The organism is Paenibacillus xylanilyticus, assembly GCF_009664365.1.
GTDB classification, from domain to species: Bacteria; Bacillota; Bacilli; order Paenibacillales; family Paenibacillaceae; genus Paenibacillus; species Paenibacillus xylanilyticus_A.
This window is the reverse complement of sequence record NZ_CP044310.1, coordinates 3,177,201-4,092,500: the sequence shown is the minus strand read 5'-3', so window position 1 is coordinate 4,092,500 and position 915,300 is coordinate 3,177,201. Positions and strand designations below refer to the sequence as shown.

Here is a 915,300-nt window from a genome sequence, read left to right as displayed (position 1 = left end):
CGCTCCTAGTACGTGGACGTAGACCCGAAACCGGGTGATCTACCCCTGTCCAGGGTGAAGGTGCGGTAACACGCACTGGAGGCCCGAACCCACGCACGTTGAAAAGTGCGGGGATGAGGTGGGGGTAGCGGAGAAATTCCAATCGAACTCGGAGATAGCTGGTTCTCCCCGAAATAGCTTTAGGGCTAGCCTCGGAAAACAGAGTCGTGGAGGTAGAGCACTGATTGGGTGCGGGGCCCGCAAGGGTTACCAAGCTCAGTCAAACTCCGAATGCCATAGACTTACTTCCGGGAGTCAGACAGTGAGTGCTAAGATCCATTGTCAAAAGGGAAACAGCCCAGACCATCAGCTAAGGTCCCCAAGTGTGTGTTAAGTGGGAAAGGATGTGGAGTTGCACAGACAACCAGGATGTTGGCTTAGAAGCAGCCACCATTGAAAGAGTGCGTAATAGCTCACTGGTCGAGTGACTCTGCGCCGAAAATGTAACGGGGCTAAACACACCACCGAAGCTATGGCTTGATGCTTGCATCAGGGGTAGGGGAGCGTTGTATAAGGGTTGAAGGTGTACCGTAAGGAGCGCTGGACATTATACAAGTGAGAATGCCGGTATGAGTAACGAAAAGATCAGTGAGAATCTGATCCGCCGAAAGCCTAAGGGTTCCTGAGGAAGGCTCGTCCGCTCAGGGTAAGTCGGGACCTAAGGCGAGGCCGAAAGGCGTAGTCGAAGGACAACAGGTCGAAATTCCTGTACCACCGTAAATCGTTACGAGCGATGGGGGGACGCAGTAGGGTAGTGACGCAGACTGATGGATGTCTGTCCAAGCAGTAAGGCTGATGTGTAGGCAAATCCGTACATCGTAAGGCTGAGCTGTGATGGGGAGTGAAAATTACAGTAGCGAAGGTCATGATCTCACACTGCCAAGAAAAGCCTCTAGCCAGATGAAGGTGCCCGTACCGCAAACCGACACAGGTAGGCGAGAAGAGAATTCTAAGGCGCGCGGAAGAACTCTCGTTAAGGAACTCGGCAAAATGACCCCGTAACTTCGGGAGAAGGGGTGCCCCGGTAGTGTGAATAGCACGAGGGGGCCGCAGTGAAAAGGCCCAAGCGACTGTTTAGCAAAAACACAGGTCTGTGCGAAGCCGTAAGGCGAAGTATACGGGCTGACGCCTGCCCGGTGCTGGAAGGTTAAGGGGAGCGGTTAGGAGTAATCCGAAGCTGTGAACCGAAGCCCCAGTAAACGGCGGCCGTAACTATAACGGTCCTAAGGTAGCGAAATTCCTTGTCAGGTAAATTCTGACCCGCACGAATGGCGTAACGACTTGGGCGCTGTCTCAACGAGAGATCCGGTGAAATTTTAATACCTGTGAAGATGCAGGTTACCCGCGACAAGACGGAAAGACCCCATGGAGCTTTACTGCAGCTTGATATTGAATTTGGGTACGATCTGTACAGGATAGGTGGGAGCCTTTGAAGCATGAGCGCCAGCTTGTGTGGAGGCACCGTTGGGATACCACCCTGATCGTATCTAGGTTCTAACCTGGTGCCCTTAGCGGGTACGGGGACAGTGTCAGGTGGGCAGTTTGACTGGGGCGGTCGCCTCCTAAAGAGTAACGGAGGCGCCCAAAGGTTCCCTCAGAATGGTTGGAAATCATTCGAAGAGTGCAAAGGCATAAGGGAGCTTGACTGCGAGACCTACAAGTCGAGCAGGGACGAAAGTCGGGCTTAGTGATCCGGTGGTACCGCATGGAAGGGCCATCGCTCAACGGATAAAAGCTACCCTGGGGATAACAGGCTTATCTCCCCCAAGAGTCCACATCGACGGGGAGGTTTGGCACCTCGATGTCGGCTCATCGCATCCTGGGGCTGAAGTAGGTCCCAAGGGTTGGGCTGTTCGCCCATTAAAGCGGTACGCGAGCTGGGTTCAGAACGTCGTGAGACAGTTCGGTCCCTATCTGTCGTGGGCGTAGGAAATTTGAGAGGAGCTGTCCTTAGTACGAGAGGACCGGGATGGACGTACCGCTGGTGTACCAGTTGTTCCGCCAGGAGCACCGCTGGGTAGCTATGTACGGACGGGATAAGCGCTGAAAGCATCTAAGCGTGAAGCCCCCCTCAAGATGAGATTTCCCAGTATGTAAGACCCCTTGAAGACGACGAGGTAGATAGGCTGGGGGTGGAAGTGCAGTAATGCATGGAGCTGACCAGTACTAATCGGTCGAGGGCTTATCCAAATTGCAGGTTTTAGTCGCAAGTTTTCGTTTCGGATCTAGTTTTCAGGGAGCAAATCCTTGTAAGATTTAAGCTGCATGTCCTTTCTGAGGATTGATATTTTGCTGGTGATGATTCACCGAAGATATCACAGCGCAAAAATCATGTTTGGTGGCGATAGCGGAGGGGTTCCACACGTACCCATCCCGAACACGACCGTTAAGCCCTCTAGCGCCGATGGTACTTGGACCGAAGGGTCCTGGGAGAGTAGGACGCTGCCAAGCGAAACCCTTTTGGGTGTTTTTTAAACTACATAATGTGGCGGCGTAGCTCAGCTGGCTAGAGCGTACGGTTCATACCCGTGAGGTCGGGGGTTCGATCCCCTCTGCCGCTACCATAAAACGCCGGTGTAGCTCAACTGGTAGAGCAACTGACTTGTAATCAGTAGGTTGGGGGTTCAAGTCCTCTCGCCGGCACCATAGTACGACATGCGCGTGTGGCGGAATTGGCAGACGCACTAGACTTAGGATCTAGCGTCTTTGACGTGGGGGTTCAAGTCCCTCCACGCGCATCTCAGTATGGACAGAAAGGATCTAGAGTATAAGGTTAATTACCTTCACTCTCGGTCCTTTCTGTGTATAATCAGAACCCTTGAAATGGCTCAAGGGTTTTTTCATGTTTTTATTTGCCCCGGAATCGGCTTCTGCAAAATTGGGCTCACGCATAAATGCCCAGGGCATAAGCTGGCGTATAGGTTTTTACCTAAACCATGAGCGAAGGGCAGGCGTTAAATTTTGGCGACTTCTTATATGGATTATACGTTACCAACCACACAGTTCACGTATGATGTGAACCAGAATCAATTGTTCAAAAAGGATGAAAATAACTACATCAATTCCCTATCGATCAAACAGCTAAATACATTGGGAAATGCATCCCTGCTGGATATTTATTTGAGTACTGGCAATGTCGTTGAACCTCACATACATCAAAATGCAACAGAACTGGTCTATTGTATTAGTGGTTCCGCTGTCGTATCCCTCATTAACCCTTTTACCAACGAGTTATTAAACTTCCCAATTAGTCCTGGCCAAGTAGCGAATGTTCCCCAAGGCTGGTGGCATTATGAAGTTGCGACGGTTGATCAGACTCACCTGCTGGCTATTTTCGATGCTCCGGTCCCAGAAGCGATATTTGGTTCAGACATTCTGCGTCTGACGCCTGCAAGTGTGCTGGCCCATACGTATTGTCTGGATGAGAACAAGGTTAAAGAGACGTTAGCTCCTATTCAAAAGACAGTATTCATTGGACCGCCTGCTGATTGTGCAACTCAAGTATCACCAGCTGCCGATAACATGTCTAAACCGAACAGCCAGCCGAACATCCAACCAAACATCCAACCAAACGTTCAACCAAACGTTCAACCAAACGTTCAGCCTTATGTACAGATGCAATACGCGCCAAGTCCGGAATATATTTACCCCGATCCAATGAATCCAACGTATGGGCATAATCCAAATGCTGCTTATGTACCAGCAGAGTCCGAATATATGCCGTACACTGTACAGCGTCCTATTATTGGTAATGGTTGGAGATACTAATTATCTTTCTTAATTTTTTTGAAATGAATGTCACAGATTCATCTGTTCATTTGTCTTCAGTATGTACACTACAATACGGAGGCGAATGAGATGAGTTTGAGAATGAATTACAGAGCAGCGAATACAGGGGCTTTCAAGGCATTAATGGCAATGGAGCAGTTTATATCGGGTCAATTTGAGGATAAAGTATTATATGAATTGTTAAAAATCAGAGTTTCACAAATCAATGGCTGTGCCTTCTGTCTTGATATGCATGCCAAAGATCTGATGAAGCTTGGTGATTACTCAGATCATATCCTGCTGCTTAGCGTTTGGCGCGAAGCTCCTTTATTTACGGAAAAAGAACGTGTTATGCTTGAACTGTCTGAAGCTGTGACCCGAATTTCTGAACAAGGGGTTCCACTGGAATTATACAATAAGGTCCGGGAACACTTTAGTGAAGAAGAACTGGTAGATCTGGTTATGGCGATTAATACCATTAACAACTGGAACCGAATTGCAATCACGACAGGCATGTATCCAGGCTGCTTTAATTAAACATTTCAAATACCGCTGCCAGAGGAGGCCTTCATATGAATCCTGATAAACTCACCACTGAACCGGAAGAGTCTTCTCTGGAAGTTGGTGAACTGTATATCCGTTATAAAGCATATGCGTTCTCCATTGCTTATCGAATGCTTGGGAGTGTTGTGGAGGCTGAGGATGTCGTACAGGACTGCTTTGCAGGGCTGCAAAGTAGATCTGACGAGGTGATCCGTCATCCCAAATCCTACATTGCCAAACTTGTAGTAAATCGGAGCCTGAATCTGCTGAATTCTGCTCGCAATCAAAGAGAACACTATGTTGGTGAGTGGCTTCCGGAGCCAATAGGCGAGGCAGTGGATCTGCCTGAGCAAACCTATGAGCAGAAAGAAATGATCTCTTATGCTTATATGGTACTGCTGGAACGTTTGACGCCCGTGGAGCGGGCTGTATTTGTACTTCGTGAAGCCTTTCAGTATGAGTACCGTGAGATTGCCGATTGGCTTGGCAAAACGGAGAGCAATTGCCGTCAAATTTTCAGTCGGGCCAGACGTAACCTGCCCAATCAACTTCCGGATAAGGTTCAAACCACCACAGATGATGCTAACAGAGAAAAATTGCTTGCACGTTTCACCACTGCCTTCCTTGCTTATGATGTAACAGCCATGCTTGATCTGCTCTCTGAACAACCTGTATTCACTGCTGATGGTGGTGGGCGTGTACATACGGTGATGAGAACGATGAAGGTTCACAAGGGGGTCCTAGCTCTTCTGACTTCACGGCGTGTGCTGACCCGATTAAGGGAGCGGGAGTGGGTGCCAACCATCATTAATGGAGAAGTGCAGGTTGCACTCATGAACAATGGTGAGATAAGCGAAGTCATATGCCTTCAGTCCGACCTGTCCGGTCAACGAATTGAGGCCGTTTATCTGGTTGTGAACCCAGATAAATTGAAGACCATTGCAGCAGGAGGTCATTGAACGGCAACGGAGAAGAAGAAGTGAACAAATAAAAGCGGCTTGCTGCTATTAACGGAACAGCCGCTTTTTTGCTATGCAAGTATGGATTCCACTATTGGCATAATATTTTTCAACGGACCTCAAGCAGTACCGAACACTCGGTTAAATTTGTTTCTCACGGATTACGTGGTATGATCCTAATGTGGTGATTAATCCAATTTTTAGGATGAGGATGGAAGTGATCATTCGCAATTTCCGAAAATAAGTGAGGTAGGCACTATTGAGACAGCTGAATTATTTTAAAGTTTTTATTTTCCTAAGCTTAGTTACTGTGGTGACAGTAGGACTGTACTTTGCAGCTGCTGATTGGCTGGACCAACGTTATTACCGATTTCTCATCTGGAATCTCTTCTTGGCTTGGATTCCTTTTGTTTTCTCTTACATATCATATGGCTTCAGTGTATCGAAGTGGAGAGCTGCTCCATGGCTTGCGGTGGCAAGTGGGCTCTTATGGTTGTTGTTTTTCCCGAATGCGTCTTATATCGTAACGGATCTTGTTCATTTGACGGCGCGAAGCTCCCGTTATTATGTTGGCAATGGTCTGGATTACAAGTACTGGTACGATCTGATTGTCTTGTTGATGTTTGTCTGGACAGGTCTGCTGCTCGGTTTTTTGTCCATGTATCAGCTTCAGGAGGTCATACATCGAAAATTGGGAAATGTGGCATCATGGGTCTTTGTATTGGCGGGTTGTGCGTTGGGAAGTTACGGTGTCTTGCTCGGCAGGGTCTACCGACTCAACAGCTGGGATGCACTAACTAACCGTGATACACTGTTTAACTTAATGATAGAAAGTATCAGTCGTCCATCACTTGCATTTTGCCTGTTTTTTGGCGTATTTATTCTTACCATCTACGTGACGCTGTATTATCTCGTTAATGCAAAGTCTACATATAAAAAGTGATGATTAACTATCTTGGCTTTCTTCAGATGTCGAGAGATAAAAACATATTCCGATTAATGTCGCTTATAGAGCGGCTTTTTTATTTTATCGGGAACATTCAACCAGAGAGCTGGATATTTTAGTGTTAATAACAAACCAAACCATAAGAAGAAGCGTTTAATAAATGATGTTGTTTCTAAATAAAGCTATACGATCTGGAATGTCAGCACCACGTATGGGGAATTAGTGCTTTAGTAGGTAAGCATTCATTAAAGTTACAGACAGGGGAGCATAGCTATACTAAAATTCAAGAATTTTGCTAGTAGGAATATACCCTTACTAAGAACCCATAAAAAGTACTATGCAATTAAGCAACATTAGGTTGACTATAGTCTTTGATAAAAGAGGAGAGCATGAAAAAATCAGACTGGTTTAAAGTAATTTTAATATTCTCACTGCTCGGGAATTTAGCGTTTTTTCAAAATCATGAACGTGCAGGCAGGAAGCAAGAAATTAAAAATGAATTATTGAATTCTTCCATTTACAGAGATCTAGCTCAACTTGAAGAGGCGATTCAGTACCAAATCGATCATAATTGGCAGAATGAAACCCTTGTTACAGAGAAACTTGATGATGCCCTTGATTCAATTCTCTTAAATCATGGAATGGAGGAAGACAATAAGAAAGATGATACGTTCTGGGAATTGCTCGAGTACTTGGATAAGTTCAAGTATAGTGAAGAACTTTTTGATGTGAGCTTAAACGAGGAGCAGCGTGCTAGTTTCATTGATTTAGGCGAGAAACTCCGTTCAAACGGGTGGAGCTTTGAAAAGGGGTTTGATCTAAAGTGGGATGTATTTGAATCAAAAGTAAAGGGGCTTATAGAGGAATCTTAAAGGATAGAGAATAGCTACATTTAGGGGTGATAGAGCTGCAGGAGGAACTCTTAAGTTCAGATGTACCAACACATGATGTAATGGACAACCGTTACAATGAATTGTTATTGAAGGTTACAGAAGGCAGTTTCTACGGAATTCCTAAAGAATATTTATCTAAACTCGTCTCAAAGATCGTAGGAAGCCATATTGAGGTTGAAGGCTACGTAGAGAAATTATTACTTTATTACCCTGTCCCTGTTGTCATTACGAAACCTTGGAACAACGAGGAGAATATGATATTTGCCCAGTTTGCTTCTGGGAGGACGATGGTAACAATGAGCCAAGCCGTTATAGTGGACCCAACCATATGACTTTGTCAGAAGGCAGGAGTAATTACGAAAAGTATGGAGCTTGCTCTGAAAAGGGAGCTGAATTTGTAACTGCTAACCGATATGAGATTTATAACAAGGCTGATTAAGAAAGATATGTTTCTTGAAAAAATCAATACAGTAGGTGAATTATAAATGGCGAGTATGACGGATGCAGCACATAAAGTGGAAGAAGTAATGAATTCTAATGATTTTTCAGGTGTAGTTCTGTTAAAACAAAACGGACAGACACTTTTAAATCTGAGCCGTGGATACGCGAATCGCAGCGATGAGCTTCTCAACCAGATCGATACCCGATTCGGAATTGCTTCAGGGTGCAAAATATTTACGGCAGTGAGCATATGTCAACTGATTGAACAGGGCAGGCTGTCATATGACACAAAGCTAGTGGATGCATTAACTACTATTGATTTTCCTCAGTGGAACAAGGAGATTACCATTCATCATTTGCTAACGCACACCTCAGGCATACCGGATTACTTTGATGAAGAGGTCATGGAGAATTTCGCTGAATTGTGGAAAGAACGGCCTGTCTATTCCATGCGGAATGGGAGCGACTTTTTGCCAATGTTCCAGCATCTGCCTATGAAGTCAGCTCCGGGTGAACGTTTTCACTATAATAATGCGGGATTTGTCGTGTTAGGCTTAATTGTGGAAGAACAATCGGGACAACCCTTCACGGAATATGTAGAGGAACACATTTTTAAACGGTGCGGAATGACGAATTCCGGTTACTTTTTGACCGATCAGCTTCCTCGAAACACAGCAATCGGATATATCGACCATGAGGATGGAACCTGGAACACCAACATATTCTCGATCCCTATCAAGGGTGGAGCCGATGGTGGGGCATATACAACAGCACCTGATATGATTCATTTCTGGGATGGACTGTTAACTTATCAATTACTGAATGAATCGACAACACAACAACTGATCACACCTCATGTTCATGAAGAAGAAGAGACTTACTATGGACGTGGTGTCTGGGTTGATCTGAAAAATGAAGGGATATTCAAAATACATGTCATGGGATTTGATCCTGGCGTGTCGTTTATGTCTTCGGTATATCCTGAACATGCGGCGCAACTGGTCGTTCTCTCCAATAGGGAGTCAGGTCCGTATCCGATAACGCGTGCGATTGAAGAGACACTTTTTGAGGTGTAACGAGGTAAAAATGTACGCGAGCAACCCCAACCATCAGAAAATATCTGGTCATGGTTGGGGTTATAAAGGATTTATATAAACTGATAGATGCGGCCTACAATTGGCCAATTAACTGTGGAGCGATCAATCTAGGGAAAACATCCAAAGGAGGCTTTTCCTTTTTTCGCTTGTCGTTCGTCAGGACCGTAACTAGCTCCAGCTGAGGAACAATGTATACAAACTGACCGCCAAATCCGCGGGCGTAATAATAGTCGAGTACAGTTTTGTTTCGGTCAGCGCTGTTAATGGATGTGGACTCTGACGAAGGCGTTGGCGTACGTTCTTCACTAAATTCAGATGATTCATCACTCTTGCAAGTATCGACCCACCAGTGCCAGCCGTAGCTCCCACGGTTCGGTGGTGTCACGGTAATGAATGCTTCTGTAGAACGGTTAACCAGTTCACTTGAAATCAAACGCTCACCATGCCACATGCCTTCCTGCAAGAAGAGCTGACCGAATTTCAGCAAATCATCGGGCATCATTTTTAACCCGAAGCCTCCTGTATGCACACCCTGAGGATCACACTCCCAATGGTACTCGGTAATCCCTAAAGGACCAAATAAATAACGTTCTGCGAATCCAGCTACACTCATTCCAGTATGTTGCATAAGGATGGCCGCAAGAATTTGGGAGACCCCCGAATTGTATTCCATATGGGTTCCGGGTGTATGACTGAGACGTTGTTCCAATGCAAAGTTCACCCAATGCTCGGTGCGTGTCATACGTGGAAACGAATTCTGTCCGCCAAACTCATCCCAGTTGAAACCTGCTGTCATGGTTAGCAGCTGTTCCAGGGTAATTTGCGATTTACGGGGGTCAGGATCTGAAACCAGCGCCGGAAAAAAGGTGGACAATGGCGTAGAAGCATCTGGCAGCCAACCGTGATCCATAGCGATACAGATAAGTGCAGACAGCACGCTTTTGGTGCAAGAATTGACTTTGGCGATCTGACTTGCTGCCTCTTGATTGCGATAATGCTTGTATATGTTCTCCCCTTGCATGCTGACGAGACAGCTTCGCAGATCCAATGACGGAATCTGTTGTTGAAAAATAGATTGTACGGATGAAGGATTCATAATGTTCCTTTCTGAGGTTGTTTATAAAATAGGTGTTCATAATATTAGCATAGGAAAGTGCAGAGCTCAAATGGGGTAAAGGAGATGAGATCCGTTTAGGCAAAAAATATAGATCGAAGGTATAATAGAGTAGATGATTAAAAGTAGTTTTCATATTCAATTTAAACTAACTGGGAGGGTACACCTTTGTTCAAAATTGGAAGTCAAGGAACGTTTAAAACGCTGCCTGATTTCGCCATGGCGATCTATAAGGGAGACACTGCTGCCGTAGAAGAAAGGATTAGAGGGGGTGTGGACTTGGAAGAACCTATTGCCCTCAGCAAATACATAGCTTTGACACCGCTCGAGCTTGCTCTGATCACCAATCAAAAGAAGATCGTAGAGCTATTCGTAGAGAACGGCGTCAATCTCAATATGAAAGGTAAGCCATCTATTCTTACTGCAGCCAGATATGGCGGGGAAGAGGTTATCCGGTACCTGCATCAGAAGGGTGCGAAGTTGACTGGTTTAAGCAAGGTGAAATCGAGTGCGTACGATGAAGCCTATTACGGCAACAAAAAAAATATAGCTGTGCTGAACGAGCTTGGACTGGATATTCGAAAATATGCTGGGAAAACATTGCGCACAGCAGTGTCTGACCATGATATGAGAACAATACAGTACTTGCTGGATGAAGGGGTAGACATTAACTATAACGAACCGGATATGGTGTACCCTTATAGAGCAACCCCGCTTACTGTCGCTGCTCGTAACAACAATATGAAGATGGTTCAATTTCTCGTGGAACAGGGGGCAGATGTGACCATTCAGGAAAAGGATGGAGAACGGGCATACACGATTGCGGTTAGTCAAAAAAATGACGAGATGGCCGATTACTTAAAGGCTCGCGAACCGAAGGAATTCCATGACCTAAGTAACAAGTTGCATGCGTTGAAGCCTTACAAGCTGCCGAAGGAACTCGTTCATTTTCTTAACGAAGGATCGTGGAGATTGGAATTGCCTGATAACGAATCAGGGATTAAATATATAGAGTTCTTTAGTCTGTTAGACACTGTGGAGATGAAGATGGGCAGACAGAAATTGCTTCGTTTATCCGCGGATGTAGATCAATACTCCCATATTCATCTGGTCTGGAATCCCAGTAAAAAGAATATTGGTTTCGTTGATATAGAACATCAGGAATATGGGAACCTCGGAACGTTTGATGCATTTTTGAAGGAACCTCTACCATTTATCGAAGCGATTTTAAACTAGAAGACATGAGTATACTTTTCATAAAGTTAATACGAAATCACTTTTAAGCGTCTTTTGCATTCTAAATGCCAAAAGGCGTTTTTTTGCCTGGAGCAAAAATCATTTTTTAGGAAAAATAACACAGGAAAAATGAACTATTTTGATGCGGAAGGAGGTTAGAAATGGTAAAATAGCAATGCTTAAACAAGAATTCCGTAGAATAATATATAGTCGTTTAACTAGTTTGTTTAATAAGTGAGATTTTAGAAGTATAGCTGATTGAGCTTTTGTAGTAATCATATACTGAAGTGAGGAATTGAACATGGCAATTATTGATGTAATTAAGTATGATGGCTCACCCGATGTGTTTGCCTGGAAGCATCCAGAGAATGAACTGGGAACGTGGACTCAACTGATTGTGAATCAATCACAACAAGCCATACTTTTTAAGGATGGAAGGGCTTTAGATTTATTCGGTCCGGGACGCCATACGTTGAGTACCGCGAATATTCCGATTTTGAACCGGATTGTTAACCTACCGTTCGGTGGGAAGTCACCTTTTGCAGCAGAAGTATGGTATGTAAACCAAGTAAGCGCTCTGGATGTCAAATGGGGAACAGCGAATCCGATTCAGATTCAAGACCCCAAATATAACATTATCGTTCCTGTAAGGACTTTTGGACAGATGGGGATCAAAATTGCTGATTCACGCAAGTTTCTGGTCAAATTGGTAGGAACATTGCCTGAATTTAACCAAATCAATCTGGTCAATTATTTCCGCGGGTTGATCATTATGAATATTAACTCCATGTTGTCTTCCTATTTAGTACATAGAAAAGTTAGTGTATTGGAAATCAACGCCTATATCGCAGAAATATCCCGGCATTTTGCAGATACAATAGCTTCCACATTTGATGAGTTCGGCATCGAATTAATTAATCTGTATATACACAATATCAATCTGCCTGAAGAGGACCCTTCGGTCATCCGGTTGAGGGAAGCACTGGCACGTAAAGCCGAGATGGATATTATCGGATACACCTATCAGCAGGAACGCTCTTTCGATACGCTTGAAGGGGCAGCCAAAAATGAAGGAAGCATGCAGTCCGACATTATGGGTGCAGGGCTTGGTATGGGGATGGGTGTAGGTCTCGGAGGTTCCTTCAGTAATGAAATGTCCCAAATGTCACGGGTTATGTCCACTACTGAAACGCCAACCATGCATATGTGCGAGCACTGCCACCATCCGAATCAGGAACAAGCCTCTTTTTGCAGTAAATGCGGTAAGTCTTTAAAAAAGGAAGCAGCATCAACGGATTGCAATAATTGTGGACATTCATTACAAAAGGGGACCAAATTCTGTCCTAATTGCGGTGACAAATATCATGCATGCCCTTCGTGCGGAGCAGATAATTCGGAGAACGCTGTAGAATGTATTCAGTGTCATCAGCCCATGCCAAGTCCTTGTCCCAAATGTAGCCACATGAATTCTGGAAACACCAAATTTTGCGGCAACTGTGGCACCAATCTGGCATTAAAATGCAGTCAATGTCAGCATGAAGTGAAACCGGGTCAGAAGTTCTGTCTGGATTGCGGACACAATCTGCAAGAGGGGGGACAGGTCTAGTGACTACGAAACAAAGTAATTTCCTGATTTTAAATGCGATCTATCTGATCTGTATCGTGGTAACCTCTGTCGTTTCATTTACGATATTTAATGATGCAGTTGGGTCTGTTGCATTTTGGATCAATCTGGTCGCTTCCTACGTCGCGATTACCGCTATCTGGATTTATGTACGTTATATCTTGAGGAATTTGGAGCAGGTTAAACGGTTTGTGCCTGGTTATACAGCATTGGGTGTAGTTGCAGTCCTTTACCTCCTTTGTGTAGTCTTTTACTCTCTATTCACAAGCATAGCTCATCTTTCACTTCGCTTATTCACGTTAGTACATATCGTAACATTGGGACTGGCATTGGTTCTGTGCGGTATTATTATGATTTATATTCGAAATACGCAACGTCTCGAAGCAGGTGTGCAAACGAATATGGTAACCCTGCAGCTAATCGAAAAAGCTCTTCAACAATTACATCATACGCTGGGAAATTCTCTATCATCATCCGAGGATGTGCATAGGAGAGATGTCAAATCTCTCATTGAGCTAGTAAGATACAGTGATCCCATTACCCCAGATTCACTTACATATAACGATCACCAAATTTTGCTGGATATTGAATTAATGAATAGTGAGCTTGCCAATCAATATGCTTCCGGTGAAGGGATTAATAGCGAGCGGCTTGCTGGGCAATTATCACTATTAAAACACCGGTTAACTGAGCGGAATCGACAATTAATCGCTAGCAAATCATGAGTTTTTAGGAGGAAAAGCTGTGAAAAAATTTTTCGGGATCATCTTAATATTGATCTCATCGCTAACTATTCTTTTCTCGCTGTTTTTAGTATCAGAAGGCACGGATGTTGCAATCATTAGTACCATTATATTCTTTGTACCTGGTGTTATCGTGCTTGTAACGGGGATTAGAATGTGTAGTAAACCGAAATTTCACCCTCATGCTTATGGGGCTGATCCTTACCATCACCATTCCAATCATGAAGAGTATTACGAGGAAGAATATGATGAAGAGTATGAAGAGTATGAACAACATGATGATGAGTTTGAGAAACCCCAAGAGGCTGTTTCAGTTAATTGCCCCGGATGTGGAGCCAAAGCAAAAGTATATCCGAATATGTCGACAGAATGTGAATATTGTGGAACGACAGTTCGAATATCCTGAACCTGAAATTCGATAACGGTATGATTTAGTTCAAGTCACGATAATAGCTGGGATTATGACTTAATCGTCCTGGCTGTGTAGGAGGATTTCCTTTTGAGAAAATTTTTTGGCGTGTGCTTTATCCTGTTTGCCATAATGATGCCTTTCATTACATCTTCAGCGAATGTCCCTACAGAAATGATTTTTGGTCCAATAATCTTCACATTCATCATACTGTTTGTAGGTATTAAACTGGTTAGAAAGAAAAAGTCAAAGCCTCAGCGTAAATTTTACGGTGGTGACTATCGAAGTAATCTAGACAGTGAAGATGTCCAAAGGAACGTTTATTCAAGTTACAGCAGTAGCACGGTTAGCTACACGAGTAACAACAGCTACACAAGCCACAACACCTATAATTTCAGCAATATGGATTTGTCTGATATAGGAATTGCTGGAGAAGCAGATAATAGAGAAAAAGATGAAGAACCTCAACGGCCAGTATCGGTGAATTGTCCTGGATGCGGGGCGAAAGCGAAAGTCTATCCTAAACAATCAACAGATTGTGAGTATTGTGGAACAACGCTGCGGGCATCTTGATCTGGTTTGACTGAAGTGTAATTCAATTCTCTAGGATAATGTTTGTGTGCGAAAACCTAAAATAGAATATTAAAGGCATTCAAAAACGCCTCAGACCTCATTTTCATTCAGGTCGGGGGCGTTATTTATATTGCAGTCTGGTTTACAAGTGTGCAAGAAAAGCAGAGTCTTATCAGGGTATCCCTTGATCATGGACCATTCCGACGAGGATATGGTCCTGCCCGATCTTTTCAAATACCAGACGAAGTGTATGCCAATCTCTTCCCTCGGCGTCTGTGCCTTTAACATGGAATTCAACGAAATCATGATTGGCCTCAGGATATATCTCGTGTAAATTGCCAGGATGAGCATCTTGGCCAAGAAGAACATTCACGGCGTTTTCGCCATCATGAATAAAGTCCTTATTATACACATATTTAAGATGATAATCGGCATAGGTCATTTTGATTTTGTCATCATCATGATCAGGTACGGTTCGCCATACATATCTGGTCGGATCTCTCAGTAGGTTGCTAATCTCATCTGGTGAGAACACCAGATCATTGACTGGGTCAATGTTGGTGGCAAAAGGGGAGAAGCGGACTCCATCCTCTGAAGCCCATGATGCTACAGTCACCATGTCTTTTTCTTGAAGAGCTTTAATAATGCTTGTGGATGCTTCGGTAACGGACAGTGACTGACCCTCCTGTGGTTCACTGGACTTCTTGTTAGTTCGGGCTCCTTGTGATAATGCTTCCATTTCCGTCACTGGATTGCTGTCCATCTGGATTTCCTGTTGCTTCTGCATGTTATCTGGGGTTTGAAACTCCGAACGCTCATCAGGAGCTGAACTATAGGCTGCCAGAGCTAAAGTGACGATAATCCCGAGTGCGAGATATGTGATTGTATTCCACTTCAAATGATAATCCCACCTTTCCGTCCTTATATGTTCTTACCCGCATATACGCCATGACTCACAAGAAAATACAGACAGACCAAGGAGTGAAGATATACACAGCCCCCTTTTAACAGCATGATCTCAGTGCTCCGGGCATACATTACAACAATGAGATGTTCGCCCATAAGGAGGAAAAATTAGCATGATCAATCCGATTTTGCAAATCCCGAATATTCAGCTCGCGGGTGATTCCACTGCTGTACTGAACTATCAGCGAGATCCGCGAAATTATGTTACGCAGTTATTCGGGGAACAACTGCCCGCCATTCAGAATGGCTTTTTCAACGTACACATGAGCAAGGGAATTATTGTTCAGCCTCACTGGCATACCAATACGACGGAAATGATTGTTCTGATTAGTGGAGAGATTACTACTTCCGTGTTTGATCCCTTTGCCCGCAGGCGAATTAATTATCATTTGAAACCCGGTCAGGTCTCCATCTTCCCCAAAGGATGGTTTCACTGGTTTGTGGCAGATACAGACGATGTTCACTTGCTCACCATCTTTGATCAGCCGACGCCTGATATTGTGCTGGGAGCAGACTTTCTGGCTGCAACACCTCCCGAAGTGGCGCAAAGAGCCTACTGCATTGACGAAGAAGCCTATGCCCAAGCGGTTGCGTCCATACAAAGTGATGCGATCCTGGGACCGCCAATTGGTTGTGTGGAGTCCATTTCGGACCAAGTGAGCCCAGCATCCAAAACCAAAGGATGACTTTAGTTTCATTGCAGATTATGGCAAAGCCTGTGGCCAGTATACGTGTCTGGTTGCGGGCTTTTGTTTTGCACAAATATACACATGCAGAATTCTTGGTTAATATAGATTTAGCATGTAATCATACATAGGGTTAACGGAGGGGAACATGGATGACGACAATGGATACAGTATTGCTGGAAAAAGCGATGAGTTATGCGCCTATTTTGATGTTTGATCAGAACGAACCGTTTTATCCGGACCTGGTTGGTATTTCACTGCTCGAGAAACCGGGCCCTTCACCTTCGTTTAGGCGGGAGATCCTTTTCCCGGTTGAGGCGGTGCAATTTGTGATTGAGTATGCGATATGGTGGGATTATGAGATAGGGCACCTGTATGAAATGGAACATGTATGGGTCTATGTGGGGCATGATGGAGAAGTAGTGGATTGTGAAGCCAGTTTTCATGGTAAAGTGCTGCGCGGAATGCTGAAGGGTCGGGTGAATATGATTGATCGTCACGTCTGCCTCTATTCACAGCCAGGTAAGCACGCGTTCTCCCCGCTTCCTGTCGTGTTTGAGCTGCTTCCCGATTTGTATTCCGCCGCAGGTATTCAAGCCGGATGTGACGGCCTATTGGTTAACGACTTGTTCCAAAATGATTATGAGACCAATGAAGTCATTGATGCACGAGTAAGGAAATATCTCCAGACGAAAGCTTTTGTGCCGACAATGCAGTTTGAGGAGTATATACTTGTACCGGAGAAGTTCATCCTATGGGACGAGTTATTTGAGATAATTCCACAGCGAATTAGGAGCTGTCTGCAGGAGCTGGAGCAAATGTACGGAACATAATGTGTTTTCTGGAGCGTAAAGTTTCACAAGAGTACTACAATAAAAAACTAAAGTAATAATTGCTATCTAGAACAAAACAAGTGCTTCTTTTCCTAATCAGGGGTAGAAGCACTTGTTTGTGTTAAGGAGTTATTTAACTTTTAAAAATGAGATCCATAAATCGGTTGGCAGCCAGAGAAATAGGCATGTTCCGTTTGGTCATAATCCCGACATGTGAAGGGGGAAGAGGGACATCGAGTTGAATTTCAAACAGTGAACCTTCTTCCAGCTCCTTGGAAATAAATTCACGGGTTACATAGGAAATACCCAATCCCCGCCGTGCAAATTCAATGAGCAGATCCACGCTTCCGACCTCAATTTCAGGCTTCAGTGTGTAACCGTAGCTATTAAACAATTCCGTAATGGCCATCCGAACCCGGCTGTTCCGCGAGAAGAGAATAAGCTGGTGCTCAAGCAGCATATCCAGTGTCATCACTTTGTCCTTCAACTGGGCATAACGTTCGCCAGCGACGAAGCAATCCTTGAGCTGTATGCTTTCGCGGACCTCCAGCTGTGGATCAACAATCGGCATCCGTACAACACCGAGATCAATTTTGCCCTCTTTCAGAAACGTAATGACTTCAGGCGTTGTCCCATGACTTAGATGCAGCTTAATGTTGGGATAGAGGGTATGGAATTCTTCCAGGTAGGCGAGCATGTAATGTTTGAACAAGGAGTCACTGCCGCCGATTCGGAGCTCTCCACTGTCCAGACTTTTCAATGCAGCCATTTTCTCTTCTGCTAGAGAAATCAATATCTGGGATTGTTCAATATAGGAATATAGGCTAACGCCTTCCTGAGTCAATGCCACCCCTTTGGAATTTCGATAAAACAACGTAAGGCCGAAACTCTCCTCGAGCTGCTTGATGGCATGGCTGACACTGGGTTGAGTGATATAGAGTGCCTTGGCGGCTTGAGTCAAACTTCCGGTTTTGGCAGCCCAGTAAAAGACTTTATATAACTCATAATTTGTTGTCATAGATATTGTCTATAGCTCCTGTGAAATATATTAATTACTTGTATGGCTATAAAACGTATTATAGTGTAACTACAGAAAAGAAACCAGAGTTACTTGGAAGGAGAACGGTGAAATGGAACCAACGAGCATTATTTTATTTGGTGCTACTGGCGATTTAGCCAAAAGAAAAATATATCCTGCCTTATACAATTTATATATAGAGCAGAAACTTCCTGAAACCTTCTCACTGATTGGCCTGGGCCGCAGAGAATGGTCTGATGAATTTTTTCAGGCACAAGTTGAAAAGTCACTGAATGAATTCTCTAGACGCGAGCCGGATCCAGAACGTGTGAAGTCATTCGTGCAGGCTTTTCGATACAATGTATTGAATATTAGCCATAAGGAAGATTATATACAGCTGTTAAAATTGGTTGAACAGAGAGAAGAAGAGCTGGACATTCCGTCCAATCGCCTGTTCTATCTGTCTGTCGGCCCAGAATTCTTCGAACCGATCGCCGAAAATATCCAAAGCAGCGGACTTGGATCCACTGCAGGCTGGAAGAGACTCGTAATTGAGAAACCGTTCGGTCATGATCTGCAATCGGCCCGTGATCTTAATCGCAAACTGAGTGAGGCGTTCACGGAAGAAGAGATCTATCGGATTGACCATTATCTAGGCAAACCGATGGTACAGCGTTTGGAAACCTTGCATCAGAGCAATCCGATCATGAAAGCATTGTGGAACAACCGTTACATCTCCAACGTGCAAATCACGGCCAACGAGACTGTTGGCGTGGAGGAACGTGCTTCTTACTATGATCATGTAGGAGCCGTGCGGGATATGTTCCAGAATCACATGCTGCAATTGCTCATGATGATGGCCATCCAGCTTCCATACAACAGCACGACCGAAAAGGTTGGGCAGAAGAAAAAGCATATTATGGAATCGATCGAGCCGCTTCAGAAACAAAATGTGGGTGCAAGCGTGATTCGTGGACAATATGCTGAAGGATTCATCCAAGGCAAAGCGGTAAGTGCGTATGCTGCCGAGCCGGGCGTTGCCGAAAATACAATGAACGATACCTTTATTGCTGCGAAATTGCAGATTGATGATTTCTTCTGGCGTGGAGTTCCGTTCTACATCCGCACAGGTAAACGAATGAAAGAGAAATCAACACGTATCGTCATCGAATTCAAGGAACCGTCTGGTCAATCACATGCAGCGAAGAGCAATGGCTCCAAGCCGAACCTGCTTGTTATTGAAATGAGTCCTGACCAAAGCATGACACTTCAGCTCAATGCGAGCGACCCTCAGAACAAAGGGGAATTCAAGCCGGTTCATATTGATTTGGCACCTGATCGGGAAGATCTGGCCGAAGCATATGAGAACCTGATCCGTGACGCCCTTCAAGGGGATCCAACGTTCTTCGCTCATTGGGATGAAGTTGAATTGTCCTGGGCTTGGGTTCAACCAATCTTGGAGGCATTTGAGGAAAATCTGCTGCCGCTTCATCTCTATCCTGCAGGCAGCTATGGTCCTGTGGAATCAGACGAGATGCTTGCTGCCGAAGGTCATCACTGGTGGTTCGATGAGCCGTCGGAACAATTCGAGGAAGATGCACTAGCTGCACCACTCGCTGTAAATTCAAACTTGTAATTCAAAAAACAAATTAACTGGAGGGTTTTAACATGAAATTTTTCATCGATACAGCAAACTTGGAAGACATCAAAAAAGCATACAAAATCGGCGTCCTGTCCGGTGTAACAACGAACCCATCATTGGTAGCCAAAGAAGGCATTAAATTCGAAGATCGCATTGAGGAAATCTTGCGTGAAGTACCTGAAGTTGAATCCGTATCTGCAGAAGTAACACCAGATGCCCTTACAGCTGAAGAAATGATCGCTCAAGCCAATGAACTGATCAAAATCAACAATAACGACAAAAACATTACCATCAAGCTGCCAATGACCCTTGCAGGACTGGAAGCTTGCCGTTACCTGACCAAAAAAGGTGTTAAAACGAACGTAACGTTGATCTTCACTGTCAATCAGGCACTCCTTGCAGCACGTGCAGGTGCAACTTATGTATCTCCATTCCTCGGACGTCTGGATGATATTTCGGAAGATGGTGTTCAATTGGTTTCCAAAGTAGCTGAATTGTTCCGTACACATAACCTGGATGCTCAAATTATCGCAGCTTCTGTAAGACACCCAGACCACGTTACACGTGTAGCGATGGCTGGAGCACATATTGCTACGGTTCCATTCTCTGTAATTGAACAAATTTCCAAACACCCACTGACGGATCAAGGCATGGATAAATTCGCAGCGGACTGGAAAAAAACAGTTCAATAAGCGAAACTTCTGATTAGCGAATTTAATCAGACTTACGTTTCCTATAAAACAAAGAGCATGGGGAGGACATAATGAGTAAACAACAGATTGGTGTTATTGGACTTGCAGTAATGGGCAAAAACTTGGCCCTGAATATTGAAAGTAAGGGATTTTCCGTATCGGTGTTCAACCGTTCCCCGGAGAAAACGAATGATCTTCTGAAAGAAGCTGAGGGAAAAAACCTGACTGGCGCGTTCTCCATTGAAGAGTTCGTGGCATCCCTGGAATCCCCGCGCAAAATTCTGATCATGGTTCAAGCCGGTAAAGCGACTGACGCGACGATTGAACAATTGCTGCCTCATCTGGATGAGGGCGATATCATTATTGATGGAGGTAACGCCTACTTCCCTGACACGCAGCGTCGCAGCAAAGAGCTGGAAGAGAAAGGATTCCGTTTCATTGGCGCTGGTGTATCCGGCGGCGAAGAAGGCGCACTGAAAGGCCCAGCAATCATGCCAGGTGGTCAAGAAAGTGCATACGAACTGGTTGAACCGATTCTGACAGCGATCTCTGCCAAAGTTGGCGATGATGCCTGCAGCACGTACATCGGACCAGACGGTGCCGGACACTACGTGAAAATGGTGCACAACGGTATTGAATACGGAGATATGCAGCTGATTGGTGAAGCCTACCACTTGCTCAAATCCGTTCTGAATGTTTCCGTTGAGGAGCTGCACGAAATCTTCACAGAGTGGAACCAAGGCGAACTGGACAGCTATCTGATTGAGATTACGGCGGATATCTTCTCCAAATACGATCCGGAAACCGGCAAACCAATGGTTGACGTTATTCTGGATGCGGCCGGACAAAAAGGAACAGGTAAGTGGACAAGCCAAAGCGCGCTGGATCTGGGTGTACCGTTGTCCATGATTACGGAATCCGTATTCTCCCGTTTCCTGTCCGCAATGAAGGATGAGCGTGTAGCTGCGAGCAAAATCCTGAACGGACCGAAAGCCGAAGCGTTCTCCGGCGATAAAAAAGCGTTCATCGAGAGTGTACGCAAAGCATTGTTCGCAAGTAAAATCGTATCCTATGCACAAGGTTTTGCCCAAATGCGTGCGGCTTCCGACGAGTATGGCTGGGATCTGAAATACGGTAACATCGCCATGATCTTCCGCGGCGGCTGCATTATCCGTTCACAGTTCCTGCAAAACATCAAAGAAGCATATGACAAGGATGCAGAACTCAAAAACCTGCTTCTGGACCCATATTTCCAAAACATCGTTGAATCCTATCAGGATGCGTGGCGTGAAGTGGTAGCAGCTGCTGTAAAACAAGGTATTCCGGTACCTGGTTTCTCCAGCGCACTGTCCTACTACGACAGCTACCGTACAGAACGTTTGCCTGCAAACCTGCTGCAAGCGCAGCGTGATTACTTCGGTGCTCACACCTTCAAACGTGTGGACAAAGAAGGTTCATTCCACTTCCAATGGATGGATACAAACGAGTAAGATCTGCTGATTCAATGTACTGAATAGAACAAGCAAGCATGCTTGCATCGCTTAGAAGTGTTATATTCTAGGCGAATGCAGGCATGTTTTTTTATTTTAACTAAGTACCATACTACTCCATATTATTGAGTGCAAGTGGTTGGAATTTAAGTATCCCCAAATTGTAATAAAATGTACGTATCTATGCTGGTGAAGGTGATGCCTCGACCCTGCATACTGCGTTATACTGGTTCAGACAGACTACTAGCTATCGTTTGTTAGCTGTAAATTCAGCAATCAACTTACTGACGTGGAGGTTAACCGGAGCATGTTTGTATTGGCAGGCATTTTGTTTTTGGTGGTATACGGTTTATTGGTGTTCTACATAGGCTGGAGCGGCTGGAGCTGGATGAAGCCCGTCGTGTCAGCCAGATTTCGATGGTTCTATATTGTGGCCCTTGTATTTCTTGCAGTTTCATTCATTCTGGCCCGGCTGTTTGGAAGTATATCCTTCTTAAGTGTGATTGGTTCTTACTGGCTTGCGATTTTTTCGCTGCTGCTGCTGATCTTGCCAGTGATTCATTTAACATTGTGGTTGCTCCGATTAACGCGGATTCCCAGACATCACACGCAGAAGTGGGCGGGTGTAGTTACTTTGGTGTTACTTCTCTCTACGATGGCATACGGGATCTACAATGCGTACAGTCCGGTCGTGAGAGAGTACAGCATTCAGATTGATAAAAAGGTGGAAGGGATCGACAGTCTCAACATTGTTATGGCTGCAGACATGCATTTTGGTCTTCTATCAGGCCCGGCACATGCCAAGCGCATGGTGGAGGAAATTAACGCTTTGAAGCCTGATCTGGTTCTCTATCCTGGTGATATTATCGATGACAATCTGGACATGTACCTGAGCAGTGGCATCGCAGATATTATCAGTGGTATTCAGGCTCATTACGGAGTCTACGCTTCATTAGGTAATCATGACAAGTTCGACGGCCCGATTGAAGATCTGATTGCTGCGCTGGAGAAGAGCAAAATGCAGGTTCTTTATGATGATAAGATCATATTGGACGACAAAATCACCTTGATTGGACGGAAAGACGGAACGGAAGATGATCGTGCCGAAGTAGCAACGTTCATGCAGGATACCGACCTCAGCAAGCCTGTGCTGATGATGGATCATCAGCCATATGATCTGGATATTGCGGAGCAGAATCAGGTGGATCTGGTAGTGTCCGGTCACACCCACCGTGGTCAGATTGCACCAGCTCAATTTATCACACAGGCGATCTACGAGAACGATTGGGGGTACTTGCAAAAAGGTTCAATGCATTCCATTGTGACCTCAGGTTATGGCTTCTGGGGACCGCCAATTCGCACGAGCAGTCGCTCTGAAATTGTTCAGATTCATGTGACCTTCCAACAATAATAGTAAAAGGCCCTTCAAATGAAGGGTCTTTTTATATGGAAGTGTTTTTGCTTTAAGCCAACCAAAACCATTTAACCCGAATGAATTAGAATAACCAGTATACATTAATATGGTTTCACACCACTGTTCGATGGCAATACTCTATAGGGGTAAACATGTGAAATACCTGTTAGAAAGTACATTGCTAAGATTAAAGCCCTAATAAAAAGGATTTTTCTATGTAATAAACCGATGTAAATAAGACAGTGGTAGCATTTTTGGTTGACACCGTTTTCAGGTTGTGATAAATTATACCCGAGGCTTGTTACCGGTAATGCGGGCAAAACCACTATGGAAATGATTTTATTATTTCTATTTTGGTTTTGCCCTTTTTTTAATCCTCAAAAAAAACGGGTGGTCCAAAATGATTATTAAACAGATATTTAATAACAATATTGTCAGTACCGTGGATGACAAAAATCAGGAACTGCTGATCCTCGGCCGGGGTATCGGGTTTAAGTTCAAAGTCGGTGATGAGATTGATGAGGAACGGATAGAGAAAGTGTTCCGTCTTCAGGATGCATCGATCTATGAGAAATTCAAGTCCATCGTCACTGAAGTGCCGATTGAAATTCTGCAGGCAACGGATGATATCGTAACGCTGGCTCGTACGCAACTGAATAAAACGATCAGTGACGGGATCTATGTCTCGTTGTCGGATCACATTCATTTTGCCGTTCAGCGTATGGAAAAGGGCATGATTACAAGGAATCCGCTTTCCTGGGAAGTGCAGCACTTTTATAAGGCGGAGTACGATGTTGCCCGAGAAGCGCTCACGCTATTAAAGGAAAGACTGGATATTGATTTTCCCAAGGATGAGGTTTGCAATATTGCACTGCATTTCATTAATGCGGAAGTCAATGATTCCATGAACGATGTGACTCATCTCATGCAGCTGCTTCAGGAAATCATGAACATTATCAAATATCACTTCAATGTCGAACTGGATGAAGATAGCGTTAACTATTTCCGTTTCATCACACATTTGAAGTACTTCTGCCAGAGAGTCATCACCCATTCAACGCATGATGATGCAGAGGAATATTTATACGAGGTGGTTCGGAAAAACTATCCGGAAACCTTCAAGTGTATCGGCAAGATCGAAACGTTTATCCATAAGAATTATCAATACGACATGACACACTCGGAACAGTTATATCTCACGCTCCATCTGGAGCGGTTAATGAAAACCAAGCGAGAGAATTAGATTTTAACTGAATATCCCATGGGCTTGTTACTGTTCAATCAGGCAATACCCGAATGAAATGACGCGCACATGACGTGTCGTATTCGTTCGGGTATTTTTTATTGGAAAATAGGAGGAGGAAAACATCATGAACCATCAGGAAACGGCACAGGAAATTATCAAAGCCGTTGGGGGCACAAATAATATCAACTCGGTGTACCACTGTATTACCCGTCTTCGCTTTGAGTTGAAAGACAATGACAAAGTGGATAACGGTACACTCAAGAAGCTGGACAAGGTCATGGGGACCAACATCTCCGGTGACCAGTTCCAGGTCATTATTGGTAATGATGTACCTAAAGTGTTTGATGCGATGGTCAAAGAACATCCGGCACTGCAGCAGAGCTCGGAAAAGAAAGAGACCAAATCGGACAACAAGAAAAATGTAATTCTTAAAATATTTGAAACGATTGCAGGTGTATTTGCACCCATGCTGCCAGCAATCACCGCTGCAGGTATGCTCAAAGGTTTGCTTGCCCTGTTTGTATCTCTCGGCTGGATGTCGGCGGGTACGGACACCTATCGCATTCTCTCAGCCATCGGGGATGGCGTCTTCCATTACCTGCCACTGCTGATTGCAGTCAGTGCGGCCCGCAAGTTCGGCAGTAATCCGTTTGTTGCGATTGCATTAGGTACGGCGTTAATGTATCCGGATATGAGCACACTGCTCTCCAGCGGTGAATCCGTTGCTTTTATCGGCATTCCGGTAACGGCAGTAAGCTATGCATCATCGGTTATACCAATCTTGCTGGCTGTATGGCTCATGTCCTATGTGGAGAAATGGGTTGATCGCGTAATTCCCGCCGCTTTGAAGCTGCTGCTTGTTCCGTTGATTACTTTGCTTGTTATGGTTCCGGTTACGCTGATCGCGATCGGTCCATTGGGTACATTTGTAGGTAATGGATTGTCTGGCGGGATTAACTGGCTGCTGAATGAAGGCGGATTGATTGCAGGTATCGTGCTTGGCGGTGCAATGGCGCTGATAATTATGACAGGTATGCACTATGCACTTGTTCCGATTATCCTGAGCAACATTGCTACACTTGGCTTTGATAAATTCTTGCCTCTGACGTATATCTCGAATATGGGTCAAGCCGGAGCAACGCTCGGTGTATTTTTCCGGGCAAAAGACAATAAGCTCAAAACCGTTGCATTATCGACCAGCTTTACAGCCCTCATGGGTGTAACTGAACCGGCAATGTACGGGGTAAACATGAAATACAAAAAGCCATTTGCTGCCGCCATGATCGGTAGTGCTGTAGGTGGCGGATTCGCACTGGCCTTCGGAGCCAAGGCTTATGTACTTGCGGGTAATGGCGGACTTCCTGGACTGCCTTCCCTGATTGGACAAACGTTCTGGTATTCCCTGATTGGTATGATTCTTGCTTTCGTGGTAGGTGCGATTATGTCTACGGTATTCGGAATCAAGGAAGAAGAAGGAGACGCAGAAGCGCTCGCTCAATTCTCCCCTGGTGCTTCTTCTGCTCCAGCAGCAGCGCCTTCAAATGAGGCAGCAGCGGTGAACGTGGATGATATGGGTGCACCAACACCAACAAGTGATGCGACAGCTGTAGCTCCGATGACAGGAAAAGCAATTCCGCTGAAAGAAGTCAATGATCCAACGTTTGGCGATGAATTAATGGGTAAAGGTGTTGCGTTTGTTCCAAGCGTGGGCGAGCTCGTATCTCCAGTAACAGGAACGGTTATGAATGTGTTCAAAACAAAACATGCGATCGTTGTGCGCAGTGATAACGGCATGGAACTCCTGATCCACGTGGGAATCAATACAGTCAAATTGCGCGGACAATATTTTGAATCCCATGTTGAAGCCGGAACTCGCGTACAGGCCGGAGACAAGCTGCTTTCCTTCGAACTCGATCAAATTGCGAAAGAATATGACATTACAACAGCCATGGTGGTTACTAACACGGCGGATTATAAAGACATTCAGCCAGTGAACTTGGGTGAAATCACGATTGGGCAAGAGGTATTGAAAGCCCAAATTTAATCTTAATCAACGAGAAGAGGAGAGAGACGCATGATTAATCGACAAGGATTTCCGGAAGGTTTTCTGTGGGGCGGCGCCATTGCCGCCAATCAGGCTGAAGGTGGATTCGATGCAGGTGGCAAAGGCTGGTCCACAGCGGACATGGTTCCTTATTTTGAGAAAAAAGACTACACCAATCTAAGAGAGCTCATGCATGTGACGACTGCAACCGTTGAGAAAGCAATGTCCCACCTTAGTGCGGAGGGTTATCCGAAACGCTATGGGATTGATTTTTATCATCGCTTCAAAGAGGATATCGCGCTATTCGCGGAGCTTGGTTTCAAGACTTTTCGTCTATCGATCAACTGGCCGCGTATTTTCCCAAACGGTTATGATGCAGAACCTAATGAAGAAGGACTGCGCTTCTATGACGAAGTATTCGATGAACTGCGCAAGCACAACATTGAACCACTCGTAACACTTTCTCATTATGAAATGCCAATGGCACTGGTACTGAAGTATAACGGCTGGGCTGGCCGGGAGGTCATTGGTCATTTTCTGAGATATGCTGAAACGGTAATGACCCGTTACAAAGACAAGGTTAAATATTGGCTGACGTTTAATGAAATCAACACCACCATCATTGAGCCGTTCACAGGTGGAGGCATTATCGAAGACCGCGTGGACAATGTGATGCAGGCTTCGTATCAGGCGCTTCATCACCAATTCGTGGCCAGCAGTCTGGTTACGGAAAAAGCTCGTCAGATTAATCCGGAGTTCCAGATTGGCTGTATGCTTGCTCGCATGATTCACTATCCGGCCACTTCGAAACCGGAGGATGTGCTGCAGGCACAGATTGATAACCAACTGAATCTGCTGCATACCGATGTGCAGGTTCGCGGAAGTTATCCAACCTTCATGGCACGTTACTGGGCTGAGCATGGAATCTCCATTGTTATGGAACCAGGCGATGAAGAACTGTTGAAAAAGCACACGGTCGATTTCATCTCGTTCAGCTACTACACGTCCTTGGTGTCTGCTGTAAATCCGGAGGAATATGGAGTAACCGGAGGCAACCTGTACAGCACCATTAAAAACCCGAATCTGGAACGTACAGAATGGGGCTGGCAGCTTGACCCCATCGGTCTTCGCGTAGCGCTCAAAGAGCTGTATGATCGTTATCAATTACCATTATTCGTCGTGGAGAACGGACTAGGTGCCAAGGATACAGTTGAGGCTGACGGTTCCATTAGCGATTATTACCGGATTGATTACCTGAGAAAACATATTACGCAAATGAAGGAAGCCGTTATGGATGGTGTGGACCTCATGGGTTACACCAACTGGGGAGCGATTGACATCATCAGTGCCTCCACCTCCGAGATGTCCAAGCGTTATGGCGTAATCTACGTCGATCAGGACGATAACGGACAAGGTACATTGAACCGTTATAAGAAAAAAAGCTTTGGCTGGTATCAAAAAGTTATTGCTTCCAACGGTGAAGATTTGGCTTAATTCAAAATGGCAGCCCCAGGCGCGGCAGGTGAGCGGCGCAGGGGGCGCCTTTTTTTATCCATAGATGAGCTGGTAAAAAGAATAGCTTCATGACACCCGGGGTGATATACTGTGTTCGTACTGGGGAGGGATAACATGAAAAAACCAATCATTGCGGTAGACATGGATGATACAATCTGTCATCTGGTCCGGCGAGCCATTTATCACAACAACATCAATTTCCCGACCCATCCGCTGCGTTATGAGGATATGACTCATTGGGATACGTCTCACTTGCGTCATCCGGAGAGCACTCATGAAGTTTTTTATGGTCGGCCGGGACTATTTGAGGAATTGGAGCTGTACGACGAGTACGTTGTAGATGAAATGAAGAAGCTAAATGAAGCTTATGACGTTATTATTGTGACGGCAGCAGATCCGAAGACCGTGGTGGAAAAGTGGAACTGGCTTCAGCGCCATATGCCCTTTATCACGGCGGAGCAGTTTATCACATGCAAACGAAAAAATTTGATTAACTTTGACTTGTTAATTGATGACGGAGCACATAATTTGATTCCGGCTTGGAAAGCGGGAAAGAAAGTCATTTGTATCCCTCATCCGTGGAATGGGAGTGAGCGGGCACAGTATCCGTTTCCCTTGATGTCCAGTTGGAAAGGGGCCAAGGCGTACATAGATGACTTGTTTGAGACTGCAAGTGGCTAGTCAAAGTAGCAAAAGGAAGGTCCAGGACATCAGGTTCTGGATTTTTTGCGATATGTCAGCGGCGTTTCCCCGGTAATTCGTTTGAAAACGTTGTAGAATGTGTCTACATCCCGGTAGCCGACAAGCTCGGCGATGAGGCTAACTTTATGCTGTGAGCTCTTCAGGAGTTCACGGCTTTTTTGTATGCGCAGGTGCTGGAGGTAAGAGCTGAACGTCTGTCCTGTATAGCTTAGGAACATGCGGCCAATTTGCTTTTCGCTCCAACCTGATCGGTGAGATAGATCACTCATGCGAATGCGCATGCCGAGATGCTGATCCAGATATTGAAGGATGTATTCAAAATCGGAAGAGGGCCCTTGTTCACCGTGCTTTTTCTGATACAGCTGTCTGTAGGTCGTTACGATAAGCTGGCAAACGAGTGTGAATAACATACTGGACGAACCGATTCCCGCAACGGAGGTTTCATGGTAGAGCTTCACCATCAATTCTTCAATCTGACGATTCGGATCACCAATGGATATATAAGAGACCTCATTGTTGGCCAAATCGATCAGGTGGCTTCGAATGTCCTCTTCCTGAATGGTGAGGGACAGTTTATGTATCAGCTCTATATGGAACAGACAGTTATATATGATAAGCGGATGCTCTGAGACATTGGAGGATGATGGACGAAATACATGGGGAACGCCCACCGGGATGACAAACAGCATGCCTTTTTGAACCGGGACAATGTCCTGATCAATGTGATGGAAACCCGCGCCTTCCGCAACATAACCGTATTCCAAGAAATCATGGGCATGGAAAGGCAGGTTGAAGTCTTCGGTACATCTATTCACAAATAGCTGCAGTTCGGAGTTGAAGAAGAGTTCACTTTTTAACAGGTGCACAGATGAGTTCATGTCTTCACCTCCTTAAGGTTATGGCCGAATTACCGGGTTAAACAGTCCTCATTACCGGGTATTTCCTTGATTGGGATTAGTATAATTATAGCGTAAGCCTGTGTTGGAAACCACGATGGAAAGGAATGTTTATCCTATGTTGACCATCAATCATCTTCGTTGCGAGTATAAAGTAAATCCGATTGGTCTGGATGTCGAATCACCCAGATTAAGCTGGCAATTGCAGTCGGACCAGCGAAACTGCGTTCAATCTGCCTATCAAATTCAATTATCTCTAACGGATGGCCATGAACAGACCGTGTGGGATTCCGGAAAAGTCATCTCCGATCAGTCCATCCATGTGGAACTGGCTGGTTGGGAGCCTCAGGCACGAACCCGGTATTATTATCGTATACGTGTCTGGGACGCTGATGAAGAGCAATCTGCCTGGTCAGCAGCAGCATTCTTCGAAATGGGACTGATGGACAGCAAGAATTCGTGGCAGGCTGATTGGATTACGTCCAGACCCAAAGATGAGCATGATACGGCATGTCCTCGCCTACGTACGACGTTTGAACTGAAACAAGAGGTAACACGTGCAAGAATTTATGTAACAGCTCTTGGACTCTATGAGTTGCACCTGAATAATAAGAGAGTGGGTCAGGATTATTTCACGCCTGGATGGACCAGTTATGGTAAGCGGTTGCAATACCAGGTGTATGATGTCACTGATCTTCTGCAAGCAGGTGGGAATGTTTTGGGTGCATACCTTGGTGACGGTTGGTATAAAGGTCATTTGGGATGGAATAAAGAAAAGAGGATATTCGGAGATCAAGCAGCTTTACTGCTGGAACTCCATATTGACTACGCGGATGGAACGGTAGAAAGCATTCTGTCTAATGGAGACTGGAAGACGGCGAGCAGTGCCATCCGTATGTCTGATATTTACATGGGGGAGACCTACGATGCACGCTTGGAGACGGATTGGACAGATAACACTTCAACCCGCTGGTCACCTGTGGATGTATTGGAATATACCAAGGATATTATCGTTGCTCAGGAGAACGTACCTGTTACCAGGGTGCAGGAGCTCGAGCCTATCGCCTTGATCACAACTCCACAGGGAGACCTTGTGCTCGACATGGGGCAAAATATGGTGGGATGGGTGAAATTCAACATCGAGGGTAAACAAGGGCATACCGTTGAATTAAGACACGCTGAGATTTTGGATCATGAGGGTAACTTTTATACCGAGAATCTGCGCGGAGCAGCGCAGTCTATTCAATATACGTTAAAAGGTGAGGGGGTTGAGTCATATGAACCCCATTTCACATTTCAGGGATTCCGTTATGTGAAGCTCATCGGCTTCGCGGAATCCATAAATCTAGATGACTTTAGGGGAGTGGTGCTGCACTCCGATATGGAGCGAACAAGTGATTTCCAATGCTCCAGCCCGCTTGTAAACCAGCTTCATCACAACATACTCTGGGGACAAAAGGGGAATTTTCTTGACGTACCGACAGATTGTCCACAGCGGGATGAACGTCTTGGTTGGACCGGCGACGCCCAGATGTTTATTCGGACAGCTTCATATCTAATGAACACGGGCCCCTTCTTCACAAAATGGCTGCGGGATCTACAGGCAGATCAGGGCGAGGACGGCGGTATTCCCTTTTTCGTTCCGGATCTAAGAGGTTCAACTTCAGAGGGCTGGGGAGATACCAGTCATTCCTCGGCTGCTTGGGGCGATGCAGCGGTTATCTGTCCCTGGACCATTTACGAGATGTATGGGGACATCAGACTGCTTGCCGAGCAATATGACAGCATGAAACGTTGGGTTCATTATATTTATCAGCAAGGTAACAATCCATACTTATGGAACACGGGATTTCACTTTGGGGATTGGCTCGGACTTGATTCCAAGCCGGACAGCTACATTGGTGCGACGGACAAGGATTTTGTGGCAACGGCGTTCTATGCCTATTCGGTCTCACTCGTGAGAAAGACGGCCGCAGTTCTTGGGCAGGGCGAGGATGAAGCATACTATGCAAAATTGCATGAACATATTGTAACGGCATTCCGTGAGGAATTTGTTACGCCAGCGGGGAAATTGGCGGTTCCTACACAAACAGCCCATGTTCTTGCCCTGCATTTTGAATTACTGGATGCTAAGGCAAGACAGCGGGCTATAGACCAACTGGGGAAACTGATTGTAGATGCAGGGAATCATCTGACAACCGGTTTTGTGGGTACCCCATACCTGAATCCGGTACTTAGCGAAACGGGTCATCATGATCTGGCTTACACGCTGCTCTTTCAGGAAGACTACCCGTCCTGGCTGTATCAGGTGACGAAAGGGGCGACGACTGTCTGGGAACATTGGGACGGGATAAAAGAAGATGGAAGCCTATGGAGTGCAGATATGAATTCATTCAACCATTATGCGTACGGTGCGATTGGAGAGTGGCTATACCGTTATGTTGCTGGCATCCGTTCCGATGAGAAATCTCCGGGCTTCCGTGTTGTGCATTTTGAGCCGCAGCCTGGTCCGGGTTTGGATTGGGTGGAAGCAAGTCTTGATACGATGTATGGACGTGTGGGTTCCCGCTGGTATCGCGGGGAACACAATGAGATGGAAGTGCATGTAACCATTCCCGCAAATGTAACGGGTATCGTTGTTTTGCCGGGTGCAAGCCTGCAGACAGTTATGGAGGATGGTCTTCCTTTGCACAAGGTGCCGCATCTTCAGGGTGTTCAAACGAAAGAATCTCACGTGAAGATTGATTTGGGATCGGGAAGTTACCATTTCACATACAAGTGTGTGTAGGAATCGGTGCCCGTAATCATAAAGTAATATAGATAGAGGAATATAAGCACATTGAAAAAAGGATCTGCATTAACGCAGGTCCTTCTTCATTTTTATATAATGTAGTTGTAGTATTAGGGAAAGGAGAGTGTACTTCGTATGACAAAAGAACAAGTCAGACTCGTTAAACCATCAATTGTTTATCAAGAAGCATACATGGCATTTTATCAGGATTGGCTCCAAAGTGGAGAATTGATGGTACCTTGGGTTATTGCAAAAGATCCAAGTGATTTTGAAGGAATGGTAGCCTCTCTTCATCGGAATGAACAAGGAATCGACATTCCGGAAGGGTGGGTCAAGGATAGTACATACTGGCTTGTGACAGAGACAGGCAAGATGGTTGGAGCCGTTAATATCAGGCATGAGCTTACGGACAAACTGTTCAACAGTGGTGGACATATCGGCTATGGAATTCGTCCAGATGAGCGTCGGAACCATTATGGGTCACAGATCCTTGAACTGAGCCTGGTTAAGGCTAGGGAGCTTGGAATTACCAAAGTGCTGGTTGTGTGCGACGCCCACAATATCGCTTCCAAAAAAGTCATTCTTCGTAATGGAGGAGTGCAGGATCAACATTATGTTGAGCCAGATGGTAACGTAGTGGAGCGATTCTGGATTGATAATGTCGAATAATGTTGAATATGTGTGTGGATTGACGAAAATAATATAGATATCGATTGTATAACCCTCTCAGGCTGATTACAATGAAGTGTAGAATCTGGATTGCGGCCGGAAACTATCATCCCATATCAGTCATAAGTGAGGTTTTATCATGAATCAACCGGTTAATCGGCCCCGGCGAATTGAATATCTGGATCTGTTTCGGGCTATTGCCATCATGGCGGTGGTTGCCATCCATGCAACATCCACAGCAGTTACCCATTATCCCACTCATTCACAGGGCCATGATTTTTATTTTTTCTGGAACAGTATACTGCAATTTGCGGTGCCTGCGTTTCTGTTTTTGTCCTCGCTTGTTTTGTTCTACAATTATAGTGCCAGGGTGAAGGAACCGGGGTGGATGTTCGGATTTTATAAAAAACGTCTGCTCTATGTGTTTGTGCCTTATGTGATGTGGTCATTCATTTATTTTGGGGTCAAACAGCTGCTGGCACGTCATGATCCAATGTCTCATTTTACGTTTTTTCTTAAACAATTGCTCACAGGAACGGCCCATACGCACTTATACTTTTTTCTTATTATTCTTCAGTTTTATGTAGTATTTCCGTTACTATTATCACTAACCCGGTTTCGTTTATTTAAGCGTTATCTGCCTTTATTCTTCATTGCAGCTCAGGCTGTCTTTTATGTGCTGCATCTTCAGTTTCACTTCGAACGAATGGGAAGTCTACTGCCGAGTTATCTGATCGTTATTGGGTTTGGCGCGTGGATTGGCCTGAACTTTAACGTTTCTCTGGAGAAACTGCGTTCATACCGCTATCTTTTAATTTTGGCCTTTTTAAGCGGAGCTTTTATATTTATATATGGCAGTGTCTACATAAAAACATCCTTAACTGCAATACCAATCGTGCAGTATACCTTGCTGTTTTTGTTCCGGAATTTGTTTACACTTTCTGCATGTTTGTTATTGCTGATGGGATGTGAACGAATAGCGGCAAAAAAGCGGGATCGAGCACATCGGATTCATCGTCTCTTCGACTCACTGGGTACAGTGGCCTTCGGCGTATTCTTGATGCACCCATTAGTATTGTTATTCTGGAGACGGGAGTTCTCGGTGGAACTGGCCCGGCATTTTAGTCTTGGCATACTACTGTCATACGTCGTTGCCCTGCTGCTCTCTTGGGTAGTAGCGATTGGATTACGGCGAATGAAATGGGGCTGGGCGTTGATTGGGCGCTAAATTTGAATATTATATTTAAGAATATGAATTAAGAGATTCTAAAGCTCCTGATGAAAAAAAGGGGAACTCGAATCTCTTCTTTATTTGCTTTTAAAGAGGTATTATGGATGAATGTCCAGAAAATTCAAGTAATTTATATCCAAAGGAGGAGTGATGGGATGAAGTTTGTCATCATTTTTGGTCCACAAGCGGTCGGGAAGATGACCGTCGGCCAGGAACTGGAGAAGATCACGGATCTGAAGTTGTTTCATAATCACATGACCATCGAACTGGTATCTCCCTATTTCAGTTATGGTACACCTCAAGGTAAACGACTGGTGAGTCTGTTTCGTCAGGAAATTTTTGAAGAAGTGGCGAAGAGCAATCTTCCAGGCTTGATCTTTACATACGTGTGGGCGTTTGATTCCATAGAGGATGCAGAATATATCCGTAAAATCAGTGAGCTGTTCACTGCTCAGGGCGGACAGGTGTGTTATGTCGAATTGGAGGCAGATATGCCGGAGCGATTGAAACGTAACCGGAGTCCTCACCGGCTGCTGCACAAGGCAACGAAGCGAAACGTGGAATGGTCTGAACAGGATTTGCTAGAAAGCATGAACAAGCACCAACTGAATTCAGTCCCGGGAGAATTTACACATGAGCACTATATTCGAATCAATAACACACATAAAAGTCCTGAAGAGGTGGCAGAAGCCATCAAGAAAAGATTTAATCTATAATCAGCGATCCGCAAGCCTTTAAACGTTCGCACACATGGGAACCTGAGAACTGGCTCGCCAAGGAGAAATCACCCTAACCAGCACGTATTATCGCTGCGCATGCTAGCAAATTAGGTGTTACGGAGGACGATGTCGTCCGTTTTTTGCAAGAATTGTATGAGAAGCGATTGTACTAATATTTGCAAAGTCTAAGGAGTTGAATCATATTGTTTGTACTCATCTTGATGATTGCAGGAGCCATTGTAAGTCTTTTGGTTCCGTACGGCACTGTCATCGTCATTGGTGTTATTCTCGGACTTGTGGTGGATAATTATCGAAATACGTTATATATTCGTGAAGATATCCGTACGATCAAGAAGCATCTGGGGCTCATGAACAACAAGGAAGCAGAAGAATACGAATTCGAGAAAGAGTTGAGTCAACAGGATCAACTTACTTCTGATGAGATTCGTGTGATCAACAAGAGGATTGTAGCTGAGCTGGAGAAGGAAAATAGAAATAAGAAAAACTAGGATTGCAAGTTTGCTTCGTCCTGCAATTTAATGCAAAAAAGTGATCGTTTCTCCTCGGGTCGGTAATTCATTCAACTTTCTCTCATTAACCATGAATGGTATGGAATACTGGCGATCTAAGAGCGGAAAATGGATGAGTATTGCTCTTCATATGTTGGGCGTATATTATTCATTCGAGAGGAATTAATGCAAATGCTTCAAGAACATAAGGGAGAGACTGAATAAAATAAAACAGATGGAACCAGATTAAATTTATTGTTGCACATTGTAGAAAATTGTAATACCATGAACGCACATATCGTAGATATTGAAGTTGAAAAGGGCAGGACCTATGACCTCGTTGAAGGTATGGCTTGTCTTTTTCTGTATATTGGGGTGGATAAAGTGAAAATCGAGAAGGTGCTGAACAATAATGCTGTAGTTGCCATTCAGGATGGGCGCGAAGTCATCGTCATTGGCCGAGGTATAGCTTTTCAGAAGCGGGCAGGTGATCAGGTCTCCGAGGAGCAAATTGACAAGATCTTTACTTTGCAGAACGAAGATATCCAGGAAAACTTCAAAACATTAATCGCCAGCATACCGCTGGAATACATGAAAGTTTCCGAAGAGATCATCGCGTATGCCAAACTGAAATTGGGCAAAAAATTGAATGACAGCATCTATCTCCATCTTACAGATCATATCCATTTCGCCATTGAGCGATATCGCAAGAACCTGCCTATACGAAATGGACTACTGTGGGAAACGAAACAGTTGTACAAGGATGAGTACGAAGTGGGACTTGAGGCACTCAACATGATTTGTGATCAATTTGGTGTCCTGTTACCGGAAGATGAAGCCGGATTTATGGCATTACATTTTGTAAATGCAGCACTTAACGAAGAAATGCCAAATATTCGAAGCATGACACAGGTGATGCAAGAGGTGCTGACGATCATCAAGTACCATTTCAAAATGGATTTTGACGAGAACTCGCTGAACTATTACCAATTTGTGACACATCTGAAATTTTTCGCCCAACGTCTGGTCAAAGGGAAGCACTATAAAAATAACAATGATGATGAATTGTTTGAATTGATCCAGAAGAAGTACCCTGAAGCGCACAAGTGCTCGGAAAAAATCAAAAAATTTATTGAAAATAACTACACGTATCAACTTACTAACGAGGAAATGATGTACCTGTCAATTCATATTGAACGCGTGGTGCACGCCACTTCAGAGTAGTTTGATTATCCAAAATATTCCACTAAAAAAGCGCTTGCAAAAGTCCAGAAGTTATATTATTATGAATCCATAAAGTAAGCGCATACAAAATCGGATTGTAACTGTTCAATCAGGCAATGCCGATCACTCCAGGTCAGTAGACTGGTTGCAACTTACTTTAAGATGAAGTTGTTGAAGTAACAACTGAATATCGCTGTGTACAGCCTTACAGGGTTGCAACCAATTAAGGGCAAAACCTGAATTGCTGAATAACACGACTTGTTTCCGGATCATCCGGCACGTTGTGTATGTTCAGTAGTTCAGGTTTTCTTTGTTTCACAAGCATGGGGAGTCTACTTAGAGAGGGAGAATAACTATGAATTACGATCAACTGGCCAAAGACATCCTATCCCGTGTAGGTGGTTCTGGTAACGTGAACAGCGTTTTCCACTGTGTAACCAGATTACGTTTTAAACTGAAAAATGAAAGCGTCACTAAAACAGAAGAGATTAAAAATCTGCCCGGCGTTATTACGGTTATGCAGAGTGGTGGACAATATCAGGTAGTCATCGGCAATGAAGTGCCGGATGTATATAAAGCGATTGTGAAGGTGGGCAACTTGCCGACAGAAGGTCAGGTTGAAGAGACGAAGGAAGAATCGGGGAAAAAAGTAGGATTGTTCAGCCGATTTATCGATATGATCTCGGGAGTTTTCACTCCACTTCTCGGCTTGCTTGCTGCAACAGGGATGATCAAAGGGTTTACAGCCATGTTTCTATCCTTCGGCTGGTTGACGGACACATCCGGAACGTACCATTTGCTGAATGCAACGGGTGACTGTCTGTTCTACTTCTTCCCGGTATTCCTTGGTTATACAGCTATCAAGAAATTTGGCGGCTCACCGTTTCTGGGTATGGCCATCGGTGCTACACTGGTTTATCCTACGCTGTCCGGTTTGACTGCAGGAGATCCATTGTACACATTGTTCGCAGGTACGTTGTTTGAATCACCGATCCATATTACATTTCTAGGTATTCCTGTGATCCTGATGAACTATTCATCTTCGGTTATTCCAATTATTATTGCTACATTCTTTGCCGTGAAAATCGAAAGATTCTTCAAAAATGTTATTCCTAAAGTGGTTAGCACATTCCTTGTTCCATTCTTCACGCTGCTTGTTATCGTTCCGGCAACGTTCCTTGTGATTGGTCCAGTATCCACTTGGGCTGGACAGTTGATCGGTGCAGGAGCAACCGGGATATATGATCTGAGCCCACTTCTTACAGGACTTATCATTGGCGGTCTGTGGCAGGTGTTTGTACTGTTCGGTCTTCACTGGGGTCTGGTTCCAGTCATGCTTCTGAACCTCAGTACGTCCGGAGCGGATCCGGTGGTTGCCATGTCGTTCGCTGCATCCTTTGCTCAGATTGGTGCGGTACTTGCCGTAATGTTGAGAACTAAAAATGCCAAACTGAAATCTTTGAGTATTCCGGCCTTCATCTCTGGCATCTTCGGTGTTACCGAGCCGGCAATCTATGGTGTGACCCTTCCACTGAAAAAACCGTTTATCATGAGCTGTATTGCAGGTGGTATTGGCGGCGCCATACTGGGATTCTTCGGCTCGAAAATGTACATGTTTGGCGGACTTGGCGTATTCGGTTATCCGACCTTCATTAACCCGGCCACAGGTGTTGATTCAACATTCTACATGGCACTTGTTGCAACAGCCGTTGCGTTCATACTTGGTTTTGTTCTTACGTATGTAGTTGGTTTCAAGGAAGCTGCTGCACCTGTACCAGCTCCGGCAGCTGCACCAGCACCTGCACTCGATCCCAATCCGAACAGCAAATACGAAATCTTCAGCCCAATGGCTGGCGAAGTTATTCAATTGAAGGAAATTAACGACATTACGTTTGCTGGTGAGCATATGGGTAAAGGTATTGCGATTCGACCAACAAGTGGCCGAGTGGTATCTCCAATCACAGGTGTTGTACAGACAGTTTACCGCACAAAGCATGCGATTGGACTTGTGACGGATGATGGTGTAGAGATGTTGATCCACATTGGACAAGATACGGTACAACTGAAAGGTCAACATTTCAACGCTCATGTAAAAGATGGTGACCGGGTCAACGTTGGAGATTTGATTATGGAGTTTGATCTGCAGGCCATCAAGGATGCCGGTTATGAGACGGTTACTCCCATTATTATTACGAATACTTCAAATTACCTGGATGTTGTGAGCACAGAGAATGCATCGGTGAACGAAAAAGACAAATTGCTGACGGTGCTTGGTTAAATCAAGTTACGATGAAGAGGAGGAGTGCTTGATGTTTGAAAAGCCAACTTCCTTTCCGGAGAGTTTTCTCTGGGGAGGAGCTACAGCAGCGAATCAGCTGGAAGGTGCCTATCTGGAAGGAGGGAAAGGATTGACTACGGTCGATCTAATCCCTACCGGGTCTAGGCGTTTCCCCATTGCGATGGGGAACCTGGACTCGTTCGAACCCAAGGAAGGCGAGTTCTACCCTTCTCATGAAGCCATTGATTTCTATCATCGGTACAAGGAAGACATTGCTTTATTTGCCGAAATGGGGTTCAAATGTTTAAGACTTTCGATCGCCTGGTCTCGCATCTTCCCGAACGGGGATGACGCCGAGCCCAATGAGGCAGGCCTGCAATTCTATGATGATGTCTTCGATGAATTGTTGAAATATAACATCGAACCGGTCGTTACCATTTGTCATTTTGATGTACCTGTACATCTCGTGCAAACATATGGCGGCTGGAAGAACCGCAAGATGATTGGATTTTTTGAGACCTATGCGAAGACGTTATTCCATCGATATCAGGACAAAGTGAAATACTGGATGACGTTTAACGAAATTAATATGCTTCTGCATCTACCTTATATTGGTGCAGGTATCGTCCTGCAAGAGGGAGAGGACAAGCAGCAGATCTTGTATCAGGCGGCCCATCATGAACTGGTAGCCAGTGCACTTGCCGTCAAGGCGTGTCACGAGATGATTCCCGGTGCACAGATCGGATGTATGCTGGCGGCAGGTATGGTTTATCCCTACACATCCAATCCGGAGGACGTATGGAAGGCGATGGAGCAGGATCGCGAGTCATTTTTCTTCATTGATGTTCAGTCCAAGGGGGCATACCCGGGCTACACAAAGCGTTTCTTCAGAGAAAACGGGATTCATATTGAGATACAGCCAGAAGATGCCGAGCTTCTTAAGCAAAATACGGTGGACTATATTGGCTTCAGCTATTATGCCAGCCGCTGCACAAGCACCGATCCGGAGATTTTGAAAGATTCAACCGAGGGCAATGTATTTGGTTCCGTGAAAAATCCTTATCTTGATGCATCGGAATGGGGATGGACCATTGATCCGAAAGGTCTGCGAATTACCTGCAATCAGCTGCACGATCGCTACGGCAAGCCATTATTCATTGTGGAAAATGGTCTTGGTGCTACAGATGTATTGCTGGATAATGATACGGTGGAGGATGATTATCGCATTGACTATCTGGACCGTCATTTTGCCGAGATGGCAGAGGCCATTCAGGACGGAGTCGAGATCATTGGATATACGAGCTGGGGCCCGATTGATTTGGTCAGTGCAGGTACAGGAGAAATGAAGAAACGTTATGGTTACATCTATGTAGACCGAAACAACGACGGAACGGGTTCGCTGAGAAGGGTGAAAAAGAAAAGCTTCCACTGGTACAAAGACGTCATTGCTACTCGAGGTGCACAATACTTCTAAGTGCTGTCCAGTAAGTGAAATTCAGAAAAAGGGAGGAGCAGTCCTGTGTTATACACGGTTCTGCTCCTGTTTTGTTCAATTGAACAGAACTTAGGGAAATTCACTTTTATAGGTTCATCGAGGAGAAAAACCAATTATGGGACTTGCAGACTCCGTTGTGCATTTAGCCTGCCATACTGCCAATAGACACCGGACCCGGATACAGGATCGGAGGCAAAGCACAACGCATCACGGATCTGGGCATTGGTTTTGCCTTGGGCAGCAAGCAAGGCAGCTACACCTGCTACTTGTGGTGCAGCCATTGATGTTCCGCTCATATATGCGTACGAGCTGCCGAGATAAGTCGACAGTATGCTGTCACCCGGAGCAGCCATATCAACCCATGCACCATAGTTGGAAAAATTGGATTTCAGATCGGAAGGATTGGTGGAAGCGACAGCAATCACATTGGGGTAGGAAGCGGGCACGATTGGATACGAAGTATTGTCATTGCCGGCAGCAGCAATAATGACTGCCCCGCGGTCCCAAGCATACTGTACCGCAGCCTGCAAGAAGGCATCGCCGACAGGTCCGCCCAGACTCAAATTCACCACTTGTATACCGTTATTGGCAGCATAGACCAGCCCGTTGCCGACATTGCCCATGGTTCCCATTCCGCTATCATCCAGCACACGAATAGGTACGATGGATGCAAGCGGAGCAACGCCAGCGATGCCAGCTCCATTATTCGTGACCGAAGCCGCAATACCGGCCACATGTGTTCCATGTCCGTTTCCGTCCTCAGGGATGGTGTCATAGCTAACATAGTCATAACCAGGAAGGAGCTTGCTTGCAAGCTCGGGGTGGTTTAGCTGCACTCCGGTATCAATAATGGCTATTTTGATGGAGCTGTTGCTTTGGCTAATATCCCAAGCCGCAGGCGCGTTAATTTTTTGCAGGTTATTCTGATAAGGGAAGTAGGGGTCATTCGGGGTATAGGATGCCTGAGCGAGGTAATTGGGTTCTACATGTTCAATGAGTTCATGATCCTTATAATACTTTAGCATGCGATGCATGATTCTGTTTGATTCGACCCGATACCAGCCGAGATCCTCATAAGTTTCGGCAACTTTGCATCTTCCTTTTTTATGCAGAGTGTGCATTTGATCTGCTGTGGTGCCGTCTTTAAACTTGACCATAAGCTGCTTGGGAGCATGGGGATGAAATTTTCGCGTTTCTAGGATGTCTTCTACGTAACGATATACAAGTCCCAGCATGAGCAGAAATGCAGCAGAGATACCCAGCCATAGCCACATCGCTTTTTCCCCCTTGTGAGTTTGATTTGGTAACACGTCTTATCGTATGCAGAGTCTCTCAAATCGCGCGGGCTTTCTATCATTTTGGATAGGAGTACAGCTAGATTGATAGAAGAAAATTAATTAGGTAAGATGATGGGAGAGAGCGAACTCACTAAGAAAGCGGGTTCGGGGTAACTGCAATAAGCAGGCTCTAATTTACAGGATAGGAATGAAAATATGGTAAAACAGCTCCAAACAGTGCCCAAGGTAATGAAGGTTCAGCTCCATCAGATTGAGCAAGCTGTTGATTTTGCCATGCGTGTCCGCAGAGAAGTATTTCCAATGATGAATCATGAACAGATACCTGCGGATCTGATGCAATTTAGAGAACATTATATGGAGACAGCAGGTGCGGTCTTTCTGGTAGCCGTAACGGAGGAAGCGGACATTGTAGGCTCCATCGGCATTGTGCCATATGATGGCCGGATTCAGGTGATCGAAGGCCGGTACACGGAACAATCCGCAGCTGAAATTGTAAAATGTTATGTCGATCCTGCCTATCGCAGATACGGTATTGGTTCACTTTTGGTGAAAGAGCTGGAGCGTGTGGTAAGAGAAATGCCGTACACCACGCTATACCTACACACCCACCGTTTTTTGCCTGGGGCTGTGGATTTCTGGAAGCGTCAAGGATTTACAATCGTGACCGAAGAGCATAATGAGTGGCAAATCGTGCATATGGATAAGCCTGCGGAGAAGTGACTCGTAATGTATACGTGTTTTGCATGAATGGATGGTTACAACATGGCATGAGACATAAAGGGGGCAGATGCAGATGAACACACGGACACACGGACACAGAAAATAGTCTTTATCGATATTGACGGAACACTGGTGGATGATGATGGGAACATACCTGTTTCAGCTCAGCGAGCTTGCAGACAGGCTCGTGCGAATGGACATCTGCTTTATTTGTGCACAGGGCGTTCGAAGGCGGAAATTTATGATTCCATCTGGGACGTCGGATTCGACGGTCTGATTGGTGCAGGTGGCGGATACGTGGAGTTTGGAGAGGAAGTCCTTTATCATAAAAAGGTAACGGCTGAAGACGTTCGGCATATGGTCGATTTTTTCAATGAACATCAGATTGATTTCTATCTGGAATCCAATTCGGCCCTCTATGCAAGCAGCAATCTTCAACCCCATCTCGAACGTCGCATATACGGTGATGTGGAGAATGATCCGGCAGCCAGAGCGAAAAAGGAACAGAAGCCACATCCCTTTATCACCGGTCTGACCTACGGTGAAGCCGACTTATATAAGGATGATGTCAATAAGGTTTGTTTTCTGGAAAGTGCTGTGGTTCCGTTCGAACGGATCAAGCAGGAATTTCAGGGCAAATTCGAGGTAATCCAATGTACCGTACCTATCTTTGGAGAGGGAAGCGGGGAGCTCATGATTCCGGGCATTCACAAGGCAATTGCGATTGCGGATCTGCTGGAACACCTGGGCATGTCTCGGGAAGACACACTGGCCATCGGAGACGGCATGAATGATGCGGAGATGCTGGAATTTTGCAATATAGGTATTGCCATGGGCAACGCGAAGCCCGGTCTGAAAGCCATCGCCGATGACATTACCGAAACCATTGACGAAGATGGGTTGTATCACAGTTTTGTGAAGTATGGCTTGATTTAGTCCTATGTTCTTGAGATTTCTCCCTCCTGAATAGAATCATAGCGTGCGTTAGATTACACAATTCCTGTGCACTGTCCGATATATATTAAGTACCCTCATTTACTAGATACATAAAGGAGTGCAGAACATGGATATTGCAGCATTATCAATGGCCATGAGTCAAACGTCGCTGGCGCAGTCGGCGAGTTTGCAGGTGATGTCATTGTCGAAAAACATGGCAGAACAACAAGGTCAACAGCTTACGGAAATGTTAAAATCTGTTCCAGCCCCACATCCGAATCTCGGAAGTAGTCTGGATATTTCAGTGTAGACGTTTTCGAAGAAATGCATGTTCAAAAACAATTGCAGCAAGCGAACCCAAACGGTTTCAATTCATGGAATTGAAGCAGTTTGGGTTGTTTTTTTACGACTAGGAATGATGGAGGATCATACTTCCAAAAAGCTGACGAGCCTTGTCCCAATCCACGCCGAGTTTACCTTGCCATCCAGCCCACGGCATCTCCATGTCGGAGCGGCCTTTCGTATTGCTGAGCAGTAATTCGGCATTCAGCAGCTCTTCGATATTGGTCCAATGATCAGGATGAAGGGGGAGAATCTGGTTCGGCAGAACACCCACGCGGGATAAAGATTTCAATATGCCTCGGCGGATGCCAGCCTGTCCTTTGATCAATTTCTCGGCTGTGAGCCGTTTCTCATATTTTCCCGGAGATTCATCGCTCTCTGCCTGATCCAAACTATGAAGCAGTTGATTGAAGGCGTATATGTCCTTTTCACTCGGTGTAATGGATTGATGTTCAAGCAGGGAAACTAGCTCTGTCAAATCAGCATATGCCCCTAAACTAGTTGAACTGTAATCGTGTCCCAAATGAACGGCATAGCGAATATAGGACAAATTATCCCATGCGTCATTCCTGTTACGGCTTAAACCGCAGTATTTACAACAATGGAATTGTTTCGCTTCTTCATAAGCATGGTGCTGCATGTGAACCATCATATAGTAGCTTCCAAGTGTAGTTATGCCTCGGGGATAACTTCCGCCAACACCCGCCACAAATGCATTGGTGATCGTGGTCCAGGATAGATGTTCATTTTGCTGCAAATCAATTAATTGTTGAATAATTTCGTCATGCGAAATTAGCTCCAGATTATTAGGAACCCAGCCGTGCGTATGTAATATGTCTTGTTCGTCAGCAGTTAGTGTATCCGTTTGATACACCATCACTTGGCGCTCCCTGTCATACTTGCCGTTGGTATGCAGGTACAGCTTTTTAAGCACTCTCATGCATTGTTTGTTCATGAGCATCTCCTCAAAAGTTAGTTGCTTACCCTAAGACTTCGTATAGGCTTCATTGCTTCCTTTCATTATAAATGAGATGATGGCTATATTACAGATATGAGAAGCGGTGAAGCATGCGAATTAATAAATACATAAGTGAAACGGGTTTCTGCTCACGGAGAGAGACAGACCGCTTAATTGCAGCCGGACGCATTACGATCAATGGTGAGGTATGTGTAAAAGGGGCAGAGGTTGAAGCAGAAGATATCGTCCTGATCGACGGCAAGGAAATCCCTCAGGTTGATCGTGAGCCTGTATATCTGGCTCTGAACAAACCAATAGGTATTGTCTGTACGGCGGCACAGCAAGTCGAGGGCAATATTATACAATATGTGAATTATCCATCACGCATCTTTGCCGTAGGCAGGCTGGATAAAGCCTCCGAAGGTTTGATTTTGCTTACGAACGATGGAGAGATTGTTAACAAAATGATGCGCTCAGAGCACAATCATGAGAAAGAGTACGTGGTGACCGTGGATAAACCGATTACAGATGAATTCCTAAGAATGATGTCCCAAGGAGTCGAGATTCTGGACGTAATAACCAAGCCATGCGAAGTATATCGCCACCGTGAGAATGTTTTTCGGATTATTCTGACACAGGGGCTTAACCTGCAAATTCGCAGAATGTGCAAAGCCTTGGGGTACAAAGTGCTGAAACTGGAGCGCATCCGTATTATGAATATCACACTGGATCAGCTGGAACGAGGACAATGGAGGCATCTGGAGAAGCATGAGCTGAGTACGCTGCTTGCCAGACTGAATTAGCTGACTACTCCTAGCTTGGATAATGACATTTGTGCAAAAGGTAAGTCATCGCACGCAAACATTAAGAGGGCACTAATCCTGAAAGGATGTATAGTGCCTTCTTTTGCGTTCCAAACGACCAGAGCCTAATGGATCTCGGACAACTTCGATCCGGGGGCATGCTTCCGAACTTTTCGTTCTGAGATGATGGAACCTAGGAGTGTTAACACCGCACCAAGCATGGTAACCCAAGTAATGGGTTCATGCAGCAGCAGTGTAGAGGCTAACAATGTAATTACAGGCACCAAATAAATGTAAACACTGGTTTTCACTGCTCCCAGAAGGCTTACCGCCCTATTCCAGGTTACAAAGCACAACGCAGAAGCGCCTACCCCGAGAAAAAGAAGATTGGAAAGGTTGGACAGATCGGCTAACCGCTTCATGTCAAAATGGAATTCGAACAGGAATAAGGCAGGGAGCATGAACAAAAGCCCGTAAAAGAACACTTTGCGTGTTGCGCCAATGGTGTGATAGTGAAGATCGCCTATTTTACGCATAAGGACGGAATAGATTGCCCAGACCGCAGGAGCCACAAAAGCAAGCAGATCGCCCAGCGGATTCAGCTGCAGGCTGTAACTCCCATGGAACGCAATGATCACAATGCCTGTCAAAGCAATAGCAAAACCGACGACAAAATGCCGTGATAACGGCTCATCCTTCAGGAAGAAATGCGCAAGCACAGCGGTGAAGAAGGGTGCGATGGACACAATGACACCTGCGTTGGAAGCCAGTGTGAAAACAAGCGCGATATTTTCGATCAAAAAATACAATGTGACTCCGCACAGTCCGGCCGCCATAAAAAGCATCTCATCCCGAAACGTTGATATCCGCATCACGCGTGGGTAGATCAGGAACAACACCACATATCCAATCAGAAAACGAAACAACAGGATTTCCACAGGTGTAAAGTCTATGAGCAGAATTTTTGTGGAGATAAAAGTGGTCCCCCAGATCAAAATCGTTAGCAAGGCGAGCAGGTGACCAGCCGTATGTTTATTTTCACTCATCGTGAAACACGGTCCTGCAGCCGTTGGGACTCGTATTCATGGTTAAAGATTCGGTAATATTGTTTGGGCGTTAAACCGATTAGTTTTTTGAAAAAGTTCGTAAAATGGCTCTGATCGCTGAATCCCGTCTGGGCGGATACCTCAAGCGGCAGCGTTCCTTGTTCCAATAAGCGTTTGGCCTGATTAATACGAATCGTTTCCAGATACCGATATGGTGAGATGCCTTTTTGGCGAGTAAATAGACGTACCAGATGATACTTGCTCATTCCACTTCGCTCAGCTAACTCACCCAGCGATATACTTTCCATGTAATGAGACTCTATGTATTCGCAGATACACTTGACTTCGATCGTGACATCTTGAGTAGAGACGGAGGATTCAGCATCTGCATAATCCCGAAGCAGCTGTTCCAGCAGCAGAAGCAGCAGCTCTTCTTTGCTAAAATCGGATTGCTCCTCCAAAATCATCAAATGCAGATCATGCAAAGAGCCGACCAATTCGTGTTGATAGAGTACGGGTGCTGTGAAGTGCGGCAGATAATCTTGTCCGGTAATTTCGCGGGTGTATTCTCTCATGACCTCTGGCTGGATATTAATACAGCGATAATCGAGTGTTCTTCCGTCAATCCCTTCACAGGCGTGGGGGTCATGAGGGTTAAATATAATCATGTCGCCCGTATTTAGCACATACTCCTGATTATTGCAGACCAGATGTCGCTTGCCCTGCTCAATAAAACCAATGACATAATAGTCATGAAAGTGATTGGGGAATTTCTGCATGATGCCCTGGAATTGATAAGCTTCAAGCTGCAGATCGGTGTCAAATACAACGGTTCGTACTTCGCGATTCATGCTGCACCTTCTTTCTCGTAAGTTCTTGTCAGTATAAACTGAAAAGAAGGCAATTTCTTGGACGATATTGCGCTCGCGCATGTATAAATAGCAGGGAAGCAGCAGAAAAAGAGCAGATTTCCTGCTCTTTTTCTTTTTTTCATCTATATCGTACTACTTATATAACCTCATGGGAAGGCTTGTCAGAGATTGTCCTGCTGCAGACGGAGTCAGGTGGTCTTCCAGAATGAACCCGCTGACGGGTTCAATATTTGAAAAGGTTCTCAAAAATGTCGTCAGAACAATTTTGGCTTCCAGCCTAGCGAGAGGTGCACCCAGGCAGAAGTGTGTGCCGAAGCCAAAAGCGAGCTGTTTGTTATTGTTCGGACGGTGAATATTCAATGTGAAAGGATCCTCGAACATGTCCTCATCCATGTTGGCTGCACTCATCCAGGCTACTATGGCATCTCCTTTTTTGAGCTCCACCCCAAGCAGGTTATTATCCGCCTTGACCATGCGGTCCATTTTACTGATATGGAAACGGTACCGCAGCATTTCTTCCACTGCATTTCCGACAAGCTCTGGATTATCTCTCAGCTCCGTGTACAGTCCAGGCTTATCATAGAGCAGCGCGTAGAAGGAATTGGCCAACAGATTGCTTGTCGTTTCTATTCCTGCACCCAGAATGAACATGGTGGTGCGTACAATTTCCTCATCCGTAAAATGTTCACCATCCACTTCGACGTGGATCAGGTCTGAGATGATGTCCTCGGCAAGATTTGTTCGTTTGGATACGACAAAAGGATAAAGGTATTCGAAATATTGCTGACCCGCAATTTTCTTCATTTCATTGATACGGCTAAAGGTTGCATCTGTTGTTGGCATGAAGAGAATATCTACCCATTCCTTAAATAGGAGCCTGTCTTTGGAAGGAATGCCAAGCAGATCAGACATGATGATTACTGGAAACATACTTGTGTAGGCTTGTACAATATCCACCTCGGGAAGCTGAGAAAATTCCGCGACTAAATCGTCTGCTGCGGCCTGAATGCGCGGTTCCCACAGTTTGAGACTTCTTGGGGTAAATGCACTTGCTAATAATGATCTTCGCTTGCGGTGTTCCGGAGGATCGACGTTGTGAATATCCAGCTTGTCCGGAATGTGGTGCTCGCTGTCCGCACCTTCTCCCTCATTTGAATACCCCACGTTCACAATCGATCTTTCTCTTACACTGGAGAAATGTTCATGATCATTCAATACGGTTTTGACCAAGTCATACTTGAACACATGCCAGGAATCCGTTTCTTCATTGTAAACGACAGGTTCCTGTTTGAGCATGTGGCGATACCAACGATAAGGACTGAACTCTTCTTCTTTCGATTGGAATTTCGTGATTTCAGACAGAGAAATAATCGTGCTCTTCTTCATTCATCTTACCTCCTTAGTTGGGGTCATTGACAAACATAACAAACAAGAGTACTTTAATTAAAGTAGTTTAAATTATAATAATAAGGTGGAGTAGAGAGTGAAGAGCATGCTGAAGCATAAAGGAGTCAAAGCGGGTATATTCATGATTGTGTTCTATCAGATTGTGATGCTGACCGTTTTCATGTCCGGATATAGCGCGATCCCCAAAAATGTAACGAATCTTACCGTGGCCATTGTTAATGAGGACCAACAATCCGGTACTGAATTTGTTCAGAAGCTGCAAGAGCAGCTCCCGTTCAATATCGTAACCGATGAATCGCTGGAACAGGCGAAGACGGGTCTGGAGGACCGCGATATTCATATGGTGATACGTATACCTGGTGACTTTACGGAGAAACTGTCTGAACAGAGCGGCAAAGCGCAGCTGGAATATTTGATTAATGAATCTAACCCAACGACCATTACCAGTTCGATGAAAAGTGTAGCAGCAGAAATTACCGCTCAGATCAGCGCACAGGTTCAGGCTCAAAGCTTCGAAGCGGTATTGAACGGAATGCAGATTCCTGCGGATCAATCCAAACAGATTGTGGAATCAACTACGGGCAAGGTCTCATCCAATATCGTCATGAGCAACCCGCAGCCTGCTGGTATGCAAAATCAGATGGCACCGATGTTCATCACGATGGCGCTCTACGTTGGAGCCATGATCTATGCCATGCAGAGCGTGGGCGGAATGCAGCAGCTGCGTGCACAAATGGGAAAATGGAAAGCCTTTTTTGCCCTGCGTGGGGCGAACTTGCTCATATCCTTGATTGCTCCTCTGGTTGGAGTAGGCATCTACTTCATGGTTCAAGGATATGGGGTGGAAGTCTTTCTGAAAATGTGGCTGGTGCACAGTCTGCAATTATTCGTGTCGATCGAGTTTACAAGTATCTTCATCATGCTTCTCGGGCAAGGAGGTATGCTGATCAACATGATATTCGTGCTTAGTCAATCCATTGCCAACGGCACGTCCATGTCACCCGAAATGATGCCTGGATATTTCAAATTCGTCAGTCAGATCACGCCGATGTTCTATTCGACACATCTGGATTACAATATTCTCTTCGGTGGTGGCAGAACGGCCCATTATGCCATTGGATTAGCGCTGGTTGGGATGGTGGCTTTCGTTCTCAATACAGCGATTCACCATTTCAAACAGGCCAAGCAAACCAATCCGCTGCAAGAGTCTTCACAACAGCCCGCTATAGTATAAAATAAGAAATAAAAGGGCTCAGGCGAATTTGTAAGAAGCTGTGCCCTTGGTAAGAGCAGAATGGGGGCAGTCACATGTCAATTCAAATATTTATTCTTGGTGCATTAAGTGAAGGGAATTGTTATCCCTATGATATTAAAAAGCGAATAGGCAAACATTTGGATCAGACCGAGGCCAAAATCACGGAAGGTACGATCTATTACAATTTCGAAGTGCTGCATAAGAAGGGGCTAATCGAGAAGATTGAAACGATCCAGAGTGAGAATAGACCAGATAAAACGATGTATGGGATCACCGATCAAGGGCGGATAGCACTGGAAGAGAGCATCTATAAAGTATTTCAAAAATTCACGACCATTCAGTCCCTTTATGCAGCGCTGGTTAATCTGGATAAGGTGGATAATCAGAAGATCGCATACCTTATTGAAGATATAATCGTGAAACAAAGAAAAAAACTCGATTATATTGACGAGCAGAAACCAGAGGAGATCGAGGTAAGTGAGGATTTGATGGATGCTCTGTGGCTGATGAGGGATCATGCTTATCACACGATTGAGAGCAACATTGCCTGGTTGGAGAAGCTCCTTCACCATGTTCAGAGCAGGGCGTTAAGGCATTAGGCGCGTTTAGCGTCACTGTGTCTGCGAAGAGGTGTGTCAGGTCAGAGACAGTCTGGCTTTGAACGCACCTTTTTTCGTCTAAAGGGCGAAGCAGAATCCGGAGCTCAGATTGAAACATATGGAAAAAACCTATAGAATCTGAACTATGTCGTAAATGAACATTGTATAACGAAGGAGAGGAAATTTCATGTTCGAACATCTGGTGGTATTCAAATTCAACGATAAAATTACGCCGGCAAAACAGCAGGAATTTGTCACACAATTGCTCGCCTTGCAGGACGAGATTCCTGGGATCATCGATCTGACTGCCGGAATCAATGTAACGGAAGAGACGGATCATATTCAGGGATTCACGCTTGGATTAAGAGTGACGTTTGAAGACCAAGAAGCCTTGCGTGCATATGGTCCACATCCTGCGCATCAGGCTTTTGTAGCTTCCCTTAACGGATGGGTAGAGAATGTTATTGTAACAGACTTTCCGATCCCTTCGAAATAAGACTGAACATGTAGGAGAACACTAAGTATGAGTTTAAATACCAGAACATATCGTTTGGAAGATTTAAGTGATCTGGAGTACGAAGTTCGTATCGGGAGTGTGTCAGAGAATTCATATAAGAAGATTATGATTTTAAAATTTAGTGGTGTCTACGGGTTTGGCAGTAGAGGCAACTCGGATGCCCGTTATATGAGTGCAATCGGCAAAGCTGTGCTGGAAGCATGGAGGCCGGACGGACTCGTTATTGATCTGTCGGACATGCAGTATGATTGGGGAGATGAGTTGGATCTTGTTTTTGACGTAGGTAGTGAGATCTCACGGTACCGTCCATTCCCGCTGGCGCTTACCGTTGGACCCAAATCAGAAGAAGCGGTCAGAACACTTCTGCTTGGGGTTGGCAGTGAAGATGGAATCGAATCTGCCGGATGGGTGTTCCGGAGTGTGGAGGAGGGATGGGCCTACATCGCTTCCCAATTTGCCACCTAGAAGCGCAGATACCTTCAATGAAAAATTCCGATCATGATTAAATCGATTGAACAGCAGGCTGGCACATGTGGTGCTGGCTTTTTTCTTTTCTCCTGATATTCCGTAAAAAATGTAGTGAGATGTTAAATTATATTACACCAAAAATCGGGTGTTTTGTTTCGTTTGCCCAAAAAGATACGATCTCTTTATCTCCTGTAACAATTCTCGTTCATGTATCATGGAAGTTTTCGAAATAGTTTATATAATGTGAATCAACATAACATGATTTTTCAGTGCGATGGGTTGATTCTAATTTCGGGGGCGAGCGCGGATGAACGAAACAAAAAAGATGAGAATTTTTTCACTGGGGATTCAACATGTATTGGCGATGTATGCCGGGGCAATTCTGGTACCTTTACTCGTGGGAAGAGCCTTGAATCTGACGGCAGAGCAGCTGGCATATCTGGTATCCATTGACCTGCTGACATGCGGTGTTGCAACGTGGCTGCAGGCTCGGAAGGGGAAGTATCTGGGTATTGGTTTGCCCGCAGTACTCGGTAGTTCTTTTGTAGCTGTAACGCCCATGATCGCCATTGGATCTCAGTATGGTATTCCAGCAATTTATGGGTCCATCATAGCAGCCGGTTTATTTATCGTCATCTGTGCCGTATTTTTCAGCAAAATCGTCAAGCTGTTTCCTCCCGTTGTCATTGGTACCGTGGTAACCATTATCGGTCTAGCACTTATTCCTACCGGTATTAAAAATATGGCTGGCGGGGCTAATAGTGAGAACTTCGGAAGTCTGGACAATCTGGCACTTTCTTTCGGAGTACTGCTCTTTATTTTGATCCTGAACCGGTATGCCCGGGGTTTCGTTAAATCTCTTGCCGTCCTGATTGGCATCATCGCAGGAACGCTCATTGCGGCTCTTATGGGAAAAGTGAATTTCTCTCCTGTACAGGAAGCGTCATGGTTCCACTTACCTCAACCCTTTTATTTCGGAATGCCAACCTTTGAGCTTGGCCCGATTATTACAATGATCATCGTAGGTACTGTCGTGATTATCGAGTCAACGGGTGTGTTCATGGCTTTGAGCAAAATTTGCGATCAGCCCATCAATGAGAAGGATCTGGCTCGCGGTTATCGTGCAGAGGGTTTGGCGTTTGTACTTGGCGGTATATTCAATGCCTTCCCATATAATACATTCGCTCAGAATGTCGGGCTCGTTCAATTGTCCAAGGTGAAAACGACAAATGTTGTGGTTGCAGCCGGAGGCATTCTCGTCTTCCTTGGACTCATTCCGAAGGTAGCAGCATTTGCAACCATTATCCCAAGTGCAGTATTAGGCGGTGCGACAGTGGTTCTGTTCGGTATGGTCGTATCCTCTGGAATCAAAATGCTGCAAACCGTCGATTTCGGCAAGCAGTCCAATCTGTTGATCGTTGCTTGTTCGGTATCGCTCGGGCTTGGTGTCACAGCCGTACCAGATCTGTTTGCCCAGCTTCCACAAAGCATTCGGATCATTGTGAGCGATGGTATTATTACAGGAAGTCTGTCAGCGATTCTGCTCAATATCTTTTTCAACCTTGGTTTCAAAAAGGAAAGTCTGCCTGTTCAGCCTGTTGCCGGAACACAGGAAGCACATACCTGATTCCATCTTAACTGAATAATAGCGAATTAACCGAGTAAGCTCACATCGAATTCATTGTTGGAAAGATTGAATAACATCATTCTTCCTAATGAATACCTTGTGGGCTTATTTGGCTGCCGGACACGATGAAACATGCAAACACCCTACAAATATGCTAAAGTTTCCTTATGAACATATGATATGTTCATCATTTCGAAATTCCATGCGACTACATAAATGAGCATTGGTTCACACAGGCTACATGAATACAAACAGAGGAGTTCCTTTGTTGAGGAGAAGGAGTGGAGTGCACATGGTAAAGGATAAGCTAGGCGCAGGCTGGAATTTGGACAATAGTTATGCCCGGCTGCCGCAGACCTTTTATACAAGTCAGGGTCCAGTACCGGTACAGTCACCTGAGCTTGTCATCTTAAATGAAACCCTTGCGGCCAGCCTCGGACTGAATGCTGAAACGCTGAACAGCAAGGAAGGGGCAGCAATTTTTGCAGGCAATGAACTTCCGCCTGGAGCCGAGCCTCTGGCTCAAGCTTACGCAGGGCATCAATTTGGCAATTTCAACATGCTTGGTGATGGACGGGCATTGCTGCTGGGTGAACAGATTACGCCACAGGGCGAGAGGGTGGATATTCAGCTCAAAGGTTCGGGCAGAACACCATACTCACGTGGAGGAGATGGTCGGGCGGCGATCGGACCGATGCTTCGTGAATATATTATTAGTGAAGCGATGGAAGCCCTGGGTATCCCTACAACGAGAAGTTTGGCAGTCGTGACGACTGGAGAAAGCATTTTTCGTGAAACGGAACGGCCGGGTGCTATATTAACCCGAGTGGCCTCCAGTCATATCCGCGTGGCCACCTTTCAGTATGCAGCTAGATGGGGAACTGTAGACGAACTGAGAGCACTGGCCGACTATACGCTGGAACGTCATTTCCCCGACATTCCTTTGGATCATAACCGATACTTGAACTTCCTCCGTGCAGTCATCAAACGACAGGCATCACTGATAGCCAAGTGGCAGAATGTTGGATTTATCCATGGTGTCATGAATACGGACAATATGGCCATCAGTGGAGAAACGATTGACTACGGGCCTTGTGCTTTTATGGATGCTTATAATCCGTCTACAGTCTTTAGTTCAATTGATACACAAGGCCGCTATGCCTACGGCAATCAACCCTATATTGCGGGCTGGAATCTGGCTCGTCTTGCGGAGACTTTACTGCCGCTGCTGCATGAAAATGAAGATGTGGCCATTCAGATTGCACAGGATGCCATCTCCCAATTCTCGGAGCAGTATCATCAAGAATGGGTATCCGGCATGCGTGCCAAGCTGGGATTATTGACAGAAGAGGACGAAGATGAAACGCTGATAAAAGACCTTCTGGAACTAATGGAAAAGCAATCGGCGGACTTCACGAATACGTTCTTAGCTTTAACCTTTGATAAGTGGGAGAACTCCAATCTGAACGATGCGGCGGAATTTGCGGAATGGAATGAACGCTGGACAGCCAGACTGGGCCGGCAGTCTGAATCCAAAGAGGCTGTAGAGCAATTGATGATGAGCAGCAATCCTGCAATCATCCCACGGAATCATAGAGTGGAAGAGGCGCTTGAACGGGCAGAAAACGATGGAGATTATCGCGTAATGAACCAGCTGCTAGCCGTTCTACGGAAACCTTATGCACACACACCGGAACAGGAAGAATACACCACATTGCCGACGACCTGTGATCCATCTTATCGGACATTTTGCGGAACCTGATGGGAAGTGCAGATTCAGCATTCAGATTGAAAATGTTCAGATTGAAAAGAAGACAATCATAAGTTGCAATAGGTACCTTGTGAGTACTTGTGAGTACTTGTGAGTACAAGCCACACGGTGATCACGAAGAAGCTGCCACCGGCAGCTTTTTCATGATCATGTCATGAGGAGTGCAATTTAAATGAATTACAGGTGGTGAGCTGCCATGTCGGTTTTAACCAAACAGGAATTAGCAGTCAAGCTGCTTGAACTGTTATCCCAAACAGACTTTGACCAAGAACAGAGCAATACATATGTTAACCGTCTATTCGAGCCTTTCAAATGGGAAGGTGCGCCTTATGTTGAAATGGAAAATGGAACCTATATCGTCACCATATATGAACGTGGAATGCCCATGTTGAAGAAAAAGTTGAAGCAGACCGAGATGGTGATCTACTGGCTGCTGGAGGATATTATTTTTACCACGGTGCATGTGGAGATGTTGAAAAAATACGATGTAGATAATATCAACACTCATCTAAAATACACGAGCGAAGTGATACAGGAAATGGACCGCAACGTAACGAACGCTTTTCAGCAGTTGGGAGAACCCTATTTACACTGGCATCAAACCGGTAAACGCCATGAATTGGAGAGCATGCAGCCTAGGGGAAAGGGATGAAGGGCGTGACTAATCAAGATATTCATGATGTATGGTATGATTATGCGTTGAAGTTTGTAGACAAAAAGAACAAACAGGAACAGGGATGGTCGGGATTAACATCCGAGGAGCAGGAAATTGCAGCCCTATGGCTGTTGGAAGTAGACGTATTTAACGGTGGGTTTATTCAATTTTTCTGCAACTGGGGAGAAGAAGCATATCTTCATGTTTTGCGGGCATTACATACGATTGGTGCGAACCAAGTGCTGGGTAATATTCAAGAGCAGTATCGCTTGATCGAGCATTTGGCGGATGATGAACGGCTGACAGCATTATGGGACATTCCCCATTTACTCACGACAGAAGAGGAACTAAGGTTAGATACTCTGGATCAGCAATTGTGGGATAACGAGGATCAGATTGCGGAGAAGGCGTACACGTATTATCATAGGAAGCTGAATATAGAGGTATAGTATAAAGGTCAGAGTCTCTTTTGAAGTAAGGTGAGCAGATTAAATACAGGCTCTTGCAATGGATTGAACGTTCGGCTATACTGGCTATAATCTAATACATGAATTACGTTGATGGAGCGCAGTAGCGGCTTTGTCCCTGTTACAGAAAGTCAGGGGTTGATGAAACCTGATACATACAAGGGCTGCGAATTACACTCTGGAGTACTTGGGTAATGCCAAGCGGAATGGGCAAACGATATATTGCCAAAAGCGGTATGGATGATGTGTAAGCATCTATTCATGCAAGTTGGGTGGTACCACGGTTATGATAATCGTCCCTATGTCTAATGAAGACAAGGAGGCGATTTTTTTGTGTCCAAAAAAGCTGCTCCCACCTGTATTTTTGACCATTAACGTAGTCCATGACTGAAAAACGATTAGAAGAGAAAGGGGTTGTTTGGGTTGAATATTATTGATGAACTTGAATGGCGTGACGCCATAAACCAACAGACGGATGCGGAGGGGCTGCGTGAGCTGACGGAAACCAAGTCGATCTCCTTGTACTGTGGAGTTGACCCTACTGGAGACAGTATGCACATCGGTCACCTGATTCCGTTCATGATGCTGAAACGTTTTCAACTTGCGGGACATCGTCCAGTGATCCTGATTGGGGGAGCAACGGGTACAATTGGTGACCCAAGTGGACGTCAATCTGAGCGTTCGCTGCAAACCCTGGAACAGGTCCAAGAGAACGTCAATAAGCTGACAGCACAGATGAAAAAATTGTTTGTAACCGAAGGCGACAACCAGGTTCGCATGGTGAACAACTACGACTGGACACATCAAATTAACGTCATTGAGTTTTTGCGTGATTACGGGAAAAACTTCAATCTTAACACGATGCTGGCAAAAGATGTGGTGGCGAGCAGACTGGAAGGCGGAATCTCGTTCACCGAGTTTTCCTACCAGATCCTGCAGTCTCTGGATTACCATCACCTGTTCCAAAACGAGGATGTACAGCTGCAGATCGGTGGCTCCGATCAATGGGGGAATATCACAAGTGGTCTGGACCTCATCCGCAAGAAAGAAGGGTCTGAAGCAAGAGCTTACGGGCTGACGATCCCTCTGATGCTCAAAGCCGATGGAACGAAATTCGGTAAAACCGCGGGCGGTGCGATCTGGTTGGATCCGGACAAAACGACACCATTTGAATTCTACCAGTTCTGGGCGAATACGGATGATCGTGATGTCATCAAATACCTGAAATACTTCACCTTCCTGAGCAAAGAGGAAATTGAAGCTTTGGCTGAAAAGGTTGAGACCGAGCCGCACAAACGTGAAGCACAGAAGGCACTCGCCGAAGAAATGACAAAATTCGTTCACGGCGATGAGATGCTGGAGCAAGCTAAACGGATTACCGCTGCGCTCTTCAGTGGAGATATTCGCTCCCTGACAGCAGATGAGATCGAGCAGGGCTTCAAGGAAATGCCTACGTTTGAAACAGACGGCGAAGCCAAAAACATCGTGGACTGGCTGGTTGATCTGGGCCTTGAGCCATCCAAACGCCAAGCGCGTGAGGATGTCACCAAAGGTGCGATCTCTATGAACGGAGAGAAGATTACAGAGCTGGAATTCACAGTGTCTGCAGAGCATGCGATTGGTGGCAAGTTCATCATTATTCGTAAAGGCAAGAAGAACTACAGCCTTGTGAAATTGAAGTAGGAACGTACCGTATCACGAATATCTTGGGAAGAACAACGTAAGTTTACATTCCCAGGATATTCATCATTCCCAAGGTAAACAAAAGGGCCGTCTCCACTAATGTCAATGACATTAGGGAGACGGCCCTTTAACAATTCATCCGCAACTAATTAATTGATTTGATTATTGATTCACAATGGCTGTAATTTCTTCGTCCAGATCAAGTCTGACGTTTTCACGGTAAGCCCGGATGTTGTATTCACTGTGCAGGTAGCGCAGGATCGCTTCTATCATGTTGGATTCAACCAAGTATTGACTACGGCCTTGAATCCAGACTTCCGCGGAGTATCCCGTATCTTCTTCCCAGCTCAGTTCAACATTGACATCGGTCGGGCGCACACCTTTGCGTTCAGCCATGTGAAGACAGATTGCATTAACAATCTCATCCATGCTTAGAACCATAATGATTAGTACCGTCCGTTTCTGTTGCGGTCATCATCATCACGATCGTTGCGACGGTCATAACGACCATCTGCAGCCGGTTTACGGCGATTCGCAATGGCTCTGAAGAGTGCCATTGCCAGCATAACGATCAGCATGATCGCAGCCACGTTTACAAGCAATCCAAGGATGTTACCAAGAGCTCCCATACCACCGAACAATCCGCCGAACATCATACCGGCCAGACCACCCAGCATCATGCCTTTCATGAATCCGCCGCCACCGCCGAAGAATCCGCCACGGTTAGTTGCAGCTGCACCTGTACCCGAGTTGTTGTTCGAGTTGGACTGACTCACATTGTTGTCGGATTTCTTAGGTGTATTGGTATAACTCTTTGTGCCTGATTTGAAACCGCCACCACGTCTTGCGTCAGCAGAATCCGGATTTGCTACGCCAACTGTTGCGAACAACAGAGTGAAAGCCATAAAAACCATCATCAGATGTTTAATTCCAAATTTTTTCTTCATTGTAAAGATCGTAACCCCCCGATTAAATTGTGTGATCAACCCTAAAAATGGGCCTTACTCATGTAATACGGTCTAAAAGCAGGAACGTTTCAAATTTTTATTAATTTTCCGAAATAATCGGACAAGGGTCCTGAATGGCTGCCTGACCATCCAGCAGCTGGGTCACCCAGTTGCACCATTCCAGGCCGGTCTGGGCATTCATTAATCCCTTTTGAACCAGAATGTAGCTCCCAAATTCCCGGCTGCCTACGCGGAGGTTATCCTGAGGGATGCGGGACTTCAGATCCTCGAAATATCGGATGCGCTCCATAAACCAGTTTTTGCGCTCATTCAGAATGCGTCTCATGCTTCCATCTTCGGCTATGCCGACACATAAAATACGCAAATTGAACTCGTCACGTGTTACCGGAGCAGTAACAGGAGTAATCATCCAGCCGAGCAATTTCTCGATACCTTTTTCCGTGACTGCATACATTTTTTTGTCCGGTTTGTCAGACTGTTGCACCCAGCGGGAAGATAGTAGTTCATCATTTTCCATCTTGGACAGGAGCGGATAGATCTGACTGTGTTTGGCTTGCCAATGAGGCTGAATCTTCAGCATCAGATCGTAACCAGACGACTCCTCGCGGGTAAGCAGCCCGAGCAATCCGTAGGAAAGTATGTTCATGCACATGTCTCCTTAATATTAGGGCTGGGCCAGTGAAAACAATGGATATTGCCATCAATGACCGCTTTCATAAAAAGTGTACACTGAAACTGTATGGTTTGACAACCTGACAGCATAACTGCCTCAATTTAGACAAAAAAAGAGTGCGGACCCTGAGGTCCGCACCCAAAACCATTTAGAGAGATGCCTGTTGCTCGTACCCTTCGACTACAAGCTCAAGCTGGCCTGTAGAGGAATCAATAATCATGCCGTGAACGGGTACTCCCTGTGGAAACAGGGGATGATTTTTGATGACTCCTACAGTGTGTTTTACCCCTTCATCAACACTGTTAAACCCTCGAAGCCAATTTTGCAAATTGATTCCGGAGTTGTCCAGAGCATTTATGACTTCTTTGGATACACCGCGGTCAACCATGTGGCCAATCATGGTGTCTGCTTGCAAGGATGCCATACCGCACTCGGTGTGACCGACAACAACAACTTCGTCTGCCCCGAGCTCATAAATAGCTACAAGCACGCTTCGCATAACAGAACCGAAAGGTTGAGAGATAATGGCACCCGCCGTTTTAAGGATTTTAACCTCACCGTTCTTCAGGTTCATCGCTTTAGGCAGCAGTTCCACCAGACGGGTGTCCATGCATGTGATAATTGCCATTTTTTTGGTTGGAAACTTTCCGGCCGTATACTTTTCGTATTCTTTTGTCTCGACAAATGATTTGTTGTACGCCAAAATCTCTTGAATGTTGTTCATGTCCATTGCCTCCTGTTATCCAATACGATGAGCACGACAGCTTGCATCGGTATGCAGCTTGTCCTACGCCCTGCTCTCAATTATACCACGCTCAGCAAAGGGCATGATATCTTATAAATAAGAATCATGCCATTTACCTCTGTTAAAAGTTGATTATACGCATTGCAAAAAGTATCATCAATAGGGAGTCTAAACTTTTTTTGGAGAGGTGAACGATAACAATGGAAGAACAAACCCTGAAACATCTAGAATCATTCCTTAATTTGGCCAGCAAAATCAAAAGTTATCACGAAGCCATTGGTTTGCTTCATTGGGATCTGCGCACGGGTGCGCCGAAGAAAGGCGTTCCGACTCGTTCGGAAACGATCGGCATGTTATCTACCGAAGCGTTCAAGCTTCAAACTTCGGATGAGATGAAAACCTATTTGGACACGTTGACCAAACCAGAGGTGTTGAATCAACTGGATGATATAAATCGCCGCCTGGTATTGGAATGCAAAAAGGAATACGATCGGAGCCAATCCGTCCCGCCTGAGAAGGTTCAAGCATATACGGTGCTTACGGCCAAATCGGAAACGGCATGGGAAGATGCCAAGCATAATAGCGATTTTGAAGGCTTTTCCCCGTATTTGACAGAGATCGTGAAACTCAAACAGGAGTTCATCGACTACTGGGGTGTGAAAGACACACGCTATGATACGCTGCTTGATATGTACGAGCCGGATCTGACCGTAGAGAAGGTAGATGCGGTATTTGCCCGGTTGAAAGCACGCTTGGTGCCGCTGCAGGAAAAGATCAATGCTTCCGAAAACAAGCCGAATACGGAGTTCTTAAACCAGCTGTTTAATACGGAGCAACAGGAAAAATTCAGTTTGTTCATTTTGGGACAGATGGGTTATGACTTTGATGCCGGAAGACTGGATGAGAGTGTTCATCCGTTCGCGACAGGACTTAATCCGGGAGATGTGCGAATCACGACGAATTACTTGCAGGATGATGTGACGAGCGCGGTATTCAGTTCTTTGCACGAAGGTGGACATGCTCTATATGAGCAAAATATTGACGAAAGTCTGGCAGGTACCCTGCTGGCAGAAGGAACATCGATGGGGATTCATGAATCCCAGTCCCGCCTCTGGGAAAATATGATTGGCCGCAGTCGTCCGTTCTGGACTCGCTATTATCAAGACTTGCAGCAGCATTTTCCGCAATTGAGCGAAGTAGCTCTGGAAGATTTCTACCGTGCGATCAACCGCGTCGAAAGTTCGCTGATCCGAATTGAAGCAGACGAGCTGACGTATAATCTGCACATTATCATTCGTTATGAGATTGAGAAAATGCTGTTCAATGAGGGACTGGAAGTCAAGGATTTGCCGGAAACCTGGAACGCCAAGTACAAAGAATATCTCGGGATTGTTCCTCCAAACGATGGCGTAGGCGTGCTTCAGGATGTTCACTGGTCCGGTGGCGATTTTGGTTATTTTGCATCGTATTCACTCGGCAATATGTATGCCGCTCAGATTCTACATACGCTGCGCCAGGAACTGCCGGAGTTTGACGCTTATATTGCAGAAGGCAATCTGATACCGATCAAGGAATGGTTAACGGACAAGATTTATCGTTACGGCAAGAGCCGTACACCTTCCGAATTGATTCTCGCTGTGACAGGTGAGGAGCTGAACCCGGATTATCTGGCTGATTATCTGGAAGCCAAATATACCGAGATTTATAAACTGTAGTTGTAAATCTTATAATACGAAGCAGGTACTAGAGAGAGCCGGGCATATGCCCGGCTCTTTTTTTGGTGTGCAAGTTCTTAACCTTTTGATGGGCAGCGGCATATTCATAGTAGAGAGAAACTGCTGAAACCAGCGAAGGAGGGAAACAGCATGAAATACACGCCCTGGTTTATTCGTGCCATCGTTATATTGCTGATTATCATTGTCGCGCTCACGAGCTGCAACCAAGAGAAAAACGAAGCGAAAATTACGATTGGCGAGGTGACGCGTTCGGTATTTTACGCACCGGAGTATGTGGCCGTAGCCCAAGGCTTTTTTGAAGAAGAGGGGCTGGAGGTCGAGATCCAGACAACGGCTGGTGGTGACAAAACGATGGCTGCCTTGCTCGCGGGCTCCGTGGATATCGCCCTGGTCGGAGCAGAGACATCCATCTACGTCTATCAGCAGGGAGCGGAAGATCCGGTCATTAACTTTGCCCAGCTAACCCAGACAGACGGTACATTTTTGTTTGCACGGAATGCCGAAAGCAGCTTTGATTGGGATCAGCTGAAGCAGAGTACATTTCTCGGACAACGCAAAGGCGGGATGCCGCAAATGGCTGGAGAATTCACGTTGAACAAACACGGCATTGATCCGCAGGAGGATCTGGAATTGATCCAAAATGTCGATTTTGCCAACATTGCTTCGGCATTTGCGTCGGGTACAGGAGATTATGTACAGCTGTTTGAACCACAGGCATCCATCTTTGAACAGGAAGGCCGCGGGAAGGTCGTTGCATCGTTTGGAACGGAGAGTGGACATTTGCCTTATACGGTGTTCATGACGAAACAAAGCTACATCAACGACAACAAGGAAATGGTCCAGAAATTTACGAACGGGCTGCACAAAGCGCAGGTCTGGGTAGATTCCCATTCGGCTGAAGAGATTGCCGAGGTCATCCTCCCTTACTTTAAAGACATCGATCAATCCATTCTCGTAAGTAGTATTCATCGTTATAAGGAACAGGGGACGTATGCAACCGATCCGATTATTGACGATGAAGAATGGAACAATCTGCTGGACGTCATGAGTGCGGCTGGAGAACTCGAACAACGGGTGGATTCCAAAGCGATTGTCGACAACACCTATGCGGAACAAGCATCATCTGTGAAGTAACAGGCTTTCAGGAAAGGAAGTGATCGCCATGCCTGAATCCGATACGGTGATTAAACTGGAAGGGATTTCGCAAGTGTATGTCAATGAGCGTGAAGCCTCATTGGTCATCGAAGACCTGAGCCTTCAGGTTAACCAAGGGGAATTTGTCAGTCTCGTTGGTCCGAGCGGGTGTGGCAAAACGACATTGTTGTCCATTATCGCCGGGCTGCTCACGCCGACCGCGGGAGAGGTGAAAGTAAAAGGGAAACTGGTTGAAGGTCCTTCTGCCCAGATTGGCTACATGCTGCAGCAGGACTATCTGTTTCCATGGCGTACCATTTTGGACAATGCACTGATCGGACTTGAATTGACGGGCAGGCTGGATGAACGGAGTCGTAAACGAACAAGCGAGCTGCTTGCAGAGATGGGCCTTGGTGGAACTGAGAATTTATATCCTTCCGAACTATCCGGGGGCATGAGGCAGCGTGTCGCGCTCGTGCGGACGCTAGCAACTGATCCATCCTTGCTGCTTCTGGATGAGCCATTCTCTGCGCTGGACTATCAGACCAAGCTGCAGCTGGAGGATCTGGTGTCAGATACGCTCAAGGAAACGGGAAAAACCTCGGTGCTGGTCACACATGACCTGTCTGAAGCGATTGCCGTGAGTGACCGCGTCATTGTGCTGGATCGCAATCCTGGACGAATTCGGAAAGAGTTTATCATTCCTGAAGCCATTCGGAAATCCCAGCCCTTCTACGCAAGGGAACAGGAAGGTTTTAATGAGCTTTTTCAGGCGTTATGGAGCGAACTGGAACAGTCCGGAGGAGGTGAGAAGAACGGGTGAATCAGACGAGAGAGAAGCAGGAAATGCGCCGTGATGAATGGATGCAGAAGCTGCACCAAGGCCACTTGAAGCAGGTTGCTGAGTGGCGTCGCAAGGTACTTGCGGTTCAGCTGTCCCTGCTGGTCTGCATGTTTTTGTTATGGGAGCTGGCGGGCAGACTGCGCTGGATTGATGTGCTGCTGTTCAGTTATCCGAGCAAAGTTTTTGCCCAGATCGGCAAGGACATCGCCAGTGGTGAACTTTGGATCCATGTCGCAGTCACCGTTGGGGAGACGGCAGTTGGCTTTTTGCTGGGGACGCTTGTCGGAACGCTGCTTGCGGTCCTGATCTGGTGGTCTCCTTTTTTGTCCAAAGTGCTTGATCCCTATATGGTCGTATTCAACAGCATGCCAAAGGTGGCACTCGGCCCCATCTTCATCGTCATGTTCGGTGCAGGCTTCACGGCTATTGTCATGACTACGTTGTCCATTACGGTGATTATTACGACCCTGGTGGTGTACAACAGTTTCAATGAAGTGGACAGCAATTATGTCAAGGTCATTCGTACGTTCGGTGGCGATCGGTCCGAGATTTTCACCAAAGTTGTCCTGCCGGCTTCGTTTCCCGCGATTGTTTCTACATTGAAAGTCAATGTGGGCATGGCCTGGGTCGGTGTAATTGTGGGTGAGTTTCTGGTTGCCAAACAGGGGCTTGGGTATTTGATTATCTACGGATTTCAGGTCTTCAATTTTACCCTGGTCTTATCGAGCCTGCTAATTATCGCGGCCGTAGCTACTGCGATGTATCAGCTTGTGGTGTATGTGGAGCGAAAACTGCTGGCAGGGCGCAGGTAGTGCCACGAAAAAGGTTAGTAGAGCTTGCTAGATCGTGTTATGTATACAATTTCACAAGGGGTGTCACGTTGCCCGCCAACCAAAAATCAAGTACCATACTAATACAAATATTCCGTGCAGTCCTTCATGTATGCGGAGATTGGAGAGTAGGGCCTTTTATGGCTTCCGCCTGCATGAAATCAAAATTGCCAGCGTCCCACATCCGGGACGCGATGTTGTGACCGGCATGCATGGGCATGTCGGTTGATGCCGTTTATTGATTCTGATGGAACTGCATATGTCTATGCATCCCTTCAATAGCTTCTTTTTTTGTAAAACGGGAAATGGTTTGCCTCAGGGTGTGTAATACTACGTATTGCAGAACCAGGCTAACGCAGATTTGTTAGAGGTATGAAGCAGGACATGCATTCATCCGGATGGGACGAAGAGCTGGCTTGGACATATAAGCAGCTTAGAGGAGAGGTAATGAGAAATGGGTTTTAGAGTAATTAAAACCGCAATTGCTGCACTGATGGCTGTGCTGATTGCGGACTGGTGCGGCTTGCCCGGGCCAACATCGGCAGGCTTGCTAGCCATTCTGGGTGTCGATGTTACGAGAAAAAGAAGCATTCGCACGATTTCGGCGCGATTCTTTGCTTCCGTGGTAGGTCTTTTGTTCGCAAGTGTACTTTTTCACTTTCTAGGCTTCCATTATTGGGTTCTAGCCGTGTACATACTGATTGCGTTTCCGGTAATTGTTCGGGCCGGATTCAAGGAAGGCATTGTGACGGGATCTGTCGTGGTCTTTCGTGTCTTCAGTGGCGGGGAGATGGACGTTCAAGTCATTTTGGTGCAAATCGGGTTGCTGCTGATTGGTCTGGGATCTGCGATGGTTGTTAATCTGGCATATATGCCAGCAGCCGACCCGCAAATGCTTCAGATCCGCAAAAGGATTGACGAACTATTCTCCGTGATCTTCAAGGAGTTTGCTGCGACTCTTCGTAATCCGAATGAGGTCTGGGCGGGGAAGGAACTGATCGAAGCGGACAAGGCTGTTCTTGGAGGCATTGAAGCAGCCAAGCGTTCACTGGAGAATCAGGTCATTCATCCGAACGAAGAATGGAGCGTATACTTTTACATGCGAAAAACGCAGCTGGACTCCATTCAGCATATGATGCATCTGGTCTCTCAAATTTATCAGAAGATGCCACATGCCGAAATGGTGTCGGAGCTGTTTGACCAGCTCAGTCAGGATGTGCTCACAGAGTCTTACACTGGACGAACTGAAAAACTTCTCGCAAATGTGCAGGAAGAATTCAGGCGAATGGAACTGCCAGATACAAGGGAAGAATTCGAGATTCGTTCTGCGATTCTCCAGCTGTGCCGGGAACTCGCGCTGTATCTGAAAATTGCGAAAAAGGACAAAGCGCCGTCCCCGATTACGGACCGGTCCCAATCTACAAACGAATAATAGAAAATAGTTGTCACCCTAGACGGATGCCCTGCATACACTTGTAGTGAATGATTGTATGGAGGAGGTTTAAAGATGTCATTGAGTCATAAACATCAATGTAGAGAGATCATCACGAAGGCGATCTGCGGCAAAGGTCGTAAGTTCTCTACCGTAACACATACCGTGACTCCGCCTAATGGTCCGACCAGTATTTTGGGGGCTTGGATTATCAACCACCAATATGAAGCCGTATCAGCGGGGGACGGAATTGAAGTTATTGGTACTTACGATATCAACATTTGGTATTCCTATGACAAAAATTCGCAGACAGATGTAGCCAAAGAAACGGTGTCGTATGTAGAACATGTGCCTTTGTCTTACCTGGATCCGAAACACCGGGCTTCCACAGTAGAGGTATCTGCGGATGCAACGCAGGAACCAAGCTGTGTGGAAGCCACTGTATCCGCAGGCGGAGGCAGCGTAATTATCCGGGTAGAACGGGAATTCGCTGTTGAACTGGTTGCCGAAACCAAAGTATGCGTGAAGGTATGCACAGATGGTTGCGGAGACTACGAAGACAAGGATTATGACTTTGGCGGCACGGATGAAGATTATGATGATCTTGATCCGGACCTGCTTGACGAGGAACTGTAATTTCTTCGTCTCTTGTATCCTTAGCTAAGGTATTATATGCGCCGCAAGCGGCAGTGAAGAGGGCGCAAGCCCTCTTTTTTCTTTTTGGGCAATGGAAAGGAGGGACCGAATGAATGTAATGGAAGAGGCAGAGCAAGCGGTTAAACGTTACGAACGCATGTCGGCAGGAGAACGGGCAGGACGATTAGAGCGAGCCGGCATTGAAGTGCTTGCCTCACGTGATAGGCAAAAAAGGGAGCCTGGCCTGAGAGTACGTTATGATGTACAGATATGCTGCCTGTACGCACTTCGGATTAAACGGCGGGATACAAGCGGCATGGGCGGTGCACAGGATAGCCTGCTAGATCGGGAAGCGGCTTCGACACTGTTCAAACGAATCGAGCGGCTTGCTGTTAAAACCTTATATACTCTTGGACTCGATCACGGCGCTGTAAGGCTGGAAGCTTCGGGAAAAAACGGGTGCACTGTTGTTTCGATTGACCCGCGTCCGTGGAAGGGCATGACAGATCTATCCGTCATGTACCGGGAAGGCTGGAAGACGCTGCAGTCTCAACTGGATGAGGAAAGTCAGAATAAAGTAACGCCCGTGCTTGGAATGGACCCGGAGTTTCTACTCGTGCAGATGCCGGAGTCCAAAATTATACCTGCCTCAAGGTTTCTCGGACGCACGGGAATGGTAGGCTGCGATTCCGTGACCATTGGGGGGAGGCGGATCTATCCGGTTGCTGAACTTCGTCCTGCCCCGAGTTCGGAACCGCGAGAGCTGCTAACTCATTTACTGAGAGCTTTTGACCTGGCATCCCGCAGCATAACCGACCATTCGCTCATTTGGCAGGCTGGGGGAATGCCGCAGCGTGGATTGCCGCTCGGGGGACATGTTCATTTCAGCGGAGTGACACTTAACGGGGACTTACTGCGTGTGCTTGACAATTATCTCGCCCTGCCACTTGCGTTTCTGCAGGACCCGCGTGGTTCGGGCAGGCGTCCAAGGTACGGTGCACTGGGGGATTTTCGACTGAAGCACTATGGTGGATTCGAATATCGAACACTGCCCAGCTTCCTGATCTCTCCACTCGTAGCCAAAGGAGTGGTCGCTCTTGCAGGTCTTATTGCCGCCTCCTACACCAGTCTTCCTCGTCGTCCTTTGATGAATACAACAGTGCATACTGCCTTTTATGAAGGAGACCGGGAACGAATGAAGGAGTACATTCCAGCGCTTCTGGACGATCTGGTTGGCTTGGAGGACTACGCAAGATATGAAAAGTATGCTGCTCCGCTCATACGTCACCTGAGAGAAGGGAAGACGTGGGATGAGAGCCGGGACATTCGTAAAGTCTGGAATATTCGTGCAGGTTCATGAAGAGTAGATGTTTTTTTGTTATAATAGAAAGCAAGTCAATTTTGGATCTGATTACAGCTATGGAAGACATGCAGACACTGGTCTGTGAAGGAAGCGGCAGATGGCCGAAACATGAGGCGGAGGCACGAAGATGTGCCTGACCGCCTTATTGTTCCTTCTAGGGCAGGGACTCTTCCTGACAACATAGGAACGGATGGAGGATATTCATGGCTCAGTATACGCCAATGATTCAACAATATTTGCAAGTGAAGGCCGAAGCGCAAGACGCTTTTCTTTTTTTTAGATTAGGTGATTTCTATGAGATGTTCTTCGATGATGCTGTCAATGCAGCACGTGAGCTCGAAATTACGCTGACTGCACGCGCAGGCGGTGGGGAAGAGAAAATTCCGATGTGCGGTGTGCCTTATCATTCGGCGGACAATTACATACAGCGTCTGATTGAAAAAGGATACAAGGTTGCCATCTGTGAGCAGATGGAAGATCCAACTGTAACAAAAGGCATGGTACGACGGGAGATTGTACGTGTTATCACGCCTGGAACGGTGATGGAAGGCAAGACTCTTGGCGACAAATCCAACAACTATATGGTCTGCCTGACAGGAAACCAAAATACACTGGCGCTGGCAGCGTGTGATCTGTCAACGGGTGAATTGTACGTGACGTCCGTGCCATATTCCAAGGAATGGCTGAAGGACGAGATCGGCATCTACGAACCCTCCGAAGTAGTCGGTGATGCGACTCTTCTTGATACCGTCGCTGCGCAATCTTCACCAATCGGGAGACCTGTTGTATACACGCCCTGGACCAAAAGCAAGGAGGATCTCGTTCGGCAACAATTTGGTGAAGCTGCATGGGCAAGACTGGAGCCGGAACGTCAGGTTTGTGTTGCGCGACTGTTCTCTTATCTGAGTGAAACGCAGAAACGTTCTCTGGGGCAATTGACACAAATCTCGACTTACGAGCCGGATCACTTCATGATTCTGGATCCATTCACCAGACGTAATCTGGAACTTGTGGAAACGGTTCGCGAGCGTTCCAAAAAAGGCTCGTTGCTCTGGCTGCTGGACAGAACGGAAACATCCATGGGTGCGCGGATGCTGCGGCGGTGGGTGGATAAACCCCTGCTGCAAAAAGGGAAAATTAATGAGCGACTTGAAGCAGTGGACACGCTATATAATCAGTTTATTTTGCGTGAGGATTTGCGTGCTGAACTGAAGGACATTTACGATCTGGAACGGCTGGTAGGGCGAATTGCCTTCGGGAATGCCAACGGGCGCGATTTGAACGCACTCAAGCTGTCGCTGGATAAAATACCGGGACTTCGCCAGTATTGTGCAGAGTCTTCTTCGACCACGCTGCAGAATATTGCGGAAATGATGGATGACTGTAGTGACTTGAGGGATGCCATCGGTCGTGCCATTGTGGACGAGCCTCCGGTATCCGTAAGAGATGGAGGATTAATCCGTGAGGGTTACCATGAACGACTGGACGAACTAAGGGAAGCATCGGTGAATGGCAAACAGTGGATCGCTGAATTGGAAGCAAAAGAACGTGAAGCTACAGGCATCCGCTCCCTGAAAATTGGCTACAACAAGGTGTTTGGCTATTATATCGAAATTACAAAGTCCAATCTGTCTTCCTTGCCGGAAGGCCGTTATGAGCGAAAACAGACGTTGGCCAATGCAGAACGTTACATTACGCCGGAGCTTAAGGAAAAGGAAACATTGATTCTCGAAGCACAGGACAAAATGGTCGATATTGAATACGGATTGTTTGCTGAGCTGAGGGATCGGTTGAATCAGGAAATTGCAAGACTGCAAAAACTGGCTGAACAGGTTGCAGAGATCGATGTGTATCAATCCTTCGCGGTAATTAGTGCTGAGCGGAATTTTGTTAGACCAACACTGACAGATGGTTATGACTTTGTGGTGGAACAAGGACGTCATCCTGTGGTGGAGGCTGTGATGCGTGATGGCGCCTTTATCGCCAACCACACGGCAATGAAAAAGGAAGAAGCACGGATTCTTCTGATTACTGGTCCGAATATGGCCGGGAAAAGTACGTATATGCGACAAGTTGCCCTGATCTCAATCATGGCGCAGATCGGTTGTTTTGTACCTGCAGGTCAGGCAGAGGTACCCATCATGGATCGCATCTTCACACGAATTGGGGCAGCAGACGATCTGATTGGCGGTCAAAGTACGTTTATGGTCGAGATGGCGGATATTCAGGTAATGACTGACAAAGCCACGCCGAGAAGCCTGATCATCATCGATGAATTGGGCCGGGGTACCTCAACAAGCGAGGGAATGGCCATTGCCCAATCCGTCATTGAGTATGTGCACGATATTATAGGCTGTAAAGCACTCGTATCGACGCATTTTCATGAACTGGCTCACTTGGAAGAAAGTCTGGATAAGCTGGCTAACTACTCCATGGCCGTACAAGAAAGTGGGGACAAAGTAAACTTCTTGCGCAAATTGATTCCGGGCGCTGCCAGCAGCAGTTACGGTATATACTGCGCACGACTTGCCGGTCTGCCGGATAGTATCATCGAACGAGCGAATGGGTTACTGCACGGCTTCGAACATGCGGCTGCACAGGTGGCGGTCGGCAGTGAGTTTGCTGGAAAAGGAAGCCGTATTCCGGGATCGGACTACAATATTACACCTGGATTGGAACATGCCGAAAGTGCCCCAGTGATACGAGAGGAAGCTGTGGTTTCAGTATCCGATACGGTGACATACGTGGAAAGTGAGTCGTCCAAGGAGCGAGGCAATAAGAACAGATCGGGTTCCAAACCACAGGACGTGGTCCAGCTGTCGATATTCGGTGACGATGAGCCGGGCGTGGGAAGCAAGCCCGATACTGTGGTCGCTGTGGACAAACCCGCGCGAGATTTTATACGCAACATGAAAGACATTGATGTTATGAATATGACGCCTCTGCAGGCGATGCAATTACTGAACGAGCTTAAGTTAAAGGCACAGCAATTATCCTGATATGATGGGAGGGGAAACCTGTGGCGAAAATACATGTCCTTGACGAACATATTGCCAACCAGATTGCAGCAGGTGAAGTGGTTGAACGGCCTGCTTCGGTTGTTAAGGAATTACTGGAGAACTCCGTGGATGCAGGGGCTACCAAAATTGAAGTTTCCGTTGAAGAGGGCGGATTGCTCAGCATTCGTGTGAAAGACAACGGTTCAGGCATTGAACCCGACGATCTGGAAACAGCATTCTATCGTCATGCAACGAGCAAAATTACGCACGGACGTGATCTCTTCCAGATCACAAGTCTTGGTTTTCGGGGAGAGGCGCTGCCGAGTATCGCGGCTGTCTCCAAGGTCGAAGTGCTAACGGCTAGCGGTGACGACGGCCGGGGGCGCCGGATTGTGATTGAGGGTGGCAAACTGTGTACACATGAGGATGCTGCTTCACCGCAAGGGACAGAGTTTGTCGTCAAAGAATTATTTTATAATACTCCTGCCCGCCTGAAATATATGAAAACGATCCAAACCGAGCTGGGACATATCTCTGATGTGCTGTACCGGATGGCCATGTCTCATCCGCATATTTCCTTTACGCTGCGGCATAATGCCAATGTGCTGCTGCAAACGCTCGGAAACGGTGATCTGCTTCAGGTGGTGGCAGCAATCTACGGTACAAGTGCAGCCAAAGCCATGCTGCCCATCCAGGGCGAGAATCTGGATTATCGGGTAAGTGGATTAATCAGTCTTCCGGAATGGACACGGGCCAATCGGGGCGGCATGTCAACGATTGTGAATGGTCGATTTATTCGCAATTATGGTCTTAATCAAGCCATTCTTAAAGCGTATCACACGTTACTGCCAATCAATCGATTCCCGCTTGTTGTGGTGCAGCTTGAGATGCATCCATCCCTGGTGGATGTAAACGTTCATCCGGCAAAACTGGAAGTGCGATTCAGCAAGGAAGCCGAGTTGTATGAATTTATTGAAACGACAGTGCGGGGAATTCTGCGGCAGGAAGTGCTTATACCTCAAGTGACCAAACAGCAGATCCGACGTGGAGACGATAGTTCATTTATACAGGAACAGTTTCTGTTTCCGAGAGGACCATACAAGGATGAGCCAGCGATAGAGGATGGGAGTGCACATTCCAAAAAGAATAACACCCATGTGCCAGGAAACACGGCCATGGAAGAGGACGATCTGGATGCTCCCGCTGATATTCAACCAGGACAGGCTGCGGAACTCTTCTCAGAGGTAGTTCCCTTGCCGGACGCTCCTCCGCCAGATCAGCTCAACCCGATAAATCCGTTTCAAGCTATTGTTGTTGATGAACGGGTTCAGACAGATGAACGCGCGGTGCCACCTCAGGACACAGCGCCGACATATCGACCAACCAACGTGAATGCTCCAGTTAGAGAAAACCGGCCGTCATATCAAGCTTCAAATCGTTCCAATATGGAGCGCAGCTGGAAGGGTTCAGGTTTACCTGATACTGCGAAGCTGGCAGCAGCAGTGAAGTCGGATGCGACGCTGCCAGCATTCCCTGAGCTCAGCTTGATCGGTCAGCATCATGGTACGTATCTAATTGCCCAGAATGAAGATGGCCTCTATTTGATTGATCAGCATGCCGCTCATGAACGGGTGAATTATGAGTATTATTATGAAAAGTTTGGCAATCCTGCTCAAGCTTCACAGGAGCTTTTGCTGCCGATCACACTGGAGTTTACACCGTCCGAAACGGAAAAACTCAAGTCCAGGCTGGCCTGGTTTGAACAGGCTGGGGTCTATCTGGAGCATTTCGGTGGACAGACATTTCGTGTGCGCTCCCATCCGTACTGGTTTCCCAAAGGGGACGAGAAGGATATTATTGAGGAAATGTCTGAATGGGTGCTCAGCGAGCGCAGCATTGATGTGGGTAAAATGCGGGAAGCTGCTTCCATCATGTGCTCCTGCAAAGCCTCGATTAAAGCCAATCAGAAGCTGACAGAACAGGAAGCGGAGACACTCATTCAGCGACTCGGTTCCTGCAGGCAGCCCTATACTTGCCCACACGGGCGACCAATAGTCGTTTCATTTTCAACCTATGATCTGGAGAAATTATTCAAACGGGTCATGTAGCTGTTTAGGAGGAAGTTATGTATATTACAACCGGTGATACAGAGGCGCCATCGCTTGTGGAACGCGCGCGTAAGCTCGCGGAAACGACGGGTGGCATCTATGTGCCGCGCAATAAAAAGTCTTTGCCCAAGCTGATTGAAAAATATGGAGTTAACGAAATTCTTGTCGTGCTTCAGGGCAAGGCGCGCTTGTATCGCAAGAATGCGCCTCAGCTTGAATTCCATCCAAGCATGGGATTCGTACGCGCGAAGCGTGTATTGCGGGGAGAGCCCGATCCTATGCTGGAAGCGGGAGCTGTACTTGAAGGAGATACCATCATTGATTGTACAGCCGGGTTAGGTACGGATGCACTGGTATTTTCCGTCGCAGCAGGTAAACAGGGTCGGGTTATTGCTTGTGAGAGCTCTCTGCAGCTCTATACACTGTTGGTTGAGGGAATGTCCTATTACGAGAGTAATCAGCCCGAAGTCGATGAAGCCTTTCGCAGAATTGAGTTAAGACACGCCAATCATCTGGATCTTCTTCGTTCTATGCCGGATCGAAGCTGCGACACAGTCTACTTCGACCCCATGTTCCGCGAGCCGATGATGGATTCAAGTGCGATTCAGCCCTTGCGGGATTATGCAAACTCCCATGCACTGGATATTCAAAGTATCTTGGAGGCCAAACGGGTAGCCCGCAAGCGGGTTGTGATGAAAGAAAAGCGCGGCAGCGCGGAGTTTACGAGGCTCGGATTCGAGGTGCTGGATCGCGCCAATGCAAAAACACTGTACGGAGTGATAAATGTTGAAAGCGGAAGCTAAACCTAAACTGCTTGTACTGGTTGGACCGACAGCAGTAGGCAAAACAAGGATGAGTATCGAGCTCGCACAAGCGTTTGATTGCGAAATTATTTCGGGAGATTCGATGCAGGTCTATCGTGAAATGGACATCGGGACGGCCAAGATTACCCGTGAAGAGATGAAGGGAGTGCCCCACCATCTTATTGATATCCATGAACCGGAATATCCATACTCGGTTGCAGAATTTCAGGAGAGCTGTACCCGGCTGATCAGTGAAATACAGGATCGTGGTAAACTTCCCTTTATTGTTGGCGGAACGGGTCTGTATGTAGAGTCGGTCTGTTACGGATTTCAATTCTCGGAAAGCGGGTCAGATGAGGCTTTTCGGGAGGAACAGTTCCGCTATGCCGAGTTACACGGTGCTCAGGCGCTGCATGACAAGCTGAGGGAAATAGATCCAATTAGTGCGGATCGGCTGCATGTGAACGACCAGCGGCGAATTGTTCGGGCTCTTGAGATTTACCACCTGACAGGGGAAAAGTTATCTGAACAACTGGCGTCGCAGAAGAAAGAATCCCCGTACGATCTGAGTATTATTGGTTTAACAATGGATCGTCAAAAGCTCTACGCAAGGGTTGAAGAACGTATTGACCTGATGATTGAGCAAGGTTTGGTAGAAGAAGTGAAGTCACTGCTGGAACGCGGTGTGGCCAGAGGACATATCTCCATGCAGGGACTGGGTTACAAGGAAATTGCGGCCTATCTTCAAGGCGAAGTCAGCTGGGATGCTGCGGTCGAATGGCTGAAGAGGGATACCCGCCGATTTGCCAAACGCCAGCTTTCCTGGTTCCGGCATATGAAGGACATTGAATGGGTGGATATGACAGATACCGAAGATTTCGCAGGGAACTATGAGCGGGTATGTGCATTAATTCATCAAAAGTTTAAATGATTGCGAAATGTGTGAAATACGTCCCTTATGGGACGTTTGAACCTCTATCTCTTGATTTTAAAAAAGAGTAGAGGTTTTTTGTTTTGAGTACAAAACATAGAAAATAAAGGGATCTAGTTCATAAAATGATTGTAAAAAAATAACAATATCATTAAGATGAAAACACATAACAACATGAGACATTGACAATGTGTTCAAATGAGAAAGGAGGAATCTGAATGGACTCAAGTGTGAGTGGAGGAACAAGCTTATATCTATTTTTTTCAGGATTATTTGGAGTTGCCGTTGCCATTCTGGGTCTTATTGCCCTAATTTGGGTGATTATCGTTCTGTCCAATACCAATACATACCTGAAAATGCTGATTCATGATCGAAAAGAACGGCAGAAAATTCCGTTAACAAAAGCATTGGCTAACCCGTTGGTTGACCAGGAGGGGCAGGAATAAAGCGCTCTAAAACGATGATTTTGTCCCTCTTTTGCATTTTAGACAAGCGGTGTATAATGGATAAGTCTTCTAACTGCACGTCAGGCTGATTCCGAGATGCAATTTAGTAGACAAGGGGTTTTTGTGGATTATATGAAACTGTTCATGATATAATAGCACGAAAGCTACTCAGCGATATTGAATACTATCTTAAACACGAATTCAAATGAACCAATGGGGGTACGGCTAATGAACAAGTCCATCAACATCCAAGATACGTTCTTGAACCAACTGCGGAAAGAAAACATTCCTGCTACGGTCTATCTGACCAACGGCTTTCAAATCCGTGGAACGATCAAGGCATTTGACAATTTTACGATCGTCATTGACAGCGACGGACGCCAGCAAATGGTCTATAAGCACGCCATCTCCACGTTCACGCCGCAACGCAGCGTATCGCTGATGCAGCAGGATAACAGCGGCGAAGCTTAAAAAATTACGAAACCTTTTCTACAACCATTTCGTCTACAAGTATAGGAATTGAAGCAGAGCAACCTTAACAAGGGTTGTTCTTTTCATTCCGGGCAAAAAAGGGTTATGATAAGCATTAGCCTTTACAGGCAAATAGAAATTGAGCAACCGAAAGGGAGTCAGGAGGTAACATGCCAAACGATCCGTTGTCGAGGTCTAACAATCGCAACAACAATAACAAGTCACCCAAGAAAGCGAAGCCTAAGACCTCTAAAAAGAAAAAAATTACGGGTAAACGCGTTGGGTGGACACTGTTTTTCACTATGGCAATCGCCATCTTTTGTGCACTTGGCGGGTATCTGTTCATCATGGTCAGTGGTGAGCGGCTGCTTACAGCCAATATGGACAAAACAACAATTAATGAGACATCGAAAGTATATGATCGCAATGGCCAATTAATGGGGGAGCTGTCGATTCAGAAGCTGGAACCAGTGGATGAAGATGAGATTCCTGAATTGGTAAAGGAAGCTTTTGTGGCAACAGAGGACAGACGATTCTATGAGCATCAGGGTGTGGATATCTGGTCCATCGGACGTGCAGCTGTAAAAGACATCATGGCCCGTTCCATGGTTGAGGGCGGCAGTACGCTAACCCAGCAGCTTGCGAAAAACATGTTCCTGTCCCGTGACAAAACATTCTTCCGGAAGGCGACGGAAGTATCCATTGCAATGGCTTTGGAGCGCAAGTACACAAAAGACGAGATTCTGACCATGTACCTGAACCGAATCTTCTTCGGTCATCAGCGTTATGGTATAAAGGCTGCATCGGAATTTTATTTTGGCAAGGATAAGCTTGAGGACCTTGATCTGTGGGAAATTGCCACGCTGGCAGCGATGCCTAAAGGGCCATCCGCTTACAACCCGCTGAGCAATCCGAACGATTCCAAAGCACGCCGCGGTGTGGTGCTGCAGCTGATGTACGAACAAGGCTACATTACGAAGGCAGAAATGGATGAAGCGAAAGCGGTGGATTACGATTATACACCACCGGAAAAAGAGCAAAAATATCAAGCCTTTATTGATTATGTTCTTCGTGAAGCAGAACGTGTAACAGGCAAAACAGAAGATGATCTGAACATCGGTGGATACAAGATCTATACAACCATGGATGCTCAGGCCCAGACGGCGATGGAAAGTGCCTTCTCGGATGACAGTTTATTTGAGGAAAGCAAAGACGACCAGAAGGTTCAAGGATCCATGGTTATCATGAACCATGAAAATGGTAGTCTGGTTGCTCTCTTGGGTGGACGTGACTATCAAACGAAAGGGTACAGCCGGGTAACACAGAGCCGCAGACAACCAGGATCGGCATTCAAGCCCATCGTATCGTATGCGCCTGCACTGGAGTCTGGCGACTATAACGCCAATTCGCCGCTGAGTAATCAGAAGCAGTGCTTTGGCAATTATTGCCCGGGAAACTTGCATGGATACTCTTCAACAATAAGTATGACCGAGGCTATCACGAAGTCGGAGAACATTCCTGCCGTGTGGCTGCTTGATAAAATAGGTGTTAATACAGGCGTACAGTTTGCCAAGAGTGTAGGCATTCAGCTTACCGATGAGGATAAAAACCTCGCGATCGCTCTGGGGGGTCTGAGCAAAGGCACAAATACCCTTGAAATGGCACAAGCTTATAGTGCATTTGCCAACCTCGGTGAATATCAAGAGGCCTACTCGATCAAGGAGATCAAGGACAGCTCTGATAAGTCCGTTTACAAGCATGACAAGTCAGACACGACACGTGTCATGAGTGAACAAAATGCTTACGCATTGACACAGATGCTCCAAAACGTAGTCAATGATGGTACAGGACGATCCGCAAGACTGGATCGCCCGGTAGCAGGTAAAACGGGTACGGTGCAGAGCGGCATCGCTGGCAACAGTGCAAACCGTGATGTATGGTTTGTCGGGTATACACCTGAATGGACTGCTGCAGTCTGGATGGGATATGATAATCCGGACGCAACGCATATGCTCAAAAACAGCAGTAAGCTGTCTGCTGCTTTCTTCGCCAAAGTCATGACTGATGCACTGAAGGGTGTACCTGTGAAGGACTTTGAAGCACCTAAAGGTCAACAGGCACCACCACCGGAAGAAACGCAGCCGGAGCAGCCGCAATTATCGGTTAGTGGATTAAGCGGAGCGTATGATCCGAATTCTCAGACGGTTTCGCTTAACTGGACAGGAACAGGAGATGCGAATACTCAATATCGTATCTATCGGAAAGAGACGTCCGAAGCACAATTCACCCATCTGATTGATTCAGTGGGATCGACGAGTGCACAGGATCTAAGTGCACTTCCAGGCTTGACATATGAGTATTATGTTACTGCCTTTGATCTGGCCTCTGGACTTGAAACGGATCCTTCCAATACAATCTCACTTATGATTGAGGCGCAGGAAATCGACCCAGTGGATCCAGAACCGGGTACAGACCCAGGAACGGATCCGGGAACGGAACAGCCTGGTACCGAGAATCCGGATAACGGTTCACCGGATAATGGGAATTCAGGTGAAAACAATGGGAATAACGGAAACAACGGAAATGGTAATGGAAATAATGGCAACAACGGAAATGGTAATGGAAACAACGGCAATAACGGTAACGGGAATGGCAACGGTAATGGTAATAATGGAGGGCCGGGGCAAGGAAACGGCCAGTCTGGTGATGGAAATACATCCCCTGGAACGGGAAATACCAACCCTGGTGGGAACAATGATGGATCAGGCGATGGTTCGGTTAACACTCCTGGTGAAGTTGTTCCGCCGGATGCCGGAACAGAAAGCAACACAGGTGAAAATGATGGCTCTGTTGAAACGCAGACCGGAAACGATGGTTAACTTCAACTGAATATCATTAACGCAGCTCTTAACCTGCTTCCCGAATGATCGGTGAAGCAGGTTTTTTGTTTTAGACAGCGATATTTTAACTCCATTCATAACGATTAATTGTTGAGGCAAAGCTTAATTTTGAGTGTATAACTTAAATATGGTAAGCTGTAGCTATCGTAATACGTTGTGCAAAACTGATTCGTAAGTCATGGAATCGGCTGTGCGGACGTTATTCAGTGTTCACCAATATGAGAACAGGTCAAGGACCTGTAGTCGGCAAAGAGGGGTTCGTATGAAACGGAAATTCGGGGACCGCGCGAACTGGCGCCGGATTACGAACCGACAATTTACATGCCGGTTCGTACAATCCAAAGTTTTTACAGGTTACATTACGTTGTATACCATACAGGATTTGAAAGAACCCTTGTGGAAAACCTATGGGGGGAGTACGTTTTGCATCGCAGATAAAGGGTACTCATGGCTGCAGTATTATCCGAAGGGAGAGCATTTCGTGGTGACGGCCATGTTTGACGATCAGCAACGAATCGTTGAATGGTACATTGATACCTGTCGAAGCCAGGGCATAACGGATCAGGGGGTTCCCTGGTTTGATGATCTCTATCTCGATGTAGTTGTCCTGAAAGATGGAGAGGTATTTTTGCTGGATGAAGATGAGCTTGAAGATGCTCTTTCGCGCAAGCATATTACCACCGGCGATTATGATCTGGCTAACCGAACGGCCAAGGAATTGCTGCATGCTATTGATGCTCATGTGTTTCCTTATTTTCAACTATCATTGAAGCATCGGCAGACCTTGTTTGAAAACGGGGAGTTTCGCAAAAACGTTCAAATCTGAGTTTTGACAAGCAGAGAATTACTTCGTCATCCTTCTAATATTGGAGCATCTGATAGAATACATTAATAATCAGGAGAGATCAGCCCGATAAAATAGAGGTGATGGCGAATGAACGGACGGGTCATGGCTGCAGGAGGGCAACCGGGAGGCAGACCATCCAGACAAATTAATGTTGTATTGCGTAACCAAGAGCCTCAGATGTTGGCAAAGGAAGAGGAGACACCACTTCAGGCAGTAAAGGGATTAGCCAAGCACAGCCATTTTCAGGAGATTCAAGGTGAGCTCGAGCAGTTGGTTGGGCTGGAAAATATCAAGGATCTTGTATTTGAAATCTATGCGTTTTTACAAATAGCCCAGATGCGTTCTGAGGCAGGCCTGATCAGTGGAGCACATGTGTATCATATGATTTTCAAAGGAAATCCAGGGACCGGGAAAACCACGGTTGCGCGGATTGTAGCAAAGCTGTTCCAAAAGATGGGCGTGCTCAGCAAAGGGCACCTTATTGAGGTGGAGCGGGCCGATCTGGTCGGAGAGTATATTGGACATACGGCCCAGAAAACGCGCGATCTGGTGAAGAAGGCACTTGGAGGCATCTTGTTTATCGACGAGGCATACAGCTTGGCTCGCGGTGGCGAGAAGGATTTTGGCAAGGAAGCTATTGATACACTTGTAAAATCCATGGAAGATCATAAAAATCAATTCATTTTGATTTTGGCAGGGTATTCTGAAGAAATTGATTTCTTTCTACAGACTAATCCGGGATTACCATCCCGTTTTCCTATTCAGGTTGAATTTCCGGATTACAGTATAGATCAGTTGATACAGATTTCAGAGATTATGGCAAAAGAGCGAGATTATATTTTAATGCCACAGACCATCCTGAAGCTGAAGCAGCATTTGCTGCAGGAGAAGAATGAATCTCTACATGCCTTCAGCAATGCTAGGTACGTTCGAAATGCAATTGAGCGGTCCATACGCCATCAGGCGGTTCGATTGCTGGAACAGTATACTCAAGGCAGTCCGGGAAAATTGGAACTGATGTCGATTCGAACAGAGGATTTGAAGTTTGAGCGAAAGTAAGCGATAATGGTTTTTTTGGAGCAGCCGGCCGGGTTAACCGGTTCGGCTTAAAGTACGCTATGAGGGAACAATAACCGTAATAGATGAAGCTGAGTTTGAGAAGGAGGACACATTGAATATGACAGTTACCCATGATACAGATCAAGTCAAGAAAGACCGCGCTGTTTTAGTGAGTTTGATTACAGATGAAGTAAAGCGTTCAGGCATTAATCCGGAGTACTCTTTGGAGGAATTGGTGAAGCTTGCAGAGACTGCAGGTGTTGAGGTGCTGAGTGTATTGTCTCAAAACCGTGAAACGCGAGATACGAAGTGGTTTATCGGAAAAGGTAAAGTCGAGGAGCTACGTGCGATCGCAGAGGAATTGGGCGCAACCACTGCGATATTTGATCAAGAGCTGTCTGGAGCTCAGGTTCGTAACCTGGAAGAGGCACTGGATCTCAAAATTATCGACCGTACCCAGTTGATTCTGGATATTTTCGCCCAACGTGCAAATACAAGAGAAGGTATCATTCAGGTTGAATTGGCCCAACTTAGCTATCTGCTTCCACGATTATCGGGTCATGGCAAAAACCTATCACGGCTTGGAGGGGGAATCGGGACACGTGGACCGGGGGAAAGCAAGCTGGAGACGGATCGCCGTCATATCCGGGGTCGCATTGATGATCTGAAACGGCACCTGGAAGAGGTTACACGCCACCGCAAACTTCATCGCGAGCGTCGTAAAAAGACAGGCATTGTACAGGTTGCACTTGTAGGGTATACGAATGCAGGTAAATCCACATTGCTTAAACAATTAACTGCTGCTGATGTATATATTCAGGATCAGCTGTTTGCTACGTTGGATCCAACTTCACGTACGATGGAGCTTCCAAGCGGTAAAGAAATTGTACTTACGGATACCGTAGGATTTATTCAAAACCTTCCACATGATCTGATTGCTGCTTTCCGTGCAACATTGGAGGAAGTGAATGAAGCCGATCTGATTTTGCATGTTGTAGATGCATCATCTGCAATGCGGGAAGATCAGATGAGAACTGTGCATGAAATTCTGCAGCAGCTTGGATCTGGCGATAAGCCTCAGTTGGTGCTCTATAACAAAAAAGATGCATGTACACCGGAGCAGCTGGAAATGCTTCCTTTGGATAAAGACCATATGAAGGTAAGTGCACTGGATGAAGCTGACCTGCTGAAGATTCGGGAGCGGATTCAGGAAGAACTGACGGGTGATACGAAGCGGTTCCGTATTCCTGCAGAGCGGGGAGATCTTACATCTGTTCTTTATAAGGTTGGAGATGTTGTTGAAACCACTTTTGAAGAAAATGATGTGATCTATCAAGTGGAGCTGCAAAAAGGGGAATATGAAAAATTCGGTTATTTACTTGAAGATTTCATTGAATTGTAATATACATGACATATTGGTATGGTAAGTTGACACGATAATCGATATTATGCGTTAGATTAGTGCAATGAAGGGGAATGAAGTAAGATGGCAAGTTTGGATACAAAGATTGTGGAGCTGCAACAACAAGTTGAGGCCCAGATTGAACAACAGATGAAAATGATTGACGGTATTACGGATTACAACCAGTGGAAGGTCATTGATGCGTTTCAACGAAAACAAGTCAGTGATTATCATTTCGCTGGTTCAACGGGATATGCATATAACGATCGTGGCCGGGAAGTGCTGGATGAAGTATATGCGGACGTATTTGGCGCAGAAGCCGCGTTGGTTCGTCCCCATTTTGCCTCAGGTACACATACGATAGCTACCGCGCTCTTTGGCGTTCTGCGCCCAGGTGACGAGTTGTTATACATCACAGGTAAACCCTATGATACATTGCACAAAGTCATTGGAAGTCCGGAGGATGGAACTGGATCTCTTCGGGACTTTGGCATAGGATACCGTGAAACCGCTTTGCTGGCAGATGGCAGTGTCGATTGGGACGCAGTTCAAGGAAATATTACTGCCACAACCAAAGTGATAGGGATCCAACGTTCACGCGGATATGACTGGCGTTCTTCCTTCTGTATTGATGAGATCGCAGATATGGTAAAACGGGTCAAGGCAATCAAAGAAGATGTGATCGTATTCGTGGATAACTGTTATGGCGAATTTACGGAGAAACGCGAACCGACAGAGGTCGGGGTAGATCTGATGGCAGGTTCACTAATCAAAAACCCTGGCGGAGGCCTTGCTGAAACCGGGGGTTACATATGCGGGAAGGAAAAATATGTACAATTGGCAGCGTATCGTTTGACTGCACCTGGCATAGGTAGTGAGGTTGGTGCCATGTTGGGAACGACCCGTGGGATCTACCAGGGACTTTACATGGCGCCGACAATTGTGGGACAAGCCATCAAGGGCAGTACCTTTGCCGCTGCAATGTTTGCTGCTTCGGGATTTGTAACCAAACCTGCTTGGAATGAGACACGCACGGATTTGATCCAAGCTGTGCAGTTCTCCTCCGCGGAGCATCTGATCGCTTTTGTACAGGGGATTCAGCGGGCTGCTGCAGTGGATAGTCATGTCGTTCCAGAGCCATGGGACATGCCTGGTTATGAACATCCTGTCATTATGGCGGCAGGTACGTTTATACAGGGCGGAAGCCTGGAGTTGTCAGCGGATGCGCCTATTCGAGAGCCATATATCGGCTACATGCAGGGGGGATTAACCTACTCTCATGTTAAATATGGCGTTTTGATGGCGCTCCAGACAATGAAAGATCGTAAATTATTGTGAGTTTATCTAACACGTCATTGACACTTAGTAATAACTAAATGTACAATAGGGTGAAGAATAGATGACTGGAAGGTTGATGAACATGGGTGACGAAATTCGCAGAAATATGGCCTTATTCCCGATAGGTATTGTTATGAAACTTACGGATCTGTCCGCTCGTCAGATTCGATATTATGAACAGCACAGCTTGATTGTACCGGCAAGAACGTCAGGTAACCAACGTTTGTTTTCCTTTAATGACGTAGAACGATTGCTGGAGATCAAGGCTTTGATCGAAAAAGGTGTTAATATTGCCGGCATCAAGCAGGTTATGAATCCGGTATCCAAGGAATCCGAAGAAGCGACAGTCATCACCGCAGATACAGAAGTGAAGCGCAGAGAACTGTCGGATACACAGCTGCACCGTTTATTGAAGCAACAGCTGGTTTCGGGTAAGAGACCTGGACAAGTATCTCTCATTCAGGGAGAGCTTTCCCGATTTTTTAATAAAAAGTAAGTTCGCATAACTTGGCGAGTGAGGGGAAATCATGCAGTTGTGATGGCAGACTCCTTGACCCGTGGAACTTTCTAATGTACAAATATAACATGCAAGCCAAATAAGCAGAAAAGAAAGGGAGAGGTATCGTGAGTTATACAAAAGAAGACATTCTCCGCATCTCTAAAGAAGAAAACGTACGGTTCGTTCGATTGCAATTTACCGACTTGCTTGGAGCTATCAAAAACGTTGAAATTCCTGTAAGCCAATTGAATAAGGCTTTGGATAACAAAATGATGTTTGATGGTTCTTCCATTGAAGGTTATGTGCGTATTGAAGAATCCGACATGTACCTCTATCCGGATCTCGATTCTTGGCTGATTTTCCCTTGGGTAGCTGAGAACCGTGTTGCTCGCCTAATCTGTGATGTTTATTTGCCGGATGGCAACCCATTCCCTGGAGATCCACGCGGCATCTTGAAACGTAACCTGAAGGAAGCCGAAGAAATGGGATTCACTTCTTTCAATGTCGGTCCTGAACCAGAGTTCTTCTTGTTCAAAACAGACGAAAAAGGAAACCCGACTAATGAACTGAATGACCAAGGTGGATATTTCGACCTGGCGCCTACAGATCTTGGTGAAAACTGTCGTCGTGACATCGTTATCACACTTGAAGAAATGGGCTTTGAGATCGAAGCTTCCCACCATGAGGTAGCTCCAGGTCAGCATGAGATCGACTTTAAATATGCTGATGCGCTTAAAGCTGCTGACCAGATCCAAACGTTCAAACTCGTTGTTAAAACGATTGCACGTCAGCATGGTCTACATGCGACCTTTATGCCAAAACCATTGTTTGGTATGAACGGTTCCGGTATGCACTGCAACCAATCGTTGTTCCAAGGCAGTGCAAACGCATTTGTTGACGAGTCGGACGAGCTGGGTCTCAGCAAAACTGCACGTCACTTCATGGCTGGAACGCTGAAGCATGCGCGTGCGTTTGCAGCAATTACTAACCCAACTGTGAACTCATACAAACGTCTTGTACCAGGTTATGAAGCCCCTTGTTATGTAGCATGGTCCGCCAGTAACCGTAGCCCAATGATCCGTATTCCAGCTTCCCGTGGTTTGAGTACACGTGTAGAGGTTCGTAACCCGGATCCGGCTGCTAACCCTTACTTGGCTTTGGCTGTTTTATTGAAAGCAGGTCTGGACGGAATCAAACGTGAGCTTTCCTTACCAGCTCCAATTGACCGTAACATCTACATTATGTCAGAAGAAGAGCGTGTGGAAGAAGGCATTCCAAGCTTGCCAGCTGACCTGAAAGAAGCTTTGAACGAATTGATCCGCAGCGAAGTCATCTGTGATGCACTTGGCGATCACGCCCTGGCTCACTTCTACGAGTTGAAAGAAATTGAGTGGGATATGTACCGTACACAAGTCCACCAATGGGAACGCGATCAATATATCACGCTGTACTAGTATGGAGAGCCCTTGGCGCAATAGTGCCAAGGGCTTTTTTTGATGGATAACATAATGGGACAGCGGTGTGTAATATTCTTAAAAAAATAGCAACGTTTAATAGTATACATATAATAGGAATAGAGAAGATACATATTTTCCAAAGAAAAGATATTTTGATATGTTGATAATTCCATATAAACAAGTTATAATTCAATTATATTTTTAGCAATTTAATTTTAAATCATTAATTGGAGATGTTTATATGGATCAAGTGAAACAACTCGTTGCAAATCAGCGGGCATTCTTTTATACAGGACAAACTAAAAATATCGAGTATCGGATTAATGCTCTTCAGCAACTAAGACAAGGGATAGAGAAATATCAGCAACGGATCTTGGACGCACTGCATGCAGATTTGAATAAATCGGAAACAGAGGCGTATAACTCTGAAATTCGCATCGTTTTGGGTGAACTGGATTTTGCACTAGAACATCTTAAGGAATGGGCGGCGCCTAGAGCAGTGCCTACAAGTGCTGTAATACCTGATGGTACAAGCACGATCTATCCAGAACCTTATGGAGTTGCTCTCATTATTGCACCATGGAACTATCCGTTCCAATTGGGCTTTGGTCCTTTGATTGGAGCAATTGCGGCGGGTAACTGTGCTGTTATTAAGCCTTCTGAATTAACGCCGGCAGTGTCACGTCTGACGTACGACCTGATTACGGATATTTTCCCTAAGGAATATGTAGCAGTCATGGAAGGTGAAGTCGAAACCAGCACAGCCTTGTTGAAAGAGAAGTTTGATTATATTTTCTTTACGGGTAGCACAGGTGTTGGCCGCATCGTCATGAAAGCAGCAGCTGAGCATCTAACCCCGGTGACGCTTGAATTGGGTGGTAAAAGCCCTGTAATTGTTCATAAAGACGCGGATTTGCAGTTGGCAGCCCAGCGGATCGTTCGTGGCAAGTTCTTGAATGCTGGTCAGACCTGCGTTGCTCCGGATTACTTGCTTGTACATCAAGACGTACACGATAAACTGCTTGAAGAGATTGGTGCAGAGATTCAAGATAAATTCGGTAGAGATGTAATGGGAAATCCTAATTTTCCGCATATCGTCAACACACGTAACTTTGATCGACTATCTGTTTTCTTAGAAGGTGGTCATGCTCTGATTGGTGGTCGCTCTGATCGGGATCAGCTGCTGATTGAACCTACCTTGGTAGGAAATGTGGACTGGGGTTCACCTGTGATGCAAGAGGAGATATTCGGTCCCATTTTGCCGGTAATGACTTACGAGGATCTTAATCCTCTGCTCGCTGAGATTGTGCACCGTCCCAAACCGCTGGCGCTATACCTGTTCACGGAGCAAGAGGAGCTGCAGAATCAGGTTTTGGATCAAGTGTCCTTCGGTGGAGGATGCATTAATGATACGTTGTCTCATATGACTTCACATTTTTTACCGTTTGGCGGTGTAGGAGAGAGTGGTATGGGGTCATATCATGGTAAGCAAAGCTTTGAAGTGTTCTCCCATCACAAAAGCATTCTCAAACGATAAGAAATGGAAGTTAGCAAAGCCGACTGAATAGCGAAAAAAGAGGTTGTCCTATTGAACAGGGCAACCTCTTTTAGTCGTTACGTTTCATCTGACTTGCTGTGGAAGAAAGACTAGTGAATATCACGGAAAAGGCCAATCACTTTACCCAAAATGCTAACATGTTTTAAACGAAGTGGTTCAAATGTTGCATTCTCAGGCTGTAGACGAATGTGGTCTTTCTCTTTGTAGAAAGTTTTAACTGTAGCTTCGTCATCTTCAGTCATCGCAACGACAATATCTCCGTTATCTGCTGTTTGCTGCTGGCGCACGATAACGTAGTCTCCATTGACGATCCCTGCTTCGATCATACTGTCACCAACAACAGAGAGCATAAATACTTTCTGTTCTCCAACATAATGTGTTGGTAGCGGGAAGTAATCCTCGATGTTCTCAGTTGCGGTAATCGGTACCCCTGCAGTGACTTTACCTACGACGGGAATGCGAGCAACACTGTGTGCAAACTGATGGGAGTGTTCTGATTCCTCCTGGCTTAACAACTCAATGGCTCTCGGTTTAGTAGGGTCACGTCTAATGAGACCTTTCTTCTCCAAGCGGTCCAGATGTCCATGAACCGTAGAACTGGAAGCCAGTCCAACCGCTTCTCCAATCTCACGTACGGAAGGAGGATATCCCTTCAACCGGACTTCATTGCGTATAAACTCCAGAATAGCTTGCTGCCTGCTGGATATCTTCGACATACCGTATCAACCCCATTTTAGTAACGTTTGGGAAAATTATAACATAGAACCTCCGTTCGTACAAACATAAGTTCTAAATAAAATCCCGAAAAACCAATGTTTTTGAGTGATTTCTTTGTCTAGTGCATCAAGTGAATAGAATAGTAGTATTTGATTTGGATTCACCTAGAAAATTTCGGGAAATAAGGGGTTTGAAATAAAGCGAACAATTGTTCTAAAAATCTGTTGTACAAAACAAGTGTTCGTGTTATATTGATTTTAACAGATAGGAACAAACGTTTGGAGGACGATAAATTATGAGATATTCCACTTATCAAAGTATTTACGAACCGGTGAACTCGGAAGCGGTCAAGTCTAACATAGGTAACTTTAAGAACTGGTTTGCAAAAGCTAAGATGCCAACATGGATGTTAAAGATGATTATGGCATCATTAATTATATTTATTGGCTGCAGCACTGTATTGACTGTGTTTGCAGGAGACGAGAATAATGTTCTTCCTGGCAGCAAAATAGCAGTGTCCCAGGGTGAAACGCTGTGGAGCGTGTCATTGGAGCATAAACCGGAAAATATGGATACGCGTATATATATAGAAGCAATTAAGAAAGTGAATCAGCTTCAAACCACTTCAATTCAAGCTGGACAAGTCCTGATTTTGCCTCAGTTTACACGTTAATACCATGATTCATTCGAGCGAGTAAGTAGCAGCCTTGACAAGCCGCCTCGATCATGTCAAAGTTAGTATGACTTTGTATTTTTGGAGGGGACAAGATTGGATATAGATAGCCTGGTAGCACGCATTAACGAATTGGCTCGTAAACAAAAGTCCACTGGACTTTCAGAGGAAGAACTTGCCGAACGTGCTAAACTTAGAGAAATTTACTTAAACAACATCCGCAGCAACTTCAGACAGCAACTGGATTCCATTGAAATTGTAGATGATGAGAAAGATCAAGGCCACCAAGGCAAACTCAAACACTAAGGAAACCTAAAGATATCATTATGATATTTAGGTTTCTTCCTTTTATTTTGAGAATGCAAATTTATAGGGGGAATGTCGGTTTACGATTTTTGTAAGCCGATACAAAGATGACATAAGGGGGATTCTCATGGCTCGTTCGTTCGAGAGAACGGTTCGGAAAAATTCAAAGCAGTTGAATCAGCAACGCAAAAAAAATGGTCAACCGATTTCGGGTACGCCCGGTGAGGACATTTTCAAAGGACGCAGTCTTCTGTTTCCTATTTTCCTCATTGGACTTGCGTTTTTGTATCTGTTTATGAGCACATTTCTTGTTAAAGCTCCGATGACAACATGGGACTGGGTAACGATGCTTTTGTATGTGTTTTTGGCTGTGATTTTTATGCTTCGTCGTCCTTACATTAAAATCGGGAGCAACCGGATTATAACAACCAAAGGGAATCGGGAACGCTCCATTGGAGTAGATGACATCGTTAAGTTTAGATTTGAGCAGGGAACGGTAGTTATCGAACATAACAGCCGTGGCAAAAGATGGGTGTTCACTAAACTGTTGAACCGCTATGACACAGATGCCATTACTGAACGACTTCTGAAATTTGCCAAAGCACATCAGATTACTGTAGAAACAGACGAGAAAAAGTAATTATTCACAAAGGGGAAGATGATCGGAATGGCATTAAAAGCGATTTTGTTCGACCTGGATGATACTTTATTGTGGGATGAACGCAGTGTGCGTGAAGCATTTCACGAAACTTGCCTGCTTGCTTCACAAGAAACCGGCGTTGATGCTGAGGCATTGGAAGAAGCTGTTCGTAATGAAGCTCGTAGTCTATATGAATCATATGAAACCTTTCCATTTACCAAAATGATTGGTATCAATCCGTTTGAAGGACTTTGGGCTAATTTTACTGGTGGTGACCAGCCGGAATTCCGTCAATTGGAGCAGCTTGCCCCTGTATATCGTAAGGAGTCCTGGCGTCGTGGCTTATTGAAGCTGGGAGTGGACCGTGAAGATTTGGCTGAACGTCTTGCCTCGCAATTTGGAGCAGAGCGAAGATCCAGACCTCATGTATATGAGGAAACAATGGACACTTTACGTCACTTACAGGGGAAATTCAAACTGCTGCTCTTGACGAATGGGTGTCCTGCTCTGCAGCAAGAGAAGTTGGATGGTGTGCCTGAACTGGCTCCTTTCTTCGATGAGATCATCATCTCGGGTACTTTTGGAAAAGGAAAACCGGATCCGTCTATCTTTGAACATGCACTCAGCAAACTTGGGGTAAAACCAGAAGAAGGTTTGATGGTTGGAGATAAACTCACGACGGATATCCGCGGAGCTTTGTCAGCAGGAATCCAGGCTGTCTGGATTAATCGGGAGAACAAAGTGAACTCGGAGTCGTATGTACCTGATCATGAGATTAAGCACTTATCAGAATTAGATCGTATTATTGCTAATTTCTGATTATTTCAGAATTGACAATGGTGCATTTTAAAACATTGATAGCCTGGGTGAATGATGCAAAATCATTCACGGGTATCAATGTTTTTTTGTTTGTTTGAAGCTTAATAACAGCAGTATAGTGAAGAAATATCAAAAATAAATAAAAAAAGTATTGAAATGTAGGAAGCACTGTTTTAGAATATAACTAACATACTAGTATGACTAGTATGGGAATCCTTAAAGCAGTTAACTTTTGACATATCCAGGTTATGGAGTCAGAAGCTATCGCTTTATTATTTTCATGTATATTGTAAGCGCTTTACATAGTTTTGGGAAATATTAATTTTTGGAATACAACAGGTACCCGTGAGATTGAGCAATAAGATAACAATCTGAACCTAAGTGTATCCATTAACATTAGTTTAAATTGATATCGCTTACATTACCGAGTGTCTATTATGCAGTGGGGGTGAAATTTTCTGCAAGGTCTTCGATAGAAAGAAGTGAAGATGGGAGTTGTCATGAAGTACTTTTGATTTTATAAAGTTTATTTGATCGGAGTGAATCAGATATGAAGTCAGAAACTGCTAAAACCACGCTTACGATGACCTCATTACGCAAAGAAAGCAGGTTAAGAACGGCTGGAGCCTTACTCCGCAAAGATTGGCAGCTGTATTCACTATTAATACTTCCAGTGATCTATCTGATTATTTTTAAATACGGACCGATGATTGGTAATGTGATAGCCTTTAGAAGGTTTGTACCGGGAGGCAGCATTTTTGGTGAGACTTGGGTTGGGTTAAGGTATTTTCAGATGTTCGTTCAAGACCCAACGTTCTGGAAGGTATTTGGAAACACACTCATACTGGGCGGGCTTGCATTACTCTTCACATTCCCGGTTCCCATTATCTTTGCGCTGCTTTTGAATGAAGTAAAAAGTAAACGCTTCAAAAAGTTCGTTCAGACTGCATCCTATCTGCCACATTTCTTATCGATCGTTATCGTAGCCGGTATGATTTTGCAACTAACGGCAGTGAATGGATCCATTAATGGCTTGGTTGCATTCTTTACTGGAGACAATATTCCCTTTATGCAGCGCGCCGAATGGTTCAGAACGATCTATATAAGCTCTGAAATTTGGCAAGGCATGGGCTGGGGAGCCATTTTGTATCTTGCCGCATTAACGACAATCGATGATTCTTTGTATGAAGCTGCACGGATTGACGGTGCGAATCGCTGGAAACAGACGATCCATGTAACCATACCAGGCATTTTGCCAACGATTGTTACTTTGTTAATTCTGAATATGGGTAATTTTCTTGCTGTTGGATTTGAGAAAATTCTCCTCCTTTACAATCCGCTTATCTATGATACATCGGACGTGATTTCCACTTATCTGTATCGTGTAGGTTTGCAATCCAGCAACTTCAGTTACGCGACTGCGATTGGATTATTCGAATCACTCATCGGACTGATCTTGGTATTCTCAGTAAATGCAATCTCACGCAGACTAACACAACGAAGCTTGTGGTAAAGGAGGGATAACATGCAGGAATCAAAATCATACAAAGTCTTCAAAGTATTTAACACCATCTTTTTGCTGCTTGTGGTGTTCATCACACTCTATCCATTCCTGAATGTTGTAGCACAGTCTTTCAGTAGCGAATCCTATATCAATTCAGGGAAAGTCAGCATCATCCCGCGCGGTTTTAATGTGGAAACCTACAAGACCATCTCGCGTGACAGCATGTTCTGGACCAATTATAAAAATACGGTTATCTACACTGTGGTAGGTACGTTGATCTCCATGTTTATGACAACCATATTCGCGTATGCGATTTCTAAAAGGAGATTAATGGGACGCAAGTTCTGGACAATGTTTGCCGTGTTCACCATGTTTTTCAGTGGCGGATTGATTCCAAACTATGTCCTGATTAATTCCCTTGGCATGAACAATACGATGTGGGCGTTAGTTGTACCTGGAGCCATCAGCATTTATAACATGTTAATTATGAAGTCATTTTTCGAAAACATGCCCGAGGAGCTGGAGGAAGCTGCAGCCATCGATGGTTTGAACACATATGGTATTTTACTTCGTATCATATTGCCGTTAAGTAAGGCTGTAATGGCTACAATGGTTCTGTTCTACGCAGTGGGACACTGGAACTCATGGTTCCCGGCATTCCTGTATCTCGACAAAAAGGAACTGTTCCCTGTGACCATTTATCTGCGGAACATGATTGCAGGTGCAACAGGAGGAGCTTCTGCTGGAGCGTCGGCTGATAATTTGACTCAAATCTCAGCCAATATCAAGTCGGTAACGATGGTACTTACGATTCTTCCAATCCTTACGATCTATCCGTTTGTGCAAAGATACTTTGTAACCGGTATCATGTTGGGATCTGTTAAGCAGTAATTCCAAGTGCATATAGTGAACATCTCTTAGACGCAAGGCCAATCTAAACCACATGCAGGGGGACAATGGAATGAAAAAGAGACCACGCAAGCTTGTAGGCAAGATGGTTTTGGCAACAATGATGAGTGTCGTTTTGGCAGCATGCAGCAGCGGAGCGGGAACCGAGAAGGCCGAACCTGAATCCAAAGGGGCTATGGAGTCCTACGGAGTGGGTGACACGTTTAAAGCCTCGGAGCCATTCAACTTATCCATACTTTATAGTGATCAGCCAGCTTATCCATACAAGAAAGATTGGTTGCTTTTCCAAAAAATCACCGAGCTGACGGGTGTGACCTTGGATCCTACCATTGTACCGATGTCTGACTATCCGCAAAAAAGATCTCTTTTGATTAGTTCGGGAGATGCACCTCTCGTAATCCCTAAAACCTATCCGGGTGAAGAATCTGCCTTCGTATCTTCTGGAGCCATATTACCCGTAAGTGACTATGTTGACTTGATGCCTAATTTCAAGGACAAGATAGAGAAATGGGGACTTGAGGATGAACTGGAGAGTCTCCGTCAGGAAGATGGGAAGTATTATGTTCTCCCTGGTTTGCATGAAGAAGTATGGCCAGACTATACACTGATTGTTAGAACGGATGTCTTCGAGGAAAACAACATTCCTATCCCAACGACATGGGATGAACTATATGATGCTGCCAAGAAGTTGAAAGAGATCTACCCAGATTCGATTCCGTTCTCGGACCGATTTGAATTTAACAGTACATTAAATATTGCGGCTGCTGGTTTTGGAACCAAGGGCGGTTGGGGTTTCGGCAATGGTCTTACGTATAAGGAAGACAAGGATGAATTCGTATATACATCCACTACTCCTGAGTACAAAGAAATGCTGACCTACTTCAACAAAATGGTGTCAGAAGGGTTGCTGGACAAGGAAAGTTTCACTCAAGATGATGATCAAGCGACACAAAAATTTGTCTCTGGCAAGTCGTTTATCATTAACGGTAACTCTCAAACGTTAGTGCTGCATCGCAATGATATGAATAAAACGTTGGGTGAAGGAAAATTCTCCATTGCTAAAATTACGGTTCCGGGTGGTCCGAAAGGACAATTAATGTCTGGATCGAGACTTGAAAACGGTGTCATGATTTCCGGTAAAATCAAAGATAGTGAAAATTTCAAAGCAACAATGCAATTTATTGACTGGTTATACTACAGTGATGAAGGACAGGAATTCGCCAAATGGGGATTTGAAGGAGAGACCTACACGAAACAGGATGGGGTTCGCAAGCTTGCGGATGATGTGAACTATAATGGATTGAATCCTAAAGGCACAAAAGATCTGCGTATTGATTACGGTTTCTCTGGTGGCGTGTTTGCTTACGGTGGAACAACAGATCTGCTGCACTCCATGTTTAGTGAAGAAGAATTGAAATTCCAGCAGGACATGAAGGATACCAAGGAAGTTATTCCTGCTGAACCTCCAATCCCGTACTCAGATCTTGACCGTGAACAGGTGACATTGCTTAGTACTCCACTTAAGGACTACTCGGACCAAAATACCCTTAAATTTATTCTGGGTGAACGCAGTCTTGACGAGTTCGATGCATTTGTACAGGAATTGGAAGGACAAGGGTTGTCTCAGTACTTGCAGATTTCCAACGATACGTACAAAAAGTATAAAGAGAACAAACAGCAGTAACATGATAGACAAAGTTTAAACGATTGCCGTTTCGCTGAGCTCATTTTAGTGAAACGGCAATTTATGCTAAGATGAATGAATACGGCTGAGAGGAAGAGGTTAAGGAATGTCACTTAATCAAAAGATTAGAGGTTCGACCCGGGCTTATTCATACGAGCTGATAAAGGAAAGAATTTTGCACCTTGAGCTTGAGCCTGGTACGAAGATTTCAGAGAAAGAAATAGCGGACGAACTTGAGGTCAGCAGAACTCCAGTTCGCGAAGCTTTCATGAAGCTTGCTGAAGAGGAACTTTTGGATATTATTCCGCAGAGTGGAACAATCGTCTCGCATATTAATCTGGAGCATGTGGAAGAAGGCAGATTTATGCGAGAAAAAATAGAAAAGGAAATTGTAGCGCTGGCATGTGCCTCATTTGCAGAAGAATTCAAATTCAGATTGGAAACCAATATCGCTATGCAGGAAGTGTGCATGGATAAGAATAACTTCTATCGACTGTTTGAGCTGGATGAGGAGTTTCATCAGATCCTGTTTCAGGGAACTGGAAAGATGAGAACGTGGAAAATGCTTCAGCAGCTTAACATTCCGTTTAATCGTCTGCGTATCCTTCGCTTGTCCGATGACATTAATTCCGAAATTATTATCTCCCAACACAAGGAAATCTACCAGCTCATCAAGGAGCGCCAAACAGAACAAGCGATGAAGGTGATGGAAGCTCACCTTAGACTTGTCGTCGTTGAACAGGAGACGGTCAAAGCAAAGTATCCTCATTATTTCATATAATTAATCTATTGTTGTATAATGATCCAAACCGCAACAAACCCCTGTTCAAATGGACAGGGGTTTGTTGAATGAATGATATTCGTAATATAACGATTAGGCCTGCTTAATAAAAGTAGGATCCGGGTACGGGTCAGCAACCCAGCCGTCTTTTTCGATAAAGAGACGGACAGCAATAATCTGTTTGTTCTCCATCAAAGTGAAGAAGTGCGGCGTGTTTTCGGGTACGGAAATGACGTCTCCAGGAGACAATTCTACATTAAAGTAACCGACATCATCTGTTCCTTTGATAACAAAGATCCCTTTACCGGCAACAATAGCACGGATTTCATCTTCGGCATGGGTGTGGATTTCCTCGAACTTGGCCAATTTTTCTTCGATATCTGGCGTTTGTTCGGAGAGGGTGATGACATCCCAGATTTGATATCCGCGACGTGCAGCAAGGTCTTTGATTTCATAATCAAAGGTTTCCAAAACCTGGTTTTTCTGATCATCAGTTAATCCAAAGTTATTTTGCAATTCAGCACTTAATTTGGATGCATCCCATTTTTCATAGAGTACTTCATATTTGTCCAAGAAATTTCGAACATTTTCGTCTCCAGTGATACGTTCGTTCGTATTTCTGATCACAATTTCAGCCATGTTCTTTCCCTCTTTTCCACTTGGTTTAATAGATATTATATCGGATGTCTACCCTTTTGTCGATTCGCAAATTCGACCTTAATCGTCTGAAACCCGCCATACAGCTGAATAAAACCGATCTTTCACAATAAGTAAGTTTCTGTTAAACTAAGATTTAACGTTTTGCGGGGGTGAAGTTATTGGATAAGCTTAGTCTACATGATGCATTAAAACAACGAATATTAATCCTCGACGGTGCGATGGGGACCATGATTCAACAAGTTGATCTCACTGGTGCAGATTTTGGCGGAGAGGATCTGGATGGCTGTAATGAAATGTTGGTACTTACACGTCCAGAACTCATCCAGCGCATTCATGAAGAATATCTGGAAGCTGGTGCAGATTTAATCGAAACCAATACATTTGGAGCTACTTCGGTTGTATTGGCCGAATATGATATCCAGGATCGTGCCCGCGAGATTAACCTCGAAGCTGCTCGCATTGCGAGAGCTGCGGCAGATCGGTTTTCGACTCCAGATTCCCCACGGTATGTGGTAGGTGCGATGGGACCAACAACGAAGACGCTCTCAGTTACGGGCGGCGTAACGTTTCAGGAGCTCATCGACAGTTATTCCGAGCAAGCGCTCGCTTTAATTGAGGGAGGCGTTGATGCGCTACTGCTTGAAACTTCGCAGGATACCCTTAATGTCAAAGCAGGCAGCATAGGTATCCAGCAAGCATTTGAGCAGAGCGGAATGAAGCTCCCTTTAATGATCTCAGGGACAATTGAACCGATGGGCACAACCCTTGCGGGTCAAAACATCGAATCCTTTTATATATCCCTAGAACACCTTAACCCAATTTCAGTGGGACTAAACTGTGCTACAGGCCCAGAATTTATGCGTGACCACATTCGTTCTCTTTCCGGAATGGCTTCAGTAGCAGTCAGCTGTTATCCGAATGCAGGTCTACCTGATGAAAATGGTAATTATCATGAATCACCTGATTCACTCGCTCAGAAAATTGGAGCGTTTGCCGAACAGGGATGGTTAAACATCGCCGGAGGCTGCTGCGGTACAACTCCAGCACATATTCGGGCGATGCGTGATACGCTTGCCAAGTACCCCCCAAGAGAAATGAACGGAGCACATCCGCCAGCATTATCCGGTATTGATCCCGTATATATAGAGCAGGATAATCGTCCATATATGGTTGGTGAACGGACCAACGTGCTTGGATCTCGGAAATTCAAGCGCCTGATCGTGGAAGGGAAATATGAGGAAGCTTCGGAAATTGCACGCGCTCAGGTGAAAAATGGTGCACATGTTGTCGACGTTTGTGTGCAGGACCCGGACCGCGAAGAAGCTGAGGATATGGAAAAATTCCTCGAACTGGTCGTCAAAAAAGTAAAAGTTCCGCTGATGATTGATACAACCGACGCAAAGGTTATTGATCTTGCTCTTCAGTACTCTCAAGGTAAAGCGATAATTAACTCCATTAACCTTGAGGATGGGGAAGAGAAATTCGAGCTTGTAACTCCTCTTATCCACAAATATGGCGGAGCCGTTGTAGTGGGTACCATCGATGAACGTGGACAAGCCATTAGTCGTGAAGATAAATTGGAGGTTGCCAAGCGTTCATATGATCTGCTGGTGAACAAGTATGGATTGAAGGCAGAGGACCTGATTTTTGATACGTTGGTATTCCCTGTTGGTACGGGAGATGAGCAATATATTGGTTCTGCCAAGGAAACCATTGAGGGGATTCGGGTTATTAAGGAAGCCATGCCTGAGTGCCATACGATTCTTGGTATCAGTAACATCTCATTTGGATTGCCTGAGGCCGGTCGGGAAGTCCTGAACTCTGTCTTTTTGTATGAATGTACGAAGGCAGGACTTGATTACGCGATTGTAAACACGGAGAAGCTGGAACGTTATGCTTCCATCCCCGAGGAAGAACGCAGATTGTCGGAAGAGCTGCTCTATAATACGAATGACGAAACACTCGCTGCATTCGTAGCGGCATTCCGGAACAAAAAGGTTGAGAAGAAAGAAAAGATTTCGAATCTTTCATTAGAAGAGCGTCTCGCTTCTTATGTTGTCGAAGGCAGCAAAGAGGGATTGTTGCCAGATTTGGAACAGGCACTTGCCAAATACTCAGCACTTGAAGTCATCAATGGGCCACTCATGCAGGGGATGGAAGAAGTAGGCCGACTGTTTAACAACAACGAGCTGATCGTTGCCGAGGTTCTGCAGAGTGCGGAAGTAATGAAGGCTTCAGTTGCTTATCTGGAGCAATTCATGGAGAAAAATGAAACATCTGTGAAGGGCAAAATCATTCTGGCAACGGTTAAGGGCGATGTGCACGACATTGGGAAGAACCTGGTGGAGATCATCCTGTCCAATAACGGTTACCGAATCATTAATTTGGGTATAAAAGTACCACCAGAACGAATCATAGAAGCATATAGAGAAGAAAAAGTGGATGCAATCGGCTTATCCGGTTTGCTTGTCAAATCGGCACAGCAGATGATTGTCACCGCGCAGGATTTGCGAACAGCGGGTATCGATGTTCCTATCATGGTGGGCGGAGCAGCACTTACGCGCAAATTCACCAAGAACCGGATTCGTCCTGAATATGACGGAATGGTTGTATATGCAAAAGACGCCATGGACGGTCTGGATTTGGCAAACAAACTGATGAACCCGGCTTCACGTGAAGTCATGCAGCTGGAGATGGAGGCTGAAAAAGAAGCTGATGCGTCGAGTGCAGAAACGGTTAAACCGCTGCCGGAGCTAACGCGAGTCGAACGGTCGGATATCGCAATAGATAATCCTGTTCTCGTTCCTCCGGATCTTGAGCGGCACACGCTGCGTAACTATCCATTGTCGCACATTTTGCCTTATGTAAACATGCAGATGCTGCTTGGTCATCATCTTGGCCTTCGCGGTTCTGTGGAGCAGCTTCTCGCTTCGGGTGATCCCAAAGCAACGGATCTCAAAGCGGTTGTCGACGGGATTATGCAAGAAGCAGTCCGGGATGGAATTATCCAGGCACACGCGATGTATCGCTTCTTTCCGGCACAATCCAGCGGCAATAGCATCATCATTTACGATCCGGAAGATACAAGCAATATTCTGCATACCTTCACATTCCCGCGGCAAAAGGTTGAACCGTTCCTGTGCCTGTCTGATTTCCTGAAGCCAGTGGAATCTGGAGAAATGGATTACGTTGGATTCATGGTTGTAACAGCCGGTCATGGTGTGCGTGAGCTATCGACGGCATGGAAGGAGCAAGGGGATTACCTTCGATCACATGCTCTGCAATCTGTTGCGCTTGAAGTGGCTGAGGGATTAGCTGAACGAGTGCATCATATGATGAGAGATATATGGGGCTTCCCGGATCCGGCAAACATGACCATGAAACAGCGTCATGGCGCACGTTACCAAGGGATACGGGTGTCATTTGGATATCCGGCTTGTCCGGATTTGGAAGATCAGGGGCCACTCTTCAAGCTGATGCAGCCTGAGGACATTGGGGTGGAACTGACGGAAGGCTTCATGATGGAGCCGGAAGCTTCCGTATCCGCGATGGTGTTCAGTCATCCGCAAGCCAAATATTTTAATGTCGAAAAAGCATAGTCAATAAGAGGTCAGGCAGAGCCCTCCGCATCGTCGGAGGCTTTTTGCTGGCAACAGAAAGAGGTGCAATCCGGATGGAACTATATTTCCTGGGAACTAACGCTGGTGTACCTACACTGCAGCGGAATGTAACTTCCATTGGGCTCCGCATGTTGGATGAGCGAAGAGCTTTGTGGTTGTTTGACTGTGGGGAAGGAACCCAGCACCAAATTTTGAGTTCACCGCTAAAACTGAGTAAATTGGAGAAAATCTTCATTACCCATCTTCATGGGGATCATGTATTCGGGCTTCCCGGCCTGCTTTCGAGCAGAGCATACCAGGGAGGGACAACGCCCCTAACGGTTTATGGACCGCCTGGGACGGAACGTATGATTACAACCGTAATGGAGTTAAGTCAGTCTCGGATTAACTATGAGTTGAAGATTGTTGAGCATACAGGTGGTTTGCTGTTTGAAGACGAGAGCTTCATTGTAGAGTCTGCATTGCTGGAACATCGAATCGACAGCTACGGCTACCGAATTACGGAGAAGGATCGTCCAGGCAGTCTCGATCAAGCCAAGCTGGCAGAGTATGGTTTGAAGCCGGGTCCTCTGTTTGGTCGCCTTAAACGTGGAGAGACGATTACCCTGGATGACGGCAAAGCTGTTCGTCCGGAGGATGTATTAGGAGCTCCCAAACGCGGCAAAGTGATAACCATTTTGGGAGATACACGACCGTGTGCAAATGTATTGCCTCTTGCTAAGCATGCAGATGTACTTGTACATGAAGCAACATTTATGGATGATTTGGCAGATACCGCTCATGAGTACTATCATAGCACTGCTAAGCAAGCAGCCGAGGCGGCCAGAGCGGCCGATGTTGGAGAATTGATTATGACTCATTTTAGCTCTCGTTATAAAGATGATGAACAGCTGCAGCCTCTTTTGGACGAGGCAAAGGCCGTTTTTCCTAACTCCAGATTGGCGAATGAGCATCAGTTAATTCCTGTCGTTCATCATCAGAATGGACCTCAGTTATAATTAAGGCAGTAGGGCTTCAAAAAAGTTTGTCTTAAAGACGGCAAATCAGGCGGGACTGAAGGGGAGAGACCCTGAGGTCCCTTTTGCAATCTGATCGGAAAGCGTGTAGGATGGGCAATATGAGCAGGGAAATGAATTAAATTATTTTCCGGGAAAGCGCAGGAAATGACAAGCTTGTACAGAAGGCGCGCGAGTAAAAACGTCTGCGTTCGATTTGGTTCGACGTGTTGCGTGCTCATACGAGCAAGCCCGTATTATTTTTTTTGAAATACATAGCTATGGATCAAAAAAACATCAAAATGTAATTAAGGACATGAATTGTTAATGGTCTAAAAGAAAGGAAGTGCTCTGTATGATTAAGGCCTATCTGATCGATCTGGATGGAACACTCTATCATGGCAGACATCGGATTGATGGGGCAGACAAGCTTATTCAGACGCTGAATGAACAGGCTGTACCTTATTTATTTGTTACAAATAATTCTTCACGTACTCCGCAAGGAGTAGCAGATCACTTGAACGAAATGGGAATTCCAGCGGAAGCATCTCAAGTTTGCACCTCTGCAGTTTCTGCTGCTGAATATGTAGCTGAGGAATCTCCTGGCGCAAAGGTTGCCTGCATTGGAGAAGCTGGTTTACTTCAGGCTATCGATGAAGCAGGATTGCAAAGGACGGAAGAAAAGCCGGAATACGTCATTCAAGGCATTGACCGAGAATTTTCCTACCAAAAACTAACCAAGGCACTGCGCTGGATTAATGATGGAGCCAAATCGATACTGACCAACCCGGATCTGCAGCTTCCCTCTGATGATGGCTTGACTCCAGGAGCAGGTACCATTGGTGCTGCGATCGAAGCGGCTACAGGTGTTTCACCAACTGTAATCGGCAAGCCTTCCAGCATTATTATGAAATCAGCGATTGATCGTTTAAATCTAAGGGCTGATGAAGTGGCTGTGATCGGGGACAATATGCGTACGGATATTGCAGCAGGAGCAGCAGCAGGATGCGAGACATTGCTCGTATTGACCGGAGTCACAACGAAAGAAAATATGGACACTCATATCAGCGCGACCAAGATACGTCCTGATCATGTGTTTGATGATTTGCATAAACTGATTGAGTGGCTGTCGCAACAAGCGAGCCAAGCATCCAAGAAGGGATAGATACAGATGCCGGAACTACCGGAAATGGAAAACTACCGGACATTATTGTCCGCAGAAATACTTGATTTACTTATTACTGGTGTTGTCGTTAACCGGGAAAAATCCATCAATAAGGAGCCTGAGGAGTTTACGCGCGAACTTACAGGCAATCGTATTATTTTTGTCGAGCGCCGGGCTAAGCATCTTATTTTTCATTTGGCAAACGGTAAACGGCTGGTACTCCATCTCATGCTGGGAGGCATGATTTATTGGGGGACTGAGGCAGATCGTCCCGATCGTTCGACACAAGTTGAGATTCAATTTGGTGATCGGATCTTGTTCTTTATTGGACTTCGATTGGGTTATTTGCACCTGCTAACATCCAAGGAAACGGAAGAAGCCATGTCGGATCTTGGACCTGAGCCACTGGATCGACGCATGAATCCTGAGCGTTTTGCTTCATTGCTGAAAGGACGCCGCGGAACGCTCAAAACGACCCTGGTTAATCAGCACATTATTGCGGGTATCGGCAATTGTTACTCGGATGAAATTGCTTTTGCTGCAGGTTTGAGACCTAGCTCCAAAACACAGAACATCGCTAGTTCTCCAGAACTCACAGAGCGTTTGTTCCGATCTATGCAATCGGTGCTCCGTGAAGCAGCATCCGAGGGTGGTTATATGGAAATGCCGCTGATGCAAGGGGACACGAAAACAGGAAGTTTTGATGAGCAATGCAGGGTATATGATCGCGAAGGGGAAAGCTGTCCACGTTGTGGAGGCACGATTGAACGAGTTGAAATTACGGGGAAGAAGGCTTTCTTCTGTCCGAATTGTCAGCATGAGGCCTAATTACGGAATCGGCGCACACGTCAGCACGAGAGGTGGATTTTTACAAGCAGCCAAGAGGGCATATGAGATGGGGGCTACAGCATTTCAATATTTTCCGAAGAACCCCCGAAGCCTTGGTTTGAAAGATCCTGACCTTAAAAATGCTGAATTGTGCCGGGCTTGGTGTGAGGAGAATGGCATTGCGTCCATTGCGCACTCACCCTATCCAACGAATCCGGCTTTGGGCATGACCCGTGGAGAGGCGGGCTTTCATGCTACCGTAGCTTCCATAAGGAATGATCTGCATATTGCAGACGCGTGCGGTTCAGTAGGAACGGTAGTTCATTTTGGTCATCTTAAGAGTGATCAGCCGCTTGAAGGGTATCAGAATCTCATCCATTGTCTGGATACGGTTTTGGAAGACTGGAATGGACAGGCAAAGATTTTGCTCGAAAATCAGGCAGGCGATCACGGTCCAATGGGCACGACCATGGAAGAAATGATTCAGATTCGCAAGCTGAGCCAATATCCGGAGCATATTGCTTTTTGTTTTGACACATGTCATGCTTTTGCTTCAGGGATGTGGCACAGCAATAGTGAACAGGATATGCTTCAAAAAGGCAGACAGCTTGGGTACTGGAATGCACTTGCTGCTGTGCATTTTAATGACTCCAAATATGCTTCCGGCTCGTGCAAGGATCGACATGCGCGAATCGGTCAGGGATGTATAGGAAGCAAAGCGATGCAAGAATTGTTGAGTTCGACCGAGTTCCAACAGGCTGTCGTTGTGTTGGAAACCGAGACAGGTGAGGATGGGACGCACAAAGATGATATTGAAGTCATGCGTTCCTGGTTGTAAACGGGGAGAGGAGTGGTTGTATGCATGTTTACTTGGATGATTACCGGTCATGTCCCAAGGGATTTGTCTTGGCTACCAACGCTGAAGAATGTCTGATGCTGCTCAGGGAAGGTGACGTGGATATTCTGTCCCTGGATTATGAATTGGGGCCGGATTCGCCAAATGGTGGAGAAGTTGCAGCTGCCATTGTACGGGAAGGGCTGTTTCCACGCGAAATTTATTTACACACCTCCAGCATGTACGGCAAACGTCAGATGTACGAATTGTTATATACCAATAAACCTGACACTGTAAAGGTACACAACGGTCCGATGACAGGTGAGGTTATGCTTCGGGTTGCTGCGGGAGAGCTCAGCTGATGAAGCCCATTCATTCGAAGCTTTTGATGCGCGGTGTGTGGGAAGGTATTCCTCAAGCTGTATTTATCTACACCCCTTTATGCGGAACTTGTGCTGCAGCGAGAAAAATGCTGGAAATCGCTGAGCATTTGCTGCCTGAGAACACCTTATTTGAAATGAACATTCATGATATTCCGGAACTTGTGCAGCAGTTTAAAATTTCAAGCGTACCTGCAGTGATGCTGTTTGATGGTGAGCAGGATGTACCTAAAATGATTTATCGAATGTCCTCGGTGGAGCACCTGCTAAATGAAATTCGAAAGGCGGTCCTAAAATGAGGATTATTTCGATGGAGCATGTTTCTCTTCGCCGGGAGGATAATCAAATCCTGGATGAAGTTCATCTGCATATTGAGCAGGGCGAGCATTGGGTCATTCTGGGACGTAACGGTTCAGGCAAAACAACGCTGCTGGAAATGATGAATGGATATATGTTCCCCAGTCAAGGGCGTATTGAGGTGCTGGGGAACTTATATGGGCAATGTGACGTTCGTGAAGTCAGAAAAGAGATTGGTTATATCAGTCAAACGCTAATTGAAAAACTGACATTGCGAGATCCGGTCTGGGAGGTCGTTGCGACAGGTGCATTTGCCTTTTTGCGTTTTTATCAGACCATTCCCGATGAAGTGAAGACCAGAGCCTTGAATCTCCTGGATGACATGGGCTTTGCTAAACTGGCTAACCACCCGCTGGGTACACTTTCCCAGGGCGAGCGAAAAAAAGTCATGCTGGCACGTTCATTGATGGCGAATCCTAAGTTATTAATTATGGACGAGCCGTGCGCTGGACTCGATCTATATGAACGGGAAAAAATGTTGGCTGAAATCGACCGACTTCGTCAGCGCAATATAACAGTAGTATATGTAACGCATCATGTAGAAGAGATCATGCCCTTATTTACACATGTAGCATTGATTCGCGAAGGACGTATTGCTGCAGCAGGAAACAAACATGATGTTTTGACACAGGATACAATTAAGCATACGTACGACATTCCGGTCGACATTCAGTGGGATCACGATCGACCATGGATTCGCGTACGTTCTGGAGGGTAACACAAGTTGAGTACACAGTCGTCTAGCGGAGAAGGGAATTTCTCCCGTTTTATCTGCACAGCCAATCATGGCTTTGCACCTTATGCTCAGGAAGAATTGCGCCGTACATTCGGTGCTGTGAAGAGTACGGTACTTGTACCGGGTGAAGTGCTTCTTGCCGGCTTACCGGTAACAGAAGAAGAGGTATCGATTAAACTCCTTGAGGAAAATCCAACATTTTTACGTCACATTCAGCCTGTTCAGTTTCAGGAGAATACGGAAGATTCTGATCAGGCGATGGAGAAACTGATTGCCTTTATTACAAACCATACGGAGTTGAACGGAACCAAAGTGGCACTACAGGTCCGTAAAACGGAAGGTTCATTTTGGCTGGAGAACGCCGCTTCATTGAAGCAATGGTTGACCGAAAAGCTCGATACACTAGGCTGTGAGTGGGTTGTTCGCGATGCGGACTCTGTTATTTCTGTGTTCGCAGCAGATCATGCCCTGTATGCTGGGATATCACGACCTGAACAGAACCTTTCCGACTGGAGCGGGGGAGCTGTACGCTTTCAAAAAGAGGAAGGCCAGATCTCGCGAGCCAAATTCAAGCTGCTTGAGGCAGAGCAGACGTTTGGCATTGATTTTGCATCGTTTCACAAGGCGCTTGATATTGGTGCTGCCCCTGGTGGTTGGACTTCCTTTTTGCTAGAACGAGGACTAGAAGTCACAGCAGTGGACCCGGCCAAAATGGATGCCACACTTCTGGAATCGCCCAAACTTACGTTTTTGAAAAAGAATGCAGGTGATGTACGGTTCCGTGAAGGTGAATTTGACCTGCTTGTCTGTGACATGAGCTGGAGTCCGAAATTGATGAGCCGTCTCGTTTCGGACTTGTTGTACAGTCTTCAATCTGGTGGAACAGCAGTTGTTACGGTAAAACTGCTGCATAAGAAACCACTCGCGCTGATCAAGGAAGTCATTGATACGTTTGAGCGTTCACGGATGCAGATTCAACGATCCAAACAATTGTTCCACAATCGCGAGGAAATAACACTTTATATGATTAAATATTAAGCACGTAAAGATTTTAAATTTACTACTTTACAATATCTTGTGGCGTATACTATAATGATACCAATATTAACCATAATGATTCCAAGGGAAAGCATCCCGAGGTGGACAAGTCCGGATAACCGGACTGTTGCACTTCGGTAAGCTTTCCCTTTTTTGTTATGCAGAAAGGAGGATTATACATGAGACATCCGGCGAGGCTGGAACACGGAAGCCTGCTGGGAGGACGGTATCGAATCGAGTCCGTGCTGGGTACAGGTGGGATGAGCCACGTATATAAGGCAGAAGATATGAAGTTGCCAGGGAAGACCTGGGCGATAAAAGAAAGTGTCGCTACGGTACCTTACGAATCCAGTATGGAGAAGGAAGCTGCTCTATTGACCTCACTCAGGCACCCCAGATTACCGTTGATTGTTGATTTTTTTGTGCCTGATGAAGAGGGCTATACTTACCTGGTAATGGAATACATTGAAGGTCAGACACTGAGTGATTATCACAAGCAATGTCGTGGAAAAGTCCCCCTCGAACATATGACAGATTTTGTGCTCCAATTACTTGACGTGCTCAGTTATTTGCATGGTCTGAATCCAGCAGTGATCTATCGAGATCTGAAGCCATCCAACATCATGATAACCCCGGATTATGAAGTCAGGTTGATTGATTTTGGCATTGCTCGCAGCTTCAAAGCTCAGCATACAGAAGATACGGTGAAACTGGGTACGGCAGGGTTTGCTGCTCCTGAACAATACGGTACCGGACAGACGGATGCAAGATCGGATTTGTATGGGCTCGGAGCACTGCTGCTCTATCTCATGACGGGTGGTACATATACAGAATGGATACAAGGTGTCGAAAGTTCCATACGCAGTGATGTACCTCGCACTTACATTCCGGTTGTACGAAGATTGTTGAGACAGAACCCCGAGGAACGTTTCCAATCTGCCGATGAAGTCCGCAAAGAACTGCTTCGAAGACCTGGAATAACGGAAAGTAATGAATCAACAACATGGACCATTAACGGTGGAACTAGAGTTATTGCTCTGACAGGTGCATCTTCCGGTGTTGGGGTTACGCATACCGCCATAGCCATTAGCCATTACCTGGAGAGACAACAGTTTAAGGTGGCAGTCATCGAGATGTCGCCGCGCTCCCAATCGTTTGCAAGGATTCAGCAAGTTGCCCAAGCCGGGAAGCCTTTATCTGCGGGCAGACAGTTTGCAGTCGACGGAGTGCACTATTGGAAACAGTCTGGACGAGCAGATATTTTGTCTCTGCTGGGTGGCAGCTACCAGTTTATCGTAATGGATCTGGGTAGTGGTCAGGATCAGAATCGACTGGAGGAGTTTCTGCGAGCAGACCTGCCTATTGTTGTAGGCTCAGGTGCTGAGTGGAAGCAGGCAGAGATTAATGCATTTGTTCGTTCGCATCATCGTTATCCGAGAGACAAATGGATTTATTGTCTGCCGCTTGCTGCCACAGATGCTGTTCAGCGTGTACGTAGAACTTTGAATACATCAAGTGTGTACGGACTTCCATTACACATTGATCCTTTTGACAGGGATCCTCAGACAGACAAGGTATTAGCCCATATTTTGAATCATTTGATCGGGCAGCAGCCCAAGAAGCGTTCGTTTTTTGCAAGAAGAATAAAATCATGATTAGAGGAGCTTGTGAAAGGAGAGCCTTTTTTGTCCAAATTAAGAAAACAAAGCCGACAAATGATCTATGCCGGACTAACGGGTGCGGGAGCAGTAGGATTGTTATTCGGGGGATATGTCATCTACAACGTAATTACAATGAATGACACCAAATCTGAACTGGAGTCCCAGTATGCTTCAGCTTACGAACAAAAAGAGGCGGAGCTGCTGCAGCAATGGAACACAGGAGCACAAGGCTGGGTAACGGTACGCGACGTTGAGGCAGGAGAACCGATCTTACCCGAGGATATTAAGCTTATCGCAGTGCCTGATGCTCAAGCGCCACGTAATTTATGGTCCAGCACCAAACAGATGGATGGGCAAGTAGCCAAAATAGAACTGAAAAAAGGAACAGCCATAACCACCGAAATGGTTTATGAAGACACGCCAGCACCGCCAGATCTAAGAAATCGTGAATTGCAGGTCGTTTTATTACCCACTTCACTTGCGCAAGGCGACAATATAGACATTCGTATCCAATTTCCAACAGGTCAGGACTATATCCTTCTGTCCAAGAAGAAAGTAGAGCGCCTGAATGAAGCGACGTTGTGGATTACCATGACCGAGGAAGAGATTCTGTCGCTGTCCAGCGCAATCGTAGATGCCTATTTACATAAAGCTTCAATTTATGCACTAACGTATGTTGAGCCTCAGTTCCAGACAGCTGCAATTCCAACGTACCCTGCCAATAGTGAAGTGCTGAAACTGCTTGAAAGTGACCCGAACATTGTTCGGAGGGCAGAACAGGAGTTGTCGAGACAGGTACGGAGTTCCCTTGAGAGCTCTCTGGCTGCTTCCATGACAGCGCCCTCCCAAAGTGTTGAGCAAGATGTTGCACAATCATCCGTTTCCCATAACAGCAGACCTCGCTCTAACAATACTTCGGACGAAGTCATATGGAATGACGGATCAGGAAGCAATCAGCTAACGACAAATGGAAACAATCAATCCACGGAGTCTTCCGCATATACGGATGAACAGAAAAGCCTGTTGACCGGAGGAGAGTAGCAGACATTCAAAATGTAAAAATTTAATGCTGATAACAACGGATTAATGCTTAAGAGGAAGGAGTTGAGTGTCACGTGCAAACTTGGATTTTCGCTGGATTATGTGAAAAAAATGATCTTATGTTATATCTGTGCAAAATTTTAGCCACTTCAGGCAAGCGGGTGTTGCTGGTTGATGGAACCTTACAACAAAAGTATGGGTATGGGGTTGGAGAAGGACACCATTCTCTGGGCATCACTGAATTTGAGGGTTTTGATATTGCCTGTCACTTTGTAACTTCGGCCGCGGTTGAGAGTCATCTGGAGGCTAGTGGAGAAGGTATGGACGCTTATGATTATGTCCTGTATGACATGGAAACCTCCCATTTTGCCTCTAGAGAATTATGGCTAACGGCTGATATTCGAGTCTGGGTGAGTGATTATGAACGTTATAATCTGGAACGAGGAAAAGGCTGGTTGAGGCGGCTTCTTGAAGAGCAATCATTACCAACAGAGCTTTCTTTTCAGCGTATTCTGATTAATGCAGTTGACTGCAAATTGGAAGAACGTTACCTATGGGCCTATCTTGAAGGAAGTCCTTTTGTTTGGACAGGCGAATCTTTGATACTTCCATGGGATGAACTGACTGCTGCGGTGAAATTGGAAAATGAGCATCACCGTAGGGTGCGGTTAGGGCCTTTGTCACGGAGCTACAAAAAATCACTATGTCGTTTATTCGAACAATTGACTGGTTGGGAAAGTGTTCGAAGTCGAAGAGCGATCAAGGAAGCGGAAAGGATGAGAGCATGAGCAACATTTTGTTTTGGAGTCCTTTTGCTGGCTCGGGTAGTACGTCCAGTGCAGTAATAAGCGCCTACGCCATGGCACTTCAATACAGGACCCGAGTTTTATTAGTGAACACAGGCCCAGTCGGCAGTGGTATTGAAGCACCTCTTCCATCTATGGAATTAGGGCAGGCTGACAGTCTGTTCAGATTTGAAGAGGGTGGTTGGGATGCAGTAGAACGATTACATATAAGCGGAAGCCTCAATAAGCATAATTTGAAGGATTATGCGAAGCCGCTATTACGGGATAGATTAGATTTATTGACCGGAAGAATTAACCAGATGGAACGTACGCCAACAGAACATATGGAAACGTTGAAATCACTGCTGGAAGTGGCGAATGAGTACTACGATATGGTTTTGCTGGATGTGGACCGTGATGGAATGGATGCGACCGATCTACTGGCTCAAGCTGATTATGTTGTGGTGAATTTGACACAAAATATGCGGGATCTGGAATTGTTTTTTGAACACATCAAACCTGTTCACTTAAGTAACCAAAACATGCATGTTGTCATCAGCAAGTATGATCCGCAAGCAAGGGCAACTCTTAACAACATCCGCCGACGTTTCCGTTACAAAGGCTCCATATCCATTGTGCCTTATACGACTGCATTTCTGGATGCTGTGAATCGGAGGGATACGGCTACGTATCTGCAGCTTGAAGGATTGTGTGACAGTAGAGATCTTCGAAAAGGGAGCATGGCCGCCAGTATGGCTGAACTTGCTCGCCTGATTATGGATGGTGCAGGTATGCGTACTGTTCTGAAAAGGCTGGAAAGGGGAGCCTGAACCTCCAATGCTCTGGAATACGATAGGGATCAGTTTTATAGTAATAGCTGTTTTGACATACATCTGGATCAAAACGAAATCATTCCATCGGCAAAAAAATGCAGGAACTCCTGAACGCGAGGCATTTACGATTGAAATGCTAACTGAACAGGTGAAGAACTCGCTGCATGAATTAAGTCATAGTCAGCTTGCGGATATCGGTCTTCATGAAGAAGAATATCGCAGGAGAATCAATCAGCGTGCCGAGATGAGAAAAGCGCTGAAAGGCTGCGTCTCTGGCAGCATAAGTGACAAAACCTATGTAAAGAACCTGATCGCTGACTTACTTACTCGAAACATAGGTCTAAATAAAACCAATGTGGATGAAGTCATCCTTTTTGCAGAACCTGAGCTGTTATCCGTTCAAGACCAGTTTGAAATTGTCTTTTACCTGTACCGACAGCAGTTCGGCGTCGATGCCTTGTCACGCTTGATTGACACTTACGATCTGGGCAGACTCCGATTGGAGGATGGTGCTGAGGATGGCGGTGGATATTATGTTTCCGAGGAAGATATCCGGTATGTATTTGAGTGCGAATACCGTGAACTCGGATTTAGAGAAAAAACGGATATTATCGTTCAGCGGATATACCAGCATTACAAAGGCTTCTCGGTTGTAGATGAAATCAGAGACCAGCGAATTGACGGGGTTAGTGGTGGGGTTAGCGGTATGCTGGATGCCATGCAGGATATCGGAATTAAGCACCCGGCTTCCTGGAATGATCTGTTGGAAGATGGCTTGGAGGATACGCCTGTTGAAGTTCCGTTAAGTGGTATGGAAAGTGTTTGGATTTTTTACAAAGGAAAGTCGATCCATCTTTCATTTCTATCGTTTGGCAGTACACGGGAGCTGAAGAGGGTTTGCCAGAATATTTATAAATTTAATTATCCTGGTCAGTTATCTGAAGCGAATGGATATAAGGTTAACGAAATGAAGGATGGCTCTCGTGTAGTTGTGGTACGGCCTCCTTTTGCAGAATCCTGGGCATTTTTTGTCCGGAAATTCGATATTCCCAATGCGTCGCTTGAGCAGTTAATAACCGGCAGCAATGCCGAACTGCCAATCACATTGCTGCAGTATCTCATGAAAGGAAGTCGTATTACAGCTGTGACTGGTGCTCAGGGCTCTGGTAAAACGACGCTGCTAATGGCGATGGTCAAGCATATCTATGCCTCATACACCCTGCGTGTACAAGAGATGGCATTTGAGCTGCAGCTGCGTCGAATATACAGTCGTCGTAATATTTTGAGCTTTCGGGAGACGGAACATATTTCAGGTCAACAAGGACTGGATCTGCAGAAAAAAACAGATGGAACAGTCAACATTCTGGGAGAGGTTGCGAGTGATGAGGTTGCTGCCTGGATGATTCAAATGTCGCAGGTGGCGAGTTTGTTCACTCTGTTTACCCACCATGCCAAGACGTTCCGGGATCTGGTATTCTCGCTCCGCAACTCTTTGCTCAAAACAGGCATGTTTCAACATGAGCACATTGCTGAGGAACAGGTCGTCAGTGTCATCAATTTTGATGTGCACATGAAAAAGGATCCTGAGGGACGCAGATACATAGAGCGAATTACAGAGTGCTTGCCTCGTGCTGATCAGGTGGACAGTGTGGAAGAACGGGCAGGGTTTGCTTTTCGGAATGTGATTGAATACAAAGACGGCGAATATGTGGTAACCGCTCCCCTGTCACCTAGCTGCATCATGGATATGCGGGACCAAATGACATTGCACGATGCTGCACAGTTTGAACAGTTTATTGAGCGGCATTGGGGTGATATGCATGACAACTAAATCGTGGCTTATCCTTTTGCTGGGCATATGTATCTCCGGGTTTGTGATTACACTCCTGACTCTCCAATTCTTTCAAAAGCGAGGGAAGGGCTTAAGCGGTAGAGTTTCTGGAACAACAACTCCTGCTGCCAATCGAACGGTCCGGTTAAGGTCATTTCTGCTTCAGTCCTATCGCTGGGGTACGAGGGTGCCGATTTTGGCATCTTACATCTATTTAATTCAGAAGCGGATCTCATTCAGACATGTTGGAGACGAAGCATCTTTACGACGTATGACCATGAGTGTTGTTCTGATTGTTGCGGGAGGATATGGAAGTATTAGTATTGTGCTGTTCTTCATGCAACCAGGGATTGCTTTCGTCATTTTGTCTGTACTTTGCGCTGTCGTAATCCATAGTCTTGTCGTGGACTTGTGGCTGAATCGCACAGAGAAACGGCTGCTGGTCCAAATGTTGGATCTGTTTGCGGACGTGCGACATCGATACCACCAGCACGGGATGATCGAAGAAGCACTCTATGAAGCTGGAGAAGCTGGTATGGGTGAAGCAGCCGATCAGGTACTGCTAATCTATGAGGCACTGACTTCACCAGATCCCAATGAAGCGTTGGAAAGGTATTACGAGATAGCCCCCAACCGATTTCTGAAGGCTTTTGCTGGTATATCCTATATGGTGATGGAGTTTGGGGACAAGGACAGGGCTCAAGGTTCAATATACCTGAAAGGTCTGGGAAACCTGACTCAGGAAATTCATTTGGAAATTTTACGGCGGGACAAGTTGGATTACCTTTTAAAAGGATTAAACATGATTGCGCTGGCTCCGGTATTATTTACGGCTCCCATTGAACGCTGGGCGAGAGGAAGTTTCCCGACCATGGATGAGTTTTACCGCAGCAAGCTTGGATTTATAACCAAAATATCAATCTATATCATCATTATTTTGGCCTACTTGCTGTTGCAGAGACTTCAGCATTACGATGAAACGCGATTCAGATCAGGGCACAAACCTTCCTTCATGGACCGTTTTTTGTACAACCAAAAATTCATTCGTAAACTGGCCATGTTGTTTGCTGCCAAACCAGGAAGTACAAATTATACCCAGACCGTAAGGTTGATGAGGGAGAGCAGCGCTGAAATAAAATACGAGTGGCTGGCGATCCGCAGATTGATGTTATTTGTGTGTTCCTTTGCACTGGCTATCAGTTGTATATTACTGCTTCATCATATCGAACGAAATCATGTTCTATACGATCCGGTAAGAGATGACCGCATGTTTGGAGCGATGGCCGAAGCGGAACTGAAGCAGGCTGCCGAAAAAACAGCTTTGGACCGAGAGGTAATGGAGCGGTTAGGCATGAAACGTGGAACTAGTTATGATGACGTGTTTAACATGTTACAACAGGTTTCCTCCATCCCATTAGACTCTGATAAACAAACTGAAACGAGTCTGCGCATCATTCAAAAGCTCGAAATATACAACAAGCAGTACTTGCACTGGTGGGAGCTGCTGATTGCCATCATTATCGGCGCAGCCGGATATTACATGCCCATATGGCTCATGATGTTCCAGCGTAAAATGCGAAGCATGGACATGAAGCATGAAATTTACCAATATCAGACGGTGATCTCCATTTTGCGTGAGATGGACCGGATGTCCGTTGAAGAGATTTTGGAATGGCTTAATCGCTTTGCCGTCATTTTCAAACGACCACTGCAAAAATGTCTGCTGCATTTTGAACATGGACCCGAAAATGCACTTGAGCAGCTGAAAGAGGATGCAGGATTGCCTGAGTTTCAGCGTTTGGTAGACAAACTGCAGCTTGCGCTGGGTAAAATTTCGATCCGGGAAGCGTTTGATGATCTGGACAGCATGATGGCTTTTTATTTTGATCAACGGAAGCAGGAGTATACCAGAATGATCGATGTAAAAGCCTCATGGGGCAGAATGATTGGCTTTGCACCTATGTATGCCCTTATTTTTCTCTATCTGGTGATCCCGCTTGTTGGTATGAGCTTCCTGCAAATGAACATTTATTATGAACAAATTCAGAAACTGTAGCGGTTCAGGTTGAACCCGTTCAGGCTGATATACATTTATTGATCAAAACATAGGAGGATTTAACATGAACAATGCTTCAAGTGCTTTAAAGGTAGCCGCAGGGATCTTTTTGACGATTGCCCTTATTACGATTGTGGTACTTCTGTTTATTTCTGCTCAGGAGGCGACCAAAACAGCGCAAAACAATTTTGCGGATATTCAGACAGAATTATCTCAGGCAGCATTTACGGTGTATGACGGGACAACGATCAGTGGCTCCCAGGTTACTAACGCACTGCGTAAGTATGCGGACAAGGATCAATTTGGTATCCAGGTCATTACAGGAAAAAACAAGGGTGGTCAGTGGTATGGCAATGAGTTGAACATTTCTCAGGATGTTAATAATGCTGATTACGGTTCAGTCATTGCTCCAGATAACAAAGTGGGCAGTATTAATCAGACGATGAGTGAAAAGGACAATCAATACGTTAACCCAAGTGGAAAGTTCAAGGCTGTAATCGTAAAAGACAAATCAAATGTGGTCAGAGGACTAATCTTCCAGCAATCCTGACAGGAGTTGGTTTCCATTGTCCCAGAATACACAGCAACTCATGTTGTTTTGTACCGCCATTGTCCTGTTTGTAACAGCCTGTCTGTATGGACAGCAAAGTGTTAGCGTATTGGCCAGTGCTTTGAGTTCCAGCGTACACACGAATGAAGACATGGAAGGAAGAATAAATACAACATTAAGAATAAGCAAACCAATTCGTTACAGTGGAGCTGAGGTGTTACATACGGTTAGACAAATGACGGGTACAGCGGTCGAAGTGCAGGTTGACGGGAAAACGTATACGATAGACCCGCTTATCAATCGAAGTGCGATTATACCTGTTTACCTGTCCGCTTCCTATAAACCGGAGTTTATGAGAGATGATAGCGGGGAATTGCTTCGAATTGCATTTTGGAGGGAGGCCAGTATCAATTGATAAATGCTGTATCCAAGCTGCTAGCAGTTATGCTGGCAGTACTTCTGCTATATGTATATCCGACTGCGGAAACAGCAGATCGACAAGACGATATAGCGCGAATGGTCACATATCAGACGGTTACCCGTTTTGTGGATTCGGTCAGAACGAAAGGTTATATCTCTCCTGGGATGTATGCCGAATTTGAAGAACAGTTGGCGCGAACAGGCAATGTTTACGAGATTACCATGGAGCATCTGCACAAAAAATATGTTCCTCACTACACGGATCCGATGGATCAAGATACATTTACAGGAACGTATGAGACGGTACAGGATGCATATTACTCAGCTCAAATCTTAGAAAAATTGTTCCCTGTCTCGGGCACGTATGCAGCCGATGATCCGCTTCGTAGATACACTCTGACCATGGGTGACTTCTTCACGGTTACACTCAAAAATACCAATCGGACATCAGCCATGCTGATTCGCGAGTGGCTGAATGGTACGGCTCCTGCGGCAGCAGTGTTTACCACTTATGGAGGCATGGTTCTCAATGAAGATTACTGATTTGTCCATTGTGTTTGTTCTAATATTTCTACCCTTTTTTTGGTTGGTTTCTCAGAATACTCATGATGCGGATGAAGCTCAGCTTCTTAATCAAAGATATAGATCGGCCCTCCAAACAGCTGTATTGGACGCGGGAAACGTAATGCACCAGAATGAGAAGCAAAACAGTGAGGCAGGTTATGATTCCACCAAATTCGTAAAGGCCGATAAGGAACTGGCACTTCAGACATTCAGTCAGACGATGGCCTTGAATATGGGCATACATGATGATCCAAAGGCGATTCAAGCACTGTTTGATTACATACCGGCCATAGTTGTACTGGATTACGATGGTTATTATATCTTAGCAAAGGAAGCGGAGTTGACTGGTGAGACTAATGATTCGTACCACCAGGTATGGAGTCCTAAAATGCCCTATACATATTCAGATTCAGACGGAAGCAGCATTAATTTTACACTTGACGGTTATGTATATGCCTATGATGCCGTTCAGGGTAAATGGATTGAAGGTTTTCAAAGAGAACTTGCTTCGACTAGTGGAATTCCATTGCTTAAAAATTCAGATTCGTTTGAGCAGGTCAGACAAACTCGCATCGTCATGAGCGTGCAGGAGAATCTCGCCGAAGTCATTAATCGGCATAATGAGTTTGCAAGAAGAAACGGGATATCCTATACGTTTACCCTGCCTCTTATTTCCCAGGAGGATTGGTACAATACGATTAATGATACGGGGATCATGGCCTTTATTCAGGGCTTGCCTGTAGGGAGCCAGAAGGTAAACACCTATGCCATCGGTGGTGGAAGGTTGGTTAAAAGAACTGCAGTCATTGGAGGGCTAGAACCTTCTACCGGCATAAAGTATTATTATCCAGCAACTTGTAAGAATAACTTCCGAGCTGAAGAAGTTTTTACCGATGCGAAGCAGGCCGCGGCGGCGGGGTATTTTGAGGGGAATTGCTACATTAACAAGGTTGTTCACTAAGTAAGGCTGCTGCGCCTACTACATTGCTTTCAGAAAAGGCAGGTCCTGTGCTAAAATAGGGTTTCAGTTCAGAACTTGACCGGTATCAACTATACCGAATAAAAAGTAATGTTAAATAGATAGGAGCAACCTCATCTCATGAGTTTATTGTCAGTGGAAAACGTCAGTCACAATTTTGGTGACCGCACGTTATTTAAAAATGTATCTTTTCGTTTACTTGCAGGAGAGCGTGTAGGCCTGGTTGGAGCTAATGGTGTAGGAAAGTCCACTTTAATGAACATTTTGACCGGAAAATTGCTGAAAGACAGCGGGAAAGTAGAGTGGACACCAAAGGTCCGGTACGGATATTTGGACCAGCATACCAAGCTGACTCCTGGCAAAACAATCCGTGACGTTTTAAAAGATGCCTTCCTTCCCCTGCTTGAGCTGGAAAAGGAAATGATGGCCATTACAGACCAGATGGCTGATGCAGATCCAGACCAGCTTGAAAAATTGCTGGAAGAAATGGGTGAAATCCAGGAGCAGCTTGAGCAGGGCGATTTTTATTTGATTGATGTAAAAGTGGAAGAAATGGCAAATGGCCTCGGATTATCCGCTATTGGGCTTGATCGTGACGTCGCTGCACTAAGCGGGGGACAACGGACGAAAGTATTGCTCGCCAAGTTGCTGCTCGAGAAACCGACGGCTCTTTTGCTGGACGAGCCAACCAACTACCTGGACGTAGAGCACATCGAATGGTTAACACGATATTTAAAAGATTATCCTTATGCATTCATCCTGATTTCGCATGATACGGAGTTCATGAATGAAGTCGTTAACGTCATTTACCATCTGGAATTTGCTAAATTGACGCGTTATGCTGCCAACTACAATAAGTTTCTCGAAATGGCCGATATGCAAAAAGCTCAACATATCGATGCTTATGAGAAACAGCAGGAATATATTAAGAAACAGGAAGATTTCATTCAGCGTAACAAGGCAAGAGCCTCCACATCCGGACGTGCCAAAAGCCGCGAGAAGCAGCTGGGCAAGATTGAACGAATCGATCGCCCGGATGAAGCGGCAAAACCGACATTTAAATTCAAAGATGCCCGTGCCAGCAGCAAAACAGTATTCGAGGGAATTGATTTTGAGATTGGTTATTCCTACCCTTTGCTGCCTAAAATGACAATGACAATCGAACGTGGTGAGAAGATAGCCATTGTTGGATGTAATGGTGTAGGTAAGTCGACGCTGCTTAAAACCATCTTGGGGAAAATACCTCCGATTAGCGGTAAAACGTTTCTGGGGGATTATCTGGAGACGGCTTATTTTGAACAGGAAGTCCGTGCTGGCAATATTACACCGATTGAAGATGTGTGGAACGAATTCTCCCATCTGACACAGAATGAAGTACGAGGACATTTGGCACGCTGCGGTTTGAAAAACGAGCACATCACTCGTCCGCTGAGTGCGCTTAGCGGGGGAGAACAAGCGAAAGTGCGCTTGTGCAAGCTTCTGATGCGTGAAAGCAATTGGATCCTGTTTGATGAACCAACAAACCACCTGGATGTAACAGCAAAAGCGGAACTAAAACGAGCTCTGCAAGAGTTTAAAGGTACAGTACTGCTCGTTTCGCATGAACCTGAATTTTATCAGGATTGGGTCACCAAAACATGGGACGTCGAAGCCTGGTCTGAGAAAAACTAATTGTTCCGCAGCAATGAAGTGCTCTAGAATCAAAATATTCATCGACAAGAGTTTGAAAAATCAACGGTGACAAAAAAAGGTGTCTATGGTAACATAGGCTACAACTTCATACGATCACTAGGGGGGCCGCTCGTTGCGGCTGAGATGGAATAATGCGATTCCGGACCCTTTGCACCTGATCTGGATTATACCAGCGTAGGGAAGTGGCGCGTTTTAGTTAATGATATGGGCAAATTAATATTCGATTTTGAAGCGAATGTGAATGCTCAGAAGTGGAACATGAAGGTGTCTCGTATATGGTTTAATAGCTTGTATACCTGACAACTGGCATGTAAAGCTCATTTAACTAACTTGACATGTTATCGCGGCCACTCCCTACGGGAGTGGCTTTTTTGTGCTTACATATTGTGACGGCAGGGAAGGTGAAACCAAACGGATATCTCTAGGAAACTTGTGAATTCATTATCGTTTGAGCTGCATGCTGTTTCGCCGGGCATAGGGGATGAAAAACGTTTTGTAAAGATTGCAACGAATTTATGGCCCTGGCTTGACTATATTCACATCCGGGAGAAACATTTAACCACTGAACAAAAAATCCAATGGGCGTACAGTTTGCTGTACGCAGGAATTCCAGCTGATAGGATCGTGATCAATGGTCTATGTGAGTTGAATGAGTTGGAGAAACATGTAGCATTTCAGAGGGTTCATTGGGGCCAGTCCAATTTGGCGACTATCCAAGGCAGCAGCCTGAACAAAAGCGATCGACTTCGTCTCGGCATTTCTGTTCACTCTCTTCACGAAGCTAGAGTAGCTGAAGAACGGGGAGCAGATTACCTCTTTTATGGTCATGTATTTTCCTCCAGCAGTAAACCTGGGAGCAAGCCGAGAGGGCTATCTGCACTGTCTGAAATATGCTCAGCTGTTTCCGTTCCCGTAATTGCCATTGGCGGTATTGGACCGGCAAACATAGCAGCTGTACGTGCAGCCGGAGCAAGTGGTGCGGCAGTAATATCATCTATCTGGACCAGTGATAATCCGCAACGCGCAGCAGCAGCCTTGAGGCAGGCTATTGAACGGTAGAAAATAAGACGGAACGCGGGGGTGAATGAATGAGCGGAGAAGCCAGAGGGCGAAGACGAAGTGGCAGACTTTACCGAAATGCAGCAGCTTTTACGGCCCAATTACGTGGAGAACTTCGTGGCAAGCTTCATGCCGAAACGATTGTTGTGGGAGGCGGCATTATAGGTTGTGCCATCGCGTATGAGCTAGCTTCACGAGGTAAAGAAGTGATTTTAATCGAGCGTGCACGTATTGCAGGTGAGACATCTTCTGCCGCAGCGGGCATGTTAGCTGCAGACAGCGAGACGTTTCATACTACTCTGATGTCAAAGCTAGCATATGAAAGTAGAAAACGACTGCATCAGCAAAGAGAACAGCTTCAACGACTAAGCGGCATTGAAATTGGCCTGCAGCAGAATGGATTCATTACACCATTTCGAAATGAAGACGAGATGAAAAAGTATTGCGATAACAGAAGAAGTACAGATTTGCTTACAGAGCAAATGTGGTGGGATCATTCCAATCTTCAACGTGAAGCCCCGTGGATAAGCAAGGAAACTTTCGGGGCTCTGTATAGAGCTTCAGAAAGTGAACTTCTTCCTGTCAATTTGGCACATGCCTATGCGGGCGCAGCTCAAACAATGGGCGCCAAAGTAATCGAAGGTGTACAGAATGTAAGTCTATCTGCCGATTCGAGCGGAATCCAGGCTGTGGAAACGTCGATTGGAAGATTAACGTGTAAGCAGGTTGTTGTCGCAGCTGGATTACAAGGTGGAGAGATATTGAAGCAGGTGGGTCTTCACCTGCCCACTCTTCCAGTGAAAGGTGAAATTGCAGCAATTCAATATGCGAAACATGATGCAGATTACAGACCTGACAAGACGGTTTATGCAGATAATGTATACATTGTCCCCAAAGCAAACGGAGAAGTTTGGATCGGAGCAACCAGTTTACCAGGACACTCGGATCGGGATGTAACTGTTGAAGGTATTCAAAAGCTGCTTACATCCGCAGCTGGCTGGGTCCCTGGAATTCAGCAAGCCCAGTTTATCCGTGCTTGGGCAGGGGTTCGACCAGCGACTCCTGACGGTTTGCCTTATCTGGGAGCTTATAAAAGCATACCTGGGCTATATGCCGCATTTGGACATTACAGAAATGGCATCTTACTGAGCGCAATAACCGGCAGTCTGATGGCTGATTTGATTGCTGGCCATTCTTCGGAGGAGCTTGGCATTGATGAATTGAGTCCGGAGCGTTTGAGCAGAAAGGAGATTATGCAGTGAACATCATCGTAAACGGGCAGAGCATGAACATTGATGAAGATTTGAATCATGTGGATCAGCTGCTGCAATCTTTTAATTTGCAGGTGAAAACTGTGGTGGTTGAGTTAAATCGCCAAATTCTGATGAGGGAGCACCATGCATCGACTGTTTTAAGAGACGGAGACCGAATTGAGATCGTACATTTTGTGGGAGGCGGTTAAAACATGCTGAAGATAGGACATCATTCATTTCTTTCCAGATTGTTGTTGGGTACGGGCAAATTTGAGGATTTGGATATACAGAGTCAAGCGGTAGAAGCGTCAGGAACCGAAGTGCTGACTTTTGCTGTTCGACGCCTGAACTTGGAAGATCGGGATAAACGCCACTTCCTTGATACACTCGATTTGAAGCGATTCACGTTACTTCCTAATACCGCAGGTGCTTCCACTGCAGAAGAGGCCGTCCGAATCGCTGAACTTGCCCGTGCCTCAGGACTTTGTGATATGATAAAAGTAGAAGTGATCGGAGATGGAGTCACGCTGCTGCCAGATCCGATCGAAACGTACAAGGCCTGCGAGATCTTGCTGGGAAAAGGCTTCATCGTACTGCCTTATATCTCGGATGATGTGATTTTAGCCAAACGGCTGCAGCAGCTTGGGGTTCATGCAGTCATGCCAGGTGCTTCACCGATCGGAGCTGGGAGAGGCATTATCAACCCGTACAACCTGGAAATCATAATCGAGCAAGCGGTAGTTCCTGTAATTGTGGATGCGGGATTGCGGTCCCCCAAAGATGCTGCTTATGCCATGGAGCTTGGGGCGGATGGTGTGCTGCTGAATACGGCGGTGTCCGGTTCGGGAAACCCGGTTAAAATGGCAAAAGCAATGCGAATGGGAGTTGAGGCGGGAAGACTTGCTTATGAAGCAGGTATGATACCCGTTAAGCGTTATGCAGCAGCCAGCAGTCCGGCGGAAGGAATGGTTCATACATGATAGAAGAAACAAATTCAACGGAGCAAAGTGATCGATATTCGAGACAGGAACGATACGCTCCGCTTGGCAAAGAAGGTCAGCGAAGACTAAACAACAGCAGGGTTGTTATCGTGGGGGCCGGTGCACTGGGAACCGGCATTGCAGAGACGCTCGCCAGATCAGGTATTGGACACATTACCATTGCGGACCGGGACTATGTGGAATGGAGCAACCTGCAGCGACAGCAGCTCTATGTTGAGCAGGATGCAGCTCAGCGAATGCCAAAAGCGATGGCAGCCCAAAAACGCCTGCGTGATATCAACTCCTCGGTTGTCATTGAAGGCAAGGTGATGGATGTCCGTGCAGACGAGCTGGAGGATCTCATTCAAAATGCAGATCTCATCATGGATGCCACGGATAATTTTGATACAAGGCTGCTGCTTAATGACATGTCCCAGAAATACCGCATTCCCTGGATTTATGGGGGGTGTGTGGGGAGTTATGGTATCACCTATACATTCCTGCCTGGGGATACCCCTTGTCTGAACTGTTTACTTGGCGAGGTACCGCTCGGTGGAGATACTTGCGATACATCGGGGATTATACCCCAGGCTGTGCAGATGGTAACGGCGAACCAGACAGCAGAAGCGATGAAGCTTCTTAGCGGTAATGAAGGTGCGCTGCGGCGTAAGCTGTTGTCGTTTGATGTATGGCGGAATGAGTACATATCCATAAATGTGGATGGGGCCAAAAAAGCAGATTGCCCTTCCTGCGGAAATACCGCTTCTTATCCTTACCTTTCCGCTGCCAATCTGGAGAAAACCGATGTGTTATGCGGTAGGGATACGGTACAGATTCGTCCTTCTCGCTCCATGAAGCTGAATCTTCAAGATACGGCTGAGCGTCTGAGAAGGCTTGATGAAGGACCAGTTGAAGTCAATCCGTTCCTGATCTCTTTTAAGACAGGGGTGCATCGATTGGTTATTTTTCAGGATGGACGTGTTTTGGTTCATGGTACAAAAGATACTGCAGAAGCTCGTACACTCGTACATCGATACTTTGGCTAAATGATTAATTTCTCGAGTCTGTTCCCTATAGGGGAATGGACTTTTTCGTTTTACGGCATGCTAAACAAACAAAGGTTGCTGTACTTCAGGTGAAAATGATTAGCAAATTGGTCATGTTACACCTTGTCAGCGGTATGAGACAGGCCGGGTGAAAACGAAATGAAAACGTCCATTTTACTTATTGGTGCCGAAGACCGAACGAACTCGATTAAGGAAGTGTTGTGTACCGAAAGTTACTCCGTTTTTGATATTAAGTGGGAAGAACTGTATCAGGAACAGGATGCTGGGCTGGAAACCTGCAGCATGATTATTGGCGTAGTGGATGAGGAGCATGACAATTCCATTGTGGAGGAACTGCAATGGCTAATGGAGTACAAGGAAGGCGTCGTACCAATTGTCGTGATTACACCACAGGCAACCCCGGAACAGATCGTCGCTTGGCTTGATCAAGGCGCGAATGATGTCATTGTTGAACCGTTTCAGTGGAAAATCGTGATGGCGAGAATTCGAAATTTACTCCGTGTCTTCTCGAATGCAGCCCGAACGGATGAAGAGGTCATCGTCGTGCATGATCTTAAAGTGAATCTGCGTTCACGCAGGGTAAGCCGTGCAGGGGAATATCTCATGTTGACACCTAAAGAATATGAACTGTTGGAATTTTTGGCCAGACACGTGAATGAGGCGTGTACGCGTAGTGCAATTCTTAGGGAAGTGTGGGGGTATGATTTTGCGATGGATACCAACGTAGTGGACGTATACATTAAACATCTGCGAGTTAAGGTGGATAAAGGGAGAGATACTAAATTGATCCATACCGTACGCGGCATTGGCTACATGCTTCATACAACTTAATGAATGACTCCAAGCATTCATATGACGTTAAGTTACCAAAATACACCTGTTTGTAATCCTCAGAAATCCGGGTAAATATAAAAGGACCGGATACAAGATCCGGTCCCAACTGCCTGTCTATAGTAGTATAACTACAGTACGCGGCGAGCTTTAATATATGTTCTTTTCCAAGTACCGGAATCCAGATCCGAAATGGTTACACCAGGAGCGCCGTAAGTGTGCAGAATTTTGCCGTTGCCTGCGTATACACCTACGTGAGTGATGTTTGAACCTGTGGAACGGCTACCGCTTGAGAAGAATACGAGGTCTCCTACACGCAGGTTAGCCTTCGATACAGCTTTACCCTCTTTGGATTGTTTTACAGATGTACGTGGCAAATCTACACCATACTTCTTAAAGATATATTTCATAAAAGAAGAGCAGTCAAAATATTTCGTAGTGGACGTTGACGCGCCAAATTTATATGGTGTTCCTGTAAATTTCTTGCCGTAGTTTACGATTTGTTGTCCAGTAGATACGGATGCAGTTGCTGCTTGTGCAACAGGTGCATTTGTCATTAATACAGCTCCAAAACCTAATGTAGCGCACAACCCGACGGTTACGGCCTTTTGGACTAAGATGTTTGTTTTCATGTTGTTTGTTACCTCCAAAATTCGTTTTCGTTAAGTTGCTAAAGCGAGTATAACAGGTTTGTAACAGCCTAGAAATTGGATACACTGCTATAACCCCTTGTACAGCCTAGGTTTGGGTTTCTTTATTAAAAAACAATTAAAAATGTCAAAAAATTAATCGTTGACTTGTTTGTTTGGACAGGAAATTAGAAAAGACCCTTGATTATCAAGGGTCTTTTCTAATTTTAATCTTAAATTTCGTACATTTTATAGGTTACAAAAACGTAATAACTATCGAGGATATAGGTTTAATCTTTGCTCTGTATGATAAGTAATAATCCACTGTCTATGGATACAGTTCCTGATGCTCCAATCAGTTTATTGCTTATTCCCAAAGATTGTCCCATCCGTATGGTAGCTTGATCAAGAGGATACAGGAAGCCATCTAATGTAATACCCGTAACTTCCGGCGTGAGGGGCAGTAAGGAAATGTATTCATATCCCCGGTCCTCAACCTCTAATTTTGATGTAGTCAGCATCATATAGTTGTGTTCGTCCTGGATGGTACAGAAGATATGATGCTGCATAGCACGGACCATAATATGTACATTGGCCAAGGTGTGGTCCAGTCTAGTCCCCGTAGCTCCAAACATCAGGATGTGGGTAGGTTCGTGGTCTAGGGCCGTCTCAAAGGCCATTTCAGTGTCTGTCCAATCTTTTGCGATAGGATCAACTGTAATCATGCGCTCGCTGTTTTCACGCACCATTTGCCATTGCTGCTCTGTAATGGAGTCGAAATCTCCAACTGCTATATGAGGCTTTACGCCATGTTCGATTAAATACAGTGCTCCGCGATCTGCTGCGATAACCATATCATCCTGTCTAATTTCTTTGAGAAATTGAGGAGAGAGAGCCCCGCCTGTAAAAATCACAATGCGTTTCGAAGTCATTCCATTCATCCTTTCTATTAATGTAGAACGTAAAACATCATTTCACAGTATTCACGAATGCTCTCAGTATAAAACACAAAATGTGGTTGCACAATTTCAGTCCTCGCGGATACAATGGGTAGAGCGACATGGAGATGACTTGAAAAGTGAGGTTTGAACAGGTTGGACTTGCACATTTTTGAAGTGTTCAGCATTATAGGCACCGTTGCTTTTGCAATGTCTGGTGCTTTCGTAGCAATGGAAGAGGAATATGACATCCTGGGCGTGCTCGTATTGGGGCTGGTAACCGCCTTCGGTGGCGGGGTTGTTCGTAATGTACTGATTGGAGTCCCTGTCACTACGCTCTGGAGTCAGGGTGGACTAATTATGTTAGCCCTAATATCAGTTGCTGTAGCGTTCTTGCTTCCTCTGAAGTGGATCGGTCACTGGAAGAGAACAGAAGCACTATTTGACGCAATCGGACTGGCGGCGTTTGCCATCCAGGGTGGATTGTATGCTGCTAATATGGGACATCCCATCAGCGCGGTAATCGTTGCTGCAGTATTGACGGGGATCGGCGGGGGAATTATTCGTGATTTGCTTGCAGGCCGCAAGCCGTTAGTCCTCCGCGACGAAATTTATGCGGTGTGGGCTATGACAGCCGGATTTGTTATAGGTATGGGATGGTTTACCTCAAATGCGGGACTGTTGATATGTTTTGCAGCAGTTGTATTTTTCCGCATGTGTTCTGTACATTATAAATGGAAGCTTCCTCGCCGTTCCTTGGTAAGCGCAGAAGCAGTTCCGTCACAGTCTTCACAGTCAGCGCTTAAGCATACGTTAAGCAAGGGGGAGTAATCATGGTTCGTGTTTTGTTTGTTTGTCTAGGTAACATTTGTCGATCACCTATGGCAGAGGCGGTATTGCGTCACAAGATAGAGGAAAGAGGACTTCAACAGCAGATTCAGGTGGATTCGGCTGGAACAGGAGATTGGCATATTGGTAAGCCTCCACATGAAGGAACACGCAAGCTGCTGGATTCGTACCAAATTTCCTATGCCAACATGGCTGCTAGACAATTCGGAAGTGCTGACTTTGACCAATTTGACTATATTGTCTGCATGGATGATTCCAATGTTGCCAATGTGCGTAAGATAACTGGCGGAGCGGAGGCCGATATTATGAAATTCATGGACCTTCTGCCGAATGAATCCCTTCGGGAAGTACCCGATCCATACTTTACAGGTAACTTTGAAGAAGTGTACAAGCTGGTTGAAGCGGGTTGCAATGTCCTTTTGGAGCAAATCCAAAAAGATCATTCTCTTGCCTAATCCTAAGAGGTACAGGACTGTTTCGAAATGAGGTTAAGAACAGCAGGAGATTCCTGCTTTTTTTAAGCAGATTTTTGTAAGCGTTATCAAATTAAATGAAAAAAGTAGCGGCCAATACAGCCGCTTGTAATATGAAGCACACTAGTTCTCTTGCAAGAAATATAACAAGGCTTCAGGCAGTTCCTTTTGCCAAAATCCCCATTGATGATGACCATCCTTTTCCCGATAAGAGACGTGAGCACCGCGCTTTTCCAGCAAATCACGTGTGTCTCTGTTTAGCTGAACAAAATCATAAGTGCCGGTATCCGCCTCAAAGGCAGTTTCCTGTAACCCAACGATCATCCAGATGGATAGCCAGGACAAGTCTTCTTCAGCAGCATAGATTTCCTGGGAGGCAGAATAGAAGGCTCCTGACATGCTGATTACCCGTGTGAACAGGTCCGGATAGAGCAGGGCCAGATGCAATGATACACTGCCTCCAAGGGAATCACCAGCGAGCACGCGTTCCTGTGGAGAGCGTCTTACCGGATATTTCTCTTCAATAAAGGGAATAATCTCTTCAGCAAAGCATGAGGTATATGCTTTGAATCGATTACCGAATGGAGCATATTCCTGGGTACGAACGGAAACATCAACCTGAACACCTACAATAATGAAAGGTTCAGCACCCTCATCCAGAATAATACGGTTGGCAGTCGTAGCGATACGACCAAAGTTGAAGAATTCTTCGCCGTCCTGACAATAAACGACAGGGTAGCTGAGTAATTCGTTATAGCCTGGTGGAAGATAAACTCGCAGTGTTCGCTTCTCTCCAAGATAGCGGCTATCGATTTCTTCCTTTACAATCGTACGTTTCAAATAGCGGGAATCCGTCATAAAACGTCACCTTTCTCGGTTTATTTTTGCATTCGTCCGCGCAATACGGTAAGATTAACCTGGTGCGGGGATAGGTCAAACACGCAATCATGTATTATGCTGTTATACCAATATTAAGCCCCTGTTATACATACAATCCGGAAGGAAACATAAAAAAATTACGGATATCTTTGACGTATGCAGTGAAACAGGTGTATAATAATATTATAACAGCGGAACTTGATATTCAAATTTTTTGTTGAGGTGAAGAAAAAAATGAGCAAGGTTCCTTATGAAGTTTATACGGAGGATGTAGAAGCTCTGTCCGTGCTGTCTCCTGACGGCGAAATTGTAAACAAAGACATGATGCCTAAACTTTCCGACGATCAATTAAAAGAAATTATGTACCGCATGGTATTTACCCGTACTTGGGATGACCGTGCAGTAAACCTGGGCCGTCAAGGTCGTCTTGGTTTCTATGCTCCAGTATCTGGACAAGAAGCAACAATGGTTGGTAGTGAGTTTGCACTTGAGAAAGAAGACTTTATTGCTCCAGGCTATCGCGATATTCCGCAACTCGTGTGGCACGGACTTCCTCTTTATCAAGCATTCTTGTACTCCCGTGGACACCAACATGGTGGACAAATTCCTGATGGCGTTAACGTATTGATGCCACAAATCATCATTGGTGCACAAATTCTGCACGCAATGGGTATTGCTATGGGTTATAAATTGAAGAAACAAAAGCAAGTTGTTATTACGTACACAGGTGATGGCGGTTCTTCTGAAGGTGACTTCTATGAAGGTCTGAACTACGCTGGTGTATACAAACTGCCAGTTATCTTCTTCGTACAAAACAATGGTTATGCCATCACAACTCCTTTTGCTAAACAAACAGCAGCTCTGTCCATCGCTCACAAAGCGGTAGCAGCAGGTATCAAAGGTGTTAAAGTTGACGGTATGGACATCTTCGCTGTTATCAAAGCGGTTCAGGAAGCTGCTGAACGTGGACGTAACGGAGAAGGCGCTACATTGATCGAAGCGGTAACTTACCGTTTCCGTCCTCACTCCCTTTCTGACGATGCTTCCAAATATCGTACAAAAGAAGAAGAGGCTGAGTGGAGCGAAAAAGATCCAATCGCACGTTTCGCTAAGTATCTGGAGAAAAAAGGTCTTTGGACTGAAGAAGATACAGCTCGTGTGAAAGAAGAAGCAAAAGCTAAAGTAAATGAAGAGATCAAAAAAGCGGAAAAAACCGAGAAAATGACGATTTCAGGCTTGATCGACAGCATGTTCGAACAAACGCCTAAGCACTTGGAAGAGCAAAAAGCTGATTTCCAATAAGTTTTTTCCGATAAAGCATAAACATCCGGCGCCGGCTCTGGTGTCTCGGTATACATGTATGAATTCAAATGTGAACTGTCAATGTTTAAGGAGGAAATGAAGCAAATGGCACAATTGAACATGAAAGAAGCAATCCGTGATGCGCTTCGCGTTGAGTTGAAACGTGATCCTAACGTTCTGCTTTTCGGTGAAGACGTAGGTAATGTAGGCGGCGTTTTCCGTGTAACGGAAGGTCTGCAAAAAGAGTTTGGCGAAGAGCGTGTATTTGATACTCCGCTGGCTGAGTCCGCTATTGGTGGTTTGGCTGTAGGTTTGGGTATTCAAGGCTTCCGTCCGGTAGCTGAAATCCAATTCGTAGGTTTCATCTTCGAAGCACTTGACCAAATGGTAGTGCAAGCTGCTCGTATGCGTTTCCGCTCCGGTGGAAAATACAATTCTCCAATCGTATTCCGTACACCATTCGGTGGCGGTGTTAAAGCGGCAGAATTGCATACAGATTCTCTGGAAGGTTTGCTCACGCAAACTCCGGGTATTAAAGTAGTAGTTCCTTCTAACCCTTACGATGCAAAAGGTCTGATGATCGCTTCCATCCGCGACAACGATCCTGTATTCTTCATGGAGCACTTGAACCTGTACCACGCTTTCCGTGCAGAAGTACCTGAAGAAGACTACGTGGTTGAACTGGGTAAAGCAAACGTTGTTCGTGAAGGTTCTGACGTTACGATTGTGACTTACGGAATGATGGTTCATACTTCCGTTAAAGCAGCGGAAGAGCTTGAAAAACAAGGAATCAAAGTTGAAGTTATCGACCTTCGTACGATCAGCCCAATCGACATCGATACCGTTGTTGCTTCCATTAAGAAAACAAATCGTGCAATTGTTGTACAAGAAGCTCAAAAGAGCGCAGGTGTTGCAGCTGAAGTCATTGCCCAAATCAATGAAAAAGCGATTCTTCACCTGGAAGCTCCGGTTCTGCGTGTAGCTGGTCCGGACACTGTATATCCATTCGCACAAATTGAAGATACATGGCTGCCTAACCCAGCACGTATTGTTGCTGCGGTTAACAAAGTCGTAAATTTCTAATTTGATCATCTGACATGCCGCAAGGCGCAGTATGGTGATTCACATCGCAGCACAGGCTGCACTGTAAACAGCCATTAGCCCCTTGATTGACAGTTATTTGCATTAGCAGTAACAGTTAGTTCTTGGAGCTAAGGGTTGTTTTCAGGATTGAGCACATAATCAAGGAGGTTTTTCAGTTGGCTAAATTTGAATACAAATTCCCTGAACTAGGCGAAGGCCTTCACGAAGGCGAAATCATCAAGATGCACATCAAAGTCGGGGACAAAGTAACTGACGACGATATCATCATGGAAGTACAAAACGACAAAGCGGTAGTAGAAGTACCTTGTCCGGTTAACGGAACAGTTACTGAAGTATTCGCTAAAGACGGTCAAATCTGTCACGTTGGTGAAGTAGTTGCTGTGATTGATGCAGAAGGCGAACTGCCTGAGCAAGACGACGCTCCTGCTGGCGACCAAGGTGCACAAGAGAAAGACGCAGCTCAAGGCGGAGCTGACACTAGCGGTTCTTCTGCGGCAGCTTCCAGCTCGGATGCAGCTCAAGAAGGCGGCAACAACAGCGTACCGGCAGTACCTGCCAAAGACGTTTTGGCAACTCCAAGCGTACGCAAATTTGCTCGTGAGCAAGGTGTAGACATCGCTCAGGTTAACGGCACTGGCAACAACGGTAAAGTAACCAAAGAAGATGTTGAATCCTTCAAAAATGGTGGAGGCCAATCCGCAGCATCTTCTGCAGCTCCTGCTCAAGAAGAGAAAAAATCCGCAGCACCAGCAGCGGCAGCAGCTGACCAACGCCTTGAAGAAGAGCGCGTACCATTCAAAGGTATCCGTAAAGCAATCTCCAATGCTATGGTTAAATCGGCTTACACTGCACCTCACGTTACAATCATGGACGAAGTGGACGTAACTGAGTTGGTTGCTTTCCGTACTCGTATGAAACCAATCGCAGAGAAAAAAGGAACGAAAGTTACTTATCTGCCGTTCATCGTTAAAGCATTGGTTGCAGCTTCCCGTCAATTCCCTGCTCTGAACGCAATGATTGATGAAGAAGCTAACGAAATTGTTTACAAAAAATACTACAACATCGGTATCGCAACAGATACAGACAACGGCTTGATCGTTCCTGTTATCAAAGATGCTGATCGCAAATCCATCTGGATGATCGCTGATTCCATTCGTGATCTGGCAGCTCGTGGCCGTGATGGCAAATTGAGCGCTAACGAAATGAAAGGAAGCACAATCTCCATCAGTAACATCGGTTCTGCTGGCGGTATGTTCTTCACTCCGATCATTAACTTCCCTGAAGTTGCAATCCTCGGAACTGGACGTATCAGCGAAAAAGCGGTTATCAAAGACGGCGAAGTTGTTGCAGCTCCTGTAATGGCTCTTTCCTTGAGCTTTGACCACCGTATCATCGATGGCGCAACAGCACAAAACTTTATGAACTACATTAAACAGCTGCTCGCTAACCCTGAGCTGCTCGTTATGGAGGTGTAAGATATGGTAGTAGGCGACGCTTCTCTCAATATCGACACATTAGTAATTGGTGCGGGTCCTGGCGGCTATGTAGCTGCCATCCGCGCTGCTCAACTGGGCCAAAGCGTATTGATTGTTGACAAATCCGAGCTTGGTGGCGTTTGTTTGAACCGTGGATGTATCCCATCCAAAGCCCTGATCTCTGCTGCACACCAATATGAAAATGCACTTCACGGTGAAGCATTCGGTATCTCTGCTGAAAACGTAAAAGTGGACTTCAGCAAAACTCAAGAGTTCAAAAACGGCGTTGTTAAGAAAATGACTGGCGGCGTAGCTGGTTTGCTCAAAGGCAACAAAGTTGAAGTTTTCAACGGTGAGTGCATGTTCATCAACGAAAACGAAGCGCGTGTATTCAACGATCACGAATCTCCGCGTTACAAATTCAAAAATGCAATCATTGCAACAGGTTCCCGTCCAATCGAACTGAAACCTTTCCCATTTGGCGGACGCATTCTGTCTTCGACAGAAGCATTGAACCTGCCTGAAGTACCGAAAAGCCTGATCGTTATCGGTGGCGGTTATATCGGTGCTGAGCTTGGTCAAATGTACTCCAAATTCGGTGCTAAAGTAACGATCATCGAAGGTTTGGATACTGTACTGCCAGGATTCGATAAAGACATGACTAGCCTTGTGGCTAAAAACATGAAGAAAACAGGCATCGAAATCGTAACGGGTGCAAAAGCTGAAAGTGCTGAGCAAACGGACAAAGATGTAACTGTTAAATATTCCGTAAATGGTGAATCCAAAGAAGTAACTGCAGACTACCTGCTCGTTACTGTTGGACGTCGTCCAAACACGGATGGTGAGCTTGGTTTGGACCTGATCGGTGTTGACGTTGACGAGCGTGGATTCGTTAAAGTTGACCACCAAGGCCGCACTAGCATTCCTCACATCTTCGCAATCGGTGATATCGTATCCGGTTTGGCACTTGCCCACAAAGCTTCTTATGAAGGTAAAGTGGCTGCTGAAGCAATCGCAGGACAACCATCTGTAGTTGACTACAAATGTATGCCAGCTGTTGTATTTACAGATCCAGAGTGCTCAAGCGTAGGTTACACTGAAAAAGAAGCCAAAGAAAAAGGCTACAAAGTTAAAGCAGGTAAATTCCCTTATGCGGGTAACGGCCGTGCAGTATCTTTGAACCATGCTGAAGGCTTCGTGAAAATCGTAGCGGACGAAGAAAGCGGCCTTGTACTGGGTTGCCAAATCGTTGGTCTGGAAGCTTCCAACCTGATTGCTGAGCTTGGTCTTGCAATCGAAATGGGTGCTACTCTGGAAGATCTGGCTCTGACTATTCACGCTCACCCAACGTTGGGCGAAATCGTGATGGAAGCTGCGGAACTGGTTATGGGTCACCCGATCCACATCATTTCCCGCTAATATCGTCTAAGCTTCGGACTCGTCCGGCATCATACGTAAATGAAGAGGTGAATAGCGCTAACGCGTTATTTGCCTCTTTTTTTGTGAGTGTAGAAGGCTTCCGTAGAGTTATATCATGTACATTGTGTTGTAAACAGGGGCAAAATTGAATGTGTTTTCAACTCTTTTTCCATCGTGCACAGTGTGATAAACTGTAAAGATGATCAGACATGATGTAACTCGGACCAATCTGGAACTGAGTGGGCAACATATATAGAGATGCGAGGGGAAATCAACTTGAAAAACTATCTCGATTTATTACAAGATATATTGGATAACGGTGTTCATAAAGGGGATCGTACCGGAACGGGTACACAATCCGTGTTTGGCAGACAGCTTCGTTATAATCTGTCCGAAGGATTCCCGCTTGTAACCACGAAGCGAATCCATCTTAAATCCGTCATTCATGAACTATTATGGTTCCTGAGTGGGGATACGAATATTGCCTATTTGAAAGAAAACGGAGTGAAGATCTGGGACGATTGGGCAGACGAGAATGGCGATCTAGGCCCGGTTTACGGTTCACAATGGAGAACATGGGAAGCGCCAAACGGGGAGAAAATTGACCAGATTTCAGCTGTTATCGATTCAATTAAAAATAACCCGGATTCACGCCGGCATCTGGTAAGTGCATGGAACGTGGCAGAGATTAACAACATGAAGCTACCGCCTTGTCATTTTGCGTTTCAATTTTATGTGGCGGAGGGTAAACTATCCTGTATGCTTACGATGCGCTCCGTGGATACGTTCCTGGGGTTGCCATTTAATATTGCCAGCTACGCGTTACTGACACATATGATTGCCCAGCAGTGTGATCTTGAAGTGGGAGATTTCATCTGGTCGGGTGGCGATGTGCACATCTATTCTAATCATGTGGAGCAAGTGAAAACACAGCTCGAGCGGGAGCCTTTCGCACTGCCTAAGTTAATCATTAAGCGCAAACCGGATTCGATTTTTGATTATAAGTTTGAGGATTTTGAGTTTGAAAACTATCAGCATCATCCGGGGATCAAAGCTCCAATTGCGGTATAAGCAGACTCTAAGAAGGAGTGTAGTATTTTGAGTATTGAACTTGTGTGGGCTATGGGTGAAAATGGCGTTATTGGCTTGAACAACACCATTCCATGGCGATTGCCCAAAGATATGGCTTTTTTTAAGTGTCGTACGTTAAACAAAACGATTATTATGGGTCGCAATACGTGGGAATCCTTCGGTGGTAAGCCCCTCCCGCAGCGCCGGAATATTGTGGTCACCAGAGATCTGAACTACAAGGTAGAGCAGGCAGAAGTGGTGCATTCCATTGAAGAAGGTTTGGAGGCTACCAAAGAAGAGGAGCTATGTGTAATCGGTGGCTCACAGGTATACCGTGAGTTCCTCCCGCTGGCGGACCGGTTGGTGGTTACCAGGATCCATGAGGAATTTGAGGGAGACACCTTTTTCCCGGATGTGGATTGGTCTGAATGGGAGCTGAAGGAGCAGATTGAGGGCGAGCAGGATGAGAAAAATGTGTACGCCTATACGTTTGAGTTTTACGAGCGCAAACGCTGAAGTTAACCTGTAAGATGATCATTCATTAGAAATTTGATTGTGTGAAATGAAAAATAGAAAAGGCGCTGATTGACGAAATATTCGTGAACAGCGTCTTTTTTTATTTATTTTTAAAAATGTAGGTTGCCCTCTGCAATGATTTGCGCTTAACACGAATATAACATTTGTAACCAAGAGAAATTGGGGCTCAAGAATAAGCTTTTCAACATAATTAGTAAAATAGTATAAAAGTTATGGGCATTTACCGTTGTAAAGCCCTAAATTCGAGTGAATATTCGGAATTAGGAGGTGTATAGGACTGACTTGCTTGATTTTAATGGCAAATTAGCTCACATTTACATGACGTTCATTTTGTTTTTCGACATATTAAACGTTAGTTCAGACCTTTGATCATCAATTTCTGCTCCAAAATAAGGGTATTGACCACAGCTAAAGCTGACGATATGATGTATAAAATACAAATAATTATGCGGATAATCCATTTAATATTCAGTTGTCGAAATGCTACTATAATTGAAATATCTTTGAGAAGTTTTTGTGATACAATAGACAAAAAACTCAGCATGAGTAATCCATTTCATATAGAACCATGCCAATGAAAGGATTAAGACGAGAACGGATGGGGGAAAACGTAAGATGTCTACACCTACTGGATTTATGGAATACAAACGGCAGCTGCCTGCGGACAGGGAGCCGGCTGAGCGGATTAAGGATTGGGAAGAGTTTCATAAACATATGGCTGAAGAAGAGCTCAGAACACAAGGTGCACGATGCATGGATTGTGGTACCCCGTATTGCCATACAGGTATAGATATGATTGGCGGAACGTCGGGCTGTCCTGTGCATAACCTGATTCCGGAATGGAATAATCTTGTATATCGTGGATTGTGGAGAGAAGCGCTTGATCGTCTGCACAAAACAAATAATTTTCCGGAGTTTACAGGTCGTGTCTGTCCAGCTCCATGTGAAGGATCTTGTACTGTTGGTCTGATCGGCCAGCCGGTTACCATCAAAACGATTGAAGAAGCCATTATCGAAAAAGGATTCGAAGAAGGCTGGGTGGTTCCCCAACCTCCGGAGAAACGTACAGGTAAACGCGTTGCGGTCGTTGGTTCTGGCCCTGCAGGTCTTGCGACAGCGGCTCAGTTGAACAAAGCAGGCCATGCGGTAACTGTATATGAGCGTTCGGACCGTGTCGGCGGTTTGCTGATGTATGGTATTCCAACAATGAAACTGGACAAAAAAGTGGTGCAGCGTCGTGTGGATCTGCTTGAAGCGGAAGGCGTTCAGTTCGTCACAAACACCGAGATTGGCAAGGATATTCCTGCTCAGCAATTGGTGGACGAGTATGATGCTGTCGTGCTGTGTGGTGGCGCTACGAAGCCGCGGGAGTTCAATATTGAAGGAAGCGACTTGAAAGGCGTACATTACGCGATGGACTTCCTGAATGGCAGTATCAAAAGTTACCTGGATTCCAACCTGGAAGACGGAAACTACATTTCTGCAAAAGATAAAGACGTTATCGTTATTGGTGGCGGAGATACCGGTTCGGACTGTGTGGCTACATCGCTCCGTCACGGTTGTCGTACCGTAACTCAATTTGGTACGCATACCCAAGCCCCAATGGAACGTGATCGCATTAACAACCCTTGGCCGCAATTCCCTAACGTTTACACCTTGGACTATGCACAAGAGGAAGCGAAAGCATTATTCGGGCAAGATCCGCGTGAATTCTCCATCATGACAACCAAATTTGTTGGAGATGAAGAGGGCAACCTCAAAGAGCTGCACACAATTCAAATCGAGCGTATTGTCGATGAAACAGGTCGTAAGATCTATCAGCCAATCCCTGGAACAGAGCGCGTTTTCCCTGCACAAATGGCAATGATCGCGATCGGGTTTGATGGTCCAGAGCAAACGCTGGTTGAACAGCTGGGACTTGCAACAGATCGTCGTACCAATGTTAAAGCTCGCTACGGCAAATACAATACCAATGTGGATAAAGTATTCGCTGCAGGTGACATGCGTCGCGGACAAAGTCTGGTTGTATGGGCAATCAATGAAGGACGCGAAGCTGCTCGTGAAGTAGACAAATACCTGATGGGTGCCACCGTTCTTGCTTAATTTGAACTAAGCAATAATTGCATAAATTATATCGAAACAAAAATAGTGAAATAAAAAAACAACTCTCGCTTTTATAAACTGTACCCTATAGAGTAGACACTTTAAAAAAGTCTATCTATGGGGTATTTTTGTTGTATGCTACGAACGAGATGAGGACGGAGATTACTAATGAGCAAAAAAAAATTTACATCCAATGAAGTGAGACATCTTTCTACTAACCCCTATGTGAAGTCTGTATCGACGAAGGGAATCACATATACTGAAGCGTTTAAACAACTCTTTATTATATCGAGTCAACAAGGAAAGCTACCTAGAGACATTTTTGAGGCATGTGGGTTCGACGTTCAAATCCTCGGTATGACCCGAATTAAGGCTGCTGCTGGTCGGTGGAGAGCAAGTTATAAAGAGCAAGGAGATTTAGGTTTACACGATGCACGAGGCAAACATTCAGGAAGACCTCTAAAGCGAGAACTCACCTTGGAAGAGAAGAATGCGAGGCTCGAAGCGCAAATTCATTTGCTCCAAGCTGAGAATGAACTCTTAAAAAAGATTCGTCTGGCCGAACGGGGGTGGAACCACGAGTAAAGCTAACACCTAGTCTTCGATACAGGTTGATCAAAGCCGTGATCGAGAAATACCATCTACAGCGAATGGTAAGTTATCTTTGTGAAAGTACAGGTGTTTCTACAAGCGGATACTACCGATATTGGAGCGCTTCAGGCATTCGCGTGCGTACGCAGAAGGAACGGGTGGATGAGGAAATAAGTGTTCACGTCCGCCGAGCCTTCCAATTTAAAAAACGTAACAAGGGGGCTCGCTCCATCAAAATGACGCTAGAAGGGCAATTTCAGATCGTTTGGAATCTCAAGCGAATTCGAAGGATCATGAAAAAATATAATATCGTATGTCCCCATCGAAAAGCCAATCCATACAAACGAATGATGAAGGCAACCCACGAACATCGGGCGGTACCTAATTTGTTACAACGCAACTTTAAACAGAGCGTGCCTGGAAAGGTGCTTTTAACCGATATTACCTACCTCAATTATGGCAAAAGTAAGAGAGCTTATTTGTCCACCATTAAAGATAGTTCGACCAATGAGATTTTGGCTTATCACGTATCAGAACGAATGACCATGGATCTGGCGACTAACACATTGCTCCACTTACAGAAAAATCGCAGATTCAAGCGGAGTCAAGATGCCTTCATTCATTCCGATCAAGGAACCCACTACACGCATCCGGATTTTCAGGAGAAAGTGAAACGTATGGGTTTGGGGCAATCCATGTCCAGACGAGGAAATTGCTGGGATAACGCACCGCAGGAGTCGTTCTTTGGTCATTTTAAGGATGAAGTTTCCTTGAAGAACTGCACCACACTGGACGAAGTCAAACGAGAAATTAAAGCATATATGACCTACTACAACCACTACAGATACCAGTGGAATCTAAAAAGGATGACCCCTGTACAATACAGAGATCATCTTCTTGAAGCAACATAGGTCTTTTTTAGAAATGTCCTTTACATAGGGTACAGTTTATTAGTGGAGTTGTTTTTTTACTTCACTATTCCACCTGCGTAACAAATAATTTGAGCTAGTGTGCGGTATAGCATTGCATTTTAAGTCATAAAGACTTATTATTAGATTATAATAATTATAAATAAGATGACAAATAACCTTGTTAAATAGAGAATTAAATCCGGAGGTGCGACCAGTTATGGCAAGAAACCGGGAGAAGTCCATTACAGAACAAATATTTGACATTAAAAAGCAATTGGTAGACAAAGGATATAAATTGACACAACAACGTGAAGTGACTGTACGTGTGCTGCTTGAACATGAAAAGGATCATTTCAGTGCGGAGGAAGTGTTTCTGCTGGTTAAGGAGCAGTTTCCTGAGATCGGCCTAGCAACCGTATATCGGACATTAGAGCTGCTAAGTGATCTTCAGGTTGTAGAGAAGATTAATTTTGGAGATGGTGCTGCACGCTTCGATCTGCGGAGTACAGATGGCTCCCATCATCACCATCATTTGATCTGTACAGAGTGCGGAAAAGTGGAAGAAATTATGGAAGATGGGTTGCTTCGTCTGGAGCAGCAGATTGAACGTCAATACGGATTTGCCGTGACGGATCATCGTCTTGACTTTCAGGGCGTATGCAGGGAATGCAGGGAAAAGCAGGCCGTAAATGAACAAGCAGCAGGTTAATTGTTCCACGGAGGATGCTCCCGGAATCAAAATCTGATATAATAGGATTCAGAAGCAAGGGGCTTCCGTGGGCGGAAGGCCCCTTTTTGCCGTCATGCGGACGGTGAAGGAGGAGAGATGGACGGATGAAGACATTGGTTATAGCGGAAAAGCCTGATATGGGTCGAACCATTGCCGCCGTCATAGAACCAAGAGCCAAGAACAATCGCAGTTATCTTGAAGGTGAGCATTACATTATCACTTGGGCGATTGGTCATCTGCTCGGGCTTGCTGAACCGGATGCATATGATACGAAATACAAACGATGGAATATTGCGGATCTGCCCATTATTCCGGATCAGTTCAAAATTGTGCCGAATCCCAGAACAAAAGATCAACTGAAGATCATTGGAGAGCTTGCCAAACGAGCATCATCGATCGTAAATGCATGTGATGCCGGGCGTGAAGGCCAGTATATTTTTGCATTGATTCAACAGCAGTTGAAGCTGCGTCAGCCAGTTAAACGACTATGGATTTCGGACCTGACTGCAGAGAGCATTAAGCGTGGCTTTGACGGGCTTAAGGATGCATCAGAGTTCGAAAATCTGACTCATGCTGCTCGCGCCCGAAGTGAGGCCGATTGGCTGATTGGCATGAACGCATCACGAGCCTTTACGACTCGGCATAACGCGCTGTTATCTGTGGGACGAGTACAGACACCGGTTCTTGCGTTGATCTATGATCGGGAAATGGAGATTGAGGCATTTCAATCACAGACATTTTATGAAGTCGCCGCCTGGTTCCGTCAGGAGGGTGTAGAGTACAGAGGCTTACGCCAAGGAGACAAGCTCACAGACGCGGAGGCTGCTGAAGCGATAGCGAGCAGTGTGAAGGGCAAGACCGGACATATTACCAAGTACGAGGCGAAGCAAACGAAGGAGTATCCGTACAGACTATATGATCTGACTCTGCTGCAGCGTGAAGCCAATGCCAAGTATGGGTATGGAGCGAAGAAGACACTGGACATTGCACAGGCCTTGTACGAGAAACACAAGGTTATTTCCTATCCGCGGACGAATTCCAACTATGTTACGGAACAGAATATTGAGGGTATGCACAAAACATTAAACCTGCTGAAGAACGGCCCCTATAGTGAACTGGCCATTGGTGCAAAGCCTGAATTGGTTCATAAAAATAACAAGGGAGTCTGCAATCCTTCCAAGGTTGAGGATCACCATGCCATTTTACCTACATTAAAAAGGCCAGGTACCTTATCGAAGGATGAGCAGAACATCTACGACCTGATCGTCAGACGATTCTTGTCTCATTTCTATCCGCCTGCAGAGTATAAACAGCATACCGTACTTACTGAAGTAGAGCAGCATCAGTTCAAAACTTCTGTGAAGGAACTGCTGTCACTCGGGTGGAAAGTCGTTCTGCCTTCTGCAGATCAAGAGCAGAATGGCTCGGGAAAGAAAAAAACGAAGAAGAACAATAATGAGGAAGAAGAATCCGAAGAATGGACGGATAAGTCGTTCTCTGTGCAGCCTGAACTTCCAGTGCAGTGCAGCAAGAGCGAGTTCAAGGAAAAAGCAACCCAACCTCCCAAAAGTTATACAGAGGGAACTTTGCTGAAAGCGATGGAAAGTGCGGGGAAGCAGATCGAAAACGAGGAACTTCGAGATGCCATGAAGGACAGCGGTCTGGGCACGCCAGCAACACGAGCTGCAACCATCGAGCGGCTCAAAAATGTTGGTTATATCACGATGCAGGGGAAAAAAATGCAGCTGACGTTAAAAGGCCGAACAGCGATCGAATTGATTCGGCGAGCTGGAGTTGATTTGTTAACCTCTCCGGAGATGACTGGACAATGGGAGAGAAGATTGTATCAGATCTCCAAAGGGGAAGCCGGTCAGGACAAGTTTATGGAGAACGTGAAGAAATTTACGATGTCCATCATTGATAAGGTGCGTGTACAAGCTCCTGCACCTGCAGACGCCTTCGGGGAAGATTCACGCGGGGGACGTGGCAAAGGCAGGGGAGCAAAATCCTTAAAATCAGGAACGAAAACAACAGCGAGAACAGCAGCATCAGCTGCCAAATCATCACGGCAGTCTTCAGGATCTGTCTCCAAATCGAGTAACACAGCAGTCTCAGTAGCAAAGACTGCATCTGCGAGCTCGGCAAATGCCGGTGTTCGTGAGCCCTTGGCATCTTGTCCCTCACCTGGATGCACCGGTCAGATTATTGAGGGAAAAAAAGGCTATGGGTGTACGCGATTTAAGGAAGGCTGCGGGTTTGTCATCTGGAAAGAGTACGTTGGCAAAAAAATAACCAGTACGATGTTAAAGTCCTTGATCGAGAAGGGAAGCACTCAGGTGCTGTCTTTCAAACGTAAGGACGGGAGTACGGTTAAGGCTAAAATCATCCTGCAGGATCTATCTTCGGGCAAGCTGTCAGCTGAAAGGCAGGAGTAGTAAGGTTGTTCAAAAAAATAAAGAAATCACAGATGTGATGTAAACAAAAAAAGGACCCTTAACCCAGGGTCCTTTTTTGCTGCTGTTGAATATTTTCATGAATGACCTGAGGCACCTCTTCGAGAGCGGTGATGGTGTACATCGAAGTCTCCGGATTGGGCTGAAGTTCAACAATGTTATACTGCCATTCATTGGGTTGTTTAATATATATGCTATGGATTCCAGCCGTGACTGCTGGCAAAATATCCGTGCGTAATGAGTTTCCGATCATCCATGTTGTTTTGCGGTCGAAGGGGCCGGAAGATATAATGCTTTCAAGTGCTTCGACGTTTTTATGCTGCCTTATATAGATACGGTCATCGAAATAAGCAGATAATTTCATCTGATCAATCTTCCGTTGTTGAATCACCGTTTCGCCTCCGGTATACAGATAGAGGGCATGTCCAGCTGATTGCAGGCTTTCCAGTGTCTCAACCATGTGAGGGTAAGGTTCAACCTCCCGATCATATACACTCATACCAAGCTTCGTGAGGAACGTTTCTTCTTCAGTGGAAGTGGCTCTTGCATATTTCTGAGAGAAATAGCGATACGTATCAATTAGAGACTGTGGAAAATGGTGACTGGCGAATCCGACCTGGTTCACACCGGTCACGTCAATCTCCAGTTGTTTGTCACGAATGTCCTGGACGGTTAATGCGTGATTGTCAAACCACTCCTGCATATTCTCGAAGAACTCACCGAGGACTAAGTTGAAATATTTGTTGCAATAGACGAGTGTATCGTCCAAATCGAAAATGATGTGCTGTTTAATCATGTTCATTTTAAAAAATCACTCCTTGCTGCCGGCAACTCCAGTTACATTCTCATTTATATGCGTATATAGGATTCTAGGAACATGTTCAATTCAGACACGCCATCCGGCCGGATACTGTATTTCTCTTTGCGGTTACTGCCGAGCAGATGGGTACGCAGCAAACCTGCGACACGCAGCGCCATAACCTGATCTTTCACCATGTCTTCGTCTTTGTTCAATTCTTCACACATCTCCGCAAGCGACTTCGGCTCATCGGATACATAACGAAGCAGGCGAAGCCGTTCGGGATCAGCCAAAGCATGAGTAAAACGAAGCAAACAGGTTGGCGGCTGATCTTCATTCTCTTCAGGAGTATCAACCGGGTATTGCATAATCATCATGCCTTCGTAGAAGCAGTAAATATTAATTGGACGGTTATGTACTGTGGGGAATAGAATCACTTCATCTAATCCGGGCATTGGTTCCACAATAACACCTGCTGTAGCATATTCGATAAGCAGTTCAGGTCCCATTTTCTCCAAAAGAATTCGCTTCTCCTGAGCGTCCTCTTCCAGCCAGGTACGGTAATCGTCACTTATATTTTGGCAGTAATGCTGGTCCCAGAGACGTAGAAGCGGCACGTAACTGTCCCGAATGCGACTTGTTTCTTCTATTGTAATACTCGGCAGAAGAGGAGATACTCGTGCAAACAATTCCTCTGCAGGCAGACTCGCAAGCATATTGAGAAAATCCTGATTCTCTGAAGAGCAGGTCCGGTAGGCGGCCCATGCGAACAAAACATCAAAATCATCAAAAGGCCAAGTCGACGCAGGTGCGAGAGCAGCACGTACGTTGGAACTTAGTTTGCCTTCCACTTCAAGAATCCATTCGGGTCCAACATCCAAATGTTGAATCCATTTTTTCGTGACATATACAAGAAAACTGTTCAGCATTTCATATATCGGTGAAACATCAATCTTGACATGATAAGTCATAACGATGCAGAATCCTCCCGTCACATCTAAATGTACGCAGCGACTTATGTACTATTATGGCTTGTTTTGCAGGGCGTTGTCCACTATAATGTTCAAGTCCGGGGCAAAAGCACCGGTGAAGCAGCGCTTTATCATATGAATATGAATAACATGCGAAAAGTCGTCAGCGATGGCGATTTTTCTTTTGGTTGTCCGCAGGAGGAATGAAATTCGTGTCATCCATTAATGTCGCAAAATCATCACATTCTACATCCAACTATCTCATCCTGATCATCGTTATAGTTGTAGCAGGGATTAGTCAGGGACTATTGCTTCCTGTACTATCCATTTTTCTCGAGCAAAAAGGGGTATCACCAGGGTTGAATGGCCTCAATGCAGCAGCGCTGTATGTAGGTTCCTTTGCAATGACTCTGGTCGCTGAACGGCTGCTCGGAGCGGTTGGTTTCAAAAAGCTGATTGTCGGCGGCCTGTTATTTGTTATGTTTCCCCTGATTCTTTTTCCGTATTTACCGGATATTAAAATATGGTTTATTCTTCGTCTCGTCGTTGGTATAGGCGATAGTGCATTACATTATGCTGCTCAGCTCTGGGTCCTTCTCGTGACAGCACCCGAAAAGAGAGGTCGTTACATATCCCTATATGGCATGTCCTACGGACTTGGCTTCAGTATCGGCCCATTGGGCATCAAGCTGCTCGGATTTGGCGAGGCAGTGCCGTTCTGGGTTCTTTTTGTTTGTATGGCGGCTGTGCTTCTGCTTGTATTAATGAAGCTTCCGGATACCAAACCGGAAAAAGCAGAGCATGGTCAGCTTCCGGAACGCCGCTTCCGACGCAGCTGGGCCTGGGCATGGTATGCGTTAATACCAGCTCTACTTTATGGCTATATGGAAGCCGGGATGAACAGCAACTTTCCGGTATATGGCTTGCGGATCGGTTTAGACGCCAATCAGATCTCATCTTTACTGCCGTTTGTGGGAATAGGAGGTTTGTTTCTGCAGTTACCTCTGGGCATCCTCAGTGACCGCTTTGGACGTAAAAAAGTGTTAATGTCTGCTGGTATTGCAGGCGGGGTGATGTTCATGCTGGTACCTGTGGCCGGAACTCACTTCTGGTGGACGCTGGTACTCCTGACCGTAGCTGGTGGGCTGGTAGGATCGTTTTTCTCGCTTGGACTTGCCTATGCAGCAGATATTTTACCAAAGGCACTTCTTCCTGCAGCAAACGTTGTGGCCTCATTCCATTTTACGATAGGCAGTATTCTGGGGCCGAATCTGGGTGGACAGATGATCAATTGGATCTCACCCGGAAGCATGTTTATCCTGCTTGGTTGTTTTTATCTGCTTTTTGGTGCCGCAGGTGTCCTGTTCCAACATAAACCAAGTTCTCATTCTGTGTTAAAATAGAAGCTGGTGTTCGCATGGAAATTGATGTCCATTTCCGAGTACACTATATAGTAGGGAAAAACATGGACAAGAGGAGACATCGCGATGATCAGAGTTGAGAATTTGATTAAATCCGTTGGAGCGGACCGTGTTCCGGTTCTGCGGGATATACGATTTGATATGCAGCAAGGTGAAATGATCGCAGTAGTCGGTTCAAGCGGCAGTGGAAAAAGCATGCTGCTCAAGTGCCTGGCCATGATGGAGAAATGGGATGGTGGCCGATTTACGGTTGACGGTGTCGAAATTTTGAAAGAAGGCTGGTCCGGCAAACGGAAAATTAAGCGTGAATGGGCATACTTGGAACAGAATCCTCAGCTCTATCCTAGAAAGTCAGCACTCAAAAACGTATTGATCGGCCGGTCTGGTCAGACGCCTTGGTGGAGAATGGTGACTGGAATGGTCCTTTCTGATGATTACATGGGTGCCATGGATTATCTTGAAGGCCTTGGACTTTTGGATAAAGCTCATCAAACTGCAGAAAAGCTAAGCGGTGGTGAGAAGCAGCGCGTAGCGATTGCCCGTGCACTCGCCCATGGGGCGAAAGTCATTCTCGCGGATGAACCAGTAATTGGGCTTGACCCACATACTGCCGACACAGTACTCGAGACGCTGCGGAAACTGTGCGAAGAAGAACGGGCAACGGTTATTGCCGTGTTACCCATTGAGATGGCGGAGAAACATGCAGCTCGCATCTGGGGTCTTGCAGAAGGCAAGATTGCCTTTGATATACGTGGACGTAGACTGACACAGAAGGAAAAAAACATGATTTAAACTATTGAAATGAGTGATGAAATTGCTTAACTCAAGATGGGGGCGCCTGTTAGCGTGTGGAGCAGTGACAGTGGTGCTCGGCTCCGTTCTTAGCGGATGTACGGTCATAAGCGACCCCAAGGGCTTGATGAAGAAACCCATGCTGTCCACGGACAAAGAAAAATTGTTTTACGTTGTTCAGAAAGAGCAGCCGCCAGAGAGCAATCTGATTCGTCCCAAAGACATGAACAATACCAGCATGATTCGTGTTGAAGATCTCGACGGGGACGGCACGCGCGAAGCTATCGTATTTTACGAAACACCCAATGAGAATGTGCGTATCCATGGCATGCTCCTGGAGGAACAGGGAGATACGTGGGTTAAGAAGCTGACGTTTGACGTTCCGGGAAGTGAATTGCAATCCTTTAAAGTGTTGGATATCACAAACGATGGAAACCCGGATATCATCCTCGGTGTGAGTCTGCAAGACCAAAAAGCACTGACGGCGTATTCATATAATGGCGGTGCACTTGAGCAGGTATTGGGTGGAGTCCCTTATAACCAGTATATTATTGATGATCTGCAAGGTAACACATTGGACATGAATGGGGATGGAAAAAGCGATTTTGCCATTGTAGCCCTAAATAACAGTGGGTTTGCAAGTGTAGCGTTGTATCAGTATGACGAAGGCAGCTTTAAGGAAGTTGATCGGCTGCAAACCGATTATACCGTTAAAGAGATCTACAATGCGCTTGGAGGAGAAATCGCCAAGGATAAGATGGGTATTGTGCTGGACACAGAGCTGGATGACCGCAGTTCATTCTCACAACTGATCTATGTGAAGGATAACAAACTGGTGAATGCCTTCAAATCCCCTGATCAAACCTATAGAGATGACAAAATTTTAAGCGGTGATTTCAACAATGATGGTATTATTGAATTTGGACTAAAGGAAACGCCAAAGGGCTGGGAACATTACGTGTTTGACTCCCGCATGTGGTTTTATACCTTTTATCAATGGGATGGCAAGGATGGAAAAGAATTTGTTTCGTTCCAGTATCGTGATGATGCCAATCTGTTTCATTTAAATCTAAAGCCGGAGTGGTACGGGAAGATTACCATTGATACCAAGTCGGAAAAAGAAAAATATATTCGATTTAAAATGATTGATACGGATGAAACCGTGGGTGAAATTAAATATTTCACGCTTTCTCAGTGGGAACAGGAAAAAGGAAAGAGATGGAAGGAAATTACCCGAACAAACGACCGGGTGATTGCTTCACGTAATGCGCAGGATAGTAATGATGGATTACTTGATAATATGTCTCAGCTGAACAGAAAGGGAGAACTAAATGAGTAAAGTACTTATACTTGAGGATGAAGAATCCATCCGCAGTTTTATCGTTATCAATTTGAAGAGAAACGGGTTCGAAGTGCTTGAAGCAGGAGATGGGCATGAAGCACTTCGCATATTGCAAACTGTACCCGATATTGACCTGGCTCTTCTTGATGTCATGGTACCTGGAATTGACGGTTTCGAAGTGTGTCGTCGCATCCGTGAAACCAATGAACGTTTGGGCATCATTTTCTTGACGGCCAAGGTTCAGGAACAGGACAAGGTATATGCTCTTTCTGTTGGAGCTGACGATCATGTAAGCAAACCATTCAGCCCGACCGAACTGATCGCACGAATCCAATCCTTGCTGCGCAGAGTAAATGTGCATCGGGAAACTGCAGCTAAGGTCACATTCCAATCGGGGCCGTTTTCTCTTGATTTAATCTCCAAACAATTTAAAAAACAAAATGAATTGATTGAATTGACTCCAACGGAATTTTCACTTATTCAATTCTTCCTGGAAAAAGAGAATACACCACTTAGCCGTGATCTGCTCCTGGATCATGTATGGGGCAAGGAATATATGGGAGATCCCAAAATTGTGGATGTGAACATTCGCCGCTTACGCCAGAAAATCGAGAATAATCCTTCCGAACCTGAATACCTGCAGACTGTATGGGGTCACGGTTATAAATGGAAGGGCCGGGAGCAATGATTAAAAAAGGCATCACCAGGCAGATCGTACTACATTATTTTTTCGTAGTTCTGCTTGCTCTGTTATTGGTGGAATTTATTTTTATGCTTGCGGTGCAGCGGTATTATTACGAGAGTATCTACAATACCATCAGCTCTCATATTTCCATGTCAAAAGACTTTTTGGAGCCCATTGCCCGTGAGGATAATGCGGATAATGGTAATCTGTCGAAGTTACTTTCGAACCTGGAACTATCCAGCACAGAGCTCGAAATTCTTGATCTCAACGGACGAGTTCTTGCCAGCTCTGCTGCCTTCGAGTCTGACCGGGCTGTGATGCAGACAAGTGATATTATGCAGGCCATAAATGGCAATACGGGACGGTGGGTAGGCAGACAACCGGGCACCGGTGAGCAAGTCATGGCCGTTTCGCACAAACTTGATCTGGGTGGCGAGAATACGTACATTGTAAGATATCTGACTTCACTCGAAAATGTAAACTCGAAGCTGCTTGTCATGGGATTGCTTGCCGTTGCCGTCGGGATTGCCGTTATGGCCATTGTTCTGATTATCAGTATTGGTATGGCGAACTCCATCGTGCGTCCCATTAACAATATTACCGCAGTATCTGCCCAGATGGCGAGAGGACGTCTGGATGTCAGAGTCAAAGGGAACTATAAGCACGAACTTGGTGAACTGGCATCTACACTGAATTTTATGGCTCATGAGATTGTTCGCAGTAACCAGATCAAGGATGATTTTATATCATCCATTTCCCATGAGCTCAGAACACCACTGACCAGTATCAAAGGCTGGAGTGAAACGTTGGACTCAGGCGGATATGATCCGGATGAGACACGTATCGGCATGAGCATTATCTCGAAAGAAACAGAACGCTTAATTGGGCTTGTCGAAGAGATGCTGGATTTCTCCAAACTGCAGCAAAATCAGATGAAGCTGGTCAAAGGTACGGTCAGCATTCGCGAGATTGTGCAGGAAACGATGTTAAACGTCTGGGCCAAAGCGGAACAAAAGCAAATACATTTGAAGCTGGAAACAGATGAGACCCGTGCTTTTAACGTGCATGGTGATGGAAATCGCCTAAAACAGGTATTCCTGAACATCGTGGATAATGCAATTAAATTCTCACACGAAAATTCGTGGATTTATCTGTCGGTAAAAGAAGAGGACGGGAAGATCATAGCTGCTGTGCAGGACACCGGGATCGGGATTAGCGAGGAGCATCTCATCAAGGTACGTGATCGATTCTTCCAGGTCAATCACCAGAATGGTGGAACAGGATTGGGGCTTGCCATTACGCAAGAACTCGTGGAACTGCATGAAGGAACAATTACGATACAAAGTGAACTAGGATCGGGTACAACCGTCACGATAGAACTGCCCGCTTTGCCGGAAGAAGAGATCATAACCGAGCATCCGGTTGATGAACTCCCTTCAGAAACGCATCAAGAGAGCGGGGAACAACACATCAAACCGGGTTCAGATACAGGCAAAAGCGAATAGACATCCGATTGACAATCGACACCTTCTGAAAGCACCAAAAAAGGCGAGCCATTAACGGCTTGCCTTTTTTGGTATATTATGAAGAGAGTTCGCCAGCGCGCAAGCGGCCGGTTTTCTCATATACTTCTTTCAGAATACGTGCAGGCTGAGTGCGGACTGCCGGTTTGGCAGATACAACCTCATTCGGGCCTACAACGACAATTTCATCAGCCGTGCCTTTGACAATGGCGCCGTCCTTGATCATGGCACCTTCACCAATAATGGCACGTTCGATGTGAACACCTCTACCGATACGGGCATTTGGCATAATTACACTGTCTTTGACTTCAGAACCTTTACCTACTTCAGTACCGCAGAAGATAACAGAGCGCTCTGCACGGCCTTCAATGGCGCATGACTCATGAACCATGGAGGACGCATGCTCAGCACGGGAATGACGAGCTTTGTGAGCACTTAATTTGGTTTTCCAGTCGCGAGTGAACATCGGCCAGTGTTCTTTGTGCAGGCTCCAGTTTTCTTCGTTATGCAGCAGATCCATGTGAGCATCCCACAAGCTTTTTACAGTACCAACATCTTTCCAGTACCCATCGAAGTTATACACGAAAAGAGAGTTGTTTTCATTAAGCATTTGAGGAATAACGTCTTTACCAAAGTCATGACTGGAATTCGGATTAGCCGCATCCAGCAGAAGATGGCGTTTCAGATACTCCCAATTAAACATGTAAATTCCCATGGAAGCCAGGTTGCTTTTTGGTTCAGCAGGCTTTTCTGCAAATTCGGTCACACGCATATTTTCATCCGCAGCCATAATTCCGAAGCGATGTGCTTCATCCCAAGGAACTTCCATGACTGAAATAGTCGCAACCGCTTTGTTGGCTTTGTGGGATTCCAGCATGTCGCGATAATTCATGTGGTAAATGTGGTCTCCCGACAAAATTAGAACATTTTCGGGGTTTTGCTGGTCAATATAGTCCATATTTTTATAAATGGCATCCGCCGTTCCCAAGTATTCGTCATTTCCTGTATGATAAGATGGAAGCAGGGAGATTCCTGCCTCTTCCGAATTCCCATGTCCCCATGGTTCTCCTCCACCAATGTGATCGTGTAAAGATTCAGCTTGGTACTGCGTCAATACGCCAACCGTATCGATTCCTGAGTTTACGCAGTTGCTGAGAGGAAAATCGATAATCCGGTAGTGCCCGCCAAACGGTACAGCGGGTTTAGCAATACTTGAGGTCAATGGGGCTAATCTTTTCCCCTCTCCTCCCGCCAGTAGCATAGCGATGCAATCTTTATTAAACATAATCGTTTCCCTCCCAAGATATTTGTCCAGTGTAGTACTTACATAAACGCAAAGTGGAGCTGTTGAAACGATGTATACTGTAAAATTCCTGTAAAATTACAACATTTTTTTAAACACGTCATTTTTCTTTTCAACTTGGCTAGAATGGGGTAATGGTTAACGTTATATCTATTTTCTAGGGGAAGAAGGTGATCTCTTGGCCATTCAACCATTGGCAGATCCGGCCATTTCGCCGGAGGATATCTATTTGTTTCATGAAGGAAACCTTCATCACAGTTATCGAATATTAGGCGCACAACCTGCGACTGAGGATCATCGTCAGGGGTATCGCTTCACTGTCTGGGCTCCAAATGCCAAAGAAGTAGGACTGGCTCTTGACCGCAATGATTGGAAAGGTGAACAGGCACCTTTATATAAGATACCCGATTCTGGATTTTGGACTCGTTTTTTTCCGGAAATCAGTGAAGGAACTTTATACAAATTCCGTATTTTAACGGAAAACGGAACAGAACTGCTAAAAGCAGACCCGTATGCATTCCACGCCGAAGTTCGGCCTCGGACTGCTTCCATTACAAGTTCCATCCAGGGATACAAATGGAACGATGGTGCATGGAGACGGAAACAGAGGGCTGTATATAACAAGCCTTTACATATTTATGAAATGCACATCGGAACATGGAAGCGCAAGGAAGACGGCTCTTTATACAGTTATAGAGAGATCGCGGATCTGCTCGTTCCTTACTTATTAGAAATGAAATACACACATGTGGAGATGATGCCGCTCAGTGAACACCCTTATGACCTTTCCTGGGGGTATCAGAGTACGGGATTCTTCGCCCCGACAAGCCGTTTTGGAGGTCCTCAGGATCTAATGTATTTAGTGGATACACTACATCAGGCTGGAATAGGAGTACTGCTTGATTGGGTGCCTGCTCACTTTGCCAAGGACGCCCATGGTCTGCGTTTGTTTGATGGCACACCGCTGTTCGAATATGCAGATCCATTGCTGGCTGAGAAACCAGGGTGGGGCACCCTAAGTTTTGATTATTCGAAACCGGAAGTTCGTTCATTCCTTATCTCCAATGCGCTGTATTGGATGGAAATGTATCACTTTGATGGACTGCGTGTAGACGCGGTTACCAGCATGTTAAGGCTTGACTTTGAAAAGCATTCTGGCCAATTTCGTCCCAATGCAGACGGGGGGTTGGAAAATAAAGAAGCTGTTGCCTTCTTGCAGCAACTCAATGAAACGATTTTCAAGTATTATCCCTATGCGCTGATGATGGCTGAAGAGTCCAGTGCATGGCCGATGGTCACGTCTCCTGTGGACGTAGGCGGACTGGGATTCAATTATAAATGGAACATGGGTTGGATGAACGATACGCTGGACTATATGAAAACCGATTTCCACAATCGTCCGTCGAAGCATCATTTGCTGACATTTCCTGTGGTGTACTCCTTCTCTGAGAATTATGTGCTGCCTCTGTCGCATGACGAAGTCGTACATGGCAAAAAGTCCTTGCTGGACAAGATGCCTGGATCGTACGAACAAAAATTTGATGGCATGCGAGCTTTCTTGGGTTACTTCATGACTTTCCCAGGCAAAAAGCTGCTCTTTATGGGCGGAGAATTTGGCCAGTTCATTGAATGGAAAGATGAGGATGAGCTGGATTGGTTTTTGCTGGATTATGACAGTCACCGCAAACTCCACAAGTTTGAACGTGATCTGTCTGAGCTGTACCTGAGCGAAAAAGCTTTGTGGGAGCTTGATCATTCCCTGGACGGATATGAATGGATCACTCCGGATGACCATGGCCAAAGTGTCATTTCATATGTACGCAAAGGAAAAAAACCTGCGGATACACTCCTTGTGCTTGTTAACTTCCAGCCGGTCAAGCGGGAGCGTTACCGGATTGGTGTCATGCGTCCCGGTATGTATGCCGAAGTTCTGAACAGTGATCATCCCGATTACGGGGGATCAGGTATATTGAATGATATGCAGATAGCTACCGAAAAGATTCCTTTTCATGGCCATCCCCACAGTCTGGAGATTGTTTTGCCTCCGCTAAGCGTGGTTATTCTAAAAAAGAATACACGTCGGAAAACGGGTGAGACAGCAAATGAAGTCGCATCGGTCAGACCAAAAGCACTCAAAAATACAAATAAGACCACTGCCAAAACAAAAAGGGGGAAGAAGGCGTGAAACTTTTATTCGCTGCTGCCGAGGGCCATCCATTTATCAAAACGGGTGGACTCGCTGACGTTATTGGAGCTTTGCCTCAAGCCTTGAAAAAGGCTGGGGCAGATGTTCGTGTCATTTTACCCAAATATAAAGGGATTCCTGACGAATATAAGGAGGCCATGAAGCCGGTTATCGTGACGGATGTTCCACTGGGCTGGCGCAGACAATACTGCGGCATTGAGATGCTCGTCCATGACGGTATCCCCATTTATTTTGTCGATAACGAATATTACTTTGGCCGTGATGGAGTCTACGGGTATATGGATGATGGGGAGAGATTTGCTTTCTTCAATCGCGCGGTACTCGAGGTATTGCCGCTGCTGGACTTCAAGCCGGATGTGCTTCATAGTCATGACTGGCATGCGGGAATGATTCCGCTGCTGCTGCAGGCACATTACGCACATGAGCCATTCTATAGTGAGATCCGTACCGTATTCACCATACATAATCTGTTGTATCAAGGTGTATTCCCGCATTCGTTATTCAGCGATTTGCTTGAACTGGACGACCGATATTTCACCATGGATGGCGCAGAATATTATGGTAATGTCAATTTTCTAAAATCAGGTATTGTCTATTCTGACCATGTAACAACAGTCAGCCCCACCTACGCACAGGAAGTGAAAACTTCCTATTACGGCTATGGTTTGGACGGTTTGCTTAGCTCGCTTGGAGAACGTTTTACCGGAATTGTGAATGGTATTGATACCAAGAGTTACAACCCGGCGACGGATAACAAAATCCCGGTGAAGTACAGAACAAGCCTTTCCAAGAAAACGGAGAATAAGATTGAGCTGCAGAAAGAGCTCGGGCTGCCTGTCCGTCCAGACGCACCATTGATGGTCATGGTTACCCGACTTGTTGACTCTAAAGGACTTGATCTCGTTTGTCGCATATTGGATGAGCTGTTGTATTATGATGACATCCAGTTCGCCGTATTGGGAACCGGGGATCCTGCCTACGAGCATTGGTTCCGGGAGGCGTCCTATCGTTATCCACTGAAAATGTCAGCCCAAATCAAGTTCAACGATGGATTATCCCGTCGTTTCTATGCAGGAAGTGATATATTTCTCATGCCTTCCAAGTTTGAACCGTGCGGTATAAGTCAGCTGTTAGCACTCCGGTATGGCAGTGTGCCGCTTGTCCGTGAAACGGGTGGTCTTAACGATACTGTGCAGGCATACAATGAGTTCAGCGGTGAAGGGAACGGCTTCTCGTTTACCAGCTTTAACGCACATGACATGATGAATACGATCCGTCGTGCAGAGAAGTTGTATCGCGAGCCCGACCACTGGAAGAAGATTGTGAAAAATGGCATGAACGGGGATTACAGCTGGGATGTTTCGGCTGATGAATACATGGACATTTATCGCAGCATTACTGTTGAAAATACAAAATAATGACCAAACCACGGAGCCGCAGTATATATCGTACTGTGGCTTTTTTTGCAGAATAAATCCGGAGCCATGTTGGAATGCCCTGTAGAGGTCGAATGAAGTGAATGAGGTTGAAAAATGGATGAAAGAGAGTTGGTAAAATGGCCAATCATATTAATTTCACCTCCACTTATAATCCGAATCTGGAGGCATGGGGTGGGAATGAAACATTTGATCCACTCAAGATGAACGCAATGTTTAGTCAGATCTTGGGGAATATTGCAGCGGTTGAATCTTCTATCCCTGGAAATATCATTGACGTTAGAAACTTCGCTCCGGGTGATGGAACTGACCAATCCGCACAGATCAAAGCTTTTTTTGACTCAGCGCAAGAAGGTGATATCTTACTATTCACGCCAGGACACTACAAAGTCATAAAATCGGGATGGTTTTATACGTTTTATGGAAAAGCGGTAACCATCAGAGCTCATCCGGGAGCCATATTGGAAGTTTCGGATCAGGGTTTACGCTTCGAAAACAGCAACCACATTGAAGTAAGTGGCCTAACGTTAAGGCGTACAACTCAGGCTGGATGGGCCAAAGGAAGAACAGGTATTTACGTAGAGAATTCCAACAATGTCATATTGCAGAATAATGATATTAGCAAATTTACGGACGGCATCGGTGTGAACGGTTCAACCAGTCAGGAGAATCCTTCAAGAAATGTTATCATTAGAAACAACAAGCTTCACCACTTGGGTGAAGAGCCCATTGCAGTGAGGACCAATCTGGCCTTTGTCATCATTAGCCAGAATGACTGCTACCGATACTTGGGGGACGGAATCCTCATTAAAGCAACCTGGAACGTATTTGTAACGACAAACTATCTTCATACACCCGTATTGTCAACCGATGCAGACTATACTACGTTTACAGCGGGCCAGCAAGGGTCCAATGTGCCTAAAGTAGGTGGAGGCATTACATGTAACAATGAAGGTGGCGAGACAGGGGCACGGAGCCTCCATATCCATGATAACAGTGTGATCGGAACAGCATTTGGCGTAGGGCTTATCGGTTTTAGAGGCGCATTTGTCACTTCAAACTTCTTCAGTAATATTCGAAATAGCTCTGTCGTTTCTGTCTCCTTTCTCCCTTCCCAATTCAACCCAAATGATGAGAGCAACCATATTTTTGTGATTCAGGGCAATTATATTGATAGCATTTTAAGGTCGAATCCTACAGCAGCCATTGAGGCCAGAACCAATAACGGGATTGAAGGCATGGATATTGGCGTTATCTCCGATAATATCGTGATTCCTAATGGCAATCATTGGGGAATTATTGCAGACGGAAACATCATCATCAAAGGCAATTATATTGCCAAAGCAGGCATTGCTATGGACTTGAGTAATGGGGTAGTCGCCACCGGCAATATCATTCAGCCTGGTTTTGTCACGACCAATCCTGACCGGATGGTCAGCATTAATGATCATGTGACATTCACAAGCAATTCCATTTCGGGTAAAGGCACATCACTAAAAATTCGTGGATCAAACAGCGTCATAACGGGCAATCGCATGAACTATGATGGGAATTGGTGGGCAGTCCATTTTGATAATGCCAATCGGGTTGTGGAAAATAACATTATCAAAGATAATGTGCTGCTGGTATCGTCTAGTGCTACTGGTCGATATTTATTCGGGTCCAGCGCTTTTTCGAATGGAAAAAACGTCGTGATCGATGTGGTTAAGGACAACAACGGTTCTGTCTATCAACTGGTGAACGACCTTGTACTGACAGGACCCAACTCCACCCGCTGGAGAGTCACTGTCGATGCCAATGGTAATATCAAGGGGACCAAGGTTTAGCAATTATCATAAAAAAACCTCCTAAACACCAGATCGAGGAAAAGGTGCATGGATCTGATGAATTAGGAGATTCCTTTATGAAGGATCTAACTGTCTGTATAGAATTCGATAACCGTAAGGATCGAGTTTAATGTTCATGATGCCCTCTGTGGGAATAACGAGGTCTTCGGTTAGCGCATCTCTCCAGTCCCTGGTCTCCATAGGGTGAGAGAGGGTGCGTACATCAGGCGTATTATTCATCCAGACGGTAAAGTGAAGCTGATCATCCATTCGCTCGTATACGATACAGGGGTCGTTGTGATCCGCTTTCAGGAAGCGGAAGCGCCCTTTGCGAAGAGCCTCATTGCTTTTGCGCAGATCAATCATCAGCCGGTAGAAGTCATAGAGCTCCCGATCTTGCTTGGCAGGGTCCCATTCCATACATTTGCGGCAATCGGGATCTCCTTCACCGCTGATGCCTACTTCATCTCCATAGAAGATACACGGCGTACCGATGTAGGTAAACAGGAATACAACGGACAGTTTTAATCGGCGTTTGTCTTCACCGCATCGAGAGAGCAGGCGAGGTGTATCATGACTGCATAACATATTGAAGATCACTTCATTGGTTTGCTGGGGATACCGCATTATAAGGGAGCCCATTTCATTCGCAAAGTTGTAGCCATCCATGGATCCGCAGAAAAATTCCAGGACTTTGTCGGCAAAAGGGTAGTTCATGACGGAATCAAACTGGTCACCCATCAGCCATGTCAGGGAATCACTCCAAACCTCGCCCACAATATAGGCTTCCGGGTTTGCCGTTTTAACAACCTTACGGAAATCCCGCCAGAAGTGGTTATCCACTTCGTTCGCTACATCCAATCTCCAGCCGTCGAGCTTGATCTCCTTAATCCAGTATTCCGCGACATCGAGCAGATACGCTTTCACTTCCGGATTGGCCGTGTTAAATTTCGGCATATTTCCATAAAAACCGAAGGTATCATAGGTAGGTATACCGTTCTTAATACCAACAGGAAATTCATTGATATGAAACCAGTCTGCATACTTTGATTGTTTTCCATTTTGCAGCACATCCTGAAAAGGCGGGAAATCTTCACTGCAATGATTAAAAACAGCGTCAAGCATGACGCGGATACCACGCCGGTGGCATTCCTCGGTGACTTTTTTGAGCAAATCATTATCTCCAAAATGCGGATCTACTTTTTTATAATCAATGGTGTCATATTTATGGTAGGAGTTGGCTTGAAAGAGGGGGGTGAAATATATAGCATTTACGCCAAGCTTGGTTAGATCATCCAGATGATCGAGGACGCCTTGCAGGTCTCCGCCAAAGTAGTTATCCAGCTCGGGTGTACCTCCCCAGGCATGAGTTCCTTCGGGATTAAGGTCTGGATTGCCATTGGCGAACCGTTCGGTCATGATCTGGTAAAAAACCGCTTCTTTGGCCCATTCGGGAACCTTAAATACATCAATCTCATGAATGTACGAGAATTCGTAATATCCTCCAGTAGGGTAAGGGGGATCTCGGTGAATTCCATTGTCAGCCAGAAATACATTTTCATGACCCGCTGTGACTCGAAAAATATAGGTGAGTCGTTTGAATTTGGGTTTAACCGCAGCCTCCCAGTAGTCGAACATGCTATCCGAAGCAGCCTTTTCCAGTTGGATTTCCCTGTAGGTTCCGTCCCAATCATATTTATCACCGGTCAGTGCAGTCACATAGTCTACATCATCTCTCTTCGTACGTACACGCAGATGAATCGTAGACGTGTTGTAGGCATAGGCCCACTTGTCACGGGGAACGTGATACATCGCTTCGAGCAGCATGACAGCACCTCCTGTATCAAGATGAGTATAGCATTACATAACCAAGCTAGACAGCAAATGAACCATAAAAGGTTTACATAATTAGTAAAATTTTCATTGTTTTCATCGTTTTCATTTCACAAGCATCTCCAGGTTAGGCTTGAATATACGTATGCAAAATAAAGAAAAGAGGTGTTTTCTGTAGACCGGGTGATATCCGTCCAATCTGTAGAGAACACCTCTTTGGTTGTGTCTGTAAACTTAAAACTTATATTATCGTAGAGCCTGTTCAAACTCTGTTCGAATCGTTTGCAGCAGCTCGGGCTTCGTTAGCACATCATAAGCTGTTGCGGCAATTGCCTTTGCACCCAAGATCATACCATCGAGTGCCCGCTCCTGTAATGCCAGATCACGGAATTCGATGGAGTGCAGGGTGTGAACCTCATCAACGACACGAATGTAAGGATGAATTGCAGGACAGCGTAAGGATACGTTACCGATATCCATGGAGCCATGATCATTTCCGCTAACGATCTCGTCTTGTGGAATACCGAGTTCCATGAGGTTTTCACTAAACGCTGCAGATAAAGATTCATTGGTTACCATCTCATCATACGACGTTTCGTAATTCGAAGTCACAAGACGACAGCCTGTTTGGAGTGCGGAACCTTCGGCAATCTGAATGACACGCTGCGTTAGCATGTTAAGCTCTTTTCTGGTTGCGGCACGTACGTAGAATTGGGCTGAAGCATAGTCGGGGATGATGTTGGCAGCCTGACCACCGCTATTAATAACACCATGGATCCGGACAGTGCTTCTCACTTGCTGGCGGAATGCATTAATGCCGTTAAAGGTTTGGATAACGGCATCGAGAGCATTGATCCCTTCATGCGGACTGGCCGCGGCGTGAGAGGATTTGCCGTAGAATTCGAATTGCACAGCATCAATGGCCAGAGAGCTGCCCGATTTCTCATAAGCATAGTAAGGATGGGCCATCAGTGCGACATCACAATCATCAAACAGACCTGCTTCAGCCATTGGAACTTTGGCGCCACGAGTTTCCTCGGCAGGTGTGCCGAATACTTTCAACGTTCCTCCAACTTCATCCAGAATGGACTTTAGACCGACTGCAGCGCCCAGGCTCATCATACAGATCAGATGATGGCCGCAAGCGTGACCAATCTCGGGAAGTGCATCGTATTCGCATAACAGCGCTATGGTTGGACCTTTTTTGGCAGCAGCGTAGGTGCCGATAAAAGCTGTATCCAGTCCAAGTACGGGAGCCTCTACTTCGAAACCGTGAAATAACAGTTCTTCCTTTAGGCGGGCAGAAGCAAGGTATTCCTCGTTCCCGAGTTCGGGATTAGCACCAATGTATGATGAAATCTCCTTAAAACGGGAAGCATATTGATCAATAACCGTCAAAATTTGTGATTTAGTATGTGTCATCGTGAACTCCTTCGTGCAAAATGAAAATAATTTAGTCATTATATCATGTTTGCTTGGTTTTTTCAGAAACAAGTCAGGATTTGTAAGTTGAAAACTCATTGCATAATCATGCATTGTACTTTATAATGACTCAGGCATCAACATGAGGAAGCACATAATGTATTATAAGGGGAGAACAGGGTTGAAATTGATTAGTCGTTACACCATGATGCTGTTGACCTTTGTCGTTTTATTGACGGCTGCCGTTCCTTCGGCGCTGGCAAGTGGAACTACGGGCACTTCAGACAGTAAAAAATTGGTTCTCGGCACGAGTGCCGACTTTGCACCATATGAATTCCATAAAGTGATTAATGGCAAGGATGAGATTGTCGGATTTGATATTGCCATTGCCAAAGAGATTGCTGCCGATCTGGGCGTAGAACTTGTCATAGAAGATATGGGTTTTGACGGCCTGCTGCCTGCCTTGCAGAGTGGACGCGTGGATATCGTTATTTCAGGCATGACACCGACAGAGGACCGCAAAAAAAGTATCGACTTCTCGGATACCTACTATAAATCGAAACAAGTCATCATGGTTCGCAATGAGGATAAAGACAAATACCCAACCATGGCTGCACTGGAAAATGAAAAAATCGGAGCACAGAAAGGTTCGATTCAGGAAACGATCGGACAGAAGATTCCTGGAGTCAAGCTGACGTCTCTTGATAAAATCTCGGACATTGTGCTTCAACTTCAGACGAAGCGGATCAACGCTGCAATCGTAGAAGATACGGTTGCCGCAGGCTACCTGGACGATATGATTGGACTTGCTCCTGCGGTTCCGGACGAAGAGCAAGTAGCAGCAGCGATCGGGATTCGCAAAGGCAATACGGAGTTGCTTAATGCCGTTAATGGTACGCTTGAACGATTGAAGAGTGAAAATAAAATTGATCAGATGGTAACGGAAGCCAGTCAATTGATGGCAGACCGTGAGGTCGCATCGCCAAATATTTTTGAAGTATTCTGGCAGTACAAAAGCTTCTATGCTACGGGCGTGGGTTATACCCTCTTATTGTCTGCACTTGGTGTAATCTTCGGGGTAATCATTGGTTTGATCATTTGCCTGTTCCGAATGCATGATACAGCAATTTTGCGGTGGATTGGTACGGCTTATGTAGAAGTCATTCGTGGTACGCCGATGCTGGTTCAATTGATGATTATTTATTATGGTCTTGCCTTGACATTTGGTATTACGTTCTCGCCTCTTCAGGCGGGTATCTTAACTCTTTCCATCAATAGTGGTGCTTACCTTGCAGAGATCTTCCGTGCAGGGATTCAAGGCGTTGACCGCGGTCAACTGGAAGCAGCCCGTTCGCTTGGGATGGGTAGAGCCGCGGCCATGAGATTTATTATTTTGCCACAGGCCTTCAAAGCTGTGCTGCCTGCTATCGGTAATGAATTCGTAACGATCATCAAGGAATCTTCCATTATCTCGGTCATTGGTATGGTTGATATCATGTATCAGGCAAGTGTAGTCAAAAACATTACGTACCAAGGAATGAATCCGTTCCTTATTGCAGCAGCCATATACTTTGTATTGACATTTATTTTGTCCAAGCTGCTGGGTCGACTGGAAAGGAAGTTGAGTGCAAGTGATAGACGTTAGACAATTACACAAATCCTACGACAAAAACGAAGTACTAAAAGGCATAGATGTCTCAATTGGCAAGGGCGAGGTCGTTGTTGTGATTGGTCCTTCAGGATCAGGCAAAAGTACCTTCCTGCGCTGTCTTAACCTGTTGGAGCAGCCTACTTCAGGTGAGATTAATTTCGAAGGCGTATCGATCACGGATCCCAAACACAACATTAATGCAACGCGGGAGAAAATGGGGATGGTGTTCCAGCACTTTAATCTGTTTCCGCATAAAACTGTGGAGCAAAACATTACCATTGCCCCGATTAAAGTCAAAAAACAGTCTGCACAGGAAGCCAAGCAGATTGCCGCAGACTTGCTTAAAACCGTGGGGCTGTTGGATAAAAAAGATGCTTATCCGAGTCAGCTGTCTGGTGGACAGAAGCAGCGGATTGCTATTGCCAGAGCGCTTGCGATGCAGCCGCATGTGATGCTGTTTGACGAGCCGACATCTGCACTTGACCCTGAAATGGTTGGTGAAGTGCTCGACGTTATGAAACGCCTGGCTGAAGGCGGCATGACTATGGTTATCGTTACCCACGAGATGGGCTTCGCCCGTGAAGTCGGTGATCGCATCATCTTTATGGATGGCGGTGTCATTGTGGAAGAGGGGACACCAGATGAAGTATTTGGTCAGCCTAAGCATCCACGTACGCGTGACTTCCTCGGTAAAGTCTTGTCATAGCCTTTGAGCATGATCCAGTCAGTAAACCGCATGAATAAGAACGAACAAAAAACGAAATCAAACAACCTTGCTCACGTCACGTTTGCAGGGTTGTTTTTTGTGCATGGATAAGTATCCATTGTTGTAAAAGTAACTTTTCTGTCATCGTTCCATAGCTGCTTGATCGCTCTTTAATAAGAAAAATCCTTATTTCTAAGCAGCATTATGTGTTGTTTAAAACAGTTGGTAACATTTACTACGGTCCCTGGTTACAAAATTGTGATATATTGTTCCTGCCGAAACTTCCTGAGGAGGAAGTGTGGAGGATGTAACGATGCAGACCGTGGAGGGGAAGATTGATAAGCACGCTGCTTGGGGTGAATTAGGGGTACATAACGCAAGACGAATGTAACAGAGACCTATAGGGTGGTTTCCTCCATCCGAATCCGACAACTAACTTCGCAGGCACAATGAGGGAGGAAGACCATGATTAAGAAGAGAACTATAGCCAAAACAGCAGCAGCCCTGCTGACAGCAGCAATGCTCATTCAGGCCGTTCCAGCTCACGCTGATTCTGTTCACGTGGCCAAAGAAGGGGATACCTTCTATACCTTATCGAAACAATATGGAGTTGGACTGAACACACTGGTTAAAGCAAACAGTGATATTTCGCCTTACAACATTTATGGTGGTTTAAAAATTACGATTCCTGGAAAAGCAAACACGGCCTCAGCTGCTCCAGCAGCGAAGAGCTCTACGGGTGCAAAAACGATTACGACCGCTAGCCTTGATGTGAATGCTGACGATAAAGTCGTTCAAGCTTGGGGCAAAACGTTTGATTACAGTAAGTCCATTGATGTGAAAGCAACAGCGTACTCTGCAGCCGCTTCCGAAAATGGTGGATGGGGTGCTGTTGATTACTTCGGCAATCCACTTGAACTCGGCACAATTGCCGTAGACCCTAGTGTGATTCCATTGGGTACGAAGGTTCTTGTTACAGGTCACTCCCATCCGGGGCTGCCTAAGCAGGCATTTGTGGCTACTGCCAGGGATATCGGCGGGGCGATCAAAGGAAAACGAATTGATATTTTCATTCCTGGGAGCCAGAAGTCAGTGAGCACATTCGGTTTTCAGGATGTTGAACTTTATATCTTGAAATAAGTATCAGTGCCAGCAAAAGGGTGCCTTTATTCACGATTAACGTGAAATAAGGGTACCCTTTGTCTTTATTAACACGCGCAAAATGGTTAATTCATAACTTGTGTTGTTTCGTCTAACCATTATTTGCTTTTTGGCAATTGCAGCATTTCGTCCAAAGTCACCAGATTGAAGCCCCTGCATCGCAGTTCATCTATAATCTCCGGAAGTGCTCCGATGGTACCGGACAGATTGGAGCCCACGCCTCCGCCCGCATGCTGAAGAATGATGGAGCCTGGCTTGACTGCAGATAAAACATTCTGCTTCACTTCCTCTTTGCTGAGGCCTTTCCAATCCAGCGAATCCACATTCCAGTTGACGATGCTGTATTGCTGTCTTGCGGCCCATTGCAGCTGTTTCTCATTAATGTCCCCGTATGGAGGACGAATCATTTTAGGTGTATACCCGGTCAGTTTACGAATAATGTCGCCGGTATGTAGAATTTGTTTGCGAAAAGCATTCAAAGACAGCTTGCTGAATTCAGGGTGGTTGTAACTGTGGTTCCCAACAATGTGACCTTCCCTAACGATTCGTCTGACGAGGTCGGGATGTTTCTCTGCCCGGTTGCCAACAATAAAAAAGGTTGCTTTTACATTATATTTCTTTAAAATATCCAATACCTGTGGAGTGAAGCGCGGATCAGGCACATCATCAAAAGTTAGTGCTACCTGTCTGGTTGAAGGCCCATTGGTTTTGAACGTATCGGCATATTTCTGCCTGAGCTGACCGAGTGTCAGCTGTTCATCCTCAGATAAATCCGGCTCTGCAGCAGGTATGCTCTCTGGATCGGTTTTTGCCAGCACTTGTCCAGGTAAATAGCTTCCACTCATAAATATAAGGATCAACATGGAGAATGCGATGAGGCGAATACGCATGATATAGCCTCCCTTGTCAAATTGCGTTCTCTTTGGTATGCCCGCGGTGATGGTTCATTATGCATAAATGTGAGAAGTTTCATTGTCCAATTCAGTCGATAAGCTCATAATTCCACCATTACATATACACACAAAGGATGGGTGGATTAGGATGAGTACGTATGATTTGAAATCAGTTCGTTTGCAGGTCTTTGAAGCTGGAGAAGATAAGATATTTTTGGTCACGGGTGGGAAAGCTCATATAGGGGCTGTGGCGACCTTTTATCCGGAAAGAGAACGCGTGGTGGGGACGGCAGTCCATATTCCAGGGCATAAGGAACAGGAATTGTGTGAGCGTCTTGCACGTAAGGCCGCAAATTCTCTTAAGGTGACCGTAACCGTCATTATGGGGATTCATTTTGACGCCATTACACGTGTACAGATCGATGAGATCGTACAGACGGCGGAGAAGCTGCTCGAAGACCATTTAACCCTGGCGAATGATATTAAATAGTAGATTTTGGGTAAGCCGGAATCGTGTTTTATGATTTTTTTTGGTAAAATTGAAACGGGATGAAGGTTACCACGTATGTATGATTATATACAAGGATGTAATATCGACTAGGAGGAATACCATAATGTCCATTTTCAAACGTTTGCGTGATTTAACGATGTCTAACATTAATGCCATTATTGACAAGGCAGAAGATCCAATCAAAATGACGGATCAATATATCCGTGATATGCAGGAAGATCTGGAAGATGCAGAAAAGGCTGTAGCACAACAAATCGCGATTGAGAAAAAATTCAAGCAGCTGTTCGAGGAACAGGAAGCATTGGTGAAGAAACGTGAGGAGCAAGCTCATACTGCAGCACGTGCACAGAACATGGATCTGGCTCGCCGGGCTCTGGAAGAGAAAAAAGCTGCCGAAGTAAAAATGGCAGAATATAAAACAAGCTATGATCAGAATAAGGCTGCTGCAGACAATCTGCGCGGCAAGCTGGATGAAATGCGCAAGCAATTGACACAAATGAAAAATAAGCGCGAAACGCTGGTAGCGCGTTATAATGCAGCAAAAGCACAAACCGAAATCAACAAAGCGCTGAACGGATTCAGTTCCGATACAGCTAGTGCTGGCATGAAACGTATGGAAGAGAAAATGATGCAAATGGAAGCACAGGCTGAAGCGAGCAACGAAATGTCTTCCAAAGGAAAATCACTGGATGAAGAGTTCGAGAAACTCGGCAAAGATCAGGCCGTTGAGGATGAACTGGCGGCACTCATGAAGCAGTACGAAAATAAGAACTAAACCTTGCATCTCAGGCAGGGTTCACTGGCGGAGGAGAGACAGCGTTTCTCCTTCGCTTTTAAATGCGGTTCATGTTGATAAGTGGGGGCTGTGTAAATGGATTTGAACATTTTGGCGATGCTGGTCTGGACGTTATCTGGCTCGGTTTTGCTTTTTGTTTTGATGTATGTGGATTCATTGTTTACGAAGTATAAGGATTTTGCGGAAGTTAAGGCAGGGAACATGGCGGTTACGACACGGATGGTCATGAAGCTGTTTGCTCAAGGCTATGTGCTTGCCACTTCGATTTCGACTGCGGGTCATCTGGGTGAAGCGCTGCTTGTGTCGGTTGTTTCATTTGTCATCCTGCTTATTCTGGAGAGCGTTGTACACTTTATGATTCGCACATGGGCCAATCTTGATCTGGACACAGGAATTCAGCAAGGGAAGACAGGATATGGCTTGTTCTCCGGTGCTTTGCACATTGTGGGCGCATTAATTATTGCAGCTTGTTTATAAGATAACGAACGGGAGTAATGGGTATGAGTGTATGGAAACGGATTAAAGGAATACTAGCCAAACCCGAACCACCACGAGCAGAGAAAACCATGCTGGACCTTGAGCCTGGAGATATCTGTGAGGTCTCGCTCGTTACGTATGAAGTTGTGGGGCGGGTGCAGCATCGTGCGAGAAAAGCGGTGGTACTCACACTGCAGGACGGTACAACGTTTAGACATTTGCATGTAGAAGAAAGAGAATTGACACGTTATTCCCTCTATACGCCAATTGATGGCCGTCTTGACGCACCAGACGAAGTCCCAACCTTACTCGATCTGGACGGACGCGCGTATCATCTGGAGGAAGAATATGGAGGAATGGTTACCACTGCCGGCAGGACACCTTATGGTCAGGCTGGAGAGCAATTGGTTTGGCAGTACCAGTCTGATGATAACATGCTTCTGCGTGTGGAATGGCAAGACAGAAGATTTACTCTGTATGAAGGTGAGTCCATTCTTCCTGCGGATATCAAAGTGATTCGTTCGAGCTAGGAGAGGTTCCAATGAAAAAGCGCATGGCACTTGGATTAAAATTAATGCTGGTCCTCAGCCTTGTCATGTCCCTGTTGTCCGCGTGCGGGATGCCTTCCGTTCAGGACACTTATCCGCTTGAGTCTGTAAGTGGCAGTGGCAATACGACATCCTATGTGTATCGGGCTGCCGACCGTTCGGTTCCGGAAGTGGCTCAGGAATTATCGGAACAGCGAAAACCTGATCAGATCTCGGCGGAAAATGAAGAGCGGATGTTCCTGGTGTATCAGGACCAGTATTATCATTTGCAGCAGGACCCGAACAAGAAGGAAGATACCTTAATTGAGGTGGATTCCAAGGAATACGTACGCCAGAATTATGATTCTTCCTTTTTACAGGGGTATTTGACCGCAACGCTCATTGGCAATTTGTTTGATTCCTTTGGCGGCAGCGGATACGGAAAGTACAGAGGGTACACCGATCGTGATACGTACAAACCGAATCAAGGTACTTATCGTGCACCAACAAGCAATGACAAAAAGGCGGCTCCGCCTATCACGGTTGATCGAAAAGGATCCATTACCCGGCGGGGAGGAGACACCGATACTAGTGTAGGTTCAGGCGGTGGATTGTTTAGCCGAAAAAAGGAACCGAGCACCGGTACCGTCGAACGTAACAAAAGCGGTGGATTGTTCAATTCACCAAAGAGCTCTTATAAGAAACCCAAAACAAGGGTAGGCGGCGGACGAATCATGAGGCGAAGATAAAGACGAGATCTGCCAGCCTGAAGAGTTTATAGAGAACAGCCACAAGGTAAGGCAGAATAAATGCTGCCATGCGCAAGCTCACCTTGTGGCTGTTCTTTTTGTTTTTATATGGGGAAGTATCGTTTGAATTAGGATCTGCGAACGTGATTGGATTTGCGTGTCCGGGGAATGGTGGAAGGTGGCTGTTTGCGAATCCAACGAACAAATGGGGCCATTCGTTCATTCTCTCGTAGTGCCTGAATGTCTGTTAAATGGAGACGGATAAGATCCTGGTTGGTAAACAGCGAATGAATTTGTTTATGACACGGAATACATAGATCAGCAGTAGGCATGAAAGTACCGCCCATTTCCTTGGGCGTGAGATGATGAACTGTTGTTTCCACAGGCTCTCTACCGCATAATTCGCATCGGTTGCTCATATCTGCTCCTCCGTTCTTACCCCTATTATGGGCATAAGCTCACAGTTTCATGTTACCCGCGAGGCGAGTACTTGTCACACCCCTGCTTTCACGCTACACTTTCTTAAACAAGTTCTGTCCCAAGGAGGTCCGTTTCATTTTGAGAATCAATACACATTCAGATGATATGACAAGTGGCAAATTCAACCGTACAGCCGTGCAGGTCGAGGCTGCTCAGGCCAGAATATCACCTCATGTTACTACAGCTTTAGTTGAAAAAGTAACCTTGGAATCTGCGCATGGACGAACGCTGGCAGAAACGATTCATGCTCCGCATCCATACCCTTTCTTCAGAAGGTCAGGTATGGATGGTTATGCCATTGTCAGCAGTGACACAACTCATGCGACCAGCGATGAACAGGTCTGGCTGCGAGTCGTTGATGAAATTCCATGTGGATATACATCGGATGTACCCATCACTCCAGGTACCACTGCGCGGATCATGACAGGTGCACAAGTGCCTGAAGGAGCAGATGCCGTTGTTATGCTGGAGATGACCGAAAGCAGGGAACAGGATGGAGAACAATGGATTGCATTGAAACGCCATATCCAGCCCAATGCCAATATAACGCCAATTGGACTGGAGGTTCAGGAAGGTCAACTGCTGCTTGAAGCCGGAACGATCATCCAGGCAGGAGAACAATCCGTATTGGCTACTTTTGGTGTGGCCGATGTACCGGTATTTAGACGTCCAAAAGTCGCCATTTTTGCAACGGGAACGGAATTGCTGGAGGTGCATGAGCCTTTGCAGCCTGGACGCATTCGTAACAGCAACAGTCATATGCTCCGTTCCTTGGTCGTGGAGGCAGGTGCTGAACCTGTGATGTATGGATCCATAGCCGATGATGTGGATACGGCTCGTGCTAAACTGGCAGAAGCAGTCGAGCATAACGATATTGTCGTCACCACAGGAGGCGTCTCGGTTGGGGATTATGACATTATGGGTGATCTGGTACGGGAAGGCAACATGGAGATGCTGTTTAATAAAGTGACGATGAGACCAGGAAGTGTTACGACAGCTGCGGTTGTTAGTGGGAAGTTGCTATTTGCCCTATCCGGTAACCCGGGAGCTTGTTTTGTAGGATTCGGACTGTTCGTACGGCCTACCATTCGTATGATGCAAAACGATTCCCGGCCTTATTTGGATGAGTGGACAGCGACCCTGGATCAAGAATATACAAAAGTGAACAATTTTACGCGATTCGTACGGGGGCGCACAGAGATTCGGGATGGCAGGGTATATGCGAAGCCTGCTGCGTCAAGAGTGGATGAGTCCAGCGTCATGATTACCATCAAGGACAGTGATTGTCTGATCATCATTCCGCCTGACAAGAAAGGGATTGCTGCAGGAGAACAAGTACACATACTCAAGCTGCCAAGTGGACAGGTGAGGTAGGGCTCATGGTCAACAAGAGGACACTTCCACACATTGTGCAGATCGTAGGATACAAAAATACGGGGAAAAGCACCTTAACTGCAGAACTCACGAGATATCTTTCTTCGGAGGGGTTACGGGTTGCCGTCATTAAGCATGATGGACACGATCATTTCCAGATGGATCATGAAGGAACCGATTCATATCGTTTCCATCAGGCGGGAGCCTCCGCCGTGGTAGTAATGTCGGAGAAGCGAACGGCTGTCATCGAGCAGCAGCCAACCAGTCTGGAGACGATGCTGAGTCGTCTATCGGATTATGACTGGATTCTGATCGAAGGATACAAAGCAGCACCTTACCCCAAACTGGTGATGATTCGTGAGGAACAGCATGTCGCTATACTTCAGAAGCTAAAGGGAGTGATGGCGGTTATTTCCTGGTTTCCGAGAGAAACCTTGCATGCTGCGGGGAGTGAACCTGATCTGATAAGCGAAGTGGTTTGGCACGCTGTGCAGGAACCGGAACTTATTGCCCGATGGTTGCTGGAACATGTGAATTTAGCGCAGTCATAAGCCGGAAAGTATTTGGTGTGATCGAAAGAATAATGCAGTTTCATATCAGCAAATTCTACCGTATTCGTTATCATTACTATATTGAATAAGCGAAAAACAGCGGATATTCTTACTGGTTATCAGTAAAAAGTATCCGCTGTTTAATTGGTATGGGTGTCTCCTATGACCCCGTACCTTCCGAACGACGCTCAATGGCTTCAGACATCGTTTTGTCCGTAAGATGTGCATAGATTTCGGTCGTTTCTGTCGAAGCATGCCCAAGCTGTTCCTTTGTTTTATAGATGTCGTTTTGCAGGTAATAGTCTGTCGCAAAGGAATGCCGCAGTTTATGCACCGTCAGATACGGTTTGCCAAAACATTTGGCATATTTCATAATCATGGCTTGAATCGCTCGTTTGGTCATTCGGCTGCCTTCGGATTCACCGTTACGAAGCGCAATGAATAATCCTTTTTCCCGTTTGGGTGTGCGATATCTTGATTGCCGGAGCTGCATGTAGTTGGCTAGTTCATCCTTGGCTTGCTCCCTGAAATATACGGGTGTTTTGAACGTTTCATCATTGTTACCTTTGCGGTAAACATATAACAATTTGTTGTTCAAATCCAGATCATCAACATTCAGGTTAACCACTTCGGATACACGTAGTCCGGAATTGAGAATAAGACTGGCGATGCAAGCATCCCGTTCTTTGTTGAGTTCATGGGAATAGAGGGCTTGTTTGTTTTTTTGCATATCGACTGCATATCCCTCGAGGATATATCCGATAAACTCAAGCAGCTCCTCATCCTCTAATAGTTTTCCTTTGAGCTTCGCCGCGGTGTCCTTTGGCTTATGTGTGCGTTTGATCTCAATCTTGGCCATAATATTGCGTTTCAGCAGCGGATAGAAATCTTCATCTTCGGCAATTTGGCTCAAATAATGAAAGAGGGAGCGCAGAGAGGACAGTTTGCGGGATACTGTAATTCTCGAATTGGCTCCTTCGCGTTTAGTTGCGAGGAACAATCGGAACGAGGTTACCGAATCCATTCGTAATACTTCGAGTTCAGTTAACGTCACTTCGCGGTTAGACTCAGCCTGGGACAAACCTTCAGCACGCAGCCAACTGAAAAAAGTATCATAATCCCTTAAGTACTCGAGCAGGGTAGAAGGTGATAAATCGGGAAGCTTATAGTCAATGAATTGCTGAACGAACCAAGGCATGGAAGGCAGTTTGTCATCCAGCTTGCGTCGATCAATCTCTTTTTGCACATTGGTCAAGTTCGGCACCTCCTGGTTAATTCTTCTTCGAATAGTCTATGTCCTAGTGTACCATAATTTGCTTGGTCACAGCCTGTTCACGGAATAGAGCAGAGGAGGGCGGTATTCTTGCCCTTCGCGGTACAAACCTTTAAAGTAACTAGTATAAGTTAAGCAGAGGAGGTGAACCGGATGAATATGCAAATCGAGCTGGTTCCCCGGGAACGGAGTCAGGTAATTCGGCATTTAATGCAGTTTTATCTATATGATTTTACAAAATACCTGAATATCGATGTGGACAGCAATGGCATTTTTCCGGAGTATCCCGGTTTGGAAGCATTTTGGGAGGAGGAAGGGCGTAAATTTGCTTTTCTCATCACGTGTGATGGAGCCCCGGCCGGTTTTGCACTGGTGGAACGCTTCGAGCCTGGGAGTAAGGATAACGATTATTATTTGACCGAGTTCTTTGTTATGCAAAAATATCGGCGGAGCGGAATAGGGACTCAAGCGGCACATGAGCTGTTTCATCGATTTCCGGGAAGATGGAAAGTAACGCAGGTGCGCAACAATGTGATCGCTCAGGCGTTCTGGAGGAAAGTGATTGGAGCCTACACAGGAGGAAGATTTCGTGAGAAATTTCATCCGGAACTCGGTAATCCGAGCCAGTTTTTTGTAACGTAAACGTGTGTGAGGACCTAATCGACTGTCACTATACATATTGGATTGAATTAGGAGCGTGTGACACGATTAGATCCGATATTTCATGGACAAGAACAGAGGGCACTTTTCTTATACGGATTTTAAATGTTTATTGGACAAATAGATCTAAAGTGGGTGCGATGTTCGTCTAACGGGTAATAACCCATAAAGTTGTCAATCTTTCATAAGTTGTACCTATATTAACGAAGCTCGGAGGAATCAATCATGGAACTGCGCGAATATGGAAACACAGGCATGAAAGTAAGCACGCTCGGATTTGGCGGATCCGAAATCGGAAGCAACGTATCCAAACAAGACGTGGAAACACTTCTGAATACCGCTTTGGATGCCGGATTGAATGTCATTGATACCGCCGAATGTTATGGGAACAGTGAGGAACTGATTGGAGATGTACTTTCGCATCGGCGTGATGATTATTATTTGTTTACCAAATGCGGACATGCTGCCGGGGTGGATGGACCTGATTGGGACGCCAAGGTGCTGGAGCAAACGATTGACCGCAGCCTGAGAAGACTCAAAACGGAGTATGTGGATGTCATTCATTTGCATAGCTGCTCTGAAGAAATTCTTCGGCAAGGGGCGGTAATTGAAGTGCTGCAGCGCGCCAAGGAAGCCGGAAAGACCAGGTTTATCGGGTACAGTGGGGACAAAACGGACGCGCTATACGCGATTGAAACCGGGGTGTTCGACAGTTTGGAAACTTCGCTAAATATTGCAGACCAGGAAGCGATTGATTTGACATTGCCGGAGGCGAGAAAAAGAAACATGGGCGTCATTGCCAAACGACCGATTGCCAATGCGGCATGGACGTTTGACACGCTCCCCGAAGATGCCTATCCATTCGTATATTGGAGACGGTTGCAGGAGCTGGGCTACGGTTTTCTTGCAGGTAATGATGTACAAGCGGCGGTTGAAACGGCCCTTCGTTTCACGTTAAGTACGGAGGGAGTCGATACGGCTATTGTTGGAACAACGAAGCCCAACCGGTGGCAGCAAAATGCTGATCTGGTCGCCAAAGGGGCTCTTCCGCAGGAACTGTACGATGAAATCAGAACAAGATGGAAGGAAGTTGCCGGAGCGGATTGGACCGGACGTACGTAATGAAAGAATGGAGCGAACGGTTCGACAGAGAACCGTCGACTTTTGAAAGCCGCCCTCGGGCGGTTTTTTTAATGAAATCCAAGCTTCCAAGCTCCAAAGTTAAAGGAGACATACCTGCCAAAACAATAGAAGAAAATTTTGAAAATATAATAATTATAATATTTCAACATATGAAAAATTCAGAATAATAAACATTATCTGTGTATCTGCACGAGATATAGATACCGTGTAAGCCTTTGACGAAAAAAAGAGTGAGGATTAAGCCTAAACGTAAAAAGTCAAGTCTGTTTACTAAATAAAATGTCCCTCTAATAAGTCCATGGGCCGTATAATAGAATTCATACATATGTTTATAAGAACATGTAAAATCAGGAGTGGTCAACAAGGGGGAACAGCATGGCTTCACAGTTAAAACAAATTCATCCATTGGCATGGACGATTATCGTCGGTACCATCTTTGGACGTATGGCAACTTCAATGAGCATTCCATTTCTGTCCATCTATTTGACACAGCAGATGGGGGCTTCGCCAACTCAGACAGGCATAATCGTGGCCGTGAGCGCGCTCGTCGGTGTTTTTGCCAGTTTCTATGGGGGGTACATCTCTGACCGGATTGGTCGTAAGAAAGTGTTGTTCATGTCAGTATTTGGCTGGGCGCTCGTATTTATAGGGTTTGCCCTATCGGACCAGATCTGGCTGTTCTTTATCATGAATGCACTTAACGGCATTTGCCGGGCGTTATTTGAACCGACATCCAGGGCGTTGTTATCGGATATCACACCACCGTCAAACAAGCTGCTTGTATTCAATCTGAGGTATGCAGCGATAAACCTGGGTGTTGTGTTCGGACCGCTGCTGGGACTGTATTTGGGATTATCGGATTCCAATTTGTCCTTTCTGGTGGCTGGAGGAGTATACATAGCTTACGGTATTCTATTAATAATTCAGTTTATTCTTCATCCTCTGAAGCAGGACGAGCAGAGCACGGGGACAGCGGAGCCGATCCGTTTGAAACAAGCATTCCGCATTACAAGTGGAGATCCTGTTTTTATGTTTGTTTTGATTGGGACTATTTTTTGTGTGCTCGGGTACGGACACTTTAGCTCGACGCTACCTCAGTTCATGGCGATTAACCCGAATATGACAGATGGTGCGAAATGGTTTGGATACATGCTTTCCTTAAACGCAGTGGTTGTTCTCGCCGTTCAATTTCCGGTGGTTCGTATCGCGAGTCGCTTTCCACCTGTAGTACCGCTCATTACAGGCAATATTATGGTAGCTGTCAGTCTGCTGCTGTTTGGATTGGCACAAAGTCCATGGATGCTGGTGGCGGCAGTTGTTATTTTTACGGTAGGCGAAGTACTCATGTTTACGCTGATGGATGTTCTGGTGGATCGGATTGCGAAGCCGGAACTGAAAGGCACATATTTCGGCATGATCGGATTCAACAATCTGGGCAATGTCAGTGCTCCAATCCTGGGCGGCTTTTTGCTGGACAGCTTCGGGGCTAACGAGCCAATGCTTGTCTTTGCACCAATTGCAATAAGTGCTGTATGCGGATTGCCTTTTTTGTGGATAGCACATCAACGATTACAGGCGAGAGAACAGCAACAAACGATGGAAAACGCACTGGGAAACTAGTCGGATGCGTATATGAAAAATTCAAGAACCTTCAAATCACTTTAATGTGATTCCGAAGGTTCTTTTTTAGCTCTATAATTACAATATTTCAACATATGAAAAATTCACAATAATAAAACCATTTTCCGTACCTTGTTTCGACCTGCAATCAAGCTGCACTTGCACTCCCCAAATGTTAAAACGAACTTCATTATCCATGAGTAAAAGTCAACAAAAAATATTCGAGAATCTAACGAAAGTAGAATCAGAGTAGATTGTATCCATATTTGGAAACTTCAATAACGACGTTGATGGGTGTCATGATAGTGCCGCATTCGCGGCTTTTTTTGTAGTTCATGTTCAGTTCATATGGATGACACGGGCAGTACATTTTCCTTAAGTACACTTATCTAGACGCCACCTGATGGTAGCCAACACAGAAAAAAACAGGAGATGATAATTTTGTCCATCAAGAAACGAACTTTAATTACAGCCGTAACGCTGGTGTTTACCACACTTGCTCCAATGTCTGCTATGGCTGAGCCGGTAAGTAACGTCAACGATGTTACGTACGAGATGACTAAAAAAGCAGTGATGGAGAAAGCCCAAATTCTTACCGATAACTATGGCACAACAAGCGTGCAATATGCACTCATACATGATGGTGAAATCGTAATTTCCGGGCAAGCCGGCAAGAATGACATGAATAACGCTGTACCTCTCACCGCAGATACGATCTATGGCATAGGTTCAACTAGCAAAATGGTAGTTACTACTGCTGTGATGAAGCTGGTCGATGAAGGGGAAATTGATCTGGATGTACCAGTCATACATTATGTCCCTGATTTCAAAATGGAGGATGAACGTTACAAAGAAATCACGGCGCGAATGCTGTTGAATCATTCCTCCGGACTTCCTGGAACTTCAAGCAGCAGTGCGATCCTGTTCGGGGATAACGATACTTACGCACATGATACATTGTTGGATCAACTCGCAACGCAAAAGCTGAAGGCAGACCCCGGAGCATATTCGGTTTACAGTAACGACGGCTTTTCGTTAGCCGAGATTCTGGTTGAGCGAATTAGTGGAATGAGTTTTACTGCATACATGCACCACTATATTACCGAGCCTTTGGGTATGAACAACACCAAAACGCCACAGGATCTGATTAGTGACAACAAAATGGCCGTGACGTATTCAGCCCTGCACAACGGACAACTTCCACAAGAAAACACAAATATGATTGCTTCGGGAGGCATTTATTCCACAGCCGAAGACTTGGTTCAATTTGCGCAAATTTTCACGGGAGAGGTCAAAGGTATTCTCTCGAGTGAATCGGCAGAAGCCATGGCAGCAGAAGAATACAAGAATGGCATGTGGCCGGAAGATGCAGATTCGTCCATTTCTTATGGCTTGGGCTGGGATAGTGTAAACCTTTTCCCTTTCAATGAATATGGCATCCAGGCCGTTGCCAAAGGCGGAAATACGATTTCGTATCATTCCTCTTTAATTGTGCTTCCGGAATACAACATGGCTGCAGCCGTCACCTCATCGGGAGGAACAAGCACAATGGATCAATTGATTGCAACGGAACTGCTGCTTGGTGCACTTGAGGAGAAGGATATCATTACGGAACGAAAGCCGGATAAGTCATTCGGGACGCCTGTAAGCGCAACGATGCCTAAGGGATTATCAGCGTATTCGGGCATCTATGGAGGTGGAGCCAGCTCGCTACTGAATATTGATGTGCAGGCTGATGGACAACTAAATTTGTCCGCGCCTTTAACACCGAATAGTGCTGAACAAAAGTACACATATACCACAGATGGAACTTTTACCAACGATGAAGGTACGGAAAAATTGATGTTCGTTGAAGAAGATAACGGGAATATCTATTTATGGTCACGCTCGTATCAGTCCATGCCTGGGCTTGGGCAGATCGCTTCTTCCGAATATAAGGCTGAGAAGCTGGAAACGAGTGAATTGTCCCCGGATGTAGCGGCAGCCTGGCAGAAACGTGAAGGTAAGAATTACTTTCTTGTGAACGAGAAATACACTTCAACGGTATATGACAGTGCTACACCGATCATCCCGATTCGTCTCTCTGACGAGATGCCAGGCTTGGTATACACCAATACAATCATAGATGCCAACCTCGCTGTGAACGAGCTGCAAATCCCCGGTTTGGCCGGTCGTGATACGATGGAATACGAATTCTTCAAGGAAAACGGAGTGGAATATGTCTCAGCAGGGGGCAAAGTTTATGCGAGCCAGGACGCAGTGAAGGCGCTCTATTCCGGAAATCAGTCGAAGACAACGATCCAGACGAATGGTTATGCCACTTGGTACTCGATCCCGGCGAAAGCCGCAGGTAAGATTATGACGGTCCAAATGCCTTCAAAAGGTGCTTTTACCGTGTATAATCAAGCGGGTATTTCCATTAATCACACCGTGGTCAGCGGTCAAAACGAGGTAGTTCTTCCTAAGAATGGCACCCTTGTTTTTGCTGGTGATATCGGTTCATCATTTGAAATTACACTCGCCAGCATCGAGAATTAAACAACGGAAATAATCATTGAAACGGACAGAAAGTCACGTAAACCGTGGCTTTTTGTCTACGGATAATCAAAAACATTAGGAAACACAAAACAACTTGGATAAATTCCCAGTAAAAAAATGATTGTCAAATAAAAAGAGATGTGATAATTTAATTTCTGTAACCGGTTACACATAAGGAGAACAAATTCATGACAACAATCAAAGACGTAGCGAATTTGGCTGGTGTATCAGTAGCCACCGTATCTAGGGTCATCAATGACAGGGGTTATGTACATGCGGATACTCGCAAGAAAGTAGAAGATGCCGTGAAGGCGCTTAACTTCTCCCCTAATGAAGTAGCTCGCTCATTATATAAACGTAAGTCCAAACTGATTGGTCTGCTGCTGCCGGATATTGCAAACCCTTACTTCCCACAGTTAGCTAGGGGTGTAGAGGATCGGATGCAGGAGCAGGATTTCAGGCTGATATTCGGAAATAGTGATGAGGATGAATCGAAGGAGCAGGATTACATCCAGACGTTTATCCAAAATAACGTAGTAGGTGTGATTTCATCCACGAACTACCCTCATTCTCCAATATATGAAAAATTAAAAATACCTGTGGTGTTTCTTGACAGGACTGCATTCGATAGTCCTTCGGTCTATGCGGACGGAAGAGAGGGCGGACGATTGGCCGCGAGAGAGATCATCAAGCGCGGTAGTCGTAGGATAACCGTTATGCAGGGTCCCTCACATATCAAACCAGCACAGGATCGGTTCGAGGGAGCCATTGAAATCATCCGGGATGCCGGATTGGATTACCATGTGATTCAGACGACCTCGTTCTCTTTTAACGAAGCGGGATTATGGGCAGAAGAGCTGTTCAGCAAATATGCTGACACGGATGGGATCATTGCCAGCAATGACATTGCAGCTATGGCAGTACTGCATGAGGCTTCGCGAATCGGGAGAAAGGTTCCTGACGATGTGCAAGTAATCGGATTCGACGACATTCCGATGAGCAGCCTGTTATCACCCGCATTGTCAACCATTCGCCAGCCTGCTTACGAGATGGGCAGGGAAGCGGCGGGATTACTTATCGGGCTTGTCGAACAAGCTCCAATCGAGAACAAAAACATACAGATGCCCGTAAGTTTTATCGAACGAGGCACAACGAGAAAGGTGAATTCAGATGGCTAAAATATGCGTAATCGGAAGCAGTTCCATGGATCTGGTCGTTACTTCTTCAAGACGTCCGGGGGCGGGTGAAACCGTCCTCGGGGAAAGTTTCAAAACGGTACCTGGCGGTAAGGGAGCCAATCAGGCGGTTGCTGCTGCAAGACTGGGTGGTGAGGTAATGATGATTGGCCGGGTAGGAGACGATGCTTTTGGTCAAGACATTTTGAATAATTTCAAAGCAAATGCTGTAAATACGCAAAATGTGAAACCGGTTACACATTCAGAAAGCGGAACGGCTCATATCATACTGGCGGAAGGCGATAATAGCATTGTATTTGTTGAAGCTGCCAATCGCGAAGTCACTCCCGAGTATGTTAACCAAGCGGCGGAAGCGATCCGCAATGCCGATATCGTACTGATCCAGCAGGAAATTCCGGAAGAAACCGTTGTCCGTGTGAGCAGCCTGTGTGCTGAATACGGAACGCCACTGCTGCTTAATCCGGCTCCAGCGAGAACAGTGCCGCAGGAAGTCATTGACAATGCCGCGTACATCACGCCGAACGAGCATGAAGCCGAAATCCTGTTTCAAGGCATGAGCCCGGCTGAGGCATTGCGCAAATACCCTAACAAGCTGTTCATAACGGAAGGCAGCAAGGGTGTTCGTTACTTTGACGGAGCAGAAGAAATCCTGGTGCCAACATATAAGGTGGAGGCCGTGGATACCACCGGTGCAGGGGATACATTTAATGCTGCACTTGCGGTCGCCTTAGCGGAAGGCAAGCCGCTGCAGGAGAGCATACGGTTCGCCAATCGTGCCGCATCGTTGTCCGTGACCAAATTTGGAGCACAGGGCGGCATGCCGACGAGAGACGAAGTGGAGGAGAGTTTATCATGAAAAGAAATGGCATACTAAATAGTCACATTTCTAAAATATTATCTGATTTGGGTCATACGGACATGATTGCCATTGCGGATGCGGGTCTCCCCGTTCCGGAAGGAGTGCTCAAGATTGATGTGGCTCTGAAACTCGGAACGCCAAGCTTTCAGGAAGTGGTTGAACTGATCGCAGACGACATGGTCATTGAGAGAGTAATCGTGGCAGAAGAGATCAAGGAAGGCAATCCGGGAGCTCTGAAGTTCGTTACAGATAAATTTGGCAACGATGCCATTGACGCTTCCATCAACCACGAACAATTCAAAGCACTAACCCGGCAGGTTAAAGCAGTCGTTCGTACAGGTGAAGCTACACCCTATGCCAATTGCATTTTACAAGCAGGAGTCCATTTTGGTTAAAAGGAGGTTGCATGATGCATATTCAGATGCACAACATTCATAAAGCATTTGGCACCAACCAGGTGTTAAGCGGAGTGGATTTCGAACTGAGGGAAGGTGAAGTTCATGCCCTGATGGGTGAGAATGGAGCCGGCAAATCCACGCTGATGAACATTTTGATCGGACTTCACCAGCGTGACCAGGGAACGATCTCCATTGATGATAAGGAAACCTACTTTGGCGGTCCGAAGGAAGCAGAGAAGTTAGGTATCGCATTTATTCATCAGGAGCTTCACGTTTGGCCCGAAATGACGGTGCTCGATAATCTTTTCATCGGTAAGGAGATGACTTCTTCCTTAGGGTTGCTCAATACAAAACAAATGAAAGCGCTCGCTTCAGAACAATTCGCCAAGCTGTCGGTACAAATTCCGCTCGAACGGCCCGCAGGAGAATGCTCTGTTGGACAGCAGCAAATGATAGAAATCGCCAAGGCGCTGATGACAGATGCGAAGGTCATTATTATGGATGAACCCACTGCAGCGTTAACGGAACGCGAAATTCAGAAGTTGTTTGATGTGATTACTGCACTGAAGAAAAACGGAGTATCCATTGTGTACATTTCTCACCGTATGGAGGAGATCTTCACCATCTGCGACCGAATCACGGTCATGCGGGATGGCAGGACGGTAGATACCCAGCCTATTCCTGAGACAAGCTTCGATGAAGTGGTGCGGAAAATGGTTGGACGGGAGCTGACCGAGCGATATCCGGCTCGTAATCCTTCTTATGGTGAAGTGGTTCTGGAAGTGCGGGACGCAAGCATTAAGGGACTGTTCCGACATGTCAGCTTCAATGTAAGAGCAGGTGAGATTGTTGGTTTCTCCGGACTCATGGGTTCGGGACGAACAGAGATCATGAGAGCGATCTTTGGTCTGGATACCCTGGACAGTGGAGAAGTCTTGGTCCGTGGCAAAAAAGCAAACATTCGTAAACCTTCGGATGCAGTGAAACACGGCATCGGTTTCATAACAGAAGACCGTAAGGATGAAGGGCTTGTACTGGACTTCTCGATTAGGGAAAACATGGCGCTGACCAATCTGTTCAGCTTCTCCAGTAAAGGGTTCATTTCAGCTCCAAAAGAGCAGGAATTCGTCGATACCCTGATCAAGCGTCTGCAGATCAAGACGCAATCTTCGGAGACAGCTGCGCGTAACCTATCTGGGGGCAACCAGCAGAAGGTTGTTATTGCCAAATGGGTGGGCATCGGACCAAGCGTGCTCATTCTGGATGAACCAACCAGAGGTGTGGATGTCGGAGCGAAACGTGAAATCTATCAGTTGATGAATGAGCTGACAGAACGCGGCGTCGCCATCATCATGGTATCTTCGGAGCTTCCTGAAGTGCTCGGTATGAGTGACCGAATTGTGGTTGTGCATGAAGGGCAGATCAGCGGAGAGCTGGCCAGGGAAGAAGCAACACAGGAAAACATTATGACATTGGCCACAGGGGGACAGTGAAATGACAACAATGCAGAACAACAAAACAACCGGAACGGGATTCCGCTTATCCAACGTAACACAGAAATTAGGACCGCTGCTTGGTTTAATCATTCTTATTATTATCGTATCCGTACTGAATCCAAGCTTCTTGGAACCGCTTAATATCTTGAACCTGCTGCGTCAGGTATCGATTAATGCACTGATTGCCTTCGGTATGACCTTTGTCATTCTGACCGGCGGGATCGACTTGTCCGTTGGCTCCATACTGGCTCTATCCAGCGCATTTGTCGCAAACATGATGTTGTCTGGCCTGGATCCGATTTTGTCCATCATCATTGGGGTAGCACTTGGTGGTGTGATGGGTATGGTGAATGGACTCATGATTACGAAGGGTAAAATGGCTCCATTTATCGCAACATTGGCGACAATGACCATATTCCGCGGTTTAACGCTGGTATATACGAATGGTAATCCGATCACAGGACTCGGGGACAGTCTGCTGTTCCAACTGTTTGGACGCGGCTATCTGCTAGGCATTCCGGTACCTGCCATAACGATGTTGATTACCTTCGTGATTCTATGGACGATTCTGCATAAAACGGCTTTTGGCCGCAAAACGTATGCTATCGGTGGTAATGAGAAAGCGTCCATCATCTCGGGTATCAAAGTCACACGTGTGAAGATCATGATCTATTCCCTTGCAGGAATGCTGGCAGCTCTAGCAGGTGCAATTCTGACATCTCGTTTGAATTCCGCACAGCCAACAGCAGGTACTTCTTATGAACTGGATGCGATCGCAGCCGTTGTTCTGGGCGGAACAAGCCTGACGGGTGGACGCGGACGGATCGTGGGCACATTAATTGGTGTTCTGATTATCGGCGTGCTGAACAATGGTTTGAACCTACTCGGCGTGAACTCCTTCTATCAAATGGTGGTCAAAGGTGTCGTCATTGCGATTGCTGTCCTGCTGGACCGCAAGAAAACGGCTTAAGGGGAGAAACAACTATGAAAAAATGGACATTAACACTTGTAAGCATGATTATGATCATTGTTCTGGCCGGGTGCTCTCTGGAGCCCCCTGAATGGGCGAAGCCGGACGGTGCCGGAAATAAAGGACAGAAGAAAATAGGTCTCTCGATTTCAACACTGAACAATCCGTTCTTCGTTTCATTGAAAGACGGAGTCGTCGCAGAAGCTCAAAAGCAAGGCATTGAGGTTATCGTTGTCGATGCACAAAATGATTCGGCCAAGCAAACCAACGATGTGGATGACCTTATTCAGCAGGGCGTTGATGCACTCCTGATTAACCCGGCGGACTCCGCGGCAATCTCTACGGCAGTTCAATCTGCCAACAGCGTAGGCATTCCCGTAATTACACTGGATCGTTCCGCAGACAAAGGTGAGGTAGCGGCTCTGGTAGCATCCGATAATGTCAAAGGCGGACAGATGGCAGCCGAATATTTCGTTGAACAGCTCGGTGAAGGTGCTAAAGTCATTGAACTTGAAGGTGTGCCAGGAGCTTCCGCTACACGTGAACGGGGTAAAGGGTTCCACGAGGTGGCTGACCAGAAGCTTGACGTGGTTGCCAAACAATCGGCGGATTTCGACCGCTCCAAAGGTTTGAATGTGATGGAAAACCTGCTGCAGGGAAATCCGGATGTACAGGCTGTATTTGCCCATAACGATGAGATGGCACTTGGTGCGATTGAAGCGATTCAAAGCTCGGGCAAAGACATTCCAGTGATCGGGTTTGACGGCAACGACGATGCAATCAAATCCATTCAGGATGGAAAGCTGACAGCGACCGTTGCTCAGCAGCCGGTACTGATTGGCCAGCTGGCCGTACAAGCTGCTCTCGATGTCCTGGAAGGCAAACAGGTGGAGAAGTCCATCCCGGCAGAATTGAAGCTGGTGACCAAGGAAAATGCAAACAACTAGTATCCATAACATCCCGTTTCGGCGAACCGCCGGGGCGGGTTTCTTTTTTTCTGAACAAGGATTGGATAAAAGAAAACGGCTCCTTCTTGACGAACTGCGCGGGAATTAACTGATTGGAAGCTTGATATCTATCAGAGTTCCACGGCCGGGTCTGCTCTTGATGCACAGCTCGCTTCGATGACCATAGGCAAGCTGTATTCTTCTCTGTGTATTAATCAAACCGATGTGGTTCGCATCCGCTGTGTCACTAAACAGCCTTGTACGCAGCTCGACCATCCGCTCCTCCGATATGCCATCGCCATTGTCGATGACGGCCAAACGCAGCAGGTTACCATGGCGCTGAATCTTGATCTTTACGGCCAGTTTCTGATCCGAACGACTTAAGCCATGCTGAAGGCTGTTTTCGATCAGCGGTTGAAAGATCAGTTTAAGCACCTGGTATTTCTCCAGCTCTTCTTCGTATTCCCACCAAATATCAAATCGCTCCCCGTATCTTGTTTTCTGAATCGCGATGTAGCTCTTCGTATTTGCAATCTCCACGTTAAGCGGCACAAGTCCATTTTGCCCATCCAGGGAATATCGCAAAATGTCGGACAAATGCTCTACAATGCTCGTTAGTTCGTTCGGCCCGTCCGTGTATCCAGCAGCCTTCCAGTGTATTGTCTCCAGCGTATTGTAGAGAAAATGAGGGTTGAGCTGTGATTGCAGGGCAGCGAACTGGGCAGCTTGCGTTTTGTACTGGCTTTCCGAAAGTTGAACGCGCATGTAATTGTGCTCAATAAAATTCTGTAACAGGCTGCGAATAATCTGACTGTAGACGTTATTCCCCTTTGAACGATGCAAGGGAAGCGGCTTGCCTTTCTCTGCCGCGTTTAGAATGGACATGATGATCTTGAGATCCGCATAATTCTTCTTGGTGAGCTGGAAGGCGAGCAAAAGGGCAGCAACCAGCGCCATGACCATCAGTACAGCTCCAATGCGAAGCAGACGAGTAAGCGCGGTGTAAAGTGATTGCTTCGGCGTGACGGAAATGAATGTCCAGTCGTACGTCTCAGAGTAGATCATGTGAATCAAGGCTTCCTCATTCGAAGTTTGCGTCGTAACAGAGCTGTTCTTACTCGAAATGACCTGCTGCATTTCCTCGGAACTTAGCTCGTACTTGGCGTTATTGTGAAAGATAACAGAGCCTTGCTGATCCACAACGGCAAGCAGCTGTCCTTTTGCGGTAGCGAGATCATTCAGCCTGCGTTCAATGTACTCACGTTTGATATTAAGGACGATAACACCGGTATTGTCATCCGACACCTTAAAATGGCGGTACATGGTAATGACGTCTGCATATTCGATCTCGTCGTTCAAATTATAGCGTGGAATCTTCCGGCTTTCCGTCCAGATCTCTTCGTGATGTGCATGCTTTTGATAGCTATCAAACCAGAGGTGATCCGGATCTTCTCCAAGCTCGATAAAACCTCCAGTAACGGACGAAATGTAGCGCTGGTTATCGTTATTTAGATAGATATAGATGGAATCAATATAGGAACTGGCGATGGAGGGTGAATCAATAAAGTTTTTCAGAACGGCCAGTTGTTGGTAATCCTCTGCCGATGGCAGGGGCTTGTTCAGCATATCCTTGAGGTTCATGAACTGGGTTGTGCTGGCGATGATATGCAGGTTCAGAGCGTTCTGTTCATTGAACAGGAGTTCAATGTTCTCTTTGGTTTGCTTCAGCATGTTCATGTTGTTACTTTTGATACCATGAACGACGTACTGCTGGGTTAGGAACGCGGACAGAGCACTGAGAACAACGAGCGGGATCAGCATGGGCAAAAGAAAGGTCAGCAGGTTCTTGATGAAAAAACGGACAGCTGTTGTGACCATAAATTAATCTTCGTTCCGGTATTCTCTGGGAGTCACCCCGAAGAAGCTCCGGAACATCCTGGTGAAATTTTTGGCGTTGCTATACCCGACAATTTCACTGATCTCGTACGTTTTGCAGTGGGTGGTCTTAAGTAGTTCCGCCGCACGATGCATACGAAGTTTCATGACATAATCGGAGAAGTTCTCACCGGTCTTGGTCTTGAAAAATTTGCTCAAGTAGAAGGGATTAAGATAAACATGCTTTGCAGCGTTCTCCAGGGTGGCAGCAGACAAATTATCCTGCAAGTATGCCTTAACCTTCTCGATGGTGTGATCCGCCAGGCCGCTCTCCGCAGACGATGCAGAAGGGGAAGGAGCAGGCATTCTCTCATGATCCATTTCACTTCGGAGATGTCCAAACACTTCAGCAATTTCCACGTATTTAGTAGGTTTTGTCAAATAGCGTTTGACTCCATACTGTACGGCCAATTGTGCATATTCAAATTCCTTGAAGCCGCTTAAAAGGATAACCTTGACCCCTGAGCCTTGTCGGTACAGCCGCTCTGCTACATCAATGCCTGATAGGGACGGCATCCGGATGTCACATAGAAGCACGTCCACAGGTTTCTCCTCGATAAAGGCGAGTGCTTCCTCCCCGTCGCAGGCTTGCCCGACAACTTGATATCCAAATTCATGCCAAGGGAAATAGTTACTCAGACCGTTGCGAATTTCGCTTTCATCATCCGTGATTAAGAGATTGTACACGGCCACACCCCGTTCTCTAGTATTCTTAAAATTTGATACCTTTCTGGTCTATCAAGGCAATGATGTCAAGAAATGATCCCTAAAGCTAATGAAAAGTGCCTTTAATTTATCGTCATATTGACGTTAAATAAGATTACAAGTTGAGATACATCACCGATATGTTAGGGGGATACCACTAGAAAGAAAATACGATAATTGAAATATATCATAAGTTTCCAGTGAAAAATATGTAGATTTCTCCAATGAAAAAGAGAAAAAAGTGTGGGTATCTACATCTTCTTCTTAAGAGGGCTGCACAAACCGTAATTTCAGGTTAGATTATATAACATTTGATTGCAATAGAGAGCAACGATATAGACGAAGGAGGGATACGCATGCTGCTAGAGCTGAAGGACGTAAAGACCGTGTTTAAAACGGACAAAGGGGAAGTTACTTCGGTGGATCGGGTCAGCCTTAAGCTGGAGAAGGGGGAAACGATCGCCATCGTTGGCGAATCGGGCTGTGGTAAAAGTGTTACTTCGCTCTCCATCATGAGACTGCTCGGCAAGAATGGCAGTATCAAGGAGGGTGAGATTCGGTTCATGGAGAAGGATCTCGCGACCTTGCCTGAGCCCGAACTGCGTCTAATTCGCGGCGGAGACATTGCGATGATCTTTCAGGAACCGATGACATCACTCAATCCCGTGTTCACTATTGGGAACCAATTGATGGAAGCCATCCGGCTGCATACCGATTTAAGAGGAAGGGCAGCTGAAGGTTATGCCGTCGAAATGCTGGAAAAGGTCGGTATCCCCCGTCCTGAGGCAATCATGAAGAGCTACCCCCACTCTCTATCTGGAGGGATGAGGCAGCGCGTGATGATCGCAATGGCCCTTTCCTGCAAGCCGAAATTACTCATTGCCGATGAGCCAACAACCGCACTGGATGTGACGATCCAGGCACAGATTCTGAATCTGATGAAGGAGCTTCGCGAAGAAATGGATACCTCGATCATGCTTATAACACATGATCTTGGTGTTGTTGCCGAGATGGCCGATAAGGTCGTGGTAATGTATGCCGGTCAATTCGTCGAGGAGACTGACGTGTATACCCTGTTTGAGCAGCCGCTTCATCCTTACACACAAGCGCTGATGAGATCCATTCCCCACATTGAATCCGATGCCGAGGAGGCACTGACCTCCATCCCTGGTGCGGTGCCTCCCCTTACGAACATGCCGAAGGGCTGCCGATTCCACACTCGCTGCGAGTTTGCCGAAGGAAAATGTCTGTCCGAAGCACCGATGCTGCTGTCGGTTGAGGAAGGCCACCATGTGCGCTGCTGGATGGCACAGGATTCAGGTGCCTGGAAGATGCGAGAGGAGAATGTCATATGACGCTTGTGGAACATAGGGTGGGCCTAGAACCGCTGCTTCGAATCGAAGGTTTGAAGACGTATTATCCAATTAAACGAGGACTGCTGTCCCGAACCGTTGGAAATGTAAAAGCAGTGGACGACATTTCGCTGGAGCTGTATCCAGGAGAAACACTGGGACTTGTTGGCGAGTCGGGCTGCGGCAAGTCGACCATCGGCCGCAGCATTATCCGACTTGAGAATCCAACGAGTGGAAGAATATGGTTTGAAGGACAGGATATTACGAAAAGCACAATATTAGACCTCCGCAGGGAACGGACCAAAATGCAAATGATTTTTCAGGACCCATACTCCTCCCTTAATCCCCGGATGCGGGTTCAGGAGCTGCTTGCCGAGCCGATGCGGGTGCATGGTCTGGCCACCGGAGCGGAGCTGGAGACAAGGATAGACCACCTGCTGGATACGGTCGGTATACCCCGAAGCTATAAGCAGAGATTTCCCCATGAATTTTCAGGGGGTCAGCGGCAGCGCATCGGGATCGCTCGTGCACTTTCCCTGAATCCGAAGCTCATCGTGTGTGACGAGCCGGTATCCGCGCTTGACGTTTCCATTCAGGCGCAGATCCTGAACTTGCTAAAGGAACTGCAGCGGGAGCTGGGACTCACATATTTGTTTATCGCTCATGGCCTCGGGGCCGTCAAGTACATCAGTACTCGTATTGCGGTGATGTATCTTGGCAAAGTGGTGGAGATCGGAACAAAGGAGCAGATCTTTGCGAACCCGCGACATCCGTACACGCAAGCTTTGCTCAATGCTTATCCGGTCCCGGATCCCCGCAAGCGCGGACAAGAGCGGATCGTTCTTCAGGGAGATGTCCCCAGTCCCGCTAGTCCCCCGTCAGGCTGCCGGTTTCATACCCGGTGTGTTTACGCCCAAGCATTGTGCAAGGAGCAGGAGCCCCTTCTGCAAGGAGAAGAACACGCGGTGGCTTGTCATTATCCACTGACTGTCGGTTAAATCGCAAGAGAGGAGAGAGAGCATGTTTACTTACGTCATTCGCCGCATTCTGATTGCAATTCCCGTTTTGTTCGGCATTACGATCATCAATTTTGTCATCATCAATCTTGCGCCTGGTAACCCCATTGACATGTACATGACACCGGATACACCTCCGGAATTGCTTGAGTTACGTAAGGAGCAGCTTGGATTAAACGATCCAATTGTCGTTCAATATTTCAAATGGCTCGGTCAACTGCTGGTCGGGAATTTGGGATATTCCTTCAGCACTAGTGAATCGGTTGTTTCACTCATCGGCGAGCGTCTGGGGCAGACTGTGCTGCTTGGCATCTGTGCTCTGATTATTGGCCTTTTGATCGCGCTGCCAATCGGAATCATGAGTGCAGTCCGGCAAAACTCGAAATTCGACTATCTGATGACTGGACTCTCCTTCGTTGGAACGTCCATTCCCCAGTTTTTCCTTGGTCTCTTGTGCATTTATATTTTCGCTGTTCAACTCGGCTGGCTTCCCGTCGGCGGAACAGAGGATCTTGGCGGCGGAGGAGGGTTAGCCGACCGAATCAGACATTTGGTGCTACCTTCCATAGCACTCGCAGTCGGTATTGCCGGACGCAAAGTGCGTTATATCCGGGCGAGTATGCTGGATGTATTGAAGCAGGATTACCTGCGCACCGCTCGAGCCAAGGGGCTCAAAGAGTTCTATGTCACCAACAAGCATGCCCTGCGCAATGCTCTGATTCCGATTATTACGGTCGTCGGAATGGAAATTCCGATGCTCTTTGGTGGAGCCGTCATTGTGGAACAATTGTTTCAGTGGCCTGGCATCGGACAGTTGACTATTCAATCAATCATGTCCAGAGACTATTCGACCATCATGGGTCTAAACCTGGTCGCTGCCATGATTGTACTGGCTGCCAATCTACTTACAGATATTTTTTATTCGGTAGCTGATCCTCGTATCCAATATCAGTAACTGAAGGCTTATATTCCACGAAACAAACCACGAATGAGAGGAGGCGGATTCGATGTCTGCTGTACAAACCCCAGTCGCCGGAGGCGTTATCCTTCCGATTCAACAGGCAGAACCCGAGAGCGTCTTCCGGCAAATGGCCCGACGTTTCCTGAAGCATCGGCTGGCCGTCGCCGGACTTGTTGTTACCTTGCTGCTTATCCTCATAGCTATCTTTGCTCCTTGGCTAGCCCCGCATAGCCCTTATGCTGTAACCGCCGAATTTTCTGCTGCACCTTCCTCTTCCCATTGGCTTGGAACCGACCAGGTGGGAAGGGATGTGCTGTCCCGTCTGCTGTACGCGACGAGAGTTGCGGTAACAGTAGGATTTGGAACAGTCGCCTTGTATGTCGCTTTTGGAACGATCATCGGTCTTTGGTCTGCTTATGTTGGCGGCTGGATTGATATGTTGGTCATGAGAATTACGGATATGTTCATGGCATTCCCCTATATGATGGTTATTCTTGTGGTTGTCAGTGTGCTTGGACCAACACTTTGGACGCTGGTCCTTGTTCTTGCTCTATTCTCCTGGCCTTCCATTGCCCGACTGGTTCGGGGGAGTGTACTGACGCTCAAGCAAATGGATTACATCAAAGCCGGAGTGGCTTTGGGGCTGAGCACACCGCGCATCGTCTTCCGTCACATCCTGCCGAATGCGCTGGCTCCCATTATCGTGAACGCGACATTCGGTGTTGCTGCGGCAATCATGGCAGAGTCCGGGCTAAGCTTTTTGGGCATGGGCGTACAGCCACCAACGGCCAGTTGGGGCAATATGCTGACAGATGCTCAATCTATTAGCGTGATGACGGACCAGCCCTGGCTTTGGCTGCCTCCCGGTATCATGATCCTGGTGACGGTGCTCGCTATCAACTTCGTCGGTGACGGCTTACGTGACGCACTTGACCCGAAACAATAAGCTACATTGCATCTCTCAATGATGACATACAAAACGAGATATTAAGTGGAGGAGATCCGATGAAAAGGGTGCGTAAAGCTTTGATTTGCGGAGTATTGACATTATTAATGGTACTGGTCACGGCCTGCGGTACGAATTCTGACAGCAATACATCATCGTCTCCGGGATCGGGTGGCGAAAGTGCTTCTGCTTCCGGGGGGGCCGGTCAGCCTCTGTATATCGGCCTTGTAAATCCCGTGACGACATTCGATATCTTTAATTTGGATAATGCAGGTGTCTTCGTTAACTCGTTGATGAGCGATACCCTTGTTGCCATGAACAGCGATTATGGATTCGATCCGAAGCTTGCCGAATCGATCGAAACGACGGACAATCTGAACTTCACCATCAAGCTAAACAAGAACGCGAAGTGGAGCGATGGGGAACCGTTTACGGCAGACGATATCGAGTTCACGTTCCGCATGTTCACGGATGTTAACGTGAAGACCCTTCTCAACATGACGTTCGTCGCTGGACTGAATGAAGCGGGTAAGAGAGGGGAGGGGCAAACGGAGCTGGGTTTCTTCAAAAAGGTGGATGATTATACGTTTGTCATTACGACGAAAAACCCGATGGAAACGAACCAATTCAAGAGTCAGTTCGGCACGTACTTCCGATATCTGCCAGAGCACATATTGAAGGATGTGGCCCCGGTGGATCTGAACAAAAACGAATTTATGATGAATCCTACGGTCACCAACGGAGCCTACAAATTTGTCAAATTCGCCAAGGACCAGTACGTGCAGCTCACCGCCAATGAGCAATATTACGAAGGTGCGCCGAATATTAAGGACATTTATATCAAAATGATGCCGGCGACGAATCTCGCAGCCCAGCTTCAGACGGGAGACATACAGTTGACTTCTCCTGGTGTAGGTCTCATTCCGGTACAGGATTTTGACAAGGTAGCGAATATGGCGAATGTGACCACAGGTTATGGAGATGCCAATAATCCAAACATCATGTTCATCAATACGAAGAAGTTCCCGGATCCAAAAGTGCGTCAAGCCATGGCTTATGCCATGAACCGCCAGCTCATTGTAGATCAATTGCTCAAAGGACAAGGTGAACTCGTGGATGGCATGCTCGGCCAAAATCACCCTTATTACAATAAAGATATCCCACTTTACAGCTACGATCCAGAGAAAGCAAAAGCACTGCTGAACGAAGCGGGCTGGGACTTCAACCAGTCGATTGAATTCGTCGTTCCGACAGGCAACAAAATCCGCGAGCAAGCATCTGACATCATCGCCGAGAATCTGAAAGCAGCCGGTTTGAAAGTGCAAGTGACAAAGCTTGATTTTCCGACAACCTATCAAAGAGCTCTCAAGCACGAATACGACTTGACGGTAATCAATCTTGGCTTCATTCTCGATCCGAACTCCGTGCTGGGTCTGTTCAAAACGGGGGTCAGTTTTAATCTTGCAGATTATTCGAACGCTGAAGTCGACGAGCTGTTGGCCCAAGGAGCAGAAGAGCTGGAGCCATCAAAGCGTTTCGAGATTTACCAGCAGGTTCAGCAAAAGCTGCACGACGATGTTCCGGCAATTGCCCTGTATGCGGATAAGCAAATGTATGCAGCGGCCAAAAACCTGGATATTGGCAAAAGTCTCGATACCAGCACGGTGGGCTTGACAAACAACGTTGCCAAGTGGAAATTTACCCCTTGATTGATTAACGACCAGCTTCGGTCCAGGGAGGGCTGCAGATGCGGGGTATGAGCAAAAGGCTACCGCTGCTGAGTGTAGAAGGTCTCAAGGTATATTATCCCATCCGGCAGGGCATTTTCTCGCAAGTCACAGACCATGTTAAGGCGGTCGATGGGATCAGCTTCTCCATTCCCGAAGGAGAAACACTTGGTCTTGTTGGAGAATCGGGGTGTGGGAAGTCGAGTGTCGGTCGCACCCTGCTTCAACTTGAAACTCCATATGACGGAAGGATCCTCTATGCGGGCCGGGAACTGGCAGAACTCGGCAAGAGGGAACTTCGCCGCACTCGGGCGAGCATGGGGATGATTTTTCAAGACCCTTATTCCTCTCTGAATCCCCGAATGAGAATCAGTGATATTCTGGCAGAGCCTCTGCTGGCGCATCGAATTGAAAGTCGTTCGTCTGTTGCGGAGCGAGTAGATCAATTAATGGAAACGGTCGGAATACCAAAAGAAGAAAAAGGCCGTTATCCTTATGAGTTTTCCGGAGGACAGCGACAACGTATTGGCATTGCGAGAGCATTATCTCTAAACCCAAAGCTAATCGTTTGCGACGAACCCGTTTCCGCTCTGGACGTCTCGATTCAGGCGCAGATTTTGAATCTCCTTAAGAAGCTTCAGAAGGAGAAAGGCCTCGCTTACCTGTTCATTGGACATGGCCTCGGCGCAGTTCGCTATATCAGTGATCGAATCGCTGTGATGTATCTAGGCAAAATTGTGGAGATCGCAAGCCGGGAGAAACTGTTCAGGGTGCCGAAGCATCCCTACACGAACGCTTTGTTGAGTGCTAATCCGGTAATCGATCCAAAGCTCCGTTCACGGAAACGGATCATAATTCAAGGGGATGTACCGAATCCGGTCCGCCCGCCAGGGGGATGTCGTTTCCACACACGCTGTCCAATCGCCAAAGCAATCTGTCGCGAATTCGAACCGGAGCTTAAAGGTCACGAGCATGCCGTTGCCTGCTTTGCATTTAATTGACGATTAGCCTGTATTTAGCTTACTAGCAGCATTCGCATCCCAATGATGAGTAGCCAAAACTATGGAGAGAGGTGTTTGGTATGAACAAAGACATTATTGAAGAGGTTACCGCCTATATCGAAGGTACGCGAGATTTATTTATTGATGTAAGTGATTCAATCTGGGACTTCGCTGAGACACGATTCGAAGAGGTCGAATCAGCAGATCTGCTCTGCAAGACCCTGGAACAGGAGGGATTTGCAGTAGAGAAGGGTGTTGCCGGACTTGCTACCGGATTTGTAGGCAGTTTCGGGAACGGTTCGCCAGTGATTGCTGTTCTTGGAGAGTTTGACGCTCTGGCCAGCCTTAGCCAGCAGGCGGGAACGGCAGCTTTTGATCCTGTAGTACCGGGTGCGAACGGACACGGCTGCGGGCATAATTTGCTCGGAGCAGGCTCTCTTGCGGCTGCTTTTGCAATAAAGAATTATCTGCAGCAGCATGGTCTCTCCGGCACGGTTCGTTACTATGGCTGTCCGGCTGAAGAGAGTGGTTCCGGCAAAGCCTACATGGCTAGAGCAGGATTATTCCAGGATGTCGACGTTGCATTCTGCTGGCATCCTGCAACGATGAACGTGGTTATGCACATGTCCTCGCTTGCCAATCTGCATGTGCACTTCAAATTCACGGGCCGAAGCGCCCACGCTGCGGCCGCTCCCCATCTGGGGCGAAGCGCGCTGGATGCGGTTGAGCTGATGAACGTGGGAGTAAACTACTTGCGTGAGCATATGATTTCCGATGCCCGAATTCATTATGCCGTGACGAATACAGGCGGCTTTGCCCCTAATGTTGTACAGGCGGAAGCAGAAGTGAACTATCTGGTTAGGGCGCCCAAGTCTGCCCAGGTTGCTGAACTGTTTGAAAGGGTTCTCGATGTTGCTCGCGGGGCGGCATTGATGACGGGGACAAAAATGTCATATCACTATGAGGGCGGGGCTTCCAATCTCATCCCGAATGCGGCTCTGGAAGGCAAAATGCATGAGTTCCTCAGTGAACTTGAGCTTCCTGTGTATACTGAGGATGAAATGGCCTTTGCCCAAGAGATCTTTGCGATGATCCCTGAAGAGGATAAGACAAGTGCATCGAGACAGAGTGGAAAGACGGTCCATGACATGCTCTCGGCCCGTCCTCTTGCGGGCTTCGTCGCTCCACTTATGGATACCATGCGCGTTATGCCAGCGTCAACGGACGTAGGGGATGTCAGCTGGAACGTGCCGACTGCACAATGCGGTACCGCGACCTGGGCTTATGCAACGCCGATCCATGCCTGGCAGACTGTTGCGCAAGGCAAGAGCAGCTATGCACACAAAGGCATGCTGCTCGCAGGCAAAGCGATGGCGTGTACGGCCATTGCAGCGCTGCTTGATCCCGCTCTCATTGAGCAGGCGAAGGCAGAGCTGGCTGAACGACTGGAAGGAGAATCGTACGTTTGCCCGTTCCCGGATGACGTGATGCCTCCGAAGCTTTCCTTCTCTTCAAAAGCGGCCGCAGCAGCATCTGAACAAACACCGGTAAAGGTGTAATTCCAATCAACTGGATGTAGTAAATGATAATGGCCAGAAGAGATCCTCAAACCGCAATGAAGCTTCGCTGCACTGAAGGAGAAGATCGGCGGCTAGCCAGCCGCTGATCCAACTTTCTTGTAGACGTATTCATCCGACTGAACTCTGTAGAGAGCAAACAAGCCACCATAGGGAACTACCCTGATGCTGAACTGGAATATTTCTTGTTATAGTCGCTGTTATTTGCGGCTTTTTTATTTTGAACATATTTGTTCAATCCGTTAAACCTGAAACTTTATGTAATTCATTAACCGGAGCTACAGTGGAAAATGTCTAGTTTAGTTGAGCGGCATAACAACGTATTTAATTCAGTTTATCCCCCACATAATAAAAAGATTGAATATGCGTTTTGGTGAGTTCAATTACGTTATGGATAAACGCGTCCCTTGACTCACGAAATCCGCTTAAAATCCAATTGTTCAATAGTCCAAAAAATCCGTATGCAGTATAGTACTTGAAATACTCCATGTTGACAGGGGAGTTATTGATCGTTTCGAATACAAATTGCTCTTCATAAATTTTGAGCATGGTTTGTGGAAAGCCTGTATGCAGACCGGGTAATGTATCATCGTATTGGATTAATTCGAAGAAGTCACGATGTTCATATATATAATCCACAATTTGAAAAGATTCCACGTTAAGCTTATTTGTAAAGACTTTATGACCGTGCCAGTAGGGTTTGCCTGTGGCTTCTTTTAAGCCTTCCAACTTCGTGATCAAAAGCTCTTCGGCAAGGACATATTTATCCTGATAATGCAAATAAAACGTGCTTCGGTTGTAACCCGCTTGGTCGACGATGTCTTTGACAGACACTGCATGGAAGCCTTTTTTCTTAATAAGCTGAATCAGAGCCGTTTTGAGATGCTCCTTGGTACGATTACGATGTTGAGAAGTCACAATAAGTTCATCATTCATTCAAAAAATCTCCTATAAATTTAGACATTGTATAGAGAAGTGTCTAGAAGGTAGACACTTGGCTGTATCTTAATGATTGGATTGTTACAATTTTAAGCATACAATTAGTTTTGTAAACATCATATAGCACTATTGATATAGGCGCTATTCAAAATAGTATACTGGAGGATATAGTCATGGGCAAACTACAAGACAAAGTGGCAGTGATCACAGGAGGAGCATCCGGAATTGGTGCAGCGACAGCTCGTCTATTCGTTTCCGAAGGAGCCAAAGTCGTCCTGGTGGACTTGAATGAAGAGAAAGGCACAGCGTTTGAGCAGGAGCTGAAAGCGCTTAACGCTGAAGCTCTATTTATCAAAGCCAACATCACAAGCGAACAAGAGGTTGCTGAGATTTTCAAACAAACCGTAGAAGCATTCGGCAAAGTGGACATCGTATTCAACAACGCAGGAATCGGACGTGTTCATCCGTCGCACGAGCTGGACTATGCCGAGTGGCGTAATACGGTTAATGTCGATCTGGACGGAGTATTCCTGGTTGCACGTGAATCCATTCGTGAAATGCTCAAAATCGGTGGAGGCACAATCGTTAACACGGCATCCATGTATGGATGGGTTGGTTCACCTGGTTCTGCAGCCTACAATGCAGCCAAAGGCGGCGTTGTGAATTTGACTCGTTCGCTGGCGCTGGAATATGCAGAGAAAAACATTCGCGTCAACGCACTATGCCCAGGTTTTATCGATACACCGATTATTCCTGAAGAGAGCAAACAGGCCCTCTCGGCAGCAACACCGATGAAACGTCTTGGTCAAGCGGAAGAAATGGCTAAAGCCGTTCTGTTCCTGGCCAGCGATGATTCGTCTTACATGACAGGAAACAGCCTGATCGTAGATGGCGGATACACTGCTCAATAAGAGCTGGTGACTTCTGATAGTGGATTATTGATGATGAAGCTAAGCTGTACGTGAATGAAAGTCAGTAATAATTCACATCATAGAAAAGTAGTATCACTCTAATTTCCTGAGGAGGAGATCTTTTATGGCTCGCCAGAAGAAAAGGCAGGAAGCTGCTTGGAAGTCACGAAAGCAAGAACAGCATCCTCATGGTAAAATCAGATCGCTTAAAGAATTATCAAGCGAATATGAAGAGAAGCATACTACGAGTTAAGCGAATGACTGCCGGACAACCTGTCCGGCAGTCATTTTTTAATATAACATCAAACTGTAGAAGACTGATTCATGGTTTACTATGTCGATCTAGAATGGGATATAGAAGTGCGTTTGAAGTTGAAGTCGCTACGTAGCGGCTTTTTGTTTTGAGGCGATAAGAAGGTGTCAAGGTCCGAGGAAAAAAACACGTACCTAACGGCGTAAGGATGCTATTAGTTTACGAACGAGCCATATGATTAATAAAATGACTAGGAAGAGAATGATTAAGCCTGGGATACTAATACTTTGCAACATTGGAACCTCCTAGAATTACCCAAAATAGGTTTATGTTTTATTATAACACAGGAAAAAGATAGAACAATTAGAGGAAGTTTCATTGAATCAAATGGGTACAAAAAAAGGTCGTGAAATCAAACCGATAGGGCTTGATTTCGACGACCTTAACTTGATTATGGATCCAGCTTGTTTCGAAAAAACTGACACTCATCAAGGGAACGAAAAACTGTCAGACCAACGAGGAATCCTGCGTTAGAGGTAGTCGTGGTTTCCAGGCCGTACAGAATAGAGACGTTGATGTGTTTCTGTGAACATCAAGCCTACAAGATGGCTATGCTATAATGAAAGGCAGAAAGGGGATGCGCGGTAATGTCACCAAGAAACATAGAAAAAGATCTCCAGCAACGGGAAAAAAGGATCAACCACATCCTTGATTCCGCATTGGAGATTATCGCACTTAAAGGAATCGGTTCAGTAAGCATCAACCATATCGCAACGGCTTCGGGAATGAGTATTGGCAATATGTATCATTACTTCAAATCCAAAGATGAGATTATCAGCGAACTTCTGAGAAGAGGCCAGACCCGTTACGGCGAACATGTCTCCCAACTTGCCGAGCAACCAGGCGATGCTTTGAGCAAGCTTTTACTTCTGTCTGAGTCATGGCTAGCATTAGAAAACAATTGGGCATATACGATCCTTATCCATACGGCACGTCTTTCGGAAAGCTCCTCCGAAGAAATTCGGCGAGAAGTTACAGAACGATTTACGAATAACCTTGGTCCTGTAGCCAGCATTATGGAGCAGGGGCAGCAGGAAGGATTGATTGTAGGTGGTGTTCCCGTGGAGCTTGCCTATTATTTTGTGAGTTTAATTCAAGGGCTGACGCTGCAGAAAATGCCAGGTGCTGAAGTACCGATCCGTGCGCAGGCAAAATCGATTGTCTCATTATTTGCTGCAAGACACATCGATTAATGGGGTTGCAATTGGTCAGGTACATCTATTAAGAAAAACAAGCAAGAAAGAAAGATTGAATTTTAAGCAACATTGAAAGAAATGATTGACAAGAGAGTTAGGCCACTGCTACAATTTCTCCAACAAACCGAGTGAACATTCGGTTTGTGAACGAGGATCAACTGGACAGCCAGAGATCGTTCAAAGGGTAGAGATTTAAATGCAGAAGGCCTTTTTTTATGACCATAAAACCAAGTAAGTTGATATGATAAATTATTTTAAATTGGAGGTAACATGCAATGTTGACTATCGAGCGGTTGAACAAAACGTTCTCTGCTCCTACAGGGCCCATTGTGGCACTAAGCAATATACGTTTGCAGGTTGAACGGGGACAATTTATCACTTTTATCGGACCAAGCGGCTGCGGCAAAAGTACATTGCTCAAGATCGTTGCCGGACTCGATACGACATATGAAGGCAAGGTGGAGCTGAGCGGGAAGGCAATTACGGGACCAAGTGTTGATAAAGGTTTTATATTCCAGGAGCCACGTTTGTTCCCGTGGATGACGGTTGAGAAGAATATCGCTGCTAACCTTTCGCTTAGTAATGCAGAGGTTCGCTATCAAGTCCAAGAGCTGATTGAATTGGTTCGTCTAAAAGGATTCGAGAAAGCGTACCCGAAGGAACTGTCTGGAGGAATGGCCCAGAGGGTTGCCATTGCTAGAGCTCTGCTGCGCAAACCAGAGATTCTGCTGCTCGATGAGCCCTTTGGAGCTCTGGATGCCTTCACACGCACACATATGCAAGAAGCCCTGCTGGACATCTGGCAGAGCATCCGGACGACCATGTTATTTGTTACGCATGACTTAGACGAGGCGGTATTTCTTGGAGAGAAAGTCGTTATCATGAACCCTCGTCCAGGTCATATTCGCAATGTGATGAACGTAGACCTTCCCTATCAACGTAAGCGAAGCGGAGGTTCATTTCAGGAGCTTCGTTCCCGGGTTCTACGTGAGTTTGAAAAAGTGGAGCATCCTCCCCTTATTGATGAGGGCGCCGGTATTTAATAGAACTGCATTATCAACAATTATGTGTTCATAAAGGGGATGCGAATAGATGAGTAATAGATATGGCTTGATTACAGTATTAATAGTCCTGATTCTGATTGTTGCGGGATGCAGCAATGCTAGCAACAATGCTGGCAATGGAGAGAAGGATGCGAGCCCTGGACAAACTGCAGGCACGTCAACGAAAGAAGGCAATTTGGATTCAAAGGCATCTTATGAGGATGTCAAGGTGAAAATTGGGGTGCAAGGCAAGGGCGGTTTGTTTGGCAAAGCACAAGAACAGAAGTGGTTCGAAGAAGCATTTGGAGAAGTGGGGGCAAAAGTGGAGTGGGTGGAGTTTCAGAGCGGTCCTCCGATGGTAGAAGCTATGGCATCCAATCACTTGGACTTTGCTGGCATGGGCAATATGCCGCCAATATCGGCACAGGCAGCCGGCATTGACTTCAAAATCATCTCACAGGTTCTTGATGGCAAGAACAATGTCGCAATCATTGTGCCGACCGATAGTCTCATCCAAACCATTGCCGATTTGAAGGGTAAGAAGGTCGCTGTTACCAAGGGCAGCAACGCCTACAACTTCCTGTATCAAGTACTCGTGAAGGCCGGCTTGGCAAAATCCGATATTCAAGAAATTCAATTACAACCTGATGAAACGCAGCCTTCATTCGAAAGCGGAAAAGTGGATGCCTGGGCCGTCTGGGATCCCTATATTACCCTGAATACACTTAGCGGCAAAGGGCGGGTACTTGCTGATGGGGAGACCGAGGGTGTACTGTCACCGTCGTTTCAATTGGTTCGCTCAGATTTTGCAAATGAGTATCCGGAACTTGTTACCCTATATTTAAAGATATTTGAGCAGGCGCGCCAGTGGGAAGCAACGAACCAGGAGGAAGCCTTCCAGCGCTATGCCGATGAACGGAACATTCCGATTGAATTGGTACAAGGTATGCAATCGCGTGCAGCAATGATTAACATTCCGGTCAGTGACGATATCATAGCGAGTCAGCAGAATACGGCGGATTTCCAATTCGAACTAGGTACTATCCGCAAGCGAATTAACGTCGCTGACGTGTTTGACAACCAGTACATTGAGGAAGCACTTAAATAAAGTAGAGGTGCGGTTATGCAGCATATATCGGAAAAGAGGTTTGTTCTTCGGACTATTCATTTCCTGATTGGGATGATGGTTCCGGCAGCAGTATTAATTATATGGCAGATGGCATCCTCCAATGGATGGGTAAATGCGGTGTTAGTCCCGCCTCCCAAAGACATTTTGACTGAATTTGGTAGGATGATCTCCTCAGGAGAACTGCTGTCAAATTTGCGCATCTCGACGGGTAGAGCAGCACTCGGATTTTTGATTGGTGGCGGGCTGGGATTGGCTGCTGGATTATGGGTCGGATTTTCTATAAAGGTTGAACGGTTGCTCGATCCATCGCTTCAATTACTTCGAACACTACCTCACTTGGCTGTTGCTCCATTGTTTATTCTGTGGTTTGGATTTGGCGAAACATCGAAGATTTTGCTTATCGCTAAGGGTGCTTTTTTTCCTTTATACGTTAATGCCTTTTTAGGTGTTCGTTCAGTAGATCGCCATTTGTTTGAAGTAGCACGCGTATTGGAATTCACTAGATTTCAGACCATTACTAAACTGATTATCCCTGCTTCTCTTCCTTCATTATTCCTCGGGGTTCGATTGTCCATTGCCGTAAGCTGGCTCGGCCTCGTTGTCGCGGAAATGATGGGTTCAAGTTCTGGAATCGGCTACATTATTAACGATGCACGATCCTTCTCACTAACGTCAGTCATTTTCGTTGGCATAATCGTCTTTGCGGTTGTTGGCAAGGTAACGGATTCACTGGTAAGGCTGGTGGAGAAGAAATTATTGCGTTGGCAGGATTCCTTGGAGGGAGGGGGATAATTGATCATGCGTACGAACGATGTGTCATTAAACGCTAAGACAAACGAGAAGCAACCAGCGTTTGGAAGAAGGTCCCCGTGGAGATTGCCGAGCTGGTTGCATGGGTGGATGCTGCCTGTCATTGTAATCGTGTTATGGGAATCAGCATCTGCTCTTGAGCTGTTATCCGACTCGGTATTGCCAGCTCCGTCTCGGATTGCTCTAACCTTCTGGCATCTGTGCACCAATGGAGATATGACGGAACATCTGGCTGCGAGCATTATTCGTGCGGGTGGAGGATTTCTACTTGGAGCGGCAACAGGATTGCTGCTAGGGGTATTCACCGGCTTGGGCAAGTGGGCTGAACAAACACTTGATCCAACAATCCAAATGCTGCGGACGGTTCCGTTGCTTGCGGTCATTCCGCTGTTCATTCTGTGGTTCGGAGTCGGAGAATTATCCAAAATACTGCTGATCGCACTCGGATCGTTTTTCCCGCTTTATTTCCATACGCATCTAGGTGTACGTAGTGCTGACCGTAACCTTTATGAGGTTACCCGTATTTTACAATACTCCAAGTTCATGCTGTTAACGAAACTGATTATCCCTTCGGCGTTGCCGAACATCCTGCTTGGCATCAGGTTATCCGTAGGGGCTTCCTGGCTGCTGCTTGCTGTCGCAGAAATGATGGGTGCAAACGCAGGAGTGGGTTATATGATTCAAGATGCACGCGTTTATGCACAGACGGATATCGTTTTTGTTGGAATTATTCTGTTTGCGTTGGTTGGTAAACTATCGGATTCAGTCGTTAGACTGGCCGAAAAAAGATTCTTGCGATGGAGTAACACCTACAAAGGTTGATTATAGAAAATCAGGTAAATGGTCAGATTTCAAAATAATTAGAGATCTTTGAAGTATGGAAGAGAGGGACGGTATGATGAATAAACGACAGGGTCAGCTTCATCTTGGTGCGTTCATATATTTTACCGGACATCATCACGCGGGATGGCGTCATCCGGAATCGGGTGTAGAGAAGATGTTTGATATCGAATGGTATAAACGAATTGCTCAGACCGCTGAGCGGGGAAAGTTCGATATGATTTTTTTTGCGGACTTATTGCATTTAATATACCCTAGCCGGGCTGCTGCAGGTATGTTGGACCCGATTTCGCTTCTCTCCGCTCTGTCCACGGTGACTGAGAAAATCGGGTTAACAGCAACGCTGTCAACAACGTATAACGAACCATTCAATGCGGCACGCCGTCTGGCTACGCTTGATCACATCAGCGGAGGACGGACAGGCTGGAATATAGTGACATCTCAAGTCGATACGGAAGCCCGGAACTTTGGTAGAGACAAGCATCCTGAGCATGCAACACGATATGAGATGGCGCAGGAATTCGTTGATGTTGTTACGGCATTATGGGATAGCTGGCCCCAAGATTCATTCGTTATGGATCGGGAATCGGGTACGTTCGTCGATGAATCCAAGCTGCGCATTGCTGAATATCAAGGCCAATGGTATTCCACGCATGGTCTTTTGAACGTGCCACGTCCACCACAAGGATATCCGGTCCTTATTCAGGCGGGTTCATCGGAGCCAGGCCAGGATTTCGCTGCAAAAGTCGGCGAGGTCATCTTCACGGCTCAGTCGTCACTCGAAGCTGCGCAGGATTTTTATCGGAAGGTGAACGAAAAACTTCTGGCCGTGGGCCGTGAGCGTGGCAGCTTGCTCATCATGCCAGGACTATCACCCATCCTCGGTTCAACTGTGGAGGAAGCCCGTCGTAAGGAACGACAGCTGCTTGACCTCATTGACCCGCAGGAGGCTGTGATGATGGTATCCGGCATGCTTCAGACAGACCTCAGCGGATATCCTGCCGATGGTCCGTTACCTGACATACCGGATCCGGTGGAAGCAAGTAATGGTATGAAAAGCCGTGTCCAGCTCATTATGGACCTGGCACGCAAAGAGCGGTTGTCCATTACCGAGCTAGGGCGAAGGCTTCTCGGTGCTCGTGGTCATATGCAATTTGTGGGAACCCCAGAGCAGCTTACCAACCTTATGGAAGAGTGGTTTCATGGATATGGGTGCGATGGTTTCAATATCATGCCACCCGTTCTGCCAGGGGATCTCGAAGAATTCGTCCAGCATGTCATTCCTGAGCTTCAGAAGCGCGGCCTATTCCGTGAAGAATACGAGGGTATGACGTTACGAGAGCATCTTGGACTTATAGAGCCATCCGTTATCGTTAACCATAAACAGCAAGATGCCGCTAACCCATCACGTTGATGCGCTCTTAATATGCTTGAAAACCAAAATAAATAGAAGAGCCAACTGATTATCTGACAAAAGCCTCAGAACCTCAGTTAGTGAGCTAATTTAAACAAAACTAAAGCCCAAGTGCTGCTTAATAAGCAAGCAGTATACTCGGGCCTTTTTGTTTTATTGCTGCACAATGCGTTAAATTAACCTCTCTTGCCGTTCATGAGACCAGGACGTCAGGAGAGGTTGGTTTTAGCATGTGGAGTTATATCACGATAAAAGGTATATCATTAAACAAAGAGTGTATTTATCCGCCTGGACTTAACGTCAGCAACCGTTTAAGATTGTCATCGATAAATTTGTTATCCGCAGGGTTAATCCCACGACCGGCCAAATGTCCCCAAATCGAAGGAATCGGTTGATAGACCGCATTAGGAATAAGGCCAGCCTCATACGCGTTGTCTTCCGCCATGCAGAAGAGATCCGTGCTACCTGGCATAATGCAGGCAAGCGCTTTAATGCTGCTTAACGCATGCTCGAAATTACCGTTATAGAAGGGATTATCACTAATATCGGCATGTTGGCCTGTCCATGACATGGCGAGGACATTGTGCGGATCCATAGTCATGAAGACCTCTTCCCAGAAGCCTGCCACAAAATCTGTCAAAGAATCGAAACCCAGCTCACGGTAAAGTTCCTTTCTATAGAAAGCCTGTGAAAATCCCCATCCCGCGTATACCCGGCCAGCCCCGCGCATGTCTGCAGTGGTCAAATGATTGAGTTGATTCGAATCAAATTGGGCGGCTGACTGGAGGGGGGCACATACTCCCTCCATCACCGTAAACGTATGAGGCCATGTTTTGGCAGCGCCTGCAAAAGGCGCGATGCGTTCCACCATATTGGGATAACTTGCCCCCCACTGGAATGCTTGAATACCACCCATGGACCACCCTACAACGAGTGCAATCTTTTGTATGCCGAATAGTTCGGTAACTAGCCGATGCTGCAGAACTACATTATCATAGATGGTTACTCTGGGGAAATTCGCCCGATCAAATGGAGGAGGTGTGTTACTGGGAGACGAGGACAATCCGTTACCTAACAGATTCGGGACGATGATAAAGTATTTTTCCGGATCCAGTGCCATGCCATTTCCAATCAACCATTCATTTTGTACATGCTGGTCGCCAAAAGCCGTAGGATAGACCACAACATTATCTTTCTTCTCATTCAATTTACCGTAAGTCTTGTAAGCAAGAAAAGCATTTGGTAACGTCACACCGGATTGCAAGGTAACATCACCCAATTTGAAGATGTCATACTCCATTATTTAATTTCTCCTTTCAAATATAATGAATCATAATGTGTGTTTCTTGTGCCAGTATAGGTCCTTGTTACTCTCATTAAAAGTGATTAGAATTTAATATAGTGTTCAATATTTTTGATAGTAATAGGGGGAGAAATACATGGAATTGCGCCAATTAAATATGTTCCGCACTGTCGCATCTACCCTTAATTTCAGCAGGGCAGCCGAATCTATGGGCTATGTACCTTCGAACGTGACGATGCAGATCAAGGCTTTGGAGGATGAGCTGGGTGTTCGGCTTTTTGACCGCTTGGGTAAGCAGCTTGTACTCACAGGAGCCGGGAAACGCTTCTTAATTCATATTGAGAGTGCTCTGGATAAATTGGATGAAGCCCGAAATGCTGTTCACGACGATGAACATTTAAGCGGAACTTTAACCATAAGTGCCAATGAGGTTCTATGTGCGTATCGGCTCCCGGTGGTCTTTCATCTGTTTCGTTCAAGGCATCCGGGAGTTCGCCTAATTTTTCGCTCCGTTCCCAACCAACAACTGAAGCACACGCTTTTTGAGGGGACCGCTGATGTGGTCTTTATGTTGGACGAACCCATTCGATCTACAGGTCTTGCAGTGGAACCGTTGGTGGAAGAGACATTCCGTTTTTACGCTGCGCCGGATCATCCACTTGCGCAGTATACAGTATTAAAGCTTGAAGATTTTCACGGCCAAGTGTTCCTGACCAATGAGAAGGGCTGTACATATCGAACCATGTTTGACCGGGCATTCGAGAAAAAGGGGATAGATACCATTACACATTTGGAATTTCAAAATGCTGAAGCGATTAAGCAATGTGCCATGGCCGGAATAGGTATTGCGTTCCTGCCGGAATTAACAACGGAAGCGGAAGTAGATCGGGGGGAACTGGTCGTTCTTCCATGGCAAATTGCTGACTTGCACGTGTATACACAAATGTTATGGCATAAGGACAAGTGGCTCTCACCCATGTTGTTATCTTTCCTCGAAGCAGCAAGGGAGGTCATTGCGAAAGAGGGAGGGACAGATCATTTTTAAATCTAAGGTGATTCGTAAGCACTAACCGAAGGATTAAAGAATGACGGACAGATGTTGAAAACTTCAGAGAATGAAGGTTCAACGTCTGTCCGATAAACATAGTGGAGATGTCACTTCAAAAAAGGTTGTGTTAATTATAATGGCACATCTACTGAATAACGATCGCGAAGAACGGACAGATGGTGCAGTTCATGTCCAACCAGAACGTAAGCAATGGATCGAGCAGAAGCAGGATTATCGCTAACAATTCCTCTACGCAGCCAGGCTTCCGGCGTGATGTGACGAAGCATGAGCAGAGTGGAGCGGCGTGCGGCCGCATATTCTTCGTTCAGATCGGCCACGGTGTACGCATCGAATGGATGACTTTGCATAAGGACATCCTGATCGTAACCGGGATGATTTGCTTGGTCGCCTCTGGCGATGCGAAGCAGCCGGCTGCTCATAATACGTTCATTATCCGTCAGGTGGCCGATGACCTCTTTTACACTCCATTTGCCATCTGCATAACGGTAATTTGCCTGCTCCTCAGTCAATGAGGACAGAACGGATTGTACGATATTGGATTGCTGCTCCAACCGTTCGATGATATTCCCTTCGGGAACCCGTTTTATGTACCCTTCATAAAAAGCTGCATACTCCTCTGTCGTTGGTCTTTCAAGCATGGTATTGCCTCCTTTGGATTTCTAGCTCTGGATTAATTGTAGTATATGCCTGGACATATTCTCAACCTTTCAATGGCAGGAAGCTGCTCCTTTATGTTGTTAATAATTAATAGGGTGAATTAATTCTAGAGTAGACTGATAGAGCGGCTTCGTGATCACTTCCTTTTCTCGTTATCGTCTTCCATTCAGGCATGGGATGGTATAATCGAAAGGTCGCTAAATACGTTGTTGTGTTGAGCACGGGGGTAGCGAGATCGCTAACAGAAAGTTTAATTCAATAAAGGAATGATTAGACATGACAGATTCGCTGAGACAAGATATCCGGGATCGATTAGCCCAAAAGGATTACCATTGCGAGAAAGAGTATACGCTATCGATCCTTAGCGGCAAATGGAAAGTGGTTATTTTATGGCATTTGGGAGTGGAAGGACCTCATCGGTTTAGCGATTTACAAAAGCTCTTTCCTAAAATTTCACATAAAATGTTGACAAGCCAGCTGCGTGAGCTAATGGAGGATGGCATCGTTCATCGAGAAGTCTATCCGGATGTCCCACCCAAGGTTGAATATTCGATGACAGAAGTAGGAATGAGCATACTGCCCATTGTGGAAATGATGTATACTTGGGGTCTGAATCGGCTAAGTCAGCTTAAGGAAGAAAGCAAGTAAATAGATGTGGCAGTTACCGTTTGGTAACCACCGCACCAAAAAGTGCATGCTTTTCATTTAAAGTAAGGGCAGTTAGAATGGAATAGAAGTTGAGAACGATTGTTTTTAACACTAGGTTTTTAATTCAATTTAACTTATCTAACATTCGAAGGAGCGAACAATAATATGCAGTCCATAGCAGGAAAAGTAGCATTAATTACAGGAGCAGGTCGCGGGATTGGCCGCGCGATTGCCATTGCATTTGCACAAGAGGGCATTCACGTAGGTCTTGTAGGCCGTACGCTTGAGAATTTGCAAAAGGTCAAGGAAGAACTTAAATCGTACAATGTGAACGTAGCGATAGCTGCAGCTGATGTGGCCGATCTGGATTCCATTACAGCAGCAGTAGAGTCTGTGCGGGGAGAGCTCGGAGCGATCGATATTCTGATCAACAATGCGGGTATTGGCAAATTCGGCGGATTCATGGAGTTAACACCGGAAGAATGGACCAATATCATTGATGTCAATGTGAAAGGTGTATACTACACGACGCGTGCGGTATTGCCAGAAATGATGGAGCGCAACACAGGTGATATCATTAACATTTCATCTACGGCTGGACAAAAAGGTGCGCCGCTTACGAGCGCGTATACTGCATCCAAGGCAGCTGTGAATGGACTCACCGAGTCCTTGATGCTCGAAGTACGTAAGAAAAACATTCGTGTTACGGCTCTGACTCCTAGCACCGTTGCGACGGATATGGCGGTCGAGCTCAAGTTGACGGACGGCAATCCGGACAAGGTGATGCAGCCTGAAGATCTGGCAGACCTGATCGTGGCACAACTGAAGCTGCACCCACGCGTATTGCTGAAGCATGCGGGTCTATGGTCAACGAATCCATAAATTGGATAGAAATAATAGTGAATCGTAAAAATTAAAAATGCACCTTAGAATACACAAAAATAAGTCGCTGCTTAAGCGGCTTATTTTTGTTTTGCAACGTTCTGTCCTAGTCACACAAATCCTCGATAATATTCTCTACTGCACAAGGTGTTCCAGTTCAGGCTGCAGTTTATTCCGCAGCATAAACATCATGCCCGCACCAACAAGGAAAGCAACAGCATCCGCAATAACAAGTGACCAGACCACACCATGGAAGCCGCTCATATGATTCGCGATGAAAAGCACAGGAATCAATGTAACTCCTTGAATAATGGACATGACAAATGCGGCGGTTCCTTGGGCAGTTGCCTGGAAAATGCCTGTGAACAGCGTCGTAATTCCTGAGATGAACAGGGACAGAAATGTTACATGCAGAATATAACTTCCCATTTCAATGAGCTGCGGATCATTCGTGAATAGTCCGATTAAATGATCCGAGATCAGATAAACGATGATGCCGAACCCGGCGGCTAGAACAAGAATGGTTTTAATCGTAAATCCAATGGTTTGTTTCATACGCAGCCTGTTCGCCGTAAACGTGAAAGCAATCAGTGGCACAACTCCTTCACATAACCCCATCAGAATGAATTCAGGAAACTGCAGCAAACGTGATGCTATCCCGTAACCCGCTACAGCCTGATCCCCATAGTCGGCAAGAAAATGGTTCAAAAAAAGTGACATGGCCCCCAGGAAGATACTCATGATAAAGACAGGAACACCAATTTTGAATACATTGCTCAGGATGTCTTTGCTTGCCTTAAACCATTTGGCAGATATGGTGAGTAAACGGCTTTTATTCCCCATATGAAAGGCGTAGAATGCACTCGCAACCAGGTTGGAGATCACGGTAGCAGAGGCTACACCAATAACGCCCCAGTGAAAGACGTAGATGACTACCGCATCAAGTATGATGTTTACGACCACACTGAGGATCATGCCGACCATTGACGTGATGGCCGCTCCTTCGGAACGTACGATATTTTCCAGTGTGAAAAACAGGATTACAAATGGCGAGCCAATCAGCATAACGGTGACATACTCTTTAGTGAATCCAAATGATTCTGTTGTGGCGCCCAAGCCATGAACGATGGGATCGATCAATGGAAGACCGACGGCCATTACGAGTATACCAAGAACTAAACTGCTGTAGAACGCAAAGGAAGACACATGTTTTACGTCATCATATTTCTGCTCGCCCAGCAAACGGGAAATAAAGGTACCACTGCCTATGCCAATCAAGTTACCTAACGCCATGATGGCGGCAAACAAAGGCAAGGTTAGCGCTAGGGCGGTTAACATCGCTGTGTTGCCCAGCGTACCGAGAAAATAGGCGTTCAGGATGGAATATACGACATTCATTGACGTGCCAAGCATCATAGGGATGGCAAAGTGAGCTACGGCTTTGGTGATTGGAGCCTTTTCAAAATAATGGAGGTTTTCTGCATCCATGTGGGTCACTACCTTCTTCATGTAATTTAGTATTGTTCACAATCTAACAGTGTTAGTTTGTGCCTTACAGTGTAAGATGATATCATGAGCGTATGAACCTGTAAAGTAAAACTTACACTGTTAGATAAAGGGCGGATATAAATGAAAAAGCAACAGCCACAAATCACGGAAGATAAAATATTGGAAGCATCGTGGGGACTTTTGGGAGAAGAGGGCATTGAGAAATTCAGCATGAGACGACTAGCCGATCGTCTGGGGATTCAAGCGCCTTCTATATACTGGTATTTCAAGAGCAAACAGAATCTCTATCAACGACTGGCTAACCAGATATCGAAAATCATTCTGGACGAGTTCAGTTCGGAGGGGAATTGGAAAGTGCAGATGGAGGAATTAGCCATAACCATGCGAAGAGTGTTGAGTCGTTATCCCTGCTCAACGCAGCTCATGATGATGACGCTGCCCCATGAACCTGACATGATTCAATTCACCAACCGTATGTTGCTTTGCGTGGAATCGACCCCACTTGAGCAAGAGCAGAAATTGCAAGCCGTTATAACGCTTACAAACTATGTGTTCTATTTCGTTCTGGATGATTATCAACATCAGCGCAATATTGCCGTGATGCAGGAGGACGAGGTAGAATTTCCAGGCGGGCAAATGAACGAACTTCTGGACTCTATGACAGAGGCACAAGCGGGACTTTTCCGAGGAATGTACAAAAGCGGACTTTTTGAGGTCATGTGGACCGATCAGGCTTTTGAATTTGGTTTGAAGCTGATTTTGATGGGGATTGAGCAGGTAATCAAGGAGCATGAGAAGTAAATCAATATTCACTGCTCATCTGGGGATGAAGTTGCACCGGCAGACCTTACGATGCGCTGGACATAACGTGCAACGAAATAGAGATAGTGTATATAGGGAAGTAATTGCCCAGGTGCATTCCCTTGTTGGATTGTAAACTGAAAAAGCTGATGCGGGTGACAAGACCGTATCAGCTTTTTTTATGTTGAACGCCCATAATGCGACTCTTTAATGAGTGTCCGCAACCAATCGTTAACAGTCGTATCCCATTTCAACTTACCGTTTAATGCCCTTTTCGTGTACAAAATTTTTCAGAACCGAAAAATCCTCTGTCACCTTTTTAAAAGGCAATGTTTCCAGCACCTGTCCCCGGTAATTCTTCCCTGCTGCTGCGCTAAGACGAGAATCAAGGATACTGAGCACGCCAAGGTCCGTTTCGCTGCGAATCAATCGTCCTGTTCCTTGCCGTAACCGAAGAAGCATGTCCGGTACAAACACGTCCATGAACGAATTATCCGATACAGATGCTTTATACTCATAGATGGGATCAGACGGAACAGGGAAGGGCAGACGGAAAACAATGACTTGCGACAGGTCAGGGCCCTCGATATTTACACCTTCCCAGAAAACGCCTGTACTAAGCAGCACACCTTTACTTCGTCGGAATTCAGCGATTACCCCATCTTGGGAGGATCCCTCCTTCTGAACATGTACCGCCCAAGGATATTGACTCTGATGTGAGATCAACTTCTGATGAATATACTTCATGTCTTCCTTGGCAGAAAATAGGACCAGTGTTCTACCTTGGGTTAGATTACAGAGCTGAATCATTTCGTGGTAGGCTGCTTCAAGATACAATTCGCGCTGATCGTAATGATAGGTTGGAACCTTGTTTGAGATGTACATCATGGCATGGTTGGTGTAATCAAATGGAGAGGGTTTGCGGTCCATATAATCGCCCCTGTAACCAAGCGATTGTGTTAAATAAGAATATTGTTCCTCCAGCGTTTCTCCGCCTTGACACATCGTGGCCGACGTGAGAATCACAGACGTCTTGCCGTTAAATAACGTATGTTTCAGAAACTGGCTTATATCTTTGGGACAGATGCTGATTGTGATTGCACGAAGTGTCCTGTTTGCCCAACTAAGATGATTATCATCTGTGTTAGCCAAAACATCCATGAGAGATATAAGCCCGTTCATAGCTTCGTAAACTTCGTCAATCTCGCGCTCGTTGCGTGAGGTCAGAACCGATAAGCGAAGACTAAGGTCCTTCAAATGTTGGGAGACTTGGCGAAATGGTATGCCTTGTATCTCAGAAATCTTGATACGGTCACTATCCTGTATGGCCTCTCGGAGCAGGTCAGCCTCGATTTGTTTGAAAATATGCTGAGCACATCTTTTGATGAATTTGGATTGGGAAAGGAGCGTCTTGTCCATAGACTGCTTCATGAGCAATTGCACCGTGTCATCCAGCGTACGGCAGATGCCTCTTAATGTGAACTCCAGCGTCCTTGCGTCTCTAACTTTGGCCTCCAGATTATGGGCTTCATCAATAATGATTAGAGCTGGTCTTTCGGTAATAATGCCCCGTGTTCCTTCTTTTTTCTTCATCAGATCCCGGATGAGCAGATCCTGATTCACAATAATAAAATCAATCTCGCTTGGCCTTGCATTAATTTTGGCTCGCATTTCGTAAAACATGCATCCATTTTTATGATGACAACGTTCGAATTGGCAATCATTTACGGACACATTAGACCATTCAGTATCACTAATTCCGCCTTGGATATCCGCTCTTTCATCAATTTCATAATTGATTACTCGCTGGGCAAGGGTGGATATTGGGGAATTTGGATCATCTGGCTTGAACAACTCTGCAGCCCTGTTTCGGCAAGCATACTGTCCCATGCCTTTCCCCACGACGGAACGAACTGTAGTGAAGCCGAGCCGGCTGCCGATGACGCGAAGATCCTTATGTATCTGTTCCGAAAGCTGAATGGAGGATGTGGCGATAATAATGGGCTCTTGTGACACCTGATTAATGAGCAGACTGGGGATGAGATATCCAAAGGACTTGCCGATACCCACGCCAGCTTCAATCATGGCATTACGCCCGTTAATATAGGCATCCGTTATATCGAGAGACATATCCTGCTGCCCAATCCGCTCGCGAAGACCCATTCGGGGAAAACGGTCATACACCCGAAAGATGCCTTCCACAAGTGAGCGTTCGAGCTCCTTTTTCGGTTGGCGTTTCTGTGATTTGAAGAGTTCATTTAGCCAATTCAAGACAATCACCTCACTTCCCAATGTAAAATCTTCCTCTTCGGCTATTTTTAGTGAAACCATAATTATCTTAGATGCGTCATTCACAGTCAAGTGGACAGCATGGATGATCACGTCCACGACTATTAAACGCAACAAAACGGATATCTAAGCGTCTATTTATCTTACATAGAACCGCAACAGGAGTGATACAAATGCAGCGAAAAATGCTAGGCATATTCGGCGCCGTTCTCGGCTCCATGCTCATATGGGCGGGAAATGCAGCAGCCGAAGAACGTTTTAATGATCTACAGTATTCCAAGTGGGCAGAAGACGGTATTGAGTACATGGCGAAGCGGGGAACTGTCGCAGGGTATGGAGATGGGAAATTTAAACCCGCAGGGCTTGTCACAAGAGCACAGGCGGTCACCTTTCTGGTGCGGGAGCTATATCCTGAACAGCTTGAGAAGCCTGCTGAAGGTACGACTTACTCGGATGTTCCCAAGACACACGCCTTTACTAAAGAAATTGCGATAGCTTCTAAAAATGGACTTGCCAGCGGATTCCCGGATGGTTCCTTTCGTCCGGATGCACCGCTAAGCCGCGCTGAAACTGCAGCTTTCTTAACGCGCGCATATTCTCTATCGGAAGGCAAGCAAACCGCCAATTGGTCCGATACGGAAAGCCATTGGGCAGCAGCGCCCATTCTCGTCATGAGCTCCAATAGTTTGGTCGGCGGATATTCAGATGGCACCTACCGTCCGAATCAAACGGTCACGCGAGCAGAATATGCCGTATTTATGTCACGATTGATTCAGTTCGAACGCCAAGCAGCCATTCAGGCACAGGATTGGGACAAGCTAATTTCTTATATGACCGTGAGTGAGCAGGTCGGTCAGATGCTTATGCCTGACATTCGGCAGTGGAATGGTAAAGTGACCACGACCGTTAATGAAGGGTTGAAAAGCAGCATCCATAATCAGGATCTGGGCGGCTTAATCCTGTTCGATAAAAATATTGTAGACACTCGGCAGGTCACAACGTTTACGCACAATCTGCAAATGGAAGCAGGGGACATTCCGATGTTTCTTGGCATTGACCAGGAGGGAGGCGTTATTAAGCGAATCCCTGGAGGCACCAATTTGCCGGGTCAAATGGCTCTAGGCGCAACCGGAGATTCAGGCCTGGCCGAAGCGGCTGGACAGCTGACGGGAGAAGAGCTGAAAGCACTGGGACTGAACATCAACTTTGCGCCAGTGCTGGATATTAACAGCAATCCGGACAACCCGATCATCGGTATGCGATCATTCAGTTCAGATGCAGATCTGGTCACCAGACTTGGTCTCGCAACGATAACAGGGCTGCGGCAATCGGGCGTTATTGCGGCAGTTAAGCATTTTCCAGGACACGGGGACACGATGGTTGACTCCCATCTCGGATTGCCGGTCCTGACGCATAATCGCGAGCGGCTCGATTCGGTGGAACTGAAACCTTTTCAGGCAGCAATCGAGAACGGGGTAGAGATGATCATGACTGCTCACATTGCTTTTCCTGCCATAGACAACGAACAGGTCACTTCGCTTAAAGACGGACAACGCGTGCCTGTTCCTGCTACGTTATCCAAAAAGGTATTGAATGGTCTGCTTCGGGAAGAGCTGGGATATGAGGGGATTATTATTTCAGATGCATTCACCATGGATGGAATAGCGGAGCATTTTGGTGAAGACCAAGCGGTAGAACGGGCAGTCAACGCCGGTGTGGATATCATCCTAATGCCGCAGAATTCTGCCGCTGCTCACCAAACACTCGTGAATGCGGTGAAGAACGGAACGATTCCGATCGATACCATTCATGCATCCGTTGAGCGCATTTTGGAGCTGAAAGCGAAGTATGGCTTGTTTGAACGTAGTGAGAGCCTTACGTCTAAGCTAGCCAAGCTTAACCAAGTTATCGGTTCACAGGCACATCGCGAGGTGGAGCGGGAAATTGCAGAGCGAGCAGTGACCCTGTTGGCCAGCCGTGACGGTAAACGCTCGGATTCATTGCAACAAGGAGATCGGGTCGTTATTGTTGCAGCGGAAGAAGAGCAAGCCAAGCAGCTTGAGAGACAGTTGAAGCAGGCATCCAATACCCTGTCGTTAAAGACGGACATTGCCCTAATTGGACAAGCACAAACGAAAGAGACGGTTGCCAAAGCCGATTATGTCATCCTGGCTTCCTACCAGTTCCGTAACGTAGCCAGCCAGTTTGGATGGAGCGCTTATCAAGCCTTAATCAATGAGATGAACACTCGAAATCAACGCTACACGCTGTTGTCACTCGGCAACCCTTATGAAACAATATATCTGAAGAACATTCGCTCAGGACTTGCTGTTTATGGCAAACAGGAGCCCAATACGGAAGCCGGAATCAACGTGCTGCTTGGTCATCAAGAAGCTACCGGCAAGTTGCCAGTGAAAACGAATTAAAACCTATTGATAATAATCAAAAAAATTAATCAAAAAGATAATCAAAAAATAGTTAAAAGACGGACTGCAGCTTACGGAGTCCGTCTTTTAATTTTGATCTTTTGGATTCACCAGTATAAAAAATAAATTAATTGATATTTTTGTAATAAACCAAATGGTCCGTCCATTCATCATATTCGCGTATGAAGCCTTTGCGTATACATTCAAATTCCATACCTACGTGTTCAGCAAGTTTTATTGAAGGGGTATTATCCAAATTAATATGGGCTTCTATACGGTGAAATTTCAAATGTTCAAATGCTATATTAAGAGCTTCTTTTACTGCTTCTTTGCCGTATCCTTGCCTCCAATATTGATTATGGATCGTATAGCCGAAGCTGGCCCATTGAAAATTAGCTCTGGCTAAGGTTGCAATATCAATGGTACCCAGATGGGTACCATCTTCCTTTCTAAATACCCCAAATACATAAACCGCATCTGTGCATGCTAGCTCTTGATGTCGATCTACCAAATGATGGAACCAATCTCGTGTGCATTCCGTCATGTCCACTTTCCCTTGATCATGACGATGTTGGGAGGGGAAGCGGTTTTCGAATGCATACAACCAATTGATATAATCGTCTTTTTGTAAAGGTCTGATGATTAATCGCTCTGTCTCTGACCTATAATCAAATTTCACCATAGTCAATTTTAACGTGACATCTCCTTTAGATTGGATTGCTGCTTCCATGAACGTACGTTTTTGTTTCGAGAATCAAGCTTATATGCCATGGTCATCACACCTTTCAGACTTAACCAGATCAAGCAAGGCCAGTTTATCACAGGATGGATCTGTTGAGAACAAGGATGCAAGGATAATCGTTAACGAAGATATGAAGGGCTATTCATACTTAAAACATAAAAAAGGTCTAAGAAGAAAAGCTTGATTCCATAACTGTTTTATCGTGTTTGGATAATAATGACATTGACATCTGTGGCGTTTTTCAAAATAATAGAACGTAATTGAATACTGGTACCTTTAATTCAGTCCAGAGAGGCTGGCAAGGGCAGCGGATTTTTATAATCACGCATGAAACAGGGCATATTCCGTTCAGGGATGCTCTGCGTCTTCGCGCGGATTATGATGCAAAAAAGAGGCTACTTGTCAGTTAAGACCTGACGAGTTGCCTCTTTTTTCTGCTTTTTGGTATCAGGACACTTTAAGTTGGGGGTATTCTGATGAGCAAACAAGATCAAGAATTTTCATGGCAGGCAGTGCCAAAAACGCAGAGAAACCATTTTTGGAAGACATTGTCCGTTATGCTGGGGTTCACGTTCTTCTCAGCAAGCATGCTGGCAGGAGGAACACTTGGTGTCAGCTTAACGTTTATGGAGTTCATTGGTATCGTGCTTGCGGGTAATTTGGTGCTCGGGATCTATACGGGAGCACTGGCACATATCGCGTCGAAGACAGGCTTGTCCACACATTTGCTGGCCAAATATGCATTCGGTGAGAAAGGGTCGTATCTGCCTTCGTTCCTGCTCGGATTTACGCAGGTTGGATGGTTCGGTGTCGGCGTAGCGATGTTCGCGATTCCTGTTGCCAAAGCGATGGATTGGAATGTGTACCTGTTAATCTTTGTGTTTGGTCTCGCCATGACGGCATCTGCAATCTTCGGGATGAAGTCACTTGTCATTTTGGGTTATATTGCAGTTCCGGCTATTGCCATTCTCGGGAGTTACTCCATGTTGCAAGGAACAGACACACTGGGCGGTCTGCAAGGATTATTTGATTACACGCCAGCACAGTCGCTCACTGCAGCAGCCGCACTAACCATTTGTATCGGATCATTTATCAGCGGGGGAACGTTAACGCCAGACTTTGCCCGTTTTGCCCGTACGTCACGCCAGGCAGTCATCGCAACTGTCATTGCATTCTTCTTGGGTAATTCACTCATGTTCCTGTTCGGTGCAGTCGGCGCCATGGCCTATAACCTGGCAGATATTTCGGAAGTCATGTTCCTGCAAGGTTTGATCATTCCGGCGATCATCGTTCTGGGATTGAATATCTGGACAACGAACGACAATGCTCTATATGCTTCGGGACTTGGTTTTGCCAACATCACTAAAATTTCGAAGAAATTCTTCGTTATCGTTAACGGCATCGTGGGTACCATCTTTGCGATGTGGATGTATAACAACTTCGTTGGCTTCCTGAATGTACTCGGCGCAGCCGTACCGTCCATCGGGGCCATCATCATTGCAGATTACTTCTTCGTGAAGCGCAGAAATTATAAACCGTTTGCCGAGATGACTTTCAAAACGGTAAACTGGATAGCGATGGCGGCTTGGGCGATCGGTGTGGCATTCGCTCAGCTTGCACCAGGAGTAACGCCGTTGAATGCACTTCTTGGTACAGCGGTAGCCTATATTGTACTTATGCTGATCGTTTCTGCGAAAGAATCCAAAGAAAAGGGGAAAATGAATGATTATACAGAACGCGAAATTGCGGGGTAAAGAAGGTCTATGGAATATCGTCGTAAAAGACGGGAAGTTCGAACAAATCACGCAGGAGCCAGCGGCTGCTGCGAATGAGGAAGTCGTCGACGTGGGCGGTTCGCTTGTACTGCCACCGTTCATTGAGCCTCATATTCATCTGGATACAACGTTAACGGCAGGTGAGCCGGAATGGAATTTGAGCGGTACGCTGTTCGAAGGCATTCAGCGGTGGTCCGAACGCAAAGCATTTTTGACACATGAAGACGTGAAGACACGTTCCAAAACGGCGCTGAAATGGCAAATGGCGCAGGGCATCCAGCATGTGCGGACACATGTGGACGTAACAGATCCAAGCTTGACGGCAGTTAAAGCGATGCTTGAAGTGAAAGAAGAGATGTCGCCTTACATTGACATCCAGCTGGTCGCTTTCCCGCAGGAAGGTATTCATTCCTATCCCAACGGTGCGGAGCTGCTTGAAGAATCGCTGAAAATGGGCGTTGACGTTGTGGGAGGCATTCCGCACTTCGAATTCACGCGAGAATACGGCGTCGATTCAATGAAGATTGCATTTGACCTGGCTGAGAAATATGACCGTCTAATCGACATTCACTGTGATGAAATCGATGATGAGCAATCCCGTTTTGTCGAAGTCGTGGCCAAGGAAGCCTATGAACGTGGACTGGGTTCCCGCACGACAGCGAGTCATACAACGGCCATGGGGTCATACAATGATGCATATACGTACAAGCTGTTCAGATTGCTGAAAATGGCTGACCTGAACTTCGTATCCAACCCACTGGTTAACATCCACCTGCAGGGTCGCTTCGATACGTATCCGAAAAGAAGAGGACTGACACGTGTCAAAGAGCTGCAGGAAGCAGGTCTGAACGTGTGCTTTGGTCACGATGACATCTTCGATCCATGGTATCCACTCGGAACAGGTAACATGCTTCAGGTGCTGCATATGGGGATCCATGCTTCGCAGCTGCTTGGTTACGATCAGATCGTCAATTCCATTGACCTGATTACCAAAAACAGCGCAAGAACGCTCCATATCGAGGATGTGTACGGCATTGAAGAAGGCAAGCCTGCCAACTTCATCGTTCTGGAAGCAGAGAATGAATATGAAGCCATCCGTAAACAAGCCGGTGTGCTCTACTCGTTCAGAGGCGGCCGCAAAATCGCGGAAACGAAACCACGGGATACATCGATCATTCTTGAAGGCGGTTTGGAGAAGGTAACATTTAATAAATAAGCAATGAGATTGAAATGAATTAGGCCCATTATACATGAAGCATTCTCCAGGCATTAATTATAAAAATCCCCTCGGGGTGGCAGGATCAATCAGAAATCACATCTAATCGTGAATTCTTCCTGCCACACATGAGGGGATTTTTTACTGTTATTAAAGAGATAAAGTATCTCATGATTAGACTAGACCAATACAGCTTTTTGTAATCTCGCTACGCCTTCCTGGATCTGTGCATCCGACAAATGGGCAAAGGATAAATAAATACCCACCTTTATGCCATCCGATGTTGAGCTGCTGACTTCTGAGTAGCGCACCCCTTCTGATCTTGCAGATGAACGAAAGGCTTCATAAGCTGAGGCTGTACCTCGCCACCAGCCGAATACGTGCAGACCCGCTTCATTTTCCACCCAATCAAACCATGTAGAGAGCTGCTGATTCAACAGTTTAAGTAACATATGGAACTTGCGGCTGTACAGACGATTCATTCTGCGCAGATGGCGCTCATACTGACCACTTGTCATAAATGCGGCGAGCGCCCGCTGTTCAATTAGATTGACAGGTCTTGGCTCATATAAAGCCTGGGCCTTTCTAAACGTGTCTGCCAGGGTGGGAGGAAGGACTACATAACCCAGACGGACTTCAAAAGGCAATGTTTTGGTGAAGCTTCCAAGGTAAATGACGCGTCCTTCTTTATCGAGTGTCTTCAGAGGTTCAACATGCATTCCGCGGTATCGGAACTCACTGTCGTAATCATCCTCGACAATCATGGCATCCCGGCGATGTGCCCAGTCCAGCAGGGTTTGTCTGCGTTCAAGACTAAGCATTTCGCCTGTTGGAAATTGCCTTGACGGCGTGACAAACAGCATACGTGCATCCCAGTTTTGAGGAACCAGTCCCTGACCATCGAGACTCGCTTCAATCAACTTGGCGCCTGAAGCCATAATGGCTTGAGAAATCCCGACATAACAAGGGCTTTCTGTCACAACATGGTCGCCCGGGTCTGCGAGCAATTGAGTGAGCAGCGCTATAGCCTGCATGGAACCTGCAGTAACGGCGATATGATCCGCATCAACATGAATCCCCCGCATTCTCCGCAGGTAGGCAGCAATGGCTTCTCTTAATTTCGGGTCTCCTGTTGAGCTAACAGAGGCAGAAGCATGGATAACGTTCTCCTCACGATGGCGTATCTCTGCATACAATCGATTATTCCATTCATCGTAAGGGAACTTGGAAAGATCGGGCTGATATTTGCTGAAGTCGATCACTTCGCTGTTCTCTTTGCTGTGATCACGAGCTTGTGCCGATTGTTGGACGGTCTGCTGCTCAAGCTGCTGGATACGATTTCCCCAAGCAGATAAATGATGAGTACAGGATTTTACCGGGTAATCCTCATTGCTAAAATCTGCTTGATAAGCAACAAAGGTACCTCTGCCGTGCTCTGACTGAAGGTAACCTTGGGCAGTTAACGTATCATAGACTTGGTTCACGGTTCCCCGGGATATGTGATATGACGCTGCTAACTCCCTTGTGGAAGGTAACTTTTCGCCGTATACGAGGTTACCATCATGAATAGCGTCACGAACCGCATGATAGAGAGCCTTCATTTTGGTATATTGTCGGTTCAAATATGAACTGTACGCTAGATGAAATTGCATAGATCCTCCAATGATTGTATAAAGTGGTTCAACACATTCAAAGTGGTACAATAAAATCCGGTGATATTGGATCTTTTTATGTATCCATTCTCATTTTATACTAATTCATAGTTTAAGGGGAAACAATAGTGGCATCGAAAAATAGATCATTTACTTTGTTGTAATAAGATGTCCTTTTTGAAATCAATCAAAAGTTAAACTGGGAGGATTACAATCATGCAAACAGGTACAGATCGTGTTAAAAGAGGAATGGCTGAAATGCAAAAAGGTGGCGTCATCATGGACGTCATGAATGCGGAACAGGCTAAAATTGCGGAAGCAGCTGGGGCAACAGCTGTTATGGCTCTTGAGCGGGTACCTTCTGATATTCGCGCAGCTGGCGGTGTAGCTCGCATGGCAGATCCAACGATCGTTGAAGAGGTTATGAAAGTGGTATCCATTCCGGTGATGGCCAAAGCGCGTATCGGTCATTACATTGAAGCCAAAGTGCTTGAGTCCCTGGGCGTGGACTATCTCGATGAGAGTGAAGTACTGACACCTGCAGACGAAGTATTCCATATTGATAAACATGAGTTCACTGTACCATTTGTATGTGGAGCCAAAGATCTCGGAGAGGCTCTTCGCCGCATTGGTGAAGGCGCATCGATGATTCGTACCAAAGGTGAGCCGGGAACAGGCAATATTGTTGAAGCGGTTCGTCATATGCGTCTGATTAACAGCCAAATCCGCAAAGCCCAAAGCATGTCCAAGGACGAGTTGTATGCTGAAGCGAAAAACCTGGGTGTGTCTTATGAGCTTCTGCTCGAAGTACATGAGAACGGCAAGCTTCCAGTTGTTAACTTTGCTGCAGGTGGGGTAGCCACTCCGGCAGATGCTGCACTTATGATGCATTTGGGCGCAGACGGCGTATTCGTTGGATCCGGCATTTTCAAATCGGACAGCCCTGAGAAGTTCGCTCGTGCCATTGTTGAAGCGACAACACATTACACGGATTACAAACTGATTGCCGAAGTGTCCAAAAACCTGGGTGCCCCGATGAAAGGGATCGAGATTTCCAAACTGTCTGCGGATGAGCGTATGTCCGATCGCGGTTGGTAAGAAATAAGGGATTTCGATATGAAGTAGGTAGTCTCAATAGATAGAAAAGAAAGCCGATCAGTTGAGTATAATTGATCGGCTTTTTTGTTATTCTTTTGGAACAATGTAGGGAGGTTCCAAAAGGAAGACAATGAAAGTAACGGATGTGAAATGGACTGCACATTGATATCTTCAAAACGCTGTGTCTATAATAAGCGGTATGAAGGAAGGTGCAGACCATTCGCTATCTATATGAGTTTATTCAACATCACGACGATCTGCCGATGAAACTCTTCGTGAACTCAGTGAAACATATCGATTTCCATTGGCATAAGGAAGTGGAGGTTGTCTATGTTCTCCATGGTTCAATCAACATGTATTTGGACCAGCAGCAGTATACATTGCATGCAGATGATTTGATTGTGGTAAACAGCATGTCCGTGCACAAGATGGAACGAACCAATCAGGATAACGTGTTATTAACATTGCAGTTTGGTCCGGAGTTGATGAACAATAATGCGTTTATCTCCTGTAACTCTGCCTTGAACGTGGAGCAGGACGTTCCCCGGCTGCTTAGCATCAAACAACATCTTGCGCAGATGGTGTGGGAGATCAACAAAAAAACGCCGGGATATCAAAATTTCACCATGGGCAGATTACAAATGTTATGCGGCTTCCTTCAGAGGCATTTTTCAAATGGAACGAATCCAACGTTGGAAGAAGGAAGTAAGGATTATGACTATAAAAGGCTGAACAGGGTCCTCACATATATTGATATTCACTATAATGAGAAGATTACGCTGCAGGATATGGCACATTCCGAGCATTTAAGCTTGCATTATTTTTCCCACTTCTTTACGGACAAGATCGGGATACCTTTCCAAAAGTATCTGACCCTTATTCGCCTGGAGAAAGCTCAGGCCCAGCTGGCAGCAAATGATAAAAAAATATCCGAAATCGCACTGGATTGCGGATTCGCCAACATCAAGCTGTTTAACAAATACTTCAAGGAAAAGTACGGCTGTACGCCAGGTTCCTACCGTGAAGCTTCGCGTACACCGGAGCCCCATGAGTTGAATGTGAACCGCAAGCCCAAAACGTATGAGGAATCTTCTAGCGGAGATTATTACGAGATGGAAACGATGAACGCAATTGCCTCGCTGTATCGATATCTGGATCCCAGGGGCGACGCGGAACACGAGATGCTCCCTGTATCGTCTGCACATCTGTCAGACCAAACCCGCATAGAGGTTCATACGGATCAGACGTCGTTCGTCTATGAAAAGCACTGGAATATTACCATGACGGCGGGGAGAGCCATCGAAGGTTTGCGTGAAGATTGGCGGAAGCAGCTGTCTGCTCTGAAAGGCAGAGTACCTTTTCAGTACATTCGATTTCACGGCATATTTAATGATGAGATGATGGTGTACAGCGAAACAGAGCAAGGTACTCCTGTCTATAACTGGTCTTATGTGGACAAGTTGTATGATTTCCTGCTGGATCAGGGAGTTCGGCCATTCGTGGAATTAAGCTTTATGCCGAGCCAGCTGGCGAGATCCAAGGAAACGTTGTTTTGGTGGAGGGGGAATATTAGTCCGCCATCCGACCCTGCCAAGTGGCAGGCCCTTGTTCGCGAATTCATCAGGCACTGTTTGAATCGTTATGGGGCGGATGAAGTGAAGAAGTGGTACTTCGAAGTATGGAACGAGCCTGACTTGGCTGGTGTTTGTTGGGCAGGAAGCAAGGAAGAATATTTCGCTTTTTACGAATTGACTGCCCATGCCATCAAAACTGTACTGCCCGATCTGAGAGTGGGAGGCCCTGCGATGGGGTATGGATCTCTTTGGAACGACACCTGGGCTGAGGAGTTTCTGTCATACTGCGGGAAGCATGAAGTTGCTCTCGACTTTTTCTCGTTCCATATCTATTCGGAGTATCCGAAGCTAAAAGTGGAAGAGGATCGTTTAACTCAAATCATGCCGCCATCCTTCTATAAGGAAAGTATTGATCTTCTTCGGCAGAAAATGAAGGTGTCTTCGTACGGCCATGTTGAACTCCATGTCACCGAGTGGAACTTTTCGCTGTATGACCGTAACTTGCTGCACGATACCATGTTCATGGCTCCGTTCGTCATTTATCACACTATGAATACACTCGGTGATGTGAAAGCCATGGCTTTTTGGTCTTTTACCGATGTATTCGAAGAAAGTATCGTTCCAACTTCTCCTTTCTATGGGGGCTTTGGTCTGATCAATCGCGATGGTCTGAAGAAACCTAGCTATTATGCATTTGAGCTTATGCAGAAGCTGGGTGATGAGCTGCTAATCAAGGGAGACGGTTATGTCGGAACCCGAAAAAGTGACGGAAGCATGCAATTTCTGTTCTATCATTATGTGCATGTAGATCAGCTGTTTGCGAGTGGAGATTGGTCTGAATTATCCTGTTCAACCCGTTATGACGTATTTGAGGAGAAGGGCAGCAAGGCTTTTGAACTCATGCTTAACAAGCTCCCAGGGCCATATAAATGCACCAGTTATCAACTCGATCGGGATCATGGCTCCGTATTTGATGAGTGGACACGCATGGGATCGCCATATTCGTTAACGGAAGAAGAAATCTCTTATCTAGATGGCAGGAGCGGACCCTTCATGAGGACAGAGATAATTAGGGATGAGTGTTGGCGCAAAGAGATTTTGCTCCCCCCACATGGCGTGATGCTCCTCATTTTAAATAGACAATATTAAAAAAAGTATCCTTAAGGCATCCTTTCGGTAATGGAGGGATGTTTTTTGTTGTTTATTTCTTGTACAGGCAGGCAAGCTAGAACGTAGGACTAGAAATGGGCAAAAAACGAACCATCAAGTGGCAAGTTCCAACAAGAAAGCGTTCACACGAATCGATATACTATGGTTGTGGCAGCTAAGAGGAAGACAGGGGGAGTTTGGATGAAGCGGTTCATGAAATGGATGACAGATTCGTTTGCGCCAAGGTTGGAGGCGTTTACGAATAATATTTGGGTTTCTTCGATTCAAGAAGCCATTATGGTCGCCATTCCGATGATTTTCATCGGTTCGATTATTACATTGATTTCAATTTTGCAGGACTTTATTCCGGGAATGCCGGACCTGACACCGATCACGACGTTCAGTTTCGGTTTGCTTGGGTTGTTTATTGCTTTCCTGACGCCTTATGTGGTGATGGAAAAAAAGGAGCGGCACAAAATCAAGCTGCTGGCGGGAATGACGGGGGTATCCCTGTTCGCTATGCTGCTTAACCCGACAATAAACGAAGATGGTACCATTCAGTTCATCCTTGAACGATTTGGACCTTCGGGAATGATCACAGCACTCTTGGTGGGAGTATTCGTTGCTCTTGTGATGATCATGTGCAACAAATTTTCGTTCTTCAAAAAGGGGTCTTCACTTCCCGAATTCATTATGGACTGGTTCGACTTTCTCGTACCGATCGCCCTGGTATTAACCACAGGATGGGTTCTCGTATATCAGCTTCATTTTGATATTTTTGGACTGATTGTAAACATATTTGAGCCAATCAATGCTGTAGGACAGAGTTTAACTGGATTTTTATTATTTAATTTTATCGGCGTAGTGCTCTATTCCTTCGGCGTAAGCCCATGGGTAATGACACCGATCTGGTACGCGATCTGGATACCTGCAATAGAGCAGAATGCTTCTCTCGTTGCAGCCGGACAAGATCCGGTCAATATCAACACATTTGAAACCTTCTTTTCCGGATGGCTTGGTATTGGTGGGATGGGAGCAACCTTGCCGTTAGTGGTCTGGTTCCTGATGGCACGATCCAAAAAGCTGAAATCGGTCGGCAAAGCGACCATCATTCCGTCCTTGTTCAACATCAATGAACCTGTCGTGTACGGAGCGCCAATTGCCTTTAATCCGCTGCTTATGGTGCCGATGTGGATCAACGCACTCATCACGCCGGTGATTGTATACCTCGCTCTAGACTGGGGTTGGGTGCGGATTCCAAGCCAGATCTTCCAGCTATGGTACACGCCGATTGGCCTGTCCACCTACATTATGTCCGGGTTTAACGGTCTTATTTTGCTGGCTGTGGTTCTGCTCATTGTATTTGCCGTATGGTTTCCGTTTTTCAAACTGTATGATGCACAAGAACTGAAGAAAGAACAGGAACAAAATTAAAAAAAAGGGTGAGAACCATGGATAAATCGATTAATGAATTGCTGCACGCAATGACACTTGCCGAGAAAGCTTCACTCTGCGCGGGATTAAATATGTGGATGACGAAGGGAATCGAGCGGTTGAACATTCCGCCAGTTCATATGTACGACGGAACCAATGGGATCCGTAAAACGAACAGCGATGAGGAAATGGGCATCACAACGGAAAATGTACCTGCAACCTGTTACCCTACGGGTTCGGCCATCGGTTCTTCGTGGAACACGGAATTGCTGCATGAGGTCGGAGTGGCTCTAGGACGGGAATCGAAAGCCATGGATGTAGAGCTGCTGCTTGGTCCGGGTGTCAATATGAAAAGAACACCGCTTGGCGGTAGAAATTTCGAATACTATTCGGAAGACCCGTGCTTGACGGGAGAACTTGGCGCAGCGTTCATTAATGGGATTCAAAGTGAAGGTGTAGGTGCTTCTGTCAAACACTTTGCGGGAAATAATCAGGAGTTTGAGAAAATGGTGACCAGTTCGGAAATCGATGAGCGGACACTGCGCGAAATTTACCTGAGCGCCTTTGAACGAATTATTAAGAAATCCGATCCTTGGACGGTCATGTGCTCTTATAACTTATTGAATGGAACGTACACGAGTGAGAACGAGCATTTGCTGCATGACATTTTGAGAGAAGAATGGAGTTATGAAGGCGTTGTGCTATCCGACTGGACAGCTGTCAATGATCGCATCCGCGGACTGAAGGCTGGACTTGATCTGGAGATGCCAGGTCCTGCTCATTACAATGCCAAAGCCATCATTGAGGCGATTCAGAACGGAAGCCTTTCCGAGGAACAATTGGATCGAAGCGTGGGTCGCATTTTGAAGCTGGTCGAACGGGTAACGGGCAACAAAGGCGAGGGGACTTCTGAAGATGCGGATTACCATGCACTTGCTCGTAAAGCGGCAGCCGAAAGTATTGTGCTTCTGAAAAATGAAAACGCGATTCTTCCGCTGCAGCCGGAATCATTGGGGTCCATTGCGGTAATTGGGCGCTTTGCCAAGAAGCCTCGAATTCAGGGGGCAGGCAGTGCGAAGGTAACGCCGACAAGAGTCGACATTCCGTGGGACGAGATAAAGAATCTGGCCGGCGAGAATATTACGATGGGATATTCAGAAGGATACCCGGAGGATGACTCCATTCACGATGAGTTAATTCAGGAGAGCGTCACATTAGCCAAGAATTCCGATGTTGCTGTACTGTTTGTTGGCCAGCCGGAATATGCCGAATCGGAGATGCGTGATCTGCAAGGCATTGACCTTCCCGAGCATCAAGTGAAATTGATTATGGCGGTAGCCGCGGTTCAGCCCAAGTGCATAGTCGTAACCAGCAGCGGCACCGCACTCGCCATGCGTCCATGGGTACAGCATGTGCCTGGTGTGATTCACTCGTGGTTGTCGGGTCAAGGCATGGGTAAAGTGGTTGCAGATGTATTATTCGGACAAACGAATCCATCGGGTAAGCTGTCGGAGACCTTCCCTGTGAAGCTATCGGACAACCCGTCCCATATGCGAATTCGCGGAGAGAATGGTAAGCTGTATTATCGTGAAGGTCTTTTTGTAGGATATCGATACTATGACCGGAAAGAACTGGCTCCTCAATTCCCGTTTGGGCATGGATTGTCCTATACATCGTTCTCATATTCGGATCTGGAAGTGGCTCAGACGAATACTGGCGTCACTGTTTCTTTCCAATTAAAAAACACAGGTAAGCGCAAAGGGAAAGAAGTTGTTCAATTGTACGTACACGATGAAAAGTGCACATGGACTCGTCCGGAGAAAGAGTTGAAAGCCTTTGTCAAAATCGAACTGGAGCCTGGTGAGAAACGCAAGATTACCTTTGATCTGGAAGAGAGAGATTTTTCGTACTATAACACCAAGTATAACCGCTGGGTAGCAGAGACCGGATACTTCCAAATTTCGCTGGGCAGCTCGTCCAAAGACATCCGAATCACGGAACGTCTCCATTGTGACTTCGGGAAAGAAGAGATTACGTTTCACAAATTCAGCCTTCTGAGCGAATGGATGAGTGATCCGGCAGCAAAAGGGGAATTGGAAAAATGTCTGAATGACATGAACGAGCATGTGACAGATAAGGTATATCTTAATGAGGAATTTGTGGGATTTTGGGAAGACTTCCCGATGATCAAAGTATTCCAAATGTTCGGTCAACAATGGATGAATGAGCGTTCACCTGATGAGGTTATTCATGAACTTATTGCCAGGGTTAACCAGGCACGAAAATAATAAATAAAGTTAAGAAAAACCAAGTTCGATCCCGTAAAAAGGAGATGAACTTGGTTTTTCTGTCGTTCCAGGACAGATTGTTTACAAACAGCTGCATGCTAGGCAGAGCTTGCTCGATTCACGATGTAAATGCCGATCGACACGAACAGGAGGGCAATCAGATTTTTCAGTTCCATAATGCTTTCGCCCAAAAATACAGCTGATAGCAATGCGCCAAACACGGGGATAAGGAAGTTGTAGACAGACACTTTGCCTACTTTGTTGTATTTAAGAAGCATATTCCATAAACAAAATGCCGTCGATGACAGTAGTACCAGATAAATTAAGTTACTGGTGGATTCCAGGGTGAAATGTGTAACCTGTCCGCCGAGCAGCAGACCGAGCAGAGCCAGCGTCAATCCGCCGACAAACAGGCTGAAACCCGTCACGACCAATACATCCATGGAAGAGGTTAAATGCTTCGCGTAGATGGCCGTAATGGAAAATATGAAAGCAGCTGCCATGACGAAGCCTTCACCTGTAAACGAAACGGAAAATGAGAGGAGATCGGTATTGAAATTCACAATGATGACACCGATAAAGCCCAGCACGCAGCCAATCACTTTTTTATTGCTTAGCTTGTCATTTTGATACAGGAAATGGGCCAGCACCACACTGAAAAAGGTAGCTGTTGCGTTCACAATGGAGCCTTTAACACCAGTCGTGTTGGATACACCTATGTAAAAAAACATATACTGAAGGCCTGTTTGCATGACTCCCAGCATAGAGAGACTGGTCCATTGCCGTCCAGATAGAGCGAACTTCCGTTTTCCAATCAGTCGGTATAGGATCAGAAGCAGCAAGCCTGCGAGTATAAATCGATACCCTGCAAATACAAACTTGGAACCCATATCTTCTGGCATGATGTTAAAAGCGATATACCCTAGTTTAATCGATGGGAAAGCACTTCCCCATAGCAAGCAGCACAGGCTTGCGATTAAGGTTACAACCCGTGGATCGGTTAATCTGTGCGGTTTCTCCATTCCTTGAATCTCATTCACTTGTAATCTTCTCCTCAGCAAGTAGTGCGTTTGTTATGCAACAAATACATTCTAGACCATATCACATTTCCCGCGGCTTGTATCCAAAAGTTGATTGGACTAAGCATTAAGGAAAAGGAATATGTGTTTTATGCAGGAAGCTGTATGAAGGATGTGGAATTTATATACAGATTTTCTGTAGAGGAGGTGGTTAGATGGTCTTTCCAACCCATATTGTATCGGCAGGTGGAATTGTAGAAGACGGACATGGAAATATCCTGTTAGTAAAAGCTCATGACGATGGCTGGGTGTACCCAGGCGGGATTACTGAGGTAGGAGAAAACCTGATTGATGGCGTGATCCGTGAGATCAAGGAAGAAAGCGGGATAGACGCCAGTGTGAGTCATTTGATTAGTGTTGTCTCGAATACAGCAGTACATAAGTGGTATGACGGTGTGACGGATGTTCCGACAAAGGTCATGTTTGATTTTGTGTGCAAATTAGAAGGTGGAGAATTAGCTGCATCTGAGGAAACGAGCGAGTGCAGGTGGGTTCCAAAGGAACAGGTGCTGGATTATATTACACTACCTGCAATTCGCATGCGTTATGAAGCGTATCTGAATTTTCAAGGTTCAGTGAATTACGTGGAGTATGTCACTGCGACAACATCGGAGTGTAACACCAAGCTCCATCGACATGTTTAGCTGCACGGGTGCTTGCCGCTTGAATAAAGTTATGTGCAGATGCTCAAGCGTCAATGGGTAGAACAGCTGTTGATTGAACATAGGAGAGCAGTCGATTCATTGGATCGACTGCTCTTATTCATACAGGCAGAAGATCGATGCGACAATATGACCTTAATGATAGATATGCCGTTTCATAAAATACAAAAAGTCGCTCTGCATCGAGCCCAGCGTAAGAATCTTTCTGGGAATCATGAATTTCCATCGCCGGCCTTGAACGTGGAATGACCATGTTGCAGACAATAAGGTGCCAGAATGATATTTTTGATCTTGTAATTCTGCTGTTTGGAATTCAATGGTACGTACAACTTTAGTCGAAAAAAAATTGAGGAAGAGGATGATTAATTTATCCTCATTGATGAGCAATATAGCCCGGCTTGTCTTCGCTGACCAGCTCTGTGGTGTGGAATAACATATGTACATGTCAGGTTCTCTATAAGATTGAGTTAGCCGATTCATCAATTTTTTGGTAATAAAAATCATGGCTCAATGCTCCTTCTGCTGTGATATCTCATTCTGTAACTCGTTCCTAGAAATTCCGATCCAACAAAACCCCTACTTGTTCTGCAATAACCTGAGTTGACTCCGTAATTCCATTGGTAAGCCACGCTTCGACGATCTCCACGATTGCCGCTCCAAAGAAATTAAGAAGGATCTCCTTGCTTAATCCCTGATTTATTCCTTCGGTTATATTCACTTCGCCCTCTAATTCTTCAATAACAAATGCAAGAAAATGATGACGAAATACAGAGGCACCCTTGCTTGATAACATGGCTGAAAAGAAGGGAAGATGGTGTTCAAAGTATTCAAACCAGAGGAGAATTCCCTCTGCAAAACTTAAGTCAGATGCGGCTTCGCATATTCTGCGTAGCTCGTTAATGTGTTCTTCAATAAGTTTGTCGAGCAAATCAAATTTATCCATGTAATGATCATAGATCGTTCTACGACCGACGTTTGCCCGGTGGGAAATGCCCTGAATCGTAATTTGATCCAGATTTTTCTCAGACATCAGTTGAGTGAATGCATTCTTGATCGCATCTTGAGATTTTTGTACTCTTCGATCCAATTTCAATTTGGACATGAGGGTTCACTCCTTTCCAGAGGGTAGTCGCACATTATTTCAAATTTGTGCAATAACGCACGAATGAAGAAGGTTTGTTTATTGAAGGGGTGCCACTTTCCATTTATATTATACACATGTGCGGTAACGCATCAATATGTATGATCTCAATCAATTATTTTTCCTTCACTGAATTAATAGAATAGAAACCTACGGGGGGGCGAAACACTTGGATCGAATTGAAAAGAGCAAGGAAAAATACCAACAACTATTTGGTGAGGGAGTACCTTCTTCCTATGAAACAGATCCTGAGTTTCAGGACATTCTAAGCCGTTTCATCTTTGGAGAAGTGTTCTATCAAGGTGCTCTGACGGACATTCAGCGGGAACTGCTAACCTTGGTAATCCTCACAGTCAACCAGACGTTACCTCAGCTCAGGGCCCATGTAAGTGCGGCATTGAATGTTGGAGTGAATCCGTTAGAAATTAAAGAGGCCGTTTACCAGTGTGCCCCATATATCGGTTTTCCGAAAACATTAAACGCCATTGATGAAGTGAATGAGGTGTTCAGATCCCGTAATATTGCACTGCCTATAGAAAGCCAAAGCCAGGTCTCAGAACATAGTCGTTTGGAAAAAGGGCTTGCTGTACAGATTGAGATTTTTGGTGATGTCATTGAAAAAATGAGAGCAAGCGCCCCTTCGAACCAGAAGCATATTCAGGAGTATCTTTCGGCTTTTTGCTTCGGTGATTTCTATACCCGTGACGGACTTGATTTGAGAATCCGGGAATTGTTAACACTGGCTATGGTCAGTGCATTGGGAGGAGCCGAAGGCCAAGTTAAGGCACATGTGCAGGGAAATATTAATGTGGGAAATGACAAGGAATCGCTGATTGCAGCGATCACACATTGTCTGCCTTATATAGGTTTTCCAAGGACACTCAATGCACTTGCTTGCATAAATGAAGTTATTCCGGAAAATGAAGAGCAATAATTTTTAATCAACAGATTGGAGGAATTAGCTATGGCAAAACATGAAGAGGTAAAGAACGGCGTTATATTTCCGGTAGGAGAGAAGAATGAAGCTTTTGCATCATATTTTGTGGGACAGAGCTATCTTCAAACCTTGGTTGCAGATCCGAAAGTGAATGTTGGTGTAGGGAACGTGACCTTTGAGCCAGGCTGCCGAAACAACTGGCATATTCACCGTGACGGATTTCAGATACTGTTAGTTACCGGTGGGGAAGGGTGGTATCAGGAGGAAGGCAAATCTGCTCAATTCCTGACAGCCGGCGATGTTATGGTTACGCATGATGGTGTAAAACACTGGCATGGTGCCGCAAAAGACAGCTGGTTTGAACATATAGCGATTACTGCAGGTACACCTGAATGGCTAGAACCTGTTACGGATGAAGTTTACGAGAGTGCGACGAACTGAACCACCAGATTCTCATATACTAATAGTTTAGAGTGAACGAATGAGACACCCGTAAGGGTGTTTCTTGTTGCTTTCTACATACTGGGATTAAGTGATTAAATTAATTCGTATAGAAGTTTATTGCGTTAATATAAAAGGGTTTTTGTGAACCAGTGTAGAAAGGCAATGGATAAAGGTTTAAATCATTACATTTGTTTAGGAGGAGTCATTTGAGAATAGATCAGGTATTTGAATTCGAAATTGGTGTGGAGCTTAGCGAGAAAATACAAGCGTTATTAATCAAAAGCTTTCCTGAAGTTTATCCTGTGGATCGAATTTACTTCAAGCAAGTACCGCAGTTTAGATTCTTGGCTTTTAACGATGAGAATGAACTCGTAGGGCAAGTGGGTCTGGATTACAGAGTGATGAATCTAAATGGTAAACGTATTAGAGTCCTTGGTGTGATTGATTTGTGCGTCTCACAAAACGAGCGTTCGCAAGGGCTGGGTTCCAAGCTGCTTAAGGAAATTGATGCATTCTCAATCGGTAGGAATATTGATTTTCATCTTCTGTTTGCAGATAACATGGCTTTGTATCTAAAGCATGGATATAAAAAAGTTGAAAATCGAGTAAAGTGGTTGAAGATTAATGATGAATTACAATTGACGAACGGAATAGGTCACGAGCCGATAAGCGAAATCATGATCAAGGAAGTAAGTGAGATGAGTTGGGATGAAGGGGAGCTGGACTTGCTAGGTTATCTTTATTAGGATTGCGCTCATGTTGGATATCGTACATAAGGAAAGTGTATGACCAAATCAGTAGCCCATTAAACCGTTAATTCGTAAACTAGAATAACGGTTTTTTGCAATTTTATAGAACGGAATATGATAACCAAATAAACACACCTCAACTGGGCTCAATTCTGAATCTGTATTTCCTGGGAGAAACACCAACAAATTTTTTGAACTGCCTCATAAAATGGGTGTCATTCTCATATCCACATGCATACGCAATCTGATTAACGGAGAGCTCACTGTGATCCAAAAGATATTTGGCATGGTCAAGCCGGGCATGAATCATATCCGTCATTACGGAACAACCAAATAGCTCTTTATAGATGTGTTGAAAGTAGGATTTGCTCATATTTAATCGTGAAGCTTGTTCTGTTACGGTTAGTTTTTGCTGAGGAGAGCGATAGATGTCGTTGCGCAGTTCTGTAAATTGAATGTAATAACGGCTAAGTTGGTGGAGAGCAGTTCTTGCTCGCAAGTCACTTAATTTCATGAAGAAAGACCGAAGGTCGCAATCGATAATACGCTCACGCAGCTTTCCATCCAATCTGAGGCACTTCTGAAGTTCCACAATGCTTCTGGAGATCAACAAGGGATCTGAAGCTTCAATAAGCGTGTCCACAGGAAATTGAATACTTAGGAGAAATTCGTGGAAATCGCTGCCGTTACAGTGGAACCAATCGTTAATAAATGGACTCTCCAGCTCACGGTAATAATGAGGCGTTTGAGGTTGAAACAAAATGAAGGTATTCTTCTCCACCGTGCTTGTGTTGTCATGCAATCTTACTTCTGCTCTGCTGTTAAAAAACACAAAGGTGTAATTTTCCGAACCATTTGGCCGGTTTCTCACAATCCCTTCATGGTGAATGGTACGATAACCGCAAGAAAGTAACGTAAGCATGCCTTATCCTCCTCAGCACAATAGGTCAGTTTTTGATGATTATAGTGTATTGTTCACGTCTAAACAACCTTCTATAATTTTCTGAAAATGATTATTCAGAGGAGGAAAAATAAGTGTCGGTTGACAGAAAGTATTGGGTCGATACGTTGGTTCGCATAGCTCATCCTGTGCTCGATGCCTTAGCAAAAAGCAGACTTGTTATCGATATGCCTGTCGAATCCAACGGGGGAGATCGTACCGACTACGCCTATTTGGAGGCTTTGGGACGGACTTTGGCAGGGATTGCACCATGGCTTGAACATGGCCCTCGTTCAGGTGAGGAGGGGGAGAGTCGAGCCAGGATGGCAGAACTGGCCAGACGTGCAATTGGAGTGGCGACAGATCCAGCTTCGCCCGATTATATGAATTTTACGCAAGGCGGCCAGCCTGTTGTTGATGCAGCTTTTCTTGCAAATGCGGTGCTTCGGGCTCCACATGAGCTGTATGAACTGCTGGACGAGAAAGCGAAAGATAATCTGAAATCAGCCCTTCTCGCCACACGGATTATACGCCCTGTATTCAGCAACTGGCTGTTGTTTAGTGCCATCATTGAAGCGGCCCTTGCCCGAATGGGCTTAGAAACTTGGGATCGCATGCGAGTGGATTATGCAGTAAGGCAGCATGACCAATGGTACATGGGTGATGGTGCATATGGTGACGGGCCTGACTTTCATTGGGATTACTATAACAGCTTTGTAATTCAACCCATGCTCGTGGATATATTGGATGCGTTAGGAGATCAATTCGACGATTGGAAGGCAATTGGGATCCGGGTGTTAGGCAGAGCTACTCGCTATGCAGCCGTCCTGGAACGAATGATTTCACCAGAAGGCACCTTTCCCCCTATTGGGCGATCACTTGCCTATCGTTTCGGAGCATTTCAGCATTTATCTCTCATGGCACTCAGAGAGGAACTCCCGGTAGAAGTGGAGCCAGCCCAAGTTCGCTGCGCCCTTACGGCTGTGATCCAGCGGCAGATTCAGATGCCAGGGACGTTTGACGATGCCGGATGGCTGCGAATTGGATTCGCCGGAAGTCAGCCGGAAATCGCTGAAGCTTACATATCAACGGGCAGTTTGTATCTGTGTACGACCGTATTCCTTGCGTTAGGACTTTCGCCTGAGGCTGATTTCTGGCAGGGAGAGGCCGAGTGGACTTCACGGAAGATATGGTCCGGAGGAGTGGTCAATTTGGATAAAGCCTACCATGATCGACATTTTACAGGGGGTTGAGGAACGTTTTTGATAATCATATTGTTCCATGGTTCGTGCAGGCTCTTGAACGGATGTCTTAGAGAGATAAGAATAGAAGTGCATGGAGAGTCGCTGTAAAGCGGCTTTTTTTCTCAACTGAATGAGAATGATATTGATTATTGTTCTCATTTACACACTCCGACATTTACTGTATACTGACAATAGTTATTTTACATAATGGTCAAAAAGACAGACAAGAATGGAAAAGGGAGAGGTTATTTACATGTTGGTGTCCGTAAAAAAAGGGATGTTTCTTTGTTTGATTACTGCAATGATTCTGGTGCTGGCTGCGTGTTCAAGTGGTGGAAGCGATAATGCCAAGGGCAGCTCACAGCAAACTGAGGAGAGCAGCACCACGAATGCAGCTGCAGATGGGGAGCAGACCGATGCTGATGCTGCAGCTGTATCTGAAACAACTTACCCGGTAACTGTGTCGAATTATACAACAGAGAACGGTACTTGGGTCGCTAAGGAACAAACATTTGACAAGGCACCTGAACGCGTTGTTGCCAATACTCAAGGTGCAGCCGAGCTGATGATTCGCCTTGGATTGACGGACAAGCTCGTGGGTGTAGCTGCATTGTTTGGCAGTGTGCCTGAAGATATTGCTGAGGAGTTTAAGAAAATCCCTGTTCTGGCTGAAGGATATGTTGGTAAGGAAGTGACCATTGGCGCTTCGCCTGACCTCATTATGGGACGTGGTGGATTGTTTGAGGATGCCGACTGGGGTGTGGGTACAGTCAACGGCTTGAATGATATGGGGATCAAAACGTTTGTGCAGAGCACGAGTGTTACTGATGCTTCATTGGATAGTCTGTATAAGGATATCACCGAGTTGGGCGAGATCTTCAACGTACAAGCTAACGCGGCAGCCTATATTGAGGAGCTTAAAGTACGCGAGGAAGCATTGAAGGCTCGTGCCAGCGCTGAAACAATCAACTATGCGTCCTTCTCTGATAATGGTGATGGAACCATTGCGGTTTACAACGGAAATGGAGATACGTTTATTGAAAGTGCAATGTCATTAATCAACGTACATAATATGTTGATCAATGAAACAGGCACACTCAGTCTGGAGAAGCTTATCGAGGTCAATCCGGATGTGATGATCATTTCCAAATACGCTGGCGGTATTGATCCACAAGAAACGATTGACAAGTTGCTTGCCAACAAGCAGGTACAAAGTATTAACGCAGTGAAAAACAAGAAGATCTATGTTATTGATTTCAACAATTTCTGGGGTTACGGAGATTCCATCTTCACAGGTGTTGAGAAGCTTGCTGATGATATGGGTTTGTAACATAACTTAATTTATATAATTCATGTGTTACGATATTATATCTTCACATTCAAGTAGGAGCCAACTCTAGGAGTGGGCTCCTTTTTCTTTTCTTGAATAAATTCAAATGTTGCCGGATCCAACCGATCTCCATGCAGTTTAGGGTTTGAAACATGCGTTTCATCCCATTTCCCCCTGAAATGTATGATAAAGTAGTATATTTGAGAGTGAAACTCAGAATTGTCGTCAAATGAAGGGCGGATGTTCAATCATGTTTAATGTTGCCATTTGTGATGATGAGGAGAAACAAAGAGAGCTCGTGAAAGCGATGCTAATCTCCTTATCTCTGAAAACGAATATTGATTTCCAAGTTACCTTATTTGCATCAGGTGAAGAGTTGATTTCTCATTACAAAACGGTCGGGGATACCTTCCATATTCTTATTTTGGATGTGGAGATGAACGGGATGAACGGCATACAGGCAGCCAAAGAAATCAGAACGATGAAATTTCTGGATGTGCAAATCATGTTTCTGACCAGCTATCCGGAGTATATGGTAGAGAGCTTCGATGTGGTTACTTTTCAATATCTGATCAAACCGATCCAGACACATATCTTCGAGGAGAAAATGATTAAACTATGCCAGTACTTGAGATCAATGGACAAAAAGTTTGTATTAATCAAATCAGCTTATGAAGAATTGCTGTTGAAATACGATGATATTCTCTGGATTGAAGTGATGAAAAGTCTAACAATCAAAAACAAACTGAATTTTGTGACCAACGAAAGCACGCATGAAAGTAAAGGCATTATTTCGAATTATGCGGATGCTCTGAAGGATCATGGCTTCTTGCAAATTCATCGCTCGATTGTCATTAACCTGATGCATGTCCAGAAGTTTAGCGGCTCCCAGGTCGTCATGCTAAATGGTGCAGAATTGCCCATCGGCCGTTCCAAAGTCAAGGAAGTCAAGGATGCCTACACCAAATATATGATTATGAGGATTCAATGATATGGAACCATTTACGATCTTGTCTATCATCATCGTTACGCTGCTTATGGCATTCCAGGTGAATTTTTATTTCAATTCGGTACTGGGTAAGTCCAGGCAAAAGCCGAACAGAGTGGTCTATTTTGTCCTGTTTATTGTCTTATGCTTTTTCTATCTGGCTTCTACATTGCCTTCGGTCATCTCGTCGTTGGTTGTGTTATTATTTATCTTCAGTCTGGCGCAATCCTATGACGTGGAGTTGAAGCTAAAACTGGTGTTCACGGTCCTATATGCCGTACTGGTCACCATGGTGAATTATATTGCTGTATATATTATGAGTGTCTGGGACGCTACGGATTACACAACATGGGATCACTTCAATGAGGGTTATCATGGGGTGTTCTACAAGGTGATGCTGCTTGGCTGCAGTCTCATGTTTATTGTCATTCAGGTTGTTCGTCTTATTGCCAAACGTAGAAGTTTCGCCCTGCACTATCGCTACTATCTTTTTTTTCTCATTGTACCGATTATTACGTTATATCAGATTAATGTGGCTTCGAACTACACTGAGAAAAACATCTTTTATATCATTTCCGTGATGGGCTCGCTATTTCTCAATGTGTTTATTGTCTATGTATTCGATAATATGGTGGAGAAGGTTCAGCTTGCGAATGAGAATGCCCAGCTGCAGCGTCAGATGGATTATCAGGATGCCAACTACGAGAAGACGGTGCACAGTTTCAAAAATGTGAAAGCCATCATCCACGATATTCATCAGCAGTTTCTGTACATTGAAGAATGTATCAAGCAAAACAAACATGAAGCGGCTTCTGATCATATAAAGCTTACCTTGAATAAGATTGAAGGCGTATACCAGCGGGTGAACTCCGGCAATCTCGTGATCGATGCGCTTGTCACGAATACCATTGCCGTAGGGCAGGCAAACGGAATCAAGATTGACGCCCGCATTCAGCTTCATTCTCAACAGGTTCATATCGATCGTTATGATCTCTGTGTTGTACTTGGCAATATGTTGGATAATGCAGTCGAGGCTTCCAAAAAAGTCAGACAGGCTGAAGACAGATATATTCTGATCGCCATTCATTCTACTGCTTCTGCAATGATCATCCAAGTGCTGAATCATGTAGAGCAATCACTAACCTATTTGAAGAGTGAGAAGCCTAATCCGGAGTTTCATGGAATCGGCCTTACGAATATATTAAGAATGTGCGAAAAGTACGGTGGGCACATGACGATTGAACATCATCATCGGACTTTCAATAACATGGTCGTGCTGCCCTTTGAAGTCAACAGTCTCTGAACATGCCGTTCAGGGATTGTTTTTTTCCATTCAGGGTTTGTTCACGTTCAAGGGGCCTCTTCCCAGATATGATGAATTCATCATATCGAAAGTACGAGGGAGGAAGCTGAGGATGAAGAAACTGTTTAGTGTGTTATTTACAGCGGTGCTGGTAATCACTCCGATGACAGACGTCAGGGCAGAGGCAAATAAGAGCATTTCAATTGAAAAGCAGGCAGAAGAAATGGCAGCAAAACTGGTGCAAAATTATGGAGTCACAAGTCTGCAATATGCCATTAGGGATCAAGGGGAAATCATACTGTCGGGCAGCACTGGCTTTCACGATAAAGCATCCCAGACACGAATCTCCAAGGAAAGCATGTACGGCATTGGCTCGGTGAGCAAAATGGTTGTCACCGCTGCCACCATGATGCTGGTGGATTCCGGGAAAGTAAATCTGGATGAGCCTCTTACTACCTATATTCAGGACTTTGAGATGGCAGATGCCCGGTACACGCAAATTACCCCGCGGATGCTGATGAATCATTCATCGGGTCTCTACGGTTCACATTACGGGAACAGTATGCTGTTTGACGATAATGACATGCGCAACCACGATGAACTATTGCTCAAACTCAAAACCGAAAAGTTAAAATCAAAACCTGGTTCATATTCCGTTTATTGTAACGACGGCTTTCAATTGCTTGAGATCCTGGTTGAACGCGTGAGTGGTTTAAGCTACAGCGATTATGTCGCCAAGTTTATCAGCAATCCGTTACAGCTGGAATCAACCAAAACACCGCAGGATTCATTCGATAGAGATCAATTATCTGAAGCGTACTGGCCCACGATTGAAACCAAAATGCCAGTTGAAAATGCGAACATTCTCGGTACAGGTGGAATATACTCCACATCCGAGGAATTGACCGAATTCGCTGAAGTATTGATGGGTAACAGACCAGACATATTGTCCGAATCCTCGGTCAAGTCCATGCAAAATCATGAATATCGACAAGGAATATGGGTCTCAGATGAGCGGAATACATTCAATTACGGCCTGGGATGGGATGCTGTGGATCTTGCCCCGTTTAGCGATTATGGCATTACTGCACTTTCCAAAGGCGGAGACACCATGATGTATCATGCATCACTAATTACCATACCTGAGCATGATATTTCAATGGCTGTTCTGTCATCAGGTGGGTCCTCCATCTACAATCAGATGTTTGCGAGCAACGTACTGCTGGAGGTATTGGAGGATCAGGGTGTCATTGATGAAATCAAGGAAGACCAGACCTTCTCCCCGCCCGTAAAAGTAAACATGCCTACGGAGCTCAATGCCTATTCGGGTCTATATGGTACAGTAGGTACAACCCTGGATATTCAGGTCAAAAACGACGAAATCACACTGCCAGCCTTGCAGGGCGGAATTATTCCAGAGCAGAAGTATGTCTACACTGGAGAGGGGCAATTCACAAGTACGGATGGAAGTGTGAAGGCCAGTTTCGTGAAGGAACAAAATGGGAAAGTGTATGTTAAGGTTCAGGCAGTGATTTCATTGCCGGGTCTAGGTCAAACGGTGATGAACACGTATGATTATCAAAAGTTGGATCCCAATCCTTTGAACACAGCCACAGGAAAGAAATGGGCAGATCGCAACGGCACCAAATATTATGCGTTAGATGAAAAAATCACATCGATTTTTTATCTGCTTCCTTCGATGCTAATCAAAAATCTGAGCGTGGATACGGAGATCGGTTATGCAAACGGCACTCAAATTGTAGATTCAGACCATGCAGTGAATGTCGCAGAGATTCCCGTGATGAACGGTAGAGACGCATTCGATCTGCAATTTTACACCAAGAATAATGCAGAGATTTTGATTCAGGACGGACAGGAATATATTGCAGAGGATGCGATTACACCGATCTTTGGCGGTAAGACAGGTAAGGCCACTATACCGGCAAGCGGTCAAGCCCGCTGGTATGCTATCGATTCCCGTTCTGCGAACAAATCATTGATGGTAGACTCGCCGGAAGGTGGCGGTTACGCTGTATATAATGAGAAGGGCGAAGTGGTTCACTTTTCGGTTGCTACCGATCAACAATCCATCGAGCTTCCCAAAGCCGGCTTTATCGTTTTTGGTGGTGAAGCTGGAGATGTTTTCAAGATCCATTTAAAGTAAACGCAGTCCACATCAAATGAGTTGAGTAGAGATAACAGATCACGAGCACAGGGTGCCAGGGGTCTGTTATTTTTTATGGGACAAATAATGGAATAAACAGGAAGGTTTTCTGAAATAAAGAGAGAAAGTAGTGAAATGGTGTTTTGTTTTGGATAGTCTAATTCAAAGGAGACCTGATGACAGATGAAAAATGAAGAACGGTTTTCAAACCGGGTTGATTCCTATACGAACTACCGCCCGAGTTATCCAAAAGAGGCCATTGATTATCTATACAACTCCGTTGGTTTGCATTCGAACAGTAAGATCGCAGATGTTGGTTCAGGTACAGGAATTTTCTCGAAATTGCTTCTGGAACGTGGAAGCTATGTTATAGCCGTCGAGCCGAATCAGGCCATGCGGGCAGCCGCCGAGCAGATGTTGGAGAATGAACCGAACTTTCAGACGATATCAGGCTCTGCAGAATCTACGGGGTTACCTGATCGTTCGGTGGAATTTATTGTGTGCGCACAGGCGTTTCACTGGTTTGACCGCTTGGCAGCACAGACCGAGTTTAGGCGGATTTTACAGCCCGGAGGTAAAGTGGTATTAATCTGGAATTCCCGTCTTACTAGCGGTAACTCCTTTCGTGTAGAATACGATCAGCTGCTGCATGCGTACGGGACCGACTATGAAAAAGTGAATCATAAAAACATTTCTGAGTCTGTGCTTCAATCCTTTTTCAAGGAAGGCACGATGCAGAAAGCGAACTTTCAAATGAGTCAACAGTTCGACTTTGAGGGCTTGAAAGGCAGATTGCAATCATCTTCCTATACTCCTGTGCCCGGGCATCCCAATTATACTCCGATGATGACTGAGCTTCAGAACATATTTGATCGAAATAAACGGGAGGGTACTGTTCTTTTTGATTATGAAACAGATATATTTTGGGGAGAAGTGTGATGGACCTCATTCTGGCCCTTCAAACGTATGGGAGCTTCTTCAAATGTTTACTTTTGACTCATGGGCATGGCTGTTAGCAATCTGTCTCCTTCTTACGGCAGCTTCTGTTTTTGGGCTTCGGAGATGAGTATATCGTTACATGTAGATGATAGCTTTCATAAAAAAATAATCTGCAGCCGATCACAGAAATCCTGAGAACGGCTGTTTTTTTATTGAGATACCGGTAGAACAGCCGGATCATCGCATAGGAAGTTTGACGAAACAAGAACCTTCATGAAGATGTGTCTCTTAAACTTTTTGCAGCAATAAAGGTTCGATCGCTAGCGCTATACGAATTCGTAGACTTTCAGCAGGATCTTTGAGTTTAACATCCAGGAGTCGTTCACACTTTTCCAATCTGTACACCACTGTATTCCGATGCACGAAGAGCTGTTTGGATGTTTCGACAAGCTGGCATTGTGTTTCGTAAAATGCGTTCAGGGTACGGAGCAGCTCTTTTCTTTCGGATTCATCGGCAATTTGCAGTAATCCATCTAGAGTCGATTCGTAAAATTGTTTTAGCTCGTCGTGGGGAAGCATATGGAATAAATATCCGATATCCTTGGCTTGGTAGGATTGGACAAATTGTTTGCGTTTAAATCGATAGCCGAATTGCAGCGCATTGACTGCTTCTGTGTAAGAATGGCGAACGCCGAGCACATTCATTGCAGGTTTGCCGATGCCAACCGACATGCACATTCCATTCTCCTGATGGAGGTGTTTAAGCATTCCCGTGAGATGCTCGGTGAGCTTCGCCTCGTCCCAGCCTGACTCCGGGATGGATAGCAGAATGCAGTAGGTGTCATGTTTGGTAAACATGGTGAACGAATGCTCCAACGCACCAAAATGACGTTTAATGTGCTCATATTGCTCCTCTTGTTCGGTCAAATTGTCACCCTTTAGGGCCGCCGCCTCATCATTTCGAATAGCCAGCACGACACAAGAATACCCCTTTCTAAGCCCGTATTTCTTGCCGCGGTTCAGCGCTTCCTGCTCGAAAGTAATATACCCCTCGATCAAATCGGAAAAAAACTCGTTTTTGTGCCTGCGGGAACGTTCCTTGACTGCTTGGGATTTGGTTAGCTCCATTCCAATGACGTTGGAGGCTTGTTCAAGCGTTAAACCGTACAGACCAGTCCATTGATCCGGCGTATGAAAAGATAACAAATAGCCTTCGTGACGATACGTTTTTACCGGATATACGAGCATGCAGCTGCGTTCCCGCAGGGATGAGTTGATTAAGCACAATGAAGTCGGGCTGGAGGTGTCGGACAATCCGTGAAGTGCACTAACTGCAGCTGAAGTAAGCTCAGTAATAATTGCATTTTGATTGGTGGCAGCAATGGTTTTCCATTTGTTGTTTAACAGGATGACTGGGGATGAGAGCAGTTTGGACAAGGACTGGACAATGCCGGAAATTCCTTTGCCTCGCATGATCATTTCGGAGAATTTTTTGTGAATGCTAAGTGCATATTGGAGTTCGTCGCTCTTATTGTTCAGAATAACACTGGTCGATCGTTGCAAAATCTCACCAAGGGATAGACATACATCGGAAATTTCAATGATAGGAAATTCGATACGGTCGGCTTCATGTAATATTTCATCAGGGATCGGAAGTTCAAAACGCTTGGTTTTGATGGCCAAACCGGAGCAGCGAAGCCGCTGCATGTCCCTGATCAGGTGAATGAACACTTCAGGTTGCTGTTTCATGAAATAACCGTTGGTCAGCAAGAGTTCGTTTGGCCTCAAAAACCGTATGATATCTGGACAGTCCATAATGTTAACGGTTTGAACCTCGCGCGTAAGACCCTTGTGCCCAGTAATCACTCTGGCATCATCGTAAATGCCGTTATTGAGCAAATCTATCAGCAGCACATCGACCCATCCCTTTCTGGAACAAGTTAAACTATTGTTAAGTAATATAACATTACGATCCTTCCGAGTAAATATCTTTGGCTTGTTCGTCCAATAATCCAAATTATTTTTATCTTTATCATCCAATGACTTCCCCCTGCAGCGTGGAATATGCTTGAATTGTTTTTAACGTGTAATAAAAGCGTACATGATTGGAGGGCTGTCATGGTTGATTTGCTTATTACTGATACCGTGTTATCCAAGGATGGAAGGCGAATGGATGTGGGGGTATCCTCAGGTAAAATTGCATTTATCTCACCATCCGGTGAAGGGATATCGGAAGCGATGAATGTCATTCAAGCCAAAGGAGGCTTACTGCTGCCCGGCTTGGTCGAGCCGCATATTCACCTGGAAAAAGCCTATTTACTGGATGTTATGGATCGGGATGCAGATTCTCTCCAAGACGCAATTCAGATAACGGCTAAACTGAAAAGTTCTTTTACAGACGAGGACATGAACGAGCGCTCGCTTGCTGTCATTCGTCAAGCTGTCCGCAACGGCGTTACCCATATGCGCTGCCATGCCGAGGTTGATCCGATTCTGGGTCTCAAGGCTATGGAGTCGGCTCTCCATCTGAAACAATCTCTAAGAGATCAACTGGATCTGCAGGTGGTTGCCTTTCCCCAAGAAGGCGTATTCAGAAGTCCTGGGACAGAAGAGTTAATGGAGGAAGCGCTGCGTATGGGGGCTGACGTCGTCGGAGGAATCACTTATCAGGATGAATGCCTGGAAGATCACTTGGATTTTGCATTTGGTCTGGCAGAAAAATACGGAAAACCGCTGGATTTTCATACGGATTTTTCGGACAATCCCAAGGACCGTGCCATTGCGGACATAGCCAGAAGGACACTTATCACAGGAATGCAGGGACAGGTATCTGCCGGACATGTAACCTCGCTCGGTTCTCTGCCTGAGCATGAAGCCATGGATATCGCGGAACTTCTGCATCGTGCAGGGATCACCGTTATTACGCTGCCGATGACCGACCTGTTTTTGAATGGCCGGGGAGATGCGGAAGGGCAGCGCAGAGGCTTGACGCCTGTGAAATTGCTGCAGGAATGCAGTGTGAATGTAGCAATTGGCGTCAACAATGTCCGCAACGCATTTACACCGTTTGGCAAAGCGGATCCGTTAGAGGTCGCCTGGCTTCTTGCAGTAACTTCGTATATGGGCGGGGAACGGGATGCCCTTGCGTTGATCAGGATGCTGACGTATAACGCAGCTCAGGCATTGGGTATTAAGAATTATGGAATGAAGGTAGGCGCTCCGGCAGATATGGTGTTATTCCAGGAACGATCCGAAAGGGATGTACTGCTGGATAAGCCGGAAAAGCGAATCGTTTGGAAATCGGGTGTGCAGGTGGGCGATAGGGTTCAAAAGCAATAGAATGGCTGCGGAATTCACAAGCTATGGATACATTGGGACATGAGTGAAGGGGATGAAGCTATGGAGAAACAGTTAACCATCGTTAAAAATGTCAAATGGGCAGATGATCTGTTCAATCTAACGATTAATCGAATGACAGGAACGATCATCAGCATTGAAACAGCCTCAACTGATGCAGAGGTTGCATCTGGAGGTACCAACCATCAAGAGGCAAATGTCTTCGAAGCGGAAGGTTTACATTACGTTCCGCCTATGGCAGATATGCATATCCACCTGGACAAACATTTTCTTGGCGAGCCGTGGAAGACACTGCAGCCCTTTGTCACCCTGCCTGGCCAATTGGAATTCGAGAAACGCATGCTGGGAGAACTTCCGACCGGAGCAGGAGAACGTGCTAAACGGTTACTCGATTTAATGCTGGCCCAAGGTACGGCCAAGATCCGAACGCACGTTGACGTTGATCCGCAAATCGGCCTCTCGCATCTTGAGGAGATATTGGAAGTTCGCGAATTATATAGCGGCCGCATGGATATGGAGATCGTTGCGTTTCCTCAACAAGGACTACTTCGATCCGAGTCTGTAGCTGTCATGCGGCAAGCACTCCGGGCTGGAGCCGACTATGTAGGTGGTGTCGATCCGGCCGGGCTGGACCGCCGAGTGGACGCCAGCCTGGAAGCGATGTTTGAGCTGGGGGCAGAATTTGCTGCGGGAATCGACTTACATCTGCACGACCCGGATCACCTCGGAACATACACGATCGATCGCTTCGCTGATTTAACGGAACAAGCAGGCATGTCCGGCCGCACTTCAGTGAGCCACGCCTATTGTTTGGGTCAGGTTAGTGAAGCAGAGGTTCGTTCATTGGCAGAAAAGCTGTGTGCGAATGGCGTATCCATTATGACAAGTGCACCTATCGATAGACCTATGCCGCCCATTAAACTATTGCTGGAAGCGGGAGTAGCTGTACATGTCGGTTCAGATAATATTCTGGATTCGTGGAGTCCATTCGGCAATGGCGATATGCTCTCACGTGGATCACGTCTCGCTGAAGCCTCCGGTTGGGTAGAAGACCACTGGCTGCTTGAGACATACAAGCTTATTTCCAATGCGCCGTTAACTCCAAAAGTGGGTGATCGTGGCGATTTCTCCCTAGTACATGCTTTGAATGCAATGCATGCCCTGGCAGCGGCACCTCCACGAGAAGCGGTATTCTCGGGTGGTGTGCTTGTTGGAGGCCGTGCGTTCCCGACCAGCAGGCAGATGGCAGAAATCCATTCATAACTATTTTTTGCTAGGAGTAAGAAGCAGCGCGTCCTTGATGCGCTGCTTTTTGGTTTGTGGAAGAGGATGTATGAAAAACTAGACATGTTGTGTTATTACGTAATAATTGTTGACACGGATGCCGGAATAGAGATTTCCTTTTGGTGTATCAGTCCAAGATGCGTTGAATTTTTTAGACGATTACACCAATGACTAGGGGGTGTTTACAGCGTATTATTCTTGTAAGAAGAAAATAACGTTAGATAAACTTACACTAAGAAGAAAAGGAGGGATATATTTGTTTTACGACACCAAGTATCGTTACGTGGAAAAGGGGGAGAAGGGCATGCGTCGTAGTACCTTTGCATACCGCATTCAAAACATAAAAAGGCATTGGTTGCTATTGGTCATGATCTTACCAGGCATCATCTATCTGTTCATCAACAACTACTTGCCGATGTTTGGCATTATCATTGCGTTTAAAAATGTTAATTTCGCAAAGGGGATATGGGGAAGTGACTGGGTAGGTTTTGATAACTTCGCCTACTTGTTCCAAACGCAGGATGCCTGGGTGATTACCCGAAACACGTTATTGTACAATGGCGCGTTTATCGTGCTTGGAACGATACTCTCAATCGCTGTAGCAGTGTTGCTAAACGAAGTAAGAAAAAGATTCGTCTCCCGCTTGTATCAGAGCATTATTTTACTCCCTTACCTCATCTCTATGGTTATAGTCGCTTATTTGGTACTAGCCTTGCTAAATGAGGAGAATGGGTTCGTCAACCATTACGTACTTCCTTGGCTGGGGATCGATTCGGTGTCGTGGTATGCAGACGCAGGGAAATGGCCCTACATATTAAGTGTCGTGTACCTGTGGAAAAATGTTGGTTATACCTGCATCGTCTATCTGGCCTCCATCGTAGGCATCAGCCAGGAGTATTACGAATCGGCTACGTTGGACGGAGCTTCCAAGTGGAGACAAGTTTGGAGCATCACCCTTCCTCTGATTAAACCCACAATGGTTATTCTGGTTCTCCTTTCGGTTGGACGCATCTTCAATTCCGATTTTGGACTGTTCTATCAGGTCCCGTTGAATTCAGGTGCACTGCAAACCACTACGGATGTCATTGACACTTATGTTTACCGCGGATTGATGACTTTCGGGGACTTCGGGATGTCATCTGCAGCTGGACTGTATCAGTCCATCGTCGGTTTTGTATTAGTCTTGACGACCAATGCGTTCGTTCGCCGAAAAGACAAGGATCTGGCGCTGTTTTAGTAAAAGGGGGTGGTCAACTTGTATTCAAATCGAGTTTATCAAATAACGGTTCACTTCGTGCTCATCACGATGGCAATTGCAGCAGCATTTCCGTTCCTGCTCCTTATATCCGCTTCACTTACCGAGGAACAAACCATCATTAGAAATGGATATAGCTTAATTCCAGATCAATTCAGTTTCGACGCTTATGTGTACTTGTTCAATCAGTATTCATTGATTCTGCGCTCGTACGGAATTACCACGTTCATCACGATGGTGGGAACCCTTCTTGGCCTTCTGATTACAACCCTCATCGCTTATCCATTATCGAGAAATGTGCTTCCGTTTCGTTCGTTCCTGTCCTTCTTTGTATTTTTCACCCTGCTTTTCAATGGCGGGCTCGTGCCCATGTACCTGGTGTATACGGACCTCTTCCATTTGAAAGACACCATCTGGTCCTTGATCATCCCGAATCTACTGACTAATGGCTTCTACATTTTATTGATGCGCAGCTTCTTCTCCACGTCAATTCCCGGTGAAATTGTGGAGTCGGCTTACGTGGATGGCGCGAGTGAATGGGTCATTTATTACAAAATTGTTCTCCCGCTTGCGCTTCCCAGTCTGGCTACGATTGGTCTGATGCTCATGATTTCGTACTGGAACGATTGGTTTAACGGTCTGATCTTCATCAATGACGGAAGCCTGTACAGTATTCAGAACCTGCTTAACCGCATGTTGTCCGATGTTCAGTATTTACAGCAGAACAGTTTGTCCGGCAAGACGGCTGTCGCTTCATCCGTACCTCTTGCAAGCGTGAGAATGGCTATTGCCGTCATCGGTGTACTGCCGCTTATTGCAGCCTATCCGTTTTTCCAGAAGTTCTTCGTTAAAGGGTTGACCATTGGTGCTGTAAAAGGCTAACAGAGCTCGGCATCCAATAGGTTTTTCCAATAGCAAACATGGGGGAGTGAAGAAAGATGTATAAACAAAGAAGGTTCGTAGGTTTCACGCTGGTGGTTTCCTTGTTTGGTGTTTTACTAACAGCATGCGGAAATTCGAGCAGCGAGGAGGAATCGGTACGCGGAAATGATGCAGAAACCGGCTTGTACGAAGTGGTCATGACGTATCCGGCTTTTGGTGACGTGACGGATGTCAAGGAGGTCCAGGATGCCATTAGTGAAATTACAGCTGAGAAAGTAGGTGCTACGGTTAAGCTCCTGCCTGTAAATGGCTCCAATTATGCGAATCAGATGAACTTGATGCTGGCTGGCAGCGACAAACTGGATCTGGTGTATACCAGTGTCTGGTTCGGTCTGGAATCTCAGATCAGCAGGGGGCAGCTGCTGCCTATGGACGAACATTTGAACGAATTCGGCCAAAAGATTCTGGAAGCCATTCCGGGAGAAGCGGTGGAAGCCGGAAGAATGAATGGTGAAACCTATGGCGTTCCAAGCATCAAAGCCTGGGCACTATCTCCAAGTTTTGTGATGAGCAAGGAGCTGGCTGATAAGCATGGTATCGACCTAGCGTCCATTAAGACATGGAGTGATATCTCGGGTGTGCTGCAGCGTATCAAGGATAAAGAGCCGGGAGTCACACCAATTGTTAGTTATACCTCTCAGGAAACTCCTGGACAGGCTATGCTGAATTTCGATCCTTTGGGAACAGCGCCTGGCGTACTGGATTTCAATGGAACGGATTACACCGTACAGAATCTCTTTGCTACCGAACGCTTCTCAACGATGGCCGATCTGATGCGTGAATGGTACGAGAAAGGTTATTTCAGCAAAGATGTTGCAACATCCCAGGAAACGGGATCCAACCTGATCAAGGCGGGCAAAGCCTTCTCCTATATCCGGAATATCAATGAGTGTTACTCGGAATCACTGGCGGCAGGGACAGAGCTTGCATGTGTTCCCCTGGAGGATTCGTATATGACGCGAAACAGCGTAGCTTCCAACATGATGTCTTTGGCGAGAAACAGTGAGAAGCCGGACAAGGCCATTCAGGTTTTGGAACTGTTCTACTCGGACGAAGCAGTCATTAATTTGTTCACGAATGGCATCGAGGGCAAGCATTATGTTAAACAGAGCGATGGCCTCATTGCCAAGCCGGACGGTGTGAGCTCAACAGGCTATGATTCCAATCAGTACGCAGTTGGCAACAATTTTCTATCCTATATCTGGGAAGGGAATGACCCGGATATGTGGGAGGTGTTAAAGAGTGAAAATGAAAGTGCCGTAAAATCAAGGGCGATGGGATTCAGCTTCGATATCAATCCGGTCAAAACGCAAATTACATCGGTAACCAATGTCCAGAATCAGTATGACGCTGGATTTCAGACAGGAACGTTTGACCCGGCAGAATTGCCAGCGTATATCGAAAAATTAAAGAGTGCAGGCGTTGACAAAATATTGGAAGAAAAGCAAAACCAGCTAAACCAATGGCTTGAAAACAAATAAAAGGAGCTGATCATCTATGTTTAATCCCGTTATTGATGTGCATCATCATATCATTTCTAGAGAAATGCAAAGAAAGCAGAAGGAGCTTGGCATGGAGATTCCAAGTTTTATGCCGAAGTGGACGCCTGAGATTGGACTTGAGAAAATGGGTGTAGCCGACATTTCGTTTTCGTTTCTTTCGGCCCCGTCAGATCTGACATTCATTGACCAGCCATCTGCCAATACGCTTGCGCGGAAGATGAATGAAGAACTTGCTTCGTATGCTCAGCAGTATCCAGAAAAGTATGGTGCATTCGCTACGCTGCCGCTCCCGGATGCTGAAGCTGCCCTGGAAGAAACTATATATGCGCTAGATATCCTTGGACTGGATGGAGTTGCAATGCTCTCTAGCTATCAAGGTAAATATTTAAGTCATCCAGATTACGCTGAACTGCTGAGCGAGTTGGATAGACGTAGTGCGGTTGTGTTTCTGCACCCGATTCTCATTCCCCAGAAAATTGCCGGACTGAGTCCTGCGCTGCTTGAAGGCACCTTTGATACGACGCGTGCTGTCACTACGATGGCGGTTCATCACATTTTCGACCAATACCCTTCAATTCGGTTTATTCTTCCTCATACAGGAGGCATGGTTCCATATATCAAATGGAGGATTGCCCTTGCTGCCATAGGGCAGGATTCCATCCAAGTGGAAGCAACGCCGGAACTATTCGAAGCCGAAATGGCCAAACTGGACCATCTCTACTATGATTCCACGCTGAACCTCGGCACAATCCAAAAGTTAATTGGGCCGGATCGGATTCTGTTCGGTGCGGATATTCCCTGGCCAACAGACAGCGTGCTTCGCATGCAGCGGGAGTCGGTACTTCATGAAGCTATGCAAATTAGCGAAGATAACATGAAGGCGATTGCTTACGGCAACGCATTTCGACTCTTTCCCCGCATAAGTAAGTTTTACGAAAGAGTGACACTGAACTAACTTCAGGACGGCTTTAGACTGTGCCAAATGAAGAGTAGAGGGATATATCTGTTGGGAATTAAAAGAGCAGCTTGCCAATGGGCAAACTGCTCTTTTTCAATAGTTATGAAGAGAGATCATTTCAGTCACAAGGATTCTCTCATCAGCGCCAACATACCGATCCATCTACCATTTTAATTATTACACCCGTAAGAACCTAATAAATGTATAATAATATATTATTAACTTAATCAAGGGAGATGCAGCTATGTCACAATCACTTATATTTGATATGGATGGAACGTTGTTTCAAACAGATAAAATTTTAGAATTATCACTTGAAGATACGTTTAATCATTTAAGAGCACGACATGAATGGTTTACTTCTACACCAATTGATCAATATCGAGAAATTATGGGGGTGCCGCTGCCCAAGGTATGGGAAACGCTATTACCCCAGCATTCTGCAGAGGTGAGAGAATTAACGGACGCGTATTTCCTGGAAAGATTAATACATAACATAAGAAATGGTAAGGGGGCTCTATACCCTAACGTAAAAGAAATATTCACCTACTTTAAAAATAGAGATTTCTCCATTTACATAGCAAGTAATGGTTTGACTGAATATCTCAGAGCCATTGTTGAGTATTATCGCTTGGATCATTGGGTTACGGAGACGTTTAGCATTCAGCAAATTCAATCGTTGAATAAATCTGATCTTGTACAGCAGATTATCGTCAAATATGGAATTTCGAATGGAGCCGTAATAGGGGACCGCCTATCGGATATTCATGCTGCCAAAGACAACGGTTTAGTAGCGGTCGGATGTAATTTTGATTTTGCCAAAAGTGATGAGCTTTCACAGGCTGATATCGTTATCGATGATCTAATCGAGTTAAAAGAGTATTTTTCTCACTGATGGTGTTGTAAACTCCCTATCGAAACGTATGCATTCTGCCGATAATGAAGGTGCATATATTTTTACTTCAGGAGGAATCATCGATGAAAAAAACGGTCATCTTGTTAACAAGTCTAGCGCTAATGTTAGGCACCACTGCAGGCACAGTCTTAGCCAAACCGGGAAACACTCCACCCGGAAAACCAAGTAAAGAAGTATCATCAAAAGCACCTAAGGACAAGGAGCGGCAAGTGGAGGAGAAACAGACCGAAGAAATGGATCCTTCTGAAACGGCCAAGCCGGAAGAAGATGAAGTGAAGGAGCCTTCAGTATCAGAGGCAGAGAATACAGAGAGCCCTGCAACCGATTCATCCGAACCTGGTAAAAAAGGACCCAAAGGATACAAAGGGTTGTTAAAAGCCATTCAAAATGTAAAAGACAAGCCGGCAGGTACTGTTTTGGCTGATATTTTGCTCACAAAATATGCAGCTGAATTGACAGACGAACAGAAAAAAGAACTGGAAGCCATCATCGAAGAGGATAAGGCATTGGAAACCGCTGCAGAGATGCTTGAGAATAATGGTAGTGTGACGGATGCTGTGTATTTGCAGGAAGAAGCGATAAAATCTAATTTCAAAAATCTCGATCTGTACAAAACACTGGGGAAACTGAATGAAAAGGCGGGTAAAAAGAATGGAGTGAAATTGTATGTGAATGGTGAAGGGACAGATGCCGAACCGTTCATTAAAAAAGGTAACACATTCGTTCCTTTTCGCGCCATTGCCGAGACTTTGAACGCCGAAGTCACCTGGAACCCTGAAGAACGCTCCATAACTGTCAGTAAGGATGGAGTAAGCATTAAACTTGTGGTTGACAGTAAGACCGCAACGGTTAATGGTCAAAACGTATCATTGGATGCACCAGCCACCATCACCAAAGGGAGTACTTATGTGCCTGTTCGTTTTGTAAGTGAGGCGTTGAGGGCAACGGTCCTATGGGAAGAGCAAAGCAGAACCGTTGTAGTCTATGAAGAATAAATAGGGTAGGGACAGAACGATTAGCAACCAATCTTCAGCAGAACTAGGATAAGAAGCCGCCATGAGGCGGCTTTTTTTGCGTTTTTCCCTCACACTACATCAATGGAACCCAATCACTCAAATTTGGATGGAGGCACGTTATAGTATTTTTTGAAAGCTTTCGAGAAGGTAAACGGATCCGGATAGCCCAGGAAGCCGGCGATTTGTTGGATTGTATACTTTTTCTCGTAGAGATAGTCCCTGGCGCGATTCATTTTGATCTGTGAAATGTACTGACCCGGGGTGATCCCGACGGTTTTCTTGAAATAGGAAATAAAATACTTCTCCGAGATTCCAGTCATTGCTGCGAGATCGTTCATTCGGATCGGACGGTGCAGGTTCGCATCGACATATTGAAATACGTCTTGTAATACTTCCAGGCTACCTTCAGATTTTCTCGGTTTCTTGCCGTTCAGGAATTGACCCACGTAGGCGCCCTGACCGTGAAGCTCGAGAATCTTTGCAATTACGGCGAGAAGAGAGGCCTTTAAGTAAAGCTGGTTCCCTGACGTGCCGTTCTCCTGTTTCAATCGACGAAACGCCCTGGTGAATAGCTTGGTTTCCTCCTGAATCAGCTTGCCCGGCACAATTCCCGGAAGTTGAAAACCGCCCAGAATTCGCTGCTGCTCCCCGATGCCAAAATCGAAATGGATGTATATGAATCGGCAAACGTTCTCGGACGACGAGGCGATATAAGGCATATCCGGATAAAAGAATATGACATCTCCCGGGACTGCCGTATATTCGAACCCATCGATCATCATCTTGACGGAGCCCTCCTGAATGAACCAAAGATCGTAATCAGGATGCGATTTGTGTTCTGTCCAGTCATGATCGTGAGTTTGTTCCAGGTAGGAGCTCAACCGGAGATGGATATATTCCGAAAGTTCATTAAGGATGCTCATATTCAATCTGTTTTCACTCATCCGATTTCCTCATCCACCTTTACCACCTGACATCTATAAAATTAATTCATTATATCAAAGGTTTTCCGCGTTGTTAAATATCGTACGATATGACATGTATTGAAAACTATTGCACATTCCGATTATCAGCCACTCTTCTATAATGAACTTATATCACATGAGGAGGGTTATTCATGAACGAGACAAATATGCCGCAGCCTAAGGTTGTCGTTATTGGAGCAGGGAGTCTATTCTTTGGTCGTCAGTCCATATGGCAGATGGTTCATTCCCCTTACTTGAACCAGGGCACGCTTGCTCTGGTCGATACGGACGAAGAGCGGCTGGCAAAAATGATGAAACTTGCGGAGATGGTTGCTCGGGAGAACCATGTATCCCTGAAGATTGAGGGCTCGACAGACCGCAGACAAGTGCTGCCGGGGGCCGACTTCGTTGTACTCAGCTTCGCAGAGCAATCGGTGAAATATCGGGGGATGGATTGCGAGGTATCGTTGAAATATGGCATTCGTATGTGCTCGGGGGATACAATCGGGCCAGGAGGGGTTTTTCGTGCGATGCGGGAATTGCCGATCATTATGGAATGCGCCAAAGACATAGAAGAGCTGTGTCCCGATGCTTGGGTGATTAACTATATCAATCCGTCTACCGTCCACGGTATAGCACTGCACCGTTATGCACCGAAGCTGAAATCGTTTGCGCTCTGTGACAGTCATCATATGCCTCACAAGAAGGCTTATTATGCTGTGCGAGCAGGCATCATCGGCGACAGAAAAGAGTTCACCGAGGAAATCGATCGGAAGTTTGATTTCCGCATTGCCGGGGTCAATCATTTTACGTGGCTTCTAAAAGCGGAGTACGAAGGCAAGGACGTCATGCCGATGATTGCGGAGGCTATGCGGAAATCGGCCGGTGAGGAGAACAACGGTGGTGACCAAGGTGCCAAAGCTCTCCATAACGACGCCATTACGTATGAGTTGTACGATATTTTTGGATATATTCCTACATGCACTGCACATACGAAGGAGTATGTCCGTTATTGGCAAGGCCATGGCAAATCTCCAGATCGTATCCCGCCATTATCGATCTGGGAGACAGAGGACCGTTATCAGCGTCACGACGAGATGTGGAACCAGGTGGATGGTTTCCTTACAGGAGACATTCCCATTGCCGATTATATGAGTACCTTCGGCCCGGATCATGCAACAGACATTATTGAAAATATGGTGGGCAATCTGGGGAAGCGCTTCTTCGTGAATACGCTCAACAATGGGGCAGTGACAAATATGAATGATGATTCGTTCCTGGAGCTGTTATGTGATGTAAGCATGGAGGGAGCGAAGCCGGTTCATGTCGGTGAGATGCCGAGAGGAATTCGAGGGATGCAGGAGCTTGTACTCGATACCCATGAACTTACGGCAGAAGCCGTTGTGGAGCAGAGCTACGAGAAGCTAAGAAGAGCGATGTTGACAGATCCGCTTGTCAGTTCCATCGGTGACGCGGACCAGATCACCAAAGATCTTCTGGAACTGGAGCGTGAGATGATCCCAAGTGCCTGGTATTCGGATGGACTGATCAAAATCTGAATTTCGGATAATTCACAGAAAAGGAACAGATTTTTAATCCTAAATTGTTTACGAACTACCAATGAAAGTCGCTCGTGTGGCGGCTTTTCTTGATTGAAGGAAACATGATCGGATTTTTATGAGTCATGGGCATGTATACACGAAGGCGGGTGGGAAATTGTAGGGGACAAACTGGATGATCTCTATAATCAGCTCTTCAGCCAGAGTTTGCTTCATATGAAGTGAGTATATCCGAGATTGGTATAGATTTTTTCGTCGAAGATTCCATAGTGAATATTGTTCTTTATTTTCCATTTTTGTGTTATTCTGTTGATGTTAGGCAACCATTTCATTTGTCTGATCGATATAGAAGGGAGGGACATCTTTCTCGATTCATTCAATTGGTATAAAGAGAGTAACGGCACTGCTTGTAAAAAATGAAAAATAAGCGGAGGTTTGGTTATGCTCAAAAAAATGAAGAAATATGGTGTTTGCAGTTTGGCACTTGTATTGTTTGCGGCTGCGGCATTGACCGGGTGGAGTACTAAAGCGTCGGCAGCGGATTTCAGATCATTGAACGCTTCACAGATTGTATCGGAGATGGGTGCAGGATGGAATCTGGGGAATCAGCTTGAAGCAACAGTGAATGGCGTCCCTAGTGAAACGGCCTGGGGCAATCCTGTTGTTACTCCAGAGTTGATTAAAAAGGTAAAGGCGGCAGGCTTCAAGACCATTCGCATTCCTGTATCCTATTTGAATCATATTGGAAGCGCTCCCAATTACAGCATTAACGCAGCGTGGTTGAATCGAGTCGAAACCGTCGTTGATTATGCGTATAATGAAGGTTTATATGTCGTCATTAACATCCATGGAGATGGCTATAATTCCATCCCTGGCGGATGGCTTCTTGTGAATGGCAGCAATCAGGCTGCAATTAAGGAGAAATACCAAAAGGTGTGGCAGCAGATTGCTACCAAGTTCAGCAATTATAATGAGCGTCTTATTTTTGAATCGATGAACGAAGTGTTCGACGGAAATTACGGCAATCCGAATGCGGCATACTATGCTAACTTGAATGCCTATAATCAAATCTTTGTGGACACGGTCCGGCAGACTGGGGGCAACAACAACGCCAGATGGTTACTGATTCCAGGCTGGAACACCAATATTGACTATACGGTGGGCAATTATGGTTTTGCTCTTCCAACAGATCATTTCAGATCCTCGGCAATCCCAAGCTCTCAGAAGAGAATTATGATCTCTGCACATTACTACTCTCCGTGGGATTTTGCTGGTGAGGAGAACGGAAATATCACGCAGTGGGGCGCAGCGGCAACAAATCCTTCGAAGAAATCAACCTGGGGTCAGGAAGACTATCTGAATGCACAGTTCAAATCGATGTACGATAAGTTTGTAACGCAGGGCTATCCGGTTGTTATTGGTGAATTTGGTTCCATTGATAAAACGGCGTATGACTCCACCAATAACGTTTATCGTCAAGCTTATGCCAAGGCGGTAACGGCAACTGCCAAGAAGTACGGGGCCGTGCCGGTGTATTGGGACAATGGACATAACGGTCAGCATGGTTTTGCTTTGTTTAACCGCTCAAACAACACGGTTACCCAGCAAGGCATTATTAATGCCATTATGCAGGGTATGCAGTAATCCAATCATGCGTTTCATCGTATTAAAGGCATGTCCTCTCATAAGAAAGGACATGCCTTTTTTTTATGCAATACTCGTTCGGTATCATTCAAACCACAAATATCATATTGCCGAATGAATTTTACATAAGCCACATACAGAATTCATTAAACTCCACAATACCTTTTATATACTTAATTTGCTTATACAGCGAACTAAAAGGACTAGGTGGTAGACAGAATGTTAAAAAAACGCGATTTGCATGAATGCCACGCACTGTACAGCTTATTGAACGACCCCTCAGTGTCACCTTATGTTCGTTACCGATGTCAATCACCTGAGGAATATGTATTCCTGACCAAACAGTTGATGGATGAGGAAGAACAGAAAACCGCGATTTCCCGTACAATTCTAAACGAAGCGGGCCTGCCGATTGGAACCATTGATTTATATCATATCGTAAATCAAACAGGGTTTCTGGCCACATGGATTGGAGCGCCTTACTTCGGTAATGGATACAGCCAACGGGCGAAATCCGTCTTTTTGAGTGAGCTTTTTCTCGAACATGCCATAGAAACGGTATTTTTGAAGATTCGCAAACAAAATATCCGGTCGAGCAAAGCTGCACAAAAACTGCCCTATGTAAAACTGGCCAATGATTCGCATGATGAATTATACGGGTCCATCAATGCCGGGGAGACGTTCTATGATCTGTATCGCGTGGAACGGTTCGACTTTATCGAATACAGTATGATCCTGAACCAGGGCGTGGCTACATAACTGCACAGTAAACCTTATGAATCCTATATGAGGTCATAGATAGGTGTTCATCATACCAACGCATACAATTGAGAGTCGCTGAATCAGCGACTTTTTTTGTTGCTCTTTAGGCCATGGAGTGATTCATTATGTAATAATTTATAACACAAAGAATGAATGATTGTGAAAAACAACAAAAAATAATGAAGCTTTTTTATGGAAAACTACAAAGACATCCAGAAATGTTCGTAATATAATATGACACAAGAAGAATAAATGAAGGAATAAGTAAGGTTATATTACATCTAAATTAATCAACACAGGGATCTCAGTCTCTGTTCTGAAAGGAGAATATCTATGCAAATTACAGCAGCACCTTACCGTTGGCCTTACGACGGGAGCATCGATCCCGGTAAAACGGCATTAGTCATTATTGATATGCAAATCGATTTTTGCGGAAAAGGCGGGTATGTGGAACAGATGGGATATGACTTGTCCATGACGGCCAAACCCATTGAGCCTATTCAAAAGCTCTTGCATCGGGTCAGGGAGATAGATGGTTTTCACGTCATTCATACGAGAGAGGGACATAAATCGGACCTATCCGATCTGCCAGCAAACAAACGTTGGCGCAGCAAACAGATCGGGGCAGAGATCGGTTCTTCCGGACCGGCAGGACGCATTTTGGTTCGAGGTGAACCGGGCTGGCAGATTATAGAGGAGCTTGCTCCCATTGAAGGTGAATCGATCATTGATAAGCCGGGTAAAGGCAGTTTTTATGCCACAGACCTGGATCTGATCCTGAAGAATAAAGGCATCACTCATCTGATTTTGACGGGAATCACAACGGATGTTTGTGTGCATACAACCATGCGGGAAGCCAACGACAGAGGATATGAATGTCTGATTCTGGAAGACTGCACGGGAGCAACCGACCCTGATAATCATCATGCAGCACTCCAGATGGTCAAAATGCAGGGAGGCGTGTTCGGCAGCGTCAGTAACTCCAGCGAGGTTTTAAAGGCGCTAGCTGCCTTTTAAGCAACACCGATACAGCATTAGAAAAACAACAGCATGGGAGGAAATCATATGTGGAGATGGTCCAGAAAGTCACTGCTTATCGTAATGTCGGTTTGTTTGCTCGCACTAACAGCTTGCGGGTCGAACGATGTGCCCAGTTCAGCTTCAGGAGATGGAGAATCCGGTGAACTGAAAAAAGTGGTTCTGCGTCTAAAATGGGTTCATCAAGCACAGTTTGCCGGCTTCTATACCGCCGTAGAAAAGGGATTTTACAAAGAAGCGGGATTGGATGTTGAGATCAGACCCGGCGGCGCTGATTTTCCTTCCGTACAGATGATTGCATCAGGTGCGGAGCAATTCGGGGTGACTGGCGCAGATCAAATACTGATGGCCAGGGAGAAAGGGGTTCCCGTGAAGGCGCTGTCCGCCATTTACAGAAAAACGCCATTTGTGTTGTTTAGTCTCAAGGATTCAGGGATCACGAAAATGGAGGATCTGGTCGGCCAGAAGATCGGTGTGAAGCTTGGAGGGAATGAAGAGCTGACTTACCGAGCAATGGTGAAGAATGCGGGCATAGATGGAACCAAGGTGGAGGAAATGCCAGCAAAATATGATCTCAGCCCATTGCTCAGTGGACAGGTAAAGGCATGGCCAGGTTATGTCATCAATGAGGTTCTCGCCGTACAGGAGCAGGGGAATGAAGTCAATATCATTGAGCCAAACGATTATGATATTAACTTTTATGCAGATACGTTGTTTACGACAGAGGACATCATCAAGCGTGATCCCGAAATGGTGAAAAGCTTCGTACAGGCTTCCATGAAGGGCTGGAGCTACGCTATTGAGAACCCGGAAGAGGCTGCCGAATTTGGCTTGAAATACGGGGATAAATTGACCATTGATCACGAGGTGAGCATGATGAACGCAAGCATTCCTTTGCTGGAGCCGGAAAATCTTCCACTCGGCAAAATGGAATCAGAGGCATGGGACGTGCTGCAGCAGAACTTGATCGATCTGGAATTCTTGAAGAAAAAGCAAGACCTTGAAGACGTCTTTTCAAACGAATTTATCGAATAGGGTGTGATTTTATGCTAACAACGACCAGTGGTCTGGAGAAAGAAGCTTCGGGGCTGCATGAACAACAGACAACCATTTCTTCCAAAAGCGACATCGCGGTTACGTTGAAAAATTGCTCCTTATCCTTTGGTGACGTCAACGTATTGAATAATGTGTCGATTGATATTTATAAAAATGAGTTTGTTTCGATTCTCGGCCCAAGCGGCTGCGGGAAGTCGACGCTGCTCAGGTTAATGCTCGACCTGCTTCAACCCAATGCAGGAGGAGAGATCATTTATCCATCGAAAGATCTCTCGCTCGGCATGGTGTTTCAGAAACCTGTATTGATGCCCTGGCTAACCGCAATCCAAAATATATCCCTGCCTCTCACGATTGGAGAGAAGAAATTCACCAAAAAAGAGATCAAGGAAAAAGCAGAATCCTCGCTGCGGTTGGTTGGACTTCAGGATTTCATGAATCATTTTCCGCATCAGCTGAGCGGGGGCATGCAGCAGCGGATTGCGATTGCAAGGGCACTCGCTGCAGATCCGACAGTACTGCTTATGGATGAGCCCTTTGGGGCGCTTGATGAATTTACGAGAGAAAAGCTGAATTTCGAGCTGCTGCGTTTATGGGAGAGTCCCGAAACGAGCCTAAGTACAGTTGTTATGGTTACCCACTCGATTCAGGAATCCGTGCTGCTATCCAACCGCGTGATCATGATGTCACCAAGGCCTGCCGGCGTGGAGGAAATTATATCGGTTCCGCTGCCTTCACCGAGGGAGATTGGCATGGATGAACTTCCGGCCTTCCACCAGACTGTCAATGAGTTAAGAAAGCGGGTCAAACACCTATGAAAACCAAGATCAAAGATGCCATGTATCCTGTCGTATTCGCCATTGCCTTTCTTATCTTATGGGAACTCATTGTACGCCTTTTCGACATCCCCCTTTATTTGCTCCCATCTCCCACAGGCATCTTATCGGTGATGGACAGCTCCTTATGGTCACATATGCTGGTCACGCTGCTGGAGGCTTTGGCGGGCTTCGTGCTTGCCAATGTCCTGGGATTGATTACCGCTGTGATCTTCGTGCACTCCAAGCCGATTGAAAAGGGAGTATTCCCACTGGCGATTGCACTCAAAACGACCCCGCTTGTGGCTCTGGCTCCGCTTCTGGTGGTTTGGATGGGGACGGGATATTCCTCCAAGGTCGTAGCCTCCATGCTAATCTGTTTCTTCCCGATTTTGGTCAACAGCGTAAAGGGTCTGAAAGCCATTGAGCACGAAACATGGGAGCTGTTCTCCACATATAAAGGCACCAAGTCGGAGATTTTCTGGAAATTACGGCTGCCTGCAAGTTTGCCTTATGTGTTTTCTGCATTGAAAATCTCGACCTCGCTGGCGATCGTGGGTGCCATTGTCGGTGAATTTGTCGGCGCTAACAAAGGGCTCGGCTATGTCGTCCTGGTATCTTCATACCATATGGATACACCTGTAATGTTCTCCGCAATTATTGCATCCGCACTATGCGGACTGGTTCTCTTTTGGGCCATCAGCTTACTTGAGAGAAGAATTATATTCTGGCAAAGGACGGATGACCTATGATGAGATGCACTGTGAACCGTATTCCAAGCCGTTCGCCTAACGATACGGCTGCGATAGAGAGAGCGATCCAAGAGGGAGTCATTGATCCTCAAGATGTGGTTGCAGTCTTAGGCAAAACCGAGGGCAATGGCTGCGTGAACGATTTTACGCGTGGTTATGCTGTGCTGGCCTTAAAGCAATTTTTTGGCGAATACCGAAAAGAATCAACCTCTACGATATCCTATGTCATGTCAGGAGGAACCGAGGGCATATTGAGCCCTCATTTTACAGTGATTAGCCGCAAGGGTGCTTACAACCGAGATGGTCAGAGACAAGATCAGAAATCGCTGGCCATTGGCGTCGCAAAAACACGGGATTTCCTTCCCGAGGAGATTGGAAGGCTGGCTCAAGTGGACGAAGTGGCTGCGGCCGTTCAGCGAGCCATAGCGGAAGCTGGCATCGAATCTTCAGCAGATGTACATTTTGTGCAAATCAAGTGTCCGCTGTTAACGTCCGAGGGCGTGCATGATGCCTTGAGCAGATCTCAAACCACCGTGACAGAAGATACCTACAAATCCATGGGATATTCACGAGGAGCCTCCGCACTTGGTGCGGCAGTTGCTCTTGGCGAGGTGGAACGAGCTGGACTTCAAAATACGGACATCTGCAATTCATGGCATCTGTTCAGCAGTGTAGCCTCCACGTCGGCAGGCAGCGAGCTGGCGTATTGTGAGGTGATCGTCTTCGGCAATTCCGACTTTGCGGAAGGTCCGTATTTTATCGACCATGCTGTAATGAAAGATTCGATTGACGCTCCTGCACTCAAGCGCCTGCTGGATGTTCATGCAGATGCTGAAATGGTGCAGGTGATGGCTAAGGCAGAGGCTGATCCCACCGGGTTCATCCGGGGTCACCGACATACGATGCTGGATGATTCAGATATCAACCATACGAGACATGCGAGAGCGGTCGTCGGAGGTGTGCTTGCTTCGGTGTGTGGTGATCCAATGATCTATGTGTCTGGTGGAGCCGAACATCAAGGGCCGGCAGGCGGCGGGCCGGTGGCTGTCGTTTTTAAACGCAGGGATTAGACGGGATACATCCATAAAAAAACAAATGGAGGAATGACACGATGATTACAGCCAAGAAAACTGAGGTTATCACTGGAGAAGACATGCAATGGGGATTAATGCCGAATCATATCCACCTGTATCACCGCGAGATTGTGTCAGCGGAACAGGCGGATCAGATGGGGTTTCGTGCCAGCTCTGTTTTGTGGGAAAAGATTGGAGTCGGCGGTCAGGTACTGCCTCACTATCATGATGTAGCCGAAATCATTCACATCACGGTAGGTAAAGTGAAACTGCTGTGCAATGGAGAATGGAAGAGCTACCAGGCAGGAGATACCTTCCATGTACCGGCAGGCGTTATTCATTCGGTAGCCAATGATGATGTACAGCCGACAGAGCAGATCAGTATTTTTTTGCCGGTTGAAGAAAATGCTCCGGTTAACTCCTTTTTTAATACGACATTAGTGGAAGATGTCTTTTCCACCAAATTGAAATAGTCAGGCGGGATAGGAGATGGCAGATCACAAGAAGGCAGGATTCACGTGCAGTGATGTTTTGTTGATCCCCGACTTTAAGGAAGCTGTCGTCTTGGCTGGAGCGAGTGGCATGCAGCGAATGATTAACCGTGTCAACGTGATGGAAGTGCCCGATGTGATCGATTGGGTACGCCCGGGGGAGTTTCTGATTACCAGTGGATTTCCATTTCGTGATCAGCCGGAAGCTATTGCGGACATCATACCGCAGCTGGTGGAGAAAGGTGTATCGGCGCTGGGGATCAAAACCAAACGATTCATCGATCATATTCCTGCCCGTGCACTCGAGCTGGCTGACCAATTGGGCTTTCCGATCTTCGAGCTTCCGGCCGCGACCGTATTTTCGGATGTTGTCCGGGATATTATGGAGCGGGTCCTTGTACAGGAGGCAAGAGAGCTTTCGCTGCTGCAAAGCCGTTTTCAAAAGCTTTCTCAACAGCTCCTGTATGGGAAAGGTTTAGAGGAATTTTTGCAAACGCTGGATGGCATATTGAACAATCCCATTGTATTGCTTGATGACTCCAATCATCTGTTCTTATCTCCCCAGGCAGAGGAGATTGTGGAGGCAGATAATCCGATACTGTGGTCCAGTCTGCGGGAGGAGAGCAGCCTCGGTGTGAGTTTCATAACATTGGGCGAGCGCCGAATTCGTGTATATGTATCAGCCGTTAATGACAAGCAATACGACAAATGTTTGCTGGTTCTGCTGGAATGGAATCAGGAGCACTCGGTTGTCGATCGACTGACGATTGACCGCGTAGGTGTTTTGGTAGGACTCGAGATGATTAACGCCAACGCCAGGCGGGAAGTAGAGCTGAAGTATGTTGATCAGTTTCTGCAGGACTGGGTTACAGGCCGAATTGTGACTATTGAGGATTTGAGGCTGCGAGCGGAAGCGTGCGGGCATCCGCTTGATGATGATCAAACGCGGCATGTCGCGTTAGTGCGATTTTTGAACGTCAAACCTAGCATCAGGACCATGCAGCAGGCGATTAAAAGATTGAGAACCAAATCCAGATGTGTGGGGCTTCAGGCAACCATACTGGAGGGAGAGCTGGTCCTTCTTTTCGCAGAAGAAATGCATGGGATTCGGAATGTGGCGCTGGAAGCCATTCTCGCTGATATGAAGGTGGTTTTTCCTGCTGAGAGCTATTCTCTCTGTGTCGGTAATCGAACCGAAGCTGCGGAGAAGGTGTACGAAAGCTATAACGATGCCAAAAAGATTCATCATATCAGCTCCATTTGCGATTACCGTGAACCTTATGTGGACTATATGAAGCTAGGCGTGTTTCAGCTTTTATACCATCTGCCTGATACAGAGGAGGTTCAGGAGTACCGCGATCGATTCATTCTGCCCTTGCTTGCCTATGATGCGAAGCATAATTCCCAGCTGTTTGAAACGTTGAAGGTATACTTTAAGCATAATCGTAATGTGAAAAAGACGTCGGCGGAGCTTTTTACCCATTATAATACCGTTTCCTATCGTGTGGAGCGGGTGTGTGAATTGCTGGGGATCAGCATGGATCATGGCGATGATGTGCTGCAGCTGCATCTAGCGATGAAGCTGAACGAAATGAGACCAGCCTGATTGATATGTACGCGTCAAGGAGGGATGACAGATGAGTAAGCTCGATATGAAAATACCGTGTGAACTGACAATAGACTGGCTGCAAGCGCAATATGGGAGCGGGAAGCTCAAGCCGGAGCAGGTCATTGAAGAGATCATCCGCCGTTCCCGTGAGGACGAAGGGATGAATATTTGGATCACTCCGCCTGTGCTGGAGAGAATCAAGCCGTATTTGGACCGTCTCCAAACAATGGATACTTCCTTGCCGCTGTGGGGTGTACCCTTTGCCATTAAGGACAACATCGATTTGGCTGGCACACCAACAACGGCTGGCTGTCCCGAATATGCATACGTTCCAGACAGGCATGCTGCAGTTGTAGAACGATTGTTAAACGCCGGAGCGATTCCTGTAGGTAAAACCAATATGGATCAATTCGCAACAGGGCTTGTAGGCACCCGGAGTCCTTACGGTGAGACTCACAACGCGCTGAGCGCTGAATGGATAAGCGGCGGGTCCAGTTCGGGATCTGCCGTAGCGGTAGCGAGGGGGCAGGCGGCATTCGCCCTGGGCACGGATACAGCGGGCTCTGGTAGGGTTCCTGCAGCGCTGAACCGTCTCATCGGCTATAAACCGAGTCTTGGAGCCTGGTCGACAAAAGGTGTTGTTCCCGCTTGTGCCAGTCTGGACTGTGTAACTGTATTTACCCGTTCTATACACGAAGCAAGGATTGTCGATATGCAATTACGGGGCCTTGAATCATCAGACCCATGGTCCAAGGAATTACCCCGATGGGTCGATACGCTTCCCAAAAAGTTGTATCTTCCTGAAAAACCATTAACGTTTTTTGGTCTGTTGGCAGAGGAATACAGCAAGGCATGGGATTCAGTCGTCCAGAGGATCGAACAGTTGGAGCTTCCACTCGAGTATATCGATTACGATGTTTTTGAGGAGGCTGCCGCACTTCTGTATGGTGGACCTTGGGTAGCTGAGCGCTGGGCCAGTGTAGGTGAATTCATCGAATTAAATCCAGGAGTCACTTTCCCGGTGACGGAACAAGTCTTGCGATCAGGTGGATCAGACAAATATGATGCAGCTTCCGTATTCACCGCGATGCATAAGCTTCAGGAGCTGCGAATGATAAGCAACGAGCTTCTCCAGGAAGCGGTTCTTATCATGCCGACCTGTGGAGGCACATGGACGAGAGGTCAGGTTGAAGCGGACCCAATAACCACGAATTCGGACATGGGACGATACACGAACCATTGCAATCTCCTGGATTTATGCGCGGTGGCTGTACCGGCAGGGGATGCAGCGTCTCAGATGCCCTTTGGAATAACGTTATTTTCGCTATCTGGAAATGAGCACTTGATGGAAAACGCTGCGGCCTCGTTTCTTGAAGTGAATTTGCCGCCTCTGGAAGCAAACAGACAAGAAACAATGCTGGTTGCCGTCTGCGGCCTGCACATGAGGGGTTATCCACTGGAGAAGCAAATGCTGGAGCACGGGAGTCGGTTCATAGGTGAGTCGCAAACCGCGGAGAAGTATCAAATGGTGAAGCTGCCTACCATACCAGCTAAGCCTGGACTGCTGAAGAAGAAGGCAGGCGGCAGCAGTTTTACGCTTGAATTGTGGCAGATGCCTGTTGCTAATTTTGGCGCGTTCGCTGCATTAATTCCGGCCCCGCTAGGTATAGGCAAAATTGAATTGGCAGACGGGACAGAAGTACCCGGATTTATATGCGAAGGTTATGCTGAAGAAGAAGCAGAGGATATCTCTGCTTACGGAGGCTGGAGAAACATACCATAGATTCGAAAAGGACTGGTTCATGGAACCAGTCCTTTTTGCTGTCCTCTAACCTAGAACAACTTCTTGTATTAGATGCAGCATAAGTCATGGTTAATAAGTGAGTAGCGTTGTATCGAAACCTGGTTCCACTTGCCGCCAAGGTGTGGTCGGATGAGTTGCTTAGGTAACCTGCTTGCTTAACCCGGCCAGACGGAGCGTTTGCTCCAGCCGATCCAGATCGACCACGAAGTCCTCCAATCCTGCAAAAAAATCTTGTGTTGTCCCGGCGCCTTGCCCATACATCATGTAATAATCGAGTTTATTATGATTGCTGATCATCCAATAAGTGGGGACTACATGCCTGATATGGAAAATTTCGACGACCAACGTTCCCTTCTTACAGAAAGCGAGATTGGACAGCCCGGCTCCATGCGGTGAAACGATTGCTTTTGCGGAAGCAAAGAGCTGTATTTGCTGGGCAATGCTCCAATCTTCCAGACAAACTAGAATGAACCCATATGCTTCTAATAGACGGATTACTTCACCCTCGTTAACTATGTGTCTCACAGAGGCTTTACTCCGGGAAATGAAAATGCGACTAGGTGAATGCGCCGCTGTATCGCGTCCGGGCAGCATAAACGTGCGAAGGATAGATGTCGTCCAAGGCGGATAATGGGAGTTCATCATTACAGAAGGCACGACCAATCGATCGGCCCGAATTTCACGATCATCTCCGGTACGAATCACGGACGATTCCGATACGCCAAACATAGATAACGTTTCCTTCACAAATGTTCCATGAGGATTCGGATTCATGATTAGATATTGAAAAGGAATATTCAAAATCCGCAGCATACCGAGCCGCGGCAGTACATCATACAACCAATGAAAATAATTATGACTCCCACAAAAAGTCAGAGCGGCAGCTGTTCCTTGGATGTGCAGCTCTTCCTTCATCTTTCTTTGATCCAAAGCGGGGTGCTCTTCCAGTGTCAGCATTCTGTTTCGTTTACCATCGTATTCTGGAGAAAGATCGAAGATCAGCTTTCCTTCCGATGTAAGGATAGAACCTGATGATCCCCAAACACGTCCATTCGATAAGTATGCAACATATCCGCCTTTGGGATGAAGGGTATAGGGCGTCAAATAATGGTGAATTTCCGTTTCAAGGGTTTTCGGGATCTCGTATTTAGCGGCTTCACCAAAATCAAAAGGAGAGACCTGTTCATTAATGACGGAGCAAACGGAAGCCTCCCATTCCCAAATGTCCCTGTAGAAACCGTACATATTTGACTCTATGCATGTCGATTTGGCATTTCTACATGGTTCATTCATTTTATACCTCCGTAATGATTTGCTGCTTATGAAGCTAATGTATGCTTAGAGGTTTCCCGAAGGGCACGAAGACAAGAAAAATGGGTTACAGGCAGGATATGGATTGGAACCTTGCTTTCCGAATGTCGGATTAATTTAATAAAAGCAGATGTGTTCGGAGAATCAATTTTGATAGAGTTATTTCAAGAGATGAGCATATTTTTATGCTTTTTCTCTTTTGTATGGGGAGTTTCAACATTTCAACAGAGAAAACATCCGTTCCATTAGACGGCAACTAAATATCTTGATTAATGTTTTGCGCATCTCATATTATTATATTTATTATAAAAGAGTAAAGCTTTGGTTGTTATATCAAGTATTGTTTATTGTGTAAGGATTGAAAACTCAAGATAATTGTAATGGTACACTTTTTCTGTGTATGATAATTTATTGCTTTACATTGGCTGGCCCTAATGGTGCTGTTCATATGATAAAATATGATGAAATCGCTCTCAAACATCATACAAACTTCATTAGCTGGGAGGGGGAACACAAATGATGAAAGTTCTATTAGTGGATGATGAGCCGTGGGTGCTCGAAGGCCTGAGAACCATGGTGAATTGGGACAAATACGGTTTTCGCATCTGTGGTGAGGCGGAGAATGGCAATGCCGCCTGGTCCATGATCGAAAGTCTTCAACCGGACCTGGTGTTTACAGATATTCATATGCCTTCTGTGAGTGGCCTGGAACTGATCGACCGTTCCAAGCATGAGCTGGCCAAATCACCCCGATTCGTTATATTAAGTGGATATGACAGCTTTGAGTATGTAAAAACAGCGCTGGAGCAGAGAGTGGAGGACTACTTGCTCAAGCCCATTGATGAGATCGAGATCGAAAACGTGTTGGAACAGATGGGGCGTAAAATTCAGGAAGAACAGATTTCGGCTGAAATACACCAGCGTGATCGTGCCCTGTATGTGAATTGTTTGTTTGATCGGCTGATTCAAGGGGAAGACAGCATGGGGCTTCGGGACGAAGTGAATACCATGCTGCAAATGGATGGTCAAGAGAATATGGCCTGTCTTCTAATTGCCACGGATATCAGTAAAGATGACGTGAAAGAGCGAATACATGCTTTTGGTGGTTCCCATTGGTCCGAACCTTTTGTGGATGCTGAAGGAAACCTCGGAGTGTTCGCTGCCGATATCGATAATTCCTTGAAGCTCCTTGAGTCAATGGGCAGAAATATCGTGGAGACCTATGCTGGTCATTCATCCATGATTGTCGCCGTTGGACATCATTCGGGCACAGCGTTCGGTATGCGATCAGCCTACGAGAAAGCTTTGTTTGCTCTGAGATGGAAGCGTTATCAAGGAGGGGGCGGATTTGTTCATCATCAGGATCTGCCGCAGAGTGACCCATTGGCCAGTGTGAATCAAAAAGCTTTAGCCAGTCTAATGGAAGTCATTCTTTCTGGTGAACATGATCGGTTGGAAGGAAAGATTCAAGCACTTCTTGCTGATCCTGACTTGGGATTGCCTTTCTCTAATATGGAATACGTCCGTGTTCAATTGCTTGCTCTTGAAATGAGTATTCTCAAGGAGTTGAAAGAGCTGGATGGAGATATGGGCAGTTTTATGCTTCACGTTCAAAATAAGGCAGGCGGCATTACGAAAATCGACTCCTATCCAGCATTTCTGGATTATGCACGTGTGTTATGTTTGAACGCTTTGGAGGCGCTGCAGCAGCAAAGAAAAGAAAAGGAATGCAGTACCATTTTTCGTGTGGTGCAATATGTCAATCAGGAATTCCGTAAGAAGCTGCAGCTTCAGGAGCTCGCACATCAATTTCATATGAACGCCAATTATTTGGGGCAGGCATTCAAACAGCAGACGGGCAAAACGTTTCGGGAATATTTAAATGATAAACGGATTGAGGAAGCGAAAAGGCTATTACGCCAAAGCTGCGCATGCGTCGCTGACATTGCGGTACAGTCTGGTTATCCGAATGCAGACTATTTTGTAAGTCAGTTCAAGCGAATGACGGGCATGGCACCTTCTGCATATCGTAAGCAGCAATAGATCCCCCAAGAGATGAGAAGTACGAATGAAGGATGGCGATAGCAAACATGTTCAGAACAATCCGTTTTCGCAGCATCGTGAACGATATACCCTTGAATTACAAATTTATATTGATATATGTCATTGGTATTTTGCTTCCTATCTTTGTAAGCAATGTTTTGTTTATGGATCGTATGTCTGGATTGATCAAGGAACGGGAAGAGCAGAATTTACAAATCTCACTGGAGCGTGCAAGAAAGGATATTCACACCATGATTGATGGCGGCGTTGCCGTCAGTCATGCCTTGATTACGGACAAGTTGTTGACCGAATCCATGGATCGTGTGTATGAAAGTCAGCTGGATTTCTATAACACACTCGATGATCAGCTTCGTCATCGGGTGACTTCCTATATTCCTGTGAACAACCAAATTCAGCGAATAGGGGTTTACACCGAAAATCCGACCATTGTGCCTGGCGGGGATTATTATGTTCTGGACAACGACGTACGCTCCGGAACCTGGTTCGAGCAGTGGAAGGCTGCTGGGGAAACGCTGAAAGTGCTTGCGTACCGTGATCAGGCAACGAATGATCGTGCTGCAACCTCTTCGTATTTAAGCGTGATCGAAAAAATGGATTACTATAACGCCGACAACTCTTATCAGAAATTGGTACGCATCGATTTCTACGTTAGTCGCTTCTATGATGTGATTGCCAGAGAAAAGAGTTCTCTGGATCTGTATCTGGTGAATGCCCAGAATCAAATTATTGTATCTGCGGATGACAAGTATCAGGGCGAGATGGAGAGTAGCTATGCTTTGTTTGATATGAGCAAAGCGGCAGACAAAGACTTGCATATCGTCCCTATCGGTAGTGCTAGTTATGTGAAAGGCTGGAAGCTGATTGGTGTTCCTCAGGAAACACGTGTCAAACAAGCGATGTTATCGATGCAGCTTTATTTTGGGATGCTGGCCGGGATTATTACGCTGCTCACTTCCATTTTCATTTATGTCATGCTCCGTTCCTACAATTATCGTGTTAAGCGGCTGTCGAGACATATGCAGAAGGTGGGTAACGAGAAGTTCGAACTAATCAACATGGATGGTGGGCACGACGAGATTGGGCATTTGATAAGCAATTTCAATATAATGACAGCACGAATCCATTCGTTGATCAACAATGTGTACAAGCTCGAAATTCAGCAGCGAAGCCAGGAGGCTGAGCGCATTCGAGCTGAGCTTAATCTACTGCAAAGCCAGATGAATCCTCACTTTTTATTCAATACGTTGAATGCGCTGCTTGTGGTTAGTACCAAGAATAACTATGCGGACGTGAAGGATATCATCAAGGATCTCTCCAAGCTGCTTCGCCGTCTGTTGAACTGGAAGGACGATGTGGTCACGCTGGAGGAGGAAATGAGCTTTACAGTCATGTACCTGGGTATTGAGAAATTCCGTTTCCGGGACAAGTTTGAATACTATATTGACATCACTGAAGAGGCAAGGCGATATAAAATACCCAAAATGAGTATCCAACAGCTGGCGGAAAATGCATGCAAACATGGCATTCAGGCCATTGAGGGGCTTGGCTATGTGAAGATTCAAGCTGAAATTGTGAATGAGCATCTGCGTGTTGTCGTATCTGACAATGGAAAGGGTATGGACAAGGAACGGCTTCAAGAGGTTCTGTATCACATGCGAAGCAAGGAAGAGAGCGGCGGAAACAATATTGGAATTCGAAATGTATATCGCCGTCTTGAATTGTACTACGACGATAAAGTGAATTTTAACCTGGTAAGCAGGATCGGGGAGGGGACTGAGGTATCCTTTGAAATCCCGTTGCAATTGCTGGAACGTCAGGATGTAAAGGGAGGCGTGGACGATGGCATTTAAAGTGTTGTTAATTGACGATGAGCCTTTGGCGCTTGAGGGCCTTCAGTTATGGATACCATGGGAGAACCTTGGCTTTGAGGTATGCGGGGTCTGCGGAAACGGTTCGGAGGGCCTGAAGCAAATGGAGGAGCTGAAGCCCGATCTGGTCATGGTTGATATTCATATGCCGGTGATGAACGGCCTGGAGATGATTGAGGAGTGGAGACGCAGGGGCAACGAGTCTACCAAATTCATTATCCTGACAGGGTACAGTGATTTTGATTATGCACGAAAGGCGCTCAAATATAGAGTCTCTCGTTATTTGCTTAAACCGCTGGATGAGGAACAGGCCGAGCTGGAGATCCGTCAGGTGGGACAGGAACTGGCTAAGGAGCGGGAACAACTATACGTCGGGCAGGTGGCACAGAGAGAGAAGGAGAATCTGGCCATGAAGGAGGCTCTAACAGGTAAAGAATTGTCAACAGAAGCCGCTGGTGTACTGGAGTCCTTGTCGAGCTCCTCTCATGTTTGGAATGTATGCCTCGTTCAGATCGCGGCAGAGGATTATTGCAGGTGGAGCACGGTTGCTGCGGAATTTTTGGACAGGTCACAAGCCATGTATGTGATTCGTTTGCGAAATGATCTGGTTTCCATCGTGTTTGGGAGTGCTGAATCAGCCTCCCATGGCACGAGCAGTAGGGCTAGACAGCGATTGGAGGAACTGGCGCGCCGTTTGGTGGACTTTCGCGCATTTATGGCCATTGGTGAAGCGGCGTCTTCACTTCTTTTCATTAATCAGTCCAGGGTCACAGCAGAAAAAGCGCTCCTGCATACCTTTTATGAAACGAATAGGATTGGCGTGATGGACTATGAGAGCCTTAAGGATCTTACGTTCCAAAGACATGATGATCAGGTAGAACTCACGGCGAGAATCCTGGGGGCATTTCAACTCATCGACCACGATGCCTACAAGTCAGCAGTGGATTATATTGAGCAATCTTTTCGCCAGTTACGAGTTCACCCGGAGGAGGCGCGCAAATACGTGATCTACCTGCTTCATGAGATTCGAGCATATATGCGAGGCGAACTGGCACAGGATTCCGGTGCTCCAAATCGTCTGTTCGATATCCCCAATCTGGATGAACGCCTGCTGACATGGAACGATCTGATTGACATGCTGCAGTCGTGCGGGCGAGTGTGTTTTGAACTTTTGCTTAAGGAGAATGCTTCCGAAGCGCAGGGTATAGTACAGGATATCAACGATTACATTCATGAGCACTACCGGGAAGGGTTGAGCATTAAAATGCTTGCCGAGCGTTTCTTCTTGCACCCAGCCTACCTGGGACAGCTGCTTATACGAAAAAATGGCATTGGTTTCAATGAACTGTTACATAATTTGAGGATTGAGGAAGCTTGCCGTTTACTCCAAATGAATCAATTCAAAAATAGTGAGGTCTCCGAAAAAGTTGGATATTCCACCTACCATCATTTTTTGAAGCAGTTTGAGAAAAGGCTGAACATGTCTCCGAATGAGTATAAGAAACATGTCTAAGAAAATCTTTTATAAAATGTGTACGGTTGAATCTATAGATTATAGATTGAAAACCTGAGTTTTTCTCGGAAAGAGCTATAATTCGGGTGTATTTTCCATTTACCATTAAATTTATAATGAAATTATTCAAATGAAAGGGCTTTCATGAAGGCGTAATCAAACTTTGGAGGTGCTTTATGGGGGAAAGTAAAAAGAAGTTTTTCCGTATGGGGGCAACCATGTTGTTGTCACTGAGCGTTGTACTGGCTGGTTGTTCCGGCGGTACAAGTGACCCAGGCAGCGGAGAAGAGGGAAGCGGTACAGAGGTAGGGCCTGACAATCCGATAGAAATCTCGGTATTCCTTAACGAGGCCGGACAGCAGCCAACCGCTGACAACAAGATTTACAAGAAAATGAAGGATGAGCTTGGCGTATCATTCAAGTTCGAATTTCTGGCCGGTGACAAAAACCAAAAGCTTGGCGTTATGATTGCTGGTGGGGATTATCCAGACCTGATCTCAGCTGATACCAAACTGACAGCTGCAGGTTCAGTCATTCCGCTTGAAGATTTGATTGAAGAACACGCCCCGAATTTGAAAAAACATTACGAGAAGTACTGGAATCAAATGAAGGACCCGAATGATGGACATATCTACTACCTGCCAAACTATGGTGCATATAACGGCGAAGTAGCTGACACCTATTACAGCGGTCCCGCGTTCTGGATTCAAAAAGCCGTGCTGAAAGAGTTCGGTTACCCGACTCCTAAAACACTGGATGAATACTTCGAGCTGATCGCGAAATACAAAGAGAAATATCCGACTATTGACGGCAAGCCAACCATCGGTTTTGAGGTCCTGAACTATGACTGGAAAAACTGGGGCTTGTTGAACCCGCCTCAGCATTTGATCGGTCATCCGAATGATGGCGGAGTGGTCGTCAACGATGGCAAGGCGGAGATCTTCGCCGATAAGGAGTATGCCAAACAGTACTATCAGAAGCTAAATGAAATCAATGCCCAAGGCTTGCTTGATAAGGAAGCGTTTGCACAGAACTACGACCAATATATGGCCAAATTGTCCAGTGGTTCCGTACTCGGCATGTTCGATCAACATTGGAATTTCCAAAGCGCGGAAGATTCCCTCATCACGCAAGACAAAATTGAACGCACTTATGTAGGTTTCCCGCTTGTGTATGACAGCAGCACCAAAGACTATTATCGTGACCGCGCAGCACTGAATCTCAACAATGGTTTCGGTATTACCGTGAGTGCAAAAGACCCTGTAAAAATCCTCAAAGTGCTCGATAAACTGATGGAGGAAGAATGGCAGAAAACACTCACTTGGGGCATTGTGGATGAAGACTATTATGTCAATGAAGAAGGCCGCTTCATGAAGACACAAGAACAACGCGACAAGGCAGCGGATGCTGCTTGGAAGCTTGCTAACAAGGCAGATGCATTTTATGGAACTGCACCGAAAATGGAAGGTTACTTTAGCGATGGCAACGCAACTTCGGCAAGTAATCAGCCAGAAGAATACCAAGCAAGCCTGAAACCGTTTGATAAGGAAGTTTTGGATGCATATGGTTTCAACAGCTATATCGATTTCTTCAGTGCTCCACCAGAGAATCCCGTGACTTACCCTGCTTGGTCTGTCGACGTGGTAGAGGGATCTCCAGCCAAGATTGCCAATACGAAGCTGAACGAATTGTCGACCAAATATTTGCCAAAAGCCATCTTGGCCGGTACTTCAGAGTTTGACAATGTTTGGAACGAATACGTTTCCGAGATTCAAAAGCTTGACATCAAGGCATATGAAGATCGTATCAATGAAGTGTTGCAGTGGAGAATTGATAACTGGTCTGTGAAATAAAAACAACTTATGTCAGGAAGGAAGATAACCTTCCTTCCTGATTCTTTTGAAACATGTTTATGACAGATGTGTTCTGGTTGTTTCGACGTTTTCCTTTGATTATAAAGATGGATAGGGAGCTTGATATTATGGAGGAAATTGTAGTGGGTACCAAGCCGCTCCGCCCGAAGAAAAAACCGAAAATCAGGCGGATTACTTGGCAGAATATTAAAGCACAGAGACAACTCATTTGGATGTCTGTTCCTCTGCTTGCGTACATTATTGTCTTTGCGTATGTACCTGTATGGGGTTGGACGATGGCCTTTCAGGATTATAAACCGGCCCGGAGTTTCTCGCAGCAGACGTGGGTAGGATTCAAGCATTTCCAATTTTTATTTACCGATGACAATTTTTTGCGAGTGCTTCGCAATACGCTAGCCATGAGTGTCATCAACATGATTCTGGGTTTTGTAACCGCTATTGTTCTTGCTTTGCTGCTTAATGAGATCAAGAAGGTCCTATGGAAGCGGACGGTACAGACGATCTCGTATCTGCCTCACTTCTTATCATGGATTATCGTTACCGGAATCGTAGCGACATCGCTTGCTTCTGACGGTATTGTCAACGATATCCTGATGAAATTGCATTTAATTGATGAGCCTATTCTATGGCTGACGGAAGGTAAGTATTTCTGGGGCGTTGTTGCAAGCTCCCACATTTGGAAAGAGGTTGGATGGAGTACCATCATTTATTTGGCGGCCATGGCCTCGATTGACCCGGCACAGTACGAAGCTGCCGACATTGATGGAGCTAACCGTTATCAAAAAATGTGGAATGTCACTTTGCCTGGAATCAAGCCTACCATTGTCATCCTGTTGATTATGTCGATCGGGCATATTCTAGAGGCCGGTTTCGAGGTTCAATATTTGCTGGGTAACGGATTGGTTGTTGACTGGGCAGAAACGATTGATATCTTTGTGCTCAAATACGGGATTGCACAGGGTAACTATTCGCTTGCGACTGCAGGCGGTATATTCAAGACCGTGGTCAGCATTACGATGTTGCTTGTAGCGAATTGGACAGCCAAGCGGCTTGGGGAAGAGAGGCTCTTATAAGATGAAAAAAACACCATTGTCCGGTTTAGGAAATACATCGGCGCTTTCTGTACGCCGTCCTGGTGCCAGAGGCCTTGAACCGTTTCTGTTCGGCACCTTTAACACGATCTTCATGATCGTGCTCGTAATTGTGACGCTGTATCCATTTTTAAACACCATTGTAGTTTCGTTTAATGCAGGTAATGACACCATTCGGGGAGGCTTATATTTATGGCCTCGTGATTTCACCTTGCAGAATTACAAAGCAGTTTTTGCTTCAGGCACGATCTATAATGCGTTTTTGGTTTCAGTTGCGCGGACCGTACTTTCTACACTGCTTAATATTTTCTTGACCACCATGCTGGCCTATACGCTGAGCCGGCGCGATTATATCTTCCGTAAGCTGATTACAACTGTTTTTGTACTGACCATGTATTTCAACGCTGGTCTGATTCCGGGATACTTCCTTATGAAGGATTTGCATTTGATTAACTCCTTCTGGGTGTATGTCCTGCCATCACTGGTAAGTGCGTTTAACCTGATCGTCATTCGTACTTATATTTACACGATACCTGAAAGCTTGATTGAATCTGCGAAAATAGACGGTGCAGGAGATTTCCGGATTTTCTGGAAGATTATTTTCCCGCTATGTAAACCTGTACTGGCGACCATTGCGCTCTTCGTTGCCGTCGGGGCTTGGAACTCCTGGTTTGATGCATTTCTGTACACGTCGTCTCGTCAAGAGCTCAGCACGCTGCAATATGAATTGATGAAATTGTTGTCTTCCAGCATGAACGCCAACAGCAATCCTTCCGTTGCCAATGGTATAGGGGCAGAGCATTCGACTCAGGTAACCCCGATTTCCATTCGTGCGGCCGTGACCATTGTGGCTTCCGTTCCGATTTTGCTTGTATACCCGTTCATGCAAAAATACTTTGTCGTAGGACTTAATGTAGGGAGTGTGAAGGAATAAATGTCACAGCTTCAAGTACAACAAATTCGCTATGCGAACCCGATTCTTCCCGGATTCTATCCGGATCCGAGCATTGTGAAGGCAGAGGATTACTTTTACCTTGTTTGCAGTTCGTTTGAGTATTTTCCGGGGGTTCCGATTTTTCGGAGCCCGGATCTAATTCACTGGGAGCAGATCGGCAACGTATTGGATCGGGTAAGCCAGCTTGATTTGACTGGTCAGAAGAGCTCGGACGGAATTTATGCCCCTGCGCTGCGATACCACGAAGGTACGTTTTATATGATTACGACAGATGTTAGAGGTATCGGGAACTTCTATGTTACGGCAACCAACCCTGCGGGACCATGGTCTGATCCGATTCGCATTCCGTATGGGGGAATCGACCCCTCTCTGTTTTTTGACGATGACGGGAAAGTGTATGTCACCGCTCAGCAAGGAGCGGACTACGATTCTCATGCCATTCAATATGAGATCGACATCACGACAGGGAAGGCGTTATCCGAACCTCAGGTAGTATGGCACGGAGACGGTGGCCCGTGGACCGAGGGGCCGCACTTGTACAAAATCAACGGGATGTATTATATGATGTCTGCTTCTGGAGGGACGGCCAAGGAGCATCGCGAAATCATCGGTCGCAGCGAACATCCGTATGGTCCGTTCGAACGGTATCCAGAGCCGATTCTGACTCACCGCCATTTGGACCACCCTATCCAGTATTTAGGCCATGCCGATCTGGTGGAGGATCATCACGGAGAATGGTGGGCTGTATTCCTTGGCGTCCGCTTGACAGAAGACGGATATAGCGTGCTTGGACGCGAAACATTCCTTGCGCCGGTTGTTTGGAATGAGGGCTGGCCGCATATTGACAACAATGAAGGCACAGTAAGCCTGGACATGACGATTCAGCGTAAGCCGATGTCAGTTCCTTCTCAAGTGGATGGTAATGCAGCCATTGTCGCAGGCCGGGATGACTTCAATGAAGAACTGGGTCCGCAGTGGATGTTTGTGCGCAATCCGTCAGAAGGAGCATGCTCCATAACGGAACATCCGGGTTCTTTGACACTTTACGGGCAGGAGGCAAATCTCAGCGACGTTGGTCAGATTACGTTTATTGGCCGTAGACAGCAGCATCTTCAGGCTTGCTATACAACCAGCATGACATTTGTGCCGACTGCTGATGGAGAAGAAGCGGGCATGTGTATTCGCCGGGATGAGGATGCGCATTATGAGCTTGGTGTTAAAAGGTCGGAAGGACGCAACCTCACTTTTGCCCGTCTGACGGTACGTGGAGAGTCGAAAATCGTGTATGAGAATGAGACCGAAGCAGAGCAGCTGTTCCTTCGAATTGAATCAACGGAGACGGACTACAAACTGAGCTGCTCCTTGAATGAACAGGACTGGGTAAGTCTTGGAACGGGTTCAGCACGGGGCATCTCTCCGGAGGACTTTGTGCATAAAATGTGCTTTACCGGAGCGGTAGTCGGGTTATATGCCACTGGCAACGGCCAGGCAAGTCATACACCTGCACGCTTCGATTGGTTTGATTATGAAATCTAGCTAACTGATCTAACGAGACGAACTAATATTACTTATTCGGTAATCAGGAGGAGGGGAATTATGGAATCCAGGCGTGAAGAGGAATCATTGAAGGCTTTATATAAGGATGCTTTTCATATCGGTGCAGCGGTTAACCCCCTGACGATCGACAGCCAGCGCTCGCTGCTGGCCTACCACTTCAACAGCTTGACAGCAGAGAATGAAATGAAATTTTCAAGCCTACACCCGGAGGAGAATCTGTACACGTTCGAGAACGCAGACGTCATAGCGTCATTTGCCAGAGAACAAGGTATGGCACTGCGAGGACATACGCTGGTCTGGCATAATCAGACTCCCGATTGGTTGTTCGAAAATGAAACGGGCGGAAAGGCGGAGCGGGATGTACTGCTTGAACGGCTTCGCTCGCATATTCAGACTGTCGTCGGCAGATATAAGGATGTGATCTACTGCTGGGATGTTGTGAATGAGGTCATCTCTGATGAGAATGATGAAAGTGCATATCTGCGGCCTTCCAAATGGCTGGATATTGCCGGGGAGAACTTTATTGCCAAAGCATTCGAGTTTGCTCATGAAGCAGATCCACAGGCTCTCTTGTTTTATAACGACTATAACGAGTCCAACCCGCATAAGCGAGAGCGCATCTACCGACTTGTTCGTTCACTGCTGGATCAAGGCGTACCGATTCATGGGGTAGGTTTGCAGGCACACTGGAATTTATACGACCCCACGCTGGACGACATGCGTGCTGCCATTGAGCGTTATGCCCAGCTTGGCCTCCAGCTTCAGCTGACTGAGCTTGACGTATCGGTATTTCGCTTTGACGACCGACGTAAGGACCTGACTCGTCCTGAGAAGGGAATGCTGGAACTGCAAGCCGAGCGTTATGAATCCATTTTCCGTCTCCTTTACGAATATCGTGAACACATCAGTGCCGTCACATTCTGGGGAGCAGCCGATGATTATACCTGGCTTGATCATTTCCCGGTCAGAGGCAGAAAAAATTGGCCATTTTTGTTCGATGAATCACATGCTCCCAAACCGGCTTATGAGCGCGTCGCGCAGATTCCGAAGCAAGCTGCAATGGAGAAAAAGTGATACTTATATCGTTAAAGCGTCCGAAAATACATTTGGAAATGAATCATCTCTTTTGAAAGGGAGTATTTGAATGTCTGAAGTGCCTAAACCGCATCAACCGTTAGTCACCCACATCTATACTGCAGATCCATCAGCACATGTTTTTGAAGATCGGATCTATATCTATCCATCTCATGATCTGGATCATGACGGTCCGGTGAATGACAACGGAGACCAATATAAAATGGAGGATTATCATGTATTGTCCATGGCCGATCTGAACTCACCGGTCGTGGATCATGGTGAAGTGCTGCACGTTAAGGATGTCCCGTGGGCATCCAGTCAGATGTGGGCGCCAGATGCAGCGTACAAAAACGGAAAATATTATCTATTTTTCCCTGCACGCGATCATGATGGCATCTTCCGGATCGGTGTAGCAACAAGCTCTTCTCCCCAAGGTCCATTCCAGCCGGAGGAGCAGTACATCCCAGGCAGCTTCAGCATAGACCCTGCCGTATTCATTGATGAGGACAACGAAGCCTACATGCTCTTTGGCGGCCTGTGGGGTGGTCAGTTGGAGAAGTGGCAGACGGGAAGCTACGTGGAAGATGCTGAAGGTCCTGCTCCGGATGCGCCTGCCCTTGGCCCACGAATTGCCAAGCTCAGCGAGGATATGCTCTCTATGTCTACAGAAGCATTGGAAATTGTGATCCTGGATCAGGAAGGCAAGCCGCTTACCGCGAGCAACGAAGAATGCAGATATTTCGAAGGCCCATGGATGCACAAGTATAATGGCAAGTATTACTTGTCTTACTCCACGGGAACAACGCACAAGCTGGTATATGCTACAGGTGACAATCCTATGGGACCATTCACGTTCCAGGGCACCATATTACCGCCTGTTTTGGGATGGACGACACATCATTCCATTGTTCAATTTGAGGATAAATGGTATTTATTTTATCATGACTGTTCCCTGTCCGGCGGTGTCGATTACAAACGCTGTGTCAAGTTCGCCGAACTGACGTATAACTCCGATGGAACCATTCGCATGATTGATCCATACCCGGAAAAATAACAAGTTTATGGGGGGGCCTCACGGGCCTCCCTAGTTATATAATCATACCTTGTAGCCGACCTTTAAAATCTATCTTTGAGCTTGCATTTGGTTTTAAAGAGAAGGTCACATTAACTTATCTATTTTTGAAAGCGCTTAATTTATGGCGTTAACCTTCATTATAATGGAGAAAGCTGTTATTTTTTCTGTCGCTTCTGGATTAAAACATGTAAAATGATTTTGACTGAAGAGTCAATGTTTGAATTGCTAATTTTAACGATATTTTTAAACTATTCATAAATAAGCGGGGTGTATTAAGGCATGGTTCATCACAATCCGATTCTATGGGCCGATTATCCGGATCTCGATGTTATCCGCGTAGAAGATACGTATTACATGGTGAGTACGACGATGCATATGATGCCAGGATGTGTCATCCTGCGTTCATACGATCTGATGCAGTGGGAAGTGGCAACTCATGTGTATGATAGACTGGATGACACGCCCGCCCAAAGACTGGAAGACGGCAAGCAGATTTATAGTAAAGGAATGTGGGCAGCTTCACTTCGGTATCATCAGGGGACTTTTTATGTAATCTTTGTAGCCAACGATACGCGCAAGACGTATTTGTACACCTCTTCATCTATATTGGGGCCATGGAACAAACGCATTGTTGAGGGCTTTTATCATGATTGCTCTCTTTTCTTTGACGATGACGACCGGGTATATCTGGTACATGGCAATACCGAAATTCATCTGATCGAGTTAAAGGCTGATCTGTCAGGACCTAAACCGGGGGGATTGCAGCGAATAATCGTTAAAGAGCGCGAGCCTTTCCACCTGGGTTACGAAGGAGCCCATTTCTATAAAATCAATGGGAAGTATTATGTGTTCCTGATTCACATTTCCAAAGAGGCGGGCCGAAGAACACAGGCTTACTTCATGGCGGATACGATAGACGGTGAATTTGTCGGTGGAGAAGTTTTTAACGATGATATGGGTTATTTCAATTCAGGTGTTGCGCAAGGTGGGATTGTTGATACACCGGATGGAGAATGGTATGCCATGCTGTTTCAGGATCATGGTGCGGTGGGTCGTATTCCAGTACTTGTTCCCATGCATTTTGAAGGCAGTATACCCGTTTTTGCAAGCAAGGCACCAAAAGAAATCGATATTCCTAGCACAAGGCCGGGTTATCAATACAGCCCACTGGTAGGCAGCGACGATTTCAGTTATCACATTGGAGAAGACGGTAGAGTACGCCTGCGTGATTTTTGGCAGTGGAATCATACGCCCCATGATGAGCTTTGGACTGTAACCGAGAAGCCTGGTACATATCGTATTCGGAGCGGTCAGCTCAGTCCGAACTTAACGTTTGCCGTAAATACATTAACCCAGCGCGCGATGGGACCTGCATGTACGGTTAACGTGACACTGGATGGCAGCGGATTAAACGATGGTGATTATGCAGGAATATGTTTTTTAATAGGAACCTACGGTTTGATTGCTTTAACTAGGGATGAGGGACAGTTTTACCTTGTCATGCAAGCACGGGAAAGTGAGGATCCCAGCATATTCGGGAATTTAATTGATGAGGAGCCGGCGACGGAACATGCACGAATCCCCGTAGCCGGGCCGGTCGTTACGCTCCAGGCGTCAGGTCATTTTGTGAATAATCAGGATGAGTGTTCATTTGCCTATCTTGATAATACGGAGTGGAAGCCAATTGGCATCCCTCACAAAATGTACTATAAATTGGACCATTTTATGGGCTGCCGGATTGGCTTATTCTTCTACTCAACGAAGGTTATTGGAGGAATGGTCGATTTCTCCAATTTTGAATACCAGGTCGTCTAGGCAACAAATACACAATGGTATATAAAGTCGCCTGGTGGCGACTTTTTGTACGCCTACAGATCATTGAATATCGAATGATTGAATTCCGAATGATCCATAAAATAAATGGCATGATTCATTCCAATAGAAAAGGGGCAAGTTGCCGTGTCTAATCGATGGAAGTACAGAACAAGATGGACCTTAATTCTGCTCCTTGCGGTGCTCATGCCTGTAAGCCTTATGCAAGGAATGTCGGAGCAGACGCAACCGTTACCCACGGGGCAGCAGGGGGAGCCTTATGAGGATGAAGGGAAATATGTTCCGTCCATACAAGTCACTTTTGTCAGGGAAACAGGGGATGAACTGGAGCGAATGGTTGAGGATTTACCGGGTGAAAGTCTGATAGATAATCGCTGGACACGCTTGTATGAAGAAGAACTCGGTATTCAGATTCGTTATGACTGGATCGCCACGGGTGACGTTTATAATCAGAAGCTGGGGGTAGCCCTTGCTTCAGGCCGTTTCCCTGACGTTGTCAAAGTAAACCCATACCAGCTCAGGCAGTTAAGCAATGCCGGATTGATTGAAGATCTGACCGAAGTGTACCAGACGCAAGCCACTCCTCTTACCAAAAAAATATTGGAGGCTGAGGGAAGAGGTGCATTCGACGCTGCTACCATAAACGGTAGACTGATGGCCATCCCTGAATCGTCATCTTCCATTGAAACGGCGCAGTATCTATGGATCAGAAAGGATTGGCTGGATAAATTGGACTTAAAGCCGCCCAAAACGATGGAGGATGTCCTGAACATATCGGAAGCGTTCACCGAAGGAGACCCCGATGGTAACGGGAAAAACGACACCTATGGAATGGCGATGACGAGTTATTTGTGGGATCCCGTCATGGGCGTATCCGGATTCATGGCGGGTTACGAGGCTTATCCGAATATCTGGATCAAGGACAAGAAGGGGAATCTCGTTTACGGTGGCATACAACCAGAGGTCAAACAAGCGCTTGAGAAGCTGCAAAACTTATACCTTAATGGCCAGGTTGATCCCGAGTTTGCCTACAAAAACGGAAGCAAGGAGTCTCGACTAGTTCAGGACGGTAAAATAGGCATGCTGTATGGTGAACAGTGGACCCCATTCATGCTTCAGACTACGCGCGATAAGGACCCAGACGCGGAGTGGCAAGCATACCCTCTTGTGGCCGAGTCTGGAAAAGACATACGGGTCCCGCTGCGTTCCAATACAGGACAATATTTTGCCGTTAAAAAAGGATTTGCCCATCCTGAGGTCATCGTCAAGCTTATGAATCTGCATCTGGACAAAAACTGGGGTGAACAAGCTGAGTATGAAAAGTATTACAATGATGACTCACTTGCCGTGTGGAAGCTTTCGCCAGTAACTCCGTTTCCAGGAACCAAAAACATAGATGCTTACAGAGATATTCGTGACGCCACAGAAAAAGGAGACTACTCCAGCCTGGAGAATGAAGCACTTGCGATCCACAAACGAATAGTTGCTTATGACTCCGAAGGCGTAAAGAGTGGATGGGGATGGAAACAGACCTATGGCCCTTCGGGTGCTTTTAGCATTGCCGATGCCTATGACTTGAACGGACAGTTGATGTACGACGAATATACGGGTGGGATAACTGAAAGCATGGTTGACCGGCAAATTATTCTTCGAGATCTCCAGCTTGAAGCCTACATGAATATTATCCTTGGTTCACCCCTCGAAGAGTTTGATCGGTTCGTCGACGATTGGTACAAGTTGGGTGGGGAAGAAATTACATCGGAGGTGAATGCGTGGTTCAGAACCAATGGTGGAGGGAATCACGGCTCGTTGGCATCTTCGAATTAATTCACAAACCTTTTCGCGGTTTGGCTCACAGGAGGTGAAAGGGTTGTTTAGGATCCCTGCCCAGTCGTGGCTCAATAGCATATTTGCAAGACTAATTATGACCTACCTGGCTTTTGTCATTCCGCTGATTCTTCTCGGCGTATATCTATATCACTGGAGTTATGACACTGCAAGCCAGGAAATATCCTTGTCGACAGATCGGCGTTTGAACCAATTTGCCATGGAGCTGAACAGGGAAATCGAATGGATGGAGCTGCAGCAGTTCGACATCGCGGAAGACCGCAAACTGAACCGGCTTGCCATTCTATGGAATATGATGGATCAAGTGGAACGACGTGAAACGTTGAATTATTTATCGGAACGATTGGCTGCTTTCAAAAACAGCAGTGCTTACATCCGGAACGTTTACGTACATATCCCTTCAGTCAACAAGAGTGTATCGGCCGTGCAGGGCATTGATGACTTTGATCAGGAATCCTTTAGCTACTTTAGCTCAACCCGAGAAGAAAAAGGGATTCGCTTTACTGTGAAAGGGGACAGCCTGAATCTTAGCGCTGTGAGACTAACAGGCCAAATAGGTGAGGATCCGCTGTTTGTTGTCCAAGTGGAACTGGATAACGCTGAAGTTCAGAATGAATTGTCACAGCTTAATCTTTATCCCGAGAGCGCAACATTGCTGATTGAGGACCAAACGGGGCTTGCCATCTCGGACCAGCGGCGTGACGCCATTCTGTCCAGTCACAGCAAGTCCAGCTTTACGAATTCGCAAAGCAACTTTCAGGTGAGCGTGGACGATACCGTGTATCATGTGAACCAACTCCATATAAGTACGTTGGGCTTGTCCGTAGCCACCTATTTGCCGGAGGAAATCGTAACCAAACCTCTCAGCAGATTTGTTCAATGGGCCTGGATTTTTGCCATCACTTCATTCATCGCCATCGCGGCGTATCTGTATTCCAGCTACAAGCTGATCCACATGCCGCTGCTGCTGCTTGTCAAAAGGTTCAAGAAAATGGAGGGAGGCGTGCTGGACATTCCAATCAACCATCATCGAAAAGACGAATTCGGTTTTTTGTACAGCCGTTTCAATCTTATGATCGAAAATCTTCGGCAGCTGATTGACCGTGATTTCAAAATGACCATGATGATGCAGCGGGCCGAATTAAAACAGCTTCAATCCCAGATTAATCCACATTTTCTGTACAATAGCTTCTTTATTCTAAATTCCCTCGCCAGAACAGGAGATACGGATCGTATTGAACAATTTACGAACATGCTCGGCGAGTATTTCCGCTTCATCACCCGAAACGGGACAGATCATGTTCCCTTGAAGGAGGAGGTGGAGCATTCGCGAATCTATACGGAAATTCAGCAGCTGCGATTCTCCAGACGCATCAAGGTGGACTTCGGGCAGGTCCCCCTGGAAATGGAACAGATTCAGGTGCCCAGGCTGATTATTCAGCCGATTATTGAGAATGCTTACGAGCACAGTCTTGAAAAAAATACAGATATGGGTCTCTTGCGCGTACATTTCAATATGGAGGAATCCTTTATCGAATTTGTCGTGGAAGACAATGGTAACGAGCTGCGCATGGAAGATATTGAGCTCCTCCAAGAACGGCTGCTAAATGAAACAAGTACAGATGAAATGACCGGATTAATGAATATACACCGGCGCCTTAGACTGACCTATGGGGAAAAAAGCGGTCTTTTTCTCTCCAAGAGTGAGCTGCAGGGGCTCAGAGTCGCTGTTCGGATTCAAACGGAAGGAAGGGGAGACGAATAACGAATGTATAGACTTTTAATCGTGGACGATGAGGAGATTATAACGGATAGTCTGTATGAGACGTTTGCCAGATATATGCCAGACAGCCTTGACGTGTGCAAAGCCTATTCAGCTGCGGAGGCATTATCTTGGATGCGGCGCTCCAGGATCGACATTGTTCTGACAGATATTCGCATGCCGGGCACAAGCGGTCTGGAGCTGACCGAGGAGATTCAGGCCCGATGGCCGCAATGCCGCGTTATTTTCTTGACAGGACACAGTGATTTTGATTATGCCTACAAGGCTTTTCAAATGGGCAACGTAAGGTATTTACTCAAAACGGAGGGCTATGACAAAGTGATGACCGTCGTCGAACAGGTCATCGAAGAGATTCGGCAAAGTCATACCATGAATGAAGTGCTGGAACAGTCTGATGAGATTACTTCCAGATTAGCCGCGCTGCAGCAGGAGGAATATGTGCGTAAGCTTCTTCAGCAGTGTAAGCCGGCAGGTTCAGCAGATGAGATTCAAGCTGAACTGACGCGAAGAAACATTGAATTGCAAGCCGATTCCCCGGTGTTCCTGGTGCTTGGTCGATTCAACACGATGCCAGTAAATCCTGCTGATCTCGAACATCTTCAGGCCTCCATTCGAGTGATCGGCTCTTCGCTTATCCGTGAACATGCGACATCTGCCAGCGTAACCGATCATTATGGCGATGCGGTCTGGCTGATTCAACCGAATAGAGAGAACGTCAGCCTGGACGATCATTTTGTCACCTATGTCGAAGGTACATTGGAACTTGTACAAGAAGCTTGCCAGTCTTCCTTGGGTGTATCCATTGCATTCGCATTAAGCGGACAAGGCTGTCCATGGTCCCAAATTCCAAGACAATACGAACGTCTGCGTCTCCTGCAATGGATGAAGATCGGGGATGGGGTATCCATGGTGTTAACAGATAGAACCGAAGAACCTGCAGTGGGGGCTTCCAAGGATTACATCCGCATTTCAAGCCGTATTGAGTTAATGATCGGTTATTTAGAAACCGGCAGGTTCCAGGCTTTTTATGACGTCTTTGAAGAGCTGATCAACGAATTGCTGCAGCAGGACATGATTATGGAGCGAGCGATGGAGACGTACTATCACTTGGCACTGATGCTGTACACCACATTCAATCGTTGGGGGCTTCCGCATAAGATCCCTGATCAGCGACGCCTTCTTCATCTCGGAGATTATCGAAGTATAAGGGAGGCGGTACACAACCTGTACCAAGCTGCTGATCAGTTGGTTCAATTCAAACAGGCCAATGAAGCGGAACGGGCTAATTTGGTGACCCAAACGATATGCACGTACATCAAAAACAATCTGGAGAAGGATTTATCCTTGGTCCGAATGGCTGAAATGAATCATTTCAACCCATCCTATCTCTCACGGTTCTTCAAACAGGAAACCGGGATCAACTTGTCCGAATTTATTGACGATTGCCGCATTCGAAAAGCCAAGGAGCTGCTGGCCCATACGGATCTTATGGTGCGGGAGATTGCGCTGCAAGTCGGTTATGAAGCAGCTCATTCGTTTACACGTCTGTTCAAGAAGCTGACAGGTATGACGCCGCAGGAATATCGCGAATCCTTGTTGGTTCGATAGGAGAAGTGTAAGAACAGAAATGATTGGCTGAGACAGATTTCAAGAGTCAAGTATGCTTCCGTACATTGACGATAGGTTTACTGTCTTCATCAAATGTCATAAAGATCCGGATATGATAAAAACGCAGGAGCAGTTGCTCCTGCGTTTTTTGGTTAGGAGTAGCCGAGTTCCAAATGGCAAACAGATTAATTCATACCTATGCTGTATGGGTTTTCTGTCTCCGGTAGGCATTGGGACTTGAACCGGTATACGATTTGAACTTTTTGTAGAACCAATCAATATCCTTATAACCGACCTCTACAGCTATTTCGTAGATTCGCAAACTCGTAGAGGACAGAAGCTGCATGGCTTTCTCCATACGCTGCTGAAGCAAGTAATCCGTGAAAGACATATTTTCCTCCAGCTTGAACTTCTGGCCCAGGTAAGCGCAATTGAAATGCAGCATATCGGAAATTTTCCTTAACGTGATTTCATCCCCCAGATGATCCCGGATATAGGCTTTGACCAGGCGGATGACATGACTGGAGTTCATTGCTTTTCCGTAGATTGGAATAGGGGATTTACTAGGCAGACTTTGTTTGATTGGTTCCGAGCTCAGCCTGTTCTGCATTCCAAGTAAACTATTCAGCAGATCAGAGGGCCGGACTGGACCAGACAAATAGTCATTTACCTGATAAGCCAGCGCTTTCCTCACAAGTCGGTAGTGATCTCTTCCACCTAGCAGAAGGATTGGGATATCACTTGTTTTCCGTATGTGGTGACATAACCACAGCCCAGCCGTATCACACCGCTCCGTAAATACAACCACAATGGCAAATTGCTGTTCAGACAAAGCAGTCAGGGCTGCAGGAGCAGAATGGACACATTCACCGATCACATACTGCGATTTGTTATGGTTCAGCAGTTGCTGAAGTTCTCTGCACCAACGGCGACTGTAATCGACAAGCAGCATATTGTACAAGAAGCATGACCTCACCTTCCTGAATTTTGTGCGGGCGGTTCATCTCTGAATAAAGGCATAATTTTATTATGGGAATAAAAGAAAGCGCATACAATGTGCAACTTTTTGCAGATAGTGCATTTCTTTACCAATTCATATTAAAAAGACAGCGTATCTTTTCAAAACCATGCCTTTCTATAATTTGACAGGGTAAATATCTAAGTTTCATCAGGTTGTTTACGCTTTCATCCGAGAGATACACTGTGGGAGCAAACGACAATCAGGGGGGAAGACGATGAGAAAAAACAAGTTTATGCTGCTGAGCCTGGTATTCGCGGTCATGCTGTTCATTGCTGCATGCAGTTCTACGCCAACCGCACAACCTGAACCGGAGAAACCGGTACCTCAGGAGGAACAACAACCTGCCGAAACGGAGCCCGAGAATCCAAACTCCACGCCGGAGATGGATTTTGATATGGGCGGCCGGACCATCAAAGTGGTTGCTTGGTGGGACATGGAGATTCAGGACAATAACCCGGACAATATTCAGCGCCTCGAAAATCTGGAAGCACTGAAGAAAAAACACAACTTTAACATCGAATATGTTTCTATCGACTTTGGTGAGTATCAGGAGAAAGTAGTGGCTTCTCTGATGGCAGGTGAACCGCTTGGGGACTTTGTAAGGCTCGGTAAGGATTACGCCATCCCTGCATTGACCAAACAGGATCTGTTGTGGCCAGTGGATGACTATATCAAAAACGACAAGGTATTCAACCAGAAAACGACCAAGGAATACATGCAGTACGAAGGCAAGGGATACGGGTTTACCGAAGATCAATCTTCGTTCATTAATGGCATTTTCTACAACCGGACCCTTATGCAGGAACTGGGATTGAAGCCATTGCAGGAATATGTGGATGCCGATGAATGGAACTGGGATACATTCCTCAGCGTCGCAAAGGAAGCAAACAAGGATCGAAACAACGATGGCAAGCTGGATACGTGGGGACTTGCTCAGACAGGTCTTCTTGAACCCGTTTTGTATTCCAACGAAGCTTCTCTGACCAAAGAAGATAAGCAGAACCTGGAGGATCCGAAGACCAAAGAAGCGCTGAACTTCCTGTCCAAAATGGCAACCGAGAAAGTCGGCAGAGCTTCAGAAGGCGGCGACTGGACAGAACCGTCCACCTTCTTCCGTCAAGGTAATACGCTGATGTACGCAGGGGCAATGTACGAGGTGGAAGGCATTATGACGGATATGAAGGATTATGATATCGGCTTTGTACCTTTTCCCAAAGGACCAAGTGCTTCGGCATATCACTCTGGTGAATCACGCTACCAAGCAATTACAATTCCTAAAGCGGTGGAGAACCCGGAACAACTGATGTACATCTGGGAGAAAATTAACGAGATCGATTCAATCTACGAGTATCCTGGCCAATCCACGCTGGAGACACACCTGACGGATGAGGCGGACATCAATAACGCCAGAGAGGTTGCAGAGGGCATGCTTGTACTTGACCACAATACATTCCCGTCCCTGCCATTCTGGGACTTTGATGCAGAGCTTAAAGAGGGCGTATCCGTATCTACGCTGATTGAGAAATACAAGGCTCCCTTCCAGGCAGCGATTGATGAGGTATATAAATAAGCACCTACACTATACACGGGCAGAACGCATCAGTATCGGTGTGGTCTGTCCGGGTTAGTTAGTCAACCGTTTTATGGTCGCTACGCTTACAGGAAAGGGGATACATTCGAACATGCGGTCACGTAAGAAAATGGGGCTGATTCTGGTGCTTGTCCTGGCCTTAGTGTTCTCGATCTGGACGATCTATCCATCGCGTGATCAAAGCACGGGAACGGTACATGCGCTCGAAGATTTTGAAGCGGTCTCGAACACGGACGATGAAAGCAGCTATGAACATTATCTGAGTATGCATGCCAGCAGCGCCAAGCCGGATAACGTCATACGAATTGAAGGCGAATCTTATGTTCAGGCCGAAGGCGGAGCATTCGAAGTTGTACAGGGATATGAAGGATTGGATGGCAAAGCCGTCATTACGCCTGAAACCGGAAGCATTCGCTGGGATGTGCCTGTTCAAGCGAGTGGTCTGTACCATGTCCGCATCCATTATTATCCCGTTGAAGGCAAGAGTTCAGGGATCGAACGCAGGCTGGAGCTAAACGGGCAGGTTCCATTCAGGGGGGCTGACGTCCTGCTGTTCGACAGGGTGTGGGGCAATCGGGAAGAAGACATCAGGCGGGATGACCGCGGCAACGATCTCAGGCCGAGACAGGTGGAACAGCCCGAGTGGCAGCTCGCTTCCTTCAGGGATAGCGCAGGTTACTTCGAGGAGCCGTTCCAATTTTATTTTGAAAAGGGTACACAGGATTTAACTCTCACCTCGCTAAGAGAGAGCATGGCCATTGATTATATCGAACTGTATCAGGAAGAGGACGTCCCTTCCTATGCGGATTTGCAGGCAAGTTATGAGACACGCAGCTTGAAACCGGCTACTCCTGTCATGCTTAAGGTTCAGGCAGAGCAGGCAGCGAGCAAGTCCTCGCCGACACTTTCACCCATCTCGGATCGATCCAGTCCTTCACTGGAGCCATATCACGTTTCGAAGATTCGGATTAACGCCATTGGAGGAATAAACTGGAAACTGCCGGGTGAATGGATTGAGTGGGAGATTGATGTTCCGGAAGACGGGTTATATCAGATCGCGCTGAAGGTGAAGCAGGACCAACTGCGCGGCATTTATGCCACCCGTAGTCTCACCATTGACGGTAAGGTACCGTTCAAGGAAATGAAACGCATTCGTTTTAATTACAGTCCTTCCTGGCAAACGCAAGTCCTCGGAGCCGGAGAAGAACAGCCCTATCAGTTCCATCTTGAAAAAGGGAAACACCGCATTCGGATGACGGTCACACTGGGTGATATTGCCCCGCTGCTCCGTACGGTGGAGTCCAGCGTACTGGAACTGAACGAGATGTACCGCAAAATATTAATGATCACTTCGAACCAGCCCGATCCGCTGCGGGATTATCAGCTCGAACGGCGTATACCGGAGATGACCGAGGTGTTTGAACGACAGGCTGAAACACTTAGCTCGGTTGCAGCCTATCTGGAGGAGGCCACGGGTGAGCAGAGCGATAAAGTCGCGATTCTGAATGCCATGGTCGTTCAGCTTAGGGATATGGTGGCCAGACCGGAGACGGTACCGAAACGATTGGATACATTCAAAATTAACGTGGGCGGACTTGGTACCTGGATTCTGACCGTACGAGAGCAGCCCATTACGATGGATTACCTTGTCGTATCCCAGCCAGGTGGGTCACTGCCGGATGCAAATTCTTCGGCCATCCAGCAAGTAAAGCATGAACTGGGAGCCTATGTGGCTTCCTATACGGAAGATTACGACAGTATCGGCAACGTGGAGCAAAAGAAAGACGCGATTACCGTCTGGATTACAACTGGACGGGACCAAGCCCAGGTGCTTAAGGGTCTGATCGATGATTCGTTTACCCCGGATACCGATGTCTCGGTACAATTGCGCCTTGTTCCGCCCAACATTCTGCTGCCTGCAACGCTTTCGGGGGAAGGACCGGACGTAGCCATGCAGATGGGTGAGGACATTCCCGTGAACTATGCGATGAGAAATGCGGCAGCGGATCTGAGCAAGTTCCCGGACTTCGAAGAGATTTCCGAACGGTTCCGTGAAAGCGGACTGACGCCTTACCGTTATAATGACGGGGTTTACGCTCTGCCGGAACAGCAGCACTTCCCGATGCTTTTTTACCGGAAAGATATCCTGAATGAGCTTGGCCTTGAACCGCCGAAGACATGGCAGGACGTCTATAACGCCATCGCGGTGCTCCAAAAACACAACATGGAGTTCTATCTGCCGATCGAGGATACGCTGAACAATGCAAACCTTGTACCGAATTCCACTTTTGCCATGCTGTTGTATCAGAATGATGGCACCTTCTATACGGAAGATCAGAAGAAGAGTGCACTGGATTCGGAGATTTCAATGGATGCATTTAAACGCTGGACCCAGTTCTATACCAATTACAAATTTCCGCTCAAGGCAGACTTTCCAAACCGGTTCCGTACTGGGGAAATGCCGATTGGCATCGCCGATTATACCACGTACAACATGCTGACGGTTATGGCACCGGAAATTCGCAACCTCTGGGATTTTACCATTGTTCCGGGTACGGAGCTTCCGGACGGTTCGATACGGCATGAGGTAGCCAGTGCGACCAGCGCCGTGATGATGCTCGAAAATGCAGGCAACAAGGAAGCTGCATGGAAGTTCATGAAATGGTGGACCGATGAGCAGACCCAGATCGAATACGGAAGAGAAATGGAAGGCTTGATGGGGGCAGCTGCCCGCTATCCGACGGCCAATATTAAGGCACTGCAGCAGCTGCCTTGGCCCGTGAAGGATTATCAAAATCTCGAGAAACAATGGAAATGGGTACAAGGTATCCCGCAGCTGCCAGGAGGTTATTTCACAGGCAGGCATCTGGACAATGCATTCCGTAAAGTGGTCAACGCCAACGAAAACCCGCGTGAGGCCCTGTCGGACTATGTCCTGTATATCGATGACGAAATCGAGTTAAAGCGCAAGGAATTCAATCTGAAGTAGAAGGAAGGGAGGGTAACGGTTGCAAGCCAAAACAGCCAAGACAGCAGCCGCTCCTGCCATCCATACGCGTCCAGCGGGCAGGTGGTCCCTTTTGAAAAGGGATCTGTATCTCAGCAGACATTATTACGTATTGATGGCACCGTTTATGTTGATCTTTTTTATGTTCACTGTCATTCCGGTCGGCATTTCGCTTGGGCTCAGCTTTTTCCATTTCAATATGCTGGAGCTGCCGCGTTTTATCGGCTGGCAGAACTATTCACGCTTGTTCCTGGGGGACGATGTCTTTTTAATTGCTCTGAAAAATACGCTGCTGTTTGCCGTCATCACCGGCCCAGTCAGTTATATTGCCTGCTTTTTGTTTGCGTGGATTATCAATGAACTATCGCCCAAAATCCGGGCAGTTATGACGCTGGTATTCTACGCTCCGTCCATATCCGGTAACGTATTTTTCATCTGGCTGATCATCTTCTCAGGTGACAGCTACGGGTACATGAATGGCTTCCTGATGCGTCTGGGCGTCACCCTAGAACCCATCCAGTGGCTCGCAGATGAGAGATACGTGCTGGCCATCGTCATTATCGTGCAACTATGGCTCAGTCTCGGAACCAGCTTCCTGGCTTTTATCGCAGGTTTGCAGACGATTGACCGCTCGCTGGTGGAAGCCGGTACCGTAGATGGGATCAAAAATCGCTGGCAGGAGCTCTGGTATATTACCCTGCCATCGATGAGACCCCAACTCATGTTTGGCGCCGTCATGCAGATTACGGCTTCATTTGCGGTAGCCGAAATTTCGATTGCCCTGGCCGGTTTCCCAAGTGTTAACTATGCAGCGCATACGGTCGTTACTCACTTGATGGACTTCGGCACCATTCGCTTCGAGATGGGATATGCCTCGGCCATTGCAACGGTGCTGTTTGCACTGATGCTTGGTACGAACGTCTTGACGCAAAAAATGCTGAGAAAGATAGGTGAATGACAATGACCAGCAAAGTACGTGCCGTGTTCGGCATGCCCAAAAGACTGAATCGGTCATTTACCGTCAGCCTGATGCTGTTTGCCCTGCTGGCCGTATTTGGATCATTTATGGTGTTACCTCTCATCTATGCTGTTAACAACGCATTTAAGCCACTGGATGAATTGTTTATTTTTCCACCGCGCTTCTGGGTGAACAATCCGACAACGGAGAATTTCGCGGATCTGATCAATCTGATGGGCAATTCGTGGGTACCGTTATCGCGCTATATTGCCAATACATTGCTCATTACGATCCTGGGAACAGCAGGACATATCCTTCTGGCCTCAGCTGCGGCGTATCCACTGGCGAAATATCGTTTTCCGGGTTCAAAGGTGCTGTTCACAATTGTCATTCTGTCCCTCATGTTTTCGCCGCATGTCACTGCCATCCCGAACTACATGGTGATGTCCTGGCTCGGCTGGATTAACAGTCATGCTTCGATTATCGTGCCATCCCTAGCGTTCTCGTTGGGACTGTTTCTGATGAAACAGTTCATGGAACAGATCCCGGATGCACTGCTGGAGGCAGCGAAAATTGATGGCGCGAATGAATACCGGATTTTCTGGAGTATTGTGATGCCTAATGTGAAGCCGGCATGGCTCACTTTGATGATTTTGCAGTTTCCGGCCCTCTGGGGAACAGACGGTGGAAGTTTTATTTACAGTGAAAATCTTAAAACATTGCATTACGCGCTCAGCCAGATTGTTCAGGGAGGAATAGCGAGAGCGGGGGTTGGTGCAGCGGTTGCACTGCTGCTTATGATCGTACCGATTACGCTGTTCATCATCTCCCAGAGCAGTGTCATGCAGACGATGGCTACTTCGGGCATGAAAGAGTAGAAAGGAGGCAGCGAGGTGCGGATAAGCACATGGAACAAGCAGGGCTGGATCATCATGGGCATGGTCTGCCTCCTGTGGTTCAGCCAGGAGGCAGCACCCGTGAGTGCAGATGGCAAGCAGGATGCTTACCAATATTCCTACTGGGGCGATTCCGTTCCGGCTCCTGCAGCATACGAGGCCACGTCCATCATTACGGGAAAAAAAGTGAACGCTGGGGCATTCAAGGAACCAAGTGACATGCATGTCACAGCGGATCAGCGGGTGTTCGTACTGGATTCCGGCAATGGTCGCATTGTGGAAATGGATCGTAATTTGAAGCTGGTCCGGACGATTGATTCCTTTGAACGTGAGGGAAAGAAGGAGCAATTCAATAACCCGCAAGGGCTGTATGTAAGTGAAAAAGGGGATCTTCTCATTGCGGATACCGACAATCAACGCGTCGTTCATCTGAATGAACAAGGCCAATTGGTCAAGGTTGTGGCTGAGCCGAAATCGGATCTGTTACAAGCGGATTTTCAATTCAAACCCGTTCGGGTTGTCATGGATAAAGGAGACCGCATTTACGTCATGGCAGCGGGTGTATTTGACGGATTCATGGAATTCAGTGCCGACGGTACATTTTCCTCCTTTATCGGAGCGAACAGGGTTCAAGTTGACCCGGTAGAGTATTTGTGGAAACGATTTGCCACGCGCGAGCAGCGCAGTCAGATGGTCATGTTCACGCCGACGGAATTCACCAACCTGGATATGGATGAAGAGGGATTCATCTATGCCACGAGCGGTGACCGCGGCAAAGATCCAATCAAGAAGCTGAATGCCCAGGGGACCGATATCTTGCGCAGACAAGGTTATCATTACCCACAAGGTGATCTGATGTACACGAATGAAGCAGGGCCATCGCGCCTGATTGATGTAGACGTGGGAGACAGTGACATGTATTCGGTGCTTGACTCCAGCAGAGGGAGAATATTCACCTATAACGGGGATGGGTACCTGCTCCATATTTTTGGGGGGATAGGCAATCGGTTAGGCCAGTTTAACACACCAGTTGCACTGGAACGTGCAGGAGACCGAATGCTTGTGCTGGATAAGGCGCTCGGTGAGATTACGGTATTCGAGATTACCGAATACGGGCGCACGCTGCACGAAGCGGTGCGCAGTTATTACAACGGGGATGAAGATCAATCCTCGGTGCTGTTCGCCAAGGCCGCCGAGATGAATGCGAACCTGGAGTATGCCTATGCGGGTATTGGCAAGTCGCTGCTTCGCCAGAAGGATTATGCCGAATCTGCGCAATATTTCAAACGGAGCATGGAGCGGCAGGGTTACTCCAAAGCTTTTCTCTTGTTCCGCAAGGAGCTGATGCGTGAGCATTTTTCGTGGATGATGTCCGGTCTATTCCTTGCTGTTGCTGCGTTTGTTACCGTCGTCATTGTTCGCAGGCAGAAAAGGAGGACAACAAATGCAAGCGCCAAGTAAGCAGCTTTACCAGTATCCGCTTCACCTCATTTTTCACCCGTTCGATGGGTACTGGGAACTGAAATATGAACGTAATCAACGAACGACATTGCTGATTGCCTGTATGATTATGCTGCTGCTGACGGTTACCAAGATTTTGCATGCCCAGTACAGCGGTTTTCTCATTAATTTTAACAATCCCAAGTATCTGAACAGCCTGCTTGAAGTGTTGTACGTCATGATCCCGGTACTGTTCTGGTGTGTGGCCAACTGGTCGCTAACGACCCTGATGGACGGAGAAGGCAAGTTTTCGGAGATTTTTATGTCGACGTGTTTTGCACTGGTGCCGCTTCTCCTGATTCATTTCCCGTGGATTTGGCTGAGTCTCGTCATTTCCGCGCAGGAGACAGCCTTTTATTATTTCTCCAATGCACTTGCTGTGGCTTGGACGGTGTATCTGTTATTCGTGGGCAACATGACCGTTCATCAGTACACACCGGCTAAGACGGTGCTTACGATGCTGCTTACCCTTGTAGCCATGGCTTTTATGGCTTTTCTGTGCTTGCTTTTCTTCAGTCTGGTGCAGCAGATCGTATCGTTTGTCGTAACCATCTATCAAGAAATCGTGCTTCGGGGCTAAGGAAGGAGGACATCCAGTGAAATATGCTGTAGCAAAAAAAATAACCGGAATGCTGCTGATTGGCAGTCTGCTTCTAAGTGGTTGCCAGGTCTCGCTATCACCGCAAGCTCGTGAGGCAGCAGCAGCTGTAGATCAGGCGGATCTTCCCTCCCTGCCTCCCGGAGAACAACTGAAATCTTCTTTCAGCGATCCTCGCCTGCAAGACATGATTGGTATTGCCAGGAATGAAGCCTTGCAGCTGTTTATCGATGAAAAAACGGCAGAGATTGCTGTCCTGGACAGCGAGAGCGGACAGATCTGGCGCAGCAATCCGGCAGATCGAGAGCAGGACGGGATTGCGGCCGGCATTAACAAAGATCTTCTGTCATCCCAAGCCAGACTTAGCTTTTTCAACAACCAGGGACAGAGCAGTACGGTGAACTCTTATACGGATAGTATCGGTCATAAACAGGTTAGCTATGAGGCTATGCCAAGCGGGGTCCGGGTTCACTATCAGTTCGGGAGCACCGAACGCTCCATTGAAGATTTGCCGGTCAAAATCAGCAAGGAACGATTTGAGCAAAAGCTGTTAGCACAGCTCGACAAGGCAGGAGAACGCGCCTTGAAGATCGGGTATACCGAAGACAAAGAAGAAGGTGTTTATGTTCGAATCGACAAGGCTCTGCAGGGACTTCAGCTGTCTCGTGCTCTCAAGGCATTTGACACGGCCGGTTATACGGAAGAAGACCTGGCACAGGACCATGCCGAGCAGGGGATCGATCAGGAGCGAAGTGGACCGCGGCTCTTCATGTTGACGCTGGAATACGAACTGGATGGTGAGAACCTGCTGGTGCGTGTTCCTGCATCCGGCATTCATTTTCCGGAAGAATATCCGATCAACACCATATCCGTACTGGAATATTTCGGGGCCGGAGGGACGAATGAAGAGGGCTCGATATTTGTACCGGACGGCTCGGGAGCACTAATCCATTTTAACAATGGCAAGCTCCAGTATCCCGGTTATCAACAAGATGTTTACGGCCCGGATTTGACGATGAAGTTGAGAGAAGCCGGCTCGGCAGAAGCGAAAGCCCGGTTGCCGGTCTTTGGACTGATTCGCAAAGAGGGAGCTTTCCTTGGCATTATCGAGGAAGGGGACGCTGTGGCAGTGGTGAATGCGGATATCAGCGGCAAGCTGAACAGCTATAACAACGTATATCCAAGCTTCTATGTCATGAATAAGAGCGATGTAACACTTCAGGCAAGTGACATGGTGCGAACACTCCCCAAATTCCAGAAAAAACCGACAGCATCAGACTTTGTTGTCCGTTACGCCTTTGTCGGCGGGGAGAAGGCTTCCTATTCAGGGCTGGCGGAACTCTATCGGAATTATCTGCTGCAAACTGGTGGACTTCCCGAGCAGCAAGCGGGTAAAGAACAGGCGGGCATTCCATTTTATCTGAAATTGTTCGGCGGGATGACAACCCGGCAGCATATGCTGGGTATCCCTTATGATTCGACTGAGGCGCTTACGACCTTTGAGGAAGCCAAGCAGATTCTGTCCACGCTGACGGAGAAAAATGTATCCAACATTCAGGTTCGCTACGCCGGATGGTTCAATGATGGATTGCACCACCGACTGCCGGATTCCATTTCGGTGGACGGAGCCATTGGTGGCAAGAAGGGCATGCGCGAATTTAGTGATTACGCACGGGAAGCGGGTATTGGATTTTATCCGGATGTAGCTCTGCTGAATGTGCAGTCGAAGAAAGGGTTCAAACCCAATAAAGAGGCTTCACGAACGTTAACCCAGGAACCGGCTGTTGTGTATCCGATGAATCAAGCCTTACAGCGACGTGACAGGGAAAGGTCACCATCCTATGTACTTTCGCCCAACAAGCTGGATCAGGTTACCACAGATATGCTGGATGAGATGAAGTCTATTTCAAAAGAAGAGCAAGCGCAATCACTGAGCCTGCAGGATCTAGCTGAACAGCTGAACAGCGACATGAATCCCAAGAAGCAGCTGGATCGAACAGAAGCGCTGGGTGTAGTCGCTAAAGCGCTGGAACAGATCAAACAGCAGGCAGGCTCCGTTGTGGCCGAAGGTGGAAATGGCTACGCGCTGCCTTATGTTACCGGACTGACAGATGCTCCAATGAGCAGCAGTCAGTTCAAACTGGAGGATGAGGAGATTCCGTTCTTTCAATTGGTGGTTCATGGAAATATTAGTTACACGGGATCTCCCTACAATCTCTCGACATATACGAACCCGAGACAATATGTGCTGAAGCTGATTGAATATGGTGCAAGTCCGTACTTTGCCTGGTTTAATGCGCCTAATCATGTAGTCAAACAGACCGATTATGACGACCTGTACGCGGCAAATTACGAGCAGTGGGTAGATCTGGCTGCCGAGATGTACAACGAGGTCAATCAGACCAATCTTCCATTCGCCGGGCGTTCCATGAAATCGCATGAAGCATTGGCGGAAGGTGTGTACCGAACAACCTATGATGGCGGTGGCTTCGTGATCGTGAATTATAATGATTTTCCTGTAGAGGTTGAGGGCCAATCCGTGGAAGCCCAAGGTTATGCGACGGGTGGTGAGCAGCTCTGAAGACACTCCTGAAATGGAAATTGGGAAGTCGTACGTATGCTCAGCAGAAAGCCATGTGGGGCGTCATCTACGTGCTTCCATGGCTGGTCGGATTTGTATTGTTTTTCTTCATCCCGCTGCTCGCGTCGCTGCGTTACAGCATGAGCACGATTCAGGCCAATGCGGAAGGCATTGCCATTCAATTCACCGGGGTTGCCAACTATATTCAGGCGCTCACCGTCAATACCAGTTTTAACCGGGCGTTGATCGAGTCGATTACCGATGTGCTTGTCAATGTGCCTCTTATTGTCATATTTAGCCTGTTTCTCGCCGTCATCCTGAACCAGAAGTTCAGAGGCCGGGCTGTGGCACGTTCCATATTCTTCCTGCCCGTTATTCTGGCATCCGGTGTCATCATGTCACTGGAGAGCACCAGCTTGATTGATGCTGTTAATCAGAGCAGTACCGGAGGAAGCGCACTAGGTACATTTGAGCTTGAAAATCTGATGCTGGATGCCGGGGTGAGCGAATGGATCGTGACGTATCTGAGCAGCGCAGTGGATCGGATCTATCAGATTGTCAGCCAGTCGGGCGTGCAGATTTTGATCTTTTTGGCTGGCATCCAGACCATTTCGCCTCAGCTCTATGAGGCATCCAAAATGGAAGGTGCTACCGGGTACGAAGCATTCTGGAAGATTACATTCCCGATGGTCAGTCCGCTGATCTTTGTCAATGCGATCTACACGATTATCGACTCGTTTGCCAATAACGCCATGACTGAACTGATCCGGGATACCGGATTCGTGAAATTTGACTTTGGCCTCAGCTCAGCGATGGCATGGGTGTATTTTCTGGCGATTGCCATCATTCTCGTGATTGTATCCATAATTTTCTCGAAACGAGTCTTCTATCAAGATTAGAAAGGAGGACGTTCAGCGTGACGACTTCTCGATTATTATCGCTGGAACACTGGAAAGGCTGGCTCTGGTCTGTGATTCGGTTCGTACTGATTACTGGACTTTCCTTTGTTATCCTCTTTCCGATATTTCAGAAAATCTCAACGTCCATCAAAGATAAGGGTGACCTGTATTCCGCAGTAGTGGTATGGATCCCCCAGAATTTCTCGATCGATAACTTTCAGCAGGCCATCCGGGTTATGGATTACTGGGCGACTCTGTTCAATACCTTCGCGCTGTCAGCTACAACAACATTGTTAACGACAGCGTCTTGTGCCCTTGCAGGGTATGGTTTTGCCCGTTTGAAGTTCAAGGGGAGCAATTTGCTGTTCGCAGGTGTGATTCTCACGATTCTCGTGCCGCCCACGACGATTTTGATTCCGGTGTATCTCAATCTGAAAAGCTTCGACCTGATGGGCTTGATGACACTGATTGCCGGTAAACCGGTGAATCTGCTGAATACCTACTGGCCGTTCATTCTGACCGCCATTACGGCCAATTCGCTTAAAGCCGGATTGTATATTTTCATCTTTCGTCAGTTCTTCCGCGGCATTCCGAAGGAAGTGGAAGAGGCTGCATATGTGGACGGGGCAGGCATTGGGCGGACCTTTGCCCGTATCATGCTGCCGAATGCCATTCCATCCATGGTGACCGTAATGCTGTTTTCCTTTGTATGGCAGTGGAATGATAGCTTCTACACGACCACGTATCTGACTTCAAGTAAGGTCATGTCGACCCAACTGTCTTCGCTTCCGTATAATCTGGCCCAACAAGTAAGTGATGGAGCCTCTAAGGCGGATCCTTTTTATCTGAGCATGATTCAGGATACGGGAATATTGCTCGCCATTCTGCCTTTGATTGTTATCTATCTCTTCGTGCAGCGTTATTTCGTGGAAAGTGTAGAACGTACAGGAATCGTTGGCTAAAACGTTAGCCTTAACCGTGAAGGAAGATCCGAGACAGATCGATACGATCTGAAGAGAGGAGGAGGAGTCTTGCGCCTGAACGTATGGAACGGGTTGCGGAAGCGTGCGCCAACCGATGTTTAGCTACTTTTAGATTCTGCTGTAATTCATCGGATATTGCATTGAGGATAGCAATCGATCATGACAGGAGGATATAAAGTGAAAAAGATGTGGATGTCTTGTAAACTTTTACTCGTTTTGGCTTTACTCATTACGATTGCTCCATGGGGAGGAAGCCGCGCAGAGGCGTGGGTAGGCATGCCTATGGGCAAGCTTCACGTAAGTGGCAAGAATCTGGTGAACAGCAACAATCAGCCTGTGCTTCTGAACGGTTGGCATCAACCTTCAGGTGCATACTGGACGTATCAGAGCAGCAATTATTATCTTAATTTGCACGGCAACAATCGTCATGCGGCTACACTGGCCTACCTGAAAGACATTACCGATACATTTGCGGACACAAGTCCGAAATACGGCAGCAATCATGGATGGAACATGAATCAGGTACGTCTGTTCATTGATCGTGAGGACATGGGTGATGTGGCGGCGGGTACATACAATTTCGCCGGTGTGCAGACCGTTACGCAGAACGTCATTATCCCATACATTCAATATGCCAAAACCAAAGGTGTGTATGTCGTCCTGGGACTCGACTTTACCTTGAAGGATGACCAGGCAACCACCGCTTCCAACCTGCAGAAATTCAATCAAATCTGGGGATATCTTGCATCACGTCCTGAGATTAAAAGTGCCGATAACGTTCACTTTGAGCTCATTAACGAGCCAGTGAAATCGTATGCGAATGGACATTGGGGCGGATACAACGGGGAAAATGATTTTGTGGATCACTGGAATGACCTGCGCAATTTCCAGAACTCCATCATCTCCACGATTCGTAGCCAGGGTGCCGATAACGTCATCTGGGCTGCAGGTCTGGGGTATAACCAGTTCTACAGTCTGACGGCAAGCCATCCATTGACAGATCCCCTGAACAACTACGGCTATGCGGTTCACTGGTATCCGGGTTACGGCGCGTATGATAACTTCTCCATTTTGCAAGATCAGTGGAATACCAATGTGAAAGCAGCCGCAGACAAGTATCCGATCAATATCACGGAAGTAACCTGGTTTAAGAACAAACCTGGTGATTCGGCCTATTGGAACCTGTTTAATGGCAGCAACGAAGGTTTTGGTACCAATACCAAAACCATCTTCAACGCGGCTGGAAACGTTAGTATTGCGGCTCACATGAACGGCTTCATTCTTGAGCCAGGGCAGCGCAGCTCTTTTGCCGATCCAACGGCTGGACTGAAATGGGATGGTGATGCTTCACGGAGTGCCATGGGACGATTCCTGTTCAACTGGTACCATGAACGTGCTCAATCGTACCCGGGTGGAAATGGTGGTGGACCCACAACCGGGCTTGTGTCAGGTGCAACCTACAAGATTGTGGCCAGACATTCGGGTAAGGTCATTGACGTTCCTGGAGGGCAAAATCAAAACAATCTTCAGCTTCAGCAATGGAGCGATCTGGGCGGCAATCCTCAGAAGTGGGTTCTGACCTCCATCGGCGGTGGCAGCTATACACTAACCAGCGTGAACTCACCGGACAAAGTAATTGATATTCGCAACGGTACTCTCACGAACGGTGAAGCGGTTCAGCTCATGAGCAATCTGAACACGACCGCACAGCATTTCAAAGTCAACGATCTGGGGAATGGATACTGGAGTATCATTAACGTAAACAGCAACAAAGCGATTGAAGTGGAAAGCGCTTCCATATCCGATGGCGCCAAGTTGCAGCAGAATACGTACACGGGTGCAACGAATCAACAATGGAAATTTATCGCGGTCAGCAATTAACATTATTGCACAAGAGGACCTCCACGGCTGTTAACGCCGGAAAGGTCCTCTTTACGTTGAGATTTCAGTCTGTGAGATGCGCTGTAATGCATAGGACTCCGTCTGTACGATGACTCATTGTAGAGTGATTAATATATCCGATATCTGCCGCTTAAAGCCAGCAAGCTGAAGAAATACAGACAGTTATCGTAATAGCGGCGCTCACCCTGGCGCAGGGGGGTGTTCCAAAAGAGGCGTACAAAATGTTCCACATGTGGACCATCTGCAGCTAGTGAGGCCATGGCGTTGGTAGCGAGCAGACCGATCGGATGCAAGGAAGGTTCATCGAACGGTTCACCTTCAATGGTATATCTGCGATATTCGGCGACATCAATGCTGCTGAAGAAGGACTGAATTCGATTGGACTGCTCCACCTGCCAGGGATCCTTGCCGAACCATTCCCAGTCCAGAGCTATATTCGCGGCAACCCGGTATGCATCGCTGTAAAAGTGTCTAAAATCACCATGCGGCTGAACAGGAGCTGGTGATCCGTCATAGTTCGCATATTCAGGCGAAAGCCCGGTTACAGGATGACAGGCGGTATGCAGATAAGCTCGACTTGCCGCCGCTGCATCTCTCCAGAAGGTTTGATCGTCTTCATCCGCATATAATGCAAACAACTCATAGAAATGGGGGAGATGGTAGGATGGATCACTGAATGGTGATTCCGGTACAAATTTGATCAGCTTGGTTTCCGGGTCCCACATGGGATCTCCCTCGCCATTTTCCCCTTGATGAATGCATGCTCGGAGAATTCTTCTGGCTTGTTCCTTATAGTTATAAGGGGCATCTCCATCACCCCAGCGGTTAGAAGCAAAGAACAGAGCCATCGCGAAAAACTCCTCACCATCAGGTGCAGGACCTTGAGATAAGCGGGTTCCATCGGGTTTGCAGTGCCAGGCAAAATAATCCTTGTATCGACCTTCAGCATGCTGCATGAACGTATGGGAATAATTCCAGAGCCGATCGAATTCTTCTTTTTTGTCCATCTGAACAGCCATCATCATGCCATAAGACATGCCTTCGGAGCGAACATCGTTATTACCGGTATCGAGTAAATAGCCTTTGTCCTCACCCATCGGGTAATAGATTCGCGTATTCTCTTCTCCATAAAACAGCTCGTTCCATGACGTCTCCAGCCGTGTATTTATTTCCTGTTCCTCATAACCAAACTTGTGAAAGAGATTGTTATATGTATTTGTATCATAGGATCCTTGACGGGTGATATTCATGGGTTTTCCTCCTTTTAATGCAAACGTTAAACCCATTATATCACGGTAAATGTGTATAAATTAAAGCGTTTACATTGGAAATCTTAGTTCTTTCCTTCCTTGGATTTTCACCGCCAAATTGAAATGATATGATTGCTGCAAGTCCTATACTTTATCGGGTATCTGTAAAATTATGTAAGTGTTACACTCGTGAAGAAGGACCCACCAAGCATAAAGTTTTACCCGTTTGGTCCTTCAATTGACCATGAAACTTTTGATCGAAGAAAGGATGGTGGTAAACATGGTTCGCGATGCAGGAGATACACCAGGAGCAGATATACACCAAGGGGTAACTGCACCGCGCGATCCCGTTGGAGTGAAGGAGACGAATAACGAGGTAACGTTCGATTACTGCTCCCCTGAATATCACAACATGATTAGCCAATCTCTTTTGAACAAAGGTCACAATGCCAGATTAAAACGGGCGATTCAAAAGGCTGGGCAGGGTGAACCTGTTGTTATGGCTTATATCGGTGGATCTATCACACACGGCGCTGGCGCAATCCCTATTCATCTCCGTAGTTACGCCTATCGATCGTATGAGCGGTTCAAGGCGATGTTTGCTCCATCAGACAGTCGTTCCATTCAGTTGGTTAAAGCCGGAGTAGGCGGAACGCCTTCCGAACTTGGAATGATACGCTATGATCGTGATGTGCTTGGAGATGGTCAAATTCAACCGGATATCGTCGTTATTGAGTTTGCAGTTAATGATGCGGATGATGAAACCCGGGGGAACTGTTACGAAAGTTTAATATTGAAAGCGCTTGCTGCAGATAACAAGCCTGCAGTCATCCTTTTGTTCAGTGTCTTTGAGAATGACTGGAATCTACAGGATCGCCTAGCTCCGGTGGGCTGGCATTACAATCTGCCCATGGTGAGCATGAAGGATGCTCTTGTCGAGCAATTCCACAAGACCAAGCAAGAAGGTAACGTCGTAACCAAAGAGCAATATTTTCATGATATATATCATCCGACCAACCTGGGACATCAGATCATGGCCGATGCCCTGGGTCACCTGTTTGATGCAGTGAATCATGCCGAACTGGACCAGGACGATCATGATCTGAGAAGGCCGCCTCTGATTGGGGACGATTTCGTCTACGTGAAACTTCTGGATCGGAAAAATGGCAATCAGCTTGCCAAAATCGACCCTGGGTGCTTCGCGCAGACGGATATTGACCTGCAGATGGCTGAGATGGATGATCACGATTATGCTACGCCGCTCTTTCCGCACAATTGGATGTATACCCGCGGTGAGAGGGCCGAAGCACAAAAGTTCAAGCTGCAAATGCGTTGCAGAAGTCTTCTTTTAATCTTCAAAGACTCCGGAAGCGACGAGTTCGGAACAGCCCGGATCAAAGTGGATGGTGTTCTCACCAAAACTGCCGATCCGCATGAAGTAAATTGGACACGCTGTCATGCCATGCTCCTGATTCAAGAGAAGCACGTCAGCGAGCATACGATCGAGATCGAAATGGCAGACGGGCACGAGGATAAACGTTTCACGATTCTTGGTTTTGGCTATGTCAGCTAACAAAAAAAGGCCGGAGATTAATCCAATAGCTAAATGCACCTATGAAGGGAGTACTGTACATGATATCTTCAGCACCGGCTGGATTTGACCAATACCGCAATGATATACCTCGCGGAGCAATAGAGACGATAGAGTATGATTCCACTACGGTAGGGAATACACGGAAAGCGCTGGTGTACACCCCTCCAGGATTTTCTTCCGAAAACACATACCCTGTTCTTTACTTGCTTCACGGGATCGGTGGAGATGAGATGGAATGGCAGCAGCACGGTAGCCCGCAGATCATCTTGGACAACCTGTACAACGATAACCTGCTGGAGCCCATGATTGTTGTTTTGCCCAACGGTCGCGCCATGCCCAACGATCGAGCCGAGGGAGATCTATTTGACCCGGAGAAAATAAAAGCCTTTGAGCGATTTGAATCCGACTTGATTCAAGATCTTATTCCTTATATTGAATCCAATTATCCCGCAAGTACAACCAGGGATAATAGGGCAATCGCCGGCTTATCCATGGGCGGAGGACAGTCCTTGAACATAGGGCTGGGCAATCTCAACCATTTCGCTTGGGTCGGTGCCTTCTCTCCCGCTCCAAACACCAAAGCGCCAGAGCTGCTCCTTCCTAATCCGCAGGAAGCAATCTCGCTTTTGTCGCTCCTTTGGATCTCCTGTGGCGATCAGGATAATCTTATCCAAATTAGCGTTGACGTACATCAATATTTGGAACAGCAGGGCGTACCGCACATCTGGTATGAAGAGAGCGGAGGTCATGACTGGCCAGTGTGGAAAAATGATCTGTATCTGTTTTCCAAACGTCTATTCAAATAAATACCAATTCAACTCCGACTCCAGTGCCTACCCAAAAAGTACCGAATTATTCAAAACCTAATCCAAATATCAGGAGGTTTTTACCATGTTTAAATTCGGAAAAAAATTGTTAACTGTTGTCCTTGCCGCTTCCATGAGTTTTGGTGTATTCGCCGCTACGACAGGTGCTACAGATTACTGGCAGAACTGGACAGATGGCGGGGGTACTGTTAATGCCGTGAACGGTTCGGGAGGAAACTACAGTGTAAACTGGCAGAACACGGGGAACTTTGTTGTCGGTAAAGGGTGGACTTACGGTACACCTAATCGTGTAGTGAATTACAATGCGGGTGTATTCTCTCCATCCGGCAACGGATATTTGACGTTTTACGGGTGGACACGGAATGCACTTATTGAATACTACGTGGTGGATAACTGGGGAACATACCGGCCAACCGGAACATACAAAGGCACAGTAACCAGTGATGGTGGCACATATGACATCTATACTACGATGAGATACAATCAGCCATCCATTGACGGGTATTCAACATTCCCGCAATACTGGAGTGTTAGACAATCCAAACGTTCAATCGGTGTAAATTCCCAAATTACGTTCCAGAATCACGTAAATGCGTGGGCGAGCAAGGGAATGTACTTGGGTAACAGCTGGTCCTATCAAGTGATGGCCACCGAAGGATATCAAAGTAGCGGTAGTTCGAATGTGACTGTTTGGTAAGCGCTCTCTTTTCAATCGGCTAGTCTAAACCTTAGGCAAGGCAGGTCTATGGATCTGTCTTGCTCTTCATTCCCGTTTTAAAGGAGACCTACAGATGAGAAAGTGGATGATATTTCTGCTCATCGCAGCTTTTGTTGGATTAAGTGCTTGTTCGACAGGCAGCAGTACTACCGTGAGTGATGATCTTGTATTGGTTGAGGGTGGGGCATTCAAGAGCAGTAAAAGCAATTATAGTGGCAAAGACATCATACTGTCTGATTTTTATATCGGCAAATATGAAGTGACCCAGAAACAATGGGCTGACGTTATGGGAGACAATCCCTCTGGTTTTAAAGGGGAAGAACGGCCCGTTGAAAGGGTGAGCTGGTATGATGCAATCGAATACTGTAATGCACGCAGCATGAAGGAAAACCTTAAACCGTATTACATCATTGATAAAGAAACGCTGGATCCGAATAATAAGAATGAAAATGATAATGTTAAATGGACTGTAACCATCAATGAAGATGCGAATGGATATCGTCTGCCAACGGCAGAAGAATGGGAATATGCCGCAAGTGGCGGACAAAAGAGTGAGAATTTTACTTATAGCGGAGGCAACAATCCAGACGAAGTGGCGTGGTACTGGATGAATGCCGGTGAAAAGCCGTTAACAGGAGACTGGAACTGGCCAGCCATTGAAAACAATCGGAATCAAACCAAGCAAGTAGGTCAGCAGAAGGCCAATGAACTTGGTATCTATGATATGTCTGGTAATGTTAGAGAATGGTGCTGGGAATGGCACAGCCATCCGGAGACCCCGGACAACACCTGGAGAGTCAGCAAGGGTGGGGGCTGGGTCAGTAGTGTAAATACAGCAGAGATTTCCTATCCAGGAAAATTCGATGCGAATGGCATTGGTCCCGATCAGGGATTACGAGTCGTACGTAGTAAATAACGAGGCCCATTCTTTTAAAATGGGCTTTTATACATGACAACTGAACAAGGAAGAACGATCTTAAAAAATGAATATGTATTCTTTAAACTTTGCTATAGTTCACCCATTATGGACCATATAAAATGGAAATACCAACCAATGTAAGCGCTTTTATGAAATGATTACTTCAAGCACTGGCTGTTGAATCTAGGAGCGAAGGGAGTTTCAGAAAATTGTTTACACGGTTGGAATACGAAATGGAGGTGTATTGATGAAGAGGAAGACTTGGTTCACATTGATGGTATCTGGAGTGGTTTCATTATTTATTTCGGTAAGCGCTTTTGCTGGGTGGGTGTTTTGGGAACCGCTGACGTATCACAATGCAAGTACCTGGCAGAAGGCAGATGGGTATTCCAACGGTTCCATGTTCAACTGCACGTGGCGGGCGAATAATGCTAATTTTACGAATGATGGCAAGCTGCGCTTGAGTCTGACAAGTCCTTCATACAACAAGTTTGATTGTGGAGAATATCGGTCAACGAATACTTACGGCTATGGTCTCTATGAAGTAAGTATGAAGCCTGCTAAAAATACAGGAATTGTATCCTCTTTTTTCACCTATACCGGTCCTTCTGATGGCACACAATGGGATGAGATTGATATCGAGTTCCTTGGCAAAGACACAACAAAAGTACAATTCAATTATTATACAAGCGGCGTTGGAAATCATGAGAAGATCGTAAATCTGGGCTTCGATGCGTCCCAGGGATTCCACACGTATGCGTTTGATTGGCAGCCAGGTCACATTAAGTGGTACGTCGATGGCGTGCTGAAACATACAGCCACAACCAATATTCCGAAAACACCAGGTAAAATTATGATGAATATCTGGAATGGAACGGGTGTGGACAGCTGGCTCGGGCCTTATAATGGTGCTAATCCATTGCATGCCGAATATGATTGGGTGAAATATACGAGTAATTAACAGAAACTCACGATCAGGTCCAACTAGTGCAATAAACTGAAAGAAACAGAGGAGCGGATTACTTCCGCAATCCTCTGTTTTTTTATGATCATTTTCAACCTTTACAGAACAATCGTAACGTAAGATGATGAGGGAAAAGGGTGGGAATGAACTCGCTGGAACCTTTCGGTCACCCTGATAAACAAGAGAGACAAGAGTAAGACGTTGTACTAATACAACATCCATATTCACTTTTTAATATCCTAAATTAATACAATAAATGTTGCAATATTAGTATGGGCATTCATATGGTTCATTCATTATGATGGACTCTGTAGACAACATCACTACATACAGGGGGACTCACAAGTTGAAAACAATCAAGAAAAGAAAGATTGGCGGTTTGGCTTTGGCAGGAATGTTGGCGCTTACAGCAGTTCTTAGCGGATGTAACAGTGGAGCAAGCAAAGAGGCTGCACCGAGCACACCGAGTACTGCACTGGAATTGAAGGACGGGAAGTATGATCCACCCGTAACACTTACTTATTTACGTCCCTGGGGACCCGAAATCAAATTCAAATCTGGTGAAGATCAGGACAATAACGTGCACACCAAATGGGCAAAAGACAAGCTCGGCATTGAATTAAAAAATCAGTGGGTATCACCGTCCACCAACAATGCGTTTGAAACGAAGCTGCGCCTGTCGCTGGCTTCCAATGCAGAAATGCCGGACATCATTTCGTATCGCGGCGATTTCAATCTGGCACGTGAGCTGATTGAAACGGGCAAGTTCGTTGATGCTGGTGAATTGTTTGATCAATATGCAAGTGATACCTGGAAAGCTGCCGTGAATGAAGATCCTTCCGTATGGTATCCGTACATGCAGGATGGTAAACGGATTGGTATTCCGATTCTGGATTACTCCTACAATAGTGATCCAGTGATGTGGATTCGCGAGGATTGGATGAAGAAGTTTAATTTGAAGGCACCTGAAACGCTAGCTGATCTTGAAGTGATTATGGAAACGTTTACGAATAAAGACCCGGATGGCAATGGTAAAAAAGACACTTACGGCCTGACCATCGGATTCAAAAACTGGCTCAGCACATGGATGTCTGATGCTGGTTGGGTCTTCGGAGCCTACGGCACGATGCCAAACCAGTGGAATCTGAATGCAGAAGGCAAACTGGAGTACGGTTCAGTAAATCCAGGAGCAAAACAAGCTTTGGCAACACTGGCTGACTGGATGAAAAAAGGATATATTCCAGAAGAAGCTGGGGTATATGATGAAACCAAAGCAGCGGAAGAGTTTACAGCAGGTAAAGCAGGGATTGTTGTGGGGCCTCACTGGATGCCGTCATGGCCGCTCGAAGATGTGAAGAAAAACCATCCGGAAGCGGAGTACAAAGCTTACCCGATTCCATCTGGACCTGATGGAAAGGCAGGCAGACGAGGTACCGCGAACGACAACGGTGTAATTCTGATTAACAAAGATATGAAGAACCCTGAAGTCTTTTTCACATATCAAAACTATCTATTTGATCACTATGCTAATCCAAAAGCAGGCGATGAATTCGAAAATGGCTTCGCTGAAGGATATGACTGGGCAATGAAAGACGGCAAAGTAACAACGGATGCTAGTGTGACCGGCGGTTATGCACCTGAGAAATACACATTAACATTTGATGGTGCACGTATCCCAAGTCTGAACATGGCTACGCTTGCGAAGTTTGCTAACGGTGAAGAAGCCACAACACCTTTCGAGAAAAAACTTAAGTCTGGTGTACCGGTACCCATGGTGGAAGCGGCCAAGATTGTTCAGGATCAAAAAGATATTGCTTTAAAACAGATGTTCACAGGTGCACCAACGATGTCAATGCAAATGAACAACGACATCTTAACCAAAATGGAGAAGGACCTGTTCTCGCAAATCATCTATGGTAAAGCTCCGATCGATGCTTTTGATACGTTTGTAGAGAAGTGGAAGTCTTCCGGTGGAGATCAAAATACGATGGAAGTTAATGAGTGGTACCAATCCGTTACGAGCGGAAAGTAAGTACGAGCCAAGTAATTAAATCTTATCCGTTATTTCGTTCTAACCAAGCTGCTAAAGCAGGTGGGAAAGTACAAAGAAAAGGCCTTGCTGGAAATCATTCCAGCGAGGCCTTTTTGCTTCAAACCGGCAGATTCTCTCTATATTCCTGCGGTGTCAGATCGTAAAACTTTTTAAATACCCGAATAAAATACGCCGTGTTGTTGTAACCGACAAGCTCCGCAATTTCGAATACTTTGGCGCTGGACGAACGCAAATAATACGCTGCTTTCTCCATCCGTAACCGATAGACATAGGCCGTCAGCGCTTCTCCTGTCTCCGCCTTGTATACCTTGGATAGATACACTGGGTGCAGGTGGACATGCTCGGCAATAGCCGGTAAGGAAACATCGGAAGCCAGATGCAGATCCACAAAGCTTTTGACACTGCGAACGATGGTACTGTGATTGTCCTTCAGCTCCTGTTCTGCGTCATCACTGATGGAATGCAGTGTGCGGATCGACCAGTCTTTCAACTGCTGGGCAGTAGCATAGCTTGGAGCTTGAAAGTATTTATACATTTCGGCAGGCAGGACAGAAGAGATCTGTTTTCCGTTTTTGTGGATGATATAAGCAAAAGCCCCTGCCAAAGCATGATAAACCTCAATTGTCGTTTCTGCGATATCATGATGCTGCGCCGATTCGAGCAATTCCTCGAAAATGACATTAATCTTTTGTTCCACATCCTCAAAGCGGCCAGCTTCCAGAAGACTGATGAGGGTTGGGGGCTTGTACAGAGAGCGGATGGCAGGAAGGGGATGTACATCCTTATCATCTGATGCCGTAATGAACAAGCCTTGAGCATGTCCCATACGCTTCCGCATGGATCGGACGGCACTCTCATAAATCTCTCCAATCTCATTAGGAAACTTACCCCAGTGAGACACAGCGATTGAAATAGCCCCTTTTAAATATAACTGAACGTTTGTCTGAATTTGGGCAGCGTAATGTTCCAGCAGCACTTGAGGTTTTTCCTCTTTGCTCACACTTTGTGTGCCGCCTTTTTTGACACTAACCAGCACAACCAGATAATCATGGACATCCCGCGTATGCCACATATGAAAATGCTGCTGCGTCACCTCGCTGATAATGTTGCTAATGGCATACTGCATCAGCGAAAGATCATGGTCAGCCATTTCGGATAGATGCTCTTCCATTCGAATAACAAGCATGCCCAGCTCCTCACCAACCGAATAGGGCAGATGTAGTAATTCGAGCTTGTCTGCGAGCGTTGAGGGAGAATAGGTTTTGCCTGTCAGCAATTCATGGAGCATCGTAGATTGCAATAAAGGCAAGTTATCCTGGAATGCATGCAAGGCACGTTGATAGGAGGCAGCCGCTTCCCATTTTTGTTTGATCCGGTCAACAAGCCGCTGTACGGTTTCGATTAGATCCTCATCACTTACAGGTTTCAGCAAATAATCAAAGCTTTCCTGAGCCATCGCTTGTTTGGCGTATTCGAAGTCAGCATAGCCCGAGAGTAAAATAGTCTGCACATGCGACCATTTCTCGTGAATTGTCGTGATTAACTCAATACCGGACATCTCCGGCATGCGAATATCCGTGATTACAATATCAATATCATGATTCTCCATAATTTCCAGTGCTACGGCACCTGACAAAGCTTCGTGTACAGTGCCGATTCCGCAGCTTTCCCACGGAATGGTTTCCGCCAGCGTTTCTACAACGGAACGTTCATCATCAACTAACAACAACTGTAACATGTACTTCACCTACTCATTGATATTGTTGTACCATGTAATGCTTACCTTAACGCCTCCGCCAGGCGTATGTTCATAGCTTAGACCCGCGTCTTCACCATACAAAAAAGACAAACGCTGATGAACATTCCAAGTTCCACATCCCATGTTGCCATCGAGCGGTTTGTTAAGATTATCAACCAATTCTTGCATCTGATTCTCCGTCATACCCAGCCCGCTGTCCTCGACGGTTATCGTACACCATTCATCCGTATGATAACCTGTTATGTTGATATGACCGTCTTCAGTACGGGGTTCAATGCCATGAATGATAGCGTTCTCAACGATAGGTTGTAAGCTTAAACGCGGTAACGTTTTATGAAGCATATCATCCGGTACATCGATGGTAAAATGCATGCGTTCCAGCCGGAGTGCCTGGATTTCCAGGTAATTTTTCACCATGTTCAATTCTTCTTTGACGGTGGCCTGATCATTCTCGGATCTGGTGATGTACCGATAATACTCACCTAAATTAAGCGCCATCGCCACAACGGCTTTCTCATTTTTCATCCTCGCCATATTTTTGATGTAGAAGAGGCAGTTGTATAGGAAATGCGGATTAATCTGTGATTGCAACTGCTTCAATGTGGCCTCACGTCTTCGGAGTTGTTCTTCGTACACGTTCTCAATCAACTCCTGAATTCGCTGTGCCATGATGTTAAATCGTGCAAACAATAAACTGAATTCATTACGTGAAGAATGATGTAATCGAACAGAGAAATCTCCAGTCGACAAACGGTTCGTTCCCTTCACCAGTTGAAGCAATGGGAGCTGTACGCTACGATACAGCACATACAAAACCACAACACTCATGGCAATTAGAACGGCTATGGAAGCGTAGAAGAGATTACGACTATTTGTGATCGGCCCTAGAATTTGCTGCATAGGCACGTAGTCTACATAGTACCATCCCAGACTGCCTGACTGTATGTACGAAACATAGTATTCTGTGCGGTCAAGCGTCGTGGTGAATCCGCCTTTTTCCTGCAAAGGCATCTCTTTCAGCTTGGACTGAATCGCAGTTAATGTGCCATTTCCACTGGTGTTGCTAATTAAGCCAAACTCGGGGTGGAACATAAAAGGGTCACCTTTGTTATTCAATTTGTTCTGGTCCAGCATACTGATCAAATGATGCACTGGAAAGCTGATCTTGGTAATGAGTCTCGACTTCCCAGGGGTGTCGATCGCTGTCGTTGGATCGGTCGTGTACCACACAAATTGATTCTGCTTATATGCCCATGATTTCGAAAGTGGCTTGGAAAATTCATCCTCCGCATACGGGATATAAGCATAATAATCCGTGGAAATGACTTTTTGCAACCTAGGAAAATAGAGTGTGATGGTCGAATGCCATTTGCTGGCTGCATTATACAGATTCATTTTTTCAAGAATAGCACTTCCAACTTTGACCCGTTCATATGGCACATCTTTGTAATCCGGGCGCTGATATTCCTGTATGCTCGAATCTTGCCCAATGGACATCCCATAGAGAGATAATTGGTAAATATTGGATTCTACAGAGTCGGCAAAAGTGGACAAATGATTCATGGTATTATTCTGAATTTCGTGTTCGATTACACGTACACTTTCCCGGTTTGAATAGGTGTACAGGAACAAAACTAGGACAAGCAGTGCTACAAACAACAGTGTAATTTTGGTGAAGACGTTCAGGCGTGCGAACAATGCTGGGCCTCCCTCAACTCATTAAAATATTGTTATCGTTGTTGCAATATTAGGATATAGATTGCTAATAACCGTTGCTATAATTTTAATATACAAGTTCATATGCACTTGTAAAATACAAATTTTCAGAACATGGGGGATGTAGGGGTGAAGGAACATACGTTAGAAACGCCTCGCAAGGGGCGTGCCATCAAGGCGAGACAGCGCTGGAACATGCAACGGAATTGGTCCTTGCATTTGATGCTCGTACCAGCTGTTTTGCTGGCAATTGTTTTTCAGTACATACCAATGGGCGGGATTGTGATTGCTTTCCAGGATTTTAAACCATACCTCGGATTTACCGAATCCAAATGGGTAGGTTGGGATAATTTCAAGTATTTATTCTTATACCCGGACGTAGGCCAGGTCATCTGGAATACACTGGTGATTGCATTTTTCAAAATAGTCGCAGGTTTAATTGCTCCATTCCTGTTTGCGATTTTGTTGAACGAAGTTCGTTTATCTGCTTTTAAAAGGGTCAGTCAAACACTGGTGTATCTGCCGCACTTTCTGTCATGGGTTATCCTGGGCGGAATATTGCTTGATATTCTTTCGCCGCAGGGCGGCATGGTGAACAAACTGGTCGTTGCACTAGGCGGAGATCCGATCTTTTTCCTGGGGGATGGAACTTGGTTTCGGATAACACTGATTGTTAGTGATGTGTGGAAAGAATTTGGCTTTGGTACGATTGTATTTCTGGCTTCTCTGTCCGGTATTAACCCGGCACTGTACGAAGCTGCGGAAGTGGACGGTGCAAACCGGTTCAAACAAACACTGCACATTACGATTCCAGCCCTGATGCCGATCACGATTGTACTCATGACACTCTCCATCGGAAACATTTTGAATGCAGGGTTCGATCAGGTGTTCAATCTGTACAATCCGCTCGTTTATGACAAAGGTGATATCATCGATACCTTCGTATACCGTCTTGGTATCTTGAACGGCAAAATGAGCTTCGCAACGGCAGTAGGATTGTTCAAATCGGTCGTGGCAACCATTCTGATCGTGATCTCATATCGCATGGCTTACAAATTGGCGAATTACCGCGTGTTCTAGTAGAGAGGAGAAAAGGGCTTGTATTACAAAACAAAAGGCTATCGAATATTCAGCGTTGCGAACTATATTTTTCTGGGCGTATTATCACTGCTTTGCATTCTGCCTATTATTCATATTTTGGCCGTTTCGTTCAGCAGCATGGCACCGGCCTCAGCCAATCTTGTCGGCTTCTGGCCGATTGGCTTTACGACAGACGCATATGTCAAAACGTTCGGCAATTCGAATTTCATTAATTCCTTGCTGGTTTCGGTTAAACGAACCGTCATTGCTACGGTGATCGGTATGGTGATTATGCTTCTGACAGCATTTCCTCTGTCGAAGGAAGATATTAATTTCAAAGGCCGTTCGATCTACACCTGGTTCTTTGTATTTACGATTTTGTTCAGCGGAGGTCTAATTCCAAGTTATATCTTGGTCCAGAAACTAGGACTGATGGATACGATCTGGGCACTGGTGCTGCCAGGTGCATTGTCCGTGTGGAATGTTATCCTGATGATGAACTTCTTCCGTGGTCTGCCTAAAGAGCTGGAGGAAGCAGCTTATCTGGATGGAGCAGGTCACATTAAAACGCTGGCACTGGTATATGTACCGCTATCCATGCCTGCGATTGCAACCTTGTCATTGTTTACCATGGTAGGTCAGTGGAACTCTTGGTTCGACGGCATGATTTATATGTCCGATGTCAAAAATTACCCACTGGCTTCCTTGCTACAAACCATTATCGTGCAGCAAGACCTCAGTAAAATCAACGTGGACCCATCCATGCTGGAGAATGTTTCCCAGCGTACGGTTCGCGCTGCACAGATTTTCATCGGGGCATTGCCGATTTTGGTCATATATCCATTCTTACAACGCTTTTTCGTTAAAGGTATCGTCATTGGGGCAGTAAAAGAGTAGTACTGCCCTGCAAGTGACCACACATTCTAGGGAGGAATATGAGTGAAAAAAGGGTTGGCTTGTCTCGTAGCAGGAAGCATGATCGTTTCACTGGCAGCTCCGGCCGTAGTCGGGGCAGAACAGATGAAGCAGCAAATGGTAACGGAGCAGGAGCAGGCGTCAAGCCTGCTTCGGTCACCGTACAAAGATTTACAGGGACATTGGGCTGAAAATGCAGTGATGCGTATGCAGGATATGGCGCTCACTAAAGGTTATACGGACGGCACATTCAGACCGAGTGAACGTATCAGCCGTGCCGAATTTGTTGTAATGCTCGATCGGGTGTTCGGATTCGCTGGAGGCCCCGGCGCGGCGTCATACACAGACATTAGTGAAAAAGACTGGTACTATGATGCGATCACACGAGCAAGTGGATCTGGCATTATTCAGGGAACTGATGCAACACATCTGTCCCCCCAGCTTCCGATTACCCGGCAGGATGCTGTCGTGATGGCAGATCGTGCGTTTCAGTTATCGACAGGCAGTGAGAATAAATCGCTCGGTTCTGCGTTTAAAGACGACAAAGATGTAGCTGATTATGCTAGGAATGCGATGAATTACTTTATCAACAATAAAATTGTAAACGGATACAACGGTAATCTTGCACCTGCATCCAACATTACGAGAGCAGAAGCTGCTACGATCATGTCTACGTTGATAGCAGATATTCAAAGCAAACCCGGCACCTATGAATCCAACGTAGATGGAAATCTGATTGTTCGCTCAACAGATGTGACACTGAAAAATACAACAGTTAACGGCAACTTGCTCCTTACAGAAGCCATTGGAGAAGGTACAGTGAAGCTCGACGGAGTAACGGTCACTGGAAGTGTAATCGTGAAAGGCGGAGGAAGCCACTCGATCGATATTCATAACTCCAAACTAAATCGAGTTGTGGTAGACAAAAACACCAGTCCGGTACATGTGAAGATCACAGGCACAACTCAAATTGAAAACTTGTTTATTGAACAAAAGGCTACAGTTGAGTTGTCTGCCGAGAGTACGATTAATACATTAAAAGTAAGCAGCAAAGCCCGTAATACCATAATTGACAGCAAAGGTAAAATCAATCAGCTGGACGTAGATGCAGACAACGTATTGCTTAATGGGAAAGCGGTTGCACTAGGACAATACAAGGATAGCACTATGCCTGGGACAGGACAGTCCGAGCAACCAAACCCTGCTGCACCAGGTACTTCTAACGGTGGCAATAATTCCAGTACAGGTGGGGGCGGCTCTTCCAATTCAGGCGGAACGACACCATCCGTACCGGGCAATCCTTCAGGTGAAAAACCGATTCCTGCAACGACGATTCCGGATGAGCATTGGGAAATGGTTTGGAATGATGAATTCAATGCGCCTTCCGTGGATGCATCCAAATGGACCGTCCAGGATACGGAGCTTGTGTACAACAATGAGTTACAATATTACAGCCCGAATAACACACGTATAGTTAAGGATGGCAACCACAATGTATTGCAGATTGAAGCAAAGCGGGAGCAGAAGGGCAGCAAAAATTATACTTCCGGTAAACTGATTACGAAAGAGAAGGGCGACTGGACATATGGAAAAGTGGTAGTGAGGGCCAAACTTCCCATCCAACAGGGCATGTGGCCAGCAATCTGGATGATGCCTACGAACGAAGCTCATTATGGAGGATGGCCTGCTTCCGGGGAAATCGACATTATGGAGTTGATTGGAGGTACAAACAAAGATCATGAAGTATACAGCACGATCCATTACGATTTCCCAAAACCAGACGGTTCACACGGGCATGATCAAGGCAAGTTTAGCTTGCCACAAGGTGAATCGTTCGCTGATGATTATCATGATTTTCAGGTGGAATGGCTGCCTGGCATGATTCGTTTCTATGTTGACGGCAAACTGCATCATCAGGTAAATAACTGGGAGACGACTGCAGCGGGACAGCCGGAGAGTTACACTTTTCCTGCTCCGTTTGACCGTCCGTTCTATTTAATACTCAACCTTGCCGTTGGGGGAGACTGGCCTGGATCGCCGGAAAGTGATTTTGTCTCTGAGAAGATGAATGTTGATTTCGTTCGGGTTTACGAGTACAAGAAATTGAGCGAATGGCCGGACGTAACATCTAATCCGATCGAACCTGAATGGCAGAGAGAACCGCAAGCGGATGGAAACCAGATCTACAATGAACGCTTTTCTGAAGGGGTGGATGTAGATGGTGTACCAAACGAATGGAACTTCATCACGAATGCAGGCGGGGCTGGTAAGGTAGAGGTTATTGATGATGTGCAGAAGGGCAAGGCAGCGAAAGTAACGATCTCACAAGCCGGAACCGAAAGTTATTCCGTACAACTGACACAAATGCCGATGTATATGAAGAAAAATAGAAAATACAAGGTGCAGTTCGATGCCAAGGCATCTGCTGATCGTGTCATTCGTTCGAAAGTGACACAGTTTGAAAAAAGCTGGACAAATTACTCCGACGATAAGAGCTTCTCATTAACTACAGATTGGCAACCGTATGAATACACCTTCAACATGCGGAATGGGGCAGACAACAATGCAAGGTTTGAATTCAATCTGGGGTTGAATGAAGGGGAAGTTACGGTGACCAATGTGCGGTTGACGGATATCGGTGAAGCCGACTCTCTTCCGGTGGAACGCAACGCACTGTCGGATGGAAATTATGTCTTTAATGGCACATTTGATCAAGGGAAGGATCGCCTCGGCTTCTGGTCCAAACAGGTTCAGTCTGATGCTGAAGCACAGATTACCGTGAACAACTTCCTGAAGTTTCCGATCATGGAACGGCAGCTCGTGGTCGACGTTTTGCGAACGAACGGCCATCCTGATCAGGTGGCTGTGGTACAGCCGGGAATGAAGCTGGAAGCGGGCACTACCTACGGATTCTCTTTTGATGCCAAGGCAGATACGCCACGTACGATGGATTTGGATTTGTCAACCGCAGAGGGGCATGATGTGCAGGTGAATCAAGGGCAGCAGATCCAACTTGGGCAGGAACTCAAGAATTATTCGGGTGAAATTGTGATTGGACAGAATGCTACGTCAGCAGCAACGGTAACAGCCGAACTGAAGCTTTTATTCGGCAGTTCCGAAGGGAAGGTCTACATTGACAATGTGAAGCTGACCAAACGAGGAAAGCCGGTTACGATCCAGGGCTATACTCATATTCCTGCTACGGATGCATGGATGATGCAAGGTCTGCAGCTCGAAAATTCCGATGAAGGCGGCAAACATGTCAGCTACATGGACGAAGGTGATCTGCTGCAATTCAAAATCGATGCAGCAAATGATGGCGTATATGCATTCTCTACAAGGTTGGCAAGTGCCGAAGCTGATTCAAAAGTCCGATTCAGTGTGCAGGATGAACAAGGCACAACCGTGGCAAGCTCCGAACTTCTGCTTGGAGATACGGGGGGATGGCAATCCTATAAGACGGTATATCTGCCAGCAGTTTCACTGAAAGCCGGAACATCGTATTATGTGAATTTTGAAGGAAACGAATATAATACACGTTGGTTGGATGTTTCACAGAATAAAGTAAGCAATGGCGAACTGACCGCAGATGGAACGGATTGGGCGCTAATTCCCGACGTGCTCTCGGCTACGTATGGGAAAGACCATGGAATTAATATTACGTTGCCGGCTGCAACCGACGATGAGTGGGATTCGTTTTTGCAGCAGGGTTCGATTGCTCTTGAGGCTGACAAGACCTATCGTCTGAGCTTTGATGCTTCAGCCTCTGCACCTAAATCAATACAGGCTGTGGTCTCGCAAGGTAATGGCGGCGAAGCCAAGTATATGGATGAAAAGGTAGATCTGACTGAAATTAAGCAGCCATACACCTTCACATTTACAATGGGAGAAACAGCGGATGCGGCGGCCTTACTGAACTTTGGTCTGGGCAGACCGCTAGCGGAAGAGCACAGTGTATCCATTCAAAATGTGATGTTGTTCGAAGTGAACCCGGGTGCGGATCTGGGGGGACAGCCGGTACACGTCAATCTGATCCCGAATGGGGACTTTGCCAAAGGAATCGAAGGCTGGTTCAAATATGCAGCCGGTGTTGAGTCTGACCTTGCCATTCATGTTGAGAATCAGCAGCTGCAAGCTGTAATCGGTCAGGCGGGAACGAATCCGTGGGACCGGCAGGTTATTAATGAAGGTTTTGCAATGCAGCAGGGAACCAAGTATAAGCTGACGTTCAAGGCCAAAGCGGATAAAGCGCGCAAAATGGGGGTTGGTATCGGCTGGGTGGATGTTCCCGCTGGATACGAGTGGCATGGATTTTATGGGCAGCAAGTGAGCTTATCCACGGAAGAACAAGAGTACACCTTCACATTCGATACAACCGAACCAAGCTATGCAAACAGCCGTATCGTATTTGATATGGGGAATATTACAGGTGCCGAAGATGGTAACACCACAATTACGTTGTCTGGTGTCAGCCTGACCAATCTTGGCCCGGTGCAGACAGCCGTAGCTGATTAAATCATCACTAATGGAAGATGAGTAAAAATGAAGAAGGCAGCCGGGTGAATCCCGCTGCCTTTTTGTCATGAATTCTTTCTGTTCTTAACCACCGTAAAGAGGTCAGCATTCAATTCATAATACCTAGAGATAAAATCGCGAAAATGTTGAACCGAAGGAGACAATGATTTTTGTTTCGTCCACGATAAACTAATCGGGTAGATCGCTGAATCATCAGCAATTTTTATATAGTGTAACCCCAGTTTTCTACATACGGAAACGGGTAACAAAGCAACTCCCTGATCAAGCTTGATGATTTCAAGCAGTGTGTGTGAATCCACTTCAAAGGCCTGATTGGGCACGAAGCCTGCTTTCCCGCAGAGCATGGTGGTAAAGTTGCTGTACTCCACATTATCGGCAAGGGATATGAAGGGTTCGTTTGCAACAAGATGTAACGAGATGTTTGTCTTTCCAGCGTATGGATGATGGGAAGGTACAACAAGAACAATATCCTCATTAACCAGTACACAACTCTCAATCTCCTCATCCTGGATCGGATGACCTGTTATTCCTACATCGATGTCCCCTTTTTGCAAGCTTGTGATGATTTCGTTTTTCGTTCCAATGCCTTGATGAATCTGGGTTTGCGGGTTGCTATTAATATATTCGCTAATCAGCCCGGTAAGGAATCTTGGATTCGTGATTGAGATTCGAATGATGTTAGAAACGTGTTTTTCTTCCGATTGGATCTCCAGTTGAGCATTTTCAATTTCGGTAAAGATTCGATTAACATGCTTCAACAGAATTTTCCCTGACGAATTCAATTGAATGTTTCTCCCTTTTCGATCAAACAAGGTTGTACCAAGCTCATCCTCCAGTCTTTTGATCGTCAGGCTTAAGGAGGGCTGAGCAATATTCAGTTGTTGAGCTGCTTTGGAGATATGTTCGGTATAGGCAACAGTTTGAAAATATTTGAGCTGAAGCAATTCCATTCGTTTTGCACTCCTTATTTATTTCAATAAATATATATAGTACTTATTATGTATTATATTAAATTTAATTATTAATGTAGAATTTTATTTGTGAGAGAGATAAAAACATAACCTAAAAGGTAGGTGTCCTTCATGAAAATCGATGTGAATAACATAGCCAAAAATCTGAATACACCCCTAACGGCACCGGCTTACCCCATGCCGCCCTATAAATTTGTGAATCGGGAATACTTAAACATTATTTATCGAACGGATGAAAAAGCTCTGCGGGCAGCGGTGCCTGAACCACTGGAAATTACTGAACCGCTGGTTAAATTTGAAGTGATGTGGATGCCGGATGTCTCCGGATTAGGTGCATATACCGAAGCTGGGCAGGTTATCCCTGTGCGATTCAATGGTGAGGATGGTGACTATGTGCATTCCATGTACGTGGATAACTTTCCTGCGATTGCAAGTGGCAGAGAGCTTACGGCGTATCCCAAAAAGTTAGGTGCACCCAAACTATATATTGATTCAGATACACTTGTGGGTACGCTTGATTACGGATCGCTTCGTGTTGCAACTGCAACGATGGGATATAAGCATGTTCCGATGGATAAGGAACTCGCCAGAAATGAAATCTGCCGGCCTAACTTTATGATGAAAATTGCTACGGATTACAGTGGGAATTTAAGAATATGTGATTTGATTCGAACCCAAATTACGGATATCGAAGTGAAGGAAGCATGGACGGGACCAGCACGGCTTCAGCTTTTTGAACATGCACTCGCACCCCTTGCCGACTTGCCTGTATTGGAAGTTGTTTCAGCTTCACATATCCTGACAGACCTGACCTTGAACGCAGCACAGCCTGTATATAACTATCTTGAGCAGAAATAAGGAGGAAATTACAATGAGAATTGCAATACTAGGAGCAGGCTCTTTAGGAACCATCGTAGGAGCATACCTGGCGGATGGCGGCATGGATGTGGAGTTAATTGATGCATATCAGGAGCATGTCGATGCCTTGAATCAAACGGGAGCTAAAGTGGTCGGTACAACGGAGTTTCATGCAAAAGTTAAAGCCATCACTCCTGACCAAAAATCTGGGACATATGATCTTGTGCTGCTATTGACCAAACAATTATCCAACGGTACCATCCTTCTGGAGTTGCTTCCGTTCTTACATGAGGAGAGTATCGTATGTTCCTTGCAGAACGGGATTCCTGAAGAGAACGTGGCTTCCATTGTGGGCCCAGAGCGTGTTATTGCCGGGTCCGTAGAGTTCGGCGCCACGTTCATGGAACCAGGTGTATCAAGCCTCACAACGGAGTACACACAATTCAAGAAGTATGCTTTTCAGATTGGCGAATTAAATGGAGAAACGTCCGATCGCATTCAGCGTGTAAAAACGGTTTTGGATCTGGTAGGTGGAACACACATTTCCGACAACTTAGTGGGTACTAAATGGTCCAAGCTGCTGATCAATAATGCATTCAGTGGTCTGTCTGCGGCATTGAACGGAGAATACGGAGATATTCTGGATGATGAAGTCGGTATTGTAAGTGCCGTTCATATCGCGGACGAAACGATCAAGGTCGGACATGCGAACGGGGTTGAATTTGTCAAAATGAACGGATTCGATATCGCCTCCCTTGAACTCCAAAGTGAACAAGATATTCCTGAACGGATTAAAACGTTACGATATGTGATGGAACCTTCCCGGCTGCTCAAAGCAAGCATGCTTCAAGATCTGGAGAAAAAACGCAAAACCGAGATTGATTACATTAATGGAGTCGTTTCGAGCAAAGCGGAAGGTACAGGAATTGCGACACCGTATAATGACTTGGTTGTGAAGCTGGTCCAAGCTGCTGAAGAGACACAAACGGTTCCTGATTTTCAGACAAACATTGAAGAATTTAAACATCTGGTAGACGGACGTTAATTTGTTGATATAAATTCCTACATGATAGAGAATAGAACTCCATGAAAAGCCGCGAATTGCGGCTTTTTTTGTTTAGCCTGTTCAACTCTAGTTAATCGAGAAAGGGTATTATCGTTAACTTTCCATTTACTTAGGGAGCGCACTCTCCTAACAAATCCCACTTATGATAAAACAATGTTTGTCAAAGTGGAGCAAGCAAAAATGGAATAAAAGGAGATGCGGGTTAAATTGAACAGAAGAAGGATTCTTAAGCGAAGTATTGCAATCGCTTTATTAAGCAGCATGATCTTGACAACAGGGATGCCTCTCACATCACTACCCGCAGTTTATGCAGAAAGCCTACCGCAGGAAGACAGCCAGGAACAGACACAAGTCACTCAAGCTGTAAACGTTCAGGTAGACCACACTCCGGCGGATTGGATTTACGAAATGCAGGATTACACGGTTACTGCAACGGTATATGGCACAGACCAGTCATGGACCGGGCGTATCTCTTATTCGGTAGACGGACAAATGTATGCTCCGGTGGAGCTTGTACCCTTAGAGAAGAATCCGGAAACCTATGTGGGGAACATTCCTGGTGAGAATTTGATCGGCAGTGAGTTAAACTATGCCATTGACATCATGGATGAGGAAGGAAAAATCATTCAATCGACAGGATACTCGACTTCCATTAGACCATCCATGTCTCTAATGCAGCAGTCCACAGGACCTGATCTGCTGATTACCGAGATGGTACCAGACACGACCAATTTGCCCAACCTCAGTACGGATGCGTATGAGTTTGTTGAGGTGTATAACAACACGGATCATGAGATTAATTTTAAAGACTACACTTTCTTCTACAATAATAAGGATACCTGGAAGACAGAAGAAGATATGGACATTAGGATTCCTGCTCACAGTCCGGTCGTATTCTGGATTTTGAACGGAAGCAATAACGATCTTACGGCTGAGCAATTTAATCTGAATTATGGAACATCTCTGTCCGAAGGGGAGCACTTATTCCGTATACAGGGTGGAGCTGGTATGGCGAATGGAAGTGCCAGGTCACTTGTGATCAAAAATCAAGCCAACGAGAGTATCGTTTCAGCAGCTTATGAACCGGCTCAGGTTAAAGCGAATATGGGCATTTTCTTCAAACATCCGGCAGCTGGAAGCACGCAGATGAGTGTTATGGAGAATTCCGGGAAAATCTCAGCCACACCAGGATCCATTGATCCGGCACAGGCTGTTCCGCCAGTTGTGGAAGAAGGGTCCCAGATCGAAATTATGCATACGGCTCCAACTGACGCCTTGGCTATTCAGGATGTTGAGATCAAGGCGCAGATCAAGAATCTGGGTACAAATGCAGATGGAAGCAAGCCTGCGGTTAAGCTATTGTACAAGACGCCTGCCCAGCACAGATACAGTGTAACAGTCATGACGAATATAGGTGAAACAAACGAGTATACAGCAACAATTCCGGCGTCGGCACTTACCGAGCCTGAATTGCAATACCGGATACAAGCAGGCAATATGGACAAGCCGTATTTGGCACAGGTTCAAGGGGATGCATTCGATCCGAGCAAAGCACCTACGCTGCTTATCACTGAGCTTGTGCCGAATACAACGAATGTACCGGGTACGTCCTCGGATGCCTATGAGTATATCGAGATCTATAACAATACAGACCAACCGGTTAACTTTAAAAATTACTGCCTGTACTATCGTTATCCGGACAAAGGACCAAGCGCGGATGTGGAATGGGGGACAGTTCATCCCGATTTTGTTATTCCTGCGCAGCAATCGGTTGCATTTTGGATCAAAAATAGCACGAACACTGCTTATACCGAGGAAGATTTCAACCAATTCTATAAAACCAACCTCATCCCCAATGTTACGCTGCACTCGATCCAGAGTGATGGCATGGCGAATTCCGGCCGCAGAGCGCTCGTGATCAAAACGAATACCGGCAAGGAAATTTCCTCTGCCTATTACGATGCTGATCAGACTTATGAGAATGGAACCAAAAGTGATGAAACGAAGGAAGATAAAGCGATCACTTACACCTATCCGAGAAACGGCAGCACAATGATGATCAAGTCAAGCTCCGGAATGGAAACACCATCGCCAGGCAGCATCTTGCCGGAACAAGTTCCTTCCGTGCCCGTCCATATCGAGTTGGATACCGTTCCGCCAACGGTTCAGGATATGACGAAAGTGACCGGAGCGGATCAAGCGAACGGATTAGAGCTGATCGTCGATGCCAAAGATAACCGTGAGGTAACATCCGTGGAAGTATTCGTTCGTTCAGATAAACAGACTGAATTTACGGCACATCGTTTGACGGAAGATTATGATGACCTGATGTACCACTATAACATGTCACCGGCCGATCTCATCGGACGCAAAACCATCGAGTACTATTTCGTTGCTTCGGACGGTATTAACGAAACGAGAACCGAACCAGCCGTTATATCCGTGACCGGAGGAGTAAGCGATGAACCGCTTCGACTGAATGTGAAGGAATTGGATACCATTCGTGGTGTGCATACCATTAAAGGGACCTCGCCAGCGGTGGGCATGAAGGCCAGCCTCAGTATAGACGGTGGAGTTCTGCCGGATGACAGTACGTATGCTGCGCTTGAGCATGATGCATATTTCGTATTTGAAGCCGTTAATGTCGATTATTATTTTAAAAATGCAGTAACCATGGGACCACCAGAGCTGGAGGACAAGTCGATTCTCTATACGTTCATGAACCCAATTACAAGCTATACGACATTATCCTTTCCTATTGATTCAGAACGTTTAATTCAGGGGGATAATGTGATCTACATCCGGGCGGGTTCCAAAACCTCGCCGTTTGATCAGCGTCCAGAGGAAAACAAAGATGATTTTGAAGTCAAAAACGTACGCTTGCTACTGGCTGACGGAACTGAAATATGGGATCCGGCCTACGCTGAAAAAGAAAAACAGATTAAAATGGGCGATTCTACAGGGAAAAGCGAATCGATCGGCTTCCATTTTGAATTGAAGCCGGAACATCTTACGGCTAAAGCCTATGAATGGGACACCACCCGTATTAGCGATGGAGCACATCAAGTCGCTTTAACCGATGGTCAAGAGCAGTTAACGGCCAAAGTCATGGTGGACAATACGCCACCAGTTATCAAGCCAACCGTGGAAGAAGGCAAAACCTATCGTGGTGAATTCATCATCGATGCTGAAATCCAGGATGCGATAGCCGGCGTAGACAAGGTTAATGTGAAGCTGGATGGTAATGTAATTACTCTTCCATTAAAAACCTCATCGGGAGAGATACCGGGTGGGAATCATGTCCTGCAAATTCAGGCAACGGATAAGGTGGGTAACGTTGCGGAGAGCACGGTAAAGTTTGAATTGCCCGATGAGAACCCGCTACCACCGGAATTGGTGGCGCCTAAGCAAAATCAAACGAATGTTGGCACAGACGCGAATCTGACAGTTAAAGTTCAGGACCCAAGCAAAGACAACATGAATGTGACCTTTTACAAAGGGTATAAATACGATGCAACCCGAGCCAAAGGTTTTGCAGGGTACCTGAATACTTCCGTTACGGAGCCGCCTAGAGAGATGGTTCCTTCCGGAGAAAAAGCCATGAATGCAGAGGATTACCAAAAAATTGCTGCGATCGACGGAACATATCTGGTCAATGATTCGGTTGAGCAGTTTCCTTACCAACGCTTCGAAGTGAAGCTTGATCCAACCGTGAAAAGTACTGATCGTGTTGAAATCGAATGGCAGGGCAAGTCGCTAGAAGGAAGAAAAGTAAGCTTGTATGCCTGGAGCATAAGCGAGCAAAAATGGAATCAACTGGATCAGGTGATTGCCGGTACAGAAGATTTTGAATTAAAGGCTGTGGTACAGGCGGGTGATTATGAAAACGAAGATGTCATCCAGATTATGGTGCAGGATGAAATAGCGGAAACAGCTGCTGCTTCGGGGAATAAGCCTACACCGGAGTCACAGGACCCGTACGATTTTTCATTTGTTTGGATGTCGGATACGCAGTACTATTCCCAAAGTTATCCCCTAATTTATCAAAACATCGTCAACTGGATCACCGGGCAAAAGGAAAATATGAACATCAAATACGTTATTCATACCGGGGATGTCGTCGACAAAGCAGATCAGGAATACCAATGGATTGAAGCAGACAAAAACATGAAGGTACTTGAGGATGCTTCGATACCTTATGGAGTACTGGCAGGAAATCACGACGTGGGACACCAGGATAACGATTACGCGAAGTTCCAGCAATACTTTGGAGCCGACCGGTTCATCAATAATCAGGTATTTAGCGGTTCATATGAGAATAACCGTGGACACTATGATTTGGTTTCAGCGAACGGTAATGACTTTGTCATAGTGTATATGGGATGGGGACTTGGTGAGAAAGAGATTGAATGGATGAACGACATCGTTTCCAAGTATCCGGAACGTAAAGCCATTCTCTGTCTGCATGAGTATTTGCTCGTATCCAACAACCGTTCACCGATCGCCGATCAAATTTTTGAGAAGGTTGTAAAACCGAACAAAAACGTGATTGCTGCCCTTTCCGGGCACTATCACGATGCCGAGCTTAAGGTCGATCAGCTGGATGATAACGGAGATGGCATTCCCGATCGCAACGTGTATCAAATGCTGGCAGATTATCAAGGTGCTCCTGAAGGAGGACTTGGTTATATCCGGCTTATGCAGTTTGACATGGCAAACAACAAGCTCCATATCAAAACGTATTCACCTTATCTAGATGACTACAACTATTACGATCCAGAGACCGAACAAGGCAAAGATGAGTTTAGCCTGGATCTTGGTTTGGCACCAGCAACCAAGCGAGTAGCCACGGATTACATCGGGATTAAAGTTTATACGGATGAGAAGATAGGCTCAAAAACGAACGTAGCGAGTGGACGAGAAGCCTCTGTGGTATGGAAGGGACTCTCTAATGCAAGCTACTATCAATGGTATGCCAAAGCAGAAGATGAGCATAGTGGAAGTGCTCTGTCCGATATTTGGGGATTCTCTACAGGGAGCTCGGCTCCAGGGGGACAGACTCCGGGTAATGGAGGAGGTTCAGGTAACAGTAATCCGGCAGCTCCTGCTGAAAATAATAATGTGACGATGCCAGCAGCGCCGATCAGCAATGGTCAAATTACGCTTAATCCATCTTCGGACGGTACTTATCGTGCTGAAGCAGAAGCGCTCGAGCAAGCCGCCAGTTCAGCGAGTGGAGGAAAAGTAGTCATTACCCTTGCTGGCATACAAGAGCAGAACGAGAACGGGGAGTTTGATGTATACCTGCCTGCCAGTGCCGTGAAAAAGGTGAATGCAGAAGGGTTCTCCATCGTGATCTCATCACCTGTATTAAAAGTCACGCTCCCGGCTGGTTCCCTGCCGCAAGAATGGGGAGAGACAGAACAGCTGCTTCTGCGTTTCAGTACTGCATATAACGAAAGTGCGAAGCAACTATTGGATAACAGTCTATCGGGATACCAGCATTACTCCCGCACGGAGTTAGTGCAATCGCTTCGTATGTTCTTCATCCAGGGAGAGAACGAGACGGAGATTACGAAGTTCGGCAGTCCGGTCGAGATGGATCGAATCTTGACGGCTGAACAGCAGAAACAGATTCAATCTGAATATGCAGGCGTATATCTGCTTGGGCAAGGAATGGAATATCAAGGTGGTCGCTTCGCAGCTGGAACAGTGACGTTTGAGGCGCAGCAGCCAGGATTGTACGCAATCTTGGAATATCATAAACCATTCAAGGATATGAAAGACTCCTGGGCTGAACGTTATGTCTACTCGTTGGCGGCAAAACATCTGATTCAGGGGATGGACACTGAGAACTACGGTCCTGCCTTGCAGGTAAGCCGAGGCGACTTCATTACCCTGATCATGCGCGCAGCAGGGCTGAATTCTTCGGGGAAAACCGAGGTGTATGCCGATGTACCAGCGAATGCATATTATGCAGCAGCCGTTGCTCAGGCGACCGAACTAGGTATTGTACAAGGAAACGGTAATCTCTTCAGGCCGAAGGATTCAATCAGCCGCGAAGAGGCAGCAATGATGTTGATGAAAGCACAGCAAGTATTGTTTATGGAAAAGCAGGAATCCACGGTAAGAGCAGAATTCTCTGACCAAGGCCAGGTATCTGCTTGGGCTCAAGCTGCTGTAGAGCATGTGAATGCTCATGGACTGATGACAGGCAAAGCGAACCTTCGCTTTGATCCGAAAGGCAAAGTCACACGGGCAGAAATGGCTAAAATAGTGTATATGCTGATTCAAGAATAAACATCTTGCCATGCAACTCGCACATGTAATTCACACAGAGGAAGTCGCCTGAATGGCGGCTTTTTTTGTTTTATCGGATCAACTATTTATCCTCACTCGGTCTCTAGTCGGCGAGCTTTAAAATCAAACGAGGCGATTGGTAAACCCAGTTCATCTTCTGTCCATGAATGGAGAAGTACACATCCATGCTGTAGATCAATGAATTGCCCATCCGGCTCCCTGCAAATGTTCAATGAGGCACCTGGCCTTGTTCGTGGGAAGCTTGAGATAGACAAGGACTCGCGGGAGACGCAGCTTCTTGATTTTAAATCCATTTAGATTTAGGTTACAAACGCAGTGTTATTGTCATTTATGCCATGTGTTAATATTGTCCTTATTTGGCTAATACGGTAATATTGAAAGTGCTTGATTTCCTATAATACAGGAAGTTCCATTCATAAGGGTGAGCAAAGTAAATGACTAGGAGGAATCAGTCGATATGGAAGCAGCGGAAAAGAGATGTCATGATTGTGGAGGAAATTCATTTGTGCAAGCTTCAGACTTCATCAATCTCCGTCCAGTGGATAAGAAACTGGCGATTGGGTCTGAAAAGGTTTATACCGTTTGTTTGGACTGCGGAGAAGTGGTGTCGATCAAAGTGAAGAACCCGGAAAAGTTAAACCAATAACATCAGCTGCATATTTCTTCTTAGTAACCATTCTTTCACTAAGGTAACTTAGATTAAAACAGAAAAGCCCTTCTCCTTTTCCTGTCGGATAAAGAGAAGGGCTGCTGGTGAGAGGCAGATTATTATTTATGCTTCTTCAAGATATCAAAAATGATCTCTGCATTATTCGTATTGTCGATCAGGCCGGAGAATCGATGACTTGCCGGACCGTAAGCGTAGACTGGCACGTCGTCTCCCGTATGTCCGCCTGTCGTCCAGCCAGTGAACGAGCGGTTATTCATAATGGCTTCGATGGCATTGTCGATCGTCGTGACATCTGCGTCTTTAGCTGCATTTTTAACCGATTGAATCTCCTCGGAAGTTAACTCAAGTTTGAGATAGCTCTTCAGTGTTTCTTCCACAGAAGCCCCTTTAGCGATTTGAGCTGCCATGAAGTCAGGAGTGCGTACAGCGGCTTTGATCGGATCTACGAAAAAGTTATATTCCCCGTCTTTCCCGAGCGTAAGTCCACCAGTGGAATGGTCAGCGGTTGCTACCACAAGTGTCTCTCCATCTTCTTTGGCAAAATCAATAGCCGCCTCGAATGCTGCAGCAAAATCCTCCATTTCGCTCATAGCACCAACGATGTCATTATCATGGCCCGCCCAGTCAATCTGGCTTCCTTCAACCATGAGGAAAAATCCATTTTCGTTTGAGCTCAGGCGATCAATGGCTGTAGTTGTCATTTCAGCCAGCGAAGGCGTTTCACTAGTACGGTCAATCAACTTGTCCATTCCTCCGTCAGCAAATAATCCGAGAATCTGTTTATTTGTATCCTTGAGAAGGGCACTGCGATCAGTCACGTAGCTAAAACCGGCTTGTTCAAACTCACGGGTCAAGTCACGATCATCACGTACAAAATTGCTTTTTCCTCCACCTAAAAGTACATCAACTTTGTGCTCGCCATTAATCAATTCATCATAATAATCATCTGCGATGGCATCCATATTCTTCCTGCTTATGTCATGAGCGCCGAAGGCAGCAGGTGTAGCATGAGTGATCTCTGAGGTAGCTACAAGTCCAGTGGACTTTCCATTTTCCTTGGCTTGCTCCAATACCGTTTTCACTTCAGTATGGTCATTATCGACAGCAATAGCTGCGTTATACGTTTTCACACCAGCAGACATTGCGGTCGCCGCGGAAGCCGAATCCGTTACGTTTTGTGTGTTGTCGTCCGGATAGGTCATTTGAGCGCCTACTAGATAAGGATCAAATACCGTCTTCTCCATGATCTTAGTCGAAGGGTCATCCTTCATATAACGGTAAGCGGAAGTATAAGCCGTTCCCATGCCGTCACCGATGAGGAAGATGATATTCTTGATTTTTTTTGTCTCTACACTAACCGCTTGTACCGCGTGAGCTTGACCGGCAGACAAGACGGTAGAAGCGGCAAAGACCAGGCTGAGTGCAGCTGCAGGAAGTACTTTTTTGGATAATTTCACGATAATTCCTCCTTTTATTATTAAACATGAACATATGTAGCTTTATTCATTTGTCCTTCAATATGAAGATTATCATTCGACTGTAAAAGAAGTCCCAGTCCTCTGTATTCGTTGTGTAAAATAATTTACAAAAAAGAGGACCTGCATGTGCAGATCCCCAATATATCCTAGTATAAAAACGTAACTCTAAAAATCGAGGATGGAAGGAAGCGATGCGGAGAAATGTTGCGAGGTTCATGCGTGAAGTATACTCATAATTTGCTATCAAACCGGGGGTGAATGGTTTATGATCAATTCATTACGATGACAAACGGCGAGGGCAAAAGATGAAACAAATAAAATGGATCGATAAAGTAAAAGCCATGGCAAGAGAGATCAAACGGAATGTATTCGTCTTGTACCTGGCGTACAAGGATCCTCGGGTATCTTGGTATGCAAAATTATTTGCGGTCGGCGTAGTAGCTTATGCCTTCAGTCCAATAGACCTGATCCCTGATTTTATACCTGTACTTGGGTATCTTGATGACCTGATTATAGTGCCCCTCGGCATTACAATAGCCTTGAAGCTGATTCCTCAAGAAGTCATCCGGGATTGCAGAGACAAAGCGGAGGAGATCCGAAAGAAAGGTAAACCCACGAATTGGATTACAGGAGGATTGTTTATCCTTGTGTGGATCGTCTTTGCCGTCTGGATTGGTTCGATCTGCTATAAATTTTTCACCTAAATGAAGAGGCCCACCTGAACCAGCAGATTCAGATGGGCCTCTTTTTTTATAAAATATGAAGCAATCGATATGCTATTTGGAGTCGATGTGAAAGATGCCAATTTCATTATAATGCTCCAGCTTATAGTCAATGGTACCAAGACTGCAGTTCAGCACATCCAGTTGTTTCAGTATATTTTGTCGATGCTGCTCCAGCATAACCTTTCGCTGTTCACTCGTGGAAGAACCCTCCAGGCATAACAGCATAAATGCTTTGATATCCTCCAGGGACATGCCGCTGTCCTTCAGGCAGCGGACTAACTCCAGCCAGCAGATATCCATTTCGGAATATTGGCGGGTGCCGTATTCTGTCTTTTTCAACAAAGGCATTAAACCTGCCCGGTCATAGAAGCGTAACGTGGAAGGCGGTAATTGGGTGCGTTCCGCGACTTGTTTAATCGTAAATTCCAAACAAATCTTCCTTTCAAAAAAATCGATTGAATGGCTTGACTTAAACCTAAGTTTAACCACTATCCTAAGATTGTTCAATAGAGCGTTTTCAGGAGATAAACTCTCATTTTAACATTCAATGAAGGAGTGATTGGGTTGAAGTACAGAAGACTGGGCAGAAGCGGATTGAAAGTGAGCGAAATCGGATTGGGGAGCTGGCTGACCTACGGATCGGCTACATCGGAGGAAGCAGCACGTGCCTGCATGCATCAGGCATATGAACTGGGCATTAACTTTTTCGATACATCCAATTCCTATCCGGGTGCGGAGCAGGTAATGGGCAGTACATTGAAGCAGTATCCACGCAGCAGTTACGTACTGGCTACAAAGCTCTTTTTCCCACAAGGACCGGGTCCAAACGATCGTGGATTGTCCCGCAAACATATTATAGAGCAGTGCGAAGCGAGCTTAAAGCGATTAGGTACCGATTATATTGATTTGTATCAATGCCACCGCTTTGATTCCGAAACACCAATTGATGAAACGCTTAGGGCATTAGATGACTTGCAGGCACAGGGCAAAATATTGTATGCGGGTGTCAGCGAATGGACCGCAGCACAGATTGCGGAAGCCTCCGGGATCGGCAAACGCCTGAATCTGCGTCCAATCATATCCAATCAGCCGATTTACAACATGTTTGAACGTTATATCGAGAGAGAAGGTATTATTGAACAATGTGAGCAGGAAGGACTGGGACTTATCGTATTTTCTCCATTAGCACAAGGTGTGTTGACGGGCAAATACAAACCTGGACAGCAGATTCCAGTAGGAACAAGGGCTTCCAATGATCAAACCAATGGGGTTATCAACAGTTACTTACGTGAAGATGTGCTCCAATGTACTGCACAGCTAACGGAACTGGCCAATGAGCTTGGGGCAACGTTATCCCAGTTTGCTCTGGCATGGATTCTGCGTCAGTCTGCTGTAAGTTCGGCCATCATCGGCTCCAGTAGACCGACACAAATAGAAGAGAACATCAAAGCAACCGAACTGGAACTACCTTCTGAGATCATCGAACGAACGGAGAAGATTCTATCGTCAATCAGCCATTTTGCACCGTTGAGATAGACAGTGAGAAATCGGTTATAAGTGGCAGACGACGTAGAAGATGGAGAACTGAATAACAAACGTATTGGGACTGAAAGTATCTTAGTAGAATTCGGGATACTACCCATTTAGAAAAATGAAGAATGTAAAAGTCCCTGCCGTTTCTCAGCAGGGACTTTTACATCTCGTTTCAAGGTAAAAAAATAGTTCACTTATTTTAGAGATGAGTTTCCGGTTTACTGTTGCTATCGGGAGATGCAAGTCTAGGGAATGTGAGTTTGATCATCGTACCTTCGCCAATACTGGACTCTACCAAGATCGTGCCTTTGTGCGCGGCCACCACTGCGTAAGCGATGCTCATACCAAGTCCCGCGCCATCACTTCCCTCGTCGGTGTTGGTCCCTCGGTAATAACGATCGAAGAGACGGGACTGCGTCTCCGCGTCCATACCTACCCCATTGTCACGGACGATAATGAAGGCAAGCTCGCCTTCGCTTATAACGCTCAGTGTGATTTCCGTTCCTGGCGGGTTATGCTTGACAGCGTTGGAGATCAAGTTATCGAGCAAACGTTGGAACCATTTTGAATTGGCTAAAATAGGAAGAGAAGCCGGGCTTTCTTCGAAATCGAAAACCACGTTTTGCAGCGTTGCATCGTTAACATAGCGTAGAACGGCACGTCGAACGAATTCATTAAGTTCAAGCGGCTCCAGCTTTTCACCTGGCGTATGATTTTTCAGTTCAAATGTAAGCGAGAAGTCCTGCAGCAGTTCCAGCATATATGTACTCTTTTCGCGGATTGTGCCTCCAACCTCTCTCAGTTCATCCTCACTCCAGCTGAACTGTCCACTCTCTAGCAGGTGCCCGTAACCCTGAACGGTTGTAAGTGGTGTACGTAGATCATGGGAAATGCCGGTCATCCATTCTTCGCGTGATTGCTCGAGACGCAGGCGTTCATTACGGGCAAAGGCTAATTTATCTGCCATTTCAGAGAAGCCTGCGATAACCTCATGGTATAGCTTATAACGGGCACGAAAACGGCCTTTTCTGCTGAAAATTTTCTTGCGTTCTTTCTCGGTAAAAACCTCCTCGTACTCGCCCCGGCCCATTCGCTCGAAACCCCTCATGAACAATAGCAGGGGACCGCCGTACCGGTAGCCGTGCCAGACAGCAAGACCAAGGGACAGCAATAAAATCGCTAAGCCGATGGTAACCAACACGATTAGCATGGTACGCAATATCGGCTGGTTACTTGATTCTGCTTCCTCTCGTGGTCGCTCAATCAGCCATGTATATTGGGAAGCGGGGTCATAATGATAGGATACGTCGATCTTGGATTTGGCTGGTTGCTGGCTCATTTGAATCAGAGCGAAGGCCCCGTATTCCTCATGGCCTGAAGGGAAACCGAAGCTCTGAACAATATGACCGCTCTTGTTTAGAACAACAAGTGAAACTCCCATTGATTTCACTTCATTTTCTAATATTCTAGCCGCGGAGTCCGGAACCTTTCCATTCTCGGAGTATAGTTTGTACCACTCTTCAAGCTTCGTTCCGTCCACGTCTTTCCGCCCGAGCAGATAGAGATTTCGGTCACCCAGAATTTCTTCATATAAGGTTGTAACTTGGTATTCATTCAGCTTTCTAGTGTCACTGATGCGCAGTAGATCAGCAGCAGAGTACTGCTCCGGCACGTCTTCAGGTACGTTTAGATTATAAACTTCCCGACCACTTTCGTTGACAATCTGGAGCCAATATCCCTTTTGTTCAAGCTGGGCTGGCCAGAAAGAAGGAAGTTCCACGCTGTCGCCTTCGATCGTGGTTTCAATCGCCAGTGAATCCAGTACATCTGAAGGAATGTCGGTCTTCAGCTGTTCGTTACCTATGTGATACATAATGGTGAATAAAGAAATTAATACGATGGCGAGAACCAACAGCCAAATGGTGAAGAACTGGATGGTAAAATGTAACCCCAAACGCCTCGTAAAGCGGCTATGTATCTTTTTGGCTTGCTTTTTCATACGTAGTCGCCCTTCACGAGCTTATATCCGAGACCCCGAACAGTCAAAAGATAACGTGGTGAGCTCGGATCGGGCTCAATGCGTTCGCGTATTTTTCGGACATGAACCATGACCGTATTATCGTCGCCAAGTCCGTCGAAGCCCCAGACTGATTCATACAGTTGGGATTTGGAGAAGACAATGTTTGGATTGCGGCACAGGAACAGCAGCAGTTGGTAGGCTTGGGCAGGGCACGGCATGTTTTGGTCGCCAACAATCAGCTCGCCTGCGCGTTCATCAAGAATAAAACCGCCGAAATCATATCGTTGACGTGGATCCGCGTTAGGTGTTGCTAACGATTGGACTGTTGATTCGGCAATTCCTCGTCTCAAGCGTGCTTTAATTCGGGCTGCTATCTCCAGGGGATTGAACGGCTTGGTAACATAATCGTCGCCACCTACAGCAAAGCCCGTCAGTCTATCCAGATCTGTTGCTCGAGCGGTCAAATAGATCAGATGTGCGTCAGATTGTGCCCGAATCTGCGGTCCAAGCTCAAAACCAGTGCGGTCAGGCAGCATCACGTCGAGCAGGATAATGTCAGCGCCATATTCCGCTAAAAGACGCATTCCTTCTTCCGCATTGTCTGCTGTATAGATATCCTCGAAGCCTTCCTTGCGCAGTACGAACTCGATCATCTGCACGATGGCTTTTTCGTCGTCCACGATTAGAATTTTTGCAGAATTCATTGGAAATTTCCTCCTTGTCTTCATATTGCAATAGTCATTGTACCAGAGAAACCTTAACGATGCTTAAAGTAAGCAGGTTGTTTTCATGGCTGCGTTAAGGAAATGTTAAGGAAGACTTTAGCGCTCATTTAGGGCGGAGTACTATGCTGTATACAGAGGTGATTGAATTGATTATTAATAAAAAGCGCGTTCAATTAATCGATGGACTGCGCGGATTCAGCCTGGTAGGCATTGTATTGGCGAATATGTTGATTTTTCAATACGGTCTGTTTGGTGAGAGCGAACCGCAATTGTTTGGGATTAAAGGGACGGACTTGGCTTTTCATTCATTCCTGAATATCACGGTGGTCGGCAGCTTCATGCCAATCTTCGCGTTTATGTTCGGATTCGGGATGATTAAGCTATCGGATAGTTTGAAAACAAGGGGACTAAGGCCGAAATGTCATCTAGCCCGCCGTTTTCTGCTTCTATTGATTATCGGGCTGCTGCACTCGACATTTCTGTGGGAAGGGGACATATTGGCATTTTACGGAGTTACTGGTTTCTTACTGTTGATGTTCCTGAACCGGAAGCCAAAAACGTTATTCGTATGGGCCATCATACTACTTACGATTGCAGGGCTTCTTGGTCTCCCGTCTTCTGATTCGTCAGACCCGATGGCTGCTACGTCACAGGGCATGATCAACTACATTGTGCAGAGCCAGGATATATACGGTAACGGCAGCTATATGGAGATCAAGGACTTTCGCAATAATGCCGATCCATTTGCGGAAATGGGATCAAATTTCATCTTGCTTGTTATCGTGTTGGCCCCGATCATCACGCTGCCGATGTTTTTGCTCGGCATGCGTTCCGCCAGAATCGGAACATTTGACAACCCACAAGCAATGAGACGTACATACTATCGCCGCACAGCGGTCCTCGTTCCGGTGGGACTGTTGCTTAAAGCATACGGCGTATTAGCCCCGCAGCTGGGTGCAGAAAGCTGGCTCGGTACCGGTATTGGATCAACACTTGGAGGTATGCTGCTTGCACTGGGCTACATTTACGCTTTTGCACTCCTGTATACGGGAAAACAACGTTCTGCTCTAATGGCAAGGTTTGAGGCGGTCGGCCGTCTCTCGCTCACGAATTATCTAATGCAAAGTGTAATATGTACGTCGATTTTCTATGGATATGGGCTTGGACTGTTTGGGCATGCTGGCGTGTTCGTTGGGGCGCTGATCGCTGTTGCTGTTTATTGCATTCAGTTGTGGTTAAGCCCAATTTATCTCAAGAAGTTCCGGAGTGGCCCCCTGGAATACATTCTGCGCATCTGGACGTATCTGTCCTGGAGAGGGCAACCGAAAAAGAAGAGACAAAAGCCACGGTATACGTTAGAAGGGGAGGCAAACTCGCTTAAATCTGAACAAGGATATACAGGTTGATCATGCTTAGCGTTGAGAATACCTTACATATGTCCCATTCGCACAGGCAAGCCGTCCATTTATTGCGTAAACTACAGGAGATTCAGTAGAGCGAGGTGAATTCTATGGCTAAAATCAACGATATACGCCTAAAGGCAAAGCGATATAAAGCCAAACCCGTCTGCGTGACTCTTCATAATGGTGAAACATACATTGGTTATATCGCTGAAGTGAATAACGGTGGAGTGGTGCTAACTGGTGGAGGAACCGCATTGAGCACACCGACATCAGGAGACAGTTCCCATCGTTCCAACCGGAACCGAAAGGCTGTTTCAGGCAGTAAGGTGGTCTCCTCTCACAAAAGAAAACAGGGCAAAGGCACACGCAAGCCGTCTACACGTTCGCGGCAAATGTCGCAAGCGCAGGTTTCGTCCTTTCTGCCCATGATGGGTTCCTTGTTTGGCGGGCTCGGTGGCGGGGCTGCAGCTGGTGGTGCTGGAGGGCTACTTGGCGGAGGAATGCGATTATTCGGCATGATCCAGCAATTCGTGCCCGTCGTAAAAATGGGCTACGGTATGATTAAGTCCATCAAGCCGTTCATGGGCGCTGTCCAGGGTCTTATGGCCGGGCCTAATCAAGCTGAACAGGAAGAAGCATAATATACTCAAAGCCCCTTTGACAGATGTAAGGGGCTTTTCCTTTTGGACATAGAGGATTGGTGTTCCGGGTGAACAGAAATCAGAAATGGCGTAGGCGGACATGTAGATCCCTTCCTATCGTTCTGAATGTTTGAACAGCTTCCTGAAAAGAAGGCCATAACCGTAAGCTATAGCTAAAGGCAAAAGGTAGGAAAGGGAGGTCCAGTAGATATTCCATCCATTGAAGTACACGACTCTGCCCATTTCTTTGGCCAGCCACTCAATGAGGGTAAGCACTACGGATGTAGTGACTATGGCGAGCCAAGGTTTTGCGCCTTTTTTGATAATGGCATACATCATAAGACAACCTGAGATTGGGTAGATGCCTAGATCCATTGGAAGAGCAGTATAGGACTGATTATTGGAGTTAGGGAGTATGTTCCAGAAAAAGTTGAAACCTACACTGTTAATGCAAGCAGAGGCGGCTACTCCTAGCGGATAAAAAACGAGAAGAATTTTGGGCTGACTTCGTAAAATCCAACCACCAATTAGAACAGGGATCATAAAACCTAAAATAATATTCCCCAACATGTTGATCACTCCTCAGGTTCAACGACCATTAGCACAAAGCCAGTTTATCCGTTAATCCCTATTATTTTTATCCTCAAGAAGGGTATTGAGCTTCTGGTTTACCATTTTTAATTGTTTATCATAATGCTTATATGTAATAAACCCGATTAAGGCTTTAACTGCAAAAAATAAGATTGCGGCAATAACAATCAGTACGTAATTATGTGCAATCTGCTTGAGCCATTCATTGATCCCATTCAATCTCGGATACCCTTCTCTCTGGAAAGTACTTTGTTTCCTATTTATAGGATGAACCAATTTGCAGAAATTATGTTGTTTTGGCATTAAATTTCGCATTGACAGGATAGTTAATATCTCTTCTTTGCGTTATTATAAATAAATGGTCTCAAATAGCCGAGTGTTTCACTTCTGAACACCGATGATTTTGGAGAGATTATAATGAGGCACATCCAACAATCAGTCAGGTTAGTTTAGTTAAAGGTATGGTTACTCATTTATATGGTTTGAGTTATTCGTGAGAATAGCATTACTGAAGTGCACTGATGATAAAAGATAGTGAGGTAGAAAAAAATGATTGCAAAGACAGAAGAAGACTTTAATGGTTTGAAGGAAATCGGTAAGATCGTAGCCGCCATTCGGGATGAATTGGTGCAGCGGACAGTTCCAGGTATAACGACGAAAGAACTTGATGACATAGCCGGAGAGCTGTTTGCCAAAGAAGGGGCCGTGTCAGCTCCAAAAAGTGAATATGATTTTCCGGGGTACACTTGTATCAGTGTTAATGATGAAGTAGCGCATGGTATTCCTGGGCAGCGCGTTATTCAGGAAGGTGACATCGTAAACATAGATGTATCCGGCTCCAAGAACAGCTATTTTGCAGATACGGGAATCTCCTTTGTAGTTGGCGAGGGAGACGAAGTATTAACCAAAATATGCGACGTTGCAAAAAAAGCATTTGAAGCAGGACTAAAAAAAGCAAAACCAGGTTCCAAAAAAAGCGGCATCGGAAAAGCAGTGTTTCAAACTGCCAAGCAGCATGAATTAACGGTTATCAAAAATCTTACAGGACATGGTATTGGACGTACAATTCATGAAGCACCCGATCATATTTATAATTACAACGATACATCGGATGACGAATTGCTGAAGGATGGAATGGTTATTGCGTTTGAACCGTTTATTTCAACTTCTGAAGAAGAAGTATTCCAAAAAAATGACGGATGGACCTTTGCTACCAAAAACAGCTATGTGGCTCAAATCGAACATACGATTATCCTGACCAAAAATGGTCCAATTATTATTACGGAGTAACGAGAGAAACAAGAGCGTTATTGAAGGTCGATTTCCATTGTGAAATCGGCTTTTTTTGTGTCTCAGGTTCTTGTTCCAGGCGAACGAGAACCTGAGCATGTACTTTAAGGTTTATACCCATCCATTTGCCGTGAAGTTCGTTTTTATCTTGGATTATCTGGAGTTAAGCGGTCTGGTTTGCAGGTAGATATCGAGATCCGAACTCGACCCATTAAGAATCTGATCCGAAACAATTTTGGCCAGGACACCGTTATACACCGTTCCGTTATCTCCGTATGCCATCAAAATATAACAGTGGGGATATGTCTCGTATTGGCCGAGGACAGGCAATCCGTCATGCGTGCCTCCGTAGAAGGCGCCCAGGTAGTATTCAGGCTCGGCCGGAATGTCAGGAAATAGCTTGTTAAACTCTTGAATGAGCTTGTCCTTGCTCGCCAGAATTTTGGAATCACGGGTTGAAGCGAAGGAAGTATCCTTATCCATTCCGCCGATAATAACCCGATTGTCCGGGGTTGTACGCATATACACATATGGGCGTGCAGTTTCCCAGATCAATGTTCGTTTGTGCCAGCTTGAAAAGTCGTTAATCGGCTTCGTAATGACGGCATAGGAGCTTGCCAGCGTAGCATTCTTTTCGGATTTAAAATCACTATCTTCATACCCGGCTGCAATAATTACATGTTTGGCTCGGATTTCGCGACGTTCCTTGGTGTAGAAGACGGCATAATCCTGTTCGAATCGTCTGCCTGTTATCTCCGTGTTCTCATAGATCTTTCCTCCCTGAGCTTTTGCTTTCTCAAGAAGTCCATATACGAATTTTAAGGGGTTCATTTCTGCATCGTCATGATAGTACAGTGCTGCCTTTTTCCGGAATGGGTACGAGCCGGATATGTGCTCTTCATTCCACAGATCTACCTTAAATCCGTACTTCTGTAGAAGGGCATATTCTTCATTCAAAGCGGAAACATCCTCTTCATAGCTTGCGTAATAGAGGCTATCACGTCTTATAAAATCAGGATTGATGGGTAATTGTCCGCTTACTTGCTCAATATGATTAATAGATTGCTCGCACAGCTTTAGGTGACGAGCAGCTATTTCTTCACCAAACGAGTGGCTGAGCGATACAAAACTCTTCTCACCTGCATACTGAATCAAGGCCGTGTTGGTGCTGGTACTGCCTTCTCCAACTTTTCTCTTGTCGACAATAACGACAGATACACCCTGGTCACATAGGAAATTTGCACACTGAGCTCCGGAGCTGCCAGCGCCGATAATGAGCACATCACAGGATATGTCCTCCTCCAACTTAGGGTAAGAGGGGGGGTTAGCTATTGTTGTCGGCCAATATAACTTACCGCTCTGCAGATCCATTCGAGTCTCTCCCTTATATATATTCGGTACGTAGTATGGGCAACTCACTGGAACTCGATGCAGGATTCAGACCAATAAACAGCGATTCCTGTATTTCATCGAAAATAAGATCGGAAATGATGAAGAGAGGACAGGCTTTTTTGCCTATCCTCTCTTCATATAGTTATAGATTATTGGGCAGTCACTTTTTTATAGGATCATACAGGTACGTTTCTGCTTGATTTACCTTTTATGGATTCGGTGTAATCACGATATCATCGATAAATGCCGTATTGTCGCCGGTACCTGAAGTTCCCACAAACCGGATTTGGTGTTTCCCCGGCTTCGTGATTTGGAAGGGATTGCTGGTGTAAGCAGTGTAAGATCCGCTTCCAGGTGTAAAGGAACCGATCGACTGATCATCCAAATAGACATCAAAGGACTGTTGTCCACCAAAGCTGGTCCGCTTGGCTGCCTGAAACTGAATGACATAGCTGCCCGCAGGGAAGATCAGGGATTGGCTGAATTCACCCTGCTTACCATTTAGGGTTTGCAAATACGCAGCCTGCGTGCCTTCGGGTGCATCAGAGGCGCCAAACACGCTGCCATTGCGAATTCTGCCCGCGTTATTCTTGAAGCTCCAGGCCTCGCCGCTGCCCACAGCTACACCATTCTGAGATGTGATAGCCGGATGTTCGAAGCCATTATTTTGCAAAACAGCCTGATCCGGTACATCAACTTCCTCCACGGTGATCTGATCGATAAAGGTTGCATGGGTGCCTGTTCCCGTTGCAGTAAGGGTGATCGTATGCGAGCCATCGGCAACGGTAAACCAATCCGTCGTGAAGGATTGGTATGTACTGCTGGATGGGGTAATGGTACCAACTGTCTGACCGCCCACTTGAATTTGCACGGGCTGAGGTTGCTGAGCAGTCTGTGCAGCTGCTTTCAGGTTTAAGACGTAACTTCCTGCCGGGAACGTTACGGACTGATGAATTGAACCTTGAACACCATTCTGGCTTCGAACAAAAGCAGCCTGCAGCCCGGTGGGTGCATTCATGGAGGTCATGCTGCTGCCATTGCGCAGGATACCGGACTGATCATTAAAACTCCAATCCGCAGTAATCCCGCTCAACACACCTGTCGGATGAGTAACCACAGGTGACTCAAAGCTTGAATTACTGATATAGGGGTCCTCAGGGGTTAGTGGCAGTGTAATTCTAACGTCATCGATAAAGGCGGTGTTGTCCCCTTGAGTCGTAGTCGCCACAAATTGGATTGTATGTTTTCCACCCGTTGTCTCGAAGGCATCTGTTCTGAACGTTTCGAAGCTGCCGGACTCGGGCTGATATGAACCTATCACCTGATCATCAAAATAAACATCAAAGGATTGGGTCCCCCCAAAGCTGGTCCGTTTAGCCGCCTCAAATGACATTTGATATGTTCCTGGCTTGAAATGGATGGATTGACTTAGCGTGCCCGATACACCGCCATCCGTTTTCAGATAGCCTGTTTGTACCCCTTGAGGCGCGGCAGGGGCCTGAAATGGACCATTATTGTGCTGCACACCGGAGCGGCTGTCGAACACCCATCCGTTGGTCAAGGGACCCGGCCGGGCTGAAGTGGTACCAGGTTTCTCAAAGCCAGCATTGAAGAAAGTAACCACGGGAAGTTCATCCGGAATTTCAGGGTTTACATAGCAGCGTTTGTTTACACCTGGAATGGGATCACCCAGAATGGCGCTTGTGCAGGCAACACCATCTTCCTGAATGGAATAATTAAATAACCCATCTGCGCCGTAGGAAACAACGGCTTTTCCCTGAAAATAACAATCACCGCCATTTTCAACCATGCAGAGTTTGTACCCGTCTGGTGAACTGCTGATCTGTCCGATTTGATACAGAGAGGATACGGTGCCCGAAGGCTGCATACCAGTTTTGAACGCTTTGGCCTTGTAGAGTGCGAGTGAACCTTCGTTCAGAATAATAGGTCTCACGAAAAGGGACGACTGAGCTGTAGGTTCGCTTCCGTCGGTTGTATAACGGATTTGAGCTCCGCTCGTCGCTGTCTCCAGATAGAGCACTTCGGAGCTCGGGAACACGTGACGGTCTAGGCTAAAGGTTGGAACTTCAACTTTGCCGGCCAGTGACGAAGGCAGGACGCGTACCAGAACGACACCATATGCCGACGGATCGGCCGTACTCGTTGCGCGAACTGCGATTAACGTTTCGTCTGTCACTTGGGGTGCTTGATATACGCCGCTAGCGCTGTTAATGGTGCCATTGTTTTGTCCAACGACGCTCCAAGTCACACTTCCGATGTTATCAATGACCTCTGCTCCAAGCGTAATGGAATCCCCCGAGCGGACGGTAGGATTTACGTTATCCAGCTTGACTTGCGTCTCTGCAGGCTGGGTCGTATATATGATAACATTGTAATCGTCGCTCACATTGCTATCGGTTAACATAGCTCCCCCTGGAAAAGTTGCTGTTACAGGTGGAAGGATCGCATTTGGTTCTTGAAGGATATCGTTTTTGTATACCATTTTACGGATCGTATTATTTACCGCAGTACTGCCAAAATCCAGGGTAATTTCTTTTTCCGTACCTGCTTTTGCTTCGACGAGTACGGTATAATGGCCGTCGTTGTCTCTGAACGCTGCTGCGCGAACGTCGGTTGAGCCGTTCGTATCTACAGCCAAAACCTCACTGTGCTCAGGAATATAGCGGTTCAGCATGCCAGCGATGTAAAATGTTTTGCGAGGGTTCAGCCCCAGGGGCAATGCATCCCACATCGTATACGTACCGTTCGTTCCACCTGTAGGATCATTGGTCCATACCCCATTTAACTGCCACATCAGAGCTGATTTCACACCCATATTGGCTGTCTGAATCACTGAATTTGCATATCCGGCATCCCAGTTGCTGGCGTTGTCGTCTGCCCACCCAAATTCGGTTAAATGGAGCGGTTTATCCCCCACGTATTCTTTCCGCTGCGCGAAGGTGCTGCCCAGTCCATCGTAGGATTCTCCATAAACGTGAAAGCTGTATCCATCAATGGCGTCATCCGCATGCTCTTTCATGTACTCAATCCAGGCAGGAGCGCCTGTCTCTTCGGGCCCCCAGATTTCGATCAGATCGCGGAGTCCGTCCGCAGTCAGTCTGGCACTTGTTTTATTGACCATCTCAGCGTAATAGGCTTTCTGATCACCGGGAGCTTCAAAGTCCCAACTTCCGTTAGGCTCATTATAAAACGTCAGATACTTCACATTGTCATATCCTCGGTTATGAATCAATTCCTCAAGCAGAGCGGATGCGGAAGCCGCATAAGCATCCAGATCAGCCGGTGCACTTGTCCACGGATCAATTCCCGGTATCGGGAACCAATCGTGTACGGTCGATCCAACTTTCCAGCCGAAGTTCAATTCGACTTCCGTTCCAGCGGTTTTAAAGGCGTCGAGATATTTGTAAAAAGCTTTCATTTTGGCACTGTCCCATGTGTACGTACCTTTCGTAGGCTCCATCCAGTCGATCTGGAACCATACTCTGGCAACCTTGGGTTCAATGGTCTGTATTCGCTTTTTATCCACCTCCCAGTGGGCTTCCGTATACCCATATTGAGTCTGACCGGGCATGAGTGCTGTTGGAATGGTATTGACTCCAACGCCGAGAAAATCATCCTGAATAACATCACTTGTATCAATCGTTATGGTATGACTGGTGCTGTTCTCATTCTGTCTCTGGTTCTGGCTCTGAACTGCTGCATATGCTTGGGGAGAAACGGGAATTAACGAAGTGAGCATCGTGGTAATGAGGAGCGAAATCCCCCACCTTGAGGTTCGATAACCAGATTTACTTTTCATCTCAGCTCTCCTTTATTGTGGTATACCGCAAGGCAGAATACAGAAGCCAGGATCTCATGTAGACCTTCTGTGCGGTAATCTGCTTGCGGCAATTAAAATGATAGCGTTTTCATTAAAATACGGATTTGAATTATCCACTGAAACAGTTGAAAAAAAGTCGCTCAGGTTGAACAAAACAAAGCGCAGTTGAACGATTTTGCTCGGAAACGGCCTTTACGAAACGAAATATGCATTCTATGCTCTTGATAAGAGAACAAACGTTAGGAAGGTGACACATGCTATGAATACGTCAAACAGCGAAGCGAACAGAGAACGATGCAATCCATTACACTTTGAAAATAACAATCGTACCCTTGCTGCCCTTCGGGTTGCTGCGAACGGTCGCTATCTGGAGACATCGCAGGGTGTTCCTTTTTTCTGGCTGGGAGACACGGCTTGGGAACTGCTTCATCGCCTGAAACAGGAAGAGAGCGAGCAGTATTTACGTACAAGGGCAGCACAGGGCTTCACCGTCATTCAGACCGTGCTGCTTGCGGAGTTTAGTGGTGTCACAACGGAAAATGCACAGGGCAGACTGCCCTTGTATATGAATGGAGAAGGTGAACCAGATCCAACCCGACCGGATACCGAGGGAACTTACTCCTATTGGGATCATGTGGATTACATACTTGACCTTGCAGATAGCCTTGGACTCTATGTGGCACTGCTGCCGACTTGGGGTGACAAGTTTAATAAGAAGTGGGGGAAAGGGCCGGAGATATTTACACCAGAAACTGCGTTTATTTACGGGAAGTGGCTAGGTGAGAGATATGCTGATTACCATCAGATCGTTTGGGTGCTGGGAGGGGACCGTCCACTGGAAACGAAACGTCATTTTGACATTGTCACGTCCATGGCACAAGGGCTCAAACAAGGCGGTGCACGGCAACTTATGACCTTCCATCCGCCCGGTTGTGATTCATCTTCCCGCCAGCTTCATGATGAGTCCTGGCTGGATTTCAATATGATTCAGTCTGGACATGGAGAGCGAGAGATTACCAACAACAGGCGTGTACAACAAGATTATGAACGTGTGCCCGTTAAACCGACGCTGGATGCGGAGCCATGCTACGAGGATATTCCCGTCGGGTTCAGGGGTGAACAAGGCTATTTCGATGCAGCCGATGTGAGAAGAGCTGCATATTATGCGTTATTCTCAGGCGCGCTGGGTCACACATATGGTCATCATTCGATATGGTCTATGTATCAGGGAACGGATGATCTGGCTGAATCAAACAGCATGGGCGATTATTTCATCATATCCTGGCGTGAAGCACTGCATCGTCCAGGAGCGGAACAGATGCGTCATGTTCGTACTCTGCTTGAAGAGGAGATCGGTCCGGATTGGAGACCCAATTCACAACTGATTCACCTCAACCGTACAGGTGCCAATTACGCTGTTGCTGCACAGAATAAATATAACGCTTACATATATCTGCCCAGTGGCTTGTATGTTGACGTGGTCATGGGGTATATTGAGGGCAAACAGGTCAAAGCCATATGGTTTTGCCCCAGAACAGGAGGCACGACCGAAGTTTCTACAGATTCTACAATACCGAACCAAGGCATTAAACGTTTCACAGCCCCAACCAGCGGAAGAGGGAACGACTGGATTTTGATTTTGAAAGGGGTTTGATGCATGTATAAGGTAATGATTGTCGAGGATGAAATGCTGGTTCGCATCGGACTGAAAAATTCCGTCGAATGGAGCAAATTTGGGCTTAAGGTGTCCGCCGATTTTCCGGATGGCCAATCTGCATGGGACTATTATGAGCGCGAGAAACCCGATGTGGTCATTACCGATATCAGTATGCCAAGAATGGATGGCATGGAGCTGATCTCCAACATCCGCAAGCAGGACAAATATACGCGTGTCGTTGTGCTATCTTGTTTGGAAGAGTTCGAGCTTGCTCGCAAAGCACTTACACTGGACGTATCCAGTTATATTCTGAAGCTGACGATGACGGAAGAAGAGATTGAGCAAGTGTTGACCGGGGTCAGGGAAGAGCTGGATCAGCAGCATAACTCAACCCATGTTCAGGGCAGAGCAGCTGCAGCATCCCCGGATATGGAGCTTGTGAAGGAAAAGATGTTTAAGGATTTTATGTTCTACCGTATCTTTTCAGCGGAGGAATTTGCCAGTTTCATTACAGACAGCGGCCTTCGCCTCTCGCCTGTTCGCTTGGTCGTTTGCGTGATGGAAGTGGACCGGTATGTTTCGCTCAAGGAACGTTTCCGGGATGAGCATGGTCATCTGGTCAAGATGTCGCTGTTAAACATATTAAGCGAGATTATGTCCGGTTATAAACGAGGAGAAGCAGTTCAGATTAACGACCGGCACTACGCACTTGTGCTGCATTTTGCTGATCTGCTGTCCGAACAAGCCATCGTGCAGGAAATTCGTCAACTGCTCGAACATATTCAGGATACCATTCGCCATTATTTTAACAGTACCGTTTCGTTTGGGATCAGCAGTGTCAACGGAGGGTATGATTCGCTCCCCAGACAATACGCCGAAGCACAACGGGCATTGCAGCGCAAATTCATCACAGGCTCCGGACAGCAGCATCAAGGAACCGGGCGGGCTGACTATACTGGTGTGCTTGCCAGGCTTGAACAGATTCGAAACCACACATCCATTCGAGAATTGCTGCCAAAACTCAAAGAGAAAGAATATGATGAATGGCTGGATGAGATGGAACGTGGCATGAACCAAGAGCGAAAATCCATGGAGATCACCATCTACCAGTTCGTGCAGTGGGTCAATACGCATGTATATGATCATAACAACGAAAAAACGCTGCTGCTCAGCATGACCGAGAATCTGGAAACTTGTGACACGATGCCGGATATGCTCGACCAGGTACTCGTATATATGGATACGTTGGTTGAATTTATTAGCAAACGCTTACAAATGAGTGATGAGATCACCCGGGCCATTGAGTACGTGAAGCGACATTATACGGAAAACATTAGTCTTCAAATGGTTGCAGATCATGTTGGATTAAGCCCGGGATACCTTAGTAACCTGTTCCGCAGAGAGCTGCAGATTACGTATATCGATTATGTAAACCGATACCGAATTGAAAGGGCAAAGGAGCTGCTTGCCCAAAGTCAGCTGCGTTCTTCCGATGTGCCCGCTTTGGTTGGATTTTCGCCGGAGTACACGTATTTCAGCAAGGTTTTCAAAAAAATCACCGGTCTTAATCCGAATGAATATCGCAGACAAACGACGAACAAAGACAAGAGGGTGCCCTAATGAAGAAATCCCTCCAATCGCTTTTTGATTCCAGACAGCTGAGAACCCAGCTAATTCTCTATATTATGGTCATCAGCCTCGCCGTACTGGCTGGGGCTTCTTATTTTATTTATTCCTTTATGCAAAACATGATCAAGATTCAAAATGAACGCCTGCTATACCAGCAGTTTCAGCAGCTTGACCATAATATCGGCGGACTGGTGAAGGAGATTGATCGGTTATCCATGCTTTTTCTGCGAGATGAACACATTCAGCGGTTTTTGTACAAAATTTCGGAGAAAACGGAAGAGGAATTCCTCGAATCCAAAAACGATGTGCAGCGCGTCATTGCGGATTTTATTGACAACTACAATTATATCGATTCCATCTATATTACGGCGAACAACCTGGGAGCGGTTGGAGGAAGCCAGAAGCGGACGCTCGTTTACGATCGGGATGCATGGCAGAAGAGCTTCTTCACCTCCGAACCCTTCCTTCAGACGCTTGAACAGTATCCTCAGCTGATTATCCATTCCGGGATCAAAAAATCATTCTACAACCCTTATCTCACCGGCAAAGATGACGGCTATCTAATCAGTCTGATGCGGGGAACTCGTGCAATCTATGATCCAACAACAAGTGCCACACTGATCATCAATATTGATGAACGCTATCTGTCATCCATCTACTCTACAGCGCTGAACAGCGAAGAAGGAGACATGTATATCGCGAACGCTGAGGGAACGGTTTTATCGGCCAGTGAGGCGGATCGGGTAGGTACGCAGAGTCACTTGAAACCCGGTGTGGAGCTGGCGGACGGAGCTTACGGAAGTTTGGATGACGAAAAAGGTGGACGCAGCATGCAGGTTGTATATTACAAACTCCATGACGGCGGCTGGTATCTCCTGAAGGAAATTCCGCTCAGCCAGTATGCCGATCAGATCCTGGGTGTTCAACGAATGCTGGTACTGGTATTCTCGATTAGCGTGCTCGCCATATTTATCGCCTCATACTTCTGGTTGCGCAAAATCATCAAACCACTGAACCAATTGTCCAGCAAAATGAAAGATATGAGTCGCGGTGAACTCGGGGTCACCGTGGATCATGTTCCGAATAATGAGCTGGGCACGGTTATCCGCCGCTTTAACGAGATGTCGCTCAGCATGGTTGAGCTGGTGGATAAAAACAATGAGATTCAAGAGAAGAAGAGGGAGCTTGAGCTGGAGGCATTGCAATATCAGATTAATCCCCATTTCTTGTATAACACGCTGAATATGATCCGCTGGATGGCTGTTATCGTGAAGGCTGACAACATTGTTAATACGATTGTGGCTCTCGGAAATATTCTGCGTCCAGTTTTCTCCAGCAAAGATTCAATGTGTTCCCTGCGTGACGAGCTGTCGTATGTGGACAACTATTTGAAAATCATCAACATGCGATTCAACAATAACATTACGTTCACGATAGACGTCGATGAGCAGTGGATGGATTGTCAGGTTCCGCGCTTTATTCTGCAGCCGCTGCTGGAGAATTCCATTGCATCAGGCAGACAGAGCGATGACTTTGCCATCCAGATCAGGATCAGTGTCTCTGGCGATCATGATCGTCTGATGGTATGCATCACAGATTCCGGCATTGGCATGGATAGGGAGAGCATCAATGCACTCAACGAAAAGCTGGCAAGCGGTGAACCACCCAAATCCACCGTTGGCGGAAGTGGAATCGGGCTCAATAACGTCAATAAACGGATTCGATTATATTATGGTCCGGATTTCGGCATTCACTTCGTTCCTGCTGAGCAGGGGGCTAAGGCGATCGTTACATTGCCGGTTCACCGACTGTAAAACAGGAGCTTATGTCTGGATATGATGGTACAGCAACATTCGAACACAAAATGATCGATGCTCTCGTGAGCTTGGCCGGAAGGCAGCACATGAGGGCGTTTTTTTATAATGTGGTGGTGGATTTGTTCAAGCAAAAGTCTAAAATTTTTCAAGTGAGCTGGTGAGGCAGCATTGTTTTTTTCAAGCAGATCAAGGGATTCTTCATTCAAGTGAAGAAAAGAAAGCGTTACCATATGAATAAGCCCAAACGAAAGCACATGCACAAAGGAGAAATTCATATGCAACGTACCGAGACCCTGAACAGCTCTGTAAAGCAAAGAGCTGGCAAGTTGAACCGCAAGGACGGCATACACCTCCTGCTACTAGCCACACCGTTCGTCCTGTTTACGCTGGCCTTCAGTTATGTCCCTTTATTCGGATGGATCTATGCATTCTTTGATTACAAACCAGGCATTCCGCTTCAACAAACCCCGTTTTTGGGACTGGAAAATTTCCGCAACATGTTTGATGATCCGCGGATGGGCCCCGTACTGGCCAATACGCTGGCACTGAGCCTGTTGTCCATTGCAACAGCCCCCATACCGATGCTGCTTGCCATCCTGATTTCGGAGGTTCGTTCCGGCTGGTTCAAACGGCTGGTGCAGACCGTGTCCACACTTCCGAATTATATCAGCTGGATTATCGTATTCTCTCTAGCATTCAGCATGTTTAGCACCGAGGGGGCCGTCAATTCGATCATGTTAAAAACGGGTATCGGCAGCCCCCCAGTTGATATCCTGGGCAACTATGACCGTGTCTGGACGGTACAAACGTTGCTGCTGCTGTGGAAATCTGCAGGCTGGAGCGCCATTATCTATCTGGCCGCCATCGTTGGCATCGACAGCGAGCAGTATGATGCAGCGAAGGTGGATGGCGCGGGACGCATGCGCACCATTTGGCATATTACGCTGCCGAGCATCATGCCGACCTTCATTGTGCTCTTGCTGCTCTCGGTCAGTAACCTGCTCTCTGCGGGATTCGAGCAATATCTCGTATTTAGCAATGTCATGATAGCAGACCGGATTGAAGTGCTTGACCTTTATGTATATCGGCTCGGCCTTGTGACCGGGGATTACTCGTACTCCACAGCAGTGGGCATTTTCAAAACCGTCATCAGTGTCCTGCTGCTCTTCAGTGTTAACATTCTATCCAAGAAAGTTCGCGGTCAAGGCATTGTCTGACACGCAGGGAAAGGAGACATACAGAGATGCGTACACAACCCGCAGGACAGATGCTTCGTCCGGTACGCCACACGGATTGGAAAGATCTGACGTTCACCCTGTTTAATTACATCATGCTGTCACTGCTTGTCATCATCACCATATATCCGTTTTATTATATCCTCATCTATTCCATCAGTGATCCCATTGAGGTTCAAAAAGGGGTATACCTCTGGCCAGCTGGCTTCTCTCTTGAAGCATACAGAGCGACAGTTCAGCTGCCAGGCATCCTTGACGCAGCCATTGTAAGTGTCTCACGTACGGTGCTGGGTACACTGATTACGGTCTTCAGCTGTTCATTCTTTGCCTACCTCATTACCAAGGAAGAGATGCCGTACCGCAAAATCATTTACCGTTTTGTTCTGATCACCATGTACTTCAATGCTGGCTTTATTCCGTGGTATCTGACCATGAAAACTTACGGCTTGCAAAACAATTTCTTGTTATACATTATCCCAAGTGCGATGTCTGGATTTAATATTATTTTGATCAAAACGTTCATTGAACAGCTGCCCGCATCACTGGAGGAATCGGCCAAGATCGACGGGGCAGGGTACTTCAGAATCTATCGCAGCATTATTTTTCCGCTGTCGATGCCTATCATAGCCACCATTGCGGTGTTCTCAGCCGTTGGTCAGTGGAATACCTGGTTCGACAACTTCTTTCTGGTGGAAAATCCGAAGCTGCAAACGCTGCAGCTCGTGCTGTACAATTTCTTGAATCAGTCGAGCAATCTGTCCAATATGACGACCGAAGAACTGACCCGTGGGGACGTTGTCCGATCACTGACACCACAGTCCATTCGCATGACGATTACGATGCTCGTCACGCTGCCCATCGTCCTGGTGTACCCGATGCTGCAGCGTTACTTCGTCAAAGGCATCATGATGGGTGCCGTGAAGGGTTGAGGTTTAAATGAATCTGCAATCAAAACCGGATTATCCGGCATCTGCCGATAATCATAGAAGAATAAACAGGAGGGGTTATGACATGAGAACTAAAAAATCGTTTCGCCGTGTAATGGCACTGTTTATCATGACGTCTATGCTGCTGGCAGCCTGTACAGGTGGCGGCTCGGGAACAGGCCAGACGGATACGGGGGGAGCGGGTTCATCAGACACCGGCTCGGACAAAGGACTCGTGACACTTCGGGTACTCATAATGGAAACTGGCTCCAAATGGAATACACAACAGAATAACGAGGTGGCACAGGCTATTGCGGAGAAGATCGGTGTCAAGATTGAATACGTTGAAGCAGACGAGAATAAATTCAATGTATTGCTGGCTGGCGGCGATCTGCCTGACCTGGTGCGTACGGATGTGAACAAATACCAGAAGCAGCTAATTGAGGGAGATCTCATCGTTCCGCTTGACGAGTTGCTAGCCACATCAGGCAAAGATATTACGGCGAACATCGGAACAGTAGTTGAATACAGCAAACAGAACTGGAGTAACGGTACGGGCAAACTTTATTTTCTGCCTCCGCAAGTACAATCCAAACCAGGTACGTCCATCGCCCCCATAACGATTGGTCCTACGATACGTTGGGACTGGTATAAGGAAATCGGTGCACCGGAAATTGGTACTATGGATGACCTGCTGGACGTTGTAGCAAAAATTGTGGAGAAACACCCGCAGACCGAAGACGGGAAAAAAGTTTACGGCGTGTCCATGTGGCAGGATTGGGGGCTCTGGCCTTATACCATTCCACCCGTCATCTTCACTGAAAGTGCAAGCGCTACAAGCGACCTGACAGCATCCCAGGTTGGCGGCAGCGAGTTCATCAGCAATTTGACCGACGAGTCCTCCAATTTCTGGACAGCATTGAATTTCTATAACAAGGCTCAACGTAGAGGCTTGCTTGATCCGGACTCCCTTACGATGAAAAACAATGACTATTTGGCGAAAGCCACTGCAGGACAGATCGTTGTTGGTCCAGCCACTTGGGCAATGGGTGATTTCAATGCACAGCATTCAAGCGAGGGCAAGGGATATCTGGTTGTACCTGCCGGTAAACTTGCATGGACGGGAGCAGTCAATCCACTTGGATGGCAGGACAAAGCCTACAGCATTTCGAAAACGTCCAAAAATCCTGAAAAAGCGATGGAATTCCTCAATTATATTTACTCTTATGAGGGAGCACGAACCATGTATAACGGTGTGGAAGGCAAGCACTGGAAGACCGTGGACGGCAAACCGACACTTACAGACGAAACGCTCTCTCTCAAAGCAGCAGGCGGTGCACCGTATGAAGCCACCGGACTGTCGCTGGACCGCAACATCATTGGGCTCGGTGGCAACATGATCAATCCGAATGACAAGATGCCGGTCGACCTCTTTACTTCAGAGGAAGCGTTATCCAAAGCGGCCACACCGCTTGAAAAGGACTTTGCCGAATACTATGGCGCTTCTTACTCGGGAGAGGTGTTCAAACAGTTGATTGATGAAGGCAAATTGAACACGTTTACCACCTGGATGAACGGCATGTCGGACGAAGAGATTGTGCAGCGTAATACCGTTCCAGGCGTAACCTTGGATGACAAACTGAAGAAACAGGAGTCAGAGCTCAAAGAGTTGGCAGCACGCGAGGCCGCCAAAATCATTCTTTCCAAGGATGATCAGGCATTCGAAGCGAACAAACAAGCTGCACTTGCGGCATTCAAAAAAGCTGGCGCAGATGAGTTTTCTGCCTGGTACAACGCTGAAGTTCAGCGGCTTCGTCAAGCTCATGGGCTGTAATAAGACTTGGCTGTAAAAGTAAGCGGCAGAGTGGGGAGCTAGAGCTGTGAAGTTTTAGCTCCTTTTTCTTTTGAACATTCGGATTGACAGGAGTTGATGCAGATATGAATCACATTTTATCAACTGGCGGGAGTGACATGCCAGCAGCACGGAAAGTCACCGCTGAAGAGGCATTTACATGGCGAGCTTCATGGATCTGGGGAGAAGGCGAGGATTGGCCGCGTAACGAATGGCGTTGTTTTCGGCGGGAATTCGAATTGCAGGAATGGGAGTATGGAAGCGCTGAGGTAACCATTACGGCTGATGCCAGATATGTCTTATATGTCAACGGTGTGCTGTGTGGCAGAGGACCTAATCGCTCCTGGCCTTTTGAACTGAACTACCATGTGCATGAAGTTGGCCATCTGCTTCGGACAGGGCGTAATGTTCTCGCAGTTCTGGTAATCAGCTATGGCGTGGCTACGTTCACATATCTGCCGGGGAGGGGAGGACTTCTCGCTCAACTGGAATCGGTACACCGTGCCTCGGACGGTATTCTGCCGCGAAGAGAGTTTATCCTGGGTTCGGATGAATCCTGGCAGACGGCACTTCATGCCGGTTATGAACGGCGGTCAGCACGCATGTCCTGTCAGCTTGGCTTTGCTGAACAAGTGGATGCATCCCGCTGGGACGAAGGCTGGGTTGGAGCAGAAGCGTTCTCTTATCCTGAGGATGAAGGCTGGACTGCTGCACGGATCATTGGCACACCAGGCATTGCGCCTTGGGAGAACTTGATTCCGAGTGACATACCCGAACTGACTGAGCAAGAAGTATGGCCTGTTCGAGTGGAATCAGTAAAAGAAGTGTCTCTCGTATCCTGGACCCATGTGCTGGATGTGCGAGAAGCGATGGACCCGGAGAGCAGGATGCATGCCAATCCCGTATCCTTTACCGGATATGCTGCAGCAGTTATTCGGGCAAGTGGAGAAGCTGAAGCTGTCATTGGGTTTTTCAGTGCTTTTCATGCGCTGCGTGGCATAACGCTCAACGGTACACATTATCCAGCGACAGCGATGAGCGGGGAACATCCACGTAGAATTCAGCGTGTTACGCTGAAGCCAGGAGACAATCTGCTGCTGGTCGAGCTGGCTGGACCGGATCATGGCGGCGGGCTGCACCTTGGAATCGACTGCGACGTTCCTTTTACAGTTGTACCGCCTCTTGATGAATTACAAGCGAGCAAAACACCCTTTGCCTTGATAGGTCCATTTGCGACTCTCGTGCATATCGACCATCAGCCGGATCATGATCCCATCCGGGCATATCAGGGATTTGGTGGTAATCAACCTTTGGATGGAAATGCCTTTCCGGATGCAGAAGTGTACCTACGATGCCGAAATTTGGCCACCGTCTCTGAACTTGCTCCATACCGGGCCTGGATAAAGCCGTTTCCCGAGAGACTCAGCTCGGATGCTTCAATCTTTACGTCCAGCATCTGGAAGAGTCAGGAGCAAGCACGTCCCGTTCCTGCGGATTTGCAGCAAGTATGCTTCGCCAATCGACAGCCCGCCATCGTGCCGACAAGCTCTGCCGGGAGAAGCACCGAGCTGATTCTGGACTTTGGCCGTGAATGGTCCGGTTACCTTCGATTCGAAGTTGAAGCTTCGGAAGGCACCATTATTGATGCGTACGGTTTTGAGTATATGGAGGGTAGGTGGCGTCAGGATACCTTTGGCGTTGATAATACGCTGCGTTACGTTTGCCGTGACGGAAGACAAAGCTATGAATCTCCAGTAAGGAGAGGGCTGCGGTATCTGATGCTTACCATACACGGGAATACGAGACCCGTGCGGCTGTTTGGTGTTACCCTTGCGCAGAGCAATTATCCAGTGGCCGAGATTGGTCGATTCCATTGCTCCGATTCGCTTTTGAATGACATCTGGGAGATCAGCAAGCATACCACCCGGCTGTGCATGGAGGATACTTTTGTGGATTGCCCCACTTATGAACAGGTTTTCTGGGTTGGCGACAGCCGCAATGAAGCGCTTGTCAACTATTATGTGTTCGGTGCAACCGATATCGTACGACATTGTCTGCAGCTCGTTCCAGGATCAAGCCGCCAAACGCCGCTCTATGTGAATCAGGTGCCCAGCGGCTGGAGCAGTGTGATTCCAAACTGGACCTTTTTCTGGATCACCGCTTGCCTCGAATATGCCCGCTATACCGGGAGCAGGGAATTTGCAGCGACGATCTGGCCCAAAGTGAAGTTCACGCTGGATCATTATTTGCAGCATATCGATGCCAAAGGACTCTTTACCATTAAAGCCTGGAATCTGCTGGACTGGGCACCAATGGAGCAGCCCAACGACGGGACGGTCACGCATCAAAATACGATATTTGCGCGCACGCTGGCAGATGCAGCCCAATTGTCCGAAATGGCAGGCTGTACAGAAGAGAGTCTATTCTATTTTTCCGCATCCGAAAGTTTAAACCGTGCTATAAATAGCCATTTGTGGAGTGAAGAGCATCAGGCTTATGTGGACTGCATCCATACGAATGGTGCTTGTTCAAGCATCTTTAGCATGCAGACCCAGGTGATGGCACTGGTTACCGGAATAGCAACAGGGGAACGCAGGGAAAAGCTTATTTCGTATTTAACCTTGCCGCCTGAGAATTTTGTGGCTATCGGAAGTCCGTTTATGACGTTCTTCTATTATGAAGCTCTCGTGATGAGCGGTGAGACGGATTATATGCTGCAGGACATGAGGAAGCAATTCGGCGAAATGGTGAAACACGAAGCAACCACCTGCTGGGAAATGTACCCGGGATTTACCGAGAATCGGGCGAATCCCAAAGATATGACACGCAGTCATTGTCACGCCTGGTCGGCAGCACCGGGGTACTTTTTGGGCGCATCCGTACTCGGGGTTCGTCCCATTGCAGATGGTTGGACACGAATTCGTGTTGCTCCGCAGCCTGGTGATTTGCAATGGGCGAAAGGGGCCGTGCCGCTTCCCGGTGACGGAAGAGTTGATGTAGCCTGGCAGATTCGTGAAGAAGAAGGAGAGCTTGTATTTCAACTGGAGGTATGTGCACCGAAGGAAATTACGATTGTGATGGAGGCTCCTGAAGGATTTCGGCCAGTGCTTATACACCAAACATTATGAATTCGTTTAAGAGCGGAGGTTCAGGTTCATGAAGCATATCTCATATTATCATTCCGATACAGACAAGCGGTATCTGGATGAAGTTCAAGACGAAGCCTACTCCCGATCTTCGCTGCATGGAGACGCATGGGTGGAGATGGAGAGCCGTATTCCTGTCCATTACATAACGAATGAAGGGCAGAATTCACTAGACATTCGGCATGGTGGTTCAGATATCCAATCCTTGACCAAGGATACATTGCTGTTGTCCGGCCTTTGGCGAATGAAGGGAGGCGAACCTGCCGATGCTGGAGATCCGGCGCCTGCAACCGGTTGGTTTGGACGAAAAGCCCGGGCCAGCGAAGGCATGCAGGAACGGTGGTACGAACCCGATCACAATCGAGAGGATTGGCTTGTGGTTAGCGTACCCACAACGGTGCAGAGAGCTCTGATGGATCTGGGGCAGATGGACGATCCCCACTGGAACACCAACACCATCGATGAACTGGAACAGCATGGCACACCGGAAGAAACCCCAGTCTGGTTCCGCAGGACACGTGTAGAATGCAAGGAATGGTGGTTCGCTGTAACGTTCGAGCTGCCGGATGAGTGGCAAGGAAGAAGGCTTTCCCTGGAGTTCGATGGCATTGACTATTCGGGCACGCTCTTTATCAATGGTTCATCACTGGGGCACCATCAGGGCATGTTCGGTGGCCCGGTTCACGACATCACAGAGCTGGTTCAATGGAATGAATCCAATGTGCTTGTTGTCCGAATCGATCCTGCACCTCAAAGCTGGAATGGTCTGATGAAGCCAAGTCCAGGCTTCGGCTGGCATTATGGGCACCTCATCTCACTCGGCATCTGGAAGGATGTGAGGATTGTAGCTCAGCCGGATATTGCTTTGCTGGATCCTTATATAGCAACACAGTCATACACCTCCGATCAAGCTCTGCTTCAATTGGAATTTACAGTAGAGAGCCATCTTACCAATCGGTCCCCATTAGCTATCGAGGGATTGATTCGGCTGAAACAATCAGAGAGGGGTATGAACTCTTTTGACTCAAATACCAATGGGGACAGGGAAAAGGATGCACACTTTACCTTTTCTATTGAGGTGCCGTATGGTCGGAGCAAATTCAGCACCGTGATTAGGCTGGCCAATCCGGAAGTGTGGTGGCCTTCAGGTTACGGCGAACAGCCGCTGTATGAGCTCGTGCTGCAAGGCACCTCTACAACTGAATTTCCACAGGACATGGAATCTGACACTGAATCTGCCTCTGCGACCAGTTCAGTACCCGATTTCATTAAGGTGGGCGAAGTCCGCACGTCGTTTGGCGTCCGAACGGTTGAGATGCGTCCCATGCCGGGTACAACGCCGGAAACCGAATACCGCTGGCAATTTGTTATCAATGGAGAACCCATGTTCATTAAAGGCGCCAATTGGTGCTGGCCTGATGTCATGCTGACACAGCATGAAGGACAGTATGAACGGCTTCTGGAGCTGGCTCGCCGCGGAAATGTGCAAATGCTCCGGGCTTGGGGCGGAGGACTGGTGGAAAGTGATGAATTTTACAAGTTGTGTGACGAAAAAGGCATTATGGTCTATCAGGAATTTCCGCTCTGCTGGGGTCCATCCGATTCTCCCCTGACGGACCTCGGTGTCCTTGATCGTCAGACTGTACTTTCGGTAAAAAGACTGAGAAATCATCCTTCTTTGGTCATGTGGGGCGGAGGTAACGAAAATGGCAAGCATGGCGGTGCAGATGAAGGTCTCTTTTTGGTCGGAAAAAGATGTCGTGAGTTTGATCCATCCCGTCCATTCCATCGAACCGATCCATGGGGTGGCAGCGCACATAACTGGAACGTCTACCATTGCGGGGAACCGTTGGATGAGGCAATTCTGGCGATGCCTTCGAAATTCTATGGCGAATTTGGCATTCCAAGCCAGACGAACGTTTCAAGCTGTCTCCGCTATATGCCAGAGGAAGCACTCGAGTTGTTTCCCCCAACCGAAGAAAGCAGGGGCTGGAAATCTCATTTTCACCAGTTCGGCCTGAAGGATGTTATTAAAGTCATGCGATACGCAGCCTATGGACCGATCCGAAACTGGCAGGATTACATCACGTATTCCCAAACAGCTCAAGGTGATGCCATTCGTTGGACTGCTGATATACAGCGAGCGGGAACAGGGGGAGACAAGAGTGGTTTCTGGTATTACAAATTCTCGGATTGTTTTCCAGGACATTCGTGGGCAGTGGTCGATTATTACGGTACAGCCAAGTTGTCTTATTATCGCGCCAAGCAAGCTTCACGGCCGCAAAATGCCTTTATCACCAGCCCCAAGCTGAATACCTGGGAGCCAGGTGAACGATTCCACGCAGAATTGCATGTGGTGAACGATTCACGTGAATCTCTTAACAATGCGTACGTTCAAGTCTTGATGTATAACAGCCAATTAACCGAGGTGATGACTTGGAAGTACCCTGTATTGAATGTGAAGCCAGGGCTGGCAGCCTGTATCGATCAGCTGGGCGTAAACTTGCCAGAAAAAGAAGCGATTCAGCCGTTCCTGATAGCCATCATGCTCTATGCGAGCAGCGGAGCTCTCATCTCCGATCAGTGGTATTGGTTCAATGCCCAGCCGAAGACAGCAGAGCTGCTGGCGTTCGAGAGAGAACATCAGCATGAAGAAAACGAGTATCCGGGGGACCAAGCCAGGCAGGCGTTTTCATTATACGCTGATCTCCCTGCTGCACCGCTTCGGGAGCTTCCCTCTACCATGCTTGAATGGTCTATCGGGCGGCAAGATAAGGGCGGTATTATTACCATTCGCAATATCGGGAGTGTGCCGGCAATTCGGGTCATCATTCATCATTTTCCCGATGATTGGAGCTGTTATCTGGAGGATAACGATTTTGGAATACAGCCAGGGGAAGAGAGATGTATTCCATTTGAAGCAGGATCCGAAGTTCTGCTATCCGGAATAACTGTAAGCGCCTGGAACGCTCCCGAGGTGCAGGGGAGTTGTTCAGAAGTGAGCCTTATTCATGGCAAACATGTGGATTGAATGACAGGAGGAGCAGCGATATGACATCATCGAAGGCAGCCAAACCACAAAATTCAACGAAGGTAATGAAGAAAGTACAGGATTCAAAGGAGATGGGGGAACACAAGGGAATCTTCACCTCAGATCAATGGATTGCCAAGTGGATCACCCGGTCAACATCCCTTCCTCAAGATTGGACTTCGTATCAGGCAGAGGTTGTGATTACCGTGGAAGAAGGAGGCGCGGCCTTTCTTTTCGGTTATCAGAACGAAGATCATCATTGCGGTATTGAACTAAGTGAGGGCGATCCGAATGAAGTAGCCGTACGGCAGATACGGGCATACATTTTTCGGATGGAATCCGGTATGCGCCACACTTTGCAGAAAATCACCCTTCCTGCATCCCAAAAGCAGCCTGAACACATCACACTCAAAGTGACGAAGGAAGGCGGGGAGTGGGAACTCACGCTAAATCAACAGCACACGTCTCGCTGCATGGCAGCGGATTATCAGGGAACGGTGGGTTTTCGCACAACAGGTGGACAGAAGGCTGTTTTCCGCGACTTGAGGCTTACTGGAAAAGATGGACGCATGATGTATTCCAACCGGTTTTATGATTCGAAAACAACTCACTGCACAGCGGGTGCCATTCATCCTTCGGGTAATGGGCTGGTGGTCGAGGGAGATATGCTGTCCATTTGTGAGACTCCGATTTCGGTAGACAGTCCGTTGTTTCGGAAAACGTTTGACATTCCCACGTCCCTACTCCAAGCCAGGCTCCGCATCTATTCGATAGGCTGGTATGAGCTTCGCATTAATGGAGTTCGGGCAGACACCCGAGTTTTGGCACCAGCCAACACACCATACCCACGCAGGATGCTTTATGACACGTACGACGTGACCCATTTGCTTCACGATGGAGAAAATGCACTGGGCGTATGGCTGGGCAACGGGTACCATTTTAACTATTCCCGCTGGGGATGGAAGTGGAACCGGGATAAGGCATTTATCATGCAGTTGGATCTTAGGCTGGAGGACGGCAGCACGTGGACAATCATAACCGACGAATCCTGGTCATCTGCGGCAAGCCCGATTCTTGTCAACGATATCTATGACGGTGAGACTTATGATGCCAGGCAGATGCCTCTAGGTTGGGATGAGTCCGACTTTCTGGAAGACGGAGACTGGTCAATGGCAGTAATCGCTGACCCACCAGGGGGTGAGTTGGAGCCGAATCATCAACCTCCTGTCATACCGTTCGACCCGATACAACCTGTTGCCATGTATAACCCGGTACCCGGTGTGAATGTTTATGATTTTGGTCAAAACATGGCAGGGTGGGTCCGTATTCAGGTAACAGGTCAGTCAGGTAGTGAAGTTCGGCTGAGATACAGTGAGCTGGCAGATGAACAAGGCAACATCGACCCATGGACGAATCGAAACGCCAAAGCGACGGATGTATACATCCTTAACGGGGAAGAAGGGGAGTGCTATGAACCGCGCTTTACATATCATGGATTTCGTTATGTAGAGGTCAGCGGGGAGACAGGTCAGCTCTCCATACAGGCTGTTCCGATTCATGCAGATGTAGAGCAGGCAGGTACCTTTGAATGCTCTGATCAAGGCATCAATAGACTATACAGCAACATTCGGTGGTCCTATCTTAATAATTTGGTGAGCATACCAACGGACTGCTGCCAGCGTGATGAGCGTACCCCATGTCTTATGGATTCGGCTGTGGTTGAGGAAGCGGGGATGCACCATTTTAACATGCATCGTTATTACCGTAAGTGGCTTGGAGATATCGAAGACAGCATGACCAATCCGGATTGGAGCGGAGACAAGGTCTCCCTTCCCTGGCATCTCTATATGCACTATAACGACTTGAATACGTTACGTGAAAGTTATCCATTCATGAAGGACTACATTGACCACCTGCATGAGCGATGGCCTGACCACGAAGTAAAAGATGGCTTTGGAGACTGGTGTCCTCCTAACGACGATGGTTGGGAGAACTACTTTCATGAAGTCGAACTTGTAAATACCAGTATCTATTACAAAATCACTTCCATTGTTGCCGAAACGGCTGCAATTCTGGATATCCATGCAGATCGTGATTATTATAACGAACTGGCCCGGCAGATTAATCATGCCTTCCATCGTCGTTGGTACTCCGGGGAAGGCGTCTACGGCAGTGGTTCCCAGACTGCTCAGCTGATGCCGCTCGCACTCGGCATGGTGCCAGAAGAACAATGCATTGTTGTCGTGGACCGTCTAGTGCAAGCTATTGCGGAAAAAGGCGGTCATCTTCACACAGGCATTTATGGCACGAGATATTTGATGGACGTTTTGGCTGATCATGGACATATCGATGTTGCTCTGGAGCTTTTGAACAAGAAGGAGTATCCCGGATTCGGCTATCAAATAGAACGCGGAGCCACCACACTCTGGGAACAATGGAGCGAGAAGGGCGGCATGCATTCCCACGATCATGCAATGTTTGGTGGAATAAGTACTTCCTTTTATACCCGACTAGCAGGCATCAGATCAGACTCCCCTGGTTATGAAAGGATAAGGATTGAACCTGTAATTCCTTCCAAACTGGATGCGGTACGTGCTTCGCTCAGGACAGCATATGGAGCGATCGAAGTAGCCTGGAAAAAGGAACACGGGAGTCTGCATATTCAGACCGTGATTCCTGAAGGTACCGCTGCTACGCTTGTCTTGCCACATGATCTGGTAACAGCAGCTAAGCAGCCTCGTGTTCACGAGTTGAACCCCGGACGACACTCCTTCTCCATTTCCTGTGAACCATTGACTAAAAATACAGTAAAGGAGTCAACGTGATGCTTGAGATGACACATCGCTATGAAGGCGGATTTCCCAAAATCGGTATTCGTCCAATCGTGGATCGCCGCAAGCTAGTAAAGGCTGCGTTGGCGGAAAGTACGCTGGAACTTGCCCGTGAGGCTGCGGCCGAGATCACCTCCGTTCTTCGCAATCCAGATGGCTCACCAGTGCAAGTTGTCATTTTTGAACCATGCATTTCCGGAATGACCGAAGCTGCTCGCTGCGCTGAGCAATTTCGCAAGGAAGGTGTTGGCGTGCTTGTCACTGTTGCGAGCGGCTGGTGTTATCCGCTTGAAACCATGGAGACCGATCCAACCCTGCCGCACGCGGTCTGGGGCTTTAACGGCACGGAACGACCCGGTGCGGTCTACCTGGCTGCACTCCAAGCGGCACATAATCAGAAAGGGCTGCCCATATTCAAGATCTATGGCAAGCATATACAGGACCAGGATGAACGGAAGCTTCCAGAGGACGTGCGCGATCAGCTGATCCGGTTCGCCCGAGCGGGCATGGCCGCTGCACTGCTGCGAGGCAAATCCTACCTGTCCATCGGCTCCATTTCCATGGGCATCGCAGGCTGTATTGTTGACGAACATTTCTACCAGCGTTATCTGGGGATGCGCAACGCCTACGTCGACATGACCGAAGTCAGCCGGAGGCTGGAGAATCATATCTACGACAAGCAGGAATTACAGTCAGCATTAGCCTGGGCTGTACAGCACTGCAAGGAAGGACCGGATCCCAATCCGGAATCGGTACAGATTGATCCAGAGATCAAAAAGAAAAACTGGGAAATCTCCATTGGCATGACACTGATCGTACGTGATCTGATGATTGGCAACCCAAAACTTGCCGAGATGGGATACGAGGAAGAAGCATATGGTTATAACGCCATTGCATCGGGATTTCAGGGTCAACGTGAGTGGACCGATTACCAGCCCAGTGCAGATGTCTTGGAAGCTATCCTGTGCAGTTCCTTCGACTGGAATGGCATTCGTGAGCCTTACATGGTTGCAACGGAGAATGACAATCTAAACGCAGTCACGATGCTGTTCAATCACTACTTGTCGCATACCGCTCAGATTTTTGCTGATGTGCGTGCATTCTGGAGTCCAGAGGCAGTGAAACGGGTTACTGGCTGGCAGCCTGACGCCTTGGCCGCGGCTGGTTTCATTCACCTGATCAATTCGGGGCCCGCTGCACTCGACGGGACAGGGGAACAGAAACGTGAAGGTAAGCCAGTGATGAAACCACATTGGGAGATTGAGGATCAAGAGATTCAAGCGTGCCTGGATGCTGTAAGCTGGCGACCAACCTATATGGATCAGTTTGCAGGGGGCGGGTATTCAACCGACTTCACAACGCGAGGTGGTATGCCCGTCACGATGGCACGAATCAACCTGGTTGCGGGCTTGGGACCTGTGCTCCAGCTTGCGGAAGGTTACACCGTGGAATTGCCGGAAGATGTACATCGCCAATTGGATCTGCGAACTACACCAACATGGCCGACCACGTGGTTCGTACCCAAGCTGCTAGCGGGTGACCCCGTCTTTGATGACGTCTATGGTGTGATGGAAGCATGGGGATCGAATCACTGCGCTGTAAGTTACGGGCATATCGGTGCAGATTTAATTACCCTTGCGAGCATGCTTCGTATTCCGGTTAACATGCACAATATTGAAGCAGATCGCATTTTCCGGCCCAGCGCCTGGTCTGCATTTGGAACAAAAGACCTGGAGGGAGCGGACTTCAGAGCTTGTTCCGTGTATGGGCCGCTCTATGGATGAGCAGCATAGGCATTGTCTGTACACGTGAAATTGCTAATAAGCATGAAATAAGAGAATGTAATCGTTCCCCACACAAGAGAAACTTGGTAGTATTTAAGTGCTTTATAGTTATCATAATAAGGAGCGCTTAAATATGATCATTCAATTCATTCGTTTAAGGTAATGACAGGTACAGCTCAGATACCCCGGAATTTTTAGAACAAGAAGCGGGGTTTGTTTGACTGTGCCTTTTTTCGTTAACCTAAAACGAATGAAAGGGTGCTTTTTTTGTGTTCAACAAAAGTAAAAAGCAGATGAGTATTGAGAGAATCAGGGAGTCGCAAGAGATGTTTCGTTGCCCGTTATGCAGTAAACCGATGAACTTGATTCACTTGCAGAGCTTAATCTGCATGAATCAGCATTGTTTCGATATTGCCAAGCAAGGATATATCAATCTATCCTCACGCTCCATTAAATCTAAGTATGATAGACAAACCTTCGAAACCAGAAGAATAATTAGCCAGAGCGGGTTATTTCATCCCTTGCAGGCGGCCGTAAGTGAAATAATTTTGAGTCAAAACATGAGCAAAGAACCCATACGTTTACTGGATGCAGGTTGCGGAGAAGGTTCTCATTTGTATAACATACAATCCACAATAAATCAGAGAAAACGTAACGCTATATTGGCTGTAGGAATGGATATTTCAAAAGAGGGGATCAGTCTTGCAGCAGCGGAATATTCAAATGCCGTGTGGTGTGTTGCAGACATTGCAAACATCCCACTAGCTAACCAGCAATTTAATTTCATCATAAACATGCTATCCCCAGCCAATTATTCCGAGTTTCAGAGATTGCTCACAGATGACGGTTTGGTGATTAAAGTGGTTCCAGAGCAGCATTATCTAAAAGAAATCAGAGATATCCTCTACAAAGGAACAGATAAACAGGTCTATTCCAATACACCTACCATTCGTTATTTTAACGAACGGTTCGATTTAATAGCGGTTGAAGATATTCAATATCAAGTTAGCCTCAGTGAGCACCTCATTCCACCTTTGCTTGGGATGACTCCGTTATCTTGGGGGGCTTCACAAGAGGCCAGAGAACAGATTTTACAGATGGATTTGAGACAAATTACGATGGACTTTAAGATTTTAGTGGGTATGAAACCATCACAGAATTAGTGGTCTGCATTTATGATTAACTAATACCAAAGCCTCCATCAAGGCAGCCGATCAATGGATCGGCTGTTTTTTTGAGCGTTAATCCCAATATGTGGTACTATCATTGAAATAAGAACATCTGAAATGATCAAGGGGATGAGTCTATCAAGCAGCGTGGTGATATGCTCCTTGGCGCCATAGCGCCAGATGCAAACTCCGAAAAAGGGGATACCCATTTTCTGGGAGATCAATTCAAGTATGGCGTCAACAGGCGATGGAAATACGGGCGTTTCATCACTAAATATAAGGAGCGTATAACTGAGCCTTTCATACTGGGCTATTTAACTCATTTGGTAGCGGATGAAGTTTTGGGCTATGAAATCTTACTTTAGCGGTTTTGAAGAACGACTGAAAAAGGAGCCTACACTGTATGATCGCTATCAACATGACTTTCGATTGTGCAATGCGAAGCTGAATGAGATGTTTATTTCTGAAGGACTTTACGAAGCGCTAAATTCAGCAGTGTACATACCAATTATGGATGAACTTGATGAGAAGAATGTATTCGTATTGAAGAAACAGGCGCTGGAGGACTTTAACTATCCAGTAGAACATGTCCAGCAGGAGATGAGTGTTTTTTCGATAGACGAGATCTTGGCATTCATGGAACGCTCCGCCTATCGTGCCTTGGATGTATGTCGATCACAGCTAGGTACAATTCATACTTAAGTGAACCTCTATGCTCTTTTAGACATGCGATAAGCATACTGGCTTTCTTGTGGAAAAGGAGAATAAAAGATGTCCATAACATTTAAGAAATCAACCCTAGAAGATATTGAAACATTGCTTCTTCTTCAAAAAGCAGCGTTTCAAGAGGATTTGGAAAAGTACGAAGACTCTGAAACAAATCCAGCATGTGAAACCTATGGAAAATTGGCTGAAAATATTAGAAAATATCAACACTTTACCATTTTAGAGGGAAAAACAATTATAGGTGCGATTGATGTAAGAGGCAACGATGAGCGCATGCACATTGATAAGGTGTTCATTTCTCCATGTAATCAAAGTAAGGGCGTAGGTACTGCAGCAATTCAATTTGTGGAATCCCAATTTCCGAATACAAAATTATGGACCTTATATACACCGCATTTAAGCTTCCGTAATCATTACTTTTACGAAAAGTTTGGGTACCAAAAGACTAAAGAGGTTCAGCTTGCACAAAAACTGATTTTATTCAAATACGAGAAGCGAACAGAGTAATTCTGAAAAAATAGTAAAAATACTATAAATCGTAATGTGGGGCCATCTTATGATGGTCTTTTTATATTGGAGTAGCAGCTCTATGAAACATCAGGACGTTTGCAATCCGAGGCAGTCTTAGTTCAGGGTATCTCTCATGACTTGACCTTAGGTCTGACCTAAGGTATATGCTTAGTTCGTATTCCACGTATCAGAGGGGGTAAGCACTTGAAAAAGGAAATTACGATCAGCGAGTTAGCGAAACTGATGGGCGTGTCGGTCCATCAAATTCGTTATTTTGAGGAAAAAGGCATATTGATGCCGTCGTATATCGATGACAATCAATATCGCATGTATGGGATGAATGAGATTTACCGCTTGGCGCATATTTTACTTCTTCGTAAAGTTGGGCTGTCGGTAAGAGCCATCCGGGAATGGAGTGAAGAAGGTACCCCGGATGATATGCAGCGATTGCTTGTACAATCGGTTTCCAAGCTGGAAGCTGAAATAGACAGGCTGCGATCGTTAAGCGACTTTATTCGCAAGGTGCTGGACGAGAACGAGCACTACGGACAGGAGGGCACTTCCTTTCAGGTTATTCAACGTGATCAGCTTGTCCTGACTACATGGTTCGAGACGCACATGGAGAGTGAATTGGATGCTCGAATGTTGGTTCAGGAGGGGGATCCGCTGCCAGAGTTATTTGAAGCGGACATTCATTACGTATATGAGGGAGACGACCGTGTAATGCTGTGCACGGAAGTGCATGACGTGAAAGGCGATATCGCTTTTCCAGCAGGTGAATACTTATCTTACCGGTTTACAGTACATGGCGAAGAAGAACTGGAGCAGTACTTCAGTCAATTCCAGGCCTTTGCTGACCGCAGGGGCCTCATACTACATGGTTCACGGATTCTGGCGGAGAAGTCATACCTGTCGCTGTTTACCCAAGAAAGCTTATATTATGAAATGTTTGCACGTATTGAACATATCGGCGGCAATACAGTGGATGGTGACGGAAAGCGATGATCATCCATCCTGTCGTTCAGATGGAGCGAATGAAAGAGGAACATCAAGCTTCAGTCAGCCAACTGTTATTTCAAGGGTTTTGCAGTAAATTTGGTGCAAATTTGAATAACGCACAAATGATGATGTTGTTTGAAACGTGTCTCGCGCTGGATGAACAACAGGGGAAAAGCGAGCGCTTCGTTGCCATGAAGAAAGACGCAGTCCTTGGCAGCTTGAGCCTTCAGTTAAAGGCTCGGTCAGGTGAGCTCCGTTCGAGTATTACAGTAACAGAACTGCTTCCCTTGTGGAAAGGAATTCAAGACGTTGGGTGGCGGAGAGCACTCAGTTTTGTCCTACGATTGGCATGTTTGAGCCATCGTCCGGTACGTGGAGAAATGTATATTGCTGATCTAACCGTCCATCAACGGTTTCGGGGAACAGGAGTAGGCAGAGCGATGCTGGAATGGACCCTTCGCGAAGCATCTACAAGACCGGGAGTCCGATATGCGAGCTTGCATGTGTCAGGTAGTAACCTCGGAGCCAAACGGCTGTATGAGCGAATGGGATTCCGCACGCTTGAAGTACAGCGCAGCTCCCTCATGACATGGTTGTTTGACGAACCGGAATGGAATTACATGATCCATGAAGGATAGTCATTTTTAACGAGGAAGGGATGTAGAAAAAAGCGTGAAGAAAAAATGGGGAACGATGCTCTTGGTTATCCTGCTGCTGATAGGAGGGACGGGTACAATTATTTTATGGCAAAATAGCTTTGATATGGTCCAACGAGCTGTGCAAATAGAAACGCCCCAAGGTCAATTGACGGGGGTGTTAACGCTTCCCGCCAAATACAGTGGCAAAGTGGGTTTAGTATTATTCATTCATGGCGACGGGCCGATCGACGCGACACACAACGACGGCTATAAACCGCTGTGGGAGCGGCTTGCTGGGCTTGGTTATGCTTCACTGTCGCTGGACAAGAGAGGAATCGGCGGATCGGAAGGCAGCTGGCTTGACCAGCGCATGGAAGATCGGGTAGAGGAAGCACGGCAGGCGCTGGCGTGGGCGAGGCAGCAACCGGAAATCGACGCGAGTCGCATAGGCGTATGGGGCGCAAGTCAGGCAGGATGGGTCATTCCCAAGCTGGCTGGCAAAGAACGGCTAGCCTTCAGCATTCTGGTCTCTCCGGCAATCAACTGGCTGTCGCAGGGAGAGTACAACACACGGAGTGAAATGGCTAAGGAAGGGCGCTCCATGAATGAGATTGAGCAACAGGTTAAAGAGAATAACCGTATTAAGAAGCTGCTGATCGCAGGCAGTTCCTATGAAGAATATGTGAGCCTCGCCGGGCAAGAAGATGCCATGTCCAGAGAACGCTGGAGATTCGTGAGCCGCAACTACACTGCCGATGCAACAAACGATATCGCGAATTTTGAGTCCCCTGTCCTGCTACTGCTCGGCGATCAGGATATAAACGTCGACGTGCAGGAAACGGAGAGGGTTTACAGGGAGCATGTATCGCCATCGGAATTATTACGAGTCAAACTCCTGCCAGACACGGAGCACTCCATGCTGTCCGTCTCTACGGCCGAATCACCTTGGCGTGCATTATTGATCAGTTTGTTTGCCCCGCGTAACATTACAGTGAAGGGATATATGGATGAAATTGAGGATTTTCTCCGATCCATTACTCCAAATTAAAGAAAGAATTCTCTGCACGTCTTACTATGATAGAATTAATGCAGTTTGGATGATGGATAAGCGGAGGATAGAAGTATGAATAAAACGGAGCGGCATCTTGCAATTACCCTTGAGTTACAGCGCAGCAAAACGCTAAGGGCAGAAGATCTGGCTTCCCGGTTTGAGACAAGTGTACGAACGATATATCGGGATATGCAAGCACTAAGCGAAGCTGGGGTGCCAATAATAGGAGCACCTGGTCAGGGTTACTCTCTTATGGAAGGATATTTTCTCCCCCCAGTTAGCTTTACAGCCGAAGAAGCCGTAGCCCTGCTCATGGGGGCTGATTTTATCGAACAGAGATTGGATCATACATACGCACATGAAGCCAAGTCGGCTCAACGTAAAATTGAAGCAATTTTACCAGAATCCGTTCGAAATGAATCTACACGAGTTCGGGAAACCATGCGACTCCTTCATGGAAGTGATCCCTTAGCTGGAGAGACGGTTAAAACGTACCTTAAGCAAATACGCAGCGCCATTTTGGAAAAGCAAAAGATTCGTTTTATGTACCGTAAAAAAATGCCGGGGCCAGACGGGAATCGAAGCAATCTCCGGGAGGTTTCTCCATATGGATTATCCCTTTTGCATGAACATTGGGTTTTAATCGCGCACTGCGATATGCGACAAGACATTCGTCATTTCCGACTGTCCCGAATGACGGAACTTCAAGTATTGGAGGATCGCTTCCTTTTACCGGATAATTTTGACCTAAGCAAATATCGGCCGTCTGATGATCGGAATGTACGGGTACTAATCAGGGCTAACCCTGAGATAGCAGACAAGATTATAGAGGGAGTCAACTTCTATATCGAAGCCATAGAAGATCATGTGGACGGTGTGAATTTTCATTTTCGTGTCCGGCATACGGAAGAACTATTGCATCATTTGCTTGGCTGGGGTGGGGATGTTCAAGTGATTGAGCCGGAGTCTCTGCGCTTGCGAATTCAAGAAGCTGCGAAAAATATCTTAAAACACTACTGACATACCCCTGTCAGTAGTGTTTTTTTATACTTTGATTATATCTAAGATGAAAAGGGGTTGCTAGAAGGATGAAAAACACACTTCAGGTATTAAAAGCTTTTGAAAATGCGGTAGAGAGGTATTTGGCTGAATTGAAACAGCTGGGTATGGAGCAATTACATAGAAAGACGGATGAGGAGGAATGGTCCCTAGGACAGATGTATATGCATTTGATTCAATCAGCGCTCTTTATGCACCTGCCTAATATAAAACAATGTTTGGTTCACAGCGGACCATTGGTACATTCGAATAAGGGAAAAACGGAGCTGGGGGAAAGCGTGTTCGAGCAAGAACAATTTCCGGCCATTCGAGTTAAAGTCCCTGCTTCACCGCAATACACTCCGAAGTCACCGGAGAACAAGGAGCAGCTGGTTGAAGGGCTGCATCAAGTCATTGAAGAAATGAGGGACATAGAAGCTGTTTTACGCCCATCGCCTGCAACGGATAAAGTCATTCACCCAAGACTTGGGGCACTGGACGCCCAGGAATGGTTTTTATTGATCGAAATGCATTACAGACATCACTTTTTGCAATTGGATCGTTTGAAGATGGAATTAGGCATTGGGCAGAGAGAAGGGGAAATCTAATGTCGGTTATAACAAATCAGACAAGCAGATATTGGATTGGCGTTGTTTCTGCTTCTCATGTCCATACAGCCGTAGAAGGCGGATTTGCACAGTTGTGTCACGGCAAGGCAGCATCACTGCGTCTGATGTCCCCTGGTGATTGGCTGATATACTATTCTCCGCGCACAGACATGTCAACAGTGAAGCCGCTCCAGGCATTTACCGCTATTGGCCAGGTGAAGGACAGCCCAGTCTACAAATATCAGATGACGGAATCATTTGTACCCTTCCGCCGGGATATCCGTTATGTTCCGTGTCGGGAAGTAAAGATTGCCTCTCTATTAAACGAACTCGACTTTACACGCGGAAATCGAAATTGGGGATTTACATTCCGCAAAGGACATTTTGAAATTGGGGTCGAAGATTTCATGACAATCGCTGCCTCCATGATTGATCATGAAGACTTTCAAATTTGTTAGCAATGCAGCTCAATTCTATTTTAAGTATTGCTTGCGAAATTGCAGCGGAGAAAAGCCGAATTCCCGTTTGAAGCAGGACGAAAAATACGGGGAGTAACGGAAACCCACTTCCTCGGCGACCCGGTCAATGGACCAATCGGTCGTGACCAGGAGGCGTTTGGCCCGCTCCAGCCGAAACTGCTGCAAATAATCGGATGGGGTACATCCGTATCTCGACTTCATGCATCTTACAATATAGTTTGGATGAAAGTGCAGGGCGGACGCGATGGCTTCATTGGTGACTTTCTCCCGATAGTTAGCTTGAAGGTAAGCCGCAGTCCGTTCGGCCAATCGGGAAGCCACCGAATCCGTTCGGCCGAAACATTCTTCTTCAAGCAAGCTGAGGAGTTCTCCAAGAAGCTGCTGTTCCTGCCAAAAGGAAAGCGTAGACGGCTGGGTGAGCAGCTGTTCTACCATACCGAACACCGTACGTGAGTCAGTCAAATGCATGTATTTTGGCAATCGCAGCGTGTAAGGGTTAATAAATGGTCTGGTTGTGTAAGGGGATGTATTGTTCTCCACTTCCTCTGCCACTGATGCATCACGCCTTGGTGCATGCTCAAAGTGAACCCAGTAAAAAACGGTATCCTGATCGCAAGGTCGGATCGGATAGTGTTCTCCATCAGGCAGCAGCAGCAGCATGTCTCCCTCGGTTAGTGTCCATTGTGATCCGTTCTCGCCGATGTACATCTCTCCGCGGACAAGGATCAGCAAATCATACGCCCCGATGTTGCTGCGATGGGGATGCTGATCCCCGCTCCTATACTCTGTCAGGCCCGATCCCAAATAATAGGGGAGTGGGGGCATATGAAGTTCAATCATGGTGTCTTCACCCAGAACGTTCACATCCTTTCGCTTGTGTCATATTTTATAGAAAATGGTTCATTCCATTCCTATTAAGTCGGTTATACCAAGCATATAATTGAGTTCGTAAAGAGTCAATTAATATAGGAGGTACTACTGATGCAGACAACACAGGTTCATATCCGGGACTCATTTTGGGAGGATTATTCCACACTGGTACGTCAAACAGTCATACCCTATCAATGGGAGGCATTGAATGATCGTATCGAAGGAGCGGAACCCAGCTATGCCATTCACAATTTTCGAATTGCTGCCGGTCTGGAACAGGGCGAATTCGGCGGATGGGTGTTTCAGGATAGCGATTTATATAAATGGTTGGAAGCGGTTGCTTATTCACTGCGGAGTTATCCTGATCCCGAATTGGAGAACACCGCAGATGGAGCAATCGACCTCATTGGGCAGGCACAGCGGGGTGACGGATATATCAATACTTATTTTACAATCAAGGAACCGGGCAAAGAGTGGACAAATATGTATGAGGCCCATGAACTGTACTGTGCCGGACACCTGATCGAAGCTGCGGTGGCCTACGCTGACGCAACGGGCAAACGTAAGCTTCTTGACATTGCATGTCGTTTCGCTGACTTAATCGACAAGCTCTTCGGTACGGGAGAGAACCAGAAACGGGCATACTGCGGGCACCAGGAGATTGAACTGGCTCTCGTCAAGTTATATCATGCAACCGGTGAGGAACGTTATTTGAATCTTAGCCAATATTTCATTGATGAGCGGGGCAGCAGCCCGAGTTATTTTATCCAGGAATGGGAACGGGGAGGCAGAACTAACATCTGGTCACAAGGTTCGCCGGACTTGGAAATGTACCAATCCCATCTTCCGGTACGGGAACAGACAGCAGCCGTGGGACACTCCGTACGTGCCGTTTACATGTATACGGCCATGGCCGATCTCGCCCGTTTGACGAAGGATGACAGCTTGCGAGCGGCGTGCGAACGGCTGTGGGCCAATACAACTCGCAAACAGATGTACATTACGGGAGGCATCGGCGCGACACATTTGGGCGAGGCGTTCACTTTCGATTATGATCTGCCGAATGACGCCGTGTACGCGGAAACTTGCGCATCCATCGGACTGATCTTCTGGGCGCGCCGCATGCTTCGTCTGGAGGCGAAGAGTGAGTATGCGGACGTGATGGAACGTGCGCTGTACAACAACGTGCTTGGCAGCATGTCCAAGGACGGCAAACACTTTTTCTATGTCAACCCGCTTGAAGTATGGCCAGAGGCCAGCTTGCGCAATCCGGACAAACATCATGTAAAACCGGTCCGTCAGAAGTGGTTCGGCTGTTCCTGCTGCCCGCCAAACGTCGCTCGCTTGCTCAGCTCGCTGAACGATTATATCTACGATGTCTCTCCAGAAGAGAATGTGGTTCATGTACATTTATACATTGGCAGTACGGTAGAATTCACGTCTGCGGAAGGCCGGGCAGTCAAGCTGAGTCAAGATTCGGAGCTTCCTTGGAACGGAAAAATCAACTTCAACATCTCGCTTGCTCCAGACAGCTCAGAGGGTGCTGCATTTACACTGGCGCTCAGAATTCCAAACTGGTTCCAGAGTGGGCAGCCTGTTTTGCGAGTGAATGGCGAAGAACAGGCATATACATTGAACAATGGTTATGCTCATATCCAAGGAATATGGTCGGAAGGAGATGCATTGGAGTGGTTACTGCCACTTGAAACGCACTTGATTGAAGCTCATCCACAGATTCGAGCTGATGCAGGCAAAGCAGCCATTCAGCGTGGACCACTTGTGTATTGCGTGGAAGAGGCGGATAACGGAGCGCCGCTGGCTTCATTATCCATTGCCGAAGCAGCCAATTTAACAGAGCGCGATGCACCGAATTTACTTGGCGGCTGCGTTGTTGTGGAGGGCGACGGACTGACTGCAGATGGGTCAGCATGGCCAGAGGATCAACTGTACCAACCGATTCGCAAACCTCGCATTCCGGTACGTTTTACCGCCATTCCTTATTATCTGTGGGGGAACCGTGAACCGGGTGAAATGAGCGTCTGGCTGGGCAGTTGAAGCGTGGGTCCTCGAAGCAACTCCATCGTTTGAAGAGGTTGAATGGCAACTGAACATAACGCGTGGTTTCAATATTGGCAGGACAGAAGGTCCCTCGTATATTAACGGGGGACTTCCGCCGTGTCTGGCCTTTTTTGTAACCCGGAAGCGGAGATGAATGCATGAAACCAGAACATGTACGAAAATCCCGTATCGAACGAATTACGCTCAAAAATCGAATTCTTTTCCTTTTTGCGGCCGTAGCCCTCATTCCTTTCCTTTTATCCTGCTATCTATCCTACCGAACAATCCATTCCATTTTGACGACCAAATTGCAATCCGGGATCCAAAGTAACCTGAAACAGGTGACCCTTTCCTTGGAAAACACACTCAGCAACCTGAATCATGTGTCTCAGCAGCTCGCCTTCGAGGGGAGCATTGGTAAACAGCTGGAGCAACTCATGCTTGCGGATCAACCATATGACCGCAGTTATTTGACCGACCAGATCAAAAATCAGCTGAACCTGATTGCGTTTACCAATCCCAATATCGGGTTATCGATGTACTATTTTCGTGAAGACGACACCTATCTCTTTGAAACTATGGGGGTGAAAGACTCATTCGATCCGGAGAATTTGCCGATCATGGCGAGTTATTACGGAATCACGTATTTCGGGCCTCATATCAGTAACGACAGGTTTAACGATCAATATGTTCTTTCTGCGCTGCGAAAGGTGGACCTGCCTGAACGGGACGATGCGTATGTATACATTGAAACCGGGTTTAATCTGACACAGAGCATTCTTGATCTGGATGATGTCAGTAAAAATACGGCCCACCTCATTTTGGATAATCACGGACGCATCTCTTACAGTGAGTTAAGGGACGCTTTCCCTGAAAACGCAAATTTCCCAGTTTCCGGCCAGCTCTCTGAACCTTCTACAACTTCGGGAATCGCTTCGGGCTATTACTGGTACCAGCAATACAGCAACCAGGGATGGAGTGTTGTGTCGCTCGTGTCCAAAGCAGATTATGATCAGGAGAAAAACCGCTGGATCATGCAGATGGTTCTGTTAACCGTGTTATCCGCCGCAGTCAGCTTGGCCATCGGCTGGTTGCTGTGGAAAATGGTATATCGGCCGTTGTCCCAATTCCACCGGGAAATGAAGCAGATGCTGAACAGCAACTTCGACGGGGTCGACGCGAATTCGCGCATACCTGAATTTGAGATGCTGCTCACACAATTCGGACGAATGAAGTCCCACATTGCAAGGTTGTATTCCGAAGTGGAGTTAAAGGAGAAGCGCAGGGCAGACCTGGAAATTGAAAAGCTGCTCTACCAGATCAATCCACATTTTCTGATGAATACGCTCGACACTGCGCACTGGCTGGCCGTCATGAATGGACAGGAGGAGATCGATCGGCTGGTTACTTCGCTGAACAAGCTGCTGTATTATAATTTGCGCTTGGGCGGTCAGAGCTCAACCATACGGGAGGAGATTGATTCGCTCAAGCAGTATCTGATCCTGCAGCAGATTCGCTATAATTTTCAATTCGATGTTGGCATTCATATCGATGACAAGCTGCTTAACGTGCCCGTGCCGAGGTTTATTTTGCAGCCGCTCGTTGAAAATTCGCTGTACCATGGACTGGATGACAAAGGAAGAATCGAAGTTGAAGTAAGCAGGCACAACGACCGGCTTGAAATTTCGATCAGAGACAACGGCAGGGGAATCTCCGAAGAAAAGATCAAAGCGCTGCTGGAACAAGAACAGGCCGAGCGTCATCGGGTCGGAATGGGGATTGGCATGAATTATGTTAAGCGCATGCTGGAGTCTTATTATGAAGGCCAAGCCAGTATGAACGTATCCAGCGAACCTGGGCAAGGAACCTGGATTGTCATTGAGCTGCCAATTCACTGTGAAGGAGAGGGGAAATCATGATTGACGTACTCATCGTCGATGACGATCAACTTGTGCGCAAAGGGCTTATGCTCGCAATGCCTTGGGACAGATTTGATATGAGGATTGTTGGCGAAGCGGGAAACGGAGAGAAGGCGCTTGAATTTCTGTCTGAAAACCACGTCGATCTATTGATTACGGATCTGGCCATGCCTGTCATGTCAGGGATCGAGTTAATCCGCACCACTCGTAAGCTATACCCGGATCTGCCAATTGCGGTTCTGACCCTTCATCAGGATTTTGAATACATTCAGGAGGCACTCCGTCTGGGTGCCATCGATTACATTGCCAAAGTGCAGCTTGAGAAAGAACGGTTCGAGGAAGTGCTTGGGCGCATTCATGACCGTATTCAGGCCGACAGGCGAAAACGATTCAATGACGAAGCCACGATGGAATCCGGAAAGGATGCGTTATTTTATGGGGAGCAAGGAAAAGAAACTCCATCGTTCGATGAGTCGCGCTGTGAACGTGGACGGCCCGGGTCATCAGTCGTTGAAGCGAGCGATGTGAGTGTTAAGGACAAGTTGCATTCGTTTCGCTGGGTGCATGAAGAGTCTTATATGGTTGAACTTCTAGATGATTTGAAAACCATGAGATTACCTGTCCCCCGATTGATGCAGTTGCTGTACGGCGTAACGGAAGACTGGAACCGCACGTTTAAAAATATCGTCAGCACGGAAATGACAATACCTGTACATTTTGCATCATGGAACGATGTGGTGGAATGGATGGCGAACTTTCGGACAGAAGCACTACGTTTATCGGGTGGGCAGTATCTGCGCAAGGAAGTCAGCAGCAGTATCATGACCGCCGTCAAAATCATACATGACGAGCTGCAGAATCCACTATTCGCCAGCGATGTATCGAAGCGGGTCAACCTCAGCCGAAGTTATTTCAATCAATGCTTCAAGGAAATGATGGGTTATTCGTTTAACGAATATCTCCGCAAAATTCGGATCGACAAGGCGAAGGACTATCTGACTCAAACGGCCAAACCGATTGTCTGGATCGCGGAACATACAGGCTACGCGGACGAAAAATACTTCAGCCGGATTTTCCGTGAGCAGGTAGGCATGCTGCCAAGCGAGTACCGCAATGCACCAAGAAGAGGGTAGACGAATGGAGAGAAGGTAGGATGAATGAATTGTAAGCGTTAACAAAAACAGACGTTTCACCTCCTGTTCTTCGTTCGGCTCTCTATCCATAAACGTTTTCCGGCCGTGTTATATTGTTGGTGCTGGACGCGAAGGACATTCCATTAAAGGGGGAGCATCCATTTGGGCAAAAAAATGGTCATGGTGGCAATGATGCTGTTGCTCGCATTCACTAGCGCCTGCAGCGACGCGGGCAACGAGGATGAAACGGCGGAAAATAATACTACGCCTGGCGTTGTAGAAGAAGGGCCGGCAGATCCATTCGGTAAGTACGACCAGACGATTACACTAAGGTATGGCAAAGAGGTCGATCCAACAGACAAAAGTTTGCCTGCCGGGGACACACCGGAGAACAACCAGTATTCCCGTTATGTGAAGGATAATCTGAATATTGACACCAAAGTCACCTGGCAAGCGGCAACCGGAACCAACTATGAGCAGAAAGTGAACCTCGCGATTTCAAGCAATGATTTACCCGATGCACTCGTGGTCAAGGATACCCAGCTGCGGGCGATGGTGAAGGCGGGCCAGCTGGAAGACCTGACCGATGCATTTAATCGATATGCATCACCAGCCATGAAGAGTTATATGGAGAAAACAAACGGTGTGTCTGCCCAGGCAGTTACATTTGACGGGAAAATGTACGCTATTCCCAGTATACAAGTACAATCCGATGGTGTTCACCAAATGTGGATACGCAAAGACTGGCTCGACAAGCTGGGACTTGAACCGCCCAAAACAATGGAAGAACTGGAGAACGTGGCGAAAGCATTCGTGGAACAAGACCCGGACGGCAACGGCAAGAACGATACGATTGGGATTGCAGGGCAGCAGAACGGCAGCCGGTTATATGCGAATTTCCTGGAATCAACAAATAACACTTATGGACTTGATCCGATCTTCGGGGCTTATAAGGCCTATCCTGGTTTCTGGTTAAAAGATAATGCAGGCAACCCGGTCTACGGTTCCATTCTGCCAGAAACGAAGGAAGCGCTCGCCAAACTGCGCGACATGTATGCGAATGGGCTAATCGACAAGGAACTCGGCATTCGCAAAGCAGCGTCCGAGTCTGTAGTCAACGGTAATGCTGGTATTTTCTTCGCACCATGGTGGATGGGATACGGACCTCTTCCCGATGCGATTAAAAACGATCCGAAAGCCAACTGGCAGGCATATTTGCTGCCGCTGGATGCTGATGGACAATTTAATGCTCATATGGGCGCCCCTTCTACCGTATTCGTTGTTGTGCGCAAAGGATATGAACATCCCGAAGCAGTCGTCAAAATGCTGAATCTGCTCATTCGGGATGAATCGAAGTTTGATATCTCTGTGCCTGTAGGTCACTATCCGCTGCGTGTACCGATGTCCTATATGGATGAGAGCGAATATTCAGCGAAGGCTTTGCAGGAAGTACTTGCTGGCACGAAAAAACCGGAAGACTTCACCGATCCAGGCTACAAATTGCTTGCTGCAGACATTCAGAACGTCAAAAAGGTAAAGAAAGAGCCGTATGACAATATGGACATCCAGTATTGGGATCCTCAGGCTGACCTTGGCGTATGGAGCCGCATCTATTCACTGCTGGTCGGATCATCATCCTTGCAGCAGGACTATAACAAGGTGTATAGCCTTCTCTATTCCCAGACCCGCACCATGGAAAGCCGCTGGTCCAATCTGAAGAAGCTGGAGGATGAAACCTTCCTGAAAATCATCATGGGAGCTGCACCTCTGGATACATTCGATACGTTTGTAAACGATTGGAAAAAGCAAGGCGGCGACAAAATCACTGAGGAAGTGAAGGAGTACGTCAAGTAGGCAGCTGTCCAGAGCGCCGGGTCGGTCATCCGGCGCTTCTTCTTGAGAAGATCAGGGATGGGAGATTGCGGAGGAGGAACACTGGATGCGAAACCGAAGTTTCATCAAACATTACTACATTATGTTATTGCCCGGAATGGTATGGCTGCTGTTTATCAGCATCATTCCCATGTTCGGGATTGCCATTGCCTTTCAGGACTTTAACCCGGGCCAGGGCATTTGGAAATCGACCTGGATCGGGCTGGAGAACTTCGAATATATGTTTAGCCTGAATGATACCAAGACCATTTTCTTCAATACCGTGTACATTGCCGTCATGAAAATTGCGGGTAACCTGATTGTGCCATTAGTCTTTGCGATCATGCTGAATGAACTTCGTCTTATGGTGATTAAGCGCTGGGTTCAAACGATCGTGTACCTTCCGCACTTTTTGTCCTGGGTTATCCTGTCAGGCATATTGCTCGATGTGTTTTCGTACACGGGTCCTGTCAACGGATTACTGAACATCGTTGGGATTGAACCGGTGTTGTTCTTCGCCCGGGCAGACTTGTTTCCATTTATTGTCGTCGGAAGTGATGTATGGAAGGAGTTCGGCTTCAACACGATCATCTACTTGGCTGCACTGACGGGCATCAGTCCATCCCTGTACGAAGCCGCTTCAATTGACGGAGCAACCCGGATGCGGAGAATCTGGCATGTGACGCTGCCCGGCTTGCGTACCACAATTGTGCTTTTGGCAGTGTTAAGCCTGGGGAATGTACTGAATGCAGGTTTTGATCAGATTTTCAACCTGTACAACCCGCTGCTCTACTCCACGGGTGACATTATCGATACTTGGGTATACCGCGAAGGGCTGCTAAACATGCAGTACGGACTTGCAACCGCAGTTGGTTTGCTGAAGTCAGTGGTCAGTTTTGTGCTCATTATCGTTTCGTATCTGCTGGCTTCGAAGTTCGCCAATTACCGCATATTTTGATAAGGAGAAGGAGTCGTGCGAGATGATAAGAGAAACAACGCTGCGATCCAGGGTGTTTGATGTCACGCTTCTGGTTGTGCTGCTCCTGATTGCATTCCTTTGCATACTGCCCCTCTGGTATACACTGGCCGTGTCTCTAAGCGAAAAATCAGCGGCGGCTGCCGGAAAAGTATGGTTATGGCCCGTTGGCTTCAACTTCAATTCATATCAACAAATTATCGGCGATCGTTCCTTTTTCAATTCCTTCTGGATTTCCATTCAACGGGTTGTGCTTGGTGCGACAATTACGTTTGTGGTGACAACGATGATGGCTTATCCGCTCTCACGAAGCCCACGCGAATTCCGCATGCGCAATGCATTCATGTGGATTCTCGTGTTCACGCTGCTGTTCAACGGCGGACTGATTCCATGGTACATGACGGTGAAGGCAATTGGGCTGTATGATACCATCTGGGCGCTTGTTCTTGGCGGGGGAGTGCCGGTATTCAACGTCATTCTGATCGTGAACTATTTCCGTAACCTGCCCAAGGAACTGGACGAGGCTGCTCTTGTGGACGGGGCCGGGCCGTGGCGAATGTTAATCACCATTTATGTACCGCTGGCCGTACCGGTACTGGCTACGGTCACATTGTTCACTATCGTCTACCATTGGAATGAGTTCTTCCATGGATTGGTGCTGACTTCAGGGCAGGATCATTATCCGCTGCAAACATTAATCCAGCAATTCGTTGTGGTCATCGACGCGTCCAACATGACGGAGGATCAATATAAACGGATGAACGAGTTATCGAATCAAACCCTGAATGCCGCAAAAATTTTCATTGCCATGCTTCCTGTACTTATTGTCTATCCGTTCCTGCAGCGCTTTTTCATTCACGGTATTACACTGGGTTCGGTGAAGGAGTAGCTGCATTGGATATAGCCTAAGAACAAACGAATAGCGTGACTGAATAGGTCTGTAGTCGATTTCGTCGATATGGACCTATTTTTATTAAATCGTTCAGTTAACTTGATCGGCTCCGAACCAATTTTACTTTTGCATTTAGGCTGTCCCTGAATGGCGAATGTTGAGTCGTGAAATTAACAACCCGTTTACATGAACATGAAACAAAAGAAATATTTCAGCTTTAACATTTAAGATGACAAATGAGGGAATGAGGACTGAATCATGAAGAACTATCCGATCATCGCCTCCATTACGGTAGATGAACAGATTGCACAGGCTATAGCAAGCGATGTGAAGCGAGTTATTCTGATGACAGGAAACATTACGAATCTTGGATCCATTATAGACAGGCTGCATCAGAGCGGCAAACAGGCCTATGTACATACCGAGATGGTATCCGGGATTGGACGAGATGCCTCGGCCATTCAATATCTTGCCGATGTGTTTAAAGTGGATGGCATCGTGACAACGAAGAGTAATGCGGTTTCTGCGGCCAAGCAAGCAGGCATACGGAGCATTCAGCGCATATTTGCCATTGATTCAGCAGCCATTGAGACTGCAGTGCGAATGATTAAGAGCTACAAGCCGGATGAGGTTGAACTGATGCCGGGGCTGATGCCGCGAGTCATCCAAGAGCTGAATGAGCGCATCACACAGCCGTTAATTGTTGGTGGTCTAATCCGGCATGAGGAAGAGATACAGCAAGCCCTAAAGAGTGGGGCAGATTTTGTATCGATAGGCCATGAGAAATTCTGGACTTAATTTCATACATTTATCCTTGGGTGGAGACGACGAGAAAACCCGGTGGTAAGTAAATCAATACAACCTTGATGTTGAAGGAGGGTGATTTGCTGCTGGGTTTTTTGTGTTGTCCAAAAAATACAACAGGAGGTAATGGAGCATGATCATTCAAGCAGTCGCTCATCGAGGCTATCCAAAGAAATATCCTGAAAATACGTTGTCTTCCTTTTTAAAAGCGGTGGAACTTGGGTTCACCCATCTCGAACTGGATGTACATCTCAGCCAAGATGGTATCCCGGTTGTCATTCATGATCATACGGTTGACCGCATGACGAATGGAACGGGCAGAGTAGCTGATTATACTGCTTCGGAACTGCAATCGTTCCACATAAAACAAGGTGAGCACATACCAACCCTTGAAGAGGTGCTTCGAGCTTTGAAGGGGAAAATTGGGCTTAACATTGAGCTTAAGCAGATGGGGACTTACTATCCTCAGCTCGAGGAGAAGGTACTTGAAGTGATTAAGGAATTCAGCATGCTGGACCAGGTCGTCATTACGTCATTTGATTTTGACGCCTTGGAGAGAATCAGACAATTATCTAGTGAGGTACGCATCGGTCTGATTACCTTTGGTTGTTCGAAGGCTATTCTTGACTGGTCTGTAGAGATGGGAGCCACGTTCTTGTCCATGCATTATGCTTTTGTGACCGAGCATTATATTCATCGATGTCAAGAGCTGGGGATTCAACTGATGGCCTGGACAATTAACGATACCTCCGTCATGAAGAAATTTCAGGATTACCCGTCCGTGTGGGTCTGTACAGACGAGCTCGAATCCTTCTTGGATGTATTGGAGCTGTCCAGCTCAGTATGAGTGGGCAAGGGTAAGGTTATGGAAAATGTGTATGATTACGATGCGTATTGCTTCGATCTAGACGGAACGATTTATGTTAGCCAGATGATCCTTCCTGGCGTAAACAGCTTCATAAGCAGTTTGAGATCCCAAGGCAAGCGTCTGTTGTTCTTAACGAATACTCCCGTACATACGAGGGAGGATTGCTACAAGAGGCTGCTGAGTTTGGGCGTACCATGCGAGCTTGACGAAATTCTGACCGCGGGATACGTGTCAGGGATGTATTTTGCAGAGTATGCGCCTGATGCCCAGGTACTGGTTGTAGGCGAAGAGGCTTTGCGGAGTGAACTTCGATCGATTGGGATCACTGTGACGGAAGATCCAACTCAATCAACGCATGTATTAGTCGGAATGGATCGGCAGTTCCATTACGACAAGCTTCATCTGGCGGCAAAAGCAGTTCGTCATGGAGCAGTTCTCATCGCAACGAATCCGGACAGCTGCTGTCCCGTCCAGGGAGATATCATTCCGGATACCGGCTCGATTCTAAGCTCGATTGAGGCAGCCAGCCAGCAGAAAACATCCGTCGTGATTGGTAAACCCTCCCGTTACTATGCAGAGAAGGCAATCCAGCTCTTGAATGTGAACAACAGCAGATGCCTTATGATAGGCGATCGGTTGGAGACCGATATTTTATTTGGTCAACAGAATGGAATGAAGACGGCCCTCGTGCTCACAGGCATCTCCTCAAGAGAGGATATCGAGGAAACAGGTATTATTCCGGACTATATATGGTCTTCTTTCAACGAATGCATCATGGAGCAGGATAGCCAATCCAAGCACTCAATGGTGCTGCAAATGAAGAGAATTTAAATAGAAGTAAGTTCTGAAAAATAATGGAGGTGGAGTTCATGCGTTTAGCGTTACTTGGTGATTATCACTATTCATGCATGAGTCACGGAACGGAAGAGATGAAAGCTGCAAGAGTTCGAGCTTATGAACATATGCTCAAGGCTTTTTTGGAGGTTGAGGCGGACTTTCATATCTCTATTGGCGATTTGACGCATGAAGGAACGGCTCAGGAATTCAGATCGATGTTCTCCTTCCTTTCCAGGAGTGATCGGAACTTCATTCATGTGCTTGGCAATCATGACACATATTCGATACCAAAGCATGAAATCTCCAAATTAACCGGTCAAGATCGCTATCGGGCGATTGACACGCCTCATGCCAAGCTGATTTTTCTGGACACAACCCAGGAAATGAATCCTGCAGATTGGGGCGGGGAGCTGGACGAAGAGCAGCTGGCATGGCTCAAAGAAGAGCTTACCAATTCACATGACAAGCAGGTACTTCTCTTCGGGCATCATCCGGTATTTGATACTACTGCACGCTCGACACTCGATAAGCTGTACATTCGTCCACAGGATGAACTGAAGAGCATATTCAACAATCAACCGGAAGGCGGCATCTATTTCTGCGGACATAATCACATAAACTCCATCGTGAAGCAGGGGAAGTGGCACTATGTTCAGACCGCAGCTTGTCTGGATGTGCCGGCATACCGTGTTATCGAAGTCCATGAGGGGCAGGTAGAGATAACTCACCATCCGATACAGGGAGCGGGTCTCCTCGATGATATTCAGAGCTTTTGCTGTGATATGCCAGGCTTTGGCCCTGTCACGGGTGCATTAGGAGAAAAAAGCGACCTTATTTTATCGGTTCAATTCGCATCGGCCGCTCAATAAATGAAAGAGGAGGGAAGCTCATGGCACAAATTGTGCTGAAGCAGATTGAAAAAAGCTTCAAGCAGGATAAAGTCATAGCGGGTCTGGATCTGACCATTGAGGATGGTTCCTTTACGGTATTGGTCGGCCCCTCTGGCTGTGGAAAATCGACGACACTCCGCATGATCGCAGGCCTCGAGAAAGAAACGGGCGGAGAAATTTGGATCGGAGATCAATGTGTCAATGGTGTAGAACCAGGCAAGCGCAATGTGGCCATGGTATTCCAGAACTATGCATTATATCCGATGATGACAGTCAAGGAGAACATTGAATTTGGACTCGTGAATCGCAAGGTGCCCCGGCCCGAACGCGAGCGCCTCGTTAAGGAAATCACGGAGGTCGTCGGTCTGGCAGAGTATCTGCACAAGAAGCCGCAAGCTCTGTCTGGAGGTCAGCGCCAGCGGGTTGCCTTGGCACGGGCCATGGTGAAGAGTCCTGCAGTCTTCTTGATGGACGAGCCGTTGTCGAATCTCGATGCCAAGCTTCGTCATCAAATGCGAACGGAGTTAATTCAGCTTCACAAACGGCTGGGTGCAACCTTTGTCTTTGTAACACATGATCAGGTTGAGGCGATGTCGATGGGAGATCGGATCGTCATCATGAACAAAGGACTGATTCAACAAGCAGATGGTCCAATGAAAATCTACGACGATCCCGATAATGTGTTCACAGCCCAGTTTATTGGTACACCCCCGATGAATGTGATTGATCGTGAACGTATTCTGCCATACTTGAATGGGCAGCTGCATGACAACATTGGGCAGGTTGGTTTCAGACCGGAGAAAGCAACAATGACGCTTGAGAACCGGCCGCAGTCCGGACTTGTTCATTTCCCTGGGCGGATCATGACACGTGAGACACTAGGTGCAGAAATCATCTATCAACTGGAATCCGCGCTTGGACTTGTGTCTGTGAAGAGTTTTTTGAAGCCATTGGAGACAGCTTCCGAGGTGAACATCACGGTCTCCATGCAGGACCTGTACTACTTCGATCGCAACGGAGTCCGTGCTCGTCAGCATGAGAGATCCGTAGAGAGAGAACTTATTGTCATGGGAGGGAAATATTCATGACCGTTTGGTCCAAATTTCGTCCCTATGTCATGGTGGCTCCCTCGATCGTCATATTTTCGATCTTTTTCATCTATCCGATCTTCTATATGATCTTCCTGAGTTTTTATAACTGGGATTTCATTAATCCGGTCAAGGAGTTTGTAGGCTTCAACAACTTTACCGAGTTATTTAAGGATCGTGCGTTTCTACAAGTCCTGGGCAATTCCTTGAACTATACGCTTCTTTCCGTATCTTTATCCATTGTAATATCACTGCTGCTAGCCATATGGCTGAATCGGGAAGGCGCATGGTACGGATTCGTTCAGGGTGCGCTATTTAGTCCACATATTGTTTCTCTTGTATCGGTATCCCTGGTGTGGATGTGGCTGATGGATCCCAAATTCGGTTTACTTAACGGATTACTCGACATGATGGGCTTGCCCAAGCTGGAGTGGCTCAGCAGTCCAGACAGTTCATTACTGTCACTTGTGCTTGTTTCGGTCTGGAAGGGAGTGGGTTACAACGCGCTCATCTTCATCGCTGGGCTTCAAAGTATTCCAAAGGATGTGTATGAAGCTTCAGCTCTGGACGAGGCCAATTGGTGGAGGAAGTTCTACAAGATTACGCTGCCAATGCTCTCACCAACCCTTTTCTTCCTAATTATCATTAATCTGATCAGTTCGTTCCAGGTGTTTGAAACCATAGCCATCATGACCAATGGAGGTCCGATCAATTCAACGAATACGCTCGTCTTTTACATCTATGAGTACGGATTCCGCTACTTCAAGATCGGTTACGCTTCGGCAGCGGGAGTTATCCTGCTTGTTGTTGTTGGTTTGCTTACATTAGTCTACTTCAAGCTGCTAAGCCGCAAGGTTCACTACCAATAGAAAGGAGAAGGGAAATGTCATGGCAAGTAAGTCAATTCTGCGTGCTCTGAACGTCACGGGGACGATCGTCCTGGTTGCGATTTTTGCTATCCCTTTTCTATGGATGATCTCAACATCATTGAAGTCGTATCCGGAGACCGTGATCTTTCCCCCCAAATGGATTCCATCCAAGGTGATGTGGAGCAATTTCCAGGCGGCATGGGAATCTGGACCTTTCTTGAAATATCTAATGAACAGTGTTGTTGTATCCATCAGTATCCTTCTTCTTCAATTTACGACCATTATATTGGCAGCTTATGCGTTTGCCAGATACTCCTTCAAAGGAGACAAGCTGTTATTTGGAATTACGATGGTCACTTTAATGATTCCAGGTCAGCTCATCTTTTTGCCCGTGTATTTGTTACTCAGCAAGTGGGGACTCATTAACAATCTGCTGGCACTTATTCTGCCCTTCGCTTCCAGCGCCTTTGGGATCTTCATGCTCAGGCAGTCATTCAAGCAGGTACAGGAAGAACTTATTGAAGCTGCACGGCTTGACCAGACACCTGAATGGAAGATCATCCTTAGGATTATGGTGCCGATGGCCCGTCCGACGCTGGTAACCTTTGCATTATTCAGCTTCATTGCACACTGGAACGATTATTTTTGGCCGCTTGTGATGACCACCTCGGATGCAGCCAGAACACTTCCGATTGGGATTTCCAAGCTTCGCGAGGTGGACGGAGGGGCGGCATGGCACATTTTGATGGCTGGAAACATGATTTTGGTCGTTCCGATTCTGATTGTTTTCTTATTTGGACAACGGCAAATTATTAAAGCATTTGTTTATTCGGGTGTGAAATAATTCAATCCATTATTCGTAGGAGGGTTTATTCATGAAGAAGTTTGGTTCACTTTTGTTAGCAGGAACGCTTGCACTTGCTTTAGCTGGTTGTGGTGATTCCAATTCTGCGGGTTCAAGCGATAATGCTGCTGCTTCTGGGAGTTCGAACGGCACGGCGAACAAACCGGTAGAGATTACATATTGGTACTCATGGGGGGACAAGATTGCCGAGAACAATGAGAACCTGGTGAAAATGTTTAATGAATCCCAGGATGAAGTAATTGTGAAGGCAGAATATCAGGGATCGTATGCAGATCAGCATTCCAAGGCACAGGCTGCTTTTGCAGCGGGCAATGCTCCCGAAGTATGGCAAAATGAAATTGCTTCGGTTGGTGTATTTGCCGAATCCGGCATGACGCAGGAGTTGACTTCTTTTGTAGAGAAGGATCAGCTTGATATGGATGATTTCATTCCAGGTCTGATGGGAAATTCCTACGTGAATGACAAGCTGTATGCTCTGCCTTATTTACGCAGTACACCTATCCTGTACTTCAACCGTACGATGCTGGAGGAGGCGGGACTTGATCCTGCAGGACCGAAGAATTGGACTGAATTTGAAGATTATGCACGCAAGCTAACGATTAAGGATCAGCGCTATGGCATCTCGATGCCTGTCGATATTTGGTTCTATGAAGCTTTTGTAAGACAGAGCGGAGGAACGATGATTAGTGAAGATGGGAAAAGTGCGGCATTCAATAATGAAACGGGAATTGCACCTGTGAAGTTGTGGCTGAAGATGAAGGATGAAGGCATCATGAGCATCGGTACGACGGATGACGCGGGTACGCAAGCCAAGACGGATTTCCACAATCAGCGTTCAGCGATGCTGTTCGCTTCCACTGCAGACCTGACCAATAATATGAAGGTTGCAGAAGAGCAGGGCTTTGAACTTGGAACGACATTTATGCCTGCAAATGATACGTTTGGTGTGCCAACGGGTGGTGCAAACCTGGTCATGACCTCTGGCCTGTCCCCCGAAAAGCAGGAAGCGGCGTGGAAGTTTATCAAGTGGATGACCTCGAAAGAGCAAACGATCTATGCGAGCTCCTTCACGGGATATTTGCCTAGCCGAATCAGCGCGGTGGAAAGTGATGAAATGAAGAAGCTTTATGAAGAGAAGCCGCTGTTTAAAGTAGCGGTAGACCAACTGGAATATGCAGGTCCTCGTCCGATGCAGAAGGTTTATCCTGAAATTGGTGAGATGATTAAGGATGAGATTCTTCGTGCAGTTGTTGATTCGTCCGTTACGGCAGAAGCAGCAATAGCCGAAGCAGCGAAGAAGGCTGATGCCTTGTTGAGTAAGTAGAACAAGATGAAAGTGCAAAGGGGTTAGACGGTAATTTTCCGCTAGCCCCTTTGTTATGTCCCTGGGAAATGGAGAGAATCGGGCTTAGCGCTTCATAACGAGGACAAAACCAGGCCCAAGGGATGTGAATCGTATTCTCCAGTTACGTTGATTTAACAATGACATCACTTGATTTTGACTTGTTCATATTCAGTTCATACTGCCGTCACGAAGTAGACATCTTGCTTGGTTACACTTCAACTATGTCGCCAAGGCGACGCTTCAGAAGCGAAGACAGGAGAAGATGAATGTGGCAAAAACGGTGGAAATACAAACAACGGGAACGAAAATCCGTAAGAAACGAAGCTTATGGTTGAAAATAATCGGAGGTATCGCCGGTGGACTTGTACTGTGCATGGGCATCGTATTTGTAGTGAATGCCATCAGTAACGGAGTCGAGAAAAAGAAAATCGAACCGTATGGCCAGTATGTCCATGTGGATGGGAAAAAGATGAATGTATATATTCAAGGAGAGGGTGAGCAGACGATTGTTCTGCTTCCGGGACAAGGTACTCCATCGCCGGTGCTTGACTTCAAATTGTTGATTGATGAATTGTCTCCCGATTACAGAGTCGTAGCCATTGAGCCCTTTGGTTATGGGTTGAGTGACGAAACGGAGAAGGCGAGAACAACAGAGAATATTATCAGCGAATATCACGAAGCTGTACAGCAGCTTGGTATTGACCGTTACATTCTGATGGGGCATTCAATCACAGGACTTTATGGAGTATCCTATGTGAAGACATATCCGGATGAAGTTCTTGCTTTTGTCGGCATTGACAGCAGTGTTCCCAATCAACCCGGCATGGATGTGCAATTGCCTCTGGGATTGATGCAGTTCCTTCAGGATTCAGGTTGGATGAGATTCATGAAAGCAGTGAGTGCAGATCCTTATGCATCTCTTGATTTCGATGAACATACCAAAGAGCAGATGGAATTGATTTCGAATCAGGTTGCGACCAATCCGACGCTGTTGGATGAGCTAAGGCATCTCGGCTCCAACTTCAAAAATGGAGAACAGCTCACTTATCCTGCTGATCTGCCCGTGCTTCTTTTTGTTCAATCGAATAATGAGAACAATCCGCAGTGGGTTCCGCTGCATGCGGAGCAAGCCGCACAATCTGCCCAGGGCAAGATGATCCCGATGGAAGGTTCACACTACCTGCATCATACGAAATACCGAGAAATTGCTGAGGAATTTAGAGAGTATATGAAAACAAATCGAGTAGGTTAGTTGATCATAAAACTGCGGTACCATAATGGGTGCCGTTTTTTTTGTTATGCATTTCCGATTACGGATGATCAGAAAGGGAATGTATCTCTACCCGAAAAACGAATGAATTAATTGCAATCCATAGTTATAGTTCGTAATTAACTGTGAACAAATCGGTTGATTCGTTGACAATGCGTGTTACTTTTATTAAAATACGAAATGGACATCAGGTTATAACAGATATGAGGATCACTTTTTGAATCTCTAAGCTTAGCTGTTCAATCCTAATGACGAATATAGGAGCGGTAATATTACAATCCTATACGAAGATTAGGATTTTTTTGTTTTTATCTAATCCAGAAATAATTGAAAGTTGGAGGCTGGCTTTACCATGAACAATTGGTTCAAACTGAAAGAAAGAGGCACGAGTGTTTCAACCGAAATCATCGCAGGGATCACGACATTCTTCACGATGGTATACATAGTGATCGTAAACCCGGGAATACTCAGCAGCACGGGAATGGAGTTCAACGGGGTATTCATTGCAACAGTACTGGCGAGCATTGTGGCAACGCTGATTATGGGGATATGGTCCAACTATCCGATCGTTATCGCGCCGGGTATGGGTCTGAATGCATTTTTTGCCTACAGTGTAGTTGCAGGATATGGTGTGTCCTGGCAGGTTGCACTAGGTGCGGTATTTATCGCAGGGCTTTTGTTTATTGTTTTATCACTTACTTCCTTCCGTTACATGCTGCTCGATGCCATTCCGGCGAGTCTTAAGCACGCGATTACAGCAGGGATCGGTCTGTTTATTACGACGGTAGGCTTGCAAAATGCAGGAATTATTGCCGATTCGGAGTCGAATTTGATTACCATCGGGAATTTGGCAGAACCAATGACCTACCTGACGATTATTGGGTTGATTATTACGGTTGTGTTGATGGCTTACAATGTAAAAGGTTATCTGTTCATCGGAATGGTGGTTACAGCGATTCTGGCCTGGATAATGGGGCTATTTCAAATGCCGGAATCCATCGTATCCATGCCGGAAGGGCTTACAGCAACGGCTTTCCAACTGGATTTGTCAGGTGTATTCTCAAATGGCTTGTATACGATCATCTTCACCTTCCTGTTAATTACGCTATTTGATACAACGGGAACGATGCTGGGTGTTGCTGAACAAGCAGGACTCCTGAAAGACGGGAAATTCCCTCGCTCACGCGGTGCGCTCTTGGCAGATGCCGTAGGAACAACGACCGGCGCCTTGCTCGGAACCAGCCCAACATCGGCTTATATCGAGTCCAGCACAGGGGTAGCTGCAGGAGGAAGAACGGGACTGACGGCAGTAACGGTAAGTGTGCTGCTTGCGCTTACGCTGTTCTTCACACCTATCGTAAGCGTAATATCCGGTATTCCAGCGATTACTTCTCCGGCACTGATTATTGTCGGGTACTTCATGATCAGCGTTATCAGCAAAATCAACTGGAAGGATCTCGAAGAAACATTTCCTGCTTTCCTGATTATCATCCTTACTCCACTAACGCACAGTATTGCGACGGGTATTGGCGTAGGATTCATCTTCTATCCGGTTCTGAAGCTGCTTCGTGGTAAAGGCAAGGATGTTCATCCGGTATTCTACGTGTTTGCGGTATTGTTCTTCATCCAGCTTGTATTTTTGGATCACTAAAAAACGATTTATAATAGAAGGAGAGCTGCTTGTAATTGTACAAGCGGCTCTCCTTTTTGGTATTTAAACACCTTTTCAGAATTGAAACCAAATTTATTACTTAGGATCTCAAGTACAATCTTACACGATTGAAAGATTCATGAAAGCTTGATAGATAGGAGCTTTTTTCCACTGTCAGTATACTTGAACTATTAAAAGTTGCGCAGTGCAGCCAATCATGATGGAGGAGATACAGATGGATTTCATTCAAGTGGTACAGAAACTATTACCTGTTGCGGGTGTTGCATTAATAGTCGGTCTCATAGCCTTTGGAATCGTGTTATTGGCGTATAGGTTGTATAGAAAAAGAGGAGGAAAACGCATCATAAAATTATGGCAGTTTATAGCCTCATTTTCATTGATGGGCTGGCTGATCATGGTCATGATGTTAACAACATTTAGCAGAGGGGCTAACTATAGCGGATGGGTAAACCTGGAGTTGTTCAGCGGCTATGTAAATGCATGGAACCAATGGTCGCTGAGTGAATTCCAGCTTATTATTTTCAATATGTTGATGTTTGCACCCCTAGGCTTCCTGCTTCCACTTCTGGGAAAGAAGACACGTGGCTTCAAATCGATATTAATCATATCGCTAATGATCACAATTGGTATAGAAACATTTCAAATGGCGACAGGCAGAGGGATATTTGAACTGGATGACATATTGCACAATACGCTCGGCAGTTTAGCAGGATACGGGTTGATGAGTGCAATCCTTGATATCAGGCAGCAAAAGAGAATATCCCTCAAAGCGATGTTTCGTGCCCTCTGCATTCCTTTGACCTTTGTACTGTTATTTACAGGGGCACTCATGATGTATTCCAGCCAAGAGCTCGGGAATCTTGCCATTCGTCCAGCCACATCGCAGAAAATGAATCAGGTCCATGTGACGCTAGACACAAAACTGCCCGACCACGCTGAACCCGTAGCACTATATCGAAGCTTTGAGATTCATAACATGGAGTATGCCAAGCAGATGGTTTCATTACTGAGTGATCATTTTCAACTGCAGCAGAGAGGTCACATCTCCATTGACGGATTCAACCGGATCTGGAATCTGTATGACAGCGGAGGAACCGATTACACCTTTAATTACAACGTGAATAGTGGCAATTGGTCGTTGGCACCTAATCAGTATGCGACGAACTCAATGCAGGCGGAGGTTTTGGAGGAAAAAGGAACTGCCTATGGTAAGTGGCTAAGTCAGCAAGGATTACTGCCTAAGGAAGCTGAATTTAGTACACAAAATGAAGATACCGTTCGATGGGATTTGCATATGTCCAACTCCGAAATGGCAACAGAACAGCGAGACGTAGATCATGGGATGATCATCATTGTTCCTGCGGCAGAAGGTCTTATTCCACAAGATTTGTTCTATGCCATGAATAAGAATAAATATATACGTACCGTAGATGTGAGCAGTCCGGCGGACGCGTATGAAGAAGTTCTTAGAGGGAATTTCTACATGTATAATGATCTGCAAAAAAACGACGAATTGATTGTGACCGATTATGAACTGACCTATGTCTACGATTCAAAAGGGTATTACCAGCCCGTCTACCAATTCAAGGGAACCGTCAACGGGGAAGAGTGGAGCACTCAGATACCAGCCTTGAAGAATTGACTAAGAGTATGAAAAGGACCGTTGAGCTTGTGATGAGCTCAATGGTTTTTTGTGTTTGTTTCTTTAGTTTTTATAATATTTATAATTAAATCAACTTTATGTTTAATATTATTAAAATAAAATTTGATTTTATTTAATTATTTGGTTATTATATGTATAAAAGGAGGGGGAATATGGATATTAAAGACGTGCCTAATTGGGTTTTAGCTTTGGAAAATGAGGATATGGAGTTTATCCGAAAATTTGTTCTAAACTCAGGATCATTAAAAGAAATTGCGAAGATATATGAAGTCTCGTATCCAACCGTAAGAATTAAGCTCGATCGGCTTATTGAGAAAATAAAGGTCAATGAAGCAGAGGATAACGAAGATTTTATTAAATTCATTAAGAATTTATCTATTGATGACCGGATAAGCGTAGATGATGCCAAACTAATTATTCAGAAATATAAACAAGAGAGGAAAAGTGAATGATGAACGATGTTTACAGATTATTGATCATTGTAGGAATACTGGCAGTTCAGTACTTTTTTTCAACCAGAAGCAACGTTTATTGGGGTGCAATTGTACCCGTAGCTTATATTGGAATCTCCACATGGATGTTTGTTACAGAACGTATTGAAAGTACTCTTGGTTTTATCCTGTATCTACTACTAGGATTGCTCTTCCTGATTGCTGAATGGAGTGCGGGAAGAAAATCACTTCAACTGAAGAGAAATAAGGAATTAGCCAAGATGAAGACTCACGACATGAACTAGATACGCGAAGAACAAAAATGGGATGAGATGCAGGGTTGTACAAAAGCGAGCAAACAGCTCGCTTTTTCTAATTGTAGTTCTACACACGGGAAAAGTTTACCCACTCCAATTCTTTTAGTTCGTTATAACAGTCTTGCCGTGTTCAGATTATGTTTCACTGTGCCCAAAACGTTTCTCTAGACCCACATAATCTCTCGATGATACTATCAAAAACGTGCTAGAAGACTGGGGAATGCAGGAGGATTTTTTTCGTGGATCAACTGAAGTACGACAATTTAAAAATGGGTGAACGAGGAGCCATTATTAGCATCATTGCTTATATATGCCTGACCGCATTAAAACTGGTTATCGGTTCGATCGCAGGCTCAGAAGCGCTCAAAGCAGATGGGTTGAATAACGCAACCGATATTGTGGCCTCGATCGCTGTCCTTATTGGACTCCGGCTTGCTCAACGGCCAGCAGACAAGGATCATACATATGGTCACTGGAAAGCGGAGACCGTAGCATCGTTAGTGGCTTCGTTCATTATGATGGCTGTTGGTTTACAGGTTTTGTTCGAAGCCATTGGTTCCGTTTTTCAAGGGGAAAGTGAATCCCCGGATCTGATTGCCGCATATACAGGCATTTTCTGTGCAGTTGTGATGTACTTGGTCTATCGGTTTAATAAACGACTCGCTACCAAAATTAAAAGCCAGGCTGTCATGGCCGCAGCTCGTGATAATATATCTGATGCTTGGGTAAGTATAGGTACTGTGATTGGAATTGCAGGCTCGCAATTTGGACTGCCTTGGCTTGACCCCGTAACAGCAGTCATCGTAGGTTTCCTCATTTGTAAAACAGCATGGGATATTTTCAAAGAGGCTACTCACCATTTAACAGACGGTTTTGATGTGGAGCTTATTCGGGAGTACAGAAAAACCATTGCCACGATTGATGGGGTAGAGACGGTGAAAGATGTAAGAGCGAGAAGCTACGGCAATAATGCGGTTGTAGACGTCGTTATTACGGTTCGTTCTGACCTGGACATGCACCAAGCACACGATATATGCACCGATGTTGAAGACGAATTGCTTCGAGAACACGATGTGTATACTGTACATGTACATGTTGAACCCGAGATGTGGGAAGAATCCGTGTAAACGATATTGAAGATGTAAACCAGTGGACGTTCACTCGTTCATTGGTTTTTATTTTTTTGATAAATATCAGGAATGACAAAAGAATCAACTTCGCTCATCCGAATGCACCAATGAAGGCTATTGCCTATATATTGTTGTAGAAAAGGAGCTGACGGATAATGATGAATTATATTCCAACCTACTATTATCCTGTCTATCGAAAATCAGATCATTTGAGCTGGACGCCAGCCAGTGTCGATCTGAACAGGAAGCTCAGATCACTATGGGAACAGCATGTGTTCTGGACGAGATTAACCGTAAACAGTATCGTCGATGGGCTTGAGGATGTCCAGCCAACAACCGCAAGACTTTTACGCAATCCAAGTGATTTCGCCATGGTGCTTGAACCGTTGTATGGGACGGCTATTGCCAAGCAATTTGAAACATTGTTCAGAGAACATTTAACCATTGCGGCCGAACTTGTTAGTAACTTGAAGTCTGGTAACACAGCAGCTGCAGAAGATGCTCAGAAACGGTGGTATGCGAATGCAGATGCAATTGCAGCCTTTCTGGCCCAAATTAATCCATACTGGTCTCAAATCGAATGGCAACGTATGATGCATGAACATTTACGTCTCCTCACGGAAGAGGTGGCAACGCGGATAGCGAAAGATTACGTTAGAAATGTTGCAATAAGTGATCCCATTCAACAACAGGCGTTAGAGATGGCGGATATGATGACAATGGGAATTGTACAACAATTCCCGACGGTGTTTCAGTATTAATCAAAATGCATGAAGGCATCCAATTGAATTTTTTCAGAATAGTTAAATAAGATTGTTTGAACAATAAGTCGCTAACTAAAGCGACTTTTTTTGATTTTCAGTGATTAAGTAAACTAAGGGGAGTTTCCTCACCTGATGGAGGTTTGCAATAATACCATTTAGATGGATAATAGTGGTACAGCATATGAGAGGAGTGATGTCTTATGAGAAGACATTTATACGATAACAGGGCAGATCAAAAAAGGGTAAACACGTTTAAGTAGCCCTATAAACGGCGTGATTCCCCAAATGGTGAGGGGACAATAGTATGGATCAAAAATCGATTTCATTCAAGATGGATCGTGTAACATTCGAACTTCAAGAAGAACATGATTTCACATGGCTGCAAGCGCTTGGTACCGTTTTTAGCGTGTTTGACCAGCAGGATTCGGGTAACATCAGTTTTGGAGTTGAGATTAACGGCAAGAAGCGATTTGTTAAATATGCGGGATGCAGACCCATGGCTTTTTCAGGAAATCCCGGAGATGCAATTGCCAGATTAAAGAGTGCCATGCCGCTGTACAAAACCCTGGCTCATCCCAATCTCATTGAACGTATAGAGCATTTTGAAACGGCAAATGGGTATGCTGTCATTTTTGAATGGTTTACTGGCGAATGCCTGCATTCACACTGGTTATTTGCAGGTGAAGCGAAACAAAGTCATCCGGAATCGCCTTTTTATAAATATAGACAGCTATCTGCCGAGCAGAGACAGCATTCACTGGATAAAATATTTGAGTTTCATCAACACGTGGAATCCAAAGGATACGTTGCTGTTGACTTTTATGACGGTAGTATACTATATGATTTTACAACGGGTGAAACGAAGATCTGTGACATTGACTTTTACAGAACGGCTCCTTCAGTCAATGACATGGGAGAGAACTTTTGGGGAGCAGCGCGCTCAAAGGCACCGGAAGAGTTCATACGGGGTGCGCCTATTGATGCGAGAACGAATGTGTTTACCATGGGAGCCATTGCATTCGGGCTGCTGGGTGGTGAGATGGATCATTCATTTGCAAAATGGGAAGCAAACAGATCGCTATATGAAGTCGCTTTACGAGCGGTTAGTCAGGAACGTGATCAACGATACAGAAGTGTCCGTGAATTCTTCAATGCTTGGAATGCAGCTAAAAAGTAGTCAGTGGACTATAGCAGCTTAGAAGAAGCTTAGAAGCTTCAAAGTCATGTTCTTTTTTTCCGAGTTACGTGAGCTTAATGGGTTATAACAATTGAACATTTTCTGACGAAAAGTCGCTATTTAGCGGCTTTTTTTTAATTACATGGTCTGATTTTTTACGCCTGGAAGGAATTTAGGAGCTTTATCCTTTGCATCTTCTTGTTCATACTCCGTTCATATTGTATTCATTCAGAGGACAACTTGGTTGGTTAGACTAGCATCAGTGGACCGGAAAGCCATTGTACAAGATGACAAGAGGAGCTGAAAGAGATTGACACAACAAGCAGCAAAGAAAGTAAGGAAACGTACATTATTCAAGAATGTGTTACATATTTTACTTAAAATCATCGCTGCAATCGTAATAGCCATCCTGCTTTTTGTAGCCAGCGTGTATACATTTAACCAGGTTAGCCGTTATTCAGAACAAAAAAGAACAGAACCTTACGGTCAGCTTGTATCTGTGGATGGGAAGCAGATGAATGTCTCGATTCAAGGGAAAGGCGAAGAGACGGTCGTCCTGTTACCCGGTTATGGAACTGCGGCACCTGCGCTTGATTTTAAACCGCTCATCACAGAGCTATCGCCATTTTACAAAGTCGTCGTCGTTGAGCCTTTTGGTTACGGATTGAGCGATCAGACCGAGAAGGAGCGCAGCACTGCAAATATCGTAAGTGAAATTCATGAAGCATTACAAAGCCTCGATATTGACCGGTACATTCTCATGGCTCATTCCATATCAGGAATCTATAGCTTGGATTATGTGAACCAATATCCAGACGAGGTGAGAGCGTTTATTGGGCTGGATAGCAGTGTTCCAACGCTGAAAGAAGAACAGACCATTGATTCATCAGTGACCACTCCGATTAAATGGTTTCGGAACCTGGGCTTCCACCGCATACAGTTAAAATTGAGCACGGACCCTTATGAAGGACTGTCATATGATCAACAAACCAAAGAGCAAATAGACATCTTCATACGTAAAAACATGTATAACAACACGCAGTTGAACGAGGCAGAGCACATGTATACCAACTTTACTGAAGCTGAGAAGCTATCGTTCCCTCAAAACTTACCTGTTCTTCTCTTTGTTCAAGCGAATAACGCGGCAACGGATCGATGGGTTCCCGAACATGAGAAGCAAATAAAGGATGCTACACATGCAGAAATGGTCCTAATGGATGCGGGACATTACTTGTATCGCTCCCATCCCCAAGAAATCTCTGAAAAAATTAAGGAGTTCACTACTGAATTAAAATAAAAGTAGTCATAGGATAAAAAGAAGCGAGCTTGTGCAATCAATGCACGGCTCGCTTCTTGTTGTTTACACCTGTCCCAAATCAAACTTCACACCAGTTAATTTCTCGCTAAGCTCCCACAACCGTTGTGCTGAGTCAGAGTCAATGGCCCAAGGCAGTACACCTGGCATATCCTGCACCGTAGGTACAGCTCTGGCAATGTTCACATCTAAACAGTAAACACCGCCTTGACCTTCCAGCGTCGGACTTGTGGCACACCATACACTCGTTGCTGCTCCTTGCTCTTCTGTCTTGAGATCCATGCCAAAGTCCAGACTATTCAATTCTTCCTCCGACAGAAAGCGGGACAAATCGGTATAGATTGCACCAGGATGGACAGCGAATGCCCGAATGCCATAATCATAGCCGAATTCATCTAATGAAACGGCAAAAAGGGAGTTTGCAGATTTGGACTGTCCGTAAGCTCTCCATTTCTCATATTGCTCTTGTTCGAAATTCGGGTCTTCAAAGTTTACTCCGCCAAACACAATGCCTGATGAGGAGACCGATACCACTCTAGCGCTTCCAGCTTGTTTAAGGGCAGGCCACAAACGTGCAGTGAGCTGGAAATGTCCCAGATGATTGGTAGCAAATTGGGATTCATACCCACGGAAATCCCGGGTCAGAGGAGGAACCATTATACCAGCATTGTTAATAAGAATATCAAGTTGGCGTTGCGAATCCAGGAAACGCTTGGCGAAGGCATCAATGGAAGCAGGGTCCATGAGATCAAGCTCTTCTATCTCAACATGAGGGATATCGGCTAGAGCCGTACGAGCCTTCTCTATGGTTCGTGCAGGCACAATGACTGTAGCACCGGCTTCTGCCAAAGCACGTGTGGTCTCCAGTCCAATGCCAGAGTATCCACCAGTTACAATACAAATTTTATCGCTTAAATTGATTTCTTGGAGCGTTTCTTTTGCTGTGGAATGTTTCCCGTAACCTGATGTAATGGGCTCCTGAGGAGTACGACGATAAGTTTTGTTTGAGTGCATGTGTAATTCTCCTTTTCGTGATGTGTACATAACATACATCTTAAAGTTAACTTTAAGTCAAGCATCCTACTCGGGAAGGTTCTTCTTCGAAATCAAATCATCATAGAATCCAATTTTTTGATTGATGCGTTCCAGATTGGATTGGATTTGGGAGATCTGCTCTTCCACGCTTTTTTTGTGTTGGATTAAAATATCTCTTCGGTCTTCAAGCATAGTCTCCACCTGATAGCCTAAGTTCATATAGGCTTTCAGGTCTTCAATGCTCATTCCCGTTTCTTTTAAGCAGAGGAGAAATTTCATCAGCAGTACATGTTCTTCCCTGTAAACCCGTCTTCCGCCATCATTACGTTCAATTTCGGGGAGAATCCCCTCTTTTTCGTAATATCTGAGAGTCGAAGCATTGATATTCAATATAGATTGCATTTCACTTATGGTATACACGTGCTTCACCTCACAAACTTGAACTCCAATTTTTATATATCTGACTAATAGCTCTTCATATAAATATATCAAGGTATTCGTAGACTAACAAAATAACCGTTTGGTCGAAAGCGAGAAGGGAGCTAACTCTAGTGAAATTCATGGAGTCTAGACTTACGGGTAGAGCCCAGTTATACATAGTATTGCATTTCAGGTTTTTGCATATTTGGCTTGACCTACGTATGGGATTTGGTTACTAGGAGCATTTGCCTTTATGACGATAGGCTATATATATTGGTGACTTTACCTAGTCCCAGTTTTCAACCATCGCATATCTTAGGCATAAGGAGGTGTGTAATAGTTGACCTTTTCATTGGAGCTGAATCAGATTACTCGCATAAAAGAAAACGCTTTGCGTAAGCACCCGAAAAAGGCCAGCCATCGCTCTTCGACGAAGAAGAAACTGAAGAAGACAAAACCTTGTTATAGCCAGATTCCAAATCATGAGTCTCCAAAAGATCATAAACCATACTGTAGTAGAGATGCCAATGCTAAGAAATATAATAAGAAAAAGAAGAGCAGAAAGTGTAAAAGAGGATGTACAGGTTGGAGAGGACCACGAGGATATAGAGGTGTAAAAGGAGATAGAGGCGCAGCCGGGAGTGTTGGTCCAGCGGGTGCGCAGGGAGTCACCGGAACAATGGGCGCTACAGGAATTACGGGAGCAACTGGAGGCGTGGGTGCAGCGGGTGCGCAAGGAGTTACCGGTGCAACAGGCAACACAGGTCCAACGGGAGCCACCGGAGGCGTGGGTGCAGCAGAAGCGACAGGCGTTACCGGAGTCACCGGAGCAACAGGTCTAACCGGAGTAAGCGGAGGCGTAGGTGCAGCGGGTGTTCAGGGAGTCACCGGAGCAACCGGAGCCACAGGTCCAACCGGAGCAAGTGGAGGCGCAGGTGCAGCCGGTGCGCAGGGAGCCACTGGAGCAACAGGTGCTACAGGTCCAACCGGAGTAAGCGGAGGCGCAGGTGCAGCGGGTGCGCAGGGAGCCACTGGAGCAACCGGAGCCACAGGTCCAACTGGAGCCACCGGAGGCGTAGGTGCAGCCGGTGCGCAGGGAGTCACTGGAGCAACAGGCGCTACAGGAGCGACAGGAGCCACCGGAGGCGCAGGTGCAGCGGGTGCGCAGGGAGCAACTGGAGCAACAGGTCCAACAGGTCCGACTGGAGCAACTGGAGGCGTGGGTACAGCGGGTGCGCAGGGAGTCACCGGAGCAACCGGAGCCACAGGTCCAACTGGAGCCACCGGAGGCGTAGGTGCAGCGGGTGCGCAGGGAGTCACTGGAGCAACAGGCGCTACAGGAGCTACTGGCCCAACCGGTGCCACAGGTTTAACGGGTGCAACGGGCGTTACAGGTTCAACGGGAGTAACCGGTGTGACTGGGGCGACTGGAATTGCTGGCATCGATTCACCGTTTATTGAAACTCTCAAAATAGGAGACATCGATACGTTAATCCCATTTAATGCTGGGAGCGGAAATAATCAGGCCATTGGGGCACTGGCTTTTGATGGTCAAGACTCTACGATCAGCAGACTTGCAGCGTTTGTTACACAAATGGGTACAAATACAGGTACCTTTCAGATGGCCGTGCTGGAGCCAATCACTGGCACCACAGCAAGCGTCATTGGTGTCACTACGGTAGCAACAACCATAACACCAGGCCTGTTCATATTGCCATTAACTGCACCAGTGACCCTTTCAGGTAATATAGTCTATTACTTAGCTGTTTATAACCAAATTAACGGTTCATCCATAGGTGGCCGTACTACAGGAACAGGGACTGTAGATGACGCTATTCCAATCAATTTCAGAGTTCAAAATCTTACAGGTTTAGCGGTTGGTGATCTTATTAATACCAGTGATGTCAGTTTGCTGTTATCCCCATGGGTCGCTGGATTAGTATAGCCGATATCCAACCATCGGCTTTATTGCTTTGTAGAAGAATCGAGGAATAGCTTGTTTCAAGCGTATTGAATACCAGTTCATTTTGATAAGAATAGAGAGAGCCGTAATGGAGCAGCTTGTCAGTCGTAGGTGCTCCATTGTTTTGTTTACCGGGGAACCTTTTCCAAGGATTCAATCTCCGCAAATACAGGTTTCAACAGATCTCTTGCTGTTGGGTGATGTGGCTGTAAGAGAAGTAGACAAGCTCCGGGCTTTACATATGGACCAGAATTTTAGTTCTGAAGGAGATAGGCTCGTTCTCTTTGCAATGGTAAAATAGCTAAAAAGCTCCAGTGCTTTCACATTTTTCAGCAAAATCAATAGAATAGGGTTCATCACGAAATAACGTAAACTGGGGGTTCTCATGTATAAACTGATGATTGTGGACGACGAATTGTTGATGCGCGTTGGAATTCGTTCCATGCTGAACTGGGAGGAATTTGACTTTTGTGTTGTCGGTGAAGCAGGAAATGGTAAGGAAGGATTGGAGCTTGCACTCGAAGCTTCTCCCGATCTGATCATTACGGATATCAAAATGCCGATTATGGATGGTCTTAAGCTAATAAAAGAAGCATCTGTAGTACTGAAAAATTGCAAGTATGTCATTCTGAGTAATTTTGATGAACTCCATTATGTGAAGGAAGCATTAAAGCTGGGTGCGGTAGACTACTTGATCAAAAGTGAAATTACAGAAACATCCCTGATCGAACTGCTTACGAAGATCAGGCAGAAACTGCAAAGCGAACAGAACAGTCTGACCAATGTACCATTGGTGCAGCATGATTATTCGAAGAGTTTAAGACATCTCAAGGATAGTTTCTTCCAGGATATTGTAAGCGGATTCATAAGTGAAAAAGATATGATTACCAAAGCCGAAGAACTGCATTTTCGCATACGGTCTGACAGGCTTGTGGTGATCAAGTTTGTCGTGAACTATTACGAGCAAGTGAAGAGGAAATATATTGAGAAAGGAGAGAAGCTGCTCCGCTTTTCGATCGTGAATATTATGGAGGAGATCATTCCATCCAAGTGGAACAAAGAGATCTTAGTTGAAAGTTCATCCGAATATTGGGTTATCGTCAATCTCCCTTCTGGCAGTGGGTCCAGCCAGGTCGATATTAATAAACTGTGCAGCAAGCTTCTATCCTCGATCAAGGATTTCATGAATCTATCACTAACGGCTGGTGTAAGTACAACGGTTTCCGGATTTCGCTTTCTTAGGAAGGCATGTCAAGAGGCAGAGTCCGCGCTAAGGGAGAGTTTCTTTACAGGTAGCAACAGAGTATTGTTTTACGAGAGTCTGGCTCAAGCACCGGCACGATACGAAATAAATGGGATGCTGAGTCCGCAGCAACAAAAAGACATTCATAAGTTGTGGGTAAGCAAAGACGTCAAAGAGGCGGAGAAGTTTCTTGAAATGGTGCGATCGGATCTGGAAGCAAAGCGGGGGGATGAGAACAGTATTCGTAAGCAATATATCACGATAATGGAAATGCTCCACTCTCATATGACACGCGATACACGAGGCAGCAAGCCTTACTTAAAGGAAGAGTCGCCCTATGAAAGGGTTCTAAGAGGAGAATATTGGGAGGACATTCATCAGGAAATGCTGACGCATATCGCATATTGCTTTCAAGCCGATTCCCAAATCATGCAGGAGCTTACGTATGCAGATCTGGCCATTCAAATCATTGACAAGTATTATGCCGAGGACATTTCTTTGCAAAGCGTCGCTGGTCAGATTAATGTGAATCCGTCGTATCTTAGCAGAATGTTTAAGCAGGAAAAAGGAGAGAACTTTATCTCCTACTTGACACGGGTTCGAATCGAACATGCCAAGACTTATCTATTAAGCCGCGAATTAAAAGTATATGAGATCGCAGATGCGGTGGGGTACCACAATTACACGTATTTCAGTAAGATTTTTAAAAAGTCAGTAGGTGTAACTCCAGAGGAATACCGTGAGCTAGAGCTGGAGTCCAGGTTATCCCGTGAATAGAGGTGCAGCATATGAAGCGTCCAGGACTCTTCCGTATCAAGTACAAAATTTTGGTGATTTGTATGACAGTGATTATCCTTCCGGTATTCGTAATGACCATTAATTCATATTACTCTTCTGAACGCTTGTTGGCACAGAATTATACCAAGCTGCTGAGCGATCTGGCCAAGCAGACCAATATTCGTATTGACGAGTTTCTCAAAGAAATCGAGAAAATCTCACTGCTGGCCAGTAATGGTCTTAACGACAGTTTGTCTGCGACACATGATGGAAGCTTTCCGATCCAGGATTTCCTGCGGGATGGTAAGGAGCAGAATGAGATTGCGGCCTATAATCTGCTAATGAATTACATCATGATGAAGGACCGCGTATTTTCCATTTACCTCTATAACTTGAACGGAGGACAGGATCTGTTCGTTAGTCCACACCAGCCCATAGACCCCAACTTTAAGATGGCGAACGAATTATGGTTTAAAAAGTTTATGCATTCCGATGATCGAACGATTACGTTGACCACCAGGATTGACAAGCAATTGGAAAATAAAATCCTGGCCGTATCACACGCACGTAAGATTCATGATGTGACCAATGGAAAACTGCTCGGAGTGATCGTCGTCAGCATCGATATTAGATTTATAGAGATCGTTAATCGCAACTTGCAGGAAGGACTTCGCTCCAGATTCATGATCGTTGATGAGGATGACAAAATTGTATACAACGTAAATGACCAGCTGATTGGGACCTTGTTCCGTGATAACGTTCGTCCAGTAGAATCATTGAATATTGTCGTAACCAGCCCGCTAAGTCAGCAAAAGTGGACCACTTACTTATATATGCCTTTGGATGAGCTGACTGCGGATGGCAAAATACTGGGTCGTAATCTCATCATGCTGGCTATCGTCATGTCCCTGTTTGCTGCCATTATTTCGATTTTTCTCTCGCATGTGATCACACGCCCCATCAAGAAACTTTTACGTAATATCGCGCTGGTTGAAAAAGGGCAGTTTGAACAGGTGGAAGAGGTTCGATCTCGAGACGAGATCGGACATTTATCCGTTCGCTTCAATAAGATGTCGTATGAACTGAAACGTATGGTTGAGCGAATGCAAAAAGAAGAAATAGAGAAAGCGGCCGCCGAGATGCGAGCACTTCATGACCAGATCAACCCTCACTTTCTGTACAATACACTTGGATCCGTAAAATGGATTGCATCCATGCAGCAAGCTGACAAAATCGTGGAAATGACAGATGCACTTATTTCGATGCTTCGCTATGCGACCAAGTCGGACGGAACCCTGGTAACCATTCGCGAGGAAGTGGATAATATCATGAATTACGCAACCATACAGAACGTCAGATATTATGGGTCTATTCAGATGAGATATGAGATTGAAAATGATCTGTTGGATTATCTTATGCCCAAGATGATTCTACAGCCCATTATTGAAAATGCCATCTTTCACGGTCTGGCCGAAATCGAAGAAGACGGTGTTATTACGATTCGGATTCAGCCGCAGGGTGATAATATTTCAATAGAAGTCTGTGATAATGGTGTCGGTATGGAACATCATGCCATTCGGAGTTTTATGGAAGGAAGGGTCGATCCGGGCAATGGTTCTAATGGAATCGGTCTTCATAATGTGCAGCGGCGCATTCAACTGCATTTTGGCAAACCCTATGGAGTACGGGTAGAGAGCAAGGTGGGAGAAGGTACGATTTTCTCCATCCTGCTGCCTGCTATTGCGAGTGTACCTGAGTAAAAAAATAGAGGCTTGCAGGTGATCCTGCAGGCCTCTTGCGTTAACCTTTGACACTACCAAGTACCAAACCCTTCGTAAAATACTTCTGTAAAAACGGATAGACGAGCAAGATCGGAATGGCACCCAAAAACATCTGGGCGGCACGCCCGGTTCTGGCGTTCATCATGGAGAGCAGCTGAGTGTAATCGGAGCCTGATTTCAGCATGATTTGTTCAAAGCTCTGCAGGAGCGTCTGCAGATAGCTCTGTAATGGATAATTGTCCGGATTGTTCATATAGATAATTCCGTCGAACCAGGAATTCCAATGGGCAACGATACTAAACAACCCAACCGTTGCGAGAGCAGGTTTGAGAAGGGGGAGTAAAATACGGACAAGGACTTGTAAAGGACCCGCACCATCGATAATTGCGGATTCTTCGATCTCTTCTGGCAATCCCCTGATGAAGTTCATGAGAATGACCATACTGAAGACAGGAAGAGCGCCAGGTAATATCAGTGACCAGATCGAATCGATCAGTCCCATTTTGACTACCACGAGATAGGTAGGGATTAATCCTCCGTTAAATAGCATGGTCACGATGAAAAATCCCATATATACATTCCGTCCCATTAGTTTTTGTTTTGTTTTCGAGAGCGGATATGCCGTAAGCACAATCAGGACAAGATTAACGAGTGTCCCTAGCAGGGTACGTTTGACGGCTACCCAAAGGGAAGAATAGAATGCCCCGCCGGATAATGCAAATTCATACGCTTTTGTCGTAAATTCTACGGGCCAGAAGGTAACACTGCCTGCAGACACTGCCGCACTGCTGCTAAATGAAACGGCAAGCAGGTTGATAAATGGCAGAATGCATAGTAGAGAGATGATCATCAATATGGTGTAGTTTATGATATGAAACAGACGTCTACCTATACTTTTATCGTTGATCATAGGGATAGCCCTCCTTAGAAGATGCGATAGCCTGCTACCCTATACGCCAGGAAATAAGATAGGGCCATCAGTATGGTGGAAATGATGGATTTGAATAATCCGACAGCGGTACCGATGGAATATTGCGCCTGTTGAATCCCTAAACGATACACATAGGTATCGATAATATCGCCTGTTTGATAGACGACAGGGGAGTATAGGTTATAAATTTGATCAAAGCCGGCATTAAGTACATTTCCAAGGGACAACACGGTCATTAGCACAATGGTGGGCATAAGAAGCGGCAGAGTAATATATATGGTCTGCTTCCACCGTTTGGCTCCATCAATCACAGCAGCTTCATATAGCCCGGGATCGATACTGGTTAGGGCTGCCAGATAAACAACGGTACCAAAGCCAAAGCCCTTCCAGATATCACTTATAATCATGGTCCAAGGAAAAATGGATGGTGTGCCTAGAAATGAGATTTTCTCTATCCCGAATACCCCTAAAAATGAATTGACGATGCCATCTGCGCTAAGAATATCCAGCATAATGCCAGCCATGATAACCCAGGAGAGGAAGTTAGGGATATAAACAAGGGTTTGGAACGTGCGTTTGACTGCGCTTCTTACGACCTCGTTGAGCAGTAAGGCGAAGATAACAGGCACAATAATGCCGCCAATGATTTTGAAGACAGACATATACAGCGTGTTCCAGATTGTCCTAACGAAATTGGGCTGATTAAACACGTGCGAGAAATTGTCCCATCCTACCCATGGAGAATTGAACCCCAGCCCCGGATTGTATTTCTGAAAGGCAATAACGAGTCCGTAGAATGGGATGTAACTGAAGATGAAAACCAAAATTAGGCTAGGTATCAACATTAAATGGTAAGGACTCTGCTGCTTTAATTTTCTCAGCATTCATTTTCCTCCGTTCACGGTAATAAGATCGAATCTCCGGCAAAATAAAAGGGGAGAGAAGTTAAAATTCCTCATCCCCGCTACCAAACCTATTTATTTCCCGTAAGCTTCATTGACTGCGCGAGTCGCTTCATCCCCGCCGGCAGCTCTCCAGTTCTGAACAATCACATCGAAGTAATCGATACTTTCCGTACCCATAATGATCTTGGTGAATCCTTCGGTCAGAATATCATCCAGAGTTGTGCCGTAGCTCGCCAACGCTTCTGGGGTTACTCCCCATAAACCTGTCTTGACATAGTTCTCGCTATCGAGCACTTTTTTCGCAAGACCATAAGCATTCTTAGGAGCCCCTTGCTGCAAATAGTCACCGACTGCTCCTGGCGTTGCATTTTCCATGAATTCAATACTGTTGTTATACTTTTGCCACATTCCCGAAGTGGTGAGCCCGCTGGTGTCCTTGGACTGAAGTGCTGCGGATACCGCCTCAAACTGCTCATAGTCCGAGTTCGGATTAAGTACACGGAAGGCCCCAACCACGTGAGCGATATCGTTGTCCAATAAGGCGGATAACGTTTCTTGCGATTCCTTGCCTTGGCCTTCATCAACGATATAAGCATAGTCGTTCAGAATTTTAATAACTTCTTCAGCATGTTCAAATCCCTTTTTCATGACAATATAGTTGCCGTTCGCGAAAGAGATCGATTGTTTGGCTTCCTTACCGTCGATTGTGGGGATGATATACGGATAGAAGATGGCGTCCTTGCCCAAATTGGCTACCGTATCCACTCCAGGGTTATAGCCCCACCATTGATAGTAAGGCTGCATGCCCACTTTGCCAGCGACAATATCGGCATTCATGGCATTAAAGTCTTTGATCGCGAATTCCGGATCAATGATGCCAAGCTTATACCATTCGGCCCATTCAGCCAGTGCTGCTTTCATCTCCGGTTGAATTGAGCCATATGCGAGCTCTCCGCTGCTATCCTCGATCCAAATATCCGGATGAGCGTTCCATGCGATGGCGAGCAGATTCAGATAATCCAGGGATTGATCTACCGCTATGCCATAACCACCGTGCTTTTCCATAAATTTCAGTGCGATATTCTTGATGTCTGCCACGGATTTTGGATCTTCGAGCCCCAGTTCTTCCTTCCAGTCGTTCCTGATCCAGACGAAGTCCGGTTGATCAATTAAACCCCAGTGCATTTGAGGTATCCCGTACAATTGGCCGTCCTTTTTACCCGATTCGAAACTGTCTGCATCCGCTTTCATATATCCTTTGAGGCGGTCGGAGGCGTACTGATCAAATGCATCTGTAAGATCCATGACCATATCTGCTTCAATTAACTGTCGTAATTGTGAGGGGTTCACCCGAAAGACGTCAGGAAGATCGTTCGATGATATGGCCAGATTCAGTTTGGTCTCGTATTCATCACTGACCCAGTCTGTTTTTACATCAATATTAAGTTTCTCTTTGTATCTCCTGATCCACACATTGTTGGTGATATCGTCACCCTTGGGGTATTTGGCCGAAGTGTATTCAGAGGTTACCGTGTGAATGGTTACCATTCCAGCCTCATTGGTGTCTGAGTCGTTGTTCGTTGGACTTTTCCCGGCGCTGCCATCACTCGTGCACGCGGCCAGTAATAAGGATGAGATGCATAATGACAACATGACCAATTTGCTTTTCTTGTTCATTTCTTTTCCCCCTTATTAGCAATATTTCAGCAAATCTATTCTTGAAAATATTGTAATCTAGAAAGGGATAACGCGATATCAAAGTTATTGACGAGAACGCGTTCGTTTTTTTACTTTTGAAGCTGAGAGGAGAATGGAGAGGAAGGGAACGTGCACTTATTTTACTTATGCCTAACCCTTTTTTTACTCAGGAATAGGGTTTTTGTTTTTTCAATACGGAAGCAGAAGGAGGTGAAGGATGTGACGAATGATTATGTATGGGGAATTTTCGTTGCTGATAGAACAGCAGCTTTTCCTAATTTTTTTCCAATAGGTATCTACACTACACGTGAATTAGCTTTGAACGAAGTTAATGCTCTACCACGAGATCATAATTATCAAGTACTTCGAATGCCGTTAAATCAAAACTTCGCCTATTCTCATAAAAAAGAGTGGTAAGTTGGTTGGGATGGATGCGATTTATCATGAACATTTTCATTTCAAGGATGAAAGCTAATATGCAAATTGAATGTTTTAAAACAGCAGATCTCCTGGGCTCACACCCAACCCAAATCGCAACTCTGGGCATAAAGTGGTGTTAGGTCAATTACCTATAAGGAGTGAATCTGACAATATGGCTTATCCACAATCCATGTTTCCCTATCCTGTTAATCCAGTGGGACTTCAAAATTGCATTTATCATTTCACGTATATGTGGCTTCGAAATGGAGACAACTTCTGGTTTTTCCTGACAGCGGTCGGTGAATCAAGAGCTTATGGTTACAGATTTTTTGGCGGGAGATGGAATCAGTATTCAATTGGATTGCGTGAGATTCGTTCCTACAATTGTTCTCCGGTTCCAACGTTATATTGAAATAAAAGCAACGAAGCTGCCGTGTATATGGGCGGCTTTTTTTGTGTTGTTTGTGGTTAAAGGTTATGTCAAACGAACAGTAAAAGATAAAAACCGTGAATCTAAAATGATTAACGGTTTTATTTTACTTGGTTTAATACATGAAGCATGGCTAACTAATAGCAGTTCGTACAATGCTTGAATCATGAACGTTCAAATATAGCTTGACCTAAAGTTAACTCTAAGAGCTATACTGTCTAAAGGTTTAAAGTAATTTTTAGAGAGAGGTATGGATCAATGATTAAAAGCAACAAATGGAATGTTGCAGGCCTGGCCTTATTATTGGGTTTGTTTTCAACCTTGGGCCCATTCACGATCGACATGTATTTACCAGCATTCCCTGAGATTGCAGCAACGTTCAACACGAACGCTTCACTTGTTCAGTTCAGTCTTACTGCTTGCTTGCTAGGGCTAGGTGCGGGACAACTGGTCATGGGACCACTGAGCGATGCTTATGGAAGACGTACACCGTTATTGATTTCCATGGCCGCCTATATCATTTGTTCATTGGCGTGCGCCTACGCTCCGAATATTGGTCTGTTGATTTTGTTTCGCTTCACTCAAGGCTTCTCGGCTTCAGCAGGGATCGTTATTTCCCGCGCGATAGCTCGCGACTTGTACAGTGGACATGAGCTTACCAAGTTCTTCTCCTTATTACTGCTTGTAGGAAATTTGGGGCCTTTGGCAGCACCGATCGCAGGCAGTGGCGTTCTTTCATTTACGACATGGATTGGTGTATTCATTTCACTCTCTGTTCTGGGAGTGTTCTTATGGGCAATGACCAAGTGGCGTCTGAAAGAGACAAACCCGCCTGAACGACGCGTTGCTCCTAACTTTAAACTTCAGTTACGGAACTATGGACAGCTTCTACGTGACCGGAAGTTCGTAGGTTACATGCTGGCACAGGGAATTATGACGGCTGGGGTTTTTGCATATGTAGCAGGCACACCTTTTATCTATCAAAATATATATGGAGTCACGCCGACCGTTTTTGCTATATTATTTGCTTCCAACGGGATCAGCCTGATCATTGGCTCTCAGCTTGTAGGCCGGTTGGCACAGCGAATCTCTGAGCAGACGCTCTTATTATCGGGACTATGGCTTGCGCTTGTGGCAAGTATTGCTGCCTTGATGGTGACTCTGGCTCATGGCCCTCTATTTGCTCTGGTTATACCGCTGTTCTTCTTTGTATGTTCTATCGGGATTACGTCAACAGCAGCATTTCCACTAGCCATGGAGAGTCAAGCCAAAAGTGCCGGAAGTGCCGCAGCATTGCTTGGGGTTGTTCCCTTCTTGCTTGGCGCGTTGGTCGCTCCGTTGGTGGGGATTGCCGGTGAAGATACGGCTGTTCCATTGGGCCTTACTTTGTTAGGGACGAGTATTGTTGCGATTATCACTTACTTCGTACTCGTTAGAAAGGTACCCGATCATACTCAAGAGGTTCAGTCCGATCTCAACATGTAGTTAACCGAGTCCTAAAACATTGTACTTCGAAAAGTCGCTAATACCATTTAGCGGCTTTTTTTATATGTAGGGACCAGAGCCCAGTTCTGATGAAGGAATAAGAACGTGTACGAATAGCTATACCTGTAGAGAACGTACTAAAATAAATAATCAGAAAATTGAAAATCACCAACAGCATAAAGTAGGTAATTATATTGTTCGTTATTTTCTACAACACAGTATGTAAAACCGCAGCCAAGACTTAAGCTCGACTGCGGGTAACAATCTAATAATGCAGTTCATGAACTGATCTGCAACAGTTCCTCAGGAAATCAAAAAAACATAAAATACACTGGTGAGACAAAGACTTAAGTTGATTTTGCACCTCTCAGAAAGATACCTACTAACCTTTGACCCAGTGCAAGATTAGATTCATACTTTTGTGTGGTGTTCTCCCGATTCCCCATTAACATCAGGGTCGAAAAAGTCTCAGCTAAAAACATGGGGTCGTCTTCGCGGAGTATTTGCTGGTCGATGCCCAATTGGAAATGAGACGCCAATACGTCATGAATGCGAGCCTCGGCTTCTCTGATTTCCTGAATTTGATTTTTCTCAAGAAAAGGCTCAGCTTCTCTAATCATGGTTTCAACCTCTGCATGCGGGTTGGCCAGCCTTGCTTCGGCCAGCCGTATAAGTCCATCCTCCAGATGTTCAGACTGATCAAGAAAGTCTGAAGTTACTCGGCGTACATTCTGGAACATGGTTATCATAGCTACCTTGAAAAGTTCAGGCTTGCTAGCAAAGTGATAATATATGGTCGGCTTAGACACATTGCATCGTTTTCCAATTTGTTGGAGCGTGACAGTTTCGTAGCCGTATTCCATGAACAATTTGGAAGCCGTTAAAATGATCGTTTGCTGCACGGAAATTTGGGTATCCGCTTGCTTGGGTCTTCCGGGTAAACGTTTGGGTGATTTATCTGGCATTGCACACTCTCCTCCTTGAATATTTTATGACAAACCTCGTTCATAAGCAAAATCAACTTGTAATTATACTTACCGGTAAGTATAATTTATATGAAACTAAAACGAGTAATGAATAAAGGTGGAATGAAGTTGAAGACAGCAAAACGCAGTAACAAGTGGAAAAAGGTCCTCATTTGGTCTTGTCTATCCGTAATTATAGTTGTGATTGGACTTTTCGTTTATCTCCAATCTGTCACGTATAGTCCGTCGGAAAGAGCCGAAGCAGCCATGAACCCGGATGGTCAGGTTAGCATCAATAAGATCAAAAATGGCTATCGCTTTGAACCGGAGGGTACAGAGATCGTGGAACCCAACATCATTTTTTATCCGGGAGGTCTAGTGGAACCAGCCAGTTATGCTCCGTTTGCCAGAAAATTAGCAGAAGAAGGACATAGAGTCTATATTGCCGAAATGCCTTTAAATTTAGCCATGTTTGGGGAAAACAAGGCGGATTCTTTTATTGAGGAACATCCTGACGAAGCATTTGTAATTGGTGGGCATTCGCTGGGAGGTGTCTTTGCATCACGGTATGCTGCGCAGCATACAGACACGCTGGAAGGTGTCTTTTACTTAGCGTCCTACGCTGACGAGAGTGGAAGCTTGAAGGAGACGGACTTGTCCGCCTTACAGATCACAGGTACAGATGATGGAGTGCTGAATGTCGAACGATGGGAAGAATCCAAAATAAATCTTCCGCAAAGCACGACATATGTAAGCATCAAAGGCGGTAATCATGGACAGTTTGGTTCGTACGGGGAACAAAAAGGAGATCATGCACCAGCAATCACGGAGGAACAGCAATTGGAGGAAGTAGTAGCTGGACTCGAAGGATGGTTTAACCTAATAAATCGCTAATATCTAGTTGTGAATCCTCATTTCTTGATTTGAAACTATTTATAATTACCTTCGTATGTACTATGATACATAGAAGGGAAAATAAGGAATCGATTCAAGGAGGAAGATGGTTGAAAAAGAGCACAAAATGGGTATTATGGATTTTAGGATTCATACTGGGCGCAATATTTATTAATTTTTTCATGAATTTATTCAGTTTCGCTTATGCCTTGATTACTGTACTTTTACTTGCCTTAATGGGATGGGGATTCGTAATAAAGTTGAAGAATGATGTTCGTCAGTACGAAGATCATTATCGAAGAGAGTCGCATTCGGAGATAAACGATATTGAAAGGTACACCAGGTAGATCATATCACATGCCTCACAGAAAACAGCCGCCTATTACAAGGCGGCTTTTCTTTTTCGATTAAATGAAAGTCAAAGTCTTTACCAGTGAGATTAAGTGATCCTGATCGGCCCACAAGATGAAGTAGGAATACGTACTTCCTTGAATCACAACAGGAGTAGGATATTTGACAATAAGTGCAGCCTGATTTCTCATCTCTACGGGTTGGTCTTCAGAAGGAAATATGAAACAGGCTTCCTGTGCTTGAACCAAAGCAGGGAAGATTCGAGGATTGGTTCCATAGGGTTGCAGGACATGGAAGGCTTCCGCTCTGCATACTGCGTGAAGCTCCTCTTCGGAAGATATGGCCGATATTTGAAAAAATCCGTCCGATCCTTCGAATCGTTCTTCGGTTACTTTGCGCCAGTTTTGTGGATAGTAGAAGGATACCTTGTATACCTGGTTTAGGTATAATTTATAGGAATCATGTTCATCGAATTGTGGTGACCAAGCTAGAGATGTAATCCATTTGGCTTGAACAACCTTGGTCGGATGATTAGGGTGATCTAAATCAATAACCCAAATTTCGTCTGCTTGTTCTTGATTGCTGCATCCTGATAAGTAGGCAAGTCGTTTCCCGTCCGGAGACCAACTAAGCGGGGTGGAGAAACAGGTGGAGACCGCCCATGTTTTTTGCTGTCCGCCAGCTCGGCTGTCAGTTTGGATGAATGAAACGTATTGATTATTCACGATATCTGTGGCACTGTATGCGACTGTCGCCGAGTCTGGAGACCATTCGGGAAAATAGTTCTTGGCCTGAGGTCCACCTTGGAGTTGGTAGCTCACTCCTGTAGATAAATTCACGGTAGTGATTAAGGAAATGCTGGCTCCCGGGGAAGTATATAGAGCAAACTCTCCATTAGGAGATATTCTGACATTGTGGAGTGGCCCCTCCGTATTACGCGTTAATTGTTGTTTGTTCATGCCATCCCGGTTAATCTTATATAATTGAGCAATGCCTGCTTCATCCGGTGCTGCAAATAGGAAAGCTTCTCCAGAGGGAAACCATTGAACATCGGAGACTCCATATTGAACGATCGAGCCACTGACATGCGTGTAGATATTGTAGATCACAATCCGATGGTCCTTGACATAAGCCAAGTAATGACTATCCGGTGACCAGCTCAGTAAAGAATAAGGCTCAATCTGATCAATTTGTGCCCATGTTCTACTGTTAAGATTCAATACCATCACCATATTATTTTTGCCGATAAAGGCGATGTGCTGAAGATCTGGAGACCAATATGGAATGGAGAATTCTTCACCAAGATTCTGGGTTAACTTCATGGTCCGACCTGTTAAAACGTGATAAAGCCAAATGTCATAAGAACCACCCCCAACATTAGAATTAAAAAGGATTGCTTCACGATCAATACGGTTCATATGCCAATCCGTCCTTCCATTCGAATTCCTACAATATATTCAAGAATGGAAAATGGGCGAATAACAGATATCATAGTCGGACAATATCACAAAGTGCTGTCTCTAATATGTTGATCAAAAAAATAAAGGCATCGTTCTAATAAGAACGTGCCTTTATTACTTCGTTACCTATTAACGATTTACATGAACATATCCATAATCAGGACACCAGCAAGTCCCACAAGTGAGATTATCGTTACCATGACCGACCAGGTTTTTATCGTTTTACCAATACTAAGATTGAAGTACTCCTTGTAGATCCAGAATCCTGCATCATTGACATGAGAGAAGGTAACGCTACCGGCACCCGCTGCGAGAACCATCAATTCGGGACTTACGCCCGTTGCAGCAACCAGAGGTGCGGCTATACCAGCTGCTGTCATACCGGCTACGGTTGCAGAACCGACAGCTATTCTTAAGATTGCTGCGATCAGCCAGGTTAACAGGAGTGGAGAGAGGGTCGAGCCTGACATAAGATCAGAAATATATTGGTCAATATGACTGTCGATCAAAACTTGCTTAAACGCACCACCACCAGCGATGATCAACAGGATCATTCCGATTCCGCTTACAGATTCGCTCAGTGAGGTCATAATCTCAGGCATTTTTTTACCCAGATTTAACCCAAAAGTAAAGATAGCCACAATAACTGAAATTAAAAGAGCCACATTTGCATTGCCGATAAAGTCCGTTATTGGCGAAATTGCTGAATCAGGAGCAAAAATCTCAACAACGGTTTGAAGCGCGATCAAAATAACCGGTAGAAGAGCTGTAAAAAGACTGATTCCGAATTTAGGAAGTTCTTCTTCTTTGAATTCCTTCGGATTAAACAGACCTTTAGGGATATCGATCTGCAATGCTTCTTTTTTGAACAGCTTGGTGTAAACCGGACCCGCAAGAATAAAAGCAGGGATCGCAATAATTATACCCAGGATCATCGTTAATCCGATATTGGCTCCAAAAACGTTAGCAACCGCTGTTGGTCCAGGATGCGGAGGGACGAATCCGTGCATGGTGATCAGTGCTGCAATAACGGGCATCCCCAGATACAGAACTGGCACACGTGCTGCTCTCGCGATGGTAAATACCAATGGAATTAATACCACTACACCTGTTTCAAAGAATAAAGCGATTCCAACAATAGCCGCCGTAATAACTGCTGCTAGCTGAGTCCGTTTTTGACCGAAAGCACCGATCATGGTTGTCGCAATACGCTGCGCACCACCGGAATCGGTCATCAGTTTTCCGAGGATACCTCCGAAAATAATAATCATCGTTAAATGTCCTAATGTTCCGCCCAGACCGGATTCAATGGATTCGACAGCCTGAATCGGTGTCATTCCTTCCAGTACACCAACGGCCAGGGATACAATAATGAGTGATATGAAAGCGTTTAACTTAAAAGCCATCATTAATATGAGCAGTAAAATGACCCCAATGGTAACAGAGATAATTGGCATGTATTTTCCTCTTTTCTATATTAGCTTGATGAAGGAGACCCTATTGTAAGGAGTGCACGATTGATTTTGGTAGTATTTCGTTAGTCAGTGTTACTCCTTACAGTCTGGTCATATTAGATTGAATTAGAATGATTACGAACTCAACATCTCAACGACTTCTCTCAAATCCGTTTTGGTACCGACGTTACCAGGGAAGATGACATAGGAAATCCCCGGGAATTTACTTTCACTGCCTGTTGTCCACACAGGGATACCTGGACGAATCTGTCCAGCAACAGTAGCTCGTTTTACTTCCAGACCGTTCGTTCCAATATCGCTCGAGGTAATTCCACCTTTAGCAATGATATACGATGGTCTTACTTCCAAACGTTTGACAATACTCGTGACGGCATCCGAAATTTTGACGGAAAGTTTTAATTCCTCTTCTTTTCGGTCTTCTCCAAGATCCAAGCGTTCTCTTCGAGTGTAGACAGCCACATTTTTACCTTGAAGAATGAATTGGTTGGTAGTCTCCACAACTCTATTAAGCTCGTTCTCGAATTGATCGGGCTCCAGAACAAGGTGAACATTAAATTCAACAAATTCTACTGCACCGGATTTCTTCAATTCTTCAAACTGTTCCGTTGTTTTCTTAACATGAGATCCGATGATGACTAATCCGCCATGGTTTGTGTGATCACTCATCATCTCTTCACGCGTGAGCAGACTTTTGTCACTAACGCCTCCCATGACCTTCGTAAGGGCAGCAGCACTTCTAAACATAAAGTGTTTACCTTGGTTGATGGCTCGAATTAAAGCAATGGTGAAGATCTGTACATCGACATAGTCGACCGCATTCACAATAACTTTGTTAAAACCTTCAACGCTCAACAGCTGCTGTTCAATCAGATCCAAGTTCATGGCACGCAGGCTTTCAAGCGAAATGTAAGTCATGTGTTCAGCTTTATACTGACCATTCGATTTTTCCTCAGCCCACTCACCCAAATGGGATTTGGTGTAACCAAAGGTGCGGTCCTTAGCGAATTCGGTTTCTCCGGCAGGAACCAGTTCCGTATCATATTGAACGTAGTGAATATTATCGATTGTGAAGCGTCCGCCTTCTTTGAAGAAAGGAAGGATGATCTCACCGTCAAATCGGATATCGGAATGTGCTTCCACGGTATCCTTCAATACTTCCGTTTCCAGCGGGTAGTGACCTCTGAGTGTGGAATCTCCACGACTAATAATGGTGAACTCACGGTTGTTTTTCTTGGCAGCTGCTACGATATTTGCAGCGATGTTCTGGTGTGCTTTTGTCGTTTCCGCAGCTGTAAATCCGCGTGAGTTGGTGAGAACAAAGAACATCGAATTCTCTTCCTTAAAACCTCTGTCGATGCTTTCCAATGACCAATCCGTATAGACCGATACACCATGTACCGTTTGAACACCGGTTGGATCATCATCCAACACGATAATTTTGTGATTAAAGCGTTGAAGCTCTTTAGCGATCATTTCCTGGACAAGGCTGGTATCCACAGAAGGAATGTTACTGAACACTTCTTCAACAGAGCGTTTATTCGTTTTCATGGCCAAGACCCCTAACTTCAACATTTGCTAATTTTTCATAGTACTGTACGATCCCGCCGTGATCGTCCATTAATTTTCCGTCCACCTTTAGGGCATGGAATATTTCCAATAGGTGACTGGAAAGGGGGAGAGGTACTCCAATTTCGTGAGCTGTATCCATAACATTGGTAATATCCTTCATATTGATAGCAATTGTGCCTCCCGGGGCAAAGTTTCTGTCCAAAATGAGTGGAACTTTGGCATCCAGAACAGCACTGCCTGCTAATCCGCCTCGGATGGCCTGATACATTTTCTCAATATCGATGCCCGCTTTGGCAGCCAGAACAAGGGCTTCGGACATCGCAGCAATATTCAAGTTAACGATGATTTGGTTCGCGAGCTTCGCTGTAACTCCGCATCCGCTATCTCCAACCAAGGTGACAGCCGTTCCCATATCAAACAATACGGACTTGGCTTGTTCGAATACGCTTTCTTTACCGCCCACCATAATGGCTAATGTACCATCAATGGCTTTAGGTTCTCCGCCGCTAACGGGGGCATCCAAAAAGCCGACGCCTTTTTTCGCAGCTTCTTCTGCAAGAGCAATGGAAACAGCTGGAGTGATGGAACTCATATCGATAATAATCGAGCCTTCTTTGGCTCTGGATAAAATGCCCTGTTCACCAAGAACAACAGCTTGCACATGTTGGGATGCAGGGAGCATCGTGATGATGATTTCACAGTTTTCAGCGACTTCTCTAGGTGAGGCGGCAGCAGCTGCACCCGATTCTACCAATATTTGTACCGCTTCCTGATTCAGATCATTAACGGTTAATTCGTGTCCTTTTTTTCTGAGGTTTAGAGCCATCGGTTTCCCCATGATGCCGAGTCCAATAAAGCCAACTTTTTTTGCCATGATGTTTTCCTCCTAATAACTTTTCTAAGAAAGGCTTATATGCCTATGAATTGATTGCTGTACACAGATTAGATTCAAACAACGTTGAAGTGAACTTAAGTTACGGAATATAAAATGATTGCTTCAGCAACCGCTTACATCGTTGTTTGCGTTTTCATTGTATACTAAAAATTAAAAATTGTATACATTAAAATATAAAATTGTATACAATTAATGAATTAACGTATACTTTTATTGCGAGGCATCGTTTATTGGAATGATTTTATGAACATAATTTGGTACTATATTTATGATGAGAAATGAAACTGAGGTGAAGTTAGTGCATGACAATAATAGCTCACGACCGGCGTATCATCAGTGTTACGAAATTCTCCGAGACAAGATCTTAAACGGTGAGCTTCCTAGCGGTACAAAGATCGTTGAAGAGAAACTAGCGGCAGAGCTTGGAGTTAGCAGAACGCCCATAAGGGATTCCATACGAAAACTGGAGAACGAAGGATTAATTGTTAAAAAGAAAGTGGTCAAGCCAACGGAAAAGGACTTACGTAATTTGTTCAATGTTCGGATATTGTTGGAAGGGTATTCAGCTAAATGCGCGGCGAATTTCCTGAAAGACAACGAGATTGAGGAACTGTACAAGTATGTGGAAATCGGGAGATCGGGGACCAAGGATGAGATTATGTCCGCGAATGAAAGCTTCCATAATGACATTGTAAAAGCGAGTAATAATCCACTCATGATCGACATTATAGACCGGATGCAGGCTATTATTTATCTGTTCAGGAAAACCGTTGTCATCTACAATCGTCCTCATCTGATTGATGAGCATGAAGAAATTTATAATGCAATCAAGTCCAGAGATGGCGAGAAAGCCGAAGAGTTGATGAAAAAGCACCTAGAGAACGATCTGAACTTTTATCTACATGTCATGAGTAATCAGTAAGAGGCAAGAGGGTAAGAGTGAAGAGGTATAACGAAAACGCCGGTGACCTTAATAAGGTTACCGGCGTTTTTAATTAGCGTTTCGGCATTTTGCTCTCATCCATATATAGCAGGTTCCACCGGTGACCGTCGAGGTCAGCAAATCCTGCACCGTACATCCAGCCTTCATTTTCAGCTGGTTTTCCAAAGATACTTCCTCCGGCAACTTCAACTTTCTGAATAAAAGCATCAACTTCTTCTCTGCTGACAGCACCAATTGAGAATATGACTTCTGCGCTATGGGAAGTATCTGCGATGGTTGAACCTGTAAATTTCTCAAACGACGTATCCGGGAACAGCAGAATTGTGGTTTGACCGATGGTAAGCCTGGCTCTTTCGCTACCAACGCTTACCGCATGGAATCCAATCTCATTGAAAAAAGCAGTAGATTTCTCAACGTCTTTGACTGGAAGGTTAATCCAAATATCCTGTGACATGGCTGTAGCCTCCTGGAATATAGTTCGAACTAAACTTACTATACTCTATTGCAGCTTCCCAAGACAGTTCGAATTGAGCGTGGCTTCATTCATGTCAGATTATTTCCTTTACTTAGATTAGGATCAAGGCGTATAATCCGTTCAGACATCAGAGAGAGAGAAGAGGAGAATTGGATTCATGAATAACGGATTAGTCAACGCTATCATTGCTTATATCATGTGGGGGGTTCTCCCACTCTATTGGAAATTGTTCAACGATGTGCCCGCAGGCGAGATTCTGTCCCACCGTGTCGTCTGGTCGTTTGTCTTCATGGGTATTCTCGTGGCTGTCCAGCGCCGCTGGGGTGATATGAAGCGGATTGCTGCTAATCGGTCACAGCTGCTATCGCTCGCCACAAGTGGACTGTTGATTGCAGTGAATTGGCTTATTTTCATCTGGGCCGTCAACAATGGACACGTTGTTGAGACAAGTCTTGGTTACTATTTGAACCCACTGCTAAACGTACTGCTAGCTGTTGTTTTCCTTCATGAGAAGCCAAACCGCGGCCAGTGGCTTGCCATTGCTATTGCTGCTGTCGCAGTACTCATTATCGCCATCGACTATGGTCGATTTCCGTGGGTCGCGATCTCGCTGGCTGCATCGTTTGGCTTGTATGGACTTGCGAAGAAAAAGACAGTGCAAGACGCTTCTGTAGGCTTGCTGTCGGAAACGGCTGTAGTCTTGCCTATTGCACTGGGCTACTGGATCTATTTGGCGGTCGTAGGAGAATCGACTGCATGGACGCTGCCTTCATCTATGTTTATCGGCCTGCTTCTTTCTGGCGTGGTAACAGCGCTGCCGCTCTTATTTTTTGCTCGTGCTGCTGCACGGATGTCGCTGTCCACACTCGGATTCGTACAATACATCGGGCCAACCATCATGCTGTTCCTAAGCATATTCGTATTTAAGGAATCCGTATCACCGGTTCTCCTTGTTGGGTTTGCGTTGATCTGGACTTCACTGATCGTTTATGCGATATCGTCCGTACGTGGCACGAAACTCGCGAAAGCGAGCTGACGGCAGGGGAGATTTGGTTTTGTCATCTGGGGCATTACTATCCAATGGATGGTAATGTCCTTTTGCTATTTTGTTTCAATTTAATCCCTTCTAACAAAATTTGCATATTAAATCATCATGAACAACGCAAATGAGTGATTCGTACTATAGAAGCAATCCTTCTTCCGTAAGGATGAAAAATGTAGATGATTGTTTATTTTCGGAGTCTATCCATGATCTTATCAGATAAAATGTCATTTAAAAAATCAATTCATACTAATTTGGTCAGAATGATTGATATTATGTTCGATAGAAGTTATACTTCTGTTTATTACGTTAATCATCAGTGAGTAACAAGATAGTGAAACTTACATATATAGGAGGGGAACATGTGGCTCCAGAGTTATATGAATTGGAATTGGAGTACGACCTACTCAAGCAGCTTCAGGATGCAACTGCTCCTATCGGTGCAAGTACGCTCGTTCATACGTTAGGCAAAAAATACGGATTAAGCCAGGCAACCATAGGCAGACGGCTTATGGAGATGGACGTTGAAGGGTACACGGCGCTGGAAGGCAGGAAAGGTCGTATTTTGACCGAAGCGGGTTCAGAACGGCTGAAGTTAATTGAACGGGAGCTGCAGCAGAAAAATGCGAACTCACGTCTGATGCAGACGCTGAACCATTCTGGGGAAAAGGCGCTGCTCGACATTCTCGTTGCACGCAAAGCGCTGGAAAGGGAGATTGCTTCGTTGGCGGCTGAGTATGCCACGAAAGAGTACATCCATCTGCTCGAACAATCCATTGAGGAGCAGCAGCGGAAGTTGGAGCAAAATATTATACCTTATGAGGAAGATCGGGAATTCCACCGGTTGCTCGCCTTTGCAGCGCAGAATCAGTTTTTGCGTCATGCCGTGGAATTGGTATGGGACACCAGCAGAGACTTTCTGGAGACTGCGTATATTCGGCGCACGGTAGGGAGTGAATTGGTGGTGGATCATCGCCAGATCCTGGATGCCATCATATCACGGTCCCCGGAAGAAGCCGAAGCCGCGATGGTCAATCATATCAATCAGATGATCGAAGACGTCAAACGTTATTTTGCTATAAAAAACCAGATATTAAACATCGAGGAAGCGCGTTAAAAAGGAGATGAACTTGTGGACAAAAACTATCGCTTGGGTATCGACATCGGGGGCACGTTCACGGACGCGCTGGTGACGGATCGGCAAGGCAGAATGGTGGCTGCACTGAAAACGCCATCTATCGCAGAAGCGCCAGAACAGGCTATTTTTAATGCATTGGATCAGCTTCAGGAACAAGGTGTCGACATTGGCGATATCGATATGTTCGTGCATGGCACGACGCTTGGTGTGAACACGTTGATCGAACGCAATGGAGCTGTAACCGGGCTGCTCGTAACCCAGGGCTTTCGGGACATTCTTGAAATTCGAAGACTTCGCCTGGAGGATACGACGAACCTGTACGGTGATAAAACGGAGGCGCTCGTACCGAGATATCTCGTCAAAGAAATTGAAGAACGGGCGCTAGCTAGTGGAGACGTGCTGCAACCTCTCAACAAAGATCAGCTGGTACAGGCAGTTGACGAATTGGTGAACGAAGGCATTACCGCACTGGCGATCAGCTTTATGCACTCTTACGCTAACCCTGCTCATGAGAAGGAAGCCGAAGAGATCATCAGGGAACGGCATCCGCAATTGTTCATTTGCCGCAGTAGTGCCATCTGGCCGCAGCAGCGTGAATTCGAGCGGACACTCGCAACGGCCATGAATGCATATGTAGGCGAACGCATGGGTTCGTACTTTGTTAGGCTGCAGGAAGGTATTCATCAGTACGGTTTAAAAGCAAATCTGCTCTCCACGATGTCCAACGGTGGCATCATGACAGCGGCAAGCGCAGCGAGTGAACCTGTTCGCACCCTGCTCTCGGGTCCGGCTTCAGGTGTCATTGCAGCGACGCATATTGCCAGGAAGGCCGGCATTGATCAAGTCATCACGTTCGACATGGGCGGCACTAGTGTGGATGTGGCTTTAATTGACAAGGAGCCGGCGTATTCCACCGAAAACAAAGTCGGTGATTTTCCGGTCATTTTGCCGGCAGTTGATGTTACGGCGATTGGCGCAGGAGGTGGATCGGTTGCATGGCTCGACAGCGTCGGTGTACTCAAGGTTGGTCCACGCAGCGCCGGAGCCTATCCGGGACCTGCATGTTACGGCCGAGGTGGTGAGGAACCCACAACGACGGATGCTTACCTGCAGCTTGGCATTTTGCAGGCTGATCGTTTCCTTGGTGGTCAGATGAGACTTCATCCAGAACTCGCGGAACGTGCACTGAACACGGTCGGCACGAAGCTGGGACTTGACGCTTCACAGACCGCACAAGCGATTCTGGATGTGGCCACAGCGAACATGTACGCCCAATTTTCGCCTCTAATGGCTCGTAAGGGTGTGGATCCGCGTGATTTCACACTGCTGGCTTACGGAGGAGCGGGACCAATGCATGCGTTTCTGATGGCCCGGGAAGTCGGGATCCGGCGTGTACTTGTGCCACCTGCTCCTGGAACACTTTGTGCCATGGGCTGCACGGTGGCAAATCTTCGAAACGACTTTGTCCTATCACTGCACAAGAGCAGCCATGCATTAGCCAGTGGAGAATTGGCCTCCTATTATGCAGATCTGGAGCAGCAGGGGCGAAGCTGGGTAGAGATAGAGGCCCGGGGCGGTGTTGAACTCGAGAGCGTCTACTGTCTCTACAGTGCCGATATGCGATATGAAGGACAGGCCTTTGATCTGGAGATTGCCCTAACGCAGGAAGAGATTGCCGATCCTGAACAGGCCAAGGAGAAGTTCCATGCGTTCTATCATAATGTCTTTGGAATCAGCCAGCCGGAATCCGAAGTGATGTTCATCAGCCTGCGGGCGACAATTGTCGGCATCGTACCAAGCCATGGAAGCGTGGATTCGTATGCTCAAGTCAGTCATGGCGGAGGAGCAGAGGAACGAATGATAACGTTCGATCATGCGCGGAGAACGGCGAAAGTGCTGACTAGGGAACAGATCCCGCTGGAAGCAAGTATTCCGGGTCCAGTCATTGTGGAGGAATACGATACGACCATTTTTGTTCCTCCAGGTTATAACGTAAGAAGGGATGCGCACGGCAATCTGATCGGGGAGGCGGCGGAATGATCGCAGACAAGGTATTTCTGGAAATTTTCAATAATCGAATCCAAGCGGCGGTCGAAGAGATGGCTAACGTCGTTCTGCGAACGGGATTTACCGCTTTTGTCAAAGAGACCGGTGATTTCGGTACTTATCTGTTGTCTCCTTCCGGAGAGACGTTTGGTTCACCGCTGGAAACAGGGTATAACCTTTCGCTCGGTATTCCAGCAGAAGCAACGATACGCAGCATTGAGGATTGGCAGGAAGGGGACTTGGTTATCTGCAATGATCCTTATGCGACCAAAGGCATGGTAACTCATCTTCCCGATATTCATCTCATCAAGCCCTACTTCCACAAGGGGCGCATTATTGCCTATGGGATGTGTTTCGTTCACTCATCCGATGTTGGCGGTAAGGTACCTGGGAGTGTCTCTCCAAGTGCATACGATATTCATATGGAAGGCATACGCATCGCCCCAGTCAAGTTATATGAAGCAGGCGTGTTGAACGAGCAGGTTATGCGAATGTTTCTGGATAACAGCCGGATTCCAGAGCAAAACCTTGGGGATCTCAAAGCGCTGATGGCGGCCTTGAATCGGGGTGAACAGCGGCTTGCCGAACTGATCGCGCGTTATGGCGCGGAACGGATTGAGCAGGGCATCGAGCAATTGCTTGTATATGCCGAAATGAAGGCTCGTGCCATCGTTCGTGAAATTCCGGATGGAGCTTATGATTTCTGGGATTATCTCGAAAAGGGGCCAGGAGGATATCCCATCCGTTTACGATGCAAAATGACAATCGAAGATAGCAATATTCATCTCGATTTCAGCGGCACCGACCCTCAGGTCCGGGCTTCGTTTAATATTCCGACGCATAATCAGCAAGGCCACTACATGCTAGTCCCTGCGTTGATTCGCTATTTCCGCACCCTGGACCCGACAATTCCATGGAACTCCGGCATGATCCGCATGGTGAGTAATTACGCGCCACCAGCCTCGGTGCTGAATCCGGAACCGATGGCCGCTGTCGGCGCTCGAGCAGCCACGTTTATCCGTCTGATGGACGTGATCACGGGTGCTCTTAGCAAAGCCGAGGCCAGTAAAGTGCCTGCGGCAGGTGCAGGACAAGCCTGTATCGTCATGATGGCAATGACGGATGCAAATGACGGAAAGAAAAAGGTTGGGGTCATCCAGCCAATCTGCGGTGGTTCCGGAGCAAGACCAATGAAAGACGGCATTGACGGTATGGATTTCGCCGTTGGTCATCTGCGCAACATTCCGGCAGAAACGGTGGAGGCAGAAATGCCAGTCCTCATTGAACATTACGGGCTTCGAGAAGACTCCGCGGGGGCCGGGGAATATCGCGGCGGAAGCGGGATCGCCCTGCGGGTTAGAATCGTCACACCAGACACGGTTATGACGGCACGCAACATGGAGCGCATGGAATTTCAGCCTTGGGGCCGAATGGGCGGCGATGTCGGAACACATGGAGAGGCTATTATGAATGAGGGGCTTCCCGATGAGAGAGACCTTGGCCGGATTGATGAACTGCTGCTGCAACCGGGCGACACAGTGACCTTCCTGTCCCAAGGAGGAGGAGGATACGGAGATCCGTTAAATCGAAATGCCCAGTCCGTGCTCGCAGATGTTCGAAGCGGTTTGATTTCCATCGCAAAAGCACGTGAACTTTATGGCGTCGTGGTGAAGGGCACCAATGTTGACGACTCTGAAACGCATTCACTGCGGGCGACTATGCAGATGAATATGGAGGATTTCAGTTATGGTCCAACCAGAGACCAATTCGAAGCCATCTGGAGCGATGAGATGCAGCTGACATTGGGACAAGTATTAAAGGAATATCCGCTTGCTCTTCGGGATTACCTGAAGCGCCGTACGATGGACATTTTGGAACAAAGGCATGCCGATGGTCTGTCCGTGACAACAGGGGAGATTGCCTCCACCGTGAGCGGATTAAGGAACAGCATCGGACTGCAGGGAACAGGTCATACGTAAGCCTGCAAAATGTGATCGTGTATAGATATTAAACCAACTAATCTTATGGGGGAATTCGTATGTTTAAATCAAAACGCAAACGTTTTTTTAGCTTGGCCTCATTAACGCTGACTGCTTCACTTATTCTTTCAGCCTGCGGTGGAACAAGCAGCTCGGGAACTGCTTCAGAGAATGGGGGCACTTCGGATAGCAGCGGCGACAAAATCAAGCTGACCATGTTTATCTGGGCAGGCTCCAATCAGGATGTCGTACCTAAAGAAGTGGTTGCGGAGTATGTCAAGGAACACCCTAACGTTGAAGTTACTTTCGAGGAATCCTCCAATGCGATCATGTATCCCAAAATGGTAGCAGGCAAACAAGCTGATCCGAACAATCCGGTCGTCAACTTCGGTTACTTTAATGCAGATGCCACAGCCAAAGGCGTAAACGATGACATGTGGGAGCCGCTGGATACCAGCATCGTAACAAACATCAAGGATATTCCTGAACAATTTCACCAGCCTGACAACAAGGGCGTTGTATGGGGCGTATCCAGCTTCGGCCTGGTTTACAACAAAGATCTGGTGACTACGCCGCCAACCAGTTGGAATGACCTGTGGGATAACGAGCAATTCAAAGGCAAAACGGCACTATGGGATTACATGTTCTATTCCTATATTTCACCTCTGATTGCAACCAAAGGTGAGGAGATCGGCGCATCCTACGACAATCCTGAACCTGCATTCCAATATTGGGCTGACCACAGTGATCAAGTCGGCACGCTCGTTACATCCAACGACCAGTTGAAAGCATTGCTCGAATCCGGTGATGCCCTCATTGCACCATTCAGTGCGCAAGTCGCTCAAACCTGGATTGATGGCGGTTCACCGCTGGCTGTAGCCTACCCGGAAGAAGGGGCAATCTCGTTTCCGTACTCGCTCCAGGTCGTTAAAGGTTCAACACCCGAACAAACACGTGTGGCGAACGAAATTATCAACGAGCTGCTGAGTGCAGACGCGCTGACACGTTACGCGGAAGCAACCGGCACACCAGTGACTAGCACAGCCGCTGCTGTACCGGATAAATACAAGGATGATCCATCGTTCTCTGTTGAGACCCAGAGCAATGGCATCAATCCGGATTGGGACGTACTCGCTCAGAACAGCTCCGCATGGAAGGACCTGTGGGATCGTCTTGTGAAAACCAAGCTTCAATAACATGGTCGCCTGGAACATAGACGAGATGATTACCAGGCAGGAATAGGAAGATCCGAGATGAGCAATGAGCACCAATCCGTCTCGATTGAGGCAAAGCATGTTACAAAAATCTATGACGGACGGGCTGCCGTCGATCAAGTCACGCTTCAGGTCAACAAGGGAGAGTTTGTCTCCCTTCTCGGTCCGAGCGGTTGCGGCAAAACAACGCTGCTTCGAATGCTGGGTGGGCTCGAACAACCCGACGACGGAATCATTCTGCTCGGTGGGCAAGATGTCACGGGTGTTCCGGCATACGGCCGGAACAGCAATATGATTTTCCAGCAGTTGGCACTGTTTCCGCATATGGATGTATTCAACAACATCGCTTATGGACTCAAAGTGAAAAAGACCCCAAAAGCAGAGATCAAACGCCAGGTCCATGAGATGCTGGAACTCGTACAACTCGGAGACTACAGCAGAAGGGCCGTGTCTCAGCTATCTGGCGGACAGGCACAGCGTGTAGCAATTGCGAGAGCATTAATCAACAAACCGGAAGTGCTGCTGCTGGATGAACCGCTCTCCGCGCTGGACATGCAGCTGCGTCTTGATATGCAGCGCGAGTTGAAACGCATCCAGCGGGAATTTGGCGGAACCTTCATCTTCGTCACACACGACCAGAGTGAAGCGATGAACATGTCTGACCGCATCGGCGTTATGCGTGCAGGGCGGCTGCTTCAATACGCAACGCCGGATGAAATATATGAAAGACCTGCCGACAGCTTTGTAGCCAAGTTCATCGGGGATACCAACCTTTTGGAGGTTTCGGTTGTCGAGCCGGATTCAAATGGAATACGTGTAAGCATTCTGGGACATTCGCTGCTCGCCGGAAGCAATGAAGAATCTGCTTCATTCCGGCCAGGGGCAAAGCATTCCTTATCCATCCGTTACGAGTATATTCGCCTCGGGGAAGAGGCAGCTCATTGTGCAAACCAGCTGCAAGGTCGCGTTATGGAGAGTGTATACGGCGGGGCAAGTATCCGTTATGTCATCGAAACGCTGGATCATCTTCGCATTCAGGCGAGTGTACCGCATCAACGTGGAGGAACACGATATTCCCCGGGCGAATCTGTTCAGCTTGGTTTTGACGCGGATGATGCTCTGCTGCTCGCAGACTCAGGCACGGGTGCGGCATCATGAGCCGGATTACCGACAAGGTCGTCGATGTATACTCGTCCGGCAATCGCAAATGGACGACCCAATTGCTTCTGCTTTTGCCCGCGCTGCTGTTGATGGGCATCGTGTATCTCGGAGGGTTGCTGATATTCGGAAGATACAGCTTCGATATATACGACAATGGCAAATTGGTCCGCGGCTGGGATTGGAGCACATATCGGGCTTTTCTGACAGATCCGTATTATTGGAAACTGATCGGAAATACGTTCCGCATTGCGTTCAAGGTAACCGCGTGGAGTTTGCTGCTCGCTTATCCGCTCGCATATTGCATCGCGGGCTTGAAGAAGCCGGGATGGAAGCAGTTTTTGCTGCTGCTTACGTTCCTACCTCTGCTCGTGAGCGCGGTCGTGCGTTCCTATGGCTGGCAGCTGCTTCTGTCCAAGCAGGGCTTCATGAATTGGCTGTTCATTCATCTGGGTTTGACCGAGGAAGGCTTCAATATGATGAATAACGAAACTGGCGTAGTTATTGCACTCGTACACATCTTCCTGCCCTTTATGGTCTTTCCGATTCTCAACGTGCTCTCCCAGAGTGATGCTTCACTCAAAGCAGCTGCACATGATCTCGGAGCCGGAAGCTGGCGGACCTTTTTTACCATAACATTGCCGTTGTCGGCCAGAGGTATTGCGAGCGGAATCCAAATCGTATTTACCCTGTGCCTGACGGCTTTCACAACCCCTCAGCTAATCGGCGGGGGAAGGGTAATGACGCTGCCGGTCTTCATCTACCAGCGAACACTGGACACCAACTGGCCGATGGCGGCAGTGGCTAGCTTATTCCTGCTGGTGTCGTCCGTCGTGGTATCGCTGCTGGTCAACAAAGGAGCGGAGTGGCTTATGTTCCGCCGTTCCTGGGAAGGAGGACGTGCACATGGTTAAATCGGGACGTGTGACAAAATGGCTTCTTACGGTGTTCGTTGGAGCGGTCGCCATATACTTGCTGCTTCCACTATTAATGATTGCATTCACTTCCATAGGCTCAGGTTCAGCAAGCAAATTTCCGCCTCAAGGGTTCACCTTGGAGTGGTACGCCAACCTGAAGGAACAAACGCAGTTTCTTGATGCTTTCAAGAACAGCCTGATTGCTTCAGCAGGAGCTGTCATTTTGGCATTGGTGACGGGCACGCTCGCTGCGGTAGCCATCGTGCAGTATCCTTTTCCGGGTGCGGGGCTGCTCCGAGCTTTCTTTGTATCGCCCATGGTCATGCCCAAAATCACATTGGGTATCGCATATCTGATCCTGTTCTCCAAAATGCACATTGCAGGCGGATTGTTTGGACTTGTACTAGGAGAAGCCGTCATTGTACTGCCGTTTGTACTCACCATCGTGGGCAGTGCATTGGCCAATCTGAAGCCGGTCCATCGGGAGGCAGCGGCAGATCTGGGGGCAAGCCCTTGGCGCATCTTTTTTACCATTACGCTGCCTCAGCTCAAATTCGCTATGTTGTTGTCGGGATCGATCGCCTTTGTATTTACGTTTGATCAGGTCGAAGCTGCATTGCTGCTTCTTCGTCAGGACAGCTATACACTGCCGATTCAGCTATTCCTCTATATGGAGAAGTGGCAGGATCCAACGATCGCAGCCGTTTCGGTTGTATTGATTGTTGGCGCCTTGGCATTATTCTTGGCCATAAAGCTGGTGCTTCGCTCCATTCCGGGATTCGAAGGATGGTTTGGAAGCCGAAAAAAATAAAAGGGAGGAATCGAAAACATGAATTCACAGCAACCATCCGAAGCTGCAGGCTTAAACAGGGACCGTGCAGATGAAGTAATGAAAGCGAAGGGACTACAAGCGCTTATCGCAACGACGCCGGAAAACATCCATTATGTCATCGGATCGCAATTGCGAGCCAGCAATTGGACGATGCAGATCTATGCCATACTACCCGCTGACCGTTCTGCAAGACCGTGCATCGTCATTCCGACGAATCGTCTGGGCGTCGTTGCTCAGTTTGGTATCACCAACGTTGATATTTTTGCTTATAGCGATTTCTTCGTTGAGGGAACGATTGAAGGCAAACCATCCACCGCAGACATCGATCTGTTCTATTCCTTGCTGCAAACGACTGTGATTCACCAAGGGGCAGCAGATGCCCTGTTTGCTGCGCTGAAACACCTTGGCATCGAGAATCAGCCTATTGGTATCGACGAAATGCGGATTGCGTCAGATATTATGGCACGGGTCCAGGACGCATTGCCAGATGGAGCTGTTGTACCTGCTTATAAATTGTTCAGGCATATAAGGCTAGTCAAAACACCATTTGAAATTGAACGGCTGCGCCGCGCGGCAGAGGTCAATGAACGAATCGAGCAGGAGCTGATTCATCTAATTGCTGCAGGCGTGCACGAGAAGGAACTCGCCGATCATTACCGGATCGCCGTGATGCGTGCGGGCGGTACACCAGCGATGACAGCCGTGGGAGCAGGACCGCGCAGTGCTCTGCCGTTGATCGAAAATTATTTCCACACGATCGAGCAGGGAGACCAGATCCGCTTCGATCTATGCATGCAGTTGGACGGGTACTGGGGGGATACGGGCCGTACCGTCGTTGCGGGTGAACCAACGGCCTGGATGAAAAAACATTTTCATGCAGTGAAGAGCGGTTGGGAAACTGCCCTAGAAACCGTACGACCTGGTGTCAGAGCATCGGATGTATTTCATGCGGCGGTATCCCGCGTACAGCAGGAAGGCATCCCACATTACCGAAGGCAGCATGTGGGCCATGCGATCGGGCTCGAGCTGTATGATGACTTGACCATTTCCCCGGGTGACCAGCACATACTGGAGCCTGGTATGGTTCTTTGCGTGGAAGTCCCTTATTACGAGCTTGGCGCAGGCGGCTTTCAAATCGAAGATACGGTTGTCGTGACGCCGGACGGATATGAGTTTCTGACGCATATGGAGCGCAAATTATTCATTAAATAACGAATCCCGGAAGGCTTCGAGCAAGCGATCAGGCAGCTGCCGATCAGGAGCTTTCCTGCCGAGAAAGTTGGAATTTCAATGATTCAGCAGGGAACCAAGACGTTTCGAAACATTAGCCTTGCGTTGTTTGCCGCAGGATTCGTTACGTTTGCGTTGTTATACAGTCTCCAACTTCTCATGCCGGAGATTAGTGCTGCATTTGACATAACTCCGGCACAATCGAGCCTGACGCTTTCCGTTTCAACGGTGGCCATGGCTATCACCATGCTGTTTATCGGCACGTTGTCTGATGCCCTTGGGCGGCGATTCATCATGACGGCATCCTTGGTGCTATCTTCCATCATCGCAATTCTGAGCGCATTCAGCCAGGGATATACAGATTTGTTGCTGCTCCGCGTCCTGCAAGGCGTGGCACTTGCGGGTCTGCCTGCCACAGCGATGACGTATTTGTCGGAAGAAATTGAACCTGTTAGTTTGGGGTACGCCATGGGGCTGTACATCAGTGGTAACTCCATCGGGGGTCTGGCAGGGCGATTTATAAGTGGAGTTATCACGGACTGGTTCAGTTGGCGGGCAGCCATTGGATTTATCGGTGTGCTTGGCCTATGTGCAGCTGTTGTCTTCTGGTTGGTCATTCCGCAATCACGGAATTTTATCAAGACTTCGCCGGGATTAACCAAGGCGCTGCCTCTACTATGGTCACAATGCCGGAACCCGCGGCTTCTCAGTTTGTATGGGCTGGGCTTCTTATTAATGGGAGGCTTTGTTACACTGTTTAATTACATCGGTTTTGAACTGACCAGTGCTCCGTATCATCTCAGCCAATCCTTGGTAGGAAGTCTTTTCGTCGTGTATCTTATGGGCACAGTCAGCAGTACCTGGATGGGCAGGCTTGCCGACCGTTATGGACGGTCCCATGTACTTAGCATTACCATTGCGATCATTCTGGCGGGTGCTATCTGCACCATGCATCCGGCATTATGGATCAAAATTGTGGGTCTCGGTTTGTTCGCCTTCGGCTTCTTTGGTGGACATTCCATCGCCAGCAGCTGGGTCGGTCTTGTTGCGGCCCATCATAAGTCGCAGGCGAACGCTCTGTATTTATTCTTTTATTATGTTGGTTCCAGTGTTAGTGGAACTGGCGGGGGGTATCTGTACAGCCATTTTGGATGGATCGGCATTGTAGGCATGATCGGCGCGTACGCCGTTGCAGGCTTTGCACTGTGCCGTTTTCTCCTGATTGGGCAAAAACAACAGACGACCGGCACTCCGATATACTGAGAGACAACTCGAAATGTCAAAGGTCAGAACGCCATTCACAAATGAAATCCATAGTGATTCGATTATGAAGGGTCATTTATGGAGTCTTGAAGAACATCGCCTGTATGAGAATCTAAATATGATATTTGAACCGTTGATCTGTATTAAGATCAACGGTTTTTTGATGTGTACCTTTGATCTGTAAACATGTGGATTCAGTCCCCAGATCTCCTGGTTTGTTTTCTGGAATGTATCATTCGAGAAAGGCGTGATCTGCTAGTTTGTTGTCGCTCTCTGCTAGTTACACAATGAATTGTGGAGCGTATCATTAGAACCGTGCAGTAGATAAGCCTTCAGAAAAAATGAATATTCATTAATCAACCAGAACAGAGGAGAAATGCTTCATGGATATGGGGTTAAATAACAAAACAGCGTTGGTAACAGGTTCCACGAAAGGAATTGGCAAAGCGATTGCCATCGAGTTGGCCAAAGAAGAGGTCAACGTACTGATTAATGGACGAAATCATGAGGATGTTGAACGTGTTGTCGGAGAAATCAAGTCTGCGTATCCGAATACTTTGCCTCAAAATGCAGCAGCTGATATCGTCAATGTTGCTGAACGCGAAGCATTGTTTGCAAAGTTCCCGCAGGTTGATATTTTGGTAAATAACACCGGGATTTATGAGATCATGTCTTATTACGATGTAGATGATGCCGTGTGGGAAAAATACATTCAGACCAATGTGCTTTCTGCAAATGCATTAACCAAATTTTATATGCCCGCTATGCTGAACAGCGGATTTGGCCGGATCGTCTTTATAGCGAGTGAAGAAGCCGTGATGCCAGGTCATATGCCGCAATATGCCGTCACCAAGTCCATGCTGCTATCGTTATCGAAGAGTTTGTCCAAGCTGACAGTGGGAACGGAAGTAACGGTCAATACAATCATGCCTGGACCAACACTTTCGGAGAATGTACAACAGATCATCGAGAGCGTCTATCAGGATGAAAACCTGACTTTTGAGGAAAAAGAAAAAACATTCATGGCTGCGAATCTTCCGCAATCCGAGCTGCAGCGTTTCATCAGACCGAGCGAGATCGGCAGACTTGCTACATTCGTATGCAGCCCTTATGCAGCGCCATTTAAAGGTTCACCGATCCGTATGGATGGAGGAATGGTTCCAACGATTTACTAAACATGCACGGCTTAGAAATGAATGATAGCTGATATTCTCGGTTGCGGGTATGTTCCTTTTCAATGATGGGATGTTGGTACAGTAGAAGTTATTCAAATCATCTAGTGCTTGAAAGTCACATGTTGGCGAGCTTAAGGGCTCGCCTTTTTTTTGTTAGCTTCACATTGCTTCTGGAATGCAATTAACTTGTCTCACTGTACCGTTATCGTTGTATACACAGTTTGTAAGAGTATCATAAGGATATCCAGAAGATATCCATGTCGTCTTTAATTAACGGTCCTTTTCTGATCGCATCTTAGCAATGTGTTGGAAGTCGCTTTTGCGGCTTTTTTTGTTTTGACAAGACTAGTTAGATAGGAAGGTGATCTCTATGCAATGGAATAAGGTGTACCACCTATACGGTGACTTGCTCTTAAAATCTATGTTTTTTTATGTTGATTTTAGTTGTAAAACAGTTTTAAGTGCCGTAATCTTATTTTGATTGTAATATCAATTATATTGTTTTATGAAGTAACTTATGGAGAAATGGAGAATAAGCTTCGATGAAGTCATCTGATTTAACCCGTCCATTTTATTTTCTATGGACGACCCAGACTGCTGCGAATGCAGCAGACGTGCTTTACATCATGGCACTTACAGTGCTGGTCCTTGATCGAACTGACTCTCTTGTGTCGGCAGCACTGATGCCGCTAATGCGCAGCGGAGCCCAGATGTTGAGCAGTTTGATTGCACCATTACTGATTAATCGTTTCAAGTTGTCCAACCTTCTACTAATGTCGCAAGTGGGACAATTTTTGTTATTCATTGGCCTGGCGGTTTATTTGCAGTTTAACGGAGAGGCTTCATCACTTGTTTTAGTATTTTTGCTAGTATTCGTGATGTCTTTTCTCGATGGTTGGACAACTCCGGCTCGTAATGCACTGGTTCCTCGTTTGGTATTGCGTGAGCAAGGTCTGCTCAAAGCCAACGGACTGCTTAGCGTCAGCGATCAGATCGTGCAATTTGCAGGCTGGGGACTAAGCGGTATCATTGTTGCATTTATGGGAGCTAGCCCCACTTTATTGCTCACTGCTGTTATTTACGGTCTAGCCGCGGTATTTACGCTGGGTGTCAAGGAACCCGTAAGATCGGAAATCGTCGAAAAGGAATTAGATGCACTTTCTTCTAATGACATATCGGAAATTGGCACATCCAAATGGCATACGTTAACTGAAGGCTGGAAAATGATATGGGAAACGCCTCGCCTGAGGGTGCTAACCTTTATGGACATGATCGACATGCTCGGGGCATCCATTTGGGTAGGTGCATTTACCCTTGCTTTTGTACAAGTTGCACTTGGTCAAGGCGAAGAATGGTGGGGATTTATTAATGCCGCTTATTTTGCAGGGACCATAGGTGGTGGTTTGCTGGTACTGGCATTGGCACGGACCATCGGTAACCGTTATGTACTGGTGATGATGATTGGCATGGCTGGATATGGAGTGCTGACTGCGCTTTACGCACTTAACACGCTGCCTGTTGTTGCTCTTATTTTAGTCATGTTCATGGGACCCTTCGCGGAACTCTCCGTGATTAACCGCCGTACATTGATTCAGCATAGTGTAGACAAACAGCTGCTGCCCAAGGTGTTATCTGCTCAAGCTTCACTTATGCATCTCGTATTCTGTATTTCGCTACTGGGCATGGCTGGACTTGCCGAATACATCGGGATTGTGAATCTCTATTTGTTCGCGGCCGGACTAACCATTCTAGCACTCTTGGTAGGTTTGCTGAGTTACAGGGCTTTCCGGGACCCAGCCAATCATACTCATATAGGCGGGTAATTGATGCTATGGACCATGATTAAGAAACGATAACATTAATAAAAAATCACGGGTAGTCTGCGGAATGGCAGTCTGCCTTTTTTAATACATAAAATTTAAAACGGACTGAATGATTTAAGAAGGAAAGGATCTAAGAAATTATGAGGTGTAAATGGTATTCAGTTTTTCAATTAAAGATCGGGTGAAAGAAAGAAGAAATTCCCAGTAAAAAATATATAGTTACATATAAAGAATTGTGAGAAAAATGTCGAAATTGAATAGGCATAGATTCTTTACTCCATGAGATTTAGGTCTATTTTGTTTCATATATATAGGGGGTAATCATTTGAAGAAAAAGCTACTCATCAAAGTCATGACAACTACTGCTCTGCTTAGTGCAAGCATCCAACCTGCTTTTGCTTCAACGGAACTGACGGACATCCAAGGTTCTTTTGCCCAAGACGCCATTCAGAAGTTGGCTGAGGCGGGAATTATTAATGGGCAAGGTGAGGGTAAGTTTAATCCCACTGGCAAAATAACCAGGCAGGACTTCGCAATCATTCTTTCGAAAGCTCTGAATCTGGATGTGGAAAGTGCGCCGGTACAGCCGACTTTCACGGATATTCCGACTGATAGTTACTCCTACAAATACGTGGAAGCCACTGCGCAAGCAGGCTTGATCAGAGGACTTGGTAACGGCACTTTCGGTTTGGGACAGAATTTATCCCGGGAAGATATGGCCGTTCTGTTTGCCAGATCACTAAGCTATACTGCAGGTACTGATATTACATCCGGTAAAGCATCGCAGCTGAAATTCTCGGATGCTAGCTCCATCTCGGATTATGCTAAAGATTCGGTAGCAGTAGCTGTAGAGCTTGGGTTGATTAATGGAAACAGCAACGGTACCTTTAATCCACAAGGCAATGCTAGCCGGGAGCAGGTAGCTTTGGTGGCCAGCAAATTTCTTACAGCTCAGCAAAAAATACAAGAGGATCTCGCGAACCAGCAGTCCGAGGAGCAGGATAATGCAGTACCCCCGAGCACAACGACTGACGATGTAGTGCCAGTTCCACCCGTGTCTTCTTCCGGCGGAAGCAGCAGCGGCAACAATGGAAGTCCTGCTGCCCCAACGGATTCCGCAGCTCCAACGGTTGCCATCATGTCATCCACGCCTGTTCCAGTTGGAGGAAACGTAAGTGTAACGAGTTCTGAAACCGGGGTTGTTTATTTGGTACCATTTGAAGACACTCCAACTGCAATATCGGGGCTCAATATATTGGTGACAGATCACCGTGCTGCCAAGAAGTCCGTCACAGCTGCCAATACCCAAACCTTCATCTCAACTGAAGGACTGGTTGCCGGAGTGTACCGGGCAGTTGCTGTTGATGCAGCAGGAAATGTTTCTATGCCTTCAGCTACATCGATTGAGTTAGTTGAGAACACAATTCAAACGACTTCAATCGAGTTTTTGGATGCCCGAACGATTGCCTTGAGTTATGATGAAGAGTTGGACCCGACTCATATTCCCACTGTTTTTAACGAAGAAGGGGATACAATTTCCTCTGATTTGGTTGTTAAAGCCTTAGATGGTGATGTTCTTTACCCTATTTCTTTAAATGATGAAGATGTCTTGATTTCTGGGAATCAAGTATTAATCAAATTGCCATTCCCGGTACAATTTGAAGATTATCTGTATATCTCCTATCAGCCTCAGGTCGAGGAAAATGCTCTACGCACCTTATCAGGGAAAAAGGCTCAGTCAATTAACGGATACAAAATTCAATACTCAGAGACGAATGAAACCGAACTATCCTTGTCTCTTGCACCAAATGCCTCTTTTGTAGTTAATCCTTCTTTAGGAGAGAATGACTCCATCTTATTATCTGGAACAGCCAATCCAGAAAACTACAATAAGCGCAGCATTAAGAGTTTAATTCAAGTTAAACGGGGAGAGACCGTAGGGAACCTCATATACAATTCAGTAGATAAAGATTTTGATATTATCGATACGGAACAGCAAGTGCTTGGCAGCATAAGCGTCACTTCTACCTCAGATGCGTTGACGATTAATCCCAATACGGATAGCGGATTAACTATTGTTCCTTCTAGCTCTTTATCGAGTATGAATACTAAGCTTGTGTTCACCCTTCACGAGAAGGGGAATGATCAGTCTAAGCGGGTTACATTGCTCGTTACGTTTGATCAAACCAAACCAACCGTGACGGATGCGACTTATCAAAATGGAAATATTACGCTGAGCTTTAATGAGCCGATCACTGTATCATTCCCTTCTGGTGGTAGTAGTACATTAGAATACGCACCTAGCGGTGATTTCACAGCAGAAGATAAGAAGGTATTATTTGGAGCGCCTGCAGGTATGATTAGTCCAGAAATAGATTACCAGTTTTCCTTGGTTAACAATCAGCTAGTAATTATTCTGACCGAGGAAGCTTTCACAAGGTATAACTTTGCATCTCCTGGGAAGTTCCGTGTAACACTTAATGGCTATCAAGATTATGCTAAAAATGTTTTAGAACAAAATCAGTGGGAAGTTTCTATTCCTGCGATTCAGGATTGAGCCAGCCAGTGCGAGTGGAATTTGTTATCTATCAAAAGGCTATTCCAATCGAGTTTCAAACCTATCTCTCGATAGAGCACCGTGCTGTTCTTAAGAAGATGCCAGACTTCTACGCTGCTGTGGGTGCATTAATTCAGAGGAAGCCAGCAGGAGTTGCATTAATCCATCTCCCTGTTCTCGATTCTAAGCGAACGGCAAAACTACTTGATATCAATATTGATCAAGCGCATCGCCGGCAAGGGCTTGGGCGAGCATTAATGAATCAGATCTGCTCACTGCTTCGAAAGGCAGGAGTTCATGAACTGACTGTTGAATATCTGGCGAGTGAGATGAATCAACCGAAGTTATCGGCTTTTTTCCAAGCTTGCGGCTTTGATCTTTCGGTCCCCGGTATCTATGTATACAGCTCATCACTGCAGGTTCCATCAGAGTTCCCATGGGTAAGAAGCTTATCCTTGCCCGATAGCTTTACAACCCGGCCTTTCTATTCCATTTCTCCTGAGGAACGGGAACAGATACATGGTGGGTTAGGAGAGTGGTATCCATCAATATTGGATCCATTTGCAGAAGAAGAGCTGATTGACAAAAGTCGAAGTGTTTTCCTGCGCCACCACGGGGAGATTGTGGGGTGGCTGATCTTTGAACATTTTGATGACAAGACCATTCTATGTAAAACCATGTTTGTCCGCACTCCTTTTCAGCGTATGGCCAGAGGTATAGCCTTGATGGCAGAGGCAAGCCGGAGGCTGTCACTGGATCCGGTGTATAGTGAATTGGTTTTCTTTGTGGAAGCAGAGAATCAGCCGATGGTGAAATTTATTAAAAAGCATGTGTGTTCTCCACAGTTAAAAGAAGAAATTTTATGGAGATCACAAAAAACACTTCATTAAAAGTAATCAGATACGTTCTCGTAAAGTTAAGCCTCGGCTTAACTTTTTTTCATAGTCTGAGGATTTCTACCTGCTTCTCATTGGAAGGGATGAAAAAAGTTAAAACGCTACTGACATACCGTGGTCAGTAGCGTTCTTTTATGATTCATGAAGTAAACCTGTGGGGATGGAAAACTTGTGTTAACCCAAGGGGATTGTATCTTCTATTGTAGAAAGGATGTACTTTAATGAATTTCGCTTCTGTACGTGTGATTACTGACGACGTGGATCGTCTTGTCGAGTTCTATGAGGAAGTTATGGGTATAACAGCGGAACGTCCCGCGCCAGTCTTTGCCGAACTCGTTCTGCCTTCGTGCACTCTGGCTATAGGCCACTCCCAGACAGTACCACTGTTCGGTGTTTGCTCCGCAGTGGCTGCTGATAATCGCAGTGTCATCCTCGAGTTCCGTGTTCACGATGTCGATGCCGAATACAAGCGCTTGAAGCCCGTTGTTGATGACTGGGTGAAGGAACCGACTACGATGCCGTGGGGGAATCGTGCGATATTGTTCCGTGATCCCGACGGTAATCTCATTAACCTCTTCCAGCCGGTGAGCGAGGAAGCGATTAAACGGTTCAGCGGTAGAGGTTGAAAATCTATCTCTAGTTTACCGAATCAAAGCAGCTGATCCATATGATCAGCTGTTTTTGATGTGTTTCTAACCTAACGAAAGGATAGCGTCTGAACTAGAGATGACTCAATAATCTTGTTATATGAATAGCATCCCTATTGAAAATAGCTGTATCAAATCCATAATATTGAATTTATTTAGTAACTTTTTCCGTATTCGAGCGTTTAATAGTATGACTTTTAATAGAATCAAATTTGCGAGGGAGCGAAAGGGGAAGAAATAAAGAATGAATTTGAAAAAGAATATGTCCATTATCACGGCGGTAGCTGTACTTCAAGCTTTTACAGTTGGTTCAGCGAGCGCACAAACCGTGGATCAAGGGGAAGCGGCAGTTGTAACGCCTGCCAAAGTGGAATCCGTAGAGGTCATGAAGAAAGAACAGCCGCTTACCGAGAATGAAGTGAAAATAAAAAGCAGCACATCATCAAAAGCTGAATCTACTGTAAAGGACACTGAAGCCTCTAAATCAGCAGTTGTGGAGACAACACCGGCGACAGAAAACGATCCGGCTGCTGTTGATCAAGCAGCAACAACGAATGAATCCGAGGAGGGTACCGCGAACCAGGAAGGAACTGCCGAGGATGACATGACGCCAGCTACTCCAGCTACTCCGGCTCAAGTCGAGCAACAACCTGCGACAGGAAACTCCACTACTGGTACATTAGGTGGAGACCTTACATTGTACATGAACAGCAATAAAATGGAGCAGGATGGAAAATCGTACCTTGCAGGCCAGCCAATGACTGTCAAAAACGGTGTATCCTATGTTGCGATTCGTGCATTGGTGGATCGTGTGGGATACGGAGTTAAATACGATAACAAAACCAAGGAGACCATCATTATCAGTGGTGACAATGAGCTCCGATTCAAAACAAACAGCAAGGTTTATACCGTTAATGGTGAGTCCAGAACGATGAAAGGCCCTGCGTATCAGCAAAAAAATACGTTTATGGTGCCGTTAACTTCCATTACTCAAGCGCTGAACATTTCCTATAAAGTGAATCAGTCGGCAAAAACCGTTGTGCTCAATCTACATAAGAAACCTGTTGCAAGCTTTGTGATTTCCCAAAAGGAAATTTTTGCGGGAGATACTGTGGATTATGTGACTTCCTATAGTTCTCCAAACGGTCTGGAGATCACGAGCGAACGCTGGACAGGTCGTCAGGATTCATTTGATCAAGCGGGTACATATACCATTTCATATCAAGTTCAGGATTCAAACGGCCAGTGGAGTGATCCCTATTCGGTTACCATTCAAGTTTTGCAGCCTAATCTTCCACCTGTAGCCATGTTCACAACGGACAAGGACCAATATAAAATGGGCGAAAAAATAACGTATTTGGATCAAAGTACAGATGATGAAGGCAAGATTGAGAAAACGGTTTGGGATAACAATCCGCTTGCATTCTTTGAACCTGGACCCAAAACGGTAACCTTGACCGTCACAGATAACCATGGGGCTACTGATACGTATTCCAAAGTCATAAACATAACCAATGAGACGTTATATAATGTTTCGGATTTTAATTTACTTTTCACACCGGTTGGACAGAAATTTACCTTCAATGGTGGCGAAGTGACTTCCATGGAGAAAGTACCTTATACGTATAGGGATGAGGCAAGTCTGCTCATTCGCAGCAACAGTCCGGAAACGGTTAATACGGAAGGCATTGTGTACCAGGAGTCTTCTTCAGGGCAAACGCGCTTCATGATTCACCATGTAAACAATACAGGCAAAAGAGTAAAAATGTATGTTATTGCAACAAATAACAACCCATATCCAGCAGTATTCGAGCAGCAAAATATGGGCTTCGCAGGACCGACACCGTTTGCTACTGTAGCCGGCAAATTGTCTATTGATAAATGGTTCAAGTCGATACAGACTGGAGCGGATCAAAAGAAAGAATATTTTGAACCAGGAGAAAGTAAACTGATTTTGACGGAACTCAATAAAACTCCGATGAAAGAAGGACAAGTAATCTCACTGTATTCGGATGCATTCAGCGATTATTCCCTGGATTATAACGTTATTCTGGTTGAAGAAAATAAAGACCCGTTCGAAGCGTTACCAACGCTGCCTGTACTCGATCGTGACGGTGTGCACAACCGTGGCACATACCCGAATGCAACTCGTGTTATAACCTACGACCAGCAAGTGGGAGCCACACCAGCGCGATTGCCCCTTGGAGACAATGCCAGTGACCCGAATTTGGTTGGAACGGATCCGATGGCTTACACCGATGCATCCAATGCAGGTAACTTTGGGGTGTTATACAAAATCACGTTAAGCAATGTTGCTCCGCGTACACTGATCTCGTTTAACCCACGTGGAGGAAAGTACTTTGGAGTAGCTCTTGTGAACGGTCAAGTTGTACAGATTGTCGATGGTAGTATATCGATCAACACGTCCAGTGAACAAAGCGTACTTTACCGAACAGGATCCTCTTCGGAGAGTGTAACCATCCTTTTCTCAGCCGCGCCAGGAAGCAACCTGCCAGTTAACCTGCTCTTCACACCGCTCCCAATGGAGAAGTAGTGTAGTTGATCTTATGACCAGAGTGAAAACAAATAATTTATGTTGCTTAAGCATTGAAAGAAGGACTCCCCTTAGGGAGTCTTTTCTGTTAAACAATCGCTGTTAAAAGAACTGGAATTATCTCTATTACGAACGATTTAGGGGGATAACAACGATGGCGTTTCCTGATCCAACATGGGCAAGGTTAGGATTTATGGAACCACCGAATTTTCATAATTCCGGCCATAATATTGGAGTAGTAATCATTGATAAAATGAAACCCCATCATACAATTCGCCACTTGGGTGACCGAATGAAGCACGTAACTGTCGAAAATGATTTAACTATAAATTGCAATAATATTGCATTCCAATCTTCGGGTGAGGTAGATGAGGAAGTCGGTGGACATGGCTTGATGACCATATTAAACCTGTCTCATCAACCTTTCTTTTTAGAAGGAAAAACACATGTAGGTCTTTCTCTTGCTGCAAACTTCATTGTGCTTGACCATGGTGCTTTCAGAGAAGGTGAGCTTTAAATTCTGCAGTCGAAAGAGGTTTGATGGTCATCTGTTCAAACGGTAATACCAGATTGGGCAACATTATGCCGCCTATCGAATACTTCACTGTGGGCGGCTTCAATGATCGTGGGAAGGCGGAGCGCCACCTTCATTTGCCTTATCCCGATGAGCCGTTTGGCAAGAATGGAGATGGTCATTTCAGGCCAGATATTCTAGCTCCAGAGGCAATGTAATTCATAGTTTAGAAATGCAGGTCAACCTGAAAAAAGCAAACCAATGTGTATCGTGTGTCCGTATTGCTGGCCACGATCATTCTATAGAATCTTCGGATAATATTGAAAGGGGTTAGCTTTATCCAAACTTGTTCAACAACAAATCGTAACTCGACAAGAACTATGGAAGTATGCTGAAGATGAATCGGATGTAATAAGGAAAATTGCAGTCTACGCCTTAGCTAAACCAGACGACGAATATGAGAGAAGGCTCTATTGGAAACGATTAAGCGAGGAAAGCTAGGAAGGAGTGCGCGGTTGGTATGCGCACGGATTGTTACAAAATACGAATGAATCAGAAGTATCCAAGTGGATTCCATGTTCCACAGATAGCAATTGGGCAGTCCGTTGGTCTGTTAGTGAATACTTAGCTAGATATGCTGAATCCTTTCCTCAATTGGAAAAGACGCATGATCCGGATTTGATACAAGAAAAGGCAAGTAAGGTACTGCAGTGGTTAAAGAAATCCAAGGATTTCATGTGAAGAAGAACAGGATTGAAAACGGTCTATATAGCTCACTAATAGGACGTAAGGATCTCCATAAGATGATCAAGCTCTGCAGTTCCAGACCGTTTCCCTTACATGTTACATATCTTTCATATTGAATTGCATACGTGCGAGCATGTCTGTCATCATGGCAACTTCTTCCTCACTGAAGTCAAGCAGCATCTGATGAACGAACTGGTTACGATCCTGTTTGAAGTTGGCTATATGCGTGAGTCCTTGTTCCGTTAACCGAACGAAGGTTTCTCTTTGGTCAATGGGATTTCGTCTTCTTGATACGAGTCCATCGGCTTCCAGCTGCTTCAAATGGCGTGTAATGGCAGCACTATCGATGTGAATGGCTTTTTGCAAATGGCTTTGAGTCACCTCTTCATGAATATAGAGATGATACAGCAGAACATATCGTGAGGAACTGATCCCCGTACAACGTTCAAATTTGGGTTTTAGCTGATTGCTTATATTTTTAAGTAGAATTAATAGGTTTTCTTGCTCCAAAGAACAATTCATGTTGTGCCCCTCCTTGAATGGTGCCGAATGTCTTGGAAGAACAGCCTGGTTACCAAGGCACATCCCTTCCAAGACATTCAGCAGCTAAAGGCAACTATATCATAATGTGATGGCTGCTCGCATCATGGCATGCATCTTATTTGATTTAAGCCCAGAATGTCGTTTCTTCTGCTGGCAGGCGGTAGGAGGTATATCCCTCGCTCGCAGCTTTACCGATGGTCAGCAGCATGACTGGAACATAACGCTCTTTATCCAATCCAAACACTTCGGCAATTTGATCCTTTTCATATCCGCCAATTGGATTGGTATCATATCCATGCGCACGGGCAACCAGCATCAATTGCATGGAAACCAGACCGGAATCAAGCATAATGACATCGTTCATTTCAGCATCAGACATGCTGTTATAGATCGGTTTGAATGCATTCAACTGAAAGTCCTTTACATCCTGCGGCATTAATCCGAGCTCAACGGCTTTCCCATAAATGTTTTCGGCATAATCGAAGTTGTTTTTGTCCGCAAACACGGCAATAACCGCTGAAGCTTGAGCCACTTTTTCTTTGTTGAAACGGGACAGCGGTACGAGTTTTTCTTTACCCTCTGGTGTATCCACAACAAGGAAACGCCAAGGCTGCATGTTAATGGAGGAAGGAGCAGTGCTCGCTTCGTTGATCATTTGAGTCATTTCTTCTCTGGAAATTTTGACGGATGAATCATACGTCTTAATCGAGCGGCGTCCGTATATAATTTCATTAAAATCGTTTGTTTTTTGAGATGGTTTCATAATCATTTCTCTCCCTTTATCTAATAGTTGATGCATCAATATTTGACTAGTCAATAGTTGATTCGTCAAATATAATTGAATTCTTGAATCATTGCAACCTTTTTATTGTGTTAAAATATGCCAAAGAATGAGATGAACTAATGCATTGTTCAATTGCACAATAAGAAAATAAGCGTTTGTCGAATATGGTTAATTAGAACTGAACTGGCGATTTTAAAGGATGAGAGGAAGAGGGGATTGTCGAAATGAAGACAATTAAGGCTATGATGGAGCATCTGTACTGGGCCGACGAACGAATCCTGGACGCGCTTCAGAAAAGTGAAACGAGGAACATAGACCTGTTAAAGCTGGTTAGGCATGTCGCGGTTGCAGAACGTGTCTGGCTATCCCGATTGCTTGGCAAGGATGGCGGTCAGTATTCGTTGTGGGAGGAAGCAGAAGACCTCTCAGTGATCCGGGCGATGTTCGAAGAAAACGCCATGCATTATCGCGTCTATATGGAAGGACTTGATGAATCCCGGTTGGACGAGTTGCTTGACTACGCGAACCAGAGCGGGGTTCTTTTTCAAACATCTGTCCGGGACATCCTGTCTCAGGTTATCTTACATGGTCAATATCACCGGGGACAGATCAACCAAATGCTTCGAATTGAATCGGCAGAGCCAGTCCCAATCGATTACATCACGTTTGCCAGACTATGAGGGGTGCTAACACTCAGAAGAGAGTGTATGGAATTGGGTTTTTAACATATCGATTAGCGGTAGCTGAATAAAAACGAGAAGATTTACCGGAAATGACAGCCTACAGCTAAGCGGTTTGAAAAAAAGCAAGGAGCTTCTGCTGCTTGCTCCTTGCTTAGATAAACAATCGTTACTCCAAAATCGACTGAGCCCGCCCTCTAATCTAAGCGGCACAGCGGTTTTTTTATTTGCATAATCATATTTTTTTGAAGATCGTGTTTCTTCAGAGTGCCAAGATCAGCGGGAAGAGATTAGACAATTCCCTTGTCCATCGCTTTGCCAATCAGCGTAGCAAAAAGGCTGTTAGACCAGGCGAACCACTCACGTGAAAAGTCGGAGGGATCATCGGGATGGAAGCCTTCATGCATATACCCTGTATCATCATCAGTTCTGATCAGCATATCGATTAATTCCTTCATTTCCTCATCATTATCCGCTGTTAGTGCCTGCATAGAAAGTGCCATATGCCACACATAACCCCCTGGCGTATGCGGACTGCCAATGCCTTTGGCATATTTACCCTCGAAGTAGAATGGGTTGTCGAAACTGAGAGCAAATCGGCGGGTGTTTTGATAGATTTCATCCTCCACCCCTACATAACCAATATAAGGAATAGATAGCAATCCCGGTGTGCCGGCATCATCCATCAGTGAATAGTTCCCGAATCCATCCGTTTCATAGGCGTAGATTCGGCCGTATTTCGGATGATTCACAATCCCGTACGTCCGGATGCCGAAGTCAATTTCCTTGCGCAGCTTCGCTGCTCGGGCAGCCAGCCTTTCGTCCTTATAAATAACGCTGGCAATCTCGCGGATATACTCCAGAATCACCACAGCGAACATGTTGGAGGGAATGTTGTAGCCGAATTGGCAGCTGTCATCACTCGGGCGGAAGCCCGACCAGCTCATGCCGGTGTAGTTGACAGGCATGCCGCGTCCATTATTGTATAACGTCTCCGTATCCTGAAGCGTCTGCCGGATAAAATGGTAGGACGACTTCTCTCCGTGGTACTGCTCCGTTTCAATAACGTTCACAATGGAGCTGAGTGCTCGGTAGCAATCGGTATCGAAGATATCTGTTTGCTCCGCTTCCTTCCAGTACATATAGGCCAGCTGAACGACAAAGCAGAGGGAGTCCAGCTCGTATTTGCGCTCCCACATCCAGGGGTTTAAATTGCAATCATCCGTAGCCCGGTAATGCTTGTCGCTTGCTGTTTCATTAAATGCATTCGTGTACGGGTCGATATTCACATAGAACATCTGCCGGGCAATCAGGCCGCGGAGAATCCGCTGAAGCTCAGAGTCGTTTTTGGCAAACGGAATGTAGTGGCGCACCTGCTCCGTAGAATCGCGCAGCCACATGGCGGGGATATCGCCAGTAAATACAAAAGTGGTGCCGTCTTCAAGCAGCTTGGTTGTCGTTTCAAGTGTATTGGGGAAGCAGTTGCGGAACAGCTTTTGCAATTTGGGATGATGGGCAAGCCGTTTGTCGGCTTCATTCAAGTACTCGGTAATGGAAGGTGGCAGATTCATAGTCATAACTCCTCCTACATCGTTAGGGTAAAGTTGCACGGCTCATAATAGAAATCTTCTGATATCATCAGTCCGTGTGGTAGCCTTGGCATTCGTAGCAAATGTTTGCATACATGCCCGATGATCACAATATGTAACTTTTGCAGCTTAAAGAAAGGTTCATAATTCACACATTATAGCCGTCATTATTCTGGGGGTATTTACATCACGGCAAGCCGAAAAGTACCGCAGCAGCAGGGTTTTACGCGCTTTCTAACATGACAATGCACAACCTACATATTTACGGTGTCAGCTAGGTTTCACTACAATTTGAATTGTAAGCGCTAGCATAAAAGGGATCAGCTAGAAGTGCGAAGCGGATACAACTTTATTTTATGTAACGAAAAAAACATAGAGAGGAGTGGGAGAATGAAGGTGAGTCATGCTGCAGTATCCGTAAAACCTTCATTAAAGAACAAATCCCTTGGCAAAAGAATCTGGAAAAATTGGGAGCTTTATTTGTTCATGCTTCCCGCGTTGTTGTATTTCCTCGTTTTTCATTACGGCCCGATGTACGGCATTCAGATTGCTTTCAAGAATTTCGTACCTTCAAAAGGAATTACAGGCAGTGAATGGGTTGGCTTTGACCATTTTGAACGATTCTTCAATTCCTATTTCTTTTGGGATCTGCTCTGGAACACGTTCAGCATCAGCTTCTATGAACTTGCGATTGGGTTTCCACTTCCGATTATTTTGGCGCTTGCCTTTAATGAGGTGCGGAACGGTCCGTTCAAGAAATCGGTTCAGACGGTAACCTATGCTCCGCATTTCATTTCCGTCGTTGTTATGGCAGGGATGATCATTACCTTTCTGTCGCCTTCCAGTGGAATGATCGTCCGTTTCATTGAATTCCTGGGCTTTCAACCTGCACAGTTTCTGACGGACCCGGCCTGGTTTAAGACGATTTATGTTTTCTCGGGGGTCTGGCAGAGTACCGGGTGGGGTACGATTATTTATCTCGCGGCTCTGTCTGGCGTAGATCCCCAGCTGCATGAAGCGGCCATTATGGATGGAGCGAGCCGGATTAAACGGATGCTGCATATCAATCTGCCAACCATTGTGCCCACGATTACAATCATGCTGATCTTAAATATGGGGAATATACTGAGCCTTGGTTTCGAGAAAATTCTGCTGCTGCAGAATTCACTCAATATGGAAGCCTCCGATGTAATCTCCACCTATGTCTATCGCGCTGGACTGGTAGATGCTCAGTATAGTTTCTCAACCGCAGTTGGCTTGTTTAACTCGGTAATCAACGTGATTTTGCTTGTTACTGTCAATCAGATTGCCAAACGTACCAGTGAAAATAGCCTCTGGTAGAAAGGAGTTGAGGTCTTTGGTTACTGCCATGAAAGAGTCCAGAGGAGACAAGCTGTTTGTGATTTGCACCTATATTTATTTGGTTCTTGCCCTGCTCGTTGTTCTCTATCCGCTGATCTATATCCTCAGTGCTTCCATCAGTTCGCCGAAGGACGTCAATTCGGGAGCCATGTGGCTGTTACCGATGAATGTGACACTTGATGGCTACAAGCTTGTTTTCGAAAACCCGAAGATATGGAATGGTTATTTGAACACGATTATTTATACGGTGGTAGGGACACTGGTCAATCTCGCCGTTACGCTGCCAGCTGCATATGCGCTCAGCCGATCCGATTTTGTCGGGCGTAATCTGTTCATGGGTCTCATTCTGTTTACGATGTTTTTCAGCGGCGGGCTCGTGCCAACGTATCTGCTGGTCAAAAACCTCGGACTCATTAACAGCATGTGGGCATTGATTCTGCCGGTGGCTGCTTCAGTTTGGAATATTGTCGTGGCCCGCACCTTTTTTCAGACGACCATCCCAAAAGAACTGCAGGAAGCGGCTCACATGGACGGCTGTACGAATCTGAAGCTGTTCATTCGCATTATTCTGCCGCTGTCGGCACCCATTATAGCCGTTATGGCTCTATTCTATGGCGTAGGCCACTGGAACAGTTATTTCCCGTCCCTGATTTATTTGAATGATGAAGCCAAGTATCCGCTGCAGATGGTTCTGCGCCAGATCCTTGTCCTTCAGGAGATGTCGGCCGAAACGACGGGCGCTTCGATCAATAGCGAGGTGGCGACTGCCATGAACAATAAGGCTGAAACAGCATCACTAATCAAATATGGAGTCATTGTGGTCTCCACGCTGCCGATCGTGGCGGTCTATCCATTCCTGCAGCGTTACTTTGTCCAAGGGGTCATGATTGGCTCAGTTAAAGGTTGAACCATTAGAATGTCTATATAACAAGGAGGAATTATTCATGCAGACCACACGCAAACCATGGAAGCTTCTGTTGTCGTCGGCTCTAGTTCTTACACTGCTGGCAGGCTGCAGCAATGCAGACAAAGGGGCAGGAGATAACAGTACCGGAGCTGTTGCTGTGAACAAAGAGGGTTTCCCGATTGTCAATGAATCTGTGACTCTTACGCTGATGGCGCCGGATGTAGGGATTCAGAACTGGGAGAACATGAAAGTGCTCCAGCAGATGCAGGAGAAGACAGGCATTAAGCTGGAATACAGGAATGCACCGAAGGACAGCTTCGAGACCAAGAAGAATCTGGTGCTCGCCAGCGGAGATTACCCGGATATTCTCTATGCTGCCGGTTTGACCACTGCGGAGCAGATGAATTATGGAGAGCAGGGTATCCTCGTTCCTCTGGAGGATCTGATTGAGGAATACGCTCCGAACTTCAAGGCGTTGCTGGATGAGAATCCGGATGTCCGCAAATCCATTACAGCGCCGGACGGGCATATCTATTCTTTGCCGGTAGTCGAGCTCAGTCAGCATTGGTATCGCAACCCCATGTGGTACAACGGGGACTTCCTGAAAGCATTAAATATCGATAAGCTTCCCGAAACGACAGAAGAGCTGTATACCTACCTGAAACGTGTGAAGGAGGAAGATCCGAACGGCAACGGTATCGCCGATGAAATTCCGATATCCTCGGTGACAACACCTGCTGCCAACCTGCGTGATATCCGTACCTGGCTGCTTGGCGCCTTCGGTATTTATGAAGAAGAGATATACGTGGACGATAACGATAAGGTGCACTATACACCGCTTGAAGAAGGATATAAGGAATATTTGACCTATATGAACCGTCTGTGGTCCGAAGAGCTGCTGGATCATGAGAGCTTCTCGCAGACGGCGGAGCAAAAGAAGGCTAAGGCACAGAACAACCAGGTCGCCCTCTTCTCCGACTGGCATGCCTACATGTCCAAAGGCGGAGAGCCTTCGACGGCAGATCCGATGTTTGCACCTGTCCGCAGCGAGTCGGTTGCTGCTCCGGCGATTGCGAAGAACAGAGGCATTACAACGGGTGCCTTTGCCATTACGGAGAGCAACCCGGCACCGGAAGCCTCCATGCGTTGGGTGGATTATCTCTATTCCTATGAAGGTGCGATGTTTTTCAATAAAGGGCCAGAGGGCATTCTTTGGGAATACACCGACAAAGAGAACCGGGTAAAGAAATACTTGCCGGTACCGGATGGAAAGGAAATGGAAGATTATCGGGCCACTCTGACACCTAACTATGGTATTCCTGCTCCAACCCTGTCCATGGATGATATTAGTAAAGGGCTGAAGACAGACTTTGATCTCTGGGTAGAGAAGGAAACGAAGCAGAAGCTTCTTGATAAAGGCGCTCGGATTCCGTTCCCAACACTGTTCCTGACCGTGGAAGAGCAGACGGAAATCAGCAACTTGAATTCGGATTTGAGCACTTACGTGAAGCAGATGGAAGCAAAGTTCATCACCGGTGCAGAACCGCTAACCAGTTGGGACAATTATGTGGCGACCGTTAAGAAAATGGGCGGAGAACGTGTAGCTGAAATTAATCAGGCTGCGTATGACCGCTGGAAATCCAACTAATCAAGCTTCTGCGCAAACGATACCTTGAACATGAATCCCAGGAGGAACAGGCATGCAAATAACAAGACACCCGAATAATCCCATTGTCGTCCCAGGCGGCTATGAGTGGCGTAAGGTTACGGTCTTCAACCCGGCGGTCATCATAGATAACGGCAAATTTTACATGATTGAGCGCACTGCAGGCTCCCTGACTCCATGCAAGAATTATCTGGGGCTGCTGGAGAGCGATGACGGGGTAAACTTCACCCACGTGAAGGACGAGCCCATCGTGACGCCCGATATGCTGGGTTTTCCTTATGGCAGTGTGCAGGACCCTCGTATTGTCAAAATTGAGGGAACCTTCTATCTGAACTATGCCCTGCGTCCCTGTGCCATGAGCTATTATCCAACTGGAGCAGGCGTCCCCCTGCGCTCTATTCCCGAATATCCGGACGGATGGGGCGAAGAGGAGGGACACTGGTTGACCCGGTCCTCCATTCTGAAATCGGATAATCTCCTGGATTGGGAGTTTGTGGCGGATACGACGCCTCTTGATATTAACGACCGGGACAACATTTTGTTTCCTGAAAAAATAGGCGGGAAATTCGTGCTGCTGCGCCGCCCCGAGGAATATGTGGGAGAAAACTACGGTACGGATAAGGCGGCCATGTGGATTACCTACTCCGAGGATCTGGTGAACTGGGAAGAGCCCAAGCTGCTAGCCACCGCCGGAAACCTGTCCTGGGAATCGCGGAAAATCGGGGGCTCGACGCCTCCAATCCGGACCGACAAGGGCTGGCTGGTGCTCTATCACGGCGTTGATGAAGATATCGTTTACCGTGTAGGAGCTATGCTGCTGGATTTGGAGCAGCCTGAGAAAATCATTGCCCGGACTCATCATTTCATTATGGAGCCGGAGACGTACTACGAGAAATTTGGTTTCCAGATTCCGAATGTGATTTTCCCGACCGGAAACGTGGTCAAAGACGGTCTGCTCTATATCTATTACGGAGTAACAGATACAGCGATTGCTCTCGCCACGGTTCCACTGGATGAATTGGTAGAACATATCCTTCGGGAAGGGCAGTAAGCAGGACTGACTTGGTTAGTGATTCAGGTGCTTACCAGGGGGAAGAAGGAAGCCCGGAATTAAATGGGCCTTTTCACAACAGTCCCCTTCATAGCGTGTTCTTTACGGTATTGCCCTGGTGTGAGGCCGATTTCTTTTTTGAACTTGCGGATGAAATTCGGCGTATCCAAATAACCGACCTGCTCGATAATTTCCTTGAGCGGTGCGCTAGTGTTCTCCAACAGCCGGATCACTTGGTCCACACGTTTTTGCCAGATATATTGTGAGAAATTGGTGCCAGTCTTCTCTTTGAAACTCCGGCTCAAATAAGAGGTTGAAATGGCAAACTTAAGCGCCACATGTTCCAGGCTGAGTGTGTAATCGGCGAACTGCTCGTCCACGTATGCCAGAATGTCATCCATTAACGAAGATTCGCTAGTCTCCGTGTTCCGCTCAACCTGCGTGCAAATGTCAGCGGCGAGAGAGAGCAGGCGGTTCTCCAGCTCTTCCAGCGTTTCAAAGGAGGTCAATTCCGGTATATTGGCGAAAACACTATCCATCCCAAGTTCGGAAGCCGTGCGCAGAAAAGCGTTCAGAAGTTCGAAGCAGATGCAGCGCAGCAGATGAACCTGCAGCGGCTCGTCTTTGATCATCTCGATGGTATCAGCAATCATCTGGACGGCTACGGGTTCGTTGCCCTGTTTCAGACTCTGCTCCAGCTTCAACATGGATTTGGGCGGGATCCAGAAACTCTCGGTGGCGGAAGGGTTCAGCTCTGCAAGCTGCTCGAAGTAGGTTACCTGTCCGCTGCGACGGATCATCCGGTGCTCCAGTGCTGCAGCAGCTTCGATAAACGATTGATTAAGAAGGCTCAGGTCGCTGTATGCCATACCGACACCGATGCTTAAGGACAGCTGCGAGTGCTCACGAATGATCGCTTGAATGCCTTCAATAACCTGCTCCATTTGGGTCTGGGCCAACATATCTGCCTCTTCGGGAAGTGAAATGATCAGGGCAAATTGGTCCTTGACCGAAAACTCCACTCCAAAGATCTGTGCACCAGAAGGGGGCAAGCATACATTGCCGAGGATCTCCTGCAGGAGATGTCGTTCCTGCCAGGACTTGCTGCCGGGCTTGGTGTCATCCCAGGATAGTATAGCTGAGAAATAGAGGCCTTCTCCCTGAGGATGCCTGAAACCAGTACTGAAGATCATCTGTTCGATCTCAGGGTCGTCCGGCTTGCCATGCTTAAGCAGCAGCAGCATACATTGATTGCGGACGAAAGGCTCCTGTAAATCAATTTTGGCACTGTAATCGTGGAGAGTCTGCCGGATCCATTCCCACTCATTACGAACCTTGGGAGTATCCTTGCCGCTGCTTTTCAGCTTGGCGAATTCCATCAGATCCCTGATCGGATGGTACTGCCGTTTGGCCAGCAGCAGTGCCGCAGCAATGCCAGTGATTACCGTAATACAAAAGACAATTAAAATCAGCGTCTGAACATGGGCCACACGGCTGAAAAATTGGAAGCTTGGCATCGTGGTCACATAGGTCCATCCATTTTCTTCCGATTGCACCGAAACGACGGAGTGCTGTTCCCCGTCCAGCTTCAGATTATGAATTCCAGGCTCAAGTCCGGATATCTTCTCAAGCTCGTTCTGGGGAAGAGTGACACCATGGCTGTTTGCGGTCAATACCTCTCCGGTAGGACCGAATATATAGCTGCTGCCCGTGAAGTCACTCAGAACTGAATCCATAACACCAGTAAGCTTGGATTCTTTCATTAAATAGACAACCGTTCCATATGGATAGGGGTCATTCGGTTTAATGGGTACGAGCATGACAAGCATTGGATCCGTCCGGGAATTAATGGTTACATTCTCCGCGGGACGTACCAGCGGTTGCCGGGTTTCATTTAAGTCCTGCCGCAATTCTTCAGGGGTCCACTGTTCAAATTGATAGAGCGTATCGAAGGTAACATGAAGATCGGCGAGACCACGGTGAGAATAGATATTGGAGTCGTTATGGAAATACAGAAGCAGGTCCTCGGCAATGTTGCTGCTGGCTTTGTAATTTGCCAAGGCCTGTATCGCCTCCATGCTGTAGTAGGGATCCTTCACCATGTAAGGGGTCAAATACTTGTCATAAGCGATTCGCCCGGCTATTTCCTGAAGCTCGTTCATACGGGTATCTATGGTGTTCTTCACCTGATTCAGCTGATTAACATTCGATTGTTCAATTTCGACACGAAGGCCTTTGACAGCGTTTTCATATACAAAAATAGTAACCCCTGTTAGAGGAATGAGAAATATGAGTATGTAGGAAAACGCATATTTCAGAAGAAGTCTTGATTTGAAATGATTCCAGCTGAGTCTGAATTGGTTGAGCAAGGATGGCTTGAGTGCCGGATTAGCCATATAGTTGTCCCTCCCGTATTTAAAAAGTTCGAATTAGTCATTCTGGAATATAAATTTATGTTCTGTTCTGGAGTATACTTAAGTCTGCATAAACATTATAACATTATAATCTTTGGAATAAAGTAGCACATCAGGTTTATTTTTAATCGAAGGAGGTACAGGTTTCATGAAATGAATCCAATTTTGATTTTTACCTGTATACCTGGGTCGAAGAAGGAGATGGGATGATTGGGCACAGAGAATGTGCTGCGCAATTTGCAGCTTGTTGACGGGCGGATCATGGATATCGCCATTCAGGACGGGGTCATCACGGATATTACACCGTCAGGCCAGGCTGGGGAAGCAAAGAGAGGTCAAGACTGTTCCGGGTTATATGTGTCTAGCGGATGGATTGATCTGCATGTGCATGCCGTGCCGGAGCTTGATCCTTATGGCGATGATATCGACGAAATTGGTGTGAAGCAGGGAGTAACCACACTCGTGGATGCCGGAAGCTGCGGTGCAGATCGGATCGGTGCCTTGTACACTGCCAGCCTGAAGGCGGAGACGCGGGTGTTTGCTCTATTAAATATTTCGAGGATCGGGCTTGAAAGGACAGATGAGCTGTCACAGCTGGAATGGATAGACCGGGCTAAGGCCCAGGTAGCAGCAGCGGCTTATCCTGATTTTATCGTTGGCCTGAAAGCACGCATAAGCCGAAGCGTCGTCCAAGACAACGGTATTGAACCGCTCAAGCTGGCACGCCTATTGTCCGAAGAAACGAATCTGCCGCTCATGGTTCATATTGGTTCCGCTCCGCCTGCAATCTCCAAAGTATTGGAGCTATTACAGCCGGGCGATGTAATTACCCATTACCTTAATGGCAAGTCCAACAACCTGTTCCATGAGGACGGCACACCTCTACAAGGACTGCTTGATGCTGCTTTCCGTGGAGTTCATCTGGATGTCGGCCATGGCACAGCGAGCTTCTCTTTCCGGATTGCAGAACAGGCCAAAGCGGCCGGCATTGAGCTGAATACAATCAGTACGGATATTTACCGCGGCAATCGTCTGAACGGGCCAGTGTACAGTTTGTCGAATGTGCTGACCAAGTTTCTCGTACTTGGCTACAGTCTGGAAGAGGTCATCCGCGCAGTTACAATCAACGCGGCAGCATGGCTCGGCAAGCCGGAGCTCGGACAGATTAGGGTGGGACAGCAGGCGAACCTGACTTTGTTTGCTCTGGAAGCAGGTGAGAAGCAACTGATGGACTCGGAAGGCGATGTTCGAATTGCACAGCACTATATTAAGGTTAAAGGAGTCTATGCTAATGGATCACTCATTACAAGCTAGATATGGACTGAAGCGTGTAATAAATGCCAGTGGTAGAATGAGCATTCTTGGCGTTTCCGCGCCTACCGATTCGGTCATGGAAGCCATGAAACAAGGCGGACAACAGTACGTGGAAATCGCGAACCTTGTAGACAAATCGGGTGAATATATTGCACACCTGCTTGGTGCGGAAGGGGCAGTAGTTGTGAACTCGGCGTCCAGCGGTATAGCCCTGTCGGTGGCAGCCATGGTGACCGGCGGTGATCCGCGGCTCAGTCTTCGTCTTCACCAAGAGCCGATAATGAAAAATGAAATTATTATGCTAAAAGGTCATAACGTGCAATATGGAGCACCTGTTGAAACGATGGTATTTCTTGGCGGCGGACGGGTTGTGGAAGTGGGATACGCCAATGAAGGTCGGCAGGAGCATATTGAACAGGCTATCGGTGAATATACTGCGGCTATTCTCTATGTCAAATCTCACCACGCTGTGCAAAAGAACATGATTTCTGTGGAAGAGGCCTGGGAGGTAGCACAGCGCAGAGGGGTTCCGCTAATTGTTGATGCCGCAGCAGAAGAAGACCTGTCCAAATATGTCCATTATTCGGATCTGGCTATATACAGCGGATCCAAAGCGATTGAGGGCCCGACCTCCGGGATTGTCGCCGGTAAAAAGAAATACACCGAATGGCTGAAGGTTCAGCTGCACGGGATCGGCCGCAGTATGAAGGTTGGTAAAGAGACGACCTTCGGACTGCTTCAGGCGCTGGAGGAATACCAGAATAAGACCGATAACAGCGAACGGGAGAAGCAGGCACTGGAGGCTCTTCAGGTGCTCGCTGAGATCAATGGAATTTCAGTTCGCATCGTGCAAGATGAAGCGGGCAGAGCAATCTACCGTGGACGCATCCAGGTTGATTCCAATGTTGCAGGAATGGATGCGAAGGATGTGAATGACCAGCTGCGTGAAGGTGAAATTGCGATATATACACGAGACTATGGCGTTAAGCAAGGTTATTTCGATATTGATCCAAGGCCGCTGCAAGGTGATGATCTACAAGTGATTATCACAAGAATACAAGAAATCATGGGAGGTGAGCGTACATGAGTCATATTCAGCAGCGACTGTATAAGAACAGGGCCGCACTTAATGTACTGGCTGGCAGTATCGGGAACGCCAAGGAAGTATTCGAAGCTGCAGAAGGATATGTACTGATAGGTGTGCTCTCCAAAAACTACGATACGGCGGAGGAAGCAGCAATTGCCATGACTGCATATGGTCAGAATATTCAAGATGCGGTATCCATTGGGCTCGGAGCCGGAGACAATCGCCAGGCGGCTGTTGTGGCGAAGATTGCAGCAAGTTATCCGGGAAGCCATATCAATCAGGTCTTCCCGGCAGTGGGGGCAACCCGTGCGAACTTGGGAGCTAAGGACAGTTGGATTAACAGCCTGGTTTCTCCATGTGGGCAACCCGGCTATGTAGATATATCCACTGGGCCTGTCAGTTCAGGAACCGCTCCGCATGCCATTGTTCCGGTTCATGCTGCGATTGCACTGGTTCGTGATATGGGTGGCAATGCACTCAAATATTATCCCATGCAGGGGATGAAGCTGGAGGAGGAATACCGAGCCGTTGCCAAGGCCTGCGGAGAAGCCGGGTTTGCACTGGAGCCTACGGGTGGAATCGATCTGGCTAACTTCGAAGCCATACTGGAGATTGCGTTAGAGGCAGGTGTGCCCCAGGTTATCCCGCATGTCTATTCTTCTATCATCGATCCAGAATCGGGAAATACGAACGTGGAGGACGTTCGTAGACTACTCGATATGATGAAATCGCTGGTGGACCGGTATGCCTAAAATCGCTGCTTTTGGTGAAGTGATGATGCGTTTGCAGGTTCCGGGCTATGAAACGTTGATTCAGAGCAGCAGACTGGAGTATTCTTTCTCTGGCAGCGGGGTCAATGTAACGGCTGCACTGGCTAAATACGGCCATAACGGTGCGCTTATAACCACCTTGCCGGAAACGCCGGTGGGCGAAGCAGCTATCGCTTATCTGCGCAAGCTTGGAGTAGATACTTCACTGATCAGCCGTGGCGGTAAGTATCTGGGAATGTACTTTCTGGAGAATGGCTTTGGAGCCCGTCCCGGCAGAGTCACTTATACAGACAGGCTAGGCAGCAGCTTCAATACCGCGGCGGCGAGTAACTATGATATGCCGGCTCTTGCAGCCAAAGTCGACGTTCTTCATTTATGCGGCATTACGCTGGCAATGAATGAAGGCGTTCGCGAGCAGATGAAACAACTTGCTGTAGAAGTGAAGCGGGCTGGGGGAAAGGTTGTTTTTGATTGCAATTACCGTCCTGCGTTATGGGGAACAGATGGCTATACCAAAGCTCGTCCACACTATGAAGAACTGCTCGAACTTGCGGACATCGCACTGATTAATGAGAAGGATGCGCGCTATATTCTTGGCATTGGTGCTGGAGATTATGATAGAATAACACAGTTAATGCAAGTGATTCCCGAAGTTGTGGAGCGCTTCGGCATCAGAACGGCAGCGGGAACCCAACGAGAGATTAACGCTGACAACACGCATTCCCTGACAGGTTATATCTGTCATGAAGGTACGTTTGTGTTTTCCGGCAAACTGACCTTCCCGGTATATGACCGAATCGGAGCCGGCGATGTATTTGCCAGCGCCATTATACATGGGGAATTACAGCAATACCCGCAGCAGCAAACGATTAATATGGCAGTGGCGGCAGCGATGCTGGCCCATACCACTCCAGGCGATACAGCGCTTTTTAGCGAGAGTGAGGTGCTCCGGGCGCTGTCAGACCATACCTTAGATGTTGAAAGGTAGTGAACAGCGAGTGTCCTTGAAGCGCAAGCAAGGTCCTTTATATCAGCAAATTCAAAAAATTCTCAAAGATCGAATACTCCATGGGGTATATCCTCTCGGAAGCATCATCCCATCTGAGCCGCAGCTGGAGAAGGAATTCGGCGTTAGTAAAATGACGGTCCGCGGTGCGGTCCAGGAGCTATCTCAAGAAGGATATGTGCAGAAAAAAAGTGGTGTTGGCACGATTGTGATGCGCAATACCTCCCATCAGAAGCTTTCTAAGGGAAAGCGGTTTACAGAGCTGCTCGTAGAAGAGGGTCATAAACTGGAAAAGAGAGTGCTGAACTCCCAATTAGTCACCAATGGTGAGGGAACGGAGGAATATAACCGCTTCGGTCCGTATTGCCAGCGGATTGAAAGGCTCTACATTCTGAACGGTCAGCCTTATATTCATCTCATACACTTCCTGGCCGCAGCTGCTCTGCCGGGCGGTACAAAAGGTATGAACACAGATATTCAATCCCTGTACGACTCACTGGAGGAGAACGACATTAAGCTGGAAAACTTCAGGGACCGTTTCTTTGTAGAGCCAGCACCTCCAGAGGTGTGCCAGCTGTTGGAAATCCCAACGGGGATGCATGTGCTTAAGCGCCTGCGTAACTCCTATGACGGGGAAGGAAGACTAATAGAGCACAGTATCGGCTGCTACAATACAGAGCTTCATCATTATCTGGTCAGTTATGACACCTGAATTGAGCCCAGGGAACCGTGTGGTTATTAAAAAAAGTTCTGTCCCTTATTCTCAGACTGTCGCTTTTGTAGCAGGATTTTTAAGTGTTTAAGTTATAAAAACATACTCTCATTAAAAGTCGCTAATAGCGGCTTTTTTTGATTGTTTCTTAGTTTTTTTCGATTTAAAAACAAAAAATTGTATTGTCTGGATATAAAATTACCGGGTGTATCTATCCAAATCAAATAGATTGAGAACACATATAAACGAATCAAATGAATAAGGACCTAAGAATTTTTATGTTATTTTAAGGTATTATTTTCCGAATACATTATATTTTAATTAAAAAGTAGATTTAGGAATAGACCTAAGGGGGATCATAATTTAATGGACAACAACAAGCCGTCGCAACCTGACAACGAAGAAGAAGTGAAAGATTCTATGACCGCAGAGCGGGAAACCGAGCAAGAAACAACGATTCTGCCTGAAATGCAAGAAGAAGAGAATCAACAGCATTCATCCGAGGTTCAACCACAAGTGGTTAAAGGGAAAAAAAGTGTGGTCTGGATGGCAATCTCGGGGGTTCTAGCTGCAGCACTTATCGTTGTACTTGTATATCCACCGTTTGGTGGGGGCAGGGAGTCTGTGGCTTCGGTCAATGGGTCGGACATTTCTAAGGATGAGCTGTATAATGAATTGGTTTCACTTGGTGGCGAGAGCACACTAAACAGCATGATTACAATGAAGTTGATCGACCAGGAAGCTGCAAAAGCGAACGTCTCTGTTACTGAACAGGATGTGAATGCCGAGATCGAGACTCTAAAAACCCAATATGGCGGTGAAGAAGGGCTTAACACGGCACTTTCTCAATCGGGTATGACCATGGATTCACTCAAGAAAAATACGGAAGTCCAAGTGAAAATTCGTAAAATTCTTGAACCAAAAACGACTGTAAAAGATGAAGATATCAGTGCCTATTATAAGGAGAACAAAGCAACATTCTCCACACCGGAGCAGGTGAGAGCATCTCATATCCTTGTGAAGACAAAAGAAGAAGCGGATGAGATCAAAAAACAATTGGATGAGGGAGCAGACTTTGCAACCCTGGCAAAAGAAAAATCCACAGATACAGGCTCTGCAGCGAATGGCGGGGATCTTGGATTTTTCGGAGAAGGTGAAATGGTAGAAGCATTTGAGAAAGCAGCCTTCTCCATGAAAAACGATGAGATTAGCGAACCCATTAAGTCCGATTATGGTTACCACATTATCAAGAGGACAGATTATAAAGAGGCAACCAATCCAACTGAGGAAGACAAAAAAGAAGATATTCGTAACATACTGGTTGACCAGCAGGTCGGTGAACTTAGTACCAATTGGTTGAGCGAATTGCGCTCTAAGGCAAAGATTGTGAACACACTTGAGCCAGCGGATGAAAGCACGGATGCGGCTGCAGCCTCCACTACGGATACAGAATCCTCTGCCAAGGAATAATAGTAACGACAGATGGAATAGTAACATATAAACAGCTGACAAATTCGATTGTAAGGTTCGAGTTTATCAGCTGTTTTTCTTGTTTGTGAATGATAAAGATTAAAGAGTAATCTAATAAGGAAGAGATCATTGAAGGTGGGGAAATGATATGAATAAAAATTTTTCTTTACTATTCCTTGTAATAATCGCCTTACTAAGTGGATGTCAACGCCAACCAAAATCCGAAGTTGTTAACATTACAGAAGAGCAAGCTAAGCTCATAGTAGAGCAATACCATGAGAAGAATAACAATCATAGTATGGTTGGTTCAATCGATATCACTTCGGTAAAACACATCAATAATCAATACGAAGTGAGGTGGGAAAGGAAAATCAACTGTGAAAACGGGATAGATCTTGTGAGTGACCAAGATGGGACTATGGGAGACAGTGTGGTATCTATTTGCTAGACTCATCGGGTTCAAGAGTAGTGCACCTGATATAAAACGATACTTTCTTTGATGATGATCCTATTTGGCTGGCTTCCAATGAACCTTATGACAAGTAAAAATCATTTTTAATGTCTCCGTTGCTCCATTATAAACGAGTCTGCATTAAAAATGGCTTCGGAATTGAAGTCATATGAACGGATGTTAATTCAACCGACTGTTCTTCTTACACTGTACATAGACGTAATAATAGCAAGACAAATGCACAACATTGACGATGGACCATACAACAAGCCAGATGATTGGAGTCGACAGCATAGTCCAGATACCAAACCAAGGCAGCACACGTCCTCCACCGATAAACGTCATCAATGGGGAAAGGGTCAAGAGAATGAGGATCGGGGTCAGCCTTCCAATCGTTATCAGAATTATTTTGCTGGTCGTCAGGCGTTTGTTTCTAAGGCGGATGTGAAAGTAGGCATATATGCCCCATACAAGCGTAGCGATGATCAGCGCAATCATAATCATTTCCACGTTTCGACCATTCACAAATGAGGTTTCAGGTTTTTCCCCTCTCATGATCTTCGCGATGTCATCAATAAAAGTCGAGTAATTCACAGAAGCGTTTAACCCGGAGTTGAACATTACCGCAATGCCCATCTCCTCGTCCAAATAAATCTTTTCTTCTGACTTGTATGTCCAGAAAATGCCGCTGTGCGAGATGATTCGACCGTGAGATTCTTCTTGATCAGCAAGCCAGCCCATTCCGTAGGAACTGATGGTCCCCGCTTCATGATATTGTTTCATTAGGGTAGGAGAAAGTAGCTGTCCTTGATATTGAGCAAGCATCCACCGGGACATGTCCTCGGGGGTTGAAACGATGCCTGCCGGGCCTTCAATAAACCATATCGGTTCCTTCTGTCCTACCGCCCGTCCCAAACTCAAGTAATGTCCTAGCGGAATAGCTTCATTTCCATAAAATTGCTGCGTTGTACGGACACTAAAGGTATGGTTCATACCTAGCGGCTTAAAAATGTGGTTATTCAGATAATCTGTAAACCGTTCTCCGCTCACATTTTCCACAAGGTTCGCCAGCAGCACATAATTGGGATTATGATAGCTGTAGGCTGTTCCAGGGCTATGGGCAAGTTGAACCTCGCTTAATAGCTGGTTTACTTCATGCAGCGCCTGAAATTGCGGTTTCCTCGTCATATCTGGATTTACTTTGTCATTGAGACCGCTAGTCTGATTCAATAGATGGCGGATCGTGATGTTGTGAACGCGGGGATCCCGTACAGAATGCTTTGGAAAATAAGAATCGTAAGCCGCATCCAGGTCAATCTGGCCTTTGTCCGCTAACTGCAGTATGGCGAGTGCGGTAAACGACTTGCTTAGTGAAGCAATGGGGAAATGAGTGCCGCCCGTAACCTTTTGACCATCTTCAAATGTTCCGTAGCCTTTTGCATAAAATACTTCATCTTCTTTAACAATGGACAGTGAGGCAGCCTGCATGTGATTGGCTTTCATACTCCGATGCATATATTCGTCGATGTCTTGCAGGATTTCTGATTTGTCACGGACTTCTGTGGCTGAAACCTGGCTTTGCCAGACTGAACATAACAACAGTGAACAGGCGATTGTAATAAACATTCTTTTTTTCATTTTTAGCATCATAGCACTCCCATCATTCAAGATAAGGAAATGCTATCAGAATATTTTCAACTATTTATCAACTCGATCCCAATACTTGCCGTGACGCTTCCACCGCCATGAGGTCCATTTTCAATCAACAGGCTTCCATCATGTTTGTCGCAAAACACTTTACAAACGTATAGGCCCAGCCCACGATGTTCGGATGCATCCCACACTTCGCCCCGGTAAAAAGGCAGGACAGCTTTGCCTAGGGCATCTTTTGAGAAGCCCGGTCCGTCGTCTGTGACGTTAATTATCATAAAGCTTTTCTGAATGTCATAGTGAACATTCACTTGGCTGGCAGCATATCGAATTCCGTTAGCCACCATATTCTCGAAAATTTGCATGACGATATAAGGGTCTACGTTGATTTGGACATGATCATATTCCATGTAGGCGACGAAGGTTTTGCCAGATTGCCTTGCCATTTGTTTGGCACTGTCGTTCAGCAGCGTCATAAGCGTGATTATATCCATCGACTGACGGCGTACGGGGACATCTTCTAGTTTCTGAATCGAGTTCATGGCCTCCGCATAGCTCTCGAGACGCACGATGTGAAGATTCATGGTGTGGATCAGTTCCAGCGCCTTTTCTTCAGACAATTTCTTTTCCGGCAGATAGGCTGCGAGTAGCTCGGTGTTTCCTTTTAAAACGGAAAGCGGTGTTCTCAGATCATGAGCAAAAATGGCATTCAGTTTCTTGCGTTCCTCAACCGATCGCCAGAGCGTCCTTACGTTTTTCTCTAATGTTGAGCGCATGTGTTCAAATGCTTCGATTAGCTCGCCCATCTCGTCCCGGCTGTCGTAGGAGATGCGGAAATCCAGATCGTTGGCCGAAATTTTCTCCGAAGCTTGTTTGAGTATCTCCAGCGGACGTTTTAGTTTCCATCTGTAAAACAGGATGGACATGGTAACAATCCCGGCTGCCACCGTAAGCATAACCATCGCAACGAGGGAGGGCAGAATCCAATCTGATTCTCCGAAACGCTGCCGCAGCTTCTCCGCCCAGGCGAACTCCATAGTTACTACGGCGAGCACAGCAATAACAGTGGCTGCAGATAGTAAAATAAAAGATTGCCGTAAGGTAAAACGCTTGAATAGCCGTCCATTTATGTGCTTGGCCATTTGTATCCTACTCCCCAAACGGTTTCGATTCGGTCATCGCATCCGTACTCTTTGAATTTAGAGCGAATTCGCCTGATATGTTCCGCGATTACATTACTATCACCATGGTTGTCCCAACCCCAAATTTTTTCGTACATGCGTTCCTTTTCGAACACGATATTGGGATGTGTGGACAGCAGCTCGATGATCTCGAACTCTTTTTTGGCCAGTGGGATTTGCTTATCCTGGTAGTAGAGCACCCGTGCTGTATAGTCAATAACTATACCATCATTAAATCTCACCGAGGATTTGGTGTGGATACGCTGTTCCCTGCGCAAATGAGCTTCAACCCGGGCACCCAGTTCGTGAATGCTGAAAGGTTTCAGGATGTAGTCGTCACCTCCGGCCCGAAATCCGGCTATTTTATCCGCATCTTCGATTCGAGCTGTTAAAAATAAGATGGGGCACGAGACAAAATTACGGATTTGCTCGCATAATTGGAGCCCGTTCTGTTCAGGCATGTTGATATCTAGCAAAACAAGGTCGGGCTGTTGTTCGACTTTCCGCAGCGCTTCACTGCTATCCTTGGCCGTTAGGACATGATATCCATTGATTTCGAAATAATCGGTCAGCAGCTTTCGAAGATCGGCTTCATCGTCCACGATTAGTATTTTGTTCATCAATGCTCAGTCTCCCGTCAACCATTTTTAAATCAGCATAGCAAAAAACTATACATAATAAAATCTCCATCGAATAGTGGGCGCTAAACGGATCATCTTAGAATGAACTCTAAATACAAAGTCATACTGGAAATAACCTTTCCACCATAGCTTATATAAAGGGAAGGCTATTTAACTTATTTGAATAAGAATGTTGATAAGTGGGTTAATAACGGGGGAATTGACAATTCTGATAAATGTAAGCAGCTACACAAAAAAAGTATAAGGGAAGGTGATTCTTTTTGGATCTTGTCATTTATTCGGCACTGGCACTAATTTATTTGTTTCTTGTGGTCAGGATTGCTGCTCAATTATCTGGAAAAAGACAATGGCTCAATTACGCCATCTTCCAGATTTTTGTATTGTTCAGTCTTGCGTACGATAACGGAATTATTGCAGCAGGTCGCTTCATAGGTGAAGGAGAGCTGCTCAAGGGACTTAGCAGTGTTCGATTTTGGCTTCATGCCTTTGCTACACCCACGTTGGTACTTGTAGGCTACTACATCCTGCGCAGCTCGCAAGTCAAGTTTTCAAAACACATCATTACACATATTGCGGCGTGGGTAATAACAGTGGGCCTTATCATTTACCAAATTGTAAGTTCAACCTTACAGGAAGTAAAAAGCCTTATACCCATAGAAGAATATGGGGTTTTGAGGTATACGTCAGAAAGTCTGGCAGGTCCGCCATTCATGGTGATCATCGTTGGTTTTCTGCTGTTGTTAATAGGTATAATCGTCCTAGTAAAACAAAAATGGGTATGGCTGTTTGTTGGTACCTTGCTATTGTTTGTAGGTCAAGCGCTCCCAATACCTGTAGCAAGCACAGCTGTAACCAATATATTTGAATTGATCCTCATGGTGTCCATCTGGATCACCACTTCAAAAGCTTTAGATTCACAGAGGCGATAAAGTTTCCATTCATACGAGCTGATATGTAGTAGGGAGAAAAGTGAAGTGTCTAGTGAATGAGTGATCAACTCGTTCATTAGACTTTTTTTAGTTGTGGAAGAATAACAAAATTCAATATGCTAACGAACGGGATAGTTGAATTCACCGAAGGGTACAATATTACAAAAACGATGGGGGTGCTCTTTGTTTAAACAGGTTGTTTCATTGATTTTAATTTGGACTGTATCGCTCGGGCTCAATGCGGAGCCACTAGTTGCAGCTGCTAACTCTAAGGATGTTTCTTTAGATATTGAAATGCAAGAGTTACAACGTGCTGCCGATTTTAAACTGCTAGTACCATATAACTTAGACCGGAAAGTTAAGGTTGAAATAAAGAATCCGCATCCATATGTACCTGGTCAACCTGTTTCCGAAATTAGATTTCATTTCTTTGATGATACCGGACAGACATATTTGTTTGCAGTTGAAGAACACAAAGCAGTTGGCTACAAAACAGAAAGTCAAGTCACTAACGTAGATCTTCGAAATCGGACAAGCGTTACAAGAACTTTTGTTGAAGATTTTAAGTTTAGCGAACGTGGAGAGAAAATTAACATTAACGGAACTGAAGGGCGATTTGAAAGGTGGGCTAACCGTATGCCAGGAGGATACCTACGATGGATTCAGGACGATACTTATATTGAAATCGACAGCAAAGTCTTTACCAAAGAGGAGATGATGGATTGGGCTAGTCACTTTTCAATGATGAAAAACGATAGTACACCATAAAACTTGCTGGACATATGAGACAAACATATGTAAGGAAACACCCATGCTGACAAACGAATGCATAAGGTTAAAATATAATGTCACACAGGAGGTTATCGTTACTTGAAATTCGAACTAGGGCGCTGCTTACTGGATGAACGCTTGATGGAAGCCGGAAAGTCAGCAGAGTGGCTGGCAAATGAATTGCTTTTTAAACCGGAACGGGTCTACGACTTTATGGAAAACAAAAGAGTAATGCCGCTTAAAATTGCTATATCGATCGCCGACTCTATCGGTTGTGATGTTCGTGCCTTGTATGAATTAATTCCGGGTGAGATCGAAGTAAAGGGAGAATAGTGGAATGTTGGCGTGCGCTATCTCAATCCGGAGATGAAGTCCTTGTTTGGAGGCGTGATAAGAAGATTACTTGTATCGCTTCTCTGTCTGACCCTTATATTAGAACCCACCAAAACCTATGCTGATACGGATACAAATTGTAAGGAACAAAGACTGATTCTAACGCTTTTAAGTCCAAAAATAGAAGAACAACTAACTCTCTTTTATAAAGATCGATTGAAAGAGAAGCCTATGTTTGCTCCTTTTCTAGGTGGGAATGACCTAAAGTTAGAATACCATGAGTCACACATTATTGCCCGCGTCACGGTTGAACGTTACGTTGGTCCCCACTTAAGTGTTGGTCAGGATCTGATTACATTCCATATAGACGTTTGGCTACTCATAATAGATGGCCTCGTAAGGAAACGCTAACTTATTCAAGCGATATTCTTTGGGGGACATGGACATATATTCACGAAAAACTTTGCCAAAATAGCTGGGACTCTCAAAGCCGCATTGTCGTCCAATTTGAGAAATGGGAAGCTCAGTCGTGCGGAGAAGTCGGATTGCAACCTCAATCCGCCTGTCTTTGAGATAGGCTAGAGGAGAAGTTTTCTCTGACTTCTGAAATAATCTGCACAAATAATGCTTGTTGATATCACAATGGCTGGCCAGCACATCCAGCGTCAACGGGGAAGCATAATTCTCCCGAATGAACTTTTTGCATTTCTCAATCGTGGTGACCGATAGGACGCCGATATCCCTCTCCGCATCCCGACTCGTCTGAACCAAGATAAGCAGCCACTGATAGACTTGCATGGATAAGCGATACTTGTCCGTTACTTTCTCTTGATGAATTAAATGAATGATTTGCCATAACTCCTGAATCAAGGGAGAATCCGCGTTTCGTTGAATGACATGTCCTTCGTTATCATGAATCATATCCCAGATTCGGTTCGCTTCATCCCCGCGAATGTTTATCCAGATAAATTCCCAAGGTTCATTATTCTCTTGTTTATAGTAATAGCAATGCTCTCCAGAGATTTTAACGAGCAGCGCATGTCCCTTCGGTAAGGGAAGCGTTTGATTATCAATATCCAGATAGCCCTGTCCATTAAGGGTGTATTGAAAAACAACGTGCCCGGGGTCCGGTCTATCATCACTTGGACAGCGATATTGCTCGCTGGAGACGATCTGCCATCCAATAGAGTCCAGTGTCATGATTGATGTATCGTCGTTACGAAAAGCATACGAGACCGTATGGACCATACTTTTATCCCCTGCCTAAAAAAGTCAATTTTCTTATATAATACGTCACATTTTTTAGATTGTCTGCCTTTTTTTACACCTGTAAGATAATTGTAAGCGGTAACATAAGGAGGGGGTGACTATCGTTTGTGTTCCTTTGGTTAGCGAAAGAAGTTTTCCTACAACAAAGGAGTAGTGCTGCACAGTGCAGCGAACGACAACATCATGCAGGGCAGATTGAACTGAATTCCTGGGGCTGTCTTACAACAGAAAGACTTCTTTCCCCAGATTTGAAGTAACAATTTTTGGATAAAGGAGGAGCTAATCCAATGGACCGAAGAACTGTTTCCATCCAGAAATCGATATTTGTATCTTTTCTAGCATTCCTTATGGTTATTTCATTGGCTGTACCTCCGGCTCCGGCACGCGCAGAGTCATCTGACATCCTGACGGGCCGCCAGGGAGAATATCTTAACCGGGGACTGGTTGCAGTTCTCGTAGACAACGGCGTTTTTTTAAGCTGGAGGTATTTAAACAATGATCCTGATGAGATCGCTTTTAATATATACAAAAATGGAACCAAAGTGAACGCGTCACCGATCAGCGACGTGACGAACTATGTGGACACAACCGGCTTCGACAGCTCGCAATATCAGATATCCACCATCATTGCGGGCAAGGAGCAGATGCAGCCAGAGGTTGTATCGGTCTGGCATAACGATTATCTGCCTATTCCACTTGATAAGCCGGCCGACGGTCGGACCAAGGACGGCGGAACTTACTCTTATTATGCTGGAGATGCTTCTGTTGCGGACTTGGACGGTGATGGTGAATATGAAATTGTCTTCCTGTGGAGTCCAAGCAATTCCAAGGACAATTCTCAGGCAGGTTACACCGGCAATGTCTATATCGATGCTATCAAGCTGGACGGCACGAAGCTGTGGAGGATTGACCTTGGAGTCAACATCCGTGCCGGAGCCCATTATACGCAGCTCATGGTATACGATCTGGATGGCAATGGAAAAGCCGAAGTCGTTGTGAAAACAGCGGATGGCACAAAAGACGGACAAGGCACGATCATTGGTGACGGGACAAAGGATTATCGCAATGACGGCGGATACATACTGTCAGGGCCGGAATATCTCACACTTTTTGACGGTGAGACTGGCGCGGCTATATCGACCGTTAATTATGATCCCCCAAGAGGAAACGTCAGTGATTGGGGTGACGGCTATGGTAACCGTGTAGACCGTTTCCTTGGCGCGATTGCTTATCTGGACGGCACGAAACCGAGTGTCGTGATGAGCAGGGGTTATTATACCCGCACTGTGATTGTTGCTTATGACTATGTAGGCGGGGAACTCGTCAAGCGTTGGACGTTCGACACCAACGAAGCAGGCTCACAATATCAAGCACAGGGCAACCATAATCTAAGTGTGCTGGATGCCGACAATGACGGCAAGGACGAGATCATGTTTGGCGCCTTGGCCATCGATGATGACGGCAGCCTGATGTACAGCACCGGACTTGGACACGGTGATGCAATGCACGCTGGCCAGCTTGACCCGAACCGGGATGGTTACCAGGTGGTAAGCGTGCACGAGCATTCGGATGCGGCATACGGATTGGAGATGCGCGATGCAGAAACTGGTGAAATTCTCTGGGGTGAGAAAACTGGTTTTGACACCGGTCGCGGGATGTCAGCGGACATTGATCCGAACTATCCGGGCTACGAATCATGGGCCACGACCGTTACCAACGGTCAAAGTGTACCTGTAACCAATACCTATTCGGCTGCAGGAGAGGCGATCTACACGGTGGACGAAGGACCCAAAACTGCCAACTTCGCCATCTGGTGGGACGGAGATCTTCAGCGAGAGCTGTTTGACCATCAGTGGGATAACAGTACCGCCAAAGGAATTCCACTTATTTACAAATGGGATTACGAAAATAAAAAGCTGAATGAAATCTTCCGGGCAACTGGTACGTTAACGAACAACCATACCAAAGGAAATCCAGCGCTACAGGCCGATATTTTGGGTGACTGGCGTGAGGAAATTCTACTGCGAAGCGAAGATAGCTCGGAATATCGTCTCTACACGACGACCATTCCATCAGATTATCGAATCCCTACGCTGATGCAGGATCCTGTGTATCGACTTGGCGTGGCCTGGCAAAATGTTGCCTATAACCAGCCGCCTCATACCGGCTTCTATCTTGGAGCGGAAGCTACAGCATTCCCTAAAGCCGATCTGTCACTGACGCGAGAAGCAGAAATGCTGGATCCTGTCTATCGTTTTGACTTCGGTTCCGAGACAGCTTCGGGGAATACGGCAGTACAGGATACGCTTTACGCATCAGATCCGGGATACGGCTTCATAGAAACAAGTGGTGTTACGGTAGGGGCAGACCAGGTTTCCGTCGAGACCGGAACGACATTTGCTGTTGACCTGCCGGATGCCAACTATAAGGTGACCTTGCGGCTGGGTAATGACGCGCGTGACTCCAAAGTTGGCGTCAAATCCGAATATGTCCAGAAGCTAGCAATGACCAATGTAAAAGCGGGCGAACCGCTGGAGTATTCCTATGACATTGCCCTGGTGGATGGTCAGCTTGATTTCCTCTTTACGGGAACAGCCATAGATATCCAAGACATTATCATAGAGAAATATCCGGATAAATCGGCCGGTACCGCCACGACGATCTATATGGCCGGTGATTCAACCATGCAATCATACAGTGAGATGCAGGCACCACAAGAAGGGTGGGGTCAGCAATTCGGTCGTTATTTCTCAAATGGGGCAGTGATCGTGAATGATGCGATTGGCGGCCGAAGCAGCAAATCGTTTATGGTAGACGGTCGTCTGGATACGATCCTGCAGCGAATCAAGCCGGGAGACTTCTTCTTCATTTCCTTCGGTCATAATGATGCCAGTGCAGGTATACCGGACCGTTATGCATCACCTGAAGATTATAAGATATACCTGGCTCGATATGTAAACGGTGCCAAACAGCGAGGTGCAACACCGGTATTGCTTACTCCGGTTGGTCGCAGAGATTTCAATACCGTAACTCAGGAATTCAATGTCAGCTTCCCGGCGTATGTGCAGGCTGCCAAAGAGGTAGCGGAGGAGCTGGATGTGCCGCTGATTGATCTCAGTAAGCTGAGCATTGCGTACTACGACAAAATCGGTAATGCTGCAACGGAGAAAGTGTTCCTTTACGCTAATCCGGGTGAATATCCGAAATACCCGAATGGAATCAACGATAATACCCACTTCAGTCGTTATGGCGCGCAGAAAATTGCCGGACTGGTTGCTAGTGCGGTCAAGGACATGGAGTTGAGTATTTCTTCTCTAGTTATCGACCCTGATATGTCCGAGCCGGAACCGGAGCCGGAAGTTCAGCTCTATGAAGAGGATTTTGAAGGCGACGCTGCAGGCTACCAGTATGCGATGGTTAATGCTACGGGTATTGCAGGAACGATGGCGGGAACAGTTGTTGAACAAAGCGGAAATAAAGTACTATCCGTCACGGGATCTGGATCAGGACATCGGGCTAAAGTGTTCCGTATGTTCGATGCCGTAAACGGCGATCAGGTAAACGTGAAGTTTGATTGGCAATCGGGCAACGTAAGTGCCTATCCGTCAGAGGGGCATCTTACCATCATGGATTCTAACGAAAATGCGCTTTTCACACTGTATACGAAAACCGGAAGTTCCAAAATTCATTATTATGTCGGTGCTTATAATCCGGACTACGGCACAGGCGATACAGCGATACCTGAAGGGGGAACGGCTACAGAAATCTCCAAGAACCAGTGGGTCAATGTCGATGCAACCGTTCATTTTGCCAAGAAAACGCTGGATCTGACGATAACGAACCTAGCGGATCCGACAGTTACGCAGACAATTGAAGGTATCCAAATGAGTTCCGGTGCCTACGCGGACAACGTCAGAGCCCTTCGGTTCTTGGGTACGAGAAAAGGCGGTGGAGGCACGTTGAACTGGACCACTCAGATCGATAACGTGCGAATTGAAGGCACACAGCTCCCTTCCGAAGGTGGCGATCAAACGGCCTTGATTGCTCTGTATGATGAGATCAAAGAATTGGATCTGTCGGAATATACAGACGCATCGAAAGCTGTGGTGAATCGGGCTTTGGCAGCTGCGGAGGCCATATTCAATTCCGAAGCCACTCAGGCTCAAGTTGACCACGCGTTTAACATGTTAACCGTCGCCAAGAATTCATTGACCAAAGAGGCAGCAGAAGAGGTAACTGAGTACAAGTTTGATTTTGGTTCCGGCAGCGCTGCTGATGGATACATCAAGGTAGATGCCAAGAGAGCGTACATCGAAGGCAATGGGTATGGCTTTGCCGATACTGCGCTGACCGAAGATATAAACCGGGAAACCGGAGATGCGCTGAAGGAGGATTTTACGCGGGTAAACGGAACTTCCTTCCTGGTGGAAATGGAACCAGCCAATTACCGGGTAACGATGACCGTTGGGGATGCGGAGGAAACGACCAGCGCAAGTGTCATTGTGGAGCAGATGACGAAGTTGCCGCTCACAACCATTGCCAAGGGCGATTTTAAAGAAATCACAACGGACATTGCTCTGATTGACGGCGTATTTAACTTTGATTTCTCTGGAAATACACCGAAGATTAATGCACTGAAGATTGAACGTCTGCCTGAAAACGGGGCGGGGGATAAGCCTGTCATTTATTTGGCGAGCGATTCCACCGTTGCCAATTACGCGGAGAACTATCGTCCGCAAGCAGGCTGGGGCGAAACACTGGGCGGATATTTTGATCAAGATGAAGTCAGCATTGATAACCGGGCAGTCGGTGGTCTCAGCAGTAAAACCTTCCTGGTCGGTGGATATCTCAACGATTTACTGCTCGACATTCATGAAGGTGATTATCTGTTTATGCAGTGGTCTCATAACGATTCCACACCGTCCCGCCCGGAGCGTTATCTTACGCCTGAGCAATTCAAGGTATACTTGAAAGAATACATTGATGGAGCTCGGCAAAGAGGCGCGATTCCGGTTCTGGTCACACCAGTGAACCGTCGTGATTTTACTGGAGAGACCCTGAACAAAAGCTTTCCGGAATATGTTAAGGCGATGAAAGAAACGGCAAACGAGACGGAAACGCTCATCATCGATTTGAACCAGGCAAGCTGGGAATATTTCCAGGAGCTTGGCACGGAAGGAACCAAATCGATTTTCATGTGGGTAGGAACAACGGAAGACAATACACATTTGCAGATGAATGGTGCAATCAAGGTATCTGAACTTGTGGCACGTCTTGTGAAAGAATTGAATATTCCTCTTTCAGCCTTTGTCACACTGGATGGTGAATCACCGGAACAGAAAGCCCCGCATACCACGGTATCTGTGGATGGAGAGGAGCATGACGGGTGGTATACTTCACCAGTACAAGTAACCTTTACAGCGAATGATGAAGATTCCGAGATCGAAGGGACCTATTATCAAATCAATGGTGGCGAAACGGTGAGTGGCACACAGTTGACTCTAAGTGAAGAAGGTACACACACCATCACCTACTGGAGCGTCGATGTGGATGGTAATCAAGAGAATGAACAGTCTCTGACCCTGTCTATTGATCTCGTACCACCAACCATTGAAATTCAAGGTCAAACCGAATTCACCATTGATCAGCACGTGGAAATTGGCTATACAGCCGCTGATTCAATATCCGGCGTGGCAGAACCGACGGGTGTGCTCCTGGACACTCCGGCTTATACACTGGAACCCGGCCTGAACAAGGTGACGGCAACCATCTCGGATTTGGCTGGGTGGGAACAGACGGTAGAATATAGCTTTGCAGTTATTGCTACATTCGATAGCCTGATTCATCTGACTAACTCCTTTGCGAATGAATCGATCGATCCTAATGCAAGTGCTCTTGCTGAGCAGCTTGCGAACACATTACAGCAGGCCAACCAGGCAGCTATCAATCATGAAGGAGCAAAAGCACGTCAACTTCTTGCATCTTACGGTAATGATGTTCAAGCAGCTAGAGGAACTGTATTTACGGATGAGCAGGCCAATGTGCTGCTTAAGTGGGAGGAATGGCTCAACCAAGCAACTCCACTAGCGAACGGGGCTCCTGGAACGCCCGTGCTATCAGACAATAACGGTTACGACACGGGTCTCAAAGACGGGGACTACACAGTCACGATGAATTTGTGGTGGGGCAATAACGGCAATCAGTTCAAACTGTATGAGAATGGAGAATTGATCAAGGAAATTGCACTGGTCGATCAATCACCATCCGCTCAGTCTGTTCAAGTTGATATTACCGGAAAGAAAAATGGCACCTACATTTATACCGGAGAGTTGATCAATTCACTGGGCACAACGATGAGTGTTCCGCTGACAGTCACTGTTACCGATGCTTCTCCGGGGCAAGCCGTTCTATCAAACGACAACTGGGATGGAGACGGTAATTTTAATGTCACCATGAATCTGTGGTGGGGAACGAACGCAACCGAATACGAACTTTACGAAAATGGTAAGTTGATCGACACACAGTCACTGCAATCGAATACGCCTAATGCACAATCTGCGGTTACGGCACTTACTGGAAGAACACCTGGTATCTATGAGTATGAAGCTGTACTTCGTAATTCTTCAGGGGAAACCAGATCTTCCAAGTTAAATGTAACTGTACGAAAGTAGGCTGAAATGTTTAAGGTATCCCTTCACCACAAGTGATTTAGAACTGAAGTAGATTAGGTATATTAAAAGTGCTATTCCTCATCCATCTGAGGAGTAGCACTTCTTTAATTTTCAGAAATCGTAAAAAATACGTGATCTTTTACTAAGCCGAGGATAATTAACAATGAACCATCTAATCCAACGGGCAGCTTAGTTCCGTGAATGTTAAAATATATGAGACCATGATAACATCGAACAGGAGGGTTCATATGCTGCCTTTTCCAGCCGGTACAAGTCGAAAAGAAAAATTGGATTTTGTGTATGAGATAAAGGACAAGTTGATGGATAAATATGATGAGGACATTGAAGCTATTGGCATCTATGGTTCGCTTGCTCAAGGAAAAGACGGCCCTTATTCAGATATAGAATTACATGTTATTTGTCGAGATGGAGCGAATATACCTAGCCATGAATTAATCTATCATCCATTCAAATTGGAGATTTCTACAAAGCAGACATCGGAATGGTTGGATCAAGCGTGTTCAGTAGACGATGGGTGGGCAATTAAAGCGGGAAGCTTATTACACATCACCTCTTTGTATGATCCGAAAGGGATATTTGAACGGGCGAAAGAAGCTGCACTTTCCGTACCTGAAGAAGCATTTAGAGAAGTGATCGCAGAATTTATCATTTGGGAGCCGTACGAAACGATGGGCAAAATACGAAATATGCGAGTTACGAATAATCTATCTTATCTACCCCGTGCTGTTTTTGATTTCACATGGCAAAATGCAAAATTAATTGGTCTGTTGAACATGCAATACTATACCAGTAGAGCGGTAACTCTCGAAGAATCTTTAGCTAGACCAATTAAGCCAGAAGGATATGTTGAGCTCGCGAGAAAAGTAATCAGTGGAGATTTATCTGAAAAGGAAGAGCTTTATCAGCTCTGTGAAAATCTCTGGTCTGGGCTGAACCGTCTAATTCAGGAGTTAGGGATTGAGTACCGAAGCGAAAAATTGGAACTCTGACAGTCTGTTATGCATCTCTGATTCCTTCTTCAATGATGGGGAAACGAACAACCCAAATTCTTGTTTTCAAGTTGAAATCTCTTCATGCTCGGTCACGAATATGTAAATCTACATACATTTATGGTTAGACTACAAAGAAGGACGTTCTAAACAGGACGTCCTTTTTTACTATGCTAACTACAACGTGACTGCTGATTCGAAAGTGGACCGTATTGGAAGCTGGCGTAAGAACATGAAGGCTTTTCTCAAAAAAGACCCTGCACCATTACGGTTAAGGAACACGCTACTTAGGCCAAAATATTGGAAGATATTACGAAGGAAGAGTTTGCGATGTTCAGCAGTTGTTATCCTGTATCGAGAACAATGCAAGAGCTTATACACAAAACTAGGATGAAATAGAGGTTGGTAAGATGGATCATACTCAATTTACTCATGACAACAGACGACGTCCTAAACATCCGTTTCCGAAGAAAGCAACGTATAGAGAAGCCTTCCGTATCAAACCGCTTCCGCTCAATTGGTTCAAGGGAATTGGCTCGGCGATCAGTGTGGGAATTCCATCTTTAATCGGTTTTTTGATCGGAGATCCGGCTCTTGGCATACTAGCTTCCGTCGGAGGTTTTACTTTTCTCTATGTATCGAATGAACCGTATTCCCAGCGTGCTGTAAGATTATTCTGGATTGCGCTTGGATTAACTGCTTCATTTGCACTCGGTGCGTTAAGCTCTTATAACGATGTACTTATGGTGCTTATGTTTGGAGTTGTTGGGTTTCTGAGCACCATGCTGTTTAAGCTTTTTGAAATAGCCGGCCCTGGAGCCTTGTTTATCGTCCTTGCTTATGCGATTGGCACTTCCATGCCGCATGAACCGGCTGTGCTCGGATCCAAAGTGCTATGCGTATTGCTGGGTGCCATTTTTGCCTGGATCGTTGCTATGACAGGAGTGCTTGTAAATCCGCACCGTAACGAGAACAAGGCCGTTTCGGCGGTATACCAGAGCTTGGCGAGTCTTCTGTCATCGATCGGAATGGATACATATGCAGAACGGCAGCATCAAACGGCGTTTCTCATCAAGCAGGCAGAGCGAACATTATCCCATGCCAAGTTGCTCGGAGAACGGAATCGGAACAATGATGTTTTGGCAAAATTGATACGATTAAACGTACAAGCTGAGCAATATTTCTTTCTATACTCGATGTCTCGCAAGAGAAAAAGCATGAGATGGAAGATCAGCTCGCCGAATCACTGCTCACCATGAGCAATCAGCTTCGTGATAAAGACAAGGAAAAACATGTAAACGTTCAAATATCGGACGAAGAAAGCAGTACTTTTCTTAGAAATCTCTATGCAGACGTAAAGTTCGCAGATGAGATACATTCTGGGACTGTTGATTTGAGTCCTGCTCCAGCGTCGTCTGGTGCCGAAGAGAAGAAAAATGTAAGTGGTACTGATCTATTTAAAAATATGTTCAGCAGGGATTCTCATATCCCTTTTGACGCTCTCCGTTACGGAACCATAATTTTTATTTCAGCAGCTATTGCGTATGGTTTCCATTTGAACCGTTCGTATTGGGTTCCGTTATCCTCGGCTGCAGTTATGGGAGGCGGGACATATGTCAGTAATCTGCATCGCGGCATACAACGTTCGGTGGGCACGATCATTGGGATTTGGATAGGGGCAGCCTTGCTATGGCTAAAACCTGCTGGCTTGTTTGTTTCGTTAACACTTGCCGGATTGCAGTTTATCGTGGAATTAATCTACGCCCGAAATTATTCGCTCGCAGTTATGTTCATTACTCCCAGTACCCTTCTGATTGGAACGACAATCAATCCAGCTCTGACTAGCGGGTATTTCATATCCGCCAGGCTCGTCGATATCATTATTGGAAGCATCGTGGCCATTGTCGGGACGGCGTTGTTATGGAGGAAGCTTTCTTCTAAACGGTTGCTTACCGTTTTTTCTGATGCTGTTGAAAAAGAAGGGGAAGTGTTGATTTCCATGTTAAAGAGTGAACATACGCCAATTCAAGCCTCCAAACAACAGGGGCTCCAACAAGCTTTGCTTCAGCTCCGTATAGTATATGACAGTGCATTAGCGGAATCCCTTCGCAGGGATGTAAAGGTTACAAGTCTCTGGCCAGCAGTGGGGGATTGCTTGCACCTGGGTTACATGTTACTCGCAGCGTCCCGCCATCCTTCAAGAGAAGTAGCGGAAGAGCGGGTGCATGAGTACAAGGTCTATTTCGAGAGGCTTAGACACTCCTTCAAAGATAATGAGAACCTCTGTATTGACGTGCCAGACGTGCCAAGTCTGCCTGAATACCCTTTAATCCACGAAGATCTTGCTCGATTAAACCATTCTTTACGTAATGAAGCCTTTAAGAAGGGGATGGAATTGCACGGCTAGAATACTTATTAGAACGAATTGGAAAGTAACCCAACAATCACATTCTCATTTGTGAAAAGAGCACAATAATTCCTTTGATAGTGAGTAGTTTTTAGAACTCATGTTGTCCAATCCAAGTGCACTTCAGTGAGCAAAGGAAGTGCACTTCCACTGAGGAGGGATCAACCTGTGAATGTAGTCACCAAGTTGATGAGTGAACTCAAAGATCGCGATAGCCGGCGGCAGTTGAAAGGCTATCGTGACCAAGTGAAACTCATCAGAAAAAGGAATTTGGAGGCCTGGGACGATGAACAACTTCAAGAGGAATCACATCGACTGAAAGAGGAAGCGTTAGGAGGCAGAGCTTTGGATGAGCTGCTTGTCGATGCCTACGCTTTAGTCTGCGAGGTGGCGAAGAGAAAGCTCGGATTAAATCCGTACGATGTACAGATCATGGCAGCCATCGCTCTGCATGAGAGATTTCTAATCGAGCAGCACACGGGTGAAGGAAAAACACTCTCCGCTGTTATGCCTGCTTATCTAAATGCGCTGACAGGCCAAGGCGTGCATGTGCTGACGTTCAACGATTATTTGGCCAACCGAGATGCCGAGTGGATGGGACCGATCTATCGCTTTCTTGGGTTAAGTGTAAACTCAGTTCAAGCGGGCATGAATCTGTACGAGAAAAAGAATGCCTACGCTAGCGATATCACCTATGTGACAGCAAAAGAAGCAGGATTTGATTACTTACGAGACACGATCGCGCTCAACGAAGTTGATCAGGTTCATCGTCCGTTCCACTTCGTCATCGTCGACGAAGCGGATTCGCTGCTTCTTGATGAAGCACGGGTGCCGCTAGTTATTAGTGGAGAGTCGGGCTCTTCCAATAATGATGACATACGTTTCGCAAAAGTGGCTCAGCAGCTTAAACAAGGAGAGCATTACGAATTCGATGAATTCCAACGGAACGTTTACTTGAATGAAGCAGGCTCAGCGAAGGCAGAGTCACTGCTCAGATGCGGCAATCTGTATGACAGCTATAATACACATTTGTTAACGTCATTAAATTGTGCGCTGCATGTGGAAACGTTACTAAAAAGAGACGTCGATTACATCGTCCGAGACGGTGGAATCGAGTTGATTGACGAATATACTGGCCGAGTGGCTGAAAACAGGTTTTTACCGGACGGACTGCAAGCCGCGCTTGTAGCCAAAGAAGGGCTGCAGTGGACGGTAGGCGGGAAAATTCTCGGCACGATTACCATTCAACACTTCATTAGCCTGTATCCGGGCATTTGCGGAATGACGGCTACAGCGCATGCTTCTGCAATGGAATTTGAACATATCTATGCGCTGCAGGTCATGCGAATTCCGCCGTACCAACCCAATATACGGATTGACCACCCGCACCGAATTTACACTCATATAGAAGCCAAACGAAAAGCGCTTGTACAAGAAATCTCGTCTGTCCATGTGACGGGACGTCCGATTCTCATTGGTACATCCAGTGTTGAGGAGTCCGATGACTTAGCGGAAGCGCTGGCGAAGGTAAATGTACATTGCCATGTTTTAAATGCAAAAAACGACGCAAAAGAAGCCGGAATTATCGCTAAAGCAGGAGAAATTGGTGCCGTAACTGTTTCTACAAATATGGCAGGACGAGGCGTAGACATTCGGCTCGGAGGCGGAAATCCTGAGCAGGCAGGATTGGTCGCCAAACTGGGAGGCTTATACGTAATCAGTACATATGTGAATGAAAGCGTGCGGATTGACGATCAACTACGCGGGCGTTGCGGCCGCCAGGGCGACCCGGGATCCTCCGTATTTTTCGTAAGTTTGGAAGATGAGTTAATGGTTCAGTTCGGCATCCATAAATTGGTTCACGTACCTAGGCAGGATGAGGCACTCGATGATACGGTTCTTCTCAGTAAAATCGAGCATATTCAGCGCGTTATTATGGGTCAGAACTTTGATATTCATCTGGAACTGAACAGTTATTCGGATATGGTGGAAGATCAGAGGCGAATCCTATACGCCGAACGACTTAAGATTTTAAAAGGCGATATACCGATGAGCCCCTCGGAACAGAGGATACGTCTTTTTTATATCGATGAGTTCTGGGCGGAACATCTGGCATATGTTTCTTACCTTCGCGAAAGCATCCACTTGGAGAGCATAGCCAGCCGCAATCCAATCGACCAATTTCATATGCAAATCACCCAGGCCTACGAGCAAATTTCGGTTAAAATCGATCAGGCATCTCAGAAGATGCTTCTAAGACTTGGAGATTCAAATGATCCATCGGAGTGGGAAAAGCTCGGTCTGAAAAGCCCTGCATCGACAAGGACTTATATTATCAACGATCAGTACAGCGAAAACAGACGCAGCTTATGGACTGGAACGACCGTCTTTGCTTTTTGGGGCAGCCAAATTTTGAGATGGGCACTATGGCCGGTGTATAAGAAGTCAAAATAGTGATTAAACGTAGTATTTCATTTCAACGAATCGATTGCTGCTGCAAAAAACTCCGAAACCCACAACATTCAGGGGTTTCGGAGTTTCTCTGTCAGGACAAATTAAACAGTGATGTTCTTCATTTCATGGATTGTTTGGAGCATTTGAACAAGTTTTATCTTCTCTTCATCATCCTCTGTGTGGAGATAACTCTCCACAAACCTGTATCCAAAGACGAGCAGGATCATTTCATAGACGCAATGGTCTGCAACAGGGGGTGCATCTGCATATTCAGAAAATCCCTGGTAATACGCGGGAACACACCGCTTGTAGTAATCGACCATGGAATGAACATCCGCTTCATCCGCAATCAGACTTGCTAAATCTTCGCCCAAGTAGCCCCAACCCGATGTATCCCAATCAATGAGCGCAATTTTCCCATCAGCATAGATCAAGTTGGTCACCCAGAAGTCCCTATGGCACAGCACAAGGGGGAGTTTTTCGATGCGGTCAAATATTTCGTCTGCGTGCTCATCAATGTCGATCAGCATTTGCCGCACATGCTGCGGGAATGCGCAGTCCTCTGAACGTATATAGTCGTAGACAACCGGCCATGACCGGTAGTGCAGATAGGTGTTTTTCATGAGGTTTGCATGGCTCAGGTTAGTCAGGCTCTGCAGCACAGCAGGTTGTTTGGCATACAGTTTACCTTGAAAGCGTCCCAGTTCCAGCGCGGCCTGTTCATACATGTCACCGGTCAAGTCTAAACCGGATACGCCATCAATATATTCAAGCCATAGATGGAATTCATCTTCTTCGGTATTCATCTCGGCGTAATAACATGTTGGCCAGCGCAAGGCATTGGAGAAGGTTTCACCCAATTCAGATGCATAGAGGTCATATTCCCGGCGCCATGAGCCTGGATCATTGTAACGATTCCATTGCTTCTGAATTTTTAGCACGATGCGGTATGACAATTTTTCGCTCTCGGATGTTTCGGCAACCCCCGTCACCAAGTTTACATTTCCCACTGTACCGCCATGTAGAGGGGTGGTTTGGTAATCGGCCGAGATGATCTCTCTCTCAAATATTCTGTGTAAGACAGCGTTCAGCGTTTCGGATTTGATATTCATATCTTCTTACCCCCGTTTTTTTTCATGTTCTTGCTATACATGGCGAGCGTTTTGCTTCTCGCCCTCTTGTTCATGAGGTAACTCGTTTTATCCTGGACATACCTGTTCTCATGGAGTTGGGCGAGATAATGTTCCCACCGCTCACGAGACAACGAACCGTCGGCAATCGCGGTAAGAACAGCACAACCGGGCTCGGTCTGATGGCGGCAATCCGCGAATCGGCATTGAGGGAACCATGCCTCCACATCGGTAAAACTTGTGCGTAAGCCTTCATCGGCATCAAAAAGACCAAGCTCCCGCATACCCGGGGTGTCGATGACCATACTTCCGGAGGGAAGCATGAACAGCTGACGATGGGTTGTTGTATGCCGCCCCCGGCTGTCGACCTCCCGGATCTCCTGCACCTTCATTACGTTCTGTTCCATTAATGCATTGAGGAGAGACGATTTACCAACGCCAGACATACCGAGAAAGACAATTGTTTTGCCAGGCATGAAATAGGCATTGAGTTCATTCAGTCCCATGGCTGAATGACTGCAGATTGCGTGAACCGGCACACCAGGAATACTTTCTGTGACTTCGGAGAGTGGGATAGTATAATCTGGGGCGAGATCAGCCTTGGTCAGAATGATGACCGGCTGACCGCCGCTCTGCCTGGCTTGTGTCAGGTACCGCATGATGCGGGAAACGTTGAAATCTCCATTCAGCGATGAAAGGATAAACACATAGTCAAAGTTGGTTGCAACGACCTGTTCCAACACGGTTTTGGTATAACCCGTGGCATGACCGGAGTAATCCGCGCGTGAGAATTTGGAGCGGCGGGGCAGTACTGTAGCGATGAGCGAGTCTCCGCTCTCGTTGTAGTGCAGCAAGACAAAATCCCCGACGCATGGAAAGTCCACACGTGTTGCCGCGCCGTGATAAAAGGTTCCTTTAAGAACCGCTGTTACTTCCCCGCGCTCGGTCATGACCGTGAAGCGCTCGCGCCTAAGCTCTGTCACCCTGCCGGGCAATAACCCGCCTTGCACTGCATCTATCTCTGTATATCCATAGGTTTTCAAATCAATCATGTTATTGGGTAGCTCCTTTAATGTTGTTTTTTGGACGCAAAAATGCCACGGACAAGCAGCCTCTTAAGAAGCTGCTGTCGCGCGGCATCAGGACGCAAAAAAGATACGACCTTCATCGTATCTGCAAACAGCAATATTCACGAAAGGTTACTTTGGATGGCATACCAAATAATGCGGGCGTTTTCCCGCTTTTTTCATGTATGCCAACTATTCAGTTTTAAGACGAAACCACCATATAAGTAGCTGCCATTAAAAACATCTCCTTTCGTGTAAGGAACTAGCTTATCACTAAGCTCTTTATAAAATACCCTTTTCTTCCAGAAAAATCAATTGAAAAATACAACTTACCGAAAACGATGCTTCCTCTAATCTTAAGGAACATTAGCGTTTACATTACAGAGAAAGTATATTATAGTTATTAAAGAGTTATTTTATCCGTAATTAAAGGGGAGACCAACATGAATCCAAAATTACAAAAGAAAATTAACAACTTAGAAAATATCGAAAGATTTCCTGCAGAGGAACTATTGGAGCTGCTGCCTATCAAGAAAACCGACAATGTATTGGACCTTGGAGCGGGCACTGGCTATATTTCCATGTCCATTGCTGAACGAGTGAACACCGTATATGCGCTAGACAATGATAAGGATGTTCTTGAATATTTGGAAACCCAAGCGACGGAGAGAGGTATTACGAATATTACATCTGTTGTAGGTGACTTCAGAGAAATTCCGTTAGATAACCAGGTTCTTGATATAGCTATTGCATCCATTTCTTTACACGAAGTTAAGCCTCTTGCAACAGCTTTGAAAGAGGTCAACAGAATATTGAAAGACAGAGGCTTGTTCTTATGTATCGAATTAGAAAAGTCAGAGACTTCTACGGGTCCGAGAGTTTCTTCCAACGATATGGAAATGGAAATGCTTGATGCTGGCTTCACCATTGTTAATAAGATCTACCCGTCGACCCAAATTGCCAACCAATCTGTCTATATAATTCTTGCTCAAAAGTAAAAAGGACACCTGTATTCTGCTGGAAAACAAAGCTTAATATAAATGAACGCGGGGCTTTCGATATCATCGGTAGCCTCGTTAATCTACAGATGAATTTACGCTTGTATTCTGTTGCTCCTGCATGATATGGAAAGATATAACTTATATGAATTCTTCACCTTCATGTAAGAAGGGGTGTGTATTAACTTCCCCTTGTCCTGCCACTGGTTTTGGTGGCGAGAAGTATGAAAGCGTTTGACTTATTCGAATATCGATCTATAATTATGAAGGAAATTGGACGAGGACAAGAACTGACGAAGTGTCCTGATATGTGTCCGCCTGAATGGATCGAAATGCCGACGAGCTTCAAAGTAGGCCTCAGCCTATGGGGATAACGATATTCGGTATAGCTGTATGTATACTCACAGCAAGCTTCCATAACCAGGAGGCTTGCTGTTTTTATTTTCAGAAGGAGACTAGGTCAGAATGACACTTAAAAAAAGGATCTTTTTATTGTTCTTCCTCAGTGCGTTTATCCCTTTTATCAGCATATTTGCGATTTCCTACTATACCATTGACTCCATTTTCGCAAATAAAATCGATGACGGCATCCGCAGCAATTTACAGCAGGTGACATCCTCACTGGAGAATTCAATCACCAATCTGAATCACGTTACACAGCAATTGTCCTACCGTGGAACCATTGGCAAAAAGCTGGATCAATTCCTGAAGCCTTCCTCGGATATCTTCCTATTGATGGAGGCGAGAGACGAGTTAAAAAGTGAGTTAAGTGTGGTCACGTTTACCAATCCGAACATTGGTTTGACCTTGTATTACTTCCAAAAGGATGGAACTACACAGTTTGGCAACTTCCCGATTAAGGATCACTTTTCTCCGGAGTCACTGCCTGTGCTCTTCCAGACCTATGGCATTAAATATTATGGACCGCATATCAGCATGAACCGGTTCGATGACCAACTCGTTCTGTCTGCTCTGCGAAGAGTACAACTGCCCGAAAGGGACGACGTGTACATTTACGTAGAGTCTGGCTTTCGTCTCACACAGGATAACCTGGGATACAGTCAGTACAACGGGGCTCTGTCTCATCTGATCCTGGATGGTGAAGGCAACATTGTGTACAGTGAGATACCGGAAGCGATGAAGGTCGGGGAGAATTTCTCCAGCTTGACAGCCGATCCTGCCAAGGACGGGATATCCCGGGGGTATCACTGGTTCAAGGAGGATTCATCACAGAAATGGAGCGTCGTTTCAGTTATTTCGCAGGCTCAATATCAGCAGGAGAAAAACCAGTGGTTACTTCAAATATTGCTGGTCGCATTATTTTTCCTTGGCTTTACCGTATTTCTAGCTTGGCTCCTGTGGAAGATGGTGTACAAACCACTTGGTTTGTTCCATTCGGAAATCAACGGGATGTCCAAAAACCCACAAACGACGGGGAACCGAGCTCGCACCCAAATACCCGAATTTGATTTTCTACTCGGTGAATTTTCGAACATGCAGCATCAAATTGGTGATCTCTTCAAGGAAGTGCAGCAGAAAGAAAAAATTCGTGCAGACCTGGAAGTGGAAAAGCTGCTCTATCAGATTAACCCGCACTTTCTGATGAATACACTGGATACGGTACACTGGCTGGCCGTCATGAACGGACAAGGGGAGATCGACAAGCTGGTACAGTCATTGAACAAGCTGCTTTATTACAACTTGGGCAAATTAGGGCAAGTATCCACGATGGAAGAGGAGATTGATGCATTAAGACAGTATCTGATTTTGCAGCAAATTCGGTATGATTTTGAATTCGACGTCCGTATTACTGCTGACGAACAAGTGCTTCAAATTCCTGTGCCTCGTTTTATTCTGCAACCGCTGGTTGAAAATTCACTCTATCATGGATTGAGTGACGAAGGCTTTATTCAAATTGAAGTCACATGTAATACAACATTGAACATTATGATACAGGATAATGGTGCAGGCATGAGCGAGGAAACCATTCATAAACTGCTGAACAACCGTGTAGCTGAACAACAAAAAGTAGGAATGGGCATTGGACTCAATTACGTTCACCGCATGTTGAAATCACAATATGGGGACCAAGCACAATTGGTCATCGAGAGTGAATTAGGAACGGGGACAAGCATACTGCTCATACTGCCCATTAAAGGAGAAGATATCTCAGCATGATTAAGGTATTGATTGTGGATGACGATAAGCTGGTACGCAAAGGCATTAGCTCGGCGATGCCATGGAACGAATTCAATATGGAGGTTGTAGGAGAAGCAAGTAACGGAGCGAAAGCATTGGATTTCCTGAAATCCCAACCGGTCGATCTCATGTTAACGGACCTTGCAATGCCGGTCATGTCAGGTATTGAACTGATGCGAGCCACAAAACAGCTCTATCCGGAGCTTCATATTGTCGTGTTAACCTTGCATCAGGATTTCGATTATATCCAGGAAGCGCTGAGGTTGGGCGCCATTGATTATATAGCCAAGGTCCAGCTGGAGAAAGAGCAATTCGAACATGTTCTGCACCGGATCCATACTCGTATTACGGGGTTGACGAGTTCTATCCGCAAGATGCCTTCTACCAATGAAATCAATGTCCATTACCCGAATGTGTATGCACTCGTTTCCCAAGATCGCAAATCCGAACAGAAGTGGCCAGTGGAGCTGACCACCGATGGAGATGTGATCCGGTGGGAGGTTGAACGGAATAGCTGGATGTGGGCAGCTTCCTATGACGAGCAGGACCCGCTGTTTCTTCAGCTGAAAGCATCCATGAATCAAGTTCCTCATAGTACGTTATTGGTGTTGTCCGATGTACAAGAGAGAACATGGTCTCAAATCAAAAACTGGATTATGAATTATACAGAGGCATCTCTATTCTATGCGTACAACCCCGAACACCGAGTCATTGCCGTTTCGATGAACGAGGAAGAGACATTTTTAAAAGAACCGCAGGATGAGGACATAGACCGGATTAAGCAAAGTTGGTTCCAAACCCCATGGACTCATCATGACACATACTACGACCAACTCATTGAACAGTTTACCTCATTACGATTAAACAAGGGCCAGTTAATGGGGTTACTATACTCCCTCGTTATGGAATGGAATCACCTTTTTGCCCAAACAACGCTTGGAAGGATCTCGATGATTCATGGTTTCGATTCCTGGTACGAGGTTGAGAGATGGATTAAACAGACTGCTGTAGTTATTCGTAAGGCCGACGAACAGACTTCGTATTCCCAGGAAATCATCCATGCCGTGAAAAAAGCAGTGATGATCATGCAGGATGACTTGGAGCAGGCGTATACCGCTTCAGGTCTTTCCCAACAACTCAACATCAGCCGAAGTTATTTCAGTCAATGCTTCAAAGATCTGATGGGGAAAACCTTTAATGAGTATTCCAGGTTCATCCGGGTAGAGAAGTCGAAGGAGTATTTACTCAATACAAACAACACCATTTTCTGGATTGCCGAGCGAGTGGGATATACGGATGAAAAATATTTCAGCCGGATTTTCCGTGAAACGACTGGCCTTCTGCCAAGCGAATATCGGCAGCAAGGCAGAGGAGTCAAATAGCAGATGTGTTCCTATTGAACAAACATCCATCATAAGGAAAGTGACCGTCTCCATGATGATCGTTGGAGGCCGCTATGGAAGTGGTCCAAGAGACATTTATCGATTTGGATAAATTGAAGGCCGACAGTTTCCGGTTTGAGGAGCTGTCGGTCTTTGTTTTCAAGTGGAAATAAGGATAGATAGATGAATGTAAGTCAGCAGGTAGGATAAATGTTTACGATCTAACCAATGCTCCGAGTTCGCGGTCGAAAACTGTAATCATTTCTCTATCCAAACGAACGTGCAATCCCTATCTCAGTGGATCTACACTCTATTTTATAATGAAAGCGTAAACAAAAAATGATAAACAGAATAAGGGGAATCGAATTAGATGAGAACAAAATGGTCCATGAAAAGCAAACCGCTCACGAAACGTCTGGCCGTGCTGTCGATGTCTGCGCTGATGGTTACAGCTCTCGCGGCATGTGGAGGCGCATCCACTCCTCCTACTGCAGAGGAAGCAGGCAAATATGAGGTAACTCCGGGGGATCCGTTCAGTGCCTACAAAGACGAAATCACCGTAACCATGGGACGTGTGACTACAGCCAATCCGAAACTGCCGGCTGGAGATACCTACGAGAACAACGCATATACGCGACTGGTTAAAGATACATTTAACGCTCAAATCACAGATCAATTTGAAGCCAATGGTGAAGATTACAGCCGTCAGGTATCGCTCGCCATAGCCTCTGGGGAATTGCCTGACATGATGCGTGTCGACTCCAAAGACGAACTGAAAGAACTGGTGGACAATGACCTGATTGAGGATCTGACAACCATTTACGATCAATACGCCACAGATAACATCAAGCAGATTTACGATTCCTATGATGGGCGTGCCTTAGATAATGCGACGATTGATGGTCGTTTGATGGGTCTTCCGGCGACGTCCCTGGATTCCGCACCAACGATGGTTTGGGTACGTCAAGATTGGCTGGATCTGCTGGGGATCCAACTCGATCCAGACGGAGATGGCGCCATCTCGCTCGAAGAAGTAGAGAAGACAGCACAGGAATTCCTGAAAAGAGATCCTGGTCAAACCGGTAATCCGGTCGGTATCCCTTTTGTCAACACACTGAATACCACAGATTACAATGCCTCTGCCTATACCATGCTGGGTGTTGCCTCAACCCAGGGGGCGTTCCCGCAATATTGGATGAATGGGGAAGACGGCAAAATTGTGTATGGTTCCACGACAGAAGAGACCAAGCAAATGCTGGGAATCATGGCGGACTGGTTCAAGAACGGCATCATTGATCCGCAATTCGGAACTCGGACGTTTGATGACATTACTGCACTCTATACCAATGGCCAGAGCGGTATCGCTTTTGGACCGTGGCATATCCCGGACTGGGGATTGATCAGCGTGAAGCAGATGGATAAAAATGCGAAGTTTTCGGCGTATACGTTGGAAGATGCAGACGGCAATGTGAACGTGGCACATGCTAATCCATCCAATCAGTTTATCGTGGTAAGAAAAGGGTATGAGCACCCTGAACTGGCAGTGAAGATTGTAAACCTGTTCTACGACAAACTGGCAAATGATAAAGATGTGGCAACAACCATGCCGGAAGCTGCCAAGTATCAGGAGACTGGGGTAGACGGTTCTACGAGACCGTTTAACATTGAAGTCAATTCCGCTACATCGCTGCTGGATGATTACTCTGATGTCGTTCGTGGAATTAAAGGGGAAATTGGTCTGGATGAGGTTCGCACAACCGAGTCGAAGAACAATATCGGAAGCATTAAAACGTATTTGAGCGACATGGATACGGATGACGTAACTGCTTGGTCCAAATACCATTCACGGATTAACGGCGTTGGACTGATCGACAAGCTGACACAGGAGAATAAATTCGTTTGGATGACTCCTGCTTTCTCTGGAACGACCTCAAGCATGAAACAAACGTGGGCCAATCTGACGAAGCTCGAGCAGGAATCGTTCATCAAAATTGTAACGGGTTCCGAACCGCTGGATTACTTCGATACATTCGTCAGCAACTGGAAGAAACAAGGCGGTGATCAAGTCATTCAGGAAATCGAAGACGAGATCGCATCGAAACAATAGACATCCATGAACAGTAGCAGGGCTGCGATATGCAGCCTTTCTTTCAGGAAAGGGGTTCATCCATGAAACAGGGGAAATTAAAAGCAAGAGGACGGCTCGGCACAGGTGCCATGTACCATATGATGATGCTGCCGGGTATTTTGTTTTTGCTTGTATTCAGCTATATACCAATGGTCGGTGTCATTACGGCTTTTCAGGACTATGTACCAGCCAAGGGCATGTTCGGCTCTGAATTTGTCGGGCTGAAGCATTTTATTTATATGTTCAAACTCCCGGATATCGCTCAGGTCATCAGCAATACGCTAGTCATTGCCATTGCCAAGATTCTGCTCGGAACATTGATGGCGATCATATTTTCCGTATTGTTGAATGAAATCCGTGTTAAATACGTTAAAAAATCCGTGCAGACGATCGTTTATCTGCCGCACTTTCTATCCTGGGTTGTACTCGCATCCGTCGTGGTCAACATGTTCAGTTTGGATGGAATCGTGAACCAAATGCTCGCGTTCTTTGGCCTGGATCATATCAATTTCCTGGGCAGCAACACGTGGTTCCAGCCACTGATTATAGGAACAGACGTCTGGAAGGAATTTGGTTATAGTTCCATCGTTTATTTGGCTGCTATTACGTCGATTGATCCCGGTCTATATGAAGCGGCAGGAATGGATGGAGCCAGTTGGTGGAGAAAAGTATGGCATATTACGCTGCCGGGTATGCTGCCTATTATTCTGCTCATGGGTGTAATGAGCCTGACCAACATTTTGAGTGCCGGCTTTGATCAAATCTATAACCTCTATAACCCGGTAGTGTATGAAACGGGCGATATTCTGGATACTTACGTGTACCGCATTGGTCTCGTTGGACGACAGTACAGCTTCGGTACGGCTGTGGGATTGTTCAAATCCGTGATCGGTATCGTGCTGCTCTTGTCTGCGAATCAACTCGCCAAAAAATATACTGACAGAAAAATTTTCTAAGGAGGCAACGTCCGTGTCCTATTCTGCAAACGTTAAAGAACGAATTGGCCGGTTTGTCATCTATGCCATCGTAATCATGCTGGCATTGGCTTGCCTTCTGCCATTATGGAATATTGTTGCCATTTCATTCAGCAGCAGCGAGGCTGTATCGGCGAATGCCGTAGGTCTCGTTCCGGTCAATTTTACGACAGCCGCGTATTCAAAAATTATTGATGATGCCCAGTTCTGGCGCTCTTTCGGCATATCTGTTCTGCGCGTTGCGCTGGCCCTTGTGCTTAACATGATTCTGATTATTTTGATGGCTTATCCGCTATCCAAGTCGAAAAGGGAATTCAAAGGCAGAAACATCTATATGAACATCATGATTTTTGCCATGTTGTTCAGTGGAGGCATGATTCCGAGTTACCTGCTGATCAAAAACCTGGATATGCTCAATACGATATGGGCACTTGTTCTGCCAGGCGCTGTTCCGATATTCAGTGTCATCCTTGTGATGAACTTCTTCTCTGCAGTTCCTAAAGCACTGGAAGAAGCGGCGTTTATCGATGGGGCGAATCCGCTTCAAGTTTTGTTCAAAGTGTATGTTCCGGTGTCCATACCTGCGCTGGCGACCGTTGCCTTATTCAGTATCGTGGGTACGTGGAACGACTTCTTCAGCGGTTTGATCTATATGACCAAGGTCAGCAACTATCCGCTTATGACCTATATTCAGTCCCTTAATGTAAATATTGCCGATTTGCTGCAAGCCGGTACGAATTCCAGCGAGCTCAGCAACCTGACTGAGATTTCGAATAAAAACCTGAATGCGGCTAAAATCGTAGTCGCGGTCATTCCGCTGCTGTTGATTTATCCGCTGCTGCAAAAATACTTTGTAACAGGCATTGTTGTTGGATCAGTCAAAGAATAATGAGAGGTTATAACACACCTTACCGGAGAGGCACATCAATCTGGAGAAGGTAGAAAGGTTGTATGACATGGAGAATAAAAAATGGTGGAAAGAAACCGTTGTATATCAAATCTATCCCCGGAGTTTTCAAGATAGTAACGGAGACGGAATCGGCGACTTGAAGGGTATTGTGTCAAGGCTTGATTATTTGCAAGAACTCGGCATTGGTGCGATCTGGTTGTCACCTGTTTGCAAGTCACCTCAAGATGACTTTGGGTATGACATTTCCGATTATCAGGATATCGATCCAATGTTCGGGTCTCTGGATGATATGGAATCGTTAATTCATGAAGCGGGCAAACGAGATATTCGGATCATTATGGATCTGGTATTGAACCACACATCAGATGAACATCCATGGTTTCAAGAAGCCAAAAAAGGCAAAGACAATCCGTACCATGACTACTACGTCTGGAGAGATGGTGTGGAAGGAACGCCTCCGAACGATTTAGGATCCACATTTGGTGGCTCAGCCTGGGAATGGGTTCCTGAAATTGGGCAATATTATTTGCATCTCTTTTCCGTAAAACAGCCAGATCTGAACTGGGAAAACCCCAAAGTCCGGCAAGAGATTTACGATATGATCAATTGGTGGATCGACAAGGGCGTCGGCGGGTTTAGACTTGATGTAATCGACTTAATCGGTAAAGAGCCGGATGCGAAGATTACGGGGAATGGGCCCAATCTGCATAAATATATCAGGGAACTTAGCAAGGAAACGTTTCAAAAAGCAGAAAATCTGCTAACGGTTGGAGAAACGTGGGGCGCTACTCCTGAGATAGCCAAACTGTACAGCAACCCGGACGGCAGCGAGTTTTCAATGGTGTTCCAGTTTGAACACATCGGCTTGGATGAACAAGAAGGCAAAGGAAAGTGGGATCTCAAGCCTTTGGATGTGCTGGAATTGAAAAAAGTGCTGTCCAAATGGCAGACAGAGCTCAAAGGCGATGCCTGGAACAGCTTGTTCTGGAACAACCACGACTTGCCTCGAATCGTCTCCCGTTGGGGAAATGACGGAAAATACAGAATTGAATCGGCTAAAATGCTGGCTACCCTTCTTCATGGCATGCAAGGCACACCTTATATTTATCAGGGAGAAGAACTAGGCATGACGAATGTTCAATATGCGATTGAAGACTATCGGGATATTGAATTGCTCAATCTCTATAAAGAAAGAATGGGGAAAGGATATCCTGAAAGCAGCGTGATGGAGTCGATCTTCGCCAAGGGACGCGATAACGCGCGAACACCGATGCAGTGGGATTCTTCCGATAACGCTGGGTTTACAAGTGGCGAACCATGGATCAAGGTGAATCCGAACTATACCGATATCCATGCCCAGGACAATTTGAATAACCCTGAATCCATATTTCATCACTATCGGAAGTTAATCCAATTAAGAAAAGATCATGAAGTGATTGTGTATGGAGATTATGAGCTGGTTTTCCCGGATGATCCAGAGGTGTTTGCTTATACCCGAACGCTGAACGGAACAAAAGTCCTTGTTGTATGTAATTTTAAAGGAAATATGGTCGAGCTCCCACTTCAGGAACACTTGGCAGAGACGAATCAGCTGTTGATATCGAATTATGCAGGTGAACTGCCTCTGAACGAACTGCGTCCATATGAAGCGAGAATGTACCTTATGCATGCGTAAAGAATAATACTATAAATAAAGTCTATATAAACTGCTTAAAAGACACACGTTAACGGAGAGGCAGAACCAATCTGGAGAAGCGAAGCGTTCACATTTATCACCGGATTTTCCCCTTAGAGAAGGGGATTCAAAAAATCTGGGGATAACGGCGATCGGAAGATGGTACTGCGCTCGTAGTGCCCTTGTGTGATCGATTGGTGCAGTTTATATCGTGGTTGAGAAAGAAGGATTACATCAAATGAAAAGAGTATGGTGGAAAGAAGCAGTAGCGTATCAAATCTATCCTAGAAGCTTTATGGATTCCAATGGGGATGGGATTGGCGACATCAAGGGAATCATTTCAAAACTGGATTATATTCAAGACCTCGGTATTGATCTGATATGGATCTGCCCGATGTATAAGTCACCTAACGACGATAATGGTTATGATATCAGTGATTACTGTTCCATTATGGATGAATTCGGCACGATGGCTGAATTTGATCAATTATTAAAAGAAGTACATCACCGTGGCATGAAACTCATCATGGACTTGGTGATCAATCATACCAGTGACGAACATCCGTGGTTTATCGAATCGAGATCTTCGCAGGATAGTCCGAAACGGGACTGGTACATCTGGAGAGATGGGAAGAATGGCGAAGAACCGAATAACTGGGAAAGCATCTTCGGTGGTTCTGCTTGGGAATATGATGAAGTCTCCGGACAGTACTACCTTCATCTGTTCTCCAAAAAACAACCGGATTTGAATTGGGCAAACGAAAACGTACGGAAATCCATATATGAAATGATGAACTGGTGGCTGGATAAAGGTATTGATGGTTTCCGTGTCGATGCAATCAGCCATATCCACAAAGAAGAGGGCCTGCTGGATATGCCAGTCAAAGAAGGCTTTAAATACATCTCTTCTTTTGAGAAGCACATGAATGTCAAAGGAATTCAGCGTTACTTGCAGGAAATGAAAGAAGAAACGTTATCCAAATATGACGTGGTCACCGTTGGGGAAGCCAATGGGGTAAAAGTAGAGGACCAGGAAGATCTGTACGATTGGATCTGTGAAGTCAGAGGCAAATTTAATATGGTCTTCCAATTCGAACACCTTGACTTGTGGAAAAACAGCACTGACCGGCAGCTCGATGTTCCCAAACTGAAAACCGTCTTGACCAAATGGCAAAAATCGCTGGAAGGCATCGGTTGGAATGCACTGTTTATTGAAAATCACGATCAGCCACGTAAAGTTTCATCCTGGGGAAATGATGCGGAGTATTGGTATGAAAGTTCAACAGCTCTTGGAGCCATGTACTTTTTCATGCAGGGCACTCCGTTCATATACCAAGGACAAGAAATAGGTATGACGAATGTGGCTTATCCTTCCATAGAGGACTATAACGACGTAGCTGACCGGAATCTATATCAGATTAAACGTGAAGAAGGGATGTCGCATGAGGAAATCATGAACATCATCTGGGCATCGAGTCGCGATAACTCCAGAACGCCGATGCAGTGGTCTTCTGCAGAACAAGCAGGCTTTACCAATGGTACGCCGTGGCTTAAGGTGAATGATAATTACGTTCATATTAATGTAGAGAAACAGCTGCAGGACCCGCGTTCCATCCTTCACTTTTATAAACGAATGATTCAGCTGCGAAAAGAACACGACACGCTGACATATGGTATCTATGAGCTGCTTATGCCGGAACATCCTAGTGTATTTGCTTATACACGTACTCTGGCAGAAGAGCAGGTGCTGGTCGTAGTCAATCTCTCTGATCAAGCTGTAGAACTTAAGGAAGAAGAGCGTAGCCTTAACTTCTCCGAGATCTGGCTGACCAACTATGAGGATAGCAAGCTGCCAAGGGTGCTGCGGCCGTATGAAACGATCGTTGGTTTAAGCAATAAAGAATTAGTCTGATGTTCCTACAGGTATCCAATGAAGCAAACAGAGACTTCACTCTCTAATTTCTGACATCAAGGCAAGTGAACCCCTTAGATAAGTTATTGGAATAAGCGCCGTTTATCCAATGAATTTCTAAGGGGTTTTATTTATTATCCCTTCAATCTATCCATTGGAGAGGGTTCTTCCTGCATATACAAACAAACATACTTCAGATTGATAATTTGTTAATTATCCTTTATTATGAAAGCGTTATCGGAAATTGAATTCCTATTGTACCATTCGGTCACTTGACCAACATATTAAACCTCGAGGTGAGTAGAGTGAAGTACAGAAGATTGGGCAAGACCGAGCTGGATGTATCCGTCGTAGGTGTGGGCACCTGGCAGTTTGGCGGGGACTGGGGTAAAGACTATACCCAGAAAGAAGTCGATGATATTCTTTACCGTGCCAAAGAACTTGGTATAAATTTGATTGATACAGCAGAATGTTACGGACCTCACCATATGTCGGAAAATTTTATCGGCGATTTTATATCCCGTGACCGGCGTGAGGATTGGGTGATCGCATCGAAGTTTGGTCATCAGTGGCATGATCACTGGACCAATGCCTGGAGCGTGGAACAGATCCGTGTTCAATTGGAAGAATCCCTGAAAGCCCTAAGAACAGATTATATCGATCTGTATCAGTTCCATTCCGGATCAGATGAGGTGTTTGATAACGACGAGCTGTGGACCATGCTGGACAAGCAGGTACAGGCCGGTAAAATTCGAAATCTTGGTATCTCCATTGGCAGCAACGATAATCTGCATCAGACGAGCAAGGCTAGCGAGTTAAACGCGAAGGCCATACAGGTCGTATATAACCGTTTGGACCAGAAGCCCGAGGAGAGGGTATTCCCGTCATGTCAGGAGCAGGACCTTGGTGTGCTCGCAAGAGTCCCACTGGCCAGCGGCTATCTGAGTGGCAAGTACAAGCCAGGCGCAGTGTTCAATGACAATGTCAGAAAGGGACGCGAGCGTCAAGAGATCGATGAGAAACTGCAGCTGGTCACTGAAATCCAGAAGAACGAAGTCCCTGAAGGTGTCGACATGGCCTCGTGGGCTCTTGCCTGGTGTCTGAAGCATCCAGCCGTTAGCTGCGTCATTCCAGGATGCAAAAGTCCGGAGCAGGTTGAAGCGAACGCCCGGGCAGCAGATCTGGAATTATAAGCGAGCTTGATCAATGTAGTTTGCTGAGAGTTATGCACTCGCGGTTTAAAACGGAGAAAGCAGCCGACCAAAGTAGAAGGGGTCGGCTGCTTTTTTTGATCTAGAAGAATTAAAATTAATACTTAAATTGAATCGTCAAACGCTCTAACTTTTGAGACATATCGGACAAGGTTGTGGCTAGGCTCGTAATTTGTTCCATTGAAGCCAGTTGTTCTTCTGACGAAGCAGCTATGTTTTGGGAGTTGTCAGCAGCTTGAAGTGCAAGATTGGAGACTTGCTCTTGACCCGCTGTGATTTCCTGGACGCTTGCCGTGATCTGCTGTGTAACGCTGGCAAGTTCCTCTGTTTGCTGGGCGATAAAGTTGGTAGACCCTACGATTTTGTTAAACTGTTGTTCCGTCTCATTAGCAATCTGTAAGCCGGAGTCGACGTCCTGTTTAACTCGGTTCAACGTTTGGAGCGATTGTTCGATATCTGTACGCATATCTTGAATCAGCGTCGAAATCTGGCCAGATGACTGGTTCGATTGTTCAGCAAGTTTTCGCACCTCAGCAGCAACGACCGAGAAACCGCGGCCTTCTTCGCCTGCGCGGGCTGCTTCAATTGAGGCATTCAGAGCAAGAAGATTCGTCTGCTTCGCAATATCCGTAATGGCATGCAGCATGGTACCGATCTGCTGGCTGCGTTCATCCAGCATTCTCATGACGTCATCCGTTTCATTAACCGACTTGTTGATCAGCTTCATTTGCTTCGCCGTATGTTCTACGGCTGTACCCCCTATGTTCGCGAGTTCCATCGCATCAACAGAAGAATTGGCAATGGTTGATGAGCTTTCCGCTATTCGCTGAATCCCGATCGATATTTCCTCGAGTGAGTTGGTTGTCCGTTGAAGCATCATTTGCTGCTCTTGTGCACCTGCTGCAGATTCTTGGATCGAGATGGTGATATTCTCCGTTGCCTGACTGGTGTGCTCCGCACCAAGAGTCAACTCTTTGGAAGATGAGGCTACCTGTTTGGTAGAGAGATCAACTTGACTAATAAGTGTTCTCATGTTTTTGATCATATGGTTAAAGTCCTGAGAAAGCTCACCAATCTCATCCTTGGATTTCATCTTAACTTCTTCAACAGTTAGGTCCCCGTCCGCAACGGATTTCAATCGCTTAGCGACCATAAGGATCGGCTTCGTTAGACGTCCTGAGATGATGCTAACGATAATGGAACCTAGAACAACCGCCACTGCCATAATGATAAGAACAAGATACAGAACTTGTGTGGCACCACTGTTAAACTCACTTAAGTAGGCACCGGAACCGATGATCCATCCCCAATGCGGGTCCATTTCAACATATGAAACTTTCGTTTCTACCTCACCTGTACCAGGTAGAGCCCACTTGTAGGTGACAAATCCGCCTCCGGCTGTACCAACACTAACGAGCTCTTTCCCCAAATATACGCCGTCTTCTGTAACGACATCTGTCAAATCCTGACCTTCATTTGAAGGGTTCATTACGGAACGCGCATCCTTGCCAACAGCCCATGGATATCCTGTTTCCCCTACAGTATATTCACTTTTTACAGGCCGTTTATTATCTGCATTCTTTTCACCGAGCAGTTCTACGCGGAGCTTTTCCTGCGCTTGCTCCAATGTTAAACTTCCGTTTTCTACCTGCTCGTTGAGGAGATTAATCATACCAATGACCATTCGTACACTATTTTCAAGTGCGGCCTTGCCGGATTCATTCATTTCATTTTTTGAAACGGTATAAGAACTGAACCCTATTACGATTGTGGGCACGATAAGTATAACCAGGCACAAAGAGACTAACTTAGCCCTTAACGTTCTCATTTTTAGAATGGATCCTATCTTTGTTTTCACTTCAGTTCCCCCTAAGTATGTCAATCTACAGATATAATTCAGAACCTGATAGTTAAAATTTGAATTAAATCCGTACCTAATATATCGAAAAAAGAGGGGGCAAAATGAAGTCTTTGAGCGATGGAAATCTGTGTAAACGAACTCGTCCATTGTGCTCAACACTGGGCACAAAAAGAATTGGTAAAACCAGAAGTGGCAATTGCATAGAAATGGATTCTTCACAAAGTAGAGAACTGAATATGTCCCATCTACGGTGTTTAATAAAACAAAGGTAAACAAACACTTGTTGTTGTATAATGATGGTAAAATATACAGTTGATATGATAGGAGCGAGGGATTTTGCACAGAAAGATTAAGATTAACCTTTTTTACTTAGCTGCTGGGATTTATCTGGGCATCGCCGTTGCGGCTTTTGTTCCATGGATTGAGATTGGTTTGAAAATAACAGCATATTCAAGCATTATCGCACTATTAATAACGATCTATGATTCTTCTAAAGTCAGCTTTAAAATTAACTCAAAACAAGGGGATTTGCGTAAGGAAAGAATACATTATGTATTTATGTTAGCTATGAAAGTGTTAATGATAGTATCACCATTCGTTCTTTTGTTCTGGATCAATTCTGAGGATGATGAAGAAGTAATAGCCAAGATAAGTAATTACGTAACGTTTGCTGCTATTGGAATTGTGTTTTTTACAAGAGGCATGGAATTAAAAGGGTTAAGCAGCACTCAAAAATGATTATAGGCATATTGCATTATTATAGCTCGAAAGGGGTGTTACCTTATGGTAATGACTCCTTTTTTTTGCATTGGAGAACAGAATTAAAGATAGCTAGAAATGAATTGTAATCTTTATCTTAATGGAGTAATATGCTAATTGTATATATCTCAAAGATACATTGTGAACGGGGAGGGCATATGAAAAGAATCAATACCACCCACTTTGCGATTCTAGGCTTGCTTCGGTTGAAGCCCATGAGCGCCTATGAGCTGGTTAAGTTTTCTAAGGAGAGCATCGGCCTTTTCTGGAACGAATCGTATGGACATATTCATAAGAGTATCAAACAATTGCAGTTAGAAGGCTCAGTTTCGGTGGTGGAAGAAGCAGAGACGGGGAGACGTAAAATTGTCTACGGCATTACAGAGCAAGGATGTGACCAGCTTGATACCTGGCTGGCTCTGCCACCTGAAGAACCCGTAATGAGAAACGAACTGCTGATGAAGCTTTTTGTTTCCGATGAACGTCATATCCCGCAACTCATCACTTTTCTCGAAGAGGAATTAACAGCTAACGAGCAGCTCATCAAGATGTTGGCAGGAATTAAAGCGAGTGTTCCTAAAGGGGAAAGCAAGCAAGCCCAGCTCTGGTTGTTAACCCTGGACTATGGGGAGAGATATCTTCGAATGACCACGGAATGGTGCCAGCATGCAATAGAGACGTTAAGTCATCCAAACGGGGGAGAATATAATGAATAAAAAACGCTTCGCCTTCATTCCCATTCTTTTGATCACAATCGTGGTGGTTGTTTGTGCACCTCTCCTGTTATGGTTTAGAAGCAGTCCGCTTCTTCCATTAAAGATCTTCGACAGCGATGTATACAACCTGGAGATTAGTTATCAGATTACGGTTTTGTTATTAGCTGTGACTGTGATTGGCATTGTATACGGGTTGGCAGGTAAGGGGGGGCTTAGGTATTTAAATCTGAAAAAGCGAGATGGAAAAATTCGGCCCGAACCGTGGATCGGCATTAAGCCGAAAGAAACAGAGACATGGAAACACTTAGGTCTAAACTTTGCGGTCATCATTACGTTGGTAACCGCTATCGTAATCTACTTCCAAGTGGTGCACGGGGAAACCGTGAGACTGGAGCTGTATCCCGGTGTTATCCTCATCCTTGTGTTTGCACTAATGAATGCTTTTTCTGAAGAAATCATCTTTCGGTTTTCATTTGTTGCTGTTGTAGGCAAATATGGTTTGTCCCCGTATGTAGCTCAAGGACTGGCGGCTGCAATCTTTGGCGCCGTTCATTATTTTGGACATCCAGGCGGGATAGCGGGTGTAATCATGGCAGCGTTTATCGGATGGTTTTTAGCCAAATCAATGTTAGAGACGAAAGGTTTCTTCTGGGCGCTGACGATTCATTTCTTGCAGGATGTTCTTATTTTCAGTGCCTTATTTATGAAATAGGTGGGCTTGGGAGCTCATACAAAAGTTAACCGCCCATTATAAGGCGGTTAACTTAATCCAATGGCTATTCCTTTTTAAGTGCTTCTCATAAAATACCATTGTCATTTTATCGTTAATTACTTTGTTTACACCCGTCTTGTTGTAGCCTATCTTTTCATACAAGTAACAGTTTCCTTTCTCTTGCAAGATGGTACCTAATCTCCATGACTTTGCATCATCATATTTCTGCTCTATGATTGTAAAGACTTTTTGAGCAATGCCTTTTCCTTGATGTTCTGGGAGAATAAAAATGGGGCTAACACTATAGATCTGATTCTCTTTTTTGACGACTCTTATTCCGCCCACGGCAACTTCATAATGATAGATGATGAAATAATCTGTAAAAGACTGATTGATTTGAGTAATAACTCTTTCTAAGGTTTCATTGGCGGGGCTTGTTTCAAAATCCTGATATCTTTCTAACAAGGGCATAAACGCTTTAACTTTCATGTTGTGAATAGTCACTGCATCATTTAAATCAGCTTTACATAATGAAACATCCATTAATATGTTCCCCCTATTGAGACGCTCGTTAACAACATATTAGATAGCACATACACTGTATACCTACTGCAAAGAAAGATATTATTCAATACATTTATGATAAGGAACGTTTGCTATATTTTCCGAATAACCACCCTATAATCCCGAAGAATGCGATAGCAATAAAGACAAACTTTTTCTCAGCTAGATCGAAGTTGAAATATGACGTTAGCGAATTTTGTAACAATCGTTTGCCAAGTACCATTAGATAACTAACAACCCATCCCACAATCAACCCAATCAGTAGATTTCTTAATTTATGTTCATCATATTTACGCTTAATTAAGAAGTACCCTAGGACGATGAATGCCAAAGGAAGCCACATGACGTATCTAGCCATAGCTATAGAAAATATATAAATACCGAAGAACAACCAGATTCCGATTCCTCCTGCGATTGCAATACCTCGAATATTCCATTTGGGATACATCCAGATAAACATTAGAAAAAGAGCGAGTGAAAGAATTGGAAAAGCAATCAATCCGTAAATAATATAGGCAAGTTCGGACAGCGGATCATCTTGCCATGAGCTAGTTGCATCATAGAATCCTGCTAGCCCTAGTACGTTAAATGAAGCCAAAATAATTGAAAAAGCAAAGGCAACGCTCCCGACTAAAGAATAAATAAATTTCATAACGGTATCTCCTTGATCACAAAGTTCTTTTTAAGTGTTTCATCTAACCAGAAATAAAAGCATCTGTCAATGATTTGGTATGCAACTTCATTTTTTGTATAAAAAGGCTGCACCCTACTAAATACTAAGTTCCGGGGGTGTATGCATGGATAAAATGAAAATTCATCTTGAGGGAAAAAATACAGCTCTAATTGTCGTGGATGTTCAAAACGATTACTGTCATCCAGATGGGGCGATCTCCAAAAGCGGAATTGATGTGAGCTCGGTAAAACAAATGATGCCTCATTTGCATTCTTTATTGGAAGCTGCAAGAGGAAGCTCAATTCCCATCATTTTTTTGCAAACGAACCATGAAGATGCTACTGATTCCGAAGTATGGCTTTCACGTTTTCCGGATGGGGTAAACCCTATTTGTCGTACAGGAAGCTGGGGAGCAAATTTTTACGAAGTGACACCACAGGCGAATGATATCATTGTGAAAAAGCATCGTTACAGCGGGTTTGTCCACACCAGATTGGAGAGCATTCTGCACACGCTCAAAATAGAAACCCTTATTATGACAGGGGTTAGCACGAACTTGTGTGTTGAATCTACAGCGAGGGAAGGTTTTATGCTTGATTATCACATTGTCCTTATACAAGATGCCTGCGCCGCTTTTTCACAAGCTGAACATGATATGACGCTGAAAACAGTGGATACGTATTTCGGCATGGTTACAGATACAGCAGCAATCGTCTCTTATATAGAGACCTCGCATCAGACGGCAGTAAATTAAGCAGAGACGTGGATTGTCGTAGACAAAAAAATGTTCCATTTAAAGTCGCTATAAGCGGCTTTTTTTGTTTTAAGAAACTAATGTTTTATCTCGATGGTGTTTGGAGCTAGATTGTTGGTATTCTATATGTAAATAAAATAACCTTGAATTCAGTATTGGAGGTCTACATGGAATTTAGAACTGCAACGTTAACCCATCTTCCTGCCATTGTTCGTTTATTAGCTGATGATGAAATGGGTGCTACCCGAGAGCGCTTCATAGATCCACTGCCAAATGAATATGTTGAAGCTTTTGCAAAAATTGAACAGCAAATCGGTAATTCCATAATTATTGCCCTGGATAACAACGGAGTCATTGGTTGTCTTCAGCTTACAATTATTCCGGGGATTGCAAGATTGGGTACAACACGTGGTCAAATTGAGGGTGTTCGTATTGACCGGAACTATCGTGGTCAAGGCGTTGGAGAGTCTTTATTTCAATACGCTATTCATGAAGCCCAATCAATGGGGTGTGAGCTGATTCAACTGACAACGGATAAAAAGCGAAAAGATGCTCACAGGTTCTATGAACGACTTGGATTTGTTGCTAGTCATGATGGGATGAAACTTTCGCTCAGTAATTAGTTTTTATCTAATCAATTACGATAGAGCAACATAGCTAAGAGAGCAGCTGACCAATGTGATCGGCTGCTCTTGTTTAACTAGCTGGGAGATAAGTGCAACATTTCGTCTGCTGAGAAAGTCAATAAGGGGTAAGAAGTACGTAACAATATGATGAGAAGTAGGTGAAGAAACTGAAACATCGTTTACTCACGATCATTTTTCTTTTCACAGCCATATTCTTTTTTGCGAATGGTCAAGATGTCAAAGCTCTATCCTGTGCTGAGAAGGGAAGCCTTCAAGAAGAGTTAGACGGATCTACGGGTGCTGTTTACGGTGAAATAAAGAATATTAAAGTTGATCTGAAGCAAGAAGGGATCACGGGCACAAAAGAGAAAGTTAGATATATACTAGTGGAAGTTGAGCGAAGCTGGAAAACGGAAGTTGATTCTCAAGTCATTGTCGCAACCGACTACACTTGGGGTTTTAACTTCAAGGAAGGCAGTAAATACTTCATATTTATAAGTGAAATGGATGGCGAATTAAGCAGTAGTCCGTGCAGCACGACCATTGAAATGAATAACCTTAATCAAGCAACTAAACAATTTGGTGAGGGATTGGAGCCAAAGCAACAAGTCAATCTGGAATCCAAAATGTGGTTTATGATGGAACAGGATTTTGATTTGTATATCGTCCTTGCAATAATCCTTGTGGTGAGTGCCGTCTTCATCATGAGAGCAAGGAAGAAAAGGAAACGGGGCTAAGCATCATTGGTCTAAGGGAAACATTCGTTGAATAAACAGAAGGTTTTCTCTTGACCGATTACATAATTCCAAGGGAAAGAAGGATAACGATGACAACGTTAGGATTGATCCGACACGGAGTAACGGATTGGAACGACGAATATCGGACACAAGGCCATTCAGATATCCCGCTTAATGAGAAGGGGCGTCAACAAGCTGAACTCTTGTCCCGAAGAATTGGCACAGAACAGTGGGATTATATTTATTCTAGTGATTTATCCAGAGCACGTGAAACAGCGGAAATCATCGGCAAAATCAAGAATATTGAAGTGAGGATCGACCCACGCTTGAGAGAAATGAACTGTGGGCTTATAGAAGGGACAACAGAACAAGAGCGTGTCAATCGATGGGGGTATGGATGGTTTAGGCTGGATCTAGGCATCGAATCAGACGATGAGATTGTAAAAAGAGGCAGGGAGTGCCTTGCTGACATATCAGACAGACACCCAAACGAGAATATATTAATCGTGAGTCACGGTGCATTCCTAGGAATGACATTGAAGAGACTTATTCCGCATATCGACATGACAGAAAGTTTAATGAATACATCTGTCACCATACTCCATACAGCACAACCTCGATGGGACTGTTCAGTGTATAATTGTACTAGACATTTAATGTGAAATCTATCGAGATCGTAAAAGAGAATATGGTAAATGAAATATAGAAGCCGTGATAAACGGCTTTTTTTATCAGTACAACAATACAATATGCGTCCCAATGGAATGAAGATTATTTCACTAGGGCTCCTGTACCCCTGCATCTGTGTAGCGAATGTTAGGGGTATTTAGTCTGTTGTTTAACTGTATTGACTAAATAAGTTAACTCGTGTTAATTTATTTACTGTAGTTAACTTCGAGGAGATGCATTTAATATGAATCAGGAGATCTCACTAAGGGAATTAAAAAAAGCCAAGAACAAAATCGCGTTATATGAAGCGGGATTATCCTTAATGAAGGATCGAATGTTCAGCCAGGTCATGATTGAGGACATCTGCAAAACTGCAGAAATATCCAAGGTCACCTTTTTCAAGTTTTATCAACGTAAAGAGGATTTGCTGATTTATTTTATGCGGGTTTGGCTTACTGAACGGATGATCGAGATCGAACAGGAAGAGAAAAAAGGATTCCAGGCATTCCGCCATTTGCTGTCCAGGGTTGCTGAGGAGCATCAAGTAAGGCCGGGGATGATGCCGAGTTTGATTTCCTTTCTAGCAGAACAGAACATGCAGCCTTGTATGCCTGAACTGAGTCAAGCGGAAGTATCACTTCTCTTTCCAGGTCACGAGGAAGCGGGGAGTCAATCGCCTAATATGTTCGTTTTATTTCAACAGTTCATGAAGGAAGAACAACAAGTGGGTAAGCTCAACAACTCTCTCACCTTGGAGCAATCGGTACAGATCTGCTTCACCATTTTCTATGGTGCGTTTCTGACGGCTCAACTGTACAATTCAGCGGATATTAGCCGCTTTTATGATACGCATCTGGGTCTGCTTGAAATATAGGAGAAGGAGTGAGTAAGTATGGCTAAAGTGATCGCAGGTCGTTATAGCGCACAGATGGAAGGTTCCTTCGTAGTTTTCGTGATTGGTTTTCGGATTAACAAATGGTGGGCGGTACATAAATGGCTGCCTGTTATGAATTCCATGTCCCCTATGCTTCAGGAGCTGTATCGAAACAAGGAGGAGCTAGGGTTCATGGATGGTTCCTATCATTTTTCAGGCCGTGGACTTACACTCATTCAATATTGGAGGAGCTTTGAACACCTGGAGCACTATGCCCGACATGGAGCTAACCACCTGAAGGCATGGAGGGATTTCAACCGCAAAGTTGGAACTGGGGGAGATGTAGGAATTTTCCACGAAACCTATCTGGTTCCTGAAGGGCAATATGAATGTGTTTACAACAATATGCCGACCTTTGGATTGGCAAAAGCGGGAGCCCACGTTCCGGCAACAGGGCGTAGAGAAACGGCAAGCAGGCGGCTTGGCCGCGAAGGAGAGCCGGCTGTTCCGACACCTCCGAATCCTTAGTCCTAGCTTCTCCTACCATTGCCGAAACAAACGAACAAAGGCTGAGTAGCTATAAGCCCCTTTTGTATATAGCCTTGTCAAATGTTGCATTTCTGAATAATCTAACACATACCACAGAAGAGGGGGAAGAAATATGAGTGGATACAGCAATGGTAATGTAGGCGGAATTGGTGGGGGATATGGTGGTTTTACGTCCATTGGTGCAATTCTGGTACTATTTATTTTGTTAGTCATCATCTCCAAAGCTTTCTTAGTATAATGAACTCTGAATCAGCCTCAAGTCGTGCTGAGAAAAGAACTCGTAAGCCTTCAAAACTAACTGTGCCTTAAGCAAAATTGGTATGGCTAGCGGAGTTTCGCCTGCAATATAAAAAAGGAACTGCTAATACGGCAGTTCCTTTTTTTAAGAAGTTAGAGTTGAGGTCAAATACAGGAGCTGGTGAGATCTCCTGGTTCTGTTCTGTGCAATTGTTTAAGGGATCCATTTAGATTTTTTCTGCCCATCTATTCTTTAATACATATAAAGTTTGCTAAGTTATTCAGGCTGTTACGTAAAAAAGAGATGATACCCTAAAAACAAAGGTCATCTCTTTTAAGCAAAAAAATAATTGAACACAAAAAAACGCTATGATATAATCGATAAACGTCATTGATTTCAATCAAAAAAAGTATGTATGTATTATTATTCCTATATTTATAGTACATCTTATATTTTGATTTGTCAATGCTATTTTTTTGAAAGGTGGGGAACGGGGGTCTTCGAGGGGGATAGGACTGAAACGATCATAATTGTATTCTCATTTTAACGGATAGAGGAGAGGTTGAATGAATTCACTGGTTCTTGGTTTTCAGGAAATAGATCACACTCAGCTTGGGTTGGTCGGTGGAAAAGGGCTGCACTTAGGGTTGTTATCCAAATTGGAAGGGATTCACGTGCCTGAAGGGTTTTGTGTCACAACGGTGGGATACCAAGCGGCGATCAAACAGAATAAAGGGGTTCATGCATTGTTGGATCAGCTGTCTGAGCTTAAGGTAGAAGATCGAGAACGGGTTAATGAAATCCGTAAGGAGATCCAACAGGTCATCTTGGAAGCAGCCATTCCTTCCGATGTTATGAAAGCAGTTGTCCAATCTCTCTCTCGCTTTGGTGAGGATCATGCCTATGCGGTGCGCTCAAGTGCAACTGCTGAAGACTTACCCCATGCTTCTTTTGCTGGTCAACAAGACACGTATTTGAATATCGTCGGCACAGAAGCCATCTTGGAACATATCCGCAAATGCTGGGCATCTCTATTTACAGAACGCGCGGTAATTTACCGGATGCAGAATGGATTTGACCATAGGCAGGTCTATTTATCTGTTGTGGTTCAAAAAATGGTGTTCCCGCAGGCATCAGGGATATTGTTTACTGCGGATCCGATCACTTGCAATCGGAAACTGATCTCGATCGATGCCAGTTTCGGACTTGGAGAGGCGCTTGTTTCCGGCCTGGTGTCGGCTGATGGTTACCAAGTTAAGGATGGGGAAATCGTCAGCAAGCGAATTGAAACCAAAAAAGTAGCAATGTATGGACGGAAGGAAGGCGGAACAGAGACCAAGCAGGTCCCCCTTGAGCAGCAAAAGACGCAAACACTTACGGATCAACAGATTTTACAACTCGCACGTTTGGGTAGACAGCTCGAAGAACATTTCGGATGCCCCCAAGACATCGAATGGTGTATGGACGATGATACATTTTACATGGTTCAGAGCCGCCCCATCACCACATTATATCCGATTCCTGAAGCACATGATGAGGAAAATCACGTGTACGTATCTGTTGGTCATCAGCAAATGATGACAGATCCAATCAAACCATTAGGAATGTCCATCTGGAAGCTAACGGGAAACCCCTCCATGTTTAAAACGGGTGGTGGAAGGTTGTTTGTCGATATTACCAAGGGTCTGTCTACCTCGGCGGGAAGGCAGAATTTGCTGGGTGTCTTGGGACACTCCGACCCGCTTATAAAAGATGCATTAATGACCATTATTGAGCGAGGAGATTTTATACCACTGGACCCGACTGACAAAAGCGAACAGGGACCTATAAAAAGCCATAAGGGCATGTCTCCTGCGGATATTTTAGAAGAGGCAGGAAGCGATTCGGCCATTGTTGCTGCGTTGATACAGAGTAGTGAGACATCGGTATCTGAGTTGAAGCATACGATGCAAACGAAAGCGGGATTGGACGTATTTGATTGCATTCTGGAAGATATGCAGCAGCGGAAGAAGCGTTCTTCCGACTCGAAAAATTTGAGTGTAATCATGGCTGCTTTCCACGCATCCGCATGGATCAATGACAAGATGGATGAATGGTTAGGCGAAAAAAACGCTGCAGACACCCTTTCCTTGTCTGTACCTCATAACATTACTTCGGAAATGGGTATGGAGCTGCTGGATGTTGCCGATGTGATTCGTCCCTATCCGAAAATCATTGAATACTTACAACAAGTAAGAGATGATCATTTTATGGATAAACTGGTTCAATTCGAAGGCGGGCAGCAAGCATATGAAGCTATTTCTGCTTTTCTCAATAAATATGGAATGCGATGTGCCGGGGAGATTGATATTACTCGGACTCGATGGAGTGAAAAACCGAGTGTGCTGATACCCATGATCCTCAGTAATATCAAGAACCTTGAGCCTGGAGCCAGCAAACAGAAGTTTGAACAAGGACGACAGGAAGCTTGGTCAAAAGAACAGGACATATTAGCCCGTTTGAAGCAATTACCTGGCGGCCAACAGAAAGCAAGAGAAACAAAACAAATGATTGACCTGATCCGCAATTTCATTGGTTATCGTGAATATCCGAAATACGACATTGTTAGTCGTTACTCCGTTTATAAGCAAGCTTTGCTTAAGGAAGCGGAACAACTCGTCCAAGCCCATGTTCTTCGTGAAAAGGAGGATATATTCTATCTTTCATTTGAAGAGCTGCAGGAAGCTGTGCGCACGATGAAACTGGATTACGAGGTCGTTGACAAGCGGAAAAATGATTACCAATTGTATGAAAAACTAACTCCACCACGAGTGATCACGTCGGATGGCGAAATAATTACAGGCAAGTACAAACGTGGGGACATTCCTGCTGAAGCTGTTGTGGGTCTCGCTGTATCTTCAGGCGTGATCGAAGGGCGGGCGCGTGTCATTCTGAATATGGAGGAGGCGGATCTGGAAGATGGAGATATACTTGTGACCACTTTTACCGATCCCAGCTGGACTCCATTGTTTTTATCCATAAAAGGCTTGGTTACGGAGGTGGGTGGACTGATGACTCATGGGGCTGTTATCGCACGTGAATACGGCTTACCTGCCGTTGTTGGAGTGGAGAATGCGACCAAATGGATAAAAGATGGGCAGCGAATTCGTTTACACGGAACTGAAGGGTATATCGAATTGCTGTCGTAATGATTAAACCCATAATTAACTGCCTTACAGATGCAGTATCATTGACGGAGAAAACAATATAATCCCGATGAAAGTCGCTATTTTAGCGGCTTTTTATTTTCATCAATACAGTTTCTAGTTAAGCTCCGAGGAATGCACATTAACAAATGTCTGTATGAATGAATATATATCATTGTGATGTTATGTATTAGCCTGTATATGGTGTGTAAATGAGGAAACAAGAGTATCGGTCGGTTTTATTGTGCATTTTTCCGAAATAAGGTTACATATATTGACGTTCAATAGGACTAAAACTATCATAATATTCAATTAAGAGAGTTCAGTCATTCTTAATTTAGTAGGTAACCCTAAGAAGAGATGGAGTGATGGAGTATATGACTAAAGGAAAGGAGAGGGAAATCTACCGGGACATCAAACTGGCGATCACACAGCACAAGCTGCTGCCGAACTCCCAACTGGTGGAGGATGCACTGGCCGAAGCTTTTGAGGTCAGCCGCACACCAATCCGAAACGTGCTGAGAAGGCTCGAAATGGAGAAGCTGGTCACGGTTATACCTTATCGGGGAGCTTTTGTCTCTTGTCCTAGTGTTGATGAAGCGAGAGAAGTTTTTGAAATGCGTAGGGTTATCGAAACCTCCATGGTTCGAAAGTTATGCGCAACCGTGAAGCCGGAGCAGTTAGTCCCTATCGAGACGCTGATCCGGGAGGAGCATCAGGCTAGCCATGAAGGCGATATCGTTGGCGCATTGGATGTCACGGTTGATATACACCTTAAGCTCGCGGAACTATCGGATAACTATTACTACTATCATTTTCTCGAGGAGTTGATCTCACTCACCTCTGTCATCATTGCCTTATATGGGACGGATCAGAGCTTCTGCCATGATCATGTAGACTTGCTAGCGGCAATTCAGCAGCAAGATGGTGAGCAGGCAGCTCGCATTATGACAGAGCATCTCTGGCAAATCGAACGATCGTTAAATTTCACAGAAACGGCGCCCAATGTCCTGAATTTTAAAGAGATTTTTCAGAAGTGATTTTTTTTGAATAGGATTGTATCCAATTTTGGATTCTAAATTACCCGAAAATGCATCCAAAGGAGTGGGGAGATTTGAACAAACGGTCATTCATGCTGGGGTTAATGGTGGTGGCATCGTCTGTGCTTAGTGCTTGCGGAAGTGGAGAGAACGAGGAATCAGCAGCTGAAAGTGGCAATACCATTACGATATCGCTCATGCACAGGTATCAGGAATCTAATATCGGCAAAAGTCCGGAAGATACCGCAGTACTTGATGGACTGAAGCGGTTCAGAGAAGATTATCCGGATATCGAGATCATAGAGGAGCAGCTTCAGAACGAGGACTATTCCATTAAGGCTCAGGCACTGGCCGCGGCTGACGATATGCCTGACGTATTCATCGTACCCGGCTCATGGATGACCAATTTTGTGGACAACGAAATCGTGCTCCCGTTGGACAAGGAATTGGACAAACGCCCTGAATGGCGAGACGGTTACCGTGCTGGAACACTGGATGCCGGAACCCGTGAAGGCCAAATTTACGGGATACCCATTGCAGCAGGGCCTACGCATCTGATCTACTATAATGCTGATCTGTTCGCAAGCATCGGCTACGACCAGTTCCCAGCGAGCTGGACTGATCTGATGGATGCCGGAGACAAACTGGCCGAAAAAGGTATTAACCTGTTCTCCTACGGAGACAAGTCCAAGGGATACGCCATGTCCAGCTGGATCAGTGCGTTGACTGATCGGATCAACGGCCCGGAATGGACGGAGTCCATTTTGAACGGCGATGGTGCCAAATTTACCGATGAAGGTTTCATACAGGGAATTGGCATCATGAGTGAGCTGGCGAAAGCCGGTTATCTGAATAAGGACCTGAATTCTGTCGACAACGACACCATGGTTAACTATTACTTTGAAGGACGATCGGCTGCCTTTGTCAGCGGAATCTGGTCAGCAATGAATATCGTGAACAATGCTCCGGATGAGATTAAGGCGAGTACACGAGTTGCCGTCTTTCCGGGCGTCGAGAACGGACTTGGCAATCCACTCAGCTCTTCTGGAGGCGCCGGTGTCTATTATAGCGTTAACTCTGGGGTAGAAGCCGGAGAAAAGTTAGACGCCATCATGACGATGCTAGAATATATGACTGGTTCGGATAGCGCCAAGCTAATGGCAGAAGTCGGAGGATTCCCGGCCTATGATCCCGGAGACTTCGATACTGGTAAACTGCATCCGGTAGCCCTGGCTGCTTACGAGGCCAGCGCGGCAGCTGACGCAACTAAAATCTTTGACCTCTGGTTTGATGCGTCAATCGTAGAAGTGCTAAATACGGGGATTCAAGGTGTAATGGCTGGTTCCAGAACACCCGAGCAGCTGGCTGAGGAAACTCAACAAGCCTATGAGACTTTTTTAAATCAACCCTAACTTATTATTGAAGGAGTGAGAACATGGGCAAGGCGCTGCGACCAAGAGGCTGGGTGCTTGTGGCATATCTGCTTCCGGGTCTTCTTATCTATTCATTTGTCGTGCTGGTTCCCATACTTGCTGCTCTTCGAGACAGCTTCTACTCCTGGACAGGAGGTCCCAAAAAAACGTACATCGGCACGGGAAACTACAAGGAAATTCTTCAGGATGATGTGTTCTGGCATTCCTTTCTGAACAATGTGCTGATGACAGCTTATGGCTTGATTGGACAAGTAGGGTTCGGTTTTGTTTTTGCTCTGCTGCTGATGTCCAAGATGGTAAAACTAAAAGGGCTGCATCGGACAATGAGTTATTTCCCCTCTACACTTGCCCCGGTAATTATCGCTTTTCTATGGATGCTGGTCTACAACTATAACTACGGTTTACTCAATGCCGGACTAACCAAGCTTGGCCTGGGTGCATTGGTGCAATCCTGGCTGGATCTGACAGGACCAATCGTTCTGCTGGCCTCCATACCTCTGTCTTGGCAAAACATCGGGTTCTTCACACTGCTTATGCTCGCAGGGTTATCGACAATCAATAAGGAAGTTCTGGAGGTTGCTGAACTGGATGGAGCAACAGGAGTTCGCAAAGCCTGGTATATCATCATTCCTCTGGCCAAACCTACCCTGGTCGTTGCTTCACTGCTCTGTATTGCCAACAATATGCGCGGGTTCGAGCATATCTACGCACTGACCGGAGGCGGTCCGGGCAACTCTTCTTCGGTGATGGCGCTATACGCGTATGAAACGTCTTTCCTGCGTTTCCGGTATGGATACGGTTCTGCGCTCGCCATAGCCATCATTACGCTCACCATGCTTATGATCCTACTATCCACACTTATACTCCAGCGCCGTAATCACTCCAAGGGAGGTGCGTAAAAATGGAGTTACAACTGGAACTACAATCGCAGCGCAGTCCCCGTCGGTTCTTTCCTAATCCAGCCAAGCTGGCCGTAAACGCCTTGCTGCTGCTCTTTACCGCCAGCTGTATCATACCGCTGCTCTGGATCGGTTATTCATCATTGAAAACACAAGCAGAATTCGCCAACAATATTCTTAGTTTGCCAAGTGCACCGCAGTTTAGTAATTATTGGGAAGCGATTAAGCTGACGAATATGCTGCAGCTATCGTGGAACAGTGCGAGGGTCACCTTCCTGTCCGTCATTGGCATTACAGCAATTGCATATGTAACTGGCTATATTACGGCCCGGCTGGACTTCAAGGGGAAGAGAGCAATGATCTTTTATTACCTTTTCGGTATGTTGGTACCCATTCACGCTCTACTTGTTCCCATCTACCTGTTATTTAAAAATTGGGGGCTGGCAGATCAGTGGTATACGCTCATCATCCCCTATATTGCTTTTAACCTTTCTTTACCAATTATGCTGGTCAGCAGCTACGTGATGGGCATTCCAAGAGAAATTGAGGAAGCAGCAGCAATCGACGGTCTTAGCTTCAGTGGAACCATGTACCGTATTATCCTGCCGATAGCCGTACCTGTACTGACAACGGTCGCAATTCTACAATTTTTCTCCTGTTGGAATGAATTTTCATTTGCTCTCGTCCTGCTGAATGATGAGTCGCTGCGCACGGTTCCGCTCGGGATGTCCTATTTTAAGTCCCAGCACAGCACCAACTATCCACAGCTTATGGCCGGAATGATATTGTCAATGCTGCCTGTCACGATTATTTATTTTGTATTCAGTTCACGGATTATTGCCGGCGTTATGTCGGGAGCTATTAAGGGATAATCACTAAAAATTTATCGTTCACGGAGGGATTACTATGCTTACTTTTGATTCCAATCAAGAACAACCACAGAACCGGACTCCAGACCGTACCAAATGGAATGAATCCTTTTATCGGAGGTCAATGGAACTGCCAGATGAGCTTCTGATTGGTGCCATCGATAGTCATGTACATGCAGGGCCAGTGTTGAATTCTAACCCTGGGCATCTGGACCCGATTCAGGTAGCGCAGGAAGCCGCAGCTGCAGGCATGAGGAGTATTGTGTACTATGATGTATTCGGCTGGGCTTCAGGGATGGCCTGGGTAGTGAACCGTCATGTACCGGGTATTCACACGTATGGGGGTTATTTGATGAACTCCTGCCATGCCGGTATGAATCCGCGTTCCGTAAAAACCGCACTGCATATGGAAGAGGGCTGCCGCTTCATCAGCTTCGGTTCACATTGTACACGCCATTCCGCTGAGCGTGAGTCCACACTGATCGACGGCAAACTTGTTCCGTTTAAGGATGTTTATCCGAAGTTTGTGGAGAAAGAGCTGTCTGTGGCAACGTCGATACCGCTGGAAGGTCCTGTTCCAGAAGCGCTGGATGAGATCTTAAGCATGGTGGCAGAACATCCGGAGGTCTATCTGAATACGGGTCATGTATCTGTGCCGGAAGCGCTCCGTCTGCTGGATCTTGCAGAACAATACGGCATAGCGAAGGTGTTAATCGCTCATCCCGTCCGTGGACAAATGACAATCGAAGAGCAAAAATCGACTGCAGCCAGGGGTGCTTTTCTAGAGGCCTGTCTTGTGGATTGGCTGTATCCGGATGTTCCCCGGACCCACTACTATGTAGAACGAGAATATATGGATATGGGAGCTGAACTCGGCAGATTCTCGAATGCGACGAAATGGATGAATACCATCCGTGAAGTGGGGATCGATCAGTTCGTTCTTGGTACGGACTATGGGATCCGCGCGGCCTCAACGCCTGTGCAAGGGATGAGAACAATGATTGCCAGCATGCTCGATTATCAATTCGCTCCGGATGATATTTACCGGATGGTAGCTACAAATCCGGCAAGGCTTATCGGCATGAACACATAGAAGATTGCTGGTGTGCTGTTACAACCTTACGTATGGATAAGGAGGAGCGGAGCATGAAATCCGCAACATCGCATGATCTAGTCATTACAGGCGGAACGATCGTTACAGAAGCAGCCGTTGAGCGAAAGGATATCGGTATTAGGAATGGATTGATTGCTGAAATCGCAGATAACATTGATCCTTCGGGGGGCCAAATCATTGAAGCACATGGATTGACCGTGATGCCTGGTGTCATCGACACTCATGTACATTTTAATGAGCCGGGTCTGGAATCCTGGGAAGGATTTCAGACGGGTTCCGCTGCTCTGGCCGCCGGAGGAGGAACGTGCTTTCTGGATATGCCGCTCAATGCTGTTCCTCCTACAATTACAGTTCGTGCACTTCAGCAAAAAAGAGACCGCGCGGCAGGTAAAACGTATGCAGACTATGGATTTTGGGGAGGACTTATGCCCGGTTATCTTCAGGAGCTGCCGCTGTTGGCTGACGCCGGAGTCATCGGTTTCAAAGCCTTCATGTCTTCTCCGGGGGACAAGGATAAGGACGGATTTCGTCGGTCAGACGACGAAACCCTCAGAGAAGGGATGAGAATGATTGCGGAGACAGGCAAGCTGCTGGCACTCCATGCTGAACATGAGCCTACTATTGCAAGACTCACTCGTGAAGCCCGCAGCTTGGGACGGTTCGACCCGGCGAGCTATACAGCTTCACGTCCGATAGAGGCAGAGGTGGAAGCAGTGGAAAAGGCGCTGCGCTATGCAGCCGAGAGCGGATGCCGATTGCATTTTGTCCACATTAGCAGTGAATCTGCTGCAAAACGAATCCGTGAAGCCCGTCTAGCGGGAGTTGATGTAACCCTGGAGACTTGTCCGCACTATCTATGTCTGACCGACAATGATTTTGCAGTCATGGGTGCTGTAGCTAAATGTGCACCTCCACTGCGTGATGCGGAAGAACAGGGGAAGCTATGGTACAGGTTACAGGGAGGCTGGTTCGACTTTTTATCTTCGGATCATTCACCCTGCCCAGCCGGCATGAAGACAGGGGATGATATGTTTGAAACGTGGGGCGGCATTGCCGGTGTACAGAGCACGTTGGAGTTGATGCTGGATGAAGGGTATCTGAAAAGGGGAGTTCCCCTTCCAATGCTGGCGCGTCTGTTGTCTGGTGCCCCAGCCGAACGATTCGGACTGGATCAGGCGAAGGGACGCATTGCATTGAACTGCGATGCCGACCTGGCCCTGGTTGACCTAAATGCTCCCTACACACTTAAAGCATCAGACCTCTATCAGAAGCATCGTCATTCCCCTTACATTGGCCGCAGCTTTGGCTGTAAAGTTAAGATGACACTGCTGCGCGGCCAGTTGACGTATAGTGAAGCGTCGCCATTTCCTAACCATGGTACCGGCAGGGAATTCAGTGTTGTCTGCCCGGGAGAGGTGAACATAAGTAGCTAGTCATGCTTGATCTTGAAAAGAGTAGGTCCCATTTCAAGGAGGGAAAGCAATGACCGCAAAAGCTGGTAGATTGTCTGCCGTTCAGGAAGATCTTCTCCGGTTGGTTCAAGATATTCCGCGAGAGCAAATGCAACAATATGTCGACCGCTATATTGGCAGCCTGCTTACAGTAGAAGGTTATGATCCTGAGCTTCTACAGACACTGGAAACGTACGCAATTTGTAATGGCCACATCAATGAAATGTCCTCCAGGTTGTACATTCACCGCAATACAGCAGCTTACCGACTGGAGAAGTTGGAACGGCTAATAGGTATTCCGCTTAAAGAAACCGAAAACCTGCTGCTGCTAAATCTGGTGTTCCTATTCCGCCGCCTGCTTGATGCAGAAAAGGCCAATGCGTCTGCCAACAGCCTAATTACTCTGGACTATTCAAGCCGTTATCGCACATCATAGTTCCAAAAAAAAAGTGAAAGAATAGAAAGAGAAAAGGGCGACTCTAACCGTTTTGAACAGCGGAGATCAGAGTCGTCTTTTTTGGCATTCATTGAATTGAAGCTCTGGATTTCAAATTCAGAATATGATTATTCATCAATAATTCTTAAGGATATGTCATTGTATCAAGCACGAAGAAACCTTACTTTTAAATAACGATGGAAACGCTAACAAGGCAGAAAGAGTGGTGTTTTAATATGCGCTAACTGTCATTTCACCTTGCAATGTAATGACAAATTCAGGTTTGGAAGGTTGTAGATCCTCGGCGTTACATGAGGATAGATTAGTATTTCCTTTTTATTCGATTGCCACTTGAGAATCCGAATTCATTCATCGGGTTACGACACCAGTCGCTCGCCTAAGTATAAAAGGGAGGATAACTATGAGAAAATTTGCAATCATTCTGCTTATCGGAATATTCGTGACAGTGATCACCGCCTGCTCGGCAAACAGTGATCAGGCAGCAGAAAATTCATCGGGTAATGGAGAAATTTCCGGTGACCTTACCGTATTTGGGTGGGGCGGCGGCGAGGAGCTCCAGTCTCGAAAGGAAGCAACCAAAATTTTCAAAAAATTGTATCCAAAAGTGAAGGTACATGAAGTTTGGCTCCCGGCAGATAACATTGATGTCAAGCTGGATGCAGCACTGGCTGCAGGAAATGCCGGTGATGTGATCATGATGTCTCCAGACTGGAAAGGGTTGAGATCCAAATGGTTCGAAGATTTAAACCCTTATATTGAGAAGGATCAACTGGACCTCGAGGCATTGTTAACACAGGGGGTTGATGGGGGATATGTCGATGCGGACGGAAAACGCGAAGGCATGCCAACAACCGCTTCAGATTTTATGATTGCTTATAATAAAGACATTTTTGACAAGGCGGGGCTCCCGTACCCAACGAATGACTGGACTTGGGATGATTTTTCGGCAACAGCCAAACAGGTCTCCTCGGGTGAAGGTGCCAACCGGGTCTATGGCATTGTGTCTCACTGGATCTTGCAAAGTTTCGCTCCTTTTATATACGGCGGGATGCCATATAACGAGGATTGGAGCAAACAGACTCTGGATGATCCCAATACTCTGAAGGGGTACCAGTTGTTCGGTGACCTGGTCAATGCAAAAGCAATGCCGGATGATGCGGCTGCCAAGAGCATGCCGATGGACCAAATGTTCGCTGCAGGCAGAGCTGCGATGTATCCGCTGGGTGTGTTTGAAGCTTCAACGATTGCCAAAAATATCGGTTCCAATTTTCAATGGGGTATCGTGATGCCTCCAAAAGATCCATCCGGTAAAACCGTCAACATTAAATTCCAGACAGGCTTCGCCATGAACAAGGATTCCAAAAATAAGGAAGCAGCGTGGGCTTATATTAAAACCGTCTCCCTGAATAAAGAGGTCGGAGATCTGTACAGTAAGGTAAATCTCCCTGCGGCAAAAGAATCGGCAGATAGTACGTTTGCCAACTTGAAAATTGAAGGCACTGATATCTCCATGGTGGATTTCGTAACAGGGCTGCAGGATGCCATAACTTTCCCGTGGGGTGGCTCCATTGCAAAGGCGGGGGACCTCTATGAGCAAACCTGGCAGCAGGTCACCGTTCAAGGGAAATCCGCAGAGGAAGCGGCCAAAGCCTATACATCCCAAATTCAGTCCGCTCTCGACTCCATTCATCAAAGTAAATAAACGAATAATGAACACCTGGTTACAACGAGGGGGGGGAGCGATCTTCCCCCTTCTATCCTAATCCGGTCTCGATAGGAGGCAGCTTTGGAGGCGAAAGAATGAAGGCGCGAAATAACCGCATTGCAAACAGGGAGGAGAAACAATTCTTCCTTTTTATCTCGCCATGGCTTTTAGGATTTCTCATATTCACCTTATATCCAATGGGTTATTCTATCTTTTTGGTTTTCACCGATATGGATATGACCGGATCAGGCCAATTTATCGGCTTCGATAATATCGTCAGGGCCTTTACACAGGATCCGCTTTTTTACCGTTCTTTGTTAAACACATTATATTTTGTGTTGGTTTCTGTTCCGGCCAGTTTACTCCTGTCGTTTCTGATTGCTCTTCTGCTCAATCAAAAAATAAAGGGAGTTGGTTTTTTCAGGACCAGCTTCTATATCCCGTATATCACATCAGGGGTTGCGGTTACCTTGCTTTGGGGCTGGATTTTTAATGCCCAGTTTGGTTTTATCAACTATTTCCTTTCTCTGTTCGGTATTACCGGTCCTAACTGGTTAAGCGATACGAAATGGGCCATGCCGGCGATTATTATTATGGGGATCTGGACCATCGGGAATTCCATCATCATTACACTGGCGGGGCTGCAGGATATTCCGGAAGCCTTATATGAGAGCGCTGAGATTGATGGAGCGAGCAGTTTCGTTAAAATTACACAGATTACCCTGCCCCTGATCACGCCAACGCTTTATTTTAATCTGGTTATGGGGATCATTGGTGGTTTCCAGATCTTTATGCAGCCTTACATTCTAACCGAGGGTGGCCCCAGCTACTCCACCTACACGTACATGATGCATATTTATAACAGCGGATTTAAATACAACGAAATGGGTTATGCGTCAACGCTGGCCTGGTTATTGTTCGTCGTTATTATGATCATCACACTCATCGTAAACCGGACTTCCCGACACTGGGTTTATTACGATAACTAAAATTGGGGAGGTGCAACCATGGAGGCTTATTACAAAAGTAAAAAAAACAGCGCCCGGATTAAAGTCAGCCTGAGTTATGTGATATTGACGATCATTGCAGTCGTGTTTATTTTTCCGTTTATATGGATGCTTTCAACCGCCTTTAAAATCCCTTCGGAAGCCTATACGCTGCCTCCCAAAATCATCCCGGAAACGTTTACTTGGGATAACTTCATTCAGGGCTGGCAATACGCGGATTTCACCCGTTATACATGGAATACCTTAATTGTAACAGGACTTGCGACAATTGGAACGGTTCTTTCCGCTTCATTCGTAGCCTATGGCTTTGCACGGTTTAAATCTCGATACAGCGGATTGTTATTTACGGTCGTGCTTGCTACGATGATGCTCCCCAGTCAGGTCACTCTCGTTCCTACGTACCTCTTGTTCACCAAGCTTGGTTGGCTCGATACCTTAATGCCTCTTATCGTTCCGTCCTTTTTTGGGGGAGGTGCGTTTAACATTTTCCTGCTGCGGCAATTCTTCAAAACGATTCCGAAAGATTTGGATGAAGCCGCATATATCGACGGTGCCAATGCATTTCAGATTTATTACAAAATACTGCTGCCTGCAATCAAACCGGCTTTGATTACGGTCGGTCTCATGTCGATTACCTTTCACTGGAATGATTACATGTCTCCGCTGATTTATCTGAACAGCGATCAGAATTTTACACTCGCTATCGGTTTGCAGTTCTTCCAGAATTCTTTTGGCTCCTCCCAAATACAGATGCTGATGGCTGTTTCTTTAATTACCGTTATTCCTGTGCTAATCCTCTTCTTCATCGGACAGAGATATTTTATTCAGGGGATTACAATGACCGGAATCAAAGGATAACCTTTTCGGAATCTGCTGGGCCGGGAGTGAAGTTACTCGCGCGTTTGTGGAATTTCTTGGGTGATGAACCGGTCATTTGTTTGAACTGTCTGCAAAAATGCTCCACATTGCGGTAACCGCACCGGTCTGCAATCTCCGCAACCGTATACTGATCATGCCTGAGATATTCTTTGGCTAGGCGAATCCGGCTGTGAATAACATCATCCATGCACGAGAGGCCAAACAATTTTTTGTAAATCAACTGCAGGTATCCCGGACTGATGCTAATAATTTTAGCCATTTCCGATATGGTCCAGGGGTGACTTGGATTGTTATGAATGGCCGCACGCAGCTTTAAAAGGTTGTAGTGCTGAGGACTAATTTCCTCTTGGAAGTAAGACTCCAGCAGCTTGTTGAACAGGGTTCGGAGCAGACAATCAATGGAGGATTCTCTGTAGTCCTTATTGAATGAATTCTCTACGACGAGCAGCTGGAACAGCTTGTGGCAATATTCAGGATCATCCAAAGGAAAAGGCTTGCCATAGGGAAGTGAGGTTTCGGTTACGTAAGGTTCATCGCTTTCAAAGCGGATCCAGTCATTAATATAATTCCCTGCGGAAGCTCGGTAGTAAATTTTTTGATGGGGCTCGAAAAGAACAGCACAATGAGGAGGGTATTCCTTGAGTTTTCCATCTACCCAGAACTGAGCGGGAGTCTGTGTAATGACCAAAAGCCAGCAGGGATGTCCTTGGGGAATATCAAAAACAAAATTGCTATGATGTGCTGCGTCATATTCAACGTAAAATATATTTGTCATTGATTTTCACCTATATCATGTAAGTTTGTCAGACGGGCTATTTTTCTATTATACCGAATTCGTTTTTGATTCATATTGCTTAATTATTTTGACGAGGAGTGTAGCTTTTATGAAAAAACAGGGGTTAAATCCATATCTTCCATCCTGGGAGTACGTCCCTGATGGTGAACCTTATGTATTTGAGGATAGAGTTTATGTGTACGGTTCGCATGACCGGTTTAACGGACATGTCTTCTGTCTAAACGACTACGTATGTTGGTCCGCGCCTGTGGACGACCTCGGGAATTGGCGCAATGAAGGTGTAATCTACCAAAAGGCAGATGATCCGCTTAACCCGGACGGCAGTATGTGCCTTTACGCCCCAGACGTTACGCTTGGTCCTGATGGACGATATTATCTATATTATGTGCTGGATAAAGTGCCAGTTGTTTCAGTGGCTGTATGCGATACTCCTGCAGGCAAGTTTGAATTCTACGGATACGTGAAATATACAGATGGCACTCGCCTGGGGGAAAGAGAAGGGGACGAGCCCCAATTCGATCCAGGCGTGCTGACCGAAGGAGAGCGTACGTATCTATATACCGGATTCTGTGGGCACGGAGATCGATCGAGACACGGTGCGATGGCGACGGTGCTTGGACCGGACATGCTTACGATTGTGGATGAGCCCGTATTCATAGCGCCGAGTCAGCCATACAGCGAAGGCAGCGGATTCGAAGGACATGAATTTTTCGAGGCTCCTTCCATCCGGAAAAGAGGGGATACCTACTACTTGGTTTACTCCTCCATTGTCATGCACGAATTATGTTATGCGACCAGTCAATTTCCTAACAAAGAGTTTGAATATCAGGGTGTAATCATAAGCAACTGCGATCTACATATTGATTCCTATAAACCAGCTGACAAGCCGATGTATTATGGCGGTAACAATCACGGCAGCATTGTTGAGATCAAGGGAGACTGGTACATATTCTATCACCGCCATACCAATGGGGACGCATTTAACCGTCAGGGCTGCATTGAACGCATCTCTTTTGACGAGCATGGAATGATATCTCAGGTAGAAATGACTTCCTGCGGCGTGAATGGAGGCCCACTTGTAGGAAAAGGGGAATATCCCGCATACATTGCATGTAATCTTTTCGCAAAAGATGATCAAATGTATACCGGTGGTTTTGGAGGAGGCGCTTGGCTGGACAGCCGTTTTCCGAAGATTACCCAGGATGGACGAGACGGTGATGAAGAGGTCGGATATATTGCCAATATGGTGGATTCAGCCACAGCAGGATTTAAGTATTTCAATTGTGATGGGATTCGCCAGGTCACGGTAAAGGTCCGGGGATATTGCAATGGAGAATTTGAGATTAAAACCGCATGGGACGGTCCTGTTCTGGGAACAATCCCGGTACATTTTACAAATGAATGGAAAAAATATACGGCGGACATTACCGTTCCAGACGGCAGGCAGGCTTTGTATTTGACTTACAGGGGAGCAGGAGGCGCGAGCCTGGCTTCTTTTACATTAGCATAACGGCTAACTCAGATTGAAACACCGCTTAGACACAGCGAAGCAGCTGCTGGTAACCCGGCAGCTGCTTATTTCATGTGGAAAAGGATTTCAATCACCGAGATGCTCCGCTGCAGCAGTCCGCTGGGAATGGATGCGAAATTCGCTTGGCGTGATGCCCGTCCATCGCTTGAATTGACGGCTGAAATGCGCATTGGTCTTGTATCCAAGCATCATCGCAATATGGTCAATGTTCAGGTCTGTTTGTTTTAACAGCCGCTGGGCTTCGTTCAGAAGGGTTTCTGATAAAAACTTGCGCGGGGCTGTACCATATACCTCTCGAAAGATCCGGTTGATCTGTGAAGGGCTAATGTTCAGCGACTTCGCGATGTCTTGGATCCAAGTTCGTTCGCTCTCCCGAACGTCACCATGAAGGTGGATATATCTTACGGAGTCCTCAATGTGCTCGGCAATTTGGTGGGCGATGGTTTCTTTTCTCGATAAGGTAACGGATGCGTTCTGAGATAACTGGCCAACCAGGGAACCGAGCAGTTCGAATACGGCGGCATGGACTTTCATCTGTTTGGAGGAAGACAACGGCATGGATAAGTGTTCTGTAGCCAGATCGTACAACGTACAGAGTGAAGAGGACAGTCCCGAAGCCAGGCTCGAATCTGCCGGGTAATAAATGTCCTTGCAGCGGTTGAGTTCTCTGCAGAAGGAGGTATCGTGTACGCTGAAATGAACGGAAAAGTATGTGAAACCCTGCGGTCCGGCACCTGTGCAGGAGTGAGTCATACCCGGACGGATAAACAGAAGGTCTCCAATCGATTGACTGTACGACTGACCGTTGACCACCATGTTCATCTCACCGTCGAGCATCCAGTGAATTTCATACATGGAATGTTCATGAGAAGGATACGTCCAATTGGAATCTACTTGTCTTGCATGCAGTCCGAGCAATTGAAAAGACATGCGAACATCGGGCAGACGGCCTAAATATACGGCTTCTGAAAGTTTGGTCACAGCTACCTCCTCGTAACGCTCTGTATTCCAAATACGATTAGATTTATTTTAACAGAAAAATAATGCGTGAAAAGGGTAAGTCGTCGGAGTGATAAGTACATCGTCATGAAACATCGCTGGTGCTATGGTAATGTTATCAACCCGGTAGGGAGATAGGGGGCAAGCTGGAATGAGAATTATTCGATTTTTGGATGGACAACAGAAGTGGTTGGCAGCCGTTACGGATGATGAACAAGCGTATCGTTTGCCGCAAGCAGATTTTATGACTTTAATCTATCAGGCGAGGGAGAAGGGTGTTACTCCGGTTCAATGGATTGAAAGCGCTCTTAAACCGGTAAACAAGCTCACCGATGATTGGACTTCTCTGCACCTGATCACACCAGTAGATGCACCGGAAGTGTGGGCAGCAGGTGTGACATATCAGCGGAGCCGGGAAGCGCGGAATTATGAAGCTACGGATGGAAAGTTGGATGCGGAAACCTTCTACGATAAGGTCTATGATGCAGAGAGACCGGAGATCTTCTTTAAATCCACTGCAGCCCGGACTGTCGGGCCGAATGAGGCTGTCACGCTGCGCAGCGATTCTACTTGGCAGATCCCGGAGCCTGAGCTGGGACTGGTGCTTGCCGCGGATGGCAGCATTGTGGGATACATCGCCGGGAATGACATGAGCTGCCGCGATATCGAGGGGGAAAACCCGTTGTATCTGCCACAAGCCAAAATATGGCGCAATTCCTGTTCCATAGGTCCGGCTATTCGACTAGCGGAAACGGTGAAGAATCCCTATGAATTCAGCATCGTCTGCCAGATCTATCGGGATGAATCAATGGTTGTTAAAAGTGAAGCGAGTACGAGTGAATTAAACCGCAAGCTGGATGAACTGGTTTCCTTTTTGGCAAGGGATAACGATTTGTATGACGGTACAGTACTTTTGACAGGCACCAGCATCGTGCCTCCGAATGATTTCACCCTTGAACCAGGAGACCGCATTGAAATATCCATAAGTGATATCGGGACACTGATCAATCCTGTCATTTCAAACTAGTTTAGAAGGAGGATGAATGCGATGAGCGCATTTCAGTTAGAGCAGACCTATAACAATTTTATTAACGGGGAATGGGTAGAACCAACGTCCGGAAAGACGGAACCGAGCATTAATCCGGCAAATCGCAAAGAAATCGTGGGTTATGTGCCAGCCTCGGGTGTAGAGGACCTGAACAATGCAGTGGCAGCGGCAAAAGAAGCGGCGAAGTCCTGGCGGAACTTAACGGGTGCGGAACGGGGGAATTATCTTTTTCAAGCTGCTAATGTGCTGGAGCGCCGGGCCGACGAGGTGGCGGAAGCCATGACCAGAGAAATGGGGAAGACATTCCCGGAAGCCAAGGGAGAAACGATGCGCGGCGTCGCCATTTTGAGATATTACGCAGGGGAAGGCATGCGAAAAACGGGTGATGTGATTCCCTCCACAGATCGGGAGGCACTAATGTTCACGACCCGTGTGCCGCTTGGCGTCGTAGGTGTCATTGCACCTTGGAACTTCCCGGTGGCTATTCCCATCTGGAAAACGGCACCGGCCCTGATCTATGGCAACACCGTTGTATTGAAGCCAGCTCAGGAAACGGCGGTTACGGCAGCCAAGGTTTTGGAATGCTTCGAGGAAGCCGGCATCCCGTCTGGTGTTCTCAATCTCGTGAGCGGAAAAGGCTCGGTAATCGGTTCTGCACTTGCTGAGCACCCCGATGTAAACGGAATAACGTTCACAGGTTCCAATGAAGTCGGGAAGCGAGTTGGCGCCGCAGCACTTGCTCGTGGAGCCAAGTATCAGCTTGAAATGGGTGGCAAAAACCCGATTATCATTGCGGCAGACGCTGATTTGGATTTGGCTGTTGAGGCCACCATCAGCGGCGGCTTGAAATCAACTGGCCAAAAATGCACGGCCACCAGCAAGGTCATTATTGAACGAAAAGTATATGATGCCTTTAAAGAAAAGCTGCTGTCACAAATCCAGGAAATCCGTCTTGGGGACGGCATGTCTTCCGGAAGCTGGATGGGTCCATGTGCGAGTGAAGGCCAGCTGAATACCGTGCTTGGTTACATTCAAAAAGGACTGGATGAAGGTGCCGAACTGCTCGCTGGAGGAAAAAGACCGGACAATCCTGAGCTCGCAGAAGGATTTTATGTACAGCCGACGGTTTTTGAAGGTGTTGAACCACACATGTCCATTGCCCGGGAAGAAATATTCGGCCCGGTCCTGGCCTTGATTCCGGTGGATTCCTTGGAAGAGGCCATCGCGTCGGCAAATGACAGCGATTATGGCTTGAGTGCTTCAATCTATACACAAAACGTCGGGGCCATGCTGTCCTTCATCCGGGATATGGATGCCGGACTCGTACGAATTAATGCGGAAACTGCCGGCGTAGAGCTGCAGGCACCGTTCGGTGGAATGAAGATGTCAAGCTCGCATTCCAGAGAACAGGGACAAGCGGCCATCGAGTTTTTTACGGCGATCAAAACAGTCTTTGTGAAGTCATAAACTGTGGGAGGCTACCATGTACGAACAGATAATGTCGATTATGGGGGAGAAGGAGTCAAGCAGCTATGATATTATTGCGCATGCTCCAGGAGCAACAGGACGTCTGCCTTTAACCGATGATTTGCTGCGGAATGCTCCAAGCGGCGACTTGTTCGGCATGTCCCAGAATGTCGGAATGGGCTGGAAGCCTGGAGAATTGAATGGGAAACAGTTTCTGATCTTAAGTACGCAGGGTGGTATCCGCAATGAAGATGGCAGTCCCGCAGCTCTTGGCTACCATACGGGACACTGGGAAGTCGGGTTGCTGATGAAAGCTGCCGCGGAAGAAATCTCGAGCCACGGAGGAATCCCGTTTGCTGGCTATGTCAGCGACCCTTGCGACGGCAGGTCTCAAGGAACAACAGGCATGTTCGACTCACTGCCGTACCGGAACGATGCCGCGATGGTATTCCGCAGATTGATTCGATCCCTCCCCACGCGAAAAGGCGTGCTCGGCGTTGCAACTTGTGATAAGGGATTGCCCGCCATGATGCTCGCACTTGCAGGTATGCCGCAGCTGCCAGGAGTTATTGTTCCCGGCGGGGTTACGCTTCCGCCTACTGATGGGGAGGATGCAGGTAAAATTCAAACCATTGGTGCAAGGTACGCAAATGGAGAGCTCTCTCTTGAAATGGCATCGGAGCTAGGATGTCGGGCCTGCGCTACACCCGGCGGCGGCTGTCAGTTTCTAGGGACCGCGGCAACCGCCCAGGTGGTAGCAGAGGCAATGGGCATGACGGTGCCGCATGCCGCTCTGGCACCTTCAGGGCAGCCCATCTGGTTCGAGATGGCGCGCCAATCTTCGCGTGCACTGATCAACATGGAGTCCCAAGGCATCAAGATGGCAGACATTGTTACAGATGCGTCCATTCGCAATGCCATGGTCGTTCATGCCGCGTTCGGCGGATCTACCAATCTGCTTCTTCACATCCCGGCTGCTGCCCATGCATCGGGTTTAACTGTGCCAACGGTACAGGACTGGATACAGGTGAACAAGAACGTTCCAAGACTGGTTAGTGCTCTGCCGAATGGACCGATCTTCCATCCGACCATACGGGTTTTTCAGGCCGGAGGTGTTCCAGAGGTCATGCTTCACCTTAGACAGCTTGGCCTGCTGGATGAATCTGTACTTACAGTAACAGGTGCGTCACTGGGTGAAGTGCTGGACTGGTGGGAATCGTCAGAACGTCGCCATCTCATACGCAAGCAATTGGAAGAGAAGGACGGGATTGATCCGGACAGTGTGATCATGAGCTTAGAGCACTCGCAGCGTCTTGGAATTTCTTCGACCGTGACCTTTCCAACCGGGAATATCGCGCCAGAAGGCTCTGTCATCAAATCCACATCGATTGATCCTGATGTGCTGGATGAACATGGCGTGTATCGGCATCGTGGCCGGGCCAAGGTATTTACAACTGAACGTGAGGCAATCCGTGCCATTAAGACTGGCGGGGTTATGGCAGGCGACGTTGTTGTACTGCTTGGCCGCGGGCCTTCAGGAACCGGGATGGAGGAAACGTATCAGCTTACCTCTGCACTCAAGCATTTGTCTTTTGGGAAATATGTATCGCTCATCACCGATGCTCGCTTCTCGGGAGTTTCAACCGGAGCATGTATTGGCCATGTTGGGCCCGAAGCGCTGGCAGGAGGGCCCATTGGCAAACTCCGGAACGGCGACTTGATTGACATCGTTGTGGATCGGGGCAAGCTGGAGGGCAGCGTAAACTTCATTGGAGAAGGAGATACGGAGTTTTCGCCCGAAGAAGGAGCTTTCATTCTGGCTCAAAGGACCTTTCATCCAGATATGCGTCCTGATGAAAATTTGCCGGATGATACCAGGCTTTGGGCTGCGCTGCAAGCTGTCAGCGGCGGAACATGGAGAGGGAATATATATGATGTAGACCGGATCATAACTGCCCTGGAAGCCGGCAAAAAAGCGCTGGCATGGTGATGCATTCTTATCATTTGTTGTATCTGCCATTATTTTAATACCGGAGGTTGCTTCTATAATGAATATGATTACCAACCCCATTCTTCCCGGTTTCCATCCCGATCCGTCCATATGCAGGGCGGGGGAAGATTATTATATCGCTACTTCCACCTTCGAATGGTTCCCGGGTGTACGAATTCACCATTCCCGGGACCTGATTCATTGGCGGCCGATAACTTCTCCGCTGACCCGCAGCACTCAGTTGAACATGGAAGGAAATATCAATTCCGGAGGGGTATGGGCGCCATGCCTTAGTTACGACAATGGTGTATTTTACCTGATCTACACAGATGTCAAAAGCCGTATAGGGGCTTTCAAAGATACTCACAATTACCTTGTGACCGCAACAGATATTGAAGGACCATGGTCCGAACCGGTTTTTCTGAACAGCAGCGGCTTCGATCCTTCCTTGTTTCACGATGAAGATGGTCGCAAGTGGCTGGTTAACATGATCTGGGATCATCGGAAGGGCAAAAATCGATTTGCAGGCATCGTACTGCAGGAATACTCTGTTGAGGACCAAAAGCTGATCGGATCTGCCGTTAACATTTTTAAGGGAACAGAACTGGGGCTGACAGAAGCGCCTCATCTACATAAATACAAAGACTATTATTACTTGATTACGGCTGAAGGCGGTACGGGTTATGAACATGCCGTTACGGTTGCCCGCTCTCGTTCCCTGCAAGGCCCTTATGAGGTGGACCCTGCTAATCCAATTCTCACTTCATACGGCAGACCGGATTTAGATCTGCAGAAGGCTGGTCACGGCAGTCTGGTCGAAACTCACACGGGTGAATGGTATATGGCTCATCTGGTCGGAAGGCCAGTTCATGAGAAATTTTGCATCCTGGGACGTGAGACTGCTCTTCAACCGTGTACCTGGAGCGATGAAGGCTGGCTGAAGCTTTCAAACGGTGGTCGGTATCCGGAGGTTTCGGTGCCTGCACCGAAAATCTCGTCGGTTCCATTTGAACCGGTACCGGAAATGGACCATTTCGATCAATCAGAGCTCCGGAACGATTGGAATACCCTCCGAATTCCACCCGATCCATCTTGGCTCAGCCTGACGGAACGTCCAGGTTACTTGCGCTTGCGCGGGATGGAGTCCATGAGCTCGACACACAGACAAAGCATGGTCGCCCGGAGGCTTCAGGATTTCAGGTGTGAAGCTGAAACTTGCCTGGAATTTGCCCCGGACCATCCACAGCAAATGGCAGGGCTAATACTGTACTATGATACCAAAGACTATCTCTATTTACGGGTCACCTATCATGAAGAGAAGGGAACGTGCTTGGGAATTCTTCAGTCGAGATACGGATTATACGATGAACTGTTGGAGGATATTCCATTGAAATCAGTGAGTCGGATTCGGTTGAAGGTGGTGTATGAGTACGACCGTGCCTGCTTTTACTATGCATGCGATGATGACCCATCCTGGTATCCTGCAGGTGGATGGTTGGATGTCACACATCTGTCCGATGAATCTCCGGAATACATCCGGTTTACAGGAACTTATATTGGTCTCTGTGTGCAGGATCTTGGCGGTACCCGCAAGCATGCTGATTTTGATTACTTTTTATATAAGAAAACAAACAACGAAACGACATAAATGGACGATTCAATGCTGAATTAAGACCTTTGTAGTAAACAGTTGGAGAACCAATCTTGAGGTTGTATATTACTTTAACAGATGACTCCTGTATACTTCAGGGGTCATTTTTTGTAGCTTTGACATCTGCCAAGATGCTGACCTGATGATTTACTAAATCTTTAACTTATGCCGCAAGAAATATCCTATAATTTGTCAGGTTTTAGCTGAATGAATAATATAGTAAGATTTACAAATAAAATCTATTTTTTGTTTTTGATGTGAAAGGGGTTGGTACGTAAATTTCTATTTGCTGCTGGACAAGTTGATTTTCTTGTATCCGCTTTCAATTTACAATAATTTGAGGAAGGTGAAGATATTGAAATTTAAGATGAATTTAAAAAAATCGGTTCATGTCCTGTTGGCCTGTTTAACAGCCCTGCCTCTCATGTTAACGCCGACACACGTATCAGCAGCAAGTGATGCCAACATTAATTTGTCCTCCGAAAAACAGCTTATCAAGGGGTTTGGAGGTATTAACCACCCAGCCTGGATTGGCGACTTGACGGCAGCTCAGCGTGAAACCGCCTTTGGCAACGGAGCGAACCAGCTGGGTTTTTCCATACTAAGAATCTATGTCGATGAAAATCCAAACAACTGGTACAGGGAGGTGGCTACTGCCAAAAGAGCCATAGAGCAAGGTGCCATCGTATTCGCTTCTCCCTGGAATCCACCAAGCGACATGGTCGAAACCTTCAATCGGAACGGGGATACGAACGCCAAACGATTGAGATACGACAAATATGCTGCGTACGCGCAGCATCTGAACGACTTTGTCAGTTATATGAAAAATAACGGTGTGGATCTGTATGCCATTTCGGTACAAAATGAGCCGGATTATGCCCATGAATGGACCTGGTGGACTCCGCAGGAGATCCTTCGTTTCATGAAAGAGAATGCAGGATCCATTCAGAATACCAAAGTCATGGCACCTGAATCGTTCCAGTATTTGAAAAACATGTCTGACCCGATTCTGAATGATCCTCAGGCACTCGCCAATATGGACATTCTGGGAGCTCATACGTACGGGACACAGTTCAAAGATTTCGCATACCCGCTCTTTAAGCAAAAGGGAGCCGGCAAAGAACTGTGGATGACCGAAGTGTATTACCCGAACAGCGATAACAACTCGTCGGACCGTTGGCCTGAGGCATTGGACGTATCTTACCATATGCATAATGCCATGGTTGAAGGGGATTTCCAGGCTTATGTTTGGTGGTACATTCGGAGACAATATGGCCCAATGAATGAGGATGGAAGCATTAGCAAACGAGGATATAATATGGCCCACTTCTCCAAATTCGTGCGGCCAGGCTATTACCGAGTCGATGCAACCAAAAATCCGGATACCAATACTTTCGTTTCAGCCTATAAAGGCGATAATAAGGCGGTCATTGTGGCGATTAATCGTGGCACCTCGGCTGTAAGCCAAAAATTTGTCCTGCAGAATGGTAACGCTTCCACTGTATCCTCTTGGGTTACGGATAGCAGCCGAAACCTGGCAAGTGGAGCACCGATTACGGTGTCAGGTGGAGCCTTCACAGCACAATTGCCAGCCCAAAGCGTAACAACGTTTGTAGCCAACATTACCGGTGGTAGTGTCACTCCAGGCAGCGGAACCACGTACGAGGCGGAAACGGGCACTACACTTACCGATGCCGTTATCGAGACTCTCTACCCGGGATACACTGGGACCGGATACGTGAACTTTAATGCGTATACAGGTTCGGCCATTCAATGGAATGCCATCAATAACACGATAACAGGTACCAAAAACGTGAAATTTCGTTACGCCCAGGAAAGCGGAACGCGTAATCTCGACATTTTCGTTAACGGAACCAAAGTCATCAGCAACGAACCTTTCCCGGCGACAGGCAGCTGGTCGACCTGGAGTGAAAAAACCATTCAGGTCCCCATGAACGCTGGAACGAATACGATTAAAGTGGTCACAACCGGTACAGAAGGGCCAAATATTGATAACATCAATGTCACTGCAGTCCAATAAGTGTACCGTTATAACAATGTAGAGAATAATTAGCCAAGCCCCCGTCCTGCTTTTGAACCGCTAATCGGTTCCTGGGATGGGGGTTACTCATGATGTTGAAGCTGCGTGCTTACTACCTTACAAGGAGAGTGTAGACTTTGGAAATGAGGAATGAAGAGGGAGAAGTGTTAGCCATTGTAAATATCGATTCATTTCAAGAGGAGAATACCATTGATCGCATTGTTCGCCAATTAAAACCTGGGATGGGAAAAGGGATATATCTAGCCGCTGATAAAAAAATCAGTCAGCAAACAAATTACGGAGCAGTGAACTGGTCGGGAGGTGTTACAGAGTTAATGGCAAGACTATCACCATGGGAGCCCGTAATTCCTGCCGATGCTAATGTGATGGATATTCAGGTTTATTATGGATTTGACAATCTGACAGAGGAAGAAATCGATGAAATGGCTAGGGAGAGTTCAGAAACCGGCAAAGACGTTGTGAGAGATCTGAAACCAAATGATACGTTCGTTGGTGTCAGTTTATTATATTGTAAAGATGAAACGCTATTTCAATTCCGGATTTTCGGAACAACGAAAAGTCGTATTCAGGTACCTGATATAGAGAAACAAACGATTGAGAAGTTAACAATTCGTTCCAACGAAGCCGTTTACATCGGAGACAATGAATCACAGAGATTGATTTGGGCGGAGGTAGGACCGACTAGGGGCAAGGCATTACAGTATGAAGTCGTGGCTGAAGATAGCAGCCGTGATTGGCTAATTTCTATTACGGAGTCTTTGAGCTAAGGAAGAAAGGAGATCATTAGCCCGATTCTAAGACCTCTTATGAAGCAAGCCAGTATTGTTTGTTTTAATAGAAGGTTTTACTAAGATTTAAAGTGACTTTTGCATCATTATAAGGCAGCAATCCACCAATAGGGGGCTAGCCTATGAATCCAACTCGGACAGAGATTATTGAGATATTGTTTAAAAGTAAAAGAACGATTTTTTTAATTTTATTGTTCAATATCTCAGCTTCAGTAGTCTCCATCGCTCAACCGCTCCTTTTTAAAGATTTATTTGACAGTATCCTACTAGGAAAGCAAATCGGGAAGGCTGCACTCTATATTGTGCTGCTTATGCTCATTCCCATTGTATTTGCCGCTTTGAACGGCGTTACCTCATATTATAACAATGAGTTGGGGAATCATTTATCCAAGAACCTTCGCCTCCGCCTGTTTTCTCAATTACTGCAGACCCGACCAAGAAATGTGGATAGGATCGGAAGGGGAGAAGTTATTAACCGGATTACCTCACAAGTGGGGGTATTATGTGAAATTTATGTGGTAGACACCATCATGTCGATCGTATCAAATGGCATATTGTTAATCGCTACTTTGTGGATTATGCTCTCTATGAGTGTTGAACTAACGTTAGTTGCAATGATTTCATTTCCTGTGTTTATGTATGGCTTCAAGCGTTTCAGAAACAAGACGGAGAGGCTGGATAAGCATTATTATGACATTTTGGAAAAGGGAATACGTTATTTGAATGATCTTTTTCACAATCTAAAAGCGGTACATATGTCTAACGGGCATCAGGCGGAGAAAAAGAGGTGGAGCAACTGGAATGACGAAGCCTGGAAGGTTTCAAAGCAGTCCAGGGTTTTCCATCATATGATCATAAACCTTGTTGCTGACACGGTTATTTCTTTGGTTACAGGTATCATTTATGGCTATAGTCTGTACCTGATTCTGAACGGTCAAATTTCACCAGGTACGTTGCTGGCATTTATTGTTATACTTCCAAGGTTATATGGCATATTCAAGACGCTTTTTACGTTAAATATCGATATGAGCCGTATGAAAGTGATCGTGGATAACTTAAATGAAATAATTGAATTAGAAAAGACCAAATCAGGAGCTGAAGTTCCGGATTATACCCGAATCCCGCGCCTTCAGTTGAGAAATGTATCGTATCGTTATGCCACCGAGGACTCCTTCGGTATTTCCAACTTCAATTTGAATATTGAACCAGGAGATTTCGTCGGTATTGTTGGATTAAGTGGCTCAGGGAAATCTACTATCTTTGAACTTATCCACAGGTACATAGAGCCAGATGAAGGGGAGATCTTACTGGACGGAGTCTCAATTAAAGAACTGGATATACATGAATTAAGAAAATATGTTGGCTACTCTCCGCAAAAGGGATGGCTGTGGAACAAGTCTATTATAGAAAACATTATTTATCCGCTGGAAAAAGAAGAAATGGATGAAGAATCTTGGTTCAGGTTTAATAGTGCTGTTGAAATGGCTCATGTTCAATCATTTGTTCAAGCCATGCCTGAGCAATATGACAAGAAGGTGGAGAGCCACGGAGACAATCTTTCTGGTGGAGAAATCCAACGAATTTTATTAGCCAGGGCATTCATGAATGAATCTCGAATCCTGATGCTGGATGAGTACACCTCTGCTCTGGATGCTATGACGGAGAGTGACTTGAATGATACCTTGTTGAACCTGAAGGGGAAGCAAACGATATTGGTCATAGCACACCGACTCTCCACCGTAAAGAATGCTGATTACATCCTGGTGATTGAAAAGGGACGAATTGTAGAGCAAGGCAGCCCGATTGATTTGCAGCTTCAAAAGGGGGTTTATTACAAGATGGTGGAGAAACAGAAATTATAATTTATGCTCATTAACGATTAAATTGTAGATGACTCTATACTTAAAAAGCAGGTGAATTTCATGGCATGGGAAAAAGTATTCACGGTACATGTTGCAATAGGGGATACTACGGATCTCTCCAACAATAATGATGGCGACTCCGTAGTCATGATTTCTTTTGGTGGCCATGTCACAGGAAAATATTTCGAAGGTGACATTCTTCCTGGAGGGGTAGATACTCAAATTATTGGCCCGAATGGCGGTCGGCATAGCTTATCTGCAAGATACATGCTTCAAGGTAAGGATTATACAGGGGAAGCTTGTAAAATGTATATCGAGAATAATGGAATGTTCGATGAGAAACTGGAGAATGTATTGTTTCGAACCTCTCCTAAAATCATCACGAACAGCGAAGCGCTGTCCTATTTGAACAATGATAAACTAATGGGCGAAGGCATACCTTCGAATACTGGAATAGATATTCATATCTATAGAAACGTATAGCTTAGATGAGCGCCAAACTGAATTTTCGTAATATCGTGAAAGGGACGAACCAGCTTAGAACACTGCTTCGTCCCTTTTTAAAGCCTTCTTTATTTTTTCTTTTCCTTAATAGAATTCTGAAGATTTCGAGGCATCTCTAGGCATTATACTACTCATCCCGCACCGAAGGGGCGTACGCCAACACTTCCATCTCAATCAAGTAAGGGCCTAATCCGCTGAATACGGTAATACGGGCAGGATAGGGCTCTTTCATCATTCGCTTGTATACTTCGTTGTATTCGGCCTGATCTTCTACTCGCGCCAGATGAGTGGTTGCCTTAACGATATGATCGAGTGTGAGGCCCGCTTCCTGGAGGATAACTTCTATATTGCGAATGCACTGTTCCGTCTGCTCCTTAATGCCGCCAATTGGATCAAGCGTCTGCGGATCAACGCCTACCTGACCTGCGACGTAGACAAAATCTCCTGCGCGGACAGCGTGTGAGAAGGGGAGCGGGAATTGAGGTGCTGCGCTTGTGTGTATGATGGTAGACATCGTAGCGATCAATCCTTTCCTAGTGGGAGTTTAGGCTTGGCGTTGCGAGATGCCATTCCGTAGCTTGCTGATAATGATGAGCGATGGACAACAAACGGTCTTCTCTCATGTGTGGGCCAGAGAGCTGCATGCCGATAGGCAGGTGCTTCCCGGAGGTTGAATCAAATCCGATAGGAACGGTGATGGACGGTAGACCGGTATTGGTAAAGGGTCCGTTAAAGATCGGGCTGCCTGTCTTGTAGCCATAGGGAGCCACATACGGAGTTGATGGCGTTAATAGAACATCGACCTCATCGAAAAGCATCATCATCTCGCTGCGGAATAACGTTCGGATGCGTTGTGCCTGCAAATAATCAACGGCACTCGTCTGGTAGCCGAGCTCAAGCTGCTCCCGCATCGTAGGTCCGTAACGATCAGCTGCTTCTGCGTAGCGTTCCTGATGAAAGGCGGCAGCTTCTGCCCGCATCACCGTACGGTGAGCAGCAAAAGTCTCTTCCATATAAGGAGGCAGATCAACCTTCTTCGTGTGCATGCCCATCTTCTCAAGTACAGCTATTGCCGACTCAACGGCTAGCATGATCGCCGGTTCATCTGTGTGAAAAAAGCTGCTTGGCAAACCGATAACCATTCCTGAAATAGGATGCATAAGAGTGCTTGTTAAATCTGGCTTGCTGTGGGGCAGCGAGAAGGGGTCCATCTCATCTTGTCCGGCTAAGGCTTCAAGAACAATTGCATTATCTTGTGCCGATCGAGTGAAGGCGCCCACATGGTCAAGGCTCCAACTTGCTGTTATGACACCGTTACGGCTAACCCTGCCATAGGTGGGTTTCATACAGGTTAACCCGTTGTAAGATGCGGGTCTAAGCAGAGAGCCGAAGGTCTGAGTTCCGAGTGTGAAGGAAGCCATACCAGCCGCTACTGCAGCAGCGGAGCCGGAGCTGGAACCGCCCGGGGTATGTTCCACATTCCATGGATTGCGAGTTGGCGGCTCTCCCCCCTGAAAGGCATATTCTGTCGTTGTGGTCTTGCCGAGTAAGATAGCGCCAGCCGTCTGTAATTTATCAATCACCGTTGCATTGGTCTCAGGTATGAAGTCTGGATAAGTGCTTGATCCAGCCGAGGTGCGTATGCCAGCAGTATGGATAATGTCCTTGGCTCCGTATGGGATGCCATGCAGTGGACCGAGATAATCGCCATTCATCAGCTTGTGTTCCGATTCTTTTGCGGCCTGCAAGGCTTGCTCAGCAGTAATAGTAACAAAGGCTTGCACAGCAGGCTCCATCTCTTCAATCCGTTTCAAATAGGACTGTGTGAGCTCGACAGGAGATATCATCTTGTTCTTAATCAGTTCAGCCGCTTCGGTGATCGACAGCTCGTTAAGTGGTTTCGTTATCATCGCAGAGGCACTCTCCTGTAAGGGGGATTGGGTCCTGTTTCTTCAGGCAGCTTGAAGCTGCGAATCAATTCCAAGTCTGCTGTGAATAGGGCAAGCTCCTCGCTCGTAATAACTCCATTCGCATATTTGGCGTTTTCAGTACATTGGTGGGTGAGATAGTCGTCCTGATTCAGAATAATCAACCTTTCTCTCTCTATTTGGTGAAGCTTGCATCGATAATATCCTCGTAAGCGAGGCCTTCCTTCAGATTGCCAATGAAGCGCTGCATACCGATCGCGGCCTCAAAGGCTGATTCATTGATATGCCCGTCAGCGGGGTATACCTTACTGTCAATCATGCGTTGTACGGCTTGCTCCACGACTTTCTTGTCCAGATTCGGGAATTCCTTCACCGCGACTGCCTTGGCACCCTCAGGATTCGAGTGAATGTAGTCCAATGCTTGCTCTATAGAGGTGACGAAGCGCTGGGTGAGATCCGGATTTTTCTCCATGAAGCTTGTGGTTGTGTTCATTGTTGCAAAAGCAAAGTCAGGATAATCCTTCGTAAAATCATGGACAATGTGCAGTCCCTCAGCAATTCCTTGATCAAGCTGAGGCTCATAAACGAATGCAATGTCAGCTTTGCCGGCTAATACGGCACCAAGTTCGGAGCCATTCTGAACCTCCGTGATCGTGACATCCTTGTCGATATCAATGTTATTGTCTTCGAACAGCTTTCGCATTAAGCTGTTGGAACTTGTGGGTGCCAAGCCGACAACGATGGTTTTGCCTTTAAAGTCCTCTGGCGAGCTCACGGATACACCTTCACGCGCAACCGCCCATACAGGAGCGCTGCCCGATAGAAGGACCAGTGAGCGAGCATCTCCACCTTTTGCATTAGCGAATGCGACATGCTCAGGACCATGAAAGGAGAAGGCAGATTCGCCTGAAATGACCGAAGACAAGGCAGTTGGCCCACTTCCGGCAGCGCGGATCGAGGATAGCTCAATACGATTCTGCTCTAGGAATCCTTGATTGTTTGCTACATACAGTGGAAGGTAGAGCAGGTTGTGATACACCTCGGAAACCATGATCGTATCCACTTTGGTATCTTCTTGCCCTCCGCTCGCCATAGTGTCTGTTCCATTTACAGACTTCGCATTGCTTCCACATGCACTGAGTAGTGCAGTCAATAAAAGGGTCATCGTTGATAGAATAGCTATCTTTTTGAAAATACGCATTGGTCATCAGGCTCCTTTTATGGTGTAAGTTGTTTATACGGAGGTGGACTTGCTGCTGTTTTTATTGTCATTCCATGGAAGGAGGCGTGACTCGATATAACTGACACAGGTGTAGAGCAGCATGGCAACCAGCATAAGCATGAACACACCGACCCACACAGCCGGAAGGTTGAACAGGTTGCCTTCGACAAATACCATATGGCCGAGGCCTTTGTCTGAAGAAATGAATTCTCCGCCAACGACAGACACGAGTGCCAATCCAATATTGATACGGAAGGCGGAGATAATCCATGGCAGAGAGGAGGGAATAATAATTTTGCGGAAAATTTGTGATTTCTTCGCTCCGAAGGATTTCATGAGATTAATCTGGGACTCATCAATTTGGTGAGTCGCTTGGTAAGCGGATAACAGCGCTACAATAAACGTTGCCACAGAGGCAAGAACAATCTTGGAAAAGATGCCTGAACCGAACCAGATGATAATCATGGGAGCTAGAGCAATCTTCGGGATGCCGTTCAGCGCTACAATAAACGGATCAAGCACCCTGGCGACGGTCTTGGAGTACCACATGAGTAGTCCTGCCAAAGAGCCAAATAGACTTCCCGCCACAAATCCGATAATGGTAGCATTAACCGTGGCTAGAACATCTGTAAAAAGTTGACCTGAGCTGAACATGGTGATAGCCGCATCAAGAATGGCACTCGGCGATCCCATCAGGAAACCGTTTATCAGCTTAAGGTGGACTGCTGCTTCCCATATCACCAGGATGATTGAAACAATAATGAACCGCCATATCATCGTCATCGTCCATTCTTTGGTGAAAGGCGATTGTTTGCGTTTGGTTTTATTTTTCGCAACCCCAGTATGGTCCTTCGTTAGGGACATTTCAGGTGATGTACTCTTCATTAGCTGATCCTCCCCATTTGAATATCGAGCTCCGACCAGATTGATTCAAAATACTGCTTGAACTTGGGGTCGGAACGGGCTTTTAGTGCTGAACCGTACTGCGAAGCGAGACCGATGTCATACACTTGCTTCACTGTTGTGGGTCTTTTGCTCATGACAGCGATGCGGTCGGAGATGGCGATCGCTTCCTCGATGTCATGAGTGATAAGAACTCCGGTCTTGCCTTCGGATTTCAGGATAGATAAGATTTCGTCTTCCAGAATGAGTCTGGTCTGATAATCCAGTGCGGAGAAGGGCTCATCCAGTAATATAATATCCGGCTGGGTAACGAGAGTACGTATAAGGGCTACACGCTGGCGCATTCCCCCGGACAATGTGGAGGGATAGGCACCGGCGAATGAAGCCAGGCCGTAACGATCCAGATAATCCATGGCAATACCGTCGCGATCCTTTTTGGGCATGCCTTTCACTTCCAAGCCTAGCGTGACATTGTCCAGAATGCTCCTCCAAGGAAGCAGAAGATCTTTTTGCATCATATAGCCGACATGTCCGGTTGTCTGATCGATCTCTTGACCGCAGACGATAACCTTGCCGTTCGTTGGCTGGAGCAGACCCGCAATAATATTGAAAATGGTGCTCTTGCCGCATCCGCTCGGCCCAACGATACTGAAGAACTCCTGCTTCTTAATTTGCATTGAAACCTCAGCCAGTACCTGAATATCTTCTCCGTTTGCATTGACGAATGATTTGGAGACGCTTTGTATTTGAATAGCCATAATGGGCAGCCCCTTTCCTCCAGCGTTGATGAATGATTCTTTTTTTGTGTTAGTTAATATAACATCATTGGATGTATTCTTATCATAAAGATTGTCGAATCAATTGTCATTAGTCATGTTAAACATAAAAATAGAATTAAATCAGTTAAAATGCACAGAGAGTGAACAGTGAAATGAGAAAAACAAAAATAAACGTGTCATTATAAATGACACGCTATCCATTCAAAATGTATGGGGAGCTTCGTTAGGGGATGGGTTAGCATTCAACACTGATTCAAGTGCAAAGGCGAGGCGAAAGCGCAGACTTTCCATCGGGTCCTTAATGTTCCTGCCGGTCAGTTTCTCACATTTCTCCAGCCTATAGATAACCGTATTGCGATGGACGTACAACTCTTTGGCTGTATCGCCGATTTGGCAATGATTCTCATAGAAGGAGGACAAGGTTTTCATAAGTTCACTGCGTTCGTTTGAATCCCGTCCGGCGAAGGGTTTGAAGGTTTCTTGATGAAACTGGAGAATCTCATCATAAGGAATCATGCGCAGCAACCGGCTTATATCCATGGTTTGATAGGAATGAACGAAGCGGGTCTTTTTCAGCTGATAGCCGGATTGGAGTGCCTTAACTGCCTCTTTATAGGAGAGTCCGATATCCAATACGTTTGTGTAGGGGTTGCCTATTCCGAATGAAACGCTGAGCTGCGAATCCGTATACAGATTACTCGCTAATTTCTCAAGCTGCTGGACAACCGTTTGTTCATCCCAAGACGACTCACCCAAAAAAACGAGAATGCCGAACTGATCGTTCTTCGTAAACATGACGAAGGTGAGATTCAGTCTGGCGAACGCCTGTTTAATCAGCTCATAATAAGCGTCTCGTTCCGAGATGTATCGCTCTTCCTTGATAGGAGCAAGGTTCGGATTAGGCCTGGCCGCTAGAGATTCGTCCATCTTGGCAAGGATGAGAACCGAACTCTCTTGTGCCTTCAGTCCGTATTTTTTGCCGCGATGGAGCGCCTCTTGTTCAGAACGAAAGAAACCCTGAATGAGATCGGAGAAATATTCATTCTTGTACCGGCGTGAACGCTCCTTGACCGCCTGTTTCTTGGTTAATTCGAGACCGATGACATTAACGGCTTGCTCTAACGCCAGACTGGAGAGCTTCGAGGCTGCAGAGCTGTCGTACAGCGCAATCAAATAGCCCTCGTGCCGGTCGGTGAAGATGGGATGCAGCTCGATATGCCTATATTTATCGGTATTAAGCAGGCAGATAGAGGAAGCAATCTGGAAGGAAGGGTACTCATGTATAAATGTCAGTATAGGCTCAGCGAGAGAATAGGGATCTATATGTTGTGCATGATGGGAGATTGCCGTAATCTGCTTCTTCGAATCCAGAAGCAATACAGGTGAAGATAACAGCTGGGACAACGTATCGACAATAGATGGAATGCCTTTTCCTTGCATAACCATCGTGGAAAATTGCTTGTGAATAGACAAGGCGTAGTGGAGCTCATGAGTTTTGTTTTGAAGGATGGAGCTGATCGAATGCTGGAATATTTCACCGAGTGTATTGTCGATTTCGGACAGTTCGATAATCGGGAACCCCAGCTTGTCGGCTGTCTCGAGCAGTTGCGGAGATAATTCAAAAGAGAAGCGCTGTGTCTTGATCGCAAGTGCCGCACATCCAATCGCATGCATATCCGTAATGAATGCAAGATGAGCATCGGGGCGGTCTTTCAGTATATAGCCGTTCGTAAGCAGCATATCTCCTGGTTTCAGGAATTGTACAATGTCTGGTGCATCCATAATGTTAATGGATTGTACCAAGCGATTGAGGCCGTGATGCCCGGCGATAACTTTTGCTTTGGATAGAATGGGGATAGTCAATAAATGCTGGAGATCCATCTTCAATCCACTCGCTTTCGTAATGGTAATGTTATAAAAGCTAACATATGTTTGGGTCATCGTAAAGAAAATTTAGATTATCAAAACTTATACTTGACTCAAAAGCACAATGGTGGGTATTATTTCCATACGTCAGTGAGTAGGAGAATGGATGATGTATATTTTAGAATTAAAACAACGTCATCATCATGGAGAGCGTTAATCTGTTCCTTGAAAAAAGAGGGATGGGTTAACGCTATTCGCGCTTCCCATCCTGCGATATACAACGCGCAGGACTTCGGTCTGGCGCGTTTTTTATTTTTTTATAACAGAAATGGAGGATGTGTGCATGGCAATCATGACGGATTCAAAAGGCAACATATTTTTGGAATTTAATCCTATCAAGTATGAAAAGCTCATTACGATGACGCTGGATGCTCCACTAACCCATGCCCTAATTGTGGTGAAGTGCCAAGGGAAGTTCCTCCTTATGCATAATAAGTGGAGAAACAACTGGGAACTGCCAGGAGGTGTGATTGAACCTGGTGAGACCGCTGAACAATGTGTCATTCGAGAATTGTTAGAGGAAACCAACCAACCTATGGACACGGCTGAATTTAAAGGGTTAATGAAGTTTAAACTTCAGCCAAGTTTCCATGGACCTGAACGGACAGAATATGGGGCTCTGTTTATGGGGGAACTGTGCGAACTTCATGAGTTTGTTGAAAACGATGAAGCTTCTTCAATTGTTCTTTGGGATGGTTCATCGGAGATTGGTGACATCGCAGAAATAGATAGGAAGTTAATTGAGTTTGTTTGATACATGACTAAGCTAAAGGAAATGATTGCTTAAAAAAGCAAGGAGGCAGCCGATCGAGCTGATCGGCTCTTTTCGTTATGGCTTAGGTCGGTTGAATGCGTGAGAGCTGAGAAACAAAACACCGCCACACAATGCAGTATCGTTTAAAAACGAACCAACAGGTTGGAATTAGCAAGGAATTTCAGTGAATGATTTCGGCCGTAGGTAGGAATTTAAGGATTTGTACCCCAAAGCCGAAGTTGTACCTTCACCTTGTGCAAATGATAGGTGTATCATTAACAAAACAGTTTTGTAAACGCTTACGAAAGAAGGGGGTACATATGCAGCGCTTATGGTCCAAATTCTCGCCTTTGTTTCGCAAATTCATGATTTCGTATCTTATTGTTCTCATGATTCCTCAAATTGCCGGATATGCTTCCTATCGAACATCCATTGAAGCAGCGAGGACCAGCTCGATTGAGAACAGCCTCAAATCGCTCAACCTGAGCAAGGAGATTATTGAACGAAATCTGATGCTGGTTGAGGATTTCACGAGACAACTGGCCATTAACCAGGATTTAAACCGTCTAATAGCTGATCCCAAGCCGCATGACGTTAATAATGTCTATGGTTTGAGCCGCATGCAGCGCAGCCTGTCCATGTACAGCAGTACGAATGATTATTTGTCTCGTTTTTTCATCTATATCCCCAACTATAATGTCATTATTACGCCTACGACGGTTTACTACCGACCTGAGCATTATTTTGCTGCCAACCGCCTGGAAGGCATCACGTTTGCAGAGTGGAAAGAGAATGTATTAAAAAAGCCTCATTTAAACGAAATTATTCCCCTACAAAATTATAAGAAGGAGATTCTCAGTGGTGTGTTTGAGGACGCTCCAGCTATCACGTTTCTTCAGTCGCTTCCTTTGAACAGCTTCAACAAGCCGCAGGCTACCATTGGCGTCATGATTGATGAGAATCAGATGGCGAGTTTGACTCAACATATTGTGGAGCAATATGGGGGGTGGACATTGGTGACAGATTCGAATGGGGATATTATTTTTTCGCGTGGTATAGATGAAGCCGAGGCGGAAAACTTGAAAGGTATGCCCGCTAACAAGAACGATGAAGTGATGCCTATGGACGACGGGCGGCTACTTATTTCCATTCACTCCAATCAAAATGGCTGGAATTACATGGCTGGCATCCCCGAAGGTGCGCTTATGGTAAAGGCCGATCAGATCAAGCAGGTTACCTTAACGTTTACGCTAGCAACACTTGGTATTGGATTATTGATTGGGCTAATGCTGGCTTACCGACACAGCGCACCGATTCACCGGCTTCTGTCGGTCTTCCGGGAACAGGATATAGGGCTGCCCGGAAAGACAAGCAACGAATATGATTTTTTGGCAAGCAATATCACCAGCCTCATTACCAATAACCATGTACTTAAGAATGCATTAAACGAACAGATTCCCATGTTACGGGATGGATTTATCAAACGTCTGCTGACAGGTGAGTTTTACACCATCCCCGAGTTGGAGGCGCTCTCTTCCCAGACCGATATACCTCTTCATACGAGCCGAGGGGTTGTAGGAATAGTGAAGGTAGACGGTTATGGAAGTCCGGATAGCGAAGAAATTATTCAAGAACTAAGCGTCGCCAGGCTTATTGTGCATGAAGCCTTGACGGCATGGAATTCAGAGGTATTGATAACCGACTGGGGAACAGATCAGATTGCTTTTATACAACCGCTTACTGTTGAACCCTCGGATATAGCCATGCACACAACGGTTTCCGAACTGAGCAAACGGATGGATGCAGTTTACGGGGAATACCGGGTGTCGACCACTGTTGGAATGGGTGCTTCTTATGAGGTGTGGAATGATGTTGGCCGTTCATTTAACGAGGCCAGACAAGCATTGGAATATGCCATTCATATGGGAACAGAGCATCTGGTGAGATTCGAGGACACCGTCAAGGAAACCGAATTGTATTACTATCCGATGGAGTCCGAACAGCGTCTGCTCAATACGCTGAAGGCGGGTGAAATGGAAGAATCGGATCGGGTTCTGGATCAGTTGTTCCACCGCAATTTTACCGAGCGGGAGCTGTCTTATGACATGACACAGCAGTTCGTTGTGGAATTGAAGGGAACATTTCTGAAGCTGGAACCCAAGATCATGCTGGACGAAGCGCTTGTCGATGAGTTTAAGAACCGGATTGCGGCTATTCAGGCAACGGACAGTGTTACCGTACTCCGGGACAAGTTTCATCAACTGGCAAAAGACGTATGTCTGGACATACAACGCAAAAAATCCAATTTACATGCTGAAATTGTTAACGAAACGATGGCTTACATTCAGGAACGCTATGCCGATGCAACCTTAACGGTATATCGCATTGCAGAACAAATGGGTAAGCCGGAAAAATATATCTCGCAGTTATTCAAGGAGTATACCGGAGAGAACCTTTCCGACTATGTGGAGAAGGTGCGAATTAACAAAGCTGCTGAATTGCTCCGTGAGACTGAGCGAACGATCGATGAGATTGCTCTGACCACCGGATACAACAGCGCGCATTCATTCCGGAGAGCCTTCAAGCGAGTCCGTGGGGTTTTGCCTAGTTCATTTCGCCAGATGGAGAATGAAATGTAATGAAGCTGGGACAATCATGATGATCAATCCAACCAGAAACATCAAAAAAATCACTGCAAAATTAAAGCTATATCAGGCTTCTCGGCCTTGTTGTCCTTGAATCGTACCTCATTGAGTAAAGTGTACCTTTACGTGACTGAGGAAACCCTCTTATGATTACGAACAAGAAAGCGCTATCAAAAAAAGAGGGCCTTAATCAATAGGCTACCTCCTGGGGGGATGACTCTGAGAACAACAATCTCGAATGGCAAAACGGTAGTAAAACAAGGCAGGCGGTCTGCAATGAAACTGGCCTTGTCCAGAAGCTGGAGGAGACATTGGCAGCTCTATCTGTTGATGATTCCTCCCGTCGCGTACTTCATTATTTTCAAGTATGTGCCTATGGTTAATGCAGTGCTCGCTTTCAAGGATTACAACGTGATCAAGGGGATCTGGGGAAGTCCGTGGGTAGGCACCAAATATTTTGAACTGCTTTTCCAAAACCCGGCGTTCGCTACCCTGATCAAAAACACACTGTATATTTCGTTTTACAGTTTGGTCGTGGGTTTTCCAGTCCCCATCCTTCTAGCACTGGCGTTGAACGAAGTCAAGAATGCCAAATTCAAAAAAACGGTACAGATGGTTACTTATGCACCTTACTTTATTTCAACGGTGGTCATGGTATCCATCATCATGCTTTTCCTATCGCCGCGCCTGGGCATTGTGAACACAATTGCAGGGACGCTTGGTTTTGAAGCGGTCAATTTCCTTGGAGAGCCTGGGCTGTTTCGTTCCATCTATGTATTTTCGGATGTCTGGCAGAGCATGGGATATTCCGCAGTCATCTATTTGGCAGCACTTGCAGGTATTGATCCTTCATTGTACGAGGCAGCCAAGGTTGATGGTGCTAACCGGTTTCAGAAAATGGTGAACATCGATCTGCCCGGCCTGCTGCCGGCGGCAGTCATTATCCTGATTCTGAGCGTTGGCAATATCATGGCCGTCGGATTTGAAAAAATTTATTTGCTGCAAAATCCGTTGAACTTATCGGCTTCCGAGATTATCTCCACCTATGTGTACAAAATGGGTTTACTGAATGCCAATTACAGCTTTGCTACTGCAGTGGGCCTCTTTAATTCGCTTATTAACCTGATTCTGTTGTTAACAGTCAATGCTGCTGCCAAGCGTCTGTCCAATACAAGCTTATGGTAATGCGGCAAAAGGAAAGGAGGGAATCAGATGAGCAAGTTGCAGTCCCAAGCCGGCTCAGCGGTTAGTCAGAGGAGCACCATCAGAGAATCTTTTGGGGATCGGGTGTTTATAGCCATCATCTATCTCATTCTGACGGTGGTCTTAATTGCAGTGCTCTATCCACTGATCTATATCGTAAGCTCTTCTCTGAGCAGCCCGGCTGCAGTTACATCCGGAAAAGTCTGGCTGTGGCCTGTGGATATGACACTCGACGGCTATAAGTCTGTATTACGCAACGATCAGGTTATCATGGGTTACGCCAATTCGTTATTTTACACCACAATAGGAACAATCATTAGCGTAGCACTGACCATAATGATTGCTTATCCGCTTTCCAAAAAAACCTTTGTCGGGCGCAGCCCTCTCATGATGTTTATTACATTCACCATGCTATTCTCAGGCGGATTAATTCCAACTTACCTGGTGGTTAAATCCATGGGACTGATTGATACACGCTGGGCTCTGTTGATTCCTAATGCCATCTGGGTGTGGCAGGTGATTATCGCACGTACTTTTTTTCAGAATTCCATCCCGGAAGAGCTGTCCGAGGCAGCCGATATTGACGGATGCAGTGATATCCGTTTCATTTTCAGCGTCATTTTGCCGCTTGCCAAACCCATCATCGCTGTTTTGTCATTGATGTATGCCGTGGGGCAGTGGAATGCGTATTTTGATGCCCTGATTTATTTAAAAACGCAATCGCTCTATCCGCTTCAGTTGATTCTCCGCAGCATTCTGATCCTGAGTAACACCACGGGAAATATGGATGTGGGAGAGATGGTGAAGCAGCAGCAAATGGCCGAGCTGATGAAGTTCTCACTCATTGTAATGGCCAGCTTGCCGGTACTCGTCATTTATCCGTTTGTACAGCGATATTTCGTTCAGGGCATGTTGATTGGCTCCGTCAAGGGCTAATTCACTACAATTATTCATAAGGGAGAGGGTCTATTTGAGAAAAACAGGGTCATTCGTACTTGCTTGTATACTGCTCCTGTCTATAGCACTTGCGGGATGTTCATCCTCTAATGGTGGCAGCGGAGAAGAGGGGAGCGACCCTTCATCCGGGGACAACGTGACCATGAATGTGTTTGCTCATCAAAGTTCAGATACCAACCTTCAAACGAACAAGTTTACGAAAAAGATGGAAGAGAAGTTTAATGTGAAGATCAACTGGACGACCGTTCCTTTTGACGGCGCTGCTGAAAAAAGACAAATATCATTGGCTTCAGGGGACTACCCGGATCTGTATTTGCTCATTCCATGGGTGGACCGTTTTTCTCAAACGGACTTGTTGAAATTTGGCCAGCAAGGTGTCATTGTGCCGCTGAATGATCTAATTGAGCAATACGCACCGAATATCAAAAAGGTACTGGACAGCAGTGAGTATTATAAAGCAATGAACACTGCACCCGACGGCAATATTTACGGTCTGACAGGCTTGAATGAATGTTTCCACTGCTCCTATCCGAACAAAATGTGGATGAATACGAAATGGCTAGAGCAGCTTGGTTTATCCGAGCCTACAACGACGGAAGAATTTAAGGAAGTGCTAAAGGCATTCAAAACCAAGGACCCGAATGGCAATGGCAAAGCGGATGAAGTGCCTCTTAGCGGTTCCATTGAAAACTTCGGCGTGCACATCATTCCCTATTTGATGAACGGGTTTATCTACGACGATGACAGAACCTATCTCATTGCTAAGGATGGCCGGGTTGATACGGTTGCGAACAAACCGGAGTGGAAGGAAGGACTGGCCTATATCAAGTCGCTGTATGATGAAGGTTTGATTGACCCTGGTGCGTTCACGCAAAATGTGGGGGCCTTTAAAAAAATCGGAGATAATGCGGATGCGCAGCTTCTTGGCGCAGGTGCAGCCATGCACCCATCTCTTTTTGTAAATACAGCTGAGGGTGCTCCTTATGGTAAGGATTATAATCCGATTGCTCCTTTGAAAGGGCCGCATGCCAATTATGCGACCTATAACTATCCAATTGACCCTGGAGCATCGTTTGTCCTCACAAACAAGGCAAGTGAAGAGACACAGATTGCAGCCATAAAAATGCTGGATTATCTCTATACACAAGAGGGAGCCATGAGTGCATATTTGGGTGAGGAGGGCACCAGCTGGCGCAAGCCGGAGGAAGGCGACGTGGCCCTTAATGATCAGGTAGAGCCGCTCTACAAAGCCATTCCCCTCCCCACAGGAGCGGAACCTCGTAATGACAGCTGGGGTGCGCTTAGTCAGTATAATCACCACAGGGCATACCGTGATGCCGAAGTACAGGGCAAGGACATCTATGCAGGTGACGGATATGAGCGCCGACTTTATGAGGCAACACTCTTGATGGAAGGCAAAGAACCCAAGGAAGTTTTTCCGCATTGGGCACTATGGGTGGACCCGGCCAATGCGGACGAAACAAGCATGATGCAGACGAACCTCAAGGATTATATTGACCAGAATGCCCTGCAATTCATCACTGGAGCTAAGAGTCTGGAAAAGGATTGGGACGATTATGTGAAAGGGCTGGAAGGCCTTAACATCCAGCGTTATCTGGAAATTATGCAGGCAGCGTATGATTCTTCATCCATTTCCAAGTAGGGAGAATGGGGAGGTTTATACCCATCCTGGGCGATAAATCAACCATTCCTATCAAACACGGACCGGTTCGCATTCTTGCGAATCAGGTCCGTAATCTTTTATGGCAGGCAGCCACCATTGATTTTTATTGAAGAAACTCTCCCAATACATGATCTTTTCGATTCCCATATCATGAAAGAGTATGGATCTGCATGAATACGTTATTTTTATTCTTTGTTACGATGTTATTATGAGATTAATCTCTTATCATTCATTGAAATTCATAGTGGAGGTTCAGAATGAAAGAATCTAATCGGAACAATCATCGCATGTGGTACAGCAAACCGGCAGAGATATGGAACGAGGCCTTGCCAATCGGGAACGGTCGGCTTGGCGCAATGATATTTGGAGGTGTAGTGGAGGAGCGTTTGAAGTTAAATGAAGACTCGATGTGGTATGGGGGTCCCCGGGATCGGAATAACGAAGATGCACTGCCCCATCTGCCCCATATCCGCAAATTAATCATGGAAGGGAAACTTCGGGAGGCTGAAGAGATGGCCAGCATGACGATGGCCGGGCTTCCTGAAGCCCAAAGACATTATGTGCCACTTGGTGAGCTGCAGTTATCATTCGGCAATCATGATGGTCCTGTTGAAGACTATGTACGTGAGCTGGATTTGGACCTGGGCATCTCCACGGTTAGCTATCGCGTTAATGGTATCCATTATACTCGTGAGCTGTTTGCCAGTCATCCGGACCAAGCCATCATCATCCGAATCTCAGCAGACAAGAAGAATGCCTTGTCCATGAAAGCCCGATTCAATCGACAGAATTGGAGATATCTGGAGAAAACCAAGAAGTGGGAGCAGAGCGGACTCATTATGCGGGGTGAATGCGGTGGTAAAGACGGCAGTTCCTTCGCAGCTGTGTTGAAAGCGATACCAGACGGAGGTGCCTGTCAGCTCCTTGGCGAGTATTTGCTGGTGAAGGACGCGAGCACGGTCACACTGCTGCTTACTGCAGAAACGACTTTCCGCCAGGAAGATCCGGAATTATACACTACACTTCGTATGGAAGAGCTCAGCCGGATTCCTTATGAAACACTGCTTGTACGGCATACATCGGATTATCATGAACTGTTCAGCCGGGTTTCGTTGAACCTGTCCAAACGTTCTGATCGTCATGATGGTCCGACAGATGAGAGATTACAACAGTTCCAAAGGGGAGAAGAAGACCCCGAATTGATCGAAACCTATTTTCAGTTTGGTCGTTATCTGATGATATCCTCAAGCCGGCCAGGCTCCTTGCCTGCTAATCTTCAAGGCATATGGAATGACAGTTTCACTCCCCCATGGGACAGCAAATTTACGATCAACATTAATGCCCAAATGAACTACTGGCTCGCTGAAAACTGCAATCTAGCCGAGTGCCATGAGCCATTGTTCGATCTGATTGAGCGAATGCGGGAGCCTGGCCGAGTTACGGCACAAAAGATGTATGACTGCCGCGGGTTTACCGCGCATCATAATACGGATATTTGGGCAGACACGGCCCCTCAGGATACCTACCTGCCAGCTTCCTTCTGGCCGCTGGGTGCTGCCTGGTTATGCCTGCACTTATGGGAGCATTATCGCTACAGTCAGAATCTCATTTTTCTGGAGGAAGCATACGAAACGATGAAGGAATCGGCCCAATTTCTCATTGATTATCTGATTGAGGATGCAGATGGGCGTCTAATTACCTGTCCATCCGTCTCTCCAGAGAACAGTTACAGACTACCAAATGGTGAGGTTGGGGTGCTATGCGCTGGCGCTTCGATGGATTTTCAGATTATTGAAGCTCTGTTCACTGCATGCATTCAAAGTGCCGAGTTGATCGGAAGGGACCATACATTCAGGGAAGAACTTGCTGCTGCTCTGAAGCGAATTCCCAAGACTCAAATCGGCAAATACGGACAAATCCAGGAATGGATGGAGGATTACGAAGAAGTGGAACCGGGACACCGGCACATCTCCCATCTATTTGGTTTGTACCCTGGAGAAAGCTTCACTCCAGAACACACGCCGGAACTTGCAAAAGCAGCACGTACAACGCTCGAACGTAGATTGGAGAATGGTGGGGGGCATACCGGATGGAGCCGGGCCTGGATCATTCACTTCTGGGCAAGACTTCAGGATGGGCAGAAGGCTTATGAAAATGTAAGAGCTCTCCTGGAGCACTCCACGTTGCCCAATCTTTTTGACAATCATCCTCCGTTTCAGATTGACGGCAACTTCGGAGGATCCTCTGGAATTGCTGAGATGTTATTGCAGAGCCACACCGATGTGATCCGGCTTCTGCCTGCCTTACCAGACAACTGGTGTGAAGGGAGTGTGGAGGGGCTCAGGGCCCGAGGCGGATATACCATTGGATTTTCGTGGGCGAAAGCGGAAATTACTGAAGTCAACGTAAAAAGTACAATTGCTGGACTTTGTCAGTTGGAAGGCCCTGGCCTTAAGCCGATTTCTTTCAATGCAGAAGCTGGCGGAACGTATACGTTTACACCGACATCGTCTGAAATATTGTCACAAACCCAATGATCGGATTAATAAATCGATCTGCTTCAGAAGAAGCAGAATATTCAGCTCATTGTGCTACGGATGAACGGCAAGCGTGAAAGAGTGAATTTAGAAAGAGCCAGAATGTGTTTTCGTGAGATTTAATCTATTGTGACAGCAGCACACAAAAGAGGCAGTCCACAGCGATGGTATTCGCGGGGCTGCCTCTTTTTGCTTACAGTTTGTAGTCAATACCTTCGCCAGCGCCTGTGCGAGCATTAATGTATACGTGAGTAACGCCTTCAATCCCGGTGACGGGAAATGCATAGACGAGTTTGTCGTTGTGGAGCTTCAGCTTTGGCTTACCCGAGACGTTTACGTATGGGCCAAGCTTCGCAGAGGCTTGCTCTGCTGTCAGCTTCGGGTTAAGGGGAAAGTTTTTATTATAATGGGAAAAATAATTTGACGCATCAAAGCTCATCAACGCACCGGTACGGCGATCAAATCGCCATACGACTTTCATCTGCGGAATGGAGATTTGCTCCCGGACTGGAATATAGACGAGATAAATGGAAGTTTCTTTTATCTCTTTTGCTGCTAATGTCAGACGTTCGTCAGACCAGCGAGTCATCCAGGCGTCCGCAACTTCGATAAACTGCTTTAAGTCCATATTTTGCTCTACAGCTGCATCTTTGGAGATCGAGCCCTTGCGTCTCACTTGGAGCACGTGTCCGCTTTTACTTAGTGTTACGGTATAGGAGCTGGTTGATTGTCCTTCGGTGTCCGATAACCTGAAATCCATGACTTCTCCGAACTCGGGGCTGCTCCCGCCAGAGGCCATGTGGACGATTTGCTTACCTGCCCCTTTATTCCAAGCTTCGCCCATGAAAATCTTTGCTTTGGCCGCAAGCTCCGTAGCCGTATACGTAGTTTCACCGGCAAAAACGGTTCCTGGCTTCAGAGGTATGTAAGGATTCTGGTTGTACCGGAATTCATTATAGGCTTTATTGCCGGACGTGAAGACCATGTCGAGCTCAGACAAGGCCTCTTCCATTTCGGTCGAAATCTGTTGTATATCTGAAGAAGAGGAATCCAAAGCTTTCTTTCTCATCTGCTCAAGATACGATAGAGCGGTCCTCGCGAACGTTCTCAAGCGCTGAATTTGTTCTAATTGATCCGGGGTGAGCGACATTCCCTTCTCGCTGGCGGGATAGGCCAAATAGCGGCGGCCTTCTGTGATGAACCACTCATACGAGGACGAAGATTGAAAGTTCATGGTAACGGATCCGATCCTTACATATTCCGAGATAATATTGGCATGTTCAATCGCAGATTGAAGTGCTGCTTGCCGATCTGTAATCGTAGATGCCGCAAGAGATTCCGCAAGCGCATAATCAAAATCGCGCAGGTAGATTGATTGCATATGGGACCAGTATTGTGTATTGCGCTGTTGCTGCTGCTCCCATTGTCGATTATTCTGATGCTCTGTATAACTGAAATATGCCCCTGCTAATGTCGTCACGCAAAGCAGACCAATGATGGATTTGGTGCGAACGTTCATGTCTATTAAAACTCCTGTCTATGTCTTCATAATGCTTATCCACTGTAACAAAGATGTGAACACTGTTTAATGAGTAAATATTACCAATACAAATTGCCTCGCCCGTTGACTAAATCTCTACGCCAATATTGACGAAAAATACATTAGAGGTGTTCAGAATATGTTGAGACTGGTATGTTAACTTCGTTTTAAGCGCAACTGAACCTGAGGATAAAATCAATAGGAATATAGGGGATAGTAGATAAGATGGAGAGAAGGATAAGAAATTCCGTAAAGGCCTTAATCATTGAAGACAGAAAAATGTTGGCAATTAAGATAGACGATGATGGCGATGCTTTTTATATATTGCCTGGTGGAAGCCAAAGTGCGGGGGAGACATTAACTGAAGCCGTAAAGCGTGAAGTCGCAGAAGAAATCGGAGTAGAGATCATTCCTAATTCATTGGAATTTGTCATTGAAGGCGTATATGGCGAGGCGTTTCACCGTGTGGATTTTGTGTTTTTATGCGAATATAAAGGATCAACGGACCATTTACTCATCCAAGGTGACGGACATCACGTCCGTTATGAATGGCTTGATATCGATAACCTGATCGGACAACCATTGTATCCTTCCAAATTGCGAAAGCAAATTCAGCAGTTATTGAATGGAGAAAAAACCGAGATGTATTTGGGAAATGAGGAACCAGGTAATCCTAGGTTGTAAAGTGCGATTATCGTATCTAACTTGGTTCATTTATAAGAAAAGTATTCAATGGCGCCATTCGGCGAGCGATATCGTAAAAGGCAAGCTTTTGGCTTGAAATAAAAAAAAGAAGGAGCCGCATGAAATCATGCTCGCTCCTTCTTTTATTACGCTATGGGTTCGGTACGATGAAGGAAACCGTCGTTCCTTCACCGGGTTTACTATGAATCGTTAAGCCTTGTCCATACATTTTTTTGAGCCGTCGATCGGTATTCGTTAATCCCACACCGGAGGTTCCCGCTTTTTTATTACGATCTAATAGGGAGGACAGCTTGGTCTCATCCATACCCACTCCGTTATCATGTATGATGAATTGGATGTAATCCGCTTCTTTTGTAGCAGATAGAGTTAGCTTTCCTCCACGGGTACGGTTCAATATTCCGTGCCGGATGGCATTTTCTACGATAGGTTGGATCGTAAGTGGAGGAAGTTTAGCCTCCAATGGATCAGGCAGATTCCACTCTATTTCCAATCGCTCTCCAAATCGCTCCTTTTCGATGTATAAGTAAGCTCGCAGTAAATCAAGCTCATGGGACAGAGGCACCTGGCGCTCTAAGTTCCTTGAATTAAAGCTTCCCTTTAAGTAATCACCGAAGGCTTCGAGCAGCGTAATCATGCGATCTGGATCTAATAGACTAAGCGAAGCAATGGAATTGATTGTATTAAACAAAAAGTGAGGCTGAATCTGAGCTTGGAGCCACGCAGCTTCCATACGTAATTGCTCGTCTACAGACTGTTTAAAATGGATTAAAGCGCGAATTCTGGATTGAAGCTCTAACATATCAACCGGTTTTGTTAAATAATCATTAGCACCCGCAAGAAACCCGGTATGAATATCTTCTGGTCTGATTCTAGCCGTCAATAGCAGTATAGGCAGCTCGAAAATGGTAAACTTCTTTCGTATCATTTCAGTCAGGGTATATCCCGACATTTCCGGCATCATCACATCGGTTACGACCAGATCCCACTGTTGTTTATGGTTAATTTGTCTAAGGGCCTCTTCAGCACTATTTACAGCGGTAACCTCATAGTTGTCCAGCTCCAGCAATGATTTTATAACCTTCAGATTGACGGCATCGTCATCCACTACAAGAATAGACCCCTTGATATGATCCACCTTGTATCCATTCTCTGAAGAAACAGCTGCTTCCATCGCTGCCTCCATCACATCGGATACCATATGATTGAGATGAGACTCCATTTCTTCACGGTTCTGTACACCTTTAACAGCCGGTATGGCTTCTGCCAGAGGTAAGGAAAATGTGAAGACGGATCCTTGTCCAATTTTAGACGTCAGCTCCAGTGTTCCGCCATGAAGTTCTACTAAATTTTTGCTTATGCTGAGTCCCAGACCCAAGCCGCTGCCTGGAGAAGTTATGCTGGAATCCGCTTGTTCATACGGGGAAAATATGCGCTGCTGCAGCTCTTCGTCAATTCCAATACCCGTATCTATAATATGAACGTAAACAGCATCATTCAGCGTCTCCGCACGAAGGGAAACACGGCCTTCCTTGGTGTATTTCAATGCATTGTGCACTAAGTTGAACATAATTTGGGTAAGCCGGTTTTCGTCAGCTGCTACGTTAGGTAATGTATCAGGAATCTCGTTTTGCAGCTGCACGTTCTTATCAACCGTCATATAGTTCAGCATATGGACAACTCCCTTGGCCACTGCTGGTAAAGAGACACTTGTTGGTTCTAGCGTAACCCGGCTATCCTTCAGTAGGGTAATATCAATCAAGTCATCGAGCAGATGTGACATGCGTTGTCCAACTTTGGTAATCAGCATCAAATCTTCTTGATCCGTTGTATCCAGCTTACTGTTCTTCCGAATAATGATGGATTGGGCCATATTAATGATCGCATGAAGTGGATTCCGAAGCTCATGTGACGTATTCGCGAGAAACTCATCTTTTTGTTTGTCCACTTTCTTGAGCGCTTCCGCTTGTTTCTCTGCACGTATTGCTGTTTTGGTGAAGCGTACAAACCAAAAGGATGCAAACACAACAAAGGCTACAATCAGGTCAATTGGGTAATACGGCAGGTCTTTATTAAACCATGATTTGAACAATCCACTGAATGCTATATTAAATGATACGGCAATGCCCGCAAGTAATATTGAAGTGGCAGCTTCTTGACCACTCCTCACAGCCTGCCTTGAAATAATCGGTACGAGTAAGATGGCTGTGACCATGAAAATACCTAGAATCTTAGAGGTATAATCCAGCCAACTGATCGGAAAGAAAAGTGTAATGGATACATAGGTGTAAAAGAAAATAGAGAAAATAGAAATCAGTTTCTTAAAACGATGTACGCCAAGCAGGTGCTTTGTACATAACACTAGACAATAACAAAGGGCGGAGTATCCAATAATCCTCATACGTACTGTCCATTCGAAGTTGATTGGTAACCATTGAAGCAGCATTTTATCATCGTCTATTAATGTAACCAGCAAGGCAAACAAAATAATTCCGGCAAAATAAAGAAGCTCTTTCTGTCGGTGCCCTACGAAAAGAAGAATAACGATATATAACATATGAAGCAGCAAAATAATTCCGACGAGCAGCTGCATATCTTCGCTAAAATGTATTTCATTCAAGATAGCAGATGGAGTACCAAATTTAATGGATTGAATAATGCCACCTTTATTATGGTAGTGAAAATTACTGACATGAATGACGATATCCATGGTGGACTGCTCCACGGTAAAGTTACCTGTATAGGGTACAACCTTAGAGATCGTTCCAACCGGGTTGTCATCAGGATGGCCTGATTCGTATAGAAGGCTTCCATTAACATATAAGCGATACGCAGTCTTAATTTCAGGAATATGAATGCCATAAGACGCATTAGATGTAGGCAAAAGTACACGAAGTCGATACGTTCCGAAATTGGATTCAGGACTCGTATCATTAAAAGTACCGGGAACCTCTGTCAAATGAGCAGAATGTGATGTATCACGAAAGGATGTGCTTGGCTGAATGAAGGTACCCGGAGTAAAGTTCCATTCCCCGTTCAGTGTGATCGTCTGTTGATCCGTAAATTTCAAGTTGGACAAATCAAGTTCTCCCTGGGCTGCATGTGGCTGATTCGGAGGGGAGAACTCCGTATACCAGAAAAATCTTACTCCAATTAAAGCTGTTAAGTATATGAGGATGAGCCAGGCCATCCTGTGTCTGGATATGAATTTCTTAATAGGTGCGAAAGTTGGCAACATGAACAATCCTTTGTCATACGTTATAGTGGGCTAGTAAATAGGCCTCTCTTTTTGCTATACATTTAAAATGCGGATTAAGAGGGCAGTTGTTTCTCTTGCCATTCCTTAAACCATAGTTGAATATCGTTCCCTGGGAGAATATCGTATTCTTCTTTTAGTCGTGTCGTGAGTTCTTGATAACATTCCATCGTTTTCTGTGGCTCGTTCAATTTGTCATACAGCTTCATTAAGGCAAACGCAGACTTTTCCTCTAATGAATAGAGGCGGTGAATTTGCAAATATGTAGTCAACGCATCGCCAAATCTCTGCTGATCCTCATACCAACTGCCGACACTTAGAGCTGTGTTTAGCCATAATTGTTTAAGTCTATGTCTTTCTGCCTCTGCCCACCAATAATCGTATTCCTGCAAATACTCACCCGTATAGCTGTTTATCTTCTCCAGATGAAGCTCCAGGTTCTCCTCTGAAATATCGATGGTTTGCATCGAGTCTTCCCATAGTGATACGTCCAAAATGATATCGTCCAGCTCCAATAAATATCCTTCATTTGCACTCTTAATCTGAAATCTCTTGCCATATGCAGTAAGCGTTTTGCGAATATGGTAAATGGTTGTATATAACTGTGAGTAGGCCTTGTTCACATCTGTATTGCTCCACAATAAATCAACGATAAACGATTTACGAACAAGCTGTCCCCTATGCTGTAGCAGATACAGGAAAAGCTCCTGTGCTCTGAAGGTTCTCCATTGCATCAACGTAAATTGTCCAGGCGATTGTGGCTCCTCAATCATGACTTGTTTGAACATGGTCATCCTGAGGGGTTGATGGGGATCAGGGTTATCCAATCTGGCGGTACTCTTGCCCAATATGCGATTCATTGTTTTGGACAACCGATCGAAGCGAACCGGCTTCACAATGTAATCTATGGCGTTTAATTCGAAAGCGTCCACAGCGTATTCCTGATAGGCCGTAACAAATACCACCATCAAGTCAGGGTCAAACTCCAACAAGCGTTCCGCCAGTTCAATACCATTGATCTCAGGTAACTCTATATCAATAAAGGCGATATCCACTTTGGCATGTTCAACGATATCCAAGGCATCGTATGGGTTTGTGAATTTACCGATAATATCAAGGCTGAAATTTTCCATCTTCAGTAGTTGAAGCTCCAAATAAGACAACGCTAAAACTTCATCGTCAATAAGAATAGCTTTCATGTGAAAATATACTCCTTATTAGCGTTTATTTAGTTATATCGATTTTAACATGGATGTTAAAAAATGGAATAAAAACTCGAATGATGTAGCAAAGTTAGTCGTATATCTTGAGTTTAGGAACGGTGGGGCTGATTGAAATGTTGGTCCTTTTTAGTAGAACACCAATTAATTGTTATAGATCCTTTCCATCAGGATGGCTCGCTCAGAGAAGACCTGATATTGCGGAGCTGCATCCTCTATACGAGAGACTTAAGGAACGGAACAAAGCGCTTGGCGTATCCAGTGATTAAGTGAAAACTTAGTATTTTCTGAAGTGTGAAGTCATAGAAAATAATGAACAAAGTAAATTATATTTTATGTTGTCAAAATGATCTGGGTCGCGGTAAATTAAGAGCAGTAATTAAATGGAAAATTAAAAACGGTTTACATGGAGGAGCCTGCACACTGCGGGCTCTTTTTGTCTTTTTTCCCTTATCAGCGATGTTAACATTCATTATAGAGGAGGTTTGTATTTGAAGGTCGGACAGAAGAACATCTTCTGTCTGGAGAGTGGCCTGATGGAACAGTGTATCGCAAGATTATACGTTTATTATAGGAATCGAAACGGGAGGACTTTTTATGATCGATGTGCGCAATCTTACTTTTACTTATCCGGGGCTAAGGGAGCCTACGATTCGAAGCATGGATTTCTATATTCCAAAAGGTGAAATTTTTGGCTTTCTGGGTCCTTCAGGAGCTGGCAAAAGTACAACGCAAAAAATATTGATTGGTGTACTTAAGGGATATCAAGGCACTGTACAAGTGGCGCACGTAGAACTCAAGGATACCGGGCCTGACTATTATGAGCGGATTGGAGTGGCATTTGAATTTCCGAACTTCTACTCGAAGTTTACCGTTTTGGAAAATTTAAATCTCTTTCGATCGCTGTATACAGGGAAAACGGTAGATCAAAAAAGGTTGCTGGAACAAGTCGGTTTGGAGAAAGCGGCAAATCTGAGGGTATCCCAGTTATCCAAAGGCATGAGGATGCGTTTGAATTTTTGTCGGGCCCTGCTGAATGACCCGGATATTCTTTTTCTGGACGAACCAACCTCAGGTTTGGACCCGGTAAATGCCAAACTGATGAAAGATCTGATCCTGGAAAAAAAGAATGAAGGCAAAACGGTTCTTATTACAACACATAACATGCAAGCCGCAGAGGATATTTGTGACCGGGTAGCTTTTATCGTCGATGGACAAATCAAGCTGATCGATTCCCCGCGGGAGCTAAAGCTTCGTAAGGGACAACAGCGAATTAAAATTGAGTACCGTAAAGATGGGCAATTGGTTCATGCCGTTTTTCCCCAACATGGACTTGGCGAAAATGATTCATTTTTAAGTCTTTTGAAAACCCATACGATTGAAACCATCCATTCTCAGGAGGCTTCGTTGGAGCAGATATTTATCGAAGTTACAGGGAGAGAGCTTACATGAAATTCCTATCCGCTTTTGCCTTTGACATCAAATTTCAGTGGCGTCATGGGTTTTATATCGTATATGCCCTGGTTTGTGCATGTTATTGGATATTGCTGAACTTTATTTCGAACGATTATTTAGAAAAGGCCATCATTCTGTTAACGTTTAGTGATCCTAGTGCACTCGGGTTGATCTTGGCTGGAGGTATATTGCTTCTGGAGCGAGACCAGGGAGTTCATCATCCTCTTTTTGTTACGCCGCTCCGTACTCGTGATTATCTGTTAGCAAAAGTGGCTTCATTATCGGTTCTGTCTCTAACTGCTGCTTGGGTAATTCATATAACATCCAGTGGAATTCCACAATCTCCTCTTTTATTCTCAGTTGGAGTACTGTTAACTTCGAGTCTTATGACACTATTATCCATCGGGGTAGTCGTTCGTTACCAGACGATTAACGGGTTTATCCTGATGTCTCAGGTTTTTGCGCTTCCTTTACTACTTCCCTTGCTTGGTTTTTTTGAGCTATGGAATTCTAGACTGTTGTATCTTCTTCCAACAGAAGGCACATTAGTTCTTTTAGGTTCCGCTTTCTCTGTCTTATCGGCGAGAGAGGCTATATACGCTCTGTTTATTCTGCTCATCTGGAACTACGTAATGTATAATTGGGCCGATCATTCTTTCAAGAAATATGTTCTTGGAAGAATAGGAGAGGGGAGGACTGGAAATTGAATCGATTCCGAGTCCTTTTATTGAATGATATTCGTCATGCAGGCCATGATCCGGTCTTGATGGCTGGCTTTTTGGGACCGATACTGTTGATCTTGCTTACTCGATATGGATTTCCAATGACAGCTCAGTGGCTGGAGGCAAGTTACTCTTTCGACCTGACCGTATACAGACACTTTGCTGCAATTCTTCTTATGGTAACGATCCCCATGCTGTTAGGTATGATGACAGGTTTATTAATGCTGGACGAACGAGATGAGAATGTCATCTCCTATTATGCTGTAACTCCACTCATGAAAAGAGGCTATATTTCCTACAGGTTAACTTTACCTACAATCTTAAGTACTCTACTAACAACGATGTTTATCTTATCTGTAGGATTAACGGGGTTTTATTGGGAGATCGGGTTTGTGTTAGTGTTGTTGGCTTTGGAAGCACCATGGTTTGCACTTTTGGTTGCAGCTTTTTCAGCCAATAAAGTAGAGGGGTTAGCGTTATATAAGATTGGTTCGCTATTGTTCATTGTTGGCCCCATTATCGTTTTTTTCGTACCAGATGCGTGGTTGTGGGTAGGGGTGTGGATTCCAACCTATTGGCCAGCATTGGTTTTTTTAACAGGGACATCGGGTCATTTTTTCGCTTCGTATATTTATTTTAGCATTGGATTCTTATATCATGTTGCCATGCTAATCATCGTGATTCGTTTGTTTATTAAAAGAATGGATTAAGAATTCTCTAAGAGACGTGGTATCATCTATATAGTTTGCCATGATGACGGCCGGGAACATTGGACGAATTACAAAATTAAGGCTGCTGATGATAATATACATTTATTCGGAATTATATAAGAGCGTTTAAAAGCGGCTCATTATTCTTCTTTCATAACGAATGAAAGAAGAATAATGAGCCATAAGAGAAACATCATATTTTTCAGAAAAAGGGGCGGGTGAATCTTTTATGCAAATTCTAGTATTGGGTGCAACTGGACGAGTAGGCACTCAGATCGTTGCCAGGGCACTTAAGGAAAAGCATCATGTAACTGTATTGGTTCGTCAACCCGAAAAGTGTCAGGTAAATGATGAAAATTTAACAATCATTCAAGGTAATGTCTTGAATCAGGAAGATATTAAGCGTGCTATCTATGTAGCTGATGTTGTGTTCAGTGCACTGAACACAGACGGGACCAATACACTATCCAAAAGTATGCCATTAATCATTGAAGCAATGTATGAAGAAGGGATAAAGCGAATTATTACTGTAGGGACAGCGGGTATTCTGCAAAGCAGGCTTTTTCCGAGTATTCTACGATATCAATCCAGTGAATCGAGGCGTAAATCCACCCGCGCTGCCGAGGAGCATCACCGTGTGTACTCTCTGCTTCAAGAATCAACATTGGATTGGACGATCGTGTGTCCTACGTATTTACCGGACGGAGAACATTTAGGCGTATACCGAGTAGAGCGTGACGTTTTGCCTGAAGGCGGGGCTGAGATATCCGTGAGTGATACAGCTGAATTTACCTACAAGCAAATTAAAGATGACTCTTATATCAGATATCGTGTAGGTATTTCATATTAGGTACTGTTGAGAGACAAAAAATAGTGCGATATAAAAATGAAAGCAGCTAATCACAGATGATCGGCTGCTTTTGTTACGAATAATAAGTTAAAAATTGTTTTGAAACTCATTAGTTTTGTCGTTAGTAATTTCAAAATTATTTAACCGATAACCGATGTAAGAACCACTACCGTTAACCATATAAAAAAAGTTGCTCCGCAAATAATGATTTCATAAAAATGAATCTGAAATAATTTGTATGTGCCCCGATTTTTCTGAGACAGTCCGAAAAAGTGACATTGTTGACTAATATATAATAAACCACATGCTACGGTTAAACCCGATAAGATAAAAGCAGATGTGGGTAAACTCATGACATATCTGGGATTACCACCTGTCTCGAGGCTTAGGTTGAAATTAAAATGTTTAGCAAGCAGAAGTGTCAGGACTATACCATTAAACAAGAAAAGTCCTATACTAAACGGATGTGTTCTGTAATCTATTAGACGCAAAAATATTAGCATAATATTACTTTTAGGTCGAAACTCGTCCTCACTCGCATCCTCGGTACCATCATGCATGATATAAAAAAATGAATATACAATCATTCCAACGAATAGGATGGGTTGCAGCATATTAAGAGCCAAACCCCAATCAAAAATAGCCAAAAGGGCAAGGAAGGTAAGAACAAATAGAAGTAATTTGCCTCCAACTGTCTCTCGTTGCTCCCACATCCGGTTAACAAACAACTGACTATTGGTCTCTTCTTCGCTTTCTGTATCTTTTATCTTGTTTAGGTCTGGAGTATGATGCTTTCTCCTTATATATAAGGTCCCATATGCAAGGATCATTAAACAAGCGCCAAGAAGCAAAAGAAGAAATGTCTCCTTCGGGTAAACATCATATGAATCATATGTTTTCACAACCCAAATTCCGTCAAAAATAATGATGAAAATACCAACCATAAGTACATACGGAGAAGCTTTGTATACGATTAATCTCACTCCTTTTCAGCGCTACAATGAAGGTTAGAGTGTTTAACTTTTACCCTATTTAAGAAATGATGACCCAAGGATTCAGTTGATTAATCAGTGTAAGAGAAATCTGGTTCTCTAGATTTACAGAATCAAACAGATAATGATAGAAATGCATGGTCTACATTAGTATTATTACTCATGCGAATTTTCAATCTTATTATGAGACAAAATCATCAACCATAGCCAATCCTATCGAGCCTTATCGCGAGACAAGTACATATCTTCTCGAAGTCGCTGTTGCAGCTGCTTTTTCCTTACTTAAAGGTGGAGATTAGAAATGACTAATCAACTTTCGATCCAAAAAGTATCCATGAAAACGGAGGAACCAGTTCAGCCCTTTGTTTCGCTAGGCACATTCCCCGTATGTAGTCATATACTGACTGCATAATATTTGTAAAGGGATGGTGCAAATTGTATTACTACCACACACCAGCACATCAATATGGTGGATACACGAATGGACATAATCCGTATTATTATCCAAATTATACAGAAAGAAACAATCATTCACTAGACCAAGGATCTCATATGGGTATGGTAAATACAGGCCAGCAAGTGATGCTTCTAAAGGATTACGGAAAGAGACCTCTGGTGGTAGATATCGAAAAAGTAACTAAGCTTAATAATAATTTTCGTACAGCTTTATGGACGGGGGAACACTTCCAAGTAACTCTTATGAACATAAATGTAGGTGAAGATATCGGATTAGAAGTTCATCCGAATACAGATCAGTTTATTCGGATTGAAGAAGGTCAAGGACTGGTTCAGATGGGGGATCGTAGAGAGAATCTCGATTTTGTCGTGAATGCCTTCGAAGACTATGCAATCATGATACCTGCTGGCAAGTGGCATAACATAACGAACACAGGAAACAAATCACTTAAAGTCTATGTGATTTACGCTCCACCGCAACATCCATTTGGCACCGTCCATCCAACAAAAGCTGATGCCATGGCTTCAGAATAACACACTATTTAATCGTTATTTAACTTATTAGAGACCGCTCTATTGAATAGAGCGGTTATTTCATTACCCACATTTGTGCAATCAAGTTTAAGAAGATAATCCATCAACTACCGACTTTCGTTAATTGTATGAAAGGGGGTGCGGCATTACATTGAACGTATAACACAAAGGAGGATCTCGATATGAGTACAACAGATTCATCAGCCGTTTCTAATCAGGTGCGGGTATGGGAGGTACAGGTTGAAATTCCCACTTACGAAACAGGAAAACCTGACAAAAACCCCATGTTTCTGGAGAAACGCGTGTACCAGGGGAGTTCCGGACGAGTCTACCCGCATCCAGTCATCGATAAAATCCTGGATGAGAAAAAATCCAAATCCTATTGCATGGCCATTCTTGAAAACGAATACGTCCGCGTCGAAATTATGCCTGAAATTGGTGGGCGGATCTACCGCGCATTAGATAAAACAAACAATTATGATTTCGTGTATTACAATCGTGTTATCAAACCGGCTCTCGTTGGGCTTGCTGGTCCATGGATTTCAGGAGGTATCGAATTTAACTGGCCGCAGCATCATCGACCGAATACGTTTGGACCTGTACAGCACACGGCAACGGAGAATGAAGACGGCAGCGCAACCGTATGGGTTAGTGAGATTGATCGCATGTACGGCACAAAAGTAACGACGGGTTTCACATTGCATCCAGGTAAGGCCTATATCGAAATTAAGGCGCAAATGTATAACCGGACCTCCGAGCCGCAAACCTTTTTGTGGTGGGCCAACCCGGCCGTAGCTGTTAATGATCATACACAGACCGTATTTCCACCTGATGTTACAGCAGTCTTTGATCACGGAAAAAGGGATGTATCCAAATTCCCGATTGCTACAGGGACTTATTACAAAATGGATTATTCCGAAGGCGTCGATATCTCCAGGTATAAAAATATCCCGGTCCCGACTTCTTATATGGCATATAAATCCGACTACGACTTTGTAGGCGGTTACGACCATGGCGTACAAGCAGGATTGCTGCATGTAGCCAACCACCATATCTCCCCAGGCAAGAAGCAGTGGACGTGGGGCAACGGGGAGTTCGGCCAAGCCTGGGACCGAAGTCTGACGGATGAAGACGGACCTTACATCGAATTAATGACAGGCGTATTCACTGATAACCAACCCGATTTTACCTGGCTTCAGCCGTATGAAGAAAAGTCGTTTACCCAATATTTCATGCCGTACAAAAACATTGGCGTTGTCAAAAACGCTTCTATCGATGCAGCGGTGAATTTAGAGGTAGATGAAAAACTCCGCGTTGCGACAGTAATGGCCTATGCGACATCTATATTTGAAGGTGCGACAATTGAACTGAAGGGACGTAAGCGTACGTATGTCAATGATACGGTTACACTTTCGCCCGAGTCGACTTACAAAACGATCATTACGTTGGACGATGAAGATCAGCAGCATGACCTTATTGTCAAAGTGCGAGATGCCAAGCAAAAGCAGCTCATCAGCTATAAGCCGGCGAAACCATCCATCGAACAGATTCCGGATGCCGCCAAACCGCTTCCTCGTCCAGAAGAACTCAAGAGTACAGAACAGTTGTATCTTGCCGGACTTCATTTGGAGCAGTACAGGCACGCTACGTTTGAACCGGAAAGCTATTACGAAGAAGGATTAAGAAGAGATGGTTCTGATATTCGTCTCAACATTGCTTATGGAACACTTCTGCTTCGAAGAGGTTATTTGGAGAAAGCGGAGTCGCATTTCCGAAAGGCCATTGAGTCATTGACCTGGCGAAATCCCAATCCGTACGACAGTGAAGCTTATTATCAACTTGGCTTGACGCTCCAGCTCCAGGAACGAAATGAAGAGGCTTTCCAAGCCTTTTATAAAGCAGTGTGGTCTGCAGCATATCAGGATAGCGGTTATTACGCATTAAGCCAGATTGCTTCCCTGCGGGGTGCGTTTATCGAAGCACTGGATCTGGTAGAACGTGCATTGATTCGCAATACAAGAAACTACAAATCAAGGCTCGTAAAAACGGCGCTCTTTCGCAGGTTGGGTCGTTATGAGGAAGCTATTGTGTTTGCAGACGAAACGCTGACGATGGACATTGCGGATTTTGGTGCACGATATGAGAAATTCATGAATCTTGAAGCCATCGGGAAAACCGAAGAGGCTCATCTGGTGAAATCGGAACTACGCCGGTTGTTGAGAGATGACGCGCATAATTACTTGAACCTGGCTTGGGATTATGCAGGAAGTGGTTTCTATGAGGAAGCATCAGGTTTATTAGAAGAAATATGCTCCAAACAGAGCGGAATGACGTATCCAATGGCTCATTATACACTTGCTTATGTCTACGACAAGATGGGACTCACGGATAAAGCAGAACATGAACGTCACCTTGGAGGGGCGGCTGCCCCGGATTACTGTTTCCCGAACAGCCTGTTTGATCTAAGTGTATTGCTTCATACAGTCCATAAAAATCCATCGGATAGTAAGGCCCATTATTATTTAGGTAACCTGTATTATGATAAAAAACGAGCGGAAGAGGCCATACAGCACTGGGAGATTTCCACGGGCCTTGAACACCAATTCGCCACGGCTCACCGCAATCTTGCGCTGGCCTATTATAACAAACGTCATGACGCAGAAGCTTCATTGCAATCGCTTCATCAGGCATTTGCATGTGACAAGGATGATGCCCGAGTTTTCTACGAGCTCGATCAGCTGCTTAAGAAAATGGGCGTTTCAGCACAAGAACGATTAACGAAGCTTCAGGAACACATTCACTTGGTCGAACAACGCGACGATCTTTATCTCGAACATATTACACTGCTGAACACGCTAGGCAAACATCATGAAGCACTGTCTTTATTATTAAGTCGCCGCTTTCATCCTTGGGAAGGCGGGGAGGGAAAAGCAACAGGACAATATACACTAGCTCTCGTTGAGCTTGCCAAGCAGGAGAATGCAGGTCAATCCTATCAAGAAGCCATTTACCTGCTTCAACGGGCGCTTCAATATCCGGAGAATCTGGGTGAGGGCAAACTTGAAGGCGCGCAAGAGAACAGTATTCACTATGAGCTGGGCATGGCTTATCAGGGACTCGGACAGCTAGAAGAGGCTGTGTATCATTGGAAACTCGCATCAGAAGGGTTGGAGGAACCAGCGAGTGCGATGTATTACAATGATCAGCCACCAGAGATGATATTCTATCAAGGCCTAGCGTGGGATCAATTGAACAATTCGAAAGAAGCAAAGCGCCGATTTAACAAGCTGATTGACTACGCAGAACGACATCTGTTTGATGATGTGAAAATCGACTACTTTGCTGTCTCCTTACCTGATTTTCTGGTATTTGAGGATGATTTGAATAAGCGGAATCAAACCCACTGCTTGTTTATGCTTGGCCTTGGATTACTGGGTCTTGGGAACAAAGAAGAGGCCAAAAAACGATTTAATGAAGCGTTACAGCTGGAGCCTAGCCACCAGGGAGCGCGAATTCACTTGGAATTATGTTAAGCATATAGGGATAAAACTTATGGTCAGCAGAGTTAACCTTAATGAAATCCGGGACAATCCGTTCCGGATTTTACTTGTTTCCAAGAAACTTGGAGTGATTGGGTTGTGAATTCATTTACTTACTGTGTGTAAATCTGGTTCATATCTGGTATAATAAAAAATAATAATCAGGAAATACAATGAAAATATAGGTAAAATATAAAAAAGATGAAGAGGATAGGTGGAACGGCCCATGGCGAAAATTGATCGTCATACTTTTCAGACCAGAACCAGACATATGTCTGCCGACCTGAAGCAAAAAATTAACTCCGGCTCCTACAGCCCGGGAGAATTTTTGCCTTCTGAGTTGGCACTAACAGAACAGTACAATTTAAGTAAAAACTCCGTAAGATACGTACTGGATGAGCTTGTACAGGAGGGATTGATCGTTAAAATCCCCAGGGTCGGCACGCAGGTGGCAAAGCCTGCTTCAAGGGAAACCATTCGTTTTGGTGTATATCCCTCACTTTATAAAGAAGCAGGGATGGAGGAGCTTATTAAGCGGTTCCACGAGAAACACCCACATATTCATGTGGAGACCATTGAGCTTCCTTATATGAATTCAGACAGTATCGCTAATCTTGTCAAACTAGGGATTGTCGATGCGTTAACCATCAACTTGCAGGATATGTACCAATTCCAAGAAAAAAAGTACCTTGATTTGTTGGTCGACCAGGATCGAGACGAGACAATTTACCCTTTTCTTACAACATATTTTGAGAAGGAATCGGGTGTTTTGGCAGCACAGCCTTTCATCTATTCACCTGTTATTTTGTGTTACAACAAGGAGCATCTGAGAGAGAAGAGACTGGGTGAACCGAATAGCAGCTGGAGCTGGGATGAACTGGCGGCGCTGCTCAGAGAACTTAAGGCGCCACATCGCTACAGTATCGCTTTTCAGTTATTTTCCATGAATCGGTGGCCAATTTTTTGGATGCAAAATGAGGACGATCTATCTTCGACGGATTCCAGTCCAGCTCAGAACGAAACTGGTTTTCCTACAGAAGGTTTGAGATGGCTGAGGGATCTTGTGACGGAGGAAGGCATATTTCCGCTTGCCTTGGCACAAGGTGAATTTGAAGCCGAGAAGCTGTTTAAGGAGCAGAAGGTATCCGTTATGCTAACCACATATTACATGCTGAATGAGCTTAAAAATGCGGACTTTTCCTTTGATATCGCACAGTTACCACATTTTAAGAATGATAGGACACTTCTTCTGTCAACGGCCATTGCTCTCAGTGCAGAATCGAGCCAAAAGGACACGGCAGCCTGCTTTGTGAATTATCTCCATTCAGATGAGGCACAGACCTATATTAGGCAGCAGACCTACAGTCTACCTGCAAGCAGATATATAACGGAAACATGTTCAGTTGAGCTTAAAAACAAACCGTCTAGGTTGGAGCTTCACCGTGACTATAGTTCAAAATACATGACGTATCGGGATCTGTCGATTTCCATGCAAACTCAGATTCGTTTCGGAGAAAGCCTGAAGCAGTATATGTCTTATCTAATGGATGAAGAGGGACTCGCTGAAGTGCTGCTTCCGTCTGAAAGTCTCAAGTTATAAAAAAACGAATAGAAGCTTTAAAAAGGCACTGCCATCAGGTAGTGCTTTTTTTATTTTATATGAACTACAAAAGAACCAGTTGACAGAAAACGTGCCGTATGCTAATTTCTTATTGAAAATATGAACCACATAAGATCCAACTATGAAAGTTAACAGGGAGAGGTGACCGTATTCGGATGAAAACCGTGGCTGAATTGGAAGCAAAGCTTTCGGAGGCATCAGATCGGCTAATCAATGACTTACATAAAGTGGACGGGGATCTTCTTATCTTGGGCGCAGGCGGGAAGATGGGCCCAAGTCTTGCGAGATTGGCCGCACAAGCCATCAGAGCGGGAGGAATGAACAAGAAGGTGACTGCTGTATCCCGGTTTCAGGATCAGGAGGTGAAGAACGATCTTGAAAGCGCTGGAGTGAAGACGATTTCCTGCAATCTTTTGGACGATCACGAGTTCATGCAGCTGCCTGCAGCGGACAACATCATATATATGGCTGGCAACAAGTTTGGTACAACGGGCAGAGAGTATTATACGTGGGCAATGAATACGTATTTGCCGGGAAGAGTGGCAGAAAAGTATAAAGATTCGCGTATCGTCGTTTTTTCTTCCGGGAACGTGTATCCCTTTTCCTCGGTCGCTCTCGGCGGAGTAGATGAATCAGTACCCCCAGAACCTCTCGGTGAATATGCACAATCTACTCTGGGGAGAGAGCGAATGTTTGAATACTTCTCACATACGTATGGCACGCCGATGCTGCTGTACCGCTTGAACTATGCCATTGATTTACGTTATGGGGTGCTGCTCGAAATTGCTCAAAAGGTCCATGAAGGCAAGTCAATATCACTTACGATGGGGCATGCCAATGTGATATGGCAGGGAGATGCCAATGAGATTGCCTTAAGGAGCCTGCTTAAGTGCCAAAGTCCTCCCGAAATTTTGAATGTGACCGGACCTGAGACCATGTCCGTACGCTGGGCAGCGCAGCAGTTTGCCAAAAGATTTGGCGTTACTGCATCGTTTGAGGGAAGTGAATCCGAAACGGCTCTACTCAGCAATGCAGCTAAGGCGTTTCGCGAATTCGGTTATCCGAGAGTAGGCTTGCTGGAAATGATTGATTTCATTGCCGAATGGGTTGAATCCGGCGGACCTACGTGGAACAAACCAACCCACTTTTCGGAGAGGAAGGGAAGGTTCTGAATGGACAAAAAACAAGGTTCACTTACACCGGAACTGGCAGCTGCATTCCATGAAGGGTTGGTCATCCCCGCTCATCCGCTTGCCTTAAATGAACGCAGAGAGCTGGATGAAGTCTATCAGCGGGTGCTGACCAAGTACTACATCGCATCAGGAGCTGGCGGAATTGCAGTTGGTGTGCATTCCACCCAATTTGAGATTCGGGATCCCGAAGTTAACCTCTATGAACGGGTGCTCCGCTTGGCTGCAGAGGAAACGGAGCAAGCTCGCCTGCAGCGGCCCTTCATCAAGGTGGCAGGCGTTTGCGGGGATAGTGAACAGGCGGCGGAAGAAGCCCGGATTAGTAAAGCCCTCGGATATGATGCGGTGCTGCTGAGTATGGGTGGACTTCATGATTGGAGTGAGCAGGACCTACTTCGGCATACGGAAAAGATAGCCGAAATGATGCCGGTCATCGGATTTTATCTTCAGCCTTCTGTTGGTGGCCGCTGGCTGAGCTTCGATTTTTGGCAGGCTTTTGCTGAAATTGATAATGTCATCGCCATCAAAATAGCTCCTTTTAACCGATATCAAACGATTGATGTTGTCCGAGCGGTTTGCTGCTCAAGCCGCCGCAATGAAATTGCATTGTACACAGGGAACGATGACAACATTCTGATGGATCTACTTACAACTTTTCGGTTCGAAACGGAAGAAGGCACCATGGAAAAAGAAATCGTTGGCGGTCTGCTGGGTCACTTCGCTGTCTGGACACATCAAGCGGTCCAGCTGCTGGAAGAAGTGAAACGTCTCCGCAAGCCCAAGGGATCACCGTTGTCACGGGACTTGCTCACGCGAAACGTGGAGATTACAGATGCCAATGCCGCTTTTTTTGATCCTGCCCATCAGTTTGCTGGCTGTATACCGGGGATACACGAGGTTCTTCGAAGGCAGGGTCTCATGAGAGGAATTTGGTGCTTGAATCCGCAGGAGACCTTATCCGACGGGCAAAAAGAGGAAATCGATCGGGTATACCGCCAGTATCCTCACCTGAATGATGATGATTTTGTGAAGCAGCGTCTGGATGAGTGGCTTAGGGTTGCTGCGCTTTCCCAGTCATGAATATCGGAATCATCGGCCTTGACAGTTCTCATGCCCTGGCATTCACCCGTATTCTTCACGAAAGTCAGGAGACTCTTTTTGCAGATGTGACTGTGACGGCTGCATATGCGGGCGGATCTCCGGATTTTCCACTCAGCTTCACCCGTGTTAACACTTTTGCCGGCCGGATGACGGAAGAATACGGAGTGAGACTGATGCCCACGATGCAGCAGGTAGCAGAAAACACCGATGCCATCCTTATCTTGAGTGCCGACGGAAGGATACATCTGAATCAGTTCACGGCGATCTGTTCTTACCGGAAACCCGTATTTATCGATAAACCTTTTGCTTTGTCTTCAGCAGACGCAGGTGAAATCATCAGACTCGCAGAAGAGTTTCAAATCCCTTTAATGAGTGCTTCAAGCTTGCGTTATGCCGAAGCCCTGCCTGAATGCACAAGAGGAGACATCTTGGGGGCGGACGTATACGGCCCAATGCACATCGAATTTACGCAGAGACATTATTTTTGGTACGGCATCCATTCGGCAGAACTACTCTTTCAAGTCATGGGCCCTGGATGCAGGGAAGTGACCGCATTCTCTACCGATCATGGCGAGCTCATTACTGGAACCTGGAAGGAGGGGAGGATGGGGATGATCCGGGGAATTCGAAATGGTCCAGAGAACTTTGGAATAACGCTGCATAACAGAAACGCTAACCAGCATATCTCGCTTGAACCGAGCTACAAAGAGCTCCTGAAGTCGGTCATGAATTGGCTTAAAAACGGCGTGTGCACCGTGCATCCTTCCGAAACGCTGGAAGTTATCCGGTTTTTGGAGTGCGCAGAGCAAAGTCGTCTACAAAAATGCACCATCCTCATGGAAATGTGATCAAATCTTATACGTGCTTGACTCCTTGCTCTAGTGAATCAGATCCACCTATCTGAAGGAGGAATGTTTGATGAAGCTGAAAAAGAGGATTTCCATACTACTTGCGATCACACTGTTGACCTCAATCCTTGCCGCATGCAGCAGCGGTACAGACAAAGGCGGTTCGACCGCCCTACCGCCCCAGGAACCCGGACAGTACGGTGATACAGGGGGGCTTACTTTGCCTCTTGTTGATGAGCCGACGACCATCACGTACATGCTGCCAAGCAATGCAAAAGACCTGGGTCCGAGCAAACTGGTTGTTCAGGAGCTTGAAAAACGGACCGGTATTAAAGTGAACTTCCAAACGTACTCCCCACAAACCTACCAGGATAAATTAAAAGTCATTGTGGCATCCGGTAAGCTGCCGGACATTTTTACAGGGCTAAAACCGGCCGAACTCAAGAAAATCGGCAAACAAAACGGCGTCGTTGCCATCAATGAATACGCAGATCAGCTCCCTAACTTCAAAAAGCTATATATGGAAGAAAACGACTGGGTCATCAAATCTTTCGGCGATGAAGCCGGCAATATATATACCTGGCCTATCTATAATCTCAATCGCAAAGTCAATCACGGATTCATGTTCAGGAAGGATATTTTCGATGAGCTTGGTATCAAGGAATGGACGAATACAAACGAGTTTTATGAAGCTCTGAAAAAAGTAAAAGAAGCTTATCCCGATTCTTACCCCTATGCCTCCAAGAGCTTGGCTAATATCTTCAGAGATTGGGCCTTCGGCTGGGGACTCGGCAATACGGATCAGTACCCTGCCTATTATGATGAAAAAGACGGTACATGGAAGTACGCTGCAGTACAGCAGGAGCATAAGGACATGCTCGATTTCATGAAGAAGCTGTACAACGAAAAACTGCTTGATCCCGAATTTTTGACGGATACGCAGGATTCCTGGACGACCAAGATGACCACAGACAAATCGTTTGTCACGTTTGACTGGATTGGACGCCTGGATCTCTTTTACAACCAGATCAAAGAGCAAAATCCAGACTATGACCTCAGGTATGCCAATCCCGTGGGACCGACCGGCAATATTAGAACCCTGCCCGAGGTTTCAGATTTCAGCGTTGCTGTTGCCAAGAACAAAAATACAGAAGCTTCACTTAAACTGCTCGATTATCTGACCAGCCCATCCGGGAGCGAGTTAATGACGATCGGAGTGGAAAAGGTGAACTTCGAATGGGGGGAGGACGGATATCCGGTGTACCCGGAACTAAAGGATCTTCCCCTTGTGGATATAACCGTGCTCGAGGATCGTTATGCCATGTGGCTTGAAGGCGCTTATCTAAGACCGGACCATCGAAGCATCTATTATCGTTTCTCGGAGAAAGAACAGGAGGCGCAGGATAAAATCGTGAAAGAGGAGCGTTTCGAGCCCCTTGATCCGATACTTAATTTTACGGACGACGAAACCTCCAAGATTGCCGAGCTGCAGACATCACTGCAAAAATCAGCTGAAGAATTCAACTCCAAATATATTCTTGACGCCGGCTACGGAGATGCCGAGTGGGAGAATTTCAGAGGTCAGATCAGCAAAGGCGGTGTGGAGGAACTGATGGCAATCTATAATGAAGCTCAAAAAAGATATGACGAATCCAAATAAATGAGCTTAAGACATGATTGAACTGGAGGAGGCGATGCTTGGAACGTTTCCTCCTTAGGGAAAAAGGTATTGGAGGCGATAATCTTATGGCAGACATCGGCACGGAACATTCGGCAGCTTACCATAAAGAACTGCGAAAGAAGAGCTTCAGAGGTCGGCTTAAACAGACGTGGAATCATATTAAGCGCGACAGGCAGCTGCTTCTGCTGTTTCTTCCTTGCATGCTATTTTATGTCATCTTTCGTTACGGGCCCCTATATGGATTGATTATTGCCTTCAAAGACTACAGTGTGTTTACAGGAGTGCTTGGCAGTGAATGGGTGGGACTGGAGCATTTCATCAAGTTCTTTACGAACCAGGATTTTTGGCTGCTTTTCCGGAACACGCTGCTCTTGGGCTTATATACGCTTATTTTCGGCTTTCCCTTTCCCATCATGCTCGCTCTTCTGCTGAACGAAGTCAGAACCAAATGGTTTAAAAAATCTGTTCAAACCTTCAGTTATCTGCCTGCCTTTTTGTCCGTGGTCATTATCAGCAGCATGATTATCGATTTTCTCTCCCCAAACCATGGTATTTTGAATCAAATGCTGGCTGCTCTTGGTTTTGAGAAAAAATACTTTCTCGTAGATCCGGGCTGGTTCCGTCCGATCTATGTCATTTCGGAAATATGGGCGAACGCAGGATACGAATCCATCATTTATCTGGCAGCCATTGCGGGAATCAGTCCTACGCTTTATGAAGCGGCCAAGGTGGACGGTGCCAGTCGTTTCCATACGATCCGCCATATTACGCTTCCTGGGTTGTTTCCCACGATGCTTATCATGTTCATCTTGAAAACAGGCTCCATGATTCGCGTCGGTTATGAGAAAGTGCTGCTGCTCTATAATCCGATGACCTATGACGTTGCAGACGTATTTTCAACGTATGTATACCGCAAAGGACTGCTTGAATCCAATTACAGTTATGCAGCCGCAGTAGGATTATTTGAAGCGCTCGTTGCAATGGTGATGCTGCTGTCCGCCAATGCGATCAGCAAACGGCTGGGAGGTAATGGCTTATGGTAGGTGAGCGCAAAATATCGGTTTTTGGTGTCATGAATTCGCTGATCCTCTGTCTTGTTGCTGTAGCGACACTCTATCCCATCGTGTACATTACGGCCGTTTCTTTAAGTGATACTGCAGCGGTCGTTCAAGGTAGGGTGTTTCTTTTTCCGAAAGGGCTGAACCTTGAGGCTTATGTCGAGGTGCTTAAAAATGACACGATTCCAAGAGCCTACCTGAATTCTATTTTTTATACGGCATTCGGTACGTTTGTGAATTTACTCTTTACGGCTGTAGCTGCATATCCTTTGTCGCAAAAAGGATTTTTCGGACGCAAGTTTTTTATGATGGCCATCGTCCTCACCATGTTTTTGAATCCCGGCATTATTCCCACGTATGTGGTCGTGCAGCAGCTGGGGTTAACGGATTCGGTATGGGCACTCGTACTTCCCAATGCCATCTGGACAATGGAACTGATCATTCTTAAAAGCTTTTACGAAAACATGTCTTCCCAGATCCGCGAAGCGGCCCTGATCGACGGAGCTTCCGAATACCGGATTCTGTTTAACATTGTCATTCCCTTATCCAAGCCTGCGCTTGCTTCCATCGGACTTTTTTATTTCATGGGCCACTGGAACAGCTTTTTCCTACCGCTGATTTACTTGAACGATCCGGATAAATATCCTTTGCAGGTCGTGCTGCGGGATATGTTAATCTACAGCGCAGAAAACGACGCGGGACTTGTGGATCGTTCAGCCCTTGCCCCACAGTCGATTAAAAATGCAACCATCGTACTTTCGATGATTCCCGTTTTGCTCATCTATCCGTTTGCTCAGAAGTATTTCGCCAAAGGGGTGATGCTCGGTTCGGAAAAAGGCTAAATCGACTGAAGGAGGAGCCGTATCTAATGAAAATCGTTGCTGCAAAGGAAGGAAAGGTCACGATACTGCATGCGGATATACCCGAACTGAACAAACGACATGTGCAAGTGAGGACCGAATATTCCGGCATTAGTCCGGGTACGGAGATGAGTGCGATTAAAAGATCAGGCGAATCCCCGGTATACCTTGGCTATAGCGCTGTTGGGATTGTAGAAAAAACGGGAAGTGAAGTGAGAGATATTGTACCGGGAGACCGAGTGGCTTGTTATGGTGTGCCTTATGTAAGACATGCAGAAATCATTTCGGTACCGACCAATCTGGTAACTAAAGTACCTCAACATGTGAAACCAGAAGAGGCTGCATTTACCGGGCTCGGAGCCATCGCCATACATGCGCTTCGTACGGCTGACGTGAGATTCGGCGACAAGGTGCTTGTCGTTGGACTGGGCATTCTCGGTAATCTTGTGGCCCAAATCGCCGCTGCTGGTGCATGTCACACGGCTGCATACGATCTGAGCAAAGCGAGGGTACAGCTGCTTCAGGAGCAGATGGGCATTCAAGCAGGCTTTTCAACTGAAGAGGAAGTGGAGCGTTTTGTGATGAACGAAACGGGAGGTTTAGGATTCGATTCCATCCTCTTATGTGCTGGCGGGCCTGGAGAAGTGCTGATCAACAAGTCACTTGAGTGGCTTCGTGACCGTGGAAAAGTCGTGATCGTTGGTGATTTGTCCATGGAGTTTTCACGAGATTTGATGTTTCGCAAAGAAGCCCAGGTCCTTATCTCTAGAGCAGGCGGACCTGGAAGGTACGATCTGCAGTACGAGCACCACAATCAGGATTATCCCATCGGTTTCGTGCGGTGGACAGAAGGAAGAAATATGGACGAATACGTCAGGCTGCTTGCTGATAAGCGAATTACGGTAAGTCCCGCCATTACGCATATGTTTACCTTGGATGAAGCATCTGAAGCTTATGAAAATTATCAATCCGATTCGGCTCAAGGGGCACTTGCCACGCTGATCAAGTATTTTTAATGCATGAAGAAGGGGAGATGTGTGATGAAAAAGCCTTTTTTCAACCTGATCACCATGTTCATGAGTTGTTTACTTGTTATTGTGATGTTTCCCGTGCAGTCTGCTCCTGCCCAAGCAGAGGAATCCAGGCTTACTCAAAAAAACTTCGGCGCCCCCGAAGAACTGCTTGTTCCCAACAATTACACGGTAGCTGTCTTTAACGGAACGGTAGGCTATGAGGATGGAAAACCAGTCATGTATGCCACGAGTAAAGGCAAGCCTGGCTTCCTGAATGTGATTGACCTCGAAGAGTACAAACTGCTTCGGACGATTTCACTTGGGCCATCGGAAAGCTCCTGGGCGCATACCGTTGCGCCGAACGGTACGCTTTATGTGGCTGCCGAAGGATCGGGTGCACGATTATGGGAGTATTCGCCAGTCACCCATCAGGCTGTTCAAGTGGCTCAATTTGAAGGACAGTCTGTCTCCAATAGTATCACGACGGATGAACAGGGTAGAGTGTATGTGGGGACTTATCCGGGGGGCAAGGTTTGGCAGTATGATCCTGTGACCAAGCAGGTGAGGGATTATGGCCGTGTTATCGGTGCGCTTGATCAGGAGTATGTTCGCTCCATTGCTTACCAGGGGGGATATATTTATGCCGGTACAGCCCATGAACAGATCGTGCGTGTGGATTTGGCTACAGGTGAAAAAACGAATATTGCTGCTTCGCTTACCGTCAAAAATGATACAGTATACGATTTGAGTACGATCGATAACCGTTATTTGTTCGCGCGTTATACGGATGGAAGTGGTGTACCGGGTGAGGGTTATATTTACGATACTACAACAGGAACCTGGCTTGATGTGGAGCTCCAGCAGGTAACCGGTCTTCACGCAGCTGACTCTGTGGATGGAAAGCTGTATTATATGTCCGAGAAAAAACTGAAAACCTTTGACCTGGTGACACATCAGGTAGAGGAAACCGGCATGACCTATGAGAGTGGGTTCAGAGGGGCGGATTGGGTCGAGTTTCAGAACAATCCCGAGCTGCCGGGAAAAACGCTCGTTACGGTACGATATGACGGCGGAGTGGCCATGCTCAATATCGATACCCAAAAGGTCATCGTACAGCCACCAATTATTCCGGGATTGCCGGGAGTCGTCAATCGTCTCCAAAGTGTATCTGATACACAGCTGATAACAACGGGTTCACAAGCCAGATCTTCATTGGTAGATTTAGAGAGCATGACGACAAAACCTTTCAGCATTGGTCAAGCGGACAGTGTATACCCGATTGGAAACAAAGTTTATATGGGAGTCTACCCGGAAGGTGGCTTGTACGTTTATGATCTGAATCAGGAACCGGGAAGCACGAATCCGCAGCGTCTCGCTGTACTCGGGAACGATCAGGAACGTCTTGTGCATATGTCTGAAGGGGACGGTAAGCTGTTTATTTCGACCATTTCAGGATACGGGACACTGGGAGGATCGCTTACAGTCCATGATACCGCTACAGGTGAAACCAAAGTCCATCGAAACGTAGTTCAGAATCAGAGTGTGCTTAGTACCGCTTATGTTGACGGGAAGGTTTTTGGATCTACAACCATCAGAGGAGGACTGGGCTCCACGCCGAGCGAGCAGGAGGCCAAAATTTTTGTGTGGGATGTTCAAAATGAGCAAAAAATAACGGAGTTTACGCTGGATATTCCCGAACTTGTCGATCCGATTTTCATTGGGGACCTGTCTCTCGGGCCGGATGGATTGATCTGGGGAGCATCCTACGAATATATATTTGCAATCGATCCGGACACGTACCAACTTGTAAAATATAAGAAGATATATCCGAAGCTCTATTACACCCAGTGGCATCATCATCCGATGCGCTGGTCGGAAGACGGACTTTTGTATGTCCTGTTTAACAACAAGCTAACGGTGATTGATCCGGAAACACTGGATTTCAGAACATTAACGGATGCTTCGAGATTTGATCTTGGCATGGATGGGGACCTGTATTTTACAGATCTCGCAACCAATACGGTTCTGTATCGGATCCAAATTGATGGAGAGATTGTGGCGGAACCGCCGGGGCTCCCTTTGCCGGTAAACAATGCGGGGTTGGAGCAGCCAGAAGAGAGCGGAAAGCTGCCTGGCTGGACTTCACTGTTTGCAACAAGTAGAGATGTTTATTTTGAGCGGAGCAGCAACAAGCGTTATGCCGGTGATTATAGCCTGAAAACAACGGACCTTGTTCGTACTGCCTCCGTTGCAGTGCAAAGCGATCCAATTCCATTAGTGCCTGGAGAGGAGTATACCGCAAGTACTCAAATCTATATTGAGTCAGGCCAGCCTGGTTTCATGTTCCGATTTTATAACGCAGAAGGGCAGAGCTTGTCTACTTTGGAAACGCATCTGGATGAATCGCGACTTCACCAATGGCAAAAAGTAACTCTCCGCGGTACGGCACCGGAAGGAACAGCTTATGGCAGACTAATTGCGGTAACCAGCCGCTATAATATCTCTACAGCTTACTATGACGATTTTTCCGTAACGGTTAAAGATAATACGGCTCCCTTAACTGAAGCTGTGTTTAATCCGCAGGCAAATGAGCAGGGTTGGCATCATGAAGATGTTTCAATTACGCTAAACTCGGAAGGAGCAAGCTCCATCTTTTTCGAAACTTCGGGGGCTGAGGAAATCAATCTGGGCGAGACCGAAGGCGGTACCACTGAATTTACCGTACGCGAAGAAGGGGTGACGGCCGTAACTTATTGGTCGGCATCGGCTTATGGTGTGCCCGGGGTACCCTCTACTACCGAAGTTAAGATTGACAAAACGGCTCCTATCATCGAGTTTTCAGGAAAATCCGTCTATGAGCTGGATGAGGAAGTCCGGATCGAATGCTCCGCTCAGGATGCATTATCAGGTGTAGCTAAAAGTGATTGTGATGCTGTGCTTGCAGATCGCCCCGCCTATTTGAATGGTGTTGGGGAGCATTTGGTCCATGCTTCCGCCCATGATATCGCTGGGAACGCTACGAATTCTTCTTTTTCTTATGAGGTGATCCTTACCTATAAAGGCATGGCAGGACTTATCGACAAGTTCCTCGCTAATGATCAAGAGCTGGCTGATCGATTGAAGGAACAATTGACCAAAGTAGAACGAGCCGATGAGTCAGGTAATGAGGGAGGAAAAAAAGGCGCAATCAACGGATTTGTCCATCAAGTGCAAGCCAAGATTGGCAAGGGAATAGCTCAAGAAGATGCAGAGGTTTTGATACAGCTTGGGTCACAAATGTAATATTTATTGGAATGAAGAGCTTTTCTGGACCTGAATCTCGATCAGGCTTGAATATGTAATACTTAAGAATAGTAAATCAGAGGATAGTGAATATGTTAATTGAAAAAGGACGTTGTCATAGCGCATGACAACGTCTTTTTATTGTCCTAAAAATAAGATGAAGTATAGAATTAAGAGTGAGTTAATATAGGAGATAACCACTACAAAGGATAATATTAACAAACAAAGTCGTTTGACTTTCATTTTACTATATCGTATTATTCTAATATAACGATACAGGAGGGTTAACTTTGGATAAACTCGGTTTTAACGATAGCGGTGATTTGAAGCAGTTTGAGGAACCTGCTAACTTACTGAAGGCCCTTTCCCATCCTATACGCCTGTGCATTGTGCGCGGGTTGATGCGTAAAAAGAAATGTAATGTTTCCTATATGCAGGAGTGTCTGGATCTGCCGCAATCGACCGTTTCCCAGCATTTACAGAAGCTGCGTAGTGCAGGAATTGTTGATACGGAGCGAAATGGCCTCGAAGTGAATTATATACTTGCAAACCAACGTATTGAACAGATTATAACTGTTTTATTTGGAGAGGATGAATGTGAATCATGAGTAAGAAAGTAGTCATTGTTGGTGGAGTAGCGGGTGGTGCGTCAGCAGCTGCCCGCCTACGCCGGCTGGATGAACATGCTGAAATCGTCATATTTGAAAAGGGTCCCTACATTTCATTTGCCAACTGCGGCTTACCTTATTATATAGGCGGAACGATTGCTGAGCGTGACCGTTTGTTAGTACAAACACCTAAAGGAATGGCAGATCGCTTCCGAATTGATGTACGTACACAGAGTGAGGTCATATCCATCAACCCCCAGCATCAAACGATTCTAGTGAACAGCGAGGAGCGCGGTCAATACGAAGAAACCTATGACGAGTTAATTCTGTCTCCCGGTGCACGTCCGATGGTCCCTGATTTGCCGGGTATAGATAATCCATTGATTTATACAGTGCGTAACATTCCAGATATTGATCGAATCAAAGATGCAATAAGTGCATCTAACAACGAATCAGCAATCATTATTGGTGGTGGATTTATTGGTGTTGAAATGGCAGAAAATTTGAGGGAAGCCGGACTACATGTAACGCTGGTCGAGGGTAATGAACAAGTGCTAACTCCATTTGATCCTGAACTCGCAGCTGCACTGGCACAAGAAATGGAGCAGCATGGTGTTACTTTACAGTTTTCCAAGCGTGTTAAGGGTTTTCGTTCACTGGAGCATGGCATCGGGGTCGAGCTTGCAGATGGTCACGTTTTAAAAGGAGATCTTGTGATTCTCGCGATTGGCGTGTCGCCAGATACCACATTTCTGCAAAGCAGTGGTATTGCCCTAGGGACACGTGGACACATCATTGTTGATGAGGGCATGGAAACCAATATACCGCATATATATGCGGTTGGTGATGCAATTGAGGTCAGTGATTACATCCATGGAACCAAGACAGCGATTCCGCTTGCAGGTCCTGCGAACAAACAAGGACGTATTGCTGCGGATCGGATTGCTGGCATACATTCTACCTACCAAGGAACACAAGGGACTTCTATTATTAAAGTGTTTGGACTGACTGGAGCAACCACGGGCAGCAATGAAAAAACATTAAAACGTCTTAACGTGGATTATCAAACGGTGATTGTTCATCCTGCTTCTCATGCATCGTATTATCCAGGATCAAGTGCAATTACTCTGAAATTGCTGTTCTCACCTGAAGGAAAAATCCTGGGTGCCCAGGCAGTCGGATTCGAAGGAGTGGATAAACGGATTGATGATATTGCCGTTGCTATTCATTTTGGGGGTCATATAAGCGACTTGACTGAACTTGAACTGAGTTATGCACCGCCCTATTCATCAGCAAAAGATCCGGTTAATATGGCTGGGTATGCAGCAGATAATATTCTGGCTGGACGTGTCAACACATTCACCTATGATCAGCTGTCTATGCGCCAGCCGGAGCAAACCATACTACTAGATGTACGTAGCGAGCTGGAGCATCGGAATGGCCACATTCCCGGATCATTAAACATCCCAGTGGATGAGCTTCGTGAGAGAATGGATGAGCTAGATGTCTCTAAAGAAATCTGGGTATACTGCCAAGTAGGTTTACGGGGATATACTGCAACACAAATTTTGCGTCAGCACGGTTTCACCGTTAAAAATTTGAGTGGTGGATTCAAAACGTATCGCCAAGCGCAATTTAAACCAGCTCCTGGCCAAAAGCATGAGGTTACAGATGATCAGAATCATGGCGCTCATGTTTCTCATCCAAAGCAAAATACATTACATCAGACGGATCAACTCTCTTCTCAGCCATTACGTATCGATGGGGAATTGGATGTATGCGGATTGAGCTGCCCTGGTCCGTTAATACAAGTAAAGCAGAAGATGGATCAACTATCCGATGGAGAAACGCTGCGGGTAAAAGCTTCTGATCCAGGGTTTTACGAAGATGTAAAGGCATGGGCAGGAATGTCTGGCGCAGCACTCCTACAGTTGGAACGTGGTAAGCACGGTATCATAGAAGCAGTACTAACCAAGCAGACAGAGCAGGTCAGATCATCTGCTTCGGAAGCTCAGAATGTTGAACCTGCCAGTACGATGGTTGTCTTCAGTGGCGACCTGGATAAAGCAATAGCCTCTCTTATTATTGCTAATGGCGCAGCTGCAAGCGGGCGCAAAGTAACCATGTTTTATACATTCTGGGGACTAAATATTATTCGCAAGCATCAGCCGGGACCGGTATCCAAAAACATGATAGGCCGTATGTTTGATCTTATGCTGCCACGTGGTAGTCACAAGTTAGGCTTGTCCAAAATGAATATGATTGGTGTCGGTCCTAAAGTAATTCGCGGCATCATGAAGAAAAACAACGTCGCCTCTCTGGAAGAATTGATTCAAACTGCGTTAGCACAAGGTGTTGAAATGGTTGCTTGTCAGATGTCTATGGATCTGATGGGGATCCAGCGGGAAGAGATCATGGATCAGGTTACTATTGGTGGGGTTGGTTATTATCTGGGCCAGGCTGACAAATCAAACCATAATCTGTTTATATAGAAGGGATATGCACTTTATATTTATTACACAATAGATATCTTATATCTTATTGTTTTAATGGCTCGGGCTCCTTTTGTAGCATCGTTGGGGTGTATATGAGATATTGCGTAGTTAATTGAGAAAAAGAGATCAATCATGAAAAAGTCTTTGATCGACCTTGAGGGTTTGTTCCCTCAGGGTCTTTCTTTGTCATAAGACACGCTTCTGAAAGTTGAGTATGACTATCCCTCGGAGGAATATAAATATTTACCTCTTGCATAAAGAACGTGTGTTCGGTTTATAATATATACAAACATACGTTCTTAAGTACAGGAGTGATTTCAGTGTTGACTAAGCAGCGAACCATTATGCTCATAGATATGCAGAGCTTTTATGCTTCAGTCGAAAAGGCGAAAATGCCTCAATACAAAAATAGACCACTTGCCGTTGCAGGCGACCCAGCAAGACGCTCTGGCATTATTCTTGCTGCTTGTCCATTAGCCAAAGCGAGGGGTGTATCCACCGCAGAACCACTCTGGCAGTCGCTTCAGAAGTGCCCTGAACTAATCATTGTTAGACCTCATATGCAAGAATACATTGAAGTATCTACTCAAATCATGTCCATTATTGAGGAGTTTACCGATCTGGTTGAGCCGTACAGTATAGACGAATTATTCGCTGATTTTACAGGGTCTATGCATCTGTTTGGTAATGATCCTGTCGATCTAGCCAAGCAAATTCAAGATAAGATCTATAATGAAACAGGGGTTTACGCAAGAGCGGGCATTGGTGAAAACAAAATCATTAGTAAATTATGCTGCGATATGATCGCTAAAAAGGTCAAAGGGGGCATTTTCCACTTAAAGAAAGAAGAATTACACCTCCACATTGGAGATAAGCCCATCCGCGATATGTGGGGGATTGGCTCAAGAATGGAAAAACATCTGTGGAAGATGGGTATCCGAACGATTAGAGATTTGGCGAATACACCTCTTACCCAACTCAAGAGTAAATGGGGCGTGAATGGAGAAGTGATCTGGCGCATCGCCAATGGACTCGATAACTCGCCGGTAACCGTCAACACACACAGTACACAAAAGGATATTGGCAACGGAATGACCTTGCCTAGAGATTACACAGAGGCTTGGGAGATCGAAGTGGTCATCCTTGATATCTGTACTGAAGTATGCCGAAGAGCTCGTAAAAAAGGACTGATGGGTAGTGTCGTTTCCGTGAGTGTGTCTGGAGCAGATTTCGACCATCCAACAGGCTTTCACAGGCAGGTTAAGCTGTCTGATCCAACAAACATAACCGTTGATGTGTGCAAGATTGCCAAACGCATATTTCATCAACACTGGGATGGGCAACCGGTGCGCCGTGTAGGCGTATCCCTTTCTCAATTATCCGACGCGGATACATATCAACTATCTTTCTTTGATGATCAGGAGCACAAACGGGCTATTGATCAGGTGATGGACGACATTAAGGATCGATTTGGCGACATTGCCATACTTCGAGCAAGCTCCATTACAGCTGCTGGTCAGGCAATCGATAGAGCATCTAAAATTGGGGGGCACTACAAATGAGCAAAAAACTTGAGGCCAATGGATTATGGGAATCAAGCCGCATGATGCTTCCACAACATAAAGAGCGAATCATACAGCATCGTACTCAAATTCATGTTCAAGCCAAACCGCTAATTCATGAGGATGAGTGGGAGATCATGGCTCAAAATGTAGATATGTCGCTCAACTATACATTACAAGCCACCATTGAAGTGTTTAATGAGTCGGGCAATCGATATATACACGGAATCGTTACTTCAGTCAGTACCGTTGGAAAGAAAATCAAAATTGAAATGCACAATGGATTTGAATGGGTCGATTTTGATCAATTGGTCACGGTCAAACTTGAAGAAGGAGGCGTGTACGGTGAGACAGACTTCTGAGGAACTTGCACTCGTGAAGAGGCTGGTAGAGCTTCCCTATCTGTTAAGTGCTCTGGAGGTAGATAAGCATAAAATATACGCTTCAAACTTTAAGATGAAATCGGTCTATGTTGATTACTTAGACGGTACCCAAAAGAAAATCGCCTTAGAGATGTACCGATCCAAACAAAGTTTAAAGGAACACCATATTAAGATCATTGATGAACAGAGGTCTGAGCTAAGTTTAACGGTAAATTATTCGGTGAGAGGTTACATTCATAAAATGACGTTATTATGGAGCAAAGTGAAAGTGGATGTTACCTTAATGCTTACGGAGCATATGAACGTTGATATTACAGAATTGTCCAAATAACAACTAGCGTTAAAGCAAGATGGTATATAACTGCAAAGAGTGGACCATAATGAAAGTTATAACCATTGTTTTCTTCTCCCGAATGGGTAAACCGACCTTTGAAATTTGAGGGTCGGTATTTTTGTATGCAATTTGAATGCCGAATCCAATCATTTCTTCAACATCCTGAAACTTTTCAACAAAATGTGACCAAATGCCGTCCTTAAGAGTGTTAGAGGTATAAAGGAGGGCTGAACAACCATGCGGCGATCCGTGCCCCAACCGGGCGATCATGTGATGAACATTTATGAGACTTATGCGGATACTCTGTTCCGAATAGCCATGGTACACCTTGGGAGACGAGAGGACGCGGAGGAAGCTACTCAGGATACCTTCATCAAGCTAATGGAAAAAGCCCCTACGTTCAACGATGCAGAGCATCAGAAAGCATGGTTGATCCGAGTCATCACCAATCACTGCAAATCCTTATTAGGTAGAGGCTGGCGCAAACGGGAGGTCAATCTGGAGGGAGCAGAATTTCTAACGACCGATGATCCTGAAGACCGGGTGCTCATCGAACTCGTGCTGTCATTGCCCATCAAGTATAGAGCGGTGGTTCATCTGTATTATTACGAGGATTATCCAGTCCGAAAAATCAGTGAAATTTTACAGATTAGCGAATCAGCGGTGAAGATGCGATTACAGCGGGGGAGACAGCTGTTAAAACTGGAGCTTGAAGGGGAGGAACCGAATGAACGAGGAACAATTCAAACGAAATTATAAGAGAGCGGTGGATCAGATGAAAACAAATGACCAAATGAGAAAACGCATGGAGAACATCTCCAATGTGCAGCACCATAAACAAAAACGCCAGCGCAAGCCTCTTTACATTGCAGCGAGTGTTGTCATTGCTGCCAGCATCGGACTGGCTGCGCCGAGCTTATGGCAGCAGTGGAACGGTTCGACACAACCGGGGACACAAATGGCAGCAGTGAACGTTACATATGACCCGGTAGTGATTCCGAAGACGGAACTCCCCAATTCAAATAGCAGCGGTCCAAAGGCAAGTATGCTTCAACTGGTTGTATACCAGGGGCATGTCTATACGCAGTCCCCGACAACACTTAACGGTGAGGATGCGCTGGCATTGCGCGGAGAAAAGCTGGGTACTACAACGGGTGGCATTAATGAGTTGAGTAGTCAGGATGAATATAAAGAGCTGGCCTCCAACATTGGTGAAGCGGATATCTATATGGTTGATGGCTATGATAAGGACTTCCGAATCATGTCATATACTGAAATGGATGGTCAGGTATTTGCTCAATTGTTTGACAAGAACAATGATATCACCATCGGGAGCGGTGTCGATCTGTTTGGCCAGCTGAATCTCGAAGGTAACATCCATTCTGCACAATGGGAGACCTTTGAAAGCTGGAATAATGGCTTATCACAGGTACAGCCGTTGGCAGCGGACCCATCATTGGAAAAATTTATTTCAGCACTATATGAGTCCAAACCACTAGCCATGACTTCAGACTTGGAAGAGCATCTATATGGTCAGGAAGACCGGAAGATTATCTACCTAGCGCTGGAAGACAAGACGCAGGTCCCACTGGTTCTGTTCAAAGAAGGACTGGTGCGGTACGGTAATGTACCCGTCGTTTTTGAGGTGGAGAAAGGTACTTTCCAAACCTTCTGGGATGGTTTAGGCCAATAAAGCAGGATGATCATGCGAGTAAGAATGGAGGGAGTGAAAGCGCATCGATAAAAAACAGTTGCCTAAGCAGGCAACTGTTTTCATTATGTTCTAAACTATCCAAAACGGAATATGACATGTGCGATCTATGAGAGGTGGTTTACTGTTGACTACTGAGTTTAATGAGAATTTTCGAATGAGTCATGTCGGAGAGGAGAGTCTCGAAGATTTCTTCAACTACGTCATCCAACTTGATTCTTTTCGTGATCATGGAAAGGGATGTTTCTTATTAATAAATCTAGATAATAAGCAGATGCAGATGAATGACCTTAATCAATGGTATAGATATCCCAATCTCGTTGTGCATTCTGCCGGATTGCATACATCCATCTTATTTTTTCAACCGAGCCTGTTGTTGTATCCAGACGTTCACCAAGAACTGTAATATGCACCTGATTCCTGATAGATGTACTTTCCCCAATGCTTTCGATACTTGAGAATTTATATTGGAAGTGCTCCCCATAATAAAATTCCATCGCATCGGCAAGTCGATCATTAACAAAACCCGATTGATACATTTTGTGATCATGCTCTACGAGAGCAGTCAGGTTCTTTTCGAGTACTCGCAGCGCGGGGCGCTCATTCTCTTTTAACAGATCTTTAGCTGATTCTAGGTCGATAGTCATTCCAGCTTCAAAGTCAATATTCGACGATGATTTCGTTACAGCATCTTTCGTTTTTGTTATATCGAGATCGGCATTAGAATTCGGTTCACTTTCCGAGATATTTGGTTCATCTTTTGGCAAACTATCGTTGCTGCATGCTGTCAGTAAAATTAGAAAGATAGACAGGAATGTTATTACAATGGCTTTTGGCATTGAACCCTCCTTAAGGCATTTGAAGATTAAACACGACGGAGTACGAATAAGTTACACTCCAGATCATTGCTCTCGAACATAATCTTAGGTGAAACGCGGACTGATCGTTTTCCCAACCACAAAGGTTGTTTTTCATCCTGCATATCTGCAATTTCTTTTTACGTTGACGACACCTCTAGAAGCATAGTATTATTTTACCAATTTAGCGGTGTGGGGAGGGGTCGGATGTCTACAATTAAGGCCATTGTGCTGGACCTGGACGGAACTTTGCTCGGAAGTGATAAATTGATATCTTCCAGGAATGTTCAGGCTGTTAAACGATGTTTTGATTTGGGGATACATATTATCGTTGCCACGGCAAGGCCGCCTAGAGCGGCAAATCAATTTGTGAAGCAGTTTCCGTTTGTAGATTACATGATTTATTACAATGGCGCTTTAGTTATATGCAAATCGAAACAAAATGAGCGTCATATTCCAATCCCTTTGGAGATCAACCAACAGATTAATACATTCATCGAGTTAAACATGCCGCAATCCGTAATCGCATACGAGGTTAATGATTCATGGTACACAAGTAAACCAATTCTGGACTCTCAATGCCCTCCATTTGGTATCCGTCCAAATGATCTGAAACCTCAGGTTGTTGACCAACACGATATAGACTCTCTATCCCCAACCAAAATATTAGTTCTAGGTTGTAACACATGGAAGGATCTAAGCGAGCAATTTGGTGACCATGTGAATGTCATCGCAACGGATGGAGGAGCATTGATCCAAATCATGCATAAATCCGCTTCAAAGGAAAAAGCAGTGGAATGGGTGTTAAGTGAAATTGGGGTGTATTCAGAAAATGTGATGGTGTTTGGGGATGATTTTAACGATTTAGGCCTATTCCATCTGTCCGGATTTCCTGTAGCCATGGGGAACGCGATCACTGAACTTAAGAAATGCGCCGTTTACATAACTGACTCAAATGATCATGATGGTGTGGCTAATGCCATTGGAAAATTTGTGATATAACCTCTACAGTAAATCATCCAACTAACCGGAAACGTTAGCCTGATACAACATCTCTATGATATAAGTGAATGAGTTGCAGTGAAATTTGGTAAAAAAGTATAAAATAAGATCTGGGTATGTCACTATTTCGTAGACCTATTGTCTAGGAACAAGAAGATGATTCCATCGAAGCCGCTATATTAGCGGCTTATTTTCAGTTATCGTAGTAAGGTTTGTCTAAAGTGGGATAGATGGCACACTATTTTCATCAGCCGAGATTGAATAGTTTTAAAAATACATATCCGATGAGGGAAAGAACGATGGAGCCAATAAAGCCAGCTGCAAAAGCCTTTAGGCCCAATCGCCGAAACGAAACTGTATCTACACTTAAGCCCAGACCAGCCATGGCCATAGCAATCAGCATATAAGCTGCAAGAATGATTAGATTCGTCAAGCCTGAAGGAATAACCTGCAGCGTATTCAGAGCACTCATCATGAGGAATCCGAAAATAAACCAAGGGATCGGGAAGGATTTCAGGCTTCTTTTATTCATCTTGCTGTTTCCTGAATTTTTGGAGCGATCCAAACGATTCGTCCAGAATCCAATCAAGATAGCGACGGGCACCAACATGGCTACACGCGTTAATTTAACAATGACAGCCAGGTCCACAGCATCTGGGCCCACAGGTTCTGCAGCTGCAATCACATGTGCGATTTCGTGCAATGTAGCGCCAGAAAACACGCCGTATCCTGATGCAGACAAGTGTAGAAATGGATATAGAAGGGTGTATACCATCGTAAAAATGGTTCCCAGAATCGCTACAGTAGCTGCACCAATGGCCGCTTCTTCGTCTTTGGCTTGGATCTGAGGCGCAATGGCTACAACTGCTGCAGCTCCGCATATCGCTGTTCCGCATGCAGTTAATAGCCCCAAACGTCTCTCGACGTGAAAAAATTTGGCAATGCCATACACAACAAAAATGGTTATGGTAATGTTCAGGAAGGAGATCAAGGCAACCTTGGGCCCTGCATGAATAATATCCTTCAAATTCAGCCGCATGCCAAGCAAAATGATTCCATATCGCAGAAGCTTTTTAGCTGAAAAGGAAATTCCGCTCACCATATGATCAGGTACATTTCTGACCGCTCTCCAGATCATGCCGAACAAAATAGCAAGTACCAGCTGGCCCATGATGTGTAGAAAAGGAAAGCCGGCTGCATATTTGGCAGCAAGGGCAAGCATTAGAGTAAGCCCAATTCCCAGCAGAACCCCTTGTTTATCCTTTTTATCTTGCAGCAAAACAGAAGTTGAATTCATGGATATCACGTCCGATTTCTTTATTTCTTGTTCACTGATAACTATAATTAGTTATGATTGAAAAGAGAAATACCGGAATGAAATGCTTATCATAACGAATCATAATGATTGGAGTAATATTTGGGGCTAAATCCTATGAGGGAGATGCATTATATGATCGTGGAAAGCTTGAAAGTGTACATAACTGTAGTGGAACAGCGCAATTTCTCTAGAGCGGCAGAACTATTACATTTATCACAACCCGGTGTTAGCTTGCACATTCGTAAATTAGAAAAGGAATTTGATGTAAAGTTAATGCATCGTTCGCCCAAATGGGTGAAACTGACGGAGGCTGGGGAACTGCTATATGTACGTGCCAAGGAAATGGTGAATCTATATGAGTCGGCGAAACTGGATATTGCCAGATTGCAGGATGATGTTAGTGGCTCATTGCAAATTGGGGCTAGTTTTACGATTGGAGAATATGTTTTACCTCGCCTGTTTTCATCATTTGCCAGGCAATACCCTGAAGTGGCCATGGAAGTATTCATCGAAAATTCATCTCAAGTGGTGGAAGCTATTCGAGATAATCATATCGATTTTGGTTTGATTGAAGAGGACATAGAGGCCCAAGATCTGAACGTGACACCATTCATGAAGGACGAATTGATAATTGTGGCAGCGGAAGGATATCCTCTTCAAACTTCGGTGATTGCGGATCTGGAACAATTGCAAGATCAAGTGTGGATACTTCGCGAGATGGGTTCCGGAACCAGATCGTCTAGTGATCGATTTCTGGCTCAGACGGGACTCCGGGTAAACCGTTCATACGTGTTCAACAGCAGTCAGGGCGTCAAAGAAGCGGTGTTCTCTGGATTAGGCATCGCCATGTTGTCCCGCTGGGTTGTAAAAAGGGAGTTATCCGCTGGCATGTTGAAGGAAATCACCATTCCAGATATCCACATCGAACGAAACTTTTCCTTAGTTCGCCGGATAGATCATATTCCTACCAGAGCAAACGAGGTTTTCGCGGAAAGATTGCTGAAACTTGATAGTCATTTTATCTGATCTAATCTGATCTAAATCACTTACAGGGTAACTCCCTATATTAGGCAGCATTTGGTGAGCAGTCGGATCAAGTAACGACAGGCGAGACAACGTGAAGAGCCATGCATACTTGCAAGGCTCTTCAGGGTTTGATTCATTTAAAAGTATAAATGTTACACAACGGGCTCACTCTGCTTTTTAAAATAGTGTTCAATGACCAATTCAAGTACCGGCCCCGGCTCTGCACGCTGTAACTGGGACGTATCACCGAATTCCATGCGGTAAGGCTGCTCAGTACTGCTTGGAATCCAATAGGGCAAAAGTTTGCCGGTGGAATCCAGACCATTCGGATCACCTGTCGCGATAAAATTGGACAGATAATTACACATCTGGCGCGCCAGGTCATAATGTTTACCGACGAAAGGCCGCCAGCATTTGGCGAGCGTTTCGAAGAAAAACCACAGATCAACGGAATGGAACGTGCCTGGCTGATCCCAGCCCGGAATCTCTGCGTCGAAATTATAATAATAGAGCGGCGTCTCGGATGGATGACCACTATTGGAGCGGATCACAAGTTGAATCGCATGCTCAATCATGCGGATCGATGCCTGCTGCAATATATGATCGAGATCTCCAGTATCGGCTCCACAGCGCTGCAAAAAGGCGGGCGCATCCTCTCCGAATAGTTCAGTCGCCATTTGTTTCAGTTCCTCCATACTGCTTACCGCAGGCTGGGTCCAAAACTCGGAAGAGGTATGCCCAAGCATAACGGGAACGAGTTCGCGCTTATGCTGTATGAAACGAATGAACGGATCATCTGTACAGAACTGATCATCGATAACTGTTCCCCAGAAGCTTTGATATTCCAGAATTTTATCCTGCAACGTGACGGCGTCCAGCTGTCTGGCTTCATCTAAACTGGATACGCCCAGAAAACGGAAAAAATCAACGCCCTTCTGCTCTGCATCCCGCAGTGTGCCGCGGACAGAAGGTACGCGCACATTGGGATACAGTTCGGTCGCAATTCCACTCATGATGACAGCTCGCTGGAACAGGCCTTTGTTCTGCGGGGAAGTCATCTGACTTAGCACACTGCCGCCGCCTGCAGATTGTCCACCAATGGTTATCTGATCCGGATCACCGCCGAAGGCAGCGATGTTACGTTTCACCCAGGCCGTACCTGCCTGTTGATCCAGATGTCCAAAGTTCGCAGGTGCTTGTGGGGATTCAGCGCTAATCTCGGGGTGGCACAGGAAACCAAACGCATTCAGACGGTATTTGACGGTAACCACGACAATGCCTCTGCGGGCAATGCGCTCACCATCAAATTCCATTTCAGCAGTATGACCCACCTGAAGCCCACCGCCAAAATACCAGACAAACACAGGCAGCTTCTCATCCATTCGCTTGGCAGGTGTCCACACATTCAAATATAGACAATCCTCACTCATCGGCAGATCGGGATCAACAGACCACTCTCGCGTATAGATGTTATTATCGTCAATGACGGTCGGGGCCTGCATCGAGGTGGGGGCAAAATCAAAAGCTTGCAGCACCCCATCCCAATCGGATGCAGGTTGTGGTGCACGCCAGCGGTTCTGGCCTACCGGTGGGGCGGCGAATGGAATACCTTTAAAGCTGGTAACACGTGGGTCTGCGGCAGGCAGCCCCTGAACTTGGCCATTTTCTACCTGAACGATTCTAAGCAACACAACATTCTCCTCTCTGAATTGAGCATTTTTATTCATGTCGATCCAAGATGTTTGTGGTTGCGCTTACATATATCTGTTGGGTTATGAGACCACTATCTCGATCATAAGCAACTTGAAAGGAAGTTTCTAGCATCAAAATAAATCAAAAACTCTACAAAATCATATATAATGACTGGTATCAAGAAAGGAGGAGCCAGATGTGGACTCATTATGGCTAGACGGGAGCAGGGCGAGTCAAGTTTATTTCATAAGCGGCGCCCATAAACCCGTCAATCTTCACCAGTGGGGACCGGGCGTGCGTGACGTTTACGCGCTACATTATATCATGCAAGGGCAGGGTACACTGGAAACCGGGGGCCAGCAATTTCGGCTGGGTGCCGGAGAGAGCTTTATTATTTTTCCGCAAAAAGAAATCTATTACTATCCCGACCCGGCCGACCCTTGGGAATACGTATGGATGGAGTTCAACGGCCGAGACGCAGGACGACTGATAGAGTTGACACAGTTTTCGGTCCAGCATCCCGTACTGCCAGCTGCGCCGGAAACCTTGGAACCCTGGTTTCACCTGGCCTGGAATGCGGGGGCAGCACCAAGTGAAGTGTTTAGGGCAGATGCGCGTTTGCACCTGTTATTGTCCTATTACATGGAGTATTTTCCACGCGAGACGCAGGAGGAAGCCAGAGATTATGTGTGGCTGTCGAGAACCTATATTGAGCAGAACTACTGGAAATCGACCTTGACGGTTGCGGAGATTGTACAGGCCGTGAATCTGGAGCGAAGCTACCTGTTCCGCAAGTTCAAAGAAGCTACAGGCGAATCCATCTCGGCGTATATAACGGCATGCCGTATCCGGCGCGCCTGTGACCTGCTGAAGACTTCCAGATTGTCCATTCAATCCATAGCCTATTCGGTTGGGTATAATGATCCGCTATATTTTTCAAGAGTATTCAAAAAGGCGACATCATATACACCATCAGCCTACATGCTGTTGCATCAGAAACAAGCAGAACATTAAGGGAATGCGGTCGGTACACTAACGAATAGACAGATTACATATTGTTTTTTATCGAAAAAATGCACAGTTCCCGGATTCACGGAAGTAACGAATCAGCTTCTCAATCGGATCCCGCCCGCAATTCAGCTTCACACCGAGACAGTCGATACAGAGGAATTGCTGGGCTGTTCGAGAGACCAGTTTGATATAAATACCCACATCATCCGACGAGAGCGGAACCTGGCAAGTGGTGCAGAGCCGGCTCTGTGCCATTTATTTCACCAATCTGGCTCGCACGACGAGACAATCATGGGCCCCAACCACCGGTGCATAACGCTCGCGGAATACACCCAGCTCCTTGTGTTCCCAGCAATCGTAGAGTGACAGGGAATAACCCGCGGCGTAAGGCAGCCCCATATCCCAGAATTGAAGGGACAGCTCGCGTTGACTGTCACTCAAGTTGAAGAAACCGATGGCAAGATCGCCATCTGTCAGCACCTTCACCAGCATGAATACATCATCTGTATGGAACCATTGAGGCTCGGGTTTGATGCGATAGGCACCGCGTGCTTCTGCATCCTGGTTAATAGCAAGCAGGTCGGGGTTCAACAGAATATCCTTGGTGGCCTGATTGGCCTTGCGGACATCACATCCAATCATGAGCGGTGATCCCATCATGGACCAGAGCGAGAAGTGCGTTTTGTATTCCGTGTCATTACAGCCGCCGATGGTTCCAATAAAGTCGTTGTTGCTTCCACCATACATGCCAACGATGAGCATGTCCATGTCATTATGGCAGAAGGAGCCAGTGTAGCTTTGTTTGCCGAGCTGGGACAGCGCCAGGTCCTTGACCGATTGCCAGTTGTCGCGAATGTCACCGGTGGAGCGATACATATGAGCCCCTGATTCACGAATCCACTCATATACGTTGTCTTCTCCCCAGTTGCAGGCAGAGAACAGGATATCCCGCCCGCAGTTTTTAAGTGCAAGGCTCATGCGCTTGTATAATAGCTCACCTGAGATATGGCGCGGCTTGAAACAGTAATCATATTTTAGATAATCCACGCCCCACTCGGCGAATAACGCAGCATCCTGGAATTCATGCTCGAAGCTGCCTGGATAACCTGCACAAGTATGTGTGCCAACACAGGAGTACATGCCAAATTTCAGACCTTTGTCGTGGATATAATCTGCAAGCGCCTTCATTCCACTCGGAAATTTAGCGGGGTCTGCGACCAGATTGCCATCTGCATCCCGTTCCTTCAGACTCCAGCAATCGTCAATGACGATGTACTCATATCCGGCGTTCAGATAACCCTCTGTAACAAACACATCGGCAACATCCCGAATCAACTGCTCATTGATGTCCCACGTGAAGGTATTCCATGAATTCCATCCTAGTGCAGGGGCAAACCCCATTAACGAATGATTGCTCATAATCTCGCTTCCTTCCTACATTCTGGTTTCATAAGTTATGAATAGAGTAGACACAACAATTAATATTTCAAAATAACTACAATGAACTTAAACGATAAATATGAATTCAGCCATAGCTTGACGTTGCTTCCATATGGACTGATGTTGTCCAGTGGCTTAAATAAACCAAAAGCCAAGTACAATCATTCAATGAAATTTGTTGAACCAGGAGAAACTGGAGTATAATGACCTTTGCGGATAGCCTTTAGAACGATTTCCGTGTTTGATAAAAAAACATATATAGATTGGTTATAATTGCATTTGCAAAGATTGGACCCAACTATACATCACGATCATTCCTTGAAAGGGGACATCTGTTTTGGATGAGCAATTTTTAGATCTACTTGCTGAGAAATATGATACGGAAGAAAAAATCATAACAGAGATTATCAACCTTGAAGCAATCTCCAATCTTCCGAAGGGAACCGAGCATTTTGTCAGTGATTTGCACGGGGAGTTCCAGGCTTTTCAGCATGTACTACGAAACGGTTCAGGAACCGTGAAAGAGAAAATCAAAGAATTATTTCGTGAGATATGGACAGAGCAGGAAATTAATGATTTTGCGGCGTTAGTCTATTATCCGGAAGAAAAAATAAAGCTGGTTATAGGGGATTTGAGCAATAAAAAGGCTTTGAACCAGTGGTACAGACAAACGATTGAAAACATGCTTAAGCTTGTTTCATACGCTTCTTCCAAATATACACGCTCCAAACTGCGGAAAGCTCTGCCGAAACAGTATGTATATATTGTAGAAGAGCTTCTATACAAGACGGATACGACCAACAATAAGGATCCGTATTACGAGGAAATATATCGGCAGATTATATCCCTGGGGCAGGCGGACAATCTCATTATCGGCCTTGCTTATACGACCCAGCGTCTGGTGGTTGACCACCTTCATGTGGTTGGCGATATTTATGACCGTGGGCCAGACCCTGATAAAATTATGGATACGTTAATTAACTATCATTCTGTAGACATTCAGTGGGGCAACCATGATGTGCTCTGGATCGGTGCCTATGCAGGTTCTCTGGTTTGCCTTGCGAATATTATCCGGATCTGCGCGAGATACGACAATCTGGACATCATCGAAGATGTATACGGAATCAATCTTCGCCCACTGTTAAACCTGGCGGAGAAATACTATGAAGATAATCCATCTTTCAGACCTAAGCTGCAGGGCGGCCATAACCTATCGGAGCAGGAAATTCTGCAGATCACCAAGATTCATCAGGCCATTGCCATGATCCAGTTTAAGCTTGAAATGCCGATTATCAAAAGACGCCCAGACTTTAATATGTCTGAAAGACTTCTACTGGAGAAGATCGATTATGACAAAAACGAAATCAACATCTGCGGAAAAACGTACCAGCTGGAAAACACCTGTTTTGCAACCGTAAATCCGCAGAACCCTGAACAATTGCTGGAGGAAGAACGCCAGGTGATGGAAAAGCTGCTGTTCTCCGTTCAGCATTCCGAGAAGCTGGCCCGGCATATGAATTTTCTTATGAAAAAGGGCAGCCTTTATTTAAAATACAACGGGAATTTGTTAATCCACGGCTGTATTCCTTTGGATGAAGAAGGAAATATGGAAGAAATGCAGATTGAAGGCAAGACGTATGCGGGCCGCCAGCTGCTTGATGTTTTTGAAGAGAACCTGCGCTACTCCTTTGCACATCTGGAAGAGACAGATGATCTGGCGACGGATATGGTATGGTACATCTGGACAGGGGAATGTTCCTCGCTCTTTGGCAAAAGAGAAATGACCACTTTTGAACGGTACTTTATCCAAGATAAGGAAGCGCACAAGGAGAGAAAGAACCCTTACTACCATTTACGTGAAAAGGAAGAGATCTGTCGAAAGATCCTGCAGGAGTTTGATTTGAATCCGGATCATGGACATATCATTAACGGACACACGCCAGTGAAAGAAATTCGTGGAGAGAGCCCTGTCAAAGCAAATGGAAAAATGGTCGTCATTGACGGTGGTTTCTCCAAAGCTTATCAATCCACAACGGGCATCGCGGGATATACCTTGTTGTATAATTCCTTCGGCATGCAGCTCGTCGCTCATCAGAAATTTAATTCAAAAGAAGATGTGCTGTGTAACGGAACGGACGTTTTATCCATAAAAAGACTGGTGGACAAAGAACTGGCGCGGAAACTGGTGAGGGAAACCAACATTGGGGAGAAGCTGCTGCAGAAAATCTCTAATTTGACAGATTTACTGGAATATCGCTCGATGAAATAAACTATTGCTAACCGTACTCACCCGGATCATACCGTTGGAGTGCAATTTGGTGTAGACGCTCGTACCAGGCAGGAAAGTTATCATACCCTGCCTGTGCGAGCTTTTCTTTTTTGTGGATTGGTCTGATCCAATACGTACTGCTGCGACATTCTATGTCGTACCATGACCTCTATAATAACGGTGAACACACAAACTACATTGAAAAGAGGTTCACACCATTGGCAAAAACCAAAAGAGGACGCGCCTTGTGGAATATCCCTTCCCGGGGGCGGGGAACATGTCCGGTATGCAGCAGCACACGTATTAAACTGTTGTATTCACAAACAAAAACAGATGGAACAAGTCTGAAAGTATGCAAGAAATGTTCCAAAGCTGTGCAATCCAGAGTGGATAGAGCAACCGTATAACGTAGCAGGCCTGTTCTTCGGAGCGGGCCATTCGTTTGGTATAATGGGGTTACGTTTTGCACATTGTGGAATCAATTGGGGGCCTGTAAAGATGAGTAATATGCATCGTATTCACTGGTTTGACGAGCAGATTCGAAGCGGACGTTTTCCGAACAGCAGCTGGCTTGCCCGTGAATTTGAGATATCCCGGCGTCAGGCACAGCGCGATATTGAATATATGGCGATTTCATTACGCGCTCCTTTACTATATCTCGCAAAATATAGAGGGTATTGTTATGAGGACCAGACCTATCGGTTACCCCATTTATATATGACAGAAGAAGAACAGAGCGTCCTTAAGTATCTGGCTCATCGTTATCGGCATTTTAATCACGAGCAATCTGATGTGGTCAAGCGTGTGGCGCATCTGTTAGAGAGATTTACGGCTGAAGAGCAGAAAATATTGAGCCGACCACTTCCCACATTCGCTGCATCGCCGAAGCTTCTTCAGCATGTTGAATTATTATCCCACGCCATAACAGAATCACTCAAAGTACATATGTATTACCGAGACTTTTCCGGAGAAAGGCAGTTTCCTTGGTGTCCATTGAAGATCGTATCCCAGTACAATGCTGATTACGTCATTGGCTATGAAACGGATCCTGTACAGCAAAGTGCCATACGGATGGAGGGTATCGTTCATGTCCGATTGACGGATGAAACATTCGAATGTGATTCAGACATGCAGCTCAGTGGATGGGAAGAACCTCTACCTGTTCGAAAACCGTTTATAGCTGAAATTCGTTTGAAAGAAGTGCAGCAAACAGAGCAGTGGCAAGGGTATCGAATTCGGGACACACAAGATCGGATTCACGCGATTGAATTTTATGATACAGAGGCTTTCCTGCAGCAATTATTTATAAGTGAGTGGGAGGAATTAATATCTCCTGGGTGGCTAAGACGCAGGATGCAGAGCCATGCAGACGCAATTCTTAACAGACTTCACAATTCAAATCATGCTCAAGTGAAGTAAAGACCATGGAGGGAGATCTTATCTTGGCCGAAGTACAGTTAAACAACCTGGTGGTAAAACGAGAGTCCAAATCATTTGTGGATAGTCTGCATGCCATATTGACCCATACTGGTCAGTTTCAAGGTGCAAAATATTTGCTCTCCGGGTATACGGGAATGGCCTTTAAACTTTCGGTGCATCGCAGGCTTCTTCCCATGTCGGTAACGGCGTATGGACAATGGGGAGAAGCGCACCGCCCTGGAATCGACAACCTGGGAATATTCACGATCTGGGATGGAGGACGTACGCGACATTCTACATTCGATTATTATCAGATGGATGCAGTGCAATGGGTGAAGCGAAGTCTGGACGAGGGAAAAGGAGTAATCTATTGGATTCCGGAGTTCGGGGTTATCCATGGATATGATGACAACGATGGTATCTTTTACTTACAAGATAGGTGGAGTAAGGAGCCTCAGATTTTGCTATATGACAATTTCGGGCTAAACTTCACAGGTTTCTGGTATTGTCAGATCTTTGGTGAGCAGATTCCAATACCCAAACAGGATATGTTGTTGGAATCCTTGCGACTTGCTATCGAGGATTGGGATATCCCTTATCGACTATTACCAGACCAAAACATCGCTTCTGGCCGATTGGCATATGACGTATGGGTGCAAGCTCTACGAAGTGGAGATTATGATTCATCAGGGGCAACGTATCTTTTAGAATCTTATTGTCAGTCTCGAAATGAAATCCGATTGTACCTGCAGGATATGCAAGGCATATGGGATGAGCTGGACCAAGCTTATTCATGTTATGACCAGCTTGGAAGGTTAATTCACCAGATGAGGGGATTTATGAGTCAGCAGGAGGACAAATGGACTCTGGAGCTGGATGCAGCGGACAAACTGGCACAGGTTCTAATGGAAGCGAAAACACTAGAAGAGCAAGCGGTCCATTTTTTTCGCATCATATCCTTAAAATTCCCTGATCGTAAGCGCTCAACTGTACCACGATGGGGAGCGCACTCGCCAAGATAGACAGAGGGAGGAAGGATCATGGCAAAACAAGTTTATCTGGACCTGATTCAATCGGATCAAGCCCAGCATTCTAAGGATGCAAACATTATAAGTAGCAGCAAGGGTTCCTATGCAGATGTGATGCACCGCATTTTAATACATAAGAAGTGGACGGAATTACCGCTTCACATGATTGCGGGCATGACAGCAACAGTATTTCGATTGGTCGTAGATCGGCGTCTGACCGAAGAATCAATCTCAGCCTATAACTGGATGGCAGAGAATTTTGTAGCTGTTGATTTTATTGGAGTAACGGTCAGTCAGGCAGCTGGCTTTTCATTTGCACCGACGTTTCCCCTGTATCAAAAACAGGCATTGGTGGACATTAAGACATCCATTGATCGGGGTGTAGGGGTCATAGTATGGCATGACCAATTTGTTATTGCTGCCGGGTATGATGATGTGGAGCAGGTTTTGCTCCTCTGTAACAGCGAAGGCCAAGACGTTACTCGTTTGCCTTACGATTCTTTTGGGAGAAATAGAACGCCTTATTGGTATTATCAAGTGCTTGAATCCTGTAGAGCGGTAGATTTGTGGGAGGTCTGCAAGGAATCGTTGATTCAGGCCGTCTACAAATGGGAAATCCATGATTACATGCTGCCATCTCAGGATTACGCCTGCGGCTCTGCTGCATATTCTGTCATGGCTTCAGCACTGGAAACAAGTGTTTATGATCCGAGGCAAGCTGCTGCAGTTCTCCGATATTATTGCAGATCAAGAGAAATTATGGCCAGCTATGTTGCAGGTCTCGGATACCTCTCTGACCAGATGGCTCAGGTCATACAAGAATATAGATCTTTGTCAGATCTTTATATGGAGATGATTCGTTGGGTTGATCAATGTGATTTATGGGATGTCAAAGAACCGGAGTGTGTACAGTCTGTGATAGCGCTACTCCATCAAGCGAGAGAAACGGAACAACGAGCCATTGATGCTATTAAGCAGGCATTTCCCGAAACCATCGGCAATCGTTTTATAGATGTTGGACTGAGATAGCTGTCATCATGCTGTGAATAAAAACCGAACCGAGCTCTTTGAAGCCTGGGAGGTTTTTTTGCGTTTAACTAGCATTCCAGGTGATTGAATATGGAGGCTTTTATACGTATCAGTAACAAGAAATGTTGATCCTGAGCTTGGTCTTAAATTGACAAAAGTACATAGAACAAGTAATATCTAAATAAAGAATCTTAAAACTGAGATATATAAAGTGGAGTGAGAAACCATGAATAATTTTCGATATCAAGCATGTCTTCATTTCATTCAAATGTCAAAAATGATTCAGGACCAATTTCGGAGCGAGTTAAAGAAAGCAGATCTCAATTTCACGGAACTTTCTGTGTTAGTATCGCTTGAACATGAAGAGAAACAGGCAATTCAACAGATTTCTCAACATGTTTCTTTGACTAGTGGTGCTTTGACGTATATCTTGGATAAATTGGAGAATAAAAAGCTGCTAACTCGAATCCCTTGTCATTCGGATCGTCGGGTGATATTCGTACAACTAACCGAAAAAGGCAGACACGTAATCGATTGTATACTTCCCAATCTGTATAGCTTGGCTGATACTCAGTTCCATTCGTTAACGATGGATGACGCTGATAAACTAGAAAAGTTAGTAACGAATATGGGGACCGTCGGTTAATACAGCCTGGATGGCGAAAATTTCAATAACCTGGGTGAAGTCTATCCATTGGGATGGGGACACGATCAGGGAGACCGAATTGGGTTATACAACTTGAATCTCAAAACACAACAAGGTTATATGGATGTAGAATGCTTCAATTACGAGTCCTGAGATAGTCTGCTTTTGAATCGGATGGATAAGAAAAACGAAGAATGTTGATCTGACAGATCGACATTCTTTTTGCACATTACAATAGGGTTTACAGATCAATCTTCCAGTTTCCCATCATCTTGGCAACTTCCGGATCGTGATACGATAAGAAAAGACTCTTCCGCGTATCAAGGGCCGTAATTTGTTCAATATCCTCGGTATCCAACTCAAAATCGAAGATGTTGAAGTTTTCGACAATCCGCTCTTTTTTTACTGATTTCGGAATGACAACGATCCCACGCTGCACAAGCCAGCGCAGCACGACCTGCGCGACAGACTTACTGTGTTTCTCAGCAATGGATATCAGCACTTCATTGCCAAACATGTTATTAAGCCCTTCAGCGAATGGAGCCCAAGACTGATGTTGAACTCCTTGTTCTTTCATAAAGGTGGCACTCTCGGTTTGGTGATAGAACGGGTGAGTTTCGACCTGGTTAACAGCTGGCACGATTTCATTATGCACGATAAGGTCCATCAGACGGTCTGGCAGGAAGTTACTCACACCGATCGCCTTGATTTTACCTTCATGGTACAGTTCTTCCATGGCACGCCAAGCACCGTAGTAATCGCCAAACGGCTGGTGTATAAGATATAAATCGAGATAATCCAACTGCAGCTTATTTAAGGATTTGTTAAAAGCAAGCTTGGCGCTCTCATAACTGGCATCCTGGACCCAGAGCTTGGTCGTGATGAACAGCTCTTCACGAGGAATGCCACTGCGCTTGATCGCACGTCCGACCGCTTCCTCATTCAAATAACCGGATGCAGTGTCGATCAACCGATAACCAGCCATCAGCGCTTCATATACTGCATTCTCGCATTCTTCAGCATCCGGAACTTGGTAAACACCAAAGCCGATAATCGGCATTTTTACCCCATTGTTTAATGTGACGGTTTGCATCGTAATTCCTCCTAATATTTTAAATATAATGCAATGGCCCTAGATTCGAATTCGGGCACCTCAACAGGGTTTACCTTCGTGGTCGAGTTGCATTACAATGAGCCTATCACCTTCGTGTTACACGAAGGCAAGCATACTCTGGAATTTATATTTTTCAAGGAGGTCTTCTCATGCATACCGTCAAAGAGGCCGCGCAGATCACAGGACTCACCGAGCACGCTATTCGCTTTTATACAGATAAAGGCTTGGTGCCAAGTGTACAGCGCAATCAGAATAATATTCGAATGTTTGACGAAGAATCAATCAACTGGTTACATGGCATCAAATGTCTCAAACAATCCGGGATGCCGATTGAAAATATTAAAATGTATGTTGATTACTGTCTCGAAGGAGATTCAACTATCCCACAACGGTATACACTTATGATGAAGCATAGAGAGGCAGCTCTTGCTAAGTTTGAAGAAGCCAAACAGCACTTAGCACATTTGGAAGAAAAGACCGCTTTGTATCAAGCCATAATGGAGAACCGTTCCCTGGACACAACCAATCCCGCTAACTGGGATCGAATTAAACATATGCACAGCGACGTATTTTACGCATCCTCTGCTGGTGATCTATAAAGAACAAAAACGCAGCTTAAAGTGCAGGTGCGGAATTAAGTATAGATGCAAGCGTGAACGCCATTCTTGGTCAGTATACTTTTAGCGAACATTCATCGGTCCATGAGTTGATAGAATTTACGTACAATCAATGCTTGGTTTGATACCACTCGCTGGCTTCAAATATGTAAAATGCCGCAAAGCACTCGCGATGAAAACACAGGAATGGTTGATATCCATCTATCTTCAGGCCAATATAAGTGTTGCTTCTCTCAGCCATGTAGCTTCACTGAAGAGGCCAAATAACGGAGTTATAGTCTACAGCTTTATTCGCCGAGCCTAATATTTTGTTTATCTAAACCTAGAAAAATCCCTTTACAATCATTTACAGTGAGTTATAATACAATCAACAAGTGGCTTACTTCACAAGAAAAGTGAAATATTGTAATTCCTTATTTGCAATGATGAAGTCAACATCGACTCGTCCATTTTGAATTGCTTATTACATAATAGATACCGGAGGTATGGTTATGGTCAAGAAGAAAATGTCCACAACTCTCAGCGCAGCTTTAATCGTTTCTATGCTGGCTGCAGGCGTGATCGTCGCGATCCAAGGTCATACAACGTTAGAGGTAGCAAAAACAGCAGGGGATAAAAAGGTGGAAGTTATTAAATGAATTAGTTAGGTACGGCTCTAGTCGTCAATTAGGGAGTATTCGAAGCACCTGATGCGAAATCCAGGCGGAATCAAAAGACACTAGAGTGGCAGCAGCTAAAGATAAAAATGAACAAGTATGGTGAATTTATTAACCTCAGCTCGGTAAACCTGCTGAGGTTTTTTTATTGGGGTGGAATAGAGCGCGCGACGACAATTGACCTTTTTTAAACTTGTCTCTCAGACGACATCAAGTGCCTAAACATCAGTCCCAGCTTTAAGAGCAGCAGATGATCGGTATTCTTCAAATCCAGATTCAGCAGCCCCGAAATTTTCTCCAGCCTGTACAGTACGGTGTTGCGATGGATGTATAGCTCTCGTGCCGTTTCATTCACTTGGCCGTTGTTGGCAAAATAGGCTTCAAGTGTGTGCATCATCTCACTGGTGTATTCCTCTTCTTTGTCCATGAGTGGACGGAATAAATAAGAGCAATACCGAACCATAACCTCCTGCGGAATATGCTTGAAGAGATAAATAAACTCCAAGTCAGCAAACATGACAATCGGTTCGCTTAAACCAAGCTCCGTACTGATTCTCTCCGCCTCCCCGCACTCCCGGAAGCCGTCGATGAACTCCTCTATGCCCGTTCTCACTTTACTGATAAAACATGTCCTTGTTCCGTGCTCCCATGAATGCATCAAATCAGCATACAAACGTACCGAATCCTCATACTTCCTTCGATCCTTGGCCTCTTCTTCTAGAAGGGGGAAGAGTGAATATATGCGGTTCATCACATAAAAATGATGGGATTCCAAGGAGGACGTTTTGGGATGGTCCTGAAGCCTGTTCTGAATCTCCCTCAGTTTGCGCCTCTGATTTTCATGGTCCCAAGCATCCGCTCTTGTGGAAGATACCATGCATACGTAGGGTGTGGTCCAAAATGTGCTTCCCAATGCTTCAGCAAATTCGAGCACCGTTTTCAGAGAGGCGTTCCCCTTTAAGTAACGTTCCATGGCCATGCCAAGACGACTGCCTGCCGCAGTAGCCTCCTGATTCTGGATGACCTCCAGATGATAGGAAAGAATGACGGCAGCTTGGTGAAAAATGCCCTCCATTTCATGTGCTTCCAGCAGATTTTCAGTTTGTATCAGCAAGTAACCGTATGACTTTCCGTTTTTCAGCAGGGGGACCCGATACAAAAGGTTGCTCGCCGACTTGTAAAACCGATTGTCCTGATTCCAGGGCCAATCGCTCAACAGCTCCATATCGGAACAACGTGTCATGTTATACAAGGTCTGTCCTTCAGAGGTAACGATGGCTAAAGGAACGCCTAAAATACTTGTGATACTTTGAAAATAATTGGTGTACTCATCGGCCTGCATCGCAAAATCGACCAGCTTCTTCTGTGTTTCAAGCAATTCATTCAGCCGGCGGGTATCGCGTTGGAACTCGGATTGGTAGAGAGCGGTGATCTGCTCGGAGAAGGTGAATTGAAAGGGAAGCTCAATTAGGGGCAAGCCCAGCCGATCAGCTTCCAGCAGAGCTATCTCTGGTATTTCTGCCCAGTATCGACCAAGCTTGATGCCAAGCCCGGAGGCTCCACGTTCATTCAGCTTTTGCAGCAAATTAACAAAATCCTCGGGTGAATCCCTAATCGCATAAGCTGTAGTCAACAAGAGCTCCCCTTCTTTCATCCAGTTGATCACATCCGGCGCATCCATCAAATTGATGGAGCTGATCGTTCGAGAAATTCCTTTTTTGCCTGCGGCCAACTTGCCTTCCGATAACGGGTACACCGCCAACGCATCTTCTATAGTTAAATGCATGTCAATCCATCCTCCTAAACGATACATATCTGAATCAGGTACCGGACACCACGTCACTTTTTAAGCAATTATATAGGGTTTTGTTGAATTCCTGCAATCCCTTTTGTTATATGCATGTCATATAAGTTGACCGATAAGCTAGGATTTTCTGTTTTTGAACCAACGTAAAGCGTATACCATTAGATAAAAAACCAAAATTGTGTCAGGAATATTTACATGCATATTTTTTGGCTATATGATAGGACACAACTTCAAAGAGAAGAGGGGATTCAGATGCAGCTCACCCAAAATCAACAGGCAGCGGCCCAAAAGGACAGCCGTTCCATGCTTGTAATCGATGATGTCGGCAAAATCTACCCCAATGGCACTGTAGCTGTGCAGCATGCGAATCTGCATGTGGGGGAAGGAGAATTTCTATGTTTTGTCGGTCCTTCCGGTTGCGGGAAATCTACTATTTTCAATATGATTGCCGGTTTGACGGAACCGACCTCCGGTCATCTGACCGTGCTGGGTACTTCCCCAAAGGAAGCACGTAAACAGAATGAAATTGCCTTTGTATTTCAGGAGCATACCCTGCTCCCGTGGGCCAAGCTGATTGATAATGTCACCATGCCTCTTACTTTGCGTGGCGTATCCAAAAAGGAGCGAATTACCGAAGGGGAGCGGGTTCTAGAGCTGGTAGGCCTGAAGGATTATATGAAGGTGCTGCCCCGAGAGCTGTCGGGCGGAATGAAGATGAGAGTATCCATTGCACGAGCGTTGATATCCCGTCCCAAGCTGCTGTTAATGGACGAACCGTTTGGCGCCCTTGATGAAATTACCAGGCAGACGCTGCAGAATGAATTGCTAAATATTTGGGAACAGGACAAGAAGATGTCGGTTCTGTTCATTACGCATAACGTGTTCGAAAGTGTGTTCCTATCAACAAAAGTCGTAGTGATGACGCCTCGTCCCGGTAAAATTTCGGATTTCATTGATATTCCGTTTGCCTATCCGAGGGATGATGAATTCCGGACCCAGCCTGAATTCGGTGAATATGTACGCAGCGTGTCCAATGTACTGAATCATTGATAGCCAGATATGAGAGGAGTGGGAAGCAACATGGAAGAGATGGTAGCTAATCCAGCCGTTGAAACGACACCAGGTATCCGAGCTTCTGGGAAGGACAATGCCCGCAGCCATCATCCGGCAGAAGAGAGTCCAGTCATTGGACTGATGAAAAAAATTCTGCCGCCAATCGTCGTGTTTGTCCTGTTTATCGGTGGATGGGAATTAATCGTGCGGATACTCGGAATGCCCCCATATATCTTGCCCAAGCCATCCGATATTGCCGCAGCCGCTGCTGAGAACAGCGCGAATCTGATTACGTCGGTAAGCACAACCATTGTGGAGGCTTTGATTGGCTTTACGATCAGTGTCGTGCTCGGTATTTCATTGGCCATTCTACTGGCCCTGTCCAAAACGGTAGAAAAAAGCGTATATCCCTACGCTATTATCCTACAGACTATTCCGGTCGTGGCGGTAGCACCAATCATAGTGATCTGGTTCGGAGCGGGAATAAATGCCATTGTGATCATTTCATTCTTAATCAGCTTTTTCCCAATTTTATCGAATACGCTGATCGGATTGAACTCAACGGATCAGAACATGAAGAATTTATTCTATCTGTATAATGCAAGCAAGCTGCAAACCATTTGGAGGCTGAGATTTCCTGCGGCACTCCCGTACATTATGGCAGGGCTGAAAATTTCATGCTCCAGTTCGGTTGTCGGAGCGATCGTGGGTGAGTACATTGCAGGCATTGGTGGCGGACAAGGCGGACTCGGTTACGGGATTACCGTTGCAGCAACCCGCCTGCAAACTCCTTATCTGTTCGCCTGCGGTTTAGCAGCATCGGCCCTAGGAATCGCATTTTTCCTGATCATCAACATGGTGTCGAACAAACTTTTGAAGTCCTGGCATGAATCAGCAATGAAATGATACCAGAACCGGGGGAGAGATCCAACATGTCCAAACATCGTATGAACTTTCGTTACAAGAAATGGCTGCTGTCGGCTGCATCTTTGATCCTACTGCTTCTAAGCGCATGCTCCAATTCCTCCGCTCTAGAATCCGCCGCCTCGGCGGGTGGGGAAGCCGGAACAGATTTGAAGCAGGTGAAACTGATCGAGGGCTGGTACGCCAAAGGGGAAGATGGAGGCTATTTTGCGGCATTGCAGCAGAACTATTATAAGGACAAAGGGATCGACATGACGATTCAGCCAGGAGGCCCCGAGGTGTCAACCATGCAGCTTGTCGCTGCAGGCAAAGCTGAATTCGGTATCTCTTATGCTGATGAAATCTTGAAGGCCCGGGAACAGGGAATTCCTGTTGTCGGTATCCTTGCCGGTTTTCAAAGCACACCGCAGGTTCTGATGTACCACAAGGGGGAGGACATTCAGGATTTCACAGACCTGAACGGCAAAACCGTATACATCGGTACAGCGGTGCCTTACTGGGAATATATCAAGAGCCAATACAATCTGACAGATGTAAAAGAAATGAAGTATAACGGCCAGCTGGTCAATTTTATCAATGACCCCAGTTCGCTCAACCAGGGTTACATCACGAATGAGCCTTACGCACTTTCTCAGCAGGGGGTTGAGGTGGAGTATCTGAAAATCGCCGATTCCGGTTACGCGAACTATGCAGACGTTCTTTTTACGACGGAAGATTATCTTAAAGAGCACCCTGATGTTGTTGAAGCTGTGGTGCAGGCAAGTCAGAAGGGTTGGAGCTATTATCTAGACAACTATGAAAAGGTAAACCCGTTTATTCAAACCTATAATCCCGATATGACGGTAGAAGCAATGAATTATGAAGCAGTGCAGGAAAAACCCTTTATTCTTAACAAAGAATCTGAGGCAAATGGTATAGGTTACATGACAAAGGAACGCTGGAGCACCCTGCAGGATCAGATGATCAAGGGCGGAGGATTAACGAAGGCACTAGATGTTACCCAGGCGTTTACAACGGAGTATCTGATGAAGCCATAAACCTGAACCAAAAGGATTTGAAGCTTCAAATCAGAAATTTCAGAAAAAATGAGGGGACCTAATATGTTCAAACTTGGAAATCGAAAGAGCTATTGGCAAGTGTCCGAAACGCTGGTGGATCTAAGGCGAACGCAAAAGTACGGCAAGTCAGTAACCCTCCCTGCACAGCCGCAGGAAGTCATATTTGATCTCGAGCATACGGCAGTTATTGTCATCGATATGCAGAATGATTTCTGTACACCGGGTGGATGGCTGGATTCTATTGGGGTTGATACCTCTCCGCTCCTTAACCCGGTCAGCAGGCTGAACCGACTGATGCCCGAGCTGCGAAAAGCGGGAGTGCCTGTGATATGGGTGAACTGGGGCAACCGGGAAGACCGAATGAACGTGCCGCCATCCGTACTTCATGTATACAATTCGGATGGGCGGGGCAACGGCATTGGGGACCCGCTGCCGGGGAACGGCTCCAAGGTGCTGGAGAAAGGCAGTTGGGGAACGGCAATTGTCGATGGTCTGGATTCGTCTCCCGATGATATCTATGTGGATAAATACCGCATGAGCGGGTTTTGGGATACACCACTGGATAGTATTCTACGCAATCTTAATATTCAAACGGTGTTGTTTGCGGGGGTAAATCTCGATCAGTGTGTCATGCATACACTGCAGGACGCGGCTTGTCTCGGATATGACGGCATACTTCTGGAGGATTGCTCGGCAACAAGCTCCCCGGATTTCTGCATAGAAGCGACCTTGTACAATATCAAGCAATGTTATGGCTTCGTTACGGATTCCACCTGGTTGGTAGAAGAGCTGAACGGGGCAGCGACCCCTATAGAGAGAAACAACTCGGAAGAGCTGGCATCGCTAGAAGGCTGAACGGAAGGATGGGATGACGCAATGAAGGACCAATGGAACGCCGTTGTCAACCAGGTAAACGTTGAGCCGACAGGGCAGGGTAGGCTGAACGGACTCAGCTTTATGGTCAAGGATGTGTTTGCCGTCCGTGGCCATACAAATGGCGCGGGTAATCCACGTTGGCTCCAGACGCATGGGCCCGAGGCGGAACACGCGGAAACGCTCAACCTGCTATTGCAGCAAGGAGCAAGGCTAACGGGGATGACGCATACGGATGAGCTGATGTTCAGCTTGAATGGTGAAAATGTTCATTATGGAACACCAGTGAATCCAAGGGCTCCCGATCGTATCCCTGGAGGTTCGTCGAGCGGATCGGCGGTAGCTGTCGCCGCTGGGCTTGCTGACTTCTCCCTTGGAACGGATACGGGAGGATCGGTGCGTGTGCCATCTTCGTACTGTGGAATTTATGGAATGCGTCCATCACATGGCATTGTCTCCGCGAAAGGCGTTATCCCACTCGCTCCCAGCTTCGACACCGTCGGCTGGATGGCACGTGATTTCGAGACGCTGTGCCGGATAGGAGAAGTGCTTTTGCCGCAGACAGACTCGGGTACAGGTTTCAGACGGGTGCTCATCGGTGAGGATGCATGGGAGCTTGCTGATACTGAGAGCAAAGAGGCGCTTGCCCCTTACCTGAAGCTGCTGTGCGGCATGGCTGCGAGCCATGAAACGGTTCGCATCGCCCCGCAGGGTCTACCTGAATGGATGACCATGTTCAGGACGATCCAGGGCTATGAAATATGGCAGGAGCATGGGGCGTGGATTGAACGTGAGCAGCCGACCTTCGGGCCAGATACGGCAGGGCGATTCTCCTGGGCAAGCACTGTTGAACGTGGAGATCAGGAGAATGCAGCTGAACGCCGGGTTGAGGTACGCAAGCACATGGCTGACCTGCTCAGAACGGATACGGTGCTTGTGATTCCGACGACGACTGGAGTGGCCCCGAAGCTGGGCTTGGACGGGCCTTTAATTGAAGAACGAAGAGTGAAAACGATGCGTTTAACCTGCATTTCCGGTTTGTCGGGTCTACCGCAGCTTACGATCCCCGCTGCCGAGGTGCTGGGATGCCCGGTCGGTATTTCGATCATTGCAGGTCCGGGACAGGATCAACGTCTGCTGGAATGGGCCACATCCTTTCTTTCAGCAGTAAATTCAGAAATAAAAGGATAAGAGCATCATTCGATATATGGACATGAAGCTACGCGTAAAAAAAATAAAGCCGCAGGAGAAAGGGTGTCAGTTATGTTTCAACGATATGAAGGAACAGCGTGGGAGGAACGATTTTTGCCCCGTCTGACCAGCAAACAGGTCAAAGAACTGCCGAAAGATAAGGCACTGGTTATTCTCCCAGTCGGAGCTGTGGAGCAGCATGGCCCCCATCTGCCCGTATATACGGACACTTTGATTGGGGAAGCGACATTATCCCAAACGCTGGAACGGGTGAGAGCAGATAAGGAGATATGGCTCCTGCCTCCGGTCTCGTATGGCAAAAGCAATGAACATATCGGACTTCCGGGCACCATTTCCTTATCGGCGAGCACACTGCATGCCATCATGCTGGACATTGCGGAAAGTCTGAAGGCCAGTGGTTTTCGCAAGTTACTTTTGTTTAATACCCATGGCGGCAACGTGGATTTGCTAAATACGGTATCACGAGAAATACGGATCAGAACGGGGATGATGGTTTTCTATCTCAGTCCCAGCAGTCTGAATGTGGCAGAGGATCTCCTGTCTCCCGAGGAGCTGGAATACGGTATTCATGGTGGCGATTATGAGACCTCTCTCGTGATGTCCATTAAACCGGACTGGGTGAAGGAGGAATTTCTCGTCAAAGAGCTTCCGGATATGTCCTCTTACCGCTTTCTTACATTAGAAGGGAAAATTCGTTTCGCCTGGAAGATGGCAGATATCTCCGCTACCGGCATTGCTGGTGATGCTACGACGGCCACGCCTGAGAAAGGCAGGATTATTCAGGAACGAATCTCAACGATTTTGTCGGAGGCACTGGAGGAACTGTGTGATTTTGAAATCACCGATGTCCGCGGGACTGAACCGGTTCAGCAGCCAGCAGGAAGCACCCCGTGAAGCTCGTCAGTCTGAAACACGGCGATGGTGAACAGGCAGCGATTGAACATGGGGAACGATTCATACTTCTAGAGGAGATCAACAGGGCGGAAGGAAGCTCATGGGGCACCAACGTTATGGAGATCTTGCAGCAAGGCCAGCTAGAGGAGCTTGTCCAGTGGTATCAGAAGCACGGGGATAGAACAGTTTCATCCATCCCTTTCATTCCTTCAGAAGAAGCTATATCTGCTCCGCTCTTACGGCACCCTCGTAAAATATGGGGAATTGGCATGAATTATGTGCAAAAAGCGATTGATCTCGCATCTACTCCTCCAGAGCGCGAGCCGGTCTGCTTCATGAAGCCGGACTCCAGCCTGATCGGGCCGGAAGAGTATATCCAGCTTACGGCTCAGGATATGAATGTGACAACAGAAGCAGAGCTTGGCATTATCATCGGTCGAACCTGCAAAAATGTGCCGGAAGAACGTGCGCAGGAGGTCATTGCCGGTTTTGCCGCAACGCTGGATATGACTAACCAGGACATTCACGCACGGAACCCCAGATTCCTGCAGCGATCCAAGGTATTCGATACATTTTTCAGTCTCGGACCCCAACTAATAACACCTGATGAAATAGGCGATCTGCAGAACCTCGTCGTTGAAACGGTGTTGAATGATGAGGTTATTCATAGCAATACGGTGTCTCGTATGATGTATCATCCATGGTTCATTGTCTCGTATTTTTCGCAGATGATGACTCTCTATCCGGGAGATGTGATCATGACAGGCACACCCGGGTCCGTCCGGATTCAGCAAGGAGATATGGCCGAGTGTAGAATCAGTGGCTTTATGACGCTTCGAAATCCGGTAGCAGTAGTAGAGTAAATCATCCGTAATTTTCCTTGGGGAGTGGTAATGAGATGAACAAGTACAGACAAAAGGGAACTGTCGTATTACTCGCAGCAATGATTTCCTTATCCACATTACTGGCGGCTTGCGGGAAACAGCCAACTGCTGAGAATGCCGCTGCTACGGGGGGAAGCGAGGAACTCACGGCAATTACACAGGTGACAAACTGGTTTGCACAAGCAGAGCACGGGGGTCTGTATGCGGCAAAGGAACAAGGATATTACAATGAGGCTGGTCTCGATATGACCATCCAGGCAGGTGGGCCGCAGGTGTCTCCAACACAGATCGTGGCTTCAGGCAAGGCGCAGTTCGGACTGGCTACAGCGGATCAATTGCTGGTCGCTCGTGAAGAAGGAATCCCTCTTGTAGCGATTGCGACGATATTCCAGAAAAGCCCGCAGGGGCTTATGGTTCATGCCAATCAGAACATGTCCTCCCTGGCCGATTTGAACAACCGCTCCGTATACGTGGGGACAGGCTCGGTCTTTTGGGACTTTGTGAAGAGTAAATACCAATTGGGTAACGTGAAGGAATTGGCATATACCGGTTCTCTGGCTCCTTTTGTAGCTGATGATACGGTTGCGATTCAGGGCTATGTAACCAGTGAGCCGTACGAGATGAAGCAGCAGAATGTGGATATTAATTTCCTGCTACTGGCAGACGCCGGTTATAACCCGTATTCCAATGTGCTGTTCACAACGGAGCAGTATATTCAGGATCATCCTGATATTGTGCGCGGTTATGTCGAGGCTTCGATGAAGGGCTGGGATTATTACAAGACCAATTATGATACCGTGAATGACGTCATTTTAAAGGAAAACCCTGATTTTACGAAAGAAAAGCTGAACTATGCCGCAGAAGCACTTATCCCGTTTGTATATGAAGGTGATGCGGCGACACATGGTGTTGGCTACATGACAGAGGAACGCTGGACGGAGCTCGGAAAGCAGCTTAAGGAGATTGGAGCATTGAAAGAGGAGCCTGATATCAGCAAAGTGTTTACGGATGAATTCTTGCCGAAATCCTAAGAGATTCCTATGGAGATCAGTTTTACAAATACGGGAGGGGAACCGAATGAATGAACATTGGATAGCCGTATTGAAAGAACGCATGGATCCGGAATTGCTGCACTGGGAGGAGGCGGCGCTTGCCAAATATTCGATGGATTATCATCACTTCTCTCCTGTGCTGGCCAGTCAGCTGCAGGGTAAGGTCGCCGAGTGCATCGCCAGTCCGCGCACCGAGGAAGAACTTGACGATCTGCTCTCCATAGCAGCAGAGCTGGGAGTTCCGCTGACCATCAGGGGGAACGGCACCGGCAACTATGGTCAATGTGTTCCGGTCACAGGCGGAATCGTCCTGAATCTGGCCAAATACAACAAGGTGCTCGAAATGGGAGAAGGCACGATGCGGATCCAGGCCGGGGCCAGACTCGGCAAAATGGAATCCACTGCCCGCAAGGCAGGTTACGAGCTGCGTACGATGCCTTCCACCTTTCAATCCGCGACGATCGGCGGGTTTTTATGCGGCGGTTTTGGCGGCATCGGTTCGATCAGCTGGGGGACGATCTGGGATGGGCTGGTACGTTCGCTAAAAATCAAGACCGTTGAGGTTCATCCCCGTACCATTGAACTCCAGGGAGACGAAGTGCTGCCTTACCTGCATACTTACGGTACCATCGGCATTTTGTCCGAAGTGGAAATCAATCTGGCTCCCCGAGTGGAATGGATGCAGTGGGCCGTAACCTTTGACGGTTTTGAACAGGCTTTTCGCTTCGGGCAGTCGGTTGCTGAGGACACTTCCTTGGTGAAACGGCTAATCTCCATCCATGAATGGCCTGTACCATCCTATTTTCTTCCGCTTGATCTCCCCGCTGACCGTGCTGTCGCATTACTGGAAGTGGATACGGCCAACGAATCCCAGCTTGAACGTATCCTATCGGAGTATGGAGGTCACTTGGCTATGAAGGTTTCTGCCGAACAGTATCACAAAGGTGTTGGTGTCTCCGATTTCACATGGAATCATACGACTTTGTGGGCGCGCAAGGCAGACCCCGGCTTAACCTATCTACAGCTGAATTTTGATCCATCCTGTGCCCTTGAGCAAATCTCCTCTATGAAAAAGGAATATCCAGAAGTGATGAATCACATCGAGTTTGCTCGCCAAAACGGAAATTTGCTGATCTCTGGCCTGCCGCTGGTTCCGTTCACAACGGAGGAAAACCTGAACCGGCTAATGGAACGTTACGAGGAAAACCGGGTTAGAGTAAATAATCCGCACACTTGGGATTTGAAGGAGGGCGGGCGATCCTACGCGCATGATCGTTTATGGGAAATCAAACACCGCAACGACCCGAAGGGCATTTTGAATCAGGAGAAATTAAAGCGTTCGGCTGTTAGCGGTGTCTGATCAACGGATGATGGAAGAATGGCGCAACCTGCAGAAGTTAACGTGCCATGCGGATTTTAATAGTCAATCCGTATCTACAGCAAAGGAGCGAGTTGCATGAAATTTGGAAATGTGGTCATCCGGCGAAAGGTCCCTTGCACAATGCGCGACGGCATAACGTTGTATTCAGATATATACCTGCCGGACGAGACAGGAGAATATCCTGTACTGCTGATGCGCCAGCCCTACGGACGGTCGATTGCTTCTACCGTTACGCATGCCCACCCCGTCTGGTATGCAAGTAAGGGATATATCGTAGTAATTCAGGACGTCAGGGGGCGGGGAGAGTCGGAAGGCGAATTTAATCCGTTTGTTCAAGAAGCAGAGGACGGTTTTGATACCATCAAGTGGGCAGCCGGTCTGTCCGGCTCGACCGGAAAAATAGGCATGTACGGTTTCTCTTATCAAGGTCTAACACAATGGGCAGCAGCTTCCCTTCACCCCCCTGCGCTCCAGGCGATTGCACCGAGCATGTGTCCGGCAGACATGTATCATGGCTTATTTTATCCGCATGGCTCGTTCGCACTTGGCAACCATCTGCCGTGGGCTTTCCAGCTGGCTCGTGACACGGCACAAAGAGCGGGTGACTTCGAAACGGCAGAGCAATGCTCACGACTCATGCGCAGCCCCGATGAGATGCTTTGGAAAATGCCATTGAATGAAAGACATCCAATTCTGGAGCAATACTTTCCCGCATTTTATGATTGGATCGATCATCAAGCGTACGATGAGTACTGGGAGCAGATGAACTGGATCAACGATATCGTAAAGGAACCCGTGCCGGCGCTTCATATTGGGGGATGGTATGACGGTTTCCTCATGGGTACGTTACAATCGTTTGAAGCGCTGCAAGCTACGGCCACGCCGGATTGCTTTCATCGGCTCGTTGTCGGCCCGTGGGCTCACATTCCATGGGGGCGCAGAGCGGGCGGAATCGATCATGGTGAGCAGGCAGATGGTGGTCATCATCTGGAGCAGCTGCGCTGGTTTGATTATTGGCTGAAGGGCAAGGAAGACATGGAACTGTCTGGTGAACTGCCTATCCGATATTTTGACCAATTGAGTCATGAATGGCATACGGCGGAACAGCTGCCTTCTCTATTTGAGGATGGGGCCTCTCCGTCCGAATGGTTTTATCTGTCTGGGTCACAGACCCCGGCGAACGGTGCGGCAGGAGGGGGGAGACTGGAAAAGCATAAGGAAGATGTGGAGGAGGCTGTGCCGGATGTATTCGTGTACGACTCACGTCTGCCGATGCGTCTGGACTCCTACCTGCCGTCCGACCGAGCTGTCATTCAGGAACGGCAAGAGATTCTGGTATATACGGGAGGACCGCTTGCAGAGGATATCCCGATTTTTGGGTCCCCGGAGTTATCCGTTCAGTACCAAACATTGGGAGGTCCGACGGATCTGGTGGCCATCCTTACCACCGTATCCGAGCAAGGGACGGCCCGGCTGCTGAGTGTGGGTCGCACGGAAATCTGCAGTGAAGGAGCAGATGCTTCCAATGAATGGAGAACAGCACAGATCCGGCTGCGTCCCTTGGCGGCCACTCTTCCGGCTGGCTCGTATGTCCGGCTTGAGTTGACAGGCAGCGCCTTCCCGTTATTCGCCCGGCATCCGAACGGTGTTAGGGACGAGAAGAACAGCACGGGAACAGGTGGGTTGAAGATTGCCACCACGGCTGTTCGCAGTACAGAACAGGACATATCCTGTTTGAGGCTGCCGGTAAAAAGATAAAAAGCGATGCATAAACTAAAAAAATCAAAGTGAGGTTGAATGTATATGGTGAACATTCCAGGTCTGGTTGCTGGTAACTTTGAGAATTGTCCCGTCCACAAAATTTCCGCACAGGATACGAATAAGTTCATCCTGCTGTGCGACAGGGAGCAGGTTCCTTTCACTTCATTTGTGGAGATTTTCGAGGTTGGAGGCAGAACTCCATCCAATGAACACCGGGAGGCTTATGAATATTTTTATGTGTTAAAAGGGGAGGGGCTAGCCAAAGTTGGCAGCGAGTATGAGACTCCGATCCGCCAAGGCTCATTCATTATCATTCCACCGGGCAACCATCACGATATTATTAACACGGGCAGCACACGTCTGTATTGTCTGACGACCATGCTACCGGACGAAATGTTCTCGGATATGATCAAAGCGGGTCCATCCACCGAGCTTGACGAGGAGGATCTGGCCGTGCTTCAGGCGCTGGCTACCGCACAATGAGTGCAGGGCTGCGTTTCATTAATGTACGCCTTCCGCACCGGGAAGACCTCTGTCTATATGAACTAAAGGCGGAGGTTGGAAAATGGGTTAGTATCCGCCTTCAAGATCGTTTCCTTGATGCACGGGAAAGCGGTGCTTCCCGTCTGATGGTCCCGCATCAGGCCGGTTCGGATCTGAAACGGCTCTCAGACGCGGATTGCATCGATCTGCAGGGCGGCATGATGCTGCCTGGCCTGGTTGACTGTCATATGCATCTGGATAAGGCCTTCTCGCTCTCGCAGGTATCGAACCGATCCGGCACACTTCATGAAGCCATTCTTAATTACAGCCAGGCTGTACAGACATTCAGCAAGGAGCAGCTAGCGGAACGCATGCTGACTGCCGCCAGAATGGCACTAAGCTACGGGACCACGACCATAAGGAGCCACCTTGACTTCCCTGTTCATTTGGGGAGAGAGGTGGCCTTTCGGACGATCGAGGCAGCCTTGGAAGTACGGGAGAAGTTGAAGGGCCGTATGGCTATCCAATATGCGCTAATGGTTCCGTTCCGCGGCAATCATGAAGCTGCGGATGAGGCCATCGAGGAAGCACTGCGGATGGGAATTGATGTACTGGGGGGAGCCCCTCATCTGGCAGATGACTCTGAAAGAGAGATTGGCAGAATTTTTCGGTTAGCGGAACGTTTCGGCGTACCCATTGATCTGCATGCAGATGAAAGTGATCATCCCGAAAAAAAAACCGTGCTTAGCATTGCAGAGCATACGATTCGCTACGGTTATCAGGGCAGAGTGACGGCAGATCATCTGTGCTCGTTGTCTGCAATGACGGAAAAAGATGCACAGCATGTGATGGCGAAGATGAAGGAAGCCGGTCTGAACGCGGTAACGCTCCCTGCGGTGAACCTGTATCTTCAGGGACGGGAAGATCGCGGCCTGGTAAGACGGGGCACAACACGCATTCGCGAGCTGCTTGCAGAAGGCATTCCGCTTGCTGCGGCCTCCGACAATATTCAAGACCCGTTCCATCCGTTCGGCCGCGGGGATCTGATACAGATCGCCCAAATCACATCATATGCTGCCCACATGGGCAGTGAACGGGATTTAGTACAGCTGCTGCGGATGATCACGGATATACCAGCTGAAATCACAGGCCGCGACGAGTATGGAATAGAAGAAGGGCATGACTGCAACTTTGTTGTCACGGATGCTTCGGATGTCACGCAGCTGCTATCAGGTACAAAAATGAGTCGCTGGGTGTATGCCTCCGGCAGATGGCAGTCTGCTTTGCATACAGCTCAGTCATTCGCGTCTGAATGAGTAACACGATTAGCAACAAACAGGAATGACCCTCAGTTGAACATAGAAGAGAAAGAAGGTGGCAAGATGGTTCCTCAAGTCACAGGCACACAGACGATGGTAGTCAGTCCTCATTCTTTGGCCAGCGCGGCAGGATCACGTATTTTACAGCAGGGAGGTAACGCTTTTGATGCTGCCGTGGCAGTGAGCGCCTGTCTTGCCGTCGTATACCCCCATATGACGGGACTGGGAGGCGATTCTTTCTGGTTAACCTATAGCAGCGAAGAGAGAAGAGTCAGGGCATATAACGCGAGTGGACGTTCGGGCAGCGGGATTACCGCCAGCTGCTTTGCCGGCGAGTCAGCCATCCCGCAGCGGGGACCCCGAAGCGTCATTACCGTGCCGGGGATGGTGGACGGCTGGGATGCCATATTACAGGAATATGGCTCGAAGACGCTGGCAGAAGTGCTTGAGCCCGCGATCCGCTATGCGCTGGAAGGCTTCCCGCTGTCGCCGGACCAGCATGTCAATACGGCTGAGCGTTTCGATGTGCTGGCATCTTATCCACAGACTGCCGCCATCTATCTGCCTGGAGGCAAGGTCCCGGAGCAAGGCAGCCGCTTTGTGCAGTCTGCTTTGGGAAGCAGCCTGCTCCAGATTGCGGATCAGGGTCGGGACGTATTTTATTCAGGCAGTGTTGGTCAGGAGATTGTTCGCTCACTTAAGGAGCAGGGCGGTCTGCTGACAATGGAGGACTTTGCGAGACACAGAGGTGAATGGGTGGAGCCGATCAAAGGGAGTTACCGAGGGCTTGATCTTTATCAGGTCCCGCCAAATTCACAGGGCTTTACCGGTATAATGGCGCTTCAAATTCTAGAACAGTTTGATTTGGAGAGTATTGAGCATGGTTCCTATGAATACTATCACCTGCTCGTGGAGGCGCTGAAGCTGAGCTTCCGTGACCGCGATCGTTATTTGACAGACCCACAATTTTCCTCCATTCCTCTGGACCGGCTGCTATCCAAATCTTATGCTGCGAAGCTGGCAGCCTGCATCGATATGGAGCGAGCTCTGCCGATGGATACCCAGCCGGTAGGCCATGATACGGCATATGCTGCGGTAGTAGACAGTGAGGGCAATGCCGTGTCATTTATCCAAAGTCTCTATTTTGAGTTCGGCTCGGCTGTGGTTGGGGGAGACACCGGTATATTGCTGCAGAACCGAGGCTCGTTCTTCTCGCTAGATCCGTCGCATGTGAACAGGCTGGAACCGGACAAAAGAACCTTTCATACGCTGATGCCGGCGATGGCTTGTCGCGATGGGAAGCCGTATATTTTGTACGGTACCCAGGGAGGAGAAGGTCAACCGCAGACACAGACCGCGCTGCTGACCCGCATGGTGGATTATGGCATGACTCCCCAGACCGCTGTACGTGAACCCCGCTGGGTGTGGGGAAGAACATGGGGAGAGGCGACGCAAGAATTGAGAGTGGAGGGACGGATCGCGGCAGAAGTGCAGCAGCGTTTACAGCTGGCCGGACACGCGGTACACACAGTTGAAGATTTTGCTAGAGTCATGGGACATGCGCATGCCATTATGATCGATGACAATGGTTTCCTGCTCGGGGGCACAGACCCCCGCTGCGATGGTGCGGCTATCGGGTGGTGAACTAAAACTCGATGTAGTCGTCAGAACAAAGTGTCCCTTTCTTTTAGAGCTTGATCACCACCATCAGCATTAATCAGCAAACCTTTGACCAACCTTCCAGATCGTTTTTAAAAAGTGTAGAGAAAGTATCCTATACAGCTAACGAGATTAAAAAAGCTGCTGAGATTGGTATCATTGAAGGTAAGGAAATCGGGGGGGTGGTCCTAAAGGTAAGTCTACTCGGACAGAAGCTCTTCAGATCATCCTCAACACGCTAAATTTGCATTCAGAGATTAAAGAACTGCAAGAATCCTTATAAAAAAGAAATGAAGTAAGGCTTGGGTGAAAACTGCCCAAGTCTTTTACTATTTACAGTTGATTTTACACTGGTAAGTAAAATATCTCCCATTTGTTTGCTAATTCATAATTTCACGAGGAAAATTTATGTTCCAAGTTATGGTAATATAGAGTTGGGTTTATGAAAAATATTTTTTGTGAATGAATGCTAATAGTACATATGGAGGTATTTAAGTTTGAAGACTCACTATTATTTCAGTTGGTTTAATAATTTTTTTCCAGAGAAGCTGGTTAAATGGTTGCATGAGGATCTAACAGACAGAAAATCGCTTGTTATGATTAGCGCGTCTGGTAATAAAGAAGATCAAGGCAACATTGACAATGTTTATGAAAGGACCTGGTTTAATCAGGCTAATATTATTTTTGATGAATATCATTTGATTGATTACCGCATGCAGAAGGATGATGCCCATCGACTTATTCAAGAAGCTTCTGTCATTTTTTTATGCGGTGGAGATCCTGTTTTTCAGAAGGATTTCTTGGTGGAGTATGAATTATCAGATGTTATTAAGAACAGCAATGCCGTTATAATGGGTGCCAGTGCAGGTGCGTTAAACATGGCTGCAAGATGGTTAAGCTTGATAGAGTCTGACCATGAAGTTGAAATAAGCACTGTATATGATGGTATTGGTTTTAATCATTTTGCCTATGAGTCTCATTCTAAACGCAACTACGCCAAGTTTGTTGAAGGTTACTTGTTCCCCTTGTCTGAAAACATTGATGTTTATGCCGCAGAACAGGAGAGCGCTATACGTGTAAAGAACGGCAAAATAGAAACATTGGGTCCTATATATTTGATTTCCCACTCCAAGATTCAGAAGTTGGCTGAGACGCTCTAATTTAGGTGAGTGACTCTAGCTTTAACAGAATGAATACCTAATGGTGCATAAAATCAAGGCTTACAGCGAATCATCACAGATTCTCCATATCCCAGGACTTATTGTTGGGCAGAACTGATTAACTTTAAAACCGCCTTTAATGGCGGTCTTTCTATGTTAGGGGAACACCAGCTGGTTACTCTAATAAACTAACAGTAAACGATTACTTAATAGCTGAACAAAAGCAGCTAATCAAAGTGATCAGCTGCTTTTGCCGTTTAGAATAAGATGCTATGACCCACACGTAGAAAATCCCAAATATCTATATTATCCCGTTGAATCGGCGTAGTTAGGTTGAAATTTGCGGTTCATCTGCAGGCTGTCGTCCACTTACCGTAAGCATAATCACAGCAGCGATGATAAGGATAAAGCAGAAGATAAATGAGTATCGGTAACCCACAATGCTGGCTACTCCGCCACCAACAAGACTGCCAAGCAGTCTGCCTATTGTGGATGAATTGGAATATAGCGTGGAAGCATATCCTGGCATTCTGGGCAGCAGGTCCTGTATGTAGCTAATACCAATCGCAGAAATGACGGCGACAAAAACAGCGAGCAAAATTTGTGCTGCAAGCATTTGCCACATCGCGTTTGAAATGAGAATAACGAAATAATAAGCTCCTCCGAAAATAGCTCCACATAACACCAAGATTCGATTACTATATTTTGCACTAAGTAGACCGAGTACAATCATAAAAGGAATTTCCAGCGCAGCACATATACTGCTGACTAAACCGACATCGCTTGTCGTTCCCCCGAGATTGTTTGTAATAAAGAGAGCCGTGTTTATGCTGCTCATCCAATGAGCGGTATACATGAGTATCAGAATTAGAAAAGGAATTAAAATATCTCGGTTTTGAGCCAGCCGGAAACTTTTTATTTTCACTTCAGCATGATTGCTCTGTATTTCTGTGTTTGTTTTGAGAAACAGGAAAACAAGCAGAGCAACAAGTAGGAAAGCACCGATCGTACCTAAAAAGATCCCCTTAAATCCAACAGCAGCGAGCAATAATGTTCCGATTAAAGGACCTGTAATAAAGCCGAGTGAGAAAGCAGAACGTAAGGTAGAATTAGCAAACGCACGCTCCGTAAAATGACTCTTGATCACTGCTTCTCTGGAAATTGCAAACAACTGGGGCATCCCTGGTGCACCAAGGGCAGTAAACACAGTCATGTAAATGAACAAAATCGGAAAATCCTGAATGAACAAGTATCCACTAAAGGCCAGGGCATTAGAGAGAGTAGAGAAAAGATAAACGCTCTTTCGATTTAAGCCGAGGTCGGAACGTCTCCCGATTAGCGTGCTGATCCATATTCCTGCAATTAGTGTAACGGCTAGATAAAGACCAAACATGCCAATAGATACGCCAAGCCTTTCCGTGAAGTAAATAGATAAAAAGGGGGTGCTGAGCGAAATGCCCATTCCCTGCAATGCCATACAGATAAAGAGTAAAGCATACGAAGGAATGGAAAATAGACTAACGAATCGATTGATCATAGTGTGAAAGTACTCCTCAAAATTTGTTGTTATGTAATCACCATACATGACCTTGCTTTATCTCGTCTAATTGTATTTTACTGGAAAATGGTTTACACCCATTTGGAGAAATTAATAAACAGTCATATTAAGGTTAATGGAGCGAATATATTTGTTGAAAAAATACGTTAAAGTCTCATAAAAAGGCACCCGCCTAAAAGCAGGTGCCTTCTCTATAGAGATCAAGTATACATTAGCTCTAGGAAACTTCATTTTGCGAGTTCCTGTTCCTCCAGTAATCGTTTCAGTTTTTGGCGCTGTCGTTTTTCCTTCTGACGGCGTTCTCTGTCCTCAGCCTGCAAAGCTTTAAGCAGGGAGACACACATGCCGATAAGGACAACAGCGAACGGCAGGGCGGCCACAATGGAGGCCGTCTGGAGGCCATTCAATCCCCCGCTGATCAGCAGGACTACCGCGATGGCGGACTGCAAGATTCCCCAGGTTAATTTTACTCTTGTACTCGGGTCCAACTTGCCATCTGACGTCAGCATGCCCAGGACAAAGGTAGCCGAATCGGCCGACGTAATAAAGAAGATCATGATCAGAAGAGTAGCAACGAAGGCAGTAATCGTGCCTAGAGGCAGCTGCTCCAGCATAAGGAATAGAGCGGTCGTTGTGTCTTCTTTGACGGCTTCTGCCAGATGAGCGGCATTGAACAATTCCAACTGAAGTCCTGTTCCCCCAAAGACGGAGAACCAGATAAATCCGAATAGGCTTGGAATAACCATGACGTAAATTACAAATTCCTTAATGGTTCTTCCTTTGGATACCCTTGCGATAAACGTGCCAACAAAAGGAGCCCACGAGATCCACCATGCCCAGTAAAATAGCGTCCAGGTTCCAATCCAGGTTTCTCTGGAGAACGGTGTCAGTCTTAAACTCATGTTAATAATATTCTGCAGGTAACTGCCCAAGGTGGTCGTGAATGTGTCAAATATAAAAGAAGTCGGCCCAGTCACCAGAACAAACAGCATTAATAGCAAAGCTATAACGAGGTTGGTGTTGCTCAACATCTTAATACCTTTATCCAGACCGGAAGTAGCCGAGATTAAAAACAATACCGTTACAATGGCGATGATGACAACCTGGGACAGCGTTGAGTTGGGAATGCTGAATAAGTAATTCAGCCCCCCACCGATCTGAAGTGCACCCAAACCAAGCGAGGTCGCAACACCGAAAATGGTGGAAATGACGGCCAGAATATCAATGATCTTGCCAAGCCAGCCTGCAGCTAGACGTTCACCGATCAAAGGAATAAAGGTAGAACTAATCAGCCCCTTGTAACCTTTCCGAAACTGGAAATAAGCGAGCGCTAAACCGATGACGGTATAGATAGCCCAGGGATGTAGCCCCCAGTGGAAAAAGGAATAACGCATTGAAAGTCTGGCGGCTTGTGTTGTTTCGGGTACCGCTCCTTCCGGTGCGGATAAATAGTGGGATAGCGGTTCAGCAACTCCCCAGAAAACCAGCCCAATGCCCATACCAGCGCTAAACAGCATGGACAGCCAGGAAACCGTAGAATATTCCGGTTCATCATCGTCATCCCCCAGCCTGATATTGCCAAATCGGCTGAATGCCAGATAGAAAGCGAAAATTAGGAAGAACAGTGTTGCTAGCAAATAAAACCAGCCAAAATTCTGAATAGAGAAGTTGTAGGCTACGTTAGCCGCATCAGCCAGCTGATCAGGAGCGACGGCTCCCCATATCGCAAATAGTGCTACGATGATAATTGTGATTGTAAATACCATGAAGAGACCCCCGTTATGTAAGCTTCATCCAACTTTTCCTTAGTATGTACTAGTCCAGCAAGTAATATTTCGGAAAGCCAGCTGTTGATAAAATAAAACAAACCGCCTTGTGTTGAAACACCCTTCGGTTTGTTTTGATCCTGCCAGAATAATATATTATCTATAATTGCCTGTTAAACTGAGATGGTGGAATTAGAATATTGGGTTTTAGTTACATAGATATATCTTGAAAAATCTAAGAGGGAATCATCACTTTTAGAAGCAGCATTTGAAAGTATAGTGTATTTTTAATGATAAGAGATTCTGAAGGGAAAAATGTAAGGGTGCGAAGGATGAGAAGACTCGAGTCTGGTATGTCCATAGATAACGAATTATTTTCTGATATTGTCAGGTATGAGCACGTAAAGATAAGCGGAACGACTATAAAAAACTCGAATGTTGGTTCACCTATTTTTTGGAACTGTAATTTGAATCAACTTGTGTTTGATACCTGCGATCTTAACAATGCGAGATTTTTTGCGGATACTATGATTGATCATTGTACATTTATTCGTTCCGACTTGCGCTCAGTTGGCATTGCCAAGGGCGAAGCTGTTTTCACCAATTGTGAGTTTTCCTCCTGCGATATGAGAGGCATGACATTGGAGAATGCAACCTTCATCGACTGTACTTTTGTTAAGTGCAGATTCAATGACCGGATTTTACAAGCGGCGAATATCGTTAATTGTTCCTTTACCGGCAAGCTGATTGATATTACGTTTGAGGGAAATGGCAAACAAAAGCTAATCGCCAATTTTGAAAACTGCATCCTTGAAGGTGTTCGTTTCGTGAACTGTGACCTGACGCAATGTATTCCGCCAAAATCCAAAAATCATCTGTATGTTGAACAGGTGTCCTCACGTGTGAAAAATGCGATGACGAAGATTGAAAATGACCCTAATCTATCTGACGATGAACGGAAAATATTGGTACGCAGTCTGCGCAATCTTGAGCATATGAATCAATATATTTTTAACACAGTACATATGAAGAAAATATATGGTGATGTTTTTGTTGAACGATTTTTCAGTAGTCTGGACGTTCAGCGAGAATAATCCTGTCACAGGTCTGTTATTAAAAAAACGCATCGAAGTTTCAAACCAAGGATTGTCCCAGTAGATGTTCGTTGTAGGTTCTAGATACAGCTTCCGAATATGACATGCTGTCATATTGAGTACCTAGCCATGCATATATATCCCCGAGAATGTAGGTATAGGGGGCGGACCAATGGACGTTAACAATGCTAATAATCAGGGAAACAGTCGAAGCAGGAAGGGAGGCAATGTGCAATCCGAGTGGCATGCCAAGCAGTCGCCAGAACACCATTCACAGACAGTAGGGGAACGGGGGCCGATTCTGGAGCAGGACAGTCTGCTGCATGAAACACTCGAAACCTTTGTCCACGAAAAAATTTTAGAGCGCCCGGTCCACGTAAAGGGATTCGGAGCATTGGGGTATTTTGAAACCCTACACTCGATGGCCGATTATACGAACCTGTGCTTCTTGCAAAAGCCAGGGCAACAGGTTGCCGTTACCGTTCGTTTCTCACTTGCGGTCAGCAACAAAGGAACACCCGATACATCCCGCAACGTGCGTGGATTTTCGACGAAATTTTATACCGAGCAAGGCGTTTTCGACCTGCTCTGTAATCATATCCCCGTGTTTCTCGTACGAGACCCGATCCGGTTTCCTGAGTCAATTCATGCTTTCCTGCCATCACCCGTTAACAATCTCATTGATCCGAATCGATTCTGGGGGTTCATTGCTAGAGCACCAGAGGCAACCCATTTCGTTGTACGACTGTACTCGGACGAAGGGACGATCAAGAGCCTCCGCCATACGCCAGGACACAGTGTTAACACCTATGTATGGAAAAATGCAAAGAACGAACGCTTCTACGTCAAATATCGCTGGATTCCATTAGCTGGAGAGCAATATATCGATGCGGAAGAAGCGGCTCGATTGGCTAGCGAGAACCCCGATTATTCGGGTAAAGATTTATATGACACGATTGCACAAGGTACACCCGTCCAGTATGGGCTGTATGTGCAGTTGATGAACCCACAGGATGAGGCAATGCTGCCGTTCGATCCGTTGGATGACACGAAAGTCTGGGATGTGCGTCAATTCCCGCTTCTGCCCGTTGGCCGACTCGTCTTGGATAAGAACCCTACGAATTATAAGGAGCAGATCGAGAAGCTGGCATTCTCCCCGTCCAACCTTCTGGATGGTGCTGAGCTGTCCGATGATAAAATGCTGCAAGGCCGCAGTAATATTTATTGGGATTCACAGCGCCATCGCCTTGGATCGGAGTTTCGCAAAATTCCGATTAACCATCAAGCCAACTGGTCACCGACGGATCAGGTAACGAGCGGAGAAGGGCGTTATGTAGCTGGCCGGCTCGTTCGATCCGATATTCCGAAGACTGATAATTTCACCCAAGCGGGACAATTCTACCAGTCTCTAACAGGAGTTCAACAGGATCATCTTGTTCAGAACCTCGCTCATGATTTATCGGCAGTTTCTCATGAGATACAGACGATTGTGTTAGGCTATTTATTCGAGGCCGATGCAACATTAGCCGAAAGTGTAGCACACCAGATCGCTGCGCTGAAGAAGGGATAGTTCAGTACAAAAAAGGACCGTAAGTGTTCATCTTGCATCGATGAATGCTTTCGGTCCTTTTGTGTTTATCCTTTACCTACCATGCCGTGGCAGCATCTTAATACAATTCTAATAAACGACGGTATCGGTTTCCGCTTCACTTCGTTAACGTCTTCGGAAGGCTCCGCCGCGTGCCAGAGCGAAGAAGATGAGCAGGGCAATAATCGAGCCAACGATGGCCGGAATAATATGAAATCCGCCAATCACTGGACCCCTTGGTCCCAGCAATTCTGTTCCTAACCAGGAACCGATAAAACCCGCAATGATATTCCCAAGTACACCGCCCGGTACGTCACGCCCAATCAAGTTGCCGCTTAACCAGCCAATAAGTCCACCAACAATGAGTACCCAGAGCAGATCCATTGAGTTGTTCTCCTTTCTTCGGGTTTATTACAAGTTATGTTGGGCTCAGTGGAATATACCTCATCTTCCAGTTGGTGGAGGAACCTAAAGTGTCTGTGCTAAGATTGGGTTAAATATAATTGAAGCTGGAGAATAAGGCTACATAGGGGTGTACAATGAAGAAAATCCTAGTCATTGATGATGAAATTGCAATTCGAGATTTAATTGAGCTGGTGCTAAGGCGAGAAAACTACGATGTGCAGACCGCAGAGGATGGCAAAACTGGCCTGCATTTGCTCGAATCTTTTCAACCCGATTTAGTGGTGCTTGACTTGATGCTGCCTGACTGCTCCGGATATGACCTATGCAAGGAAATCACCGGCAAACGCGCCGTTCCAGTGATCATGCTCTCTGCCAAAAATGAGGTTATCGACAAGGTGCTCGGACTTGAGCTGGGGGCGGAGGATTACATGACCAAACCCTTTGACAATCGTGAATTGCTCGCTCGGATCAAGGTGATTCTGAGAAGAAACGAGAGCAAGGAGGAATCCAGTGAAGGTACTGAGGTGAAATCTACACGCATCATTCATGAAGAGCTTACATTTGATCTGGAAAGCCGAAGGGTGCTGAAGAACAGTGTGCCCGTGTCTTTAACAGCCAAAGAGTTTAAAATTCTGGAAACGTTACTCAGAAGGCCGGACAAAATCTTTACCCGGGATGAGCTGCTGCAGATCGGATGGGGATATGACTTCATGGGAGACAGTCGCAGTGTGGATATGACCATCATGCGATTGCGGAAGAAGCTGGAGGATAACGCGGACGAACCGAAGTATGTCAGGACGATCTATGGATTCGGCTATCAACTTGGAGGTGGCGAGGCCTGAAGTATGCAACCCGGTTACTGCTGAATTTTTTATTTTTCTCCGTACTGTCCTTTGGCATCATCATTTTTGCGGTGAATAAAGCCATTGATTATTACAGCTTCATTACCATTGAAAAACAGATGATGGAGAAGGCGGATCTGTCCGAGTTGTCCTTCCGTGAGGTGTTGGCACAGCATAGATCATCTACAGGAGAGCCACAGACTCAGGAAATCGTCAGACTTGCTCTGGAGAAGCTGAAAGCATCAGGCAAAGAAGTGCGTATCTACGACAGCTCCAAGCAATTGCTGGGCTTGGCTGTGGATGGCATCATCATTAATGATGGCAAACCGCTTATTTTTGACAAAAATATTGAGAAAGCCCTGAGCGGCAGTTATGCCTACACAGTAACGGAAGATCACCTGCTTTATTTTGCAACTCCCATTCAGAATCAATTTTACGAAAATGCTTATGTGTATGAGTTCGTGGACGACATTTCGTACTTTTATGCGATTATGGACCAAATCCGTTATATCCTGTTTGTGGGTGCAGGCGGATTCATTGTGCTAATTACGTTAGCCAGTCTGTGGATTGCCCGCAACACAACCAAGCCGATTAAGGTGCTGCTTGGCGCAGTGCAAAGTTTCTCGAGACAAGAGTTTCGGAGAGTTCATCTTAACCGGAAGGATGAGATGGGCATGCTGGCAGATGGGCTGGATTCCATGGGGCGTCAGCTGCATGATTACATTCAGTACCAGAAACAATTTGTCTCCAACGTATCTCACGAGTTAAAAACACCCTTGGCAGCCATTCGTGGTTTCTCTCAATACTTGGTTGAAGGGGAGAATGAGAACAAGGAACTGCAAAAAATCTACGGTCACCTGCTGCAGGAGTCGGATCGACTTACACGCTTGATTAATGAACTGTTGCTGTTATCCCGCTTCGACAAGGCTGGTTCTAACGAACTGGAAGCCGAGAAAACGGAAATGAACGAACTGATTCAGCAAGTCGCAATGAATATGGAAGCGAAGGCCCAGGATAAAGGGATCAAGATTATGGTTAGTAAAGCACAGGAAAAACCGGATGATGAGGATACAACAAGAGTTTACGCCAACATCAATCCAATGTTAATGTCCCATGCGATTGCCAACCTTGTGGACAACGCTATCAAATACTCAGGCAATCACTCACAGATTAATGTAGAGATGGAACATACGCCAAACGAGGTCGTTATTCGGATACGTGATCAAGGTATCGGGATCGCGAGCGATGAACTGGAGAGAGTGCAGGAACGCTTTTACCGAGCAAAAAATGCAAGTACAGCGAACGGTTCAGGTCTTGGACTTTCGATTTGCAAGGAGATTGTAGAGCGCTTTAATGGATATATCGACATGGAAAGTCAGATCGGGGAAGGAACGACTGTTACGATTGTTCTGCCTCGTGTGTAGACCGCATTCTAAACCCAAGCCTAATTAGGTAACGTTACAAGATTGGTACATTTCTGTTATGAGACTAACAAATGCTTTTTTTATAATCACTTCATAAGAACAAATCACACATTTATGGAGGGATCATGATGAAGTTAACCAAGAAAGCAGCAGGTTTTATCGTACTAGGTGCTTTACTAACGGGGGCATTAACGGGCTGTCAGTCCAGTGATGCTACATCTCCAGCTACCGGACAGAACACAGCAAATGAACAAAGCAAAGGTGAAGAAGCATCGAATTCCACAGCACCACCTTCTGAAAATTCCGAAGAACAGAGTGGTGAAGCGATTAAGGAAGGTTCGATGGAGAAGGAAGGCAATGTGGTGCTGAAGGAGCTTGCTTTTGTCTATAATGAGCACACCATCGCGATTTCGGACACAGCGAATGAAGAACAGATGGAACAGATGCTCGGCAAACCGGATAATCTGAAATCCCATACGTACACTGCCGACGATGGAACCAACATGGATACGTTAATCGGTTTTACAGAAAAGGTATATACGTATCCTGGTCTGGAAATTAAAACAATCAGTATACCGGAGGGGAAACAAGACTCCATCTTTCATATCGAGATAACAGATCCTAAGTATGCAACAGTACGAAACATTAAAGCAGGAGACAGCCTGGATACACTCAAAAACGCCTACCCTGAGGGGAAACTGCTAGGTGATGGAGCTCCAGATGAAGAGGATGACTTCCGTTACGAGCCGTCCAATTATGTGGATGTGATGTCGTTTCATATCAAGGATGCCAAGGTGGAGAGCATTCAGATCTACAGTCTTCTGGACTGATATTTAGTGATCGACATTGGTAAGCCATTCATACGATTCACCTTTAATACCTGCCCGGGAGGGGGCAGGTATTTTTTCGTTTGTAATCTTGTTTTTAGAATGATTAAAGGCAGTTAGTAAAAATTCAAATGGATTATTGGTATAACTTTGTATTAGTTGTTGAAACATAAGTTATGACCAAATTTATGAAAATGCAGTGACGAGATATAAATCGATAATCGGGGATTGCACGTAAAATGCTATTAGCTTAGAGGAGTGTTCAAAAAATGAAAGCAATTGTGATTAATCAATATGGAAGCAAAGATGTGTTAGTTGAGCAGGAAGTGGATAAACCAAGGGCAGAAGCTAATCAAGTGGTTGTAAAACTAGAGGCTACATCGATTAATCCAATTGATTGGAAATTAAGAGAAGGTTACTTAAAGCAAATGTTTGATTGGGAATTCCCTATTATCTTAGGTTGGGATGCAGCTGGAGTTATTTCTGAAATAGGTTCAAACGTTTCGAAGTGGAACGTAGGGGACCGGGTATTCAGTCGTCCTGAAACCACTCGTTTCGGGACATATGCTGAATATACAGCCGTTGATGAGCACCTACTGGCAAAAATACCAGATTCCATCTCATATAAGGAGGCAGCGGCTGTACCTTTAGCAGGTTTGACGGCTTGGCAGGCTTTGTTTACACATGGCCATCTAAAAGAAGGTGAGACTGTACTTATCCATGCTGGTGCAGGTGGTGTAGGGATGTATGCCATTCAATTAGCAAAGTATGCCGGCGCTCACGTTGTTACAACAGCAAGTGAAAAAAACCATGAACTTCTCTATTCACTGGGTGCGGATCAAGTCATTGATTACAAAAAGGAAAAATTTGAAGAGATTCTAAAAGAGATCGATTTAGTATTTGACACGATGGGTGGAGTAGTAGCTGAGAACAGCTATAAAGTGCTTAAACCCAATACCGGAAGACTGATTACTATTGTTGGTCAACCCGACCATGATATGGCTAAGTCTCACCACGTATTAGCAAAGGGGATTTGGCTGCAGCCAGACGGTGATCAATTGCAGAAAATAGCTGATCTGATGGAAGACAAAAAGATGAAATCCATAGTAGGGGCAACATTCCCGTTTAGCAGACAGGGGATTTATGATGCACATGCTTTGAGTGAAACACATCATGCTGTAGGTAAAATTGTCATTACATTTTAAAAACCTAACTGGGGAAAACAGATAAAATTAGCTTTTTATGAATACCATATAGAAATGATGCACTAAGGGATAAAGTGTCTATCGTATTATCCCTCCCATTTTAGTTAAAGGGTAAAATTTCTGAAGACTTCCTCTTCGAGAGCCGGAGTCTTTTTGTTTTATCCTAAGCGTAGGTCTAATGTAAAATTAAATCAGAGCTTATACGTCTAAGTGTCTTGCTTTACACTATGCAAAAATACCATTAAAAACAACTCCTGAACATCATTAAATAGATTGATCTAGTTGGTAAACAGTGTTACTCTGAAAGTCTGTGTTCAATAATTTATTTAATAATAGTCACCATTAAGGTTATAAAGAAAGGTAACACGATGATAAAAGTTGAAAACTTATCCTTCTCATTTCCGCAAAAAGAACTATATAACAACATTTCATTTACGTTAGAAGAGGCACAGCATTGTGCTTTTATAGGAACAAGTGGCAGTGGGAAAAGTACACTCGTCGATATACTGATAGATCCGGAAAGATATTTGTTCGAGGGCAAGTTAGAGATAGACCCGGAATGCAAAATAGGGTATGTCAGTCAGTTCCCGCAAGTCGACAAAACGAAAGAAACAACCGTATTTGAATATATCGGCGAAGAATTTATTAAGATACAGGATGAAATCACAGCTCTGTATGCGGAGATGTCTACCACGTCTGACATGGATTCGCTGATGGAGAAGGTTCAATTGGCTTTGGATGCATTCGAAGCGATGGATGGGGACAATTTCGAAAACACCATTAATAAGCAGCTAAACCTGGCCAACCTCATGAAACTCAAAGATCTCAATATATCCGACGTGAGTGGTGGGGAATTTAAACTTATTCAAGTGATGAAGGAAATGCTCAATCGTCCAGACTTATTGATTATGGATGAACCCGATGTATTTTTGGACTTTGAAAACCTAAATTCACTTAAAAAATTAATAAATTCCCACAAGGGAATGCTGCTGGTTGTTACACACAACCGTTATCTACTGAATCATTGTTTCAACAAAATTATTCACCTTGAAAACACGGAGATCCAAGAGTTTGACGGGCGATATATCGAGTACAACTTCTCGCTGCTTCAGACTAAGATCGAGCTGCAAGAAATCGCGGTTGCTGAAGCTGAAGAGATCGAGAGATACGATCATATCATCGACAATCTCAGAGAGATCGCCACGTATAATTCGGAAGCCTCCAGAGGCAGAGCGTTAAAAGCCAGAGTCAAGTTTCAAGAGAGATTGGAAGCACGTCGAATAAAAGAGCCATTTGTCGATATTAAGCAGCCAAATATCCGTTTTGGTATCGATAAGGAAATCGAAGACACTGTTGTCGTGAAAGTCAATAATTATAGCGTTTCCTTTGACGAGCTGCTCTTGGAAAATGTGAATTTCGAGATCAAATCAACAGATAAAGTAGCCCTGATCGGTCCGAATGGTACCGGGAAAACCACTTTACTCCGTGAAATCTATAAAAACAATCAGGCTTCCATTGAAATAAATGATGATGTGAATGTGGCTTATTTATCTCAGCTTCAAGGTGAAATGCTAAAAGATTCGAATACCATCCTACATGATTTCATAGATGCTGGGTTTAAAACGTATGATGAGATTAGATTGCATCTTATAGATTATGGATTTGAAGGAGAAATCCTTGATCAAAAGATTGAATCATTATCTGGTGGAGAAAAAAACATGCTTCAACTGGCTAAGGTTTCTGGCAGTCAAGCGGGCGTGTTGCTTCTTGATGAACCGACAAGCCATCTAGACACTTACTCACAAATTGCACTGGAAAAAGCTATTGAAGACTATAAAGGTGCGATTCTCATGATTTCTCATGATTTTTATTCTGTTGTAAATGGTATGGATTATGTTTTAATCATTAATGATAAAACAATTAGCAAAATGAGTATGCAGGAATTTAGACAGATGATTTATGCTAGTCATTTTGATAAAGATTATTTAGAAACTGAACAACAGAAAAAATCAGTTGAAATGAAAATAGAATTGGCTTTAAAAGAGACTAATTTTGAACTTGCCAAAGTATTGGTGGATGAGTTAGAAAAGGTAATTAAGTTACTTTAAAATGGAATGTGCCCGTTAGAATCGCGAGGAATATCAAAGAAAAACTGGCGAAGAAAAAGAAACGAAACGCTTGTTTAAGTTTTGTATCGTGACGCAGCAGAAACAAGGGCGGAGTGTATCCGCCCTTGTTTCATTGCTGGATTATGGACACAGTACACTATGCACTCAGAAGTCTCCGGCATTGGTTAAACGGTGTCAGGACGGAATGTTCATCGCCGTTTGAATGTTTTGCAGATCAAGCTGAATTTGCTCTGGAATATGGTAAGGGTGGTATAAGCCTTGCTGTACCATGTAATTTGATATCTTTTCGTGAGAGACTATCGCTTCATCGAGCTGTTTCATCAAAATTTGCTTGATTTCGGGGGTGGCACATTCGGTCACAGCCATGGCGTAATTTCTGACTCCGCTCTTGGCGTTTATCAACAAATCCATTGCGATCACGTCATCAGTAAGCGTATGAAGGCCTGACATGTGTTCTAATATTGGGTTCATTTTTTTATCTCCTATACAGTCGCTTTGGACAGCACTTCACTGAGTTCCTGAAGCTGCTGTTGTGATAGTGTCACATCTTGTTGCAAAATTTGCATGAGTTCCGGATCGGTTACCAGAGCTTGCATGGTCTGGGATTTCGTTAAGCAAACCGTCTTGAATGCAGCTATTTCATGTACCTCAAGCACCTCATGCAATGCGTATTTGGAATTCATTCGGATTATCCTCCCAAGTATCTATCCATATTTAAGGCTTTAAGATGACTTTAATACAATTGTCCGTTTTTGTATCGAACACTTCATAGCCCCGCTTGGCATCGCTGAGCGGAATGACATGCGTAACAATGTCGCCGGGGTCCACTTTGCCAGACGTAACCAACTCGTACATATACGGCATATAGTGAATAACTGGAGCTTGTCCAGAACGGATATTCACATTTCTCTGCATGATGTCACCGAGCGGGAAGCCGTTATAACGACCACCATATACCCCAGTGACTTGGATGGTGCCGCCTTTGCGGACAGCCTGTGAAGCAATAATAAATGCGCTCATGGTGCCGCCTTGCAGTTTCAAACCGCTGGCTAAATATTCAAGATCACTCATCTTGCCGTCCATACCTACTGCATCAATGACAACATCGGCGCCGCCTTTGGTCATTTCCTTGAGCGTATTGCCAATGTTCTGATCTTGTTCGAAGTTTACGATTTCGACGTTGTTCGTTCGCTTCGCATGCTGCAAGCGGTAATCGACATAGTCAACGGCTATGACCCGCTTTGCTCCTTTCAGCCAGCAGAATTTCTGGGCCAAGAGTCCAACTGGGCCGCATCCGAGAACGATGACCGTATCTCCATTTTTTACGCCGGCATTATCTACGCTCCAGAATGCCGTGGTCATGGCATCAGCGATCAAGCTTAGCTTTTCGTCCGGTTGTTCGCAGCTCTCTGGAATTTTGAAGTGGGTGAAATTGGCAAACGGAACCCGTAAATACTCGGCTTGCCCGCCAGAATACCCGCCGGTCGTTCCCGAGTAGCCGAAATATGCGCCCATATCTCCGTTCTCGTTGGAATTGTCACATTGGCTTTCCAGCTGATTTTTACAATAAAAGCATTCTCCACATGCGATGTTGAACGGGATGATTACACGGTCGCCTTTTTTCAGGTTTGTCACGCCAGGGCCTACTTCTTCTACGATCCCCATCGGCTCATGTCCGATGACATAGTTCTCCTGAAGGTTAGGGATCATCCCGTGAATAAGATGAAGGTCAGAACCGCAAATGGCGGTACTGGTGATCTTTACGATCATATCGTCCGGTTTCTCAATCTTCGCATCCGGAACCTCTTTGACCACGACATTTTTAACCCCTTGATACGTTACCGCCTTCATGCTTTATGTCCTCCAATATGTTCATCTGGGGTCCGATCAAACATCCCTTTACGCGACGTATCTCCCGGGAACAGATTCATCTGCCCGATCATTACCGTATTATTCGCGGATAGCTGGTCGAGTTGGTACTGTTCATTCAGCTCGTAAGGATGGAACCACTTTTTGCGAATCATGAGCTCCGAGATTTCCTGGTGCATTGCAATCCCTTGTTTAAGCTGAGTGTGCAGCAGGGCTCTTACATCTGGTGAAGCCGTTTCCGTCAGAGCGATGGACAAATTACGCACACCTTCCTTGGCACGAATAAGGAAGTCCATGGCAAAAGTCATATCTGCCATTTCCGGCATATTTAATGAGTTAATCGGGTCTAAATAATCGGTATTCATTTGAGCTCCCCTTAATGTGTTATAGGTGTCGGACTACTCGGAACAGGCGCTTGGAAAGGAGCTCTCGCGTAAATGGCTTGCAGCTCGGCGATCTGTTGTATGGACTGAGTGACGTCTTTTTGCATTAAAGCTTTTAGCTCTTGGTCAAAGACGAGGCCTTGCATCAGTTTTGACTTAGCGATGCATAGCGTTTTAAAGTTTAAAGCTTCATGCAGTTCCATCGATTCGTGCGGCGCTAGTGTTGGGTTGTTCATGGAGAAATGATCACCTCCTTTTTCATTAACGTTAGATTTTCCAACGAATCGGAACTTATACTAAAATGGATTGCGGAAGAGGAAGATCCGAATATTCCCATACCATTGCAGGAATATAATCAAAATCTTAATCCGATACTTATTTCTGTTTTAAATGATTTTGAAATAGGGAGGAGGACTCACTGTGCCCAATAAAAACAAAATTGATCTAGCCACCGAAAATGCAAGAAAACCGGCAGAAGGTGCCCTTAACTCGAGTGGAAATACACTGGAGCAGCATGCATCTAATGCAGTTTCTGAGGTGCAGACGGCTCTAAATCAGGCAATAAGCTCGTTAAATGAATCTAATGCAACCAATTCACAAGCGTTGGAAAAAGCCCGGCAGCAATTGACCCGAGCAGATGAATTTTTAGATCAAGCGCAAACTTCCGCAAATGCATTACGTCTGCCGGACCAACAATAAAACGGTCCTAGTACTGATAATATTGGCAGAGATTTTCCTTCTTTTCCGAGTTTTTCTCCGATACTCTCTGCATGGGGATTTACCCTGCGTTGACGATCGGAGGAAGCAATTTTCCTAGAACATATATAGTTACGGTCAACATGCTTCGGCTTACGCCGAAGTTTTTTGTATTTTAGATGGTTCAGACCATTTCAAAATTACGGATGAAAAAGAATGATTAACGGCCAGGCATTAGAAAACGTCTTGAACATAATTATAGGTAATATCTATCCAACTATGTTTGAGGAGGACATCATACTGCCTATGTTACCTATGGAAGAATATTTTGGTAAGTTAGAACTCGTTCATTCGTTTTACGGGGCTATGCCTACAGGCGTTAGTGTATCCGAAACCGGGCGTATCTTTATTTGCTTTCCGAAATGGGGAGATGACGTTAAATTTACGGTAGCGGAAATTGTTGAGGGTCAGCTGCAGCCTTATCCTAATGCAGAAACGAATTTGATCAACCCCTTGAATCTCGCAATGTCCTTCATCAGTGTGCAAAGTGTTGTTGCTGATGGAAGGGGAACCTTGTGGGTACTGGACACGGCTGCACCAAATTTTTCTGAACCCATTATAGGAGGGGCAAAACTAGTCGCGGTAGATTTAGAAACAAATACAATAACAAAAGTATATACATTTGCAGATGATGTGGTCCTGCCGACAACGTATCTGAATGATGTCCGATTTGACTTTCGAGTAGGTAACGCAGGTTACGCCTATATAACGGATTCTTCTTCCAATGGTCCAGGTGCTATTATCGTCGTAAATTTAGAAAACGGAAATGCGTATAGACGGTTGCATGGAGCAAGCTCAACCTCACCCGATCCGTATTTTGTACCGAAAGTGGAAGGTAAAATTTTGATGAATCGAAACCCAGATGGTTCGACATCTCCCTTTCGGTTGGCCTCTGATGGTATAGCCATTTCCCCTGATGGAAAAACGTTATTCTATTGTCCATTAACCAGTCGCCAGCTATACTCGATCTCAACAGAATCATTAAGAGACAGAACGATACCGGATTTCAAGTTAAGTGATCTTGTGCACTATTGGGGAGAGAAGGGTGCATCGGATGGGATGATCACGGACGCAAAAGGAAACGTGTATGCTGGAGATTATGAAAACGATAGTATTCGAAAGATATTGCCGAATGGAATTATGGAAACCATCGCCCATGATCCCCGAATTTTATGGCCAGATACGTTTTCAATTGGTCCGGATCAATACTTATATGTAATTGTGAACCAATTACATAGACAGGCAAGATTTCATTATGGCAAAGACTTGCGAAAAAAACCGTATAGTTTACTACGTTTGAAAATTGATGAATTACCTGCACCTACTTTTGGATAAATAGAACCGATTAAAACGAAAAGAGGCAGGGTTTCACCATGTTGTGATCTCATACAGGATGATCATGGTCATACGGTACAGCCTTGTCATGGACATACCTATATAGCACTGCTATAATAGAGGTTATGAACACATATGACAAAATATTAGCAGCTGCTCTTAAGGTACTGGAAGAAGAGGGCGGAGCCCAATTTTCGACACGAGCTGTCACTTCGATCGCGCAGGTTACGGCTCCTACACTCTACCATCATTTCGGTAATGCCGATGGACTCCTGAGTGCAGCTATAGTGGAAGCGTTCAAACAGTTATTCGAAAGCAAAATTGCCGCAGTGGAGTCCCCTATTCCAGAGATGGCGCTTCGTCAGGGGTGGGATGACTATGTCCGCTTCGCGGCAGCCCGTCCTCGGATATATGCGGCAATGATGGGGCGGCTGCTTGAGGGCGCCCACATCGAGGCGGCAGATCAGTCGTACCAAGCACTTGTGCAAAATGTTCAAAGAGTTGCTGCCGCAGGAAAATTAGCTGTTTCAGCCGAAGCTGCGGCAGATCTGGTTTGGGCTTCTGCCAATACGGCCTCTTGGCTGTATGTGACGTCCCAAATTCGCAAGGCACCCCCACCCCAGCCCGACGTCGTTGATCTCATTCGAGAAAGCGTGATGCAGATTATCTTGATCCCAATGCCGGATTCTCCTTCAAAATGAGGGATCGATAAAAGAGCTGGAGACTCCAGACAAAGCCCCTACCTATGTGGGCTTTGTTTTGTTTCATGGTACAGATGAAGAACTACAAATGGTAACACATAAGAGAGATCGCCTATTCAAGCAGGATGGCGATCTTTTTTTTATTTTCAAAGGGATTCGATGAGCTCATTCCTCACGCTACGGTACGACGTGAGCGTCAAAGTATATCACGCTGCGCTTGTCATTAATGATGTTCAGGCAGCAGGAGGAATACAATACGAAAAAAATGTATAGCACTGCTATAGACAGTTCTATATAGCGGTGCTATAATGACCGTATAACAGTGCTATACAGTGATTCAAAACTAACAAACTCGGGAGGTTTACAATGCCATATAAAACTCAAGACATGGTTGTCGTCACAGGTACTTCAAGTGGAATCGGCAGGGCTACCGCGGAGCAGCTCGCCGCTGAAGGATTTCACGTTTTAGCTGGGGTTCGCCGTCAGGAAGATGCCGACAAAATCAAACAAAACAATATCGAACCGGTGATTCTCGATATTACCGCTAGCGACACACTAAGGGCGCTGGCCGAACGAGTGGAGCAAGATCCACTTGGACGCCCGCTGCGCGCCGTGGTCAACAATGCCGGCATTGCCGTTAATGCACCTCTTGAGATGGTTCCGCTGGATGAATTTCGTCGTCAGATCGAAGTCAGCGTGATTGGGCAGGTTGCGGTTATTCAGGCGCTTACTCCTGCCTTGCTGAAGAGCGGCGGACGCGTAGTTAATATCGGATCCGTTGGCGGCAAAATCTCCATGCCCGGTTTCGGAATTTATTCAGCTGCAAAGTACGCGATGGAAGCGATCAATGACAGCCTCCGCAGAGAGATGTCCTCGTTCGGACTCAAAGTTATCATGATTACTCCGGGCGGTGTCAGCACCAGCCTGTCGGAGAAAGGGGTTACGACAGCCGATCGGCTGTCCAAGTTGATGACGCCCGATCAGCACAGACGCCATGATCGTCTTTTTGACGCCGTGAAAGCACAGGCTGAATCATGGGCTACGAGCGGTATTCCTCCTCAGAAAGTGGCAGAAGTGGTTTCACGAGCCATCCACGCAAGTAACCCGCGCACCCGCTATACGGCTGGCCGAGATTCGGCACTGCTGACCCGACTGGTTCGTATTCTCCCGGATAAACTTCTCGACCGGATGCTCCGCAGCCAGATGAAGCTGCAGTAACGGGAGTATGACTGATGTCGCAACAACCGTTTGAACATGCCATTGTTGTAGGTGGATCTTTAGGTGGTCTAATGATGAGGCTAGCGTTATCCCTTTCTGGGTATGCAGTGACGATTCTATTTATAAATTAGGAGGAATTAGCATGAACGATACAAACAACCGTTACGTAACTGTACTATGGGAGGCTAGAGCCAAGACAGGGAGAGAAGCAGAAATGAAGGCGTTTATGACTGCAGCTGTCACCCCGTCACGCAATGACCAGGGAAACATTGACTATGAGGCTCACGAGGTAGAAGGCCAGCCTGGTACATTCATCATCTACGAGCGCTGGGAAAACCGGGAAGCCCTCGATCGACACCTGAGCGCCCCGCGGATGAGGGAACTGGTACCCCAGCTCTTAGAACTGATGGAGGGATCCATTGAGGAAGGGATTCGACTCCTGAAACCGTTTCGTCCAGCGCATTAAACTACAACACTAGGGAGGTCAAACATTGGCAACGATCGATGATTTTGCAGCACTAGATATTCGTGTCGGAACGATTAAGGAAGCGGAGTATTTTGAAGAAGCAAAATTCCCAGCGATTAAGCTTAAGATTGATTTTGGACCGGAGATCGGGATGAAATCCTCAAGTGCACAAATAACGAAGCGTTACAACGCTGAGGACATCATAGGAAGACAAATTGTTGGAATCGTCAATTTTCCTCCTCGGCGCATTGCTGGATTCAAATCGGAGGTATTAGTTTTGGGTGGAGTTCCGGAAAAAGGAGATGTAATACTATTGAAGCCTGATACTGAAATCCCTAACGGTACTCCTATTGCATAAGTTAGACGACGAGAACGTGAACTGAATACAAATAAGAAAGCAGCTGACCAATGTGTGAACTGCACCCCGTTGTTAGACACCTTCTAACAGAACGGAGGTGCGGTTTTTTGTCAAAATGAATATGGAATCTCTCTCTATTACGACAATCCATTGGAGTAATCATGAATTGTTTTATGAGCAGAAATAAGGTTAGCACTTATGGAGTTCACACATTATAAAAACCATATCATTTTTCCAAAAAGGAAACCATTTTACCATATATTTAGGAGCATTTCATCTACTCTTATGAAGTAACCGATTTCATTATTTATGTTTACCAACGGAGGAGAGCGAATGAATCCTAATTTAAAAGAAATGATCAGTCAAATGACATTGGAAGAAAAAGCAGAACTCTGCTCAGGTAAAGATTTCTGGAACACCATATCCATCGACCGCCTTGCGATTCCCTCTATTATGATGACAGATGGCCCTCACGGACTTCGAAAACAAGAGGGGAGCGCGGACCACTTAGGCTTAAATAAAAGTGTACCGGCTACCTGCTTCCCATCTGGAAGTGGAGTTGCTTCATCGTGGAATCGTGAACTGGCCCATACGATGGGGAAAGCAATCGGACAAGAAGCAGCGGCGGCGGATATTTCCATTGTTTTGGGGCCTGGTGTGAATATCAAGCGTTCCCCGCTGTGTGGCCGAAATTTTGAATATTTTTCTGAAGATCCTTATTTATCGGGAACTTTGGCAGCTAGCTATATTCAAGGCGTACAAAGCCAAGGTGTGGGTACTTCCATCAAACATTTTGCGGTAAACAACCAGGAATATAAGCGAATGTCTGTCGATGCGGTGGTCGATGAACGGACATTGCGAGAAATTTATCTGGCTAGCTTCGAGTATGCAGTGAAAAAGGGAGAGCCCTGGACTGTCATGGCCGCTTATAACAGGGTAAATGGGGACTTTTGTTCCGAAAACAGCCGGTTACTGACTGAAATTCTTCGGGAAGAATGGGGATTTGCAGGCGTAGTGGTGTCGGATTGGGGGGCTGTCAATGAACGGGATCAGGGACTAGCGGCCGGTCTGGACCTTGAGATGCCTTCCAGTAACGGAGTAGGATGCAAGAAAATGATTGAAGCTGTACAATCGGGAACGTTGAGCGAAGAGGTGCTGGATCAGTCTGTTGAGAGATTGTTGTCACTTGTATTCAAAGCTGTTGATAACAAGCGGAATTCAGTATCGGTTGATGTAGAGACACAGCACCAGTTGGCCAGAAAGATTGCAAGTGAATGCATGGTTCTGCTTAAGAATGAGGAGAGTATTCTGCCTCTTAACACCGAAGATTCCATAGCAGTTATCGGAGCATTCGCGCAGCAACCGCGCTACCAGGGAGGCGGTAGTTCACACATTATGCCGACGAAGCTGGATAACATCTATGAAGAAATCCTTAAAACAGCCACTGATAGTGCATGCATCTCCTATGCGGCTGGTTATTCAGTAGACGAAGATGTTGTAAACGAAGAACTGATTCAAGAAGCAGTAGCTGTCGCAAAGAATGCACAGGTTGCCGTGATATTTGCCGGGCTGCCTGAACGCTATGAGTCCGAAGGTTTCGACCGGAGACACCTTCAATTGCCGGAAAGTCACCGAACTTTAATTGAAGCCGTCGCGGAGGTTCAAGAGAATATTGTTGTTGTATTGAGCAACGGAGGCCCCATTGAAATGCCTTGGCTGGATAAAGTTAAGGCTGTATTGGAGGCATACCTTGGAGGACAGGCTTTGGGTGGTGCGATCGTTGATATTCTCTTTGGAAGTGTAAATCCAAGCGGAAAACTGGCTGAGACATTTCCTAAAAAACTGATCCACAATCCGTCGTACTTGAATTTCCCCGGAGACGGCGAGACTGCCGAATATCGGGAAGGTATTTTTACGGGCTACCGACATTACGATACAAGAGATGTGGAGCCTTTGTTTCCATTTGGCTTCGGTTTGAGCTACACCCAATTTGAATATCGTGATCTACAGGTCTGTCATAAACAGATCAAAGATACCGGCAGTGTAACGGTCACAGCAAAAGTTAAAAACACGGGTGAAAGAGCGGGCAAAGAGGCTGTTCAGCTATATGTACGTGATGTGGAATCAACGGTCCCACGTCCACTTCAGGAATTAAAGGGGTACACCAAAGTTTCACTTCAGCCTGGTGAAGAGACCATCGTGCAATTTGATCTGGACAAAAGAGCGTTTGCTTACTACGATGTTAAGCTGAAAGACTGGCATGTGGAGACAGGTAAATTCGACATTATGGTCGGGAAATCTTCAAGAGAGATCGAACTCATTGAAACAATCGAGGTAGAATCGAGCGTTATTGTTACCAAACCCATTACCAGGCATTCCACATTTGGTGAATTACTGCAGCATCCCGTTGGTGCTGAAATTATGGGTGCGATGGGGCAATATGACGGGAATGAAGCAGGACTGGGTGAGGGAATGCAGGAACTAATTATGGGTACCACATTGCACAATGCAGCACTTATGAGCAACGGTCAGTTCACAGAAGAAACACTACAGAGCATCTTATCCGCTATTAACCGTTGAATGTAGGCATCTTTAGAATGAGCCCGGCGCAGCCCGGGCTTAGTCCTCTATCAAATGATGCGTTTGTTGATACTGCTTAGGGGTTCTGCCGGAATGTTTTTTGAAGATTTTGGTGAAATAACTCTGATCCGTAAAATTCAAAAGGGACCCGATTTCAGAAAGTGGTGTGCTCGTAAATTGAATCATATGTTTAGCTTCCTCAATTTTGATCTGTTGAATATATTCATTCACGGGAACTCCCACTTCTTTTTTAAATAGTACAGACAGATAGTTTGGGCTGATACCAGCATGTTCAGCAATTTCCTCGTGTGTAATTTTGGAATAACGGTGGTTATATATATAATTTTTGCACAGTGTTACGATTTTAGAATGCTGCGATTCTTTAACCTGAGAGACTTTTTCGGTTAACGAAAAAAATGCTTCCAAGCAGCACTGATCGATTTCCTTATCGGTTCGTAGATCCTCGAGGCGTTGTATGTAAACATCACTTACCGAAAAAGCAATCTCCGAATAGAGCCCCCCGTCAATTGCTGCTCTGGCTGCAAGAGCGATACCGATAATGCCAAGATTCTTTTTAGAACGGATATGACTTGATTTGGACAGGACTCCTGTATTTTCATGACCAAGTTGTGTAAAGTGTTTAAGCATATCCAATTGACCTTCCTTGACGATGGTTAAGAATTTCTTTTCATTGAGTGGGTTGTGATGGAGCATCTCATCATAGCCTTTTGAAGAATGTATAGAGCCTTGTATTTCTTTATCTTTGATATACATACCGCGCAAAGAGTTCTGTACTACTTCCTCAGCTTCGATCAATTCATGATTAAACAATTGATTAACCAAGATCGTGATGTTGATTAGCCTCTCATGGGTTATTACAGGAACAGACTGATAATAATGAAATACTTGTTCCCGGTTGGCAAAGAGGTTTGTGTCATTGATAAGCCCATTAATTTTATGTTCAATCAAGCTAAATGGAAGGGAAGGTCCTAAAATGATGGTTCCTTTATCGTTCTGATCGTTACCAATAGGAATAAGAATGTAGTTCTCAAAAAACATCGTTCGTACAACGGAAGGATCTTCTTTACACACGGATGGATCAAACCCCAACACTGAAAAAAAGAATTGTTTATCATTTTTATACAGCGGATTAAGGATTCGATTACCCAACAGTTCGAATTGAACCTCTCCGGAGGAACGTACAAAGAAGATGGACATATCAAAAAGTTCAGCAATGAGTTTATATTGACGTTTTAGATCCATTTTGTGTTGGGCTCCTTTTTTTTAATCATCTTATCACATCAAAATTACAAAATTACAATGATATTACCATATTGTATGCGGAAAATTCATTATGATATTTTAGTAAGCGTTATCATATTGGTACACGATCTATGTTGAAGGGTGGTTATCTCATGGAATTAAAAGATTTCCGGATTGAGTACATGCAAAATCCGCTTGGACTGGACACAATAAACCCGAGATTCTCATGGAAATTAGGTTCTACTGAACAGGACGTTATGCAATCCGCTTACCGAATCATAGTCACACAAGATTTGCAGAAAATCTGGGATTCTGGAAAGAAGGATGAAGACGTCTCCGTTTTAGTGGAATACGCTGGTCCTCGTTTGCAGGCCACGACATTATATCAAGTTCAAGTCGAAGCTTGGGATAACCAAGGTAATCACGCAGTCATTAAAGGACATTTCGAGACCGGGTTGCTGAAAGGCAGCAACTTTCAGGCAGAGTGGATCACACATCCATTCCCGAGCGAAGAAAGTGCTCCACCCGTTTTCTACAAAGAATTCTCTGTCGAAAAGGAGATTCAGCAAGCCCGAATCTATACGACTTCACTCGGTGTTTATGAAATTGCGATCAATGGGACAAGAGTAGGAGAAAATTACTTTTCACCTGGCTGGACGAATTACAACGAGCGATTGCAGTATCAGACTTACCGTTTGGACGGAATGCTGGAGAGTCAGAATAAAATAGAGATTACGGTGGGGAATGGCTGGTATAAAGGCATATTCGGTTTCACTTGTACTCCGAACCATTACGGGGATCGAGTTGCTGCACTCGCGGAAATCCACATTGTCTATACGGATGGAACAAAAGAGATCATTGCAACCGATAAAACCTGGCAGGTCACTACCGGATCCATCCGTTCAAGTGAGATTTACATGGGCGAGACTTATGATTCTTGTTTTCATGAAAGCCAGTCCTTCGATGTGGAAACGGCTTCTTTTGATAATAATCGACTTGTCTCTCAGGAAAGTGAACCAGTCAAAATCACAAAAAGACTTCCTGCCCTTCAGTTGATTACAACCCCTAAAGGAGAACGTGTCATTGATTTCGGGCAAATCCTTACGGGGTTCGTAGAGCTTCGAACAAAAGGGAGGAAAGGTCAAACGATAACCATACGGCATGCTGAGGTTCTTGATAAGGAGGGGAATTTCTATCCGGATACGTTAAGGCAGGCAGTATCCATTGATCGATTAATCTGTAATGGTAAAGATCAAATATTCCGCCCTCATTTCACCTTCCACGGATTTCGCTATATCGCCATTGAAGGGATGGATGAGATCCAGCTTGATCAATTCACAGCTTGCGTGCTGCATTCAAGTTTGGAGGAAACTGGCCGTTTCGTGACCTCCAATGCGATGGTGAACCAATTGCAAAGCAACATTCAGTGGAGCCAAAGAGGTAACTTTTTGGATATACCGACGGATTGCCCTCAAAGAGACGAGCGTCTAGGGTGGACAGGAGATGCACAAGTATTTGCCGGGACCGCTGCGTTTAATATGAATGTTGCTTCCTTCTTCAAGAAATGGCTGCGCGACCTTGCCTCTGAGCAGACGGAGGAATATGGGGTTCCCCATGTCATTCCTAACATTCTTGGAAATCAGGAAGGTGCTGCTGCCTGGAGCGATGCCGCTGTTATTGTCCCTTGGGTCATGTACCAAACCTACGGAGACCTTCGATTGCTGCGAGAACAATATGACAGCATGAAGGGGTGGATTGATTATATTACTGCACGTTGTGGAGCGAATGGATTATGGCAGACTGGTTATCAATATGGGGACTGGTTAGGGTTAGACAAAGAGGAGATTAGTAACGAAAGAACAGGGGCTACAGATGTTTATCTGGTAGCAAACGCTTATTATGCGTATTCGACCGAACTGGTTGCAAAGACAGCCAAGCTTCTGGACAAAACCGAAGATGCCGTCCGTTACGAAAAATTGCACAGCCAGATCAAACAAGCTTTCAATGCAGAATATATCTCTTCAACTGGCAGACTGGTTAGCGAAACTCAAACGGCCTGCGTGTTAGCTCTGCACTTTAACCTTGCTGAGGATAGATTCAAGGATCGGATCCGCAAGACGCTTGAAAACAATATAGCGAAACATAAAAACCATCTCACGACAGGATTTGTTGGTACTCCATATCTGTGTCATGCCTTATCGGACAATAACCTGCATGACCTTGCTGGTACCTTGTTTTTAAAAGAGGATTTCCCATCCTGGTTGTACGCCGTAAAAAAAGGGGCAACCACGATATGGGAACGCTGGAATTCCATTCTACCTAATGGTGATTTCGATACCTCAGGTATGAACTCCTTGAATCATTACGCCTATGGATCCATTGGTGAATGGATGTATAGAAAACTCGCGGGAATTAATCCAATTGAAGCAGGTTATAAGAAGATTCTCATAAAACCTCAATTCATCCGAGGAATCAGTTCGGTAGATGCTTCTTTTGATTCAGTCTACGGAGAGATAAAAAGCTCTTGGTCATGCAGGGCGGGTAAAATTATTGTAAATGTAACGATACCAGCAAATACAACAGCAATTATTGTACTTCCTGAGAAACCCATGCCTGTGGAGGTTGGTTCCGGATCTTACAGCTTCGAATATGCGACGCAAATCCGTCTTGAAAGAGAACGGTTTACGATGGATTCGACACTCAAAGAGATTGTGGAAGAGCCTACAGCAGTTCGAATGTTAAACGAGCACGCTCCCGGTATGCTGGATCACCCGATGATCCAATATGCTTATGAATTATCTGTAAGCGAATTGCTCGCCAATACGCCAGAGGAGACCGAACAGTTATTTAGAAGAGTCATACAAATGCTCAATGCCTCCTAGGTGTGTAAAGAGAATATGGAAGGCGCTGCAGGAAACGAGCAGCGCCTTTTTGGATTACAGAAATTCGTTTTGGCAGAACGAAATTATAGCGCATAAAAAAAGCAAAGCGCCAACATAAAATTACTAAAAAAATAATGAAGTTACCATATTTATGCTTTGCGGAGGACTAAAATAATGTTTGAAAGCGGTACCAAGAAGCGAATGAATAAGGGGGAACAGCAATGAAAGCAGAGCGGGAAATTTTTAATCCACCAGTTGGAAAGGGAAGTAAAAAGTTCAGGGCATTAGGCCTTGATGCCCAAGGAATTCAGAAAACAATGCGCCCGTACCATTACTTAGGCGATGGAGCAGCCCAAGTAGCTTTAAACTCCATCAACGGACTGATCGGGATGTTGACTTATTTTTATACAGATTAGGTAGGGATTGCAGCTGCCACAGTGGGTACGATCATGCTCATCACCAAATTTATCAATGCCATAGCAGACTTGCTGATGGGTAGAATCGTTGATGCGACAAAATCCAAATATGGAAAGGCTAGACCTTGGATTCTATGGATGGCTCTACCTACCCTGGCATCTATCATATTACTGTTCACCGTGCCCGCTGAAGCATCATCAACGGTAAAAACCGTCTATGCTTTAGCTACAGTAGCGTTTGCTTCAGCCATTGTGTATACGGGAATTGCGATCCCTTTCGGAAGCTTGATGGCGATTCGTACCAGAAGTGTAGAAGAACGCGGGAAAATGGGCCTTACCCGAACCATCTTTGGATATATTATCGGGATGATCATCGCAATCGCATTAATTCCAATAACCAATATGCTTGGTGGGGATCAAAAAGCATGGATTATCGTTGCAGTTGTACTGGGTATTGTATCTTTCATTTCCTTAATCCTGACCTTCTTGGCTTCCAAAGAAAATAATGCTGGCGCAAGTATTGTTGAAAGCGATAACATTCCCTTCTGGGAAAGCATTAAGCTCCTATTCCAGAACAAATACTGGGTCATCATGCTGTTTGCTCAGTTATTGATCAACATGCTGTATACGCTTAACGGTTCAACAGGAATCTATTACACCAAGTATATTCTTGGGAATGAGAACCTGATCGGAATCATGGGAGCAGTTGGATTGGTACCGGTATTTTTGGGTTTTGTTATGGTGGGACCCATGATCAAGAAGTTCGGACTTACCAAAACTGCACGGATAGGCATGATTCTTGGCATTGTTTCATCACTTATTCGTTGCTTCATGCCATATAACTTTATTGCAGCTATAGTACTTGGCGGTATCGCAACACTGGCAACCATTCCAATGATGGCTGTGGGCGGGGTATTGGTGAACAACACCGTGGAATACGGTGAATGGAAGACCGGTAAACGGTTAGTTGGGATGGTCAATAGCGCGAACAGCTTTGGCGTTAAAATTGGTATGGGGCTTGCTGCCGCGATGATCGGCTGGATTCTGGCAATGGGCAACTACGATGGAACGTCAGTAACACAGCCAGATTCTGCGATTACCAGTATCCTGGTTCTGACGATATATCTTCCTTTGGTGATATTCGTTCTTACCTATATCTGCTTGCGCAAGTACGATTTGGATGAGAAGTATCCTCAAATTGTAAAAGAACTGGAAGAACGCTTGAATCCTTAAGAAGATATGGGTTATGGCCCATTACTGAAATTAAATGAACTTATTTGAAAGTGAATCACTAAATATGATAGTCTTTATATTGCAATGATATTAAAACTATCATTTTGAGGAGTGATGCGATGTTTACCAATGAAAATCAAGGTCGTTCCAAGTCCAAAGTTGATTTTTTGGATCATTCTTTCATTCAGCAGCCTTTCCCAGTCTACGAGAAGCTGCGTGCCGAAGAGCCTGTCCATCGACTATTACTACCCAGTGGGCATGCTGCGTGGATGGTTACTCGCTATGAGGATGCCGTCAACATTTTGCAGGATGGTCGGTTTGTAACCGGGGTTCTCGATAACAGGAACAACGAAACGGAGGAGTCCCTTCCTTCGCATCAGGCGATTATTTCAAGGAATCTGATCAGTGTTGGTCCGGAAGATCATCGTCGACTGCGGCGCTTGATTCAGAAGGCATTCACTCCCCGGATGATTGAGAGGCTGCGGGGACGAATTGTGGAAATAAGCGATGAATTGCTGGACAAGATTCAGGCCGGAAACACTCGGGAATTTGATTTGATCGAGGACTATGCCTTCCCGCTGCCCATTATCGTTATTTGTGAAATGTTAGGCGTTCCGCTGAAGGATCAAGACAAATTCAGAGCCTGGTCCAACACCATTATGGAGAGTGTCAGCAATCCACAGATGAATCAGGAGAGCGATGAAGTGATGAAGGCTTTTGTCGATTACTTACAAGAACTGATCACGGAGCGTCGTAGCCATATTCAAAAGGACCTCATTAGCGATCTCATCAGCATAGAGGAAGAAGGTGACAAACTAACAGAGCAGGAATTATATGCACTTGTGTTCGTACTCATCATAGCGGGGCATGAAACAACAGTGAATCTAATCGGTAACGGCATGCTGGCGTTGCTGGAACATCCGCAGCAAATGCAGCTACTTATGGAGCAACCGGATCTGATTCAAGCGGCGGTTGAGGAAGTGCTGCGGTTTAATGGGCCGGCAGAAATTAGCAATGTTCGATGGGCTGCGGAAAATGTTGATTTTCAAGGAATACAAATTCGCCAAGGAGACATGATGCTGGTCGCTTTATCCTCAGCGAATCGGGATTCCAGTCGATATGAGAACCCTGATACGTTTGACATTACTCGTAAAGTCAATGACCACATTGCTTTTGGTAAAGGAATTCATTATTGTCTTGGCGCTCCACTTGCGAGACTTGAAGGCGAGATTGCGATCAACGCTTTACTTCAACGGCTGCCGGAGATTCGGTTAAATACGGATGCGGAACTGCTGGAGTGGAGGCCAGGGATGATCATCCGGGGACTCAAAGCTTTTCCGGTCGTATATTAATCGAAATAATAGTTTGAACCTAAATTAATCAATATATTGGAGAGATGAACCTAATGAGTTATGACGAGAATATCCGAATTGGTGAATTGTTGAACAACGCAGAATCGTTTGCTGTACTGGAAAAGCATTTGCCGGAATTCGTGAAGGAACCAACGTTCAAGATGGCCACTAACTTTACGTTGGATCAACTAGCTGCATTGCCTCAGGTAGATATTCCTTTGTCTACACTTCAGTCTTTGAAGGAGGAACTGGCAGCCATTGAATTAGGAGCAACAGCCCAGAAGCCAGAACCTGTTGCACCGACAGGAAATAAAGAAGGTATCTCTCTGGAAGGTAAAGTGATCGTTGTTACGGGAGCTGGGAGTGGAATAGGTAGAGCCAGCGCGGTGATGATGGGATCTCGCGGAGCGAAGCTTGTACTGGTTGATTTCAATGAGCAGACAGGGGAAGAAACGTTAGCGCTGGTTCGCGAAAATGGCGGCGAAGCTACTTTTGTACAGGCTGACGTATCGAAAGAGAGCGATGTGCAAAACTATATTCAAAAAGCAGTAGAAGTCTATGGGAAAATTGACGTGGCATTCAACAACGCGGGCATACTCCAGAAATTCCAACGTTTCCAGGATATCTCCGAGGAAGAATTTACACGGATCATGGATGTGAATGTGAAAGGGATCTTTTTTGGCATGAAATATGCATTGCAGGTTATGGATAAACAGGGATACGGCCATATCATCAATACTGCGTCCACTACGGCCATTCGTGCTGAACACAGTCTGGGTGCATACACCGCAAGTAAACATGCGGTTGCGGGTTTGACCAAAGCGGCGGCCATTGAATATGTTCGCAAAGGTATTCGTATTAATGCCATCTGTCCTGGAGGTGTAGCTACCACATTGACGGCAGCGGTTCCCCAATCGCTGCAGGAGAGCGGCTACGTGCCTGAAGAGTTTCCGAATATGCGGATCGGGCGTTATGCAGAGCCAGAAGAGCTCGCCCAGATCGTTGCGTTTCTTGCATCTGATTATTCCAGTTACATGACAGGATCAATCATCCTCGCAGATGGTGGCATCACACTCTAATCATTCACTGTACATCCCCCTATTAATCAAAAGATAAGTGTGCTTGTAATAAGTCTACAAGCACACTTATCTTTTATGTTTTAGTTCATTCCTTTTTGCGATCAGCAATAGATGATTCATGTTGACCTTCTGCAACACTACAATAATAGGAAATGGCCAGAGGGGAAACCCTTTGGGAGGTTTTACATCCTTCTTCAAAGTTATCGTCCATAAGTCTAACTTGTGGACGATTTTCATTACAATAGGGTATGTACGAAAGGGCATGCACGATCGTACATCTTATTGGCTGTGATTTGGACTATAATGACTTATACAAGAGGTGATCCCATGAATATAATACGGATGAAGACGAATCCGTCCGGAATAAATGAAGAAACGGACCCGATTGCGTCTTCTCGTATTCCGATATTGATCTGGCTTTGGCTTGTTGCCACGGCGACTTTAATCCTGCAAACCATGTCAGCTCCTATATTAGTACCCAGTATTTTCTTTGTAGCTGCAATGTTAACTCATACAATCGTGTACTGGGAAGTAAACAAACTTATACAACGATCCAAATTACTCTACATTCTTCTTCAATCAGGGTTAATTTTCGGAAGTGCCATGTTAATGCCAGACGGTATGCCTGCTGTATTGATTGGTTTAATTCCGGTATTGATTGGACAGACCCTTGCAATATACTATGAGACAGCGAAAATTGTGCTAGTTGCGTTTGTATTATATTTATTATTCTGCACGGTAACGCTGTTTACACGATCTGGCATGGATGTCGCCTTGTTAATTCTATTACTGTTAATGATGATCGTTGTCGTGGTATCCTATGCTGTGCTGTTCTATCGTCAGGTAAACGCCCGTGTTAGAACATTAACGTTTCTGCATGAGCTGGAGAAGGCTCATCAAAAAGTAGAGGAATTGACGCTAACAAGCGAGCGACAACGTATGGCAAGAGATCTGCATGATACATTAGCACAAGGACTCGCCGGTATTATAATGCAGCTGGAGGCCGTAGATGAGCACATGAATCGAGGAAGCTTTTCTCGTGCTCACGAGATTATCCGTAGTTCAATGGGACAAGCACGCAAAACATTGGCTGATGCACGCAAAGCCATTGATGACCTTCGAACCAAGGCAACACCGGCTATTACCTTCGGAGAGGCAATACAGGAACAAATTCAACGTTTCCAACAGGCGACCGGAGTCCAGGTCGTTTTGGACGGGAATGCTCCCAGTTCCATATCCAAAGTAGGCATGGAGCACGTATTGCACATTTTAAGTGAATCATTAATGAACATAGCCAGGCATGCCCAGGCAACGAACGTAACCATTCAAATGGCTATAGAGAAAGAAGATTTCCTTCTTATTATACGAGATAACGGAAGGGGCTTTAGCGTAGACCGAATCGGAAAACAATCCGGGCACTATGGCTTGATTGGGATGAATGAAAGGGCCAGGTTGATAGGTGGCAGTATAGAAATTGAGAGCGGTAAACAAGGAACGACTATTTTGTTTCGTGTTCCATTTGAAAAAGGAGAAGTCTGAATGAAATATAACATACTCATCGTAGATGATCATTGGGTGGTGCGTGAAGGACTTAAATTAATATTGGAGACCAGTGACAACTATCTAATTGTCGGAGAGGCTGAGGAAGGAGAAGAAGCGATCCGAATTATGTTAGACAAACAGCCTGATGTCATTCTTCTGGACTTAAATATGCCGGGGGGACTCAGTGGTTTGGATACCTTAAAACGCATGAACGAGCAGCACATTCGTATACCTGTCATTATTCTAACGACATACAACGAAGATGACTTGATGATCGAGGGACTTTCCCTTGGAGCCAAAGGGTACTTGCTCAAGGATACGAGCCGAGAACAATTATTTCGAACTCTGGATTCTGCCATTCGTGGAGAAACACTGCTTCAACCTGAAATAACGTCAAGAGTCTTTGCGTTTCATGCCAAATCTTCACAAGAATCCAAAACACAGCCACAACTATTAATTGACAAGGAGTCAGCCCTAATTAGTGAGAGAGAATTATTCGTTTTACAAGCCGTGGCTCGTGGTTTACGCAGCAGAGATATTGCTTTTGATATGGGTATTGCCGAGAGAACAGTAAAAGCATACCTCACTAACATTTATAACAAACTTGGAGTCAATTCACGATCAGAAGCTGTTGCAGTAGCTGTCGAAAAGGGGATTTTACACTTGTAACTTGTAAGGCACTCTTTCGTAATCAAAGATAAAATAATGGTATGCCCGTTTTGTCCTATCCCTTCTATGCCCCATCGTACATGAAAGGCTTGCCCTTTCGTACGATTTTTTTTTGTTTTTATTTCGTTACTATGGGGGTACAGAGCGTTTCCTTAGGCAGCTCTAGGATTTTTGTGGAAGTGAAAGGGGAAGAAATAAGCTATGGCAAAATGGTTATATCGTCTCGGGGGTTGGTCAACGAGAAATCGGAAAATGGTAATAACGATGGGACTAGCTCTTCTTATTGTGCTTGCATCTTTAGGACTTGGTATGGGTACTTCGTTTACCGGTGAAATGACTATACCAGGAACGAAGTCGGATCAGGCAGCGAAAGTCCTAAACTCAGAGTTCCCATCATCAGATGACGGTGGTCAGATCAGGCTCATTTTCAAAGCGAAAAATGATACATTGACTTCCGAGGCAAACAAAAATTACATTCGGCAAGCCCTGAAAGTTGTAAAGACGGATTTATCAGTCAAATCTGTAGCTAGCCCATTTGAGTCAATGACGCTCAGCGCAGATAAAAAGATTGGTTATGCGGACATTACGTATTCCAAACCTGCCAGTGAAGTGGATGAGAACTCGAAAGAACATGTGTTGAACATTGCAGAGTGGCTCGGTAAGGAAGGGATTCAAACAGAGATAGGAGGCAGTGTTGCATTTTCTGAAATAGAAGTTGGCGGCATATCCGAAGTCATTGGTATCCTTATTGCCTTCATGATTTTGGCGTTCACGTTTACTTCGTTTCTAGCAGCAGGACTACCCATACTTACAGCGGTCATAGGACTCGGAATTGGACTGATGACTGTCATTATTGGTTCTAATTTCGTATCGATGTCATCATTCTCTATTACGTTAGCAGTCATGCTTGCTTTAGCAGTCGGTATTGATTATGCACTATTTATCATGTCACGGTACCGTCAGCAGTTGGCAGAAGGATATGACAGAGAAACAGCCATCGCTCAGGCTAATGCAACAGCAGGAGGCTCGGTTGTATTTGCAGGACTGACTGTAATTATCGCGCTAGTGGGTTTATCCGTCGTACAAATCCCTTTCATTACAATGATGGGACTTGCGGCTGCTATTAGCGTATTTGTAGCTGTCCTCATTGCGATCATTCTCGTACCAGCCATATTAGCTGCAGCAGGGGACCGCATTAGTCCTTCTTGCGAAAATCGTTGGCTGAGAAAATGGTCTGGGCGCAAAAAGGAGAAAACAAACGAAAACGCATGGAGTCGAGTTGTCACTAGAAAGCCTTGGCTTACTAGCATTCTATGTATTGCCGTCTTAATCATATGTACTTTGCCTTTTCTGCATATGCAGCTGGGCTTGCCGGATAATGGCCTGAAATCGACAGAAACGACTGAGCGTCGTGGATATGATCTCATGGCTGAAGGATTCGGTGAAGGGTTCAATGGTCCACTCGTTATTGTAGCTAAAGCTAATAATAGTGAGGACCCTCAATCAGCAATCGCTCAAGCAACGGCTTACATCAGCGATCTACCGAATGTCTCTAGTGCAACACCCGCAATACCGAGTCCATCGGGAAATGCAGCCATCATTACAGTGTTACCTAAGACAGGCCCGCACGACATTCGTACGACTGAACTGGTGGAGACCATACGCGAAAAAGCCGATCAACAAAACAATAAACAAGTCGAGATTATGGTTACTGGTGGAACTGCGGTAAACATTGATATTTCTGAGAAATTGCAACAGGCATTACCTAAGTTCGCTTTATTGATTGTTGGTCTGGCCTTTGTACTACTCATGCTCGTTTTCCGATCATTGCTTGTACCGATTAAGGCTGTACTTGGTTTTCTGTTTACACTAGGTTCAACACTCGGTTTTATTGTCTGGGTCATTCAGGACGGTTATCTGGCCAGTATGTTCGGTATCCCTGAGCCTGGACCGGTGCTTAGTTTCCTTCCCATTCTCGTCACTGGAATTCTGTTTGGACTTGCCATGGATTACGAGGTGTTCCTTGTAAGCCGAATGCGTGAAGACTTCACTCATACTGGAGATGCAAGACAATCGGTAAAGAGCGGGATAAACCATAGTGGTCCTGTCGTTACTGCTGCAGGCTTGATTATGATTGCCGTGTTTGCCAGCTTTATTTTTGCAGAGGACACCATTATCAAATCTATGGGATTAGCCCTGGCATTTGGCATACTCGTGGATGCTTTCATTGTGCGTATGACACTTGTGCCAGCGATAATGACCCTTCTTGGAAAAAGCGCCTGGTATATTCCTGCATGGCTTGATCGTTTGTTACCTAACATCGATGTAGAAGGCGAATCGGTTATGAGAGAAAACCATAAAGCCGCCAGTGGTTTTGATCAAACCATTACCGGAAAGACAGTTACTAGTGAAAAACATGGCTAAGTTCCGTCTATTCACCGATCGTATCTCAGATATTCCTCAGGAGTGAATCGACGATAGTAATACTCACCAGCTGTAAAAAGTAGGGGATGAGGGGGCTGCCCACAACTGCAGTGCCTTCTCCTTATCATTTTAGGAATCAATTAAGCATTCAAACGTCATTGAAGTCAAGGTTTCAAAGAATCTAGGAAAAGACCCTTCAGTAAGTTGAATTGTTCGGAGGGGTCAACACGAGTGTTGAATGCATCGATACCTTCCAGCATGGACATTTTCTTGGAAAATGTTCCGAATACATTCATCATCGTAAGTAGAATGTTGACGGAATTTGAACTGGCGCGGACCGAACGATCCTGTTCTCCCAGTGCTGCCAATTCGGTAAACAAAGCAATAATTTTGCTATATTCCGTTTGATACAATTCCATATGCTCTACAGGCTCTTTGGAAAGCGCCACGTAGCATTCAAAGGCTTCTATCAACTTGGAGTTTTGTTGATGCTCAGCTTGCTGAAAGAAAATCAGGGTGTCGAATATTTCGTTTAATTTCTCGTAACATGTTCCTTCTCCATGCACAATCTTTTCAAAGATAACCACTTCGGACTGAACAATATATGAAGCAACAGCAACAATCAAATGCTCTTTCTTGGGAAAATAGCGGAATACAGTAGCTACCCCAAGGCTTGCAGCTGTGGCAATTTCCTGCATGGTAGCCTTTTCGAAACCTTGCTGTGTGAAAATAGATATGGCAGCTTCAATGATGCTTAAACGGCGTTTCTCTCGCAGCTCGCTTCGCTCATTTTCCTGGCGTTGTCGGGGTTGAATAGGGATAACCTCCTTGTCTTTTGTAACTCAGGTTATGCTAACAATTGCAATTCTATTTGTCAACGAAGCAAGGTATGAAACGGTATACTCAAACAGAAAAGTCGCTTTTAGCGGCTTTTTGTTCTTTCAACTAGGAGAGAATCGGTTCAATTATCACATGTTCAAACCAAGAGCTAATACGACTTTTCTCCTGTTTTTCAACAAAACAAATATCAATACAAGGTTTTTTTATCCAAAAGAAATTAGAACTTTGTTCTCTTACAGACTCTATGTAAAATTTTATAAAATTTTCTTGTTCACATCATCAGACTTTACAGGAGGATTATTATGTCAACTTATCTCTCGATCTCAGGTGTTAGGAAAACATCCTTGATACCGAAAACGGTCCTGGTATTTGCCACGGGTATATTGTTTTTGCTGGTGTATGCAAATGTCATCTCAGCTCACGGTTACCTAGAGTCACCAGCCAGTCGTGCATACTTGTGCCAACAGAATCTCAATAGTAACTGTGGTCAGGTCCAATATGAACCACAGAGTGTGGAAGCAAAAGGGAACTTTCCGGCGGGAGGCCCATCCGATGGGGAAATTACAGGTGGAGGCATTTTTCCGGAGTTATATACTCAATCGGCAGAACGTTGGACGAAGCTGGACATGCAAACAGGAAGCCAAACATTTACCTGGAAATTGACAGCGGCACATGCAACAAAAGAGTGGAAATATTACATAACCAAAAAACACTGGAACCCTAATGCTCCGATTGAGCGTAAGGATCTAGAACTGTTCTGTAGCTACAGTGATGGCGGGAAATTGCCAGAGAAATCGGTCTCACATCAATGTGATATACCAGCAGACCGTACCGGTTATCATGTTATTCTCGGCGTTTGGGAAATCGCTGATACTGGTAATGCCTTTTATCAAGCGCTTGACGTAAATTTAACGAAATCGGGTAGTGGAAATGGATCAAACATTGATGAAACAGCGCCAACAGCTCCAACAGATCTAAAAGCAAGCAGCATCACGACAAAATCACTTACACTTAGCTGGCATCCTTCGACTGATAATGTAAGTGTAATGAGTTATGAACTTTATCAAAATGGACACAAGATTGCGACTATTCCAGGAACATCTGTATCCTATGATGTAAGTGGATTAAGTCAAGGAACAACTTATACCTATGCGTTAAAAGCGATTGATGCCGCAGGTAATGAATCACCTCTCAGTGCGGAGATTACGGTGCAGACAACTTCTGCAACCACACCTGACACTTCAGCTCCAACGGCTCCAAGTCATCTTCACGCTCATACCGTGAGTGCAGCCTCGGTAAGTCTGATGTGGTCCAGTTCAACGGATAATGTGGCCGTTAGCAGCTACGACATTTACCAAGGATCAGATCGGATCGCTACTGTAAATGGAACCGTGACAAGTTATGAGGTTACTGGTCTGAAGTCAAGCTCGACGTATACATTTTCAATCAAAGCCAAGGATTCTGCTGGGAATGTATCTGAAGCGAGTAACGTGATTACTGTTACTACACTTGAGTCATCTCCTCCAGTTATAGAACCGGATGTACCAAAGGCTTGGGCTGAGAATACGTCATACCGCATCGGGGATCGTGTTCTTTACAAAGAGGTCATCTATATTTGCCGTCAAGCTCACACATCAATATATACTTGGACTCCTTCCGAAGTCCTTGCATTGTGGTTGCCAGAATAGTCGAAAGTCACTCAGGAATTGTCCTGAGTGACTTTTTTTTGAATGGATAGCTATCACATGAGAATGACAGTTTCAACATAATCGATTACAAATGTTTATTTTTGCTTACTTGGGTGAACATATGAGTATAAAACGTTGTTTAGCGGACACTTTGGATGTGTTTGATTATTCCAAGTGAATTTTTTGTGATTTATTATTTCCAATGTAAGGTTTTTTTTGAGAATTCGATTCTCATCTAAAATAGACGAATATTTCGTTAATTCACTTAATAAAGGAGTACGGATCATGAGTAAACGTTTTGAATCAAAAGTTGTTTTAATTACAGGAGCAGGCTCAGGTCTTGGGCAATCAGCGGCACTTGAAATCGCAAAAGAGGGTGCCAAGCTTTCTCTCGTTGACCTTAATCAACCTTCACTTGAAGAGACCAAGAAATTAATTCTGGAAGTTGCACCTGAGGCAGAAGTTCTTCTGCTTACTGCTGATGTATCTGATGAGCAAGCTGTTCAAAAATATGTGGATGTTACAGTTCAAAAGTTCGGTCGCATCGATGGCTTCTACAACAATGCGGGTATCGAAGGTACTCAGGCTCCTACAGCCGAATATGACAGTAAAGTGTTTGACAAAGTTATTGACATTAACCTTAAAGGTGTCTTTTATGGCATGAAATACGTTCTTCCCGTGATGAAAGAGCAACAATCCGGTTCCGTTGTCAATGTTGCCTCTGTTGGCGGGATTCGCGGAGTTCTGAATCAGGCGGCGTATGTCGCAAGTAAACACGCTGTATCGGGAATGACGAAAAATGCAGCAATCGAGTACGGACAATATAACCTGAGCATCAACGCTATCGCTCCAGGGGCAATTATGACTGCGATGGTTGTCGGTTCCCTTAAACAAATCGGTGGAGAAGAAGGATGGGAAGAAGCGGGCAAAGAATTTGTTAGCGTAAACCCTAAGAGACGTTTTGGTAAACCTGAAGAAGTAGGTCGTCTTGTTGCCTTCCTGCTATCGGGCGAATCCGAATTTATTAATGGTGCTGTCATTCCTATTGATGGCGGACAATCGAACCAATACTAATCACTTGAAGATCCCTCTTTGGCAATGTCATGAAGAGGAGGCTTTACATGAAAAAGAGCAGGTCATCCAAAAGATGGCTTGCTCTTTTTTTTGTGCTGTATATAAGTACACTGCTTCCCATCTGGATTATGACGATGACACTGTCCGTATTTTTCTCAGTACATGATCTATTGATATACTATGTGTTTCAGCCCTATACAACAAATTTGGAAACAAATATGCTCCAAGCAATTTTAGAGTACAATAATCATAGGAGAGGGGCGCATAGAGCCGCTCTCTTCGTAGAATGATCTTAATCTAACACGGTTAGTATATAAAGGGAGGATTTTACTGGATTCTAAGAGAGGAACGCTTAATGTGACACCGGAACCTTTTTTTTGCAAGCCTCATTGCTTTTTTGTTGGTGCAGCATCCGTTAATTACAACTTGGAACTTGGGATTTGGACGAAACAAAGCAGGATTTGTTTTGATAAAAACTGGGGGTGAAAAAAGTGCTGGAATTAGAGTTTATGACTATAGAGGCGTGGGATGAACCATTATGGGCCCGGATGGAGCGAATCTATCATGAGGCTTTTCCAAGGGGCGCCAAGACAAAAGCGATTCTTCGCAGTATGCTGCATCGGGGGATTGGTTATTTACATACGGGCGTGCATCATGGAGAAGTGGTGGCGATGGCAGTTACTGGACTGGTGGGGAATGGTGCAGACCGCATCCTGATCATCGATTACCTTACGATTGAACAGAAGCTGCGTGGGTCGGGTATCGGAACCTGGATGCTGAAGCAACTCAGAGCTTGGGCCATAAGGGAACATGGAGTCAAAGGGATAATCATCGAGGCGGAGTCCGGGACAACAGAGGCTCATCAGCAACGCATTCAGTTTTGGCAACACAACGGATTTGTCCTAACCTCCTATGTTCATCAATATAGTATGGTACCTGAACCGTATCAGGCAATGATTTTGCCACTGGATGAAAACACGCATGTGTCTGATAAGGGTGAGGAACTATTTCGTTATATCCAAGCTTTTCATAAGGTTGCTTACCGGAAGAGGTGACCCTTTTCCTCAATAACTGGAGAAGGGAAGATATGGATTATAATTCACGGATGGAAGCGATGTTAGAGGCGAAACGGTTCCGTAATATACCATAACGGCAGTCGTCGTCATACCGTTGGTCTTAAATCTGATGACACAATGGTTTAGGTGGTAAATAATGGTTATGGACAATGTAATGTAAGCGGATGGACATGAACATCAGTTCAGCATCAGCAATAAATAAGACATTGAGGCTTATGGATAATTCTTTCATTTAAACTAACAAATGCGTACCGACATGTTGTCGGTCGCGTTGGTTTTTTTGTTCATTTTTCCCAAAACAATTCGCTACCAAGCTTCCGATCCAGGGCCAGTCGTATGATTTTTCGATTACAGGACAATATACTAACCATATGATCATATTGATCAATTAGAATAAAGGAGGAGAAGACCATGGTTGAAAAACACGAACCTCAGATGGAAAATCCTCAAGAGTCCATGTCCATATGGCTTGATGAATTAAAACAGAAATTAAATCATATGGATGATGCCGAAGTTCTTGAACACAGAATGGGTACCGATGCTTCAGTCTATCTTTTATTTATAAAAACGTTAATCGATCCAGAGCGTTTGAACGAGGCGATTGTTAAGCCGCTTCATCGATCTACTGACCATACGGTTTCTTCAGTTATCATCAATTCCGATTTTTCGGAAATTACATCAATCGAAGATGCCGAGCAAAAATTAATGCAAGGATTTGTTCTTCTCTACGATTCCGTCAACGATCAGTGCCTAGGCGTTCAATTGGAAAATCCTCTTGGTCGGGCAGTTGAACCTTCCGAAACGGAAACGGTCATATATGGAGCAAAAGACAGTTTCAGCGAGCAAATCGATAAAAACATTACAATGTTGCGCAGACGTTTGCCTATAACGACATTAAAAACAGAAAGCTTCACTATCGGGTCACTGAGTAAAACGAAGGTTGTGTTATTGTACATAGACGGAATCATTAATCCGGAATTTGTTTCCCTTGCAAGAAAGAAAATTGAAAGTGTGGATTTCGATCAGTTTTTAGACTCCGCACAGCTTGCAGCTTTTATTGAAGATCATAACCATACGGTCTTTCCGCAGTTTCTACAAACGGATCGGCCGGATGCCTGTGCCTACGCATTAGGTGAGGGTAAGCTGACTTTATTAGTCTCCAATTCACCGTTTGCATTAATTGCTCCCATTACATTATTTCATCTGTTCCAATCACCCGAAGACTATTTCCTGCGTTGGCCGGTTGCCAGTTTCTTGCGTTTAATGAGGTATGGAAGTTTTATTATTTCTTTGACGATGATTCCTTTTTATGTAGCGTTAACTACATTTCATTACCAAATGGTTCCACTGCCGATTCTCTTCGTATTATTGGAATCGAGAAGCAAATTGCCTTTTACTCCGTTTGTGGAAGGACTTTTCATGATCGTAACGCTGGAAATCATCAAAGAAGCTAGTTTGCGAATGCCGACCAAAACGAGTCAAACTTTAGGGGTTATCGGCGGTATTGTCATAGGACAAGCGGCTGTGGAAGCAGGCTTTGCAAGTAAAGTATTAATTGTTCTGATGGGTATATCCGCTATTGCTTTCTTTTTGGTCCCCAACTATCAAATGACCAAATCCATGGTTCTGTTGCAAGTATTTCTTCTTATCCTTGCATCGGTTCTTGGGTTGCCAGGAATCGTGGTTGGATTGATCGGAATTCTTGCGCATCTCCATGCATTAACGTCACTAGGTCAACCTTATCTAGCACCGCTTTCTCCTTTTTACGGGAAGGATTGGATTGACCTCTTTATTCGCGGTCCCTTGATTTGGATGAAAACGCGTCCGAGTAATCTAAAACCATTACAGAAATGGCGACAGGAGAAGATGAAGAAATGAAGACTCTATCCTTATTCAAACAAACCTCCACCCTTGGCGGCATCCATTTACTTTTGTTGGTTAATCGTACGCAAATGCATTATTTTGTTCTAATCATGCCCGTTTATTTGATCCATTCCTATATGGTTTGGGGAATAATCGCCTTGGGGCTGCTGTCTCAACTTAATTTGATGATGCTGTCCAGATGGTTTGCTTCCAGTTATGCAGCCAAAGGCTATCAAGGATTTGTACAGCTTTTTGGAAAACGGACGGTTCACATTTTTGCAATACTTGGTTTTTTGATAATCCTGTTGAAAATTTCAATCATCACTCTGGGTTACGTTGAAATGCTCCATAGTTTTATTTATCCATCAATGAATAAAACGTGGCTGATCCTCGTTATTCTATCGATCAGTTTATTTGTGGCTTCACATGGCATGGAAAAAACATTGCGTTTTGTCGTAATCGCCTTTCTATGCGGGGCGTGGATCTTAATCATGTTTATTCCTTTTTTCTTTTCGTCGATTTCAAATTACCGCGATTTGTATCCTCTAATCCCCACCGAATGGTCAGGGCAATCATGGCAGGGTTTGCTGTTTTTATGGTCGGCATTTTCCGGTCCAGTGTATTTGGCCTTTATGGTTCCATGGTTAAGCTCCAACACAAAAATAACCAAATATCTTGTCATGGGCAACATGCTGACGATTTTGGAATATTCATTATTGTTCATAGCTTCCGTATTGTTTTACGGTTCCAACTTCTTAAGCAGGATCAACTTTCCGGTTGCATATATGGGAAGCTATCTTCAAACGAGCGCTTTAGAACGAATCGAGTACATTCTAATCTCTTTCCATATGTTTAATTATGTATTTGACATTTCAATTCTTTTGTTGTGTTTTTATGGAGCTGCAAGAGTTTTTATGAAAAAAATGAATTCAAGTACAACGCTAACCGGATTGTTGTCGAGTTGGTTCGTCATTTTGATAAGTATCATCATCATGGATCGATGGTTATGGCAAACGGTTCCGGGTCAAACGATGTTACTGAACCTTCAAATCTGGCTGGGCGCTTTGATTTATTTGCTTGTTCCTACGATCCTTTTCACTGTGGTTAAACGAAAGGAGAGTATGCAGGCATGATACCCTACAAGTATTATGGTTTATTGGCGATTGTAACCTTTATGTGCATAACCGGCTGCACTGCTCCATATGTCGAAAACAATCTGATCGAAGAGATTGCTCCTGTAGTTTTCTGGTCGGTTGACAAGGGGACGGAGGGAAAGTTTAAAATCAGCACTTTAGTACCCCCACTCATCAAAGAAAAAAAACGATTTCTCTCCAAGGAAGTTGATCTGATAAAGCAGGGAGGCAAGGAGTTTAATTTAATTTATTATCGGGAACTGAAACAGGGACAGCTGAGAATATTATTAATCAATGAGGAACTGGCAAAAAAAGAAGGCATTGAAAAGCTGATCAATACGATATTGGTTGATCCCGATATTTCAATGCGTGTCTATTTAGTGATTGTAAGAGGTGATTTTGATGAATACATAAAAAATCAATTGACGAAGCAAGAAAACCAAGATTATTTCCTTTATCGGATGTTAAAACATTACGAGAAGCATAACCAAGGTGAGATGAGCATTGTCAATATTCATCAATTTATGAAGAAGTTATATTCTCCGCTTAAGGATCCGATTCTGCCCGTTTTTCATGCGGATAAGAACAATTTCAATTACGTAGGAACAGCCTTGTTCCGAAATGACAAAGAAGCAATGGTCACTCAAGACATAAGCGATGAGATTTTTCAACTTCTGGATAACGATCATTTCTTAAAAGTCTTGGCTATTCCAAAGTTATCGATCAGTTTAGGACGAATTCGATCCAAAATTCGCATGAAGCTATCGAGTGACTATTCATCCTTGACTTTACATGTGGGCCTGAAAGGAAGAATTGAGGAATACCAGGGAGAAAAGAATATTCAAAGCGAGGAACAATTGGAACATTTCATTCATGAGATTGAAGTATACCTTGAGGAAAAAACGTCAGTATTATTAAAAAGCATGCAACAGTTGAAAGTGGATCCCTTAGAAGTTGGAACACATTCGCTCAAGCCGTTTTCTAAAGAATTAACGGAAGAGCAATGGTTGAAATATTGGGGAAGTATGAAAATTAATGTTAACTTCGACCTCAAAATACAGCCTTTAAATCATGTTGAACGGCATTCGTGATTAAAACAAGCTGCTACGAAGGGACTGAGCCTGACGAAGTGGGAGCTGGCCTGCTTCCTTGCTGATACTTTTTATTGTTAGGTTCAGCTCACGACCCCATTCACTTAGATGAACCATTTTAGCCAAATTGGCAATTTTTAATGGCTGTAAATAGTTATTCTGTAGCCAACGGGTGGCCTTCGCCACCCGTTGAATATTGCCTTGGTTTCCTACGATGGATTGATCGCTTGTCTTTCAAAATAACTTTATAAATAAAATGTTGTAAATCTCAAATACTTGGAAGTATATACATTATATCTAAATATTGAGGAGGGAGGCTTTCCAAACACAATTATTAGCAGAAGACAGTTGCGGAACAAATACTTATCGTCTGGAAAAGCACTCAGATAAACAATATACTAGCTATAACAGTTTTTGTTGAGGTGAATATTTAATGGATGAATTCAATGAATCAAAACAAATGGTATTACAATTGGGTGGTGCCTTGAAAAAGTACAGAAAAGAAAAAAATATGAGCTTGGATGACTTGGCGGAAATAACGGGCGTAAGCAAACTTACACTGGGGAACATCGAACGCGGCGAGACCAATCCAACGTTGGCGATTATATGGAAAATATCAAAAGGCATATCTATGCCGCTCTTGGCTTTGTTCAAATCAGAAGACCCTGTGAGTTTGTATCGAGCGGGCGAAGGACTGCGATTTTCTAATGATCAAAAAAATTGGATCATTGAACCCGTCTTTAAAAGCAACGGTATTGAAATGTGCCGGGCTTACTTACAGCCAAATAGCTCGTATTACCCTGAAGGTCATCATGTCAATACAACTGAAATTGCAACAGTAATGACGGGTTCCATTGAAATTCAAGTCAACGAAGAAATTCACACATTGAATCAATATGATACGATCAGTTTTCGTGCAGATTGTCCTCACGCTTATACCAATCATACGAATAGCGAGACAGTGCTCCATATCTCTTTAAAGTATGGTTTCTAAAGATCATAATTTGACTTATCATACAACTCCGAATTCCATGACGGGAATTCGGAGTTGTATTTTTGTTTCCAAACAACCAAAAATATAATAAAGAATAATTATTGTAAATAATAATATATTATAATATACTTTTATTGTCCGCGCGGATGTTATTGCGTCTTTTTTTAATCAGCAGGAAACAAACTATACGTATAAATTCAGAAGGGAGAATTGAAGAATGCCGAACCAACAAAATAAAAAAGCCATTCCATCCTCTATAGGATTTATCATTCTCGGCATTATAGTGATTGCAGCTAATTTACGTACTCCCTTAACCTCAGTCGGGCCTTTAGTGAGTCTCATAAGGGATGACGTTCAAATTTCAAATACATTAGCCGGCCTCATAACAACGCTGCCCTTGCTTGCCTTTGCTTTATTATCGCCTCTAGTACCCAAATTAGGACGAATGTATGGTGTTGAACGCATCATTTTGATTGCACTCATATTTCTGACGGTTGGGATTGTAATACGTTCTTTATCTGGCGCAGCTAACCTGTATCTAGGGACTGCAATTCTCGGGTTCGCAATTGCCGTATGTAATGTATTATTGCCTAGTATTATCAAAAGGGATTTCCCAAATAAAATAGGTTCCGTGACAGGTCTTTACTCCATTTCAATGAGTTTATGTGGAGCAATCGCATCAGGAATAAGTGTACCGCTAGCCGTGAACGCAGGTCTAAAATGGCAGGGAGCATTGGGAATATGGGGGATTCTAAGCTTCGTATCGATCCTTTGTTGGTTACCCCAATTAAGAAATCAAACGAGGCAAACAGCCACGACGAGCCAACAGAAGGACAGTAACGATGTCAATGTATGGCGATCCCCTCTTGCCTGGCAAGTAACCTTGTTTATGGGTATTCAATCTATGGTGTTCTATGTGTTGATCGCATGGTTGCCCGAAATTTTAAAGCAACAAGGAATTGACTCCAACCAATCCGGATGGTACCTCTCGATCATGCAGTTAGCCATGCTTCCATTTACCTTTCTTGTTCCCGTTATTGCTGGGCGAATGTCTAGCCAACGTTTGTTAGTGGGCATCACAACCACTTTGCTTTTGACGGGAACGCTCGGACTTCTTTACGGTAGTTCCGATATCATATTGTTATGGATTATAATCCTCGGCATTGGGGGAGGCTTCGCCTTTAGTTTGTCCATGATGTTTTTTGGATTACGTACTGAAAATGCCCATCAAGCTGCCGAACTGTCAGGCATGGCGCAATCGATCGGATATCTTCTTGCCGCAGTCGGTCCGGCCCTTATAGGATATCTGCATGATGCGACAAATAGCTGGAAACTACCACTTTTCATTCTACTTGGTGCTTCAGTCTTACTCTTTTTAGTTGGGATTGGAGCAGCAAGAAACCGTTTTGTAGGTAATCGGTATAGCTACGCGCTGCAGGGAAAGGAAGATAAAAATGTTTGAGAACATTATGGTGGCCATTGATCAAGATGAAATAACGAACAAAATCCTCGATGCAACCGTTGAAATAGCCCGAAACAAATCAACTCAAGTTACCTTGATTCATGTCAGCCAGGAATATGTATCGAATGGCATGACATATGTACCAGAGAATTTCTTGGAAGAAATATTGAACGAAATGGAGAAAGCGAGTTTGGAACAATTACAACAAGCCAAATCCAAATTAGAATCTGCGGGGATTAACCCGAAAACAGTTCATCTTAAGGGAAACCCTGCACATGAAATATTAAGATATGCAAGGGATACTAAGCAGCAACTCATTATTATTGGAAGCCGTGGGCTAAGCGGCATAAAAGAAATCATGCTTGGAAGTGTCAGCCACAAGGTTTCACAGCTGGCAATTTGCCCAGTTCTCATTGTTCATTAACTCCTTTGTACTGCAGAGAGGATGTATTGATATACGAACGTGGAACGTACAGCGGCATGGTAGGATTTTGTGTTCTACCATGCCGCTGTTTCAATATCCTTTTAGCTGATCAAATGCTGGCGCTGAAGATAATGGAGGGAGGGCCTGTAGACGATATGGTTGAGCCTTCCTATGCTACAGAGCTCAGATACATGTTGAAGGTTGTACTTTCCATGAACAATAAGAGACTGGTAATCACTGCTCTCTGTTTTGTAACCATGTAACCGTTCCAATGAGACCTAGGAGTCCGATTAAGAAAACCAGTAAGTAACTAGTAGCCAGCAACGGAAATAAAGATACTCCGCTTTCCTGCAAATGCAAAGCAGGGACAGACCATGGCAGATAGGCTCCAATGGCGGTAGGACCGAACACCAATGCTAACATTAAAGTTGTAAATGCAAAACCGATCGGTACCAGATAACCTCGCGATATACAGGCCAATAGGGCAAGAGGTGCACTTAATAATAGGTGGAGAGCACCAATAGTAAGTATTAAGAACAAATAATGTTGTACAATCGCAAACGAAAAGCCAGGAAGTCTGAGTGCAAAACCAAGTATTAAGGCATAAACCAAGCTGATCAACATCATTACAAAACACCAGAATATAATTGCGACATATTTGGCAATCGCAATTTTACCACGTGATACAGGTAAAACAAGCAAATCCTTGAGCGTTCGATCGGAATACTCTCGGCCGAATGTCCAACTTGTTACCAATCCAAACCCCAGCAGTCCAAACACAGATGCGTACAAAAACGCAGTCCGTTCAAAAAAGGAAGGCCAATTGGGCTGTCCTAAGGACAACGTGATCACAAACAATATAAACAGAAGCGTGCCCCATAAAACATAGGAACGACGCAATTTGTAAACTTCAACACTACAGGCTGTCAACAATGGTCTCAATCCGTTTTTCCTCCTCGGCTCCGATTACATTGAGAAAATAATGCTCCAAATTCTCTTCTTCAATGTTAAGCAAGGTAAGCGGTATTTCATGATGAGCAAGCAATCTCGCAATATGTTCGGGATGTTTAACGGCATGTTCGTCCGGTAGCGCAAAGCCGTTCGAAGTCGAATGTACCGCATACCCGGACTCTGTAAGAATAGCTTGAGCCTTTCGATCATCCTTTGTTCCGATTATCAACTGCTTTCGGCGGATGGTTTCAAAGTCTTTTGTTGTCAGTTCTTCAAGCAATACGCCTTTGTGAATAATGCCGATTCGAGAAGCCATTTTGGATATTTCCTCAAGGATATGGCTCGATATAAACACGGTAACCCCTTGTTGAGACGCTAGGGCTTTCAGCAGCTCCCTTATCTCGACAATTCCGGCTGGATCAAGCGCATTGGTTGGCTCATCAAGAATCAGGACGTCCGGTTTATGAATTAATGCTTTGGCCAATCCAAGTTTCTGCGCGTTTCCAAGTGACAAATCTCTTGCCTTACTATCTGCATATTGGGTCAAATTCAATTGCTCCATAATTTCGTTAACTGCCTTCGGAACCGATAATCCTCGCAATCTGGCTACTAAACTCAAGTTTTCCCTAACCGTAAAGGTAGGGTAGGCATAAGGAACTTCCACCATATAACCTACTCGTCTTGACATATCGGGATTCCCATTCGCCCAGCACTGACCAAATAAATACACTTCTCCAGAAGAAGGCTTACTCATTCCGAGAAGAGCTCGGATGGTCGTCGTTTTCCCTGCACCGTTCAACCCAAGGAATCCATAGATTTCTCCTTTCTTAACGGAAATCGAAACGCGATCTACAATAACATTACTTCCGTACTGCTTGGTCAAGTTAACGGTTCGAATAATATCTTCCATAGTAACAGTCCTTCCATAACCAAAATTAAACGAATATAAGAGCCGTCATCCATATGAGATGTTGAAACAAATTCCGCTGGCCATGACCAAATCAATTTGCTCGATAAATGGAATTCAAATAATTTAAAAGCGATGCGGTATCATTAATAGAGGCCCGCAGTGCAATGTAACCGTCGGGACGAATCAATACAAGTTCATTACTTGCTGCATCGTAAATCCGATAGGTATTCCCTTCGGTATCTATTATTCCTTCCACTTTTTCCGCATGCGATGGAAGGATGCAATGCACATGGAGTTCGTTGTAGGCGATATTTTCTAAAGAAGGATGATCTGTGCGGTTTACAAAAGCCAAAATAGTCCAGTGTGGGCCGCGCAATAGGTCAAATACACTTACTGCAAATCCTATACCCTGCAGACCTTCGGCATTAGGAGCACGGTCCCCGGGCAATGAACGGGTAAGATTCCTACGGGCAGACGGGTAGGTAAGAGAAGTTGACCGATAGGAAATGAGAAGCCCACTAGTCAGATCGTCAGATATGGTGCTCAAAGATTGGGACAATCCACCGCCTTCAGTCGCCGTTCCTATGACCTCTTGCATCTTCTTTGTGCTGTCCTCAAGCACGGTTTGAGCAACAGGGCGTCGCTCCTCATCGTAAGTGTCAAGCAAGGTGGTGTCTGCTCCGCGTATGACAGTCGCCAGCTTCCAACCGAGGTTGTACGCGTCCTGAATGCCCGTATTCATGCCTTGACCGCCGGCCGGCGAATGAACATGAGCAGCATCGCCGGCAAGGAAGACCCAGCCGTTACGGTAACATTCAACCATACGGACATTGACACGGTAGATGGAAAGCCAGGAAGCATCCGTGAGCCGAACAAGTCCTGCTCCGGCCCGTCGGTCAAACATGGCTTGATACGCCTCTAGTGATGGCTGCTCAGGTTCTTCGATATCTGCCGGAATTGTAGCCTGTAGCTGCCAAATATCGGATTTCGGAAGTGGTGTCACCCCAACCATCCCCTCCGAAGATGTCCAGATATGAATATGATCGCGATCCAACCCTTCCAATCGTACATCGCCAAGATACCATCGCTCATCATCGTGTGTTTCCCCAACTAGCGGTACGTGAATAAACTTGCGAATATTGCTTTTGCCCCCGTCAGCGCCGACGACATAACGAGCGCGAATGTGCTCTTCTCCAAGTGGTGAATTCACGGTTACCGTCACAACATCCGAATCCTGTTCAAGCCCTACAGCTTCCACGCCCAACTCAACATGACCGCCAAGCGCCGCATAGCGTTCGCGCAATGCTTTTTCCACATCATACTGAGCAATCCAGACCGGATCACGATAGGGTGTCTCCAATTGAGCGCTGGCTGCAATGGTAATAGCCGGCTTGTCGACACTCCTGCCATCTGCGGTATAGTAACGAACAGGCAAATCCACAACACCTGTGTCCACAATGTAACGAACGGCCTCCAAATCATCAACAACCTCAAGCGAGCGGGGCTGGATTGCTTTGGCGCGAGACGCTACGTTATATAAGGAGCTTCGTTCAATAATACGATGGTCGACGTTTCGACGGGCAAGGTCGCAGGCAAGTGTAAGACCTGTTGGTCCGGCCCCGACAATGAGAACATCAACAACAGACTGCACGGTTTTCATAGATAAAATCCTCCTTGATCAGAGAGTATGATATGCTGCAATGACTACACTACACCGTACAGTGTAGTTTGTAAAGTGCAACTTATTTTTGATAGTATATCTGTAGGGGGGAAACATAAGGATGGATAATACGGAAAATAAAAAAATACGTAAAGGATCTTCAGACAAACGAGCCAAAATTATGGCGGCAGCACGAGACCTGTTTCTTTCAGATGGGTTTGATCGCTCCAGCGTCGATGCAGTCGCAGCTAAAGCGGGAGTTTCCAAACGGACCGTTTATGATTATTATGGCGACAAACAGAACTTGCTGATTGCTGTAGTGGAAGAAACCAGTGAGGCGGTTCTGGACATGATCAAGCAAGGGATATCAGACTACCTCTGGGAATTTGAGGATCTGCAGCAGGCGCTTATCTTATTCTGCGAACAATTCGTAGCTTCTGCGAACGGTTCGTCCGATTACAGTGCTTTGATCCGTCTGGTTAATTTGGAAGCCGCCAACCTGCCTGGCTCGTTTCTAGAAAAGCTGGATAACGCAACGGAAGAGGGGATAATCAGGAGGTTTACCGAGTTTGGACAAACCGGACTGCTCGATGTGCCCGATCCTGTAATGGCTACTAAACACTTCGCTGCCTTAACGTTTTTGTTGGTATTTGATCAACCGATAAAAGCAGGCGATTTGGTGGAACAACAAACCAAACGCATCATCACAGAAGGCGTACGCGTCTTTCTTTGTGCATATGGAAAATAGCAGGGAAGAGAAGTGAGGAGATCAGTGTTCCTCTCGGGAAAGAAAATCATTGAGATGAAGATCAATCGTTCCCCAAAATAGCTCTCAAGTATAGTTATCTTATCAATAAGCAAATAAACTACATCGAGTGTAATCTCAAAAAATAGTTGATTCATATGAAAACATATCGAATTTTTTAGACCGTTAAGTTTAATATTAACGGTTTTTTTGTTGTAATATCGTCGTGGTATTGAGAAATGTCCATAGAAGAATATAAAGAGAGTGTCGAGGAACAAGAACATGGTCCGATTAACTAAAGAGGAAATGATCGCCTTAGCAAAATCAATGAAATGATTCAACTAACGGGAGAACTTTACTTCAATGTCGTGTAGGAGTCGGTTGGTCATATGAACCGCCTATTTTTACGATGATAAGAGATGATAAGATTATCCTGCCGTCATGATAATAGCCGGAAACGTTAATTCAACAAGATAATACGGCAGCCGATTTTCACAATCAGCTGCCGCTTTCTGTTGAGTAACAAAGGATAATTTACATCTGTCAGATAACTAGGACTCACGCAACTGCCTGGTATCCTTGTGCCGCCAATTCATGAATACCAATGACAATGCAATTAACGTGAGGATCATTCCAAGTATTCGAAATCCTTCGAAGCTGAAGTTATCGCCCATTACAACGCTAATTAGCAAAGAAGAGAGGATAGTTCCCAGGTATCTTGATGTATTGAATATTCCAGATGCTACACCAATAATTTCTTTTGGTGTACTTCTGAATAAGGCTGCTTGCATAGCGACACTGTTCAACCCGTTGCTAATACCGAATGCAGCTAAAGCCAGACACACACTGATAACCGGTGAAGTCTGATCCAGTGTTACGATCCACATGGACCCCAATGTCATCAGCATACCGGACATAAGCAATGCTGGCCGGGGTCCTGATTTATCGATCCAGCGTCCTGCGATTGGCGAAGCAATGAGAGAACACAAGCCTAAGCTTAGCATGAGCATCCCTGTATGAAACTCGCTGATATGACGTACGATTTGCAAGTAAGAAGGAAGCCCAAAAAAGAGAGAGTAAAAAAGCAGGTTAACGATCATGAATTGCACATTGATCCAAGTCATTGCCGGATATTTAGCGAATGTGCGTAAAGGTATAAAGGGTGTATTTGCTTTTAACTCATATCGCACGAAAGCTCCCAGTCCAACGAAGCCAATTAGTCCGACAATAACGTTATAAAATGAAATTTGACCAGATGATTTTGCGGACAATAATCCAACAAGCAGAGAAACCAAACCCACGGTGAATAGCAGAACTCCATATGCATCAATTAATTCCAACCATTTGCGAAGGGACATGTTGCGAGCAACGGATATTGTAGACGGATCATCCTTAGGAATATGCTTCCAAGCTAATAGAAAGCTTGTTACCACGAAAGGAATATTAACCAAAAAGATAGCAGGCCAGCCCCACCAGTGAATGATGACCCCGCCAATAAAGGGGCCAATCGCTGCCGCTCCGGATAGGAATATGGACAACATTGACAGTGCAGTTGCTTGTTTCTCCGTAATATGAATTCGCACAATGGCCATTCCAACCGCAACCATCATGCTTGTTCCGACGGATTGCACAATGCGGAATACGATAAGCCATCCAAAGTTTAGGGATAGTGGAGCTAATAATGATGCAACGAAGGATACAACAAGTCCGCTAAGAAATATCCTCCTCCTACCGAATAAATCGCTGGCTTTTCCCATGATCGGTTGAGCGATTGCACTCGCAATGTAGAACGAAAAAATAATCCAGGATACCACTGTAAAGTCGAGCTGGAACACATTTTGCAGCCTTGGAATAGCAACTGAAATCATTGATGAATTCAAAGGGTTCAATAGAATCCCTAGTCCAACGGAAATCATCAACCACCTACTGCGAATACTCATTTCAATCCCCCACTCTGTATATTAGTGTCATCATCGTACTTGAAATGATTTATTTATTCCAATGCATTTTATGTTATGATTTCATTGACTCAAAGGAATGAGTGGAGGGTGTAAAATGGAACTTCTTCAACTGAAATATTTTCTCGAGGTAGCTCGTTTGGAACATATGACCGAAGCAGCACGCAGTTTGCATGTCACTCAATCATCACTAAGCAAAACAATTGGGCGCTTGGAAGAGGATTTGGGAGTCCCGTTATTCGATCGAGTAGGGAGGAAACTGCGATTGAATGAGTTTGGAAGCAGATTCTATCTCCGTGCAGAAAGGGCGTTGTTTGAATTGGAACAGGGGAAGCAGGAGATTAGCGATTTGTCCAGCGCAGAACATGGCACACTCGAATTGGCAGTGACCACTGCAAGCACATTGCCTCAGATCCTTCGAGAGTTTCGGAACAAGCGACCTGATATCCAATTTCATGTGCAAATGCTTACCACGCAGGAAATGGTTACGCTTCTTCATAGAGGAGAGGTTGATTTTTGCTTGTCCTCACCTCCTATACGAGGGGAAGACATAGAATGTCAAATCATGTTCATCGACCCGATTCTTGTAGCTGTTCCCAAAGGGCATCGGTTTGCTGACCGAAACAGCATATCTTTGACTGAGCTAAGGGATGAATCTTTTGTTGGGGTAAAAAGAGGCTACGGTACTCGCGATCTAGTGGATTCCATATGCAAATCGGCTGGGTTTATACCTACATATGTGTATGAAGGCGATGAACCTGCAAGGCTAAGTTCTCTAGTGGAAGCGGGAATTGGCATAGCATTTATACCAAGTACAGCAAGGTATTCTGGGGAACATATCAAATATCTCAAAGTAGAGAATCATGAGTTGGTACGGGAGATCGCTTTGTTATGGCACAGGAGTCGGTACATATCGCAGGCTGCTCTCGAATTCCGTGAGGTAGTTGTGGAATACTTCGGGTCGATATCCAAACAGACCCTTATTGATTGATTTTGATTTGGAGAAAATCAAGGAAGCAGGATACAACCCGATTACCTGGACGTCAAACTCAAGGCTCTACACCAAAGAGGACATGGAAGTTTGTTAAGTATTTATCTTTTGTTTTTTTCAAGAAAAGTATATGAGAGATGATTCCCAACAAAATTGCTGATGGAATGTAAAATATTAATAACAATTGCCCCTCAGGGGAAGCTAGTTGTTCACCTGAAGCTAAAAGTGGAAACGCAAGACGGTGGGACTGTGGAACTCATCCATCCTCGGGATCAGGGCCAAGGCTGGCTTCTTGCCAGCATCGAAACTGATTGGGCATCGCTTAGTTTGGTTAAGCTTCAATGTAACGACAGATGAAATTAGAAATGGAAAGGTTCATTTATGAGAAAAACAAACATGGCCTACCGCGTTTTGGTCGGTGTCAGCATCATTTTCATTCTGTATTCGCTAGTTAGGCATTACGTATTCGATCCGGAAGCAACCGCATTTCTCAGTCACAAAACCGGGCTGAAGCGTGAATTGAATCTTCCGGTATGGCTGAAAATCATGTACATTCATGTTGCATTTGCATGTTTAGCAATGGCAGCAGGATTAGTCAATTTTTCACGCTTCATACTGGAGAAACACCGGAAAATTCATCGGATCAACGGGTATGTCTATGTCGTCTCTGTGATGCTGGTTGTGCTAACATCCGGGTACATGGCTCCTTATTCCACAGGCGGCAAAATCAACAGCATTGCATTTAACATAATCAACATCATTTGGCCAGTCATAACAGTTATGGCGATTGTGCAGATTAAAAAGAAACGAATCGTAAAACACCGGAATTACATGATCCGAAGTTATGCTTTCTGTTTTACGAATATGTTGATTCATCTAATCACGTTTATGTTCAATGAAGGCTTCGGCTTGGCCTATGCGAGTAGTTATACATATGGTTTGTATAGCAGCCTCGTTCTGTTATTGATCTTGCCGGAGATGATTATCCGGTATCTGAATAAGATTGAAAAGAACAAAACTAGCGGAACCTATTTTTCGTAGATCACATTCCACGTTACCGGGCCGGCAGAAATCATGCGGTTTGACATTGGTTTGAGATCCTCTCTTGTTTTCTAAAAAAACGAGTTCATTAAAAACAGTAGCGTAATTATACAAAGGAGCAGCCGATCAATGTGATCGGCTGTTTTGTTAAGCTTATGCGCAGGTTAGTCCAAGAAAGGTAACAATTCATTTAAATTTGTTGATTAGTATATGAAAAGAAAGAGCTAACCCGTGTTCATCTCATATATATGTTTTCTATTCTAATAAATCTACATATTTCATTAGTTCTTCGATGCCTTTAAATTGAAGAAAAAGTTGTTCATTTAGATTTTCCAAAGCGAGCTGAAGAGATCGTTCAATTTGAACATAGGAGTGTGAATCCAGATCATGTAAAAGCTTCTTCATATTTTCGATATAATAAACAGATTTTCTTAAACTGCTAATGACTAATATTTTGCGTAGTTCAAGCAGGGTGAATAACCTATAACCGTTGTTTTTGTTTCGTTCTGAATGAATCAATCCTTCGTGTTCCCAATGCCGTATAGCTGAAGTATTTACGCCTGCTATCTCTGCAACCTCTCCAATACTCATGAGTTCCTTTAATTTAAACTTTTTAAATTGTGTGAAATCAGTAGTTTGAATCATAGTGAGTATTTCTTCCACTCTTTGCTTCTCGACTTGTATATGAAATAGTTGTTCATTTACTAACCAAAGAGCTGTATCAAATCTTTTTTTCTTAATCGTTCTCATTACTTTGTAGACCCTAGGAATTTCATAACCTTTTAACAAAGTTCTAATAACATTAAAAGCTTGGAGATGGACCGATGTATAGATACGGTGATTACTTATCGTTCTCGGTACCTCTGGGATCAGATCTTGTTCTTCATATCTTCGCAAGGTTGTGGTGCTGATATTTAAAATTTCAGCAATCTGCTTGGGGGTGTATTTATCCATTTTTAATACTCCTTCATTAAAGTAAAAGCTTCAAGTGCCTCAATAAGTATATTTTAATTGAACTCCTATCACTAAAGGGATATTAATCATAAAACCGAAAGATTGCATGAACGTTATATGATAGTAGTATAAACAAGCCATGAGGGATTCATATGGAGAAAATCATTAAACTTATGGATGAAACAGAAATAAAAGTTGGTTTAGTTGGAAATCCCAATCATAAGACAATCATGTTACCCATAGCAAAGGAATCTGTATATGGGCAAGAAGCCGAAGACTTAAAGTTGTGGGGAATGGATCCTGAGCTTGGAAAACACTTTGTTGAAGGACTGTTAGACGAGTTTCAAGTTTTATATTTTGACTATGAAGGACATCGATTGCAAAACACGAATCCAGAAAATCTTACACCTAATCACATTGTAAATGATTTGATAATGATTGCTGATGAAATGAACATAAATACGTTCAGCTATTATGGTTACTCGTGGTTGGCATTAGTTGGCTTACAATTAGCCATTAGGACAGATCGATTAGAAAGTTTAATTATGGGTGCTTTTCCCCCATTGGATGGTCCATACAAAGAAATGATGGTTGTTACCAACAAGACGTACCAGCAGGCTTTGGAGAATCAAAACTCTCCAGTTCTCGATGAACAACAAAACATTGAAAGTCCAGAAGAGATCGATTGGGATACGATACAGGTGAAGATTGACACAAATCAAACCAAACAATTTGTAACAATGTATAAAAATTTAATGAATTTTAATGATCGAAACATTCAACATCAGTTGTCTATTCCAAAACTGACGTTTGCAGGTGAACAAGATACCATTGTTTATGGAGAAAACTTTGGGAGTGTCACAGTTGATATTGTAGGAATACTAGAAAAAACTAAAGAAGAATTGCAACACTGGGGATGGGAGGTAGAAATCATAAAGGGAAATGAGATAAATCACACCAAAGCCATGCAACCAATAACAGTTCTGCCATTGATAAAGGCTTGGTTGATTAAAACGTTAAAATAAAACTAATTATGCAGATATTGATTGAACTAACAGAAACCTTTAGTTAACTAGCCCTAGTCTACAATATTTCATCTAACAACATTTTATCGTAACATATGAAGTTGCGGAGGGACAAGACATAGTCTGATTGAAGTCGCTATATTTAGCGGCTTTTTGTGTTTTATGGGTACAATTTCTTGCCCAAGCCGAGTATAAGAATGTGCACGATTTAGTGCAGCTATGTCTTAGAGGCAAATAACCAGAGGAGAGGGGAGTGTGGACAACATGAATCAACTTTTTTCTCACTATTATTACTTTATTTTTAGTGATCAACATAAACATTCTATAGAAGAAAATTGTTTCTACAGGAGGTTTCCATGGATCAAAACGACCAAAGTCGTCAACTAGACCAAATAAAGCAAATGCAACAAATGTTTAAGGCGAATATGATAACTCAACCTTATCCTATGTACCCTAACTATGGGAAAATCACGCGTTACCAAGAAATTCCAATAAGTTTGCCTGAACAGCGCCAGCTCAGCCATCCCGGCGTGGAAAAATTAATGGTACCCCTTCCAATTATCGAAAATCCGAATTATAAGGGGAGCGGAAAGCTAACAGGAAAAGTTGCACTTATTACAGGAGGTGACAGTGGGATTGGTGCAGCAGTTGCCATTGCGTTTGCTAAAGAAGGCGCAGATGTCGCTATTTCTTACTTAGATGAACATGAGGATGCAAATAGAACAAAAACGAGAATTGAACAACTCGGACAACGTTGTATTCTAATGCCTGGTGACTTGCGAGACAAACAACAGTGTATCTCCATTGTAGAACAGACTGTAAATACGTTTGGACGTCTAGATATTCTTTGTAACCACGTGGGTATCCAATTCCAACAACTAAGTCTGCTTGACATTACCGATGAACAATTTGATGACACCTTCAAAGTGAATATATATTCTCATTTTTACACAACAAGAGCAGCGCTTCCTTACTTAAAACCAGGCAGCTCAATCATTGGCACTTCTTCGGTGGTGACGTACGTAGGTGAGCAGCAAATGATTGATTATACGGCCACAAAAGGCGCAATAGTCGGTTGGACACGTGCTCTGGCAAAAAATGTCGTGAAACAAGGGATCCGAGTCAATGCCGTCGCCCCTGGCCGAATTTGGACTCCACTTATTTCCGCAAGCTTTTCGTCAGATCAAGTCGCTGTATATGGAGCATTTAATCCAATGGAACGCGTTGCACATCCATTTGAACTCGCGCCAACCTTTGTCTATCTTGCTTCTGATGATTCTCGTTTTGTTACTGGTCAAGTTCTTCATGTTGATGGGGGAGAGTCCTCACATTCCTAATCGAAGGGGGTTACCATTTTGAGATATGAGTTTAATCCAGAAGTAAAGCTATTGCTTGTAAACCATTCAAATGAAAAAGTAAAGATGGTCTATATGGAGGATTCCTGGCCCATGTCAAAAATAGGACTGAGACCACCATACTATTGCTACCCAAGGTACGAGCTGAATTATCCAATAATCTAAATCATATCAGACATAAAGACTTCGATTTCACCTCATTAGTTTATCGGAACAAGCTTCTTGTCCCAAGTCAAGGACAAGAACTTGTACCGATTGGCGATTGCATGGTACTTTCCATGATCTATATATTATAAGAAATTTAAATTGACATATCGCAAATGATCGATATAATAAGTGTTATGAATCCAATTGAAGTATTCAAAGCTATTTCGAATGAATCCAGGTTACAGATCTTACAGTGGCTCAAAGAACCATACGTGCATTTCAAACCCCATGAAGGAGTGGATATGAAGGAAGTAGGGGTTTGTGTAAGTCAAATAACCGACAAGCTTAACATGACACAGTCAACGGCTTCTCAATATCTTACGATATTGCAGCGGGCAGGGTTGATTACAACAAAACGGATAGGCAAATTTACGTATTATCAGAGAGACGAGGAAGCTATAAAACAGTTGGCTCGTTATATGATGAATGATATGTAAGTCGTTACTGAGTTCTTACCAAGAATTCAGTTTTTTCTTCGCCAATCATTTCGACAATTCGTTATATGTTTATTTGTATTATACATATCTACATTTCGCAATATGTCATTTATTATACTTTATTAAAGGAGTTGTATTATATATGTCATCGAGTTTGAAGGTCTATATTTTAGCTATCGTTAGTTTTTTGGTGGGGACTTCTGAGTATATTTTATCTGGCATTTTAGATAAGGTAGCCGGGTCTTTTGATGTCTCACTGGCTGCAGCTGGTCAGTTAATCACCATTTTTTCTCTGGTCTATGCTATATTCACTCCAATTCTGATGGCGGTAACCGCGAGTATGGACAGACGAAAATTAATCCTGATTGGCCTAGGAATATTTGTGATTGCTAATATCCTCGCATTTACCCTACCAGGATATGGCCTGTTTGTAGTTGCTCGTATCATTATGGCGATTGGTGCGGGAGTTGTTGTGGTCACTGCTTTAAATATTGCAGCTAAAATAGCACCAGCAGGTAAACAAGCAAGTGCTATTGCCACAGTGGTCATGGGTTTCACGGCATCACTAATCGTTGGTGTACCTCTTGGACGAATCACAGCCGACACTCTTGGTTGGAAATCCGTGTTTGGGGGGATTGCACTTTTGGGGATTATCGCAATGATCATTCTTTCTTTCGCCATTCCGCGTATTAAGGGTGACGCGCCCATTCCTCTAAGACAGCAGTTAAGTTTATTGAAAAAGCCTAAAGTTGCATTGGGATTATCGATCACCTTCTTTTGGCTTGGAGGTTACTCCATCGCTTATACGTATCTCTCACCCTATTTGCTTGAAGTATCGGGACTAGGTGATAAATATCTCAGCGGCGCATTGCTTATATTCGGTATTGCCAGCATGATTGGCTCCAAAATCGGCGGCTTCAGTACGGACCGGTGGGGCGTTCATCGAACATTATCCGGTGGATTGGCACTCCGCATTGTAATGCTGATCCTGTTGTCCGTTGTGACCCATACATTACTTGGTGTTATGATCGTTCTTTTGTTGTGGTCCTTCTCAGCATGGTCATCCGGTCCAACGCAGCAATATCATTTAACGACAATTGAACCTGAAGCATCAGGAGTTATGCTTGGTCTTAATCAGTCCATGATGCAGCTTGCTATGGCAGCAGGGGCTGGCGTGGGAGGGATAGCTATTGAAACGCTCTCTCTTACGTCGATTACATGGATTGGTGCTGCAGGGATTGCAATTGCCATACTTGCATTGGTCATCCTTAATAAAATGAATACCGTTACAAAAGTTAATTCGAGCATCAACTATAAGTGAATTACAAGGAGCGCTCTCCTGGAGAGTGCTCTATTAGGTTGGGTTAAGATCCGATGCTCAACAAATAGTTAATTATATTATTCAAAGTGAGCAATCAATTTAAACTACTTGGAAACCTATTACTACAGAAAGCTGCAGGTAGATCCAAGGATCTTCTGCAGCTTTCTGTAGTAGAGGACCTTGCCCACATCGAACAAGGTTGATGCCTAAACGCGATGGAATGGAGATTCTCTGCCGTTACTGCTAATTGCGCAGATATTCAAATAAAAAAATGAAGAAGGAATCGCGGGTTATACTGGAGAGGTATTTGGAAAGCAGTTGATTAACTTAATCGTCAGCCTTGGCATCCTATTGCGTGTGAACTTTCTCTATACTTTTTACGATATTCATTAGGGCTGCATCCTATTTCCTGTTTGAACAATTTGGTAAAGTGTGAGTAGTTGGTATACCCCACATGTCCGGCAATGGAATGAATCGATTGTGTGGTGGTCTCCAATAGATGCCTGGCAGCTACAAGACGGATGTGAATAACATAATTGCCGAGGGACATGCCCATCTCTTTCTTGAACAGCCTTGCGAGATAATCAGGGTTCATATAAACCCTGTCTCCAAGGCTATTTCTTGTCAGGTCCTCTCCATAGTGGGTGCGTATATAATGGGAGATCTCGTGTACAACTGACGTCGGCTGCTCGGAAACATTCAAATATTCCGCAGCCGTATTGACCAGATAGGCAATGTACGATTGCATATCTTCAATCGAATGCAGAGACTGCATGAACAATTGATCATTCGTACTGCCCATGTACAGCTTGTGGACTTCAATTCCCTTACTTTTCAATTGGGCATAAACTAGCTGCACCAGATCAAGACGCAGCAGACTGAGTACAGCGGTACCTACGTTGCCTTCATGGACAAGTTGATGCATATAACGACCGGTTTCATCCAGAAAGGATTGGAAACGATGCTCATTCAGCAATTGCTCCAGCAATCCCAGATCAGGCGGTATATAATCTAATTCGGGCTTTTTGTAGTTCTCCAGCAAGAAGGTTTGGTTGCGGTGTTTGATTCGCTCCTCATTCATCAACAATAGTTCATTCACCGTATGACGGATTTGTCCGAGCGGCAGGGAGAAGCCAATGGTACAGCAGGCATCCGATTTCAGGTAGTTATTTACCTCCGGAATAAAGGCGCTGCACATCGATTCGATAAGTTGTACATCCGGTAACCTGTTCCATTTTATAATAACCATCCAGTTATGATCCTTGATCTCGGATATCGCTTCAATAGAGAACAAACGGTCTTGAAACCGTTCAACCATCACGTTCAAACAAGCGTAATCAAACAGATTTTTGTCGGTTTTGCCCAGCGTACCCTCATACGGAAACAGATTAACCAGCATAGGAAGAAATAGATCCGTTGGCTCATATGGCAGATGCTGCTCAGACAAAAATGCAGAAACATCAGCGGAGCTGGACAGATAGACTTTACTGGAGATGAGCCTGCGCCAGCTGTCCTCAATAAGCTTGCTTCTATTTTTTTGCCAAAGTTCACCTTCATAAATGGCCTTCTGAATAAACTGCTGATCCCGGGCTTTGGCAACTGCCTTCTGAATAATCAGAGTCAACTTGTCGAATTCGATGGGCTTTAGAAAATAATCGAAGCTTTGCAGCTCGATGGCTTTTTGCGCATAGTTGAAATCAGCATAATTGGTAAGAAAGATCGTTTGTACGTTATACGATTCATCACGGACCCAGGCGAGCAGCTCGAGTCCGCTTCCCTGCGGCATCTCAATATCACAAACAAGAATTTGAACCGGATGATTTTGCAGTACCTCTTTGGCTTGCGCAATATTGTAGGCCGTGAAGATCGTATTAATTCCCAGGGCTTCCCAGTCGATTTTATTTTCCAATGCCATGACAACAAAGTAATCATCATCAACCAGCAATACATTCATGATTTATCACCTCTCCAGTATGCTCTGAATTTAATACCATTTTAGGCAAGGAAAGCGTGATTCGAGCGCCAATGGTGTCGTTTGCAAACGTAATTGCAGCTTCATGCCCGTATAGCAGCTCCAAACGTTGAATGGTATTCATAATGCCAATGCGGTTGCCTCCTGTTTGTTCCAGTGCTTCTCCACGGATGAGAGCTTCAAGAATTTCAGGCTTAAATCCGGGTCCCGTATCAGAGATATGGATCAGCACTCGATCACCATTTTCCTGTTGTTCTACATTAACGGATAACGTAATACATAATTCCCGTTCCCGTGAGACTCCGTATTTGACAGCATTTTCGATGAAGGTTTGTATTACCAGTGGTGGAACAGCGATACCTGTGATCGTTTCGGACGTTGCAATTCGATAGGAGAAAGCATCCCGGTAACGTGATTTCTGGATGTCCAGATATGTTCTTACATGTTCAATCTCGTTCTCCAGCAGAACGAAATTGTCTCCGCTTTGAAAGATGTAACGGAAATACCGGGACGTGGCGAGAGCCATGCTTTCAATCTCCTCAAACATTTGCATCTGTGCCATACTGTACATGCTTGTCAGACAATTAAGGAAAAAGTGAGGTTTGATCTGTAACTTCATATAATCCAAACGTATTTTCTGTTTCTCCAATTCCTGCTCATAGCGATCAATCTTGAAGCGCTTAATCTGGCCCACCAGTTCCTTGAATTGTGCATTAACCTGTTCCAGTTCCGTAATCCGGCTGCTCTTATGATCTGTCGCCTCATCACCCTCGTTTATTCGAGCAAGATTTTTGGAAAAACGCTGAATGGGAACAAGCAGATTCTTTCTGAAAAACATAAGGATTGCGCTTAATGAGGAGGTTACAATCAAAAAAAGCAGCATGATGAGCAGCTGAGCCACCATGATTTTCTCAAATGCACCGAATTTGATAACCATGCGTGCACTAAAATCCGCGTTGGAAAAGTCACTGCTAACTACGCTGTGTGACTGGAGCACATCCATAAACGAAGTCTTTGCTTCAACGCTGTTTTCTCCTCTGGCAGGTCCGGAAAGCTGCATGCCATTCACATCCACGAGAGAGGCGTATCCGCTCGCACCCAGATTCATTTGCTGTAACGGAGCGATCAGATCATCTGCGGAGATCAACGCGATAAGATACCTATTGTAGTACGGTACAATATTGATCAGATATGAAGTGCCATTCACGTGAATAGGTGTCCAATGGGAATAGAACTTCTCATATACAGCTTTATCACGAGTAAGAGTAATGATCTGTCTTTTCACTTCAGAATAATCCGAATAAGAGATGCTTATTGGCGCACAGTTAAGGAAGTATTCACTGTTTTCCAAATAATAAAAGAAATTGTACGACTGGCCATAGTTTCGTTGTAATTCGGCAAAAAGCTTATGTAATTTCTCGTTGGACTTCAGAAAAGGAATGCTATTCACACCATACGTATTCATCGTTTCCAGATTTTCATCATTGGCGAGAGTCCATCCCATGAAATGATTAATGTAGGCAAAATCATGATTAATGCGATTGATGTACAGATCCGTGGTGTCCTGCAAGTATTGGGCGGACTGCTGCCTGACCAAGGAGATGGAAGCGACACTGATGATCAGATCCAGAACGAACACGACAAATGAAATGACGAACATCATGCGAATATAATGACGAATCGGATAGGGTTTAATGGCGCCCAGGTTTGCCAGAACAATACACCCTTTCTTGAATGCTTCATAATGTAAACGCTTTAACATCTCAGAAATAGTATAAAACCTTTGCATGAAAAAAACATAAAGATTTGTATTTTTGGAGTTCAAAAGTCCGGAATACACACAGGAAGGTCTGGATTGCGATATGTTTTCTTTTGCAAGCTTGAGGTTACCCGCAGGCAAGCCCAGAAAGGAACATCAGAAGTCCGAATACCGTACGAAGGGGTCCGATAAAGAAAGTGGGAAGCCGTTTATACTGAGGTTATTCCTGAAATGAATGATTCAAACGGGAAAACAGCATCAGTATATGGGAAGGAGGGAAGAAAGAACTGTGCGGACTTACCCACTATTCTTTGGAAAGACAATGGAAAGAATCAGGCGTAATTGGGGGCTTTACGTTTTACTTTTACCGGCTTTCGTGTTAACACTACTTTTTGCTTATAAGCCAATGTACGGCGTTATTATCGCATTCAAGGATTATAGTCCGGCCTCAGGAATCGGTGGCAGTCCATGGGCGGGATTCAAGTATTTTGAGAAGTTTTTTCATTCCTATCAATTTACGAATACGATACGTAACACACTTATAATCAGCCTGTACAGTTTGGCTACATTTCCTCTGCCGATTATGCTTGCATTAATGGTGAACCAGATGAGGGCAGGCAGGTTCAAGCGATTTTTCCAGACCGTCTCCTATATGCCCCACTTTATTTCAACGGTAGTCATGGTCGGATTAATGCTAATTCTGTTCTCGCCTAGCACTGGACTGGTTGGCAATATGTATCAGCTCTTTGGAGCACAGGCGCCGGACTTAATGGGCTCATCGGCTCTGTTCAGCAGCGTGTATGTATGGTCTGATGTGTGGCAGCACGTCGGTTGGGACAGCATCATCTATATTGCCGCGTTGTCTGCCGTAGATCCAAGCCTCTATGAAGCGGCAACGGTCGATGGGGCAAGCAGGTGGCACAAGATACGTTATATTGATATTCCGATGCTTCTGCCGACGGCGATCACGCTGCTCATTCTAAGGATGGGCGGACTGCTTGGTGTTGGATTTGAGAAGGTCTATCTTATGCAGAACGACTTGAACATCCTTTCCAGTGAGATTCTGTCTACGTATGTATACAAAATCGGTTTGCTGAGCAGTCAATACAGCTTCTCCTCGGCAATTAACCTGTTTAATACGGTGATTAATTTCATTTTGCTGATTCTGGTTAATCAGTTGTCCAAGAAATACAGTGAAAACAGTCTATGGTGAAGGGGAGAACAACCAAATGAGCGTTATGGAGACGGCAGCAACCACCAGAACTCCCCGAGTGAAGCGACGATCACGCATGACAGTGGCAGAAGGTATAATGTATGCTTTTGCTATTCTTTTTCTGATTGCAATCATGTATCCGATCTATTTTATAGTCATTGCCTCCTTCAGTGATCCCTCTTCTGTGGCTAACGGACAGGTATGGGTCTTTCCCAAAGGCTTTACGCTTGAAGGGTACAAGGAACTGCTGAGGCACGAAAATATATGGATCGGATATCGCAATACCATTCTATACACGGTGGTAGGAACGCTTATCGGACTTGTTGTTAATATTTCGGCGGCTTATGCCTTATCAAGAAAAGATCTGGTTGGACGAAAATTTTTCTCTCTGTTCTTTATTTTTACGATGTTTTTTAGTGGCGGTTTAATTCCAACCTTCCTGACCATTCGCGATTTTCACCTTTACAATACGTTTCTCGTCATGGTACTTCCGTTTTCTGTGGTGGTGTTCGATATGATCGTCGCCCGGACATTCTTTCAGACCAGTATTCCAGGGGATCTATGGGAGGCAGCCCAGATCGATGGTTGTGGTAATCTGCGGTATTTTGTGCTGGTTGTACTGCCCTTGTCCAAAGCAATCATCGCAGTTTTGGGGTTATGGATTGCCGTAGGGTATTGGAATTCATATTTTAATGCTCTCATCTATCTGAAAGATCCTAACCTGTATCCGCTTCAATTGATCCTGCGTAACATTCTCATTACGAATCAGATGCAGTCTGGCATGGGAACCGGGGAGGCTGCACAAGTCGCCTTGCGTCTTGCAAATCTAATGAGGTATTCCGTGATTATTATTGCCACGATTCCGATCATGTGTGTCTATCCGTTCATCCAAAAGTATTTCAATCAGGGGGTGATGATCGGCGCAGTGAAGGAATAAGACAGATGTCAATCATTACGAATCAAGGAGGGTCCTACATGGGGAAGAAGATAGGCAAGAAGTTTTTTACCAAAATGAATAGTTTGCTTCTTGTTACCGTGATGCTGGTAAGCGTTGTTGGATGCAGCAGTGGTAATAGCAGCGAGGTTGCAGAGACTCCAATATCAAGCGATTTTAATAAAGAAGGACTGCCGATTGTCAATAATCCGGTAACACTCAAAGTACTAACGGTTCGCTGGGGGAACATGGGTGACACCTTCACCCAGAACCAATGGCTCAAGGATTTGGAGAAGGAGACCAACGTAAAAATTGAGTGGCAGGTCATGTCCTCCAATGATTGGGGTGAGCAGAAATCGATTATGCTGGCGAGTGGTACGCTTCCGGATATTATTCTGGGGGATCAGGTGTTCAGCGATTCGGACATTGTCAATAACCTGAGCTATTTCCGTCCGCTGGATGAATACATCGATTCGTATATGCCTAACTTGAAGGCAGCGATGGAAGAGACGCCTGACATGAAGAAAATAAGCACGTTTCCTGACGGCAAAATTTATTCCATGCCTACCCGATTACCTTCCCGTCCGAAGAGCAGGAATCAACCTGTAATCAACAAGGCATGGCTTGATAAACTGGGGTTGAAGGCACCTACAACCACAGAAGAACTGTATCAGGTATTGAAAGCGTTTAAGGAGAAAGATCCAAACGGAAACGGGAAACCGGATGAGATTCCATACACGGAAACGGGTCTGAATATGGACTTTCTGAATCCGTTCGGGATCACGGATATTAATGCAAGCAGCATGATCGTTCAGGATGGCAAACCGGTCTATTTTCCAACAACGGACGCTTATAAAGAAGCTCTTATTTACACGCATAAATTGTATTCAGAAGGTTTGATTGATCAGGAATTGTTCACCCAAGACAACACCATGACCTCAGCCAAATGGCAAAATGCAGACATTCCCATTGTCGGCTTCAGTAACCAATGGACCCCTGATGCGGTGTTTGGCAAGTGGAGCGACCAGTATGAAGCGATTGCGCCTATTGCCGGACCTGATGGCAAACGTTATCAGCCAGGCGACCCTGGCGGTATGAATCTGGCTCGTAATGAATTGCTTATTACAAGTTCATGTACGGTTCCGGAAGTAGCAGCACGCTGGGCCGATCAATTCTATACGAATGAAGCTAGCATTCAGAATTTCTGGGGTGCAATCGGAACTGTTATTGAGAAAAATGATGATGGCACGTACACACTGATGGATCCTCCTGCAGGCACAAGTGCCGATGCATGGTACTGGGATCAATCGCTGCGTGATTTTGGGCCTAAATATGTAAGCCCTTCCTTTGAAGAAAACATCAAGCTCAATCCAGAGGCGGGAGACGGACTCAAACTGCAAATCGATCAGTTGGGCAGCGCAGATGTAACAACGCCTTATCCAAAGGTCATGTACAATGCAGAAGAGTTTCAGGAGCTGCCAACGCTGACAACGGATATTGATGGTTATGTGGCAACGATGCGTGCCCAATGGGTAACGAAAGGAGGTATTGAAGAGGGGTGGGATGCTTATGTCAAAAAGCTGAATGACATGGGTCTTGAACGGTTGGTGACCATCCGTAATGATGCTTATGAGCGTTATATGAACGTTAAATAAGCTGGAATTAAGATTCACTTTATTTCAAAAAAAATTTGCTATATAAACCGCAGCAAACATCCATGCGTTAATGGAGAGGCAGAACCAATTGATCTTAGGAAGTGGATTGCTCGCTTAAAAGCATTCTGAAAGAAAGCTGCAACGGAAGCATAAGCTTCACCGCATATTCCTTTTGAGAAGGAAATTCAAAAATTCCGGGGATATCAGGGATCGAAGATGGTACTGCGCTCGGAGTGGCCCAGAGAATATTTTAAGTAGCGGTTTATATAGCATCCTGAGGAGGAATGAAATGCGCAGCAAAACCATTGTATGGTCACTCGTATTAACGATGCTGGTCTCGAGCGTATTCCTGAATGTAGGATTTTCTGCGAAAGTTTCGGCTGCTGGTGGGGAGAATCTGTCACTGGGTAAACAGGTTACCGCAAGCAGCTACAACCCAACCTATAGCCCGACCAATGTGATTGACAGTAATCAAACGACTTACTGGGAGAGTGCAAACAACGCATTTCCGCAATGGATACAAGTGGACCTTGGAGCAAATAGGACGATTGAACAAATCAACTTGAAGCTGCCTTCAGCCTGGGAAACTCGCTCACAGACGATCACCATTCAAGGAAGCAGTAACGGTTCAACGTTCACAGATATCGTTGCTTCCAAGGACTATATATTTGATCCATCCGTGGCAGAGAATACGACTACGATTAATTTTGAAGCAACAGAAGCACGATATGTTCGTCTCATGGTGACCGGAAATACCGAATGGCCCGCTGCTCAATTGTCTGAATTTGAAATTTACAGTCCATCTTCGCAGGTACCGAGTCCTGAACCGTCTGAACCCGAAGCGCCTGTGGAAGGAACGAATATTGCAATCGGTAAAGCAATCACGGCATCTTCCAGCAGTCAGTCTTATGTCGCTGCGAATGCAAACGATAATAATATCAATACGTACTGGGAGGGAGGCAGCAATCCGAGCACGCTGACGCTGGACCTCGGTTCCAATCATCAGATTACTGCGATTGTACTGAAACTAAACCCGGATCCGATTTGGAGTACACGAACGCAGACGATTCAAGTACTTGGACATAACCAGGACACCACCACTTTCAGCAATTTGGTGTCTGCCCAATTGTACACGTTTAATCCAGCTTCAGGTAACAACGTGAAGATTCCCGTTACAGCAACGGTGAAACGTCTGCAATTAAACATTACAGCGAATTCGGGCGCACCAGCTGGTCAAATTGCTGAATTTCAGGTATTTGGCACCGCTGCACCGAATCCCGACTTGACGATTACAGGCATGTCTTGGACGCCTTCTTCACCTGTGGAGAACAGTCCAATCACGCTGAATGCCACAGTTAAAAACATGGGCTCCGTTGCATCTCCGGCATCTATCGTCAATTTTTATCTGAATAATGAGTTGGCTGGTTCTGCATCTGTAAATGCTCTGCAGGCCGGGGCTTCAACAACAGTATCGCTTAACGCCGGCAACCGGACCGCCGCATCATATACGCTAAGCGCGAAGGTGGATGAGAAAAATCAGATCATCGAAGAGAATGAAAGTAACAACCACTATACGCATTCATCTGCTCTGATCATTGCACCAATTACAAGCTCGGATCTGGTAGGAACGGTCTCTTGGAGTCCGAGCAATCCTACCGCAAACAGCACGGTAGCTTTTACGGTTAATCTGAAAAATCAGGGTAATCAGGCTTCAGCAGGCGGTGCGCACGGTGTCACAGTTGTACTCAAAAATGCTGCCGGAGCAACGATTCAGACGTACTTTGGCTCGTATAGTGGTGTGTTGGCTCCGGGTGCGTCCGTCAATGTCAATGTCGGCAGCTGGACAGCTGCAAACGGTAGCTATAATGTGACAACGACCGTTGCCGCTGATAGTAATGAAGCCCAGGTGAAACAATCGAACAATGTATCGACAACCCCGCTGACTGTATATTCTGCCCGCGGAGCGAGCATGCCGTACACAAGGTACGATACGGATGATGCGACTCGTGGAGGTAGTGCAACGCTGAAGTCAGCACCGACTTTTGACCAGGCATTAACGGCGTCGGAAGCTTCGGGTCAGAAGTATATTGCCCTGCCAACCAATGGTTCCTACGCTCAATGGACGGTCAGACAAGGCGAAGGTGGCGCCGGAGTTACCATGCGATTTACGATGCCGGATTCGGCAGATGGTATGGGACTGGATGGATCACTGGATGTGTATGTAAATGGCAGCAAAGTCAAAACTGTTCCTCTGACCTCTTATTACAACTGGCAGTATTTCTCTAGTGATCATCCGGGAGATACGCCAAGTGCAGGACGTCCATTGTTCCGTTTTGACGAAGTCCACTGGAAACTAGATATACCTCTGAAAGCTGGAGATACAATTCGTATTCAAAAGACCAATGGGGATAGCCTTGAATATGGCGTTGATTTTCTTGAAATCGAAACTGTACCTGCTGCAATCTCGCGTCCGGCCAACGCTGTTTCGGTAACCGATTTTGGTGCGGTGGCTAACGATGGTAAGGATGATCTTGCCGCATTTGAAGCTGCCGTTCAATCCGCCGTTTCTACAGGCAAAACGTTATATATCCCGGAAGGTACATTCCATCTGGGCAACATGTGGAAGATTGGAACGCCAACAAACATGATTAATAACCTCACGGTTGTTGGTGCAGGCATTTGGCATACAAATATCCAATTCACCAATCCGAATGCAGCATCGGGTGGTATTTCTTTCCGAGTACAAGGCAAACTCGACTTCAGCAATGTCTATATGAACTCCATGCTGCGCTCGCGTTATAGCGAGAATGCAGTCTACAAGGGCTTTATGGACAATTTTGGTAAAAACTCAAAGGTCAGCAATGTTTGGGTTGAGCATTTTGAATGCGGGTTCTGGGTAGGGGATTATGCACACACACCAGCAATCATCGCCGATGGCTTGGTCATTGAGAACAGTCGTATTCGGAATAACCTTGCTGATGGTGTCAATTTTGCCCAAGGCACGAGCAACTCGGCAGTTCGCAATAGCAGTGTTCGCAACAATGGTGATGATGGTCTGGCCGTATGGACCAGCAACGTGAATGGTGCTCCTGCAGGAGTGAACAACACCTTCTCGTTTAACACTATCGAGAACAACTGGCGTGCAGCAGGAATCGCCTTTTTTGGAGGTAGCGGACATAAGGCCACCAACAATCTGATAGTTGATACAGTTGGCGGTTCAGCAATCCGAATGAATACCGTCTTCCCGGGGTACCATTTCCAAAACAACACGGGCATTCAGTTCTCGGATACAACGATTATTAATAGTGGTACCAGCAAGGATCTGTATAACGGGGAACGCGGAGCGATCGATCTGGAAGCTTCCAATGATGCCATTAAGAATGTAACCTTTACGAACATAGATATTCTCAATACACAGCGGAGTGCCATTCAATTCGGCTACGGCGGTGGTTTTGAGAACATTGTGTTCAACAACATCAATATCAATGGTACCGGTCTAGATGGAATTGAGACATCACGCTTCACAACGCCGCATAAAGGAGCAGCGATATACACGTATACCGGCAATGGTTCAGCAACGTTTAACCATCTGACTACGAGCAACATTGCGAACCCCAATGTACATCAGATTCAAAATGGATTCAATTTGATTATCCAATAGATGTCATTCGTGCAGAGGAGGGAGCTCATCGAGCTTCCTTTTCGTTATTCATCAGTTGGCGTATGAAGGCTTGAGAATTAAAGATTAAATAATTTCACCCGGGTAATATTGATCTTTTTATTTTACCCGGGTATAATTGTTGCAAGAAGCTGTAAGGAGGTATAACATGCAGACTGAACTAACTCAAATAACCTGTACTGCCTTTGTGGGGGGAGTGCGCATTGCGAAAGGGACATTGCAGCACGTTGTTGCTTTTGTAAAGGAAAGCCTGGATGATACGAAATTGACCCAATTGCTTATTTTTAACGATTTGACGGGAAAACCAATCGATGTTGATTTTCGGGGAAATACAGCCGAGGTACTTCAACGTTTGAGTAGCCCCGCTGACCATGCACCAGCTGAGGAAGAATGCAAGCAAGCAACAAAACGGGTTGGTCGTCCCAAGCTGGGGGTGGTATCTGGAGAGGTTACATTACTTCCTCGACATTGGGATTGGCTTAAATCCCAACCTGGTGGAGCCTCTGTAACTTTGCGAAAACTGATCGATGAAGCTCGTCGTTCGGGGACAAGTGAGAGTAAAATTCGCCTGGCCCAAGAAGCAAGTTATCATTTTATGACAGCTATGGCGGGCGATTTTCCACAGCACGAAGAGGCCTTGAGAGCACTATATGCCGGAAATCAGGATCGTTTTTACCAATTAATTGACGATTGGGCACCCGATATCAGAGACCATATCAAAACATTAGCCGAGAATGCATTCATAAAGGAAGAGATCTAAGAACAACGTCAAATCGATTTTTTGGCAATATCAGAGTATACATGAAAAGGATTGCATGCTTAAATTCATTTCATTTGAAGGAGAAAACTACAATGAATATCTTGAAAGTAAACGGTATTGATCTCGCCTATGACAGCTATGGCAACAGAACGGACGAAACCATTCTTCTGATTGCCGGCCTTGGAACCCAAATGATTCGTTGGACCGTTCCATTTTGTGAGATGTTGGTGGCTCGAGGATTTAGAGTTATTCGATTTGACAATCGTGATACGGGTCTATCCACCCACTTTAGTCATCACCCTACGTTAAATTTTGAAGCACTTGCAAACACACTTATGTCCGGACAACGCCCAGATATTCCATATACACTTAATGATATGTCTGACGATGCAATCGGTCTGCTTGACGCCCTTGGGATAAGAAAGGCACATTTCGTTGGACGCTCGATGGGCGGCATGATTGCCCAGCTTGCAGCCAGTAGGTACCCGGAACGGGTGCTCTCCCTTACTTCCATCATGTCGACAACAGGAAATCCCGACCTTCCACCAACATCCCCGGAAGTCATGGCGTTAATGACTCAGCCTGCACCGAATCCGATGGAGGATGAGGAAGGGTATTTGGCTCATAGTCTGGCTTTTGCCAAACGCATTAGCGGCACCGGCTATCCGTTCGAAGCGGACGAGTATCGTTCGCTCATTCGAGAGGAAGTGCAGCGAGCCTATGACCCGGGAAGTGTTGGGCGACAAATCGCAGCAATTGCCGTTTCAGGCGACCGACGTCCGTATTTGGCAAAAGTAACGGTTCCATCATTAATTATCCATGGTATGGATGACCCGATGTTTGTCCCTGCATGTGGTAAAGACACGGCTCAAGCCATCTCGGGTGCAGAGTTTATGTTACTTGAAGGGATGGGACATGATCTGCCGGCGCAGCTATTTGAAACGGTCGTTGCTGGAATTGAACGGGTAGCCCGTCGAAAAGGATAATATGTCGTTTCATCGTACTCACATAAAAGCCGCTAAAATAGTCATCCCTTGTCAAGAAGACAGTGGAAGAAAGACAAAATTATAAGCTGCGACCGTTTCCAGTTGTTCTGCTGGAGAACGGTCGTTAAGTTTCTTATGTATTCGGTTTTGGATGTAAAATAAATTGTTTTCATCTACGCCTGGAATGGTAACCAGGCACGCCATTTACATTTCTTAAAAGATCACTGATGTTGCCTGTTCAACCATTCCGATCGCAGCATTGCATATTGAAACTCATCTATCCAAAAGCCTTTGGACTTGTAATTTTCAAGCAGGTGTCCTTCACGTCTCATCCCTAAACGCTCTAGCACTTGAATCGATTTTGTATTCCTCACATCGGTATAAGCGATCATTTTATGTTTATTTAGAGTACTGAATACATAGTCAATCAGGGCACAAAGTGCCTCATTCATGTATCCTTTTCCTTGAAACTCAGGTGAGAGAGTGAATCCGATTTCAACAATTTGAGGTTCATCTACGAGTGTGTGAATGGCACAATCACCGATTAATTGATCCGATTCATTTAAAGCAATTGCGTATTGAAACCAAGTCCCGGGCTGATCAGGGGAATGTAATATTTGTTTGCTAATAAATGCTTCAGCTTCTTGGAGCGTATAATTTTCCCAGGATTGAAAACGGGAAACATCTGGATTAACCCGGTATTGATAGAATGCATGTACATCCTGCAAACCGAATTTTCGAATAACAAGATGATCGGAAACGCAATATACTTCGTTTGATTTCTTCATGTATTAAACCTCCCTTTTTCTGTGTAGACATTAATTCCTCTGATTGTGATTCTATCATATATCTGCGCAGGTTCATTCTCACAGTCTTATCGCGATTGTAAGATTTAGTACAAGTGATGTTTCGTTAGGGAATGATGTGGATCATCTGAGAATCGACCACTATATTATTTCCATTTTAATCCAAGGGTGGTAAAATCGGTGGTACCACCACTAGTAGGAATGCTGGTGCAGATGGGGACTGGAAGAAGGCCAGTATAGAAAGGAGGCACTTAGGTGTGTTCATGTATCGAAGTCCTTATATTTTAGCCTTGTTGATGATGTGTCTGATGTCAGGCTTGACTGGTTGTTCTGAGTCAGAGCCATCGGGAGATAGGGATGCTTTGGCAAAGGCTGACTTCACGGAGCAGATACAGAGCCTGAATACGGAAGAACCGTCATGGAAGCTGGATACCACCCCTGTGAATCTAACGTGGTTCATTGGAGCCGAATGGTATGGTCACACTTGGGGAGAGAGCCTGACTTCCAAATATGTCACCCAAAAAACAGGGGTTAATATCGAATTTGCAGTACCCACTGGTGAACCAAGCGAGATGGTATCACGGATGTTGACGACCGGTAGTCTGCCGGATTTGATAACCATTGGCTCCTGGGAGAGTGCGGTTAACAAACTTCGGGAGAACAATCTCATCTATGCCCTGGATGAGTTAGCCGACCAGTATGATCCTTACTTTTTCAAGGTAGCAGGTGATGGTGTTCTACAATGGTATCGGCAGGAAGACGGCCATACCTATGTTATTCCCAATGATGCATACAGTCCCGAACAGATGCGTTCAACCGGCTTGACGGGAGCGAACCAAACCTTTCTCGTACGTAAAGATCTGTATGAGTCGATGGGTAAACCGGACCTTAGCACACCGAAAGGTTTTCTAAATGCACTGCAATTGCTGAAGAATCAATATTCGGTTTATAAAGGCCAACTGATCAGTCCATTTTGGGCACAGGGGAATGCATCCTATGGGATGACCGAATATTTGCAAAATCTGCTTGCGATCCCCCATGAGCAGAACGGTAAAGTATACGACCGAATGACAGATCCCGATTATATCGAGTGGCTAAAAACATTTCGTACTGCTTACGAGCAGGGTCTGATTAATGTTGATTTTCTGGTCGACTCCAGTGCACAGGTGCAGGAAAAAACCAACCATGCCCAATATTTTATGATGATTCGGGAATGGACAGACATATCGGACCTCAATGCGAAATTGGAAGTCCTTACGAACCAGAGTTCATACTATATCGCTGTAGATGGCCCCCGGAACAGCAGGGGAGAATCCGCCAAACTGTTCCCCGGCAGCATGGACGGCTGGATGGTTACGATGATTAGCAGATCCACGAAAAACCCTGAACGAGCCATCCGATTTTTGACCTACCTGGCCAGCGAAGAAGGCCAACGGGATTTATTTTTGGGCAAGGAAGGTGAAACCTGGACGATGGAGAACGGCGAACCGCAGTTGACGGAGGCAATGGTCCAGTTGCATGACACGGATAAGGAGCGGCTGGAAAGGGAATATGGCATAATGGATACCTATTGGATGCTGCGAAATCCTGCCTTCGTTAACCCGTGGAGACCAGAGCATACCCCATCCATTAAGCAAATGGAGGAGTTCGCCAACCAACAGGCCGATCTGGACAGCGGCATCTATAAGGGATTAGACCCTGTAGGTGATTCTGATATAGCGTTAGCCTGGTCACGTATTTCTCAGAATTGGGAAGAAGTGCTGCCAGAACTGATTACAGCGAAGGATGAAGCTGCTTTTGATAAAATTTTCGAAAATTTTCTGGTCCGTCGTGTGAATTTCGGCTTTAACCAGGTGATGGAATATCGCCAGGCTGAACTGGAGATGCGGAAAGCCAAGATAGCCAGATAACCATACCCTAATACATTGTCACCTATTCGCTAACTGGTGATATATGTATACCAAAGGTGGTGAATACCTCAGAATGAAATACCTACTGACGAGATTAAGGAAGCTTTATCGCAATGCCCGTATATCCCAGAAACTGTTTCTGGCATTTAGCCTGATGATTGCCATACCTGTTATTTTGATATCCTTTGTGTATATCCGCATGCAAGAAACGCAGCTATATAAGGACGCTATGGCAACGGGAAACAGTCACGTTTCATGGGTGAATGATCAATTGCGCAGAAGAATGGACATGATTGAGAACGCTTCCAATACAGCCCTCACTCAGAAGTCATTTGTGGATTTTATTCATTCCAATATGCTAGTGGATGGACTGCGCCTGGTAAAGTTTAAGCAAAACCAATTTGAGCAAATGCTCAATATTATTCAAAGCAATACGATGATCAGTGAGCTTAGCTTTTACGTCGATAACCCAAACTTGTATGAAATCTGGCCTGAAATTTATCATTATAAGAAATTTTACCCGCAGGATTATTGGGCGAAGCTTCGGGATGAAGGTGGTTCGGCTTACCGTTTATTTTCATTTAGGGATGGTGAACACACCTTATCCTACTATCGTCTGGTTCGCCTTCAAGGACAGGAACAAAAACGCCCGAGTATTATGGAAGTGCGAGTCCCGCACAGCATGTTTTTCAGCGACCTGCTCCAGGAGAGCAAGGGGGACTTCTTTTCGGTGTTGATGAACGCAAGTGATCCTCCGCAGTATGTATACAATCCGCAGCATGAGTTTTCTGAGAAGTATGGGCAGGGGCTGGAGAGAATCCTTGGCAGTATTCATCGCCAGCTGGATGTATCGCCGCAGAAAAGCCCACTTCAGGTTAAGGTAGGAGATCAGAGCTACTATGCATTGTATCGATACATCGCTCCGTTGAACACTTATGTGGTCGATATTGCTTCTCATCAGGCATTGATGAAGGGGCCGCGCAGTTGGTATGCATTTGTGGTAACGATTACATTATGTGTATTGCTGCTGATTATGCTGCTCGTATCCCAAACGACGCGGCGTATTTTCCGGCGGCTGGACAGCGTACTGGTATCCATGCGTAAGGTACGGCAAGGCGAGCTGGATGCAATCATTGATACAGGACTTGATGAGAACGAAAGAGGAGATGAAATCGATGAGGTTGCGGTGAACTACAATAAAATGTTACATGAGGTCAAACGACTAATGACACAGGTCGTGGATAAGCAATTAATTGCGAAAAACGCACAGCTGCACTCCCTGCATTCGCAGATTAACTCCCATTTTTTATATAACGCGCTGGAATCGATCCGCATGGTGGCAGAGGTACAGAGGCAGCCTGCTATAGCCAATTCATTGGTGTCGCTCGGCTCCCAGCTGCGCTACAGCATGCAGTGGCGCAGTGATACCGTTGCTTTTCGTGAGGAGCTTGCCAATATCCAGAGTTATATTGAATTTATCAACTTTATGGAAGGCGGCAGTATCGTTATGACGGCAGATCTTCCTCAGGAGATCCTTCGCTACGCCATTCCCAAGATGTGTATGCAGCCCATCGTCGAAAATGCAATTCATCACGGGGCACCTTCAGGCGGCAGAGTATCTATAGAAATTACGTTTTCTGTGGAGGATGACAATCTGCTTTTCATTAACATCAGAGATGACGGAGAGGGGTTAGAGCCTGATATGTTACACCTTCTTCAGGCGGTACTGCGGAGCGAATCGGATACGCCGTTGGTTACTAGCAGGAGCGGACTTGGTTTGGAAAACGTGAATAAGCGGTTGCAGCTTCATTATGGCAAACATTGCGGTCTTTGGATTGATAGTATGCAAGGCGCATATACCTGTGTAACGATACGTTTGCCTTGGAAAAATGGTAATCTTGGAGGGTGGTAGAGCATGATTAATATCCTGATTGTGGACGATCAAAAACACATTCGTGACGGCCTGCAGGCCATGCTGCATCAATTTCCTCTGGAGCTGAACAGCATATACTGTGCCGCGAGCGGGATGGAGGCGCTGCGCCTGTTGCGGCAGCATAGCATTCACATCGTTATTACCGATATTAGGATGCCGGATATGGATGGGTTGGCACTCATGGCTCAAACCAAAGAGGAGTACATGGATGTGGAATACCTCATTATCAGCGGTTATAGTGATTTTACATATGCCCAGAAAGCGATCGGGCTTGGGGCAAAGGGCTACCTGCTTAAACCTTTGAAGCGAGAGGATCTGCAAAATTCCCTGGAGCATATATGGCAAGAGATCCAGACTCGGCAGGCAATTACGCATAATATGCAGCATGTATCCCGTCTCGCTCAAGAGACAGATCGTAAAGAATTAAGAATGTTTATGCAAGGTGCGTTAAGTGATGACGCATGGATTCTTCAGATTGAGGAACAAAATGATGCGTTATGGCGTAATTATCGCCTAGCGCTGCTGCGGGAGGAAGCTTGCATAAACCAGCCCGGAGCCAGCAGCGCCCATAGCATGGAAGCTATTGCTTATCGTGTGTTTGGCAGAGAAGGTTGTATTTGCCTGCAGCATCGTCCATATTTGATCCTTGCGGTGGATGCGTCCATCGATCCAAGTGTTTTGCCTGCAGCGCTCAAGGAAGGAAAGATCACTGCCAAAACGGCCATGACTAACCGGGTTCAGGGGTTAAAAGAACTACCAAACAGCTATAACCAAGTGCTTGACCTTTATCGCCACAGCTACCTGTTTCCTGATCAGTACAGTATCTTCCCATCACATATTGAGCATATGGAGCAGCAGTGGCAGCTTCCCTATGAAAACTTATATGAACTTTTTCAGTCGGTTGGAACAGATAACAGTGGAATCATTACTCAGGGTATTTCTGCAATATTTCACAAAAAGGTGCTGCAACGCTATCCTATTCGCTATACCCAACAGCTCTGCACTGCCACCGTTGAGATGATGGAGGAATACGAACGGGTTATCCGCCCTTATATGGCGGAAGAAAAGCTGGACCTTGAATCATTGCGCAATCTCTTTGATTATCAAGGGATGCGTGATTATATACAAGCATTACAGCAGCAGCTGCTTCGGCTGAATCAGTTCTATTATGACTATAAGTGCAGCTATCGCCATTCACAGGATCTAAATGAAGCCATTCGTTTTATCCACGAGAGTTACCACAAACCGCTGGACCTCGCGATGGTATCCAATCATGTGTCGCTCAATTATGCTTATTTTTCAAATCTGTTTAAGAAGAATATTGGTAAAGGTTTTGCTGAATACCTGCGAGATGTTCGTCTGGATAAAGCCCGGCGGCTTCTCGCCGAAACCGATCATAAAATTGTTGAGGTGGCTGCTATGGTTGGCTATGAAAGCTACAAAAGCTTCACACGCGCGTTCCGACTTGTGATGCAGATTCAACCGACAGAGTACCGACAGATGATGCGGCAGAAGGCAGAGCACAAAGCTCAATACGATAACGCTATACCATGAAACAGCATAATTAAACAGACAATCTCCCTCGTTCAATATGACGATTGAATCAAAATCCAAAAAATTGGGATATCACAAAAACAATTGTACCTTTTCAGCAAATTAATCTATTCGATAGAATAAAGACATCTCTCATGTAAGCGATTTCCTTGATGCGCATGGATTGGGAGAAGCTATTATTTCATTAAGAGGAGGGCAATGATGAAACCATCTCACTTTACGGAGAAACGGTTTATGAAAAAGGTACTTGGTATGTTCCTTGTAGTTGTGATGCTGGCTAGTGTGGGCATATTCCCAGCTTCAGAGGTTCAGGCTGCGGGAACCACCGTAACCTCAATGGAGTACTTCTCACCAGCAGACGGGCCTGTCATTTCAAAATCAGGGGTGGGCAAGGCCAGCTACGGATTTGTTATGCCTAAGTTCAATGGAGGCACCGCGACATGGAATGATGTTTACAATGATGTAGGCGTTAATGTAAAAGTGGGCAGCAACTGGGTTGATATCGACCAGGCAGGTGGTTATATCTATAACCAAAACTGGGGGCACTGGAGCGATGGCGGCTTCAATGGCTATTGGTTCACCCTCTCCGCAACAACCGAGATTCAACTGTACTCCAAAGCGAATGGTGTGAAGCTGGAGTATCAGCTTGTATTCCAAAACATCAACAAAACGACCATCACAGCGATGAATGCGACACAAGGTCCACAAATCACAGCTAGTTTCACAGGCGGTGCAGGCTTTACATATCCAACGTTCAACAATGATCCTGCGGTCACTTATGAAGCTGTTGCGGATGACTTGAAGGTGTATGTCAAACCTGTTAACAGCAGCACCTGGATTGATATTGACAATAACGCAGCAAGCGGCTGGATCTACGATCACAATTTTGGCCAATTCACGGATGGCGGAGGCGGGTATTGGTTTAACGTAACGGAGTCGATTAATGTCAAATTGGAATCAAAGACTTCTTCGGCTAATCTTGTTTATACCATTACGTTTAATGAACCTACAAGAAATTCATATGTGATTACACCCTATGAAGGAACAACCTTCACCGCAGATGCAAATGGTTCCATTGGGGTGCCGCTTCCGAAAATTGATGGGGGGGCGCCCATCGCCAAGGAGCTTGGCAATTTTGTATACCAGATTAACATCAACGGGCAATGGGTTGATCTGAGTAACACCAGCCAGAGCAAATTTGCATACTCCGGTAATGGGTACAACAATATGTCCGATGCCAACCAGTGGGGTTACTGGTCCGATTATATCTATGGTCTTTGGTTCCAGCCCATCCAAGAAAATATGCAGATCCGTATTGGATATCCACTGAACGGACAGGCGGGCGGAAATATCGGCAACAACTTCGTCAACTATACCTTTATCGGCAATCCAAATGCTCCGCGTCCGGATGTATCCGATCAGGAGGATATCTCCATCGGAACGCCAACCAACCCGGCAATTGCGGGCATGAACCTCATCTGGCAGGATGAGTTTAACGGAACTACGCTGGATACAAGCAAATGGAACTATGAAACAGGCTATTATCTCAATAACGATCCCGCTACATGGGGATGGGGTAACGCAGAGCTGCAGCACTACACGAACAGCACCCAAAATGTATATGTACAGGACGGAAAGCTGAATATCAAAGCCATGAACGATAGCAAATCTTTCCCGCAGGATCCGAATCGGTATGCCCAGTATTCTTCTGGCAAGATTAACACCAAGGATAAATTGTCCTTGAAGTACGGCAGAGTCGATTTTCGTGCCAAGCTACCTACAGGTGATGGTGTATGGCCAGCACTGTGGATGCTTCCACAAGACTCTGTATACGGCACTTGGGCTGCATCAGGTGAAATTGATGTGATGGAAGCGAGAGGCCGTCTGCCTGGATCAGTAAGCGGTACCATTCACTTTGGTGGACAATGGCCCGGGAACCAGTATTCGGGCGGCGATTATCACTTCCCGGAAGGGCAAACGTTTGCCAATGATTATCATGTATACTCGGTAGTCTGGGAAGAGGACAACATTAAATGGTATGTAGACGGCAAGTTTTACTATAAAGTGACCAACCAGCAGTGGTATTCCGCAGCTGCACCGAATAATCCGAATGCACCTTTCGATGAGCCGTTTTACCTCATTATGAACTTAGCAATCGGCGGAAACTTTGACGGGGGTCGTACTCCGAACGCCTCCGATATCCCGGCGACGATGCAAGTGGATTATGTACGCGTGTATAAAGAACAGTAATAAAATTGCTCTGTCCGCTATTAACAAGCCGTTGATCTGATGATCAACGGTTTTTTGTTGTTCATTTGAATTGATGTAATTTAAGCAGGGAGGTTTCGGTTTATTTCTAGAGTCGCATCATACGGGGATGGAAAGTCTCGAGGATGTTTGGGGAATAGTAATCCATTATGAACAGGAATGGAGCGGTAGAGGAATGAAAGTATTATCTATGATTCAACCATGGGCTACTCTGCTTGTCCTGGGCGAGACTCTCTATGAAACAAGATCCTGGAAGACCCGGTATCGCGGTCCGTTGGCCATTCATGCAAGCAAGAAAGTCGATAAACAGGCCTGCAAATATGAACCCATACGTTCTTTACTCGCCAAGAATGGCTATACGGAACAAAACCTCCCTACGGGGGTTATCCTTGCAACTTGCGAGCTTTCCAATTGTTATCAAGTCATCGACGCTAATCCTTCGTCAGCCATTCTGGATTGCGGGAAGGTTGTGACGGGTGAGGACTTACTGTTAGGCGATTACAGTCCAGGTTATTTTGCCTGGGAAATAGCGGGTTTCCGTCAGCTGAAGCCCTATATTCCAGCGAAGGGAAAACTGGGACTATGGGAATATCCGATAGACGAAGAGTTGATGATATGACCTATGTAATCCAACATGAATTTCCGATCTGGACAATAATAAGTAAGGCAAGTTTTGAGTCAGGGAGGATTTCTTGGAGCTATGTTGCGAACAAACTAAAAGAACCTGTTCCATTCTTAGATGTTTCATTCAGAGTAAGGGCTTGAGAGTTTCAAATTGACTTATAGCTTGGATAATACCAAGAAAGCAGCTAATCACTTTGATCGGCTGCTTTTGTTCAAGTTAATGGGCAGGGTATACATAATATTATAATTCCTTATCTTAGCAACCTTCCTCCATTTCGAAACGTCGATAACGGATGATAAGGGGGATTATTAATGAAAAAAAAGATATTTAAACTGATAAGCATTTGCTTCGTTCTAACTGGATGCTTTTCTAATCAAACGGGAAATGAGCCAGTGAATGTGAATGATCAAGTGAAACTTGTGACGGAAAACGAAAACAAGCTTACTTTGGAAAAAGTGACAGCCGCCTTAAAAACGGAGGGAATTGATATGTTTGAAGAGAAATTGAATAATGATTGGATATTAAATAACGTTAACGCCAGCAGGTTTTCTGTGTCTCCACTAACTGTAAAAGAAGGTTATAAAGAGTATATTTCAGTATACATTTTTAATTCAGAGACAGATCGAAAAGAAGGTCTAGATGATTACCAATTGAAATGGCAATTCAAAAGATTTAAGTGTCGTAAAGGTGAGGTGGGTAAGCTAAATATGGAGGACTACATCCCTAGTTCGTTTCTAGTTTCTTGAGGTTTTTCATGTCAAATCCTTTTGCAATTAACCATACAGACAAACTCAACTCATATACGCCAACTGGAAGAGCAATCACTCCTTTTACTGCAGAAAGAGGTTCGATAATACCGAACATTTCTAAAAGACCCGCTACAAATACAAGTGTAGCAGTAATAATGCCAGATAGCGCTAACGTTCTTGGAACCAACCTTGTTCTAAAAAGTAAATAGCTATACAGTGCGGTATTAATACCGAGCATAAAATTAGGACCTAACATTGATGTCCATCGATGAAAAGCTTGCAGCATGTAACCGAGCTCTTTAAGATTTTCTATACTTGCTAAGCTTTTTCCTTCATAATATATACTAAGCTGCACTAAACCTAGTATACTTACCACACCAACGGCAATAAGCACAGCTTCCATGAATCGAAAGCATAGATATCCTAACGCGAGTTGTTCATTCCAACGACGAAGATAAGGGAACAGCATAACCGATGTACCAACTGCAGTTAGAACGAGTATGAGATCGTTAAGTACGCCGAGCAAGACCTTTGTTTTAAAACCATTTGCCACGGACAAGTACCATTGTTCAGATAATACCGGCTCATAAGAGATCACAGCGATAACTGAAGTGACTGCAGCAACAATATAAAAAATCCCGATTATAATTCCATTCCTTCTGTCTTGCGTCATTACCTTACCTCCTTAGATTAGTTACTGTCTAGGTATATCATTGCAGACCCTGAAAAATGGATTGGAGGTTATTATGGACCATTACGCAGTCATAGAGAGCGCTCTACTCCATATTGAGAACAATTTAGATCAGCCCTTATCATTAGATTCTGTAGCGGATACAGCCAACATGTCGAAATATTACTTTCACAGACTGTTTTCTGCCATAACAGGTTCTTCCTTAAACAATTACATACTTTCCAGAAGATTGAACGCTTCACTACAATTCATACAATCCGATCAATTATCCCTTACAGATATTTCGTACCTGCTTAACTTTGGAGCCCAATCATCATTTACTCGAGCTTTTAAACGCCAATATGGAATAACCCCGAGCGCTCTAAGAGTACAGAATATGAAAATCCCACAAACACCAATGCCTTCAGTGGTCAAAAGACCTGTAAAGAACATCAATGGTGATATTGTCACGGACTTCACCCTAACAGACTTTGAATCCATACGGGTTACCGGAATAGCTTTTGAAGTTGATCTGGCTGACGATGATTATAAGTCAAAAATTCGCTCTCATTCCGACAAATTATTGCAGTCAATTGATGAAACAGTAAGTGGCCCATGTTATATCATCTATTCAAATTGCCTGCCTAATTCAACCCGTTTTAGAGTCCTGTTTGGAATCCCATATGACATTCAGATCAATAAAGATTCTTACTTTACTATTGACGTACCACAACTCTTCTGTGCCAAATTCAAGTATTTCGGTGATCTCCTTGAAATTGGAGATATCCTTAAAACTGATTATGCAAGATTTTTGAAAATTTCCAGACAGGAAACAGAGGACTCACATATTGAGCTCATTCAAGCTTTTGATGATATTCACAATTTCCAATCTGCCTTCCACATTTATGCACCTATCAAAAAACTGCCGATTGATTCAGCATATTAACTACCATAATGGACTTCATGCCCTCCGTTCTTTTTGAATTATGTTGAATGATCTCAAGATAACACAGAGGTTAAAAATGCACTTTTCAAATCTTGCTGTAACTAAATAGGGCCTATTCGGATGTATAATTGTCGCTGCTATGCTTTTTCTTCACTTGTAATAACCCGAGCGGGAATCCGCATCTAACTTCAAGAGCTAAACAGACCATAGCGAAGGAGCAGATATTATGGCCAGGAACGTCATCAAAGACCAGCAGCAGAGGGAACTGCGCCGCAATCAGATATTGTCGGCAGCGGCTTCCGTATTTACCGTGCGCGGCGTAGCCGTAGCGAAAATATCCGATATTGCGACCGAAGCGGGATTAAGCTACGGTCATGTTTATAATTTTTTTGAATCCAAGGAGAAGATCCTATTGGCGCTTGTACAGTCTTCACAGGAGAGATATACCGAGCTGCTGCTCGAAGCCCGCGGCGGCAGCGGAACAGCATTGGACAAACTTAGCTGGCTCATCGAACAATACATACAGAAGGGCAGTACGTCCACGAATTTCTGGATCGTACTGCAGGCGCAGGCGACCGAAGTGTTAAATCCGGAGGATAAAGCGGAGATCAATCAGAAAGCACAGGCTAACCGTGACCTGCTCGCTGACATTATACGTGACGGGCAGGCGGAGGGTACAATCGTGGAAGGAGATGCGGTTGAACTAGCTACGTTGCTGCTGTCGCTGTTTCAAAGCACATCGATATGGGGTTACCGCGGCTTCGGCGAGCCTTCCGATCATGCCGCCGATATTATGCTGAGGCTTGTTGTAAAAAAGTAAACCAACCGGGTTGGGATAATCCAAAAAATGGTTGACAGCAAAATAATCAGCTGGTATTATCACAGTTATAAAATGACAAATTGATCAATATGTCAATTTGTCGAACAAAAAGAATGAAGAATCGACTGGACGACCAGAGATTCGATTTCCTAACCTTTTACCTGATCACAGGGGAGGATAGGCAATCGAATCTTTCTTTTATTCTCTAAATCCGATCAAGCATATAGGTAAAGTTTAGTTGAAGAAAAGGGAGCACATGAAAAGAAACAAGTTTCGGGCTTTCACGCTGACAGACGTATCAGTTATAGCGCGGGTAACGGTGGTGGCTCATTAAGAATAAGATTAGCTTCCAGGGTCATGTCCAGATGAGTTTTCTTGAGAAGCTGTCCCAATAAATCAATTGATCTAAAAAGGAGCGATTAACCATGACTCAATTAACCGTAGACACATCCCGACAAATTGATCTTTTAGCGAAACGCACGATACAAGGAGGGCCGCGTTTCCTGCAGCGTTTGGCTGAAGGATTGGAAGACCGTCCTTACACGTTATTCACGCTCAAGCCTTTTGGTCCTGTTATTGGCGCCGAGATTGAAGGCGTTGACTTAAGGGAGCATGTGTCGCCAGAGGTTAAGGCTGAGCTGCACCGTGCATTGCTGGAATGGAAGGTTCTTTTCTTCCGCAACCAGGACATTACTAGCCAGCAGCAGCTGAATTTTGCGAGACAAGGGGGAGAACTTGAGAATCATCCGTTCCTGCCAAAAGGTGCGGCAGCGGTGATTACCCGTTTTGAGAAAGATGCGAATATGAAGGGGCAGGAGAACAACTGGCATGCAGATGTCACCTGGCGTCTTGAGCCTTCCATGGGTGCCGTTCTTCGATTGTCCGAGGTGCCGCCGCAAGGCGGGGATACGCTGTGGGCGGATATGGGCGCTGCTTATGACAACCTTCCAGATGAGGTGAAGGAGCGCATTGACGGGCTGAAGGCCATTCACGATTTCACGCCAACCTTCGGGCGGTCAATGCCGGCTGAGCTGCTGGCACAGAAGCAGGCGGAATTCCCTGCAGCCGAGCATCCGGTTGTTCGCACGCATCCGGAGACGGGGCGAAAAACCCTGTTTGTTAATCGGGTATTTACGACTCGAATTGTCGGTCTGGATGAGGAGGAAGGAGAGGAGCTGCTCCAGTACCTGTTCCGTCAGGCAGAAATTCCGGAATACCAAGTGCGCTTCCATTGGGAGAAAAATTCAATTGCGCTCTGGGATAACCGTTCAACCCAGCATTACGCTTCTTCCGATTATTATCCAAACCGTCGCGTAGCGGAGCGGATTTCCATTATTGGTGACCGTCCTTATTAATTATATATTTAGACAGGAACGTCAGTTTCTCGAGGTCCGCAAAGCGATTCTTAGCTCCATTCCCGTAATTCAGCAGTTCCGGTTATGAGTGTTGAGAGATGGAAGTAGAAGCATTCCTCGGAATCGATGATTCGGAAGTGTTAAGAAGTATATTAAACGGGAGGGTGTTCCTTTGGAGCTGGCTCAGGCCGCTGGGGACACCCTCTTTTTGCTTGCAATTAAGAAGCAGGTTCAAAGGTAAACGAAGTATTATTCATGACAAGCACTGAAAGCATACGAAGTCGCCATATGGGCGGCTTTTTTCTTCATCTTGCATTAATCCGCTGGTTTATAAGATCCAGCACGATCTATCATTACCTTCCAATCCTCTGCTTCATAAATCATTCGTTCCTCATTCTCCGGTACACCAAGCTGGACCTCAAGAATTACCATCCTGGTTTCGGCCAGGATAGAAAAGAGGCTATTCAAGGTAATCGCAAACTGATTGCCTGGGGTTACCTGCCTGATCTGCCCGTTAATAAGCACCTGCCCACTGCCTGAAATTACAGTCCATGCTCGGCACCCTAATCGATGCAGGCGTAATCCGATATGTTTGCCAGGCAAAAGCGTCATATTCAATGTGGTTACGATTGTATTTTCGTCTTCGACCGATCTCTCCATGACGCGATAGCTGCCCCAAGTTGCCTCAACGTACATCGGTTGCAGTGGAATACTGCCCAATTGCTCTTTAATTTCATTTGAATCTTTTTTGTTGGCTATGAGAATTCCGTCCGGACTTGCGACAGTGATAATACCAGGGACTCCGATGACGTGGATTGGGTAGGGGAGTTCGTTAACGATGTAGGAATCCGGGGAGGATTCGGAAATTCTGCCGTGTCCCAATACATTGGAATCCAACTGATTACACAGTGCATCCCAGCTCCCGACATCCTGCCATACTCCCTCATATGGCAGTACAACAGCCCGTTGGGTTGGTTCAGCAACTTGTTTGTCAAAACTGCGTTCAGGCAACTGTTCATACAGTGCTAACAATTGCTCGTAATGAACCGGAAGGCCATTTTTTTCAATGTGGGACAACATAAACGCAAGAGAGAAAGCATACACCCCGCAATTCCACAATGCGCCATGCTGCAGCAGGGTTTCAGCGACATGCAATTCAGGTTTCTCTATAAATTTTGTAACCGGTGCATAACCATTAGGTTCTTTTCTTCCTGGCAGGATGTATCCATATTGTTCTGAGGCATATGTGGGCCTTGTCCCAATTAAAACGATATCGGCCTGAGTCTGTTTCAATATATCGGGAAGTAATTTGAAGCTCATGAAAAAGTCCTCATCTGCGAACACATCCGCTGGCGCGATACAAATCATATCGTCAGGTTTAGCCTCTCCGGAGGATTTCAGATACAAGGTCGCCAAGGCAGCTGCAGTAAAAGTCCCACGCTTAAAAGGTTCTCCAATGACGGGTATCTTGCCTTTGGTATGACGGGTGGTAATGTCAGTCTGGTCCTGATGGGAAATGATGAGCGTTGAGTCCAGTAGGCCTGAGCTGTCAAGCTGGCGGCATACTCTGCTGATCATGGATTCTCTTCCACCTGCAGGTGACGGAAGTATATCCACGAACAGCTTGGAGCGAAGCTCATTGGACAGCGGCCAAAGCCTTTTGCCTGCGCCGCCACATAGCAGTACGATATGCATTGCCTTCCTCCTTAAGCTCGGGGAGTTTTACTATAGATTTTACGTTTGTGAAAGGAAAGAGATCGGTATTTAAGCGCAAAATTTCGAAATTGTTGTTCTTTTAACGAAGAAGCGTTCATGTTCAGACTTTTATTCATGGAACTCTTTAGGATCATGCTGGCCGGGTTTTTCGAATACATAAAATTGGCATAGGTTTCATATTCAGAGAATCCAAACTGCTTCTTCTTATTGATCGTTGAGATAATCGCTTTGTACCATGGCAGTTTATGAATCGTTTCAATTTTCTTTTTCAAAGCAGAGAGTTTCGATTTTTCGAACAGCATATAATGGGTGACAAAAGAGCGTGGGCGAGGCGCTTTCATGTTTAACAGCTTGCGATAGGTGTTGAAATATTCTGGCTGACTCCAGTCGCGACAGTAAAATACCGTCCTATTTTCAACAATAAATGAATGAGGTTTGATGAGCACCGTATCCGCATCCATCACCAGAAAGTGCTTCGCACTCACAATGTGATCCCCGTTCATTTTAAGCAGTTGTTGATATAACCAGCCTGAGCGATCCCAGCGGGATGATTGATAATTTATATCGTTTTTGGTGATAGGCAGGACTGATCGCTCGTTAACAAAAATGCAGTTTTTGCGGGAACAAAGGTTTCTGATTTTGTTGCTGGTCGGGGAAACAATATAAATCTGCCCAATCGGGTGTCGCACATAACGGCGAATACTATCGATAACTTGAGGGAGGGTGCTCAAATCTTTTTCGATCGCAGGTATTAGAACATCGATCATAGGCGCACGATTTATTCCATGCTGAACTGGCATCTTCTCAACTCCTTGGACAATTGGTTTCATCTTGTTCATGATATGTGTGCAAAAATGGTTTGGTCAGGGCATGTGCGAATACACCATTTTTACGAACAAGGGCAATTGTTTAGGGTTGTTTTATCGGTACTACATATAATGCATGATCTTGATGATACAGTAGGGCTTGATTCAGTTGTTGAAGGAAGAATTGATATATGGGGGTTGATAAATTGAAGCCGTTAAGCAGCAAATGGTTGAAAACAAAAGTGATCCTCAATAATGGTTCTATCAAACCATTCATACCTGATACGCAGCGATATAACAAAGCCAACCTGTGGTCCATGATCAGCAGATACGGTATGGTTTATATTAAACCCGAGATTGGCACTTACGGAATGGGTGTCATAAAGGCGGAAATGTTGAGTCCTCAGAACTTTGCCTATCAGATTGAACAAAAACGACTGTCGTTTGATAACTTTGACTCGTTCCATGCAAGTCTTGTACGTTTGATGCATAAAAGAAGCTATCTCATTCAGAGAGGAATTGACCTTCTGAAGCATAACAAGCGGCGTTTTGATATCAGAGTCATGATACAGTTAAGTCCCAATAATCAGTGGGAGGCTACGGGAATCATCGGTCGGCTCGGTCATCCCAAAAAAATCGTGACCAATTATCACAGTGGTGGTAAACCAATGGATGTTCACACATTGCTGGAATCTCATGCATCTCTGAAACGCAGAAATGAACTCATCCAGGAGATGAATGAGCTTGGATTACGTATTGCAAGCCACATGAAGAAAAAATACCCCTATCTTAAGCAGATCGGCGTTGATATTGGGCTGGACCGGAAAATGAAGCCTTGGATTATTGAAGTGAACGCCAAACCGGACCCTTATATTTTCAACCAATTAAAGGACAAGACAATGTATAGAAGAGTCATAAAATATTACCGCCATGCTGTTAAAAAAACAAAATAACGTTCTTCTATCCCGAAAATTACGCTTAGCAGAAAACCAGAAATGTCAGCATGGAAGTAAGCCCAGCTGTAAGGGTTTTAAAAAACTGTGCTTCTCAGAACCGTATAAAACATTATAAATGTGCGGCAAGTCACTGAGGGTTTGAGAGCACGTCAATCGCGTTGATACTCAGGCGGAATACCCCAGGTACATGATTGAAAATGTATATCATTCGATTAATCTTGTTCAGAGACCGTTGTGAGCCTCGGACTACACTTACCAACCCGAACATAGTTCAATCGGCATTCACTTGCCGTTGCATCTGTACCTGTACGCCAAAGTGTATGTTACTCATCAATATGATCAGGTAGACTGGGGATTCCGCGAAAGGGTTGCCTTAATGCTTTAAAGTTAAGAGAGAAAAAATGGGTCGCGACCGGAGTTGAGATTAAGCCTTGATATTAAATGAAATTAAACATAACTATCAGTAATAAAGTCACATTAATCGTTACGTGTTATTAGCATGTCAACTATATTTACAAATTATTAATTAATTTTAAATTTTAAGCTTGCAAAGTGCTTATTCCTTGCTATAATTATGAACAAATCAGAATAAATATAACTAAAGCATCACTTTTATGTGATATTAAGTTACATAAAATCTCGTTTCAAATTTTTTTCTTTATAAAAAAGAACGATGTTCTGCAAATGAGAACAATAGACTGTAAAGAGGTGGTTACTGATGAAAGCAGAATCTAAGCCAAAAACGAAGCCCAAGCTCGAAACAGCGAACCGTATGCTGCTGCTGCTCGAATGTTTTACTGATGCCAAGCCGGAATGGGGAGTAACAGAACTGAGCGAGGAACTGGACTGTTATAAAAGTGTGATTCACCGCATGCTCTCTACTTTGGAGGAACGTGGATATGTTACCCAGAATTCTGTGAACAAAAAATACTCCCTCGGTTTGAAGCTGTTCGAACTGGGAATGGTGGTAGCCCGCGGTATGAACCTTCCTGCCCTGGCCAAGCCGGAGCTGAAAACGCTGGCCGAACAGACGGGAGAAACCGTGCTGTTGACGGTAGTGGACGGACACTCAGGCGTATGTATAGAGAAATTCGAGAGTCACGAATCGATCAAGTCAACCTCCCAGCTTGGAAAGAGAGTTCCGCTCTATGGCGGAGCCCCGACCAAGCTGCTTATGGCCTTTTTACCAGAGTCGGAGCAGGAGGAGATCATTGCCGCCGGCCTTCATGCATTTTCTCCTTTCACGGAGACCGACCCGGATACCCTTCGTGAAGCCCTCGCTCAAATCCGTAAGCAGGACTACAGCTGGACTTTTCAGGAAGTGGATATGGGCTCGGTAGGCATCGCTTTTCCTGTAAGAAATCATGAGAACCAGGTTGTTGCCTCGATATCCGTGCTTGGCCCCCAGTTCCGGATGGAGGACAAGATGAAGAAATGTCATGAATTTTGCAGAAAGGCTGCCCAGACACTTTCGTTGAAGTTAGGCTCCAAGTGGGTTTATGAGGCCCAAATCACGGAAAATTAGAACTGCTCCCGGAGGATACAGGGGCTGCAGCAGGAAGGAGAACATATGGATAAGGCAAACCGTTTTCTGATGATTTTTGGACGAGGCCGGGAACAGGAGAAGAAGGATAGAGGGATGAGGAAAGGCGGACTGCTGGACAGGCTGGATCGTCTGAGTGACACTTCGACAGCCTATCTGTATTTAATGCCTACGTTAACACTTATTTTGTTAACAGTATTTGTGCCGATGCTTTACGCACTGTTCATCTCCTTCAGCAAGGTAGCTTTTACGCAAGGCAATATGACCTATGATTTTGTCGGACTGAGTAATTACATGCAGCTTCTTTCCGACGCCCGTTTTCTGAATGTACTATCCAACACAGTGTTCTTCACTGTCACCAAGGTCGTAGCCACTCTGGCCATCGCCTTCGGCATCTCACTGACGATATATTTCGGGTTATGGGGGGCAGGTTTTTTCAAAAGGATCTTCCTGATTCCCTGGGCACTGTCCAATGTTGTCAATTCCCTGATGTGGCAATGGATGTATAGCGGAGACTACGGCATCTTTAACGAGGTACTGCTGAAGCTTGGCTTTATTGATGAATATCAAATGTGGCTGGTCAACGAACATACAGCCATGTCGGCAGTTTTGTTCGCGGATATATGGAAAAGTGTCCCCTATGTCGCCTTGCTGCTGCTGGCAGCCATGCAATCCATTCCCAGAGAGCTGCACGAAGCGTCCAAAGTGGATGGCGGCGGCCCAATAACCGCTTTCTATCATATCATTCTGCCTCATATCAAACCTGTCATCATGGTACTGCTCGTCATTGAGACGATGTGGACCTTACGGGTATTCGACCTGATCTGGCTGCTTACCAAAGGCGGGCCTCAGGACAGCACTATGACCCTTAACGTTTTCGCTTATGAACAGGCATTCCGCAACTTCGATCTAGGCTATGGAGCCGCAATCAGCTACTGCATTACGATTTTGACTCTGATATTCACCTTTTTCTATATGAAAACACTGAAAGTAGAGAATTAATCAAGAATTCATGGATACGAGAGGAGATTGCAGGATGAAAAAGGAATGGTGGAAACTGAAGAAATCCCTGGCAATTGCAGGATTGGCATTGGTAACAGTGGTCTCGGGCTGCAGCGGATCAAATGCTGGAGAGAACGGCGAAGCAGGCGCAGCGGCTGACGGTGACAAAGGAGAGATTACCGTTTTGTACGTCGGAGACCAGTTCTGGCAGGATCAGGCTAAGGAATTTGAGCAGGTCTCTGGCATTAAAGTCAATTATGAAGTGGTTAACTTTACCGAGCAGCATGACAAGTTGGCCACCGCCTTCGCGGGCGGAAGCACAGAATATGACATTGTACATGTCCGTGATGATTTTGTAGCTGAATTTGCTCCGAAAGGCTTTCTTACGCCACTGGATGATCTCATTACAGAAGATATGAAAGCTAACATTTCCGATAACTATTTCACTCCAATGATGAATGACGGACAAATCTATGGATTTCCCCGCTACTTGTGGCCGTGGCAGTTCTACTACAACAAGGAGCTGTTTGCTGAGGCAGGCATAGAGAATCCTCCGTCAACCTGGGCCGAATTTACCGCTGTTGCCGAGAAGCTGAAGGCCAAGGGAATCACACCGTATGCCGAACCTTGGGGCGAAACCTTCTCCTATACACCGTTTATTGTTCATCTGCGATCTGAGGGCGGGGAATTCTGGGATGAGGAACAGGATATTCCGACCTTTAACAGTCCGGAGGGGGTGCGGGCACTTCAGTTCATGGCGGATATGAATTTGAAAAGCAAGATCATCAGTCCGCAATCAGTGCAGTATGACAGCACAGCACCATTAGCCGATGCTTTTGCACAAGGGACAATTGCCATGATGATGAATGCCCCGCATACCTATCCTTTGGCCAACAATCCGGAAACCTCCAAGATTACAGGACAGGTTGGGGTAGCCCTGGTACCTGGAGCGGAGCTTAAGACTGCCTCCTATGCCGAGACAGGCGGCCTTGCGATTCCGGCAAGCTCGAAGAATAAGGAGCAGGCGATGGAATACATCAAATTCGTAACTTCTACGGAACAGGAAAAAGCGATGGCAATCGGCATAGGCCGGATTCCTGCGGATAATGTTGCGCTCCAGGATACTGAGGTGCAGGAAGCTAATCCTCATTTTGCATCTGTAGCGGAGCAAATGGAGTACCCTTACGGAATGTTCAAGCATGAAAAGGCCGCTGCGATTTCCACTGAAGTGTCCAGACATATTTCGGCTGCCGTTGCCGGCCGGGAAACTCCTGAAGAAGCACTGAAAGCTGCCGAAGCTAACGTGCTGAAGATGATCGGGAAGTAACGGACTGCACAGCTAATAACGAGGAGGTACAGAACATGAATTACACAGCAACGCCCAGACGTACCCTCCGGCGTGCTCTCAAAGGCATTCTGGTTCGGGTCATTTCGCTCAGTCTGATGTTATATGTGCTTTTTCCCTTTCTGTGGCTGGTGCTGTCCAGCGTGAAGCTGCCTGTAGAACTGCTGTCGCGCCCGCCTGTCATCATCCCGGAGAAGCTTACGTTTAAATATTATGCCAACTTGTTTGAGAACGGTTCGTTTATGACTGCGGTATGGAACAGTCTGATCGTTGCCGGGTTTACAACTCTGCTGTCTCTCGTTCTGGGCGTGTTCGCGTCCTATGTATTCGCTAGACTGAAGTTTCCCGGCAGAAAGGCTGTGTTTCTGACAATACTCGGTTCGCAAATGCTGCCGCAGATGGCTTTACTGATTCCGTTGTTTATCTTGATGCGGATGAGCGGCTTGCTGTACACCTTCCAAGGCCTCGTACTGGCGTACATTACTTTTTCGCTGCCCTATGTCGTATGGATGTATTACTCCTTTTTGCAGTCTCTGCCGCATGAAATCGAGGAGGCTTCCCGGATAGACGGCTGTACACGTCTGCAGTCCATCTTCAGGATTATGCTGCCGCTGTCAGCGACGGGCCTTACAGCTACTGGAGTATTTGTCTTCATCGGAGCGTGGAATGAATTTCTGCTCGCTTCAGTCCTTACCGATTCCGGAAGCAGAACGCTTCCGTCCCGTATTAGCGAATTTATCGGCCAGGATCGCATCGCCTATGAACTGATGTTCCCGGCCGGGGTAATCTCCTGCATTCCTGTTCTGGTGCTGGTGCTGTATTTCCAGAAATATATTGTGCAAGGCCTGACGGAAGGCGGAGTGAAGTAATGAAGTCCTGATGTAAGCTCAATATTCTGAACAAGAAAGGGATTGCTTATGAGAGAACTGGCAGATTTATTAATTACAGATTGCAGCTTCATGACACCTGAATTCGATATTCTGGACAACCAGTCCGTTGCCATCCGGGATACCCTGATTATTGCGATTGGCAAGGCAGAAGAGATCAAGGACAAGTACGAGCCGAAGGAGGTTCTGAAAGGTAGGGGCAAGCTGCTTATGCCCGGACTGGTGGATGCCCATACGCATACCTGCCAGCAATTCCTGCGGGGCCGGACTCTCGGCGAATATCCGATGATCTGGTCGCGGATTCTTGTGCCGTTTGAGAGCAGCCTCAGTGAAGAGGTTACTTACCTGGGTGCACAGATAAGCTGTCTGGAGATGCTCAAATCGGGCACCACGTCCTTCGCCGAGTCCGGCGGGGTACATATGCACAAGGTGGCCGAAGCGACGATTGAATCAGGACTCAGAGCGGCTATTACATGTTCTACTATGGATACAGGCCCGTTCATACCTGACTCGATGCTGGCATCTTCGCCGGAGGAGGCCGCTTCGCGGATCGAAGAGCTGTACTGTGCTTATAATGGTGCCGGGGAAGGACGGCTGCGTATCTGGTTTGCACTGCGGCAGGTCATGACGAGTACACCGGCTTTAATCACTTTAATGGCAGATAAGGCCAGAGAGTATAACGCCGGGCTGCATGTTCACCTCGCGGAACACCGGGATGAGGTCAGCTACTGTCTGCAGAACTACCAGAAGAGACCGGCAGAGGTATTCGACCAGTTCGGCGCACTCGGCCCTAATATGCTGGCGGCACACAATGTTGTCCTCTCCGACGGCGAGATTGCCCTGATGAAGGAGCGTGGAGTCAAGGTTGTTCACTGTCCGAGGAGCAATTTTGGCAGTCATGGCTTTCCAAAAACACCTACGTTGATGCAGCAGGGGCTTTCCATTGGAATGGGCAGCGACGGAGCGGCAGGCTCAAGCCTCAGCCTGTTTGATGAAATGCGTGTATTCCGTTCCGGACTTCATGCCTTCTGGGGGTTGCCGATTTTTGATCCGGTTGTTATTCCTGCACATGAGCTGATCCGGATGGCTACGATCGGCGGCGCACAGGCGCTGCAAATTGAGGATCAAATCGGCACGATTGAGGTCGGCAAAAAAGCGGACCTGATCCTAATTGACATCAATCAGCCTCATATCAGTCCGACTCATCGGATGATCCCTACGATTGTCGAATCCGTGAACGGCAGTGATGTCCGCGATTCGGTTATTAACGGTGAAATCGTGATGAAGGATCGTCAAATCCTGACCATGGATGAAGAGAAGATTCTCTACGAAAGTGGCAGGGCGCTGCCCCATGTAGCTGTCAGAGCGGGAATATAGGCTATCCAGAGTGCAGAATGAGATCATCAACAGGAGTGTGAGAAATGAGTACACGTAAAATTCTTATGATAGATACCGATACAGCCGGCGATGATTGTACTGCACTGCTGCTGGCGCTCCGCTGGCCGGATGTTGAAGTTAAAGCGATTACAACTGTAGCGGGAAATGTTCCCCTGTCGCTGTGCACACGTAATGCGCTGACCACACTGGAGATCGCGGAACGCCCGGGTGTCAAAGTCTATTCCGGAGCAGCCAAGCCGCTGATGAGGGAACTGTTCACCGCAGAGCATATTCACGGCTCAGACGGAATGGGCGGAGCAAATTTTCCTGAACCTGGGCTTAAGCCCGAGCAAGAGCATGCAGCTCTGGCTATTGTCCGTCTGATCAATGAGTACCCCGGTGAAATCGAGATGATTGCACAGGCGCCGCTTACTAACCTGGCACTAGCTTATTCACTCGATCCCTCTATTGCCGGAAAGCTGAAGCATTTATGGGTGATGGGCGGGGCGAACAATTTCATGGGTAATGACAGTCCGGCTGCCGAATTTAATTTTCTAGTGGATCCCGAGGCCGCTCATATTGTTGTTCACGCCGGCTTTAATCTCACAATGGTCGGATGGGATGTATGTCAGCGGAATCCGGTGATGGTAGAGGAGCATTTTCGGAAGATCGAGGCCATGAATACCTGCTTTGCCGACTTTTATATGAAGGTGCTGAAGACAGGCATGGAGCTGGGACTGAAGCGGGGCGGCGGACGCAGAATCTCCCACCCGGATACACTTACGGTAGCTATGGCGATCGACAACCGGGTTATGGCACGTTCGAACCGTTTTTATATTGATGTCGAACATAAAAGTGAGCTGACCAAAGGATACAGCCTGGTCGACCAGAACGGCATTCTGAACAAAGAGCCTAATGCGGAAGTATGTATGGAGGCAGATCTGGAATTGTTCCGAGAAATGGTGTTTTCACTGCTGGAGCAGAAGTAGTCCGAAAGGAGTTTTATCAATGGAAGAGCAGGTCTCTGGGGAATCTGAACAATATATTGTCATTGCAGGCGTTGTTGCCAGGTGCAAGGCCCGCGTTTTTGGCGGACAGACATTTTATTTACAGTATCCTTACGATGGCAGTGTCAGGGCTGTCAACCGGGAGTCCGGAGGCATTGCTGATGTAGAGAGCTACGTATTCGGCAGTAAGGAAGCCGCACAGCAGGCTGTTCTGGGAAAGACTCTGTATCCTTGTGCGCTGACCTGGCAGGCGTTCGGTCTGCCGTCCATATATCTGGCTGGCTTTCACGTATTCCGTCCCGATGCAGTAGAGGAGGGGCGGAGGATGCGGGAAAGCTGCCGCAGATATGGGTTTGAAGGGCTTTTTCCACTGGATAAAGAGAACTATGACAATCTGGGGCAAAAGGAAACGGCTGCAATGATTTTTCACGCTAATGATGGTCTGATCCGTGAGGCGGATATTGTTATGGCCAATCTGAACCCTTTTCGCGGTGCTGAGCCGGATTCCGGTACGGTATTCGAATGCGGACTTGGATATGCGCTCGGGAAAAAGCTGTATGGATATATTGCGGATGGCCGGAGTATGAGTGAACGGCTTAGGGCCTCTATAGATCCGACTACAGAATTGTATAGTGACGGCATGCATGTGGAGAATTTTGATCTGCCGCTGAATCTGATGCTTGCGGTGCCGATGGATATTGTCATTGGCGGACTTGAGGAATGCCTGCTCAAAGCAAGAATTGATTATTATGGAACCAGTTAAGCGTTGAGGATATGATATGCCAAACTCTGGCGAACGTTTACAAGCCTGCTTTAACAAAGAAACCCGGCCTCCTTCAATGGAAATTTGAAGAGCCGGGTTTTTCTATGAACGATATGCAACCCCTACGAATTTTTTTGAAATGGGCAATTACTTCAATATCATTTGCAGGAATAAGCAGTACCTTCTAAAAAAATGGTAGCAATAAAGAAGGAGAGAAAAAATTGTCCCAGTTCCCCTTGAAGGTTAGCATCAGTGAGAACTTAAAGCCTGTTGTGCTTCCGTCACCTCTTAAACGTCATAAATAGGGGACCCACATAATAATGAACCGAGTGTACTTTAAATTCTTGCCAACGGTCTAGGTCCCACTAGGCGCTTCTGTAGCCGTGTCGTTCAATCCGCGGCCGGACAAACCTTCCCATTTCTTTTCATATCGAGACAGTAGTCGGTATATTTGCTTACGAATAAGTCACGACCAAGTTGCTCAGCAGGCTGCATCGGTAAACCCGGATCGTGGATGACTTCTCCACGGTTATTGCCCTTTCCGAAAGGTGCTGGAGGAGTGGCTTGACAGTGCGGGAATTTTGCGAAAGAACTTCATTGAAGTTGGCTCACTGGAAACGCTGATGAAATGTGTCAAGTCAGGTCTACCTTTACAGCTTTGTTTGGTATCACTGAACTGTTGCATAGGGATGCTGAGGCGGAGCGTATATCACTATAATTTGAGCGGTGTTCGGCCCATGTTGGTCACATTATGCCATTTTCCAGCAGAAATCATAATCGCTTAGTCATTATAGCCCATCACTTGAAAGTCCAACCTCTCTTTCTGATCTCCCATTCGAACAAGTCCCCGGCCTTCTTCAATGCGGATGAACTGATCAGTCATCGGATGTACCTCCAACCCTATATCTTCACCAACCTGAATACTCATCAGAGTAATCTGGAAGTTTTTTTCTGTCCATAGAGCAGTGCGGTACGTCTGATTATATTTAGCTGCCTGGTCAATATTAATGACAAGTGGTCGTGGTCCATAATCTCTTAATTCTAATTATTCAGTAGAATAATTAACGTTATGATGCCTGTGATCATGCTGAGGCTGATAACCCTGATCGTTGACATTCCAACCTTTCTTCATGGAACTGTACAACGGGTCATAAAGGGGAAATTTCTGGTTCATACTCATTCTCCTTTATGGCCTAGTATTTAGTTTATTCTATGCTGCTACCTATATAGGAGTGTGAAATTTAAGCATAGTCGGTGGCATGGGAGAACTAGAGTAGCTTTTGCAAACTAAAATCCTATTCCCTTAATGCTCACCTTTAACATGCAAAAAAAGTCAAAATACGATGATGATTGGCTATTATACAATGAGACAAACTAGATTACGGCACTCTATAATGATGATAACGTTGGGTAAATGATCTGGCCAGACATTTGTCAATGAATCACCTAATTGAAAGCGCAAACATATAATTGAACCTTTTTTAGATGGTCTGTACGAAAAAATCTTTTCGGATGAGCTCAAATATTGCTATTCATGAAGAGAGGGGTCAATGTAATGAAAAAGCGGATTTTTAGGCATGCTTTATTGGCAATTTCCATGGTGTCCTTGGTACTGGCAGGGTGTCAGAGCAGTCGTACGGATTCTGGTGAGGATGGTTCATCAGGCAAGACCAAATTAACGGCTATTATTGTGAAGCATTCACTGACAAAGGACGTCAATCAGATGAAATGGCTTAAAGATCTGGAAGATAAAGCGAATGTAGAAATTGATTGGCAGCAGATTACTGCGGATTGGGATCAGAAAAAAAGCGCACTATTTGCCAGCGGGCAAGTTCCGGATCTATTGTTCAATGCAACAGCCGACAGTGATTTCGTACAATTCAACGGACTATTTGAAGATATGAGTTCATTGATTGAGCAAGAGGCCCCCAATGTTAAAAAAATGTTTGATGAGCATCCAGAGCTAAAGACGCTCGCAGCTGAAAGTGACGGCAAAATCTACGGTATTCCGCGATATAAAGGGATCTGGCCCGATAATATCGCGTCCATGTTCATTAATAAAACGTGGCTGGACAATCTCGGATTGGAGCCTCCAACAACCTGGGACGAGCTCGAAAGTGTACTCGTTGCCTTCCGTGATGGGGACCCCAATCAGAACGGTGATTCAACGGATGAAATACCTATGGATTTTAGCGGCATGCCGGTAGGTTTCTCTGCCAAGCTTCTGCTGGGAAGTCTGGGATTACCGCTGTCTGAAGATTCGCCAAACGGCTATTTCGTGGAAAATGCCGAGGTCAAGAACTTTTTTGTCGATGAACGCTTCAAGACATTGGTTATGTTTCTTCAACGCTTATACAGTCAAAATCTGATCAACAAAGAAACCATTACACAGGATTACTCAAAATATCAATCGCTGGGCAGAGGTAATGGCAACGCGGCGAAGATTGGATTTACGTGGGGATGGGAGACGGGAGATCGGTTTGGCAGTGTGTTGAAAGATCAATATATCACGCTGCCGCAATTAAAGCATCATGCCGATTCTACAAATGAACTTTATTGGAGTTATGACCATTACACGCAAAATTATGGAGACAACGCAGTTTCCATCAGCGCCAAATCCAAAAATAAAGAAGCCGCGATGCGATTCATTAACGAATTTTACGACCCTGAGGTCAGTATTCAGGTATTATTCGGCGGCATGAATGACACAGACAAAGGGATTCAAGATCAAGGTGATGGTACCTATCAAATTCTGCCTCCTGCGGATCCCTCTATAGACCCCGGATCATGGAAATGGACCAATACATTCGCCGATCTCGGCCCTTATTATATTGCTGACAGTATTCAAGATAAAATCACCTTAGGTACAGACATGCGAAGCGTACTTGATGAGAAAGCGGTATACGACGAGCTGTTGAAAAAAGCAGACCCGAAATCCAATGTTTATCCACAGGATTTTATGAAATATACAACAGAAGATATTAATACCTTGGCCTTAAATCAGGCCAACATCAATAACATTACCGATCAGAAATGGGCGCAATGGATGACCACCGGCGCGAGCATCGAAAGCGAATGGGACGCTTACGTAAAGTCCGTCAAAGATTCTGGACTTACCCAGAATTTAGAGATTCGCCAAAGAGCGTACAATGAATATTTGACTACGCTTAAGTAGGAGGGACGCCTGATGAAATCGATGCAAAAGGGCAATTATCAATTATGGATACTGGTTCTTCCCGCTTTGATTTATATCGCTGTGTTTGCCTATGGTCCAATGTACGGTATACAGCTCGCCTTTCGGGATTTTGACTTCAGCAAGGGATTTACCGGAGGGGATTGGGCCGGATTCAAGTATTTTGAACAATACTTTAACAGTCCCATGTTTTGGCCAACGCTAAGAAATACATTCGTCATTGCTTTTTTCTCCATCTTGCTTGGTTTTCCCATGCCGATTCTGTTAGCACTAGTCATTAATTCGATCAAAAACAACAAGTACAAGCGCATTCTCCAAACCACGGTTTACATGCCTTATTTTATCTCGACGGTAGTTATGGTGGCTTTGCTTCAAATCCTGCTTTCACCTTCTACAGGAGTTCTTGACTTATTTCTGAAAACTTTTCATTTGGTTCCTGCCGATGTTAATCTCTTGGGAAACCCTTCCGCATTTGTACCAGTTTACGTCTTATCAGGCATTTGGCAAGTTTGCGGTTGGAACAGTATTATTTTCATCGCTGCACTTTCCACAGTAGAGACGCAGCTGTATGATGCGGCCAAAATTGATGGTGCTAATCGATGGCAAATTGTATGGAACGTAGAAATACCCGCCATTATGCCAACGATTATTATTCTGCTTATTCTGAATATGGGCAGCATGCTGAGTGTGGGTTTTGAAAAAACCTTTCTAATGCAGAATAGTCTGAATAAGCCCGTATCAGAAGTCATCTCTACTTATGTATTTAATGTAGGGGTGAAATCCAACCAGTACAGCTTCGGTTCAGCGGTCGGCTTGTTCAATACGGTCGTCAACTTCATGTTTTTGATGCTCGCGAACTCTGTCGCCAAGAAGTCTTCGAACATTAGTCTAATGTAAAGGAGGGGACGGAGTGGTACCCGTTAAAACATCAAAAAAAGTTCATGTCCTAGATTCGGGTGGCGGCATAGCTGATCGGCTATATAGATTGGTCGTGATCGTCATAAGCATCTTTACCTTTGTCGTTATAGCGTATCCTTTATATTTCATCGTTATTGCTTCATTCAGCAATTCAACGATGGTGAACCAGGGTGATGTGATCTTCTTCCCCAAAGGAATCAATTTTTACGGGTACGAGAAAATATTTGTGGATAGCCGAATTTGGCAGGGGTATTTGAACACGATTATTTATACGGTTTTCGGCACATTATTGAATCTGGTGGTTACGATTCCTGCTGCATATTCCCTTTCACGCAGGGAGTTCAGGGCCAGAAAAGTCATTATGCCTTTGTTTGTATTCACTATGTACTTCAGCGGAGGCATGATTCCTACTTATCTGCTGTTCAGAGATTTGCACTTACTCAACACGCCTTGGGTCATGATTATCAATGGCGCAGTCAGCGTCTATAACCTCATTATTACAAGAACCTTTTTTGAAAGCTCCATCCCGGATGATCTGCATGAGGCTGCGCTTTTGGACGGCTGCTCACATTTTCGGTACCTGGCCTCTGTGGTCACTCCGCTTTCAAAGGCGGTTATTTCAGTCATTGCCTTGTATTATGCTGTCGGACATTGGAACGACTTCTTTAACCCTTTGTTATATCTTAACTCTGATCATTTGCAACCGCTGCAGATCATTCTGCGAAATATTCTGTTATCCAATCAAGCGTTTGCTGATGGAGCAGGATCCGGTGCAGGAGCGGGTGCGGGCAGCTATGCGCAGCAGTATGCGGACCAAATCAAATTTGCTGTAATTATCGTATCTACAGTACCGCTGCTAGTCGTATACCCTTTTATCCAAAAGTACTTCGAGAAGGGTGTCATGATTGGTGCGGTGAAAGGTTAAAGTCGCATATCCTGCGAGAGTGGTGACACATGAAAAAGCATCAAGGTTATGAATCACAAGATTCGAACGGCAAATTTGTAACAAAGGACATGAAGGAGAAAATACAGCATGGCGATAAGCAGTTTCGTATGAGTGTTCACAAGACGTATGTGCCAAGCTTTAGCAACCTTGTGTTGTATTCTCACTGGAATGAAGAATTGGAATTTTTAATCATCGAAGAGGGTAGTGCTCAATTCTATATCGGACAGGAAAAAATAAAGATAAGCAGCGGGGATGTTTTAATCATCCCCCCCAATATGCTGCATTCTGCCAGCCGAGTGGATCAGGGGGAGATTGTCTTTTATGCTGTACTGGTTCACTATAATTTTTTGTCCAGCTTTGAAAACGATATCATTCAAAGTAAGTATGTTTCCTCTTTATTTTTGCAGCAGCGGCAGTATCCTTCAGTCATCCCGAAAGATAAGGATTCTCAGTTGGGGTTATTTTCGGTATTAAGAGAAATCATCCATGTATATTGGAATAAACCCGCCGGCTATGAATTAAAAATCAAAGCCATGCTGTTCGATATTCTGTTTCGGCTAGAAGTTTGTGCAAAAGATATGGATTCAGGGATGGGCCGCGCCAGAGGGAGTCATCACTCCTTGCTGGCCATCAAATTACTCGCTTTTATTCAGGAAAATTACAGCAAACGCATATCGCTTCATGACATGGCGAACCAAGTGAATATGAATCCATCGTATTTTTGCCGCTTTGTCAAAAAGCAATTCGATCTGACTCCACTGGAATTATTGAATCAGCACCGATTGTTGGAGGCGGTGAATTTATTGGAAACCACGGATAAGAAAATTGTTGAAATCTCGAATTTGACAGGGTTCAGCAATGTCAATCGGTTTACGGAAACCTTTAAAAGAGCTTATGGTTACACCCCTACGCATTATCGAAGCAACATTCTAGACTGTTCATGTAAATACTTGGGAGGGACTTGCTAGTATGTTTCGTACTGAAAATGGTCGACTGGTCAGAGAGTATGATCACGAGAGACTTTGGATAGAGCCTTGGGGGGAGGATTCCCTTCGCATCAGGGCTTCTTATGCAGAGATAACAGATGATGATTGGGCGCTTATGCCTGCGACTCAGCACCGCTCCGAAATTATGATCGACGAAGAGGCTGCTACGATTGTCAATGGGAAGATTAAGGCTGAAATCAAAAGAAGCGGGCAAATTCTGTTCTACAACCAGGATGGAAAATTACTACTGAAAGAAACGGAAAAAACATATCAATTAAAATATGGAGGCAGGGAGCTTAAGGCTGTTCCGGGCGGCAGTGATTTTTCTGTTAAATTACGATTGGAATCGAAACCATCCGAAAAATTATTTGGCATGGGTCAATACCAGCATACCTTTTTGAATCTGAAAGGATGTACCTTGGATCTAACCCATCGCAACAGCCAGGTCAGCGTTCCCTTTGTTCTATCCAGCGAAGGTTACGGCTTTTTATGGCATAATCCGGCTATTGGTGAGGTTCATTTCAGCTTGAATGGAACACAATGGCACGCACCTTCAACTAAACAGCTTGATTATTGGATTACAGCGGGTGATACTCCTGCCGAGATCGAAGAGACGTATTCAGCCGTTACGGGAAGAGTTCCGATGATGCCTGAATATGGCATGGGGTTTTGGCAGTGCAAACTTCGCTATCGTACCCAGGAGGAATTGCTGCAAGTGGCCAGGGAGTACAAGCGCCGTGAATTACCGATTGACGTCATCGTAATCGATTTCTTCCATTGGACCAATCAGGGAGATTGGAAGTTCGACCCGCAGTATTGGCCTGATCCAGAAGCTATGGTTCGCGAACTGCAAGAGATGGGCATTGAGTTGATGGTTTCTGTATGGCCTACCGTTCAAACGGAGAGTGAAAACTATCTGTATATGATAGAAAAAGGCTACTTGCTCCGTTCCGATCGTGGTGTTCGCACGCAGTTTCAGTTTCTTGGCGAAAATGCTATCTTTGACGCAACCCATCCGCAGGCACGTACATTTTTATGGGAGATGATCAAAAAAAATTATTATGATAAAGGGATTCGTATTTTTTGGTTGGATGAGGCAGAGCCTGAACTCAGCGTATATGACCATGATATCTATCGCTATCACATCGGCTCCAGCCAGCAGGTCGGGAATATTTATCCCCAGAAGTTCAGCCAAACTCTGTACGAAGGGATGGCTGCAGCTGGACAAACCCATATTATCAATCTCGTGCGCACAGCGTGGGCGGGGAGCCAACGTTATGGTGCCTTAGTGTGGTCTGGCGACATACACTCCAGTTTTAAAGTGCTGGGAATGCAAGTGAGAGCGGGGCTGAATATGGCCATTGCAGGAATCCCTTGGTGGACAACAGATATCGGTGGATTTCATGGAGGAGATCCGCAGGATTCTTCTTTTCGTGAGTGTATCATTCGCTGGTTTCAGTACGGTGCCTTATGCCCGGTGTTTCGCTTGCATGGGGATCGGGTACCCTTTATTGCTCCATCAGGGACAAAAGGCGGCGGAGTTTGCGGAAGCGGATCGGATAACGAAGTATGGAGCTATGGGGATGAAGCCTACGAAATCTTTAAGAAATACCTGCACCTTCGTGAGCGTCTGAAGCCTTACATATCCGATATAATGCGGGCGGCTCATGAACAAGGGACACCTCCAATGCGCCCCTTGTTCTACGACTTTCCTCAGGATGAAGAGGCATGGAATATTGATGATCAGTATATGTTTGGTCCAGACTTGCTGGTTGCTCCCGTTCTGTTCGAAGGAGAACGAAAGCGCTCGGTGTATTTGCCATTAGGGTCAGCTTGGATCAACGCCTATAGTAGCGAGAGATTCCAAGGAGGCCAGACCATTATTGTAGAAGCACCTTTAGAGCAAATTCCGTTGTTTACGCGAGATGATGCCGAGTTGCCGATATTAGGATGAAGGGTGGGATAGAAGCGATCATGGATATGAATGGATTACTAGATAAATTGGCACTAAACGACTGTATCCCGATGGGAGCCATTCTGACAGAAAATAAGCTTAAGCTTCCAGCTCTGGTGAATGGCATGCCTATAAAATGGGTTTCCAGTCATCCGGCCATCATTACCAACGAAGGCAAGGTAACATTACCCGAGAAGTTGGCACGGGTAACCTTGCAGGCTGCTATTTCCGGTAAGGGTCAGAGTGTGCGCAGGGACTATGTGATTCCGGTTGTTCCCAAAAATGAACAGGCTGCGTATTTCTGCGATAACTTCAGCATTCCTTATGTGCTTGTACCGGGAAACACACTGCACCGTCAATTCGGTTTGGGAACAATCCACTGGACCGGGAGTCTATTAGTTGACACTGCCGGAAATATCCTGGCCCCAGAAGGGGGAAGTGAAACCGTTTCGTTGGTGTCTTCATTCAGGATGGATGGTTCCATTGTTGCATCCAAGACTTTCGAGGTAAGGATTCTGGGTAACGATTTTGGGAGTGTTCTTGCCTATACTCGAGTACCAATGGAGGATGAACAGCTCTATTCCACTTACCTGGCTTATAGTCTTCATCTGGCTTATCGCAGTCATCCCTCCAAAACATACCAATCTCTTCATTATAATTCTGGTATTTTATATGCTACCGCCACGATCTCAACAAACAATACGATCAAGGAGAAGGGGCTGCGTAATCCATATCTATTCCATGCCACTGATGGAACTTTTGGTGTAGTGGCCGTTCGTATCAACGCTGATGGCAGTGCTGATCATGAGAGTAGAGGCTGCATTTTGTTATGGAAAACGAATGATTTGATCTCGTTCACCGAGATTGGTCAGGTTCATCTCGGAGTGGATGCGTATGTTCGCGAAGTGACGTGCAAATATAATTCCAGCAAAGGTAAATATGAAATTCATTGGTGTGACTATAGCGGCAAATATTACAGAAATGACATGGAAGATCTGTATGATGTACAAACCGTCTCTGAACCTGTTCCGGGAAGGTTGTTAGCGCATGATATGGTTCGGACGGATATAGAAGGCGCAGTGGAGGCAAACGTGATCGAGGTGGAGGGTGATTTCGGCAGAAATTTACTCCTTCGACGGTCGCCGTTGATGAATGAAGCTATTGAAGTTCCGGAAACGGCAGTAATTAAAACGATAGATGACATTCACGCCATTACGGCAACCGCGATATATACCGATGGCTCGAAGGCAGTCAAGCAGGTGAAATGGAATACAGACGATATCAACTTTCATCAGTCGGGAAGTTATGAGATCACCGGGACGGTCATACAGCAGTTCTATCCTTTTCCCGTCGCGGTCGACCGGGCAGATCCTCACATATTGAGATGGCAGGATAAGTACTATTTTATCGCAACGAATGATGATAATGGCAATATCGGACTGTATGTACGTGAAGCCGATACCATTCAAGGCCTGTTTGCGCCCGATACCATTGAGCATGTCGTTTTGGATAAAGATGAGCTCAGAGGATATACCCAGACCTTCTGGGCACCCGAGTTTCATGCCGTGGGCAACGACCTATACATTTTCTTTGCGGTCAGCAGTTCGGTATGGGGGCCGCAGGCTCACATTATGAAGCTGAAGAATCAAGGACGAATCCTCAATGCATCTGACTGGGAACTTCCCATTCGCATGGTTAATAAGGATGGTGTGTATCTGGGGGCGGTTCGCGAGGACGGCGAGGCATTGGATATTACACTCGATATGACGTACTTGGAAGTCGATGGAGGATCTTATGTCATCTGGTCCTGGCGCCGCTGGTCACCGGAAGACTCAGGTTCCATGCTGTTTATCGCTACGATCGATCCAGCAAGACCCTGGCAATTGACCAGTGATCCGGTGTTAATAACACGGCCGCTTTATGGTTGGGAAAATAACAGGCATACGATCAATAATGAAGGCCCGTATTGTATCGTTACCGACGATTATATTCTTATTACATATTCCGGTGGGTCTGCTAATGAGCCTACCTATGTCGTGGGAACCTTGACTGCCAAAAGAGGGACGGATCTCTTGAATCCCGGCAGCTGGGTCAAGAGCAACGCGCCTGTATTATCTTCGTTATCGGTAGAGAAGGAGTACGGCCCAGGACACAACTCCTTTGTTACGGATGAATACGGCAATCTAATGCTGGTGTACCATGGCATCGGTCCGAATCCGGTTGGCAAGAGATCTGTAGGTCTTCGCCGAGTACACTTTAACCGGGACAGGTTGCCTGTTTTTGATCTGTCTCCTGACCGTGATCTGAACCAAGAACTGACTCAAGTAAAGCTCAGGGTCATCGTAGAACCGTGAAAGACAATCGATATTGACATTGGTGATTTGATGCTAGCTTAACCCATTGCAAGTCTGTCCGCGCTTGCTTCATCCTATTACCGAAACAGTCAGCTTAATTCGAACTTTGAGCTACTCAAGTGGCAGATAACAATTCATTTTTATGGCGTGAAGGTGTGCTTGTGCGTAAAAGTGATCCCGACAGAATGGCGGGAAAACGCTCCTGAATGGATTTATTATTGGCCCAATTGAGGGAGCAGCAAGTTCGGATTCATGATATACCTTGAAGTGTCTGTAGAGGGAAACTTTTATAAAGCCGAATCCGTAGGAGAGTTTGTTCTTTCGAGTGTGATGCATGAAATCAGTCATGTGGGGACCGTTTCTGGAATGCTTAAAATGCTAAGTCTTAAAGTCATTCACAATGAGAGCGCCAGTTCAAAAAATTGAACTGGCGCTCTTCAAATTGGAGATTCCTCAGTAACCCTCATAAACAAGACACGGAGATTTGCGGATAAAAGCGGTTAAGATCCTCGCTATATCTTCTGGTGGAAGTTCACGATTTGTCATAAACCAGTGCTGAATAATTCCAAACTGTGCATTTCCTAAATAAGCAATTGCATAGTCAGAAAACATATAGGCTGGATCTTTTGTTAAATTTTCAAACATTCGTGTGCCCACCAAATATTGGAGTCGCTCTCTTAATTCAGTTGGAGCTCCCGAACAAATTAGTGATTTAAAGAAGCTAGCATGAACATGCAAGTACTGAAAGGCTTTCGTGATCGGAGGGTAAGCTGTATTATCGTACTCGTGGCTCATTAACTCTTGAAGATTGATGGGTTCAAATACACTCAATAATCCCTGAACAAACTCAGTTTCCTCTATCAGATGAAAAATATCATTAAAATGCAAATAAAATGTTCCTCGATTAATTCCAGCTATTTTACAAAGGTTTTTAACAGACAACCCCTTAATACCTTCATTTTCTAATATAAATATCAAGGCATTCTCCATTAGTGTGCGACTACGGATCACTCTCATATCAGTGCTATTTTTGATCACTATTTTTCTCCTAGTCTGAAATTGTATAGATTTGTGAACAGTTTTCACGTCGTGTCTATTAATCAACACGTAGTCTTATGTGTTTATTGATCATCCAATAATGCCAAATTATAATAGGTTCTACAGCTTTAATCAACACGTGTTTATTATTTTAAGCTGACTACATTTAGGAGGGTACCATGGAATATCGATATCTTGGGAAGACAGGTACAAAGGTCAGTGCGTTTGCATTAGGCGGATCCAGTTTTGGAACTAGAGCAAGTGAAGATGAGAGCATAAAAATCATTGATGAAGCTTTAGACTTCGGAATCAATTTGATTGATACATCCAATATCTACGGAAAAGGGGAATCAGAGCGTATTATCGGTAAAGCGATTAAGAATAAACGGCAGAATGTCATAGTTGCTTCTAAATTCGGAGCGGAAGCTGCTGATAAAATAAACCAAAATGGTGCTTCCCGTGGATGGATACGAACCGCTGTTGAACAAAGCCTGTTACGTTTACAAACCGATTATATCGATCTTTATCAACTTCATCTTCCCTTTGAATTCGTTGCTTACGAAGAGATTCTAGTGACATTAAACGACTTGGTGAAAGAAGGGAAAATTCATCATATTGGAACTTCCAATCATCTGGGATGGCAAATTGTTCACGCACAAAACATTAGCGATCGATATCATATTCAACGTTTCGTAAGCGAGCAAACGCCATATTCTATGATTAATCGAAGAATGGAATTTGAACTTGCTGAGATAGCAAAACTTTATGACCTATCTCTGTTTGTGTACAGCCCCTTATCTGGTGGCCTACTAACTGGAAAATACAAGGCGGGTCAGACTGCACAGAGCGATTCACGTGCTGCTACATTAAAAGGCTATGCAGATACATTAGATCCCGAATTGGCTGAAAATGAATATAAATTTAAGGTCATAGAGAAGTTGCAGCAATTAGCAAATGAAGCAGGGATTTCATTAGCGGACATGGCGATTGCTTTTACGCAAAGTCATCCGTTTGTCACATCAACCCTGTGGGGACCACGTACCATAGATCAATTACAAGCCTATATCTCTGGGTCTAAGGTGAAACTCGATACAGATGTGTTGGATGCTATTGATGCCATTAATCCACCGGGCAAACGGATTGATGATAAAGAACAAAGCTGGACTCCTGAGTGGATGAGCACTGAACGGCGAAGACGTTAAATTTCTTAAGAGATCGGGAAACGCTAGATTAACCTAAATAACGACAGGCTTAGCCAACTCTTCAATGATTAAAGGCTCGGAATAATTATGGTTGATCCACTGTATCGCTTCTGAGATGCAAAGTGCAGTAGTGTTTTAGTTCATATTAAAGTACCTCATCACTGGAAATCGGAGTTTAAAGCGAAGATACTTTCCTAAAGATTGAATTTCTTTTAAGCTTAATAAACGGATGCATATGATAGCTGAGATTATCAAAATATGCTATGAAAACCTATTTTATTTTAGCGTTGTTAGTTACATTAGGGGGAAAGGATATGGAGTACTACCTCGTATTATTTTTTTGTATTGCTATTACACTTCCTCAGTGAGGGTTTGTTACTGGTAGGTCGTGTGCAGGCTAAACAAATGGTAAACGTCGGCTCCTGGTAAAAACTAAATGGATAAGAGAAGAAAGGGGATTGATCGGATGATCATTAGAGAAGCCAGTATTACAGACTATCCGCAATTGAGACAAATTTATTTGGATTCCCGGCGGGAGAGCTTTCACTGGGCTAATGCCAATGAGATGAGACTTGACGATTTTGACCGGGATACCTCGGAAGAACAGATTCTTTTGGCAGAGGAAAACGATGAAGTACTTGGTTTTGCGTCACTCTATGTACCTGACCGCTTTATTCATAATTTGTTTGTGCACCCGAGTGCTGCCGGCAAAGGGGTGGGAAAGCAGTTACTCCAGCAATCTGTGGCCGAATTGGGAACACCAGTTACATTAAAATGTGTCTCTGATAATTATAAAGCACTCACATTTTATAAAAAGCAAGGCTGGAAGGCTGTCGTAGAAGAAGGCGAGCCTGGAGCGAAATATTGGGTTCTTCAATATAAGGAATGAGGTAAAAGAAGACATCATATTAGAAAAATATACGAAAAGAACAATAGAAAAAGCTTTGTCCGAATTCAATGAGCTATTGCAAACCGAATGAAACTTGACAAAAAGGTGATTCATGAAGAAACGAAATGGTCCTACAGTCGCTATTTTAGCGGCTTTTTTATTTTAGGTACAAGTTCTTGTCCCGAGCCAAGGACAAGAAATTAGACCGATTACCGTATTAGCAAGAACATGTTCCTATTTCCGATTAGGCGTATATCTAATTGGCATATTGCCCTCAAAGGATTTGAAAGAGATTTGATATTCCATTATATTAGATTTCATAATTCAACTGAGAAACGAGATGGAAATGAAAATGGAGTCATACGAACTCATGACGTTAAAAAGAGGACTGATTATTCTTGATTTATTGCGTGAAAAGCATTCTCTTTCAATGAGTCAGATAATGGAAGAATTATCTTTGAATAAGACAACCGTCTATAAACTGTTATTTACTTTGGAAAAAATGCAATACATCAAAAAAGTCGAAAAATACTATTATTTGAACCCCAGTATTTTCTTTGACGATCGTATACATATAATCCGTGATATTCAGTGGTCGTCCCTTAATACACCTTATCGATTGGCTGAAGTGAGCGGAGAAAAAGTATTCGTGGGATACTTGAAAACGAAGAGCTTGTAATCAAAAATGTGATTTTGACGCCTTCTATGATGCCTGACTTGAACGCCATTGGTAGTCGATCCCCTATTTATACAAGTGCAATTGGAAAAGCTGTATTTGCTAATTTACCGTCTGATCTTCAAGCTGAGATCCTGAAGAAGCTTTCGTTAAGCAACATTACCAGAAAGACTTTTAATGATAAGGATTTATTTAAACATCATTTAGAGGTAATCAAAGAACAAGGATTTGCCGTCGATGATGAAGAGACGAATGTTGGAAAACGGTGTGTGGCTGCTCCTGTCTACATAAATGGTCGTGTTATCGGTTCACTAGCTATTCATGGGGATACGGAGAGTATAAGAAGAAGATCAATACGTTCATTATCCAACATGGTCAAGCGTTACAGCAGACAGCTATCCTTGGAGCTGGAACATTTAAAGTCGCGTTAGAGAGTTTCTTTATTAGAAACTCTTTTTATGTTTGTTTTTCGTTTTAACTACAACCTTTAGAATTACAGGTGTAAGGGCAAACGTTTAACAAAGGAGTGAAGAACAACCATGATATATCAAAAGTTGCGTGGTACTGACCTGAAGGTATCTGAAATTGGACTCGGGACAAATGCAGTCGGGGGGCACAACTTATTCACTGACTTGAATGAAGTTGATGGCATCGAGATGGTTGATGCAGCATTACAGCTAGGCATTACATTCATAGATACAGCAGATATTTACGGAAAAGGCCGCTCGGAAGAACTTATTGGAGAAGTGCTCACAAGATATAACAGAGAGGATGTTGTAGTTGCGACAAAGGGCGGAAGACGTTGGTTTGCAGATGGATCTGTTGTTGTAGATAATACACCTCAATATCTGCGTAGTGCACTAGAAAGCAGTTTGCATCGATTGAAGACCGACTACGTGGACTTGTACTACCTTCATTTTCCTGATAATAAAACACCGTTGGCAGAAGCAATTGGTGAACTCGCGAAACTCAAGCAGGAAGGAAAAATCAAGGCCATCGGAATTTCCAACGTATCGTTGGAGCAACTTAAAGAGGCAAATGTACATGGGGATATATCCGTACTGCAGTCGCCATACCATCTGCTCGATCGCTCCGCTGAGCAAAAATTACTACCTTACACTAGAGGAAATAATATTTCCTTTATTCCGTACGGTCCACTTGCCTATGGTTTACTTGGGGGCAAATACACGGACGATTTCAAATTAGCAGAAGGAGATTGGAGACGAGGCCAGCCGTTGTTCGAGAAGGAAGCATTTAAAAAGAGCCTAAAAATCGTGAGCAGCCTGAAGGAACTTGCGGAAGAGAAAGAAACAACGTTGACGAATTTGTCGCTTGCTTGGCTGCTTTCCCAGGAAGGAATTGATGCCGTGATTCCAGGAGGAAAGCGGAAAGATCAAGTGGTTCTAAATAGCCGAACCAGCGATGTAACGTTCACACAAAAAGATCTTGATATGATTGAAGGCATTATTAAAAGTTAAAACTAACTTTAGGAGGATAACAATATGAATGATACTTTTACCGTCTTGCGAAATGGTGTGAAAATGCCTTGGATGGGTCTTGGTGTTTGGACAGCGGAGCGTGAAGATGCAACAGAGCCTGTAAAATATGCATTGCAAAATGGATACCTGAGCATCGATACTGCGACCGCTTATCGCAATGAAAATCAAGTTGGACAGGCCATTATTGAGTCTGGTGTGAATCGTGAAAATATTTTCGTTACTACAAAGGTGGCTAATGGGGATCAGGGGTACAAGTCTACCCTTACAGCGTTTAACAAAAGCCTCGAAGCGCTAAAACTGGATTATCTGGATTTGTATTTGATACACTGGCCCGTGGAAGGGAAATCACACGAAACATGGAAGGCGTTAGAAGAGCTATACATCCAAAAGAAGGTTCGTGCAATCGGAGTTAGCAATTTCGAAATCGCCGACCTGGAACAGCTAAAGTCAGTTGCTACCATTCAACCTATGGTTAATCAGGTCGAGTTTCACCCTCACCTAACACGTAATGAACTGAGTACGTATTGCAAACAGCATCAGATTCAAATGGAAGCTTGGTCGCCGCTGATGAAGGGACTACTAAATGACCACCCGACACTGCTTGAAATTGCAGGAAGGCACCATAAATCTGTCGCTCAAGTCATTCTTCGATGGGACATTCAAAGCGGGTTTGTGACCATCCCTAAATCGTTTAATAAAATCAGAATGATGGAAAACCATAACATTTTTGATTTTACGCTCTCGGATGAAGAAGTCACACGAATTGCCTCGCTTAATAAGAGCGAAAAATTGCCAACGCCTGATATGAGCAAGTTCCGAGATGCCTAATGATCTAAGTAAGCCATTATTGTTAACGTTGGCGATTGCATCAGGACTTGCGGTCGCCAATATTTATTATAACCAGCCGCTATTGGCGGATCCATTGGGTGGCGATGGATGTACGGAATTGCAGCTATTCTGATGTTTCTCTTACTTTTGGTTCTGCGATTCCGGTTACCTGACGATGAGCCTCAGCATTCACCACCGTATAGTCAACTATTGAGATCTTTATTGACGTTACTTCGAAAACATTCTATATCATACGTAGTGCCAACTTTTAAATGAACAATCAGTAGCACACCCCCACGCAGCAAATACTTGCCGTGCGGATTCATCCGCCGGTACAAAGAATTCGATTCTCGGGTAAGCTTGATAGGTCACAGCAAGGTGTAATTGATTGTACCGTATAGGTTTACGTTCTGCTGAGCATGGCTGCCTAGCAAGGAAATGTTTCGCCGTATTTAAATCCTGCTCTACTGTCCATGCCTCTCTATCCCAAAACTCATGCAGCTCTGCGTATTTATCCATCATCCTATGAAAACGCGCATATTTAGGGTCAACAAATAGAGCGGGGTGGTGGCTCTTAAAGGTTTGAATGCCAACAATTCCATGGGATTCCCAGCGGGCCTGCGACTTCTCGTCAAAGGAAGAAGCCGCTCGGATAGGCATATCCTCATTGAAGTGAAGATCAATCATATTAGGCGGATTGGAGGCAAAATTGAAATCGGACAGACCAAACAAGTTACAGAAAGCCTCATTAAATCCGACGATATCCAGCATATCGGTCACGATCATCCCCGGATAAGGCAATTGATGCAGCATGGATCTGGCTTGGTCCAGAACCCGGTCCAATTGTCGTCCAGATAAGGGAAGGGGAATCGGCACATACCCTGCCGAAAGAAGCAGATCATTCCGTTCTTCGCCTGTGCAATCCAAATAATTCGCGATGTCCATAAGGGTTTGACGATCAGGCAAGCGCCGTGAACGTCCTGTCAGCAAGTTTTTGTATGTGCCGCAAGCCTCATCATTCAATTCCTGTTGGGTAAATCGCTTCATGCTCTGGATCCGGGAGGCAACCTTACCCGGGTTCTGTTGCCGCTGTATCCGAAGCCGCTCAATCATGTCTAGTACACGTTTTAAATCAGCAGCACTACTATCTTGATTCGATGTCGTCAAGGTGTTCTCCCCCTTTCAAAAAACAGGTGTAGTTCTGCACTTGGGAAATGAAATTGCTGTGGATATACTACAAAGTATACCAATTCATCATGCGTTGAAAAAAGGGGGATTTATTATGATACGTGCGATTTTTGTCAACCCGCACAACAAAAATCCATTCACTATTCAGGAAGTCGAAACACCGCAAGCACAACCTTGGGAGACCATCGTGGAAGTTAAAGCTTTCTCGCTAAATCGCGGCGAAGTCGTCGATGCAATCCAGCGCCAGGAAACGAGCAGGCCCGGCTGGGATTTCTCCGGTGTTGTACGTCAGGAGGCCTTAAACGGGGACGGTCCGAAGAAAGGAAGCCGTGTAGTCGGTTTATTGCTAACGGGAGCTTGGGCGGAGCAAATCGCGGTACCTGCCCTGACTCTCGCTGAAATTCCAGACGAGATCACCTTCGAACAAGCTGCTGTCTTACCAGTTGCTGGGCTCTCGGCTCTATACGCTTTGCGTAAAGGCGGACTCTTGCTAGGCAAGCGAGTGTTAATCACTGGTTCAACCGGAGGAGTCGGTGCATTCGCTCATCAATTGGGTGCCTTATCCGGAGCTTATACAATCGGCGTTGCACGTTCCGAGTCCAAGGCTGAGCAAGCTAAGGCATTTGGCGCAGATGAAGTCCTTGTTGGGGAAGACGTGACGAAAGCCATCTCTACGAATGGCCCGTATGATTTTATCATCGATTCCGTTGGCGGAGATACACTCGCGGCTCTTTTCCCACAGTTGATCCCACAAGGCGTCTGCGTATCCCTGGGTCATTCTTCTTCAGATACTTCTTCTTTGCACATGCTCGGTTTAGGCGGAAGGACGCTGTATAGCTTTTTTCTCGGTGAAGAAATGAACCGCCATGCCCCTTCGCAAGATCTTGCCATGCTCACTCGGTTGGTTGAAGCAGGGAAATTGCAGACGGGTATCGCGGTCCAAGAATCCTGGGAGCAGATTGATTCCGTAGCACGTCAATTAATCAATCGCGGTTTTTCAGGCAAAGCTGTGCTTACGATCTAAATATGAACCTTGTGGTAAACCTCTATTCCAAGAAGAAATGGCACTTATCTTTGAATAATTAACTAAGAAAGTAGTGCAAATACAGCAAATTGATTTTAAAACGTACGGCATTATTTAAGCGGTTCAAATAACTTAACGCCACAATTACGATTTAGGATTTGTCGTCATGAATGTCGGCTGCTTTTGTTCAACTAACAGAAGGATAGTGGATAGTTCGCTGCCGGCGTGGTTCCATAACTATAAGTTATTATTTATATAAATAATAAGGGATCCTTTATAAGGACTGTAGAAGTCTTGTACAGTAAAAATAAACCCAGTCAGGAATTTCATTTTTAGTGTAATTGGTTGAAACGACTTGCTAATCAGAGCTGTATTCGGAACGTAAATATCAATCCAAGAAGTCGCCAGTGTGCGGCTTTTTGGGTTTTTTTTAAAATTTAACTATCATACATTTCAGATTCATTTAAGTAAAGGTTTTTAAAATGATTTCATATCAGAGATTAGCACTCAAAGAGGTGGATGAAAAATGAAACTAAACAAATGGACCAAGCTGGCCTGGGTGGCGATATTATGTTCTTCAGTATTAACAGCTTGCAGTTCGGACAGCCAAGGAACTGCGAACGAAACGAGTACAGAGAATCAAAGCACATCTGACGGAACGGCGCAAACAACAGCATATGCAGATCAGTTTGATAAAACACAGATCATGTCCATCTCCATTGACGCAGAAGAAGATGCATGGCAAGAAATGCTTGATAACCCAATGGATGAAACGTACATTTCCGCTGATATCACGATTAATGGAACAACGATCAAAAACGTCGGCATTCGTCCAAAAGGTAACTCCAGCCTAAGTCAAGTGGCGCAAGACGATACGACAGACCGTTATAGCTTCAAAATTAAATTTGATGAATATGTCAAAGATCAAACGTGGGAGGGGCTTGATAAACTCGTCGTTAATAACATGATCCAGGACAGTAGTTATATGAAGGAATACCTAAGTTACGACATCATGAGCTATATTGGTGTGGATGCCCCTTTGTTCTCTTTTGCAAACATTAGCGTTAATGGGGACACCTGGGGACTTTATCTGGCTGTTGAAGATATCGATGGCTCATTTAAAACCCGTGCCAAAAATGATGAAGGTGAAATATACAAGCCGAACAATGATGACAATGGTATGGGGATGCCGGCAGGCAATCCTCCAACTCAAGGAGATACAACTGCCGACGGAGATCAACAGACTGCCCGAGCTCCGATGGAAGGCATGGAACCTCCATATGGCACTGGGTTCCCGGATATGTATAGGATGCAAGGTGAATATGGTGAGAATGGTTGGCCGCAGGGAGGCATGGGTGGAAACGGTGGCTTTGGCGGCATGAACGGCGGAGGCAGCGGCGTTTCACTAGAATATACGGATGATGAAATCTCCAGTTATTCCGCAATCTTCGACAATGCCAAAACGAAGACAACGGAGGAAGATGAACAACGTGTAATCGAAGCTCTCAAAAACTTGAGCACAGGCACCGAATTGGAGAAATATGTGGATGTGGATGCCGTGCTGAAATATTTTGCGGCGCATACAGTCGTAGTGAATCTGGACAGCTATACGTCCAACATGGGACATAACTATTATTTGTATGAAAATGACGGAAAAATTAGTATGTTACCATGGGACTACAACTTAGCATTCGGTGGCTTTATGTCGGGTAGCGCATCCGATGTCGTGAATCTGGCGATCGACACGCCGGTATCCGGTGTCACCATGGAGGAACGGCCTATCTTGAGCAAATTGCTTGAGGTGTCAGAGTACAAAGAGAAGTATCATGAATACCTGCAAGAGATTGTGGATGGTTACTTTGCGGATGGAAAATTTGAGGAGAAGGTGCAAAGCCTGAACGACTTGATCGCAGAATCGGTGAAGGCAGATCCTACGGCATTCGTAACGTATGATGAGTACGAGGAGGCTGTAGCCGAGTTGTCCAAACTGGGTAAACTGCGTGCAGAAAGTATACAAGGACAGCTGGACGGAGATATCCCTGCCACGACGGATGAACAGCAGGCTAGTCCAGATTCCCTAGTTGATGCTTCATCCATCGACCTGTCCAAATTGGGCGATAGCATGGGTGGTAAAGGCATGGGAGGCGGAGGACGAGGATTTGGTGGAGGTCAGCGAAAAGATCAAACCGAACAGTCCACTGACTCCAGCACAAGCACGAGTACCAGCAACAACAGTAACAACAGTAACAACAGCACTAGTACGGAATCTAAATAATTTAACAACATATTCCCGCGACCAAGGTGCACTATGTTGCTAAATGGGGCGAAGTATGTTGTATATGAAATGACAAAGAGGTCTATGCCGAAAAGGCAAGGACCTCTTTTGTTGCGTTTATCGTGATGTCCTTTCGGATTAGGTAGTTATCAAAATAATATCACGATGGAAAAATGTAACGACATTAAAGCCCGGGAACCAGTACAAAGCTGCGACCCTTAAAAAGTTGTCTGATTTACTGTTGACGGTCCGGCAATTCCCGAAGTAGGGGGGATGCCCTCCTTTATCCGTTAGCGAATAAAAAAACGGAAATTACTAAACTTAGGTCTCCTGTATTAAGAGATTGGAGAAGCAAACTCTAATATAAGTTCATTAATCTACAACAAAGTAGAGCAGTTAGCCGGCGGGCAGCTGCTCTTTATTTAGCACACGGGTATACCCTTAGAATAAATACAATGCAGCTGATTAAGGTGACTTAGCAGGAATTCGTATTCAATAGTATTTCACGCATAATACGGCAGTTGATATAGATCTCTTCCGATCCTTTTTGAAATCAAAATCTTACGGTGGACAAGCCATTGGAAAAACGGGTGGTCAGAATTGCGCTATTTGTGCAGACAAGAGCTTATGAAAATTGTTTAGTAAGGGACCGATCAACATTATTATTAAAGCATTATACATATCGACGGCTCAACAGGAGCATTTAATGGGTGTATGTCAAGGGAAGATGAGTTGAACAGGGATGACGGCGTTCTTAGGAGAATAAATATATTCCATTTGTTCACGTAACAGCTTTACGGCTATTCGTGCCATTTCCTGTTCATCCTGCTGTACATAAGCTACGCCTGAAAGATGTGGATTATCAAATGATAGTAGTTCGATAGTTGAGCGAACGTTTAGATGACTGATAGCCGCCGATGTAAGGCGTGCTGTTTCTTCAGTCAAGGAGAAGACTGCCGAAATTCCACTGTGGTCCTGCATGAAGTCAATTACATAGTCTAATGCTTGCTCGCTGCGTAGAATGTCGAGAGGGATGTGACACCACAAGCTCTTGTCAATCGAGATGCCTTGATTTGTGTACGCCTGCTCGAAGCCGAGCGTGCGATCCTCTATGGCTGTATTGGCATTTTCAGGTGAGATGAGCGCAATCTGCTGATGTCTCTTGGATAGCAAATGGGAGACCGCCTTGTATGCACCGCCGTAATTGTCGGATGTAATGGTGTAGGTCTCAATGTTGCGCAGATATCGGTCGATGAACACGCACGGGAATTTATCGAGCGACAGACGGAGTAATGATTCGTTGTACTTCTCATCTTCGGTTGGAAAAACGATCAGCCCCTTCACACCGAGCTCCGTTAGTGTATGAATGACGTTTGACTCGATAGAGGAGGACTCGCGCGTGATGCTTAGTACCATGCTGAGGCCGGCTTCTTGCAGGAAGTGTTCCGTGTAGTCAACGAGCTTCTGAATGACACGGGTTCTCATCGTCGGAATGATGAAGCCGATGAGCGGCATGGAGGGCGCGCTGGGTGAGGAAGGTGGAGAATTGATGCTAGAAACAGCAAGACTAGAAGAGACGAATGAGCCTTTGCCTTGTACGCGTATAATAAATCCTTCGTCAGCTAGTAAGGTTAGCGCGTTCTTGACGGTTATTTTACTTACTCTGAATTCGTCCATTAGTTCTTGCTCAGAAGGAATGCGGTCCGTTGGCCGAAGCCGCCCTGATTTAATTTTTTGAATAATATCTTCTCGAATTTGTTTGTAGAGCGCCAGCTTTTTCAAAAAGTTGCATCTCCCCATAAACTTTATGATTTTATAATCAATTGGTTATATAAAGCATATTTTATCTATATTATAATACGGCATGTAAAGCGCTTACAATATGAAATCTGAGAAATTGCTGCGAAGGGGTCTTTTCTTTGAACGGTTAGAAATATGTTAAGGATGGTGGTGCCAAGGTGAATTGAAACCGCTTAAATTAACAGAACTAACTAGTCAGCCGACTTTTCAAATGCATAACAAAAAAGAGAGGATGACGAACAAATGAAAAAACGCAGTGCTTTAATCTCCATCGTTACACTCCTTATTATGTCACTTGTTTTTACAGCATGTGGTAATCCTTCTGATTCAAAAACGGAAACACAGCAATTAGGCACTAATGCCGGTGAGAATGCAACAGAATTATCATTTTGGACATTTGTAGATTTGCACGGCAAGCATTTGGATAAAATGCTGGGGTTATGGAACCAACAGAACCCAGACAAACAGATTAAGTTGAATGTAACAGTTATGCCTTACGATGATATGCACAATAAACTCTTATTGGCAGTTACAAGCGGAAAAGGTGCTCCTGATATCGCGGATATCGAGCTTGGTCAATTCCCTAAATTCTTGGAAGGTGATAACGTTCCACTGGAATCTTTGAATGATGTATTTACACCCTACAATGACGTTGTTGTTCCTTCACGTGTCGAGATATACTCCAAAGCCGATCAGGTTTATGGCTTCGATTATCACGTAGGTGCTACGCTTGCTTTTTACAACACTGAAATTCTCGAGCAAGCAGGTGTTGACTACAAGACAATCAAAACGTGGGAAGATTACAAACAAGCAGGTATCAAGGTTTATGAAAAGACTGGCAAGTACTTAGGTACTGCCGATACATCAGCTACGTGGCAAGCATCGCTGCTGCTAGCTCAGCAAAACGCTGATTTTACAGACGAAAATGGTAATCCAAAAGTGAACTCGCCTGAAATGATTAAAGCGTATGAAATGCTAGTCGATCTGCAGAAGAACAATGTTATTCATACGATCCCTGGAGGACAACCCGACACAGAAGAAGCCAAAGGCGAATACAACAAAGGCAACTACGCAAGCGCATTGATGCCTGAGTGGTACATGTCCCGCTTTGTAAACGAAATGAAGGACCTTAAAGGTAAATATGCCATTGCTCCTTTGCCTGTATTTGAAGAAGGGAATCCTCGTTCTGTTGGCTTAGGTGGTACTGGCACAGTTGTAACTAAGAATGGTAAAGACGTTCAGCTGGCAAAAGAATTTGTAGCCTTTGCTAAGCTTTCGAAAGAAGCTACTACTGAAATCTGGAATACGCTTGGATTCGATCCAATCAACATGGAAGTATGGAAAGATGATGCAGTAACGAAAAACCCTGATAATGAATACGTCCAATACTTTAAAACAAACGCATTTGATACTTTGAATGAAATCAAAGACGAAATTCAAGCGATCAAATCCGTTAAAGCATCACCGACGATCGGCAATGTCTTCAATACGGTTACTTTGAATGCGATCTTTGAAGATGGCCAAGACGTGAAGGAAGCGCTGGATGAAGCACAAGAAGCAATTGAACAAGAATTGAAATAAATAGTATAAGCAAATGATTTGATTAAACCTGTCGGCAGGTATAGTGGTCGGCAGGTTTAACCTTAGTCAAGGGAGATTGAGAATATGATAAAGAAATTTGTATACTCTCAAAAAGTCGCGCCTTATGTTTTTGTATTGCCATTTATACTTACATTTCTGATCTTCTGGTTTTATCCGCTTCTAAATTCATTCGTCATGAGCTTTCAAGATAAGATGTTGGGACAGGATCCTAAATGGATTGGTGAAGCGAATTATTCGAAATTGCTTACAGATAAAGTGTTTTTGACGGCTATTAAAAATAGCGTTGTGTACATGTTAGGAACCTTAGTGCTGTTAATTCCCTTTCCCATGTTATTCGCCGTGATGATCAACAGTAAGTTAATGATGGGAAGAGAGTTTTTTAAATCGTCGTTCTTTCTCCCTGCATTGACATCTGTCGCAGTTGCGGGTACCATTTTCCGCCTTACATTCGGTGAAATGGAAGGTTCATTAATGAACAGTTTCCTGGGTCTATTTGGTGTAGAGCCTATTAAATTCTTGAAAGACGGAGAATGGAGTATGGCAGCACTGTTAATCCTCGCATGTTGGAGATGGACAGGTGTTAATATGCTTTACTATCTATCCGGTTTGAAAAGCATTGACAATGAATATTATGAGGCCGCTTCAATTGATGGAGCATCTGCCTGGCAGAAGTTTAGAACGATCACAATGCCATTATTGAAGCCGACCACGGTATATGTTACGACCATTAGTGTTTATGCAGGTTTAGCTATGTTTACCGAGAGCCTGATGATGTTTAACGGTAACAATTCACCTAAAAATATTGGCTTAACCATTGTCGGATATCTATATAGACAGGGGATTGAGAAAAATAAGCTGGGTTACGCAGCTGCAGTTGGTATCATTCTGTTAATCATTGCTATGATTATTAATTTAACGCAGTTGAAATTTAGTGGAATGTTCAAAAAGGAGGAGGATTAAAGTGGGCAAAAGTCAGACGAGGGATAATTTCATTTCCAGAATAGTTATTATTTGTTTCTTCGTTCTACTATTCGTTATAATTATGATCCCATTCTATGCAGTGGCCCTATCTTCCTTCAAACCAGGTGAATCATTAATTAGATATGGTCTTAACCTAAGTTTGGATTTTAGTATTATGAGTTTTGACAATTTCATCTATCTGTTTACTGGAGAACATGATTATTTTGTTTGGTTTTGGAACAGTATGACTTTAACAATCGTTCAAGTGATTTTAACACTTTTTGTAAGCGCATTTGTTGGATACGGTTTTGCAGCCTATGATTTTAAAGGTAAGAACTTCCTCTTTATATGTGTTTTGCTCATTATGATGGTGCCTTTCGAAATACTGCTGGTTCCTTTGTACAGCCTAATTAATGATTTGAAAATGGTGAATAGCTATTCAGCAATCATTCTGCCGGGTATAGCCAATGCCGCGACAATATTTTTCTTTAGGCAATATCTAAGAAGCATACCCAAAGAGATTATTCAATCTGGGCGGGTCGATGGCGCAAATGAGTATGCGATTTATTTCAGACTAATTATGCCGATTATGAAGCCATCCTTTGCGGCAATGGCCATTTTGAATGGGATGAATAGCTGGAATAATCTGTTGTGGCCATTCATGGTGCTCGGAGATCAGAGTAAATTCACACTTCCAATCGGCTTGAAAACGCTGTTAACTCCTTATGGCAATAACTATGACCTCTTGATCGTGGGCTCCTTTTTCTCCATCATTCCAATTTTCATCCTGTTTATTGCTTTCCAGAAATATTTCATAGACGGTATGACTGCAGGTGCTGTTAAAGGGTAGTAAAAATTAAGATGAAACAGGTGATAAAATGGAAATCCAGCAACGAGCGTTACACGACATTCAACCATTAATAGAGCAGAGAGCAGATCCTTTTATGTACCGACATTCGGACGGTTATTATTACTTCGTAGCATCCGTTCCGGAGTATGATCGAATTGAAATCCGTAGAGCTGAGAATCTTGAGGGGCTTGTTACATCAACTCCAGTAGTGATCTGGAGAAAGCGCGAGACGGGTATCCTTAGTGCCAATATTTGGGCGCCTGAACTGCATTTTATTGATGACAAATGGTACGTATATTTTGCTGCCGCACACACGACTGATACGAATGAAGGCTTGTTCGACCATCGGATGTATGTGCTAGAGAATGAAAATGCCAATCCGCTCGAAGGCAGTTGGACGGAAAGAGGACAGATTCGTACCGCGTGGGAAAGCTTCTCCCTTGATGCCACTATCTTTGAGCATAATGGCAGCCGTTATTACGTATGGGCACAAAAGGATCCGAATATCGCAGGTAACTCTAATCTGTATATATCTAAAATGAGCAATCCGTGGACGCTGACTGGACCGCAAACGATGATTTCGATGCCGGAATATGACTGGGAGATCATTGGTTATAAAGTGAACGAAGGCGCGGCATTTCTTCGCAACGGTAATCGGGTATTCCTTTCTTACTCGGCTAGCGCTACTGATTTCAATTATTGCATGGGACTGCTTGAAGCTGATGCGGATGCTGATTTGCTCGATGCAACCTCATGGCGCAAGTCACACACAGCGGTTTTCTCGACAGATGAGAGCATCTCTATGTATGGTCCTGGTCATAATTCCTTCACGGTGTCAGAGACGGGCGAAAAGACGCTATTTGTGTTCCACGCAAGAACATACAAGAACATTATAGGAGATCCGCTGTACGATCCGAATCGCCATACATTTGTAACAGAGCTTATGTGGACGGCTGATGGCAGACCCGATTTCCGCGGCTCTGTTGCAGCACTTGCACGTTCTGTACAGTGAACGAGTGTCCCAACAAGGTTGGTTGATGGATTTGAGTTCGTTTATCCTACTCGCCAAAGAGAGATAGTAAGAAAGTCGAAGGCACCCTACTGGGTGTCTTCGATGTCGCTCTAAACGATAATGCGCCGAATAGTACCACAAGTAGTTAAAGTGAATGATATAAATGATGAGAAGCTCACGCTCTTATTTTTGGACCTCTAGCCAGATCTGGTCAATTTTATTAGAAGATGAATAACTTCAAGTTTACAATTTTGGAGTGCAGAAAAAAAAGAGACACGGACATTACTCCAGCGTCTCTGATTTTTATCATAGATTACTTTTTTCTCCTTGTTCCGTGGCTTCTCCGCCTATGAAACAGAGTATCTCAATATCATCAATGTCTATCATCTTATCCTTTTCTGCATCGTAGTACTCCCCATATAGAAATAGGGACTCATTCTTCCTGCTCAATAAATAAGGAATAATTTTCTCGCAAAATTCTGTAACACTATGAAACATCGATTCTGGGGCAATTCCTGATTCATCGATAACGAATAACTCTTTGTGAACCGTAAGGGCAGGGTTGCGATTTAAATGATACAGCCCAAAAGAGGTATTCTTGCGATACTCATCGTAAATGGGTATTTCTATCTTCTCAATGAAATCTCCATCCGTATAGTTCAAGGTTAACTTTGCGGTCATCTTCATTCTCCTTTTTATCATAAAATTAAGTGCCCTATTGAAATTATTCTCGAGAAGGACTCTCAAGACTACTTCCACATGAATGCTAAATTTGCCTTCTAAGCATGGGGTTTTTGATTGGTACCTACAATATGAGGATTTTGAGCTACTTATGATACGGTTCAGCTTAACACAAGTAGTGGTAAAGCGTAACGTGGAACTAACGGTAAGTCTGAATAGCAATTAACAAAGATACGACTGCAGGGCAGTACACTAATTCAGGTCATATCTTTGTTAACAATCATTAAGCTAACGGGCAGGTAAGTTTCGTATTGCTTTAAACCCAAATTAATGTTGTTGTAGTACTTTTTACTTGTTGTTTGGCATGTTCTAATTCTTTGGCTATAATTCCAATACCTTCTTCAATTTCTTGTTCCGATGTGCGCACGATGCCAAGACGCAGTATTGAAATCCGAAAGAGAAATTGCCACAAATACCCCTCCAGCAAATTCAATTGAACAGCGATATTCTACAGGGAGTCAACTTCGTACAGATTCTCTTAACTGAATCATTCGGTGATAGTATATGTCTTTCATTTGCTTGGCATGGTGGTCATACATACCGGACTTGATATAAATCTCAAGTACACCTTGAGATAGTACAGAGGTACTTAGATCCGCCTTTTGCTTGTGCAAACGAAGCAGTGGAATTAAAGCATGCAGTATCGTTGATGTTAAAAAATTGAATTTTTGAAGCAGTTCATCTGAAAAGATTGACGGTTTTTTGTGTTAACCCGGACAGGATAATTTATGAAAGGAAAGGGGAAAGTAAACGGCAATTTAGTTGGAAATATATTGTCGAGAGACAAGAACACAGTCCCCTTTCCGATTAGATGAATATCTAAGGGTGAGGCAAGCCTAACTTCGGCAAACATCCTCGTACGGACTCATCTCATTGCGTTGGCCACGGGAATCAAGGCTGCTTTTGTTAAGTTTAAAAGATATAACAGTGTATAAGTCATGGCATGAACTAGTGCACCAACTAAGATTAGGTAGTGATTTAAGAGCCAATAGTTTAGAAAAGTTAAAGCAAAGTCACTTTGTTTGTTGCGTGCCCTTGCTTTAACTTGAAGAGACCAGTGTCGTAGAAAAATAACATGGTATCATTTCAGATGCGTGATTGTTAAAATACCTCTCAGCGATTAAGTCCTTTGATGGGTATCTATGATTGAAGTGCTGCACAAGCGAGAATCTCTTCGGTCGTGCGGATTCGGCCGATACGTGGGAAGATGACTTTGCTAACGTGCTCATGTTCTGCCTCGCTGAATCCAGTCATGGCGTCGATCGCAAAAATTATCTGGTACCCATGAGCAAATGCTTCTCGCGCCGTTGTATCAACTCCGATCCCTGAAGCAATTCCGCAGAGTACGATCGTAGTAATGCCTCTCCGGCGCAATTGTTGATCCAGATCCGTCCCGTAAAATGCACCCCACTGACGCTTAGTAATTAGATGGTCGTTAGCAGTGACTCCAATTTCAGGCACAATTTCATCCCAACCAGGCACCAGTTTGATCGCTGGAGGTTCTTGATCCAGCAGGGGACGAGGCATGTCTTTGAAATCTTTCGAAGAAACGCGTACGAGTCCAACGAAAGCACCTGCCTCACGGAAAGTTTGAACCATGGCAGAGGCACGTTCGACAACTTGTTCTGCCGAATGAGGGGCGTATTGGTTTCCGATCCATTTCTGTAAGTCGATTACGATTAAGGCTGTTTTAGAAAATTGATATAAATGCTCATTCATATTAATCACACTCCAGTTTCAGTTTGTCCATTATTGACTGTTAGTACAAAATTATGAACATAGAGTTCTTTGACTCTATGTTCATAATTTTGTACTATGGGTTTAACGTTGTCAAGAGGAGATGCATGAGCATGAGCGTAACGAAGCAAGATATCATTTATTCGGCTTCTAAGATGTTTAAAGAAAAAGGTTATCTGGCAACATCCATTCAGGAAATAGCCCAGGACTGTTCCATAGCAAAGGGCACCGTGTACAAATTTTTCCCTTCTAAAGAGGATTTGTTGTGCGTGGTTTTCGACCAATGCCAATTGGCCTATTTTGATCAGGCTGAACGTTTGAAAGATATCGGAACGGGAAGCCCTCAGGAGCGACTTGTGGATCAGATCATATTTCGTTTTCAGTATTTCATGGAATATCGTCATATTATGGTGGATTTCATTGAACTACCGATTACGCAATACGAAACTTTTCGCAAATTGAGGAACCACGTTCGTGAGCGAATGATGGAGTGGCACAGATCATGGCTTGTAGAAGTCTATGGTCATAGAATCGAACCGTATCTCTGGGATTTGATCTTTATTTACCGGGCAATTCTAAAAGATTATCTGCAGCGCGTCATCTCCGAAGAGAATCTATTGTCCGTTGAGGATACAGCTTGGTTTATCGTTGATAAGATAGATGCGCTAGTCAACCACATGTCCAAGTCAGGTTCGAACGGACTGCTTGGGAAAAGCGCATATGAAACATTTATTCATTCAGGCTCAAACAACTGGGATGGTGAAAAAGAACGGATTACCGAAGAGTTGCTCGGCAGAGTGATTGCTATCATTGAAGCATGGAAGGGTGGGGCAGAGCGCCGTAAAGAATTGCAAGAGATTGTTCAATTGTTGAATAGCGAGATTGATCAGACTGAGTCAAAGAGGTCGGTTATTCAAGCGCTCTGCGCTTATTTGGAACAAGAGAAAGAACTAAGAAGTACAGTTATTCAGTTAAAGCAAACCCTCCTTTCGTAGGTTAGGGATGTTGGTGGATTGGCGCTAGCTAAGAAATATGTAATATGCTAAGGGAAAGACGTTAAACAAGAGGTTTATCATTTTAGTTAGGAGGAAGAAGCGCAGATGCCCCATCCTTACCACCCCTTGCATGCTCCACATTTGCAGCCGCAGTTGCATCTCCCCTCACATTGCTTCCGGGAGTTTGCGCCGAGCCGTCGCCTAGCGTCGCATGTAGCAGCCTATTGGACGGTCGATTTTCTGCCGGTACCGGGAAATCCGGGGAATCGAGTCATCCCCGATGGTTGTGTCGATATTATAGTGGACCTGTTCGCTTCATCAAGCAGGCAAGCCGCTTATGTCGTTGGACTAACGACGCAAGTCGAGGTTTTGCAATTTGTTAAAGCTCGCTCGGTATGGGGCATCCGGTTGTATTCGGAGTCGGCCCGCACGATCCTGAAGGCTCCAATATCGACATTAAAGACAAATCGTATGTTTTTGGAGGAGTTCTGGGGGCAAGAGGCTCTAGATTGGGTAGAAAAGTTGCTGACTGCCCAATCGATACCAGACAGGATCGAAGTCGTCGAGCAGCAATTGAGCCAAATACTGGCTGCGACCGAGTCGCCTGCTCCCACTTTGGTCTATCAGAGCTTACAGTATATATACGAGGTCAAAGGTAATCTTTCCGTAACGGAATTAGCGGATAAAGTGAACTTCAGCGAGAGGCATCTAAGAAGAGCCTTTGAACTGGAACTTGGCCTCAGCCCGAAGGAGATGCTCGGCATCGTCCGCTTTCAAAGCGTGCTGGGGGAATTGTACAGCGGAGACTATTCCAGTTTAACTGATTTGGCGCTTCAACACGGGTACTACGATCAGTCGCACTTCTCGAGCGTTTTCAAGCGATATTACGGACTTCCACTTAAACAGCTGACCAAGCTGGAGTGAGGAAGTCCGTTTTTTACTATTTTGCAATGCAGGTCAATTCCTATAATAGGAGTGAAAATCAAGCAAGATGAGGGGAGTTGCAAAGTATGACGGTAAAGTTGAAACGAGTCGGGATTTACGTAGAGGAGATGAAGAGGGCGTTGGATTTTTATCGCGTGCTGGGTCTGGCAATTCCAGACGGCGCCGACGAAGCGCATCACGTAGATGTGGAGCAAGAAGGAATAATTTTTGCATTCGACATGGTTGAATCGGTAAAGAGCGTTTTTGAAGGCTGGGAAGATCCGATCGGCTACCGGACTGAGCTCGCCTTTCAGTTCTCCAGCAACGAAGCGTTGGATGACGTGTACCAACAGTTGATGACACTTGGGTATGACGTCTTCCTCGAACCGCGAGATACTCCGTGGGGAGAGCGATATGCGATCATAAAGGATCCCGATAACAATTTAATCAGTCTCGTCTCTTAGCGAAGAGAAGGAATGTGGATTAAACAACAAAGAAATAGGAAGCACACTGTCGCCAGTGTATCTTCACCAAATGAATATTACCGAATGAATTGAGCGAATGGTTGCTATATTTCAACCGTAACAGGGAGCAGGCCGCTGTGGCCTGCTCTTTTTCATATAACTAACGGGAAACGAAAACTAACTTGAATCTATGTTTGACTATGATTCACTTAGGAACACGTAGGAATGCCTTTGAATAAAAGTGATTCGGATGCATTGTTGTTTGAACAGGCCTTAGCCAGAGGGGGGGCGTAAACTTCGCTGTTTGAATGATACGGTGAACACAATATGCACCTATAAATTTACATGCCAGCCTTTAGGCTCCTCCAGCAAAAAGCGTGGCTACCGCGATGGTGATTACGGATGCGTTTATTTTTCGATTCGTTTTATATTCGACAAAAACGGACATGAAGCAACAAATTTTGCAAAATGGCCTTTTGTGTATTCAAAGTCACCGTCTCCCGTCCGATATAGTTAATGTAAAATTGCTTATTCAATAGACTTCGATACAGTTTTTTAGAGGGGAAAAGACAGATGACAAAAAAGACATTTACAACATGGTTGATTGCAACCAGTGTAGCTGCGGCAGCTATGGCGCCGTCCGGCTCGATATTTGCATCCCCGAATCTTGCGAAGACATCGGAGGCATTGTTCAGCGATTGGGGGCAGACTAATCCATCTCTTCGGGAAGCCGTTAAACAAGCCTCGGAGTTAGGCTTGATAAGTGGCGATCCTTCAGGTAAGTTCCGACCCTTAGATACGCTTACAAGACAGGAGCTCGCGGTTCTACTGGCGAGGTCTTTGCATATTAACCCCTTGAAGGCAAAATCCTCTTCTTTTCATGACGTTTCGGCTAGCGCTTGGGCGCATCCGTATATTGAAGCCGTAAAGGCGGCGGGAATCATGCAGGGGGATGGCAAAAATTTCCGTCCCGGCGCCCGCGTCACCCGTGAGGAATTGGCCGCAACCCTCATGAAAAGCGTTCGACCTGATATGACGACTGTCGAAGCTGATTATCCGGCCCCGTTCGAGGACCATTCACAGGTCAGTTCGTGGGCCAAACAGGCGGTCCAAGACGTGTTGACGCTCGGCATGATGGATTTAATAGACGAACATTTTGCTCCGAAGCAGGCTGTGCAGCGTCAAGAAGCCGCTGCATCGCTTGTGCAAGCCTTCCAACCCGGCAAGCAGGCGGCCGCATTGGATTGGACCGACGGACAGCGTATTTCGATCGGCGGCCAAACGTATCTGATCGGCGATTCGCTGAAAGGGCTGCTGCGTATCGAAAATAACGCCATCCTCAAAGGCGCAAAAGTTCGTTTTGCCGCGTCAGGTGGCACATTGAATCGAATTGATTTCCTGGAGATCGTTCAAAGCGGAGAAAACCCGGCTGACGGCGAAGCGGAATTTTCGCGAAACATCGTGCTTGACGCTCAAGGAGACCGGATCGAAGGTAGCGTCGTAATCGCTGGTGATTTCGTTTCCGTAAGAAATTTGACGGTCGATGGCGACTTCGAGATTTCGCAGTCTTTGTATCATGATTTTTACGGCTATGATGTCACGGTACTGGGCAATACGGTCATCAATGGCGGCGATGCCCATACCGTTGTTTTTGAAAATGCCAAGCTGCAAACCGTCGACATTAATAAAAAGGAAGTGCGGGTGGATGCAGCCGGTACTACGACGGTCAAGGACTTTCTGATTTATTCCAGCACGACGCTGATTGGAGAAGCAGATTCGACTATCGAACGCGTTACGTTAAAGGACGGCGCTGAAAAAGTGGACATCTCGGCTTCGATCAATTCCCTGATCGTAGGTTCAAGCGCAAACATAAATCTGGCGACGGGCAGCCGCATTCAACAGATAGAAGTTACCAATCGAGCGGCCAAATTGAAGATTCAACCGGGTGTGAACGTAGCCGATATCAAACTGCCGGCTAATGTCGATATTTCTGCAATTGTTTCGAATTACGAGCAAGTTCGGAGCCAGATCGGGAACGTGAACGGCACGAAGCCTGCTTCTCCGACGGTTCAACCTTCGCCGGCGGCGCCGCAGAACCCAACGCCGAATCCGGGCACACCGGCGCCGCAGGACCCAACACCAGATCCGGGCACATCGACGCCGCAGGACCCGACACCAGATCCGGGCACATCGACGCCGCAGGACCCGACACCAGATCCGGGCACACCGACGCCGCAGGACCCGACACCAGATCCGGGCACATCGACCGCAGGACCCGACGCCAGATCCGGGCACACCGACGCCGCAGGACCCGACACCAGATCCGGGCACATCGACGCCGCAGGACCCAACACCAGATCCGGGCACACCGGAGCCGAATCATGCGCCTACGGTTGTGAATCCGATCGGCGACATGACGGTTCAGGCTGGACAATCGGCAGAAGATATTGATCTGAGCACCGTATTCGCGGACGAGGACGGTGATTCTTTGACGCTGTCGGCCGAATCTTCGAACAACAACGTGGCGACGGTCAGCGTCTCACCGGACAACAAACTGCAAATCGCGCCGCTTGCCGGCGGATCTACCACCATTACCGTAGCGGCGAATGATGATAAAGGTGGTACGCAAACCGCAACCTTCATGCTCAACGTAAACCGCGCGCCATATACAGTCAATGCCGTAGCAGATCAAAACGCAAGGTTGGAAGAAGGCGACGTAACGATCAATTTATCCGGCATCTTCGCGGACGAGGAGGGAGATGAATTGAACGTCTCCGCCGTATCGGAAGATCCAAATGTGGCCGCGGTCAGAAAGTCCGATGACGGCAGTCAGCTGATCATCACCCCAGTATCTGCGGGATCCGTGAAAATCGTGCTTACCGCAGCGGACGCCGCGGGTGGAAAGGGCACAGAAGAGTTCGAGGTCAGCGTAGCTCCCGCTTATGCAAAAACTCCGTTCTTCTCCGAAGTCGATTGGGGCAGCGAATCGAATCAATATTTTGAAATCTATAATCCGACGAACAGCTCGATCGGCCTGGATCAGATTGTCATCGAATGGGGCGATTCAGGAAGCATGACCCTTTCGGATGCGGATCCCGGCGTCAGCGGCATAATCGATCTGTCCGCAGGCAGTGTGATTACGATCTCGGATAGTCTTTCCGATTTGCAGGACCCGCAGCTGCAGTACATGTTCAATATATATTACGATTATTCGGAACCGATTGACGTTAAGCTTATCGTGAATGGTGTCGTCGTGGACAGTATCGTCTTTACGCCGGACGTATCCGCGTTCCGCAAAGGCGGCAGATTGGCGGGAAGCAGCACCTACGACTCTACCGAATGGAACACGCAGTCTTACGATTCATCTTTGCAGGATTTGGGCACGTACACGGACAAATAAAGCATGCAAACGAACTCTTTCATACGGCAGCTGAGAAATATAAGTAAAAGGGGATATACAAGTGAAGAGTCGTTTACTCAAATTGCTGGTCGCGACCAGCGTCTTGGCCACTGCGATCGGACCGAACGCAGAATTTGCTTTTGCGGAAAAAGAAAATAAAGCATCGAGTTTGGAACCGGTTTTCCTCGACCTCGCGCAGGTTCCGGCTGCGCAGCGTCAGGCTATTCTCGAAGCAGCCGGGCTTGGCTTTCTGACCGGTGGATCGGACGGGCGTTTTCGCCCCCAATCCACGCTGACTCGGCAGGAACTGGCCGTCGTGCTGACAAGAATCCTTAAGCTCGAAGTGAAAGAAACGAGCCGTTCTTCTTTCAAAGATGTTACGTCTAAAACATGGGGACGCAACTATATTGAGGCAGCCGCTAAGGCCGGTCTGATGAAAGGAGACGCGCAGAAGTATTTCCGCGCTGATGCGCCTGTCACACGGCAGGAGCTGGCCGCCGTGCTGGTTCAAGCCGCCAAAAGCGCCCAAACCAAAACGAACGATAAAATGGTGCTTCAGGATGAGAAAGCCGTCGGTGCATGGGCGAAAAACGCCGTGCAATCCGTGCTGGGGAACGGATGGATGGAGACGCAGAACGGTTCTTTCCTTCCCAAGCAGGCCGTGAAGCGGCAGGAGATTGCAAGTGTTTTCATGGAAGCTTTTTATCCTGACAAACTGTCTGGTGTCACTCGGACAATTCAGAACGTTTCCGAGCAGGGCGTGACGATTAATGGTTACACGTACGCCTTCTCGGAACGGACGAAAGGAATTCTGAGTCAGTCAAACAGCGCGATTTTGCAGGGGGCGAAGATCCGGTTCGAAGCGTCGGGACGCAATCTGGACAAGATTACGTACCTGGAACTGCGACACGGAGGATCGGCCGCTTCAAAAGGCGCTAAAGAATTCAGCGCAAATTCTCTGCTGGATGGTAAACAGGGCATTGTCGACGGTGACGTTAAAGTCGCAGACGACTATATTTCTCTGGCAAACCTGAAGATTGCGGGCAACCTCGAGATTGGCAAAGAGCTGGAGAACGACTTTTACGGCAGTGGGATTGAAGTGCAAGGAAATACGATTGTCAACGGAGGAGACGCGAATACCGTCGTCTTCGAAGGCTCGAACCTAGCTTCCGTTGATGTCAATAAAACGAATGTGAGAGTCGAGGTACTCGGCCAAACTTTCATGCAGGCGATGAACGTGAACGTCGATTCGACGATCGTCGGGTCTTCGCAAGCCGCAATCGACCAGATCAACGTGAAGGGAGCGGCCCAGCAGGTCAACCTGCAGGGATCGATCGATTCGGTCACCGTAAGTACCGGTTCCACGATTACCGGATCGGCAAATATTGGTCAGATGACGGTCCAGACGGCTGTTCCTGTTACGTTAAACACGACGGGAACCATCGCTAAACTTAACGTCACCCAATCTTCGGCGGCAATTACCGTCGGGTCGAACCTGACGATAAACAGCCTTACGACGCCGGCGGGCGTGGCAGCAAGCTCGGTGATCAGCAATTATTCCACCGTTCAATCGCAGATCGGCAGTACAGGCGGCGCGGCAGCTGTCAATGCGGCTCCTGTCAACAGTGCACCGATCGTTCGAAATCCGATCAAGGACTTTACAATGACCATCGGCGAAAAGAAGACGATCAATCTCTCTCAAGTGTTTGACGATGTCGACGGCAACCTGTCGTACTATAAAGCGCTGCTGGTCAAAGCGGCTTCTGCGCCCGAACTGGTCACGGTAACGATAGACGGCAACAATTTGACGCTCGAAGCGAAACTCGCGGGCAAAATCACGGTACGTACGCAGGCTTATGATTCTAATAATGCCCGCATTAACCACGATTTCACGGTAACGGTAAACAGGAATCCGGTCGCGTCGGATGTTCCTGAGCAGGTAGCAACGCTCGATGCAGAAGCAAGCACATTGGACCTGAGCGCATACTTTACGGATCCGGACGGGGATGCGCTGTCTTACAAAGTTGTATCAAGCGACGAAAATGTCATTGCCGCTTCCATATCCGGCAAGCTGCTGCAGATGGAGGCAATTGCACTGGGACAAACGAAGGTTACTGTGACGGCCGAAGACGGTAAAGGCGGTACGGTCACCAAGGATATCGTTGTTCGTGTCAATCGTTCGCCGCAAACCCTGAACCCCCTTCCGGATCGCAAAGCTTCGATCGGAACGGATGTACAGGTCGACCTCTCGGACGCTTTCCAAGATCCTGACGGAGACGCCCTGACTTTTGAAGCTTCTTCGCAAAACGTGTCTTCGGCAGCCGCGGTCGCAAGCGGCAGCGCTCTGACAGTCACACCTCTTGCGGAAGGCCCAGTGTCCGTCACCGTCACGGCCAAAGACGGCAAAGGCGGAACGGCGAGCCAAACGTTCACCATCTACGTGAACCACAGCCCCAAACTTGACCGGTCCCCGGGTGTGCAGGAATCGATGGTAGGAAAAGGCGATGTCTTCGTAGAATTGGACGGCATGTTCAGTGATGTGGACGGCGACCCGCTGACCTATGAGGTTCAGTCGGCGTCGTCAGCCGTTGCAACCGCAGAGCTTGACTCGAATAACCGGATTCGCTTGTCTCCAGTTTCGGGCGGCGATACATTCGTAACCGTTACAGCAAACGATGGCCGGGGAGGAACGGCGAGTGGAACCTTCGATATTAAGGTCAATGAGGCACCGACGGTTAAGCAGCCCGCCAGAAACCGCTCTATCCAATTGACGGGCGGAGATGTGGCGGTCGATCTTGCGAATGTCTTCCAGGACGTAAACGCCGACAGTCTTACGTTGGTGGCGGAATCCGGCGATCCGGCGATCTTGACGGTCGGCGTAAGCGGGACACAATTGACGCTGGCCCCAGTTTCCGCGGGCAGTTCGACCGTGAAAGTAACGGCGGACGACGGCCGCGGTGGCCAGGTCAGTGACAGCTTTGCCGTGCGGGTCAATCGAGTTCCACAGACGGAAGGTTCTCTTGCCGATCAGCTGCTGACAATCGGTAGCGGAGCGGCAAAAATTGACGTGACCAGCGCATTTTCTGACGATGACGGCGATGTCCTGACGTACAAAGCGACAGCAGCCGATCCTTCCATTGCTGCGGTATCCGTCACGAACGGTGAAATCACGGTCGATCCGCTGACTGCCGGAACAACCACGATTACGGTCACGGCGAATGATGGATATGATGGCGAAGCGAGCAAAACGTTCGACGTGACCGTCAACCGTGCTCCGATCGTCGATCAAGCCGTATCGGATCAGCTGATTACGCTCGGAGCTGGAGACGTCACTCTCGATCTGAGCCAGGCTTTCCGTGACGAAGACGGCGACCTGCTGACGCTGACCGCTTCTTCGCTCTCCGAAGACCGGGTATCCGTTTCGCTGAACGCTGCTTCCAAAGAGCTTTCGCTTCGTCCGATTGCCGGAGGATCGGCTTCGATCCGCATCCAGGCGGAAGACGGCCGTGGCGGTAAGAAAGATCAGACTATCAAGGTCGAGGTCAACCAGGCTCCGCTGGCGGGGGATCTGGCCGGTCGTACGCTGTCGCTCGGAAGCACGGATCAAAAGATCGACTTGAGCGGCGTATTTACGGATGCAGATGGGGACACCTTGTCGCTCGTCGCGATTTCTGCCGATTCTTCGATTATGGATGCCATGTTGGACGGCAAGCAGCTGACGCTGACGGCAGTGTCGCTGGGTACCACGAACGTGACCGTTACCGCATCCGATTCGCGTGGCGGCACGGCTTCGAAGACGATCGCGGTCGAAGTAAGGCCGAACCGAGCACCGGTCGTGAAGCAAACCATCGCCGGACAAATCGTTCAACCGGGCAATGACATTGAGGTTGATCTTGCGGGCGTGTTCGACGATCCGGATGAAGATGATCTGACTTATGCAGCCGTATCCGCCGATACTGCACTTGCTTCCGTCTCGGTCGCGGGCGATCGGTTGACCGTAAGCGGCATTGCAGACGGAACGGCTATTATCACCGTGACCGCGACGGATGTAGTCGGAAACAAGATCAACACTTCGTTCCAAGTCGATGTATCGTCGAACGAAGCGCCGAAAGTTGTCGGTTCCGTTCCGGAACAAATGGTCGTGCCGGGATTCTCGACACAAGTCGCGGTTGACTCGCTGTTCCAAGACAGCGACGGCGATTCCCTGACGTATAGCGCGGAAGCGGCCGCCGGCGGGATGGTCGTTCCGAGCGTCAGCGGAAATGTGCTGAAGCTGGACTCCGGAACAAGCAGCGGCAAAACGCTAGTAACGGTAACGGCCGACGACGGACGGGGCGGAAAGGTAAGCACGACGATCCAGGTAACCGCGGTCGAAATCGTGCATCAGAAGACTATTGCGACCAAAGTCGGCCTTGCGAATGTCTCTTACGATCTGGCTCCTTACTTCTCGGCACAGCAGCCATTTACGGTCTATCGCGCGGAAAACGGCACATTGATCAAAGAAGGCTCGCAACTGCTGAGCGGCAGCGTATTGAACATGAATCCGGGCAATTCCGCCGGCACGGTCTCTTACTTCGTGATTTCCACAGACGGCAAAGCCGCTTCCGTTCAACTGAACGTACAGCAGCAGCAAGGCGCCGCTGCGTTCTTCTCAGAATATACGCGGGAAAATGCCATGAATATCGTGCTTGAAATGTACAATATGAATGAAGATGCAATCAACTATCAAATAATCGGATACCGTTATAATTTGAAAACCCAACAGATGGAGAGAATGCTTGATCGAGACTACCAACCGAATCTTTATGCGAACGTGATGAATATTTTTAAAGGAAATATCGGTCTCGTGATTAATAACGTATTCTATGAGTTTATGGATCGTACCCAGGTTCCGGGCTACCACGACGAACTCGTCATGAACTTGGATTCGAATTACAAATTCGAAGGCTATGTCGTCTGCGCGTTTGAATTGGTTCGAAACGGCCAGGTTATCGACGTGCTCGGAGACAAGAACTGGACGCCGGCTTTGGGCTCTGAACCACTGCCGACAAGCGGCACACTGATCCGTAAAAAAGGGGTCGCTACCGGCTCGAACACGTTCAGCCTGAACGGTGAATGGGACCTTCTTCCTTTCACGCTCGATAATGTCAACAAACACACACCGTAATTTCACGTAAAACGTAGTTAAATGAAAAAAGAGGGCTTTCCTTATGGAAATGCCCTTTTTTTCTTGCAAATCGGATTCCTGCTTGTTCGGTGAGCATAAAGGTGGCACACAATGACAATAGGCCAGTACAATCCCACTGCACAGCCAACGCTTTTGAGAAGAAGAGTTATTGAGAGATATTTTAAAACTTTAGCTGAGAACATGTAAATGTTGATGACCTGCGTACCTTAAAGGCTTATCTTCCTGACGGCAGCAAATTCGGTTATTTAACTGCTTGTGGCAGAGAAAGTTCGAGAAGAACAAATCAACAGGGAAAGGATCAATGAGATGGAAAACATGTTCCTATTGCCTCTAAGTCCGTGTATCTAATCGTCATCTTGTCCTTCAATTCATTAAACTAACGGGCAGTTTAGTTGAATTGAAGTCTACGTATCGGCTCACTTGGAAGTATCGTAAAGAAACAAGGGACAGACTGCTTTGTCGGCAGCTGCCCCTATCTCTTTACCATTTGCTAATTTCAAATCTAACGGTGGCTTCTCGGTGTTCCTTGTGCTCCGTCCGAAACAGTTTCCCATGTCTCCCAAGTGGCTAAACGATCAGCATAGACTCCGCGGACCAAAGGCAAGACCCCAGCGCCGACCGCAAAGCGCAGAGGTGGCTCCTCGGCGTCTATGATTCGAAGAATCGCATCGGCCGTCGCATTCGGATCGCCTCGTTCTTCTGTCGATAAACGAAGGGACACCTGATTTCGAAGTTCAGCGTAAACTTCCAATCCCTGTGATGTCTTCATGGAAAGGGGGCTTCCAAAGTCAGTTGCAAAGGCACCCGGCTCGAGCAAAGTGACCTTAATGCCGAAGCTTTTAACCTCCTGAGCGAGGCTATCGTGCAATGCTTCGACTGCCCATTTGGACGCGCAATAGAAGCCGATGAGCGGAGCTGCAACAATCCCCATGGCACTTGAGACGCCAAGAATGTGCCCGCTGCCCTGTAGTCGAAGCAGAGGCAGGGCAGCTTGGATCACACGAAGCGTACCAAAGTAATTGGTGTCAAATAGTTCGCGGACGTCGGATTCGTCAGCCTCTTCAGTCGTGCCAACCAGGGTGTAACCGGCGTTGTTTAAGACGACGTCCAGCCTGCCGAAATGCGCATGAGCCTGCTGAACGACATGCTCGACCTGCTGGGAATCTGTTACATCGAGCGCTAGGGGGAGAACCGCGTCTCCAAAACGTTCCTTAAGTTCGGCGATATTTTCGGGTGTTCGAGCAGTCGCGGCAACCTTATCCCCGCGAGAGAGTGCAGCCTCCGCCCAAATGCGCCCTAATCCGCGAGAGGCTCCTGTAATGAACCAGACTTTGTTTTCCATAGTATTCTCCTCCAATACAGTTCTTGTGTGTAGTATTTTTAAAGCTTCTGTTTTCTATTTCGTTCTTCTATAATGTTACGGTTTAGCAGGTTGATACGGAATTTCAAATAAGTTAGCATGGTATTAACTTATGGTTTATGCAAAAGGAGGAGCCTGCCTGAATGATTGAGCAATTAAAGACGTTTGTTCAAGTGGCGGAGTCCGGAAGTTTTTCTAAGGCAGCCGAAAAGCTTTTTATCTCTTCAACCGCTGTGATGAAACAAATGAATTTGTTGGAAAAGCAAACCGAAGTCCCACTTTTTATCCGTACCAACCACGGTGTTAGCCTCACAAAGGCAGGAGCAGCATTTATCAAAGATGCGGAATATATGCTGCAGTATTTTCAAGAATCTCTTATTCGCATGCATCACTCTGCACAGGCCGATCGGCATGTTGTTCGCGTGGGTACTTCTATGCTTAATCCCTGTAAGGTTTTAATTGATTTGTGGAATGGGATTAGCGACCGATACCCTCAATTTGTTATAAACATCGTTCATTTCGAAGATGACGCACATACACTCCCAACCACTTACCGCATGATTGGCCAATCACTAGATATCATTGCGGGGCCATTTCTTACAGATAATTTGAAAGATTACTACCGTGTACTCGAACTGGGGAGTTACCGCGTTTGCTTTGCCGTATCTCGGCAACATAGGCTGGCTTCAAGAAAAACACTTTCTGTAAAAGATTTGTATGGGGAAAGATTGGCTGTAGTGAATGGTGGGAATAGTGCCGTCATTCATGACCTACGTGATTTCCTAAAAACGGAACATCCTCAAATACAAATAAAAGATGTGCCGCGTCTCTATGATCTTGATGTGTTTAATCGCTGCGAGGAAAGTAATACCGTTATGTTAACGTTGGAGGCGTGGGCAGATATTCATCCATCCTTGGTGACGATCCCTAGTGATTTAGATTTCGTAGTTCCATATGGTTTAATATATCCATTACATCCATCCAAGGAAGTGGGTCAATTCTTAGAAATTATAAAAGAAATGTAAGGTAATGTTTTGCTGGCAGAAGTTTTATAGACGAATGCCCTTAGGTCCCAGTGCCCAAAGCTTAGGATGATGCAAAAATTCAGGGATAAGTAATCGCCGATATCTTTTGTGGCCTGTAACATCTAACTGACCGCATTTGAGGTCACCAGAAAAGCTCCTGTAAGAGGTTCAAACGCTGGTTGAAGTTCCTTTGTAATCTTGACTTTTCAATCATGGTAATTAAGGTATGCGTTCTGTCTGTTATCGCTCGGTCAAGCGTTACCTTTTCCATGTTAGTAAGTACTTCGCTTGATTTACCATGCGGACAACGTGAAACTTATGCGTTCGTATGACTTTTGTACATCCTTTTTTTGTTCATTTGATATAATAGATTCAAAACCTAGTTAAGAACTGCGCTTAATTAAAAAATATAGGAGCACTTATGAAAGAAGACATTATAAAAAAATATTTCTTTATGTGGGTAACTAGAGATTTTACGTTGTTAGATACGTATTTTTCTGATGATATTATCTACCGCGAATGTTATGGAGCAATGTATGTAGGGATAGAGGAAGTCCATTTGTGGATCAAAAAAATGTTACTGAAGCAAGTTGTCTTAGAATGGAAGATAAAAGATATTCATCAAGTAAATGAAACCTTATTTTTTGTAGAATGGTATTTTAAAGCAAAAGAAAAACAACTTTATTCATTTGATGGTATATCAATGATTAGATTTGATGGAAATAAAATCCTAATAATAGAAGAATATGAAGCTACACATGAAACTTTTAGACCATTTAAGATTGATTAAATGTGTCTAAGAATCAGTGAACGACGTTGTCGATGGACAAGAACATGTTCCCATAGAAGTCGCTATTTTAGCGGCTTTTTTATTTTATCGGTACAAGTTCTTGTCCCAAGCCAAGGACAAGAATTCGTACCGATTACCGGAATGGACAAGAATATAGTCCTTTTCCGGATTAGATGGATATCTAAGGGTGAGGCAAGCCTAATTTCGGCAAGCGCTCCCGTACGGACTCATCTCAATGCGTTGGCCAATGAAGAATCCCGTTTGGACTGGAGGTAAATCGATTGATTTAAAGGAATAAACAAAAGAAATAAATGCTGTACAAGAAGTTACCGAACAGCAAAAGATATAAACAAAAATGTAATAGCGATTGCTTCCGGGGATGGGGGAATAATCACTATGTATATTTGCGTATTTTTTTGGTTTTTGTCCTCCATATGTGTACAAAGAATGAAAAAGATGCTACATTGAAATCAGTCTAACCCCCCTTTGTTACAACACTTTTTCGAATAATTAAATGTCTCCTGTATGAGGACAGTCGTATATCGAGGAGGGAATCGAATGTCAAGTCATGTATTGGACCAATTTTTAAGTTCGAACATCGAAGATCTAAAGAATAAAGGTCTATATAACTTCATCGATACACTGCAGGGGGCAAATGGTCCTGTTATTCGTATTGACGGAAAGTCCTTAATCAATTTGTCTTCTAATAACTATTTGGGCTTGGCAACAGATCACCGTCTGATTGATGCTTCAGTTAAGGCGGCGCAGACATACGGGGCAGGGGCAGGGGCTGTGAGAACCATTAATGGTACGATGGATCTTCATATGGAGCTTGAAGAAAAACTGGCCCGTTTCAAAAAAACGGAAGCCGTTATCGTGTATCAATCGGGATTCAACTGCAATATGGCTGCTATATCTGCGGTAATGGATCAGCATGATGCGATTTTATCCGATGAGCTGAACCACGCTTCAATTATTGATGGCTGCCGCCTATCGAGAGCCAAGGTGATTCGCTTTAAGCATTCGGATATGAATGATTTAAGGCGGCAGGCGAAAGAAGCCAAGGAATCCGGTCAGTATCATAGGATTATGGTCATCACCGACGGGGTTTTCTCCATGGATGGTGATATAGCAAAACTGCCCGAAATCGTGAAAATAGCAGAAGAATTCGACCTAATCACTTATGTAGATGATGCCCACGGTTCAGGCGTTCTTGGAGCAGGTGCGGGAACTGTGAAACATTTTGGATTGTCCGAACGCATTGACTTTCAAATTGGTACACTCTCCAAGGCGATCGGGGTTGTCGGAGGTTATGTGGCAGGTAGAAAGCAACTGATCGAATGGTTGAAGCTGAGAAGTCGTCCGTTTCTGTTCTCAACATCGCTACCCCCGGCTGCAATTGCTGCTTGCAGCGCTTCTGTCGACATTCTGATGAATGACACTGAGCTGATCAAGAAGCTATGGGAGAACAGCAATGATTTGAAAAATGGCTTGAGCCGGCTTGGATATGATGTGGGCCAAAGCGAAACACCGATCACCCCTTGTATCATTGGTGATGAAGTAACCGCCCAACAGTTCAGCAAACGACTCTATGAAGAAGGCGTGTACGCTAAGGCCATCGTGTTTCCGACAGTTCCAAAAGGAACTGGAAGAATACGCAACATGCCGACAGCTGCTCATACCAGGGAGATGCTTGATCAGGTGATCTATGCATATGAGCAAGTTGGCAAGGAAATGAAGTTGATTTAACTGTATTCACGGGAGTATATCTTTCGGGAGGAATGTCTTATGAAGAAGATATTGGTGACCGGAGCATTGGGACAAATCGGTTCTGAGTTAGTCGTTAAATTACGTGAAATTTATGGAGCGGATCATGTCGTTGCTACGGATCTCAGGTCATCATCCCACGAAATTACCCGATCCGGGCCATTCGAGTTGCTGGACGTGACGAATGCTAAGGCGATGTTCGAAATCGCCAAGCAATACGAAGTGGATACCATCATTCATTTGGCTGCGCTGCTGTCAGCTACCGCAGAGGAGAAACCCTTGCTTGCTTGGAATTTGAATATGGGCGGATTGATGAATGCTCTCGAAATATCCAGGGAGCTCAGTTGCCAATTTTTCACTCCAAGCTCGATTGGATCTTTTGGCCCTTCGACTCCGAGAGACAACACCCCGCAGGATACGATCCAGAGGCCCAATACGATGTATGGCGTGAACAAGGTGTCCGGCGAACTGCTTTGTGATTATTATTTTCACAAATACGGCCTGGATACTAGGGGGCTGCGATTCCCTGGTTTGATATCTTATATGACGCCTCCCGGCGGAGGAACGACGGATTACGCGGTGGAAATTTACTACGCAGCCGTGACAGCTGGGCGATATACATCTTATATTGCCAAAGACTCAAACATGGACATGATGTATATGCCGGATGCCCTGAACGCTATCATTGATTTTATGGAAGCGGATTCATGCCGATTGATACACCGAAATTCTTTTAATGTCACCGCAATGAGCGTGGATCCGGAGGCGATCGCTGCAGCGATTCGGGAAGAGATTCCCGGCTTTATCCTCGATTATGACGTTGATCCGAAGAGGCAGGCCATTGCCGATAGCTGGCCGCATTCCATTGATGCAACGGCAGCGAAAACAGAATGGGGATTTCACACCCGCTACGACTTGAAGGCCATGACGAAAGATATGCTATTGCAGCTAAGCAAGAGACAAATGCTCCGCAAAGCTTAAAGTTAATATAAATTCACTGTGCAAAGCGAGTAGAAATACAAAAAAATCTGTACCAAGGGGAGGTTTGGCGTTACCCGGATAAAATGAAGGGAAGAACAACGTCAATCGTCAAAATGGGGTACAACAACATTGTTTCAATCCAAGTCGCTATTTTAGCGGCTTTTTTTATCGGTACAATTTCTTATCCCAGCCAAGGACAGTGACTTGTATGTATGCTGTCACGCAGTTTAAGACACGAAATAAGCTGGGTGATTCTGGCACATCAGAAGGAAAAATCGGTGCCTTCACTTCATTTTAATTATGAAATAAATTTATCTGATGTTTTGTAAACCGGAGCTTAAACGCTCCGGTTTTATTGTACACCAATAAGATTTAAGGGTGTGCTGAAAGGTGATCGCGTTCCTAATCCGTCGCATTCTAAGGATACTCAGTCAGACTGGACAAAGGAACAGTCATTTCCTGCTCCGAGTTTCCGATCGGATAGATTCGAGCCGTTTCATCCTCATTCACATGCTGGATTACGATAGGGGCATCCTGGTAGGTTACATTTTTCATAATGGCCGATTCCGAAATTTCAATCGCTCTTTGTTTGTTCATGAGAATTCTCCTTATTCTGAAAGCTTGTTCGATTGATCAAGATGACGGTGTGTGGCTTTTTTAATTTCTTGGTCGAGTTTCGATTGTCCTTGAATTTCTGCAGCCGCCTCCATCTGATGATTCAGCTGCTGTTCGATCTGTCCGATTCCATGCGCCTCTTGTTGCTGTTTGCTCTTAGTCAAAACGATCCCTCCATGGTTGTAATAAGATCTTTATAATCTCTGTACCACTACATTGCACCAAACAGTAGGAGCTTTTGCAAAAGTTTTTCATGTACTGCCATTCGATTTTAGTGCTATAAAATTTGGAAGCTTTCATGCGATTTTTTACACTGGGTCTAAACTTGTGGGGTATTTACCCCATATCTTCATCAAGATCAGTTCAAGTGTCCGTTACGTCTTGTTTAATTTTTCATAACTTATAGAGTGGCAGAATGGGATAAAGACAGTAAGTTCTTTTGACAGGAAGGGTTGTAAGATTTTAAGAGGAGGCGGATATGACAAGAAAAGTTGTGATTGAGATTAACTTCAACAACTACGGTTTTGACCCGAAGCGTCTGACAGGGAATGGTTGGAGCGGAGAATGGACATTTTCGCAGATATACGCTGAACTGTCTCAGGATTTCCTAATCCTCATGGAAGCGAGATTGAACTGGTATTAAGGGAATTCGTGGTCTGAATAGAACATTTCTGAACATCAAAGGAGGGCTAGGCGCGTGTCTGAGGAAAAAAAACTCATTGTTGAAATGCTCTTTAATAACTGGGGAGCGACAGCGGATCGACTGACCACTCGATGGATAGAATACAGAATAAATTTATTCATGAAATTTGCACTCAAAAGCCTACTCCTTCAATCTTCTCAGGATTTTACCTGCTATGTGCTATATGATCCGAAGTCTGAGAAGCTTATAAATGAGACACTAAAAAAGTATCCTTCCCTGCCTTCCCATATCTGCTTTGTAACACCTAAAGATTACCAGTCTCATATTATGCGAGATATTGAAAAGTTCAAGTATTTGTACCGCGTGTATCTGTCCAGTGACGATATGTATCACCAAGATTTATCAAAAAGCTGCACGCCTATAAACCTCACAAAGATACCGTTGCCTTAATACCGCAATACGGTTACATCTACGACTCGGTACAAAAGCGGCTAGGAAAATTTTTTTTCTGGCTTCCCAGTTACGGTGTAACTATTATCAAGGTAGACGAGTATTTGAGAGGACAAGCGGCCCGCTATACCTGGCGCGATGCATTTAAGGTTCCCAGGGAGTTCATTCATATTAAAGAACCAATTTGGATTAATCATATTCATGGACAGAACACAGGTACAACTTTTGCCAATGCCCTGACCTGGAAAATAGCAAATGTTCATGATGCTTGTACGTTGGAGCCTTGGAATAACAATAAACAACCTAAAGCTGCTTTCGGTCCTGAGATTACAGAGCCAAATGACATCGAACAGATCCTGAACCGCTTTTTCTAACTGTGCGCTATATTATCGATAGAATTAAAGTGGTTGGATAAGGCTACAATCGTTCTCTGAAGGGAAAAACTCTGTTCCATTTCGGAGAACGATTGGGAACAAGGTGAAACTGTCTAGTATAAATATTTGATCTATTTCATTAAACTAACCCCTTAGATTTATCGGGGTAAAAAGAGAAGTATCGGTCTGAAACTAGCTGTTGAGCACAAGAACTTGTACCGACGAAAAGGATCCATGTAAATCCCCCCTCATAGTGTACAAGTTATTAATATATAACATCATCATTGGATATAAACTTGCAAGAATTAGATATTTCCTATCCTCATTAAAGGTGTGTAAAATTAAAGCACCACGAGAGGGAGTGAGTTTATTATGCGAATTGATGCTCATCAGCATTATTGGTCAATATCACGTAACGATTATGGCTGGATAAATAAAGAATTACCTATTTTATACAGAGATTTTTTGCCACAAGATTATGAAATTCACTTAAAGAAGCATAACATCGACGGAACAATAGTTGTGCAGGCCGCACCTACTATTGAAGAAAGCGAATATTTGTTGGAATTGGCCAATCTGTCGGATTCGATATTGGGTGTAGTAGGTTGGCTAGATTTATTTACTCCATCGCATAGGGAACATTTCGATCTTTTCCGTAAACATAAGAAGTTCGTTGGCTTCCGCCTGATGTTGCAGGAGATGGTTGATGTCAGCCGTGTGCTTGAAAAGCCATATTTGGAAGCGCTTAAATACTATGCATCCTTGGATATCCCTATAGATATTCTTGTCCGAGAAAATCAACTGGCTGTACTTAATGAACTTCTCAAAGAGGTTCCTGACTTAAGAGGGGTTATTAATCATATCGGTAAGCCTCGTATAAAGGAACATCTTTTTGAACCATGGGAATTCCTGATGGGAGAGATAGCAAAACATCCAAAGATCTATTGTAAAATTTCTGGAATGGTAACCGAAGCTGATCATGATCATTGGGATGTGGAACATTTTAAGCCGTATATTGAACAAATTATTCGTATATTTGGTCCGGAGCGTATTATGTTTGGTTCGGATTGGCCGGTCTGTTTGCTAGCTGCAAGCTACGATGATGTTCTTGGTATCTTGAATAATACAATTCCACAATCATGGGTGGAAGAGAACCGGTCCGGTCTGTTTGGAGAGAATGCAAGAACATTCTATAAATTAAGATAATTCAGATCGCACAAAATGCTATGTTTACTATTCAATTTTCCACTAAGTATTTCAATACAGAGCTTGTTATCAGAAAAGCCGAGAACCCTTGATAAAAGGCTTCTCGGTCTTTATATTAAACCGGTCCAGGCTGCTGCATGATGCAATTATGATACAATTCGGGAGTATAACTATAATGATTGTGAAGCTACGATCAATGATATACCTGACCAGGCTGAAGTTGGGGGAAAGGAACACGAGTCCGGCGGCCTTTTACTAAAAAGGGGTTTGGATAAACGTGAACTACAAAATGATAAATATTCTTATTGTGGAAGATGAGAAGAACATATCTGAGCTGATCAAAATCAATCTGACTGATTCCGGATATCACTGTGTCTGTGTCTATGATGAAGGAGGTTCCCGAGAAACAAGAACATATACCCATTGAAGTCGTTAATTTAGCGGCTTTTTTATTTTATCGGTACAAATTCTTGTCCCAAGCCAATGACAAGAACTTGTACCGATTACCGGAATGGACAAGAACATAGTCCAATTACCGATTAGATGCAATTCTAAACATTAATCACATGAACTTAATTCTTTATTTTCTGGTCCCTAGCTGTTGCCGTTTCATTTTTAAGAGCCAGTCTAAACTATTACTTTACCCAAGCGGGGGTTCGTCATCATCAATGCCTTCCGATGTTCCTCCCCAGGTTTCACCCCATATGCGCATCTCCCGAAGTACGGGTATGTACGCCCTTCCTTTATCTGTTAGTGAATACTCAACAGTAACAGGTGAGGTAGGAAACACCTGGCGGTTGACCACTTCATGCCGCTCCAAATGACGCAGGACATCCGTTAAAGACTTGATGCTGACATTGTCTAAATATCTTCGCATCTGATTAAATCTCTGCGGACCTAGACTAAGTAAGGTGAGTACCAAAATAGCCCATTTTCCACGAACAACCTCCAACGCCTCGCGAATGGAGATGAGGCATTGTTCGTCCTCTTTGCGTATATCCACAAAATCATCCCTTACTATAGTATAGTTAGTCTAATATATAGAGCTATATAAAAATAATGTGTCTACTTTAAAGTATATACTAAATAATTTATAGTAACAATAAAGCTTATTTAACTGCAATGGTTGAATTTGTTTTGATAAAGGTCTACTACTAATTATTTAGAACATCTTGTGCCAACTTGGGGCAAGGTAATTATGAGGAGGAGAGAAGCATGTCCGTTGAACAATCGTCACAGAAGGTGGAGGCGCAGTTTTTTGATGTTATTCAAGATCGGAGATCTGTAAGATACTATGATTCCGAAGTGAAGATCTCACGGGAGGAAATGAAGGATATATTGCAGCTAGCTACACTGGCTCCTTCTGGCGCCAATCTCCAGCCGTGGAGGTTTCTCGTCATCGACTCGCAGGAGCTAAAACAGAAACTGCTTCCAATCGCCAACAGCCAGCAGCAAGTGATTGAGGCTTCAGCTGTCATTGCGATACTCGGAGATTTGGAAGGCTATAAATTGGCCGAGAAAGTTTACGGGATGGCGGTAGATGCGGGGTACATGCCTGAAGAGACAGCTAAATCATTCGTGGAGCGATACCAAAGACTGTTCGCGAGTATGTCTCCAGAAAATGTACTCCGAAAAGTATTTATTGATAGTGGACTGGTGTCCATGCAGCTAATGCTTGTCGCTCGTGCAAAAGGATATGATACGGTCCCGATGGGCGGCTTTGACCAAGTAAAATTTGTAGAAGAGTTTGATATTCCGGCGAGATACGCTCCTGTTATGCTTATCGCCATCGGCAAGGCAGTGAAGCCCGGACACCGGACGGTAAGATTACCGATAGAAGATGTCACTTTCTTTAATGAATTGCCTAAGGATTGATATTAATCATTCATGTAATATAAAAGAAGCTAAAGGATATGAAATGCACCCCAATTGTTAACCACTACTTACAATTGAGGTGCATTTTTGAGTTTTTGCGGAGATCAAGAAACTTTGTTAAAGCACTGCAAAAGGAGCAAGTTTCGAGGGACAAGAACATGTTCCTATTTGCGATTAGGCATGTATCTAATCATATCTTGTCCTTCAATTTATTAAACTAACGGGCAGGTTAGTTTAAAGATTACTCAGAATATTTACACAAAAGTACTCTTCTTCTATAATTAATCAGTAAAAATAGGAGGTGCAATATAAATGTTTGTTAAAGTTTATCGATACCAAATTCAGCCTGATAGAATAGATGAGTACTTAGAGATTCAAAAAAAATCAGCGGAGATTTATGCGTCTTACATAGACTTTCAATCTTTCTGTATAAATAGTAATCAAGAAAAAAGTAAGTGGATTGAAATATCAAAATATAAGAACGAAAATGAATATAGAAAAAGTATTGATCTAATTAATGATAATACTGAGATAAAACAACTTTTCGAAAAATTTTCATCTCTTTTGATAAATGGTGAGACTGAATTAGTTGAAGAGGATTACATAATGAAGTTTAGTTTTAATGATACATAGCATTAACTAACGGAAAACGTTAGATCAAAACGGTTGTGACGGGAGAAGACCTGCTGTTAGGCGAATATAGTCCAGGTTATTTTGCGTGGGAAATAGCGGGTTTTTGTCTGCTGAAGCCCTATATTCCAGCGAAGGGAAAACTGGGACTATAGGAATATCCAATAGACGCTGTAACACGACTCCAGTGTACATTAATTACATTAACATATGTACAAAATACGAGTTTTGTGAAACAGTATGTTTAAAAACTTAACCAACCCAATTATCAATCCCAAACTATCTCTTCATAATTTGAATTCATTTCTTCATGGATTTTTGTTTCTTTTCGTTTCTATAGCCCTCGATATTTTTCTAATATCATATGGATAAATGTGTGAATTGTATTTGGTATACGAAATTAAACTTCCGTTTTATCTAGTTTTGTTAAAATCCTAGCCACACAGGATTTTATCCCTGCACGGCCGAAATTTTAATTAATCCCAAACAACTTCTGTACCTGCGATGAAATCATGAATTGCACGTTTATCTTCACGTACGGCCACCATAATAATACTAACTATAAATCCGATCCCCAAAGTAATTCCATACACGATTCCCGCTACAACGACTCGCAGCAACATTGCAACAATTCCTGGTGGTTCATGCGTATCGTATTTGCGAATCCGGATTCCACATATGCGCTTTCCGATTGTTCGGCCACTCCAAAAAACAGGTAATAAAATGGAATATAACGAACTTAATAAATTAACGAACGGATCATTACTATCAAAGTTCCCAGTCAGTGCTCCTGCTATAACAGCTAAAGGCAATCCTATAATCAACCCATCCAAAATTGCTGCACCCAGTCTGATCCAAAAACCTGCATGATACAAAACAATTCCTCCTGACAACTTAAATTATTGTGCTACCTCCTTTCTGTATGGAATTAATTAAATATTATGTATATATACTTAATAGTATAACATAATTTCCCATCCATATATTTTTAGAGCAAGTTCAAATGAAAACTAACCTTTGTGAAATTTTTATCATTCTTTCCATTTAAATAGTACTATAGTATTGCAAACATCCGCTTCCCCCCATAAAATCGCCTTAAGCGCTTCTACTCTTTAAAATCCTATGTTCAGCTATAGCGTACAGCAATCCGATTACAGCAAAGATCCATATGGATGTCATACGATTTAGACCATATCCTACGACGAAATATTCGGAGTACAGTTGATCGAACACCCAAATCCCGCCCACTCCCCAGCTGCAAATGTAAATCAATATTCTAATCATAGTACTGTGAACCCGTTTGCGTAATAACCAAGAGATGGGAATCACAATAATTACGTAGATGGCAGCCAAGTGATGACCGTATGCAAAAAGCAATGACAGTGAGTATGTTACAAAACCGATATTGCGTATCCCGTAAAACTCCGTCGTTGTAATCTGATATCCTTCCAATACTTCGAGGACAATTGCACCCGTTATAATCAGCCCCACAAACACCAGGCCCAATAGTAAGAAACGTTTCACGCCACTATCCAGCAAGTCAATCACCCCTACTATCTAAACGCGATCTGTGCCGTCAAAGTTACACTTTTTGAGTGGTTATGATTACGTACTCCTTTATTGAACAAAAAAAGCCATATGGAATATGGCTTCATCATGAACGTTATATTACACTCCTACATTACATATGGAACGCTTTCCAAAACGAACCCTCAGTATTAATAATGTCCCTGATCTGGACAAAAGGAATCGTAAATGTCGGGAATCCCGCTGCGTACGGAGCGATCTCATAGGGATTGAAATACAGATGCAGTGCGTCTGCCGTCACGAAAAATGGCTGGTTCGGGCTAATTCCTTCATAGGTATCCGGAAATACATAAGAATACTGAGGATCATTTTTGATCTGATCTCCTACAATCTGACTTAATACTTTTACGTAGTCGCTATTCGGCTTAAACAAGTCCTTTAACTCGTACAGCTGCCCGCTGGTGAGATTAATAATGGCATAGATCATCGTAGGCATACCGTGTGCAGCCCCAAAAGGATAGTTATATCCCGTAAGCTGCAGCTGAAGCAGCTGTTGCAGATAAAAGGTAATATCAAAATCCCCTGTGTAGCTGTAATCCAGCTTCTGGTCTGGAGGAATCGGTTTGACCTGAGACAAGTTCCTCAATTTCAAATTAAGTGCCAGTTGTGCGGCCTGGTCGGTTAATCCTTCCACCTGGGGATAATAAACCAGATAATCGATATTGGGTTTATACTTCTCTTCACGAACACGGTAAGGTGGCTGAAGGGGAACGATTGTATTTTGCCGCCAGATGATCTGTCCGGCTCGATTGACATACAAAAGACGCTGATCAACGTTTGCTTTGATCAAATCCGGTGCTACGACTTCCAGTGTACCGGAACCCTCTACACGGGGATATCCCGGTGCTGGACGCCCGCTCAGATCAAGCAGAACAGTCTGTCTTCCATCCGATGCAGATGCGAGCCCCCCTTTGTAGTCGCCCACGTCCCTGTAAGTGAACTCTGTTAGCCTCCTGCCATTAACATCTGCAATCGCATACAATGAGCCAATGAAAGGCTGCTCCGGATCAATGGCCTGCCCCAGTGCAAAACGCTGTTCCCCTAAATCTCGGATATCATTGTAAGCTGGTTTAATGACAAATTCGCCTTGCGTGTTAATGACACCATACATGGATTTGTAGTCCTCTGCTGTATTCACAATCGCGTGCCCACCATTGAAAGGAAGTGCTGTAGTAAATTTAGGTTCAATTCGGACCTGACCTCGTTCATCGATATAGCCGTACTTTCCGGGTGTCTCCTTCTGGAAAGCAAGTAAACCGTCTCCCAGCGGTCCCACATATGCGTAAGGGTATGTCGCCAGTCGATTTCCATTACGATCTATGAGTGCGAACTCATTGTCTTTAATCTGAACAACCGCTTTACCGTTGTTAAAATCGTAGGCTGATACGAATTGTGCTCGGATCACCTCATTGCCAGCAGCGTCCAGGTAGCCGTAACGACTGGCATCTCCACCTGCCTGACCTCCGGAAATATCATAGAAAAGCGCCCGCCCATCACTCGTATTTGCGATAAAAGGATAAGCCCGTTTCGTAAGCACATGACCTTGTTCATCGATCATTTTAAAGCCTTGAGCGTCAATCACAATTGCCCGTTCTTCTTCGAATGAATTAATGGAATCATATACAGGCTGAACAACATACTGGCCATTCAGATTAATCACACCAGCCTTGTCATCCTTCACAACGACAGCCAGGCCATTCGGCTGAAAATCACGAGCGTCATCAAGTACAGGCTCCAGCCGGATCCGACCCTGTGCATCCATATAGCCCCACCGGGTTCCCTGAATCGTTCTTACCGAAATGGGGAATAACCAGGTGGTTTCACGTACATGACTACCTCCCATACTTTGTTTAATCTGTTTCTCCAATTCAAGCAGCGCTTCCCGGGATGGGTAAGGTTCGTTGAAACTTAGCGCTTTTTGAACTGAAATCAGGGCAGCCGGTAATAACCCGGCGCGATACTGAGCATCGGCAAGATAATACCAGTAAAAGGTGTAGTCCGGATAATGCTGAGTTAATTGTTCGTAGTACTGTACAACCTTGGGAAAGTAATACATGTATACGTCTGTGGCAGGTACCCATTTCCCATTTTGCCATCTAATAATATCAACCTGATAAGCCTCCCCGGTATCATGCGTCCAAAGCGCGATCTCCACTTTTCCGTCTCTTCCATGCTGACCGGGCATATCAATAATCTCGGCATGACTGAAATATAAATCAGCTGGGGCTACGTCCGTTAAGCCTGCTTCTGTCCACTCATATACAGCAAGTTTGGACCAGATGGAGCCGAGCTGCCAGCCAACAATTAGATTGTTTCTTGCCGTAGATGTTACAGGTGCAGCTGTAAGCAAGGTTGCGTTGTACCCCAATCCTTTGGTGACCGACATCTTCGTCCATTGTCCTTGCACAAATTTCAAAATCAACAAGGTTAATTCTCCATCCAGTTTATAAACCGCAGCGATCTCCGGCATCCCGTCTCCGGTGAGATCTGCCGCATAGATGGCTGGATGTTCGACAGGTTTAAGTATAGTGACGACATTAGCGCCGGCCGGAAGTTGTTGTTTTACGATTTGAGTTAACAGTGGCTCGCTCATCGACATGTCTGTTTCCTCCCTTATGACCGCATTCGCCTAATGGTATGCATCATAAACCGGGATATGACATCTAAGCGAATATTACTACTGAATTGTGAGAAGCATGGTGCATGGTATACGTATTTGAATAGATCCCGTAAGTAAAAAGTTAACCAAATAACGCTCTCTCCACAAAAAAAGATTTGCAGAGGCACTCGCTTCTGCAAATCTTTCGCATAGCTTCAGGACGATTCCTGAATGCTTAGTTGTACGTACTGGGTTAAGCGGCAATAATGGCTCAGCAGAAGCTCCTCGTTACCATCACCGAGAGCCAGGCGGCGTCCTTCGGTTATCAATAGCCCTACAATTTCCTCAAGGAATGTCAGTTGATACCGTTTGATCTCCGCAAGAAACTGTTCTAACACGCCAACATCCTTCAAAGTAAATTGGGATATCCCGCGCAGCAGCAATTCTTCTGCCCAGCCGCCGATCTGAAGCATGAACTGATTATAGTCTTCCAAGTCTACCCGCCCTTCCATAGCCTATATCCAATTTCAGGCTGATTACCCGTTGTCCCTTTAGAAAGCTAATTGGGTACAATGTGCTCTGTTCCATTCGAACAAAAGCATAAAAGTGTTCAAGCGAGGCGGCTCCGTATCCTGACTCTAGACGCTGGATCATCATTTGCCAGTCCATGGAATAAGGAAGCGTCAGAGGAAGCAGCTCCCCTTCTTCCGTTTCAATGGTAAGGATAAGTTGTTGAGTTCGTTTGTCAAAGCTGTGATCTACGATCCGGGCAACCCGAAGGATGGCAAAACGCTCCTTCGGGTTGGTAAATAGCTCAAATGTCCTTGAATCCTCAAGAAGTAGAGAAGGAACATCCTGCATGTATTTGCCCAGATTCACATCTTCCACGTTCGTTCGCGTCATAAGTTCCAGCTTCGCACCCTCCCCTGAAGAGAGCCTGCGGTCGTTGTTCACTTTTACCGTTTGGAACTGCAGCTCTTCTCCGGCAAATTGACGGAAGGTCACGTTGGTAAGCCATGGCGTAAATGCCCCATAATGCTCTGCGTAGGAAAATGAATTGTCGTCATAGTAAACAGCGCGCACATCGCTGTACGTGTATATTTCTTCGTCTTCAAAACAGTAGAAGTAATACGTTATGCCCCGGTAACCAGACCTGGTCTCCCATGCATCTGCTCCTAGACCATACAGATGTAACTGCGGAACGGTGTAATACTTACTGCGAAAACTGCCAATAAGCTGGCTCTGCATATAAGCAGAAGTACGCTCTTGCTCCAAGACCTGCAATGCGAGATACAGCTTGGACACCCGATCAAGCATGGTTTGCATGGAGAACCGAATATGTCGATTGAAGAATAGCTGTAATTCACCCTGAATTCCCCGTAAACTTCGTTCAACATCAGGTAGGTTGCCACTATGCGCAGCTACAGCGAGCGTCTCCAGCTGGGCCATATAGGACTGTGGAAGCCTGGCAAGCCCCGTTTTTAACAGATCGGCAAGCATGCTGCGGCATTCACGGACGGTTTGAATGGAGAACTTGGTATCATATACTCTTCCACTTAAGACATTCTCATCGTCCACATGTTGTTGTCTGCGATATCGAAGCAAGGCTTCCAGCTTCGCCATATTTCCAGCCGTTTGTTTAACCTTACACAGCGCCTTAGCGAGACTGGGTTCCTGGGTGAATGAAACCTCGATGTCTTGTCTTACAAGCCGCACGGTAAGAAGAGAATCCTCCAGAACTTCGATCTGCTCGGGATACTTCAACCGGAACCAAACTTCTTCGATCATCGAGGAGCTATACGATTGGATTAACGTAGACAGATCAGACTCTGTCATCCAGCGGAAACGGGATTCATGACCTGGTGCTAACTCCTCTGTATCCATAGCAATCGAACTGGATTTTGAATTATTGTTAGTCTCCTCAGATGAAGGAACTGCCTCCGCCAGCATGTCTTGCCCCGTGACTTCTTCATCCGTCTGATGTTCACGCTGATAATACAGAATCGAGATCAGAACATGTTTGCAGATGTGATCTGACGGACAGGAGCAATCCCAGTGATCGAGCGTACTCTCCAGCGTACAGAGAGTTCCATCACTCAACTGACAGCTGACTGAAGATTCATTCCACGTGTATTGCACACTCACACCGTTATCGATATCTTTCAAAGACCGCTTGTACAATCCCTTATTTGCATGCCTGATGAGGTAGTCTTCCGTGCACAATTTGGAAAATGTCCTGAATTTATGTTCGAATTCACCCACGTAATCAACGCCCCGTTGCTCTTAGGATATCGTAGAGCGTTTCACTGAAGACACGTCCCGGAATCTGACCCAGAGCAATGCTTTTGTTATTGCTGTAGTAATAACTTCTCTTGTTCTCCGGTCTGAAGAATTGGAGAGATTCAAGCGTAATATCGTCCATCCCCTCATAATACGTGATACTGGTACCGCTGAAACGCAGTTCCGCTACGTATTCATCGTACTCCTTGTAAAATTCATGATACCAGCCGCCGTCCATTGCCGGCCCTTTGATCCAACCGAATTTCTCCAGTGCTTTCGGGAAAGCCGTCGGTGAAAATTCCGATTCCGGAAGTCGGGAGTACTCCTCAAGCTTGCTGTCTTCTTCCTCAGGCAGGTGAATTTCTCGGTTAAGCTGCTCGAAAGGCTGCTTCACTTCGTAGTCTTCGAGCTGTGTTTTCCAGCCGTCCAGGGTAGATGCTTCAAGTTCAAGCGGATGTACAAGTCCTACTAGTGTATTCAGAGGTAGTTCATATTCATCTTCATCCACCGTATTAAAGGTGCCATCTTCCATATAGCGGAAGGTGCTATTCAGCTGACCATCTTCATAGGTGCCCCAGATCAGACCTACAGCGAATTTTTGCATGATTACATTTTCAACAAAGAGTGCCTTCCACTCTTCAGAAGACCACAAACGCTGCTTGGACAATGATTCTTCCAGGCGCTGTGCCTGAATGCCCACCATTGTTTTGAGATCTTTCTTCAGCTGGGTAAAACGTGCTTTGGATTGTGCAGCGAGCTCTGCGTCATCCTTCTGCGCTGGTGCAGGCAAGCTTTTCACTGTTTTACCTGTTTCTTCGTTCAGAACGACGACCTGCAAATCTCCATTCACTTTAATGAGGAATGAACGCTCACCGTAACTCAGCCTCAACGTTCCTGACTCGTCAAAACCAAGCGTAGTTACAAGCCGATCTTCCAATTGTTCCGGTGTAAGTCCCAAGTTGTCGGCCGCAAGCTGCAGTGCTTCTTCTGCCGCGCCTTTCACCTGACGATTCTTGACGCTGCGTTTAATTTTATCAATGGCCATGAGAGCAGATGGATCTTTCAGGTAAGCTAGTACCTTCACCGCATCTGCCGCAATAGCTCCACGACTGTTTTCGGTCCATTCTTTAATTTGAGGCGTTAGGATGTGAACGATTTGCACACTGCCAAAGAGCGCAGAGATATACATCACCCATTTTTCCTTCGCAGGAGCACCGTCCTGAATCCATAACTGGAGCAGTTCAGTTGCGAATCGAGATAACGAATCTTCATCTACATACTCCCGCAGTTCATTCAGCCTTTCGTTAGGTGCAGATGTATGATCTACCGATTGGACCAAAATATATTGCTTAATTCGATCATCCAAAGGTTGATTGTCTTCCGAACGAATAAGAGAAGGCAAGTCCTTCAGGGATAACCAACCAAATCTAGCCAGCTTTTTGGCATCCGCCTGATCAGCAAGTGCAGCATGGGCATATTCCGGGCTTTGATCTGCGGTATCCAGCAGAATTTGAATCAAGTTCTTCCATTCCGCCGACTTCTCACCCTCCAGAAGCTCACGATATAGCTCTTTATTATGATCCAGGCTGCGAATTGCGCTAAGCGCCACTTCTTTCACGCTTGCTTTTTTTTCTGAACGATAGATGGTTGTAAAGAGTTCCGGATCAGGTACACGATTGAATTCGGATAATGCGAGACTGTTGGCTTTTTTGGATGAATCCTGCAGTCCCGCTCGAATCGCCTCGGCAAGCTTCTCCGTCTTGAGTTCACTTCGCTGCTCGAAGGTAATCTCCAAAATTAAAATACGTGTGTCTGTTGGGAGCTTTTTATACTGTTCCAGAGCATAGTCCAGATTTTGCTGAATAATCCGGCGGTACTCATCCTGAGGCATTGCTTTGTACCTGTAGTCGGTCATGCCGTTCAGCGAGATCAAACTGGTCAACAGCTTATCCTGCTGTACCTCTGGATCTTGCCCATAACGCTGCAGCAGCTTCTCTCCGCTGAAAGCGTAGGAACGATACATATCTGAGACGATATCCAGCGTCCACTCCGGATAGGTAGCCAAAATGACAAACCGGCGCATTGCCTCTGAGTCCACTGGCAGGAAGCTGATGGCCATCAGACTCTGAATACGTTTTTTGTCACGATTGAGATTGTTAAACAGACTGCGGCTGTTTGAGTCTTCCCAGTATTCTTCAAATGATGTCTGACCTTCGAGATACCTTGCGATGGCAAGACCACTGCGACCACCTTCCAATGGCTCCCGGAGTACTGCAGAGACGGCTTGTTCAATGGTACCGTCCGCGTTAGGGATTTCTCTACTGTGATCTTCCATTATCTTTTGGATAACCAGCTTGAGGTATGGAGTTTTGAGAATATGATAAGCACGTATGGATTGTTCCGGATCACTCATGATGGCCGACTGGATCGACTGCCATGATATCGTAAACATATTCAATTCGTTATTCATCAGCTCGATCAGTTGGTATGGTTCATCCAGAGGAAGCAGACCAGCGAGCAGCCCGTCGGCATTTTTGGCTCTGGAATCCATGCTCATCAGATACATGCGCGTCTCAAACGGATAGATTTCATGCAGTTGAGTAATTGCCTCCAATAGAGCTTGACCCGTTTCGCCTTTGTTTTCGAGGAAACGGTCCTTTCCCCCATGGACATTGATTAGATACAACAACGAGCTGCTTATCAAGATCATAGTCTGGTGGAACACATTCTGAGACAATTGTTCTTTTTTATTCAATGAAGTGTCCGGGTACAGCTCTTCCATCAGGCGATTTCGTTTTTGCTGAAGAAATTCCGGTTTCAGATCATGCACAGACCGATTAGATCGGCTCTGCAAGGAGCACACAACCAGTGGCTCCATAAGCTTATGTAACGTCGGGCGCAGCTGCGCTGCATCATCAGCAACGACCAGTTGAAGTAACTCAGGCAGGTGGTTGCTTAGTAATTGCAACTGTGCTGCCTGTGAGGGAACACCGTTCAGTTTGGAATACAGTTTCAGGAGAAGCAAGGCGTCGATTATTTCTCGCTCATGGTTGCCATATCCGTTCCCTTTTTTGGACTCAACAAATACCTGTACACGGCTTAGCCTGCTTTTGAGCTCATCTACAATTTCTTTTTCACCGGCAAACTGACGTATTTTCTCCAATCGGGACAGAAGACCACCGATCCGATCTGGGTTTTTGCTCTTTCCACTCAAGCCGTAGGCTTCAGAGTCATTGCCGAGACAAATGGTGAAGCCATCCGTAGCCCACGAATTGCGTCTGGAGTAGTGGGATTCCAGGTGAATGACGATAGCTCCTGCCCGGAAAAATATATCTCCATCATCTTTCTTGGCAAGCTTCATGAGCGCATCAATTGTATAGTAGACATAATGGCTGGAATTCCCTATCATTTCAGGAAACTTGTCCGTGTTTCCCAGCACATAATCAATGATTTCCTGACTCCGATCTGTTTTTAGGGAGTAATCCTTCGAACACATCTCAGCAAACTTCTCAACTAACGCCTCAACAGCGCGATCTGTAGTAAGCATTACACATTCCTCCTTAATTTTTGGGTGAAAAACCTGGTTATAAACGCATTACGTGATAATCTCACCGATCCATTCTGCAAGCTCGTTAGGGGTAATTGCGGCGACATGTGCTCCCATATTGGTTAAGGTTTGTGCGGCATGTTTGTTATAGACGGTATCCCCATTAAAATCGAGTGCGGTGAGCACAAGCAGTTTGCAACCGGCATCCATAATATCCTTACACGCTTTATACATTTGTTGGATCGGGTATCCCTCTTCCAGATCACTTACAAGGATGTAGATCGTTTTGCCAGGATTATCTATCAACGTCTCGCCATAACGCAGGGCCTTGGTAATATGAGTTCCTCCACCCAGCTGTACACTCATAAGAACATCAACCGGATCATCCAACCTGTCACTCAGATCGACAACCTGGGTATCAAAAATAAACAAGTGGGTACGCAGCGCATTCAAACGATAGAAGATACTAACCATGACTGAGCTGTATATGACCGAGTCCATCATGCTGCCGCTTTCGTCAACAGCAATGATGACGTTCCATTTATTATGCGGCTGGATATTTCCGTCGAAATAAAGACGATCAATCACCAATCTGCGGTTTACTCGATCGACATTTTTCAGGTTCTTGGTAATGGTTCGTTTGAAATTAAGATTACGCAGGGACTTTATGGAACTTGGTGTGTAACGGCTGCGTTTTCCCATGATGCTGGCTCTGGTCTGGGACTCCAGCTTACGCTGAAGGTCCTCAACTACAGTCCGCACGATCTCCTTCGCACTCCGCAGGACGTCCCCTTTCATTCGTCCTTTGAATTGCATGATGTTTTTCAGCAGGTTCATGTTGGGTTCGAGAGACTCCAGCAATTTTTTGTCGGTTAACAGCTCTGTTAAGCCATAACGGTCCAGTGCCTGTTTCTCCAGCAGCTCCACGGTTGGCTTGGGGAATAATTCCCGAACCTTATGCAACCAGTTGGGAACCGTAAGATTAGAGGAGCCGCGTCCTCCTTCTTTTCGGTATCCCTGTTCTTCGCCGTATTCCCGATTGTAGAGGTAACCCAGAATTTCATCGATTTCGGTATACTTGAAATGCTCAGCGTCGTATGCATCCGTATTCGATAAGCCTTCTTCAGCAGAATCACCCAGGATCAATCGCCATCGGTTCAGCGTTTCAGCCTGATTGGAATCCGGAAGGGCCTTCAATGGATCAGGAGTTCTCGCCCCTCTGTTCAGATCAGCTTCCATGTCTCAAACTCCTTCCGGATGGCTTCATCCCAGGATTTCACCTGAATCAGTGTGTGTTCGTCGATCCCCGGTATCGCCATCTCTTCAGATTGAACCTGATGCAGCTTCGCAACCCGATCTGCAATCAGTGTTGTCTCCATAGGTGTAAAATAAGTGAATGCAAGCCGTAGTTCCGGGATCATCATCATAAAATCATCATGATCCAGCTGCTCTATCATGTAATTCAGCTCGGATAGCAGCTGATCTTCATATAAAAATGCATCTCGTGCCACGGAAAACACGCCCTGTAAATACAGTGCTGTCTGCCGCATTTGATCCGGTGTACCGCGAATGTATCCGCGAGCACGATCAACGATCTCTTCCCTTGCCCGATCACCGAGTCCCGAGGAAATGGCCAGGCATACACCTTCGAGTTGTGCCGGAAGGTTGTGATCTGCCAGCAGCTCATTCAGATGAGCTCTGAAGGTTTCATCGCGGTAACGTTCCTCGGAAGATTCCGCCAGCATCGCGAGCAGCTTCAACCCCTGAATAACAGGCTGATGCTCATCAGGATTGGTTCTCGCGAGCTGCAGTAGTTTGTCCACTGCGTTATTGTAGGCTTCGGCAACCAGCTCGGGAAGATGGCTGTCATCCGATAATCCAAGTAATCTTCGGTGCTGATGAATTCGGTCCAGAATGTGAAGACTGCCGCATAGAGATAGGAAATTTCCATCTTTCCTCAGTGCTGAGCGGACTTGATCATACAATTGAGCAGCCGCATCCTGTAAACCCATAAGCAGAGCCTGGAGCATGGATCTAGCAAGCTCACCGCTATGATGATCCGGAATATCCTGCATCTGTTCCGCCATTTTTCGGGTTGCTGCTTCCTGAATGGTACCCCCATAAAGTGAATTTTCGATTAATCTGGCTTCAATCCTTGATGAGTAGGTATAGATCCAGGTTTCCCTGACCAGATTCATATCTCGCTGGGCAATCCAGTCTGGTCCAGATTGGCGTTTCGCGAATTCGGGAACCAGATAGGTAATGCATTGGAACAATTGACTAAGCTGCCGATGCTCTGGTTTGGCATATAGATCAAGGACCTTCTTGTGCTGACCGGTCGTACGAATCTGCAGCTTAGCTAACGCACAGCGGGATTTGAAATCTTCAACAATCGGAATGTTGAATGAATTGGGGGCCACACTTCCTATGGCATCTCCGGTCAGAAGAAGCTGGAGCTCTTGCAGCGGTTTTTCTGTAGCCAGTGTAAGCTCGCCTTTGACAAAAGAAGACGTCGCTGCGTCCATTAGCTCATAAACTCCGCCTTCTCTTTTGTCCCGAAGTGCTGCAAGCCCCTGAACCATGCTGTATGCCTCAATCGCGTCACTGGTCGATACGTGCTCATGGCCCTTACGGAGTGCATGTGTAAGCTTGGACAGCAGATTTACTGCCGTTACGTTGTATGCGGTACTTTTCTTGCGGAACAGTTCGCTCCAGATCATGTCGTAGTAATTCACATATGGCATTCCACTCGCGTAACCATTCAGACGGTCTGCTTCTGCAAAGGTGTACACCATGGGATACATCTGCTGATGTACCGAATTCCTGGTTGCAGAGCTTATATTCTTCTTCACAGGCTTGTCTGAGAACTTCTGCGAAGCAGAGTCTGTTTCCAAGCCCAGTAGTCCGTACGTATGGAATCCACCTGTTATAACGAGCAGACGATCATACTTCGAGGAAGCCTCACGGATGCAGTTTCGCATGTGTTCTTCCCTGACAAGATCACCGGAACGGTGTAGCCGATCAGCTGTGTAACACATACGAGATAACGTACAATAAGTGAACACATCCTGCACAAATTCCTGTGTGGATTTCTCGAGGCCACCGATCTCAAACACTTTCTCCCATAGCTCGTCGAAGCTGCGGCAGTTCATTTTTTGACACAAACGGTTGATGAAGTCGGAGCTGGCCAGCAGCGTCTCATCCTGAACAGATATTTCATGCTGTTCCGTTTTCTCTTTATTAGCGAAATGATAGTAATCGAGATCAATGAACTGTGCAGGAATGTTAAGCCTTGAAGCTTCACGTAACGCTACATATTCTGGGGAATAACGCAGCATCGGATAATAACACGCTGCACGGTCATCCTCGCTCTCATAGGTATAATACAAGCTGACCGGAGGGATCGTTGCTTCATCAGCCAACACGGAGAGATATGGATTCCCGCTCTCGGGTCCTTCGATCAGAATAATGTCCGGCTGATATGCCTCAATCAGTTGTAACAAATGAGAAGAACAAACCGGACTATGATGCCTTATCGGAAAATAAACCGTACCATTGTTCAGGTTATACACCTGAGACTCAAAGAGGGATTGCAACTCGGTAACATCCGGCTCCACTAGTGGCGCTACCCGATCCATTTTTTCTCCTCATAATAGTCCTTCCAAATTCCCTCTTCTTTGGAGCGTTCCTTCACAACCTTGGAGAAGTAGGCTTTCAGAACGGACAGATCCTTGTCATTTTCCTTGGCAATGGTTCCAAGCATGTTCTGAACCAGGCGATCCAATGCAATTCCCTTATCCTCGTAATAATACGAAGTCATTGCACTCTGAACGTATACGGAAACGGCTTCTGCAGTACTCATGGAAGCTTGTGGTGTGTCCAGCTTATAACCTTCACGGCTCATGCCGGTACGCAGCTCCATGAATGTGGTCGCAAGAAGCTCCACCACATCCGGATTAATTTCGATATCAATATCACTATGTAATAAAAGGCTTCGTGCCTGGGATTCAATAATTTTCGCTTCCATCTTCACACTGCTGATTGGCTTGATCGTTTCGAAGTTGAAACGGCGTTTCAGCGCACCACTCATCTCGTTAACACCCTTATCACGAATATTCGCTGTAGCAATCACGTTAAACCCCGGCTTGGCAAACAGCACGCCACCATCCAGCTCAGGAATGCTCATGACTTTGTCACTTAGAATACTGATCAGACTATCCTGTGCTTCAGCCGGACAACGTGTAATCTCTTCGAAACGGGTGATAATGCCTTTCTTCATGCCGCTGTATAACGGTGCTGGAACAAGAGCTGCTTCCGAAGGACCTTTATCAAGCAGCATCGCATAATTCCAAGAATACTTGATCATGTCCTCCGTTGTGCCTGCCGTACCTTGAATGGTGTTCAGACTGGTTCCCGAGATCGCAGCTGTCAGCAGCTCACTGAGCATCGTCTTCGCTGTTCCCGGTTCTCCCACCAGCATTAAGCCGCGATTGCCCGCGAGCGTTACCACCGCACGTTCAATTAAGACGTCATTCCCATAAAATTTACGAGTAATCGGTATGGCTTCCCCATCCAACATGGCGGGTTTGTCCCTGCCAATAATGAAATCTCGCACATATGCGGGAGATAATAGCCAGTTGGGGGGCCGTTTTCCCTTATCTTCCTCCCGAAGTGCGCGTAATTCAGTTTCATATAATGTCTCAGCCGGTGGCTTAAGTATTTCCATCGTTATCCTTAATCTCCTTCCACAAAACAGATCGTATGTTCTTATTCCTCTTATTTTATCACAGTGGTTTCTCAACCACCCTAGAAAGCGGGAAAAATGGTTGAAACGTCCCTCTTATCAGAACTCTGAACTAAGTCTATGGACATGGAATATAGCACATTTATGTATTCATTAGACTACTAATACACGTATTGAATCTATCAATAAAGAGACACTTAAAAAACACAGACCGCCGGCCTGTGTTTTGTTCTCATTTAAGAAAAAATGTTTCCACTAATGAACAATCCATATGTCCCCTGCTTACATTCTTCTTCCACAGGAAGCTGAATATAGCTCATACCATTCATGTCGCGTTAGTTCAATCCGGGTAGCATCACGGCAGGCTCGAATACGTTCCGGTCGAATTGAACCAATCACAGGTTGAATGCCTGCGGGATGTTTCATTAACCAAGCGAGTACAATGGATTCAGCCGTTACGTCCCGTTCCCTGGCAATTTTATTCACGACCTGGACGGTATGTTCAATCTCGGGTCTCTGACCTTCGACTACCCTGCCGGTAAATCTCCCTTGCGCAAGTGGGCCCCAAGCCTGCAGCTGGATATTCTCGGCCTGACAATACTCCATCGTACCATAAGGGAAGACTTGCTCCTTGGCTTGTGGACGGTTCACGGTAACACCCGCTTCCACAAATCCGATTTTGTCCAAACTCATCTCGAGCTGGTTCACGATAAGAGGCACCGAACTATTAAGCTGCAGCAGACGTATCTGTTCCGAACCCATGTTGGATACACCAAAATGTCTGACTTTTCCGGATTGATGGAGTTTCGCCAGTGCTTCACCAATCTCCTGAGGATGCGCGAGAGGGTCAGGACGATGAAGTAACAGAATGTCCAGGTACTCCACGCCAAGCCGAGATAAAATACCGTCAACACTGGCTTGAATATGCGCACCAGATGTATCGTAGCGCTGCGGACCCTCGTCTTCCAGGGCAAGACGTATGCCGCATTTGGATTGAATAATGATTTGATCTCGCAATCCTTTTCTCTCGGACAGGATTCGTCCAAATACATGCTCTGCTTTTCCACGGGTATAGATATCAGCCAGGTCATAATGATTAATGCCGATCTCAAGAGCTGCCTCGACGGCCTGGTGACCTTCAAGTACAAGATCATCGGTGATCGGAAGTCCGTCCCACTCGCCTCCAAATCGCATACAGCCTAATACAAGCGGACTCGCGGGAATCTGGTGACGATTCAGAGGAAGCCGTGTTTGATTCATGATAGATTGCTCCTTATTTTGTAATTTTCACTCGTATTGATTCACTACTGCTTCTCTCTTCAGTCTGTACTTTCCTTCTCCTTCCAATAAAATCTTACTCTCCATGGGATTTGTCTTCTTCTATGCTCATCCACAGGAAAACCGATTTCTATGAAAACAAGGTTTCTACGCTCTTCATATTGAATATATAGAGGTGCAGGCTTTAGGTATCAAGCCGAAGAAGCATACATATGATCCTTTTAGCAAAGGACTTCATATTTGAGCTCTTGGATGAGAGGAGAGAATTGAATTGAATACGAATGAAACGTCACAAACGACATTCTTTACCACGGAATTCACTCAAAACCCCTACCCCGTGTACGAAAAGTTGAGAGAGACAGACCCTGTTTTCAAGGTCATGTTTCCTCATGGTGAGTTCGGATGGATTATAACCCGGTATGAGGATGCGGTCGAAGTACTCAAGGATCAACGCTTCAGTAAGGATGTAGCCAAACGATATGGACCTGAAAATCAAACGGTTTTTGTGAATAATATGCTATTCTCCGATCCGCCGGATCATCGCCGCCTGAGAGGACTTGTACAGAAAGCGTTCACGCCCAAACTGGTTGCGGATATGAGAAGCCACATCCAGGATATCGCCGATGATCTGCTGAACAAAATAGGCTCCAGAGATAAAATGAATTTGATTGATGAGTATGCCTTTCCACTTCCGATTATTGTCATAAGCGAGATTCTGGGTGTACCAGTTGAGGATCAGGACAAGTTCCGCGTATGGTCCAATTCGATCATTGATGCATCAAGCTCGGATCACGCGGAGATGTTTGAGCAGCATGCGAAGGAGTTTACCGAGTACCTGACCGACTGGTTTGCCAAAGTACGCAAGAATCCAGGTAAAGACCTGATAAGCCAGCTTGTGATTGCGGAGGAATCCGGACAACAACTCACTGAAAATGAATTACTCGGTGTTGTCTCCCTGCTTATTATTGCTGGCCACGAGACCACGGTTAATTTGATTGGCAATGGTGTATTGGCCCTTCTTGAACACCCTGAGCAGCGAGATCTGCTGATTCAGAAGCCGGAGCTTATCCATAATGCAGTTGAAGAGATGCTGCGGTACAATGGTCCTGTTGAATTCAGTACGTCACGCTGGGCGCTGGAGGATGTTGAATTCCGTGGACAGAACATTGCCAAAGGTGAGCTTGTGATTGTGGCGCTTGATTCTGCCAATCGGGATACTGAGAAATTCAAGGATGCTGATATTTTCGATATAACAAGGGAGAAGAGCCAGCATCTCGCTTTTGGTAAAGGCATTCATCTCTGTCTTGGAGCGCCTCTGGCACGTCTGGAAGGCGAAATCGCCATCAGTACATTGCTAGCCCGTTATCCTGAAATACAGCTTCAGACGGATGTTACCGAACTGGAGTGGAGACCCGGCATGATTGTGCGAGGACTGAAGGAACTCCCGGTTCAACTCAAATGATGAAATGATTCACACGTAATGAAAGAGAGGCATTCTACATCATGGAAATCAACACCATTTTTTTAATCGTCTTATTACTTTTAATTGTGATACTACTCACCAGAGTAATCAGTCTGCAAAGCCAACTGAATGAACTTAAACGGGATGTGGAACGTATTGAGAATGCTGGCATAACGCAACGAACGCCAAGTTCCTCATTCAATTATTCTGTTTCATCATCTACCTTGTCATCTTCGTCCGAACAGCCAACGGAGTTGTCAGAGCTGGATCAAGAATTGATCCTAATGATTCAACAAGGCAATAAGATCAAGGCCATCAAAAAGCTTCGCGAAGCCAGAAACCTTTCTCTTAAAGATGCCAAAGATTATGTTGATACATTAGAACGTACTTCTTCCTGATCTGCTTGTTACCTCTCCAAACCAATGCTGCTAACGCTACATGAGCAACGTGGTGACAAATATAAAATGGAGAGCACAGAAATAAGAAAGAGGCCCTGTACACATACAGGGCCTCTTTTTCTTTAATTACTATTATTGGGCAGTCACTGCGCCGTCAATCGGATACACAGCACCATTGATATAAGGAGCTTCATCTCCGAGCAGGAAGGCAACGAGATTCGCGATCTCTTCGGGTTTACCAAGACGTCCGGACGGAATGCTGTCCACGGTTGCTTTGAATACTTCCGGATTGTCCTTGCCGAACTGAATGACCATTGGCGTCTCGATTGTGCCTGGTGCAATCGCATTGACACGAATATTGTCTTTGCCGTACTCGATGGCGGCTGTACGAGTCAAACCAACTACGCCGTGCTTGGTAGCCGCGTAAGGAGCAACTGCGGGAACACCGACAATACCTGCTGTTGACGCTGTGTTCAGAATGGAACCGCCACCCGTTTTCAGCATTTCGGTGATGACATATTTCAGTCCATAAAATACGCTTCTCAGGTTAATATCGATAATCTGGTCGAACTGCTCAATGGTGTGTTCGATGAGTTTAATACCAGGCCCTGCGATCCCTGCATTGTTGAAGAACATATCGATTCGTCCGAACTCTTCAACTGTTTTTTTGACATAATTCTCAACTTCACTGGCCTTGCTAACATCTGCCTGTACAAAAATGGCTTTGGCACCGAGCTTCTCAATTTGTTTCACTGTTGCTAAACCAGTCTCCTCGACGAGATCAACAACCACAATGGATGCGCCCTTCTCTGCCAGCTTCAGTGCAGCTGCTTGACCCAATCCACTTCCTGCTCCGGTAATAATGGCTACTTTACCTGTGTGACTCATTCTGATCTCCTCCAGTTGTGTTAGTCATCTTGTCATCGGATCGGCTCATCGCGATAAAATGTAATTCAACAATTTGCGACATATGTAGGTTAAAACTGACATAAATCCTGTCTGACTTTATCTATTTTAATGGACTTAGGAAGTAAAAACAAACCATATCATATGAGTACATACCATGATTTGGATCACAACCTTGCCATCTCGGGAAGGAGAGAATTCACCATTTGGTGAATTTACCCTCTCCATTCATGTGAGATGTACGACAGAGCAAGTAGATTGCGCATTACACGCACATTATCTGAGCAAGTTGGTTTTGGCAAGCTCGATCAATTCATCGCCACGCCCGTTGAGCACCGCCTTCATCATCCACAACGTGAACCCTTCTGCCTGTTTGATATTAATCTTAGGAGGTAAGGACAGCTCCTGGCGGTTCACGACCGCATCGATCAGAACAGGTCCATCATGTTGAAGTGCACGCTCCACCGCTCCCTCCAATTCTGCGGGGTCTTCCACCCGAATACCCTCGATGCCCATCGCTTGTGCAACCATGGCGAAGTTGGGATTCACCAGTTCAGTGCCAGATTCAAGGAATCCTGCTGCCTTCATCTCCAGCTCCACAAAGCTCAGCGCACCGTTGTTGAACACGACCACTTTGACCGGAAGATTATGCTGTTTGAGCGTTAGCAGGTCTCCCATTAACATCGCAAGCCCGCCATCTCCGGACAGCGAGATCACTTGTCTTCCCGGATTCGCTACCTGTGCACCTATCGCCTGTGGAAGTGCATTTGCCATGGTACCGTGATTGAATGAACCCAGTAATCTTCGGTTAGTGCTCATCTCCAGGTAGCGTGCGGCCCATACCGTAGGAGTACCTACATCACAGGTGAAAATGGCATTCTCTCCTGCAGCATCGCTGATGACTTTGGTTAGATACTGCGGATGAATCGGTTTCTTTCCAGGTTTACCTACAGCAAGTTCATCCAGCTCCTTACGTACCTTCAGATAATGGTCGACACTTTTGCGCAGATGTTTGTCGTGATGCTCGTGTGTCAGTAACGGCATCAAAGCCTCAATGGTCGATTTGACGTCTCCACACAACCCATAGTCCAGCTTCGTACGCCGACCAAGGTGTGATGACTGTATATCAACCTGAAGAACAATTGCATCCTCCGGATAGAACTGACGATAAGGAAAATCTGTTCCAAGCATTAACAAGACATCACAGTCCATCATGGCATGATAACCGGATGAGTACCCGATCAAGCCAGTCAAGCCGACGGAATAGGGATTGTCATACTCCAGATACTCCTTACCGCGCAAAGCAATAACCATTGGGGATTTCAGACGATCACACAGCTGCATGAGAGATTCCCGCGCACCAGCACATCCCGCACCACAGAGCAATGTGATTTTTTTGTCCTGATTCAGGTAGTCGGCCAATTTCCGCAATTCCTGCTCAGAAGGGTGAACCACAGGCTGTGTCACATGGTAAACGTGCTCGGGAACGGGCAGACTCGCTGCCTCAAGACCTGCCACGTCTCCTGGAAGAACAATGACGGATACGCCTGAACGCGAGACCGCAGTTTGCAAAGCCATCGTGACCGATCGAGGCATTTGTTTAGCTGTCGTAATGACCTCGCAATAATGACTGCATTCTTGGAAGAGATATTCCGGATGAGTCGATTGAAAATAGTCGCTTCCGATCTCATCACTAGGAATATGAGCAGCAAGAGCAAGTACCGGCACACGGTTTCGGTGACAATCGTACAAGCCGTTAATCAAATGCATGTTTCCTGGCCCGCTGCTGCCAGCACAGACAGCGATACTTCCACTGACCTGCGAATCAGCTCCAGCGGCAAATGCAGCGACCTCTTCATGACGAACATGAATCCACTCGATTTTTCCCGACCGACGGATAGAATCCAGTACGGCATTCAGAGAATCACCCACGATGCCATATATTCGTTTAATTCCTGCATTTAGTAATGCTTCAACCAGTACATCTGCGATTGTTTTTTTCATAGCTGATCTCCTTTAATCGCTTATTTTGAGTTATGTTTCCACCCGGTTAATATACCTATTCTAATACCCTAATCTTTCGAAAACCGAATCAAAATTATATGTATTTTTGGATATATAAAACAAAACACCCCTAGGCCATTCCGTCTACACGGAGCTGGGTAGGGGTGTTTCAATGATTCTTTTCAAACAGGAAAGTAGTTTATAAGTATTTCAATTAACACATCTTCTAACATACTTTCAAATCAAATAGCTGGCATCACATTGCCACCACTTACCGGTATATAGGCACCTGTAATAAATGAGGACAGATCCGAGGCCAAGAAGGCTACCGCATTGGCGATCTCCTGATCTTCACCCCTGCGTTTCAAAGGAACGGTACGCGTGTAACCCTCATCATGCCCAGGCTCACTGTTACGATCTCGATCGCTTATTGTCCAGCCTGGAGCGACTTGGTTGACGGTAATCTGATACTCTCCCACTTCCTTGGCAAGCACCCGATATAGTCCGTCCATCCCACGTTTCCCAGCGGTATATGCCGATTGTGTTGCAAAGTTCTGCATGGCACATTCCGTGTTAATGCCGATAAATCGACCGCCTCTAGCTTCCTTCATGTACGGAATGAATGCCTTGGCTAGATACACACTCTGCAGCACACAAGATTCGAACTGGCTGATGTAGTCTTCAGGAGATTGTTCAAGCACAGTGGTCCATTCATATTGAATGACTGCATTAGCTACCACAATGTCAACCCCAGCGACGCCAAGATTAGCCTGAATCTGATCCCGCATTTGCATAGCCGTTTCCTGTTTCGTAATATCTCCTTGCACGATAACTGCCTGTCTACCACTCGCCTCAATCTCCTGTTTAAGTTCGAGGGCTTTCGTTTCATTGTTTATGTAATGCAGCGCGAGATCGGCACCACAACGAGCCAGCGTACGGGCGATGACTCTCCCGAGTTGTCCAGTGGAGCCAGTGACCAGCGCGGTCTTGCCTGTAAGATCCAATTGCATGGCGACAGCACCTCTCTGGTTCTATATCAATGAATGAAACCACTGCAAATGCAGCATGATGAACTAAAACGATTTCGAAACGTGTCATTCCTGACCTACAATCGAAAGTCTTATATCATATTCCGTGAGTAATCAGATCAATTTCCTGAAAACGACTAACTTCCTTCTCCCAACGTTCCTCCACGTATTTGCGGTGAACCGGGTGCTCATTGTAAGCATCATAAGCTGCTTGATCGGCGAAAACCATTGAGAAACTGTAGTCAAACTCATTTTTGGCGCTTACCTGACGCAGTACCTGAAAGTTCTCCACGCCCGGAATGACTGCAAGTGCTTCCGCACTTTCCTTCAGAAAAGCTTCTGCCTCTGCCGTATCCTTGCCAGCGTAAAGTGTAAACGTAACCATATGTGTAATGCTACTCATCTCTATTTCCTCCTCCAATATGATTTCACTCAAGTCCTAGTTTACCTCTGAATGATATGTAAGCGCAATCCTTAATAAAATTTGTAAGCGTTTGGGAGCTTGGTAGACCTGCAAATGATGTTCAAGACATAGAAAAACCCCGGAAACGAATTCCCGGGGTTGATCTTGTCATCTATGGACAAACTAGTTTTTGAGGTTGTATTTACGGTTGAACTTGTCAACACGACCACCGATGTCCACGTTTCTTTGTTTACCAGTGAAGAAAGGGTGGGATGCGGAACTAGTGTCCACACGGATTACAGGGTAAGAGTTGCCATCTTCCCATTCCATTGTCTCGTTCGAGAATTTAGTCGAAGAGCTCAGGAATTTGTAATCAGCACTTGCATCGTAAAAAATAACCGTTTGTGTCTTTGGATGGATATCAGCTTTTGGCATAATCTATTTACACTCCTTTAAATGGGTACTTCCTTGAATAGAACTAAATTTTATTATACTCTTTTTTTGGACAAAGTACCAGCAGGATTTGAAGAAACGATAAATATTTACCTATTCGCCACAATCTGCACCTGATCTCGTTCTAAGTTATCCCCTTCTCCAGTACATCCAGCATGTACTCCAGGGCCTCCAATTCATCTCTTCCTCGCGTCTGCAATCTGACTATACTGCCATGACGAATCGGAAGAAGCGCCATACCAAGCAGGCTTTTGACATCTACACGATGCTCATGCTCAGACTCCACAAACGACAATGAAATATCCGAGGCAAAACGTGACGCTTGAGAAGATATAGACATCAGATCATCCCGGTGAAAATCAGAGTGAATTGTAAATTCATGTGTTCTCACAACCTTCAGTTCCTTTCGCTAAGTAGCTTACCAACCAGAGTGGTTTGTATCCATTTATATATTAAAATCTCCATGAATTATACCATGTTATGGGAGCTTGTATAATCATTTATTTGGTGAAAATGAAAAAAAAGAAGTCCCTGAATCGGGACTTCCTTAGTAGAGAATTAAATGCCGTTGGGATAGACCATCACTTTCAGACTGCCGCTCTTATTGTGAAGCGCACGTTCCATCGCTTGTTGAGTTTCATCCAGTGAATAACGATCCGTGATCAAGGACAATACATCGTGCTCACCGGAGCTCAGGAACTCAATTCCAGCTGGATAGGTGTTGGCATAGCGGAATATCCCGTATATATCAACCTCGTTATCAGCGATAGAAGGAACATTCAGTGCAATCTCATCCTGTGCTGGCAGGCCCACAATGGCAAGTTTACCTCCCCGCCGCAGTGAATACAATGCAGATTGGAGTGCTTTGGGATTCCCTGCAGTTTCCCAGGCCGTATCCACACCGATTCCATTCGTTAACTCTCGAATGACTGTCTGTGCATCCTCGTTTCTCACATTAATCGTATGCGTGGCTCCCATACGCCGAGCTGCTTCAAGTCGAACCTCCTCCAGGTCCGTAACGATAATTTTGTCGACTCCAAATGATTTTGCAGCAGCGACAGCCATCAGCCCTACAGGACCCATGCCCATGATCGCCAGCGTGGTTCCTGGAGCAAGTTTACTTCGACGCGCAGCGTGAATGCCTACCGAAAAAGGCTCATTCATGGCAGCTTCCTCAAAGGACAGATGATCCGGGATTGGAAAAACCATATCCTCACGAATGGTCATGTATTGTACAAATGCACCGTCAACAGGCGGGGTTGCAAGGAATTGTACATCTGGACACAGGTTATATCGTCCTTCCTTACATGCCGTGCAGCGTCCACAAGTAACGCCTGGCTCGATGGCAACCCGGTCACCCGCCTTCAAGCGTGACACGTTCGAGCCTACAGCAGCTACAATACCTGCACATTCATGCCCCAGAATAATGGGCTTTTCCACTACAAATCTGCCGATTCTTCCGTGTTCAAAATAATGCACATCCGACCCGCACACACCTACTGCCATGACCTGAATCAGAACTTCGTCCTCGGCAGGCTTCGGTACAGCCTGTTCTTCGATGAAGATTCGTCCTGGTTCCGTCATTACAGCTGCTTTCATGGTCTGGGGTAATTGATGCTGTCCCATTGGATTTTCGCCTCCTCTTGGTTGCCAATGCTGCTCTTTCATTCAATAAAACAAGCCATGTGTAGCTGAATTCTCTATTAATAAATGGTTCGTCCCTGCTCATCCTCAATACCACTCTTGCGATAGAAGTACGTATTAATCATGTCCCGCCATTCCTTGGCATGCTCGGCCTGATTGTCCTGACGCTGAGCTACGGTTTCGAAAATTTCCGGGTCCACTTTACCTTCGAGCTGTCTCCAGGTTTCCGCTAAAGCTTGTGCCTGTTCCGCACCCTTGAAGTGTGTATCATAAATATGCTGAATGACGGTCTTGCCAGAATGCAGCACATGTTTATAAGGAACATGGTGGAAGAATAACAGCAGCTCATCCGGACAGGTCGTTATATTTTCATATCGGTCTGCATTTTCCGTATGATACTGCGATGTATAACCTGTACCGCTCTGTACGGTCCGATCTACTCCAATGCCCTTGCAATCTGCGAAGTGATACGTTCCCCACTTGGAATATTCATACCCGTCCACATTGGGGCCATAATGATGATCCGGATTAACCATCCAGCCTACCCCGAGCGGCGCCGTATAATTTTCATAGATGTCGAGAGAGTCCAGAAGCATGCCAGAGATCAGACGAACAACCTCTTCGTCGTGCCCAAACGTGAGTCTCACCCATTCGTCCGCAATCTCTTCGGAAGACAGTTCGGGATTCCAGGCGAGTCTGCCATAACCGTACAAATTGGCCTGAGCGAGTGGATGTCCTGTCCAGCAAGCATCTGCACCAATATTCGAAACAGCGGCAAAACCGCTATGAGGTCTGTTGTACAGGGAACCGTCCGCAATACGTTTAACTTCCGATCCTTGTCCCTTCGCATAAGTGTCGAAATCCAATACTTCTTTCCACTGTGGAATCAGGTAACACAAATGCCGCTGCTGACCTGTATATTCCTGTGTAATCTGAAATTCGAGTACCTGATTGGTTTTATCCATCGCTCCGAAGAGCGGAGATACCGCCTCCCTGACCTGAAAATCCATCGGACCATTTTTGATCTGCAAAATGACATTATCTGCAAATCTACCATCCAAAGGCTTAAAGTGGTCATAAGCAGCACGTGCACGGTCTGTGGATCGATCACGCCAGTCCTGCTTGCAGTTGTAGACGAAACAGCGCCAAATAACCAATCCACCAAATGGACGAAGTGCTTCAGCTAGCATGTTCGCCCCGTCTGCGTGATCCCGATTGTAAGTGAATGGACCTGGGCGATTTTCGGAATCCGCTTTGATCAGGTATCCGCCAAAGTCAGGGATGGCCGCATACACTTTGGCAGTCTGAATGTTCCACCATTCTCGTACTTGTTCATCCAGTGGATCTGCGGTAAGCAATCCACCGATCTCCATTGGACTTGCATAGTTGGCGCTTAAGTATAGTCGAATACCATACGCTCTGAATGCAGAGGCCACACGAGCTACATCACTCAGAAAGCGTTCTGTCAGAAACAATGTTTCGCGCTGGTGCACGTTGACATTGTTAATGGAAATGGCATTAATACCAGTCGAAGCGAGCAATCGTGCATAATCCCGAATGCGTACGTTATCTTGCGTGAATTCTCCATTTTCATAAAAGATGGATTTACCGGCATATCCGCGTTCAATGCTTCCGTCCACGTTATCCCATTGATTAATCATCCGCAGCGCATTCCGTGGCTGCTCAATCACATGACTCCATTTATTCGGAGATGTATCCGCCTCACTTGAACTCCCCTGTGCCAGTACCAGCTCTCTGAGCAAATGGAATGTACCATACAGTACACCTTGAGGTGTCTCTGCACCAATAAAGAGTCTGCCTAGCTCCTCGTCTTCACGGATGACGAAGCCTTCACCTTGAACAGCGGTACGTTCACTCTCGCTGAACGTGTCTGCAAGAAGTGAATTGCCTGCCCACGTACCCATCCAGATCCCAGGATCTTGGGAAGCCAGTTTATCCGCAAGGTCGATACCGGATAAGACTGTTGTTGGTTTCTCACCGAACAATCTCTCCAGTCCTTGTGTAAGCTCCTCCAGAGCTGTAGCAATTACTTCATGTTTCTCGATTGTATTTATTCGTTTCGCCCAAGCAGGAACAGCCTGACTTATGGCACCCTTACGACTGTATTCACCAGAGAGATATCCAAGCCACGCATCATACTGCGGGCCAGCCAAGTTTTGTTGAACGATTGAACGATTCATCGTACCGCCTCCTTGCTAGCATAGATCTGTTCCAAACGAGTACCTTTGCCTTCCAGCAGCCAAAGGATGGATGTTACTCCGCGTGGGTAATATTTGCTGCCTACGGCAACCCCCGACAGGATCTGGTCACTCCAGCACCAGTAAGACTCTTCGGGATGCAGCAGCCAGTTCACATGCGCGGCATCGGATGCCTGCCCTGATTCATCCCATTCCATGCCCAGTATTTCTCTAGTGATAAACTGGGACAGATAGATTTTGCTTAACCATGAGTTATTGCTTGTCGAGGACAGCTTCCATCCCCCATCTTCGAATAGACAAGTACCTGGTACTAGAACGGTCTTCAAATGGGTTCGAAGTGCCTGTAGGTAAGAACCAAACCGGCCGTGAACATCCAGTGCACCTTCACAGCCTGTAAAGTAAGGGAATACCAGCCCCTCTATAGCCGGGATGATACGGGAATCATTATTCTCGGCAATAACAGCCGGGATGTAGCCTCCTTCCGTCAACTGGGCTGCAACACTCGCGGCACAGCGATCAGCCTGACGTCCGGCCTGAAGGGATAAATCCGAGAGTTTCTCCGCGGCAAACAGCTTTTCAAGAGCCACATATACAGCCCAGCATTTCCCTGCCAGATAAATATTGTTACGGGATTGACCGAGTGACACATCAAGGCTGTCATAAGTCGTAATTTCCGCTCCGCCCTTCGTGCGGCTGCTATCCAGTCCCATGAGTCCGTTACGCTGATCTTCATCCGGGTGATCCCGGTTAAGCATGCTTTCGAAGCAATCCTGAATTACAGGAAGCATCTGCTTCACAAATTCCTGATCCTTGGTTTGTTCAATGTAGACGGTTGCACAGCACAGCCAGTTCACAAGCTCTTCATGACTCATCTGGGAAAAGCAATCATCTATTCCTACTAACTCATAGGCAGAATGTCCTGGACGGGAGAACACATTCGCCACACCAATATCATGGGTGAAGGTCAAGCCGCCTGGATACAATTGATCTTCCCCGGGGAAGCGAACCTGATCAGTATAGCTGTAACGTTTCACAAACCACTCGAGCTCGTTGCGCACGGTCCAAGGGTTCAGGGCAAGTTCAAAATACAACTGATCTGCTGTGAGATCAAGGGTGTTCATCATCCGATACTCACCTTCATTGACAATCCAGAACGGTTCTCCATCTGCATCCAGCAGCTGCGTGCTTGCATAATAACTATGAATGGAATGGGCGAGCATAAATGCCTGATCATCCGACAGAGAGCTGGTACCCAGACGCTGTTCAGCTTCCTCGCAAGATGCTGTCAATGTGTCGAAACGATCCAGGGCATACTGCCCAGCTTCCTGGATATCCGCGAAATATCGGGTATACCAATACGTCGTATCCAAACCGGAAGTGACGATGCCACCGCGGTAAAAACAAACGGCGAACTGATATGTACGTTTCTCTCCAGCAGGGACTTCCATTAGCAATGCCGCAGTGCGACCTAATCCAAAAGCCAAATTTTCCACATGTTTTTCCTGCAGGATTTTATCTAATGTGAACCCAAGTGCAGGGTACAGTCCATCATCTGAGGACATAATCGCTGTAAGCCGTCCTTGTCCAACACCTGTGAGCTTTCCGCCCTCGGGTCCACCGATCATACGCATTGCCGAATACGGATCATTACCCTGATATCCGAAATAAGCTCTTCGTGACTGCTGTCCTTGCGTGTTATCAATCGTCATCTCCACGAGAACCGCTGGAACCAGAGCATCCTTTAATTGTTCAAGATCCCCTTGCTTCGGTTCAGGTACAGGACGAACGGGTGAATAGATCCGGAAAGTCAGATCTCCTGCTGTCCAGGTGTCTGTACCGGACTTGAATTCACGTGTGATTTCTTCATCACGAAATGCTGCTATGAGCGGACGCTTCGATCGAGTTGAAGTATGTGACTGGGATTGTACCTGTGATTCGGCTCCCTCTTCTATTCCGTTTTCTGCATTGTCCAGCTTCTCAACATCGTAGCGAACACTCTCATCCTCGGTCGCTTCAAAAAAAGGCAGTGCCTCATAATGTTCGCCATCACGAGATTGTAATCCTATATATATATTTTGGTCTGCAGGTTTCCCCAGCTCCAGGCCGAGTCCGCCCTTGGCACCTTTGTATCCAAGTGTAAAACTTGCAAAAGCCCCGATCGGTGAGTGGTGGGCGTTATAAAAGATCGATTTGGATGTGCTCATGAACGATGACCCCTCTCAATATGGTTTGCATGCGTTTTCATAGCCTCATCCTAACATGCTCATTCCACCCTAGACCATGGACAAATCAATCGGATATTTACCCAAATCAAGCTGGTCGTATATAATAGAATAAAGCGATTACATTTATTTGCGAAGATGTCAGCCTTGTAAGCTGACTGGCCATTTAATTCGTTTCTATTATAAAGGAGGTCTCCGATGTCTTCTACTTACTTGCCTCCCGCTCTGGGTGAAAGTGTACATGAGGTCTTCTACCCGGATGTCCAGACCACCGTCAATCTTTTTGCCATTCATCTGCGGAGTGTTGGTGGGGACTGGAATTATCCGGCACATGAACACCCCCAGTACGAGCTAAACTATGTGACAGAAGGTGTACAGCTCATGTCGGTGAACGGACAAATGTATACACAAAAGGCTGGCGAACTGCTCCTCATTCCTCCAGGAAGCGTTCATTCCAGCCAGAGCCAGGACGGTCAGGGATTTACCTATTTTTGCATGCACTTTGATATCGATGATCAGTTGTTCCTCTCCTTGCTTGCCCGAATCAAGCAGACCCTCTTCCATGCAAACAATCCGGTTACAATGAAAATTGAGCCGGTTTTGAGCAAATTAATGAATTCTGCAAATGAAGAATCGAGCCCGAATACAATGGTTCAGCGCATGCAGCTGCAATCCGCTGTATTTGAATTATTCGGGCATTTGTGGGAAGCCGTCTCTCAAGAGGCAGCGCATCTGTTCTCCGAAGGCTATGAACGGATTGAGCTTGCTCATCAGATCCGGAATCGACTGCAAGGGCTGGTAAACCAGCAGTTTAAGCAAGGCAATGAAACCGACAGCCACTATGGAATTGATGACATTGCTGCTGAACTGGGGATAAGCTCCTCTCATTGTAACCGTGTGTTCAAGCAGGTATTTGGTCAGTCTCCGCGCGTAGCGCTCTCCGAGATGGTTTTGCACGAAGCGAAGGTTCTGCTTGGTAATCCGAAACTATCCGTTCAAAGTATCGCAGCAATGCTCGGTTACAAGGATATTGCTCACTTTAGCCGTCAATTCAAGCGTTGGTCAGGCATGTCACCGTCTCGATTCCGACAGGAACAGCCTGCTGTACAGTGAGTTTGTCCGAATGTAGAGCAACATAGATGAGTATGAAATCCCTCTATTGATTCAGCATTGCTTATTTCAACAAACGCTTAATTGTCTTCAGCTTGCCATCGTACGGCGGGTACAAAATGGACAAATTCAGTTTGGTGCTCTTTTTGAGCACGCTTTTCATATGTGAGAAGGTTTCGAGGCTGTACCGCCCATGATAAGAGCCAATACCGGAATGTCCTACACCACCAAATGGCAGCTGTGGATTGGCTACGTGAGTGATCGTATCATTAATACAGCCGCCTCCGAAAGAAACCTCGCTGAGCACCTTATCCTGAAGCTGTGTGTCTGATGTAAACAGATAGAGAGCCAGCGGCTTCGGACGTTTCAAGATCCCATCAATGGCTTCATCAATGCTGTGATAACTGATTATGGGCAATATCGGTCCGAAGATCTCATCTTCCATGGTGGCTGCGTCCCAGGACTCGGCGTCAATCAGTGTCGGTGCAATGTAGCGATCCGCTTCATCCGAATGACCGCCATAGATCACTTTGTTCTGGTCCCGTTCGATAAGTTTCGTTAATCTTCTGAAATGAGCCTGATTAACGATGCGCCCATAATCGGGATTATGCTGAATGTCTGTACCGAAGAAGGACTCCACAGCTGCTTTCATCTCCGAGATCAGCTGCTCCTTCACTCGTTCATGCACAAGCAAATAATCCGGAGCGATACAGGTCTGTCCCGTATTGAGCAGTTTACCCCATATAATGCGTTCAGCAGCAACTTTAATATCTGCTTTCTCGTCCACAATGACAGGACTTTTCCCTCCAAGCTCCAGGGTAACAGGAACGAGGTTTTTGGCAGCGGCCTCCATGACGATTTTACCTACCGGTACACTGCCCGTAAAAAAGATGTAGTCAAACGGAGCATTAATCAGTGCTGTCGTTGTGTCCTTGGCGCCTTCCACGACTTGTACATAACCCGGCTCGAATACCGAGGCGATTATTTCACGAACAACGGCCGAAACCGCAGGTGTGTTTTCAGAGGCTTTGAGCACCGCGGTATTTCCAGCGGCAATCGCACCAACCAGAGGTTCGATGAGGAGCTGAAACGGATAGTTGAAAGGCCCGATAATCAGCACGGATCCATATGGCTCAGGGATAATGTAACTTTTGGAGCCGACCAGGGCCATCTGCGTTTTTACTTTAACGGGTTTGACCCATTTTTTCACTTTTCGTATGGTGTGTTTGATGCTGTCCATCATAAAACCAATTTCAGTCGTATAGGATTCAAACTCACTTTTACCCAAGTCTTGATGCAGCGCTTCGGTGAGTTTGGATTCATATTTCTGAATAGCCTGCTTCAGCTGGGTTAAACGCTCAATTCTAGTCTCCGCTGAACGCGTAGCCCCGGAACGAAAAAACTGGTGCTGCTGCTCCAAAATCAGCTTAACCGCATGATCATCTAATTCATGCAAGGTGCTCATATCTATGTCTCCTCTACTTGTATTGATGAAACGTTTAAACAAATGAACGTATGAACGGAAAACTACGCCCTTCATCGTTGAGATTTATCGCTTATCTACAGACACTCTTTCTCAAGCGCAGCAACCAGTTCTTTCAACAGTTCAACGGATGGTTTCAGGGAAGCAGAATAATAGCGCTGGGTGCCCTTCTGTTCCACCGAAATAAGCCCTTTCTCAAGCAGTAACTTGAGATGGTGTGAGATGGCTGGCCTGGACAGACTGGATTGTTCAGTAATCTCGTTCACGGTCATCTGACCGCGCTCGGTTAGGATTAACAAAATATTTTGACGGTGGTTATCGCTTAATACCTGAAATAATGGAATGCAGGACTGAAAAATACTTATCGCTTGCTGACCCATGTGTTCACCTCAATCTGCTCAATCATGTATACATTCATATGCATTGGTTTAAATGTTTAAACCTATCGACTTCTATTTTATATCTACTTCAGAGAAAACTCAATGATTCACTCCATATTTCAATTGAATTGCAATAAAAGCGCTTCCATACTACCATACAAGTATGGTAGTATGTCATTGAAGGAGTTGAAGTTGTGGAATATACCCCAAAGTTTTCGTCCAAAGCCGGTTTGTCGTCTTCCCTAAACGGTCTGTCATCCAAGAGTAAGCAAGCCTCCTCTACTCGGGATGTCGTATATGCTACATTGAAGCAATTGATTCTAAGTTTAAAATTGCCTCCCGGCACGGCTATCTCCGAGAAGGAAATATCGCTGGAGTTTCAGGTAAGTCGTACTCCTGTTCGCGAGAGTTTTGTAAGACTTGCACAGGAAGGTTTGCTTGAAGTGTATCCTCAGCGCGGTACGTATGTTTCTCTTATACAGGTAGACCTCGTTGAAGAAGCACGCTTCATGCGCGAGCAGCTGGAACGGGCCGTGATCCGGCTTGCATGTGAGCATTTTCCGGATCAGGAGATGAATTTATTGGAGCAAAACCTTGCTCAGCAGCAAGCTTGTTTGCTGCAACCGGACGATGAACGAATGTTTCAACTGGACGAGGAATTCCATAGCACCCTTTTTGCAGGCTGCAACAAAAGCAAAACATGGACCGTGATCCAACAGATGAATGTACACCTTAATCGAAGCCGGATGCTTCGTTTGTCTTCGGATCATCAGTGGGATCATCTGATTCAGCAGCACCGGTCCATGGTGGAGGCCATTCAGCAGCATGATGCCCAGACGGCAGAACGAATTATGCAGGAACATCTTCACCTGACCGTCACAGATCTGGCCATCCTTCAGGATACATATCCTTCCTATTTTCAACAATGACAAGTCTGGCTTTTTCTAATTACACATGATGAGGTGAACGTGATGAAGATGGTTTTTCGCTGGTTTGGCGAAGGCAACGATACGGTGACGCTGGATCATATTCGGCAGATTCCGGGAGTGGAGGGCATTGTGTGGGCACTGCATGATGTTCCGGCAGGCGAAGAATGGCCCATGGACAAAATTTTGGCTGTCAAAGCGGCTGCCGATCGGGCAGGATTGCATTTGGATGTGGTGGAAAGTGTCAATATTCATGAAGATATCAAGCTGGGCCTGCCCACTCGGGACAAATACATCGAAAATTACAAAAAAACGATGGAAAAACTCGCCCAGGTTGGCGTAAAAGTAATCTGTTACAACTTTATGCCCATCTTCGACTGGCTGCGTACGGATCTTCACAAGGAAATGGAAGACGGATCCACTGCCCTCTTCTACGAAAGCAGCAAGCTCGCAGATATTGAACCACTGGAACTTGTGCGGCGGATAACCGAAAATTCCGCATTAACAATGCCAGGCTGGGAACCGGAACGATTGCAGTACCTGACTGGCCTGTTCGAGGCTTATAAGGATGTGACCGAGGAAGATATGTGGGAGCATGCCCGATATTTTCTACAGGAGATCATTCCTACGGCTGAGCGGCTTGGCATTCGAATGGCCATCCACCCGGATGACCCGCCTTGGCCTATTTTCGGTTTACCCAAGATCATTATCAGCCAGGATAATCTGCGTAGATATCTGAATCTTTATGATAGCCCTTACAACTCCGTCACTCTGTGCAGTGGGTCTCTTGGAGCTAACCCGGATAACGATATTATTGGTATGATTCATGAATTCCGCGACCGGATTCCGTTTGCCCATATTCGTAATGTCAAAGTCTATGAGAACGGTGACTTCATAGAGACTTCACATCGCAGCCAGGACGGGAACGTGGATATTGCAGGTGTAGTTGAAGCTTACCATGACATTGGATTTGAAGGTTATGCAAGACCGGACCACGGGCGTCACCTGTGGGGTGAACAATGCAGACCTGGATATGGTCTGTACGATCGTGCTCTAGGCATCATGTATCTCTGGGGTGTCTGGGATTCGCTACAAAGGAGGGCAAAAGCATGAGCGACTATGTATTTGAAACATCTTCCCGTCTGGAAGGCAAAATCGCGGTAATTACAGGTGGTGCCGGCGTCCTCTGCCGATCCATGGCCGAAGAACTTGCTCGTCACGGTGCCCGTGTGGCCATTCTCAATCGTACGGTATCCAAAGGTGAAGAAGTTGTTGCAGCAATTGAAGCTGCTGGCGGAACCGCCATTGCCGTTGCTTGTGATGTAACCCAAGTGGACAGTGTGAAGGCCGCTGCGGCAACGGTACAGGAAAAGCTGGGTCCATGTGATATCCTGATTAATGGCGCAGGCGGTAATCACGCCAGTGCCAATACGACAAATGAAATTTTCAAATTGGAAGATCTCGAGCAGCCTGATGTCACCACGTTCTTTGACGTTAGTGTGGATGGGTTTCGTCAGGTCATGGATCTGAATTTTGTGGGTTCCCTTATTCCTACCCAGATTTTTGCAAGACAAATGATTGATCGTGATGTGCCTGCAACCGTCATTAATATCTCGTCGATGAGTGCACCTTCGCCGATGACCAAAGTGCCTGCGTACAGTGCAGCCAAGGCTGCAATTAACAATTTTACGCAGTGGCTGGCCGTCCATCTAGCCGAATCGGGAATCCGGGTTAATGCCATTGCCCCAGGATTTTTCCTTACGGAACAAAACCGGAATTTGCTGCTTCATCCAGATGGCTCTCCTACTGAACGTTCCAGCAAAATCATTGCCCATACGCCCATGCGCCGGTTTGGGAAGCCTGAAGACCTGCTGGGCACGCTAATGTGGCTTGCGGATGAGAAGCAGTCTGCCTTCGTCACCGGCGCGGTGATCCCCGTTGACGGGGGATTTATGGCTTATGCAGGCGTATAATAGTCCGATCTCTACTTATATATAGGCTATCTAAATGGTAAAGCGCTAAAAATAATTATTAACATGTAATAACGACCCGCTATCAGGAGTGTGTATCCTGGTTTCGGGTTTTTTCATTTTCCGAATAAGATCATCCAGCCGAGGAAAAGCTTGTAGTAGTCAACAATAACCATTGGCAGCTTGAAATGATGTTGAAGTACGCCAAGTGTAGGAAGGTGATACATACATGATGGAAGAAACATGGGTTGTGGCTGTACGCTCCATAATTGCTTTTTTGACTCTGATCATCTATACAAGAGTGCTCGGCAAACAGCAAATGGGTAACCTTACGTATTTCGATTATATCAATGGTATTACCATTGGTTCCATTGCTGGAACCTTCGCTACTGATTTGTCTTCGAAAGCATGGATTCATTTCGTCGCGCTCACCATTTTCACAATCATTACGATTATCTTCCAGTACATAACACTTAAAAATCGAACGATCTCCAAGCTGATGGATTCTGATCCTACCGTTGTCGTACAGAACGGTAAAATCCTTGAACAGAACCTGCATAAAATGCGAGTGAAATTCGATGAATTGACCATGATGCTGCGTCAAAAAGACGTATTTGACATCACGACACTGGATTACGCAATCCTTGAACCGGACGGCAGCCTCTCCGTCGTTTTGAAACCTGAGAATCAGCCAGTTACAGCCAAGGACATGCATATGCATCCTCCAAAAAGCAAACTGATGACCGAGCTCATTATTGATGGTGTCTTGATCAAGCAAAACCTTAAAGAGAGAAACAAGGACTTGAATTGGCTAACTGAACAGTTAAAAAAGAAAAACATTACGATCCAGGACATTGCTTTTGCGGCAATCTTGCCTAACGACAAATTGTATATCGATCTTTTCGAAGACCAATTCTCAGAAAAAACGGATATGGGTGATTATAAGGGACCCTTCTAATTTTCTTTTACTATCATGCATGGAGGCGGTTGAATGAAAACACGTTTCTGGTTGCTGTATGTACTGCCCATATTTTTGCTTGTTCTGTTTGTAGCCATCATGGCCACAGGCTCATTTCTCAAAAAACCATTTGGTACACAGGATCGCTTGCTCGAATCCGTACAAACCTTGGAAAAGCAAGTGGAGAAAAAACAGTGGACTGAAGCCAAGTCTCAAATTGAATATGCAATGCAAGCCTGGGACCGGGTCGTCAATCGTATTCAGTTTAGTGTGGAACGTGAGACCATTTACGACATTCTGGGTACTCTTGCACGAATTAGGGGTGGCGTTGCCGCTGAAGATGATCAGGCGATTATGGAGGAGATTTATTATTTCTACGTCCTATGGGAGAATCTCGGAGATTAGGGGTAACCATATCACAAATGATGAAGAAAGGCACCTCCTTTATTCCAAAAGGAAGTGCCTTTTCTAAATGCATCTAAGCGTTGCGCGAACGTACACTACGTGAACGTGAACTGCGAGATGTACCTTCTTTGCGGAAAAACAGACTCAGCGCCCCCTTTGCACACCACAGGGCAAACAAGGCAAAGAGTGTTCCCCAGAACAGGGCTGGCAGGAATGTCTGTTGAGCCAGATTGGCTGCATCCCCTGCCCGTGAAGGCTGTGTCCAGGACATGAAACCGACGTACATGGCACTAACCACAGACTCTTCCAGGGTCAAGAAAGCGAGCAACAGATAGTAGTACTTCACGATTTTAGCGCCAAAGATCATAATTACGACATTCAGAGCAATGAAACCTGTAAGCCATAACATGCCGAATTCTCCTCGTACATATAACAAAAGGGAAACCAACGCTACAGCAGTCATGATACCTAGCCCCCACAACTGCAGCCCTTTGCGGTATAGATAGAATAACAACCATGCAAAAAGGGAGGCCGTGACATACCCTGCCAATGACACCAAAATGGATCTGCCTGGTGTTAACATGGATGAGTATGTGACACCGCTGTGATCGGCGTATAATTCGATTCGTAATACTTTCCCGGATAACAGCAAGGTCATTAAAGCATGACCGAATTCATGAATCATCGTGTCCAGATTTCGAAACAACGAAGAAAACGGAATAAAACGTGTTAGAAAAACTGAAGCCACCAAAAACAATATGGTTTTGAGCCATTTATTCAATTCCGTGTTCCCTCCCCATCACCGACTAACATGCCTATCGTTATACTACGTATCAACCCTCTTCTCGTTTCTCATGGAGAAGTGGGCTGCACAATATTCCATCCACCAGCAGAAGCTGCGATTATGCCCAATGAAGAAAGAAGACAAATCATAACGTCCCTTCTCGATCTCAAGCGTAACAAGCAGACGATTCCGCATATGCTTCAGTGCATATTGGACGAATTGATCGGCGGTTTCACTTTGCACTAGTGTAACATAGGCATATAACGAATGGTCTATCGGTTCATCTAGCGGACTTACTCCGGCACATGAAAACTCGGTCCCAACACCGGCTTGCTGAAGTGAGGATAAGGCTTCAAGCAGCTCCGCATCTATTTCTACACCGTTCCACAACACCGTTCTCTTCGCAGACACGTTATATTTATCACGTTCCGTCCAGTGCAGCAGCTCCTGCTTGCGTCGTCTCCATAGATGAGGCGGCTGCTGACTTAGCAATACTTCATGTTCTTCACTTAGACCCATAAGCTTCTCCTCCTACTCCCATTGGTCCTCCGATAGCATCTTACACAACGAAAAGAGCACATCGCTGTGCTCTCTGCGTGGCAAAAGGCAAAGGAATGGCACGGCCATTCCTCAGCATGTTGTACCATTGTACCTTTTTCGATGACTGGTATCAAATGGGTTTTAATTTATTCATTCAGAGCCAGTTTGAGGGCCTGCAGATTCTGCTCCATTACACCAATGTAGTCCAGACCTGCAGCAATTTCCTCTTCGGTTAATCCTTCAATGGGATTCAAGACGGCTGTTTTTGCGCCCACTTCACTGGCGATGGTCTCGGATACTTTGGAAGATACCAGTGTTTCGAAGAAAATCGTTTTGACCTGATGTTCCTTGGCAAAATCGATTACAGATGCCATCTGTGCTGCAGATGGCTCTTGCTCGGGAGACAACCCAGCGATAGGTACTTGCTGCAGTCCATATTGCTGTGCAAGATAGCCGAAGGCTGCATGCTGTGTAATGAAATCTTTTCGTTTGCTGTCGGTTACAGCCGCTTTAAATTCTTGGTCAAGTGTTTCCAGCTTGGCGATGTAAGCATCCGCATTTTGCTTGAATTGTTCGGCATGTTCCGGTGCAGCTTGTGCCAGTCCGGCTTCGATGTTCCGCACTTCCTGAACAGCCAGAACAGGTGATAACCAAACGTGCGGATCAAGCCCGCCATGATCATGTGAATGCCCTTCTTCTGTGCCGGCATCATGTTCATGGTCATGTTCTTCTGTCGTTGCTTCATCTGCATGTTCATGGTCATGCTCTTCTGCAGCAGCTTCTTCCCCATGCTCGTGATCATGGTCATGCTCTTCTGTCGTTGCTTCATCTGTATGATCATGGTCGTGTTCATCTGCACTAGAGTCCCCATGATGATGACCATCTTCTACGCCTTCAAGCAGATCAATGCCTTGGCTTGCTTCAACTTGTACCAGCTTGTCATTACTCAGACTATCCTTTACTTGATCGATCCATGATTCCATGCCAGCACCATTATAGACGAGTACATCTGCTTTCTCGATGCTAGCTATATCCTGAGGTGTTGGCTCCCAGTCATGAGGCTCCATACCAGCAGGAACGAGTGTATGTACATCAGCCAGATCTCCTGCTACATTTTTGGTGAACTCATACATCGGATAAAAGCTAACCTGTACGTTCAATTTTTTCTCCGTTGCTGCAGGAGTACTTGTTGAAGCTGCATCCGAATTCGATGCGGTTTTGGTTTGTCCGCAACCTGCTACAATAAGTGTGAGACTGAACAACAGCCCCATTGCTGATTTTTTACTGAATTTCATGTGGTGTATTCTCCCTCGATTGTATTAATATCTTTGCACGCTGCTGTTTTACTTCCTTGCGGTGCCGTTTACGATTGTATAGTTGAATCAGCTTTTGTGCTGATATTCCGGTCAATAGAAAGGCCAGCAAAATGAGTGCGATCGTCCCGCCTGGCGGTGTATTCCAATGGTAAGATGTCGTCAATCCGCCAAAAATGCCGATTAACCCGGTAATGACGGCAATGGCCAATGCAGCAGCGAAGCTGCGAGAGATTCGAAGTGCCAGCGCAGCTGGCAGCACAATCAATGCGGATACAAGCAGTACGCCAACGATCGGCATGGCCGAAGCAACCGTCAGACCAGTCAATACGGCGAAGGCAAACGATAAACCTTTGACCTGAACACCTCCAATAGAGGCTGTCTCTTCGTCAAATGTCAAATTATATAAAGGTCTTCGTAGTACGATGAAAAAAAACAATCCAATGATGCATACAGCTGCCATCATCCCTAACTGAACATTGCTGACTGCAACGATGGAACCGAACAGATAGGAACTGAAGGTCTTGGACAAATTGGTTTTCAGACTCATAAGCACCACAGCCAGTGCCAGGCCTGAAGTCATGATAATCGCCACTGGCACTTCACTATATGTACGATAGCTTCTCCGCAGCTGTTCGACCAATAACGCACCAATGACAGCAATCGCAAACCCGCAGATTACCGGGTTGAGATTCATGATCGAACCGAGGGCCACGCCCGCCAGAGAAACATGGGACAGCGTATCGGCCATCAGCACCTGCCTCCGAAGCATCAGGTAGACACCAAGTATCGGAGCAATAATGCCAATCAGTCCGCCTGCCCAAAAGGCTCGCTGCATGAATTCGTACTCAAACACTGCCATTCCTCACTTTCTTGACGCTCCAGGGTGATCGTCCGGTCCAATCGGTTGCCCATCTCTTCAAGGCCATGGGTGACCATAATAATGGTCAATCCATGGACATCTGCATAGTGGCGCATTAGATCATAGAAACCTTCCCGGCTGCGGCGGTCCATGCCTGTTGTCGGCTCATCCAGAACTAGAACTTGGGGCTGTCCTGCCAGAGCTCTGGCGATGCAGATGCGCTGCTTCTGTCCACCCGACAGCGCGCCTACCCGTGCATTGCGATATTCCCACATGCCGACTTCCCGAAGACTGCGTTCGACTACGGCTTCCTGTTCGGGTGAGAATTTTCGGAATAAACCAAGCTTGCGATAACATCCCGATCGCACCAGTTCAATGACTGTACTGGGAAACCCACTGTTGAATGATGCCACCTGCTGGGGCACATATCCGATCTCCAGTTTGTTGCCATTGTTGTTCTGAATATTCATATGTACCGTGCCGCTCCAGGGCTGTAACAGCCCCAGCAGCAATTTCAGCATGGTTGTTTTCGCCGAACCATTGGGTCCGGTAATGCCTACAAACTCGCCCACATGAATATCCAGCGATAATTGATCAATGACGGGTTCTTTCCCATATCCAAAAACCACATCGCGCATGGAAGATAGAATCATGCCAGGTCCTCTTTTCGTAAGTATTACGATTTAAAAACGACAAAAAAATTTATCTCGTTTCCCTGTGAATCGTCACTTTCTTCAATCGTGGTGAATATTTTTTCATTTCAAGACGCTCCGGATGGTTACGTTTGTTCTTCGTCGTGGTATAGTTGCGATCCCCGCACTCTGTACAAGCTAAAGTTACAATGACTCTCATGTTGTGACCTCCTTCATTTAATCGTAATCATTACTGTTTAATGATACTATCCCATCCTTTTTCTTTTGTCAACCCCATGATGGAAACGGATCTTTCAGTTCACGCCAGTTAAGCTGCATCTCTTCTTCGGTAAGTAAAGTATCGTCCAATGTTCGCTCAATCTCTGCCCGGTCCATATCAATTCCGATAAACACCAATTTCGTTACCCGGTCTCCCCACGTATCATCCCAATCCGGAATGGCTGGTAACGTATCTCCAAAATGCATCTGCCGTTCCTCTTCGCTCATCGCACCTACCCATAAGCCAGCTGGTCCGAGCTGCTTGGAGGTCCCTGCATGACTGAAGGAAATAGCCATATGGTTCCGTGTAGCCAGCCACATCAATCCCTTGGATCTGACAATACTCTCCGGCCACTTCGCAATCCAGCGCAGCAATCGTTCCGGATGAAACGGACGTTTCCGATGGTATACAAACGAGCGAATGCCATACTCTTCCGTTTCCGGGGTGTGTTCTTCCTTCATTAATTCGCGGATCCAGCCTGCAGACTGACTCGCTTTTTCAAAATCAAACCGTCCCGTGTTCAATATATCCTTCGGATCAATCTGTCCGTGTGTCGTTCGAATCAGCTTGGCTCCGGGTTGCATCGCATGCAGCGCCTTTTCCAGCTTGAGCAATTCCTCCTCAGAGACGAGATCACACTTGTTGAGTATCAGCACATCGCAGAATTCAACCTGATCGGTCAATAGATGCACGATTCCCCGGACATCGCCCTCTCCTGCTTCCTGCCCCCGATCCATTAATGTTTCCTTTGAATAAAAGTCCCGCCAGAACTGCGCCGCATCCACGACAGTTACCATGGTGTCGAGCCTGGTGAATTTCGTTAAATCAATTCCAAGTTCTTCATCGATATAGGTAAATGTCTGAGCAACGGGAACAGGTTCTCCAATACCCGTCGATTCAATCAGAATATAGTCAAAAGAACCGTCCAGAGCGAGACGTTCCACTTCTTTCAGGAGATCTTCCCGAAGCGTACAGCAGATACAGCCATTGGACATTTCCACAAGCTTCTCGTCAATACGTGATAATCCGCCTCCATCTCGAATTAACCCGGCATCGATATTTACTTCACTCAGGTCGTTTACGATTACGGCAACTCTCATACCATCCCGATTATGTAGCACATGATTCAATAAGGTTGTTTTGCCTGCGCCCAGATAACCGCTTAATACGGTTACGGGTACCCGGGGATTCTCTTGTTTCTCAGACATGTCTATTCCTCCACTCCACGGTTCTTTGATAAAAAGGAAGAACCAATATGTTTTTTGGTTGATTGTTAATCGTACTAATTACGATTAACAATCAACACTATACTTGAGTTGACTTTCACTTGTCAACTTCTCGATTTAATACTGGTGAATAAATCGTAAAATTTATGATTAAAAGACCAATCTGCGTATGTTGCTTAAGGTACAAGCATATAGATTACTAAAAGTCCGGTTGTGGAGGTCTGTTGTATGAAGCTTGCAGCCAATATGAAGCTCCTGTCCATCCTGGTTCCCTGCGCCTTTCTTGTTCCCGTGCTCATCACGATGTCTTCTGATCAAAAACAGGCGTGGAACAGCGAAGCTTTGCAAAATGTGAAAACCGTATTCATCGGCATTTTCCTCGAGGCTGCTCCTTTTCTACTCATCGGTGTACTGCTCTCTTCACTCATGCAGTGGTTCGTGTCGGAAGAAATGGTTCGCAAGCTTACACCAAAGAACCCCGTTGGTGGAGTTTTAGTGGCTGGTTTACTCGGCATCATATTTCCGATCTGTGAATGTGGCATGATACCGGTTGTTCGCCGTTTGATGCATAAAGGCATGCCTGCTTACATTGCAGTTACTTTTATTCTTAGCGGCCCAGTAGTCAATCCGATCGTGTTTACATCAACACTGCTCGCTTTTCCATCTCATCCCGAAATCACGATTGCCCGCATGGCACTGGCTTTTGCCGTCGCAGCTTCGATTGGCTTGCTGGTCTATTTGTTTGTACGGCAGAATCCTCTGCGCAGAGCCAAGGCTGCCGTGACAGAGGTCAAGACTCACTCCGCATTCAAAATGGCACACCCACATAAGCACGACGACCACGACCATAACCATGAGAAAAACTGGCGCAGCTTCTTTATCCATGCCGGAGATGAATTTGTGGATATGAGCAAGTATTTGGTCATTGGTGCATTGATTACTGCCTGCATTCAGACGTTTATTAGTCGAAATGACTTGATTGCACTGGGGAACGGACCGGTTGCCTCCTATGTGTTTATGATGGGATTTGCTTATGTATTGTCTCTTTGTTCGACTTCCGATGCATTTGTAGCCTCTGCATTCTCGCATACCTTCGCTCTCGGTCCACTCATTTCATTTCTGGTTCTGGGCCCAATGCTCGATTTCAAAAGCACACTGATGCTTCTGTCCACGTTCCGCACAAGGTTTGTCATTGGGTTAAGCATAGCCATTATTGTTCTCGTCTTCGCTGGATCATGGCTGATTAACCTTCTGGTATAGCGTATATGCTCCTACCATTGAGAATTGAAAAGAGGTGAGTAGATGATTCAGCCTGCATCCTTTCACATCCACAGTCACACTTCAAGGCGGCACTCCATCCAGTGGCATTCATTAATCCGTGCGGTATGGATTGGTGGTCTTGCCGTGTACATCTTCCATTTGAAGGAGAATGATTCTTTACATTATTATCTGGCACCTACGATGCAGCGTTTGCTGTTATGCTGTCCCATACCACTCCTGTTCATCGCGGTCATTATGGCTTGGCATGGACTGTTCGGTCATGGACAGATCCATTGCGATTGTGAACATCCACCTCCGTCTGGAGTGATTCGAAGCTTGGTGACCTACGGCTTAATCATGTTTCCTCTACTGCTCGGATTTTTGCTGCCGGATCAAGCACTCGGCAGTTCCATGGCCAGTCAGAAAGGCATGTCGCTGTCTTACGCGCCTCCCGAAATCCGGCGCAAAGAACCGGCACCAGAGGAAGCTACGAGCTTGAATATTCAAGATTTTGCCCATAACCAATCATCTACTGCAGCTGGGTCAGCGAGTAAAGTCCAATTCATTCCTCCTGATGAATACAGCCGTGAATTTGCTGAGCTAGCGGAAAAATTGTATGCAGAACCGGTCATCAAGGTTTATCCTGAGATTTTTTCGGAAACGCTTGGCACTATTGACATGTTTCAACGACAATTTGCTGGCAAGCCAATCTCCCTTACTGGCTTTGTCTATCGGGATGAAAGTATGGATCATGAATCACACTTTGCGCTTGGGCGGTTCCTCGTCATGTGCTGTCCAGCAGATGCAGCGCCATTTGGCGTAATGATCCACATCCCTGAAGCCGACAGCTTCCCTACCGACAGCTGGGTACAGATTGATGGCAGCATTGGATCAGCTCAGGTGAATGGCAAAGATACCATTGAGATTCGAGCAGCGAAGATTACTGCTGTTTCCGAGCCATCCACGCCTTATATTTATACCAATGCCGATTCCGTAATGGCCTATGATAAACTCCAAGGGAAATAAAAAATCTAGTTTAAACCTAAGTAAAGGCCCAGACCAAGTCTCAGATTCATTGAACGAGAAAAAACCCGAAGCCAGGAATCCACGGCTTCGGGTTTTTCAATTCGAGTCCAAAAACGTATTGTACTCGGGGATCTGATTGATTATTCAGTTACAATATCATGAACGAGCACTGGAGCATCCGCGTGATCAGCGATGGTAATGTTCTCTTTGATCTTCGCGATCACGTCTGCCACATCCTCACGATTGGCATGGATGGTTACCAACGATTCACCAGCTTTGACCTTGTCGCCAACTTTTTTGTTCAGCATCAAGCCAACAGCAAGATCAATCTCGGATTCTTTGGTAGCACGCCCTGCGCCAAGCAGCATCGCAGCAGTACCAATCTCGTCCGCTACGATTCCAGCGACATAACCGTCCTGATCAGCTTCAACTTCGATCAGATATTTCGCCTGTGGCAAACGATCCGGATGGTCGACGACAGACGCATCGCCACCTTGGTTGGACAGGAAATGCTTGAATTTCTCCAGTGCCTTCCCGTTCTGGATTACTTCTTTCAATTTCTCTTCCGCTTGTTCCAAGGAGTCTGCTTTGCCAGCAAGGAACACCATTTGACGTCCAAGTGCCAGACACAGTTCTTCCAGATCTTTTGGTCCTTTGCCCTGCAGCGTCAGAATTGCTTCTTTCACTTCAAGCGCGTTACCGATCGCAAAGCCCAGTGGTTGAGACATGTCGGAGATAACTGCCATCGTTTTGCGCCCTACATTGTTACCGATGCTGACCATGGCATGTGCCAGTTCTTTTGCATCTTCCGTCGTTTTCATGAATGCACCCGCACCCGTTTTTACATCCAGTACGATGGCATCAGCACCTGCAGCAATTTTCTTGCTCATGATGGAGCTGGCAATGAGCGGAATGGAGTTAACTGTTGCCGTTACGTCACGGAGTGCATAAAGCTTCTTGTCAGCTGGGGTAAGGTTACCACTCTGACCGATAACCGCTACCTTATGTTCGTTTACGAGTCTAATAAACTCTTCCTTCTCCAGCTCCACGTGGAAACCGGCAACGGACTCCAGCTTGTCTGTCGTTCCGCCGGTGTGACCCAGACCGCGTCCGGACATCTTGGCTACAGGAACATCCAGAGCAGCAACGAGCGGTGCCAACACCAATGTTGTTGTGTCACCAACGCCTCCAGTGGAGTGCTTGTCTACTTTGATGCCTTCAATGGCAGATAGATCAATCGTTTCACCCGAATTAACCATCGACATCGTCAGATCCGCACGTTCCTTGTCCGTCATATCCTTGAAGAAAACGGCCATCGCCCAAGCGCTGACTTGATAGTCCGGAATTTCTCCTTGGGTATAACCTTGAACAACAAAATCAATTTCAGCTGTTGTCAGTTCTTTTCCGTCACGTTTTTTGGCAATAATGTCTACCATTCTCATGATGATCTCTCCTTTGTTGTGAGTGATTTAACTTATCTCCGAGGTGGCCGTTCCGGTTACGGATCGTTCTTCCGATCGCTGTTGTCTCCAAATTTTCTTTGAATTACTTTTAGTTAGGTAGAAATTTGGAGACAAAGGCGAACGCTAACGCTTCTTCAGAATCGATTCCGTTCCCTTCACTACCTTCTGATTTGTCAAAAATTGTCCCGGAGGCTTAAGGCGGGCAATTCGCTTCTTCAAGTTCATTCTGCCCTCTCCGTTATCGTGTAAATTTGTATGTTATTGTGGTGGTGAAAAATTCGGAGACAAAGGCGAACGCTTCGCTTCTTCAGAATTGATCCGTTTCCTTCACTACGTGCTAATGACAAAGTTTCAATTCAAATCAATTGCTTGATTAATAGTAAAACTTAAAGTGTGATTGCTGTTTCCAGTGCAACGACCATCATGTCGTTGAAGGTTTTTTGACGCTCTTCAGCAGAGGTTTCCTCGCCAGTTAGCAAGTGATCGCTTACTGTCAGAATCGTCAATGCATTCACGCCAAACTTCGCTGCAATTGTATAGAGTGCTGTTGTTTCCATTTCCACGCCCAATACGCCGTGCTGCATCAATTTTTCGGTAACCGAGCGGTCGTCACGGTAGAACGAATCGGAACTGAATACGTTACCCACGTGGATTTTCATGCCTTTTGCTGTCGCGCGGTCATACGCTTCTTTCAGCAAGGAGAACGTTGCGATTGGGGAGAAATCATACCCGCCAAACACAAGCTTGTTCATGCTGGAGTCTGTACAGGAGGCTTGAGCCAAAACGACGTCACGAACACGCACGTGCTCCTGCATACCTCCACATGTTCCCACGCGAATGAGGTTTTTGACGCCATATTCGCTAATCAACTCATTGGCATAGATGGCGAACGATGGAATTCCCATGCCTGAACCCTGCACCGAAATGCGTTTTCCTTGATATGTACCGGTAAAGCCCAGCATTCCGCGAACTTCGTTATAACAAACGACATCTTCCAAATACGTATCCGCGATATATTTAGCCCGCAATGGATCTCCTGGCAAAAGAATTGTTTCTGCGATATCTCCGGGTTTGGCTCCAATATGTGTACTCATGGTTAAATCTCCTCCAGTTTATCCATTAATATAGTCATGCCAGATCCCGGGCAGCCGAAGCTGCTCCGGTGCTCTGCATATTTTTTGTTTACAATTACATTATTCATCTGGTTTTAGCCTGAACGACGAACGACGAACGACGAAATCTATTTTAAATCTTTCAGGAAGCTTGTACCATACTCCGGCAATTGAACACCGAAGTTATCGGCTACCGTTGCACCAAGATCGGCAAATGTACTGCGCAGTTCAAGCTGCTTACCTTCAGTAAAGCGTGGAGAATAAACAAGCAGTGGCACATACTCACGTGTATGGTCCGTACCGCGATACGTTGGGTCGTTACCATGGTCAGCCGTAATAATCAGCAGATCATCGTTGGTCATTTTCTCAAAAATCTCAGGCAGACGTGCATCGTAATCCTCAAGTGCTTGAGCATATCCTTGTGGATCACGGCGATGGCCGAACAATGCGTCGAAGTCTACCAGGTTCAGGAAGCTAAGCCCGGTGAATTCTTCATCCATCGTCTCGGACAATTTGTCCATGCCATCCATGTTCGACACTGTACGCACAGACTTGGTCACACCTTCACCATCATAGATGTCTGCGATTTTACCAAGGGCGATAACATCGAATCCCCCGTCTTTAAGCTCATTCATCACCGTACGGCCGAATGGTTTGAGCGCATAATCGTGACGGTTCGCTGTACGTTTGAAGTTACCCACTTCTCCCACGAACGGACGAGCAATGATACGGCCCAGCATGTATGGATCATCAAGTGTAATCTCCCGGCAAAATTCACAAATTTCATAGAGCTCTTTCAACGGCACCACATCTTCATGTGCTGCAATCTGCAGAACGGAATCCGCGGATGTATAGATAATGAGCGCTCCGGTTTTCACATGCTCTTCACCAAGCTCATCAATGATTTCCGTACCACTGGCCGGTTTGTTTCCGATGACTTTACGGCCTGTCTTCTCTTCGATGCGCTGAATCAGCTCATCCGGGAAGCCATTCTCGAATACACGGAACGGCGTATCAATATAGAGTCCCATGATCTCCCAATGGCCTGTCATCGTGTCTTTGCCTCGGGATGCTTCCTGCATTTTGGTATAATACGCTTTGGGAGCATCCGCGACAGGAATACCCTCAATTTCTTTAATGTTGGATAGTCCAAGACTTGCCATATTCGGCATGTTCAGACCTCCACGTTCACGTGCAATGTGACCAAACGTATCCACATCGAAGTCATCAAATTCTGCTGCATCCGGTGCTTCACCGATACCTACAGAATCCATAACGATCAGATGTACTCTTTTGAATGTTGACATAACTTAAGCACTCCTTCCAATTATCCGGCTTACAAGAACAGTCCGGCGATGATCGCAGACAGCACGCTGACAAGCGATGCACCGTAAAGCAGCTTCAGACCGAAGCGGGCCACCACATTGCCCTGTTTCTCATGAAGTCCCTTGACCGCACCGGCAATGATACCGATGGAGGAGAAGTTGGCGAACGATACGAGGAAGACCGACACAATGCCTGTCGTACGGGCAGACAGTGTGGTTTGTTTGGTTAGATCCAGCATGGCGACGAATTCGTTCGACACCATTTTGGTTGCCATGATACTTCCCGCCTGAATCGCTTCTTTCCAGGGAACGCCCATAATAAACGCAAAGGGTGCAAACACATAACCAAGCAGTTCCTGGAACGAAATGCCGAGAACAGCACTAAATATGCCGTTAATGAGTGCAATCAGGGCAACGAAACCGATGAGCATTGCTGCAACAACGATCGCCACTTTGAAACCGTCCAGAATGTACTCACCCAGCATCTCGAAGAACGATTGTTTTTCCTCTTCCTGCACTTCCAATATATCTTCTTCCTCGGTTACCCTATAAGGATTCACGATGGAAGCAATGATAAAACCGCCAAACAGGTTCAGCACAAGCGCTGTAACCACATATTTCGGATCAATCATGGACATATAGGCACCGACAATGGACATCGATACCGTGGACATGGCTGAGGCACATAGTGTGTACAGCCGATGCTTCGGCAGCAAACCGATTTGTTTTTTTACGGAGATGAACACTTCAGATTGCCCCAGAATGGCGGAAGCAACCGCGTTATATGATTCCAGTTTGCCCATTCCGTTGATTTTGCTTAATACCAGACCAATATATTTTATAACAAAAGGTAAGATTCGGATATACTGCAAAATACCAATCAGAGCAGAGATGACGACAATCGGCATTAACACGTTTAGGAAAAACGGTACCCCGCCGCCTTCTGCTTCTATGGTCGTAAGACCTCCGAATACAAAAGCGATGCCTTCGTTTGCGTAATCAAGCAAATTTTCAAATATCGTGGAGAATCCGCCAATCAAAAACGTACCTACACCAGTGTTCAGCAAAGCATAAGCGAGGATGATCTGTAAAACAATCATGACAGCCAGCGGCCGGTAGCGTATTTGCTTCTTGCCGTTACTTGCAATGTAAGCCAGTCCAAAAACAACAAGTAAACCAAGAATGGCAATCAGAAATTTCATATAATCTCTCCTTTGAAGGTCGTTTAGCCAGATGTAGAATTCTGCTCAAAGGCCACACCGGGGAATGGAGCTTTCAGAAAACTTGTGAAGCGCTTACAAACTATTCATCTGATAAAGGTTGAGGAACTGTTCCCCATCATCGGTGTACATACCGGTTTCTGGAGAACAGATCAACGACCTGGTTTTTTAGTAAGAGGATGTAGATTGTCCGCCTTGCATGATCTTCACGCCAGAGCTTGCACCAATCCGGGTTGCCCCTGCTTCAATCATTTTTTGCATGTCTTCAAGGCTGCGTACCCCGCCCGATGCTTTTACACCCATATCTGGTCCAACTGTGCGACGCATCAGAGCGATATCTTCTGGCGTTGCCCCACCTGTAGAGAAACCTGTGGATGTTTTGACAAAATCGGCGCCTGCTCTAACCGCTGCCTGGCATGCACGTACTTTTTCTTCGTCTGTAAGCAGACACGTTTCAATGATGACTTTTACCAATGCTTTACCCGCTGCAGCTTCAACAACAGCACGAATATCCTGCTCTACATAGTCATCTTTTCCATCTTTCAATGCACTGATGTTGATCACCATGTCTACTTCTGTAGCACCTTTAGCCATTGCATCAGTCGTTTCGAACGCTTTGGTCTCGGAAGTGGAAGCTCCCAGAGGGAATCCGATTACCGTACAGATATCTACGCCGCTACCTTGAAGCTGCTCTGCAGCATAAGAAACCCAACCCGGATTTACGCATACGGAAGCAAACTGGTACTGTTTCGCTTCTTCCGTCAATTGGTTGATTTCGCTTTGTGTTGCATCCGCACGAAGCAAGGTATGATCGATCATTTTGGCTAATTGAGCTGTAGTCAATTGAATCTCTCCCTTATCTGAACTGTTTATTTATAGCCTTACACTAACATGAACATATGTAAAAATCAATATGAACCTTTGTTCAATCCCATTCACCCGTTATTATGAGCGAAACAACGCTTATAGCTTCTGCCCTAAAAAAGCAAAACATCCACCATTCTTCCGTGGCAGATGTTGTCATCCTCAGATTTAGAATCGAAGCAAAGCCTGAGCTGTGTACTGGTCTGTTACCAGAATGTTCGCATAGTGTCCTTTGAGCGCTGCGTGGATGGCTTCGATTTTGCGTTGACCACCAGCAACAAGGATGGATTTCTCTTTGTTCCGTAATTCAGCCAGGTCAATCCCTACGGTTCTGCTGTTGATCTCTTCACTGATCAATTGACCCTCAGCATCAAAGAAACGTGAACAGATATCACCTGCACCCGAATTCATCAGCAATTGCTGTTCCTCTTCATTGAAATAACCCAGCTTGAACAGGAGTGCGTCCTCCTTCACCGTTCCAACAGTGAAAATGGCGATGTTGGCCTGCCTGCCGAGCTCTACGATGCGTCCGATGTGCCGGTCAGCTTCCACCATTTTCTTGACTTCAATATTGTCAAAAATAACAGGCAGGGGCAAATACCGCGGAACGGTATGGAACGCTTCCGCGAACAAATGCACGATCTCCGCTGCATACGTGTTGACGTGGGAATGACTTACGCCTCCCTTTAACTGAACGACTTCAACACCTTTCACCTGTTTGGCCCGAAGCTGTTTGGCCACCGCGTACATCGTTGTTCCCCATGTCACTCCAATAATATCTGCATCCTGTACAGTGTCCTGCAGATAGTCAGCTGCTCTTTTGCTGATGTGCCTCTGTATCTCCTCATCACTCTTCAATGGTGCAAAGCAGACGAGTGCGGTATCCAGATTATATTTGGCTTTGAGTTCCCCGGCAATGATATCAATATCCTCCAGCGGGTCCATAATTTCAATACGGACATAACCTCGGTCCTTGGCATACTGGAGCAACCGGGATACGGTTGGACGAGACACGCCCAGCCTAACGGCGATATCCTGCTGGCTGTAATCCGACTGATAATACAATTTGGCTGCTTCAATGCTTAATCGTTGTTTCTCCAGGTCCATTCCCATTTGCAATCATCTCACTCATCCATGGTATCGTTTGCAATTCTTGTTCCATACTGATTCGTATTTTAATTCATTGCTAGTCCAGTTTATTATACATCATGAAGTACCAGGTCACTATTCCTTCTGCAACTAATGACATAGGTGAAGATTCGTGTAATCCAGGCATAAAAAGAACCCAAGCATAAAAAGTATTTTAGTGTGCATACTACAGCGGTCACTTTATTGTTTGAGGAATGATGAATTCACCCAAATACATGACTGAGAGGAAGTATTGTATGCCAACCCTACTGTATATTACTGCCCATCCACATGATCATGAGACCTCTTTCAGTATGGCCACAGGTCAAGCTTTTATAGATGCATACCGCGAAAGCAATCCATCGGATGAGGTTGTCCATCTTGATCTGTATCGCTCCAACATCCCACATATTGATGCCGATGTGTTCAGTGGTTGGGGTAAACTTCAATCCGGCAGTGAACTCACTTCGGAAGAGCAATCCAAGGTAAGCCGTCTGAATGAGCTATCGGATCAGTTTGCATCAGCTGACAAGTATGTTTTTGTTACTCCGATGTGGAACTTCTCATTTCCTCCAATCATGAAGGCGTACATTGACTCCATATGTGTGGCTGGCAAAACGTTCCGCTATACAGAGCAAGGTCCGATCGGACTTTTGACGAATAAAAAAGCACTGCATATTCAGGCCCGCGGAGGTATCTATTCCGAAGGTCCTGCAGCTCAAACGGAATCCGGGCATCGATACCTGAGCATCATCATGTCATTCCTGGGTGTACCCAAGCTGGACGGGATCTTCATTGAAGGTCACAACCAATACAGAGAACGGGCGGATCAGATTAAACAGGATGCAATTGAACAGGCTCGAACTGCAGCGAAGCAGTTTTAATTATAAAATGAAAAAAAAGTAAAGCCCGCTATGCTCCCTTATTCGTACGAAGGGGCACAGCGGGCTTTTATATAATACCAGAATGATATACGTTTACTGTTGACCGGCACTGGCACGGCTTATGGTTTCAAGTTTGCGGGTTATGGCATTACGGTCCACTTTCAATCCCCAGAGCATCTCAACGATTTGCTCTTTCTCTTCAGCGGAATCGGCATGTTTCAGCTGCATTAAGAGATCATGCATCTGTTCATTAATCCCTTCAAACTGGGTCCAGAGATCCTGGCGTACTTCTTGAGAATCCAAGTGACGATTAGCGTCCACCTCTTCTTTTAGTGCTTGCAGAATGGAGTTCTTCCATTCATCGTCACCTAACTGTGTCGCTATGTTCAGGAGATCCAGATAATCGTCAACAAGAAGTGAGTTCAATTCAGCATGTGTTTTCATCGTTTATTGCATCCCCTTTTCGTCTATTTACCGAGTATTATACTCGGTTTTTCAGGTTTTGCAATAGGTGTCGGAATAAGGGTCAGCTTTTTGGGGTTTATGTCGAATTATGACGAAACGCTTTTGAATACACTCTATATTGGCACTCAATAAACTTTATATGGATACTCTTGGTATTATGACTTGAGCTGTTGCAGCAGCTGGACACGATACGCTTCACTCTCTAGAGATTGGATCTCCTTATATTGTTCCGCCGTAAGAACCCTTGGTTCTCCAGCTGCCTTGGCAATCATGTACACTTTTGCACTTTCCTCGACCACTTGAGTTCGATAATAGGCTTCACGCAAATTTTTCCCCGTTGTGACCAGTCCATGATTAACAAGAATGAGGGCCGAATGGGAGTCCACCTTAGCTGCGACTGCATCAGCCAGAAGTTTGGTCGTAGGTAGAACGTAAGGAATGAAACCGACGTCCCCTACAAGTGCAGACTGATCCGGAAAAAGGTGAGGCAGTTCATCGTACACCAGGCTCAGAGCGATCGTATATGCAGGATGCGTATGAACAATCGCTTGAATATCGGGATTCACGCGATAGCTGTACAGATGCATTAACACTTCTGAGGAAGGGCGTGTTGATCCGGCCCGGGTCTCACCTGTCCCGATATCAACCGCAATCCACTCCTCCGGTTCAATATCCTCAAGTGCATAACCACTCGGAGAGAGCAGCATCGTGCCTTCCGAACGGGCACTTAGATTGCCTCCAGGTCCAACCACGAGACCCTGCGCTACCGATCTGCGGGCATATTTGGTCAGTTCTTCTCTTACCAGCTGTTCAGTCATGTGTTCCTCCACTCCCTTAACTTCTTTTTATTTCAGTCCCTTCGCTAAGCGTCCATTCAGTTTTTGATAGATTTCATAGGCTTCCTGCCATGGCAGGCTATCCTCTGGCTCATAGGTTTCCAGAGTGAAGGAAGCAGCGGCAATCTCCCGGACCTCAGATAAACTGCCTACTTCGTCATGGGCCATGAATTGCAGCATGCAATTCCCGGCGGCAGTTGCCTCCACTGGCCCTGCTACCACAGGAATACCGGTGGCATTCGCTGTAAACTGACACAATAAACGATTCTGAACACCTCCGCCTACCATGTGAATGACGCTCGGCCGGCTCCCCGTGACAAGTTCAAGTTCATCCAGTGTCTGCCTGAATTCCAGAGACAGGCTTTCCAAGATACAGCGTACAATCGCTCCGATGGTTTCCGGAGTCACTTGGTTGGTGGCACTGCATTGCTGGCGTATTCGTTCAGGCATATCACCCGGTGTTAGATAGATCGCATCCCCCGGCAGGATGAAGCTTTGTAGCGCTGGAGCCGATGCTGCGAGGTGAACCAGCTCCTGATGACTGAAAATATGATTTTCCCGTTCCCACTGCCTCTTGCACTCCTGCAGAAGCCAGAGACCTGACCGATTCTTCAAAATTCTGGTCTTGCCACTGACCGTCCCTTCATTGGTGAATCCCAGACTGCGGCTGCGTTCATCCAGTACTGGAGAGTCGCGTTCCATGCCCATTAATGACCAGGTTCCACAGCTGATAAAGGCAAAATTCGGATCTGACGCAGGAATGGCGGCCAGTGCTGATGCCGTATCATGCGAGCCTACAGATATGACTTGCATGGGTTCAATCTGTAACTCTGCGCACAGATCATCTGTTAATCGTCCCAGCACAGTGCCCGGCCGAACAATGGGTGGGAAAAGTGTTTCAGGTAAACCGAGGCGGCCAAACAAGGATTCATTCCAGCGGTCCTCTCCGGCATGCAAAAGTCCGCTTGTGCTGGCAATGGTATATTCACAGGCCTTCTGTCCTGAGAGATAAAAGTGAAACAGATCCGGCATGAATAACATCCGCATATCTGGACGTAATTCAGCGTTTTCCCGTAGGCTTCCAACCAATTGGAACACCGTATTAATCTGCTGAGGCAGGACGCCGGACATGCTATACAGCTCTTCTTCATTAACCATACGCAGCGTCTCTTTCATCCAATCGGCATTACGCGATTCCCGGTAATGACGTGGATTACCACACAATCTTCCTGCCCCATCCACCAAGCCATAATCAACACCCCATGTGTCCACGGCAATGGAACGGACTGGTTGAGTTAATCCCTGCGTGCCCTTTACAATGCCCTGTTTCAATTCATGGAACAGTCTTAGGAAATCCCAGTACAATCCGTCCGCAAGCTGAACGGGATCATTACTGAATCGATGTACTTCCTGTAACGCGAGCATCTCACCGTCAAAACTTCCCCTGACCACCCGGCCGCTTCCGGCACCATAGTCAGCAGCAAGCACATGGTTTAGCGTGTTTCCCATCTCTCTTGCCTCCTCCTTTGGAAGAACGCCACATTCGGATTAGGCAGAATATGGCGTCTGACAGGATAGTCTAACGGTATAAAGGTCCAAACACGCTGCAGGCACGGTAATCTGCACTCTCCGGTTCACTTGTTCCGAATAACCCCCATGCCCGTGGACGGAATATCTCGGAATCCGGAACATTGTGCATACTCACTGGAATCCGCAAGATTGAAGCCAGGGTTAGGAGATCTGCCCCGATGTGACCGTATGAAATCGAGCCGTGGTTGGCTCCCCATTGGTTCATGACTTCATAAACGGAGGTAAATGCGCCTGTTCCTGTTAAAATCGGAGCGAACCATGTTGATGGCCAAGTCGGATCCGTCCGCTGGTCCAGCGTATTATGCACTTCATCAGGCAGATCCACGGTGTAACCCTGAGCGAGCTGCAATACAGGACCAAGCCCCTTAACCAGATTGAGACGTGTCATCGTGACAGGCATACCGCCTTTGGTCAGGAAGTCTGCGGAGTAGCCGCCGCCTCTGAAATATTCGACTGATGCAGGTCTCCACGATGTCGATTGCAGGCAGTTCTGGACCTCTTCATCTGTAATTTCCCAGAAAGGCTTAAGAGCAGGGTTACCGTCTCTGGATTGCTGCCCAGTACCATCGAGTGCCGCGGAGCCCGAATTGATCAAGTGGAGAATTCCGTCTTTCGCTTTTCCCTCCAATTGATGCCCTGTTACCCGTGCAACCGAGTCCGGACTCCAATACGTACGTACATCTGCAAATATCTGGGCTGTATGAGTGAGCAGTGAGCCGAACAGCATGGATACACCGTTCAGGCTGTCATTTTCTGTGGCGACCAGGTAAGGGGAGCGTTTGCCATTCCAGTCAAAGGATGAATTCAGGATCGACTCCAGGAAGTCGCCATTAGGCGAATGATCCGTCCACTGCCGCTGACCCTGGAAGCCGGATACAATCGCGTGATGACCCATCGATTCTTCTGTAAAACCGAGTTCTGCCAATCTGGGATTGCCGGCCATCAGATCACGTACGATCTGAGTCATTTTCACAACAGTTTCCCATTCATACTCTTTCCGCTTGCGGTCTGTTTGCAGATGGGTCGGGTTGTTATCCGGCCCTTCAATGCAATTTTCTTTCACCCAAGCCAGTGCCAACTTATATTCTTCCGGATCATAGATTTCTTCCTCGATCCTCCGGGTCAGCTCGCTCATGTCCACATATTCGTTCCTCATGCCGAGATATTCCTGGAAAAAGGAATCGTTCACAATGGATCCGGCAATTCCCATGGATACCGAGCCAATGGACAGGTATGCCCGCCCTTTCATCGTAGCAGCTGCAAGACCCGCCCGGCTGAAGCGAAGCAATTTCTCCCGGACGTCATCAGGAATGGTCGTATCCCCGCCATCCTGAACATCCTCGCCATAGATCCCGAAGGCCGGAATCCCCTTCTGAGCATGTGCAGACAGTACGGCTGCCAGATAGACTGCGCCAGGCCGTTCCGTACCGTTAAACCCCCAGATGGCGGTAGGTATGGATGGAGACATATCCATCGTTTCCGTACCATAACACCAGCATGGAGTAACCGTAATGGTGACTCCAACATTTGAACGATTGAACAGCTCTGCCGCCGCAGCTGCTTCGGCCACACCGCCAATACAGGATTCGGCAACGACGCATTCGACCGGGGAGCCGTCCGGATAACGAAGTTCTGCGGTAAGCAGCTCAGCTACCGATGTTGCCATTCGCATCGTTTGTTCCTCCAGGGATTCACGTACTCCCTTGCGTCTGCCGTCAATGGTGGGACGAATACCAATCTTGGGAAAAGCCTGTTTATAACGGTAATCCTGATGTGTCATACTAATACGTCCTCCTTCAAGTGGTTTCTGGATAGGTACGAATTGATTTCACGTTGTCTTTCAGGATGCAGTTAAAGCGGTCAGACCTTGACGATGTAATCCCGATACCCTATTGGTGCGTCAGTCCTGGACAAGAGAGCAATTCATTAAATGAATGCGTTTACAAATTCAAATTGAACAAAAGTCCATTTTATGTATGGATCTCCATGATGCAGTCCTCTTTCTCTGCAGGAACGGATGTATAGAGCAAAAAAAGAATGCCTACTGTGAATGGTTTACTGAAAAAAGTGGTTTGTTTTGTATTTTGGGTTATCGGTAACCCTAACATAGCACGCGCCCATATTGCTGTCAATCGGCATTATCCTATAGAATGGTAAGACTATGTTATGAGAGGTTAGATTCTATTGATCACTATTTATGATATTGCCAAGAAAGCCAATGTTTCTGCCATGACGGTCTCCAAAGTGATTAATCAAACAGGTCGAATCAGCACGGCCACCAGGGAACGCGTACAACAGGTTATTGATGAACTCGGGTATATCCCCAATTCGAATGCACGCAGCCTTGTACTTCAGCGAACACAGATGTTATCTCTGCTGATTACCGATATCACCAATCCATTTTATACGACACTCGCACGCGGCGCGGAGGATGCAGCTAACGCTCGTGGATATCGTCTGTTGTTCGGGAATAGTGATGAAGATTACAACAAGGAGAAGAACTACGTGGAGACGATTCTCTCCACGCGTGTAGACGGAGTCCTGTTTGCCCCTGCGGGCGACCGTTCCCTTGATCATCTGCAGCAGTTACATGAGAGGAAGATCCCGTTTGTGATCTTGGATCGCACGGTACCAGGGATCACATCCGATGTCATCGCGGGGGACAGCCGGCAAGGTGCACTTCTACTGATCCGATATCTGACGGAACTGGGTCACCGCCGTATTGCGCTCGTTAACGGCTCTTCCGAGGTTTCTACGGCCAGATTACGTGAAGAGGGTTATGCTGAAGGGTTACGTGAAGCAGGAGTTAAGGTTGATCCAAAGCTTGTCCTTCGGACAGGTTATCGTGATTTCAGTGATGAGGCTGGAATGGAACAGTTACTTACACAGCCGGATAAGCCAACGGCTATTTTTGCAGCCAATAATATGCTCGCGATTGGGGTCATTCGTTTGCTGCGTAAAAGAGGGCTGCGTGTACCGGAGGACATCTCGGTCGTCTGTTTTGATGATCTGGATCTGGCTTCCGCTTTTGATCCTTTCCTCACGGTAGCCGCACAGCCTGCCTATGATTTTGGAGCCAAAGGCATGCATATGCTAATCGACAGAATTGAAGGCACCGCACCAACTGATCCGCAAACGGTCATTCTTCCATCCGAACTGCGTATCCGTGCTTCAGCTTCCCTGCCACTAGGGCAATCGAAGCCATTGGAATCATGATAGAATCCGTATGACTGGACTCAAATTAATATAAAAAAACAGGACGCCAAGGAGTTGCACGCTCCCTTGCGTCCTGTTTTACCATTCATGCTTATATACCAAAAATTTAACCTTCGGACTGCAGCGCCAGTGCCACTTCACGTACGAGACCCGGAAACCAGTCCATCAGTGCTTCAAAGGTATATCCGGCCTGCTCTGCCTTGGTTGTGTCCATCGTCCACGATTCCGAGATACCGAAGGGGGACATATCCTCCTGAACGGTTTCGCGTAATACTTGTGACTGCATGCCTGTCACCGTCTCAATCAGGTCCATCATGGCAGACAGCGAAATGGATCCTTTTGAAGCGGCGTTTACAGGTCCGGTAATCGACGAATGCCCCAACCAGGCAAGAAATCTGGCTGCTTCCGTAGAATTGATAAAACCAATTTCCGCGTCCGGATTCGGCATGCCAATTGGCTTTCCTTTTTGCACATGTTCAATATGAAAATGCAGTCTTCTCGTATAATCATCTATTCCGAGAACAATTGGAATTCTCATCGCCACGACAGGAAAACTTGCTTCCTGAAAAAACACAGCCTCCGCCAGCCGCTTGCCCTCTCCATACGAAAAGTCCTCGTGATTCCCGTATTTCAATGGATACGTGTATGGATCGAAGTCCTCTTCCTTAAATCCCGGTTGGGGATCACCATACACGGAGAGTGTTGATGTAAGCACATATCTTTGGGTACGTCCCGCAAAAGCGTCACACGCCGACTTCGCCGCATCCGGTGAGTAACAGATGTTATCATACACCACATCCCACTGGTCAATCTGTGCCACTTCAGCTAGAGATTGCGGATCCTCCCGATCCATCTTGATCCGGTTCACCTCTGGCCCGAAGTCCACGTTCGTTTTGCCGCGCGTCGCAACGGTAATTTGCGATTTTCCTTCCCACAGCAAATGATCGACCAGACGTTTGCCGAAAAAGCGTGTCCCGCCAAGAATGAGTACCTTTTTCATCCGATAGACCTCCTACCCTCTTCTGGTGTTTCATATATTATAGCGAGGTTTGCAGTATTACAACAAATATACCCCGTAACGCAACAGTTAACCTGTGTTTCAAGGACGGAAAGACCTCTTATCACTTGACTCAGGATTCGGGTTTTGTAATTTTGAGCATCGTATGGGCTCCATGTTGAAATTCATACGTCGTGCTGACTTCTGTAACACTGAATCCAAGGTTCTTCAGAAAGGACATGATCTTGTCCATATGTTCATAGCGATTCCCGGACAAGTCGACTGTAGGAAAAATTCGCAGCTCTTGTCTTGTTACGCGCAGCAATTCAAGAATGGTTCGCTCATGGAAGGTGAAGTCCAATCGATCCGCATACGTAAACATAAAATGCGCAGATAACGTCATATCAAATTGGTCGTCAGTGAAAGGCAGCACGGGAAGCTCTGCATAGACATACTGCATGGGATAGCTCCTCATATCTGCCGTACAATCACGAAGTGCACTCATTCTTGCTTGCTTCAGGCCATCTATTGAACCAAAATAGTCCCATTTGTATCTGTCACGCACCTGTTCCAATTGCTCAATGGTGTGTTCAATGTCCAGCTGCCCTTTCAGTTCCAATTGGTCGATTTCGTGTTCGTATGCAATATCTGCTGCCATGGAGTCCGCCCCATGCCTACGTGCATGGCTGCTGAATGAACAAGCCCCACCCGGACAGTCCAGAATGGATCTGGCATGGAGATCTTCTGCTGTAAGGTTGAACATTGACATATATTCCTCATACGTTCGTCCAATAAAAATAATCTTCTCCAGTTCAAGACCTAAACTCTTGTTCTCTTGCTGCTCTTCTCTACTCATCTCGTCTCAGCTCACTTTCCTGTTGCTCAATTAATCGTTCGGGAAAACCAGACCAATCTGCTTGCGGATCTGATCCATCACCTGCATGGTTTCATAGGAACGTTCATAGCTGTTCAGCTCGGATTCCTGTTTCCCCTGCTGAACCAGGTTAACGAATTCCTCCACCTCGTAATACATGGCTGGATAGGTCTGCTCAGCTGTCAACGGTTCAACCGTACCGTCATTGTATCGTATTTCCGCATGTTCGGGGGAACCGATTTTATCAATGATAATGCTGCCGCGCTCTCCCATAATTTCACTTGGCACATGAGAGTTGGAGATCTTGGAGTAAGTCACCACGGCTTCCATCCCTTCATAGCCTAGAAGTACACTGCCCTGTCCGTCCACGCCTGAATCCAGCATGATGGCTTGCGCTTGAACCTGATTTGGTGCTCCAAACAAAGTGATCAGCGGGTACAGACAGTACACCCCAAGATCCATTAAAGCGCCGTTTGCAAGTTCAGGCTTGAATGCATTAAGCACAACCCCCTCTTTGTACTTGTCGTAACGGGAAGAATACTGACAGTACCCCGCGATATATTTGCGTACAGGTCCAATTTTGTGCAGATGAGCCTGGACCATTTTGAACGTTGGAGCCAGCGTTGACTTCATCGCTTCCATTAGCAAAACGTTATTATCGCGAGCTGTGTTAATCACATGAGAAACCTCTGCAGCATTGGCTGCAAGTGGCTTCTCGCATAATACATGCTTGCCGTTTCTCAGGAACAGTGCCGTCTGATCAGCATGATATGTATTGGGTGTAGCAATGTAGACCGCATCAATCGTGTCACTCGCTGCCATCTCCTCCAGGTCAGTGAATCGATGCTTGGCGTTATGTTGATCTGCAAAGACATTCGCCTTGTCCTCTGTCCGTGAGTAGACAGCTGTCAATTCAAATCCCTTCACATGTGCTGCAGCTTCAAGAAGCCGTTCTGTAATCCAGTTGGTACCTACAACTCCGAAACGAACCATTATTACCTACCTCTTTCGTAAATGAATTTCACATGTACATCATCCTGCTCATTGTAGCATATTTCATTCCCTTGAACGGAAAGGATCGTCGCCTGCTTGCCATTGAGATCTTGCTTATTCATGCGAGAATCTGTTGAACATCTCTCGTAGAAGGGTATAATGTGTCGTGAGGTGATCCCTATGAAGCTTCGGGATAAACAAGAGCTCCCTTCTTTTTCAATAGACGAAACGCAATGGACAGCCATTATCAGCAATGATGCTTCGTATGACGGGGAATTTTATTACGGTGTCAGGACGACAGGTATTTTTTGCCGACCTTCATGCAAATCCAAAGATCCGAAATACGAAAATGTACTCGGTTTCCATCACCCTGAAGATGCACTGGCACAAGGCTTCAGACCATGCAAACGCTGCAAACCTACAGGACAGCGTGTTCCTGATCAGGAATGGGCTTCCATTGTAACGAATTACATTAACCATCATTATTCAGAATCTCTTACGCTGGATATTCTTGCTCAAATTAGCCATGGTAGCCCGTATCATCTGCATCGTGTGTTCAAGCGTGTTACGGGCATAACTCCGGTGCAATATATTCAGGACACTCGGATGACCGAAGCGAAAAAATTGCTTGCGAACACTACACTCTCGATTTCAGATATTGGTCGCCAAGTAGGCATAACTAATCCGGCCTATTTCAGTGCCGTGTTTCGCAAGCTTACAGGGCAGACACCTGCTCATTACCGAGAACAGGAGCAGCAGCAATGAATAAGACCCAATATTTATATAAAACATCAAAGACCCTGATGAACAAAGGGACCGGTTTCCTTAACGGATATACCCACACGCTAAATCCCTATACAGGCTGTTCTTTTGCATGCTCTTACTGTTACGTCAGGCAAATGCCCGTTTCTTTGTTTCGCAAGCAGGATTGGGGAAGCTGGGTTGATGTGAAGCAGGAAGCTGCCAGTGTACTTGCCAAAGAGTTGAAACGTGCTATCTCCAAAGGTAAAGTCACAATCTTTATGTCATCCAGTACCGATCCATATCAGCCTGTCGAATATAAGGAGCAAATTACACGTTCCCTGCTCGAAGTGATGATACAGCATCCTCCGGATTTCCTTCTGGTTCAAACCCGAAGTCCTCTCGTCACACGGGATATGGACCTGCTCCAGCAATTGGGTGACCGGGTGCGTGTCAGCATGACGATAGAGACGGATCGGGATGATATTCGCAAGCATTTTAGTCCGGCTGCACCACCTATTCCCGGTAGATTACATGCATTGGAAAAACTAAGGGATGCAGGTATAGCTACCCAGGTTGCGATTGCCCCTGTGCTTCCGAGCAGCGATAACTTTCCTTCCCTCCTTCGGCCTCTGGTTCAACGTGTTTGTATCGATGATTACTTCATGGGCGATGGCAGTCAAGGGAAACGCACGCGCAGATTGGGCATGGAGTCGCTCTATCAGGAGTTAGGCGTGGAAGAATGGTATCAACCTGAGGCCTATCAGATCGTGGAGGAACGGATGAGAAAGCATTTTGCGGAACATGAGATCTGGATCAGTCAGGCGGGATTTGAGCCTTAAATGTGGTTTGTACGATCAATTTGTAAGATTAAACGAACGAAAAGCCCTGCCTCCTTGAACGGAAGACAGGGCTGTTTGATTTGTATTCATGCTGCGTATCCAAAATTATTGATCAAGACTATACAGAGCCAAACCTTCTGGCAGAGCAGCAGGACGCTGACAAGTGCTTCTCATTTTATAGAAAGTCTGCTCATCGGAAGAGTCATGGAATGCCCACATTGCTTCAAGCACATGGTAGGCAAGCTCTCCGCTCGCTCGGTGAGCGCGGCCGCTGTTAGCAGCATACGCCATATCAGCTACACCAATCCCGCGTGTGTTTTCCTGATAGCCCGGAAGAAGAGGAACCTCCGTCCACTCGTGTTCACCCAGCAAACGGTAACGTACAGGTCCGCCAAATGTGTTAGGATCGGGCACCTGCAGCGTGCCGTGCGTGCCATAGATCTCAATCGGTGGCAGTGCGCTTCCCCCAAAAACATCAAAGCTTGTAATCAGCGTGCCAATGGCACCCTGCTCGAACTGCAATAGTCCTGCCACATGCGTTGGAATATCAACAGGGATGGTTTGCCCTCTCTTTTTCTCACTTGTGATTGTCCGCTCTTCCATTGCTTTTCCTGTCATGCCAGCAATGGAGCTGATCGGACCCAGCAGCTGCACTAATGCTGTCAGATAGTAAGGACCCATATCGAACATCGGTCCGCCGCCTGAAGCGTAGTAGAATTCCGGATCGGGATGCCAGTGTTCATGTCCACGGCTCATCATGAACGCCGTAGCAGCTACAGGTTTGCCGATAACGCCATCTTCAACCAGCTTGAGTGAGGTCTGAATGCCTGATCCGAAGAAAGTTTCAGGCGCGCAGCCGACCAGCAATCCTTTGCGCTTAGCTGTTTCCAGAACAGCCTGCCCTTCCTCGCGTGTAACGGCGAGTGGTTTTTCGACGTAGACATGTTTTCCCGCTTCAAGAGAGCGTAAACATACATCTGCGTGTACAGCAGGAATCGTTAAATTGATGATCAGTTCAATCTCCGGATTGGCCAACATCTCATCAACCGTGTATACATTCGGAACGTTATAGGCTGCTGCCTGCTCTTCAGCCCTCTTGCGGTCAATATCCGCTACGGCAACCAGATCTAGAATTTCGAAGCGGTGACAGTTTTCCATATAAATACTGCTGATTTTACCACAGCCAATAATGCCTACTTTCATTGTTTTCATGCAGGTGGGCTCCCTTCAAGCGGATCGGAATTGTGGAATACTGGTCAAAATTTACTCACTTACGTATGTTCCTTGGTTTATCACAAAAAGTAACAGAAATTAAGTTTGGTTATCGGCCATGCCTGTGTACACTTCAGCTTTTTTGCCTGTTGTATTATTGGCAGCCGCTTTGCCCGCTGCAGCCCATTTGAAGCCGCTGCGCATCATTTCGGTGACTTGCTGCATCTCTACAATATCCGCATGATGACCAAGCGAGTTGTAGTACACACGGCCAGCACCCCAACGCTTCGTCCATACAACCGGCATATCCACTGGCCCATTCGCTGAATGGGGACCTTCCACGACCGGGAAACGAGTTGTTGCCAGTACTTCCACCGCAGGGTCAACGTGCAGGTAGTATTGCTCGCTTTTCACCTGAAAATCTTCAATGTGGTCCAGCAGCGGACTTGACCCGCGTTTGATGTTAACCGTATACTCCACGCCATCATTGCCCGGGTGTGCAACCCATTGACCGCCAGTCATAAACTGCCAATCGACATTGTTCCGGAACGCATCACACATCCCGCCGTGAATACCTGCGAGCCCAACGCCGCTCTGAACGGCAGCCGATACATTGTTGACCAGTTCCTGTTCAATCTGTCCCATCGTCCAAAGAGGGACGATCAGATCGAGTCCCAGCAGTTTGTCGGCATCTGCATAGGCTTCCAATGTGTTCGAAACCTCGACCTCAAACTGTTCTTCCTTCAAAATGCGCTCAAAAATCGCTGCTACCTGCTCCGGTTCATGTCCATCCCAGCCGCCCCATACAATAAGTGCCTTACTCATCGCTTTATCACTCGCTTTCGGATAGTTTTTATAGAGCCAACCTGTGTATCGCTATCGCGCTGATCGATTGACTTCTCTTCATTTCAAATTCTTCAGCATGTATAAACAGCTAAACGCTGCTTACATCTCATCAAGGGAAACCCAGCGCCGTTCTGTTACAGAACGTTCTACGGCTTCAAGCACAGCCTGGCAGGCAACACCATCATGGAAACTTGGTGAAGGCTGACGGCCTTCAGAGATGGCTGTAACCAGCTCCAGCATCTCGTGTGTAAACGTATGCTCGAATCCGATGGTATGTCCTGCTGGCCACCACGCCTCGGCATACTTATGCGCCGGATCTGTAGCCAGAACACGCCGGAATCCCTGAACGTCCTCTTCATCTTTCGTAAAATACACTTCCAGTTCATTCATTCGTTCAAAGTCAAACCGGACACTGCCCAGGCTGCCGTTAATCTCGAATGAATTTGTACTGCGGTGACCTGCTGCAAAGCGTGTAGCCTCGAAGCTGCCGAGCGCGCCGCCTGCAAATCTGGCCAGGAACAATGTCGCATCATCTACTGTCACTTCGCCTTTTGGTGCGTCCGCATTCGAGCTGCCTTTGGCACTGAGTCCAGTCATTTCGGAAGCAAGCGGCCGTTCCTTAATGAACGTCTCACTCATTCCGATGACTTCTTGGAACTCACCGACAAGAAAGCGTGCGAGATCAATTAAGTGTGCACCCAGATCGCCGTGCGATCCCGAGCCAGCCACTTCCTTTTGCAAGCGCCAAACAAGCGGGAAGGATGGATCCATGATCCAGTCCTGCAGGAAAAACGCGCGGAAGTGATAGATCTTACCCAGGCGACCGCTCTGAACCAATTCCTTGGCAAGCTGCACTGCCGGAGAGAAGCGATAGTTGAATCCAACCATGTGTGCAACACCAGCATCTTCTGCTGCTTGAAGCATCTCTTTCGAATCGGCAAGTGACAAGGCCAGCGGTTTCTCACAGAACAAATGTTTACCCTGACGGGCCGCTTCCAGTGCAATCTCCTTATGTGCATCGCTCGGAGCATTAATATCAATCAGATCAATATCATCACGCTTTACCAATTCACGCCAGTCGGTTACACTTTCGGACCAGCCGAACTGGTTTGCTGCTTCCTGGACACCTTTTTCATTCCGGCCGCAGATGACCGCCATTTCAGGCTGCAGCGGTGCTGACGGGAAAAACATGGGCAAACTGCGATAAGCATTGCTATGCGCCTTCCCCATAAACTTGTATCCTACCATTCCGACACGTAGACGTTGTGACATGTTCTTTTCCTCCTCTGGAATCTAAAATCATGTTCTATACTACTTACGAATCGATGAAGCCCTGATGATTAACTCTGCAGGCAATAACTCTCTGGGCCACTCAGATGAAAAATCCGAATCTTTAGTTGAAGCGCTTCCAACCATAGAACCATGTATGAGTTTTGATGCGGCCAGTTCACCCATTTCATAAAAAGGTACCCTGACGCTGGTTAGCGGAGGCACGGCCATCTCGGCAGCATCGGAGTCGTCATATCCGACAAAAGCCGGGAAATCCTCCACCCTGATCCCGCGCTCACGCAAACCGTGCATCACACCAATAGCCATACGGTCATTGGCAGCAAATACGGCGTCGATCTCGTCAAGCCTTGCCGCAATCGTGGCTGCAGCCTCCACACCGCTTCTTCTGCTGTAATTCCCTTCAAGCAGCAGGCTGGGATCCAGCTCCATGCCGGCTTCCTGTAAACCAACGCGAACACCCTGCAGCCGCTCCTGACTGTTGGAATAACTGTCCGGACCGTTGAGAAATGCAATATTTCGGTAACCCTGATCGGTAAGGTGACGAATGGCGAGCCGACTGCCTTCCACATGATCCGCATCCACTTCCAGAAAGGCTTCCCCTGCAAAGTGTTGATTCATTACGCAAAAAGGGTGACCTTCCTCTTGCAGCTGCTGCATCGCTGCCAGTTCCCCAAGGTCGTCTCTGGCCCCAAGAATAATGCAGGCGTCCACTTTTTGACGTCGGAACAGGTCGGCATAATTCATTACTTCACCTGGTGATCTGAACATGACCAGCAGATCCATTCCGCTCTCTCTGGCCTTATTACCAATACCACTCAGCATTTCGGAGAAGAAATAAGCAGAAAACAAATGCGCCTTCGGAACATAAGGCAAAACAACCCCGAGGTGGCCGCTTTTGCTTCTGGCGAAGCTGCGTGCAAGGGCACTTGGCACATACCCCAGCTTCTGGGAAGCTTCCAATACTTTGCGCCTTGTCTCCTCTTTGATCGGACCAACCCCGTTAAGAACCCGAGAGACCGTAGCTTCGGAGACTCCTGCCAAGTCAGCGACCTCTTTGCGGGATGCCATGAAATTCACCCCCTTACGTCCTTTAAATACGATACTATTTGTAGAAGATGATTTTTATGTACGCGCGTACATTTTCTCATGTGTTGTAACCGTTGTCAATGCTTTTAACATAAAACAAGAAGAGGATCTTCATAAGCAGATTCCCTTCCTGTTTGATTGATCTATGAGTCTAAATCTTGTCCTAAGAATGATGGATAATTCTAATAGATAACCTATGGTTTGGCAGCGACTTTTAGACCTTGAAAAGCGCAGTTTTGTCTACGTCAACACACTATGATTAACTGAAGATTGGCTGAACTCTGCCTGTTCTACTATTTTAGCCGGGCTTTGGATGCGATCTGAGGGTTCCGGCGTGGCTTGCAGTTTCCGTACCTTGTGCAGCACTTCCTTGTTGGGCAGGAAATGTACGGAGCGAATGTAACGGATCGTTTTGGTTTTGGCACGCATAACAATGGAATCTGTCTCAGCACGGTCATCTGCAAGATAACGCACACCGCCCAATATCTCTCCTGGCGTTACACCCGTTGCAGCGAAAATAACATCTTCGGTACCGATCATGTCCTGCATCGTTAAGACTTTGTAAGGATTATCAATGCCCATCTGCAGGCATCGCTGGAACTCGTCTGCATTGGCCGGCATTAAGCGGCCTTGTATTTCGCCTCCCAGGCAAGAGAGTGCAGCTGCAGCCAGCACGCCTTCAGGAGCTCCGCCAGAACCGACGTATAAGTCAATGCCTGCCTCGGGGAATGCAGGCGCCATGGCACCCGCTACGTCGCCGTCACTGAGGAACTTGATTCGTACGCCAACCTTGCGCAGCGTTTTAATCGTGCTCTCATGCCGTGTACGGTCCAGGATCATGACAGTCAGATCCGAAATGTTTTTGTTCAGTGCGGCAGCTGCTTTCTCTAGCGTAACCTCAACCGGGTCTTCGATGCTGACCTTGCCGACCAGTGCTGGACCTACAGCCAGTTTCTCCATATACATATCCGGTGCATGGAGCAGGTTTCCTTTTCCCGCCACTGCAATAACCGATAAAGCGTTGTTCAGTCCCTTGGCCACAATTTCTGTACCTTCAAGAGGATCTACAGCAACGTCAACTTCAGGTCCTTCAGCGTTACCCACTTCCTCGCCGATGTACAACATGGGTGCTTCGTCCATTTCTCCTTCACCGATTACCACCGTGCCGCGAATGGACACGGAATCGAACATGGCGCGCATGGCCAAAGTAGCCGCTTCATCTGCACTGTTCTTGTCACCTCGTCCCATCCAGGGGGCTGAAGCTAACGCAGCCAATTCTGTTACTCGGACAATTTCCAACGCCAGTTCGCGTTCCATTTTTCCCACTTCCTTTCCAGTTTTCAACAGCATACATGGAAAGTACTCCCAAATCCATCGCAAATCCATATGAAAATGATCTATAATCAGCAGAAAATCATTTTTTTGGAATTAACCTGCTTCTCTATAAAGGAGCTAATCCTTATCATTTTCCATCGTTATTGGTTGGTTTTTTGAAAGATAACCTGCAGGAGATTCTAACTTTGATTTCGTAGAGCCTGCCTTTTAGCTGTTAAGAAGACGAGAATGAAGAATATAAAAAGGAACATTTATTTACACCTTTTAAACTTCTTCAAACAACATAAATTCAACATATTTGTGGTGTTTATTTGTAATAGTCTTGCTTATTTAACGAGCTTCGAAAACGCTTATAATCCTACCCTCTCCAGTAAATAAAGAAGTGGAAAATCCATGAGGAGTAGGCTATATTTATTTCATAAATTTGAGTTGAATTTTAAATATGTCGGTAGATGCTGGTTCATATATTCTATGCCTCAATATAGATGAGGCTTATGGTAGTTATCGAAAATAATAAGTATACATAATATTTATTATGTTTTCATAATTCTCTAAACCCTCAATATTCCCCTTTACGAAATCTATTTGTTGACCATCCCTACGAACTACATAAATGTGATCCGGTTGTTTATCCAAACTCTTACCACTAACTATTAAATGATGTCCCCCTTCAACATTATATTTTCGGATGTACAGTCCTGATCCCTCATCTTCATATGCATACCTTTCAAAGTCATTCCAGGAAAGTTGTTCCCCTTTCTCAGATAATAAAATGAGTTCATTCAAAGGAATAGACGAGCTGGAATCCTCTTGACTATTGTTGGTCTGACAAGCCGAACAAACAAAAATCAACATCAACAACATTAAGCTCCATTTAAACAGGTTTGATAGCATTACTGCCTCCCTATAAATAAGTGGTAATGATGTTAAATATATTAATTTTTCTGATAGTAGATCATACCGTAAATACCGTCAATTAACTGAACTTGAGATGGATGGTACATGATCAATTATTAAATGGCCATAAAATAAAGACCGGACGAGATGGAGTCGAGAACCCCCTTCACGCCCGGTTTTATTCGTTTTTTATTAAAATATCATGAGTTGATCACTCACCTGTACCTCGTGGCTAAATTGCCTTCGTTTCCTCACTACTCTCACTTGCCTTACATACTGCTCTTATAATTCCTCCATATCCGGTGCAGCGGCACAGATTGCCGCATAATCCCGTTTCGATCTGTTCCTGTGTAGGCTGGGGATGATGATCAAGCAGTGCTTTGGTGGCAATGACCATCCCTGGTGTACAATAACCGCATTGAAACCCGCCCTCTTCTACAAAGGCCTGCTGTATCGGATGCAGACTCCCTTCCTGCTCACCATGTAGCCCTTCAATGGTCGTAATTTCACTTCCTTCACATTGATAAGCCATAATCAGGCAGGAGTTGACCGGCTCTCCATCTATAAGCACCATGCACGCACCGCAGCGACCAACTTCACAGGACACCTTGGTTCCGGTCAGATTCAGATGAGATCGAAGCACATCCACCAGCCGGGTTGTTTGAGCAATGTCAAGACGCTTCTCTTCCCCATTCACTACTGCTGACCAGATGTTACCTAGCGGCTTGCTCATGAGGGACTCACCCCTTCCTGTAAAGGTACATGTAGTGATTGAACCAGTTGTTCGCGCGGAACCGGCAATCGATTCACCCACACCCCGGTTGCCTGATGAATTGCTGCAGTGATTGCCGGCGCGAGTGCCACAGAACCAATCTCGCCAATCCCTCTCGGTCCAAAAGGATCTCCTTCGGGGAGGTCTTCAATGGCCTCAACCTCCAGATTGGTATGAATATCCCGGATTGTTGGAATCAAATACGTATCCAGATTAGTCGTAAGATATCGACTATCCTGCATGACAGCATCCTCCGTTAACGTAAACCCGAGTGCCATCACACTTCCACCTTCGATCTGTCCAATGAAGCCCATCGGATTAATGACGGGGCCCGCAGCTACCACATGACGTGTATCGAGCAATTTGGATTCTCCGGTTAACGTGTTCACTTCTACCTCTGCGGCAACCGCGGCATACGTATATAGATAGTGTCCGCCCACGACATGGTCTGGCGTGGTTGGATAATCGAAATGAGTATCAAATACCCATTCTTCCGCTGTGCCCTGACCCGCCAAATCTGAGTAGGCCGTAACAAAGCCGGAAGTCATGTCCGTGTCAGTAGATGGAGAAGACGTCCCTTTACCTTGAATATGCGATGCTCCCGCCGCTTGCGCTGGTGACAGCTGTTCCAATGATTCCGTCTCTACATCAGTACTAGGCAGTTGGCCTTTACGCCATACACCACCAGGTCCTGTCACCAGTTCATCAGCCGGAATGCCCGACAAGGCCGAAGCGGCTGATAGGACTCTGGAACGGAACGGGGTCTGCAATCGCTGCAGAGCCATCCAGGCCATCGTTGTCGAACGTGAAGCGGTGCTCGAGCCACTGTGAGGAACCCGATCCGTATCGCCAATGATGATATTCAGATCCGAAGTACTGCATTGGAACAGATCACAGAGCATGATCTCCAATGTAGCGATCAACCCCTGGCCAAATTCTTCGTAACTGAAAGCCACTTCTATTTTCCCTTCGGAATTAAGGGATAGGCGGCCTCCTGCCGGATCCGGGATCCCGTAACCCAATCCGGCACCATGCATGGCAATTGCAGCTCCTACGCCGCGCTTGATCCATGGGGGCTGAGAAGGATCTGCCTGGGGATGCTGATGCTTTTGCCATAATTCAGAACGATCCATGGCTTCCCATACCTGTGACAGTCCATCTGTAGTCAGAATTCTCTGATTTAACGGACCAGGGTCACCCTTTTCCCTCATGTTCCGTCTGCGAAACTCCCAAGGGTCCATATTCATGATCTCAGCGAGTCGATCCATTTGGCCTTCCACTGCAAAGATAGCCTGATTCCCACCAAATCCGCGGAATTCACCTGATAGCCCATTGTTGGTGTAAACAGACAAGCCTTCCACATCCACATTGGGGATGGAGTAAGGGCCTAGACAATGCTCCGTGCAGAAGTTCAGCACAGGTGCTCCAAGTGTGGCGTACGCTCCTGTATCTGCCGTAATGCGAACCCGGTGAGCTTGAATGATGCCTTCGCGACTGATTCCCGTCTGCATTTCAATTTTCATCGGATGCCGCTTCAGACCTGCACGAACGGATTCTTTGCGGGAATTGTGCATTTTCACGGGACGTCCGCTGGTCAATGCTAGAAGTGCGCCATATGGCTGCACGTTTAATTCGTCTTTCCCCCCGAAAGAACCGCCAATGGGAGACGACACGACGCGGATATCTTCCTCAGGACAACCGATAATCCGAGCCAGCTGCATCCGGTCCTTGTACCCGTGCTGCGTGGCTGCGTAGACATTAAGCCTTCCTTCTTCATCCGGGACAAACAGGCCGCCTTCTGTCTCCATATAAGCGTGCATTTGACGAGGTGTGTAATACGTTTCCGTGACAATATGTTCACAGGCCGCAAAAGCCTGCTCCACATTCCCGCGTTTAATTTCGGTGCGATGCAGCACATTGCCCGGTCCATGTGGATGCAGCTCCGGTGCGTCAGGAGCGAGTGCTGCATCCGTGCTGTCCAGCGGAGTAAGCTCCTCATACTCCACTTGGATTGCACCGAGTGCCAGTGCTGCCCGTTCCGGGGAATCCGCAGCTACTGCCGCAAGGGCATCACCGACATAACGTACAACATCTTCACAAAATACAGGCTGGTCAGGCGTTGCAATCCCGAAACGATTCAGGCCAGGTACGTCTTTGGAGGTAAGGACAGCATACACTCCCTCCATAGCCTCTGCTTCTGTAGTATCTATAGACAGAATGCGAGCATAAGGATAGGTGCTGCGCAGAACTCTCCCATAAAGCATTCCGGGCAGCGTCATATCCGTCAGATACTGGAGTTGTCCTGTTACCTTTGGAATTCCGTCCGGTCTCAAGTGCCACCGTTTTCCGCTATGTTTCCGATTCAGCAGCATGGTCTCTCTCCCCTTTTCTTGATCAAGATTTGAATCAACGGTATAGTGCTTCCCACAGTCCAGCCCCCAGCAAATTGCCAGCAGTCTGCTTGCGGTATTGTTCTGTTGCAAAGACATCGCCATAGGTCACAAATTCCGCAGACGCACTCCTTCCTAGCGGCTCTGCTTGCATAAGGGAAGCTTTTTCGCGAAGCAGCAGCTGTTCCGACGCAGGTAACCGCATGGCCACACCTGACCCTCCGCCAGCAGCGATCGCAACCTTTTTCCAACGACCATCTGTACCAATCTCTCCTTGAAAAGCAATGGTTACCAGAGATGCGCTAAATGTCTCTCGCCTGCCCAGCTTGCGGTAAAATGCAATTTCTCTCGCATCAGGCTCTTGGTTCTTCAGATCAGAGACAGGCAACTTATCCAGCGGGATCTGGATCGAGATTAACACGTCACTTGGATTGCGACTGCCGTCACGCCCCCCTTTTAACCAGGAGTCTAGTGTACGGATTTCCAACCCTGCGTCCGTCATCCACTGCAGTTCTGCGTTGTATGCGAGCAATGCGGGTAACGTATCGCCAACTCCAGATACAATGTTGCCGCCAATGGTCGCTACATTGCGAATGGACGGCGCAGCTATCGTTTTCACAGCCTCTTGCAATAAGGGCAGATGATGAAATAACCCTTCCGTAATACATCTATTCAATCGGGTCAGGGCCCCGATCACCATTCGATCTCCATCCAAATATACGTCACTTGTTCCTGGGATACGGGCCAAACTGATCATATGCTCCGGTGAAGGTACAAGACCGCCTTCCCACTGGGTACGCAGCAATGTTGCGCCAGCAGCGTAGCAGAAGCTTCCGTTCAGCCTGTTCCTCAACATTCGGAGTTCTTCCATATCTTCCGGCTGCCATACCGATGGCATCGCTCCTGACCCATATGCTGGTATTACCATCGTTCCATCCCCTCTCTCTTATAAGCACGATGTAGGACGCTGGATCAGGTCCGTATAAGCGCTGACTGTTGAAGATAATTCATCCTACAGGATCCAGATAATTCTTCAAATCATATGAGACTATAGGGTTAGCGTCAATTAGCTTCACATCGATTTGGATAAATATATAAATACGAACCACGTTTTGTGCTTCATGCATGATAGGAGTTACGATACCTAACACTATTTCTCACGTGAAATCATATACACGACACAAAAAGGCCAACCAAACGAACTGGATGACCTGTTTATGTTAAGAGAGCAGAGATAAGTAGATAATCTACGACTTCGTTCTATTCAATTGAGGGGGCATGTTATTGGGTTGAATTTACTTCATTTGAGCTGATTCATTTACATAATCCATGATGCGTTTCAGTTCAGCCTCCGTATCAGCGTCCCAGAAACAAAAGTCAGGCAAGTTTACCTGAGTTCCAGAGAAGTTGTCATTACGCATAATCTTCCTCGCACCCTCATCTCCGACAAGAGCAAGGAGGTGATTAAACATATGAGAGCGAAAGGCAATAGGAGGCTTTAGCCCCTCGCCGTCCACAGCAGCTGCATAATCAGACTGTGTGTTCAATGCAAGTGCAGCCGAAACCTGATTAATATCCTGCGCCCTTATTAAAGGCTGGTCCGCCAAAAGAATCATTACACCTTCTGCCCCGTATTCCTTGGCTTCCTTGAGTCCACATTGAAGCGATGCGGCCATTCCAGAAGAATATTCTGTACTGGCAGCAATTTGGAGCTTAGTCTCGTTCCTATAGTTAGATGAATTCACTGTTGCGTGGAGTACATTCTCGGGGAGCCATTCCAAGGAATCCTCCGGTTTCACCACACAGATGACCTGTTCCAGTTCAGAATCGAGAGCCGCTTGAAGCGACCAGGCCGCCAAAGCTCTCCCATCCGGCATAGCTACTGCTAATTTATCTCGGCCAAGACGGGTACTCTTACCTGCGGCGAGCATAATGCCCGTCAATCGCATGTGTACTCCCCCTTTGAGCAGAGTAGTCTTCAGTCTCAGAAGCGCGCTTGCACGCAATCAGTTCGGCAGCAATGCTAATGGCGATTTCTTCTGGACCCTCTGCCCCGATGCTGAGACCTACGGGAGAATGGAGATTCGTTAGTGGTGGTAAATCATTCAATAGTCGTGCTGTCCGTGTTCTGGAACCCATAATACCGAGATAGGCATATTCACTTCCCGATAGCAGCTCCAAGAGTTCACGTTCACGCGGAAATTGATGACTCATCAGCAAGAGATAATCCCCACGTCGTATATTCAGCACAGGCACGATTTCAGTGGGAAAACCAAGAACAAGATCTGCACCCGGAAACCGTTCGGACGTACACAGACCCTCTCTCCAATCAGCAATGATGACATGAAATCCAGATACCCTCGCAAGCCTGGCAACAGGTATGGCATCATTTCCCGCCCCGATTATGATAAGTCGCGGTTTAGGAGTATATAGGGTCGTTATTCGTAAAGGCAGATTCCAGTACTCTGCTTCAGTTGATATTACGTCCTTATCGAATTCTGTCCTGTATGAATCGGAAGACATGCGCGGTACGTCTTTGGAAGGAACAGGTTTCCTATCGATTGAATCAACTCGACGCCATTCATATTGAATAAGGGAATAGTCATGTTGAAAGTACCGAGTAAACTCGGCTGCTGAACCAGACTTGAAACAATCGTGCATCTCAGTTAATACACTTCTCAGTTCGCCGCAGACAGGTTCCAGCAGGACGACAACCAAGCCTCCGCAGCCAATCGTTTCTCCCCAAGAGAGATCATCTTCAGGGCGCATGTCGTATTCGGCAAATGTCATGTGTCCCGTGTCCAGCACTTGTTTTACACGCGCTTGCAGATCACTTTCGAGACATCCCGGGCTGATGCTGCCATACATTCTGCCATCTTCGGTCAAGAGCATAGAGACTCCCTGCTTACGGTAAGCATGACCTTCCACCTTGACCGCCGTTGCAAGTACACAGCGTACTTCACCTGCTGCAATTGCACACAGATCATGCATTTCCACATTCGTCTCCACCTTTCCGAATTGTCTTCAGCGAGCAGCTGTATTACAACGTTTCCTTCTGAAAATAACCTAACTCAGATTCTCTTCATCAAACGCGCAATGCTCTTATCCGATTCGCGGAGCACGATGCCACGATCAATGGTCTGGATCTTGCGGTTTTTGAGCACAATGCTTCCATCAATAATAACCGTGTCCACACAGCTCCGAGTCGCGGAGTACACCACACGGGAATAAATATCGGTCTCATATGAAGGATACGTATGGAAATCATCCAGATCCAACAACACCATGTCTGCCTTTTTGCCCACTTCCAGACTTCCAATTTCCTTCGAGAGACCAAGCACTTCGGCACCACCCATCGTTGCCATGCGCAGAACCGTACGTGCATCCATGATCGTAGGCCCATGAGGAACCTTTTGAATTAATGCTGTCAGACGCATTTCCTGAAACATATCCAGGTTATTGTTGCATGGTGCGCCGTCCGCACCGATTCCCACCGCGATCTGGCGGTTAAGCAGGTCAGGAATTTCTGCAATACCCGATGACAATTTCATATTCGAGCCGGGGCAGTGGGTCACTTTTACCCCTCGCTTGCGGATGATTTCCTTCTCCTCTTCACTAAGCCAGACACAATGTGCAAGGACGAGACGTGGGGTTGCCAGACCGATATGATCCAGATAGACAATGTTACGCATCCCGCGTTCATGTTCGACCAGTTCAATCTCGCCACGATTCTCCGATGCATGCGTATGCACCTTCACATGATATTTGTTGGATAGATCACGTACTTCAACGAGCAGCTCCTCTGTACAGGAAACAACGAATCGCGGACAAAACGCATACTGAATGCGTCCGCCCCCGAAACCATTCCATTTCTCCAGCAAATCAACACTTTGCTGCAGCGAGGTTGCCGTATTTTCACGCAGCGGTTCAGGCACTTCGTCGCCATGGTCCATCATGACCTTGCCAGATATCACCCGAATGCCGCTCTGTGCCATCGCCTGAAAAGCCGAATCCGTGTGATGCACGGTCTCCATATCCAAAATGGTCGTGGTTCCACTCGATATCAGTTCGCCCAGTCCAAGCATCGCCGAATAATAGACGGATTCCTCATCATGCGCTGCCTCCAGTGGCCAGATTCGCTGACGAAGCCAATCCATGAGCTCCAGGTCGTCCGCACGCCCGCGGAAGAGTGTCTGGCACAAATGAATATGTGTCTGAATAAAGCCTGGCAGCAGAACTTTGCCACGGGCATCAATAACCTGATCAGCCTGAACGTCGATATGCTCTGCAATCTCTTTGATTTTGTTATCCTCGATCAGCAGATCCCCTGTAAATATATCTTCTTCCGCATTCATCGTGACAAGCTGTGCACCCTTCAGCAGGATCGTTCCCATGATAATCTCCCCTATCGTATCTATGTCTTTTTTTACGCTGTTTTCATGAGAAACTAAAACCAATCCAAGCAGCAACTAAGCCTGGTTACCATCCGATGGCCATGCCATCTCCTCTGGGATCGGCAGCTCCGCTAATCATGCCATCCTCACGGATCACAATCCCTTGCGACTGACCCATAACGTCATCCCATGGCGCTCTGATCTCCACATTATGTCCCCAGCGAGCCAGCGTCTCGCATACGTCATCATGATAGCGATTCTCCACCCGCATCGTGTCGCCTTCTTCACCCCAAGTCCGTCCGTAGACCCAGCGTGGCAGACCGATTGCTTCTTGAATGGTCAGACCATAGTCGAGAACACCCGTAAGTACAGATAACTGCGTCTGAGGCTGCCCTTCTCCGCCTTGTGTACCCAGAAGCATATAAGGCTTCCCATTACGGGTGACTAGACCAGGCATGAGCGTATGAAAAGAGCGTTTGTTGGGTTCAAGCACATTCGCATCTGCTGAATCGAGTGAGAAAAAGGACCCTCTGTTTTGCATAATTACGCCAGTATCTCCTGGAACGTAGGCTGCGCCAAAATCAAAGTACAGACTTTGAATAAACGAGACGGCGTTGCCTTCCTGATCGACTACCGCAGCGTAGGCTGTATCCTGCCCGATCGTTTTGGACAAGAACGGCTGTGCTACTGGTGGTGCAGACTGGATCTCATTCCATAACTCATCCCCGTAAGTCTTCGATAACAATTGATTCAAGGGGATCTCGCGAAAGTCAGGATCGGTAAGGTACCGGTCACGATCACGAAACGCCTTTTTCACCACCTCCGCCATTAGATGGTAGAACTCCGGCGAAGTACGACCTACGGAAGAGAGATCTATGTGTTCGAGCATATTTAACATCATCAATATGGAGAAGCCCTGCGAGTTGGGCGGCATTTGGTGAACCTGATAACCCCGGTATTCCGTGCTGACAGGCTTTACCCATTCCCCCTTGTGTGCTGCAAAGTCCTGAGGTGCCAGCATGCCGCCATCTTCTCGAATCGCTGAAGTCAGACGATCTGCAAGCTCTCCTGTATAAAAAGAATCCCGTCCTCCCGCCTGAATCAGGCGAATGGAAGCAGCCAGTTCGGTCTGGACGAGCAGTTCACCTTCCTGAAGCAATGTGCCGTAAGGGGCAAATACCGCTCGCAGCGGCGAATGCCCCATAATGAAATCTTCATCCCGTTCCAGCCACAGGCGCAGATTGCGCGATACCGGACACCCCTTCTCCGCGTACTGCACGGCTGGTTCAAGCAGCTGCTCCCATGGTAATCGCCCGTAGCGGGACCAGACTTCCCACCATGCATCCACCATTCCCGGAACCGTTATCGCGCTGAGCACGCCGCGCTGGGGAATGGCATTCATGCCCATGGCTTTAAACGTATCGGCATGAATACCTGCTGCCGAGCGGCCGCTTCCGTTATAAGCGGTAATCTCTCCGCTTGCTCCATCGTGAATGAGGAAAAAGGCATCTCCTCCAAGTCCAGTCATGTGCGGATAAACTACGCCAAGGGCTGCGCTCACCGCAACAGCAGCATCATAAGCGTTACCACCCTTCTGGAGAATCGAGCTCCCAACCGCGCTTGCCAAATAATGTGGCGAGGTGACCATCACCTCTCTGGACACGGGCATCTGATTTAACATAAGGCTTCCTCCTTTCCAGCGTACACGTCGAGTGCTGCCTGCACTGCCTCACCCGCAGGTAAACCATGGCGATGACGGAGAAGAACCGCCTCCAGTGCACCAAGCACATGCAGTACGTTTTTGCGCTGACAGCTGAAGCCCATCGTTCCAATTCGCCAGATTTTCCCTTTAAGAGGACCAAATGAACTCGCAATTTCGATGCCGAAATCATGTAGAAGCATGCTTCGTACCGATTCACCATCGATCCCTTCCGGAATATGGATACACGTAACTACCGGAAGTTTGCTGGACATGTCTCCATAAATTTGAAGCCCCATACCCTGAATTCCGGCGACGAGCGCACTTTCGTTAATCCGATGCCGCTCGAAACGGGCTTCCAGTCCTTCCTGAAGCAGAATTCGCAAACCTTCATGTAAACCGTAGAGCATCGATGTAGCTTCTGTATGATGATTCAGCCGGGCAGAACTCCAATAATCCTGCAGCTGACTCAAGTCAAAATAGTTGCTTGCAATGGTTCGTCCCTCTGCTCTCGCGCTTGTCGCGTCACGGAGTCCGCGTTCGACTGTTTTCCGACTCATCAATTTTTTCTCCACACGGCTGTTATATGTCAATGGGGCCATGCCGGAAGGAACGGATAAACACTTCTGCGTTCCGCCCATTACCGCATCCAGATACCAGGCATCCGTCTTAACGGGCGTACCACCTATGGTGGCAACCGCATCAACAACGAGAAGAAGATCCAATTCACGGCATACTTTGCCGATCTCGGCGAGGGGCTGCATCTGGCCGGTGGAAGTCTCTCCATGAACCATGGCCACAATATCCGGCTTATGAGCGTGAATGGCCTTGATCACTTCTTCCGGATCAAAGACCGATCCCCAAGTCGTTTCAATAAATACAACTTCCGCACCGCAGCGCTCTGATATTTCTACAAGCAAATGTCCAAACCGTCCGTATATAGGGACCAATACCTTATCCCCCGGCTGGATCAAACTAACCAACACGGCTTCAATGCCGGAACGTGAGGTGCCATCTACCGGATAACACCACTCATTGTTCGTCATGTATAATTCACGCAGCATGACCATCGTTTCATTCATCAGGGACGTAAACTCCGGATCAAACTGCCCAAGGATCGGGAAGGACAAAGCCCTTAGAACTCGGGGGTCGACTTCAACTGGTCCCGGTGTCATGATGGTTCGCAAGGACGGAGATAATTCTCTATAGCTGGACATGGTCAATCAACTCCCGTAACCGTATTTATAAAGTAGCTGAACGAGAACCTGAAATCCTCGCATCAGGTCCTCCTCAGCTGTGAATTCAAGGGGACTGTGACTGATCCCGCCCTGACTTGGTACAAAAATCATCGCTGTCGGGCAGGCTGGCTGAAAAATCTGTGAATCATGGCCAGCTCCGCTGGGCATATGCATATAGGACAGCTGCTCCTGTTTGCAAATATTTTGAATATCCGCTGTGATCTGTTCGTTCATTGGAATGGGGGCAACCGACAAGTGTTCTTCCCAGTTCAATTCAAGCTGCAGTTTGGATGCAATCTTAAGAAATGCCTGAAGCATGTCATGCCAGCACTGATCTATACTCTCCTGCCGGATATGCCTTATATCAAGCGAGAATTCGGCATGTGCCGCGACCACGTTACCAACACCAGGTTCAGCAGTGATCCGGCCAACCGTTGCCACAAGGGGTTCACCTGCAGCCATAGCAATCGTTCTAACCGCCGTAATCATCTCGGCAGCACCTGCCAGTGCATCCTTCCGCCATGACATAGGCGTTGTACCCGCATGATTCGCTTCGCCACTAATCGAAATGCTCAATCGCTTCTGACCAACGATATCGGATACAATTCCAATCGAATGACCAAGTCGCTCAAGCACCTGACCCTGTTCGATATGAAGTTCAATAAAGGCACCATACTTTTGAGCAGCTGGTCTGTAGCCGCTGTCTGACCCGAATCCGGCTTCCCGAATCGCTTGTGAAAAAGGTATTCCATCCTTATCCGTCAAATGTTGAATGTCTTCAAGAGAGGTGATCCCCGTAATGCTTCGTGATCCCCAATAGGCAAATGGAAATCGGCTTCCCTCTTCTTCGCATAGCGAAACCACCTGCAGCGTACGTTTCGGCGTACCGAAATGCCTTCGTAAGTACTCCAGAGCAAGAACTCCTGCTGCTACACCGTAGGCACCGTCGTACCTTCCACCGTAAACGACAGAATCAATGTGTGATCCGGTCACAATGGGAAGCTGCTCAGCTCCTGCTGCAGAATCTGCAGCTCGTAACGTGCCATATAGATTGCCGGACTGATCGAATTCGGGAAGCAGTCCCATTTGCTCCATCCGTGCAGCCAGGGCATGCTGTGCCTCGCACCAGGCTTTGTCATACAGCAGGCGAGTTACGCCGCCTTTGGCATCAGCTCCGAATGTGGACAGCCAATCCAGCATGTCTTGAAGCTTCACTTCTTCCAGCTGCGGCAAGGGAAGAATCGGCTCTTCCGTCTCGGAACCCATGAACGTTTCAAACTCTGTCATGATACTCCTCCGTTCCGCGCGTGCCATTTTTCCCATACGAGCCAGCAGCAATAAACTGACCTGCTGGATTAGCGGATAGGCCTTCCTTTGCGCCATATACTTTGATCCCTCGGCAGTACACTTCGGCTACGGCACATGCAAATGTACGTCCGATATACGGACTCTGTTTATGCGTATATAGCAAATCGTCCACGTTTAATGTGGTACTGGTATTCCAATCAATAAGCACGAGGTCCGCGTCTTTACCGATCGCAATTTCTCCTTTATTCTCAAGCCCAAGCCTTCTGGCCGGCTGCAAAGCGAGAACCCTTCCGAGTAAAGGCAAGCTTAGACTGCGGCGAAGATGACCTTCATCCAGCATGATCAGCAGCGTGCTCTGCGCACCGGAAATGCCGCCCCATATTTCAAAAAAATTGTCCGACTGTTTCATGGATGGCGGGCACGGTGAATGATCGGATGCGATGACGTCAATAAGCCCGGACGCCAGCGCATCCCATAATTGCTCTTGTTCGGCGCTGCTGCGGAGAGGTGGAGCACACTTCGCGACAGCGCCCAACCGAACTACATCCTGTTCTGTGAGCGTCAGGTAATGCGGGCAAGTTTCAGAGGTGACGTCCTGACCGCGCCCCTTGGCTTCCGCAATTCGTTCTAACGCTTCTCTTGTACTGATGTGCACGAAATGCAGCGGACAGCCGGTTTGTTCTCCATATTGAAGCGCCCTGGTGACGGCCAAGACTTCTGCTTCTGCAGGACGGGATTTCACATAATCCATTGGCCCTGTCTTTCCTTCGGCAATGCTTCTCGCGCCAAGCTGCGCAACCATTTCTTCATCTTCGGCATGAAGGGCAAGTACACGATTGAGTCTAGCTATCTCGTGCATTCCGTCCATAAGCGTTTGCTCATCGGCTCTCGCAAAGATGTCTTCTCCTTCTCCGCCCGGCTCCGACATAAATGCCTTGAATCCGGCTGCACCGGACTCAGCTAAGTTCATTAGCTGCTGCCGATTACCCGGAACTAACCCTCCCCAGAATGCATAATCGACATAGGAGCGATCCTGGGCAGCTTGCTTTTTCATATCCCAAGCTTCCGGACTCGTCGTCGGCGGGACTCCGTTAAGCGGCATATCAACATAAGTGGTAATTCCTCCTGCAGCAAGCGCAGCCGATCCCGAACGGAATCCTTCCCAACTGGCCAGCCCCGGTTCATTAAAATGAACATGGATATCCACTACACCAGGCATAACGGTGAAACCGGCTGCTTCGACTACCTCAGTTCCTTCCTCAACCTTCAGGCTAGAGGATAAAGCTGTGATTTTCCCATCTTGGATACCAATGTCCAGCTGCTGTACACGATCTTTTAAAACGACCCGGGCTCCCCGGATGATCGAATCAAAATTTGCCATTTGGATGCCCTCCCTGTGTCAGAACCTGTGTTCTAAATTCTTCAGCTTCCGCGGTATGTACTGTAACCTCCTGGAGCGATTAGTAAAGGAATGTGATAATGACTTTCCGTATCGGATACGGCAAAACGAATGGGTACAACCGTCCACAATGCTTGCACCGATTGTTCAGGTGAACGAGCTGCATAGTACTTTTCGACGTCAAAATGAAGCTCATAAATGCCTTGCTCCAGACGGCCCCCGGCCAGTAAGGGTGCATCCAAACGCCCATCGCCGTTGGTCACCGATTCGGTAACTTTTATCCTGGACTCCGATTCTCCATCCGTTTGGACAAGATGCAATGCGATCCGAACTCCCTCGGCTGGTACTCCTTTGGATGTATCCAGTACGTGTGTTGTTATGCGTCCTCCAGCCTCTGCCATTACGATCTACCTTCTCTCTTCGAATCATTGTCCTCTGCTTCAAGATCTTCCCTGGTCATTGAAAAACCTTGAAACCCGTATGGTGGCCTTGGCTCGGTATACACTTTGCCTTCTCCTTCAGCCACTTCTTCCAGCACGGTATCCCATGTCCGATTGTTGGATTCAAACGATACTTCACTCAATTGCCCGAAACGCTTCAATACACGGAGTCCGATCTGATACAACAAATGTTGAATGGATGCAGAACGGCATTCGTGGAACACGGCAGCAGCAATATCACTCACTTGTTCAGCGGCCACATAACGTCCGCGCGTATCGTCCATTCCATCTCTTGGGTCGTGGTACCGCCAATTGATATCCAGAAAAATGAACAGGGGACGATCTCTTGTCTCAGGCAGTGAAGTATATTCATCCTTAATAAAACCTGCAAATTCACTCCCCTTGACCTTGATCAGTCGCAGATCAGCCAGACCACTGAAATGGTTACTCCATTCAATTTGATCACCGTTGCGTTCTGCCTCTATTGCAGCCGTACCCCGATCATTTTGCGAATACCGGAATACCATCGTGCTTGATCGATAACTTCCATCGGCACCAATGGGTACATCTTCAAAAGGGATCTGATCCGCTGTCATCTGAACTTTCATCATTTGAGGATATGTCTCAAGAAAGAGCTGACTCACATACGCAAGAAATCCCTCAACGGTAGCACCGGTATAACTCGCAGCGTGCTTGAGAATAAAATTCTTCATGGAATCCGTGGCCACGATGCTGGAATTATCCCCTTCCGTAAACGAAGGCAAGAATGCATCCCCTTGTACAGCTATCTTAATATTCATGCCGAAGAGAACATTGCTTCTGCCGGTAAACGGCGATTCCGGTATTGATCCGATCCCGGTTAGAGGTTTGGCATAGGAGCGATACAACCACACGTCACCTTTGCCGTAATACATCGTTCGTTTCGGCACCACAGCAGGCTTCGGTTCAATTTCATGTTCATGCCCAATTTGGACCAGCCACTTCTCCAGACGGATAGCTGCAATTTTGAATACTTCATTTAAAGCCGTTTGAAATTCTTCATCCCTATTTCGCGAGCGACGCTGACGCATCGATTCGAGAATGGACTGAGCGGTATGACCTTTTACCGCCAATATGAATGGAAAGCCGAATCGGCTTGTATATTCCTTGTTTAATTGATTCAATTCGTCATACATTTCAGGGGAGAGAGAATCCAGTCCAGCACCAGCTTGTTCCTTCACGGAATTGCTGCTCATGCTGATTCTTGCGCCGAGATCGGGATGGTTGCGCAGCAGCTGCAGGATGACGTCGTCGTCAGACGTTTCAACAACATGTTTCATGATATTCATCATGTGTTCTAATGAATTAAAGGGTCGCAAAGTCCAGGTACGTTCAGCCACCCATGGTGATTCCTCAAATAAGCCACCAAAGGTATGCACGAACTGTGTGACAGACCAGCTGTTAACGAGTTTCATAAAATCGCTCATGTCAGAACCTCCGGTCTTCTGTGAATTGTTGTTCTTCATTCTAAGGTTCAGGGCTGGATGCAGCAATAATATTTACGCAATTTTGTAATATAACATAACATCATATTCATGAACTGTTATCTGTGCACAGGAATTAAGGGTCTCCATGTCACATAATCTAAAAAACCGTACGCCAGATAAGGGGCGTACGGTTTGCGATCTAAATTATGATGATAGTTATGAAGCACAAAAGTCGGCAGCTCTGGATTTGTTCGAGTGGTGCATTTCTATATGCGATCTGTTCACTCTCTGTCTAATGCATCCTTATGGTCTTTCGGTTCTTTTATCCCGGCCAAATTTACGGAACGTAAATACCAGTTTTAACTTTAACAAGTCATTCGTTTTTTTAAAGTCCATCTGCAGCAGACTTCCAATTTTCTCCATGCGGTACGTAATGGTGTTGCGGTGAACAAACAGCTGCTTCGCAGCTTCGTTGATCAGTCCATCATTCTCAATGAAAGATTCGAGTGTGTTCATCAATATGTGATTAGGGTCCCCATCTCTAGCCAGCAGAGGTTCCAATACTTTATTACAGTAATTCTCCATGATGTTATCCGGTACATGTTGGAACACGTAGGCAAACTCCAACATCTCAAACTGGAGTGCGCGATCCTTCATTCCAAAGCGGCGTGCCAGCTGCCGGGTATCCAGGCATTCCTGATAAGCTTCACGTAATGATTTGGGCTCATGTTTCATTTTGCTAATCCAGAATCTCGGCACAGATGCTCCTTTTGCCTCCTGAGCAGATAATACATCCGCGAAGCGACTGAGTAGAAAACTCGATAGTTCCTCCCCATAATCGCGCCCTGTCGGGCATGTATATATCGACAGAATGCCATCTTCCATCTGAAAATGCTGCGACGCCGTAAATTGCATCAGTGGATTATATTGCAGTTCACGATGAATTTGCTTCAGCAGCTTCCCCTCGGCGAAAACTGAAGGCTCCAGCGTAATGAGCACGCATTGATAAGTACCCTGGAACAGATGAACGCCTTTATTCTCACTGAGTCTGGTCAACTCCTCCACCGTCATTTTGTTATCGAGGTATTGGGTTAACAGTGTACGCATCTCATCCTGAACGGTCGGATTAATGTGTTCACGATAGGTCATATCCATATAAAATGCCAGTACGTCCGCAGCCTGCTGAAATAATTCTTCCTCTGCACGCAGGGAGAGTGCTGAATCTGTGAACACGAGCAGGAACCCATACTCTTCATCATTTTGTTTGATGGGAACCCGATGACAACTGCCCTGATTCCATTTCACGCGATGCATAACAGATTTCCATGGCCACCCCTGTACCAGTGCATCTCCGGCAATCGTCTCACTACCATAGAGCACATGTCCCCTAGAGCCTATAACTGCAAGCGGGTAGTTTAATACGGTCGCAAGCTCGGCAAATACATTTCGATGCTGCTGTTGTTGTAATGCAAAATGCATCAGCTTTTTTTGTTTCTGTACAACTTCATGCAGCAGCCGGTGACTTCGCTCATGTTCGGCCTTGAACAGAGCATTCATTTGGTCCGAAAACGTGAACTGGAATGGCAATTCCAGCAGTGGCAAACGCAAACGGTCTGCCTCTTCTATGATCCCTTGGGGAATGGACTGCCAGAAACGTCCGAGTTTAATGCCGAGTCCTGCACATCCGCGGTCATTTAGTCTGCGCATTAATCGAAGGGCATCTGTTTCATTGTCTTTCATGATAAATGCGGTTGTGAATAACAACTCTCCGGATTTAATCCAATCCGCGATATCCGGGGCGTCCATGACGTTAACGGATTTCATCATCCGTGAAGTCCCCTCCCCGCCGGCAACGAGTCTGGCCTCAGACAATGGATATACTTGCAACGCCTCTTTAACCGTAAGCTGCATAGACACGACCTCCCATATATATAACTCATGAAGTTATATTTTTCTCTTATAGTGGAAATGAAAAGCTCTTACCCATGGTCCGCGACCCATTCACTTTATCGGAATCAAACTATTTGTTAAGTATTATAACATCAAATTTGGTTTCATAGCTTACATGGCAAAAATAAAACCAATGACAACATTTAAGCATACGCTTGTTAATGTATCATTGGTTTTATAAGGGGTGAATGAAATGATTGATATGTGGTAAATAAGTTCTTAAACTTAAATCTCTAGTTTTTCCGGACTAAGCCACAATTTCATTCGGGATATGACCTCTTTGATATTCAGCGGCTTGCTAATATAGTCCGAGGCACCTGCTGCAATACATTTATCTCGATCTTCTTTCATGGCTTTAGCCGTTAATGCAATGATCGGCAGCTGGGTAAGCTTCAATCGCTCCCGAATCTGACGTGTCGTATCGTAACCATCCAGTTCCGGCATCATGATATCCATCAAAACGATATCGGGATTGGCTTCCCCGCGTTCCAGCATCTCCAGACATTCATACCCGTTCTGCGCGGTAATGATATGCATGCCATACTGTTCAAGGGCATTCGCAAGGGCATATACGTTACGAATATCATCATCTACGACAAAAACTTGGCGCCCTCTTAATAACGATTCTTCCAGAGGTGTCAGCAGAATCTTATCCTTTGATGGATTAGATAGAGATTCCACGATGGGAATCGTTGTAGCTACTTCGTTCAAGAATAGTCGTGAGTTATTCTTTGTCTCAGGCTCCTCTGGTCTCAATGGCAAGAAAAGAGTAAATACACTGCCCTGTCCTTCGCGACTGGTCGCCGATATGGAACCCCCGAGCAAAGTCGCAAGAGATTGGGAAATGGACAAGCCAAGTCCGGTTCCACCGTATTTCCTTGCAGTTGCACCATCCGCTTGTTTAAATGCATCAAAGATCTGCAGCAGCTTATCTTCCGCGATGCCGATCCCCGTATCACTGACCGAAAAGGCAATAACATCCGTCTCTGGGCCACCAGCTTCCGGGCTTGCCAGATTCATTCGGGAAATCGTCAGAGCAACTTCGCCTTCGTGTGTAAACTTAAATGCGTTAGAGAGCAGGTTTCTTAGAATCTGATGCAAGCGCATCTCATCCGTGACGATCGTTTCCGGTAAATGGCTTTGCATCTGAATCCGGAAGTCGATTCCTTTCTGCTCCGCGGTTTTTAAGAAATACTGATTCATCGTCTCCGGCAGAACGCCGAGATAAACTTCGCCAAGATCAATGTCCATCTCCCCTGCCTCCACTTTGGACAGATCCAAAATGTCATTGATCAGATTAAGCAAATCTTTGCCTGAAGTATGAATTACCGATGCGTATTTTTGTTCTTCGCTGCTCAAGTTCTCATGTTTGTTTTCAGCCAAAATCTCGGACAGGATAAGCATACTATTCAGTGGAGTGCGTAATTCATGTGACATATTAGCCAAAAATTCAGATTTGTATCCCGAACTTGTTCGCAGCTGGTCTGCTACACTCGCAAGCTCGCTCGCTGACGTTTCTGCTGCATGTTTTTGCAATTCAAGACGCTCGTTCAGCATATGCAGCTCTTCGGTTTGCATCTGCAGTTCTTCGGTTTGTGACAGCATTTCCTCGGTTTGCAGCTGAAGCTTCTCCGATTGAGCTTGGAGCTCCTCGTTCAGTACCTGGGATTCATCATATAACTGCTGCAGTTCCATGCGTGTCGCCGTGGAGTGTAGAGAGACACTGAATATTTCAACTAATTCATGAAGCTGTTCGAGTTCGTTCTCCAGCAACGGCTTTAATGAAGCCAGCTCGATGACCGCAATTGTTCGGCCTTCGAAGATCACAGGCACGACTGTAAGAGATGTTGCAGAAGCATGGCCTAGTCCCGATGAGATTCGAATATAGTTCTGTGGCAAGTCATTCATACGCAGTATCCGTTTCTCCACCGCACTTTGACCCACGAGTCCTTCGCCCGGTGCAAGGGATACTTTGCCAATGGAGTGCTCTTTGTCCCCATCTGCTGCATAAGCAGCTACGCGCAAGAGCCGATTATCCTTCCAATAGTACAGTACACTGTAGGGAATCTCCAGCAGAATGGCAAGCTCATTCAGGAACAGACGTGACAAGCCCTCCAGATTAGTCGGGTTCTGCAGGAGTGTAGCGATACTTGTAAGCTGGTCCTTCACGCGATTCTGCTCCTGCACTTTATCGAGCAGGTTGTTAGTCTCCCGCCCGAGGTCACCCACTTCATCCTCCGTTCGCACTTGAATCCGTTCTGCCAAGTTGCCGCCCTGGGAAATATCTCGAATCGTTTGTCTTACGTCACGCAGCGTTTTGACAATATTACCAGAGACCATGATCGCTGCTCCGATTGAAAATGCTGCAATAGCAGCCCATAGGGTATACATGATCGTAAGCAGGGTGGAACTGCGTTCGGCAAGACTGGTTACTCGTGCTTCCGTCAAAGCAATTTCTGTATTACGGAAGCCTGTAAGCTGTGAACGGAGCAAATCGATTTCGTTTTTACCCGGATCGGATTGGAAAAACGTAACTACTTGCTCCTGATCACCCTGATTTTTCAATGCAATGGAAGGTTCTGCTGCAACCTCAATCCAGCGTAGAATATGCGTTTTGATCGTTTGCAATCTCTGCTGCTGGGATGGGTTATCACTGATGAGTCCGTATAGCTGGTCATAATTCGAATTCCACTCCGAGAGTGCTTGATTGTAGGGCTCCAGGTAGCTGTCTTTTCCTGTTAGCATGAATCCTCGCTGTCCGGTCTCCATATCAAGTACATCCTTCTCAATGGCATTGGTCAGGTTGTGTACTTCGAGGTCATGATGGCTTATAAAATCGTTTTCTTTTTGCAATTCATTAATCTGAGCCGATAGAACCAGCAAGGCAGCTCCAAATAACAATACAACAACGAGATAGCCCAACAAAATTTTGGAGCGTATCGTAAACCTTCTCTTCTTCGACAACGCGGAAACCTCCAATGGAATCAATCAATTCACCGCACAACAATTTTGATCTGCTTATGTAGTTTATATGGATACAGGAAGTCTGACAAGCATTATATCCATCCAAGTCATATTTCGACATTGACATAACTCAAGGTTGTCATTATGGGGTTAAATGCATTTTTGGTCATTTGATTCAGTCTGGACACTCTGGGGTTGTAAGCTCTGACAAATTCAGACATAGTCAAGAAGGTTGAGATGTATTCTTAACAAGAAAAAACGACCAGCTTTAAGCGGGTCGTTTCTTCCTCACGTGTTTTTTACTATAAAAAAACTTAAGCTTTTGGAGCAATCATTTTCGCAGGATCCACATACTGATCGAACTGCTCTTCGGTAAGCAACCCGGTCTGCAGAGCAGCCTCCTTCAGAGATAATCCTTCTTTGTGAGCCAGCTTCGCAATCTTGGCTGCATTCTCGTATCCAATATGCGGATTAAGAGCAGTCACCAACATAAGCGAGTTGTTCAGATTATGTTCGATTTGACCCAGATTAGGTTCAATACCCACTGCGCATTTATCGTTAAAGGCAATGATTGAGTCCGCAAGCAGTTGTACGGATTGCAGGAAGTTATAAATAATGACCGGTTTGAATACATTCAACTCAAAGTTACCCTGACTTGCCGCGAATCCGATCGCAGCATCGTTCCCCATTACTTGCGTTACAACCATTGTCAGTGCTTCGCTCTGGGTTGGATTCACTTTGCCCGGCATGATGGAGCTGCCCGGTTCATTCTCCGGAATGCGGATCTCTCCGAGTCCACTGCGCGGACCACTTGCAAGCCAGCGCACGTCATTGGCAATTTTCATCAGATCAGCTGCAAGCGCTTTAACAGCGCCGTGGGCGTAAACGACTTCATCATGACTTGTAAGTGCGTGGAATTTGTTTGGTGCCGATACAAAATCCTTACCTGTATGTTTGCCGATCTCCTTGGCGGTATAATCGCCAAAGTCAGGATGAGCATTGATGCCTGTACCTACAGCGGTCCCACCAATGGCCAGTTCTTTCATATATTGAACACTATCACGAATCATGCGCTCACTCTTGTCCAGCATCGCTTCCCAGCCGCTGATCTCCTGTCCGAGTGTGATAGGAGTAGCATCCTGCAGGTGGGTACGTCCGATCTTGATAATATCCTTGAAAGCTTCGGATTTGTCTGCAAAGGTAGATTTGAGTACAGCAATGGCTGGCAAGAGCTGGTCTTCAACAGCTAGTACACCTGCAACATGTAGAGCTGTCGGGAACGTATCGTTGGAGCTCTGGGACATGTTCACATCGTCATTCGGATGCAAACGCTCTTCCTTGCCCTTCTGTTCAAGAAGCTGGTTACCCAGATTGGCGATGACTTCGTTCACATTCATATTGGACTGCGTTCCGCTTCCTGTCTGCCATACGACAAGTGGGAAATGATCGTCAATCCGACCGGCAATGATCTCGTCCGCTGCATAGGCAATCGCATCCGATTTGGCGGCAGACAGCTTGCCGAGCTTATGGTTGCTCGCTGCAGCACTCTTTTTCAAAATGGCAAGTGCACGAATAACTTCCATCGGCATATGCTCACGACCAATCGGGAAGTTTTCCTTACTGCGCTGTGTCTGCGCCCCCCATAGTCTGTCCGCTGGTACCTTCATCTCTCCGAGCGTATCTCTTTCAATGCGGTATTCCACTTGATTTTCCTCCTCCAAAAAGATGAATTCTGTTTCTAGAAAATTGAATCATCTCGTCATATTATACATGATTGTCGTTCAGATTTTCACCTTTTCGACAAAATTGTAAGCGTGCGTCAAAACACGCAATCGTTTATCGTCTCATGAAATTATGAATAGATCGGATACAAACGACTGGCTTGTTCGAAGATCTCGCCAGGCTCAAGTCCAACTAATCCGATTTCTTCGGCTGGTAGGCCCTGCACATTCGGTGCATTAACCAGGTTCATCTGAGGTTCAGGACAGAAGAATCCGCCTTCCGTGTTGTTATTCCAGATCATCCAGTGTTTGTACGATGCTCCAACATCATAAACAAATTTGTCTCCTGTACGATGGTTCGTGAGCTCCATATAATTTCGACCATTCTGGGGTTCAGCTGTATAGTGATTATCCATGGATTCGAAGAATGGACTAACCCCTTCTGCCTTTAACTTCTCCTCATTCGGTGAAAGCGGTTGAAATTGGCCGGTAGGCAAAGAACGTTCATTCAGCTCACGGCGCTGACCGATGGTGATTTTGGCGGTATAATCCGACACATCACTGTCAGGTACAAAGGCAACATTAATGGCTGTATGGAACGCAAACAAATTCGGCATGCGCTCTTTGCCGTTATTACGAACCTTCAGCTGCTGCTGGAGACCTGTGCTGTCAAGAGAGTAACGAAGCGTTACCGTGAACGTGAACGGCAAATATTGATGGAAAAGGTGTCCTTCTTTTATCTCTTGGCTCAGCAGGATATAACTCTCCAGTTCAGTCGTTCCATATCCTTCTACCTTCCAATTTGCCTCGTGTAAAAATCCGTGCAAATGGTTGCCCGTAGCAGGTTCATTTACAGGTAATTGATAGATTTCGCCATTCCAGGGAAAGCGGCCATCTTCATAGCGATTCGGTGGAGACAGAACGGGAATGCCGTACACGGCTGGTGCAGCCTTGAATGCTTCCATATCATTCAAATCAGGTTCACGAAGATAGCGATGACCGCGCTCTGTATCACGAAACGCAACCAGATTTGCACCCACGCTTGGAATTACGGCCGCCTCAAATTGATTGAATCGAAGCCACACCGCCGGAATTCCGCCAAATTGCTCCTCATACGCTGAATTCTGTGTCATTGTTATATGTACCTCCTGCATACTAGGGTTATATTATACGGCTCGAATATATCATGACTGGGCACAAAATACCAATCTGTGATATAGAACATTTTCATCATCAGATGACAAAAAAGACAGCTGCACTGTCCGCGGCTGTCCTCCAACTGATCATTTCATATCGTTTAATCGACATATTTGCCGTGCTCCGGCACAGCATCCTGTTCAAAATCCTGATCAAGGTGCTCAAGCGAATCATGCAAGAAATCACCTGTCAGCGAATGTCCATGCCCCGTGACCACGACACGTGGCTCCAACTTCCTGATTACATGAACGGATCGATGAGCCTCGTCCCAGTCCGTCGTAAAATATGCAGGTGGACCATGCATCTGTTCATCCTGCAGCAGTACACTCCATAGCGATTCCTGTTTAACCGAAACAATGGCGTCCCCCGCAATCAGGAAACGGCCCTCCTCGCGAAAGAGCGACACATGCCCAGGTGTATGTCCTGGAGTATGGATCCAACGCCATCCAGGTAAACCAGGTACCGAATGATCCTCCGGCAGGCTGAAGATACGATCATCCAGGTTAATTGCTTCGTTCGGATAGGCAAATGACAGTCTTGCCATCAGTCCCCCACCTACGGAAGGATCGGCTGGTGGATAATCCTTAAGGCCCGTTAAATAAGGTAATTCTAGTGAATGGGCAAAGACGGGAACACCCCAGAACTGTTCAAGCTCTATTACAGTACCTACATGGTCGAAATGACCATGTGTCAATATGATGGCGGACGGTGGTCCCTGAAACCGTTCTGCTGCGATCCGCACAATATGATCCGTAAATCCCGCCATCCCGGTATCCACTAGAATCCAGTTCCTGCTTCCCGGTTCACCGATGAATACTACATTAACAAATAATGTACGCAGACTGAGGATATCATGCGCGACTTCTTCAAGCCCCGTCATTCCTGCTGTGATCAGATTGTCAGATGTCATCCACGGTTACCTCCCATTCAGGCGATTGTCCCTCTGTTTGCCATCCATAGACTGCCCCTTTTTGGGATATCTATTCCCCTCATCTAATAAAATAGACGATGTATACCCGTTTGGGCACACACCGTTTAGTATAGTCTGTTCATTCATATAATAGAACAACTTCCTATGTTCTGATTATGCAGGATAAGCATCCAAAGCCGCGTCGAGCAGCTTGTCGTATACATCGTCGTCGTTTTCGAGCAGCTCGTCCATCCGCAGAAGCTCTTCTTCATCACCGGATTGCTCCGTGAAATGGAGGCTATAATCCCAATCTTTGCCGTTCTTGCTCATGAACGTTACCTCATAAATGGACTTTTCCCCTTCTGCACGAAAAACGGTTGTTCCAATATAGGATTTCTCGTCTTCCCGACGCATCTCAGCACGAATAATTTCGATATTCACCAACATACACTCCTTTAATCTCTCATCAGTAACAGGTCTACAACAATTATGGTAAACCTAGTTTGGTAATTATTATTGGTTAATTGTACAATATATATCGTAGCAACGTATACCTTATTCAATTGAAGGTCCTCGGGGGTATCCTTACATACATGATTTGAGGGCTTCATGTTCCAGTGAACGAGCTACGGAAACCTTATATTACAGGAGGAGAATATAGCATGAATAATAATTTTGAACTTCATTTACAGCAGTACGCGGAACTAGCTGTCAAAGTGGGAGTAAACGTCCATCCTGGACAAACACTCGTTGTAAATGCACCAATCACTGCCGCACATTTTGTACGCAAGATCGTGAAGGCTGCCTATGAAACAGGTGCCAAGCTGGTCAAAGTAAACTGGAGTGATGAAACCGTAACACGTCTTCATTATGATCTCGCACCGGATGAGGCATTCTCTATCGAACCAAAATGGTTTGCGGGTGAAATGACAGAACTCGTAGAAGAAGGAGCTGCCATCCTGCACGTCATCGCGGAAAACCCTGATCTCTTAAATGGTGTGGCTCAAGAACGTATCGTCACCAGTCAAAAAGTGCGCGGAAAAGCACTGGAGAAATATCGTGCCTATCAGATGGCTGATAAATTCAGCTGGTCTATCGTTGCGGTACCTTCCCCGGAATGGGCTGCCAAAGTATTCCCGGATCTGCCTGCGGAGCAGCAAGTGGATAGACTATGGGATGTTATTTTCAAAACTGTTCGTATCGGCGAGCAGGATGCTGTTTCCGAATGGAAAACACATTTGCAAAACCTCGATTCCCGTGCCGATCTGCTCAATACGAAAAAATATAAGAAACTTCACTATACTGCCCCTGGAACAGATCTGACCATTGAGCTTCCAGAAGGACACATCTGGGTGTCCGGTGGCAGTGTGAATGAACAGGGTCATGTCTTCATCGCCAACATGCCAACAGAGGAAGTATTTACGGCTCCGCTGAAAACGGGTGTCAATGGCACCGTACGCAGCACCAAGCCACTCAGCTATGGTGGCAATCTGATTGATGGTTTCTCTCTGACATTCGAGAATGGACGTATTGTTGATTTTACTGCCGAGCAAGGACATGATGCCCTGCAAAACCTCATCGAAATGGATGAAGGTGCACACTATCTGGGTGAGGTCGCTCTTGTTCCCCATAAATCACCGATTTCCGATACGAACATTCTGTTCTATAACACCCTGTTCGATGAAAATGCATCCAACCACTTGGCCATCGGTAATGCCTATGCATTCTGTCTGGAAGGCGGCAAAACGATGTCGAAGCAAGAACTCATCGATAATGGTCTGAACTCCAGCCTTACCCATGTGGATTTCATGGTTGGGTCAGCTGACATGAACATTCACGGTGTTACTTCCGAAGGAAAAGAAGAACCGATCTTCCTGCAAGGTAACTGGGCATTCTAATTTTTACGCTACATGAAGAGAGGAGAGTACTCCTCTCTTTTCCTGCGTAAGCAGGTAAAATTATAGATACGGAGGTCACTACCATGTTAAGTTTTGAACAAAAATTGGATCGTTATGCCGAGCTGGCAGTCAAGGTGGGGGCCAACGTACAACCCGGTCAAATTCTGGTCATCAGCGCCATGATCGATACCGCTGAATTTGTACGCCTGCTCGTTCGTAAAGCCTACGAAGCCGGGGCCAAACAAGTCATCGTAAAATATGGAGATGAAACCGTCAATCGCCTAAGATTCGAGATGGCTCCGCTGGAATCATTTCAGGAGCCGCCCAAGTGGCATGCTGCGGAACTTGAAGAGCTTGCAGCGAACAATGCTGCCTTTCTGACCGTACTCTCTTCAAGTCCAGATCTGCTCAAAGGGATTGATCCTGAACGAATTTCGACCCATCAGCGTACATATGGACAAGCCATGGCCAAATACCGACAGTATCAGCAGGCTGACAAGATGAGCTGGACAGGTGTTGCCTGCCCTTCTCCGGACTGGGCAGCAAAAGTGTTCCCCGACCTGCCTGCCGCTGAGCAGATGAAGCAGCTTTGGGAAGCCATTTTTGCCGCTGTCAGAGCAGATTTGGATCATCCAGTAGAAGCTTGGGAACAGCATATTGATCGATTGGAACATAAAGCAGTTGCCCTAAACAGCAAAAAGTATAAAGCACTTCATTTTGTCTCCCCTGGAACGGATCTGACGGTTGAACTACCTGAAGGTCATATCTGGGCACAAGCGGGCAGTGTAAACGAACAAGGGACTCGCTTCGTAGCTAATATTCCGACAGAGGAAGTATTTACTGCTCCCAGCAAACATGGCGTCAACGGTACAGTGTCCAGCACCAAACCGCTGAGTTATGGCGGAAGTATTATCGATCGCTTCTCTCTCACCTTTGAGAATGGACGAATCGTTGATTTTCATGCGGAAGAAGGTCAAGATACGCTGGAACGATTAATCAACATGGATGAAGGATCTCACTATCTTGGCGAGGTTGCACTTGTACCCTTCCATTCTCCGATTTCCGAGAGCGGCATTCTATATTACACGACGCTGTATGATGAGAACGCCTCATGTCACCTCGCGATCGGCAGTTCCTATGCCTTCAATATGGAAGGCGGAAAAACCATGTCCTCCGAAGAACTTGCTTCTCGTGGCATGAATTCCAGCATCACGCATGTAGACTTCATGATGGGATCTCCGGAAACCAACATTTATGGCATTACTGCAAGCGGAGAACGTGAAGCGGTCTTCCTGAATGGAGATTGGGCATTTTAAGCTTCTTTTCCAATGAATAATCACGCTGTATCTGTATCAATATCTTAAGGCTGCCTGACAAACCTGAATGAATGGTTTGTCGGGCAGCCTCTTAGGGTTTTCGGCGTGAACCTTCTAAGGTTGTCCTAGCAACCTCCCATTGTATCGTTTCCATATAATGTTGTAAAATGAAATGATACCAATGTTTGTGGACTGTTCACCAGAAAGGAGAACATCATGGCCAATCGGCTCCAATTACTCTTGGCCTCAGATTTCCATAATTTGAGCCCTTCACTTCAGGAAGAAGTGTATTACGAATACTATAATATGGTTCATGGACTCATCGTTTATATCATCAAGGAACGTGCTGCAGCAGAAGACATCATTCAGGAAGCATTCATTAAAATTATTAAAAACAAACCCTCTTTCGAGAACGAAGTCAAACTGAAAGCCTGGCTTAAGGTCGTCACCCGGAATACCGCCATTAATTATCTTAGAAAAAATAAAAATAACCGTAACCAACTGGATACGGATAGTGTTTTTATAGATATGGAGACGATCAATCAGACGGCAGCTTCCGTAGAGAGTACCGTGGAGACGCAAATGATGCAGGAATCTATTGAGTTCTATCTGGAGCAACTTAAACCCGAATACCGGGTATTAATAGAGCTGCGCTGGAAAGAAGGTCTGTCCTATCGGGAAATGGCAGAGCTGCTGGACACTTCGGAAGAAATCGTGAAACAACGTTTGTTCAGGGCCCGAGGTAGTATCAAGAAGCAATTACATAAGGAATGGGGTGGGACCATTGAGCAAAGGCAAGTCAGATAAACATATTGAGCACTATCATACAGAGCAGGAAGAAGAATATTTTGATGCCGCCTTTGATCTGGCCTTTGATGAAGCTTTCGATCAGGCTCTCTCTGCTCCCCCTGCCCCTGACTCCCAGCAGATGCATCAATCCTGGCTCCGTGTTCAAAAGGAAATTACCCGGATTGCTGTAAGAAAGAAAAGAATGCGTACCTTGAAATTGTCTGTTGTGGTAGCTGCCTCCCTAACGATCGGTGGCGTCATTTTCAGTCTGCCATCCGGAACGCAGGCCGTGTCCCCTTTTGTTCAGTCAATCAAGGATTGGGGCAATGGTATGAAATCCATCATTATTGAAGATCGCACCGCACAGCTTGGCGCAGATCCTTCTACTGCCAAAACACTCCCCCCCCCTGAACCGGGACTTAACGAAGCTCCTACAATTGCTATTGGCGAGGAGGCTGAGGAGTTGCCAAAACAACCCGTGGAGAAAGACATTTTGTTTGATGATATCGTCGTAACGGAAGAAATAGCCCGCTCGGGATTCAATGGTGACTTTTTATTGTCAAGAGCTATACCCGAGCGTTTTAAAGAGATAAAATTTGAACTTACCGTGAATCCTGAAATTCCGGTCGATTCAGATGAGTATTATAAATCCGATCGTATGAGAGTTCGCTACACGGGTGATAGCGTGAATGGTGAAGAACAAATTATTCAATTTGATTATTACCATGTTAAGCCTGGGCAGGTCATTCAAGGGACTATGCTTCGTGAAACCAGTGTAGTCAAATTAGCTGACGGTAGTGATGCATTTGTATCCATCGGCCCGCCATATAATACTTTTCAGTGGATGATGGGTTCGGTTAATATGAGCTTGTTTGGAACGGTCACGAAGGAAGAAATGATTGCCATCGCCAATGACCTGCAGGAACAAAAATTCCCTGGCAGCACGAGGCAATGAATCATAATAATACACTATTCGAAATATCCGTTGTATTTTCAGAATTCGTTCCGTCATTCGCCGTATGTGTGCTAACGACCCGGTAGTAATAACCTGTGATCACCGTCCAGCTCGACTGTGCCGACAGGGATTGTGTTTGTGTTTTACTTTTGGTACCAGACCGATACGTCACCCAATTTGAGCCCGTCCAGCGTTCCAGCCGGTAATTCACCTGAATTGATTTCATTTCCTTGTAAGTTGTTGTTGTTGTAGTGACGTTCGCTGTCAGTCCTCCTCCCGGAGAAACGTTCCCTGCTGCCTGATATATATACTTGAGAGCTGCCAGGGAGTGAACAGTATGCTCCTCCGGCGGTGGTGGTGCGGTGAGTGCACCAGATACAATGTCAGGACTAGCTGCCGCAGTGCTGCCAACAGGAATGGATAGAATGGCAGGCACCGATAATGCCGCAACGAGGGTAATTTTCAAAATGGATGACAGACTCATTTTCAACATATGTATTCCTCCTCCAATGTCATATTTGATTTTGTGTAAGGTATAAACGGACGGAGGAGGTTATAGGTTTCAAAAATAAAAAAGACGCTCCGATCTTCGTATCGGCAGCGTCTTTTCTTACTGTGAATTCTGCAGTGTGAGTGAAACCTAAATATTTTCCATTTCGTATAGGCTTTAAAGAGTCACATCCACGCTATTCATAACTCAATGATACTCGTGGCAATATTCGAGCAAAATTCGCTGTCATGTTCCACAAAAAGAAGTGTTGGCGAGTGCTCAAGCAGCAAGTCTTCAATTTGCATGCGGGAAATGACATCAACAAAATTAAGTGGTTCATCCCAAACGTGCAAATGTGCTTCCTCGCTAAGGCTTTTAGCAATCAGTACTTTCTTTTTTTGTCCAGCACTAAACGTTGAAATATCCTTATCCAGCTGAAGCCTGGAGAAATCCAGCTTGCGTAATATTGATTTGAAGAGACTTTCATCAATGCCCTGTGTCATTGCATACTCGGATAAGCTTCCCGCTAGACCCGAGGTATCCTGTGATACATACGATATTTTGACCTGAGGATCCTTGCGAAGTTGACCTGTGTAGGCAATATCCTCGCCGCAAATCAATTTAAGAATGCTGGATTTACCGGAACCATTCTTACCGTAGAGAGCGATTCGGTCTCCTTTTTCAACCGTTAAATTAATATCCTTACAAACGATATTGGAGCCATATGCAATTGAGACATTGTCCAATTGGACAATTTCATTTTTGTGAAACTCCAATTGATGAATCTGCAGCCGCTCTGCACTTTCGATATTTTTGAGAAGTTTGGACTTTTCTTGAATGGCAGATTGCTGCCGTTGTTCGATGTTTTTGGACCGCTTCATCATTTTGGCGGCCTTATGGCCAATGTAGCCCTTATCCACTTTCGAACCGGAGTTTCTAGTCCCGTTTTTGGAATTTTCGACTTCATGTGACCAACCACCAGTCCGTTTGGCGGAGTCGGATAAGCGTTTAATGTCTTTCTGTAACTTTTCGTTGCTTGCAAGCTCATACTGATCCTGTCTCTTCTTATTCTCCCACCAGGCGGAAAAATTGCCTTTTTGAATCTCGATGTTCGTTTTATTGATCGAAAGAATATGGTCTACGCTGTGATCCAGGAAGGATCTATCATGTGATACAAGAATAAAACCACTTTTTCTGCTTAAATAGCTGCTGACGAGCTTTCTGGCATGCATGTCGAGATGATTGGTGGGCTCATCAATAAGCAAGAATTGATTTTCCTTCATGAATAAGGCAGCCAGCATGACTTTCGTTTGTTCTCCATTGGATAGGGAATCGAATGGTCGATACAGCACATCTTCGGAAACCTTCAGAAGGTTTAGCTCCCGTACCAGTTCCCAATGCTGATAGTCTGAATAAACGTCACTGATCACATCAAGTGTCATCGCGTCTTTATGCTCAACAGGAAAAGGAAAGTACTCAAAATCAACATGGGCTGAGATGGTGCCACTATATTCATATTTACCAAGCAAAAGGTTAAGGAAGGTCGTTTTCCCTCTCCCGTTTCTTCCGGTAAAGCCCAATTTCCAGTCGGAGTCCAATTGAAAACTCACATTTTCGAAAATATTATCGTAACTGCCGTCATAGGCAAAGGTCAGGTTTGATACGTTTATCATTGACATAAGGGATCATCCTTTTCATTTATATTCAAATGCTAAATAAATGAGGTTATGATCATGACATGATTCCCTTATTGTATCCACTCTCGGATGAATCCAAGCAAAAAAGGAAACTCAAAGCCAGGTAAATCGTTGCGTGGATAGATAAAGCTCCGAATTCCGATTCATGATTTGGTGAACCATGCCAATGTTCATATCCAGTGACAGGTTCACATAAACATCTACAACCTCTAATTCAGTCATAAGTCTATCCCCCTTTATAATCGTATGGTTTTAACTTTCGGATACAGAAAACTTAACATGGATAGGATTCATGGGTCAAGGATGATGGTTCGGCCCTCCCGTAAAGGATCCGTGCGCAGCAAAGGGAACAGTTCTTATCCGTGTATGGACAAGCACTTGCTCCCTTTAGAATGAATTTCTATTCGATGACACGGCAATCCGCCATAACTTCCGGTTTATAACGCATGCTGTCTGCCTCTGTAATTTTGCGAATGACTTTACAGGGGACACCTGCTGCGAAGGAGTCTGCTGGAATGTCCTCCGTCACTACACTTCCTGCACCAATAACACAACGGTCTCCGATGGTAACTCCTCCGCATACCGTTACATTAGCAGATAGCCATACATCGTTTCCGATCATTACGGGTTTGGCGTAACACAAAGACTTCGGATCACCGTTCTGATTCAGCATTTGCCGCCGTTCAGAAGCGATAAACGGGTGAATGGGAGTAACAATCGTTACATTAGGACCAAAACTGGTATGGTCTCCAATGGTAACCTTCGCATCGTCCTGAACCGTCAGATTGTAGTTGGCAAAGAAATGATGACCGATCTCTGTGTGAACACCATAATGAAAGAATACAGGCCCTTGAATGAAGGAGGATTCGCCTATGCGACCAAGGAGCTGTGTCAGAATCGCTTCACGTTCCTCTGTCTGATCTTCGAACATCTGGCTGTATTGATGGCTTAAGTTGTGCGAACGAAGTTTGATAGCCTTTAGTTCCGGATGGCTGGGACTGAACAAAATCCCGTTTAATATCCGTTCTTCCTCAGTCATGTTTTCAACTCCCATTCAATTCACGTTTATTTGAAGGTCCATACAATCTTGTATAGTCAGGAGAACACCGTTTTCTTCGTTGGATTTTGTAATATAACGCGCTGCTTTTTTGGTATTCTCACAAGCATTGCTGACCGCAAAGCTGTATTTGGCAATACCCATCAGCTCTACATCATTTTCTCCGTCCCCAAAGGACATCGTTTCTTCATAAGTTACGCCGAGCAGCTCCTGCAATTTTTTAACCGTCTCTCCTTTATGCGTATGCAGTGCTGTAATATCAAGCCACTTGGGTTCTGAATCCACAATATAGATTTGACCGCCAAGTGTCTTTTCTACATGTTTCCTTAAAGCACCACTCCGTTCTCTGGTGTCGTATACAGTTATTTTAATAAAGCGGCTGTCGATCTCGTGGAAAGAGTCAATCTTCTTGACCTGTTCATAAGAGCTTTTGACCACGTTGTACAACTCTTCTGGGATGGAAGAATGAACATATGCTGCATCGCTTGCACATACTATGAGGGTCATGTCTGGAGCAAAACGTTGTATGGATTCAATGCTTTGTAAAGCAAGTTCTCGTTGAATGCTGAATTCTTTTACGACTTCCCCATCTTTCTTAATTCTGGCTGCACTATCTCCAAGGACCCATATTCCCTTGCCATGCTCTCCAAACAATTTCTCTACCCGTTCACACTGTTTTCCTGTGCATGCCACAAAGGTCATTCCCTGCTTCTGCATTTCTGTATGCACTTTGTTGAATAGTTCAATATCGAATAATCCCTTGTCGTTTAGAAACGTTCCATCTAGGTCAGTTACAACAAGTTTAATCATGTAGCAATCCCCTCTTTGTTTAAAATTAATTCATAATACTTTTCACGCCTACTTTATAATGCATATTTATAAAGAGGGTAGAAAAATAGGATAATCATGTTCTCTAGGCATTCGGTATGCAATTAAACTATATAACAAGCGTAATCCATGTAACTGGTTTCATGTCAACCCACTTTTTTCACGACGTACGTCCGTCACTCGAACCAATCATCGACGGAGCGCATCGGTTTCACTTCCATAGACTGTTTCGACAATGCTAAACACGCATAGGCTGCCGCCCAGATGATAACAGCTAAAATAACATAGGCCATTTTCTCACCTCCCCGCATTCTGAGATTTTAGAAGTATGCGATTCACGGTTTCCGCGCTAAATAACATCAATATAAGAAGAACAAGCACGACAACCGGAAAGGAATTTGTACTGGTCTTCGCTGCAAGAAATCCAAAGAGCGGAGGAAGCAGCGTCGTACCGCTATAAGCGACAGCCATCTGGTATCCCATTAACTTGACGGAGTTTTCTCTCCCGAAGCGAGCCGGCGTTTCATGCAAAAGTCCAGGATAGATTGGCGCCAGACCAAGCCCGATGAAAATAAAGCCTGCTACCGAAAACGATGAAGGAAGCGGAAGCAGTAAAAGGAGTCCTCCGAGGATCGTTGTCCATTGTCCATAGCGAATCAATAATCGGTTTTGGACTCTTAACGAGATAAAACCTGTTATGAACCTGCCAAACGTAATACCTCCGTAATAAAGGGAAATCCAGCCCGCTGCCATCTCTGCTGAGATGCTTTTCGTTCCAACCAAGTAGCTTGCTCCCCATAATCCGACCGTGGTTTCAACCCCGCAATATAACAGAAAAGCGAGCAATGAGGGTTTAACGCCTCTTAATTTCAAGACGTTCCCCGGGATGCGTATTTCCAATTTTGTCTCGTTATCGGTCATAATTATGGGTGTCGTCTCACGCAGTGCAGCCACTCTTTTCCATAACGGCAGCGTGATAAGAAGTACGATAACCAGTACAAGCTGGATGACACCAACTGCAGCATAACCACCTCTCCAAAAGTTCTGATCCGCTATATAACCAGCCATGATGATTGGGCCCATGGTAGCGCCAACGCCCCAGAAGCAATGCAGCCAGTTCATATGATGCGCTTGGTAATTTGCAGCGACGTAATGATTCAACGCTGCATCCACGGCTCCTGCGCCCAGGCCAAGCGGAACGGCCAAGATCATAAACCATATCATGGACGGTGCCATGGAAAATCCAATCAATGAAATTGCGGTTAGCAAACAGCTGAACAATGTAATATTACCTGTGCCCATTTTCTGAATCATTTTCCCACTTGCCAGACTGGAGACGATGGTGCCCGCTGCAATAATCATGGAAATGAGGCCTGCTGAGCCTACGGAGGAACCTATTTCCGGCCATATGACCGGCCACGCAGATCCAAGCAGGGAATCCGGAAGTCCCAGGCTTATAAAAGCCAGATAGATTACGATGAGAAACCAGGTTGCCATCTTTGTAACTCCTCTCTTGATGTAGTTGATAATTCGAATTAATAAATATACTTTATAAAGTGTTTAAGTTAAATATGCGGGATATAGTGTTCCTTTGTCAATACTCATCCTATGAGCAAAATCAGAAATAATTATTACTTTTATCCAAATCCAGAAAACAGTAACATTTAGTCGGAACTACAAGGAATGTTTCATAGTCAAAACGAAAAAGTCGAGTAAAATATCCATGCACCTCACCTTAAGGTTTGAATCTCATAAACATAAAAAAAGCAGCCTAGGATGAAATATCATCACTAGACTGCTTCAAATAACTCATACTGGAATGAAGAAGCTAGACTTAAGCCCCTTCTTCCTCAACCAACATTTCAAGCTTAATTACATTTACCCGTGAAATCCGCTTATGCTCCGTCTCCTGAATGACGAATACATATCCTCCATATTCAACGGATTGACCGACTTCAGGCGGAATTGTCTCCACTCTGGAGTACAGCCAGCCACCAATCGTGTCATAGTCGCTCCGATCCATATCCAGTTCGAATCGCTCACTCACTTCTTCAATCAGCATCATGCCATCAATGGAGTATTCCATCTCATCCACTTTCTCAATGGCAGGACGCTCCTGATCGAACTCATCCTGAATCTCGCCTACAATCTCTTCCATAATATCTTCGAGCGTTACCATTCCGGAAGTTCCACCGTACTCATCAATCAGAATGGCAATCTGTGTCTTGCTGCGCTGCATACGCTTCAGCAGATCACTGATTGGCGTCGATTCGGGAACGGCGAGAATTGGTCGGATTACAGAAATGGTATCTGTGAGCTGGGACCGCATCAGGTCTTTGATGTGAATAAAGCCGATAATGTGGTCCTTGTCACCGTTATAGACGGGATAGCGAGTTCGCATGCTTTCACTGGCAATTTCCAGATTTTCCAGCATGGACTGATTGGCGTTCAGACAGATCATTTCCGTCCGCGGAATCATAATTTCACGGGCAGTTGTTGCCGTAAAATCAAATATATTATCAACAAGCGCCAATTCAGTATTGTCAATTAAACCGCTCTTATTGCTTTCTTTCATCAGAATGCGTATTTCATCTTCACTATGTGCCGAGTCATGCTCCGAAGCAGGTGCCATTCGAAACAATCTCAGCAGGCTGTTCGCCATACCATTCAAAGCCCAGATAAAGGGATACATCAATTTGTAAAAGAACGTAAGCAGTACCGCAGACCATAACGTGACCGTCTCCGATTTGCGGATTGCCATCGTCTTGGGAGCAAGTTCCCCGAGTACAATATGCAAAATCGTAATAATAACAAATGCAATTACAATCGAAATTCCGTGTACATATACCGGGCCGAGTCCAAACGCGGTAAACATGGGCTCAAGCAAGTGTGCAATGGCAGGCTCTCCGAGCCAGCCGAGTCCAAGTGAAGCCAGCGTTATGCCCAATTGGCACGCAGACAGATAGGCATCCAGGTTACGTACAATATTAGAAGCATAGATGGCTCTTTTGTTGCCTGCTTCCACCAAAGCCTCAATTCGGCTGCCGCGAACTTTTACCATCGCGAATTCTGCCGAGACAAAAAAACCGTTCATCAAAACAAGCAAAGCAATTAAAAATAAATTTAATATACTCGGTAAGGGGTCACTCAAATTGTCATCCTATTCGCCGTCATTCTTCGGCAAATAGGTCCACCTCCTTCGAAAATGTAGGATATTAGCCATTCTGCCGCTCATATGCAGGTTCAACTTCCCAATGCTTCCACCTCCTTCTGGATTGTGTCGAATAAAAGGATATGCTTCTTTTATTATATAACTCTAAACTACACAGTCAATCCGTGTCCTATGACAACGAAATGATGCTAACCAGCAAATTACTTTACAAAGGTAGCGAATACGCCGTCTTATTTACATTTGCTAACTAAGTATATTGAGAAAATGCCAAACGGGTTTATTGTTTAAATCTTGTACCAGGTAAGGTGTCTAAATCGAATTAAACTAAAATGTAAAACGTAAAAAGAGTATTCACGTCGATATCCAATTCGGGGAATACTCTTTGTATGGTATGTGAGTTAAGGATGTAATGTTATGTGCTTATTTTGACAGGGAAACGGGATGCCGCATCCCAGCGCCACTGTGGTTCTTCGCCTTGTGCGTTCCACAAACCGCCAATCCACATTTCGTCTTTTCTTAATTCTGCATAGTCTGCTTCTTCAGCCAGTACCTGGATACCAAGCTCAGTCATAGACAAGACTGCATTACGGAAATATTCATCGTGCTGGGTGAAATCAGGGAACGTGTCCGCTCCGCTAATCTGTAGTAGAGCATAGGGCTCCTTGGTCATTCTTCTCAGATGTGCCCAATATTCCAAGTCTCCCATTCCTAACACATGCAGCCGCTCACTCACATGCTTAAATAGTGGATATGGCTGATCCACACCTTGACTCACAGCTTCCAGGGTCGCTTGTTCAATTGCACCCAGACCATTGGACTGTGAAGGCAGGCGGGTCAAGTGAGCCTCAAATGCAGCATGCGCAAATGGGAGAACCGTACTGTTTTGTTTTAAATAATCCATGTGATCCTGAATATCGGAAGAGGTGTATGCTTGCCAGAACTGACTTCCCGCCTGAAGCTCCTCCGTCCCCATGACATGCCACGTACCAGACAAACGTCCGATCTGTCCGGGTGTAAGCTGGCCCAGTCCCCGAAAGTTCTCTATTTCCGGATAAGCATCAATACATAACAGATTCAGCTTGGTATCCCCAAGCGATTGACCATTAAAATAATGCAGCAAATAAGATAACATCGCCTGATCATAGAGATCGTATTCAAACCAGAGTACAATCTCCTTGTACTGTTGAAACGCATGCAGCTTCCGCTCCAGCTCCGCAATTTGCAGATATTCCGTCTGGGGAATACCTAATTGCTGTTCCAGATAGGCAGCACGCTTGCTCCTCTCCACCTCGTTCCCCATATCTTGGACGACAGGACCAAAGGTGTAAAGTTCCCGCCAGACCATAACCTCTCCTTCGATCCCGCTTTGCCGCAAACGATCTGCAGCATGATCTCCATTGGTAATATGCAGCATGCCTTTGCCCCCTTCATAAAGTTCATTAAATACGGTTATAACGTCCGCCACAGGTAATGTACGCCTCAGCTTCGCCCTGGCATCGAACAGCCTTTTCTTCAAGGCCGGAACAGATACACTAAGGAAATCGGAAATTTCCTTAAGCGAATATCCCTGAAAATAGAACATGTCCACTACATGCTGCATGGATAGCGGCAGACTGGATATGGAATCGCGAAGAATCCGATACCGTTCCTTTTGCAAAACAAGCTGTTCAGGGTTATCTCCCTCTTCGCTCGAATGGATGCTGTACTCTAACTCCTGTTCAGGGGAAGTGCTGTGCTGCTTGCGCCTTAACCAACGGTAGCACTGTCGTTCAACAATGACTTTAAACCATCCTGGAAAGGCTTCGGCCGTCTCCAGCTTCGACAGATTAGCAAATGCTTCTGTGAACGCCTCCTGTACTATATCTTCAGCCCAGAAAGCATCCTCCAGCTTGTTATAAGCTACAGCAAGCGCCATTCCGCGGAACTGTTTCATTAACTGCTCATAAGCCTCAGGCTCGCCACGGATGGCTCCCTCAATCCACTCGTTCAATGATGTAAACCCCTCTCTGCGTTTGTCTTGCTCAGTCTATATATGTATAAGTGCCATGATTGCGAGTAAAGGTTACTATAATCTCCATTATAACGAAAAAAACTGTCCCACTTGTGGATTTGATTCCACATGCGGGACAGCCTGGTTAAACATATCTTTCTACAGAAACCCCCGTGTAATAACGAATTAGAATCTGCTTGGAGCTTGAGGATAGTTTCCGACAACGCCCGGATATTGGTACAACAATGGCTCATCAAATGTAGCATAATCGAAGTTAACCATTAACAGCATAATACGTCTTCCTGTCTTAGGATCGCTGATAATGATGTGATCACGGCCCGCAGCTTCAATAATTCCTTGGAAAATGCGAGCATTCCATTCTTTGTTACCTTCATATGTCATGTAGAATGTACCAAATTTGCCGAGGTTCAGGCGCAGAATATTTTCGATGTATGATTGTTCAAACTGCGGCGCAGTTGTCGTTACAACTCCACCTGTTGGCGTCATTGGACTGCCGCTGGATACAAGCGGTGGTACGCTTGTGGAGCTTGGAGATACCATGCTTGGTGAAACCATACTTGGAGAAACCATGCCTGGTGTTGGGGACATCGAAGGCGCGCCATTACCGATTTTATAGGATGTTCCTTGAACTTGCGAGTTGGCTTGTTGACCCAGTGCCTGTGTTGTTGGTTGATAAGGTTGATTAATCATTGTAATTCCTCCTAAAATTTAATAAACTTCCGGACAATCTTCACCAGTCGGACTGAAGAAACAGTGCGCTTTGAAACGGCCCGTATTTTGCTGGTTATACCAGGTTGGAGGACAGTCCCCCACAGGTCTGAAAAACCACAGGGCATTGCTGGCCGGCCAGATGCGTTCCCCATTAATTACACGTTGTGCCAAGCGAATCTCGGATTGTCTTGCCCGCTGATAGAAATAGCCTTTTTGGGTTGATTCGAACCCACCGGGATTCTGGAATACCATGCGGTTAATATCACGAATGTCCCCAAAATCCAAACAGTCTACAAGCACCCGGTTCACACCCACATTACCTACGAGCAGCATGCCCTGTTCGCCGTCACCTTCAGCCTCTGCCCTCATCAGTCTTGCCAGCAGCTTGACGTCTTCTGAGTTGGCTTTAATAACAGCCATATTCTGTTTCCTCCCTTGCTTCAGCTCTTCATCACCGTACATCGTATTGTGCAGGAGCCTATTCGGTGACACCAATCCAACTTTTTTCCACAAAAAAATCCCGGAACCTCACCTCATGTGAAGTCCCGAGATCAAACATTTCCTATATAACCAGCCTAATTAAGGCTTGGCATTAATCCAGTAATCGTAAGCATGTACCATGTTACCTTGGTAGGCCTCATAATCCTTCAATAGTTCAGGCAGCTTCGCAAGCTGCTGTTCCATCTCGGCAGCACCTTTTTCGTAGAATGAGATATGGGCGCCTTCGTGATTCTCTTTCATCTCTACCGAAATCAGCAGCGGTTTGCCCAAACGGTCGGCGATTTCCATCTCCTGCCTGACTACTGCCGCAATGCCATTGGACCCTTCAGCCGAGTTACGGAAAGCCATGAGAGAGACATGATCCAATGTGCGGATCATAAATTCACTAACAGACATGTCCTGTCCTGGCAAAGGAGAGCTATCCAGCCATACAGCCAGATCGGCACTGGTCTCCAAATTGCTGTCCTTCTTCGTTTCTTCCTGGAAAAAGGCGATATTGGCAGCCCATTCTGTCAAAAGTGCATCCCGATCGGAATTCCATTCCGGCAGTGTGTAGGGCTCGATATCCAGGTGAATGCCCTTGAATCGTTCTTCGGGTTCAACTTCTGCATTATAATTTTTCACATAATTGATCAGTCGCTCAATCCGTGGTCTGTTCTCGGATCTGCCCCAAATGGGATGGCCGCCCATGGCGTGAATTTCGATCCCTTGTGCCTGGGCTCGTTTAACAAAACTGCGGTAACTTGAGTAGGGCTGGTCCAGATCAAGCCGAACATACAGAAAGTTAATATGCTGTGCTGCGGCGAACTCAAGAATATGCTGACCGCCATCATCCGTTACCTGCGATGCCTCCCAGATGTAAGTTCCACGAATCTCAGGCTGTAAGGTGGGCTTCTCCGGCACAGGCTGTTCTTCAGGTTCAAGCTGTCCCCAGTATACGATATCATGTACGGCAGAACCGGCATATGAAGCGTGATTACGTAGGGATTCTGCAACCTCTGCCAAGACACTCTCCAGCTGTGCTGCTCCCTTTCCGGCAAAAGTTGTAAACTCTTCCCCAGGCATCGGCTTCGTATTTACGCCAACAGTGACTGACGCACCGCTGGCATCGGCCCAATTCATCTCCTGTTCAATGAGTTGAATAATGCCGTTATTCCCTTGTGCGTTATCGCGGTAAGCCAGTAAAGTGACATGATTGAACTGTTCCATGAACCAGCGTGATAACGGCAGGTTATCTGTATCGTCTGTTGTTTTTGTACCAGCGATCGTATACGAATCCAGCCAAAATGGCAGATCCACATTAATGTCAATGGCACCATTTGCCTCAACCTGTTCAAGCAACAATTTCATATTGGCTACCCATGACTGAACCAAAGGCTCTGAATCGTCTTTCCATGCAGGCAGAACATAGGGTTTGATATCCAGATGGATGGCATCAAATCGTTCTTCTGCAGCTGCTCCCTGATTATAGTCAGAAACCCATGCAGCCAAACGGAGCATTGGCGCCTCACGGTCACGAACGGCCCAGGACGGGTCCCCTCCCAGTGCTTCAACAGCAATACCAGCATCACTGGCTTTGGATATAAACGTGCGATATACTTCATCAGATAAATTCATATCCACGTTCACATAGAGTCTGTTAATCTTATGTTTAGCTGCGTTAGCCAGCAGCTCATCTCCTCCATCATCTTGGACAGACTTGGCCTGCCATACCCAGGCTGCCCGTATGTCGCCCGTGTCTGCCTCCACAGGCGAAGCCATTCCTGTCATTATAATCCCTCCAATCAGCAGTAATAGGCCAATGATCTTCCGGGATGAATTCCCGAACATATACTCCCTCCATTCCTGTTCTGTTGTAAAATCACATTCATTATAGCAACCGATTATTGAATTTCAAATAAGCCCAAGTGCTTAACTTGGGCTTACGGATGCTGGGGCATTCAATGTGTACAACAGAAGGAGGGAATCCCGGTTCTAGTCCTCATATATCATTTTTCGAGTCATGCCCCCATCAATCATCAGATTGGTCCCAGTGACAAAGGTATTGCTTGGATCCGACAAATATAAACATGCGCGGGAGATATCCGAAGGCACGCCTACTCGTCCTGCAGGATGCTGTTCGTGATCTTCCGGCTTCAATTCGTCCACATTTCCTGTCTCAATCCATCCCGGACTGATACAATTGACCCGAATACCGTCCTTGCCAAGTGAGACCGCCATCGCATGTGTCAGGGCCACAATGGCTCCTTTGGACGCTGCATAGGCCTCTGTCTCCGGTTCAGACATAAACGCACGTGTCGATGCCATATTGACGATAGCGCCTCCATGTTCATTTTGTTTCATATGTTTGGCCGCTTCACGGCTCGCAAGAAAGCAGCTTCTTACATTCGTATTAAGCACATCGTCCCATTCCTCCAAGGTCAGCTCGTAGGGAGACTTCCACCTGGATACACCGGCATTGTTCACCAGGATGTTGATCTGTTTGAATTCTTCGATGGTTGTGTTAATCAAATTCGTGATATCCTGCTCCTTGCGAACATCGCACTGAACGAAAATGGCTTCACCGCCTTCATTGCGAATCGAAGCAGCAGCTGCGGCGCCTTCCGCCTCCTGATAATCGGCAAGTACAACCTTGGCACCAGCAACTGCGTAAGCTTCGGCAACGCTGCGTCCGATCCCCTGAGCTGCTCCCGTAACAACGACAACTTGATCTGTAAATGACATCATGTACTCCTCCTCTATTAAGACGCTTCTGTCATCACATACGAATATGTCGAATCAAGAAACCTTATTGTTATTAAGACCCTCTCCTTATATAAAAACACGATACCACCTTTAAGAAACGCTTGTCCAAGAAAATTAACATTAAAAAAAGCTTACGCCACTATGGCGCAAGCCAGCCGGATTATCCGCGTACACGTTCTGAATACAGGCGGTTGTAGCGCTCAAAGCCTATATACCGTGTTCCCTTGAAGGAAAGACGGCCTTCATCTCCTTCGGAGCACAATCCGTACTCTTCTCCGTTCACCTTGAACTCGAGCCGGTCCCCGCTCTCTACTTCAAAGGTAATGTAATACAGCGTACGGGCTGAACTGCCTGGTTCAGCTTGCGACTGACTGATCTGCATCCTTCTGCCCGTTATTCGTGAAGGCACGGTAAGCAGAGGCTGTGTGTTGTTGCGCCCCCATCTCCATACTTCTTTCCCCACAGACAGAAGAACAATACCTATAATCAGAACAAATACGACTGGAAAGACGGTTCCGAAAAAATCAAACATCCAGGATGATTCAATGCCCATGTCTCTCCCCTCCGTTCGTACACCTAGGACAGCCAGAGTCTTGACCCGTCTCCTGTACATGTATATGCGCGAGTAATATGGAACTTGTTATCAGGAGCTCAAATTGTAAGGAACGGACAGAAAATGTTCTGCATGAATACCCTCCTTCATGTTGCACCTTGCGATTCATGATTAGTCTCAAATAAAAAGGCCCCTGATTAGGGGCCATTCATTCAGTACACCAGCATGCTCTATCTGTTACCATGCTCTATCTTGCATTGCTTGTTATGCATACATCAGATTCATGAAATCGCGGGTTGCTTCTGCTCCCTCCGCTTGTTCGGGTTCTGCTGGCTGAGCGTATTGTGCCATGCAGGCCTTCACTTCTTCTTCGGTTGTGCAACGGTTGGCATCATCGCAATTGTAGCATAAGTGAAGCATGTATCTCGTTAATTCATCCGCCTGCGTGAATTGAGTTTGTTCATTGGTTCTCATCTTCATCACTCCCATCTCTTCTTGAATTCAATATAACATCATTTAAATTTAGTTATTGTGATTTATTTCACAATGTATGTAAAAAGAAAAGAAACCCGACGGTTTCTCTTCTAAACAATGCCTATTTTCAGCATACCTACAGTACTTTCCACTGCAAACCACCATCCACAGTCTGCAGGAGCAAGGATCTCTTGGTATCCGTATTCTCTACCAATATCCAGCCGAGCTTCGAGGAAACCATCTGCAGCTTCACAATCTCCGGATAATCCTCCAGAATACTGTCCAGGACTTTACTGCCCGGAAGTGCCTTCCAGCTTTTACCCGAATCCTTCGTTTGGTATGTCGTGCCCGACTGAACTACCCAACCTTCTGAAGCATTCAGGAAAGCGGGAGTCAGGTTACGATTGATTCCCTTCTGCTTGTTCAGGCCGAAAGTCGATAACGTCCAGCTCTTACCTCCGTCATCTGTGAAGTATCCGTTGAACTTGGTATAATCTCCGCTGGAACAGGTTAAAGGCATCCAAGCCCCCTTCGCTTCCCGACCAAAAAACTGAGGTGAACCAATGTTGAAATTGCCACACCCATTAAAGTCATTCCGGTCAAAAAATGTCGGTCCAGTCTTCCAATTCTCTCCGCCATCTGTCGTGATATACAGCTTCGGGGTTCCAAATTCAAGGGCTGTCAAGAAGCCGTGTTTCGGATCTGAAAAAGTCAGGCCTGTTGTATATCCGCGTGTTGGAATCTCGGCTGAAGCCGGCTGATCGTCCTCATCACTGGATGACATCTCCTCCCAGGTGATGCCTCCATCCTCGGTAACATACAGCTTTTTATCCTGCTTCCCAATGGAGGTATCCATCGTAGTCAGAATCCAGCCTTTCTCCGGGGATACAAAGGATATGGCAGTAACCTTGTCCGTCTTGGACAAGGAAGACAAGCTCCAGCTTACTCCCCCATTATTGGTGCGCAAGACCATCGTATCGGTTCCGCCCAACCCTTCACGAACGATCCATCCATGGGTACGATCCACAAAATAAATGCTTTGCCCATACTGCGGGTTGGCCGGAAATTGCACATTCTCCGAAGGAGAAATATTCGTCCAGGTTACGCCCTGATCCTGAGTGTAATATAAACGCAGTGCGTTTCTCGTAACACCCCACGCTAACCCTCCGTTGTCATTAAGCAGCTGGAAGTCGGTCAGACGTGTCTGGATCTGGTATTCCGCCGTATCTGTAGTCGTTTGTGTACTGTTATCAGGAGGAACAACCGTTAATGTCTGTCCGGTATTTCCGATCTCATCCTGCTCTTGGGGCGGTTCTGCCACCGGGGTCTGACCTGTGTCGGTGCAGGCAGCCAGTAGGGCAGCTATTCCTATAGACAGCAATGCTGTCTGCGCGATTTTGGTCCATTGCAAACGCAAGTGGAGTTCACCTCTCTCATCCAACAGCAGGCGCGCATGCCTGTCCGATCGGTATACATTTTACGATTCATTAGAATCCACTTCTCCCATTCTACCACAAACCATGTCGAAAAGGCTCATCTTGGGTAATAGGGATCAGGAGCGAACCCGTATCAAGTCCTCGTTCCATTGTTGGATGCCCATGCCGTACTTTCGACTCAATCTTCCTTAAACAGACAACGAAAGTGAAATATTTTATAGACATCGCTTTCTTTTCAAACATTTATACCTTAATATGGATGGAAGTCTACCCCAAAAAGGAGAGGATAAGAACATGGTAAACAGTGCAATGCTTAAACCAAGTCGCGTAGTCATTATTGGCATGGGCGCGGTGGGAACAACAACGGGATATACGCTGATGTTAAGGCAGCGCTCATCCGAGTTGGTATTTGTGGATGTGAATCATGATAAGGCCACAGGCGAAATGCTGGATATGAACCACGGGCTTCCATTTACCGGAGGTGTCAAAGTATGGGCTGGTGACTACTCGGACTGCAAAGACGCAGACATCATTATCATTACAGCCGGGGCCTCCCAGAAGCCGGGTGAAACCCGCATTGATCTGCTCAAGAAAAATGCCAGCATATTTAAAGATATCATTGAACGTATTACCGAAGTGAACTCTCATGGCATTTTGCTCATAGCCACCAATCCTGTAGACATTTTATCTTATACATCCTGGAAACAGAGCGGCTGGCCTGCTTCACGGGTAATTGGCTCCGGTACCTTACTCGACAGCGCCCGCTTCCGCTACCTGATTGGTAAAAACAAAGGCATTGATCCCCGCAGCATTCATGCACACATCATTGGGGAACATGGTGATTCCGAAGTACCTGTATGGAGTCTGGCCAACGTAGCCGGAACAGATCTGGAACTCGACGAGGAAACGCAGCAGGATATCTTTGATCGCACCAAAAATGCGGCATATGAGATTATTAATGCCAAAGGAGCCACTTCCTATGCAATCGCACTTGCTTTGGATCGTATTGTAGCAGCCATTTTGGGCAACGAAGGATCGGTCCTGAACGTATCTACACTGCTGGAGGACTACAATGGGGTCTCCGATGTTTATCTCGGAGTTCCATGCGTGGTGGATCGTAACGGAGTGCGTGAAATATTGCCGCTTCCACTGAATGAGGCAGAGAAGGTCGCATTCCAGGCTTCTGCAAACAAATTAAAGGAACAGATTGAAGGATTGGAATAATGTCATTATTTTAATATAACCAAAGGACCATCTGGATCGCATCTCATGCGGATTCGGATGGTTCTTTCGTATGAAACTCTAATCGATGGACATATAATATATTTCATTATTCATCTGGTTTACATAATATTAATTCCGTTAATTCCGTTGATGTATTTCACCTTATGCCTCCTCGAACAAATACTGCGATTCATCGAATTTCGTTGATGTTGCACTGCTCGAAATGAAAAAACCTGCCCTCATGGACAGGTCTGGCTTGTTACATTTTACTTTTCACTTGCAAACTCCGGAAGTTTGACGTCAAGCAGAGCCATCGCCTCTTCCTTCTCCCGGCTGGTGACGTGTGTATAAACGGTTGTGGTTTGAATCGATGCGTGACCGAGCAATTCCTGAACCGTACGCAGATCGGCGCCGCGCCGCAGCATCATGGTTGCGAATGAGTGCCGCAGCTTATGACTGGAATAGTGCAGACGCTGATGTGTCGGAGACTCCTGTTGAAAACGTTCGAAGGTTTCCGTTGATATGAGCTGAATACTGCGAATGGATAGCCGCTTCCCTTTTTGCGAAACAAACAAAGCTTCTTCCTTCGCCCGCCATGGAGACAAACGCTCTTCTACAGCCAAGGTTAACAGCTCCGCAACCATCTCCGGAACAGGGAGTGTACGCCATTTACGGCCTTTACCGAAGACATCCAGCGTGCGCCGCTCCGCATTATAGTCCTTACAGTTGAGCGCATGGACTTCACCAACCCGCAATCCCATATAACCCATTAACAGAAAGATCGCAAGATTGCGTGTACGATATTTCCCTTCTACCGATTGCAGGAATCGTTCCAGACCGCTTTCATCCAGAAAGACGGGCGCCCGATTTTTCTCGGTTTTGGATTTTTTGATTCCTGACGCGGGATTATTCGTTAACACTTCCAATTCAATCAGCGACTTGAAGAAGCAATTTACCGCTGCATGTTTGCGATTTCTTGTCGCATCACTAACTCCCCGTTCGCGGGCACGTGACAGAAATGACAGGACATGCAGCTTCTTCACCTGCTCCAGTGACTTTCCTTGAATAGAAGAGAGAAATTCGGCGACGTCACCCGTGTATGATTTTACAGTGTGTCCCGTGTAACCGGCGTCTTTCATCCATATGTGAAAAGCTTCAAGCTCATCAGCGTATTGCTCCTGAATTTCCTCGCTTATCATCGGTATTCGTCACCACGATTCATTCTAGTGTATACGTAAGGTGAGCCATTTCACTCACTTTATGTTCCTGAAATAAACTTTGTTTCATTTAATCAACAATGACGACATCAATGAGTGGTCTGATCTCCTTCGGACAACCTTCGCTGCGCGATAGCACAAAGGATGGCAGTGGATTTTCATACAAACCGTTAACCGATTCGCAGATCTGTACATACAGGTCCATATGCAAAGTCTCCCCTTCCCCTGATACATCGATCACGGGCCAATCCTTCGTGGTACATGCCGGCCAGTTGGCCAGTTCATGCGCAGGTACGATGCTTAACTGCTGTACAGCTGGTGCAATCCGGTAAACACCTCTGAACTCAGGCTCCTCACCAAGCTTGTCCACTGCAAGAATGGAAGCCGCTTGCTTGCCCGGTGCGGAGTAGATTGAGTAACACCACGGAGATACGCCCCACGCCATAGCCATGAGTCCTTCTTCCAATAAAGTGTCCGAGAGATCGCCCTCACCGAATTGTTCAATCAAGTTATGATCACCGGAATCAATCAGCTCTTCCACTCGTTCTGACATGCGCGGCAAATCCGCCAATATAAATCCACCACTGCCATACCCGTCAAATACATGATGATCTCTGCTCCATGTAGATGAAACGGCAGTTGAATGCGGAATTGCTTCTGCTGGAAACAAATTCAATAATACCGTAATGACCTGAGCGTATTTTACCATAGCCTCTTGTTCAGGTTCCAGAGGACCTTCGGCAATCCGGGGCGTTTTCAGGTGCAATGAAATCCGAAGCTCGTAATCACCCTCTGCAAAATCGGTCCATCCCCACGGTATAGGCTGCTCAATCCCTTCTATGGAGTCTAAGAAAATCGTGCTTTCAGGTTTCAAAGAAACAGGATATTGAACGAACCCCAGCTCCTGACCATATATGATCGCAGCGTCATCCCGGTGAATCGGCGCATCAAGCTGCTGTGCAATAACGGATACCTTGCGTCCATCCTTCAGCTTGCGATCCGGGTCCATTTCCAGCTTCGTGGCATTTTTCCCCTTAGGATGTGAGATATTCACTTTTGCCTCTGCAAGTACGACAGAGTCTGCTAGTGCAAACCCGAAATTCGGATTCAGATGAAGCTGATTCGTATGTATTGATGTGTTCATGATACATCCCCTCTCCTATGTCTGATGGCATGTCACATCCCTCAATATATGTCATATTTGAACTGGCCGCAACCCTGAGCTGGGTATAGTCGAGTATGGACATGTACTTTAATAGATACCCGAATATAGGTCTAAAGCCAACTTTCTTTTTCTTTCCCCCTTCGCTTTAGAACAGGAAACCCCATATTGCTCTAGTGTAAGCTAGGCAGTATGGGGTAGTGAAATAGTAAGTGTGCAGTAGAAAAATCTAGTGATACATAGCCATTTTTATTTATTATTTACTTCCCTTTGACTTCACCGGCTGTTGATCAACAGCTATGGATCCTTTCCGCAGAGGATTTAGGTGACTGTAGTGACGTCCATACATGAAATAAATGATCAGACCGATAACCAGCCAAGCGAAAAACGTAATCCATGTCAGAGCAGCTAAACGGGTCATCAGATATCCACAACCAATCGCACTCAGTATCGGAATCCATGGAACAAAAGGCACCTTGAAGCCGCGTTTGAGATCAGGGTTGTTTTTTCGCAGAACGATAATGCCCAGACTGACGACTGCGAATGCAAACAATGTACCGATGTTGGTAAGCTCAGCCAGATGACCGAGTGAGATGAACCCCGAGAATAGCGCAATGATGATACCTGCCACCCATGTACCTGTCGCCGGTGTTTGACTTTTACCACTGATTTTGGAGAATACCGGGGAGAGCAATCCGTCACGTGACATGGAATACAATAGGCGGGTCTGCCCATACATCATAACGAGCAGAACGGTTGTTATCCCGGTGATTGCACCAAGAGCCACAATCCAGGACAGCCCATGCAAATTCACGAATTCAAACGCAAAGGCAACCGGATCACTAACATTCAGCATGTGGAAAGGCACGATGCCTGTCAAAATCAAGGATACAACGATATACAGCACAGTGCAGATTGCCAAGGAAGCAATAATGCCGATCGGCAAGTCGCGCTGAGGTCGTTTGACTTCCTCCGCTGCCGTGGAAACCGCATCAAATCCAATATAAGCAAAAAAGACCGTCGCCGCACCAGCGGTTACTCCTGAGATGCCAAACGGTTAAAACGGCTGCCAGTTGGAAGGCTGTACATAAAACACACCCACTCCGATAAAAATCAGCACGACAATAATTTTGATCGCCACCATTATACCATTGGCACGGGCAGCCTCCTTGACGCCGCGAGTGAGCAGGAAGGTGATCAGTAACGTGATGGCTGCTGCGGTAACATCGAAATAGGTCCCCTTTTCAGGATTGTATGCACTGCTGAGTGCATGCGGAAGCTGTAATCTGAAGCCTGACAGCAGCGACTGAAAATAACCGGACCATCCGCTGGCCACGGCCGCGCTGGCGAATCCATACTCCAGAATCAGATCCCAGCCAAGAATCCAGGCAATGACTTCACCGAAGGCAGTGTAACTATACGTGTATGCACTCCCTGAAGCAGGTACGCTCGATGCAAATTCGGAATAGCATAGTGCAGCGAATGCACAGATGATGCCTGCAAGCAAAAAGGAGAGCACTAATCCAGGACCAGCATAATTTGCCGCCGCAACTCCTGTTAATACAAAAATCCCTGTACCGATAATTGCTCCTACTCCAAGCGTTGTTAAGTCCAAAGGACCTAGTGCCCTTTTTAACGCACTATTTTCTTCTCCGAAGGTGAGTGGCTTTTTCCGAAGCAGCGAAGATCGTTTCTGATTCTCTGACATAGACATGTTCCTCTCATTACAAACGTAGATTGAAGTATATCTTCCTAGCTGCTTCATCTCGATCTGTTCTATAAAAAAGTCGTTTGTTCTATAATACCGATCACCTACAAAAATCTATCGTATTCTACACGTTGTCGCGTTGCTATGCTAAATTTATTTTTAATCACAGTAATATTTTGTGCTTTTGAGGCGAATAATATCATGAACTGTTGGATAGGTCGCCAAATGAAAATCGATTTAAAACAAAACTGCGTATAATTTATATTATGCGCAGTTTTTTGAGTGCTTTTATAAAGGCATAAACCACCTTAAATCGTTGTTATAAGCATTTACGTAAATAAAGAACTTTTTCGTCTTTTTCCGCTGTCACTTCGCGCCAAAATTCGTCTGAAGGCTACGTCTCCACCCCTACTCTCGTCGATAGTGGACCTCCTATCATTTATATACAGAAAAAAGCCGCTACATTTAGCGGCTCCTTTCAATGCAATATATTTATGTGTCATACAGGTGTCTCTCGACCAATGATTTCGGCCAAAGATGTAGACGAGCTTTACTCCCAGCTCAAATCCTGTCCATTGGTTTCAATCACTTTTTTATACCAGTAGAAGCTGTTCTTTTTGCTTCTCTTCAGCGTGCCTTTGCCTTCGTTATCCTTGTCCACGTGTATGAAGCCATAGCGCTTGGCCATTTCACCCGTGGAAGCACTAACAATATCAATGCAGCCCCAGGCTGTGTAACCGATCAGGTTAACGCCGTCACGGACTGCTTCTCTCATTTGTTCAATGTGAGCCCGTAAAAACTCAATTCGGTACGTATCGTTAATGGTGCCATCCTCTTCAACGACATCAACTGCACCCAGGCCGTTCTCTACAACCATCATCGGGATGCGATACCGATCATATACATGGTTCAGCACGTACCGGAGTCCAACCGGATCGATCTGCCAACCCCAGTCTGTGGCTTTCAGATATGGATTTTTGTATCCACCGAAAACGTTACCTTGGGTTTCATCCCCCTCTGGTCGTGTACCTACCACATGAGATTTGTAGTAGCTGAAGCTGTAGAAATCCACACAGCCTTGTTTCAGAATTTCCTCATCGCCTTCGGCCATTTGTATATGAATATTTTTCTCTTCAAAGTATCGCTTCGCAAAGTCAGGGTATTCCCCTCTAACTTGCACATCGCTGCTCATCATGTTGTTGATTTGATCCATTCTCAGCGCTTGTAACATATCTTCCGGTCTGCATGTACTTCCGTAGCCATGACTGTAATTGATCATGCAGCCTAGTTTGAAGTCTGGATTGATCTCATGCGCAAGTTTGACCGCTTTGGCACTCGCCACGAATTGATGGTGCAGCGCTTGAAATCTCATCTGCGTGCTGTCTACTGATGTATTGTTAAATACACCGCCATCTTTATCAACCAGAAGTCCTCCTGCCAAGTAGGCACCTGCCGGAACAATAAGACTATTGATCTCGTTGAATGTGATCCAATACTTCACCACATCTTGGTAACGATTAAAGATGGCGTCGCAATACTTCACGTAACAATCGATCATTTCCCTGGAAGCCCAAGCGTTGAATTTCTTAGTTAAAGCAAATGGAGCTTCATAATGGGAAATCGTAACGATCGGTTCAATATTATACTTTTTCAGTTCATTAAACACATTGTCGTAAAATTGGAGACCAGCTTCATTTGGGGTCGCATCGTCTCCGTTAGGGAAGATTCTGGACCATGCAATGGACATTCTGTAGCAGCGGAACCCCATCTCTGCGAACAAACGGATATCTTCCTTGTAATGATGGTAAAAATCTACCGCTTCATGAGAAGGATAATGAACTCCCTCTTCAGTCGTTATGGTAATGCGACGGGGAACCGTATGGGTTCCTCCCGTCATCATATCGGCGGTACTCGCCTTTTTACCGTCAAGATTCCAAGCACCTTCATATTGATTCGCCGCTGTTGCACCGCCCCACATAAATGAGTCCGGGAAACCATTTTTATTATTCATGAAACCAATTCCTCCTTAAATAATCTTGATGAGTTTCTCACCAATCGCAATGGATGCTTTGTCCGTGCTGATCACATCTACGAAATCATCTGAATTCGTAACAATAATCGGTGTAGTCAGATCGTATCCTTTAGATGCAATTGCATTTGTATCAAATTCAATGAGTAAATCTCCAGCTTTTACTTCATCACCTTCTTGGACATAAACCTTGAAATGCTCCCCTTTCAGTTTCACGGTATTCATACCGATATGAATCAGAAGTTCAGCACCATTCTTGGTACTAATGCCGATCGCATGAGAAGTAGGAAACACTGCAGATACGACGCCATCAGCAGGTGCCACAAGTTTCCCAACCGTAGGCTCAATGGCAACACCTTTTCCCATCGCCCCCGATGCAAATGCTTCATCTTTTATCGTTGATAACTCTAAAACTTTTCCTGTTAATGGTGCAGTAAGAACACGTTCCGAAACGTCAGCAACAGTCACACGATTAGTTGTAGGAGATTTTTCTTGTGAATCTTGAGTCTTTCCATCCTCAGGTACATCTTCAAATCCCAAGATAAGAGTCATTAAGAAGGTAACTACAAATGCAATCACACAACCAATGGCCGCATGAACCAGATTCCATGGATGATACGTGATAAATGCCGGCAGCGTAGCTATACCTGCAATTCCGAGAGCCGATCGAGCTACACCGAACAATCCAACATAAATACCGGCTACAGCGCCACCAACGATTACAGCGATCAATGGCTTTTTCAAGCGTAGATTTACACCAAACAAGGCGGGCTCGGTAATTCCGAGTAATGAAGTTATGCTGGTAGAATATGCAACCTGTTTGAACGCTTTATTTTTCGTTCTCAAAGCGACTGCAAGGGCAGCTGCACCCTGAGAAATATTGTGTACAAGCATACCTGGGCCAACGATACTATCCGTCTTAGTCTGTGCATACGCAGTGAGCACCACAGGTCCCAAGCTATAATGCATACCTGTCATAATCAGGAAAGGGAAGGCTCCGCCGATAATACCAGAAACCAACCATCCTGCATGTGTATTGACAAATGAAACAGCTGACGCAAGATAGTTACCCGCGATTGCACCGATCGGACCGAGCACGATCAACGTTAGTGGCGCCATAACCAGAATCACGATCAATGGTTTAAGAATGGATTTAATGACCGAAGGAGAATACTTTTCGGCAAAGCGTTCGACATAGGACAAAATCCAAACCGCTAGAATAATGGGTATGACCGACGAAGTGTACGTCGCAGAAGTGACTGGCAGCCCCAAGAACGTGATTGGCTCACCTGCAGTCATCAACGCTGCAAAGGTGGGATGCAGCAGCACACCTGCGATCGTTAACGCAAATCCTACGTTAGCCTTAAGCTTAACTGCCGCACTCCAGGCAAGCAGCATCGGCAAGAAGTAATAAGCTGCATCACCGATAAAGGTCATGATGGTATTAAACTGTCCATCCAGATCAACGAGATCGAATGTTTTTAAGATAAGCAGAACGGCTTTGATCATGGCGCAACCAATCATGGCTGGCAGAATGGGTGTAAAGATACCGGAGATGGTGTCCAGAAGCGTAGTCAGTTTCCCTTTTTTCACTGATGGAGCATCATTTTTGCTTCCGAAGTTCCCCAGCTGGGTCAACGCTTTATACACATTGTTTACCTCGTTACCAATAATAACCTGATACTGCCCACCGCTGCTGGCAACACCCACAACACCTTGTACATTTTTTAAAGCTTCATCATTCGCGACCTTCTCGTCCTTTAGATTAAATCGCAGCCTGGTAGCACAGTGCGTTACACTGTCTACATTTTTCTCTCCACCGACCAGCTTTAAAATCTCGGCGGCTGTGCTTTCATGTTTCATGTACTTCTCCCCCTTAACCATTTTTTTGTATAAAAAAAGACCTAGAATTCTATCGAATATAGATAAGCTCTATACACGATGGAACTCTAGGTCTTGCCTGCCTCACCAGTAACAATCCTAGTATAGTCATTATAGTGGGCTGATGAATCAATCCTTCTCTTCATCAATAACCCTTTTGATATGAACCGTTAAATACACCAATTCATCTTCCGTCAGTTCTTTTCCGTAGTCAACTCGAATCAGCTGCGCAATACGGAGACTACATTGATATTCTTGCACGTATTTTTCTTTAATAATATGGAGAAAATCACTATCGCCACTTTTTACAACGGTATTATTAAACAAGCGATACGCGAAAAACTTCAAATGAGTAACAAGTCTGGAATAATGGAGCGAGCTTTCATTGAAACGAATATTAAACTGATATCGAATAATATTCAAGACTTTATGAATAAACTGCGTTATCTTCATGGTTTCTTCCATATCGGAACCCAGTTCAGCATTAACAATATGAAGCGCAATGAATCCAGCCTCATCTTCAGGCAGCGAGATATTAAATTCTTCATTAATCATATCCCGAGCTTTCATGGCTACACGAAATTCATTGGAGTAAAACGCTTTAATTTCAGACAACAAAGCATTATTAAAATTCATCCCCTGATTATAACGCGCCACAGCAAAATTAATATGATCCGTTAACGTCAGATATATATTTTCATTAAGTTCCTTGTCTAAGGACTGCTTGGCGTATTGAATAATACTGTCGGACACACGAATATATTCCATCGGGATTTGTGCCAGCAGGGCATATAATTTGCCTGATACATTTTTGGATTTCAGAAAAAATTCTTTTTCAATCTTGACTGTGTCCACATTGTCTCCCTTTTTCTTCTGAAAACCAATGCCACTGCCTAAAAGCATCATCTCCTGGCGTCTTTCATTCACTGCACAGACGACATTATTGTTAATAATTCGTGTGATCTTCATAGGAATCTCCTTTTAACATGAAACGTTAACAAAATTTGACAACAAAAAAAGACCATTAATTATGCATACATGAAGAACCATTCTGCATGTTTGCATCATCAATCGGTCTTGCCTGCTGATCAGTAACAATCCTGATTAAATTCATTATTAACTTATATGGCTATCTTAGTGGAAAGCGTTATATTTGTCAACAACCCTTGCTTTAATACCGATTGGTTTTGTAAATATGACGAAATGGATTTAATAAAAAAGAGCCGTGCTTATGTAACGGCTCTTTTACTTTACTTCTGCAGATTCTTTAAGAAAATACAATCCGATCCGCATCAGACAATCGATACTGGGTTAATAAATATTCCTTACTTTCCATCGCTTTGCTTCGAATGTCGTCCAGGTTCACATGCAGCAGCTTACCATTTCGCTTCACAAGTTTTCCTGCAACAAAGACCGTGTCCACATTGGATGGATTGGCGAATTGCACAACAGCACCGATTGGATCGTGAACGGGGAACAAATTCAGGTCCGTTGTACGAATCATAATTAAATCCGCTTCTTTTCCCGGTATGACTGAGCCTGTTTTTCGCTCGAGCCCTAAAGCCTGTGCACCGGCCGAAGTTGCAAATCGCAGTACCTGACTCGCTTGCAAACTCAGCTCTCCCGGCATTTCACCCTGCGCAAGCAATAACTCGTTTGTTCTGGAACGCTCAGCTTGCAGCGCAAATTTCATCTGTGAAAACATATCTCCACCTGTCGAAGTCACCACGTCCACACCAAGCGTTGGCGTGCCACCATGTTCGAGAAAATATCCTGTAGCCGGATAGCCATGACCCATCATCATCTCTACTTCAGGCGTAACTGACAAAGAGGCTCCCGTGTCTGCCAGCATTTTGAATTCATCCATGCCCATCGTATTGCCGTGAACGACATTAATTCGCGGGGTAAGCAGTCCTGCCTCGTACATTCGGCTAATGGAACGGTCAGCTGATCCCCAGCTGCCAAACCCGACATGCATGGAACAAATTGCGTCCAGTTCTTCTGCGAGCTGAATGTCCTGCACCGTCGTATCCCAGTGGCTAAACTCTGGGCCGCGAATCGCTAGTCCATACGTGACCAATTGGTCACGAGAGGAGAAATAACGCTCCTTCACCCCTCTGATATTCTCCGGGTATGAAAGGGTACTTTCCCGATTCCAATAGGCGGTTTCCCCTGGAACACCGTGAGCAAAGACAGCCCGGATCCCTGCATCCTGCAGCCCACGAATAAGTCCATCGGTATGATCAGGTGAATATGGCATGCTCCAATCAAGTACCGTCGTCACCCCCGCGTTAAGCGCTTCCAAAGAACCCAGGAGATTGGCAATGTAGCTGTCCTGTGGTCGAAGCTTGCTTCCCATGGCACCATAGTACAGATTTTGCAAATACACGGGCAGCTACCAGTTCGTTCCAGCTGTTTTCACAAGAGATTCCCACATATGCCGGTGTGTATCCACCAATCCAGGCATGACAATCATGTCTGATGCGTCGATCACCACAACATCTGCATCGGACACCTCGATATTCGGTTGAACGGCTGCAATCAAAGAATCCTGAATAAGTACATCTGCCCTGTTAAACTGTCCAATACGAGCATCCATCGATAATACACAACCGTTTTTCAATAGATAACCTGTCCCCATGAGACACCTCTCCAATCGTAATGGTTTGTAAAATGATCTGATTCGCATTGCTTGTCCTTACATATGATTTGCGACTATACTTTCGCTAGTACATAACCATTATATACCGATTGTTAATGTTTATCAATTATGAGCACCAAACCTACTATCTATGGTGATGACTGCTCTTAAATTTTTAAACTTCATTCTTTTCTCCGCTGGATTCCAGCTTACGTTTCGCTCGAAAACGTCTCACCTTCATTAGATTGCCGCACATTTTATCATCGCAATATTTCTGTGTTCTACTGCGAGTATCATCATAGAAGACCCAGCGGCAGTCCGGGTTGTCACAGCATCGAATTCTCTTTCCTTCGCCCTCCACCAGTGTCATGGCAAAGTCAGCAGCGACCTCGGCCATCACCTGAAACCAATGTGCATGGATGGGAACCAGCTTAACATCCAGTCCTTGCTCCTGTGAGATTAGTTGTCTGATCACCCCACCACTTCGCATAAAGTCATTTAACCATGCCTGATCCTTCTCCGTTAGGGTCGTTCCCGCTGACAAACGGATAGCCAAAGACTGTAACTCATCTCTAAAGCTTCTCATGGTGGATTCTTCTTCAGTCGATGCCGGCACTTGTGCTTCTAATTGCCAACGATTCAAGAAATCCTGCTGCCAGCTTGCTTTTCCCAGTCTATCTTCAGATCGATCCCCGCCGCGCCAATCATGATAGTCGCTATTCACAAAATCTGTCCATAACCTATCCATCTAAACCTCCGCTACTGTAACTATCTAAATCGAAAAAAGATGGTTACTTTCTTTTGGATTGTGTTATATTAATTGTAACCATTTCAAACTATATTAGCTAGTTACAAGCATGAAGACGCAAGTCATGAGATGAGTTCCACTAGAGAGGAATGAACTTTAAAGATGACGTCTGTAACAACTGCATTAGATGTGTTGATTATTCAAAAAGAAGATACCTGGGATCAATGTAACTGGATTGTCCCATTGTCGAAGGCACTTGAAGGGCTGACCTCAGAGCAGGCAGCTTGGATCCCTCCTTCAGGAGGACTGAGCATATGGCAGCTGGTCAATCATATGTATTATTACAACGAGCGGATTTTAAAGCGTCTTCAAGGTCAAGCTCCACCTGTACCCGCTGCCGAATCGAATGAAGCTACGTTTGGCAGTCCTGGTGACCCCTTGGACCAAGTTGGCTGGAGCCAACTTGTGGAGCGAACTACTGAACTGGCAGACCAGTTGCACAATAACCTGGTTACGTTGCAGGATTCCAGACTTGAAGAAGCCTATTTGGATTCCGAACAAAACTGGGCTCAAACGCTTGCCCGCTGGGTTCTTCACGACGCTTATCACGCGGGTCAGATTGTGCTTCTGCGCAGGCAGCAAGGAAGCTGGAACATCATTTTCTAAAAAAATGCTTGAACTGCTAGCGCTTACAGGAATAAGATGAACTTATTAATGTTACAACTTGTACTATAACCTATAAATTGAATAGGATCTTCGGGGTAGGGTGCAATTCCCAACCGGCGGTGATGTTCCAATCGGAACCAGCCCGCGACTCGCTGTTGACTGCTTAGGACAACAGCGACTGACTTGGTGTGACTCCAAGGCCGACGGTACAGTCCGGATGAGAGAAGATCAACACATGACATACCGCCTATGGGAAGGTTTCTTTCCTGACGATATGTTCATGGATGAGCCCCCGTTTATTTGGTGTATGCCAAAACGGGGGCTTTTGTCGATTTTGCCAACTGAAGATTCCGTGTTCTGACGAAGGAGTCCTGAATATGGAAAAGACACAGCATGCATCAACCGTTTATCGCAAGGAACGAAGCAATACCGGATTTTGGCTCGTTGTTCTCGGTGCAGCCCTATGGGGCGTAGATCCATTGTTCCGCATCATTTTGCTGCAAACGATGACCTCTACTCAAATTGTACTGGTGGAACATATTATCGTGAGCTTAGTCGCTATACCCGTCTTATGGAAATTCCGCGCCGACCTGAAACAATTGCGAGCCCGTCACTGGATCGCCGTTATCTTTATCTCATGGGGCGGCTCTGCACTGGCAACCGTATTATTCACGCTTGCACTGACACACAATGATCCGAATACCGTTTTGTTGCTGCAAAAAATGCAGCCCATCTTCGCGATTGTTTTAGCGAAGTTCTTATTGAAGGAAACACTGCCGCGCCGCTTCGGCTGGTTATTCGTTGTTGCTCTTATCGGAACTTATCTGCTTACATTCGGGTTTACACTTCCGCTTGGAAACTGGAACAACTGGATTCATGCGGGCAGCCTGTTGTCACTTGGCGCTGCTGCCTTATGGGGCGGCTCTACGGTGATGGGCCGACTGATGCTGGGGCAAACCCGTTATGAGACGGTCACCTCCCTCCGCTTCGTCGTAGCTCTGCCCTTGCTGATCTTCATGACCTGGAACGAGGGTGCAGCGTGGACCTTGCCATCCGGCGCTGGAGAACAGGCAGCGGTTGCGCTCAACATTCTGGGGCAGGCGCTATTGCCAGGTTTACTGAGTCTATTGTTATACTATAAAGGTCTCTCGTCCACCAAAGCTTCCGTGGCCACATTGGCTGAGCTGAGCTTCCCCATGGCAGGTGTGCTTGTGAACTGGATTGCATTCCGGACACTCATCACATGGGAGCAGCTGCTTGGATTCATTCTCATCTGGATTGCTTTGTTCGCTATATCCAAACAGCAGGAACGATCTGGCACAGCTGCAGACGCAGCGCCTAGGCTTCGGACAGAGTAATAAAGATCTTATTTATATCATAAAGGCACTGCACATCCTTCTGGATCGGCAGTGCCTTTTGTCTTTTTATAATTCCAGTGGTACGATGACATATGGACAGGTATTAATACTATTTCATATATTCGGAGAGGAACGATCGTCATGTCTTCATTTTCATATACGTCCTATGATGCCATAGGTCTGGCTGAACTGGTTCGCTCACGGGAAGTTTCCCCCGTTGAGTTGCTGGAAGCGGCTTATGCTCGCCTAGAAGAAGTTAATCCGCAGCTTAATGCGGTCATTCGTACATATGAAACACGCGCACGCGAGGAAGCCGGCTATGTTCGTCCTGGTGAACAGCCTTTTGCAGGTGTTCCATTGCTCCTCAAAGACATCTCGCAATCGCTGGAGGGGGAAATTCTGACTTCCGGTTCCCGTCTTCTGAAGGATCATTGGGCTTTGCGCAATTCTAACTTTGTATCCAGACTCCGGGATGCAGGCTTCGTTATTATTGGGCATACGAACACACCTGAATTTGGCCTTAAAAACATTACTGAGCCACGTCTACATGGTCCGAGTCGCAATCCATGGAATACGAATCATTCACCAGGGGGTTCAAGCGGAGGTGCAGCTGCAGCCGTTGCTTCGGGAATCGTACCCATGGCCGGAGCCAGTGATGGCGGTGGTTCGATCCGCATTCCAGCCTCCTTCAGTGGACTATTCGGACTAAAACCTACTCGGGGACGGACTCCTGTTGGACCAGGGGTTGGTCGGCAATGGCAAGGTGCATCCATCGACTTCGCACTATCCCGGACTGTGCGAGACAGTGCCGCCTTACTGGATACCCTGCAGGTCATTCAGCCTGAAGCCGCGTTTCATGCCCCGCTCTTTCCGGGCAGTTACTTGGCCGATATGAGCTATCCGCACCAACGCAAACTGAAGATCGCATATACCACGGATTCGCCGGTAGGTACCCCTGTTAGCGAGGATGCGAAGGAAGCAGTGTACAAGCTGGTTCGGTGGCTGGAGGAACAAGGTCATCACGTGGAGGAAAAATTGAGTCCGGTCAACGGTGTTCGGTTGATGGAGAACTATTATATGATGAACAGCGGTGAAATGGCGGCAATGATCGCCTCCATGGAGCATGCGATGGGCCGATCTTTGACATCGAGCGATATGGAAATTGAATCTTGGGTGCTGGCTGAGGCAGGCAAAAAGGTATCGGCCGCGGAATTCGTTCACAGTCTTGCCGAATGGGACGTGGCTGCAGCGCAGATGTCTACACTATTCGAGCGATACGACTTCTATATCACACCCGTTAATGCCTTTCCTGCACCAAAGGTTGGAGAGCTAACTCCTCATGAGGAGCAAATTCAGCATCTGATGCAGATTACCGAATTGGACAAGGTGCATCAGCAGCAATTGATCTATGAAATGTTTGAACCAAGTCTCACCTACACTCCCTTCACCCAACTCGCCAACCTGACAGGCCAGCCTGCGATGAGTGTTCCGCTGCACCTTACAGCTGATAGCTTGCCGATGGGCGTTCAAGTTATGGCAACCAAAGGTCGTGAAGACTGGCTGCTCCAACTGGCTGGCCAGCTGGAAGCATCCGGACTGTGGATTGGAATGAAGGGAAACCCACTTTTCCCTGTCTAAGTTAAAGAAAAAGGACAACGAACTAACTTCGTGATCAATTGAGTATACCAAGTGTCACGGAGTTAGTTATGTGTTCGATTTTTGGTAACAATAACTTTGCGATTATCCATTTTCGCACACAATTAGTTTACATAATATTTATTATGTTTAAATCAAGGAGAGTCCTTAAAATTTTAATGTCACATCCGTCAAAAGGTAACTCTCGTTCAATGAGCTTAACAGCATGATCGATTGCGTTTCGTTGTTCTTCTGTAAGTCGGCTTTCATCTCCATCCCAATCACCTAACCACCAGAAGAACGAACAAATATTGCGGTATTCCATAAACATAGGAAATAGTCTTGATCGTTAGATTACTCTACTGCTCCGGTGGCAGCGATTCGAAGATCAACTTCGACATCAAACTGGGCACGGGATAGCTCTTTTGCCCATTGGTCCTGCACTTCCTTATACAACGGGTAGTGAAAAGCCCGTGCATAGAATCCAAAACCGACAGGGTCTATTTCATGCTGCTGGAATTTTTGGATGAGCTTCTCAATCGCTACTTTCATTCCGTCGCTCAACTTCTTCTCCATGTCACCGAAATTATCCTGAAGTTCATATTCAAGAAACTTTTCCGTGATAGCAATATTTGATTTTACTTTCACCCTGTATCGAAATTTCCCGTTCTCATGAGAAGATTTAATCTTTACTGAGGTGCCTCCTAGCGTAAAACTTACTTTATCTATGTTATACGGAACAGTTTGTTGGAGTTTATCCACAGGATAAGTGAGACTGATTCCGGGTCCCGCCTCCTTTTTCAAAATTTGAAGAAGTGAAGTTTCCTGATAGGTCAGTGAAGTTCGGTACAGGGCTTGCTGAGAAAGGAGAGTCGTTCCTTTAAGCATGATCTTGTTATTCTCAATCTTGATCTCCGAGATGGCAGGGGTCATTGCTCGGTCATACAATTGTCGATGCAGCTCTTGCGCAGTTGTTGAGACCGTAGTCGAAATTTTGCTTCCTGATTCGACAATCGCTTTTAAAAACATGAGTATTGGCGGCTGATCCTTCGATTGAAAGTTAAAGATATCCGAAACTGGACCATCCACTGCGATGATCCTGTCGGTAATCGTATTTCGCGGATCACGGAAGGTCACATCCAATACTTTAAACCAATCTTTATATTTAAGTAATTCTTTCCCTACAACAATGACCTGAAAATTCCGTCCTCCTACCGAACCTGGAAATTGAGCATCCTGCTGATTCCTGGACGATCTTAATCCCTCAGCTATCCCTTCCGCTTCGCGGCTTTTCTTTTGAATGTCTTTGCTGAATACAGGTGCGGAGACATAATAATGGAGCTTTTGGTCTTCGACATCCAAGCCCAATGCCAATGGTACGGTAGCATCTTCCAAATTGGTTTTGCCACTCCCGCATCCTGTGATTGAACACAACCAAATGCAAACTACAATAGAAATAACGGTTTTTTTAATCCATTTCATGTTCGTTTCCCTCCCTTCCATTTCTTGAAAATAACGACATACAAAAGAATGGCTGCAGGCAATACGAATTCCATTACAAACCCGATGAGATTCAGTGAATTGTTGATTTGTCCAGCTGCCATAAAACTCGGGCGATAGATGAAAAAACTGATCTGTATCACAATACACCATGCAGCAAGGTGAATATTGTCTTTACCTTTTCCCAGCAACGAGGCGGAGCATCTGGAAACAATGTGCATGGAGGGAATCCAAATACATGAGAAGATAAACAAATAAAATGCAATAAACAACACTTCGACCCGTTCAATAAATTGAAATTCAATAGATTTCAAAATGCTAATCACCGGATCATTGTATTCTCCGATCTCATCAGGACTAAAATAAACAAAGCAAATAATGGTGATCCCCAAATATGCCAGGCAAGTCAGGGAATTGGAGATTACCATAGCAGTCATCGCCTTTTCCTTTTTCACCAAATGAGGGTACAGAAAATAAAACCATTACAATGCCCAGTAAGGGATAGATCATGATTTTTATGGAAGTAAATATGGGAAGCCAACCCTCTTTAAATAGCGGGAGCAAGTAAAGCCAGTGAGCACGATTCAGCGTTGACACATAAACGAGGGGAATCCACATGGAGAGCATCGAAACAATTTCGGTGTACCGCCCGATCACCTGAAATCCATGCTGCGCAATCTGGTAGGTAGGGATCAGAAGCAGAAAGGCCAGAATATAAATTAACGTCGTCGGCAGCAACCAGAGTTTAATGACAAGCGTAGCAACCGCGTAACCATCATAGGCGAGCAGCAAAAAATAAACCATAAATAGAAAAGTAACCAGTTTTGCCGCCCACCGGCCCATATAACGCTGAACTAATTCAAGTATTGTACTATCCGGATTATATTTCATTAATTTCACCATGGCCATGGAGGCTAACATCACGAGTCCCCATCCCAAAAAGACCGTCATCCAACCATCCGTTCCCGCATGTCTTGCAAGCTCTCTTGGAAGAGCCAGGAAGGCAACACTGATCTGGAAAGTAGAAATCATAAGAATGAATTGAAGCGTCGTTATCGGGCGGTATGTCTTCATGTACTAATTCTTCTCCTTCCATTCCCTGCTATTTCCTTGGCGCCTTGTCTGACGTGATCGCGTGCTGATCGGGCCCGTGTTCATCATCCATAACGGCAACCGGAGTAAGGTATCCTTCCAATCTACAGGTCTGAATGGAGCAATAGGTGTACTATAAGAAGTGTTAAGCGAGTTCAACGTTATTAATCTGCCGACTATAGTCATCATGCCGACTACCAGTCCAATGAACCCGAACCAGGTGGCCAAAACCATTATCATAAAACGCATTAATCGTACAGCAGCAGCCATATCCTGATTCGGAATAATGAATGAGGCTATCGCTGTAAACGCGACTACGATAACCATGACATTGCTGATCAAACCAGCCTGTACAACCGCTTGACCAATGACAATACCTCCAACAATGCCCACCGTCTGACCAATTGGAGCCGGAAGTCGAACCCCTGCTTCCCTTAGCATTTCAAGAGTCAGTTCCATGATGATCGCTTCCACAAAAGGAGGAAACGGAACCTGGCCCCTTGATTCACCAAGGGTTAATAACAGCTTCATGGGTATAATTTCATAATGAAATGAAATAACGGATATGAAAAAACCCGGCAGAAAGATGGCGACAAAAAAAGCAAAAATTCGCAATGATCTAAGAAATGACGAGATGGACCATCTGGAACTGTAATCATCAACCGTTTGAAAAAAGGACATAAACGTAACAGGAGCTACCACTACACTGGGCGAACCATCAACAACAACGACACACCGACCTTGAAGTATTTGTGAAGCAGCAGTATCCGGTCTTTCTGTTGTGATGATCTGGGGAAGCAAAGCAAGCGGTTGGTCTTCAATAAACTCAACTAATTCGCCCGTGTTAATAATGGCGTCTACATCAATGGATTGAATGCGTTCTTCAAGAACTTGTACGATCTCAGGATCAACCACATCCTCCAGATAAAGCAGGGAGACGGCAGTCTGTCCTCGTGTCCCAACGATATACCGTTTCAACTTTAGTTCTTTGTCCGCGACATAACGCCGAATCATGGCTATATTTTGAGAACCGTTTTCTATAAATCCCTGATGGGCCCCTTTCAGTGAAGGCTCTTGCTGGGGGTCTTCAATTGCACGCTGAGGAATACCTTTGGTATCCAGTACATAGGCTTCACTTCGTCCTTCAATAAAAAGCATACTATAGCCGATCATAATGGAAAGTTTGAGGTCCTCCCATTTAGAATAAGGTTTTACATACCCCACTGTTGTAATGAAATCTTCAGACGGGTTCCCGGACTCTAGCTGAAGTGGGGCAAGGACATCACGATTAAATATCGTTTTGTCAGTCATTTCGTCCATGTATATGATGGCAGCTTGTTCACCGGTTTGTTTAATGTATAGTTTCCGAATGATCAAGTCGGGAGTATTCGTAAAGATTTCTTGAATTCTGGCGGTGGATTCGTTCAAACTTGGTGTAATGCTATCATCTTTCGAGATTGTGCCTGATGCTTCGTTCATTATCCCACTCCACTCCCTTCTTCAAGCAGCTTTTCCTTATTATGACGATTATTCACGTGTATATGCATTGTGCATTGGAAAGACAGACTCCAAACTTGAAACAAAAAAAGCCGCTAAACATAGCGACTTGTAATTGTGTTAAAATTATTTATCATATTAGACTTTGAATTTTTCCGTCAACTTCTGAAGTCTTGCCGCCATACGCGCCAGGTAAGTGGATGATGAACTGATTTCTTGCATGGAGGCTAACTGCTCCTCGGTTGCTGCGGATACAGTTTGGGCTCCTGCTGCTGTTTCGTGGGACAGATGAGAGATGTCCTCAATTGCAGCCACAACATGGGAAGTCTCCTTCACAATATGTTCCGCCATCGTAGACACTTCGCCTGCTTTGCCATTAACAGTGTCCACAGAGAGGTTAATTTCTTCGAACAGACGTCCGGCATGATCCATGATGATCATTCCTGTTGAAACCTCACCCATTGCTGCACCCATGGAACCTTCAGCCTGCTTGATTCCTTCATGAATAGATCCAATCAGTACGTTTACCTGTTCGGCAGATTGAGCTGCTTGCTCAGCCAGCGTTCCCACTTCTCTGGCTACGACCGCAAATCCTCTACCGTGCTCGCCTGCTCGGGCTGCTTCAATCGAAGCATTTAATGCAAGCAAATTAGTTTGCCTGGAGATATCGGAGATTACCTTAATGATCTGTCCAATCTCCTGCGAAATCTGAACCAGATGATTGATACCATCCGACACGTGGTTGACAGACTGATGAATGGTGCTCATTTGCGACACAGCTCCCTGAATAACCTCCCCACCTTCTTTCGATTTTTGGGCTACGTGAGCTGTGGCTACAGCTGTAGTAGAGGCGTTGTCTGCAATATGTCCCATGTTTCCAGCAACATCCTGAATGGTTCGCATGCTTTGTTCAACAAGCAGCACCTGGCGATCAGCACCTTGTGCCATCTGTTCAATGATTTGTGTGATATGCTCTGTTGACGTTGCACCTTGTTCAGCATTCGCAGATAACTGCTCAGAAGCCGCAGCAAGCTGACTGGAGGAATTTGCAACTTCAGATACAATCCCATTCAGGGATCCCACCATTTGATCATAGGCTTCACCCAAATCACCAAATTCGTCTCGCGAAGTAATCGATGTATTACGGCTCAAGTCCCCTTGCCCTACTTCAATGGAAAACTCATTCAACGTTTGTAATGGCTTGGTAATGGAACGTACAATGACTACAGTGAGTCCAAAGCCAAGCAGAACAAAGACAAGGATGACCAGAAGTGTATTGTTCCAGATGGGTTCAGCCGCCTGTGCGACCTCGATGGGAGAGCGATCACCAGCAATCTTCCATCCTGTCAACGCGTTGGTTATATACACTAGTTCACGCGTTTCTCCTTCCGGTGATGTTTGCTCAATCTGCCCGGAGTCTTCATCCAACATGGATGCTGGGGACCCTTCGCCCTCTTGAGGAGCTACCTGTTCGAGATTCGAGGAAACGTCCTGCGGCGTATCACCCGATTCCGGTGCTTCTCCTACCGTGCCTGAACCCTCCGATCCCCAAGACGGTGACACAATCATGGAACTATTAGCACTAAAAATAACGACAAAACCATTATCCCCAATTCGAATATCCCCAACAGTTTCCTGCAGTGTGCTTAAGTCCAGTGAAATGGCAACGACGGATTTTCCGTCACTTGACGCTTGAGCCACATCTACAATAGTTCTGCCCGACTGTTCAGAGGTATAAGGCTCGGAGAATACGACATCTTTAGGGCTAGCGACCGCTTTGGCATAAAACTCTTGATCCTGTGGATTGTAATTGCTTGGTTCGTTCTGGGTAATTGAGCTATATGAAAATTGACCATCATCCGTAACATATACCGCAGCTTCTGCTTCCGGATGGTTTTTGGTATAGGCATTTAACAGCATATCCGGATTTCCCACGGATGAAATGGACTCGAATATCTGTCCCACATCTGCTATTTTACTTTGTATGTATTGATCAACCATGCTGCTTACTAATGAAATGTCTGTATCCGCCATATTGGCAAGCTGTGTATCCACCTGATTCTTGGCCGAGAAGTATGAAAATCCCCCGATGACCAGGCTAGGAAGCAATAGCATGGCGAGCAGTGAAGCTGCAAGCCTTGTTCTGACGGATCTCAATTTTCTGATTTTCATGTGCATTTCTCCTTACGTACGATGTACGCTGTATGATGTATTTGCTTTATTAAGCAAGTTAAAACGATTGACTCCGTGAACTTGACCAAGCTCTTCTTGAGTACAAATCAACTATAAAACAGGTAGCTTAAATGAAACTGAATCTATTCATGTAATAGTTGCTTCAGACTTTTCATGGTGGTCTTAATTCCAATGTAGATACTTACTACAGATACAACTAGACAAAAAAATAAGAAGCAGGGACACGTTATTACACGCGTCCCTGCTCTTTCATTTTAAGGATATATCTTATATATGATGATCTTGTAAAATTACGCTTTCCCAGCAAACTTGGTTTGATTACTGATGCTCTGCTTTTGTCTTCAAAATTAAAGGCAGGAGTATACAACATTGCGCAAACGTCTCTGAATGTAAGGCTCTTGGCTATTAAGCAGATGCTGTGCATACATGACAGTGAGCCCAGAGTCAGGATCAATAATCGCCATGCAACCGGCAGCGCCGCTCCAGCCAAATTCGCCATGAGGGCTTAGAGAACCGCTTTCTGACTTGGAGATATGCGTACGGACCCCGAGTCCAAACCCATATCCACCCATATGATCCCAAGAGTAATCAGGGCGCGTCATCTCATTCAGATGATCTGTTCGCATTAATTCCACGGATGCCTGCGACAAAATCCGAACACCTTCAGGACTGGTACCATGACCCGTGAGTGCGTTCAGGAACAACGCATAATCGCGTACGGTAGATAGCAGTCCCGCGCCTCCGCTCTCCAATTCCGTACCAACACGGAACCCGTTACCGTCCATGCGGATGGCTTTTTCGAGTTCATCATTGTATGCGTACTGTGGAATCAGACGTGACTGCTGCTCGTCGTTCAGATCAAAAGCTGTATCGTTCATGCCGAGTGGACCAGTGATCTCATCCTGCAGATATGTTCCAAATCGTCTGCCGCTTACGACCTCGATCAATGCTCCCAGCACATCGTGACACATGCTATAGTTCCAATGTGTGCCTGGCTCAAATAGAAGCGGTTCCTTCGCAAGTGCTTTCGCAAACTCTCTTGTTGGCAGTTTTCCATCGGTGCTCTGCACGGCTTCTTTGATAGATGGCGCACCAACGTCATACGAGAAGCCCGCCGTCATTGTAAATAAATCACGTACCGTAATAGCTTTTGTTGCTTTATCCAGTCTGACCTCACCATTTGGCATGACTTTCTTCACATTCATCTCGGCAAACTCCGGCAGATAGTCGGACACTGGATCACTGAGCAGCATATGCCCTCTTTCTACAAGTTGAAGTGCTGCAACGCAGGTCATGATTTTGGTCATGGAATAGAGATTGAAGATGGCCCCATCGGTGATTGGTGTTTTCTCCTCCAGATTAGCGTAACCGTTACGATAGTGGAAAACGGTGTCATTTTGATGAATGACCATCACTTCTGCCCACGGAATTCTCCAGGATGTGACGCGATCAATAAATGAAACAAGCGGTTTAAAGTCCATGTTTATCCGTCCTTCTATGTAGAATCTTTTATTATTGCACACTGTGAACCATGTTCACGCCACGAATCACATATTACTACTATACGACCATTTGTAAGCGTTGACTACCATACGAATTAACTTGTTCCGCAAAAACAAAATAAAGCCGCTAAACTAGCGGCTTGTAGGTAACATGCATATCTCTAACTGGAACTAATTTAGTCCTAAACTCAATCTCATGCTGCCCTTTTGAAGTTGTAACTACAACGACAAGATTTCAATATACCCTTCGGTTCCATGCACACGAATTCGCTGCCCGTCTTTTATATGTTTCGTTGCATTCTCCACACCAACCACTGCAGGCAAGCCGTACTCACGTGCAATAACAGCTCCATGGGTCATCAATCCACCTACTTCGGTGACTAGCCCTTGGATGGATACGAATAGTGGTGTCCAGCTAGGGTCCGTAAAAGCAGTAACGAGAATATCTCCAGCTTCCAGCTCAGCTTCCTCCATGTTCAGAATCACACGTGCACGTCCTTCAATAACACCGGAAGAGACAGCGAGACCCACTAATGCTTCGGCTGGGAGGTTATCTCTTTTATACTTACCTGTAATAATTTCGCCATCTGACGTGATCACACGTGGTGGGGTCAGTTTTTCATATCGCTTGTATTCGTCTTTTCGCCTGCGGATCATCTGGTCATCTACTTTACGAGTACTCACCGCTTCGCGTAGTTCTTCAAAAGTAAGATCATTTATATCTTCTTTTTCCCGCAAAACACCCGCTTGAACTAGTCGCTCGGCTTCCTTGAGCAATGCCTTCTTATAAATGAAGTAACGATGAACCATGCCGTATTTAGGGTACTCTCTGTACCCGCTCAAATTTCGAATGATGTCGATCTTTTCTTTGGTTTCTTGTGCTTTCTGCCCTCCATCAGGCAGCTGCTTCAATCGCTTCAATAATTCCTCTTCTTTTCTCAAAGCCTCCTGTCGCCCTTGCTCAAACTTACGGCTCCCTTCATTAGGTTCAAAGTGTTTGATATTACCCAGAATCAGGGGAACAAGTGTCAATGGTTTTTCAATCCAGCGAGTTCGAGTCAGATCAATCTCTCCGGCACAGCGCATTCCATATCGCTCAAGATAGGCATGGATCGCTTCTTGTGCTTCCTGGCCACCAGTGAATTGAACAAGATCATCAAGGAATTGATCCTTTTGTACATGTTGTAAGTATTCAACGACCTCAGGATAAGGACGAATCACATCTGCGACATCTAATAGGGCCAGCCCCATTTCGGACGTGATATTGTTAGGAACAGACTGGGAGATTACATCTGCTGCGTTTTTTTCGCCCAACCATTCGTTCATCTTGTCATTGAGCCAGAATGAAGCGTTCATACAGGTTGTTATTACAGCTGAACTTCGTGGATCAAATAAAATCCTTCTAAGTTCCTGGATATCTTCCTGAATAAAATCAATCAAGTCAGATCCTGATTTTGTTTGAATCTTTTGTTTCAATGCTTCTATAGATGCTTCATTGTTCTTGATCAAATCAGTAACGATGAAAGGATCTTGTTCATGGATTGGAGTTTGAGTGCCTGCTGGGGGCAAATCTTTATCACCTTTACCGGAATTCTCTAGTTGGTTGTCGTTCGATAATGATTTCACAAAATCTCCTCGTTCAATTACGGTCATTAAGGCGTCTTTGATAAGCGGATCGGATTTCCCAAGGGCATTCACTATATGATCTCTGGTGACAGGTGAGGCAAGCATAGGCGTTACATCCACGAACAACCTTCCGCCCGCTACACGCATGGGTGCAGGAGTTGTCATGATATAAAATGACAGTCCGAGTGGTTTGATGGAATCCGTCATCATTTGTTGATGGGCGACAGATACATACACATGATTTTCTTGATCATTCACTTCAGGGATCGGAAATAACGTTGTAATTGGTCGGCTCTGGACAATGTAGAAAGTGCCATCGGACAAGCACCACTCAATATCCTGCGGGCAACCAAAGTAAGCTTCAATCTGTCTTCCTATCCGAGCTAACTCCAAAATGTGATGATCCGTGAGTGTTTGAGCTTTTTGCTGATCAGATTGAATGGTTCGCGTCTCAGTCCCACCTTCTTTTCGAGCATAGATTGCGAGTGTTTTGGTTGCAATTCTCTTATCGACAATTTCTTCTTCCCGTACCTTATAACCATCAGCAGATACCAACCCGGAAACCAGTGCTTCTCCCAAACCATAGCTGGCATCGATCGATAAAAGTTTTCGGCTGGACGTCATGGGGTCGGCAGTAAATAAAATTCCTGAAGCCTGCGAGAAAATCATCTTTTGAATAATAACAGCCAAGTATACCTGGCTATGATCGAATCCGTTCTGCATGCGGTAGATTACAGCACGATCCGTGAAAAGGGACGCCCAGCATTTGCGAATATGCTCCAGTATGGCTTCCTTGCCGATGATGTTCAAATAGGTATCCTGCTGACCTGCAAAAGAAGCATGTGGCAAATCCTCGGCTGTTGCACTGGAACGCACCGCATATGCATGTTCATCTCCATACTGGCTGAGGTAGCGGCTTACTGCCTCGACAACATCGTAAGGAATTTCCATATCCATAATGATCTGCCGAATCTCTCTGCTGATTTCACCAATTTGATCTCGTTCTTCTGCATGAAGCATCGTTAGTCGATCGAGTAAAGAGTGATATGTGATGTTCTGTTCAATGGCTTTCTGGTATCCCAACGTTGTCACACAAAAGCCCTCAGGAACCTGTATCCCTTCCCTCTTAGATAATTCGCCTAGATTCAAACCCTTTCCACCCACAAGCGAAAGCTGTGTCTTTTCGATCTCCTGGAAACTGAGAACCATAGAACTCATTCAACATCTCTCCTAATCATCAAATTGAGAAAAAATCCTTTGACAAGATTTTAGCGGCATGCTACAATAAAAATATAAGATAGAATTTCTATGCTAATTTACATAAAGTTACTCGTGAACTGATCATACCATCGTGTTAATTGATATGCAATAATTAAAAAAGGACCTGACTAAATGTCTGGTCCTTTTTT

At 45.8% G+C, this 915,300-nt stretch carries 754 protein-coding genes, 3 tRNA genes, 2 rRNA genes, 5 pseudogenes, 3 riboswitches and 1 other annotated feature (1 of these 768 cut by a window edge); of the genes and pseudogenes, 540 read left to right on the top strand and 224 right to left on the bottom strand.

The window, feature by feature from the left end; all coding sequences use genetic code 11:
- The 12 genes from F4V51_RS18030 to F4V51_RS17975 form a co-directional block, all read left to right on the top strand.
- Positions 1-2,229, top strand: a 23S ribosomal RNA gene (locus tag F4V51_RS18030) (it extends 697 nt beyond the left edge of the window).
- 144 nt (positions 2,230-2,373) lie between these two features.
- A 5S ribosomal RNA gene (gene rrf, locus F4V51_RS18025) occupies positions 2,374-2,490 on the top strand.
- Between the two features lie 36 nt (positions 2,491-2,526).
- A tRNA-Met gene (locus F4V51_RS18020) sits at positions 2,527-2,603 on the top strand.
- Positions 2,604-2,609: 6 nt separating this feature from the next.
- Positions 2,610-2,685 (top strand) — tRNA-Thr (locus tag F4V51_RS18015).
- A gap of 11 nt (positions 2,686-2,696) precedes the next feature.
- A tRNA-Leu gene (locus F4V51_RS18010) sits at positions 2,697-2,777 on the top strand.
- A gap of 223 nt (positions 2,778-3,000) precedes the next feature.
- A complete protein-coding gene (locus F4V51_RS18005) occupies positions 3,001-3,807 on the top strand; it encodes a cupin domain-containing protein (RefSeq protein ID WP_153979109.1) in 807 nt (268 codons plus the stop codon).
- Between the two features lie 90 nt (positions 3,808-3,897).
- Entirely contained in the window at positions 3,898-4,344 is a 447-nt protein-coding gene (locus F4V51_RS18000; RefSeq protein ID WP_153979108.1) for a carboxymuconolactone decarboxylase family protein, read from the top strand.
- A 35-nt stretch (positions 4,345-4,379) separates the two neighbouring features.
- Positions 4,380-5,309 carry a sigma-70 family RNA polymerase sigma factor gene (locus tag F4V51_RS17995; RefSeq protein ID WP_153979107.1) on the top strand — a complete coding sequence of 310 codons (930 nt, stop codon included), beginning with the start codon at positions 4,380-4,382 and terminating at the stop codon, positions 5,307-5,309.
- A gap of 259 nt (positions 5,310-5,568) precedes the next feature.
- Complete coding sequence (locus F4V51_RS17990; protein WP_153979106.1) at positions 5,569-6,252, top strand: DUF1361 domain-containing protein; 684 nt, start codon at positions 5,569-5,571, stop codon at positions 6,250-6,252.
- A 392-nt stretch (positions 6,253-6,644) separates the two neighbouring features.
- Positions 6,645-7,127: a hypothetical protein gene (locus tag F4V51_RS17985; RefSeq protein ID WP_153979105.1), complete on the top strand. Its 483-nt coding sequence runs from the start codon at positions 6,645-6,647 to the stop codon at positions 7,125-7,127.
- Positions 7,128-7,341: 214 nt separating this feature from the next.
- On the top strand, positions 7,342-7,587 hold the full coding sequence (locus F4V51_RS17980; protein ID WP_323131819.1) for a CPCC family cysteine-rich protein: 246 nt from the start codon (positions 7,342-7,344) through the stop codon (positions 7,585-7,587).
- Positions 7,588-7,633: 46 nt separating this feature from the next.
- The gene (locus F4V51_RS17975; RefSeq protein WP_236146586.1) at positions 7,634-8,665 is read left to right on the top strand and encodes a serine hydrolase domain-containing protein; all 1,032 of its coding nucleotides are present in this window, start codon (positions 7,634-7,636) and stop codon (positions 8,663-8,665) included.
- 94 nt (positions 8,666-8,759) lie between these two features.
- Here F4V51_RS17975 and F4V51_RS17970 read toward each other — a convergent pair whose 3' ends face one another.
- Positions 8,760-9,782 (bottom strand): serine hydrolase domain-containing protein, encoded by a 1,023-nt coding sequence (locus F4V51_RS17970; protein ID WP_153979104.1) that lies wholly within the window; start codon positions 9,780-9,782, stop codon positions 8,760-8,762.
- Between the two features lie 186 nt (positions 9,783-9,968).
- Between F4V51_RS17970 and F4V51_RS17965 the strand changes: the two genes are divergently transcribed.
- The 5 genes from F4V51_RS17965 to F4V51_RS17945 all read left to right on the top strand — a co-directional run bounded on the left by F4V51_RS17965 (position 9,969) and on the right by F4V51_RS17945 (position 14,385).
- Positions 9,969-11,036, top strand: a complete 1,068-nt coding sequence (locus F4V51_RS17965) for an ankyrin repeat domain-containing protein (RefSeq protein WP_416226481.1) — start codon at positions 9,969-9,971, stop codon at positions 11,034-11,036.
- 301 nt (positions 11,037-11,337) lie between these two features.
- The gene (locus F4V51_RS17960; RefSeq protein WP_153979103.1) at positions 11,338-12,642 is read left to right on the top strand and encodes an SPFH domain-containing protein; all 1,305 of its coding nucleotides are present in this window, start codon (positions 11,338-11,340) and stop codon (positions 12,640-12,642) included.
- A complete protein-coding gene (locus F4V51_RS17955; protein ID WP_153979102.1) occupies positions 12,642-13,385 on the top strand; it encodes a hypothetical protein in 744 nt (247 codons plus the stop codon). The genes F4V51_RS17960 and F4V51_RS17955 overlap by 1 nt, the downstream gene beginning before the upstream one ends.
- Before the next feature lie 19 nt (positions 13,386-13,404).
- Positions 13,405-13,809: a hypothetical protein gene (locus F4V51_RS17950; protein WP_153979101.1), complete on the top strand. Its 405-nt coding sequence runs from the start codon at positions 13,405-13,407 to the stop codon at positions 13,807-13,809.
- A gap of 93 nt (positions 13,810-13,902) precedes the next feature.
- Positions 13,903-14,385, top strand: coding sequence for a hypothetical protein (locus F4V51_RS17945; protein ID WP_153979100.1), 483 nt, complete (start codon positions 13,903-13,905; stop codon positions 14,383-14,385).
- 172 nt (positions 14,386-14,557) lie between these two features.
- Here the strand turns inward: F4V51_RS17945 and F4V51_RS17940 are convergent, their stop codons facing one another.
- Positions 14,558-15,283, bottom strand: coding sequence for a hypothetical protein (locus tag F4V51_RS17940; protein ID WP_153979099.1), 726 nt, complete (start codon positions 15,281-15,283; stop codon positions 14,558-14,560).
- 181 nt (positions 15,284-15,464) lie between these two features.
- On the opposite strand from F4V51_RS17940, the gene F4V51_RS17935 reads away from it, so the two are divergent.
- Together F4V51_RS17935 and F4V51_RS17930 are read left to right on the top strand one after the other, a co-directional pair.
- On the top strand, positions 15,465-16,037 hold the full coding sequence (locus F4V51_RS17935) for a cupin domain-containing protein (protein ID WP_153979098.1): 573 nt from the start codon (positions 15,465-15,467) through the stop codon (positions 16,035-16,037).
- A gap of 152 nt (positions 16,038-16,189) precedes the next feature.
- The gene (locus F4V51_RS17930; RefSeq protein ID WP_153979097.1) at positions 16,190-16,870 is read left to right on the top strand and encodes a hypothetical protein; all 681 of its coding nucleotides are present in this window, start codon (positions 16,190-16,192) and stop codon (positions 16,868-16,870) included.
- Positions 16,871-17,003: 133 nt separating this feature from the next.
- On the opposite strand, the gene F4V51_RS17925 is transcribed toward F4V51_RS17930, so the two are convergent.
- Positions 17,004-17,888, bottom strand: coding sequence for a LysR family transcriptional regulator (locus F4V51_RS17925; protein WP_095286386.1), 885 nt, complete (start codon positions 17,886-17,888; stop codon positions 17,004-17,006).
- 112 nt (positions 17,889-18,000) lie between these two features.
- Between F4V51_RS17925 and zwf the strand changes: the two genes are divergently transcribed.
- The 8 genes from zwf (at position 18,001) to F4V51_RS17885 (ending at position 28,612) form a co-directional block, all read left to right on the top strand.
- Entirely contained in the window at positions 18,001-19,524 is a 1,524-nt protein-coding gene (gene zwf / locus F4V51_RS17920; protein ID WP_153979096.1) for a glucose-6-phosphate dehydrogenase, read from the top strand.
- 32 nt (positions 19,525-19,556) lie between these two features.
- Positions 19,557-20,222, top strand: coding sequence for a fructose-6-phosphate aldolase (gene fsa / locus F4V51_RS17915; protein WP_153979095.1), 666 nt, complete (start codon positions 19,557-19,559; stop codon positions 20,220-20,222).
- Between the two features lie 71 nt (positions 20,223-20,293).
- Positions 20,294-21,712 carry an NADP-dependent phosphogluconate dehydrogenase gene (gene gndA / locus F4V51_RS17910; protein ID WP_153979094.1) on the top strand — a complete coding sequence of 473 codons (1,419 nt, stop codon included), beginning with the start codon at positions 20,294-20,296 and terminating at the stop codon, positions 21,710-21,712.
- Positions 21,713-22,019: 307 nt separating this feature from the next.
- Positions 22,020-23,123, top strand: coding sequence for a metallophosphoesterase (locus F4V51_RS17905; RefSeq protein WP_153979093.1), 1,104 nt, complete (start codon positions 22,020-22,022; stop codon positions 23,121-23,123).
- Between the two features lie 403 nt (positions 23,124-23,526).
- Entirely contained in the window at positions 23,527-24,369 is an 843-nt protein-coding gene (gene licT, locus F4V51_RS17900) for a BglG family transcription antiterminator LicT (protein ID WP_095357321.1), read from the top strand.
- A 127-nt stretch (positions 24,370-24,496) separates the two neighbouring features.
- Complete coding sequence (locus F4V51_RS17895) at positions 24,497-26,416, top strand: beta-glucoside-specific PTS transporter subunit IIABC (protein ID WP_153979092.1); 1,920 nt, start codon at positions 24,497-24,499, stop codon at positions 26,414-26,416.
- 30 nt (positions 26,417-26,446) lie between these two features.
- A complete protein-coding gene (locus F4V51_RS17890; protein ID WP_153979091.1) occupies positions 26,447-27,910 on the top strand; it encodes a glycoside hydrolase family 1 protein in 1,464 nt (487 codons plus the stop codon).
- A gap of 135 nt (positions 27,911-28,045) precedes the next feature.
- Positions 28,046-28,612, top strand: coding sequence for a 5' nucleotidase, NT5C type (locus F4V51_RS17885; RefSeq protein WP_153979090.1), 567 nt, complete (start codon positions 28,046-28,048; stop codon positions 28,610-28,612).
- A gap of 29 nt (positions 28,613-28,641) precedes the next feature.
- Here F4V51_RS17885 and F4V51_RS17880 read toward each other — a convergent pair whose 3' ends face one another.
- Positions 28,642-29,511, bottom strand: coding sequence for an AraC family transcriptional regulator (locus F4V51_RS17880; RefSeq protein WP_153979089.1), 870 nt, complete (start codon positions 29,509-29,511; stop codon positions 28,642-28,644).
- Positions 29,512-29,647: 136 nt separating this feature from the next.
- Here F4V51_RS17880 and F4V51_RS17875 point away from each other — a divergent pair, with 136 nt between their 5' ends.
- From F4V51_RS17875 to F4V51_RS17840, 8 genes are all read left to right on the top strand, one after another.
- A complete protein-coding gene (locus F4V51_RS17875) occupies positions 29,648-32,317 on the top strand; it encodes an alpha-L-rhamnosidase (protein WP_153979088.1) in 2,670 nt (889 codons plus the stop codon).
- 138 nt (positions 32,318-32,455) lie between these two features.
- Positions 32,456-32,989, top strand: coding sequence for a GNAT family N-acetyltransferase (locus tag F4V51_RS17870; RefSeq protein WP_153979087.1), 534 nt, complete (start codon positions 32,456-32,458; stop codon positions 32,987-32,989).
- A 139-nt stretch (positions 32,990-33,128) separates the two neighbouring features.
- Complete coding sequence (locus F4V51_RS17865; protein ID WP_153979086.1) at positions 33,129-34,217, top strand: acyltransferase; 1,089 nt, start codon at positions 33,129-33,131, stop codon at positions 34,215-34,217.
- Positions 34,218-34,375: 158 nt separating this feature from the next.
- Positions 34,376-34,936, top strand: a complete 561-nt coding sequence (locus F4V51_RS17860; RefSeq protein ID WP_153979085.1) for a DEAD/DEAH box helicase family protein — start codon at positions 34,376-34,378, stop codon at positions 34,934-34,936.
- A gap of 206 nt (positions 34,937-35,142) precedes the next feature.
- Positions 35,143-35,448 carry a hypothetical protein gene (locus F4V51_RS17855; RefSeq protein WP_153979084.1) on the top strand — a complete coding sequence of 102 codons (306 nt, stop codon included), beginning with the start codon at positions 35,143-35,145 and terminating at the stop codon, positions 35,446-35,448.
- 384 nt (positions 35,449-35,832) lie between these two features.
- Positions 35,833-36,672 (top strand): BglG family transcription antiterminator LicT, encoded by an 840-nt coding sequence (gene licT, locus F4V51_RS17850; RefSeq protein ID WP_153980756.1) that lies wholly within the window; start codon positions 35,833-35,835, stop codon positions 36,670-36,672.
- Positions 36,673-37,027: 355 nt separating this feature from the next.
- Positions 37,028-38,950 carry a beta-glucoside-specific PTS transporter subunit IIABC gene (locus tag F4V51_RS17845; RefSeq protein WP_153979083.1) on the top strand — a complete coding sequence of 641 codons (1,923 nt, stop codon included), beginning with the start codon at positions 37,028-37,030 and terminating at the stop codon, positions 38,948-38,950.
- A 31-nt stretch (positions 38,951-38,981) separates the two neighbouring features.
- A complete protein-coding gene (locus F4V51_RS17840) occupies positions 38,982-40,424 on the top strand; it encodes a 6-phospho-beta-glucosidase (protein ID WP_153979082.1) in 1,443 nt (480 codons plus the stop codon).
- 134 nt (positions 40,425-40,558) lie between these two features.
- On the opposite strand, the gene F4V51_RS17835 is transcribed toward F4V51_RS17840, so the two are convergent.
- Positions 40,559-41,719: a S8 family peptidase gene (locus F4V51_RS17835; protein WP_153979081.1), complete on the bottom strand. Its 1,161-nt coding sequence runs from the start codon at positions 41,717-41,719 to the stop codon at positions 40,559-40,561.
- Positions 41,720-41,938: 219 nt separating this feature from the next.
- On the opposite strand from F4V51_RS17835, the gene F4V51_RS17830 reads away from it, so the two are divergent.
- From F4V51_RS17830 to F4V51_RS17820, 3 genes are all read left to right on the top strand, one after another.
- A complete protein-coding gene (locus F4V51_RS17830; protein ID WP_153979080.1) occupies positions 41,939-42,463 on the top strand; it encodes a GNAT family N-acetyltransferase in 525 nt (174 codons plus the stop codon).
- Between the two features lie 54 nt (positions 42,464-42,517).
- The gene (locus F4V51_RS17825; protein ID WP_153979079.1) at positions 42,518-43,399 is read left to right on the top strand and encodes a Cof-type HAD-IIB family hydrolase; all 882 of its coding nucleotides are present in this window, start codon (positions 42,518-42,520) and stop codon (positions 43,397-43,399) included.
- A gap of 127 nt (positions 43,400-43,526) precedes the next feature.
- Positions 43,527-43,709, top strand: a complete 183-nt coding sequence (locus F4V51_RS17820) for a YjfB family protein (RefSeq protein ID WP_095357337.1) — start codon at positions 43,527-43,529, stop codon at positions 43,707-43,709.
- Positions 43,710-43,808: 99 nt separating this feature from the next.
- Here the strand turns inward: F4V51_RS17820 and F4V51_RS17815 are convergent, their stop codons facing one another.
- A complete protein-coding gene (locus tag F4V51_RS17815; protein WP_153979078.1) occupies positions 43,809-44,696 on the bottom strand; it encodes a hypothetical protein in 888 nt (295 codons plus the stop codon).
- Positions 44,697-44,809: 113 nt separating this feature from the next.
- Between F4V51_RS17815 and F4V51_RS17810 the strand changes: the two genes are divergently transcribed.
- Positions 44,810-45,502: a pseudouridine synthase gene (locus tag F4V51_RS17810; protein ID WP_153979077.1), complete on the top strand. Its 693-nt coding sequence runs from the start codon at positions 44,810-44,812 to the stop codon at positions 45,500-45,502.
- Between the two features lie 125 nt (positions 45,503-45,627).
- On the opposite strand, the gene F4V51_RS17805 is transcribed toward F4V51_RS17810, so the two are convergent.
- From F4V51_RS17805 to F4V51_RS17795, 3 genes are all read right to left on the bottom strand, one after another.
- Positions 45,628-46,548 carry a DMT family transporter gene (locus tag F4V51_RS17805; protein ID WP_153979076.1) on the bottom strand — a complete coding sequence of 307 codons (921 nt, stop codon included), beginning with the start codon at positions 46,546-46,548 and terminating at the stop codon, positions 45,628-45,630.
- On the bottom strand, positions 46,545-47,399 hold the full coding sequence (locus F4V51_RS17800) for an AraC family ligand binding domain-containing protein (protein ID WP_153979075.1): 855 nt from the start codon (positions 47,397-47,399) through the stop codon (positions 46,545-46,547). Before F4V51_RS17800 ends, F4V51_RS17805 begins: the two co-directional genes overlap by 4 nt.
- Positions 47,400-47,552: 153 nt before the next feature.
- Positions 47,553-48,806, bottom strand: coding sequence for a cytochrome P450 (locus F4V51_RS17795; RefSeq protein ID WP_153979074.1), 1,254 nt, complete (start codon positions 48,804-48,806; stop codon positions 47,553-47,555).
- 106 nt (positions 48,807-48,912) lie between these two features.
- On the opposite strand from F4V51_RS17795, the gene F4V51_RS17790 reads away from it, so the two are divergent.
- The 9 genes from F4V51_RS17790 (at position 48,913) to tyrS (ending at position 57,869) form a co-directional block, all read left to right on the top strand.
- The gene (locus F4V51_RS17790) at positions 48,913-50,061 is read left to right on the top strand and encodes a YhgE/Pip domain-containing protein (protein WP_236146584.1); all 1,149 of its coding nucleotides are present in this window, start codon (positions 48,913-48,915) and stop codon (positions 50,059-50,061) included.
- 74 nt (positions 50,062-50,135) lie between these two features.
- Positions 50,136-50,681: a PadR family transcriptional regulator gene (locus F4V51_RS17785; RefSeq protein WP_153979072.1), complete on the top strand. Its 546-nt coding sequence runs from the start codon at positions 50,136-50,138 to the stop codon at positions 50,679-50,681.
- 187 nt (positions 50,682-50,868) lie between these two features.
- A complete protein-coding gene (locus tag F4V51_RS17780; protein WP_153979071.1) occupies positions 50,869-51,177 on the top strand; it encodes a Dabb family protein in 309 nt (102 codons plus the stop codon).
- A gap of 27 nt (positions 51,178-51,204) precedes the next feature.
- On the top strand, positions 51,205-51,663 hold the full coding sequence (locus tag F4V51_RS17775; RefSeq protein ID WP_153979070.1) for a hypothetical protein: 459 nt from the start codon (positions 51,205-51,207) through the stop codon (positions 51,661-51,663).
- A gap of 310 nt (positions 51,664-51,973) precedes the next feature.
- Positions 51,974-53,293: a nucleobase:cation symporter-2 family protein gene (locus F4V51_RS17770; protein WP_153979069.1), complete on the top strand. Its 1,320-nt coding sequence runs from the start codon at positions 51,974-51,976 to the stop codon at positions 53,291-53,293.
- Positions 53,294-53,585: 292 nt separating this feature from the next.
- Positions 53,586-55,055: a protein adenylyltransferase SelO gene (locus tag F4V51_RS17765; RefSeq protein ID WP_153979068.1), complete on the top strand. Its 1,470-nt coding sequence runs from the start codon at positions 53,586-53,588 to the stop codon at positions 55,053-55,055.
- A 205-nt stretch (positions 55,056-55,260) separates the two neighbouring features.
- On the top strand, positions 55,261-55,716 hold the full coding sequence (locus F4V51_RS17760) for an Imm63 family immunity protein (protein ID WP_153979067.1): 456 nt from the start codon (positions 55,261-55,263) through the stop codon (positions 55,714-55,716).
- The gene (locus F4V51_RS17755) at positions 55,713-56,168 is read left to right on the top strand and encodes a DMP19 family protein (protein WP_323131779.1); all 456 of its coding nucleotides are present in this window, start codon (positions 55,713-55,715) and stop codon (positions 56,166-56,168) included. Before F4V51_RS17760 ends, F4V51_RS17755 begins: the two co-directional genes overlap by 4 nt.
- Before the next feature lie 99 nt (positions 56,169-56,267).
- Positions 56,268-56,490 (top strand) — a binding site (T-box leader).
- A 119-nt stretch (positions 56,491-56,609) separates the two neighbouring features.
- Entirely contained in the window at positions 56,610-57,869 is a 1,260-nt protein-coding gene (gene tyrS / locus F4V51_RS17750) for a tyrosine--tRNA ligase (protein WP_110823322.1), read from the top strand.
- Positions 57,870-58,031: 162 nt separating this feature from the next.
- Here tyrS and F4V51_RS17745 read toward each other — a convergent pair whose 3' ends face one another.
- The 4 genes from F4V51_RS17745 to F4V51_RS17730 all read right to left on the bottom strand — a co-directional run bounded on the left by F4V51_RS17745 (position 58,032) and on the right by F4V51_RS17730 (position 60,234).
- Positions 58,032-58,310, bottom strand: coding sequence for a YxcD family protein (locus F4V51_RS17745; RefSeq protein ID WP_095286418.1), 279 nt, complete (start codon positions 58,308-58,310; stop codon positions 58,032-58,034).
- 5 nt (positions 58,311-58,315) lie between these two features.
- Positions 58,316-58,816: a hypothetical protein gene (locus tag F4V51_RS17740; protein ID WP_095357348.1), complete on the bottom strand. Its 501-nt coding sequence runs from the start codon at positions 58,814-58,816 to the stop codon at positions 58,316-58,318.
- A gap of 100 nt (positions 58,817-58,916) precedes the next feature.
- A complete protein-coding gene (locus F4V51_RS17735; protein ID WP_095286420.1) occupies positions 58,917-59,483 on the bottom strand; it encodes a PadR family transcriptional regulator in 567 nt (188 codons plus the stop codon).
- 175 nt (positions 59,484-59,658) lie between these two features.
- On the bottom strand, positions 59,659-60,234 hold the full coding sequence (locus F4V51_RS17730; protein ID WP_153979065.1) for a beta-class carbonic anhydrase: 576 nt from the start codon (positions 60,232-60,234) through the stop codon (positions 59,659-59,661).
- A gap of 221 nt (positions 60,235-60,455) precedes the next feature.
- Here F4V51_RS17730 and F4V51_RS17725 point away from each other — a divergent pair, with 221 nt between their 5' ends.
- The 21 genes from F4V51_RS17725 (at position 60,456) to F4V51_RS17625 (ending at position 87,027) form a co-directional block, all read left to right on the top strand.
- Positions 60,456-61,970: a carboxypeptidase M32 gene (locus F4V51_RS17725; protein WP_153979064.1), complete on the top strand. Its 1,515-nt coding sequence runs from the start codon at positions 60,456-60,458 to the stop codon at positions 61,968-61,970.
- A gap of 150 nt (positions 61,971-62,120) precedes the next feature.
- The gene (locus F4V51_RS17720) at positions 62,121-63,125 is read left to right on the top strand and encodes an ABC transporter substrate-binding protein (protein WP_153979063.1); all 1,005 of its coding nucleotides are present in this window, start codon (positions 62,121-62,123) and stop codon (positions 63,123-63,125) included.
- A gap of 28 nt (positions 63,126-63,153) precedes the next feature.
- Positions 63,154-63,948 carry an ABC transporter ATP-binding protein gene (locus F4V51_RS17715; RefSeq protein WP_153979062.1) on the top strand — a complete coding sequence of 265 codons (795 nt, stop codon included), beginning with the start codon at positions 63,154-63,156 and terminating at the stop codon, positions 63,946-63,948.
- A gap of 41 nt (positions 63,949-63,989) precedes the next feature.
- Complete coding sequence (locus tag F4V51_RS17710) at positions 63,990-64,781, top strand: ABC transporter permease (protein ID WP_416226541.1); 792 nt, start codon at positions 63,990-63,992, stop codon at positions 64,779-64,781.
- 472 nt (positions 64,782-65,253) lie between these two features.
- Positions 65,254-66,231 (top strand): aromatic acid exporter family protein, encoded by a 978-nt coding sequence (locus F4V51_RS17705; RefSeq protein ID WP_153979061.1) that lies wholly within the window; start codon positions 65,254-65,256, stop codon positions 66,229-66,231.
- Between the two features lie 75 nt (positions 66,232-66,306).
- Complete coding sequence (locus F4V51_RS17700; protein ID WP_153979060.1) at positions 66,307-66,867, top strand: outer spore coat protein CotE; 561 nt, start codon at positions 66,307-66,309, stop codon at positions 66,865-66,867.
- A gap of 109 nt (positions 66,868-66,976) precedes the next feature.
- Complete coding sequence (locus F4V51_RS17695) at positions 66,977-68,227, top strand: putative amidoligase domain-containing protein (RefSeq protein ID WP_236146583.1); 1,251 nt, start codon at positions 66,977-66,979, stop codon at positions 68,225-68,227.
- 206 nt (positions 68,228-68,433) lie between these two features.
- Positions 68,434-71,229 (top strand): DNA mismatch repair protein MutS, encoded by a 2,796-nt coding sequence (gene mutS, locus F4V51_RS17690; protein WP_153979059.1) that lies wholly within the window; start codon positions 68,434-68,436, stop codon positions 71,227-71,229.
- Positions 71,230-71,249: 20 nt separating this feature from the next.
- The gene (gene mutL, locus F4V51_RS17685; protein WP_153979058.1) at positions 71,250-73,337 is read left to right on the top strand and encodes a DNA mismatch repair endonuclease MutL; all 2,088 of its coding nucleotides are present in this window, start codon (positions 71,250-71,252) and stop codon (positions 73,335-73,337) included.
- A 17-nt stretch (positions 73,338-73,354) separates the two neighbouring features.
- Entirely contained in the window at positions 73,355-74,140 is a 786-nt protein-coding gene (locus F4V51_RS17680) for a class I SAM-dependent methyltransferase (RefSeq protein WP_153979057.1), read from the top strand.
- Positions 74,124-75,071: a tRNA (adenosine(37)-N6)-dimethylallyltransferase MiaA gene (gene miaA / locus F4V51_RS17675; RefSeq protein WP_153980753.1), complete on the top strand. Its 948-nt coding sequence runs from the start codon at positions 74,124-74,126 to the stop codon at positions 75,069-75,071. Before F4V51_RS17680 ends, miaA begins: the two co-directional genes overlap by 17 nt.
- A gap of 218 nt (positions 75,072-75,289) precedes the next feature.
- On the top strand, positions 75,290-75,517 hold the full coding sequence (locus tag F4V51_RS17670; RefSeq protein ID WP_153979056.1) for a hypothetical protein: 228 nt from the start codon (positions 75,290-75,292) through the stop codon (positions 75,515-75,517).
- 228 nt (positions 75,518-75,745) lie between these two features.
- Positions 75,746-75,988 carry an RNA chaperone Hfq gene (hfq, locus tag F4V51_RS17665; RefSeq protein WP_017687918.1) on the top strand — a complete coding sequence of 81 codons (243 nt, stop codon included), beginning with the start codon at positions 75,746-75,748 and terminating at the stop codon, positions 75,986-75,988.
- Positions 75,989-76,158: 170 nt separating this feature from the next.
- Positions 76,159-78,867: a penicillin-binding protein 1A gene (locus F4V51_RS17660; protein WP_153979055.1), complete on the top strand. Its 2,709-nt coding sequence runs from the start codon at positions 76,159-76,161 to the stop codon at positions 78,865-78,867.
- Positions 78,868-79,150: 283 nt separating this feature from the next.
- The gene (locus F4V51_RS17655) at positions 79,151-79,714 is read left to right on the top strand and encodes a ribonuclease FAU-1 family protein (RefSeq protein ID WP_153979054.1); all 564 of its coding nucleotides are present in this window, start codon (positions 79,151-79,153) and stop codon (positions 79,712-79,714) included.
- A 108-nt stretch (positions 79,715-79,822) separates the two neighbouring features.
- Positions 79,823-80,794, top strand: a complete 972-nt coding sequence (locus F4V51_RS17650; RefSeq protein ID WP_153979053.1) for an AAA family ATPase — start codon at positions 79,823-79,825, stop codon at positions 80,792-80,794.
- A gap of 118 nt (positions 80,795-80,912) precedes the next feature.
- On the top strand, positions 80,913-82,196 hold the full coding sequence (gene hflX / locus F4V51_RS17645) for a GTPase HflX (protein ID WP_153979052.1): 1,284 nt from the start codon (positions 80,913-80,915) through the stop codon (positions 82,194-82,196).
- An 84-nt stretch (positions 82,197-82,280) separates the two neighbouring features.
- On the top strand, positions 82,281-83,534 hold the full coding sequence (locus F4V51_RS17640; RefSeq protein WP_153979051.1) for a methionine gamma-lyase family protein: 1,254 nt from the start codon (positions 82,281-82,283) through the stop codon (positions 83,532-83,534).
- Positions 83,535-83,616: 82 nt separating this feature from the next.
- Entirely contained in the window at positions 83,617-84,030 is a 414-nt protein-coding gene (locus F4V51_RS17635) for a MerR family transcriptional regulator (RefSeq protein ID WP_095286436.1), read from the top strand.
- A 128-nt stretch (positions 84,031-84,158) separates the two neighbouring features.
- Positions 84,159-85,487, top strand: a complete 1,329-nt coding sequence (gene glnA, locus F4V51_RS17630) for a type I glutamate--ammonia ligase (RefSeq protein WP_153979050.1) — start codon at positions 84,159-84,161, stop codon at positions 85,485-85,487.
- A gap of 244 nt (positions 85,488-85,731) precedes the next feature.
- Positions 85,732-87,027 (top strand): aldehyde dehydrogenase, encoded by a 1,296-nt coding sequence (locus F4V51_RS17625; RefSeq protein WP_153979049.1) that lies wholly within the window; start codon positions 85,732-85,734, stop codon positions 87,025-87,027.
- A 110-nt stretch (positions 87,028-87,137) separates the two neighbouring features.
- On the opposite strand, the gene lexA is transcribed toward F4V51_RS17625, so the two are convergent.
- Entirely contained in the window at positions 87,138-87,764 is a 627-nt protein-coding gene (gene lexA, locus F4V51_RS17620) for a transcriptional repressor LexA (protein ID WP_056689962.1), read from the bottom strand.
- A gap of 296 nt (positions 87,765-88,060) precedes the next feature.
- Between lexA and F4V51_RS17615 the strand changes: the two genes are divergently transcribed.
- From F4V51_RS17615 to F4V51_RS17580, 8 genes are all read left to right on the top strand, one after another.
- Positions 88,061-88,438 carry a LysM peptidoglycan-binding domain-containing protein gene (locus F4V51_RS17615; protein ID WP_153979048.1) on the top strand — a complete coding sequence of 126 codons (378 nt, stop codon included), beginning with the start codon at positions 88,061-88,063 and terminating at the stop codon, positions 88,436-88,438.
- Between the two features lie 96 nt (positions 88,439-88,534).
- A complete protein-coding gene (locus F4V51_RS17610) occupies positions 88,535-88,744 on the top strand; it encodes a DUF896 domain-containing protein (RefSeq protein WP_095357365.1) in 210 nt (69 codons plus the stop codon).
- 127 nt (positions 88,745-88,871) lie between these two features.
- Positions 88,872-89,384 carry a hypothetical protein gene (locus F4V51_RS17605; RefSeq protein ID WP_153979047.1) on the top strand — a complete coding sequence of 171 codons (513 nt, stop codon included), beginning with the start codon at positions 88,872-88,874 and terminating at the stop codon, positions 89,382-89,384.
- 27 nt (positions 89,385-89,411) lie between these two features.
- Complete coding sequence (locus F4V51_RS17600) at positions 89,412-90,203, top strand: HAD family hydrolase (protein ID WP_153979046.1); 792 nt, start codon at positions 89,412-89,414, stop codon at positions 90,201-90,203.
- Positions 90,204-90,786: 583 nt separating this feature from the next.
- Positions 90,787-91,716 carry an ABC transporter permease gene (locus F4V51_RS17595; protein ID WP_397332667.1) on the top strand — a complete coding sequence of 310 codons (930 nt, stop codon included), beginning with the start codon at positions 90,787-90,789 and terminating at the stop codon, positions 91,714-91,716.
- Positions 91,717-91,728: 12 nt separating this feature from the next.
- On the top strand, positions 91,729-92,598 hold the full coding sequence (locus F4V51_RS17590) for a carbohydrate ABC transporter permease (protein ID WP_095357368.1): 870 nt from the start codon (positions 91,729-91,731) through the stop codon (positions 92,596-92,598).
- 70 nt (positions 92,599-92,668) lie between these two features.
- On the top strand, positions 92,669-94,300 hold the full coding sequence (locus F4V51_RS17585) for an ABC transporter substrate-binding protein (protein WP_153979044.1): 1,632 nt from the start codon (positions 92,669-92,671) through the stop codon (positions 94,298-94,300).
- 106 nt (positions 94,301-94,406) lie between these two features.
- The gene (locus F4V51_RS17580) at positions 94,407-95,081 is read left to right on the top strand and encodes a GntR family transcriptional regulator (protein ID WP_153979043.1); all 675 of its coding nucleotides are present in this window, start codon (positions 94,407-94,409) and stop codon (positions 95,079-95,081) included.
- 93 nt (positions 95,082-95,174) lie between these two features.
- Here the strand turns inward: F4V51_RS17580 and F4V51_RS17575 are convergent, their stop codons facing one another.
- The gene (locus tag F4V51_RS17575; protein WP_095286447.1) at positions 95,175-95,720 is read right to left on the bottom strand and encodes a cupin domain-containing protein; all 546 of its coding nucleotides are present in this window, start codon (positions 95,718-95,720) and stop codon (positions 95,175-95,177) included.
- A gap of 179 nt (positions 95,721-95,899) precedes the next feature.
- Between F4V51_RS17575 and metH the strand changes: the two genes are divergently transcribed.
- From metH to F4V51_RS17445, 26 genes are all read left to right on the top strand, one after another.
- A complete protein-coding gene (metH, locus tag F4V51_RS17570; protein WP_153979042.1) occupies positions 95,900-99,340 on the top strand; it encodes a methionine synthase in 3,441 nt (1,146 codons plus the stop codon).
- A 74-nt stretch (positions 99,341-99,414) separates the two neighbouring features.
- A complete protein-coding gene (gene rnz, locus F4V51_RS17565; protein ID WP_153979041.1) occupies positions 99,415-100,359 on the top strand; it encodes a ribonuclease Z in 945 nt (314 codons plus the stop codon).
- 352 nt (positions 100,360-100,711) lie between these two features.
- Positions 100,712-101,521, top strand: a complete 810-nt coding sequence (locus F4V51_RS17560) for a TIGR01457 family HAD-type hydrolase (RefSeq protein ID WP_153979040.1) — start codon at positions 100,712-100,714, stop codon at positions 101,519-101,521.
- A 6-nt stretch (positions 101,522-101,527) separates the two neighbouring features.
- On the top strand, positions 101,528-102,349 hold the full coding sequence (locus F4V51_RS17555; RefSeq protein WP_153979039.1) for an Fpg/Nei family DNA glycosylase: 822 nt from the start codon (positions 101,528-101,530) through the stop codon (positions 102,347-102,349).
- Positions 102,339-103,187 carry a deoxyribonuclease IV gene (locus tag F4V51_RS17550; protein WP_153980752.1) on the top strand — a complete coding sequence of 283 codons (849 nt, stop codon included), beginning with the start codon at positions 102,339-102,341 and terminating at the stop codon, positions 103,185-103,187. Before F4V51_RS17555 ends, F4V51_RS17550 begins: the two co-directional genes overlap by 11 nt.
- Positions 103,188-103,207: 20 nt before the next feature.
- Entirely contained in the window at positions 103,208-103,546 is a 339-nt protein-coding gene (locus F4V51_RS17545) for a cyclic-phosphate processing receiver domain-containing protein (RefSeq protein ID WP_153979038.1), read from the top strand.
- Entirely contained in the window at positions 103,546-103,863 is a 318-nt protein-coding gene (locus F4V51_RS17540) for a thioredoxin family protein (protein WP_153979037.1), read from the top strand. The genes F4V51_RS17545 and F4V51_RS17540 overlap by 1 nt, the downstream gene beginning before the upstream one ends.
- A 2-nt stretch (positions 103,864-103,865) precedes the next feature.
- On the top strand, positions 103,866-104,639 hold the full coding sequence (locus F4V51_RS17535; RefSeq protein WP_153980751.1) for an ABC transporter ATP-binding protein: 774 nt from the start codon (positions 103,866-103,868) through the stop codon (positions 104,637-104,639).
- Positions 104,640-104,645: 6 nt separating this feature from the next.
- Complete coding sequence (locus F4V51_RS17530) at positions 104,646-105,695, top strand: 23S rRNA (cytidine(2498)-2'-O)-methyltransferase RlmM (protein WP_153979036.1); 1,050 nt, start codon at positions 104,646-104,648, stop codon at positions 105,693-105,695.
- A 179-nt stretch (positions 105,696-105,874) separates the two neighbouring features.
- Positions 105,875-107,350, top strand: a complete 1,476-nt coding sequence (locus F4V51_RS17525; protein ID WP_153979035.1) for a serine/threonine protein kinase — start codon at positions 105,875-105,877, stop codon at positions 107,348-107,350.
- Positions 107,351-107,380: 30 nt separating this feature from the next.
- Positions 107,381-108,397: an SAF domain-containing protein gene (locus tag F4V51_RS17520; protein ID WP_153979034.1), complete on the top strand. Its 1,017-nt coding sequence runs from the start codon at positions 107,381-107,383 to the stop codon at positions 108,395-108,397.
- A 74-nt stretch (positions 108,398-108,471) separates the two neighbouring features.
- Complete coding sequence (locus F4V51_RS17515; protein ID WP_153979033.1) at positions 108,472-109,185, top strand: hypothetical protein; 714 nt, start codon at positions 108,472-108,474, stop codon at positions 109,183-109,185.
- A complete protein-coding gene (locus F4V51_RS17510) occupies positions 109,182-110,012 on the top strand; it encodes a ParA family protein (RefSeq protein WP_153979032.1) in 831 nt (276 codons plus the stop codon). The genes F4V51_RS17515 and F4V51_RS17510 overlap by 4 nt, the downstream gene beginning before the upstream one ends.
- Before the next feature lie 7 nt (positions 110,013-110,019).
- The gene (locus F4V51_RS17505) at positions 110,020-111,846 is read left to right on the top strand and encodes an ATPase, T2SS/T4P/T4SS family (protein ID WP_153979031.1); all 1,827 of its coding nucleotides are present in this window, start codon (positions 110,020-110,022) and stop codon (positions 111,844-111,846) included.
- A complete protein-coding gene (locus tag F4V51_RS17500; RefSeq protein WP_153979030.1) occupies positions 111,836-113,902 on the top strand; it encodes a hypothetical protein in 2,067 nt (688 codons plus the stop codon). Before F4V51_RS17505 ends, F4V51_RS17500 begins: the two co-directional genes overlap by 11 nt.
- 64 nt (positions 113,903-113,966) lie before the next feature.
- On the top strand, positions 113,967-114,452 hold the full coding sequence (locus tag F4V51_RS17495; protein WP_153979029.1) for an ABC transporter permease: 486 nt from the start codon (positions 113,967-113,969) through the stop codon (positions 114,450-114,452).
- 16 nt (positions 114,453-114,468) lie between these two features.
- Positions 114,469-114,867, top strand: a complete 399-nt coding sequence (locus F4V51_RS17490; RefSeq protein WP_153979028.1) for a hypothetical protein — start codon at positions 114,469-114,471, stop codon at positions 114,865-114,867.
- A complete protein-coding gene (locus tag F4V51_RS17485; RefSeq protein WP_153979027.1) occupies positions 114,864-115,415 on the top strand; it encodes a hypothetical protein in 552 nt (183 codons plus the stop codon). The genes F4V51_RS17490 and F4V51_RS17485 overlap by 4 nt, the downstream gene beginning before the upstream one ends.
- The gene (locus F4V51_RS17480) at positions 115,402-116,397 is read left to right on the top strand and encodes a hypothetical protein (protein WP_153979026.1); all 996 of its coding nucleotides are present in this window, start codon (positions 115,402-115,404) and stop codon (positions 116,395-116,397) included. The genes F4V51_RS17485 and F4V51_RS17480 overlap by 14 nt, the downstream gene beginning before the upstream one ends.
- 138 nt (positions 116,398-116,535) lie before the next feature.
- Positions 116,536-118,086, top strand: a complete 1,551-nt coding sequence (locus F4V51_RS17475; protein WP_095286466.1) for an ABC-F family ATP-binding cassette domain-containing protein — start codon at positions 116,536-116,538, stop codon at positions 118,084-118,086.
- A 109-nt stretch (positions 118,087-118,195) separates the two neighbouring features.
- A riboswitch (TPP riboswitch) is annotated at positions 118,196-118,305 on the top strand.
- Between the two features lie 234 nt (positions 118,306-118,539).
- Complete coding sequence (locus tag F4V51_RS17470; protein ID WP_162009953.1) at positions 118,540-119,166, top strand: thiamine phosphate synthase; 627 nt, start codon at positions 118,540-118,542, stop codon at positions 119,164-119,166.
- Between the two features lie 29 nt (positions 119,167-119,195).
- The gene (thiO, locus tag F4V51_RS17465) at positions 119,196-120,428 is read left to right on the top strand and encodes a glycine oxidase ThiO (protein WP_153979024.1); all 1,233 of its coding nucleotides are present in this window, start codon (positions 119,196-119,198) and stop codon (positions 120,426-120,428) included.
- Positions 120,425-120,628, top strand: a complete 204-nt coding sequence (gene thiS, locus F4V51_RS17460; RefSeq protein ID WP_153979023.1) for a sulfur carrier protein ThiS — start codon at positions 120,425-120,427, stop codon at positions 120,626-120,628. Before thiO ends, thiS begins: the two co-directional genes overlap by 4 nt.
- Before the next feature lie 3 nt (positions 120,629-120,631).
- Positions 120,632-121,399, top strand: coding sequence for a thiazole synthase (locus F4V51_RS17455; RefSeq protein WP_153979022.1), 768 nt, complete (start codon positions 120,632-120,634; stop codon positions 121,397-121,399).
- Positions 121,396-122,445, top strand: a complete 1,050-nt coding sequence (locus F4V51_RS17450) for a ThiF family adenylyltransferase (protein WP_153979021.1) — start codon at positions 121,396-121,398, stop codon at positions 122,443-122,445. Before F4V51_RS17455 ends, F4V51_RS17450 begins: the two co-directional genes overlap by 4 nt.
- A 159-nt stretch (positions 122,446-122,604) precedes the next feature.
- Positions 122,605-123,297, top strand: a complete 693-nt coding sequence (locus tag F4V51_RS17445) for a response regulator transcription factor (protein WP_153979020.1) — start codon at positions 122,605-122,607, stop codon at positions 123,295-123,297.
- 131 nt (positions 123,298-123,428) lie between these two features.
- On the opposite strand, the gene F4V51_RS17440 is transcribed toward F4V51_RS17445, so the two are convergent.
- Both F4V51_RS17440 and F4V51_RS17435 read right to left on the bottom strand, forming a co-directional pair.
- A complete protein-coding gene (locus F4V51_RS17440; RefSeq protein ID WP_153979019.1) occupies positions 123,429-123,929 on the bottom strand; it encodes a C40 family peptidase in 501 nt (166 codons plus the stop codon).
- Positions 123,930-124,216: 287 nt separating this feature from the next.
- Positions 124,217-124,858 (bottom strand): thiamine diphosphokinase, encoded by a 642-nt coding sequence (locus F4V51_RS17435; RefSeq protein WP_153979018.1) that lies wholly within the window; start codon positions 124,856-124,858, stop codon positions 124,217-124,219.
- A 168-nt stretch (positions 124,859-125,026) separates the two neighbouring features.
- On the opposite strand from F4V51_RS17435, the gene F4V51_RS17430 reads away from it, so the two are divergent.
- Both F4V51_RS17430 and F4V51_RS17425 read left to right on the top strand, forming a co-directional pair.
- Entirely contained in the window at positions 125,027-125,695 is a 669-nt protein-coding gene (locus tag F4V51_RS17430) for a trimeric intracellular cation channel family protein (RefSeq protein WP_153980750.1), read from the top strand.
- 2 nt (positions 125,696-125,697) lie between these two features.
- Positions 125,698-126,168: a low molecular weight protein-tyrosine-phosphatase gene (locus F4V51_RS17425; RefSeq protein WP_153979017.1), complete on the top strand. Its 471-nt coding sequence runs from the start codon at positions 125,698-125,700 to the stop codon at positions 126,166-126,168.
- Between the two features lie 141 nt (positions 126,169-126,309).
- Here F4V51_RS17425 and F4V51_RS17420 read toward each other — a convergent pair whose 3' ends face one another.
- The gene (locus F4V51_RS17420; protein WP_153979016.1) at positions 126,310-127,044 is read right to left on the bottom strand and encodes an alpha/beta hydrolase; all 735 of its coding nucleotides are present in this window, start codon (positions 127,042-127,044) and stop codon (positions 126,310-126,312) included.
- Between the two features lie 255 nt (positions 127,045-127,299).
- On the opposite strand from F4V51_RS17420, the gene pdhA reads away from it, so the two are divergent.
- The 10 genes from pdhA (at position 127,300) to F4V51_RS17370 (ending at position 140,743) form a co-directional block, all read left to right on the top strand.
- Positions 127,300-128,367 (top strand): pyruvate dehydrogenase (acetyl-transferring) E1 component subunit alpha, encoded by a 1,068-nt coding sequence (gene pdhA / locus F4V51_RS17415; protein ID WP_095286477.1) that lies wholly within the window; start codon positions 127,300-127,302, stop codon positions 128,365-128,367.
- Between the two features lie 105 nt (positions 128,368-128,472).
- Positions 128,473-129,450, top strand: a complete 978-nt coding sequence (locus tag F4V51_RS17410; protein ID WP_153979015.1) for an alpha-ketoacid dehydrogenase subunit beta — start codon at positions 128,473-128,475, stop codon at positions 129,448-129,450.
- 176 nt (positions 129,451-129,626) lie between these two features.
- Complete coding sequence (locus tag F4V51_RS17405) at positions 129,627-130,946, top strand: dihydrolipoamide acetyltransferase family protein (RefSeq protein ID WP_153979014.1); 1,320 nt, start codon at positions 129,627-129,629, stop codon at positions 130,944-130,946.
- Positions 130,947-130,949: 3 nt separating this feature from the next.
- On the top strand, positions 130,950-132,365 hold the full coding sequence (gene lpdA, locus F4V51_RS17400) for a dihydrolipoyl dehydrogenase (protein ID WP_153979013.1): 1,416 nt from the start codon (positions 130,950-130,952) through the stop codon (positions 132,363-132,365).
- Positions 132,366-132,641: 276 nt separating this feature from the next.
- The gene (gene thyA / locus F4V51_RS17395; protein ID WP_095286481.1) at positions 132,642-133,436 is read left to right on the top strand and encodes a thymidylate synthase; all 795 of its coding nucleotides are present in this window, start codon (positions 132,642-132,644) and stop codon (positions 133,434-133,436) included.
- Positions 133,437-133,463: 27 nt separating this feature from the next.
- On the top strand, positions 133,464-133,952 hold the full coding sequence (locus F4V51_RS17390; protein WP_153979012.1) for a dihydrofolate reductase: 489 nt from the start codon (positions 133,464-133,466) through the stop codon (positions 133,950-133,952).
- 636 nt (positions 133,953-134,588) lie between these two features.
- Positions 134,589-136,076 (top strand): glutamate synthase subunit beta, encoded by a 1,488-nt coding sequence (locus F4V51_RS17385; RefSeq protein WP_153979011.1) that lies wholly within the window; start codon positions 134,589-134,591, stop codon positions 136,074-136,076.
- A gap of 168 nt (positions 136,077-136,244) precedes the next feature.
- A protein-coding gene (locus F4V51_RS17380; RefSeq protein WP_236146582.1) for an IS3 family transposase occupies positions 136,245-137,578 on the top strand; the annotation gives its coding sequence in 2 pieces (ribosomal slippage) (positions 136,245-136,646 and positions 136,649-137,578; 1,332 coding nt in all).
- 217 nt (positions 137,579-137,795) lie between these two features.
- Positions 137,796-138,287 (top strand): ferric iron uptake transcriptional regulator, encoded by a 492-nt coding sequence (locus F4V51_RS17375; RefSeq protein ID WP_227779507.1) that lies wholly within the window; start codon positions 137,796-137,798, stop codon positions 138,285-138,287.
- A 125-nt stretch (positions 138,288-138,412) separates the two neighbouring features.
- Complete coding sequence (locus F4V51_RS17370) at positions 138,413-140,743, top strand: type IA DNA topoisomerase (protein WP_153979010.1); 2,331 nt, start codon at positions 138,413-138,415, stop codon at positions 140,741-140,743.
- Positions 140,744-140,801: 58 nt separating this feature from the next.
- On the opposite strand, the gene F4V51_RS17365 is transcribed toward F4V51_RS17370, so the two are convergent.
- Positions 140,802-141,563, bottom strand: a complete 762-nt coding sequence (locus tag F4V51_RS17365) for an HAD family hydrolase (RefSeq protein WP_153979009.1) — start codon at positions 141,561-141,563, stop codon at positions 140,802-140,804.
- A gap of 47 nt (positions 141,564-141,610) precedes the next feature.
- Positions 141,611-142,531 carry an ArsR/SmtB family transcription factor gene (locus F4V51_RS17360; RefSeq protein ID WP_153979008.1) on the bottom strand — a complete coding sequence of 307 codons (921 nt, stop codon included), beginning with the start codon at positions 142,529-142,531 and terminating at the stop codon, positions 141,611-141,613.
- 212 nt (positions 142,532-142,743) lie between these two features.
- On the opposite strand from F4V51_RS17360, the gene F4V51_RS17355 reads away from it, so the two are divergent.
- The 5 genes from F4V51_RS17355 to F4V51_RS17335 all read left to right on the top strand — a co-directional run bounded on the left by F4V51_RS17355 (position 142,744) and on the right by F4V51_RS17335 (position 148,276).
- Positions 142,744-143,934, top strand: coding sequence for an MFS transporter (locus tag F4V51_RS17355; RefSeq protein WP_236146581.1), 1,191 nt, complete (start codon positions 142,744-142,746; stop codon positions 143,932-143,934).
- 84 nt (positions 143,935-144,018) lie between these two features.
- A complete protein-coding gene (locus tag F4V51_RS17350; RefSeq protein ID WP_153979006.1) occupies positions 144,019-144,744 on the top strand; it encodes a phosphonate ABC transporter ATP-binding protein in 726 nt (241 codons plus the stop codon).
- A gap of 22 nt (positions 144,745-144,766) precedes the next feature.
- Positions 144,767-146,083 (top strand): hypothetical protein, encoded by a 1,317-nt coding sequence (locus tag F4V51_RS17345; protein WP_141236922.1) that lies wholly within the window; start codon positions 144,767-144,769, stop codon positions 146,081-146,083.
- Positions 146,076-146,774 (top strand): response regulator transcription factor, encoded by a 699-nt coding sequence (locus tag F4V51_RS17340; RefSeq protein ID WP_095286490.1) that lies wholly within the window; start codon positions 146,076-146,078, stop codon positions 146,772-146,774. The genes F4V51_RS17345 and F4V51_RS17340 overlap by 8 nt, the downstream gene beginning before the upstream one ends.
- Complete coding sequence (locus F4V51_RS17335) at positions 146,771-148,276, top strand: sensor histidine kinase (RefSeq protein ID WP_153979005.1); 1,506 nt, start codon at positions 146,771-146,773, stop codon at positions 148,274-148,276. The genes F4V51_RS17340 and F4V51_RS17335 overlap by 4 nt, the downstream gene beginning before the upstream one ends.
- Before the next feature lie 76 nt (positions 148,277-148,352).
- Here F4V51_RS17335 and F4V51_RS17330 read toward each other — a convergent pair whose 3' ends face one another.
- Positions 148,353-149,579, bottom strand: coding sequence for a glucose-1-phosphate adenylyltransferase (locus F4V51_RS17330; protein WP_153979004.1), 1,227 nt, complete (start codon positions 149,577-149,579; stop codon positions 148,353-148,355).
- Between the two features lie 196 nt (positions 149,580-149,775).
- Here F4V51_RS17330 and glgB point away from each other — a divergent pair, with 196 nt between their 5' ends.
- The 3 genes from glgB (at position 149,776) to F4V51_RS17315 (ending at position 155,065) form a co-directional block, all read left to right on the top strand.
- Positions 149,776-151,782, top strand: coding sequence for a 1,4-alpha-glucan branching protein GlgB (gene glgB, locus F4V51_RS17325; RefSeq protein WP_153979003.1), 2,007 nt, complete (start codon positions 149,776-149,778; stop codon positions 151,780-151,782).
- Positions 151,779-153,221: a glycogen synthase GlgA gene (glgA, locus tag F4V51_RS17320; RefSeq protein ID WP_127536736.1), complete on the top strand. Its 1,443-nt coding sequence runs from the start codon at positions 151,779-151,781 to the stop codon at positions 153,219-153,221. Before glgB ends, glgA begins: the two co-directional genes overlap by 4 nt.
- A gap of 137 nt (positions 153,222-153,358) precedes the next feature.
- On the top strand, positions 153,359-155,065 hold the full coding sequence (locus F4V51_RS17315) for a right-handed parallel beta-helix repeat-containing protein (RefSeq protein WP_153979002.1): 1,707 nt from the start codon (positions 153,359-153,361) through the stop codon (positions 155,063-155,065).
- Positions 155,066-155,140: 75 nt separating this feature from the next.
- Here the strand turns inward: F4V51_RS17315 and F4V51_RS17310 are convergent, their stop codons facing one another.
- Both F4V51_RS17310 and F4V51_RS17305 read right to left on the bottom strand, forming a co-directional pair.
- The gene (locus F4V51_RS17310; protein ID WP_153979001.1) at positions 155,141-156,892 is read right to left on the bottom strand and encodes an alpha-glycosidase; all 1,752 of its coding nucleotides are present in this window, start codon (positions 156,890-156,892) and stop codon (positions 155,141-155,143) included.
- 252 nt (positions 156,893-157,144) lie between these two features.
- A complete protein-coding gene (locus tag F4V51_RS17305; protein ID WP_153979000.1) occupies positions 157,145-158,320 on the bottom strand; it encodes a M20 family metallopeptidase in 1,176 nt (391 codons plus the stop codon).
- A gap of 205 nt (positions 158,321-158,525) precedes the next feature.
- Between F4V51_RS17305 and F4V51_RS17300 the strand changes: the two genes are divergently transcribed.
- The 3 genes from F4V51_RS17300 (at position 158,526) to F4V51_RS17290 (ending at position 161,817) form a co-directional block, all read left to right on the top strand.
- Entirely contained in the window at positions 158,526-159,965 is a 1,440-nt protein-coding gene (locus tag F4V51_RS17300; RefSeq protein ID WP_397332670.1) for an ABC transporter substrate-binding protein/permease, read from the top strand.
- Complete coding sequence (locus tag F4V51_RS17295) at positions 159,952-160,677, top strand: amino acid ABC transporter ATP-binding protein (protein WP_153978998.1); 726 nt, start codon at positions 159,952-159,954, stop codon at positions 160,675-160,677. The genes F4V51_RS17300 and F4V51_RS17295 overlap by 14 nt, the downstream gene beginning before the upstream one ends.
- A 263-nt stretch (positions 160,678-160,940) precedes the next feature.
- Positions 160,941-161,140, top strand: a riboswitch (cyclic di-AMP (ydaO/yuaA leader).
- 2 nt (positions 161,141-161,142) lie between these two features.
- Positions 161,143-161,817: a 3D domain-containing protein gene (locus F4V51_RS17290; RefSeq protein WP_153978997.1), complete on the top strand. Its 675-nt coding sequence runs from the start codon at positions 161,143-161,145 to the stop codon at positions 161,815-161,817.
- A gap of 119 nt (positions 161,818-161,936) precedes the next feature.
- On the opposite strand, the gene F4V51_RS17285 is transcribed toward F4V51_RS17290, so the two are convergent.
- Positions 161,937-162,728, bottom strand: coding sequence for a polysaccharide deacetylase family protein (locus tag F4V51_RS17285; protein ID WP_153978996.1), 792 nt, complete (start codon positions 162,726-162,728; stop codon positions 161,937-161,939).
- Positions 162,729-162,879: 151 nt separating this feature from the next.
- Between F4V51_RS17285 and F4V51_RS17280 the strand changes: the two genes are divergently transcribed.
- The 5 genes from F4V51_RS17280 (at position 162,880) to F4V51_RS17260 (ending at position 165,791) form a co-directional block, all read left to right on the top strand.
- Positions 162,880-163,221, top strand: a complete 342-nt coding sequence (locus F4V51_RS17280; RefSeq protein WP_153978995.1) for a prenylated flavin chaperone LpdD — start codon at positions 162,880-162,882, stop codon at positions 163,219-163,221.
- Between the two features lie 124 nt (positions 163,222-163,345).
- On the top strand, positions 163,346-164,017 hold the full coding sequence (locus F4V51_RS17275; protein WP_153978994.1) for a PspA/IM30 family protein: 672 nt from the start codon (positions 163,346-163,348) through the stop codon (positions 164,015-164,017).
- Positions 164,018-164,113: 96 nt separating this feature from the next.
- Positions 164,114-164,515: a DUF350 domain-containing protein gene (locus F4V51_RS17270; protein WP_095286503.1), complete on the top strand. Its 402-nt coding sequence runs from the start codon at positions 164,114-164,116 to the stop codon at positions 164,513-164,515.
- Between the two features lie 23 nt (positions 164,516-164,538).
- Positions 164,539-165,045: a DUF4178 domain-containing protein gene (locus tag F4V51_RS17265; RefSeq protein ID WP_095286504.1), complete on the top strand. Its 507-nt coding sequence runs from the start codon at positions 164,539-164,541 to the stop codon at positions 165,043-165,045.
- Between the two features lie 11 nt (positions 165,046-165,056).
- Positions 165,057-165,791, top strand: a complete 735-nt coding sequence (locus F4V51_RS17260) for a DUF4247 domain-containing protein (protein WP_095286505.1) — start codon at positions 165,057-165,059, stop codon at positions 165,789-165,791.
- Between the two features lie 128 nt (positions 165,792-165,919).
- Here F4V51_RS17260 and F4V51_RS17255 read toward each other — a convergent pair whose 3' ends face one another.
- A complete protein-coding gene (locus tag F4V51_RS17255) occupies positions 165,920-166,210 on the bottom strand; it encodes an HNH endonuclease (RefSeq protein WP_153978993.1) in 291 nt (96 codons plus the stop codon).
- 166 nt (positions 166,211-166,376) lie between these two features.
- Here F4V51_RS17255 and glp point away from each other — a divergent pair, with 166 nt between their 5' ends.
- Together glp and mobB are read left to right on the top strand one after the other, a co-directional pair.
- Positions 166,377-167,645: a molybdopterin molybdotransferase MoeA gene (gene glp, locus F4V51_RS17250; protein WP_153980748.1), complete on the top strand. Its 1,269-nt coding sequence runs from the start codon at positions 166,377-166,379 to the stop codon at positions 167,643-167,645.
- A 5-nt stretch (positions 167,646-167,650) separates the two neighbouring features.
- Complete coding sequence (mobB, locus tag F4V51_RS17245) at positions 167,651-168,196, top strand: molybdopterin-guanine dinucleotide biosynthesis protein B (RefSeq protein ID WP_153978992.1); 546 nt, start codon at positions 167,651-167,653, stop codon at positions 168,194-168,196.
- A 160-nt stretch (positions 168,197-168,356) separates the two neighbouring features.
- Here mobB and xerS read toward each other — a convergent pair whose 3' ends face one another.
- Positions 168,357-169,451 (bottom strand): tyrosine recombinase XerS, encoded by a 1,095-nt coding sequence (gene xerS, locus F4V51_RS17240; protein WP_095357422.1) that lies wholly within the window; start codon positions 169,449-169,451, stop codon positions 168,357-168,359.
- A gap of 171 nt (positions 169,452-169,622) precedes the next feature.
- Between xerS and F4V51_RS17235 the strand changes: the two genes are divergently transcribed.
- The 10 genes from F4V51_RS17235 (at position 169,623) to rbsB (ending at position 181,296) form a co-directional block, all read left to right on the top strand.
- Complete coding sequence (locus F4V51_RS17235) at positions 169,623-170,111, top strand: GNAT family N-acetyltransferase (RefSeq protein WP_127536748.1); 489 nt, start codon at positions 169,623-169,625, stop codon at positions 170,109-170,111.
- A 243-nt stretch (positions 170,112-170,354) separates the two neighbouring features.
- Positions 170,355-171,251, top strand: coding sequence for an aldo/keto reductase (locus F4V51_RS17230; protein ID WP_153978991.1), 897 nt, complete (start codon positions 170,355-170,357; stop codon positions 171,249-171,251).
- Positions 171,252-171,647: 396 nt separating this feature from the next.
- Entirely contained in the window at positions 171,648-172,892 is a 1,245-nt protein-coding gene (locus F4V51_RS17225; protein WP_153978990.1) for an MDR family MFS transporter, read from the top strand.
- A gap of 432 nt (positions 172,893-173,324) precedes the next feature.
- The gene (locus tag F4V51_RS17220) at positions 173,325-175,430 is read left to right on the top strand and encodes a serine hydrolase domain-containing protein (RefSeq protein WP_236146580.1); all 2,106 of its coding nucleotides are present in this window, start codon (positions 173,325-173,327) and stop codon (positions 175,428-175,430) included.
- A gap of 188 nt (positions 175,431-175,618) precedes the next feature.
- Positions 175,619-176,608: a LacI family DNA-binding transcriptional regulator gene (locus F4V51_RS17215; protein WP_153978989.1), complete on the top strand. Its 990-nt coding sequence runs from the start codon at positions 175,619-175,621 to the stop codon at positions 176,606-176,608.
- The gene (gene rbsK / locus F4V51_RS17210; RefSeq protein ID WP_153978988.1) at positions 176,601-177,482 is read left to right on the top strand and encodes a ribokinase; all 882 of its coding nucleotides are present in this window, start codon (positions 176,601-176,603) and stop codon (positions 177,480-177,482) included. Before F4V51_RS17215 ends, rbsK begins: the two co-directional genes overlap by 8 nt.
- A complete protein-coding gene (rbsD, locus tag F4V51_RS17205; RefSeq protein WP_153978987.1) occupies positions 177,479-177,880 on the top strand; it encodes a D-ribose pyranase in 402 nt (133 codons plus the stop codon). The genes rbsK and rbsD overlap by 4 nt, the downstream gene beginning before the upstream one ends.
- Before the next feature lie 14 nt (positions 177,881-177,894).
- A complete protein-coding gene (locus F4V51_RS17200; RefSeq protein ID WP_153980746.1) occupies positions 177,895-179,376 on the top strand; it encodes a sugar ABC transporter ATP-binding protein in 1,482 nt (493 codons plus the stop codon).
- A gap of 10 nt (positions 179,377-179,386) precedes the next feature.
- Positions 179,387-180,349: a ribose ABC transporter permease RbsC gene (gene rbsC / locus F4V51_RS17195; protein ID WP_390581965.1), complete on the top strand. Its 963-nt coding sequence runs from the start codon at positions 179,387-179,389 to the stop codon at positions 180,347-180,349.
- A gap of 14 nt (positions 180,350-180,363) precedes the next feature.
- Complete coding sequence (gene rbsB, locus F4V51_RS17190) at positions 180,364-181,296, top strand: ribose ABC transporter substrate-binding protein RbsB (RefSeq protein ID WP_153978985.1); 933 nt, start codon at positions 180,364-180,366, stop codon at positions 181,294-181,296.
- Between the two features lie 105 nt (positions 181,297-181,401).
- Here rbsB and F4V51_RS17185 read toward each other — a convergent pair whose 3' ends face one another.
- Positions 181,402-183,174 (bottom strand): sensor histidine kinase, encoded by a 1,773-nt coding sequence (locus tag F4V51_RS17185; RefSeq protein WP_153978984.1) that lies wholly within the window; start codon positions 183,172-183,174, stop codon positions 181,402-181,404.
- Positions 183,175-183,177: 3 nt separating this feature from the next.
- On the bottom strand, positions 183,178-183,918 hold the full coding sequence (locus tag F4V51_RS17180) for a response regulator transcription factor (RefSeq protein WP_153978983.1): 741 nt from the start codon (positions 183,916-183,918) through the stop codon (positions 183,178-183,180).
- A 368-nt stretch (positions 183,919-184,286) separates the two neighbouring features.
- Between F4V51_RS17180 and F4V51_RS17175 the strand changes: the two genes are divergently transcribed.
- The 7 genes from F4V51_RS17175 (at position 184,287) to F4V51_RS17145 (ending at position 192,498) form a co-directional block, all read left to right on the top strand.
- Positions 184,287-185,291 (top strand): ABC transporter ATP-binding protein, encoded by a 1,005-nt coding sequence (locus tag F4V51_RS17175; protein ID WP_153980745.1) that lies wholly within the window; start codon positions 184,287-184,289, stop codon positions 185,289-185,291.
- Entirely contained in the window at positions 185,288-186,286 is a 999-nt protein-coding gene (locus F4V51_RS17170; protein WP_153978982.1) for an ABC transporter ATP-binding protein, read from the top strand. Before F4V51_RS17175 ends, F4V51_RS17170 begins: the two co-directional genes overlap by 4 nt.
- Positions 186,287-186,308: 22 nt before the next feature.
- Positions 186,309-187,259: an ABC transporter permease gene (locus F4V51_RS17165; protein WP_153978981.1), complete on the top strand. Its 951-nt coding sequence runs from the start codon at positions 186,309-186,311 to the stop codon at positions 187,257-187,259.
- A gap of 52 nt (positions 187,260-187,311) precedes the next feature.
- On the top strand, positions 187,312-188,211 hold the full coding sequence (gene opp4C, locus F4V51_RS17160; RefSeq protein WP_153978980.1) for an oligopeptide ABC transporter permease: 900 nt from the start codon (positions 187,312-187,314) through the stop codon (positions 188,209-188,211).
- Positions 188,212-188,270: 59 nt separating this feature from the next.
- Complete coding sequence (locus F4V51_RS17155; RefSeq protein ID WP_153978979.1) at positions 188,271-189,920, top strand: ABC transporter substrate-binding protein; 1,650 nt, start codon at positions 188,271-188,273, stop codon at positions 189,918-189,920.
- 38 nt (positions 189,921-189,958) lie between these two features.
- A complete protein-coding gene (locus F4V51_RS17150; protein WP_153978978.1) occupies positions 189,959-190,939 on the top strand; it encodes an ABC transporter ATP-binding protein in 981 nt (326 codons plus the stop codon).
- 80 nt (positions 190,940-191,019) lie between these two features.
- Positions 191,020-192,498 (top strand): M20 family metallopeptidase, encoded by a 1,479-nt coding sequence (locus tag F4V51_RS17145; RefSeq protein WP_153978977.1) that lies wholly within the window; start codon positions 191,020-191,022, stop codon positions 192,496-192,498.
- Between the two features lie 342 nt (positions 192,499-192,840).
- Here F4V51_RS17145 and F4V51_RS17140 read toward each other — a convergent pair whose 3' ends face one another.
- Positions 192,841-193,452: a TetR/AcrR family transcriptional regulator gene (locus tag F4V51_RS17140; protein ID WP_153978976.1), complete on the bottom strand. Its 612-nt coding sequence runs from the start codon at positions 193,450-193,452 to the stop codon at positions 192,841-192,843.
- Between the two features lie 176 nt (positions 193,453-193,628).
- Between F4V51_RS17140 and F4V51_RS17135 the strand changes: the two genes are divergently transcribed.
- The 8 genes from F4V51_RS17135 (at position 193,629) to F4V51_RS17105 (ending at position 201,111) form a co-directional block, all read left to right on the top strand.
- A complete protein-coding gene (locus F4V51_RS17135) occupies positions 193,629-194,366 on the top strand; it encodes an SDR family NAD(P)-dependent oxidoreductase (RefSeq protein WP_153978975.1) in 738 nt (245 codons plus the stop codon).
- A 124-nt stretch (positions 194,367-194,490) separates the two neighbouring features.
- Positions 194,491-194,619, top strand: coding sequence for a DUF6254 family protein (locus tag F4V51_RS29105; RefSeq protein ID WP_220039431.1), 129 nt, complete (start codon positions 194,491-194,493; stop codon positions 194,617-194,619).
- Between the two features lie 647 nt (positions 194,620-195,266).
- Positions 195,267-195,872, top strand: a complete 606-nt coding sequence (locus tag F4V51_RS17130) for a TetR/AcrR family transcriptional regulator (protein WP_153978974.1) — start codon at positions 195,267-195,269, stop codon at positions 195,870-195,872.
- A 278-nt stretch (positions 195,873-196,150) separates the two neighbouring features.
- A complete protein-coding gene (locus tag F4V51_RS17125) occupies positions 196,151-196,918 on the top strand; it encodes an ABC transporter ATP-binding protein (protein WP_153978973.1) in 768 nt (255 codons plus the stop codon).
- Between the two features lie 49 nt (positions 196,919-196,967).
- A complete protein-coding gene (locus tag F4V51_RS17120) occupies positions 196,968-198,026 on the top strand; it encodes an aliphatic sulfonate ABC transporter substrate-binding protein (RefSeq protein ID WP_153978972.1) in 1,059 nt (352 codons plus the stop codon).
- Between the two features lie 15 nt (positions 198,027-198,041).
- Positions 198,042-198,839: an ABC transporter permease gene (locus F4V51_RS17115; protein ID WP_153978971.1), complete on the top strand. Its 798-nt coding sequence runs from the start codon at positions 198,042-198,044 to the stop codon at positions 198,837-198,839.
- A gap of 6 nt (positions 198,840-198,845) precedes the next feature.
- Complete coding sequence (locus F4V51_RS17110; RefSeq protein ID WP_153978970.1) at positions 198,846-199,679, top strand: ABC transporter permease; 834 nt, start codon at positions 198,846-198,848, stop codon at positions 199,677-199,679.
- A 76-nt stretch (positions 199,680-199,755) separates the two neighbouring features.
- On the top strand, positions 199,756-201,111 hold the full coding sequence (locus F4V51_RS17105; protein ID WP_153980744.1) for an LLM class flavin-dependent oxidoreductase: 1,356 nt from the start codon (positions 199,756-199,758) through the stop codon (positions 201,109-201,111).
- Positions 201,112-201,391: 280 nt separating this feature from the next.
- On the opposite strand, the gene F4V51_RS17100 is transcribed toward F4V51_RS17105, so the two are convergent.
- A complete protein-coding gene (locus tag F4V51_RS17100) occupies positions 201,392-202,411 on the bottom strand; it encodes an alpha/beta fold hydrolase (RefSeq protein WP_153978969.1) in 1,020 nt (339 codons plus the stop codon).
- Positions 202,412-202,550: 139 nt separating this feature from the next.
- Here F4V51_RS17100 and F4V51_RS17095 point away from each other — a divergent pair, with 139 nt between their 5' ends.
- A complete protein-coding gene (locus F4V51_RS17095) occupies positions 202,551-203,459 on the top strand; it encodes a LysR family transcriptional regulator (protein WP_153978968.1) in 909 nt (302 codons plus the stop codon).
- A gap of 134 nt (positions 203,460-203,593) precedes the next feature.
- On the opposite strand, the gene F4V51_RS17090 is transcribed toward F4V51_RS17095, so the two are convergent.
- Positions 203,594-204,121, bottom strand: a complete 528-nt coding sequence (locus tag F4V51_RS17090; protein ID WP_153978967.1) for a DinB family protein — start codon at positions 204,119-204,121, stop codon at positions 203,594-203,596.
- Positions 204,122-204,416: 295 nt separating this feature from the next.
- Between F4V51_RS17090 and F4V51_RS17085 the strand changes: the two genes are divergently transcribed.
- On the top strand, positions 204,417-204,788 hold the full coding sequence (locus F4V51_RS17085) for a winged helix-turn-helix transcriptional regulator (RefSeq protein ID WP_153978966.1): 372 nt from the start codon (positions 204,417-204,419) through the stop codon (positions 204,786-204,788).
- 165 nt (positions 204,789-204,953) lie between these two features.
- Positions 204,954-205,670: a 3-ketoacyl-ACP reductase gene (locus tag F4V51_RS17080; RefSeq protein WP_153978965.1), complete on the top strand. Its 717-nt coding sequence runs from the start codon at positions 204,954-204,956 to the stop codon at positions 205,668-205,670.
- Between the two features lie 135 nt (positions 205,671-205,805).
- Here the strand turns inward: F4V51_RS17080 and F4V51_RS17075 are convergent, their stop codons facing one another.
- Positions 205,806-207,158 (bottom strand): MATE family efflux transporter, encoded by a 1,353-nt coding sequence (locus tag F4V51_RS17075; protein WP_153978964.1) that lies wholly within the window; start codon positions 207,156-207,158, stop codon positions 205,806-205,808.
- 141 nt (positions 207,159-207,299) lie between these two features.
- On the opposite strand from F4V51_RS17075, the gene F4V51_RS17070 reads away from it, so the two are divergent.
- Positions 207,300-207,980 (top strand): TetR/AcrR family transcriptional regulator, encoded by a 681-nt coding sequence (locus tag F4V51_RS17070; RefSeq protein WP_153978963.1) that lies wholly within the window; start codon positions 207,300-207,302, stop codon positions 207,978-207,980.
- A 255-nt stretch (positions 207,981-208,235) separates the two neighbouring features.
- Here the strand turns inward: F4V51_RS17070 and F4V51_RS17065 are convergent, their stop codons facing one another.
- Entirely contained in the window at positions 208,236-210,251 is a 2,016-nt protein-coding gene (locus tag F4V51_RS17065; protein WP_167301701.1) for an ATP-dependent DNA helicase, read from the bottom strand.
- A 191-nt stretch (positions 210,252-210,442) separates the two neighbouring features.
- Between F4V51_RS17065 and F4V51_RS17060 the strand changes: the two genes are divergently transcribed.
- Entirely contained in the window at positions 210,443-212,695 is a 2,253-nt protein-coding gene (locus tag F4V51_RS17060; protein ID WP_153978961.1) for a glycoside hydrolase family 3 N-terminal domain-containing protein, read from the top strand.
- Between the two features lie 127 nt (positions 212,696-212,822).
- Here the strand turns inward: F4V51_RS17060 and F4V51_RS17055 are convergent, their stop codons facing one another.
- Positions 212,823-213,377, bottom strand: coding sequence for a GNAT family N-acetyltransferase (locus F4V51_RS17055; RefSeq protein ID WP_153980743.1), 555 nt, complete (start codon positions 213,375-213,377; stop codon positions 212,823-212,825).
- Positions 213,378-213,913: 536 nt separating this feature from the next.
- Here F4V51_RS17055 and codB point away from each other — a divergent pair.
- Both codB and F4V51_RS17045 read left to right on the top strand, forming a co-directional pair.
- Positions 213,914-215,191, top strand: coding sequence for a cytosine permease (codB, locus tag F4V51_RS17050; protein ID WP_153978960.1), 1,278 nt, complete (start codon positions 213,914-213,916; stop codon positions 215,189-215,191).
- A complete protein-coding gene (locus tag F4V51_RS17045) occupies positions 215,160-216,428 on the top strand; it encodes a cytosine deaminase (protein WP_153978959.1) in 1,269 nt (422 codons plus the stop codon). The genes codB and F4V51_RS17045 overlap by 32 nt, the downstream gene beginning before the upstream one ends.
- A gap of 179 nt (positions 216,429-216,607) precedes the next feature.
- Here F4V51_RS17045 and F4V51_RS17040 read toward each other — a convergent pair whose 3' ends face one another.
- Positions 216,608-218,080, bottom strand: coding sequence for a MocR-like pyridoxine biosynthesis transcription factor PdxR (locus tag F4V51_RS17040; protein WP_153978958.1), 1,473 nt, complete (start codon positions 218,078-218,080; stop codon positions 216,608-216,610).
- 213 nt (positions 218,081-218,293) lie between these two features.
- On the opposite strand from F4V51_RS17040, the gene pdxS reads away from it, so the two are divergent.
- From pdxS to F4V51_RS17020, 4 genes are all read left to right on the top strand, one after another.
- The gene (gene pdxS, locus F4V51_RS17035; RefSeq protein WP_201281223.1) at positions 218,294-219,178 is read left to right on the top strand and encodes a pyridoxal 5'-phosphate synthase lyase subunit PdxS; all 885 of its coding nucleotides are present in this window, start codon (positions 218,294-218,296) and stop codon (positions 219,176-219,178) included.
- Between the two features lie 209 nt (positions 219,179-219,387).
- Positions 219,388-221,901: a GH39 family glycosyl hydrolase gene (locus F4V51_RS17030; RefSeq protein ID WP_236146579.1), complete on the top strand. Its 2,514-nt coding sequence runs from the start codon at positions 219,388-219,390 to the stop codon at positions 221,899-221,901.
- 201 nt (positions 221,902-222,102) lie between these two features.
- Positions 222,103-223,335 carry a PTS sugar transporter subunit IIC gene (locus tag F4V51_RS17025; protein WP_153978956.1) on the top strand — a complete coding sequence of 411 codons (1,233 nt, stop codon included), beginning with the start codon at positions 222,103-222,105 and terminating at the stop codon, positions 223,333-223,335.
- A 17-nt stretch (positions 223,336-223,352) separates the two neighbouring features.
- Complete coding sequence (locus tag F4V51_RS17020) at positions 223,353-225,623, top strand: beta-glucosidase family protein (RefSeq protein ID WP_153978955.1); 2,271 nt, start codon at positions 223,353-223,355, stop codon at positions 225,621-225,623.
- 98 nt (positions 225,624-225,721) lie between these two features.
- Here F4V51_RS17020 and F4V51_RS17015 read toward each other — a convergent pair whose 3' ends face one another.
- Complete coding sequence (locus tag F4V51_RS17015) at positions 225,722-226,663, bottom strand: DMT family transporter (protein WP_236146578.1); 942 nt, start codon at positions 226,661-226,663, stop codon at positions 225,722-225,724.
- A gap of 194 nt (positions 226,664-226,857) precedes the next feature.
- Here F4V51_RS17015 and F4V51_RS17010 point away from each other — a divergent pair, with 194 nt between their 5' ends.
- Entirely contained in the window at positions 226,858-227,346 is a 489-nt protein-coding gene (locus F4V51_RS17010; protein WP_153978954.1) for an NUDIX hydrolase, read from the top strand.
- Positions 227,347-227,914: 568 nt separating this feature from the next.
- Here the strand turns inward: F4V51_RS17010 and F4V51_RS17005 are convergent.
- A complete protein-coding gene (locus F4V51_RS17005; protein ID WP_153978953.1) occupies positions 227,915-228,466 on the bottom strand; it encodes a TetR/AcrR family transcriptional regulator in 552 nt (183 codons plus the stop codon).
- A gap of 208 nt (positions 228,467-228,674) precedes the next feature.
- On the opposite strand from F4V51_RS17005, the gene F4V51_RS17000 reads away from it, so the two are divergent.
- The 3 genes from F4V51_RS17000 to F4V51_RS16990 all read left to right on the top strand — a co-directional run bounded on the left by F4V51_RS17000 (position 228,675) and on the right by F4V51_RS16990 (position 230,632).
- Positions 228,675-229,439, top strand: a complete 765-nt coding sequence (locus F4V51_RS17000; protein ID WP_153978952.1) for a carboxymuconolactone decarboxylase family protein — start codon at positions 228,675-228,677, stop codon at positions 229,437-229,439.
- A 30-nt stretch (positions 229,440-229,469) separates the two neighbouring features.
- Positions 229,470-229,883, top strand: a complete 414-nt coding sequence (locus tag F4V51_RS16995; RefSeq protein WP_153978951.1) for a cupin domain-containing protein — start codon at positions 229,470-229,472, stop codon at positions 229,881-229,883.
- Positions 229,884-230,092: 209 nt separating this feature from the next.
- Positions 230,093-230,632: a GNAT family N-acetyltransferase gene (locus F4V51_RS16990; RefSeq protein ID WP_153978950.1), complete on the top strand. Its 540-nt coding sequence runs from the start codon at positions 230,093-230,095 to the stop codon at positions 230,630-230,632.
- 139 nt (positions 230,633-230,771) lie between these two features.
- On the opposite strand, the gene F4V51_RS16985 is transcribed toward F4V51_RS16990, so the two are convergent.
- Positions 230,772-231,557 carry a helix-turn-helix domain-containing protein gene (locus F4V51_RS16985; protein WP_153978949.1) on the bottom strand — a complete coding sequence of 262 codons (786 nt, stop codon included), beginning with the start codon at positions 231,555-231,557 and terminating at the stop codon, positions 230,772-230,774.
- A 113-nt stretch (positions 231,558-231,670) separates the two neighbouring features.
- Here F4V51_RS16985 and F4V51_RS16980 point away from each other — a divergent pair, with 113 nt between their 5' ends.
- From F4V51_RS16980 to F4V51_RS16955, 6 genes are all read left to right on the top strand, one after another.
- The gene (locus F4V51_RS16980) at positions 231,671-232,828 is read left to right on the top strand and encodes a DUF2264 domain-containing protein (RefSeq protein ID WP_153978948.1); all 1,158 of its coding nucleotides are present in this window, start codon (positions 231,671-231,673) and stop codon (positions 232,826-232,828) included.
- Positions 232,829-233,108: 280 nt separating this feature from the next.
- A complete protein-coding gene (locus F4V51_RS16975) occupies positions 233,109-234,149 on the top strand; it encodes an ABC transporter substrate-binding protein (RefSeq protein ID WP_236146577.1) in 1,041 nt (346 codons plus the stop codon).
- A 250-nt stretch (positions 234,150-234,399) separates the two neighbouring features.
- Positions 234,400-235,140 (top strand): LytR/AlgR family response regulator transcription factor, encoded by a 741-nt coding sequence (locus tag F4V51_RS16970; protein ID WP_153978946.1) that lies wholly within the window; start codon positions 234,400-234,402, stop codon positions 235,138-235,140.
- A gap of 1 nt (position 235,141) precedes the next feature.
- On the top strand, positions 235,142-236,440 hold the full coding sequence (locus tag F4V51_RS16965) for an ATP-binding protein (RefSeq protein ID WP_153978945.1): 1,299 nt from the start codon (positions 235,142-235,144) through the stop codon (positions 236,438-236,440).
- 112 nt (positions 236,441-236,552) lie between these two features.
- Positions 236,553-238,604, top strand: coding sequence for a serine hydrolase domain-containing protein (locus tag F4V51_RS16960; protein ID WP_153978944.1), 2,052 nt, complete (start codon positions 236,553-236,555; stop codon positions 238,602-238,604).
- A gap of 183 nt (positions 238,605-238,787) precedes the next feature.
- Positions 238,788-239,543: a class I SAM-dependent methyltransferase gene (locus F4V51_RS16955; RefSeq protein WP_153978943.1), complete on the top strand. Its 756-nt coding sequence runs from the start codon at positions 238,788-238,790 to the stop codon at positions 239,541-239,543.
- Positions 239,544-239,831: 288 nt separating this feature from the next.
- Here the strand turns inward: F4V51_RS16955 and F4V51_RS16950 are convergent, their stop codons facing one another.
- The gene (locus F4V51_RS16950) at positions 239,832-241,457 is read right to left on the bottom strand and encodes a PucR family transcriptional regulator (RefSeq protein ID WP_153978942.1); all 1,626 of its coding nucleotides are present in this window, start codon (positions 241,455-241,457) and stop codon (positions 239,832-239,834) included.
- 204 nt (positions 241,458-241,661) lie between these two features.
- Between F4V51_RS16950 and F4V51_RS16945 the strand changes: the two genes are divergently transcribed.
- The 8 genes from F4V51_RS16945 to F4V51_RS16910 all read left to right on the top strand — a co-directional run bounded on the left by F4V51_RS16945 (position 241,662) and on the right by F4V51_RS16910 (position 250,752).
- Positions 241,662-242,882, top strand: a complete 1,221-nt coding sequence (locus tag F4V51_RS16945; RefSeq protein ID WP_153978941.1) for an amidohydrolase family protein — start codon at positions 241,662-241,664, stop codon at positions 242,880-242,882.
- A 60-nt stretch (positions 242,883-242,942) separates the two neighbouring features.
- Positions 242,943-244,163 (top strand): amidohydrolase family protein, encoded by a 1,221-nt coding sequence (locus F4V51_RS16940; protein ID WP_153978940.1) that lies wholly within the window; start codon positions 242,943-242,945, stop codon positions 244,161-244,163.
- 325 nt (positions 244,164-244,488) lie between these two features.
- Positions 244,489-245,421 (top strand): ABC transporter permease, encoded by a 933-nt coding sequence (locus tag F4V51_RS16935; RefSeq protein ID WP_153980740.1) that lies wholly within the window; start codon positions 244,489-244,491, stop codon positions 245,419-245,421.
- 9 nt (positions 245,422-245,430) lie between these two features.
- The gene (locus F4V51_RS16930) at positions 245,431-246,321 is read left to right on the top strand and encodes a carbohydrate ABC transporter permease (RefSeq protein ID WP_416226480.1); all 891 of its coding nucleotides are present in this window, start codon (positions 245,431-245,433) and stop codon (positions 246,319-246,321) included.
- A 56-nt stretch (positions 246,322-246,377) separates the two neighbouring features.
- Positions 246,378-247,862 (top strand): ABC transporter substrate-binding protein, encoded by a 1,485-nt coding sequence (locus F4V51_RS16925; RefSeq protein WP_153978939.1) that lies wholly within the window; start codon positions 246,378-246,380, stop codon positions 247,860-247,862.
- Positions 247,863-247,878: 16 nt separating this feature from the next.
- Complete coding sequence (locus tag F4V51_RS16920) at positions 247,879-248,838, top strand: amidohydrolase family protein (RefSeq protein WP_153978938.1); 960 nt, start codon at positions 247,879-247,881, stop codon at positions 248,836-248,838.
- Between the two features lie 247 nt (positions 248,839-249,085).
- Positions 249,086-249,736: an HAD hydrolase-like protein gene (locus F4V51_RS16915; protein WP_153978937.1), complete on the top strand. Its 651-nt coding sequence runs from the start codon at positions 249,086-249,088 to the stop codon at positions 249,734-249,736.
- Between the two features lie 83 nt (positions 249,737-249,819).
- The gene (locus F4V51_RS16910) at positions 249,820-250,752 is read left to right on the top strand and encodes a copper amine oxidase N-terminal domain-containing protein (RefSeq protein ID WP_153978936.1); all 933 of its coding nucleotides are present in this window, start codon (positions 249,820-249,822) and stop codon (positions 250,750-250,752) included.
- 113 nt (positions 250,753-250,865) lie between these two features.
- Here F4V51_RS16910 and F4V51_RS16905 read toward each other — a convergent pair whose 3' ends face one another.
- Positions 250,866-251,717 (bottom strand): AraC family transcriptional regulator, encoded by an 852-nt coding sequence (locus F4V51_RS16905; RefSeq protein ID WP_153978935.1) that lies wholly within the window; start codon positions 251,715-251,717, stop codon positions 250,866-250,868.
- A 173-nt stretch (positions 251,718-251,890) separates the two neighbouring features.
- On the opposite strand from F4V51_RS16905, the gene F4V51_RS16900 reads away from it, so the two are divergent.
- The 11 genes from F4V51_RS16900 (at position 251,891) to atzF (ending at position 264,317) form a co-directional block, all read left to right on the top strand.
- On the top strand, positions 251,891-253,297 hold the full coding sequence (locus F4V51_RS16900; protein ID WP_153978934.1) for a family 4 glycosyl hydrolase: 1,407 nt from the start codon (positions 251,891-251,893) through the stop codon (positions 253,295-253,297).
- A gap of 441 nt (positions 253,298-253,738) precedes the next feature.
- Positions 253,739-254,941 carry a glycoside hydrolase family 5 protein gene (locus tag F4V51_RS16895; protein ID WP_153978933.1) on the top strand — a complete coding sequence of 401 codons (1,203 nt, stop codon included), beginning with the start codon at positions 253,739-253,741 and terminating at the stop codon, positions 254,939-254,941.
- A gap of 219 nt (positions 254,942-255,160) precedes the next feature.
- Entirely contained in the window at positions 255,161-255,700 is a 540-nt protein-coding gene (locus F4V51_RS16890; protein ID WP_153978932.1) for a GNAT family N-acetyltransferase, read from the top strand.
- Between the two features lie 336 nt (positions 255,701-256,036).
- Positions 256,037-256,720, top strand: coding sequence for a biuret amidohydrolase (locus F4V51_RS16885; RefSeq protein WP_193722734.1), 684 nt, complete (start codon positions 256,037-256,039; stop codon positions 256,718-256,720).
- A 48-nt stretch (positions 256,721-256,768) separates the two neighbouring features.
- On the top strand, positions 256,769-257,776 hold the full coding sequence (locus F4V51_RS16880) for an ABC transporter substrate-binding protein (RefSeq protein WP_153978930.1): 1,008 nt from the start codon (positions 256,769-256,771) through the stop codon (positions 257,774-257,776).
- Positions 257,777-257,787: 11 nt separating this feature from the next.
- Positions 257,788-258,612: an ABC transporter ATP-binding protein gene (locus tag F4V51_RS16875; protein ID WP_153978929.1), complete on the top strand. Its 825-nt coding sequence runs from the start codon at positions 257,788-257,790 to the stop codon at positions 258,610-258,612.
- Positions 258,609-259,361 carry an ABC transporter permease gene (locus tag F4V51_RS16870; protein WP_153978928.1) on the top strand — a complete coding sequence of 251 codons (753 nt, stop codon included), beginning with the start codon at positions 258,609-258,611 and terminating at the stop codon, positions 259,359-259,361. Before F4V51_RS16875 ends, F4V51_RS16870 begins: the two co-directional genes overlap by 4 nt.
- The gene (locus F4V51_RS16865) at positions 259,358-260,431 is read left to right on the top strand and encodes a cyanuric acid amidohydrolase (RefSeq protein ID WP_153978927.1); all 1,074 of its coding nucleotides are present in this window, start codon (positions 259,358-259,360) and stop codon (positions 260,429-260,431) included. The genes F4V51_RS16870 and F4V51_RS16865 overlap by 4 nt, the downstream gene beginning before the upstream one ends.
- A 41-nt stretch (positions 260,432-260,472) precedes the next feature.
- Entirely contained in the window at positions 260,473-260,907 is a 435-nt protein-coding gene (locus tag F4V51_RS16860; protein WP_153978926.1) for a cupin domain-containing protein, read from the top strand.
- Between the two features lie 16 nt (positions 260,908-260,923).
- Positions 260,924-262,531 (top strand): PucR family transcriptional regulator, encoded by a 1,608-nt coding sequence (locus F4V51_RS16855; protein WP_153978925.1) that lies wholly within the window; start codon positions 260,924-260,926, stop codon positions 262,529-262,531.
- A 31-nt stretch (positions 262,532-262,562) separates the two neighbouring features.
- Positions 262,563-264,317, top strand: coding sequence for an allophanate hydrolase (gene atzF / locus F4V51_RS16850; protein WP_227779500.1), 1,755 nt, complete (start codon positions 262,563-262,565; stop codon positions 264,315-264,317).
- A 159-nt stretch (positions 264,318-264,476) separates the two neighbouring features.
- On the opposite strand, the gene F4V51_RS16845 is transcribed toward atzF, so the two are convergent.
- A complete protein-coding gene (locus F4V51_RS16845) occupies positions 264,477-265,631 on the bottom strand; it encodes a glycosyltransferase family 61 protein (RefSeq protein WP_153978924.1) in 1,155 nt (384 codons plus the stop codon).
- A 534-nt stretch (positions 265,632-266,165) separates the two neighbouring features.
- On the opposite strand from F4V51_RS16845, the gene F4V51_RS16840 reads away from it, so the two are divergent.
- The 13 genes from F4V51_RS16840 to F4V51_RS16780 all read left to right on the top strand — a co-directional run bounded on the left by F4V51_RS16840 (position 266,166) and on the right by F4V51_RS16780 (position 285,795).
- The gene (locus F4V51_RS16840; protein WP_153978923.1) at positions 266,166-267,692 is read left to right on the top strand and encodes a response regulator transcription factor; all 1,527 of its coding nucleotides are present in this window, start codon (positions 266,166-266,168) and stop codon (positions 267,690-267,692) included.
- Positions 267,693-267,739: 47 nt separating this feature from the next.
- Positions 267,740-269,563 carry a sensor histidine kinase gene (locus tag F4V51_RS16835; protein ID WP_153978922.1) on the top strand — a complete coding sequence of 608 codons (1,824 nt, stop codon included), beginning with the start codon at positions 267,740-267,742 and terminating at the stop codon, positions 269,561-269,563.
- Positions 269,553-271,094 (top strand): response regulator, encoded by a 1,542-nt coding sequence (locus F4V51_RS16830; RefSeq protein WP_153978921.1) that lies wholly within the window; start codon positions 269,553-269,555, stop codon positions 271,092-271,094. The genes F4V51_RS16835 and F4V51_RS16830 overlap by 11 nt, the downstream gene beginning before the upstream one ends.
- A 176-nt stretch (positions 271,095-271,270) precedes the next feature.
- Complete coding sequence (locus tag F4V51_RS16825; RefSeq protein ID WP_153978920.1) at positions 271,271-272,947, top strand: type 2 periplasmic-binding domain-containing protein; 1,677 nt, start codon at positions 271,271-271,273, stop codon at positions 272,945-272,947.
- A 128-nt stretch (positions 272,948-273,075) separates the two neighbouring features.
- Entirely contained in the window at positions 273,076-274,041 is a 966-nt protein-coding gene (locus F4V51_RS16820) for an ABC transporter permease (protein ID WP_095286681.1), read from the top strand.
- 112 nt (positions 274,042-274,153) lie between these two features.
- Complete coding sequence (locus tag F4V51_RS16815) at positions 274,154-274,993, top strand: carbohydrate ABC transporter permease (RefSeq protein WP_227779547.1); 840 nt, start codon at positions 274,154-274,156, stop codon at positions 274,991-274,993.
- Positions 274,994-276,550, top strand: coding sequence for a glycoside hydrolase family 43 protein (locus F4V51_RS16810; protein ID WP_153978918.1), 1,557 nt, complete (start codon positions 274,994-274,996; stop codon positions 276,548-276,550). It begins immediately after the preceding gene.
- Between the two features lie 60 nt (positions 276,551-276,610).
- Entirely contained in the window at positions 276,611-277,645 is a 1,035-nt protein-coding gene (locus F4V51_RS16805; RefSeq protein ID WP_416226479.1) for an endo-1,4-beta-xylanase, read from the top strand.
- Positions 277,646-277,715: 70 nt separating this feature from the next.
- On the top strand, positions 277,716-278,702 hold the full coding sequence (locus F4V51_RS16800) for a glycoside hydrolase family 43 protein (RefSeq protein ID WP_153978916.1): 987 nt from the start codon (positions 277,716-277,718) through the stop codon (positions 278,700-278,702).
- A gap of 300 nt (positions 278,703-279,002) precedes the next feature.
- Positions 279,003-280,538, top strand: a complete 1,536-nt coding sequence (locus F4V51_RS16795; protein WP_153978915.1) for a glycoside hydrolase family 43 protein — start codon at positions 279,003-279,005, stop codon at positions 280,536-280,538.
- Between the two features lie 144 nt (positions 280,539-280,682).
- Positions 280,683-282,383, top strand: coding sequence for an extracellular solute-binding protein (locus F4V51_RS16790; RefSeq protein ID WP_236146576.1), 1,701 nt, complete (start codon positions 280,683-280,685; stop codon positions 282,381-282,383).
- 43 nt (positions 282,384-282,426) lie between these two features.
- Positions 282,427-284,169 (top strand): sensor histidine kinase, encoded by a 1,743-nt coding sequence (locus F4V51_RS16785; RefSeq protein ID WP_323131777.1) that lies wholly within the window; start codon positions 282,427-282,429, stop codon positions 284,167-284,169.
- A 3-nt stretch (positions 284,170-284,172) separates the two neighbouring features.
- On the top strand, positions 284,173-285,795 hold the full coding sequence (locus F4V51_RS16780; protein ID WP_153978914.1) for a response regulator: 1,623 nt from the start codon (positions 284,173-284,175) through the stop codon (positions 285,793-285,795).
- A 196-nt stretch (positions 285,796-285,991) separates the two neighbouring features.
- On the opposite strand, the gene F4V51_RS16775 is transcribed toward F4V51_RS16780, so the two are convergent.
- The gene (locus tag F4V51_RS16775; RefSeq protein WP_236146816.1) at positions 285,992-286,747 is read right to left on the bottom strand and encodes a helix-turn-helix transcriptional regulator; all 756 of its coding nucleotides are present in this window, start codon (positions 286,745-286,747) and stop codon (positions 285,992-285,994) included.
- Positions 286,748-287,030: 283 nt separating this feature from the next.
- Between F4V51_RS16775 and F4V51_RS16770 the strand changes: the two genes are divergently transcribed.
- From F4V51_RS16770 to F4V51_RS16725, 10 genes are all read left to right on the top strand, one after another.
- Positions 287,031-288,386 (top strand): ABC transporter substrate-binding protein, encoded by a 1,356-nt coding sequence (locus F4V51_RS16770; protein WP_201281158.1) that lies wholly within the window; start codon positions 287,031-287,033, stop codon positions 288,384-288,386.
- Between the two features lie 112 nt (positions 288,387-288,498).
- Complete coding sequence (locus tag F4V51_RS16765) at positions 288,499-291,396, top strand: extracellular solute-binding protein (RefSeq protein WP_153978912.1); 2,898 nt, start codon at positions 288,499-288,501, stop codon at positions 291,394-291,396.
- A 58-nt stretch (positions 291,397-291,454) separates the two neighbouring features.
- Positions 291,455-292,372, top strand: coding sequence for a carbohydrate ABC transporter permease (locus F4V51_RS16760; RefSeq protein ID WP_376035425.1), 918 nt, complete (start codon positions 291,455-291,457; stop codon positions 292,370-292,372).
- 2 nt (positions 292,373-292,374) lie between these two features.
- Positions 292,375-293,250, top strand: a complete 876-nt coding sequence (locus tag F4V51_RS16755) for a carbohydrate ABC transporter permease (protein ID WP_076288847.1) — start codon at positions 292,375-292,377, stop codon at positions 293,248-293,250.
- A gap of 15 nt (positions 293,251-293,265) precedes the next feature.
- Positions 293,266-294,729, top strand: a complete 1,464-nt coding sequence (locus F4V51_RS16750) for a hypothetical protein (protein ID WP_415753005.1) — start codon at positions 293,266-293,268, stop codon at positions 294,727-294,729.
- Positions 294,713-295,348, top strand: coding sequence for a Yip1 family protein (locus F4V51_RS16745; protein ID WP_095286590.1), 636 nt, complete (start codon positions 294,713-294,715; stop codon positions 295,346-295,348). The genes F4V51_RS16750 and F4V51_RS16745 overlap by 17 nt, the downstream gene beginning before the upstream one ends.
- A 16-nt stretch (positions 295,349-295,364) precedes the next feature.
- Positions 295,365-297,947 (top strand): DUF5696 domain-containing protein, encoded by a 2,583-nt coding sequence (locus F4V51_RS16740; protein WP_153978911.1) that lies wholly within the window; start codon positions 295,365-295,367, stop codon positions 297,945-297,947.
- Positions 297,948-298,000: 53 nt separating this feature from the next.
- Positions 298,001-298,846, top strand: coding sequence for a carbohydrate ABC transporter permease (locus F4V51_RS16735; protein ID WP_153978910.1), 846 nt, complete (start codon positions 298,001-298,003; stop codon positions 298,844-298,846).
- Between the two features lie 17 nt (positions 298,847-298,863).
- Positions 298,864-299,808: a carbohydrate ABC transporter permease gene (locus F4V51_RS16730; RefSeq protein WP_153978909.1), complete on the top strand. Its 945-nt coding sequence runs from the start codon at positions 298,864-298,866 to the stop codon at positions 299,806-299,808.
- Between the two features lie 207 nt (positions 299,809-300,015).
- Positions 300,016-301,710, top strand: coding sequence for an RICIN domain-containing protein (locus F4V51_RS16725; protein ID WP_236146815.1), 1,695 nt, complete (start codon positions 300,016-300,018; stop codon positions 301,708-301,710).
- Between the two features lie 128 nt (positions 301,711-301,838).
- On the opposite strand, the gene F4V51_RS16720 is transcribed toward F4V51_RS16725, so the two are convergent.
- Positions 301,839-302,981: a family 8 glycosyl hydrolase gene (locus tag F4V51_RS16720; protein WP_153978907.1), complete on the bottom strand. Its 1,143-nt coding sequence runs from the start codon at positions 302,979-302,981 to the stop codon at positions 301,839-301,841.
- A gap of 280 nt (positions 302,982-303,261) precedes the next feature.
- On the opposite strand from F4V51_RS16720, the gene F4V51_RS16715 reads away from it, so the two are divergent.
- From F4V51_RS16715 to F4V51_RS16690, 6 genes are all read left to right on the top strand, one after another.
- Positions 303,262-304,554: an SGNH/GDSL hydrolase family protein gene (locus F4V51_RS16715; protein WP_153978906.1), complete on the top strand. Its 1,293-nt coding sequence runs from the start codon at positions 303,262-303,264 to the stop codon at positions 304,552-304,554.
- A gap of 59 nt (positions 304,555-304,613) precedes the next feature.
- Positions 304,614-305,381 (top strand): alpha/beta hydrolase, encoded by a 768-nt coding sequence (locus F4V51_RS16710; protein WP_153978905.1) that lies wholly within the window; start codon positions 304,614-304,616, stop codon positions 305,379-305,381.
- An 85-nt stretch (positions 305,382-305,466) separates the two neighbouring features.
- Entirely contained in the window at positions 305,467-306,099 is a 633-nt protein-coding gene (locus F4V51_RS16705; RefSeq protein WP_153978904.1) for a glycoside hydrolase family 11 protein, read from the top strand.
- Between the two features lie 94 nt (positions 306,100-306,193).
- Entirely contained in the window at positions 306,194-307,036 is an 843-nt protein-coding gene (locus F4V51_RS16700) for a formylglycine-generating enzyme family protein (protein ID WP_153978903.1), read from the top strand.
- A 250-nt stretch (positions 307,037-307,286) separates the two neighbouring features.
- Positions 307,287-308,000, top strand: a complete 714-nt coding sequence (bglS, locus tag F4V51_RS16695; protein ID WP_153978902.1) for a beta-glucanase — start codon at positions 307,287-307,289, stop codon at positions 307,998-308,000.
- A gap of 397 nt (positions 308,001-308,397) precedes the next feature.
- Positions 308,398-310,035, top strand: a complete 1,638-nt coding sequence (locus tag F4V51_RS16690) for an extracellular solute-binding protein (protein WP_415753012.1) — start codon at positions 308,398-308,400, stop codon at positions 310,033-310,035.
- A gap of 118 nt (positions 310,036-310,153) precedes the next feature.
- Here the strand turns inward: F4V51_RS16690 and F4V51_RS16685 are convergent, their stop codons facing one another.
- Positions 310,154-311,794, bottom strand: a complete 1,641-nt coding sequence (locus F4V51_RS16685) for a response regulator (protein WP_153978900.1) — start codon at positions 311,792-311,794, stop codon at positions 310,154-310,156.
- 9 nt (positions 311,795-311,803) lie between these two features.
- Complete coding sequence (locus F4V51_RS16680) at positions 311,804-313,513, bottom strand: sensor histidine kinase (protein WP_153978899.1); 1,710 nt, start codon at positions 313,511-313,513, stop codon at positions 311,804-311,806.
- Positions 313,514-313,660: 147 nt separating this feature from the next.
- Here F4V51_RS16680 and F4V51_RS16675 point away from each other — a divergent pair, with 147 nt between their 5' ends.
- From F4V51_RS16675 to F4V51_RS16665, 3 genes are read left to right on the top strand one after another with little or no spacing between them, the layout of a single operon-like run.
- On the top strand, positions 313,661-314,611 hold the full coding sequence (locus tag F4V51_RS16675) for an ABC transporter permease (RefSeq protein WP_416226478.1): 951 nt from the start codon (positions 313,661-313,663) through the stop codon (positions 314,609-314,611).
- 18 nt (positions 314,612-314,629) lie between these two features.
- On the top strand, positions 314,630-315,508 hold the full coding sequence (locus tag F4V51_RS16670; protein ID WP_095286604.1) for a carbohydrate ABC transporter permease: 879 nt from the start codon (positions 314,630-314,632) through the stop codon (positions 315,506-315,508).
- 42 nt (positions 315,509-315,550) lie between these two features.
- Positions 315,551-320,041: a carbohydrate binding domain-containing protein gene (locus F4V51_RS16665; protein ID WP_153978897.1), complete on the top strand. Its 4,491-nt coding sequence runs from the start codon at positions 315,551-315,553 to the stop codon at positions 320,039-320,041.
- 65 nt (positions 320,042-320,106) lie between these two features.
- Here the strand turns inward: F4V51_RS16665 and F4V51_RS16660 are convergent, their stop codons facing one another.
- Entirely contained in the window at positions 320,107-321,012 is a 906-nt protein-coding gene (locus F4V51_RS16660) for a LysR family transcriptional regulator (protein ID WP_153978896.1), read from the bottom strand.
- A gap of 132 nt (positions 321,013-321,144) precedes the next feature.
- On the opposite strand from F4V51_RS16660, the gene F4V51_RS16655 reads away from it, so the two are divergent.
- The 4 genes from F4V51_RS16655 (at position 321,145) to F4V51_RS16640 (ending at position 329,924) form a co-directional block, all read left to right on the top strand.
- Complete coding sequence (locus F4V51_RS16655) at positions 321,145-321,891, top strand: acetoacetate decarboxylase (RefSeq protein WP_153978895.1); 747 nt, start codon at positions 321,145-321,147, stop codon at positions 321,889-321,891.
- A gap of 13 nt (positions 321,892-321,904) precedes the next feature.
- Positions 321,905-322,936: a ketopantoate reductase family protein gene (locus F4V51_RS16650; protein WP_153978894.1), complete on the top strand. Its 1,032-nt coding sequence runs from the start codon at positions 321,905-321,907 to the stop codon at positions 322,934-322,936.
- Positions 322,937-323,164: 228 nt separating this feature from the next.
- The gene (locus F4V51_RS16645; protein WP_162009952.1) at positions 323,165-329,257 is read left to right on the top strand and encodes an S-layer homology domain-containing protein; all 6,093 of its coding nucleotides are present in this window, start codon (positions 323,165-323,167) and stop codon (positions 329,255-329,257) included.
- 478 nt (positions 329,258-329,735) lie between these two features.
- Positions 329,736-329,924: a hypothetical protein gene (locus tag F4V51_RS16640; protein WP_153978892.1), complete on the top strand. Its 189-nt coding sequence runs from the start codon at positions 329,736-329,738 to the stop codon at positions 329,922-329,924.
- A gap of 122 nt (positions 329,925-330,046) precedes the next feature.
- Here the strand turns inward: F4V51_RS16640 and F4V51_RS16635 are convergent, their stop codons facing one another.
- On the bottom strand, positions 330,047-331,273 hold the full coding sequence (locus tag F4V51_RS16635; RefSeq protein ID WP_416226540.1) for an alkaline phosphatase: 1,227 nt from the start codon (positions 331,271-331,273) through the stop codon (positions 330,047-330,049).
- On the opposite strand from F4V51_RS16635, the gene F4V51_RS29475 reads away from it, so the two are divergent.
- Entirely contained in the window at positions 331,251-331,322 is a 72-nt protein-coding gene (locus tag F4V51_RS29475; protein ID WP_353057529.1) for a lipoprotein, read from the top strand. The two genes, F4V51_RS16635 and F4V51_RS29475, sit on opposite strands and share 23 nt — an antisense overlap.
- A 409-nt stretch (positions 331,323-331,731) precedes the next feature.
- Entirely contained in the window at positions 331,732-332,130 is a 399-nt protein-coding gene (locus F4V51_RS16630; protein WP_153978890.1) for a YkvA family protein, read from the top strand.
- A gap of 72 nt (positions 332,131-332,202) precedes the next feature.
- On the opposite strand, the gene F4V51_RS16625 is transcribed toward F4V51_RS16630, so the two are convergent.
- The gene (locus F4V51_RS16625) at positions 332,203-332,580 is read right to left on the bottom strand and encodes a MerR family transcriptional regulator (RefSeq protein WP_095286613.1); all 378 of its coding nucleotides are present in this window, start codon (positions 332,578-332,580) and stop codon (positions 332,203-332,205) included.
- Between the two features lie 135 nt (positions 332,581-332,715).
- Between F4V51_RS16625 and F4V51_RS16620 the strand changes: the two genes are divergently transcribed.
- Entirely contained in the window at positions 332,716-333,687 is a 972-nt protein-coding gene (locus F4V51_RS16620) for an aldo/keto reductase family protein (protein WP_153978889.1), read from the top strand.
- Positions 333,688-333,883: 196 nt separating this feature from the next.
- Here F4V51_RS16620 and F4V51_RS16615 read toward each other — a convergent pair whose 3' ends face one another.
- Positions 333,884-335,683 carry a sensor histidine kinase gene (locus F4V51_RS16615; RefSeq protein WP_153978888.1) on the bottom strand — a complete coding sequence of 600 codons (1,800 nt, stop codon included), beginning with the start codon at positions 335,681-335,683 and terminating at the stop codon, positions 333,884-333,886.
- Positions 335,680-336,408 carry a response regulator transcription factor gene (locus F4V51_RS16610; RefSeq protein ID WP_153978887.1) on the bottom strand — a complete coding sequence of 243 codons (729 nt, stop codon included), beginning with the start codon at positions 336,406-336,408 and terminating at the stop codon, positions 335,680-335,682. Before F4V51_RS16610 ends, F4V51_RS16615 begins: the two co-directional genes overlap by 4 nt.
- A 143-nt stretch (positions 336,409-336,551) precedes the next feature.
- Here F4V51_RS16610 and F4V51_RS16605 point away from each other — a divergent pair, with 143 nt between their 5' ends.
- Both F4V51_RS16605 and F4V51_RS16600 read left to right on the top strand, forming a co-directional pair.
- Complete coding sequence (locus F4V51_RS16605) at positions 336,552-337,835, top strand: DUF418 domain-containing protein (RefSeq protein ID WP_236146575.1); 1,284 nt, start codon at positions 336,552-336,554, stop codon at positions 337,833-337,835.
- Positions 337,836-337,939: 104 nt separating this feature from the next.
- On the top strand, positions 337,940-338,473 hold the full coding sequence (locus F4V51_RS16600) for a hypothetical protein (RefSeq protein WP_153978886.1): 534 nt from the start codon (positions 337,940-337,942) through the stop codon (positions 338,471-338,473).
- Positions 338,474-338,587: 114 nt separating this feature from the next.
- On the opposite strand, the gene F4V51_RS16595 is transcribed toward F4V51_RS16600, so the two are convergent.
- Complete coding sequence (locus F4V51_RS16595) at positions 338,588-339,043, bottom strand: hypothetical protein (protein ID WP_153978885.1); 456 nt, start codon at positions 339,041-339,043, stop codon at positions 338,588-338,590.
- 570 nt (positions 339,044-339,613) lie between these two features.
- Here F4V51_RS16595 and map point away from each other — a divergent pair.
- The gene (map, locus tag F4V51_RS16590; protein ID WP_153978884.1) at positions 339,614-340,354 is read left to right on the top strand and encodes a type I methionyl aminopeptidase; all 741 of its coding nucleotides are present in this window, start codon (positions 339,614-339,616) and stop codon (positions 340,352-340,354) included.
- Between the two features lie 153 nt (positions 340,355-340,507).
- On the opposite strand, the gene F4V51_RS16585 is transcribed toward map, so the two are convergent.
- Both F4V51_RS16585 and F4V51_RS16580 read right to left on the bottom strand, forming a co-directional pair.
- Positions 340,508-341,725, bottom strand: coding sequence for an NAD(P)/FAD-dependent oxidoreductase (locus F4V51_RS16585; protein ID WP_153978883.1), 1,218 nt, complete (start codon positions 341,723-341,725; stop codon positions 340,508-340,510).
- A 229-nt stretch (positions 341,726-341,954) separates the two neighbouring features.
- Positions 341,955-345,566, bottom strand: coding sequence for a chitobiase/beta-hexosaminidase C-terminal domain-containing protein (locus F4V51_RS16580; protein WP_153978882.1), 3,612 nt, complete (start codon positions 345,564-345,566; stop codon positions 341,955-341,957).
- A 280-nt stretch (positions 345,567-345,846) separates the two neighbouring features.
- Between F4V51_RS16580 and F4V51_RS16575 the strand changes: the two genes are divergently transcribed.
- The 19 genes from F4V51_RS16575 to F4V51_RS16485 all read left to right on the top strand — a co-directional run bounded on the left by F4V51_RS16575 (position 345,847) and on the right by F4V51_RS16485 (position 372,692).
- Positions 345,847-347,241 carry a glycoside hydrolase family 140 protein gene (locus F4V51_RS16575; RefSeq protein ID WP_153978881.1) on the top strand — a complete coding sequence of 465 codons (1,395 nt, stop codon included), beginning with the start codon at positions 345,847-345,849 and terminating at the stop codon, positions 347,239-347,241.
- Between the two features lie 3 nt (positions 347,242-347,244).
- Positions 347,245-348,864 carry a response regulator gene (locus tag F4V51_RS16570; RefSeq protein ID WP_153978880.1) on the top strand — a complete coding sequence of 540 codons (1,620 nt, stop codon included), beginning with the start codon at positions 347,245-347,247 and terminating at the stop codon, positions 348,862-348,864.
- Positions 348,864-350,687 (top strand): cache domain-containing sensor histidine kinase, encoded by a 1,824-nt coding sequence (locus tag F4V51_RS16565; RefSeq protein WP_153978879.1) that lies wholly within the window; start codon positions 348,864-348,866, stop codon positions 350,685-350,687. The genes F4V51_RS16570 and F4V51_RS16565 overlap by 1 nt, the downstream gene beginning before the upstream one ends.
- A 278-nt stretch (positions 350,688-350,965) precedes the next feature.
- The gene (locus tag F4V51_RS16560) at positions 350,966-351,907 is read left to right on the top strand and encodes an ABC transporter permease (protein ID WP_095286627.1); all 942 of its coding nucleotides are present in this window, start codon (positions 350,966-350,968) and stop codon (positions 351,905-351,907) included.
- Between the two features lie 26 nt (positions 351,908-351,933).
- A complete protein-coding gene (locus F4V51_RS16555; protein WP_227779495.1) occupies positions 351,934-352,854 on the top strand; it encodes a carbohydrate ABC transporter permease in 921 nt (306 codons plus the stop codon).
- Between the two features lie 82 nt (positions 352,855-352,936).
- Positions 352,937-354,685, top strand: coding sequence for an extracellular solute-binding protein (locus tag F4V51_RS16550; RefSeq protein ID WP_236146574.1), 1,749 nt, complete (start codon positions 352,937-352,939; stop codon positions 354,683-354,685).
- Between the two features lie 104 nt (positions 354,686-354,789).
- Positions 354,790-357,831 (top strand): family 78 glycoside hydrolase catalytic domain, encoded by a 3,042-nt coding sequence (locus F4V51_RS16545; RefSeq protein ID WP_236146573.1) that lies wholly within the window; start codon positions 354,790-354,792, stop codon positions 357,829-357,831.
- A 28-nt stretch (positions 357,832-357,859) separates the two neighbouring features.
- Complete coding sequence (locus F4V51_RS16540; RefSeq protein WP_153978878.1) at positions 357,860-360,880, top strand: glycoside hydrolase family 2 protein; 3,021 nt, start codon at positions 357,860-357,862, stop codon at positions 360,878-360,880.
- Positions 360,881-360,900: 20 nt separating this feature from the next.
- Positions 360,901-363,705: an alpha-L-rhamnosidase gene (locus F4V51_RS16535; RefSeq protein ID WP_153978877.1), complete on the top strand. Its 2,805-nt coding sequence runs from the start codon at positions 360,901-360,903 to the stop codon at positions 363,703-363,705.
- Positions 363,705-365,495, top strand: a complete 1,791-nt coding sequence (locus F4V51_RS16530; RefSeq protein WP_153978876.1) for an L-fucose isomerase — start codon at positions 363,705-363,707, stop codon at positions 365,493-365,495. Before F4V51_RS16535 ends, F4V51_RS16530 begins: the two co-directional genes overlap by 1 nt.
- A gap of 269 nt (positions 365,496-365,764) precedes the next feature.
- Positions 365,765-366,658 (top strand): putative RNA methyltransferase, encoded by an 894-nt coding sequence (locus F4V51_RS16525; protein WP_236146572.1) that lies wholly within the window; start codon positions 365,765-365,767, stop codon positions 366,656-366,658.
- Positions 366,659-367,012: 354 nt separating this feature from the next.
- The gene (locus F4V51_RS16520) at positions 367,013-367,366 is read left to right on the top strand and encodes a hypothetical protein (protein ID WP_153978875.1); all 354 of its coding nucleotides are present in this window, start codon (positions 367,013-367,015) and stop codon (positions 367,364-367,366) included.
- Between the two features lie 69 nt (positions 367,367-367,435).
- A complete protein-coding gene (locus F4V51_RS16515) occupies positions 367,436-367,897 on the top strand; it encodes a GNAT family N-acetyltransferase (RefSeq protein WP_153978874.1) in 462 nt (153 codons plus the stop codon).
- A gap of 207 nt (positions 367,898-368,104) precedes the next feature.
- Complete coding sequence (locus F4V51_RS16510; RefSeq protein WP_153978873.1) at positions 368,105-368,905, top strand: helix-turn-helix domain-containing protein; 801 nt, start codon at positions 368,105-368,107, stop codon at positions 368,903-368,905.
- A complete protein-coding gene (locus F4V51_RS16505) occupies positions 368,902-369,537 on the top strand; it encodes a GNAT family N-acetyltransferase (protein WP_153978872.1) in 636 nt (211 codons plus the stop codon). Before F4V51_RS16510 ends, F4V51_RS16505 begins: the two co-directional genes overlap by 4 nt.
- 34 nt (positions 369,538-369,571) lie before the next feature.
- Complete coding sequence (locus tag F4V51_RS16500) at positions 369,572-370,585, top strand: alpha/beta hydrolase family protein (RefSeq protein WP_153978871.1); 1,014 nt, start codon at positions 369,572-369,574, stop codon at positions 370,583-370,585.
- Between the two features lie 75 nt (positions 370,586-370,660).
- Positions 370,661-371,608: a helix-turn-helix transcriptional regulator gene (locus tag F4V51_RS16495; protein WP_153978870.1), complete on the top strand. Its 948-nt coding sequence runs from the start codon at positions 370,661-370,663 to the stop codon at positions 371,606-371,608.
- 68 nt (positions 371,609-371,676) lie between these two features.
- Complete coding sequence (locus tag F4V51_RS16490) at positions 371,677-372,234, top strand: DinB family protein (protein WP_153978869.1); 558 nt, start codon at positions 371,677-371,679, stop codon at positions 372,232-372,234.
- Entirely contained in the window at positions 372,234-372,692 is a 459-nt protein-coding gene (locus F4V51_RS16485) for an EVE domain-containing protein (RefSeq protein WP_153978868.1), read from the top strand. Before F4V51_RS16490 ends, F4V51_RS16485 begins: the two co-directional genes overlap by 1 nt.
- A gap of 15 nt (positions 372,693-372,707) precedes the next feature.
- Here the strand turns inward: F4V51_RS16485 and F4V51_RS16480 are convergent, their stop codons facing one another.
- Entirely contained in the window at positions 372,708-373,553 is an 846-nt protein-coding gene (locus F4V51_RS16480) for an AraC family transcriptional regulator (protein ID WP_201281157.1), read from the bottom strand.
- Between the two features lie 141 nt (positions 373,554-373,694).
- Here F4V51_RS16480 and F4V51_RS16475 point away from each other — a divergent pair, with 141 nt between their 5' ends.
- From F4V51_RS16475 to F4V51_RS16365, 23 genes are all read left to right on the top strand, one after another.
- Positions 373,695-375,638, top strand: coding sequence for a glycoside hydrolase family 127 protein (locus tag F4V51_RS16475; protein ID WP_153978867.1), 1,944 nt, complete (start codon positions 373,695-373,697; stop codon positions 375,636-375,638).
- A gap of 161 nt (positions 375,639-375,799) precedes the next feature.
- Positions 375,800-377,560 (top strand): sensor histidine kinase, encoded by a 1,761-nt coding sequence (locus F4V51_RS16470; protein WP_153978866.1) that lies wholly within the window; start codon positions 375,800-375,802, stop codon positions 377,558-377,560.
- Entirely contained in the window at positions 377,557-378,693 is a 1,137-nt protein-coding gene (locus F4V51_RS16465; protein ID WP_153978865.1) for a response regulator transcription factor, read from the top strand. The genes F4V51_RS16470 and F4V51_RS16465 overlap by 4 nt, the downstream gene beginning before the upstream one ends.
- Positions 378,694-378,867: 174 nt before the next feature.
- A complete protein-coding gene (locus F4V51_RS16460; RefSeq protein WP_153980728.1) occupies positions 378,868-380,547 on the top strand; it encodes an extracellular solute-binding protein in 1,680 nt (559 codons plus the stop codon).
- Between the two features lie 85 nt (positions 380,548-380,632).
- Positions 380,633-381,523, top strand: a complete 891-nt coding sequence (locus F4V51_RS16455) for an ABC transporter permease (protein ID WP_153978864.1) — start codon at positions 380,633-380,635, stop codon at positions 381,521-381,523.
- Between the two features lie 22 nt (positions 381,524-381,545).
- Positions 381,546-382,430 (top strand): carbohydrate ABC transporter permease, encoded by an 885-nt coding sequence (locus tag F4V51_RS16450; protein ID WP_153978863.1) that lies wholly within the window; start codon positions 381,546-381,548, stop codon positions 382,428-382,430.
- Between the two features lie 261 nt (positions 382,431-382,691).
- The gene (locus F4V51_RS16445; RefSeq protein ID WP_153978862.1) at positions 382,692-383,231 is read left to right on the top strand and encodes a glycerol-3-phosphate responsive antiterminator; all 540 of its coding nucleotides are present in this window, start codon (positions 382,692-382,694) and stop codon (positions 383,229-383,231) included.
- A 139-nt stretch (positions 383,232-383,370) separates the two neighbouring features.
- Positions 383,371-384,084, top strand: a complete 714-nt coding sequence (locus tag F4V51_RS16440) for a glycerophosphodiester phosphodiesterase (protein WP_153978861.1) — start codon at positions 383,371-383,373, stop codon at positions 384,082-384,084.
- 18 nt (positions 384,085-384,102) lie between these two features.
- Positions 384,103-384,936: an HAD-IIA family hydrolase gene (locus F4V51_RS16435; RefSeq protein ID WP_153978860.1), complete on the top strand. Its 834-nt coding sequence runs from the start codon at positions 384,103-384,105 to the stop codon at positions 384,934-384,936.
- Between the two features lie 38 nt (positions 384,937-384,974).
- A complete protein-coding gene (locus F4V51_RS16430; RefSeq protein ID WP_162009951.1) occupies positions 384,975-385,811 on the top strand; it encodes a metallophosphoesterase family protein in 837 nt (278 codons plus the stop codon).
- A gap of 20 nt (positions 385,812-385,831) precedes the next feature.
- A complete protein-coding gene (locus tag F4V51_RS16425) occupies positions 385,832-386,920 on the top strand; it encodes an ABC transporter ATP-binding protein (protein WP_153978858.1) in 1,089 nt (362 codons plus the stop codon).
- Positions 386,917-387,789, top strand: coding sequence for a carbohydrate ABC transporter permease (locus F4V51_RS16420; RefSeq protein ID WP_153978857.1), 873 nt, complete (start codon positions 386,917-386,919; stop codon positions 387,787-387,789). Before F4V51_RS16425 ends, F4V51_RS16420 begins: the two co-directional genes overlap by 4 nt.
- A gap of 19 nt (positions 387,790-387,808) precedes the next feature.
- On the top strand, positions 387,809-388,633 hold the full coding sequence (locus F4V51_RS16415) for a carbohydrate ABC transporter permease (RefSeq protein WP_153978856.1): 825 nt from the start codon (positions 387,809-387,811) through the stop codon (positions 388,631-388,633).
- Between the two features lie 31 nt (positions 388,634-388,664).
- On the top strand, positions 388,665-389,978 hold the full coding sequence (locus F4V51_RS16410; RefSeq protein WP_153978855.1) for an ABC transporter substrate-binding protein: 1,314 nt from the start codon (positions 388,665-388,667) through the stop codon (positions 389,976-389,978).
- Positions 389,979-390,261: 283 nt separating this feature from the next.
- Positions 390,262-391,251 carry an alpha/beta hydrolase gene (locus tag F4V51_RS16405; protein WP_167301700.1) on the top strand — a complete coding sequence of 330 codons (990 nt, stop codon included), beginning with the start codon at positions 390,262-390,264 and terminating at the stop codon, positions 391,249-391,251.
- A gap of 370 nt (positions 391,252-391,621) precedes the next feature.
- Entirely contained in the window at positions 391,622-392,920 is a 1,299-nt protein-coding gene (locus F4V51_RS16400) for an NCS2 family permease (RefSeq protein ID WP_153978853.1), read from the top strand.
- 235 nt (positions 392,921-393,155) lie between these two features.
- On the top strand, positions 393,156-394,583 hold the full coding sequence (locus F4V51_RS16395; protein WP_162009950.1) for a VanZ family protein: 1,428 nt from the start codon (positions 393,156-393,158) through the stop codon (positions 394,581-394,583).
- A 173-nt stretch (positions 394,584-394,756) separates the two neighbouring features.
- Complete coding sequence (locus tag F4V51_RS16390) at positions 394,757-395,056, top strand: DUF2089 family protein (protein WP_095286658.1); 300 nt, start codon at positions 394,757-394,759, stop codon at positions 395,054-395,056.
- Positions 395,056-395,340 carry a hypothetical protein gene (locus F4V51_RS16385; protein ID WP_153980727.1) on the top strand — a complete coding sequence of 95 codons (285 nt, stop codon included), beginning with the start codon at positions 395,056-395,058 and terminating at the stop codon, positions 395,338-395,340. Before F4V51_RS16390 ends, F4V51_RS16385 begins: the two co-directional genes overlap by 1 nt.
- A gap of 251 nt (positions 395,341-395,591) precedes the next feature.
- A complete protein-coding gene (locus tag F4V51_RS16380) occupies positions 395,592-396,479 on the top strand; it encodes a cation diffusion facilitator family transporter (RefSeq protein ID WP_095286659.1) in 888 nt (295 codons plus the stop codon).
- 158 nt (positions 396,480-396,637) lie between these two features.
- The gene (locus F4V51_RS16375; protein ID WP_153978851.1) at positions 396,638-397,243 is read left to right on the top strand and encodes an acetylglutamate kinase; all 606 of its coding nucleotides are present in this window, start codon (positions 396,638-396,640) and stop codon (positions 397,241-397,243) included.
- A gap of 307 nt (positions 397,244-397,550) precedes the next feature.
- Positions 397,551-398,423 (top strand): serine/threonine-protein kinase, encoded by an 873-nt coding sequence (locus F4V51_RS16370; protein ID WP_153978850.1) that lies wholly within the window; start codon positions 397,551-397,553, stop codon positions 398,421-398,423.
- Positions 398,424-398,733: 310 nt separating this feature from the next.
- On the top strand, positions 398,734-399,720 hold the full coding sequence (locus F4V51_RS16365) for an alpha/beta fold hydrolase (protein WP_153978849.1): 987 nt from the start codon (positions 398,734-398,736) through the stop codon (positions 399,718-399,720).
- 63 nt (positions 399,721-399,783) lie between these two features.
- On the opposite strand, the gene F4V51_RS16360 is transcribed toward F4V51_RS16365, so the two are convergent.
- Both F4V51_RS16360 and F4V51_RS16355 read right to left on the bottom strand, forming a co-directional pair.
- Positions 399,784-400,752 carry an SDR family NAD(P)-dependent oxidoreductase gene (locus F4V51_RS16360; RefSeq protein WP_153978848.1) on the bottom strand — a complete coding sequence of 323 codons (969 nt, stop codon included), beginning with the start codon at positions 400,750-400,752 and terminating at the stop codon, positions 399,784-399,786.
- Positions 400,753-400,818: 66 nt separating this feature from the next.
- Complete coding sequence (locus F4V51_RS16355; RefSeq protein WP_153978847.1) at positions 400,819-401,193, bottom strand: MerR family transcriptional regulator; 375 nt, start codon at positions 401,191-401,193, stop codon at positions 400,819-400,821.
- 574 nt (positions 401,194-401,767) lie between these two features.
- On the opposite strand from F4V51_RS16355, the pseudogene F4V51_RS29470 reads away from it, so the two are divergent.
- From F4V51_RS29470 to F4V51_RS16340, 3 genes and pseudogenes are all read left to right on the top strand, one after another.
- Positions 401,768-402,634, top strand: a pseudogene (locus F4V51_RS29470) (collagen-like protein); the annotation flags it as partial.
- Between the two features lie 907 nt (positions 402,635-403,541).
- On the top strand, positions 403,542-405,176 hold the full coding sequence (locus F4V51_RS16345; RefSeq protein WP_153978846.1) for a helix-turn-helix domain-containing protein: 1,635 nt from the start codon (positions 403,542-403,544) through the stop codon (positions 405,174-405,176).
- Between the two features lie 62 nt (positions 405,177-405,238).
- Positions 405,239-406,936 carry a cache domain-containing sensor histidine kinase gene (locus F4V51_RS16340; RefSeq protein WP_236146569.1) on the top strand — a complete coding sequence of 566 codons (1,698 nt, stop codon included), beginning with the start codon at positions 405,239-405,241 and terminating at the stop codon, positions 406,934-406,936.
- Between the two features lie 40 nt (positions 406,937-406,976).
- On the opposite strand, the gene F4V51_RS16335 is transcribed toward F4V51_RS16340, so the two are convergent.
- The 3 genes from F4V51_RS16335 to F4V51_RS16325 form a co-directional block, all read right to left on the bottom strand.
- A complete protein-coding gene (locus F4V51_RS16335; protein ID WP_153978844.1) occupies positions 406,977-407,867 on the bottom strand; it encodes a carbohydrate ABC transporter permease in 891 nt (296 codons plus the stop codon).
- A 14-nt stretch (positions 407,868-407,881) separates the two neighbouring features.
- Positions 407,882-408,772: an ABC transporter permease gene (locus F4V51_RS16330; RefSeq protein WP_095357605.1), complete on the bottom strand. Its 891-nt coding sequence runs from the start codon at positions 408,770-408,772 to the stop codon at positions 407,882-407,884.
- Between the two features lie 93 nt (positions 408,773-408,865).
- On the bottom strand, positions 408,866-410,470 hold the full coding sequence (locus F4V51_RS16325; RefSeq protein ID WP_153978843.1) for a type 2 periplasmic-binding domain-containing protein: 1,605 nt from the start codon (positions 410,468-410,470) through the stop codon (positions 408,866-408,868).
- Positions 410,471-410,710: 240 nt separating this feature from the next.
- Between F4V51_RS16325 and F4V51_RS16320 the strand changes: the two genes are divergently transcribed.
- Together F4V51_RS16320 and F4V51_RS16315 are read left to right on the top strand one after the other, a co-directional pair.
- Entirely contained in the window at positions 410,711-410,908 is a 198-nt protein-coding gene (locus tag F4V51_RS16320) for a hypothetical protein (protein WP_153978842.1), read from the top strand.
- A 691-nt stretch (positions 410,909-411,599) separates the two neighbouring features.
- Positions 411,600-412,826 carry a multidrug effflux MFS transporter gene (locus tag F4V51_RS16315; RefSeq protein WP_153978841.1) on the top strand — a complete coding sequence of 409 codons (1,227 nt, stop codon included), beginning with the start codon at positions 411,600-411,602 and terminating at the stop codon, positions 412,824-412,826.
- A 347-nt stretch (positions 412,827-413,173) separates the two neighbouring features.
- Here the strand turns inward: F4V51_RS16315 and F4V51_RS16310 are convergent, their stop codons facing one another.
- Entirely contained in the window at positions 413,174-413,791 is a 618-nt protein-coding gene (locus F4V51_RS16310) for a TetR/AcrR family transcriptional regulator (protein ID WP_153978840.1), read from the bottom strand.
- Between the two features lie 123 nt (positions 413,792-413,914).
- Here F4V51_RS16310 and F4V51_RS16305 point away from each other — a divergent pair, with 123 nt between their 5' ends.
- Positions 413,915-414,685 carry an alpha/beta hydrolase gene (locus tag F4V51_RS16305; RefSeq protein WP_153978839.1) on the top strand — a complete coding sequence of 257 codons (771 nt, stop codon included), beginning with the start codon at positions 413,915-413,917 and terminating at the stop codon, positions 414,683-414,685.
- Between the two features lie 407 nt (positions 414,686-415,092).
- Here F4V51_RS16305 and F4V51_RS16300 read toward each other — a convergent pair whose 3' ends face one another.
- The 4 genes from F4V51_RS16300 to garR form a co-directional block, all read right to left on the bottom strand.
- Positions 415,093-416,358 (bottom strand): TolB family protein, encoded by a 1,266-nt coding sequence (locus tag F4V51_RS16300; protein WP_236146568.1) that lies wholly within the window; start codon positions 416,356-416,358, stop codon positions 415,093-415,095.
- Between the two features lie 275 nt (positions 416,359-416,633).
- Complete coding sequence (locus F4V51_RS16295; protein ID WP_153978837.1) at positions 416,634-417,953, bottom strand: gluconate:H+ symporter; 1,320 nt, start codon at positions 417,951-417,953, stop codon at positions 416,634-416,636.
- Positions 417,954-418,085: 132 nt separating this feature from the next.
- Positions 418,086-419,519 (bottom strand): four-carbon acid sugar kinase family protein, encoded by a 1,434-nt coding sequence (locus tag F4V51_RS16290; protein WP_153978836.1) that lies wholly within the window; start codon positions 419,517-419,519, stop codon positions 418,086-418,088.
- Complete coding sequence (garR, locus tag F4V51_RS16285; RefSeq protein WP_153978835.1) at positions 419,506-420,414, bottom strand: 2-hydroxy-3-oxopropionate reductase; 909 nt, start codon at positions 420,412-420,414, stop codon at positions 419,506-419,508. Before garR ends, F4V51_RS16290 begins: the two co-directional genes overlap by 14 nt.
- Before the next feature lie 292 nt (positions 420,415-420,706).
- Here garR and F4V51_RS16280 point away from each other — a divergent pair, with 292 nt between their 5' ends.
- Positions 420,707-421,357 (top strand): GntR family transcriptional regulator, encoded by a 651-nt coding sequence (locus F4V51_RS16280; protein WP_153980726.1) that lies wholly within the window; start codon positions 420,707-420,709, stop codon positions 421,355-421,357.
- Between the two features lie 73 nt (positions 421,358-421,430).
- Here F4V51_RS16280 and F4V51_RS16275 read toward each other — a convergent pair whose 3' ends face one another.
- On the bottom strand, positions 421,431-421,832 hold the full coding sequence (locus tag F4V51_RS16275) for a VOC family protein (RefSeq protein ID WP_153978834.1): 402 nt from the start codon (positions 421,830-421,832) through the stop codon (positions 421,431-421,433).
- 178 nt (positions 421,833-422,010) lie between these two features.
- Here F4V51_RS16275 and rarD point away from each other — a divergent pair, with 178 nt between their 5' ends.
- From rarD to F4V51_RS16185, 18 genes are all read left to right on the top strand, one after another.
- Entirely contained in the window at positions 422,011-422,889 is an 879-nt protein-coding gene (rarD, locus tag F4V51_RS16270; RefSeq protein ID WP_153978833.1) for an EamA family transporter RarD, read from the top strand.
- Between the two features lie 370 nt (positions 422,890-423,259).
- Positions 423,260-424,012 carry an FCD domain-containing protein gene (locus tag F4V51_RS16265; RefSeq protein WP_153978832.1) on the top strand — a complete coding sequence of 251 codons (753 nt, stop codon included), beginning with the start codon at positions 423,260-423,262 and terminating at the stop codon, positions 424,010-424,012.
- A gap of 15 nt (positions 424,013-424,027) precedes the next feature.
- A complete protein-coding gene (locus F4V51_RS16260; protein ID WP_153978831.1) occupies positions 424,028-426,073 on the top strand; it encodes a hydantoinase/oxoprolinase family protein in 2,046 nt (681 codons plus the stop codon).
- Positions 426,070-428,058 (top strand): hydantoinase B/oxoprolinase family protein, encoded by a 1,989-nt coding sequence (locus tag F4V51_RS16255; protein ID WP_153978830.1) that lies wholly within the window; start codon positions 426,070-426,072, stop codon positions 428,056-428,058. The genes F4V51_RS16260 and F4V51_RS16255 overlap by 4 nt, the downstream gene beginning before the upstream one ends.
- Before the next feature lie 59 nt (positions 428,059-428,117).
- On the top strand, positions 428,118-429,254 hold the full coding sequence (locus F4V51_RS16250) for an ABC transporter substrate-binding protein (RefSeq protein WP_153978829.1): 1,137 nt from the start codon (positions 428,118-428,120) through the stop codon (positions 429,252-429,254).
- A 57-nt stretch (positions 429,255-429,311) separates the two neighbouring features.
- Positions 429,312-430,430 carry an ABC transporter ATP-binding protein gene (locus F4V51_RS16245; protein ID WP_153978828.1) on the top strand — a complete coding sequence of 373 codons (1,119 nt, stop codon included), beginning with the start codon at positions 429,312-429,314 and terminating at the stop codon, positions 430,428-430,430.
- Complete coding sequence (locus F4V51_RS16240) at positions 430,427-431,344, top strand: ABC transporter permease (RefSeq protein WP_153978827.1); 918 nt, start codon at positions 430,427-430,429, stop codon at positions 431,342-431,344. The genes F4V51_RS16245 and F4V51_RS16240 overlap by 4 nt, the downstream gene beginning before the upstream one ends.
- Positions 431,337-432,158, top strand: a complete 822-nt coding sequence (locus tag F4V51_RS16235) for an ABC transporter permease (protein WP_153978826.1) — start codon at positions 431,337-431,339, stop codon at positions 432,156-432,158. Before F4V51_RS16240 ends, F4V51_RS16235 begins: the two co-directional genes overlap by 8 nt.
- Before the next feature lie 18 nt (positions 432,159-432,176).
- Complete coding sequence (locus F4V51_RS16230; protein ID WP_153978825.1) at positions 432,177-433,391, top strand: M24 family metallopeptidase; 1,215 nt, start codon at positions 432,177-432,179, stop codon at positions 433,389-433,391.
- Positions 433,392-433,463: 72 nt separating this feature from the next.
- Positions 433,464-434,672 (top strand): MFS transporter, encoded by a 1,209-nt coding sequence (locus F4V51_RS16225; RefSeq protein WP_167301739.1) that lies wholly within the window; start codon positions 433,464-433,466, stop codon positions 434,670-434,672.
- A 383-nt stretch (positions 434,673-435,055) separates the two neighbouring features.
- Entirely contained in the window at positions 435,056-435,847 is a 792-nt protein-coding gene (locus F4V51_RS16220) for an SDR family NAD(P)-dependent oxidoreductase (protein WP_153978823.1), read from the top strand.
- Between the two features lie 542 nt (positions 435,848-436,389).
- Positions 436,390-437,670, top strand: coding sequence for an MFS transporter (locus F4V51_RS16215; RefSeq protein WP_153978822.1), 1,281 nt, complete (start codon positions 436,390-436,392; stop codon positions 437,668-437,670).
- A gap of 325 nt (positions 437,671-437,995) precedes the next feature.
- Entirely contained in the window at positions 437,996-440,227 is a 2,232-nt protein-coding gene (locus F4V51_RS16210; RefSeq protein ID WP_153978821.1) for an S-layer homology domain-containing protein, read from the top strand.
- Between the two features lie 14 nt (positions 440,228-440,241).
- Positions 440,242-441,117 (top strand): GNAT family N-acetyltransferase, encoded by an 876-nt coding sequence (locus F4V51_RS16205; RefSeq protein ID WP_153978820.1) that lies wholly within the window; start codon positions 440,242-440,244, stop codon positions 441,115-441,117.
- 227 nt (positions 441,118-441,344) lie between these two features.
- Entirely contained in the window at positions 441,345-441,749 is a 405-nt protein-coding gene (locus tag F4V51_RS16200) for a VOC family protein (protein WP_153978819.1), read from the top strand.
- Positions 441,750-442,014: 265 nt separating this feature from the next.
- Positions 442,015-444,324 (top strand): copper amine oxidase N-terminal domain-containing protein, encoded by a 2,310-nt coding sequence (locus F4V51_RS16195; RefSeq protein ID WP_153978818.1) that lies wholly within the window; start codon positions 442,015-442,017, stop codon positions 444,322-444,324.
- Positions 444,325-444,478: 154 nt separating this feature from the next.
- A complete protein-coding gene (locus F4V51_RS16190; protein ID WP_153978817.1) occupies positions 444,479-444,841 on the top strand; it encodes a hypothetical protein in 363 nt (120 codons plus the stop codon).
- A 23-nt stretch (positions 444,842-444,864) separates the two neighbouring features.
- Positions 444,865-445,056: a hypothetical protein gene (locus F4V51_RS16185; protein ID WP_153978816.1), complete on the top strand. Its 192-nt coding sequence runs from the start codon at positions 444,865-444,867 to the stop codon at positions 445,054-445,056.
- Positions 445,057-445,681: 625 nt separating this feature from the next.
- Here the strand turns inward: F4V51_RS16185 and F4V51_RS16180 are convergent.
- Complete coding sequence (locus F4V51_RS16180) at positions 445,682-446,107, bottom strand: MarR family winged helix-turn-helix transcriptional regulator (RefSeq protein ID WP_110823002.1); 426 nt, start codon at positions 446,105-446,107, stop codon at positions 445,682-445,684.
- A gap of 145 nt (positions 446,108-446,252) precedes the next feature.
- A complete protein-coding gene (locus F4V51_RS16175; RefSeq protein ID WP_153978815.1) occupies positions 446,253-446,891 on the bottom strand; it encodes a nitroreductase family protein in 639 nt (212 codons plus the stop codon).
- Between the two features lie 245 nt (positions 446,892-447,136).
- On the opposite strand from F4V51_RS16175, the gene F4V51_RS16170 reads away from it, so the two are divergent.
- Positions 447,137-447,592 carry a DinB family protein gene (locus F4V51_RS16170; protein ID WP_153978814.1) on the top strand — a complete coding sequence of 152 codons (456 nt, stop codon included), beginning with the start codon at positions 447,137-447,139 and terminating at the stop codon, positions 447,590-447,592.
- A 290-nt stretch (positions 447,593-447,882) separates the two neighbouring features.
- On the opposite strand, the gene F4V51_RS16165 is transcribed toward F4V51_RS16170, so the two are convergent.
- Complete coding sequence (locus F4V51_RS16165) at positions 447,883-449,163, bottom strand: glycoside hydrolase family 125 protein (protein ID WP_153978813.1); 1,281 nt, start codon at positions 449,161-449,163, stop codon at positions 447,883-447,885.
- 408 nt (positions 449,164-449,571) lie between these two features.
- On the opposite strand from F4V51_RS16165, the gene F4V51_RS16160 reads away from it, so the two are divergent.
- The 4 genes from F4V51_RS16160 to F4V51_RS16145 are packed head-to-tail and all read left to right on the top strand — an operon-like array spanning position 449,572 to position 454,167.
- Positions 449,572-450,522 carry an ABC transporter permease gene (locus tag F4V51_RS16160; protein WP_153978812.1) on the top strand — a complete coding sequence of 317 codons (951 nt, stop codon included), beginning with the start codon at positions 449,572-449,574 and terminating at the stop codon, positions 450,520-450,522.
- A gap of 16 nt (positions 450,523-450,538) precedes the next feature.
- Positions 450,539-451,450 carry a carbohydrate ABC transporter permease gene (locus tag F4V51_RS16155; RefSeq protein ID WP_153978811.1) on the top strand — a complete coding sequence of 304 codons (912 nt, stop codon included), beginning with the start codon at positions 450,539-450,541 and terminating at the stop codon, positions 451,448-451,450.
- Positions 451,451-451,487: 37 nt separating this feature from the next.
- On the top strand, positions 451,488-453,098 hold the full coding sequence (locus tag F4V51_RS16150; protein ID WP_153978810.1) for an extracellular solute-binding protein: 1,611 nt from the start codon (positions 451,488-451,490) through the stop codon (positions 453,096-453,098).
- Positions 453,099-453,150: 52 nt separating this feature from the next.
- Positions 453,151-454,167 carry a glycoside hydrolase family 130 protein gene (locus F4V51_RS16145; RefSeq protein WP_153978809.1) on the top strand — a complete coding sequence of 339 codons (1,017 nt, stop codon included), beginning with the start codon at positions 453,151-453,153 and terminating at the stop codon, positions 454,165-454,167.
- Positions 454,168-454,226: 59 nt separating this feature from the next.
- On the opposite strand, the gene F4V51_RS16140 is transcribed toward F4V51_RS16145, so the two are convergent.
- Positions 454,227-456,563: a helix-turn-helix domain-containing protein gene (locus F4V51_RS16140; protein WP_153978808.1), complete on the bottom strand. Its 2,337-nt coding sequence runs from the start codon at positions 456,561-456,563 to the stop codon at positions 454,227-454,229.
- A 279-nt stretch (positions 456,564-456,842) separates the two neighbouring features.
- On the opposite strand from F4V51_RS16140, the gene F4V51_RS16135 reads away from it, so the two are divergent.
- The 7 genes from F4V51_RS16135 to F4V51_RS16105 all read left to right on the top strand — a co-directional run bounded on the left by F4V51_RS16135 (position 456,843) and on the right by F4V51_RS16105 (position 463,388).
- Positions 456,843-457,895, top strand: a complete 1,053-nt coding sequence (locus F4V51_RS16135) for an amidohydrolase/deacetylase family metallohydrolase (protein WP_236146814.1) — start codon at positions 456,843-456,845, stop codon at positions 457,893-457,895.
- The gene (locus F4V51_RS16130; protein ID WP_153978806.1) at positions 457,873-458,982 is read left to right on the top strand and encodes a DgaE family pyridoxal phosphate-dependent ammonia lyase; all 1,110 of its coding nucleotides are present in this window, start codon (positions 457,873-457,875) and stop codon (positions 458,980-458,982) included. The genes F4V51_RS16135 and F4V51_RS16130 overlap by 23 nt, the downstream gene beginning before the upstream one ends.
- A complete protein-coding gene (gene dagF / locus F4V51_RS16125) occupies positions 458,979-459,734 on the top strand; it encodes a 2-dehydro-3-deoxy-phosphogluconate aldolase (protein WP_153978805.1) in 756 nt (251 codons plus the stop codon). The genes F4V51_RS16130 and dagF overlap by 4 nt, the downstream gene beginning before the upstream one ends.
- The gene (locus tag F4V51_RS16120) at positions 459,727-460,740 is read left to right on the top strand and encodes a sugar kinase (protein ID WP_153978804.1); all 1,014 of its coding nucleotides are present in this window, start codon (positions 459,727-459,729) and stop codon (positions 460,738-460,740) included. The genes dagF and F4V51_RS16120 overlap by 8 nt, the downstream gene beginning before the upstream one ends.
- Positions 460,727-461,470, top strand: a complete 744-nt coding sequence (locus tag F4V51_RS16115; protein WP_201281156.1) for a GntR family transcriptional regulator — start codon at positions 460,727-460,729, stop codon at positions 461,468-461,470. Before F4V51_RS16120 ends, F4V51_RS16115 begins: the two co-directional genes overlap by 14 nt.
- 366 nt (positions 461,471-461,836) lie before the next feature.
- Positions 461,837-462,940, top strand: coding sequence for a foldase protein PrsA (locus F4V51_RS16110; protein ID WP_153978802.1), 1,104 nt, complete (start codon positions 461,837-461,839; stop codon positions 462,938-462,940).
- Positions 462,941-463,088: 148 nt separating this feature from the next.
- Positions 463,089-463,388 (top strand): hypothetical protein, encoded by a 300-nt coding sequence (locus tag F4V51_RS16105; protein WP_153978801.1) that lies wholly within the window; start codon positions 463,089-463,091, stop codon positions 463,386-463,388.
- Between the two features lie 183 nt (positions 463,389-463,571).
- On the opposite strand, the gene F4V51_RS16100 is transcribed toward F4V51_RS16105, so the two are convergent.
- The 3 genes from F4V51_RS16100 to F4V51_RS16090 are packed head-to-tail and all read right to left on the bottom strand — an operon-like array spanning position 463,572 to position 466,842.
- The gene (locus F4V51_RS16100; protein ID WP_236146567.1) at positions 463,572-465,029 is read right to left on the bottom strand and encodes a serine hydrolase domain-containing protein; all 1,458 of its coding nucleotides are present in this window, start codon (positions 465,027-465,029) and stop codon (positions 463,572-463,574) included.
- Positions 465,030-465,085: 56 nt separating this feature from the next.
- Complete coding sequence (locus F4V51_RS16095; protein WP_153978800.1) at positions 465,086-466,183, bottom strand: HAMP domain-containing sensor histidine kinase; 1,098 nt, start codon at positions 466,181-466,183, stop codon at positions 465,086-465,088.
- A complete protein-coding gene (locus tag F4V51_RS16090; RefSeq protein ID WP_153978799.1) occupies positions 466,168-466,842 on the bottom strand; it encodes a response regulator transcription factor in 675 nt (224 codons plus the stop codon). Before F4V51_RS16090 ends, F4V51_RS16095 begins: the two co-directional genes overlap by 16 nt.
- A gap of 281 nt (positions 466,843-467,123) precedes the next feature.
- Between F4V51_RS16090 and F4V51_RS16085 the strand changes: the two genes are divergently transcribed.
- The 4 genes from F4V51_RS16085 to F4V51_RS29465 all read left to right on the top strand — a co-directional run bounded on the left by F4V51_RS16085 (position 467,124) and on the right by F4V51_RS29465 (position 469,307).
- Positions 467,124-467,792 carry a hypothetical protein gene (locus F4V51_RS16085; protein WP_153978798.1) on the top strand — a complete coding sequence of 223 codons (669 nt, stop codon included), beginning with the start codon at positions 467,124-467,126 and terminating at the stop codon, positions 467,790-467,792.
- 183 nt (positions 467,793-467,975) lie between these two features.
- Entirely contained in the window at positions 467,976-468,560 is a 585-nt protein-coding gene (locus F4V51_RS16080; RefSeq protein WP_153978797.1) for a hypothetical protein, read from the top strand.
- A gap of 102 nt (positions 468,561-468,662) precedes the next feature.
- A complete protein-coding gene (locus F4V51_RS16075) occupies positions 468,663-468,896 on the top strand; it encodes an XRE family transcriptional regulator (protein ID WP_153978796.1) in 234 nt (77 codons plus the stop codon).
- Positions 468,897-468,929: 33 nt separating this feature from the next.
- A complete protein-coding gene (locus F4V51_RS29465) occupies positions 468,930-469,307 on the top strand; it encodes a DUF3888 domain-containing protein (protein ID WP_416226539.1) in 378 nt (125 codons plus the stop codon).
- On the opposite strand, the gene F4V51_RS16065 is transcribed toward F4V51_RS29465, so the two are convergent.
- Entirely contained in the window at positions 469,272-470,144 is an 873-nt protein-coding gene (locus F4V51_RS16065; protein WP_153978794.1) for an AraC family transcriptional regulator, read from the bottom strand. The genes F4V51_RS29465 and F4V51_RS16065 overlap by 36 nt on opposite strands.
- Before the next feature lie 308 nt (positions 470,145-470,452).
- Between F4V51_RS16065 and F4V51_RS16060 the strand changes: the two genes are divergently transcribed.
- From F4V51_RS16060 to F4V51_RS16040, 5 genes are all read left to right on the top strand, one after another.
- Complete coding sequence (locus tag F4V51_RS16060) at positions 470,453-476,836, top strand: rhamnogalacturonan lyase family protein (RefSeq protein ID WP_153978793.1); 6,384 nt, start codon at positions 470,453-470,455, stop codon at positions 476,834-476,836.
- 248 nt (positions 476,837-477,084) lie between these two features.
- Positions 477,085-477,846, top strand: coding sequence for a kanamycin nucleotidyltransferase C-terminal domain-containing protein (locus F4V51_RS16055; RefSeq protein ID WP_153978792.1), 762 nt, complete (start codon positions 477,085-477,087; stop codon positions 477,844-477,846).
- Between the two features lie 410 nt (positions 477,847-478,256).
- A complete protein-coding gene (locus tag F4V51_RS16050) occupies positions 478,257-479,105 on the top strand; it encodes a hypothetical protein (protein WP_153978791.1) in 849 nt (282 codons plus the stop codon).
- The gene (locus F4V51_RS16045; protein WP_153978790.1) at positions 479,069-480,253 is read left to right on the top strand and encodes an FUSC family protein; all 1,185 of its coding nucleotides are present in this window, start codon (positions 479,069-479,071) and stop codon (positions 480,251-480,253) included. The genes F4V51_RS16050 and F4V51_RS16045 overlap by 37 nt, the downstream gene beginning before the upstream one ends.
- A 168-nt stretch (positions 480,254-480,421) precedes the next feature.
- Complete coding sequence (locus F4V51_RS16040) at positions 480,422-482,707, top strand: preprotein translocase subunit SecA (RefSeq protein ID WP_153978789.1); 2,286 nt, start codon at positions 480,422-480,424, stop codon at positions 482,705-482,707.
- Between the two features lie 101 nt (positions 482,708-482,808).
- On the opposite strand, the gene F4V51_RS16035 is transcribed toward F4V51_RS16040, so the two are convergent.
- A complete protein-coding gene (locus F4V51_RS16035) occupies positions 482,809-483,819 on the bottom strand; it encodes a phosphotransferase (RefSeq protein WP_153978788.1) in 1,011 nt (336 codons plus the stop codon).
- Positions 483,816-484,889: a ribosome small subunit-dependent GTPase A gene (rsgA, locus tag F4V51_RS16030; protein WP_153978787.1), complete on the bottom strand. Its 1,074-nt coding sequence runs from the start codon at positions 484,887-484,889 to the stop codon at positions 483,816-483,818. The genes F4V51_RS16035 and rsgA overlap by 4 nt, the downstream gene beginning before the upstream one ends.
- A 458-nt stretch (positions 484,890-485,347) precedes the next feature.
- Here rsgA and F4V51_RS16025 point away from each other — a divergent pair, with 458 nt between their 5' ends.
- The 9 genes from F4V51_RS16025 to F4V51_RS15985 all read left to right on the top strand — a co-directional run bounded on the left by F4V51_RS16025 (position 485,348) and on the right by F4V51_RS15985 (position 498,275).
- A complete protein-coding gene (locus F4V51_RS16025; protein ID WP_153978786.1) occupies positions 485,348-485,902 on the top strand; it encodes a class I SAM-dependent methyltransferase in 555 nt (184 codons plus the stop codon).
- Positions 485,903-486,367: 465 nt separating this feature from the next.
- Positions 486,368-488,080, top strand: coding sequence for a sensor histidine kinase (locus tag F4V51_RS16020; protein ID WP_153978785.1), 1,713 nt, complete (start codon positions 486,368-486,370; stop codon positions 488,078-488,080).
- Positions 488,077-489,483 carry a response regulator gene (locus tag F4V51_RS16015; RefSeq protein ID WP_153978784.1) on the top strand — a complete coding sequence of 469 codons (1,407 nt, stop codon included), beginning with the start codon at positions 488,077-488,079 and terminating at the stop codon, positions 489,481-489,483. The genes F4V51_RS16020 and F4V51_RS16015 overlap by 4 nt, the downstream gene beginning before the upstream one ends.
- Before the next feature lie 370 nt (positions 489,484-489,853).
- Complete coding sequence (locus tag F4V51_RS16010; protein WP_153978783.1) at positions 489,854-491,590, top strand: extracellular solute-binding protein; 1,737 nt, start codon at positions 489,854-489,856, stop codon at positions 491,588-491,590.
- Positions 491,591-491,652: 62 nt separating this feature from the next.
- Positions 491,653-492,567 (top strand): ABC transporter permease, encoded by a 915-nt coding sequence (locus F4V51_RS16005; protein WP_127536959.1) that lies wholly within the window; start codon positions 491,653-491,655, stop codon positions 492,565-492,567.
- Positions 492,568-492,580: 13 nt separating this feature from the next.
- On the top strand, positions 492,581-493,474 hold the full coding sequence (locus F4V51_RS16000) for a carbohydrate ABC transporter permease (RefSeq protein ID WP_127536960.1): 894 nt from the start codon (positions 492,581-492,583) through the stop codon (positions 493,472-493,474).
- Positions 493,475-493,541: 67 nt separating this feature from the next.
- Positions 493,542-495,170 carry a glycoside hydrolase family 13 protein gene (locus tag F4V51_RS15995; protein ID WP_153978782.1) on the top strand — a complete coding sequence of 543 codons (1,629 nt, stop codon included), beginning with the start codon at positions 493,542-493,544 and terminating at the stop codon, positions 495,168-495,170.
- 238 nt (positions 495,171-495,408) lie between these two features.
- Entirely contained in the window at positions 495,409-497,082 is a 1,674-nt protein-coding gene (locus tag F4V51_RS15990) for a glycoside hydrolase family 13 protein (protein WP_153978781.1), read from the top strand.
- A gap of 305 nt (positions 497,083-497,387) precedes the next feature.
- Positions 497,388-498,275 (top strand): aldo/keto reductase, encoded by an 888-nt coding sequence (locus F4V51_RS15985; protein ID WP_153978780.1) that lies wholly within the window; start codon positions 497,388-497,390, stop codon positions 498,273-498,275.
- A gap of 115 nt (positions 498,276-498,390) precedes the next feature.
- On the opposite strand, the gene F4V51_RS15980 is transcribed toward F4V51_RS15985, so the two are convergent.
- Entirely contained in the window at positions 498,391-500,151 is a 1,761-nt protein-coding gene (locus F4V51_RS15980; RefSeq protein WP_153978779.1) for a methyl-accepting chemotaxis protein, read from the bottom strand.
- A 339-nt stretch (positions 500,152-500,490) separates the two neighbouring features.
- Here F4V51_RS15980 and F4V51_RS15975 point away from each other — a divergent pair, with 339 nt between their 5' ends.
- From F4V51_RS15975 to F4V51_RS15965, 3 genes are all read left to right on the top strand, one after another.
- Positions 500,491-500,892: a hypothetical protein gene (locus F4V51_RS15975; protein ID WP_153978778.1), complete on the top strand. Its 402-nt coding sequence runs from the start codon at positions 500,491-500,493 to the stop codon at positions 500,890-500,892.
- A 179-nt stretch (positions 500,893-501,071) separates the two neighbouring features.
- Complete coding sequence (locus F4V51_RS15970; protein WP_153978777.1) at positions 501,072-501,629, top strand: PadR family transcriptional regulator; 558 nt, start codon at positions 501,072-501,074, stop codon at positions 501,627-501,629.
- Positions 501,622-502,341, top strand: coding sequence for a CPBP family intramembrane glutamic endopeptidase (locus tag F4V51_RS15965; protein WP_153978776.1), 720 nt, complete (start codon positions 501,622-501,624; stop codon positions 502,339-502,341). Before F4V51_RS15970 ends, F4V51_RS15965 begins: the two co-directional genes overlap by 8 nt.
- Before the next feature lie 36 nt (positions 502,342-502,377).
- On the opposite strand, the gene F4V51_RS15960 is transcribed toward F4V51_RS15965, so the two are convergent.
- Positions 502,378-502,884, bottom strand: coding sequence for a GNAT family N-acetyltransferase (locus tag F4V51_RS15960; RefSeq protein WP_153978775.1), 507 nt, complete (start codon positions 502,882-502,884; stop codon positions 502,378-502,380).
- 94 nt (positions 502,885-502,978) lie between these two features.
- A complete protein-coding gene (locus F4V51_RS15955) occupies positions 502,979-503,557 on the bottom strand; it encodes a hypothetical protein (RefSeq protein ID WP_153978774.1) in 579 nt (192 codons plus the stop codon).
- A gap of 145 nt (positions 503,558-503,702) precedes the next feature.
- Between F4V51_RS15955 and F4V51_RS15950 the strand changes: the two genes are divergently transcribed.
- From F4V51_RS15950 to F4V51_RS15865, 18 genes are all read left to right on the top strand, one after another.
- A complete protein-coding gene (locus tag F4V51_RS15950) occupies positions 503,703-504,332 on the top strand; it encodes a cysteine hydrolase family protein (protein ID WP_153978773.1) in 630 nt (209 codons plus the stop codon).
- A 167-nt stretch (positions 504,333-504,499) separates the two neighbouring features.
- Complete coding sequence (locus F4V51_RS15945; RefSeq protein WP_153978772.1) at positions 504,500-504,955, top strand: GNAT family N-acetyltransferase; 456 nt, start codon at positions 504,500-504,502, stop codon at positions 504,953-504,955.
- 161 nt (positions 504,956-505,116) lie between these two features.
- Entirely contained in the window at positions 505,117-505,695 is a 579-nt protein-coding gene (locus F4V51_RS15940; RefSeq protein WP_153978771.1) for a hypothetical protein, read from the top strand.
- Positions 505,696-505,784: 89 nt separating this feature from the next.
- Positions 505,785-506,357, top strand: coding sequence for a histidine phosphatase family protein (locus F4V51_RS15935; protein ID WP_153978770.1), 573 nt, complete (start codon positions 505,785-505,787; stop codon positions 506,355-506,357).
- Between the two features lie 251 nt (positions 506,358-506,608).
- On the top strand, positions 506,609-507,238 hold the full coding sequence (locus F4V51_RS15930) for a TetR/AcrR family transcriptional regulator (RefSeq protein ID WP_153978769.1): 630 nt from the start codon (positions 506,609-506,611) through the stop codon (positions 507,236-507,238).
- A gap of 18 nt (positions 507,239-507,256) precedes the next feature.
- Entirely contained in the window at positions 507,257-507,766 is a 510-nt protein-coding gene (locus F4V51_RS15925) for a DUF4188 domain-containing protein (RefSeq protein WP_153978768.1), read from the top strand.
- Positions 507,767-507,899: 133 nt separating this feature from the next.
- Positions 507,900-508,025: a sporulation protein YjcZ gene (locus tag F4V51_RS15920; protein ID WP_153978767.1), complete on the top strand. Its 126-nt coding sequence runs from the start codon at positions 507,900-507,902 to the stop codon at positions 508,023-508,025.
- Positions 508,026-508,591: 566 nt separating this feature from the next.
- Entirely contained in the window at positions 508,592-511,213 is a 2,622-nt protein-coding gene (gene ppsA / locus F4V51_RS15915; protein WP_153978766.1) for a phosphoenolpyruvate synthase, read from the top strand.
- A 374-nt stretch (positions 511,214-511,587) separates the two neighbouring features.
- Positions 511,588-512,250 (top strand): GntR family transcriptional regulator, encoded by a 663-nt coding sequence (locus tag F4V51_RS15910; RefSeq protein ID WP_162009948.1) that lies wholly within the window; start codon positions 511,588-511,590, stop codon positions 512,248-512,250.
- Positions 512,251-512,324: 74 nt separating this feature from the next.
- Positions 512,325-513,662, top strand: coding sequence for an extracellular solute-binding protein (locus tag F4V51_RS15905; protein WP_162009947.1), 1,338 nt, complete (start codon positions 512,325-512,327; stop codon positions 513,660-513,662).
- A gap of 23 nt (positions 513,663-513,685) precedes the next feature.
- Complete coding sequence (locus tag F4V51_RS15900) at positions 513,686-514,582, top strand: carbohydrate ABC transporter permease (RefSeq protein ID WP_153978763.1); 897 nt, start codon at positions 513,686-513,688, stop codon at positions 514,580-514,582.
- Between the two features lie 2 nt (positions 514,583-514,584).
- Complete coding sequence (locus tag F4V51_RS15895; protein WP_153978762.1) at positions 514,585-515,454, top strand: carbohydrate ABC transporter permease; 870 nt, start codon at positions 514,585-514,587, stop codon at positions 515,452-515,454.
- Between the two features lie 34 nt (positions 515,455-515,488).
- Positions 515,489-516,544 carry a DUF6282 family protein gene (locus F4V51_RS15890; RefSeq protein WP_153978761.1) on the top strand — a complete coding sequence of 352 codons (1,056 nt, stop codon included), beginning with the start codon at positions 515,489-515,491 and terminating at the stop codon, positions 516,542-516,544.
- A 53-nt stretch (positions 516,545-516,597) separates the two neighbouring features.
- Positions 516,598-517,998, top strand: coding sequence for an allantoinase AllB (gene allB, locus F4V51_RS15885; protein WP_162009946.1), 1,401 nt, complete (start codon positions 516,598-516,600; stop codon positions 517,996-517,998).
- Positions 517,999-518,047: 49 nt separating this feature from the next.
- Positions 518,048-518,452, top strand: coding sequence for a PucR family transcriptional regulator (locus tag F4V51_RS15880; RefSeq protein ID WP_153978759.1), 405 nt, complete (start codon positions 518,048-518,050; stop codon positions 518,450-518,452).
- Between the two features lie 421 nt (positions 518,453-518,873).
- On the top strand, positions 518,874-520,175 hold the full coding sequence (locus tag F4V51_RS15875; RefSeq protein ID WP_153978758.1) for an ABC transporter substrate-binding protein: 1,302 nt from the start codon (positions 518,874-518,876) through the stop codon (positions 520,173-520,175).
- A gap of 98 nt (positions 520,176-520,273) precedes the next feature.
- The gene (locus F4V51_RS15870) at positions 520,274-521,167 is read left to right on the top strand and encodes a carbohydrate ABC transporter permease (RefSeq protein ID WP_153978757.1); all 894 of its coding nucleotides are present in this window, start codon (positions 520,274-520,276) and stop codon (positions 521,165-521,167) included.
- A gap of 18 nt (positions 521,168-521,185) precedes the next feature.
- Positions 521,186-522,043: a carbohydrate ABC transporter permease gene (locus F4V51_RS15865; RefSeq protein ID WP_153978756.1), complete on the top strand. Its 858-nt coding sequence runs from the start codon at positions 521,186-521,188 to the stop codon at positions 522,041-522,043.
- Here F4V51_RS15865 and F4V51_RS15860 read toward each other — a convergent pair.
- Positions 522,033-522,839, bottom strand: a complete 807-nt coding sequence (locus F4V51_RS15860; RefSeq protein WP_153978755.1) for a helix-turn-helix transcriptional regulator — start codon at positions 522,837-522,839, stop codon at positions 522,033-522,035. The genes F4V51_RS15865 and F4V51_RS15860 overlap by 11 nt on opposite strands.
- 109 nt (positions 522,840-522,948) lie before the next feature.
- Here F4V51_RS15860 and F4V51_RS15855 point away from each other — a divergent pair, with 109 nt between their 5' ends.
- The gene (locus tag F4V51_RS15855) at positions 522,949-524,370 is read left to right on the top strand and encodes a family 43 glycosylhydrolase (RefSeq protein WP_153978754.1); all 1,422 of its coding nucleotides are present in this window, start codon (positions 522,949-522,951) and stop codon (positions 524,368-524,370) included.
- Positions 524,371-524,457: 87 nt separating this feature from the next.
- On the opposite strand, the gene F4V51_RS15850 is transcribed toward F4V51_RS15855, so the two are convergent.
- Positions 524,458-525,372, bottom strand: a complete 915-nt coding sequence (locus F4V51_RS15850; protein WP_153978753.1) for a helix-turn-helix domain-containing protein — start codon at positions 525,370-525,372, stop codon at positions 524,458-524,460.
- Positions 525,373-525,541: 169 nt separating this feature from the next.
- Here F4V51_RS15850 and F4V51_RS15845 point away from each other — a divergent pair, with 169 nt between their 5' ends.
- The 8 genes from F4V51_RS15845 (at position 525,542) to F4V51_RS15810 (ending at position 536,741) form a co-directional block, all read left to right on the top strand.
- Positions 525,542-526,417 (top strand): fumarylacetoacetate hydrolase family protein, encoded by an 876-nt coding sequence (locus tag F4V51_RS15845; RefSeq protein ID WP_127536986.1) that lies wholly within the window; start codon positions 525,542-525,544, stop codon positions 526,415-526,417.
- A 21-nt stretch (positions 526,418-526,438) separates the two neighbouring features.
- Positions 526,439-527,905: an alpha-ketoglutaric semialdehyde dehydrogenase GucD gene (gene gucD, locus F4V51_RS15840; RefSeq protein ID WP_153978752.1), complete on the top strand. Its 1,467-nt coding sequence runs from the start codon at positions 526,439-526,441 to the stop codon at positions 527,903-527,905.
- Between the two features lie 16 nt (positions 527,906-527,921).
- Positions 527,922-529,895 carry a YjhG/YagF family D-xylonate dehydratase gene (locus tag F4V51_RS15835; RefSeq protein WP_153978751.1) on the top strand — a complete coding sequence of 658 codons (1,974 nt, stop codon included), beginning with the start codon at positions 527,922-527,924 and terminating at the stop codon, positions 529,893-529,895.
- A 58-nt stretch (positions 529,896-529,953) separates the two neighbouring features.
- Complete coding sequence (locus F4V51_RS15830) at positions 529,954-531,543, top strand: glycoside hydrolase family 43 protein (protein WP_153978750.1); 1,590 nt, start codon at positions 529,954-529,956, stop codon at positions 531,541-531,543.
- Between the two features lie 370 nt (positions 531,544-531,913).
- Positions 531,914-533,587, top strand: a complete 1,674-nt coding sequence (locus F4V51_RS15825) for a glucuronoarabinoxylan endo-1,4-beta-xylanase XynC (RefSeq protein WP_153980724.1) — start codon at positions 531,914-531,916, stop codon at positions 533,585-533,587.
- Positions 533,588-533,724: 137 nt separating this feature from the next.
- Positions 533,725-534,375, top strand: coding sequence for a hypothetical protein (locus tag F4V51_RS15820; RefSeq protein ID WP_153978749.1), 651 nt, complete (start codon positions 533,725-533,727; stop codon positions 534,373-534,375).
- Positions 534,376-534,518: 143 nt separating this feature from the next.
- Positions 534,519-536,258, top strand: coding sequence for an ABC transporter ATP-binding protein (locus F4V51_RS15815; protein WP_153978748.1), 1,740 nt, complete (start codon positions 534,519-534,521; stop codon positions 536,256-536,258).
- A gap of 60 nt (positions 536,259-536,318) precedes the next feature.
- Complete coding sequence (locus tag F4V51_RS15810; protein WP_153978747.1) at positions 536,319-536,741, top strand: DUF3237 family protein; 423 nt, start codon at positions 536,319-536,321, stop codon at positions 536,739-536,741.
- A gap of 148 nt (positions 536,742-536,889) precedes the next feature.
- Here the strand turns inward: F4V51_RS15810 and F4V51_RS15805 are convergent, their stop codons facing one another.
- The 7 genes from F4V51_RS15805 to F4V51_RS15775 all read right to left on the bottom strand — a co-directional run bounded on the left by F4V51_RS15805 (position 536,890) and on the right by F4V51_RS15775 (position 543,475).
- Complete coding sequence (locus F4V51_RS15805) at positions 536,890-537,276, bottom strand: RidA family protein (protein ID WP_153978746.1); 387 nt, start codon at positions 537,274-537,276, stop codon at positions 536,890-536,892.
- 19 nt (positions 537,277-537,295) lie between these two features.
- Entirely contained in the window at positions 537,296-538,672 is a 1,377-nt protein-coding gene (locus F4V51_RS15800; RefSeq protein WP_153978745.1) for an amidase, read from the bottom strand.
- Entirely contained in the window at positions 538,669-538,854 is a 186-nt protein-coding gene (locus tag F4V51_RS15795; RefSeq protein WP_153978744.1) for a hypothetical protein, read from the bottom strand. Before F4V51_RS15795 ends, F4V51_RS15800 begins: the two co-directional genes overlap by 4 nt.
- Positions 538,855-538,865: 11 nt before the next feature.
- Positions 538,866-539,891, bottom strand: a complete 1,026-nt coding sequence (locus F4V51_RS15790; protein ID WP_153978743.1) for an ABC transporter substrate-binding protein — start codon at positions 539,889-539,891, stop codon at positions 538,866-538,868.
- A 33-nt stretch (positions 539,892-539,924) separates the two neighbouring features.
- Complete coding sequence (locus F4V51_RS15785) at positions 539,925-540,797, bottom strand: ABC transporter permease (protein ID WP_153978742.1); 873 nt, start codon at positions 540,795-540,797, stop codon at positions 539,925-539,927.
- Positions 540,797-541,573 carry an ABC transporter ATP-binding protein gene (locus F4V51_RS15780; RefSeq protein WP_153978741.1) on the bottom strand — a complete coding sequence of 259 codons (777 nt, stop codon included), beginning with the start codon at positions 541,571-541,573 and terminating at the stop codon, positions 540,797-540,799. Before F4V51_RS15780 ends, F4V51_RS15785 begins: the two co-directional genes overlap by 1 nt.
- Before the next feature lie 222 nt (positions 541,574-541,795).
- Positions 541,796-543,475, bottom strand: a complete 1,680-nt coding sequence (locus F4V51_RS15775) for a PucR family transcriptional regulator (RefSeq protein ID WP_162009945.1) — start codon at positions 543,473-543,475, stop codon at positions 541,796-541,798.
- 328 nt (positions 543,476-543,803) lie between these two features.
- On the opposite strand from F4V51_RS15775, the gene F4V51_RS15770 reads away from it, so the two are divergent.
- The 6 genes from F4V51_RS15770 to F4V51_RS15745 all read left to right on the top strand — a co-directional run bounded on the left by F4V51_RS15770 (position 543,804) and on the right by F4V51_RS15745 (position 553,300).
- On the top strand, positions 543,804-544,274 hold the full coding sequence (locus tag F4V51_RS15770; protein ID WP_162009944.1) for an NUDIX domain-containing protein: 471 nt from the start codon (positions 543,804-543,806) through the stop codon (positions 544,272-544,274).
- Between the two features lie 320 nt (positions 544,275-544,594).
- On the top strand, positions 544,595-546,913 hold the full coding sequence (locus F4V51_RS15765; protein ID WP_153978738.1) for a helix-turn-helix domain-containing protein: 2,319 nt from the start codon (positions 544,595-544,597) through the stop codon (positions 546,911-546,913).
- Between the two features lie 336 nt (positions 546,914-547,249).
- The gene (locus F4V51_RS15760) at positions 547,250-548,104 is read left to right on the top strand and encodes an ABC transporter permease (RefSeq protein ID WP_095357726.1); all 855 of its coding nucleotides are present in this window, start codon (positions 547,250-547,252) and stop codon (positions 548,102-548,104) included.
- A gap of 27 nt (positions 548,105-548,131) precedes the next feature.
- The gene (locus F4V51_RS15755; protein WP_153978737.1) at positions 548,132-549,058 is read left to right on the top strand and encodes a carbohydrate ABC transporter permease; all 927 of its coding nucleotides are present in this window, start codon (positions 548,132-548,134) and stop codon (positions 549,056-549,058) included.
- A 34-nt stretch (positions 549,059-549,092) separates the two neighbouring features.
- Positions 549,093-550,742, top strand: coding sequence for an ABC transporter substrate-binding protein (locus F4V51_RS15750; protein WP_153978736.1), 1,650 nt, complete (start codon positions 549,093-549,095; stop codon positions 550,740-550,742).
- 278 nt (positions 550,743-551,020) lie between these two features.
- The gene (locus F4V51_RS15745) at positions 551,021-553,300 is read left to right on the top strand and encodes a glycoside hydrolase family 95 protein (RefSeq protein ID WP_153978735.1); all 2,280 of its coding nucleotides are present in this window, start codon (positions 551,021-551,023) and stop codon (positions 553,298-553,300) included.
- A gap of 193 nt (positions 553,301-553,493) precedes the next feature.
- Here the strand turns inward: F4V51_RS15745 and F4V51_RS15740 are convergent, their stop codons facing one another.
- Positions 553,494-554,819, bottom strand: coding sequence for a PepSY domain-containing protein (locus tag F4V51_RS15740; RefSeq protein WP_153978734.1), 1,326 nt, complete (start codon positions 554,817-554,819; stop codon positions 553,494-553,496).
- Positions 554,820-555,065: 246 nt separating this feature from the next.
- On the opposite strand from F4V51_RS15740, the gene F4V51_RS15735 reads away from it, so the two are divergent.
- Positions 555,066-555,524, top strand: coding sequence for an NUDIX domain-containing protein (locus F4V51_RS15735; RefSeq protein WP_153978733.1), 459 nt, complete (start codon positions 555,066-555,068; stop codon positions 555,522-555,524).
- A 151-nt stretch (positions 555,525-555,675) separates the two neighbouring features.
- Here F4V51_RS15735 and F4V51_RS15730 read toward each other — a convergent pair whose 3' ends face one another.
- The gene (locus tag F4V51_RS15730) at positions 555,676-558,621 is read right to left on the bottom strand and encodes a hybrid sensor histidine kinase/response regulator (protein ID WP_236146566.1); all 2,946 of its coding nucleotides are present in this window, start codon (positions 558,619-558,621) and stop codon (positions 555,676-555,678) included.
- Positions 558,622-558,854: 233 nt separating this feature from the next.
- Positions 558,855-559,997 carry a response regulator gene (locus F4V51_RS15725; RefSeq protein ID WP_153978732.1) on the bottom strand — a complete coding sequence of 381 codons (1,143 nt, stop codon included), beginning with the start codon at positions 559,995-559,997 and terminating at the stop codon, positions 558,855-558,857.
- A gap of 618 nt (positions 559,998-560,615) precedes the next feature.
- On the opposite strand from F4V51_RS15725, the gene F4V51_RS15720 reads away from it, so the two are divergent.
- From F4V51_RS15720 to F4V51_RS15705, 4 genes are all read left to right on the top strand, one after another.
- Positions 560,616-561,470 (top strand): ABC transporter ATP-binding protein, encoded by an 855-nt coding sequence (locus tag F4V51_RS15720; RefSeq protein ID WP_153978731.1) that lies wholly within the window; start codon positions 560,616-560,618, stop codon positions 561,468-561,470.
- On the top strand, positions 561,467-562,180 hold the full coding sequence (locus F4V51_RS15715) for a fluoroquinolone export ABC transporter permease subunit (protein WP_153978730.1): 714 nt from the start codon (positions 561,467-561,469) through the stop codon (positions 562,178-562,180). Before F4V51_RS15720 ends, F4V51_RS15715 begins: the two co-directional genes overlap by 4 nt.
- Positions 562,177-562,905, top strand: coding sequence for a hypothetical protein (locus F4V51_RS15710; protein WP_153978729.1), 729 nt, complete (start codon positions 562,177-562,179; stop codon positions 562,903-562,905). The genes F4V51_RS15715 and F4V51_RS15710 overlap by 4 nt, the downstream gene beginning before the upstream one ends.
- Positions 562,906-563,134: 229 nt before the next feature.
- The gene (locus F4V51_RS15705) at positions 563,135-563,755 is read left to right on the top strand and encodes an NAD(P)-dependent oxidoreductase (protein ID WP_153978728.1); all 621 of its coding nucleotides are present in this window, start codon (positions 563,135-563,137) and stop codon (positions 563,753-563,755) included.
- Between the two features lie 140 nt (positions 563,756-563,895).
- Here F4V51_RS15705 and F4V51_RS15700 read toward each other — a convergent pair whose 3' ends face one another.
- Positions 563,896-564,657 carry a hypothetical protein gene (locus F4V51_RS15700; protein ID WP_153978727.1) on the bottom strand — a complete coding sequence of 254 codons (762 nt, stop codon included), beginning with the start codon at positions 564,655-564,657 and terminating at the stop codon, positions 563,896-563,898.
- Between the two features lie 525 nt (positions 564,658-565,182).
- Between F4V51_RS15700 and F4V51_RS15695 the strand changes: the two genes are divergently transcribed.
- The 18 genes from F4V51_RS15695 (at position 565,183) to F4V51_RS15610 (ending at position 589,005) form a co-directional block, all read left to right on the top strand.
- Positions 565,183-565,737, top strand: coding sequence for a cupin domain-containing protein (locus tag F4V51_RS15695; protein ID WP_227779477.1), 555 nt, complete (start codon positions 565,183-565,185; stop codon positions 565,735-565,737).
- A 182-nt stretch (positions 565,738-565,919) separates the two neighbouring features.
- A complete protein-coding gene (locus F4V51_RS15690) occupies positions 565,920-569,270 on the top strand; it encodes a tetratricopeptide repeat protein (RefSeq protein ID WP_153978726.1) in 3,351 nt (1,116 codons plus the stop codon).
- A gap of 232 nt (positions 569,271-569,502) precedes the next feature.
- The gene (locus F4V51_RS15685) at positions 569,503-570,876 is read left to right on the top strand and encodes an extracellular solute-binding protein (protein ID WP_153978725.1); all 1,374 of its coding nucleotides are present in this window, start codon (positions 569,503-569,505) and stop codon (positions 570,874-570,876) included.
- 176 nt (positions 570,877-571,052) lie between these two features.
- Entirely contained in the window at positions 571,053-572,069 is a 1,017-nt protein-coding gene (locus tag F4V51_RS15680) for an NAD-dependent epimerase/dehydratase family protein (protein ID WP_153978724.1), read from the top strand.
- Complete coding sequence (locus F4V51_RS15675) at positions 572,070-573,167, top strand: dihydrodipicolinate synthase family protein (protein WP_153978723.1); 1,098 nt, start codon at positions 572,070-572,072, stop codon at positions 573,165-573,167.
- On the top strand, positions 573,164-574,036 hold the full coding sequence (locus F4V51_RS15670; RefSeq protein WP_153978722.1) for a Gfo/Idh/MocA family oxidoreductase: 873 nt from the start codon (positions 573,164-573,166) through the stop codon (positions 574,034-574,036). The genes F4V51_RS15675 and F4V51_RS15670 overlap by 4 nt, the downstream gene beginning before the upstream one ends.
- Before the next feature lie 70 nt (positions 574,037-574,106).
- A complete protein-coding gene (locus tag F4V51_RS15665; RefSeq protein WP_153978721.1) occupies positions 574,107-575,696 on the top strand; it encodes an extracellular solute-binding protein in 1,590 nt (529 codons plus the stop codon).
- Positions 575,697-575,782: 86 nt separating this feature from the next.
- Positions 575,783-576,760, top strand: coding sequence for an ABC transporter permease (locus F4V51_RS15660; protein ID WP_153978720.1), 978 nt, complete (start codon positions 575,783-575,785; stop codon positions 576,758-576,760).
- The gene (locus tag F4V51_RS15655; RefSeq protein ID WP_095286825.1) at positions 576,754-577,617 is read left to right on the top strand and encodes a carbohydrate ABC transporter permease; all 864 of its coding nucleotides are present in this window, start codon (positions 576,754-576,756) and stop codon (positions 577,615-577,617) included. Before F4V51_RS15660 ends, F4V51_RS15655 begins: the two co-directional genes overlap by 7 nt.
- A gap of 26 nt (positions 577,618-577,643) precedes the next feature.
- Positions 577,644-578,651 carry a zinc-dependent alcohol dehydrogenase gene (locus F4V51_RS15650; RefSeq protein ID WP_153978719.1) on the top strand — a complete coding sequence of 336 codons (1,008 nt, stop codon included), beginning with the start codon at positions 577,644-577,646 and terminating at the stop codon, positions 578,649-578,651.
- A gap of 24 nt (positions 578,652-578,675) precedes the next feature.
- Positions 578,676-581,930, top strand: a complete 3,255-nt coding sequence (locus tag F4V51_RS15645) for an NHL repeat-containing protein (RefSeq protein WP_236146565.1) — start codon at positions 578,676-578,678, stop codon at positions 581,928-581,930.
- A 290-nt stretch (positions 581,931-582,220) separates the two neighbouring features.
- Complete coding sequence (locus F4V51_RS15640) at positions 582,221-582,538, top strand: ArsR/SmtB family transcription factor (protein ID WP_227779475.1); 318 nt, start codon at positions 582,221-582,223, stop codon at positions 582,536-582,538.
- Positions 582,535-585,030, top strand: coding sequence for an FAD-dependent oxidoreductase (locus F4V51_RS15635; RefSeq protein ID WP_153978717.1), 2,496 nt, complete (start codon positions 582,535-582,537; stop codon positions 585,028-585,030). The genes F4V51_RS15640 and F4V51_RS15635 overlap by 4 nt, the downstream gene beginning before the upstream one ends.
- Positions 585,031-585,377: 347 nt before the next feature.
- Entirely contained in the window at positions 585,378-586,595 is a 1,218-nt protein-coding gene (locus F4V51_RS15630; RefSeq protein ID WP_167301737.1) for a DNA polymerase IV, read from the top strand.
- The gene (locus tag F4V51_RS15625) at positions 586,592-586,957 is read left to right on the top strand and encodes a YolD-like family protein (protein WP_153978715.1); all 366 of its coding nucleotides are present in this window, start codon (positions 586,592-586,594) and stop codon (positions 586,955-586,957) included. Before F4V51_RS15630 ends, F4V51_RS15625 begins: the two co-directional genes overlap by 4 nt.
- On the top strand, positions 586,941-587,309 hold the full coding sequence (locus F4V51_RS15620) for a YhjD family protein (protein WP_095357757.1): 369 nt from the start codon (positions 586,941-586,943) through the stop codon (positions 587,307-587,309). The genes F4V51_RS15625 and F4V51_RS15620 overlap by 17 nt, the downstream gene beginning before the upstream one ends.
- Before the next feature lie 240 nt (positions 587,310-587,549).
- The gene (locus F4V51_RS15615) at positions 587,550-588,071 is read left to right on the top strand and encodes an RNA polymerase sigma factor (protein ID WP_153978714.1); all 522 of its coding nucleotides are present in this window, start codon (positions 587,550-587,552) and stop codon (positions 588,069-588,071) included.
- Positions 588,040-589,005 carry a hypothetical protein gene (locus F4V51_RS15610; protein ID WP_153978713.1) on the top strand — a complete coding sequence of 322 codons (966 nt, stop codon included), beginning with the start codon at positions 588,040-588,042 and terminating at the stop codon, positions 589,003-589,005. The genes F4V51_RS15615 and F4V51_RS15610 overlap by 32 nt, the downstream gene beginning before the upstream one ends.
- A gap of 308 nt (positions 589,006-589,313) precedes the next feature.
- Here the strand turns inward: F4V51_RS15610 and F4V51_RS15605 are convergent, their stop codons facing one another.
- The gene (locus F4V51_RS15605; protein WP_153978712.1) at positions 589,314-589,862 is read right to left on the bottom strand and encodes a hypothetical protein; all 549 of its coding nucleotides are present in this window, start codon (positions 589,860-589,862) and stop codon (positions 589,314-589,316) included.
- Positions 589,863-590,087: 225 nt separating this feature from the next.
- On the opposite strand from F4V51_RS15605, the gene F4V51_RS15600 reads away from it, so the two are divergent.
- Positions 590,088-590,882 carry a Cof-type HAD-IIB family hydrolase gene (locus F4V51_RS15600; RefSeq protein ID WP_153978711.1) on the top strand — a complete coding sequence of 265 codons (795 nt, stop codon included), beginning with the start codon at positions 590,088-590,090 and terminating at the stop codon, positions 590,880-590,882.
- Between the two features lie 247 nt (positions 590,883-591,129).
- On the opposite strand, the gene F4V51_RS15595 is transcribed toward F4V51_RS15600, so the two are convergent.
- Entirely contained in the window at positions 591,130-592,179 is a 1,050-nt protein-coding gene (locus F4V51_RS15595) for a YeiH family protein (RefSeq protein ID WP_153978710.1), read from the bottom strand.
- Between the two features lie 153 nt (positions 592,180-592,332).
- Between F4V51_RS15595 and F4V51_RS15590 the strand changes: the two genes are divergently transcribed.
- Entirely contained in the window at positions 592,333-593,226 is an 894-nt protein-coding gene (locus F4V51_RS15590; protein ID WP_153978709.1) for a LysR family transcriptional regulator, read from the top strand.
- A 152-nt stretch (positions 593,227-593,378) separates the two neighbouring features.
- On the opposite strand, the gene F4V51_RS15585 is transcribed toward F4V51_RS15590, so the two are convergent.
- Entirely contained in the window at positions 593,379-594,914 is a 1,536-nt protein-coding gene (locus tag F4V51_RS15585) for a carboxylesterase/lipase family protein (protein ID WP_153978708.1), read from the bottom strand.
- Positions 594,915-595,116: 202 nt separating this feature from the next.
- On the opposite strand from F4V51_RS15585, the gene F4V51_RS15580 reads away from it, so the two are divergent.
- Positions 595,117-595,932: an AraC family transcriptional regulator gene (locus F4V51_RS15580; RefSeq protein WP_153978707.1), complete on the top strand. Its 816-nt coding sequence runs from the start codon at positions 595,117-595,119 to the stop codon at positions 595,930-595,932.
- A 48-nt stretch (positions 595,933-595,980) separates the two neighbouring features.
- Here F4V51_RS15580 and F4V51_RS15575 read toward each other — a convergent pair whose 3' ends face one another.
- Both F4V51_RS15575 and F4V51_RS15570 read right to left on the bottom strand, forming a co-directional pair.
- Positions 595,981-596,184 carry a hypothetical protein gene (locus tag F4V51_RS15575; RefSeq protein ID WP_153978706.1) on the bottom strand — a complete coding sequence of 68 codons (204 nt, stop codon included), beginning with the start codon at positions 596,182-596,184 and terminating at the stop codon, positions 595,981-595,983.
- Positions 596,185-597,348, bottom strand: coding sequence for a glycoside hydrolase family 27 protein (locus F4V51_RS15570; protein ID WP_153978705.1), 1,164 nt, complete (start codon positions 597,346-597,348; stop codon positions 596,185-596,187).
- A 358-nt stretch (positions 597,349-597,706) separates the two neighbouring features.
- On the opposite strand from F4V51_RS15570, the gene F4V51_RS15565 reads away from it, so the two are divergent.
- The 6 genes from F4V51_RS15565 (at position 597,707) to F4V51_RS15540 (ending at position 603,760) form a co-directional block, all read left to right on the top strand.
- The gene (locus tag F4V51_RS15565) at positions 597,707-599,638 is read left to right on the top strand and encodes a fructose-1,6-bisphosphatase (RefSeq protein WP_153978704.1); all 1,932 of its coding nucleotides are present in this window, start codon (positions 597,707-597,709) and stop codon (positions 599,636-599,638) included.
- A gap of 218 nt (positions 599,639-599,856) precedes the next feature.
- The gene (locus F4V51_RS29090; RefSeq protein WP_153978703.1) at positions 599,857-600,045 is read left to right on the top strand and encodes a hypothetical protein; all 189 of its coding nucleotides are present in this window, start codon (positions 599,857-599,859) and stop codon (positions 600,043-600,045) included.
- A gap of 91 nt (positions 600,046-600,136) precedes the next feature.
- On the top strand, positions 600,137-601,057 hold the full coding sequence (locus F4V51_RS15555) for a helix-turn-helix transcriptional regulator (RefSeq protein ID WP_153978702.1): 921 nt from the start codon (positions 600,137-600,139) through the stop codon (positions 601,055-601,057).
- A 23-nt stretch (positions 601,058-601,080) separates the two neighbouring features.
- Positions 601,081-602,079, top strand: coding sequence for a cysteine peptidase family C39 domain-containing protein (locus tag F4V51_RS15550; protein ID WP_153978701.1), 999 nt, complete (start codon positions 601,081-601,083; stop codon positions 602,077-602,079).
- 18 nt (positions 602,080-602,097) lie between these two features.
- The gene (locus F4V51_RS15545) at positions 602,098-603,114 is read left to right on the top strand and encodes a hypothetical protein (RefSeq protein ID WP_153978700.1); all 1,017 of its coding nucleotides are present in this window, start codon (positions 602,098-602,100) and stop codon (positions 603,112-603,114) included.
- 226 nt (positions 603,115-603,340) lie between these two features.
- Entirely contained in the window at positions 603,341-603,760 is a 420-nt protein-coding gene (locus F4V51_RS15540) for a MarR family winged helix-turn-helix transcriptional regulator (protein WP_153978699.1), read from the top strand.
- 241 nt (positions 603,761-604,001) lie between these two features.
- Here the strand turns inward: F4V51_RS15540 and F4V51_RS15535 are convergent, their stop codons facing one another.
- Complete coding sequence (locus F4V51_RS15535; RefSeq protein ID WP_153978698.1) at positions 604,002-604,853, bottom strand: aldo/keto reductase; 852 nt, start codon at positions 604,851-604,853, stop codon at positions 604,002-604,004.
- Between the two features lie 170 nt (positions 604,854-605,023).
- Between F4V51_RS15535 and F4V51_RS15530 the strand changes: the two genes are divergently transcribed.
- Positions 605,024-605,473 carry a MerR family transcriptional regulator gene (locus F4V51_RS15530; protein ID WP_153978697.1) on the top strand — a complete coding sequence of 150 codons (450 nt, stop codon included), beginning with the start codon at positions 605,024-605,026 and terminating at the stop codon, positions 605,471-605,473.
- Between the two features lie 509 nt (positions 605,474-605,982).
- Positions 605,983-606,129 (top strand): hypothetical protein, encoded by a 147-nt coding sequence (locus F4V51_RS28860; RefSeq protein WP_167301698.1) that lies wholly within the window; start codon positions 605,983-605,985, stop codon positions 606,127-606,129.
- Between the two features lie 205 nt (positions 606,130-606,334).
- Here F4V51_RS28860 and F4V51_RS15525 read toward each other — a convergent pair whose 3' ends face one another.
- The gene (locus tag F4V51_RS15525) at positions 606,335-607,933 is read right to left on the bottom strand and encodes a PucR family transcriptional regulator (protein ID WP_162009943.1); all 1,599 of its coding nucleotides are present in this window, start codon (positions 607,931-607,933) and stop codon (positions 606,335-606,337) included.
- A 273-nt stretch (positions 607,934-608,206) separates the two neighbouring features.
- Here F4V51_RS15525 and F4V51_RS15520 point away from each other — a divergent pair, with 273 nt between their 5' ends.
- The 14 genes from F4V51_RS15520 to F4V51_RS15455 all read left to right on the top strand — a co-directional run bounded on the left by F4V51_RS15520 (position 608,207) and on the right by F4V51_RS15455 (position 623,667).
- Complete coding sequence (locus F4V51_RS15520; RefSeq protein WP_110822780.1) at positions 608,207-609,004, top strand: ABC transporter ATP-binding protein; 798 nt, start codon at positions 608,207-608,209, stop codon at positions 609,002-609,004.
- A gap of 30 nt (positions 609,005-609,034) precedes the next feature.
- Positions 609,035-609,913: an ABC transporter permease gene (locus tag F4V51_RS15515; protein ID WP_153978695.1), complete on the top strand. Its 879-nt coding sequence runs from the start codon at positions 609,035-609,037 to the stop codon at positions 609,911-609,913.
- 26 nt (positions 609,914-609,939) lie between these two features.
- A complete protein-coding gene (locus tag F4V51_RS15510; RefSeq protein WP_153978694.1) occupies positions 609,940-610,968 on the top strand; it encodes an ABC transporter substrate-binding protein in 1,029 nt (342 codons plus the stop codon).
- A 63-nt stretch (positions 610,969-611,031) separates the two neighbouring features.
- Positions 611,032-611,844 carry a cysteine hydrolase family protein gene (locus tag F4V51_RS15505; RefSeq protein ID WP_153978693.1) on the top strand — a complete coding sequence of 271 codons (813 nt, stop codon included), beginning with the start codon at positions 611,032-611,034 and terminating at the stop codon, positions 611,842-611,844.
- Positions 611,845-611,865: 21 nt separating this feature from the next.
- Entirely contained in the window at positions 611,866-613,053 is a 1,188-nt protein-coding gene (locus F4V51_RS15500; RefSeq protein WP_153978692.1) for an amidase, read from the top strand.
- Positions 613,054-613,125: 72 nt separating this feature from the next.
- A complete protein-coding gene (locus F4V51_RS15495; protein WP_153978691.1) occupies positions 613,126-613,968 on the top strand; it encodes a creatininase family protein in 843 nt (280 codons plus the stop codon).
- Positions 613,965-614,831, top strand: coding sequence for a fumarylacetoacetate hydrolase family protein (locus tag F4V51_RS15490; RefSeq protein ID WP_153978690.1), 867 nt, complete (start codon positions 613,965-613,967; stop codon positions 614,829-614,831). Before F4V51_RS15495 ends, F4V51_RS15490 begins: the two co-directional genes overlap by 4 nt.
- Before the next feature lie 35 nt (positions 614,832-614,866).
- The gene (locus tag F4V51_RS15485) at positions 614,867-615,883 is read left to right on the top strand and encodes an ABC transporter substrate-binding protein (protein ID WP_153978689.1); all 1,017 of its coding nucleotides are present in this window, start codon (positions 614,867-614,869) and stop codon (positions 615,881-615,883) included.
- Between the two features lie 46 nt (positions 615,884-615,929).
- Entirely contained in the window at positions 615,930-617,264 is a 1,335-nt protein-coding gene (locus tag F4V51_RS15480) for an FAD-binding oxidoreductase (protein ID WP_153978688.1), read from the top strand.
- A 96-nt stretch (positions 617,265-617,360) separates the two neighbouring features.
- Positions 617,361-619,043, top strand: coding sequence for a CocE/NonD family hydrolase (locus F4V51_RS15475; protein WP_153978687.1), 1,683 nt, complete (start codon positions 617,361-617,363; stop codon positions 619,041-619,043).
- A gap of 45 nt (positions 619,044-619,088) precedes the next feature.
- A complete protein-coding gene (locus tag F4V51_RS15470; protein WP_153978686.1) occupies positions 619,089-619,529 on the top strand; it encodes a cupin domain-containing protein in 441 nt (146 codons plus the stop codon).
- On the top strand, positions 619,526-620,845 hold the full coding sequence (locus tag F4V51_RS15465; protein WP_153978685.1) for an amidohydrolase family protein: 1,320 nt from the start codon (positions 619,526-619,528) through the stop codon (positions 620,843-620,845). Before F4V51_RS15470 ends, F4V51_RS15465 begins: the two co-directional genes overlap by 4 nt.
- Before the next feature lie 66 nt (positions 620,846-620,911).
- Positions 620,912-622,492 (top strand): gamma-glutamyltransferase, encoded by a 1,581-nt coding sequence (gene ggt / locus F4V51_RS15460; protein WP_153980721.1) that lies wholly within the window; start codon positions 620,912-620,914, stop codon positions 622,490-622,492.
- A 512-nt stretch (positions 622,493-623,004) separates the two neighbouring features.
- Positions 623,005-623,667, top strand: coding sequence for a Type 1 glutamine amidotransferase-like domain-containing protein (locus tag F4V51_RS15455; protein WP_153978684.1), 663 nt, complete (start codon positions 623,005-623,007; stop codon positions 623,665-623,667).
- Positions 623,668-623,995: 328 nt separating this feature from the next.
- Here F4V51_RS15455 and F4V51_RS15450 read toward each other — a convergent pair whose 3' ends face one another.
- Both F4V51_RS15450 and F4V51_RS15445 read right to left on the bottom strand, forming a co-directional pair.
- Positions 623,996-625,252 (bottom strand): sugar efflux transporter, encoded by a 1,257-nt coding sequence (locus tag F4V51_RS15450; RefSeq protein WP_227779470.1) that lies wholly within the window; start codon positions 625,250-625,252, stop codon positions 623,996-623,998.
- 200 nt (positions 625,253-625,452) lie between these two features.
- Positions 625,453-626,991, bottom strand: coding sequence for a glycine betaine uptake BCCT transporter (locus tag F4V51_RS15445; RefSeq protein ID WP_153978683.1), 1,539 nt, complete (start codon positions 626,989-626,991; stop codon positions 625,453-625,455).
- Between the two features lie 332 nt (positions 626,992-627,323).
- Here F4V51_RS15445 and F4V51_RS15440 point away from each other — a divergent pair, with 332 nt between their 5' ends.
- Together F4V51_RS15440 and F4V51_RS15435 are read left to right on the top strand one after the other, a co-directional pair.
- A complete protein-coding gene (locus F4V51_RS15440) occupies positions 627,324-628,085 on the top strand; it encodes a pentapeptide repeat-containing protein (protein WP_153978682.1) in 762 nt (253 codons plus the stop codon).
- A gap of 172 nt (positions 628,086-628,257) precedes the next feature.
- Entirely contained in the window at positions 628,258-629,655 is a 1,398-nt protein-coding gene (locus F4V51_RS15435) for a catalase (protein WP_153978681.1), read from the top strand.
- Positions 629,656-629,799: 144 nt separating this feature from the next.
- Here F4V51_RS15435 and F4V51_RS15430 read toward each other — a convergent pair whose 3' ends face one another.
- Entirely contained in the window at positions 629,800-630,057 is a 258-nt protein-coding gene (locus F4V51_RS15430) for a GlsB/YeaQ/YmgE family stress response membrane protein (protein ID WP_024630063.1), read from the bottom strand.
- Positions 630,058-630,212: 155 nt separating this feature from the next.
- On the opposite strand from F4V51_RS15430, the gene F4V51_RS15425 reads away from it, so the two are divergent.
- The 5 genes from F4V51_RS15425 (at position 630,213) to F4V51_RS15405 (ending at position 636,484) form a co-directional block, all read left to right on the top strand.
- Complete coding sequence (locus F4V51_RS15425) at positions 630,213-630,920, top strand: response regulator transcription factor (protein ID WP_153978680.1); 708 nt, start codon at positions 630,213-630,215, stop codon at positions 630,918-630,920.
- A 71-nt stretch (positions 630,921-630,991) separates the two neighbouring features.
- A complete protein-coding gene (locus F4V51_RS15420; protein WP_236146563.1) occupies positions 630,992-632,344 on the top strand; it encodes a sensor histidine kinase in 1,353 nt (450 codons plus the stop codon).
- 125 nt (positions 632,345-632,469) lie between these two features.
- On the top strand, positions 632,470-633,174 hold the full coding sequence (locus F4V51_RS15415; RefSeq protein ID WP_236146562.1) for a hypothetical protein: 705 nt from the start codon (positions 632,470-632,472) through the stop codon (positions 633,172-633,174).
- A 266-nt stretch (positions 633,175-633,440) separates the two neighbouring features.
- Complete coding sequence (locus F4V51_RS15410) at positions 633,441-634,376, top strand: NADP-dependent oxidoreductase (protein WP_153978678.1); 936 nt, start codon at positions 633,441-633,443, stop codon at positions 634,374-634,376.
- Between the two features lie 368 nt (positions 634,377-634,744).
- Positions 634,745-636,484 carry an ABC-F family ATP-binding cassette domain-containing protein gene (locus F4V51_RS15405; RefSeq protein WP_153978677.1) on the top strand — a complete coding sequence of 580 codons (1,740 nt, stop codon included), beginning with the start codon at positions 634,745-634,747 and terminating at the stop codon, positions 636,482-636,484.
- Positions 636,485-636,679: 195 nt separating this feature from the next.
- Here F4V51_RS15405 and F4V51_RS15400 read toward each other — a convergent pair whose 3' ends face one another.
- From F4V51_RS15400 to F4V51_RS15380, 5 genes are read right to left on the bottom strand one after another with little or no spacing between them, the layout of a single operon-like run.
- Positions 636,680-636,976 (bottom strand): spore coat protein, encoded by a 297-nt coding sequence (locus F4V51_RS15400; protein ID WP_153978676.1) that lies wholly within the window; start codon positions 636,974-636,976, stop codon positions 636,680-636,682.
- 11 nt (positions 636,977-636,987) lie between these two features.
- Entirely contained in the window at positions 636,988-637,188 is a 201-nt protein-coding gene (locus F4V51_RS15395; RefSeq protein WP_153978675.1) for a hypothetical protein, read from the bottom strand.
- 31 nt (positions 637,189-637,219) lie between these two features.
- Complete coding sequence (locus F4V51_RS15390; protein ID WP_153978674.1) at positions 637,220-638,356, bottom strand: zinc-dependent alcohol dehydrogenase; 1,137 nt, start codon at positions 638,354-638,356, stop codon at positions 637,220-637,222.
- Positions 638,353-638,739 carry a spore coat protein gene (locus F4V51_RS15385; protein ID WP_095357838.1) on the bottom strand — a complete coding sequence of 129 codons (387 nt, stop codon included), beginning with the start codon at positions 638,737-638,739 and terminating at the stop codon, positions 638,353-638,355. Before F4V51_RS15385 ends, F4V51_RS15390 begins: the two co-directional genes overlap by 4 nt.
- A gap of 11 nt (positions 638,740-638,750) precedes the next feature.
- The gene (locus F4V51_RS15380; protein ID WP_153978673.1) at positions 638,751-638,993 is read right to left on the bottom strand and encodes a spore gernimation protein GerQ; all 243 of its coding nucleotides are present in this window, start codon (positions 638,991-638,993) and stop codon (positions 638,751-638,753) included.
- A 184-nt stretch (positions 638,994-639,177) separates the two neighbouring features.
- On the opposite strand from F4V51_RS15380, the gene F4V51_RS15375 reads away from it, so the two are divergent.
- The 7 genes from F4V51_RS15375 to F4V51_RS15345 all read left to right on the top strand — a co-directional run bounded on the left by F4V51_RS15375 (position 639,178) and on the right by F4V51_RS15345 (position 646,171).
- A complete protein-coding gene (locus tag F4V51_RS15375; protein ID WP_153978672.1) occupies positions 639,178-639,456 on the top strand; it encodes a hypothetical protein in 279 nt (92 codons plus the stop codon).
- A gap of 276 nt (positions 639,457-639,732) precedes the next feature.
- Positions 639,733-640,848: an L-dopachrome tautomerase-related protein gene (locus tag F4V51_RS15370; RefSeq protein WP_201281219.1), complete on the top strand. Its 1,116-nt coding sequence runs from the start codon at positions 639,733-639,735 to the stop codon at positions 640,846-640,848.
- A gap of 125 nt (positions 640,849-640,973) precedes the next feature.
- A complete protein-coding gene (locus F4V51_RS15365) occupies positions 640,974-641,549 on the top strand; it encodes a TetR/AcrR family transcriptional regulator (RefSeq protein WP_153978671.1) in 576 nt (191 codons plus the stop codon).
- A gap of 366 nt (positions 641,550-641,915) precedes the next feature.
- Positions 641,916-642,767, top strand: a complete 852-nt coding sequence (locus F4V51_RS15360; protein ID WP_153978670.1) for an SDR family oxidoreductase — start codon at positions 641,916-641,918, stop codon at positions 642,765-642,767.
- Between the two features lie 142 nt (positions 642,768-642,909).
- Entirely contained in the window at positions 642,910-643,233 is a 324-nt protein-coding gene (locus F4V51_RS15355) for a putative quinol monooxygenase (protein ID WP_153978669.1), read from the top strand.
- 25 nt (positions 643,234-643,258) lie between these two features.
- Entirely contained in the window at positions 643,259-643,591 is a 333-nt protein-coding gene (gene csaA / locus F4V51_RS15350) for a chaperone CsaA (RefSeq protein WP_153978668.1), read from the top strand.
- A 333-nt stretch (positions 643,592-643,924) separates the two neighbouring features.
- The gene (locus tag F4V51_RS15345) at positions 643,925-646,171 is read left to right on the top strand and encodes a glycoside hydrolase family 3 C-terminal domain-containing protein (RefSeq protein WP_153978667.1); all 2,247 of its coding nucleotides are present in this window, start codon (positions 643,925-643,927) and stop codon (positions 646,169-646,171) included.
- Between the two features lie 39 nt (positions 646,172-646,210).
- Here the strand turns inward: F4V51_RS15345 and F4V51_RS15340 are convergent, their stop codons facing one another.
- On the bottom strand, positions 646,211-647,434 hold the full coding sequence (locus tag F4V51_RS15340) for a helix-turn-helix domain-containing protein (protein ID WP_153978666.1): 1,224 nt from the start codon (positions 647,432-647,434) through the stop codon (positions 646,211-646,213).
- A 152-nt stretch (positions 647,435-647,586) separates the two neighbouring features.
- Here F4V51_RS15340 and F4V51_RS15335 point away from each other — a divergent pair, with 152 nt between their 5' ends.
- From F4V51_RS15335 to F4V51_RS15305, 8 genes are all read left to right on the top strand, one after another.
- Positions 647,587-650,316 carry a family 78 glycoside hydrolase catalytic domain gene (locus F4V51_RS15335; protein ID WP_153978665.1) on the top strand — a complete coding sequence of 910 codons (2,730 nt, stop codon included), beginning with the start codon at positions 647,587-647,589 and terminating at the stop codon, positions 650,314-650,316.
- 221 nt (positions 650,317-650,537) lie between these two features.
- A complete protein-coding gene (locus tag F4V51_RS28960) occupies positions 650,538-650,732 on the top strand; it encodes a hypothetical protein (protein ID WP_201281155.1) in 195 nt (64 codons plus the stop codon).
- Between the two features lie 6 nt (positions 650,733-650,738).
- Positions 650,739-651,965 (top strand): MFS transporter, encoded by a 1,227-nt coding sequence (locus F4V51_RS15330; RefSeq protein WP_268893549.1) that lies wholly within the window; start codon positions 650,739-650,741, stop codon positions 651,963-651,965.
- A gap of 119 nt (positions 651,966-652,084) precedes the next feature.
- Positions 652,085-653,317, top strand: coding sequence for a cytochrome P450 family protein (locus F4V51_RS15325; RefSeq protein ID WP_153978664.1), 1,233 nt, complete (start codon positions 652,085-652,087; stop codon positions 653,315-653,317).
- A gap of 320 nt (positions 653,318-653,637) precedes the next feature.
- Entirely contained in the window at positions 653,638-654,396 is a 759-nt protein-coding gene (locus tag F4V51_RS15320; protein WP_153980717.1) for an SDR family NAD(P)-dependent oxidoreductase, read from the top strand.
- A 327-nt stretch (positions 654,397-654,723) separates the two neighbouring features.
- Complete coding sequence (locus F4V51_RS15315) at positions 654,724-655,935, top strand: sensor histidine kinase (protein WP_153978663.1); 1,212 nt, start codon at positions 654,724-654,726, stop codon at positions 655,933-655,935.
- Positions 655,936-656,607 carry a response regulator gene (locus F4V51_RS15310; protein ID WP_095286898.1) on the top strand — a complete coding sequence of 224 codons (672 nt, stop codon included), beginning with the start codon at positions 655,936-655,938 and terminating at the stop codon, positions 656,605-656,607. It begins immediately after the preceding gene.
- 201 nt (positions 656,608-656,808) lie between these two features.
- The gene (locus F4V51_RS15305) at positions 656,809-659,031 is read left to right on the top strand and encodes an MMPL family transporter (protein ID WP_153978662.1); all 2,223 of its coding nucleotides are present in this window, start codon (positions 656,809-656,811) and stop codon (positions 659,029-659,031) included.
- A gap of 164 nt (positions 659,032-659,195) precedes the next feature.
- On the opposite strand, the gene F4V51_RS15300 is transcribed toward F4V51_RS15305, so the two are convergent.
- On the bottom strand, positions 659,196-659,780 hold the full coding sequence (locus tag F4V51_RS15300; RefSeq protein WP_268893548.1) for a TetR/AcrR family transcriptional regulator: 585 nt from the start codon (positions 659,778-659,780) through the stop codon (positions 659,196-659,198).
- A gap of 393 nt (positions 659,781-660,173) precedes the next feature.
- On the opposite strand from F4V51_RS15300, the gene F4V51_RS15295 reads away from it, so the two are divergent.
- From F4V51_RS15295 to F4V51_RS15255, 9 genes are all read left to right on the top strand, one after another.
- Positions 660,174-661,559 (top strand): lytic polysaccharide monooxygenase, encoded by a 1,386-nt coding sequence (locus F4V51_RS15295; RefSeq protein WP_153978660.1) that lies wholly within the window; start codon positions 660,174-660,176, stop codon positions 661,557-661,559.
- 285 nt (positions 661,560-661,844) lie between these two features.
- Positions 661,845-662,633 carry a glucose 1-dehydrogenase gene (locus F4V51_RS15290; RefSeq protein WP_153978659.1) on the top strand — a complete coding sequence of 263 codons (789 nt, stop codon included), beginning with the start codon at positions 661,845-661,847 and terminating at the stop codon, positions 662,631-662,633.
- A gap of 491 nt (positions 662,634-663,124) precedes the next feature.
- Entirely contained in the window at positions 663,125-663,688 is a 564-nt protein-coding gene (locus F4V51_RS15285; protein WP_153978658.1) for a GNAT family N-acetyltransferase, read from the top strand.
- Positions 663,689-664,120: 432 nt separating this feature from the next.
- Positions 664,121-665,587 (top strand): spore germination protein, encoded by a 1,467-nt coding sequence (locus F4V51_RS15280; protein ID WP_153978657.1) that lies wholly within the window; start codon positions 664,121-664,123, stop codon positions 665,585-665,587.
- Positions 665,560-666,705: a GerAB/ArcD/ProY family transporter gene (locus tag F4V51_RS15275; protein ID WP_236146560.1), complete on the top strand. Its 1,146-nt coding sequence runs from the start codon at positions 665,560-665,562 to the stop codon at positions 666,703-666,705. Before F4V51_RS15280 ends, F4V51_RS15275 begins: the two co-directional genes overlap by 28 nt.
- On the top strand, positions 666,702-667,796 hold the full coding sequence (locus tag F4V51_RS15270) for a Ger(x)C family spore germination protein (RefSeq protein WP_153978656.1): 1,095 nt from the start codon (positions 666,702-666,704) through the stop codon (positions 667,794-667,796). The genes F4V51_RS15275 and F4V51_RS15270 overlap by 4 nt, the downstream gene beginning before the upstream one ends.
- 433 nt (positions 667,797-668,229) lie before the next feature.
- Positions 668,230-668,790, top strand: coding sequence for a helix-turn-helix domain-containing protein (locus tag F4V51_RS15265; protein ID WP_153978655.1), 561 nt, complete (start codon positions 668,230-668,232; stop codon positions 668,788-668,790).
- Positions 668,791-669,007: 217 nt separating this feature from the next.
- A complete protein-coding gene (locus F4V51_RS15260) occupies positions 669,008-670,252 on the top strand; it encodes a CynX/NimT family MFS transporter (RefSeq protein ID WP_153978654.1) in 1,245 nt (414 codons plus the stop codon).
- Positions 670,245-670,676 (top strand): universal stress protein, encoded by a 432-nt coding sequence (locus tag F4V51_RS15255; protein ID WP_153978653.1) that lies wholly within the window; start codon positions 670,245-670,247, stop codon positions 670,674-670,676. Before F4V51_RS15260 ends, F4V51_RS15255 begins: the two co-directional genes overlap by 8 nt.
- A gap of 234 nt (positions 670,677-670,910) precedes the next feature.
- On the opposite strand, the gene F4V51_RS15250 is transcribed toward F4V51_RS15255, so the two are convergent.
- From F4V51_RS15250 to F4V51_RS15240, 3 genes are all read right to left on the bottom strand, one after another.
- A complete protein-coding gene (locus F4V51_RS15250) occupies positions 670,911-671,618 on the bottom strand; it encodes an ABC transporter permease (protein WP_153978652.1) in 708 nt (235 codons plus the stop codon).
- Positions 671,593-672,537, bottom strand: a complete 945-nt coding sequence (locus F4V51_RS15245) for an ABC transporter ATP-binding protein (protein WP_153978651.1) — start codon at positions 672,535-672,537, stop codon at positions 671,593-671,595. Before F4V51_RS15245 ends, F4V51_RS15250 begins: the two co-directional genes overlap by 26 nt.
- A 91-nt stretch (positions 672,538-672,628) precedes the next feature.
- The gene (locus F4V51_RS15240) at positions 672,629-674,197 is read right to left on the bottom strand and encodes an FAD-dependent monooxygenase (RefSeq protein ID WP_153978650.1); all 1,569 of its coding nucleotides are present in this window, start codon (positions 674,195-674,197) and stop codon (positions 672,629-672,631) included.
- A gap of 121 nt (positions 674,198-674,318) precedes the next feature.
- Between F4V51_RS15240 and F4V51_RS15235 the strand changes: the two genes are divergently transcribed.
- Positions 674,319-674,945, top strand: coding sequence for a TetR/AcrR family transcriptional regulator (locus F4V51_RS15235; RefSeq protein WP_153978649.1), 627 nt, complete (start codon positions 674,319-674,321; stop codon positions 674,943-674,945).
- Between the two features lie 548 nt (positions 674,946-675,493).
- Here F4V51_RS15235 and F4V51_RS15230 read toward each other — a convergent pair.
- A complete protein-coding gene (locus F4V51_RS15230; protein ID WP_153978648.1) occupies positions 675,494-676,882 on the bottom strand; it encodes an MFS transporter in 1,389 nt (462 codons plus the stop codon).
- Positions 676,883-676,997: 115 nt separating this feature from the next.
- Between F4V51_RS15230 and F4V51_RS15225 the strand changes: the two genes are divergently transcribed.
- Positions 676,998-677,891 carry a LysR family transcriptional regulator gene (locus F4V51_RS15225; protein ID WP_153978647.1) on the top strand — a complete coding sequence of 298 codons (894 nt, stop codon included), beginning with the start codon at positions 676,998-677,000 and terminating at the stop codon, positions 677,889-677,891.
- Between the two features lie 381 nt (positions 677,892-678,272).
- Complete coding sequence (locus F4V51_RS15220; RefSeq protein ID WP_153978646.1) at positions 678,273-678,932, top strand: DUF2306 domain-containing protein; 660 nt, start codon at positions 678,273-678,275, stop codon at positions 678,930-678,932.
- A 255-nt stretch (positions 678,933-679,187) separates the two neighbouring features.
- On the opposite strand, the gene F4V51_RS15215 is transcribed toward F4V51_RS15220, so the two are convergent.
- Positions 679,188-679,886, bottom strand: coding sequence for a MerR family DNA-binding transcriptional regulator (locus tag F4V51_RS15215; RefSeq protein WP_153978645.1), 699 nt, complete (start codon positions 679,884-679,886; stop codon positions 679,188-679,190).
- A gap of 152 nt (positions 679,887-680,038) precedes the next feature.
- Between F4V51_RS15215 and F4V51_RS15210 the strand changes: the two genes are divergently transcribed.
- The 4 genes from F4V51_RS15210 to F4V51_RS15195 all read left to right on the top strand — a co-directional run bounded on the left by F4V51_RS15210 (position 680,039) and on the right by F4V51_RS15195 (position 684,231).
- Positions 680,039-680,911, top strand: coding sequence for an alpha/beta fold hydrolase (locus F4V51_RS15210; protein WP_153978644.1), 873 nt, complete (start codon positions 680,039-680,041; stop codon positions 680,909-680,911).
- A 356-nt stretch (positions 680,912-681,267) separates the two neighbouring features.
- Positions 681,268-682,248: an SDR family oxidoreductase gene (locus F4V51_RS15205; RefSeq protein WP_153978643.1), complete on the top strand. Its 981-nt coding sequence runs from the start codon at positions 681,268-681,270 to the stop codon at positions 682,246-682,248.
- 359 nt (positions 682,249-682,607) lie between these two features.
- Entirely contained in the window at positions 682,608-682,910 is a 303-nt protein-coding gene (locus F4V51_RS15200) for an ArsR/SmtB family transcription factor (protein WP_095357945.1), read from the top strand.
- A gap of 142 nt (positions 682,911-683,052) precedes the next feature.
- A complete protein-coding gene (locus tag F4V51_RS15195; RefSeq protein WP_153978642.1) occupies positions 683,053-684,231 on the top strand; it encodes an MFS transporter in 1,179 nt (392 codons plus the stop codon).
- 334 nt (positions 684,232-684,565) lie between these two features.
- Here F4V51_RS15195 and F4V51_RS15190 read toward each other — a convergent pair whose 3' ends face one another.
- Both F4V51_RS15190 and F4V51_RS15185 read right to left on the bottom strand, forming a co-directional pair.
- Positions 684,566-686,185, bottom strand: coding sequence for a response regulator (locus F4V51_RS15190; RefSeq protein ID WP_153978641.1), 1,620 nt, complete (start codon positions 686,183-686,185; stop codon positions 684,566-684,568).
- Complete coding sequence (locus F4V51_RS15185; RefSeq protein WP_236146559.1) at positions 686,166-687,965, bottom strand: cache domain-containing sensor histidine kinase; 1,800 nt, start codon at positions 687,963-687,965, stop codon at positions 686,166-686,168. Before F4V51_RS15185 ends, F4V51_RS15190 begins: the two co-directional genes overlap by 20 nt.
- Before the next feature lie 319 nt (positions 687,966-688,284).
- On the opposite strand from F4V51_RS15185, the gene F4V51_RS15180 reads away from it, so the two are divergent.
- The 6 genes from F4V51_RS15180 to F4V51_RS15155 all read left to right on the top strand — a co-directional run bounded on the left by F4V51_RS15180 (position 688,285) and on the right by F4V51_RS15155 (position 697,189).
- Entirely contained in the window at positions 688,285-689,175 is an 891-nt protein-coding gene (locus F4V51_RS15180; RefSeq protein WP_127537222.1) for an ABC transporter permease, read from the top strand.
- Between the two features lie 16 nt (positions 689,176-689,191).
- A complete protein-coding gene (locus tag F4V51_RS15175) occupies positions 689,192-690,112 on the top strand; it encodes a carbohydrate ABC transporter permease (protein ID WP_397331005.1) in 921 nt (306 codons plus the stop codon).
- A 38-nt stretch (positions 690,113-690,150) separates the two neighbouring features.
- Positions 690,151-691,764 carry an extracellular solute-binding protein gene (locus F4V51_RS15170; RefSeq protein ID WP_127537139.1) on the top strand — a complete coding sequence of 538 codons (1,614 nt, stop codon included), beginning with the start codon at positions 690,151-690,153 and terminating at the stop codon, positions 691,762-691,764.
- Between the two features lie 289 nt (positions 691,765-692,053).
- Entirely contained in the window at positions 692,054-695,425 is a 3,372-nt protein-coding gene (locus F4V51_RS15165) for a discoidin domain-containing protein (protein ID WP_153978640.1), read from the top strand.
- A gap of 166 nt (positions 695,426-695,591) precedes the next feature.
- A complete protein-coding gene (locus F4V51_RS15160; RefSeq protein WP_153978639.1) occupies positions 695,592-696,203 on the top strand; it encodes a DUF2239 family protein in 612 nt (203 codons plus the stop codon).
- Positions 696,204-696,295: 92 nt separating this feature from the next.
- A complete protein-coding gene (locus tag F4V51_RS15155) occupies positions 696,296-697,189 on the top strand; it encodes an alpha/beta fold hydrolase (protein WP_153978638.1) in 894 nt (297 codons plus the stop codon).
- A gap of 221 nt (positions 697,190-697,410) precedes the next feature.
- On the opposite strand, the gene F4V51_RS15150 is transcribed toward F4V51_RS15155, so the two are convergent.
- Positions 697,411-697,977 carry a GNAT family N-acetyltransferase gene (locus tag F4V51_RS15150; protein WP_153978637.1) on the bottom strand — a complete coding sequence of 189 codons (567 nt, stop codon included), beginning with the start codon at positions 697,975-697,977 and terminating at the stop codon, positions 697,411-697,413.
- A gap of 281 nt (positions 697,978-698,258) precedes the next feature.
- Between F4V51_RS15150 and F4V51_RS15145 the strand changes: the two genes are divergently transcribed.
- From F4V51_RS15145 to F4V51_RS15120, 6 genes are all read left to right on the top strand, one after another.
- Entirely contained in the window at positions 698,259-699,905 is a 1,647-nt protein-coding gene (locus tag F4V51_RS15145) for an extracellular solute-binding protein (protein WP_236146811.1), read from the top strand.
- Between the two features lie 73 nt (positions 699,906-699,978).
- On the top strand, positions 699,979-701,817 hold the full coding sequence (locus tag F4V51_RS15140; RefSeq protein WP_162009942.1) for a sensor histidine kinase: 1,839 nt from the start codon (positions 699,979-699,981) through the stop codon (positions 701,815-701,817).
- Between the two features lie 3 nt (positions 701,818-701,820).
- Positions 701,821-703,392, top strand: coding sequence for a response regulator (locus F4V51_RS15135; RefSeq protein WP_153978634.1), 1,572 nt, complete (start codon positions 701,821-701,823; stop codon positions 703,390-703,392).
- A 201-nt stretch (positions 703,393-703,593) separates the two neighbouring features.
- On the top strand, positions 703,594-705,642 hold the full coding sequence (locus F4V51_RS15130; RefSeq protein WP_236146810.1) for a glycoside hydrolase family 16 protein: 2,049 nt from the start codon (positions 703,594-703,596) through the stop codon (positions 705,640-705,642).
- 193 nt (positions 705,643-705,835) lie between these two features.
- Positions 705,836-706,279 carry an ASCH domain-containing protein gene (locus F4V51_RS15125; protein ID WP_153978633.1) on the top strand — a complete coding sequence of 148 codons (444 nt, stop codon included), beginning with the start codon at positions 705,836-705,838 and terminating at the stop codon, positions 706,277-706,279.
- A 317-nt stretch (positions 706,280-706,596) separates the two neighbouring features.
- On the top strand, positions 706,597-707,031 hold the full coding sequence (locus F4V51_RS15120; protein ID WP_153978632.1) for a hypothetical protein: 435 nt from the start codon (positions 706,597-706,599) through the stop codon (positions 707,029-707,031).
- Here the strand turns inward: F4V51_RS15120 and F4V51_RS15115 are convergent.
- Positions 707,009-707,707, bottom strand: a complete 699-nt coding sequence (locus tag F4V51_RS15115; protein ID WP_153978631.1) for a DUF4386 domain-containing protein — start codon at positions 707,705-707,707, stop codon at positions 707,009-707,011. The genes F4V51_RS15120 and F4V51_RS15115 overlap by 23 nt on opposite strands.
- Positions 707,708-707,780: 73 nt before the next feature.
- Here F4V51_RS15115 and F4V51_RS29275 point away from each other — a divergent pair.
- The 4 genes and pseudogenes from F4V51_RS29275 to F4V51_RS15100 all read left to right on the top strand — a co-directional run.
- Positions 707,781-708,080, top strand: a pseudogene (locus tag F4V51_RS29275) (helix-turn-helix transcriptional regulator); the annotation flags it as partial.
- 21 nt (positions 708,081-708,101) lie between these two features.
- Positions 708,102-708,650 (top strand): effector binding domain-containing protein, encoded by a 549-nt coding sequence (locus F4V51_RS29080; protein ID WP_236146856.1) that lies wholly within the window; start codon positions 708,102-708,104, stop codon positions 708,648-708,650.
- A 226-nt stretch (positions 708,651-708,876) separates the two neighbouring features.
- A complete protein-coding gene (locus F4V51_RS15105) occupies positions 708,877-709,470 on the top strand; it encodes a TetR/AcrR family transcriptional regulator (RefSeq protein WP_153978629.1) in 594 nt (197 codons plus the stop codon).
- Positions 709,471-709,895: 425 nt separating this feature from the next.
- Positions 709,896-710,825 carry a TauD/TfdA dioxygenase family protein gene (locus F4V51_RS15100; RefSeq protein WP_153978628.1) on the top strand — a complete coding sequence of 310 codons (930 nt, stop codon included), beginning with the start codon at positions 709,896-709,898 and terminating at the stop codon, positions 710,823-710,825.
- A 315-nt stretch (positions 710,826-711,140) separates the two neighbouring features.
- Here the strand turns inward: F4V51_RS15100 and F4V51_RS15095 are convergent, their stop codons facing one another.
- Together F4V51_RS15095 and F4V51_RS15090 are read right to left on the bottom strand one after the other, a co-directional pair.
- Positions 711,141-712,520 carry a sugar phosphate nucleotidyltransferase gene (locus tag F4V51_RS15095; protein ID WP_153978627.1) on the bottom strand — a complete coding sequence of 460 codons (1,380 nt, stop codon included), beginning with the start codon at positions 712,518-712,520 and terminating at the stop codon, positions 711,141-711,143.
- An 11-nt stretch (positions 712,521-712,531) separates the two neighbouring features.
- Positions 712,532-713,341 carry a DUF6492 family protein gene (locus F4V51_RS15090; protein WP_153978626.1) on the bottom strand — a complete coding sequence of 270 codons (810 nt, stop codon included), beginning with the start codon at positions 713,339-713,341 and terminating at the stop codon, positions 712,532-712,534.
- Between the two features lie 197 nt (positions 713,342-713,538).
- Between F4V51_RS15090 and F4V51_RS15085 the strand changes: the two genes are divergently transcribed.
- From F4V51_RS15085 to F4V51_RS15050, 8 genes are all read left to right on the top strand, one after another.
- Positions 713,539-714,300, top strand: a complete 762-nt coding sequence (locus F4V51_RS15085) for a YheC/YheD family protein (protein WP_153978625.1) — start codon at positions 713,539-713,541, stop codon at positions 714,298-714,300.
- Positions 714,301-715,021: 721 nt separating this feature from the next.
- On the top strand, positions 715,022-715,828 hold the full coding sequence (locus F4V51_RS15080; RefSeq protein ID WP_153978624.1) for an IclR family transcriptional regulator: 807 nt from the start codon (positions 715,022-715,024) through the stop codon (positions 715,826-715,828).
- A 45-nt stretch (positions 715,829-715,873) separates the two neighbouring features.
- Entirely contained in the window at positions 715,874-716,848 is a 975-nt protein-coding gene (locus tag F4V51_RS15075; RefSeq protein ID WP_153978623.1) for a carbohydrate ABC transporter permease, read from the top strand.
- Positions 716,849-716,882: 34 nt separating this feature from the next.
- Positions 716,883-718,175 carry an ABC transporter substrate-binding protein gene (locus F4V51_RS15070; protein WP_162009941.1) on the top strand — a complete coding sequence of 431 codons (1,293 nt, stop codon included), beginning with the start codon at positions 716,883-716,885 and terminating at the stop codon, positions 718,173-718,175.
- 35 nt (positions 718,176-718,210) lie between these two features.
- Positions 718,211-719,062, top strand: coding sequence for a carbohydrate ABC transporter permease (locus F4V51_RS15065; protein ID WP_153978621.1), 852 nt, complete (start codon positions 718,211-718,213; stop codon positions 719,060-719,062).
- A gap of 48 nt (positions 719,063-719,110) precedes the next feature.
- A complete protein-coding gene (locus F4V51_RS15060; protein WP_153978620.1) occupies positions 719,111-720,457 on the top strand; it encodes an amidohydrolase family protein in 1,347 nt (448 codons plus the stop codon).
- A 44-nt stretch (positions 720,458-720,501) separates the two neighbouring features.
- Complete coding sequence (locus tag F4V51_RS15055) at positions 720,502-721,446, top strand: nucleoside hydrolase (RefSeq protein WP_153978619.1); 945 nt, start codon at positions 720,502-720,504, stop codon at positions 721,444-721,446.
- A gap of 19 nt (positions 721,447-721,465) precedes the next feature.
- Entirely contained in the window at positions 721,466-722,227 is a 762-nt protein-coding gene (locus F4V51_RS15050; protein ID WP_201281152.1) for a nucleoside 2-deoxyribosyltransferase, read from the top strand.
- A 668-nt stretch (positions 722,228-722,895) separates the two neighbouring features.
- On the opposite strand, the pseudogene F4V51_RS15045 reads toward F4V51_RS15050, so the two are convergent.
- A pseudogene (locus F4V51_RS15045) lies at positions 722,896-723,269 on the bottom strand (cupin domain-containing protein); the annotation flags it as partial.
- Between the two features lie 513 nt (positions 723,270-723,782).
- Between F4V51_RS15045 and F4V51_RS15040 the strand changes: the two are divergent.
- From F4V51_RS15040 to F4V51_RS15015, 6 genes are all read left to right on the top strand, one after another.
- The gene (locus F4V51_RS15040; protein WP_153978618.1) at positions 723,783-725,402 is read left to right on the top strand and encodes an extracellular solute-binding protein; all 1,620 of its coding nucleotides are present in this window, start codon (positions 723,783-723,785) and stop codon (positions 725,400-725,402) included.
- 12 nt (positions 725,403-725,414) lie between these two features.
- On the top strand, positions 725,415-726,317 hold the full coding sequence (locus F4V51_RS15035) for an ABC transporter permease (protein ID WP_153978617.1): 903 nt from the start codon (positions 725,415-725,417) through the stop codon (positions 726,315-726,317).
- 67 nt (positions 726,318-726,384) lie between these two features.
- A complete protein-coding gene (locus F4V51_RS15030) occupies positions 726,385-727,263 on the top strand; it encodes a carbohydrate ABC transporter permease (RefSeq protein WP_236146809.1) in 879 nt (292 codons plus the stop codon).
- Between the two features lie 29 nt (positions 727,264-727,292).
- Positions 727,293-728,252, top strand: a complete 960-nt coding sequence (locus F4V51_RS15025; RefSeq protein WP_153978615.1) for an AraC family transcriptional regulator — start codon at positions 727,293-727,295, stop codon at positions 728,250-728,252.
- 1 nt (position 728,253) lies between these two features.
- A complete protein-coding gene (locus tag F4V51_RS15020) occupies positions 728,254-730,224 on the top strand; it encodes a glycoside hydrolase family 31 protein (RefSeq protein WP_153978614.1) in 1,971 nt (656 codons plus the stop codon).
- Between the two features lie 20 nt (positions 730,225-730,244).
- Positions 730,245-732,578 carry a family 43 glycosylhydrolase gene (locus F4V51_RS15015; protein ID WP_162009940.1) on the top strand — a complete coding sequence of 778 codons (2,334 nt, stop codon included), beginning with the start codon at positions 730,245-730,247 and terminating at the stop codon, positions 732,576-732,578.
- A 453-nt stretch (positions 732,579-733,031) separates the two neighbouring features.
- On the opposite strand, the gene F4V51_RS15010 is transcribed toward F4V51_RS15015, so the two are convergent.
- Complete coding sequence (locus F4V51_RS15010) at positions 733,032-733,616, bottom strand: TetR/AcrR family transcriptional regulator (protein WP_236146558.1); 585 nt, start codon at positions 733,614-733,616, stop codon at positions 733,032-733,034.
- 179 nt (positions 733,617-733,795) lie between these two features.
- Here F4V51_RS15010 and F4V51_RS15005 point away from each other — a divergent pair, with 179 nt between their 5' ends.
- The 7 genes from F4V51_RS15005 to F4V51_RS28855 all read left to right on the top strand — a co-directional run bounded on the left by F4V51_RS15005 (position 733,796) and on the right by F4V51_RS28855 (position 738,843).
- The gene (locus F4V51_RS15005) at positions 733,796-734,818 is read left to right on the top strand and encodes an aldo/keto reductase (protein WP_153978612.1); all 1,023 of its coding nucleotides are present in this window, start codon (positions 733,796-733,798) and stop codon (positions 734,816-734,818) included.
- Between the two features lie 466 nt (positions 734,819-735,284).
- Positions 735,285-735,707 carry a GNAT family N-acetyltransferase gene (locus F4V51_RS15000; protein ID WP_153978611.1) on the top strand — a complete coding sequence of 141 codons (423 nt, stop codon included), beginning with the start codon at positions 735,285-735,287 and terminating at the stop codon, positions 735,705-735,707.
- A gap of 370 nt (positions 735,708-736,077) precedes the next feature.
- Entirely contained in the window at positions 736,078-736,386 is a 309-nt protein-coding gene (locus F4V51_RS14995; protein ID WP_162009939.1) for a helix-turn-helix domain-containing protein, read from the top strand.
- Between the two features lie 38 nt (positions 736,387-736,424).
- A complete protein-coding gene (locus F4V51_RS14990; protein WP_162009938.1) occupies positions 736,425-736,814 on the top strand; it encodes an IclR family transcriptional regulator in 390 nt (129 codons plus the stop codon).
- Positions 736,815-736,922: 108 nt separating this feature from the next.
- Complete coding sequence (locus F4V51_RS14985) at positions 736,923-737,861, top strand: aldo/keto reductase (RefSeq protein ID WP_153978608.1); 939 nt, start codon at positions 736,923-736,925, stop codon at positions 737,859-737,861.
- A 24-nt stretch (positions 737,862-737,885) separates the two neighbouring features.
- Complete coding sequence (locus tag F4V51_RS14980) at positions 737,886-738,710, top strand: aldo/keto reductase (protein ID WP_153978607.1); 825 nt, start codon at positions 737,886-737,888, stop codon at positions 738,708-738,710.
- Entirely contained in the window at positions 738,703-738,843 is a 141-nt protein-coding gene (locus F4V51_RS28855) for a hypothetical protein (protein ID WP_153978606.1), read from the top strand. Before F4V51_RS14980 ends, F4V51_RS28855 begins: the two co-directional genes overlap by 8 nt.
- A 116-nt stretch (positions 738,844-738,959) precedes the next feature.
- Here F4V51_RS28855 and F4V51_RS14970 read toward each other — a convergent pair whose 3' ends face one another.
- Entirely contained in the window at positions 738,960-739,877 is a 918-nt protein-coding gene (locus F4V51_RS14970; RefSeq protein WP_153978605.1) for an MmyB family transcriptional regulator, read from the bottom strand.
- Positions 739,878-739,992: 115 nt separating this feature from the next.
- On the opposite strand from F4V51_RS14970, the gene F4V51_RS14965 reads away from it, so the two are divergent.
- Together F4V51_RS14965 and F4V51_RS14960 are read left to right on the top strand one after the other, a co-directional pair.
- Positions 739,993-740,922 carry a zinc-binding dehydrogenase gene (locus tag F4V51_RS14965; RefSeq protein ID WP_153978604.1) on the top strand — a complete coding sequence of 310 codons (930 nt, stop codon included), beginning with the start codon at positions 739,993-739,995 and terminating at the stop codon, positions 740,920-740,922.
- 526 nt (positions 740,923-741,448) lie between these two features.
- Complete coding sequence (locus F4V51_RS14960; protein WP_153978603.1) at positions 741,449-743,197, top strand: CotH kinase family protein; 1,749 nt, start codon at positions 741,449-741,451, stop codon at positions 743,195-743,197.
- Between the two features lie 717 nt (positions 743,198-743,914).
- Here F4V51_RS14960 and F4V51_RS14955 read toward each other — a convergent pair.
- Positions 743,915-744,979 carry a GntR family transcriptional regulator gene (locus F4V51_RS14955; protein ID WP_153978602.1) on the bottom strand — a complete coding sequence of 355 codons (1,065 nt, stop codon included), beginning with the start codon at positions 744,977-744,979 and terminating at the stop codon, positions 743,915-743,917.
- A 261-nt stretch (positions 744,980-745,240) separates the two neighbouring features.
- Between F4V51_RS14955 and F4V51_RS14950 the strand changes: the two genes are divergently transcribed.
- The 4 genes from F4V51_RS14950 (at position 745,241) to F4V51_RS14935 (ending at position 749,421) form a co-directional block, all read left to right on the top strand.
- A complete protein-coding gene (locus tag F4V51_RS14950; RefSeq protein WP_153978601.1) occupies positions 745,241-746,578 on the top strand; it encodes an ABC transporter substrate-binding protein in 1,338 nt (445 codons plus the stop codon).
- Between the two features lie 84 nt (positions 746,579-746,662).
- Positions 746,663-747,559 (top strand): carbohydrate ABC transporter permease, encoded by an 897-nt coding sequence (locus F4V51_RS14945; RefSeq protein WP_153978600.1) that lies wholly within the window; start codon positions 746,663-746,665, stop codon positions 747,557-747,559.
- Between the two features lies 1 nt (position 747,560).
- Positions 747,561-748,409 carry a carbohydrate ABC transporter permease gene (locus F4V51_RS14940; protein WP_193722503.1) on the top strand — a complete coding sequence of 283 codons (849 nt, stop codon included), beginning with the start codon at positions 747,561-747,563 and terminating at the stop codon, positions 748,407-748,409.
- A gap of 28 nt (positions 748,410-748,437) precedes the next feature.
- Positions 748,438-749,421, top strand: coding sequence for a glycoside hydrolase family 43 protein (locus tag F4V51_RS14935; RefSeq protein ID WP_153978599.1), 984 nt, complete (start codon positions 748,438-748,440; stop codon positions 749,419-749,421).
- A 306-nt stretch (positions 749,422-749,727) separates the two neighbouring features.
- Here the strand turns inward: F4V51_RS14935 and F4V51_RS28850 are convergent, their stop codons facing one another.
- Positions 749,728-750,102, bottom strand: coding sequence for a hypothetical protein (locus F4V51_RS28850; protein WP_167301671.1), 375 nt, complete (start codon positions 750,100-750,102; stop codon positions 749,728-749,730).
- A gap of 1,200 nt (positions 750,103-751,302) precedes the next feature.
- Entirely contained in the window at positions 751,303-751,881 is a 579-nt protein-coding gene (locus F4V51_RS14930; RefSeq protein ID WP_153978598.1) for an isochorismatase family protein, read from the bottom strand.
- 131 nt (positions 751,882-752,012) lie between these two features.
- On the opposite strand from F4V51_RS14930, the gene F4V51_RS14925 reads away from it, so the two are divergent.
- From F4V51_RS14925 to F4V51_RS14900, 6 genes are all read left to right on the top strand, one after another.
- Complete coding sequence (locus F4V51_RS14925) at positions 752,013-752,894, top strand: TetR/AcrR family transcriptional regulator (RefSeq protein ID WP_162009937.1); 882 nt, start codon at positions 752,013-752,015, stop codon at positions 752,892-752,894.
- A gap of 105 nt (positions 752,895-752,999) precedes the next feature.
- Positions 753,000-753,818: a helix-turn-helix transcriptional regulator gene (locus tag F4V51_RS14920; protein ID WP_153978596.1), complete on the top strand. Its 819-nt coding sequence runs from the start codon at positions 753,000-753,002 to the stop codon at positions 753,816-753,818.
- An 86-nt stretch (positions 753,819-753,904) separates the two neighbouring features.
- Complete coding sequence (locus F4V51_RS14915) at positions 753,905-754,282, top strand: VOC family protein (protein ID WP_153978595.1); 378 nt, start codon at positions 753,905-753,907, stop codon at positions 754,280-754,282.
- Positions 754,283-754,855: 573 nt separating this feature from the next.
- Positions 754,856-756,733, top strand: a complete 1,878-nt coding sequence (locus tag F4V51_RS14910; protein WP_153978594.1) for an S-layer homology domain-containing protein — start codon at positions 754,856-754,858, stop codon at positions 756,731-756,733.
- Positions 756,678-757,682 carry an Ig-like domain-containing protein gene (locus F4V51_RS14905; protein ID WP_153978593.1) on the top strand — a complete coding sequence of 335 codons (1,005 nt, stop codon included), beginning with the start codon at positions 756,678-756,680 and terminating at the stop codon, positions 757,680-757,682. The genes F4V51_RS14910 and F4V51_RS14905 overlap by 56 nt, the downstream gene beginning before the upstream one ends.
- A 61-nt stretch (positions 757,683-757,743) precedes the next feature.
- Entirely contained in the window at positions 757,744-762,849 is a 5,106-nt protein-coding gene (locus F4V51_RS14900; RefSeq protein ID WP_153978592.1) for an S-layer homology domain-containing protein, read from the top strand.
- A gap of 523 nt (positions 762,850-763,372) precedes the next feature.
- On the opposite strand, the gene F4V51_RS14895 is transcribed toward F4V51_RS14900, so the two are convergent.
- On the bottom strand, positions 763,373-764,227 hold the full coding sequence (locus tag F4V51_RS14895; RefSeq protein WP_236146557.1) for an SDR family NAD(P)-dependent oxidoreductase: 855 nt from the start codon (positions 764,225-764,227) through the stop codon (positions 763,373-763,375).
- A 146-nt stretch (positions 764,228-764,373) separates the two neighbouring features.
- On the opposite strand from F4V51_RS14895, the gene F4V51_RS14890 reads away from it, so the two are divergent.
- The 4 genes from F4V51_RS14890 (at position 764,374) to F4V51_RS14875 (ending at position 768,793) form a co-directional block, all read left to right on the top strand.
- Entirely contained in the window at positions 764,374-765,255 is an 882-nt protein-coding gene (locus tag F4V51_RS14890) for a LysR family transcriptional regulator (RefSeq protein WP_153978591.1), read from the top strand.
- A gap of 421 nt (positions 765,256-765,676) precedes the next feature.
- A complete protein-coding gene (locus F4V51_RS14885; protein WP_153978590.1) occupies positions 765,677-766,045 on the top strand; it encodes a nuclear transport factor 2 family protein in 369 nt (122 codons plus the stop codon).
- 558 nt (positions 766,046-766,603) lie between these two features.
- Positions 766,604-767,794, top strand: coding sequence for a glycine C-acetyltransferase (locus F4V51_RS14880; protein WP_153978589.1), 1,191 nt, complete (start codon positions 766,604-766,606; stop codon positions 767,792-767,794).
- A gap of 39 nt (positions 767,795-767,833) precedes the next feature.
- Positions 767,834-768,793, top strand: a complete 960-nt coding sequence (locus F4V51_RS14875; RefSeq protein WP_153978588.1) for an L-threonine 3-dehydrogenase — start codon at positions 767,834-767,836, stop codon at positions 768,791-768,793.
- A 417-nt stretch (positions 768,794-769,210) separates the two neighbouring features.
- Here F4V51_RS14875 and F4V51_RS14870 read toward each other — a convergent pair whose 3' ends face one another.
- Both F4V51_RS14870 and F4V51_RS28845 read right to left on the bottom strand, forming a co-directional pair.
- Positions 769,211-769,390, bottom strand: a complete 180-nt coding sequence (locus tag F4V51_RS14870; protein ID WP_110821305.1) for an H-type small acid-soluble spore protein — start codon at positions 769,388-769,390, stop codon at positions 769,211-769,213.
- A gap of 11 nt (positions 769,391-769,401) precedes the next feature.
- Positions 769,402-769,572, bottom strand: a complete 171-nt coding sequence (locus F4V51_RS28845; RefSeq protein ID WP_167301697.1) for a hypothetical protein — start codon at positions 769,570-769,572, stop codon at positions 769,402-769,404.
- A 314-nt stretch (positions 769,573-769,886) separates the two neighbouring features.
- Here F4V51_RS28845 and F4V51_RS14865 point away from each other — a divergent pair, with 314 nt between their 5' ends.
- The 4 genes from F4V51_RS14865 to F4V51_RS14855 all read left to right on the top strand — a co-directional run bounded on the left by F4V51_RS14865 (position 769,887) and on the right by F4V51_RS14855 (position 772,081).
- The gene (locus tag F4V51_RS14865) at positions 769,887-770,051 is read left to right on the top strand and encodes a hypothetical protein (RefSeq protein ID WP_153978587.1); all 165 of its coding nucleotides are present in this window, start codon (positions 769,887-769,889) and stop codon (positions 770,049-770,051) included.
- A gap of 54 nt (positions 770,052-770,105) precedes the next feature.
- Positions 770,106-770,501, top strand: a complete 396-nt coding sequence (locus F4V51_RS29075) for a glycosyltransferase (protein WP_236146556.1) — start codon at positions 770,106-770,108, stop codon at positions 770,499-770,501.
- 104 nt (positions 770,502-770,605) lie between these two features.
- Positions 770,606-770,875 carry a hypothetical protein gene (locus F4V51_RS29070; protein WP_236146555.1) on the top strand — a complete coding sequence of 90 codons (270 nt, stop codon included), beginning with the start codon at positions 770,606-770,608 and terminating at the stop codon, positions 770,873-770,875.
- Between the two features lie 372 nt (positions 770,876-771,247).
- Positions 771,248-772,081 carry an amidohydrolase family protein gene (locus F4V51_RS14855; RefSeq protein WP_153978586.1) on the top strand — a complete coding sequence of 278 codons (834 nt, stop codon included), beginning with the start codon at positions 771,248-771,250 and terminating at the stop codon, positions 772,079-772,081.
- Positions 772,082-772,721: 640 nt separating this feature from the next.
- On the opposite strand, the gene F4V51_RS14850 is transcribed toward F4V51_RS14855, so the two are convergent.
- Positions 772,722-773,084: a winged helix-turn-helix transcriptional regulator gene (locus tag F4V51_RS14850; RefSeq protein WP_323131775.1), complete on the bottom strand. Its 363-nt coding sequence runs from the start codon at positions 773,082-773,084 to the stop codon at positions 772,722-772,724.
- Positions 773,085-773,296: 212 nt separating this feature from the next.
- Here F4V51_RS14850 and F4V51_RS14845 point away from each other — a divergent pair, with 212 nt between their 5' ends.
- Together F4V51_RS14845 and F4V51_RS14840 are read left to right on the top strand one after the other, a co-directional pair.
- A complete protein-coding gene (locus tag F4V51_RS14845) occupies positions 773,297-773,956 on the top strand; it encodes a nitroreductase family protein (protein ID WP_153978585.1) in 660 nt (219 codons plus the stop codon).
- A gap of 312 nt (positions 773,957-774,268) precedes the next feature.
- Complete coding sequence (locus F4V51_RS14840) at positions 774,269-774,589, top strand: hypothetical protein (protein WP_153978584.1); 321 nt, start codon at positions 774,269-774,271, stop codon at positions 774,587-774,589.
- Between the two features lie 473 nt (positions 774,590-775,062).
- Here the strand turns inward: F4V51_RS14840 and F4V51_RS14835 are convergent, their stop codons facing one another.
- The 10 genes from F4V51_RS14835 to F4V51_RS14790 form a co-directional block, all read right to left on the bottom strand.
- Positions 775,063-775,461, bottom strand: a complete 399-nt coding sequence (locus F4V51_RS14835) for an RDD family protein (RefSeq protein ID WP_153978583.1) — start codon at positions 775,459-775,461, stop codon at positions 775,063-775,065.
- A gap of 220 nt (positions 775,462-775,681) precedes the next feature.
- The gene (locus F4V51_RS14830) at positions 775,682-776,125 is read right to left on the bottom strand and encodes a hypothetical protein (RefSeq protein ID WP_153978582.1); all 444 of its coding nucleotides are present in this window, start codon (positions 776,123-776,125) and stop codon (positions 775,682-775,684) included.
- A 142-nt stretch (positions 776,126-776,267) separates the two neighbouring features.
- The gene (locus tag F4V51_RS14825) at positions 776,268-778,772 is read right to left on the bottom strand and encodes a WG repeat-containing protein (protein WP_153978581.1); all 2,505 of its coding nucleotides are present in this window, start codon (positions 778,770-778,772) and stop codon (positions 776,268-776,270) included.
- 215 nt (positions 778,773-778,987) lie between these two features.
- Positions 778,988-779,266, bottom strand: coding sequence for a hypothetical protein (locus F4V51_RS14820; RefSeq protein WP_153978580.1), 279 nt, complete (start codon positions 779,264-779,266; stop codon positions 778,988-778,990).
- Positions 779,253-780,938, bottom strand: a complete 1,686-nt coding sequence (locus F4V51_RS14815) for a hypothetical protein (RefSeq protein WP_153978579.1) — start codon at positions 780,936-780,938, stop codon at positions 779,253-779,255. Before F4V51_RS14815 ends, F4V51_RS14820 begins: the two co-directional genes overlap by 14 nt.
- Positions 780,939-781,038: 100 nt before the next feature.
- Positions 781,039-784,599 (bottom strand): DUF4132 domain-containing protein, encoded by a 3,561-nt coding sequence (locus F4V51_RS14810; RefSeq protein WP_153978578.1) that lies wholly within the window; start codon positions 784,597-784,599, stop codon positions 781,039-781,041.
- Positions 784,600-784,647: 48 nt separating this feature from the next.
- Positions 784,648-785,838, bottom strand: coding sequence for a VWA domain-containing protein (locus F4V51_RS14805; RefSeq protein WP_153978577.1), 1,191 nt, complete (start codon positions 785,836-785,838; stop codon positions 784,648-784,650).
- The gene (locus tag F4V51_RS14800) at positions 785,823-788,237 is read right to left on the bottom strand and encodes a DUF5682 family protein (RefSeq protein WP_153978576.1); all 2,415 of its coding nucleotides are present in this window, start codon (positions 788,235-788,237) and stop codon (positions 785,823-785,825) included. The genes F4V51_RS14805 and F4V51_RS14800 overlap by 16 nt, the downstream gene beginning before the upstream one ends.
- Positions 788,225-789,325, bottom strand: coding sequence for an ATP-binding protein (locus tag F4V51_RS14795; protein ID WP_153978575.1), 1,101 nt, complete (start codon positions 789,323-789,325; stop codon positions 788,225-788,227). The genes F4V51_RS14800 and F4V51_RS14795 overlap by 13 nt, the downstream gene beginning before the upstream one ends.
- 300 nt (positions 789,326-789,625) lie before the next feature.
- On the bottom strand, positions 789,626-790,603 hold the full coding sequence (locus F4V51_RS14790) for an aldo/keto reductase (RefSeq protein ID WP_153978574.1): 978 nt from the start codon (positions 790,601-790,603) through the stop codon (positions 789,626-789,628).
- 289 nt (positions 790,604-790,892) lie between these two features.
- Between F4V51_RS14790 and F4V51_RS14785 the strand changes: the two genes are divergently transcribed.
- A complete protein-coding gene (locus tag F4V51_RS14785) occupies positions 790,893-792,083 on the top strand; it encodes a cytochrome P450 family protein (RefSeq protein WP_153978573.1) in 1,191 nt (396 codons plus the stop codon).
- A gap of 41 nt (positions 792,084-792,124) precedes the next feature.
- Positions 792,125-792,481, top strand: coding sequence for a ribosomal protein L7/L12 (locus F4V51_RS14780; RefSeq protein ID WP_153978572.1), 357 nt, complete (start codon positions 792,125-792,127; stop codon positions 792,479-792,481).
- Between the two features lie 132 nt (positions 792,482-792,613).
- On the opposite strand, the gene F4V51_RS14775 is transcribed toward F4V51_RS14780, so the two are convergent.
- The 9 genes from F4V51_RS14775 to F4V51_RS14735 form a co-directional block, all read right to left on the bottom strand.
- A complete protein-coding gene (locus F4V51_RS14775) occupies positions 792,614-793,369 on the bottom strand; it encodes an SDR family NAD(P)-dependent oxidoreductase (RefSeq protein WP_153978571.1) in 756 nt (251 codons plus the stop codon).
- A 294-nt stretch (positions 793,370-793,663) separates the two neighbouring features.
- Positions 793,664-795,391: a ubiquinone-dependent pyruvate dehydrogenase gene (gene poxB, locus F4V51_RS14770; protein WP_153978570.1), complete on the bottom strand. Its 1,728-nt coding sequence runs from the start codon at positions 795,389-795,391 to the stop codon at positions 793,664-793,666.
- A 242-nt stretch (positions 795,392-795,633) separates the two neighbouring features.
- Positions 795,634-796,401: an SDR family NAD(P)-dependent oxidoreductase gene (locus F4V51_RS14765; protein ID WP_153978569.1), complete on the bottom strand. Its 768-nt coding sequence runs from the start codon at positions 796,399-796,401 to the stop codon at positions 795,634-795,636.
- Positions 796,402-796,516: 115 nt separating this feature from the next.
- Positions 796,517-796,822 carry a Dabb family protein gene (locus F4V51_RS14760; protein ID WP_193722406.1) on the bottom strand — a complete coding sequence of 102 codons (306 nt, stop codon included), beginning with the start codon at positions 796,820-796,822 and terminating at the stop codon, positions 796,517-796,519.
- 183 nt (positions 796,823-797,005) lie between these two features.
- Entirely contained in the window at positions 797,006-797,257 is a 252-nt protein-coding gene (locus F4V51_RS14755) for a type B 50S ribosomal protein L31 (RefSeq protein ID WP_095287054.1), read from the bottom strand.
- Between the two features lie 142 nt (positions 797,258-797,399).
- Positions 797,400-797,666, bottom strand: coding sequence for an HPr family phosphocarrier protein (locus F4V51_RS14750; protein WP_236146554.1), 267 nt, complete (start codon positions 797,664-797,666; stop codon positions 797,400-797,402).
- Between the two features lie 167 nt (positions 797,667-797,833).
- Complete coding sequence (locus F4V51_RS14745) at positions 797,834-798,901, bottom strand: NAD(P)-dependent alcohol dehydrogenase (RefSeq protein ID WP_153978568.1); 1,068 nt, start codon at positions 798,899-798,901, stop codon at positions 797,834-797,836.
- Between the two features lie 77 nt (positions 798,902-798,978).
- Positions 798,979-801,120: an alpha-glucuronidase family glycosyl hydrolase gene (locus F4V51_RS14740; RefSeq protein WP_153978567.1), complete on the bottom strand. Its 2,142-nt coding sequence runs from the start codon at positions 801,118-801,120 to the stop codon at positions 798,979-798,981.
- Entirely contained in the window at positions 801,117-803,342 is a 2,226-nt protein-coding gene (locus F4V51_RS14735; protein WP_153978566.1) for a glycoside hydrolase family 52 protein, read from the bottom strand. Before F4V51_RS14735 ends, F4V51_RS14740 begins: the two co-directional genes overlap by 4 nt.
- A 216-nt stretch (positions 803,343-803,558) precedes the next feature.
- Here F4V51_RS14735 and F4V51_RS14730 point away from each other — a divergent pair, with 216 nt between their 5' ends.
- Entirely contained in the window at positions 803,559-804,473 is a 915-nt protein-coding gene (locus tag F4V51_RS14730) for an AraC family transcriptional regulator (protein WP_153978565.1), read from the top strand.
- A 61-nt stretch (positions 804,474-804,534) separates the two neighbouring features.
- Here F4V51_RS14730 and F4V51_RS14725 read toward each other — a convergent pair whose 3' ends face one another.
- On the bottom strand, positions 804,535-805,935 hold the full coding sequence (locus F4V51_RS14725; protein ID WP_153978564.1) for an aldehyde dehydrogenase: 1,401 nt from the start codon (positions 805,933-805,935) through the stop codon (positions 804,535-804,537).
- A gap of 95 nt (positions 805,936-806,030) precedes the next feature.
- Complete coding sequence (locus F4V51_RS14720; protein WP_095287060.1) at positions 806,031-806,333, bottom strand: ArsR/SmtB family transcription factor; 303 nt, start codon at positions 806,331-806,333, stop codon at positions 806,031-806,033.
- Positions 806,334-806,584: 251 nt separating this feature from the next.
- Between F4V51_RS14720 and F4V51_RS14715 the strand changes: the two genes are divergently transcribed.
- From F4V51_RS14715 to F4V51_RS14695, 5 genes are all read left to right on the top strand, one after another.
- Complete coding sequence (locus tag F4V51_RS14715; RefSeq protein ID WP_167301735.1) at positions 806,585-807,262, top strand: GntR family transcriptional regulator; 678 nt, start codon at positions 806,585-806,587, stop codon at positions 807,260-807,262.
- 42 nt (positions 807,263-807,304) lie between these two features.
- Positions 807,305-808,372, top strand: coding sequence for a mannonate dehydratase (uxuA, locus tag F4V51_RS14710; RefSeq protein WP_153978562.1), 1,068 nt, complete (start codon positions 807,305-807,307; stop codon positions 808,370-808,372).
- Positions 808,369-809,232 (top strand): SDR family oxidoreductase, encoded by an 864-nt coding sequence (locus tag F4V51_RS14705; RefSeq protein WP_153978561.1) that lies wholly within the window; start codon positions 808,369-808,371, stop codon positions 809,230-809,232. The genes uxuA and F4V51_RS14705 overlap by 4 nt, the downstream gene beginning before the upstream one ends.
- A 226-nt stretch (positions 809,233-809,458) precedes the next feature.
- Complete coding sequence (locus tag F4V51_RS14700) at positions 809,459-810,187, top strand: DUF421 domain-containing protein (RefSeq protein ID WP_153978560.1); 729 nt, start codon at positions 809,459-809,461, stop codon at positions 810,185-810,187.
- A 33-nt stretch (positions 810,188-810,220) separates the two neighbouring features.
- Complete coding sequence (locus F4V51_RS14695; protein WP_153978559.1) at positions 810,221-810,592, top strand: DUF4363 family protein; 372 nt, start codon at positions 810,221-810,223, stop codon at positions 810,590-810,592.
- A 73-nt stretch (positions 810,593-810,665) separates the two neighbouring features.
- On the opposite strand, the gene F4V51_RS14690 is transcribed toward F4V51_RS14695, so the two are convergent.
- The 7 genes from F4V51_RS14690 to F4V51_RS14660 form a co-directional block, all read right to left on the bottom strand.
- Complete coding sequence (locus tag F4V51_RS14690; protein WP_153978558.1) at positions 810,666-811,373, bottom strand: M50 family metallopeptidase; 708 nt, start codon at positions 811,371-811,373, stop codon at positions 810,666-810,668.
- Positions 811,374-811,418: 45 nt separating this feature from the next.
- Entirely contained in the window at positions 811,419-811,895 is a 477-nt protein-coding gene (locus F4V51_RS14685) for a hypothetical protein (protein WP_153978557.1), read from the bottom strand.
- 167 nt (positions 811,896-812,062) lie between these two features.
- Positions 812,063-813,211 (bottom strand): metal ABC transporter substrate-binding protein, encoded by a 1,149-nt coding sequence (locus F4V51_RS14680; protein ID WP_153978556.1) that lies wholly within the window; start codon positions 813,209-813,211, stop codon positions 812,063-812,065.
- Entirely contained in the window at positions 813,198-814,091 is an 894-nt protein-coding gene (locus tag F4V51_RS14675; protein ID WP_153978555.1) for a metal ABC transporter permease, read from the bottom strand. The genes F4V51_RS14680 and F4V51_RS14675 overlap by 14 nt, the downstream gene beginning before the upstream one ends.
- Positions 814,037-814,744, bottom strand: coding sequence for a metal ABC transporter ATP-binding protein (locus F4V51_RS14670; protein WP_153978554.1), 708 nt, complete (start codon positions 814,742-814,744; stop codon positions 814,037-814,039). Before F4V51_RS14670 ends, F4V51_RS14675 begins: the two co-directional genes overlap by 55 nt.
- Before the next feature lie 49 nt (positions 814,745-814,793).
- Positions 814,794-814,943, bottom strand: coding sequence for a 50S ribosomal protein L33 (gene rpmG, locus F4V51_RS14665; protein WP_153978553.1), 150 nt, complete (start codon positions 814,941-814,943; stop codon positions 814,794-814,796).
- Positions 814,944-815,011: 68 nt separating this feature from the next.
- Positions 815,012-816,211 carry a GTP-binding protein gene (locus tag F4V51_RS14660; RefSeq protein WP_153978552.1) on the bottom strand — a complete coding sequence of 400 codons (1,200 nt, stop codon included), beginning with the start codon at positions 816,209-816,211 and terminating at the stop codon, positions 815,012-815,014.
- Between the two features lie 246 nt (positions 816,212-816,457).
- Between F4V51_RS14660 and F4V51_RS14655 the strand changes: the two genes are divergently transcribed.
- Positions 816,458-817,489 (top strand): permease, encoded by a 1,032-nt coding sequence (locus tag F4V51_RS14655; protein WP_153978551.1) that lies wholly within the window; start codon positions 816,458-816,460, stop codon positions 817,487-817,489.
- Between the two features lie 42 nt (positions 817,490-817,531).
- Positions 817,532-818,515 (top strand): TIGR03943 family putative permease subunit, encoded by a 984-nt coding sequence (locus F4V51_RS14650; RefSeq protein ID WP_153978550.1) that lies wholly within the window; start codon positions 817,532-817,534, stop codon positions 818,513-818,515.
- Between the two features lie 140 nt (positions 818,516-818,655).
- Here F4V51_RS14650 and F4V51_RS14645 read toward each other — a convergent pair whose 3' ends face one another.
- The 6 genes from F4V51_RS14645 to F4V51_RS14620 all read right to left on the bottom strand — a co-directional run bounded on the left by F4V51_RS14645 (position 818,656) and on the right by F4V51_RS14620 (position 825,606).
- On the bottom strand, positions 818,656-819,957 hold the full coding sequence (locus tag F4V51_RS14645) for a pyrimidine-nucleoside phosphorylase (protein WP_153978549.1): 1,302 nt from the start codon (positions 819,955-819,957) through the stop codon (positions 818,656-818,658).
- Between the two features lie 407 nt (positions 819,958-820,364).
- A complete protein-coding gene (gene deoD, locus F4V51_RS14640; protein ID WP_153978548.1) occupies positions 820,365-821,072 on the bottom strand; it encodes a purine-nucleoside phosphorylase in 708 nt (235 codons plus the stop codon).
- Positions 821,073-821,218: 146 nt separating this feature from the next.
- Positions 821,219-822,397, bottom strand: a complete 1,179-nt coding sequence (gene deoB, locus F4V51_RS14635) for a phosphopentomutase (protein WP_153978547.1) — start codon at positions 822,395-822,397, stop codon at positions 821,219-821,221.
- Between the two features lie 29 nt (positions 822,398-822,426).
- Positions 822,427-823,617: a NupC/NupG family nucleoside CNT transporter gene (locus F4V51_RS14630; protein ID WP_153978546.1), complete on the bottom strand. Its 1,191-nt coding sequence runs from the start codon at positions 823,615-823,617 to the stop codon at positions 822,427-822,429.
- Between the two features lie 186 nt (positions 823,618-823,803).
- The gene (gene deoC, locus F4V51_RS14625; RefSeq protein WP_153980706.1) at positions 823,804-824,454 is read right to left on the bottom strand and encodes a deoxyribose-phosphate aldolase; all 651 of its coding nucleotides are present in this window, start codon (positions 824,452-824,454) and stop codon (positions 823,804-823,806) included.
- Between the two features lie 213 nt (positions 824,455-824,667).
- Positions 824,668-825,606, bottom strand: coding sequence for a DNA-binding transcriptional repressor DeoR (locus tag F4V51_RS14620; RefSeq protein ID WP_095287731.1), 939 nt, complete (start codon positions 825,604-825,606; stop codon positions 824,668-824,670).
- 278 nt (positions 825,607-825,884) lie between these two features.
- Between F4V51_RS14620 and F4V51_RS14615 the strand changes: the two genes are divergently transcribed.
- The gene (locus F4V51_RS14615) at positions 825,885-826,511 is read left to right on the top strand and encodes an FMN-dependent NADH-azoreductase (protein WP_110822113.1); all 627 of its coding nucleotides are present in this window, start codon (positions 825,885-825,887) and stop codon (positions 826,509-826,511) included.
- A 93-nt stretch (positions 826,512-826,604) separates the two neighbouring features.
- Here F4V51_RS14615 and F4V51_RS14610 read toward each other — a convergent pair whose 3' ends face one another.
- The 4 genes from F4V51_RS14610 to F4V51_RS14595 form a co-directional block, all read right to left on the bottom strand.
- Entirely contained in the window at positions 826,605-826,955 is a 351-nt protein-coding gene (locus tag F4V51_RS14610; RefSeq protein ID WP_153978545.1) for a hypothetical protein, read from the bottom strand.
- Between the two features lie 176 nt (positions 826,956-827,131).
- Positions 827,132-827,794: a class II aldolase/adducin family protein gene (locus tag F4V51_RS14605; protein WP_153978544.1), complete on the bottom strand. Its 663-nt coding sequence runs from the start codon at positions 827,792-827,794 to the stop codon at positions 827,132-827,134.
- A 27-nt stretch (positions 827,795-827,821) separates the two neighbouring features.
- The gene (locus tag F4V51_RS14600; protein WP_153978543.1) at positions 827,822-829,321 is read right to left on the bottom strand and encodes a rhamnulokinase; all 1,500 of its coding nucleotides are present in this window, start codon (positions 829,319-829,321) and stop codon (positions 827,822-827,824) included.
- 70 nt (positions 829,322-829,391) lie between these two features.
- On the bottom strand, positions 829,392-831,182 hold the full coding sequence (locus F4V51_RS14595; RefSeq protein ID WP_153978542.1) for an L-fucose isomerase: 1,791 nt from the start codon (positions 831,180-831,182) through the stop codon (positions 829,392-829,394).
- Positions 831,183-831,586: 404 nt separating this feature from the next.
- Between F4V51_RS14595 and F4V51_RS14590 the strand changes: the two genes are divergently transcribed.
- The gene (locus F4V51_RS14590; protein ID WP_153978541.1) at positions 831,587-832,618 is read left to right on the top strand and encodes a LacI family DNA-binding transcriptional regulator; all 1,032 of its coding nucleotides are present in this window, start codon (positions 831,587-831,589) and stop codon (positions 832,616-832,618) included.
- A 106-nt stretch (positions 832,619-832,724) separates the two neighbouring features.
- On the opposite strand, the gene F4V51_RS14585 is transcribed toward F4V51_RS14590, so the two are convergent.
- From F4V51_RS14585 to F4V51_RS14575, 3 genes are all read right to left on the bottom strand, one after another.
- Complete coding sequence (locus F4V51_RS14585) at positions 832,725-833,618, bottom strand: NAD-dependent epimerase/dehydratase family protein (RefSeq protein ID WP_153978540.1); 894 nt, start codon at positions 833,616-833,618, stop codon at positions 832,725-832,727.
- Between the two features lie 130 nt (positions 833,619-833,748).
- Positions 833,749-834,471: an SAM-dependent methyltransferase gene (locus F4V51_RS14580; RefSeq protein ID WP_153978539.1), complete on the bottom strand. Its 723-nt coding sequence runs from the start codon at positions 834,469-834,471 to the stop codon at positions 833,749-833,751.
- A 30-nt stretch (positions 834,472-834,501) separates the two neighbouring features.
- The gene (locus tag F4V51_RS14575) at positions 834,502-835,482 is read right to left on the bottom strand and encodes a Gfo/Idh/MocA family protein (protein WP_153978538.1); all 981 of its coding nucleotides are present in this window, start codon (positions 835,480-835,482) and stop codon (positions 834,502-834,504) included.
- A 180-nt stretch (positions 835,483-835,662) separates the two neighbouring features.
- Here F4V51_RS14575 and F4V51_RS14570 point away from each other — a divergent pair, with 180 nt between their 5' ends.
- Both F4V51_RS14570 and F4V51_RS14565 read left to right on the top strand, forming a co-directional pair.
- Positions 835,663-836,247 (top strand): bifunctional transcriptional activator/DNA repair enzyme AdaA, encoded by a 585-nt coding sequence (locus F4V51_RS14570; RefSeq protein ID WP_153978537.1) that lies wholly within the window; start codon positions 835,663-835,665, stop codon positions 836,245-836,247.
- Positions 836,244-837,065, top strand: coding sequence for an SPL family radical SAM protein (locus F4V51_RS14565; RefSeq protein ID WP_153978536.1), 822 nt, complete (start codon positions 836,244-836,246; stop codon positions 837,063-837,065). Before F4V51_RS14570 ends, F4V51_RS14565 begins: the two co-directional genes overlap by 4 nt.
- 105 nt (positions 837,066-837,170) lie before the next feature.
- Here the strand turns inward: F4V51_RS14565 and F4V51_RS14560 are convergent, their stop codons facing one another.
- The 24 genes from F4V51_RS14560 to F4V51_RS14445 all read right to left on the bottom strand — a co-directional run bounded on the left by F4V51_RS14560 (position 837,171) and on the right by F4V51_RS14445 (position 868,026).
- Positions 837,171-838,277 carry a Gfo/Idh/MocA family protein gene (locus F4V51_RS14560; RefSeq protein WP_153978535.1) on the bottom strand — a complete coding sequence of 369 codons (1,107 nt, stop codon included), beginning with the start codon at positions 838,275-838,277 and terminating at the stop codon, positions 837,171-837,173.
- A gap of 99 nt (positions 838,278-838,376) precedes the next feature.
- Entirely contained in the window at positions 838,377-839,102 is a 726-nt protein-coding gene (locus F4V51_RS14555; RefSeq protein WP_153978534.1) for a ThuA domain-containing protein, read from the bottom strand.
- A gap of 120 nt (positions 839,103-839,222) precedes the next feature.
- Entirely contained in the window at positions 839,223-840,395 is a 1,173-nt protein-coding gene (locus F4V51_RS14550; protein ID WP_153978533.1) for a Gfo/Idh/MocA family protein, read from the bottom strand.
- Positions 840,396-840,434: 39 nt separating this feature from the next.
- Entirely contained in the window at positions 840,435-841,481 is a 1,047-nt protein-coding gene (locus F4V51_RS14545) for a LacI family DNA-binding transcriptional regulator (protein ID WP_153978532.1), read from the bottom strand.
- A 258-nt stretch (positions 841,482-841,739) separates the two neighbouring features.
- Positions 841,740-842,816: a class II fructose-bisphosphatase gene (glpX, locus tag F4V51_RS14540; protein ID WP_153978531.1), complete on the bottom strand. Its 1,077-nt coding sequence runs from the start codon at positions 842,814-842,816 to the stop codon at positions 841,740-841,742.
- A gap of 519 nt (positions 842,817-843,335) precedes the next feature.
- The gene (locus F4V51_RS14535) at positions 843,336-843,728 is read right to left on the bottom strand and encodes a hypothetical protein (RefSeq protein ID WP_153978530.1); all 393 of its coding nucleotides are present in this window, start codon (positions 843,726-843,728) and stop codon (positions 843,336-843,338) included.
- 235 nt (positions 843,729-843,963) lie between these two features.
- Positions 843,964-844,464 carry a (2Fe-2S)-binding protein gene (locus F4V51_RS14530; RefSeq protein WP_153978529.1) on the bottom strand — a complete coding sequence of 167 codons (501 nt, stop codon included), beginning with the start codon at positions 844,462-844,464 and terminating at the stop codon, positions 843,964-843,966.
- A complete protein-coding gene (locus F4V51_RS14525) occupies positions 844,461-846,875 on the bottom strand; it encodes a molybdopterin cofactor-binding domain-containing protein (RefSeq protein WP_153978528.1) in 2,415 nt (804 codons plus the stop codon). Before F4V51_RS14525 ends, F4V51_RS14530 begins: the two co-directional genes overlap by 4 nt.
- Positions 846,876-846,909: 34 nt before the next feature.
- Complete coding sequence (locus F4V51_RS14520; RefSeq protein WP_153978527.1) at positions 846,910-847,821, bottom strand: FAD binding domain-containing protein; 912 nt, start codon at positions 847,819-847,821, stop codon at positions 846,910-846,912.
- 367 nt (positions 847,822-848,188) lie between these two features.
- Positions 848,189-848,842, bottom strand: coding sequence for a nucleotidyltransferase family protein (locus F4V51_RS14515; RefSeq protein ID WP_153978526.1), 654 nt, complete (start codon positions 848,840-848,842; stop codon positions 848,189-848,191).
- A complete protein-coding gene (locus tag F4V51_RS14510; protein WP_236146808.1) occupies positions 848,808-849,884 on the bottom strand; it encodes an XdhC family protein in 1,077 nt (358 codons plus the stop codon). Before F4V51_RS14510 ends, F4V51_RS14515 begins: the two co-directional genes overlap by 35 nt.
- A gap of 80 nt (positions 849,885-849,964) precedes the next feature.
- Entirely contained in the window at positions 849,965-851,287 is a 1,323-nt protein-coding gene (locus F4V51_RS14505; RefSeq protein ID WP_153978524.1) for a 5'-deoxyadenosine deaminase, read from the bottom strand.
- 85 nt (positions 851,288-851,372) lie between these two features.
- On the bottom strand, positions 851,373-852,968 hold the full coding sequence (gene ggt / locus F4V51_RS14500; protein ID WP_153978523.1) for a gamma-glutamyltransferase: 1,596 nt from the start codon (positions 852,966-852,968) through the stop codon (positions 851,373-851,375).
- Positions 852,962-854,203 (bottom strand): pyridoxal-phosphate-dependent aminotransferase family protein, encoded by a 1,242-nt coding sequence (locus F4V51_RS14495; protein ID WP_153978522.1) that lies wholly within the window; start codon positions 854,201-854,203, stop codon positions 852,962-852,964. The genes ggt (F4V51_RS14500) and F4V51_RS14495 overlap by 7 nt, the downstream gene beginning before the upstream one ends.
- Positions 854,204-854,209: 6 nt before the next feature.
- On the bottom strand, positions 854,210-855,511 hold the full coding sequence (locus F4V51_RS14490) for a Zn-dependent hydrolase (RefSeq protein ID WP_236146553.1): 1,302 nt from the start codon (positions 855,509-855,511) through the stop codon (positions 854,210-854,212).
- The gene (allB, locus tag F4V51_RS14485; RefSeq protein WP_153978521.1) at positions 855,498-856,913 is read right to left on the bottom strand and encodes an allantoinase AllB; all 1,416 of its coding nucleotides are present in this window, start codon (positions 856,911-856,913) and stop codon (positions 855,498-855,500) included. The genes F4V51_RS14490 and allB (F4V51_RS14485) overlap by 14 nt, the downstream gene beginning before the upstream one ends.
- Before the next feature lie 41 nt (positions 856,914-856,954).
- The gene (uraH, locus tag F4V51_RS14480) at positions 856,955-857,332 is read right to left on the bottom strand and encodes a hydroxyisourate hydrolase (protein WP_153978520.1); all 378 of its coding nucleotides are present in this window, start codon (positions 857,330-857,332) and stop codon (positions 856,955-856,957) included.
- Entirely contained in the window at positions 857,332-858,837 is a 1,506-nt protein-coding gene (pucL, locus tag F4V51_RS14475) for a factor-independent urate hydroxylase (RefSeq protein WP_153978519.1), read from the bottom strand. The genes uraH and pucL overlap by 1 nt, the downstream gene beginning before the upstream one ends.
- Positions 858,838-859,140: 303 nt before the next feature.
- On the bottom strand, positions 859,141-860,748 hold the full coding sequence (locus F4V51_RS14470; RefSeq protein ID WP_153978518.1) for a PucR family transcriptional regulator: 1,608 nt from the start codon (positions 860,746-860,748) through the stop codon (positions 859,141-859,143).
- Between the two features lie 264 nt (positions 860,749-861,012).
- A complete protein-coding gene (locus F4V51_RS14465) occupies positions 861,013-863,751 on the bottom strand; it encodes a CHASE3 domain-containing protein (RefSeq protein ID WP_153978517.1) in 2,739 nt (912 codons plus the stop codon).
- 314 nt (positions 863,752-864,065) lie between these two features.
- Entirely contained in the window at positions 864,066-865,454 is a 1,389-nt protein-coding gene (gene fumC / locus F4V51_RS14460; RefSeq protein ID WP_095358020.1) for a class II fumarate hydratase, read from the bottom strand.
- A gap of 149 nt (positions 865,455-865,603) precedes the next feature.
- Positions 865,604-866,605 carry an aldose 1-epimerase gene (locus F4V51_RS14455; protein ID WP_153978516.1) on the bottom strand — a complete coding sequence of 334 codons (1,002 nt, stop codon included), beginning with the start codon at positions 866,603-866,605 and terminating at the stop codon, positions 865,604-865,606.
- Positions 866,606-866,769: 164 nt separating this feature from the next.
- Complete coding sequence (locus F4V51_RS14450; RefSeq protein ID WP_153978515.1) at positions 866,770-867,579, bottom strand: MBL fold metallo-hydrolase; 810 nt, start codon at positions 867,577-867,579, stop codon at positions 866,770-866,772.
- Positions 867,580-867,753: 174 nt separating this feature from the next.
- On the bottom strand, positions 867,754-868,026 hold the full coding sequence (locus F4V51_RS14445) for a hypothetical protein (RefSeq protein ID WP_227779441.1): 273 nt from the start codon (positions 868,024-868,026) through the stop codon (positions 867,754-867,756).
- A 215-nt stretch (positions 868,027-868,241) separates the two neighbouring features.
- Here F4V51_RS14445 and F4V51_RS14440 point away from each other — a divergent pair, with 215 nt between their 5' ends.
- The 4 genes from F4V51_RS14440 (at position 868,242) to F4V51_RS14425 (ending at position 872,537) form a co-directional block, all read left to right on the top strand.
- Positions 868,242-869,477, top strand: a complete 1,236-nt coding sequence (locus F4V51_RS14440) for an aminopeptidase (RefSeq protein WP_095358024.1) — start codon at positions 868,242-868,244, stop codon at positions 869,475-869,477.
- A gap of 83 nt (positions 869,478-869,560) precedes the next feature.
- On the top strand, positions 869,561-870,793 hold the full coding sequence (locus tag F4V51_RS14435) for an aminopeptidase (protein ID WP_095358025.1): 1,233 nt from the start codon (positions 869,561-869,563) through the stop codon (positions 870,791-870,793).
- A 216-nt stretch (positions 870,794-871,009) separates the two neighbouring features.
- Positions 871,010-871,600 carry an RNA polymerase sigma factor gene (locus tag F4V51_RS14430; protein ID WP_095287110.1) on the top strand — a complete coding sequence of 197 codons (591 nt, stop codon included), beginning with the start codon at positions 871,010-871,012 and terminating at the stop codon, positions 871,598-871,600.
- Positions 871,578-872,537: a hypothetical protein gene (locus tag F4V51_RS14425; RefSeq protein ID WP_153978514.1), complete on the top strand. Its 960-nt coding sequence runs from the start codon at positions 871,578-871,580 to the stop codon at positions 872,535-872,537. The genes F4V51_RS14430 and F4V51_RS14425 overlap by 23 nt, the downstream gene beginning before the upstream one ends.
- A 1-nt stretch (position 872,538) precedes the next feature.
- Here the strand turns inward: F4V51_RS14425 and F4V51_RS14420 are convergent, their stop codons facing one another.
- From F4V51_RS14420 to F4V51_RS14355, 15 genes are all read right to left on the bottom strand, one after another.
- A complete protein-coding gene (locus F4V51_RS14420; protein WP_153978513.1) occupies positions 872,539-873,030 on the bottom strand; it encodes a hypothetical protein in 492 nt (163 codons plus the stop codon).
- Between the two features lie 197 nt (positions 873,031-873,227).
- A complete protein-coding gene (locus F4V51_RS14415; protein WP_153978512.1) occupies positions 873,228-874,706 on the bottom strand; it encodes an Lsa family ABC-F type ribosomal protection protein in 1,479 nt (492 codons plus the stop codon).
- A gap of 111 nt (positions 874,707-874,817) precedes the next feature.
- Positions 874,818-874,946: a hypothetical protein gene (locus F4V51_RS29270; protein ID WP_255247820.1), complete on the bottom strand. Its 129-nt coding sequence runs from the start codon at positions 874,944-874,946 to the stop codon at positions 874,818-874,820.
- A gap of 178 nt (positions 874,947-875,124) precedes the next feature.
- A complete protein-coding gene (locus F4V51_RS14410; RefSeq protein ID WP_153978511.1) occupies positions 875,125-875,763 on the bottom strand; it encodes a sugar O-acetyltransferase in 639 nt (212 codons plus the stop codon).
- A gap of 15 nt (positions 875,764-875,778) precedes the next feature.
- Positions 875,779-876,591: a Cof-type HAD-IIB family hydrolase gene (locus F4V51_RS14405; protein ID WP_153978510.1), complete on the bottom strand. Its 813-nt coding sequence runs from the start codon at positions 876,589-876,591 to the stop codon at positions 875,779-875,781.
- A 315-nt stretch (positions 876,592-876,906) separates the two neighbouring features.
- Positions 876,907-878,106 (bottom strand): MFS transporter, encoded by a 1,200-nt coding sequence (locus F4V51_RS14400; RefSeq protein ID WP_153978509.1) that lies wholly within the window; start codon positions 878,104-878,106, stop codon positions 876,907-876,909.
- Positions 878,107-878,443: 337 nt separating this feature from the next.
- Positions 878,444-879,760, bottom strand: a complete 1,317-nt coding sequence (locus tag F4V51_RS14395; RefSeq protein ID WP_153978508.1) for a hemolysin family protein — start codon at positions 879,758-879,760, stop codon at positions 878,444-878,446.
- A 433-nt stretch (positions 879,761-880,193) separates the two neighbouring features.
- On the bottom strand, positions 880,194-881,771 hold the full coding sequence (locus F4V51_RS14390; protein ID WP_153978507.1) for a sigma-70 family RNA polymerase sigma factor: 1,578 nt from the start codon (positions 881,769-881,771) through the stop codon (positions 880,194-880,196).
- Between the two features lie 186 nt (positions 881,772-881,957).
- A complete protein-coding gene (gene gerQ / locus F4V51_RS14385; protein WP_153978506.1) occupies positions 881,958-882,482 on the bottom strand; it encodes a spore coat protein GerQ in 525 nt (174 codons plus the stop codon).
- An 18-nt stretch (positions 882,483-882,500) separates the two neighbouring features.
- Positions 882,501-882,923 carry a cell wall hydrolase gene (locus F4V51_RS14380; protein ID WP_153978505.1) on the bottom strand — a complete coding sequence of 141 codons (423 nt, stop codon included), beginning with the start codon at positions 882,921-882,923 and terminating at the stop codon, positions 882,501-882,503.
- A 159-nt stretch (positions 882,924-883,082) separates the two neighbouring features.
- Positions 883,083-884,774 carry a hypothetical protein gene (locus F4V51_RS14375; RefSeq protein WP_236146768.1) on the bottom strand — a complete coding sequence of 564 codons (1,692 nt, stop codon included), beginning with the start codon at positions 884,772-884,774 and terminating at the stop codon, positions 883,083-883,085.
- A 204-nt stretch (positions 884,775-884,978) separates the two neighbouring features.
- A complete protein-coding gene (locus F4V51_RS14370) occupies positions 884,979-885,728 on the bottom strand; it encodes an SDR family NAD(P)-dependent oxidoreductase (protein WP_153980703.1) in 750 nt (249 codons plus the stop codon).
- Positions 885,729-885,909: 181 nt separating this feature from the next.
- Entirely contained in the window at positions 885,910-886,302 is a 393-nt protein-coding gene (locus F4V51_RS14365) for a DUF2500 domain-containing protein (protein WP_153978503.1), read from the bottom strand.
- Between the two features lie 264 nt (positions 886,303-886,566).
- Positions 886,567-886,776, bottom strand: a complete 210-nt coding sequence (locus F4V51_RS14360; protein ID WP_153978502.1) for a hypothetical protein — start codon at positions 886,774-886,776, stop codon at positions 886,567-886,569.
- Between the two features lie 136 nt (positions 886,777-886,912).
- Positions 886,913-888,193, bottom strand: a complete 1,281-nt coding sequence (locus tag F4V51_RS14355) for a VPS10 domain-containing protein (RefSeq protein WP_153978501.1) — start codon at positions 888,191-888,193, stop codon at positions 886,913-886,915.
- Positions 888,194-888,506: 313 nt separating this feature from the next.
- Here F4V51_RS14355 and F4V51_RS14350 point away from each other — a divergent pair, with 313 nt between their 5' ends.
- Positions 888,507-889,436: an L-lactate dehydrogenase gene (locus tag F4V51_RS14350; protein WP_153978500.1), complete on the top strand. Its 930-nt coding sequence runs from the start codon at positions 888,507-888,509 to the stop codon at positions 889,434-889,436.
- Between the two features lie 266 nt (positions 889,437-889,702).
- Here F4V51_RS14350 and F4V51_RS14345 read toward each other — a convergent pair whose 3' ends face one another.
- The 8 genes and pseudogenes from F4V51_RS14345 to F4V51_RS14310 all read right to left on the bottom strand — a co-directional run bounded on the left by F4V51_RS14345 (position 889,703) and on the right by F4V51_RS14310 (position 900,822).
- Positions 889,703-890,635 carry a tyrosine-type recombinase/integrase gene (locus F4V51_RS14345; protein WP_153978499.1) on the bottom strand — a complete coding sequence of 311 codons (933 nt, stop codon included), beginning with the start codon at positions 890,633-890,635 and terminating at the stop codon, positions 889,703-889,705.
- An 88-nt stretch (positions 890,636-890,723) separates the two neighbouring features.
- Entirely contained in the window at positions 890,724-891,797 is a 1,074-nt protein-coding gene (locus F4V51_RS14340) for a hypothetical protein (RefSeq protein ID WP_153978498.1), read from the bottom strand.
- Between the two features lie 274 nt (positions 891,798-892,071).
- Positions 892,072-893,523 (bottom strand): annotated as a pseudogene (locus tag F4V51_RS14335) (amino acid permease).
- A gap of 550 nt (positions 893,524-894,073) precedes the next feature.
- Complete coding sequence (locus tag F4V51_RS14330) at positions 894,074-895,534, bottom strand: glycoside hydrolase family 1 protein (protein WP_153978497.1); 1,461 nt, start codon at positions 895,532-895,534, stop codon at positions 894,074-894,076.
- Between the two features lie 15 nt (positions 895,535-895,549).
- Positions 895,550-897,415, bottom strand: coding sequence for a beta-glucoside-specific PTS transporter subunit IIABC (locus F4V51_RS14325; protein ID WP_162009936.1), 1,866 nt, complete (start codon positions 897,413-897,415; stop codon positions 895,550-895,552).
- 147 nt (positions 897,416-897,562) lie between these two features.
- The gene (gene licT, locus F4V51_RS14320) at positions 897,563-898,402 is read right to left on the bottom strand and encodes a BglG family transcription antiterminator LicT (protein WP_153978495.1); all 840 of its coding nucleotides are present in this window, start codon (positions 898,400-898,402) and stop codon (positions 897,563-897,565) included.
- A gap of 298 nt (positions 898,403-898,700) precedes the next feature.
- Positions 898,701-900,074, bottom strand: a pseudogene (locus F4V51_RS14315) (amidohydrolase family protein).
- A gap of 175 nt (positions 900,075-900,249) precedes the next feature.
- Positions 900,250-900,822: a CGNR zinc finger domain-containing protein gene (locus F4V51_RS14310; protein ID WP_153978494.1), complete on the bottom strand. Its 573-nt coding sequence runs from the start codon at positions 900,820-900,822 to the stop codon at positions 900,250-900,252.
- A 162-nt stretch (positions 900,823-900,984) separates the two neighbouring features.
- Between F4V51_RS14310 and F4V51_RS14305 the strand changes: the two genes are divergently transcribed.
- The 3 genes from F4V51_RS14305 (at position 900,985) to F4V51_RS14295 (ending at position 904,484) form a co-directional block, all read left to right on the top strand.
- Entirely contained in the window at positions 900,985-901,488 is a 504-nt protein-coding gene (locus F4V51_RS14305) for a DinB family protein (RefSeq protein ID WP_153978493.1), read from the top strand.
- An 82-nt stretch (positions 901,489-901,570) separates the two neighbouring features.
- Positions 901,571-901,721, top strand: a riboswitch (FMN riboswitch).
- 144 nt (positions 901,722-901,865) lie between these two features.
- Positions 901,866-902,846, top strand: coding sequence for a DMT family transporter (locus F4V51_RS14300; protein WP_153978492.1), 981 nt, complete (start codon positions 901,866-901,868; stop codon positions 902,844-902,846).
- 141 nt (positions 902,847-902,987) lie between these two features.
- Positions 902,988-904,484, top strand: coding sequence for an amidase (locus F4V51_RS14295; RefSeq protein WP_153978491.1), 1,497 nt, complete (start codon positions 902,988-902,990; stop codon positions 904,482-904,484).
- Positions 904,485-904,835: 351 nt separating this feature from the next.
- On the opposite strand, the gene F4V51_RS14290 is transcribed toward F4V51_RS14295, so the two are convergent.
- The 7 genes from F4V51_RS14290 to ppsA (F4V51_RS14265) all read right to left on the bottom strand — a co-directional run bounded on the left by F4V51_RS14290 (position 904,836) and on the right by ppsA (F4V51_RS14265) (position 915,109).
- Positions 904,836-905,963, bottom strand: coding sequence for a Ger(x)C family spore germination protein (locus tag F4V51_RS14290; protein WP_153978490.1), 1,128 nt, complete (start codon positions 905,961-905,963; stop codon positions 904,836-904,838).
- Positions 905,960-906,409, bottom strand: coding sequence for a GerAB/ArcD/ProY family transporter (locus F4V51_RS29265; RefSeq protein WP_268893538.1), 450 nt, complete (start codon positions 906,407-906,409; stop codon positions 905,960-905,962). The genes F4V51_RS14290 and F4V51_RS29265 overlap by 4 nt, the downstream gene beginning before the upstream one ends.
- Complete coding sequence (locus F4V51_RS29260; RefSeq protein WP_268893537.1) at positions 906,339-907,055, bottom strand: GerAB/ArcD/ProY family transporter; 717 nt, start codon at positions 907,053-907,055, stop codon at positions 906,339-906,341. Before F4V51_RS29260 ends, F4V51_RS29265 begins: the two co-directional genes overlap by 71 nt.
- A gap of 3 nt (positions 907,056-907,058) precedes the next feature.
- Positions 907,059-908,552 (bottom strand): spore germination protein, encoded by a 1,494-nt coding sequence (locus tag F4V51_RS14280; protein WP_153978489.1) that lies wholly within the window; start codon positions 908,550-908,552, stop codon positions 907,059-907,061.
- A gap of 156 nt (positions 908,553-908,708) precedes the next feature.
- A complete protein-coding gene (locus tag F4V51_RS14275) occupies positions 908,709-910,742 on the bottom strand; it encodes a methyl-accepting chemotaxis protein (protein WP_153978488.1) in 2,034 nt (677 codons plus the stop codon).
- A 368-nt stretch (positions 910,743-911,110) separates the two neighbouring features.
- Positions 911,111-912,244 carry a serine hydrolase domain-containing protein gene (locus F4V51_RS14270; RefSeq protein WP_153978487.1) on the bottom strand — a complete coding sequence of 378 codons (1,134 nt, stop codon included), beginning with the start codon at positions 912,242-912,244 and terminating at the stop codon, positions 911,111-911,113.
- A 240-nt stretch (positions 912,245-912,484) separates the two neighbouring features.
- Positions 912,485-915,109, bottom strand: coding sequence for a phosphoenolpyruvate synthase (ppsA, locus tag F4V51_RS14265; RefSeq protein WP_153978486.1), 2,625 nt, complete (start codon positions 915,107-915,109; stop codon positions 912,485-912,487).
- Positions 915,110-915,300 lie beyond the last annotated feature (191 nt).

Excerpts from the sequence above, each read along its gene's own strand:
- F4V51_RS15610 (WP_153978713.1), top strand. The coding sequence starts at position 588,040 with ATGAACGAGGAACAATTCAAACGAAATTATAAGAGAGCGGTGGATCAG.
- F4V51_RS14545 (WP_153978532.1), bottom strand. The coding sequence starts at position 841,481 with ATGGCATCCCGCAAAGAGGTCGCTGACTTGGCAGGAGTCTCCGAAGCT.
- F4V51_RS16905 (WP_153978935.1), bottom strand. The coding sequence starts at position 251,717 with ATGAGTGAAAACAGATTGAATATGAGCATCCTTAATGAACTTTCGGAA.
- F4V51_RS14810 (WP_153978578.1), bottom strand. The coding sequence starts at position 784,599 with ATGCTTACTACAGATCGCGCTGTTGAGGCGTTAGTTGAGAAGTTTGCT.
- F4V51_RS15655 (WP_095286825.1), top strand. The coding sequence starts at position 576,754 with ATGGTAGGTGAGCGCAAAATATCGGTTTTTGGTGTCATGAATTCGCTG.
- F4V51_RS15305 (WP_153978662.1), top strand. The coding sequence starts at position 656,809 with ATGGCAAAATGGTTATATCGTCTCGGGGGTTGGTCAACGAGAAATCGG.
- F4V51_RS15385 (WP_095357838.1), bottom strand. The coding sequence starts at position 638,739 with ATGAATACCGATTATTTAGACCCGATTAACTCATTAAATATGCCGGAA.
- F4V51_RS29270 (WP_255247820.1), bottom strand. The coding sequence starts at position 874,946 with ATGACTGAATTAGAGGTTGTAGATGTTTATGTGAACCTGTCACTGGAT.
- F4V51_RS15085 (WP_153978625.1), top strand. The coding sequence starts at position 713,539 with ATGGGGGTTGATAAATTGAAGCCGTTAAGCAGCAAATGGTTGAAAACA.
- F4V51_RS17155 (WP_153978979.1), top strand. The coding sequence starts at position 188,271 with ATGAAAAGGGTGCGTAAAGCTTTGATTTGCGGAGTATTGACATTATTA.
- F4V51_RS17735 (WP_095286420.1), bottom strand. The coding sequence starts at position 59,483 with ATGAACATACTTTCCTACGGATTGCTCGGGCTGCTTACCCGCGAGGAG.
- F4V51_RS16935 (WP_153980740.1), top strand. The coding sequence starts at position 244,489 with ATGCGTCGTAGTACCTTTGCATACCGCATTCAAAACATAAAAAGGCAT.
- F4V51_RS14670 (WP_153978554.1), bottom strand. The coding sequence starts at position 814,744 with ATGATTCTATCTTCCATGCGCGATGTGGTTTTTGGATATGGGAAAGAA.
- F4V51_RS14380 (WP_153978505.1), bottom strand. The coding sequence starts at position 882,923 with ATGGCTGTTATTAAAGCCAACTCAGAAGACGTCAAGCTGCTGGCAAGA.
- F4V51_RS16455 (WP_153978864.1), top strand. The coding sequence starts at position 380,633 with ATGCGAAACCGAAGTTTCATCAAACATTACTACATTATGTTATTGCCC.
- F4V51_RS15825 (WP_153980724.1), top strand. The coding sequence starts at position 531,914 with ATGAATTTAAAAAAATCGGTTCATGTCCTGTTGGCCTGTTTAACAGCC.
- F4V51_RS17220 (WP_236146580.1), top strand. The coding sequence starts at position 173,325 with ATGATAATTTTGTCCATCAAGAAACGAACTTTAATTACAGCCGTAACG.
- F4V51_RS15180 (WP_127537222.1), top strand. The coding sequence starts at position 688,285 with ATGGAAAGAATCAGGCGTAATTGGGGGCTTTACGTTTTACTTTTACCG.
- F4V51_RS14585 (WP_153978540.1), bottom strand. The coding sequence starts at position 833,618 with ATGAAAAAGGTACTCATTCTTGGCGGGACACGCTTTTTCGGCAAACGT.
- F4V51_RS14605 (WP_153978544.1), bottom strand. The coding sequence starts at position 827,794 with ATGACTGAACAGCTGGTAAGAGAAGAACTGACCAAATATGCCCGCAGA.
- F4V51_RS17225 (WP_153978990.1), top strand. The coding sequence starts at position 171,648 with ATGGCTTCACAGTTAAAACAAATTCATCCATTGGCATGGACGATTATC.
- F4V51_RS14735 (WP_153978566.1), bottom strand. The coding sequence starts at position 803,342 with ATGAGCACATCCAAATCGATCTTTTATAACGCCCACCACTCACCGATC.
- F4V51_RS15340 (WP_153978666.1), bottom strand. The coding sequence starts at position 647,434 with ATGGATCTAAAACGTCAATATAAACTCATTGCTGAACTTTTTGATATG.
- pucL (WP_153978519.1), bottom strand. The coding sequence starts at position 858,837 with ATGAGCGATTTTATGAAACTCGTTAACAGCTGGTCTGTCACACAGTTC.
- F4V51_RS17260 (WP_095286505.1), top strand. The coding sequence starts at position 165,057 with ATGAAAAAGCGCATGGCACTTGGATTAAAATTAATGCTGGTCCTCAGC.
- F4V51_RS16535 (WP_153978877.1), top strand. The coding sequence starts at position 360,901 with ATGACATCATCGAAGGCAGCCAAACCACAAAATTCAACGAAGGTAATG.
- F4V51_RS14340 (WP_153978498.1), bottom strand. The coding sequence starts at position 891,797 with ATGAACACATCAATACATACGAATCAGCTTCATCTGAATCCGAATTTC.
- F4V51_RS17110 (WP_153978970.1), top strand. The coding sequence starts at position 198,846 with ATGCGTACGAACGATGTGTCATTAAACGCTAAGACAAACGAGAAGCAA.
- rbsK (WP_153978988.1), top strand. The coding sequence starts at position 176,601 with ATGGCTAAAATATGCGTAATCGGAAGCAGTTCCATGGATCTGGTCGTT.
- F4V51_RS17575 (WP_095286447.1), bottom strand. The coding sequence starts at position 95,720 with ATGGCTGAAATTGTGATCAGAAATACGAACGAACGTATCACTGGAGAC.
- F4V51_RS16845 (WP_153978924.1), bottom strand. The coding sequence starts at position 265,631 with ATGAATGAACCATGTAGAAATGCCAAATCGACATGCATAGAGTCAAAT.
- ppsA (WP_153978766.1), top strand. The coding sequence starts at position 508,592 with ATGAATTCACTGGTTCTTGGTTTTCAGGAAATAGATCACACTCAGCTT.
- F4V51_RS16240 (WP_153978827.1), top strand. The coding sequence starts at position 430,427 with ATGAGCCGGATTACCGACAAGGTCGTCGATGTATACTCGTCCGGCAAT.
- F4V51_RS15450 (WP_227779470.1), bottom strand. The coding sequence starts at position 625,252 with ATGTATGGTGATTACATAACAACAAATTTTGAGGAGTACTTTCACACT.
- F4V51_RS16820 (WP_095286681.1), top strand. The coding sequence starts at position 273,076 with ATGGAGGAAATTGTAGTGGGTACCAAGCCGCTCCGCCCGAAGAAAAAA.
- F4V51_RS16650 (WP_153978894.1), top strand. The coding sequence starts at position 321,905 with ATGAGAATTGCAATACTAGGAGCAGGCTCTTTAGGAACCATCGTAGGA.
- F4V51_RS17660 (WP_153979055.1), top strand. The coding sequence starts at position 76,159 with ATGCCAAACGATCCGTTGTCGAGGTCTAACAATCGCAACAACAATAAC.
- F4V51_RS17670 (WP_153979056.1), top strand. The coding sequence starts at position 75,290 with ATGGACTCAAGTGTGAGTGGAGGAACAAGCTTATATCTATTTTTTTCA.
- F4V51_RS14855 (WP_153978586.1), top strand. The coding sequence starts at position 771,248 with ATGCGAATTGATGCTCATCAGCATTATTGGTCAATATCACGTAACGAT.
- F4V51_RS16875 (WP_153978929.1), top strand. The coding sequence starts at position 257,788 with ATGCTAACAACGACCAGTGGTCTGGAGAAAGAAGCTTCGGGGCTGCAT.
- F4V51_RS14930 (WP_153978598.1), bottom strand. The coding sequence starts at position 751,881 with ATGAATGAGCATTTATATCAATTTTCTAAAACAGCCTTAATCGTAATC.
- F4V51_RS14280 (WP_153978489.1), bottom strand. The coding sequence starts at position 908,552 with ATGAACGAAGCATCAGGCACAATCTCGAAAGATGATAGCATTACACCA.
- F4V51_RS17865 (WP_153979086.1), top strand. The coding sequence starts at position 33,129 with ATGAATCAACCGGTTAATCGGCCCCGGCGAATTGAATATCTGGATCTG.
- F4V51_RS16890 (WP_153978932.1), top strand. The coding sequence starts at position 255,161 with ATGTTAAAAAAACGCGATTTGCATGAATGCCACGCACTGTACAGCTTA.
- opp4C (WP_153978980.1), top strand. The coding sequence starts at position 187,312 with ATGTCTGCTGTACAAACCCCAGTCGCCGGAGGCGTTATCCTTCCGATT.
- glpX (WP_153978531.1), bottom strand. The coding sequence starts at position 842,816 with ATGGAACGCGAACTGGCGTTGGAAATTGTCCGAGTAACAGAATTGGCT.
- F4V51_RS14530 (WP_153978529.1), bottom strand. The coding sequence starts at position 844,464 with ATGAGCAAGCCGCTAGGTAACATCTGGTCAGCAGTAGTGAATGGGGAA.
- F4V51_RS15955 (WP_153978774.1), bottom strand. The coding sequence starts at position 503,557 with ATGAAATTTATTTATTCTTTAGTCGGGAGCGTTGCCTTTGCTTTTTCA.
- F4V51_RS16160 (WP_153978812.1), top strand. The coding sequence starts at position 449,572 with ATGAAGGTGAGTCATGCTGCAGTATCCGTAAAACCTTCATTAAAGAAC.
- poxB (WP_153978570.1), bottom strand. The coding sequence starts at position 795,391 with ATGAAAAAAACAATCGCAGATGTACTGGTTGAAGCATTACTAAATGCA.
- F4V51_RS16515 (WP_153978874.1), top strand. The coding sequence starts at position 367,436 with ATGTCCATAACATTTAAGAAATCAACCCTAGAAGATATTGAAACATTG.
- F4V51_RS16190 (WP_153978817.1), top strand. The coding sequence starts at position 444,479 with ATGGCGTTTCCTGATCCAACATGGGCAAGGTTAGGATTTATGGAACCA.
- F4V51_RS16095 (WP_153978800.1), bottom strand. The coding sequence starts at position 466,183 with ATGGCCAAGCACATAAATGGACGGCTATTCAAGCGTTTTACCTTACGG.
- F4V51_RS16715 (WP_153978906.1), top strand. The coding sequence starts at position 303,262 with ATGGTTCGCGATGCAGGAGATACACCAGGAGCAGATATACACCAAGGG.
- F4V51_RS15025 (WP_153978615.1), top strand. The coding sequence starts at position 727,293 with ATGAAAAAGCATCAAGGTTATGAATCACAAGATTCGAACGGCAAATTT.
- F4V51_RS16100 (WP_236146567.1), bottom strand. The coding sequence starts at position 465,029 with ATGAAAAAAAGAATGTTTATTACAATCGCCTGTTCACTGTTGTTATGT.
- F4V51_RS15965 (WP_153978776.1), top strand. The coding sequence starts at position 501,622 with ATGAATAAAAAACGCTTCGCCTTCATTCCCATTCTTTTGATCACAATC.
- codB (WP_153978960.1), top strand. The coding sequence starts at position 213,914 with ATGAGCAAACAAGATCAAGAATTTTCATGGCAGGCAGTGCCAAAAACG.
- F4V51_RS17550 (WP_153980752.1), top strand. The coding sequence starts at position 102,339 with ATGAGGCCTAATTACGGAATCGGCGCACACGTCAGCACGAGAGGTGGA.
- F4V51_RS16145 (WP_153978809.1), top strand. The coding sequence starts at position 453,151 with ATGCAAATAACAAGACACCCGAATAATCCCATTGTCGTCCCAGGCGGC.
- F4V51_RS15950 (WP_153978773.1), top strand. The coding sequence starts at position 503,703 with ATGGATAAAATGAAAATTCATCTTGAGGGAAAAAATACAGCTCTAATT.
- F4V51_RS16530 (WP_153978876.1), top strand. The coding sequence starts at position 363,705 with ATGCTTGAGATGACACATCGCTATGAAGGCGGATTTCCCAAAATCGGT.
- F4V51_RS15125 (WP_153978633.1), top strand. The coding sequence starts at position 705,836 with ATGAAAGTATTATCTATGATTCAACCATGGGCTACTCTGCTTGTCCTG.
- licT (WP_153978495.1), bottom strand. The coding sequence starts at position 898,402 with ATGAAGATCACACGAATTATTAACAATAATGTCGTCTGTGCAGTGAAT.
- F4V51_RS16115 (WP_201281156.1), top strand. The coding sequence starts at position 460,727 with ATGTTGAAAGGTAGTGAACAGCGAGTGTCCTTGAAGCGCAAGCAAGGT.
- F4V51_RS15990 (WP_153978781.1), top strand. The coding sequence starts at position 495,409 with ATGAAAAGAGTATGGTGGAAAGAAGCAGTAGCGTATCAAATCTATCCT.
- F4V51_RS14565 (WP_153978536.1), top strand. The coding sequence starts at position 836,244 with ATGAATAAGACCCAATATTTATATAAAACATCAAAGACCCTGATGAAC.
- F4V51_RS14980 (WP_153978607.1), top strand. The coding sequence starts at position 737,886 with ATGAATGATACTTTTACCGTCTTGCGAAATGGTGTGAAAATGCCTTGG.
- F4V51_RS16220 (WP_153978823.1), top strand. The coding sequence starts at position 435,056 with ATGGATATGGGGTTAAATAACAAAACAGCGTTGGTAACAGGTTCCACG.
- F4V51_RS17720 (WP_153979063.1), top strand. The coding sequence starts at position 62,121 with ATGAAATACACGCCCTGGTTTATTCGTGCCATCGTTATATTGCTGATT.
- F4V51_RS14430 (WP_095287110.1), top strand. The coding sequence starts at position 871,010 with ATGGCCAATCGGCTCCAATTACTCTTGGCCTCAGATTTCCATAATTTG.
- F4V51_RS15505 (WP_153978693.1), top strand. The coding sequence starts at position 611,032 with ATGTTCAAACTTGGAAATCGAAAGAGCTATTGGCAAGTGTCCGAAACG.
- F4V51_RS14705 (WP_153978561.1), top strand. The coding sequence starts at position 808,369 with ATGAGCGACTATGTATTTGAAACATCTTCCCGTCTGGAAGGCAAAATC.
- F4V51_RS15495 (WP_153978691.1), top strand. The coding sequence starts at position 613,126 with ATGTTTCAACGATATGAAGGAACAGCGTGGGAGGAACGATTTTTGCCC.
- glp (WP_153980748.1), top strand. The coding sequence starts at position 166,377 with ATGACAAGTGGCAAATTCAACCGTACAGCCGTGCAGGTCGAGGCTGCT.
- uxuA (WP_153978562.1), top strand. The coding sequence starts at position 807,305 with ATGAAGATGGTTTTTCGCTGGTTTGGCGAAGGCAACGATACGGTGACG.
- F4V51_RS17805 (WP_153979076.1), bottom strand. The coding sequence starts at position 46,548 with ATGAGTGAAAATAAACATACGGCTGGTCACCTGCTCGCCTTGCTAACG.
- F4V51_RS15870 (WP_153978757.1), top strand. The coding sequence starts at position 520,274 with ATGAAGGCGCGAAATAACCGCATTGCAAACAGGGAGGAGAAACAATTC.
- F4V51_RS16545 (WP_236146573.1), top strand. The coding sequence starts at position 354,790 with ATGAATCACATTTTATCAACTGGCGGGAGTGACATGCCAGCAGCACGG.
- F4V51_RS16255 (WP_153978830.1), top strand. The coding sequence starts at position 426,070 with ATGATCGCAGACAAGGTATTTCTGGAAATTTTCAATAATCGAATCCAA.
- F4V51_RS17125 (WP_153978973.1), top strand. The coding sequence starts at position 196,151 with ATGTTGACTATCGAGCGGTTGAACAAAACGTTCTCTGCTCCTACAGGG.
- F4V51_RS17770 (WP_153979069.1), top strand. The coding sequence starts at position 51,974 with ATGAACGAAACAAAAAAGATGAGAATTTTTTCACTGGGGATTCAACAT.
- F4V51_RS15830 (WP_153978750.1), top strand. The coding sequence starts at position 529,954 with ATGAATATGATTACCAACCCCATTCTTCCCGGTTTCCATCCCGATCCG.
- F4V51_RS16720 (WP_153978907.1), bottom strand. The coding sequence starts at position 302,981 with ATGAATATCACCCGTCAAGGATCCTATGATACAAATACATATAACAAT.
- F4V51_RS17985 (WP_153979105.1), top strand. The coding sequence starts at position 6,645 with ATGAAAAAATCAGACTGGTTTAAAGTAATTTTAATATTCTCACTGCTC.
- F4V51_RS15680 (WP_153978724.1), top strand. The coding sequence starts at position 571,053 with ATGAAAACCGTGGCTGAATTGGAAGCAAAGCTTTCGGAGGCATCAGAT.
- F4V51_RS15220 (WP_153978646.1), top strand. The coding sequence starts at position 678,273 with ATGAGAAAAACAAACATGGCCTACCGCGTTTTGGTCGGTGTCAGCATC.
- F4V51_RS15430 (WP_024630063.1), bottom strand. The coding sequence starts at position 630,057 with ATGGATCTGCTCTGGGTACTCATTGTTGGTGGACTTATTGGCTGGTTA.
- F4V51_RS15355 (WP_153978669.1), top strand. The coding sequence starts at position 642,910 with ATGAACGATACAAACAACCGTTACGTAACTGTACTATGGGAGGCTAGA.
- F4V51_RS16420 (WP_153978857.1), top strand. The coding sequence starts at position 386,917 with ATGACCGTTTGGTCCAAATTTCGTCCCTATGTCATGGTGGCTCCCTCG.
- F4V51_RS17075 (WP_153978964.1), bottom strand. The coding sequence starts at position 207,158 with ATGGATGCAGAAAACCTCCATTATTTTGAAAAGGCTCCAATCACCAAA.
- F4V51_RS16540 (WP_153978878.1), top strand. The coding sequence starts at position 357,860 with ATGAAGCATATCTCATATTATCATTCCGATACAGACAAGCGGTATCTG.
- F4V51_RS16995 (WP_153978951.1), top strand. The coding sequence starts at position 229,470 with ATGGCAAAACATGAAGAGGTAAAGAACGGCGTTATATTTCCGGTAGGA.
- F4V51_RS15630 (WP_167301737.1), top strand. The coding sequence starts at position 585,378 with ATGCTCATAGATATGCAGAGCTTTTATGCTTCAGTCGAAAAGGCGAAA.
- F4V51_RS17090 (WP_153978967.1), bottom strand. The coding sequence starts at position 204,121 with ATGCTTGAAAGACCAACGACAGAGGAGTATGCAGCTTTTTATGAAGGG.
- allB (WP_162009946.1), top strand. The coding sequence starts at position 516,598 with ATGAAATCCGCAACATCGCATGATCTAGTCATTACAGGCGGAACGATC.
- fsa (WP_153979095.1), top strand. The coding sequence starts at position 19,557 with ATGAAATTTTTCATCGATACAGCAAACTTGGAAGACATCAAAAAAGCA.
- F4V51_RS15890 (WP_153978761.1), top strand. The coding sequence starts at position 515,489 with ATGCTTACTTTTGATTCCAATCAAGAACAACCACAGAACCGGACTCCA.
- F4V51_RS15780 (WP_153978741.1), bottom strand. The coding sequence starts at position 541,573 with ATGGCTATTCAAATACAAAGCGTCTCCAAATCATTCGTCAATGCAAAC.
- F4V51_RS15765 (WP_153978738.1), top strand. The coding sequence starts at position 544,595 with ATGCAGCGCTTATGGTCCAAATTCTCGCCTTTGTTTCGCAAATTCATG.
- F4V51_RS16150 (WP_153978810.1), top strand. The coding sequence starts at position 451,488 with ATGCAGACCACACGCAAACCATGGAAGCTTCTGTTGTCGTCGGCTCTA.
- F4V51_RS16495 (WP_153978870.1), top strand. The coding sequence starts at position 370,661 with ATGAATAAAACGGAGCGGCATCTTGCAATTACCCTTGAGTTACAGCGC.
- F4V51_RS17335 (WP_153979005.1), top strand. The coding sequence starts at position 146,771 with ATGATTAAAAAAGGCATCACCAGGCAGATCGTACTACATTATTTTTTC.
- F4V51_RS15040 (WP_153978618.1), top strand. The coding sequence starts at position 723,783 with ATGAAAAAGCGGATTTTTAGGCATGCTTTATTGGCAATTTCCATGGTG.
- F4V51_RS15775 (WP_162009945.1), bottom strand. The coding sequence starts at position 543,475 with ATGGATCTCCAGCATTTATTGACTATCCCCATTCTATCCAAAGCAAAA.
- F4V51_RS15835 (WP_153978751.1), top strand. The coding sequence starts at position 527,922 with ATGTACGAACAGATAATGTCGATTATGGGGGAGAAGGAGTCAAGCAGC.
- F4V51_RS14620 (WP_095287731.1), bottom strand. The coding sequence starts at position 825,606 with ATGGACCTGGAGAAACAACGATTAAGCATTGAAGCAGCCAAATTGTAT.
- F4V51_RS14370 (WP_153980703.1), bottom strand. The coding sequence starts at position 885,728 with ATGTCATTTACAGATCAAGTTGTCGTTGTTACGGGAGCAGCTCAGGGG.
- garR (WP_153978835.1), bottom strand. The coding sequence starts at position 420,414 with ATGGCAAAAAAAGTTGGCTTTATTGGACTCGGCATCATGGGGAAACCG.
- F4V51_RS16815 (WP_227779547.1), top strand. The coding sequence starts at position 274,154 with ATGATCGTGCTCGTAATTGTGACGCTGTATCCATTTTTAAACACCATT.
- F4V51_RS14450 (WP_153978515.1), bottom strand. The coding sequence starts at position 867,579 with ATGACATCTGACAATCTGATCACAGCAGGAATGACGGGGCTTGAAGAA.
- F4V51_RS15155 (WP_153978638.1), top strand. The coding sequence starts at position 696,296 with ATGAATATCTTGAAAGTAAACGGTATTGATCTCGCCTATGACAGCTAT.
- F4V51_RS14525 (WP_153978528.1), bottom strand. The coding sequence starts at position 846,875 with ATGCTGCTGAATCGGAAACATAGCGGAAAACGGTGGCACTTGAGACCG.
- F4V51_RS15270 (WP_153978656.1), top strand. The coding sequence starts at position 666,702 with ATGATACCCTACAAGTATTATGGTTTATTGGCGATTGTAACCTTTATG.
- F4V51_RS16780 (WP_153978914.1), top strand. The coding sequence starts at position 284,173 with ATGTATAGACTTTTAATCGTGGACGATGAGGAGATTATAACGGATAGT.
- F4V51_RS16685 (WP_153978900.1), bottom strand. The coding sequence starts at position 311,794 with ATGTTACAGTTGTTGTTAGTTGATGATGAACGTTCCGTTGTAGAAACG.
- bglS (WP_153978902.1), top strand. The coding sequence starts at position 307,287 with ATGAAGAGGAAGACTTGGTTCACATTGATGGTATCTGGAGTGGTTTCA.
- F4V51_RS15445 (WP_153978683.1), bottom strand. The coding sequence starts at position 626,991 with ATGGTATTTACAATCACAATTATCATCGTAGCACTATTTGCGATATGG.
- F4V51_RS14455 (WP_153978516.1), bottom strand. The coding sequence starts at position 866,605 with ATGACACAGAATTCAGCGTATGAGGAGCAATTTGGCGGAATTCCGGCG.
- F4V51_RS16710 (WP_153978905.1), top strand. The coding sequence starts at position 304,614 with ATGATATCTTCAGCACCGGCTGGATTTGACCAATACCGCAATGATATA.
- F4V51_RS16825 (WP_153978920.1), top strand. The coding sequence starts at position 271,271 with ATGGGGGAAAGTAAAAAGAAGTTTTTCCGTATGGGGGCAACCATGTTG.
- F4V51_RS14440 (WP_095358024.1), top strand. The coding sequence starts at position 868,242 with ATGAATAATAATTTTGAACTTCATTTACAGCAGTACGCGGAACTAGCT.
- F4V51_RS28855 (WP_153978606.1), top strand. The coding sequence starts at position 738,703 with ATGCCTAATGATCTAAGTAAGCCATTATTGTTAACGTTGGCGATTGCA.
- F4V51_RS14840 (WP_153978584.1), top strand. The coding sequence starts at position 774,269 with ATGTTTGTTAAAGTTTATCGATACCAAATTCAGCCTGATAGAATAGAT.
- rarD (WP_153978833.1), top strand. The coding sequence starts at position 422,011 with ATGAATAACGGATTAGTCAACGCTATCATTGCTTATATCATGTGGGGG.
- F4V51_RS15805 (WP_153978746.1), bottom strand. The coding sequence starts at position 537,276 with ATGTCTACCATCATACACACAAGCGCAGCACCTCAATTCCCGCTCCCC.
- F4V51_RS17755 (WP_323131779.1), top strand. The coding sequence starts at position 55,713 with ATGAAGGGCGTGACTAATCAAGATATTCATGATGTATGGTATGATTAT.
- F4V51_RS14350 (WP_153978500.1), top strand. The coding sequence starts at position 888,507 with ATGGTAAACAGTGCAATGCTTAAACCAAGTCGCGTAGTCATTATTGGC.
- F4V51_RS16880 (WP_153978930.1), top strand. The coding sequence starts at position 256,769 with ATGTGGAGATGGTCCAGAAAGTCACTGCTTATCGTAATGTCGGTTTGT.
- F4V51_RS15020 (WP_153978614.1), top strand. The coding sequence starts at position 728,254 with ATGTTTCGTACTGAAAATGGTCGACTGGTCAGAGAGTATGATCACGAG.
- F4V51_RS16415 (WP_153978856.1), top strand. The coding sequence starts at position 387,809 with ATGGCAAGTAAGTCAATTCTGCGTGCTCTGAACGTCACGGGGACGATC.
- F4V51_RS16305 (WP_153978839.1), top strand. The coding sequence starts at position 413,915 with ATGAAGTTGAAGACAGCAAAACGCAGTAACAAGTGGAAAAAGGTCCTC.
- F4V51_RS15260 (WP_153978654.1), top strand. The coding sequence starts at position 669,008 with ATGCCGAACCAACAAAATAAAAAAGCCATTCCATCCTCTATAGGATTT.
- F4V51_RS15515 (WP_153978695.1), top strand. The coding sequence starts at position 609,035 with ATGGAAGAGATGGTAGCTAATCCAGCCGTTGAAACGACACCAGGTATC.
- F4V51_RS16300 (WP_236146568.1), bottom strand. The coding sequence starts at position 416,358 with ATGAAGTTAACCCAGAATCTTGGTGAAGAATTCTCCATTCCATATTGG.
- lexA (WP_056689962.1), bottom strand. The coding sequence starts at position 87,764 with ATGTCGAAGATATCCAGCAGGCAGCAAGCTATTCTGGAGTTTATACGC.
- F4V51_RS29260 (WP_268893537.1), bottom strand. The coding sequence starts at position 907,055 with ATGAAGACATACCGCCCGATAACGACGCTTCAATTCATTCTTATGATT.
- F4V51_RS17830 (WP_153979080.1), top strand. The coding sequence starts at position 41,939 with ATGGTAAAACAGCTCCAAACAGTGCCCAAGGTAATGAAGGTTCAGCTC.
- F4V51_RS14700 (WP_153978560.1), top strand. The coding sequence starts at position 809,459 with ATGATGGAAGAAACATGGGTTGTGGCTGTACGCTCCATAATTGCTTTT.
- F4V51_RS17700 (WP_153979060.1), top strand. The coding sequence starts at position 66,307 with ATGTCATTGAGTCATAAACATCAATGTAGAGAGATCATCACGAAGGCG.
- F4V51_RS17860 (WP_153979085.1), top strand. The coding sequence starts at position 34,376 with ATGAAGTTTGTCATCATTTTTGGTCCACAAGCGGTCGGGAAGATGACC.
- F4V51_RS16465 (WP_153978865.1), top strand. The coding sequence starts at position 377,557 with ATGATTGACGTACTCATCGTCGATGACGATCAACTTGTGCGCAAAGGG.
- F4V51_RS15735 (WP_153978733.1), top strand. The coding sequence starts at position 555,066 with ATGGAGAGAAGGATAAGAAATTCCGTAAAGGCCTTAATCATTGAAGAC.
- F4V51_RS17285 (WP_153978996.1), bottom strand. The coding sequence starts at position 162,728 with ATGCGTATTCGCCTCATCGCATTCTCCATGTTGATCCTTATATTTATG.
- F4V51_RS14650 (WP_153978550.1), top strand. The coding sequence starts at position 817,532 with ATGATTCAGCCTGCATCCTTTCACATCCACAGTCACACTTCAAGGCGG.
- F4V51_RS17305 (WP_153979000.1), bottom strand. The coding sequence starts at position 158,320 with ATGACACATACTAAATCACAAATTTTGACGGTTATTGATCAATATGCT.
- F4V51_RS17070 (WP_153978963.1), top strand. The coding sequence starts at position 207,300 with ATGAAAAAGCAACAGCCACAAATCACGGAAGATAAAATATTGGAAGCA.
- F4V51_RS16345 (WP_153978846.1), top strand. The coding sequence starts at position 403,542 with ATGTATAAACTGATGATTGTGGACGACGAATTGTTGATGCGCGTTGGA.
- F4V51_RS28850 (WP_167301671.1), bottom strand. The coding sequence starts at position 750,102 with ATGACCGCAAAGTTAACCTTGAACTATACGGATGGAGATTTCATTGAG.
- F4V51_RS14310 (WP_153978494.1), bottom strand. The coding sequence starts at position 900,822 with ATGGATAGGTTATGGACAGATTTTGTGAATAGCGACTATCATGATTGG.
- F4V51_RS15535 (WP_153978698.1), bottom strand. The coding sequence starts at position 604,853 with ATGCAAACCGTCACATTAAACAATGGGGTAAAAATGCCGATTATCGGC.
- F4V51_RS15425 (WP_153978680.1), top strand. The coding sequence starts at position 630,213 with ATGAAGAAAATCCTAGTCATTGATGATGAAATTGCAATTCGAGATTTA.
- F4V51_RS15790 (WP_153978743.1), bottom strand. The coding sequence starts at position 539,891 with ATGCGTATTTTCAAAAAGATAGCTATTCTATCAACGATGACCCTTTTA.
- F4V51_RS16475 (WP_153978867.1), top strand. The coding sequence starts at position 373,695 with ATGCAGACAACACAGGTTCATATCCGGGACTCATTTTGGGAGGATTAT.
- F4V51_RS15015 (WP_162009940.1), top strand. The coding sequence starts at position 730,245 with ATGGATATGAATGGATTACTAGATAAATTGGCACTAAACGACTGTATC.
- F4V51_RS17780 (WP_153979071.1), top strand. The coding sequence starts at position 50,869 with ATGTTCGAACATCTGGTGGTATTCAAATTCAACGATAAAATTACGCCG.
- F4V51_RS15000 (WP_153978611.1), top strand. The coding sequence starts at position 735,285 with ATGATCATTAGAGAAGCCAGTATTACAGACTATCCGCAATTGAGACAA.
- F4V51_RS17555 (WP_153979039.1), top strand. The coding sequence starts at position 101,528 with ATGCCGGAACTACCGGAAATGGAAAACTACCGGACATTATTGTCCGCA.
- F4V51_RS17935 (WP_153979098.1), top strand. The coding sequence starts at position 15,465 with ATGATCAATCCGATTTTGCAAATCCCGAATATTCAGCTCGCGGGTGAT.
- F4V51_RS14520 (WP_153978527.1), bottom strand. The coding sequence starts at position 847,821 with ATGGTAATACCAGCATATGGGTCAGGAGCGATGCCATCGGTATGGCAG.
- F4V51_RS17025 (WP_153978956.1), top strand. The coding sequence starts at position 222,103 with ATGAAGCGGTTCATGAAATGGATGACAGATTCGTTTGCGCCAAGGTTG.
- F4V51_RS15050 (WP_201281152.1), top strand. The coding sequence starts at position 721,466 with ATGGAAGAGCAGGTCTCTGGGGAATCTGAACAATATATTGTCATTGCA.
- F4V51_RS17845 (WP_153979083.1), top strand. The coding sequence starts at position 37,028 with ATGAATTACGATCAACTGGCCAAAGACATCCTATCCCGTGTAGGTGGT.
- rbsC (WP_390581965.1), top strand. The coding sequence starts at position 179,387 with ATGCAGAACAACAAAACAACCGGAACGGGATTCCGCTTATCCAACGTA.
- F4V51_RS16445 (WP_153978862.1), top strand. The coding sequence starts at position 382,692 with ATGAAGAACTATCCGATCATCGCCTCCATTACGGTAGATGAACAGATT.
- F4V51_RS16560 (WP_095286627.1), top strand. The coding sequence starts at position 350,966 with ATGCAACGTACCGAGACCCTGAACAGCTCTGTAAAGCAAAGAGCTGGC.
- F4V51_RS16565 (WP_153978879.1), top strand. The coding sequence starts at position 348,864 with ATGAAGAAATCCCTCCAATCGCTTTTTGATTCCAGACAGCTGAGAACC.
- F4V51_RS14550 (WP_153978533.1), bottom strand. The coding sequence starts at position 840,395 with ATGTCACAACGTCTACGTGTCGGAATGGTAGGATACAAGTTTATGGGG.
- F4V51_RS15185 (WP_236146559.1), bottom strand. The coding sequence starts at position 687,965 with ATGTTAAAGCGTTTACATTATGAAGCATTCAAGAAAGGGTGTATTGTT.
- F4V51_RS14330 (WP_153978497.1), bottom strand. The coding sequence starts at position 895,534 with ATGAATAATAAAAATGGTTTCCCGGACTCATTTATGTGGGGCGGTGCA.
- F4V51_RS16130 (WP_153978806.1), top strand. The coding sequence starts at position 457,873 with ATGGATCACTCATTACAAGCTAGATATGGACTGAAGCGTGTAATAAAT.
- F4V51_RS15715 (WP_153978730.1), top strand. The coding sequence starts at position 561,467 with ATGAAATTCCTATCCGCTTTTGCCTTTGACATCAAATTTCAGTGGCGT.
- F4V51_RS15195 (WP_153978642.1), top strand. The coding sequence starts at position 683,053 with ATGTCATCGAGTTTGAAGGTCTATATTTTAGCTATCGTTAGTTTTTTG.
- F4V51_RS17525 (WP_153979035.1), top strand. The coding sequence starts at position 105,875 with ATGAGACATCCGGCGAGGCTGGAACACGGAAGCCTGCTGGGAGGACGG.
- F4V51_RS14600 (WP_153978543.1), bottom strand. The coding sequence starts at position 829,321 with ATGGGAAACACGCTAAACCATGTGCTTGCTGCTGACTATGGTGCCGGA.
- F4V51_RS16570 (WP_153978880.1), top strand. The coding sequence starts at position 347,245 with ATGTATAAGGTAATGATTGTCGAGGATGAAATGCTGGTTCGCATCGGA.
- F4V51_RS16310 (WP_153978840.1), bottom strand. The coding sequence starts at position 413,791 with ATGCCAGATAAATCACCCAAACGTTTACCCGGAAGACCCAAGCAAGCG.
- F4V51_RS15725 (WP_153978732.1), bottom strand. The coding sequence starts at position 559,997 with ATGAAAGCTATTCTTATTGACGATGAAGTTTTAGCGTTGTCTTATTTG.
- F4V51_RS17970 (WP_153979104.1), bottom strand. The coding sequence starts at position 9,782 with ATGAATCCTTCATCCGTACAATCTATTTTTCAACAACAGATTCCGTCA.
- F4V51_RS15625 (WP_153978715.1), top strand. The coding sequence starts at position 586,592 with ATGAGCAAAAAACTTGAGGCCAATGGATTATGGGAATCAAGCCGCATG.
- F4V51_RS15225 (WP_153978647.1), top strand. The coding sequence starts at position 676,998 with ATGGAACTTCTTCAACTGAAATATTTTCTCGAGGTAGCTCGTTTGGAA.
- F4V51_RS14935 (WP_153978599.1), top strand. The coding sequence starts at position 748,438 with ATGGAAATCCAGCAACGAGCGTTACACGACATTCAACCATTAATAGAG.
- F4V51_RS17165 (WP_153978981.1), top strand. The coding sequence starts at position 186,309 with ATGTTTACTTACGTCATTCGCCGCATTCTGATTGCAATTCCCGTTTTG.
- F4V51_RS15880 (WP_153978759.1), top strand. The coding sequence starts at position 518,048 with ATGACCGCAAAAGCTGGTAGATTGTCTGCCGTTCAGGAAGATCTTCTC.
- F4V51_RS16290 (WP_153978836.1), bottom strand. The coding sequence starts at position 419,519 with ATGAAAACGAATAAACGCTCTGTTGAAGAAGTGTTCAGTAACATTCCT.
- F4V51_RS17410 (WP_153979015.1), top strand. The coding sequence starts at position 128,473 with ATGGCACAATTGAACATGAAAGAAGCAATCCGTGATGCGCTTCGCGTT.
- F4V51_RS17340 (WP_095286490.1), top strand. The coding sequence starts at position 146,076 with ATGAGTAAAGTACTTATACTTGAGGATGAAGAATCCATCCGCAGTTTT.
- F4V51_RS16105 (WP_153978801.1), top strand. The coding sequence starts at position 463,089 with ATGAATAAAAATTTTTCTTTACTATTCCTTGTAATAATCGCCTTACTA.
- hflX (WP_153979052.1), top strand. The coding sequence starts at position 80,913 with ATGACAGTTACCCATGATACAGATCAAGTCAAGAAAGACCGCGCTGTT.
- F4V51_RS15995 (WP_153978782.1), top strand. The coding sequence starts at position 493,542 with ATGGAGAATAAAAAATGGTGGAAAGAAACCGTTGTATATCAAATCTAT.
- F4V51_RS16955 (WP_153978943.1), top strand. The coding sequence starts at position 238,788 with ATGAAAAATGAAGAACGGTTTTCAAACCGGGTTGATTCCTATACGAAC.
- F4V51_RS14920 (WP_153978596.1), top strand. The coding sequence starts at position 753,000 with ATGCCCCATCCTTACCACCCCTTGCATGCTCCACATTTGCAGCCGCAG.
- F4V51_RS17365 (WP_153979009.1), bottom strand. The coding sequence starts at position 141,563 with ATGAACATGATTAAACAGCACATCATTTTCGATTTGGACGATACACTC.
- F4V51_RS16870 (WP_153978928.1), top strand. The coding sequence starts at position 258,609 with ATGAAAACCAAGATCAAAGATGCCATGTATCCTGTCGTATTCGCCATT.
- F4V51_RS15200 (WP_095357945.1), top strand. The coding sequence starts at position 682,608 with ATGAATCCAATTGAAGTATTCAAAGCTATTTCGAATGAATCCAGGTTA.
- F4V51_RS15800 (WP_153978745.1), bottom strand. The coding sequence starts at position 538,672 with ATGATAACGAAACCACTTAACGAGCTGTCGATCACCGAAGCGGCTGAA.
- F4V51_RS18000 (WP_153979108.1), top strand. The coding sequence starts at position 3,898 with ATGAGTTTGAGAATGAATTACAGAGCAGCGAATACAGGGGCTTTCAAG.
- F4V51_RS16020 (WP_153978785.1), top strand. The coding sequence starts at position 486,368 with ATGACACTTAAAAAAAGGATCTTTTTATTGTTCTTCCTCAGTGCGTTT.
- F4V51_RS15810 (WP_153978747.1), top strand. The coding sequence starts at position 536,319 with ATGGCATGGGAAAAAGTATTCACGGTACATGTTGCAATAGGGGATACT.
- F4V51_RS15855 (WP_153978754.1), top strand. The coding sequence starts at position 522,949 with ATGAAAAAACAGGGGTTAAATCCATATCTTCCATCCTGGGAGTACGTC.
- F4V51_RS16170 (WP_153978814.1), top strand. The coding sequence starts at position 447,137 with ATGAAGACAATTAAGGCTATGATGGAGCATCTGTACTGGGCCGACGAA.
- F4V51_RS14720 (WP_095287060.1), bottom strand. The coding sequence starts at position 806,333 with ATGGGTCAGCAAGCGATAAGTATTTTTCAGTCCTGCATTCCATTATTT.
- F4V51_RS17815 (WP_153979078.1), bottom strand. The coding sequence starts at position 44,696 with ATGAACAAACAATGCATGAGAGTGCTTAAAAAGCTGTACCTGCATACC.
- F4V51_RS15920 (WP_153978767.1), top strand. The coding sequence starts at position 507,900 with ATGAGTGGATACAGCAATGGTAATGTAGGCGGAATTGGTGGGGGATAT.
- F4V51_RS15815 (WP_153978748.1), top strand. The coding sequence starts at position 534,519 with ATGAATCCAACTCGGACAGAGATTATTGAGATATTGTTTAAAAGTAAA.
- F4V51_RS15440 (WP_153978682.1), top strand. The coding sequence starts at position 627,324 with ATGAGAAGACTCGAGTCTGGTATGTCCATAGATAACGAATTATTTTCT.
- F4V51_RS16915 (WP_153978937.1), top strand. The coding sequence starts at position 249,086 with ATGTCACAATCACTTATATTTGATATGGATGGAACGTTGTTTCAAACA.
- F4V51_RS17170 (WP_153978982.1), top strand. The coding sequence starts at position 185,288 with ATGACGCTTGTGGAACATAGGGTGGGCCTAGAACCGCTGCTTCGAATC.
- F4V51_RS15055 (WP_153978619.1), top strand. The coding sequence starts at position 720,502 with ATGAGTACACGTAAAATTCTTATGATAGATACCGATACAGCCGGCGAT.
- F4V51_RS15060 (WP_153978620.1), top strand. The coding sequence starts at position 719,111 with ATGAGAGAACTGGCAGATTTATTAATTACAGATTGCAGCTTCATGACA.
- F4V51_RS16005 (WP_127536959.1), top strand. The coding sequence starts at position 491,653 with ATGAAACAGGGGAAATTAAAAGCAAGAGGACGGCTCGGCACAGGTGCC.
- F4V51_RS14915 (WP_153978595.1), top strand. The coding sequence starts at position 753,905 with ATGACGGTAAAGTTGAAACGAGTCGGGATTTACGTAGAGGAGATGAAG.
- F4V51_RS17480 (WP_153979026.1), top strand. The coding sequence starts at position 115,402 with ATGAAGATTACTGATTTGTCCATTGTGTTTGTTCTAATATTTCTACCC.
- gerQ (WP_153978506.1), bottom strand. The coding sequence starts at position 882,482 with ATGATTAATCAACCTTATCAACCAACAACACAGGCACTGGGTCAACAA.
- F4V51_RS15760 (WP_095357726.1), top strand. The coding sequence starts at position 547,250 with ATGATTCCTCCCGTCGCGTACTTCATTATTTTCAAGTATGTGCCTATG.
- F4V51_RS17650 (WP_153979053.1), top strand. The coding sequence starts at position 79,823 with ATGAACGGACGGGTCATGGCTGCAGGAGGGCAACCGGGAGGCAGACCA.
- F4V51_RS15400 (WP_153978676.1), bottom strand. The coding sequence starts at position 636,976 with ATGAACCCAATATTAGAACACATGTCAGGCCTTCATACGCTTACTGAT.
- F4V51_RS15415 (WP_236146562.1), top strand. The coding sequence starts at position 632,470 with ATGATGAAGTTAACCAAGAAAGCAGCAGGTTTTATCGTACTAGGTGCT.
- F4V51_RS17820 (WP_095357337.1), top strand. The coding sequence starts at position 43,527 with ATGGATATTGCAGCATTATCAATGGCCATGAGTCAAACGTCGCTGGCG.
- F4V51_RS15555 (WP_153978702.1), top strand. The coding sequence starts at position 600,137 with ATGAGTAATATGCATCGTATTCACTGGTTTGACGAGCAGATTCGAAGC.
- F4V51_RS14295 (WP_153978491.1), top strand. The coding sequence starts at position 902,988 with ATGTCTTCATTTTCATATACGTCCTATGATGCCATAGGTCTGGCTGAA.
- F4V51_RS17905 (WP_153979093.1), top strand. The coding sequence starts at position 22,020 with ATGTTTGTATTGGCAGGCATTTTGTTTTTGGTGGTATACGGTTTATTG.
- rbsD (WP_153978987.1), top strand. The coding sequence starts at position 177,479 with ATGAAAAGAAATGGCATACTAAATAGTCACATTTCTAAAATATTATCT.
- F4V51_RS15370 (WP_201281219.1), top strand. The coding sequence starts at position 639,733 with ATGTTTGAGGAGGACATCATACTGCCTATGTTACCTATGGAAGAATAT.
- F4V51_RS17475 (WP_095286466.1), top strand. The coding sequence starts at position 116,536 with ATGAGTTTATTGTCAGTGGAAAACGTCAGTCACAATTTTGGTGACCGC.
- F4V51_RS16180 (WP_110823002.1), bottom strand. The coding sequence starts at position 446,107 with ATGAATTGTTCTTTGGAGCAAGAAAACCTATTAATTCTACTTAAAAAT.
- F4V51_RS16520 (WP_153978875.1), top strand. The coding sequence starts at position 367,013 with ATGAAATCTTACTTTAGCGGTTTTGAAGAACGACTGAAAAAGGAGCCT.
- F4V51_RS15150 (WP_153978637.1), bottom strand. The coding sequence starts at position 697,977 with ATGAAGAAATCAAACGAAGTATATTGCGTTTCCGATCATCTTGTTATT.
- F4V51_RS15525 (WP_162009943.1), bottom strand. The coding sequence starts at position 607,933 with ATGCATTTAACTATAGAAGATGCGTTGGCGGTGTACCCGTTATCGGAA.
- F4V51_RS14555 (WP_153978534.1), bottom strand. The coding sequence starts at position 839,102 with ATGAGTAAGGCACTTATTGTATGGGGCGGCTGGGATGGACATGAACCG.
- F4V51_RS17455 (WP_153979022.1), top strand. The coding sequence starts at position 120,632 with ATGCTGAAGATAGGACATCATTCATTTCTTTCCAGATTGTTGTTGGGT.
- F4V51_RS16655 (WP_153978895.1), top strand. The coding sequence starts at position 321,145 with ATGAAAATCGATGTGAATAACATAGCCAAAAATCTGAATACACCCCTA.
- F4V51_RS17310 (WP_153979001.1), bottom strand. The coding sequence starts at position 156,892 with ATGCTGCTCGAAGCGATGTATCACGTTCCCCGTGACAAGTGGGCCTAT.
- F4V51_RS16550 (WP_236146574.1), top strand. The coding sequence starts at position 352,937 with ATGAGAACTAAAAAATCGTTTCGCCGTGTAATGGCACTGTTTATCATG.
- F4V51_RS17385 (WP_153979011.1), top strand. The coding sequence starts at position 134,589 with ATGTCTACACCTACTGGATTTATGGAATACAAACGGCAGCTGCCTGCG.
- F4V51_RS15090 (WP_153978626.1), bottom strand. The coding sequence starts at position 713,341 with ATGCCAGTTCAGCATGGAATAAATCGTGCGCCTATGATCGATGTTCTA.
- F4V51_RS14575 (WP_153978538.1), bottom strand. The coding sequence starts at position 835,482 with ATGGTTCGTTTCGGAGTTGTAGGTACCAACTGGATTACAGAACGGCTT.
- F4V51_RS15845 (WP_127536986.1), top strand. The coding sequence starts at position 525,542 with ATGAGAATTATTCGATTTTTGGATGGACAACAGAAGTGGTTGGCAGCC.
- F4V51_RS16090 (WP_153978799.1), bottom strand. The coding sequence starts at position 466,842 with ATGAACAAAATACTAATCGTGGACGATGAAGCCGATCTTCGAAAGCTG.
- F4V51_RS16120 (WP_153978804.1), top strand. The coding sequence starts at position 459,727 with ATGCCTAAAATCGCTGCTTTTGGTGAAGTGATGATGCGTTTGCAGGTT.
- F4V51_RS15290 (WP_153978659.1), top strand. The coding sequence starts at position 661,845 with ATGAGTAAACGTTTTGAATCAAAAGTTGTTTTAATTACAGGAGCAGGC.
- F4V51_RS17505 (WP_153979031.1), top strand. The coding sequence starts at position 110,020 with ATGCTCTGGAATACGATAGGGATCAGTTTTATAGTAATAGCTGTTTTG.
- F4V51_RS15745 (WP_153978735.1), top strand. The coding sequence starts at position 551,021 with ATGAAAGAATCTAATCGGAACAATCATCGCATGTGGTACAGCAAACCG.
- F4V51_RS14645 (WP_153978549.1), bottom strand. The coding sequence starts at position 819,957 with ATGAGAATGGTAGACATTATTGCCAAAAAACGTGACGGAAAAGAACTG.
- F4V51_RS16900 (WP_153978934.1), top strand. The coding sequence starts at position 251,891 with ATGAACGAGACAAATATGCCGCAGCCTAAGGTTGTCGTTATTGGAGCA.
- F4V51_RS17730 (WP_153979065.1), bottom strand. The coding sequence starts at position 60,234 with ATGAACAACATTCAAGAGATTTTGGCGTACAACAAATCATTTGTCGAG.
- F4V51_RS14420 (WP_153978513.1), bottom strand. The coding sequence starts at position 873,030 with ATGTTGAAAATGAGTCTGTCATCCATTTTGAAAATTACCCTCGTTGCG.
- F4V51_RS16200 (WP_153978819.1), top strand. The coding sequence starts at position 441,345 with ATGAATTTCGCTTCTGTACGTGTGATTACTGACGACGTGGATCGTCTT.
- F4V51_RS14795 (WP_153978575.1), bottom strand. The coding sequence starts at position 789,325 with ATGGAAATACTTAAGCCACCGGCTGAGACATTATATGAAACTGAATTA.
- F4V51_RS17265 (WP_095286504.1), top strand. The coding sequence starts at position 164,539 with ATGAGTGTATGGAAACGGATTAAAGGAATACTAGCCAAACCCGAACCA.
- F4V51_RS16920 (WP_153978938.1), top strand. The coding sequence starts at position 247,879 with ATGTTTAATCCCGTTATTGATGTGCATCATCATATCATTTCTAGAGAA.
- F4V51_RS16775 (WP_236146816.1), bottom strand. The coding sequence starts at position 286,747 with ATGCTGCTTGTCGATTACAGTCGCCGTTGGTGCAGAGAACTTCAGCAA.
- F4V51_RS17835 (WP_153979081.1), bottom strand. The coding sequence starts at position 41,719 with ATGTGGCTATGGCTGGGTATCTCTGCTGCATTTCTGCTCATGCTGGGA.
- F4V51_RS16330 (WP_095357605.1), bottom strand. The coding sequence starts at position 408,772 with ATGCTGAGAAAATTAAAGCAGCAGAGTCCTTACCATTTAATGTTGATA.
- ggt (WP_153978523.1), bottom strand. The coding sequence starts at position 852,968 with ATGTTAAATCAGATGCCCGTGTCCAGAGAGGTGATGGTCACCTCGCCA.
- F4V51_RS16360 (WP_153978848.1), bottom strand. The coding sequence starts at position 400,752 with ATGCACTCAAACAAAACTTATCGTCGTACTCCTCAGGAGCCCATTACA.
- F4V51_RS14800 (WP_153978576.1), bottom strand. The coding sequence starts at position 788,237 with ATGGATCGGGTAGCGCCACTAGTGGAGCCGGATGTTACCGAGTTGCAA.
- F4V51_RS14755 (WP_095287054.1), bottom strand. The coding sequence starts at position 797,257 with ATGCCAAAAGCTGATATCCATCCAAAGACACAAACGGTTATTTTTTAC.
- F4V51_RS14515 (WP_153978526.1), bottom strand. The coding sequence starts at position 848,842 with ATGCGATTGACGGGCATTATGCTCGCCGCAGGTAAGAGTACCCGTCTT.
- F4V51_RS15665 (WP_153978721.1), top strand. The coding sequence starts at position 574,107 with ATGAAGCTGAAAAAGAGGATTTCCATACTACTTGCGATCACACTGTTG.
- F4V51_RS17995 (WP_153979107.1), top strand. The coding sequence starts at position 4,380 with ATGAATCCTGATAAACTCACCACTGAACCGGAAGAGTCTTCTCTGGAA.
- F4V51_RS15310 (WP_095286898.1), top strand. The coding sequence starts at position 655,936 with ATGAAATATAACATACTCATCGTAGATGATCATTGGGTGGTGCGTGAA.
- F4V51_RS17655 (WP_153979054.1), top strand. The coding sequence starts at position 79,151 with ATGAAACGGAAATTCGGGGACCGCGCGAACTGGCGCCGGATTACGAAC.
- F4V51_RS15540 (WP_153978699.1), top strand. The coding sequence starts at position 603,341 with ATGAATAATTTTCGATATCAAGCATGTCTTCATTTCATTCAAATGTCA.
- F4V51_RS17790 (WP_236146584.1), top strand. The coding sequence starts at position 48,913 with ATGCTGAAGCATAAAGGAGTCAAAGCGGGTATATTCATGATTGTGTTC.
- F4V51_RS16960 (WP_153978944.1), top strand. The coding sequence starts at position 236,553 with ATGAAGAAACTGTTTAGTGTGTTATTTACAGCGGTGCTGGTAATCACT.
- F4V51_RS14885 (WP_153978590.1), top strand. The coding sequence starts at position 765,677 with ATGAAAGAAGACATTATAAAAAAATATTTCTTTATGTGGGTAACTAGA.
- F4V51_RS16660 (WP_153978896.1), bottom strand. The coding sequence starts at position 321,012 with ATGGAATTGCTTCAGCTCAAATATTTTCAAACTGTTGCCTATACCGAA.
- F4V51_RS17010 (WP_153978954.1), top strand. The coding sequence starts at position 226,858 with ATGGTCTTTCCAACCCATATTGTATCGGCAGGTGGAATTGTAGAAGAC.
- F4V51_RS17705 (WP_153979061.1), top strand. The coding sequence starts at position 65,254 with ATGGGTTTTAGAGTAATTAAAACCGCAATTGCTGCACTGATGGCTGTG.
- F4V51_RS29080 (WP_236146856.1), top strand. The coding sequence starts at position 708,102 with ATGAAAATCCCACAAACACCAATGCCTTCAGTGGTCAAAAGACCTGTA.
- F4V51_RS17135 (WP_153978975.1), top strand. The coding sequence starts at position 193,629 with ATGGGCAAACTACAAGACAAAGTGGCAGTGATCACAGGAGGAGCATCC.
- F4V51_RS14300 (WP_153978492.1), top strand. The coding sequence starts at position 901,866 with ATGGAAAAGACACAGCATGCATCAACCGTTTATCGCAAGGAACGAAGC.
- F4V51_RS17230 (WP_153978991.1), top strand. The coding sequence starts at position 170,355 with ATGGAACTGCGCGAATATGGAAACACAGGCATGAAAGTAAGCACGCTC.
- F4V51_RS17975 (WP_236146586.1), top strand. The coding sequence starts at position 7,634 with ATGGCGAGTATGACGGATGCAGCACATAAAGTGGAAGAAGTAATGAAT.
- F4V51_RS17105 (WP_153980744.1), top strand. The coding sequence starts at position 199,756 with ATGAATAAACGACAGGGTCAGCTTCATCTTGGTGCGTTCATATATTTT.
- pdhA (WP_095286477.1), top strand. The coding sequence starts at position 127,300 with ATGAGCAAGGTTCCTTATGAAGTTTATACGGAGGATGTAGAAGCTCTG.
- F4V51_RS16705 (WP_153978904.1), top strand. The coding sequence starts at position 305,467 with ATGTTTAAATTCGGAAAAAAATTGTTAACTGTTGTCCTTGCCGCTTCC.
- F4V51_RS14290 (WP_153978490.1), bottom strand. The coding sequence starts at position 905,963 with ATGAAATGGATTAAAAAAACCGTTATTTCTATTGTAGTTTGCATTTGG.
- F4V51_RS14745 (WP_153978568.1), bottom strand. The coding sequence starts at position 798,901 with ATGGGACAGCATCAATTACCCCAGACCATGAAAGCAGCTGTAATGACG.
- F4V51_RS15465 (WP_153978685.1), top strand. The coding sequence starts at position 619,526 with ATGAGTGCAGGGCTGCGTTTCATTAATGTACGCCTTCCGCACCGGGAA.
- F4V51_RS15660 (WP_153978720.1), top strand. The coding sequence starts at position 575,783 with ATGGCAGACATCGGCACGGAACATTCGGCAGCTTACCATAAAGAACTG.
- F4V51_RS17425 (WP_153979017.1), top strand. The coding sequence starts at position 125,698 with ATGGTTCGTGTTTTGTTTGTTTGTCTAGGTAACATTTGTCGATCACCT.
- F4V51_RS17055 (WP_153980743.1), bottom strand. The coding sequence starts at position 213,377 with ATGGTGAAATTTGATTATAGGTCAGAGACAGAGCGATTAATCATCAGA.
- F4V51_RS17960 (WP_153979103.1), top strand. The coding sequence starts at position 11,338 with ATGGCAATTATTGATGTAATTAAGTATGATGGCTCACCCGATGTGTTT.
- F4V51_RS16460 (WP_153980728.1), top strand. The coding sequence starts at position 378,868 with ATGGTCATGGTGGCAATGATGCTGTTGCTCGCATTCACTAGCGCCTGC.
- F4V51_RS14405 (WP_153978510.1), bottom strand. The coding sequence starts at position 876,591 with ATGATTAAACTTGTTGTAACTGACCTAGATGGAACGTTTCTAAACGAC.
- F4V51_RS17870 (WP_153979087.1), top strand. The coding sequence starts at position 32,456 with ATGACAAAAGAACAAGTCAGACTCGTTAAACCATCAATTGTTTATCAA.
- ggt (WP_153980721.1), top strand. The coding sequence starts at position 620,912 with ATGGTTCCTCAAGTCACAGGCACACAGACGATGGTAGTCAGTCCTCAT.
- F4V51_RS16450 (WP_153978863.1), top strand. The coding sequence starts at position 381,546 with ATGATAAGAGAAACAACGCTGCGATCCAGGGTGTTTGATGTCACGCTT.
- F4V51_RS16315 (WP_153978841.1), top strand. The coding sequence starts at position 411,600 with ATGATTAAAAGCAACAAATGGAATGTTGCAGGCCTGGCCTTATTATTG.
- F4V51_RS16805 (WP_416226479.1), top strand. The coding sequence starts at position 276,611 with ATGGAATCCAGGCGTGAAGAGGAATCATTGAAGGCTTTATATAAGGAT.
- F4V51_RS16010 (WP_153978783.1), top strand. The coding sequence starts at position 489,854 with ATGAGAACAAAATGGTCCATGAAAAGCAAACCGCTCACGAAACGTCTG.
- F4V51_RS15005 (WP_153978612.1), top strand. The coding sequence starts at position 733,796 with ATGGAATATCGATATCTTGGGAAGACAGGTACAAAGGTCAGTGCGTTT.
- F4V51_RS17880 (WP_153979089.1), bottom strand. The coding sequence starts at position 29,511 with ATGAACTCATCTGTGCACCTGTTAAAAAGTGAACTCTTCTTCAACTCC.
- F4V51_RS16140 (WP_153978808.1), bottom strand. The coding sequence starts at position 456,563 with ATGGCTAATCCGGCACTCAAGCCATCCTTGCTCAACCAATTCAGACTC.
- rpmG (WP_153978553.1), bottom strand. The coding sequence starts at position 814,943 with ATGAGAGTCATTGTAACTTTAGCTTGTACAGAGTGCGGGGATCGCAAC.
- rnz (WP_153979041.1), top strand. The coding sequence starts at position 99,415 with ATGGAACTATATTTCCTGGGAACTAACGCTGGTGTACCTACACTGCAG.
- F4V51_RS17095 (WP_153978968.1), top strand. The coding sequence starts at position 202,551 with ATGGAATTGCGCCAATTAAATATGTTCCGCACTGTCGCATCTACCCTT.
- F4V51_RS16600 (WP_153978886.1), top strand. The coding sequence starts at position 337,940 with ATGGCTAAAATCAACGATATACGCCTAAAGGCAAAGCGATATAAAGCC.
- F4V51_RS17100 (WP_153978969.1), bottom strand. The coding sequence starts at position 202,411 with ATGGAGTATGACATCTTCAAATTGGGTGATGTTACCTTGCAATCCGGT.
- F4V51_RS15135 (WP_153978634.1), top strand. The coding sequence starts at position 701,821 with ATGATTAATATCCTGATTGTGGACGATCAAAAACACATTCGTGACGGC.
- F4V51_RS17375 (WP_227779507.1), top strand. The coding sequence starts at position 137,796 with ATGGCAAGAAACCGGGAGAAGTCCATTACAGAACAAATATTTGACATT.
- F4V51_RS15645 (WP_236146565.1), top strand. The coding sequence starts at position 578,676 with ATGAAAAAGCCTTTTTTCAACCTGATCACCATGTTCATGAGTTGTTTA.
- F4V51_RS14275 (WP_153978488.1), bottom strand. The coding sequence starts at position 910,742 with ATGAAAATCAGAAAATTGAGATCCGTCAGAACAAGGCTTGCAGCTTCA.
- F4V51_RS14445 (WP_227779441.1), bottom strand. The coding sequence starts at position 868,026 with ATGTTGGTGAATATCGAAATTATTCGTGCTGAGATGCGTCGGGAAGAC.
- F4V51_RS14730 (WP_153978565.1), top strand. The coding sequence starts at position 803,559 with ATGTCTTCTACTTACTTGCCTCCCGCTCTGGGTGAAAGTGTACATGAG.
- F4V51_RS17540 (WP_153979037.1), top strand. The coding sequence starts at position 103,546 with ATGAAGCCCATTCATTCGAAGCTTTTGATGCGCGGTGTGTGGGAAGGT.
- F4V51_RS15770 (WP_162009944.1), top strand. The coding sequence starts at position 543,804 with ATGGCAATCATGACGGATTCAAAAGGCAACATATTTTTGGAATTTAAT.
- F4V51_RS14375 (WP_236146768.1), bottom strand. The coding sequence starts at position 884,774 with ATGACAGGAATGGCTTCGCCTGTGGAGGCAGACACGGGCGACATACGG.
- F4V51_RS17290 (WP_153978997.1), top strand. The coding sequence starts at position 161,143 with ATGATTAAGAAGAGAACTATAGCCAAAACAGCAGCAGCCCTGCTGACA.
- F4V51_RS16860 (WP_153978926.1), top strand. The coding sequence starts at position 260,473 with ATGATTACAGCCAAGAAAACTGAGGTTATCACTGGAGAAGACATGCAA.
- F4V51_RS14805 (WP_153978577.1), bottom strand. The coding sequence starts at position 785,838 with ATGGAAGCTGATCTGAACAGAGGGGCGAGAACTCCTGATCCATTGAAG.
- F4V51_RS16405 (WP_167301700.1), top strand. The coding sequence starts at position 390,262 with ATGAATGTGGCAAAAACGGTGGAAATACAAACAACGGGAACGAAAATC.
- F4V51_RS16340 (WP_236146569.1), top strand. The coding sequence starts at position 405,239 with ATGACAGTGATTATCCTTCCGGTATTCGTAATGACCATTAATTCATAT.
- F4V51_RS14435 (WP_095358025.1), top strand. The coding sequence starts at position 869,561 with ATGTTAAGTTTTGAACAAAAATTGGATCGTTATGCCGAGCTGGCAGTC.
- F4V51_RS14470 (WP_153978518.1), bottom strand. The coding sequence starts at position 860,748 with ATGCAGCTTACGGTTAAAGAGGCGTTGCAAGTATATCCATTGTCTGAG.
- F4V51_RS28960 (WP_201281155.1), top strand. The coding sequence starts at position 650,538 with ATGAAAGCAGAGCGGGAAATTTTTAATCCACCAGTTGGAAAGGGAAGT.
- F4V51_RS14360 (WP_153978502.1), bottom strand. The coding sequence starts at position 886,776 with ATGAGAACCAATGAACAAACTCAATTCACGCAGGCGGATGAATTAACG.
- F4V51_RS15935 (WP_153978770.1), top strand. The coding sequence starts at position 505,785 with ATGACAACGTTAGGATTGATCCGACACGGAGTAACGGATTGGAACGAC.
- F4V51_RS17840 (WP_153979082.1), top strand. The coding sequence starts at position 38,982 with ATGTTTGAAAAGCCAACTTCCTTTCCGGAGAGTTTTCTCTGGGGAGGA.
- F4V51_RS15670 (WP_153978722.1), top strand. The coding sequence starts at position 573,164 with ATGAATATCGGAATCATCGGCCTTGACAGTTCTCATGCCCTGGCATTC.
- F4V51_RS15900 (WP_153978763.1), top strand. The coding sequence starts at position 513,686 with ATGGGCAAGGCGCTGCGACCAAGAGGCTGGGTGCTTGTGGCATATCTG.
- F4V51_RS16245 (WP_153978828.1), top strand. The coding sequence starts at position 429,312 with ATGAGCAATGAGCACCAATCCGTCTCGATTGAGGCAAAGCATGTTACA.
- F4V51_RS16505 (WP_153978872.1), top strand. The coding sequence starts at position 368,902 with ATGATCATCCATCCTGTCGTTCAGATGGAGCGAATGAAAGAGGAACAT.
- F4V51_RS15475 (WP_153978687.1), top strand. The coding sequence starts at position 617,361 with ATGAAATTTGGAAATGTGGTCATCCGGCGAAAGGTCCCTTGCACAATG.
- F4V51_RS17510 (WP_153979032.1), top strand. The coding sequence starts at position 109,182 with ATGAGCAACATTTTGTTTTGGAGTCCTTTTGCTGGCTCGGGTAGTACG.
- F4V51_RS15520 (WP_110822780.1), top strand. The coding sequence starts at position 608,207 with ATGCAGCTCACCCAAAATCAACAGGCAGCGGCCCAAAAGGACAGCCGT.
- F4V51_RS15590 (WP_153978709.1), top strand. The coding sequence starts at position 592,333 with ATGATCGTGGAAAGCTTGAAAGTGTACATAACTGTAGTGGAACAGCGC.
- F4V51_RS16835 (WP_153978922.1), top strand. The coding sequence starts at position 267,740 with ATGTTCAGAACAATCCGTTTTCGCAGCATCGTGAACGATATACCCTTG.
- F4V51_RS15500 (WP_153978692.1), top strand. The coding sequence starts at position 611,866 with ATGAAGGACCAATGGAACGCCGTTGTCAACCAGGTAAACGTTGAGCCG.
- F4V51_RS16885 (WP_193722734.1), top strand. The coding sequence starts at position 256,037 with ATGCAAATTACAGCAGCACCTTACCGTTGGCCTTACGACGGGAGCATC.
- F4V51_RS17150 (WP_153978978.1), top strand. The coding sequence starts at position 189,959 with ATGCGGGGTATGAGCAAAAGGCTACCGCTGCTGAGTGTAGAAGGTCTC.
- F4V51_RS16060 (WP_153978793.1), top strand. The coding sequence starts at position 470,453 with ATGGACCGAAGAACTGTTTCCATCCAGAAATCGATATTTGTATCTTTT.
- F4V51_RS17640 (WP_153979051.1), top strand. The coding sequence starts at position 82,281 with ATGGCAAGTTTGGATACAAAGATTGTGGAGCTGCAACAACAAGTTGAG.
- F4V51_RS15100 (WP_153978628.1), top strand. The coding sequence starts at position 709,896 with ATGACTCAATTAACCGTAGACACATCCCGACAAATTGATCTTTTAGCG.
- lpdA (WP_153979013.1), top strand. The coding sequence starts at position 130,950 with ATGGTAGTAGGCGACGCTTCTCTCAATATCGACACATTAGTAATTGGT.
- F4V51_RS16610 (WP_153978887.1), bottom strand. The coding sequence starts at position 336,408 with ATGAATTCTGCAAAAATTCTAATCGTGGACGACGAAAAAGCCATCGTG.
- F4V51_RS17370 (WP_153979010.1), top strand. The coding sequence starts at position 138,413 with ATGAAGACATTGGTTATAGCGGAAAAGCCTGATATGGGTCGAACCATT.
- F4V51_RS15190 (WP_153978641.1), bottom strand. The coding sequence starts at position 686,185 with ATGAATGTATTGCTGGTTGATGATGATTACTTTGTTGTCATGGCATTG.
- F4V51_RS15395 (WP_153978675.1), bottom strand. The coding sequence starts at position 637,188 with ATGAATTCCAAATACGCATTGCATGAGGTGCTTGAGGTACATGAAATA.
- F4V51_RS16215 (WP_153978822.1), top strand. The coding sequence starts at position 436,390 with ATGAAGTCATCTGATTTAACCCGTCCATTTTATTTTCTATGGACGACC.
- F4V51_RS16640 (WP_153978892.1), top strand. The coding sequence starts at position 329,736 with ATGGAAGCAGCGGAAAAGAGATGTCATGATTGTGGAGGAAATTCATTT.
- F4V51_RS15675 (WP_153978723.1), top strand. The coding sequence starts at position 572,070 with ATGGACAAAAAACAAGGTTCACTTACACCGGAACTGGCAGCTGCATTC.
- F4V51_RS17595 (WP_397332667.1), top strand. The coding sequence starts at position 90,787 with ATGACCTCATTACGCAAAGAAAGCAGGTTAAGAACGGCTGGAGCCTTA.
- F4V51_RS15970 (WP_153978777.1), top strand. The coding sequence starts at position 501,072 with ATGAAAAGAATCAATACCACCCACTTTGCGATTCTAGGCTTGCTTCGG.
- F4V51_RS29105 (WP_220039431.1), top strand. The coding sequence starts at position 194,491 with ATGGCTCGCCAGAAGAAAAGGCAGGAAGCTGCTTGGAAGTCACGAAAG.
- F4V51_RS15140 (WP_162009942.1), top strand. The coding sequence starts at position 699,979 with ATGAAATACCTACTGACGAGATTAAGGAAGCTTTATCGCAATGCCCGT.
- F4V51_RS17775 (WP_153979070.1), top strand. The coding sequence starts at position 51,205 with ATGAGTTTAAATACCAGAACATATCGTTTGGAAGATTTAAGTGATCTG.
- F4V51_RS16630 (WP_153978890.1), top strand. The coding sequence starts at position 331,732 with ATGAAACAAATAAAATGGATCGATAAAGTAAAAGCCATGGCAAGAGAG.
- F4V51_RS15365 (WP_153978671.1), top strand. The coding sequence starts at position 640,974 with ATGAACACATATGACAAAATATTAGCAGCTGCTCTTAAGGTACTGGAA.
- F4V51_RS16275 (WP_153978834.1), bottom strand. The coding sequence starts at position 421,832 with ATGTCACAGGATATTTGGATTAACCTTCCAGTCAAAGACGTTGAGAAA.
- F4V51_RS16725 (WP_236146815.1), top strand. The coding sequence starts at position 300,016 with ATGTGGATGTCTTGTAAACTTTTACTCGTTTTGGCTTTACTCATTACG.
- F4V51_RS15145 (WP_236146811.1), top strand. The coding sequence starts at position 698,259 with ATGTATCGAAGTCCTTATATTTTAGCCTTGTTGATGATGTGTCTGATG.
- F4V51_RS15120 (WP_153978632.1), top strand. The coding sequence starts at position 706,597 with ATGAAAAAAAAGATATTTAAACTGATAAGCATTTGCTTCGTTCTAACT.
- F4V51_RS14615 (WP_110822113.1), top strand. The coding sequence starts at position 825,885 with ATGCCAACCCTACTGTATATTACTGCCCATCCACATGATCATGAGACC.
- F4V51_RS17785 (WP_153979072.1), top strand. The coding sequence starts at position 50,136 with ATGTCAATTCAAATATTTATTCTTGGTGCATTAAGTGAAGGGAATTGT.
- F4V51_RS16395 (WP_162009950.1), top strand. The coding sequence starts at position 393,156 with ATGGATTTCATTCAAGTGGTACAGAAACTATTACCTGTTGCGGGTGTT.
- F4V51_RS14780 (WP_153978572.1), top strand. The coding sequence starts at position 792,125 with ATGGAAATCAACACCATTTTTTTAATCGTCTTATTACTTTTAATTGTG.
- F4V51_RS17200 (WP_153980746.1), top strand. The coding sequence starts at position 177,895 with ATGCATATTCAGATGCACAACATTCATAAAGCATTTGGCACCAACCAG.
- F4V51_RS17615 (WP_153979048.1), top strand. The coding sequence starts at position 88,061 with ATGAGATATTCCACTTATCAAAGTATTTACGAACCGGTGAACTCGGAA.
- F4V51_RS17500 (WP_153979030.1), top strand. The coding sequence starts at position 111,836 with ATGACAACTAAATCGTGGCTTATCCTTTTGCTGGGCATATGTATCTCC.
- F4V51_RS17925 (WP_095286386.1), bottom strand. The coding sequence starts at position 17,888 with ATGACAACAAATTATGAGTTATATAAAGTCTTTTACTGGGCTGCCAAA.
- F4V51_RS14595 (WP_153978542.1), bottom strand. The coding sequence starts at position 831,182 with ATGACACATCAGGATTACCGTTATAAACAGGCTTTTCCCAAGATTGGT.
- F4V51_RS15600 (WP_153978711.1), top strand. The coding sequence starts at position 590,088 with ATGTCTACAATTAAGGCCATTGTGCTGGACCTGGACGGAACTTTGCTC.
- F4V51_RS17580 (WP_153979043.1), top strand. The coding sequence starts at position 94,407 with ATGTCACTTAATCAAAAGATTAGAGGTTCGACCCGGGCTTATTCATAC.
- F4V51_RS15480 (WP_153978688.1), top strand. The coding sequence starts at position 615,930 with ATGAATGAACATTGGATAGCCGTATTGAAAGAACGCATGGATCCGGAA.
- F4V51_RS17590 (WP_095357368.1), top strand. The coding sequence starts at position 91,729 with ATGCAGGAATCAAAATCATACAAAGTCTTCAAAGTATTTAACACCATC.
- F4V51_RS17545 (WP_153979038.1), top strand. The coding sequence starts at position 103,208 with ATGCATGTTTACTTGGATGATTACCGGTCATGTCCCAAGGGATTTGTC.
- F4V51_RS14740 (WP_153978567.1), bottom strand. The coding sequence starts at position 801,120 with ATGAATCGTTCAATCGTTCAACAAAACTTGGCTGGCCCGCAGTATGAT.
- ppsA (WP_153978486.1), bottom strand. The coding sequence starts at position 915,109 with ATGAGTTCTATGGTTCTCAGTTTCCAGGAGATCGAAAAGACACAGCTT.
- F4V51_RS16280 (WP_153980726.1), top strand. The coding sequence starts at position 420,707 with ATGAGAAATGAAACTGAGGTGAAGTTAGTGCATGACAATAATAGCTCA.
- F4V51_RS16045 (WP_153978790.1), top strand. The coding sequence starts at position 479,069 with ATGGAAGATCAGCTCGCCGAATCACTGCTCACCATGAGCAATCAGCTT.
- F4V51_RS17440 (WP_153979019.1), bottom strand. The coding sequence starts at position 123,929 with ATGAAAACAAACATCTTAGTCCAAAAGGCCGTAACCGTCGGGTTGTGC.
- F4V51_RS14655 (WP_153978551.1), top strand. The coding sequence starts at position 816,458 with ATGAAGCTTGCAGCCAATATGAAGCTCCTGTCCATCCTGGTTCCCTGC.
- F4V51_RS14580 (WP_153978539.1), bottom strand. The coding sequence starts at position 834,471 with ATGAGTAGAGAAGAGCAGCAAGAGAACAAGAGTTTAGGTCTTGAACTG.
- F4V51_RS17725 (WP_153979064.1), top strand. The coding sequence starts at position 60,456 with ATGGAAGAACAAACCCTGAAACATCTAGAATCATTCCTTAATTTGGCC.
- F4V51_RS16595 (WP_153978885.1), bottom strand. The coding sequence starts at position 339,043 with ATGTTGGGGAATATTATTTTAGGTTTTATGATCCCTGTTCTAATTGGT.
- F4V51_RS16230 (WP_153978825.1), top strand. The coding sequence starts at position 432,177 with ATGAATTCACAGCAACCATCCGAAGCTGCAGGCTTAAACAGGGACCGT.
- F4V51_RS14910 (WP_153978594.1), top strand. The coding sequence starts at position 754,856 with ATGACAAAAAAGACATTTACAACATGGTTGATTGCAACCAGTGTAGCT.
- F4V51_RS15235 (WP_153978649.1), top strand. The coding sequence starts at position 674,319 with ATGGATAATACGGAAAATAAAAAAATACGTAAAGGATCTTCAGACAAA.
- F4V51_RS16335 (WP_153978844.1), bottom strand. The coding sequence starts at position 407,867 with ATGATCAACGATAAAAGTATAGGTAGACGTCTGTTTCATATCATAAAC.
- F4V51_RS17890 (WP_153979091.1), top strand. The coding sequence starts at position 26,447 with ATGATTAATCGACAAGGATTTCCGGAAGGTTTTCTGTGGGGCGGCGCC.
- F4V51_RS16690 (WP_415753012.1), top strand. The coding sequence starts at position 308,398 with ATGTTGGCGCTTACAGCAGTTCTTAGCGGATGTAACAGTGGAGCAAGC.
- licT (WP_095357321.1), top strand. The coding sequence starts at position 23,527 with ATGATTATTAAACAGATATTTAATAACAATATTGTCAGTACCGTGGAT.
- F4V51_RS14325 (WP_162009936.1), bottom strand. The coding sequence starts at position 897,415 with ATGAAACATGAAAGCACAGCCGCCGAGATTTTAAAGCTGGTCGGTGGA.
- F4V51_RS17085 (WP_153978966.1), top strand. The coding sequence starts at position 204,417 with ATGACAGATTCGCTGAGACAAGATATCCGGGATCGATTAGCCCAAAAG.
- F4V51_RS14660 (WP_153978552.1), bottom strand. The coding sequence starts at position 816,211 with ATGTCTGAGAAACAAGAGAATCCCCGGGTACCCGTAACCGTATTAAGC.
- F4V51_RS15265 (WP_153978655.1), top strand. The coding sequence starts at position 668,230 with ATGGATGAATTCAATGAATCAAAACAAATGGTATTACAATTGGGTGGT.
- F4V51_RS15280 (WP_153978657.1), top strand. The coding sequence starts at position 664,121 with ATGGTTGAAAAACACGAACCTCAGATGGAAAATCCTCAAGAGTCCATG.
- F4V51_RS17360 (WP_153979008.1), bottom strand. The coding sequence starts at position 142,531 with ATGACTTATCATGTCAAGATTGATGTTTCACCGATATATGAAATGCTG.
- F4V51_RS17045 (WP_153978959.1), top strand. The coding sequence starts at position 215,160 with ATGATTATACAGAACGCGAAATTGCGGGGTAAAGAAGGTCTATGGAAT.
- F4V51_RS16015 (WP_153978784.1), top strand. The coding sequence starts at position 488,077 with ATGATTAAGGTATTGATTGTGGATGACGATAAGCTGGTACGCAAAGGC.
- F4V51_RS16615 (WP_153978888.1), bottom strand. The coding sequence starts at position 335,683 with ATGAAAAAGCAAGCCAAAAAGATACATAGCCGCTTTACGAGGCGTTTG.
- F4V51_RS16235 (WP_153978826.1), top strand. The coding sequence starts at position 431,337 with ATGGTTAAATCGGGACGTGTGACAAAATGGCTTCTTACGGTGTTCGTT.
- F4V51_RS15205 (WP_153978643.1), top strand. The coding sequence starts at position 681,268 with ATGGATCAAAACGACCAAAGTCGTCAACTAGACCAAATAAAGCAAATG.
- F4V51_RS14570 (WP_153978537.1), top strand. The coding sequence starts at position 835,663 with ATGAAGCTTCGGGATAAACAAGAGCTCCCTTCTTTTTCAATAGACGAA.
- F4V51_RS15575 (WP_153978706.1), bottom strand. The coding sequence starts at position 596,184 with ATGGCACAGAGCCGGCTCTGCACCACTTGCCAGGTTCCGCTCTCGTCG.
- F4V51_RS15165 (WP_153978640.1), top strand. The coding sequence starts at position 692,054 with ATGCGCAGCAAAACCATTGTATGGTCACTCGTATTAACGATGCTGGTC.
- F4V51_RS15435 (WP_153978681.1), top strand. The coding sequence starts at position 628,258 with ATGGACGTTAACAATGCTAATAATCAGGGAAACAGTCGAAGCAGGAAG.
- F4V51_RS15605 (WP_153978712.1), bottom strand. The coding sequence starts at position 589,862 with ATGCCAAAAGCCATTGTAATAACATTCCTGTCTATCTTTCTAATTTTA.
- F4V51_RS15315 (WP_153978663.1), top strand. The coding sequence starts at position 654,724 with ATGAATATAATACGGATGAAGACGAATCCGTCCGGAATAAATGAAGAA.
- F4V51_RS14365 (WP_153978503.1), bottom strand. The coding sequence starts at position 886,302 with ATGGGCATTGAATCATCCTGGATGTTTGATTTTTTCGGAACCGTCTTT.
- F4V51_RS17235 (WP_127536748.1), top strand. The coding sequence starts at position 169,623 with ATGAATATGCAAATCGAGCTGGTTCCCCGGGAACGGAGTCAGGTAATT.
- F4V51_RS15160 (WP_153978639.1), top strand. The coding sequence starts at position 695,592 with ATGCAGACTGAACTAACTCAAATAACCTGTACTGCCTTTGTGGGGGGA.
- F4V51_RS16965 (WP_153978945.1), top strand. The coding sequence starts at position 235,142 with ATGGAACCATTTACGATCTTGTCTATCATCATCGTTACGCTGCTTATG.
- F4V51_RS17280 (WP_153978995.1), top strand. The coding sequence starts at position 162,880 with ATGAGTACGTATGATTTGAAATCAGTTCGTTTGCAGGTCTTTGAAGCT.
- F4V51_RS16945 (WP_153978941.1), top strand. The coding sequence starts at position 241,662 with ATGGTTGATTTGCTTATTACTGATACCGTGTTATCCAAGGATGGAAGG.
- F4V51_RS16325 (WP_153978843.1), bottom strand. The coding sequence starts at position 410,470 with ATGAACAAGAAAAGCAAATTGGTCATGTTGTCATTATGCATCTCATCC.
- F4V51_RS16035 (WP_153978788.1), bottom strand. The coding sequence starts at position 483,819 with ATGAATATCAAATCCGAAACGCTGAACGCTGTCTTACACAGAATATTT.
- F4V51_RS15960 (WP_153978775.1), bottom strand. The coding sequence starts at position 502,884 with ATGGATGTTTCATTATGTAAAGCTGATTTAAATGATGCAGTGACTATT.
- map (WP_153978884.1), top strand. The coding sequence starts at position 339,614 with ATGATTGCAAAGACAGAAGAAGACTTTAATGGTTTGAAGGAAATCGGT.
- F4V51_RS17040 (WP_153978958.1), bottom strand. The coding sequence starts at position 218,080 with ATGCAATTTCATCTAGCGTACAGTTCATATTTGAACCGACAATATACC.
- mutS (WP_153979059.1), top strand. The coding sequence starts at position 68,434 with ATGGCTCAGTATACGCCAATGATTCAACAATATTTGCAAGTGAAGGCC.
- F4V51_RS16480 (WP_201281157.1), bottom strand. The coding sequence starts at position 373,553 with ATGATTGAACTTCATATGCCCCCACTCCCCTATTATTTGGGATCGGGC.
- F4V51_RS15070 (WP_162009941.1), top strand. The coding sequence starts at position 716,883 with ATGAAAAAGGAATGGTGGAAACTGAAGAAATCCCTGGCAATTGCAGGA.
- F4V51_RS14880 (WP_153978589.1), top strand. The coding sequence starts at position 766,604 with ATGTCAAGTCATGTATTGGACCAATTTTTAAGTTCGAACATCGAAGAT.
- F4V51_RS15685 (WP_153978725.1), top strand. The coding sequence starts at position 569,503 with ATGGCGAAAATTGATCGTCATACTTTTCAGACCAGAACCAGACATATG.
- F4V51_RS16585 (WP_153978883.1), bottom strand. The coding sequence starts at position 341,725 with ATGGATCTGCAGAGCGGTAAGTTATATTGGCCGACAACAATAGCTAAC.
- F4V51_RS17600 (WP_153979046.1), top strand. The coding sequence starts at position 89,412 with ATGGCATTAAAAGCGATTTTGTTCGACCTGGATGATACTTTATTGTGG.
- zwf (WP_153979096.1), top strand. The coding sequence starts at position 18,001 with ATGGAACCAACGAGCATTATTTTATTTGGTGCTACTGGCGATTTAGCC.
- F4V51_RS16970 (WP_153978946.1), top strand. The coding sequence starts at position 234,400 with ATGTTTAATGTTGCCATTTGTGATGATGAGGAGAAACAAAGAGAGCTC.
- deoB (WP_153978547.1), bottom strand. The coding sequence starts at position 822,397 with ATGTCAACATTCAAAAGAGTACATCTGATCGTTATGGATTCTGTAGGT.
- F4V51_RS16605 (WP_236146575.1), top strand. The coding sequence starts at position 336,552 with ATGCTGTATACAGAGGTGATTGAATTGATTATTAATAAAAAGCGCGTT.
- F4V51_RS16430 (WP_162009951.1), top strand. The coding sequence starts at position 384,975 with ATGCGTTTAGCGTTACTTGGTGATTATCACTATTCATGCATGAGTCAC.
- F4V51_RS16025 (WP_153978786.1), top strand. The coding sequence starts at position 485,348 with ATGAATCCAAAATTACAAAAGAAAATTAACAACTTAGAAAATATCGAA.
- F4V51_RS15170 (WP_127537139.1), top strand. The coding sequence starts at position 690,151 with ATGGGGAAGAAGATAGGCAAGAAGTTTTTTACCAAAATGAATAGTTTG.
- F4V51_RS16175 (WP_153978815.1), bottom strand. The coding sequence starts at position 446,891 with ATGAAACCATCTCAAAAAACAAACGATTTTAATGAAATTATATACGGA.
- F4V51_RS15210 (WP_153978644.1), top strand. The coding sequence starts at position 680,039 with ATGGAGAAAATCATTAAACTTATGGATGAAACAGAAATAAAAGTTGGT.
- F4V51_RS15860 (WP_153978755.1), bottom strand. The coding sequence starts at position 522,839 with ATGACAAATATATTTTACGTTGAATATGACGCAGCACATCATAGCAAT.
- F4V51_RS16865 (WP_153978927.1), top strand. The coding sequence starts at position 259,358 with ATGATGAGATGCACTGTGAACCGTATTCCAAGCCGTTCGCCTAACGAT.
- F4V51_RS17635 (WP_095286436.1), top strand. The coding sequence starts at position 83,617 with ATGGGTGACGAAATTCGCAGAAATATGGCCTTATTCCCGATAGGTATT.
- F4V51_RS16555 (WP_227779495.1), top strand. The coding sequence starts at position 351,934 with ATGCGTACACAACCCGCAGGACAGATGCTTCGTCCGGTACGCCACACG.
- F4V51_RS16375 (WP_153978851.1), top strand. The coding sequence starts at position 396,638 with ATGATGAATTATATTCCAACCTACTATTATCCTGTCTATCGAAAATCA.
- F4V51_RS15485 (WP_153978689.1), top strand. The coding sequence starts at position 614,867 with ATGAACAAGTACAGACAAAAGGGAACTGTCGTATTACTCGCAGCAATG.
- F4V51_RS17315 (WP_153979002.1), top strand. The coding sequence starts at position 153,359 with ATGGCCAATCATATTAATTTCACCTCCACTTATAATCCGAATCTGGAG.
- F4V51_RS16055 (WP_153978792.1), top strand. The coding sequence starts at position 477,085 with ATGCTGCCTTTTCCAGCCGGTACAAGTCGAAAAGAAAAATTGGATTTT.
- F4V51_RS17605 (WP_153979047.1), top strand. The coding sequence starts at position 88,872 with ATGGCTCGTTCGTTCGAGAGAACGGTTCGGAAAAATTCAAAGCAGTTG.
- F4V51_RS17760 (WP_153979067.1), top strand. The coding sequence starts at position 55,261 with ATGTCGGTTTTAACCAAACAGGAATTAGCAGTCAAGCTGCTTGAACTG.
- F4V51_RS17130 (WP_153978974.1), top strand. The coding sequence starts at position 195,267 with ATGTCACCAAGAAACATAGAAAAAGATCTCCAGCAACGGGAAAAAAGG.
- F4V51_RS15215 (WP_153978645.1), bottom strand. The coding sequence starts at position 679,886 with ATGGATAAATACACCCCCAAGCAGATTGCTGAAATTTTAAATATCAGC.
- F4V51_RS14610 (WP_153978545.1), bottom strand. The coding sequence starts at position 826,955 with ATGAAAACACATGCTGAATTGAACTCACTTCTTGTTGACGATTATCTG.
- F4V51_RS15335 (WP_153978665.1), top strand. The coding sequence starts at position 647,587 with ATGGAATTAAAAGATTTCCGGATTGAGTACATGCAAAATCCGCTTGGA.
- F4V51_RS17300 (WP_397332670.1), top strand. The coding sequence starts at position 158,526 with ATGATGCTGTTGACCTTTGTCGTTTTATTGACGGCTGCCGTTCCTTCG.
- F4V51_RS17330 (WP_153979004.1), bottom strand. The coding sequence starts at position 149,579 with ATGTTTAATAAAGATTGCATCGCTATGCTACTGGCGGGAGGAGAGGGG.
- F4V51_RS17795 (WP_153979074.1), bottom strand. The coding sequence starts at position 48,806 with ATGAAGAAGAGCACGATTATTTCTCTGTCTGAAATCACGAAATTCCAA.
- F4V51_RS14995 (WP_162009939.1), top strand. The coding sequence starts at position 736,078 with ATGACGTTAAAAAGAGGACTGATTATTCTTGATTTATTGCGTGAAAAG.
- F4V51_RS15255 (WP_153978653.1), top strand. The coding sequence starts at position 670,245 with ATGTTTGAGAACATTATGGTGGCCATTGATCAAGATGAAATAACGAAC.
- F4V51_RS17420 (WP_153979016.1), bottom strand. The coding sequence starts at position 127,044 with ATGACGGATTCCCGCTATTTGAAACGTACGATTGTAAAGGAAGAAATC.
- F4V51_RS15405 (WP_153978677.1), top strand. The coding sequence starts at position 634,745 with ATGATAAAAGTTGAAAACTTATCCTTCTCATTTCCGCAAAAAGAACTA.
- F4V51_RS14965 (WP_153978604.1), top strand. The coding sequence starts at position 739,993 with ATGATACGTGCGATTTTTGTCAACCCGCACAACAAAAATCCATTCACT.
- F4V51_RS16830 (WP_153978921.1), top strand. The coding sequence starts at position 269,553 with ATGGCATTTAAAGTGTTGTTAATTGACGATGAGCCTTTGGCGCTTGAG.
- F4V51_RS14865 (WP_153978587.1), top strand. The coding sequence starts at position 769,887 with ATGACAAGAAAAGTTGTGATTGAGATTAACTTCAACAACTACGGTTTT.
- F4V51_RS16135 (WP_236146814.1), top strand. The coding sequence starts at position 456,843 with ATGGATATCGCCATTCAGGACGGGGTCATCACGGATATTACACCGTCA.
- F4V51_RS16985 (WP_153978949.1), bottom strand. The coding sequence starts at position 231,557 with ATGCTTACGTTACTTTCTTGCGGTTATCGTACCATTCACCATGAAGGG.
- thiO (WP_153979024.1), top strand. The coding sequence starts at position 119,196 with ATGAGCGGAGAAGCCAGAGGGCGAAGACGAAGTGGCAGACTTTACCGA.
- F4V51_RS16755 (WP_076288847.1), top strand. The coding sequence starts at position 292,375 with ATGACCAGCAAAGTACGTGCCGTGTTCGGCATGCCCAAAAGACTGAAT.
- atzF (WP_227779500.1), top strand. The coding sequence starts at position 262,563 with ATGAGTAAGCTCGATATGAAAATACCGTGTGAACTGACAATAGACTGG.
- F4V51_RS17710 (WP_416226541.1), top strand. The coding sequence starts at position 63,990 with ATGCAGAAGCTGCACCAAGGCCACTTGAAGCAGGTTGCTGAGTGGCGT.
- F4V51_RS15930 (WP_153978769.1), top strand. The coding sequence starts at position 506,609 with ATGAATCAGGAGATCTCACTAAGGGAATTAAAAAAAGCCAAGAACAAA.
- F4V51_RS15615 (WP_153978714.1), top strand. The coding sequence starts at position 587,550 with ATGCGGCGATCCGTGCCCCAACCGGGCGATCATGTGATGAACATTTAT.
- F4V51_RS14890 (WP_153978591.1), top strand. The coding sequence starts at position 764,374 with ATGATTGAGCAATTAAAGACGTTTGTTCAAGTGGCGGAGTCCGGAAGT.
- F4V51_RS17435 (WP_153979018.1), bottom strand. The coding sequence starts at position 124,858 with ATGACTTCGAAACGCATTGTGATTTTTACAGGCGGGGCTCTCTCTCCT.
- F4V51_RS17275 (WP_153978994.1), top strand. The coding sequence starts at position 163,346 with ATGTCCATTTTCAAACGTTTGCGTGATTTAACGATGTCTAACATTAAT.
- F4V51_RS14345 (WP_153978499.1), bottom strand. The coding sequence starts at position 890,635 with ATGATAAGCGAGGAAATTCAGGAGCAATACGCTGATGAGCTTGAAGCT.
- F4V51_RS14760 (WP_193722406.1), bottom strand. The coding sequence starts at position 796,822 with ATGAGTAGCATTACACATATGGTTACGTTTACACTTTACGCTGGCAAG.
- F4V51_RS16735 (WP_153978910.1), top strand. The coding sequence starts at position 298,001 with ATGTGGGGCGTCATCTACGTGCTTCCATGGCTGGTCGGATTTGTATTG.
- F4V51_RS17585 (WP_153979044.1), top strand. The coding sequence starts at position 92,669 with ATGAAAAAGAGACCACGCAAGCTTGTAGGCAAGATGGTTTTGGCAACA.
- F4V51_RS16185 (WP_153978816.1), top strand. The coding sequence starts at position 444,865 with ATGGTCATCTGTTCAAACGGTAATACCAGATTGGGCAACATTATGCCG.
- F4V51_RS15755 (WP_153978737.1), top strand. The coding sequence starts at position 548,132 with ATGAGCAAGTTGCAGTCCCAAGCCGGCTCAGCGGTTAGTCAGAGGAGC.
- F4V51_RS17185 (WP_153978984.1), bottom strand. The coding sequence starts at position 183,174 with ATGGTCACAACAGCTGTCCGTTTTTTCATCAAGAACCTGCTGACCTTT.
- F4V51_RS14825 (WP_153978581.1), bottom strand. The coding sequence starts at position 778,772 with ATGTCGATGAGCGAGCCACTGTTAACTCAAATCGTAAAACAACAACTT.
- F4V51_RS15035 (WP_153978617.1), top strand. The coding sequence starts at position 725,415 with ATGAAATCGATGCAAAAGGGCAATTATCAATTATGGATACTGGTTCTT.
- F4V51_RS14695 (WP_153978559.1), top strand. The coding sequence starts at position 810,221 with ATGAAAACACGTTTCTGGTTGCTGTATGTACTGCCCATATTTTTGCTT.
- F4V51_RS15075 (WP_153978623.1), top strand. The coding sequence starts at position 715,874 with ATGGATAAGGCAAACCGTTTTCTGATGATTTTTGGACGAGGCCGGGAA.
- F4V51_RS16065 (WP_153978794.1), bottom strand. The coding sequence starts at position 470,144 with ATGGTCCATACGGTCTCGTATGCTTTTCGTAACGACGATACATCAATC.
- F4V51_RS14925 (WP_162009937.1), top strand. The coding sequence starts at position 752,013 with ATGAGCGTAACGAAGCAAGATATCATTTATTCGGCTTCTAAGATGTTT.
- F4V51_RS16840 (WP_153978923.1), top strand. The coding sequence starts at position 266,166 with ATGATGAAAGTTCTATTAGTGGATGATGAGCCGTGGGTGCTCGAAGGC.
- F4V51_RS15635 (WP_153978717.1), top strand. The coding sequence starts at position 582,535 with ATGAGTAAGAAAGTAGTCATTGTTGGTGGAGTAGCGGGTGGTGCGTCA.
- F4V51_RS17145 (WP_153978977.1), top strand. The coding sequence starts at position 191,020 with ATGAACAAAGACATTATTGAAGAGGTTACCGCCTATATCGAAGGTACG.
- F4V51_RS14490 (WP_236146553.1), bottom strand. The coding sequence starts at position 855,511 with ATGACAGAGTTTGAAACGTTCATGGGTTCCGAGACGGAAGAGCCGATT.
- F4V51_RS16895 (WP_153978933.1), top strand. The coding sequence starts at position 253,739 with ATGCTCAAAAAAATGAAGAAATATGGTGTTTGCAGTTTGGCACTTGTA.
- F4V51_RS16050 (WP_153978791.1), top strand. The coding sequence starts at position 478,257 with ATGGATCATACTCAATTTACTCATGACAACAGACGACGTCCTAAACAT.
- hfq (WP_017687918.1), top strand. The coding sequence starts at position 75,746 with ATGAACAAGTCCATCAACATCCAAGATACGTTCTTGAACCAACTGCGG.
- F4V51_RS15105 (WP_153978629.1), top strand. The coding sequence starts at position 708,877 with ATGGCCAGGAACGTCATCAAAGACCAGCAGCAGAGGGAACTGCGCCGC.
- F4V51_RS16925 (WP_153978939.1), top strand. The coding sequence starts at position 246,378 with ATGTATAAACAAAGAAGGTTCGTAGGTTTCACGCTGGTGGTTTCCTTG.
- F4V51_RS14270 (WP_153978487.1), bottom strand. The coding sequence starts at position 912,244 with ATGGACTTTAAACCGCTTGTTTCATTTATTGATCGCGTCACATCCTGG.
- F4V51_RS14950 (WP_153978601.1), top strand. The coding sequence starts at position 745,241 with ATGAAAAAACGCAGTGCTTTAATCTCCATCGTTACACTCCTTATTATG.
- F4V51_RS16745 (WP_095286590.1), top strand. The coding sequence starts at position 294,713 with ATGCAAGCGCCAAGTAAGCAGCTTTACCAGTATCCGCTTCACCTCATT.
- F4V51_RS15115 (WP_153978631.1), bottom strand. The coding sequence starts at position 707,707 with ATGACGCAAGACAGAAGGAATGGAATTATAATCGGGATTTTTTATATT.
- F4V51_RS15785 (WP_153978742.1), bottom strand. The coding sequence starts at position 540,797 with ATGAAGAGTACATCACCTGAAATGTCCCTAACGAAGGACCATACTGGG.
- F4V51_RS14875 (WP_153978588.1), top strand. The coding sequence starts at position 767,834 with ATGAAGAAGATATTGGTGACCGGAGCATTGGGACAAATCGGTTCTGAG.
- F4V51_RS14415 (WP_153978512.1), bottom strand. The coding sequence starts at position 874,706 with ATGTCAATGATAAACGTATCAAACCTGACCTTTGCCTATGACGGCAGT.
- F4V51_RS15240 (WP_153978650.1), bottom strand. The coding sequence starts at position 674,197 with ATGAAAACCGTGCAGTCTGTTGTTGATGTTCTCATTGTCGGGGCCGGA.
- F4V51_RS16110 (WP_153978802.1), top strand. The coding sequence starts at position 461,837 with ATGGACAACAACAAGCCGTCGCAACCTGACAACGAAGAAGAAGTGAAA.
- F4V51_RS17680 (WP_153979057.1), top strand. The coding sequence starts at position 73,355 with ATGTATATTACAACCGGTGATACAGAGGCGCCATCGCTTGTGGAACGC.
- F4V51_RS16910 (WP_153978936.1), top strand. The coding sequence starts at position 249,820 with ATGAAAAAAACGGTCATCTTGTTAACAAGTCTAGCGCTAATGTTAGGC.
- F4V51_RS15065 (WP_153978621.1), top strand. The coding sequence starts at position 718,211 with ATGAATTACACAGCAACGCCCAGACGTACCCTCCGGCGTGCTCTCAAA.
- F4V51_RS14560 (WP_153978535.1), bottom strand. The coding sequence starts at position 838,277 with ATGAAAACAATGAAAGTAGGCATTATTGGCTGTGGTAAAATCAGCAGT.
- F4V51_RS14505 (WP_153978524.1), bottom strand. The coding sequence starts at position 851,287 with ATGGGAACGATCCTGCTGAAGGGTGCACAGCTTGTCACGATGAATGCG.
- F4V51_RS14495 (WP_153978522.1), bottom strand. The coding sequence starts at position 854,203 with ATGTCCAGCTATAGAGAATTATCTCCGTCCTTGCGAACCATCATGACA.
- F4V51_RS16410 (WP_153978855.1), top strand. The coding sequence starts at position 388,665 with ATGAAGAAGTTTGGTTCACTTTTGTTAGCAGGAACGCTTGCACTTGCT.
- F4V51_RS17255 (WP_153978993.1), bottom strand. The coding sequence starts at position 166,210 with ATGAGCAACCGATGCGAATTATGCGGTAGAGAGCCTGTGGAAACAACA.
- F4V51_RS16370 (WP_153978850.1), top strand. The coding sequence starts at position 397,551 with ATGGATCAAAAATCGATTTCATTCAAGATGGATCGTGTAACATTCGAA.
- F4V51_RS15875 (WP_153978758.1), top strand. The coding sequence starts at position 518,874 with ATGAGAAAATTTGCAATCATTCTGCTTATCGGAATATTCGTGACAGTG.
- F4V51_RS15545 (WP_153978700.1), top strand. The coding sequence starts at position 602,098 with ATGGCAAAACAAGTTTATCTGGACCTGATTCAATCGGATCAAGCCCAG.
- F4V51_RS17495 (WP_153979029.1), top strand. The coding sequence starts at position 113,967 with ATGAACAATGCTTCAAGTGCTTTAAAGGTAGCCGCAGGGATCTTTTTG.
- F4V51_RS15360 (WP_153978670.1), top strand. The coding sequence starts at position 641,916 with ATGCCATATAAAACTCAAGACATGGTTGTCGTCACAGGTACTTCAAGT.
- F4V51_RS17885 (WP_153979090.1), top strand. The coding sequence starts at position 28,046 with ATGAAAAAACCAATCATTGCGGTAGACATGGATGATACAATCTGTCAT.
- F4V51_RS15175 (WP_397331005.1), top strand. The coding sequence starts at position 689,192 with ATGAGCGTTATGGAGACGGCAGCAACCACCAGAACTCCCCGAGTGAAG.
- F4V51_RS15380 (WP_153978673.1), bottom strand. The coding sequence starts at position 638,993 with ATGAACAACCCAACACTAGCGCCGCACGAATCGATGGAACTGCATGAA.
- F4V51_RS16250 (WP_153978829.1), top strand. The coding sequence starts at position 428,118 with ATGTTTAAATCAAAACGCAAACGTTTTTTTAGCTTGGCCTCATTAACG.
- F4V51_RS15720 (WP_153978731.1), top strand. The coding sequence starts at position 560,616 with ATGATCGATGTGCGCAATCTTACTTTTACTTATCCGGGGCTAAGGGAG.
- F4V51_RS17080 (WP_153978965.1), top strand. The coding sequence starts at position 204,954 with ATGCAGTCCATAGCAGGAAAAGTAGCATTAATTACAGGAGCAGGTCGC.
- F4V51_RS17450 (WP_153979021.1), top strand. The coding sequence starts at position 121,396 with ATGATAGAAGAAACAAATTCAACGGAGCAAAGTGATCGATATTCGAGA.
- F4V51_RS14845 (WP_153978585.1), top strand. The coding sequence starts at position 773,297 with ATGTCCGTTGAACAATCGTCACAGAAGGTGGAGGCGCAGTTTTTTGAT.
- F4V51_RS15690 (WP_153978726.1), top strand. The coding sequence starts at position 565,920 with ATGAGTACAACAGATTCATCAGCCGTTTCTAATCAGGTGCGGGTATGG.
- F4V51_RS16400 (WP_153978853.1), top strand. The coding sequence starts at position 391,622 with ATGAACAATTGGTTCAAACTGAAAGAAAGAGGCACGAGTGTTTCAACC.
- F4V51_RS17060 (WP_153978961.1), top strand. The coding sequence starts at position 210,443 with ATGCAGCGAAAAATGCTAGGCATATTCGGCGCCGTTCTCGGCTCCATG.
- gucD (WP_153978752.1), top strand. The coding sequence starts at position 526,439 with ATGAGCGCATTTCAGTTAGAGCAGACCTATAACAATTTTATTAACGGG.
- F4V51_RS14765 (WP_153978569.1), bottom strand. The coding sequence starts at position 796,401 with ATGCAATTGGATCTTACAGGCAAGACCGCGCTGGTCACTGGCTCCACT.
- F4V51_RS14725 (WP_153978564.1), bottom strand. The coding sequence starts at position 805,935 with ATGAGCACCTTGCATGAATTAGATGATCATGCGGTTAAGCTGATTTTG.
- F4V51_RS15705 (WP_153978728.1), top strand. The coding sequence starts at position 563,135 with ATGCAAATTCTAGTATTGGGTGCAACTGGACGAGTAGGCACTCAGATC.
- F4V51_RS17930 (WP_153979097.1), top strand. The coding sequence starts at position 16,190 with ATGACGACAATGGATACAGTATTGCTGGAAAAAGCGATGAGTTATGCG.
- F4V51_RS15925 (WP_153978768.1), top strand. The coding sequence starts at position 507,257 with ATGGCTAAAGTGATCGCAGGTCGTTATAGCGCACAGATGGAAGGTTCC.
- F4V51_RS17120 (WP_153978972.1), top strand. The coding sequence starts at position 196,968 with ATGAGTAATAGATATGGCTTGATTACAGTATTAATAGTCCTGATTCTG.
- F4V51_RS14960 (WP_153978603.1), top strand. The coding sequence starts at position 741,449 with ATGAAACTAAACAAATGGACCAAGCTGGCCTGGGTGGCGATATTATGT.
- deoD (WP_153978548.1), bottom strand. The coding sequence starts at position 821,072 with ATGAGTACACATATTGGAGCCAAACCCGGAGATATCGCAGAAACAATT.
- rbsB (WP_153978985.1), top strand. The coding sequence starts at position 180,364 with ATGAAAAAATGGACATTAACACTTGTAAGCATGATTATGATCATTGTT.
- F4V51_RS14675 (WP_153978555.1), bottom strand. The coding sequence starts at position 814,091 with ATGGCAGTGTTTGAGTACGAATTCATGCAGCGAGCCTTTTGGGCAGGC.
- F4V51_RS15740 (WP_153978734.1), bottom strand. The coding sequence starts at position 554,819 with ATGAACGTTCGCACCAAATCCATCATTGGTCTGCTTTGCGTGACGACA.
- F4V51_RS17215 (WP_153978989.1), top strand. The coding sequence starts at position 175,619 with ATGACAACAATCAAAGACGTAGCGAATTTGGCTGGTGTATCAGTAGCC.
- F4V51_RS16165 (WP_153978813.1), bottom strand. The coding sequence starts at position 449,163 with ATGAATCTGCCACCTTCCATTACCGAGTACTTGAATGAAGCCGACAAA.
- F4V51_RS17745 (WP_095286418.1), bottom strand. The coding sequence starts at position 58,310 with ATGGTTCTAAGCATGGATGAGATTGTTAATGCAATCTGTCTTCACATG.
- F4V51_RS17140 (WP_153978976.1), bottom strand. The coding sequence starts at position 193,452 with ATGAATGATGAACTTATTGTGACTTCTCAACATCGTAATCGTACCAAG.
- F4V51_RS14630 (WP_153978546.1), bottom strand. The coding sequence starts at position 823,617 with ATGAAATTTCTGATTGCCATTCTTGGTTTACTTGTTGTTTTTGGACTG.
- F4V51_RS16425 (WP_153978858.1), top strand. The coding sequence starts at position 385,832 with ATGGCACAAATTGTGCTGAAGCAGATTGAAAAAAGCTTCAAGCAGGAT.
- F4V51_RS15230 (WP_153978648.1), bottom strand. The coding sequence starts at position 676,882 with ATGAGTATTCGCAGTAGGTGGTTGATGATTTCCGTTGGACTAGGGATT.
- F4V51_RS17625 (WP_153979049.1), top strand. The coding sequence starts at position 85,732 with ATGGATCAAGTGAAACAACTCGTTGCAAATCAGCGGGCATTCTTTTAT.
- F4V51_RS14685 (WP_153978557.1), bottom strand. The coding sequence starts at position 811,895 with ATGGGTCTAAGTGAAGAACATGAAGTATTGCTAAGTCAGCAGCCGCCT.
- F4V51_RS16435 (WP_153978860.1), top strand. The coding sequence starts at position 384,103 with ATGGAAAATGTGTATGATTACGATGCGTATTGCTTCGATCTAGACGGA.
- F4V51_RS17715 (WP_153979062.1), top strand. The coding sequence starts at position 63,154 with ATGCCTGAATCCGATACGGTGATTAAACTGGAAGGGATTTCGCAAGTG.
- F4V51_RS15410 (WP_153978678.1), top strand. The coding sequence starts at position 633,441 with ATGAAAGCAATTGTGATTAATCAATATGGAAGCAAAGATGTGTTAGTT.
- F4V51_RS17740 (WP_095357348.1), bottom strand. The coding sequence starts at position 58,816 with ATGAAGAAAAAATTTGGAATTAAACATCTGATGATGGTTTTTATGGCT.
- F4V51_RS16575 (WP_153978881.1), top strand. The coding sequence starts at position 345,847 with ATGAATACGTCAAACAGCGAAGCGAACAGAGAACGATGCAATCCATTA.
- F4V51_RS15570 (WP_153978705.1), bottom strand. The coding sequence starts at position 597,348 with ATGAGCAATCATTCGTTAATGGGGTTTGCCCCTGCACTAGGATGGAAT.
- F4V51_RS16795 (WP_153978915.1), top strand. The coding sequence starts at position 279,003 with ATGGTTCATCACAATCCGATTCTATGGGCCGATTATCCGGATCTCGAT.
- allB (WP_153978521.1), bottom strand. The coding sequence starts at position 856,913 with ATGGCAAATTTTGATTCGATCATCCGGGGAGCCCGGGTCGTTTTAAAA.
- F4V51_RS16940 (WP_153978940.1), top strand. The coding sequence starts at position 242,943 with ATGGAGAAACAGTTAACCATCGTTAAAAATGTCAAATGGGCAGATGAT.
- F4V51_RS17445 (WP_153979020.1), top strand. The coding sequence starts at position 122,605 with ATGAAAACGTCCATTTTACTTATTGGTGCCGAAGACCGAACGAACTCG.
- F4V51_RS15390 (WP_153978674.1), bottom strand. The coding sequence starts at position 638,356 with ATGAAGGCGGTAACGTATCAAGGGGTTAAAAATGTCGTGGTCAAAGAG.
- F4V51_RS14985 (WP_153978608.1), top strand. The coding sequence starts at position 736,923 with ATGATATATCAAAAGTTGCGTGGTACTGACCTGAAGGTATCTGAAATT.
- F4V51_RS16490 (WP_153978869.1), top strand. The coding sequence starts at position 371,677 with ATGAAAAACACACTTCAGGTATTAAAAGCTTTTGAAAATGCGGTAGAG.
- F4V51_RS17350 (WP_153979006.1), top strand. The coding sequence starts at position 144,019 with ATGATCAGAGTTGAGAATTTGATTAAATCCGTTGGAGCGGACCGTGTT.
- F4V51_RS17875 (WP_153979088.1), top strand. The coding sequence starts at position 29,648 with ATGTTGACCATCAATCATCTTCGTTGCGAGTATAAAGTAAATCCGATT.
- F4V51_RS17810 (WP_153979077.1), top strand. The coding sequence starts at position 44,810 with ATGCGAATTAATAAATACATAAGTGAAACGGGTTTCTGCTCACGGAGA.
- F4V51_RS17270 (WP_095286503.1), top strand. The coding sequence starts at position 164,114 with ATGGATTTGAACATTTTGGCGATGCTGGTCTGGACGTTATCTGGCTCG.
- F4V51_RS14510 (WP_236146808.1), bottom strand. The coding sequence starts at position 849,884 with ATGCATGATCTGTGTGCAATTGCAGCAGGTGAAGTACGCTGTGTACTT.
- rsgA (WP_153978787.1), bottom strand. The coding sequence starts at position 484,889 with ATGATTGATTTGAAAACCTATGGATATACAGAGATAGATGCAGTGCAA.
- F4V51_RS17895 (WP_153979092.1), top strand. The coding sequence starts at position 24,497 with ATGAACCATCAGGAAACGGCACAGGAAATTATCAAAGCCGTTGGGGGC.
- F4V51_RS14410 (WP_153978511.1), bottom strand. The coding sequence starts at position 875,763 with ATGACTGAGGAAGAACGGATATTAAACGGGATTTTGTTCAGTCCCAGC.
- F4V51_RS14680 (WP_153978556.1), bottom strand. The coding sequence starts at position 813,211 with ATGAAATTCAGTAAAAAATCAGCAATGGGGCTGTTGTTCAGTCTCACA.
- F4V51_RS14775 (WP_153978571.1), bottom strand. The coding sequence starts at position 793,369 with ATGAGTCACACAGGTAAAGTAGCCATTATTACCGGAGCAGGAAGTGGA.
- F4V51_RS17560 (WP_153979040.1), top strand. The coding sequence starts at position 100,712 with ATGATTAAGGCCTATCTGATCGATCTGGATGGAACACTCTATCATGGC.
- F4V51_RS15095 (WP_153978627.1), bottom strand. The coding sequence starts at position 712,520 with ATGCATATCGTACTGCTATGTGGCGGCGCAGGCAAAAGGCTTTGGCCG.
- F4V51_RS16855 (WP_153978925.1), top strand. The coding sequence starts at position 260,924 with ATGGCAGATCACAAGAAGGCAGGATTCACGTGCAGTGATGTTTTGTTG.
- F4V51_RS15865 (WP_153978756.1), top strand. The coding sequence starts at position 521,186 with ATGGAGGCTTATTACAAAAGTAAAAAAAACAGCGCCCGGATTAAAGTC.
- F4V51_RS16580 (WP_153978882.1), bottom strand. The coding sequence starts at position 345,566 with ATGAAAAGTAAATCTGGTTATCGAACCTCAAGGTGGGGGATTTCGCTC.
- F4V51_RS15245 (WP_153978651.1), bottom strand. The coding sequence starts at position 672,537 with ATGGAAGATATTATTCGAACCGTTAACTTGACCAAGCAGTACGGAAGT.
- F4V51_RS16700 (WP_153978903.1), top strand. The coding sequence starts at position 306,194 with ATGAGAAAGTGGATGATATTTCTGCTCATCGCAGCTTTTGTTGGATTA.
- F4V51_RS17115 (WP_153978971.1), top strand. The coding sequence starts at position 198,042 with ATGCAGCATATATCGGAAAAGAGGTTTGTTCTTCGGACTATTCATTTC.
- F4V51_RS15595 (WP_153978710.1), bottom strand. The coding sequence starts at position 592,179 with ATGAATTCAACTTCTGTTTTGCTGCAAGATAAAAAGGATAAACAAGGG.
- F4V51_RS15080 (WP_153978624.1), top strand. The coding sequence starts at position 715,022 with ATGAAAGCAGAATCTAAGCCAAAAACGAAGCCCAAGCTCGAAACAGCG.
- F4V51_RS16485 (WP_153978868.1), top strand. The coding sequence starts at position 372,234 with ATGTCGGTTATAACAAATCAGACAAGCAGATATTGGATTGGCGTTGTT.
- deoC (WP_153980706.1), bottom strand. The coding sequence starts at position 824,454 with ATGATCGATCATACCTTGCTTCGTGCGGATGCAACACAAAGCGAAATC.
- F4V51_RS15910 (WP_162009948.1), top strand. The coding sequence starts at position 511,588 with ATGACTAAAGGAAAGGAGAGGGAAATCTACCGGGACATCAAACTGGCG.
- F4V51_RS16470 (WP_153978866.1), top strand. The coding sequence starts at position 375,800 with ATGAAACCAGAACATGTACGAAAATCCCGTATCGAACGAATTACGCTC.
- F4V51_RS16295 (WP_153978837.1), bottom strand. The coding sequence starts at position 417,953 with ATGCCAATTATCTCTGTTACCATTGGGGTCATTTTACTGCTCATATTA.
- F4V51_RS17020 (WP_153978955.1), top strand. The coding sequence starts at position 223,353 with ATGGATAAATCGATTAATGAATTGCTGCACGCAATGACACTTGCCGAG.
- F4V51_RS15470 (WP_153978686.1), top strand. The coding sequence starts at position 619,089 with ATGGTGAACATTCCAGGTCTGGTTGCTGGTAACTTTGAGAATTGTCCC.
- F4V51_RS15895 (WP_153978762.1), top strand. The coding sequence starts at position 514,585 with ATGGAGTTACAACTGGAACTACAATCGCAGCGCAGTCCCCGTCGGTTC.
- dagF (WP_153978805.1), top strand. The coding sequence starts at position 458,979 with ATGAGTCATATTCAGCAGCGACTGTATAAGAACAGGGCCGCACTTAAT.
- F4V51_RS14945 (WP_153978600.1), top strand. The coding sequence starts at position 746,663 with ATGATAAAGAAATTTGTATACTCTCAAAAAGTCGCGCCTTATGTTTTT.
- F4V51_RS15275 (WP_236146560.1), top strand. The coding sequence starts at position 665,560 with ATGGCGACAGGAGAAGATGAAGAAATGAAGACTCTATCCTTATTCAAA.
- F4V51_RS17800 (WP_153979075.1), bottom strand. The coding sequence starts at position 47,399 with ATGAATCGCGAAGTACGAACCGTTGTATTTGACACCGATCTGCAGCTT.
- F4V51_RS29265 (WP_268893538.1), bottom strand. The coding sequence starts at position 906,409 with ATGGTAATCTCCAATTCCCTGACTTGCCTGGCATATTTGGGGATCACC.
- F4V51_RS29465 (WP_416226539.1), top strand. The coding sequence starts at position 468,930 with ATGAAGTCCTTGTTTGGAGGCGTGATAAGAAGATTACTTGTATCGCTT.
- F4V51_RS15345 (WP_153978667.1), top strand. The coding sequence starts at position 643,925 with ATGAATCCTAATTTAAAAGAAATGATCAGTCAAATGACATTGGAAGAA.
- F4V51_RS14790 (WP_153978574.1), bottom strand. The coding sequence starts at position 790,603 with ATGAATCAAACACGGCTTCCTCTGAATCGTCACCAGATTCCCGCGAGT.
- F4V51_RS14535 (WP_153978530.1), bottom strand. The coding sequence starts at position 843,728 with ATGCTATCAAACCTGTTTAAATGGAGCTTAATGTTGTTGATGTTGATT.
- F4V51_RS15945 (WP_153978772.1), top strand. The coding sequence starts at position 504,500 with ATGGAATTTAGAACTGCAACGTTAACCCATCTTCCTGCCATTGTTCGT.
- F4V51_RS16440 (WP_153978861.1), top strand. The coding sequence starts at position 383,371 with ATGATCATTCAAGCAGTCGCTCATCGAGGCTATCCAAAGAAATATCCT.
- F4V51_RS15295 (WP_153978660.1), top strand. The coding sequence starts at position 660,174 with ATGTCAACTTATCTCTCGATCTCAGGTGTTAGGAAAACATCCTTGATA.
- F4V51_RS15530 (WP_153978697.1), top strand. The coding sequence starts at position 605,024 with ATGCATACCGTCAAAGAGGCCGCGCAGATCACAGGACTCACCGAGCAC.
- F4V51_RS15325 (WP_153978664.1), top strand. The coding sequence starts at position 652,085 with ATGTTTACCAATGAAAATCAAGGTCGTTCCAAGTCCAAAGTTGATTTT.
- uraH (WP_153978520.1), bottom strand. The coding sequence starts at position 857,332 with ATGGCAGAGGCTGGAGGACGCATAACAACACACGTACTGGATACATCC.
- F4V51_RS17695 (WP_236146583.1), top strand. The coding sequence starts at position 66,977 with ATGAATGTAATGGAAGAGGCAGAGCAAGCGGTTAAACGTTACGAACGC.
- F4V51_RS16390 (WP_095286658.1), top strand. The coding sequence starts at position 394,757 with ATGGATATTAAAGACGTGCCTAATTGGGTTTTAGCTTTGGAAAATGAG.
- F4V51_RS16385 (WP_153980727.1), top strand. The coding sequence starts at position 395,056 with ATGAACGATGTTTACAGATTATTGATCATTGTAGGAATACTGGCAGTT.
- F4V51_RS15130 (WP_236146810.1), top strand. The coding sequence starts at position 703,594 with ATGAAACCATCTCACTTTACGGAGAAACGGTTTATGAAAAAGGTACTT.
- F4V51_RS15510 (WP_153978694.1), top strand. The coding sequence starts at position 609,940 with ATGTCCAAACATCGTATGAACTTTCGTTACAAGAAATGGCTGCTGTCG.
- F4V51_RS16770 (WP_201281158.1), top strand. The coding sequence starts at position 287,031 with ATGAGAAAAAACAAGTTTATGCTGCTGAGCCTGGTATTCGCGGTCATG.
- F4V51_RS17765 (WP_153979068.1), top strand. The coding sequence starts at position 53,586 with ATGGTAAAGGATAAGCTAGGCGCAGGCTGGAATTTGGACAATAGTTAT.
- mobB (WP_153978992.1), top strand. The coding sequence starts at position 167,651 with ATGGTCAACAAGAGGACACTTCCACACATTGTGCAGATCGTAGGATAC.
- F4V51_RS14870 (WP_110821305.1), bottom strand. The coding sequence starts at position 769,390 with ATGAACAAACAAAGAGCGATTGAAATTTCGGAATCGGCCATTATGAAA.
- F4V51_RS14400 (WP_153978509.1), bottom strand. The coding sequence starts at position 878,106 with ATGGCAACCTGGTTTCTCATCGTAATCTATCTGGCTTTTATAAGCCTG.
- F4V51_RS15650 (WP_153978719.1), top strand. The coding sequence starts at position 577,644 with ATGAAAATCGTTGCTGCAAAGGAAGGAAAGGTCACGATACTGCATGCG.
- F4V51_RS17005 (WP_153978953.1), bottom strand. The coding sequence starts at position 228,466 with ATGTCCAAATTGAAATTGGATCGAAGAGTACAAAAATCTCAAGATGCG.
- F4V51_RS16800 (WP_153978916.1), top strand. The coding sequence starts at position 277,716 with ATGTCTGAAGTGCCTAAACCGCATCAACCGTTAGTCACCCACATCTAT.
- F4V51_RS14305 (WP_153978493.1), top strand. The coding sequence starts at position 900,985 with ATGACGTCTGTAACAACTGCATTAGATGTGTTGATTATTCAAAAAGAA.
- F4V51_RS16765 (WP_153978912.1), top strand. The coding sequence starts at position 288,499 with ATGCGGTCACGTAAGAAAATGGGGCTGATTCTGGTGCTTGTCCTGGCC.
- F4V51_RS16195 (WP_153978818.1), top strand. The coding sequence starts at position 442,015 with ATGAATTTGAAAAAGAATATGTCCATTATCACGGCGGTAGCTGTACTT.
- gndA (WP_153979094.1), top strand. The coding sequence starts at position 20,294 with ATGAGTAAACAACAGATTGGTGTTATTGGACTTGCAGTAATGGGCAAA.
- F4V51_RS28860 (WP_167301698.1), top strand. The coding sequence starts at position 605,983 with ATGGTCAAGAAGAAAATGTCCACAACTCTCAGCGCAGCTTTAATCGTT.
- F4V51_RS16810 (WP_153978918.1), top strand. The coding sequence starts at position 274,994 with ATGTCACAGCTTCAAGTACAACAAATTCGCTATGCGAACCCGATTCTT.